Origin of the sequence: Aequoribacter fuscus (assembly GCF_009910365.1) — a bacterium.
GTDB classification, from domain to species: Bacteria; Pseudomonadota; Gammaproteobacteria; order Pseudomonadales; family Halieaceae; genus Aequoribacter; species Aequoribacter fuscus.
Genome location: NZ_CP036423.1, coordinates 572392 through 1495137 on the forward strand (window position 1 = coordinate 572392; position 922746 = coordinate 1495137).

801 protein-coding genes, 16 tRNA genes, 3 rRNA genes, 2 other RNA genes and 4 pseudogenes (2 of these 826 cut by a window edge) are annotated in these 922746 nt (G+C 51.5%); 512 read left to right on the plus strand and 314 right to left on the minus strand.

The window, feature by feature from the left end:
- The 9 genes in view from EYZ66_RS02620 to EYZ66_RS02660 are tightly spaced (at most 53 nt apart) and all read right to left on the minus strand, a layout consistent with a single transcriptional unit that may run on beyond the window.
- Positions 1-1273 carry the 5' portion of a 2-hydroxymuconic semialdehyde dehydrogenase gene (locus EYZ66_RS02620; RefSeq protein WP_009575208.1) on the minus strand. The gene continues 188 nt to the left of window position 1, outside the view, so the window shows 1273 of its 1461 coding nt (coding positions 1-1273); the start codon lies at positions 1271-1273; its stop codon lies off the left edge, out of view.
- Between the two features lie 12 nt (positions 1274-1285).
- Positions 1286-2203, minus strand: coding sequence for a catechol 2,3-dioxygenase (locus tag EYZ66_RS02625; RefSeq protein WP_009575209.1), 918 nt, complete (start codon positions 2201-2203; stop codon positions 1286-1288).
- 27 nt (positions 2204-2230) lie between these two features.
- The gene (locus EYZ66_RS02630; RefSeq protein WP_009575210.1) at positions 2231-2515 is read right to left on the minus strand and encodes a 2Fe-2S iron-sulfur cluster-binding protein; all 285 of its coding nucleotides are present in this window, start codon (positions 2513-2515) and stop codon (positions 2231-2233) included.
- 3 nt (positions 2516-2518) lie between these two features.
- A complete protein-coding gene (locus tag EYZ66_RS02635; RefSeq protein ID WP_009575211.1) occupies positions 2519-3580 on the minus strand; it encodes an NADH:ubiquinone reductase (Na(+)-transporting) subunit F in 1062 nt (353 codons plus the stop codon).
- Between the two features lie 9 nt (positions 3581-3589).
- Positions 3590-3952: a phenol hydroxylase subunit P4 gene (locus EYZ66_RS02640; protein ID WP_009575212.1), complete on the minus strand. Its 363-nt coding sequence runs from the start codon at positions 3950-3952 to the stop codon at positions 3590-3592.
- A 53-nt stretch (positions 3953-4005) separates the two neighbouring features.
- The gene (locus EYZ66_RS02645; protein ID WP_009575213.1) at positions 4006-5511 is read right to left on the minus strand and encodes an aromatic/alkene/methane monooxygenase hydroxylase/oxygenase subunit alpha; all 1506 of its coding nucleotides are present in this window, start codon (positions 5509-5511) and stop codon (positions 4006-4008) included.
- Positions 5512-5526: 15 nt separating this feature from the next.
- Positions 5527-5796: an MmoB/DmpM family protein gene (locus EYZ66_RS02650; protein WP_009575214.1), complete on the minus strand. Its 270-nt coding sequence runs from the start codon at positions 5794-5796 to the stop codon at positions 5527-5529.
- 14 nt (positions 5797-5810) lie between these two features.
- Positions 5811-6800 carry an aromatic/alkene monooxygenase hydroxylase subunit beta gene (locus EYZ66_RS02655; protein WP_009575215.1) on the minus strand — a complete coding sequence of 330 codons (990 nt, stop codon included), beginning with the start codon at positions 6798-6800 and terminating at the stop codon, positions 5811-5813.
- 31 nt (positions 6801-6831) lie between these two features.
- The gene (locus EYZ66_RS02660; protein WP_083814347.1) at positions 6832-7146 is read right to left on the minus strand and encodes a phenol hydroxylase subunit; all 315 of its coding nucleotides are present in this window, start codon (positions 7144-7146) and stop codon (positions 6832-6834) included.
- A 617-nt stretch (positions 7147-7763) separates the two neighbouring features.
- Between EYZ66_RS02660 and EYZ66_RS02665 the strand changes: the two genes are divergently transcribed.
- The 11 genes from EYZ66_RS02665 to EYZ66_RS02715 all read left to right on the plus strand — a co-directional run bounded on the left by EYZ66_RS02665 (position 7764) and on the right by EYZ66_RS02715 (position 21941).
- Positions 7764-8807: a WD40/YVTN/BNR-like repeat-containing protein gene (locus tag EYZ66_RS02665; protein WP_050793385.1), complete on the plus strand. Its 1044-nt coding sequence runs from the start codon at positions 7764-7766 to the stop codon at positions 8805-8807.
- A 2-nt stretch (positions 8808-8809) separates the two neighbouring features.
- The gene (locus EYZ66_RS02670) at positions 8810-11179 is read left to right on the plus strand and encodes an efflux RND transporter permease subunit (protein ID WP_009575219.1); all 2370 of its coding nucleotides are present in this window, start codon (positions 8810-8812) and stop codon (positions 11177-11179) included.
- An 81-nt stretch (positions 11180-11260) separates the two neighbouring features.
- The gene (locus EYZ66_RS02675; protein ID WP_009575220.1) at positions 11261-13312 is read left to right on the plus strand and encodes a DUF1302 family protein; all 2052 of its coding nucleotides are present in this window, start codon (positions 11261-11263) and stop codon (positions 13310-13312) included.
- A gap of 61 nt (positions 13313-13373) precedes the next feature.
- Entirely contained in the window at positions 13374-14684 is a 1311-nt protein-coding gene (locus EYZ66_RS02680) for a DUF1329 domain-containing protein (RefSeq protein ID WP_009575221.1), read from the plus strand.
- Positions 14685-14738: 54 nt separating this feature from the next.
- Complete coding sequence (locus EYZ66_RS02685; protein WP_009575222.1) at positions 14739-16196, plus strand: 2-hydroxymuconic semialdehyde dehydrogenase; 1458 nt, start codon at positions 14739-14741, stop codon at positions 16194-16196.
- Positions 16197-16238: 42 nt separating this feature from the next.
- Positions 16239-17144: an acetaldehyde dehydrogenase (acetylating) gene (locus EYZ66_RS02690; protein WP_009575223.1), complete on the plus strand. Its 906-nt coding sequence runs from the start codon at positions 16239-16241 to the stop codon at positions 17142-17144.
- Positions 17144-18187: a 4-hydroxy-2-oxovalerate aldolase gene (gene dmpG, locus EYZ66_RS02695; protein WP_009575224.1), complete on the plus strand. Its 1044-nt coding sequence runs from the start codon at positions 17144-17146 to the stop codon at positions 18185-18187. The genes EYZ66_RS02690 and dmpG overlap by 1 nt, the downstream gene beginning before the upstream one ends.
- 5 nt (positions 18188-18192) lie before the next feature.
- A complete protein-coding gene (locus tag EYZ66_RS02700; protein ID WP_009575225.1) occupies positions 18193-18945 on the plus strand; it encodes an SDR family NAD(P)-dependent oxidoreductase in 753 nt (250 codons plus the stop codon).
- Positions 18946-18953: 8 nt separating this feature from the next.
- Positions 18954-19373: a tautomerase family protein gene (locus EYZ66_RS02705; protein WP_009575226.1), complete on the plus strand. Its 420-nt coding sequence runs from the start codon at positions 18954-18956 to the stop codon at positions 19371-19373.
- A 35-nt stretch (positions 19374-19408) separates the two neighbouring features.
- A complete protein-coding gene (locus EYZ66_RS02710) occupies positions 19409-21148 on the plus strand; it encodes a sigma-54-dependent Fis family transcriptional regulator (RefSeq protein WP_009575227.1) in 1740 nt (579 codons plus the stop codon).
- A gap of 181 nt (positions 21149-21329) precedes the next feature.
- Positions 21330-21941 (plus strand): glutathione S-transferase family protein, encoded by a 612-nt coding sequence (locus EYZ66_RS02715; protein ID WP_083814425.1) that lies wholly within the window; start codon positions 21330-21332, stop codon positions 21939-21941.
- 107 nt (positions 21942-22048) lie between these two features.
- Here EYZ66_RS02715 and EYZ66_RS02720 read toward each other — a convergent pair whose 3' ends face one another.
- The 11 genes from EYZ66_RS02720 to nrdR form a co-directional block, all read right to left on the minus strand.
- Positions 22049-22882 (minus strand): alpha/beta fold hydrolase, encoded by an 834-nt coding sequence (locus EYZ66_RS02720; protein ID WP_009577250.1) that lies wholly within the window; start codon positions 22880-22882, stop codon positions 22049-22051.
- A 281-nt stretch (positions 22883-23163) separates the two neighbouring features.
- A complete protein-coding gene (locus tag EYZ66_RS02725) occupies positions 23164-25044 on the minus strand; it encodes a DUF3604 domain-containing protein (protein WP_050793486.1) in 1881 nt (626 codons plus the stop codon).
- An 18-nt stretch (positions 25045-25062) separates the two neighbouring features.
- The gene (locus EYZ66_RS02730) at positions 25063-26079 is read right to left on the minus strand and encodes a glutathione S-transferase N-terminal domain-containing protein (protein ID WP_009577248.1); all 1017 of its coding nucleotides are present in this window, start codon (positions 26077-26079) and stop codon (positions 25063-25065) included.
- 56 nt (positions 26080-26135) lie between these two features.
- Positions 26136-27041: an NAD-dependent epimerase/dehydratase family protein gene (locus EYZ66_RS02735; RefSeq protein ID WP_009577247.1), complete on the minus strand. Its 906-nt coding sequence runs from the start codon at positions 27039-27041 to the stop codon at positions 26136-26138.
- Positions 27042-27161: 120 nt separating this feature from the next.
- Positions 27162-28079 carry a thiamine-phosphate kinase gene (gene thiL / locus EYZ66_RS02740; protein WP_160195586.1) on the minus strand — a complete coding sequence of 306 codons (918 nt, stop codon included), beginning with the start codon at positions 28077-28079 and terminating at the stop codon, positions 27162-27164.
- 63 nt (positions 28080-28142) lie between these two features.
- Positions 28143-28586 (minus strand): transcription antitermination factor NusB, encoded by a 444-nt coding sequence (gene nusB, locus EYZ66_RS02745; protein ID WP_009577186.1) that lies wholly within the window; start codon positions 28584-28586, stop codon positions 28143-28145.
- The gene (gene ribH, locus EYZ66_RS02750) at positions 28587-29057 is read right to left on the minus strand and encodes a 6,7-dimethyl-8-ribityllumazine synthase (RefSeq protein ID WP_009577187.1); all 471 of its coding nucleotides are present in this window, start codon (positions 29055-29057) and stop codon (positions 28587-28589) included.
- A 1-nt stretch (position 29058) separates the two neighbouring features.
- Positions 29059-30189 (minus strand): 3,4-dihydroxy-2-butanone-4-phosphate synthase, encoded by a 1131-nt coding sequence (ribB, locus tag EYZ66_RS02755; RefSeq protein WP_009577188.1) that lies wholly within the window; start codon positions 30187-30189, stop codon positions 29059-29061.
- Between the two features lie 23 nt (positions 30190-30212).
- Complete coding sequence (locus EYZ66_RS02760; protein WP_009577189.1) at positions 30213-30869, minus strand: riboflavin synthase; 657 nt, start codon at positions 30867-30869, stop codon at positions 30213-30215.
- A 16-nt stretch (positions 30870-30885) separates the two neighbouring features.
- Positions 30886-31998, minus strand: coding sequence for a bifunctional diaminohydroxyphosphoribosylaminopyrimidine deaminase/5-amino-6-(5-phosphoribosylamino)uracil reductase RibD (gene ribD, locus EYZ66_RS02765; protein ID WP_040817901.1), 1113 nt, complete (start codon positions 31996-31998; stop codon positions 30886-30888).
- A gap of 2 nt (positions 31999-32000) precedes the next feature.
- Positions 32001-32465 (minus strand): transcriptional regulator NrdR, encoded by a 465-nt coding sequence (gene nrdR / locus EYZ66_RS02770; protein ID WP_009577191.1) that lies wholly within the window; start codon positions 32463-32465, stop codon positions 32001-32003.
- A 215-nt stretch (positions 32466-32680) separates the two neighbouring features.
- Between nrdR and EYZ66_RS02775 the strand changes: the two genes are divergently transcribed.
- Entirely contained in the window at positions 32681-33145 is a 465-nt protein-coding gene (locus tag EYZ66_RS02775; protein ID WP_009577192.1) for an REP-associated tyrosine transposase, read from the plus strand.
- Here EYZ66_RS02775 and EYZ66_RS02780 read toward each other — a convergent pair.
- The gene (locus tag EYZ66_RS02780) at positions 33142-34491 is read right to left on the minus strand and encodes a flavin-containing monooxygenase (RefSeq protein ID WP_009577193.1); all 1350 of its coding nucleotides are present in this window, start codon (positions 34489-34491) and stop codon (positions 33142-33144) included. The genes EYZ66_RS02775 and EYZ66_RS02780 overlap by 4 nt on opposite strands.
- Before the next feature lie 246 nt (positions 34492-34737).
- Between EYZ66_RS02780 and EYZ66_RS02785 the strand changes: the two genes are divergently transcribed.
- The 15 genes from EYZ66_RS02785 to EYZ66_RS02855 all read left to right on the plus strand — a co-directional run bounded on the left by EYZ66_RS02785 (position 34738) and on the right by EYZ66_RS02855 (position 49401).
- The gene (locus EYZ66_RS02785; protein WP_009577194.1) at positions 34738-36045 is read left to right on the plus strand and encodes a VWA domain-containing protein; all 1308 of its coding nucleotides are present in this window, start codon (positions 34738-34740) and stop codon (positions 36043-36045) included.
- A gap of 141 nt (positions 36046-36186) precedes the next feature.
- Positions 36187-36477: a DUF1244 domain-containing protein gene (locus EYZ66_RS02790; RefSeq protein WP_009574609.1), complete on the plus strand. Its 291-nt coding sequence runs from the start codon at positions 36187-36189 to the stop codon at positions 36475-36477.
- 41 nt (positions 36478-36518) lie between these two features.
- Entirely contained in the window at positions 36519-37685 is a 1167-nt protein-coding gene (locus tag EYZ66_RS02795; RefSeq protein ID WP_009574610.1) for an isovaleryl-CoA dehydrogenase, read from the plus strand.
- A gap of 14 nt (positions 37686-37699) precedes the next feature.
- Positions 37700-38191: a PaaI family thioesterase gene (locus EYZ66_RS02800; protein WP_050793353.1), complete on the plus strand. Its 492-nt coding sequence runs from the start codon at positions 37700-37702 to the stop codon at positions 38189-38191.
- Positions 38181-38627, plus strand: coding sequence for a PaaI family thioesterase (locus EYZ66_RS02805; protein ID WP_009574612.1), 447 nt, complete (start codon positions 38181-38183; stop codon positions 38625-38627). Before EYZ66_RS02800 ends, EYZ66_RS02805 begins: the two co-directional genes overlap by 11 nt.
- A gap of 232 nt (positions 38628-38859) precedes the next feature.
- Positions 38860-40044, plus strand: coding sequence for an acyl-CoA dehydrogenase family protein (locus EYZ66_RS02810; RefSeq protein ID WP_009574614.1), 1185 nt, complete (start codon positions 38860-38862; stop codon positions 40042-40044).
- A 9-nt stretch (positions 40045-40053) separates the two neighbouring features.
- Positions 40054-41163 (plus strand): acyl-CoA dehydrogenase family protein, encoded by a 1110-nt coding sequence (locus tag EYZ66_RS02815; RefSeq protein WP_009574615.1) that lies wholly within the window; start codon positions 40054-40056, stop codon positions 41161-41163.
- Between the two features lies 1 nt (position 41164).
- Entirely contained in the window at positions 41165-42886 is a 1722-nt protein-coding gene (locus EYZ66_RS02820) for a class I adenylate-forming enzyme family protein (protein ID WP_009574616.1), read from the plus strand.
- 16 nt (positions 42887-42902) lie between these two features.
- Complete coding sequence (locus EYZ66_RS02825; RefSeq protein WP_009574617.1) at positions 42903-44150, plus strand: acyl-CoA dehydrogenase family protein; 1248 nt, start codon at positions 42903-42905, stop codon at positions 44148-44150.
- A 58-nt stretch (positions 44151-44208) separates the two neighbouring features.
- The gene (locus EYZ66_RS02830) at positions 44209-44673 is read left to right on the plus strand and encodes a MaoC family dehydratase (protein ID WP_009574618.1); all 465 of its coding nucleotides are present in this window, start codon (positions 44209-44211) and stop codon (positions 44671-44673) included.
- Positions 44674-44702: 29 nt separating this feature from the next.
- Complete coding sequence (locus EYZ66_RS02835) at positions 44703-45623, plus strand: SDR family NAD(P)-dependent oxidoreductase (RefSeq protein WP_009574619.1); 921 nt, start codon at positions 44703-44705, stop codon at positions 45621-45623.
- Positions 45624-45627: 4 nt separating this feature from the next.
- A complete protein-coding gene (locus tag EYZ66_RS02840) occupies positions 45628-46809 on the plus strand; it encodes an acetyl-CoA C-acyltransferase (protein ID WP_009574620.1) in 1182 nt (393 codons plus the stop codon).
- Between the two features lie 17 nt (positions 46810-46826).
- Positions 46827-47810, plus strand: coding sequence for an NADPH:quinone oxidoreductase family protein (locus tag EYZ66_RS02845; RefSeq protein WP_009574621.1), 984 nt, complete (start codon positions 46827-46829; stop codon positions 47808-47810).
- 2 nt (positions 47811-47812) lie between these two features.
- Positions 47813-48976 carry an iron-containing alcohol dehydrogenase gene (locus EYZ66_RS02850; protein WP_009574622.1) on the plus strand — a complete coding sequence of 388 codons (1164 nt, stop codon included), beginning with the start codon at positions 47813-47815 and terminating at the stop codon, positions 48974-48976.
- Complete coding sequence (locus EYZ66_RS02855) at positions 48973-49401, plus strand: acyl-CoA thioesterase (protein ID WP_009574623.1); 429 nt, start codon at positions 48973-48975, stop codon at positions 49399-49401. The genes EYZ66_RS02850 and EYZ66_RS02855 overlap by 4 nt, the downstream gene beginning before the upstream one ends.
- Positions 49402-49448: 47 nt before the next feature.
- Here the strand turns inward: EYZ66_RS02855 and EYZ66_RS02860 are convergent, their stop codons facing one another.
- Together EYZ66_RS02860 and EYZ66_RS02865 are read right to left on the minus strand one after the other, a co-directional pair.
- A complete protein-coding gene (locus tag EYZ66_RS02860) occupies positions 49449-50642 on the minus strand; it encodes an MFS transporter (protein WP_009574624.1) in 1194 nt (397 codons plus the stop codon).
- A 17-nt stretch (positions 50643-50659) separates the two neighbouring features.
- The gene (locus EYZ66_RS02865) at positions 50660-51454 is read right to left on the minus strand and encodes an SDR family NAD(P)-dependent oxidoreductase (RefSeq protein WP_009574625.1); all 795 of its coding nucleotides are present in this window, start codon (positions 51452-51454) and stop codon (positions 50660-50662) included.
- A gap of 200 nt (positions 51455-51654) precedes the next feature.
- Here EYZ66_RS02865 and carA point away from each other — a divergent pair, with 200 nt between their 5' ends.
- From carA to greA, 3 genes are read left to right on the plus strand one after another with little or no spacing between them, the layout of a single operon-like run.
- Complete coding sequence (gene carA / locus EYZ66_RS02870) at positions 51655-52788, plus strand: glutamine-hydrolyzing carbamoyl-phosphate synthase small subunit (protein ID WP_009574626.1); 1134 nt, start codon at positions 51655-51657, stop codon at positions 52786-52788.
- 6 nt (positions 52789-52794) lie between these two features.
- Positions 52795-56016 carry a carbamoyl-phosphate synthase large subunit gene (carB, locus tag EYZ66_RS02875; protein WP_009574627.1) on the plus strand — a complete coding sequence of 1074 codons (3222 nt, stop codon included), beginning with the start codon at positions 52795-52797 and terminating at the stop codon, positions 56014-56016.
- The gene (gene greA, locus EYZ66_RS02880) at positions 56013-56492 is read left to right on the plus strand and encodes a transcription elongation factor GreA (protein ID WP_009574628.1); all 480 of its coding nucleotides are present in this window, start codon (positions 56013-56015) and stop codon (positions 56490-56492) included. The genes carB and greA overlap by 4 nt, the downstream gene beginning before the upstream one ends.
- Positions 56493-56507: 15 nt before the next feature.
- On the opposite strand, the gene yhbY is transcribed toward greA, so the two are convergent.
- The gene (gene yhbY, locus EYZ66_RS02885) at positions 56508-56816 is read right to left on the minus strand and encodes a ribosome assembly RNA-binding protein YhbY (protein WP_009574629.1); all 309 of its coding nucleotides are present in this window, start codon (positions 56814-56816) and stop codon (positions 56508-56510) included.
- 74 nt (positions 56817-56890) lie between these two features.
- Between yhbY and rlmE the strand changes: the two genes are divergently transcribed.
- From rlmE to EYZ66_RS02920, 7 genes are all read left to right on the plus strand, one after another.
- Positions 56891-57517, plus strand: a complete 627-nt coding sequence (gene rlmE, locus EYZ66_RS02890) for a 23S rRNA (uridine(2552)-2'-O)-methyltransferase RlmE (protein WP_009574630.1) — start codon at positions 56891-56893, stop codon at positions 57515-57517.
- 264 nt (positions 57518-57781) lie between these two features.
- Positions 57782-59656: an ATP-dependent zinc metalloprotease FtsH gene (gene ftsH / locus EYZ66_RS02895; RefSeq protein WP_050793355.1), complete on the plus strand. Its 1875-nt coding sequence runs from the start codon at positions 57782-57784 to the stop codon at positions 59654-59656.
- A 5-nt stretch (positions 59657-59661) separates the two neighbouring features.
- Entirely contained in the window at positions 59662-60522 is an 861-nt protein-coding gene (gene folP, locus EYZ66_RS02900; RefSeq protein ID WP_009574632.1) for a dihydropteroate synthase, read from the plus strand.
- Positions 60519-61868 carry a phosphoglucosamine mutase gene (glmM, locus tag EYZ66_RS02905; RefSeq protein WP_009574633.1) on the plus strand — a complete coding sequence of 450 codons (1350 nt, stop codon included), beginning with the start codon at positions 60519-60521 and terminating at the stop codon, positions 61866-61868. The genes folP and glmM overlap by 4 nt, the downstream gene beginning before the upstream one ends.
- 54 nt (positions 61869-61922) lie before the next feature.
- The gene (gene tpiA / locus EYZ66_RS02910; RefSeq protein WP_009574634.1) at positions 61923-62666 is read left to right on the plus strand and encodes a triose-phosphate isomerase; all 744 of its coding nucleotides are present in this window, start codon (positions 61923-61925) and stop codon (positions 62664-62666) included.
- A gap of 10 nt (positions 62667-62676) precedes the next feature.
- On the plus strand, positions 62677-63051 hold the full coding sequence (gene secG / locus EYZ66_RS02915; protein WP_009574635.1) for a preprotein translocase subunit SecG: 375 nt from the start codon (positions 62677-62679) through the stop codon (positions 63049-63051).
- 11 nt (positions 63052-63062) lie between these two features.
- Positions 63063-63148 (plus strand) — tRNA-Leu (locus EYZ66_RS02920).
- Positions 63149-63486: 338 nt separating this feature from the next.
- Here EYZ66_RS02920 and EYZ66_RS02925 read toward each other — a convergent pair.
- Entirely contained in the window at positions 63487-65622 is a 2136-nt protein-coding gene (locus EYZ66_RS02925) for a glycoside hydrolase family 3 protein (RefSeq protein ID WP_009575969.1), read from the minus strand.
- Between the two features lie 268 nt (positions 65623-65890).
- Here EYZ66_RS02925 and EYZ66_RS02930 point away from each other — a divergent pair, with 268 nt between their 5' ends.
- The 3 genes from EYZ66_RS02930 to EYZ66_RS02940 all read left to right on the plus strand — a co-directional run bounded on the left by EYZ66_RS02930 (position 65891) and on the right by EYZ66_RS02940 (position 68544).
- Positions 65891-66301: a nuclear transport factor 2 family protein gene (locus EYZ66_RS02930; protein WP_009575968.1), complete on the plus strand. Its 411-nt coding sequence runs from the start codon at positions 65891-65893 to the stop codon at positions 66299-66301.
- A gap of 33 nt (positions 66302-66334) precedes the next feature.
- Entirely contained in the window at positions 66335-67159 is an 825-nt protein-coding gene (locus tag EYZ66_RS02935) for an SDR family NAD(P)-dependent oxidoreductase (protein ID WP_009575967.1), read from the plus strand.
- A 215-nt stretch (positions 67160-67374) separates the two neighbouring features.
- A complete protein-coding gene (locus EYZ66_RS02940; protein ID WP_009575966.1) occupies positions 67375-68544 on the plus strand; it encodes a serine hydrolase domain-containing protein in 1170 nt (389 codons plus the stop codon).
- A gap of 6 nt (positions 68545-68550) precedes the next feature.
- Here the strand turns inward: EYZ66_RS02940 and EYZ66_RS02945 are convergent, their stop codons facing one another.
- From EYZ66_RS02945 to EYZ66_RS02955, 3 genes are all read right to left on the minus strand, one after another.
- The gene (locus tag EYZ66_RS02945; protein ID WP_009575965.1) at positions 68551-69051 is read right to left on the minus strand and encodes a DUF411 domain-containing protein; all 501 of its coding nucleotides are present in this window, start codon (positions 69049-69051) and stop codon (positions 68551-68553) included.
- 115 nt (positions 69052-69166) lie between these two features.
- Positions 69167-71563 carry a TonB-dependent receptor gene (locus tag EYZ66_RS02950; protein WP_009575964.1) on the minus strand — a complete coding sequence of 799 codons (2397 nt, stop codon included), beginning with the start codon at positions 71561-71563 and terminating at the stop codon, positions 69167-69169.
- Positions 71564-71769: 206 nt separating this feature from the next.
- Positions 71770-74052, minus strand: coding sequence for an NADP-dependent malic enzyme (locus EYZ66_RS02955; protein WP_009575963.1), 2283 nt, complete (start codon positions 74050-74052; stop codon positions 71770-71772).
- Positions 74053-74331: 279 nt separating this feature from the next.
- On the opposite strand from EYZ66_RS02955, the gene EYZ66_RS02960 reads away from it, so the two are divergent.
- The 10 genes from EYZ66_RS02960 to pnp all read left to right on the plus strand — a co-directional run bounded on the left by EYZ66_RS02960 (position 74332) and on the right by pnp (position 85529).
- Positions 74332-74958, plus strand: coding sequence for a LysE family translocator (locus EYZ66_RS02960; RefSeq protein WP_009575962.1), 627 nt, complete (start codon positions 74332-74334; stop codon positions 74956-74958).
- A complete protein-coding gene (locus tag EYZ66_RS02965) occupies positions 74951-76123 on the plus strand; it encodes a class I SAM-dependent RNA methyltransferase (protein ID WP_009575960.1) in 1173 nt (390 codons plus the stop codon). The genes EYZ66_RS02960 and EYZ66_RS02965 overlap by 8 nt, the downstream gene beginning before the upstream one ends.
- Positions 76124-76283: 160 nt before the next feature.
- Positions 76284-76360: transfer RNA gene (locus EYZ66_RS02970), tRNA-Met, on the plus strand.
- 451 nt (positions 76361-76811) lie between these two features.
- The gene (gene rimP / locus EYZ66_RS02975) at positions 76812-77267 is read left to right on the plus strand and encodes a ribosome maturation factor RimP (RefSeq protein WP_040816827.1); all 456 of its coding nucleotides are present in this window, start codon (positions 76812-76814) and stop codon (positions 77265-77267) included.
- A 24-nt stretch (positions 77268-77291) separates the two neighbouring features.
- On the plus strand, positions 77292-78782 hold the full coding sequence (gene nusA / locus EYZ66_RS02980; protein ID WP_009576206.1) for a transcription termination factor NusA: 1491 nt from the start codon (positions 77292-77294) through the stop codon (positions 78780-78782).
- A gap of 50 nt (positions 78783-78832) precedes the next feature.
- Positions 78833-81541, plus strand: coding sequence for a translation initiation factor IF-2 (infB, locus tag EYZ66_RS02985; protein ID WP_009576205.1), 2709 nt, complete (start codon positions 78833-78835; stop codon positions 81539-81541).
- Between the two features lie 9 nt (positions 81542-81550).
- Positions 81551-81949 (plus strand): 30S ribosome-binding factor RbfA, encoded by a 399-nt coding sequence (gene rbfA / locus EYZ66_RS02990; RefSeq protein ID WP_009576204.1) that lies wholly within the window; start codon positions 81551-81553, stop codon positions 81947-81949.
- Between the two features lie 3 nt (positions 81950-81952).
- Positions 81953-82870, plus strand: coding sequence for a tRNA pseudouridine(55) synthase TruB (gene truB, locus EYZ66_RS02995; RefSeq protein WP_160195587.1), 918 nt, complete (start codon positions 81953-81955; stop codon positions 82868-82870).
- An 88-nt stretch (positions 82871-82958) separates the two neighbouring features.
- Entirely contained in the window at positions 82959-83228 is a 270-nt protein-coding gene (rpsO, locus tag EYZ66_RS03000) for a 30S ribosomal protein S15 (protein ID WP_009576201.1), read from the plus strand.
- Between the two features lie 60 nt (positions 83229-83288).
- Positions 83289-85529, plus strand: coding sequence for a polyribonucleotide nucleotidyltransferase (gene pnp, locus EYZ66_RS03005; protein WP_160195588.1), 2241 nt, complete (start codon positions 83289-83291; stop codon positions 85527-85529).
- Positions 85530-85581: 52 nt separating this feature from the next.
- Here pnp and acs read toward each other — a convergent pair whose 3' ends face one another.
- The 11 genes from acs to dksA all read right to left on the minus strand — a co-directional run bounded on the left by acs (position 85582) and on the right by dksA (position 98142).
- Entirely contained in the window at positions 85582-87516 is a 1935-nt protein-coding gene (gene acs / locus EYZ66_RS03010) for an acetate--CoA ligase (RefSeq protein WP_009576199.1), read from the minus strand.
- A 102-nt stretch (positions 87517-87618) separates the two neighbouring features.
- Positions 87619-88473 carry a pantoate--beta-alanine ligase gene (panC, locus tag EYZ66_RS03015; RefSeq protein WP_009576198.1) on the minus strand — a complete coding sequence of 285 codons (855 nt, stop codon included), beginning with the start codon at positions 88471-88473 and terminating at the stop codon, positions 87619-87621.
- A 127-nt stretch (positions 88474-88600) separates the two neighbouring features.
- Positions 88601-89392 carry a 3-methyl-2-oxobutanoate hydroxymethyltransferase gene (gene panB, locus EYZ66_RS03020; protein ID WP_009576197.1) on the minus strand — a complete coding sequence of 264 codons (792 nt, stop codon included), beginning with the start codon at positions 89390-89392 and terminating at the stop codon, positions 88601-88603.
- Positions 89393-89397: 5 nt separating this feature from the next.
- Entirely contained in the window at positions 89398-90072 is a 675-nt protein-coding gene (locus tag EYZ66_RS03025; RefSeq protein ID WP_009576196.1) for a deoxynucleoside kinase, read from the minus strand.
- Positions 90069-90593, minus strand: coding sequence for a 2-amino-4-hydroxy-6-hydroxymethyldihydropteridine diphosphokinase (folK, locus tag EYZ66_RS03030; RefSeq protein ID WP_009576195.1), 525 nt, complete (start codon positions 90591-90593; stop codon positions 90069-90071). The genes EYZ66_RS03025 and folK overlap by 4 nt, the downstream gene beginning before the upstream one ends.
- The gene (gene pcnB, locus EYZ66_RS03035; RefSeq protein WP_009576194.1) at positions 90590-91864 is read right to left on the minus strand and encodes a polynucleotide adenylyltransferase PcnB; all 1275 of its coding nucleotides are present in this window, start codon (positions 91862-91864) and stop codon (positions 90590-90592) included. The genes folK and pcnB overlap by 4 nt, the downstream gene beginning before the upstream one ends.
- A 312-nt stretch (positions 91865-92176) precedes the next feature.
- The gene (locus EYZ66_RS03040; RefSeq protein WP_009576193.1) at positions 92177-93610 is read right to left on the minus strand and encodes a sigma-54-dependent transcriptional regulator; all 1434 of its coding nucleotides are present in this window, start codon (positions 93608-93610) and stop codon (positions 92177-92179) included.
- Positions 93611-93666: 56 nt separating this feature from the next.
- Positions 93667-96627 (minus strand): ATP-binding protein, encoded by a 2961-nt coding sequence (locus EYZ66_RS03045; RefSeq protein WP_009576192.1) that lies wholly within the window; start codon positions 96625-96627, stop codon positions 93667-93669.
- Complete coding sequence (locus EYZ66_RS03050) at positions 96617-96793, minus strand: hypothetical protein (protein ID WP_009576191.1); 177 nt, start codon at positions 96791-96793, stop codon at positions 96617-96619. Before EYZ66_RS03050 ends, EYZ66_RS03045 begins: the two co-directional genes overlap by 11 nt.
- 41 nt (positions 96794-96834) lie before the next feature.
- Positions 96835-97704 (minus strand): tRNA glutamyl-Q(34) synthetase GluQRS, encoded by an 870-nt coding sequence (gluQRS, locus tag EYZ66_RS03055; protein WP_009576190.1) that lies wholly within the window; start codon positions 97702-97704, stop codon positions 96835-96837.
- A 6-nt stretch (positions 97705-97710) separates the two neighbouring features.
- Positions 97711-98142, minus strand: a complete 432-nt coding sequence (gene dksA / locus EYZ66_RS03060; protein WP_009576189.1) for an RNA polymerase-binding protein DksA — start codon at positions 98140-98142, stop codon at positions 97711-97713.
- A gap of 101 nt (positions 98143-98243) precedes the next feature.
- Here dksA and EYZ66_RS03065 point away from each other — a divergent pair, with 101 nt between their 5' ends.
- A complete protein-coding gene (locus tag EYZ66_RS03065; RefSeq protein ID WP_009576188.1) occupies positions 98244-99032 on the plus strand; it encodes a M15 family metallopeptidase in 789 nt (262 codons plus the stop codon).
- A gap of 2 nt (positions 99033-99034) precedes the next feature.
- On the opposite strand, the gene ppa is transcribed toward EYZ66_RS03065, so the two are convergent.
- Together ppa and EYZ66_RS03075 are read right to left on the minus strand one after the other, a co-directional pair.
- Positions 99035-99574, minus strand: a complete 540-nt coding sequence (gene ppa, locus EYZ66_RS03070; protein ID WP_009576187.1) for an inorganic diphosphatase — start codon at positions 99572-99574, stop codon at positions 99035-99037.
- 87 nt (positions 99575-99661) lie between these two features.
- Positions 99662-100924, minus strand: a complete 1263-nt coding sequence (locus EYZ66_RS03075; protein WP_009576186.1) for a 6-phosphofructokinase — start codon at positions 100922-100924, stop codon at positions 99662-99664.
- A 149-nt stretch (positions 100925-101073) separates the two neighbouring features.
- Between EYZ66_RS03075 and mpl the strand changes: the two genes are divergently transcribed.
- Genes mpl through EYZ66_RS03095 form a run of 4 tightly spaced genes read left to right on the plus strand, consistent with a single transcriptional unit; the run spans position 101074 to position 105958 of the window.
- The gene (gene mpl, locus EYZ66_RS03080; protein WP_009576185.1) at positions 101074-102432 is read left to right on the plus strand and encodes a UDP-N-acetylmuramate:L-alanyl-gamma-D-glutamyl-meso-diaminopimelate ligase; all 1359 of its coding nucleotides are present in this window, start codon (positions 101074-101076) and stop codon (positions 102430-102432) included.
- Positions 102425-105106: an efflux RND transporter permease subunit gene (locus EYZ66_RS03085; protein ID WP_009576184.1), complete on the plus strand. Its 2682-nt coding sequence runs from the start codon at positions 102425-102427 to the stop codon at positions 105104-105106. The genes mpl and EYZ66_RS03085 overlap by 8 nt, the downstream gene beginning before the upstream one ends.
- Positions 105093-105356: a hypothetical protein gene (locus EYZ66_RS03090; RefSeq protein ID WP_040816824.1), complete on the plus strand. Its 264-nt coding sequence runs from the start codon at positions 105093-105095 to the stop codon at positions 105354-105356. Before EYZ66_RS03085 ends, EYZ66_RS03090 begins: the two co-directional genes overlap by 14 nt.
- 2 nt (positions 105357-105358) lie before the next feature.
- The gene (locus tag EYZ66_RS03095) at positions 105359-105958 is read left to right on the plus strand and encodes an LON peptidase substrate-binding domain-containing protein (RefSeq protein WP_009576182.1); all 600 of its coding nucleotides are present in this window, start codon (positions 105359-105361) and stop codon (positions 105956-105958) included.
- A 3-nt stretch (positions 105959-105961) separates the two neighbouring features.
- Here EYZ66_RS03095 and rnt read toward each other — a convergent pair whose 3' ends face one another.
- Together rnt and pyrC are read right to left on the minus strand one after the other, a co-directional pair.
- Positions 105962-106597 (minus strand): ribonuclease T, encoded by a 636-nt coding sequence (rnt, locus tag EYZ66_RS03100; protein WP_009576181.1) that lies wholly within the window; start codon positions 106595-106597, stop codon positions 105962-105964.
- The gene (pyrC, locus tag EYZ66_RS03105) at positions 106594-107637 is read right to left on the minus strand and encodes a dihydroorotase (RefSeq protein WP_009576180.1); all 1044 of its coding nucleotides are present in this window, start codon (positions 107635-107637) and stop codon (positions 106594-106596) included. The genes rnt and pyrC overlap by 4 nt, the downstream gene beginning before the upstream one ends.
- Positions 107638-107763: 126 nt before the next feature.
- Here pyrC and EYZ66_RS03110 point away from each other — a divergent pair, with 126 nt between their 5' ends.
- On the plus strand, positions 107764-108984 hold the full coding sequence (locus EYZ66_RS03110; protein ID WP_009576179.1) for an argininosuccinate synthase: 1221 nt from the start codon (positions 107764-107766) through the stop codon (positions 108982-108984).
- Positions 108985-109089: 105 nt separating this feature from the next.
- Entirely contained in the window at positions 109090-111015 is a 1926-nt protein-coding gene (locus EYZ66_RS03115) for a DUF3604 domain-containing protein (protein WP_009576178.1), read from the plus strand.
- A gap of 43 nt (positions 111016-111058) precedes the next feature.
- On the opposite strand, the gene panD is transcribed toward EYZ66_RS03115, so the two are convergent.
- Positions 111059-111433, minus strand: a complete 375-nt coding sequence (gene panD / locus EYZ66_RS03120; RefSeq protein WP_009576177.1) for an aspartate 1-decarboxylase — start codon at positions 111431-111433, stop codon at positions 111059-111061.
- Between the two features lie 155 nt (positions 111434-111588).
- Positions 111589-112365: an SDR family NAD(P)-dependent oxidoreductase gene (locus EYZ66_RS03125; protein ID WP_009576176.1), complete on the minus strand. Its 777-nt coding sequence runs from the start codon at positions 112363-112365 to the stop codon at positions 111589-111591.
- A gap of 126 nt (positions 112366-112491) precedes the next feature.
- On the opposite strand from EYZ66_RS03125, the gene EYZ66_RS03130 reads away from it, so the two are divergent.
- The 7 genes from EYZ66_RS03130 to EYZ66_RS03160 all read left to right on the plus strand — a co-directional run bounded on the left by EYZ66_RS03130 (position 112492) and on the right by EYZ66_RS03160 (position 122196).
- A complete protein-coding gene (locus tag EYZ66_RS03130; RefSeq protein WP_160195589.1) occupies positions 112492-113805 on the plus strand; it encodes a PQQ-dependent sugar dehydrogenase in 1314 nt (437 codons plus the stop codon).
- 143 nt (positions 113806-113948) lie between these two features.
- Entirely contained in the window at positions 113949-114131 is a 183-nt protein-coding gene (locus tag EYZ66_RS03135) for a CPXCG motif-containing cysteine-rich protein (protein WP_040818070.1), read from the plus strand.
- A 297-nt stretch (positions 114132-114428) separates the two neighbouring features.
- Complete coding sequence (locus EYZ66_RS03140; protein ID WP_009577329.1) at positions 114429-115667, plus strand: DEAD/DEAH box helicase; 1239 nt, start codon at positions 114429-114431, stop codon at positions 115665-115667.
- Positions 115668-115814: 147 nt separating this feature from the next.
- Positions 115815-119255, plus strand: a complete 3441-nt coding sequence (locus EYZ66_RS03145; protein WP_160195590.1) for an indolepyruvate ferredoxin oxidoreductase family protein — start codon at positions 115815-115817, stop codon at positions 119253-119255.
- 58 nt (positions 119256-119313) lie between these two features.
- Positions 119314-120507 (plus strand): mandelate racemase/muconate lactonizing enzyme family protein, encoded by a 1194-nt coding sequence (locus EYZ66_RS03150; RefSeq protein WP_009576992.1) that lies wholly within the window; start codon positions 119314-119316, stop codon positions 120505-120507.
- An 81-nt stretch (positions 120508-120588) separates the two neighbouring features.
- Entirely contained in the window at positions 120589-120864 is a 276-nt protein-coding gene (locus EYZ66_RS03155; protein ID WP_009576991.1) for a hypothetical protein, read from the plus strand.
- Between the two features lie 222 nt (positions 120865-121086).
- The gene (locus tag EYZ66_RS03160) at positions 121087-122196 is read left to right on the plus strand and encodes an enolase C-terminal domain-like protein (RefSeq protein WP_160195591.1); all 1110 of its coding nucleotides are present in this window, start codon (positions 121087-121089) and stop codon (positions 122194-122196) included.
- Positions 122197-122641: 445 nt separating this feature from the next.
- Here the strand turns inward: EYZ66_RS03160 and EYZ66_RS03165 are convergent, their stop codons facing one another.
- Entirely contained in the window at positions 122642-123634 is a 993-nt protein-coding gene (locus EYZ66_RS03165; protein ID WP_009577422.1) for a serine/threonine protein kinase, read from the minus strand.
- A 348-nt stretch (positions 123635-123982) separates the two neighbouring features.
- Here EYZ66_RS03165 and EYZ66_RS03170 point away from each other — a divergent pair, with 348 nt between their 5' ends.
- The 3 genes and pseudogenes from EYZ66_RS03170 to EYZ66_RS03180 form a co-directional block, all read left to right on the plus strand.
- Positions 123983-125422, plus strand: a complete 1440-nt coding sequence (locus EYZ66_RS03170) for a site-specific integrase (protein WP_009577179.1) — start codon at positions 123983-123985, stop codon at positions 125420-125422.
- Between the two features lie 195 nt (positions 125423-125617).
- The gene (locus EYZ66_RS03175) at positions 125618-128734 is read left to right on the plus strand and encodes a hypothetical protein (protein ID WP_009577180.1); all 3117 of its coding nucleotides are present in this window, start codon (positions 125618-125620) and stop codon (positions 128732-128734) included.
- Between the two features lie 66 nt (positions 128735-128800).
- Positions 128801-128923 (plus strand): annotated as a pseudogene (locus EYZ66_RS03180) (helix-turn-helix domain-containing protein); the annotation flags it as partial.
- A 50-nt stretch (positions 128924-128973) separates the two neighbouring features.
- Here the strand turns inward: EYZ66_RS03180 and EYZ66_RS03185 are convergent.
- From EYZ66_RS03185 to EYZ66_RS03200, 4 genes and pseudogenes are all read right to left on the minus strand, one after another.
- A pseudogene (locus EYZ66_RS03185) lies at positions 128974-129287 on the minus strand (IS66 family transposase); the annotation flags it as partial.
- A 52-nt stretch (positions 129288-129339) separates the two neighbouring features.
- Positions 129340-130089, minus strand: a complete 750-nt coding sequence (locus tag EYZ66_RS03190) for a hypothetical protein (protein ID WP_009577182.1) — start codon at positions 130087-130089, stop codon at positions 129340-129342.
- Positions 130090-130771: 682 nt separating this feature from the next.
- Positions 130772-131338 carry a hypothetical protein gene (locus tag EYZ66_RS03195; protein ID WP_009577081.1) on the minus strand — a complete coding sequence of 189 codons (567 nt, stop codon included), beginning with the start codon at positions 131336-131338 and terminating at the stop codon, positions 130772-130774.
- 18 nt (positions 131339-131356) lie between these two features.
- Positions 131357-133627, minus strand: a complete 2271-nt coding sequence (locus EYZ66_RS03200; protein ID WP_009577082.1) for a S8 family serine peptidase — start codon at positions 133625-133627, stop codon at positions 131357-131359.
- Between the two features lie 557 nt (positions 133628-134184).
- Here EYZ66_RS03200 and EYZ66_RS03205 point away from each other — a divergent pair.
- The gene (locus EYZ66_RS03205) at positions 134185-134691 is read left to right on the plus strand and encodes a hypothetical protein (protein ID WP_009577083.1); all 507 of its coding nucleotides are present in this window, start codon (positions 134185-134187) and stop codon (positions 134689-134691) included.
- Positions 134692-134911: 220 nt separating this feature from the next.
- Here the strand turns inward: EYZ66_RS03205 and EYZ66_RS03210 are convergent.
- A tRNA-Leu gene (locus tag EYZ66_RS03210) sits at positions 134912-134998 on the minus strand.
- A gap of 151 nt (positions 134999-135149) precedes the next feature.
- On the opposite strand from EYZ66_RS03210, the gene EYZ66_RS03215 reads away from it, so the two are divergent.
- The 3 genes from EYZ66_RS03215 to rlmB all read left to right on the plus strand — a co-directional run bounded on the left by EYZ66_RS03215 (position 135150) and on the right by rlmB (position 139502).
- Complete coding sequence (locus tag EYZ66_RS03215; protein ID WP_139042649.1) at positions 135150-136112, plus strand: zinc metalloprotease; 963 nt, start codon at positions 135150-135152, stop codon at positions 136110-136112.
- A gap of 139 nt (positions 136113-136251) precedes the next feature.
- Complete coding sequence (gene rnr, locus EYZ66_RS03220) at positions 136252-138735, plus strand: ribonuclease R (protein WP_009577255.1); 2484 nt, start codon at positions 136252-136254, stop codon at positions 138733-138735.
- Positions 138732-139502 carry a 23S rRNA (guanosine(2251)-2'-O)-methyltransferase RlmB gene (gene rlmB / locus EYZ66_RS03225; protein ID WP_160195592.1) on the plus strand — a complete coding sequence of 257 codons (771 nt, stop codon included), beginning with the start codon at positions 138732-138734 and terminating at the stop codon, positions 139500-139502. Before rnr ends, rlmB begins: the two co-directional genes overlap by 4 nt.
- On the opposite strand, the gene EYZ66_RS03230 is transcribed toward rlmB, so the two are convergent.
- From EYZ66_RS03230 to EYZ66_RS03260, 7 genes are all read right to left on the minus strand, one after another.
- Entirely contained in the window at positions 139499-139792 is a 294-nt protein-coding gene (locus EYZ66_RS03230) for a copper resistance protein B (protein WP_083814436.1), read from the minus strand. The two genes, rlmB and EYZ66_RS03230, sit on opposite strands and share 4 nt — an antisense overlap.
- Positions 139793-140191: 399 nt before the next feature.
- Complete coding sequence (tnpC, locus tag EYZ66_RS03235; protein ID WP_160195550.1) at positions 140192-141766, minus strand: IS66 family transposase; 1575 nt, start codon at positions 141764-141766, stop codon at positions 140192-140194.
- Between the two features lie 89 nt (positions 141767-141855).
- Entirely contained in the window at positions 141856-142191 is a 336-nt protein-coding gene (gene tnpB, locus EYZ66_RS03240; protein ID WP_009576859.1) for an IS66 family insertion sequence element accessory protein TnpB, read from the minus strand.
- Positions 142188-142568 carry a transposase gene (locus EYZ66_RS03245; protein ID WP_160195549.1) on the minus strand — a complete coding sequence of 127 codons (381 nt, stop codon included), beginning with the start codon at positions 142566-142568 and terminating at the stop codon, positions 142188-142190. Before EYZ66_RS03245 ends, tnpB (EYZ66_RS03240) begins: the two co-directional genes overlap by 4 nt.
- A gap of 181 nt (positions 142569-142749) precedes the next feature.
- Complete coding sequence (locus EYZ66_RS03250; RefSeq protein WP_040817443.1) at positions 142750-143100, minus strand: hypothetical protein; 351 nt, start codon at positions 143098-143100, stop codon at positions 142750-142752.
- Positions 143101-143106: 6 nt separating this feature from the next.
- Entirely contained in the window at positions 143107-143940 is an 834-nt protein-coding gene (locus tag EYZ66_RS03255; protein WP_158027017.1) for a GNAT family N-acetyltransferase, read from the minus strand.
- A 17-nt stretch (positions 143941-143957) separates the two neighbouring features.
- Positions 143958-145142, minus strand: a complete 1185-nt coding sequence (locus EYZ66_RS03260; RefSeq protein WP_009576905.1) for an acetyltransferase domain-containing protein — start codon at positions 145140-145142, stop codon at positions 143958-143960.
- A 290-nt stretch (positions 145143-145432) separates the two neighbouring features.
- Here EYZ66_RS03260 and EYZ66_RS03265 point away from each other — a divergent pair, with 290 nt between their 5' ends.
- From EYZ66_RS03265 to EYZ66_RS03295, 7 genes are all read left to right on the plus strand, one after another.
- Positions 145433-145798 carry a copper resistance CopC family protein gene (locus EYZ66_RS03265; RefSeq protein ID WP_040817437.1) on the plus strand — a complete coding sequence of 122 codons (366 nt, stop codon included), beginning with the start codon at positions 145433-145435 and terminating at the stop codon, positions 145796-145798.
- Positions 145799-145812: 14 nt separating this feature from the next.
- Positions 145813-146661 carry a CopD family protein gene (locus EYZ66_RS03270; RefSeq protein WP_009576904.1) on the plus strand — a complete coding sequence of 283 codons (849 nt, stop codon included), beginning with the start codon at positions 145813-145815 and terminating at the stop codon, positions 146659-146661.
- A 19-nt stretch (positions 146662-146680) separates the two neighbouring features.
- Positions 146681-147064 carry a hypothetical protein gene (locus EYZ66_RS03275; RefSeq protein WP_009576903.1) on the plus strand — a complete coding sequence of 128 codons (384 nt, stop codon included), beginning with the start codon at positions 146681-146683 and terminating at the stop codon, positions 147062-147064.
- Between the two features lie 89 nt (positions 147065-147153).
- Positions 147154-147765, plus strand: coding sequence for a HupE/UreJ family protein (locus EYZ66_RS03280; protein ID WP_235714746.1), 612 nt, complete (start codon positions 147154-147156; stop codon positions 147763-147765).
- Positions 147766-147788: 23 nt separating this feature from the next.
- Positions 147789-148355: a hypothetical protein gene (locus tag EYZ66_RS03285; RefSeq protein WP_009576901.1), complete on the plus strand. Its 567-nt coding sequence runs from the start codon at positions 147789-147791 to the stop codon at positions 148353-148355.
- A gap of 14 nt (positions 148356-148369) precedes the next feature.
- Positions 148370-149104, plus strand: coding sequence for a DUF4198 domain-containing protein (locus EYZ66_RS03290; protein ID WP_009576900.1), 735 nt, complete (start codon positions 148370-148372; stop codon positions 149102-149104).
- A 20-nt stretch (positions 149105-149124) separates the two neighbouring features.
- On the plus strand, positions 149125-150612 hold the full coding sequence (locus EYZ66_RS03295) for an aldehyde dehydrogenase family protein (protein WP_009576899.1): 1488 nt from the start codon (positions 149125-149127) through the stop codon (positions 150610-150612).
- An 11-nt stretch (positions 150613-150623) separates the two neighbouring features.
- Here EYZ66_RS03295 and EYZ66_RS03300 read toward each other — a convergent pair whose 3' ends face one another.
- The 9 genes from EYZ66_RS03300 to EYZ66_RS03340 are packed head-to-tail and all read right to left on the minus strand — an operon-like array spanning position 150624 to position 160495.
- Positions 150624-151757, minus strand: coding sequence for an NAD(P)/FAD-dependent oxidoreductase (locus EYZ66_RS03300; RefSeq protein WP_009576898.1), 1134 nt, complete (start codon positions 151755-151757; stop codon positions 150624-150626).
- Positions 151750-153135 carry an FAD/NAD(P)-dependent oxidoreductase gene (locus tag EYZ66_RS03305; RefSeq protein ID WP_009576897.1) on the minus strand — a complete coding sequence of 462 codons (1386 nt, stop codon included), beginning with the start codon at positions 153133-153135 and terminating at the stop codon, positions 151750-151752. Before EYZ66_RS03305 ends, EYZ66_RS03300 begins: the two co-directional genes overlap by 8 nt.
- Positions 153120-153425, minus strand: coding sequence for a 2Fe-2S iron-sulfur cluster-binding protein (locus tag EYZ66_RS14390; protein WP_040817433.1), 306 nt, complete (start codon positions 153423-153425; stop codon positions 153120-153122). Before EYZ66_RS14390 ends, EYZ66_RS03305 begins: the two co-directional genes overlap by 16 nt.
- Before the next feature lies 1 nt (position 153426).
- The gene (locus tag EYZ66_RS03315) at positions 153427-155214 is read right to left on the minus strand and encodes an ABC transporter ATP-binding protein (RefSeq protein WP_009576896.1); all 1788 of its coding nucleotides are present in this window, start codon (positions 155212-155214) and stop codon (positions 153427-153429) included.
- A gap of 4 nt (positions 155215-155218) precedes the next feature.
- Positions 155219-156022 (minus strand): ABC transporter permease, encoded by an 804-nt coding sequence (locus EYZ66_RS03320; protein ID WP_009576895.1) that lies wholly within the window; start codon positions 156020-156022, stop codon positions 155219-155221.
- A gap of 11 nt (positions 156023-156033) precedes the next feature.
- Positions 156034-156978: an ABC transporter permease gene (locus tag EYZ66_RS03325; protein WP_009576894.1), complete on the minus strand. Its 945-nt coding sequence runs from the start codon at positions 156976-156978 to the stop codon at positions 156034-156036.
- The gene (locus tag EYZ66_RS03330; RefSeq protein WP_009576893.1) at positions 156975-158546 is read right to left on the minus strand and encodes an ABC transporter substrate-binding protein; all 1572 of its coding nucleotides are present in this window, start codon (positions 158544-158546) and stop codon (positions 156975-156977) included. The genes EYZ66_RS03325 and EYZ66_RS03330 overlap by 4 nt, the downstream gene beginning before the upstream one ends.
- A gap of 2 nt (positions 158547-158548) precedes the next feature.
- Entirely contained in the window at positions 158549-159823 is a 1275-nt protein-coding gene (locus tag EYZ66_RS03335; protein ID WP_009576892.1) for an NAD(P)/FAD-dependent oxidoreductase, read from the minus strand.
- Positions 159824-159826: 3 nt separating this feature from the next.
- Positions 159827-160495, minus strand: coding sequence for a haloacid dehalogenase type II (locus EYZ66_RS03340; protein WP_009576891.1), 669 nt, complete (start codon positions 160493-160495; stop codon positions 159827-159829).
- Between the two features lie 389 nt (positions 160496-160884).
- On the opposite strand from EYZ66_RS03340, the gene EYZ66_RS03345 reads away from it, so the two are divergent.
- The 7 genes and pseudogenes from EYZ66_RS03345 to EYZ66_RS14270 form a co-directional block, all read left to right on the plus strand.
- On the plus strand, positions 160885-162267 hold the full coding sequence (locus tag EYZ66_RS03345) for an aminotransferase class III-fold pyridoxal phosphate-dependent enzyme (RefSeq protein ID WP_009576890.1): 1383 nt from the start codon (positions 160885-160887) through the stop codon (positions 162265-162267).
- A gap of 2 nt (positions 162268-162269) precedes the next feature.
- Entirely contained in the window at positions 162270-163373 is a 1104-nt protein-coding gene (locus EYZ66_RS03350) for a tartrate dehydrogenase (protein ID WP_009576889.1), read from the plus strand.
- Between the two features lie 20 nt (positions 163374-163393).
- Positions 163394-164884, plus strand: a complete 1491-nt coding sequence (locus EYZ66_RS03355) for an NAD-dependent succinate-semialdehyde dehydrogenase (RefSeq protein WP_009576888.1) — start codon at positions 163394-163396, stop codon at positions 164882-164884.
- A gap of 20 nt (positions 164885-164904) precedes the next feature.
- Positions 164905-165858 carry a M14 family metallopeptidase gene (locus EYZ66_RS03360; protein WP_009576887.1) on the plus strand — a complete coding sequence of 318 codons (954 nt, stop codon included), beginning with the start codon at positions 164905-164907 and terminating at the stop codon, positions 165856-165858.
- A 342-nt stretch (positions 165859-166200) separates the two neighbouring features.
- On the plus strand, positions 166201-168324 hold the full coding sequence (locus tag EYZ66_RS03365; RefSeq protein WP_009576884.1) for a TonB-dependent siderophore receptor: 2124 nt from the start codon (positions 166201-166203) through the stop codon (positions 168322-168324).
- 204 nt (positions 168325-168528) lie between these two features.
- Positions 168529-169020: an Lrp/AsnC family transcriptional regulator gene (locus EYZ66_RS03370; RefSeq protein ID WP_009576883.1), complete on the plus strand. Its 492-nt coding sequence runs from the start codon at positions 168529-168531 to the stop codon at positions 169018-169020.
- A 76-nt stretch (positions 169021-169096) separates the two neighbouring features.
- Positions 169097-169186 (plus strand): annotated as a pseudogene (locus tag EYZ66_RS14270) (23S rRNA (guanosine(2251)-2'-O)-methyltransferase RlmB); the annotation flags it as partial.
- Here EYZ66_RS14270 and EYZ66_RS03380 read toward each other — a convergent pair.
- From EYZ66_RS03380 to EYZ66_RS03390, 3 genes are read right to left on the minus strand one after another with little or no spacing between them, the layout of a single operon-like run.
- On the minus strand, positions 169183-172284 hold the full coding sequence (locus tag EYZ66_RS03380) for an efflux RND transporter permease subunit (protein ID WP_009576720.1): 3102 nt from the start codon (positions 172282-172284) through the stop codon (positions 169183-169185). The pseudogene EYZ66_RS14270 and the gene EYZ66_RS03380 sit on opposite strands and share 4 nt — an antisense overlap.
- On the minus strand, positions 172277-173815 hold the full coding sequence (locus tag EYZ66_RS03385; protein WP_009576721.1) for a copper-binding protein: 1539 nt from the start codon (positions 173813-173815) through the stop codon (positions 172277-172279). Before EYZ66_RS03385 ends, EYZ66_RS03380 begins: the two co-directional genes overlap by 8 nt.
- Positions 173805-175124, minus strand: coding sequence for a TolC family protein (locus EYZ66_RS03390; protein WP_009576722.1), 1320 nt, complete (start codon positions 175122-175124; stop codon positions 173805-173807). The genes EYZ66_RS03385 and EYZ66_RS03390 overlap by 11 nt, the downstream gene beginning before the upstream one ends.
- Before the next feature lie 146 nt (positions 175125-175270).
- On the opposite strand from EYZ66_RS03390, the gene EYZ66_RS14340 reads away from it, so the two are divergent.
- The 11 genes from EYZ66_RS14340 to EYZ66_RS03440 all read left to right on the plus strand — a co-directional run bounded on the left by EYZ66_RS14340 (position 175271) and on the right by EYZ66_RS03440 (position 186388).
- Entirely contained in the window at positions 175271-175393 is a 123-nt protein-coding gene (locus tag EYZ66_RS14340; RefSeq protein WP_009576723.1) for a hypothetical protein, read from the plus strand.
- Positions 175394-175799: 406 nt separating this feature from the next.
- Positions 175800-177101 (plus strand): MFS transporter, encoded by a 1302-nt coding sequence (locus EYZ66_RS03395; protein ID WP_160195593.1) that lies wholly within the window; start codon positions 175800-175802, stop codon positions 177099-177101.
- Between the two features lie 156 nt (positions 177102-177257).
- Positions 177258-177701, plus strand: coding sequence for a 30S ribosomal protein S6 (gene rpsF / locus EYZ66_RS03400; RefSeq protein WP_009576604.1), 444 nt, complete (start codon positions 177258-177260; stop codon positions 177699-177701).
- A 16-nt stretch (positions 177702-177717) separates the two neighbouring features.
- The gene (gene rpsR / locus EYZ66_RS03405; RefSeq protein WP_009576605.1) at positions 177718-177945 is read left to right on the plus strand and encodes a 30S ribosomal protein S18; all 228 of its coding nucleotides are present in this window, start codon (positions 177718-177720) and stop codon (positions 177943-177945) included.
- A 32-nt stretch (positions 177946-177977) separates the two neighbouring features.
- Positions 177978-178880 carry a hypothetical protein gene (locus EYZ66_RS03410; protein WP_009576606.1) on the plus strand — a complete coding sequence of 301 codons (903 nt, stop codon included), beginning with the start codon at positions 177978-177980 and terminating at the stop codon, positions 178878-178880.
- 31 nt (positions 178881-178911) lie between these two features.
- Entirely contained in the window at positions 178912-179361 is a 450-nt protein-coding gene (gene rplI, locus EYZ66_RS03415; protein ID WP_009576607.1) for a 50S ribosomal protein L9, read from the plus strand.
- Between the two features lie 260 nt (positions 179362-179621).
- Complete coding sequence (gene dnaB, locus EYZ66_RS03420) at positions 179622-181046, plus strand: replicative DNA helicase (RefSeq protein WP_009576608.1); 1425 nt, start codon at positions 179622-179624, stop codon at positions 181044-181046.
- 142 nt (positions 181047-181188) lie between these two features.
- A complete protein-coding gene (locus EYZ66_RS03425; protein ID WP_050793448.1) occupies positions 181189-183330 on the plus strand; it encodes a PQQ-dependent dehydrogenase, methanol/ethanol family in 2142 nt (713 codons plus the stop codon).
- Positions 183331-183485: 155 nt separating this feature from the next.
- Positions 183486-183908, plus strand: coding sequence for a hypothetical protein (locus tag EYZ66_RS03430; RefSeq protein ID WP_040817108.1), 423 nt, complete (start codon positions 183486-183488; stop codon positions 183906-183908).
- Between the two features lie 42 nt (positions 183909-183950).
- Positions 183951-185633, plus strand: coding sequence for a sulfatase (locus EYZ66_RS03435; RefSeq protein WP_009576612.1), 1683 nt, complete (start codon positions 183951-183953; stop codon positions 185631-185633).
- Positions 185634-185662: 29 nt separating this feature from the next.
- On the plus strand, positions 185663-186388 hold the full coding sequence (locus tag EYZ66_RS03440) for an SDR family NAD(P)-dependent oxidoreductase (protein ID WP_009576613.1): 726 nt from the start codon (positions 185663-185665) through the stop codon (positions 186386-186388).
- A 69-nt stretch (positions 186389-186457) separates the two neighbouring features.
- On the opposite strand, the gene EYZ66_RS03445 is transcribed toward EYZ66_RS03440, so the two are convergent.
- Positions 186458-187525, minus strand: coding sequence for an MBL fold metallo-hydrolase (locus EYZ66_RS03445; RefSeq protein WP_160195594.1), 1068 nt, complete (start codon positions 187523-187525; stop codon positions 186458-186460).
- Between the two features lie 138 nt (positions 187526-187663).
- Here EYZ66_RS03445 and EYZ66_RS03450 point away from each other — a divergent pair, with 138 nt between their 5' ends.
- Both EYZ66_RS03450 and EYZ66_RS03455 read left to right on the plus strand, forming a co-directional pair.
- Entirely contained in the window at positions 187664-188407 is a 744-nt protein-coding gene (locus EYZ66_RS03450; protein ID WP_009577127.1) for a sulfite exporter TauE/SafE family protein, read from the plus strand.
- 33 nt (positions 188408-188440) lie between these two features.
- A complete protein-coding gene (locus EYZ66_RS03455) occupies positions 188441-189028 on the plus strand; it encodes a TetR/AcrR family transcriptional regulator (protein WP_009577126.1) in 588 nt (195 codons plus the stop codon).
- On the opposite strand, the gene EYZ66_RS03460 is transcribed toward EYZ66_RS03455, so the two are convergent.
- The 3 genes from EYZ66_RS03460 to EYZ66_RS03470 form a co-directional block, all read right to left on the minus strand.
- On the minus strand, positions 189025-190374 hold the full coding sequence (locus EYZ66_RS03460) for a DsbA family protein (RefSeq protein WP_040817793.1): 1350 nt from the start codon (positions 190372-190374) through the stop codon (positions 189025-189027). The two genes, EYZ66_RS03455 and EYZ66_RS03460, sit on opposite strands and share 4 nt — an antisense overlap.
- Positions 190375-190454: 80 nt before the next feature.
- Positions 190455-191117, minus strand: coding sequence for a replication protein P (locus EYZ66_RS03465; protein WP_160195595.1), 663 nt, complete (start codon positions 191115-191117; stop codon positions 190455-190457).
- Between the two features lie 10 nt (positions 191118-191127).
- On the minus strand, positions 191128-192210 hold the full coding sequence (locus EYZ66_RS03470; RefSeq protein WP_040817790.1) for a DnaT-like ssDNA-binding domain-containing protein: 1083 nt from the start codon (positions 192208-192210) through the stop codon (positions 191128-191130).
- A 53-nt stretch (positions 192211-192263) separates the two neighbouring features.
- Between EYZ66_RS03470 and radA the strand changes: the two genes are divergently transcribed.
- Positions 192264-193643, plus strand: a complete 1380-nt coding sequence (gene radA, locus EYZ66_RS03475) for a DNA repair protein RadA (RefSeq protein WP_009577118.1) — start codon at positions 192264-192266, stop codon at positions 193641-193643.
- A gap of 5 nt (positions 193644-193648) precedes the next feature.
- Here the strand turns inward: radA and EYZ66_RS03480 are convergent, their stop codons facing one another.
- Positions 193649-194299 carry a TetR/AcrR family transcriptional regulator gene (locus EYZ66_RS03480; protein WP_009577116.1) on the minus strand — a complete coding sequence of 217 codons (651 nt, stop codon included), beginning with the start codon at positions 194297-194299 and terminating at the stop codon, positions 193649-193651.
- Between the two features lie 115 nt (positions 194300-194414).
- Positions 194415-195023: a hypothetical protein gene (locus EYZ66_RS03485; RefSeq protein WP_009577114.1), complete on the minus strand. Its 609-nt coding sequence runs from the start codon at positions 195021-195023 to the stop codon at positions 194415-194417.
- A gap of 181 nt (positions 195024-195204) precedes the next feature.
- Between EYZ66_RS03485 and EYZ66_RS03490 the strand changes: the two genes are divergently transcribed.
- Complete coding sequence (locus EYZ66_RS03490; RefSeq protein ID WP_009577113.1) at positions 195205-196383, plus strand: efflux RND transporter periplasmic adaptor subunit; 1179 nt, start codon at positions 195205-195207, stop codon at positions 196381-196383.
- Position 196384: 1 nt separating this feature from the next.
- The gene (locus tag EYZ66_RS03495) at positions 196385-199486 is read left to right on the plus strand and encodes an efflux RND transporter permease subunit (protein ID WP_009577112.1); all 3102 of its coding nucleotides are present in this window, start codon (positions 196385-196387) and stop codon (positions 199484-199486) included.
- A gap of 50 nt (positions 199487-199536) precedes the next feature.
- Here EYZ66_RS03495 and EYZ66_RS03500 read toward each other — a convergent pair whose 3' ends face one another.
- Together EYZ66_RS03500 and hslO are read right to left on the minus strand one after the other, a co-directional pair.
- Positions 199537-201096 (minus strand): phosphoenolpyruvate carboxykinase, encoded by a 1560-nt coding sequence (locus EYZ66_RS03500; protein ID WP_009577111.1) that lies wholly within the window; start codon positions 201094-201096, stop codon positions 199537-199539.
- 325 nt (positions 201097-201421) lie between these two features.
- Positions 201422-202300 carry an Hsp33 family molecular chaperone HslO gene (hslO, locus tag EYZ66_RS03505; RefSeq protein ID WP_009576587.1) on the minus strand — a complete coding sequence of 293 codons (879 nt, stop codon included), beginning with the start codon at positions 202298-202300 and terminating at the stop codon, positions 201422-201424.
- Between the two features lie 125 nt (positions 202301-202425).
- Between hslO and EYZ66_RS03510 the strand changes: the two genes are divergently transcribed.
- Positions 202426-203304: a DMT family transporter gene (locus EYZ66_RS03510; protein ID WP_040817071.1), complete on the plus strand. Its 879-nt coding sequence runs from the start codon at positions 202426-202428 to the stop codon at positions 203302-203304.
- 3 nt (positions 203305-203307) lie between these two features.
- Entirely contained in the window at positions 203308-203583 is a 276-nt protein-coding gene (locus tag EYZ66_RS03515; protein ID WP_009576585.1) for a polyhydroxyalkanoic acid system family protein, read from the plus strand.
- 45 nt (positions 203584-203628) lie between these two features.
- On the opposite strand, the gene EYZ66_RS03520 is transcribed toward EYZ66_RS03515, so the two are convergent.
- Positions 203629-204699 carry a patatin-like phospholipase family protein gene (locus tag EYZ66_RS03520; protein WP_009576584.1) on the minus strand — a complete coding sequence of 357 codons (1071 nt, stop codon included), beginning with the start codon at positions 204697-204699 and terminating at the stop codon, positions 203629-203631.
- Between the two features lie 100 nt (positions 204700-204799).
- Between EYZ66_RS03520 and EYZ66_RS03525 the strand changes: the two genes are divergently transcribed.
- Positions 204800-205678 (plus strand): ZIP family metal transporter, encoded by an 879-nt coding sequence (locus EYZ66_RS03525; RefSeq protein WP_009576583.1) that lies wholly within the window; start codon positions 204800-204802, stop codon positions 205676-205678.
- On the opposite strand, the gene hemH is transcribed toward EYZ66_RS03525, so the two are convergent.
- Positions 205679-206764 (minus strand): ferrochelatase, encoded by a 1086-nt coding sequence (hemH, locus tag EYZ66_RS03530; RefSeq protein ID WP_009576582.1) that lies wholly within the window; start codon positions 206762-206764, stop codon positions 205679-205681.
- A gap of 210 nt (positions 206765-206974) precedes the next feature.
- Here hemH and EYZ66_RS03535 point away from each other — a divergent pair, with 210 nt between their 5' ends.
- From EYZ66_RS03535 to EYZ66_RS03560, 6 genes are all read left to right on the plus strand, one after another.
- Positions 206975-207301 carry a UrcA family protein gene (locus EYZ66_RS03535; protein WP_009576580.1) on the plus strand — a complete coding sequence of 109 codons (327 nt, stop codon included), beginning with the start codon at positions 206975-206977 and terminating at the stop codon, positions 207299-207301.
- Between the two features lie 197 nt (positions 207302-207498).
- Positions 207499-208671 (plus strand): acyl-CoA dehydrogenase family protein, encoded by a 1173-nt coding sequence (locus EYZ66_RS03540; protein WP_009576579.1) that lies wholly within the window; start codon positions 207499-207501, stop codon positions 208669-208671.
- A 10-nt stretch (positions 208672-208681) separates the two neighbouring features.
- Positions 208682-209881, plus strand: a complete 1200-nt coding sequence (locus tag EYZ66_RS03545) for an acyl-CoA dehydrogenase family protein (RefSeq protein WP_160195596.1) — start codon at positions 208682-208684, stop codon at positions 209879-209881.
- A gap of 10 nt (positions 209882-209891) precedes the next feature.
- The gene (locus EYZ66_RS03550) at positions 209892-211010 is read left to right on the plus strand and encodes an acyl-CoA dehydrogenase family protein (RefSeq protein ID WP_160195597.1); all 1119 of its coding nucleotides are present in this window, start codon (positions 209892-209894) and stop codon (positions 211008-211010) included.
- Between the two features lie 35 nt (positions 211011-211045).
- Positions 211046-212440 (plus strand): ABC1 kinase family protein, encoded by a 1395-nt coding sequence (locus EYZ66_RS03555; protein WP_009576576.1) that lies wholly within the window; start codon positions 211046-211048, stop codon positions 212438-212440.
- Positions 212430-213758, plus strand: a complete 1329-nt coding sequence (locus EYZ66_RS03560; RefSeq protein ID WP_009576575.1) for an ABC1 kinase family protein — start codon at positions 212430-212432, stop codon at positions 213756-213758. Before EYZ66_RS03555 ends, EYZ66_RS03560 begins: the two co-directional genes overlap by 11 nt.
- Here the strand turns inward: EYZ66_RS03560 and EYZ66_RS03565 are convergent.
- Positions 213755-215290 carry a cryptochrome/photolyase family protein gene (locus tag EYZ66_RS03565; RefSeq protein WP_009576574.1) on the minus strand — a complete coding sequence of 512 codons (1536 nt, stop codon included), beginning with the start codon at positions 215288-215290 and terminating at the stop codon, positions 213755-213757. The two genes, EYZ66_RS03560 and EYZ66_RS03565, sit on opposite strands and share 4 nt — an antisense overlap.
- 137 nt (positions 215291-215427) lie before the next feature.
- On the opposite strand from EYZ66_RS03565, the gene EYZ66_RS03570 reads away from it, so the two are divergent.
- The 4 genes from EYZ66_RS03570 (at position 215428) to EYZ66_RS03585 (ending at position 221153) form a co-directional block, all read left to right on the plus strand.
- Entirely contained in the window at positions 215428-215910 is a 483-nt protein-coding gene (locus EYZ66_RS03570) for a MarR family winged helix-turn-helix transcriptional regulator (protein WP_009576573.1), read from the plus strand.
- Positions 215911-215933: 23 nt separating this feature from the next.
- A complete protein-coding gene (locus EYZ66_RS03575) occupies positions 215934-217922 on the plus strand; it encodes a BCCT family transporter (protein ID WP_009576572.1) in 1989 nt (662 codons plus the stop codon).
- Positions 217923-217989: 67 nt separating this feature from the next.
- Complete coding sequence (galE, locus tag EYZ66_RS03580; RefSeq protein ID WP_009576571.1) at positions 217990-219018, plus strand: UDP-glucose 4-epimerase GalE; 1029 nt, start codon at positions 217990-217992, stop codon at positions 219016-219018.
- A gap of 104 nt (positions 219019-219122) precedes the next feature.
- Positions 219123-221153: a M3 family metallopeptidase gene (locus tag EYZ66_RS03585; RefSeq protein WP_009576570.1), complete on the plus strand. Its 2031-nt coding sequence runs from the start codon at positions 219123-219125 to the stop codon at positions 221151-221153.
- A gap of 43 nt (positions 221154-221196) precedes the next feature.
- On the opposite strand, the gene EYZ66_RS03590 is transcribed toward EYZ66_RS03585, so the two are convergent.
- Positions 221197-222255, minus strand: a complete 1059-nt coding sequence (locus tag EYZ66_RS03590; RefSeq protein WP_083814405.1) for an AraC family transcriptional regulator — start codon at positions 222253-222255, stop codon at positions 221197-221199.
- A 102-nt stretch (positions 222256-222357) separates the two neighbouring features.
- On the opposite strand from EYZ66_RS03590, the gene EYZ66_RS03595 reads away from it, so the two are divergent.
- The 3 genes from EYZ66_RS03595 (at position 222358) to EYZ66_RS03605 (ending at position 228543) form a co-directional block, all read left to right on the plus strand.
- Positions 222358-224856, plus strand: a complete 2499-nt coding sequence (locus EYZ66_RS03595; protein ID WP_160195598.1) for a TonB-dependent receptor — start codon at positions 222358-222360, stop codon at positions 224854-224856.
- A gap of 62 nt (positions 224857-224918) precedes the next feature.
- Complete coding sequence (locus EYZ66_RS03600) at positions 224919-226373, plus strand: coniferyl aldehyde dehydrogenase (RefSeq protein WP_160195599.1); 1455 nt, start codon at positions 224919-224921, stop codon at positions 226371-226373.
- 52 nt (positions 226374-226425) lie between these two features.
- Positions 226426-228543 carry a PQQ-dependent dehydrogenase, methanol/ethanol family gene (locus EYZ66_RS03605; RefSeq protein ID WP_160195600.1) on the plus strand — a complete coding sequence of 706 codons (2118 nt, stop codon included), beginning with the start codon at positions 226426-226428 and terminating at the stop codon, positions 228541-228543.
- 7 nt (positions 228544-228550) lie between these two features.
- On the opposite strand, the gene EYZ66_RS14345 is transcribed toward EYZ66_RS03605, so the two are convergent.
- Positions 228551-228712 carry a DUF2256 domain-containing protein gene (locus tag EYZ66_RS14345; RefSeq protein WP_083814321.1) on the minus strand — a complete coding sequence of 54 codons (162 nt, stop codon included), beginning with the start codon at positions 228710-228712 and terminating at the stop codon, positions 228551-228553.
- A gap of 1 nt (position 228713) precedes the next feature.
- Positions 228714-230009, minus strand: a complete 1296-nt coding sequence (locus EYZ66_RS03615; RefSeq protein ID WP_009574684.1) for a DASH family cryptochrome — start codon at positions 230007-230009, stop codon at positions 228714-228716.
- Positions 230010-230193: 184 nt separating this feature from the next.
- Between EYZ66_RS03615 and EYZ66_RS03620 the strand changes: the two genes are divergently transcribed.
- Both EYZ66_RS03620 and phrB read left to right on the plus strand, forming a co-directional pair.
- A complete protein-coding gene (locus EYZ66_RS03620) occupies positions 230194-231303 on the plus strand; it encodes an NADH:flavin oxidoreductase (RefSeq protein ID WP_009574685.1) in 1110 nt (369 codons plus the stop codon).
- A gap of 21 nt (positions 231304-231324) precedes the next feature.
- Positions 231325-232728 carry a deoxyribodipyrimidine photo-lyase gene (gene phrB, locus EYZ66_RS03625; RefSeq protein ID WP_009574686.1) on the plus strand — a complete coding sequence of 468 codons (1404 nt, stop codon included), beginning with the start codon at positions 231325-231327 and terminating at the stop codon, positions 232726-232728.
- 62 nt (positions 232729-232790) lie between these two features.
- On the opposite strand, the gene EYZ66_RS03630 is transcribed toward phrB, so the two are convergent.
- The 3 genes from EYZ66_RS03630 to EYZ66_RS03640 all read right to left on the minus strand — a co-directional run bounded on the left by EYZ66_RS03630 (position 232791) and on the right by EYZ66_RS03640 (position 235243).
- Positions 232791-233387: a DUF3501 family protein gene (locus tag EYZ66_RS03630; RefSeq protein WP_009574687.1), complete on the minus strand. Its 597-nt coding sequence runs from the start codon at positions 233385-233387 to the stop codon at positions 232791-232793.
- A gap of 15 nt (positions 233388-233402) precedes the next feature.
- Positions 233403-234725 carry a heterodisulfide reductase-related iron-sulfur binding cluster gene (locus EYZ66_RS03635; protein ID WP_009574688.1) on the minus strand — a complete coding sequence of 441 codons (1323 nt, stop codon included), beginning with the start codon at positions 234723-234725 and terminating at the stop codon, positions 233403-233405.
- Between the two features lie 98 nt (positions 234726-234823).
- Positions 234824-235243 carry a rubrerythrin family protein gene (locus EYZ66_RS03640; RefSeq protein ID WP_009574689.1) on the minus strand — a complete coding sequence of 140 codons (420 nt, stop codon included), beginning with the start codon at positions 235241-235243 and terminating at the stop codon, positions 234824-234826.
- 139 nt (positions 235244-235382) lie between these two features.
- On the opposite strand from EYZ66_RS03640, the gene EYZ66_RS03645 reads away from it, so the two are divergent.
- Together EYZ66_RS03645 and EYZ66_RS03650 are read left to right on the plus strand one after the other, a co-directional pair.
- Positions 235383-236279: a hydrogen peroxide-inducible genes activator gene (locus tag EYZ66_RS03645; RefSeq protein ID WP_009574690.1), complete on the plus strand. Its 897-nt coding sequence runs from the start codon at positions 235383-235385 to the stop codon at positions 236277-236279.
- 189 nt (positions 236280-236468) lie between these two features.
- Positions 236469-238784, plus strand: a complete 2316-nt coding sequence (locus EYZ66_RS03650) for a Tex family protein (protein ID WP_009574691.1) — start codon at positions 236469-236471, stop codon at positions 238782-238784.
- 68 nt (positions 238785-238852) lie between these two features.
- Here the strand turns inward: EYZ66_RS03650 and EYZ66_RS03655 are convergent, their stop codons facing one another.
- A complete protein-coding gene (locus EYZ66_RS03655; protein WP_040815943.1) occupies positions 238853-239962 on the minus strand; it encodes an AI-2E family transporter in 1110 nt (369 codons plus the stop codon).
- Positions 239963-240086: 124 nt separating this feature from the next.
- On the opposite strand from EYZ66_RS03655, the gene EYZ66_RS03660 reads away from it, so the two are divergent.
- Both EYZ66_RS03660 and EYZ66_RS03665 read left to right on the plus strand, forming a co-directional pair.
- Positions 240087-240560 carry a YeeE/YedE family protein gene (locus EYZ66_RS03660; RefSeq protein ID WP_009574693.1) on the plus strand — a complete coding sequence of 158 codons (474 nt, stop codon included), beginning with the start codon at positions 240087-240089 and terminating at the stop codon, positions 240558-240560.
- Positions 240557-240970 (plus strand): DUF6691 family protein, encoded by a 414-nt coding sequence (locus EYZ66_RS03665; protein WP_009574694.1) that lies wholly within the window; start codon positions 240557-240559, stop codon positions 240968-240970. The genes EYZ66_RS03660 and EYZ66_RS03665 overlap by 4 nt, the downstream gene beginning before the upstream one ends.
- A 96-nt stretch (positions 240971-241066) precedes the next feature.
- Here EYZ66_RS03665 and EYZ66_RS03670 read toward each other — a convergent pair whose 3' ends face one another.
- Both EYZ66_RS03670 and ald read right to left on the minus strand, forming a co-directional pair.
- Positions 241067-243217, minus strand: coding sequence for a M3 family metallopeptidase (locus EYZ66_RS03670; protein ID WP_009574695.1), 2151 nt, complete (start codon positions 243215-243217; stop codon positions 241067-241069).
- A 253-nt stretch (positions 243218-243470) separates the two neighbouring features.
- Positions 243471-244604: an alanine dehydrogenase gene (gene ald / locus EYZ66_RS03675; protein WP_009574696.1), complete on the minus strand. Its 1134-nt coding sequence runs from the start codon at positions 244602-244604 to the stop codon at positions 243471-243473.
- Positions 244605-244753: 149 nt separating this feature from the next.
- On the opposite strand from ald, the gene EYZ66_RS03680 reads away from it, so the two are divergent.
- Positions 244754-245230 (plus strand): Lrp/AsnC ligand binding domain-containing protein, encoded by a 477-nt coding sequence (locus EYZ66_RS03680; protein WP_009574697.1) that lies wholly within the window; start codon positions 244754-244756, stop codon positions 245228-245230.
- 52 nt (positions 245231-245282) lie between these two features.
- On the opposite strand, the gene EYZ66_RS03685 is transcribed toward EYZ66_RS03680, so the two are convergent.
- Positions 245283-247316 carry an NADPH-dependent 2,4-dienoyl-CoA reductase gene (locus tag EYZ66_RS03685; protein ID WP_009574698.1) on the minus strand — a complete coding sequence of 678 codons (2034 nt, stop codon included), beginning with the start codon at positions 247314-247316 and terminating at the stop codon, positions 245283-245285.
- A 229-nt stretch (positions 247317-247545) separates the two neighbouring features.
- Here EYZ66_RS03685 and EYZ66_RS03690 point away from each other — a divergent pair, with 229 nt between their 5' ends.
- Entirely contained in the window at positions 247546-249000 is a 1455-nt protein-coding gene (locus tag EYZ66_RS03690) for a PAS domain-containing protein (RefSeq protein ID WP_139042523.1), read from the plus strand.
- 1 nt (position 249001) lies between these two features.
- On the opposite strand, the gene EYZ66_RS03695 is transcribed toward EYZ66_RS03690, so the two are convergent.
- Together EYZ66_RS03695 and EYZ66_RS03700 are read right to left on the minus strand one after the other, a co-directional pair.
- Entirely contained in the window at positions 249002-249508 is a 507-nt protein-coding gene (locus tag EYZ66_RS03695) for a cytochrome b/b6 domain-containing protein (protein ID WP_009574700.1), read from the minus strand.
- Between the two features lie 10 nt (positions 249509-249518).
- Positions 249519-249800, minus strand: a complete 282-nt coding sequence (locus tag EYZ66_RS03700) for a PepSY domain-containing protein (protein ID WP_009574701.1) — start codon at positions 249798-249800, stop codon at positions 249519-249521.
- Positions 249801-250030: 230 nt separating this feature from the next.
- Here EYZ66_RS03700 and EYZ66_RS03705 point away from each other — a divergent pair, with 230 nt between their 5' ends.
- On the plus strand, positions 250031-251185 hold the full coding sequence (locus EYZ66_RS03705) for an acyl-CoA dehydrogenase family protein (protein ID WP_009574702.1): 1155 nt from the start codon (positions 250031-250033) through the stop codon (positions 251183-251185).
- Between the two features lie 77 nt (positions 251186-251262).
- Here the strand turns inward: EYZ66_RS03705 and EYZ66_RS03710 are convergent, their stop codons facing one another.
- Positions 251263-252081, minus strand: a complete 819-nt coding sequence (locus EYZ66_RS03710) for a mechanosensitive ion channel family protein (protein ID WP_040815948.1) — start codon at positions 252079-252081, stop codon at positions 251263-251265.
- Between the two features lie 155 nt (positions 252082-252236).
- Here EYZ66_RS03710 and EYZ66_RS03715 point away from each other — a divergent pair, with 155 nt between their 5' ends.
- The 10 genes from EYZ66_RS03715 (at position 252237) to EYZ66_RS03760 (ending at position 263091) form a co-directional block, all read left to right on the plus strand.
- Complete coding sequence (locus tag EYZ66_RS03715) at positions 252237-252689, plus strand: acyl-CoA thioesterase (RefSeq protein ID WP_009574705.1); 453 nt, start codon at positions 252237-252239, stop codon at positions 252687-252689.
- Between the two features lie 101 nt (positions 252690-252790).
- Positions 252791-253834 (plus strand): agmatine deiminase family protein, encoded by a 1044-nt coding sequence (locus EYZ66_RS03720; RefSeq protein WP_009574706.1) that lies wholly within the window; start codon positions 252791-252793, stop codon positions 253832-253834.
- Entirely contained in the window at positions 253824-254711 is an 888-nt protein-coding gene (locus EYZ66_RS03725) for a carbon-nitrogen hydrolase (RefSeq protein WP_009574707.1), read from the plus strand. Before EYZ66_RS03720 ends, EYZ66_RS03725 begins: the two co-directional genes overlap by 11 nt.
- Positions 254711-255154: a phenylalanine-4-hydroxylase - Long gene (locus EYZ66_RS03730; RefSeq protein WP_009574708.1), complete on the plus strand. Its 444-nt coding sequence runs from the start codon at positions 254711-254713 to the stop codon at positions 255152-255154. The genes EYZ66_RS03725 and EYZ66_RS03730 overlap by 1 nt, the downstream gene beginning before the upstream one ends.
- A gap of 25 nt (positions 255155-255179) precedes the next feature.
- Entirely contained in the window at positions 255180-257126 is a 1947-nt protein-coding gene (locus tag EYZ66_RS03735; protein WP_040815951.1) for an acetoacetate--CoA ligase, read from the plus strand.
- A 184-nt stretch (positions 257127-257310) separates the two neighbouring features.
- Positions 257311-258525 (plus strand): NupC/NupG family nucleoside CNT transporter, encoded by a 1215-nt coding sequence (locus EYZ66_RS03740; protein ID WP_009574711.1) that lies wholly within the window; start codon positions 257311-257313, stop codon positions 258523-258525.
- An 8-nt stretch (positions 258526-258533) separates the two neighbouring features.
- Positions 258534-259391, plus strand: coding sequence for a 2OG-Fe(II) oxygenase family protein (locus EYZ66_RS03745; RefSeq protein WP_050793356.1), 858 nt, complete (start codon positions 258534-258536; stop codon positions 259389-259391).
- A gap of 17 nt (positions 259392-259408) precedes the next feature.
- Positions 259409-260137 (plus strand): uracil-DNA glycosylase family protein, encoded by a 729-nt coding sequence (locus tag EYZ66_RS03750; protein ID WP_009574714.1) that lies wholly within the window; start codon positions 259409-259411, stop codon positions 260135-260137.
- A 179-nt stretch (positions 260138-260316) separates the two neighbouring features.
- Complete coding sequence (locus tag EYZ66_RS03755) at positions 260317-261561, plus strand: GGDEF domain-containing protein (protein WP_009574718.1); 1245 nt, start codon at positions 260317-260319, stop codon at positions 261559-261561.
- Between the two features lie 21 nt (positions 261562-261582).
- On the plus strand, positions 261583-263091 hold the full coding sequence (locus EYZ66_RS03760) for an AMP-binding protein (protein ID WP_009574720.1): 1509 nt from the start codon (positions 261583-261585) through the stop codon (positions 263089-263091).
- Here the strand turns inward: EYZ66_RS03760 and EYZ66_RS03765 are convergent.
- The gene (locus EYZ66_RS03765; RefSeq protein WP_009574721.1) at positions 263088-263834 is read right to left on the minus strand and encodes a creatininase family protein; all 747 of its coding nucleotides are present in this window, start codon (positions 263832-263834) and stop codon (positions 263088-263090) included. The genes EYZ66_RS03760 and EYZ66_RS03765 overlap by 4 nt on opposite strands.
- 246 nt (positions 263835-264080) lie before the next feature.
- Between EYZ66_RS03765 and EYZ66_RS03770 the strand changes: the two genes are divergently transcribed.
- From EYZ66_RS03770 to EYZ66_RS03830, 13 genes are all read left to right on the plus strand, one after another.
- Complete coding sequence (locus EYZ66_RS03770) at positions 264081-264416, plus strand: hypothetical protein (protein WP_009574722.1); 336 nt, start codon at positions 264081-264083, stop codon at positions 264414-264416.
- A 379-nt stretch (positions 264417-264795) separates the two neighbouring features.
- Positions 264796-265746, plus strand: a complete 951-nt coding sequence (locus EYZ66_RS03775; protein ID WP_040815979.1) for a TRAP transporter substrate-binding protein — start codon at positions 264796-264798, stop codon at positions 265744-265746.
- Positions 265746-266243 carry a TRAP transporter small permease gene (locus tag EYZ66_RS03780; RefSeq protein ID WP_009574724.1) on the plus strand — a complete coding sequence of 166 codons (498 nt, stop codon included), beginning with the start codon at positions 265746-265748 and terminating at the stop codon, positions 266241-266243. The genes EYZ66_RS03775 and EYZ66_RS03780 overlap by 1 nt, the downstream gene beginning before the upstream one ends.
- On the plus strand, positions 266236-267534 hold the full coding sequence (locus EYZ66_RS03785; RefSeq protein ID WP_009574725.1) for a TRAP transporter large permease: 1299 nt from the start codon (positions 266236-266238) through the stop codon (positions 267532-267534). The genes EYZ66_RS03780 and EYZ66_RS03785 overlap by 8 nt, the downstream gene beginning before the upstream one ends.
- A gap of 9 nt (positions 267535-267543) precedes the next feature.
- Positions 267544-268497 carry a sugar kinase gene (locus EYZ66_RS03790; protein ID WP_009574726.1) on the plus strand — a complete coding sequence of 318 codons (954 nt, stop codon included), beginning with the start codon at positions 267544-267546 and terminating at the stop codon, positions 268495-268497.
- Positions 268487-269950, plus strand: a complete 1464-nt coding sequence (locus EYZ66_RS03795; RefSeq protein ID WP_009574727.1) for a glycoside hydrolase family 28 protein — start codon at positions 268487-268489, stop codon at positions 269948-269950. The genes EYZ66_RS03790 and EYZ66_RS03795 overlap by 11 nt, the downstream gene beginning before the upstream one ends.
- Positions 269943-270974: a LacI family DNA-binding transcriptional regulator gene (locus tag EYZ66_RS03800; RefSeq protein ID WP_009574728.1), complete on the plus strand. Its 1032-nt coding sequence runs from the start codon at positions 269943-269945 to the stop codon at positions 270972-270974. Before EYZ66_RS03795 ends, EYZ66_RS03800 begins: the two co-directional genes overlap by 8 nt.
- A 23-nt stretch (positions 270975-270997) precedes the next feature.
- On the plus strand, positions 270998-272506 hold the full coding sequence (locus EYZ66_RS03805) for a UxaA family hydrolase (RefSeq protein ID WP_160195601.1): 1509 nt from the start codon (positions 270998-271000) through the stop codon (positions 272504-272506).
- Positions 272507-272675: 169 nt separating this feature from the next.
- Positions 272676-275459 (plus strand): TonB-dependent receptor, encoded by a 2784-nt coding sequence (locus EYZ66_RS03810; RefSeq protein WP_009574730.1) that lies wholly within the window; start codon positions 272676-272678, stop codon positions 275457-275459.
- A 180-nt stretch (positions 275460-275639) separates the two neighbouring features.
- Positions 275640-278051, plus strand: a complete 2412-nt coding sequence (locus EYZ66_RS03815) for a DUF4861 family protein (protein WP_009574731.1) — start codon at positions 275640-275642, stop codon at positions 278049-278051.
- 28 nt (positions 278052-278079) lie between these two features.
- Entirely contained in the window at positions 278080-278919 is an 840-nt protein-coding gene (gene kduI, locus EYZ66_RS03820; protein ID WP_009574732.1) for a 5-dehydro-4-deoxy-D-glucuronate isomerase, read from the plus strand.
- Complete coding sequence (locus EYZ66_RS03825; protein ID WP_009574733.1) at positions 278919-279707, plus strand: gluconate 5-dehydrogenase; 789 nt, start codon at positions 278919-278921, stop codon at positions 279705-279707. Before kduI ends, EYZ66_RS03825 begins: the two co-directional genes overlap by 1 nt.
- On the plus strand, positions 279704-281191 hold the full coding sequence (locus EYZ66_RS03830) for a tagaturonate reductase (RefSeq protein WP_009574734.1): 1488 nt from the start codon (positions 279704-279706) through the stop codon (positions 281189-281191). The genes EYZ66_RS03825 and EYZ66_RS03830 overlap by 4 nt, the downstream gene beginning before the upstream one ends.
- A gap of 59 nt (positions 281192-281250) precedes the next feature.
- Here EYZ66_RS03830 and EYZ66_RS03835 read toward each other — a convergent pair whose 3' ends face one another.
- The 6 genes from EYZ66_RS03835 to EYZ66_RS03860 form a co-directional block, all read right to left on the minus strand.
- On the minus strand, positions 281251-281973 hold the full coding sequence (locus EYZ66_RS03835) for a rhamnogalacturonan acetylesterase (RefSeq protein WP_009574735.1): 723 nt from the start codon (positions 281971-281973) through the stop codon (positions 281251-281253).
- Positions 281970-282713 carry a rhamnogalacturonan acetylesterase gene (locus tag EYZ66_RS03840; RefSeq protein WP_009574736.1) on the minus strand — a complete coding sequence of 248 codons (744 nt, stop codon included), beginning with the start codon at positions 282711-282713 and terminating at the stop codon, positions 281970-281972. The genes EYZ66_RS03835 and EYZ66_RS03840 overlap by 4 nt, the downstream gene beginning before the upstream one ends.
- Entirely contained in the window at positions 282695-284797 is a 2103-nt protein-coding gene (gene pelA / locus EYZ66_RS03845; RefSeq protein WP_009574737.1) for a pectate lyase, read from the minus strand. Before pelA ends, EYZ66_RS03840 begins: the two co-directional genes overlap by 19 nt.
- The gene (locus EYZ66_RS03850) at positions 284760-285797 is read right to left on the minus strand and encodes a pectinesterase family protein (protein ID WP_158026993.1); all 1038 of its coding nucleotides are present in this window, start codon (positions 285795-285797) and stop codon (positions 284760-284762) included. Before EYZ66_RS03850 ends, pelA begins: the two co-directional genes overlap by 38 nt.
- 71 nt (positions 285798-285868) lie before the next feature.
- A complete protein-coding gene (gene uxaC, locus EYZ66_RS03855) occupies positions 285869-287284 on the minus strand; it encodes a glucuronate isomerase (protein ID WP_009574739.1) in 1416 nt (471 codons plus the stop codon).
- Between the two features lie 185 nt (positions 287285-287469).
- Entirely contained in the window at positions 287470-287994 is a 525-nt protein-coding gene (locus EYZ66_RS03860; protein ID WP_009574740.1) for a hypothetical protein, read from the minus strand.
- A 205-nt stretch (positions 287995-288199) separates the two neighbouring features.
- On the opposite strand from EYZ66_RS03860, the gene EYZ66_RS03865 reads away from it, so the two are divergent.
- Positions 288200-290071 carry an N-acyl-D-amino-acid deacylase family protein gene (locus tag EYZ66_RS03865; RefSeq protein WP_009574741.1) on the plus strand — a complete coding sequence of 624 codons (1872 nt, stop codon included), beginning with the start codon at positions 288200-288202 and terminating at the stop codon, positions 290069-290071.
- Positions 290072-290126: 55 nt separating this feature from the next.
- Here EYZ66_RS03865 and EYZ66_RS03870 read toward each other — a convergent pair whose 3' ends face one another.
- On the minus strand, positions 290127-290813 hold the full coding sequence (locus EYZ66_RS03870) for a peptidylprolyl isomerase (protein WP_009574742.1): 687 nt from the start codon (positions 290811-290813) through the stop codon (positions 290127-290129).
- 101 nt (positions 290814-290914) lie between these two features.
- Here EYZ66_RS03870 and EYZ66_RS03875 point away from each other — a divergent pair, with 101 nt between their 5' ends.
- The 4 genes from EYZ66_RS03875 to EYZ66_RS03890 all read left to right on the plus strand — a co-directional run bounded on the left by EYZ66_RS03875 (position 290915) and on the right by EYZ66_RS03890 (position 297410).
- The gene (locus EYZ66_RS03875; protein ID WP_009574743.1) at positions 290915-291967 is read left to right on the plus strand and encodes an AraC family transcriptional regulator; all 1053 of its coding nucleotides are present in this window, start codon (positions 290915-290917) and stop codon (positions 291965-291967) included.
- Positions 291968-292242: 275 nt separating this feature from the next.
- Positions 292243-294441 (plus strand): TonB-dependent receptor, encoded by a 2199-nt coding sequence (locus EYZ66_RS03880; RefSeq protein WP_009574744.1) that lies wholly within the window; start codon positions 292243-292245, stop codon positions 294439-294441.
- A gap of 18 nt (positions 294442-294459) precedes the next feature.
- A complete protein-coding gene (locus EYZ66_RS03885; protein ID WP_009574745.1) occupies positions 294460-296097 on the plus strand; it encodes an amidohydrolase family protein in 1638 nt (545 codons plus the stop codon).
- A 53-nt stretch (positions 296098-296150) separates the two neighbouring features.
- Positions 296151-297410 (plus strand): DUF885 domain-containing protein, encoded by a 1260-nt coding sequence (locus EYZ66_RS03890; protein WP_009574746.1) that lies wholly within the window; start codon positions 296151-296153, stop codon positions 297408-297410.
- Positions 297411-297428: 18 nt separating this feature from the next.
- Here EYZ66_RS03890 and purT read toward each other — a convergent pair whose 3' ends face one another.
- A complete protein-coding gene (gene purT, locus EYZ66_RS03895) occupies positions 297429-298610 on the minus strand; it encodes a formate-dependent phosphoribosylglycinamide formyltransferase (protein WP_009574747.1) in 1182 nt (393 codons plus the stop codon).
- 220 nt (positions 298611-298830) lie between these two features.
- On the opposite strand from purT, the gene EYZ66_RS03900 reads away from it, so the two are divergent.
- Complete coding sequence (locus tag EYZ66_RS03900; protein ID WP_009574748.1) at positions 298831-300039, plus strand: MFS transporter; 1209 nt, start codon at positions 298831-298833, stop codon at positions 300037-300039.
- Between the two features lie 118 nt (positions 300040-300157).
- Here EYZ66_RS03900 and sat read toward each other — a convergent pair whose 3' ends face one another.
- Positions 300158-301354, minus strand: coding sequence for a sulfate adenylyltransferase (sat, locus tag EYZ66_RS03905; RefSeq protein WP_009574749.1), 1197 nt, complete (start codon positions 301352-301354; stop codon positions 300158-300160).
- A gap of 12 nt (positions 301355-301366) precedes the next feature.
- Positions 301367-301984, minus strand: a complete 618-nt coding sequence (cysC, locus tag EYZ66_RS03910; RefSeq protein WP_009574750.1) for an adenylyl-sulfate kinase — start codon at positions 301982-301984, stop codon at positions 301367-301369.
- A gap of 132 nt (positions 301985-302116) precedes the next feature.
- On the opposite strand from cysC, the gene EYZ66_RS03915 reads away from it, so the two are divergent.
- On the plus strand, positions 302117-302998 hold the full coding sequence (locus tag EYZ66_RS03915) for a LysR substrate-binding domain-containing protein (protein WP_009574751.1): 882 nt from the start codon (positions 302117-302119) through the stop codon (positions 302996-302998).
- Between the two features lies 1 nt (position 302999).
- Here EYZ66_RS03915 and EYZ66_RS03920 read toward each other — a convergent pair whose 3' ends face one another.
- Genes EYZ66_RS03920 through EYZ66_RS03940 form a run of 5 tightly spaced genes read right to left on the minus strand, consistent with a single transcriptional unit; the run spans position 303000 to position 307900 of the window.
- Positions 303000-304058, minus strand: coding sequence for a hypothetical protein (locus EYZ66_RS03920; protein ID WP_009574752.1), 1059 nt, complete (start codon positions 304056-304058; stop codon positions 303000-303002).
- Positions 304027-304725: an ABC transporter ATP-binding protein gene (locus EYZ66_RS03925; protein ID WP_040815955.1), complete on the minus strand. Its 699-nt coding sequence runs from the start codon at positions 304723-304725 to the stop codon at positions 304027-304029. Before EYZ66_RS03925 ends, EYZ66_RS03920 begins: the two co-directional genes overlap by 32 nt.
- A complete protein-coding gene (locus EYZ66_RS03930; protein WP_009574754.1) occupies positions 304722-305933 on the minus strand; it encodes an ABC transporter permease in 1212 nt (403 codons plus the stop codon). The genes EYZ66_RS03925 and EYZ66_RS03930 overlap by 4 nt, the downstream gene beginning before the upstream one ends.
- Positions 305930-307150 (minus strand): ABC transporter permease, encoded by a 1221-nt coding sequence (locus tag EYZ66_RS03935; RefSeq protein WP_009574755.1) that lies wholly within the window; start codon positions 307148-307150, stop codon positions 305930-305932. Before EYZ66_RS03935 ends, EYZ66_RS03930 begins: the two co-directional genes overlap by 4 nt.
- Before the next feature lie 3 nt (positions 307151-307153).
- Positions 307154-307900, minus strand: a complete 747-nt coding sequence (locus EYZ66_RS03940) for an outer membrane lipoprotein-sorting protein (protein ID WP_009574756.1) — start codon at positions 307898-307900, stop codon at positions 307154-307156.
- A gap of 228 nt (positions 307901-308128) precedes the next feature.
- Here EYZ66_RS03940 and EYZ66_RS03945 point away from each other — a divergent pair, with 228 nt between their 5' ends.
- Positions 308129-308653 (plus strand): TlpA family protein disulfide reductase, encoded by a 525-nt coding sequence (locus tag EYZ66_RS03945; RefSeq protein WP_050793359.1) that lies wholly within the window; start codon positions 308129-308131, stop codon positions 308651-308653.
- Here EYZ66_RS03945 and EYZ66_RS03950 read toward each other — a convergent pair.
- The 5 genes from EYZ66_RS03950 to EYZ66_RS03970 all read right to left on the minus strand — a co-directional run bounded on the left by EYZ66_RS03950 (position 308650) and on the right by EYZ66_RS03970 (position 315063).
- Positions 308650-310665 (minus strand): DUF3604 domain-containing protein, encoded by a 2016-nt coding sequence (locus tag EYZ66_RS03950; RefSeq protein WP_160195602.1) that lies wholly within the window; start codon positions 310663-310665, stop codon positions 308650-308652. The two genes, EYZ66_RS03945 and EYZ66_RS03950, sit on opposite strands and share 4 nt — an antisense overlap.
- A gap of 92 nt (positions 310666-310757) precedes the next feature.
- On the minus strand, positions 310758-311576 hold the full coding sequence (locus tag EYZ66_RS03955) for an SDR family NAD(P)-dependent oxidoreductase (RefSeq protein ID WP_040815996.1): 819 nt from the start codon (positions 311574-311576) through the stop codon (positions 310758-310760).
- Between the two features lie 114 nt (positions 311577-311690).
- Positions 311691-312896, minus strand: coding sequence for an acetyl-CoA C-acyltransferase (locus tag EYZ66_RS03960; protein WP_009574760.1), 1206 nt, complete (start codon positions 312894-312896; stop codon positions 311691-311693).
- Positions 312893-314131, minus strand: a complete 1239-nt coding sequence (locus EYZ66_RS03965; protein WP_009574761.1) for an acetyl-CoA acetyltransferase — start codon at positions 314129-314131, stop codon at positions 312893-312895. Before EYZ66_RS03965 ends, EYZ66_RS03960 begins: the two co-directional genes overlap by 4 nt.
- Positions 314131-315063 carry an NAD(P)H-dependent flavin oxidoreductase gene (locus EYZ66_RS03970; protein ID WP_009574762.1) on the minus strand — a complete coding sequence of 311 codons (933 nt, stop codon included), beginning with the start codon at positions 315061-315063 and terminating at the stop codon, positions 314131-314133. Before EYZ66_RS03970 ends, EYZ66_RS03965 begins: the two co-directional genes overlap by 1 nt.
- A 55-nt stretch (positions 315064-315118) precedes the next feature.
- On the opposite strand from EYZ66_RS03970, the gene EYZ66_RS03975 reads away from it, so the two are divergent.
- The 3 genes from EYZ66_RS03975 to EYZ66_RS03985 all read left to right on the plus strand — a co-directional run bounded on the left by EYZ66_RS03975 (position 315119) and on the right by EYZ66_RS03985 (position 318390).
- Positions 315119-316069, plus strand: coding sequence for a winged helix-turn-helix transcriptional regulator (locus tag EYZ66_RS03975; RefSeq protein WP_009574763.1), 951 nt, complete (start codon positions 315119-315121; stop codon positions 316067-316069).
- A 121-nt stretch (positions 316070-316190) separates the two neighbouring features.
- On the plus strand, positions 316191-317636 hold the full coding sequence (locus EYZ66_RS03980; protein ID WP_009574764.1) for a carotenoid oxygenase family protein: 1446 nt from the start codon (positions 316191-316193) through the stop codon (positions 317634-317636).
- A gap of 88 nt (positions 317637-317724) precedes the next feature.
- Positions 317725-318390, plus strand: coding sequence for a class I SAM-dependent methyltransferase (locus EYZ66_RS03985; RefSeq protein ID WP_040815958.1), 666 nt, complete (start codon positions 317725-317727; stop codon positions 318388-318390).
- A 2-nt stretch (positions 318391-318392) separates the two neighbouring features.
- Here the strand turns inward: EYZ66_RS03985 and EYZ66_RS03990 are convergent, their stop codons facing one another.
- A complete protein-coding gene (locus tag EYZ66_RS03990) occupies positions 318393-318818 on the minus strand; it encodes a secondary thiamine-phosphate synthase enzyme YjbQ (protein ID WP_040815960.1) in 426 nt (141 codons plus the stop codon).
- A gap of 268 nt (positions 318819-319086) precedes the next feature.
- Between EYZ66_RS03990 and EYZ66_RS03995 the strand changes: the two genes are divergently transcribed.
- On the plus strand, positions 319087-319860 hold the full coding sequence (locus EYZ66_RS03995) for a ferredoxin--NADP reductase (RefSeq protein ID WP_009574767.1): 774 nt from the start codon (positions 319087-319089) through the stop codon (positions 319858-319860).
- Between the two features lie 61 nt (positions 319861-319921).
- On the opposite strand, the gene EYZ66_RS04000 is transcribed toward EYZ66_RS03995, so the two are convergent.
- Positions 319922-321154, minus strand: coding sequence for a DUF1214 domain-containing protein (locus tag EYZ66_RS04000; protein ID WP_009574768.1), 1233 nt, complete (start codon positions 321152-321154; stop codon positions 319922-319924).
- 62 nt (positions 321155-321216) lie between these two features.
- Positions 321217-321882: a TetR/AcrR family transcriptional regulator gene (locus EYZ66_RS04005; protein ID WP_009574769.1), complete on the minus strand. Its 666-nt coding sequence runs from the start codon at positions 321880-321882 to the stop codon at positions 321217-321219.
- Between the two features lie 217 nt (positions 321883-322099).
- Between EYZ66_RS04005 and EYZ66_RS04010 the strand changes: the two genes are divergently transcribed.
- Together EYZ66_RS04010 and EYZ66_RS04015 are read left to right on the plus strand one after the other, a co-directional pair.
- The gene (locus EYZ66_RS04010; protein WP_009574770.1) at positions 322100-323818 is read left to right on the plus strand and encodes an N-acyl-D-amino-acid deacylase family protein; all 1719 of its coding nucleotides are present in this window, start codon (positions 322100-322102) and stop codon (positions 323816-323818) included.
- 13 nt (positions 323819-323831) lie between these two features.
- Positions 323832-324719 (plus strand): Coq4 family protein, encoded by an 888-nt coding sequence (locus EYZ66_RS04015; RefSeq protein ID WP_009574771.1) that lies wholly within the window; start codon positions 323832-323834, stop codon positions 324717-324719.
- Between the two features lie 35 nt (positions 324720-324754).
- Here EYZ66_RS04015 and EYZ66_RS04020 read toward each other — a convergent pair whose 3' ends face one another.
- Entirely contained in the window at positions 324755-326278 is a 1524-nt protein-coding gene (locus tag EYZ66_RS04020; protein WP_009574772.1) for an AbgT family transporter, read from the minus strand.
- A 177-nt stretch (positions 326279-326455) separates the two neighbouring features.
- Here EYZ66_RS04020 and EYZ66_RS04025 point away from each other — a divergent pair, with 177 nt between their 5' ends.
- Positions 326456-327028, plus strand: a complete 573-nt coding sequence (locus EYZ66_RS04025) for an NUDIX hydrolase (RefSeq protein ID WP_009574773.1) — start codon at positions 326456-326458, stop codon at positions 327026-327028.
- Here EYZ66_RS04025 and pdsS read toward each other — a convergent pair.
- Positions 327021-329180 (minus strand): proteobacterial dedicated sortase system histidine kinase, encoded by a 2160-nt coding sequence (gene pdsS / locus EYZ66_RS04030; protein WP_009574774.1) that lies wholly within the window; start codon positions 329178-329180, stop codon positions 327021-327023. The genes EYZ66_RS04025 and pdsS overlap by 8 nt on opposite strands.
- A 5-nt stretch (positions 329181-329185) precedes the next feature.
- Positions 329186-329884, minus strand: coding sequence for a proteobacterial dedicated sortase system response regulator (pdsR, locus tag EYZ66_RS04035; RefSeq protein ID WP_009574775.1), 699 nt, complete (start codon positions 329882-329884; stop codon positions 329186-329188).
- A 194-nt stretch (positions 329885-330078) separates the two neighbouring features.
- Between pdsR and pdsO the strand changes: the two genes are divergently transcribed.
- Genes pdsO through EYZ66_RS04050 form a run of 3 tightly spaced genes read left to right on the plus strand, consistent with a single transcriptional unit; the run spans position 330079 to position 333400 of the window.
- Positions 330079-330765 carry a sortase-associated OmpA-like protein PdsO gene (gene pdsO, locus EYZ66_RS04040; RefSeq protein WP_009574777.1) on the plus strand — a complete coding sequence of 229 codons (687 nt, stop codon included), beginning with the start codon at positions 330079-330081 and terminating at the stop codon, positions 330763-330765.
- Positions 330766-330789: 24 nt separating this feature from the next.
- Complete coding sequence (locus EYZ66_RS04045; protein ID WP_160195603.1) at positions 330790-332817, plus strand: marine proteobacterial sortase target protein; 2028 nt, start codon at positions 330790-330792, stop codon at positions 332815-332817.
- Positions 332804-333400, plus strand: a complete 597-nt coding sequence (locus EYZ66_RS04050) for a class GN sortase (RefSeq protein ID WP_050793361.1) — start codon at positions 332804-332806, stop codon at positions 333398-333400. Before EYZ66_RS04045 ends, EYZ66_RS04050 begins: the two co-directional genes overlap by 14 nt.
- An 87-nt stretch (positions 333401-333487) precedes the next feature.
- On the opposite strand, the gene EYZ66_RS04055 is transcribed toward EYZ66_RS04050, so the two are convergent.
- Entirely contained in the window at positions 333488-334429 is a 942-nt protein-coding gene (locus EYZ66_RS04055) for an SPFH domain-containing protein (protein WP_009574781.1), read from the minus strand.
- Between the two features lies 1 nt (position 334430).
- Complete coding sequence (locus tag EYZ66_RS04060) at positions 334431-334880, minus strand: NfeD family protein (RefSeq protein ID WP_040815964.1); 450 nt, start codon at positions 334878-334880, stop codon at positions 334431-334433.
- Positions 334881-334957: 77 nt separating this feature from the next.
- Between EYZ66_RS04060 and EYZ66_RS14190 the strand changes: the two genes are divergently transcribed.
- The 5 genes from EYZ66_RS14190 (at position 334958) to EYZ66_RS04085 (ending at position 339418) form a co-directional block, all read left to right on the plus strand.
- Positions 334958-336064 (plus strand): hotdog family protein, encoded by a 1107-nt coding sequence (locus EYZ66_RS14190; RefSeq protein WP_009574783.1) that lies wholly within the window; start codon positions 334958-334960, stop codon positions 336062-336064.
- A gap of 22 nt (positions 336065-336086) precedes the next feature.
- Entirely contained in the window at positions 336087-336902 is an 816-nt protein-coding gene (locus EYZ66_RS04070; protein WP_009574784.1) for an SDR family NAD(P)-dependent oxidoreductase, read from the plus strand.
- Positions 336903-337020: 118 nt separating this feature from the next.
- Positions 337021-337959, plus strand: coding sequence for a D-hexose-6-phosphate mutarotase (locus EYZ66_RS04075; protein WP_009574785.1), 939 nt, complete (start codon positions 337021-337023; stop codon positions 337957-337959).
- Between the two features lie 33 nt (positions 337960-337992).
- Positions 337993-338736 (plus strand): SDR family NAD(P)-dependent oxidoreductase, encoded by a 744-nt coding sequence (locus tag EYZ66_RS04080; RefSeq protein WP_009574786.1) that lies wholly within the window; start codon positions 337993-337995, stop codon positions 338734-338736.
- A gap of 85 nt (positions 338737-338821) precedes the next feature.
- Entirely contained in the window at positions 338822-339418 is a 597-nt protein-coding gene (locus EYZ66_RS04085) for a 2-hydroxychromene-2-carboxylate isomerase (protein WP_009574787.1), read from the plus strand.
- Positions 339419-339475: 57 nt separating this feature from the next.
- Here EYZ66_RS04085 and EYZ66_RS04090 read toward each other — a convergent pair whose 3' ends face one another.
- Both EYZ66_RS04090 and EYZ66_RS04095 read right to left on the minus strand, forming a co-directional pair.
- Positions 339476-339763: a DUF1330 domain-containing protein gene (locus tag EYZ66_RS04090; protein ID WP_009574788.1), complete on the minus strand. Its 288-nt coding sequence runs from the start codon at positions 339761-339763 to the stop codon at positions 339476-339478.
- 196 nt (positions 339764-339959) lie between these two features.
- Complete coding sequence (locus tag EYZ66_RS04095; RefSeq protein WP_083814325.1) at positions 339960-342464, minus strand: sulfotransferase family protein; 2505 nt, start codon at positions 342462-342464, stop codon at positions 339960-339962.
- 195 nt (positions 342465-342659) lie between these two features.
- Here EYZ66_RS04095 and EYZ66_RS04100 point away from each other — a divergent pair, with 195 nt between their 5' ends.
- Positions 342660-343316 (plus strand): TetR/AcrR family transcriptional regulator, encoded by a 657-nt coding sequence (locus EYZ66_RS04100; protein ID WP_009574791.1) that lies wholly within the window; start codon positions 342660-342662, stop codon positions 343314-343316.
- On the opposite strand, the gene arsB is transcribed toward EYZ66_RS04100, so the two are convergent.
- Positions 343309-344343, minus strand: a complete 1035-nt coding sequence (gene arsB / locus EYZ66_RS04105) for an ACR3 family arsenite efflux transporter (protein ID WP_009574792.1) — start codon at positions 344341-344343, stop codon at positions 343309-343311. The two genes, EYZ66_RS04100 and arsB, sit on opposite strands and share 8 nt — an antisense overlap.
- On the minus strand, positions 344343-344822 hold the full coding sequence (locus tag EYZ66_RS04110) for an arsenate reductase ArsC (RefSeq protein ID WP_009574793.1): 480 nt from the start codon (positions 344820-344822) through the stop codon (positions 344343-344345). Before EYZ66_RS04110 ends, arsB begins: the two co-directional genes overlap by 1 nt.
- Before the next feature lie 143 nt (positions 344823-344965).
- Between EYZ66_RS04110 and EYZ66_RS04115 the strand changes: the two genes are divergently transcribed.
- Both EYZ66_RS04115 and glpK read left to right on the plus strand, forming a co-directional pair.
- Positions 344966-345571: a hypothetical protein gene (locus EYZ66_RS04115; protein ID WP_009574794.1), complete on the plus strand. Its 606-nt coding sequence runs from the start codon at positions 344966-344968 to the stop codon at positions 345569-345571.
- A gap of 97 nt (positions 345572-345668) precedes the next feature.
- Entirely contained in the window at positions 345669-347147 is a 1479-nt protein-coding gene (glpK, locus tag EYZ66_RS04120; RefSeq protein WP_160195604.1) for a glycerol kinase GlpK, read from the plus strand.
- Between the two features lie 49 nt (positions 347148-347196).
- Here glpK and EYZ66_RS04125 read toward each other — a convergent pair whose 3' ends face one another.
- Positions 347197-348411 (minus strand): saccharopine dehydrogenase family protein, encoded by a 1215-nt coding sequence (locus tag EYZ66_RS04125; protein ID WP_009574796.1) that lies wholly within the window; start codon positions 348409-348411, stop codon positions 347197-347199.
- Positions 348412-348562: 151 nt separating this feature from the next.
- Here EYZ66_RS04125 and EYZ66_RS04130 point away from each other — a divergent pair, with 151 nt between their 5' ends.
- Positions 348563-348868 carry a hypothetical protein gene (locus tag EYZ66_RS04130; protein ID WP_040815967.1) on the plus strand — a complete coding sequence of 102 codons (306 nt, stop codon included), beginning with the start codon at positions 348563-348565 and terminating at the stop codon, positions 348866-348868.
- Positions 348869-348879: 11 nt separating this feature from the next.
- Positions 348880-349503: a LysE family translocator gene (locus EYZ66_RS04135; RefSeq protein WP_009574799.1), complete on the plus strand. Its 624-nt coding sequence runs from the start codon at positions 348880-348882 to the stop codon at positions 349501-349503.
- A 116-nt stretch (positions 349504-349619) separates the two neighbouring features.
- Here the strand turns inward: EYZ66_RS04135 and EYZ66_RS04140 are convergent, their stop codons facing one another.
- Genes EYZ66_RS04140 through EYZ66_RS04155 form a run of 4 tightly spaced genes read right to left on the minus strand, consistent with a single transcriptional unit; the run spans position 349620 to position 355467 of the window.
- The gene (locus EYZ66_RS04140; protein WP_009574800.1) at positions 349620-351110 is read right to left on the minus strand and encodes a carotenoid oxygenase family protein; all 1491 of its coding nucleotides are present in this window, start codon (positions 351108-351110) and stop codon (positions 349620-349622) included.
- Positions 351094-352452 (minus strand): spinster family MFS transporter, encoded by a 1359-nt coding sequence (locus EYZ66_RS04145; RefSeq protein WP_160195605.1) that lies wholly within the window; start codon positions 352450-352452, stop codon positions 351094-351096. The genes EYZ66_RS04140 and EYZ66_RS04145 overlap by 17 nt, the downstream gene beginning before the upstream one ends.
- The gene (locus tag EYZ66_RS04150) at positions 352445-353251 is read right to left on the minus strand and encodes an alpha/beta fold hydrolase (RefSeq protein WP_009577230.1); all 807 of its coding nucleotides are present in this window, start codon (positions 353249-353251) and stop codon (positions 352445-352447) included. The genes EYZ66_RS04145 and EYZ66_RS04150 overlap by 8 nt, the downstream gene beginning before the upstream one ends.
- Positions 353251-355467 (minus strand): TonB-dependent receptor, encoded by a 2217-nt coding sequence (locus EYZ66_RS04155; protein WP_009577231.1) that lies wholly within the window; start codon positions 355465-355467, stop codon positions 353251-353253. The genes EYZ66_RS04150 and EYZ66_RS04155 overlap by 1 nt, the downstream gene beginning before the upstream one ends.
- A 182-nt stretch (positions 355468-355649) precedes the next feature.
- On the opposite strand from EYZ66_RS04155, the gene EYZ66_RS04160 reads away from it, so the two are divergent.
- The 8 genes from EYZ66_RS04160 to EYZ66_RS04195 all read left to right on the plus strand — a co-directional run bounded on the left by EYZ66_RS04160 (position 355650) and on the right by EYZ66_RS04195 (position 363874).
- Positions 355650-356597, plus strand: coding sequence for a winged helix-turn-helix transcriptional regulator (locus EYZ66_RS04160; RefSeq protein WP_009577232.1), 948 nt, complete (start codon positions 355650-355652; stop codon positions 356595-356597).
- 562 nt (positions 356598-357159) lie between these two features.
- On the plus strand, positions 357160-358392 hold the full coding sequence (locus tag EYZ66_RS04165) for a tyrosine-type recombinase/integrase (protein ID WP_009576113.1): 1233 nt from the start codon (positions 357160-357162) through the stop codon (positions 358390-358392).
- Entirely contained in the window at positions 358389-358937 is a 549-nt protein-coding gene (locus EYZ66_RS04170; RefSeq protein ID WP_040816786.1) for a hypothetical protein, read from the plus strand. Before EYZ66_RS04165 ends, EYZ66_RS04170 begins: the two co-directional genes overlap by 4 nt.
- 86 nt (positions 358938-359023) lie before the next feature.
- Positions 359024-359203, plus strand: a complete 180-nt coding sequence (locus EYZ66_RS04175; protein WP_009576111.1) for a helix-turn-helix transcriptional regulator — start codon at positions 359024-359026, stop codon at positions 359201-359203.
- A gap of 278 nt (positions 359204-359481) precedes the next feature.
- The gene (locus tag EYZ66_RS04180; protein ID WP_009576109.1) at positions 359482-360297 is read left to right on the plus strand and encodes a primase/helicase family protein; all 816 of its coding nucleotides are present in this window, start codon (positions 359482-359484) and stop codon (positions 360295-360297) included.
- Positions 360294-361652 (plus strand): AAA family ATPase, encoded by a 1359-nt coding sequence (locus tag EYZ66_RS04185; RefSeq protein WP_009576108.1) that lies wholly within the window; start codon positions 360294-360296, stop codon positions 361650-361652. The genes EYZ66_RS04180 and EYZ66_RS04185 overlap by 4 nt, the downstream gene beginning before the upstream one ends.
- An 873-nt stretch (positions 361653-362525) precedes the next feature.
- Positions 362526-363035, plus strand: a complete 510-nt coding sequence (locus EYZ66_RS04190) for a hypothetical protein (protein WP_040816785.1) — start codon at positions 362526-362528, stop codon at positions 363033-363035.
- Complete coding sequence (locus EYZ66_RS04195; protein ID WP_009576106.1) at positions 363032-363874, plus strand: metallophosphoesterase; 843 nt, start codon at positions 363032-363034, stop codon at positions 363872-363874. Before EYZ66_RS04190 ends, EYZ66_RS04195 begins: the two co-directional genes overlap by 4 nt.
- A gap of 365 nt (positions 363875-364239) precedes the next feature.
- On the opposite strand, the gene EYZ66_RS04200 is transcribed toward EYZ66_RS04195, so the two are convergent.
- From EYZ66_RS04200 to EYZ66_RS04220, 5 genes are all read right to left on the minus strand, one after another.
- Positions 364240-364515, minus strand: a complete 276-nt coding sequence (locus tag EYZ66_RS04200; RefSeq protein ID WP_235714735.1) for a hypothetical protein — start codon at positions 364513-364515, stop codon at positions 364240-364242.
- A 62-nt stretch (positions 364516-364577) separates the two neighbouring features.
- Positions 364578-365285 (minus strand): hypothetical protein, encoded by a 708-nt coding sequence (locus tag EYZ66_RS04205; protein ID WP_040816784.1) that lies wholly within the window; start codon positions 365283-365285, stop codon positions 364578-364580.
- Positions 365286-365298: 13 nt separating this feature from the next.
- The gene (locus tag EYZ66_RS04210) at positions 365299-366150 is read right to left on the minus strand and encodes a hypothetical protein (RefSeq protein ID WP_009576103.1); all 852 of its coding nucleotides are present in this window, start codon (positions 366148-366150) and stop codon (positions 365299-365301) included.
- A gap of 223 nt (positions 366151-366373) precedes the next feature.
- Positions 366374-366784, minus strand: coding sequence for an HD domain-containing protein (locus tag EYZ66_RS04215; protein WP_139042583.1), 411 nt, complete (start codon positions 366782-366784; stop codon positions 366374-366376).
- 58 nt (positions 366785-366842) lie between these two features.
- Positions 366843-368015, minus strand: a complete 1173-nt coding sequence (locus EYZ66_RS04220; protein ID WP_009576100.1) for a hypothetical protein — start codon at positions 368013-368015, stop codon at positions 366843-366845.
- Positions 368016-368237: 222 nt separating this feature from the next.
- On the opposite strand from EYZ66_RS04220, the gene EYZ66_RS04225 reads away from it, so the two are divergent.
- The 10 genes from EYZ66_RS04225 (at position 368238) to EYZ66_RS04270 (ending at position 385007) form a co-directional block, all read left to right on the plus strand.
- On the plus strand, positions 368238-368558 hold the full coding sequence (locus EYZ66_RS04225) for an HNH endonuclease (protein WP_050793415.1): 321 nt from the start codon (positions 368238-368240) through the stop codon (positions 368556-368558).
- Positions 368559-368662: 104 nt separating this feature from the next.
- Complete coding sequence (locus EYZ66_RS04230) at positions 368663-369244, plus strand: DUF1819 family protein (RefSeq protein ID WP_040816782.1); 582 nt, start codon at positions 368663-368665, stop codon at positions 369242-369244.
- A complete protein-coding gene (locus EYZ66_RS04235; RefSeq protein WP_009576097.1) occupies positions 369241-369879 on the plus strand; it encodes a DUF1788 domain-containing protein in 639 nt (212 codons plus the stop codon). Before EYZ66_RS04230 ends, EYZ66_RS04235 begins: the two co-directional genes overlap by 4 nt.
- A gap of 14 nt (positions 369880-369893) precedes the next feature.
- Complete coding sequence (gene brxC / locus EYZ66_RS04240; protein WP_009576096.1) at positions 369894-373430, plus strand: BREX system P-loop protein BrxC; 3537 nt, start codon at positions 369894-369896, stop codon at positions 373428-373430.
- Positions 373430-376909 carry a BREX-1 system adenine-specific DNA-methyltransferase PglX gene (gene pglX / locus EYZ66_RS04245; RefSeq protein ID WP_009576095.1) on the plus strand — a complete coding sequence of 1160 codons (3480 nt, stop codon included), beginning with the start codon at positions 373430-373432 and terminating at the stop codon, positions 376907-376909. The genes brxC and pglX overlap by 1 nt, the downstream gene beginning before the upstream one ends.
- A gap of 10 nt (positions 376910-376919) precedes the next feature.
- Positions 376920-379469 (plus strand): BREX-1 system phosphatase PglZ type A, encoded by a 2550-nt coding sequence (gene pglZ, locus EYZ66_RS04250; RefSeq protein ID WP_009576094.1) that lies wholly within the window; start codon positions 376920-376922, stop codon positions 379467-379469.
- 33 nt (positions 379470-379502) lie between these two features.
- Positions 379503-381566 carry a BREX system Lon protease-like protein BrxL gene (gene brxL, locus EYZ66_RS04255; protein ID WP_009576093.1) on the plus strand — a complete coding sequence of 688 codons (2064 nt, stop codon included), beginning with the start codon at positions 379503-379505 and terminating at the stop codon, positions 381564-381566.
- A 3-nt stretch (positions 381567-381569) separates the two neighbouring features.
- Entirely contained in the window at positions 381570-382427 is an 858-nt protein-coding gene (locus EYZ66_RS04260; protein ID WP_009576092.1) for a GIY-YIG nuclease family protein, read from the plus strand.
- Positions 382428-382469: 42 nt separating this feature from the next.
- Positions 382470-384623 (plus strand): tetratricopeptide repeat protein, encoded by a 2154-nt coding sequence (locus EYZ66_RS04265; protein ID WP_009576091.1) that lies wholly within the window; start codon positions 382470-382472, stop codon positions 384621-384623.
- Between the two features lie 90 nt (positions 384624-384713).
- Positions 384714-385007, plus strand: a complete 294-nt coding sequence (locus EYZ66_RS04270) for a hypothetical protein (RefSeq protein ID WP_009576090.1) — start codon at positions 384714-384716, stop codon at positions 385005-385007.
- A gap of 57 nt (positions 385008-385064) precedes the next feature.
- Here EYZ66_RS04270 and EYZ66_RS04275 read toward each other — a convergent pair whose 3' ends face one another.
- Genes EYZ66_RS04275 through EYZ66_RS04295 form a run of 5 tightly spaced genes read right to left on the minus strand, consistent with a single transcriptional unit; the run spans position 385065 to position 388834 of the window.
- Positions 385065-385397 (minus strand): hypothetical protein, encoded by a 333-nt coding sequence (locus EYZ66_RS04275; protein ID WP_009576089.1) that lies wholly within the window; start codon positions 385395-385397, stop codon positions 385065-385067.
- An 8-nt stretch (positions 385398-385405) separates the two neighbouring features.
- Complete coding sequence (locus EYZ66_RS04280) at positions 385406-385774, minus strand: hypothetical protein (protein ID WP_009576088.1); 369 nt, start codon at positions 385772-385774, stop codon at positions 385406-385408.
- Complete coding sequence (locus EYZ66_RS04285; protein WP_009576087.1) at positions 385771-386535, minus strand: radical SAM protein; 765 nt, start codon at positions 386533-386535, stop codon at positions 385771-385773. Before EYZ66_RS04285 ends, EYZ66_RS04280 begins: the two co-directional genes overlap by 4 nt.
- On the minus strand, positions 386532-387767 hold the full coding sequence (locus tag EYZ66_RS04290) for a DUF763 domain-containing protein (RefSeq protein ID WP_009576086.1): 1236 nt from the start codon (positions 387765-387767) through the stop codon (positions 386532-386534). The genes EYZ66_RS04285 and EYZ66_RS04290 overlap by 4 nt, the downstream gene beginning before the upstream one ends.
- Positions 387764-388834 carry a hypothetical protein gene (locus EYZ66_RS04295; RefSeq protein WP_009576085.1) on the minus strand — a complete coding sequence of 357 codons (1071 nt, stop codon included), beginning with the start codon at positions 388832-388834 and terminating at the stop codon, positions 387764-387766. Before EYZ66_RS04295 ends, EYZ66_RS04290 begins: the two co-directional genes overlap by 4 nt.
- A 350-nt stretch (positions 388835-389184) precedes the next feature.
- Between EYZ66_RS04295 and EYZ66_RS04300 the strand changes: the two genes are divergently transcribed.
- From EYZ66_RS04300 to EYZ66_RS04310, 3 genes are read left to right on the plus strand one after another with little or no spacing between them, the layout of a single operon-like run.
- Positions 389185-389970, plus strand: coding sequence for a hypothetical protein (locus tag EYZ66_RS04300; RefSeq protein WP_009576084.1), 786 nt, complete (start codon positions 389185-389187; stop codon positions 389968-389970).
- The gene (locus EYZ66_RS04305) at positions 389967-390368 is read left to right on the plus strand and encodes a hypothetical protein (protein ID WP_040816780.1); all 402 of its coding nucleotides are present in this window, start codon (positions 389967-389969) and stop codon (positions 390366-390368) included. Before EYZ66_RS04300 ends, EYZ66_RS04305 begins: the two co-directional genes overlap by 4 nt.
- Positions 390365-390805, plus strand: coding sequence for a hypothetical protein (locus EYZ66_RS04310; RefSeq protein WP_040816779.1), 441 nt, complete (start codon positions 390365-390367; stop codon positions 390803-390805). The genes EYZ66_RS04305 and EYZ66_RS04310 overlap by 4 nt, the downstream gene beginning before the upstream one ends.
- Before the next feature lie 77 nt (positions 390806-390882).
- Here EYZ66_RS04310 and EYZ66_RS04315 read toward each other — a convergent pair whose 3' ends face one another.
- The 3 genes from EYZ66_RS04315 to ssrA form a co-directional block, all read right to left on the minus strand.
- A complete protein-coding gene (locus tag EYZ66_RS04315) occupies positions 390883-391509 on the minus strand; it encodes an ImmA/IrrE family metallo-endopeptidase (RefSeq protein ID WP_009576083.1) in 627 nt (208 codons plus the stop codon).
- Complete coding sequence (locus tag EYZ66_RS04320; RefSeq protein ID WP_009576082.1) at positions 391502-391849, minus strand: helix-turn-helix domain-containing protein; 348 nt, start codon at positions 391847-391849, stop codon at positions 391502-391504. Before EYZ66_RS04320 ends, EYZ66_RS04315 begins: the two co-directional genes overlap by 8 nt.
- A 350-nt stretch (positions 391850-392199) precedes the next feature.
- Positions 392200-392556: a transfer-messenger RNA gene (gene ssrA, locus EYZ66_RS04325) on the minus strand.
- 211 nt (positions 392557-392767) lie between these two features.
- On the opposite strand from ssrA, the gene EYZ66_RS04330 reads away from it, so the two are divergent.
- Positions 392768-394375: a class I adenylate-forming enzyme family protein gene (locus tag EYZ66_RS04330; protein WP_009576081.1), complete on the plus strand. Its 1608-nt coding sequence runs from the start codon at positions 392768-392770 to the stop codon at positions 394373-394375.
- On the opposite strand, the gene EYZ66_RS04335 is transcribed toward EYZ66_RS04330, so the two are convergent.
- Entirely contained in the window at positions 394376-395212 is an 837-nt protein-coding gene (locus EYZ66_RS04335) for an SDR family NAD(P)-dependent oxidoreductase (protein WP_009576080.1), read from the minus strand.
- Positions 395213-395277: 65 nt separating this feature from the next.
- Between EYZ66_RS04335 and EYZ66_RS04340 the strand changes: the two genes are divergently transcribed.
- Positions 395278-396060 carry a DUF1295 domain-containing protein gene (locus EYZ66_RS04340; protein WP_009576079.1) on the plus strand — a complete coding sequence of 261 codons (783 nt, stop codon included), beginning with the start codon at positions 395278-395280 and terminating at the stop codon, positions 396058-396060.
- Here EYZ66_RS04340 and EYZ66_RS04345 read toward each other — a convergent pair.
- Both EYZ66_RS04345 and EYZ66_RS04350 read right to left on the minus strand, forming a co-directional pair.
- On the minus strand, positions 396057-398300 hold the full coding sequence (locus EYZ66_RS04345) for a xanthine dehydrogenase family protein molybdopterin-binding subunit (RefSeq protein ID WP_009576078.1): 2244 nt from the start codon (positions 398298-398300) through the stop codon (positions 396057-396059). The two genes, EYZ66_RS04340 and EYZ66_RS04345, sit on opposite strands and share 4 nt — an antisense overlap.
- Position 398301: 1 nt before the next feature.
- Entirely contained in the window at positions 398302-398778 is a 477-nt protein-coding gene (locus EYZ66_RS04350; protein ID WP_040816778.1) for a (2Fe-2S)-binding protein, read from the minus strand.
- A gap of 135 nt (positions 398779-398913) precedes the next feature.
- Here EYZ66_RS04350 and EYZ66_RS04355 point away from each other — a divergent pair, with 135 nt between their 5' ends.
- Positions 398914-399888, plus strand: a complete 975-nt coding sequence (locus tag EYZ66_RS04355; RefSeq protein ID WP_009576076.1) for a glutathione S-transferase family protein — start codon at positions 398914-398916, stop codon at positions 399886-399888.
- A complete protein-coding gene (locus EYZ66_RS04360) occupies positions 399888-400718 on the plus strand; it encodes a pirin family protein (RefSeq protein ID WP_009576075.1) in 831 nt (276 codons plus the stop codon). The genes EYZ66_RS04355 and EYZ66_RS04360 overlap by 1 nt, the downstream gene beginning before the upstream one ends.
- A 25-nt stretch (positions 400719-400743) precedes the next feature.
- Here the strand turns inward: EYZ66_RS04360 and EYZ66_RS04365 are convergent, their stop codons facing one another.
- On the minus strand, positions 400744-401163 hold the full coding sequence (locus EYZ66_RS04365; RefSeq protein WP_009576074.1) for a VOC family protein: 420 nt from the start codon (positions 401161-401163) through the stop codon (positions 400744-400746).
- Positions 401164-401416: 253 nt separating this feature from the next.
- Between EYZ66_RS04365 and EYZ66_RS04370 the strand changes: the two genes are divergently transcribed.
- Both EYZ66_RS04370 and EYZ66_RS04375 read left to right on the plus strand, forming a co-directional pair.
- Positions 401417-403666 carry a TonB-dependent receptor gene (locus EYZ66_RS04370; protein ID WP_009576072.1) on the plus strand — a complete coding sequence of 750 codons (2250 nt, stop codon included), beginning with the start codon at positions 401417-401419 and terminating at the stop codon, positions 403664-403666.
- Positions 403667-403784: 118 nt separating this feature from the next.
- Positions 403785-405548: an N-acyl-D-amino-acid deacylase family protein gene (locus tag EYZ66_RS04375; RefSeq protein WP_009576071.1), complete on the plus strand. Its 1764-nt coding sequence runs from the start codon at positions 403785-403787 to the stop codon at positions 405546-405548.
- A 2-nt stretch (positions 405549-405550) separates the two neighbouring features.
- On the opposite strand, the gene smpB is transcribed toward EYZ66_RS04375, so the two are convergent.
- Complete coding sequence (gene smpB / locus EYZ66_RS04380) at positions 405551-406033, minus strand: SsrA-binding protein SmpB (RefSeq protein WP_009576070.1); 483 nt, start codon at positions 406031-406033, stop codon at positions 405551-405553.
- 99 nt (positions 406034-406132) lie between these two features.
- On the opposite strand from smpB, the gene EYZ66_RS04385 reads away from it, so the two are divergent.
- The 3 genes from EYZ66_RS04385 to EYZ66_RS04395 are packed head-to-tail and all read left to right on the plus strand — an operon-like array spanning position 406133 to position 408270.
- Entirely contained in the window at positions 406133-407488 is a 1356-nt protein-coding gene (locus EYZ66_RS04385) for a sodium-dependent transporter (RefSeq protein WP_009576069.1), read from the plus strand.
- A 36-nt stretch (positions 407489-407524) separates the two neighbouring features.
- Entirely contained in the window at positions 407525-407965 is a 441-nt protein-coding gene (locus EYZ66_RS04390; protein WP_009576068.1) for a type II toxin-antitoxin system RatA family toxin, read from the plus strand.
- Positions 407962-408270 (plus strand): RnfH family protein, encoded by a 309-nt coding sequence (locus tag EYZ66_RS04395; protein WP_009576067.1) that lies wholly within the window; start codon positions 407962-407964, stop codon positions 408268-408270. Before EYZ66_RS04390 ends, EYZ66_RS04395 begins: the two co-directional genes overlap by 4 nt.
- On the opposite strand, the gene EYZ66_RS04400 is transcribed toward EYZ66_RS04395, so the two are convergent.
- Positions 408267-408629 (minus strand): outer membrane protein assembly factor BamE, encoded by a 363-nt coding sequence (locus tag EYZ66_RS04400; RefSeq protein ID WP_040816777.1) that lies wholly within the window; start codon positions 408627-408629, stop codon positions 408267-408269. The genes EYZ66_RS04395 and EYZ66_RS04400 overlap by 4 nt on opposite strands.
- Before the next feature lie 72 nt (positions 408630-408701).
- Here EYZ66_RS04400 and fur point away from each other — a divergent pair, with 72 nt between their 5' ends.
- On the plus strand, positions 408702-409118 hold the full coding sequence (gene fur, locus EYZ66_RS04405) for a ferric iron uptake transcriptional regulator (protein ID WP_009576065.1): 417 nt from the start codon (positions 408702-408704) through the stop codon (positions 409116-409118).
- On the opposite strand, the gene recN is transcribed toward fur, so the two are convergent.
- Positions 409115-410767 carry a DNA repair protein RecN gene (recN, locus tag EYZ66_RS04410; RefSeq protein WP_009576064.1) on the minus strand — a complete coding sequence of 551 codons (1653 nt, stop codon included), beginning with the start codon at positions 410765-410767 and terminating at the stop codon, positions 409115-409117. The two genes, fur and recN, sit on opposite strands and share 4 nt — an antisense overlap.
- Positions 410768-410933: 166 nt before the next feature.
- Here recN and hrcA point away from each other — a divergent pair, with 166 nt between their 5' ends.
- From hrcA to EYZ66_RS04475, 13 genes are all read left to right on the plus strand, one after another.
- On the plus strand, positions 410934-411971 hold the full coding sequence (hrcA, locus tag EYZ66_RS04415; protein ID WP_009576063.1) for a heat-inducible transcriptional repressor HrcA: 1038 nt from the start codon (positions 410934-410936) through the stop codon (positions 411969-411971).
- A gap of 80 nt (positions 411972-412051) precedes the next feature.
- Positions 412052-412624 (plus strand): nucleotide exchange factor GrpE, encoded by a 573-nt coding sequence (grpE, locus tag EYZ66_RS04420; RefSeq protein ID WP_009576062.1) that lies wholly within the window; start codon positions 412052-412054, stop codon positions 412622-412624.
- Positions 412625-412724: 100 nt separating this feature from the next.
- Positions 412725-414641: a molecular chaperone DnaK gene (dnaK, locus tag EYZ66_RS04425; RefSeq protein WP_009576061.1), complete on the plus strand. Its 1917-nt coding sequence runs from the start codon at positions 412725-412727 to the stop codon at positions 414639-414641.
- 136 nt (positions 414642-414777) lie between these two features.
- Positions 414778-415908, plus strand: a complete 1131-nt coding sequence (gene dnaJ, locus EYZ66_RS04430) for a molecular chaperone DnaJ (RefSeq protein WP_009576060.1) — start codon at positions 414778-414780, stop codon at positions 415906-415908.
- Positions 415905-416711 (plus strand): 4-hydroxy-tetrahydrodipicolinate reductase, encoded by an 807-nt coding sequence (gene dapB / locus EYZ66_RS04435; RefSeq protein ID WP_009576059.1) that lies wholly within the window; start codon positions 415905-415907, stop codon positions 416709-416711. Before dnaJ ends, dapB begins: the two co-directional genes overlap by 4 nt.
- 10 nt (positions 416712-416721) lie before the next feature.
- Positions 416722-417576 (plus strand): thioredoxin, encoded by an 855-nt coding sequence (gene trxA / locus EYZ66_RS04440; RefSeq protein ID WP_009576058.1) that lies wholly within the window; start codon positions 416722-416724, stop codon positions 417574-417576.
- A gap of 196 nt (positions 417577-417772) precedes the next feature.
- Positions 417773-419509 carry an alkyl sulfatase dimerization domain-containing protein gene (locus tag EYZ66_RS04445; RefSeq protein WP_009576057.1) on the plus strand — a complete coding sequence of 579 codons (1737 nt, stop codon included), beginning with the start codon at positions 417773-417775 and terminating at the stop codon, positions 419507-419509.
- 20 nt (positions 419510-419529) lie between these two features.
- On the plus strand, positions 419530-420708 hold the full coding sequence (locus EYZ66_RS04450) for an acyl-CoA dehydrogenase family protein (RefSeq protein ID WP_009576056.1): 1179 nt from the start codon (positions 419530-419532) through the stop codon (positions 420706-420708).
- 15 nt (positions 420709-420723) lie between these two features.
- Positions 420724-421863 (plus strand): acyl-CoA dehydrogenase family protein, encoded by a 1140-nt coding sequence (locus tag EYZ66_RS04455; RefSeq protein ID WP_009576055.1) that lies wholly within the window; start codon positions 420724-420726, stop codon positions 421861-421863.
- A gap of 11 nt (positions 421864-421874) precedes the next feature.
- Positions 421875-422666 carry an SDR family oxidoreductase gene (locus EYZ66_RS04460; protein WP_009576054.1) on the plus strand — a complete coding sequence of 264 codons (792 nt, stop codon included), beginning with the start codon at positions 421875-421877 and terminating at the stop codon, positions 422664-422666.
- A complete protein-coding gene (gene aceK, locus EYZ66_RS04465) occupies positions 422666-424420 on the plus strand; it encodes a bifunctional isocitrate dehydrogenase kinase/phosphatase (protein ID WP_009576053.1) in 1755 nt (584 codons plus the stop codon). Before EYZ66_RS04460 ends, aceK begins: the two co-directional genes overlap by 1 nt.
- Positions 424421-424424: 4 nt before the next feature.
- A complete protein-coding gene (locus EYZ66_RS04470; RefSeq protein WP_040816776.1) occupies positions 424425-425132 on the plus strand; it encodes a histidine phosphatase family protein in 708 nt (235 codons plus the stop codon).
- Complete coding sequence (locus EYZ66_RS04475; RefSeq protein ID WP_009576051.1) at positions 425129-425683, plus strand: histidine phosphatase family protein; 555 nt, start codon at positions 425129-425131, stop codon at positions 425681-425683. The genes EYZ66_RS04470 and EYZ66_RS04475 overlap by 4 nt, the downstream gene beginning before the upstream one ends.
- On the opposite strand, the gene EYZ66_RS04480 is transcribed toward EYZ66_RS04475, so the two are convergent.
- Positions 425680-426534, minus strand: a complete 855-nt coding sequence (locus EYZ66_RS04480; RefSeq protein ID WP_009576050.1) for an acyl-CoA thioesterase — start codon at positions 426532-426534, stop codon at positions 425680-425682. The two genes, EYZ66_RS04475 and EYZ66_RS04480, sit on opposite strands and share 4 nt — an antisense overlap.
- Positions 426534-427739, minus strand: coding sequence for a TetR/AcrR family transcriptional regulator (locus EYZ66_RS04485; RefSeq protein WP_009576049.1), 1206 nt, complete (start codon positions 427737-427739; stop codon positions 426534-426536). The genes EYZ66_RS04480 and EYZ66_RS04485 overlap by 1 nt, the downstream gene beginning before the upstream one ends.
- Positions 427740-427956: 217 nt before the next feature.
- Here EYZ66_RS04485 and EYZ66_RS04490 point away from each other — a divergent pair, with 217 nt between their 5' ends.
- The gene (locus EYZ66_RS04490) at positions 427957-428715 is read left to right on the plus strand and encodes an enoyl-CoA hydratase-related protein (RefSeq protein WP_009576047.1); all 759 of its coding nucleotides are present in this window, start codon (positions 427957-427959) and stop codon (positions 428713-428715) included.
- Here the strand turns inward: EYZ66_RS04490 and EYZ66_RS04495 are convergent.
- The 5 genes from EYZ66_RS04495 to EYZ66_RS04515 all read right to left on the minus strand — a co-directional run bounded on the left by EYZ66_RS04495 (position 428712) and on the right by EYZ66_RS04515 (position 440290).
- Complete coding sequence (locus tag EYZ66_RS04495; RefSeq protein WP_009576046.1) at positions 428712-431648, minus strand: triple tyrosine motif-containing protein; 2937 nt, start codon at positions 431646-431648, stop codon at positions 428712-428714. The genes EYZ66_RS04490 and EYZ66_RS04495 overlap by 4 nt on opposite strands.
- A complete protein-coding gene (locus EYZ66_RS04500; protein ID WP_158027006.1) occupies positions 431617-435789 on the minus strand; it encodes a hybrid sensor histidine kinase/response regulator in 4173 nt (1390 codons plus the stop codon). The genes EYZ66_RS04495 and EYZ66_RS04500 overlap by 32 nt, the downstream gene beginning before the upstream one ends.
- A gap of 268 nt (positions 435790-436057) precedes the next feature.
- Positions 436058-436438, minus strand: a complete 381-nt coding sequence (locus tag EYZ66_RS04505; RefSeq protein WP_040816775.1) for a hypothetical protein — start codon at positions 436436-436438, stop codon at positions 436058-436060.
- A 130-nt stretch (positions 436439-436568) separates the two neighbouring features.
- Positions 436569-438509 carry a S8 family peptidase gene (locus tag EYZ66_RS04510; RefSeq protein WP_009576044.1) on the minus strand — a complete coding sequence of 647 codons (1941 nt, stop codon included), beginning with the start codon at positions 438507-438509 and terminating at the stop codon, positions 436569-436571.
- The gene (locus EYZ66_RS04515; RefSeq protein ID WP_009576043.1) at positions 438506-440290 is read right to left on the minus strand and encodes a putative bifunctional diguanylate cyclase/phosphodiesterase; all 1785 of its coding nucleotides are present in this window, start codon (positions 440288-440290) and stop codon (positions 438506-438508) included. The genes EYZ66_RS04510 and EYZ66_RS04515 overlap by 4 nt, the downstream gene beginning before the upstream one ends.
- Before the next feature lie 164 nt (positions 440291-440454).
- Between EYZ66_RS04515 and nadA the strand changes: the two genes are divergently transcribed.
- Complete coding sequence (gene nadA / locus EYZ66_RS04520) at positions 440455-441504, plus strand: quinolinate synthase NadA (protein WP_040816790.1); 1050 nt, start codon at positions 440455-440457, stop codon at positions 441502-441504.
- Here the strand turns inward: nadA and EYZ66_RS04525 are convergent, their stop codons facing one another.
- A complete protein-coding gene (locus tag EYZ66_RS04525) occupies positions 441505-442980 on the minus strand; it encodes a M48 family metalloprotease (RefSeq protein ID WP_009576041.1) in 1476 nt (491 codons plus the stop codon).
- A gap of 161 nt (positions 442981-443141) precedes the next feature.
- On the opposite strand from EYZ66_RS04525, the gene EYZ66_RS04530 reads away from it, so the two are divergent.
- From EYZ66_RS04530 to EYZ66_RS04570, 9 genes are all read left to right on the plus strand, one after another.
- Complete coding sequence (locus EYZ66_RS04530; protein ID WP_040816774.1) at positions 443142-443375, plus strand: sulfurtransferase TusA family protein; 234 nt, start codon at positions 443142-443144, stop codon at positions 443373-443375.
- Positions 443376-443383: 8 nt separating this feature from the next.
- Positions 443384-444475 (plus strand): AI-2E family transporter, encoded by a 1092-nt coding sequence (locus EYZ66_RS04535; RefSeq protein ID WP_009576039.1) that lies wholly within the window; start codon positions 443384-443386, stop codon positions 444473-444475.
- Positions 444472-447339 (plus strand): insulinase family protein, encoded by a 2868-nt coding sequence (locus EYZ66_RS04540; RefSeq protein ID WP_009576038.1) that lies wholly within the window; start codon positions 444472-444474, stop codon positions 447337-447339. The genes EYZ66_RS04535 and EYZ66_RS04540 overlap by 4 nt, the downstream gene beginning before the upstream one ends.
- A gap of 148 nt (positions 447340-447487) precedes the next feature.
- Positions 447488-450139: a pyruvate dehydrogenase (acetyl-transferring), homodimeric type gene (aceE, locus tag EYZ66_RS04545; protein ID WP_009576037.1), complete on the plus strand. Its 2652-nt coding sequence runs from the start codon at positions 447488-447490 to the stop codon at positions 450137-450139.
- Between the two features lie 20 nt (positions 450140-450159).
- Positions 450160-451791: a dihydrolipoyllysine-residue acetyltransferase gene (gene aceF / locus EYZ66_RS04550; protein ID WP_009576036.1), complete on the plus strand. Its 1632-nt coding sequence runs from the start codon at positions 450160-450162 to the stop codon at positions 451789-451791.
- A gap of 72 nt (positions 451792-451863) precedes the next feature.
- The gene (locus EYZ66_RS04555; RefSeq protein ID WP_009576035.1) at positions 451864-452778 is read left to right on the plus strand and encodes a D-glycerate 3-kinase, plant type; all 915 of its coding nucleotides are present in this window, start codon (positions 451864-451866) and stop codon (positions 452776-452778) included.
- A complete protein-coding gene (locus tag EYZ66_RS04560; protein WP_009576034.1) occupies positions 452768-453622 on the plus strand; it encodes an HAD-IIB family hydrolase in 855 nt (284 codons plus the stop codon). The genes EYZ66_RS04555 and EYZ66_RS04560 overlap by 11 nt, the downstream gene beginning before the upstream one ends.
- Complete coding sequence (locus EYZ66_RS04565) at positions 453615-454841, plus strand: glycosyltransferase family protein (RefSeq protein ID WP_009576033.1); 1227 nt, start codon at positions 453615-453617, stop codon at positions 454839-454841. Before EYZ66_RS04560 ends, EYZ66_RS04565 begins: the two co-directional genes overlap by 8 nt.
- Positions 454842-454845: 4 nt before the next feature.
- On the plus strand, positions 454846-456606 hold the full coding sequence (locus EYZ66_RS04570) for a sugar phosphorylase (RefSeq protein ID WP_009576032.1): 1761 nt from the start codon (positions 454846-454848) through the stop codon (positions 456604-456606).
- Here EYZ66_RS04570 and EYZ66_RS04575 read toward each other — a convergent pair.
- Positions 456593-457855: a glycosyltransferase family 2 protein gene (locus EYZ66_RS04575; RefSeq protein WP_009576031.1), complete on the minus strand. Its 1263-nt coding sequence runs from the start codon at positions 457853-457855 to the stop codon at positions 456593-456595. The two genes, EYZ66_RS04570 and EYZ66_RS04575, sit on opposite strands and share 14 nt — an antisense overlap.
- A 9-nt stretch (positions 457856-457864) precedes the next feature.
- Positions 457865-458440 carry a tRNA-(ms[2]io[6]A)-hydroxylase gene (locus EYZ66_RS04580; protein WP_009576030.1) on the minus strand — a complete coding sequence of 192 codons (576 nt, stop codon included), beginning with the start codon at positions 458438-458440 and terminating at the stop codon, positions 457865-457867.
- Between the two features lie 132 nt (positions 458441-458572).
- On the opposite strand from EYZ66_RS04580, the gene fabV reads away from it, so the two are divergent.
- The 3 genes from fabV to EYZ66_RS04595 all read left to right on the plus strand — a co-directional run bounded on the left by fabV (position 458573) and on the right by EYZ66_RS04595 (position 462259).
- A complete protein-coding gene (fabV, locus tag EYZ66_RS04585; protein ID WP_160195606.1) occupies positions 458573-459775 on the plus strand; it encodes an enoyl-ACP reductase FabV in 1203 nt (400 codons plus the stop codon).
- A gap of 64 nt (positions 459776-459839) precedes the next feature.
- Positions 459840-460598, plus strand: a complete 759-nt coding sequence (locus EYZ66_RS04590; RefSeq protein ID WP_009575586.1) for an MBL fold metallo-hydrolase — start codon at positions 459840-459842, stop codon at positions 460596-460598.
- Positions 460599-460630: 32 nt separating this feature from the next.
- A complete protein-coding gene (locus tag EYZ66_RS04595) occupies positions 460631-462259 on the plus strand; it encodes a long-chain-fatty-acid--CoA ligase (RefSeq protein WP_009575587.1) in 1629 nt (542 codons plus the stop codon).
- A 68-nt stretch (positions 462260-462327) separates the two neighbouring features.
- Here the strand turns inward: EYZ66_RS04595 and EYZ66_RS04600 are convergent, their stop codons facing one another.
- The 4 genes from EYZ66_RS04600 to EYZ66_RS04615 all read right to left on the minus strand — a co-directional run bounded on the left by EYZ66_RS04600 (position 462328) and on the right by EYZ66_RS04615 (position 465357).
- On the minus strand, positions 462328-462699 hold the full coding sequence (locus EYZ66_RS04600) for an iron chaperone (protein ID WP_139042562.1): 372 nt from the start codon (positions 462697-462699) through the stop codon (positions 462328-462330).
- A gap of 98 nt (positions 462700-462797) precedes the next feature.
- Entirely contained in the window at positions 462798-464438 is a 1641-nt protein-coding gene (gene groL, locus EYZ66_RS04605; RefSeq protein ID WP_040816520.1) for a chaperonin GroEL, read from the minus strand.
- Between the two features lie 37 nt (positions 464439-464475).
- Positions 464476-464766 (minus strand): co-chaperone GroES, encoded by a 291-nt coding sequence (locus tag EYZ66_RS04610; protein WP_009575594.1) that lies wholly within the window; start codon positions 464764-464766, stop codon positions 464476-464478.
- Between the two features lie 165 nt (positions 464767-464931).
- Entirely contained in the window at positions 464932-465357 is a 426-nt protein-coding gene (locus tag EYZ66_RS04615; protein ID WP_009575596.1) for an FxsA family protein, read from the minus strand.
- 72 nt (positions 465358-465429) lie between these two features.
- Here EYZ66_RS04615 and EYZ66_RS04620 point away from each other — a divergent pair, with 72 nt between their 5' ends.
- Entirely contained in the window at positions 465430-466230 is an 801-nt protein-coding gene (locus tag EYZ66_RS04620; RefSeq protein ID WP_268869520.1) for an SDR family oxidoreductase, read from the plus strand.
- A gap of 80 nt (positions 466231-466310) precedes the next feature.
- Here the strand turns inward: EYZ66_RS04620 and ppnP are convergent, their stop codons facing one another.
- Positions 466311-466592 carry a pyrimidine/purine nucleoside phosphorylase gene (ppnP, locus tag EYZ66_RS04625; RefSeq protein WP_009575600.1) on the minus strand — a complete coding sequence of 94 codons (282 nt, stop codon included), beginning with the start codon at positions 466590-466592 and terminating at the stop codon, positions 466311-466313.
- Between the two features lie 242 nt (positions 466593-466834).
- On the opposite strand from ppnP, the gene EYZ66_RS04630 reads away from it, so the two are divergent.
- On the plus strand, positions 466835-468154 hold the full coding sequence (locus EYZ66_RS04630) for an AmpG family muropeptide MFS transporter (protein WP_009575603.1): 1320 nt from the start codon (positions 466835-466837) through the stop codon (positions 468152-468154).
- A gap of 31 nt (positions 468155-468185) precedes the next feature.
- On the opposite strand, the gene sodB is transcribed toward EYZ66_RS04630, so the two are convergent.
- Complete coding sequence (gene sodB, locus EYZ66_RS04635; RefSeq protein ID WP_009575606.1) at positions 468186-468767, minus strand: superoxide dismutase [Fe]; 582 nt, start codon at positions 468765-468767, stop codon at positions 468186-468188.
- Between the two features lie 137 nt (positions 468768-468904).
- On the opposite strand from sodB, the gene EYZ66_RS04640 reads away from it, so the two are divergent.
- The 20 genes from EYZ66_RS04640 (at position 468905) to EYZ66_RS04735 (ending at position 491385) form a co-directional block, all read left to right on the plus strand.
- Entirely contained in the window at positions 468905-469528 is a 624-nt protein-coding gene (locus EYZ66_RS04640; protein WP_009575608.1) for a urate hydroxylase PuuD, read from the plus strand.
- 57 nt (positions 469529-469585) lie between these two features.
- Entirely contained in the window at positions 469586-470344 is a 759-nt protein-coding gene (locus tag EYZ66_RS04645; RefSeq protein ID WP_009575610.1) for a hypothetical protein, read from the plus strand.
- 12 nt (positions 470345-470356) lie between these two features.
- The gene (locus tag EYZ66_RS04650) at positions 470357-471880 is read left to right on the plus strand and encodes a fumarate hydratase (RefSeq protein ID WP_009575612.1); all 1524 of its coding nucleotides are present in this window, start codon (positions 470357-470359) and stop codon (positions 471878-471880) included.
- Complete coding sequence (sbcB, locus tag EYZ66_RS04655; protein ID WP_009575613.1) at positions 471873-473315, plus strand: exodeoxyribonuclease I; 1443 nt, start codon at positions 471873-471875, stop codon at positions 473313-473315. The genes EYZ66_RS04650 and sbcB overlap by 8 nt, the downstream gene beginning before the upstream one ends.
- Positions 473316-473333: 18 nt before the next feature.
- Positions 473334-474350 (plus strand): aspartate carbamoyltransferase, encoded by a 1017-nt coding sequence (locus EYZ66_RS04660; protein ID WP_009575615.1) that lies wholly within the window; start codon positions 473334-473336, stop codon positions 474348-474350.
- Positions 474347-474964 carry an NUDIX domain-containing protein gene (locus tag EYZ66_RS04665; protein ID WP_009575617.1) on the plus strand — a complete coding sequence of 206 codons (618 nt, stop codon included), beginning with the start codon at positions 474347-474349 and terminating at the stop codon, positions 474962-474964. The genes EYZ66_RS04660 and EYZ66_RS04665 overlap by 4 nt, the downstream gene beginning before the upstream one ends.
- Before the next feature lie 2 nt (positions 474965-474966).
- Complete coding sequence (gene murJ, locus EYZ66_RS04670; RefSeq protein WP_009575619.1) at positions 474967-476562, plus strand: murein biosynthesis integral membrane protein MurJ; 1596 nt, start codon at positions 474967-474969, stop codon at positions 476560-476562.
- Between the two features lie 76 nt (positions 476563-476638).
- Positions 476639-477577, plus strand: coding sequence for a bifunctional riboflavin kinase/FAD synthetase (ribF, locus tag EYZ66_RS04675; RefSeq protein WP_040816523.1), 939 nt, complete (start codon positions 476639-476641; stop codon positions 477575-477577).
- A 9-nt stretch (positions 477578-477586) separates the two neighbouring features.
- Entirely contained in the window at positions 477587-480391 is a 2805-nt protein-coding gene (gene ileS, locus EYZ66_RS04680) for an isoleucine--tRNA ligase (protein ID WP_009575623.1), read from the plus strand.
- Between the two features lies 1 nt (position 480392).
- Positions 480393-480866 carry a signal peptidase II gene (lspA, locus tag EYZ66_RS04685; protein ID WP_009575625.1) on the plus strand — a complete coding sequence of 158 codons (474 nt, stop codon included), beginning with the start codon at positions 480393-480395 and terminating at the stop codon, positions 480864-480866.
- Between the two features lie 19 nt (positions 480867-480885).
- A complete protein-coding gene (locus EYZ66_RS04690; RefSeq protein WP_009575629.1) occupies positions 480886-481332 on the plus strand; it encodes an FKBP-type peptidyl-prolyl cis-trans isomerase in 447 nt (148 codons plus the stop codon).
- Positions 481332-482285, plus strand: coding sequence for a 4-hydroxy-3-methylbut-2-enyl diphosphate reductase (ispH, locus tag EYZ66_RS04695; RefSeq protein ID WP_009575630.1), 954 nt, complete (start codon positions 481332-481334; stop codon positions 482283-482285). The genes EYZ66_RS04690 and ispH overlap by 1 nt, the downstream gene beginning before the upstream one ends.
- A 92-nt stretch (positions 482286-482377) precedes the next feature.
- Entirely contained in the window at positions 482378-482926 is a 549-nt protein-coding gene (locus tag EYZ66_RS04700; RefSeq protein ID WP_050793402.1) for a GspH/FimT family pseudopilin, read from the plus strand.
- Between the two features lie 23 nt (positions 482927-482949).
- Positions 482950-483507, plus strand: a complete 558-nt coding sequence (locus EYZ66_RS04705; protein ID WP_158027002.1) for a GspH/FimT family pseudopilin — start codon at positions 482950-482952, stop codon at positions 483505-483507.
- A gap of 4 nt (positions 483508-483511) precedes the next feature.
- Complete coding sequence (pilV, locus tag EYZ66_RS04710; RefSeq protein WP_040816525.1) at positions 483512-484081, plus strand: type IV pilus modification protein PilV; 570 nt, start codon at positions 483512-483514, stop codon at positions 484079-484081.
- Positions 484081-485154: a PilW family protein gene (locus EYZ66_RS04715; protein ID WP_009575639.1), complete on the plus strand. Its 1074-nt coding sequence runs from the start codon at positions 484081-484083 to the stop codon at positions 485152-485154. Before pilV ends, EYZ66_RS04715 begins: the two co-directional genes overlap by 1 nt.
- A complete protein-coding gene (locus EYZ66_RS04720) occupies positions 485151-485729 on the plus strand; it encodes a PilX N-terminal domain-containing pilus assembly protein (protein ID WP_040816527.1) in 579 nt (192 codons plus the stop codon). The genes EYZ66_RS04715 and EYZ66_RS04720 overlap by 4 nt, the downstream gene beginning before the upstream one ends.
- The gene (locus EYZ66_RS04725) at positions 485722-489222 is read left to right on the plus strand and encodes a pilus assembly protein (RefSeq protein ID WP_040816529.1); all 3501 of its coding nucleotides are present in this window, start codon (positions 485722-485724) and stop codon (positions 489220-489222) included. Before EYZ66_RS04720 ends, EYZ66_RS04725 begins: the two co-directional genes overlap by 8 nt.
- Positions 489212-489679, plus strand: coding sequence for a type IV pilin protein (locus tag EYZ66_RS14350; protein WP_050793403.1), 468 nt, complete (start codon positions 489212-489214; stop codon positions 489677-489679). The genes EYZ66_RS04725 and EYZ66_RS14350 overlap by 11 nt, the downstream gene beginning before the upstream one ends.
- Before the next feature lie 77 nt (positions 489680-489756).
- Positions 489757-491385, plus strand: coding sequence for an NAD+ synthase (locus tag EYZ66_RS04735; protein WP_040816539.1), 1629 nt, complete (start codon positions 489757-489759; stop codon positions 491383-491385).
- A 15-nt stretch (positions 491386-491400) separates the two neighbouring features.
- Here the strand turns inward: EYZ66_RS04735 and EYZ66_RS04740 are convergent, their stop codons facing one another.
- Complete coding sequence (locus EYZ66_RS04740) at positions 491401-492243, minus strand: outer membrane protein assembly factor BamD (RefSeq protein WP_235714724.1); 843 nt, start codon at positions 492241-492243, stop codon at positions 491401-491403.
- 106 nt (positions 492244-492349) lie between these two features.
- Between EYZ66_RS04740 and rluD the strand changes: the two genes are divergently transcribed.
- The 3 genes from rluD to clpB all read left to right on the plus strand — a co-directional run bounded on the left by rluD (position 492350) and on the right by clpB (position 496672).
- The gene (gene rluD / locus EYZ66_RS04745) at positions 492350-493303 is read left to right on the plus strand and encodes a 23S rRNA pseudouridine(1911/1915/1917) synthase RluD (protein ID WP_009575648.1); all 954 of its coding nucleotides are present in this window, start codon (positions 492350-492352) and stop codon (positions 493301-493303) included.
- Positions 493293-494030: a peptidoglycan editing factor PgeF gene (gene pgeF / locus EYZ66_RS04750; protein WP_009575649.1), complete on the plus strand. Its 738-nt coding sequence runs from the start codon at positions 493293-493295 to the stop codon at positions 494028-494030. The genes rluD and pgeF overlap by 11 nt, the downstream gene beginning before the upstream one ends.
- A 71-nt stretch (positions 494031-494101) precedes the next feature.
- A complete protein-coding gene (gene clpB, locus EYZ66_RS04755) occupies positions 494102-496672 on the plus strand; it encodes an ATP-dependent chaperone ClpB (protein WP_009575650.1) in 2571 nt (856 codons plus the stop codon).
- Between the two features lie 8 nt (positions 496673-496680).
- Here the strand turns inward: clpB and EYZ66_RS04760 are convergent, their stop codons facing one another.
- Positions 496681-497100, minus strand: a complete 420-nt coding sequence (locus EYZ66_RS04760; RefSeq protein WP_139042565.1) for a hypothetical protein — start codon at positions 497098-497100, stop codon at positions 496681-496683.
- 401 nt (positions 497101-497501) lie between these two features.
- Between EYZ66_RS04760 and EYZ66_RS04765 the strand changes: the two genes are divergently transcribed.
- Entirely contained in the window at positions 497502-499253 is a 1752-nt protein-coding gene (locus EYZ66_RS04765; protein ID WP_009575652.1) for an acetolactate synthase 3 large subunit, read from the plus strand.
- Positions 499253-499744, plus strand: coding sequence for an acetolactate synthase small subunit (ilvN, locus tag EYZ66_RS04770; RefSeq protein ID WP_009575653.1), 492 nt, complete (start codon positions 499253-499255; stop codon positions 499742-499744). The genes EYZ66_RS04765 and ilvN overlap by 1 nt, the downstream gene beginning before the upstream one ends.
- 70 nt (positions 499745-499814) lie before the next feature.
- Here the strand turns inward: ilvN and EYZ66_RS04775 are convergent, their stop codons facing one another.
- From EYZ66_RS04775 to ilvC, 4 genes are all read right to left on the minus strand, one after another.
- Positions 499815-500657 carry an IS3 family transposase gene (locus EYZ66_RS04775; RefSeq protein ID WP_009577128.1) on the minus strand — a complete coding sequence of 281 codons (843 nt, stop codon included), beginning with the start codon at positions 500655-500657 and terminating at the stop codon, positions 499815-499817.
- A complete protein-coding gene (locus EYZ66_RS04780) occupies positions 500657-501157 on the minus strand; it encodes a transposase (RefSeq protein WP_040817814.1) in 501 nt (166 codons plus the stop codon). Before EYZ66_RS04780 ends, EYZ66_RS04775 begins: the two co-directional genes overlap by 1 nt.
- A 78-nt stretch (positions 501158-501235) precedes the next feature.
- On the minus strand, positions 501236-503680 hold the full coding sequence (locus tag EYZ66_RS04785; RefSeq protein WP_235714616.1) for a beta-glucosidase family protein: 2445 nt from the start codon (positions 503678-503680) through the stop codon (positions 501236-501238).
- Between the two features lie 217 nt (positions 503681-503897).
- Positions 503898-505370, minus strand: a complete 1473-nt coding sequence (ilvC, locus tag EYZ66_RS04790) for a ketol-acid reductoisomerase (RefSeq protein ID WP_040815765.1) — start codon at positions 505368-505370, stop codon at positions 503898-503900.
- A gap of 104 nt (positions 505371-505474) precedes the next feature.
- Between ilvC and ilvY the strand changes: the two genes are divergently transcribed.
- The 9 genes from ilvY (at position 505475) to rrf (ending at position 514600) form a co-directional block, all read left to right on the plus strand.
- Positions 505475-506365 carry an HTH-type transcriptional activator IlvY gene (ilvY, locus tag EYZ66_RS04795; protein ID WP_009574474.1) on the plus strand — a complete coding sequence of 297 codons (891 nt, stop codon included), beginning with the start codon at positions 505475-505477 and terminating at the stop codon, positions 506363-506365.
- 37 nt (positions 506366-506402) lie between these two features.
- Entirely contained in the window at positions 506403-507275 is an 873-nt protein-coding gene (pssA, locus tag EYZ66_RS04800) for a CDP-diacylglycerol--serine O-phosphatidyltransferase (protein WP_009574475.1), read from the plus strand.
- Between the two features lie 21 nt (positions 507276-507296).
- Complete coding sequence (gene msrP / locus EYZ66_RS04805; RefSeq protein ID WP_050793343.1) at positions 507297-508277, plus strand: protein-methionine-sulfoxide reductase catalytic subunit MsrP; 981 nt, start codon at positions 507297-507299, stop codon at positions 508275-508277.
- A gap of 97 nt (positions 508278-508374) precedes the next feature.
- Positions 508375-508890, plus strand: a complete 516-nt coding sequence (locus EYZ66_RS04810; RefSeq protein WP_158026990.1) for a protein-methionine-sulfoxide reductase heme-binding subunit MsrQ — start codon at positions 508375-508377, stop codon at positions 508888-508890.
- A 369-nt stretch (positions 508891-509259) separates the two neighbouring features.
- Positions 509260-510793 (plus strand): 16S ribosomal RNA (locus tag EYZ66_RS04815).
- Positions 510794-510865: 72 nt separating this feature from the next.
- Positions 510866-510942, plus strand: a tRNA-Ile gene (locus tag EYZ66_RS04820).
- A gap of 114 nt (positions 510943-511056) precedes the next feature.
- A tRNA-Ala gene (locus EYZ66_RS04825) sits at positions 511057-511132 on the plus strand.
- 339 nt (positions 511133-511471) lie between these two features.
- Positions 511472-514370, plus strand: a 23S ribosomal RNA gene (locus EYZ66_RS04830).
- 114 nt (positions 514371-514484) lie between these two features.
- A 5S ribosomal RNA gene (gene rrf, locus EYZ66_RS04835) occupies positions 514485-514600 on the plus strand.
- The 16S, 23S and 5S rRNA genes sit together here with 2 tRNA genes alongside, the layout of an rRNA operon.
- A gap of 139 nt (positions 514601-514739) precedes the next feature.
- On the opposite strand, the gene tnpC (EYZ66_RS04840) is transcribed toward rrf, so the two are convergent.
- The 4 genes and pseudogenes from tnpC (EYZ66_RS04840) to EYZ66_RS04855 form a co-directional block, all read right to left on the minus strand.
- Positions 514740-516314: an IS66 family transposase gene (gene tnpC, locus EYZ66_RS04840; RefSeq protein ID WP_160195607.1), complete on the minus strand. Its 1575-nt coding sequence runs from the start codon at positions 516312-516314 to the stop codon at positions 514740-514742.
- An 89-nt stretch (positions 516315-516403) separates the two neighbouring features.
- A complete protein-coding gene (gene tnpB, locus EYZ66_RS04845) occupies positions 516404-516739 on the minus strand; it encodes an IS66 family insertion sequence element accessory protein TnpB (protein WP_009576859.1) in 336 nt (111 codons plus the stop codon).
- Positions 516736-517116: a transposase gene (locus EYZ66_RS04850; protein WP_160195549.1), complete on the minus strand. Its 381-nt coding sequence runs from the start codon at positions 517114-517116 to the stop codon at positions 516736-516738. The genes tnpB (EYZ66_RS04845) and EYZ66_RS04850 overlap by 4 nt, the downstream gene beginning before the upstream one ends.
- Before the next feature lie 368 nt (positions 517117-517484).
- A pseudogene (locus EYZ66_RS04855) lies at positions 517485-517640 on the minus strand (transposase domain-containing protein); the annotation flags it as partial.
- Positions 517641-517782: 142 nt separating this feature from the next.
- Here EYZ66_RS04855 and EYZ66_RS04860 point away from each other — a divergent pair.
- Both EYZ66_RS04860 and EYZ66_RS04865 read left to right on the plus strand, forming a co-directional pair.
- Positions 517783-518481, plus strand: coding sequence for a thioredoxin domain-containing protein (locus EYZ66_RS04860; RefSeq protein ID WP_158027024.1), 699 nt, complete (start codon positions 517783-517785; stop codon positions 518479-518481).
- Positions 518474-520591, plus strand: a complete 2118-nt coding sequence (locus EYZ66_RS04865; protein ID WP_009577203.1) for a diguanylate cyclase — start codon at positions 518474-518476, stop codon at positions 520589-520591. Before EYZ66_RS04860 ends, EYZ66_RS04865 begins: the two co-directional genes overlap by 8 nt.
- Positions 520592-520626: 35 nt before the next feature.
- Here EYZ66_RS04865 and EYZ66_RS04870 read toward each other — a convergent pair whose 3' ends face one another.
- Positions 520627-521397: an SDR family NAD(P)-dependent oxidoreductase gene (locus EYZ66_RS04870; RefSeq protein WP_009577204.1), complete on the minus strand. Its 771-nt coding sequence runs from the start codon at positions 521395-521397 to the stop codon at positions 520627-520629.
- Between the two features lie 152 nt (positions 521398-521549).
- Between EYZ66_RS04870 and EYZ66_RS04875 the strand changes: the two genes are divergently transcribed.
- Positions 521550-522320, plus strand: a complete 771-nt coding sequence (locus EYZ66_RS04875) for a glucose 1-dehydrogenase (RefSeq protein ID WP_009577205.1) — start codon at positions 521550-521552, stop codon at positions 522318-522320.
- Positions 522321-522366: 46 nt separating this feature from the next.
- On the opposite strand, the gene EYZ66_RS04880 is transcribed toward EYZ66_RS04875, so the two are convergent.
- From EYZ66_RS04880 to EYZ66_RS04890, 3 genes are read right to left on the minus strand one after another with little or no spacing between them, the layout of a single operon-like run.
- Complete coding sequence (locus tag EYZ66_RS04880) at positions 522367-523293, minus strand: 2-hydroxyacid dehydrogenase (protein WP_009577206.1); 927 nt, start codon at positions 523291-523293, stop codon at positions 522367-522369.
- 2 nt (positions 523294-523295) lie between these two features.
- A complete protein-coding gene (locus EYZ66_RS04885) occupies positions 523296-524459 on the minus strand; it encodes an L-lactate dehydrogenase (RefSeq protein ID WP_009577207.1) in 1164 nt (387 codons plus the stop codon).
- 8 nt (positions 524460-524467) lie between these two features.
- Positions 524468-526012, minus strand: a complete 1545-nt coding sequence (locus EYZ66_RS04890; RefSeq protein ID WP_009577208.1) for an acetolactate synthase large subunit — start codon at positions 526010-526012, stop codon at positions 524468-524470.
- 135 nt (positions 526013-526147) lie between these two features.
- Between EYZ66_RS04890 and ilvD the strand changes: the two genes are divergently transcribed.
- Both ilvD and EYZ66_RS04900 read left to right on the plus strand, forming a co-directional pair.
- The gene (ilvD, locus tag EYZ66_RS04895) at positions 526148-527992 is read left to right on the plus strand and encodes a dihydroxy-acid dehydratase (protein WP_009577209.1); all 1845 of its coding nucleotides are present in this window, start codon (positions 526148-526150) and stop codon (positions 527990-527992) included.
- Between the two features lie 9 nt (positions 527993-528001).
- The gene (locus tag EYZ66_RS04900) at positions 528002-529594 is read left to right on the plus strand and encodes an alkaline phosphatase D family protein (protein ID WP_040817907.1); all 1593 of its coding nucleotides are present in this window, start codon (positions 528002-528004) and stop codon (positions 529592-529594) included.
- A 5-nt stretch (positions 529595-529599) separates the two neighbouring features.
- Here EYZ66_RS04900 and mnmH read toward each other — a convergent pair whose 3' ends face one another.
- Together mnmH and selD are read right to left on the minus strand one after the other, a co-directional pair.
- The gene (mnmH, locus tag EYZ66_RS04905; protein WP_009577211.1) at positions 529600-530703 is read right to left on the minus strand and encodes a tRNA 2-selenouridine(34) synthase MnmH; all 1104 of its coding nucleotides are present in this window, start codon (positions 530701-530703) and stop codon (positions 529600-529602) included.
- Positions 530703-531755: a selenide, water dikinase SelD gene (selD, locus tag EYZ66_RS04910; RefSeq protein ID WP_009577212.1), complete on the minus strand. Its 1053-nt coding sequence runs from the start codon at positions 531753-531755 to the stop codon at positions 530703-530705. Before selD ends, mnmH begins: the two co-directional genes overlap by 1 nt.
- 189 nt (positions 531756-531944) lie before the next feature.
- Between selD and EYZ66_RS04915 the strand changes: the two genes are divergently transcribed.
- From EYZ66_RS04915 to EYZ66_RS04930, 4 genes are all read left to right on the plus strand, one after another.
- Complete coding sequence (locus tag EYZ66_RS04915) at positions 531945-535778, plus strand: beta strand repeat-containing protein (RefSeq protein ID WP_009577213.1); 3834 nt, start codon at positions 531945-531947, stop codon at positions 535776-535778.
- Between the two features lie 86 nt (positions 535779-535864).
- Positions 535865-536758, plus strand: a complete 894-nt coding sequence (locus EYZ66_RS04920; protein ID WP_160195609.1) for a hypothetical protein — start codon at positions 535865-535867, stop codon at positions 536756-536758.
- Positions 536755-537216: a ribosomal protein S18-alanine N-acetyltransferase gene (rimI, locus tag EYZ66_RS04925; RefSeq protein ID WP_050793481.1), complete on the plus strand. Its 462-nt coding sequence runs from the start codon at positions 536755-536757 to the stop codon at positions 537214-537216. The genes EYZ66_RS04920 and rimI overlap by 4 nt, the downstream gene beginning before the upstream one ends.
- Positions 537213-537623 (plus strand): hypothetical protein, encoded by a 411-nt coding sequence (locus EYZ66_RS04930; protein ID WP_009577145.1) that lies wholly within the window; start codon positions 537213-537215, stop codon positions 537621-537623. Before rimI ends, EYZ66_RS04930 begins: the two co-directional genes overlap by 4 nt.
- Here the strand turns inward: EYZ66_RS04930 and EYZ66_RS04935 are convergent.
- The 7 genes from EYZ66_RS04935 to metG form a co-directional block, all read right to left on the minus strand.
- Positions 537613-538320, minus strand: a complete 708-nt coding sequence (locus EYZ66_RS04935) for an electron transport complex subunit E (protein WP_009577146.1) — start codon at positions 538318-538320, stop codon at positions 537613-537615. The genes EYZ66_RS04930 and EYZ66_RS04935 overlap by 11 nt on opposite strands.
- Positions 538310-539041, minus strand: coding sequence for an electron transport complex subunit RsxG (rsxG, locus tag EYZ66_RS04940; RefSeq protein ID WP_009577147.1), 732 nt, complete (start codon positions 539039-539041; stop codon positions 538310-538312). Before rsxG ends, EYZ66_RS04935 begins: the two co-directional genes overlap by 11 nt.
- Complete coding sequence (gene rsxD / locus EYZ66_RS04945; RefSeq protein WP_009577148.1) at positions 539038-540066, minus strand: electron transport complex subunit RsxD; 1029 nt, start codon at positions 540064-540066, stop codon at positions 539038-539040. Before rsxD ends, rsxG begins: the two co-directional genes overlap by 4 nt.
- The gene (gene rsxC, locus EYZ66_RS04950; protein ID WP_009577149.1) at positions 540063-541787 is read right to left on the minus strand and encodes an electron transport complex subunit RsxC; all 1725 of its coding nucleotides are present in this window, start codon (positions 541785-541787) and stop codon (positions 540063-540065) included. The genes rsxD and rsxC overlap by 4 nt, the downstream gene beginning before the upstream one ends.
- Positions 541784-542380, minus strand: a complete 597-nt coding sequence (rsxB, locus tag EYZ66_RS04955) for an electron transport complex subunit RsxB (protein ID WP_009577150.1) — start codon at positions 542378-542380, stop codon at positions 541784-541786. Before rsxB ends, rsxC begins: the two co-directional genes overlap by 4 nt.
- A 3-nt stretch (positions 542381-542383) precedes the next feature.
- The gene (gene rsxA, locus EYZ66_RS04960) at positions 542384-542962 is read right to left on the minus strand and encodes an electron transport complex subunit RsxA (RefSeq protein ID WP_160195610.1); all 579 of its coding nucleotides are present in this window, start codon (positions 542960-542962) and stop codon (positions 542384-542386) included.
- Positions 542963-543028: 66 nt separating this feature from the next.
- Positions 543029-545080 carry a methionine--tRNA ligase gene (gene metG, locus EYZ66_RS04965; protein WP_009577152.1) on the minus strand — a complete coding sequence of 684 codons (2052 nt, stop codon included), beginning with the start codon at positions 545078-545080 and terminating at the stop codon, positions 543029-543031.
- A gap of 124 nt (positions 545081-545204) precedes the next feature.
- Between metG and apbC the strand changes: the two genes are divergently transcribed.
- On the plus strand, positions 545205-546011 hold the full coding sequence (gene apbC, locus EYZ66_RS04970; protein ID WP_009577154.1) for an iron-sulfur cluster carrier protein ApbC: 807 nt from the start codon (positions 545205-545207) through the stop codon (positions 546009-546011).
- Between the two features lie 15 nt (positions 546012-546026).
- Positions 546027-546596 (plus strand): dCTP deaminase, encoded by a 570-nt coding sequence (gene dcd, locus EYZ66_RS04975; protein ID WP_160195611.1) that lies wholly within the window; start codon positions 546027-546029, stop codon positions 546594-546596.
- Here dcd and EYZ66_RS04980 read toward each other — a convergent pair.
- From EYZ66_RS04980 to purM, 3 genes are all read right to left on the minus strand, one after another.
- Positions 546577-547182 (minus strand): DUF3108 domain-containing protein, encoded by a 606-nt coding sequence (locus EYZ66_RS04980; RefSeq protein WP_009574483.1) that lies wholly within the window; start codon positions 547180-547182, stop codon positions 546577-546579. The two genes, dcd and EYZ66_RS04980, sit on opposite strands and share 20 nt — an antisense overlap.
- A 109-nt stretch (positions 547183-547291) precedes the next feature.
- Complete coding sequence (gene purN / locus EYZ66_RS04985; RefSeq protein ID WP_040815772.1) at positions 547292-547930, minus strand: phosphoribosylglycinamide formyltransferase; 639 nt, start codon at positions 547928-547930, stop codon at positions 547292-547294.
- The gene (purM, locus tag EYZ66_RS04990; RefSeq protein WP_009574485.1) at positions 547927-548961 is read right to left on the minus strand and encodes a phosphoribosylformylglycinamidine cyclo-ligase; all 1035 of its coding nucleotides are present in this window, start codon (positions 548959-548961) and stop codon (positions 547927-547929) included. Before purM ends, purN begins: the two co-directional genes overlap by 4 nt.
- A 132-nt stretch (positions 548962-549093) precedes the next feature.
- Here purM and EYZ66_RS04995 point away from each other — a divergent pair, with 132 nt between their 5' ends.
- Together EYZ66_RS04995 and hda are read left to right on the plus strand one after the other, a co-directional pair.
- Positions 549094-550125, plus strand: coding sequence for a DUF2066 domain-containing protein (locus EYZ66_RS04995; RefSeq protein ID WP_009574486.1), 1032 nt, complete (start codon positions 549094-549096; stop codon positions 550123-550125).
- Positions 550122-550835 carry a DnaA regulatory inactivator Hda gene (gene hda / locus EYZ66_RS05000; protein WP_009574487.1) on the plus strand — a complete coding sequence of 238 codons (714 nt, stop codon included), beginning with the start codon at positions 550122-550124 and terminating at the stop codon, positions 550833-550835. The genes EYZ66_RS04995 and hda overlap by 4 nt, the downstream gene beginning before the upstream one ends.
- Here the strand turns inward: hda and EYZ66_RS05005 are convergent.
- A complete protein-coding gene (locus EYZ66_RS05005; RefSeq protein ID WP_009574488.1) occupies positions 550832-551635 on the minus strand; it encodes a queuosine precursor transporter in 804 nt (267 codons plus the stop codon). The genes hda and EYZ66_RS05005 overlap by 4 nt on opposite strands.
- 4 nt (positions 551636-551639) lie before the next feature.
- The gene (locus EYZ66_RS05010) at positions 551640-552356 is read right to left on the minus strand and encodes an SDR family NAD(P)-dependent oxidoreductase (RefSeq protein WP_009574489.1); all 717 of its coding nucleotides are present in this window, start codon (positions 552354-552356) and stop codon (positions 551640-551642) included.
- 112 nt (positions 552357-552468) lie between these two features.
- Here EYZ66_RS05010 and EYZ66_RS05015 point away from each other — a divergent pair, with 112 nt between their 5' ends.
- Positions 552469-552957 carry a 6-pyruvoyl trahydropterin synthase family protein gene (locus EYZ66_RS05015; RefSeq protein WP_009574490.1) on the plus strand — a complete coding sequence of 163 codons (489 nt, stop codon included), beginning with the start codon at positions 552469-552471 and terminating at the stop codon, positions 552955-552957.
- Positions 552958-553168: 211 nt separating this feature from the next.
- On the opposite strand, the gene EYZ66_RS05020 is transcribed toward EYZ66_RS05015, so the two are convergent.
- Positions 553169-553588, minus strand: a complete 420-nt coding sequence (locus EYZ66_RS05020) for a TlpA family protein disulfide reductase (protein ID WP_009574491.1) — start codon at positions 553586-553588, stop codon at positions 553169-553171.
- Between the two features lie 59 nt (positions 553589-553647).
- Between EYZ66_RS05020 and arsC the strand changes: the two genes are divergently transcribed.
- From arsC to EYZ66_RS05035, 3 genes are read left to right on the plus strand one after another with little or no spacing between them, the layout of a single operon-like run.
- Entirely contained in the window at positions 553648-553986 is a 339-nt protein-coding gene (gene arsC / locus EYZ66_RS05025) for an arsenate reductase (glutaredoxin) (protein ID WP_009574492.1), read from the plus strand.
- A 1-nt stretch (position 553987) separates the two neighbouring features.
- A complete protein-coding gene (wrbA, locus tag EYZ66_RS05030) occupies positions 553988-554590 on the plus strand; it encodes an NAD(P)H:quinone oxidoreductase (protein WP_009574493.1) in 603 nt (200 codons plus the stop codon).
- Positions 554587-554952, plus strand: coding sequence for a DUF2069 domain-containing protein (locus EYZ66_RS05035; RefSeq protein WP_009574494.1), 366 nt, complete (start codon positions 554587-554589; stop codon positions 554950-554952). Before wrbA ends, EYZ66_RS05035 begins: the two co-directional genes overlap by 4 nt.
- Positions 554953-554954: 2 nt before the next feature.
- On the opposite strand, the gene EYZ66_RS05040 is transcribed toward EYZ66_RS05035, so the two are convergent.
- On the minus strand, positions 554955-555485 hold the full coding sequence (locus EYZ66_RS05040; RefSeq protein WP_083814309.1) for a DUF3806 domain-containing protein: 531 nt from the start codon (positions 555483-555485) through the stop codon (positions 554955-554957).
- 126 nt (positions 555486-555611) lie between these two features.
- Between EYZ66_RS05040 and dapA the strand changes: the two genes are divergently transcribed.
- From dapA to EYZ66_RS05055, 3 genes are read left to right on the plus strand one after another with little or no spacing between them, the layout of a single operon-like run.
- Entirely contained in the window at positions 555612-556523 is a 912-nt protein-coding gene (dapA, locus tag EYZ66_RS05045; protein WP_009574496.1) for a 4-hydroxy-tetrahydrodipicolinate synthase, read from the plus strand.
- On the plus strand, positions 556520-557560 hold the full coding sequence (gene bamC, locus EYZ66_RS05050; protein WP_009574497.1) for an outer membrane protein assembly factor BamC: 1041 nt from the start codon (positions 556520-556522) through the stop codon (positions 557558-557560). The genes dapA and bamC overlap by 4 nt, the downstream gene beginning before the upstream one ends.
- 16 nt (positions 557561-557576) lie before the next feature.
- Positions 557577-558380: an MBL fold metallo-hydrolase gene (locus tag EYZ66_RS05055; protein ID WP_009574498.1), complete on the plus strand. Its 804-nt coding sequence runs from the start codon at positions 557577-557579 to the stop codon at positions 558378-558380.
- Here EYZ66_RS05055 and EYZ66_RS05060 read toward each other — a convergent pair.
- The gene (locus EYZ66_RS05060; protein WP_009574499.1) at positions 558340-559254 is read right to left on the minus strand and encodes a lysophospholipid acyltransferase family protein; all 915 of its coding nucleotides are present in this window, start codon (positions 559252-559254) and stop codon (positions 558340-558342) included. The two genes, EYZ66_RS05055 and EYZ66_RS05060, sit on opposite strands and share 41 nt — an antisense overlap.
- Before the next feature lie 125 nt (positions 559255-559379).
- Here EYZ66_RS05060 and EYZ66_RS05065 point away from each other — a divergent pair, with 125 nt between their 5' ends.
- The 3 genes from EYZ66_RS05065 to EYZ66_RS05075 are packed head-to-tail and all read left to right on the plus strand — an operon-like array spanning position 559380 to position 561798.
- The gene (locus tag EYZ66_RS05065; protein ID WP_009574500.1) at positions 559380-560498 is read left to right on the plus strand and encodes a hypothetical protein; all 1119 of its coding nucleotides are present in this window, start codon (positions 559380-559382) and stop codon (positions 560496-560498) included.
- Positions 560495-561286, plus strand: a complete 792-nt coding sequence (locus tag EYZ66_RS05070) for a class I SAM-dependent methyltransferase (protein WP_009574501.1) — start codon at positions 560495-560497, stop codon at positions 561284-561286. The genes EYZ66_RS05065 and EYZ66_RS05070 overlap by 4 nt, the downstream gene beginning before the upstream one ends.
- Positions 561283-561798 carry a hypothetical protein gene (locus EYZ66_RS05075; protein WP_009574502.1) on the plus strand — a complete coding sequence of 172 codons (516 nt, stop codon included), beginning with the start codon at positions 561283-561285 and terminating at the stop codon, positions 561796-561798. The genes EYZ66_RS05070 and EYZ66_RS05075 overlap by 4 nt, the downstream gene beginning before the upstream one ends.
- Before the next feature lie 7 nt (positions 561799-561805).
- Here EYZ66_RS05075 and dapE read toward each other — a convergent pair whose 3' ends face one another.
- From dapE to map, 7 genes are read right to left on the minus strand one after another with little or no spacing between them, the layout of a single operon-like run.
- Entirely contained in the window at positions 561806-562933 is a 1128-nt protein-coding gene (gene dapE / locus EYZ66_RS05080; RefSeq protein ID WP_009574503.1) for a succinyl-diaminopimelate desuccinylase, read from the minus strand.
- An 11-nt stretch (positions 562934-562944) separates the two neighbouring features.
- Complete coding sequence (dapD, locus tag EYZ66_RS05085) at positions 562945-563964, minus strand: 2,3,4,5-tetrahydropyridine-2,6-dicarboxylate N-succinyltransferase (RefSeq protein WP_009574504.1); 1020 nt, start codon at positions 563962-563964, stop codon at positions 562945-562947.
- 19 nt (positions 563965-563983) lie between these two features.
- A complete protein-coding gene (locus EYZ66_RS05090) occupies positions 563984-564331 on the minus strand; it encodes a Spx/MgsR family RNA polymerase-binding regulatory protein (protein ID WP_009574505.1) in 348 nt (115 codons plus the stop codon).
- Positions 564332-564390: 59 nt separating this feature from the next.
- Positions 564391-565053: an endonuclease III gene (gene nth, locus EYZ66_RS05095; RefSeq protein WP_009574506.1), complete on the minus strand. Its 663-nt coding sequence runs from the start codon at positions 565051-565053 to the stop codon at positions 564391-564393.
- Positions 565046-566251, minus strand: a complete 1206-nt coding sequence (gene dapC / locus EYZ66_RS05100; RefSeq protein WP_009574507.1) for a succinyldiaminopimelate transaminase — start codon at positions 566249-566251, stop codon at positions 565046-565048. Before dapC ends, nth begins: the two co-directional genes overlap by 8 nt.
- Positions 566248-568923 carry a [protein-PII] uridylyltransferase gene (glnD, locus tag EYZ66_RS05105; RefSeq protein WP_009574508.1) on the minus strand — a complete coding sequence of 892 codons (2676 nt, stop codon included), beginning with the start codon at positions 568921-568923 and terminating at the stop codon, positions 566248-566250. Before glnD ends, dapC begins: the two co-directional genes overlap by 4 nt.
- Before the next feature lie 4 nt (positions 568924-568927).
- Positions 568928-569707 (minus strand): type I methionyl aminopeptidase, encoded by a 780-nt coding sequence (gene map / locus EYZ66_RS05110; RefSeq protein ID WP_040815778.1) that lies wholly within the window; start codon positions 569705-569707, stop codon positions 568928-568930.
- Positions 569708-569963: 256 nt separating this feature from the next.
- Between map and rpsB the strand changes: the two genes are divergently transcribed.
- The 16 genes from rpsB to dnaE all read left to right on the plus strand — a co-directional run bounded on the left by rpsB (position 569964) and on the right by dnaE (position 587933).
- Entirely contained in the window at positions 569964-570713 is a 750-nt protein-coding gene (gene rpsB / locus EYZ66_RS05115; protein ID WP_009574510.1) for a 30S ribosomal protein S2, read from the plus strand.
- 70 nt (positions 570714-570783) lie between these two features.
- Positions 570784-571641, plus strand: coding sequence for a translation elongation factor Ts (tsf, locus tag EYZ66_RS05120; RefSeq protein ID WP_009574511.1), 858 nt, complete (start codon positions 570784-570786; stop codon positions 571639-571641).
- Between the two features lie 151 nt (positions 571642-571792).
- A complete protein-coding gene (gene pyrH, locus EYZ66_RS05125) occupies positions 571793-572530 on the plus strand; it encodes a UMP kinase (RefSeq protein WP_009574512.1) in 738 nt (245 codons plus the stop codon).
- An 18-nt stretch (positions 572531-572548) separates the two neighbouring features.
- Complete coding sequence (gene frr, locus EYZ66_RS05130) at positions 572549-573106, plus strand: ribosome recycling factor (protein ID WP_009574513.1); 558 nt, start codon at positions 572549-572551, stop codon at positions 573104-573106.
- Positions 573107-573118: 12 nt separating this feature from the next.
- Positions 573119-573889 (plus strand): polyprenyl diphosphate synthase, encoded by a 771-nt coding sequence (gene uppS, locus EYZ66_RS05135; RefSeq protein WP_083814310.1) that lies wholly within the window; start codon positions 573119-573121, stop codon positions 573887-573889.
- A complete protein-coding gene (locus EYZ66_RS05140; RefSeq protein ID WP_009574515.1) occupies positions 573876-574712 on the plus strand; it encodes a phosphatidate cytidylyltransferase in 837 nt (278 codons plus the stop codon). The genes uppS and EYZ66_RS05140 overlap by 14 nt, the downstream gene beginning before the upstream one ends.
- Entirely contained in the window at positions 574712-575908 is a 1197-nt protein-coding gene (ispC, locus tag EYZ66_RS05145; protein ID WP_040815780.1) for a 1-deoxy-D-xylulose-5-phosphate reductoisomerase, read from the plus strand. Before EYZ66_RS05140 ends, ispC begins: the two co-directional genes overlap by 1 nt.
- A 2-nt stretch (positions 575909-575910) precedes the next feature.
- Positions 575911-577269, plus strand: coding sequence for an RIP metalloprotease RseP (rseP, locus tag EYZ66_RS05150; RefSeq protein WP_160195612.1), 1359 nt, complete (start codon positions 575911-575913; stop codon positions 577267-577269).
- A 59-nt stretch (positions 577270-577328) separates the two neighbouring features.
- Positions 577329-579926 (plus strand): outer membrane protein assembly factor BamA, encoded by a 2598-nt coding sequence (bamA, locus tag EYZ66_RS05155; RefSeq protein WP_009574518.1) that lies wholly within the window; start codon positions 577329-577331, stop codon positions 579924-579926.
- 22 nt (positions 579927-579948) lie between these two features.
- A complete protein-coding gene (locus EYZ66_RS05160) occupies positions 579949-580479 on the plus strand; it encodes an OmpH/Skp family outer membrane protein (RefSeq protein WP_009574519.1) in 531 nt (176 codons plus the stop codon).
- 15 nt (positions 580480-580494) lie between these two features.
- Positions 580495-581523, plus strand: coding sequence for a UDP-3-O-(3-hydroxymyristoyl)glucosamine N-acyltransferase (gene lpxD, locus EYZ66_RS05165; protein WP_009574520.1), 1029 nt, complete (start codon positions 580495-580497; stop codon positions 581521-581523).
- A 2-nt stretch (positions 581524-581525) separates the two neighbouring features.
- Positions 581526-581957, plus strand: a complete 432-nt coding sequence (gene fabZ, locus EYZ66_RS05170) for a 3-hydroxyacyl-ACP dehydratase FabZ (protein ID WP_009574521.1) — start codon at positions 581526-581528, stop codon at positions 581955-581957.
- A complete protein-coding gene (lpxA, locus tag EYZ66_RS05175; protein ID WP_009574522.1) occupies positions 581958-582731 on the plus strand; it encodes an acyl-ACP--UDP-N-acetylglucosamine O-acyltransferase in 774 nt (257 codons plus the stop codon). It abuts the gene before it with no gap.
- A gap of 2 nt (positions 582732-582733) precedes the next feature.
- Positions 582734-583852, plus strand: coding sequence for a lipid-A-disaccharide synthase (lpxB, locus tag EYZ66_RS05180; protein WP_009574523.1), 1119 nt, complete (start codon positions 582734-582736; stop codon positions 583850-583852).
- Position 583853: 1 nt separating this feature from the next.
- On the plus strand, positions 583854-584435 hold the full coding sequence (gene rnhB, locus EYZ66_RS05185; protein WP_009574524.1) for a ribonuclease HII: 582 nt from the start codon (positions 583854-583856) through the stop codon (positions 584433-584435).
- Between the two features lie 15 nt (positions 584436-584450).
- Complete coding sequence (gene dnaE / locus EYZ66_RS05190; protein WP_009574525.1) at positions 584451-587933, plus strand: DNA polymerase III subunit alpha; 3483 nt, start codon at positions 584451-584453, stop codon at positions 587931-587933.
- A gap of 42 nt (positions 587934-587975) precedes the next feature.
- Here the strand turns inward: dnaE and EYZ66_RS05195 are convergent, their stop codons facing one another.
- Positions 587976-590855 carry an EAL domain-containing protein gene (locus tag EYZ66_RS05195; protein ID WP_050793345.1) on the minus strand — a complete coding sequence of 960 codons (2880 nt, stop codon included), beginning with the start codon at positions 590853-590855 and terminating at the stop codon, positions 587976-587978.
- A 154-nt stretch (positions 590856-591009) separates the two neighbouring features.
- Between EYZ66_RS05195 and EYZ66_RS05200 the strand changes: the two genes are divergently transcribed.
- A complete protein-coding gene (locus tag EYZ66_RS05200) occupies positions 591010-591672 on the plus strand; it encodes a nitroreductase (RefSeq protein ID WP_009574527.1) in 663 nt (220 codons plus the stop codon).
- 4 nt (positions 591673-591676) lie between these two features.
- Here the strand turns inward: EYZ66_RS05200 and EYZ66_RS05205 are convergent, their stop codons facing one another.
- The 4 genes from EYZ66_RS05205 to EYZ66_RS05220 form a co-directional block, all read right to left on the minus strand.
- Positions 591677-592606, minus strand: coding sequence for a PAS domain-containing protein (locus EYZ66_RS05205; protein ID WP_009574528.1), 930 nt, complete (start codon positions 592604-592606; stop codon positions 591677-591679).
- A 2-nt stretch (positions 592607-592608) separates the two neighbouring features.
- Positions 592609-593724 carry a 3,4-dihydroxy-2-butanone-4-phosphate synthase gene (gene ribB / locus EYZ66_RS05210; protein ID WP_009574529.1) on the minus strand — a complete coding sequence of 372 codons (1116 nt, stop codon included), beginning with the start codon at positions 593722-593724 and terminating at the stop codon, positions 592609-592611.
- A 12-nt stretch (positions 593725-593736) separates the two neighbouring features.
- Complete coding sequence (locus EYZ66_RS05215) at positions 593737-594921, minus strand: acetyl-CoA C-acyltransferase (RefSeq protein ID WP_009574530.1); 1185 nt, start codon at positions 594919-594921, stop codon at positions 593737-593739.
- An 82-nt stretch (positions 594922-595003) separates the two neighbouring features.
- Complete coding sequence (locus EYZ66_RS05220; protein ID WP_040815823.1) at positions 595004-595996, minus strand: GlxA family transcriptional regulator; 993 nt, start codon at positions 595994-595996, stop codon at positions 595004-595006.
- A gap of 94 nt (positions 595997-596090) precedes the next feature.
- On the opposite strand from EYZ66_RS05220, the gene EYZ66_RS05225 reads away from it, so the two are divergent.
- The 3 genes from EYZ66_RS05225 to EYZ66_RS05235 all read left to right on the plus strand — a co-directional run bounded on the left by EYZ66_RS05225 (position 596091) and on the right by EYZ66_RS05235 (position 599921).
- Positions 596091-597938: a beta-ketoacyl synthase gene (locus EYZ66_RS05225; protein WP_009574532.1), complete on the plus strand. Its 1848-nt coding sequence runs from the start codon at positions 596091-596093 to the stop codon at positions 597936-597938.
- 67 nt (positions 597939-598005) lie between these two features.
- Positions 598006-598935: a peptidyl-prolyl cis-trans isomerase gene (locus tag EYZ66_RS05230; protein ID WP_009574533.1), complete on the plus strand. Its 930-nt coding sequence runs from the start codon at positions 598006-598008 to the stop codon at positions 598933-598935.
- Positions 598932-599921, plus strand: coding sequence for a HupE/UreJ family protein (locus EYZ66_RS05235; protein ID WP_040815785.1), 990 nt, complete (start codon positions 598932-598934; stop codon positions 599919-599921). The genes EYZ66_RS05230 and EYZ66_RS05235 overlap by 4 nt, the downstream gene beginning before the upstream one ends.
- On the opposite strand, the gene EYZ66_RS05240 is transcribed toward EYZ66_RS05235, so the two are convergent.
- Positions 599918-600712, minus strand: a complete 795-nt coding sequence (locus EYZ66_RS05240) for a hypothetical protein (RefSeq protein ID WP_009574535.1) — start codon at positions 600710-600712, stop codon at positions 599918-599920. The two genes, EYZ66_RS05235 and EYZ66_RS05240, sit on opposite strands and share 4 nt — an antisense overlap.
- Before the next feature lie 47 nt (positions 600713-600759).
- On the opposite strand from EYZ66_RS05240, the gene EYZ66_RS05245 reads away from it, so the two are divergent.
- Positions 600760-601560 carry an alpha/beta fold hydrolase gene (locus EYZ66_RS05245; RefSeq protein WP_009574536.1) on the plus strand — a complete coding sequence of 267 codons (801 nt, stop codon included), beginning with the start codon at positions 600760-600762 and terminating at the stop codon, positions 601558-601560.
- A gap of 468 nt (positions 601561-602028) precedes the next feature.
- On the opposite strand, the gene queD is transcribed toward EYZ66_RS05245, so the two are convergent.
- Entirely contained in the window at positions 602029-602397 is a 369-nt protein-coding gene (gene queD, locus EYZ66_RS05250) for a 6-carboxytetrahydropterin synthase QueD (protein WP_009574537.1), read from the minus strand.
- Positions 602398-602616: 219 nt separating this feature from the next.
- On the opposite strand from queD, the gene EYZ66_RS05255 reads away from it, so the two are divergent.
- The 3 genes from EYZ66_RS05255 (at position 602617) to EYZ66_RS05265 (ending at position 603225) form a co-directional block, all read left to right on the plus strand.
- Positions 602617-602692 (plus strand) — tRNA-Val (locus tag EYZ66_RS05255).
- 57 nt (positions 602693-602749) lie between these two features.
- Positions 602750-602826 (plus strand) — tRNA-Asp (locus EYZ66_RS05260).
- Positions 602827-602988: 162 nt separating this feature from the next.
- Positions 602989-603225, plus strand: a complete 237-nt coding sequence (locus tag EYZ66_RS05265; protein ID WP_009574538.1) for a type II toxin -antitoxin system TacA 1-like antitoxin — start codon at positions 602989-602991, stop codon at positions 603223-603225.
- A 236-nt stretch (positions 603226-603461) separates the two neighbouring features.
- On the opposite strand, the gene EYZ66_RS05270 is transcribed toward EYZ66_RS05265, so the two are convergent.
- Positions 603462-604268 carry a helix-turn-helix transcriptional regulator gene (locus tag EYZ66_RS05270; protein WP_139042516.1) on the minus strand — a complete coding sequence of 269 codons (807 nt, stop codon included), beginning with the start codon at positions 604266-604268 and terminating at the stop codon, positions 603462-603464.
- Positions 604269-604629: 361 nt separating this feature from the next.
- On the opposite strand from EYZ66_RS05270, the gene EYZ66_RS05275 reads away from it, so the two are divergent.
- The 4 genes from EYZ66_RS05275 to EYZ66_RS05290 all read left to right on the plus strand — a co-directional run bounded on the left by EYZ66_RS05275 (position 604630) and on the right by EYZ66_RS05290 (position 610721).
- Positions 604630-606783, plus strand: a complete 2154-nt coding sequence (locus EYZ66_RS05275) for a TonB-dependent receptor (protein WP_009574540.1) — start codon at positions 604630-604632, stop codon at positions 606781-606783.
- Between the two features lie 265 nt (positions 606784-607048).
- Positions 607049-608368: a spinster family MFS transporter gene (locus tag EYZ66_RS05280; protein WP_009574541.1), complete on the plus strand. Its 1320-nt coding sequence runs from the start codon at positions 607049-607051 to the stop codon at positions 608366-608368.
- A gap of 30 nt (positions 608369-608398) precedes the next feature.
- Positions 608399-608827, plus strand: coding sequence for a hypothetical protein (locus EYZ66_RS05285; RefSeq protein WP_040815789.1), 429 nt, complete (start codon positions 608399-608401; stop codon positions 608825-608827).
- Positions 608828-609074: 247 nt separating this feature from the next.
- Positions 609075-610721: an amidohydrolase family protein gene (locus EYZ66_RS05290; RefSeq protein ID WP_009574543.1), complete on the plus strand. Its 1647-nt coding sequence runs from the start codon at positions 609075-609077 to the stop codon at positions 610719-610721.
- 97 nt (positions 610722-610818) lie between these two features.
- Here the strand turns inward: EYZ66_RS05290 and EYZ66_RS05295 are convergent, their stop codons facing one another.
- The 7 genes from EYZ66_RS05295 to EYZ66_RS05325 all read right to left on the minus strand — a co-directional run bounded on the left by EYZ66_RS05295 (position 610819) and on the right by EYZ66_RS05325 (position 617810).
- Complete coding sequence (locus EYZ66_RS05295) at positions 610819-611436, minus strand: peptidylprolyl isomerase (RefSeq protein WP_040815791.1); 618 nt, start codon at positions 611434-611436, stop codon at positions 610819-610821.
- A 92-nt stretch (positions 611437-611528) separates the two neighbouring features.
- Positions 611529-612614 (minus strand): M14 family metallopeptidase, encoded by a 1086-nt coding sequence (locus EYZ66_RS05300; protein WP_009574545.1) that lies wholly within the window; start codon positions 612612-612614, stop codon positions 611529-611531.
- Between the two features lie 121 nt (positions 612615-612735).
- Positions 612736-613986 (minus strand): NAD(P)/FAD-dependent oxidoreductase, encoded by a 1251-nt coding sequence (locus tag EYZ66_RS05305; protein WP_009574546.1) that lies wholly within the window; start codon positions 613984-613986, stop codon positions 612736-612738.
- Between the two features lie 30 nt (positions 613987-614016).
- Positions 614017-614979: an ornithine cyclodeaminase family protein gene (locus tag EYZ66_RS05310; RefSeq protein WP_009574547.1), complete on the minus strand. Its 963-nt coding sequence runs from the start codon at positions 614977-614979 to the stop codon at positions 614017-614019.
- Between the two features lie 55 nt (positions 614980-615034).
- The gene (locus EYZ66_RS05315; protein WP_040815794.1) at positions 615035-616051 is read right to left on the minus strand and encodes a membrane dipeptidase; all 1017 of its coding nucleotides are present in this window, start codon (positions 616049-616051) and stop codon (positions 615035-615037) included.
- A 159-nt stretch (positions 616052-616210) separates the two neighbouring features.
- Positions 616211-617320 (minus strand): enolase C-terminal domain-like protein, encoded by a 1110-nt coding sequence (locus tag EYZ66_RS05320; RefSeq protein ID WP_160195613.1) that lies wholly within the window; start codon positions 617318-617320, stop codon positions 616211-616213.
- Positions 617321-617348: 28 nt separating this feature from the next.
- Positions 617349-617810 (minus strand): CoA transferase, encoded by a 462-nt coding sequence (locus EYZ66_RS05325; RefSeq protein WP_083814320.1) that lies wholly within the window; start codon positions 617808-617810, stop codon positions 617349-617351.
- A 398-nt stretch (positions 617811-618208) separates the two neighbouring features.
- On the opposite strand from EYZ66_RS05325, the gene EYZ66_RS05330 reads away from it, so the two are divergent.
- Positions 618209-619861, plus strand: a complete 1653-nt coding sequence (locus EYZ66_RS05330; RefSeq protein WP_009574662.1) for an AMP-binding protein — start codon at positions 618209-618211, stop codon at positions 619859-619861.
- Between the two features lie 45 nt (positions 619862-619906).
- On the opposite strand, the gene EYZ66_RS05335 is transcribed toward EYZ66_RS05330, so the two are convergent.
- The gene (locus EYZ66_RS05335) at positions 619907-621046 is read right to left on the minus strand and encodes an HDOD domain-containing protein (protein ID WP_009574661.1); all 1140 of its coding nucleotides are present in this window, start codon (positions 621044-621046) and stop codon (positions 619907-619909) included.
- 209 nt (positions 621047-621255) lie between these two features.
- On the opposite strand from EYZ66_RS05335, the gene EYZ66_RS05340 reads away from it, so the two are divergent.
- Positions 621256-621651, plus strand: coding sequence for an MAPEG family protein (locus EYZ66_RS05340; RefSeq protein WP_009574660.1), 396 nt, complete (start codon positions 621256-621258; stop codon positions 621649-621651).
- Positions 621652-621724: 73 nt separating this feature from the next.
- Here the strand turns inward: EYZ66_RS05340 and EYZ66_RS05345 are convergent, their stop codons facing one another.
- Positions 621725-622210 carry an FKBP-type peptidyl-prolyl cis-trans isomerase gene (locus EYZ66_RS05345; RefSeq protein WP_009574659.1) on the minus strand — a complete coding sequence of 162 codons (486 nt, stop codon included), beginning with the start codon at positions 622208-622210 and terminating at the stop codon, positions 621725-621727.
- 212 nt (positions 622211-622422) lie between these two features.
- Between EYZ66_RS05345 and EYZ66_RS05350 the strand changes: the two genes are divergently transcribed.
- On the plus strand, positions 622423-623724 hold the full coding sequence (locus EYZ66_RS05350) for an ammonium transporter (RefSeq protein WP_009574658.1): 1302 nt from the start codon (positions 622423-622425) through the stop codon (positions 623722-623724).
- On the opposite strand, the gene EYZ66_RS05355 is transcribed toward EYZ66_RS05350, so the two are convergent.
- Positions 623712-625490 (minus strand): putative bifunctional diguanylate cyclase/phosphodiesterase, encoded by a 1779-nt coding sequence (locus tag EYZ66_RS05355; RefSeq protein WP_009574657.1) that lies wholly within the window; start codon positions 625488-625490, stop codon positions 623712-623714. The genes EYZ66_RS05350 and EYZ66_RS05355 overlap by 13 nt on opposite strands.
- Position 625491: 1 nt before the next feature.
- Positions 625492-626625, minus strand: a complete 1134-nt coding sequence (locus EYZ66_RS05360) for an FIST signal transduction protein (RefSeq protein ID WP_009574656.1) — start codon at positions 626623-626625, stop codon at positions 625492-625494.
- Positions 626626-626855: 230 nt separating this feature from the next.
- Between EYZ66_RS05360 and lipA the strand changes: the two genes are divergently transcribed.
- From lipA to pepN, 6 genes are read left to right on the plus strand one after another with little or no spacing between them, the layout of a single operon-like run.
- Positions 626856-627857 (plus strand): lipoyl synthase, encoded by a 1002-nt coding sequence (gene lipA, locus EYZ66_RS05365; RefSeq protein ID WP_040815923.1) that lies wholly within the window; start codon positions 626856-626858, stop codon positions 627855-627857.
- 31 nt (positions 627858-627888) lie between these two features.
- Entirely contained in the window at positions 627889-628776 is an 888-nt protein-coding gene (locus EYZ66_RS05370) for an NAD(+) kinase (protein WP_009574653.1), read from the plus strand.
- Between the two features lie 9 nt (positions 628777-628785).
- Complete coding sequence (locus EYZ66_RS05375) at positions 628786-629640, plus strand: rhomboid family intramembrane serine protease (protein ID WP_009574652.1); 855 nt, start codon at positions 628786-628788, stop codon at positions 629638-629640.
- A gap of 8 nt (positions 629641-629648) precedes the next feature.
- Positions 629649-629918 carry a DUF1315 family protein gene (locus EYZ66_RS05380; protein ID WP_009574651.1) on the plus strand — a complete coding sequence of 90 codons (270 nt, stop codon included), beginning with the start codon at positions 629649-629651 and terminating at the stop codon, positions 629916-629918.
- Positions 629905-630729 carry a DUF2797 domain-containing protein gene (locus EYZ66_RS05385; protein WP_009574682.1) on the plus strand — a complete coding sequence of 275 codons (825 nt, stop codon included), beginning with the start codon at positions 629905-629907 and terminating at the stop codon, positions 630727-630729. Before EYZ66_RS05380 ends, EYZ66_RS05385 begins: the two co-directional genes overlap by 14 nt.
- Before the next feature lie 9 nt (positions 630730-630738).
- Positions 630739-633369 (plus strand): aminopeptidase N, encoded by a 2631-nt coding sequence (gene pepN / locus EYZ66_RS05390; RefSeq protein WP_009574681.1) that lies wholly within the window; start codon positions 630739-630741, stop codon positions 633367-633369.
- Between the two features lie 44 nt (positions 633370-633413).
- Here pepN and EYZ66_RS05395 read toward each other — a convergent pair whose 3' ends face one another.
- From EYZ66_RS05395 to EYZ66_RS05420, 6 genes are read right to left on the minus strand one after another with little or no spacing between them, the layout of a single operon-like run.
- Positions 633414-635135 (minus strand): BatD family protein, encoded by a 1722-nt coding sequence (locus tag EYZ66_RS05395; protein ID WP_009574680.1) that lies wholly within the window; start codon positions 635133-635135, stop codon positions 633414-633416.
- Positions 635116-636981 carry a vWA domain-containing protein gene (locus EYZ66_RS05400; protein WP_009574679.1) on the minus strand — a complete coding sequence of 622 codons (1866 nt, stop codon included), beginning with the start codon at positions 636979-636981 and terminating at the stop codon, positions 635116-635118. The genes EYZ66_RS05395 and EYZ66_RS05400 overlap by 20 nt, the downstream gene beginning before the upstream one ends.
- Positions 636968-637987 (minus strand): vWA domain-containing protein, encoded by a 1020-nt coding sequence (locus tag EYZ66_RS05405; protein ID WP_009574678.1) that lies wholly within the window; start codon positions 637985-637987, stop codon positions 636968-636970. Before EYZ66_RS05405 ends, EYZ66_RS05400 begins: the two co-directional genes overlap by 14 nt.
- Positions 637980-638474 (minus strand): DUF4381 domain-containing protein, encoded by a 495-nt coding sequence (locus EYZ66_RS05410; protein WP_009574677.1) that lies wholly within the window; start codon positions 638472-638474, stop codon positions 637980-637982. The genes EYZ66_RS05405 and EYZ66_RS05410 overlap by 8 nt, the downstream gene beginning before the upstream one ends.
- On the minus strand, positions 638471-639418 hold the full coding sequence (locus EYZ66_RS05415; protein WP_009574676.1) for a DUF58 domain-containing protein: 948 nt from the start codon (positions 639416-639418) through the stop codon (positions 638471-638473). The genes EYZ66_RS05410 and EYZ66_RS05415 overlap by 4 nt, the downstream gene beginning before the upstream one ends.
- A complete protein-coding gene (locus EYZ66_RS05420) occupies positions 639415-640371 on the minus strand; it encodes an AAA family ATPase (RefSeq protein WP_009574675.1) in 957 nt (318 codons plus the stop codon). The genes EYZ66_RS05415 and EYZ66_RS05420 overlap by 4 nt, the downstream gene beginning before the upstream one ends.
- A 189-nt stretch (positions 640372-640560) precedes the next feature.
- Here EYZ66_RS05420 and EYZ66_RS05425 point away from each other — a divergent pair, with 189 nt between their 5' ends.
- Together EYZ66_RS05425 and EYZ66_RS05430 are read left to right on the plus strand one after the other, a co-directional pair.
- A complete protein-coding gene (locus tag EYZ66_RS05425) occupies positions 640561-645351 on the plus strand; it encodes an NAD-glutamate dehydrogenase (protein WP_009574674.1) in 4791 nt (1596 codons plus the stop codon).
- A 33-nt stretch (positions 645352-645384) separates the two neighbouring features.
- Positions 645385-646410: a quinone-dependent dihydroorotate dehydrogenase gene (locus tag EYZ66_RS05430; RefSeq protein ID WP_009574673.1), complete on the plus strand. Its 1026-nt coding sequence runs from the start codon at positions 645385-645387 to the stop codon at positions 646408-646410.
- Here the strand turns inward: EYZ66_RS05430 and rmf are convergent, their stop codons facing one another.
- The gene (gene rmf, locus EYZ66_RS05435) at positions 646411-646614 is read right to left on the minus strand and encodes a ribosome modulation factor (RefSeq protein ID WP_009574672.1); all 204 of its coding nucleotides are present in this window, start codon (positions 646612-646614) and stop codon (positions 646411-646413) included.
- Positions 646615-647124: 510 nt separating this feature from the next.
- Between rmf and EYZ66_RS05440 the strand changes: the two genes are divergently transcribed.
- From EYZ66_RS05440 to EYZ66_RS05480, 9 genes are all read left to right on the plus strand, one after another.
- Complete coding sequence (locus EYZ66_RS05440) at positions 647125-649806, plus strand: TonB-dependent receptor (protein ID WP_009574671.1); 2682 nt, start codon at positions 647125-647127, stop codon at positions 649804-649806.
- Positions 649807-649904: 98 nt separating this feature from the next.
- The gene (locus tag EYZ66_RS05445; protein WP_009574670.1) at positions 649905-651911 is read left to right on the plus strand and encodes a tetratricopeptide repeat-containing sulfotransferase family protein; all 2007 of its coding nucleotides are present in this window, start codon (positions 649905-649907) and stop codon (positions 651909-651911) included.
- A 16-nt stretch (positions 651912-651927) separates the two neighbouring features.
- Entirely contained in the window at positions 651928-653451 is a 1524-nt protein-coding gene (locus tag EYZ66_RS05450; protein WP_009574669.1) for a BCCT family transporter, read from the plus strand.
- Positions 653452-653465: 14 nt separating this feature from the next.
- Positions 653466-653921, plus strand: coding sequence for a YaiI/YqxD family protein (locus EYZ66_RS05455; protein ID WP_009574668.1), 456 nt, complete (start codon positions 653466-653468; stop codon positions 653919-653921).
- A gap of 93 nt (positions 653922-654014) precedes the next feature.
- Complete coding sequence (locus EYZ66_RS05460; protein WP_009574667.1) at positions 654015-654212, plus strand: hypothetical protein; 198 nt, start codon at positions 654015-654017, stop codon at positions 654210-654212.
- Positions 654213-654215: 3 nt separating this feature from the next.
- Positions 654216-655943 carry a bifunctional ornithine lipid synthase OlsF gene (olsF, locus tag EYZ66_RS05465; RefSeq protein ID WP_009574666.1) on the plus strand — a complete coding sequence of 576 codons (1728 nt, stop codon included), beginning with the start codon at positions 654216-654218 and terminating at the stop codon, positions 655941-655943.
- Positions 655933-656742, plus strand: coding sequence for a UDP-2,3-diacylglucosamine diphosphatase (locus EYZ66_RS05470; protein ID WP_009574665.1), 810 nt, complete (start codon positions 655933-655935; stop codon positions 656740-656742). Before olsF ends, EYZ66_RS05470 begins: the two co-directional genes overlap by 11 nt.
- 237 nt (positions 656743-656979) lie before the next feature.
- Positions 656980-660147: a TonB-dependent receptor domain-containing protein gene (locus EYZ66_RS05475; protein WP_009574664.1), complete on the plus strand. Its 3168-nt coding sequence runs from the start codon at positions 656980-656982 to the stop codon at positions 660145-660147.
- Between the two features lie 41 nt (positions 660148-660188).
- A complete protein-coding gene (locus tag EYZ66_RS05480) occupies positions 660189-662999 on the plus strand; it encodes a hypothetical protein (RefSeq protein WP_244948417.1) in 2811 nt (936 codons plus the stop codon).
- 111 nt (positions 663000-663110) lie between these two features.
- Here EYZ66_RS05480 and EYZ66_RS05485 read toward each other — a convergent pair whose 3' ends face one another.
- Positions 663111-664001, minus strand: a complete 891-nt coding sequence (locus tag EYZ66_RS05485; RefSeq protein WP_009576589.1) for a TIGR01777 family oxidoreductase — start codon at positions 663999-664001, stop codon at positions 663111-663113.
- Between the two features lie 83 nt (positions 664002-664084).
- On the opposite strand from EYZ66_RS05485, the gene EYZ66_RS05490 reads away from it, so the two are divergent.
- From EYZ66_RS05490 to EYZ66_RS05530, 9 genes are all read left to right on the plus strand, one after another.
- Positions 664085-664903 (plus strand): Sir2 family NAD-dependent protein deacetylase, encoded by an 819-nt coding sequence (locus tag EYZ66_RS05490; RefSeq protein WP_009576590.1) that lies wholly within the window; start codon positions 664085-664087, stop codon positions 664901-664903.
- Positions 664904-664977: 74 nt separating this feature from the next.
- The gene (locus EYZ66_RS05495; protein ID WP_009576591.1) at positions 664978-665925 is read left to right on the plus strand and encodes an SDR family NAD(P)-dependent oxidoreductase; all 948 of its coding nucleotides are present in this window, start codon (positions 664978-664980) and stop codon (positions 665923-665925) included.
- Between the two features lie 223 nt (positions 665926-666148).
- Complete coding sequence (locus EYZ66_RS05500) at positions 666149-667342, plus strand: CaiB/BaiF CoA transferase family protein (protein WP_009576592.1); 1194 nt, start codon at positions 666149-666151, stop codon at positions 667340-667342.
- Entirely contained in the window at positions 667339-668256 is a 918-nt protein-coding gene (locus EYZ66_RS05505; protein ID WP_009576593.1) for a hydroxymethylglutaryl-CoA lyase, read from the plus strand. The genes EYZ66_RS05500 and EYZ66_RS05505 overlap by 4 nt, the downstream gene beginning before the upstream one ends.
- 12 nt (positions 668257-668268) lie before the next feature.
- The gene (locus EYZ66_RS05510) at positions 668269-670332 is read left to right on the plus strand and encodes a hydantoinase/oxoprolinase family protein (RefSeq protein ID WP_009576594.1); all 2064 of its coding nucleotides are present in this window, start codon (positions 668269-668271) and stop codon (positions 670330-670332) included.
- A gap of 14 nt (positions 670333-670346) precedes the next feature.
- Complete coding sequence (locus EYZ66_RS05515; protein ID WP_009576595.1) at positions 670347-672227, plus strand: hydantoinase B/oxoprolinase family protein; 1881 nt, start codon at positions 670347-670349, stop codon at positions 672225-672227.
- Between the two features lie 8 nt (positions 672228-672235).
- Entirely contained in the window at positions 672236-672841 is a 606-nt protein-coding gene (locus tag EYZ66_RS05520) for an isochorismatase family protein (protein ID WP_009576596.1), read from the plus strand.
- Positions 672838-674709 (plus strand): sigma 54-interacting transcriptional regulator, encoded by a 1872-nt coding sequence (locus EYZ66_RS05525; protein ID WP_050793446.1) that lies wholly within the window; start codon positions 672838-672840, stop codon positions 674707-674709. Before EYZ66_RS05520 ends, EYZ66_RS05525 begins: the two co-directional genes overlap by 4 nt.
- 47 nt (positions 674710-674756) lie before the next feature.
- Positions 674757-677327 carry a TonB-dependent receptor gene (locus EYZ66_RS05530; protein WP_009576598.1) on the plus strand — a complete coding sequence of 857 codons (2571 nt, stop codon included), beginning with the start codon at positions 674757-674759 and terminating at the stop codon, positions 677325-677327.
- Between the two features lie 247 nt (positions 677328-677574).
- Here the strand turns inward: EYZ66_RS05530 and EYZ66_RS05535 are convergent, their stop codons facing one another.
- Positions 677575-678843 (minus strand): cytochrome P450, encoded by a 1269-nt coding sequence (locus EYZ66_RS05535; protein ID WP_160195614.1) that lies wholly within the window; start codon positions 678841-678843, stop codon positions 677575-677577.
- A 127-nt stretch (positions 678844-678970) separates the two neighbouring features.
- On the opposite strand from EYZ66_RS05535, the gene EYZ66_RS05540 reads away from it, so the two are divergent.
- The 5 genes from EYZ66_RS05540 to EYZ66_RS05560 all read left to right on the plus strand — a co-directional run bounded on the left by EYZ66_RS05540 (position 678971) and on the right by EYZ66_RS05560 (position 681753).
- Positions 678971-679327, plus strand: coding sequence for a thiol-disulfide oxidoreductase DCC family protein (locus EYZ66_RS05540; protein ID WP_009576519.1), 357 nt, complete (start codon positions 678971-678973; stop codon positions 679325-679327).
- A gap of 1 nt (position 679328) precedes the next feature.
- Positions 679329-680039: an SDR family oxidoreductase gene (locus tag EYZ66_RS05545; RefSeq protein ID WP_009576518.1), complete on the plus strand. Its 711-nt coding sequence runs from the start codon at positions 679329-679331 to the stop codon at positions 680037-680039.
- Complete coding sequence (locus EYZ66_RS05550; protein WP_244948418.1) at positions 680033-680653, plus strand: flavin reductase family protein; 621 nt, start codon at positions 680033-680035, stop codon at positions 680651-680653. The genes EYZ66_RS05545 and EYZ66_RS05550 overlap by 7 nt, the downstream gene beginning before the upstream one ends.
- 144 nt (positions 680654-680797) lie before the next feature.
- Entirely contained in the window at positions 680798-681325 is a 528-nt protein-coding gene (locus EYZ66_RS05555; protein WP_009576516.1) for a DUF3833 domain-containing protein, read from the plus strand.
- Positions 681325-681753, plus strand: a complete 429-nt coding sequence (locus EYZ66_RS05560; protein WP_009576515.1) for a DUF3429 domain-containing protein — start codon at positions 681325-681327, stop codon at positions 681751-681753. The genes EYZ66_RS05555 and EYZ66_RS05560 overlap by 1 nt, the downstream gene beginning before the upstream one ends.
- On the opposite strand, the gene EYZ66_RS05565 is transcribed toward EYZ66_RS05560, so the two are convergent.
- Positions 681750-683189 carry a protein adenylyltransferase SelO gene (locus tag EYZ66_RS05565; RefSeq protein WP_009576514.1) on the minus strand — a complete coding sequence of 480 codons (1440 nt, stop codon included), beginning with the start codon at positions 683187-683189 and terminating at the stop codon, positions 681750-681752. The two genes, EYZ66_RS05560 and EYZ66_RS05565, sit on opposite strands and share 4 nt — an antisense overlap.
- Positions 683190-683444: 255 nt before the next feature.
- Between EYZ66_RS05565 and EYZ66_RS05570 the strand changes: the two genes are divergently transcribed.
- The 5 genes from EYZ66_RS05570 (at position 683445) to EYZ66_RS05590 (ending at position 689129) form a co-directional block, all read left to right on the plus strand.
- Positions 683445-685226: an FAD-dependent oxidoreductase gene (locus tag EYZ66_RS05570; RefSeq protein ID WP_040816989.1), complete on the plus strand. Its 1782-nt coding sequence runs from the start codon at positions 683445-683447 to the stop codon at positions 685224-685226.
- Positions 685223-687094 carry a 2-oxoacid:acceptor oxidoreductase subunit alpha gene (locus EYZ66_RS05575; protein WP_009576512.1) on the plus strand — a complete coding sequence of 624 codons (1872 nt, stop codon included), beginning with the start codon at positions 685223-685225 and terminating at the stop codon, positions 687092-687094. The genes EYZ66_RS05570 and EYZ66_RS05575 overlap by 4 nt, the downstream gene beginning before the upstream one ends.
- Positions 687091-688143: a 2-oxoacid:ferredoxin oxidoreductase subunit beta gene (locus EYZ66_RS05580; protein ID WP_009576511.1), complete on the plus strand. Its 1053-nt coding sequence runs from the start codon at positions 687091-687093 to the stop codon at positions 688141-688143. The genes EYZ66_RS05575 and EYZ66_RS05580 overlap by 4 nt, the downstream gene beginning before the upstream one ends.
- Positions 688144-688153: 10 nt before the next feature.
- Positions 688154-688999, plus strand: coding sequence for a sulfurtransferase (locus EYZ66_RS05585; protein ID WP_216088983.1), 846 nt, complete (start codon positions 688154-688156; stop codon positions 688997-688999).
- 53 nt (positions 689000-689052) lie between these two features.
- Positions 689053-689129 (plus strand) — tRNA-Arg (locus EYZ66_RS05590).
- Positions 689130-689470: 341 nt separating this feature from the next.
- On the opposite strand, the gene EYZ66_RS05595 is transcribed toward EYZ66_RS05590, so the two are convergent.
- Positions 689471-689821 (minus strand): translation initiation factor Sui1, encoded by a 351-nt coding sequence (locus EYZ66_RS05595; RefSeq protein ID WP_040816436.1) that lies wholly within the window; start codon positions 689819-689821, stop codon positions 689471-689473.
- Between the two features lie 121 nt (positions 689822-689942).
- On the opposite strand from EYZ66_RS05595, the gene EYZ66_RS05600 reads away from it, so the two are divergent.
- The 4 genes from EYZ66_RS05600 to EYZ66_RS05615 are packed head-to-tail and all read left to right on the plus strand — an operon-like array spanning position 689943 to position 694304.
- A complete protein-coding gene (locus EYZ66_RS05600; RefSeq protein WP_009575503.1) occupies positions 689943-690179 on the plus strand; it encodes a SlyX family protein in 237 nt (78 codons plus the stop codon).
- A 27-nt stretch (positions 690180-690206) separates the two neighbouring features.
- The gene (locus EYZ66_RS05605; protein WP_009575502.1) at positions 690207-691445 is read left to right on the plus strand and encodes an acyl-CoA dehydrogenase family protein; all 1239 of its coding nucleotides are present in this window, start codon (positions 690207-690209) and stop codon (positions 691443-691445) included.
- A 12-nt stretch (positions 691446-691457) separates the two neighbouring features.
- Positions 691458-692585 carry an acyl-CoA dehydrogenase family protein gene (locus tag EYZ66_RS05610; protein WP_009575501.1) on the plus strand — a complete coding sequence of 376 codons (1128 nt, stop codon included), beginning with the start codon at positions 691458-691460 and terminating at the stop codon, positions 692583-692585.
- A gap of 15 nt (positions 692586-692600) precedes the next feature.
- Entirely contained in the window at positions 692601-694304 is a 1704-nt protein-coding gene (locus EYZ66_RS05615; protein WP_009575500.1) for an amidohydrolase, read from the plus strand.
- On the opposite strand, the gene EYZ66_RS05620 is transcribed toward EYZ66_RS05615, so the two are convergent.
- Both EYZ66_RS05620 and EYZ66_RS05625 read right to left on the minus strand, forming a co-directional pair.
- A complete protein-coding gene (locus EYZ66_RS05620; RefSeq protein ID WP_009575499.1) occupies positions 694301-695443 on the minus strand; it encodes an epoxide hydrolase family protein in 1143 nt (380 codons plus the stop codon). The genes EYZ66_RS05615 and EYZ66_RS05620 overlap by 4 nt on opposite strands.
- Positions 695444-695453: 10 nt before the next feature.
- Positions 695454-695777, minus strand: coding sequence for a hypothetical protein (locus EYZ66_RS05625; protein ID WP_009575498.1), 324 nt, complete (start codon positions 695775-695777; stop codon positions 695454-695456).
- 146 nt (positions 695778-695923) lie between these two features.
- Between EYZ66_RS05625 and EYZ66_RS05630 the strand changes: the two genes are divergently transcribed.
- Complete coding sequence (locus EYZ66_RS05630; RefSeq protein ID WP_009575497.1) at positions 695924-696679, plus strand: lysophospholipid acyltransferase family protein; 756 nt, start codon at positions 695924-695926, stop codon at positions 696677-696679.
- Between the two features lie 4 nt (positions 696680-696683).
- Here the strand turns inward: EYZ66_RS05630 and EYZ66_RS05635 are convergent, their stop codons facing one another.
- Positions 696684-697172: an asparaginase domain-containing protein gene (locus EYZ66_RS05635; protein WP_009575496.1), complete on the minus strand. Its 489-nt coding sequence runs from the start codon at positions 697170-697172 to the stop codon at positions 696684-696686.
- Between the two features lie 44 nt (positions 697173-697216).
- On the opposite strand from EYZ66_RS05635, the gene EYZ66_RS05640 reads away from it, so the two are divergent.
- Positions 697217-697834, plus strand: coding sequence for a class I SAM-dependent methyltransferase (locus tag EYZ66_RS05640; protein WP_160195615.1), 618 nt, complete (start codon positions 697217-697219; stop codon positions 697832-697834).
- A 1-nt stretch (position 697835) separates the two neighbouring features.
- On the plus strand, positions 697836-698846 hold the full coding sequence (locus tag EYZ66_RS05645) for a metal-dependent hydrolase (RefSeq protein ID WP_009575494.1): 1011 nt from the start codon (positions 697836-697838) through the stop codon (positions 698844-698846).
- Here the strand turns inward: EYZ66_RS05645 and EYZ66_RS05650 are convergent.
- Positions 698843-700021, minus strand: a complete 1179-nt coding sequence (locus tag EYZ66_RS05650; RefSeq protein ID WP_009575493.1) for a pyridoxal-phosphate-dependent aminotransferase family protein — start codon at positions 700019-700021, stop codon at positions 698843-698845. The two genes, EYZ66_RS05645 and EYZ66_RS05650, sit on opposite strands and share 4 nt — an antisense overlap.
- 174 nt (positions 700022-700195) lie before the next feature.
- Between EYZ66_RS05650 and rlmKL the strand changes: the two genes are divergently transcribed.
- From rlmKL to EYZ66_RS05750, 20 genes are all read left to right on the plus strand, one after another.
- Entirely contained in the window at positions 700196-702427 is a 2232-nt protein-coding gene (gene rlmKL, locus EYZ66_RS05655; RefSeq protein WP_009575492.1) for a bifunctional 23S rRNA (guanine(2069)-N(7))-methyltransferase RlmK/23S rRNA (guanine(2445)-N(2))-methyltransferase RlmL, read from the plus strand.
- On the plus strand, positions 702424-702867 hold the full coding sequence (locus EYZ66_RS05660) for a flavodoxin family protein (protein ID WP_040816432.1): 444 nt from the start codon (positions 702424-702426) through the stop codon (positions 702865-702867). Before rlmKL ends, EYZ66_RS05660 begins: the two co-directional genes overlap by 4 nt.
- An 87-nt stretch (positions 702868-702954) precedes the next feature.
- Positions 702955-704385, plus strand: a complete 1431-nt coding sequence (gene leuC, locus EYZ66_RS05665; RefSeq protein WP_009575490.1) for a 3-isopropylmalate dehydratase large subunit — start codon at positions 702955-702957, stop codon at positions 704383-704385.
- Positions 704382-705029: a 3-isopropylmalate dehydratase small subunit gene (gene leuD, locus EYZ66_RS05670; protein ID WP_009575489.1), complete on the plus strand. Its 648-nt coding sequence runs from the start codon at positions 704382-704384 to the stop codon at positions 705027-705029. Before leuC ends, leuD begins: the two co-directional genes overlap by 4 nt.
- A gap of 10 nt (positions 705030-705039) precedes the next feature.
- Positions 705040-706125, plus strand: a complete 1086-nt coding sequence (gene leuB, locus EYZ66_RS05675; protein ID WP_009575488.1) for a 3-isopropylmalate dehydrogenase — start codon at positions 705040-705042, stop codon at positions 706123-706125.
- A gap of 12 nt (positions 706126-706137) precedes the next feature.
- Positions 706138-707160, plus strand: a complete 1023-nt coding sequence (locus tag EYZ66_RS05680; protein ID WP_009575487.1) for an aspartate-semialdehyde dehydrogenase — start codon at positions 706138-706140, stop codon at positions 707158-707160.
- A 116-nt stretch (positions 707161-707276) separates the two neighbouring features.
- The gene (locus tag EYZ66_RS05685) at positions 707277-710051 is read left to right on the plus strand and encodes a FimV/HubP family polar landmark protein (protein WP_009575486.1); all 2775 of its coding nucleotides are present in this window, start codon (positions 707277-707279) and stop codon (positions 710049-710051) included.
- On the plus strand, positions 710048-710872 hold the full coding sequence (gene truA / locus EYZ66_RS05690; protein ID WP_009575485.1) for a tRNA pseudouridine(38-40) synthase TruA: 825 nt from the start codon (positions 710048-710050) through the stop codon (positions 710870-710872). Before EYZ66_RS05685 ends, truA begins: the two co-directional genes overlap by 4 nt.
- A gap of 72 nt (positions 710873-710944) precedes the next feature.
- The gene (locus EYZ66_RS05695; RefSeq protein WP_268869518.1) at positions 710945-711565 is read left to right on the plus strand and encodes a phosphoribosylanthranilate isomerase; all 621 of its coding nucleotides are present in this window, start codon (positions 710945-710947) and stop codon (positions 711563-711565) included.
- Complete coding sequence (trpB, locus tag EYZ66_RS05700) at positions 711558-712790, plus strand: tryptophan synthase subunit beta (RefSeq protein ID WP_009575483.1); 1233 nt, start codon at positions 711558-711560, stop codon at positions 712788-712790. The genes EYZ66_RS05695 and trpB overlap by 8 nt, the downstream gene beginning before the upstream one ends.
- Position 712791: 1 nt before the next feature.
- Positions 712792-713589 (plus strand): tryptophan synthase subunit alpha, encoded by a 798-nt coding sequence (gene trpA / locus EYZ66_RS05705; RefSeq protein ID WP_040816444.1) that lies wholly within the window; start codon positions 712792-712794, stop codon positions 713587-713589.
- A gap of 54 nt (positions 713590-713643) precedes the next feature.
- Entirely contained in the window at positions 713644-714561 is a 918-nt protein-coding gene (gene accD, locus EYZ66_RS05710) for an acetyl-CoA carboxylase, carboxyltransferase subunit beta (protein WP_009575481.1), read from the plus strand.
- Entirely contained in the window at positions 714542-715807 is a 1266-nt protein-coding gene (locus EYZ66_RS05715) for a bifunctional folylpolyglutamate synthase/dihydrofolate synthase (RefSeq protein WP_009575480.1), read from the plus strand. The genes accD and EYZ66_RS05715 overlap by 20 nt, the downstream gene beginning before the upstream one ends.
- A 7-nt stretch (positions 715808-715814) precedes the next feature.
- Positions 715815-716408: an SPOR domain-containing protein gene (locus tag EYZ66_RS05720; RefSeq protein ID WP_009575479.1), complete on the plus strand. Its 594-nt coding sequence runs from the start codon at positions 715815-715817 to the stop codon at positions 716406-716408.
- Between the two features lie 8 nt (positions 716409-716416).
- Positions 716417-716917: a CvpA family protein gene (locus tag EYZ66_RS05725; RefSeq protein WP_009575478.1), complete on the plus strand. Its 501-nt coding sequence runs from the start codon at positions 716417-716419 to the stop codon at positions 716915-716917.
- A gap of 28 nt (positions 716918-716945) precedes the next feature.
- Positions 716946-718472, plus strand: coding sequence for an amidophosphoribosyltransferase (purF, locus tag EYZ66_RS05730; protein WP_009575477.1), 1527 nt, complete (start codon positions 716946-716948; stop codon positions 718470-718472).
- Positions 718473-718483: 11 nt separating this feature from the next.
- Positions 718484-719683 (plus strand): O-succinylhomoserine sulfhydrylase, encoded by a 1200-nt coding sequence (locus EYZ66_RS05735; RefSeq protein ID WP_009575476.1) that lies wholly within the window; start codon positions 718484-718486, stop codon positions 719681-719683.
- A gap of 18 nt (positions 719684-719701) precedes the next feature.
- Positions 719702-720637: an AAA family ATPase gene (locus EYZ66_RS05740; protein WP_009575475.1), complete on the plus strand. Its 936-nt coding sequence runs from the start codon at positions 719702-719704 to the stop codon at positions 720635-720637.
- 7 nt (positions 720638-720644) lie between these two features.
- Positions 720645-721613: a DUF58 domain-containing protein gene (locus EYZ66_RS05745; RefSeq protein WP_009575474.1), complete on the plus strand. Its 969-nt coding sequence runs from the start codon at positions 720645-720647 to the stop codon at positions 721611-721613.
- Positions 721613-723571 (plus strand): transglutaminase TgpA family protein, encoded by a 1959-nt coding sequence (locus EYZ66_RS05750; RefSeq protein ID WP_009575473.1) that lies wholly within the window; start codon positions 721613-721615, stop codon positions 723569-723571. The genes EYZ66_RS05745 and EYZ66_RS05750 overlap by 1 nt, the downstream gene beginning before the upstream one ends.
- A gap of 41 nt (positions 723572-723612) precedes the next feature.
- On the opposite strand, the gene acnB is transcribed toward EYZ66_RS05750, so the two are convergent.
- Positions 723613-726225 (minus strand): bifunctional aconitate hydratase 2/2-methylisocitrate dehydratase, encoded by a 2613-nt coding sequence (gene acnB / locus EYZ66_RS05755; protein WP_009575472.1) that lies wholly within the window; start codon positions 726223-726225, stop codon positions 723613-723615.
- 203 nt (positions 726226-726428) lie between these two features.
- Between acnB and EYZ66_RS05760 the strand changes: the two genes are divergently transcribed.
- The gene (locus EYZ66_RS05760) at positions 726429-726887 is read left to right on the plus strand and encodes a DUF1289 domain-containing protein (protein WP_009575471.1); all 459 of its coding nucleotides are present in this window, start codon (positions 726429-726431) and stop codon (positions 726885-726887) included.
- Positions 726880-727506, plus strand: a complete 627-nt coding sequence (locus EYZ66_RS05765; RefSeq protein ID WP_009575470.1) for a MiaE family protein — start codon at positions 726880-726882, stop codon at positions 727504-727506. Before EYZ66_RS05760 ends, EYZ66_RS05765 begins: the two co-directional genes overlap by 8 nt.
- Before the next feature lie 23 nt (positions 727507-727529).
- On the opposite strand, the gene EYZ66_RS05770 is transcribed toward EYZ66_RS05765, so the two are convergent.
- The gene (locus tag EYZ66_RS05770; protein ID WP_009575469.1) at positions 727530-728258 is read right to left on the minus strand and encodes a UDP-2,3-diacylglucosamine diphosphatase; all 729 of its coding nucleotides are present in this window, start codon (positions 728256-728258) and stop codon (positions 727530-727532) included.
- A gap of 4 nt (positions 728259-728262) precedes the next feature.
- On the minus strand, positions 728263-728757 hold the full coding sequence (locus EYZ66_RS05775) for a peptidylprolyl isomerase (protein ID WP_009575468.1): 495 nt from the start codon (positions 728755-728757) through the stop codon (positions 728263-728265).
- A 128-nt stretch (positions 728758-728885) separates the two neighbouring features.
- Here EYZ66_RS05775 and EYZ66_RS05780 point away from each other — a divergent pair, with 128 nt between their 5' ends.
- Together EYZ66_RS05780 and cysS are read left to right on the plus strand one after the other, a co-directional pair.
- Positions 728886-730583: a glutamine--tRNA ligase/YqeY domain fusion protein gene (locus EYZ66_RS05780; RefSeq protein WP_160195616.1), complete on the plus strand. Its 1698-nt coding sequence runs from the start codon at positions 728886-728888 to the stop codon at positions 730581-730583.
- A 5-nt stretch (positions 730584-730588) separates the two neighbouring features.
- Positions 730589-731962 (plus strand): cysteine--tRNA ligase, encoded by a 1374-nt coding sequence (cysS, locus tag EYZ66_RS05785; RefSeq protein WP_009577006.1) that lies wholly within the window; start codon positions 730589-730591, stop codon positions 731960-731962.
- A gap of 72 nt (positions 731963-732034) precedes the next feature.
- Here cysS and folD read toward each other — a convergent pair whose 3' ends face one another.
- Positions 732035-732877, minus strand: a complete 843-nt coding sequence (gene folD, locus EYZ66_RS05790) for a bifunctional methylenetetrahydrofolate dehydrogenase/methenyltetrahydrofolate cyclohydrolase FolD (RefSeq protein WP_009577005.1) — start codon at positions 732875-732877, stop codon at positions 732035-732037.
- 141 nt (positions 732878-733018) lie between these two features.
- On the opposite strand from folD, the gene EYZ66_RS05795 reads away from it, so the two are divergent.
- Together EYZ66_RS05795 and EYZ66_RS05800 are read left to right on the plus strand one after the other, a co-directional pair.
- Positions 733019-733095, plus strand: a tRNA-Pro gene (locus tag EYZ66_RS05795).
- 40 nt (positions 733096-733135) lie between these two features.
- Positions 733136-733211: transfer RNA gene (locus EYZ66_RS05800), tRNA-His, on the plus strand.
- Positions 733212-733226: 15 nt separating this feature from the next.
- Here the strand turns inward: EYZ66_RS05800 and EYZ66_RS05805 are convergent.
- Positions 733227-733925 (minus strand): TSUP family transporter, encoded by a 699-nt coding sequence (locus EYZ66_RS05805; protein ID WP_160195617.1) that lies wholly within the window; start codon positions 733923-733925, stop codon positions 733227-733229.
- A 115-nt stretch (positions 733926-734040) separates the two neighbouring features.
- Here EYZ66_RS05805 and EYZ66_RS05810 point away from each other — a divergent pair.
- Positions 734041-734117: transfer RNA gene (locus EYZ66_RS05810), tRNA-Arg, on the plus strand.
- A 3-nt stretch (positions 734118-734120) separates the two neighbouring features.
- Here the strand turns inward: EYZ66_RS05810 and EYZ66_RS05815 are convergent.
- On the minus strand, positions 734121-734624 hold the full coding sequence (locus EYZ66_RS05815; RefSeq protein ID WP_160195618.1) for a hypothetical protein: 504 nt from the start codon (positions 734622-734624) through the stop codon (positions 734121-734123).
- A gap of 249 nt (positions 734625-734873) precedes the next feature.
- Here EYZ66_RS05815 and EYZ66_RS05820 point away from each other — a divergent pair.
- The 17 genes from EYZ66_RS05820 (at position 734874) to EYZ66_RS05900 (ending at position 749356) form a co-directional block, all read left to right on the plus strand.
- Positions 734874-734949 (plus strand) — tRNA-Thr (locus EYZ66_RS05820).
- Between the two features lie 206 nt (positions 734950-735155).
- Positions 735156-736418, plus strand: a complete 1263-nt coding sequence (locus EYZ66_RS05825; RefSeq protein WP_009576115.1) for an acetyl-CoA hydrolase/transferase family protein — start codon at positions 735156-735158, stop codon at positions 736416-736418.
- 45 nt (positions 736419-736463) lie between these two features.
- Positions 736464-736949: a hypothetical protein gene (locus EYZ66_RS05830; protein ID WP_009576116.1), complete on the plus strand. Its 486-nt coding sequence runs from the start codon at positions 736464-736466 to the stop codon at positions 736947-736949.
- Between the two features lie 22 nt (positions 736950-736971).
- Complete coding sequence (locus EYZ66_RS05835; protein WP_009576117.1) at positions 736972-737526, plus strand: VOC family protein; 555 nt, start codon at positions 736972-736974, stop codon at positions 737524-737526.
- Positions 737527-737717: 191 nt separating this feature from the next.
- A complete protein-coding gene (locus EYZ66_RS05840; protein ID WP_009576119.1) occupies positions 737718-738887 on the plus strand; it encodes an alpha/beta hydrolase family protein in 1170 nt (389 codons plus the stop codon).
- A gap of 108 nt (positions 738888-738995) precedes the next feature.
- Positions 738996-739787, plus strand: coding sequence for an SDR family NAD(P)-dependent oxidoreductase (locus EYZ66_RS05845; protein ID WP_009576120.1), 792 nt, complete (start codon positions 738996-738998; stop codon positions 739785-739787).
- 35 nt (positions 739788-739822) lie between these two features.
- Positions 739823-740455 (plus strand): glutathione S-transferase family protein, encoded by a 633-nt coding sequence (locus EYZ66_RS05850; protein ID WP_009576121.1) that lies wholly within the window; start codon positions 739823-739825, stop codon positions 740453-740455.
- A gap of 39 nt (positions 740456-740494) precedes the next feature.
- Complete coding sequence (locus EYZ66_RS05855; protein WP_009576122.1) at positions 740495-741814, plus strand: phospholipase C/P1 nuclease family protein; 1320 nt, start codon at positions 740495-740497, stop codon at positions 741812-741814.
- 71 nt (positions 741815-741885) lie between these two features.
- Positions 741886-742581 carry a thermostable hemolysin gene (locus tag EYZ66_RS05860; protein ID WP_009576123.1) on the plus strand — a complete coding sequence of 232 codons (696 nt, stop codon included), beginning with the start codon at positions 741886-741888 and terminating at the stop codon, positions 742579-742581.
- Positions 742566-744059: an AMP-binding protein gene (locus EYZ66_RS05865; RefSeq protein ID WP_083814381.1), complete on the plus strand. Its 1494-nt coding sequence runs from the start codon at positions 742566-742568 to the stop codon at positions 744057-744059. The genes EYZ66_RS05860 and EYZ66_RS05865 overlap by 16 nt, the downstream gene beginning before the upstream one ends.
- On the plus strand, positions 744056-744730 hold the full coding sequence (locus EYZ66_RS05870; RefSeq protein ID WP_009576125.1) for an iron-containing redox enzyme family protein: 675 nt from the start codon (positions 744056-744058) through the stop codon (positions 744728-744730). Before EYZ66_RS05865 ends, EYZ66_RS05870 begins: the two co-directional genes overlap by 4 nt.
- A 12-nt stretch (positions 744731-744742) precedes the next feature.
- The gene (locus EYZ66_RS05875; protein WP_009576126.1) at positions 744743-745510 is read left to right on the plus strand and encodes an SDR family oxidoreductase; all 768 of its coding nucleotides are present in this window, start codon (positions 744743-744745) and stop codon (positions 745508-745510) included.
- 20 nt (positions 745511-745530) lie between these two features.
- Positions 745531-746190, plus strand: coding sequence for a response regulator (locus EYZ66_RS05880; RefSeq protein ID WP_040816800.1), 660 nt, complete (start codon positions 745531-745533; stop codon positions 746188-746190).
- On the plus strand, positions 746187-747530 hold the full coding sequence (locus EYZ66_RS05885; RefSeq protein WP_009576128.1) for a sensor histidine kinase: 1344 nt from the start codon (positions 746187-746189) through the stop codon (positions 747528-747530). Before EYZ66_RS05880 ends, EYZ66_RS05885 begins: the two co-directional genes overlap by 4 nt.
- The gene (locus EYZ66_RS05890; protein ID WP_009576129.1) at positions 747527-747865 is read left to right on the plus strand and encodes a cupredoxin domain-containing protein; all 339 of its coding nucleotides are present in this window, start codon (positions 747527-747529) and stop codon (positions 747863-747865) included. The genes EYZ66_RS05885 and EYZ66_RS05890 overlap by 4 nt, the downstream gene beginning before the upstream one ends.
- Entirely contained in the window at positions 747862-748635 is a 774-nt protein-coding gene (locus EYZ66_RS05895; RefSeq protein WP_009576130.1) for an FTR1 family protein, read from the plus strand. Before EYZ66_RS05890 ends, EYZ66_RS05895 begins: the two co-directional genes overlap by 4 nt.
- Positions 748628-749356 (plus strand): hypothetical protein, encoded by a 729-nt coding sequence (locus EYZ66_RS05900; RefSeq protein ID WP_139042587.1) that lies wholly within the window; start codon positions 748628-748630, stop codon positions 749354-749356. Before EYZ66_RS05895 ends, EYZ66_RS05900 begins: the two co-directional genes overlap by 8 nt.
- A 4-nt stretch (positions 749357-749360) precedes the next feature.
- Here EYZ66_RS05900 and EYZ66_RS05905 read toward each other — a convergent pair whose 3' ends face one another.
- The 4 genes from EYZ66_RS05905 to EYZ66_RS05920 all read right to left on the minus strand — a co-directional run bounded on the left by EYZ66_RS05905 (position 749361) and on the right by EYZ66_RS05920 (position 753824).
- Complete coding sequence (locus EYZ66_RS05905) at positions 749361-749585, minus strand: DUF1653 domain-containing protein (RefSeq protein WP_009576132.1); 225 nt, start codon at positions 749583-749585, stop codon at positions 749361-749363.
- Positions 749586-750758 carry a saccharopine dehydrogenase family protein gene (locus EYZ66_RS05910; RefSeq protein ID WP_009576133.1) on the minus strand — a complete coding sequence of 391 codons (1173 nt, stop codon included), beginning with the start codon at positions 750756-750758 and terminating at the stop codon, positions 749586-749588.
- A 12-nt stretch (positions 750759-750770) separates the two neighbouring features.
- The gene (locus EYZ66_RS05915; RefSeq protein WP_009576134.1) at positions 750771-751652 is read right to left on the minus strand and encodes an SDR family oxidoreductase; all 882 of its coding nucleotides are present in this window, start codon (positions 751650-751652) and stop codon (positions 750771-750773) included.
- Between the two features lie 432 nt (positions 751653-752084).
- On the minus strand, positions 752085-753824 hold the full coding sequence (locus EYZ66_RS05920) for a tetratricopeptide repeat-containing diguanylate cyclase (RefSeq protein ID WP_009576136.1): 1740 nt from the start codon (positions 753822-753824) through the stop codon (positions 752085-752087).
- Between the two features lie 200 nt (positions 753825-754024).
- Here EYZ66_RS05920 and EYZ66_RS05925 point away from each other — a divergent pair, with 200 nt between their 5' ends.
- Both EYZ66_RS05925 and EYZ66_RS05930 read left to right on the plus strand, forming a co-directional pair.
- Complete coding sequence (locus tag EYZ66_RS05925) at positions 754025-755209, plus strand: hydroxymethylglutaryl-CoA reductase (protein ID WP_009576138.1); 1185 nt, start codon at positions 754025-754027, stop codon at positions 755207-755209.
- Positions 755206-755613: a rhodanese-like domain-containing protein gene (locus EYZ66_RS05930; RefSeq protein ID WP_009576139.1), complete on the plus strand. Its 408-nt coding sequence runs from the start codon at positions 755206-755208 to the stop codon at positions 755611-755613. The genes EYZ66_RS05925 and EYZ66_RS05930 overlap by 4 nt, the downstream gene beginning before the upstream one ends.
- On the opposite strand, the gene EYZ66_RS05935 is transcribed toward EYZ66_RS05930, so the two are convergent.
- On the minus strand, positions 755591-756661 hold the full coding sequence (locus tag EYZ66_RS05935) for an AraC family transcriptional regulator (protein ID WP_009576140.1): 1071 nt from the start codon (positions 756659-756661) through the stop codon (positions 755591-755593). The two genes, EYZ66_RS05930 and EYZ66_RS05935, sit on opposite strands and share 23 nt — an antisense overlap.
- Positions 756662-756779: 118 nt before the next feature.
- On the opposite strand from EYZ66_RS05935, the gene EYZ66_RS05940 reads away from it, so the two are divergent.
- Complete coding sequence (locus tag EYZ66_RS05940) at positions 756780-757100, plus strand: 2Fe-2S iron-sulfur cluster-binding protein (RefSeq protein WP_009576141.1); 321 nt, start codon at positions 756780-756782, stop codon at positions 757098-757100.
- A 13-nt stretch (positions 757101-757113) separates the two neighbouring features.
- Here EYZ66_RS05940 and EYZ66_RS05945 read toward each other — a convergent pair whose 3' ends face one another.
- From EYZ66_RS05945 to EYZ66_RS05955, 3 genes are read right to left on the minus strand one after another with little or no spacing between them, the layout of a single operon-like run.
- Positions 757114-757749 (minus strand): TetR/AcrR family transcriptional regulator, encoded by a 636-nt coding sequence (locus tag EYZ66_RS05945; RefSeq protein ID WP_009576142.1) that lies wholly within the window; start codon positions 757747-757749, stop codon positions 757114-757116.
- Positions 757746-760847 carry an efflux RND transporter permease subunit gene (locus tag EYZ66_RS05950; RefSeq protein ID WP_009576143.1) on the minus strand — a complete coding sequence of 1034 codons (3102 nt, stop codon included), beginning with the start codon at positions 760845-760847 and terminating at the stop codon, positions 757746-757748. Before EYZ66_RS05950 ends, EYZ66_RS05945 begins: the two co-directional genes overlap by 4 nt.
- Positions 760844-761962 carry an efflux RND transporter periplasmic adaptor subunit gene (locus EYZ66_RS05955; RefSeq protein ID WP_009576144.1) on the minus strand — a complete coding sequence of 373 codons (1119 nt, stop codon included), beginning with the start codon at positions 761960-761962 and terminating at the stop codon, positions 760844-760846. The genes EYZ66_RS05950 and EYZ66_RS05955 overlap by 4 nt, the downstream gene beginning before the upstream one ends.
- A gap of 139 nt (positions 761963-762101) precedes the next feature.
- Here EYZ66_RS05955 and ffs point away from each other — a divergent pair.
- The 11 genes from ffs (at position 762102) to EYZ66_RS06010 (ending at position 770827) form a co-directional block, all read left to right on the plus strand.
- Positions 762102-762198, plus strand: an RNA gene (gene ffs, locus EYZ66_RS05960) — signal recognition particle sRNA small type.
- A 71-nt stretch (positions 762199-762269) separates the two neighbouring features.
- Complete coding sequence (gene dnaX / locus EYZ66_RS05965) at positions 762270-764129, plus strand: DNA polymerase III subunit gamma/tau (protein ID WP_009576146.1); 1860 nt, start codon at positions 762270-762272, stop codon at positions 764127-764129.
- Entirely contained in the window at positions 764129-764458 is a 330-nt protein-coding gene (locus EYZ66_RS05970) for a YbaB/EbfC family nucleoid-associated protein (protein ID WP_009576148.1), read from the plus strand. Before dnaX ends, EYZ66_RS05970 begins: the two co-directional genes overlap by 1 nt.
- A gap of 6 nt (positions 764459-764464) precedes the next feature.
- A complete protein-coding gene (gene recR / locus EYZ66_RS05975) occupies positions 764465-765061 on the plus strand; it encodes a recombination mediator RecR (protein ID WP_160195619.1) in 597 nt (198 codons plus the stop codon).
- Positions 765054-766175, plus strand: a complete 1122-nt coding sequence (gene rnd / locus EYZ66_RS05980; RefSeq protein WP_009577141.1) for a ribonuclease D — start codon at positions 765054-765056, stop codon at positions 766173-766175. The genes recR and rnd overlap by 8 nt, the downstream gene beginning before the upstream one ends.
- Positions 766172-766435 (plus strand): YcgL domain-containing protein, encoded by a 264-nt coding sequence (locus tag EYZ66_RS05985; protein ID WP_040817825.1) that lies wholly within the window; start codon positions 766172-766174, stop codon positions 766433-766435. Before rnd ends, EYZ66_RS05985 begins: the two co-directional genes overlap by 4 nt.
- A complete protein-coding gene (locus EYZ66_RS05990; protein WP_009577139.1) occupies positions 766432-766866 on the plus strand; it encodes a YcgN family cysteine cluster protein in 435 nt (144 codons plus the stop codon). The genes EYZ66_RS05985 and EYZ66_RS05990 overlap by 4 nt, the downstream gene beginning before the upstream one ends.
- Positions 766838-767233 (plus strand): hypothetical protein, encoded by a 396-nt coding sequence (locus EYZ66_RS05995; RefSeq protein ID WP_139042642.1) that lies wholly within the window; start codon positions 766838-766840, stop codon positions 767231-767233. Before EYZ66_RS05990 ends, EYZ66_RS05995 begins: the two co-directional genes overlap by 29 nt.
- Positions 767233-768705, plus strand: a complete 1473-nt coding sequence (locus EYZ66_RS06000; protein ID WP_009577137.1) for a VWA domain-containing protein — start codon at positions 767233-767235, stop codon at positions 768703-768705. The genes EYZ66_RS05995 and EYZ66_RS06000 overlap by 1 nt, the downstream gene beginning before the upstream one ends.
- 139 nt (positions 768706-768844) lie before the next feature.
- Positions 768845-769642, plus strand: coding sequence for an AAA family ATPase (locus EYZ66_RS06005; RefSeq protein ID WP_050793480.1), 798 nt, complete (start codon positions 768845-768847; stop codon positions 769640-769642).
- Between the two features lie 9 nt (positions 769643-769651).
- Positions 769652-770827, plus strand: a complete 1176-nt coding sequence (locus EYZ66_RS06010; RefSeq protein ID WP_040817822.1) for a vWA domain-containing protein — start codon at positions 769652-769654, stop codon at positions 770825-770827.
- Here the strand turns inward: EYZ66_RS06010 and EYZ66_RS06015 are convergent.
- Positions 770812-771582, minus strand: a complete 771-nt coding sequence (locus EYZ66_RS06015) for a TrmH family RNA methyltransferase (protein ID WP_009577134.1) — start codon at positions 771580-771582, stop codon at positions 770812-770814. The genes EYZ66_RS06010 and EYZ66_RS06015 overlap by 16 nt on opposite strands.
- A 67-nt stretch (positions 771583-771649) precedes the next feature.
- On the opposite strand from EYZ66_RS06015, the gene EYZ66_RS06020 reads away from it, so the two are divergent.
- A complete protein-coding gene (locus EYZ66_RS06020) occupies positions 771650-771889 on the plus strand; it encodes a glutaredoxin family protein (RefSeq protein WP_009577133.1) in 240 nt (79 codons plus the stop codon).
- 3 nt (positions 771890-771892) lie between these two features.
- Here EYZ66_RS06020 and EYZ66_RS06025 read toward each other — a convergent pair whose 3' ends face one another.
- Positions 771893-772327: a universal stress protein gene (locus tag EYZ66_RS06025; RefSeq protein WP_009577132.1), complete on the minus strand. Its 435-nt coding sequence runs from the start codon at positions 772325-772327 to the stop codon at positions 771893-771895.
- A gap of 100 nt (positions 772328-772427) precedes the next feature.
- Here EYZ66_RS06025 and EYZ66_RS06030 point away from each other — a divergent pair, with 100 nt between their 5' ends.
- From EYZ66_RS06030 to EYZ66_RS06045, 4 genes are all read left to right on the plus strand, one after another.
- A complete protein-coding gene (locus tag EYZ66_RS06030; RefSeq protein ID WP_009577131.1) occupies positions 772428-772916 on the plus strand; it encodes a hypothetical protein in 489 nt (162 codons plus the stop codon).
- 102 nt (positions 772917-773018) lie between these two features.
- Positions 773019-775658: a type I DNA topoisomerase gene (topA, locus tag EYZ66_RS06035; RefSeq protein ID WP_160195620.1), complete on the plus strand. Its 2640-nt coding sequence runs from the start codon at positions 773019-773021 to the stop codon at positions 775656-775658.
- Between the two features lie 4 nt (positions 775659-775662).
- Complete coding sequence (locus EYZ66_RS06040) at positions 775663-776127, plus strand: DUF6586 family protein (protein ID WP_139042628.1); 465 nt, start codon at positions 775663-775665, stop codon at positions 776125-776127.
- 70 nt (positions 776128-776197) lie between these two features.
- Positions 776198-776449: a hypothetical protein gene (locus tag EYZ66_RS06045; protein WP_009576940.1), complete on the plus strand. Its 252-nt coding sequence runs from the start codon at positions 776198-776200 to the stop codon at positions 776447-776449.
- On the opposite strand, the gene lexA is transcribed toward EYZ66_RS06045, so the two are convergent.
- Complete coding sequence (gene lexA / locus EYZ66_RS06050; protein WP_009576941.1) at positions 776446-777045, minus strand: transcriptional repressor LexA; 600 nt, start codon at positions 777043-777045, stop codon at positions 776446-776448. The genes EYZ66_RS06045 and lexA overlap by 4 nt on opposite strands.
- Positions 777046-777146: 101 nt before the next feature.
- On the opposite strand from lexA, the gene EYZ66_RS06055 reads away from it, so the two are divergent.
- Positions 777147-778256 (plus strand): mechanosensitive ion channel family protein, encoded by a 1110-nt coding sequence (locus EYZ66_RS06055; protein WP_009576942.1) that lies wholly within the window; start codon positions 777147-777149, stop codon positions 778254-778256.
- Here EYZ66_RS06055 and EYZ66_RS06060 read toward each other — a convergent pair.
- Together EYZ66_RS06060 and mfd are read right to left on the minus strand one after the other, a co-directional pair.
- Entirely contained in the window at positions 778210-779457 is a 1248-nt protein-coding gene (locus tag EYZ66_RS06060; protein ID WP_040817506.1) for a CsiV family protein, read from the minus strand. The genes EYZ66_RS06055 and EYZ66_RS06060 overlap by 47 nt on opposite strands.
- 2 nt (positions 779458-779459) lie before the next feature.
- Positions 779460-782912: a transcription-repair coupling factor gene (gene mfd, locus EYZ66_RS06065; protein ID WP_009576944.1), complete on the minus strand. Its 3453-nt coding sequence runs from the start codon at positions 782910-782912 to the stop codon at positions 779460-779462.
- A gap of 195 nt (positions 782913-783107) precedes the next feature.
- On the opposite strand from mfd, the gene EYZ66_RS06070 reads away from it, so the two are divergent.
- From EYZ66_RS06070 to EYZ66_RS06125, 12 genes are all read left to right on the plus strand, one after another.
- A complete protein-coding gene (locus EYZ66_RS06070) occupies positions 783108-784580 on the plus strand; it encodes a glyceraldehyde-3-phosphate dehydrogenase (RefSeq protein WP_009576946.1) in 1473 nt (490 codons plus the stop codon).
- A 164-nt stretch (positions 784581-784744) separates the two neighbouring features.
- Positions 784745-786088, plus strand: a complete 1344-nt coding sequence (locus EYZ66_RS06075) for a Na(+)-translocating NADH-quinone reductase subunit A (protein WP_009576950.1) — start codon at positions 784745-784747, stop codon at positions 786086-786088.
- Positions 786089-786091: 3 nt separating this feature from the next.
- Positions 786092-787291, plus strand: coding sequence for an NADH:ubiquinone reductase (Na(+)-transporting) subunit B (locus EYZ66_RS06080; protein WP_160195621.1), 1200 nt, complete (start codon positions 786092-786094; stop codon positions 787289-787291).
- Complete coding sequence (locus EYZ66_RS06085; RefSeq protein ID WP_009576953.1) at positions 787284-788054, plus strand: Na(+)-translocating NADH-quinone reductase subunit C; 771 nt, start codon at positions 787284-787286, stop codon at positions 788052-788054. Before EYZ66_RS06080 ends, EYZ66_RS06085 begins: the two co-directional genes overlap by 8 nt.
- A 1-nt stretch (position 788055) precedes the next feature.
- The gene (locus EYZ66_RS06090; RefSeq protein WP_009576955.1) at positions 788056-788718 is read left to right on the plus strand and encodes an NADH:ubiquinone reductase (Na(+)-transporting) subunit D; all 663 of its coding nucleotides are present in this window, start codon (positions 788056-788058) and stop codon (positions 788716-788718) included.
- A complete protein-coding gene (gene nqrE, locus EYZ66_RS06095; RefSeq protein ID WP_009576957.1) occupies positions 788718-789326 on the plus strand; it encodes an NADH:ubiquinone reductase (Na(+)-transporting) subunit E in 609 nt (202 codons plus the stop codon). The genes EYZ66_RS06090 and nqrE overlap by 1 nt, the downstream gene beginning before the upstream one ends.
- A 14-nt stretch (positions 789327-789340) precedes the next feature.
- A complete protein-coding gene (gene nqrF, locus EYZ66_RS06100; protein WP_009576959.1) occupies positions 789341-790561 on the plus strand; it encodes an NADH:ubiquinone reductase (Na(+)-transporting) subunit F in 1221 nt (406 codons plus the stop codon).
- Positions 790554-791582 (plus strand): FAD:protein FMN transferase, encoded by a 1029-nt coding sequence (locus EYZ66_RS06105; protein ID WP_160195622.1) that lies wholly within the window; start codon positions 790554-790556, stop codon positions 791580-791582. The genes nqrF and EYZ66_RS06105 overlap by 8 nt, the downstream gene beginning before the upstream one ends.
- A 12-nt stretch (positions 791583-791594) precedes the next feature.
- Positions 791595-791831 carry a (Na+)-NQR maturation NqrM gene (gene nqrM / locus EYZ66_RS06110; protein WP_009576962.1) on the plus strand — a complete coding sequence of 79 codons (237 nt, stop codon included), beginning with the start codon at positions 791595-791597 and terminating at the stop codon, positions 791829-791831.
- Between the two features lie 10 nt (positions 791832-791841).
- A complete protein-coding gene (locus EYZ66_RS06115) occupies positions 791842-793065 on the plus strand; it encodes a lipoprotein-releasing ABC transporter permease subunit (RefSeq protein WP_160195623.1) in 1224 nt (407 codons plus the stop codon).
- On the plus strand, positions 793058-793738 hold the full coding sequence (locus EYZ66_RS06120) for an ABC transporter ATP-binding protein (RefSeq protein WP_009575532.1): 681 nt from the start codon (positions 793058-793060) through the stop codon (positions 793736-793738). The genes EYZ66_RS06115 and EYZ66_RS06120 overlap by 8 nt, the downstream gene beginning before the upstream one ends.
- Positions 793735-794937: an FtsX-like permease family protein gene (locus EYZ66_RS06125; RefSeq protein ID WP_009575534.1), complete on the plus strand. Its 1203-nt coding sequence runs from the start codon at positions 793735-793737 to the stop codon at positions 794935-794937. Before EYZ66_RS06120 ends, EYZ66_RS06125 begins: the two co-directional genes overlap by 4 nt.
- A 4-nt stretch (positions 794938-794941) precedes the next feature.
- Here the strand turns inward: EYZ66_RS06125 and EYZ66_RS06130 are convergent, their stop codons facing one another.
- Positions 794942-795466 (minus strand): DUF2062 domain-containing protein, encoded by a 525-nt coding sequence (locus tag EYZ66_RS06130; protein WP_009575536.1) that lies wholly within the window; start codon positions 795464-795466, stop codon positions 794942-794944.
- A 78-nt stretch (positions 795467-795544) separates the two neighbouring features.
- Between EYZ66_RS06130 and EYZ66_RS06135 the strand changes: the two genes are divergently transcribed.
- The 15 genes from EYZ66_RS06135 (at position 795545) to EYZ66_RS06205 (ending at position 809861) form a co-directional block, all read left to right on the plus strand.
- Positions 795545-797860, plus strand: coding sequence for a DNA internalization-related competence protein ComEC/Rec2 (locus EYZ66_RS06135; RefSeq protein ID WP_158027000.1), 2316 nt, complete (start codon positions 795545-795547; stop codon positions 797858-797860).
- Positions 797861-797917: 57 nt separating this feature from the next.
- The gene (locus EYZ66_RS06140; protein WP_040816482.1) at positions 797918-798553 is read left to right on the plus strand and encodes a MotA/TolQ/ExbB proton channel family protein; all 636 of its coding nucleotides are present in this window, start codon (positions 797918-797920) and stop codon (positions 798551-798553) included.
- A complete protein-coding gene (locus EYZ66_RS06145) occupies positions 798550-798975 on the plus strand; it encodes an ExbD/TolR family protein (protein ID WP_009575541.1) in 426 nt (141 codons plus the stop codon). The genes EYZ66_RS06140 and EYZ66_RS06145 overlap by 4 nt, the downstream gene beginning before the upstream one ends.
- 1 nt (position 798976) lies before the next feature.
- Entirely contained in the window at positions 798977-799945 is a 969-nt protein-coding gene (lpxK, locus tag EYZ66_RS06150; protein WP_009575542.1) for a tetraacyldisaccharide 4'-kinase, read from the plus strand.
- A complete protein-coding gene (gene kdsB, locus EYZ66_RS06155; RefSeq protein ID WP_009575543.1) occupies positions 799942-800694 on the plus strand; it encodes a 3-deoxy-manno-octulosonate cytidylyltransferase in 753 nt (250 codons plus the stop codon). The genes lpxK and kdsB overlap by 4 nt, the downstream gene beginning before the upstream one ends.
- Positions 800695-800699: 5 nt before the next feature.
- Positions 800700-801722, plus strand: coding sequence for a UDP-N-acetylmuramate dehydrogenase (murB, locus tag EYZ66_RS06160; protein WP_009575544.1), 1023 nt, complete (start codon positions 800700-800702; stop codon positions 801720-801722).
- Between the two features lie 3 nt (positions 801723-801725).
- The gene (uvrC, locus tag EYZ66_RS06165; RefSeq protein WP_009575545.1) at positions 801726-803546 is read left to right on the plus strand and encodes an excinuclease ABC subunit UvrC; all 1821 of its coding nucleotides are present in this window, start codon (positions 801726-801728) and stop codon (positions 803544-803546) included.
- A gap of 7 nt (positions 803547-803553) precedes the next feature.
- On the plus strand, positions 803554-804123 hold the full coding sequence (gene pgsA / locus EYZ66_RS06170) for a CDP-diacylglycerol--glycerol-3-phosphate 3-phosphatidyltransferase (protein ID WP_009575546.1): 570 nt from the start codon (positions 803554-803556) through the stop codon (positions 804121-804123).
- Between the two features lie 129 nt (positions 804124-804252).
- Positions 804253-804328 (plus strand) — tRNA-Gly (locus EYZ66_RS06175).
- A 4-nt stretch (positions 804329-804332) separates the two neighbouring features.
- A tRNA-Cys gene (locus EYZ66_RS06180) sits at positions 804333-804406 on the plus strand.
- Between the two features lie 200 nt (positions 804407-804606).
- Positions 804607-805473: a BrxR family helix-turn-helix transcriptional regulator gene (locus EYZ66_RS06185; protein WP_009576415.1), complete on the plus strand. Its 867-nt coding sequence runs from the start codon at positions 804607-804609 to the stop codon at positions 805471-805473.
- Between the two features lie 155 nt (positions 805474-805628).
- Positions 805629-806993, plus strand: a complete 1365-nt coding sequence (locus EYZ66_RS06190) for a ribonuclease J (protein ID WP_009576414.1) — start codon at positions 805629-805631, stop codon at positions 806991-806993.
- Positions 806994-807204: 211 nt separating this feature from the next.
- Positions 807205-808596, plus strand: coding sequence for a DUF2130 domain-containing protein (locus tag EYZ66_RS06195; protein ID WP_009576413.1), 1392 nt, complete (start codon positions 807205-807207; stop codon positions 808594-808596).
- A 307-nt stretch (positions 808597-808903) separates the two neighbouring features.
- Positions 808904-809257, plus strand: a complete 354-nt coding sequence (locus EYZ66_RS06200; protein ID WP_040816885.1) for a hypothetical protein — start codon at positions 808904-808906, stop codon at positions 809255-809257.
- A 121-nt stretch (positions 809258-809378) separates the two neighbouring features.
- Positions 809379-809861, plus strand: coding sequence for a hypothetical protein (locus EYZ66_RS06205; RefSeq protein WP_009576411.1), 483 nt, complete (start codon positions 809379-809381; stop codon positions 809859-809861).
- 188 nt (positions 809862-810049) lie between these two features.
- Here the strand turns inward: EYZ66_RS06205 and EYZ66_RS06210 are convergent, their stop codons facing one another.
- The 3 genes from EYZ66_RS06210 to EYZ66_RS06220 form a co-directional block, all read right to left on the minus strand.
- Entirely contained in the window at positions 810050-810256 is a 207-nt protein-coding gene (locus EYZ66_RS06210; RefSeq protein WP_009576410.1) for a helix-turn-helix transcriptional regulator, read from the minus strand.
- Positions 810256-810714: a hypothetical protein gene (locus tag EYZ66_RS06215; RefSeq protein ID WP_009576409.1), complete on the minus strand. Its 459-nt coding sequence runs from the start codon at positions 810712-810714 to the stop codon at positions 810256-810258. Before EYZ66_RS06215 ends, EYZ66_RS06210 begins: the two co-directional genes overlap by 1 nt.
- 156 nt (positions 810715-810870) lie before the next feature.
- The gene (locus EYZ66_RS06220) at positions 810871-811167 is read right to left on the minus strand and encodes a DUF2970 domain-containing protein (RefSeq protein ID WP_009576408.1); all 297 of its coding nucleotides are present in this window, start codon (positions 811165-811167) and stop codon (positions 810871-810873) included.
- Positions 811168-811325: 158 nt separating this feature from the next.
- Here EYZ66_RS06220 and truD point away from each other — a divergent pair, with 158 nt between their 5' ends.
- Positions 811326-812318, plus strand: a complete 993-nt coding sequence (gene truD, locus EYZ66_RS06225; protein ID WP_009576407.1) for a tRNA pseudouridine(13) synthase TruD — start codon at positions 811326-811328, stop codon at positions 812316-812318.
- Here the strand turns inward: truD and EYZ66_RS06230 are convergent.
- On the minus strand, positions 812315-813106 hold the full coding sequence (locus EYZ66_RS06230; RefSeq protein ID WP_009576406.1) for an enoyl-CoA hydratase/isomerase family protein: 792 nt from the start codon (positions 813104-813106) through the stop codon (positions 812315-812317). The two genes, truD and EYZ66_RS06230, sit on opposite strands and share 4 nt — an antisense overlap.
- Positions 813107-813325: 219 nt before the next feature.
- On the opposite strand from EYZ66_RS06230, the gene EYZ66_RS06235 reads away from it, so the two are divergent.
- The 6 genes from EYZ66_RS06235 (at position 813326) to EYZ66_RS06255 (ending at position 818146) form a co-directional block, all read left to right on the plus strand.
- Positions 813326-815179, plus strand: coding sequence for a DUF3604 domain-containing protein (locus EYZ66_RS06235; RefSeq protein WP_009576405.1), 1854 nt, complete (start codon positions 813326-813328; stop codon positions 815177-815179).
- A gap of 74 nt (positions 815180-815253) precedes the next feature.
- Positions 815254-816579, plus strand: coding sequence for an MFS transporter (locus tag EYZ66_RS06240; protein ID WP_009576404.1), 1326 nt, complete (start codon positions 815254-815256; stop codon positions 816577-816579).
- Positions 816580-816725: 146 nt separating this feature from the next.
- Positions 816726-816851, plus strand: coding sequence for a hypothetical protein (locus EYZ66_RS14355; protein WP_009576403.1), 126 nt, complete (start codon positions 816726-816728; stop codon positions 816849-816851).
- Positions 816852-816881: 30 nt separating this feature from the next.
- Positions 816882-817253 carry a DUF6249 domain-containing protein gene (locus tag EYZ66_RS06245; RefSeq protein ID WP_009576402.1) on the plus strand — a complete coding sequence of 124 codons (372 nt, stop codon included), beginning with the start codon at positions 816882-816884 and terminating at the stop codon, positions 817251-817253.
- Between the two features lie 20 nt (positions 817254-817273).
- Entirely contained in the window at positions 817274-817777 is a 504-nt protein-coding gene (locus EYZ66_RS06250; RefSeq protein ID WP_160195624.1) for an RNA polymerase sigma factor, read from the plus strand.
- A gap of 42 nt (positions 817778-817819) precedes the next feature.
- Complete coding sequence (locus tag EYZ66_RS06255) at positions 817820-818146, plus strand: hypothetical protein (protein ID WP_009576400.1); 327 nt, start codon at positions 817820-817822, stop codon at positions 818144-818146.
- Positions 818147-818161: 15 nt separating this feature from the next.
- On the opposite strand, the gene EYZ66_RS06260 is transcribed toward EYZ66_RS06255, so the two are convergent.
- Genes EYZ66_RS06260 through EYZ66_RS06275 form a run of 4 tightly spaced genes read right to left on the minus strand, consistent with a single transcriptional unit; the run spans position 818162 to position 823089 of the window.
- Positions 818162-819688 (minus strand): BCCT family transporter, encoded by a 1527-nt coding sequence (locus tag EYZ66_RS06260; protein WP_009576399.1) that lies wholly within the window; start codon positions 819686-819688, stop codon positions 818162-818164.
- A 12-nt stretch (positions 819689-819700) separates the two neighbouring features.
- The gene (locus EYZ66_RS06265; protein WP_050793434.1) at positions 819701-821275 is read right to left on the minus strand and encodes a carboxylesterase/lipase family protein; all 1575 of its coding nucleotides are present in this window, start codon (positions 821273-821275) and stop codon (positions 819701-819703) included.
- Positions 821262-822266, minus strand: coding sequence for an NADPH:quinone reductase (locus EYZ66_RS06270; protein WP_009576397.1), 1005 nt, complete (start codon positions 822264-822266; stop codon positions 821262-821264). Before EYZ66_RS06270 ends, EYZ66_RS06265 begins: the two co-directional genes overlap by 14 nt.
- Before the next feature lie 43 nt (positions 822267-822309).
- Positions 822310-823089, minus strand: a complete 780-nt coding sequence (locus EYZ66_RS06275; RefSeq protein WP_139042597.1) for an SDR family oxidoreductase — start codon at positions 823087-823089, stop codon at positions 822310-822312.
- A 134-nt stretch (positions 823090-823223) separates the two neighbouring features.
- On the opposite strand from EYZ66_RS06275, the gene gcvA reads away from it, so the two are divergent.
- Positions 823224-824162, plus strand: a complete 939-nt coding sequence (gene gcvA, locus EYZ66_RS06280; RefSeq protein ID WP_009576395.1) for a transcriptional regulator GcvA — start codon at positions 823224-823226, stop codon at positions 824160-824162.
- Here gcvA and EYZ66_RS06285 read toward each other — a convergent pair.
- Together EYZ66_RS06285 and EYZ66_RS06290 are read right to left on the minus strand one after the other, a co-directional pair.
- The gene (locus tag EYZ66_RS06285) at positions 824159-825724 is read right to left on the minus strand and encodes a tetratricopeptide repeat-containing sulfotransferase family protein (RefSeq protein ID WP_009576394.1); all 1566 of its coding nucleotides are present in this window, start codon (positions 825722-825724) and stop codon (positions 824159-824161) included. The genes gcvA and EYZ66_RS06285 overlap by 4 nt on opposite strands.
- Before the next feature lie 82 nt (positions 825725-825806).
- Positions 825807-828122: a TonB-dependent receptor gene (locus EYZ66_RS06290; protein ID WP_216088981.1), complete on the minus strand. Its 2316-nt coding sequence runs from the start codon at positions 828120-828122 to the stop codon at positions 825807-825809.
- A gap of 309 nt (positions 828123-828431) precedes the next feature.
- On the opposite strand from EYZ66_RS06290, the gene EYZ66_RS06295 reads away from it, so the two are divergent.
- The gene (locus EYZ66_RS06295) at positions 828432-828821 is read left to right on the plus strand and encodes a GFA family protein (protein WP_160195625.1); all 390 of its coding nucleotides are present in this window, start codon (positions 828432-828434) and stop codon (positions 828819-828821) included.
- A 24-nt stretch (positions 828822-828845) separates the two neighbouring features.
- Here EYZ66_RS06295 and EYZ66_RS06300 read toward each other — a convergent pair whose 3' ends face one another.
- Positions 828846-829811 carry an MBL fold metallo-hydrolase gene (locus tag EYZ66_RS06300; RefSeq protein WP_160195626.1) on the minus strand — a complete coding sequence of 322 codons (966 nt, stop codon included), beginning with the start codon at positions 829809-829811 and terminating at the stop codon, positions 828846-828848.
- Between the two features lie 198 nt (positions 829812-830009).
- On the opposite strand from EYZ66_RS06300, the gene EYZ66_RS06305 reads away from it, so the two are divergent.
- Together EYZ66_RS06305 and EYZ66_RS06310 are read left to right on the plus strand one after the other, a co-directional pair.
- A complete protein-coding gene (locus EYZ66_RS06305) occupies positions 830010-831239 on the plus strand; it encodes a methionine aminotransferase (protein ID WP_235714744.1) in 1230 nt (409 codons plus the stop codon).
- The gene (locus EYZ66_RS06310) at positions 831227-832000 is read left to right on the plus strand and encodes an amidohydrolase (RefSeq protein ID WP_009576715.1); all 774 of its coding nucleotides are present in this window, start codon (positions 831227-831229) and stop codon (positions 831998-832000) included. Before EYZ66_RS06305 ends, EYZ66_RS06310 begins: the two co-directional genes overlap by 13 nt.
- Before the next feature lie 42 nt (positions 832001-832042).
- Here EYZ66_RS06310 and EYZ66_RS06315 read toward each other — a convergent pair whose 3' ends face one another.
- The 6 genes from EYZ66_RS06315 to EYZ66_RS06340 all read right to left on the minus strand — a co-directional run bounded on the left by EYZ66_RS06315 (position 832043) and on the right by EYZ66_RS06340 (position 837696).
- Positions 832043-833317, minus strand: coding sequence for an alanine racemase (locus EYZ66_RS06315; RefSeq protein WP_160195627.1), 1275 nt, complete (start codon positions 833315-833317; stop codon positions 832043-832045).
- Positions 833318-833319: 2 nt separating this feature from the next.
- Positions 833320-834729 (minus strand): D-arabinono-1,4-lactone oxidase, encoded by a 1410-nt coding sequence (locus EYZ66_RS06320; protein ID WP_009576713.1) that lies wholly within the window; start codon positions 834727-834729, stop codon positions 833320-833322.
- A complete protein-coding gene (locus tag EYZ66_RS06325) occupies positions 834726-835043 on the minus strand; it encodes a c-type cytochrome (RefSeq protein WP_050793458.1) in 318 nt (105 codons plus the stop codon). Before EYZ66_RS06325 ends, EYZ66_RS06320 begins: the two co-directional genes overlap by 4 nt.
- Before the next feature lie 79 nt (positions 835044-835122).
- On the minus strand, positions 835123-835563 hold the full coding sequence (locus EYZ66_RS06330) for a group III truncated hemoglobin (RefSeq protein ID WP_139042618.1): 441 nt from the start codon (positions 835561-835563) through the stop codon (positions 835123-835125).
- On the minus strand, positions 835553-836323 hold the full coding sequence (locus tag EYZ66_RS06335) for an SDR family NAD(P)-dependent oxidoreductase (protein WP_009576710.1): 771 nt from the start codon (positions 836321-836323) through the stop codon (positions 835553-835555). Before EYZ66_RS06335 ends, EYZ66_RS06330 begins: the two co-directional genes overlap by 11 nt.
- A 98-nt stretch (positions 836324-836421) precedes the next feature.
- Positions 836422-837696, minus strand: coding sequence for a cytochrome P450 (locus tag EYZ66_RS06340; RefSeq protein ID WP_009576709.1), 1275 nt, complete (start codon positions 837694-837696; stop codon positions 836422-836424).
- A gap of 199 nt (positions 837697-837895) precedes the next feature.
- Between EYZ66_RS06340 and EYZ66_RS06345 the strand changes: the two genes are divergently transcribed.
- The gene (locus EYZ66_RS06345; protein WP_009576708.1) at positions 837896-840055 is read left to right on the plus strand and encodes a PQQ-dependent dehydrogenase, methanol/ethanol family; all 2160 of its coding nucleotides are present in this window, start codon (positions 837896-837898) and stop codon (positions 840053-840055) included.
- Positions 840056-840135: 80 nt separating this feature from the next.
- On the opposite strand, the gene EYZ66_RS06350 is transcribed toward EYZ66_RS06345, so the two are convergent.
- Positions 840136-840969: a 23S rRNA (adenine(2030)-N(6))-methyltransferase RlmJ gene (locus EYZ66_RS06350; protein WP_009576706.1), complete on the minus strand. Its 834-nt coding sequence runs from the start codon at positions 840967-840969 to the stop codon at positions 840136-840138.
- Positions 840970-841045: 76 nt separating this feature from the next.
- Complete coding sequence (locus EYZ66_RS06355) at positions 841046-841765, minus strand: pseudouridine synthase (protein ID WP_009576705.1); 720 nt, start codon at positions 841763-841765, stop codon at positions 841046-841048.
- A gap of 346 nt (positions 841766-842111) precedes the next feature.
- Between EYZ66_RS06355 and EYZ66_RS06360 the strand changes: the two genes are divergently transcribed.
- Positions 842112-843278 (plus strand): MFS transporter, encoded by a 1167-nt coding sequence (locus EYZ66_RS06360; RefSeq protein ID WP_268869524.1) that lies wholly within the window; start codon positions 842112-842114, stop codon positions 843276-843278.
- A gap of 13 nt (positions 843279-843291) precedes the next feature.
- Positions 843292-844065 (plus strand): SDR family NAD(P)-dependent oxidoreductase, encoded by a 774-nt coding sequence (locus EYZ66_RS06365; RefSeq protein WP_139042617.1) that lies wholly within the window; start codon positions 843292-843294, stop codon positions 844063-844065.
- Between the two features lie 63 nt (positions 844066-844128).
- Here the strand turns inward: EYZ66_RS06365 and EYZ66_RS06370 are convergent, their stop codons facing one another.
- From EYZ66_RS06370 to EYZ66_RS06380, 3 genes are all read right to left on the minus strand, one after another.
- Positions 844129-844971 (minus strand): IS3 family transposase, encoded by an 843-nt coding sequence (locus EYZ66_RS06370; protein ID WP_009577128.1) that lies wholly within the window; start codon positions 844969-844971, stop codon positions 844129-844131.
- Positions 844971-845471: a transposase gene (locus tag EYZ66_RS06375; protein ID WP_040817814.1), complete on the minus strand. Its 501-nt coding sequence runs from the start codon at positions 845469-845471 to the stop codon at positions 844971-844973. Before EYZ66_RS06375 ends, EYZ66_RS06370 begins: the two co-directional genes overlap by 1 nt.
- Positions 845472-845544: 73 nt before the next feature.
- Positions 845545-846720 carry an acyl-CoA dehydrogenase family protein gene (locus EYZ66_RS06380; protein WP_009575747.1) on the minus strand — a complete coding sequence of 392 codons (1176 nt, stop codon included), beginning with the start codon at positions 846718-846720 and terminating at the stop codon, positions 845545-845547.
- Positions 846721-846810: 90 nt separating this feature from the next.
- On the opposite strand from EYZ66_RS06380, the gene EYZ66_RS06385 reads away from it, so the two are divergent.
- The 8 genes from EYZ66_RS06385 to EYZ66_RS06420 are packed head-to-tail and all read left to right on the plus strand — an operon-like array spanning position 846811 to position 857468.
- A complete protein-coding gene (locus EYZ66_RS06385; RefSeq protein ID WP_009575748.1) occupies positions 846811-847509 on the plus strand; it encodes a TetR/AcrR family transcriptional regulator in 699 nt (232 codons plus the stop codon).
- Positions 847506-848462, plus strand: coding sequence for a bifunctional MaoC family dehydratase N-terminal/OB-fold nucleic acid binding domain-containing protein (locus EYZ66_RS06390; protein WP_009575749.1), 957 nt, complete (start codon positions 847506-847508; stop codon positions 848460-848462). Before EYZ66_RS06385 ends, EYZ66_RS06390 begins: the two co-directional genes overlap by 4 nt.
- A 3-nt stretch (positions 848463-848465) precedes the next feature.
- Entirely contained in the window at positions 848466-849509 is a 1044-nt protein-coding gene (locus EYZ66_RS06395; RefSeq protein WP_009575750.1) for an acyl-CoA dehydrogenase family protein, read from the plus strand.
- A complete protein-coding gene (locus EYZ66_RS06400) occupies positions 849503-849901 on the plus strand; it encodes a MaoC family dehydratase (RefSeq protein ID WP_009575751.1) in 399 nt (132 codons plus the stop codon). The genes EYZ66_RS06395 and EYZ66_RS06400 overlap by 7 nt, the downstream gene beginning before the upstream one ends.
- A gap of 3 nt (positions 849902-849904) precedes the next feature.
- The gene (locus EYZ66_RS06405) at positions 849905-851083 is read left to right on the plus strand and encodes a lipid-transfer protein (protein WP_009575752.1); all 1179 of its coding nucleotides are present in this window, start codon (positions 849905-849907) and stop codon (positions 851081-851083) included.
- Positions 851084-851111: 28 nt separating this feature from the next.
- Positions 851112-853238 (plus strand): oxidoreductase, encoded by a 2127-nt coding sequence (locus EYZ66_RS06410; RefSeq protein ID WP_009575753.1) that lies wholly within the window; start codon positions 851112-851114, stop codon positions 853236-853238.
- Positions 853239-853261: 23 nt separating this feature from the next.
- Entirely contained in the window at positions 853262-854869 is a 1608-nt protein-coding gene (locus EYZ66_RS06415; RefSeq protein ID WP_009575754.1) for an AMP-binding protein, read from the plus strand.
- Between the two features lie 43 nt (positions 854870-854912).
- On the plus strand, positions 854913-857468 hold the full coding sequence (locus EYZ66_RS06420) for a TonB-dependent receptor (protein ID WP_009575755.1): 2556 nt from the start codon (positions 854913-854915) through the stop codon (positions 857466-857468).
- 76 nt (positions 857469-857544) lie between these two features.
- Here EYZ66_RS06420 and EYZ66_RS06425 read toward each other — a convergent pair whose 3' ends face one another.
- Entirely contained in the window at positions 857545-858420 is an 876-nt protein-coding gene (locus tag EYZ66_RS06425; RefSeq protein ID WP_009575756.1) for a universal stress protein, read from the minus strand.
- A gap of 2 nt (positions 858421-858422) precedes the next feature.
- Entirely contained in the window at positions 858423-859895 is a 1473-nt protein-coding gene (locus EYZ66_RS06430) for a SulP family inorganic anion transporter (RefSeq protein WP_009575757.1), read from the minus strand.
- Between the two features lie 180 nt (positions 859896-860075).
- Between EYZ66_RS06430 and EYZ66_RS14195 the strand changes: the two genes are divergently transcribed.
- The gene (locus EYZ66_RS14195) at positions 860076-860252 is read left to right on the plus strand and encodes a hypothetical protein (protein ID WP_009575758.1); all 177 of its coding nucleotides are present in this window, start codon (positions 860076-860078) and stop codon (positions 860250-860252) included.
- Positions 860253-860284: 32 nt separating this feature from the next.
- Here EYZ66_RS14195 and EYZ66_RS06435 read toward each other — a convergent pair whose 3' ends face one another.
- Positions 860285-861631, minus strand: a complete 1347-nt coding sequence (locus tag EYZ66_RS06435) for a sodium-dependent transporter (RefSeq protein ID WP_009575759.1) — start codon at positions 861629-861631, stop codon at positions 860285-860287.
- A 119-nt stretch (positions 861632-861750) separates the two neighbouring features.
- Here EYZ66_RS06435 and EYZ66_RS06440 point away from each other — a divergent pair.
- Positions 861751-861837: transfer RNA gene (locus EYZ66_RS06440), tRNA-Leu, on the plus strand.
- Between the two features lie 281 nt (positions 861838-862118).
- On the opposite strand, the gene fbp is transcribed toward EYZ66_RS06440, so the two are convergent.
- The gene (gene fbp / locus EYZ66_RS06445) at positions 862119-863123 is read right to left on the minus strand and encodes a class 1 fructose-bisphosphatase (protein WP_009575760.1); all 1005 of its coding nucleotides are present in this window, start codon (positions 863121-863123) and stop codon (positions 862119-862121) included.
- A gap of 179 nt (positions 863124-863302) precedes the next feature.
- The gene (locus tag EYZ66_RS06450) at positions 863303-864073 is read right to left on the minus strand and encodes an exodeoxyribonuclease III (protein WP_009575761.1); all 771 of its coding nucleotides are present in this window, start codon (positions 864071-864073) and stop codon (positions 863303-863305) included.
- Positions 864074-864249: 176 nt separating this feature from the next.
- On the opposite strand from EYZ66_RS06450, the gene EYZ66_RS06455 reads away from it, so the two are divergent.
- On the plus strand, positions 864250-865962 hold the full coding sequence (locus EYZ66_RS06455) for an amidohydrolase (protein WP_009575762.1): 1713 nt from the start codon (positions 864250-864252) through the stop codon (positions 865960-865962).
- A gap of 78 nt (positions 865963-866040) precedes the next feature.
- On the opposite strand, the gene EYZ66_RS06460 is transcribed toward EYZ66_RS06455, so the two are convergent.
- The 3 genes from EYZ66_RS06460 to EYZ66_RS06470 all read right to left on the minus strand — a co-directional run bounded on the left by EYZ66_RS06460 (position 866041) and on the right by EYZ66_RS06470 (position 869645).
- Positions 866041-867102 (minus strand): glycerophosphodiester phosphodiesterase family protein, encoded by a 1062-nt coding sequence (locus EYZ66_RS06460; protein ID WP_158027003.1) that lies wholly within the window; start codon positions 867100-867102, stop codon positions 866041-866043.
- Between the two features lie 270 nt (positions 867103-867372).
- Positions 867373-868560, minus strand: a complete 1188-nt coding sequence (locus EYZ66_RS06465) for a sulfotransferase family protein (protein WP_009575764.1) — start codon at positions 868558-868560, stop codon at positions 867373-867375.
- Between the two features lie 11 nt (positions 868561-868571).
- A complete protein-coding gene (locus EYZ66_RS06470; RefSeq protein WP_009575765.1) occupies positions 868572-869645 on the minus strand; it encodes a DUF1214 domain-containing protein in 1074 nt (357 codons plus the stop codon).
- 115 nt (positions 869646-869760) lie between these two features.
- Between EYZ66_RS06470 and EYZ66_RS06475 the strand changes: the two genes are divergently transcribed.
- A complete protein-coding gene (locus tag EYZ66_RS06475; protein WP_009575766.1) occupies positions 869761-870201 on the plus strand; it encodes a nuclear transport factor 2 family protein in 441 nt (146 codons plus the stop codon).
- Between the two features lie 86 nt (positions 870202-870287).
- Positions 870288-871490: an acetyl-CoA C-acyltransferase gene (locus EYZ66_RS06480; protein ID WP_009575767.1), complete on the plus strand. Its 1203-nt coding sequence runs from the start codon at positions 870288-870290 to the stop codon at positions 871488-871490.
- Positions 871491-871594: 104 nt separating this feature from the next.
- On the opposite strand, the gene EYZ66_RS06485 is transcribed toward EYZ66_RS06480, so the two are convergent.
- The 6 genes from EYZ66_RS06485 to EYZ66_RS06510 form a co-directional block, all read right to left on the minus strand.
- Complete coding sequence (locus EYZ66_RS06485; RefSeq protein ID WP_009575768.1) at positions 871595-872365, minus strand: SDR family oxidoreductase; 771 nt, start codon at positions 872363-872365, stop codon at positions 871595-871597.
- A 23-nt stretch (positions 872366-872388) separates the two neighbouring features.
- The gene (gene kynU, locus EYZ66_RS06490) at positions 872389-873624 is read right to left on the minus strand and encodes a kynureninase (protein ID WP_009575769.1); all 1236 of its coding nucleotides are present in this window, start codon (positions 873622-873624) and stop codon (positions 872389-872391) included.
- Positions 873625-873761: 137 nt separating this feature from the next.
- Entirely contained in the window at positions 873762-874607 is an 846-nt protein-coding gene (locus tag EYZ66_RS06495) for an alpha/beta hydrolase (RefSeq protein WP_009575770.1), read from the minus strand.
- Positions 874594-875586, minus strand: coding sequence for an isoaspartyl peptidase/L-asparaginase family protein (locus tag EYZ66_RS06500; RefSeq protein WP_009575771.1), 993 nt, complete (start codon positions 875584-875586; stop codon positions 874594-874596). Before EYZ66_RS06500 ends, EYZ66_RS06495 begins: the two co-directional genes overlap by 14 nt.
- A 4-nt stretch (positions 875587-875590) precedes the next feature.
- Positions 875591-876418 (minus strand): DMT family transporter, encoded by an 828-nt coding sequence (locus EYZ66_RS06505; protein ID WP_040816626.1) that lies wholly within the window; start codon positions 876416-876418, stop codon positions 875591-875593.
- Between the two features lie 44 nt (positions 876419-876462).
- Positions 876463-877773: a serine hydrolase domain-containing protein gene (locus EYZ66_RS06510; RefSeq protein ID WP_050793409.1), complete on the minus strand. Its 1311-nt coding sequence runs from the start codon at positions 877771-877773 to the stop codon at positions 876463-876465.
- 133 nt (positions 877774-877906) lie between these two features.
- Between EYZ66_RS06510 and EYZ66_RS06515 the strand changes: the two genes are divergently transcribed.
- The 3 genes from EYZ66_RS06515 (at position 877907) to EYZ66_RS06525 (ending at position 880436) form a co-directional block, all read left to right on the plus strand.
- The gene (locus EYZ66_RS06515) at positions 877907-878875 is read left to right on the plus strand and encodes a phosphotriesterase family protein (protein WP_009575774.1); all 969 of its coding nucleotides are present in this window, start codon (positions 877907-877909) and stop codon (positions 878873-878875) included.
- Positions 878876-878936: 61 nt separating this feature from the next.
- Positions 878937-879560 (plus strand): dUTP diphosphatase, encoded by a 624-nt coding sequence (locus EYZ66_RS06520; protein ID WP_009575775.1) that lies wholly within the window; start codon positions 878937-878939, stop codon positions 879558-879560.
- 3 nt (positions 879561-879563) lie between these two features.
- A complete protein-coding gene (locus tag EYZ66_RS06525; protein WP_009575776.1) occupies positions 879564-880436 on the plus strand; it encodes a hypothetical protein in 873 nt (290 codons plus the stop codon).
- Here the strand turns inward: EYZ66_RS06525 and trmA are convergent.
- The 5 genes from trmA to EYZ66_RS06550 all read right to left on the minus strand — a co-directional run bounded on the left by trmA (position 880419) and on the right by EYZ66_RS06550 (position 883525).
- Entirely contained in the window at positions 880419-881516 is a 1098-nt protein-coding gene (gene trmA, locus EYZ66_RS06530; RefSeq protein WP_009575777.1) for a tRNA (uridine(54)-C5)-methyltransferase TrmA, read from the minus strand. The two genes, EYZ66_RS06525 and trmA, sit on opposite strands and share 18 nt — an antisense overlap.
- Before the next feature lie 277 nt (positions 881517-881793).
- A complete protein-coding gene (locus EYZ66_RS06535) occupies positions 881794-882024 on the minus strand; it encodes a hypothetical protein (RefSeq protein ID WP_040816615.1) in 231 nt (76 codons plus the stop codon).
- Complete coding sequence (locus EYZ66_RS06540) at positions 882021-882350, minus strand: DsrE family protein (RefSeq protein WP_040816617.1); 330 nt, start codon at positions 882348-882350, stop codon at positions 882021-882023. The genes EYZ66_RS06535 and EYZ66_RS06540 overlap by 4 nt, the downstream gene beginning before the upstream one ends.
- Positions 882351-882376: 26 nt before the next feature.
- Positions 882377-883054 (minus strand): Bax inhibitor-1/YccA family protein, encoded by a 678-nt coding sequence (locus EYZ66_RS06545; protein ID WP_009575779.1) that lies wholly within the window; start codon positions 883052-883054, stop codon positions 882377-882379.
- 132 nt (positions 883055-883186) lie between these two features.
- Positions 883187-883525 carry a hypothetical protein gene (locus EYZ66_RS06550; RefSeq protein WP_009575780.1) on the minus strand — a complete coding sequence of 113 codons (339 nt, stop codon included), beginning with the start codon at positions 883523-883525 and terminating at the stop codon, positions 883187-883189.
- 246 nt (positions 883526-883771) lie between these two features.
- Between EYZ66_RS06550 and EYZ66_RS06555 the strand changes: the two genes are divergently transcribed.
- Complete coding sequence (locus EYZ66_RS06555; RefSeq protein WP_009575781.1) at positions 883772-885664, plus strand: propionyl-CoA synthetase; 1893 nt, start codon at positions 883772-883774, stop codon at positions 885662-885664.
- Positions 885665-885679: 15 nt separating this feature from the next.
- On the opposite strand, the gene EYZ66_RS06560 is transcribed toward EYZ66_RS06555, so the two are convergent.
- Together EYZ66_RS06560 and EYZ66_RS06565 are read right to left on the minus strand one after the other, a co-directional pair.
- On the minus strand, positions 885680-886645 hold the full coding sequence (locus EYZ66_RS06560; RefSeq protein WP_009575782.1) for a sulfite exporter TauE/SafE family protein: 966 nt from the start codon (positions 886643-886645) through the stop codon (positions 885680-885682).
- Positions 886642-887199, minus strand: coding sequence for a winged helix-turn-helix transcriptional regulator (locus tag EYZ66_RS06565; RefSeq protein WP_009575783.1), 558 nt, complete (start codon positions 887197-887199; stop codon positions 886642-886644). Before EYZ66_RS06565 ends, EYZ66_RS06560 begins: the two co-directional genes overlap by 4 nt.
- A 26-nt stretch (positions 887200-887225) precedes the next feature.
- On the opposite strand from EYZ66_RS06565, the gene putA reads away from it, so the two are divergent.
- Entirely contained in the window at positions 887226-890369 is a 3144-nt protein-coding gene (gene putA / locus EYZ66_RS06570; RefSeq protein ID WP_009575784.1) for a bifunctional proline dehydrogenase/L-glutamate gamma-semialdehyde dehydrogenase PutA, read from the plus strand.
- Here the strand turns inward: putA and EYZ66_RS06575 are convergent.
- From EYZ66_RS06575 to EYZ66_RS06585, 3 genes are read right to left on the minus strand one after another with little or no spacing between them, the layout of a single operon-like run.
- Positions 890366-891907, minus strand: coding sequence for an FGGY-family carbohydrate kinase (locus tag EYZ66_RS06575; RefSeq protein ID WP_009575785.1), 1542 nt, complete (start codon positions 891905-891907; stop codon positions 890366-890368). The two genes, putA and EYZ66_RS06575, sit on opposite strands and share 4 nt — an antisense overlap.
- Before the next feature lie 15 nt (positions 891908-891922).
- The gene (locus EYZ66_RS06580) at positions 891923-893329 is read right to left on the minus strand and encodes an FAD-binding oxidoreductase (protein ID WP_009575786.1); all 1407 of its coding nucleotides are present in this window, start codon (positions 893327-893329) and stop codon (positions 891923-891925) included.
- A 10-nt stretch (positions 893330-893339) separates the two neighbouring features.
- A complete protein-coding gene (locus tag EYZ66_RS06585; protein ID WP_009575787.1) occupies positions 893340-894911 on the minus strand; it encodes a glycerol-3-phosphate dehydrogenase/oxidase in 1572 nt (523 codons plus the stop codon).
- A gap of 144 nt (positions 894912-895055) precedes the next feature.
- Between EYZ66_RS06585 and EYZ66_RS06590 the strand changes: the two genes are divergently transcribed.
- Entirely contained in the window at positions 895056-896336 is a 1281-nt protein-coding gene (locus EYZ66_RS06590; RefSeq protein ID WP_009575788.1) for a hypothetical protein, read from the plus strand.
- A gap of 9 nt (positions 896337-896345) precedes the next feature.
- Positions 896346-897059 carry a Crp/Fnr family transcriptional regulator gene (locus EYZ66_RS06595; RefSeq protein WP_009575789.1) on the plus strand — a complete coding sequence of 238 codons (714 nt, stop codon included), beginning with the start codon at positions 896346-896348 and terminating at the stop codon, positions 897057-897059.
- Here the strand turns inward: EYZ66_RS06595 and arfB are convergent.
- Entirely contained in the window at positions 897043-897465 is a 423-nt protein-coding gene (gene arfB / locus EYZ66_RS06600) for an alternative ribosome rescue aminoacyl-tRNA hydrolase ArfB (protein ID WP_009575790.1), read from the minus strand. The genes EYZ66_RS06595 and arfB overlap by 17 nt on opposite strands.
- A 173-nt stretch (positions 897466-897638) precedes the next feature.
- Between arfB and EYZ66_RS06605 the strand changes: the two genes are divergently transcribed.
- Together EYZ66_RS06605 and EYZ66_RS06610 are read left to right on the plus strand one after the other, a co-directional pair.
- Entirely contained in the window at positions 897639-898826 is a 1188-nt protein-coding gene (locus EYZ66_RS06605) for a DUF1214 domain-containing protein (protein WP_009575791.1), read from the plus strand.
- Positions 898823-900073, plus strand: a complete 1251-nt coding sequence (locus EYZ66_RS06610) for a sulfotransferase family protein (RefSeq protein ID WP_009575792.1) — start codon at positions 898823-898825, stop codon at positions 900071-900073. Before EYZ66_RS06605 ends, EYZ66_RS06610 begins: the two co-directional genes overlap by 4 nt.
- Positions 900074-900091: 18 nt before the next feature.
- On the opposite strand, the gene EYZ66_RS06615 is transcribed toward EYZ66_RS06610, so the two are convergent.
- Together EYZ66_RS06615 and EYZ66_RS06620 are read right to left on the minus strand one after the other, a co-directional pair.
- Positions 900092-901162, minus strand: coding sequence for a phosphotransferase (locus tag EYZ66_RS06615; RefSeq protein WP_009575793.1), 1071 nt, complete (start codon positions 901160-901162; stop codon positions 900092-900094).
- 34 nt (positions 901163-901196) lie between these two features.
- A complete protein-coding gene (locus EYZ66_RS06620) occupies positions 901197-902360 on the minus strand; it encodes an Rv3169 family protein (RefSeq protein ID WP_009575794.1) in 1164 nt (387 codons plus the stop codon).
- 320 nt (positions 902361-902680) lie between these two features.
- Here EYZ66_RS06620 and EYZ66_RS06625 point away from each other — a divergent pair, with 320 nt between their 5' ends.
- The 3 genes from EYZ66_RS06625 to EYZ66_RS06635 all read left to right on the plus strand — a co-directional run bounded on the left by EYZ66_RS06625 (position 902681) and on the right by EYZ66_RS06635 (position 904580).
- Complete coding sequence (locus EYZ66_RS06625; RefSeq protein ID WP_009576520.1) at positions 902681-902950, plus strand: type II toxin-antitoxin system Phd/YefM family antitoxin; 270 nt, start codon at positions 902681-902683, stop codon at positions 902948-902950.
- Positions 902951-903250 carry a type II toxin-antitoxin system RelE/ParE family toxin gene (locus EYZ66_RS06630; protein WP_040817008.1) on the plus strand — a complete coding sequence of 100 codons (300 nt, stop codon included), beginning with the start codon at positions 902951-902953 and terminating at the stop codon, positions 903248-903250.
- Positions 903251-903464: 214 nt separating this feature from the next.
- Positions 903465-904580, plus strand: a complete 1116-nt coding sequence (locus tag EYZ66_RS06635; RefSeq protein ID WP_009576522.1) for a hypothetical protein — start codon at positions 903465-903467, stop codon at positions 904578-904580.
- A gap of 197 nt (positions 904581-904777) precedes the next feature.
- On the opposite strand, the gene EYZ66_RS06640 is transcribed toward EYZ66_RS06635, so the two are convergent.
- The 4 genes from EYZ66_RS06640 to rne all read right to left on the minus strand — a co-directional run bounded on the left by EYZ66_RS06640 (position 904778) and on the right by rne (position 911745).
- Positions 904778-907495 carry an outer membrane protein OmpA gene (locus tag EYZ66_RS06640; RefSeq protein WP_009576523.1) on the minus strand — a complete coding sequence of 906 codons (2718 nt, stop codon included), beginning with the start codon at positions 907493-907495 and terminating at the stop codon, positions 904778-904780.
- A 2-nt stretch (positions 907496-907497) separates the two neighbouring features.
- On the minus strand, positions 907498-908280 hold the full coding sequence (locus EYZ66_RS06645; protein WP_009576524.1) for a hypothetical protein: 783 nt from the start codon (positions 908278-908280) through the stop codon (positions 907498-907500).
- Between the two features lie 644 nt (positions 908281-908924).
- A tRNA-Ser gene (locus EYZ66_RS06650) sits at positions 908925-909012 on the minus strand.
- An 81-nt stretch (positions 909013-909093) separates the two neighbouring features.
- A complete protein-coding gene (rne, locus tag EYZ66_RS06655) occupies positions 909094-911745 on the minus strand; it encodes a ribonuclease E (RefSeq protein ID WP_009575466.1) in 2652 nt (883 codons plus the stop codon).
- Positions 911746-912192: 447 nt separating this feature from the next.
- Here rne and EYZ66_RS06660 point away from each other — a divergent pair, with 447 nt between their 5' ends.
- Both EYZ66_RS06660 and EYZ66_RS06665 read left to right on the plus strand, forming a co-directional pair.
- Positions 912193-913158: an RluA family pseudouridine synthase gene (locus EYZ66_RS06660; RefSeq protein ID WP_009575465.1), complete on the plus strand. Its 966-nt coding sequence runs from the start codon at positions 912193-912195 to the stop codon at positions 913156-913158.
- Complete coding sequence (locus EYZ66_RS06665) at positions 913142-913795, plus strand: HAD family hydrolase (RefSeq protein WP_009575464.1); 654 nt, start codon at positions 913142-913144, stop codon at positions 913793-913795. The genes EYZ66_RS06660 and EYZ66_RS06665 overlap by 17 nt, the downstream gene beginning before the upstream one ends.
- Before the next feature lie 10 nt (positions 913796-913805).
- On the opposite strand, the gene EYZ66_RS06670 is transcribed toward EYZ66_RS06665, so the two are convergent.
- A complete protein-coding gene (locus EYZ66_RS06670; protein ID WP_050793396.1) occupies positions 913806-914414 on the minus strand; it encodes a Maf family protein in 609 nt (202 codons plus the stop codon).
- A 31-nt stretch (positions 914415-914445) separates the two neighbouring features.
- Here EYZ66_RS06670 and EYZ66_RS06675 point away from each other — a divergent pair, with 31 nt between their 5' ends.
- The 12 genes from EYZ66_RS06675 to EYZ66_RS06730 form a co-directional block, all read left to right on the plus strand.
- Entirely contained in the window at positions 914446-914970 is a 525-nt protein-coding gene (locus tag EYZ66_RS06675) for a YceD family protein (protein WP_009575462.1), read from the plus strand.
- A 19-nt stretch (positions 914971-914989) separates the two neighbouring features.
- On the plus strand, positions 914990-915169 hold the full coding sequence (gene rpmF, locus EYZ66_RS06680) for a 50S ribosomal protein L32 (RefSeq protein ID WP_009575461.1): 180 nt from the start codon (positions 914990-914992) through the stop codon (positions 915167-915169).
- A 59-nt stretch (positions 915170-915228) separates the two neighbouring features.
- Entirely contained in the window at positions 915229-916176 is a 948-nt protein-coding gene (gene fabD / locus EYZ66_RS06685) for an ACP S-malonyltransferase (protein WP_009575460.1), read from the plus strand.
- Positions 916173-916907: a 3-oxoacyl-ACP reductase FabG gene (gene fabG / locus EYZ66_RS06690; RefSeq protein ID WP_009575459.1), complete on the plus strand. Its 735-nt coding sequence runs from the start codon at positions 916173-916175 to the stop codon at positions 916905-916907. Before fabD ends, fabG begins: the two co-directional genes overlap by 4 nt.
- A 104-nt stretch (positions 916908-917011) precedes the next feature.
- The gene (gene acpP, locus EYZ66_RS06695; protein ID WP_009575457.1) at positions 917012-917248 is read left to right on the plus strand and encodes an acyl carrier protein; all 237 of its coding nucleotides are present in this window, start codon (positions 917012-917014) and stop codon (positions 917246-917248) included.
- Positions 917249-917348: 100 nt separating this feature from the next.
- Positions 917349-918590 carry a beta-ketoacyl-ACP synthase II gene (gene fabF, locus EYZ66_RS06700; RefSeq protein ID WP_009575456.1) on the plus strand — a complete coding sequence of 414 codons (1242 nt, stop codon included), beginning with the start codon at positions 917349-917351 and terminating at the stop codon, positions 918588-918590.
- A gap of 6 nt (positions 918591-918596) precedes the next feature.
- A complete protein-coding gene (locus EYZ66_RS06705; protein WP_040816391.1) occupies positions 918597-919430 on the plus strand; it encodes an aminotransferase class IV in 834 nt (277 codons plus the stop codon).
- Complete coding sequence (gene mltG / locus EYZ66_RS06710) at positions 919430-920419, plus strand: endolytic transglycosylase MltG (protein WP_009575453.1); 990 nt, start codon at positions 919430-919432, stop codon at positions 920417-920419. Before EYZ66_RS06705 ends, mltG begins: the two co-directional genes overlap by 1 nt.
- Before the next feature lie 9 nt (positions 920420-920428).
- The gene (gene tmk / locus EYZ66_RS06715; RefSeq protein WP_009575451.1) at positions 920429-921067 is read left to right on the plus strand and encodes a dTMP kinase; all 639 of its coding nucleotides are present in this window, start codon (positions 920429-920431) and stop codon (positions 921065-921067) included.
- Entirely contained in the window at positions 921067-921972 is a 906-nt protein-coding gene (locus tag EYZ66_RS06720; RefSeq protein ID WP_009575449.1) for a DNA polymerase III delta prime subunit, read from the plus strand. Before tmk ends, EYZ66_RS06720 begins: the two co-directional genes overlap by 1 nt.
- Before the next feature lie 27 nt (positions 921973-921999).
- Entirely contained in the window at positions 922000-922356 is a 357-nt protein-coding gene (locus EYZ66_RS06725; protein WP_009575447.1) for a PilZ domain-containing protein, read from the plus strand.
- Positions 922356-922746 carry the 5' end (the start) of a beta-N-acetylglucosaminidase domain-containing protein gene (locus EYZ66_RS06730; protein ID WP_009575444.1) on the plus strand. The gene runs 668 nt beyond the window's last position, so the window shows 391 of its 1059 coding nt (coding positions 1-391); its start codon is at positions 922356-922358; the stop codon falls past the right edge of the window. Before EYZ66_RS06725 ends, EYZ66_RS06730 begins: the two co-directional genes overlap by 1 nt.

The window sequence follows — 922746 nt, forward strand, 5'->3', positions numbered from 1 at the left end:
CAGTCCAGATAGCGGTGGCCAAGCCGTACGGATTGTCGTTTGCTAGCGCAATGACTTCGTCTTCGGTGTCAAATGGGCGAAGATGACAGCAAGGGCCGAAAATCTCCTCCCGAACCACGCGTGCGTCGTCGCTCAGACCTTCCCAAATGGTAGGTTCAACCCAGCAGCCGTTTGCCATATCGGCTGACATGACCGGCGATCCACCGCCCAAAAGCACAGTAGCGCCCTCGTCTTTGGCAATTTGATAGTACGACAGTACTTTCTGTTGGTGCTCTTTGCTGATCAAAGGTCCCATCGTGCTGGAAGCGTCGTCCGGTGGTCCTATCTTCAGACCTTTGGCCGCTTCAACAAAGCGCGCTTTGAAGTCCTCGTAGATGCCACGCTGAACGTAGACACGCTCTGTACCCAGGCAGACCTGGCCACAATTTACAAACGCGGAGCGCATAGTGCCCTCTACTGCTTTGTCAATATCACAGTCATCGAAAATCAACGCTGCATTCTTGCCGCCACATTCCAATGAAATGTCGCGTAGTCCAACCGAGGCCGCTCGAGCGATAATCTCACCCGTCCGCGTTTCACCCGTGAAGGTAATGGCGTCGACATCGGGGTGCTCGGTTAAAAAGGCACCCGCTGAGTCCGGTCCAAAGCCATGCACAACGTTATATACGCCGGGCGGTACGCCACATTCGTTCATTACCTCACCCAGAAGGGTTGTGGTTAGGGGCGTTTCTTCTGAGGGCTTTACCACCACCGTGTTACCGCAAGCCAGAGCGGGGCCCACTTTCCAAGTCATTAACAGTAGCGGAAGATTCCACGGGCTAATAACCGCGATCACACCTTTCGGTGTGCGATGCCCTACGTTCATTGCGCCCGCGCCATCAGGTGTATCCAAACGGAAGCCTTCAGTCGGCACGTTTTTGATCATGTCGGCGAAGACTTTAAAGTTCGCTGCACCGCGCGGAATATCGATGTGCGAGGCCAAAGATTTTGGCTTTCCGGTATCGAGGCATTCTGCTTCAAGGAACTCATCGAAGCGTTCATTGATGCGATCTGCGACGCGATGCAAGATCTCGGTACGCTGAGCGAGCGTCAACTTGCCCCAAGGCCCTGTGAGAGCGCGTTTAGCTGCGGCGACGGCCGCATCAATCTCAGCTTTTTTACCTTCATGCACTAACCCAATCACCTGGTTGTTGATTGGGTTCCGGTTTTCAAAGGTTAAGCCCGACGTGCCCGCGGTAAACGAGCCGTCGATAAAGTGCTTACATTCTTTCATGGTGCCTCGATATCAGGTCGTTACCGTAAGGAATCGCTCGTTCAGTTCACGCGCGTGGTAGAACACGGCTTTGCCGAGTTTCTCTGCATCCCAAGTAGTGGTCGGCATGCCCGGAATATACCAGTCGCCGCCGGCGAAAGTTTCGTTGCGGTTGCCTGATGGGTCAAAGAAGTAGATAGTTTGCCCGTGAGTTAGGCCGTGGCGTGTTGGGCCGATATCAATCGAGATATCCCACATCGATATCATGTCGGCGGCTTTACCTACGTCTTCCCATGACTCAAGTAAGAACGAGGCATGGTGGAACTGACCTTTCCCCTCTGAGCGGATGAAGGCAATCTCGTGTTCTTTCATTGAGGTAGTCAAAAATTGAGCAATACGGACGTCACCATCCATGGCTTGTTCTGTGAGCCAGAAACCCAATACATCTCGGAACAGTTCGAGCGAACCATCGAGGTCGTCGCCATAGAGTAGGCAGTGGTCTAGGCGGGTGACCTTCATGCCTTTTAAATCCATAGGCCAGGCTTCCGGGTTGTGATGCCCTGTGGCACGTCCGACGACTTCTTTTTCGGCGAACAATTCGAACATGTGACCTGTGGGTGAATCGAAGCGAACGCGGGCGCCGCAGCCATTGAGTTCGCCTGCAGGAATATCTTTCACATTACACCCAAAATCAATCAGATCTTGTCTAAGGCTTGCGAGAACCTCATTGTTCAGCACTTTAAAGCCCATGAAGTCCATGCCGGCTTCGTCGGCTTCGCGCAGCACGACTGAAAATTTGTCGGCTTCGGTCCAGCCTTTAAGATACACACGACCCTGCGCGTCGCGGTCTGTCTCAAGTAATCCCAAGCGATCGCGGTAGTGTGTCACCGCTTCATCCATATCCAACACACGAATTTGCACGTGTGCGGTTCCAATAACGCCTTTTTGCATAGTAAAACCCCTTTTTTAGAGTGTGTTTTAGTTGTTCCCTACAGCCATTACACGCATGTCACTGCGTGGAAATACTCGACAAGACAGGGCAAAGCCCTCGGCTTGTTCTTCCTTCGTGACGAACTTAATACTCATTTTCTTGGTTTCAAACTCGCCTTCTAGAATCCGTATTTTGCAAAAACCGCAGCCGCCACCCCGGCATCCCACGTTGATTGCCTTTACACTTTGAGATTCCATTCCGTGAAGTAGCGACTTCTCGGGTGGGCACTCAAAGCTTTTATCTTCAGAGCTGATAACGTCAATATGAAACATCGCTTATATTCGCTTAAACAGCGCACTCCGCGTGATTTCAGACGACCCGTCAGCCGCGGTTAAAAATTTCTCCATGTGGATATCATCTTCAAATAAACGGCCTCGCATGAGCGCGGTGATGGCCGCATCGATCATCAGTGGTGGGCCACACAGATAGGCTTTGTGTCCGGCAAATTTACCTTCAAAATGCGACTCTGCCGCTTCATGCACGAACCCTGTAAACCCCTGCCAATTGTCGTCGGCTGCAGGCTCATTAAGCGCGGGTACGTAATGGAAATTGTCGTGTTCTTTCTCTAGGGCCTCAAATTTTTCTCGGTGGTAAAGCTCTGCTACATTGCGTGCACCCTGAAACAGATAAATCTGCTTCGTGCTGCCATGCTCGAGCATATCCAGAATCATCGATTCCGGGCTAGAGAGGCCAGATCCGCCCGCGATAAAGAGGGTGTCTTTGTCGTCTGATGTGCGCACGAAAAATTGACCGTAGGGACCTGATAGATCGACTGAGTCGCCTACTTTCAGCTCGTTGTGTATATAGCTTGTGGCCGCACCGCCCGGTACCAAACGCACGTGCAAGGTCACTTCATCGTCAACGCTCGGTGGGTTCGCAATCGAGAAGGCACGGCTGCCATCGACCTTGGGTAGGGCGATGTTCACATACTGACCAGCCTGGAACTGCATGCTGCGATCCAGCTTGAGTCGAACTTCAACGATGGTGGGCGATAGCGGCTCAATTGCGGCGACTTCGGCTTGATAGTCTTCAACTAAGTATCCCGCGAAATCGGGATCAACATCGATATCCGCTTCGATCACTAAGTCGCTCTCAGGCGTGGCGCAACAGGCCAACAACTTGCCTTCTTCGCGCTCCATGTCCATTAATGCAAATGGCGACGCGTCACCGTGTTCGACGTAGCCATCGAGTAGGGTGCATTTACAGGTGGCACAGGTGCCATGTCCGCATGCAAAGGGCAACCAAACCCCTTGGCGCAACGCTGCGGCGAGGATGGTTTGACCTTCCTCGACTTCGATGACTTCACCGGTGGGTTCGATAGTAACTTGGTACGACATCGGAATTCCTTAAATACCCGCTGCTTCGAAGCTTGAAGTTTCGGCAGTTTTAAAGCGCAGCAGACACTTATGATCAAATCCGTTTTCGGCCAAGCTTTTTTCCATGACCGGCGTGAAGGGTTCGTTATTGAGCGTCCATTCCACGGAATCCCAGTTAATATTCTTGTACTCAGGGTGCTGGCAAAAGTGCGTGCCAATCACGTGCTCGAGCACCGCCGCGAAGGGCATGTTTGGGTCGAGCGGGAAGGCCTTAGCTGAGTAGAAAAATAAATGTTTGTCCCAGTTTATGTATACTAAGATGGCGCCGTGGAATTTGTCCTCGGTGTCTTTTCTGTCGCCGTGGTAGTCGGCGCGAAGAGCTTGAGTAGCCATAGTAACCTCTGTTTATTGTTAGTGGGGCAGAGCAGGCTCTGCCCCGGGTTTAATTAAGCAACGCCTTTCCAGTTCTTCCAGCGTTCTTCGTCGGGCGAACCGACGTAATCCATGTTGGCGTTGCCGACATCCAGCTTGTAGTAGTCCATGACTTTCTCGAGACCACCTGGGCCACCGCAGTTGCCCTGGAAAATCTGGTGTACGGGCAGCCAGGCGTGTACGTACTTTTCAGGCTCATTCTCAAAGATGTGCTGGCACTGATCCGAACAGAAATGGAAGCGTTCGCCTTGATATTTAGTTGAGCGGTACACAATGTCACGTGGGTCGTTTTGCACATCAGTGTAGATCATGGGGATCTGACAGGTCTGGCACAGCTGGGGTAAGCCCTCGTTGTAGTAACGCTCGCCTTTGTCAGCCATTTCTTTCGCCATTTCCCAACGTGGGCGATAGTACTTATCGAAGGTTTCGGGGTACTTGGCGCTCAACCAGTCGAGCTCTTCGTCGCTTGGAATCCAAGTGTGGAACGCGGTTGCCTGACTGTTGGTGTAGAAGGTCCACCAAGCCTGATGGCTCAGGTGCTCTTTCTCGGCTTTGATCAGGTCGGTGTAGTCGGGCATCTTGATGCCGTAACGCTCGAGATCCTTAAACAGAGCGCCACCCGCCTGTTCAAAGTAGAGCTCCCACGCTTCTTTCCATGACATGACTTTCTGCGGCAGCATATAGTCCATCATCATGGCGACCACGGTCAGGATACGGTAGCCGCGCCACAACCACTTGTCGATCCATTTTTGAACGATCGGCACGTTGTCTTCATGTTGCTCGAGTAAGAACTTGATGATTTCTAAGCCAAGCGTCATGTGACGCGCTTCGTCTGACTGCGCAGAGAAGCCGAAGGTTACCGTTGCCATATCGCCGTTGTAGGCCGCGCCGGACATGAAGGGCACGAAGAGTAGGTTGGTCAACACGTACTCAAATGAGAAGCCAACAGCGACCATGAATTCGAAGGGGCCAGCAGAGCGCGCATCGTCAAAGAAGGATTTCACAACCGAGATGTACCAAACGCGATCGTGCATGTGCGAGAACTCATCAAATCCGTCAAAGAATTTGTTGTAGTGGCTCATCGCGTGGATCTGGGTTTGGATGTGACGTAGTTCATCAATCGATTGCATCTGTGCTGCAATTCGCGCGCCGATGCCGCCCATCTGACGACCGGTGAATGCAAAACCGCTGTGCGCTGCGAGCTCGCCGGGGCTTACCGCGGTCAAGAAGATCTTGATGGCGTTTACATAGCGAGCGTCAGATACGTTGAGGTGACCATTGTTTTGCGCGAAAGCATCGTAAATAGCGTAGAGCTTTTTCTCTTTCTCGGCCTGGTATTTCCAGTAGGCGTCCATCGTCAGGCGGAAGGGGTCTTCCCACTTATCCCAATCGGTGATTTTGATGCCTTCAAATTCTTCAAAGGGAAAAGCGTCTTTACGATCTTCGTAAGAGAAATCCCAATCCAAATCGCGTGTTAATAAGCGATATTTGTCTTTCAGATTCAGTTTCTTAGCTGACATAGTCTTATCCTTCTCTTAGTTATTCCAGTGAACCGTGAAGTAGTCGTCATCTTCGTCGATGTGACCGGTCAGAGTGAGCAGATTGACGTGGATGGATTGAACCTCCCAGTCGCAGCCCATCATCTCTTCAACGGTGGCTTTATTGATGGTTAAGGACCCTTCATTTTCGATGCGAATCATGGCCGGTTCAAAGTAAACCGTCGCATCGGGGTTATCTTGCTCAATCGCCTGAACGATATAGCGAGATTCGTCGTTTTCTTGGAATGCTATTAATACCTTTGACATGGCGTACTCTCCTGTTAATCCGCGAGGCCAATCTTCTTGAGGCGACCGGCTAGGGCCGCATAAGCTTCAGCGAGCGCATCTTCAGAAAGCAGGTCTGTAGCCAAAGGCTCGAGCGCCTGTTGCGCGCGGATGCGCCAGGTGCTGATCCAAGACTTGATTTGATCTGCATTTTGTTCGTTCTCGTTGACAACGGTTTTAATGAGAGAGTCAGACCAGCGCTGCGACTCTTTCGATCGTTCCCGCATAAATTCGGTCAGCATCAGAATGTCGCCGGCATCGTGCTCTGTAAGCCAGGCGTCGTACTGCTCGAAGTAGAGATTGTCGAGCAGGGTATCCAGAACGATATTTTGAGCGATAAAGGTTTCAAACCAGTCATCAATCGTCAGCGTGCGCTCACAGTAAGCTCGCAAACCCTGCCAAATTGGATTGTTCATCCACTCAGCTTTGGCTTCGACCAAAGAGTCCCCTGTGTTGCCATCCAATGACAGCCCAATACGCGAGTAGTACTGCGCGTTGCCAAAGCGATCCATCGCCTCAAATAGCGTGGCCTGTGCGACCGCTGTGCAGTAGTTGGCGTAGGCGGTGCAGTACATGTTATTTAGATTCGCTGTGTGTTCGGCGTGCCGCAGCGGGATTAAATACTTGATCAGATTTTCTTTAATGCCTTCTGGAAGCTTGGTCGCGAGATTACGCTTGTCAAAAAAGTTGAAGTTGCTTTCTGCATTTTCTTGCATGCGCGCGCGGTTCTGCACGTAGGTGCCGTAATAGAACTGTCTAGGGTCCTTCAACGCGTACCAGTCTTCCATGGTAATCGCCGTTCTTTTTGGATCATTCAGTTCACGCTCTTGATCCCACAGTGGTTTATAGTGGAAGTTGGTTTGAGCTGCGATGTCGTAGGTCGCTTCTTGGTAACGTGTAGCCGGTTTGTCGCCGAAACGGCGTGCAATATGCCCGAAGGTATTGCGTACCGTATCCATCTTTGCTGTTTTAATTTCGATAGTCATTGGGCTATCCCTCGTCTCTTTATAAGTAGATTTATGATTCGGTTTGATTGCGTTTGGCAAAGGCCTCTTCACCAATGCGCCACTTTTCCATCTCTTGATCGACCATTCGGCATTGCTCTTCGGTCATCATCTGTACGTTTTGTTTGATGCAAAATTCGTCGAAAGCGGCTTTAGGCAACACCAGTTCAACGAACAGGTCGGGTTCACCGATCGCGAAATCGAACTCGACTAGGTTGTTCTCTGTGATTTCTCGCACACGAACAAAACGCGGCAAGGTATCTGCGACGCTACGGCCGTCTGCGGCCTTGGCTCCCTGGATAACTTCGAATCCTTTACTCGTGCTCATAAGTTCGTGCTCTTTGCTTTTCACTTTTATGCTCCGCTTGGCTTGTTGAGCGTTTGGCGGCGGTTGCTTGAAAGGTTTGCAAGCGCTGTGCCAAAACCATTCGTCTTGATCGATTTTAAGAGAAGTATTGTAAAATCAATTACTTATTATTTTTTGTTATTGTCTCCGGGTGGCGTGTTGCTCAATTTTAGATTTAATCATTTGGTAAAAAAAATCAGCTCTTTCCTCGCGGAAGGCGCCGTTTTGAGCATTTACTTAATTGTTTAGTTCGTTCCCGCGGTCTCATCTTTGTGCCCTGTATCCCCATATTTAAAGGCTTGTGGATTATTTGATGCGGCCTGATTGAATAGTCTTACGTTAGTTTGTTGATTCGGTGAGTGCGCTAGGAGTGCCGTTGGAATAGTAGTGGCAGAAAGTTCACCATTTGGTGAAAAAAGCAAGGCATGTGAGTCGCGGTAGGATTCAATCTAAATCTAGAAAAATTAATTTTTTCAATAAAAACAGTGGTTTAAAAAAATAAACCACATGGTGGCACTATTATTGCTTTGTACCTGCTCAAAGCAGACAGTACAAAAACATAACCAGTACTAACAAAAATAACCCAGAGGGGGGGAATTGTGGTTAGATACCTTGAGCGCTCTACAGTCGAGAGCCAGCGTCGCCGTGCGCCTGCTGCGGCCTTCAAACACATTCTGTCGATTGGGGTTGTCGCTTCGATCCTTGCAGGGTGCGAAGCGAACTTAAATATGACGGGGATTGATGCCACGCTTGAGCAGCCAATTCGACGAACAGATCAGTTCTTAGCGCTTGAGAGAACCCCCGGCGGAGGTGTCCTTGCTTTTGCCGATGATGGCGTTGTCGTTCAAGGTCAACTATCGCCGGAAGGTATCACATGGACTCGAACAACGCTCGACGCTGAGCGTGCTCCTACATTTACCGATAGCGCTGCCTGTGCCGATGGTTCAGTCGTTGGTTTGAGTTTTTACAACGAGGTCTGGTGGTTCGCGGATAACGAGTGGCGAGTAACACCTATCGACACCTTTGAGCAGCTTGAGTCGGTTGATTGTCGAGCAGACAACGAAGTTTGGGCTGCGGGTTCTTTTTCAAGTTTTTACCGAACTCAAGATCAGGGGGAAACCTGGGAAGACTTGAGTATTGGTGAAGATGCAACGATTACCAATCTTCAGTTTGTTGACGATGAATTTGGTTACGCCGTAGGCGAGTTTGGGATGGTGTTTCAAACAGCCGATGGCGGTGAGCAGTGGTCTGTAATCGAGCCCGTTGCGGATGAGTTTTACCCTTTGTCTTTACATTTTTCAGATCGTGAACGCGGCTGGGTTGGCGGTGTTCTCGGAATCATCTTTGCTACCGAAGACGGTGGCGCGACTTGGGTACAGCAAGAGTCCGAGGGACACGCCGCAGTGTACGGCTTTATTGATAGCGAGCAGGGTCTCTTTGCCTTTGGTGATCAAGGTAGCCTGCTCAAGCTTGAGGGTCAAACTTGGCGGTCTCAGGCAGCGCCCCCGATTCCTATTCACTACAAGGCCGGTCTGGCTCTCGAGTCGGGTGAGGCGCTTCTAGTGGGCGGTTGGGGTTTAACCATGACCCTGCCGCTGGCCTCGTCAGAAGATAAAAATCCAATCGCCGAGGGGGGTGAGTAAGCATGTCCAAAGTAACGCATTTTTTCCACTCCATCGAGCTGGCGGTCTTTCGTCATCCGCGCACGCTTTTATCAGCGGTGCTGGTGGCGACTTTGTTTTTTGCGGCACAAATCCCTGCCCTCAAAATGTATTCCGATTTCGCTGATCTGTTGCCGCAATCGCACCCCTATATTCAGCTCCACAACGAAATCAAGGACAGCTTTGGTGGTGCCAACGTTATTGTGGTCGGTATCGAAGCCGAAGAGGGCACGGTATTCAGTAATGAAGCCCTGAAGTTAATCCATGAGCTTACACTGGCGGTTGACTCCCTGCCTGGAGTGAACCACGACCTTGTGAGCAGTTTGACTCATCGGACGGTGCGTAAAGTGTGGCTCACAGAAATGGGTAACATTGTCTCTGAGCCCTATTACGAGCCGCTCGACCCTTTACTGTCCGACGAGCAGCTAGCGAGTTTGAAGAAAGAGGTGGTCGCAAACCCTCAGGTTTATGGTCCGCTCGTATCGCCCGATATGAAAATGGCGCTAATCAAAGCCCAGCTGAACGAAGGTCAGCTTGACTACGAAGATACCTTTAATCAGTTGCAAGAACTGCGCGCCAGTTACGAAGGGCAGGGCTTTCAAATTTATGCGACTGGGCAGCCGGTTTTGGTTGGCTGGGCCTATCACTACAAAGATCAGATTTATCAAATTTTGGCCTTTACGGCACTGATCATGGTGTCTTTACTGGTGTGGCATTTTCGCTCGGCTTATGGGGTGCTTGTACCCTTAGCTGGCGTGCTTGTCTCGACCATTTGGGGCTTAGGTATTATCTCTCTGTTCGGGTATAACCTAGATCCCTTGGGTTTGGTGATTCCCTTCTTGATATCGGCTCGAGCCATGTCGCACGGGATTCAAATCGTCGAGCGATATTACGCCGAACTGAGTGAGCGCGATGTGGCCTCAGAGGCCGCACGAGCTACCTTTGAAAGCTTATTCCGCCCGGGCACCTTGGGGGTGGTTTCGGATGCGATCGGTCTTCTGCTTATTGCCGTTGGCTCGATTCCGCTCAACACCAAGCTCGCGCACTACGCCTCGTTGTGGGCGATGTGCATCATTATCACGGTTCTTATCAGCGTGCCGCTCTTGCTTTCGATTCTGCCGAAGCCCAAGCGAACCCAGTTGCATCAGAGTGCTCTGCGTGCCGTGGGAGGTGCGTCTGCATCGATCGTGAGCAGTTCACCCAAAGCGGTTATCGTGGCGCTTGCAATCGCCCTGTGCGTCGGCGGTGTCTTTTCGTCGCACGTGATGATCGGAGAGTCAGAGCCTGGTTCGCCTATTTTGTATCGCGATCACGATTACAACGTGTCGTCTAAGAAGGTGAATGACACCTTCCCGGGATCGGAAGAACTCTACATTGTGGCAGAGACTGTCGACAAAGAGGGTATGAAGCGCCCCGAGGTGCTGGCAGCGCTGGCAGACCTTGAAAAGCACATGTTGCTCGATCCTGAAGTGGGCGGTGCAAAGGGCTTGCCTGACCTCGTTAAGATGGTGAATCGCCTGCTGCACAACAATGATCCCAAGTGGCAGCAGATCCCCAAAGACAATCTGTATGTCGGTGGCTTGCTGTTCGCGTATATGGCCTCGAGCCCCATCCCCGGTGCGACTTTAGAGTTTGTCGATTCCGAGGAGCGCGTGGCGAACTTGGTGTTCTACTATAAAGACCACCAGGGCGAAACCATTCGTCGTGCGATTCATACCGCTAAGCAGTGGATTGCCGAGAACGAGGGCAAAGTTGAAGGGCTGAGTATTCGGCTAGCGGGCGGCACCATTGGTGTGACTGCGGCGATGAACGAAGCCGCTTTCGAAACCAACAAAACAGTCCTGCCGCTGGTGTTCTTGTTCATCTTCTTGTCGGTCATGGTCTTCTACGGATCGCTTCATGCGGGTCTTCTGATGTTCTTGGCCATGTTGTTTGCGACCACGCTGACCTACGCCTACATGGGGATCACCGAGGTGGGTATCAACATCAACACCGTGCCGATTATCGCCGTGGGGGTTGGAGTCGGGATCGATTACTCGATCTATATGATGGACCGCATAAGAGAGCAGCGGCTGAAGATGGGGTCTCTGACGGAGGCTGTTCGCAGCGCTTTGTCGACCACGGGTCTCGCCATCACCTTTACCGCGATGACGCTCATTGCGGGGATTGTCATGTGGATTTTCATGTCGGATTTACGTTTCCAGGCGGACGCAGCCTTGCTGCTGTCGGTCATGGTTATTTTGAACGCCATTGCAGCTTTGCTGCTGATACCTGCCTGGGTGTTGGTGTTCAAACCCAAGTTTGTTGACCAAGTCGAAGTAGACGAGGACGGCATTATTCACCAGAGGGGGTGAAGTTGAAATTCCGGCCAATGTGGCGCGTTCACAGCGGCCGGGTAAATAAGCAATAAAAACCAGGGAAAGAGGAGCAAATATATGCGCTCAAAATCTAAATTCCTCGCGCTTGCCGCTACGGTCGTAGCGACGAGTTTCGGGGCTAACTCCTTGCCGACGATCGCCGATGATACCGAATGGGCGGGTTTTGTTGAGCAGGTGACGCATACGCGTAAAGATATCGGGTTGACCAAGTTTCGAACGGGTGCTCAGCTTGAAGGGCTCAAGTTTGTTGGCGATGTGGGCCCATTCTCTAATGTCAGCGTGGGCGGCACGGTTCGTGTAACCTACGACGGCGTCTACAAGCTAAACGAAGACACCTATGGTGACAAAGCGGGCGGCAAAGCCTTTGTTAACTCACTCGGTCTTGCCAATTTAGGTGCACCGACAACCATCGAGGCAAACAGCCCCGGAATTGGACCTGCAGGCGGTCTTGCGGTGGGTAATTTTGCGGTAATCAACATTTTGGGACCTCGTGTTGAGGAAATCGTGGGCGCGCCTGCCGGTGCCGTTTCCGGTTTGCTTTTGAACAACACCTTTGTTGATAGCTACCCGAACAATCCCAACGAAGGCATGATCACATTGGGTGAGCATCTGCATCCGCATGGTGCCGGCGTCGCTTTTGGCGTACCTGTGAGACCCTGTGATACCGATAGCCGTGGTTGTTTGAACGATTACCTCGATTTCGACGGTAATGAGCTGGCTATGCCAGAGCTTTACAGCGATCGTGCTGATTGGCTGCGCGAGCTTTATGTAGACGCCACGTTGCTGCTAGAGGGCGACGATGAAATTAACTTCCGTCTCGGGCGTCAGCAGGTGATTTGGGGTCGAACCGACCTGTTCCGCGTGCTCGACATCATCAACCCGGTCGATTTCTCGCGACACAATATCTACGACGAGCTCGAAGACATTCGTATTCCCATGTGGATGCTGAAAACGGATTTCCGTTTTGGCCCAACGGGTGCGTTTGATGACCTCAACGCGCAGATTGTGTGGAACTTCGATGAGTTTCGCCCTAATAACCTTGGCCAGTGTGGCTCACCCTACGTGATTTTGGATGCCGGCTGTTTCCTTCGCGGCATGAAAAATCTGTGGGATAACGGCGGAACCGTTGCCAACTTTGCGCCATTTGATCCAGCGGATCCCTCCTTAGGTTTGTTGGCGACGAACTTTGGCCCAGAGGCCATTGGTATTCGCAAAATCCATATGCCTGAGTGGAGTCTGGATAACACACAGCTAGGCCTGAAAGTCGAGGGTGTATACGGAGATTTGGGCTGGTCGGTTAATGCCATGACTTACCGTTCGCAGCTTCCCTCATTGCGAGCGGGTGGTGTTCCGGTCGTTAATGCGTTTACCGGTGGCCCCGCGCAAACTTGGGATCATCTGATTGCGTTCGATGTTTATTTCCCACGCGTCAACATGGTCGGTGGTTCACTTGACTATTACTCACAAGAACTTGACACGGTAATTCGTGTCGAGGCGGCGTACTCGCAGGGTGAGGAGTTCGCTAATACGCTTGAGCCAGAGCTTTACTCAGAAAATGATGTGTTCCGCTTTGTTGTAGGTTTGGATAAGAACGTCTTTATCCGATCGATCAACCCAACGCGAGCCTTCTTGCTGTCGGCTCAGCTATTTGGTCAGCAGATTCAGGATCACGTAACTCAAAAAGCGACGCTGGGCACTGTTGGTATGCCTGATTGGGAGCAGAACTTCATTGCGACATTCCTGATTAAAGGCTGGTGGTTGAGCGACCGTTTGAGTCCAGAGCTCATCATGGCGCACGACTTCAAAGCCGGCGCGACGGTATTTGCTCCGAAAATTGACTGGTTGATCAACGACAACTGGCAATTGATTTTTGGTGCGAACATCAAAACCGGTGGTGGCGACGAGAAGTTCGATGATTGTCGTCTGTGTAACCCATGGGGACCCTTCACTACGTCTATTCCAGGTCTGCCAGAGCACGGCGCCGATGGCCTGATTTCAGGTTCAGCCGGTTTGACTGGGTTTGAGCCTCTGGGTCGTTTCCGTTCAGGCCCCCTCGGCATGGCTGAGAAAGAAGACGAAGTTCAGTTGACTATTCGTTACCGCTTCTAAACAAACGACGCGCAAACGGCTGGGTACAGCGTTTGCGCTACATAAAAATGAGGAATTTATTATGAAATTGACAACGATTCTATCGAGCGCCATCGCCGCAATGGTAGCCGGTTCAGCATTAGCTGCACCGACTCAAGAAGATGTTCAGCGTTCGTTCTATCCATACAAAAATGGCGTACCGAGCTTTAATGGTTTGTCGGAAGGTATGGTCATTAACCAAGGCAACGTAGCGCAGTTCGAAAGCATTCTTGACCCCGTGATGTTTGATCACATCAGCAAGGGATGGACTGAGATGCCCGTTACAGCGACGACCTCGTTTGATTTGCATCCCAACTACGTCAAGGCGACTGCAGATGGTCTGGGTAAAGTCAGCTTGGGCGAGGAAGTAGGGCAAATCAGTGGTTGGGTCGCAGGTCGCCCATTCGTAGAGGAACCGAGCAAAGACGATCCTCGCGCGGGGGAAAAACTCGCCTGGAACTACAAGTACGGCTATAACTGGGGAGACAACGCCGCGATTTACCCTTTCTACTGGAAGTACCGAGACATGGATTCGGGCAATATTGAGCGCACACTCAAGTTCAACTTCCACTTCTTGAACTTTAAAGGTCGTGTCAATCAGGATCCAAAACCCGAATTGATTCCGGGCGATGATAAATATCGTGCTATCTACGTGCAGGTGCTTGAGCCGTTTGATGTTAAAAACACGCAGCTTTTGATCCAGCGCTCGATCGATGATCGCAAAGCGGATAACAGCTACCTGTACCTAGGCTTCCAACGTCGTGTTCGTCGTCTAGCAACAGAACAGGTTACCGACGCCTTCCTTGGCTCGCAGCTCATGATCGAAGACTTTGAAGGCTACAACGGCCGTGTTTCAGACATGAACTGGACTTACTTGGGAACCCAAGATGTTATGTTGCCCTTCTTCAATCACGATGAAGTGGAGCTTGATCCCGAGACGCACCAAGACGATGAAGGTTATCAAGTCGTGGCCATGGGTGACAAAGGTGGATGCTACCCACAGGTGAATTGGCAGCTGCGCAAGGCCTATGTACTTGAGTCTTCTCCCGTAATGGAAGGGCACCCTGTGAGCAAACGCGTTCACTATATCGATGCTCAGACTTTCACGATTCCGCGCACCAATATTTACGATGCCGCAGGTAAGTTGTGGAAGACCTTCATCATCGGTCAGGCGAACCCCGAGCGTCACTTACCTGTGAACAAGGGTTCAGGTGTTTCGATCGACGATGGTGTGACCATGATCAACGTACAGCAAATGAAGTGCACCACGGCTCAGTTTAAAGGGCAGGTGGATAAAGAACTCAATCCTGAGTCGCTCTTCACTGTGCAGAACATGCGTGTGAAAGGCCGCTAGGTCTTCTCTGGGTGCCGAGGCTGGCTCGGCACCCGTCTTTTTATTGGAGTTGTTATGACTGGCCTATATCGCCACTTTATTAACGGGGAATTTGTTGAAAGCGAGGAGCGTTTTCCAAAATACAGTCCCCTGAACAATGCTCATATCGCCGACATATGCGAAGCATCCAAAGCGGATGTCGATGCCGCCGTTAAGGCAGCGAAAGCCGCTATGAAGGGCCCTTGGGGGCGAATGACCGTAGAGCAGCGCGTTGCTAAGCTGTATGCCGTTGCTGATGAAATTACGCGCCGTTTCGATGAGTTTGTGGCCGCTGAGATGCAAGATACTGGGCAGACTAAACACGTAATGGAGCACGTATTCATTCCTAGAGGTGCAGCTAACTTTAAGATTTTTGCGGACGTCATAAAAAACGTGCCGACAGAAACCTTTGAGATGGCGACACCCGATGGACGCGGCGCCATTAACAGCGCAATTCGAATTCCCAAGGGGGTAATTGCTGTAGTTTGCCCCTGGAATGCGCCATTTTTATTAATGACCTGGAAGGTTGGGCCAGCGTTGGCTTGCGGTAACGCAGTGGTTGTAAAGCCCTCTGAGGAAACCCCCGCAACGGCGACGCTGTTGGCTGAGGTGATGCGAGACGTCGGTATTCCCGATGGCGTGTACAACGTAGTACACGGGTTGGGGCCAAACTCGACCGGTGAGTTTTTGACATCACATAAAGACGTGGACGCGATTACTTTTACCGGCGAAACCCAAACCGGTGCCGCGATTATGGCCGCAGCTGCGAAGGGTATTCGCGATGTGTCGTTCGAACTGGGCGGAAAAAATGCCGGCATCGTATTTGCGGATTGTGACTTTGACAAAGCGATCGAAGGCATCACCCGCAGCGCGTTCTTGAACACGGGGCAAGTGTGTTTGGGCACGGAACGAGTCTATGTGGAGCGCCCCATTTTTGATCGTTTTGTGGCTGCGCTTAAAGACAAAGCAGAGGCCTTTGTGCCCGGCAATCCGGCTCTCGATAGTACGACGTATGGCCCACTGATCAGCAAAGAGCATCAGTCGAAGGTGCTGTCTTACTATCAAAAAGCGGCCGATGAGGGCGCCACGATCGTGACCGGTGGTGGCGTACCTGATATGCCAGCAGAGCTTGCAAGCGGTGCGTGGGTTCAACCGACTATCTGGACTGATCTGCCTGAGACCGCATCGGTGGTGCAAGATGAGATCTTTGGGCCCTGCTGTCACATACGCCCCTTCGATACCGAAGAAGAGGTGATCGAACTGGCTAACGCAACCGACTACGGCCTTTCAACCACGATCTGGACTAATGACATCGGGCGAGCACATCGCGTCGCCGGCTCGGTTGAAGTGGGTATTACCTGGGTAAATTCGTGGTTTTTACGAGATTTGCGAACGCCCTTTGGAGGCTCGAAGCGATCCGGTATCGGGCGCGAAGGTGGTGTTCATTCTTTGGAGTTCTACACCGAGCTCCGCAATGTATGTATCAAACTGTAACGTCGGCTAGTCAGCCGAATACGAAGTAAGAGGAGCCTTTTTGTGGCAAATAAAGTGAAATGTGCCCTGATTGGATCGGGGAATATTGGTACCGATTTGATCTACAAGATTCAGCGTAGTGAGTTCTTGGAGCCCGTTTGGATGGTGGGTATTGATCCAGAATCTGAGGGGCTTGCCCGAGCGCGAGATATGGGTCTGAAGACCACGGCGGAAGGTGTTGACGGCCTGCTGCCCCACGTTAAAGCAGATGGAATTCAGATCGCTTTTGACGCAACTTCGGCTTACGTGCACGCCGAAAATTCGCGCAAGTTGAACGAGCTAGGCGTATTCATGGTTGACCTGACACCGGCTGCAATTGGGCCTTTGTGCGTACCTCCGGTGAATTTGAACGAGCTCGAAAACACCATGAACGTGAATATGATTTCGTGTGCGGGCCAGGCGACGATCCCGATCGTGCACGGTGTTAGCCGTGTTCAATCTGTTGAATACGCCGAGATCATTGCCAGTCTCGCTTCGAAGTCGATCGGCCCCGGTACTCGAGCGAATTTGGATGAATTCACTTACACGACTTCAAACGCGGTTTGCAAAGTGGGTGGGGCGCGCAGAGGTAAAGCGCTTTGCATCATCAATCCGGCGGATCCTCCGATGATTATGCGCAATACCATCTACTGTTTAACCGATGATGAGCCAGATCAAGAAGCGATCACGAAGTCCTTGATGGACATGATCGAGCAAGTACAGCGCTATGTGCCTGGGTACAAGCTGGTGAACGGCCCCGTTTTCGAAGGCAATAAAGTGGGTGTGTTTATGGAGGTCGCTGGCCTCGGTGATTATTTACCAACTTATGCCGGTAACTTAGACATCATGACGGCGGCAGCCTGCCGAACGGCAGAAATGTACGCAGAGAAAATTTTGAAAGGTGAGTTTGTGTTAGAGGGGGCCGCCTAATGAGTAATGAAGTAGTGCGTGACGTTATTGTCCACGACATGTGCTTACGCGATGGTATGCACGCTAAGAAAGAACAGATTTCCACCGAGCAAATGCGTACGGTTGCCGCTGCGCTTGATAAGGCGGGTGTGCCAATTATTCAGGTATCGCATGGCGCGGGTTTAGGGGGTAATTCACTGCAGCATGGCTTTGCACCGCACGCGAACGAAGAGTACTGGGATGCTGTGGCGCCCGTGTTGACGCGCGCGAAAATGTCAGTCTTGTTGATACCCGGTTTGGGCACCATGAACGAACTTCGCTCCGCATATGAGCACGGTGTGCGGGCGGTACATGTCGCTACCCATTGCACAGAAGCCGATACTTCGCCACAGCACATCGCCTGTGCTCGAGAGTTGGGTATGGATACAGCGGGCTTTTTGATGATGGCCCACTTGAACACCACCGCGGGCTTGGTCGAAGAAGCCAAAAAGATGGAGTCTTACGGTGCTCAGACCGTTTATGTGACGGATTCCGCCGGTTATATGATTCCTGAAAACGTGGTTGAGATTGTGACCGCGCTTCGCAATGAATTAAAACCAGAAACCGAAATTGGCTTCCACGGCCACAATAACCTAGGTATGGGGACAGTGAACTCAATCGAGGCGGTTCGGGCTGGTGCTACGCGCATTGACGCATCCGTTGCCGGCTTGGGTGCGGGCGCGGGTAACACCCCTCTCGAGGGCTTTGTTGCAGTATGTGAGCGGGTTGGCATCAAGACGGGCTGTGATCTTTTTGCCTTGATGGATATGGCCGAAGACATCATCTTCCCGATGATGGACCACATCGTACGTGTCGATCGATCGTCACTCACGCTGGGTTTTGCGGGCGTCTACTCTACCTTCTTACTTCACGCGAATCGCTTGGGCGAGAAATATGGTATTCCGCCGCGCGACATTCTGATGGAGCTAGGCCGTAAGAAGATGATCGGTGGTCAAGAGGACATGATTGAAGATACTGCTTTAACCATGCTGAAGGAACGCCAAGCGATTCAGGCTGGAGCTTAAGGGCTATGGCGTCTATTGAAACTATAGTGATCGTAGGCGCCAGTGGCGAAATGGGGCGAGCTTTTTGCAGCGATTTGCTGGCTCGCGGGTACCGCATTGTGGCGGTCGCGCGCAGCCTTGCAAATCTTGAGGTTATGGCATCCAGCACGAGCCGATTGGTTTTGTGCGCAGCCGATATCAGCCAAGACTCCGCTGCCGATTCGATACGGGGGTGTCTAGACGGCCCTGTTCGAGCGGTGATCCACGCGCCAGGTGTACCGCCAGCGGGTGGTATTGTTGATGCGCCTACCGATGCCTTGAATATGGCATTCAATATCAAGGTGGGTGGATTTATTCGCTTGGTACGGGCCGTGGATAGGCATCTCACCGAAAACGCGCGGTTGATTGCGATTGGAGGTCATTATGGTTTTGAACCCACCGCTTACGCTGCGGGTCCCGGTGTTGCGAATGCAGCGCTGGTGAATTTGGTTCGCCAATATTCCTGGCTGTACGGCGAGCGCGGCGTCACCGCGCATATGCTGGCGCCGGGGCCGGCTGATACTCCGAGATTGCGCGCTGTGGCTCAAACTCGGGCGGATCGGGATGGCCTAGCCATAGGCGAGGTGCTTGAGCAAATGGCCTCGGAGTCAACACTCAAAGAACTCACCTCAGTCGAGAGTATCGTCTGGGGTATTTCGGTACTGCTCGACCCGAATGCCAGAGCGATGGCGGGAAGTACCTTATTTATGGATTCAGGTAGACGTCACGGTCTGCCATAGGAGAACACATGCCTATCATGCAGGTGCATTTGCAGACGAGCGCCTATTCGCAAGAACAAGTTCATCATTTTTTAGAGCGAGCCAGCCAAGTCTACGCTGAGGTCCTCGAGAGTCCGATTGAGCGAGTAAGAATCTTTATTCACGACTATCCCGCGGAATTTATCGCGGTGGGTGGAAAAGTGACCTCTGACTCGGGGGTTCTGGCGCCATTTTTCGAGGCCTTTTTAATGGAAGGGCGTCCACTCTCTCAGCAGCACGCTGTATTGGAGCGAATCACCGATGTATTAGTTGAGTGTTTCGAGGCCGATCGATCTCTGATTCGCGGGGTTTGCAATATGGTGTCACCCGAGCGGTGGGGTATCGCGGGGAAACCAGCAGCGGCAGCTCGAGCAGCCGAACTGGCAGCGCGAGAAAACCTCAATAGATAACTTTGTAAGCCTGTTATAGAATCCGGAGAGGACGCGTGAATACAGCAGTCCACAACGACAATAAAAAAATAGGTTATGCGATGTCGACGGGTTCTACAGAGTTAAATGTAGATGAGGTAATCCCCCACATCACCTTCTCGGGGGCTGAGGGAAAAGTTTGGTTAAACGAGCAGCGCGTCATGCTCTTCTCTCAAACGGCTTTGGGTAAATTTCGAAGAGAAGTGCTCGAAACCCTGGGGCGTGAGCGCACCAAAGCGTTTTTTCTTCGTCTTGGTTACCAGCTTGGCATGCTTGACGGTGAACTGGCGCGAACCTCGAAACCCAATTCTACCTTGCTCGAACGTTTTATGATTGGGCCAGAGCTGCATGCGCTACGCGGTATGGTTCTGCCCGAGGTTTGTAAGCTTGAGCTTGGTGAAGACGGTGAACCATTCTACTGCGAGGTGTGCTGGAATCATTCTTATGAGGTCGAAATCAGCCAGGTAGAACTCGGAATCTTAGACGAACCCGGCTGCTGGAATTTGGCGGGCTATGCCAGTGGGTATACATCGACGCTTCTGCAGAAAGAAATCATATTTCAAGAGGTTGCCTGCCGCGCCTGTGCTCACGACCACTGCATTGGCGTGGGAATGGAGGCAAGAGAATGGGACAACTACGAGGAAATTAAGTCCTATTACGAGAAAGACCCGGTTTTAGACGAACTCCTTGAGCTGCAGACACACGTTAACGCCCTCAAGGATTCCTTGATGGAGCGCGATACCCTTGCCGGTGTCGTTGGAGAGTCAAAGCCGTTTAAAAATGCCCTCAAGATGGTGACTCGTGCGTCCGACAGTAAAGTCTCTGTTTTACTGCTCGGTGAGACGGGGGTAGGTAAAGAAGTCATGGCGCGCGCATTGCATCGTTCTTCAGATCGCGCCGACAAGCCCTTTATTGCCGTGAACTGTGCTGCGATTCCGCCGGATCTGATCGAGGCTGAGTTGTTCGGCGTGGTTAAAGGGGCGTTTACCGGAGCAAATGCCTCTCGCCCAGGGCGATTTGAACGCGCTGATACGGGTACTTTGTTCTTAGACGAGGTGGTTGAACTGACACCTCGAGCGCAGGCGAGTCTGTTGCGCGTGCTGCAAGAGCAAGAGTTTGAGCGGGTAGGTGACAATACCGTTCGTAAGATTGATATTCGCCTGGTTGCGGCAACGAACGAAGATCTGAGTGATGCGGTGGCCGCAGGGCGCTTTCGTTCGGACCTGTATTACCGTCTGAGTGCTTTTCCGGTTCGCATTCCTTCTCTGCGCGAGCGTAAAGAGGATATCCCGTTATTCGTTGATTTCTTTCTAAACAAGTATCAGGTGCTTTACGGTAAAAAGGTACGCGGTGTATCGGACAAAGGGCTCGAAATGCTCAAGGCCTACCACTGGCCCGGCAATATCAGAGAGCTCGAGAATGTTATGGAGCGCGCTTTAATTTTGGCCGAGTCTGGTGGCTACATCAGCATGGATCTGATTTTGGGTCCTTCCATTGGTTCGGTGGTCGAGACCAGCCATACAGTGGATGACGATGGCTCCCTCACCAGTAATGATCAGAAAACATTTGTGAATGGCACGAAAGATATTGCCGGCTACATGCTCGATAATCAGCTAGGACTAGAAGATCTTGAAAAGACGCTGTTGTTAAAAGCCTTAGAGCGAGGTGGCGGTAAAGTCTCGAAAGCGGCGCGACTGGCCGGTATGACGCGGCCGGCTTTCGCTTATCGTCTGAAGAAAAACGGGATTGAGGTGTAGTATATTTGAGTGCGTTGGTGCGTTGGTGCGTTGGTGCGTTGGTGCGTTGGTGCGTTGGTGCGTTGGTGCGTGGGTGCGTTGGTGCGTGGGTGCGTTGGTGCGTTGGCAGTGAGTTTCGCGCCGGCCTTGCCATCCGCTCGAGAGCGCGCGCCCTCTTGCTCTCGGTTGCTAAGGATCGTGCGTGAGCCTCAAACTGTATAATAAGCCGGAGTGCCCGTTTTGTTGGAAGGTGCGCTTGGTGGCGGCTTTCAAAGGCTTGGCTCTCGAACTTCAAGATATCGACACGCAACATAAGCCTGATTGCTTTCTTGCCCTGAATCCGGCGGGCACTGTTCCCGTCCTAGACGACTCAGGTGAGATTGTCTGTGGTTCAGAAGAGATTGTTCGTCATTTATCTGCTGTCGCTCCAATTGATCGCAATCTCGATCTAGAGTCAAATGCCGCTTGGGAGTGGCATGACTATGCTAATAGTGTTCTCGGCGACGGGACCAAACAGTGGGTGTTTCAACATCGCGATGGTTCTCCCGACGATTTGGATGAGGCTCTGATGGCGCGCTGTGAATCCAATTGGTTGGCGTCCCTAGCGTTTGTTGAATCGAAAATTGACGAGGGGGGGTGGTTAGCCGGGCCTCAACCCTCACTTGCTGATTGTGCTGTATTTCCCCGATTAGCCCTCGGATTGCGTTACGGATTGCCCCGCTTGGATACATACCCTAGTCTGCGGGCGTGGTACGAATCTTTGGCGCGCTCAAAGGTTGGGTTGCGGGCGTCTGCTTGGGTTACACCTAAATAAAAATTCCGCTCAAGGCGGCGGGAAGTTGGGAAGCCAAGCGAGCTATCAGGAAAGAACTGGGTTGCTCTTTTGTGAGGGCGGTTCTTTCCTAGGATTTTGCTTGAAGGTCAGCTCAGGTTGTCTTTGAAAAAGTCTTCAAGTAAACGCGAAAAGGCATCCTTGTGCTCAATTTGGGTCCAGTGTCCACAGCAGCCAAAGATATGCAGCTGACTCTTTTCGATGAGCTTGTTCAGAGTGAGTGAAGTTTCAAGTGGAATGACTTTGTCGTCTCGGCCATGAATCAAAAGAACTTCATGCCGAATCCCCTTAATTTCGGCATAAGAGTGGGACATTGCATCTACCCATCGTTGCCGAGGCGCAGGAAACATGCTCTCGTAAGCGTTACGTGTACTCTCGCGTAGGCTGGCCTCATATCGGCTTCGTACAATCGAATCGGCCACCAGCGAATTGTCGTAGGCGAAGATGTTCATTATCGACTTCATCCCATCGAGCGACGGCGTATAGCCCCAGACCGCATCTAACCCCCGGGTAATCTTGAATGGCACGCCCACAGAGCCCATTAATATGACTCGTTTCACTCTATCAGGATGATGAATAGCCAGCGCCAAGGCCATTGATCCACCAAATGAATTGCCCACGAGATTTACTTTTTCGATATTCAGCTGGTCGAGCAGGGCCACGATTTGATCCAACCAGGTTTGTCGATTGAAGACTTGGTCAGTGGGGAATTCGGTAAAACCGAATCCCACCAAATCTGGGGCGATCAAACGAAATGATCCTTTAAGTGCTTCAAACGTCAAGCGCCAGTTTGCCCACGCACTCACGCCCGGGCCAGACCCATGCAAAAGTAAGACAGGCTCGCCCTGACCGATGTCATGGTAGTTAGTGCGTATTTCTCCGGTGAGGCATTGTTGGCCTATCTCGGGATTGCTGGAATTCATAGGGTCTTGCTCCGGATTAAACTTTACTGAGGTGAAATATCATACCAGAGTAGGCCCCTCGTATGGCTTTATAAGCGTTTTGTTACAGCCTTAAGTGAGGCTCGCTCGTGAATTTAGCGTTGAGACGCCATGTCGTCTGAGCCACCAAAACGCCTCCACTTTGATGCAGAGTCCTCCTGTGATTGCTGCGCAACTCCCAAGTTTGACTAACTTCGCAGATGGACTCTGCTTGACGCAACCCACTTGTACGCTCACTGTACAGCACGCCTTGGCAGGTTGATTTAAGGTTTGATCCAAATCGCTGAGGTCACAGCTCGTTCTTGAATGCTGGTAGGTTGAGGCGCCTCAATACCCAAAGTTTTAGCGTCGTAAGTCGACCATCTCGGTGTGGGTATCTCGAGCACGCGGGCATAGTAAAACGCGTGTTGTTCCGGATTGTATTCGGGGTCTTGCCACGTGCCACTTAACTGCGGGCTACCGATGGTGTTAGTGTAAGTCGCTGAAGTGACGTCCACCGTGTTTCCAACACTGTTAGGTTGCGCGGTATCAAATTTGGCTTCGCGATTAGGAGAGAGCGCCACATCAAAAATCTTCTCGTGTGACTTACCTTTATTGTCCACCCAGCCTTTAATGATTTGGATACGGTCCAAGTTGGCGGCTAAAGCGTCCTTACTGGCGTGCACGATGAAAGTGGGGCTTCGGTCGTCTCTGGCAGTAAGCTTGCCACCCATCGGGACGCCTTTAGCGTATGCACTTTTGATCCAATTGGGATCGGACAATAAGTCATCGTCTAGATTAAATCCCGCAAAAAAGCGTACCTGAATCCGCGTGCCCGATGTCGCATAGGTTTCTTTTGCGCGCATGGCATCAAATAACTCGTCGCGCGTATTCTCGCGGGCCCATATCGCCGCTAGACCTGCCGCTCCCCAGCGCTCAGCGCGCTGTGCCTCTTCGGGTAACAGGTACATTTGTTTTAAGCGAATGGTCGCGCTGCCATCCAGTAAGGGCAGTTTGCCGTGGTAGTTGTCTTCTTCGATTGGTGAGCTGGCATTATGTCCATCACTGGAGCCAATCACACCAAAGCGATAGGGGTTGTAGTTACGTTCGTGAGCAAATTCGATGCCGGTGCGAAGAGCGTCGCGCATGTAGCTGCCCCTGGGCTTAGAGTTTTGTGTTTCACGCCCCAACATCTGGTTGACGATTTCAAAATCAGCGAAGGGGTCATTGGGTGAGAGTGTAGGGTGAGTTTCGGAGCTCCCCTTTACCTGAAAGATTTCGCTGAGGGGCTCGTTGGCGATTCGGCGCTCGGCATACTCTGGCGTTATTGGCTCGCCTAGGTAAGTCGTGGTTTCGTACATGCGGCCATTACTCACGTTGCCATTGTGTGGGATGGCGATATTATCAAGGCCTTGCGTTCTCTGAGCCTCAAGCGCACTCCAAAGGTCTTCGGGATTCTCTGAATCGAGCGAGCTAAATGGCACCCTTGGGCCTCTGTTGCCGCGGTAAATCACATTGCGATGAAGGTTCTCGGCATTGGGCATAGAGCTCCACTCGTACCCGATGAAGGCGGTAAAGCGCCCGGGGTCATTATGCCTTTCGGCGGCTTCGATGGTGTTTTGCCAAGTGGTCTGCACGATTTCGTCGACGTTGTCTATTTGCAGATCTTTCAGACTAAAACCCGGCGCGATTCTCAGAAATAACCAGGTATTCAGCAAGCGCCCGTCCTCAAGCAACCTCTCGCGAATCGAACGCTTGGCAAGGATGGTGTCGGGTACCGCCTCGCGCACCACACCCAAAAACTCGGAGTGATCGGTAACCGCCGCAAAGTCCAGGGGTTGTTTTAAGCGTATCGCTGTACCCAGGGGGTGCTTGATCGTCCCGCCTTTGGCAAAAGTATAGGCGTCATCGGGCAGACCGCGAACTCCCATGGTGTAGGCATCAGTAGAGTAAGAAGTGTGAATGTGCAGATCGCCAAAGAATACATTTTTGGTGGGTGACGCAGGCGTGGCGGGTTTTGCGGGCGTCGCCATCGTTGAAGATTCGTCGTATTCGGGATGTAAACTTGGATCTTCTACAGGGCTGCACGCACTAATGAGTAACAGACTCAACAGCGCGCATACCGGTCTAGACAAAGAAAAGCTACTGTATCGTGGCGTCAGCATGATGTTGCCTTTGTTCAATTAGCCCGTGACCAATGGTTCACATCCGGTTCCGTTCAGGCAGTCGAGTACCTGCCGCTGGTGAATCTCTGGTAAGGCGACAAACTGATTACGCAGTGTTTTGATGCATTTAGCTTGATAGGGAAAGGGTTTCTGAACCCATTCTTCACCATCGACTCTGCATACGACTTGCTCGTGACCTTCGATGAGCGCTTTCGCATTTGCCAGCATGACCGGGACATACACGCGTCCAATCTCACTCAAGAGTGGCCGGAGTCGATCTTGCGCATCAGCAAGGGCCAAGAAGCCATCGTCGGCAACAGTAATACCCGATAAATCGTCGATCCACTGAGTCCACGCGACAATCCGTGGAGCATTATGCATAGTCAGTTTTTGGGGGGTTGGATCAAACAGCGCTAACTGTGTGAGTTGTCCGAACAGCGCGAAATCGCCAGCGCCAGGTCTGCTACCCAGCAGAAACCGTTGTCCAGTGAGCGTCTTATCGAGTATGTCCAGCAAACGGTGATAGCTATCTTCAATCAATGGGCCGGTGGTTTGGTTTGACCCCACGACCCAAAGCCGATCAATTTGCCGTTGAGCAAACAGTTCGCCTCGGGCTTGTAGTTCCGTTTCAGAGAGTGTGGTGTTGCTCCAACGCGGCAATACCGCAGCGGCTTGCTCGGCGTCAGCCTGATACGCCCAACGGTAGTGGAACATGGGCTTGGTCAGCCACTCGTCGGCGTAGTCTTCAATGAGTGCGTCGATAAATGCTAGCGCTGGATCATTAGGGCGTACCTTTCGTTCGGTGTGGCGCGCATCAAGCTCGCTGATTAGGGGGGTGCTGTCAAATCGAGCGTGATCCTCGCCCGGAAACACCAAATAGGGGATAACAGGTACCTTAGGTCTAGGGAGTGCTTCATCTTCTGCGGTGTATTGCGTAACGGTTCTATGCGGAATGCGGCGATACCTAAGTACCGCCAACATTTTACGGGTATAGGGTGACCCAGGCATGCCGGCAATGGTAAGCGTTTGGTTCATGCGTTTACTCCACTAGTGGGCTTGTTCGCTTACCTTACCATGCCAAACTAAAAGTGCTACGGGGTCAGGTCGACGATTTCTTTGACTAGGTCGGCAATTTGATTGCGCGGGTAATCAAGAACCGCCATGTCTTCGTCGCTCATGTCAAAGCTAACGGTTGCACCAGGGCCAGCGAACAGAATGATGTTCGGGAAGAAGGGGTGTTCTTCGTCACGAACTTCGAGCTCTACGGGGTTACCGGCGGCAGCAAACCAAAGTTCTAGGTATTCCTTCCAGCTGAGGTTTTCGTCGCCTATCAGATAACCTTTGCCGTTCTCGCCGTTTTCTAGCGCATTGCAGGTAGCGATGGCCAGCGAGTGAGTGCTGATGTGGTTGGTGCCACCTTTGGGTGCAAACACCGGGATGTCGGGGATATGACCACGTGAATAGTGCACCAATGCATCCAAATGCGGTGCGGAAACGCTTTCTAAATGACCTAGCACGAAGGGCGGGTTTAAGGCGCAAACGCTGAAGTTCTCGTCGGCTAGGGCTAGTGCACCTTGGGCAGCGTTGTGGCGTGAAGTGACGTAAGCGTCGACGCCAATCTGCTGTGGCGCGACCTGGGGGTAAAAGGTGCCAATCAATACCGATTTTTTGATACCCGCATCTTTTGCGGCTTGGAAAAAGCGTGGCACCGCAATATCGTTGGCCTGGGTGTAAAACGCCTCGGGTGTGATGGAGCCGTCTTGTGGGATGTTTCTGACATCCGCCGCTGCAGAGAACACCAGTGCATCGAAGCCTTGCAGGCGACCATCATCAATATTGTCGTAGATATAGTTTCCCTCTAGGTGTTTAAAACCAGCGAGTGGGCCAGATTCGGCTGCTTTGCGCGACATAATGGTGACATCGTGTCCGCGCTTTTGCAGTTCTAAAGCGATAGTGCCGCCAATAAGGCCAGAGCCGCCAACAACCAATACCTTCATCGTGATTCCCTTTTCATGATTTGTGTCGTGTGTTGATGAAAGCGAATTTTCCTCGAGTTTACATCGTCTGTTTGGGTGCCAGAAATCTAGCCACTAGAGAACCAACGATTAGAAACACCCCTAAAAGTGCGAGAACCCTTTGGCGTCAACCGGTTTGCCATCTACAGTAAGTGTCCGTTCCGTGACGACTAAACCAATGACCCTGCAGGTGTCTGGCGGAGTGATGCTTGCCGGTAGGGTAAAACAAAGCTGGTAGTCCTCGCCTGCGTGCAGGGCGAGCTCTAACGCGCGCTGATGACCCATGCTATCAAGTAAGGCTTGCGACAAGGGTATTTGACTCGACAAAAGCTCGGCGCCAATACCGCTGGCTGTTAGGGTGTGATTCAAGTCTGCCAGTAAGCCATCGCTAATATCGATACAGCTGGTGGCGATGCCTGCCAGTTCTTGTCCCAATGCCAATTGCGGTTGGGGATAGCACCAAGCATCATGCAGAGCTTGATAGTGGTCGTCGTTGTCGATATCGAGTTCGCCAAGTTCTAGCGCTAGGCCCGCGCCTGCGTCTCCTAGTGTGTTCGATACGCAGATGACATCCCCGAGTTTGGCACCAGAGCGTTTAAGCACGTTTTGTGGTGCCACTGACCCGTGCACCGTAACGCTAATGCACAAAGGACCTTTGGTGGTATCGCCGCCCACTAAGGGGCAGTCGAAGATGTAAACGGCTTTGGTCACTCCTTCACTGAAGCTGCGCAGCCACCATTCGTCTTGCTCTGGTAGGGTAAGCGCTAGCGTAATGCCTAAGGGTTTGGCGCCCATGGCGGCCAGATCGCTGACCGCGCTGGCAATGCTGCGATAGGCGATGACTTCGGGTAGTGTGTGATCGCTAAAATGCACGCCAGCTACCGCTGTATCGACAGACACCACCAGGTGTTCACCCTCGGGGACACGCAGTAGTGCCGCATCGTCCCCCACGCCGAGTTCGACATTGCTGCCAAAGTCGAGACCGGTAAAGTAGGTTTTTATGAGGTCGAATTCGCCCATGGCGCTATCGTTAAGTAGTGACGTGGTTTTTGAACATGGGTTTAGGCATTTGCCTCAGCCCATCTACAAGCCAAGCTCGACGGTGCGCAGACCGCGGGCGGCTTTGTCTAGGACACCATTGATGTATTTATGACCGTCGGTCGCGCCGAATTTGCGGGTCAAAGATACCGCTTCGTTGATCACCACTTTAAACGGCACGTCCAAGCGTTCTTTCAGCTCGAACAAGCCCATTCTTAGAATGGCCAGTTCGACAGCATCCAAATCATCCAACTTACGGTCGAGTAGCGGCTCTAAATAGGCGTCGATTGAGGCATGGGTTTTAACCACGCCGTGCAGCAAAGCCTGAAAATATTCGAGGTCAACGTGCGAAAAATCGTAGTCGATACGAAATTCTGCTTCGATATCGGTCGACGATTGCTCGTTCATATGCCAGCGATACAAGGCTTGCACTGTGTAGTGGCGCGCCTTGTGTCGCTCGGCCGAGATGGTATTAATGGTTTTGGTCACTTAGCCTACCTGCGCCAAGAGATCGACCATTTCGATCGCAGAGGTTGCGGCTTCGGCGCCTTTGTTACCTGCTTTGGTGCCAGAGCGTTCAACGGCTTGCTCGATGGAATCAACGGTAAGGACGCCAAACGCAATGGGCAAACCATATTCTAGACTGACTTGAGCAATGCCTTTAGTACACTCACCGGCAACGTGTTCAAAGTGAGGTGTGCCGCCACGAATCACGGCGCCAAGTGCGATGATGGCGTCGGTGCCGCCGGCCTTAGCGATTTTTTGGCACACTAAAGGAATTTCGAAAGCACCTGGTGCGCGCACGATTTTCATTTGCTCATCGCTTACACCGTGACGACGCAAGCTGTCGATCGCGCCTTCTAGCAAGTGCTCTACGACAAAACTATTCCAGCGACCCACCACTAAGGTGTAATGACCCTTGCCTGAGGCCAAATTGCCTTCTACGGTTTGGATTGCCATGTTAAGACTCCTCTACTCGAGTGATTGTGCCACTCGGATCAATAAAACTGTTCACTTCTAAATCAAAGCCCGAGAGCGCATTGTACTTCATTGGCGCACCCAACAGCGAGATTTTACGCACACCTAAGTCCTTTAGGATTTGCGACCCTGTGCCGATGCGGCTGTAAATAGGCGTCCGCTTGGGTTGTACAGCATCAGGTGTGCCCAGCGCCATGTCGACACTGTGTAGCAGAGTGTCGCTGCTTTCGTCGTTGGCTAGTATGACTGCAACACCATGCGTTTGTTGCGCCAGGTAGGCAATGGCGCTGCTGGCGTCCCATGAATTCACGTCGGCGACTTGCGTGCCGATAATATCTCGCAGTATCGACTGTACGTGCATGCGCACAGGGACTGTTGTGTCCGCTGTTATTGCCCCTTTGGTCAGTGCAATGTGCATTAAGTTATTGGCACGGTCTCGGTAGGCGACCAGATTAAACTCGCCGTGCTTAGTGTGAATCGTCCCTTCGCGCTCGCGTTCAATGGTGCGCTCGTTACTCAGTCTAAAGTGAATCAGATCGGCGATGGAGCCGATCTTTAAATCCCACTGTTTGGCAAACTCTCGCAACGCTTCGCCGTCGGCTAAGTATCCTTCCGACGCTAAGATATCGGCAATGACGGCACTGGGAGAGCAGCCCGCTAAGCGCGCGTAGTCAGCGGCTGCCTCGGTGTGGCCGGCTCGGTTTAGAACGCCACCGTCCTCCGCGGTCAGCGGGAAAATGTGTCCCGGCTGAACAATATCTTCAGGTTTCGCGTTGGGTGCCACCGCGACTTGAACGGTCAAAGCGCGGTCGGCCGCAGAAATACCGGTATCGATACCGTGTCGCGCTTCGATTGATAGCGTAAAGTTGGTTTTCTCGGCGCTGGTGTTTTCGGCCATCAAGGGTAAGTTTAGCTGGCGGCAGCGTTCTTTCGTCAACGCAAGGCACACCAAGCCCTTGGCTCTGCGCGCCATAAAGTTCACATGGTTCGCGGTGATATGGTCAGCGGCGACCATCACGACCCCTTCAGAACTGCTGTCTTTGTCATCGTCGACCAATACAACCATGTGGCCGCGACGCAAATCGGCAATCAGTTCGTCTACTGTGTTTAACATGCTTTGAAATTCCTAAATTTTGCTTAGCGGTTTAAAAAACCGTTTTCGGCCAGAGTCTCTAAACTCAGGCCCTGAGGTTTGGCGGCCTCACTCCCCATAAGAAGTCGCTCGAGGTAGCGCGCGATTACGTCCACTTCTAAATTGATGGAGGTGCCAACGTGGTAGCCACCGATAACGGTTTCAGCCATGGTTTGCGGAATGATGTTTAAGTCAAAGCGGCTGCCATTGACGGAGTTCACGGTCAGGCTGGTGCCGTCTATGCATATGGAGCCTTTGTGAGCGATGTATTTCGCGAGTTCGGCCGGGGCCTCAATTAAAAAGCGCCATGAGCGGCCCTCTTCATAGCGCTCGACAACTGTACCGATACCGTCGACGTGGCCGCTGACAATATGGCCGCCCAGACGAGATTCGGGCGTTAGGGCCCGCTCTAAGTTGACTTTGGTGCCGTTGCTCCAGGTGCCGACTGTGGTTAAGCTCAGTGTTTCGTTAGACACATCAGCCCAGTAGCCATCTCCGGGCAGGTCGACCACGGTCAAACAGACACCACTGGTGCAAATACTGTCTCCTAGCTGAACCCCGTGCAGTGGGAGCTTGCCAGATTTAACGCGAATACGAACATCGCCGCCGCGGGGCTCTATCGCAGCAATTTCGCCTACAGCTTCAATGATGCCGGTAAACATAGTGTTCCTATCTGCCTTAATGTGTGGGCTTGAACGTTAATTTTAAGTCGGGCCCGATTCGACGGGTGTCGATTAAACCGAAGTTTAGGCGCTGTGTCATGGTCGCTATGTCCATATGAACTAGACTTTGCGCATTATGACCAAGAATAACAGGCGCTTGATAAAGAATAAGTTCATCGATAAGGCCAGCGTTTAACCAGCTACCGGCGAGCCTTGGACCACATTCTAGTAGAATTTCGTTGGCCGGGGCGATCGCCATTAGCTGTAACAAAGCGTTTTTTAACCCAGCTGGCGTTTTGAGCGCAGCTACCTCGACGATATTTTCAGGGTTTATGTGGTCGGGCCGAGTAGTTTTGGGCTCTGCGCAAAATAGGGTTCGAGCGCCGCTCAATACCTTTGCGCCATTCGTGGTTCTGAGTGTCGAGTCAAAGACGGCACGCAGCGGTTGATGAGCGGTTGCCTCGCGTGCGAGATTGGGGTCGAGCGGAAGGTCGCCTTCTCGCACGTTAAGCTGGCAGTCATCTTCCAGCACTGTGCCCACACCCGTAATAACAAGTCCTGCTTCTGCGCGCAGTCGCTGTACATCGCGTCGCGCGCTGGGGCCAGTAATCCATTGGCTTTCGCCGTTTGCCAGGGCAATTTTGCCGTCTAGTGAGCAGGCAAGTTTGAGGCGCACTCGGCCGTAGCCGCGTTCGAGTCGAAGTAAAAACCCCTGCAACTGCTGTTTTACGGTATCGGCCAAGAGTCCGACTCGAACCTCAATGCCGGCGTGTTTAAGTGCTTCGAATCCGCTGCCCGCAACTTCGGGGTAGGGGTCTTCGATGGCGGCAACGACTTTGCTAATGCCCGCCTGAATGAGTGCCTGACTGCAAGGGCCGGTTCTACCCTGGTGATTGCAGGGTTCTAGAGTGACGTAAGCGGTTGCTCCACGCGCTTGCTCGCCGGCTTGCGCAAGCGCCATGACTTCAGCATGACCTTGGCCTGGGGGCTGGGTGTAGCCCTCGCCGACAATCTGCCCGTCTTTGACGATGACGCAGCCCACATGGGGGTTGGGTTTGGCGCTGTACTTGCCGTGCTCGGCCAGATTGATGGCCCGTTGCATGAGTTCTGTGTCGGAAAGATTGGTCACGTCTAGTCGCTGTCGGTTGAGTGTCGCAGAGTGTCAATGGCGTCTTTAAATTCCGAGATGTCTTGGAAGCTGCGGTAGACCGAGGCAAAACGCACGTAGGCGACCTCGTCTAAGGTGCGCAGTTCGCTCATGACCAGCTCGCCCAATACGCGTGAGCCAACTTCCCGCTCGCCGGTGGCGCGCAGCGCATGCTTAATACGCTGGATTACGGCTTCAACGGCCTCTACTGCTACCGGGCGTTTTTCAAGGGCGCGCTGAAATCCTGCGCGCAGTTTTTCTTCGTCGAAGGGTTCGCGCACGCCATTTTGTTTGACGATCCGCGGCATGACGAGCTCGGCGATTTCGTAGGTGGTAAAGCGTTCTTTACAGTCAAAGCACTCGCGGCGACGGCGCACTTGGTCACCCTCGGCCACTAAGCGGGAGTCGATCACTTTGGTATCGATAGCAGAGCAAAATGGGCAGTGCATGCGTAATCCTTGCAAATTTTGCGCGAATATTACCATGTTTCCGCAGCGTTGTTCTTGCGGTTGTTTGAGTGGACGTGCTTGTGTCGATTCAGTGCGCCTTGCGAGAGTGCAGCACTCAAATCTTTTTGGAGCAAAGGAGATCGATGGCGACCAAAATCTTGGGATTGGCGGGGTAAGTGGTTAGTTTGGTAATTTGTCTCACACAGGATCCTGCAATGCCACCAAAAACTCAGGCCATCGCTAGCACCTACTATGTCACCCTGCGTTTGCGCCACAATCACAGGCGCTATCTAACCGATCACCCCGATATTTGGTTTGCCGCTTTGGCTAAAGTCCAAAAAGAGCTTCCCACTCGGGTGCATGCCTTTGTATTGTTGCCCGATCATGCACACTTAATATGGACGCTTCCGAAAAAGGGCGGGCATATTGATCGTTGTCGGCGGCTTTGCGAGGAGTTTAGCGAGGAACTCGCGAACAGCACTGGTGCCAGCCGCCGCTTACACAAGGCGAATTTTAGATTGTTTAAAAGTTATTACCCCAGTACTCCAATTCATACGGTGTCGCAATTACGGCGGCTGCGCGACCATGTACATCAAGACCCTGTGCGTCATGGTTTGGTGAAGGCACCGAGTGAATGGCGCCATTCCAGCGGGTCTAAGTTTAATCCCTTGCTCGATTAAGCCGCTTTTGGGTTTTGCTTACGCGCCCTGATTCTGCCCGCTGCTATTTCTTTGTCTAAGCGCTTGGCGTAGTGGTCAAAATGCAGCTGTATGGTGTGCCTGGGGCTTTCGTAATAGTGTCCTGTATAGAACTTTTCGTCGTCGACGATGGCTTGGCGCATCGCCTGTGCGCTTGGGAGCGCGTATTCGCCCAAGAGATAGGGCGCCACAAGTTTAGACTGCTGCTCCGCGAAATTAACCAAAGTGGGCAAGGACTGAGCTAAGCCCATGTAAATTAAATTGGGCACCTCGGGTATAAACAAGCGCTTGAACAGTTTGGGTGGGTTGTTCTTCTCGTCGGCCTTAAATTGCGATTGGTCAAAGAACGGGAAGTCGATTTTGTAACCCGTGCACCAAATGATCACATCAAAGTCTGATTGCGTGCCGTCGGTAAAGTGAACGGTATCGCCTTCAAAGCGATCGATTCCTGTGCGGCCTTTAATGTCGCCAGAGCCCGCCCGCTGCAGAAACTCGCCTGATATCGTGCCGTGCGCCTGCCACACTTTGTAAGTAGGTTCGGGCAGACCGTAATCTTTTGGGTTGCCAATCACTTTTTTTGCCGTGACTTCCATCAGCCAGTTTTGAATGCTTTTGGGTACCCAGCCGGGCAACATGACTTTGTCGGCAGGTTTGCCGTTGATGTATTTTGGGAATACCCACACGCCGCGCCGCATCGAAATATGCAGCTCTTTGGTCAAAAAGCGCATCGACAGCTCAGACGCGATATCCATGGCTGAATTGCCAGAACCTACCACCAACACCCGTTTGTCGCGCATATCAATCGGGTCAAAGGGCGTGTTGTAGCTGTGCGCGTGAATTTGCTCCCCTGCAAATTCGCCAGAGTAGGCGGGCTCGGGCCAGCGCGGACTCCAGTGGTGGCCATTCGCAACGATCATGAAGTCGTAAGAGCGAGTGTGTCCGTCGGACGTGCGTACGGTCCATTGGCCGTCGTCCTCGCGATGTGCATTTTCCACTTTGGTGTTGAAGGTAATAGTCTCGCGCAGGCCAAAGTGGTCGGTGTAGTCGTTTAGGTAACCGAAGATATCACTGTGATGGGGGAAGTCTGGCCAGTCTTTGGGTACCGGGAACTCTTCAAAGCCCATACGGAATTTCGAGGTGTCAATATGCAGGCTTTGGTAGCAGGCCGACATGCCGTTGGGGTTTTTGTAATACCAGTTGCCGCCTACGTTGTCGGAGGCTTCAAAGCAGTCATACGTAATGTTGAATTCTTTGAGCCGTTTGATGGTGCTAATGCCGCTGGGGCCCGCGCCAATGACACAGCATTTTGGGGTGGTGTTCGCCGACATATTAGTAGCCTTGTATACAGATTATTGTTGGCTAAGCGTAAGTAGATTCTCAGGGTGTTGCAAGTTTGAGCACGAGCAACTGAGCGACGTTTGTGTGACCTGCATCACTCCTTGGTGGCGATCGTAATAAATCCTTACAAATCCTTACAGTTTTAACATAAACCATTTTGAATTAGGAAAAGTGATAAATTGATATTATTCAACGTTATATAACTTGCAAAAAATTGTTTGCCCTTTGAAGCCCCTGTGAGAATTCGAGTCTCAACCCTAAATCCCAAAGCTAAAAAAAGTGTTTTTGGCGGTGTTGGTCGCAAACTGGGTTTGGCGCTGTATTTGGTTTCTGTGTTAGCGGCGCAAAGTGCTAATGCGGTTGATGGGCAGTGCGCTAGCCGAGCCGATTTGTGGTTTGCAAATGATGAGTCAGGCAGTGTTGATGCGACAGAATTTGAGGGTGCGCTAAATTTCATTTATCAGGTGGCAGACTCTTTTGAGTATGACGCATCAACTGGGGCACAGGCAGGTATTATTGGGTGGGCAGATGAGCTTCAGCCTACTGATGTTATTGTTCCGATTACCGAGGATTTCAGGGATGTTGATGATGTAGGTCTTGTCGGGTCATTAACAACCGATGGTGATGGTAAAGGGGTTCGAGAGCTCTATACGGCCAGAGTTTCGGGTAGCAATGGCACACGCCTAGATTTGGCAACGCAGCGGTTGGCTTATTTGATTAACGCGGGCAATGGTGCTCGTGCAGGCGTGCCAAGCGTTGCGGTTATCTTAACTGATGCAAATCAGGGGCAGTTGGAGCAGGCGTTGAGAGGTGGTGGTGGCGCATGGATTAAGGCTGCTGAAAATTTGCGTGCAGCCGGTCCAGATGGCACTGAAGTTAGCGATTTGTCGGACGACGACTCAAACTTAGAAGATAGCCCGACGCTGTTCAAGTTCGAAACGTCTCCTGACATTCGAATCACAATTTCGGCCAGCGCGCCCGTGAAAGTTACCGGTGCGCAAGCGGTGGATCTGAGCCGCGTGGCTGAGGCGGCGCGTTTTGGTGAATTTGATTTGGGCTTTGCTTATCGCCCAGTTGAGACAAATCGCTTTAATGCCTTGGCGATGGTCTCTTACATTTATGACTTAGATCCGATTAACCAGAACGGTGGGATGTACGCTGATGAAAAAGGCGTGGTCTACTCGTTTGAAGGCTTATATGCCTTGACGGATAGCTTGAAAGTGGGTGGTAAAATAGCCCACAAACGCAGCTCGATTCGCGTAGATCGTGACAGCGGTGCCTTTATCGATGCCACGACCGATTTGCGTATCTTGCGAGAGCGCTATCACTTGGTCTGGAAGCTGGATGCCTTGGCCGAATATCGCTGGCTTGAGGTCGACGAGATTGGCGACGAGAAGCAAGGTGGTTTGCTAGGCCTCGAAGTACAGCTTAGCCCTAACTTCTCGATTGGTGGCGGTTACAACTTTACCGAGTTTAACGATCGCTTAACGGCGTTAGATTACGACGCCAAAGGTTGGTTTATTAATATCTCCGGACATTTCTAAACCTTCGATCTAGGTACATGCTCAAACCCCAGCGGCGCAAGCCTCTGGGGTTTTTTATTGCCCCAAGATGGCGATATGCGACTGGGCGCTAGGTCTATATATAAGCTATCCTAAGAGATTATTTGGTATCGGAGTATCAACATGGAAAAAACGACAGAAATCGAAGCCGCCGTATTTCGCCGTCTCTTGAAACATTTAGACGATAATAAAGATGTGCAAAACATCGACCTCATGATACTGGCGAATTTTTGCCGCAATTGTTTGGCTAAGTGGTATGTCAGTGCGGCAGAGGAGCGGGGTGAGAGTATCGATTACGAAGCGGCACGTGAGCGAGTGTACGGTATGCCTTACAGCCAGTGGAAGGCGAATCATCAAGCCGAGGCGACACCCGAGCAGTTGGCGGCCTTTGAAGCCCGCAGCAAAAAAGCCTAAGTTTTAACCCCGCACTGACGGATTACAATAAGGAATTCGATATGTCTCATTACCCGACGCTGAATTTTGGTTTGAGCGAAGAGCTAAACGCCCTGCGCGACATGGTGGCGCAATTTGCCGCAAATGAAATTGCACCACGTGCGGCCGAGATCGACTCGACCAATCAGTTCCCTATGGACTTGTGGCGCAAGTTCGGTGACCTAGGCTTGCTCGGCATTACCGTTGAAGAGCAGTACGGTGGCTCAGGTATGGGCTATTTGGCACACTGCATTGCGATGGAGGAAATCTCGCGGGCTTCTGCCTCAGTGGGTCTTTCGTATGGGGCGCACTCGAACCTGTGCGTCAATCAAATTCGTAAAAATGGCACCGAAGAGCAAAAGCAGACGTACTTACCCAAGCTGTGCAGCGGTGAACACATCGGCGCCTTAGCGATGTCTGAGCCTGGGGCGGGTTCAGACGTTGTTAGTATGACCTTGCGGGCCGATGATGCGGGGGACCACTACGTATTGAATGGCAATAAAATGTGGATTACCAACGGGCCTGACGCCAACGTGTATGTGATCTATGCCAAAACCGACCCTGAGGCCGGCTCTAGGGGCATCACGGCGTTTATTGTCGAGCGCGATTCCCCCGGATTTAGTCGCGCTCAAAAGCTCGACAAGTTGGGGATGCGCGGTTCCAATACTTGCGAGCTGGTCTTCGAAGACTGCAAAGTGCCAAAGAGCCATGTGCTGGGTCAGGTCGGGCGAGGTGTGCAGGTGTTGATGTCGGGTTTAGACTACGAGCGCGCGGTGCTCTCGGGCGGTCCTGTGGGTATCATGCAGGCTTGCCTGGACGTGGTTGTACCCTACATTCACGAGCGCAAGCAGTTTGGTCAAGCCATTGGCGAATTCCAGCTCATTCAGGGCAAAATTGCCGATATGTATGTGGCATTAAGTACGTCTCGCGCCTACTTGTATACGGTGGCCAATTCACTAGATCGCGGAGAAGAGTCACGTAAAGACGCGGCGGGTGTGATCCTCTATACAGCCGAAAAGGCAACGCAAATGGCTTTAGATGCGATCCAGCTGTTGGGCGGTAATGGCTATATTAATGACTACGCAACCGGGCGTTTGTTACGCGACGCCAAGCTATACGAGATTGGGGCGGGTACCAGCGAAATTCGCCGCATGCTGATTGGTCGTGAGCTCTTCAAAGAGTCCGCCTAGGTGGTGATTTCGATATGAGCGCGGCAGCAAACTCCCATAAGAAATTAATGACTGGCCGTAAAAAACAGGGGCATTTCAGTGCGCTGAACATTACTCTGGTGGATTGTGGCGATGATTGGGCGGAAATGTCGTTAACGCCAACAGCGGCGTTGATTGGCGACCCCAGTACGGGCGCCTTACACAGTGGGCCTATTACGACCCTGCTCGATTCTGCGCTGGGCATTGCTGCCAGCGTGGCGTTGCCTCGGCTGGGGTTTGCGCCCACAATCGATTTGCGGGTCGATCACTTGCGAATGGCGAACGTCAACGAGCCTCTGATTGCACGAGGTGAGGTGATCCGGATAACCCGAAATGTGCTCTTCGCGAAGGGTTCAGTGCGCCAAGGCGATGTGGAAATTGCCCACGCGGTAGGTAATTTTGTGCGCTTAAGTGATGATGTGCTAGCGATGGCTGAAGCGCACATCAAACAGCAGCTCGACACTATGGAGAACAGCGATGAGTCTTGATCATGTTCTCGATCGCCCTGTGAGTCAGCGCGCCGCGCACGCGATTTTGGATGAAATTCCCTACGCCGTCATGATGGGCGTTTTGGCTGAGGAGAACCCTGGGACCCATGAGCCACTGCGTTTCGTGATGCACGCTTCAGAGCTGCACATGGGAAATCCAACGTTGCCGGCGATGCATGGTGGCGCCTTAAGTGGTTTTATGGAGCTTGCCAGTGCGGTGCATCTACTGAGCTTTATGGAGACCGCCAAGTATCCGAAGTTGATCGATTTTTCGATTGATTACTTGCGTGCGGCGCGACTTCAAACGGTTTATGCCGTCTGCGAACTTATGCGTGAAGGCCGCAACCTAACCGCGGTTCAAGTAAAAGCTTGGCAAGAGGATCCCGCTAGGCCTGTCGCCATTGGGCGAGCGCAATTTTTGTGCTCTGATCGATAGTAACCCCGACAGCACAACTCAGTTGACGGCGCCTTCGGGCGCCGTTTTTGCTTGTGTCGCATCGTGGTACAAAGTCACAGAAGAAGCGTTTTCGTGAACTTGGAACAGCAAGCGATTCACTCAAGTGAATCACGCACAAAAATACTTGAGAGTCTTTAGAACATACTGTATGTTCAAATCTGTTTTGACATGATTCATCTACTATAAATCTAAGGTTCTTACGGAGGTTATTGTGTCCGACCTGAACACCTTTCGCACCGAGGCTCGTGCATGGCTAGAGGCAAACTGCCCTGAGTCGATGCGGGTGCCTATTCGCAGTTTTGAAGATATTTATAACGGGGGGCGCAACCCTGAAATGTCACATCCTGACCAAAAGGTTTGGTGTGACCGCATGGCCGAACGTGGCTGGACGGTACCTGAGTGGCCAAAAGCCTATGGCGGTGGTGGCTTAAATAAAGAGGAAGCCAAAGTGCTCCGAGAAGAGATGGCGCGTATCGGTGCCCGTCCAGCTCTGGATAGTTTTGGTATTTCGATGTTAGGTCCCGCCTTGCTTAAATTCGGTAATGAAGAGCAAAAGCTCGAGCATTTACCGCCGATTGTGCGCGGTGAAATTCGCTGGTGCCAAGGGTATTCGGAGCCCAATGCTGGGTCCGACTTGGCGTCGTTGGCGACGCGGGCGGAAGACAAAGGGGACCATTACATTGTAAACGGCCAAAAAATCTGGACGTCGTATGCGAACAAAGCGGATTGGATCTTCTGTTTAGTACGAACCGATAACACGGGCTCTAAGCACGAAGGCATTAGTTTTGTGCTGTTCGACATGGCGACCCCAGGTGTGACCACTCGCCCCATTAAGCTGATTAGCGGTTCATCGCCGTTTTGTGAGACGTTCTTTGACGACGTGCCGGTTCTTAAAAAGAACTTGGTGGGTGAAGAAGGTAAAGGCTGGACCATTGCTAAGTACCTACTTACCCATGAGCGCGAAATGATCTCAAGTTTTGGTGCTGCTGGCGGGAAGAAGACGCTGGGTCAGCGTGCGGCAGAAAATATGGGTACAGACGCCTCTGGCCGTTTGCGAGCTGGCACCTTGCGTTCTGTAATCGCCCAGTATCAGTTAGATACCTTGGCTTTTGCCGCAACGATGGAAAAGGTCACGGCCGAAGCAAAAGCCGGTCAAGGTTTAGGGCCCGCGTCGTCTATTTTTAAATACTACGGCACTGAGTTAAATAAGCGCCGTAACGAATTGTTGCTGTCGGTTGAGGGTGAGTCTGCCTTGGGCTGGAGCGGCGAAGAATACAACGAGGGCGAAATAGCCCGAGCTTGGCTGCGTTCTAAAGGGAACTCGATCGAAGGTGGCACCTCGGAAGTTCAATTAAACATTGTCGCCAAGCGCGTGCTTGGTCTGCCAGACGCATAAGGAGGCAATATGACATTAGTACTTAACGAAGAAGAGATCATGTTGCGTGATTCGGCCGCCGGCTTTTTGACCGAGACCGCGAATGTTGAGGCTTTTCGTAAGCACCGCGACAACCCTCCGACTGCCGGGTTTGATAAAGCGCTTTGGGGGTCAATTGCTGAAATGGGCTGGTGCGGTATCGCCATTGATGAAGCACACGGTGGTCTAGGTTACGGTTTTACTGGATTGGGTCTAATTATCGAGCAAATGGGTAAAAATTTAACGGTCTCGCCCTTCAATAGCACGGTTTTAATGGCGTCTACAGCGATTGCTCAGTTTGGGACCGAAGCGCAAAAGCAAGAATGGCTCCCAAAAATTGCCGCGGGTGACGTTGTCATGTCTTTGGCGATTCAAGAAGGCAGTCACTTTGATCTCGATAGTCTGTCCACCTCGGTTTCGATGCAGGGCGATGGCTTTGCGCTTAAGGTCGAAAAGCGTCAAGTGTTAGACGCCATAAGTGCCGATGCCTTCGTTGTTGTGGCCAAAGACGCCTCTGGATATCAAGCCTTTATCGTGACCGCTGACCAGGTGTCGGTGCGGAATCAGTCGATGGTCGACGCTCTTTCCAGTGGTACGGTGGTGATCGATACGCGCCTAACGGCCGAAGCGCAAATGGATGCTGACAGCCTGAATAATGGTGGTTTAGAGCGTGCACTCGATATGATGAATATTGGCCTGGCGGCCGAGTTGTTAGGCGTGTCGACAGAGGCTTTTGAGCTTACGGTTGGGTATCTTCGTGAGCGCAAGCAGTTCGGGAAAGTCATTGGTAGCTTTCAGGGGCTGCAGCATCGCGCAGCAGATCTGTTTGCTGAGCTCGAGCTTTGTAAGGCGATTGTTTTAAAGGGTTTGCGTGCTGTCGACGCCGGTGAAGACCTGAGCGGCTTGGCCAGCGCGGTCAAAGCCAAGCTTGCGCAAATTTCGCAGCGAGCCACTAACGAAGGCATCCAGATGCACGGCGGTATTGGTATGACCGACGAGTACAATATCGGTTTCTTTATCAAGCGAGCTCGTGTACTTGAGCATACGTTGGGTGATTTTCATTACCACCTAGATCGCTATGCAGTGCAGGGCGGTTTCTAGAATGGCAGTAACAGATGTTACGGAAATTATCCGTCCACTGGATGAGGCTGTCGCCACATTGACCCAGCCGGGCGCCCCTTTTGAAGTCACGCGGGCTGTGTTGAGGGGCTATGAATATCCCGTCTATGCTGCTATTCCCAATAATTTGGGTGAATACTTTGAGTTTATGCGCAAGCATGGGGACGCCGAATTTTTGGTCTACTTAGATCAGCGCATTGGGTACACCGAGGCTCTAGAGCTGGCTCTGGGTTTTGCTGCCAAGTTAAACGAGCAGGGTGTGCAAAAGGGCGATCGCATTGCGATTGTGTCGCGCAACAATCCAGAGTGGATTATTGCCTTTATTGCGGCTGTGGCTATGGGTGCAGTGGCGGTCCCGATGAATGGTTGGTGGACGACCGATGAGTTGGATTACGCCATCGATGATTCGGGCGCCAAGTGGGTGGTAGCTGACGCGGAACGGATCGAGCGCTTAAAACCCTTGATTGATAAGTATGACCTAAATATTGTTGCCACAGACTCAGGCGCTGCAGCTTTAATTGATGCGCCTACCGTGCAAGATTGGGGGCGTGAAGGCCAGTCCTTAGTCTGGCAAAGACCCGACGTAGACGTCGATGACAATGCAACTATATTGTATACCTCGGGCTCAACAGGGCATCCAAAAGGGGTGTTATCCACCCACCGCGGGGTGTTATCGGCCCTGTACAGTTGGCTATTGATGGGCGTTGCGTCAAAGCAAGTCGAGGCCTTGGCGCCGGCAGAGCCGCAGGGCAAGGTTCAGCCCGTGGGCCTGCTGACAGTCCCGTTGTTTCACTGCACTGCCAGTCACTCTGCTTTCATGCTGTCAATTTTGCCGGGACGCAAATTGATCATCATGTACAAGTGGGATGTCGAAGAGGCCATGCGCCTGATCGAGCTGGAGAAAGTCAGCTGGATGACGGGTGTACCCACCATGTCTGCGGAGCTTCAGCGCGCGGCTCAAGCGACAACGCGAGATCTGTCCACGCTGGCAGAGGTATTTGCTGGGGGCGCTGCGCGCCCCGCCGATCAGGTCGAAAAAATTGCGGGTACCTTTAAGAAGACAGCGCCAGGTTTGGGTTACGGTCTTACTGAAACCAACGCTCTTGGAGCCTTTAATAGCGGTGTGTTGTATTTGGCTAATCCAAGCAGTACGGGTCGCGCGGTACCTGCTGTTACTGAGTTTAAAATTATCGACTCTACAGGAAACCACCTAGGACCAGATGAGATCGGTGAGGTCTGCATGAAATCACCGGCTAACGCCGTCGGCTATTGGAACAAGCCCGAGGCGACGGCGGTAGCCTTCGTTGATGGCTGGTTCCACACCGGTGACCTGGGTAAGCTGGACGAAAATGGCTTTTTAAGCATCGTGGATCGTATTAAGGACATCATCATCCGCGGAGGTGAGAATATTAGCTGCATTGAAGTAGAAGCAGGTATTTGTTCGCATCCCCAGGTGTTAGAGGCAGCCGTTTTTGGCGTCCCTGATGAGCGGTTAGGTGAAGCAGTGGGCGCGGTGGTGGTCGTGTCCGGCGAACTTAAAGAGCCCCTGCAGTCCTTACAGGCTTATTTGAAAGATCACCTTGCCGCTTTCAAGATTCCAGCCTATGTTTGGGTGCATGAGGGAAGTCTGCCTCGAACTGCGACCGGCAAAATTTTTAAACGAGAATTAAAACAGCACTACAACGCCACGTTGTCCGCTGCATAACACAAGAGGGAAAACCATGGACTTAGGAATAAGCGAAAGACTTGAACCGCTATTGCACAGCGTAAAAACCTTTATTGCTGAAGAAATCGAGCCAATGGAGGATGAATACTGGAAGGAAGTTGATACTGGCAGTCGCTGGGAGTTTACTGAGCGCCAGACTGAAATTTTAGAGACCCTGAAAGCCAAAGCGCGTGAGCAGGGCTTGTGGAATTTCTTTTTAACTGGCGAACACGGTTATGGGTTAACCACGGTTGAATATGCCTATTTAGCTGAAGAGATGGGCAAAACTCCGCTGGGTGCCGAGGTATTTAACTGCGCCGCGCCTGACACGGGCAACATGGAAGTGCTGCACAAATACGGCAGCGAAGCGCAGAAAGCACAGTGGTTAGAGCCCTTGTTAAACGGGGAGATCCGCTCTGCTTACGCGATGACCGAGCCTGGCGTTGCTTCGTCAGATGCAACGAATATCTCGACCAACGCAGTCTTGGACGGTGACGAATGGGTAATCAACGGCGAGAAACACTGGATTTCGGGTGCGGGTGATCCACGCTGCAAAATTATGATTGTAATGGTCAAGACGAGTCCTGACGCTCCGACCCACAAACAGCAGTCGCAAATTTTGGTGCCAAAAGATACCCCGGGGTTAGAAATTTTGCGCCCTATGACCGTTTTTGGGGAAGACGATGCGCCGCACGGTCACATGCACTTGCGTTTTAATAACGTACGTGTACCCAAAGACAATATCATCCTAGGTGAAGGTCGAGGATTCGAGATCTCGCAAGGTCGTCTTGGTCCGGGTCGAATTCACCACTGTATGCGCGCATTAGGTGCGGCTGAGAAAGCACTGAAATTATTGTGTGAGCGCGCGACGACTCGCACCGCCTTTGGTAAGCCTTTGGCCAAACTGGGTGGTAACGTCGATATCATTGCCAATGCTCGAATGAACATTGAAATGAATCGCTTGCTGACCCTCAAGACGGCGTGGTTAATGGATAACATCGACGCGAAAGAAGCGCGTGTTTGGATTTCGATGATCAAAACGACTGTTCCCAACGCGGTGCTTCAGATTGTTGACGACGCCATTCAAATGTACGGCGGGTTGGGTGTGTCGCAAGATACGCCATTGGCTGGCATGTACAAAGGTTTGCGTACTCTGCGCTTGGCCGATGGTCCAGATGCCGTTCACCGTATGGTGGTGGGCCGTCATGAGCTGCGAAAGTATGCGGCGCAAGATTCGGTGAGCGCCACGTTCCGTGACGGTTGATCGATAATAGCTACCACATCAATCAATGCGCCAAATTGGCGTAAAGAGGAGAATGACAATGCCAATAATTGTTGTACCAAAGGAAGAATTGCCGAATTACGTCGGCCATAAATTTGAGCCAGGTCAGTGGGTCGAAGTAAGACAGGAGCGAATAAATCACTTCGCTGACTGTACGGAAGATTTTCAGTACATCCACATTGACGAAGAGCGTGCCGCGCAGACGCCGTTTGGTGGCACCATTGCGCATGGTTTCTTGACGCTATCGCTGTTGGTCAAAATGTGTGAAGAAAATGCGATCGCTCCGGAAGGCGTGGTCATGGGCATTAACTACGGTTTTGACAAGATACGCTTCTTGGCGCCGGTGCGTGCAGGCAAGCGTGTGCGCGCTCATAGCCAAATTGTTAGTATCGATGCCAAAGATGGTGGCCGTTTCTTAACGAAGCAAGCCGTAAGTGTTGAGATCGAAGGTGAGGAAACCCCCGCTTTAATCGCAGAATGGTTGGGTATGGTGGTGACCGCGTAAGCGGCCCTGGTACCCCTTAAGGAGGAAATATGACAATTCGTTATGACGGCCAAGTGGCTATTGTGACAGGTGCCGGCGGCGGTTTAGGCCGTTCGCACGCGATTGCCTTGGCGGCTCGTGGCGCCAAAGTAGTAGTAAACGATCTAGGTGGTTCGGTTGATGGCAGCGGTGGTTCAAGCGACGCGGCAAAAGCAGTCGTTGCGGAAATCGAAGCCGCTGGCGGTGAAGCGATGGCCAACGGCGCTAACGTGGCCGACTACGCTCAAGTCGAAAAAATGGTTGCTGAAACCATGGAGCGTTGGGGTCGCATCGATATTCTAGTAAACAACGCAGGTATTTTGCGCGACAAAAGCTTTGTGAAGGGCTCCCTAGACGACTTTAAACTGGTGGTTGATGTGCACTTGATGGGCAGTGTCAACTGCACCAAAGCGGTGTGGGATATTATGCGCGAGCAGGCTTATGGCCGCATCCTTGTCACCACCAGCTCCAGCGGGTTGTATGGTAACTTTGGACAGGCCAACTACGGATCAGCCAAAATGGGTGTCATCGGTATGATGAACACTCTGGTGCTAGAAGGCGCGAAATACAATATTCATGTGAATGCGCTTGCCCCTACTGCGGGGACGCGTATGACGGAAGGCCTGATTCAAGAGGACGCCTTCAAACTATTGACTCCAGAAACGGTAACGCCAGCTGTGCTTTACATGGTCTCTGAAGGTGGTCCAAACCGCACAATCTTATCGGCGGGTGCCGGGGGTTATGCAGTGGCTAAAATTGTGGAAACCGAAGGTATGTGGTTGCCACCCGAAGAGCAAACGCCCGAGGGAATTGCGGCACATTGGGATCAAATTAACGACTTTAATACTGTTCGCGAATTGAAGGCGGGCGGTGAACAAACCATTAAATTTGTGATGGCGGCGGCTGCAGGCCACGGCATCTCAGCGGAGTAGAATCATGGCTAAAGAAGCAGTAATTGTAAGTACAGCACGTACCCCGATCGCTAAAGCGTATCGTGGTGGTTATAACAACTTGGGTGGTGCAAGTTTAGGTGCGGCCTCGGTGGCTGAAGCAGTGCGCCGCGCCGGTATTGATCCAGCCGAAGTTGACGATGTGATCATGGGCTCTGCCCTGCAGCAGGGTGCAACCGGCACTAACGTCGCTCGTCAAATCGCCTTGCGCGCTGGGTTGCCTGTCACCGTCAGCGGCATGACGCTTGATCGTCAGTGCTCTTCGGGTCTTATGGCGGTAGCGACCGGCGCTAAGCAAATTATTGATGACGGTATGTCGGTGGTTGTAGGCGGTGGTTTAGAATCGATTTCGTTGGTGCAAAACGAGCATATGAACCTTCATCGCATGGTTGACGATGAGTTAATGAAAATGGCTCCAAATATCCATATGCCCATGCTGCAAACTGCTGAAGTGGTAGCAAAGCGCTACGGCATTTCGCGCGATGCGATGGACGAGTACGGTTTTCAGTCGCAGCAGCGCACAGCCCAAGCTTACGCAGAAGGTCGTTATGACGCTGAATTAGTGCCTGTTACCTGCGAGCGTATCGTGTGGAACAAAGAAACGGGTGAGCAATCCACTGCGGTAGGTACTGTAACAGCAGACGAAGGTGTACGTGCTACCACATTAGACGGCCTTTCTAATCTTCGCACCGTGATTGAAGGCGGCACTATCACCGCAGGTAATGCGTCGCAGTTGTCGGATGGTTCCTCAGCACAAGTGATCATGGATTCCAAATTGGCCGAGCAGCGTGGTCTAGAGCCTTTGGGTGCCTACCGAGGCATAGCGGTTGCTGGCTGTGAGCCAGACGAAATGGGTATTGGCCCTATTTTTGCGATTCCCAAATTGTTAAAAGCGCATGGTTTGACCATGGACGATATCGGTTTATGGGAACTGAACGAAGCGTTCGCTGTGCAGGTTCTGTACTGCCGCGATAAGCTCGGTATCGACAACGATAAACTCAACGTCAGCGGTGGCGCGATCTCGATTGGCCATCCCTATGGCATGAGCGGTTCGCGTATGATCGGTCACGCGTTAATCGAAGGTAAGCGGCGCGGCGTTAAGTACGTTGTCATTACCATGTGTGTCGGCGGCGGTATGGGCGCTGCTGGTCTGTTCGAAGTTTATTAATCGCAAAGGGGAAATTCATGAAAGCGGTTGTCTGTAAAGAGTTAGGTACTGCAGAAAAATTGGTGTATGAAGAAAACTGGCCCGATCCCGAGTGCGGGCCTGGTCTGGTACTCGTCGACATCAAAGCTGCGGGCTTGAACTTCCCCGATGTCTTGATTATTCAAGGTAAGTACCAGTTTCAACCCGAAATGCCGTTTATTCCCGGTGGTGAGTGCGCAGGTGTCGTTGCGGCGGTGGGCGAGGGCGTAACTCACGTTAAGCCGGGTGATTCGGTGATCGGCATGATTCAAACCGGTGGTTTTGCAACGCGTGTGGCAGCACCAGCACACTCGGTTTTCCCGATGCCTCCGGGCCTAAGCTACGAGCAGGCTGCAGGTGTGAGTATGACTTACTTTACCTCGCATCACGCGCTAAAGCAGCGTGCTAATCTTCAGCCCGGAGAAACCTTGTTGGTTATGGGTGCAGCAGGTGGCGTGGGTTCGACCGCGATCGAGTTAGGCAAGTGGATGGGTGCTAAAGTGATTGCTGCGGCAAGCTCTGACGAAAAGTTGGAATTTTGCAAGCAGCTAGGTGCCGACGAAGTCATTAACTACAGTAAAGAAGACCTGAAGACCGTGCTAAAAGAAATGACCGGTGGCAAAGGTGTTGACGTGGTATATGACCCAGTGGGCGGCGATTACGCCGAGCCTGCGCTCCGTAATATGGCTTGGAATGGTCGTTACTTGGTCATTGGCTTCGCCAGTGGTCCAATCCCTAAAATCCCATTGAACTTGGCTCTGTTAAAAGGTTGTTCGATCATGGGTGTATTCTGGGGTCGTTTTGTGGGTGAGGAACCTAAAGTACATCTCGAGAACGTTGCTGAGTTGTGGAACTTGTTCGAGAACAAAGTGCTCAACCCGCAGGTCACCGAAAGTTTTGCCTTAAGCGACTATCAGGCGGCTTACGACTGCATGACAGAGCGTCGAGCCCGAGGTAAGGTCATCCTTCGCACGGAGGACTAATCGTGACCACTAACTTCCAATTTCGAACTGCGCCTCGCATCATCTGCGAGGCGGGTTCGGCTTCTGCCTTAGCCCAATATTTGCAAGACTTGGGTATTTCTAAGCCATTGTTCGTCACCGACCCAGGGTTGATGCAAATTGGTTTGGCGCCACCTCTAATCGAGGCGGTGCGCACAAGCGGCATGGATGTAGTGGTATTTGACCAGGTCCGAGAAGATCCGCCTGAGTCCGTGGTGCAGGAAGCCGTCATGCTAGGTAGTGGCTGCGATGGTGTCGTAGGCTTAGGCGGTGGCAGCTCGATGGACGTCGCCAAAGTCGTTGCGGCGTTGATGGGAAGCACCCAGCCCCTTCAAGAAATGTACGGTGTAGAGCAGGTGACTGGAGCTCGCCTGCCTCTAGTCTTAGTGCCCACCACCGCCGGTACGGGGTCGGAAGTTACGCCGGTGGCTATTCTGACCACAGGTGAAACCACTAAAGCCGGCATTTCCTCGGGCGTATTATTGCCTGATATTGCTCTACTCGACGTTGACCTGACTTTGGGTTTGCCGCCAAAAATTACGGCAATGACCGGCATTGATGCTATGGTTCATGCCATTGAGGCCTACACTTCCAAGCATAAGAAAAACCCCATGTGCGACATGCTGGCACGCGAATCCTTGCGTATGATGGCGGTGGCGCTGCCTAAGGTGCTTGCCAATGGGCAGGACAAAGAGGCGCGGCAAGCGATGTTGTTAGGGGCGCATCTAGCGGGTCAAGCTTTTGCCAACTCGCCAGTGGCTGCGGTACATGCTCTAGCGTATCCAGTGGGTGGCCATTTTCATATTCCGCACGGTTTAAGTAACTCGCTAGTGTTGCCTGCAGTGTTGCGATTTAACCGCCCAATGGCCGAGGCTCTTTACGCTGAATTAGCCGAGTGCTTCATTCCTGGCGTACAGGGTGACCAAGCGTCTCGTTGCGATCAGTTTATCGCTGTGCTCGAGCAGCTGATTGCGGACTCTGGTTTGCCTGCAACGCTGGCGGACGCAAATATTCCAGAAGACTTTTTGCCCACCTTAGCCAAAGACGCCATGCTGCAGCAGAGGTTGTTGATTAATAATCCTCGCGACGTGGATTATGACGATGCCCTGGCCATTTACCAAGAAGCCTACTCTGGAGTGACTCGATGAGACCTTCACGAGAGGACTTTGCGGTCTTTTACCCCATAACCACCCGCTGGTCAGATAACGATATTTACGGCCACGTAAATAACGTTGTGTACTACAGCTATTTTGATACGGTGGCCAATCAGTATTTAATTGCTGAGGGTGGTCTGGATATTGACCAGGGTGAAACGATTGCCTTTGTTGTATCCTCCGGCTGCGATTACTTTGAACCCGTCGCTTATCCGCAGTCGTTAGAGGGTGGCATTGCGGTCGAGCACCTCGGTAATTCTTCGGTTCGTTATCGCATCGGGATCTTCGAGCAGGGCGCGAGCCAGGCTTCTGCCTGCGGATTTTTTACCCATGTGTTTGTGACTCGTGCAGACCAAAAGTCATGTCCCATTCCAACCGATATTCGCGCGGCTTTAAGTAGAATTCACATCGTTTTATAGCGCAGTGCGTGAGCGCTTGCTCACGCGATACCTTCGTTTGGCAGGGCTTAAACCCGTTTTGAATAGATAACGCCGGCGAGCAAGATCGCAATAAAAATTGCAGCGGCGATGTGGGGGTAGTGCGGGTTAAATTGGTATAGGTAGCCAGCACCAACCGGCCCGATGCCAAAACCAATAGCGGGGCAGCCCGAAATCATGCCTGCAGCGGCGCCCTGTTCATGTGGCTCTACGGCTAGCGAGGTTGCAGAGATAATCGATGGCATGGTGCACCCAACCCCTATTCCCATAACACCCATGCCCGCGGCAATCAGCACAAATTCGCTTGATGAGGCGATGACTAAAGCACCTATACTAATAAAGCTGAGCCCAACTTTAATAAATCGTCCGGGCGGCCAGTTGACCCACTGCATCACGGTGGTTTGCACCAAGAAGGTAAAGCTCGCCGAGGTCAGCATCGTAATGCCGGTCAATTGAGCGGTTCGAACGCCGGTCAAGTTAAGCTGATCCTGCAAGAAAAAGCCCATCGTCTGCTGAACAGCTGCAAAGCCCATGAATGTGCCAATGGCAATGGCAATAAAGGGCCAGATGCGGGTATCGGTAAACTTGAGTTTTACCGAATGTTTGCGAGGGATTCGATCTGCGACCGGCGTGACGGGAATCATTTTCCAGACCATTACCGCCATAATTAAGGTCAAGAACGCGGCGGCATAAAGTGGTGCGAGTAGCCCAAATGCTGCGGTGGCACCCGCGAACGCAGGACCCAGTATCATGCCCATGCTGGAGGCGGTGCCGAGTTTCGCCATGGCTTTGGTGCGCTTGTCGGGCGTGGTGTGGTCTGCGGCATACGCGGTAGTGCTAGGACCTGTGGCTGACATAATGCCGGCGTGTAAGCATCGGGTGATTAGCAGTGCGGTAAACAAAGATGCGCCCGTCAGTATGCCGTTTAAACCCAGCACGAACGATGTGGCAAACGCGCTGGTGCCGAAAACAAAGCCGACTAGGCCAATCATGATGACCGGCTTGCGGCCTATACGGTCGCTTAAACGCCCCCAATAGGGTGAGGCAAATCCAAACGTTAAGGAGGAGCACGCGATCAAAATAGTAATCGAGAACTCTGTCATATTCACTTCGCGCCCGAGCGGCGCAAGAATCGCGAAGGTCATGGATTGGCCCATGCCAATCGCCATTAAGCTCGCAATTAACAGTGCAAGATGGCGAGTGGGGAGGGTCAATGTCGACATAATTTACGGTTACCTAGTTACTCGGGCCTTTTGGGTAGCCAGCGTGGATAGCTCTCTGGGAATAAACGTGTGAGTAAACTCATCCATTTTGCGTCGCGACCAATCAAACAACGGTTTTGACGGCGGTCAATAGCTCTAAAAATGGTTTCTGCCGCTTGTGCTGGCGTGGTGGGCGCCATGGTATCAAAATCTGCTATTGCCTGCTCGCGGTTTCTGTCGGTATTTAAGATAGTTGCAGACTGCACGATGTTGGTTTTAATGCCGCCCGGGTGCACGCAGCATACGTGGATGCCGTCTTCTTCAACTTCTTGACGCAGGGCTTCGGTATAGCCTCGGACGGCAAATTTAGAGGCGTTATAGGCGGACTGCGAGGGCACTGCCATGATGCCAAAAATTGATGACACATTGACCAAGTGTGGGTCTTTTGATTGACGCAAGAGTGGCAAGAACGCTTTGCTCCCGTAAACGACCCCCCAAAAATTAACATCCATAATACGCTCGATATCTGCATTAGATTGCACTTCGGCGTTGGCAATCAGGGCGATGCCAGCATTGTTGATGACGATATCAACTCCGCCGAAGACACTCAGAATCTGATCGCGCCAGGCATTGACTGCCTCGAAGTCGCTGACATCGAGTTCGTTTGTTAAGCAGTGTGTTGCATCCAGCCCGAGCTCTAAACGCAGTGCCTCTATCGCCGCTAGGTTGATGTCGGCAAGGGCGAGCCGATAGCCACGGCGATTGGCAAGCTGCGCCAACGCGCGACCAATACCGCTTCCCGCGCCGGTAATGGCAATAATTGGGTTTGACACGATGTTCTCCTTGTTATTTTTGACCTGCTACTCTATCATGCGCGCTTAAATGTACGAGCTAAAAATTATTCAATTAGAACATCTTGAGGCCTCTTCCGGTCCCTTGTTCAATTGTCGTTAAAAGCGAGGTCCGGTTTTACCGATCTCGCTTTTTTTGAGCCTGCATAACCGAGTTTTTGCGTTTAAATCAGGAGGTGTCTTTGTTCACGCCAGCCATACTCGCCCTTGAAAATGGTCGTGTGTTTCGAGGAGAAGCGATTGGAGCAACAGGTTCAGTCGTAGGGGAAGTGGTTTTTAATACCGCGATGACAGGATACCAAGAGATCCTTACCGACCCGTCTTACGCCAAACAGATTGTCACTTTAACTTACCCTCACATCGGCAACACCGGTTGTAACAGCGAGGATGAAGAAGCAAGTGCGGTGTGGGCGCAGGGCCTGGTCATTCGCGATTTACCCCTACTTGCCAGTAACTACCGTTCTGAAGAAGATTTGGCGTCGTATTTAAAGCGACACAATATTCTGGGTATCGCTGAAATCGACACCCGTGCGCTGACGCAAGTGCTGCGCGAACAGGGCGCGTTAGCGGGCTGTATCATGACGGGTGAAAACATCGATGAAGAAGCCGCATTGGCTCAGGCTAAAGCCTTTGCGGGCTTGAAAGGCATGGATCTGGCGCAAGAAGTGACCACGCAAGAAACCTTTGCTTGGACACACGGCAGCTGGGTGTGGAACCAAGGCTTTAGTGAACTGCAAGATGAACGCTTTCACGTGGTAGCCTACGACTTCGGTGCCAAGCGCAATATTTTACGCATGTTGGTCGACAGAGGCTGTCGTTTGACGGTGGTGCCGGCGAAAACGCCTGCTGCTGAGGTGTTGACGATGAACCCCGACGGTGTGTTTTTATCCAATGGCCCCGGTGACCCAGAGCCATGCACTTATGCCATCGAAGCCATTCAGCAGATACTAAAAACCGATATCCCCGTTTTTGGTATTTGCTTGGGCCACCAATTGCTCGGTCTTGCCAGCGGTGCTAAGACCTTAAAAATGAAATTCGGCCACCATGGTGCCAATCACCCCGTCCAGGATTTACGTGATAAGACGGTAATGATTACCAGTCAGAACCACGGTTTTGCGATTGACGAAAACAACATGCCCGAGTGCCTCGAGGTGACCCACGTATCTTTGTTTGACGGCTCAGTCCAAGGCATCCATCGCAAAGATAAAGCGGCGTTCAGTTTTCAGGGTCACCCAGAGGCAAGCCCTGGCCCTCATGATGCCGCCCCATTATTTGACCATTTTATTGAGCTGATGACAGCGCGACAGGAAGGCTAAGCTGACATGCCAAAACGTACCGACATAAGCAGTATCTTGATTTTGGGTGCCGGTCCGATTGTTATCGGTCAGGCTTGCGAATTTGACTACTCGGGTGCTCAGGCGTGTAAAGCGCTGCGCGAAGAGGGTTACCGCGTCATTTTGGTGAACTCCAATCCCGCAACCATTATGACCGATCCGTCGATGGCTGATGCCACCTACATCGAGCCAATCGAGTGGGAAACGGTGTCCAAAATCATCGAAGCAGAACGTCCTGATGCCTTGCTACCCACGATGGGTGGCCAAACCGCATTGAACTGTGCCTTGGATTTGGATAAGCACGGTGTATTGAAAAAGTTCGGCGTTGAAATGATCGGTGCTACTAAAGAGGCCATCGATAAAGCAGAAGACCGGCAGTTGTTTGACGACGCCATGAAGCGTATCGGTCTGGAAACGCCTCGCGCAGCAACAGCGCGCTCGATGGAGCACGCTTTCGCCATACTCGAAGATATTGGTCTACCCTGCATTATTCGCCCTTCGTTTACGATGGGCGGATCGGGTGGCGGGATTGCTTATAACCGTGAAGAATTCGAGGAAATTTGTATTCGCGGATTCGATCTGTCGCCGACACACGAGCTTCTGATCGACGAAAGCCTGATTGGCTGGAAAGAGTACGAAATGGAAGTGGTTCGTGACAAAAACGACAACTGCATTATCGTGTGTTCGATCGAGAATTTCGACGCCATGGGTGTGCACACAGGCGACAGTATTACTGTAGCTCCGGCGCAAACCTTGACCGATAAAGAAATGCAAATCATGCGTGATGCTTCTTTGGCAGTGTTGCGTGAAATTGGTGTCGAAACCGGCGGCTCCAATGTGCAGTTTGGTCAAGATCCAAAAACGGGTCGGTTCGTCATTATCGAAATGAACCCCCGAGTATCAAGGTCTTCTGCCCTAGCATCAAAAGCGACGGGCTTCCCAATTGCGAAAGTCGCCGCGAAGCTTGCCATAGGCTACACCTTAGACGAGCTGCAAAATGACATCACCGGCGGCGCAACACCCGCGTCGTTCGAGCCTGCGATTGACTATGTTGTCACCAAAATTCCGCGTTTTGCCTTCGAGAAATTTGATACCGCGAACTCGCGCCTGACTACGCAGATGAAATCGGTGGGCGAGGTGATGGCGATTGGCCGTACCTTCCAAGAATCGATGCAAAAAGCAATGCGTGGCTTAGAGGTCGGATCTGCAGGATTTGAGCATAAAATGGATGTTTCAAATCCGGATACGCGCGATGAGCTGATTAATGAATTGACTAACCCTGGACCTGATCGTTTGTGGTATATCGGTGACGCTTTCCGCGCCGAAATGAGCGTTGAGGAAGTCTACAAACTGAGCGGTGTGGATCCTTGGTTTTTGGTGCAAATTGAAGACATCATCAAAACCGAGAATGCGCTAAAGTCAGTGTCATTGAGCGACATCGACCACAAACAAATGTGGCGTTTAAAGCGTAAGGGTTTTGCTGACAAGCGTTTGTCGGTTTTGCTGAATAAAACAGAAGCTGAGGTCCGCGATTACCGTCAATCCTTAGATATTCGACCCGTGTACAAGCGGGTGGATACCTGTGCCGCCGAATTTGCATCAGCGACTGCTTACTTATATTCGACCTACGAAGAAGAGTGTGAGGCTCGCCCAACCAATCGCAGGAAGATTGTGGTGTTAGGTGGTGGCCCCAACCGCATTGGTCAGGGTATTGAGTTCGATTACTGCTGTGTACACGCGGCACTGGCCATGCGTGAAGATGGCTACGAGACCATTATGGTCAACTGCAACCCTGAGACGGTTTCTACCGATTACGATACCTCTGATCGTTTGTTCTTCGAGCCGGTGACGATTGAGGACGTAATAGAGATTATCGACCTTGAGAAGCCTGAGGGCGTTATCGTGCAGTTTGGTGGTCAAACTCCGCTTAAATTGGCGCGCGCACTGGAGGCTAAAGGTGTTCCTATTATTGGCACCACACCCGATGCGATTGACCGCGCTGAAGACCGCGAGCGCTTCCAACACATGATTCAGAAGCTGGGTCTGAAACAGCCGGCCAATACAACGGTGCGTTCGGTGGATGAGGCGCTTGAAGCTGCGGCGAGTATTGGTTATCCGTTGGTGGTGCGCCCTTCTTATGTGCTGGGTGGTCGCGCTATGGAGATTGTTTTCCGCGAAGAAGATCTACTGCGATACATGAAGAATGCTGTGTTGGTTTCAGATGATTCGCCCGTATTGCTGGATAGTTTTTTAAGTGCGGCTATCGAGGTGGACATCGATGCGGTTAGCGACGGTAAAACCGTGGTTATTGGCGCAATCATGCAACACATCGAGCAAGCGGGTGTGCACTCTGGCGACTCGGCGTGCGCGTTGCCACCCTATAATTTGCCAATGGACGTGCAAGACGAGATGCGCGAGCAGGTGAAGCAAATGGCCCTAGAGTTGGGTGTTTGTGGTCTCATGAATGTGCAGCTTGCATGGCAAGATAACGAGATTTATGTCATTGAAGTCAACCCTCGCGCGTCTCGGACGGTACCGTTTGTATCGAAGTGTATTGGCGAGTCGTTGGCAAAAGTAGCGGCGCGCTGCATGGCGGGTCAGAGTCTAGAGTCACAGGGCTTCACTAAAGAAATTATTCCAAACTACTTCTCGGTGAAAGAGGCCGTATTACCCTTTAATAAATTCCCCGGTGTTGACCCCATCCTCGGCCCCGAAATGAAGTCAACCGGAGAGGTAATGGGCACTGGCGCCACGTTCCCGGATGCTTTTGCGAAAGCGCAGCTGGCGTCGGGCGGGAATGCGCCTCGTGAAGGTACCGTATTAATCAGTGTGCGTGACGTCGATAAACCCGGTGCCGTGAAAGTCGCACAAAACCTCGCTAGTATTGGGTACAAGATTGCCGCCACGGGCGGCACGGCCGATGCACTAGAGGCAGCAGGTCTCAGCGTCGAGCGAGTCAACAAGGTGAGCGAAGGCCGCCCGCACATTGTGGATTTTGTGAAGAATGATCAAGCTTCTTTGATTATTAATACCACAGAAGGCCGACGTGCTATTTTAGATTCTGCTCCTATTCGGGCGAGCGCCGAGGCGCATAGGGTGTTCTACACGACGACTCTGGCGGGTGCGGAAGCGGTATGTATGACCCTGATGCAAGAAGATGATAAACAAGTGCGGCGTCTGCAAGATCTGCACGGAGGTTTGCGATCATGAATAAAGTGCCTATGACAAAGGCGGGTGAGATGGCCTTGCGCGCAGAGCTCGAGCGTTTGCGTAAAGTCGAGCGCCCGCGCATTATTGCTGCGATTGCTGAAGCTCGCGAGCACGGCGACTTGAAAGAAAACGCCGAATATCATGCAGCACGCGAGCAACAAAGCTTTGCCGAAGGCCGTATCATGGAAATCGAGGGCAAGTTGTCGTATGCGCAAGTTATTGATATTACAGCCATTCCTCACACAGGTAAGGTGATCTTTGGTACTACGATTGATCTGATTAATTTGGCCAATGATCAAGAAGTCACCTACCGTATTGTGGGCGATGACGAAGCGGACGTTAAGCGCAACCTGATTTCAGTGAGTTCACCGATCGCACGCGCGTTGATTGGTAAAGAAGAAGGCGACGTGGTGGTGGTAAAGGCGCCAAGCGGCGATATTGAATACGAAATTGATCAGGTTAGGCACGAAGCCTAACCAAAATCGAGAGCACTAGGCCAAAGCGGCGCGGATCAAGTTTGACAGTTTTGGATTCGGCTTTTTGCTGCGGCGCAGTAGTAAGGCAGTGTTACCGATGACTTGCACCGCTTCAGCGTTAAGCTCTCCGCACAAGTCGCTGATGATTTCCGCCTTGCTATCACGATCCATGCCGGCACATTTGATTTTGATGAGTTCGTGATCGTTTAAAGCGCGATCGACCTCAGCAATGACGGTTTCGCTTAAGCCAGAGCCGCCGACCGTCACGATGGGCTTTAATTTGTGGCCAATGGCGCGATATTGGCGTTTTTCAATATTTTTCATGGTGATTCGTTTGTCATTCAGGGCGGCGGATGATACACAGGTCTGAGCTCGAATAATACGGTTTACACAGTACTATGGCAAAAAAGAAATCCTCCAGTAAGGCATGGCTCAAAGAGCACCGCGATGACGTCTATGTGCAGCGAGCGCAAAAAGAGGGTTATCGCTCGCGAGCCTGCTACAAATTGATCGAGTTAAACGAAAAGGATCGCCTGCTGAGGCCCGGTATGACGGTGGTTGATTTGGGCTCGGCGCCCGGTGGTTGGTCGCAAGTGGCGGCTGGAATTGTCGGTGTCAAAGGCCGCGTTATTGCAACCGATATATTGCCTATGGACACGCTTGAAGACGTCGATTTTATTCAAGGCGATTTCACCGAAGAAGCAGTCTTCGACGCTCTCCTAGAGGCTATCGGCGACGAGCCAGTCGATTTGGTCATGTCTGACATGGCGCCCAATATGAGTGGCATGACCGCGGTGGATCAGCCGCGAGCGATGTACTTAGTCGAGCTGGCCGTTGACATGGCTTCTCGAGTACTGGCACCAAAAGGTGCCTTTGTTGCCAAGGTGTTTCAGGGCGAGGGCTTTGATGAATTATTCAGGAGTTTGCGCGAGCAATATCAAACGGTTCTGACTCGCAAGCCAGACGCGTCGCGTCCGCGTTCAAGAGAAGTCTACATCGTTGCAAAAGGCTTCAAAGGCGCTTGAATTGTTGCGTCCCCGTCCCCATGTCTAGTAAATGAACGTATAAAACGATGCGTTTCTACGTTGCTGTATGCTTTTGACCTTGGTAAAACTTGGCGCCGATCGCCCTGCCAATTCGTTGCGAAGGCGTTATACTGAGGGTCATTCATGAGTGCGCGATTGCCGCTCGACTAGGAAAGCCGTGTTACTGAAGGCGGCAAGTGAGGAAGTGCTTTGAACAATGTAACCAGAAATTTGTTGTTGTGGTTGGTTATTGCCGCTGTGTTGATGTCGGTCTTCAATAACTTTAATCCTCAGCAGTCCAGTGAGCGACTTGGCTATTCTGAATTTATTAACGAAATCCAGAACGATCGAGTGCGCCAAGTGCTTATTGATGGGCTAACTATTAATGCTGAGCGTTACGACGGTTCACGCTTTGAAACGATTCGCCCAATGGTCGAAGACCCCAAATTGATGGACGATTTGCTGCAACACAAAGTCATTGTTGAGGGCAAAGAACCAGAGCAGCAAAGCATTTGGATGCAGCTCCTGGTAGCCAGCTTCCCGATCTTAATTATTATTGCAGTGTTTATGTTTTTCATGCGCCAAATGCAGGGTGGTGGCGGTGGTCGTGGCGGCCCAATGAGCTTTGGTAAAAGTAAGGCCCGCATGTTGGGTGAAGATCAAATTTCTACGACCTTCGCGGACGTCGCTGGCGTCGATGAAGCCAAAGAAGACGTCCAAGAGTTGGTGGAGTTCTTGCGCGACCCGTCTCGCTTTCAGAAGTTGGGCGGGCGCATCCCGCGCGGTGTTTTGATGTCGGGTCAGCCCGGTACTGGTAAGACGCTGCTTGCGAAAGCGATTGCCGGTGAGGCAAAAGTGCCCTTCTTTTCAATTTCGGGTTCTGACTTCGTTGAAATGTTTGTGGGTGTCGGCGCGTCGCGTGTACGAGACATGTTTGATCAGGCCAAAAAGCAGTCACCCTGTATTATTTTCATCGATGAGATCGACGCTGTGGGTCGCCATCGTGGCGCTGGATTAGGGGGGGGCAATGACGAGCGGGAACAAACCCTCAACCAGCTGCTGGTAGAAATGGATGGATTCGAAGGTCACGAAGGTGTGATTGTGATCGCGGCTACCAACCGCCCCGACGTATTAGACCCAGCACTCTTGCGCCCTGGACGCTTTGATCGCCAAGTCGTCGTGGGGTTGCCCGACATTCGCGGGCGAGAACAAATTCTTAAGGTTCACATGCGCAAAGTGCCCTTGGGTGAGGATGTCGAGCCCTCAAAAATTGCGCGCGGTACGCCGGGTTTCTCGGGCGCTGATCTGGCCAACTTGGTGAACGAAGCGGCTCTCTTTGCCGCTCGTGGCAACGCACGGAAAGTGGGCATGCAGCAGTTTGAATTGGCCAAAGACAAGATCATGATGGGCGCCGAGCGCAAATCAATGGTGATGTCAGAGGCCGAGAAGCGCAATACTGCTTACCATGAGGCTGGCCACGCGATTGTCGGTCGCTTGATGCCTGAGCACGATCCTGTGTACAAGGTTTCGATTATTCCGCGCGGCCGGGCACTTGGCGTGACCATGTTTCTGCCAGAGGAAGACCGCTATAGCCACAGCCGCAGATATATTATTAGCTCCATTTGCAGCTTATTTGGCGGGCGAATCGCTGAAGAGATTACCTTGGGTAAAGATGGTGTGACGACAGGTGCGTCGAACGATATCCAGCGTGCGACCAAAATGGCAAGAAGTATGGTGACGCAGTGGGGACTGTCAGAACGTTTGGGTCCTCTCATGTATGATGAGGCGCAAGAAGAGGTGTTCCTAGGCCGATCTGCTGGGCAGAATCACTCAAGTGTTTCTGGTGAAACCGCCAAAGCTATCGACGAAGAGGTGCGCTCGATTATCGATGAGTGTTATGCGACGGCGAAACGTATTTTGGAAGAAAATATCGATAAACTGCATACGATGGCAGATGCGCTGATGCACTACGAGACGATCGATTCGGGGCAAATCGACGATATCATGGCTGGTCGTGAGCCTCGTGAGCCTTCGGATTGGAACGGTTCTAGCGGCGGCGATACCACCACGAAAGCGGAACAAGACGTCAAGGGTGGTGACAATGTCACGCCAATCGGTGGTCCCGCCAGCGAACACTAGAGCCAATGATGAGTGAGATAAGCCTCGACCGGTGTTACGTTGCTGGTCGAGAGCTGCAATTCCCTGCGGTGATGGGCGTGGTGAATACCACGCCCGATTCATTTTCTGATGGTGGCACACTTTACCAATCCACACGCTTGGACCTAGACAAAGCCTTCGATCGCTGTGCCAAAATGGTCCAAGAGGGTGCGACCATTTTGGATATTGGTGGCGAAAGTACTCGACCAGGATCCGACCCCGTTAGTGTCGAACAAGAGTTGGAACGCGTTATACCTCTAGTGGAGCGTTTGGCTCGATCGTTCGATGTGGCGCTGTCACTTGATACTTCGACGCCTCAAGTTATGCTTGAAGGAGCGCTGGCGGGTGCTCACATTATTAACGACGTCAGAGCCTTGCAGCGCGAGGGTGCGCTTGAGGCCGCGTGCAGCACTGACTTAGCGGTATGCCTGATGCACATGCAGGGTGAACCTAAAACCATGCAAGCACAGCCAGCCTATGATGACGTTGTGCAAGACGTCAGCGGTTTTTTGAACCAGCGAATCGAAGATTGCCTAACCGCAGGCATCGATAAAAAGCGCCTGTGGATTGATCCAGGGTTTGGTTTTGGTAAGACTCTGGCGCATAATATCGAATTAATGCAAAACATTTCTTACTTTTGTAATGGTGGCTATCCCGTGCTAGTGGGTGTCTCCAGAAAATCGATGATTGGCGCTATTACAGGTAAAGATGTGAACAAACGCTTAGCCGGAGGGCTGGCACTGGCAACCTATGCACTGATGCAAGGTGCCCACATCATTCGTACGCACGATGTCGATGCGACTATGGATGTTGTAAACGTGGTCAGGGTGCTTAAGGGGGAACAATGAGCAAACGCTATTTTGGAACGGATGGAATTCGCGGTGAAGTAGGTGTAGCACCGATTACCCCTGATTTTATGCTTAAGCTCGGTTGGGCTGCGGGCAAAGTCTTTGCGGCGAAAGCGGGCAAACAGCGGCCTCTCGTGGTGATTGGCAAAGACACAAGAGTGTCTGGCTATATGTTCGAATCGGCTTTAGAGGCGGGTTTGGTGGCAGCGGGCGTCGATGTTCGTTTGCTTGGCCCAATGCCAACCCCGGCGGTTTCAGTAATGACCCAAACACTGAATGCGACAGCTGGCATCGTGATTAGCGCATCGCACAATCCCTTTCAGGACAACGGCATCAAATTCTTTGGCCATGACGGGGGGAAGTTGGGTGATGAGCTCGAGTTTGAAATCGAGGCCATGATCGATCGTCCGCTAGAGACTTCGGGTTCGAGTGCCTTGGGCAAAGTTGTGCGCATTAACGATGCTGGCGGCCGTTACATTGAATATTGCAAATCGACCGTGCCCAGAGGTTTTAGCCTAGCGGGTTTAAATCTGGTGGTGGATTGCGCAAACGGTGCGACTTATCACGTAGCGCCAGCGGTTTTTCAAGAACTGGGCGCCAACGTGACAAAAATTGGTACCGAGCCCAATGGCTTTAACATTAATGCCGGTGTTGGCTCGACCGATATGAGTGCTTTGGCTGCGCAGGTTCGACAAACCCAAGCGGATTTGGGTATCGCTTTCGATGGCGACGGTGACCGAGTGCTCTTTGTTGACCATCAGGGCGCAGAAATTGAGGGTGACCAGTTGCTGTACGTTATGGCGAAATCACGTCAGCAGCGTGGCTGTAACGATCAAGGCGTCGTGGGTACATTGATGTCGAATCTTGGGTTGGAAGTCGGCCTTAAAGCCCTTGGCCTCGGATTTTTCCGGGCAAAAGTCGGTGATCGCTACGTGAAAGAGGCTATGTTAGCACGTGGCTGGGTGCTGGGCGGCGAATCGTCAGGGCATTTAATCTGCACCGATGTGTCGAATACAGGGGACGGTATTGTTTCTGCTTTGCAGGTTTTGCGCGCAGTGGTCGAGAGCGGTGACAGTCTTGGTGCGTTGTGCTCTGAAATGGATATGATGCCGCAAACGATGATTAACGTGCGTATGTCAGAGCGCGTTGATATTACTGCTAATCCGCAAGTGCAGGCTGCGGTTGCCGAAGTGGAGTCGGCGTTAGGCGACTCGGGTAGGGTATTACTGCGGCTGTCGGGCACCGAGCCGTTAGTGCGTGTCATGGTCGAGGGCAGCAATGCCAGCACCGTAAACGAGTTATGTGCGAGTTTAGCGACAAAAGTTGAGCAGGCGCTCGCAGATTGACTTGTAACGAATCCATGCTTTCGATAGACTTGCGCGCGCTTTAGAGGTGATGCTATGCCAAACGCCTTAGTCGTCGGCAATTGGAAAATGTGGGGATCACGAGAGCAGGCCAAGACGCTTGCATCGAGTGTTGCTGGATCCAGCCAATCCGGCGTAGATTGGGGCGTTTGTCCACCGTTTCCCTACCTGCAGGTTGCTATTGATCAACTCGGTTGCGATCGGGTCGGTGCGCAAACGGTCAGTGCCGATCAGTCCGTGCCGCATACTGGCGATGTCAGCGCTGAAATGTTGGCTGACCTTGGCGTGCGATGGGTGATTGTTGGTCACTCCGAGCGGCGGGCAGAGCGGCACGAAACAAACGAGCTTGTGCGAGCGCAGGTTGAACGAGCCCTGAGTCAAGGCTTAGTGCCGATTGTGTGCGTGGGAGAAACCCTAGAGCAACGCAATGCCGGGCAGGCCGAGTCGGTTGTCGTAGAGCAACTTGATGCGGCTTTGCAGGGCTTGGTGCCTACGACTGACTTAGTCGTAGCCTACGAGCCGGTTTGGGCGATTGGAACGGGCGTTGTGGCAACACCTGAGCAGGCACAGGCGATGCATGCCGTTGTGCGGCAGCGAGTAAAAGATTTGGGTTTGAGCGACCGAACGCCTTTACTGTATGGGGGCAGCGTCAAACCGGATAACGCCGAAGGCTTGTTTGCCTTGGCAGATGTCGATGGCGCCCTAGTGGGTGGAGCATCGTTAGACGCGCAAGCGTTTTTAGCAATTATTGATGCCGCGGCGGCGGCAAAGGCCGAATAGGCAAGAGAATATGGAACAGATTATTTTAGTAGTGCATTTGTTGGTGGCCTTGGCGATCATTGGTTTAATTATGATCCAGCAGGGTAAAGGCGCCGACATGGGTGCGTCGTTTGGTGCAGGTGCGTCGCAAACCTTGTTGGGTAGCGCTGGTAGCGGAAATGCCTTAACTAAGGCGACTTCTTGGTTGGTGGCGGCGTTTTTCGCAACCAGCTTTGCCCTAGCGGTTGTAGCTAACGAGAAGACAGCACCGGTAGAAGATTTGGGTATTGAAATTCCAGTAGAGGTTGAGGCGCCAGCGAGTGACTTGCCCGTTGTGGATGACGAGCCCGAGGCAATGAGCCCAACGAGCGACTTGCCTATAGTTCCTGATTCAGGGGACAATTAAAGAGCAACAAAGCCGAAGTGGTGGAATTGGTAGACACGCCATCTTGAGGGGGTGGTGAGCATAGCTCGTGCGGGTTCAAGTCCCGCCTTCGGCACCAACCATTTGACAGCCGTGACCTTAGGGTTGCGGCTTTTGTTTTTCAGTAGCGCTGTTCTAGACGCGGGACTACCCCGGCCTTCGCTGGTTCCTCGCGCGCGGTATCGCGCTCGGGCTCAGGCGTGATTCGCTGAGCGAATCACCCCGCAATCGGCACCAACCATTCGACTAAAGTGATTTAGTCATCGCAAGTAGCTATTTAGTATCTTCGTTTTAGATGCGGGACTACCCCGGCCTTCGCTGTTTCCTCGCGCGCGGTATCGCGCTCGGGCTTAGGCGTGATTCGCAAAATTAAAACCAAGTTCGGTTTCAATACATCTCTGCGGCGAGGCCAAACGCTTAGTAGCTTAAACCATGCCCAAAACCATACAGCGTATCTTCTGGTGCATAACCCGGTGCGTCGGGCGCTTGGTGCAAAATGGCCTCGGCGCTGTTGGCCAATGCAAAAGGCAGTCTCCCGCTGGGGTTAAAGCGGCCTGTAACCACATCGAGCAGTGCGTTGTCGTCCGAACCAAACAAGGCGATGTGTGCACCTACCTTGGCGAAGCCGCTGGCGTCATCCATGACGTAGGGTTGGCGGAAATACACTGCGAGTATGGTCTTGTCAGCACCAACACTCGCAATGGTGTTGTTAATTTGCTCCAAGCTAGGGGTTACCACCCATGATTTGGTGTTCGCCATTTGGCTAAAGGCCAAAAAGTCGAGCTCGTCTGGCGCCGCACCACCGAAAATAGTTGCTGGTTCAAGGCCTGGTACCGGTAGCGGCTCCATGGGCATGTGGCTCAGGTCTGTTACGGGGTTAGTGACTGTCACTCGGATTAGAGCATAGTCGGCATTAGCGATAGCTTCGGGATTGGTTTCACCGCTCTCAATCACGACACCCTCTCTTGACTCTATGCGCGTATCGACACCAAGGGTGAACAGACGCACTGGCTTGCCTGTTACTTTGATGGGCAAGAGGTCATTTTCATTCTTCAACAGCACGATCGCCTTGCGTTGGGCAAGATCCGCTTTGGCTTGGAATTCTGGATTGCCCACTAGCTCGGTCGCAGCGTAGGGATCGACATAGGGGTTTTCGAATAATCCCAATTCAAACTGCTCCTTGAGCAAGCGCGCGACAGACAGATCAAGTCGCTCTTCGCTGATTAACCCGCTCTCGACCAAAGACAGTATTTGACTGTGGTCATCAAAGCCCGACAGTACGTCGGTGCCAGAGTGGATTGCGAGGCTCAGTAACTCTTCGATCGATTTGTCCTCAAGTCCCCAGGCTCGGTTTGCGCTGACGGGGCCAATAATACCGGTGTCCGAATTCACGTAGCCTTTGAACCCGAGTTTTTCTCTTAACAACCCGGTTACGATACCTTTTGAGAACGCCATGCCAACGTCATTGGGTTGATAATCTTGTCCCACGGGTATGCCGTAGTAGGCCATAATTGATGAGGTTCCCGCGTCGATAGCGGCAACGAAGGGCTTGAGATGTGCATCAAATTGACCGGCCGGGTAGCTTTGATTGCGACCAAAATGATAATGGGGGTCTCCGCCTCCAGCTTGCGGACCACCGCCCGGGAAATGTTTGATGGTAAGTGCCACGCTTTCCTTGCTGAGTTGTTCGCCCTGAAGCGTCGTGACCAAGGTGGTGATAATGTCGGCGGCAAGATCAGCATCCTCAGTAAAGGTTTCGTGTACTCGATACCATCGGGGTTCGGTCGATAAGTCCGCCATATAACCGTACATGCCGCGTAAGCCGATCGCGATCCATTCCTGGCGCATAATATCAGCGAATTCCCGTATCAAGTCTTGGTCGCGTGTAGCCGCCAAGCCGGCTTCTTTAGGCCAGGTCGAGAACGAACCCGCCGATAAGTTAATGCCAGGTCGTGAATCTTGTTCATAATGATTGCGTGCGTTGGACTTGAACAAGGCAGGAATACCCAGGCGGGTGGATTCGGCCAAGGCTTGAATAGCATTGGTGTAATTCGCTGCTTCGAATGGCGTGATTTGGGCGCCACTTCGGCCTGAGGGTGCGGAGCGGTCTGGGTTGGGCACGACGGGATTGCGAAAGATAAAACGTGTCATATACTCCTGCTTGACAAATTTTTCGGCCTTGTCGGGCAGCAAGCCTTCCGATTCTGCGTTTAGCGTTTGAATCAACATCATGCCCGCTTTCTCATTGATCGTCATGCGAGCTACTAGATCGCTCACGCGCTCGCTGGTTGGCAGGCGCCAGTCTTCGTAGGGGTCTAGGCTTGAGTTATCGTTCAGGTCTTTGAAGGTATAGCCGTCGATTTCTAGGTATTGCTTGGCCACTTTGACGAGCTGGGGTTGAGTATCGGCGGCCGGTTCGCTGGATGCAGATTGGTCTGCTACGTCAGCGCATCCCGTGAGTAACAAAGCCATTGCGCATACTAAGAGGCGACTCGCTCCCGCTTTACCACTTTGGTTGTCATCTCGAATCGGTTTGTTTGTTACCCTGTTCATGCCTTTGCTCCCGCCGAAAGTTTAATGCCTGCCAATTTGGTCAGGCCACTTGGCCAAAATAGAGCTTTTTGGTGTAAAAAGCAAGTTTAGTCGCCTATCAGCAGACTAAACTCGGCCTTTTGACCGCGAATGCAAGTCTATGTTCAGCCGATTAGCTGCAGCGCCTGAGTATCCTAATCTGATCCATATGGGTTATTCCGTACGCTGCTATGTCAGTTAAGCTTGGTGTTTGAGGTGACGATAAAATCACACAATAACGAGACAAAATATGAGTACGAGACGAATTGAAGAACTTTTGGCCCTACGCTACGCCAGTATCTGCGATAAGAGAAACTTTTCAGATGTTAAAGACATCGTCACCGAGGACTTTAAGCAAACCGGTCCCGAATGGCATTGCGACGGCGCAGCCGCTTTTGAAGCGCAATTGGGTTACTTAAAAGACAACTTCTCGGCAACCATGCACATGGTGGGTAACCAGTTGGGCGAGTGGCAGGGCGAGGTTTACCGGGGTGAGACCTACAGCATTGCGAACCACTTGTACGAAAAAGATGGCGTTGCGCGCAAGTTGGATATGGCCATTCGATATGATGAGGAGATTTGCCAAGAGAATGGGGTGTACAAGTATGCTCGTCGGGATGTCCACGTGATTTGGGTATCTGACACTGCCTTGTACTCGTGAGGGGAATTGTCCCCGGCTTAAGGGGAATTTTGTATGAGTAGAAAAGTGGCGTTCATCACAGGTGCAAGCCGTGGCATTGGAGCAGAAACGGCCGTTCAATTAGCGAAGGCTGGCTATGATATCGCTATTACTGCACGCACGCTGAAAGAAGGTAGTGAGCAAACCTACGGCGCGGTTACCACGTCGCTGTCGGGCAGTTTAGAAGTGACAGCCGCGCGTGTCGAGGAGGCGGGTGGCAGGGCCTTGTGCTTAACCTCCGATATTCTTAAGCCCCGGACTGTTTTGGCCGCCATTGATGAAGCGGTTGCAACCTTAGGTCCTATTGATTTGTTGTTTAACAATGCGTGTTACCAGGGGCCTGGCAACCTCTCGCGTTTTTTAGAGGTCGAAGTCGAGCAGGTGGAGGCAATTTTTACCGGTAACGTCACGACGCCGACCATGGCGGTTCAAAAAGTGTTACCGAGTATGATTGAGCGCGGTAGCGGCGTGATTATTAACATGGTGTCTGGCTCGGCAGTAAATAATCCACCTGTCCCCGTCGATCAGGGAGGGTGGAGCTTTGCCTATCCAGCTTCGAAGGCGGCATTAATTCGCATGGTGCCCGCGTTACGCATAGAGCATACAGAGCCAGGTCTGCGTTTTTTTAACGTGGAGCCAGGGTTTGTCTACACCCAAGTCATGAAGGCCAATCACTTTGGCGAAGAGGCTGCGGCTCGATTCGGACCTACCGATCCCGCCGATGTGGCAGAGGTGATTCGCTGGCTGGCAACGACTGAAGAGGCAATGGCTTATCATGATAAGACCATTATCTTTGCCCCGCAGCTGTCTAAAACAGTGAGTGAATCGCCTCATGGTTAGGCGCTTTGGGTATCCAATTGACCGCCCTGCGGTAGGAACTTTGTCATCTATGATTATTAAACGGCCTCATACTTAAATAGAATAAATACGAGGTTTAAGCACTATTTGATGTAGGAACCAATATATGCCCTGTCATTCGCGATAAAAATCGCTTTGCTTGTCTTATTGTCTAGCATTAAAGTGCTGTATTCATCGGTGATAATAAGGAAAAAGTTATGCGTATTTCTGACCGTCTTGTACCCTCCGCGTTTGCGATTTTGGCGACGGTTAATCTGGCATTCGCTTCATCATTTGGTGCTGCTCAAGCTCCAGAAGCCGATACCACCAACGTACTATTTTTACCGCAGGACGTTCGAGAAAAAGTGTTCGGTAATATTCGAGGTGCTTTTCCAAATCGTACGGTATCGACCGGTAACTCCGTAAAAGTCCTTAACAAGGCTTATCAAGATTTTGCTGAATTACGCTATGAGGTGGACGGCAAACAATATTCGTTACAAGATTTTTACGCGCGCACGGCGACCCGCGGAATTATTGTGGTGCAAGGCGATGACATTAAGTTAGAGCACTATTCACCCGGCCATACCGAAGAAACCCGCTGGGTCTCGTTTTCGGTGACTAAGTCCCTGACCTCTATGCTGATTGGCGCAGCGGTCAAAGACGGTTATATCGAAAGTGTTGATGAAAAAGTTGCCGACTACTTGCCGCGCCTGAAAGGCACATCTTATGAGGATGTTCGCATTAAGGATGTACTGCACATGGCCTCAGGTGTTGCTTGGAATGAAGATTATGCGGACCCCAAGTCAGACGTGGCCTTGGCCGGTGCACTGAATGGCATCGATCTGGTGCAGTACCTAGCTAACTTGCCTAAAGTCGCCGAGCCCGGCACAACCTTTAATTACAATACGGGCGAGACAAATCTCGCGGGCGAATTGCTAAGATCGGCCATCGGCAACAATGCTTCTGAGTATTTAGAGCATAAAATCTGGAAGCCTTACGGTATGGAGCATGACGCCTACTGGCTGTTGTCCAGCGAGGGCGGTGTTGAAACAGGGGGCTGCTGCTTGAATGCAACCCTTCGAGACTATGCCCGCATAGGTATGTTCGCTAAAGACCAGGGTGTTTTGCCCGATGGTACTGGTGTACTGCCCGAGGGCTGGATGAAAGAGTCGACGAGTCCTTCCGAAGGCTTTGATGGTTACGGCTACCTGTGGTGGTTGTTCGACGATGGCTCGTATTCAGCGCGCGGTATTTTTCAGCAGTGGATTTATATCGACCCCAAGCGTGATCTCGTCATTGCTACGCACACTAATGCGGCGCAAGCGGTAGAGGACGAAGACCACAAGCACGTGGCGGCGGTCATTCAGGCCTTGCGCCATGCGCTTTAAAAGCCGCTAGTACTGCTCGCTCGGAGAATTGATGGTGGCGTAAATTTTCGCGCTGCCATCTTCCATCAATAACATGACCTGGTAGGGGTCAAACCGGTCACCCACTTCCATGCCTGGGCTGCCGACGGGCATCCTTGGAACACTAAGTCCGATGCTACCCGCCGGAGGACTGTCCATAAATTGCTTAATCAACTTGGCTGGAACGTGTCCTTCGAAAACGTAGCGATCGTCAATGACGCCCGTATGGCAGGATTGCATTTGCGGCTGTATACCCATGGCGCCCTTAAATCCACTGAGATCTGAGGGGTGCTGCGCTGTGCTGCTAATACCATTGTTTGCTAGGTGATCCATCCAATGAAGACAGCAGCCGCAAGTCTCGCTTTTGAAGACGGTCATATCGAGCGATGTGTCGGCACGAGCAGACAGAGTGGCAACACAAAATAGGCTGAGAATGAGATTCCGTATCAAGTGCGCATAGAACGGAGGGGTGTTAAGTAAATTCCACATGGGTAAGCTCCTAAAATATTAGAGAAAGTATAGCAAGCTAATCGGGCTATCGCAGGGATGCATCAAAGGCACAAAAAAGGCGGGCTAAGCCCGCCTTTTATTGATGTTTTAGCGCCTAGTTGTTGCGCCAGAATACGGTCAGGCCCACCATACGAGGAGGTGCGGGGGTCGCATTACCTACGCCACCCGTGGGGTAGTTGTGCAGATAGTAATCCTCATCGGTAAAGTTGGTTACCCACGCGCTAACCTGCGTGTTACCCGATGGCGTGGTGTAGATTAAACGGAAGTCACCCGCGTCGTACTCGGGCACTGCCGCAAACGCGAGGTTATCTGGATCCTGCCATACGAGGTCTTTATGACGCCAGTCCACCTGAGCCGCCAGCGTTGCACCAGACGCGAGCGGCCAATCATAGCGCACCAACAAGTTATAGGCGAAATCGGGAGCATTACGCAGTTCGTTGCCGGAACGATCTGGCGTGGTGTTGTTAGCGGGTGCCGAGTAGCCTGCCGGGATACTGAAGTTATCGAACGCCGTATCCAGCCAGGTCGCGCTACCTTGAATCGTCAGGTTTTCCATTGGGAAGGCTGTAAACTCGAGCTCGAGGCCCTCTACGGTAGCATCTGCGGCGTTTTGCGTTATCAATACCCCGGTATTTACACCTGCGGCTGCCAATGAATCAGGCAGAAGTAGCTGCAAAATTTGTAGGTCCTCGTAGTCGGTCGAGAATGCTGATGCATTTAGACGGACCTTGTTGTCCATCCATTCCGTTTTTACACCCACTTCGTATAGCGTCGCGAACTCTGGATCAAACGGAGTTGCCGCAGCAATTTCCGTTGCGGCCAAACCTTGATAACCGCCGGACTTAAAGCCCTCAGAGTAGGTAGCGTACCAAAAGACATCTTCGGTCTGTTGGTATTCCAACGAGACCTTTTTAGTCAGCTCGCTCCAATCCTCGCTGGTTTCAAAATCGAAGTTGCCCACAATTGCAGCACCCAACAGCGCCAGGCCGTCGGCCGTGCCTTTGCGGTCCATTTCTTTTTCTTCTGAGGTGTAGCGAGCTCCAGCAGTCACACTTAATTTATCAGTGATGTCGTAGGTGAACTGTCCGAAAATTGCCATGGATGTTGTTTTGTTGAGCTGGTCATCTGATCCAGGAATATAAGGGAGTAGGGTAAAGGGGGTGCCCGGAACGACTTGATTGGGCTGGCCCGTTGCCAGATTGAGATCTATACCCTGAAGCGCAATACCCACACCGATACTTTCAATACGGTGTGTTTCCTCTTCCATGTAATATAGGCCGCCCACCCACTGTAGCGGGCCATCGCTGGTTGACGTAAATCTTAGTTCTTGCGTAATCGTGTCGGACTCGTCGGTGTAGAAGTTGGCGCCAAAGAGCATTTGAGAGCCTAGTGGTGCTACCGAGGCGTAAAGGTTCATTAGCGGGCTTGCGCCTGATGCGCCGCCTGGGCCCAGCTCGTCTGAGTTTTCGGCATCGACATTACGAAATGAACTAATAGAGGTCAGCATGATGTCATCGTTAATATTCCAATCAACTCGGGCCATGACGCTTTTTGCTGTACTTTCAAAGTACCCTGCCGTATCGAACAACCCTGTATGGATCTTTTTGTCGTAATTGGGGATCAATGCGGCACTTACCGTATAGCTTAGCCCCGGTGCACTGGGTGGCTCGATAAAGTGGTCTGGTTGGCCCAGCTTATCGATGGTGGAATATGCGGCCGATAAATTGATTTCGAGATCTTCAGAGGGCGTCAAGCGCAGACCAAAGCGCGCACTGTCAGAATTGATGTCGTGAGTGTCAGAAACCTTCCCGCCCGTATATTCAGGGATACTATTTAGTGCAGACTCAAAATAGCCATCACGACGACGCGTCGAAAAAGAAGCCTTACCGTAAACGCCCTCCGATAACTCACCGCTCAGTAAACCGCGCAGCGTTCTTGCGTTGTAGTCACCCAAGGTCGCTTCCACTTGCATGACGGTTTCTTCAGTAGGTTTGCGCGTGATCATGTTGACCGCACCACCCACAACGTTTTTGCCAAAAAGCGTGCCCTGTGGGCCGCGTAAGACCTCGATACGCTCTAGATCGAACAGATCGATGTCCATGCCTGCAGAGCGGCCGATGTAAACTTCGTCGATGAATACGATCACCGACTGGTCACCACCGGCGCCGTCTTCGTTAGAGCCGATACCGCGGATATAGAGCTGTGGTTGACCTGGGTTAAAGGTACCCATGGTGAAGCCGGGTGTGCGCTCGGTAATACCTTTAAGATCGACGATGCCCTGATCGCGCATCATGTCTTCGCTAAAGGCCGATACTGCCATAGCGACGCTTTGCAATGACTCTTCGCGGCGGTTAGCCGTTACGATCACTTCTTCTAGGGCACTTGCTTGCGAAAATGCCAATGGTGCTTGAAAACTTAAACCTGCTGCGACTGCCCCAACAGCCAGTGCCAAAGGCTTTAACCCGCAGGCTTTGGTCGAGTTGTTACTCATGTGCTTCCCCTCATTCGTAGTTGAATAGTAATCGTTATTATTTAAGGTACTTGCGTATGCTTGGTTCTACCGATTTCATGGGGAAAGCGATAGATCCAGTTCAGGCTGCCTGATAAGACCACTTTAAGACAGCCTTAATGAAATGGCTGAGGAGAGGGGCCACTGGCGCTGCATTGATGCGCAGCGCCAGCGTTGAAAAGTGCGAGTTAGTCGTTAAGTTTACGCAAATGAATATCAGCAACAGCAAGTGCAGTCATATTCAAGATACCGCGCCCGGATACCGAGGGGATTAAAATGTGAACGGGTTTTTCTAAGCCGCATAAAAAGGGGCCTACCAAGCGGGCTTCGGTCAGTGATCGAATCAAGCCTAATGCAATACTGGCGGTATCCATGTTTGGCATGATGAGGACGTTTGCTTTACCTTCGATTTGGTTGTCTTCAAAAATTGTGGCCCGCATTTCGGGGTTTAGGGCTGAAAGCGAATGCATTTCGCCGTCGATTTGCACATCGGGGCGCAAATCGCGAAGGCGCGCCGCGGCATTCTTCATTTTTAATGCGGAGGCATCTTCGTAGGTACCGAAGTTCGAGTGCGATAACAGCGCGACGCGTGGCTCGATATCAAAGCGTTTGGCGTATTCGATGGCGTCTTGCGCAATGGTGACGATCTCGTCTTCACTTGGATCTACGTTGACGAAAGGGTCCGCGATAATGAGCGGGCCATCTTCAAGTAGCAGGGCGCATACCGAGGACACGACGCCAGAGTCGCGACTGCTATTGATGAAGCTGGACAGGTGTTTCAGGTGGCGATCAAAGCGACCCACTTTGCCGCAAATCATACCATCGGCTTCACCCATATCCACGAGCAAGCCCGCCATAACAGTGGCATTAGTGTGCGCCACAGTTTTTGCGGCTTCTACTGACATACCTGAACGTCCAACTTTCCGGTGGTAGTGACGCCAGTACTTGTCTTCCAAGTCGCCAGCTTCAATATTCATGATTTCGATGTCGTTCTCGATATCAATTCGCAGGCCCAATTTGGTTATTTTTGACTCGATGACCGAGGGGCGACCCAACAAAATAGGCTTGGCAACTTTCTCGTCGATTACGCCCTGCATGGCCAGCAGTACATCGTCGTTTTCGCCTTCGGCATACGCAATGCGCGCAGGGTTTTTGCGAGCGATATCGATGGTGGGCTGCATGAATAAGCGGCTACCGCTGACGTAAGAATGCAGTTTGTTGCGATAGGCTTCCATATCTTCGATGGGGCGCGTGGCGACACCACTTTCCATGGCTGCTTTCACCACGGCTAGGGGGACGTCTTCAATCAAACGAGCATCAAATGGCTTGGGGATTAGATAGTCTGGTCCGAACTTAAGTTCTTCACCGGCGTAAGCTTCAACAACTGCTTCTGTTACTTCTCGGTGCACCAAGTCAGCAATGGCTTTTACGGCCGCTTTTTTCATCTCTTCGTTAATGGTGGTAGCGCCACAATCTAACGCGCCGCGGAACATAAATGGAAAGCACAGAACATTGTTTACCTGGTTAGGGTAATCTGATCGGCCTGTCGCTAAAATTGCGTCAGGGCGCGCGGCTTTGGCCTCCTCGGGCATAATTTCGGGTGTGGGGTTGGACATCGCTAAAATAAGAGGGTCGCGCGCCATTTTTTTGACGAGATCGCCGTTCAAAACGCCAGGGCCCGATAAGCCCATGAATAGGTCTGCGTCGGTAATGGCGTCTTCAATGGTCCGATCGGTAGTTGCGACCGCGTAGGCCTCTTTGTACTTGTTCATACCTTCGGTTCGACCGGCGTAAATAACGCCCGTTCGGTCTAGCATTCGGACATTGGCTTTTTGTAGACCCATGCTTACCAATAAGTCGACGCAAGCGATACTGGCTGCACCTGCGCCAGACACCACAAGTTTTATGTCTTCGATGTTCTTGTTCACCAAGCGCAAGCCATTGTAAATAGCAGCTGCAGCTACAATCGCCGTGCCGTGCTGATCGTCGTGGAATACCGGGATGTTCATACGATCGCGGAGTTTGCGCTCGATCTCAAAGCATTCAGGCGCTTTAATATCTTCTAAGTTGATGCCGCCAAAGGTGGGTTCTAAAGATGCGACGATGTCGACGAACTTATCGACGTCGGTTTCATCGACTTCGATATCAAAAACATCAATGTGCGCGAATTTTTTAAAAAGTACTGCTTTGCCTTCCATTACGGGTTTAGACGCCAGTGGTCCAATGTTGCCAAGACCCAATACGGCGGTGCCATTGGTGACCACGGCAACCAAATTGCCTCGAGCCGTCATTTCCGCCACGCGCTCGGGATGCTCAGCGATGATTTCGCAGGGATAGGCGACTCCAGGGCTATAGGCACGCGATAAATCACGTTTGTTCGCTAAGGGCTTGGTCGGGCGAATCGCGAGTTTCCCGGGGGTTGGGTCGGTGTGGTAGCGAATGGCGCTGTCTCGAAAATCGCGATCTGGCATAGGTGTCCTCGGTCGAGCCTGTCTCGGCTCGTGCTGGCTTGCGGTAATAAAAAGTGCATGTAGCTTAAAGCATCGCTCTGGTTTATGTAATGTATTGATCAGGCAAATCCATTAATTCTTTGTCGTGTTAAAGTTCACAGTAGATCTTTGTTTGCCGTGTTTCGCCCGCTCGGTGCTCACTGTGCTACGGGTATCTATTGGGTGAAAAATTCTTGGCGGGAAGCGAATGCACGTAAGACGCCATAACACGTTATACTGCGCGTTTTTAAGAGTTGGTACATGGCGCTCGATACCCTAAGCCTATTTGCAGTAACGATATTTGCGATATCGATGACGCCAGGATTGTGCATGACCCTAGCGTTTACTCTGGGTATGTCGTGTGGTTACCGCCGCACTTTGTGGATGATGGCAGGTGAGCTGGCCGGTGTAGCAACCGTCGCAGTCAGTGTGGCGGTGGGCGTTGCGCAGGTCGTGCGATGGAGGCCCGAGGCTCTGACCTGGCTGACTATGCTGGGTGCGTTGTACCTTGTATACGTCGGCGTTGGGATGTGGCGAAGCGCATCAGGTGCCCTAGAGGCTCAATCAGGTAGGGCCTCGTTGAGTCAGGTTCAGTTAGTTGTGCTGGGTTACAATACCGCTGTGCTTAACCCTAAGGGATGGGCGTTTTTAATTGCTATTCTGCCGGGCTTCATTAATGAGCAGCAAAGCTTGTCGTATCAACTCGGGCTGCTAGTGCCCATTTTTTTAATTTCAGAGTTTATTGCGATGAGCATTTACGCCCTGGGTGGCAGGCAGCTCGCGCGTTGGTTCTCGAAGCCCGAGCACAGTGTTTGGTTAAATCGTGTGGCCGCGACTCTAGTGTTATTCATCGCCATTCTTTTTGGTTTGGAGAGCGTCAATGCTTAAGTGGCAACCCGCAAGAACAAAAAGTGCAAAGCGAGCGAACAAGCAGCTGCAGCTCGGCGATGAATTAGATCTCGAGATCACCGATCTGAACAGTAAAGGTGAGGGGGTCGGAAGGCACAAGCGCCAGGTCCTTTTCGTGCCAGGCACATGGTTGGGTGAGCACGTGCGAGTTCGCATTGTCGAGCCCAAAAAGTCCTATGTTCAAGCCGAGCTCGTCAGTATTTTGCAGGCCAGCGACTCCCGTCGCGATGCGCTATGCCCGTACCATGGTGTCAATGAAAAGACTTGCGGTGGGTGCCCTTGGATGTTCATCGACTATGCTGCTCAGGTATATGCCAAGCAGCGGCGTGTCGAAGAGATGTGCTCACGCTTGGGGTTGGATTGTCCAGGTACGATACAGGCGTCGCCCCAGGAGCTGGCCTATCGAAACCGAGCGCAATTAAAGGCGTCCGCTGATGCCCTAGGTTTTGTGGCGGCTCGTAGTGATCAGATCGTGGATGTCGAGCAATGTGTCGTGTTATCGGATCACAACAATGCCTTGTTGGCTCGAATTCGAGAGCAAGATTTAGGTATCGGCCGTCGTCGCAAAACGTGGGTGACCATCGATATTGCCGACGAGGTGGATTTCGAGCACATCTCATTTAATCAGCGATTGCCGTTTCGGCAGGGCAATACGGCACAAAACCAGGAGATGTTAGGCTGGCTAACAAAGGTCTTACACGGCCTCAACTGCAAGCGAGCCCTAGAGTTGTTTGCAGGATCAGGTAATTTAACTCAAGCACTTGTTGCGTCAGGTGTTGATGACATCACCGTGGTAGAGGTTGTACCAGAGGCTTTGGACACTTTGCGGCAATCGTTGCCAAGTACTAAAGCTTTTGCACTGGATTTGTTCGATAAAACAAAACTGTCCGAATTGGTGAGCTTGAGCGCAGATGCAGAGTTATTATTATTAGATCCTCCCCGCGACGGATTTGCTTTGTTGGGTCAGTTGGTGAGCCAGTTGCCCAGCCTGAAAAGTATTATTTACATCTCTTGCGATCTGGCAAGCTTCGAGCGCGACGTTGCTTTACTGTGCGATGAGTTTTCATTGCTCGAATTACAACCTCTGGACATGTATCCACAAACGCCGCATGTCGAGTTAATGAGTGTTTGGAGCAGGAAGTAGCAAGGGGGGGCTGCTCCGGGCCGAGATTCTTATTTCTTTTTATCAGGGCTTGAGAAAAAAACCAAAAGATTGGGCTTTTTGTGTTGACCAGAGGTGGGGGCGTATCTATAATCTCGCCCCTCGGTTGAGCGCTGTACATCGCGCCAGCCTACCAGATAGTTGCGGGGTGGAGCAGCCTGGTAGCTCGTCGGGCTCATAACCCGAAGGTCGTCGGTTCAAATCCGGCCCCCGCTACCAAATAGAAATGCCGGTACTTTGGAAGTGCCGGTTTTTTTATGCCTAAAGATTATGTGATTTATGGGTAGTTCAGAGGGTGTTGGACGTCCAACCGTCGGGCTCAACTCTTTATCCGGCGCAGCCGCTGAAGGTCGTAGGTATTAATCCGGCCCCCGCTACCAAATAGAAATGCCGGTACTTTGGAAGTGCCGGTTTTTTTTTACAAAACGTGATTATCTACTACCAGCTTCGTTGAAGGCATCGCCTTTTGTGCGTATACTTGCGCGCAGTTGTGTGGCCTCTCTTATTTTGGGTGAAGCGCAAAGCGTGTGCGAACCGTAGGTAAGAAGGAGTGTGCAGCGTTTGGCATTCAGTGCGAATGCAGACATAGTTTGCGCGCCCTTAGGGAGTGCAAGTTTTAAGAGGCCCCTGTTTGGGGTTTTTTTGTATCTAGCGATTGATGGGTGGTCGAGTGACCAAAAAAGAAGCGGAATTAGCTGATTTGCTGCGAGCAACGGTAGAGGCCATGGGGTTTGCGCTCTGGGGTCTAGAGTTTCGTGCGCAAGGAAAAAACAGTTTGCTGAGGGTTTACATCGATCGGGAAGCAGGTGTGCAGGTCGATGACTGCGCCCAGGTTAGTCGCCAGATTAGCGGTATTTTGGACGTTGAAGACCCCATAGCGGGTGAATACAACCTAGAGGTGTCATCGCCAGGTATTGACCGTTTGCTGTTCTCTTTAGAGCAATGTCAGCAATACGTGGGCGAGTGGTTGGAAGTGAAATTACGCGTGCCCTTCGAAGGTCGTAAGAACTTTAACGGCACCTTAGTAGGAATTGAAGATCAAGACGTCGTGGTCCGTATAGACGACGATGAATATGTGTTGCCTTTCGACAGTATCGATAAGGCGAAGGTAAAACCCCGACTTTAGGGGCGAGTAAAAACGAGGCTCTCAATGACAAAAGAAATCTTGCTGGTAGCAGAAGCGGTATCGAACGAGAAGGGTGTATCTGAAGATATTATTTTCGAGGCAATCGAATTGGCCTTGGCCACCGCAACGAAAAAGCGCTACGACGAGGATTCTGATATTCACGTCACCATCAATCGTAAAACGGGCGACTACGTCACTGTTCGCCGCTGGTTGGTTGTGCCAGATGACGAGCTGGCCTTGTTAGGCACGCAGTTGACCACCGAGGAAGCGATTGAAAAAGACCCGTCTTTGGTCCCCGGAGATGTGTTTGAAGAAACCGTCGAGAACGTCGGTTTCGGCCGTATTGCAGCGCAAACTGCCAAGCAGGTGATTGTGCAGCGCGTGCGTGAAGCAGAGCGCGCGCAGATCGTTGATCAGTATCGCGGCCGTGTTGGCGAATTGGTGGCTGGCAGCGTCAAGAAAGTGACCCGAGACAACATTATTGTCGATCTGGGTAACAATGCTGAAGGCCTGTTGCCGCGTGGCAACTTGGTGGGTCGAGAGACTTTCCGAGTGAACGATCGCTTGCGCGCCATTCTGACTGAAATTAGTACTGAGATCCGCGGCCCTCAGCTCATCTTGAGCCGTTCCTGCTCTGAGATGCTGATCGAGTTGTTCCGGATTGAAGTGCCAGAAATCGCCGAAGGCGTCATCCAAATTCGTGCGGCGGCGCGAGATCCTGGTTCGCGGGCGAAAATTGCGGTTAAGACCAACGATCAGCGCATCGACCCAGTCGGTGCCTGTGTTGGTATGCGAGGCTCCCGTGTACAAGCCGTATCTAATGAGCTTGATAACGAGCGTGTAGACATCATTTTATGGGACGACAACCCAGCTCAGTTAGTGATTAATGCGATGTCGCCAGCGGAAGTCGAATCGATTGTTGTTGATGAAGACACGCATACGATGGATGTTGCGGTCTCGGAAGATAATCTAGCGCAAGCTATTGGTCGTAGCGGCCAGAATGTGCGTTTGGCATCTGAATTGACGGGCTGGATGATTAACGTCATGAGCACCGAAGAAGCGCAAGAAAAACAGGAAGCAGAGGTTGGGCAAGTACTGCAGTTATTCGTTGAGCGGTTGGATGTTGACGAAGACGTGGCTGAGGTACTGGTCGAAGAGGGTTTTACCACGCTAGAAGAAGTCGCTTACGTGCCGCTTGAAGAAATGATGGCCATTGAAGGTTTTGATGAAGAAATTTCAGAAGAGCTTCGCGCGCGTGCAAAAGATGCTCTCCTGACGATGGCAATTGCTTCGGAGGAGCAGCTAGGCGCCAATGAGCCTGCTGATGATCTGCTAAACATGGAAGGCATGGATCGTCATTTGGCCTTTATCTTGGCAAGTCGAGGCATTGTGACGATGGAAGATCTAGCCGAGCAAGGCGTTGATGATCTGATGGAAATTCCAGAGATGGATGAAGAGCGAGCCGGGTCGTTGATTATGACCGCTCGTGCTCCTTGGTTCGCGGAGGAAGCCTAAGTTTTAAAACAGGCAACCCACCACGAATTAAGAGAGAAGGAGAGTAAAGAATGGCACAAGTCACTGTAGAGCAATTAGCGAAAGTCGTCGGAGCATCTGCTGAGCGATTGCTGGGGCAAATGAAAGAGGCAGGATTGCCTCATACCAAAGCCTCACAGGAAGTTTCCGACGAAGACAAGCAAACGTTGCTTCAGTTTTTGAAGCGCAGTCACGGTGAGCCTGATGCGGCGCCGCGTAAAATCACGCTAAAGCGTAAGACCTTAAGCACTCTGAAGACCAGCGGTTCAGGCGGCCGTAAAACCGTGAACGTAGAGGTGCGTAAGAAGCGAACCTACGTAAAGCGTGAAGAGCTCGAGCCCGAGGTTGAAGCGAAAGTGACTGCGCCAGAGCTTATTGAAGAACCGGTTGTAGAAGCGGTTGAACAAGAGGTGGTCGAGCCTGTGGTAGAGGTGGTCGCCGAAGAGGTGGTGCCTGAGCCTGAAGTCGTTGAAGAGTCGGTTGTACAGGACATTGCAACAGAGCTCGAGCCCGAGGTAGTTACCGAGCCCGCCGTCGAACTGGCGCCAGAGCCAGAAGTCGAGGACTTTGACCCTGAAGTGCTGCGCCAGCGAGCCGCATTGCGTCGTAAGCAAGAAGAAGAGGCCCGCGAAAACGCCATCCGCGAGAAAAAAGCAGCGGAAGAGGCATCGCGAAAAGAGAAAGAAGCAAAAGCGAAAACGGCGGCAGAGGCCGAGAAGCAAGCAGCTGCGAAAAAAGAGAGCGATAAAGCGCGTCCAAAGCGTTTGCATGAGGCCGCGGCGCCCGTCGAGAAAGACGATTCACCGCGCAAAAAAGGTACTCGGCTTAACAAAGATTCGATCGGTGGGCGTGGTAAGAAACGTCATATGTCGTTGTCGGATATCGATGCGGCGGAAGACGGGTTTATGCGACGCCGTGGCGGTCGCAAAAAGTCACGCTCAAGTGGCGACAATCAGCATGGTTTCGAGTTGCCCACCGAGAAAATCATTTACGATGTCGAACTTAGTGATCTGATTTCTGTAGGCGCCTTGGCCAGTCAAATGTCTGTCAAAGCAGGCGTCGTGATTAAAGAGTTAATGAAGCTCGGCGTTATGGCAACGATCAACCAGATGATCGATCAGGATACGGCGACCCTCGTTGTGGAAGAGCTGGGTCACCGGGTGAAATTTGTAAGTGCCGACGCTCTGGAAGAAAAACTGGAAGAGACCTTATCTCAGCACGAGGGAACGCCAGAGCCGCGTGCACCCGTCGTGACCGTTATGGGTCACGTAGACCATGGTAAGACCTCGTTGCTGGACTATATTCGTAAGTCTGGTGTGGCGGCAGGTGAGGCCGGGGGTATTACTCAGCACATCGGTGCCTATCACGTAGAAACTGGCCACGGTATGATCAGCTTCTTGGATACTCCCGGACACGCGGCCTTTACAGCCATGCGTGCTCGCGGCGCGAAAAGTACCGATATCGTTATTCTCGTGGTTGCAGCCGATGACGGTGTCATGCCACAAACGGAAGAGGCGGTAGCTCACGCGCGGGCGGCAAATGTACCGTTGATTGTTGCAGTCAACAAAATTGATAAAGAAGGCGCTGACCCTGACCGCGTAAAAAATGAGCTGTCAGCGAAGGACGTTATTCCGGAAGAATGGGGTGGCGACACCCAGTTCATCAACGTGTCTGCGCACACTGGCGAAGGTATCGAGGATCTATTAGACGCAGTTCTGCTGCAGGCTGAGTTACTTGAACTCCAAGCCCCCAGAAATGTTCCTGCACAGGGTATCGTAATTGAGTCGCGTCTGGATCGCGGCCGTGGACCTGTTGCTTCGTTATTGGTGCAAAGCGGTACCTTGCGTCGCGGCGACATCATTTTGGCGGGGCTCCAGTACGGTCGTGTTCGCGCTATGTTGGATGAAAACGGCGCACCAATTGAAGAGGCCGGCCCGAGTATACCGGTCGAGATTCTGGGTTTGGACGGAACGCCTGATGCGGGTGATCAGTTTGCTGTTGTGGAGAACGAAAAACGCGCGCGTGAATTGGCTGACTTCCGTCAAGACAAGAATCGTGAAACGCGATTACAGCGTCAGCAGGCAGCGAAACTAGACAACATGTTCGAGAGCATGACCGCGGGCGAGAAGAAAATTCTTAACGTTATTGTTAAAGCCGACGTGCGTGGCTCGCTCGAAGCTATTCAGTCGTCGTTACTGGATCTTGGTAACTCTGAAGTCCAGGTAAATATTGTGTCGGGTGGGGTCGGTGGTATCACCGAGACGGATGTCACCTTGGCCATGACCAGTGATGCGGTAATGTTTGGCTTTAACGTCCGTGCCGATAATGCGGCTAAACGTCTGGTCGAGGCGGAAGGTGTGGATCTGCGTTACTACAACGTCATTTACGATTTGTTAGACGACGTCAAACAAGCGTTGACCGGTATGTTAGCGCCAGAGCTGCGTGAAGAAATTGTGGGCATCGCTGAAGTGCGCGATGTGTTCAAGTCGCCCAAGTTTGGTCTGATTGCGGGTTGTGTGGTCACCGACGGTACGGTCTATCGTTCCAAGCCTATTCGTGTATTGCGCGACAACGTTGTAATTTACGAAGGCGAGCTCGAGTCACTGCGTCGCTTTAAAGACGATGCGAGTGAGGTTAAGAGCGGCACGGAGTGTGGTATCGGCGTTAAGAACTACACCGACGTTCGTGTTGGCGACTTGATCGAAGTCTTCGACGTGAAAGAAGTGGCTCGGTCTTTGTAATATCGACTTATGGCAAAAGAGTACAGTCGAACAGAACGGGTTGGCGATATGCTCCAGCGAGAGCTCGCCAGCCTAATTCAAACCGAGATGCGTGATCCGCGTGTGGCAATGGTGAATATCACGGGCGCTCAGGTGAGCCGTGACCTGAGTCATGCGCGCGTGTTTTTTACAGTGCTCGATGCCGATACTGCCGAGAGCGCAAAACCAACCACCGAGGTGTTGAACAAAGCGTCAGGCTTTTTGCGTGCGCAAATAGCAAAAGACTCTACTATGCGTACTGTGCCCAGTTTGCGCTTCGTCTTTGACGAAAGTGTTGGTCGTGGTCGCCACCTAGAAGGCTTAATTCGCCGCGCTAAAGAGGCGGATCAAGCTATGTTGGGTGCTAATAGCGAGCCTGGCGAGGAGTAAGGCTTGGCCCGTCGTAAACGTGGGCGTCGCATAGACGGCATTCTCATTCTAGATAAACCTCAAGGATACAGCTCTAACGGCGCTCTGCAGCAGTGCCGTCGAGCGCTTGATGCCCAAAAAGCCGGTCATACAGGTGCGTTAGACCCGCTCGCGACGGGTGTCTTACCTGTTTGTTTCGGTGAGGCTACCAAGTTCAGTCAGTATTTACTGGACGCAGAAAAGGCCTATCTTGCGACGATCTGCTTTGGCGAGACCCGTACCACCGGTGATGCCGAGGGTGAGGTGGTTGAAACCTCCAGTGCGTCTCATTTAACGGCAGAATCGGTAGAACAGGCAATGCAGGGTTTTAAGGGTGCTATTAAGCAAGTGCCACCAATGTACTCTGCGCTGAAAAAAGACGGTCAGCCTTTATACAAATTAGCACGTCAAGGTATTGAGATAGAGCGCGAAGCTCGCGATGTGGTAATCGAAGCCTTTGATATGCTCGATTTTATACCCGGCGAACGAGCGTTCTGTCAGGTGTTTGTGCGCTGCAGTAAGGGGACCTATATTCGGTCATTGGCAGAAGATTTAGGCGCCTCGCTTGGTGTGGGCGGACATTTGACCGCATTGCGTCGAACCGAGGCTGGTCCCTTTGACTTGAGCGATGCTATGACGCTAGAGCAGGTGCAATCCGCTGGGCAAGACTTGGTCACAAGGCTTTTACCCATAGATGCGGGATTGCAGTATTTGACGCGCCTGACTTTGGGAGAGCAAGAAATCGAAAAACTCCTGCAAGGACAGCGAGTATGCGTGCTAAATGACGCAAATTCTGGTATTGTGCGCGTCGCACGTGCGTCCGGCGAATTTGTCGGGCTCGCAAAGGCGTCAGAGGACGGCGAGATCGCGCCTCTGAGAATGATCGCTACCCACGAGGGCTAGCGGGAACCTATCTGTAAATCTGCGCGGGTAGGCTCTTTTTTAAATGGCGGGCATTCCGCTTGGGCAGATTGTAAAAAGGAAGATGAAAATGGCATTAAGTGCAGAACAAAAAGCAGCGATTGTTAAAGATTATCAAACAAGCGAAGGTGACACCGGTTCTCCTGAAGTACAAGTGGCCTTGTTAACTGCAAATATCCAGCAGTTACAATCACACTTCAAAGAGCACAATCACGACCACCATTCGCGTCGCGGTTTGATTCGTATGGTGAATCAGCGCCGTAATTTGTTGGACTACTTAAAGCGTAAAGATACGACGCGCTATAGCACATTGATTAAGCGACTCGGGCTGCGTCGTTAAACCGAGTAAGTTACCGGGGCATAAGGCCCCGGTTTCTTTTAGAAAGATTGGAGAAATTGAGTGAATCCTATTGTAAAAACCTTCCAGTATGGCGGCCAAACGGTCACCCTGGAAACTGGCCGAATTGCCCGCCAGGCAACCGGCGCAGTACTCGTTACTGTTGAAAACACGACTGTTCTTGTCACTGTCGTAGCGGCAAAAAGTCAAAAACCTGGCCAAGATTTTTTCCCTTTGTCTGTCCACTACCAAGAAAAATCCTACGCAGTTGGCAAAATTCCAGGCGGTTTCTTCAAGCGTGAAGGCCGTCCAAGTGAAAAAGAAACCCTTACCTCGCGTTTGATCGATCGTCCTATCCGACCGCTGTTCGCAGATGGTTTCATGAACGAAGTCCAAGTGATGTGTACTGTCATGGCGGCGGATGATCATATTGACCCTGATATTCCTGCGATGATTGGTACTTCGGCAGCGCTAGCGATTTCAGGTGTGCCTTTTAATGGTCCTATCGGTGCGGCTCGAGTTGGTTTCAACGCCCAAGAAGGCTACTTACTAAACCCAGATTACAACGCACTTAAAGGCAGTGACCTGGACATGGTAGTTGCTGGTACCAAAGACGCGGTGTTGATGGTTGAGTCGGAAGCGAAAGAGTTAACCGAAGACCAAATGTTGGGTGCGGTATTGTTCGCCCACCAAGAAATGCAAACCGTTATTGCTGCCATTAACGAATTGGTGGCCGAAGCTGGCAAGCCTAAGTGGGACTGGCAGGCTCCTGCCGTTAATGAGGCGTTGCTTGAAGCAGTTCGTGCGCAAGCTGGTGCAGATTTGGGTGCGGCCTACCGCATCACCGAAAAAGCTGAGCGTTATGCTCGCGTTGACGAAATTCGTACAGCCTGTGTTGAAGCGCTAGCTGTCGAAGACGGTCCAAGTGCAGACGACGTTAAGGATGTGTTCAAAAGCGTCGAGAAAGCTTTGGTACGCCAGCGCATCTTGGCGGGCGAGCCGCGCATTGATGGCCGTGACGGTAAGACGGTTCGTCAAATTGCCTGTTCAGTCGATTTGTTACCCCGTGTACATGGCTCGGCTCTGTTCACTCGTGGCGAAACGCAAGCCATTGGTGCGGTGACGTTAGGCTCTACCCGCGATGCGCAAATTATCGACGCATTAGAGGGCGAGCGTAAAGATGCGTTTATGCTGCACTACAACTTCCCTCCTTACTCGGTGGGTGAAGCAGGTCGTGTTGGCGCAACGGGTCGTCGTGAAATTGGCCACGGTCGTTTGGCTCGTCGCGGCTTAGCTGCTGTGTTGCCAAACCAAGACGAATTTCCATATACCATTCGTGTCGTCTCCGAAATTACCGAATCGAACGGTTCGTCTTCGATGGCATCGGTATGCGTTGGTTCGCTTGCGATGATGGCCGCTGGCGTACCTCTGAAGGCACCTGTTGCTGGTATTGCCATGGGTCTGGTGAAAGAAGGTAATCAGTTTGCCGTGTTGACCGATATCTTGGGTGACGAAGACCACTTGGGTGACATGGACTTTAAGGTCGCTGGTACTGCTGCGGGTGTCACTGCACTGCAAATGGACATCAAGATCGAAGGCATTAACGAGCAGATTATGGAAATCGCGCTCGAGCAAGCCTTGCATGCACGTTTGCACATCTTAGGTCAGATGAACTCTGTGATCAGCACTGCTCGCGAAGTGACTTCTGCTGATGCGCCAAGCATGGTCACTTTGAAAGTCGATTCCGATAAAATCCGTGACATCATTGGTAAAGGTGGTGTAACCATCCGCGCTATTACCGAAGAATCGGGTGCAACGGTTGATATCGATGACGACGGTACCGTTAAGATTTTTGGTCAGAACCAAGCCGCTCGCGATCGCGCGGTTGAAATGGTGATGGAAATCACGGCGGAAGCCGAGGTTGGCCAGGTGTACGAAGGTACGGTTGCACGCATCGTTGATTTCGGTGCTTTTGTCACCATCCTGCCGGGTAAAGATGGTTTGGTCCACATTTCGCAAATCGCGAATCAGCGCGTTGAAAAGGTCACCGACTTCTTGGAAGAGGGTCAGACTGTACGTGTGAAAGTGCTGGATGTTGATCAACGAGGCCGCATCAAGCTGTCGATCAAAGAGTTGCTAGAAGACGAAGCGGAAACCGCGGAAGAAGAAGCAAGCGAAGCGTCCGCTGAGGTTGTTGAAGCAAGCACTGCAGAAGAGACTGTTGCAGCGGACTCGACTGAGGAATCACCTGCAGAGGTTGACGAAACGCCTGCGACTGACGAATCAGAAGAGCCCAAAGCCTAAAAAAATACCGACCCTAGGGTCGGTATTCAATAACTCCAAAACGCCCGCGAGCTTAGGTTTGCGGGCGTTCTTGTATCAGGTTCTCGACCACACTAGGGTCTGCTAATGTGCTGGTGTCACCCAGAGAGTCGAGCTCGTTCTCGGCAATCTTGCGTAAAATACGGCGCATAATTTTGCCTGAGCGTGTTTTGGGTAGTGCTGGCGCCCACTGAATGATATCGGGCTTAGCAATCGGACCAATTTCGGCGACACACAGATCAATAAGCTCTTTAAAGAGCGCATCGCTTTTTTCTACACCCGCCATTGGTGTGACATAGGCATAGATACCCTGGCCTTTAATATCGTGCGGGAAGCCGACGACAGCGGCCTCGGCAATGCCTTCATGCAGCACTAGTGCGCTTTCGACTTCGGCAGTACCCATGCGATGCCCCGAAACATTCAGTACATCGTCAACGCGGCCGGTGATCCAATAGTAGCCATCGGCATCGCGCATTGCGCCGTCACCGGTAAAGTAATAACCCTTATAGGTGCTAAAGTAGGTGTCGATAAGACGCTGATGGTCACCATAAACACTGCGAATTTGGCTCGGCCAAGAGCGCTTAACTACGAGGTAGCCGGCGCCTTCGCCTTCGATTTCAGAGCCGTCTTCATTCAGCAGCGCTAGCTCCACGCCAAAAAACGGGAATGACGCGGAGCCCGGCTTTAAGGCATGTGCGCCAGGGAGCGGCGTAATCATATGTGCCCCAGTTTCCGTCTGCCACCAGGTATCAACAATCGGGCAGCGACTGTCCCCAACGACTTTGTAATACCATTCCCAAGCCTCGGGATTGATGGGTTCACCTACGGTGCCTAGCAAACGTAGGCTGGCACGAGAGGTGCGCTTAACCGGTTCATCGCCTTGCACGTGGAGGGCGCGAATTGCAGTCGGTGCGGTGTAGAAAATAGAGACCTTGTGCTTGTCAATGACCTCCCAGCAACGGCTGGCATCGGGGTAGGTCGGAACACCCTCGAACATTAGCGAGGTGGCGCCGTTCGCTAAAGGACCATACACAATATAACTGTGACCAGTGACCCAGCCGACATCGGCGGTGCACCAGAATACTTCGCCGTCGCGATAGTCAAACACGTATTTAAAGGTTGCGGCCGCTTGCAGTAAATAGCCGGCACTGGTGTGCAACACGCCTTTGGGTTTGCCGGTAGAACCTGAGGTATACAAAATAAACAAAGGGTCTTCCGCTGCGACACTGACGGGGGCGCAATCAATGGATTGGCTCGCTACGAACTCCTCGTACCATACGTCGCGGCCCTCACTCCAATCAACGTCACTGCCGGTGCGTTTTACGACCAGACAAGTGTGAACGTTGGGGCAGGCTGCTAGTGCCTTGTCGACGTTGGCTTTTAGCGGGACACGTTTTCCGCCGCGCAATCCCTCGTCCGCGGTAATAACGGTTTGGCAATCTGAGTCGAGAATGCGGTCTTTCAGGGCTTCGGGCGAAAAGCCGCCAAAGACCACGGAGTGCACTGCGCCAATACGAGCGCAAGCAAGCATGGCGTAAGCGGCTTGAGGGATCATAGGCATATAAATACACACTCGATCGCCTTTGGTGACCCCCCGAGCGATCAACGCATTTGCGAGTTGCGATACTTCGTCTTTAAGTTCGGCGTAGGTGATGTGCTGACTTTCGCTAGGATCGTCGCCTTCCCACAAAAGCGCAGTCTGGTTAGCGCGCTCGGGAAGATGACGGTCGATGCAGTTAACGCTGATATTTAATGAGGCACCACTAAACCACTCGGCTTCGCCTTTCGGGAAATCATAGCGACACACAGTGTTCCATGAGGTATCCCAGCTCAGAAATTCCTGTGCCAAATTGCCGAAGAAGATCTCTGGTTCGTCGATTGACTGGCGGTACATTTGCTCGTAGCGCTCGGGAGTAATATGAGCGTCTTTGAATGACTCGGGAACGGGGTAGACATGATGTTCAGACATACTGCGATCTCGTCGTTTTAATTAGAGACCTCAGATAATACCGAGTGTGACGCGCGGCGCAAGCAGACTAAGGTCGAATGTCTGTGTTTGATGTGCGAGGTCTTATTTTGGCGGAGCGAGACGCGTGTTGTCGATTAATCGGGTAGCCCCTAACCGTGCGGCTGCCAGAATCGCGATCTCTTTCGTCTGCTCGGTCACTTCGGCCAGTGTGCTTGAGTCTCGAATGGCGAAGTAGTCAGGTTTAAATCCTGCGGCTTCTAGGCGTTTGTTGGCGCTCGCTTCAAGATCCGCAAAGTCAGTGCTGCCAGATAGAATGGCCTCTTTGCAGGCTTGTATGGTCTTGTTCAGTTCAGGCGCTATCGGGCGCTCTTCGGCAGTCAGGTAGCCATTGCGCGAGCTTAAAGCTAGACCATCGGCGGCTCGGCCCGTCGGGACGCCGATAATGTCTATTGGCATGCACAGATCATCCACCATTTTGCGGATGATCGATAGCTGCTGAAAATCTTTTTCGCCGAATACCGCAATGTCGGGCTGCACCATGTTAAAGAGTTTGGTAACGACCGTAGTGACGCCATCAAAGTGCCCGGGCCTGCTGGCGCCACACAGAGTTTCGGATAGCTGTGGCACGCTAACCTGTGTCTGGGTCGTCATGCCTCTTGGATACATCTCGGCGACACTGGGCACAAAAACAATATCGTTACCTTGAGCCTCGAGCTGCTTTGAGTCTGCATAGAGTGTTCTCGGATAGTTGTCCAGATCTTCGCCAGCGCCAAATTGAAGAGGATTCACAAAGATACTGGTCACAACAAAATCACTGAGCTCTTTTGCCTTAGCCACCAAACTCAAGTGACCCTGGTGCAAATTACCCATCGTTGGTACAAAGCCTATTTTTCGCCCAGCCAAGCGTTGCTGTTTGATGGTGTTTTGCAGTGCTTTGATTGAGGTCAGTGTTTGCATTATCGACACCTTGAGATGCTTTGCGGGGCATTTTGAGGACGCAGAGTATGCCGCAGCCTAAGGCATGAAACAATGGATTGAGACAAGAAAATGACGCGAGGCAGTGTGTGACTGCCTCGCCTATTAGCTAGTGGTAACAGTGCTCTTCACGGGGGAAATCACCGCTTTTAACAGCATCGACGAAGGCTTTGAGCGCACCTTGTACTGTGCTTTGCCCTTCCATGAAGTTGGCCACAAATTTGGCAGGGCGCGGATTCAGACCCAGTAAGTCGTGCATGACTAAGACTTGCGCGTCGGTGCCCGGACCTGCCCCAATACCTATAACAGGAATATCCAACTTATTGGTAATATCGGTGGCTAGTTCTTCGGGCACGCACTCCAGTACCAGTAAGCCCGCGCCCGCATCTTGAATTTCAACCGCGTCGGCCAAAATAGATTTGGCTTCTTTGGGCGTGCGCCCTTGTACGCGGTACCCGCCAAAGGCGTTAACGTACTGTGGCGTCAAACCAAGGTGGGCGCATACCGGAATACCCCGCTCAACCAGCTGGCTGATGCTATCACTTAGCCAGGTTCCCCCCTCGAGCTTCACCATTTGTGCCCCCGCTTGCATCAGCTTGGCGGCGTTTTTTAAAGTATCTTTTGGGGTGGCATAAGACATGAAAGGCATGTCTGCAATGATGAGTGAGTTGGGCTCTCCTCGCGCTACGCACTCGGTGTGGTAAGCCATGGCCTCGATGGTAACGGGTACGGTACTGTCGTGGCCTTGTAATACATTACCCAAAGAGTCACCGACCAGTATGCTCTCGGCACCGGCTTCGCTGACTAGGCGAGCAAAAGTTGCATCGTAGGCGGTGATGCAGACAAATTTATCGCCGTCCGTCTTCATCTGGTCCAATTTGCTGATGGTAAATTTAGCCATATGCTCTACCCAAAAAATGTTGGATTAAAGTAATGCCGCCCGCTGCGGATATCAAGGAAGTAGTTTACCAAATTGTGGTAGTCCGCGTCGGACGAAGCCAAGTCGATATCACTCGCATTAACGATTAGCAAGGGAGAGTCATCGTAGTATAAGAAAAACTCGCTGTAGGCTTGGTTTAGTTTGTTCAGATAGTCGGCGCTGATGCGTCGTTCAGAACTAATACCGCGACGCTCGATACGGCTCAATAGCACATCTGTCGGTGCTTGCAGATAGATCACGAGATCGGGTCGCGGGACATCTACCGTCATTTGTTGGTAGACCTTGTCGTACAGCTCGTACTCTTCGCTGTTTAGGGTCAGCCGGGCAAAGAGTGGATCTTTTTGTAACATGAAGTCCGCAACGTGCAGCGGCGCAAAAATATCGCTTTGACGCAGAGCTTGAATGGCCTGTGTTCGCTGAAATAAAAAGGATAACTGCGTCGCCAGAGCATGTTGGCGCATATCTTCGTAAAACTTTGTTAAAAAAGGGTTCGCAGTGGGGTCTTCAAGGATTGTTTGATACTGGAAGGTCTGTGCTAACCGCCGTGCTAGCGTGGTTTTACCCACTCCAATAACACCTTCAATGGCAATAAAAGGCGGCAGTGATCGGCCTCGCAACAGAGAAGATAATTCGTCTGTCATATCTTATTTGACTCCACGATGTCTGCGCCGTTCCATTGATGGTGGGTTAATTGAATGTGCTGCGTGTGTTGCAAGGCAGCCCACTCGTACAGCGTCTTATCATTAATGCTGATCGTATCTGCTTCGGGTAACTCTAACAATGGTGCAAGAACAAATAAACGCTCGGTCAGACGGGGATGGGGTACCTGTAGACTCTTGGTATCACTGGCTTCATGGGGTGAATACAGCAGGTCAATATCCAGTGTTCGAGGCCCCCAGCGTTCGTTGCGAACCCGCTGGTTGCTGTGCTCTATCGCTTGGCAGTCATTCAGGAGTTGTTCTAGTGTCCCCGAATAACTCACCAGTGCGGCCTGGTTGAAATAATCGTCCTGGTCTGGTCCGCCTACAGGTTTAGTTCGATAGATGCTAGAGACCGCGATGAGCGATGCATTGCTCAGATTTTGCAGCGCTTGGAGGCCTGCTTCTAAATATTGTACCGGCCGGCCTAGATTGCTGCCCAAGCCTAAATAGACCAAGATCATGGATTTGGACGACGCCTTGGTCTTGGACGGCGGCGCTTTCTTGGCTCATCTTGATGCTGTTGTTGCCGATGCGACTCGAGTTCTGGGTGCTCAACTTGAAACTGTGTCCACCAGTCAACAACGGCCCCCACATCTTGGCCAGCTTGCGCTCTCAGACTCAGAAAATCGTAGGCTGCCCGGAAACGTTTTTGTTGCGCGAACTCTAGGGGCTTGCGGTGTCTACGCCGGTCCATACGCATCTGTAAGTCCCAAATTTCCCGCATCATCGTCGTAAATCGTTTGGGTATGGCGATACGTTCGATGGCACGTAAAATAACGTCTTGTCCCACGCTTTGCATCGCTGGAATCGGGGCTTCACCGCGTGCGAGAGCTAGGTCGAGCCCTTGTTCTACTGCCGGCCATAAAATAGCCGCTAATAAAAAGGCGGGTGTTACCGGTTGGCCTGCATTGATGCGTTGATCGGTATTGCCCATGGCGGCAAAAAGCATTGGGCGGTAGCAGACCTTTGCATCGATGTATTGTGCGGAGTCGGGAAACAGCTCTTGCCACACCGGAGTCTGCAGCAGAATCTCGCTAAACGGTTTGGCGTGCCCTGCCATGAAACCTTTTAAAAATTCGTCGAACAGACGTGCTGCGGGTATCTGCGCCAATAAAGGTGCGCAGTCATTCAGTGCCTGGTTGGTAGCAGAGTCAATGTCGAACCCCAATTTTGCCTGAAAACGCAGGACTCGCAGCATGCGAACTGGATCTTCTCGGTAGCGTGTTTCAGGATCGCCAATAATCTTTAAGCGTCGTGCAGCGATGTCCCGAAGGCCTTCGGTATAGTCAATGACTGTGTCTTCTACTGGGTCGTAATACAAGGCATTAACGGTCAGGTCTCGGCGGATCGCATCTTGCTCTAGGGTGCCAAATACATTGTCTCGCAGAAGCACGCCGCTACGACCTTGCTTCGCTGTATTTTTGTTATCAGACTCGCTGTGGTGCCCGCGAAACGTTGTGACTTCGATGATGTCCCGCCCCATGCGAACGTGCACAATTTGAAAACGGCGTCCAACGATTCTCGATCCGCGGAACAGCGCGTGAACCTGCTCGGGGGTTGCGTTAGTGGCTACGTCGAAGTCTTTGGGGGTTTTGCCCAGCAACATGTCGCGAATGGCGCCGCCTACGACATAGGCCTCATAGCCCTTGTCGTTCAGGCGCAGGGCAACGCTGACCGCAGAATGGTGGAGCTTGTTGATATCGAAATTACGATCAATGATGGTCGGCATCATGAGGGCACGACACTAAACGTATTGAGGTTACAGTTGGGGAATAAAAAAATACGCGGGGAAGCAAGCTTCCCCATCCAGGTCCACAGTGTCGCTATTATTATTATTGAGGCTTTATTTATTGTTCTTTTTAAGCCACTTGTAGAGTTGCACCAGTTGTGCCAAACTTCTAAAAAACGATTTATATCAATCACTTAGTAAATTTCCTTTGGTTTGGCAAGGCGGTCGATTCCGAAAGTTGTTACCTTATGTGTCGTTTTTATTGCAGGCGTGGTGTCGATGGGTAACGTTTCCTTAAGGTGGGTGTAATTTACCCTAGTCCTTTTGCGAACTAACACGCTTATCACTACTCGCTTTTGCTCGAGGTATACCAAAACGCTGACGACGTTCCCATAAGCATTTACGGCTTACACCGAGTTTTTGCGCGAGCTCGGTCTCGCTCATCGTGTCTTGGTGCTCAAGTACAAAGCGCTGAAAGTAATCCTCAAGTGATAAGTCTTCCGGTGGATCTTGTGCGATAGCTCGTATCGACGTTTTGTTACTCGACCCAGAGGATGTTGAACTGCTGCGCAAGCGGCTGACATTGACAAGCTCTAAGTCAATGCCTAGCAAATCGTTGTCGATTTCTTCACCCTCTGCCAGCACGACGGAGCGCTCGATAGCATGTTCTAGCTCGCGCACGTTACCGGGCCACTGATAGGTCGTGATGGCCTGAATGGCTTTAGGTGATAATGATTTTATGGGTTTGCCCAGCTTTTCACAGTAGTGCTGCAGCATATGTTCGGCCAAATGCAGAATATCTTTGCCACGATCACGCAAGGGCGGCAGCATGACACGCAAGACGTTAATACGGTAGAACAAATCCTGGCGGAACTTGCCCTCGCGGGATAGGCGCTCTAGGTTTCGGTGAGTCGCACAGATGAGGCGTACATCAACTTTGCGTGACTGAACAGCGCCAATCCGTCGGATTTCGCCTTCTTGAATAAAACGTAATAGGCGCGCTTGTGCTTCCATGGGGAGCTCGCCAATCTCGTCCAGAAATAGTGTTCCGCCATCGGCGGCTTCGATGAGTCCAACGCGATTTGCATTTGCGCCCGTGAAAGCGCCCTTGTCATAGCCGAAAAGTTCGGATTCGATCAGGGTCTCGGGAATCGCTGCGCAGTTAACAGAAATCATGGGTTGGGCGGCACGATGGCTTTGTTCGTGTATGCTGCGGGCCACCATTTCCTTGCCGGTACCGGTTTCCCCCAGAATGAGCACGGTTGAGGTGGTCGGAGCCATCTTAGCGATATCGTCGCACAAATTTTGCATCGCTTCGCAATCGCCAATAAAGCCGTCCATACGCGTCGTCGTCTGCCCCAACTGTTGAGGGCTTTTTTTGTGCTTGGTGTTTGCCTCAGCATTGTCTTTTAGGATGCGTTCAACCGCGTTGATCATATCGCCGTGGTCAAAGGGCTTGGCGATATAGTCAACCGCGCCCATGCGCATTGAATCCACTGCGGATTTCAGGCTGGCGTAACTGGTCATGATAAGCACAGGTACAGCGCCGGCTTTTTTGATCAGCGTTGTGCCTGCCGCGCCCGGTAGGCGTAGATCGCTAATGATAAGGTCAAAGCTTTGCAGGTCGAAGCTGGTTTCGGCCTCTTGCACCGAGCCTGCTTCACTGACGTCGTAATCGTTGCGCTCTAACAATCGCTTAAGCGCTGAACGGATAACTGATTCATCTTCGACGATCAGTAATTTAGTCATAAACCTGCCTCAGTAAATGCGTTGAATCCTTGATTGTAATACCGCTGACGAATACCTCAAGCGTCATTATAACGCCCTTCGTTCAAAGTAAGTAAAAAACGTGTGCCAGAGGACTCTTCAGGAGAGCATGTTGAGCGGACATCAACTTCTCCCTCCATTTCTTCCATCATGGTGAACACCAGTGCCAAACCAAGCCCGGTACCTGCACCGGGGTCTTTGGTTGTAAAGAAGGGTTCGAAAATTCGCTCTATCTCATGCTCGGGAATGCCCACGCCGTCATCCTCGACCATAATTTCTACGCGGCCATTCTTTTTGATTCGAGCGCTTGTGGTAATTTTGCCATCGATGTCGCAGGCGTCACGCGCGTTGGAATATAAATTAATAAAAATTTGTAACAGTTTTTGCGGATCCGCAATGACCAAGATCTCGCGATCACATTCGTTAATAAACGATACGTGCTTCGTACCGGGGTCAAGTAGGAGCAGATTGGCGGCTTCGTCAGCACAATCTGCGACATTACAAGGTGCCAAACGGTTGTCACTGCTCACATCACCTGCGTGCGAGAAGCGCACAAGTGATTCGACAATTCGACTGATTCGCTGAGTTTGTTTCAAGATATCGCTGGCCGTCTCGTCAATTTCGGCTTTCGATTCAGCATACGCCAAGTTTTGGGCTAAGCAGGCGATACCTGTTACTGGGTTGCCTACTTCGTGTGCGACCCCAGCGGCTAAGCGCCCGATCGAGGCGAGACGTTCGTTGTGCATGAGTTCGTGTTCTAGTTGCACGTACTCGGTAATGTCCTCTACTACTATTACGCGGTCGCGAGCGGTCAGGGCGTTATCCAATATCGGTGATTTGTGTAAACTTACCCAGCGCGATTGCTTGTTGGGCATTTGCACTTTTTGGCGCACGACCTGGTCGGTGTCCTGGGCACTGAACTGGGTCAGAATTCGTCCCCATGGCTCACTCACTTCGGTGATTAAAGAGCCTAATACATCGTCTGCTGGGATGCGGGTGATAAACTCCATGCTCTCGTTCCACATGAGTATCTCGCCGTCGCTGCCTAAGGAGCACACCCCAATTGGCAGGGTGTTCAGTGTTTCTCGGTAGTGGTGTCTCAGGTTGTTAAGATCAGCGGCCAGACCAGTAAATTGAAGCTGAGCGCGATCTAACTGTAACTCGATCAGGTTGATGTCTTCGCTACCATCATCAGCGGCGGCGGAGTAGGGCAAGTAGCGGCTGACCATAGAGTGGGCCACCGAGGGGCCAAGTAAGCCTGATAGATTAGCTTCAAGGCGGGCACGCAATCGCCGCAGCGCATACGGTCGCGACTCGTCTTGTTCGAGTTGCAGCTCTCGCATAGCGCGATTAACTTCTGCTCGGGCCGTGTCTTCCCCCAACCCTGCGGCTAGGTTCACGATAAATTCTTGGGCGCTTCGTAAATTTAAAGACTGCCTGGCGGGACGGTTTAGGTCGTCCATCGAGCAAATTTCGGCTGCGATTTTCTCTTCGCGGGTGGTGGGCAAAATCATGGATAATGACAGAAAAATCAAAATATTCACCGCCAAGGACACGGTGGTAGTGATAGTTGTATCTAAGCCTGTTGATTCAAACCAATCGGGATCGACAACGGACTGTCCTAAAATCAGAGGCGCAAGCAGTAGTAAGCCCCAGATAAATAATCCGGCGCTTAATCCACCAAGCAAGCCAATCCGATTGGCGCTAGGCCAGTAGAGAGAGGCGATTACGCCCGGTAAAAATTGTGCGGTACCCACAAAAGCGATGAGCCCCAGCTGCGCGAGGGTCTCACGGTGGGAAATCACTAAAAATGAGGCAAAGCCTGCGAGTATCAGCAGGGCGATTAAAAGGCGTCGAATCCAGATCAACTGCCGGTAAATGCCATGTTCGGTGTCCATGGGGATAATACTTAAAGGCAGCACAAGGTGCTTGAGACACATATTTGACAGGGCCAAGGTCGACACAATTAAGGTGGCGCTGGCAGCGGACAAGGTTGCAACAAAAGACAGCATAAGAATCGCGGGAGATTGCGATTGAATGCCTATTCCCAGCGCGGCGTACTCGGGTGCCAAAGGCTGATTTGTTGCCAAGCTAGCCCAGGCAATCGGTAGCACCGGAAGGCTTAGCGCCAACAAAAACAGAGGCAAGGCCCACGATGCAGTGCGCAATTCCTCTACCTTTGGATTTTCCGCAAAGATCATATGAAAAATATGTGGCATGCACACGGTGCTCGCGAAGAACAGCATCAGCGCGGTGCGGGTAGAGGCATCGGTATCTGCTCGAATGGAGGGTATCAATATTTCTCGGTTGGCCGCGAACCAAGCGTCAAAAGCGCCAAAGTCGCCAAAAACTTGCCAAACGATAAGAACGCCGGCGAGCGAGAAGGCCAGCAACTTCATAATGGATTCGAAGGCTATCGCTGTCACTAAGCCTGTGTTTCTGACTTTTGATAGGGGATTACGAGTGCCAAATAGAATGGCGAAAATAATGACGATCAAGCAGAACAAAAAAGCCAATCCGTCGTGTCGCTCGGACTCGAGGGTAACGTCGGGGGCGCCCGAGGCAATAATATGAATACTGTCGGCGACGGCTTGAATTTGAAGCGCGAAAAAAGGCAGTAAGGCCAAACACATGGCGATGGTAATGCCGGCACCGACAAACTCGCTTCGGAATCGAAAGGTGAGTAAATCCGCGAGTGAACTCAGCTGATAAATACGGCACAAGCGCAGAACCGGAAATAAAATTAAGGCGCTTGCCATAAAGGCGAGGGTCGCGCCCAAAAAATACGTGAGAGCACCATAGCCCTCCCAGTGCGCTAGCTCTACCGCGCCATTGGTCGCCATAGCCCCAGCAAATACCCCCAGCGACAAGATATAGACAGCGGGGTGTTCGGTGATACGTTTTGAAATCCAACCTTTTTCGGCAGCATGAGCGACCCCAAACAACAAGGTCAAATAGCCAATAATTGCGACCAGCGCCTGGCCCAAACTAAAGCTCATCAGAAGACCTTTCAAGTTGCAGCAGATAACTCACAATGACGAGTGCCGCCGCAAATACGTGAGGGCGATACCAAGCTGCATCGGCTTCGAATAGCCAGTTCGATAGCGATGGGAAAAATAGAAACAGCAGGCCAAAAATTAAGAAAAGGCCCCGGGTACCTTGCATGCATTAAGTCCGCAAAAGTTTAAGTTTATGACACTTTGGCCCTATTGTAACCGAGGCGGCGGAAGGTGCCAGTTTTGCAGGGCGCATTCAAGTAGCGCTGCAGGACAACTTGGCGTCTTACACGAGCTTGTATCCAATCTCAGGTGCTCCATTGCTCGCTGCAAATTCGAGAGTGCTAGGGTGTTATCGAGACCCTCAGCGCCAGTTTGCTTGCTGAGTTTCTTGCCCTCATTGGTTAGGACAACAGGGATATGCGCATAGCTTGGCACCGTTTGATCCAGCAGGTGGTATAGCGCGACTTGTCGATGCGTTTCGTGCAGCAGGTCGTCGCCTCGAACTATATCTGTGATATTGGCGTGGATGTCATCGACCACTACCGCGAGCAGGTACGCCGGCAAATCGTCGCGACGCCAGATAATGGCATTGTCAAAGGTGCGTTTGGGTGCAGTGATTGCGCCGTTAATTCGATCGACAAAATCTAAATTGGTCGTCGGGAGCGTCACGCGCAGATTATTCCCTTGTGCTGCGAGGTCGCGCCGTTTGCAGTCACTGATGCAGCGGCCTAATGAGTCTTGTTGGCGTCGGGGGCATTGACAATAAAAAGCGTGGCCGGTGTTCAGTAGCTCGCGACAGACGGCGCGGTATCGATCCCAGTTGTTGTGTTGCCAGACCGTGGTGTGGCTACTTTCCAAGCCGTGCGCTGCAAGGCAGTCCAGTATGCCCAGGGCCGCACCCTCGACTTCTCTGGGTGGGTCGATATCTTCCAGACGTAAAAGCCAGTCACCTTGGTGGTGCAAGGCATCCAAATAACTCGCTAGCGCAGTAGTCAGCGACCCCAGATGAAGTGGGCCTGTGGGTGAGGGCGCAAACCGACCCCGGTAGCGAGCTACAGGTGGGGTCGTTTTCGTCACGGGCGTTTAGCCTCGCTCTTGCTTCTCTTTGATTTCGGCCAGCGTTTTGCAGTCAATGCACAACTCTGCCGTGGGTCGGGCTTCGAGACGCTTAATACCGATCTCAACGCCACAGGCATCGCAAAAACCGTAATCGTCCTGCTCGATTCGCTCAATGGTCTGATCGATCTTGCGAATCAATTTGCGCTCGCGGTCCCGAGTCCGCAGTTCCAGGCTGAATTCCTCTTCTTGCGTTGCACGATCCGCGGGATCGGGGAAATTGGCCGCTTCATCTTTCATGTGTGATACCGTGCGGTCGACTTCCTGCATCAATTCAGAACGCCAGTTCTGCAGCATCGCCTTGAAGTGGGCGCGTTGCTCGTCACTCATGTACTCTTCGCCTTTTTTGGGCACGTACGGAGTGAAGTTTTTAAAGTTTGTGTCGTTACTTGGAGCCATGTTCAGAGTCCACATAGTTCAATTAAAAACTGTCGTTTCGCCAGGACTGGGACCGGTACCACGAAGCCCCCGTCTGAGCGGGCGCTGAAACTACCAGATAAATGCCAAATGAGCTAGTATTTGATGAGGTTTTTGCGGCGAATAGGCCAGAATTTGTGAAAAACAGTGGGTTAAATTCGTTTTCCGCCGAGACGGCTCTGATTTTTGGCCTGTCGCAAGAGCATATGATTGCGCGCAACGGGGTGCAACTTCAGCTCGACGCTCTAAATGCGCTCGACGGTTTAATTGCTGACGCCGCTCAATCAGGATTGGATTTGGCTGTGGCCAGCAGCTATCGCTCGTTCGAGCGACAAGCCCTTATTTTTAACGGTAAGCTTCGCGGTGAGCGCGCTGTATTGGACGATAACGATTGCGTATTAGATCGTGACCAATACAGCGACGCTGAATGGCTCCAAGCCATCTTACGTTTTTCGGCACTACCCGGCACTTCACGGCATCACTGGGGTACCGATCTCGATGTGTTTGATCGCTCGTCTTTACGTGGCGATTTGCAGCTTACCGTTAGCGAGTCGCAGACTCTTTTTGCTGATCTGCACGTTTGGCTGGATGAGCGTATGGCAAAAGATAAAAGCTGCGGTTTTTTCAGACCATATGGCGTCGACCGAGGAGGCGTTTCCCCCGAACCTTGGCACTTAAGTTATGCGCCTTTAGCTACCGTATATGAAAACGCGCTGGTGCCAAATTTGTGGCGCGATGTGTTAGCTGAGTTGGGCGATGTGCTTGATGAGCTCAATGTAATTGATCGTCATCTTGAAAAGATCTTTGAGCGGTTTGTGGCAGTGCCGAAGGGGTGGTGCCCCGACCATTATCGATCGGGGCTGACAAGCTAGGCCTAGTGACGTTCTTCTTCGTCGAACTTTGCAACTGCTTTGAGAATGGCATCGCGAGCGTCTTGCGCTGTACCCCAGCCATCAACTTTTACCCACTTACCCGATTCTAAATCTTTGTAGTGCTCAAAAAAGTGTTTGATCTGGTTGATCAAAAGCGGCGGTAAATCGGTCACTTCTTTGACATCTTTGTAGACGGGTGTGAGCTTGTCTACTGGGACAGCGATCAGTTTCGCGTCGTGGCCGGCTTCGTCGCTCATTTGCAGAATGCCCACGGGGCGACAGCGAATGACGCTACCTGGTACAACGGCATGAGGGGTCTGTACCAATACGTCTAGTGGGTCACCGTCATCCGCTAGCGTGTTGGGGATGTAGCCATAATTGCAAGGGTAGAACATGGCGGCTGACATAAAGCGATCAACCATGATTGCACCGCTGTCATGATCGACTTCGTATTTTACTGGGTCGCTGTGCGCGGGAATTTCGATGATAACGTTGACATCATCAGGGATATTTTTTCCTGGTGGGATTAGACTTAAGCTCATCTCTTGGGTCCTTGTTGAATCACGGGCTAGTTTTCGCGCGCGAAGTGTAGCAAAAAGACCGTGTTTTAGCACGGCCCGTATCTGTGGTTAATTCACATCAAAGCTGCGTTGGGTCTTGGGCGCGACGAGCTGCCCTACGATGCGTGTATAACTGGGTAAGCCATTTCGATACGGCGGATAACTCTCGCCTGCGATTAGAGGCTCTAGATAGTCGCGCGCGGCTTGAGTAATACCAAAGCCATCGTCCGAAATAAATTCTCGAGGCATGAATTTTTCGACATTGGCGACTTGGTTTAGCGGCGCTTCCGTAATGTGCCATGCATACTCGGGGCCAGGTAGGCGTGTAATCGCGGGCATGACCGAATTTTTGCCGGCTAAGGCAAATTCTACCGCGGCTTTACCCACGGCATACGCTTGCTCGACATCAACAGCCGATGCGATGTGGCGTGCCGAACGCTGCAGGTAATCCGCCACCGCCCAATGATGTTTATAGCCAAGTTTTGATTTAATGAGCTCGGCAAGTGTTGGGGCTAAGCCACCTAGCTGCTTGTGGCCAAAAACGTCGGTGGCACCCGAATCCGCCAGAAAGTCACCGTTGGCGTAACGCGCGCCTTCGGAAGCGACAATCACGCAGTAGCCGCACTGCTTTACGCTGGTGTCCACTTTGTCTAAAAATGCCTCTTCGTTGAAGGCCACCTCAGGGAACAAAATAATGTGCGGTGGTTCCTCGCTTGTCTTGCCGGCTAAGCCTCCGGCTGCGGCAATCCAGCCCGCGTGTCGCCCCATGGTCTCCAGAATAAAAATTTTGGTCGACGAAGCGCACATCGAGACGATATCCAGCGAGGCTTCCATGGTTGCAATGGCTATGTATTTGGCGACCGAACCAAATCCAGGGCAGTTGTCGGTGATAGGTAGATCGTTATCGACAGTTTTGGGGATGTGCACGGCGTGAATCGGGTAGCCCATGCTTTGACTCAATTCCGATACTTTTAAGCAGGTATCGGCTGAGTCGCCGCCGCCGTTGTAAAAAAAGTAGCCGATGTTGTGAGCTTTAAAGACCTCGATTAAGCGTTCGTATTCGGCACGATTGTCTTGCAGGCTCTTGAGTTTATAGCGACATGAGCCGAAGGCACCGCCTGGAGTGTGCTTAAGCGCTGCAATGGTCTCGGAGGACTCGAGCGAGGTGTCGATAAGCTCTTCTTTTAACGCGCCGATAATGCCGTTTTTGCCCGCGAAGACCGTGCCAATTTTGTCGCTGTGGGCGCGTGCAGTTTCGATGACGCCGCAGGCTGATGCATTGATGACCGCTGTCACGCCGCCAGATTGCGCGTAGAAAGCATTTTTGAGCATTGAGAATCCCCTTGTTTTGATGGCGCGTATGATACCGTGTTTGTCGGTGCGATGAACCGCACAATTGGGCGGAGTCGACTTTTTTACAATGTCTCTGCGGCGAGTCTTGTTACCGTGATAAACTGCCGTCCTTCAAGCGGGAGTTAGGCGTGAGCAAACACATCCACATTTTGGGTATCTGCGGGACTTTTATGGGCGGTCTGGCGCTTATCGCGCGCCAAATGGGCTATCGGGTGTCGGGCAGCGACGCCAACGTTTATCCCCCCATGAGTACTCAACTCGAGGCTTCAGGGATAGAACTTCACGAGGGGTATGACGAAACCATTCTCGATCTTAAGCCCGACCTGGTGATTGTCGGTAACGCCATGAGTCGCGGCGTCCCCGTTGTTGAAGCTTTGTTAAACAGCAATATTCCCTACACGTCGGGGCCGCAGTGGTTGGGCGAAAATTTGCTTAGAGATCGCTGGGTTTTGGCGGTTTCGGGCACACACGGTAAAACTACCACCTCGAGCCTGTTGGCCTGGATGCTTGAAGAGGCCGGTTTGCAGCCCGGTTTTTTAATCGGCGGAGTAACCGCTAATTTCGGCGTCTCGGCGCGCCTTGGGCAAGACCCGTTCTTTGTCATTGAGGCCGATGAGTACGATACGGCATTCTTTGATAAGCGCTCGAAGTTTTTACACTACCACCCGCGCACCTTGATTTTGAACAACCTTGAATTTGACCACGCTGATATCTTTGATTCGCTTGAAGATATTCAACGACAGTTTCATCATTTACTCAGGGTGGTGCCCAGCTTAGGTCAGGTGATCTACCCAGTCGGCGTGGCGGCGATTGATGACGTGCTCGCGCGCGGCCTTTGGGCGCAATCAGAAACTTTTGGCGCAGACGCTTCGGCGCAGTGGCAGTATCAGTGGCGTAATCAGGGTCGCGGCGACTTCAGGATCACGCAGGGTAATAACGAGTGGGAAGGCAGTACACCACTCAGTGGCGATTACAACCTCAGTAACGCGCTAGCTGCTATTATTGCCGCTCGTCATGTTGGAGTGAGTCCCGAGCATTCCATTGCCGCCTTAGCCACTTTTAAAAACACCAAACGGCGGCAGGAGCTCATTGCTGAGGTGGGTGGTATTCAAGTGATCGATGATTTTGCGCACCACCCGACGGCCATTCGGTTGACCTTGGAAGGTTTAAAAGCTTCGCATCACAATTCGCGACTGGTGTTAATTATTGAACCTAGATCCAACACCATGCGTATGGGTGTGCACGCAAATGCACTGGCCGATGCCACCCGGCCGGCCGACCAATGCTACTGGTTGCGCGCTAAAAATATGGGGTTTGATTTAACCAGCGATTTGGTCGGCGGACAGGTCTTTGACGATGTCGACCAACTGGTGGCCAAACTGGTACCCGAACTTGCGCCCACTGACGTGGTCGTATGTATGAGCAATGGCGATTTTCAGGGTTTTAAAGACAAGCTAGTACAAGCGCTAAAGGATACCTATGAGTGAAGGTGTAAATACCAAAAAGAGAACAGCTTATCGGCGCTGGGTGATCGACAAGCCTTGGATGGTGTTGGCCGTAATTGCAGTACTTACGGCTTGGGCGATTTCTGTCATACCCAAAACCACCTTGGATGCTTCCGCCGATTCTTTGCTGCTGCAGGGGGACCCTTCGTTGGCAGACTTTAGGGACGTCTCGGAGCGTTACGGTGCGGCCGAATTTTTGCTGTTGACCTGGCAGCCCGAGGGCGAGCTGCTGAGCGATGAGAGTCTTGTGCCATTGGCTGCGATGGCGGACGAGCTGCGGGCCCTACCCGGTGTTTTATCGGTAGTGACGGCTCTTGATGTCCCCTTGGTCGAAAGCCCCAGAAAGAGCCTGAGTGATGTGCTGGGTGACGACCCATTGCCCACGCTTTCTGACCCCTCCACTGATCGGGCTTTGGCGATTGAAGAGCTGAAAAATAGCGTGATCTATTCCGAGCTGTTAGCCAGTAAAGATGGCACCTTAAGCGCGGTACAAGTCAATTTAGAGCCTTTTACTGCCTACGATCAAGCTCTGAAAATTCGCGAAGATTTGCGTGCTGTGCAAGTCGAGCGAAGCTTAAGCGAAGTCGAGCTGGCGCAACTCAAAGAAGCGGAATTAGCGGTGAAGGCAGCTTCGGCACAAGCGATGGCGCAACGCAGCGAACTGGTTGCATCGGTTCGCTTGATTGCGGATCGTTATCGCCAGCATGCGAATATTTTTGTGGGTGGTGTGCCCATGATCGCCTCGGATATGGTGGCCTTCGTACGCAGCGATTTGGTCGTATTCGGTGCCGCTATTGTCGGCGTCATGATGTTGGTGCTGGCCATCGTGTTCCAACGTGCGCGCTGGGTTGCGATACCGGTCGTGACCTGTATCGTTACCGTGGCGGTAGTTCTGGGGATTTTGGCGGCTATAGACTGGCGCATGACGGTGATATCTTCTAACTTCGTCGCCGTGTTGCTGATTATTTCATTGTCGATCGCCATTCATTTGGTGGTGCGCTATCGCGAAATGCATCAGCACAACCCGAACATGCTAGATGCTGATCGCATTGAAGCAGCTATGGCGGCCATGGCCGTACCTTGTGTCTACACTGGTCTTACGACGATTGTCGCGTTCTTGTCGTTGCTGGTATCGCGCATTCAGCCGGTGATCGATTTTGGCTCAATGATGTCTTTGGGTATCGTGTTAGCTTTGATCTTTGCGTTCACTATTGTTCCCGCCATGATGCGAGTGTGGCCTTCGGGAAAACCCTTGGTCCATCATGCGGATGAGCAACCTTTTACTCGGCACTTCGCTCGCTGGGTGGACGAACGCGGTGGCACTATACTTACTGTCACAGCTGTTCTAGTGATGGCCGTTGCCCTTGGTGTTAGTCAGCTTAAGGTGGAAAACCGCTTTATTGATTACTTTAAACAGTCGACCGAAATTTACCAGGGTATGGAGCTGTTGGATGCCGAGCTTGGTGGCACCATCGGTTTGGATATCACCATCGCTGCTCCAGAGGAAGTCGATTTGTTCGGTGAGTTGGGCCTTGATGGTGATACAGAAACGGAAGTAAGCGATTTTGCTGCAGATGATCCGTTTTTGGAGGACGACCCCTTTGCTGAGTCGGCACAGGATGATCCCTTTGCTGCTGACGAAGATCTGTTCGCCTCGCAAGATGACGTGTTTGCCGATGATGATCCTTTTGCTGAAGACGATATATTTGGTGACTCATCCGAGACTACTCGAGCCCAAGAGCCTGGGTTTACCCCCAGTTATTGGTTTAGCTTGCAAGGCCGACAAGAAATTGCTGCGGTGCAAGATTATTTGCAGAACCGCACCGAAGTCGGCAAGGTTATGTCGTTGGATACCTTGTTCAGTACAGTTGAAGTATTACTGAACGGTCCTTTGGGGAGTGTTGAATTAGCCCTGGTTCAGCGCAGTATGCCGGCCGATATCGCTGATTTGCTGCAAACGCCTTACTTCGATGCCGAGCGCAATGAGGCTCGGGTAAGTTTGCGCGTTAAAGAAACGAGCAAAACCCTTCGTCGCGACGCTTTTTTAAAGCAAGTTAAGCACGATTTGGTCACTGAACTGGGTATTGAGGAAGAGCGCATTACCATGTCTGGCATGTTGGTGCTGTACAACAACGTGCTGCAAAGTCTTTTTGCGTCCCAGATTATGACCTTAGGCGCTGTTTTCGGCGTAATTCTAGTGATGTTTTATCTGTTGTTCCGCTCATTAAGTTTAGCTTTGCTAGCTCTGGCCCCTAACGTGTTGGCGGCGGGTTTGGTATTGGGTGTTATGGGCCTGGCTGGTATTCCTCTAGATATTATGACGATCACCATTGCGGCAATTGTGGTGGGGATTGGTGTGGACGACTGCATACACTATGTACATCGCTTTATGCATGAATTTGAAGTGGATGGCGACTACACTGCGGCCATGCATCGTTGTCATTTGAGCATTGGGCGAGCCATGTATTACACGACCCTGACGGTTGTGATTGGGTTCTCGATGTTGGTGTTGTCCAATTTTAAACCCAGCATTTATTTTGGTGCTTTAACTGTAGCTGCCATGGTCGCGGCGGTATTGGGCGCGTTATTGCTGTTACCGCGACTGATTGTATTGCTTAAGCCCCTGGGCCCTGAAAACAACCATGCAGTGTCGTGAACGTTGTGCCGCCTGCTGTTGGGTGCCACATATTCAGCAACCCTATTATGGTATGCCCAATGGCAAAGCAGCGGGCGAGCGCTGCGTGCATTTAATGAATGACGACCGTTGTGCTTTGTTCGGTGATCCAAGGCGGCCCAAATGGTGTAATGATTTTAAAGCCGAGCCCGAGTTTTGTGGTTCGAGTAAAGAAGAAGCCATGCACATTTTAACTTGGCTTAACGAAGAGTCTGATCCAACAAAGGTGTAAGCATGCAGTCTGACTACCCCCTCTTCCCTTTGCCTACAACCTTGCTCCCTTATGGCAAGATGCCCTTGCAGATCTTCGAGCAGCGGTATCTAAAACTGGTTAAGCAATGCATGCGCGAAGGGTCGACCTTTGGTGTGATTCAGTTAGTGAAGGGCAGCGAGGTCATGAAAGATGGCAGGCGTGTTCCACCCATCGTTGCAGAGCGCGGCACGGTAGCGCAAATTGTGGACTGGGATCAGTTACCGAATGGTTTACTGGGCATTACTTTGCAGGGTCAGAATACCTTTACCGCCTCGAACCTGCGTGTCGCAGAAGATGGCTTGGTATTGTGTGATGCAGAGTTTGAGTCGGAGCTTACGCCTTCCCCGTTACTTGATACCTGGGAGGGATTAGCCGAAGTTCTAGAATCACTCGAGACACATCCCCACGTAGAGCGTTTGCAGTTGAACGTTGACTATCGCGATGCGTGGCAGGTGGGTTACCACTTGCTGCAGTTGTTACCCCTGGATGAATCTTTAAAGCTGTCGTTACTTGCGCCGGATTCTTTAGAACGTCTGATGACGACCTTAGATCAAGAACTGACGCAATTGTCGGGCGAATAAGCCTTAAAGATTGGCGTCAAAGCCACCGCATTGTCGCCAGATATTCACAATATTGCAAAACAAATGAGCGGTGCGGTCGGCATCGTAGGCCGCTGAGTGCGCCGCTTTGTTATCAAACTCGATGCCCGCTTGTAAACAGGCTTTTGCTAATACGGTTTGTCCGAACGCGAGACCTGCCAAAGTGGCGGTGTCAAAGTACGAGAATGGGTGAAAGGGGTTGCGTTTTAAACCCGTGCGCTCAACGGCGGCGTTAATAAACCCTGCGTCGAAATGAGCGTTGTGCCCCACCAAGACGGCGCGCGTGCAGTTAGTGCTTTTGATTTCTTTGCGGATGGCTTTAAAAATGCTTTCTAGAGCATCGGCTTCTGATAGCGCCTCGCGAAAGGGGTGGTATGGGTCAATCCCCGTAAATTCAAGAGCGGAGGCTTCGAGGTTGGCGCCCTCAAAGGGCACGACATTGTGGTGCACTGTCTCGTGAACATAGAGTTCGCCGTCAGGCTCCATACGCACGATGGTGGCGGCAACTTCCAACAATGCATCGGTTTGGGCGTTAAAGCCTCCGGTTTCGACATCAATGATTACTGGCAAGAAGCCCCGAAAGCGCTGCTTGATTTCGCAAAGCTCTTCGTCGGCGCTCACTGGGGATCCTTAAGTACGCTCCAAGCAATTTCGCCACCGGCGCGCATGGGTATTAGTTGACTGTCGGCCATAGCAAGGCTCGCGGGTACGCTTTGAGGTTGTTTAATCAGCGTGATTGTATCGCTATTAGCTTCAAGGCCATAAAACCTTGGGCCGAATACAGAAGCGAAGTTCTCGAGTTTATCCAACGCGCCAGCTTGTTCGAAGGCTTCAGCGTAAAGTTCGATCGAGGCGTGTGCCGTGTATACCCCGGCGCAACCGCAGGCGGCCTCTTTGGCCCCCTGTAAGTGAGGTGCTGAGTCTGTGCCCAAAAAGAAACTGGGATCGCCGGAAGTTGCGGCGTTGATGAGCGCTTCTTGGTGCGTCCGCCGTTTAAGTATGGGCAGGCAGTAGTGGTGTGGGCGAACACCTCCTACCAGTAAATCGTTGCGGTTAAGCAGTAAATGGTGTGCGGTAATCGTAGCGCCGACATGAGCGGGAGACTCAGCTACAAACTGCGCAGCTTGAGCCGTGGTGATGTGCTCGAACACGATTCTCAAAGTCGGGAAACGTTCAGTGATGGGCACCATGTGTTGTTCGATGAAAACCGCTTCGCGATCGAAGATGTCGACCTCAGATTCGGTAACTTCACCATGGACGAGCAGAGGTAAGCCAACTTCTTCCATAACCGCCAGAACAGGATAAAGGCCGCTCAAATCGCCGACGCCGGCGTCTGAATTGGTGGTGGCTCCGGCGGGATATAGCTTAGCACCATAAACAAAGGGTGATGCTTTAGCCTCATGAATATCTTCGGGGCGTGTTTGATCGGTTAAATACAACACCATTAACGGGTCAAATTGTCGGGCGCTGGGCATGGCGGCAAGAATGCGCTCGCGGTAGGCCTCTGCGGCACCTACGGTAGTAATGGGTGGTGTCAGGTTCGGCATGACGATAGCACGGCCCATGACTTGTGCCATGTCTCCAACGGTACGGGGAAGTGACGATCCATCGCGCAGGTGCACGTGCCAATCGTCGGGTCGAATAAGCGTTAAGGATTGCACAGGTAGACTCCTTGATCTAAGTCGTGATGCTACCTGAAATAGGCGCTTTTCGAAACCAAGACTGGGAATTGATTTGCGGCAAGAGTAAACTACGCACCCTTAAATTCTAGGTTTACGGAAATTGTCATGAGCGACATTAACAAAGTGGTATTGGCCTACTCGGGTGGCTTGGATACGTCGGTGATTGTGCGGTGGTTGCAAGACACTTATAACTGCGAGGTGGTCACATTTACTGCCGATATCGGCCAGGGTGAAGAAGTGGAGCCCGCGCGCGCCAAAGCAGAAGCCTTGGGTGTGAAAGAAATCTACATCGAAGACCTGCGCGAAGAATTCGTGCGCGACTTTGTATTCCCCATGTTTCGCGCTAACACCGTGTACGAAGGCGAGTACTTGTTGGGTACCTCTATCGCTCGCCCTCTAATTGCTAAGCGTTTGGTCGAAATTGCGAACGAGACCAATGCCGATGCGATTTCTCATGGCGCTACCGGTAAAGGTAATGATCAAGTCCGTTTTGAACTAGGTGCTTATGCACTAAAGCCCGGCATACAAGTGATTGCACCCTGGCGTGAGTGGGACTTGAACTCGCGTGAGGCTTTAATGGCCTATTGCGAAGAACGTAATATTCCAGTCGACTTTTCGAATAAAAAGAAGAAGTCACCCTACTCAATGGACGCTAACCTGCTGCACATTTCGTATGAGGGCGGCCAGTTGGAAGACCCTTGGGTCGAGGCAGAGGAAGATATGTGGCGCTGGTCGGTTAGCCCCGAGGCGGCACCCGATGAGCCTACTTACATCGAGTTGACTTATCGCAAGGGTGATATTGTCGCCATTGATGGCGTAGAAATGAGCCCAGCTACCGTATTAGAAACCCTGAACAAACTGGGTGGTGCCAACGGAATTGGCCGCGCGGATTTGGTCGAAAACCGCTACGTGGGTATGAAGTCACGTGGTTGTTACGAGACTCCGGGGGGCACAATTATGTTGAAAGCCCACCGCGCTATCGAGTCACTGACGCTTGACCGTGAGGCAGCGCACTTGAAAGACGAGTTAATGCCGCGCTATGCCAAGTTAGTTTATAACGGCTACTGGTGGTCGCCCGAGCGCATTATGCTGCAAAAGGCTATCGACGAATCACAGACCTTCGTAAACGGTAAAGTGCGCGTCAAACTCTACAAGGGTAACGCTATTGTGGCGGGCCGTCAGTCTGATGACAGCCTGTTCGATGCGCATATCGCGACCTTTGAAGACGATGCGGGCGCCTATAACCAGAAAGACGCAGAGGGCTTTATTAAGCTGAATGCGCTGCGTATGCGTATTGGGGCTAACCGAGGGCGCAAGTACGATTAGCTCAAGTTGAATGTCTGATAGGGGCGCCAAATTAGGCGCCCTTTTTCGTTGTGGCGAGCTGTTTTTGTCGCTATTCTGAGGCGCTAAAAAATAAAAGGATAAATCATGAGTAAGCGCAGTTTTCTAACTTGGTCCGTTTTTGCAGCGACACTAACCCTAGCGGGATGTCAAAACTCTGATCCTCAAGGTGCGACTGAATCGGTATCAGCAAGCAATACATCTCAAGACTCAGGTTCGGAAGTACAAGTAACCCCCACCAAAACAGCTTTGTTCGGTGATTTACACGTACACACCTCGCAGTCATTTGATGCCTTTGTGTTTGGTGTGCGCCGTACACCCGAAGACGCCTACCGCTACGCTCAAGGCGAGGCTATCCCGCAAGATGCTGGCGGGATGATTCAACTTGCTGGTCCGCCCTTAGATTTTTATGCGGTTACTGACCACGGAGAATACTTGGGTGTGGTGCCAGCTATGGCTGACCCCAATAGCCCAATATCAAAGACCGCAACGGCTCAAGCTGCTTTCGGCGAAAATGCCACCGAATCGGATGCTACTTTCTCGAAAATCGGTTTGTCGTTTGTGACGCAATCTCCACTTGAGGATATTTACGACCGCAGCTTTATTGCGGGTAACTGGCGCAAAACCGCTGATATAGCAGACCAATATTATCGACCGGGCGAGTTCACCACTTTTGCAGCTTATGAATTCACGGCCATGCGAGTGGTGGATGTTGCGCAAACGGGTGCGGCCAATTTGCACCGTAATGTGATCTTCGAGAATACATCCCCCGACGATATTTTTACGACTCTAATGTCGGGAGACCCCGCCGAGCTTTGGGATTGGATGGAGCAACAGCGTGCTGTAGGGAATGACTCGTTAGCCATTCCTCATAATTCGAATGCCTCGAATGGTTTAATGTTTTCGGCCACCGATGAAAATGGCGAGCCTCTATCTAAAGAGCTGATGGAACAGCGCGTTCGCAACGAACCCATTATGGAAATTACTCAAATTAAGGGCACCTCGGATACGCGTCCCGCATTTTCGCCTAACGACGAATGGGCGGAATTCGAGCATTACCCCTATTTGATTGGCTCGAATATGCTAAATAAAGACGCCGAAGGCAGTTACGCGCGGCCTTCGCTCAGCAAAGGTATTCAGCTGCAGCAAGAGCAGGGCGCTAATCCCTTCGAATTTGGTTTTATTGGCGCCAGCGACACGCACTTAGCGGCGGGAACCTACGTCGAATCCACCTACTGGGGTAAGTTTCCATCTGAAGGGCGCGACCCCAAGTTACGCAATTCGGTTCCCAATGGTCCAGAGGGGACGGAATGGGAAGACGCCGATACATCGGGCGATGAAGGTCTATTAATCGGTCGGTCGGCTGCCTCGTATTCTGCCAGTGGGCTGGCTGGTGTTTGGGCTGAATCGAACACGCGTGAGGCGATCTTTGCAGCTATGAAGCGTCGCGAGACCTTTGGGACTTCTGGTCCCAGGATGCAAGTACGTTTCTTCGCGGGTGACTATCAGGACGATCTGCTAACGAGCGTTGATTCGCTTGAGACCGCTTACGCAGAAGGTGTACCCATGGGGGGGCGTTTGAGCGAGCAATCACAAGCGCCATCGATGATGGTGTGGGCAGTACAGGATCCCTTATCGGCGCCTTTACAGCGCGCACAGGTGATCAAAGTGTGGCGCGATGCTCAGGGCGAACACCAAGAGCGCGTCTTCGATGTGGCCTGTTCTGGCGATGCTCAGCCTGATGCGAATTATCGCTGCCCCTATAACGGTGCAAGCGTCGATTTACGTTCTTGCGATGTTCAGGCCGGCACTGGGCAGGCAGAGTTAAAGGCGCTGTGGCAAGACCCTGAATTCAATGCTTCACAATCTTCAGCATATTTTGTTCGCGTGCTTGAGAACCCAACCTGCCGATGGAGCTCGTGGGATGCTGCAAGAGCGGGTATTAAGCCCAATCCGGAGCTGCCCGCGATATTGCAGGAGCGCGCCTGGTCGTCGCCGATTTGGGTGAACTAGAGCGGGAAGTAGGTGGGGCCGGGAAAGTAGTCGACCCCAAGGTTTAAAAGGTCTCAGCGACCGTTTTTGGCTCTTCAACAATGTAGCGGAATTCGCGGTTATCGGGTGAGGGCAAAATGACTTTGGGGTGCACTCTCTCGGCGCTCAACTCAAAGCCAATAATAATGATGTCCTCGCCTGGACCGATCAGATGTGCGGCGGCGCCATTGACACAGATATCGCCCTTACCACGCTCGCCTTCAATCGTGTAGGTTTCTAAACGCGCACCCGATGTATTGCTGACCACCAGCACTTTCTCGCCTGGCCACAGACCTACGGCATCTAACAGGTTTGCATCAATCGTGATACTGCCCACGTAATCCAAGTCGGCTTGGGTGACCGTTGCCTTGTGAATTTTCGAGCGCATTTGCCAACGCATGAGTACTAACCTACCGAGTCCAAATGAGGGGCGTATCATTCCGCATTACAAAAATTTGTCAACCATGGCGAGCGCTCTAACCTCAAGATTTCATGAAAAAATAGGTGTCAGAACGACTAATTGTTGGATTGCTCACGGCTTTTAGAGGCAAAGCGCTAGGCGTTGCGTATGGTCAGCCCACCATCGACCGCGAGTGCCACACCGGTCATGTAGCTCGACGCGGGTAGCGTAAGGTTCACGATGGCGTGTGCAATTTCCTCAGGTTGAGCGTAGCGTTTAAGCGCGGTTCGGCGTTTGGCAAACACAACTTTGTCGGTATCTGGAATGGCTTGGGTCATGCCCGTTAGGGTAGGGCCCGGACACACGCAATTGACGGTAATGCCCTCGGGCCCAAGCTCTACTGCGAGTGCCCGAGTTAAGCCGATCACGCCGTGCTTGGCACTGGTGTAAGTGCTGCCATAGGGCGTAGCGCCAAGCCCCTCGGTAGAGGCTAGGTTTACAATGCGGGGGTGTTTAGATTGTCGCAACGCCGGCAAGGCCGCGCGAACTAGGCGCACCTGGCCTTTCAGCATGACATCGAGCGAGCGGTCCCACAGGTCCTCGTAGTCGTCGCTGTCGATTTTGGTAAACAGCGAAATACCCGCATTGTTGATTAGGATATCTATGCCGCCATAGTGAGCGATTACCTCCTTGGTGACATTGATAATTTGGGCCGCATTCGCAATATCCAGAACCCAACCCTTAGCCTTACCGCCGGCATCGGTGATTTCTTGAACGACTCGATCAACGCCTTCTTGTGTGATGTCGGTCACGGCCACTTGGGCGCCTTCATCAGCTAGCAAGTGCGAGGTTGCACGTCCGATGCCGCTAGCGGCACCAGTGACTAAAGCGACCTGATTGCGAATGGATCGGCTGAGTTTTGAAAGCGGCATAAGCATTCCTTATTTCGTAGGTACCACTGGATTTTGTCTTAGCATGCTCTACTGAATTGTGAGACTTGAGTAGACCAGGCGCTGTCTTGTCACGTACCAAGGGTACACACAGAACAGGATACCTGCATGCGCTTTTATTTGGCTGTTGCACTGGTTTGTCTCGGCGCTTGCGCTCAGACGCCCAATCATGCGCTTATCTATTCAAAAGAGTTCGGGAAAAGCCCCGATTTAGCTGAGCCTGAACCATCCGTGTTGCCGACGGCGCGAATTGCTCGAGCAATAGGTTTTAAAGCGGGCGAGGCACCCACGCCGGCAGCGGGCTGGACAGTAAATCGCTTTGCCGAGGGTCTGACGCATCCGCGCTGGTTGCTCGAACTTCCCAATGGTGATTTGCTGGTCGCGGAAACCGATACGCCGCGGGACAGCGGTGGCTTCTCGGGACTTAAAGGCTTGGCTGCCAAATTAATGATGCGCTACGGTGGATCAAACAGAGGCAGCGCGGATCGAATCCGACTGTTAAGAGACACCGATCACGATGGTGTCGCAGACCTGAATGTTCATTTAGTGGAGAATCTGCACTCGCCTTTTGGTATGGCGTATCGCGACGGCTATCTGTACGTGGCCAATACCGATGCTTTGCTTCGATTTAAGTATCCGTTGGGTGAGGACAGCATCGCCGGTCCTGCCGAGCATTTAACCGATCTACCGGCTCTTCCGTACAATCATCACTGGACTAAATCGCTGCTGTTTGACTCGACAGGGCGTCGACTTTGGATTGGTGTGGGCAGCAACAGCAATATCGCTGAGAATGGCATGGAACACGAGGAAATGCGAGCCGCCATTCTGCAATACGATGTTGAAAGCGGCGAGCTGAGTGTCTACGCCAGTGGATTGCGCAACCCAGTGGGTATGGCATTGCACCCTGAAACAGGCGGGTTATGGACTGTGGTTAATGAGCGCGATGAGCTTGGCGACCAGCTGGTACCCGATTATCTGACAGAAGTCATCGAGGACGAATTTTATGGCTGGCCTGTGTGGTACATGGGCGGGAACAAAGATGAGCGAGTTCTGGCACAGGGAATCGATAATAATACAAGACCAAGAGACCCTGATTACGCGCTTGGGGCACATACTGCGTCGCTGGGCTTAGACTTTTACGACTATCCGCACCCAAGCCTACGGCACGCGGCGATCATTGGGCAGAGAGGATCTTGGAATCGCAGTCAGTTTGTGGGCTACAAAGTCATCGCCGTTCAATTTGATACCGGTCGGCCAAAGGATGCTCTGCCAGTCACCTTGCTCGATGGCTTCTTAAATGAAAAAGGCCAAGCAAGGGGTCGCCCGGTGGGGGTTCAGGCGCTGGGCGATGGTGCGATTGTGGTGGCGGACGATGTGGCTGGGATTGTTTGGCGCTTGGCTCCTGCCGTATCTGCAAAGTAATTGCATTTTTCCTGAGATCATTTTGCGTCGGATGTACTAGCTCTTAGCGCATAACGCTTTGTTCATTCGACCAGTCACTTCGCTCGTGATCCAAGTTAGCCATTGTGCGTATTTTGTACTCACGTTGTTGAAAGAGCATGACCATGCTGGATACTCAGAACATACAGTGCCCCTATTGCTGGGAGACGATTGAGCTCGTGATTGATCACAGCGTCGCAGAGCAAGACTATATTGAAGATTGCGAAGTTTGTTGCCGACCGATTCGTTTGATGGTCGCTGTTGAGGATGGCGAGAGCTACGTGACCGCATTGCACGAGGATGAGTAGTCGCCAATTACCGATGCCCGCGCATTTTTGCGCCTTATTGCTCGCCACCAAGCGAAGTCAGTTATTGGCGCAAGTGGTTGCTTTTCAGGGATGATCCGCCTAGACTCCGCGCACCCGGAGCTGCTCCGAGGCTCTGCTTAAAGCAGAGATTGTTTGGTCTTTCCTTTCTCCCAAGTTGATCCTTCTGTGTCTCTCACACTTAATATGTCACGACGGTCCTACTGCAAAGATCAGTTGAATAATTGACCTGCTGACGACAGCCGGTCGTATGCGCTCATCTTAGTGCAAGGATATCTTATGAATTTTTCGGATTTAGGCTTGTCGCCTAAGTTACTACAAGCGATTTCAGACACTGGTTATACAACGCCCACTGCAATTCAATCCGCGGCTATTGGGCCGGTTTTGCAAGGCAAAGATCTAATGGCCTCTGCCCAAACTGGTACTGGGAAAACGGCGGCCTTTACGTTGCCGCTGTTGGAGACCTTGTTGCGCAAACCAAACAGCTCCAAATCCCCAAAGTTCCTGATCATTACGCCCACTCGAGAGCTCGCTGCCCAAATCGAGGCATCCGCCCAAACCTACAGTAAATACATCTCCTGTCGGACGTTGGCGGTGTTTGGCGGCGTTAAAATAGGCCCCCAGATTCGCCAGTTAAAGCAGGGTGTAGACGTGCTCATCGCCACACCTGGCCGCTTGCTTGATCTGAGTGAGCAGGGCGAAGTGGATTTGAAAATGATTGACGTGCTGGTGCTCGATGAAGCCGACCGAATGCTGGACATGGGATTCATTCCCGCCATCAGGCGTATTCAAAAGCTACTGCCCGCAACAAAGCAAACGCTGATGTTTTCAGCGACCTATTCGGATGAGATTCGAACGCTGGCGCAGACGTATTTGCGACGACCTGTAGAAGTGAGTGTTACGCCTAAAAATGCAGCGGCGCACACCGTAGATCAGTTGATTTATCCCGTCGATAAGAAACAAAAATCGGCTGTGCTCCAATATTTGCTAAACAACTACGGTTGGGTGCAAGTCTTGGTGTTCTCCAGAACCAAACACGGTGCCAACAAACTCGTAAGAGAGTTGGATAAGGCAAATATCAGAGCGGCTGCGATTCATGGCAATCGTAGCCAGTCGCAGCGCACAAAAGCCTTGGCGGATTTCAAAAGCGGTAAAATAGCGGTACTGGTCGCAACCGATATTGCGTCGCGAGGCATCGACATTGCCCAGTTGCCGGTAGTCATCAATTTTGATTTACCGAATGTACCAGAGGACTACGTACATCGCATTGGTCGCACCGGTCGCGCGGGCTCTAACGGGCGGGCGATATCGTTGGTATGCGCCGATGAAGTAAAGCAACTCAGAGACATAGAGCGGGTGATTAGTCGTCAGTTGCCACGAGAGTTTATTGATGGATTTGCCCCTCAGGAGCCCCTGCCCGAGAGCCCAAGCAAACCCAAACGTCCAAGTTCTAAACCCAAGTCTGCGCCGGGACGCTCTCGGCGTTCGGGTCAGCGACGCTCTGATACAGCGCGCTGAACAAAAACAGCAAAAAGCAGGCTTCAATGAGGAAAGTATTCATAAAACTTATTGATGTGAAGAATAAATAGAATTGGACTGAATTATACGATTTGTCTACTTTATCCTTAGTGCAGGGCCTTTCCCTCTGAACAAGGATATTAATCGATGGCAAATTATTCCCGCAAACAACGTCTAGAGATGACCCTCGATGACCGTCTCCAGCAGCAAGAAGGCTGGGTTTACATGACGGGTATGCAGGCCTTGGTTCGCCTGCCGATCCAACAGCGTATGCGCGATGAGGCGGCGGGGTTAAATACGGGTGGATACATTTCTGGTTATCGCGGCTCGCCCGTGGGCGCCTACGATATGTCGTTGCAGCAGGCGGAAAAAGAATTAAAAGCCCACAATATCCATTTTCAACCGGGTGTGAACGAGGATCTAGCGGCGACTGCGACGTGGGGCGCCCAGATGGTAGGCTTGTTCCCGGGCGCAAAAGTCGATGGCGTTTTCTCGATCTGGTACGGCAAAGCGCCAGGCTTAGACCGGTCTATGGATGCAATTCGCCATGCCAATTTAGCGGGCACCAACACCGCCGGTGGCACTCTGCTACTCGTGGGTGATGATCATGGCGCCAAGTCCTCGACAGTGGCATGTTATTCGGATTTGAACTTTGCATCGCTCGGACTGCCTTTTTTAGCTCCTGCCAATGTGCAAGATGTTTTTGATTACGGCCTTCATGGCATAGCAATGAGTCGCTACGCCTCGACGCTTGTGGGCATGAAACTTGTGACTGATGTGGTGGAGGGTGGCGGTTCAGTATATGTCTCGCCGGATAACCCGAAGATAACTACGCCAGACGACACGGGTCCAGATACATCGATCAAAACATTTACGCCTTTTTTAGAGCAAGAGCGACTGTTATGGGACGTAAAGTTAAAAAAAGTAATGACCTATGCGCGCGCCAACGAGATAAACCGTATTGAAGAGGCACCGGAGGCCCGGATTGGCATTATGGCCGCCGGCAAAGCTTGGCAAGATACGAGCCAGGCTCTGTCGGGATTGGGCTATATTGATGGGAAATTGGGGAATACTTCCATAAGCCTGCTAAAAATTGGCATGGTTTGGCCATTGGATGACGCCATTGTTCGCGAATTCTGCAAGGACCTTCACACCCTGCTGATCGTAGAGGAAAAACGTCCTCTACTTGAAGATCAAGTTCGCGCCATACTCTACGATTCTGACATTCGCCCCAACATCGTGGGCAAGCACTTCAAATCTAGTGGCGACTCAGCCGCTGACTGTGCATTTCCGACTTACGGTGAAATCGACCCAAACCTGGTGTCTCAAGTTCTGCTGCGAGTGCTAAACGATGTTGAGCCTGATGGCGGTTTTTCGCTTCCCGACTGTTTGATGAGCCAGCCTGTCCTACCAGGCGGAGTTGAGCGCCCACCCTCATTTTGCGCAGGCTGCCCTCACGGTCGTTCGACACAATTGCCAGAGGGCAGTCGTGCTCTGGGTGGTATAGGTTGCCATTCCCTGACGATTTTGCGTGATCCAGAAAAAACCAATTCGATGAGCCATATGGGGGCCGAAGGTATGATGTGGCCCGGGCAATTTCCCTTCACTGAAGAGAAGCATGTTTTTACCAATATGGGGGATGGTACGTATTTTCATTCGGGCCACCTTGCCATTCGAGCTGCTGTGGCATCACAGGTCAATATTACCTACAAGATTTTGCACAACGGCTTTGTCTCTATGACTGGGGGGCAGCAACACGATGGCGATAATTCTCCGGAGAAGATGGTCGCGCAACTTAAAGCTGAGGGTGTTAGGCGCATCGCATTGGTGTCAGATGAACCTGAGAAATTTGATGCTCATGCACTTGGCGTTCAGGTGTATCACCGTACGGCAATGGATGCGGTGCAGGCGGAGTTTCGCGAGTTAAGCGGGGTAACGGTTATTATTTACGATCAACCCTGTGCTACAGAACGCCGCCGCCTGCGTAAGCGCGGTAAGTGGCAAGACCCCGATAAGCGCGTGTTTATTAATCCGGAAGTGTGCGAAGGGTGCGGTGATTGCTCTACGGTTTCGGGTTGCATGGCGATTGAGCCTTTGGAGACCGAGTTTGGCCGTAAACGAAAGATTAACCAGTCGTCGTGTAATAAAGATTTTTCGTGTCTTGAAGGATTTTGCCCCTCTCTTGTCAGTGTCTCGGGAGCACAGCCGAAGAAAGCGCAGGCAACCGACGTATCGATCGATGTTAGCCATCTGCCTGTCCCCGAGACTGCTATTCACGGTGCCTGGTCCGTACTCGTTTCAGGTATTGGTGGTGCCGGCGTGGTGACCATAGGCCAAACATTAGCGGTTGCGGCTCACGCCGATGGTTATTTTTCAACAAGTCTTGATATTACCGGTTTGGCTCAGAAGTACGGTGCCGTTCATTCCCACGTCAAAATAGCGGAAAGTCCAGAGCAAATGAGGGCAACTCGTATTGCTGCAGGGGAAGCGAACGCGATAATAGGCAGTGACCTCGTTGTTACTGCGGGTGACGAAGCACTTTCAAAAATGGCTAGCAGTAAGTCACTTGCCGTTGTTGATACAACGGTGGTCCCGACAGCTGCATTTTCGATGAACCCAGACTGGACACTCGATAGTGCAGCGCAGGTCGGACGTTTAAGTCAGGTATTAGGAGAGCACCTCCACACGTTGGATGCGCAAACATTGGCAGATCGAGTCATGGGAGATCGCGTTTTCGCTAATATGCTGCTCATGGGTGCTTCTTGGCAGCAGGGTGGAATTCCCTTGTCTTTGGAGGCAATTCATCGGGCTATAGAACTGAATGGGGTAGCGGTAGCTAAAAACAAGCAGGCGTTTGATCTTGGACGATTGGCTTATGCTGATGCGCCTGCTGCTCGCCGCCTGGCGGGTGACGAAGTGGCGGTCGTGGTCAAGTTTCACAGTGAGCCGTCGGTGGATGATATTGTTGCACATCGGGAGAAAGAGCTGATTGACTACCAGGATGTGAGTTTGGCAAAACGCTACTCCGATATGGTACAGCGGGTCCGGAACGCTGGGCTTAATGAGGCGTCAGTAAAGGCAGTTGCACGGGGTTATTACAAACTACTGGCAGTCAAAGATGAATGGGAAGTAGCTCGGCTTTATACCAAGCCATCTTTTCGCAAAGCCCTGGCCGATACGTTCGATGGCGACATGAAGCTAACCTTTCACTTTGGTGCCTGGCCCTATGGTGGGTTTAATAAAGAGACCGGCAAGTTCACCAAGGGCGAAATATCGAGCAGCAGAGCAATGCTTTTCTTCAAGATGATGAACCGATTTCGGTTCCTGCGTGGCACCATCCTTGACCCATTTCGCTATTCTGAGGAGCGTAGGCTGGGCGTCAAACTGCTTGCAGATTATGAGGCGGATATTGAAATTGCCTTGTCGAGTAACTCGGCTGAATTGGCTGGGGAAATCGCTGAACTATTAGATTTGCCTGAGCAAATTCGAGGTTATGGCCATGTACGTGAGCGTCATGCTCAGGCCGTAAATAAACGCCGTGACGAACTTCGCGCTGCAATCTTAACGCGCGAGGTAAAAGCCGCATGATAGTGAATATTGGATTTGCCTAAAAACGTGACGAACACTAGGGCTCACGGAGTGCAATATGAAAATAACAGATGTTAAAACATGGGCCGTAGCGACTCCGCCGCCTCATAAAGGCGGCGCCTACTGGATATTCGTAAAGTTGACCACGAATAATGGAATATCGGGTTATGGTGAAGTCTACGGAGTGCCATTCGGCCCCGATGTTGTCTGCAAGATGATAGAGAACGTATTCGAGCGACATGTGGTAGGAGAAAGTCCGTTTAATATCGAAAAAATGTGGCGTATTATTTACTCGGCCGGATTCGTGCAGCGGCCCGATGTCAGCACTAGCGGAGTACTTTCAGGTATTGAAATGGCTTGTTGGGATATAGTCGGCAAGGCTTTAAACCAACCAGTTTACAATCTGATGGGAGGGATGGTGCACAAGAGGCTCAGGTCCTACACCTATCTCTATCCCGACGTTGCCGAGCTGACCGCGGAAAATTTTCATGGTGATACGGACCAAGCGCCCAAACGATTGCAGCATTACATGGACATGGGGTTTACCGCTGTCGGTTTTGATCCGGTTATGCCGATGGGGTCTTTCGACCCTCGACAACTTTCCCTCGAGGCGTTGGACGGTGCAGAGAAACTCATGGAAAGCTTGCGCGAGGTGGCGGGAAGTAAGTGTGATTTGATGATCAAGACACATGGGCAACTCACCACATCCAGTGCAATTCGGCTCGCCCGTCGCTTAGAGCGATTCGATCCACTTTGGTTCGAGGAACCCGTTCCCCCATGCAATCCAAAAGAAATGGCGCGTGTGGCCAGTTCCACCACCATTCCAATCTCGGGTGGCGAACGACTGGTGAGCCGTTTCGAAATTTCAAAGGTGTTGGAGGCACAGGCGATCCAAATCTTGCAGCCTGCTCTGGGTCGTGTAGGCGGCATTTTAGAGGGTAAGAAGATTGCTGCAATGGCTGAGGCTCACTATGCGCAGTTTGCACCACATTTGTATGCCGGTCCTATGGAGGCTGCAGCGAATATTCAACTATCAGCTACGTTACCGAACTTTCTTATCCTGGAAAGCATCGACAACTTTGACGGTTTCTTTAACGACTTGCTCACCGTACCCATTCAGTGGGAAGACGGTTACGTCATAGTCCCCAATCGCCCTGGTCTTGGCTTCGAACTAAATGAAGCGCTGGCTGATGCGAATCCTTTCACGGGTGAAGATCCCTTTCCTCCGATGGCTGAATCGCCCATTTACTAATTAAAAGGGCTAACAGCGTTTTGTTGGGTAGAACAGAAAGGCATAGTGTTGTGATCAATCTGAATGGATAGAAGAGGAAAAATGAACCACAAACTCGCACGCTTAATTTCACTGCTTGCCTTCTTGGTGACCACTTCTGTTGTAATTGCAGCAGAAAGCGAATCGCCAAGGCAGGTGCTTTTCAAGAACGTCAACATCTTCAATGGCACCGAGAATAAGATCTATGAGAACCACCAGGTGTTGGTGGAAGGGAACCTGATCAAGGAAATCTCGTCTGGCGAAATTGAACCAAACACTGGGGCAACAGTTGTCGACGGTGGCGGTGCTCACGGTGGTGCATCCTTCGGATTGACTTGATTTCGCAGCATTGACGCAGCCACAGATGAAGGAAATACATGCGCTGACCGAGGTTGCCATTAAAGTCCAGAAGGACATGCGGGATGTCAATAGCCCATTGGCTCTTTCCGGTACACCATAACGGCCACTTAGCTCGGTGCCTTTGCTTGGTGAGCACGCAGCAGCCGTGTTAGCTCGCCTGGGTTTGGATGTTTAATATCGAAATAATTCTGGATAATTGATATGAAGATTACCGATGTAACAGTAACGCTATTCAAATGGGAGAATATCCCGCTTAAAAGCTATGACCATGAAGTTAAAATGGTAGCAAACAACAGCGATCTAGGCCTGGTTCGGATCACAACAGATGAAGGCATAGAAGGCCATGCACTGTTAGGTTTGTGTGTGCACCCTGCGAGCTTGGAAGCACCCTATATCACACGTTTCCTAAAACCTATACTTCTGGGCCAGAACCCACTGGATCGCGAGCGTCTGTTTCAGAGCATGTCTCGCATGCGGGCTCAAGTCAGCACACTGGCGGTCTGCGCTGTCGACGTTGCCTTGTGGGACCTCGCCGGAAAAATCAGCGGGTTGCCTGTACATGCCATGATCGGCACATTCCGCCACAAGATCCCGGTCTATGCGAGTTCAGAGCAGCACGATTCTGTTGACGGATATGTCGAACAAGCTCTTGCAGTAAAGGACGCTGGTTTGCACGGCTATAAACTGCACCCCAAACAACACTGGCGCGAGGATATTGCCGCCTGCCAGGCTGTCCGTAAAGCAGTGGGCGACAACTTTAACCTGATGCTGGATTCTCGTTCTGCTTACGACCTCGGCGAGGCGGTCAAGGTAGGTCGTGCGATAGAAGAACTGGGGTTCCTGTGGTACGAGGATCCTTTACCCATCACGGATATCTACAACTATGCGAAGCTCAGGGAAAGTATGGACATACCGGTGATGGCCACCGAGTTCCCGGCCGGGTGGCTAGATGATTATGCGCCCTGGATTATGAATAAAGCGACCGACATGTTGCGTGGCGACGTCATGATCAAAGGCGGCATCACCTCGATGCTAAAAATTGCGCATCTCGCCGAAGCGTTCGCCATGAAGCTTGAAATCCACCACGGTGGAAATTCACTGAATGATGTAGCCAATCTCCACATCCAGATGGCGATTCCAAACACCAGCTTTATGGAAATATTATTACCCCAAGAAGCCTGGTGGCATGGGCTCGTAGAAGAGATACAAATTGATTCGGATGGCTTTGCTCACGCTCCGACGAAACCGGGGCTTGGTTACGAAGTCGATCTTGAACTCGTAGAGCGTCAAAAAATTGCGGTGTTGAGTTAAGCGTAGCAGTTTAGAACAGCTCAGCGAATAGCTAACACTATCCGTACCAAGTTGGACGGCAAAGAGGTCATCAACAGAGACACCACTTTGGCTCCGATTCGGAAATTGGAGGAGACACCTATATGACGTACTTCAAAAATCTTCATCACTTCGTTCATTTGTTGCCGTGTGTTTGGCCTCGACAGCTTCGAATAACGTAACAGGAGCCATTATTGCTGTTGACGGAGGATATGTTACTACTCGTTGATCGTCTATGGGCTTTTCATCACAAACGTTGTCGAGTCCAGTATTTTATTTTGCTCTCTCCGGTCCTATTAGCGCTACTGAAGCAGGAATCGAACCGCGTAAACGCTTGGCGCTTGCCCGCTGGCAGTGCAGGATATCACTGGTGTCAGTTGCGGATTGGATGTCCGTGCGCTGGAAACTGATTCATGCAGTCTCTCAGTCAGATATTACCGCCCATGCGCTCGAGCGGTGGCTCCTGCAGGGCACTCAACTGCTCACGCAGTTCAAGAATATGCTCACCCCAGTACCGCTCGGTATTAAACCAAGGGAATGCTCTTGGAAACGCTGGGTCACTCCACCTGCGTGCAAGCCAAGCAGCGTGGTGCATCATGCGCAGTGTTCGAAGACTCTCGATGAGTTCGAGTTCGCGGTCATCGAAGTCATAAAACATTTCATAGCCCTCGAGCAAAGCTTCAAGTTGTTGCGTTTGCTCTAGGCGATCTCCACTCAGCAGCATCCACAGATCTTGCACCGCAGGCCCCATGCGGCAGTCATCAAAATCAACGAACACGGCTCGATCGTCACGCCACAAAATGTTGCCTAAATGGCAATCGGCATGAAGACGAAGGGCCTCGTGAGGGGTGCTTTCAAAAATGGAGTCGACGCGTTCGAGTATGTCGCGAGTCAGGGTGGCGTAAGAGTCGACTAAACTGCTTGGTATACACTGGTTGTTGAGTAAAAATTCACGACTTCCCCTTCCGTAAGATTCGACGGTGATTGCTGGGCGGTACTTAAAGTCGCGTTGTGCCCCGATTGCATGAAGTCTGCCAAGAGAGCGCCCCAGAAGCTCGATTGTGTCTAGGTTGCTGGGTTCGGGAGCATGGCCGCCAAAACGGGTAAACAGTGAAAATATAAAGCCATTGTCTTCATGGGCGGTTAGGCCATTCGGTCCGATCAGTGGTGCTACGACCGGCCATTCTGCCGCTGTTAATTCGGCGCAGAAGAGATGCTCCTCTTCAATTTGAGCGAGTGACCAGCGCTCCGGGCGATAGAACTTAGCAATGAGCGGCGGTTCGTCTTCAATCCCCACTTGAAAAACGCGGTTCTCATAAGAATTTAGCGCGTTAATTCGTCCATCGCAGCGATAACCTTGTGCTTCAATCGCGTCGAGGACCCGCTCAGGGCTTAAAGTACTGTACGGATGTGTTGCCATGAGTCGAGGTGTCCGGAGGGTGTGGTGGGATTATACGCGGATTTAATCAGGTATTTTCAGGTTGTTTGACAGGAACGAGAGCTGGGTAAGGAAATTGAAAAGAAATCGTGCCTAGAAGAGGGTGAGCTGGCGAACGCCGCGCAGCTATGCTGAGTGGCCGGGTGAGTCCTCTCGACAATGCAAAGCATTGTCGTACCCACCGAGCCTAATCAGCGTAATTTTCACAAACAACTAGAAAAGAAATGGTGCCCAGGAGAGGACTTGAACCTCCACGCTAAGCTGCTGATTAGTAATTGAATTGTGTTCTATTGACGCTGTATATTTACAGAATATCTTACAGGAATACGCATGAAACTCCCCAGATACGTCAGAACCATAGGCAACAGTGACAGGCTTCACTACCAGCGTGACTACCCCACTAAGCTTCGTCTCTACTTTCCAAAGAAGACCTTTTCATATCCATTAGACCTGAAGGTGAGTGAGGCTACAGAATCTAAACTGGCCAAAGCGATAGCCAGAGCTTCCGAAGCTTACGAGCTGCAGATCAAGATGATTGAGAACAGTGATCCTGATGCCTTTGGTGCGTCAGAGTTGGACATGGCCGTCACTGAGTTTCTACGCAAACGTCAGTTGTCACGCGGACAACACCTGAAGGTTGCCAAAGATCTTGACGTTTCAGCTGAAGAAGAACGCCTCAAGCAACAGCTGCAAGCCCATGAAGAAGACTACAGCGATATGGTCATACCTGAATTTGATGATGTCGTAGATAAATACAATCGTGGCGAGAAGCTGACCTTTGAAGACCGTGTGACAGCAGAAGCATGGACCAGTCTTCACAACCGCGCGAAAGCAAAGCCTAAGACGCTATCGTCTCTGTGGAGTGATTACGCTGCAAGCAAAGGCATTGACACCTCATCCAGAGAAGGTAAGCGAATAACCAATCGTTGGAAGCGTTGGTTAGCAATGGCAGGTAACGTAGCCATAAGTAATGCCACTCTGGATCATATCCATGACGGTCTGGATGCTTATGTGGCCAACAGAGTGGCTGAGGGTGTCTCTGGTGCATCCATCAGGCGTGAGTTGAATGACATTGTTGCTTGCTTACGATATGCATCAAAGCGTTACAGGTTTTCATGGGTTATTGAACGACCTGATGTACCTAAATCTAAACCCAAACAGCGTGTTGTGATTAAGCGCAGTGAGCAACTGCAGTTGGTTGACTATTGCGTATCTACAAGTGGCTCAGAAGCGTCTGTAGCGGCTTGTGTGCTGCTTATGCTGCAAGGTGCAATGATGCCTTCAGAAATAAAGAGGCTCACACCAGAGCGGCTCAGGCTGTCTGGAGAGCTGCCGTTGTTATTGGTTGACGGGGAGACTAAGACCAACGCTCGTAAGCGTGTAGTGCCTATCGTATTAGGTGTTGAATTTATCGCTGAGCATCTACCAAAGGCGCTTGAGTGGCTGAATAGTACAACTGAGTCCAACCACAGCCACAAGATCAAGAAGCTGCTTTATGTTGCCACAGGCAACGACAGACTCACTGGTCACTGCTGTAGGCACACTTTCAAAGCCAACTGTGACAGTAACGGCGTTAGTCCTACTGCTGCAGCTACAATAGCTGGATGGTCAGGCAGAGAGGTAGGTTTTAGCGAAAATATGCTCAACTACGGTACGGACAGCCTCGCTCAGACTGAGGTGGTTGCTAACTTATTCAAGGAGTCTCAGAAGATTCACCAGCACCTTCTGAAACCAATTGCAGCCAACGTAGTAGATATTAAACGCGCGTGAGTGAGAGGCTGTGTAGCTACCTATGCAGCCCATTTAATTGATCAATTTTTAACCAATTAATCATGATTAACCTCAAGCATCTCCAGAGGTTAGGCGGCACTAACACGACCTTTTATAAGCACTAGTTTCCAATCTTCCATGTTGCTTCTGTGGGGTGTATGGTTGAAGTTGGTTGTCTGAATTACGGTTGTATTGATGGCTGAAATTACTGTCTTAAAGTCTCTCGGCATCCCTCTGTGCAAACGTTTTGAGGGCAACGATAAGCATCAGTATCCTACAACCGTAAAGAGATTCTGGGCGCAAATAGAACACGTCAGTAACATACACGATCTGTCTAAACTGCTGACACGTCTTGAACAGGATGAGCCTAACGCTTGCGTAATCAGAGGCAGCCTCATTGACGGAGTGGATCTGAACAGACCCATATTAAGGCGCTTGAGACGCAAAGAAGATGAAGACCTGAACAGCTCACCCATTGTTGATGCGGCACAGCCTTGGATTATGGTGGATGTAGATAAGCTATCGCTTCCAGATGGCATGGATCTAATTGCCAACACAGAGCAAGCCATCGCTTTTGCCATCGCACAGCTCCCTGCAGAGTTGCACAAATGCTCGTGCCACTGGCAGCTTTCTAATTCGGCTGGTACGGCTGACACCAATAGCATTTCAATTCACCTTTATTACTGGCTCAGTCAGCCTGTCGCTAACGACATTCTTAAGAGCAGATGGGCGATACCGCACAACAGCGTCTTTGGAGCGAAGCTGATTGATCCCGCCCTGTTTAGCGCTGCTCAAATTCATTACGTAGCTAAACCAGTATTCGAAGGCAGAGAAGATCCATTTGCTAATGGACGCAGTGGCTTCATTCAAGGTGAAGTGGACTCTGCCACTTTGCTACTGCACGATCCCATTCAACATCCTTCCGCTAACGTTGAACTTTACACCTCCAGTTCAGGTATCCTTCCAGTCGGCTATGAAGCAAAGCTACAACTGCTGGGCGACGGAGAGGGGTGTTCAGGGTTTAACGACATCTTAATCCGTGCCACCGCAGCTTACGCATACGCTCATGGGGCTAAACGCACTCTTGCCAGTAAAGAAGCGCTAAAGGCTGACCTGAGACACCGCATACGCGAGGCCGATCAGAGCAATCACAGTTTAGACAGAATAAAACGCTACTTATCTGATTCATATCTGGATTACTGCATTGACTCCGCTATTGAGAAGTTCGGCGGCAACGACAGAAATATTCCACCTCACTGGGACAAACCACTGTTGACTCTTGAACAGGGTCAAGACGCACTCAACAAAGCGGTGGCTGAGTTTGGAGAAGCCGCCAAAGCTTACCTTGAAAATGAGTTTATGAATGAGCGGCCAGTGCACGTGATAAAGGCAACGGCTGGTTTAGGCAAGACACGCGCGGTTATCAAAGATCTGCTCAACTACAACCTGTTGGAAAAAGGCGATGTTCACTATTTCGTGCCGAATCACAAGCTATCGCAGGAGCTACTAGCCGATCTGAATAAAACCTTATCGCTCGATATTAAGGATACGGACGGAACAGACGCTGTATTTGAGAGAGCCAGAATCATATATGGCCGCAGTGGTATACCAAATAGCGGTGAAGACTATTGCAAGAAGAATGAGTTAGCCAAGACAGTATCTGAACTGGGTCTTAACGTAATGAGCACGTTATGTAAAAGCGGTAGCGCAAAGTGTGAGTTTTACGATGACTGTCCTTACATTGCGCAGTTCGATGATCCCCCAGAAATACCGCATGAGATGATACCAGTTCTTTCAGAGGTCAAGGTGCTGACGCATGACCACCTGTTTTTGAGAGCCAAAGACCGATTTATGAAGCCATCGCTGACGGTGATTGATGAATCATTCGTGAAGTCGGCATCAACAAAACAATCACTCAACATTACTGAGCTGACTCGGCTGAACAAACAGTACAAGATTGCGCGGATGGTTGGAGAGTTTGCCTCAGAAGACAAACCGCATCTGCTATATCACCTGCGTTCTAGCTACTCTGCTGATGAGGTGATGGATGAAGCAATCGCGATAGAAGCGGAGTACGACAATGTCATCTCATCGCTGAAGCCAAACTTGCCGCAAGCTCAACAAGACAAGGCATTGAAGGGTGCTAAGCCGAAGACATTCATCCCCACACTGCTGAACACATTAGCTGAAGAACTTAGGCTAACCAGCCGCACTGAATCCAATGCCATCACGTGGGATGAGAGTCAGGTTTATATACTCAAGCGCAAAGACATATTCACTGACATTCTTTCGCCCATATTAATCATTGACGCTGATGCGGACGAACTGATCCTCAAGAAGTTTCTACCAGACATCAAAGTCACCAGTATTGATGTTGAGCGTCAGGCAGAGGTGTTTCAATTCTACGATCGCGCCTTCAGTAAGGCTGCTTTGACGGATCAACACAGCGAACCAAAGGTGGAGGACATAAAAGACTTCATCTCTAAAATAGCATCCACTGACACACCAACGCTCGTTGTGTGCTCTCGTGAAATACGAATGCTAATCACAGGTGAGAAAGTAACAACTGGCCATGGCGAATACGCTGGTGCAACCGTAGTTCACTTCAACAGCATCAGAGGGCTGAATACGTTTAGCGACTATGAAAATGTGATAATCATTGGTCGTGAGCAACCATCCTCAACAGGTGCAGAAGCAAGTGCGAGAGGCATCTTCTGGGATGACGAAGAGCCAATCCAAAGACTTGGTAATAAATCTGGCAGCAGACCGTTTAGCAATGACACAAGAAGAGGCTACCGACTCGCGAGTGGTGACTATGACAGTACGACTGTTCAACTGCATCCAGATCATCGCGTTCAGGCTATGGTGGAGCAGATCAGAGAGAGTGAATCAACACAGGCGATAGATCGCTTGAGACTGCTGCGGCCTCACCCAGAAGGCAAGCAACGCAGAGTGTTCATTCTCTCATCAGTGCCTCTGGACATAACTGTTGACCACTTACTGTCATGGGATGCGCTTCAGCGCTCACTGGCCTTAATAAGAGAAGCTGATGGGTTCTTGCCGTTGAATAAGACACATCTAGCTGAACGTTGTCCTTCAGTGGGGTCTCAGAGGACTGCTGCGAGTCGCATAGCAGATTTAAAAAGTGCAAGGGTTCTAATAGAGTATCTTATTAGGGATGCTGCACTTTATTCCGTCAAATATAAGGCTAGTGGCAGTAATGCTAAGAAACCGAGTGAGGCGTGGGTGTTTGATGAGAGTTATTTAGAGATAGAGGAAGTTGTTAACGCCGATGTAAAACTGACCCACTAACGCCGACATAAAATTGACCCACCTGAGGCAAACTATCCGCTCGTAGCACGGAGAAAGCGGCGGATTATGATCAATCAGGAGCAGTTAGTGGACATACACGTTTTACATGAACAAGGAATGAGCATACGTCGCATTGCCAAGCAATTGGGCTTATCTCGGAACACCGTCAGAACTTATCTAAGAGACCGCGCTAAGTTGCCGACTTATGCAGAGCGAGTGTAAGCGTCCGGTAAACCCACCTAGACTTGGCTGCTCCAGTTGTGCGGTAGCAACCCATCCAGATCTGAGTGCCTCGCGGTAGGTAGACGGCCTAGTACCGCTTTCAGATAGCGGTGCGGATCCAGACCATTCATCTTCGCCGATTGAATCAACGTCATGACATTAGCGGCACGTTGCCCACTGCGCAGCGAGCCAGCAAATAACCAGTTCTTACGACCCAATGCCCATGGCCTGATTTGATTCTCTACCCAGTTGTTATCGATGGGGATTGAACCGTCATCAAGATAACGTTTGAGGGCAAGCCAACGCTTCAAGTGTAGTCTATGGCTCTGGCACTCCGACCGCTGTCGGGCAAACCGTCGCGCTCACCTCGGCATCAATCTTGGCTAGCCAAGGTCCGATATCGCGAGGACAAGAATAAGTATCGATAGACCAAAGAACGCCAATCTGGATGGAGCCCAGTCAATCGCGGGGCTACTCCCATCTAACTGCTCCGCGTAGCGAGGAGTCAGTAATAACCATAGTATTTTAATCAGGCTGGTATACATAATCCCCCCCACAGAGATTGCCAAAGCAGGGCCCACTGATTTGGGATCACTGATATTTATCAACGCCAAGATTAAACCTATGCCTCCAGTGAGCAATCCAATCGAGGGAAGTAACGAAAATACCTGAGACGGATCATTTCGTCCGCTAAAGCGTTGTGCACCTAGACATGTTGCAAACAACACAGCTACCACCAAAGCTGCTTCTGGAATCAACATTGCCGCAGCGTGCTCGTAAAAAATAGCCGAGATAGTCGCAAGAAAAACAGCCACCCCTGCAAAGGGACGCCATGAGGCTTCTGGAGCCTCAGATTGATCGCTGGAGCTCGACATTGAAACAACCACAAAACCAATAATTGATGCATACAGAATGGGCATAAAGGCAACCGCTATCGCTGGCGGAAGATTTGCTGGATCGTACATATTGGACATCATGATGACTAACCCAGCATACATTCCAAATATCCCAATTTCTGGCAGAGCCGCTAACAAACCGACTTTAGAATTACCACCGGAGCCGCATGCCAACACAACGGCAATTGATGAGAACAAGACAAACAGCAAGGATGTGAGATCGATTAAGGCGAACATATGTATGTTCCTTTTGTGATGGTCTTTATGCTTGTTGCTTTTATCGAGACTCAATTGCCGTCATCGATTTCTGACTACTTCCGACAATAATGGATGATAAATGGTTAAATTACAAAATTGCATGGGCCAGCTAGCAAACATGACATTATTATTATCGCAACAGTCTTCACTTAAATCTCCGGACCTCACATGAGGCTAGAACGACCCAATTAAACAACAAGTTTATTAATACTCAATTTTAAATCGAGAGCAAAACCCCCTCTAATGTATCTGCCATGCAACTACAGATACGAAAGATCTTTGTCTCCCTCCCCCGTACCCTAAAGAGACCCCACCCCTAACCACGGTTGTCACAAAAGTTGTCACATTTGCTTTATTGTGGAAATATATGAGTTGTAACTAACTGTGATAGCTATGTTTTTTCTGAGGCTGACTCAGGTTCGAATCCTGAAGGGCGGGCCAAATAATTTGTATATGTCGTTGTGGAGTTCGGGGATTGAGGTAATAGCCCTTCCATCTCTATCGGCTTCAGGAGAGGCTTAACAACATCTTCGAGAATAGCAAAGACTATTGTGGTGCAAGACAAACTAAAAATAAGTGCGGGGGTCTGGTAGTTACCGTTTAGTCACGGATAAAATAAAGCTCTACAATTGCAGAGCTTCATTATTTCGCTGATTAAGGCTTACTGGTTAGTGTATTTTCTCTCCATAATATCCAATCTGGCTGTGCTGATTAAGCCTGAAGCTTCAATTTGCTGCAGTAATGATACTAGCTCAACATCATCCTTCGGCTGCACAACATATACGCCAGCACTGCTGGCCGAATGAACAACTCTCAGGTTGAACTGCCTTAACAAGCTATTGATACCAGTATCTGGTTTCGCCAGCACACTGATATTACCAGTTACTACGCCCATCTCACCTGTGATCCTGCTGCGCACTACAGAGTTGCGACGAAACTCCAGCATTTGGTCAACATCGGTATCGGCAGTACGGGCGACCAGCGTCATATTACCAATACCCTTATGGCTATTATTACGATTAGCTAAAGCCTGCGGTACTGCAATCAGATCTGGTTGCAGTTGATACACACCATATTTACCGGGCTGATTAGCGTTAACTGTCATACTGGGCTTTTCCACAGTACGCGTGTTGTCATCTTGCAGCAGTTCGTTTTTCAAGTCCTGCGCATAGGCAGTATTCATTAACAGGCAAAGAGTTGTTGCTAAAATAGATATTTTGTACTTCATAAATAATTTCCTTGTCTATTAATGACCAAATACCCGGACCGCGACGCCTTCCAGCACTGAGTTCTGCGCGTTATTAGTGTATCCATTCGGCCAAAATGAGTACGGTGCGGGGTAGTCTGAGCCATTAGTGTCGACAACACGAACATTCCAGGTACCCTGCGCATTTTCACCATAAAACGTGTTTGACAAAAATACCGAATTTTTCAGGATATAACCTTGATTGTATCCGGTAGAAAAATCAAACGATGGTTCAGCAATGGCTTGTTTTGACGACAATAACACGCTGGTAGTACCACTTGGTGATGTTACTTCAATCGCCAAGTCAATACCCGCTGTGGTCTGACTTGGGAATGAGTTTGTGAGTAGCTCAGGGTTAGCTATGTCAAAGGCAAACTGCACACCTTCAACCGTTATCTCTTCGATAACTTCCAGCGTGTAGCTTACGCCTGCTGCTGAGTTATCCGGCACGGATAACGCCAGTGAATCTTCACCAGCCTGACTACCTGCGGCCACCCAGTCAGTGAACCTTTGTTCTGGCAGTGGGTTGGTATAAGTTATCCCCATTGCAACAGCAGCACTGGCATCAACACGACCAAAGCCATATAGGTTGTTGTGAGCATAGCCAGCAGCGTTTTCTACCCAACCAGGATGTGCAACAAATTCGCCATCGCCAACCCGTATTACGACTTCTGTGTTTTGTGGGTCAACTTTAGTGCTGGTTTTTACCAGAATATCGCGGATCTCGCGATAAGACAGGTCAGGGTTAGCACTGTGGATTAACGCTATAACACCAGCCGCGTTTGGTGCCGCTGATGAAGTGCCGTTAAAGGTGCTGGTATAATTACAGCTTGGGTTTTCCGGGTGCCCTGGAGAGTCAAATGGCGTAAAAGCTGCGGTAAACTCTGGCCAGCCACCGGCGTCAACGCTTGGGAAACCACTGTAACCACGTAAACAGGTCATCTGGTCCGTGGTAACCATAGCGGGCGCTAAGTCACCGTATTCACCGGCAGGTGCAGAAACCAACACGTTAGCACCCGCGGTAGAGTAGCTGGTGTGCTTTCCATTTGAATTAACTGCAGCTACAGAGAAGTAAAAGGGCGTATTTTGTGAAGGCTCAAAGTTACCGTTTAAACAGGTAAGACCTAACGCTCTAGCTGGATCACAAATACCATCTGCCCAGGTAACGCCGGGACTGCGGAAAGTGTTACCACTGGATTTAACGTTAACGGCCCCTAAACCCGAGCGCAATTCCATGGCTGAGTAGCTTTGTACTGCTTCTTCGAATAAGTCGTAAGAAATGACCGCCGGGTAGCTAAAGCCATAGCTACGGTTAAATACGGTTAACGGCTCAGACACAGTGATACCGCTACCGGGTATACCGTGACTTAAGAGGTTATTTAAATCAGATTGCGCTTCCAGGTAGTTCATACCGATCAGCTTGGCGTGTGGAGCAACACCCCGGCCACCCATACCATTCCAACCTTCAGCAGCTATCAAACCGGCTACGCTAGTTCCGTGATCACCAAAGGCATCAGTTGAAGTAGGGTCAGTGACATTCAATGCACCCGGAATCATGTTTAGAGAACGGTTTGGCAGAATGTTGCCAGCTAAGTCTTCGTGTGCTAGCTCCAGACCAGTATCAACTATAACCGCAATACTGCCGCTGCCGGTAATACCTTGCCCGAATGCAGCAACAACATTCATATCCTCCCCTGGCACCAACATACTTGGGTCGATACGGGCGGCAATCCAGATATCAGCCTCTTCTTCAGAGTAGCCCAAATCACTAATTAAAAATGCCTTTATGGCGTCAGAATCCATCGAGTAGGCTTTTTGGCCGGTATTTCTCAGGTGCCATTGCTGATATCCCAGTGGGTCCGATGCCGGTGCCGCAATCGTCAGTGAAGCGCTGGCAGTTGCACTGCCATCGCTGACGGTGTAACTGATAGTGCTGACGCCATCTTTCAGAGGCTGGAAGCTAAAACCGGTACCCTGGATGCTCAACAGACCATTTTGCAGAGTGTAAACGCCCTCGCTCGGCTGAACTGCCACACCATTTTCTGCAATAGCGGTGATAGACAGCGTATCGTTATCCCTGTCAGAGACCAGAAAGTTACCCTGTGTACTCTGCCACATATATGTTGTTTCCAAGGCTACATTTTGTGCGACCGGGGCTATGTTTTGCGGGACCGGGACTGTATTGCCACCACCGCCACCACCGCAAGCGGTGACAGATAATACTGCGGCGATCGCAACGCCGATTGGTCTGTATTTATTGCTGTTCAACATGTTCGCCTCATGACCGGACTGGAATTTATGTCTGAACATAACAAATGCATGCAAGAAACAAAAGTTTTTTGCAATTTAGAACCAATGGTTTGCTGAAGAGCATTTTGAAGCGCAGTCATTATCGTCTAAAAGTAGCGAAGACAGCTGGATAGCCAAGACGATGCGTGTCATTGAAAAAATTAGACTGCAGTAAATAAACTAAGTTATTTTAAACAAAGTTTTGTTCTTGGGCTGCGCCTGCGAAGAACTTTTTACTGTAGACTTTGTTTGTTGCGATAGTCTTCACTCCCCGACAGGGTGATCTACCGCGATTGAGTGAAAGAAGTCCCATCTAATAAATGAGCGCCATTGAGGTTGCGATATGCCAAATAACATTCTAAAAGCAACTCTCCTGATTGCCTTAATCTTTACTCTTCAAGCTTGCGGAGGTGGCGGTGGAGGGTCCGCGGGTTCGCCACCAAGCCCAACATCCAATAACCCTCCGCCAGCGACCCAAAACAACGCTCCTGTAGCAGTGATCAGCCCAGCAACTGCAGAGTTCATATCAGGTTCTGTGGTTGAATTTAGTGCTGATCAAAGCCTCGATAGCGATGGCGATGAGCAAGGTTTACGAGGATTACATCAGTTTACTCGAGACCGCCAATAGCGACGTTCTAGCCGATATTGACCTAGAACGTAAGGCGCAAGCACTTCTTAGAGCGAGGGGTTGGAATGAAGGCGTTATGAGCATTGACGACCCATACTTAAACAGCAATGCAATCGAGTACTTTCTGGACAGCGGTGAATTCGACGATTTCTTCGAGTACACCAAACACCCAGAACTGCAAGAAAAGTCACCAAAAGTAAGGGTGCATGAACGAGCGTGGAAAAAGCTGAAGGAACCACCGAATAAAAGAGGGCAAAACGCAAAGCTCTTCAGCGAAATCTTTGAAGACTATTGGTCCAAGAACAAAATGACAGAGCAGAATCAGACACATCGCCGAAATCGAGAAACTTGGAAGAAGTTCTTAAGCTGCAACGCTGGCGATACATTGGCAACTGAACTAGTGGCGATTCAGAGATAGCATATCCAAAGCCCTTTCTCATGTATCTGCCATGCAACTACAGATACAAAAGATCTTTGTCCCCCTCCCCCGCCCCGTAAAGAGACCCCACCCCTGCTAAAACTTTACAGAAATTCTTACAGGAGTTGCATGATTCTTACAGAGATCGCTACAGAAATTGACTTTACAGGGATTTAAACTGCTGATAAAACAGAAGCTTAGAAAGTGTCTAAGAATACTATGGTGCCCAGGAGAGGACTTGAACCTCCACGCCCTTGCGAGCACCAGCACCTGAAGCTGGCGTGTCTACCAATTTCACCACCTGGGCAGGGGATGAAGCGTCTAACTGACGGGACGCGAAATATACTTCCGAGTCTGACGCTTGTCAAAGACAATAATAATCAAGGCAGCAATTTGGCATTGATAATTAATCCGTAACGGATCTATAGTTAACAAAAAGTTAACAAATGGTGGTCGAGATGCTTAAAAAAATAACAACTGCGGTGGCTTTGGTATCACTAGGGGCGATGGGTACGGCGAGTGCAGCACCCAATGAAAAAGCCTTTGAGAACGCAAACCCCAATGCGGCATTCTTACGCTGTGGCACCAAACATCCGAGCCCGGAAGAGGCCGAGCGCCTCGAAAAACGCTTCCAGCTCGATAAGCTTTCGAAGGCCGCTAAAAAACCTTCGGGCACACCTGGCGGTGGCGGTAACTCTGGAGGCGGTGGTGGCGGTGGAGGTACTGATCCAGGTCCAAGCTTACCTGCAGATGGCAGCATTTTAGTTGATACCTATGTTCACATCATTTGCAGTGATTCCGGCGTGTGCGCCGCTAATGCGAATCAAGTAAACGATCAGATGAATGTGCTGGTAGCCGCCTTCGCTAATACGCCTTATGCGTTCCAATTGGCAGGTATTACGTACACGAACAATTCCTCGTGGCTGGCTGCCGGGCCGGATACTACAGCTGAAATGGCGATGAAAAGCGCCTTGCGTCAGGGTGACAAAGGCGATTTAAATTTGTACATCAGTAATCCAGGTGGAGGCTTACTGGGTTGGGCAACTTTCCCCTCTTGGGTTGATAATTTAGCAGACGATGGCGTGGTATTGCTGGGGGCGTCATTACCCGGTGGAAGTGCATCACCTTACAACTTGGGTGACACCGCAACGCACGAGGTCGGTCATTGGTTGGGCTTGTATCATACCTTCCAGGGAGGTTGCCGCGGTGCCGGAGATTATGTGAGTGATACTCCTGCAGTGCGCACAGCTAATTACGGCTGCCCTGTAGGAAATGATAGCTGCCGTAAGGATCCTGGTGATGACGATGTCTTCAACTTCATGGATTACACTGACGATTCTTGTATGTATCGTTTTACTGACGGCCAAATCATCCGAGCGTTTGAGCAATCAGGCGCCTTCCGTGATTTGACGGGTTTATAGCGGTTAGACCTAACATAGTGCAGTTTCGAAAGGACCCGCTCGGGTCCTTTTTTCTGTAGTTGAGCGCCGCATTGCGCTAATGCTGGGTTTATCGGCTAGGTGGGCGTATCATGAGGTCTCTTAAAACAACCGAGCACCTATGGCTAAAACACCAGGTAAACAAGACACCACGTCCGGTCCAGAACAATCAAGCGCGCGCAAGCCCTACAAGCGTAAGGCTAAGTCTTCTGATAAGGCGACCGCCCAAGCGTATGATGCCGTGGAAGTTGGCGTTGACCCCAACGCGGCGCGTGAAGCACAAAAATACGACAATCCCATTCACTCTCGCGAAGCATTGATTGCTTTGCTCACCGATATGGCAGAGCCTTTGAACGCGAATCAAATTGCGCGTTTAATTGATATTGATTCGCACGAGCAAATGGATGCTTTGCATCGTCGCCTGCGAGCGATGGAGCGCGATGGCCAGTTGATGGTGAACCGCAAGGGTGCCTACGGTATCGTCGAGCGGATGCATTTGCTGAAATGCCGCGTGATTGGTCATCGCGACGGTTACGGTTTTGCGAAGCCCTTAGATGATCCAGATCATGACGATTTATTTTTGTCAGCCCGGCAAATGGATAAAGTCTTTGACGGCGACGAAGTGTTGGCCATGATTACCGGGGTTGATCGTCGCGGTCGGGCCGAGGGTAAGATTGTCGAGATTCTAGAGCGTAAACGCCAGCGCATTGTGGGGCGCTACGAATCTGACGCCGGCTTTGGTTTGGTTGTCCCTGAACACGCACGTATTACGCACCAAATTATCATTCCTGCAGGCTGTCAGGGCAATGCCAAGCATGGACAGGTGGTGACGGCAGAAATTACCGACTTCCCTGAGCGCGGCAAGCCCACCAAGGGCCGTATCGTTGAGGTCTTAGGAGATCATTTAGATCCGGGGCTTGAGATTGAAGTCGCGATACGGTCGCATGATATCCCACACGAATGGCCTGAAGAGGTTATTAACGAAGCGGGCCATTTGGAGTTTGAGCCGCTGGATGACGACAAGTTGCACCGTGTCGATTTGCGCGCGCTGCCCTTTGTCACCATTGATGGTGAGGACGCCCGCGATTTTGATGATGCCGTGTATTGTATGTCGCGCCCTGGTGGTGGATTCACCCTGTGGGTGGCCATTGCCGATGTGTCGCACTACGTAAAACCGGGGTCGCCATTGGATGGCGAAGCGGTGGTTCGGGGTAACTCGGTGTACTTTCCGGAGCGGGTGGTGCCTATGCTACCCGAGGCCTTGTCGAATGGCTTGTGCTCGTTAAAACCGCATGTCGATCGCTTGGCCATGGTGTGTGAAATGGCGATTACACGCTCGGGCAACATTAAGTCTTATGAGTTTTATGAGGCGGTTATTCACTCGCATGCGCGCTTAACCTACACCGCGGTGGGCGAAGTTTTAGAGAACGGCGAGTCAGAGAATGTTCCCAAAGAGCGCTATCAAGATATCGCGCGTTTGCATCGTTTGTACAAAGTATTGCGCGCAGCGCGAGAAGCACGTAAAGCCATCGACTTTGAGACGATAGAAACCCGTATCTTATTTGATGAGCAGCGCAAAATCGCAGCAATTGTGCCGGTGTTTCGCAACGATGCTCACAAGATTATTGAAGAGTGCATGCTGGCGGCCAACGTGGCTACGGCCAACTTATTCGAGGCCCACAAACTGCCCATTTTGTTCCGAGTGCACGAGGGTCCAAGTGGCGAGCGCTTAGCCAATTTGCGACAGTTTTTGGACGAAATGTTCTTGCAGCTAGGCGGTGGCGAAAAGCCCACGCCCGAACACTATCACGACCTGCTCGAACGCGTTAAAGACCGCGACGATGCGAGTGTGATACAAACCATGATGCTACGTTCGTTGAGCCAGGCGGTGTACAAACCTGATAATAACGGCCATTTTGGTTTGAATTACCCGGCCTATTTGCATTTTACATCGCCGATTCGACGCTATCCCGACTTGTTGGTCCATCGTGGCATTCGGCACTTGTTGCGCAATGGCCATAGCGCTCAGCATTTACGCCGCGTTGATCAGGCGCCGCCGCTACCTAAGGAGCACATTTTTCCCTACGACTTAAAAGCCATGCTGGGCTTGGGTGAACATTGTTCCATGACGGAGCGACGCGCCGATGACGCGACTCGCGACGTCCAGTTGTGGTTGAAGTGCGAGTACCTGCGCGAACGAGTTGGGGATGTGTACAGCGGTGTGATTGCCTCGGTCACGGGCTTTGGGTTGTTTGTCGAATTGCGCGATCTTTATATTGAGGGTCTGGTACACATTAGCTCGCTACCGGGTGATTACTATCGTTATGAGGCGGCACATCAGCAGCTGGTCGGTGAACGTAGCGGTAAAACTTTCCGCTTGGGTGGCAAGGTAACAGTGCAAATTGCGCGCGTTGATCTTGATGATAAACGCATCGATCTTGAATTGCTAAAAGCCAATATGCCCGACGCGCCCTTGGGCGCCCGGCGAGCCCTGAAAAAGGCCTCAAAGTTTGACGCGCCTGCCAAGCGAAAAGCGCGCGGTAGCAAAGGTCCAAAACGTGCGGGTGGTAGCAAGGTGGCAAAAGGACGACGCAGCAAAAAATGAACCGTAAACAGACAGTAATTTTTGGTATTCATGCGGTTGAAAGTGCCTTAAAGCAGCGTCCACGTGATATTCGTGTGTTGCAATTGGTCGAGGGCCGTGACGATCGCCGTTTGAATGCGTTGGCCGGCTTGGCACGCAATCAAGGTGTATCTATCGAGCGCGTCAGTAAAGATACTTTAAAAGAAATGTCGTTGGGCCGGCATCAGGGTGCGGTCGCTGTTATGGCGGGCGCGTCGGTCGGTGGGGCAAAAAAAGAGCTATTAGAAGCGGATTTGCCCGAGCTTATCGCACAACAAGACGGACCGGGCTTGTGGTTAGTGTTGGATGGCGTGACCGATCCACACAATCTTGGGGCGTGTTTGCGCAGCGCCGATGCGGCTGGTGTTACAGCCGTATTGATTCCGAAAGACAAATCAGCCGATATTACGCCGGTCGTTAGCAAAGTGGCCTGCGGGGCGGCAGAGACCGTCACACTGGTGAAAGTCACAAACTTAGCCCGCGCGTTAGAGACCTTAAAGCAGGCCGGTGTCTGGGTTTACGGTATGGCAGGCGAAGCTGAGCAGACGCTGTATGATGTCGATTTAAGGGGTTCGGTGGCCATTGTAATGGGTGCTGAGGGTGATGGTCTTCGTCGCCTCACGCGCGAGACCTGCGATGGTTTGGTCAAGCTACCCATGCTGGGTAGCGTAACCAGTTTGAATGTGTCGGTGGCGACCGGTATTTCATTGTATGAGGTGGTGCGTCAGCGCTCACTAGTGGCGAACTAAAAGCTCGCTGTTACACCGATTATCCAAGACGAGTCGTGTGTTACGTCGCCTTGTCGTCGAAGTTCCTTAGCTTCGTTGGCATAAACACGACTCCATACAAAACCGAGGTATGGTTTGACGATGGTATTCGTGTGGTAGATGAGTCGAAGACTTATTTCGCTCTCTTGAATACCATCGGGGGAGTCGGAATTAGAATCGTTGAGTACCAAGGCAGTTTCCCATTCGGCACTGAGCGTTAGGTTTTCTGCCACGAGTGTTTCTCGTTCGAGAACGATTTCTCCTCGTTGAATCTCGTTATCCTAAAAGTAAGTCTGCTCTAGCTCGAGGTTATAGGGTAACTCTGCGGAATGAACAACAAGGTAGTCGGTCTGTTGCAAAGACCTCTCCCCTGTTGAGGAAATCCCTATACTCAGAGCACCAAACCTACTGTCATAAACTTGACCTAAGACTCTAAGTTCTTGGTCTATGGTCTGTCCCGCTAAGTAGCTACCCTCATAACTCATGTTAAGAGGAAGTTTGTCAGAATTATTATCGTAGCTAATGCTCCAATCAATACTTTGGGTGCCCTTGTCCGGAGAGCGCTCAAATTCCTCGATATTAATTCCTAAAGGTTCCGCAAGAATTTTGGTGGCAAAACAAATTGTAAAGACTACTATGGCTGAGACTTTGTAAGCGTCCGGTAAACCCACCTAGACGCGTGATCTCCAGTTGTGAGGCAACAAGCCCTCAAGATCCGATTGCTTAGCTGTCGGTAAACGCTCCAGCACCTCTTTCAAATACCGCTGCGGATCAAGCCCGTTGATCTTCGCTGATTGAATCAAAGTCATGATGTTGGCCGCCCGCTGACCACTGCGTAAGGATCCTGCGAACAACCAGTTCTTGCGCCCAAGTGCCCACGGCCTGATTTGGTTCTCAATCCAATTGTTGTCAATCGGGATTGCACCATCATCCAAGTAACGTTTTAGCGCAAGCCAACGCTTGAGAGTGTAATCAATGGCTCTGGCGCTTCGACCACTGTCGGGCAGACCTTCGCGTTCACGGATTAACCAATCATGCAGCCGTTCCAGAATAGGTTTCGCCTGTGTTTGTCTCAATGCGTAGCGTTCATCAGGGCTTAAGTCAGCCGCTTCACGCTCAATGGTGTACAGGGAGCCGATAAGCCCCATCGCCTTGTCCGCAATGGGACTGGCATGATTCACCTGCAGCTCATGGAACTTACGCCTTGCGTGTGCCCAACATGCGACCTCGGTCATACCCAGACCAAAGCCCGCTTTATAGCCGGTATAGTCATCACACACCAAGTAACCCTGCCATCCCTCTAAGAACAAGCGAGAGGATTCTCCCGCCCGACTGGGCTGGAAGTCGTACACAACAGCTTGGGTTGAACACCAACTTGGCGTGGCATAGGCCCACACATACGCCTTTTTGGCTTTTTTGCTACCAGGCTCTAGCATATTCACCGGTGTTTCATCGGCATGCAGGATAGGTTGCGCTAACAGTGAGGCGCGCAGCGCCTCAACTAACGGGGCAATCTCATAACCACAGCGGCCGACCCATTCCGACAGCGTTGTGCGCGGTAAGTCCACACCGGCACGTTGGTATATCTGCTGTTGTCGATACAAGGGTTGATGATCGGCGTACTTCGAGACTAATACGTGTGCGAGTAAATTGGTGGTTGGAATTCCTTTATCAATCACATGCGCATCAACAGGCTTTTGCACTACTGTTTCGCACTGACGGCACGCCCACTTGCTGCGCACATGCTGCTCTACCGAGAACTGCCCTGGCTCGTAGTCTAGCTTCTCGCTGATATCGTCGCCCATGTGAACCATTTGGCACCCGCAGCGGCATTCGGTCGACTCAGGATCGTGTCGCACGATCTTGCGAGGTAAGTGCGCAGGTAATGCTTGGCGTTTGGCGACTTGCTTTGTTCTGGGCTGCTGACCAAGATCGCGGGTGTTTTGCTCAAGCTCGAGCTCGATGGTACAGACGTCTTCGTTGACAGCTTCATCGAGTAAACGTAACTGTGTGCTACCGGTTTGCTCGCTACTGCGGTCGAACTTGTGGCGTTTAAGAATGGCGAGTTCGTGCGTGAGCTGTTCATTGCGCAAACTCAAATGGGCAATCGTATTGTCGCGCTTAACAATCTCGTTTTGGTATCGCTCCTCATCGTTTTGCTTACGGTTGAGCTCATCAAGCAATCGCGACGAGAGGTCGCGTAGCTGCGATTCGTTTAAGCTCTTGAGGTCAATATCCATACTCATAAGGATACTGTGCCAGCTTACGGATCGGTGTTCTATCGAGAATACGGCGACTTAGTTCTCTGGTAATTCAGCCGATAATTTGCTCTGATTCACACCCGATCAAAGGCGTGTATTTTACTGGCGTATTGCCAGGGTAATCCCACCATTAAAGACGCCAGCTGCTCTTGATCAAGCGCTATCGCAGCACCTTCGCGTAAGCGAGACCAGACGAATTTGCCTTGGTGCAACCGACGGGCCGCCAGCCAAACGCCGAAGGCGTCAATGATGAGTACCTTGACACGATTACCTCGTTTGTTGGCGAATACATAAGCGGTGTGCGGCGTTGCTTTACCGAACTGCTTAATGACGCGAGCGAGTGCCGTATCGGGTCCTGCTCTCATGTCCATGGGTTCGCGTGACAGCCAAACCTCGTTGACCTCGATCATGACAGGAGTTGCCGGATCCAGACCACTGAGCTTTGAATCTCCTCCAGCGGCCAGTCTATGTTTAGGCAATGCTCCTTAATTTGCAGGTTCAATCGCACGGTACGTTTAGATGACGCAGCTTGCGTGGAAACTGTTGTGTCCATTGATGCTGGCACAGAAGTCACAGGTGGCGGCAGACGTACAAATTCTGAGGGCTTGTTCTGTCGCGCTAGGTGGCGCCATTTATGCACTAGGTTGTGATTTAGCCCGTACTTCATGGCGACCGCTGCGACAGACTGATCGCCCGCTTCGCACTCACGTAAGACCTTCTGCTTAAACTCTGGCGCGTAGCGCCGGCGTTCCTTAGCACGCTTAGCGCGTATGACTTTGTATTCCATAATAGGTGCCCACTTAATAATAGGTGGGCACCTACGTTACCTTAATTCGAACCTATGGCTAGGTGGGTTGGCCGGACGCTTACGAGACTTTCCCTGATCGGCTAACAAGAACAGGTCGATTTTGAATACTCATATTTCTTCCTTAAAAACATGCTAAAAAAATGGCGCGTATTAGGTGTTTTTAATAAGAAATAGGGGGCCTTAATTGAGTAACCTGTACGATGCTGTGCTTTAAATCCGCCAGCAATGAGCGCGAAAATTGTTTTATTGGCGGGTTTGCTATAAGTCTAGAATTGAGCAGAACAGGAACGTCCAAACACTTGAAGTGGTGATGATGTTTGTCTTTATCTAATGGGTCAGTTTGAAGGTCATGTGACTGAAATTCTTTGATCGGTGCCTCGTGATCTGATTCACAATGGATGTTGATGTCTGTTTCTAATTGATGCTCCAAGGACAGCGAATGCGGTGTGCCTATTGAACTGAGCAGCAAAAGTGCAATTAGTACGCGCGTGATTAATTTATAATGACGCATGAGTAACTATCCAAGAGCCTGCGAGATAGCCGCATACGTTGTTAATTCAGTGTTTTTGTTGCGCTCAATTGGTGGGTACTTACCTTTGTGCATGAGCACGCCTTGGTACACTTCTCGTAGACCGCTATTATCGAGTGCGTGAGCAGCTTCTTTGGTTAAATTACTACAATACAAATCGGATCGGATAAAACCATTTGCGAAGTGAGGCAACTGTTGCCACCATTCAATAAGTGCTTTATCAGATGCACTGATCAGGGGCCCGACGACAAGGTTGATGCCGGTTTTTCTTACCATGCCGGCCGCTATCGGTTTATTATTTTTGTGTAGTACAAGAATTTTTGATGTGTCCGCGAAAGACTCCAAAATTTTTGCACGTGGTATTCCTGTTGCTCGCAGATCGAATTCACAAAAATCTTCTAAAGACATTTCTTGTAGCGTTGATACGCCACTTTGCGGATCCTGGGCATTTAGATTGCCCTGATATTGTGAAATATAGCCGACTGTATTAAATCCTAGACGTTGATACAATTCTAGACCCGCAGGTGTTGCGATTAAGCTGAAGGCTTTTGCGGTGCTCTCATTCATCAGCTTAGAAAGCATCCGTTTTGCTATGCCCTGTCGCCTAAAATCACGGGCGACAATGACCATCCCTATGGTCGCCAAACTGTTGTCGTCGCAATGCCAAATTAGCGCTGTGCCGATAAGTTCATGATTGTAAAAAGCGCCAATCGAAATCGATTGTGTCAGTTGTAACTCCCAATCACCGAGAGTATGCGGCCAACCCTCTTGCTGGCTAAGAACTTGGCAACGGCTCGAATCTTGATGACTGAGTGCTGCCAAGTCTATACCTGAACGAATCAAAGATAGCGCCACAAAGGGTTCAAGCTGGTGTGTTTGAACTTGGCGAATCGTTTTGTGGGGAAATACAGCACAATTGCGAGCGTTACTGTCCCTATCCAAACCCAATAGAAATCATCTACGCCATACAGGGAGCCTTGGTTTGCACCGAAGATCGCTATCAAGATCTGATAGATAACGAGTAGTGCATACAAATGTAAGATGTAAAAAAACATTGGCGCTGATCCGTAGACCTCTAGGGCATCTAACAGTTTGTTTTTACGAGGCTCGAGCCATACAAGCAGTAAAAAGGCAATTCCGAGTGTAAGTAAAAGGAAGTCCAACGATGGTGGGTATTTAGTGTAATTTAAAAATGACATAACGCTCATAATCGTGCTGTCATACATCTGCCATGGGAGTGTCTCACCGTAAATGTTAAAGCCGCGAATCACTAAAAGCAGTGTAAGACATGCAAGCGCGAGCTGAATGAGTTGTGATTTTCGACGTTCGCCACTGTAACTACTTGCATATATTGGTCCAGCAAAATAGCCCAAGGCGATAACGCCAATCCAGGGTAAGACAGGGTAAGAAATTTTTACTTTGATAGGGCCTTCTGCGACCAAGAAGTTTCGATCGTGCAGGATTGTCCAAAGGGAATATCCAAATTCGTTCGGAGCAAATGTAATTGGCGTTAGTAAATTATGTCCAAAGACGATAATAAACCCAATTGCTCCGATAACGCGGAAAGGCAGTTTAACCATAAAAGCTAGCGTAATCATGCTTAGTCCGATAGCCCACATTACTTGAAGCCATAAAGTATGGTATTCGCCCATCCAGGCAAAATTAATGACGGCGACCTCAATGAAGACTAAAAAAAGCCCGCGTTTGAGCAAGAAGTCCGTTGCTGATCTAGTTTTTCCGTTTGCAGGGTGAGAATATAACCATGCTGACAGGCCAGTTAAGAACACGAATACAGGCGCGCATAGATGAGCCGCAAGTCGGGTGAAAAATAGTTCAGGCGACGTTGTGCTAACGTCCATGGGGTCACTGACTTGCATATGGAGATATATGCGTTCTCTGACATGGTCCATTAGCATAATGACCATGACGATTCCCCGCAAAACATCGATCGAGGCTATGCGTTTCTTGATTTCCGTTTGTTGGGCAAGCGTTGTCGACCCGTCGATACTAGCTGATGTACCCATATATTCTCCTCGCTACTGTGTATTAGCTTTTCTTTTTCAATAAGCTTACCTACGGAACTGCAAATATTCTGCCGTTTTGATAGTACTTGATGAGTAGTTCTTGCCGAGTTGAGCGCTGATAGAAGCAAAACCGAGTAGTGTGTGAAAAACATAGTGTCAGTGGACTGGTGGTTTATGCTGTCATTCAGTTCAAATTCAGCACTTGTCAGTGCTTAGAATCTTGCATAAGGCAGATCATGCGCGATCTGCACGAGTAAACTGAACTGAGTCGAAAATTTTGGGGGGTTTTCATGAAAAAAATCGTGCTAGCAATGCTGTTGGCTGTTTACACTGCCTCATCTTTAGCCCACGTAAAGCTGACATCTTCTGCACCGGAGAAAAATTCGGTGGTGGTGAACTCAGTCAGCACTATTCATTTGGAATTTTCTGGCGATGTAAGGTTGGCCCGCCTACAAATTCTTGATACGCAAGGTGGGGCCACAGAGGTATCTTTTGAAAAAGATACTCAGGAAAGGTCTACGTTTGATATCGAGCTTAAATCGCCTTTGGCTACAAACGGGCGGTATTTGCTTAAATGGAGTAGTTTGGGTGGTGACGGGCATGTGATGGTAGGTACCGTTCCTTTCGAATTAAATATCTCTGATCAGAATCACTAGGGCCGGTTGGTCTGATGCCTTGGCTTCTTACCACCCTGTTTAAGCTCCTCGGCTACATTGGTCTTGTTGGGCTCGTTGGTATTTTTTCTCGATCCTTTGTCAGTCTCGCCCCGTTGCGGTTGGCGCGAAGAAGCTCTTTGGATATGGGATCTTTGCCTTATGTTGTCGTTATTGTCCTGAGCGCTCTTGGGTACTTATGGATGAAGGTTAGCGAAATAACTGGACAGCTTCTGCCCAGCTCAGAAAGTACTGAGTACACTCAACTGGTTCTGAATAGCGCCGTTGGAGATAGTCTAAAACTAAAAATTTTAGGGTGCGTATTTGTCCTTAGTGTGAGTACCGCCATATTTGTCACGAGGCGGCAAGTTTGGCTGCCCGTTTTAGTAGTCGGGGTAATGATAATTACGTCGTCATTTGCTTTGTCAGGCCACACAATGACTTGGGGAAGATCGTATCAGGCTGCTTTAACTTTGCATCTTGTTGCTGTGGCGTTATGGTCTGCGACCTTAATCTTCGTTCTTTTGCCCCAATGGCTATACCGCGACGAGAGGTTATTGGTGGTTAGGAATTATTCGTCCGTTGCGCGCTGGCTCGTGTTGGCAATTGTAGTTTCGGGGGGGTATTTGGTGGTGGGCGCTTATCTGGATCCCAATCACGACTTGCCAGCCTATTGGTTTACCCTTGGCTTAAAGATCTCAGTATTAGTCGTCATATTTGGTTTGATTTTTTCGCACCATAAATGGTTGGCACGTTCGCAGAATACTGCCGATTATAAAATTAAAATAACGAATTCAATGAGGGTGGAGATAGCGTTGCTACTCTGTATTTTGTTCATCTCAGCTAATTTATCTGAATTAGGTTAATGAATTGTTAGGAGGAATTATGGCTGTAGTTAACAGAGCGTTGTTGGTCATTGTGTTGTCGATTTGCGCAATCAAAGCGAGTGCTCATGGTAGCGATATGCCGTTGCACGGAGGTATTGTCAAAATAGTGGGTGAGATGTCATTTGAACTGGTGGCACTAGATTCGGGTACCGAAGTTTATCTTATTGATGATGGAGATCCCGTTGATTCCTCCAGCGTTAGTGTCTCCATTAAATACGGCAAGGGCGATGGAAAAACTGTAATCGATCTTGAACCGGCTGGGCCTAACAAATTTGTTGCTAGCGAAGTACTCCCGGGCAATAACATGATATTGGTGGTGGTAACGCTTCCAGATGGTGTGTCGCGTATTGGGGCAAAGTTTTCTCCATTAAGCGATAGCTAGACGTGAAAAACCTATACTTGCCAGCGCGTTACTTTAGTGTGTTCGTAGTTGCAATCATGCTTTTCAGTGGTAACGCATGGTCTCACGGAGTGGCTGATACTGATCGAGAATTCATTATGTCGATCAGCGGCTCGCAGTTTATCCCATATGTCTATTTGGGCGCTAAGCACATGTTTACGGGCTATGATCACTTGTTATTCATTTTTGGCGTCATTTTTTTACTTCGCCATTATCGTGATGTGGCCGTACTCGTAAGTTTGTTCGCCCTGGGGCACAGCATTACCTTGCTTGCAGGGGTTCTATTTAGTATTCCAGCAAATGCTTATTTGGTCGATGCAATCATTGGCTTTTCAGTGGTTTACAAAGGTTTTGATAACATTCAGGGTTTTGATCAACTTTTCGGAGCTTCTCCCAACCCTAAATTTATGGTGTTGGGTTTTGGCTTGATTCATGGGTTTGGCTTATCCACCAAATTGCAAGATTTTGAACTTCCCGCGCAAGGGCTGTTGGGGAATCTGATCGCTTTTAACGTGGGTGTTGAAATCGGCCAGTTTCTCGCATTGATCTGCATGTTGATTGTTATGGCCTATTGGCGAGCTCAGCCCAATCACCTTAAACAAGCATATTCTGTCAATGTGGTTTTGATGACACTGGGTTTCATGCTCACATTTTTTCAACTAGCGGGTTTCATCTTGTTGTGAGTAACAAAGTAAAGGGAAACAACATGGGTTCGAAAGATAAAACAGGTGACGGTAAGCCAGCGTTTAAGGGTGTTTTAGTAGCGTTTTTAGGCGCAGCGTTGATAACGGTTACCACCGTATTACCCGTGGAATATGGCATTGATATAACCGGCTTCGGAAAGTTATCGGGCTTGTTGCGGAATAAAAAAACTCCAACTCTAGAGCTAAACGACTTCGTTGCCCCAGTAAAGAACGCAATTTTAATTCAAGACACACCATTGCAGATACTCAACCGAACGATAGTGTTAGAAGAGTATGAAGGCATTGAATTTAAGTTAGACCTAGCGGAGCAACAAGCAATTAACTTTCACTGGCATTCCTCGGGACCTATTTTTTCAGATATGCATGCTGAACCCTATGATGCTGCGCCCAACGAATTTGTAACGTATTGGAAAGAAAAGGAGCAGTCAGGGGGGCAAGGTACTCTGATTACTTCATTTGCAGGGCATCATGGCTGGTACTGGCAGAATATGGGTGAAGACACCATAACCATTGATATTGTTATCACAGGTTTTTTTGACGAAAAATTAATAGACGTAACAACAAAGTAACTAGGAGTTTACTCATGTACACAAAAGCTATAAAAGTTATTTTATTACTTACCTTAACAGCGGCGACTCAAGTTCAAGCCCACGGTATTTGGTTTGCGCAGCGAGCGACACAAACGGGGCTAATTTATGGCGTTGGAGCCGATGATTTAGACATGGTAAAACGGTTGCCTTTGATAACTGATTTTGCTGCTTATGATGAAAACTTAACGGAAGTTGAAGCAGAATTAGCGGTTGCTGGTCCTGTAGTATTGGTCGTCAGTGATTGGCAACCCACTGTGATGACGGCAGAACTCAATAACGGCATTTGGAGCAAAACAGCCGACGGGCGTTGGCACAAAAAAGGTTTAGACGAAGTGCCTGATGCGGTCATCGCAGAGCGAACGATGAAATACGCTGTGCACGTTAAAAGTAAGCTGAACAAGCCCTTGGGCAACTTACCTGGACAAAAAGCACAAATTATCCCAGTGGGTGGTTTCTTACCTGAAATGAAGGGCGATATATTACAAGTACAGGTTCTATTAAATGGAAATCCAGTCACAGGCGCTGCCATCAAAGAAGACTTTGTTAATGATCCAGATCAAACACCTATACTCACTGATAAAAACGGCATGGCGACCATTGGTATTCGCAATCAGGGGCTTAACGTTGTCGCTGCTATTATTGACGGACCATCAGATGATCCAGCTAAGGTGAGAAAAGTTGAGTACTTGGCGACTTTGTCATTTGTGTTAGAGCACCTTCCTGAGTAGTTGTAACGAGATTGCAGTATATGTCTTTTGAACATGTAAGTTTTTCACCCGATGACGTCAAGTTCCCCGAGCACCATTTTGTGGGCGGGGAATGGCTTGTCGGCCAGAATAAAATCCCAGTATTTCGGCCATCCGACGGCTATCTTTATGCTCAATGTGATGACGCGTCAGATGACCTAGTGCATGAGGTTGTACTTAACGCTAAAGAGGGATTGGCTACTTCAGGTTGGGCCAACTGGGCACCGCGAGACAGGGCAAAGGTCATGCGTGTGTGGGCTGACTTGGTTGAACGTGAATCCGTTGCATTAGCCAGAATCGAAGCACTGGGTTCGACACGGCCGATCAAAGATGCTGTCGCGTGGGATGTGCCGTACACCGCTGAAACCATTAGGTTCTATGCGGAATTAGCGGATAAGCACGGGGGTAAAGTCGCCGCGACATCATCAAGTCTCTTGGGTTTAGTTATTGCTGAACCTATTGGCATTGTTGCGGCGATCGCTCCGTGGAATTTTCCGCTTGTAATGGCAACCTGGAAGGTCGCCCCCGCGCTTGCTGCAGGAAATGCCGTGGTGTTAAAGCCATCAGAGTTGACACCTTTTTCAGTGCTACGACTGGCTGAGCTTGCGCATCAAGCAGGTATTCCTGAGGGTGTTTTCAATGTGGTAACAGGGCGAGGTCATACAACGGGTAAAGCGCTGGTTAAGCACCCTCTGATCGGGAAAGTGACGTTCACCGGGTCTACTGCAACAGGGCAATTGATCATGGAAGAATGTGCGAAATTTGGCCCTAAACCAGTCACATTAGAACTAGGCGGGAAAAGCCCTCAAATTGTTTTTGCTGATGTGAAAGATCTGGATAGTGTTGCAGCTACGGTTTCACGAGCTATCTTGAACAATGCCGGGCAGGTCTGTAACGCAGGTTCAAGGCTGCTTATAGAAAGGTCAATTGCGACCGACTTTATCCGTAAGCTAAAGCGTATGGCGAGCGATTGGGTTGTAGGCCCAACCTGGGATTCCTCGACAAGCTTTTCACCCATCGTCAATAAGCGCCAACTAGATGGTATTCATTCCGCTGTTTGTGATGCTATTGCTAAAGATGCTGAGTGCGTATTTGGCGGTAAGGTCATGGACGAAGGCAGCGGTGGTGCTTTTTACGAACCTACTTTATTAAGCACCTCAGATAATACGCTCGCGGCAGTGCAACATGAATTGTTTGGTCCTGTTATGACCGTGCAGGTATTCGATTCTGAGCAAGAAGCTGTTGCTTTAGCCAATAGCTCAAATTACGGGCTCGCAGCCGGCGTGTTTTCAGACGACGTGCACAGAGTGTTGAGGTTAGTGAAACAAATCGAGGCAGGAAACATTTGGGTGAATCGTTATGGGCGCAGTAACGATTTTATTTTGCCAACCGGGGGGTTTAAGTCTTCGGGAATTGGAAAAGATTTGGGTGTCGAAGCCTTTGAAGCGAATCTTCGCCATAAAGCGGTGTTGATGGGAATTCAAAGCTAAACAGAAAGGGCTTAATTCGTGGTGAAACGGCCGATTGAAAATGGGGCCAAATCAATCGTCGTTTTACCTTCTGTAATCAACTCGGCTAAAGTCTCGCCTACACCAGGCCCTATTTGAAATCCAGCACCAGAAAAACCAAATCCATAAAAAAGGTTTGGAGTTGTTTTGCTTGGACCAATGATAGGTTGCCCATCGGGTGTGTACCCTTCAGTGCCTGTCCAAGTTCTAATAACATTTAATTTGGCAATTTCAGGCGCTAGGCGATGTATTTGTTGCCATTGGCTTAGCACGTTTTCTGGTCGCACTTTTGTGTGCCCCGTACTCGGCTGGCCTATTGATCGATAGCTACCGCCAATGATGATGTTGCCTCGTTCAATTTGCCGAAAGTATATGGATTCGTATTCGTTTGAGGTATATACGCCCACAGACGGAGCGATAGCGTAAGTACATGGCTCAGTCACGGACATTGTTGGACCAAAGCTGGTTAAAGAAACAGACTCTCCAAATTCGCTAGTTAGACCACTACTCCATACGCCGCTCGCTATCACTAACTTTTCAGCGCGGATGGCTATGGAGTTTGAGCAGTGCACAATAAAACCGCTTCCATACGTTTCGATTTTATGTACCGCAGTATCTTCTATTATTTCCGCTCCGTGAAATTGAGCCGCTCGTCCGAAGGCGGGAGAAACAAGTCGAGGATTGGCATGTCCGTCTGCAGGAGATAATGATCCGACTTCGACTTCGTCTGAAAAAAATGGGTATCGCTTTTTGAGATCGGCTTTGCTTAATATTTCCAGATCGAGATCATATTCTTTCGCTTGCTCGGCATAATTTACAAAAGCCGCTTCGGCACCTTTATTGTTTTTATACGCTATGCGTATATGTCCAACAGGTCTAAACTCTAAATCTACCCCGACCACTTCCTTAGCGGATCGCCAAAAATTGTTGGCACGAGCAGCCATAGCCAACTGTGTCATTGGCCGGCCTTGCCGTCTGATGTTGCCAAAATTTGTGCCGCTGGCATGTTGGCCCAATCGGTTTTTTTCGAGAAGGATGACGTTTATTCCGGCCTTCGCCAAAAAATAGGTACATGAGGTTCCCACTATCCCTCCGCCTATTACCAATACGTCCGCATGTTTATTCATCAACCGAGTCTCCCGCTAAGCGCATCGATGTCGGTTTAATGGGAGCTTGTGCTCTTAAGCGACCAATATCGGTTAGTGGTTTATTTGCTATCTGCGCTAGTGTGGTGGCTTGTGCGTCGGCGCAATACCGACCCTGGCAGCGTCCCATTCCTACCCGAGACATAGCTTTTACTCGATTAATTTCGGGGTGGCCGCTTAAGGTGACCCCCGACTTCACCTCATGCTTTGTAATGCATTCACAGCGGCAAAGAATTGTTGAATCACTCATCTGTTCGACAAAATGCTTTGGCCAAGGAAATGCAGTTTGTATTCCGCTGGCAAAAATTTCCCATTTTTGTAACTTTTGTATGAGCTTCGATACTGTTTTAGCCGACACACTTATGCCGGCGTTTCTGAGTACAGTGTGACCTACCAGCTTTCCTTTTATCTCCGCCGCATCGGCCCCCAAAATCTTTGCCCCGTCACCAGCGACATATACATTGGGCACTGACGTCAGTCCTTCTCTGGTCTGTTTTACCAGCCATTGTTGACTGGTGGTATCGAAGGTAAATTCGCAGCCTGCTAAATCTGCCAGTTGTGTCTCTGGGCGTAAGTGATAACCAAGTGCAATTGCATCGGTTTTAACGGTAATTGTTTTGTCATCGACTTCATAGGTAAACCCAGTTACACCGTCGGTGTTGTTTTCAATTTTAATCGGCTTAATGCCAGCTCGAATTTTTATCCCTCGCATCAGTAGGTCTACGGTAAGCTTTACACCGTTTATAAGCACTCTAGGTTGTGCGAGTAGCTTGGGTAATGCTAGGAGCCTTAGATACCAGGCAGATGTATCAAAAACGCCAGCAACTTTGATGCCTGCTTTGGCATATTGAGCAGCAACTAAATAGAGCAAAGGGCCCGATCCCACAAACGCTACTTCGCGGCCTATACTGCACGCTTGTGCTTTTAACGCGATTTGTGCCGCACCTAAAGTGTAGGTGCCTGCGTGTTCCCAGCCTTCGATTGGGAGAATGCGGTCGGTTGCGCCGGTACAGATAATGAGTTGCTTAAATTCTATAAGTTGTAGCTTCCCTGCATAATTAGCGAATAAAGTATTTTCCTCTATCGCCCATATTTGACAGCCTAAAAATAGAGTGCATTTTGCTTGTAACTGAACGAATCGATCGTGCAATGCTTTGGCTTTGCTGTGCTCGGTGCCATACAGTTGCTGATATGACCTTTTGAAATTTTCAGGTTGTTGGCGATATATCTGACCGCCAGATCGAAGCGATTCGTCTATCAGGCAGACGTCTAAACCACCATCGGTTACTACCTGTGCCGCATTTACTCCGGCAGGGCCCGCGCCTATGACGACGACGTCAAATTTCAACGTGTCGGCCATGTGATACCTTTAGGTGGAGAATAATAAACCTGTTTGTTTTCGGCAAAAGTTGAGCAGGCTCTGATAGTTTGGCCCGTAGCGTCGATTAGAATGCAATCTTGGCATGCCGCCATCAAGCAAAATCCAGCTCGCCTCTCATCACCGAATTCTGAGTCTCGAATTTTATCCTGATGGCATAGAATAGCGGTGATCAGTAAGTCGCCGTCGTAAGCAGGTATTTCAGTTCCGTTTAAAGTGAATGAAATTTTGTCTCTATGCCGCTCGTCGACACGTACAAATCGAGGTTTCATTTTAATGCTTCCTAACGCTGTGAAGCTCTGCCGCTGAAAAATGGCAGCGGATGTATTGCTCTGAACCGATTTGATTTAGTCTGGGAGCGCTCGTGGTGCATTTTGGCGTCTCCTTAAACGCGCAACGATTCGCAAAAACACAGGCGTTGGGGGAATAACAATCATCGGTAGGGATGGTTAAGCTTTCGATAGATTGTGCTCGATTGTTTAGCCATTGTGTATCGAGCTGGGGTACGCTCTGTGCGAGAAGTTGAGAGTATGGATGTGCTGCACCTGATCTAAACGTTTCGTTACTTGCAAGTTCCATCAGGCGACCTTGGTATAGCACCAATATGTCGTCGCAGAGGGCTTCGACCACGGATAGATCATGGCTAATAAAAATAAAAGACAATTGTAATTCTTGTTTAAGTTCTTTCAGTAGTTCGACTATGGCCTCGGCAACAACGGTATCCAGCGCCGATGTAATTTCGTCGCACAAGAGAATTTTTGGGTCAGCTGCTAGTGCGCGCGCTAAGTTCAGACGTTGCTTTTGTCCACCTGATAAATGTCCGGTGTTGTTTGCGAGAATGGCTTTTGGAATCTGAACTTGATCTAACAAAGATAACACTCGAGCTTTGGTTGATTCTTTGGATAGCGTCGGATTAAAAAATTTGATGGGCCTGGATAGTGTTTCTTCAACCGTATGTCTGGGGTTTAGGGCGTTGTCGGCGCTCTGAAATACGAGCTGAATTTTTTGCAATTGTGATTTTGATCGAGAGGATAGCGAATTACTTAACGTGGCCCCGTCGAAAGACAAATGTCCAGAAGTTTCTGGATTTAAACCCGCTATGGCCTTCGCTAGTGTGGATTTTCCAGAGCCTGACTCACCAACAATTCCTAGATTAGCACCTTGACGCAAATTGAATGAGACATCGTGTACTACGGGTTGTTTGCGGTAAGACACATTAAGCTCGTGTACTTTGAGTATATCCTGTGTTTCTTGCAGGGGTATATTTTGTTTTGGTTTGGCTTTTGCTGCCTCTATCAAGCTTTTGGTGTAGGCAGTATCTGCATTGTTGAGAATATGTTCGGTAGAGTTTATTTCTTGTACTTGCCCATTTTGTAGCACGAGTATTTGGTCCGCCATTTGAGCAACAACGGCAAGATCATGGGAGACATAAATAGCCGATAAGTTTTTTTCTATTAGGACTCGCTTAAAGGCGTTTAACACTTCGATTTGTGTGGTCACATCAAGTGCTGTGGTTGGCTCATCAAAAATAACAAGTTCTGGTTCATTCAATAAAGCCATCGCCGCCATGACACGTTGTAATTGCCCACCTGAAAGCTCGTGTGGATAGCGATCCCCAATTGACTCTGGGTTCGGCAGAGAAAGTTCTCGGAATAACTCTATGGCTTTTTTTGTGGCGGCTTCGGCCGGCAACATGGCGTGGAGTAACGATGGTTCAATGACTTGTGTCATTAATTTTTGCGATGGATTAAATGCTGCCGCAGCACTTTGGGCAACATAAGAGATTCTTTTACCTCGAACTTGTCTAAGGCTAGACGGGCTCAAGGATAAAATCTCTGTATCGCCCAACCAGACTTGACCACTGTCAATTTGACAGCCTGCTCGAGCGTACCCCATTAAGGCCAGAGCGGTACTGGTTTTCCCTGACCCAGATTCACCTATCAAAGCTAAAACCTGGCCTGGTTCTAGTTCGAAATTAATGGAATCTACTATGCGTGTCGCTTCCCCTTGACGAGACGTGGTCGACATACAAAGGTTGGTTACTCTTAGCGCCGCTTTCATCTTGTTAGCCCTTAACGTTTTCAGCGCGCAAAATGTCAATTAACAAATTGACGGCGATAGTCATTGTCGCGATGGAGACAGCTGGCGCGATAATCGCGGGAGCTGCCTCAGCTAAGCCAGACATGTTCTCCCTGACTAATGAACCTAAATCCGCGTCGGGTGGCTGTACACCTAAGCCGAGAAAACTCAAGCTACTTAGCAGAAGAACAACAAAAACAAAACGCAATCCCAGATCAGCCAAGATGGGGTAAACAATATTGGGTAGCACTTCTCTGGTCGCGAGGTACCAGAGATTTTCGCCTCTAGCTTTGGCAATCGTTACAAACTCTAGTTTGGAAACATTGCCAGCGAGCGATCGCACGATGCGATAACAACCAGGGGTGTAGCTGATGCCAATGATGATAATTAAGGCCGGCATGCTCGAGCCAAAAGCAGCGATTGTTACCAAAGCAAAAATTTTGCTTGGGATGGAAATTAGGGCGTCCATTATCCTGCTGATTAGCTCGTCCTGAAAGGTCGGGCTTAATGAGGCTAGAACGCCCAAGCTAGTACCCATTAAACCGGCAAAGAGGGTTGCGAACAGAGCCAGCCAAATAGTCAAACGTGAAGCATGAAGCACACGACTCAAGACGTCTCTACCCAGGTAATCTGTTCCGAGAATGTGGGTGGTTCCGATTCCTTCGAATACCTCATAGGACACGATTTCCCCCACTGAAAAAGGAGCAAGGGTTGGTCCCAGTACACTCATTGCCAGCCAAAAGGCGATCACGGTGTACACTAAGATTTTTGAAATCGAATAGTTGTTCATGTTCTCGAGGGTTACCGTTTTGGGTTGAAAATAATGGACAGCCAATCGGCGATTAATACCAGCAACATATAACCGCAGCAAAATAGCATCGCGCAGGCCTGCAAGAGAGCCATATCACGATTGCTCACGGCATCCACCATAAGGCTGGCGACGCCCGGATAATTGAAAACAACTTCGACAACGATCACCCCGCCCAGCAGGTAAGAAAGGCCGAGTGCAATAGCATTAGCAATAGGAGAGATCGCGTTAGGTAGAGCATGCTTCAACGCAATCCGCGTTAAACTAGCCCCTTTAAGCAAGGCCATTTCCGCGTAAGGTTTATCAAGTTCCTCAATAACCGCTGCTCTTGTCATCCTAGCCATTTGAGCGATGAGTACGCAGAGTAAAGTACCCACAGGTAACGCAAAATTGTAGAGATAGTCTCCAAAGTCAGGGTTTTTAGGTAAATACGACAATGATGAGAACCATCTGAGCTCTACTGCGAAGACTAGAACACCAATAGTCGCTAATAAAAATTCTGGTACGGCTACTAGAGAAAGCGTGATTATATTAAGTGCACGATCTAATGGTGAATTTCGTTTCATCGCAGACAAAACGCCGATGGTCAGGGCTAAGGGTACCGCAATGGCTGCTGTAATTCCTGCTAACGTCATTGATCTTGGAAGTCGATCACTGATTAGGTCTGAAACGGGCATTTGATTGGCAAGGGAAATACCAGGGTCACCAGATAATATACCGGTTAGCCACAGCAGGTAGCGTTCAAAAGGTGGGCGGTCGAGTCCGTAGGCTTCACGTAAAGCGCTGATTGCTTCGGGAGTAGCACTTTGCCCAAGAATCGCTTGAACCGCATCACCGGGAAGAAGATTTGATATAAAAAAAACAATGCCAGACACGATGAGCAAAATAAACGCCGCAACGACGAGGCGTTTACCTAGTAAATAAAAAGTAAACGTCATGCCTCGGAATCCCACCAAACATGCTCGGCAAACTGATAGCCCATAAGTCCACCAACTGGGATCGACTTTAGACCTTTCACCCGAGTGTCTAAGCCATCAATCATATTGATGAACACGGGAATTCCAATGCCACATTCTTCGTGTATTAATGTTTGCATGTCTGTATACATTTGCTTACGTACATGCTCATTTACCTCGTATCGAGCTGCCTGTAATAACTGGTCAAACTTAGGGCTGTTCCAGCCTGATTCATTCCAAGGCGCATCGGACTTAAAGAAAATACTGAACAAGAGGTCTATGCTCGGCCTTGGATTGATATTGCCGAAACCAAGAGGGTGCTTCATCCAGTGATTTGACCAGTAGCCATCAGAAGGTACCCTGTTGACTGCTAGATTAAGACCAATTTCCGATGCTCGCAGTTGTAATAGCGATGCCATATCCACTGAACCCTCCGCAGCAGGGCTACAAAAAATAGGGAATCTGCCCCCGAGGGCGCCCGATTTTTTAAAATGGAATTTTGCTTTGTCGAGATCAAACTCCCGGATTGGCAAATCATTTGCGTAGTATTTGTGAAACGGAGGAACAGGGTGATCATTGGCGATTGTTGCATGTCCTCTAAACAACGCTCTTTGTATCAAAGTTCTGTCTGTCAGATATTTCATACCCAAGATAAAGTCGGGGTTTTGGGTCGGATAAAGGTCTTTTCTCATAATTAAGTTACTGTAGAGCCCAGACTGTGTTTCGTGTATCCGGTGCCGTCCTTCTGCTGTTACACGGCTAATTGATCTGGGGTTCACGGCCAGCATCATATGGATGTCGCCCGATAGTAGCGCATTGACTCGCGCTGATTCATCGCTGATGCCAATAAGTTCAATAGAGTCTAAATAAGGCGCATTGGGCTTCCAGTAATTTTTGTTTTTCTTAACCACCGTTCTAATGCCAGGGGCAAATTCTTCGAGTACAAAAGGCCCCGTTCCGACCCCATTTTTTGCATCGCCAGGATTGGTCGTGACAATACAAAAATGGCTGGTGGCCAGCATAATTGGCAAATCTGGGTTCGCTTCACGAAGAGTGACGGAAACGGTGTGTTGATCGACTTTACGAACTTGCTCGAACTGAGCTGCTACGACTGCGACTTTGGATCCATAACTACTGTCTTTATGGCGTAACAGAGAATAAACGACATCGTCGGCAGTCAATGGTTTTCCGTTGTGGAATTGGATTCCGCGACGCAATGAAATAGTCCAGTTTTGGTTGTCGTTTGTTTCATAATTTTGGGCAAGCTCTGGAAGCGCTTCAAGCGTTTCTGAGAATCGAAACAAGCCGTTGTACAGCATGTGATGTCGCATGTAATCGGTGGACAAAGAGCCCTTTCCTGGGTCTAAAGTGTCGGCCGTCGAGCTCGATATACTAGCAACTTTAAGGTGCCCCCCGAATTTTGGTTGTTCATTAGCTCCCCCGGCATAAGTGCTGAGTACAGGTGTTGCGGCTGCGAGTAAACCACTTCCAGTGACTTTGACGAAGTCCCTGCGATTTAATCTAAGGTTCCACCTTGATTGCTCGCTCATTGTTAGTCTACTTTATCCATAAATTGGTAGTACCAACCCACAAAAGGTAAAAACCAAGGTTTTCCTGTATAGGCGGGAATGGCTTTCCAAGGCGCATTTAGCCATGGACTGCTTGTTTGCTCCCCAAGCATATGTTTAGCAATTTCCTGGCCGCTTTGTACAGCCATCTGTACCCCGTGACCGCTGTATCCCATCGCGTAATAAATGCCGTTACACTGCCCCAGTTTTGGCATGCGATCTGCACTCATGTCGACGGAACCACCCCAACAATAATCAACTCCAACGCCCTTCAGTTGCGGGAAGGTTGTGGTCATGGTTTTTGTTAAAATAGTCGCGCTTTGGTGATCAGACTTTGGGTTGGATACCGCAAATTTTGCGCGGCCTCCGAACAACAAACGATGGTCACTTGTTAGTCTAAAGTAGTTGCCAATGTTTAATGTATTAACATAAGAGCGCGCTTCGGGTAGCAATGCGCTGGCGGTCGATTCAGCTAGCGGCTCAGTAACGATTACGAAACTACCAACAGGAATGACACGCCGCTTAAACCAATGGGCGGGGGTGTTTCCACTGCCTCCGGTAGCCATTAAAATCGATTTGGTCCGTATCATTCCCCGATTAGTGTTAACCAGCCAGCCGTTTTCAACTTTCACAATTTTTTGTGCTTGCGTGAATTCGCATATCGAAGCACCTTTTTGCTCGGCAACGTTTGCCAAGCCTTTGCAAAATTTTCCTACATGGAGGGTAGCGCTCAACGGCTGTAGTAAGCCCGCAAAGTAAACATCAGATTGTATCTCTTGCTCTAGGTCTGACTTGCTCAAAAGTTTGGTATCTGGATCTACCCCTGACGTTTGGAGCACATCGCGGGTTCTTTTAAGCCGTTCAACATGCCCAGGCTTGGATGCGAGCTTCAGTTTCCCATTCCTCCTGAAGTCGCACTCAATTTCGAGCTCTCTGACCAGTTGCTCTATATTATCGACGGCGGAGTTGTAGGCGAGATAAAATTCCCTAGCTTTAGATTCACCGTAAAGCTTCACTAACGAGCCATAGTCTTGCAACGTTCCATTATTGCACTGCCCGCCATTTCGACCAGATGCCTCGCCCGCTATCTCTCCCGATTCAATCAACGTCACATTTGTACCTTTGCTCGCTAATGTGAGCGAGGCGGACAAGCCTGTCAGGCCGCCGCCGATAACGAGAACATCTGTTGAATCAGTTATTGCGTTAGTGAATCGTTGCTCACTGACGCCAATGTCTAACCAATAGGGGCTTAGTTTCATAGATTACATGCCAACAATTGCTGGTAGGCCAGAGATGTCACTAATCACGTGATAATCGTAGTAGCTAGATGAAGGCCCGTGCCCGCGGTCTACGAATACTGTGTTTTTGATGCCGATATCATGAGCTGACATCAGGTCATAACGCAGACTGGATGAAACATGTAGAACATCTTCTGGATTACATCCTAGTTGATCAAACATGTACTCAAATGCTTGCAGTCTTGGCTTGTAGGCTTGTGCTTGTTGAGCGGTATATACATGCTCAAAAGGTGCAATTAATTTGTCGACGTTGGATTGAATTTGATCATCAGATGCGTTTGATAGAATCACAAGTGGGATTTCTTTGGCGATTTTTGTGAGCGGTTCGGGAACGTCAGCGTGAGGCCCCCAGGTCGGAACCGCTTCGTAAATACTCAGTGCTTCGCTTTCTCGAAATTCAATATTCCATTTTTTACAAGTGCGCTCTACGGCATTGTGAATAACTTCTTTGTAGGGCTTCCATGCGCCCAAAACCTCATCTAATCGATAGGCAGCGAAATCCGCTACGAGCTGAGGCATATCTTCTTGGCTAACTCGGTCAGGGAAATATTCTCGGGCCATGTCAGCCATGCGGAATCGTATCAAGGTGCCGTAGCAGTCGAAAGTAATATATTTAGGTTTAAAAATACTCACGTGGATCTCCCAATGATTTTGAATAGTGTGTACCTCATCGACACCAATTAGAACATTGAAGGAAAAAAAATAAAGCCAATGTCGCGCAGCGGCATGGCGCAATATTCTGTTTTTGATTCAGAATCGGCAGACTTTGCCGCGCTAAAAATTTGAGAAACATAAGCTCTTTATTTGCCGGTTAAGGTGGTGGGCGCAGTCGGCATAAAATGCTGTTGTTACCAGTAAAACAAAATTTCAGAGGCGTGCTTTCAGCTACATACAGAAGCACACACTTTTCGCGTCTTATATTATGAATGCATAACTTGGGGTGAGCTTTATTGTTCGCCGCTCGACATTTAATCAAGGTCCAAGCTGTTTGGTAGGGCTACTATAAGGATAAAGGCGCACTGATGTTTGAAGATAGTTTGCAAGAGCTCGATCGTCGTCACTTGATACACCCCGTATCAAACTTTAGAGAACACCAGAAAAAAGGCGTCACGGTGTTAAAGTCAGCTGATGGCGTGTGGTTAACCGACATAAAAGGCAACCGATTGCTTGATGCTTTTGCGGGCTTGTGGTGTGTAAATGTCGGTTACGGTCAACAATCGATTGTTGACGTAGCGGCAAAACAAATGTCCGAGCTGCCGTACGCAACGGGTTACTTTGGGTTTGGATCGGTGCCTGCAATTGAATTGGCTGCCAAGCTTGTGGAGCTAACCCCGAGCTCCCTAGAACACGTGTATTTCACGTTGGGTGGGTCAGATGCGGTCGAGTCCGCGATAAGGTATATCACTTATTACCACGAGGCGACGGGGCAACATCAGAAGAAGCACTACATTGCTTTGGATCGTGGCTACCATGGATCGCTTACTACCGGAGCTGGATTGACAGCCTTGCGTGTTTTTCATGAAAATTTCCGAGTGCCGTTGCCAACCCAGCACCATATATCGTGTCCTTATTTGTATCGCAGTCCGTTCCAGAATGATCCGGACGGATTAATTGCCGCTTCCGTGAAGGAATTAACTGACAAGGTTGAGTCTTTAGGCGCAGAAAATGTGGCGGCATTCTTTTGCGAGCCGGTGGTGGGTTCGGGGGGGGTGATAGTTCCACCTAAAGGATGGCTCAAAGCAATGGAAAACACATGTCGATCTCTGGGCATTTTATTCGTTGTCGATGAAGTGATTACGGGGTTAGGAAGGACTGGGCCGTTGTTTGCGTGTGAATCGGAAGATGTAAAGCCTGACTTGTTAACAATGGCAAAAGGGTTGACTTCAGGTTATGTGCCTATGGGGGCAGTAATGATGTCCGACCGTATTTATAGTGGCATAGCCGATGGACCACGGGTCTCATCAATCGTTGGGCACGGGCAAACATATTCAGCACATCCCGTGAGCGCAGCCGTTGGTTTGGAAGTTATACGGCTCTATACCGAAGGTGGCATTTTGGCCAATGCTCAATCCGTAGCGCCCTATTTTGAAGCAGGTTTGACGGCATTAAAAGATCACCCGTTGGTTGGTGATACTCGACAAAAAGGTCTGTTGGGTGCAGTTGAATTAGTGGCTGATAAAGAGACTAAGCGACCTTTCGATCCAGCTTTAAAATTGTCAGAGCGAATAGGGAGCATCGGGTATGAAAATGGTCTCGTATTCAGGGCCTTTAGCGATAATATTCTAGGCTTTGCCCCCGCGTTAACATATACCGCTCGAAATTTTGAAGAGCTTTTCCAGCGCTTGCAAAAAACTTTGGATCATGTTCATGACTTGGCGGCTGTTCGGATGGCCATGGGGGGGTGAATATGAGCGATCTTTCGTCTTTCAAAATTGCCGTAATTCCCGGTGATGGTATTGGCCAAGAAGTGATGCCTGAAGGGCTCAAAATCATTGAGCTTGCTGCCAATAGTGTTGGGATAACACTTGAGTTGATGCAGTTAGATTGGGCGTGTGCCGACTATTATCTGGCTCATGGAGTGATGTTGCCGGAAGATTGGAAAAAACAACTCGATGGTGTTGATGCCATATATTTTGGTGCCGTAGGTTGGCCGGAGGTGGTTCCGGATCACATTTCCCTATGGGATTCGTTGCTGCAATTTCGCAGAGAGTTTGATCAATACATTAATCTACGCCCTGTCAGAACATTTGCCGGCGTGCCTTTTCCTTTGGCTGGAAAAGCCCCCGGAGATATTCAGTACTCAATTGTTAGGGAAAATACGGAGGGCGAATACTCTTCTGTAGGCGGGGTGATGTTTGCTAATACTGATCGAGAGGTTGTGGTGCAACAGTCTGTTTTTACGCGGCACGGAGCAGATCGTGTTCTCAAATATGCGTACGAGTTGGCCGCTAGCTCTGCACCAGATAGCCGTCGTCTGACCGTCGCTACCAAAAGTAACGGTATGGCCATCAGTATGCCTTGGTGGGATGAGCGCGCCAAAGCGATGTCGAACAATTATCCCGATGTGGTTTGGGATAAGCAGCATATTGATATCTTGTGTGCCAGATTGGTATTGCAGCCTGAACGGTTCGACGTGATTGTGGCCACTAATTTATTTGGCGACATTTTATCTGATCTCGGTCCCGCTACCACCGGAACTATTGGGATTGCACCTTCAGCAAACCTCAACCCCGAGCGCGTGTTTCCCTCTTTGTTTGAGCCGGTACATGGGTCGGCACCCGACATTGCCGGTAAAGGCATTGCTAATCCTGTGGGGATGATTTGGTCTGGCGCTATGATGCTGGACTTTTTGACTCAAGGCGATAGTAGGGGTCGACAGGCGCATGATGTTATTTTGAAAGCAATCGAAATGGTGTTAGCCAATGGGCCCAGAACACCTGATTTGGGTGGTGATGCTTCGACGAAAGAGATGGGTGATGCGATCGCTGCGCTCGTTAGCGCTTCCTTTTAAAGTTTGTTTGTGAGGTGTTTATGTCCAGTTCGATTGAGCTGTGTGTAAGTCAAAGCTCGTGGTTGTCTCCTCTCAATTACATTGATGGCAATTGGCTGCCCGCAGCCTCAGCTGACTATATAGAGGTGTTTAATCCGGCGACGGGTGCCGTTGTTGCGGTGGTGCCTGACAGCTCGGATGACGATTCGTTGTTAGCCCTTGATGCGGCCTATGCTGCATTTCAGGATTGGCGAAAAACCGATGTGCGTACACGTTCGAATTTGCTTCGTGAATGGCATCGACTGATCGTTGAAAATACAGAAGACTTGGCAATGCTCATGTCCTTAGAGCAAGGAAAACCCTTAGCGGAAGCTAGAGGTGAGGTGGCTTATGGAGCCTCTTACGTACTTTGGTACGCAGAAGAAGCGCTTCGTCTGAATGGTACCATTCTTCCTAACTTGCTCGGTGACCGCCAGCAACAAGTTAGGATAGAGCCCGTTGGTGTCGTGGCATGTATTACCCCATGGAATTTTCCCCTTGCTATTATCGCTCGAAAGATTGCGCCAGCTTTAGCCGCTGGATGCACCGTGGTAGCCAAGCCTTCTGAGGAAACACCATTAACTGCTTTAGCGCTTGCTGATTTGGCTCATCGGGCGGGAATCCCCAAAGGGGTACTAAACATGGTAGTGGCCTCACGTGAGAATACTCCGGTGTTGGTAAAGGCCTGGTTAGACGATCCGAGAGTTCGTAAAATTTCTTTTACTGGCTCTACCGCCGTAGGGAAATACTTGGCCAAGGAGTCTGCACAAACTTTGAAACGTCTGTCCTTGGAGCTCGGTGGCAACGCACCATTTATTGTGTTTGATTCGGCCCAAATTGATGTGGCCGTATCTGCATTGTTGCAAGGCAAATTTAGAAATGGTGGGCAAACTTGCATTTGCCCAAACAGGGTATTCGTGCAAGAAAGTGTTTATGAAGCGTTTTGCTCTGCACTGGTTGCTAAGGTTGAATCGCTTAAATGCGGTCCTGCGACTCAGCTCGATGCTGAGATCGGTCCTATGATTAACGCTAAAGCAATACAGAAAATTGACAGCCATATCGACAGTGCAAAAACGGGTGGTGCGAGAGTTTTGTGCGGTGGATTCCCTTTAAGTGGCGCAGACTTTGAGAGTGGCCATTTTTATTGTCCTACGGTGCTCGTGGATGTGCCGAAAGGAACGTTATTTTGTCACGAAGAAACGTTTGGGCCTGTTGTGCCGGTGTTTAAATTCAAGCATGAAGAAGATGTGGTTGCTGAAGCCAATTCGACACCCTACGGTTTGGCGGCGTATTTTTGCAGTGAAGATTATCGTCAGATTGAGCGTGTTGCTGCCAGCCTTGATGTTGGAGTGGTGGGTATTAACACTGGTATCGTGGCGAGTGAGGCTGCGCCTTTTGGTGGAGTTAAAGAATCTGGTTATGGTCGTGAAGGAAGTAAACAGGGTTTACTTGACTATTGCGATACAAAATATCTTTGTCAGAGTATGACTTGATCGAGTATTCAGGGGTTTAAATGGATAATTATCCCATTGAAATTGGCGTCCCAAATATCACAGAGTTTGAACTAGGTAATACAGGTGTTCCCTATGTGTGGCGGTGGGATTCCTGCTCGCCCGGCCCAGTGGTTATGATCAGCGCATTGACGCACGGTAACGAAATTTGTGGCGCTCAAGTAATAATGGAGCTGCTAAAGGCGGAATTACGTCCAACAAGAGGTAGTTTGGTTTTGGCTTTCTCGAATGTGCATGCTTTTAACACTTTTGAGATGAAAAACCCTGACAAGTCACGATTTGTTGATGAAGATTTTAATAGAGTTTGGTCTTCTGAACGACTCGAATCATCAGAGGGTAAGGTATCTTTAGAGTTGATGCGTGCTCGAGAGATGCGGAACCTTATTGACCAGGTTGATTTTTTATTGGACATCCACTCTATGCATGAAAAATGTGCCCCTCTGTTATTGTCGGGGCCAACAGATAAAGGATTAAAGTTCGCACAATCTATGGGTTGGCCCAGAGATATCATTGTTGATCAAGGGCACAAAGAAGGACGCCGCTTGAGAGATTATGGCGATTTCAATAATGAAGATAGCGACAAAAACGCCCTGTTGATCGAATGCGGTCAGCATTGGGAAAAGGGTGTTATCGAAGCGGCGCGCTCAATTACCGGCCGATTTTTACTGCAGCTTGGGATTGTTGACGAGAGTGCATTACCAATGGAATGGTCTGCGCCGACTCTTGTAGAGCAGCGAGCGATCGTAGTTACCGAGGCTGTGGTAGCCAATTCATATGAATTTGTATTCGTAGACGAATATTTTGGATTAGAGACCATTCCCCACAAAGGTACAGTGATTGCGTATGATGATGGAGAAGCGGTTATCACTCCCTACGATGAATGTATATTGGTCATGCCATCGTTGAGACAGTTACGCCCTGGGGTCACAGTCGTGCGCTTTGGTTACATTGCGTAATTAGATTTGCACGATGTTGGTGCGGCTCCAGACGAGCGCGGTAACGGATATTGCCTTTTCACCGATTCATCTTTTGATAGCGCTTGAGTTCGTCTGTTTTCTAAAATTCTTTAAAAAAGCCAATTCAGCATTTTCTGCTATTTAGGCAGTTTCAAAAAGGCTTTTTGCTGAACGGGTTTAGTGATTTAACTCATTATGACTTACGCACAGAGCTAGACTGAATCGCATGTGTGCGGCTTGAGAGTTAGTGCAGGTCAACATAGGGGTGTTTGGGTTTTAGATATGCGGCCTTTTGGTGCGCATCACTAAACCGAAAAGTAAAAATCATTGGGGAGAAACTAAATGAAAAATCCACAGGGATCCAGAATCGCTACGATTACTGGTGCAATTATCAGCTTGGGCCTTTCTTCCGTTACTTTGGCGGATAGTCAGACTGAGCTAGAAGAAGTTTTAGTATTGTCCAAGAAACAACCTTATCGAGGTGATACACCTATTCAGGATCTGCCTCAACAAGTACAAGTGATTGACGGTGATTTAATTGCGAGTGTCGGTGCTGAAACTTTGCAAGGGGCCCTCGATTTTGCCGGTGGCTTGGCACGTCAAAATAGCTTTGGTGGCCTATGGGATAGTTTTGCTATTCGTGGTTTTGCCGGTGACGAGAATTTGCCTTCTGGTTATCTAATAAATGGCTTTTCGGGTGGACGTGGATTCAGTGGTAATCGAGATTCAGCTAATATTGATAGCATTGAAATTCTAAAAGGCCCTGGGTCAGCCCTTTATGGTCGCGGAGAACCTGGTGGTGTCGTCAACATCATTACCAAGAAGCCGCAATTTGAATCAGAGGGTTATGTTCGGGCATCAATCGGCCGATACAATAATTACCGTACTGAGGTAGATTACACCTCGGGCTTGAGCGAGTCTGTAGCTTTCCGTATTAACGGAGCCTATGAAGATAAGGATAGCTTTAGAGATACGGTAACCTCGAAAAAACTTTCTTTAACGCCATCGGTGACGTTTGTAGTCAGTGATAGCACCAGCATTACTTATGAGCTTGAATACTTAGATCAAGAAACGCCCTTTGATCGTGGTATCGTATCAATCGACGGCAACCCCAAGGTATTGCCCGTTGAAACCTTTTTGGGTGAACCTGGAGATGGCCCAATTCAAATCGACGCGGTCGGGCACCAGTTAACGTTCCAACACAGCTTGAATGATAGTTGGGATGTACTGGGCGGCATTGGTGTAAGAAGCTCATCGTTTGAGGGTGCTTCATCTGAGCCAGAATTATCAGGTGGCCGCCAGTTACTTGACGACGATGGTGAAACCTTGGTTCGTCAAGTACGTGTTCGTGACTACGATGCAGATGACACTTCGGCTCGTATTGAATTCACCGGTAAAATCGAATCGGGTGCCTTGGTTCACCACATGTTAATCGGTGCGGACACGTATCAATATGAGCTAGACTCTAAGCAAGACCGATGGCGCGTGGCCTGGGGTGCTGGGGACACGACCTATGCTATTAATGTGTTCGACGTGGTTTATGGTCAAGTAGCGCCAGGCGCATTTTCTATTACTAATACACTCGAAGAGCAATCGGCGTGGGGGATGTACATCCAAGATCAGATTGACTTATCAGAGCAGTGGCGAATGGTTTTGGGGCTTCGATACGATGACTTCACCCAAGATATCACCAACCGAAACGCGGGCACAAAAAGTTCACAAGATCAGACACAGACAAGTCCACGATTTGGTTTGGTTTATGAACCCAATGCTAATTTGAGTTTTTACCTGAGTTATGCAAATGGTTTTAGACCTAATAGCGGCGCGGATTTCTCTGGATCTGCTTTCGAGCCGGAAGAAAGTAAGTCGTACGAAATTGGTGTGAAATACGTTTCGGATAGCGGCGACCTGGCCACTACTGTTGCCCTGTTCTCGATGGAAAAATCAAATATCTTGAGTGCCGATCCAGTCAACGGAGGTTTTTCTGCCGCATTGGGTGAAGCTGAATCAGAAGGTCTAGAGTTAGATGTTACCGGTAGGCTTAGCGACAGCGTCCGCATGTTGTTAACCTATGCTTATGTCGACGCGCAGACGTCAAATGATGTCACCAATTTTGATTGGGGCGTGGCCGTGCCCGCGGGTAGCCCTTTGATTAATATTCCAAAGCACAGCGCAAATTTGCTGATTGCCAAAGAATTTAATGTTAATGGTGCAGATTCTGAAGTCGGTTTTACCATCAATTACGTTGATGATCGATTAGGCGAAACTATTGATCCTACCTATCGCTTGCCCGAGTATACTTTGTTTAATCTATTTGGCAGCTATACTGTGAGTGATCGCTTTAAGGTCAGCGTTAATTTAGACAACATCACCGACGAAAAATACTATGTGAGTTCGTATCATAAATGGTGGACAACACCTGGTGCTCCCATGACGTATTCAGTGGGTGTCGAATATAAGTTCTAGTTGTTAGATAGACCCATATGGCTCGCCGAGATTGAAAAGATTCAGTCTCGGTGAGTCATTTTTTATTAATAAATTGACGGTGCTGACTCGCTGGGCTAAATTTTTTGCTCAGGTGCGAGAGGCTTTGAAGGTTTAGACATAGAGGCGTGCTCGCATTGAGCTGCAGGTTTATTTATATCACGCAGGTAATGGAATCTCATCTGTATGTCTGGTCAGAAACTCGATCGAATCGACATTAACATCTTGGCAGAACTACAACGCAACGGGCGTATTACTAATACCGACCTCGCAGATGCCGTAGCCTTATCTCCAAGCCCCTGTCTCGCTCGCGTGAAGCGACTAGAGAAAAATGGTTACATCGTGAGCTATAACGCGACCGTAGCACTAGAAAAGCTGGGTGAGACCTCTACGGTTTTTACAGAGGTAACTCTTGAAGATCACCACATGGAAGACTTTGCTCGATTCGAGAGGCGTATTCAAACGATTGATGAAGTGATTGAATGCCACTTAATTAGTGGAGGTTATGACTATCTTCTTAAATTCACGACACGCGGTATAGTGCATTATCAGCAGCTGATGGAAGACATCTTGGTAAAAGATTTTGGTATTGCGAAGTATTTTAGCTACGTGGTTTTGAAATCTCCTGTGGTGAAACTCCATTATCCGCTCTCTACTTTATTCAAAGACAAGATCTGATTTTACCTTCCGTATCTGATACGTGGGAGGTGCTCTTCTTTGCTAGAGGGTCTTGTATGAGTTTTCGTATTGAACGCTACCCATGCTGGGTAGCGTAACCAGTTTGAATGTGTCGGTGGCGACTGGTGTCTCGTTGTACGAGGTGGTGCGCCAGCGCCAGCGTTAGCGCTGGGCTGGGACAGCCAGTAAGTAACGATACAAGACTGGCAGCACAATCAGCGTTAACACTAAAGTACTGACTACGCCGCCCACCATGGGTGCGGCAATGCGACTCATGACTTCCACTCCTGTACCCTCGCCCAAGAGTATCGGTAGCATGCCGATAAACACACTGCTTGCGGTCATCAAGATGGGGCGTACTCGGCGACTCGCGCCTTCGATAATGGCGTCGTTCAAAGCCTTAGTGTCTGACTCCGAGTTCGACGCGCTGACAGACTGCTGCAGATACACCAGCATCAGTATGCCAATTTCGATCGAAAGACCTGCCAAAGCGATAAAGCCCACGCCAACCGCAACCGATAGATTAAACCCCAGCCCGTACAGTAACCAGGCACTGCCGACCAGCGATAGTGGCAGAGTAAGCAGTAGTAGCAGTACTTCACGCATGGATTTAAATTGCATTAGCAATAGCGCTACGATAATCGCAAGGGTGATGGGCACAATAATTTTGAGTCGCTCGAGCGCACGCTGCATGTACTGATATTGCCCGGCCCAACTAAGCGTGTAGCCAGGGGGCAGGTTTAGCTCTTGATCCAATAGCGCTTGGGCTTGGGTCACATAAGATCCTAAGTCGGTGTCTTTAACATCGATGTAGACCCATGCGTTAAGACGTGCGTTCTCGCTTTTCAGCATCGCCGCACCTCGCTCATGCATTACCTCAGCGACATCTTGTAGTTCGATCATGCCTTGGTTCGGCGTGGCAATTAACAGGGTTTTAAGATCGGCAAGGCTGTCTCTGTCACCTTGCGGGTAACGGGCGTTTACCGGATAGCGCTCGCGTCCTTCTAGACTGTACGCAATGGTTTTACCGCCGACTGCAACACTGATTTGCTGTTGTACATCGGCCGTGCTTAAACCGTACTGCCCGGCTTTGATCGCATCGACCCGAATATTCAAATAGCGTCCAGTGCCTGGACGCTCGGCGTAGACCGATTCGCTGTGTTCCAAGGTATTCAAAAGACCTTCCACATCCGCAGCAACCGCTTGTAGTTGTTCTAAATCCGGCCCCGCAATTTTGACGCCCACGGGAGTTTTTATGCCCGTCGCCAGCATATCGATACGCGTTTTAATGGGCATGACAAAAGCGTTGCTAAACCCGGGCAAATTTACTGCGGCTCGCAACTCTTGAATAATGTCATCTTTACTGATGCCATCGCGCCACTGCGATTTGGGTTTTAGTCGAATTACGCTTTCGATCATGCTCAAAGGGGCAGGATCGGTGGCTGTTTCGGCGCGGCCGGCTTTGCCAAACACGCTCTCAACTTCGGGTACGGTTTTGATCAAACGATGCGCTTGTTGCAGGCGTAGGCGTGCTTCGCCGATCGAAATACCCGGGTCAAACGTGGGCATATACATGATGTCGCCTTCGTCTAGATCCGGCATAAATTCACTGCCCAGTTGTGACAAAGGCCACAGCGCGCTTAGCAGTATCAGCGCGGCAGAGGCGAGGGTGGTTTTCGGGTGCTGTAAGGCCGCGGTTAACATCGGTCGATATGCTCGCTGCAGCCAGCTATTGACTGGGTTCTGTGCTTCGCTGGGGATTTTGCCAACCATCAAGTAGCCAATCAGAACCGGAACCAGTGTAATCGCCAAGAAGGCAGAAGCAGCCATAGCGTAGCTTTTAGTAAAAGCCAAGGGGCCGAAAAGGCGGCCTTCTTGTGCCTGTAGGGCAAACACTGGAAAGAAACTGACGGTAATGATGGCCAAGCCGAAGAATATCGCAGGTGCAACTTCGCTGACCGCGGCGTAGACATGTTGCCATCGGGTCTCGCGTTCTAGGCGCTGACCGGCTAGGTGTTTGTGTAGATTCTCGACCATGACGATGCTGGCATCTACCATGGCGCCAATCGCAATGGCGATACCCCCCAAAGACATAATGTTGGCGCTAATGCCTTGGGCGTACATCAACATAAAAGCCAGTAGCAGTGCGACGGGTAGGCTGATGATGGCGACCAAGGACGACCGCAGATGAAACAAAAATACGGCGCACACCAGGGCAATGACGATAAACTCTTGCAGCAGTTTTGTGGATAAATCAGTCACTGCGCGCTCTATGAGCTGAGACCGGTCGTAGACGCTTGTTATCGTGACGCCGGGGGGTAAGCTGGATTCAATGGTGGCGAGTTTGGCTTTAACCGCATCGATTGTTCGTTGCGCGTCCCCACCAGAGCGCATAACGATAATGCCACCCACGACATCGCCTTGGCCGTTAAAGTCTGCAACCCCCCGTCGCGATAGCGGGCCGAGTGTGACTGATGCGATGTCTTTAACCAGCACGGGCAAACCGTTTGCACTTAAGCCCAGGGGCGTGTTTTTGATATCGTCGATACTATCGATGTAACCCAACACTTGAACCATGTGCTCGGCACCGGCTTGCTCGATGACCGAGGCGCCGCTGGATTGGTTGTTGCGCTGAACGGCCGTTACAATGTGGGTAATAGGAATTTGCAAGCGCCGCAGTGCCTCTGGATCAACGACAATTTGGTATTGCTTGACCATGCCGCCCACTTTGGCGACTTCAGCAACGCCCTCGACCGACTGCAGTTCTTGCTTAATAAACCAATCTTGCAGTCGCGTGAGATCAGCCAAGTCGTGTTGGTTTGAACTATCGGTAATCGCGTACTGGTAGATCCAGCCAACACCAGTGGCGTCGGGGCCAATTTGGGGTTGCACGCCGGCTGGCAGAATAGTCGATGCCTGGGATAGGTATTCGCTGATACGGCTGCGCGCCCAGTACACATCGGTGCTGTCATCGAAAATAACGTAGACATACGAGTCACCCATAAACGAATAAGCTCGTACGGTTTTTGCCCCGGGAATGCCCAGCAGCAAGTTACTTAAAGGGTAAGTGACCTGGTCTTCCACCACCTGTGGTGCCTGTCCGGGAAAGGGTGTTTTTACGATCACCTGCACATCAGACAAGTCTGGTATGGCATCTACCGGGGTTCGCTGCAACGCGACCAATCCACCAAGTACCACAACAACGGTGGCTAAGAGTACGAGTACACGTTGTTGAATTGACCACGCAATAATTTTGTTAATCATGGTGGTCTCCATGCTGGTCGGTAGAGGTGTTGTGTTTGCTGTGATCCTGGCGCGTCGATGTTGGTGTTACTTCCGTTGAATTTTTGGGTATCGAGTGGCCTTGCTCGTCTGCCCCAGAATTTTCGTGGATCATAACCTCGGCAATGCCGTAACCAAACTCTGTGGCAGTGATGCGCATATGTACCGAGGCTCCCTGCTTCAACTGTGGCCATAGGGTCGGGTCCAGAACCTCAAATGACATTGTCATGTCGGGCCACGACCATTCTGGTATCGGCTCATGATGTACCTCAACTAGCCCAAAATCGGGCGTGGCACTGATAATTCTGGCCATCACCCAGACGCTAGCGGATTGAGCATCAAGCTGGCTACGTTCAACTTCGGCGGCAATCAAGGACTCCGAATCCAGTAAAAACTGTCCGTTGGTGATTACGCTGTCGCCTAATCTGAGCCCCGAGCGCACCTCAACTTGATCTTGGTAGGTAGCACCGAGCTCGACGTTAGCAAAGGTGTAGGCGCCGTCTCCTAGCCACTTTGCGATTCGAGCAGTGCGTCCATCCGATACAACGGAAGAAGTGGGGACGGTCAAAACATCGCGAGTGTGCGTTGATCGAATTTCTAACTCGACAAACTCGCCTACCTGCATTTGCGCATTATCGATGGCAAGGCGAACAACCGGTTTACGACTGCGAGCATCTAGAGTTGGAAGGGCGTTGAGTAATTCGGCTGCGATTTTTTCAGTCTTACCGTGTTTGGTGAGCACGAAGGCCTGGTAGTGTGACAGCGGCGTTGGTGTTTCGTCAGCGTAAAGTTCCGCGGTAATCCAGCGCTTTGAGGGGTGCTGCACACCCAAGAGCGTTTGGCCCGATTTAACAAATTGCCCGGACGATACCGATAGCGCAGCAGCAATACCCCCGCGTTTCGCTAAGATGGGGACCTCTGTCAGCACCTGCTTGCGTTGCTCTATTTGTACAATCGTGCTTTCGGCCACATCAAACTGCAGCAAACGTTGTTTGGCAGCATCGTAAAGCGCTTTGTTGTTCTGATTTAGCGCCAGTATCAGATTTTCTTGGGCAGTGATCAATTCGTGCGAATACAGCGTGTAAAGTACATCCCCCTCCTGAACGTATTGGCCAATGTCGGTGACGTTAACGTTCTCAACCCATGCGTCTAAATGAACGGTCTCGTTCCAATAGGCGCTCTGATCAAATTCCACTACGCCCAGCGCTTTCACTGTCTCTTGAATCGAGGTTTGCTTTGCCTTGGCAATTCTGACGCCCAGACTTTGTTGTATCGATGCGGTGATGCTCGGTAACCCAGAGTTGGAATCGGCTTCTTCGTAAACCGGGATTAGATCCATCCCCATAGGTGATTTACCTGGTGCATCACGGCGGTAGCTGGGATCCATGGGGGCAACCCAGTACAAAGGTTGTAGCTCGGCTGAGTTGCCCGTTTCAGACTGCTGCATGACCAAGTAGGTTGCAATAACGGCGGTCGCGGTGATTACGCCCGCTGTCAGTAAATTAATTTTCATGGTGAGTCTCCGGTGAATCAAGGGCCTCGGTCTGCAGATAAAATTGCAGGTCGGTCGTGGTTTTCCAAAACGCTATTTCAGCGTCGTTGAGTTTTAGTTGGTATTCATTGCGGCGCACTTGCGCATCCAATAGCTCCGTGAGGGCGCTGGCATTTTGCATGCTCTCGATCTCTAGGCTGGCAATTTGCGTTGCGCTCAAGGGTAATAAGTCATCTCGCAAGAGAGCGGTACGTTGTTGAAGCTCTTTGAGTTTCGCCTGAAGCGCCAAGGCGTCACTTTTCAGTTTGCGGACGAGATAGCTGCGCTCAAAACTGGCGGCCTGATGCGACGATTCGGCGCTTCGTAGAGCATAGTCTTGCCGCTTTGACTGGCGAATCGGTACATCAAAACTCAATGCAATCGAGGCAAAGTCACTTCGGCTAGTGCCGAGCGGAGAGTCGTCGCGATAGCCATAACTTGCCTCCAGAGAAAATTGCGGCTTGTAGGCATCTTTCGCGAGTCTGGTGTTAAGGTCGGCTACGCTCAATTTTTCGTCACTCATACGAAGGCGTGGATGCTGTAATAAAGCTGCCTCTATTTCTGGCGAGTCGGTTTTTATGAGGGTACTCGCAAGGGTCGTCAGATGTGTTAGGCCCGTTGCGGGTAGTTGTTTGAATTGCTCTTCTTCGGAGCTTGGGCTCCAATATCGCAGTTTTTGAACCGTGGCTTGCTGCTCACCGAGTGCCATTAGTAATTGCTCATCGAGCATTAAAAGTTCAGTTTGCAGGCGCAGCAACGTGGATTGTCGAGCAGCAGCCGAGTGCTCGTAGGTGTTGATCTTGCTAGCATATAGCGTGTTCAAGATGGTTTTTTGCTCGTTGAGCAAGGCAATTTTGCGCTGTAACCCGAACATCGACAGCCAGTCCAGTCTGCTTAGGCGCAGTACTTCGGCACGTCGTAGCTGCGTCTTTTGCCCTTGCTCTGCTGCCATCTGCTTACCCTGCTGATTTTTTAACTGTCGTGTCGCGAGCCGAGGTAGTGCTTGTTTGAGACCGACCGTGATTTGCGTCATGGGCTCTTGGTCAAATTCAAAACTGTCCACAGGCAGGTTGGCAATACCAATGCGAAGGCTTGGGTCAGGAAGAGCGAGGGGGTAGCTAGCCTGCTCAGTTTGGGCGCGCTCCTGGTGCGCACTTGCTTGCATCAAAAGGTCATTTCGCACTGCGTTTAGCGCGAAGCCGTCTAACGAAACCGATGGTTCGCTCCAAGCGAAAGATGCGCTAACCAGAGCGCCAAAAAACGCGCTCATGCGGATGAAGTGAAAAATCATGGATTGCTCCAATTGTTAAGTGACCAACAGGGCAACTTACCGAATGATTGGATTCGGTAAATTGCAGGCGTAGTTATCCTGTCTAACTTACAATTGGCGGTCTAAATAAGGTCGAACTTGGGTGGTGAGGCGCACCGGCGCGAAGAGTGCGAAAATACGTTTTGGGGCGTAGCGCCGCGTTGCTGGAGGATGCTGAAGTGCTTGCGTATGTGGCCCCCGAGCATTGCGCCATTGAGCACTGGCTCATGTCGCCCTCGCAGCAATCGTGACTCTCGGGTTGGTGCATGTGTGGCTCGTGCACTGTTGGTTCAGCGTAGACGCTTAGCAGGGGTGCATGGTTGGCCCCGATGGGCGTTACGATTCTCTGATCAGCGCTTACTGTCGCCTGTGGTGCACGTGTTTCTTGGTCGTGACAATTTGCAGACACACCTTCGCTGAACGGCAAGCCAAAGCAAAGCAGCAGGGCGTAAAGGGCTAATGTATTGATGCGCAATTTGATCATGCATCCATCATAATCCCAGTGCAGAACATTGCCAACACGCAGTGGTTTGCTAATCGTCTGTTTTTCTGTAAAAAAGTGGCATTATTACCCGCAACAGAAGTCGATTGCGGCGTTTTTTGAGTGTATCTTGCCGCGCTCGTGCAATACCCCAACCTCGATCCGAGAGGTGAATTATGAAGACCGTCGTTACACTCAGCTCACTCTTATTAGCAACCGCCTTGCTGCTCACCGGTCACGGCGTTCAAATTACGCTTTTACCGCTAAAAGGCGCGGGTCTGGGCTTGTCTGACACTGTTATTGGCTTAACCGGTTCGGCGTATTTCGCTGGGTTTGTGTTGGGCTGTTTTGTTGTGCCGCAAATGATCGGACGTGTTGGTCACATTAGAGGCTTTGCGGTGTTAACTGCGGTGATAGTCACGGCGTTGTTAAGTATGGAGTTATCGGGCTGGTGGCCTCTGTGGGCTTTGGCGCGGGGTGCTATCGGTTTTATGATGTGCGGCCTGTACACGGTCATCGAAAGTTGGTTGAACGACCAGGCGACGGATACCACTCGCGGTCGAGTGCTTGCCGCGTACACCTTTGTAGTGCTCATGGCCATGGCCTTGGGGCAGTTTCTGCTGTCCTGGATGCCGATCAGTACTGCGACGCCCATTATTGCGGCGGCAATGTTAATCGCTATGGCTATTGTTCCTGTAGGTCTAACACGGCAATTGGCGCCTGCGCCGATGGCAACGACTCGTGTGAGTTTTGGTTTGTTGTATCGTCGGTCTAAAGTAGCTTTTGCGGGTGCGCTCATGTCCGGCTTGGTAACAGGGAGTTTCTGGACCTTGGGAGCCGTGTTCGCCAAGCGCTCGATGCCGGAAATTAGCGACGTCTCGCTGTTCATTGCCGCAGCGATTATTGGTGGGGCGGTTGCGCAGTATCCAGTGGGTTTGTTGTCGGATCGATTTGGGCGTCCGCGTATTTTGGTAGCCTTAAGTAGCTTGAGTGTTGCCGTTTGCGCATTGCTGGCCTTAGCAACTGAGAGAGTTGTGTTGTTGGGTTTGGTGACAGTGTTCGGCGCCGTGGCGATGCCTATGTATGCTCTAGCGTTAGCTACGGTAATCGACAAAGCGAGAAGCGGCGAGTTTGTATTAGTCGGAACGTCGGTGCTGCTACTGAACGCGACAGGTGCTGCTCTGGCACCTCTATTTATCGGCCCCCTAATGGACGCAGCCTCAGTGAGTATGCTGTGGTGGAGCCTGGCGTTAACCAGCGGCTTGATTGGATTTTATATCTTCGTACACCGCAGCGACCGTGAAAACGTTGCCCCAGAGGAGCAAACCCCATTTAATATGGCAGCTCCAGAAATTGCGCCCACCGCCTTCGAGCTTGATCCTCGAGGACCGGATTCTATGGAAGAGGTCATTGAGCCCGCGGTAGAGCGACCCGCTTTCGACGACTCGCATGCTGGTGCACAAGCCGACAAAGCCTAGATTTACGCGGTGGAGAACTCTCGCACGAACACTTCTTGCTATTACCCTAAATAGCCTGTAAGCTTCGCGCTCGAAAATTTGCCCGGTCTATCCGTAGGCCGATCTCCTTGTCACACCGCAGAGAGTGGGTGGCATTAACCCGTAAGGAGCTTATCTATGCGACATTACGAAATCGTATTTATGGTGCACCCTGATCAGTCTGAGCAAGTCCCAGGCATGATAGAGCGCTATACTCAAATCATTGAAAAAGACGGCGGTAAAGTCCACCGTTTGGAAGACTGGGGTCGTCGCCAGTTAGCCTACACCATCAACAAAGTGCACAAAGCGCATTATGTTTTGATGAATGTTGAAGCCTCACTTGAAGCAATGGACGAGTTAACCACTATCTTCCGTTACAACGATGCCGTAATCCGTAACCTTGTGATCAAAATGGATGAAGCTGACACTTCAGAGTCTTTGATTATGAAGGCGGAAAAAGAAAGCCGTGAGCGCAAGAATCGTTACGAAGAGCGTCGTGCTGCTGAAGCCGAAGCAGAGAGTAATGATGACGAAGATCAAGACGACAGCGACGAAGACGCTGACGACAAAGACGCTGAATAAGCGGTAGGAGAAGACCATGTCACGATTTTTTAGACGACGTAAGTTTTGCCGCTTCACCGCGGAAGGTGTAAAACAAATCGATTATAAAGATTTGGAAACCCTGAAAGCGTACATCACCGAAACCGGTAAGATCGTACCTAGCCGTATTACGGGCACAAAAGCAAAGTATCAGCGTCAGTTGGCAACGGCTGTTAAACGCGCACGTTACTTGGCTTTGTTGCCTTACACTGACTCTCACGAGTAAGTGATTGGCCCTTAAGTGGGCGGAGGGATGACGTGAAAGCGCTAGCCCAATTTGCAATGCGGGGCCAATGGCAGGCGATGTTTTTAACCATCGCAGGCGCGGGTAGTGCTCTGTTTTGTTGGGTAAGCGCCGCGATTATCGCTTTAGTGAGTTTGCAACAGGGCCCCAAATGGGGTGGTTATCTGTTGTTTTGGGCTTTGTTGCCCTCGGGTCTGTTAGTTTATGTTTATGGCGATGCAGGCCCATTGATGTTGTTAGTCAGTGCTTGGCTTATGGCCAGTGTTTTGCGCCTGAGTGGTAGTCTGAGCACGGCATTGCTTAGCGCGGTGCCAATAGGTTTAGCCAGCGGTGGTGTTGTGGTTCTGTTTGGGCAGGGCTATTTAGAGCAGCTGGTGGCCTTATTCGATTCGTTCATCGCAAGCGTTGAACAATCGATGCAAGGCGGTGCGGAGATCGCGTTTGATCGACCCACTCCACTGCAAATTGCCGGCATATTGGCACTGTCGAATGCCTTTGCGGCATCAGCGTCGGTGTTGCTTGGCGCCTACTGGCAGTCGTCTTTGTATCGCCCAGGTTTGTTTGGGCGTGAGTACATAAGAGCGGTAGTGCCGGCGACAACAGCGATCGTGTTGGTGGTATTTGCTGTCGCGATGGTCGTTGCGGATATGGCAAATGGTAGTTGGGCCGCGATATTTTGCGTGCCTTTGGTGTTTACTGGTTTGGGCTACGTGCATGCGCGTGGACGAGCAAAACACAAAGGCAAGGGCTACTTTACAGGCTTTTATGTGCTTTGGGTGGTCTTTGATTTTATTAAGTTGGCGGTGGTAGGAATTGCCCTGCTGGATAGTGTTATGGGGTTGCGGAAACAGTTCTTACCCAGTGATTCACAGGGTGAGCTCGATAAGACGCCAACCGACCACGACAAAGATTTATAAACGAGGGCAAGCCCTCAAAAAGAGGTGAGTTATGGACGTTATTTTACTTGAAACAGTGGGTAACTTGGGTGGCCTGGGCGATCAAGTATCGGTAAAAGCCGGGTTTGGACGCAACTACTTGTTGCCTCAGGGCAAGGCAGTTCCAGCGACAGCTGAGAATGTCGCCGAATTCGAGGCCCGCCGCGCCGAGCTTGAAGCCGCTGCTGCTGCTGCATTGACTGCTGCTGAGAAACGCGCTGACGCGATCAATGGTATGGGCACCGTGACCATTACCATGAAAGCGGGCGACGAAGGCAAGTTGTTCGGTTCTGTAGGTACTCGTGATATCGCCGAAGCAGCCACTGCCGCTGGTACTGCGATTGATAAATCAGAAGTTAAGTTGCCAGAAGGCGCATTGCGTGAGATCGGCGAATACGAAATCGCTATTCAGGTACACGCCAATGTTATGGCAACACTGACTTTGGCGGTTGTTGCCGAGTAATGCTTCTTCGGGCGTCGTTGTGGCGCCCGCTAAAGTCAGGTCGCGCCTGCCGGGCAACGGCAGGCACGTTTTGCTGCCCCTGTTGCCTTCCCCTCATGTTTACACTCGCTCTTCACTGCTTGGTGAGCTAATTGCCACCTTGGCAAGACGGCCGAAAGCCCATTCTGTATCCGCAGTCTGTTGCGAGATGAGTCGATGTAGTGGTTTTTTTAGACTGAGAACTCAGGTAGGCTATCGTCTTTTGCTGATCCGCATCCAATATGTCTGAACCCGATTACGATGACTTTCCACCACCCGAGGATTACGCACCGGGTGGAAGTTATGCTCCCGATCGTGAGTTGTCGCGCATCAAAATGGCGCCGCACTCGATTGAAGCAGAGCGATCCGTACTGGGTGGCTTGTTAATTGCGAATGATGCGTGGGACAGCGTCGCTGAGGCGGTGACAGCCGCAGATTTTTACCGGCATGATCACCGTTTGATTTTTCGGCAGATTGCAAAGCTAGCGAATGAAAGTGATCCCATCGACGTCATCACCCTGTCAGATCGACTGGCAGCAGCGGGCGAGCTCGATTCAGTGGGCGGACTTGCCTATATTACGGAATTGGCGGCCGATACACCCAGTGCCTCTAATATTCGAGCGTACGCTAAGGTTGTCCGCGAGCGCTCGCTTCTTCGTCGACTGATTGAAACAGCACAAGATATTGCTGAAGCGGGGTTTAATCCCGAGGGTCGATCTAGTGAAGAGCTGATCGACGAAGCTGAACATAAAATCATGCAGATCTCTGAAGACGGCATGAAAAGCGGTGGCCCTCAAGAGGTGAACCCGCTGCTGTCTAAGGCTTTAGAGCGCATCGAAGAACTATTCCATTCCGGTGGCGACATCACGGGCTTGTCTACGGGCTTTAAAGACCTCGATAAGATGACCAGCGGCATGCAGCCGTCTGATCTCGTGATTGTGGCCGGGCGACCTTCGATGGGTAAAACCTCGTTTGCAATGAACTTAGTTGAACATGCGGTTCTCAATCAGAAAAAGCCCATTTTGGTTTTTTCAATGGAGATGCCCGCGGATCAATTGATCATTCGTATGCTGTCGTCGGTCGGACGCATTGACCAAACGCGCATTCGTAACGGGAAACTGGAGCAAGAGGATTGGCCCAAGCTGTCTGCAGCGGTGACCAAAATGAAGGACGTGCCTCTCTTTATAGACGACACGCCGGCCTTAACGCCAACCGAGCTGCGCGCTCGAGCTCGACGCTTGTCCCGCGAACATGGTCAGATCGGGATGATCATGATTGACTATTTGCAGTTGATGCAAGTGGCCGGTAAAAGCGAGGGGCGTACCGCCGAGATTTCCGAAATCTCTCGTAACTTGAAGGCTATCGCGAAAGAATTTAACTGCCCAGTGGTGGCTTTGTCTCAGCTTAACCGCTCGCTCGAGCAGCGTCCTAATAAGCGCCCGGTCAACTCGGATCTTCGCGAAAGTGGCGCGATCGAACAAGATGCAGACGTCATCATGTTTATTTATCGTGACGAAGTTTACAACGAAGACTCGCCCGACAAAGGTATTGCCGAGGTGATTATCGGCAAGCAGCGTAACGGTCCCATCGGTACCTGCCGCCTAACCTTCCAAGGTCAGTACACACGCTTTGATAACCTAGCGTTCGACAGCTATACCTACGACTAGGTCGGTTGTTGACAGCGGGGGGTCAATTTTCGCCGCATCCAATTAGGGTTTGGCTCGGCCTCGAATTTATGCCCATAATAGAGGCGTAGTTCGTGGACGCTCATACAACAATAAATCGCTCTCGAAGCGGGGAGACTATCGTTTGAATACACATCGTTTATCACCGTCTATTACCCGAGCCTTTGCGATAGGCTTGACGTCTTTTTTGGTCGCTTGCTCATCCAGCAAGCCGCCAGTCGCGGAAGTCCCTGCCGTACCGGCAAATGTTACTAAAGCGCGCGTCATTGCCGCAGACCAGGAGCCTGGTAACTGGATGGCGCACGGCCGCACTTACTCTGAGCAGCGTTACAGCCCCTTGAGCAAAATAAACGCTGAAAACGTGAAAAACCTGGGTATGGCCTGGCACTACGATTTGGGTGATACGCGGGGTATCGAAGCAACGCCTATTGTGGTGGATGGTGTGATGTACGTCACGGGTGGCTGGAGCAAAGTGTTTGCACTGGATGCTAAGACGGGCGAAGAAATTTGGACCTACGATCCAAAGATGGATAAAGCCTGGTTCGTCAATATGTGTTGCGATGCGGTCAACCGTGGCGCTACTGCGTGGGAAGGTAAAATTTATTCGGGTGTGGGAGATGGCCGTCTGATCGCTATTGACGCGGCGACGGGTGAATTGGTTTGGGAGGTGCAAACTACACCAAAAGATCGCCCATACTCTATCACAGGCGCACCTCGCGTGGTCGATGGCAAAGTGATCATCGGTAATGGTGGTTCGGAACTCGGCGTCCGAGGCTTTGTGACGGCTTACGATGCCAATACAGGTGAGCAGGTGTGGCGCTTTTATACGGTGCCGGGCAACCCCAACGAGCCCTTCGAGAATGCCATTCACGAACAAACGGTCAAAACTTGGAGTGGCGAGTGGTGGACCGTCGGTGGTGGCGGTACTGCTTGGGATTCGATTGCTCACGACCCTGAGCTCAACCTAGTCTACATCGGTGTGGGAAATGGTGCGCCCTGGAACCGCATGTATCGCAGTAATGGTACGGGCGACAACCTGTTCTTATCATCGATTGTTGCGCTCAACGCAGAGACTGGCGAATACGTGTGGCACTATCAAACAACGCCGGGTGAGAGCTGGGACTATACTGCAACGCAGCACATGATCTTAGCCGATATGGAGTTCGATGGACGGATGCGTAAAGTCATCATGCAGGCGCCCAAAAACGGCTTTTTCTATGTGATTGATCGCGAAACCGGTGAATTTATCTCTGCCGAGAAGTACACCATGGCGACCTGGGCGACGCACGTAGATCCCGAGTCTGGGCGCCCCGTAGAGGCACCAGAAGCGCGTTATGAAGAAACCGGCGTGCCGAACTTTCAGTTCCCTCACCCCTTGGGTGGTCACAATTGGCACCCCATGTCGTATAGCCCCGATACAGGCTTGGTGTACATCCCCGCGCAGGAAATCCCCATTGTGTATGGGCACGACAGTGATTACGAGTACAACTCGAAAGGCTGGAACGTAGGTGTTCGTTTTGAGTTAGCGGCATCGCCCGATGACCCGGCTGTGCGTGCACAGTTGGGTGCGATGGTTAAGGGATATATCACCGCTTGGGATCCCGTAACGCAAACGGAAAAATGGCGCGTGCAGCATCCAAATATGTGGAACGGTGGTTTGTTGAGCACCGCGGGTAATCTTGTATTCCAAGGTAATGCTGAGGGCGAGTTTGTCGCCTATACGGCTGACAGCGGTGAACGCTTGTGGTCAAGCTACGCCCAAACCGGTGTGGTGGCGGGTCCTGTGACCTACACCGTAGATGGCGAGCAGTACGTCGCTGTTGCTGCTGGTTGGGGTGGGTCGTTCGCGATGGTCGGCGGTGAACTCGCGAAACGCAGCAAAGGTTCCACGGCTCGTCCTCGCGTACTGGTCTACAAGTTGGGTGGCACGCATGAACTCCCCCCTGAGCCCACACCCGAGCAAATGGCTGTGGTGACGCCAATCGAGCAAATTGGTGACGAAGCTATGATCACCGAAGGCTTGAAGCAGTACATGGCAAACTGCCATATGTGTCACGGCGACAGAGCGGTTTCGGGTAGCTCGGTACCCGATTTGCGTATGATGTCGGAAGCGAGCTGGGAGCTGTTTTACCCCATCGTTCAAGGCGGGCTGAGGCATCAGCAGGGTATGGTCGGGTTTGGTGATCGTCTGAACAAAGACCAAATTGACTCGATATACGCCTATCTTGTAAAACGCCGTAACGACCTTGCGGCGGGTATTGACTAGCACTTGTAAAGTAGAGTTCAACACAAGCCCCTGATACGAATGTGTCAGGGGCTTTTTTGTATCGACTTGCCAAGTCACAGATTGATTCCGAGGCTCGCATTGGGTTATTGTCAGTGACTCTAATAATGACATAATAAGTGACACAAGGTGCTTCCATGAACGTTGAAAATGATGTGTATCCCCATCGTCCAGGAAGCATCAAGATGCTTCAAGAGCCTGGGCCCGACGGACCAATTTACATGGTTAACTTGCTGAAATTCCGAGCGCAGGCTGATTATAAAGATGGCCGAGAAAGCGCACTCACGGGAAGAGAAGCCTATAACTTGTATGCCACCGAGGTGACGCGGGTTATTCAACAGCACGCCGGTAAGATTTTATTTTCGGCAGACGTATCGGGCCTACTGCTTGGTCATGTCGATGAGCTTTGGGATGCCGTGGCAATAGCGCAGTATCCGAATCGTGCCGCATTAATTGCGATGTCGATGTCTGAGGCATTATCCGAGCCCAGTAAACACCGTGAGGCCGGTCTGCAGGGTCAGCTTAATATCGAGACAGTGGGAACTGGCTTGTTTGACTGAACGCTGTGTTGCCATTGAGAAATGGGTGGGGGAGCAGGTCTAATGAACGTAAAACGTATTGGGCTTTTGGTGGGATGCATTGCATTCGTGTTGTTCGGACTTTGGTATTTCCGGCTTCCGCTGTTGCTGCAGCTGGTGACCTTGCAATCGGCTCGAGAGTATCGTGACTTGCCAGCGGCGCCAGAGTTGGCTTGGCAGCAAGGTCCTGCAGAAGCAAACGAGCGGGCCTCCGAAACGAGACCTAACATTGTTTTGATTGTTGCTGACGATTTAGGATTTAACGATATTTCGACGTTTGGTGGCGGTATCGCGAATGGCGCCGTGCCCACGCCAAATATTGATCGTTTAGCAGCGGAAGGTGCCATTTTTGAGCAGTCGTACTCCGGTGCAAGCACGTGTGCACCGTCGCGCGCAATGATGATGACCGGGCGTTATCCCACTCGTACAGGCTACGAGTTTACCCCTACCCCTCCTGGCATGGCCTCTATTGTGAGCCGCTTGTACAACCAGATCGATCCTTTTCCAGAGGCTTATTATTCTCAAGATCTTGAAGATCAACAGCCGGATTTTCACTCAAAAGGGTTGCCCACGGAAGAAGTGACCGTGGCGGAGGTGTTGAAGCAGCAGGGTTATTACACCGCTCACATTGGTAAATGGCATTTGGGTCGAACCAATGGCATGGACCCGAATTCTCAGGGTTTTGATGATAGCTTGTTGATGCAAAGCTTTCTGTTCTTGCCGCAGGATGACCCCCGCGTGGTGAATGCCAAGCTGGACTTTGATCCCATCGACCGATTTTTGTGGGCTAAGTCGGGCTTTTCCGGATCATTCAATACCGTTAACGAACAACGTTTTAAACCCAAGGGTTACTTAACCGATTACTGGACCGACGAGGCGATCCGAGTCATTGAAGCGAATCGGAGCCGACCGTTTTTCTTGTATTTAGCTCATTGGGGGGTACACACACCCTTACAAGCAACCAAAGAAGACTATGAGGCCGTGGGCGATTTACAGCCGCATCGACTTCGGGTCTATGCAGCGATGATACGTGCTTTAGATCGATCGGTTGGACGCGTGCTGGATGCACTAGACCAGAGAGGACTGTCCGAAAATACTCTAGTGATATTTACCAGTGATAATGGCGGTCCAGGCTACATCGGTCTGAGCGACATCAATAAGCCCTTTCGGGGTTGGAAAATTACTCAGTTCGAGGGTGGTATCCGCGTGCCCTTATTCTTGCGTTGGCCTCGGGTTATTGAGTCGGGTGTGAGGATCAATACGCCTGTCGCTCACATCGATATGATGCCGACGATCAGTGCTGCGGCACAGGCATCGCTGCCTAGTGATCGTGTGGTGGACGGTATGAGTGTCTTGCCACTGTTGACTCAGACGGGGCGAGAGAACTGGTCGCGCGACACCTTGTTTTGGCAAAACGGGCAGTATCAAGTGGTGCGCCATGGCGATTGGAAACTGCAGGTAAATTCGCCCAAGCTGACCGAGCCTAAGCAGTGGTTGTATCACTTGGCCGAGGACCCTTACGAGATTAACAATCTCGCAACCCGTTATCCGGACAAAGTCCGTGAGTTATCGAAATTACTGTTAGAGCACAATCAAGATCGCGTACCGCCGCTGTATCCGGCGACCACGGAATTGCCGGTCCTGATTGATAAAACGCTTGCGGAGACCTATGAAGAAGGTGACGAGTATGTTTACACGCCAAATTAACGACGATCGCGAAAGCAATTGAGGTGAGAGTGGATTTTAACAAGGCATTAAATTTTGAAGGGAAGCAGGTTTTGGTGTGTGGTGGTTCCGATGGCATTGGCTATGGCGTTGCCTGCGCCTTTCACCAATTGGGTGCGTCGGTATCGATTACTGGTACCAAAGAGCGCGGTGATTACGACAAAAATTTTTACGACTGGGGGTACTACCCGCTCGATTTAGCCAGCGCTGAATCGGTCGCGGCGTTAAGCGAGAAGATCACCGCGTTGGATACCTTGGTCAATTGTGTGGGTACCGTACTTTGGAAACAAGGCGAGTTTGACCGCGCAGGATTCGAATGGGTGATGGCCGTTAACGTGAATGGCGCCATGGATTTGTACACGCGCTTATTGCCTTTATTGCAGCGCAGTAGCGGCTCGATCATTAGCTTGGATTCGGTGGCATCAATACGCCCCGCGTGGCAAAACCCTGCGTATTCGGCCAGTAAAGCAGCTCTGGTACAGCTGACTAAAAGCCTGGCGAAAAAATGGGGCAAGAAAGGTGTGCGCGTGAACACGGTCGCCCCCGGCTTGGTGCCGACGAAATTAACTCAGAACCAGGTGGGTGAGGCACAGGAGGACGAGTTTGCCAAGGTCTGTCCGGTTGGGCGCTTTGGTACCCCTGAGGACATCGCAGGCGCGGTCGTCTTCCTGGCATCGCCACTGGCGGCGTATGTGACAGGTGAGCAAATTGTTGTGGATGGCGGCTCTAGCTTGTAACTGCTCGTTTTAGCGGTGCACGAACCCCGTACGCGCGCTCGTTTGGGGATTCGTGCTTGCGAGTCCAGTTTACAGTCCGGTTTGCACTAAATTCACATCGCTGCTTCCGGCAGGTAAGGAGAATAGAACGCCGTCTTGACCTATGGTGTAGTTTTCAAATACGTCTTGGGCGCCGTTTAAAAACAGCTGTTTTTGCCCGGGCGCAACCAAAGGTGGCACAATGTGGTAGTAAAGCAGATGTTTTACGCCTGCTTCTTTCGCTGTTTCAGCCGCATCCATTGGGCTGGCATGATAATCCAATATATCGCTGGTGACCTTTGCCAGTACCGTCATGTCTTTCTTAATGGCGGTCTTATGCATAAGGCCAACAAGGTTCGGCGCCAATGCCTCATGGACCAGCAGGTCAATGCCTTTAGAGTGCTGAATGATGGTATCGGATTTGACGGTATCGCCGGTGATTAATGTTGTGCGACCTTTGTAGGTAAATTTATAGCCAACGGCCGGGTCTACTGGCGAATGATCGACCGCAAATGTCTCGATTTTAAGGTCGGGGGTTTCGATTAACACCAGGGATGCCCCCTCTCTCGGCTTGTCGAAGCTATTGGCTTGCATCCCCGCGCCGCTTAAGGGCGCTACGCTGTCGCCGTGGTGTGCGTTGCGATAGACGCTGTCGAGCTGATAGGCCGTGTTAAAGCCGTTAACGATATTATCGAGGCCCGTGGCGCCGTAGACAGGTAGCGGGGTTGTATTGGCATCATTCACCCAACGCAGTGTAGCCAATTCACCTAGGCCGTCGATGTGATCGGAGTGGAAATGCGTGAGGAAGACGGCGTCTATGCTGCCAGGCTGCATGCCCATGCGAATCAGGTTGCGTATGCCATCGGTGCCAGCGTCCACCATAAACAGCTGGCTGCCCGCTGCGACCACCACACAGGGTCCTGACGCTTTTGGAGCCGGTAGGGGACCTCCGGCGCCGCACAGGCCGACCTGAAGGCCATCGGGTAGCTCATCGAGTACGTTTCGACCCATTTGCTTGTTCATCCCAGCTTCGAGAATGCGCTGCGCGATCGTTTCTTTTTGCAGCGCTGCGATAAAGCCGGTGACGACTAAGAGGGCAAAAATAATGCCTTTTTTCATTTTCAGTTCCTTTTGACCCACGGGCACTAAGATGTTGGCCAATGTTATGCCATAAACAGGCCTGAGCCACAAGCAAGTGCTGGTCGCTGCTTTTACCTAAAAGCATGCTAAAGTGTCGAACCACGGTTAGGGCCCAGTATGAACTTATCTCTCGATCTAATGTTGACCATTTGGGCGGGTGTCGCCGTAGCCTCTGTCCTGCGCGCATTTACTGGGTTTGGTTTCGCTCTGGCTGCCGTTCCTATTTTTATCTGGGTGCTGCCGCCCTCGCTGGCGGTGGTCCTAAGTGCGTCTCTGGTATTTGCGACTAGCTCCCTGCGTTTTGGTGCGTTTAAAAAAGCGTTACCCAAGCGCAAGATCACCGGATTACTCGTGACTTTAATCGTCTTCTCGAGCGTCGGTGTCGTATTTTTATCGTCACTGGAGCGCTCGAAGTTTCAGCTGCTGGCGGGGGTGATTTTGCTGATTGCTTGCCTTTTGCTGGTTTTTAGCAGGCGGTTTTCATTTTCGGGAAGCACTTTTAAAGACCTGTTGACTGGCTCCGCAGCGGGATTACTCAATGGTCTGCTGTCGATGCCTGGGCCGCCTTTGATTGTGTATGTGCTGGCTACTGAAAAAGATCCCGCCCAAAGTCGCGCTCTACTAATGACCCTGCTCTTGGTTTCGGCGGCACTGGCGCTCGTCAATTTTACATGGATGGGTTTTGTCACTATTGATAGCCTTTGGCTGTTTTTGCTGGCTTGGCCCGTGATGTTGCTGGGCGACCGCTTGGGTAACCACTGGTTTGCCAGCTATGGGTCTCAGCAATACCGTCGCGTTGCCATCGGGCTGCTGGTACTGATCGCGTTATCTTCTGTTGCATCTGGCATAGGGCAACTGTAAATTGGCGGCTCACATGCAACTTATGACAGTTCAATGACAAAACCTGCAAAGCTCTTGGAAATTGACGGTCGTCGTCAGCGCAGCGAGCGCAGTAAGCAAGCCATCATTGATGCAATGGCTGCTATGATAGAGGAAGGGAACCTAATCCCTACTGCGCAACAAGCATCCGATCGCGCGGGTGTGGGGATTCGGACTGTCTTTCGTCATTTTTCGGATATGGAAAATTTGTTTTCGATTGCTGATACTCAGCGTCGCGCGCATATCGAAGGGCTGTTTGCCGGAGGCGATCGTCATGGTTCTGTCAGTGAGCGCATTCAAAAATTGGTTGATTATCGCGGCCAACAGTATGAATTAGTCGCTAATATTGCTCGGTCATCGTTGGCACAGCGCTGGCGTTATAAAGCCTTGCACGAGAATTACGCTAGATATCAGCGGGCTTTGCGCAATGACAATTTTGACTGGTTGCCCGAACTAAGGTCTTTGCCAAAAGCGTTACAAGATTCGATTGAAGCGCAGCTGTCGTTTGAACACTGGGATCGTCTACGTGATCACCAGAACCTAAGTGCCGACGAGGCCAAAGCTGCTATCGCAGAGACGCTGGCGCGCCTTCTAGGGGCTTAGGTGTTTTCTATTTGGTCAATAATTTGAGCAAAGCGCCACAGCCGATCTTGTCCCCACGCCTGAGCGATTACCTGGCCCTCGGGTGAAATGAGTCGGAAGCTGGGCACACCCCAACTGCCCCAGGAATACATGTCTTGTCGGTTTTGCTCTAGCGCGTCGCCCCAACCCGGTTTGTCTAGATAGGTTCTTGCCTCTTTCCACTGCAAACCGGCACGCTCGCATATCTTTTTCAAGCCGCGATTTGAGAGCGAGTTGATGCCCTCACAGAAAGCGCCATCCATAAAGCTTTTTAAGTATTCGCGCTGCAAGCCTTGCTGTATCGCCAGCGGATAGATTGAGAAACCGCGAATGACCCCTTCGCCGATGGGGTCGTAAAAATTGCCAAAGCCCACTTTAGATAGCGTTTTCGCCTCACGCGCGCAATCGCTCATGATGTAGGCCCCTTTAGTGCGAGTAAGCGTCACGCCTCGCATGACCATGGGCAAGACGGGTTTTAACACTAATTCGACACCTGCTCGATCTGCAAGTGCGCAGACGGCGTCAAAGCATATGGCTGAATAGGGTGATCGCAGGCTCGGGTAGCATTCTAGTCGATAGCCATGACTTAATGTTTGCTCGGGCAGCGTGCTCGCTCTTGGAAATAGAATGTCTCCGTAGACGCCAAGCGCCTGCAGGCGCTGCTCGAGGTGATACAAGCGGTCAACACCCCAATACCACTCGCCCTCGTAGTGCAACATTGCGCCGGCGTAGTGGCCAAGTTCTTGCTGGTATTTCGAACCTTCGTTAATGGCTGCCTCTGCCGCAGATAAGGCATCTGCTTTGTAATCGGCAGTTTCGAGGGCGCCAGACCACAGTGCATTACCTAAGTCGATAAGCTCGTCAATGGGGAGTGCGCCATCTTTCACGAGAGCGCTGGCTCTAACACTCGCGGCTTTAATGGCAGTATCACTGGGCACATAATCGCCAGCCTCAAACTGTAATCGGTAACCTGGCGCTATAAAAGCCGCATCGGTTCGTGATAGCGCGATTAACAATTCAGGCTCTGGATTGTTATTGCCGGATACCCCCCGAGTTAAGTGTGCAGTAAATCTTGCTGATGTGTTGGCTTGAACGAGCTTAAGTGCCTGCAGTAGTAAATGTGAATAGGGGTCATCCACTTGGTAGAACACCTGAACATGGTGATCACGTCTCTCGTGCCGTCGAAGCTGTTCGGCGCGTTCGCGTTTTTTGGTAAGTTGCTTATCGCTGAGGCGGCTTTTAAGAACCTGTCTCTGCAAAAAGCGAAACAGGCGCGATTGCGTGCTGGAAGACGCGCCGCTTTGGCGAGTTATGTTAGGTTCTGACATGGCGCATGGTGCCCCTTGATTTCGTTATGGCCAAGAGTGTGCCACAGGTGCCCAATCCAACATAGAGCAAAGACTGGAGTTTACAGCTGGGTCTTTGCCTTGAGTTTGGCTAAAAGCGCTAGCTGAGCTTCTTTGCCCAAAGGTTCTAGTACATGAGGTTCAGGTGCGGGTAAGGCAGGAACTTCGAACGATTCCCCCTGAAGTACACGTTCTAGGTATTTTTGATAGTGCTGCTCAAAGGCCTTGAACGCTTTGGCCTCGGGCTCGTTCGCTAGTATGAACCATCCGGCATCGCGTCCTGCTAGGTACACGATTGGGTGGCTCCAGCTCTGGCTCGCCTTGGGTGAAGGCGCTTGGCAGGCCTGAAGATAGGCGCTGTGTGCATCGGGTAAGCCCGACTCACCAAGTTGAGCGACACACTGGTCATGCATGCGGCTGAGGGTTGGTAGGTACTCACTTTTCTCGATGGCGCTTTTTGCAGCGTGTAACAATATCCTGACGGGATACTTGTTGAGTGACTCAAACCACAACTTTTTGACTTGTTTGACTTGCTCGGCGTCGGGGTAAGCTGAGTAGTACTGATTGTGGTAGTTGAGCCGAAAGAGAGCAAAAATTTGATTGATGGCTTCGACATATTCTTCGCGCGGAGGCTGTGAACTGCGCGATGCATGGGTGGGCTCTGGAAGGCTTTTACCCAGCGATTCAATCTGGTCGGCGATGTCGCTTATCGATTTTTTGCTCATTGTTTCGTCTCTATTGCGCCCAAGAGGTATCGCTAAGATCCTCGCTCAGGCTACGACCTCGAGTGCTGCTTGCTGCCTCGTTAGCCAATTGGTGCTGTTTGGCCCAGTGATATTTTACGTGCTGCAAGAACTTACTGTTCCATGAGGTTTGAAGCTGGTTTGAGTCTCGCCAAAAAACAATAAATTCGGGCAGTAAGTCGTTGGCAAAGTGAGCATCAATATGCGATAGCTTTAAAATATCATAAACATCGCTACTGGGGGTCCAATCGGCAGGTATGCGCGTTGGTTCGGTGCTGTGCTTGATCGCAGAGGTGTAGCGAGCCCATTGCAAGCGGATGTGCTGAATAAATCGCGAATTCAATTCTTTAGGGTGACTTCCGCGTTCTTTCCAGTACAGAACAAACTCAGGGATGGCCTCGTTGACGAACTCTGGGTCGACTCCGTTACGATTTAGAATTTCTAAGGCGTCGGCATTAGGGCGCCAGTTATTGTCCAATTGCGCGGGCTGATTTACCTCGAAGTTCGCGCTGTTTTTGGGTGCTTGCTGACGTCGCCATTGGCCTATGACATGCGTCCTGAATTTGTTTTCCCAAGCGTGTGATGGCTCATCGCGCTCACGCCAGTACAAAATAAAGTCTTCCAGTTGATCCAGCGCAAATTGGCGCGGGATGGCGTGGTTTAATTGCAGTAACTGCAAAATGTCCTCGCTAGGGGACCAATTATTTCTGAGCGTTTGCGCTCGTCTTGGCGGTTGAGTCGGTTGTGCCTGTTCGCTCTTTTCTGCGGGTTGGTTAAAGGCGAAAACCAGTTGATCGCTACTGTGTAGTGGGGGTGAGTCGATTAAAATGACGGCTTTTTCAACCAAATTACGACTTATTCGGTGCAAATCGCCTGAGGTCCAAAATCCACAATGGTTTAGCAGCTGCTGGCGTGGTAGCGTGAACCACTCAAAGCCGCGTTGGGTATTGCCGTCCAGGTGTTGCGTGAGTGCGTCAAGCTGTTGCAGTAGAATGGCTTCTTCCAGACCAATGGTTGCCGCGAGCGCGGGCGAAAACACCATGGACGTTTCAGGAAGTAAAGACGATCGGGGCATACTGGGTCGCTTGGTCAGTTAAGTTTATAAACCTTGGTAGCTAAGGGTACCTCATGGCGAAAGCAAAAACAGCGTTTGTCTGCAACGAATGTGGATCGGATTACGCAAAATGGCAGGGACAATGCAGTGACTGCGGAACATGGAACACCCTCGTCGAGTTTAAGCTGGGCCCGGCGAGTGGCGCAAAACGCAGTAAAACCCAAACAGCGAATGCCAGTTACGCTGGTGTTCGAAGCGAAGCCAAGCGACTGAGTGAAATCGATCTGGAAAAAACGCCGCGTTTTACTTCGGGTACCAGCGAATTTGATCGTGTTCTAGGGGGTGGTTTAGTCCCTGGATCGGCAATTTTGGTGGGTGGACATCCCGGAGCAGGCAAAAGTACTTTGCTGCTGCAAACGATGTGTCATCTGGCGAAAGACCGCGAGGTCCTATACGTAACCGGTGAGGAGTCCCCGCAACAGATCGCAATGCGGGCGCATCGCCTTGAGTTACCGGTTGACCGCCTGCGATTAATGGCCGAGACCAATATTGATGCGCTGTTGGCCACGGCAGAGGAAATCAAACCTGCGGTGATGGTGGTAGATTCAATACAGGTTATGCATGCCGATGATATCACCTCGGCTCCCGGCAGTGTGTCGCAGGTGCGCGAGTGTGCAGCGCGCTTGACTCGCTATGCGAAGTTGTCGAATACCGTACTTTTTTTGGTGGGTCACGTGACAAAAGACGGTTCGCTTGCCGGACCTAAAGTGCTTGAACACATGATCGATTGCTCGATCTTACTAGAAGGCGACGCCGACAAGCGCTTCAGAACCTTACGCGGTCAGAAAAACCGTTTTGGCGCTGTCAATGAGTTGGGTGTGTTTGCCATGACGGATAAGGGTTTGCGTGAGGTGAAAAACCCCTCGGCAATATTCTTGGATCGAGGGCATGAGGCCGCACCTGGCAGCATTGTCATGGCGGTTTGGGAGGGGACGCGTCCTTTATTGGTTGAGATACAAGCGCTGGTCGATGACTCGTCATTGTCCAATCCCAGGCGTGTGGCTGTGGGCCTTGAGCAAAACCGTTTGGCCATGCTGTTGGCGGTCCTGCATCGACACGCGGGACTGCAGCTGGGCGATCAAGACGTATTTGCTAACGTGGTGGGCGGGGTTAAAGTGTTGGAAACAAGCGCCGACCTATCGTTGTTAGCGGCGATCGTATCGAGTTTTAAAGATCGTATTTTGCCGCGCGATTGGGTCGTATTTGGCGAAGTCGGCTTAGCGGGGGAGATTCGCCCAGTACCCAGTGGGCAAGAACGCTTAGCCGAAGCTGCCAAGCATGGTTTTAAACATGCGATTGTGCCCAAAGGCAACATGCCTAAACAGCCAATTAACGGTCTGAAGGTCGTGGGGGTGTCCAAACTGTCCGAGGCGATGGACGCACTGCAGATATAATCATCCTACTGGTGGACGGTTTGCAGAGTCTCAAAAATGGTTTCGCAGTCTCGGTAAAATTGCTGTTGGGCGTCGCCTAAATAAGGCGCAATCATCGTCAGAAGCTGCAGAACACCTCGGTGCATCGTAATTTCTGGATCGCGTCGCCCGTGGAGTAAATGATCGAACGAGAACCAGAAGGTGGCCGTTTGCGATAGGTTGTCGGCAATGGCGTTCAATTGCTGTTCTCTGGTGTCGCCGCCTTGGGCGATAAGTTCATCACATAGGGCATAGAACGCGGCGCGTTTTAGCGCCAATATCCGTTTGAAACCGCGTTCGATTTTCGGGTAGCGGTTGATCAAGTCCGTTAAGTTATCGTATATGAACCGATAGTCGTGCATATCCTCAAATAAGACGAATAAATAGTACCAGTTGTTCTCGACAGACTCTTGGTTGGCCAACGGGGCGGCAATAGGTGCGGCTAAGGTCTCGCTGATGCGTTGTTCAAATTGATCGAAGAGTGCCGCAATGATGGGATCCTTGCCTTTGAAGTGGTAGTACAAGTTGCCTGGGCTCATATCGAGTTCGTCGGCAATTTCTAGGGCCGTCGTGTGTACCTCGCCCTGCTCGTTAAACAGGGTTAAGGCTGTGTGTAAAATACGATCACGAGTTTTCACAGGCCGACACTCTGACTAGGTGGGGGCATTGTGGCACATTTTTGGAGAATAAAAAAAAGGGCCGCATAAGCGACCCATAAACATAAGGGATTCGTGGAATTCCTGGATGTATTCTTTAGGCGACCTTGTTCAGGCCAGCCGCTTTGCGCAAACGCTCGAAACGACCTTTGGCTTTCTCGATGCGCGCTTCAATGGCCTCACGATCAGCGAGTTTGGCGATGGCAAATTTGCTGGTATCGATGTCCGCCAACTTTTCTTTGGCTTCTGTTTCTACTTTCTCGCCGCGTGCTACCAGCTCTTTATACAGTTCGCTGGCTTTGCCACGCTGAGCTTCTAACTCTTCGTTTAACGATTTCAGGCGAGTTTGCACTTCGTCGAAAGCTTTGCCATAAACGCCTAAGCCGGCGAGGACTGCTTTGCGCGGCAATTCAAAAGCTGATTCTTTGGCCGTTTCCGGCTTAGCTTTGGCGCGTGTTTTGGCCGCTGCTGGCTTTGCTTTGGCCGCTGTACGACGAGTTTTGGTCGCCGTCGTCTTGGTGGCTTCTGCTTTGTCAGTTGCTGATTTGCGAGTGGTCGCTTTGGCGGCGACTTTTTTCACAGGTGCTTTTTTAGCGGCTGTGGTGCGACGCGCACGCTTTGGTTTCGCCTCTGCTTCAATTGCAGCTGCTGCAGTTTCTACAGGCGCTTCTACTGCGCTTACTTCGGTTTTGATATCGTCAGCCATGATGTTCTCCTGAGCTTTGCTTGAACTTGGGACGCATAGTAGTGAGCAAAATTAGAAAACACATACTAAAAATAAAAAAAGTGTTCATTGTGGGTTTTTTTACCTTAGTTTGGATCCACAGCGGCTGTATTTTCGTAAACACTGGTGCACAATTTCGCCTTCAAAAATCAGGACAAGATCGGTGCCAAATTTACGTTTCAAAAGTTTTTTTCAAGCCCTTGCGGTGGTTGTTATCGGCGTCTTCATCGCCTTTAAAATTTTAACCGGTAAGCCGAAACCCGACCCCAAGCCCATTGTCGCACCGGCACCCATCGAGGTCAGTGTTATTCAAGCTGAGCCGACGGCCCAGAGTCTGATGGTCACCACTCAAGGAACGGCGGAGCCCGCGGTTGCAACGCGATTAAGCTCGGAGGTGATGGGGCAAGTTCTGTCGATATCCGAGCATTACCGCCCCGGCGGCTTTTTCAAGCAAGGGGATGTACTGCTGAGCGTCGATGATACGCAGTATCGTTTAGCCTTGGCGCGAGCCGAATCTCAGCTTGCCGCAGCGCGGCAGCGCTTGGCTGAAGAACGTGGCCGAGCACTGCAAGCCCAACGCGAATGGCGGGATTTGGGGAGTGAATCCGCGAATGCGCTATTTTTAAGGCAGCCGCAAATCGAGGCGTCGCAGGCGGCGGTCCAAGCGGCCGAGATGGAAGTTGCGAAAGCCCAACGCGATTTGGGAAAGACCAAAATCAAAGCGCCTTTTGACGGGCGGGTTAGGCAAAAGCTGGTGGATTTGGGCCAATACATTGGTGTCGGTATGCCGGTCGCTGAAGTCTATTCAACCGACGAAGTTCGTATCCAGCTGCCTCTAACCGACAAGCAGCTGGCAATGCTAGATCTTCGTTTGTTGGAATCTGCTAATCCGGAAGTGGATCAAGTCACGATCAGCGCAAAGGTCGCGGGACAAACGTGGACCTGGAATGGTCGCTTGATCGGCACCGGTGCCGATGTGGATATTCAATCTCGCGTTCATTTTGTCATGGTCGCCGTTGATGATCCTTTTGGTTTTAACGACGATGTTAACGACCCACCTTTGACGCCGGGGTTATTCGTTTCAGCAACCTTGCGCGGTAAACCGATAGAAGGTGTGACGCAATTGCCACGTAGCGCGATACATACGGACGGTACCATTCGATGGGTGGACGATCAGGATATTTTGCGTGAGCACGGTGTCGATTTATTGCAGTCAGACGGGCAACAGGCATGGGTTCTGGGGTTAGATAGAGCGATGAGCGTGGTAACACAATTGCCAGCAGGCGTTCTTGCTGGAACGCGCGTGCGAACAGCTGACGCACTCATAGGGGCGGTGAACTGATATGAACGGACCAATTCGCTGGTTTATCGATAATCCAATCGCAGCAAACTTGCTGATGATTCTGTTGGTGCTTGGCGGGTTATTGGCGATTCCGGCATTGAATAAGCAGTTTTTCCCAGAAATCGAAATTAACTCGGTATCCGTTTCGATGGTGTATCCGGGCGCTAGCCCGCGCGAAGTCGAAGAGCAAATATGCGCGCGCATTGAAGAAGCCGTGCACGATTTGCGCGGTGTAAAAGAAATACGTTCCGTAGCTCAGCAGGGCGTCGGCACAGTGTTGATCGAAGCTGAGCAAGGCTACGATACCTCGAAATTGACGGCCGACGTCAAGACCAGGGTTGATGCAATCAATACCTTTCCTGGTGATGCCGAACGGCCGATCGTTGTCGAGAACGCGTATCGTCACCTCATGGCGGTAGTGAACATTGCGGGTGATTTGAGCGAGCGAGAACTCAAAGTGCTGGGCGAGCGTTTACGCGATGACCTTTCTGCAGAGCCTTATGTATCGGTTGTGGAGTTGCGAGACCCCCGCCCTTACGAGGTGTCGGTCGAAGTTGCCGAGGCTAACTTGCGGCGCTACGGCCTGACGTTTGACGGTGTGGTGGCGGCCATTCGGGGGGCATCGCTCAATTTGCCAGCAGGTGCCATTAAAGCTGAATCAGGCGATATTCGTTTGCAGACTCGGGGTCAAGCGTATGGACGCACTGATTTCGAAGCCATTCCTTTGATCACGCGGTCTGATGGGGTAACCGTTACCCTCGGGGATGTCGCTTCGGTTCGAGATGGTTTTGCCGATATCGATATCGAGACCCGTTTCAATGGTAAGCGTAGTCACGCTTTAGATGTTTACGTGACGAGCGATCCGCAGACCCTTCGTACCAGCGAGGTCGTGCACCAATGGATCGAAAAAACCCAGCCGACCATGCCGGAGGGTGTAACGCTAACTATGTGGCGCGATTCCTCGGTTCCCTTTGTCGAGCGTGTAGACACCTTGCTTAAGAACGGCGTAGGTGGCTTGGGCTTGGTGTTCTTGGTCTTGCTACTTTTCTTGCGACCGAAACTCGCGATGTGGGTCTGTGTCGGCATCGGCGTGGCGTTTATGGGCGCGTTTTTCCTGTTGCAGTATACGAACACAAGCTTGAACATGATTTCACTGTTCGCCTTCCTGCTGATTTTGGGGATTGTGGTGGACGACGCCATTATTGTGGGCGAATCCATTCATACCTATCAAACCAATGGCCACCCTGGATCAGACGGAGCCTTTATTGGTGCTAAAGCGGTGTTAAAACCCGTGATGTATGCGGTGATAAGCACCATGATTTTCTTTGTGCCTATGTTGTTTATGCCCGGTGATATGGCGTCGGCGGCAACGGCCATACCTGTGGTGGTGATTTTGGCTTTGGCGTTTTCCTTGATCGAGAGCTTATGGATCTTGCCGCCGCATTTGGCGTACATGAAGCCTGCAGCACCACCGCGGTCGGCGATTCTAAAAACATTAGAGACAGTGCGATTGAAGTTTGCAGATGGTTTGGTACGTATCGCTGACGATTACTATCAACCGATGTTAAAGGGCGCTCTCAAACACAATGTATTAGTGCTGGGATTCTTTTTGGTTGCTCTGCTGATGACTCTGGCTATCTACGCGGGCGGCTGGTTGCGATCGGGCTTTTTCCCTCAGGTCAACTCTGATTACGTGCAGGTTCAAATTGCTCTACCCGATGGCGGCCCTTTCCGCCGCAGTCTTGAAGTCATGGATCAGGTCGAGCAAGCGGCGATTGCCATGAAAAGTGACTATAACCAGCGGCCTGAGTTCGCAGATGAGCTGGCCATTGGGAATATCTCGGCGTCGGCCCGCGAAAACCAGGTGCGGGTGATTGTCGAGACGCTGTCTGACAAGGTCGATACCAAAGCGCTCTCCACTGAGCTAGAAAGCTCCTGGGGGGATTTGGGCTTGGTCGAGTCGCTACAAGTGGATTACACCATTAACCATCTAGGTAAACCCATCACTTTGGTGTTGACCTCAACGTCAGTGAGCGACTTACAAAGCGTGGCGGCGGATTTGCGCGCTATTCTGGAGACCTACGAGGGTGTTTACAACATCACCGATTCGCTCGAAGCGCCGCGCGACGAGATCGTGTTGGACTTAAAACCGCAGGCTGAAAATCTGTCAGTGACTTTGTTCGATTTAGCTAGGCAGGTCCGCGAAGCCTTTTACGGAGCAGAGGCACAGCGCATCCCTAGGGTAAAGGAAGACGTCAAAGTGATGGTACGTTACCCCGAGAACGAACGGTTGTCGGTCGATGATCTGGACGAGTTGCGCATTCGCTTACCGAATGGCTCACAAGTGCCGTTTGATACCGTCGCTGACGTTGCGATTGAACCGGGCTACCAGAAAATCGAGCGCCTGGACCGCGAGCGCACATTGGTGGTGTCTGCCGATGTCGTGACCGGTGCGTCGAGCCCCAGAGCCGTCGTCGACACCATCATCAATGACTATCTGCCCGTTTGGCAGCAGAGCTATCCCAGCGTCGGGTTGGCTTTGGATGGAGAGTTAGAGGAGGAAGGCGAATTCTTGCGTGCAATGTTAACCTACATGGGTCTAGCCTTGCTGATCATTTACGGCTTGATGGCAATTCCATTCCGCTCTTACTGGCAACCCTTCCTGATTCTTACGGCCGTACCTTTTGGTGTCATGGGCGCCATTTTGGGTCACCTGATTTTGGATTGGCAAGTGAGCATGTTTTCAATTTTGGGCGTTATTGCCTGTGCAGGTGTGGTGGTGAATGACAATTTAGTGCTCATCGATCGCGTGAATAACTTGCGCGACGAGGGTGGCATGAATCTGTATGACGCTCTGGTAAACGGATCTCGCGACCGATTCAGACCGATTATTCTGACCTCGCTCACTACGTTTATTGGCTTATTGCCAATTATGTCTGAGACAAGCGTGCAGGCCCAATTCCTGATCCCTATGGTGACCTCATTGGCCTTTGGAGTGCTGTTTGCCACAGGTGTGACTCTTGTATTGGTCCCCTGCCTTTACCTCTTTGGCGAGCAGGTGGGCAGCTTGTTGCGGCCGCGCTCGGCGGTCGCCTCCGCCTGATAGAAAAAAGCCCGCGAGAGCGGGCTTTTTGATTCAACGCGCAGAGTTGCTTAGCTGGCCTTGGGACCTGCCGCAACAATCGCTTCTGATACGTCAAACTTAGTAATGTTGTTCTGGAACAAATTAGCCAGAGCTTGCGCTTGTTTGTCATAGGCAGCGTCGTCACCCCAGCTCGCGCGAGGGTCGACGTACTTGGCATCAACACCCGGGATTTCGGTAGGGAAGTCTAGGTTCAGAATGTCCAGGTGTTTGGTTGGTGCTGAGGCAAGCGCTCCGCTTTGTGCTGCAGCCACAACCGCCCGAGTCACAGGGATTGGGAAGCGCGCACCCGTTCCACCAGGAGCACCTGAGCCGCCAGTCCAGCCTGTGTTGATTAGGTAAACTTGGCTGCCAAAGTCTTCGATACGACGCATTAAAAGATCAGCGTAGTCACCGGCAGGGCGAGGCATAAACGGTGCACCGAAACAGGTTGAGAACGTGGGGTGAACACCCGCCTCTGCACCCACTTCAGTCGAGCCCACACGCGCGGTATAGCCACTTAAAAAGTGGAACGCGGCAGCTTCTTTGCTGAGGATTGAGATTGGAGGTAACACGCCAGATACGTCACAGGTCAAGAAAATAACGCAGCGGGGCTCGCCCGCCGCATTTTCAATAACGCGTTTCTCGACGTGCTCTAATGGGTAGCAGCAACGACCGTTCTCGGTCAGGCTGGTGTCGCAGTAATCCGCGTGGCGGTGATCATCGAGCACTACGTTTTCGATGATCGAACCAAAGCGAATCGCATCCCAAATGACCGGTTCGTTCTTTTGGCTCAAATCGATGGTTTTAGCGTAGCAGCCGCCTTCTAAGTTAAAGACCGAACCTTTGGCCCAGCCATGCTCGTCATCACCGATCAAGTAACGCTCGGGATCGGCGCTTAATGTTGTCTTGCCTGTGCCTGACAATCCGAAGAATAGAGTAGTCTGGCCATCTTCACCAACGTTTGCAGAGCAGTGCATCGACATGACGTCTTTTTCGGGTAGCAGGAAGTTCTGAACAGAGAACATAGCCTTTTTCATCTCGCCCGCGTAGCGCATGCCCGCAAGCAGCACTTTGCGGCGACCGAAGTTGATGATGACCGTGCCATCAGAGTTTGTGCCATCGCGCTCTGGGTCGCATTCAAACGACGCAACGTTTAAGATCTGCCATTCTTCCTTGTTCCCGCTGTTGTAAGACTCGGGACGAATGAACATGTTGCGGCCAAACAGCGATTGCCACGCTGTTTCGGTTGTCACGCACACAGGGATGTAATGCTCTTTGTGCTCGCCCACGTGCAGATGCTGAATAAAACGATCACCCTCCGCCAAGTGTGCTTTGACGCGGTCCCACAGAGCCTCGAACTTATCTGCGTCAAACGGACGGTTAACACTGCCCCAGTCGATGGCGTCCTCGCTGCTGGGCTCGCGAACGATGAAGCGGTCCGCCGGTGAACGCCCAGTACGCTTGCCTGTTGTTACAAGCAATGCGCCTGTGTCAGAAAGAATGCCTTCGCCACGTTTGAGAGATTCCTCAATCAATTGCGCGGGCGTTAAGTCAGTGTACTTAGTCACCGTCGTGCTCTGTTCGGTCATGTTGTGTCCTGTCTGTGTCTGTCGAAAAGGGTTATGGCGCTCTTGTGGCACCTATATCAGTTTTTCGGTTCGAGTATTATGTCAGATCGGTGGGTGCTTTTGTTAAAAAAGTAAGTAAACGGTGCGTGCATTTATATTAAATTTTCACTAGGTTTCAGTTAATGCGAGATCAATTGCGCGGTTTCTGAGTTTTTGAATCTTGGAATGGCGCTAGCGCGCAGACTCGTGATTTGTTTTGCGAACACTCAGTGCGCTGCTTTGACCGAGCGCGTGAGTAAAATAAATGACGAGGTGGGCGCGGATTATTACCTTAACCATTCAAACACTAGTGCTGAATAGGCGTGTCAGGTTGGAGTTCAAGCTCAGAAAAATCGCTGTGATCGAAGCGGTACTGCATGTTGCAAAACTCGCAGTCGACGGTGATCTCTCCCATCTCTTGCAGCAGCGATTGAATATCGTCGCGCGCTAAAGACGCAATGGCACCGAAGCTTCGCTCGCGCGAGCACGAGCAGGAAAACTCAGCGGGTTCGGGGTCAAATAGCCGGACTTCGTCTTCGTGAAATAGACGATAAAGCAGAGTGTCTGAATCAAGCTGCAAGAGTTCGTCGTCTTTCAAGGTGTCAGCAAGTGTTGTGACGTGCTCCCACTGCTGAGCCCGAAGGGCAGGATCTTTGGTGACTTCGGGAGGGAGTTGTTGCAACAGCAGGCCAGCGGCACGCTCGCCATCGCAGGCAAGCCACAGACGGGTGCCTAACTGCTCGGATTGCTCAAAGTAAGCATCTAAGGACTTTGCAAGCGAGTCGGCCTCAAGTGTTACGATGCCTTGATAGCGATTGCCGCCGATGGGATCGATCGTGATCGCTAATTGGCCTTCGCTCATGAGTTCAGTAAATGTCTGGCTTGTGGCGTGTTCGGCACCTCTTGCGATACCTCTTAGCTTTCTGTCGTGCGTGCTTTCGGCCATGATCAGAGGGATTTGGCCGTCACCGCGAGCTTGAAGAATGAGTTTACCCTCGAACTTGAGAGTGGCGGTCAAGAGTGCTGCGGCGCTTAACATTTCGCCGAGCAAGATTTTCACGCCCGGCGCGTAAGCGTGAAGCTTGAACAATTCTGTGAGGCTGTGATCTAGCCTGACGTATTCGCCGCGGATGTCTGCATCGTCAAAAATAAACCGTTGGGTTAAATCCATGTGTTCAAAAGACATTGTGTGTTCCATGTTGGGTTTATCCAGGCGCTGCTGGTCGACACTAAGAAAAGAAATAAATAGTTCAGGTGCTGATACACGCGTGCATTATACTACGCGCCCTTCGTTTATGCGCGATCACTTTTATGACGGCGACAGGTAAGTGGTTTATTTATGTGGTAACGGTGTTGATCTGGGGATCGACTTGGTATGCCATTGAGTTGCAGTTGGGTGTTGTGCACCCTGTGGTTTCCATTGCTCACCGGTTCGCTGTTGCTGGCGTGGTGGTTTTAGTCGGACTCTCGATTAGCGGACGCTTGGTGCGAATTCGGTGGCGCGACCAACGATTTTTGATGCTGCAGGGGCTTTTACTCTTCAGCGGGAATTACATTTTTATTTACACGGGAACCCAAACGCTGCCGTCGGGTTTGGTGTCATTGGTATTCTCGATGATGGTGATTACTAACATGGTGGCGGGTCGAATTTTTATGAATTTGCCGCTCAGTTGGTACGTGGGTGTCAGCGGCCTCGTGGGCATGGCCGGCATTGCGTTAATATTCACCCCCGAAGTGGCCAGCTTCTCGTTGGCGGATGAGTCGTTAAATGCCATGTTTTTGTGCTTTATCGGCACCTGCTTGGCCTCATTGGGCAATATCGTTGCGGCCCGTAATATGCGCGAACGATTACCACCCCTCCAGTGCAACATGATGGGAATGCTGTATGGGTCTGGTAGTTTGTATCTTTTGAGCTTGGTTATGGGCTTGCCGATTACTATCGAGTGGAGTTCTCAGTATCTTGGGTCACTGTTTTATCTAAGTCTGATCGGTTCGGTCGCTGCATTTTGGTTTTACGTCACCTTAATTGGCGAGGTAGGGCCGTCGCGCGCTGGGTATATCGCCCTGTTAACCCCCCTGGTGGCGCTGGTAATTTCGGCGGTTTTCGAGGATTATCAGTGGACTTGGTATGCCACTGCTGGGCTTGTCTTAGTTTTGGGTGGTAATTTCATTGCAATGCGGCGCGATTAAGCTATGGCCAAAATTAAAATTACGCATAAACACACGCGATCCGATGATGAAGTCGTCGAGGCAGCTAAGGGCTTAGCTGAGCGTCTGGAAAAAGAGCACGGGCTGATTTGTGAGTGGTCTGATCACAGCGCGACTATGAAGGGCAAGGGCGTATCGGGACGTTTGCTTATCGCACCGGGTCGAATCGATATTGAGGTGACATTGGGGCTGGCAATGTCTTTGTTTAAAGGTCTCGTCGAGAAAGAAATGCGTGACTATCTGGTCCGTCATTTAAGCTAGCGCCAAGGCCGCTTGATGCATTTCTGGCACTAGGCCTCTCAGGTCTTACAGGCTTCGCTCGACGAACCGAACGGGGTTGGCGTCGTTTATCACCCTTAACCAGGCCTCTGCGAGCATCTCTCCGCGCTCGACCACCGTTTGCCAATAGCGTTGCCGCATGCCCTGATCAAACCGTCTGAAGTCGCTGCGATCTGGAATTTTTGCATGGGGCAGTTTGCTGATGTAACGCTGACTGGGGGCGATTAAGACGAGCTTGTCGACAGAGCGCGGGTCGAGTTTGCGGGCCCTGCGCATTTTATCGAACCACCCAGGTGTTATTTGATTGGTGAAATGTGGGTATAGCACTAAGCCGTCGCCATGATAATCACGCAAGTCAAAATGATAATCGATAATGCCGCCATCCCAATAATGACCTTGAGGGGCGCCGTGGATATTCGATTCGCCCACCAAAACTGCGGGTATGGAGCTGCTGGCGTGGATGGCGGGCGCGATCGCGTCGTCGATTAAGGGCACCCAATGGGTATCAAACCCGGTGAGGGGCAAAGCCTCTTGCGGAGTGGGTCCTGAATGAAACACCACGCGTTGAAAGTGTTTTTGCAAGCGCGCTCGAGCTAGGGTATTGCCGATTGCAGCGCCCAGCATGTGACGGCCCACTCGCACTGGGTTGTTGGGGTTGACGGCCGAGGGTGCCCGAGCTGTAACGATGCGGGTTCTGAGTTTATGCTCGTCTAAAATGGCTCGTTTGCCTTGCTTGCCCAGCAGATCAGACAGCATGTCTCGGGTGACTTGACTGATTTCGGCGGTCGTTGGTTTGCGGTCGTACGTTTGATGAATGTATGGGTCCAGAAACGCTTGCATCGCAGCCGCACTATCGGCTTGTGCTAGGTAGGCGTGACGCCAACACCCAATCGAAGAGCCCAGAGCAGTAAGGGGGGTTGAGCGTTTTTCAAGCAGGGTTTCGTTGAGTGCCATATCCAGTTGGCATAAGACCAACCATTTTGGCCCTCCCGACGCGCCCACAAGTAAATCGAACAAATCACTGTTCCAACCTTGCTCTTGCAGGCGCTTGAATGCAGTAGGGCCGGCGTAGATATCGAGTGGGAAGGGCTGAGTCATGACTATCGCTTAGTAAAACATGAATGGACGAGCTTACAGCGCGTTGTGGTTATGGGATAATAACGCGTTAACGCCAGCGCGTCATTGCTTGGAGGCATGCTTGATCACGGCTTGGAATACACTGTTGTTTTACTGCGGGGCTATCGCGATTGGCTCCTACGCCGGCGGTATGTTGCCGCGCCTGATCACCATGACACATACTCGAACGCAGCTGGCAATGAGCGCGGTATCAGGCTTGATGCTAGGCGTAGCCTTTTATCATTTGTTGCCTCACGCGTTGGCCGAATTTGGTGAGGGCTATGGTATTGACGACGTGGTCTGGTGGCTCATGATTGGTTTAGTCAGTATGTTGCTGTTGCTGCGGTTGTTTCACTTCCACCAGCACGATTTTACGCCTGCGGCTGACCACAGCCATTGCGATCATGATCATCATTCGCATCACCACGATCACGATGTGACGACGCCAGCAGCGGTAAAAGTGCACCCAATGAGTTGGCTCAGTATTGCCTTTGGTTTGAGCGTGCATACCATCATTGATGGGGTGGCGCTGGGCGCTGTTGTTTTGGCTGAGGGCGCAAGCTCGACCCATGTCGCGTGGGTGGGTCTGGGCGTGTTTGTGGCCATTTTATTGCACAAGCCCTTAGATGCCGTCTCCATTGCAACGCTTGCCCGAGCCGCGGGCCTAAGTATGAATGGCCAGCGTACCGTGAATCTGATTTTTGCCTTGATGTGTCCTTTAGGTGCCTTACTGTTTTACTTTGGATTTCAATCGTTGGATGGGATGGCGCCAGGTCTGTTGGGCGCAACTCTGGCCTTCGCTGCTGGCGCCTTTGTCTGTATCGCGTTGAGCGATTTAATTCCCGAGGTTCACTTTCACAGTCACGACCGTCTGAAGCTGAGCTTTACGTTCTTGCTCGGTATCGCAGTCGCTTACGCTATCGCCTTTATCGAGCCCGCCAGTTTACACGCAATGCACTAGCTATTGTTTGGCGCCCAGGGCTATTGCCAGGTCCTGCGTTTGCTGGGCGTCTTGCGTTTGAGCAGTCAACCAATCTTTGGCTTGTTCTTCGATTAAGGTTCGCATGAGTTCTATATGATCGGGCTCGGCATTTAAACACGGAATATATTCATAGCGTTCGCCGCCCGCTTCTAGGAAATACTCGCAGTTCTCACCGCCAATTTCTTCGATCGTTTCTAGACAGTCACTGGAAAACCCCGGGCAAATAATCTGTACGCTTTTAACGCCCTGCTGTGGCAAGGCTTTCAATGTTTCGTCGGTGTATGGCTGCAACCAAGGGTCGCGACCAAAGCGACTTTGAAATGTGGTCAGATATTCGTTCGGTGCGAGCCCAAGCTGCTCTGCAATGAGACGCGTGGTTTTGTGGCATTCGCAGTGGTACGGATCGCCGTTCTCCAAATATTTTTGCGGCATGCCGTGATACGAAAATAGCAATTTATCGGTTCGTCCGTGCTCTGCCCAATGTGCTTTGATTCTGTTGGTGATCGCATGAATGAAACCGCTGTGGTCGTGATAGTGACTGATAAACCGAAAATCTGGTAGCCAGCGTCGCTGTTTAAACTCATCGGCGATAGCATCGAAGGTCGATCCCGTGGTGGCTGCACTGTATTGCGGATACAAGGGTAGAACGATGAGTTTGCGCACGCCTGCTGAGAGCATCTTATCGATTACCGATCCAATGGAGGGTTGCCCGTAGCGCATAGCGACATCCACTATGACCTGATCACCATAGGGTTCTGCCAGAGCGCACTGAAGTGCTTTCGCTTGGTTTAGGCTGTGAGTCAGCAAAGGCGAGCCTTCGTCGGTCCACACCTCGGCGTAGGCAGCCGCAGAACGCTTTGGTCGAACGCGCAAGATAATGCCGTTTAGGATCAGCCACCACAGAGGTCGAGGTACTTCCACCACTCGCGGGTCCCACAAAAATTGCTTTAGATAAGGACGTAAAGCTTTCGCCGTAGGTGCTTCGGGTGTGCCCAAGTTGGTCAAGAGAACACCCACACGGCCATGCTGATTGTGTTTAAAGTCGGGGTAGCCGTGATATTTCATAGGGGTTTCCTGTTGTCATTGTCTTCGTCAAGCTTACATACGGCTGCAAGTGCTCTTAGGTTCAAAACACTTTGGCGCGCAGAGCACTGGCTTCATCGTGCCAGGGCTGTTGTTGATCGTTTGGCGTATTCGATAAAGCACTGTTCGCGCTTATTGTAACTCCCGTGGTCGCCAATAACACAGTGCGACGAAAATTGAAGGAGTGTAATTATGAAGAGTTTTATTCGATATACCGTAATGGCTTTTGCCTCAGTCTCCATTGTGGCAGGTGCAGTACAGGCAACGGCTGATGAGGCCCCAGTGCAGCTGCAAGCGGTAAACGCCATCAGTGTGTCCTATGCGGACCTGAATCTCGATTCAGTCGCTGGTCGAGATACCTTGCAAAAGCGTATTGATCGGGCCGCCGAGAAGGTGTGTGGGCCTCAGTCAACACGCCTGGCGGGTAGCTTATCGCGCGCAGTGAAAGCCCAAGAATGCTACGAGCAAGCGCGCTCAGATGCGATGACTGCGGTCGAGCGAGGTGTTCAGTCTTTGTAGTTGTTATCTAACCAGTACTCCCCGGTATTGGTGTCTCCATTGGCCGCTATATGCGGCCTTTTTTTTGAGTTAAGGCTCAGTTTTTAGACGGTTTTAGACCTAGCAAAATGACTTCGGGGTGTTACAGTAAGACGCTGATTTGAATTTAACGAATAATAATTCTCTATCCAGTTTGTTTTTGTGAGGTAACCGAAACAATGTCTCTCGATTTTGATAGCGCTCGAATGTACAACCCTAACATCACTGAGTCGCATATTGCCTGGCGGGATCAGTTGCGCCGTTTTATGGATACCGAAGTTATTCCCTTCGTGGAAGAGTGGGAAGAGGCCTGCGAACTGCCCCTGTCATTATGGCCCAAGGCTGCTGAAATCGGGCTGCTAGGCATGGGCTACCCCGAAGAGTTCGGTGGTATTCAAGAGGGTATTGACGTTTGGCATTCGTGGATTGTTAACGAAGAGCTGGCGCGAGTCGGAGCCGGCGGTGTTGGCGCGAGTTTAATGGTGCACGGCATCGGCTTGCCGCCCGTGATTAATTTTGCTCGACCTGAAGTCAAAGCGGCAGTAGCACCGAAAGTCCTGGCTGGCGAGGCGTGGATTTCGCTGGGTATTACAGAGCCCGGTGGCGGTTCTGACGTGGCAAGTTTACAGACGACAGCTCGACGCGACGGTGATGAGTACGTGGTCTCGGGGTCTAAAACGTTTATTACGGGCGGGATGCGCGCCAATTGGGTCAGCACGGCGGTACGAACCGGTGGTCCTGGCCCTGGTGGAGTGTCGATGTTATTGATCCCCACTGATGCAGCGGGATTTTCTCGAACGCCGTTGAATAAAAAACAGGGCTGGTGGGCGTCAGATACTGCGACCTTGTATTTTGATGAGGTTCGGGTGCCCGTGACCAACTTAATTGGCGAAGAGAACCAGGGCTTCAAGGTCATCATGCACAATTTTAATTCAGAGCGCATGGGAATGGCGGCGCAAATGGAAGCTGCCGCGCGGGTCTGCTTGGAAGACGCGGTTAACTGGGCGCGGGAGCGCAAAACCTTCGGTAAGCGTTTGGCAGATCACCAGGTCATTCGCCATAAGATCTCGGCCATGAAGCAAAAGCTGAACGCGACGCAAGCCTACATTCGTGCCTGTTACGAGCAAATTGAGATAGGGCAACCCAATGCGGCAGACATTGCGCTGTTAAAAGTGCAAGCGAGCGAAGTCATGGAGTTTTGTGCTCGCGAGGCCATGCAAATTTTGGGGGGTGCCGGCTATTTACGTGGCAACCGCGTAGAGCGTATCTATCGCGAAGTCAGAGTTAACGCAATCGGCGGGGGGTCAGAAGAAATTATGCGTGATCTCGCAGCCAGACAATATCAGTTGTAAGGGGACATTTATGGCGACAGAACAACAACTAGAAAATTTTCGACAGGAGGTCGCGGCGTGGATGAAGGCCAACAAGCCCGCTGACCCCGGGTTTTTGCTACCGCAAAGCTTTATGGAAGTGGGCAGCGAGCAACAACTCGATTTTTTACGCGAGTGGCAATACAAGCTCTGGTCTGCCGGCTATTTGGGCATGGCGTGGCCGAGTGAGTACGGAGGACAAGGTGCTGAGCCGGTCTTTCAAAGTATTGCCGACAAAGAAATGTCCAGAGCGTCGGTACCCATTGCCTTTAACGTAATTGGCTTAGGTTGGGCCGGCCCTCTAATTAACGACGTAGGCACTGAAGAAGAAAAACGAAAGTACCTCAAAGGTATTTTGACTGGTGAAGATATTTGGTGCCAAGGTTTTTCAGAGCCCGATCATGGCTCAGACCTAGGTTCTGCGCAGTGTCGCGCTGTGCGCGACGGCGATGAATATGTCATCAATGGCAGCAAGATTTGGACCACCATGGGCAACTACGCCAAATATATGATCTTGCTAGCGCGCACTAACCCGAATGCCGAGCGTAAGTATGACGGCCTATCTTTCTTCTTATCACCGATGAAAGTACCCGGTGTCGACCCAAAGCCTATTCGCAAATTAACAGGCGAGTATGGATTTACTCAGACCTACTTTAACGATGCTCGTATACCAGCGTCTTGTCTGATGGGTGAAGAGGGTAAAGGCTGGCAACTTGCGATGCAGACGCTGCAGTACGAGCGCGGCGCGGAAGCCGGTGCAGCTGGCGGCTTATCGATGGTGCGCATTGCTTTCGAAGACATGATCGAGATGTTACAGGGTAAGCAGCGGGATGGTGTAGAGGTACTAGATGATCCGGTTGTGCGCGACGAGCTTATGCAGTTACTGATCGAGGATAAGGCCATCAGTATTGGTGAAAAGCGTGCTCATATCGGGGCACTGAATAATGATTTCAGAATGTCGCTCCCGCTCTCAACGAAACTACGCTGGACCGAACACGCTCGCCGTATGCGCCAGGCAGCCGTTCGCCTTCAAGGCGCTGGTGGTTCGCTCTATGTGCAGGATTCTCAGGCCATTCAGGGAGGGTTTTGGCAGCGAGCTTACATGCAGAGTTTCTCTGCTACGATTGGCGGCGGAACGTCGCAAGTCCAAGCCAATATCGTTGCCGAGCATGTGCTTGGTTTGCCGAAATAGGGGAAGCGTAATGGATTTTGGTAAAACACAAATAAGCTTTAGTGAAGAGCAAGCGATGTTGTTGGATGCCGCGCAAGGTCTGTGTGCGGATTTGTCGCCCATTGATAAGGTGCGTTCCCTACTGGAAGACGACACAGGCTATGACGAGGCTGCTTGGCAGCAAATGGTGGAGATGGGCTGGACTGGGCTTGCCCTGCCTGAATCGGTCGGCGGCTCAGATTTTGGCCTCGGCGCATTGGTACCATTGTTTGAATGTATGGGCAAAAGGTTACTGACAACGCCATTGATGAGCACCGTGCTGGCTGCTGAATGTTTACGTCGGACAGGTGACCCAGCGGCGCATACATCGCTAGAACAGATCGCCGCTGGAGCAAAAGCGACGGTGGCTTTCGTAGAAGCTGACGACTGGGGTTCACAGGGTGTCACGACACGTATTGAAGATGGTAAATTGCAGGGCTCGAAACGTCATGTGGCCGATGCTGCCGATGCTGCCATTTTGGTCATTCCAGCCATGCGCGAAGGCGTCAAAGTTCTCGCTATTGTTCGTGGTGACCAGATCGATGCCGCGTGCCGCACCAAACACGATGTCTTGGACGCCACCCGCCGTGCGCAATCCATTACTTTGGATATAGCAGAAGCCGACATTACGGTGATTGCGAGTAATGTCGATAGAGCGCTTGAAGAGACGCAGCTCATTGGTGCCTTGTTGGTAGCTGCTGAGTCAACCGGTGCTGCGGTGTCATGCTTAAATGTGACGGTCGATTACCTAAAAACGCGCAAGCAGTTTGGTAAGTTGATTGGTTCGTATCAAGCGCTAAAACACCCTAGTGTCGATATCTTGTGCGCCATCGAATCAAGCAAATCTTTGATTTATCAAGCGGCAACCGAGCTTCATGCGGGTGCGCTGAGTCGCGATGCGAGAATTGCGTGCCACATGGCCAAGTCAAAAGCGTCTGAAACCCTAGTGTTTGCTGGTGACCGAGCAGTGCAATTTCATGGTGGCATGGGCTTTACCTACGAATGCGATGCACAATTGTATTTGCGCCGAGGTCTGTGGGCTCAGCAAGCGTTCGGTGACCCAATGCATCATCGCAAGCGCCTCGCGCAATTGATTCTTGATGACGAGTAAGTCCGAAATAGGCCCTTACTCGTAAGTAAGGGCCTATGACGAAAAAATCTTCTAAATCTCTACTTGCTGGCTTCGGGCGCGGTCTGGGCGTGGGTCTAGCTGGTCTGCGCGCCGGCGGTGCGCTGGCCGCCGATTCCCTAATTAATCGCGCCATGGGTAAAGACCCAGGCCAGTCAGATTTTGCGGTGAACGAGGCTCGCCGGTTTGTGTCCGAACTCGGTAAAATGAAAGGCAGCTACGTCAAAATAGGGCAGATGATGGCGCTACTTGGCGAGCATTTTTTGCCGTCTTCTTTGATAGTGGCTTTGCGAGACTTGCACGATGCGACCGAGCCTCTGCCGTATGTAAAGCTGTTGCCTCAGCTGCAGTTGATCCCTGGTTTTGATGAGCTAGACATCGATCCGAACCCATTAGCGGCTGCGTCTTTGTCACAAGTTCATCGCGCAAAGATACAAGATACCGGGGAAGAGTTGGTGCTGAAAATTCAGTATCCGGGACTGGCCGATACCATTGATACTGACTTTGATGCCGTGGTGAAAATGCTGACGGTGGCGCGTTGGTTGCGCTCGGGCCGTGAGCTGGATGCCTGGATACAGACGCTGCGCGAACAACTTCAATTAGAAGTGGACTATCAACGTGAGGCAATCGCCACGATGACCATGCGTGAGCAGCTAGAGGCCGATTCATCGCATTCGTATTGTGCCGTTGCGGCCCCCAAAGTCTACTCGCAATACAGTACGGCGCAGGTGCTTGCCTTATCTTACGAGCCCGGTGTCAGCGTTGATAGCCCGGCTTTGTCTACATGGTCTTTGTCTAGGCGCAATGCGCTAGCTCAAGCGATGCTGGACCTGTTCTTCAAAGAACTGTACGCCTGGGGTGTGCTGCAGACTGACCCGAATTTAGGCAATTACTTAATCCGCCCCAAAGCACGCGGTGACCGTCAATCGCTTGATACGCTTGTGCTGTTGGATTTTGGCTCCACGATCGCGTTTGAAGAAGACTTTTTGGATGCTTTAGGCAGAACGATTGCTGCGGGCCAGGCTCAGGACCGATCGACGCTCATAAACGCTTTGATTGACTTAGGCTGTTTGAGCGCATCGAGTCATCCCGAGGCACGCGAGAGCTTTGCGGATTTTTGTTTACAATTGCTCGAGCCCTTGCGCCCCCCAGAAGAGCTGCCGTCGGAGTATCTTGACGACCAAGGACGCTATTGTTGGGCAGAGTCGAACCTGATGCGACGCGTGGCACGCATGGCGGCACAGTCGGTGAAACACAAACATTTCGCGACACCGACACGGCAGTTCGCTGTGATTGCTCGAAAACTGACAGGCGTATTTACCTTCATTTGCATGTTAAACCCTAGATTTAACGGGCATGCGATTGCACAAAGCCACATCCATGGCTGGTTGGAGAGCAAACATGGCAAGTGATCATAAACCGCCCAAGCAAAAAGCCTTGCCCGCCAGCCGGTTTGCGCGTCTTGGCCGCATGGCGCGCCTCGCCAGCGGCGTAGCCGGTGGCATGGTTGCCGAGGGGGTGAAACAGTGGTCAAAGGGGCAGCGACCCTCGATGCGAGATTTACTGTTGACCCCCAACAATGCTGAGCGCGTAGCGGAGCGCTTAAGTGAAATGCGCGGCGCGGCGATGAAGCTGGGTCAAATGCTGTCGATGGACACCGGTGATTTTTTACCCAAGCCTTTGGCCGATGCGCTCAGTCAACTGCGCGCTGAGGCACACACCCTGCCACAAAAGCAAACGCGCGCGACGTTGAAGTCAATTTACGGTCTCGATTGGCCCGAGTTGTTTGCCCGATTTGACATCGAGCCCTTTGCTGCGGCATCCATAGGTCAGGTGCATAAAGCTCAGCTGCACGATGGTCGTGACATTGTGGTTAAGCTGCAATATCCCGGGGTATTAGCCAGTATCGATGCCGATGTCGACAACATGGCGACCTTGTTGCGATGGTCTGGCTTGGTACCTGAGCAGGTCGACGTTGCACCGTTATTAGAGTCGGTGAAGAAGCAGCTCAAAGACGAAGCCGACTATGAGCTCGAGGCGAACCATTTGCGAAGCTTTGGTCAGGCGTTAAAAGAGGACGCGCGCTTCTGGGTGCCCGACACGGTTGCTGAACTCTCGAATAAGCAGGCTTTGGCCATGAGCTTTGTCCCTGGCGAACCGATAGAGTCGCTAGAGCATGCCGAGCAAGGCACGCGTGACAGGGTCATGACGGCCTTGATTGAGCTACTGCTGATCGAGCTGTTTGAATTGCGTCTGGTGCAAACCGACCCCAACTTTGCCAATTACCGCTACGACTACCCATCGGGCCGAATTGTCCTGTTGGATTTTGGTGCAACTCGTGCGTTCAAGGCAAAATTTGTGAATGATTATCGCAGCTTAGCCAAGGCCGCGGTGGCTGGGAATACGGCTCGAATGTTGGCAGCGGCTGATCGTTTGGGGTATGCCATTGGGGATACCGAGGGCCCTTACCGCGACTTAATTCTGGATGTATTTAATATTGCATTGGAACCTTTGAGCACACCTGGCGTTTATGATTTTGGCCAGTCGGATATGCCACAGCGAATGATGGCTTTGTCGAATAAGATTACTGAGCACAAAGATTTTTGGCAGGCGCCGCCCGCCGAGGCTATTTACTTCCATCGTAAAATCGGTGGCATGTTTATGTTAGCCCATCGTCTACAGGCTCGCGTGCCTGTTTACGATCTGTTTCAGGCGGCGATAAAGTCCTAGAGCGATTCCATGCGATCGAGTAATTGATCGGCCCACTGAACGATGCTTTCGCGTTCGTCTGCTGCGCGTTTGCGCCATTGACCAGTGATCAAGCCCATTCTGGGGTTTTTGCTCAAGCTGTCCAGATGACGATCAATGAAGCGCCAGTACAAGCTGTTATAGGGGCAAGCTTTAGGTCCGGTTGTGAGTTTGGGGTCGTAAGGGCACTGCTGACAATGATTGCCTTGCTTAGCAATGTACTTGCCTGAGGCCGCATAAGGCTTGCTAGCCATAATGCCGTCATCCGCGTTTAACGCCATGCCTAACGTGTTGGGCAGCTCCACCCACTCGTAGGCGTCTACGTACATGGCCAGATACCAATCGCAGACTTCAGAGACTGACAAACCTGCGAGTAAACTGAAATTACCGATGACCATGAGTCGCTGAATATGATGGGCATAACCCGTAGCCAAGCTTTGCTGAATACTTTTATGTAGGCAGCGCATCTGAGTGTTGCCGCTCCAAAACCAAGATGGGACTGGCCTAGCGGCGTTCCACGTGTTCAGTGTGGCGTAGCGTGGCATGTGGTACCAATAAATCCCGCGCACATACTCTCGCCACCCAATGATCTGGCGGATAAAGCCTTCAGTCGCCGCCAGGGGGGCACTGCCCGCTCGGTAGGCGGCTTCGGCTTGATGGCAAACGTCGGCAGGCTCTAATAAGCCCGCATTTAAATACAGGCCGATCAAGCCGTGGAACAGCGTGGTCGACTCTTCAGCAAGCGCATCTTGGTACTGTCCAAACCGCGGTAAGAAGTTTTGTATGAATTGCGCTAGATGCGCCTGTGCTTGGGTTGCATCGGTCGCGTACGAGAATTGTGTTAGATCACCGGGATGATCGCTAAAGCATTGTTCGACGGTGTTGATCACGGTTTGGGTGGTTGCGTCGATGGGAAATTCTATGCGTTTGGGGATGACATCTTTGTTGCGCCAGCCCGACCGGTTATCTGCATCGTAATTCCATTGCCCGCCAACGGGTTGATCGTCGTCCATGAGGACGTTAAGACGCTTGCGCATACCGCGATAGAAATACTCCATACGAAACGTTTTCTGACGGTCAGCCCAGGCTTTAAATTCGGTGTGTGAACACAAAAATCGGCGATCTTCATGCACAACACAGGGCACGCCCAGTTGGTCGGCCCATGTCTCTATTTCGCGCTTGAGTCGATATTCTCCTGGCTCGCATAGATGGACAGCGTCAAAGATTGGTTGCGAGACCAAAGTAGTTTGTACGGCTTCGAGTAGCGTTTTAACTTGCTGATCAATCGTAAAATAGCGCACTGAATAGCCTTTACTACGAGCTTGGTCAGCGAATTTGCGCATGGCGGCAAATAGGAAGGCAATCTTATGCTTGTTGTGGCGAACGTAGGTCGCTTCCTGTGCAACTTCAGCAAATACCAGTGTATCGGTATCGGGCGATGAGTCTGACAACGCAGGCTGTTGCCATGAGAGCTGATCGGCGAGTATAAGTATTAGGCGTTTTGTTTTAGTCATGGTGGTTGTACGCGAGCTTTGAAAGATCGGTCTATCTTGAGGTTTAAATTTTGCGTAAAGCGCTTTTTAGGTCGAAATTTCTTGTCTCGCGTGGTACAACTTAAGTAGTTTTACATCAAAGTATTTATGGGTGGATTATGTCAGTTGAGCAAGAGCTGCTGATTGCGTTACGTCGAATTATTCGTGCTATTGATTTGCACTCAAAAAAGTTGAATCGAGAGGCCGGTTTGACAGGTCCGCAATTGGTGATTTTGCAAACGATTGACCGACTTCCTGAGGTGACGCCGAAGCGTGTTGCCGCCGAAGTCAACCTAAGCCAAGGCACCGTTACAGTCATTCTTGATCGTTTGGAGGCGCGGGGTTTGATTCAGCGTATTCGCTCCGAACGAGACCGTCGCAGTTATCAGCTGACATTATCCGAACAGGGTCGGCAGCTCTTAAGTAAAGCGCCTGCGCCTTTGCAAGATAATTTTATCGCGCGGTTTAGTCAATTAGAGCAGTGGGAGCAGAACCAGATTCTCTCCTCGGTACAGCGGCTAGCGGTGATGATGAATGCGGTCGATATTGACGCAGCCCCAATGCTTGAGATTGGAACACTACAGGCCACCCCAAGCGACTAAAATAACAACCCAAAAGGTTATTCATGCAAGAGCAAGCGCACAGCCAGCTGAACAGCGGCGGTTTTATTATTGATAAGCCCGTCTTTTTTTCGTCCCTTTTAATTGTACTTGCACTCGTGTTAGCGGCGACTTTAATGCCAGAGGCCACCGGTGCGGTCTTTGGTCAAATTCAAGCTGCGATTACGCAGTACGCAAGTTGGTATTATGTGCTGGTCGTCGCCATCATTTTGGTAGCGGTCCTGTTTTTCGGGTTTTCACGTCTGGGCGATATCAAGTTAGGTCCGGATCATTCCGTGCCCGATTACTCTCGATCGTCCTGGTTTGCGATGCTGTTTTCAGCCGGTATGGGCATTGGGCTTATGTTCTTCGGCGTGGCCGAACCGGTAATGCATTTCTTAGCGCCTCCTACGGGCGATGCGGGAACGGTTGCGGCGGCAAAAGAGGCGATCCGGCTCACGTTCTTCCATTGGGGGCTGCACGGCTGGGCGATCTACGCCATTGTCGCTTTAGTGCTGGCGTATTTCGCCTTTCGGCACAACCTGCCATTGACCTTGCGCTCGGCTCTGTACCCTTTGATCGGTGACAAGATCTATGGCCCTATCGGCTCGATAGTGGACACCTTTGCGATTGTTGCAACCATTTGTGGTGTGGCCACTAGCCTGGGTTTCGGTGCTCTGCAGATCAACAGTGGTATCAACTATCTAACGGGCCTGCCCATCAGTACCACGGCGCAGATTATTATTGTGGTTGTCACCATGATTCTAGCGACCTTATCTTTGGTTATGGGGCTTGATGCAGGTATAAAACGCCTGTCAGAGTTGAACATGGGTTTGGCGGTGATTTTGTTAGTGGGGGTCGTATTGGCTGGCCCCACGGTCATGTTGTTGCAGATGTTTATGCAAAACATTGGCGGCTACTTGTCGGATTTAGTGACGAAAACGTTTAATTTGTATGCCTATAACCCAACCGATTGGTTGGGCGGCTGGACGATCTTCTACTGGGGGTGGTGGTTAAGTTGGTCACCCTTTGTTGGTTTGTTTATCGCCAGAATTTCGCGTGGCCGTACCATTCGCGAATTTGTTATTGGCGCGATGTTCATTCCCTGTGGTTTTACCTTGTTGTGGATGGCAATGTTCGGCAATAGCGGAATTGAGTTGCTTTTGCACCAAGGGCAAGTGGCCTTTGGCGAGGCGGTGCAAGAGAATCAGGCCGTCGCGCTGTTTAAGTTTCTTGAGTACCTACCCGGCTCGTCTATTATTTCGGGTTTGGCAATCGTTATGGTAGTCGTGTTTTTTGTGACGTCGGCAGACAGCGGTGCCATGGTGCTTAACATGCTGTCTGCGCATGGCCGAGACGATACGCCGCGACTGCAGCGTACGGTTTGGACCGGGATAATTACTCTAGTGACTATTGCGCTGCTCTTGTCGGGTGGACTGGGTGCTCTTCAAACTGCGGCGATTGCCAGCGCCTTGCCGTTTTCGGTGGCTTTAATGGCGGCAATTTTTGGTTTTGCAAAGGCGCTACATATCGATAAGGCTAAACGCGACATGGCTCTACTGGATGTCACTATGCCTTCTATTAGCGATAAGGGAGAATGGAAGAAGCGTCTTCAGCTATTAATGCACTACCCGAGTGAGAATAGTATCCAGCGGTTTCAGCGAGATTCTGTCTATCCGGCCCTGGAGGACTTTGGGCGAGAAATCGAACGCTACGGAGTGCGTTATACCTTGACTGACTTGATTGATGAGGAGGGCCGAGCGGCGATTACGGTAGATCACGGCGGTGAAATGAACTTTGTTTACGAGGTGCACTGCAGCGCTCATCAAGTGCCTATTGATGAATCGGGTGAGGTCGCGACCGGAAATTCCGACAAGATTTACTATCGAGCAGAGGTGCATCTGTCGGAAGGTGGGCAGGATTACGATGTGATGGGTTGGTCCAAGGATCAAGTGATTACCGATATTGTGAACCAATACGAGCATCACATGCACTTTTTGCAGTCTTTGCGCTAGTGGCATAAAGCCCAGTTTTGTATCATAAGCAATCCATAGGATTTGTGGTAACTGAGACAGGTGATGTGTGGCTGACGCGAAAACGATTTTGATTACGGGTGGCGCGGGCTACATTGGTTCGCACACCGTGTTGTGTTGCCTGCAGGCCGGTTATGATGTGGTGGTTATTGACAACCTTAGTAACGGTCATCGAGGAGCGATCGAACGAGTCGAAGAGCTCACAAACAGCACGGTGACCTTCGTTCACGGGGATGTGCAGGACGAGGGTATTCTCGATCGCATATTTTCAAGTCATGTCATAGATTCGGTCATTCACTTTGCGGGTCTCAAGGCCGTGGGCGAAAGCGTACAAAAGCCGACCGAGTATTACACGGTGAATGTCGGTGGCACCTTGACCTTACTTGCTGCGATGGAGCGCGCCGAGGTTCGTAACATCGTGTTTAGCTCATCGGCTACGGTGTATGGCATAGAAGCGCCGACACCCTATCGGGAGTCCTTACCGCGCGGGACAACCTCAAACCCTTATGGTGCCAGCAAGGCCATGATCGAACGCATTTTGGAAGATTTGTGCGTTTCGAACCCTGAGTGGTCGGCGGTTAATTTGCGTTATTTTAACCCCATCGGTGCGCACGAGTCCGGTCGTCTTGGCGAAGATCCACAGGGTATTCCTAACAATTTGATGCCATTCATTGCGCAAGTCGCCGTGGGTCGCCGACCGAAGCTGTCGATTTTTGGTGGTGATTACCCAACAGCGGATGGCACCTGTCGGCGTGATTATTTGCATGTCATGGATTTGGCCGAAGGTCACGTTCAGGCTCTTGGCTATCTGAACAAAAAGGGCTGTCATGCCTTTAATTTGGGCACTGGCACGCCGATTTCAGTGCTGGAGATGGTGCGGGCTTTTGAGCGCGTGACAGGTGTTGCTATACCCTACCAAATTGTCGATCGAAGAGCGGGTGATTTGCCCGAGTTCTGGGCCGATGCCGAGCTTGCCGGAAGGGTTCTGGGATGGAGCGCGAAACGCGATCTAGACGCCATGATGGCAGATACATGGCGCTGGCAATCGGCTAACCCAGAGGGTTTTGTGGGCCAGTAGATTAACCGCTAAACGACAGATTCTCTCACTTGGTCGCTGCAGGCTTTACCGGCCTTTCCAGACTGGGCATAGTGGTGGTGTTGATAACATTGGAGGAAGTCTACGTGTCGGTAAAATCCACCTTACATTTTTCGGTACTGACTGCCGTGCTCGCACTCGGTGCGTGCGGCGACGCTAAAACACCCGAAGTGCCTGCGGCCATCGAGCCAGAACCAACAGTTTCTTTGGCTAAAGATGGTTGGGATTACGCGATGCCAGCCGAAGACCTGCGCGCATTGTGCGAGCAAACGGTCGCGACGGCAAAAGAGCAATTTGCGGCGATTGAAGCGGACATCTCGCCAGCAACGCTGGAGTCAGTGTACGGTGCTTACGAAGCCATGGGCACCAACCTTGAGCAGATTCAACACGCATGGTACATGAAGTCAGTACATCCTGATGAGTCGGTCCGGGACGCGGCTACTGAATGCACTCAGCTTTATTCGGATTTTGCCTCGGGTATCGGCCTGTCGCGCGCTTTTTATGACCGTGTGGCGGCGATCGATACTGTGGGTTTAACCGATTCAGAGCGGCTAATGGTTCACAATCAGCTGCGTGATTTTCGCCAAGCCGGCGTCGACAAAGATGAAGCTACACGCGACAAAGTGCGGGCTCTGCGCAAGGAAATTACAGAAATTGGTAACCAGTTTGACAAAACCATTCGCGATGACACCCGCTATGTCGAGACGACCGTCGAGGCTTTAGACGGTCTGCCGCAAGATTATCTTGATACGCACCAGCCCGACGAGAATGGTGTGGTGAAAATCAGTACAGATTACCCTGACTATTTCCCCGTTATGCGCTACGGCCACAACGATGCCTTGCGCAAAGCTTTATCGACAGCAAGGTTGAGTATTGGCTCTCCGACTAATGAAGCAAACCTTCAGCGTTTAATTGAAAAACGTCACGAGTTGGCCAACTTATTGGGTTACGACAGCTATGCGGCCTATGCGATGGACGGCATGATGATCGCAACGCCTGAGAACGCGAAATCGTTTTTAGACGAAGTCGGTGTGGCCTTGAAAAAAGCTGCTGAAAAAGACTTGGCGATATTGAAAGCGCGCAATCAAAAAATTGATCCTCAAGCCGGTGATGTTCAAGTGTGGCAAAGTAGCTATTTGTCGAACTTGGTTCAGGAAGAAGAGTACGCCTTGGATTCCAAAGAAGTCCGCGAATATTTCCGCTTCGACAAAGTACAGCAGGGTATTTTCGATCTAACGGAGAGCTTGTTCGGGGTGGATATTGTGCCCTGGAAAACGCAAACCTGGCACGACGACGTTACCGCGTGGGAAGTCCGTGAGAACGGAGAGGCGATTGGTCGTTTCTATCTGGACATGCACCCGCGCGACAACAAGTACAAGCATGCCGCGCATTGGACTCTGCGCTCGGGTGTCAAAGGCAAAACCATACCGCTGTCAGGGCTTGCCACCAACTTCCCCAAAGGTTTGATGGAGCACAACCAAGTCGAGACTTACCTGCACGAGTTTGGTCACTTGTTGCATAACATGTTCTCGGGTACCCAAGAGTGGTCTAGCATTACCGGTATGTCGATGGAGCGTGATTTTGTCGAAGCGCCTTCGCAGATGCTAGAAGAGTGGATTTGGGATCTAGAGACCCTACAGAGTTTTGCGACCAACGACGCGGGCGAACCGATTCCCGCCGAACTGGTCGAAAAAATGAATCGAGCCCGTTATTTTGCGACGGCGATGAACACGGCACAGCAAATCTTCTATGCGAACCTGTCATTAGATTTGTACTCGCAAGACCCTGAGTCATTGAATTTGCTCGAGTCCCTGAAAAGTCTGCAGGCGAAATATTCACCGTATCCCTATTTAGAGGGAACGTACTTTTATAATAACTTTGGTCACCTGAACGGTTATTCTTCTAATTACTATATCTATCAGTGGTCACTGGCTATTGCGACGGATCTGTTCAGTCGTTTCGAAGAAGAGGGTATGCGCAATACGGATGTCGCCAAGCAGTACCGTGATGTTGTACTGGGCTCTGCAGGCAGTAAGCCTGCTGCAGAGTTTGTTGAAGAGTTCTTGGGGCGCCCCTTCTCAACGCAGGCGTATATTGATTTATTGAGTAACTTGTAGCCTCTGTCAGCACCCCCTCGTTTGCTTGGGGGTGCAATAGAACCTATACCTCGTAACTCGGCCTCAGGGCGCTTGTTTTCTCTTTTAAGATCTTATCCTTGTGCTGTCGCCGAAATTCGCGCGGCGATAGCCCAGTCCATTTTTTGAACTGCCGAGAAAAAATTGCGACCTCGGCATAGCCCAAGTTAAGCGCCAGTTCGGTGATTGGCATGCTTGAGTCGCTCAGGTGTTGTTTGGCTATCGAGCAACGCACAGCAGTGACTGTCTGGTCGAAACGTGTGCCCATAGCGTTCAATTTGTACTGCAGATTGCGCTTGCTCATGCCAAGCGCCATGGCTACTTTTTCTAAAGTGCAATCTCCGAATGGTAGTAAGCCCCCGATGACCGTGATCGTTTGCTGATAAACATCGTCAGCGGTAATGTTCTTAGATTTCTGTAATAGCTCTTCGAGATGAATTCTCAGCGCTCTGTCGTTGCGAATAGGAACACGAGATAGCCACGCTCTCGGCAAGTCGATGCCGTCAAATTCGGCGTTAAAGCGCAGACGAGAGAGCTTTACTCCATCGATGCTAATTTGACTTGGTTTCGGTTGCCGCAAACATATTGGAAATGAGGCGTTCTCCAGGCCAAGTAACTCTTCTACAAGTGTCGCTAATTGTTGAACGCTTAGTTGAATCTTCTGCAAATATCCGAATCGTTGACATGTCTCACTGTGGAAACTGAGGTAAACGCGCTCGTCCACCATTGTCATGCGCACAGAGATACCGCCAGCCTGCACGCCTAAAAATTGATCGGCGGTTTGCATGGCTTCGGCAAAAGTTGGTTGTTGCGCGATGGTAAGCGTTAAGTCGCCAAAAATTTTAGAGGTTTGTGAAAGCGCTAATTTAAGGCCGAATAAGGGTTCCTTGCAGGTGTTGGCGCCAATTTCAAGGGCATCGGCCAGAGCCGTGTAGGCACAGTAAGAGTTGGGAGAGTGAAGTTGACGCAGTGATAGTCCCGCCTGAGCGAGCAATGAGGAAGGGTCTGCACCTTGCGCTCGCACAAATTCATCGAAGCGGCTTATTGAGCTTACTCGAGCGAGATGCATATTCTTCCCTGTCATGTTTGCGCTATTTGTCAATTGTATTGCGTGATAAGTCAAAATAAAAGCCTAGGGCTTGATTATAGTAAGGGCCCTAAAAATTCTAATAGTGAGAGTCATCTTATGCGCAGTATCAAAAAGTTAGCTTTTAAGTCGTCGGTTTTGGCCGCAGCAATTGCTGGAATCAGTCAGGTTCAGGCACAGAAACTCGAAGAAGTTGTGGTTACTGCTCAAGTTCGTGCCGAGAGTCTTCAAGACGTTTCAATCTCAATGATTGCGATGGGTGGCGATACGATCAAAGATTTTGGTATTGCGCGAGCTGAGGAGTTTGCGGCGAATATGCCCGCCGTTCAGATCTCACAGAACCCCATTGGAAACTTCGTCTTTATCCGCGGTATTGGCACACCGGGTGCGAACCAGGGTATTGAACAATCAGTTTCTATTTTCCATGACGGCGTGTACATGGGGCGCCACCAACTATCGCGTTCGCCTTACATGGATCTAGAGCGAGTTGAGGTTCTGCGTGGACCGCAATCTATTCTGTTTGGAAAGAACACCATCGGTGGCGCGATAAGCGTCATTACAGCAAAGCCAACGGACGAGTTTGAAGGTTTAGTCGGTGCGCTGTACGGCTCTTATGGCGAACAAGAAGTCACCGCTGTTGTATCAGGGCCGATTACTGATACGCTCCGAGGTCGCTTGTCTTACCGCGGTTATGAAATGGATGGCTACATAAAAAATGTCATGACCAACCAAGACGGGCCAATGCGCGACGACGAAACTCTCCGGGCGCAGTTATCTTGGGACGCCTCAGACACTATTTCGGTTACGGCTAAATGGGAGCAAAGTGACTTCCAGCAGGGCCAGCAAGCCACACAGCTCGCGGTATCTAACCCCTTTAACGCTGGCGCCGCGGGTACAGCGGGTTTAAACGCGGCTCTGGTTGGCATCGCTACCGGCGGTTCTGGAGCAGAGCGCTGGGACGATAAGCGGGCGGTGGTTAACGATGGCGGTGTGCTTCTAGGACAAGCAGTTCCTGTACTCGCGGGATTACCAGGCTTCCCTGATCTGCCTGAGTTGAGCGACAACAGCCTAGAAATTGGTCAAGTCACCGTTGATTGGCAAGTGGGAGAACATACCGTGACCTCGATCTCGGCCTACGCGGCCTACGATTATCGCGATATTTGTGATTGCGATTTTGCGGCGATTCCTTTGATTCAGGTTGATGCGACCGAGGACTATTCTCAGATCAGCCAAGAGTTCCGCTTGACGTCGCCAGTCGGTGATAAGTTCGATTACATTGTTGGCCTGTATTACCAAGAAACCGATTTAACTTATCGATCGGGTGAGTCATTTGGGTCGGCGATGGCGTTTCAGCAAGTCGGTGTTCCGACGCCCTTGCTGGTACCTAACCTGACGCGTGACTATGGTCTAGACCAAGACCAAGACATGCTAGCGATCTTCGGTTCTGGTACTTATAGTCTTACCGATGTGACCAGAGTTACGGTGGGCTTGCGTTGGTTTGAAGAAAATAAAACGGCCAGCCACTTTTTGAACAAACGGTTCACCGGTGGGTGGGACTATAGCGCTCTGCTTGGTGCGCCGGCTGGCACGGTAGCCTTTGGGGATACAGCGGCTGACTACGACGCGTTCTTGGCAGGTTTTGGCCAAGTTGATTTGGGCGGCGTTACTGCTGGATTTTTAACTGAAGCGGTTTATGCTGGTTTGTTGGGCACGTTTGAGCACGATATCGTCAATCGTAATCGAACCGAGCGCGACTGGAACTACCAGCTAACGCTTGAGCACGACTTAAACGATGAAACCATGCTGTTTGCGACTGTCTCTAACGGGACCAAAGGCGGCGGGTTTGATGGACGTTTCTTGCGCACTAACGACAACCCATTCTTTGAATACGAGGAAGAAAGCGCGCAAAACTTTGAACTCGGGGTGAAAACTACCTTGCTCGATGGTGGAATGACTCTGAACGCCACGGCATTCTTGACGACGGTAGAAGACTATCAAGTGAGTATCTTTGATGGCGCCACGGCATTCTTCGTTCAAAACGCGGCAGAAATCGAATCGAAAGGCCTTGAAGTCGATATGCGCTGGGCAGCGACAGAGCAACTCACAGTTAATATTGCGGGCACTTGGTTAGATAATGAGTATTCAGAATTCCCCAACGCGCCTTGTTGGGCGACGCCGGCAGATCCTGTCAGGGGTGGCTGCCAGCTCACCGGTACTCCCGATGCTTACCGAAATGCCTCCGGTAGTGTGAATGTCTTTTCTCCTGAGCGGGCGTTTAACCTAAATCTGGAGTACGTGCAGCCATGGGGCAACGACCTTGAGTCTCGTGTTATGTTCAATATGAATTACTCAGACGAATACTTTACGGCCGCTGACTTGGATCCTATTTATGGATTCCAGGATGCCTACACGAAGTACGATCTTCGCGTCTCGCTAGGGCATGCAGACGGCACATGGGAGGTGGCGCTGATTGGCAAAAACCTGACCGATGAATACACCAGCGCAAATAATAATGACCAACCTCTGGTCGCCGGTAACGGGTTTGCGATGACGGATCGCCTGCGTTCCTACATGGTACAAGGTACCTTACGGTTCTAAGTGGTCTTGCTTTCCCCAAGGCGATTTGCCTTGGGGTCTTTTTATATTGATAGGGCGAATGTATGAATAGTTCTGTAAACCCTGCTATCGAAGCTAATTCGCGTTCAGAAACCGCCGAGGCGTTGGCGCAGACGCTACGCAAGCAAAGACAGGCTTTTTTGGCGGAGCCACAGCCAACTTTCGCGAGTCGCAAAGCCGATTTATTGCAGTTAAAGCGCTTAGTCGCAGAAAATTCAGATGCAATTATTGCCGCGATTTCAAAAGATTATGGCAACCGTTCTAGCTTTGAGTCTAAGTTTGCCGAGATTGTTACCGGTTTAGACACGATCAATCATACGATCAAGCATTTAAAACGATGGATGAAGCCTCAGAAGCGGTCCATAGATTGGACCATGTACTTCGGTGCCAAGAATCGTTTGATACCTCAGCCCCTCGGCGTCGTTGGCTTGATTATTCCATGGAATTTTCCGATCAACCTGACCTTCTCACAGCTTACCGCTGTGTTCGCGGCTGGTAATCGAGCCATGGTTAAAATGTCGGAAAATTCCATTCATTTGACCCGTTTGTTACAACAACTCGCGCCGAACTATTTTGCTGATGACAAGCTGACCTTCTTTGAAGAGACCGGTTCGGTTGGTGTTGAATTCTCGAAACAGCCATTTGACCTGATGATATTTACCGGCTCTGGTCAGACTGGTCGGAAGGTGATGGCCGCAGCGGCTGAAAATTTAACCCCTGTTATTTTGGAGCTGGGTGGTAAAGCCCCCGCAATCATCGACCCCGCCTACTCAATGCAGAAGGCTGTGGACCGAATTTTATTCGTGAAACAGTTTAATGCCGGCCAAATTTGTACCAACGTAGATTATGTCTTTGTGCACAAGTCGCAAATCGATGATTTTGTTGCCAAAGCTGATGCGTATGCGCGGGCACATTGCCCAGATATTCTGTCGGATGACTATACTTCGATAATCGATGATAGAGCGTACCAGCGGTTGGTTCATACGCTTGATGACGCGCGCGAGAAAGGTGCTCGCGTCGTACCGCTGAGTGACCAAACGCCCGATCCGACCTCACGGAAAATACCTCTACATTTGGTCTTGGATACAACGTCGGACATGCTCATTCGCCAGCGTGAAACCTTTGGGCCGCTGTTGATGGTCTTAAGCTACGAAACGTCGGATGATGTGATTACTTACGTTAATGCACATGATAGGCCGCTGGCGCTTTACCCATTTACCGATAATAAAGCGCTGTGTGATCGGTACATTAGCAATATCATGTCTGGTGGCGTTACTGTGAACGACGCCTTGTTCCATGTTGCGCAGCACGATTTGCCCTTTGGTGGTGTTGGCCCATCGGGAATGGGGCATTATCATGGATACGAGGGCTTTGTTGCGTGCTCGAAAATGCGGCCGGTATTTTATCAGGCATCGACAACCATGATGAAAAAGTTGGCACCACCCTATGGGGATTTCGCCAACAAGACCATGAACCTATTGATAAAAATGAAGCGCTAACGAGCGGCTCTGACAAACAAGGTGACGTGAAATGATCAACCTGGTTCGAAGTATGCGACAAAATGTATCGGTGTTGGCTCTCGCCACTCTGGTATTGATGGTGGGTTGTAATGACAGCGGCAATCCACAGGTAACGTCTAACGACGCAAGCGCCCCGCAAGAGCTTGATGTGGCGTGGGCCTCTCATGGCAATGATTGGGGAGAGCAACGCTACTCGAACTTGACGCAAATCAACACGGATAATGTCTCTGAGCTTGGTCTTGCTTGGTACTTTGATATGTTCACCGATCGCGGGGTAGAAGCGACGCCGCTAATGGTGGACGGTGTGTTATATGTCACCAGCGCTTGGTCAATTGTGTACGCTTTAGACGCCAGAAGCGGCGAGTTACTGTGGTTCCACGATCCCAAAGTGCCTCGATCGTTTCTCGCCAAAGGCTGCTGCGATGCCGTGAACCGAGGTGCCGCTTATGCTCAAGGGCGAATTATTGCGAGTACTTACGACGGTCGTTTGATTTCTTTAGACGCCAAAACTGGCGAGCTGCAATGGGACGTTCAGACAACCGACCGAGAACAGTCCTACACCATTTCAGGTGCGCCACGTATTGCCAACGACAAGGTCATTATTGGTAACGGCGGCGCTGAATTGGGCGTTCGCGGGTATGTAACAGCTTACGATATTGCCACCGGCGAGCAACAGTGGCGTTTCTACACGGTGCCAGGAAACCCCGCCGATGGGTTTGAGAACGACACCATGGAAATGGCTGCTCAAACGTGGAATGGCGAATGGTGGAAATGGGGTGGCGGTGGCACCGCATGGGATTCTTTCGTATTTGATCCCAATCTTAACTTAGTCTACTTGGGTGTGGGTAATGGTTCTCCATGGAACCAAAAATTGCGCAGTCCCGGGGGTGGCGACAACTTATTTCTCGCATCGATTGTCGCAGTAGACGCTGATACCGGCGAGTATGTTTGGCATTATCAAACGGCGCCTGGCGATACCTGGGATTACACTGCAACACAGCACATGATCCTGGCGGATCTAGAGTGGCAAGGTGAAACGCGAAAAGTCATCATGCAGGCGCCTAAAAATGGCTTTTTCTATGTGCTCGACCGTGCGACAGGCGAGCTTTTGTCGGCCGAACCTTACACCGCAATGACCTGGGCCACGCATGTTGATATGGCGACGGGTAAGCCCGTGGAAACCGAAACGGCCAGAGTGTTTGATGGGGAAAACGTAACGTTACCGAGCAATGCTGGTGGTCATAATTGGCCGCCCATGTCGTACAACCCAGATACGGGCCTCGTGTACATTCCGACACTGCAAGTAGGCATTCAGTTCAAAGAACCGACGCATGAGCGCGATACAAAGCCCGCACAGGGGTACTGGAATCAGGGTTTTGACCGCACCAATTACGTGCTGCCTCAACTGCCGAATATCGACGAAATTGTCGATAGTGGAGTAAGCGGACAGTTACTGGCGTGGGACCCCGTCGCGGGAGAGGCGCGGTGGAAAGGCAACTTGGGACGCGTGAGCGGTGGCGGTGTGCTCAGCACGGCTGGCAATTTGGTGTTTCAGGGGCATCACGATCAATTCAGGGCATTGAATGCTACCAATGGTGATTTGCTTTGGTCTGACGAGGTTCATACCGTGGCAATGGCGCCTCCCATTACATACAGCTTGGATGGACAGCAGTATGTGGCGATTGCCGTGGGCTTTGGTGGTGGCTTAGCGGCTGAGGCGGGCGCGGTATCGCACGGCTGGGATACCGACGCCAATATGTCACGAGTACTGGTTTATAAATTGGGTGGCACAGCAGAAGCGCCGGCTAACGAGGTTGTTCGTCAGCCGCTGCCGGAACCACCGCCTGTAACAGGAACCCAGGAGCAAATAGCACTGGGCCAGCAGATATTCCAGCGTCATTGCTCGGTCTGTCACGGCGATGGATTGCGTACAGGAGGTTTGACTCCGGATTTAAAGCGTACTTCAGCTGGAACCCACGAGGTTTGGCAGAAAATTGTTCGGGAAGGGCTGCTTCAATATGGTGGGATGCCAGGGTTTGGCCAGTTTGTTACCGAGCAAGAGGCCGAGGCCGTGCGCCAATACGTTCTGGACGTTGCGAATACCGCCTATCAGCTGCAGGAATCGGCTAAGTTAGAAACAACGCAATAAATCAAACTCAGGGGTTGCTGACTCTCTTCTGTCGGCGCCCCTCAGCGCTACACCGTTTGGAACAGTAAATCACTGACTCCCAGTCGCGCTTCCATTTCGCGCGCCACGCAAACGGGCGCTCGCAGACGGGACAAATTTTAGTTGGAAGGTTTAGCTTTTTGTGCGCCATGTTAGCTTATCGGCCAATCGGCGGCGTCGGTGACAAACTCGGGCTGAGGGGTACGATAGCCATCCCACTGCGTAATAAAAAGCCCCTTGGGGTCGTATTGCTCGGTTTGTTTGTCGATATTGAAGTGCCGGCCCCCGCGCGGGTCACTACCTACCCCTGCTATATACTGCCAATTGCCGTAGTTACTGGCCACATCGAAGTCGATGAGATACTTTTCGAAAAACGCCGCTCCGTAGCGCCAGTCAACACCTAGGTCGTGGATCAAACTGCTGGCTGCAATTTGACGGCCTCGGTTACTCATAAAACCTGAGCGTACGAGTTGGTGCATTAAGGCGTTGACCAAAGGGTAATTGGTTTCACCACGACACCAGCGCGTGAACTGGCGTGGATCGAAGGTGCGCAACTGTTTTTTGCGAGCTACGCCATAGGGCAAGAACAGATGTACGCCATCGATTTGCGCGCGCCAATAGAAGAACTCGCGCCACAGCAGCTCGAAAAAGACCCAGTAGGTCGATTCGTTGGCCGTAACTTCGTTCTCGAAGCGCTGGACGTGGTGCAGGATGGTTCGGGGCGAGACAGCGCCGGTCGCAAGCCAAGGTGAAAGTGCGGAGTAGTTGTCTAGGCCGTCAAGAGCATTCCGCGTTTGCTTGTAGGTAGCAATCGCCTGTCGGTCAAAAACCCAGTGTTTGATTCTTCGCAGGGCTTCTTGTTCGCCACCGCGATACGGAAACGTGGGGTGAGGGCGAGTGTTATTGGATGGAGTAGGCCCGTATCGCACTTCGGTTATTTTCGGTGGCAGTTGCTTAGGCGTCGCAAGTGGCTCTGCAATGGGTTGGGCTTCCATTTTTTTGCGGAATGGCGTGAAGTGTTTGGGTAGATCGGCCAGATCAAAAGTGAGATCGTCCTCGTCGAACAGGGTGTTGCCCCGCGTTACGCTAACGTTACAGTCTAAGGCGTCTTGCAGTGCTTTGAGCGAGTTGCTTTCGTTGTAGGCCTGCGGACGCGAGGTGATGAGGTGTTCAATGCCAAGCTCCTCTATCATGAGGGGCAGCACTTGTTCAGGATGTTGTACGCTGACAAATACGTCTTGTCCAAGTTCGCTAAGCTGGTGCCTGAGGTGCTCGAGCGTTTCGCTCAAAAATCGCGTGCGTTGCGCGCCCAGTCCCGTGAGGTTGCACCATGGTCTGGGCTTTGGCCAGCAGTAGACAATCAGTAATTCGCTTGCCTGACTGGCCAGCTGAAAGCCTGCATTGTCAGCTAGGCGGAGATCATTTTGTAACCAAAGTAGGGTGCGCATAAAAGCCTCTGAGTTGAGACGTAGATACGCTTTAACGCAGGGCTCGGATTCTTATTGTAGGTGGACTGCTCACGCGTTGATCGTCACAAATCGTGACTGTCGTAAGCTGACCGCGCTAAGCGCTTGGCCTTAACATCGAGAGCCCGTATGCTAATTGCTTTAATGATAATGACTAGGAGTCACTGTGACTGACATAAGCTGTCTGTTTGAGCCCGTAACTTTGGGCAATTTAACCTTGCCCAATCGTATTGCCATGGCGCCCATGACGCGCAATTCATCGCCCGATAACATCCCGACGGATGCAAACGTTGAGTACTACCGCAAACGTGCCGCGGCGGGTGTGGGTTTGATCATCAGCGAGGGTACTTGCGTCAACCACCCGGGCGCCAGTGGTTACCCGGGTGTTCCTTATTTTTACGGTGAAGAACGTTTAGCAGGATGGAAGCGAGTGGTCGAGGCCGTGCACGCTGAGGGCGGGAAATTTGCGCCACAGCTTTGGCATGTCGGTGCCGTGCGTAAAGCGGGGACACCCCCCGAGGGCGATGTCCCCGGGTACGGTCCGTCCGGTATGAATGTGCCCGGCAAGGTCAATCGTCATGTCATGACTCAGCAGGACATTGACGACGTGATCAAGGCCTTTGCCGATGCGACGCGCGATGCTAAGGCGATTGGTTGTGATGCGGTAGAGCTGCACTGTGCACACGGTTACTTACCCGATCAATTCCTGTGGGAAGGTACTAATCAACGCACTGATGAATACGGTGGCTCAATGGCAAATCGTTCCCGATTTGTGGTCGAGCTTATCAAAGCCTGTCGCGCGGCGGTGGGCCCCGACTTCCCCATTATCATGCGCTGGTCGCAGTGGAAACAACAAGATTACACGGTGAAGTTGGTCGACACCCCAGAGCAGCTTGACGAATTTTTAAGGCCTTTCGTGGACGCTGGGGTCGACATCTTCCATTGCTCGACGCGCCGTTTCTGGGAGCCCGAGTTTGAAGGCAGTGATCTGAATTTGGCAGGCTGGACGAAGAAACTGACGGGTAAACCCACGATCAGTGTGGGTAGTGTGGGCCTGAACGCAGACTTTTTGCCACAAGCAGGAGAAACCGCTTTCCGTGCCGCCGAACCAGCAAGTCTAGATGAGCTAATCACGCGTATTAGCAATGACGAATTCGATTTGGTTGCGGTGGGGCGGGCATTAATTGCCAATCCGGAGTGGCCAGCTATGGTGAAAGCCGGTCGTTTTGATGAGCTCGAGTCTTACGATTCTAAGATGCTAATGACGCTTAAATAAACGGCCTATAGGGGTGCCGTTTTGACAAGACATTTGGTTTGGTTCCGACAAGATTTACGCGTTTACGACAACACGGCTCTCTGGCATGCCTGCCTCGATCCCGAGGCAGACGTGATTGCCCTTTTTTGTGCGACGCCACAGCAGTGGCGCTTGCACGATATGGCCCCAGTGCGCGAGCGGTTTTTATGGCGCAACCTAACCGCATTGAAGGAGAGGTTAGGCGAGCTCAATATTCCCCTGGTGGTCAAACATTGTCAGACCTTTGAGGACTGCGTGCAGGATGTGCCAACACTGTGCGAGGCGTTAGGGGTCACAAATCTTTACGCTAATTGCGAATACCCTGTCAATGAGCAAAAGCGTGACAGAGCTATACGAGAGGCATTAGCGGACAAAGTCAGTTGCCACTGGCATCACGACTTTGGCATCAAACCCCTAGGCCTTCTGACGAAGACGGGTAACCCCTATACGGTCTTTAGCCCCTTTAAACGCGCTTGGATAGAGCGCTGGCGAGCTGACCCGGCACCAATTTATCCTGCCCCTGAGCCTCGCCGCTGTTCTGCAGCGGTGCCAGGTAGCGAGTTGCTCGCTTCAGATAAACAGGCAATGGACCAGTTTTGGCCAGCGGGGGAAGACGCCGCCATGAATCGTTTAGCGCATTTTTGTGAGGATCGTATCGACCACTACAAGGCCAAACGCGATCTACCCGCAGAGCCCGGTACCTCGGAACTGAGTCCTTATTTAGCTGCCGGCGTCATTTCGCCGAGAGTGTGTTTAGACGCCGCCATACGAGCCAATCGCGGTGACATCCACGAGGGTAGGCAAGGCCCTGATACCTGGATCAGCGAGCTGATTTGGCGGGATTTTTACATTCACATCCTAGATACCTACCCCCGTGTATCGATGAACCGCTGCTTTAGAGTCGAAGGCGAGAAGATTCCTTGGCGCAATGCTCCTGAGGACTTTGCTGCGTGGTGTGAGGGGCGCACGGGTTACCCTATCGTCGATGCCGCTATGCGGCAGTTGGTCCAAACCGGATGGATGCACAATCGCCTGCGCATGTTAGTCGCGATGTTTCTCACGAAACAGTTACTCATAGACTGGCGTGAGGGAGAACGTTTTTTTATGCAGCATTTAATCGACGGTGATTTGGGAGCGAATAATGGGGGTTGGCAGTGGGCAGCCTCGACAGGCACTGACGCGGCACCGTATTTTCGAATTTTTAATCCGATCACTCAAAGCCAAAAATTCGATGCTAGCGGTGCGTTTATTCGTCGCTTTGTACCTGAATTAAGAGAGTTGTCCGATAAAGATATTCACATGCCCGCGCCATTGATGCGACAAAGCTTGGCGAGTGCTTATCCTGAACCAGTCGTTGAATTGAAGTTTGCCCGTGAGCGAGCGCTTGCGGCGTTTAAATCGGTTTAGTAGAGAGAAAAAAGGCGTGCAGCAAAGCGAGGGGGGATATGGCGCTGCACGCCCAGGAGTGACTAGTTAATTGCGGCTTCGTTTAAGTCAGCCACCAGCGAGTTGCGAATATTGTCAGCGACTTCAAACGCGTCGATGCGGTAATTGTCGTGGTCAATACCAGCGAATATTTTCGCGCCTTTCTTCGCGGCGGTAATCATCGCGGGTGTAAGCTCGTAACGCATGAAGTGTACGCTTGAGGTCTTGTCAGCGGTTTCGCGTTCTAAATCCTCATCGGCGATCGCAAAGATCTTGTCAAAGCCCTCGACCTGCAGCCAGGTTACGTCTTCGATACCAATGAGCTCGCCTAGACGCACAGCACGCTCGGCTGGGTCGGTGTACTCGATCATAAACGTCGCCTTCCAGTTGTGTCCGTCTGGGATGAGTGGATTGTAGGCGTCGAGTTCCTCATGAATACCTTCAGCCTCGAATACGCGCTCGATGCGCAGCATTTCTTGGATTTGGTACTTGATCGTCAGCGTATCTTCAAAGTACAGACGCGCGTGCGCACCCAACGCTAGCTGACGCGATTTCTTGTGCGCTAGCACCTTTTCCCGAAAGCCCGCACGTTCTTGTGCGTACTCTTCAAGTGACCAGAGATCGGCTCTGGATAAAGTCATAGTATCCTCCTAAGTTTAAAGGCCGTAAGCCATGCACAGTAGGGTCATGGGGTGTTTGGGTTTGTCCACTTTGCTGGACAGTTTGGCAATGTGAGTTGCGGCCATGGGGCAATCGCTCGAGAAGTAATCTGGCTCTTGCTCGTCGACCTTGCGAACCACTGGGCGCGCAATCTTGACGGCTTTTTGATAGGTTTCTTCCTTCACCGCGTAGGTGCCGTCATGCCCGGAGCATCGCTCTTGAGCCGTGACGGTGGTTTCGGGTACCAAATTCAGCACGTCGCGTGTTTTCATGCCGATATTTTGTACGCGTAAATGGCAGGCGACTTGATAGGCAATATCACCCAGCGCATTCGGGAATTCAGTGTTCAATTCGCCCCCTTTATGGCGTAACCACAAGTACTCGAAGGGGTCAAAGAAGGCCTTTTGTACTTTCAGGACATCGGGGTCGTTGGGAAACAGCAATGGCAATTCTTGCTTGTACATCAGTACACACGAAGGAATGGGCGCAATGAGGTCATAGCCCTCATCGACCAGTTTGGCCAATACGGGGATATTGGCGTCTTTTAATTTTTCAACGGTGTCTAGGTCACCCAGCTCAAGCTTTGGCATGCCGCAGCATTTTTCCTTGGGGACGATATCAATGTGAATTCCGTTATGCTGAAAAACTTTTACAAAGTCTTCACCTAGGGTTGGACTGTTGTAGTTGCCATAACAGGTCGCGTAAAGGGCTACTTTGCCCGTGGTGTTACCCACTTCTTTAGGCTCTAGACTCTTGATCATCGGTTTGACGCGCTTGCGCAAGGTCTTGCTGTGAAACTCAGGCACAGGTGCCTCTCTGTGCACACCAAAGCCTTTTTCGAATACGTTGCGGAAGGTGTCGTTCTTGTTTAAGGCGTTGACCGTTACGTCGACCAGAGGGATGGACGTCATGCCAAACACTGTATCCGTACTCGTCAGCACCTTGTCACGAAGTCGAGCGCCTTCGTTCTTAAACTTCTGCGCTTTGGCGCGAAGCATTAAGTGAGGGAAGTCGATATTCCATTCGTGTGGCGGCACGTAAGGGCACTTAGTCATGTAGCAGAGATCGCACATGTAGCACTGGTCGACAACTTTAATGTAGTCTTCCTTGGCGACGCCGTCGACTTCCATGGTTTCCGATTCGTCGACTAAGTCAAATAGCGTGGGAAACGAATCGCACAAGCTTACGCAGCGGCGGCAGCCGTGACAGATGTCGTAGACGCGCTCTAATTCATCATTCAGTGCGTCTTTGTCCCAAAATTCTTCCGATTTCCATTCAATCGGATGGCGTGTAGGTGCCTCTAAGCTGCCTTCTCTCACGATGCTTCCCCTCAAGATTCGGTATTGATGTAGCGAAAAAGGGGCCCAAGCGCTTGGGCCCCCTGACACGCACCCGGATCAGGCGCGTGACTTTAGAATTAACCGTCGAGTTGATCCAAAGCTTTTTGGAAACGATTAGCGTGGCTGCGCTCAGCTTTCGCCAAAGTTTCCATCCAGTCAGCGATTTCGTCGAAACCTTCGTCGCGCGCGTCTTTCGCCATGCCTGGGTACATATCGGTGTACTCGTGAGTTTCACCTGCAATAGCTGCTTTCAGGTTGTTCTCAGTGCTACCGATGGGTAGACCCGTTGCTGGATCGCCTACAGCCTCTAAGTACTCTAAGTGACCGTGAGCGTGGCCTGTTTCGCCTTCTGCAGTTGAACGGAATACTGCTGCAACATCGTTGTAACCTTCAACGTCCGCTTTGGCGGCGAAGTATAGGTAACGACGGTTTGCTTGTGATTCACCTGCGAATGCATCTTTCAGGTTTTGTTCGGTTTTTGAACCTTTTAGTGACATTGTCTTTACTCCTTGTTTACCACTAGTGATGGTCGTGCACGACCGGAATAAGCCCTACACTATGCAGGGATACGTAGTGTAAAGCCGAACGGATGATCTGTATAATGAAAAAAATCAGACTTACCTTTCGGAAAAATCGATGAGTAGACAGCCCACCCTCAAACAACTGCGCTACCTCCTAGCGGTAGCGGACGCTGGACATTTCGGACAAGCCGCTAAAGCCTGCTTTGTGTCGCAATCCACCCTGAGTGCCGGCGTCTCTGAACTCGAAGATCTATTAGGCGTGGTTTTATTAGAAAGAACAAGCCGAACTGTCCTATTAACTGATATCGGTCAAGAAGTGGTACGACGCGCTCGCGCTACCTTGCTGGATATCGAGGATATGATCGCCGTTTGTGACGCCTCGCAAAAGCCTTTTACGGGCCGCTTGCGCATGGGCGTGATACCCACTATCGCGCCATTTGTTCTGCCGTCTTTAATGAAACGACTGCGTGAAGAACATCCAGACTTTAAACTGTTGGTGAAAGAGGATTTAAGTGGGCACTTGGTCGAGGCGTTGAATAAGGGCGATCTCGATGTACTGCTGCTGGCGTTGCCGTTTGATTCGGAAAACGTCGACACAGAAGTCTTGTATGAGGACAAGTTTTGGTTCGCCTGTGCCCATAGCCACTCATTACATCAACGCGACAGCATGCTGCCCGACGATCTGCGAGGCCAAGATCTGTTGTTGCTTGAGGACGGTCACTGCTTGCGAGATCATGTGTTGGAGGCCTGTAACCTTGAACTGAAAGACGTATCATTGCCGTTTCAAGCCACCAGTTTAAATACCATTGTGCAAATGGTGGCGAGCGGGATAGGCGTTACCTTACTCCCAGATATGGCGGTTCATGGCTCTTTGCTGGCGGGGGTTGATATCAGTCTCAAACCGTTTGCCGCTGAGGCGATTTCTCGGAATATTGGTTTAATGTGGCGTAAGAAAAGCCCGCGAGCATTGGATTACCGGGCTTTGGGGGAGATTGTGGCGGCCACTCGTTAAACGTTTATCAGTGAAATAATTTTGATCCGCGCTCGATCAAAGCACGCGCTGAGCGTTCGCACTACAAATCACGCGTCTGTGCGCTGGCTAATCGACAAGATTCAAGGCTTGGATACTTTCGAACTAGATGCCACTTGATTGTTGCTGTGAGATACTAGACGACTTTACGCGGTACTAGGAAAATCCCCAATGATCTCACTGTCTCGGCGCATTGCTGACGAACTCGGCGTAGCCGAAAAACAAGTAACAGCCACCATTGAACTACTGGATGAAGGCGCCACGGTTCCCTTTATTGCCCGTTATCGAAAGGAGGTGACGGGTTCTTTAGATGACACACAGTTGCGTCAGTTGAGCGAGCGCCTGGTGTATTTACGCGAGCTTGAAGATCGACGCGATACGATCCTAAAAAGTATCGAAGAGCAGGGAAAGCTGACTGAAACCCTAAAAAAAGAGATCTTAGATGCCGAGACCAAAACGCGTCTCGAAGATTTGTATTTGCCCTACAAGCCCAAGCGACGCACGAAAGGCCAGATCGCCATTGAGGCGGGCATTGAGCCCTTGGCGGATGCCTTACTTGGAAATCGTCACTTGGATCCAGCAGCAGAAGCTGAAGCTTACTTAAATGCTGAGGCAGGCATTGCCGACGCCAAGGCAGTGCTGGATGGCGCTAAATACATTCTGATGGAGCGTTTCGCGCAGGAAGCCGATTTGCTTGCCAAGCTGCGGAGTTATCTGGCCGATAACGGCACCTTGCTCGCAACCGTGATGGCAGGTAAAGAGTCGGAGGGTGAGAAGTTTCGAGATTATTTCGAGCACAAAGAGCCGTGGTCAAAAGTGCCGTCGCATCGTGCCTTGGCGATGTTTCGAGGTCGCCGCGAAGGAATTCTTAGCGTCAAGGTCGACGTCGAAGTGCCAGACGGGGAGAGACACCCGTGCGAATCCATGATAGCCCAATTCTTTGACCTACGTGACGAAGGTCAGCCAGCGGATGCGTGGTTGCAGGAAACCGTGCGCTGGACCTGGCGTATTAAGCTGCAGTTCCACCTAGAAACCGAGTTGTTGGCTGATTTACGCGAGCGCGCTGAAGCCGCTGCGATTGAAGTATTCGCAGCGAACCTGCAGGATTTGTTGTTAGCCGCGCCTGCCGGTCAGCGGGCCACCATAGCCCTCGATCCTGGTTTGCGCACGGGGGTCAAAGTCGCTGTGATCGATAGTACAGGTAAGGTTGTTGATCACGGCGCAATTTATCCGCATGCCCCCAAAAATCAGTGGGACGCGTCTATCGCGCAGTTAGCCAAGTTGGCTAAGCAGTATTCGGCTGAGCTTATTGCCATTGGCAATGGTACGGCATCGAGAGAAACCGATAAGCTAGCCGCTGATGTTATTAAGCTGCACCCAGAATTGGGTTTGCAGAAGGTCATGGTAAACGAAGCGGGTGCCTCGGTGTATTCAGCTTCGGCCGAAGCGGCAGCGGAAATGCCCGATCTGGACGTCACGATACGAGGCGCGGTGTCGATTGGGCGGCGCTTGCAAGATCCCTTGGCCGAGCTTGTGAAAATTGACCCCAAATCGATTGGTGTAGGTCAGTATCAGCATGATGTGAGTCAGATTCAATTGGCGAAAAGTTTGGATGTCGTTATCGAAGACTGTGTAAACAGTGTAGGCGTTGAGCTCAACACGGCCTCGGCTCCCTTGTTGAAACGCGTGTCGGGTTTAAACCAAACCATCGCCGATAACATCGTCGCATTCAGAGATCAACACGGTGCCTTTAAAGATCGTGCGAGCTTAAAGTCGGTACCGCGTTTGGGCGAGAAAACCTTCGAGCAAGCCGCGGGTTTTTTGCGCGTTCACGGCGGGGCCTATCCTCTAGACAGCTCTGCAGTGCACCCCGAGGCCTACAGTATCGTCGAGGCCATGGCTGCTGACCTTAAGTTGAGTGTTGCAGATTTGGTTGGGAATAAATCTGCGATTTCTAAAATCGATTTAGAGCGCTATGTCAGCGAGCAATTTGGATTGCCGACGTTGCAAGATATTGTGCGCGAACTGGAAAAACCAGGCCGTGATCCACGTCCAGAATTTGCCACCGCAAGCTTTAAAGAGGGTGTTGAAAAAATCAGTGACCTTGAATCGGGTATGGTGTTGGAGGGCACAGTGACCAATGTGACCAATTTTGGCGCGTTTGTCGATGTTGGGGTGCATCAAGACGGCCTCGTCCATATCTCGGCTTTGGCGGACAAGTTCGTTAAAGACCCTCGCGACGTGGTCAAGGCGGGTCAAGTCGTCAAAGTCAAAGTGATGGAGGTCGACGAGGGACGTAAGCGTATTGGCTTAAGTATGCGAATGTCAGATGAGCCTGGTAGTTCAGACCGGGGAGCGCCGAGATCTGCGCGGCCCGAGCGTCGGGAGAGCGGCAGGCCTAAATCGTCATCCGGTCAATCCTCTGCGCAACCCGCGGCACAAGGCACGATGGGAGCTTTGCTGCAAGCCGCAATAAATAAAAAATAGGGCATAACGCTCTTCAATTGCCGCCACAGTGCCGCCTATCACTCGGTGTACTGTGGCGTGGTCGAAGCCTAAAGTGGCGGTGAACTGACATCTCGGTCGTCAGCGCTTTTATCGTCGTGCATTGCATCGCCGTCGAGTATAACGTTGAACTCGCGACTAAAAATTTCCCAAAAGGTGATGAACAGCACGGCAATTAACGGACCAAGCACGAAGCCTGTCATGCCGAACATTGTGAATCCGCCCAAAGTGGATAATAAGACTAAATAATCCGGTAATTTGGTATCTCGGCCTACCAAGATTGGGCGCAAAATATTATCGACTAAGCCAATCACAATGGCGCCAAAGGCGATCAAGATAATGCCGTCAGAGGTGTTACCGGTTGCTAACAAATACAGGCCAACAGGGAGCCAAATCAGGCTTGCGCCAACCACCGGAATTAGCGACAGCACCGTCATTACAACGCCCCACAATACGGGGCCCGGTAGGTCGAGCAGCCAAAATATGAGGCCTCCTAGTGAGCCTTGCGCCATTGCTACAACTAAACTGCCTTTGATAGTCGCTCGGGTGACTTCCGCGAACTTTTGCATGAGCAGGCGCTCACGCTCATCGCCCAGTGGCAGTGCGCGGATCAAAATGGGAATGAGTCTAGCGCCATCGCGTAGCATAAAAAACGTGAGATACAGCATCAACCCCAAGCTAACCAGCCATCCCAAGGTGTTTTGCCCGATTAGCAAGGCATTGCTCGCCATGACTTTGCCGGCTTCGACCGACAGTGAGCCAAGTTGCTGCTTAACTTCTGCGACATCGAAACCTAAGGTTCGTAAAAGTTCATCAATAACCGGGAAAGCTTGGCGTATTTGGTCAATCCAAAGTGCTGGCTTAAGTTGTCCAGACTCCAGTTGTTGATAGATCGCGGTGCCTTGCTTAATAAACGAAGACGCTAAAAATAAGGCGGGTGTTACAGCAATGAGCACGCATGCCAATAACGTCACGAGGGCGGCGATGTTTTCATGGCGCGGGTATCGGTCTAGTAATTTTGCGTGCAGGGGGTGAAATAAAAGCGCGATAATACAGGCCCATAGGATCACGCTAAAAAAAGGCAGCATCAGGTAGGTAAAAGCGATACTCACGGCAATGAGCGCTGCGATGAACGATCGTATCTCGATAACTTTTTGCATGTCTGGCTCGCGATTTGGCTTTGGCACTCAAGTGTAGCCCGAGTGCGTAATAAGACACAAAGTCAATAATCTGCTAAGCGTTTAAGTTTTGTGTACACTTGCGTTCTTTTTTGAGGAGGACCTTATGAATTGGGCAGAACTATTCCCGATGGGCATGGCGCACTATGCTATCGGCGGTTTACTTATCGGTGCCGGTGTCAGCTGGCTGTTTGTCAGCACGGGTTTAATGGGAGGCGCCAGTTCGTTCTTGACGACGGTCTGGACTTATCTGACTAACGACAAACGCTTTGCTACGGACAGTAACGTATCATCGCGCACATGGCGCAACGTCTATTCTTTGGGCTTAATAGCGGGCGCGTTTATTGGCGTTCAGCTGTTCGGTTTGCCCATGAACGTTACCGAAGTCGCGCCTTGGCAGCTGGCGATTGGTGGATTGATCACTGGTTTTGGGGTGCGCTTAAGCAGCGGTTGTACCTCGGGCCACGGTATTTGCGGTATGGCTTTGCTCGATCTTGACTCGATCTTGGCTGTGCTCGTCTTTTTGTCCACAGCGATTGTGGTCGCGCATCTTGTCACGATGTTTGGAGGTGTAGCATGAGACCAATAGCTTTACTTCAAGTCTTTATTGCGGGCGGTTTGTTCGGTTTGGGCTTGACCTACGCCACGATGGTTCAGCCAGAAGTTGTACTGAGCTTTTTAAACTTTAACGACTTTGGTTTGCTGTTGGTGCTCGGCTGCGCCACGGGTCTAACCTTTGTGGTCTACCAGTTGATCCCTAAAATTCGCAAAGCACCGCTGTTCGCGGCGAAGTTTAGTTCGCGTCCCGCAAATGCACGCTCGCGCACACTCTTGGGTGCTTTGGTGTTTGGCATTGGCTGGGGCTTGTCAGGTGTTTGCCCAGGGCCAGCCATCGCGAGCGTTGGTGCTGGTAACTGGCCGGTCTTGTATGCATTGGGCGGTATGTTTGTCGGTGCTTATTTACAGGGCAGATTTTTCTCGGCCAAATAAGTTCTGGTAAACCCCGTTGCGGGCTATCTAGGCAGGCGATAAAAAGGGGGCTAAGTCATACTTAGCCCCCTTCAAACTCCAACCTTCAGACTTCGGTTATTTCTCTTCGACCATCAAACCGCGTCGTTTCAGCAGCGGTGTGATGTCTGGTGTGCGCCCCCGGAAGTTTTGAAATAGGGACATTGCTTCAGCCGATCCGCCGCGAGATAACAGCGTGTCGCGGAAGTGGTCGCCATTTTCGCGCAGCATACCGCCGTTTTCTTTAAACCACTCGACCGTATCGGCATCTAACACTTCGCTCCAGATGTAAGAATAATAGCCGGCCGAGTAGCCGCCCATGATGTGTGAGAAGTAAGCCGTACGATAACGAGGCGGAACGGGCGCGAAGTCGACGCCAGCATCTGCCAACGCGTTTGCTTCAAAGGCCATAACGTCTGAGGCCGCTGGTACCTCTTCGGGGGTCAGCTGGTGCCAGGCCTGATCAAGTAACGATGCCGCAAGATACTCAGTGGTCGCAAAGCCTTGATTGAATTGCCCGGTGCTCAGCAACTTATCAAGTAAAGCCGGATCCATACGCTCGCCGGTCTCATAATGCACCGCGTAGTTCTTCAGGACCTCGGGCCAAACGGCCCACATTTCGTTGACCATGGAGGGGTATTCTACGAAGTCACGCGGCACAGATGTGCCTGAAAGCGAGCGATACTGGACGTTGGAAAACATGCCGTGCAACGCGTGGCCGAATTCGTGGAACATGGTGGTCACTTCATCCCAGGTTAGCAGCGTCGGTTCGCCGTCTGCAGGTTTGGAAATGTTGAGGTGATTGGCCACTACGGGTTGAGTGCCATCGTGATGCGACTGTGACACATAGGCATTCATCCAGGCACCTCCGCGTTTTGATTCTCGTGCGTAAAAGTCTTGAATAAACAGAGCAAGCGTTGAACCATCGGCATTAAATACTTCCCAAACACGCACATCCTCTTGGTAGACCGGTAGGTCAGTGCGCTCTTTAAAGGTGATGCCAAATACTTGCTCAGCGGCATAGAAGACGCCTTTGGTCAGAACATTGTTCATTTCAAAGTAGGGCTTGAGCTGTGACTCATCAAAGCTATATTTGGCGGCGCGGACTTTCTCGGTGTAGTAATCCCAGTCCCACGATGCGACTTCAAAATTGCCGCCTTCCGCGTCGATCATGGCTTGAATATCAGCCGCCTCACGCTTGGCGTTGGCAACGGCCGGTGGGGCCAAACTTGCCAAGCGTTCGTTAACGGCTTCGACCGAGCCCGCCGTTTGGGTTTGTAGACGATAGTCTGCATGGTTTTCAAAACCCAACAGCTGGGCTGCCTCTGCACGTAACTTCATGACTTCTGCAATGATGGCGGTGTTATCAAATTCCCCGCCGTCAGAACCGCGACCCAGTGATGTTTGATGGATGCGCTGGCGCAACTCGCGATTCGTCAGGCTCGAAAGGGCAGGCTGACCGCTGGTGTTCAGTAAAGGAAGTACCCATTTTTCAGGCATGTCACGCGCTTCGGCTGCTTTCTTGGCTGCTGCTATTTGGTTGGCGCTTAGGCCATCCAGTTCTTCTGCAGAGTCCACGACAATGGCCTTGGCGTTGACTTCATTGCGAACATTTTGACTAAAATCGGTGCCAAGCTTGGCAAGACGCGCATTAATGGCCTTGAGTTTTTCTTTTGCCTCATCATCAAGTGTCGCGCCTGAAAGCACGAAGTCTTTGTAGTTTTCCTCGATCAAGCGCACAGCCTCGGACTCAAGACCCAGGTCATTACGCTGTTCGTATACGGTTTTGATTCGCGCGAACAAATCGCCATTCAATAAAATAGCATCGCTGTGCGCAGACATCACCGGCGCCATTTCGGCGCGAATTGCTTCGATGTCATCGTTTGTGTGCGCCGAGGCTAAGGAGTAAAACACTCGAGAGACTCTAGCCAAGGTGTCGCCCGCGTCTTCCAGCGCCAAGATGGTGTTCTCGAAGGTGGGGGCCTCTGGATTTGAGGCAATGGCTTCGATTTCGGCGATATGTTCCTTCATGCCGATTTCCATGGCGGGTTTGTAGTGCTCGTTCTCGATTCTATCGAAGGGTGGATACTGCATGTAGAGCGTACTAGGCGTTAAAAACGGGTTGTCTGATGCCATAGCGGGTGCCTGTGCCTCGTTGTTCGTGTCGGTATTGCAGCCGGCTAATAGTGCTGCGCTGAGCACGGAGACGGCCAAAATAGAAGTTTTCATGTGTAAGTCCTTGCAGATTTTGCGATCCTGAAGAATACGCCGCAAAGCCCATCTGCGCAAAGCCAGAAATTGGGAATATGACAAAGCGCCCGCTAGGGGAATGGTTAACGAATTAGGCAGCGGGTGTTATCGATCGAGTGTCATGAAACTTCAAAAGCATTGTCCAACCTAGAGCTCAGCTTCATAGGGCTAAAAAATATTCGAGACTGTTTTTTTGGTGTTGTCCGGCTGCGAGCGCAGCCGGATTTTGTTGCTAGGCGGCTACCGATCCAGTAGTGAAGCTCTCCTGCCATGGGGTGTATGATTTACCTAGCGCCTGAGCAACACTGACGTGAGTGATAAGTCCGGCGTTGACGTTCAAACCATTGGCCAAATGTGGGTTCTGATTTAAGGCGTCGTAGGCGCCTTGGTTGGCGAGCGCTACTGCGAACGGTAGCGTAGCATTGGTCAGCGCGACTGTTGAAGTTCGGGCCACCGCGCCCGGCATGTTTGCAACGCAGTAGTGGATCACGCCGTCTATGACATAGGTTGGTTCTTGGTGCGTGGTCGCTCGGCTGGTTTCAAAGCAGCCACCTTGATCAATGGCGACGTCAACCATCACTGTGCCAGGATTTAGTCGACCGACTAATTCTCGGCTGATCAGTTTCGGCGCTGAGGCGCCGGGAATTAACACCGCGCCGATAATGAGTTGGCTTTCTAGGGCTTCGCGTTCAATCGTGTCGGCAGTGGAAAATAGCGTGCGCACGCGGCCATTAAAAATATCGTCGAGTTGGCGTAAGCGGTCAATAGAGCGGTCTACCAGGGTGACTTGTGCGCCTAAGCCCAGCGCCATTTTGGCTGCATTAATACCCACTACGCCGCCGCCAATAATGAGTACCTTGGCTGGCTCAACGCCAGGTACACCGCCCAATAACATACCCGAGCCGCCGTATAACATCTGCATGTGGTGGGCACCTGCAGTAATGGACAAGCGGCCAGCAACTTCGCTCATGGGGGCCAATAAGGGTAGGCCACCGGACGCTTGGGTCACGGTTTCGTAGGCAATACAGGTTGCCCCTGAGGCGATTAAGGCGTCTGCTTGCGCAGGATCTGGGGCTAGGTGTAGATAGGTAAACAGAATTTGGTTTGGGCGCAATAGCTTGCATTCGGGCAATTGAGGTTCTTTTACTTTGATCACCATATCTGCCGTGGCAAAGATTTCTTCGGGTGTGTCAACGATCCGAGCACCCGCACTCGAGTAATCGGCATCAAAGAAACCGATTGAGGCACCGCCATCTTTTTGTACGAGTACTTCATGGCCGTTCAAAATCAACTCTTTGACGCCCGCGGGTGTCATGCCAATTCGGTGTTCGTTGGTTTTGATTTCTTTGGGTATACCGATAATCATGTTGTGTCCTCCTGAGAAGATCCATATTCTAGAGACTCTGTTTTATTTTTTTGATTTATTTCAGTGGTCAAAATAGTCGATTCGGCTTTTTCTAAGACAGTAAAAAGATGAATAATGCTATTTTTTGGTGATTTTTAGGGGGTGACTTTATGCGTCGATTGCACGAAATTAATAAGATTGACCGCAATATCCTGCGAGTCCTGCAGCGCGATGCACGCATGACATTCGCAGAGCTCGCGAGGCGGGTTGGTTTATCAACCACGCCATGCAAGCAAAGGGTTAAAAAACTCGAGCGCGATGGCGTTATTCGTGGGTATCAGGCCATACTGAATCCTGATTCACTGGGCGCAGGTTTGGTCGTGTTCGTGCAAATTCGCTTGAATCGAACGGCTCAAGATGTCTTTGAGGATTTTAAGAGGGCAGCTTTGGAGTTGCCCGAGGTCCAAGAATGTTATTTGGTCTCTGGCAATTTTGACTATTTGATCAAAGCGCGTGTCGCAGATATGGCGGCGTATCGCGCCTTGCTGGGTGACACCTTGCTCGCATTGCCGGGCGTGCAAGAGTCCACCAGCTATGTGGTCATGGAACAGGTCAAAGAGTCCTTGGCCCTAGTGGTGCCGTATTGATAACGCTGCTTGCGGCTTGACAAGCAGCGTCATTCTTTTGTGTTATGAGGGCTTAAATCGCCAGGGCCTCCTCAGTGGCTTGCTTGATCGCACGTTTGGCATCAATTTCCATTGCTTCAAACGCACCGCCTATCAGGCTGATCGATAGGCCGCTATCTTTGAGCTCGTCGTAAAGGCTGCGTTCAGATTCTTGACCGGCGCAAATAATCACCGTATCGGCGGGGAAGCACATCGGCTGCCCGTCGCGCAAAATGTGGACGCCTTCATCGTCGATGCGTTGGTAATCGACCCCATTAATCATTTTAACTCCACGCCGATCCAGTGCTATACGGTGCGTCCAGCCGGTGGTTTTACCCAAGCCTTTGCCAATTGCGCTGGTCTTGCGTTGCAGTAGAGTGACATCGCGACCTGACGTATGAACCTCTGGCTCGACGCCAGTCACACCGCCGCGGGGGTGGTTCTCGAAATCAACCCCCCATTCTTTAGCAAAGACGTTCACATCAAGTGCAGCGGATACGCCGGCATGGGTGATCAGCTCTGCGGTGTCAAAGCCAATGCCGCCTGCCCCGATGATCACGACTCTGTTGCCAATGGGTCTGTTGCCGAGTATCGCATCCATGTAGCCCACGACTTTTGCGTGATCGATACCTTCAATCCCGGGGGTGCGGGGCTTAATGCCCGCAGCAATCACCACGTGGTCTGCATTAAGAGCACGAATACCTGGGGCGTCTAAATAGGTGTTTAGGTGCAGTTCAACGCCTAGCTTGTCCATCATCACGCTGTAATAGCGCAGCGTTTCTTCAAATTCCTCTTTGCCCGGTATACGTTTGGCTAAGTTAAATTGACCGCCAATCTCAGCTCGCGCTTCGTATACGCTGACTTTGTGACCGCGTTCAGCGGCCGTAATTGCGTAGGATAAGCCCGCGGGGCCTGCACCAATAATCGCAATGGATTTTGGTTTGGTTACTGGCTGTGAGGTAAGAAGGGTTTCGTGACACGCCCGTGGGTTGACTAAACAGCTTACCTCTTGACCGGTGAACGTGTGGTCTAGGCAGGCTTGATTGCACGCAATGCAGGTATTGATTTCGTTGGCTTTTCCCTCTCGAGCTTTTGCAATGAAGTTGGCGTCGGCTAACATGGGGCGAGCCATCGAAACGATATCGGCATCGCCTCGGACGAGAACCTCTTCTGCAACTTCCGGAGTGTTTATGCGGTTCGAGGTAATCATCGGGACCGACAGTTCTTTTTTCAGGCGTCCTGTAACCTGAGTAAATGCCGCTCTCGGTACGCGAGTTGAAATGGTCGGCACCTGGGCTTCGTGCCAGGTGAAGTGGGTTGAGATAATTGTTGCTCCCGCGGCCTCAATCGCTTTGCCGAGTATCACGACTTCCTCTCGCGACATTCCACCTTGCAACATATCCATCGCTGCAATTCTGAAAATGACAATAAATTCTTCACCAACAGCCGCACGAATCCGTCTGACGACCTCGACGGGAAAGCGCATGCGGTTTTCGAAAGAGCCGCCCCACTCGTCGGTTCTGCGATTGGTTCGCTCCACCAGGAAAGTGCTGAGCAGATACCCGGCGGAGCCAATAATCTCAACGCCATCGTAACCAGCAAGTTGCGCGTGTTTAGCGCAGTTGGCAAAGTCGTTTAGTTGTTTTTCAATGCCTTGCGCATCGGGTTCTTTGGGCGTGATGGGCGATATTCGAGAGCGCACCGCCGAGGCTGCCACAGCATCAGTCGTCGGTGCCAAAGGGCCGGCATGCAGGATTTGCATGCAAATTTTTACGTCAGGGTTAGCCGCGTGCACGGCATCGGTGATTAACCGATGTTGGTTGGCCTCCTGCTCGTTTGATAACTTAGCGCCATGGCCGCCCTCTTCGTTGGGGGATATGCCTCCCGTGATGATCATGCCGACGCCGGCAGCGGCCCGTTCGGCGAAATAGGCCGCCATGCGCGGGAAGCCATCGGCGGCTTCTTCCAATCCGGTATGCATCGAACCCATGACGGCCCGATTTTTGAGTTTTGTGAAACCTAACTCCAGCTCTGAAAACAGGTGGGGATAGAGAGGGTGCGCAGCCATTGTTATCTCTTTTGTTCGATGTAATAAGTCAAAACATTAACATCCCTTAACGGGTAAACGCAGTATTTTTTATGCTACCGTGGCGATTGTTAATTTCACTATGCAGGGTTGAATTAGCATCACGGTTGCCATAAGGGGCATGACTGTGTTGGTGTGACAGGAGGCGTCCTTGGTCGGTCGTATCGTAAACTACACATTACAGGTTCGATTTCGGACGAGTTTAGGCAGGGTGCTCAAGTACCTTGTGCCGGTGTTTGTTGTTTTTTTGCTGGTCTCTCATTATCTTGTCTTTCATATTGCTGAGCTGGAGGTGGCGGCAAATTACGAGGCAAAAATTCTCGTTGGAACGCGTTCGTCGGAACAAGTCGTTCGCGAGAAATTCCAAATTACGCGCGACGAACTCCTGTTTTTCAGCCGATTGTCGGCCACGCACGGTATGGCTCGTGCACTCGCTGGCGGCGGTGTCGATCAATCGACGGGCGTGGTGATGGAAGATTGGATACGCAATTTCAATGACGTGGCTTTCCAGTACGCCAACGCCAAAGAACGCATCCTGCAAATCCGAATTATCTTAGCCAATGAGTCGGCTGATGAGTTTATAAAACTCAAGCGGCCGCCCCGAGGTGTTTTGAAGCGTATCCCCGAAGACGAGCTTCAATCCAAAGCCGGATACCCCTACATGGCATCGGTCAGAAATCTCCCTTTGAACGAGGTGTATTGGTCCTTGATTGAATTGAATCTTGAGCACGGTCAAGTCGAGATGCCGCCGCAACCCACGATCCGAGGTGCTACGCCCATTGCTGACGACGATGGAGACATTTGGGCGTATCTGGTGATCAATTACGATGCGGCTATAATCCTGAAAGATCTAACCGATACATTTAGCGACGCGCCACAGTTTGATATTTATAGTTTCAATCCCGACGGTCACTACATCGTGCACCCGGAGCCGGGTAAAGTGTTTCTGGATCAGTTGCGGCCCGATCAGGCCATGACCTACGACCAAGAGTTCGTGTTAAGTAACCCAGGGTGGCGCTCTGCACCGCAACTGTTACTCGCAACCAGTCGGGTTGACGGAAGCCAAGATATCGTATTGTTAAGCAACCCTGAGGCCTATGAAACTTACACCAACAACGAGCGAGGCAAGTTCGCTATTCATTTGTCACTGATGCGTTTTCAAGAAATCGTGAGCGAAAACAGTTGGTATGTGCTTGTTCGAGTTTGGGCTGGCGCACTCCTGTTTTTTGCATTTTTGGGTTTGATTATGACGCGAATTGTGCGGCAGCGTGACCTTGCTGAGGCCCTAGGTTTGCAGGGTGAGTGGGGGCGTGCTGAGTCAGATGCTTTGATATCCTTAATGCTTCAAAAGCTGCCCGTCGCCATGGCGATGTTCGATGCTAACATGCATTACTTGGCGGTCAGCGAGCGTTGGTGTCAAGAATATGGTGTGCAGGCAAAAGATTTGATTGGTAAGGACCATAAGGCGCTGTTCCCTCATACGCGCAATGCGGTGCGAACCCTATATCAGCAGGCCTTAGAGGGTAAGTCAGCAGACGTTACTCAGCGGCTCATCGATGAGGCCGGTGACGACGTTAGCGTACGCTGGAGAATCGAGCCATGGCACGCTGTGGATGGCTCGGTAGCAGGTATTGTGGTGCTCTCGTATCGTGTAGAAGACTATTAGATTAGCGCTTACCTGTGATCATGGTTTTGATCAGCGGTGTGCCTGTGAGCTTTTGCATCACCAGCACCCCAGTGATGTGAATGCCCGCGCCTATCATTAAAACGTCCGAGACCCATCGGTGCGTATTTTGCAGAAAATCATTGCCAAACAGGGCATCCACTTCCTCATGTAACCAGCCTGTGATGCTCAAGTAAGCAATGGACAAAAAAACAAAATAAATGAACAGGGCGCCCAGCGGGTTGTGCCCCGCAGGGTGCTCTATTACACCTGAGCGCAGGTCGTTAAAGTGCTCGCGAATTGCTGCAGGCGTAGGGATAAAATTCACAAGCAGAGCGTGGGGGTTTCGACCCCAAATACCCCAGCTCAAGCGCAGGGCCATTAATGCAAAGAGGGCATACCCCGCGTAGTTGTGGAGGTCATCGCCGCCTTCTAGGAACCAGTAGTTAGCGACCACTACCGCGACTAAATACCAGTGCCAACTTCGGACGAGTCGATCCCAAATGACCATGTGCTATCGCTTACTCTTCTTCGCGTTTAACAATACTGCCATCGGTTGGGTTGAAGTAGATTTCGACTTTGGTGCCATCAGCTTCAAAACCGTAGATCTCGTAGCAGTTGCCGCCAGTTACTTTAAACTCGTTAATCTTGTAGCCGCCGTTCAGCAGTTGGGCCTGAAAATCGTTGGCATTGAGCCATTCCGATTGTGGTGCTTGCGTGCACTGCGTGGAGCCGTGTTCCTCGCTGCAACCCGCCAAAATGGCAAGACTAGTGACAGCGGCGAATAAAGTAAGCTTCTTCATGGTGTCTACCTCTTAATGTCGGAAAGTGGTCACTAACGTAAGCGACAGGCGTACCTCTATCCAGCGCTGTTGCTGTTGACTAGTGGCCAGAGTATAGCACTACCCTTAAGCATTTATTAATGCCTGTTCCGCTGCGCGGTCGAGTATGCGTTCAGCCTCGTGGCGAGAGAGGTGATTTTCTGATCGGCTTTGACTATCCTTCTTGCTTTGAGTCAACCAAGGAAAGCTTTATGAACGCAGCGACGCCGTTAGATGCCACTGAGATTGTTCTCGTGAAGGATATGTTGGCTAAGTTCCTCGCCACCGAGGTGGCTCCGTTTTACGATCAGTGGGAAAAAGACGAGAAAGTACCTCGTGAACTCTGGCGAAAGTTGGGGCAAGCGGGTTTGCTGGCGGTGGATATTCCCGAAGAATACGGCGGTGCGGGTGGTTCCTTTGATATGTCGATGGCTATTGTGTACGACGTTTCGCAGGCCGGGTATGCCGCGCTCAGCTCCAACATGACGGTGCACTCGGATATCGTTGCGCACTACATTTTGAATATGGGTACCGAAGCGCAAAAGCGGCGCTATTTGCCCGATTTTGTGAGCGGCGAATGTGTGGGTGCCGTCGCAATGACTGAGCCCGGCGCGGGCAGTGACTTGCAGGGCATAAGAACAACAGCGAAGAAGGATGGCGATCACTGGGTGATCAATGGTTCTAAGACGTTTATCACCAATGGACAGCACTGCGACGTGGTGGTTACCGCTGTGAGAACCGATCCCGACGCGCCCGGGTCTCGTGGCTTGTCGCTCTTTCTCGTGGACACCAATCTCCCCGGATTCAGCCGTGGTCGCAACCTTGAAAAAATGGGTCAACATGCGGCGGATACGTCAGAACTCTTTTTTGAAGATGTTCGGGTTCACGAAAGCGCGATCCTTGGCGAGCTAAACAAAGGGTTCATTGGGTTGATGAAAGAGTTACCGCGCGAGCGACTCGCCTTGGGCGTGGGTGCGGTGGGTGCGACCGAGGGCGTGCTCGATATGACGCGCACCTATGTCAATGAGCGCAAGGCCTTTGGTGCACCGCTGTCAAAGCTGCAAAACACGCGATTCGAAATCGCGAAAATGTACAGCGAATTCCGACTCAACCGTGCGTTGATGAACGAGTGTATCGATTTATTCAATCGCGGTGAGCTCGATGCCGCGACCGCGTCGATGATCAAATACACCACTACAGAAGCACAGTGCAGTATCGTCGATGGTTGCCTGCAGTTTTTTGGCGGTTATGGCTACATGAAAGAGTATCCCATTTCACGTGCTTATGTGGATGCCCGCATTCAGCGTATTTACGGTGGCACCTCGGAAATCATGCGCGAGCTGGTGGCGCGCGCAGTGCTCGATTAAGGCAGTTAAGCCTGCAGATTAAGCTCTGGCGGCAAGGCTCCCAGGGCTTTTTTTGTAACTCGTGTGTTAGGTAATCTCTATTGGATGACACGGACGTCGCGCTGAGGGAAGGGGATGGTCAGGCCGGCAGCTTCGATGTCTTCCTTGATACGTTTATTGAGGTCCCATTTTGTCGCGCCAAAGTCTTCGACGTTAGTCCACGCCCGGAGCTGCAGGTCCACCGAGCTCTCGCCCAGCGAGAACACAATCGCTTGCGCCTCGGGTTCAGCCAAAATTCTGGGTTCGGTTTTGATGATGTTGTGCAGTACCTCGAGCCCTGTATTGATATTGTCCGAGTAGGCGATGCTCGCCGTGATGTCGATTCTGCGCTTACCGTTACGGGTAAAGTTGGTAATGTCGTTGCCCCAGATTGATGAGTTGGGGCAGCTCAAATACAGGCCGTCAAAGCTGCGTAACACCGTGGTGAACAGATTAATTTCTTCCACAGTCCCAACGGTTGAGCCGAACGAGATGTAGTCGCCATTTTTAAACGGGCGCAAGAACAGCAACATAATACCCGCGGCAATGTTGCTTAGGGTGTCTTTTAGAGCAAATCCTATCGCGAGTCCCGCCGCCCCAATGAGCGCAATGATGCTGGCGGTGTTAACGCCAAAGAGATCGAGAATGACAACGACGGCAACGGTGTAGACTAGATAACCTAGCGTCGTGTTCAAGATTGGCATTAGCATGGGGTCGAGCTTGCCCAGTCGATTGTGGGTTTGCTGCAGTGCTTGCCGCAGTGCACTGCCAATGACTTTGGCAATCACTAAAACGCCGACGGCCAGCCCAATTTGGTAAGCGATATGCAATACGGTTGCTTGATGTTCGTTCCAGAGTTGGAGTAATGAATCTTGCACGCGTTCCTCCATGGTGTGCGCAAAGCTGAATGCTAGCGCCGGCACTGGAACTACACAAGCAGTTTTAAGTTCAGCACAGGAAGCAAAACAAGCGGGTTGGCATTGGCTAAACCGGCTTTTGATGGTTATGATTCGTGCCTAAAAAAGGAGTCAGTATGGCAATTGATGCGATTGAATCGGGGTCGTTCCCCTTTAGCGAAACAATGAAGGTCAGATTTCGAGACACCGATTCACAGGGCCATTTGTACTTTGCGAATTATTTGGTATTTGCGGATGAAATCACTGGTTTTTACATGGACGAACTCGGTTTTCGTGCGACTCAGCCGAGCAAGGCGCCGAGCTTTATTTTCACGGTGAATATTCAGTGCGACTACATTGATGAAATTACGGCCAACGGCACTGTGCGCGGCTCGGTCGGATATCGCCGTTTGGGCCGTTCTAGTGCAGACGTGGCCTTTTTGCTGCAAAATCATGAAACCGACGCAGTTCTGGCGCGCGGGACAATTACCCAGGTGTTTGTGGATCCTGACACTCGAAAATCGATCGCGATACCTGAGCCGTTTCGGTCAAATATCCTCGAACGTCAAGGCAACTGGGTGGTTGAGTAAGATTCATCGCAACCTCGGCGTTCATTCAACTCTAGAAGGACGCTAAAACATCGACCATACCTCGCTGTTCTTATAGAATGGTGCCTTTTACAGGGGGTGTCATGACACGCCGATTGTGGCCCGAATGGCAAGAACAGTGGGGCGTGTTGCTAGCATGGCCGCATGCCGAGACCGACTGGGTTAGCAACCTAGACGCCGCTAGGTTGTGCTATCGAGATATCATTGTTGCCATCACGCGGTATGAACGCGTTCTGTTGTTGTGCCGAGATGAATCAACTCAGATCGAGGCGCAAGCCATCTTAAGCCGATCAGGTGTTGACTCGGATCTCGTCATCTTTTTGGTTGTGCCTTACGACGATACTTGGGCCCGAGATTTTGGTTTTATCTCGACTTCTTCCGAGACGGGGCCCGTGCTGCTGGACTTTCAGTTCGATGCATGGGGCGGGAAGTTTACTGCCTCGGCGGACAACGACATTAATCAGCAGCTCTTTCGCCAACCTCTGCTGAATCACAATCAAACCGAAACGCAAGCTTGGGTGTTGGAAGGTGGAAGTATTGAAACCGACGGTCTAGGAACCTTGCTGACCACCCGTAAGTGTCTGCTGAACCCTAATCGCAACCCAGATTTCGATGAGGCGGAAATCGAGCGGCGTTTACAGTCGTCTTTGGGCGTAGACAGGGTGCTGTGGTTGGATCACGGTGAGCTAGAAGGTGACGATACCGATGCCCACATCGATACCTTGGCCCGTTTTGTGGACGAGCAAACTATTGTGCACATGGCCTGTAGCAACCCCGAAGATGCGCATTACCGCGAGTTGCAGGCAATGGCACTGGAGTTGCAGGCGTTACGCCAGCTTAATGGTGCGCCTTATAACCTCGTGCCGATCGAGCTGCCCGAAGTCTTCGACAGTGAGGAGCGGCGTTTGGGTGGGAGTTACGTCAATTTTTTATTGGTGAATGGCGCATTGATTGCGCCGACTTATGGCGACGATGCGGCAGATAGCGCGGCTTTGGCTCAGCTTGCTAAGGCTTGCCCGAATCGAGACATTGTCCCCGTGAATTGCCGAGCATTGATCGAGCAAAATGGCAGTTTACACTGTGTCACTATGCAAATACCCAAAAAGGTGGTGAATTGTGAGTCGTGAAATAACCGTTGGCGTCGTTCAACACGCAAATACCGGCGACTACGCCGGGGATGTCGCTACCAGTGTGCAAGGTATCAGGCGAGCTGTAGCTCAGGGAGCAAATTTGATTTTGCTGCAAGAGCTGCATGCGGGTTTGTACTTTTGTCAGGTCGAAGACACAAACAATTTTGATCTAGCAGAAACAATTCCGGGTCCAAGCACCGATACCTTTGGTGCTTTGGCGGCCGAGCTGAACGTCGTGATTGTTTGCTCGTTGTTTGAGAAAAGAGCCACGGGGCTCTATCACAATACCGCGGTAGTGCTAGAGACTGACGGATCTGTCGCAGGCTGCTATCGCAAAATGCACATTCCTGACGACCCAGGCTACTACGAAAAGTTTTACTTCACGCCGGGTGACTTGGGGTTTACCCCTATTCAGACCTCGGTGGGTAAACTGGGCGTGCTTGTGTGCTGGGATCAGTGGTATCCCGAGGCCGCCCGACTTATGGCCCTGGCCGGAGCGGAAATGTTGCTGTACCCAACCGCGATTGGCTGGAATCCAGACGACCCCACCGACGAGCAAGCGCGTCAGCGTGAGGCCTGGATTGCTGTGCAGCGCGGGCATGCGGTTGCGAACAATCTGCCGGTGTTAAGTGCTAACCGCATAGGATTCGAGGGTGACCCCAGTGGACAAACGGCCGGCTCGCAATTCTGGGGCTCGAGTATGGTTGTCGGTTGGCAAGGCGAGTTGCTTGCTCAGGCTGATACCGAGAGCGCTACGGAGTTAGTGGTGACCTTGGATTTAGATCGTACTGAGCAGGTACGACGCTGGTGGCCCTACTTGCGCGATCGCCGCATTGACGCTTACGGCGATATCACTAAGAGGTATCGAGACTAATGCAGCATCAATTGAGCTCGGGTCTTACGATAGAGTCGGAGGCCATTGCCTTCTCGAGAGACGCCGATGGTCGAGCCTACTACGTGCGAGCCGAGGGCCCGACACGTTTGCTTTGGCGAGGCGATGTTATCAAGGGCCATGATCAAAGCCGCCACCCGCAGGGTTTTAGTGCGCCAATTGGCGTGCCGGACAGCTTATCTGCTGCGGGGACATGGCATGCGGTCACCGACCAAATGTTAATTGATAGTGGGTTAGTGGCAGGAAATACTGTGCAATGGCGTTACCCGTCGGGTGTAGTTTTTCAGGCTAGATATCTGGATTCCACACGTTTAGACGGTGTGCTGGTGTTAATGACCTTCGAGGAGTGCTCTATCACTGCACCAAGTGGTGACGTGCTGTACGACCCCAGCTGGGGCCAGTTTGATTTAGCGATTGCAGAGTAAAACAATAAAATACTAGGAGTATTTGGTGACAACACCGTTGTGGGTTCCCTCGAAAGAATGGGTACAGAAAACACACATGGCCTCGTTTATGCATGCTGCAGGTCAGAAATGCGGCACAGAATTCAGTCATTATGGCGATTTACATGCTTGGTCTATCAGCGCCAAAGGCGATTTTTGGCAGGCGATTTGGGATTACTGCGGTGTTGTATCGAAATCTCAGTCTGATCAACCCTTGCGGCATGAAGATCAATTCCCAGGCGCTGTTTGGTTTGAGGGCGCGCGCTTAAATTTTGCTGAGAACTGCTTGCAAGGCGATGACGAGGCCTTGGCGATTATCGAGCGCTTGGAGTCTGGGCGGCGTCAAACGCTAACCTACAGTCAGTTGCGCCAGCGAGTGGCGGCGGTGCGGGCGTTCTTAAAAGAGCAGGGCGTTGGCGTGGGTGATCGCGTGGCGGGTATGGTACCCAACACGGCGGATACCGTCGTAGCGATGTTGGCAACCGCCAGTCTAGGGGCAGTGTGGTCAAGCTGTTCACCCGATTTTGGTACCAACGGCGCTTTAGATCGGTTTGGGCAGATAGAACCTAAGGTGCTGTTTACGTGTGATGGTTATCATTACAGCGGTAAGACCTTTAACATCTGCGAACGCGTCTCAACTATTTTGGCAAGCCTACCTTCTGTTAAAGCCTGTGTTGTCAGTCGACTACTTAACGACGGTCAGGTCGAGGGTAGCACGGTTTTAGACTTTGAGGATTTGGTATCAGAGCGCGTCGGCGCGTCGCTCGAATTTACGCAGCTGCCGTTTAATCACCCTTTGTACATTCTTTATTCTTCGGGTACGACGGGTAAGCCCAAGTGTATCGTGCACAGCGTCGGCGGTACGTTGCTGCAGCATTTAAAAGAGCATCAATTGCACGCCGATATTCACGAAGGTGACCGCTTATTTTTTTATACCACCTGTGGTTGGATGATGTGGAATTGGCTGGTGAGTGGTTTAGCCAGTAAAGCCACCATTATTTTGTATGATGGCGCGCCAGTTTATCCCTCGGCGTCAGCGCTTTTCGAACTGATTAATCAAGAGCAGGTGACGGCCTTTGGCGCAAGTGCTCGTTATGTCGCGGCACTTCAACAAGAGGGGTATGTTGCCGCTCCCCATACCTTGGCGCATTTAAGAGTCATGCTTTCGACCGGTTCGCCTTTAGCCCACGAGAGCTTTGAATACGTTTATCGCGACATCAAACAAGATATTTGTTTGGCCTCTATCTCGGGCGGTACCGACATCGTCAGTAGCTTTGTTTTGGGTAACCCCTTGCTGCCAGTCTACGCAGGGCAGATTCAGTGCGCGGGTCTGGGTATGGATGTTCAAGTTTGGAACGACGCCGGGGTGCGTGTGTATCAAGACAAGGGGGAGCTCGTGTGTGCCAGCCCCTTCCCGAGTGCACCGATCAGTTTTTGGGGCGATGCTGATGGCAGCAAGTATCACGATGCTTATTTTGCGCAGTTCGCCAACGTGTGGGCGCATGGCGATTTTGCCGAACAGACGGCAGAGGGTGGCTTCGTTATTTATGGCCGCTCAGATGCGGTGTTGAATCCGGGCGGGGTCAGAATCGGCACCGCTGAAATCTATCGCCAGGTTGAGCAGATTCCAGAAGTGCTCGAAAGCGTGTGCGTCGGACAACGTGTAGGCGACGACGTTCGCGTGGTCTTGTTTGTCGTGATGCAAGCAGGCCAGGCCTTGACCGATGAAGTGATCGCCAACATCAAACGCAGTATCCGGACGGGTGCATCCCCTCGGCATGTGCCTGCGGTAATTAAAGCCGTGGCTGATATTCCGAAAACGCGCAGCGGTAAGATCTCTGAAATTCCAGTTCGCAAAGCCATACACGGCGAAATGGTGAACAATACCGAAGGCTTGTCAAACCCTGAATCGCTGGCCTTGTACTTCGGCATCTTAGACGGTGAGTTAGCCTGACATGCCGTTAAGGTCGCTGTTGAATTTGGTTCGAGTGATGTTGAATGCCCCTCATGCGCTTGTCTGGCTGCCGCGTGATGGTGGGTCTATCGCTACCCTTGCAGGTGAGAATGCTTTATCCTCTCGCTCAACCCAAGTGCGGGTGCCGTTTCATGATTAAAAATACTATCGTCGGAATTTACCTATGACCAGCCTCCTTGGGATCTTGCTTCTACCATTGCTCGCTTATGCGTTGTCTACCCAGCGTTCAGCGATCCGCTGGCAAACGGTTGCGGTAGCCTTTGCGCTGCAGGCGGGCATCGGTGGTTTTGTGTTATTTGTCCCTTGGGGTAAGCAGCTGCTGTCATCATTAGCGGGCGGTGTCGGTGAACTGCTGGGCTATTCTCGAGTGGGCATCGAATTTTTATTTGGATCCTTGGTCAGTAGCGACTCGATTGGTTTTGTGTTCGCTTTGAGCGTGTTGCCTGTTGTCGTATTTTTCTCCTCATTGATCGCCGTTCTGTACCACATTGGTGTAATGCAGTGGGTGGTGAAGTTTATTGGTGGCGGTTTGCAAAAAGCGTTGGGCACCAGTCATTCCGAGTCATTGTCAGCGGCGGCTAATGTGTTTGTTGGCCAAGCCGAAGCACCTCTGGTGGCTAAGCCCTACCTGCCGGGTATGACGCAGTCTGAATTGTTTGCGGTTATGGTCGGTGGATTGGCGTCGATCGCAGGATCTGTCATGGCCGGCTACGTGGCTTTGGGTATTCCATTAGAGTACTTGCTCGCAGCCAGTTTCATGGCGGCACCGGGTGCGCTGATGATGGCAAAGCTCGTTGTGCCCGAAACGGGTAAGCCCGTGCAGCCCGGAAGTGACGATGACACGACCGAAGAGCGGTACGTGAACGTGTTCGATGCGGCCGCGTCAGGTGCCATGTCGGGCATGCAAATGGTTTTGGCGATCGGTGCCATGCTATTGGCTTTTATTGCGTTAATCGCACTCGCTAACGGTATTCTCGGTTGGGTTGGCGGTCTGTTTAATTATCCGGACCTTACCATTCAAGCGATTTTGGGCTACCTGTTTCAACCCATCGCATTTGCCTTGGGCATTGGCTGGGACGAAGCACAACTCGCCGGTAGTTTAATTGGCCAGAAGCTCGTACTGAATGAATTCGTAGCTTATGTCGCGTTTGTCGATGTCGCGGATCAAATGTCTGATCTATCGCAAGCGATCGTTATTTTTGCCCTCTGTGGGTTTGCAAACTTCTCATCGATCGCTATCTTGCTGGGCGGTATCGGGTCGGTCGCGCCTAATCGTCGTGACGATATCTCGCGCTTAGGGTTTAGAGCTTTGTTAACAGCTACTCTAGCGAATTTAATGAGCGCCGCTTTGGCGGGCTTTTTCTTGTCGTTATCCTAGGGGGGGAGATGTCAGATAACAGCGAAAACAGGTCTTTACCTGTCATTGAATATGGCTCTCCCGGTTGTGACGAGGCCTTTGTTGCATCATTAAGAACTTTCGGCTTTGCCGCATTCTCGAATCATCCCTTGGATATTGGGCTGATTCAAAAGATCTATCGAGATTGGCGAGCGTTTTTTGCAACGCAGAATAAATTTGCTTATGCCATGGATCGTGAAAAGCAAGATGGTTACTTTTCGCTCGAGCAAGCAGAACACGCCAAGGGCTTCGCGCTAAGAGATTTCAAGGAGTACTACCACTACTACCCCTGGGGACGGTGCCCCGAGTCATTAAAAGCGGACTTAGAGTGCTATTATGATCAAGCGGTGGAGTTTGCCAAAACACTACTGATCTGGGTTGAACAGTATTCTCCGCTTGATGTTTCGCAGTGCTTTAGCGAGTCCTTAAGTGCCATGATTGAAGCCAGTCAGCAATCCTTGCTGCGAGTGTTGCACTATCCACCGATGACAGCGGGGCAGCAGCAGTTACCGCGCGCGGCCCCACACGAAGATATTAATTTTTTAACAATATTGCCGGCAGCCGACGGTCCAGGGCTGAAAATCCTGTCGCAAGAAGGCGACTGGATTGACGTGCCCAACCGGCCCGATCAGGTGTTAATTAATATCGGCGATATGCTGCAAGAAGTCTCAGCTGGATACTTTCCATCAACGACACATCAAGTGGCCACGCCCTCAGGAGAAGAGTTATCGCAGGGCCGAATGTCCTTGCCTTTGTTTTTGCACCCGCGGCCAGAGGTCGTGCTGTCGCCCAGACACACAGCGGAAAGCTATTTGCACGAGCGTTTGCTCGAGCTTGGTGTTGCATAAGCGTCTTAGCCAGTTGAATGCAGAACTTAGCGCAGAACATAGAGCAATGTGAGAAGCTGGCCAATACGGCGCTAGCCAAACTCGACTTTGCAGAGCCCGTAACGCACATATATAACCCCTTGGTATATGCGGCCAGGCCGCATAAAGTTTACTTAGAGCGTTTTGTATCGCACCGCCCGAAAGCCTTGCTTTTAGGTATGAATCCGGGCCCCTACGGTATGGTTCAAACGGGTGTGCCCTTTGGGGAAGTCGCGATGGTGCGCGATTGGTTGGGTATTAATGAGCCCGTTGATCAGCCTGAAATCGAACACCCAAAGCGCCCGGTATTGGGTTTTGAATGTACACGCAGCGAAGTATCCGGTCGGCGTCTTTGGGGCTGGGCACAAGAGCGCTGGGGTTCTCCAGACGCTTTTTTTAACGACTGTTTCGTGCATAATTTTTGCCCATTGGTTTTTATGGCGGAAACGGGTCGCAACATCACTCCGGATAAACTCAAAAAAGATGAGCGAGAGGCACTGTATAGCATCTGCGATGACTTGCTGCGTCAAGTCGTCGAATTGATTGCGCCCAGCGCCATTGTTGGCGTGGGGGTGTTTGCCGAAGAGCGCGCCCTTAAGCTCGCGTTAGATGTGCCGGTTTATCGTATTCCTCACCCAAGCCCCGCAAGTCCTGCCGCGAATCGCGGTTGGTCGGCCATGGCGAATGCGGCCTTTAATGATTTCGGCTTTGCAGTGCCGAAGGGTTGATTGCGTGCCACGCCCGTTACCGTCTATCAGCAGTCTCTGGTAGTGGAAGGACACGTTTTTTCTCGCACCGACCTCTTAAAAAGCCTTGGCGGCGCTGCCTTTTTTAAGCATTTTCAAATAGAAAAAAAATAATTTAATTTGTTATGCTAGACTCGAAGAAAATAATGCGCGGCAATTAAATGATAGTAACAGCTTTAGACGAGGCGATGTTAAGCGAGCAGACCACCCTGCTAATGGCTGGCATTATGTGCTTGGTTTTGCCACTGGTCATGACTTTTTACCGACAACACCGCGAGACGTACCCTGGATTTGGCATTTGGGTGGGGGCATTTCTTTGTGCGGGTATTGGATGCTTGCTCGTTGGCCTAGAGGATTTAGTGCCAGTCTGGGTCAGCGTTTGGTTGGGGAATGTTTTCATTCTGGCTTTCCCCGCGTTATTGGCGCTTGGCCTGAACGTTTTTTTAAACCGACCACCTCTTTTTGCTGCATATTCGGCAAGTATTGCAATCTACGCCGCCCTGCAAGGATGGTCACTTGTTACTGGGCTCAGTGCGGGTTTCAGGAGCGCACTGTTCACCGTTTTTGTGTTTTTCTACGTAGTGCGTTTAGGTTTCAATATTTATCGATACACGCCGCATGTTTTGGGGCGTCACGACAAGCTGACACTCACAGTGATTGCTTTCGGCGTCGTAATCGTAATACTACGTTTCGTTAATCTCTTGTTTGAATCAGTGTACGAGAATTCGTTTGTTTTTGATGACGTTGATACCATTTTCATTATTCTTCTGGTCCTCGCGTCGGTTGCTATGGTTATCGCGACTATTTCGCTTAATCAGCTGAGATTGGAATTTAATTTGCGGACGACGTCTCAAGAGCTGCAGGAGCAAACGATCGCTCTGGAAAAATCCAATGATAAGCTAGCGCAATTGGCCCTAACCGATTTTTTGACCGGCCTCAAGAACGTCAGATTTTTCGATTCGGAATACAAAAAGCTTTGGGAAAATTCGACCACTTCGGGCACGCCTCTGTCGATTATTTTGCTAGATGTTGATTGTTTCAAGCTTTATAACGATTCGTTGGGGCATTTGGCTGGCGATGAATGTCTTAAGCGCATTGGCGAGGTTCTGCTGACTCACCCTGGGTTCCACAGGGGATTGGTGGCGCGAATTGGTGGCGAGGAGTTCGCTATTGTTATGGAAAACAACGCAGAGCAGGCGCTTGAAGAAGCTGAACGAATAGTTGCAATTGTTGAGCATCTATCTATTCCACACCCCAGTTCTTTGGTCGGGGCCTCGGTTACCGTGACTGCTGGTGTTGCTACCCGATCATCTTTGGATTCAAGTCGGGAAAAATTATTATCTCGAGCTGACTATGCCTTGTATCACGCTAAGTCGCTAGGTCGCAACCGCGCCATGGCGGCATAAAGACCAGAGTTTATCGTTGCTGTGTTGCGCCCTAACGTTTTGCATGATCTTCCGCGTGTCCGCGCAGAGTGCGCGCCCGACTCTTGGGCTCTGTTGGGCGATACGCGATTAAGCTACGCCGATTTGGCGGCGCAGGTTGAGGCGCTTGCACATTACCTTGCTGGGCAGTATGCCCCGGGTTCGCGCGTCGGTGTTCTGGCGTGGAACAGTAATGAATACCTGATTTTAATCTATGCCTGCTCGGCGGCAGGTTTGGTGCTGGTACCCTTAAATACCCGCTTGGCAATGGCAGAGTGGCAGTATCAGTTGCGGTCAACGCGCCCAGGTTTGCTGGTCTATGGGGCAGAGTTTAAAGCGCAAAGTGTAGAGTTGGCGGCCGAGCTTGAGTTTGAGTGCGCGCAGATTGACTCGCTGGTGCTGCTCGGAGCCAGAGGCTCTGGTAGTCCCTTGCCTTTGGTAACGCCGGACAGCCCCGTCTGGGTTTTACACACCTCTGGATCTACCGGTAAACCCAAGGGCGCGATGTTAACCCATCGATCGTTTTTAGCGGGTTTGGAATCTGCCGCACAGGGCCGCCCAGTCTTAGAGACCGATGTGTACTTATACCCGTTTCCTTTGTTTCACGTGTCGGCGCACAACGTCTTTTTGCAGCACCGACACGGTGCCGCAGTTTGGCTGCTGCCCGGGTTTGACGCCGATCGAGTATTGAGTCTGTGTGAGCAAGGGCAGGTATCTACCTTGAGCCTTGCGCCGACTATGCTTGCTATGCTGCTCGATCACCCGAGATACTCGCCTGAGAAATTAAAAGGTGTTCGAGCGATTGGTTATGGGGCATCAGCCATGCCGCTACCCCTCATGCAAACGCTGTTGAGTACTCTGGATATCGAGCTGTCGCAAAGCTATGGTATGACAGAGCTATCGGGCAGCATCTCGTTTTTGATGCCTGACGATCATCGCGAGGGACTCACGGATGCAAGCATTATGCGTTCGGTCGGGCGCCCCGTGAAAGGTGTTGAGGTCACTGTCCGGAATGATCAGGGCGATGTGTTGCCCACAGGTTCCATCGGTGAGGTATGCGTTGCAGCGGATCAATGTATGACAGGCTATTGGGAGCGGCCGCACGAGACAGAGAGTGCGATTGGTGCAGGGTTTTTGCGAACCGGGGATTTGGGCGTCTTCGATGACCGAGGGTATTTAACCTTGGCGGACCGCAAGAAAGATATGATTATAAGCGGCGGCGAAAATGTGGCCTCCCGCGAGGTGGAGGATATTCTTGCAGCACATGAGGCGGTTAAACAGGTAGCCGTGGTTGGATTGCCCCATGAACGCTGGGGTGAGATCGTCTGCGCCTGTTTGGTGTTGCGTCGGGCTGTTGAGGCTGGGGAGCTGGATGATTTCTGCCGGACGCAGTTGGCTGCATTTAAATGCCCAAAACGTTACGTCACGCTGGAATTGTTGCCCTTAAATGCCTCTGGCAAAATCGATAAGCCTGCCCTAAGGCAGGCCCTGCTGGATCAGTCGCTCAGCTAAGATTGAGCGAATTTTTGAAAGTCTGCCCACAAGGCTTGAGCCGTCACATCGATTATCGTGTTACCCGCTTCAATCGTTGCCTGAGTCGGGTCTGAACCGATGCGGCCATCTGGGAAGTTAGCTCGGTAATGCTCAGCATCCGTGAAGGAGCCGATCGGAGCAATTTTTGGTTCTAGCGTTTGGTTCCTGACTTGATCAGGGTAAGCGGCATAGGTTACCGCGACTTCGGAGGCCGTCGCGTGCATGCCATCCCCTGACGGATGCAGTTCTTTGCATTTCGCCATCACCGAGGGTAATTCCCACCAGTTTTTCGAGGTCATGCGCAGGGCGGGCTGGCGAGCAGGAGAGGGCTCGAAACTGCGTTGTGCATATACCTCGGCGAATGCCGCTTGAATCGTTGCGGTGTTGCCCCCGTGGCCATTAAACCAATACAGTTTTTTAAAGCCGTGTTTCGCCAATGACAGGCTCCAGTCTGCGATAGCCGCAATCATGGTTGAGGGGCGAAGCGTCATGGTTCCCGGAAAGCCCAAGTGATGTTGCGCACAACCCACATTAAAGGTTGGACCTATGAGTACACCGTGTTCATCACCAACCCGCTTTGCGATCACTTCGGGGCAGATCGCATCGGTTCCAATCAGGCCTGTTGGACCATGCTGTTCCATCGAGCCGATAGGGATAATAATAGCGTCCGACGTTTTCAGATACTGCTCGATATCGGTCCAAGTACTCAATGAAAGTTGCATGCTTAGCGCCTCATGTTGGGGTCTTAAGTATACGAATTGGGATGGGTGATTGTCATCAGGGTCAAGGAGATTACCCCAGCCCTTCTGTCGCTTAATGGCGGGATACTATCAGTCGCCAGTCACGCAAGTGCCGCGTCGATGTGACGTAAAAGCAAGAAGGTTTATGCGCCACTCTCGATCATTGAAAAAGTCAGGCTCTGTGCTAATCTGATTCGATCTTTGCCTAGAATAAGAGAGCACGAAACTATGACAATATTTCGAACGTGGCTGGTATTTATGTTGATAGCCATCAGCGCGTATACCGCGGTAACTGTGCAGCAATACGGATGGAATTTGTTCACCCCATTTTTCTCAGAGATGCTCACGTATTCTTGGTTTGGGCAGTTCAACTTAGATTTTATGTTTATGCTAAGTTTGTCGGCATTGTGGGTGTCATGGCGACACCGCTTCTCGCCAGCAGGTTTTGCCTTGGGCGTCCTGGCCTTTTTGGGCGGTATCTTATTCTTAACCGTATACTTACTGATTCAGGCTCGATATTACGATTCAGTCGATTCTTTGTTATTAACTCGCGTTGATGGGTGAGTTATCGCAGAGGCTGTCACAACCCCATTTTTTGGTGGGGCTCATCGAGTATTGCTATCCGATGTGTCTCAAAGACGTTGGAATCTTGTGTTAACGAGCGGGTGCGTCGGCACTGCAATTGCGGCGCGAGTGGCGCTGTGGCGCGGGGTGGGTACCGTGTTTCAAGTTTCCTCAGTTTAAAACCGAAGATTGCAATATTGTGGTAAAAGCGCAATCGCGTTGCCTGTCGTTTTTTTAGGGGGCAAACTTCAATTGGTCAGGCCAATTTTTCATTGACCTGTCTTTGTCGGTAGTCTAACATGCCACCGGTGGCAGAAAAATAATCAGGAGATCTCCATTGTTCGTATTTGCCCTTGTTCGTGAGGCTCGGCGCCTTGCAATGGCGTTAATGACGCTGCTACTCGTGTCTTGTGGCGCACAGCAAGATGTCATGGTGTTGCGAGTGGGGCACAGCCTAGATCCCTCGCATACTGTGCACAAAGCCATGCTGAAGATGGGAGAACGCTTACAGCAATTGTCGGGCGGAACGATGGCGATCGAGCTCTATCCGAGTGGTCAGCTTGGATCTGAGCGTGAATTGATCGAGCTTCTGCAGATTGGCAGTTTGGCCATGACGAAAGTGTCGGCGAGTCCGCTTGAAGGTTTCGTGCCAACGATGAAACTCTTCAATATCCCTTATTTGTTCCGCGATCAGGAACACTTTTTTAAGGTGCTCGATTCTGATATCGGGCGTGACATTCTGGCGTCGTTAAAGCCAGCGCAATTGCTGGGTTTGGGCTATTACGATGCGGGCAGTCGCAGTTTCTATACCACCAAAAAGCCCGTGGTGACGCCTGCCGATCTGGCAAGTGTAAAAATACGTGTGCAAGAAAGTCAGGCAGCGATGGCTATGATTCGCGCGCTTGGCGGCAACCCCACGCCGATTTCCTGGGGGGAGTTATATACCGCTTTACAGCAGGGTGTGGTCGACGGCGCTGAAAACAACCCACCCAGTTTTTATTTGTCGCGTCACTACGAAGTTGCGCCTTACTACATTTTGGATGAGCACACCTCGGTACCTGATGTCATTTTGATTAGTCGTTACGTGTGGGAGCGTTTATCTGAGCAGCAGCAGGCTTGGTTGCAACAGGCGGTGGATGAATCTGTGGATTTTCAGAGAGCGCAATGGCAGTTGGATACCGAGGCCGCCCTAGCAGCGGTGCAAGAAGCTGGCGTTCAGGTCATTAGTGCCGACAAGTCACAGTTTCAACAGCAGGTGTCGGGGCTGATTAATGAGCTCAAAGCGGGCGAATTGGGGCCGATGATTCAACGCATTGAGGAGGTGCAGTGATGCAAGCGTTAACACAATGGTTGGATCGCGGTTTTCGCGTGCTCCTAGTGGGTTTAATGGCCAGTATGGTCGCGGCGGTTTGTTGGCAGGTGATTTCCCGTTACGCCTTGAATGATCCCGCCGCTTGGACTGAAGAAATGGCTCGGTTCTTGTTGATGTGGATCGGATTGTTGGGCGCTTGCTATGCCTATCGTGAAGGGCAGCATCTTGGCGTTGATTTGTTTCCAAAGAGTCTAAGCCCCGCGCGATATCGAGTATGGGCGTTGTGCGCACACTCTTTAGTGATTCTATTTTCTGTCATGGTCCTGTTAATTGGGGGTGGCCGTTTAGTCTATTTGACGGCCTCGCTAAACCAAACATCGGCGGCCTTGGGTGTACCGATGTCGTGGATCTATATGAGTCTGCCTCTGTGCGGTGTGATGATGATTGTGTACGCACTCGATGCCATGTTGCATCCGGAGCAACCCAGTACAGAAGGAGTGATGATCGATGGCTGAGTTAGTATTGGGTTTAATTTTTGTTGTGCTGCTGTGCGTCGGCGTGCCCGTTGCTTTTTGTATTGGTTTGGCCACGATGGCGGCACTGCTGATCAGTATCGACACTTTGCCCGCACTCACAACGATGGCGCAGCGTATGGCGGGGGGCTTGAACAGCTTTTCGCTTCTGGCCGTGCCCTTATTCATTTTGAGCGGGGTTATCATGGGGCAGGGTGGAATAGCTCGACGCCTCATCGCGTTTGCCAAGTGTTTGGTCGGTATGGTTCCCGGTGGCTTGGCCTTGGTCAATGTGGTCTCGTGTACCTTGTTTGGGTCGATATCGGGTTCCGCTGTTGCGGCAAGCTCTGCGGTAGGTGGCTTTATGCTACCTGAAATGGAAAAAGACGGCTTCGATAAAAACTTCGGTGCGGCAGTGACTGCCACCGCTGCAACAACGGGTTTACTCATTCCGCCCAGCAATATTTTGATTGTTTATGCCATCGCTAGTGGTGGTGTTTCGATTGCCGCCTTGTTCTTGGCGGGCTATTTGCCGGGTTTGTTGCTTGCGAGTGCACTGATGCTGGTTGCCTACATTCACGCCAAGCGTCATAACCTGCCATCGGCCGGCACGGTCTCGTTAGGTTATACGCTCAGAGCCGCCTTGGACGCGGCGCCCAGCCTGTTCCTGGTTGTGATTGTGATTGGCGGAATAATTGGCGGCGTATTCACTGCCACCGAAGCGGGGGCCATTGCTGTGGTGTATTCCCTTGTCCTCGCTGGACCTATTTACAAGGAAATTACTCGGACACAGTGGTTCGCGGTGTTTTTAAAAGCGACTGAAACCACCGCAATTGTGATGTTTTTGGTGGCCAGTTCTGTCGCGATGTCGTGGTTGCTGGCGTTTAACAATATTCCGACCCAGGTCGCCGAGGCTTTGCTCGCGGTCAGTGATAACCCGCTTATTATTCTGCTAATTATTAACCTAGTGTTGTTACTTGTTGGTTCATTTATGGATATGACACCGGCGGTACTGATTTTTACACCCATTTTTCTGCCAGCGGCGGTGGAGATGGGCATTACGCCGCTGCACTTTGGCATCATTATGGTATTGAACTTATCCATTGGGCTGTGTACCCCACCGGTGGGCTCGGTGTTGTTCGTCAGTTGCGCGGTCGCTAAAACCAGCATTCACAATATTATTCGGCCGCTCTTGCCGATGTATGCGGCAATGTTGGTCGTGCTGTTGCTGGTTACCTATATTCCCGGGATCAGTGAGGCTTTGCCCAAAGCCTTGGGTTTAATGGCTAAGTAGGGCAGAGATATGTTTGATTTTGCACAATTAGGGTCTTCTAAAGTGCTTGCCATTGGCGAATGCATGATTGAGCTGGCCTTCCCTGAGGGCTTGGTCGGCAGTACCCCGAATTCGCGAATCGCCATGGGGGGCGATACGCTCAACACCAGCATTTATATGGCGCGTTTAGGTGTGTCAGTCTCGTTTTTGACGGGTTTAGGCTCTGACCCTTACAGTGAGTGGCTGCAGCAGCAATGGCGTGAAGAAGGTGTGGGTCTAGAGCAAGTTCACGTGCTTGAGCATGCCCTACCGGGGTTGTACGCCATTCAAACCGATGAGCATGGCGAAAGGTCGTTTCACTATTGGCGCGCGCAGTCTGCTGCTAAACAGTGGTTTACTCAAGCTGACTCTGTGCCCGAGTGGTCTCAAATATTTGCTGGCTACAGTGTGATCTATGTGTCGGGCATTACGCTTTCTTTAATGTCAGAGCCTGCGCGTCAGGCCTTTTACGAAGCAATAAAGCAGTGGAAGCGTCCAGATCGCACTTTGGTGTTTGATATCAACTACCGTGCTCGGGGTTGGGCGTCAGTATCGGAAGCGGCCACAAGCCTTAACGCGATGATTGGGTTGACCGATGTGGCTCTGCCGACATTAGAAGACGAAATTGCCTTGTTCGGTGGTAGTGAGCAGACGGTGATAGAACGTTACCGCGATGCGGGTGTTCAAGAGCTGCTGATCAAGCGAGGTCCTGAAGGTGTTCTATTGGTAGACGTTAACACCCAAGAGTTGGTGCCAGCGTTGCTGGTGGATAATGTGATTGATACCACCGGTGCGGGTGATTCCTACAATGGCGCTTACTTGAGTGCTCGTATCAAAGGTATGAACCCGGTGGACGCTGCAAAGGCCGCGCATGGATTGGCCGCCAAGGTGATTGGTTGTCGAGGTGCGATTTTGCCGAAGGAGTTTATGCCTAGTGTCATTTGATCTTGAGAGCGGCAGTCTATTTACTCGTCGCCAAGTAAATGTTGGGCTCGCGAGTGCTTTAGCTGTGCTTGGCGCGTCGGGTTGTTCGAGCCTGACGCCGACTCATTCTTGGTTAAGTGCTGACGATATTGTCGCGCGAACTCAGGCGCCAAGTATCCCCTCCGATCGGTTTGTAGTGGAAAATTTTGGTGCGGTCTCCGATGGTGTTTTCGACTGCTCTGATGCGATTCAAAAAGCTATTGAGCACGCGGAAAGTCAAGGTGGCGGTACTGTCGTATTTACCCAGGGTGTGTATTTAACCGGGCCAATCCATCTGCGTTCAAAAATAGCACTGCATTTAGAAAAAGACGCCACTCTGAAATTTGTTACCGATCCTAACCGCTATCTGCCCGCTGTGTTCACGCGTTGGGAAGGTATGGAATTAATGGGTTTCTCGCCCTTAATTTACGCCTATGGTTTAAATGACGTCGCGATTACGGGGCAGGGTACTTTAGATGGTGGTGCCAATGATCAGACATGGTGGCCCTGGAAGGGGCCCCACAAAGAGGCGCATTGGGACTTGATTGAGGGGCAGGATCAAAAGCCTGCGCGTGATTACTTGTTTGCTATGGCCGAGCGAGGTGTGCCACCGCGAGAGCGAGTGTTTGCTGATGGTGGTTTTTTGCGGCCGCCCTTCCTGCAGTTCTATGACTGTCAGCGTATCTTGGTCGAGGGCATTAAAATTACCAATGCACCGTTTTGGTTAATTCACCCTGTGCTGTCGCGTGATGTGACGATTCGTGGTGTTCACTGCCAGAGCTACGGCCCGAACAGTGACGGCTGTGACCCGGAATCTTGCGAACGAGTGGTGATAGAAGATTGTGTGTTTGATACGGGTGATGATTGTATCGCTCTTAAGAGTGGCCGTAATGCCGACGGGCGCCGTATCGGCGTGCCGTGTAAAGATGTGGTGGTTCAGAACTGCCACATGAAAGAGGGGCATGGCGGCGTTGTTATTGGTAGTGAAATATCGGGCGGTGTAGCAAACGTGCATGTGCGGCATTGCACTATGGATAGCCCGCATTTAGAGCGCGCTATTCGCATTAAAACCAATGCGCAACGTGGCGGTTTGATCGAGCATTTGCGCTACTCCAAAATTACGATCGGGTCGGTAAAAGATGTCTTCGTTATTAACTTTTATTACGAAGAAGGTGATCGCGGGAAATGGATGCCTTTGGTTAGAGATATTGAAATTACCGACTTGACCGTTGCCAAGGCCCAGCGAGTGTTCAATTTGCGTGGTTTTCCTCAGAGCCCGATTACAGACGTATCACTGCGGAATTGGAATGTGGTGGAGTACGATGATTTTGGCGTGATCGATGATGCAAAACTATTTTCTGCGCAGCAGGTTGTGCTAGCGGGAAAATCCATTAATAGTGGCAAAGCTTTGTTGAGTAAGGATGTGCATGAATAACGACGTAAAATCGGTTGCTACTATTAATGATGTCGCTCGCTTAGCGGGGGTATCAAAGCGTACCGTCTCGAGGGTTTTGAATAACTCAACAAAAGTGAATGAGGCGACACGTCAGCGCATTCTTGCGGTAATAGAGAGCTTAGATTATGCACCTAGCACGCAGGCGCGAGGCTTGGCCTCGAGTCGCTCTTACTTATTGGGCTTATTATTTGATGATCCGAATGCCGTGGTGATTCACTCTGTGCAAAAGGGCGCATTGAAGGCCTGTGCAAAATACGGCTATGAAATGGTCGTAAAACCCATCGATTTTCGTGCCGAAACGCTTATTGATGAGGTTCTTAAGTTTGTTCGCCGGTCCAAACTTGATGGCGTGATCATGTTGCCACCAATTTCGAATAACGATGCGTTAGCACAGGCCTTACGAGACAAGGATATTTCTTACGTTCGGGTGGGTGCTAAAGCTGTCGATGAACCTGCACGAATGGTGGTGTCGCAAGACCGAATTGCGATGCGTCAAGTTGCTGCGGCTTTTGTGGAAGCTGGTCGTAAAGAAGTGGCTATCGTCGTGGGGCCTCGCGATCGAGGGGCGTCTATCGAGCGTCTTGAAGGCTTGCAAACGGCCCTCGAGGATTTGGGTTCGCCCTTGCAGGAACATTACATCGTGCAGGGTGACTTTACCTACGAAAGTGGCTTGCAATGTGCGGATGAGCTCTTGGATTTGAAAAATCCACCGAATGCGGTGTTTGCCAGTAATGACCAAATGGCTATTGGTATTATTCATCGCGCTCAGGATCGCGGTGTGCGAATTCCCGAAGACTTGATGGTTATTGGCTATGACGATGACCCTATGTCGGCGCGTTTACGCCCGTCTTTGTCGACGCTTTCGCGACCGAATGAGGCGATGGCAGAAGCTGCCGCAATGCGCCTAATGAAAGACGTGGGTGACGCAGAGGTTCAGGCATCTTCAGAGCCCCTGGTCTTTGTTCCACAGCTGATTCAGCGAGATTCTACTCGCACCCATTAAAACGATTGTTCGTAGGCAAAATTATGCTCACGCTGACCTTAAGTAACGAAGACAATGTTGCCGTTGCCCGGACCGCTCTGGCCAAAGATGTGTTGTTGCCTGAGCATCGCGGGTTGGCGTGTCGTTCGGACGTGCCCCAATTCCACAAAGTCGCGATCAAGTCGATCGCGAAGGGACAACCCGTGATTAAGTATCGTCAAGTAATAGGTGTTGCCCTGACGGACATTGCTGCGGGCGAGCATGTGCATGACCACAACTGTGGCATGACCGATGAAAGAATAGCTCCCGCGACTAAAGCAAAGACGGCAGAGTTGCCCCCTGATATAGAAACCAGCTTTGAGGGTTATTTACGCGCAGACGGTGAAGTGGGAACCCGAAACTACGTAGGTATCATCACCACCGTGAACTGCTCAGCATCGGTGGCCAAAGCTATAGAACAGTACTATTCGCAAGCAGAGGTGGCCGGTCGTTATCCCAACGTTGATGGCGTTATTGCTATTACCCACGGTTCAGGTTGCGGTATGAATAAAGGCGAAGGGTATGAGCTTCTTATGCGTGTTTGCGCTGGAATGTCGCAGCACCCGAACTTCGGTGGGGTAATGCTTATTGGCTTGGGGTGCGAGGTGCTGCAGTTGAGTGCTTTGTTGGACGCGCTTCCCGACGATGTACGAAAACGGTCGAACACACTTGTGATTCAAGAGCAGGGCGGGACTCGGGCGACCATTGAGGCGGGTATCGAAAAAATGGCTGTGCTTTGCGAGGTATCTAATACCTTGAGTCGAACGCCTCAGCCGGTGAGTAAGTTGCGAGTAGGCTTGCAGTGTGGCGGGTCTGATGCGCTGAGTGGTATCACCGCCAATCCTGCACTGGGGCGCGCGATGGATATTCTGACGTCCTTGGGTGGCACCGCGATCTTGTCGGAAACCCCAGAACTATACGGTGCTGAGCAAATGCTACTGGCGCGCGCCGCGTCTGACGAAGTAGCTGATAAATTAAACGACCGCTTAGCTTGGTGGCGAGAGTACGCCGGCAAGAATGGCGCGCAGTTAGACAACAACCCCAGTCCGGGGAACAAAGCGGGCGGTTTGACCACAATCTTGGAAAAGTCGCTGGGGGCCCAAGCTAAAGGTGGTACTAGCACGATGACCGACGTCGTCGCGTATGCGCAACTTATTCGCAAGTCAGGTCTTGTGATTATGGATAGCCCTGGATATGACCCTGTGAGTGTGACCGGCCAAATGGCGTCAGGTGCCAACCTGATATGTTTTACCACCGGCAGAGGCTCGGTTTACGGCTCTAGACCTGCCCCCAGTATTAAGTTGGCAACGAATACACCTATGTACGAGAAAATGACATTGGATATGGATTACAACTGCGGTGAGATTTTTGACGGCGAGATTAGCCTAGAAGACGCGGCCGTTGAGATTTACCGGACTATCGTCCGTGTTGCGTCGGGTGAAAAAACTAAGAGTGAACTGCACGGGATAGGCGCGCTCGAATTCTTGCCCTGGCCGGTCGGCGCGGTTTTGTAAATTTTTTTGTCACACGGTTGCCACCGGTAGCATTTTTGGGTTAGCATTTGTGCTACCGGTAGCATTTTGCGTGAGCATCCGTTTTTCTGCCGGACAAGATGCTCGTGGTACGCATATAACTTTAAATAGCGACACCTGAAGGTGACCCGCAAAACAAGAGGGATGTTCAATGCGAACTCAGTTAAAAAAGAAGCAGTTAATTAAGCAGATTGCCTTAGCTAATATGCTTGTCGCCGGCGCAATGGCTGGTCAAGTAATGGCGCAAGAAGGCGAGGACGCGCAATTAGAAGAAGTTGTTGTCACGGGATTCCGTGGTTCACTTCAAGAAGCCTTGTCGACCAAGCGTGACGAGACAGGTGTGGTTGATGCCATCATGGCGGAAGATATCGCCGATTTCCCAGATATGAACCTAGCGGAATCGATTCAGCGTATTCCGGGTGTGTCAATTAACCGTGTTAACGGCGAAGGTAAGCAGGTAACGGTTCGTGGTTTGCGTGGTGACTTTAACCGCATTCGCATTAACGGTATGGAAGCGATGAACACGACGGGTTCAAGCGATTCCTCTGGTGGTGCTAACCGTGGTCGTGGTTTCGACTTTAATACTTTTGCCTCCGAGCTATTTAATTCAATCGTTGTGCGTAAAACTGCTTCTGCTTCAGTAGAAGAGGGTTCTTTGGGTGCTACTATCGATTTGCGTACCGCACGCCCCTTCGACTATGACGAAGGCACTACAGTGGCGTTGTCCGTACAAGGTATGTCAAACGATTTGAGCAGTGGTACCGATCCTCGTTTCGCTGGTTTAGCCTCGTATGCAAACGACGATAAAACTTTTGGTGCTTTAGTCTCGGTCGCTTACTCGGATCGCGAAATTATCGAAGAAGGCTTTTCGACGGTCCGTTGGCAGGACGGTACATTCCGTTCGGTAGAGGGTGTTAACTGCTCGGCAAACCCCGCTGATCCGGGCTGTGTGGCCACAGATACCAGTTCATTGAATTATCACCCACGCATTCCTCGCTACGGCCGTTTAAGCCATAACCAAGAGCGCTTGGGTATTACGGGTTCGTTACAGTTTGCGCCCAGTGAACAAACCACCATCTCGTTGGATGGTATGTATTCAACCTTTGAGGCGACCCGTGACGAAGAATACTTAGAAATCTTCTTCCGTAGCCAAGAAAAGAATATCGACGTTATTGACTACACGATTAACTCTGCAAACAACACGATGGCTTCGGGAACGTTTGACATCAGCCCTGTCGGCAATGGCACGCATCCGATTCGAAGCGAGCACCGCTTTGATGAGTTGAACACCGATTTTACTCAGTTGACCCTGACTATCGAGCACGATTTTAATGATCGTATGCGCGGTACTTTGTTTGCAGGTAATTCCAAGTCAGAGTTTGATAACCCACGACAGACTACTATTTTGGCCGATGCTATGGGCGATATTACCGGCGTCACCTATGATTTCAGCAAAAATGGTAAGGCGCCATCAATGACCTTTGGTTCTTTGGATGTTACTGATCCGTCGCAGTTTGCATTTACCGAATTCCGTGACCGTCCTCAAAATGTTGATAACTCATTCAGCACGGTACAGGCTGATGTGGAGTACGACTTGAGTGAAACGATGACTTTGTCAGCTGGTGTAAGCTGGAAGGAGTTTGAGTACAACCTGCGCGAGAATCGTCGTGAAGGTACCTTTGGTTCTTTGGTTTGTGCGAATAATCTCGCTGAATGTGACCTGGATGGTGATGGAACCGATGATATTGTTGGTTTGCCTTTAACAGGTGCTTTGGTTGGTCAGCTCACTGGTTTTGGTGATGGTTTGCCCGGTTATGTGCCAAGCACTTGGGTATCACCTAATGTTAATGCCGCGGTTGCCTTGATCGATGGCTACAACATTCCAGCGGCATTCCGTGCCTATCAGGATGTCGTAGAAGAAGATACGGGTGCATGGGCGCAGTTGAGCTTCATGAGCGAATTGGGCTCAATCCCCGTGCGTGGTGATATCGGTTTCCGCTACGTTGAAACTGAAACAACCTCTACCGGGGTTGTGAGCGGCGTTAACGTAACAGTCGTAAGACAGTACGAAGACTTCTTGCCTTCATTGAACTTAGCGTTTGATGTGTCGGAAGATGTGATTGTGCGCTTTGCTGCGGCTGAAGTAATGACGCGCCCAGGGCTTAGCAGTCTGACTCCTGGAGGTAGCCTTGACAGCTACTCGGGTGAGCCATGGACTTACAAGCGTGGTAACCCAGGTTTAGACCCTTATCGTGCGACAAGCTACGACGTCGGTGTTGAATACTACTTTGCCGATGAAGCGTTGGTCTCGTTCTCTTATTTCTTAAAAGACGTGAGCTCATTCTTCAACTCAAGCGGCTCGATCTTTGTACCTTTCAGCCAGTCTGAGTTGCCCTTGAGCGCGGCTGTGCCTTCGAGTCCTTTGCGTGTAGCGTTGGATGCTGGCGAAGATCCTCAGGTGGAGATTTCGCAGACCTTGAACGGTGGTGACGCAGAGCTTGATGGCTTTGAAGTGATTTACCAGCAGCCTTTCAGCTTCTTGCCTGGCAAGTTGGCTAACCTAGGCTTCACGGGTAACTACACCAAAGTAGACTCTGATGAGATCATCGGCTTCTCGCCCGACTCGTACAACGCGACACTGTACTACGAGGACGATAAGTGGAGCGCGCGTGTATCGGTTGCTTATCGCGATGCGTACGTAACACGTTCGGCTAATTCGGCTGGTCGCGATGAGCGCGGCGTTGCTGAAACTACCAACGTTGATTTCTCTGCGTCATACCAGTTGAACGATGAAACGACATTGACCTTTGAAGCCCTAAACCTGACAGACGAGTTTGAATACCAGGTATTCGATGCGGCGGATCTGGTGAACGTTTATCATCACACTGGCACCACTTACATGCTTGGCTTCCGCTGGAACCCAGAGACTCTGTAAGCACCCCGGTTCGTTTGGAAGTCTGTCTGAATGAACGTTCTATGCCGCCAAGTTTTTGGCGGCTTTTTTTTGAGTCCTATCTCTGCAGGTAGGGGTGATATTGAATAAGTTTCTAGACCCGTCAACAGATGGATCGTATAGATAGTTGAATTGGTTGGTTATCGCTAGATGGAGAATATCGTGAAAATTAAAGCCTGCTTATTTGGAGTTTGCGTTGCATTATTGGTCGGATGTCAATCCGACCAAGCGACGCACCTTGGGACATTGCCGCTGGCCACGTTGACCGTAGTAAATCCTTCGGCGTTTGATCGATCCGACGAAGCCATTGTCATAAATGGGGCCCAGCTAGGGTTAGAAGATGGTCAAGCCATTACAGTCAAAGATCAAGATAAGGTACTAGAGTCGCAATGGATTGATCGTGATAGTAACGGTAGTCTGGAGAGTCTTATCGTTCTTGCTCAATTAAAAGCTGGTGCTGAACACAGCCTGCAAGTTTTCGGTGCTGCGCCGACTGCAACACCAGCGCGAGTGAGCGCTGAAGTCTCTGTCAAAGAAGGCGGCCAGTGGCAGGGGCAAAAATACGTTGGCGGAGAGTTCAAACCCGTCGAGGCGCTTGTAACACCTCCTCAATACACGGATCACTCAGAATATATCCGCTATGAAGGTCCCGGCATTGAATCTGAGTTAGTCGGCTACCGTCTGTATTTGGATTGGCGAAACGGCCTTGATGTTTTTGGCAAAACGCAACCTAAGTTGGTGCTAGACCAAGTCGGACTGGATGGTTACCAGAGTTATCACGAACCCGCCGATTGGGGTATGGATGTTCTTAAGGTTGGTCAATCTGCAGGGTTAGGTGGCTTTGGCGCTTGGCAGAACAACGAGGTGGAGCGGCTTTCTAAGGTCTCTTCACGTGGTGTTAAGGTAAATGCGGGTGGCCCGGTTTATGCTCAGCTTGATCTTCAGTACGAGCAGTGGGATACGGGTACTTCCGTCACCGATTTAGAGGCACAGCTCTCTATGATCGCAGGCTCTCGCTGGGTTGAAGCTCGTGTGAAATCAGATCCTCATTTACGCGAACTGGCTGTGACTATTCCGAAGCATCCCAACGGTAAGGTTTTTTTTGGTAACACCGATATTACTGGGCATGCGTGGTCCTATTTGGCAACGTTTGGACCTCAAGCAGTGAGCGGTGAGCCATTAGGCCATGCGGTTTTTTTCAAGCGCCGCCAGTTTCGCGAATTCTCTGAAGATGAGCACAACAATGTGGTCGTCATGAAGAGCAATGCGGGCGATTTTCGTTATTTTTTCGGGGCGACATGGGGCGGGGAGTCGCAAAGCAACTGGACGGAGCAAAGTTTTTTAGAGGCTATTGAGCGGCAGGTAAAGCGTTTGACCATGCTGCCAAGAGTTGAAATTGATTCCGCATACAGTCAGCAGCAGAAAAAGGCCCTTGGTCAATCGTCTGTGGCGTTTTCGACCCAAGCAGCTGAATCTGAGATTAGGCGTCATGATCAAGAGTTAGCGTTTGGTGCTTACGATTCTATGCGTTTGCGGGAAGCTAATTGGGAATACACGATGGGTTTGTTGACCCAAGCTATTTACGAGCACGGCGCGCATATCTCAGATCCTGAATTGCAACAATGGGCTCAAGGTATTGTCGATAGCTACATCACCGAAGAAGGCGACATACGAACGTATCGCCTAGAAGAGTTCAATATTGATCGCATTAACTCGGGCAAGATATTGCTACGCCTGTACGAGGATACTGGTGAGGAAAAGTATTGGATTGCTGCTGGGCATCTGCGCGAGCAGTTACGTCAGCATCCTAAGCTAGAGGCCGGACCTTACTGGCACAAAAAACGCTATCCCTTCCAGCTTTGGCTGGATGGTGTTTACATGGCGATGCCTTTTTTGGCTGAGTATGCGCTTATGACTCAAGATGATGCTGCGATTGAGCAGGTCATTCATGAATTTGAAGTCGCGCGACAATTCATGCGAGATGCGGAGTCTGGCCTGTACTATCACGCCTGGGATGAGGCAAGAGAGCAAGGCTGGGCCGATCCAGTTACTGGCTTATCGTCCTATTTTTGGGGGCGCGGCATGGGCTGGTACGCGATGGCACTTGCCGATACATTGGCTATCTTGCAAGGCGAGCCTGAAGAGCGTCTTGAGCCACTAAAAGCCATGGCAGTCGAGTTTGCGACAGATATCCTCAAGTACCGCAGTGCACGTGGGCTTTGGTTTCAAATATTGGATCGCGGCGAGCAAATCGGTAATTATGAGGAATCCAGTGTCACAGCGATGTTCACTTACTTTTTGGCAAAAGGTGCCAACATCGGTGTGCTATCAGATACTTTTGGTGATGCCGCTCTCGCAAGTTACGCTGCGATGCTCGAGCACTTCGTGCTGGTTGATAAGCACGAGCAGCATCATTTCACTCAGGTTTGTCATGTGGGCGGTTTGGGTTATGGGCGTGATGGTTCTTACGCTTATTACATGAGTGAGCCGATTATGGACAATGACCCGAAAGGCTTGGGTCCCTATATCATGTTAGGACAGCAAATTGAGTCGCTACGAGCGTCTTTACATTAAGTGTTACAGAATTGAAGGGAGATAAAATATGACCACATATGATGTGCGTTATGCGATACATGAAGATCATTATAAAACGCTCGATACCGAGGGCTTGCGCAAGCATTTTTTGGTCGAAACAGTCTTTGTCAAAGATGAGGTGTGTCTAACCTATACCCACTACGAACGCATGATCGTCGGTGGCATTTGGCCGGTGAGTAAACCTGTTCGTCTGGAGACGATTGATTCGTTAAAGTCGGCGCACTTTCTGGATCGGCGCGAGTTGGGTGCGATGAATATTGGCGGTCCCGCTCGTATTACAGTAGACGGGGAGATTTTTGAGTTGGCGCACAAAGAGGCCATATACATTGGCGCCGGCAACAAAGAGGTGGTTTTCGAGAGCCTGGACGCAGCAAACCCAGCCAAACTTTATGTGAACTCGGCCCCCGCACACACAAGCTATCCAACGAAAAAAGTCGGGCAAGAGGACGCTGATGTGCTTGCCTTGGGTTCAACCGAAACGAGTAACAAGCGCGTTATTCGCAAGCTTTTAGTGAACTCAGTTGTGCAAACCTGCCAGCTCCAAATGGGCATGACTGAACTTTTGGATGGTAGTGTTTGGAATACCATGCCGGCGCATATTCATGATCGGCGGATGGAGGCTTATTTTTACTTTAAGGTTCCCGAAGATCAGGCCGTATGTCATTTTATGGGTAGCGAAAAAGAAACCCGTCATCTGTGGGTGAAAAATGAGCAGGCGGTTGTTTCTCCCCCGTGGTCAATGCACTGTGGTGCGGGTACGGCCAGCTATATCTTCATCTGGGGGATGGCCGGCGAGAACCTAGACTACGACGATATGGATAAATTTAACGCGAGTGACATCTTATAATGAGCTTGTTTGATTTAAGCGGTAAAGTCGCACTGGTCACGGGTGCGACTCATGGCTTGGGCTTGGCCATGGCCGAGGGTCTGGCCGCTGCTGGCGCAACTATTGTGATCAATGGCCGCAGTTCTCAAGACAAACTCGATAATGCTGTCGCGAATTTGCGTAGTCTAGGCTATAACGCGTCGGGCTATTTATTCGATGTGACTGACGAAGCGGAGGTTGATAAAGCGGTTAACACTATTGAGTCCGAAGTCGGCCCCATCGATATTCTAGTGAACAATGCAGGTCTCATTAAGCGCATTCCAATGCTCGAAATGAGCTTGACTGACTGGAATGAAGTCATTTCGACGGACCTCACCGGTGTTTTTGTCATGACGAAGCCTGTTGTTCGCAGAATGATTGATCGTGGGCATGGAAAAGTCATTAACATTTGTTCGATGATGAGTGAACTAGGCCGCTCGACGGTAGGTGCCTACGCTGCTGCTAAAGGCGGTTTGAAGATGCTCACGCGCAACATGGCTACAGAGTGGGCTAAGCACAACATTCAAGTGAATGGTATTGGACCGGGTTATTTTGCGACCGAGCAAACAGCGCCTATTCGAGTCGATGGCCACCCCTTTAACAACTTTATTATCGAGCGAACGCCTGCGGGGAGATGGGGCGACCCAGAAGATTTACAGGGTGCTGCGGTTTTTTTAAGTGCATCGGCAAGTGATTTTGTGAACGGACAGATCCTGTATGTCGATGGTGGGTTGCTTGCCACGATTGGGCGGCCGAGTAACGAAGTATGAGCGGAGCCAGCGCTGAGTCAATCGACCGTTTAAAATCATTGAACCGATCCATCCACAATAAACCGAGAAGACCCATTAAAGTTGTGCAATTTGGCACTGGTGCTTTTTTGCATGGATTCGTCGATTGGATCGTCAACCGTGTTAATCAATGTGGTGAGTGGAATGCCGGGGTCGCCTCGGTGAAATTACGCGCCGGAAAATCGCAAAGCTTAGATGCCTTGATGCGGCAAGACGGGCTATACCACGTGAACTGCCGCGGTATCAATGAACGCAATGAAGCTGTGGACGCGATAGAGCTCATTGACACCGTCCAGTCTGTTGTGAAGCCGCACGAAAACTTCATCGATTTTCTAAGATTGGCGCAAGAGCCTGAGCTAGAGTGGATAGTTTCTAATTCCACCGAGGCTGGCTTAGTCTTCATCCCTGAACCCTTTTCTATGCGGACCTCGGCGCAAACCTTTCCCGGACAGCTGACTCAATTTCTATATCAACGCTATCGAGTACTAGGCGACACAGCGAGCGACTTGGTGATTTTGCCCTGTGAATTGCTCGACAATAATGCCCAGGTGCTAAAGGATTGCATCCATAACTATATCGATTGTTGGGGGTTGGAATCAGCTTTTAGCCATTGGTTGAAAGCCACATGCGAGTTTTGTTCGACCATTGTCGATCGTATTGTGACGGGAAACCCCGCCAATGCTCGCACCGAGGCTCTGAGCAACGAGATTGGTACAATAGACGATTTTATAATCGAGGCCGAGTATTATCACCTTTGGGGTATTCAGGCTTCAGGTGATTTGGCGGCAACGTTGTCGAGTCGTTTCGCTGAAGCGAAAGGGCTTAACGTGCACGTAGTGGATGATCTCGATTTATTGCGGAAGCAAAAAGTTCGAGTCTTAAATGGCGTTCATACCGCAACAGTCTTGCTGGCCTGTTATCTCAAGGTGCGAACGGTTAGCGAAGCCATGCAGCACCCCTTGCTGCGTGCTTACATGGGTAAGTATTGGTCTGAAGTCGTGCTACCTTCAATGCCGAGCTTTTCCGATGTTGCTTATATTAGCAGTATTGCCAAACGCTTTGAAAACCCTTTCCTTGAGCATGAGTGGCAAAGTATTGTCCTTAACTCTTTTAGTAAATGGCGCGTTCGTCTGCTTCCAGTCCTTATCGATTTGTTGGAGCAAAAAGAGGGCCGCCCAGAGATATTGCTGTTCTCGCTGGCTTTATTGCTTGAGATGTACATATCGGCAACATGGCGTAACCCGTTAGGCTTGACTGACAACGAAGCAACTCTCTCTGCACTCGCCATCCATGAGTTGACTTGGGATGGGTCTCAACGAGCGTGGCAAGATGTCCTGTCAGATACTGCGTTGTGGGGACAAACCGTGGATTTACCGCTACGTTGGATTGCGCTCTTGTCTGATTTTAGCGCCAAGATCCAGCGGCAAGAGATCAACGACACGCTGACTTTCCTGGCAAGCGATTAATCAGTATTGGTTCTAACTGGGGGGAGGCGCTGCCCTCCCTTATTTGTTTTTTCAAAAACCTAGAAATCAGAATAGGGCGCGCGTAGCCTTTTGAGCTCTTCTGCGACAAAGTCAGCAATGACTTGTGCACCTTTTTCATTCAGGTGAGTATCATCGGCGATGCCATCTGGATAGTTGGGGTTTAGGTCCGGTGGAAGATGTAAAAAATAGTTCTTCGAGGCTTGCTCTCCTATGCTCAAAAGCCAATTACGACTAAAAGCATTGGTGTCGATGAGCGGTACATCTAGCGCGCGTGCTAAGTCGCGCATGACTTGGGCGTAGGGTCGATGAGTTTGGATAACATGGCCATCGGCATCAAATTTTCGGCGAGCAATGGGGGTTAGTAGCACTGGATAAGCCCCCTTCTCGCGTGCGTCGTCGATAAATAAGCGAAGGTATAAGGGGTAATCACGCCAGGGGTCTACAAAACGTTTGTAGTCGTAAAGCTTCTGGTCGTTGTGCCCAAACTGGATGAGCACTATATCGCCTTCATTCAGTTGATCTGCGACGGCTTGCCAGCGGCCTTCAGCGACGAATGAGCGGGTGCTACGGCCATTCCGTGCGACATTTTTAAGTATTGTCGCGTCGGATAATGCGTTACCAAAGGCCTCCCCCCAGCCTGTTTCTGGGCGATCCTCTGATGCCTTAATAGAAGCCGTAGAGTCGCCGACAATGTAAATAGTCCGTGCGCTAACATCAGTGGCGAGTACAGCTGAAAACAGTAGGACGATAAGACTCTTCATAGAAAACAATCCTTCAGTGGCAGCGACGTCGTTTTTAGTTCGCTAATAACCCATTGCGCAACGTGTTCGGCACCGTCTTCGGTAAAGTGGGTATTGTCCATGCGACCTTCAGGGCAGCAAGGATGAACGCCCGGGCCTATATGAACAAACCAGTCGATGGTTTTTAGTACACCAGCGTTCACAAGCTCGTGACTGCTACGCTCAAACAGGTCTATGACGGGAGTGCGCGTCTCATTAGCGACGCGATGTACAAGGCTAGGGTAAATACCATGCATGTCTCTCAGCTTACCCTCGTCATCGAAGTAGCGGCGCACGACAGGGGTAATTAACACGGGGTTGCCAGATTTTGCCCTGACATCGGATACCATGTTTTGCAGATTCGCCTCATAGTCCACTGGAGCTGTGTAGCGCTCTGGATGTTTGTACGATGCGTCGTTGTGACCAAACTGTATTAAAACCCATGAGCCGGCGCGGACTTGTTCGACCAATTCACTCCAGCGATTTTCTGCAATGAAAGATTTGGTGGATCGTCCGCCCTTTGCTAGATTGATGATTTCGGTTGAGTATTCAGCAAAACGAGGAAGCACCTGCCCCCATCCGAACTCGGGGTTTTTGGCGGGATCAACGTTTTGCATCGTTGAGTCGCCGGCCATCAGAATATGGCATTGCTCTTCATCCGCTTGGGACTTCGCAGCGAGGGGCAGCAAAACTAAAGAAAGAATTAAAAGTTTTCTAACCATTGTTGATACTCTATTAGCGCACGCGCGGGAAAGGTTTGATACCAGCCGTAGTGACGTTGACGCTCTGTCGAAATTTGGCTTACCTGTGAGTAACGTCGGCCGTTGCGATCTCCAAATATTGCCTCGCCAGACACGGGGTCAATAAAGCGTGGCCACAGGTCCGGTGCCTCACGGTCCGTGATGAGCTGACTCTGACCCTCAGAATTTCTTTGCCAGCGCTTGCCTGTTAATTTGGTTTTTTCAAGCCACTTTGCTGCGGCATTAATTGCATTTTGTAAGGTGAGCGAGGGATTAGGAACTCGCATCAATACGACAATGAGATCTGCCGTTTCTGTGGTTGCGAGTGCCGCGGGTTCAAATGAGCGTGCACTAACTAACTCATGGGTGATAGGGTCGTGTTGCTGCCCCCAAGCAGCCAGGTCGTCGTTAATCCAATACTGCTCGCTGACAATGTGCTCGATAGCTCGATCAATGCTGATGCGGACACTGTTTAATAAGTTATCTTGAATTTGGTAGTTTTCTGGCCGCTCGCTGACGTCAATTAATAACTCTAAAATATTTGCTGTGACATTGTCGTTATGTGTACACAAGTCGTGATAACCACCGCGAAGAGGAAAGCTTTGAGGCCAGCCACCGTTGGGCATTTGGGCGCTGAGGATAAGTTTGAGCCCCTTTTCGATGGCTTGCCTTACCTCTTCATTTGAGCGCGGGTTACCCAATCGTGCTAACAAACGAAGTTCGGACGTGGTTGCGCCATTATCAAACGTGGGTACGTAGCTGGGTTCTCGCCCGTAGTGTTGGGTTTCGAGTTTCGCTTGATTAATAAAGTCAGTGTTCTTAGACCAGCCACCGCTGGGTGTTTGGAAAGATAGTAAATTCTGAACTTCTTTGTCTGAAAGTAGCTTTATGGATTGGTAACGATTGACTCGGGCTCGCCGCAAAGACGAGATGTCCGCATTGCGTTGTAGGGACTTGTTGTCTCGATCCAACAGCCTAGAACTCTGAAGCTTATAGTGTGTCCAAGCATCACTAGAGTCCATGGGGAGTCTGTCATCCGCGAGATAGTCCGTATTTGATAGAGGTTTTTTCTCGTCGGTACGCAGGGTATTCAAGAAGGCAATCGTGGTATCCATGGCCTCGCTTAGCCATGGCTCGAACAGCCAGAAAGTATGTGGCGTATCCGGGATTTCGTGTACGAGACTAGGTGTGCCGAATGATTTTAGTTTGTCTACCAACTCATTTCGCCCGGCGTGAAAACGCGGGTGTGAACTGTTAATAAAAGCAAATGGCGGTGTGTTAGCGGAAACATGGGCTAGGGGGGAAACCTCTCGCCACAACACAGGCGCTTGTTCGGTTCGCCCGCCTAACCACAAACTTAAGTATGAGAGTTTGCCCGGTCGATCTTCGTGGTAACGCACCTGCTTGGATTGCGTTTCGACAATGCCATCAAAGTTAACAACGACGTCGATGATACCAGGCTCTACTTCGTTCAGGCGAACGCCAAGCAGGCTTGCCATGTGGGCACCAGACGAGCCGCCAATTAAGCCTATGAAGCTGGGGTCTAGATTGTATTGACTCGCGTGTGTCTTAAGAAATGACAGCGCTTGCTCTAGGTCCCTCATGCCCGCAGGGTACAGGGCTTCACGAGAGGTTCGGTACGAGACTGTCGCGGCTGCATATCCGTGCTCTGCTAGGCTCTTCGCAATGGCCAGAAAGTGATCTCGGTGTCCGCTTCGCCAAGCACCGCCGTGTATCAACAGCATCATCGGAGTGGGAGCGGTTGATTCGGGTAATACCAGGTCAAGAGTCTGTGTTTTACTGACATTACCGTAAGTGATGTTTGAGATTACCGTTGCGCTGGTTTGGCGTCGAGGATTCGCGAGTTTAATGTAGGGGTATTGCTCGTGGTGTTTCGTCCACTCGCGCTCCATGCTGTAGTCGGGCATTTCACCCTCAACAGAGGTTCGCACACTGCCCTCGGCTGCGGCATAGTCTAACCATAACTTATCTTCCGCTTGGCTCAGTCCCGTTGCGGTGACAGCAAGGCTAACGAGGACAGTTGAGAGTAACTTCAAGGTCGACATCAGGATGCCAATCTCCTAGTACCGCCATGGGTTCAAAGGTTGTCATTTGTTGATATTCAAGTTGGCGTCTGCTCGTGCTGTGACTCCCGCCAGGTCCGCAAGAGGCATATTCGAAGAATCTAGCATCTTCTGGCTGGAAATACGTTTTGCCTCCCTCTTTGGCTGTGCCACCCATCGGATGCCAAGGATGTGTTTGAATATGTTCGCCCATCCAATTCGCAATAAAAATGCTTTGGCCGATTGCATTTGGGTCGGCATACCGTCCATCTGGGAAGGTGGTGGTAGGGTGCCAGGGCCGACCTAAACCCATGGTATTGGGCGCTACGCCTGAGTTGGCGGTTAATTTGTTATTCCAGAAGACCAAACCGTAATTTGTGCCGATATCCGTGCTAGGCGCAGTCAAATAACCGATGGTCTGCATGGGTTTAGCACGAGGCTCGGTGACAATGGTATTGCCAACAAACAGAGCAGTACCAGCTCCGAAAATAAAATCGACATGGCCACTGATTGTGCTATTTATAAACAACGAGCGTCCGGCTAGGGTAAACAAGGTGTCTTGGTAGCCTTTAATTTCACCCAACTGGAACAGGAATCGGTCGCTGCCTTTGTCCAGCATCAAAGCGACCGCTTGCGAGCCGCGTTGTTTGGCTGGGTCGTTCTTGTCTAGCGCATCATTGCTCGGATAATCGTAAGTATTGAAGATATTAATGTGTTTGAAAGACACATCTTGGCTGCGAATGGTTACCGTGGCGGAGCGCCATGTTCCGTAAGTTTCATCCGAGCCGGGCATTGGTTGCCCGGCAAACGTGCCGTGATAGATTGTTGACGGGCTATTGGCGTCGCCGATGAAATGTATATTGGGTTGTGTGACGACGAGCTTTTCGTAGTAGCACCCGGACGCAATATGAATTTCTACGCGACGTTCAACGTTGGAGAGCGAGTCCACTGCGGCTTGTATTGTGGGGAAGCAATCGCCCCCATCACCAACGCATAAACTCACTGCTCCGCCGTGCGGCGGGTTGGTTGAGCAACCACTAATCAGCACTGCAAGTAGGGTTGCCCAAATACGCATTAGTCGAGCTTATAAGCGCGTTTAACCAGACCGTAAGTCAGCTCGTGTGCCAACTCATGGGCTTCATCCATTGTGATGCGGTGGTCGGCGACCCACTCGGCGAGCGATACACAGTCCATTCTGCGGGCGACGTCGTGACGTGCCGGAATGGATAAGAAGGCCCGAGTATCGTCGTTAAAACCAACGGTGTTATACAGGCCCGCGGTTTCTGTGGCTTGTTGACGGAAACGACGCATACCCTCTGGGCTATCGTGGAACCACCAAGGTGGCCCCAGGCGCAAGCAGGGGTAGTGACCTGCCAGCGGGGCAAGTTCACGGCTGTATACGGTTTCATCCAGTGTGAATAAAATTAGCGTGAAGTTTGGGTTGTTACCGTATTTATCCAGCAGGGGCTTGAGCGCCCGCACATATTCGGTTTGTTCCGGGATATCAGCGCCTTTGTCGCGACCAAAGGTGTCGAACACGACCTGGTTATGATTGCGGTAGCTGCCCGGGTGTAACTGCATCACCAAGCCATCTTCGACGCTCATGCCCGCCATTTCGGTTAACACTTGGCCGCGGAAAGTGTCGGCTTGTTCTGCTGTTGCTTTGCCACTGAGTACGACTTGGTAAAGAGCCTGTGCGTCTTCCAAGCTCAGGTTCGCGGTCGTAGCTTTGGCGTGACCGTGATCGGTCGAGGTGGCGCCCATCGATTTGAAGAAGGCGCGACGATTTCTATGCGCGTTCAGATAACCTTCCCAGGTGCTGATATCGCAACCGCTGAGTTCGCCAAAGACCTTAAGGTTATCTAGGAATCCTTCAAACTCAGGATCCACGACGTTGTCAGGACGGTAGGCTGTGACTACGCGGTGTCCCCATCCGTCAGCCCGAATTTTGGCATGATGCTCAAGGGTATCTAGTGCGCCTTCTGTGGTTGCAATCAATTCGATGTTAAAACGATCCAGTAGAGCGCGCGGTCGAAATTCATCAGTCGCGAGTTGGCGGTTAATTTCGTCGTAGAATTTATCGGCAGACGCTTCGGTAAACCGCTCGCTAAAACCAAACACTTGATACAGCACGTGGTCTATCCACATGCGTGAGGGTGTTGCCGCAAACAGATGGTAGTTTTTTGCGAACAAGCGCCATATCGCACGGTTGTCGGTGCTGGTCGGCGAGCCATCTGCCGTTGGTACCCCCAAATCTTGCAGAGCGATACCTTGGCTATACAGCATACGAAAGACGTAATGATCGGGCTTGATCAACAGGTCGGCCGCGTTGTCGAAGCATTGGTTATTGGCGAACCATGATGGATCTGTGTGTCCGTGCGGACTGACGATGGGCAAATCTTTGATGCTTTGATAGAGCTCGCGCGCGACGGTTCGCAATTCAGGGTTTGCTGGGAAGAGTCGGTCGGGATGAAGAAGTGAACTGGACACTAGAGTTGGCCTTTTTATGACAAATAATCGTTAGTGTATGCAATCCTGCCACCGGTGGCAAGAGAAGGGCAAAATCGAATGCCTGAGACTTTCAACTGATTGACCCTGCCCAGAAGGTTGATTGTGGTTGCTTTGTGAGATGTGCGCCTGACGTATGGCGAGGCGTCACCAATCGCTTGGCCTTGTTACGACTTCACCGCTTCTTTGACCGATGCTTTGTGCGCCATCATCGTATTGCCAATGGCGGCGAGCAGGCCAAAATAAAGCGCGCTCAAGGCGACCGCTTTAGCAATGTTGAGAATATCGAGCTCGGCAAGTTGCGGTATGGTGCCAACGGTTAAAAACAGCATCGCAGCGAGGTTGATGACTAAGGGGAATTTGCCCAGTATTTGAAGATACACCACCGTGCAAATTACGCTCAAAAATAGCGGCAGGCTTAAATCAGGAAGACCCAGAATCGTTCCCACGTTGTGTGCGAGATAAATCAAAAGCAGGCCAAATAACGAACCAGTAGTGGCTGCAGGGTATTCCTTGAGCGCCAAATGGTGGATACCACCCCAATACAGCAGAAACAAAAAGCCAGCCCATACCTCGGTAATATTGAGCAAGACCACCAGCGCTAAAAAGCCGAGTATGACGGCGATAACGCCAAGCAACACGCCAAATGCGGCGATAGGCGAGAGTGTTGGACTTTCTTGGTTCTGGCTCATATTGGCTCCTTTTTCTTTGGAGTATAGACGTCTCAGAAGTTCTTGGGGATGGCTAACGAAAAATCCTCCTAAGCCAATTGGTCTAGAGTCGCTGTTCCTGTACTTGAGCTCTGACGATTCTGATAATCAAAGTCCCCTTTGAGGCGTTGCGGGATTCGAGTTCTTGCACTAGAGTTGCAGGGATTATAAGAAACAGGTGGTAACGATGTCTGACAGACTTGATGCGGATATTCTGATTACAGGAGCGAAAATTTTTAATAACGGTGATGACGCCGTTATTGAAGATTTGGCGATTGGCAATGGCGTCATTCTTGCCCGAGGAAATCTGGCCGGTAAGGTGGATGCTACAACGGTCATCGACGGTTCGGGTTCCTGGTTGATGCCGGGCCTCTTCGATATTCACACGCATTATGATCTAGAGCTCGAGGTGGCCCCCGATCTGCCGGAGTCTACGCGTCACGGTACGACGACGGTAGTTATTGCCAACTGCAGCTTAGGGTTAGCTTTTGGAAACCAGCGCGATGGCGAGAACGACCCTATCGTGAGTTGTTACGCGCGTGTTGAGAATATTCCAAAACACGTACTGAGCAGTTGTGCCGATAAGGTGAATTGGAGCACGCCAAAAGAGTACCTCGACCATTTAGAGAGCTTAGATTTAGGACCCAATGTCGTACCTTTACTGCCGCACTCGATGCTCCGTATTGATGCAATGGGGTTTAAAGAGAGTATCTCGCGTGACCCAACGCAGGCCGAACTGAGGTCCATGCAAGAAACCCTGGCACAGGCTATCGACGATGGCTACGCTGGATTTTCAACCGATGCATTGCCGTTTCATTATTTGGCGGAACAGCCACACGTCGAAAAAACCATTCCGACTCAATTCGCAAAGTATTCAGAGTTAAAAGCCTTAACAAAGGTACTGCGCGAGAAAGATGCCTTGTGGCAGGCAACGCCGCCCAAAGACAGTATTCTGGGCACCTTGAAAACCTTTCTACTGACCAGTGGTCGTCTGCACGGTAAGGCCCTCAAAACCACCGTTGTGGCAGCCATGGATTTCGCTCACAACAAGCGTTTATCTAAGAGCGCCGTGACCTTGGCTAAGTTAATGAACTCGTCTGTGGTGAAAGGCAAGTTTTATATGCAGGCCTTAGGCGCTCCATTCAAGGTATGGTCGGATGGCGCGATTACGCCTTTGGCTGAGGAAATTCCGGAGTTGCGTCTGCTGAACGAAACGGATTTGGAAGATCGTGAGGCGCGTCTGAGAATCTTGAATAGCCCCGACTTTGCCGACGCGTTCAGGAAAATGTGGATGACCGGGAAAACCGGTTTTAATTTGGCTCGGTTACGTCGAATATTGAAGGCGGAAGATTTTGCCTTGGATCGCGATTTGCGCAGTATGTTTATCGAACGTTGCCCCGTTAAGTCTTGGGAGGGCTTGAGCTTTCAGGTCGTACTCGACAAATTACTCGCCTATCGAACTGGCGATCAAAGCAACCTAAGTGGCGACGAACTAGCTGCCTTCCACGGCGATTTTGCTTGGGTGCAAGATGAAGCTGACTTGGTTCTGCAAATGCTACGCTCATTTGATACCGATCTGACTTGGAACACGACGACGGCGAATCGAGACCCGAAGCGGGTGCGTGAGCTTATTATGGATCCGATTTTGCTGCCGGGTTTTAATGACAGCGGGGCACATTTAACCAATATGGCGTTTTACGACGTGAACTTGCGCAGTTTGAAACTGGCCGCGCAGGGTGGTGAGGCTGACGTCAGCTACATGGTGAAACGATTGACCAAAGACCCGGCGGACATCTTTGGCGTGAAAGCGGGTACGATTTACGTCGGTGACGCCGCCGATTTGATCTTAATTGATCCGGACAAACTCATGGCTCATGACGGTGAAGCTTGCGTGCAGCGACGCTATCGCGAGGAGTTCAATCACGAGCAGTTAGTGAACCGTCCTGACGGGGTTGTGACCACAGTCGTGATTGGCGGTAAGCTGGCGTGGCAGAATGATCAGCCGACCGAAGCCTTGGGTAAAGAAGCCTTCGGCCGTTTACTGAAGCGTGCTAGTTGATTAAATTTTGCCTTGATCAGCCTGCTTTGCGTTGTGCTGCTATGAAATTGCGCCCTCAGTTGGGCGCGCGATAAGCCTTGCGAATAACGACTGGGGTGCTGTGTATTTGCCCCTGCAAAAATTTAATGGAGGTTTCTCCATTCGTTTTTTGGTTGGCGATTGCTTGCACCGTATCCATGCCCTTTAAGACCGATCCAAAAGCCGGAAATCCATGTGTGTCGGGTACAGAACGCGCCCCTTCATCGGCCCAGCTGCAAGCCCGTAAGCAAATGAATATTTCTGGAATCACAACGCCAGTGTCCAATAAATCGCGCGCGAAACTGACGGTTCCGGTTTGATGAGTCAAGCCGGTAAGAGAAGTGCGCTCGACGTCGGGTAGTGTGGGAATCTGAAAGTTGGTCGCTGAAATGGGCCCCGTTTGAGTCAGGGCTCCTTGTAAAATCCCACCCTGAATAAGTTGAGGTCCAGCTTCGCCATCCAAAGATGCAGATCGGTAGAATGTTGCACCATTGTACAAGCCGTTATCGATAATTCTGAGAAAATAAGCGGATGTGATGGGTGCTTTGTCTGTATCAACACGTAGGATCATGTCGCCCAAGTCTGTTTCTAAAATGACATTGACAGCTTCGGAAGTCTGAGGTTTTGCTATGGATGCACTACTCTCAGTCGGGTTGATGCCCGTATCAGATATACATCCGGCCAAAGTCAGGGTCGCTAAGAGTGATGCAATAAGTGCTTTCATCGTTGGTCTCGCTATTTCTTGGTGTTGGCTTTAACTATAACCCTCGATAGCAAAACTAAGATACCATAACACGACGCACTTCATATCATTAGGTGACAATAGTGGACGTAAACTTAACACACTATGACAAAAATAAACCTTTGCTGATGTCGTCAGAAATTCTGTTAGGAAGTCTAGAAGTCGCAGAAGAGTTGGGTTTGTCTGTAGAACCCTCGTTGGTCCTGGCACAGATTGATGCCAAGCAACTGAAAGATCCGGATCAATTTTTACCACTGCATTGTGTCGTGAATTTTTTAAATGATATGGCGCAGCGATCGAACTGCGAACACTTCGGATTCCTGGTTGGGTTAAAACAACCTCCAACGCGGTTTGCTCGCATTGGGCAGTTAGTGAAGTTCGCGGCAACTTTACGAGAGGCTATCGACGATGCACTCAGATTTTCGTTGTTAAACAGTCAGTTCAGTCGGTGGGAGTTGGAGAGTGATGAGATCTATGCGACCTTAATCCGGCGGACTCGGGTCGCTTACGATGAACCCATGATTCAGTTGCAGACCTTAGCGCTTACTGTCGTCTACAAAGCCATGACGGGTTTGGTCGGGGGGCGGGATATTGGCTTGCAGCAGGTGAGTTTTTCGTACGCGCCTCACGCTCACAAGCAGCGAATGGAGGCATTCTTCGGCTGCCCAGTCCATTTTAACCAACCATTCAATGCCTTGATATTTACCTGCAAAGCCCTCGAGCTGCCGATACCGACCTCGGATCCAAAGGTGTATCACTTAATTAAAGCGCAGCTCGAGAACTTATCAAAAGGTCTGACTCACCAGGATGATTTAATCACTCGGGTTATACATCACATTCAGCAGGCAATGGGTTCGCGCTATTGCTCGCTTGAATTCATTAGTCAAACTATGGGCGCACACCCACGCGCTTTGCAGCGGCAACTAGCCGAAGAAGGAGTGACTTTTAAACAGTTACTCAATCGCGTTCGGCAGGGTTTGGCCGAAGAGTATTTGATTAATTCGTCGATCTCCGTCGCGGAACTGTCGAGCTTTTTAGGTTACCGCAACCCCAGCGCTTTTTCCCGAGCGTTTAAACGTGAGTCGGGCTTGTCTCCCGACCATTGGAAAGCGTCCAAATTAGCCGCCGTGAGTTAAATTTGCGTGCGTTTTGTGTTTGCCATTGATCACGTTTCAACTATTTGGGCTCATGCCCCACGCTTGAAATTAGCCAGACAAACTCGGGTCTTGTCGCGTTATGGTATATAGCGTGTCGTATAATGGTATGAGGTCTGTCGCGTAATGATATTCTAACTCCTCTTTTTCCTCGTATAGTTTTTATGTCAATCAGGCTCAACTCACGCGCTTGGTCCACTTGAGTTGTTAAATCTAACGACCAAACACTATGACGATAACAATCCGGAGTTATTAGAATGCACGCACAAAAGCGTTTACAAAAAACCGCGATCGCCGCAGCACTGTTAGCCATTGCCTTTGAAGCCCCAGCGCAGACCCTAGAAGAAGTTGTGGTTACCGCGCAGCACCGCGAAGAAAATTTGCAGGATGTTCCGATCGCGATTACCGCAATAAGCTCAGAAGAAATCCGTACCGCAGACATTAGCGACCTCAATAGTATCTCTGTACGTACGCCTGGTTTTAGCATGGGTACCTTTACGCCAGCTCAGCCGCAGTTATTTATTCGTGGTGTGGGTTCAAATGCTGATGGTGCTGCAGAAGACCAGTCGGTCGTGGTGTTTTTAGACGGTGTTTACGTAGGTCGTACCGCAGGTCAGGCTTTTGATCTGTTCGACCTCGAGCGAATCGAAATACTTCGAGGGCCTCAGGGTACCTTGTACGGCAAAAACGCAGCGGGTGGTGCGATCAACTTGGTGAGTCAAAAGCCCAGCGAAACATTCAGCGGCGCCGTGGAACTGTCAGCTGGTGATCTAGGGTATTTCTCGACTCGTGGCAAAGTATCGGGTCCTTTGTCTGACACACTGTTCGGTAAAGTGTCTTTCACCTACAAAGAGCGAGACGGTTACGTTGACTCACTCGTCGCTAATTTAGATGATTTTAATGCTTATGAAAGCCAAGGCATTCGTGCGCAGTTGTTGGGTCGCCCATCGGATACGATGGAATGGTTGCTCACCGTTGATGCGTCCGATGATTCTCGCACCGGTCCCGGTCGAAGCGTGGGTGATCAGTTTTTGCAGGCAACCATCGCGGGTTTGGGGGGCTTCGCGCCCGGCTTCTATCAGAACATGCTGACTCAAGAACCTAGCTCTGATGTCGACAGTCAGGGCGTCTCTTTGCAGATGGACTGGGACGTCGGTAATGGCACGCTGACCTCGATTACTGCCTATCGCGAAGCGAATGCAAAAGTCACCGACATCGCCTTTGGTGTGGCTTTTCAATACTTAGGCCTTGGCAGCCTTGATAACTCAGTCGATGAAAGTAGCTCACAGTTCAGTCAAGAAATTCGCTACGCAACAGATCTAAGCGACACAGTGTTTTTACAAACCGGCGTGTACTACTTGAACGAAGATGTAGATCGCTTAGAGAGCTTGGATATCGTATGCGGTAACTTGTGCGCTGGTTTTAGCAACAACTTCTACAATGCAAGCAACCCTTTACCTTTGTATGGCAGTGCTGATCAAACCAATGAAACGAACAGTTACGGTGTGTTTGCTCAGGCTCAGTGGTCAGTGAACGATCGAGCCGATGTCACCCTAGGTGCCCGATACACTCGTGAAACCAAAGACGCGACGAACGTCGGCACACCTGATGGTGCCTTTGCTATCTTGGCGCCTTACGATGTCAAAATGGACGAGAGTTGGAGTGCATTTACGCCGAAAGCGGCCATTAATTATCAGCTCAGTGAAGATGTCATGGCTTATGCCTCGGTATCGACGGGTTTCAAGAGTGGCGGCTTTCAAGGGTTGGCGCCAACCGGCATTGCGGCCTCTACTCCCTTTGATGAGGAAAACGTCACGACTTACGAATTGGGTTTAAAAGGTACCTTGCTTGACGGAGCTATGCGCTTTAACGGTGCGATATTCACCTCAGACTACGAAGACCTTCAAGTATTAGTGTTGACTGTGCAGCCCGATGGCTTACCAGGGCCTCAGTTGACCGCCAATGCCGGTGAAGCCGAAATTACAGGTATTGAGCTAGAAGCCCAATGGCAGGTGACTGACATGCTGCAACTGGCAGCAACCTATGCAAATTTGGATACCGAGTACACTCAGCTCGATAATGATTTGGCGGTTAATGAGGGGAACTTGCTGCGTAATGCGCCTGAAAATGCGTACTCGATAAGCGCCATTTTCGATATGCCACTCGCCTCGGGTGCCAGCCTGAATGCTCGGGTCGACTTCAGCCATAAAGACGATGCCTACCAGGATATTCCCAATCAAGAGGCCGCAAAAATGATTGAGTATGACGTGGTGAATCTGCGCGCTGCTTATGTTGCGGAAGGCGCACAGTGGGAGGTCGCAGCTTGGGTGAAAAATGCGACCGATGAGGAGTATTTGCTGCACAACTCAGTGCTAAACCCAGGGCTAGCACAGTTGCCTCTACCCGCGGCACCGCGTACTGTAGGTGTTACTGCTACCTGGAATTTCGGTGAGTAGCACTGAAGGAGAATAACAATGAAGTTAGGTAAACAGCTACTGATTTCGCTTGTTGCCGCCAGCTCTATGCTGGCGCACTTGTCTTATGCTGCCGGAGCAGCACAAGAGGGCGAAGAAATCATTTCAAGCATCTTGGCGATGGGTGTACCTGCGCCAACCATTGCTCCACCCAGTGGTGAAGAAAAGCTTGGCAAATTCGAGCATTTGGTCATCGCGAATGCCATGGTCATTGATGGTACGGGCGCGCCGCCGCAAGGGCCTTTGTCGATTCACATCGAGGGTGATCGCATTGTCAATATTACGGGGGTGGGCGTCAGCTCGATGCATCTCGACGGCGACCAGTATGGGCCTGACGTCAAAGTGATCGACGCTACTGGTAAATATGTGTTGCCCGGTTTTATCGACTCTCATGTTCATTACGGCACACCCAGTCACATCTTTGGTGGCGCGCTTACTGACTCTGAATATGTGGGCAAACTTATGCTTGCTCATGGTATTACGACTTTACGCGACGCCGGCGGATTGATGGGTCTGGGTTGGACTTTAGAGCACAAGCGTCTAGCGGAAGAGGGTGTCATTTCTTCGCCGGACATCGAGTCTTATGTGGTGTTCCCAGAAACACTAAACGACCCTGACAAGGCGCGTGATTGGGTTCGTGCTGTAAAAAAACGTGGTGCCGACGGGATCAAGTTTTTAGGGGCCGCACCGCAAGCTTTAGAAGCCGCTATTACAGAGGCCAAAAAGCTGGGTATTGGCGCAATGTTTCACCATTCGCAAATCGCAGTAACGCGCTGGACAGTGCTGGATAGTGCCAAAGCGGGACTCGATTCGATGGAGCATTGGTACAGTTTGCCCGAAGTCATGTTTGAAGAGCAAACCGTCCAGCATTACCCCTTGGATTATAACTACAACAACGAGCAGCATCGCTTTGTCGAAGCCGGAAAACTTTGGCGTCAATCGGCGAAGCGCGGCTCGGACAAATGGTTGGAAACCATTGATCAGTTGATGGCCTATGATCTGACTTTGGTTCCGACCTTCAGTATTTACGAAGCCAACCGAGATTTCAGCCGCGCGCGAACGCTCGAATGGCACGATGAGTACACCATGCCCTACATGATGCGAGCGTTTGACCCCAATCCCAAAGCACATGGCTCGTATCATTTTGACTGGACCACGCAAAACGAAGTCGATTGGCAGGAAAACTTCCGCTATTGGATGAGTTTTGTTAATGACTACAAAAATGCAGGCGGTCGAGTCGCAGCAGGTTCTGATAATGGCTTTATCTATGGCACTTATGGCTTTGGTTACATTCGTGAACTGGAAATGTTGCAAGAAGCTGGCTTTCACCCTCTTGAGGTCGTTAAGGCGGCTACGAGTGTTGGTGCCCAACTGCTGGGTTTGAATGACACGGGCACGATCGAAAAGGGCAAAAAGGCTGATTTGGTGATTGTGTCGGAGAACCCACTGCGCAACTTTAAGGTTCTGTACGGGACGGGCCATTATCGATACAACAAAGCTTTGGGGCGGACCGAACGCGTGCAAGCAATCGATTACACCATCAAAGATGGAATTGTGTTCGATGCTAAGATACTACTGACACAAGTACGAGACTTGGTGCAAGCACGCAAAGATCTCGAGGCGAAGGCGGCCAAATGATATTGAGTCAACTTTTTAAACGATGCAGGTCTGTTGGCCTGGTAGCGGGCCTTGTGTCCGCTTTTTTTTGCGCTCAATTGAGTGCTGATACTATTGATGATTTTGCTGACCGATTTATTGATTTGGGGTTGCGATTTCAAAATTACGATTCCTCGGCCTATTTGTTCTTGGGTGATAAAGCTTTGGTCACGGAGGCAAAAGCCGATGACGTGAGTTTGCCGGACTTGTTAGTGAGTTTAGAACGCTTGCACGAGGAGATGAACGTTTATCAAACCGACGATGCCGTTCTGAGCAAACGCTTTAAAGACCTACGCGGTCGCGTCCTCGCCATGCAAGTTCGCGGGAAAATCCTGTCAGGCGAGATACCCCGCGATTTTGAAACCGAGGCCAAGCTAACCTTTGATGTAACCGTTCCCCACTACAGCGAAGAACATTTTGTCGAGCTCGCTCAACGGCTGGACGCTTTAATTCCGGGCGATGATCCACTGCCGCAACGCGTTGAACGTTTCCGAGATGAATTTGTTATTCCCCCCAGTAAACTCAAGGACGTCTTGAGTGTGGCGATCGAGGAGTGTCGGCGCCGCACCAAGTCTTATCTGAACCTGCCTCAGGATGAACATGCGGAACTGGTGCTCGTGACCGGCATGCATTGGGTCGGATTTACGGTGTATGAAGGCAACAGCTTCAGTAAGATTTTGCTCAATCAAGAGGTGCCAGTTCATATCGAGCGGGCGCTTGAACTGGGCTGCCACGAGGGTTACCCCGGCCACCACGCGCATGCCTCGATGTTACAGGAAGAGGTGATTAATAAGCGCGGCTGGAAAGAATACGAGCTTATTCAGTTAATTGGTCCCATGGCTGTAATGAACGAGGGTGCGGCGAGTTACGCGGTTGACCTGGCGTTTACACGAAGCGAGCGCTTGGCCTTCGAGCGCCAGTATTTGCTCCCACTCGCGGGGTTAGAGAAGACAGACTTGGAACGCTACTACCACTACATCGATATTATTGACGAGTTAAACTACGCCCGAACCGAGGTTGCTCGGAAGTACTTGTATGGCGGGATGTCGTTTGATGATGCAGTGCAATGGCTTATCGACTTTGGCTTAGAAACACGCGGGACAGCAACACAAAGAATGCGGTTTATAGACGCCCAGCGTGCGTATGTTGTGACGTATAACTACGGTAAAACCTTGGTTAAACGCTACGTTGAGCAAGAAGCTGGAGAGGACTTAGACGCTCGGTGGGAGGTGTTTGAAAGGGTGATTTTAACGCCGATGTCTCCCTCTGAACTCGAAAGCGCACTGGGAATTTGACCCCAGCGCGCGCTATTTTTACAGTTCGACGCTGACGGCACTGGCCGCTGTCAGGGCCTTGTTTTTGGCTTGCTCGATTGAGTCGCCGCGTGCGAGTGCTACCCCCATGCGGCGTTTGCCGGACACCTCGGGCTTGCCGAACAAGCGCAGGTCGGTATCGGGCTCTGTGAGGGCTTGGGCCAAATTGCCGAACGCCGTTTTATTGGATTCGCCCTCGACCAAGATTACGGCTGACGCCGATGGGCCCCGTTGACGAATGATCGGAATGGGTAGTCCCAGCAGGGCGCGGGCGTGTAAGTCAAACTCCGATAAGTCTTGAGAGATCAGCGTAACCATGCCGGTATCGTGCGGACGGGGTGATACTTCGCTAAACCAAACGTCGTCACCCTTGATAAATAATTCCACACCGAACAGCCCCCGGCCGCCTAAGGCATCGGTGATTGTTTTTGCTATGTGTTCGGATTTTTCTCGCGCGACAACCGACATGGCTTGAGGTTGCCAAGATTCCTGGTAGTCACCGTCCTCCTGACGGTGCCCAATTGGCTGGCAGAAGCTGGTACCGTCGATGTGTCGCACTGTGAGGAGCGTGATCTCGTAATCAAAGTCGATAAAACCCTCGACAATGACACGGCCCGCTCCAGCGCGGCCTCCTTCTTGGGCGTATTGCCAGGCACGTTCAATGTCCTGCTCGCACTTGACCATGCTTTGGCCTTTACCTGACGAGCTCATGATCGGTTTAACAATGCAGGGAAATCCTATGGCAGCCACCGCTGCCTGAAAATCGTCGTAATTGTCTGCAAAACGATAGGCTGATGTCGGTAAATTTAAGGTTTCTGCTGCGAGAGTGCGAATGCCCTCGCGATTCATGGTGAGCTGTGCCGCTTTGGCGGTGGGGATCACGTTGAATCCCTCAGATTCAAGTGTTACGAGGGTGTCTGTCGCAATCGCCTCAATTTCAGGGACAATGTAATCGGGTTGTTCTTGTTCGATAACGGCTCGCAACGCATCACCGTCAAGCATCGAGAGCACGTGACTGCGGTCAGCAACCTGCATGGCAGGTGCATTAGGGTAGCGGTCGCAGGCTATGACTTCTACGCCGAGGCGCTGTAAAGCAATAACCACTTCTTTGCCGAGTTCACCTGAACCGCAAAGCAGAACCTTGGTGGCTGTGGATGAAAATGGGGTTCCGATGGTTGGCATAAGGATCCTTGATCTTTGTGTCATAGCGGTCATCTTAATGGGAAAACGAGGGATTCAGCAATGACGGCACTTGTTTATCTTTTATGTCTCGATTGCCAAAACCCACGTTCTCTCGAAAGGGCTATTGCACTGACATAACTTGCCCGCCTGGCAAAGCTGGCGTAGTGTAGCGGCCCAGTTTCGTATGGAGATGGTCTGCCCTAAGAAGTAGACCCACAGTATGTCGTCGTCACATTTGTTCAAGAATCGCTCTTTTGTTTTGTACCTGTTACTGCGGGTATTTTTGAGTCTAGCTGTCACTGGTTTGGCCGTCTCTGTGGGTTGGCACATCTACGAGGCTACCGGCAACCCGATGGATTTGGCCTTCATTGGATTGACTCAAATCGTACCCATTTGGGCTTTGTTTTTGGTGTCTGGTTGGATCGTTGACAACGTGCCCAGGCGACGCGTACTGCAAATCACGATCGCCATTCAGATGCTGACTTACGCTACATTAGCGTGGCTGTTGCGCGACGGGGTGCAGGACGTGGGGTGGATTTATATTCTGCTTCTGATTAATTCCTGTGCGCGCGCGTTCGTTGGGCCATCGATTCAATCGATTTTGCCAGGATTGGTCAGTAAGGCTGAACTTTCGCAGGCAGTCTCAGTAGCCAGTACGGTGTGGACAACCGCGACAACTGTAGGACCTTTCGTTGCCGGTTATTTGTTGCTTTGGTTTGATGTAAAAGTGTACTGGATAATTGTTGCGTTGATGCTGGTTGCTTTCATCGCCGTGAGCTTACTTGAGGAGCCAGCAATGATTAAAAAGGCGCAACGAGAATGGCGTGACGTGGTTCAAGGCATCATTTTTGTTTGGGGTAATCCACTGGTGTTTCCTTCTATGGCGGTTGATTTATTTGCCATCATGATGGGAAGCGTTGTGGTACTTTTGCCCATTTACGCCATGGATATTTTGCAGGTGGGCCCTGAAGGCTTGGGGTATATGCGAGCCATGCCTGCTTTGGGCTCTGTGGTTGCTGGATTGGTGATTTCAAGGTTTGGACACGGTTCACATTCTGGTCGGGCTTTGTTCTTGGCCCTCGCGGTATTTACGATCTCGATTGTGATTTTTGGTTTATCCGAGTTGTATTGGTTGAGCTTGCTCGCCTTATTCATTTATGGCGCATCCGATATGGTCAGTGTGATATTGCGAACGAGCATTGTGCATTTAGCTACCCCAGATGAGTTGCGCGGTCGCGTGAATGCAGTGAACTCACTGTTCATTGCGTCATCAAATGAGCTGGGCGATTTGCGCGGTGGCGCCGCCGCGGCTTGGATGGGCGCAGTGCCTGCTGTGCTTGTGGGTGCTGCGTGTACCGGAGGCGTCGGTCTTATCGCCTGGTGGCGATCAAAAGATCTCAGACAGCTTAAATCTGCCGCGGAAATTTAGTCGCACGCACTGGGTGTTATCAAGGTCGGCAGTTGGCAGGCACTTGAACGTAGTATTGCGTCTAACAACCCATGCGGAGGCTGAACTGGCGCTCCGCAAGAGTTGTGTAGGGTCATAGCTAAGCTTGGCTGTCTTCTAACTGATAGTGTTTGATCAGGATTTCAGCTACCTCAGGGCGAGAGAACTCGGGTGGTGGCGCAATGCCATTGCCCAGCATTTCGCGAACCTTAGTGCCCGACAGCAGAATAAAATCTTCTTTTGAGTGATCTTCTGCTTCGTTCATCATGACCACGCGACCCAACTTTGTTGAGTACGCGGTGTGATCAGCTTTGAAGATTTCGATTTCTAAAGCGCCCTGCGGCACCTGCTCGTCAAAAATAGTCTGTGCGTCGAAGGCACCGTAGTAGTCGCCCACGCCGGCATGGTCACGACCGACAATAAGGTGAGTCGCACCCATGTTCTGGCGGAAGACTGCGTGCAGTACTGCTTCACGAGGGCCGGCGTATAGCATATCGAAGCCATAACCTGACACCATCACACTGTTAGCCGGAAAATACACATCGACCATTTTGCGAATACATGCATCGCGCACATCCGCTGGGATATCGCCTGCCTTTAATTTGCCCAGCAGCATGTGAACAACACAGCCATCGGCTTCTAAGCGCTCCATGGCCATGCGGCACAGCTCTTCGTGAGCACGGTGCATGGGGTTACGCGTTTGGAAGGCGACTACGGTTTCCCAGCCACGTTGTTTGATTTCGTCGCGAATTTCGCGTGCTGTTTGGAAGGTCTCCGGGAAGTCGCTTTTGAAATAGCTGTAGCTCAACACTTGGATCGCACCCGATAACAGGGTATTGCCCAAATTCAAGAAGGTGGCCACACCGGGGTGATTGGGATCTAGGGTGCCGAAAATCTGCTGGGCCATTGTCTCTAGCTGCTCGTCCGATACCACCTCGACGGTCTCGACGATCATGGTGGCCATGATCGGGTTGCCCGCGGTGTTTGGATCGCGCAAGGCAATTTCGTCGCCGACTTTGATGTTGCCAGCGTCATTGGTTAGGTTAATCACAGGCACGGGCCAGAACAAACCCGATTTGGTGTGCATGGTTTCGGCAACGCATAGGGCGTCTTCCAAATTCATGTAGCCGGTGAGTGGGTTAAAGTAGCCCGCACCGAGCATGACGGCGTTTGCCGCTGCAGCAGAATTTAGCAACAAAGACGGCAGGGTTTCGGCCCGTTTTAGAGCGTCTTTACGATCTTGTGCGTTGTCGACGTAAAGATTGTTTAATGTGGTTGAGCCATGGGGCTTTATCATGTTCTAGTCCTTTTATTCGCTAATCAGGCCGTGTTGAACTAAGTAGTCGATGATGATCGCGACTTCTTGATCGAGTGGTGTGGTGTCGGTGTGTAGGTGGATTTCTGGCTTCTCGGGTGCTTCATAGGGTGAATCGATACCCGTAAAGTTTTTGATTTCGCCAGCGCGAGCTTTGACATAAAGGCCCTTAGGATCGCGGTTTTCTGCTTCAGATAGAGAGCAATCTACGAAGATTTCTATGAAGGGCATGTTCGACTCTTCGTGCAAGCGGCGCACTTGGTCCCGGTCTTCGCGGAAGGGGCTGATAAAGCTTGAAAGAGTAATAAGACCCGCGTCGACAAACAGCTTAGAGACCTCGCCAATACGGCGGATGTTTTCGGTGCGATCTTCGTCCGAAAAGCCCAAGTTCTTGTTAATACCCATGCGAATGTTGTCGCCATCCAGCCGGTAGCTGAGTTTGCCGCGCTTGAATAACGCCTCTTCGAGAGCAACCGCAATGGTGCTTTTGCCGCTACCTGACAAGCCAGTAAACCACAGTGTTGCACCTTTTTGATTCAGTAAACGGTTACGATCTTCGGTTGTGATTTGGCCATGATGCCAATGCACGTTGGTTGCTTTTTGTTCTGCCATGACGACATCCTTGTGGTTGTGAATGCGAGCATGTTACGCAATGTTAATAACTTAAAAAAACGGTTTTTTTAAATTGATTAACCACTTTTATTGGTAGATAGTGTTGGCCAATGAAAATCCAAAGGTTCAGCGATGAAGCTCACACTTAAGCAACTCCAAGTGTTCTTGGCTGTGGCGCAACACAAAAATACATCGTTAGCTGCTCAGGCTTTGCATTTATCCCAGTCTGCGGTAAGTGCGTCACTCAATACCCTCGAGCAGTATTATCAAGTGCAGCTGTTTGATCGGGTGGGTAAGCGCTTAGAGCTCAACAGTTTGGGCCAGGAAGTGCGAGTTCAAGCCGAGCAGCTATTAGGCCAAGCTCAGGCCTTGGAGTCTGGATTGGCTGGCTATAAGGACTTGGGGCATTTGCGTATTGGAGCGAGCTACACCATCGCTAACCACATGGCGATTAATTACTTTAGTGACTACCTAACCCAATTTCCCGAGGCAAAAATTGATCTGATCTCGGCGAACTCGCCCGATATTGTCACAAAATTACTGAACTACGAGATTGATATTGCAATGATTGAAGTGCGCTCGGCGCATTCAGATCTGCTGTTAGAGCCTTGGGTCGAGGACGAGTTGGTTGTGTTTTGCAGTGCGAATCATCCGTTAGCTCAAACGGGTCGGTTGAGTGAGGCCGACATTCTCAAAGAGCGCTGGATTTTGCGAGAGCCAGACTCAGGCGCGCGTCAATTTTTTAATCGCAGCTTCGCGCATCTTATTAACGAAATGCCGATTTATTTGCAGTTCCGGCACAACGAGCAGATCAAAAAAGCGGTGGAATCAGGACTGGGTATTGGTTGTTTATCAGAAAAGGTGTTGGGGACTAATTTGGAGTCGGGTAATTTGGTGCCCCTTGCATTGCCGGCGGGAATTAATCTGAGGAGACGATTTTATCTGGCAACTTTAAAAGACCGCTATCGCTCGCTCGGTGCTCAATATTGGCTTCGCTTGTGCGCTGCGGCGTAGCTTAAAAGTACCAGGCAAATTGGACTTGTACTTGCAGTTCCATTCTGACTTCATCCAGAAGGCCTGTGTACTCGCGACTGTCTTTGCCTAGAGGCCAAAGCAACGTCATGTTAAGGCGTGTATTTTCGCTGCTATCTAGCGTGTTTTGCCAGTACAGCAAACCGCTGTGGTCGTTCAAGTTTAGGATGTGCGATAGTTGGCTCTGCCACAGGGGATGAGGCATAAAACTCACTCCGATGGCACTGTAGTCACGACCGAGCGTATACAGTTCGCCGTCCTGTATGCGCCGAGTTAATTCAGGATTGTTGATGAAATCGAGCGGTGAGGTCGGTGTTCGTTTAAACCCAAAACCGTTGTGAAAGTATTCAAGCGAGATGCTCGCAGGCGCATCTCGCCAAGTGAACCAATGCTGGAAATTGACCACTACAGACGCTACGTTTCCTTCGCTGCTGGTGTCTTGCGAGAGGATATCGCCACTGAGTAGCGCACCGCCAATGGGGATATTCCAGCCCAGAGCCACTTGGTTTTGATCTTTGTGCCGGGCAAAGGTGGCCGTCCAGTCAAAACGGTCGCCCATGTAAAAATAGCGAAACGCGTCGGAGTTTCCATTGTCGCGATCGACATGTAGCAATTGAATGTCGTTGCCGCTGTCCAAAACATGCTGCCAATACAGCATGTCTATGCCCGGCTTGTACTCCTTATCAATGGCCACAGGACTGAAGGGTGCGAACACATCGGCCGGATTAAAAAACAGCCCGTGCCCCCAACTGATGCTGTCTCGACCCAGAATCACGAGATTTTGCTCGGCACTGTATTTTAGGGCGAGGCGGTCGATATCTTGCCCTCGTGATTGGGCGGCGATATCGAATTCCCACGCGCCTAAAGAGCGTTGCGCATTGACGCGGATATTTTCACCGCCATCAAAGCGCTCGCCCTGATCAGAGAACTGTTGTTGCCCTAAATACTTAACATGGCCACTGATATCCCAGCTCGAAGCCTGAGCGGTACCGCACAGCACTACAACGAGGCTAAGTGCGAGTGTCAGATTTAATACGGCCATCTTGCATGACAATTTGACGATGGGTGAATTGATTCACGCGGGTATCGTGCGTGGCAATAATAAAGGTGGTACCTGATTCTCGATTGAGCGTTTGAAAGAGTTCCATCAGTTGCACCGCTGTTTGACTGTCGAGGTTCGCGGTGGGTTCGTCGGCAAGCACCAAGGTAGGGCTGCTGACAATAGCGCGAGCGACCGCAACACGTTGTTGTTGCCCGCCCGACAATTGGCCGGGTCGGCGATCATAGAGTCCTTCAAGCCCCACTCTATCAAGAATGGCTCGCGCCAAGGTATCAATTTCTTGTTTTGGGCGGCCCTGCATTTCCATAATAAATGCCACATTCTCGAGTGCGCTTAGCACGGGTACTAGGTTATAGGACTGAAATACGAATCCAATGTGATGCAGCCGAAGATGGGCTCTTTCGCTATCACTCATCGACGATAAGGTGTGCTTGCCAATAGTGATGGTGCCGCTATCGGGCGTTGCTAAGCCGCCAATGGCGTTCAACAATGTGGTTTTGCCCGAGCCTGATGGGCCTGACAAGCATATGGAATCTCCCGCTTCGACCACGAGGTCTACGTGGTCGAGTCCCATGACTTGGCTGCTACCTTGCTTGAAGGTCTTACACACGTGTTCGCACACGACAGCCGCGTGATTATTGGTACTCATGTCTTCTGTAAAGCCTCTACCGGGTCGAGTCGAGCTGCACGTCTGGCCGGCCACCAGCTAGTTAGCAGTCCTAAGAGTAATACTAGAAGATTGGTTGTGAGCCAATCCGCTGCATTAACCTGTGCGCTTAAATAGGGACTGGCACCGGCCATCGCAAGACCCTCCGCCACTGAGCTGAGATCAATGCCGTCGCGGAAGCCGAATAAGATACCCTGTGCTAGAACATTGCCGATAACTAGGCCGATGCCAATCATAACCATAGACTCCAATGTTAGCGCGGCGACCACAGATCGGGGTTTTAGACCAAGCGCTAACAGTAAGCCGATTTCGGGCGTACGCTCAAAAATAGCCATGATCAAAGTGTTGACCAACGCAAAGCTCAAAGTCAAAAACACGACCGCTACAATAATGAAAACAAATCCACTCATCGTTTGCATTGAAGCACTGAGGTATTCATCAATTTGATCCCAGCGCAGTACTTCGATTTCGGCACCAAGAGCAGTTTGGAGAGAGTCTTGCAGGCGCTCGAGTTCGCCGATATCGGACGTAAACAGGGCAGTTTCGCTGATTTGATTTGGAACCTCTAGCAAGCTTTGAGCTTGATTGAGTGGCAGGTACACCTCGGCTTCTTCTTTTGCAGCAAAGGTCGTTTGATACACGCCAACAATGCGATACCCTCTTTCTGCTAGGGCACCGTTACCGCTTTGCGTCATTAGCACAATTCGTTTACCCAGTTGGGTCTCGAGTTTTTCTGACAGCTTGGCACCGATTAAAATGCCATTGCTCTGACTTGTTATATCCTCACCCTCAACGACTCTGTAACCCAGCCGTTGGTCTTGTATTTCTCGCTCTGGCTCGATTCCCAAGAGAGTAACACCCTGACTGGCGTATTCACTTTGAACAACTGCTGGTACCTTGATTCGTTGAAACCAGCGCGCCACACTGGGGTCATCGAGCACGCTTTGTGTGGTCTCCGACGGAGTGTTGAAGCGGTGATCGATACTCGGGTCATCCAAATACTGAGCGGCGTGAGCTTGCAGGTGTCCGGGGAGATTATTGATGCCAGAATCCAGAATGCCCTGCATGAACCCTCGTGTCATAGCGACCATAAACAGCATGGCGCAGACCGCAATCGCGACAGCCGATATCATCAAGAGACTGCGTTCTTTGTTGCGCCAGAGGTTGCGCCAAGCTAAGCGCGAAATCATGTGCTACCTCGTCCGGCCAGAAGCGGCAGTGCGCGCGCTTTAAGTACCGGCCAAATGGAGGCGAGAACGGCCCCTACAAAAACCAGGCTTGGCCCCGAGAGTGTGGTAAACCAGGAGATCTCTGGATACATACGTGCGGACATATTGAATTTTGAGGCCATCTCTTCCATACCCTCAAACGCCAAGCCGTAGAGGCTTAAATAATAATTTAACGCTAGGCCTCCGCCCACGCCAATGATTAATCCCAGTAGCCCCAAAAAGACGGTTTCCGTGAACACTAAACGGCCGAGTTGACTCGGCGCAATGCCAAGAGCGAGCAAGGTGCCAAACTCGCGACGCCGCTCGAGTACAGCCATAAGCTGCGTATTTAGAACTGAAAATACGATAACAACGACTAGTACCGCATAGATAAAAAATGCGCTGATGACATCGGACAAAATTGCCTGACGCAGACCGGGGACTAGCTCCTCCCAGTCGCGGACAGCCAGATTTTTAGCATCCAATCCGCGCGATAAGCGCTCTTTAGCGGAGTCAGTTTCTGCGAAGTGAGGCAGAGCTATGGCAATAACGTTCAGTTGGTCGGTGGCGGTAAAGGTAAACTCAAACTCTTCGAGTGGGATTAACGCGAGGCCACGGTTCATATCCGCCATACTTGTTTGGAAAATACCCACAACCGTCAGTACATTTGCTGCAAACGAGCCGTCATAGCCCGAGCCCAACAATGTCAGTTCGTCGCCGACCGAGACCTGAAGATTTTTGGCGAGTGTTTCGCCGATAACAATTTCGGTGCCGGTGTTAAGCCATCGGCCTCGGCTGATCGTGCCCGCGAGTAAGCCGAATTCTGCTTCTAACGTAGGCTCTACACCTAAAATTTGCGCACCGAAACTGCGGCTTTCGCTATTCAGCAGGGCGCCAGCTACCAGGCGGGGTGCGAGTTTGATCTCTGCCCCCAGTATTGATCTGATGTCATTGATCAGGTCTTCGGACTTGCCAATGGATTCACGCAGTTTGGGTGCGTCGAGATAGGCAGGCGTTTGAATCTGAAGGTGACCGATCAGCACGCCCAACGTGTTATCGATTATCATTCGGTAGTTGCCGACTTGCAAGCCGATCAGAAAAATCAGGAGCGTATTGCAAAACACCATGGCGCTGATGGTAAGCCACGAGCGTTTTTTGTGGCGCCACAAGTTGCGCCAGGCGAGTCGTTCTATTTGCATGCGTTAGCGCGCACTGCGAAGTTGGCCAACGGTGAAAATGTTGTCATCAATTTCAACATCAAATTCAATGCTGTTTATGGTCAGCTCGGTCCATTCGTTGGGTTTGTTTTGGTCTTGTACACGCATACGAGTCCCCACCGGACGACCGTTTATGATTTGATGCTCTAAAGTTCGGATGGTTTTGACAAGTTGGTTATCTTGATCCCAAAACTCTTGCTCTAACATCAAAAAGTCGTCGCGAATGCGATAAATTTCTTGCCCCCAAACGACAGGCGCATCCTCGTGGGGGATAGAGCGAATTTGATAGATGGTGTGGCCGTTTTCCTCGCGGGTGCCCATCAACGTATGGTCATACTCGTCTATGACGTCGGTATCTTTCGTGATGTCCCTATTTGATAAGTCGCTGCCCATCCAGCTTTGCGCCATCATCGATGAGGGTATTTTGATGACACGTTTAATGCGCGGTGAGTAAGACCACATGTCGTCATCCAACAAAAGCGTCGCGTTGCCCGCATCTTTCTTGGGTGCTTTTACAATCAAGAATGATTTGTCTAAGCCCTTGGTGCGGCTATGAATAGTCATGCTGCGCTCCCAGTCTGGGCGGTGAATGGTCATGGTCATCTCACCGTCAGATGACTCGCCGCGCCAGACGTCCATTGCCGACTTGATAATATCAGTGGCGCTGGGTGAGTCACCCGCGAAAGACTGAGATGCAAGGGTAAGCAAAAGTAGGACCGGCGCTATTCGCATGATTTTATCCTGCAAAACAAACCTCAGGGTGCCATGTTCGTGTTGTGTCTGCAATGCTCGTTTAGTGTTGGCATTTTTAAACTGATCAAAAACCTTATATTCGCCGCATTGTATTCAGTAGTGCACGCGTAGCGACGCTAATGTGCATTGAGATCATCTGCGGTCTCACATACCCTAGCGCAGAGGTCGGGCGCCGCCCAGACCCTTGTCGTTCTGAAAAGAGGCGCTATGAGTTCACATCAATCGGAAGTTTTAACACCTAGGCCATGGCCCGCATGGGCGAAATGGATCAGGGATGTGCTGTTTATCCTATTCGCGTTTTGGGCAATCGATGCCTGGCACACACGCAATATGCTCGATGGTGATGCCGGTCCTATCGCAGAGCTCACTCTGGTGAGCCTAGAAGGGGAGGTTCAGCGCTTGTCCGGCGATCCTGAGCGCCCGACACTACTTTACTTTTTTGCGCCTTGGTGCAGTGTGTGCCGGTTAAGCATGGGTAACTTAGAGACCCTTGATGACACTAAGGTGCGCGTGGTGGCCATTGCGCTGGACTACGCTAATCAGACCGAGGTCGAACAATTTTTACAAGATATTGATGTACAGGTGCCAACGTATTTGGGCACGAATGAGCTCAAAGAGCTTTTTGTCATAAAGGCCTATCCCAGCTATTACGTGTTGGACGAGCACTTTGAGATACAAGGTCGCACCGTCGGTTACAGCACGACCTTGGGTCTGTGGCTCAGGACGCTCTAACTTTCTTTGCCTCGATACCAAATAGGAGAGGACCAGGCGCGCTCTTGGATGGTTTTAGCCAGATCCGAGCGCGGCTCGACCCCGGCTCTCAGTGCGTCCCATGTCGACCAGCGGCAGGTAGGGTTTTCGAGCACTCGCACATAGTAAAAGGCTTCTTGCGTGGGGTCGAAGTCGGGGTCGGTCCATACATTTTTCAATTCAGCTGCACCAACGTCGCCACTGATCGAGCAGTCACTTAAATTGACCGAGGCGCCATTGTCGGGGCATCGGTTGGTGGCAGGGTCTACACTTAAACCATCACTGCAGGCAGCGTCGTAGACCATCTCGTGATGTTCGCCATTTTTAACGTAGCCCTTGATGATTTGAATGCGTTGCAGCGGTGCTGCGAGTGGATCACGCACGGCCCATACTAGGAACTTAGGTGCTTGATTCTCGCGCGGGCTCAGATCTGATCCCATAGCGACGCTTGAATCGTAGGCTTTTCGGGCCATATCGGTCTGATCTAACCAGTCGCTCTGAATGTCGTAGCCCGCGAAGAAACGGACCTTAATACGAGGACCTGTCGTAGCGAAGGTCTCTTTGCGGCGGAAAGCGTCGTAAATGGCCTCGCGGGTATTTTCTTCCGCCCATACGCCGGCAAGGCCCGAGGCACTCCAGGTCTCGAACGACGAGCTTGCTATGTAATCATGACCATCGACTTCGGTCATTTGGTTTGGGTCTAACCATTTCAAAACGGTACCGGTCATGAACGATGCTGGGATGGAACCACGGCGTTCGGCAGTACCATCAAGTAAGCCCGCCTTTGAGAAGAAGGTCTCTTCACGGTCGGAGCTAGCCGCTACGTGGGTGTCACTGGCGCCAACTAAGCCGAACTTGTAGGGGTTGAGTCCCGATTGTTCTTGTAGCGCTAAGCCACGCAAGTAGGCGTCACGCACGTAACTGCCAGGAGGCGCGCTGGGTAAGGTTGTCGCGACTCTGAAGGGCATGATCTCAAAGTCAGCCCACTCGTCGTTTTTGGACAGGGCGGGATGGGTATCGGAGGTACCTTTGACTTGGGTGATTTCCACGATCGGCTCATTGCGCATACGTTGCGTGACGTAGTCCTCACCCATGGGGTTGCCTGCCCAATCCGTTAGAGTAAACATTTGGCCATTTGAGCCATTGGAGTTGTGCGGGATCGCGAGACTCTCGATACCTTGCTCGCGTAAACCGTCCATCCAGTCCCACAAACCTTCAGGGTTTTGCGAGTGGAAGCGCGAGAAAGGAACCGCCGGCAGTCTGTCAGTTCCCCTAAATACGACGTTGCGATGCAGGTTGCCGCGATCGTCGGTGGATGAGGTATATTCATACGCAGCGAAAGTTGTGAATCGGCCAGGAATATAATGTTGATCCGCGGCTTCGATACTGTCTCGCCAGGCAGATTTAGTAACGGCCTCGGCGATTTTAGGGTCAACTTCACCTGCCATAATCCCCGTTAATAGCGATGGCAAGAAGGTCGCGAAGGCTTTGGATCGTTGCGGAATTGACCCTTCGTCGTAGTTATCTGATGCATTGATGTTGTGCAGTGGTTTGGCGACTGCGTAACGCGAAAAGTCGGTACTGGTATCGGCACTTGCCTGCACAACACCCATGAACATGCCGTGATCGGTTACGGCATAAAAGTCCAGGGGTTGCTGCATTTGTATTTCGTAGCCGGCTGGATGCAGCAAAGCCTCGCCCTTTGCGTACCGATAGGCGTCGTACGGTGTCGCAATGGTGCCGAACGCGTAGGCATCAAAGCTGTAGCCGGTGTGCACGTGCAAATCGCCGAAGTAGGCATTGCGATCGGGGTTGGCCGCAGGCCGTAAGTCTAGAATTTCGTGGTTGGTTTCTAGAATCGAATTGCGAGGTGTTCCATTAGCCGTAGTTAGCGGGCTTTCCAGATTTAGATCGGGGATAGCAGATTCACCGCAGCCTGTCATTGCCAAGATACAGGACGCAAGAAGGGTGATTCGAGTTCTGGCTATGCGCATGTTAAGTCCTTTTGTCATTTATTATGTCACTTAATCGCGTAACTGTAATTCAGACCGACGTAGGTGTATAGGTCCGTATACGCCGACCTCGCCTAGGGTATCGGTATTCCTAATGATTCAAGTAAAGGAATACTTCGCGCATTCAGTCCTGAGCATAAAGTCGGTGGTTTACTGCAAAGCTGGAGCGCGGCCTCCGCCATGGTAGCAACTGACTCAACATGATCGTCATCGCTGTAATTATTCAAGGCCATTGCGCCCTCACTTAACACCACACCAACGGGAGCAAGCGAGTTGATCGCGATATTGTCAGGCGAGAGTTCTACGGCCCAACCTGCGCTTAGACGTTCAAGTGCCGCTTTGGTCGTGCCGTACAGAGTTGGGTGACCGTCGCGGTTAAATTGTACGGCTCTGGAGTCGCTGTCGTAAGGCGCTGATGGCGGCATATCAGATGTTGCGCTAGAAATGTTCAAGATCCAGCCAGCACCCTGCGTCTTCATGTGTTCAACCGCTTGTTGCGACAAGGTTTGAGGTGCGATGACGTTCATCTCGAAAGCCAAGTGCCAGTGTTTTGGTGTGACTTGCCAGATAGGAATGAATCGGCACCAGGCCGCGTTGTTCACTAAGATATCGAGCCTGCCAAAATGATCGATGACTGCTGGAATAATTCGAGCTCGATCGGTTGGATCGGCAAGATTTGCCCGAATGCAAAGACAGTCACCGCCACTTTCTCTGATCGTTTCAGCGGTTTCTTGTAAGGATCCGCTCATACCCGGTTGTGGTTCTAGCGTGCGTGCTACCAGAGCAATTTTAGCTCCACGTGTGGCAAAGTAGGCAGCAATGCCAGCGCCTATGCCGCGACTTGCACCGGTGATGAGAGCTACTTTGCCTTCGAGTAATTTAGAGTCGTCCATTTTATGCCCCACTTGCTGATTTAACTCAGCATAGTAAATCATCGGCATATGAGGCGGCAGTGGAGAACGCGATTTAGAAGTGGCTGAGCATGACTTAACTGTGCTCAAGCTCCGCTAGACGCAGCGCTCGATTAGCATTGCCGTACCCGTTCCTGCCGCACCGCTGGTGGCGACAATGCCCAAAGTTTGATTCCGTAAGGTTAGCTCGTCGAGCAACGTTCCTAGTAACATAGCGCCCGTGGCGCCCATGGGGTGGCCCAGGGCGATGCAGCCGCCGTTTACGTTGAATTTGTCGTCATCAATTTGCAGTTGCTGCTGCGCACGTAAACTCGTGGCGGCGAAGGCTTCATGGATCTCGAATAGATCGATGTCGTCGGTGCTCAGGCCATGTTTATGTATGAGCTTCGCGACGGCATTGACGCATCCGCTTACCACCTCTAGAGGCTCGTCGCAGACGCTTAAGGTGTCTAGGATGCGTGCTTTAGGGCTGTGTCCGAGACTTTCTGCCAGTTCCTCAGTGCCCAGCAGTACGAGCGCTGCTCCGTCGCACATAGCGGGTGAATTGCCGGCGGTATGGCCGTGCATGATGGTCTGGAATTGTGGGTAAGCCCGACTCTGAATGGCATCCGCGCCGGCTTGACCAAGCGCTTCAAAAGCGGGTGGCATCGCGGCTAAGGATTCGTGTGTTGTGTTGGCACGAATACATTCGTCCTGATCAACGCAGCGGCTGTTGACGGAGTCAAAGATGGGGACAATCGAGGTAAAGCGTCCTTGTGCCTGTGCTGCCGCGGCATTCTGTTGGCTTTTGAACGCGACTTCATCCAACGCCTCGCGGCTAAAACCGTACCGAGTGGCGATAAAATCAGCACCTGAACCCATCAGTAAAAAATGATGTTTAGCTGCGAACTCGGGGTCGGTAAAAGCGGTGGCTTTATCGGACAACATGGGCACTCGCGACATCATCTCGATGCCACCACCGAGTGTCACCTTAGCTTGATTCGCCCAGATCTTCATTGCCGCAATATTGACGGCGTCCAAACCCGATGAGCAAAACCGATGCACGGTGATGCCCGGAATGAACTGAGGCCAGCCAGCGGCCATTAAACTTGTTTTGGCAATATTCGCCGCTTGCTCGCCAGCTTGCGTGACGCACCCCAGGGCGACTTCTTCGACAAGCTGTGGGTCTAGGGTATTTCGGGTTTTGATGTGTTCGTATAGGCCCGCCATTAACTGTACCGGTGTTAAACTGGCGAGGCCGCCGTCGGGCTTCGCGCGTGTTCGAGCAGAGCGTATGGCGTCGTAAATATAAACCTGACTCACGAATCACGGCCCACGATAAACGAGGCACACGTTGTGGTGCTACCTCCAAGATTTAATGTGATCATGTTGCGTGCATTAGCAATTTGGTTGCATGTGGCGCGACCGCTGACCTGATTGGCGCAGTCTAGAACCATGCGTATGCCGGTGGCGCCGACCGGGTGCCCCAAACCAATGAGACCGCCACTGGGATTAATTGGGAAGTCGCCATCCATTGTGATGCGGCCTTCTCGAATAGCGCGATAACTCTTTCCCGGGGGCGTTAATCCGATATGGTCTATCGCCATGTATTCGGTCACGGTAAAACAGTCGTGTGTCTCTAAGCCGTCCAGATCATCAATTTGAGTAAACCCACCGCGCTTCAAGGTATCGTTTATCAAGGCCGCTACATGCGGAAAAATGTAGTCTTGGTTGCGGCTTATTGCCAATTTTGATGCCAAGCTAATCGGCGCGGAGCGGTGACCCCAGCCCTTAATTCTGGGTATGTCTTGTAAATTGAGTCCCAATCGCTCGGCGTATGCTTGTGCGGCTTTTTTGCTGGCCAAAACAACGCAGGCCGCACCATCGGTAATTTGACCGCAATCTAATTTGCGTACGTAACCCTCGATCACCGGGTTTAAGGCATCGTCGTCACAAAAGGCTTCATCTGGCAGAGCCCAAGAGCGAGTTTGCGCGTTGGGGTTCTTGCGCGCATTGGTGAAGTTGGTTTTGCCGATGATCTTAAGATCATCGGTGTTGATGCCGTAGCGTTTTTGGTACTCTTTCGTCAGCAGGTCGAACTGATGTGGCCACGGGAAATCGCAGTTCATCGCTTCTTGACCTTTCCAGGTAGCCGCGCCCAAATATTCGGCACCGGTTTTGCCATTGACGTTACGCATTTGTTCAATACCCAAAGCGACGGCGACATCGTAGTGCCCGGCTTCGATATCACGCATGGCGGCCAAAATTGCCATAGAACCGGAAGCGCAAGCGGCCTCATGACGGCTGGTAGGTATGCCTGCTAATTCAGGGTAAACCTCGGCAAAAAATCCGCCGAGCAACCCTTGGCCGTTAAACAGATCGCCGACAAAGTTGCCGACATGCGCGACGTCGATTTGGTCAGGGCTTATCTTGGCTTTGGTGAGCGCATTGGTGAAGACTTCTTTAAACACGTCGAAGACCTCTTGGTCTTCTCGCGCCCAGTTTCTGGCGAAGTCGGTTTGATCTCCGCCCAGTATGTATATTTCAGATGCGCTCATTATTGTTCTCCTTGTTGGCCCTGCACGGACGCACGGTATTCACGTTCTAATTGATCGACTATGGTGGCAATAGTTTCTACTCGAGTCGAGGCTCCAACGCCTTGTCCTGCGGCCCAAATATCCTTCCAACGTTTTGAATCGATCCCCGCCTCGGCAAAGTTAACGTTTGCCGCGCTTGGCATATTAGTGGGATCGTAGCCCGCGGCGATCAGACTGTCTTTTAGCCAGTTCGCTTTGACTCCGGTAATTGCATCGGAGGTCACGATATCGCCTATGTTAGATTCAGTCACCATCGATTTATAAGCGTCAACCGCCATACTCTCTTCAGACGCTATGAAGCGTGTGCCCATATAGACATAGTCAGCGCCTAGGATTTTGGCTGCATGAATAGCTTTGCCGCTGCCGATGGCGCCCGACAAGATGATGTCGCCATCAAAAAACCGACGTACTTCCTCAAGAAACGCAAAAGGTGATAAAAACCCTGTGTGACCGCCAGCACCCGCACAAACCAGCGCCAAGCCATCGGCGCCCGCGGCGGCCGCTTTTTTGGCGAAGTCCAGGTTAATGACATCGGCATACACCTTTCCACCGTAAGTGTGCACGGCATCTAGTGCGCCTTTTGGACTGCCTAGTGCGGTAATCACTACGGGTGCCTTGTACTTGACGGCCAAGGCTAGGTCGATTTCACGCCTCGGGTAGGTCGGGTGCATAATCAGGTTGATCGCCCAATTATGCTCAAAAGGTGTATCGGCCAACGCCTCGGTAACCTGAATTAACCATTGCTCTAGCTGCTCGGGGGTGCGAGTATTTGGCGTCGGGAATGAGCCCATGATGCCAGCTTTGGCGCTTGCGATGACCATTTCAGGCCCCGATTGCAAGAACATGGGTGCTTGGATGATGGGTAGGCGCAGCTTAGGAGACTGATTGGACATGGTAAACCCTGCTTGTTTAATTGCATAATAAGACTGAATGGGAAGTTATTCAATAGTGGCAGTAAAACCTACAGTAGCGGATTCCAGCGAATCGCGACGCAGTATCCAAACGAGAGCGAGCTCTATTAACCGCGCGCTCGATGAAGTCGGCGACATGTGGACCCTGTTAATACTTCAAGAGGTGTTCTGGGGTATTAACACTTTCGGTGAGATGCTAGCGGCCACCGGTGCATCTCGAGGCATCTTGTCTAACCGTCTTGCCTGGTTGCAAGACATTGGATGCATAAAAAAGAGTATTGATGGCGACGCGCGTAAACCTGTTTATCGATTGACCAAAAAGTCCATTGCCTTGTACAACAATGCGCTGATGGCAATTGTGTGGGAGCGTCGGTATTACAGTAACCCTGAATTAGATGCCATCGATCTTCATCATCAGCCGTGTGGACACTCGTTCTGGCCTGAATTTGTCTGTAAACAGTGTGCTCAAGAAGTTAGGTGGCAAGATATTGAATACCATGAGGGCCCTGGCGCAGGCCTTGATGTTCGCGAAATCAAAACTCGTCGTCGGGCCACTAAGACCATTGTCGATGAAGGGCAGGGGACTTCGCTGTACCGTAACCTTACCGAGTTACTGGGCGATCGTTGGACCTCTAATATTATCGCCTTAGCCTACCATGGTTTCGTGAGGTTCGAAGAGTTCCACAAAGAACTACCCGTGGCGACGAATATTTTGTCGGATAGGCTAAAACTGCTGGTAGACAATGGGATCCTCTATAAAAAACCGTATCGCCCGTCGGTACTGCGCTATGAATACCACTTAACCGCTAAGGGTGCCGATTTGCTGCCATACTTTATTACCCTGCTTCAGTGGGGCGACAACTGGTGCAGTCACGGTAACGGTCCGCCGATGCAATTGACCCACCGAATTTGTGGGGCGCCTTTACAGGGTGTTGTTCGGTGTGACCAATGTCATCACGAGATTGTTGCGAGCGAGGTCTCGTTTTAGCGGCCCCTGTTTTGTTACCTGAGCTCCAAAAGGCTTGATCTGTGCCAAATTTGATAGCTTGTATAATTGAACTGTTTTGCGTTAAGGTTGCTGTTCGAACTTAGAGTATGTGAGGTTTACTATGGGTAAGCGTTTTGATGAGGCGCCCTTCGGGATTGATCATGGACCCTATTTGACGGGGGCATACGCTCCGGTTTTTGATGAAAAAGTCCTTGAAAATCTTGAGGTTGAAGGTGAGATCCCTGCCGATTTGAACGGCGTCTACCTGCGTAATGGACCCGATCAGCGCTTTGAGCCAAAAGCCATGCATCATCCTTTTGATGGCGATGGCATGTTATTTAACGCCCATTTTGATAATGGCAAAGTTACTATCCGCAACAAGTGGGTTCGTACTGAGGGCTGGCAAAAGGAAGATCAATCTGGGGGCTCTGAGTACTGGGGTATAATGTCGTCGCTGAAAGAATCACAAACTCAGCCGATGAAAGATACCGCTAACACCGATGTCATCGGTCATGCAGGCGTAGCGGTTGCCACTTGGTACTTGGCCGGCGAACCCTATTTGGTTGACCCCATTACCCTAGAGACTTTGGGCCCTGCGCCTTACACGGCGGCACCGGGTTATGGCTTTTCAGCGCACCCTAAAGTCGATGAGGTCAGCGAAGAATTGCTCTACTTCGATTATTTTCATGAGGCGCCTCACATGGCCTATGGCGTGGTAGGCCCAGACAAGCAGTTAAAGCACCACGTTGAAATTCCCCTGCCAGGCAATCGTTTACCGCACGACATGGCGATAACTGAACATTACTCTATCTTGCATGATTTACCGGTTTGGCATTGCGAAGAAGCTTACGCAGCCGGTCGCCACAAAATACTTTTCAATGCCGACACTCCGGCTCGTTTTGGCGTGATCCCGCGTTACGGTAAAACTGAAGAGCTTAAGTGGTTTGAGTTTTCACCGTGCTTTTTGTATCACGTAGTGAACTCGTGGGAAGAAGGCGATGAGATTGTGATGGTGGCCTGTCGGTTCATGCCCGTCATCAACGAGGACGGCGCCATTGACGAAGCGCGCACGGCAAAAAATATTGCCGAGTTACGTATGGATGCGCGCCTGTGGGAATACCGTATGAATTTGGCAACGGGTGAGGGTAAAGAAAAATGTTTAAACCCTGACCTCAACGTCGAGTTTCCATCCTTCGACAGCAGTCGTACCGGGCGTTTTACCCAGTGGGGCTATTTGGTTGACCACGATCCCGACACGCTGCATTGGACCGGTATCCGCAAGTTCAATACGACGACTGGGGAATGCGTGGGTTCTTGGACAGATGACCCCATTCACGCCTGGTATAATGAGCCTTGGTTTGCGCCTGCCGACAACCCCGAGAGCGAGGATCATGGTTATGTCGTCACTTTCGTCTGGAATGATCTCACCAAAGAGCAGCAACTGCAGATATTCGACGCGCGCGATATCAGCAAAGGTCCCATTGCTCGGGTCAAAATGCCCATCCGCGTGCCACAAGGGTTTCACGCCTGTTGGATGGCAGCCAATCGCATAGGCAACGCGGCCTAGGTGATTGGGTCAGCAGGGAACGCTGTTTTAACTTGGCTCGGTAAGCGGTTTAGTTTAGCGTAGCGGCTTTTCCTAAGCTGCTTAACCTATGCTCGATTTGCTTAGCCAACATCTACAATCTCGAATTCCTGGGGCGATCCTGAGCTGGCAATGTCCACCTCAAACGCCCGACTTACCCCTTTTGTTAATCAGCGAGGATTACCCCCGCGAAGGGCTGCCTTATGAGGTAGCGCAGGCGCTAATGGATAATCCGCCCTACTGGTGCTTTTGCTGGGCCAGCGGGCAGGTGTTAGCCCGGTATGTGTTGGAACATCCTGAAATCGTAAAGGATCAAACGGTCATCGATTTTGGTGCCGGTTGCGGCATTGTGGCTATTGCTGCAGCGCTAGCCGGTGCTCGGCGGGTTGTCGCTTGCGACCTAGATCCTAATGCGCTTGCCGCGTGCGAAGTAAATGCTGAACGCAATGGGGTGAATCTAGAGTACAGCGGCGATGTGTCTGATTTGCTTGTTGATGCCAGCATGACCTCGGCAATTATTACGGTAGCCGATGTCTTTTACGACCGCAATAATTTGCCCTTGCTCGACAAATTTAACGCTTTTTTTAAACAGGTTTTAGTCGCCGACTCGCGTCTAAAGGGTATGCCTTTGCCGGGCTTGCGGGTCTTGGGTGTTGAAGCCAGTCATACGGTGCCTGATTTGGACGAGTCAATTGAATTTAACCGCGTGACTTTGTATCGAACGGTAGAGCCTTGATGTTACAGGGTCTGACCCTGAAGCGTCAGTACCAATGTTCGACTACCGCCCTGGTCGCGGTGTTCGCACAAATAAATACCCTGCCATGTGCCCAAAGTTAATTGCCCGTTGCGGATGGGGATGGTGAGTTCTGGTCCTAATAAACTCGACTTGATGTGAGCCGGTAAGTCATCGCTGCCCTCGAGCGTATGTTCGTAGTAGGGGGCGTTCTCAGGCACTAGCCGGTCAAATACCTGCTCGAAATCACTTCGTACTGTAGGGTCGGCGTTCTCGTTAATGGTGAGTGACGCTGATGTGTGCTTGATGAAGACGTGCAGTAGACCCATATGCATCTGCCGCAGTGGTTCAAGTGCCTGTTCTATATCTCGAGTGATCAGGTGGAACCCGCGGATTCGAGGTCGTAATCTAAGTTCTGTTTGATACCACATTGGCAGACCTTTTCTAGTATGGGATGGTGCTTATCGCCTTGAAATAGTAACTCCTGCTGCGCGCTTATCAACCATTGCAGAGCTTTCGCGTGATTTCACAATTGAGGCCTGGTTTGCATTATCGTCTGCTCGCGTGGGGTTATCTCACTGATATGACTCAAAAAGTATAAGGTTAGCACCACTAATTCTTAGTCACGGGTGGTCAATTGTTGATCACTTAGCTATAGTGCGCGCGCACGAACAATACACCGACTGATAGGGCAGACAAATGGCCGCAACCTCACCCGTAACCGTCACTGAAGTTACCCATTGGAACGATAAGTTATTTAGCTTTAAAACCGAACGCGCACGCGAGTTTCGGTTTGAAACGGGCCAATTCGTTATGATCGGTCTTGAGATTAACGGTAAACCCATACTCCGTGCTTATTCGATTGCCAGTGCGAGTTACGATGATCACCTCGAGTTTTTAAGCATCAAAGTGCCCGACGGCCCATTAACGTCTCATTTGTGCAATATCAAAGCTGGCGATCAAATCTTGCTCGGTAAAAAACCAGTCGGCTCGCTGTTGCTGGCGGACTTAAACCCTGGGCGAAATCTATTTCTGTTCTCGACCGGCACGGGTTTGGCGCCATTTATGTCAATTATTCGAGATCCTGCCGCCTACGAACGCTACGAGCACGTGGTTGTGCTGCACGGAGTGCGTCGTGTGTCAGATTTGGCCTACAGAGAATACATTACCAAGGACCTAATGGAGCACGAGTTTCTGGGTGAATACACCAGCAAACAGCTTCTGTATTACCCCGTTGTCTCGCGTGAACCTTTCGAGCGCGGTGGGCGTATCACCGACCTAACCCGTTCAGGCACAATGTGCGAGGAATTGGGGCTGCCTCCCATTGACCCGGCACACGATCGCGCCATGATTTGTGGCAGTATGGAAATGTTGAAAGATACGTCGGCTATGCTTGATGAGATGGGACTACAGATTTCGCCCAACCAAGGTACGATTGGCGATTACGTGATCGAGCGCGCTTTTGTCGGCTAATCTTTACTTCGCTGGCAGACAATTTCCAAAGAGCCCCGAGGGGCTCTTTTGCGTTTAGCCCCTACGGCGCCCAGCGGCGCTGGATATGTTGACGCCTTTTTGTGCGCGCTTGCTCTCTATCCTGTGCTGTTGCTAATGCTGTGTCCTCGGGCAGCAATGCTGTCAGCTCGTTTAGCTTGACCAAGGTCGCCGTGGGCGTAGGTGATGAAGTGGTGTTCTGAAAACGATACATTACCGACCCCTCATTATGACCACCGGTATCCAGCCAATTCAGAATACCGGGGTCTTGCTTGGCAATCACCAAACGAATGATGCCATCGCTGTCAGTATGAGCCTGAAAGCTGTTGATACTGCCAAACCCAGTAATGTATTCGATCGACTCCCACCAATAGTTTCCTAATTGAAAGCTCCACATTTGGGCTTTAGGCGGCTCTAACTCAATGAGCAAGGCTTCGTCATCGGCAATATCAAACCACCCATCCCCGTAAGCGTTATTGCTCAAGCCTTGTTGGTTACCGACTAACAAGCGCAACTGATTCTTGAGTTGACTGCGGCTATTTTGAACCCAGCCATTCCAGAATGGCGCGCGACGCTCAAAGCGTTTGGCAATGGCCTGCATTAATTCTGCGGACTTCTCCATCGTCATGGGTGGGGGTGGGTGTGCAGTATCTAGGCGTTCAAGTAAGAAGGTAGACGGAGCCTCGTTGGGCCAATCACCGAAATATTCGCGAATCAGTAGCCGATTGCTGGTGGGTTGTAATTGCAAGAATGGACCTTGCCACTCTTCTGGTTTGGATAAGCCGATCACGAGCTCGAATTCACCGCTTGCGTTGGTTTGCAGTTGGGTTTGGTCAATAGAGGCATAAGATTTAAAGGTATCGGCAGACATGACCGACTGAATGCTTGTGATTTGTGCAGAGCCTAGCGTACCGCTCAAGCGATACAGGCCCGAGCTTTCGATAGCCGCGCCTTGATATTTCGCTTCAGAGGAGTCCAAACCCCATTTGTGGATGGTCGTTGCACCAACACGCAAGAGCGGTGTGTCGATTCGATACTCATCAAACTCTTGTGCGATAGCGGCACTGAGTTGTTGAACCAAATATAGGTTGGCTTCTGCCGCGTCGATATCGTCGCGCGTCGAGCTTTGCTCTAAGATTTGAGTACCTGCTTGCTGCAAAGCACTGGTGAATGCGGTCCATTCCTCAATGATCAGTGACGTACTCGAGTCGGGTGATTGCGCTCCTGTGCTATTGGCAACCGTCAACGCTAAGACCAGCAAGGCGATTCTACGCATATCGTTATCCTTATTCTGAGTTCTGATGTGGTGCAGAGCTGCATATGTGAGTGTGCCGTCGCTTACCTCCTGAGTTGAAACTCAATGCCGTTAAGCAACAAATTTAGGCTTTGTTCAAAGAGTTGATCAATGTCGCTAGATCCAATTTTCTCGACGAAATCCATTGATGTTATTGGGTGCGACCGTTTTTCATCTGCCGCTTCGCGCATGGAATCAATAGGTGGTTTGGTGTTGATTGAATCGTCATGCTCTATCTCGATCAGCACCAGTCCAGCGACACCCCGAATGTAGCTTTGCGCCAAGTTGATTTTTACCGGTTCATCAATGCCCAATTTCTCGAACACGGTCCAGACTGGCTCGATGACTCTAAACCAAGCAGTGGGGATATGCTGGCTCATTTTCAGCATCATGGTCGCATGTGGAAAGGTTCGATGATTGGCTCTAACAACAAAAGCCCAGGCTTTTAATGTGTCCCGCCATGAGGCATCACTGGGTATTTTGTCGAGCTCAACGCGCGAAGCCACCTCCTCTGCGGCATATCGCAGTAGATCGTCTTGGCCGGAAAAGTACACGTAAATGGCAGCGGGAGTCACGCCAAGTTCTTGCGCGAGTTTTCGGACGCTGAAGTTCTCGGGGTTTGAAGAATTTAATAGGCTAAGTGTTTTCTCGATAATTTTTTCCCGAGAAAGATTTGGCCTGCGCCCCCGTTTTGATTGTTGTGCCTGCATACTTCGCGATCTTTGTTTGTCTAGGCGCAGTTTACAGCGTCGGCGGCTCTAGGCAAATTGTGTCGAATACGAGACGCACTTTTGATGTCCAAATGACCTATAAAATTTTGCCGCTCAGGCTTGACCGAATTGTCCCTCCAGTTATAACTTAACGGTGTTAACTAAATAACAAAACGCTCAAATTATCACAATAAAGCGCATACAAGAGGGAAGATCTATGTCCAGTACGTTCATACAGGGTGGCACCGTCGTCGATGGCACCGGCGCACCGGCCTATACCGCTAATGTCCGAATTGAAGATGGTGTTATCGCTGCAATCGGTGTCGACGTCTCGGCGCAAGCTGGTGATGAGGTGATCGACGCCGCCGGCTGTTACGTGGCACCTGGGTTCATTGAAACGCACACGCACTTTGACGCGAACATGTGGTGGCAACCTGATCTGGATCCATTGCCCGGTTATGGTGTCACCACGACGATATTGGGTAATTGTGGATTCACCGCTGCGCCCGTTTCAGACGATGAGGCAGTTCGCCTTGAAATGGTCAATATTTTCTCGTTCTTTGAAGATATTCCGGTGGCGCCATTCCTAGATCACCTGCCTTGGGATTGGCGCACCTGGCCCGAATACAAAGAGTCGATGACCTCCAAAGTGAAAGTTCCTGCAAACTACGCGGCGTTCGTTGGACACCTTGCTATTCGTCTCGTTGTGATGGGGCTGGAGGCCTGGGAGCGGGCCGCAACACCGGAAGAAATTCAAAAAATGTGCGCGATGCTCGATGAAGCGTTGGCAGCTGGCGCTTTGGGTATGTCGTCCAATTTATTGGATCATGACGGCCAAGACAGGCCGGTGCCCACCATGCTGGCAACCGATGAAGAGTGGGAGGCCTTGTTTGATGTATTAGCCAAATACCCTGGTGCGACGCTGCAGGTGATCGTCGACACCTTTATGCGTAAAACAGCGGCAGAATCGGTCGAGCGTATTGACCGCTTAATCGGCGACAGGCGGATCCGTGCGCAAGTCGCAGGCATGGCCCCGACTCTGACGTTCCAGAAAGATATCGAAGAGAAGGTAGGGCCATTGCGTCGTCGTCTGGCCGCTGAAAAGCGTGATATTCGCGCGGGTTTTGCTCACGTGCCGCCCACCAGTGTCATTAGCATCAAAAAATCGCTGATCTTTGCGCAGTCTAATGATTATGTCTGGCATGAGGTGGTATTGGCCGAAACCGAAGAGGAAAAGTTGCGCATTCTTCAAGATGAAGATTGGCGTGCTCGCGCTCGTGTTTCTTGGGATGAAAAGGTTTGGAGGCACTCGCCATTTGCTAACCCGCAGAGCTTGCTGTTAATTAACTCTGAAAATGGCGTGGGTCCGGTCGACATTTCATTAGAGCAGTACGCCAATGATCGCGGTTTACATCCGTCTGATGCGATGGCTGATTGGCTCATATTGAATTCGGTGCACTCAACCGTCCACATGGCGCCATTCCCTCAAGACGAGGAGATGGTGGTGGAACTGATTAAAGACCCTTGGTCGGTTCCCAACATTAGCGATGCCGGTGCCCATGGGCAAATGCTGTGTGGTGGCGGCGAGAATATTCGGTTGCTGACGTACTACTGCCGCGAGAAAGGCTGGATTACCGTCGAGGAAGCCGTTCATGCACAAACGGGTAAGTTAGCGGACTTCTTCGGCTTACACGATCTGGGTAAGCTTCAGGTCGGCAAGCGTGCCGACATTACGGTGTTTAACATGGATGAAATCGAGCGTCGGCCCATGAAAAAGGCCTTTGATGTACCCGACGAAAACGGCGGTACAACGTGGCGTTTTACGCGCGATCCTGCGCCCGTGCGTGTGACTATGGTTAACGGTGAGGTGACCTTTGCCGGCGGTGTGGCAACAGGGGCCGCGCCGGGGCAAATGTTGGCACCCTCTGCCGCGTAACAGGAGAGCAACAATGACCAATAAAGAAACGCCTTATTTGATGAAGGGCGCCAAACCGCCGACATCCAACAGCTCAATATTGTTGAGTTCCTCGCGCTACATGAATGACCCACGATTGCGGGAGGCCATCGCGCTCAGGATGCTGGGTAAAAACGGGCGCGATTTGCCCTCGACCTATACCTTGCCGGCTCTGTTCCAAGCCCTGTCTGAAAACGAGGATTACGAAGAGCTTTTCACCCTATTTGCACAGGAACGTGCGCAGAATAAAGCCTTTGATGCGTGGATGTCAGAAGGCTTTTTATCCACCATGTCGCGAGATGATTTTCGAGACTTTGCACCGGGTACGGTAGGGCGAATTTATTATGAGTATCTACACGACCGTGATTTTGAGCCCAATATTGTTGCTTTCAAACAACCCGAAAATGAGATGGAGTATTGGGTAATTCGCGCCTCTCAGGTCCACGATGTGTTTGAGCATATCCTAGCCGGCGCGCCTTTTGATGTCATAAACGAGATGGTGCCGACCTCAATGAAATTGACCAACGCCCACAAGCATTTAAGCTCGGGGTTGGCGGGCAAGCTCACCATAATCAACTCAATTTTGACCACCGGCCAAATTAACCGCGCCACCTTGCATTATCCCGCGTGCGTACCGGCTTTGCTGGAGCGTCTTGAGCGCGGGCTGATGATAGGTCGCTCTTCTGACGCCTACTTCATGATGAAGTACGAGGATATCCTGCACTTAAGTGTTGACGAGGCCCGAAAAGTGATTGGCATGAACAATACGCTGGAAGTCGATTACGGCGAATTATCCGATATCCTCACCGAAGGAGCGTATGGTGACGATATCGCGGCAATGGAAAAGCGCAGAGCCGAGCGCTTAGCGGCTGAGGCGGCTTAGTAACATGGCCCCGCCGCAAACGGGGCCAGTCAGCATTAGTACTCGTAGCTCGCCTGCAAACCGAGCGGAACTTCAAGCCCCCACATCAATAACAAGAAGGCTGTCCATGCCACAAGGAAGGCCAAGGTGTAGGGCAGCATCATCGCAACCAAGGTGCCTATTCCTGTCGATTTAACGTACTTCTGACAGTAAACAACGACGAGAGGGAAGTAGGGCATCAGTGGGGTAATGATGTTGGAGGTCGAGTCACCGACTCGGTAGGCGGCCTGAGTCAGGTCTGGTGAAATGCCCAACTGCATTAGCATGGGTACAAAGATGGGGGCTAATAGTGCCCACTTCGCCGACGCTGATCCCACAAATAAGTTAAGAAGCGCAGTCAACAAGACAATGCCAATGACCGTGACCGATCCGGGTAGTCCCGATGCTTTGAGTAATTCCGCACCCTCTAGCGCTAACAAGATCCCCAAGTTAGACGCCGAAAAGCTATAAATGAATTGGGCGATAAAGAACATGATGACTAGGTAGTAGCCCATATCTTGCATCGACTTTGTCATGCCTTCGATGACATCTTTCGAGCTTTTGACGGTGCCGGCTACTACGCCGTAAACCACAGCGGGCAGTAAGAACAGGACAAAGATGAGTGGAACAATGGAGCCCATCAATGGCGCACCAAATTCCGTTAGCGTACCGCCTGCTCCTCGCCAAGCGGATGTCTCGGGAATCGCGCTGGCAGCCAACGCCGCCGCAGCTCCCCCCATGCTGAGTAGCGCGTAACGCAGTGCTTTTTGCTCTTGCGCATTCAAGTTCTCGCTGACATCTGATGTCGTCGGGTTCGCGTCCAGAGCGGTGCCCTGCAGTCGGGGTTCTACAATCCGATCGGTAATAAACCAACCTAGCAGGATAATGAGGATCGAAGAGAGCGAGGTGAAGTAGTAGTTGTTGAGAGGATTGAGCACGATGTCTGGATTGAGAATTTGCGCGCCTGTTTGGGTAATGCCCTGCAGCATGGGGTCAATGGCAGAGGGGATAAAGTTAGCAGAAAAGCCACCCGATACACCGGCAAAAGCCGCGGCAATACCCGCCAATGGGTGACGACCTGCGGCATAAAAAATGACGCCACCCAAGGGAATAACGAGTACATACCCTGCATCGGCTGCGGTATGGCTGACAATCCCTACCAGAATAATCATGGGTGTTAACAGCCAGCGCGCGGTAACACTAAGCAACGCTTTTAAACCCGTATTGATAAAGCCAGTATGTTCAGCAACGCCAATTCCAAGCATAGCAACCAGTACCACGCCGATGGGGTGAAAGTGCGCAAAATTTTTGACCAGCTGCGTCATGAAGGTGGCAAGTGCATCCGCTGATAATTGGTTGTGGACGACGACCGAGGTGCCCGTTCGCGGATCGATCAAATCGTAGTCGAACAAAGAGAAGATGGCTGACAAAGCCCATACCACGAAGAGTAAACCGACAAATAACATGGCTGGGTCGGGTAGCGCGTTGCCCCAGCGCTCGATGGTGGACAAGGCGCGTTGTCCCAACGTTTTTTGCGTCATAGCCGTTTCCTTAACGTTTTAATGTTGAAATTGGACGTTATCTAGGCACTAAGGTCAAGGTGAAAAGACACCAGTGCAAGTGCTACTGTGTGCGTGGCTTCGGCATAGTCCATCCAAATCTTGCGGCTCGGTCGCGTATCCGTTGAAATGGGGTTAACAGATAAGAGAAGACCGCATATGTCCGACCGCCCTTTTTGCCGACGCTGTGGAACCCTGCTCACTGAGCGCGTGCCTGCGGGGGATCACAAGCCCCGTTGGTGCTGTGACGCCTGTAGCTTCATTGATTACGACAACCCAAAGATTATCGTAGCCTGCATTGCAACAGTGGGTGATCGAGTCTTGTGGATTAAGCGGGGAACCCCACCCAAGCAGGGTTGTTGGGCGCAACCCTCGGGTTTTATGGAAAATGGAGAAACCCCCGAGCAGGCCGCCGCCCGTGAGCTATTTGAAGAGACGGGCGCGGTGATCGACCCAGCCAAGCTAAACTTATTTCTGGTGGGTTCTTTACCGGCCATCAGCGAAGTGTATCTCGTGTATTACGGTGAGCTCGACGATTTTCAGGTCGCGACGACGGATGAGGCGCTGGAGATTCGTTTGTGTGATGAATCCGAGGCACCATGGGATCAATACGCCTATCCCGAGGTCATAGAAGCGACACGTCAGTTTTATCGCGATCATGCTAAGCGCTCATACGGCGTCTACCGCGGACGTTATGTGGATGGTGTGAATACCATCGAGCGGGTTAACTGAGCGGGATTAGGACGCGCACGACAACCCCTTTGGTGTCGTCTCTGTTGGCAATTTCAATGCGCCCCTTGTGGAACTCGGCGATCAAGCGAGCGATGTAGAGTCCCAGTCCAAGGTGAGGCTGCTGATTAGCCCCCGGATTTGTGCGCACCGAAACCATGGAATCGAAGAGCCGGCCTTGCATGTTGTCTGGGAGCTCGGGTCCCTGATTTTTTACCTCAATATGAGCGGTTTGATTGCGGACTTCGAGGGTCACGCTTATGGGCGTTCCTTCTGGCGCAAATTCCATGGCGTTGTTAATCAGTTTGTCCAAGAGTTGGGCGAGGAGGTCTGGGGCACCATGCAGTTGGACTTTGGCTTGAGCGCAGACTAGATGGATCTCTCGCCCGGGGTAGGCTAAGCGGTACCCTTGTATACAACCCTCGAGTAGCGCTACAAGGTTAAAATCTTGGTTCTCGGTTTGCTGTAAGCTTTCCTCTAACCGTGACGCCTCACTCATGTTGGTGAGTATGGACGACAAGCGGTCCAGACCTTCACGCGCCCGCTGTAAATAAACGGAATCCCCAATGCCCTCTTGCTCCATATCGAGGGTTTCGAGTGATGATTTTACGACGGCCACAGGCGTTCTCAGCTCATGCGACAGGCGCGACGACATGTTCTCCAAGTAGTGGTGGTATTGGGTCAGGCGATGAAGCATGCCGGCGTAGCTTCTGGATAAATCGCCAATTTCGTCATGAGCGGTCGAGGCCTCGATTGGTGCCTGAATTCTACCTCGCGTATCGATGGCCAGCTCTGCCTGATCGCGCAGTGTTCGAATTCGGGCTGAAATGCGTGACGCGAACAAGAAAATGCCAACGGTACTAATCAGCATTACCCCAAGCATCATGGTAAAAAGCTTTTCTAGGGCGCGGTTGCGCAAGGTACGAATACCGTTCGTGGTTTCTTCGGCGATTACGGCCCCCATAACCTGTTGGTTAATGTAAATAGGGTAGGCCGCTGCCAGAATTACGGCCTTATTATCAGCCGTCAGACGCCAGCTAGAACCTGCTCGTCCGGCTAGCGCTTCTTCGATATGCAATCCTTCTAGATTACCGGCGTCATAGAGCTCATCGATAAAATCTTTTGGTGGTTTGGTTAAAAATTGGTAGTACAAGGGATGCAGAAATGTCTGCTCGAAGCGTCGCCATGCACTGTCCTCAGTGACGTCGTCATTCCCTGTGTTCCAGGCCCCATCGGTTGTTTTAATGTCGCCAGCTTTTGCGAGCACCCGCTGATGTTGGTCGACCACCCAAATTCTTGAGGCACTGTGTCCTAGACCTTTAATAATCTGTTCAATTTCAGGTGAGGGCACGAGCACGGTGCCGAGCTTATCCTCGTTCCAGATATCCGATGTGCTAATGGTAACCGCTGGCTCTTTCCTTTGCCGGTCAAAATCGGTAATCGCAAAACTGAGTTTGCTGCTGAGCATCTTCAAAGGAATACGAAGCTCGACGTTGTAGCCTTGCGGAGTTTCGGCCAGCGCGCCTTGAATTCGAGGTTCCGGTTTTAACGGCGTGGTGCTGGAGTTGTCATCTGTTGCGATTTCGTAGGGCGTAAGCCAGCCTGCCTGGTAGGGGCTGATGAGGTAGCGCCTGAAATCGCCCGCTGGCGTCGTGAAAGCAATTTGAAGGTGGTCGTTGCGATCCACCTTCAAGCTATTCTGCGGTCGGTAGGTGATAGATTCATCGCTCACCTCAAAATAGGCGTAAAGATGCTCCCTGTATTTGCCCACCATGTGCCTGAAGGTGAGCGTGCCGGGGTGGTAGGTATCGCTTTGCAGCAAAATGTTATTGGCACCATAATCCAACGCGTGCTGTTTCAACCGCCAGTCGCGCAAATCGCCATCCAAGCGAATGGGGTCGACAATGGGGTAGGCATACAGATCTCGACCTCGCTCGAGACTACGGTAACTCGCCTGCAAGTCGAACAGCTTTGGTCGTTCGTGCAGCGCTGTGGCCACCGCTCTTACGGTGCCTTGCAGTGTTTTTTCTTGCCCGGCGCGCAGGTATTTTTCCATCTCCCAAATGTACTCGTAACCGATCCACGGAATGGTAAATAAGAACCCAGAGATCAACAGCAGCTTAGTGCGTAGGCCCGGTCGAAATAAACGATTCACTGGCTTTACACCTGATCCTGCGTCCAGCGATAGCCCATGCCATAGACGGTATCGATAGCGTCGAAGGTTGAATCAAGTTGCTGAAACTTTTTGCGGATACGCTTAATGTGCGAGGTGATGGTGCTGTCATCGACCACGACTTGGGCATCGCGCATGAGCTGCTGGCGATTTTTTACGTGGCCTGCATGGCGCGCTAAGGCGTAAACCATCCAGAGTTCAGTTACGGTAAGGTCTACCGTTTGATCTTTCCAGCGTACCTGCATGCGCGCCATATCAAGCTCCAGACTGCCACAAACATGTTTTTGACTAGCGTCTGAGGGTTGCTTAATGGCCTCTAGACGGCGGAACAGCGCCGCAATACGCGCGGTCATGTGGGGAATGCTAATGTCTTTTGTCAGGTAGTCATCCGCGCCCATCCGCAACCCTGACACTGTGTCTAAGTCAGAGTCTCGTGCGGTTAAAAAGATTATGGGTAAAGTCGACGATAGGCGTCTCAGACTTTGGCAGAGCGCGAAACCACCATCGATTTCATCTTCTAAGCCAATATCGATGATAGCGAGGTCAGGTAGGGCTCGCTCAAAACCCAGCATAGCGTCAGGTCGATTTTTGTAGGTCGCTACTTGGTACCCTTGGCGGCGTAACACCGCAGCGTAATTCTCGCGGATCGCTGGTTCATCTTCGACGATGGCGATAGAGCGGCTCATGAAAACTTCCTATGCAACATGTGTTGTGTCACGGCGACTATACAACATCCAAAGCAGGTTTCGGCCCTGGATCAGTAAAAGCCATAATTTCGCCACAATTGATCGTCAGATTGCCTTTTTTGATGCCAAATTTTGCCGCTTTAGTGCGCTTTACTGTGCACATCTGAAAGTAAAACGCCACTGGGAGGCACACAATGAAAAAGCAAATAGTCATGGGTTTAATCGTAGCATCAATGGCATCTGCGGGAGCGGATGCTGCAGAGAAGAAACTGAATTCACCAGAGAATATCGGTTTTGGTAGCGGTTTGGTGGCGGGCGCAGCGATAGGCGGCCCGGTTGGCGGCATGATTGGTGCCTTGGGCGGTATTTTATTGGGTAACTCCATCACCACGGAAAAAACGATTGCTGAATTGCAGGCTTCGTTGGCTGATAACGAGAGCGCTTTAGCGGCCGAGCGAGCTTCCCGAATTGCGCTGGAGAAACGAAATGCTCAATTGGCCGCCAGCATGGAAAGAAGCCGCCTAGAGCTTGCCATGAATGTGCAGTTTCGCACTGGATCTAGCGAGCTGGAACCCCTGTATCAGCAGTCGCTCGAGAACATGGTCGAGCTGTTGAAAAAGGACTCCAGTTTGCAAGTGACATTATCGGGCTACGCCGATCGTCGCGGTGATGAAGCCTTCAACGAGCAGCTATCAGCTCAGCGAGTCGCAGCAGTGCAGCAGGTCTTCCGCAACGGCGGTATTCATTTAAATCGAATCAAGACCCGGGAGTTCGGAGAGCGGAGCCCGGTTGATCCAACGGTATCGATGGATGGTCACGCCTTTGATCGACGCGTGGCGATTGAGGTGAGCGGGTCAACCAGCATGATTGTACACCGTTAATCGAAACGATAGGGGGAGATCATCATGTCAAAGTCTCAAACACCAGGCGCCAGTTGGCGCCTTTTTTTGTTTACTGTCGTCCTTTGTTTGACTGGTGTGAGTGCAGCCCTAGCGAGTAATGAAGTCACACGAGGTACTTTACGACTGGCCGGAGAGCAAGCAGGTGTAGACGTCACGCTAGTCAGCTCAGATGTCAATATTACGGTATCGGGGCCAGTGGCACGCACGGTTCTGACGCAGCATTTCCGTAACCCAAGCTCGCAGTGGTCTGAGGGCGTTTATGTGTTTCCTCTGCCACCCGATGCTGCGGTTGATCGCTTGGTGATGAATGTCGGTGAGCGCGTGATCGAGGGAGAAATACAAGAGAAGCAGGAAGCAAAAGCGACGTATCAAGCCGCTCGAGCCGCGGGCAGGCGTGCCACACTTGTGGAACAGGACCGCCCCAATCTATTCACCACGTCGGTCGCTAACATTCCCCCGCATGGCGACATCACGGTGACCATTGAGTATCAGCAAAAGGTAAATTGGCGAGACGGTAAATTTGGGCTGCATTTTCCGATGGCCATCACGCCACGCTATTCACCGTTTCAGATTCCAATCGATGAAGTTTTTAAGGTCGATGAGCTGGTCGATGGTTGGCTTATTTTGCCCGGCGAGCGCCCGCATCAATTGAACTTAGCAGCCCAAGACCATCCCACGCAGACCGCAAACATTACGGTCGTTCTAAATCCTGGTTTTGAACTTGCCCAAGTGAGCAGTCGATCGCATGCGATCGTTCAGTCAGAGCTTGAACCAGGGCGCACCGAAATTCGTTTGGCAGATGCGGAAGTGCCGGCGGACAGAGATTTTCTATTATCGTGGCGACCGGCTGAAGGTCGTCTGCCGCAGGCCAGTTTCTTCAGTGAATCATCAGAACTCGGCGGTTTTGGTTTGCTGTCGGTCTTGCCTCCGTCACAACAGGATTGGGCGGCGCCACCGCGCGAGGTGGTTTTTGTGATCGATACCTCGGGCTCAATGGCCGGGCAATCCATTGTCGCTGCCCGTCGCGCACTGGTCGAGAGCTTGAAGTCCTTACGCCCAGAGGATGCGTTCAATATTGTCGAATTCAACCATGAGGCCTCAGCGTTGTTTGCACAACCGTATCCTGCAGAAAATTACGCCTTAGCCCACGCTATTCGCTTTATTCGAAGCTTAGAGGCAGACGGTGGAACCGAGATCGAAGCCGCTTTTGATTTGACGCTGGCGCTGCCCACCGATGCTCAAAAGCTACGTCAGATTATCTTCATCACAGACGGGAGCGTATCGAATGAGAGCGAGTTACTAGCCAAAATTAACCGCGAGCTTGAAGATAGGCGCTTGTTCACGGTTGGTATAGGGTCCTCGCCTAACCGATATTTTATGGAGGAGGCCGCACGAGCTGGCCGTGGCACGTTCTCTTATATTGCGAATGTCAGCGATGTCGAAGACGAGATAGGTCGCTTGTTGGGTAAACTCTCTAGGCCGGCGTTAACTGATATTACTATCGAAGGCGAGGGGTTTACTGATTTAACGCCAAGTCGAATACCAGATTTATACTTTGGTGAGCCTCTCTCTGTTGCTCTACGCTTGCTTCAAAATGATAGCGAGGTTCGCATCAGCGGCAGGCTGGTTGATACGGCTTGGTCACAAAACCTGGCGATTAAAGCCGTCGGGGCAAGCTCGGGTATTCGTATTAATTGGGCTCGAGAGATGATCGCACAATGGAACAGGGCGGGTATTCGAGGTGTCCCCAAAGAGCAAGTCAGAGAAGCTGTGCTGGATTTGGCCTTGAACCACCATTTGGTCAGTGATTTCACCAGTTTGGTGGCAGTGGACAAAACGCCTGTGCGCTCTGTAACCATACCGCTGAGGCGTGATGATATTGCTCCGCCGATGCCATATGGTTTGAAGGTGTCGATGCCACAAACTGCGCTGGGTTACGAAAGAAACGTCATGTACGCATTGATGTTGTTGCTGGTGGGCTGTTGTTTTCTTTGGGCTGCGAGACGGGATGTAGCCTATGCAAAAGTTTAAGTTACGCTCGAGTAGTCGGCGACTCGGGTTGGCTATTATTGTGACGGGATTTGCTCTTTTACTGCACTCTTTATGGCTACCCGCGAAGGCAGAGCTTGCTCAATTCTTGTTATCGCGTGCTTGGACTAAAACCCTCGAGACTCAGCAATACACGCCGCCGTGGCCATGGGCCGATCACTACCCGGTGGCACGACTGATCGCGCCATCGCAGCAAATTGAGCAGATCGTGTTGGCTGGTGATTCGGGCTCGGTGTTGGCCTTTGCACCGGGACTCAACATGGCAGCTGATTCGTCGGTGACCGGAGCGAAGATCATCTCGGCTCATCGAGATACGCACTTTCGATTTTTGAAGGCTGTGAATGTCGATGACGCCCTGGTGTTGCGAACAGTCAACGAGCTATTGGCGTACCGAGTGACGGAAATTAACGTAATGAACGAGACTGAGTTTTTGTACCCTGAAATGAATCCGGGCGGATTGTATCTCGTAACATGCTATCCCTTCGATGCGATGGGTTCTGCGAGCAATCAGCGTTTGGTGGTGTCAGCGGTGCCAGAGCCTGTGCGTAAAGTCTATAACCTGTAATGCGGAGCGAGCGACCTTAGCTCAGTGCGGACTATCGCGCTCGGGTGACACGTAAGGCCCCGCACGAGGCCTTACACTGGGTGGTGATTAGTTTTCTGTTGTCACCCTCGATTCCCGAGCGGCTTCCATCGATTTCATCACCGTTGCTACCATGCCGCCCACATCACCTAAGTTAGAGGGAATGATGAGGGTATTGTTCGTCTTAGCGAGTTGCCCAAATTCTTTAACGTATTGCTCGGCAACGCGCAGGTTAACCGCGTCCAGTCCACCTTCTTCGTTAATGGCAGCGGCGATCGTTCTCAGGCCATGGGCGGTTGCCTCAGCGATAAGACGAATCTCGCTGGCTTTCCCCTCTGCTTCATTGATTTGCTTGAGCTTTTGACCCTCTGATAAGTTGATCATCTCTTGCTTGGCGCCCTCAGAGACGTTGATTTGCGCTTGGCGTTCGCCCTCAGATTTGGCGACGACGGCGCGGCGCTCACGTTCGGCGCGCATCTGTTTTTCCAGGGCATCTGTGACCGACGCGGGCGGCATGATGTCTTTGACTTCGTAGCGCAGTACTTTAATGCCCCAAGGTTCAGCGGCCTTGTCAACCGTTTCGACCACACGGGCGTTGATGACATCACGCTCTTCAAAGGTTTTGTCTAACTCGATTTTACCAATTTCGGATCGAAGCGTAGTCTGAGCCAATTGTGTGGTAGCGAAGTAGTAATCGGTAATGCCGTAGCTGGCGGCCCGAGCGTCGACGACCTGCAGATAAATGATGCCATCGATGTCGACCTGGATATTGTCTCGCGTAATGCAAGTTTGCTGAGAGACATCTACGGCGATTTCTTTCATGGAGTGCTTGTAAGCAACTTTATCCAAAAACGGAATCAAAATATGGAAACCAGCGTCAAGAGTGCGTGAGTACTTGCCCAAGCGTTCTATGACGAATTGCTCGCGCTGTGGCACGATGCGGGCCGTTTTCGCGACGGTAACGATGACAAAAATAGAAAAGCCAATGGCTAAAATTAGAGAAATATCCATGCTATGCCTCCTTCTGGATAATAAGAGTTGAACCCTGACGTCCTGTAATAAGTACACGTTCACCCGCATTCACGGTTTCGCCGTTTGCCGATTTGGCGCTCCAATGCGCGTCGCGATAGGTGACTTTGCCAAAGGCACTGTCATTGTCGAAACCGTTAAGCACCGTCGCGTAGTGTCCGATGTAGTCGTCGTCGGGGGTGTCGGTGTCGGCCACTAAGCTCCCACCTTGGAACCAAGCTTTGAAACGATTGCGCAGCGTCAACAATAATCCGCCGGATAAAATTCCAAACAGCCACAGTTGATATGTGGTGTCGGTTAGCACGCCCCACCAGGCAAGTAAGCCAACGACTAAGGCACTGATACCAAAGAAAATGACAATAAGTCCGGGTACGATGAATTCGGCTAAGATCATGCCGATACCCAGTACGATCCAAATAAGTTCCACTGACATGTTCGCTCCTTACGGTTTCACTAGCGACGCATCTAGTGTGCGTTTGTTTACGTTTAAAAGCGAGAATTTTGCGTTGAATGGTTGCTGAGAGCGATAAGTTGCAGGGCATAGTCACGATGGATGTCGCCAAAAGTTGTGCTGGTATTCAATCGAATCTACAATTGAATCTGAATTCAATTTCAGGTTTTGGTTGGGATATGACAGAAAAAGAACAGCTCTCGGCACTCACCGGTATCCGACGCGGGCCCTATATTGCGTTTAACCCAGTCAGTGCTGTGCAAATTTGGCAATGGTGTTCGGTCATGGGTGAACAGCAGGCGCGCTATCAGACAGGCTCTGATCAGCTCGCGCCCTTGGCTATGATGCAAATGTGGACCATGCGTGACTATTATGACCGCTATGCGCCGGGTTCAACGAGCGACCGCCCTTACCAAGTGTTTGATGACATGAGTGCCATGGGTTACGACTCGAATGTTGCCGTCAGCTATGACATCGAGTTTTTGCGACATTTACGGGTGGGCGAGTGGCCTAGACACTACACCACCGTTGTTAATATAAGCGACAAAAAGACCACATCGCTCGGTGTAGGCTATTTTGTGACGGAGCGGGTTGAATACACGACCGATGCTTCTGACGTATTTGCCTACGCCAATATCACGTATTTTCAGTATCAGGCAGTCGCGGTAGAGACGGCGTCTTCGGCGTCCGGTCCAAGCACCGACATCTCGGTGGATATCAGCACTCCGACCATGCTGGATTCAAGCGGTTTGGCCTTGGATTGGCGTAACGCTAAGCCCAGTCAGGCCTTGGCTGAGTGGCACCTTCCTATTACACATCGTTTAATCGTTGGTGGAGCGCTGGCGACCCAAGACTTCATCCCAGTGCACCACAACGCGCTGGCGGCCCGCGCCGCAGGTATGCCCGATATTTTTATGAACATACTGACAACGAGCGGGCTGGTGTGCACCTATTTGAATGCTTGCGCAGGTGAGGGCAGCTTTATCAGAAGCCTTAAGTTCAGTTTGATGGCGCCGAACGTGCCGGGCGACGTGATGACGCTTCAGGGGCAGATCCAAGAATTAACGAAGGTAGACGGCGTGACTGAGGCCAGCATTGTGTTTGTGGGCAAAAACGGCTTGGGTGTGCATACCCAAGGCAGTGCGTTGATTGAGATATCGAACTGAACTACAGTTAAAGGACACGTTAATGACAGCAAAACGATTCGAAGGCAAAGTCGCCATTGTAACTGGCGGTAGTATGGGTATCGGTCGCAGTACAGTGCTGCAATTAGCGGCAGAGGGCGCGCACGTCGTCAGCTGTGCGCGGCGCAAACCCAAGCTCGACGAGCTGGAGGAAAAAGTTAAGGCTTTGGGTGGCAGCTTCACGGGTTATGGTTTAGATGTGGGCGATACGGATGCGTTTGCGGCCATGATTAAAGAAACCGCTGAGCGCCATGGTCGCCTCGATTTGTTGGTCAACAACGCGCCCTCGGTGATTGGTGGCATGGTTGTAGATCAGACACTGGAGGCTTGGAAATCGAACTTTGGTATTGGTGTGCACAGTGTCTTCATCGGTGTCCAAGCCGCGTTGCGCATCATGCAGCCGCAGGGCAGTGGGTCGATCGTTAATGTGTCATCGGTAAGCAGTTTGCGCGCGGGCTTAGCTTCGGGCGCCTATGGCGCGGCAAAAGCGGCGTTGAATCAGTTTAGTCAATGCGCGGCAATGGAAGCCGCACCTTACAACGTGCGTGTGAACGTCGTCGCTCCGGGTGCTGTGGATACCCCAGGGCTTAATGCATCGGTGCGTAAGAACGAAGCGGTCAAAAAAATTATGACCGACTCGATCCCTATGCGACGAGCGGCAACCCCAGAGGAAGTGGCTAAAGCAATATGTTTTTTGGGGTCGGACGATTCCTCGTTCATCACGGGTGTCATTTTACCGGTCGATGGTGGCAAAACGCCTCAGCTGTATGTGCCTGCTTTTGATATTACGAACCTAGATAATCAAGCAGAAGATCGTTAAGCCATCGCTTGGTCGTTTTTTTAACCTCGAGTGGCTGCGGGGGCTTGAGCATTTTGCTGCGCTGTGGTTTTGTGTCCAGTTTATGGGTTGTGGCGTGACACAGGCACGGAATAAGATTATGAGCACAGCGCAAGTTCTAAGTGAATTGCAAACTCAATACGCCTCGTTTCCTGAGGTGCGTTTTTTTGAGGGTAAGGGGGGGTTACCCTTTGTTCGGGTGAGTAACCGTTTCTGCGATGCCGAGATCTCATTGCTCGGTGGCCAAATACTATCGTTCAGCCCTAAAGACCAGGCGCAGCCCGTGTTGTTTTGCTCGGACGCTGCGTATTTCGAGCTTGGCAAAGGTATCAAGGGTGGGGCACCCGTGTGCTGGCCGTGGTTTGGCGATCATCCCGACGGCTTGGGCGCTCACGGTTTTGCGCGGAGCAACCTCTGGAGGGTAGACAGTATTGAGCGTGATGACTGCGAGGTCATCGAGCTTGTGCTGAGTCTTCCCGCAGAAGTATGTGCGCAGACTCCCGAGTGGCAAGGTGTCCGACTCAGCACCAAGATTCGTGTGGGTAAATGGCTAACGATTGCGTTGATCACTGAGAATGGCTCGGATAAGGCCGTGTCGTTAAGCCAAGCCCTGCATACCTACTTCCAAGTCTCAGATTGCCGCACGATCCATATTGAAGGCCTAGAAAATAATACCTACCTTGACAAGCCCAGCAATTTCCAACGCCAAGCAGCGGCTGGCAAGGCGATTACGGTTAACGCCGAAGTGGACCGTGTTTACGAGAATGTTCATTCGCCTATCACACTACTGGACCCCAATTGGAATCGCAGTATCACGCTAACCAGTGAAGGCAGTGCAAGTGCTGTGGTGTGGAACCCTTGGGTCGAAAAATCAAAAGCCATGAATGACTTTGGTGATAATGAGTATACTCAAATGGTCTGTATAGAAACGACTAACGCGGCATCCGATGCGCGGGTGATTGACTCAGGGCAAACGCACACCATGCAGGTCAAAATTCACCCGAAGGCTGTCGATTCGCGATCTGTAGTTATAACCTAGGCCAGCGTTGGGAAACGACCATGAGGGTTTTTAATGGAAAGTACATCGGATAATCAAGGCAAGGTCGTATTAGTCATTGGGGCGGGGGACGCGATCGGCAGCGCGATTGCGACGCGCTTTGCGCAAGAGGGGTATACCGTTTGCATGGCACGCAGAAACGGTGATCGTCTGGCACCGCTCGTCGACGAGCTGAACCAGCAAGGTCTTACCGCCTACGCTTTCACTTGCGATGCGCGTAAAGAAGACGAGTTGATTGGATTATTTGAACAGGTCGAATCGAGCATCGGCGCCCTGGAGGTAGTTGTGTTCAATATTGGCGCCAACGTGCCGATGAAGATCGTAGATACCGACAGCCGCAAGTTTTTCAAAATTTGGGAAATGGCGTGTTTCAGTGGGTTTTTAACGGGCCGAGAAGCCGCTAAGCGCATGCTGACGCGCGGTCAGGGCACGATCATATTTACCGGCGCGACTGCCAGCCTGCGCGGTGCCGCGGGCTTTGGCGCGTTCGCCAGTGCCAAAGCGGGTTTGCGCGCTATGGCGCAAAGCTTGGCAAAAGAGATGGGACCTAAAAATATTCACGTCGCGCATGTTGTTATTGATGCCCCCGTAGATACTGCCTGGATTATGGAAAATGTGCGTGAAGCCTCTGAGTTAAAAGCTAATGATGGACTCGTGGTGCCCGCGCACTTAGCCGAAAATTACCTGATGCTGCATAATCAGCCCCGCGATGCTTGGACTTTTGAGTTGGATATTCGACCTTGGTCAGAATCCTGGTAGCGCATAATCAGCAAGGTCTATCAGGGGCTAACTAGGGGCAAAGCCTCCGGTTATGACGGCAAGACTCAAATATTAAGGATTAACCATGGAACTGGATTTTTACTTTGATTTTGGCAGCCCTGCCTCGTATTTAGCCTACAAGCGTTTGAGACAGCTGGAATCGAAATACGATTTAACTGTGCATTGGCTGCCTATGTTGTTGGGTGGAGTTTTTAAAGCCACAGGTAACGTGTCGCCCGTCACCGTTGCCGCAAAGGGCAACTACATGGTGAATCAAGATTTTCCGCGCTTTGCCAAACGCTACAGCGTGCCCATGCAGTTTAATCCTTATTTCCCGATTAATACCTTGAATCTAATGCGCGGGGCGGTAGCGGCGCAAGATGAGGGCGTGTTTGATCGTTACGCGGATGCTGTGTTTGACGCCATGTGGCAAGAGCAGTTAGACCTTGGGCAGGTTGATGTCGTGGTAAAAACTCTGCAAAACGCGGGTTTGGACGCTATGGCACTGTTGGAATTAACCCAAAGTGATGCGATCAAACAAACCTTGATTGCTAACACCAACCAGGCTATTGATCGGGGTGTGTTTGGAGCGCCCACAATGTTTGTGGGCGACGAGATGTATTTTGGCCAGGACCGCTTGGACTTTATTGAGGCGGATTTAAAGGCAGATCGAGGGTCTTAATTGAAAATGCGGGGCTGTTTGTAGGAATAGCCCTGTGGCGCTGCCTTACTGTGTTTGCTACATTCCCTCAACCAAGATGATTCTTGCGGTGCTTGATTTCATGCGAATCTCTTTGGTGCGCTGATACGGCTCGCAGTCATAGAAAGACAATGCAGCGTCCATCGATGGGAATTCAAGCAGTACCATGCGGTTCGGCTCCCAATCGCCTTCGATGACTTTGTGGTCACCACCACGCGCCAGGTAGCGTCCACCGATGGCCTCGATGGCGGGTTTTACTTCGGCCATATACTCTTGGTATAGCGCTAAATCGTGGATATCCACGTCGTACACAACGTAAGCAGTCACAGTATGCTCCCTGAGTTTTCTTGATTTGTGCGCTCAGTATGACCGTGCTCAGTCATGCAGACTGTCGTTTATGCGACAGTTTATTGGGCGGACATCGGGGCTGGGGGACTTTACGTGTTAATCTTGATTGTTGGGTGGCCTCTGTCGCAAAAAAGCCCCAGATAGGGGCTCTTGGGTGCGCTGTATCTCGCGTTGGCTAGAAGTTTCGAAACCGTTTTTGAACGGCTCGCTGTCTTGCCATAACTTCATGTAAACGCTCTTCTGGTGTAACTCTGACAGTGTCTTCGGGCAGGTGGCTGGCGACTTCACTAAACGCTACTCTGGTGGCGCTAATGGTGGGCCAAACCTCTTGATCGGGTGTTTCGCTATAAGCCCAACGTGGCGCCATAAAACCCTCTTTGTGGCCCGTGGTGTCGAGCCAATTCGCAACACCAGGATCGGTGTGGGCAACAACTAAACGATACTTTCCATCGCTGCTTTGCGTCATTTGGTGTCGATTCAGGCTACCAGTTCTGCAGCCATATTCCAGCGACTCTCCCCACAAATTCGCCAGCTGAAAGCCCATATATTGGGGTTGTGTGGGTACTGTCATCTCGACAATCAGAGCTTCATCGGGCTCAAGTTCAAATACTCCGCCGGCATATAAATTGGTGCTCATGCCGCCGCCTGTGGCACCTGATGCTGCGTTAATGGTGTTAAACGCGTTACGCGGGAACGCCACTCCGGGAATAGAGCCTTGTCGTTCACCATAAGTCCCCATGGGGATCGTCCAAAACGCATTCCAGAACAGCATTTGGTTGCGTGCTATTTCGCCGCAGCGTTGCAGTTCAGCAACGGCTCGATCAACCGTGTAATCAGGGCGGTTGCTCCATGTTTGTTCTTGGGGTTCCAGAGTAAAGTGAATGGCTTCTTCCATGTCCCAGTCGTTGAAGAGCTGACGGCCAGTCAGGTAAGTGGCATAGCGCTCGGGCGCAACACTTGAATCTTCGGGATGGGGGTGCTTGACCACTTTCAGAGTCGAGATAAAGTTGCCCTCAAAACCCGCTGGACGCTCGGGTGCCAATAGAATCTCGAAGCTGCCATTGTCATCGACTGCAATGCTGGATGAATCCAAACGGCCGGTTTGAATGCGCATGCCCGGGCGAAGTTCTGTGAGCTTACCGGAATCACCTGATAAGTCGCGCCAGCTGGCCTCAAAAATCAGGTAGTGCGGCGCTTTGGGTTGGTCATCGTTAACCGCTTCCCCGCGCCAATGGGCGGTCTGATGCGTTTTGCCCCGAAGCCAGTAGGCTTTCGAACCGTCGATGGGCGCGTAGAAGTAAATGGCATCGGCATTATCGATTGTGGCTCGTGTGATGGGGCTTAGCATGTTTCTGAATTCAGGTGCCTCGCGGTTTTCATGAAATGCGCGTTCGATTGCGGAGTGCGCAAAGCCCATTAAGTAGCGGTAGCCCTCGGCGAGAATCCGGTCATTCTCGGGTGGCGGCATAAGTTTGGGGTCGTCGATGGCATTGCGCGCCATCTGTAGGGCACTCATCATATCGTCCCAAGCTCGGCGTAAGTTGGCTCGACTCGACAGCGACCAGTCGTATTCGTCAAACCATTCGGCCAGTTCGTCTTCTATGCGTTCTGCTGTGATGGCGTAGTCTGCCAATTTATATTTGAAGGTCGATGTGTGTTGTGTTTCGCGTTGCTCTTGTTGATTTAAGTAGTTTTGATAGTCCGCAGTGATGGGTAAATCTAGGGCCTCGTAAACCTTAGCTATGGTTGCACCGGGCGCGGTGGTGAGCTCTCGATAGTCCACAAACAACTGTGGTGTTTGGGGGCGTTTAGCCAGGGCCTGCTTCGGAATTTTAAAGGATTCCAGCGAAATTTCGGCCATGTGCTGAAGCGATACTTGGTAGTCCTCTTTCTTCCAGCCTTTTGCTTTCCAGCTGCCCTCCATCAGCTTAAGCGCGCTGGGGATACACTCCATAGGATTGCGAACGGAGACCACGATTTTAGCATCGGGAAAAGTCTCTAAGATGGCGTTGACCCAGCCTGACATCAGCGGGTTTTTGCTGAGGTGCGTGTGTTGCCCGCCGTTTAGCAAGAGCTGGCGCTTTACGCATTCTTTATAGTGATGCATCCAGCGCTGGCGTTTGCGCTCGGGTAAATCATCGACGTGAAAAATATCGATGTGTTCGAATAAAGGCATCTCAAGCGACCACTCTTGGGTGACGAACGCGCCTCGCATGACAAACTGGTCTTCTTCAGAGTTCCATAAACTCATGTTATGAATGTGACGAAACTGCCCGAACTTTTTCTCATCCCAAGCCTTTAACCGCCGTTCGAAAAAGCCACCGAGATGGTCTTTATCGAATCCCCCAAACCATCGGATAAGGTGCTTTTGTAACAGCGATGGAAACAGAGTTTCCCAGTACAAGAAATAGCTAAAACGCTGAGTATCACCCGACATAAGCCGATGTAGCAGCGTCGTGCCGCTGCGCGCATGTCCCACAATAAACACGGGCTGTTTGACTTCTTGGCGCCACAAGCCTGGAAAAAATACGTAGTCCAAAACGAAGCATAAGGTGTTGAATACCATGGTAAGAGGAACCCACAGTAACAATTTAATCATCATTCGAGAGCGTCCCGGCCAGGACTTAAATGACCAAACGCTTTGTACGACGCGAAAGTAGTAATCCCAGTCAAAGTACATAATTGCTTTCCTTATTTTTAACCACGCTAGCCTAGTCGTGATTGCTGGATCTTATCAACTCGCATAAGTTTGAGCTCTAAGATCGTTTAAATAATTGATCTTTATCGGTTTTTTAATGTTTTGTGAGGGAGCTTACGTTTTGGTGGAAATTGCTCTAGGCTTAACTGATCAAACAGTCACACGAAAAGATAGTGCATGGCCACCGATTTAGACAAGCCCATTCCGCTACCGAGAAAGTTACCGAAACAAGGTCGGTCTAAAGTGCTGGTGGACGCTCTTGTCGAGGCCTGCGAGGCCATCCTTGCAAGGGGCGACACCGAGCAGCTGACCACGAACTACATTGCTGAAGTCGCGGGTGTGAATATCGGATCTTTGTATCAGTACTTCCCCAATAAAGAAGCGATTCTAGCAACCGTGTTCACTCGCAAAATGGCGTTAGAACGCGCCGCGTTTGCGGACCAGTCAAAACAACGCATTTTGGCGCAATCGGCGCTGTCACTCAGTGCCGCGTTGGCCGAGGTGATTCGTGTTAAGGCAGAACTGCATCAGCGTTTTCTGGCTTTGCATGGCGATTTTTACAGCGACTACTACGACTTCTTCGATTTTGAAGAGACTGTGAACGAGTATGTATCGACGGACCTGCAGCAACCTACTTGGTCAGTGTGGGTGAGGTCATTGTTGAAGCATTATCAGATCGAGCTGCGCTTCGATGATCTCGACCGCGCGGCTTTTTTGGTCGCGAATATTATCGATGGTTTGCTGAGCGCAGCCGTTCGCAGCCAACCTCACTGCTTGAGCGACGACGCCTTTTTACACCAGGTTCACGTCGCGGCTTTGAATGCGATTAGTTGACGGCCTCGTCGTTGTCGAACCAGTGTTTCGTCTTGTTTGCAAAAGCCACTAGGCTAAGCATAACCGGTACCTCAACAAGTACGCCGACTACCGTGGCCAGCGCGGCGCCCGACTGCAGGCCGAACAACGAAATGGCCACCGCAACCGCCAGTTCAAAAAAATTAGAGGTGCCAATCATGCACGCGGGTGCGGCGATATTGTGAGGTAGCTGAATGGCCTTGGCCGCAGCGTAAGCAATAGCAAATATGCCATACGTTTGAATCAGTAGGGGTATGGCGATAAGTACTATGGCTACTGGCTTCGCAATAATGGTCTCGGCTTGAAACCCAAACAAAAGCACCACGGTTGCTAGCAATCCGGTAATGGATATCGGCTTGAGTGTGCTGAGGAAATTGTTCAAACGCGAGTGGTCGCTGCCGGAATCCAGCAGGCGGCGGGTTACGGCACCTGCCACTAAGGGGATGACGACATAAAGAAGCACGGAAAGCAGTAATGTATTCCAGGGCACTGTGACATCGGTAACGCCCAGCAAGAAAGCCGCTATTGGCGCAAAGGCAAAAATCATAATCAGATCATTGACCGAGACTTGAACTAGGGTGTAGTTCGCATCACCTTTTGTGAGGTTGCTCCAAACAAACACCATGGCTGTGCAAGGGGCAACACCCAGCAAGATCATGCCTGCGATATATTCTGTCGCGGTCTGCGGATCGACGAAATCGACAAACAGCACTTTAAAGAACAACCAGCCTAAGAAGGCCATGGTAAAGGGCTTGACCAGCCAGTTAATTACCAGAGTTAGCGCAAGGCCCTTGGGTTTTTTACCGACATCTTTAATGGAAGAGAAATCTACCTGCACCATCATGGGATAAATCATAATCCAGATGAAGATTGCCACGGGGATATTCACGTGGGCGACCTCAAGTGCGGCAAACCACTGGAATAATGCTGGGGTAAGATTCCCTGCAACTAGCCCCACTAGAATGCACAGGCTGACCCAAACACTCAGATAGCGTTCAAAAATACCCATTAGTTTGTCCTTTCGATAAGTTTGGAAAGTAATGTTTTTTGTTGATCGAGAGTTTTGGACATCAGGTCTAATTGCAACAGCTCATTGACTCGCGATGTGATGGTTGCGATGCATGCTTCAAAGGCGGCTTTTACTTCGGATTCGCTGCCTACAACTTTGGAAGGGTCTTTTAAACCCCAGTGCAGTGTGATTGTCTTGCCAAACCATACCGGGCATTGCTCAGCAGCAGCGCTGTCGCACACCGTGATGACGATATCGGGCTGTATCGACTCAAATTCGTCCCACGATTGGCTTCGCAATCCCTGGGTCGATACGCCGTGCTCCGCGAGGTACTTAAGCGAGAGCGGGTGAACCTCGCCTTCGGGTTGGCTGCCGGCGCTGAATGCTTGAATGCGTCCATCCGATAAGTGATTGGTGATCGCCTCGCTCAGTATGCTACGGCAGCGATTGTGAGTGCAGATATAAAGTATCTTAGTCATGGGTTTTCGCCTTGGGAGAGAATCGAATAATACCAAAATTTAAGGGTTATTGCGGTCGGAAAGTCTGTAGTCTATGGTGGAGGCCATCTCGTACAAAACCTGATGTCAGCAGTATTTGGTTCGCTATAGAATAGGGCAGCAACATGGCAAAAGAATTTCGTTTTGAAGAATTGATCAAGCGATTGCAAGCCGCCGAACGCGAGCTCGAGGCTGAGTTGCAGGCGTACTTAGCGGAGCAACGCGAGAAATTCCATTACACCTTAGAAAACGGTCGTGTGAAGTTTGAGAGCGAATTCAAGGCTTTTCAACAACGCTATCGTGTGGGTGCTTGGCGTTACCTAAAAGAGGCAAAGCTCAGCTATGTGCTGACCGCACCCATCATCTATGGCATGGTGATACCGCTAGCCTTGTTGGACTTAACCCTTACTCTGTATCAACACCTCTGTTTTAGGGTGTACCGTATACCCTTGGTGAAACGCGCCGACTACTTCGTGATAGACCGCCATCTTCTGAGCTACCTGAACGCGATCGAGAAGTTGAATTGTGTCTATTGCGGCTATGGCAATGGTGTAATTGCCTACGGCCGAGAGATTACCGCGCGAACCGAGCAATTTTGGTGCCCCATAAAGCACGCCCGTAAAGCCGCTGGCACGCATGATCGAGCCGACAAATTTTTGGAATACGGCGATGCCAATGCCTGGCGCGAGCGTATTGAGGACGTACGCACAGATTGGGGTGATTCTAACTGAAGACCTGGGATTCTAGTGTTTGTGTGCGTCAATAAGGTTTGGGCTGTAAATTTTGTTTATGATACAAAAAAGCGAAACAACGACAGGATAGACGATAGTGGCTGATTACATTTTGGCAATTGACCAAGGCACCTCAAGTTCAAGAGCGATTCTGTTTAATCGTGAAGGCGAGTTGGTGCACGTCGCTCAAGAAGAATTTCCGCAGTATTTTCCTAATGATGGTTGGGTCGAGCACGAGCCAGAAGAAATCTGGCACAGCGTAAAACATACGATTGAAGAAGTACTCGCTAAATTGCAGCCGGGCGATACCGTTGCCGGTATAGGCATAACCAATCAGCGAGAAACCACAGTGGTTTGGGATCGAGAGACAGGAAAGCCCATTCATCGTGCGATTGTATGGCAAGATCGGAGAACCGCTGAATTCTGCCTGCAGCTAAAAGACCAAGGCTTGCAAGATCAAGTTCAAGCCAAGACAGGCTTGCTGATCGACCCCTACTTTTCTGCAACCAAAGTACGCTGGTTGCTCGATAATGTGACCGGCGCGCGCGATGCGGCACAGCAGGGGCATCTGGCATTTGGCACCATCGATACCTACATTCTCTGGAAGCTGACAGAAGGTCGGGCGCATCGCACCGATGCCACCAATGCCTCGCGGACGATGATGTTCAATATTCACGATCAGGTTTGGGATGGCGATCTTTTGGCGATGTTTGATGTGCCTGCGTCGATATTGCCAGAGGTTTGCGATAGCGCCGCGGACTTTGGCGTTTGTAATGCGTCAATGTTTGGCATTGAATTGCCTATTTTGTCGATGATTGGCGATCAACAGGCGGCTTTGGTGGGTCAAACTTGCTTTGAGCAAGGCATGGCGAAAAGCACCTATGGCACAGGTTGCTTCATGATCGTTAATACGGGTGATCATGCGCTGAAGTCAGAGAATCGACTACTGACCACGATAGCGTATCGTCTCAATGGCAAAACCACCTACGCCTTAGAAGGCAGTATTTTTGTTGCGGGAGCCGCGGTGCAATGGTTGCGTGATGGTCTAAAGCTATTGGAGAACGCTGCTGAAAGTCAGGCCTTAGCAGAATCGACGCCCTTAAATCATGGCGTGTATTTGGTGCCAGCCTTCACAGGCTTAGGCGCACCTTATTGGGACCCCGATGCGCGCGGCGGTTTGTTGGGTTTAACTCGCGATACGGGCATCAAGGAGCTCGTGTCGGCGGCGTTGCAGTCGGTGTGTTATCAAACCAAAGATCTATTGTGTGCCATGGAAGCCGACGGTCAAGAGCTTAAAAGTTTGCGGGTTGATGGCGGCATGGTGGCTAACGATTGGGTTATGCAGTTTTTAGCCGACATTTTAGATACCACTGTCGAGCGCCCTCAAATAATCGAGACGACTGCGCTGGGAGCGGCTTACTTGGCTGGGTTACAAGCAGGCGTTTACGTGTCATTAGCCGAACTGGGCCAATCTTGGAGTTGCGAGCGTAGATTCAGCGCCTCTCTCGACGATACCGACCGGCAGGCGCTTTATGCCGGTTGGTTAGAGGCTGTTAAGCGAGTAATGACAAATTAATCGCAAAGCCTATAAGCCCAGCCACCATGACTGGGCGTCGGGAGCTCGCTTACAGCGTTTCGAAGGTAATGCCGGCGTTGGCCTGCAGCCTGTCCACCAATGCCTGCCCCATAGCACTCGCAGGCGTCCAGATGCCGCCGCCGCAGCTCAAATCATCGCGCGCTAGACAGACCGCAGCCTCGCCCAACATGCGCGAGGTGCCACCGTAACCTGGATCTCGATCGCCCGAGACGCGCGTTTTCACGCTCTGGTTTCCGTCTTCCGATTGCGCGTGGAAAAACATTTCAAAATGGCCGTTTAACTGCTCTTCAGGTGTTGGGCCTTCGCCGGGTTTTGGCAGGAATCGTCCCGCCAGTTTTCTGACCCAACCTAAGCCCATAATCGACGGAGTAAGCTTGCTGCCTAACGCGATATTTTTAGCTTTGCGTTGCGCCTTTTTGTCAGCACCTGTTAACTGGCGTTCGTCATAGCGAAAGGTTTTACCGTAGGGATAGTTTGCCAGCGCGTTACTTCTGCGTACGACACGTGCATTCACTGCGGCCATGAAAAATGGACCTGTCCATTGTTGGAAGTGTTCATCGAAGATCGCTTCGTTAACATCTAAACCGTCCGGACCGCTTTGTTCACCCTGCGGATTGAGAGAGTAGGGGTTTTCTAGTTCTTCTTGGATGGATTTGTCTTTGCTCATTTGCTCCATCATTACCATCATGCTGGCAATTGTTCCGCCGCTGGCACCGCCACTGAATCGGCCTACGCGCGCATTCACCTCTTGCGCGTAACTTCCAAAGCGCTCGTGCATCACGCTCTGGGCATAAAATACGCCCAAATCGCTTGGAATCGAGTCAAAACCGCAGGTGTGAACGATACGTGCGCCGCTCGCTTCCGCTGTCGATTGAAAGTGTTTGATTGTATGTCCCATCCACTGGACTTCGCCGGTTAAATCGCAGTAATGGGTGCCTTGCTTAGCGCAAGCTTCAAGTAAGGGCGTGCCATATAGCGCGTAAGGTCCCACTGTGGTGCACACGACTTTTGTTCGTGCGGCCAGTGTTTCCATGGCTGCTTGGTCGTGGCTGTCGGCTTGGAGTAGCGGGATATTAGGATTACCCAGCTCCGCGCGGACGGCTTCAAGTTTTTGTAAGTTTCGCCCCGCCATGGCCCAGTTCAGAGAGTACCCATAGGTGGACTGCAAGTGTTTAGCGACTAACGAGCCCGTAAAGCCGGTGGCACCCCAAAGTATGATTTCGAATTCTCTTGATGCGGACATTGTTATTCTCGGTGGTAGGTTTGAGTGTTAGTTTACGCGCTTTGATTGGGTTTGGCTCATCCTTATTCCCCTATAGCAGCGCATCCTCTTTCAGAATGGTCACTGTGTGTGTTACAAGGTATGGTGTTTTTATGGGTCGAGGCGTGCGGTGATGATGATTGGAGCTTTCATACTGGCAGTGTGGGCATTTTTGGCTCTGCGCTCGGTGAGGGCGGATTACCGCTACTACAAAGCGGTTCAGACCTTAGAGCCCGCGATTTGGGCGCAGTTAGGGTCGCCGAAGTTTTTGCGGATTCCTATGGCGTTTGTGTCGAGTAAGGGAGTGATATTGCTCAAGTCGATCACCAATGAGCATATCCTAGCGCTTGCCAGAAAACACCGGCAGGCTGGCATCCAGTTTATTGCCTACCTCGTGATAGTTCTTGTCGGCGCCACCGCATATTTTACACTCGCTTAACGAGTGCGCACGTGTTGCCTCTTGATACCCTCCTCATTTTTTTTGGTGCGTCACTCAGCCTAGCGCTGAGCCCAGGGCCCGATAATCTATTTGTCTTAACTCAATCGGTGGCGAGTGGACGCCGTGCAGGGTTGATCGTGACGCTAGGTCTTTGCACTGGCTTGGTGTGTCACACGGTCGCAGTGGCATTTGGTGCGGCAGCGATGCTTGAGCGCTCCGCCTATGGGCTCATGGTATTGCAGTGGTTGGGTGCACTATATCTTGTCTATCTCGCTTGGCGTTTTTTCACAGCTGCGCCTGTCAGTGTGAGTGTTGCCGCAACTCAAATACGCCTTGATTTGCTTTACCGTCGCGGATTTCTGATGAATGTGACGAATCCCAAGGTTCTCATTTTTTTTCTGGCCTTTTTGCCTCAGTTTACAGATCCCAGAGAAGGAGGCGTGGCTTTTCAAATTGTGATTCTGGGTGGCGTCTTTGCGCTCGCTACGGTTTTGGTTTTCGGCGCAATCGCTTGGTTCGCGAGCGCATTGCGCTCTGGATTACTGTGTTCAGATGCGGTACAAACAATGCTTAATCGAATAGCGGCGCTTGTCTTTATGGTCTTAGCAATGCGTCTGATGTTGGTTGAGTTGTAAGGGCTAGCTGTTAGCCCGTGGCAGCTTGGCTACTAGCGGGACGCTTAAAGTGAGCATCCGGCAAGGCTGTGCAGGGCTCGAGCCCACCTAAGTGGGCTACACCGTCTTTCTGCCACTCAGATAGGGTAGGTTCTCTTGAGTCGCTCACCTTCTACCCAGCAGGCATGTGTTCCTGATTGAATGCGTTCGGGTAGTATGATTTGGCAAAGGGGTCCATTAGCGAGAGCCTGAGCGTCAAATATAGCGGCCTCAGAACGATCGAGCACTAGATCTTGAATGAAGACGATCAGGTATCCGTCATCTTCAAATTGACTATTAATGCGAGGAGCAAAGTGCACCTCGCCACCGTACCGCCCTTCACCGTATTCATATCGCGTATGCACGCCTGTTTGAAGATCAAATTTTTTGATGCCATTCATATTCCATGTTCCCGCTTCGAACAGGCTGGCGTATATATAGCGGTAAGGGTAGCCCTTGCAATCGTTGCGACAGACCGGAAACTCGCAAATTTCCTGGTCAATAAATCCCTCAATTGTCGTGCCGTTTTTTAGGTTGAAACGCCATCGGTACAAACGAGTTTTAGTCCGGTGTTTATCCAAGTGAGCCATGATGCGCTCGTAGGGATTTTCGCTGTGCTCTCCGACCCCGGGGCCCTGAGGTTCAAACGACACACAACCGTCCATTATGATTTCGTCTCCCTCCTCGTAATAATTGGCTGTGTGCAAAATAAAACACGATTTCGCCTCAAACCATTGGATATCGCTTCTTTGATCGGAACGAGAAAAGACACCAAAACGGGAAGGCTTATCTGGATAAAACTGCAGTTTGCGCTGTCCCTGTTTTCGTAAATCTGGATCGAAATAGAGCGGCAAATCGTGAACGATCAGATAGTTTTCCGTCATTCCCAGATCGTGTGGCCAGCGAGGAAAATCAAACTTAATGGATCGGTACGATGCTAAGTTACCGTTTGAGTCGACCGTCCCAACGTTGATAGACGGTGGTTCCTCAGGGTAATTCTGGAAGACCATTTCGTTGGTACGGTAATCAACCTTGAACTCACCTGCTATGCCCGCGTAGCCCACAGCTTTTGCTAAAACTGGGTCTGGTCCCAAGTTTTCAAGTGTAACCGGATCCATGCGCCAAGGCTCGCTGCCCTGACTCATGGTGACCAGTAAACTGCCATTATGGTAAATGACATCGGTGCCCGCGTTGTCCTTCATTGCCCCCATGGCCCCCCAGCCTCTGTACGAGAAGCGTTCGGGTTCTAAAACCCCGGGCCATAGAGCCCTCCCCGCAGCTTTTTCAGCTAGAAACCCCGTGGTGTGAACAAAGCGATTCCGGTACTGCATTTTACCGTCGCAGAAATAGGCACTGTGTATCATGCCATCGCCATCGAATGGATGGTAAATACCGATAGGTTCGTGGACCTGATTGTGGGTGTTGCGGGCATAGACTCCCCACAAATCGTTAGGAATTGTTCCTATAACTTCTAGGGTGTCCGTGTCAGCGTCGTATTCCCGAGCATTCGGCTTGAACAAGCCTTGTAAGAAAGGATTGTCATTATCGGGGCTGATGGTGATTTTCTCTTCGTTAATGATTTTCAACATGGTACGCCGGTACTCCGTCTCGAATCCGCTGTGAATACACGGATGAAAGTTTGGTTAGAATGATGATGGACATGGGTACTGCGATACCGCCCAGTATCATTAGTGAGCTTCCGACCTGTGCATCATTTTGAAAAATATTGTCTGTGATAAGGGCGACGAGCAGTGGCCCGAGCCCAAGCCCGATTAAGTTGATGACGAACAGGTAGTAAGCTGTAGCTTGCGCCCTAATTTCGATGGGGGTGCCGGTGTGAAGAGCGGCGATGGCCATACCGCCATGGAAGCTCGCAAAAAAATGCAAGAAGCATAGGGCGACCAAGGAAAATATGGGGCTTGGGGACATGGGAGAGGTTGCAAGCACTGCTGGAACGAACAGACAATATGAGCCAACGATAGCCGAGCGCACGAAGGCATCACTTACCTGCCGCTTGGCAAAAAAATCGCCTAAGAAACCGCCTGTAAGCACACCTGCGGGTGCTGCCAAGATGTTTATGAGTCCGTAAGTAACACCGATGTCGGCGACTTCCCAATTCCAAAACCTAATAAAATAGGCTGGAACCCAGGAGTGATAGGCGTAGCCCACCATCGTTAGCATCGACATTCCGATAAAATGTGCAAGATAAAACGACTTATGCTGCCTAAAGTAAGATAGAGCTCCCGCGATTGATGTGTCGTTAGCCGCTGTTGAATTTTCAGGTTGACCGCTAAACCGACCTCGTTTTGGTTCGCGCACGGTAAGCAGTAACAGGAACATCGGTATGCCTGCGAGCCCTAATACAATAAACGTGAGCTGCCATGACTTAAGCTCACCGAGCAACGGCAGTTGGACCATGTCTGGCATGGCAGCAATAAGGCCCCCACCAATTAAAAAGGCCAGTCCACTGCCTAGATACACACCCACGGTGTAGGTGCTCATGGCTCGCCCGAGCGATTCTTTCGGGAAGTAGTCCCCAATCATGGAATAAGCGCTCGGAGAGAGGGCTGCTTCGCCGACGCCGACACCAACTCGGGCGGCGAAGAGTCCAAAAAAACCTTTTGCGAGCCCACAGCATGCGGTCATGAAGCTCCATGCGGCTAAACCGGCCATGATGATTTTTTTGCGATTTTTGGTATCGGCTAGCCGACCCATGAATAAGCCTACGAACGTATAGAATAATGCAAAGGCGATGCCTTGGAGTAAGCTGAATTGGGTGTCAGTCAGGACTAAGTCGCGTTTTATTGGCTCAACCATCAGACTAAGAACCTGCCGATCAATAAATGACAGCGCGTAGCACAGCATGAGCACGCCCACGACATACCAGCTATAGGCTTTTTCAGCCGACGTTTGCCTTGGGTGACTAGACATCTTGGTACACTCTATTTAAAAAATTAAATACTGCGTTGTTAAATGCCGCTGTCTGCTCTGCCCACGCATAATGACCGGCATCGGTGATGCATACGTACTCAGCATTAGGAATGTTTTCTGCCATCGTTTCCATGATGCTCGGTTGACCCACGGGATCATATTCTCCTGCGATACACAGAGTGGGCACGGCAAGGTCTCTTAAGACGGCCCTGCCATCAAACTGAGTAATTGCTGTAATCGCGGCCTTGAATGTGTCATCGGGTGTCTCGCAGGTAACACGTTTTACCTTGTCTATCGCTGGTCCACTTGAATTGGGTGACAGCATCGATTGAATAACCCTCGCCGCGGCTTCGCTGAGTGTAACCCCATTGTTTAGGGGTTCTAATCGTTCCCGTAGGAAAGACTCTTGAAACTCCTTACTGGTGTGGCCTAGAGACTCGACAGTTGCCGATATTATCAGGGCTTGAACCCGCTCGGGCACTAATGTTGTTGCCAACGGTGCTATTAACCCACCCATACTGTGACCCAGAATGACGTTGTGTGAGTCTGCTGCACTGGTTGCTCGCACCAAGTCTGCTACTCGTTGTGCGAGGTACTCAATGGAATAGCCCGCTGTAGGTAGCGGGCTAATACCATAGCCTGGGGCGTCCCAGGCTATTACTCGATATCCTGCATTCGCGAGGACTTCAGCTTCCACGGTCCAGTAGTCGCTGCAGCCATAAGCACCATGCAGAAGATACACCGTATGGTTACCCGATCCGAATACTCGATAATCGGGTACGTTATGCACTTCGGTCATTAGTTTTCTCCGAAGTTATAGCGGAACGATAGCCCCCAAGTTTTGGGCGCGCCCACCCGAGAGAAGCCAGAATCGGCAACAGAAATGCTTGACGATCGATATAACTCATCGGTCAGATTTTTGCCCCATAAAGTGACACTCCATGCGTCGTCAGCCGAGGTGTAGCGCACGCTCGCGTTGAGTAAGTCATAGCTTGGCTCAAACGACACTGCGCGATTATCGTTCTCAAAAAACTGGTCCCCTTTACTGAGATACTCGATACGAGCCAAAGTTTCACCGGAGCCCAATTGGAGCGTTTGCTCGAGATAAATTGACGACGAATCTTCCGGCGTTCGGCGAAGTTTAAAGCCCGAGAGGTCAGCACCTGTATTGGTCGTATAGTCTGTGAATTCAGCATCTAAATTAGAATACGAGGCGCCTACGGTTAGCGAGTCGCTCACAGCCGCCGTGAGTTCAAGCTCCAGACCCGTGATTTCGGCAGTAGCGGCATTGTCGGTCACCAACACTAGGGTGGCCACGTTGCCGGGAACCGCCTCAACGAGCTGCAATACTTGAAGATCTTCGTAGTCGTTTTGGAACGCGGCTAAGTTAAGGCGCAATCGATTGTCCAACCACTCTGATTTCAAACCAATCTCGTAGGTCATGGCAAACTCAGGTTCGTAGCTCACTGAGGCTGAGGTTGCCGAAGCCGGCGCTGTTTGGAATCCTCCCGATTTATAGCCCTCTGCCGCACGGAAGTACACTAGCGCATCCTCGTTCAGCCGATAGTTGATCGATAGTGAACTGGTAATCTCGTCCCAGGTTTCGCTATTTCGAATATCGTAAAGTTCCGTAGCTGGTGCTAGCGACGGGAGTGCGCCGTTTGATAGATCTTCGACCGCTAAATCTATCGTTTTGTCGTCTTCAGTCCAGCGTGTGCCAAGGGTCACGCCCAGTTTGTCCGTAAACTGGTAATTGAACTGAGCGAATAGGGCTTTGCTTTCAGTCGAGTTGTCTTGATTGAATACGGGGTTTGATCGTGCGGGCGTTTGACCCGGCGGATTACCCGGGATTGCGAAGAACGCGCGTCGAAACTCCTCTTCTCTGTCGGTATCCTCTTTCAGGTAGAAAAATCCGACCATACCGTTGAGTTTGTCATTGTTGGCGGTGAATTCGTAGCGAAACTCTTGCGAAAACTGATCGGTTTTCTCTCGCCAAATATTTTGCGTTTGCAGCCTCGCAGGAGGCACGGGTAAGCCAGAAAGATCTTGGAACCAGTCGATATCAACCGTTCTTTGCGCAGTGATTGAGGTCAGTGTTCCCATTCCTAGAGACCAATCAAGCTTTAAATCGACACCTGTGATGTCGCGCTTCAAGTAACCGTCGTCGGCTGGTTGTCGGACACGCGGATTAGGATGAATGTCAACAGCACCAGCATTTTTTGCAAAAGATCCATCGGGAATGGGCTTGCGAGTGTTGCCGTAAACATCGTCTTTTGCTGTGTTAATGGTGAGTCTGGCGCTGAAGCTATCACTGGGCTGGTAAAGTAATTTGACTCGAGCGCTGGTGTTGTCCTCGCCATCTACGTCGCGACCGGTCGTCAGACTGTAATTATACCCGTCACTTTGTTTGGTGGAGAAAGCAACGCGGGCAGCGAGTTTGTCAGTTAAGGGCAGATTGACAGCGCCCTCAGATTCGAATCGACCGTGATCGCCGAAAGCGGTCACGCCGACATATCCACCAAATTCACTGCCGGGGTCGCGCGTAATCATGTGTAAGGCGCCGCCCACAGCATTTTTGCCATAGAGCGTGCCTTGGGGGCCACGTAATACCTCAATTCGCTCAAGGTCGAACATGGCTACGGCAGCGCCCGACGCTCGTGCGAAAACGACGTCATCTTGAAAAACAACAACCGAAGGGTCGCCGCCGGCGCCATCATCGGATGAGCCGATCCCGCGAATAAAAAGCTGCGGGTCGACTTGTGAAAACGGTGTGAATGAGACACTTGGTGTTGTGGCAACGATATCGCTAATGTCCACAAGACGTGCCTTCTCGATAAACTCCGCGCTGTATGCGCTGACGGCGACAGGGACATCTTGCATCGCTTCAGCACGACGCTGAGCTGTGACAACCACTTCTTCGAGTTGCGCTCCGATAGCGTTGTTGGAAAAGCTAGCCCCCGTGCTAAGTACGGCGCTAATAGCCAAAGCTAAAGAGCGATGATTACAGTTTTTCATTGTTTTCTCCCATTATTTTTATCGATTTTTCTAGTTCATTAATCATTGTTAATTCGATTACTAGAGCTAGTTCATTAAGTAGAGCAGTAGTTTTTGTGATTGTCAAACGCTGATTGGATCCGCTTTAAAATTTCATAAACGACTGGTTGTCGGGCATAATGATGCGAATAGGGGACCGTTAAATGAAAGTTGCTGAGAGAAAAATAAGAAATAGCTCGACCTTCAGAGCGGCGAGTGTCATTGGTGATTATTGGTCCACAAGAATTGTCCGAGAAGCCTTACTTGGGGCCGATGCTTACTCAGAGTTTGCAAAAAGAATAGACATTACGAATCAGACTTTGAGCGCGCGTCTTCGCTCTTTGGTGCAGTGCGGGTGTCTCGAGAAGTTCTCTCCCGATAGCCAAAAGTTTGGTACGCAAAGGTACCGACTGACACCAATGGGTAAAGATTTGTATGCGGTTTTATTTGCGATAAAGCGGTGGCAGGTAGTGAGCGGTTCGGCTGAGACTTTTGCGAGTCTGCCGGAGGACTTGGTTCATAAAAAATGTTGTTCGAACGACAATGTCGTTGTGGCCTGTTCGTGTTGTGGTGAAGAAATTCATCATATCGACATTCTCTCAGAGCAGGGACCTGGCGCGGGATACGAATTACCGCTCGGCGGAGCTCCCCAGCGGCAAGCGCTCATTCGAAGTCCACTCAAAGGCGATTCCTCGTTGGTGCCCGTTGGTATTGAGGGCGATAGGTGGGCGATTTTGATTATGGCCTGCGTCTTTTGGGGTGACTCCAAATTTGAAGAGTTTCAAGAGGATTTATTAATCCCCAGACATACCCTGACGACCCGGTTACGACGCCTGGTGGAGGAAGGTTTGCTCGCGCGCGTCCGATATCAAGCGGCACCCGTACGCTATGCCTATCAAGTCACAGCGAAAGGTGTGCTGTTTTATCCTGTGATATTGGCGCTTGCAGCCTACGGTGATAAGTGGCTCGATGTGGGGCGAGGAAAACCGGTCTATTTAAAGCACCAGCCTTGTGGCAATGTAACCGACCCTCAATTGCGATGTAAAAAATGCAATGCTGTGGTTGAGCCGGACGATATTACGTCTGCTTTGCATTGCCAAAAGAGCGCTTGAGTAGCTTGGTTTGTTTTTTGCCGAGATTTTTGGCGTTGTCGGTTAAATTGTTTACTGCTTGTTGATGTTGATCGAAAGGTTTCTCCTTCGAGCGCGGGTTCAGCCGTCACAGCCGCTGAAAACAAAAAAAGGGCCACCTAACAGAAGATCGATAAGGGAGTTGCGTCGCTCTCGGCCATCCGTGGCCTTCGCGACACACCAACATCGTGTTGGCGACGCCGCGTCCTGCGTCCGCGGGAGTTGAACCCAGCGCCGCTGAAAACAAAAAAAGGGCCACCTAAAGGTGGCCCTTTTTTTGTTTTTGGTGGAGGCGGCGTCCCCATTCGAGGTGTTTCATATCGTTGCAGTAAAGCTCTTTAATTGGTATGTAAATCAATGATTTATAGTTATTTTGGGCGAATTTTTGTCTTAATTTGTAGCAATGAATCGCACCCAATGTTACTTTTTTATGTGGGAGTTAATGTGGGAGCCGAAAAGATTCAGTCTAACATGGAAGTTTAACCCAAGATTTTTGTTTTAGGTTTACTCCGGTTTTAGTTCGATTGAAGGATGGGGAGTCGAATTGCCAAAAAAAGCAAAAGAAATGAGCGCCGTCGAGGTGCGCCGATTAACCGGCCAAGGCCGCCATCCAGTAGGAGGTGTCGCTGGGCTTCATTTATTGGTTTCTCCAAGTGGCGCGCGCTCTTGGGTTTTGCGGACTAAGGTAGGGGATAAGCGCCGCGATATCGGTTTAGGCGGGTTCCCTGATGTTACGTTGTCGGATGCGCGCGCTAAGGCACGCGAACTGCGCGAACGGATATTAGGCGGTATCGATCCCATAGCTGAGCGAAAATCGGCGCGTGACGCGATACGTGCAAGTCAAGCTAAAGCATTGACCTTTAAAGAGGCGGCGTACCGCTGCCATGCTGCACGCCAAGATGAGTTCAGCAATCCCAAGCATCGGCGCGACTGGATCAATTCATTAGAGCGCCACGCCTTTGCTCACATCGGCCACCTTCCTGTTGATGCTATCGAACTGCCCCATATTCTCAAGGTGTTGGAGCCGATATGGAAAATCAAAACCGAAACGGCGACTAGGGTGCGGCAGCGCCTTGAATCGGTGTTGAGCTGGGCGACTGTATCTAAGTATCGTGCTGGAGATAACCCGGCGCGCTGGTCAGATAATTTGAGCGAGCTATTGCCGACGCCTAGCAAGATAAAAAAGATCAGACATCACAGAGCGCTCCCCTGGAAAATAGTGCCTGAGTTTATGAGTGATTTGCGCTGCCGGGATGGACTGGCCGCGCGCGCATTGGAATTCATCATTCTAACCGCTGCACGATCTGGCGAGGTGCGCTTTGCCACCTGGGGTGAGATTGACGAAAGCGCCCGAATTTGGCACGTACCAGCCGAACGGATGAAGTCACGCAAGAATCACAAGGTGCCGCTATCGGATACCGCGCTGGAATTACTCTCGCGTGTTCCACGTATGGAAGGAAGCAATTTCATATTCACCGGAGCGAGGGGGGGCGTTTTATCGGATGTGAGCGTATTAGCTGTATGCAGACGAATGGGGGTTGATGCTACCCCGCACGGTTTCCGATCATGTTTTAAAGACTGGGCAAGATCATCAACGAGCTATGCCGATGAAGTGTCAGAACTGGCGCTTGCTCACGTTAACAATGACGCCACTAGGGCGGCGTATGCGCGCGATGAACTGATTTCACAGCGAACAAAATTGATGACAGACTGGGCAAAATTCATAGACAACCCAGCGAAGCGCACTGCAGTGACGCCAACACGAGGCCAAGCATGAATCGCTCTTCTATGTATGTAGATCCCGCCACTGGCAATGTTCGGTTGGTGTCAGCCCAGGAATATGACGCTGTTGCGGCGGAAATGTGGAATAAATATATGGTCGAGGCCGAAAAAGCGCTGGCTGACCCGCACGGCGATCTAACAGACCCTAGATATATTGAGCGTCTGATCATTAAGGCGCTGAGGTTATATGGTCGATTGAAGATTGCCGATGCGCTAGCACGGAAAGGCGGTAGGCTACCCAAGGGGGCTATAAGCAGGGCTGAGGCGATCGATAGTTTGTCTGGCGATGAAGATCCTGTGTTGCGTCATGCAGTCACCTTGCTTCCAAAGCAGAGGAAAGAGCGAAACCCCAAGGTTAGAGTAAAATCCGCCCGCATGCCCGGGTGGGAAATAGCTAGGCTTGTGAGAGCCCAGCTATCTGTCGATCCTGTGAAAAATCGAGCTTTCAGAGCCGTCGCAGAGGCACTGGGGCCCGACTATTCGCTGGAATACGTCAAGAACACTTGGTACAAATTGGGCGTAAGCACAAAAAATAAATAAAAGCGTTCCCGTTTGCTGACTACGACAAACGCCTAATTACGGCGAATCTAGCCCCGTTGATATTCAAAGCACAACGGAGGCACGACATGCAACAAATCACATATCTCACTGACCGCCAAATTGCTGAGCGATATGGCGTCTCTCGATGTACCCCTTGGCGTTGGGCCAAAGCAGGCGACTTCCCAAAACCCGTCCACTTATCCGCCGGCTGTACACGCTGGCGTGCTGATGATATCCGCTTATGGGAAGAAAAAACTCGCGAATAAAAAGCGGTCCTATCAGAGTCGTATAAGTCGAAAAAGTTAAACCAAAAATGGATTGAAGAAATGATTATCTCAGATTCTCGAATACTAAATTTTGTTAAGCACACTGGCGCACACTGTGTTGAGGTGCTAGACGACGGTACAGGATATTTGCTTTGGCTGTGTGACCGAGTTTGGGTTTTACATAATCATCCAGAGCTATCGGAGTCTCTGTCCCAGAACGATGACCTAATCATATCTAAGGCAATGGCGCTTATTAAGCGGCATGGGGAGCGTGCGGCATGAGTGCTCTTACCGCCCAACAGATAGCCCTCGCTCTTGATGGCAAGAAATGTGGCCAGTCGTGGCATACGTACTGCCCCGTCCATCAAGGGAGTAACCGCAACTTTTACATTACCGAAAAAAACGACAGACTACTCTTTCACTGCTTTGTAGGTTGTTCTCAAGAGTCAGTCATTAATGAATTAAAGGCACTTGGGTTGTGGCCAGTAAGAGACAAAGTAAGCCAGCGCAAGCCGCGAATCGACCTTGCCGCGCGACTAAAAAAGCAAGAGCCTAAACCACACTCTGCCACTTTACCCAAAGCCATCGAGTTTTGGCGCAGAGCAGATAACGATGGGGCGATGGTGGCTGACCACCCTTACGCTAGGAGTAAGCGCATCACTCAAGCCTTTGGTGCAAGGCGTGGCATCGCCGGTGGCTGCGTTCTTGGCTATAAGGCCGACTGCATTGTTGTCCCCAATCGCAACTGGGACGGCGAGTTTATTGGTGTCGAATGTATAAACCATGAGGGCAAGAAACAGACCTTTGGCAATAAGGGTATATTGATACTGGGTAATCCCGAGGATGCACCGTTTATTCATTTATGTGAAGGTTGGGCGACGGCATACGCACTTTCCCAAATGTTTCCCCAGCGATTCGCGACCATTGTCTGCTTTGGTAAGCAGATCGAAAAGGCGGTTCCGGAGGTCAGCAAGAGATACTCAGGCAGACTCGTGATCCATGAAGAGTCACCCAAAAATCGCGATGCATGGGACATATGGCATGCAGGAGATGGCGATACCTATATTAAAAATATACTGGGGGCACTATCATGATCACTCTTGCCCCTATTACTTCCATCGCGAGCGACGATGCTGATGTGAATTCTGTTGAGCTGCGGTCACCAAGCGTAGAGCACCGACTCACGATGTATCGCGAACTACCTGTGCATCCCGAAGCACCAAAAATGATCCTACCTCGGGTTATTCAGTACGGCGCCACCGTCCTTGCGAGCTACCCAGGCACCGGCAAAACCACGGCGGTAACGTCTCTGGCCCTTGTCGTCGCCGGTGCTTACAAGCACGCAAACCTCTCAATAATGCAACCGCGGCACATAGTCTATTTGTCCGAGCATCCAGAACAAGTTGAGCAGATTCTGAGTGCATTGATTGCTGAGGGAGTAGTTGACAACGCAGTTGCTAGAGAGCGATTTCATCTAGTAGATACATGCCGGGTCCAGCCCTTAGATCTACCTCCCATTGCGCGGAGGTGGGCAGATGACTGGACTGAATCTCTGACACGTAATGGCGTTACGGTCGATTGGCCACCGTGGGTAGTTATAGACACCGCCGCAGCGACGCTACACATAGAGAACGAAAACGACAATGCCGAGTGGAGCGCAGCCATAAGCGTATGGAAACAGCAATGCGCCGGCTTGCCTTTGCTGATGGTCGCTCACACGTCAAAAGCCCACAAACACGGTAAAGCCGAGGATATGACCGTACGTGGCGCCTCATCTATTGAAGGTGATGTCACCCAAGTAATCGTGTTGGCAAAAGATGAAACTGGCGACAGGTATCTCGAAATCGCCGGCCCAAAGCATCGCTTTGAAACTGATATCAGCGCCATTCGGCTGGCTAGCTATTTGGCAACCGTTAACACTGTTAATGAGTTCGGCGAGCCGGTTTTGACGCCGACTCGATATGTGGAGCTCGAACCACTGACGCAAGATGACCGGCAGGAACGGAGGAAAGAGCAGCAGGAAGCCGAGGCGATTGCTCGAAAGCTCCAGGTCGCCGAAGAGTTGAGTAAAATAATACCGAGTCTATGGGCATCCAAGCAGCTGCCAATTCAGACCACCCTAATTGATCAATGCAAAAGCGCTCGCCTTAATTTCCGCAAGTCTGATTATGCCACGACCTTCACCGATTTGAGCGATGATACGCTGGTTCATTACGACAAGTACGATCTTGCATTGTTAAAGCCCTACCTAGTGGAACTGGGTTTTAAGTCGCCACCAAAAAACTGTGCTGGCATCTACCTTCTTCGAGATACAAACCCTCTCGCGGAGGCATGGGAGCGGCTACAGAGCGATATCGGAGATGATTTAAACGTTCCCAAAGAGCCGGAACCTTTAGAGCGCCGAGAGGATGAAGTAACCTTATCTGAAGGCCATGAAATTGGTAATTAAAAAGTTAAAAGTTCCCGCCCATAGAAAAATAGCTCAAGGAACTTTTTGGGAGCGGGCTAATGCCCACGCTCCCCAAAAAGTAAAGGTTCCGGGCAAAGCGGGAATCATTCGGAACTTATCGGAGCATTTAGATTTTTTGGAGGATTCACCCATAATCTGTCAGCGCAGACCAGACCTTGATCTGCAAGCACAATCACTCACGTAGTTGATCGATCCGCGACAGGGCCACGATAGCGAAGGGTTCATTAATTAGCGCGTCGGTGGGTGGTCAGCCACGCTGCACAGGATGTGGCGACTTATTCTCCATCGATGTCAATTTCGACCAGCGCCTAAAGGCCGAGCATGGTGTTGATTGTTGTTGTGTATATCCAGTGAGCGTAGGTCTGTTGTTGGGGGGGCGATATGTGGAAAGTACCGCCAAGCAAGCATCAATTCTGGACTAAAGCACAGGCTCAAATTAGCAACGCTAGGCAAAAATCAATGGTAGAGAATAGACTACGATAAATGTGCTTTGACGCGTTCAAATGTGGAAATTGTCTAGCCGAACTGGATCGCCGAAATTCAACCGCTAGGTGCAGCTAGCGCTTTTGCAACACCCTTGCCATATCGAGCCAGAAGGAACCGCCTGCCTCCAGCGGCGCTCAGGCACTCTGGCCTGTCGTCAGTGTGGGTGTCCTCGCAACATAGTCCAAATCTATTGTCAGGCTAGTTGATGTCGTTTCGTTTGTGTATCAACTAGCAGATTTATGGCAAGCTGTGATCGCCGGCAGGTCTGTGTTATTCACAAGGAGATAACTTTGAGCCTAGGAGCCGGCAGACAGGCGCCTCAGAAACACTTTTGGTGGGTTACAACACTCAGAAAGGATCGAGTAAATGCGCCATATAGAAATTACAAAACTACCTCATATTTGGGATCAAGGCGAATACTCGGAGACCGTCAACGAATATTTGAAACGTGCCTATAATCTGGACTCTCCTATGAGTGGCGAATGGGGATATACGACTGAGGATGCTGTCATTTTTGAGCGCCCACCAAGTTCTTTGCCAATTGACTACGTTGCATGGGAATGGATCTTTGTGGAAAAACGTGTCTACAGTGAATGCATAGTCTTTAGACCTCCAAATGATCGATTTTCTGGAATTAAGTGGAAACTGCAGAAACAAAGACTGTTAGATATTGCTAATCGAAAAATTGACGAACTCACGTTTGCAATCCAAATGCTGGCGGATAATGACTTCGAGGAACTAAAGAATGACTGGGAGAAAAATGACTGTTTCTTCGGCGACCCTCGTGGACAAGAAGAACACATTCAACGTAGATCGGATCTTACTTATTGGTACACCTCAGTGTTCTTTTTTGATGTTACACAAGTGATTGCGTGAGTTTTTTGAATTTAAGAAAATTCGGTTTATTTATAGCAATTACCTTTTTGGTAATCGTAGTACATCTTGGGGGCTCGATAACAAAAAGTTTGAAGACCGAAAAAAATGAAGTTTCGTTGAAGATAGAAGACCTTCCGTTTGATAGAAGTTATCAGATTGCGGTGGTTGGCGATTTGCACATTACAGAGGACAACAAGTCTCTTTTGGAACTGAGATATCTAATTCAAACGATCAAAAATTCTGACCCTGACCTTGTCCTTTTCTTAGGCGATTACATTGAAAACCCTCAATTTATAAAAAACCTCATATCTCACCGAAAGAACGTCATAAGTATTCTAAAGTCAACAATACCTTTCCCATCGATATTTGTGATGGGTAATTATGAGAGTTGGTCAGATCCAGCTATATGGCGCAAAGAATTCGCCACCTCTAACCTAGACCTTTTGGAAAACGAAACACGGATCATTGAGACAAAAAAAGGCACTATCTGCATCAGAGGTTTAGGGGATAGTTTCACCGATAGATTTACGTATGTCGATTATCCTGCCGAATGTGGGAGTCTTCCAAAGATAACTATCACTCACGATCCAGAAGGGGCATTTCATCCTAAAATGAGGGGGTTAGTGCTCTCAGGGCATACTCACTGTGGTCAAATTAGTTTGCCGTTAGTTGGTGCGATCTGGGTTCCATCTCAAGCGCCCCGAAACGCAACCTGTGGACTTTATCAGGACGAAAATATAACTCTTTATGTGACATCAGGGGTGGGCACTAGTATTTTGCCTATTCGCTATGGCGCCCAGTCTGAATGGGATATGGTTACGTTAGAAAATTCATATTGATAGCGAATAAGATGAGGGCAAGCATCAAATAACTTAACCCCAAAGATGACGATATACACTCGCCCGACGGATCTTAAGTGTAATAGTCATGACCTAATCTGACAAAACACCCAGAAAAACTGGTAACCGTCAGATCAGGTCTGAACTACTACACTTCATCGACTACTAACAATATCACCCCACAGGTTTAAGGTGACTGCTTGATCTAAATCGACAGATCGATGTGATTAGGGTGGTTAAAAGTGTCGCCGATCGGATTGCACCTCTGTCAATACTGTAGACATTGGTCAAATGTCCACCCCCTGAAAATTGCATTATAGCCACCTGTCGCGAAAGCATGCACGTGTCTTCACTCGATCACCAATTCATCCATTCTTGGGTTTGTCTAAGGAAATGCCCTCGTCGAACTTGCCCTCGTAGGTTGTTCCCTTGAAATACAGTTTGCCGCGCCCGTGATATTGGCCTACCTCAAACTCGCCCTCGTATTCCTCAACCACTTCGCCATGCAGTATATAGATGATGTGCCCGCGTCCGTGGGGAAGGAGATTATGGTAGGCATAACCATAATCGTGTACGTCGGTTCTGTTTAATGATTCTGCAGTAAAGTCCGCAGATAGGACCTCGCCGGTGTAAGTAACCACCACACTTTCAGTATCAAAGAATTCAGTGTTTTGCCTTCTTCGTTTTAAAAATCCAAACATGGTTATTTATCCTCCGTTGGTTTCTGCTCGGGCTGGGCTTGATTCGTCTTTGGTGTTTTGAGTAATTTTTTTGATAAGGTGAATAGGGCTCGGCAATCGTCTGCGTTGTAGGCCAGTAAAGCGATGAAAATTTGCTTTGTGCGCAGTGGCCAGCGCTTAAATCGCGAATGTACAGCTAGGGCTGCATCGGTCCTTCGGCAAGATTCGGCTGCTCCGATTTGTGGGGTTTTAACGGTTTTAGCATTCGGTTTAAGTGTTCTAAGGTACTGATTTAAAACTTTGTCATCTTCTGTATTGAGAGTCATGCGTCGCCGATTAATGTAGCGCTTTGCGGTCGGTAGTAAATTAATCGAGTTTGCTTTAAATCGCTCAAGGTGCTCGGGGCATTGCTCCGCCACGACTGCCCGTTCGTAGTCCGACCAATACACGATTTTTTGGTCATTCTGTTCGGCTTCGTCAAGTAGACCGTTGATAAAGTCGGCGATTGAGGGAGCATATGTACAGGCTCCTCTGACGCGAGTGATACTGCTCCATGACTCTTTGAAGAAGGTGGCCTTGTAATGGGCATTGCCCCACTGAAAAGATTTTGGCCGGTATACGCCCGCTAAGTGAGGCGGTGGGCTGCCTCGGTTTTTAGAGCGGCCTTCTCCTTCAAAGTCCAGGTAGATACAGTGGTCTCGTGCATAGGTTGGCTTTGGTCTTTTTGACATTGTAGCTCCTCGGCTATAGCTGGCTAACTAATGCTATGCGCAATTCAGGGTCTTGGCTTCTTGAAGTCTCTTTTGGAAATGTGCCATCGGCTAGGAGCATTTTTTCCATAATGAAATACGTGGTGACTTTGTGCGAAATCAAGACCTTAAATGTGTGTACAAAGATGTCACCGGCGCTCTCATCGTGCTTCATATACTCGAAAATATATTTTGGGCTGAGATTGTCCCGCAAGCGGTTCGAGGCATTCAGGGTTACGTAAAGCAATCGGCCCGTGAGTTCGAGAATCGCCAGCCATTTTCGTTTCATTTCTATGGCTAAGAAGGTCGCGTTTTGCTTAGTTTTGGGGGACGCATAGCGCGCGAATACCGCGACTTCTTGGTTAATGGCACGTTCAATTTCATGTCGTTGATCGGTTAAAGCCGTAATGTCCTGGCGGACGTTGTCGATGTTGCCGAACTCAGTCGATGTCGCGGATTCGCTGTCCAGTATTATGCGGTCGAACAGGCGCATAGCCGACTCATAGTATCGTACTGGATCCTTATCGCTCATGTGTTGCGCCCTAAACGCGATGCACTCTAGCTCGTTTCGCAATAACTCGTCGGTTGGCAAGTCTGGGTCTTTTATGTTGTCGAGCTGCGCAAGTTCCAGCTCTATTAAGCGTCGTTGGAGTGGGGGAAGCTTCGTGTAGTCATCTCGCACCTTGTCTACTTTGCGCATGCTTTCTAGTAAAGGTTTTGTATGGTCAGCTTCGTCTTCATAGATGTTGAATTTCAGTGCCAAGCTCAGCCAGTAGTGCAAATTAACTTGCGCGTTCATCACTGAATACTCAGGGAAAGTCTCGTTGTACATGTTGCGGTTCCACATCGTTTTTGCTCCACGTTTGTTAGCGCCTTTTTTATCGTTGCGTGATTTTGGGTATAGTTGTCAACAAGAAATTTTGTTTTTCTGTTTCGGATTGGTTTATCGAGGACGCGGAGGCGAAGCCGTTAATGTAAGTGCTTATAGCCCGGGAGATACCAACATTTATTCTGTTTGTTATGCGGGCGGCCCATTGCTTGCCAAGCCGATTTGAATGCAGGTGTGCGAGCTAAATAAGATCGAAAACTCTATTTTTGGCTGCCCGTGTAAAGAGGTAGCGCTCATCGACAATTAACCCGACTCGCCCAATGTCCAAACGGTCGGCATCCCAACACGTTGCAATTGTGTCGTTGAAGCTGGCTCTGCAGCCAGGCAGCGCATGGGTATGGCCAGCGCAGGCTCGTATCAACAAGTAAAATTGATAATCATCTAGCTGAATCAAGTGTCTGTGCTTTTTTGCGTAACTAGCGGCACGGGGGCCGTGCAGTGGGTCTTCATATTCATCATGGCGACAGCAATCATGTAGCAGGGCAAAGTAGGGGATGATATCGACATCAGCGCCAGTTTCTGGAGCCAGACTTAATCCGTTGACCATTACACGAGACCAATGCTTTAAACCATGCCAGGGTGATTGCCACATGTCCGTATCGCGTTTTATTTGTGCTAGGAGTTTCTCATCAAACACCTTTTTTGATCGCCTAGACAATGTTGCTAGAGTGTGGATATAAAAAAACGCTGTCATTCAAATTTAGCATATCCAGTTGCCGTATAAGACGCTGTTGATCTTTGTCATCGTGTTTTTTATGAATGATCACGTAGTTTAAGCCGCCCGTGTTTTTGAGGTAGATCCGGCCCATATTGGGTTTATTCGGATCGCCTGTGTTGATGTGTTGTCGTAGTTCCTTCCAGTTAGAGGTCCCGCGGAGAGTAGTTAACGCGGCGTCGTTATTGTTAATCGTATGTAAGGCGGCGATTAGGCCCTCTACTTTTGGGAATTCTTCAGTTATGAGTCGTACAGAGTCTTTGAACACCGCAATGTTGTCATATTGGGTAAGTACGGTGGTTAGAAGCGTGTCTAGCCTTTGATCTGATCTCGCACGTTCTCTTACTTTGCTCAGAGTTTCATTCAAGTTCTCGTAACGCTCTTGAAGTCGTGATAGCTCATTCTGAATTTCCTCTTTGCCTTGAGACGCCTCGCGCAGTGCACTGATTTCCTCCTCGTAGTCTTCGAACACGGTGTAGAGACCTTCGTTTTCTTTTGTGAGCTCGCGCACTCTATCGATCCAGATTAATACCTCCGATTGATCATGCACTTCTTCATGAAGGTTTAGCTCAGACGCCGGCAGTTGGGGTGTTGCTGAACATGTGAAATATTTGGCCGCTATAGCACGAACTTGATCGGGCTCATGATCACTGCTAACACGGATAAAAAAGTCGTAGTGGATACCGTTATCTGCTGGTCTCGAGCTCTGGTCTACCCTCAGTACAGACAAACCGTTGTCCGCTAGATGTCCAGACAAGTGTTCAGCAAAGCTAAAATCGCCATTGAATACGACATAGTTACCAAAGCGGTTTACCTCTATGTGCCACTTGGTCTCTGAGGGGCAGTAGTCTCTGAAGGATAGAGGCTCATTCGAAGGCCAAAAGATCTTGTGTTCTTTTTTATTGAATTTGTCTCCACCAAGTTTGATGCCGACTTCTTCGGTTGGTGAATCTCCGACCGGAAATAGAGGATACAAATCCCCGCTGTGAACTACGCCGGCATATTTGCTATCTATTCGTCTGACCGGTTTGTCATATGCCCACTTCAAAAACGCGCTTTCTTCTGAAAATACGGCAACTCTCTCTAAGTTTTTAATGGTCCTTGGCATGCGGCGTGCCCCTTCTCGAAAAATGTTCCGATAATACCTTGTTTGAATTTTTTCCTACGTCGCCGGAGAGGTTAACCTACCAGAATCGAAATTACATCAACGTCCAGACGTGCATCTGAAAGGGTAGCCATCTGCTACCTGTATAAACATACATCGCATACAATCACCAAAAAGTGTTTTATAAAGGAAGCATAAAGATCCCAAACACAAAGGTGTACCCCAGTGGTAAATATTCTAGTCAGAGGCCAGTGCTCAGTGACGGGATATGCTGATAAACGCTTTTTGATTGCGTCGCATATCAAGCCCTGGCAAGCGGCAGAAGATGGCGAGCGGCTTAATGATTTTAATGGGTCACCGCTTATTTCAAATTTAGATAAAGCCTTTGATTTGGGCTACATCAGTTTTGCCAGTAGCGGCGAAATTCTAATTTGTAGCGAGTTAGAGCAGCCAGAGAAGTTGGGTGTTAGCGAGAGCTCTAGAATCACAATTCGCGCCCAGCACCAGGGTTTTATGGAGTATCACCGGTCAGAGTGTTTTATTTGATTTGTGCGCTTGTGATTGGTGGTTGGGTCGTTTTTAATTGCGAAGAACAATGAAATAACCTGCTATAAGGCAAGTTATCGTCTTACTAGCGTTTGGAATGACCAGTGACAAAAAATTACAAGATCGGCTTCACCCGTCCAGCTCTGTTAAGAGAAATAGTAATCCTGGCTCAGCTATATACCGATCATCAGGATTGGCAGCGAGTGCGTGAAGAGGTCATCAAAGAAAATTTGTTGCAGACACGCACAGCGCGCTCTTCAGAGGTTCTATATGGCGAGATGCAAAAAAGACTAAGTCTGCTGAATAGCGAGCAAATAGAGCTTATTGCTGATGACTATGAAGGCGACGTCCGGCAGCTGGTCTGGATGTCGATATGCAAACAGTATCCGTTTGTTGGCGATTTCGTGCTCGAAATCGTTGCGCCTGCAATAGCGTCGGGGCGACAGAGCATCGATTACGATGATTATGGGTACTTCTTCAATGCGAAGGCGGAGTGGCACCAAGAATTGGAAAAGGTGTCCGAAAAAACCCGCTCTAACGCGCGGGGCGCCGTTTTTCAGATGATGCGCCAGTGTGGTCTGCTCACTGAATCTAATGATTTGGTTCCTCAGATGATCTCTGCGGCCCTGCAAAACTGCTCATCAGAATCCGATCTAGCCTTAATACCAGGAGCGATTCGTTTATGAATCAGGTGTCCAATTCTCCGACCCGTTTAAATACCGTCTCAGCAAAGAATTTAGCGGATAGCCAGGCACACCTGCTAACTGTGGTCTCTAGTCAACGTTTCTTAAGGAACGAAGGCCTGAATAACGAAGTTCCGTTTCATATTTGCCCGTTTGAGCCTGAAATCAGCGAGGACATGAACCACGCAATCAAACAACTCAGAAATGAGCTCGACGATAAAGGCATCGGTGTTCTTGAGGTCAACCTGTATGATCTTGTGGTTGAAATTCTCAAAGAGGAGGGCGACTGGGAATGGCTGATAGAGAATGAGCTCACGCTATCTAGAGAGGAATTAAAAGAGGAGCTGCAGGGCATTCTGGATACCGAGAACGTGTTGATTCCCGCCATTGTGAAGAAGATGAAGGGTTCCGCTTTCGATGTCATGTTCATTACTGGGGTCGGTGAAGTATTCCCCTATATCCGATCTCACAACATCCTGAACAATTTACAGCGCGTTGCTAAAGAGCAGCCAACACTAATGTTCTTTCCGGGTAAGTATCAACATTCGCTGGCGAGCGGCGCGTCTTTGCGCCTGTTCAATAAGCTACAGGATGATAAATATTATCGTGCGTTCAATATTCTCGATCGAGCGAACTGATTTAAGGAGTTTTTATGCTACTGGAACAGCTATTTAACAAACCCGTTGACCGCGCGATCGAAGGGGTTATCAAGGCCGATGACGATGTTAGCTTGTACGTTGAGCTGGATGAGTACGTCATCACCAATGAAGTATCTAAACGCCTCGATGATTTTTTAGATGCTTACCTGAACTACGCTGGTGCTAACGGTGTTTGGGTCTCAGGGTTCTTCGGTTCTGGTAAATCGCACTTGCTGAAAATGCTGGCGCTTCTGCTCCAGAACAAGCCGATCGAAGACACCTACTATCCGCTCGATCTCTTCCTGCAGAAGCCGCCGTTTAACGAGGGCGGCATGCAAGCTGAGGATCTTAAACGCGCTGTCGCCATTCCTTCTGAGAGCATTCTGTTCAACATCGACCAGAAAGCCGATGTCATATCCAAAGATGAGCTTGATGCGCTGATCGCGGTGTTCGTCAAGGTGTTCGATGAGCACTGTGGTTACTATGGCAAGCATCCCTACATCGCTCAGTTTGAGCGCGAACTGGACGTAGATGGTCAGTTTGATGCATTTAAAACAGCATTTGAAAAACTTGCAGAGCTAGATTGGGAATCAGGTCGACGTCGGGCAAAACGCATGGCGCAACACATTGATACCGCCTACACCGAGGTAACTGGCACATCCGTCGTGGATATTCTGGATAAGTACCGGGATGACTACCGTTTGTCCATCGAGGATTTTGCCGAGCAGGTCAATGCCTATATCGAGTCGAAAGGCGATACCTTCCGTCTGAACTTCTTCGTCGATGAAGTCGGTCAGTACATCGCCGATAACGTGAAGTTGATGACCAACTTGCAGACGGTCGCAGAATCCCTTGCAACAAAATGTAAGGGGCGCTCATGGGTTGTCGTCACCGCGCAGCAGGATATATCATCTGTGTTGGGCGAGGGTGCTCACCAGTCCAACGACTTCACCAAAATTCAGGCACGCTTCAACAATAAGATGCCACTGAATAGCCAAGATGTGGCCGAAGTCATTCAGCGACGTCTACTCGCGAAGAAAGATGAGCATATTAATGCGCTGTCTGATCTCTATCACGCCAATGAAAACAACTTTAAAACGCTGTTTGATTTTGCGGACGGATCGACCACCTACCAGAACTTCAAAGATCGAGAACACTTCATCCAGAGCTACCCCTTCGTTCCGTACCAGTATTTGTTGTTCCAGGCTGCTATCCAAGGGCTGTCTCGCCACAGTGCCTTCCAAGGTAAGCACAGCTCAGTCGGTGAACGCTCGATGCTGGGTGTTTTCCAGCAGGTCGCCATCGGGATCAAAGGCCATACGCTCGGTGATATTGCAACCTTTGATCTTATGTTCGAGGGTATTCGCACCGCGCTGAAAGGTTCGATTCAAACATCCATTCATAGTGCAGAGAAAACACTCACTAATGAATTCGCTCTGCGGGTGCTAAAGGCACTCTTCCTCGTTAAATACGTCAAAGCGTTTAAACCGACCGTGCGCAACATCTGTGTGTTGATGCAAAACAACTTCAACACGTCGATCACTGCACTGAAAGCCGATGTTGAAGAGGCGCTGGCCCTGCTCGAAAACCAGACCCTTATTCAGCGTAATGGTGATCTCTATGAGTTTTTGACGGATGAAGAGCAAGACGTTGAGGCTGAGATCAAGAACACCGAAATTGATACTCAGACCGTGGCGGGCGAACTGGAGAAGCTGATCTTTGATGGCGTCATCAAGAATCGTAAGATCCGTTGGGATGAGAGCGGGCAGGACTATGCGTACACCCGCAAACTGGATGATGTTCAAAGCGGGCGAGAGCATGAGCTGGCGATTAACGTCATCACTTCATTCCATGATTACCGTGATGCGTTCGATAAGCACAAGACTGATACCGTTTATAACGATGAGCTTCGTGTCGTACTGCCTGACAGTGATCGTTTGATTCGCGACCTGATGCTTCTGAAGAAGACTGAGAAGTACATCTCTCACGAGACACGCACCACACAGCAGGATTCAGTTAAACGGATCCTTGCTGAAAAAGCGGCCCAAAACGGCGAACGGGCGACACAGTTAAAAGCCCTGATCTCATCGTTGATGGGTAAAGCGGTCTACTTCGTTGGCGGCAAAGAGATTGAACTGGCCGGTGAAGACGGTCAAACAAAGGTCCAGCGCGCATTTGTCGAGCTGGCAAAGCAGACCTACCCGAACCTCAAAATGCTGCGTGGTAAGCAGTATCAAGAGAGTGAAATCTCCGGCATTTTGACGCAGGGCGAGCAGGGTTTGTTTGGTGATGAAACAAGCCTGCCAGAAGCGCAGCAAGAGATGTTCTCGCATATCCAGAGCAATCACCGTGGCGGTATCCGCACGACCGTTAAACTTCTACTGGAGAAGTTTGAGCGCAAGCCCTATGGATGGTCATACGCAGCGGTGCTTTGCACGCTGGCGCATCTGTGCGCCCGTGGCAAAATCGAAGTACGCGAATCGACCAACCTGCTAGACGACAGTGAACTGGCACGGGCGCTCACCAACACGAATGTGCAGGGTAATCTGATTCTCGACCCACAGATCGAGTTCACGCAGGCACAGATAAAACGCCTCAAGACGTTCTTCAATGATTACTTCGACAAAGTGGCTCACGCAACCGAAGCTAAAGCCTTGGCTAAAGAGACTCAGGACGCTTTTGCTAACCAGAAGACAGAGCTTGAGCGCCTCCACCTTCAGGCCGACCGATACCCGTTCCTTCGCGCGTTAACGGTGGTGATCGACGATCTATCCGAATTGTCGACTAAACCCTATCAGTGGTTCGTGACAGAACTGACTCGAGATGAAGACAAATGGCTAGACGACTACAAAGATGGTCTGGTTGATCCGATCGTCTCGTTCATGAAGGGTTCTAACAAAGCCCAGCTGGATGAAGCCTCCCGGCTTTTAAGCGATCACAAGGCCAATCTCAGCTACGTACAGGCCGATGAGCTTGATGCCATCAAATCTGCCGTGGTTGATCCCAATATTTACAAGGGTAAAGCGATTCAAACGCTGATTAGCAACATACAGTCGCTCAAATCCAAGTTGGATTCTGTGATCGCTGATGAGAAGGCCGCAGCGGATGCCAGAATCGATGCGCTCGAAGCCAAACTCACCCAGTACGACGGCTACCTCTCGCTGAGTGATGAGAACAAAGCGACGGTTCAGGCTCGGATCGATGCAGCAAAACAGGCGATTTCGGAACAAAACCTTATTGCGATGATCCGCGATGCCGTGAATAACTTTGAAAACCATCAGTACAGTGCGTTGCTGCAGCAGATCGAAGACTGGAATACGCCGGTTGTCCCCGAACCGCCAGTCAAGCCGGGCAATGGCGATACGCCTATTGATCCTCCTACACCACCCGTATCACCTGCTCCTAAGGTGGAAATCGTTGGCGCGCGTGATTTGTCGGTGGCTTACGCCAAACCCTTGTTGGAATCCGAGGCGGATATTGATGCCTATCTGGAAAGCTACAAGCAAGCTCTGGTCAACACCGTCAAACAAGGTAAAAAGGTGCGCCTTTAGTGGATACGTCTAAGTTAAAAAAATTCGCACAAGCGGCGCGCCAAGAGTTACTTGAGCAGGTCGGCAGTAAACTCGCGTTTGTCTTAAAGCCCGAAAGTCCCGCTCGCCGTGAATATCCGGCGGTAGTGAATGAGCTCGAAAAGGCGATGTCGGCTCATGGTAAAGCGGCGCTGATCGATCAAGTGGCCTACACCTGGTTCAACCGTTTCTGTGCACTGCGATTCATGGATGTGAACGGTTACAACCGTGTGGGTGTCGTCTCACCGGCTGAGGGACAGGTGCAACCAGAGATCCTCGCTGAAGCTAAATCAGGTGTACTTGATGATGGTCAGATTAACGCTCAGACGATAGAGAAAATCCGCGGCCTGCTGAATGGCTCGATTCCAAGCCCAGATGCACAAAGCGAAGCGTACCGTCTACTCATCGTGGGTTCATGTAATGCGCTGTACGACCGTATGCCTTACCTGTTTGAGCGTATTCAGGACTTCACTGAGCTACTGATGCCCGATGATCTACTTTCGGATAACTCGATTCTGACGAAAATGCGCGAGGTGATGACGCCAGAATCCTGCACGGATGTTGAGATCATTGGTTGGCTGTATCAGTTTTACATTTCCGAAAAGAAAGACGAGGTGTTTGCAGGTCTCAAGAAGAACCAGAAGATTACCGCCGAGAACATTCCGGCGGCCACTCAGCTGTTCACGCCCCACTGGATTGTGCGCTATTTGGTTGAGAACTCTTTGGGCCGCCTCTGGATGCTGAATCGCCCCAATTCCAAGCTCACAGAGCAGATGGAATATTACATAGCACCGGAAGAACCTGAGTCAGATTTCCTAAAGATCGGCAGTCCTGAAGAGATCAAAATCGCCGATCCTGCAGCAGGCTCAGGCCACATGCTTACCTACGCGTTTGATCTGCTGTACGCGATCTACGAAGAGGAAGGCTATGACCCGAATGACATTCCGGGACTGATTCTGAGCAACAACCTGTACGGTATCGAGATTGATGAGCGCGCAGGGGCGTTAGCGTCTTTTGCGCTTGAGATGAAAGCCGCAGCAAAACTCGGTCGTCGGCGTTTCTTCCGTATGGATGCGAAGCCCAATGTTTGTGTGCTTGAAGATTTTACTTTCACAGACTCCGAGATGGATGATGTGATGTCCATCGTGGGTAAAGATCTTTACTCGGCAGACCTGCGCGAGACGCTGACTCAGTTTGAGCAAGCTAAAAACTTCGGCTCTCTCATTGTTCCAAAGCTCAAGGACCCCGCTGAAACACTCCGACTGATCGAGACAAAAGACCTCGCGGGCGATATGTGGTTGACCGAAGTACATGAGCGTTTGGTCAGAGTACTGCGCATGGCTGAGTATCTTTCGCCGAAATACCATGTGGTGGTAGCCAACCCACCATATAAGAAGAAAGGTGACCTTAACGGCCAGCTTCAGTCATTTCTTGTGGAGAAGTTTCCCGATTGTTTTTCGGACCTATATGCGGCATTTATTGACCGCCTGAATAAACTTTGCCGCAGGCATTGTCTCTTCGCAATGATCGCTATGGATAGCTGGTTATTTGGTGATGATTTCACAGAAATGCGCATACGCCTGCTCTCAGGAGCGCCTTTTAAACAGTTAGCGCACCTCGGCCCTCGTGCCTTTGACCAAATCAAAGGTGAGGTTGTACAGGTCGCAAGCTTCGTATCACAAAGGCATGGCGATCCAAGTCAGGTGGCTCAATTCTTCGACTTAACTGACGGCCAGACTTCCGAAGAGAAGGCGTCTATGCTTCGAAAACGGCATGGAAAACATCTGGCTAGAGGGACTGATTTTTCATGTTTGCCTCGAAATGTGGTCGCGTATTTTGTGTCAGATCATACTCGGAATGCTTACGCAAAAGGCACACCCCTAAAGGAGATTGCGGAGGCCTTCACTGGTTTGCAAACCGGTGACAATGATCGCTTTATTCGATGCTGGCCCGAAGTCAACAGTAATTCCATTGCAAACAATAATAGTTACGATGTTATAGGATCCGATGACCATCCTTGGGTCCGGTATATTAAAGGTAGTGATTACCGGAAATGGTACGGAAATGGCTTTCTCGTTCTGAATTGGGCGAGAAATGGACAAGCTGTAATCAACCATCCAAGTGCTCGACCTCAGAATCGAGAACACTACTTCAAGCCCGGATTAGCCTACAACACCATTGCCAAAAAGTTTTCGGCTCGACGTGTTTATGGTGGTGAGGTATTCGATCAAAAGAATTCAATGTTCATAGCGGCAAATGATGTGAGTCTCGATGAGTCTTTGGCACTTTTGCACTCCAATTCAATTGTTCCGTTGCTCCGCGTGGTTGCCGCTAAGGACTTTGGTCCCGGCAGCATGAAGCTTTTGCCAATGCCGTCAGATGGTATTCCATTACCTGCACGTGAAATTACGTTGCAATCTGTGAGACTGGCTCGCGCAGACTGGGACGCCTACGAAACCTCTTGGGATTTCAGCACGCTCCCGCTGATCTCGCACGATCATCGCGGAGAGACGCTTGCGGAGAGATATGCAAGCTTGCGCACCCATTGGCAGTCCATGAAGGACGAAATGCAGCGGCTGGAGGAAGAGAACAACCGCATCTTCATCGAAGTCTATGGCCTCCAAGACGAACTATCGCCCGAAGTCCCAATCGAAGAAATCACCCTCACCTGTAACCCAGCGTACCGTTATGGCATCAAAGGCACTAAAGAAGAACGTGAAACACGCCTGAAAGCGGACACTATGGCAGAGTTCTTGTCATATGCTGTGGGTTGTATGTTCGGGCGCTACTCATTGGATGAGCCGGGTCTGATCCTAGCCAACCAAGGTGAAACCCTCGCCGACTATTTAGCTCGTATACCTGAACCGGCGTTCATGCCGGACGATGATAACGTCATTCCACTGATCGACTTCGAGGGGGACTGGTTTGAGGACGATATCAGCGAGCGCTTTAAGCAGTTCCTACGGGTGACGTTTGGCGATCAGCACTATGCCGAGAACGTAGCCTTTATCGAAGATGCGTTGGGTAAGAGTATCCAAAAATACTTCGTTAAAGACTTTTATAACGACCATGTTCAACGTTACAAGAAGCGCCCAATCTACTGGTTGTTCTCAAGTCCGAAAGGCACGTTCAATGCGCTGATCTACATGCACCGCTACACGTCGTCAACGGCAAGTGTCGTGCTGAACGAGTATCTGCGTGAGTTCCGCACCAAGCTCGAAGCGCGTCGCGATAGCAACGAGCAAATCTCAATTAGCGCCAGCAGTTCTCAGAAAGAGAAGACCGCTGCACTGAAGATGATCGATAAGCTCAACAAAGCGATTGAAGAGGTGAACGACTACGAGCGTGAGGTACTTTATCCGTTGGCAGGTCAGAACATCGCCATCGATCTCGATGATGGTGTGAAACACAACTATCCCTTGTTCGGCAAAGCGCTGAAGAAGATCACAGGCTTGAGCTAAGGCAGGGACGATGACACAAAACCGTATTCAACAAAATCTCGCTCGACTGTTTGAGCGCCAGCGCATTGTCTTCTGGTATGACGACAAGAAAGAGTTTCGCGAGGCGTTTGAAAGTCTTGAGATGGAGGGCGTGGAGAAGGCTGAAATTCAGTCGAATGAATTTACTCTCAAGCATCGTATCTTGCGGGAAGAGCCAAAACAGAACTTCCTGCTGTACTGCGAAGATAAAGAGCCCGAGTATCTCAACAACTGGCTGCTCGACGTTCAGCTGCACAGTGCAGTATTCCGGACTGACCAGTCCGCGATCTGGCTGAGCGAAATGAACCTCCCGCCAGACTTTGCCGATGTCGTTACGGAACATGAAGCCTTTTTTGATGCGGGTCGCGCGCCTAAGCAAGCCGAGACCCGCAAGCAAAAGCTTCTCGATTTACTGCAACCCGACGACCTCAAACAGCATGTGCGGCTCAAGATGCTGGCTGTCTGCGCAGATCTTCATCAGCTGGCCGATGTACGCTTAGATGTCATTTGCGAAAATCTGTTTGATGAGTTGGTTGAGGATACCCAACCACGATTTGCGCTGATCGAACGATGCAATCTGACGGGCGTGCTATGGGAGCAGATCGAGCGTCACTACGGATACGTCTCAGAGACGCCATCGGTCAAAGACTTCTCAATCGAGCTGTTTAAGTCGTGCTACGCACTCTCAATCACCAATCCAAAAGCTAGCGATAAGGCCGCGCTAAATAACGATGCACTCGTACTCTTCAAACGCTGGAAGGACAGTCGCAAGCACGAGGACGTCTTTGAATCCCTCTCAGGCAGCTATGCAGAGCTACTAGACATAGAGAGCGATCTAAACAATCGGGATCTGCGCGATGTCATCGAGATGGATTACTACCGCTTGATTGACCAAAAAATCATCGTAGATCTGGTCAAAGCCGTGAGCCAACGCACGCTGTCGGAAGGCGAGGTCACCAAATACTGCCGTGAGCGTCGTCAAAGTCACTGGTACGGTGCGTTTAAACACCTCTACACTGCGATCGAAGTCGCCAGTCAGTTCCTATCTGCGCTAGATACTGTGCAGCTCAACATGAGTAGCACGTCCGATGCCGTGCATGGCTACGTGCGCCACTGGTACAAGATTGATCAGATGTACCGCAAGTTCATCCACGCCCTGAAATCCTCTGGGCAGATGACCCTGCTGAATAACCTGGTCGATACCGTGGAGAACCTTTATACCAATCGTTTCTTAAGTCCGCTGGCTACTCAATGGCAGGGTCAGGTGGATGCGATGGATAAATGGTCCGTACCGGATGTGATCCCGCAACGCCAGTTCTACAGCAATTGGGTAAAACGCTATTCCAACCGCGGCAGCAAGATCTGCGTCATTATCTCGGATGCGTTTCGCTATGAGGCCGCCGAAGAGATGATCGGCCGCATTAACGGGGAAAAGCGCTATCAGGCCTCACTCAGCCACATGCTGTCGTCCCTGCCAAGCTATACGCAGTTGGGCATGGCGTCGTTGCTCCCATCCAACGGCGGTGAATTCACCATTTCGGATAGCGATGGTTCGGTGTCGATTGGGGGTGTATCGACTCAGGGAACCGCGAATCGAGACAAGCTGATCAAAGCTGCCCTGGGTGATACCGCCTGTGCGCAGCAAGCCAAATCCATCTTGGATATGACGCAAAGCGAGGGGCGTGAGCTCTTTAAAAACCACGATGTCATCTACATCTATCACAACCGCATCGACCATGCTGGCGACAAGATGCAGTCCGAGGGTGAAGCCTTCGATGCTACGGAGCGTACGTTCGACGACTTGATGATCCTGATTAAGAAGCTCGCTGCTTACAACGCATCTAATATCTTGATCACCGCGGATCACGGGTTTATCTATCAGAACAAGCCGCTCGATGAGAGCGATTTCTTGTCTGCCGATGCCAGTGGTGAGGTGCATTACCGCGACCGCCGCTTCCTTCTTGGCAAAGGATTATCCGCCCCGGAATCCATCAAGGTGTTCAGCCCAGAACAACTAGGACTGTCAGGTGATGTGCACGCGGCCATTCCAAAAGGAATCCAGCGCCTTCGCTTGAGTGGCTCGGGCAGTCGCTTTGTTCACGGCGGAGCGACCTTGCAAGAAGTCATTGTTCCCGTCATCTCAGTGAATAAGAGCCGACAGGATGATGTCGCAGTCGTTGAAGTCGATTTGCTTCGCGGTGGTACCAACATCATCTCGGCAGGGCAGCTCTCAGTCACGTTGTATCAGACCGAAGCGGTGACCGATAAGCTCAAACCGCGCCAGCTACGCTGTGGCATTTACACGTCGTCTGGTCAGCTGATCTCTGACGCACACAACGTCACAATGGATCTGACATCGGATAACGCCCGCGAGCGCGAGATGAAGTTGCGTTTCGTTCTGACTCAAGATGCCGACGCTGCGAACAATCAGGAAGTGAGCCTGAAGCTAGAAGAGCAAGTTGCAGGCACAAACCAGTACACCGAATACAAACAGTTGAAATACACCATTCGCCGCTCATTCACGAGCGACTTCGATTTTTAATGAAGGGCGATGAGAAATAAACAGGACAGAACCATGACGGATCTAAACGCAAAAATTAACGACATCTTCCCCGGCCTTGTGGTTCGCAAGGATCTGGTGAAGACCGTAAAAGGGAACGCCATTGTTCCGTCCTACGTCCTTGAGTATCTGCTGGGGCAGTATTGCGCGACAAACGACGAAGATAGCATTCAGAGTGGCATCCAGACGGTTAAAGAGATCCTCGCCAAGCACTACGTTCATCGTAACGAGGCGGGGCTGGTACGGTCCACTATCCGTGAGAAGGGGCGCTACAAGGTCATTGATAAGGTGACTGTGGCACTGAATGATAAAAAGGACTGCTACGAGACCGAGTTTTCTAACCTCGGGATCAAAAAGGTCTTAATTGATTCCGGCACGGTTAAAAAACACCCCAAACTCTTAGTCGGTGGTGTCTGGGTTATTGCGGATATCGAGTACGAGCATACGGAAGACAAGGATGCGGTGCCTTGGATCTTGGGCACTCTAAAACCGATTCAGATGTCGCACTTCGACTACGAAGGCTACCTTGAAGCCCGCAAGCAGTTCACGCTGGATGAGTGGATTGATGTGTTGGTACAGAGTATCGGCTTTAACCCGGAGTACTTCGGTGAGCGCAGTAAACTCACCCAACTGGTGCGACTCATTCCGTTTTGTGAGCGCAACTACAACCTGATTGAACTTGGCCCAAAAGGAACGGGTAAATCTCATATCTATTCTGAGTTCTCACCCCACGGCATTCTGATTTCAGGTGGCGAGGTTACGGTACCCAAGCTGTTCGTAAACAACTCAAGCGGCAAGATCGGCTTGGTCGGCTATTGGGATACCGTCGCATTCGATGAGTTCGCAGGTAAAGAGAAGAAGGTCGACAAAGCGCTGGTCGACATCATGAAGAACTACATGGCGAACAAGTCGTTCTCTCGTGGTGTTGAAACGCTTGGTGCCGATGCGTCGATGGCGTTTGTCGGTAACACTGAACATAGCCTAGCTTACATGCTCAAGCACTCTGACCTATTCGACGCGCTACCCGCAAAATTCTACGACTCCGCGTTCTTAGACCGTCTGCATTTCTATATTCCCGGCTGGGAAGTGGACATCATCCGTGGCGAGATGTTCTCAAGCGGCTACGGCTTTGTTGTTGACTATCTTGCTGAGGTGCTGCGCCACCTCCGCAACCAAGACTACTCAGACCAATACAAAGGGATATTTGAGCTCGACCCCTCTCTCTCGACCCGTGATAGAGACGGTATCAATAAGACTTTCTCAGGCCTGATGAAGATACTCTTCCCGCAGGGCGGGGCTACCCATGAAGAGATAGAGAAGATTCTCAAACTCGCGATGGAAGGCCGCAAACGCGTTAAAGATCAGTTGATGCGCATCGACACTACCTACGCTTCAGTTAAATTCAATTACAGCGATGAGGCAGGTAAGCAGGCTTCGGTTTCTACCTTAGAAGAACTGCAATACCCTAAATACTTCCACCATGAGGTCGAGGTGGATACCGGTGAGTTACCTGAACCAATACCCGCGAATAACGCATCACCGTCAACGCCGAGCGCGCCTGTCGCGCCTCAAAGCGCAAAGCCTGAGTTAAAAGAGCAACACATCGTGGTGATGGAGAATCAGCGCGGCGTCAGTTACGAGCAGCTTTTTGGGCCGTATCTTAAAGGTGCTACCCATATCACCATAACAGATCCATATATTCGATTGTTCTACCAGGCGCGCAATCTGATGGAGCTTTTAGAATCCGTCGTGAAAGCCAAGTCTGAAGAGGATGAAGTGGTAGTAAGCCTGATCACTGTCGAGGACGAGTTCAAAGGCGAACAACAACGTGAATGGTTGAGCCAGATTCAGAGTTCGATGCTCACGGTCGGCATCAAATTCGCCTTCTCATTTGATAACTCAGGGAGGCAACACGCTCGCCATATCGTGACGGATACCGGCTGGAAAATCTCTTTGGACCGCGGACTCGATATCTTCCAACAGTACGATATGAATGATGCCTTCCAGCTGACAAACCGACTGCAATCCCAGCGGCCATGTAAGGCATTTGAAGTGACCTATATTCGAGTGGGAGAGTAAAACATGGCAGGGCGTTACCGCACTATCCAGATATATCTGCCCAATGGGGATCCAACTGGGATCCGCATAGCTGAGCTCACAACTTCTATTATCAGGGTCATCGAAATCCCTAGAAGCCAAATCACTCAATTTCTCAAGAGTGAAGAGGCTAACCAGGTAGGGTTTTACTTTTTGTTCGGTGGAGATAGTAAAGACGAAGTTTATATCGGCCAGTCCGGTAACTTGGGATCGCGTTTGTCACAACACAGCAAGGATGACAAACGAGACTGGGAGCGAGCACTGGCTGTAGTGTCGTTGACCAATAATCTCACGCAAACGCATGTGCTGTATTTGGAGTCGTTGAGCATAGAGCGCGCCAAGGCCTGCGATCGATACAGAGTGATCAACGGAAACGGCGGTCAGCGGCCTCACACACCTATTCCTCTGCGTGACGATTGCGATGAGATCCATGAAATAGCCTCGCTTTTAATGGCTACGCTGGGCTACCCAATTTTTGAGAAACTGGTCGATGAGTCCAACGAAAATGAGCGCGAGATTTTTTACTGTACACGCACAGGCGCCAACGCTCAGGCGGTCTACACAAACGAAGGCCTGGTTGTGCTGAAAGGTTCGACCGGTCTTCTTAATCCCAATGGCAAATCCAGAGCGGATTTGGTAAATGCTAGAGACCGACTGATCGAGAGCGGCGTGCTTGCTGTCGAAGGTGAGTTCACCCGATTTACAAAAGACTGGTTATTTTCGACACCCAGTGGTGCCTCTAACGCTGTCGTCGTCATGCCTTCCAATGGATGGCGTGAATGGAAAACCGCCAGTGGAATTACGCTCGACGAGCTTCACCGCTCTGGACCCGCAAATGAATAGAGCGAGTAATCGATAGCGACCTGTCGAAATCAAGGACTGAGTATGGATACGGCCACCCCCCACGAACATGCATATGACCTCTTATCTGAGGGTAAGTATGACGAGCTAATTACCTTCATCACTCCACATGTCAAAGCAAACGACTCGTGGGCCGAAGCTATGCTGGGACAGTGCTACCGCATGGGTGCGGGCGTTGAGCAAGATCTCGCGGTTGCGAGGCACTACTATGAACTTTCAGCGAACCAAAAAAATCCACAGGGGCAACTACTCTTTGGACACCACTTACTCTTCGAAGGTGATGTTGAGGAAGGCAGGAAACAACTTGAATTAGCATTTGAAGGCGGTATTACCTCGGCAGCAGATTATCTAGCCCAAAGTTTCTTTAATGAGTCGAACGAGCCAGGCACAACCGAGTTTGCTATTGGTCTGATGTGGCTTAGGACATCTGCTGACTCGGGAAACCCGGAGGCCATGCACCAGCTTGGATGGATCATTGGCGAGCGAGGCGATGATGCCAGTCTTGCGGAAGCGCTCGAGTGGGGCGAACGAGCTGCTGAGCAGGGTTATCCAAACAGCGCGCAGAATGCGGCACTCGCCTACGAGAATGGTCGCGGCACAGAAATCAACTATGCAAAAGCTCGGCATTTCTACTCGATTGCCGCCGATGCTGGCTTGACGAACGCACTCCACAACTTGGGTGTTCTGTACTGTGATGGTAAAGGCGGTGATGTAGATAAAGAGGCTGCGTTTAATTGTTTCAATGCAGCGGCCGGACAAGGGAGCTTTTTGTCATCCCAAAGCCTAGCAACGATGTTTGCTGCAGGCGAAATCAGAAACATGCCACCCAACCGACCGATGCAGCTTGCCTGGTTAATGATCGCTGAAGAGCAAGCCAAAGAGCTAGGGCATGTCGAATCGTCAATCATCGACGGCAAGAAACGTCTACTCCTCGAATTATCAGAGGATGACAAGCTCAGCACGATATCGATCCTCGGCGTGATCGGTGAAACCCAACCTAAGTGGGTTGCTTCTATTTTGGCCCAGCAGTACGAGTCAGGTGAAATTATTGATACTGATGCCGAGAAGGCGGCGTTTTGGCGTGAACAAATTGACGACACGTCAGCGGTACCAGAAGGGCACGAAATAGGCTTAACGACTGATGCAGACTTAGCGTCTCTATCGAAAAACACAAAGACGTTCGTTGAGTGGCTCCCGCATCTTGGCCTGAGCGATCAGCAAATCCATGGTTTGTTTGTTTTAGTAGGTCTCTATGATGGTACTCCTCGAGCTCAGCAAGAACTCGAAGCGGTTATAACCCCACTCCAACAAGTACTCCCTTATAATCGCGGCAATATAATTAATCACTTAGTAGACGAATTTTTCGAGGAGTATCAACTCCCGCTCGAAGAGTTCTGTTTGAGAAGTGGGTATGAATTTGAATTCAGACCCATCAAAATCAGAGAGGATATGGAGCCTTTCCATCTTCTCAATCTGCGAGACCACAAGCTCCTTGCTCCTGAGGTCAATGGAGTCAGTAAACTGGCAGATGCCTCCCGGCTATTCCAATCGTTTTTGACAGCGCTGGGCGAATCCACCTTCCGCCAAAACCGCAGTATGAAAGAGGCCTTTTTGGCCGGCGTCTACCAGATGCAGCACATGGGCCAGATTGATCTGTATGTGGTACAGCAATTGAGTCAATTGATCTCAACATCAGTCCCATTGGTTATTGGACACGCGTTCCGAGCAATAACCCATAATACCCTGGAATATTCACTCAGCGGCGAGATTGAACAAGCGCCCCTCCATACATTGATGTCCGGTATGGAGCGAGACTACGCACAGCAATTGTGGGCATTCCAATCTGCTTTGTTCTTCCATGACCAACAGCGAATCAGTGGCGTCGCTGAGTTGGAACCCAAAGACTGGCATCGCTGGGTGACTGATCGGGCGCGGGCGTTTAGTGATGCCTACCCGACACAACTGGTTGGCTTCAGTCAATCCGGTGCGACCCTGGTGGGTGTGCCAGCTTGGGCTGCTGAGGTAAACGACTTCAAGGCCTGCGACGATTTCATCAACGTCGTATGGGGATTTTCAGCGGACACTCTTAAAAATGAGATGGAACTTTTAGAGTACAAAGCACTAATGATCCACACGGTTTACGCATCGCTAGCCATATCCCGCGATACTCTTCAGTAGGACATTCTAGAATGTATACACCCCAGAACCATTGAAATGTAACTACGCCCTAAAATAAAACAGCTCACCGACGCTGGCGTAGCGCCTCAGGTGGCGGAGATACACGCAATCACTGTGGGGCGCGCCATGGGCATGTACGTCGACAATCTCGTAACGCAAGAATATTTGGATGCAACACTAGATGCGCGGTTTGCGCAGCAAGACGCTAAATTCGAGCAACGGTTTAAAGCGCTTGAACGCCGAGTCGATGATCGTGTTGCACCTCTTGAACTAGCGATTCAATCTATTCAGGTCACACAGCGGTTTCAGAGCGGCTTGTTGTTGATTTTAGTGGCGGGTTTGCTGGTGCCGCCCGTGCTTAGTCTTGTATCGAGCCTGAACTAACCCGTCGACTCACGGGCGGTAAGGCAGAAGGGCGGCACGCCAGCCGCCCCCGGTTCGCTACTGAACCATAACGCTAAAACTCAATGCGGCAACACAGTAGGCTGCCAGCCCTCGCAGTATCATCGATACAAAAATCCCCGCGTAGTCTCTGGGTTCTAGGTCAAGTAAATGAGATTCGACTTTACTCATCCAGCCCACATACATACGTTGGCACATAAGCGCATAATACAGCGCAATACCTGCCATATAAGCCAGTTCCGGGTGGTAGTAAATCGCCGCCATTTCCAAAGCGATAAACGCAAATGCGCCAATTAAACACTGTCTTAAATAGCCAGCGGCTTTGCGCGCAATGTGATTATCTATGTTAATTCCTAATAGTTTTTCGATCATGCTGACTCCTAGGCGAGCAGTGCGCCAATAAACCAGATAAGAGCGATAGCCCCGAAAAACACCACGGCAATGGCGATACCGATCATGTCGGTGGGTTCTGGGTAGGGGTAACCGCTTTGTGCTTTGTTTAAAATGAAGCCACGGCCTATTTCGCACATGGCGATCATGAAAGCTAGCCAAGGCAGAACCCACCAGATCTGACTCAGCAGGCAGGCTATCATTAGCAGTGCGCAGTAAACTTCAAGGCGTACGCTAAAACGCATGACGCTCATAAGTTCTTGCCCTTGTTTAGAGTACTCATCAAACAGTCCCGCACCGTCGTGCAGGCGTTTATCCGATATAAAAACGCGATATAGCCAATCCCATAGTTTGCTCATGCTACTCTCCGTGCGGGTTTGTTGGGGTGCAGGCCGTAGCGTGCTAGACGCTTGCGTACCTTTGGGAAGAGCTTGATTCGCTCTAGCTCTAACGATTTGAGTATGCCTGGATGCACAGTAAGCAGGCGCTGTTTTACTCGGTGAATGGCGCTCTCGTCCGAAAACGATACCGACACACAGGCGTTGCAGCTGACTTGTGCGCGTATCAGGTTGTCTAAGGCCTGAAATGGCAGGGCGTAAGCCGCGCGCTGTGCGCCTGTAAGTCTATGAAACTCGTCTTCGTCGCAGCCCTTAATCGATACTCGAACGTGCAGCTGCCGATACTTTGCCAGTTGCAGGGCGAAATCCGGGTCGGCACCCAGTGTCATGCCGTTCGTTTCCAATATGTAAACGAACTCAGACTGCTCCACCAAATCGAGCAGTTCGAGCAGGTGTTGCCTGCCCAGAGTGCCCTCTGACGCCGAGGCCGATATTGTGCTGTGGCCATATTTGCGAGCGTTAGAGGCCAAGCCATCAAACACTTGCTGGGGTGTGTAAAATTGACCGGTTGTGGCCGGTTTCCATACGGGTTTGTCGCTAAAGCAAAATTTGCAGCGTAGGTTGCAGCCGACCTCAGTAGCACTAGTGGTGCCCCCGTAAAAACGAAGGGTTCTGCCCAACTGCACGTATTTGCGCTGGTTGCCCCTAACCACAATGCCCTCCATAGCATGGGTGAGGGCGAGCGGGTCGTAACCCGCATCGCTCGTAATGATATCGCTCATGAGTCCTTTTTCCCGTATAGCAGTGGGTTTTGCGTGTCCATGAGTTTACGGGTCAGACCTTTAACTACGCTGCCCATGAAAGTTTTGCCGCCGTTCGTCTCAGCGTGTTCCCATTCGTGCTCAATCAGTTCGTTGATAAAATCCAAGGGAATGCCTTTGGTTTCGCCAGCCACGGCTGCCTGGTGCAGGCGCTTGATCGCTTTGTTTTTGTCTTTTTCGCCCAGCTTCGAGCGCGCAACACTGTCTTTGAGCATGCTTACCGTTTCGTCCATGGCATCGGTATCGATGGGATGGGGGCGTCCGTCTTTACCGCCCACGGCGAACGCGAAGCGGGCAGGGTCTTCAAAGCGGGTTGCATCGCCGTGCACCAACTCACTGGCCATTGCTAGGGCCTTGAGAGTTCGGGGGCCCACGCCGTGCAGATCTACCAGTTCTTCGAAGGTCTCGATATCACGGTTGTAGGCCAAATCAAGAACCGAGGCGAGGCGTGCGGGATTGATATCCTCTTTGCGGACGTCGTGGCGATTGGGTAGTTCCGAGGCATGTATGGCCTCTACTAAATCTTTCGGGCGTTCTCTCGTGAGCTCAACTATGTGTTGACGCAGCGGTTCTGCACTGGCGTCCACTAGGTTCAGTACCTGCTGCTTTTCCAGACCTGCAATGCCTGTGTGCGGCGCATCGCCGAAGGAACGCACGCTCGGCGAATGCCAGTGATACCGACGGGCACGGCGCGTATCTCTATTCATTCCCTGTGATATGGCGGTCCACTCACCCTGATTCGACAATAAAAAGTACTGTTGATACAGGCCGTAACCATCCTGTATGGCGTTGTTATCGATCCTACTGGTCAGGCGCTGTGACTTAATCAGAGCATTGCCATCAAGGCCGTGTTTGTCTGACACCCGCTCGATTTGCTTGGGGCTATACCAAGCCGCTTTGCCTTTGCCGCCCAGAATGTAGAGACCTAAATCGTGCGCGCGTGGGTTAAGTTTGCGTTTTAGGGAGCCTAAAACCACAGCGGTAACGCCACTCGAGTTCCAGTGCATACCCATTATCGCACCTAGTGCCTGAAACCAGTTAGGGTCAGACATACGGGTCAATACCTCTGAGGGGCCGTAGTTTTCGATAAGGGCTTCAATGATCGCCTCGCCCATGTTGCCCATGCGCTCGGTTAAAAAGCCTGGCACTTTGCCAAAATGTAGGGGCATGCCTACGCTACCTGCTGAAATCATAATGATTCTCCTGTGTGTTTAAGGTGGAGTGCATCGGCACTCAGTTTGATTGATGTGGCCAGTAAGTCGGTTCCTAGGCGTGCTAGGCGGTTAAGAAAGGGTATGCACTGCAGTGCACGTAGTAGTTTGATAATTGCCGTCGCTGGGCGATTGATGCGTTCGAAGGTATCGTGATCTCGCATCGCTGCTGCGGTTTTAAGCGCGAGGCCCGTTGCCGCGACGCCAGTTCCCATGACTATCGGCCCGGAATCAGGAGTCCATTTGCCGTTATACCCGCGGAGGTATTCTCGGAAACCCCATATTCCCAACCTGCGTTGAAACATGTGCTCTTTAAAACACTCCCACTGCGCTTCTGCCTCGCGTGGCGCGAAATGACTCATGTAGTAAATTAGGTAGGCGAGCGAGCACCCTCGCGGCTGGTCTGAATAAGCTTTTACACCCAATGCTTCTGTTTGGAATAGACCTGTTTTAGGCTCGGTTCGATATGTGCGCATATAGCTCAGCCAGGGCTCTATTAGTTTGGTGGCCAAGCTTGTCTTGTTGTTTTGATCAAACAGCCATACTGAGTAGATAATTGCTGCTTGATCGGCTGACCAGCGCATACGTACGTGGGGTAGTAGAGGCGCGTGCAGATTCGACTCGGCGAGCGTGAGTGCGACTAAATGCTCAGTGATGCGTTTGTTCAGTTTGTAAAAGCGGTTGTCTGATAGGGCTTGGTAGCATCCTAAAATAATGTTCAAGTGCTCGAGATAGTATCCATAGCGACCTAAATCCTGTTGTTGGTCTAGCGGTTTGCTGAAAGGTCGAACACGGCTGTGCATGGCACAATCGGCGACGCGTGTGATGTAAATCGCTGCGTCTGTTTGTTCAAGGCAGCCGCATTTACACAGGGTTAGTAGTGCTTCTGCCATATTAGATAGCGCTGCGATATCCTGGCCCCAGGCCTTTGGTACGAACTGCATGATGAATAGATCGTCCTTTGTGAAGCCGTGGAAATCGCGCGTTAGAAAATCTGAGATCAAGCTTAATTCTGTTGGTGTGTTGTTTGATCTTTTTATGGGGTACATAACGCCTCCTGTAAACAAGCTGTTTACGACTGTAAATTAATTGTTGACAAATGTAAACAGTAAATTTACATTATGCGTGCTGGTTCGAAAAACGAAGGAGAACGAAATGGGTGCTTTAGCTTTAGTTATGGGTGTAGTGGCGATGTTTTTAGTAGGATTTTCATTGTATGTAGCAGGCCGCGTATATAGAGAAGCTGGGAGAGCTGCGGTCAGGCCCTTATTCTTGGTGCGACGGCAGCTGATGTGGCGCTTGGCATAAGACACTGCGAGATTGTCTTACAAAAGTAGAGTGGCTGTGTTGAGCATCAGGCCACACGCTAATCAATTGATAGTGGGGGTTTGGGGTAGCCATGGACGAAATTTTTGAAGAGATCGCAAAACTGATACGCCGCGAAGATGAGGGATACCCAGAGTCTCTCGCCGATAATTCAGACCTCGACATCAAAATAACCGTGAAGTCCGGTCAAGTGATTATCCGGCGCGCGGGTCGTGTGAAGATTTTCAAATCAAGCAACAACAAATTCCTTGATGTCCTCCTTTCGTTTTGGCCGCTTTGGACTCCTGCTGATCTATGCTGGCTACTCGAGTTTAAAAAGCTCGATTTAGAAATTGGCTACTCTGATCAATTGAAGGCTCTTCTTGATTCCAATTCGACTGACCTAGACGATCTTGCACTCGCGAGCGAGAGTGAACTCGAATACGGATCTTTTCAAAATATAATCGAAGACTTTTGTCTCAATTCAAGTCAGGTTTATGATCCAAGTGATCCCGCGAGTTATTTCGATGGGCGTGACTGCTGTGATGATGAGGCGGACGATGAATCGAATGAGGAGCTATTTGCCCGACTGGTAGCCGAGTACCCTCCAGAGATTGTAGTTAAGCACTGTTATTACGAGTCTGCCTCAGATGAACATATCGAGCCTCAACGAGTTTTTGACTTTCAACCCCGCGGCTCACTCTCGTACAGGAATGTGTTCTATTCGTCACCCCTCGTGGTTTCAAACTGCGGGCATGAGCCCAATGTTATGGTGACTGTTTCCAAAGCGGATGAGATCCTCTTCTCTATACCTCATGAAGAGTTTAAGTTGAAGTTGGCAGCTGCAGTCAGAAGCTTGCCCGAGGAGTACGACCTATGAGCCTAATACGAGCAATAGTATTGGTATCCCTTCTAAGCGCTAGTGGTAATGCATTAAGTAAATGTTTGATGGTAGGTCAACTCAAGGGCTGGACAGCGAAAGAGAGAGATAGCCATATGTTCGAGGAGGATGGATTTTCCTCAAGCATTTTTTATTTGAACTTTGCTGAGGAAGGCAAAGATAGTTGGATGTCTGATTCCCCCTCAGTGATAAAAATACCATGCGCCAATCTGGGGGTGCTTACCTGCGTTGATCAAAGATATGGAGACACGATTTTGAATTGGGCTATCGACTCTCACGGATCAAAGGTCACGCATACTCGCATCTACGACGGAACGGGGGTCTTTGACGGCGTCTCAGCTATGGTCGGTGAAGTGCTAGGAGAATGTAATTTGTGAAGAGCGTATTGTTTACGTTGTCCCTTGCCGGATGCTGCCTTTTCTCTGATGTGGTCGCCGCAAATTTTCCATGCGACAAGACATTGTACTGTTATGCAGAACAGATCCATTTGGTACAGCCCAATGGTGAAATACTAAACTTCAAACCTGAAAATCTGACGCTCAGAGTCGAAGCAGATAAGTTAAGTATCCCGCCAAGACAGTCAATTCTCGGTGACGGGACTACGCAACTGCAGATTAAGAAAGAATTTTTCAGATGCGGAGGTGGTCAGGCCCCATTCAACAAATACAAACTCGCGGCGGTTAAGGAATTTGGGTTAGGGCCGGAAGCTGTCGTAGAAATTTCTGATGGAAAATTCCGAAGCGTTAATATGCGCCCTTATTTCTACGGGGAAGGGATATTGGTAGTCCACGGAACCTGTGATTATTTTGACTAAATGAGAAATTAATAAAATTTGTAAATAAAATCAGATAGTCGTTCAGTAAGCTAAAGAGAAAGTTACTGCGAGAAGCATCATCGACCTTGGAAATAGTTCTGGATAGTTTTTGCGACTCGCTGAAATGTCGTCAAACGCCTGGGCGAAATGGACAGGTGATCTAGCCGGCTCTCAATAGCGCTAATGGATACTGACTTGAGATCGAGCGCCTTTTGTATGTCTACTGCCAATGCTCGTCTCGATTTGGCGGACGTCGCATAACGCCACTTTGAAGCTTTAGTAGCGGCTCTGACTGGGCCAGGTGGCATTAGCAGAGCCTCTGCGAAACGATCCGCTTGAACTTCCTCTACTGGCCGAGCCTTGCTCCGACACAAAATCCCCAACTCATCTTGGTGCTTGATGTACAGCTCTCGATGAAGGCAATGGTGGCCTATCTCGTGAGCGATCGTGAAGTTATAACGGCCCTCGTGATTCTCAATTCTGGGATTGATCAGAATAACGTTCGCCCGGAAATCAATGCCTCCGATGATGTCTGCTTCTTGATCCGTGAAGTCGAGCTCATAACCCAGATGAAACTCGGCGATTCGTTCTACTGGAACGGGTAGGGTAGACCTATCTATGCCCAGAGCGTCGAGCGCTTCGTTGCGGAATTGTTCCGCTGTCGACTCTATCTGTTCACTGGAGAGGGCAGGCCAGTTAATCATCACCGCGTGTCATTTCTTCGACTTGCGTTTTCAGCAGAGCCCATTGTTCTGGCGTTAGATCTTTAGCCGATCTCAGAAAACTTGGGATAGCCGTGTGCTTGTCTTTGATTAGCTGCGACACCTCTGGATCAATTTGATCAGCCAGGGCCGAGAGCTCATCGATATCTGCTTTCAAAGCAGCTGCGAGTTTCTTGAGCATCTCGCCACTCGGCATTGCCTTCCCTTTTTCCATGTTCGAGATGTGCATCCCAGTGCATTCGCACATGCGGCCCAGTTCACGAACGCCGATGTGTTTATCTTCTCGAAGTGCTTTTAATTTCTGGGCAAAAGGGTTTGGCATGAAGATGTCTTCTGTAAATTTATAGTATTCAATTGTAGGTGGTGATGCGAATTTGATCAATAGAAATGTCCGCTAACTCCCTCATAGCTAGATGCTTGCTTAGCAATTTAATGCTATATCAGTCGTTGTCCGTTAGATTCCATCGTTACAACGCGAATAGCTCGATCATTTAGCCAAATCAACTTATCAGGTTAGTATCTGATATTGTTATTCGCGTGACTCGCATGCTACCCGATTCCTGGCGTGAATCACTAAGTTTTGAAGCTCGAGTTAACCGTTTATCTTATTGTGGTAGTAAATGTGGTAAAAATAAAAAAGCACCCCGTAAGGTGCTGTTTTATATAGGTATTTGGTGGAGGCGGCGGGAGTTGAACCCGCGTCCGCCAGCACTCTGCCATCGGCTCTACATGCTTAGATTCCGTCTACTGATTTAGTGCGGCACAGCCCGACGGGCAGGACGTGCAACACGAGCCTTGTAAAAGTTTAACAGCGCCGCCCAAGGCATACTTTGCTGCGATCCTGTTCTATATGACAGTCACACGCGCGGTACAGGCACCTTGCGATAGACCGTTAGCGGGGTTTAAGCCGCTAAAGCGTAGTTGTCGTCGTTGGCAACTATTAAGTTACAGCTTTGGATTAACGTGATTGGCTGTCATCACGGCATGCACCTCAGGTTTTGTCACCGTCGTCGAATCCATAACGCCCCCAAGTACGTGGTAAGTATACGCCATAAAAAGAAGTGGAGCATCAACTCAATTGATGGGTTGGTTGTGAGGTTGTTTTTCTGGCCTCTTCCCGCTGTTTCACAGTGTTTGGTGTATAAAGCGACAGGGATAAGCTTGGGTGTTCGATAAAGGTGGTAATTCGATCGCACTTTGGTAAATTAGAACTACTTATGAAAGTAATAGGCGCGGAATAATGAATAAAGCACAGCGTTATCGAGATGCGGGTCACTGGCCTGATCAAACACTGCATTTTTGGTTGGACGAGAACGCTTCACGTTGTCCTGATCGGGTGGCGGTGAAAGATGCGCCTAATCGAGAGGCAATTACCGGTGAGGCTCCTATCGCATTAACGTGGTCGCAGCTGAAAAAAGCCAGTCTCGCATTTGCCGCCTACATGAAAAGCCGAGGCGTTCAAGCGGGTGATCGCGTGTTGATTCAAATGCCCAACGTCGTGGACTTGGTGGTGGTGTACTACGCGCTGTCGCGGTTAGGGGCGATTATTTCGCCCATCCCAGTCCAATACGGACATCATGAAGTTGACTGGGTGCACTCAGAGTTGAAGAACGTCCACGTGATTGTGGTGGGTAGTATGGCCGGAAAGCCCTTAGCGGCGACCTCTTTATCAGACCGTTGCGCAGTGACCGTCATGGGTAAAGACTGGGTGATTGACCCTAATGTAGAGACTGACGCGACTGTCGACGATTCGTCTGTAACCGCATCAAATATCCTAACAATCTGTTGGACGTCGGGAACGACCGGCACACCTAAGGGCGTACCGCGCGACCACAACATGTGGATGGCGATTGGCGTAAGTAACGTTAAGGTATGCGATTACCGCGACGGTGATATCCTGCTCAACCCATTTCCTTTGGTGAACATGGCAGCGGTAGGGGGCTTTTTGTTCCCCGCCGTGGTATGTGGGGCTACCTTAGTGCTACATCACCCCATTGATGTGCCAGTGTATTTGCAGCAGTTGCAGCAAGAGCGCTGTACGTTCACCATCGCGCCTCCGGCTTTGCTGAATCAACTCGCGGCGAAACCTGACATGTGGAATGCATTTGATTTTTCGGCGCTTCGTAATATTGGGTCGGGTGCCGCGCCGTTATCGCCTTGGATGATTGATGTTTTCGAGAATCAGTTCGGTAAGCCGATTTTGAACTTCTACGGCTCGAACGAGGGGATCTCGCTGTACTCAATTCCCTCGACAACGCCTGACACCGAAATGCGAGCGAGTTGTTTTTATCGCCCCGCCGCCGACTCTTGCATTGTGGCGGAGGTCGCGGATCCAGAATCCGGTGAACTGCTGACCGAGGTTGGCGCCGTTGGCGAATTGTTAATGGGCGGCCCCACGGTATTCAACGGATATTACAATCACGATAACCAGGGTGTATTCAGCAAAGAGGGCTTGTTCCGCACCGGCGATTTAGTCGAGATTACGGGTGACGACGGGCGCTATTTAAAGATCGTGGGTCGCTGTAAAGAAATGATTAATCGCGGTGGCTTTAAATTATCGCCCGTTGAGTTGGATTTATTGCTAGAAAAAATCGATGGCGTTAAAGAGGCCGCGGCGTTTTCTATTCCCGACGATACGTTGGGGGAGCGCGTGGGTGCGGCGATTGTGCTGGAAGATCCCGCCAAGCCTATTGATTTAGAGGCTATAAGCGCTTACTTCGAATCGCAAGGCGTGGCCAAGTTCAAAACGCCTGAAGGCGTCATGATCATTGAGGCACTGCCGCGCAACCCGGTGGGCAAAGTACAGCGCTTCATGTTGAACGAGATCTATCAGGCTCAAAACGCTTAGTTACAACAAAAAGCGCTCGAATTCTTGCGAGGCTGATTCGGGCGTCTCTAGCGCGCTTAAATTTGCTAGATCATCAACTGCGTTGTCAGTGAGATCTAGGGCCTGTGTTTCTTGCATGCGCGCCTCGCGCAACTTGCCCGCGCCGGTGATGATTATCTTCCCCGATATGTGGCTATCGGATGACACTAATAAAGACAAGCTCTCGGCGACGTGTTCGGCAGAGAACAAGGCCGCCCAGTTTTCTGGGAACCACTGTGCAGTCAATGGGGTAAGCGCGTAGGGTGCAATGGCGTTGATACAAATATCATGCCCCTTGGCTTCGTGATGTAAGCTGCGCATTAAGCCGATTAAAGCTGCTTTTGAGGCGGCGTAGGCGCTTTGCCCGTGATTGCCGTACAGGCCCGCCGTCGAGCTTGAGACAACAACGCGGCCATACCCAGCTGAACGCAAATGCGGCCAAACAGCATGTAGTAATCGGGCAGTGCCGTAGAAGTTGGTTTCCATAATCGCTTCAAAATCGGCGAAGCTCTGTTTGTGAAAGCTTTGCGGATGGTCAAACCCTGCGTTGGCGACCACAATGTCGAGTCGGCCCCAGGTATCAAGCGCTTTGTTCAGGAGGTTGATGCCAGACTCTGGATCTTGTGCCGAAGAATACTCAGCGACCGCGCTAGCGCCCAAGGCCCTAATTTCAGCGACGACAGCATCGGCTGAGTTGGGTTGGTCGGGGTGGCTCCGATTATTGACAACCACGCGAATGCCTAAGCTCGCTAATTTATGAGCGTAGGCGCGCCCTAAGCCTTTTCCGGCACCGGTGACAATCGCAACAGGTTGGCTCATAGAAGCGCTCGTATTTGTCTAATAATGCAAGTATCCTAAACCCAAACAATAATTAGGAGAAGCGCATGTTGGAATTATTACTCGCGACGGCAGGGTTGGTGTTAAGCGTGGTGATAGTCTTGTGGGGAGTAAGCATTGCGATTCGCGACGTGAGTATTATCGATATGGCGTTCTCGAGCATAATTGCCGGCGTGATCGTGTTTGTTTACTGGTACTCGAATGCGTCTGGGCAGGCTGCGAATGTAACACTTGGCTTGGTCATTATTTGGGCATTGCGCATGACCGTATACTTAGTCAATCGGAATTGGGGTCACGGCGAAGACGTGCGTTACACCAAGTTGCGGTCGTGGGTGCCGGAGGGGTGGCCTTTTTATTGGTTCAGCTTGCGCCAAGTCTTTCTTTTGCAGGGCGCGGTGATTTGGGTGTTAACGCTGCCGCAGCAAATTGCGTTTGTTTCCGCGCCTGAAACCGCTATGACCATTCTAGGTTGGATTGGCGTAGCCCTGTGGGGTATTGGATTCTTTTTTGAAACCCTGGGCGATTGGCAGCTGTCACGTTTTCGGGCAGACTCGAGCAAAAACGGCACTGTGTTAAATACAGGCCTTTGGCGCTATACACGCCACCCAAATTATTTTGGGGAATTGGCTCAGTGGTGGGGTTTGCTGCTCATTGTCGCGCACGTGCCTTGGGCTTTGGTGGGCGCCGTTGGGGTGGCTATTTATTCGTGGTTGGTGGTGCGCGTTACCGGTAAAGCCACACTCGAGAAAAAAATGAGCAGAGAAAAGCCCGAATACGCGGAGTATGTCCGCCGTACCTCGGGCTTGATTCCCTGGTTTCCCAAAGCCTAGGCTTGCTCGTCAAGTGCCTTGTTAAAGGGCTGATCATAGAGGCGTTTGCCGGTGGCCTGGTAAATGGCGTTCGCGAGCGCCGCGGGGGTCGGCGGCATCGGCGGTTCGCCCAAGCCTGTCGGGTCGACATCGCTTTTAACGAAGTGTACGTCGATTTCCGCTGGGGCTTCGTTAATGCGAAGCATGCGATAATTGGTGAAATTGTTTTTAGAGGGCGTACCTTCTTCAAAGGTCATTTCGCCGTACATCGAGTGACACAAACCATTAATGATGCCGCCTTGCGTCATGTTCGCAGCGGCATCGGGGTTGATCACAATGCCACAATCCAACGCAGAGGTTACCTTGTTGACGAGGGGTTTACCCTGGCTCATTTCCACTTCAATGACGTTCGCGCAGTATGAGCTGTGGCAAAAATAAGCGGCTACACCTAGGTTGCGCCCATCTTTGTTGTCCCAATCCGACTTCTCTCGAACCAGTTTTAAAACGCCCGCATAGCGCTCGGCATCGTAGTCGTTATTGTCGCCCACGGGGTTGGATTTTGCGCGTTCCAGGAGCTCCAAACGGAAATCTATGGGGTCTTTGCCTGCGGCTTCTGCGAGCTCATCCAGAAATGACTGTTCTGCCACCGCCATGAAGTTGGATTCGGGTGCTCGATAGGCCCCTACTGTGATATTGGACGGTATTACCGTATCTTCCGCGAGGTAGTTATCGACCGCACCTGCGGGGAAGCGATTGGGAAATAGAGGAGATTCCGGAATACCCGTGGCACGAATATGGTAGGCCGTAAGCTCGCCTTGCTCGTTGAGCGCCGCGCGCATAGTTGCTTGATAGGCAGGGCGATAAACCCCCACCGTCATGTCGTCTTCACGGGTGTAGGTCAGTAGCACGGGTTGTTTGACGTGCTGCGAAATTAGAGCGGCTTCCACTGCGAAGTGTAAATATAAGCGACGGCCAAAACCGCCGCCCATGCGCGTCATTTGCATCTCGACTTTATCTTTGGGCAGACCCAAGTGCCTAGAGACGCTATCGTGAATGAGTATCGATCCTTGGTGAGGCCCAACTAATTTAGCCGAATCGGATTTAACGTCAGCAAAAAAGTTCATGGGTTCCATGGTGTTATGGGCCAAGAATGGTGCGCTGTAGGTTTGCTCGATCACCTTGTGTGCGTCTTTAAAAGCCTGCTCGGGGTTGCCGTCGCGGCGCTTTTCGGTCAATGCGTGTTGCAAAGTGCTGCGCATACGGCTCGTATGTTCCGAGCTGGATTCAAGCCCGCCAGGGACGGTAACCGTGCTTTTGTTGCCACTGAATCCAACCAAAGGATACTGATACTCTGGCATTTCTTTCCAAGTCGCTTGAACCACTTGCTTTGCTTTTTTAACGCGCCAAGTTGAGTCGCCGACAATGGCAATAATTTCTGGAAAAGCACAGACGTCACTGAAACCACGCACGAAGTCCTCGGGGTACATCGAAATCGAAAATGCATCTACGATGCCAGGCATGGCTTTGATTGCTTCGACGTTAAAGCTTTCGAGCGTTAAACCAAATGCGGGTGGGTGTACGATGCCCGCGTGCAGCATGCCGTCAACACGCCGGTCGATTCCAAATAGCGGTTTCCCGGTAACAATATCCTCGGCTACGACGCTTTTCTTGGATTGGCCAATGAGCGAGAAATCGTTCTTATCTTTTAAAGCGACTTGCTCGGGGATGGCTATTTCAGATGCCGCTGCCGCCATGTCGCCGTACGATGCCGATCGTCCCGAGGCGTGGCTCAGCACTGAATTTTCGGTTTGAATGTCATCAACCGGTACGCCCCATTGTTTGGCCGCGGCTAACTTTAAAAGTTGCTTGGCTGTAGCACCTGCCATGCGTAAGCCGGCCCAGTTAGACCGAACCGACCAGCTGCCCCCTGTGATTTGCATAGGGTATTTGGCGGGGTCGTTGGGCGCTTGCACAGACACGATGTCGGCCCAGTTGGCGTCGAGTTCCTCCGCTACAATCATCGGGAATGAGGTCATCGTACCTTGACCAAAGTCTGGATTTTGAACTTTGATTTCTATGGTGCCATCGGGAGCGATAGACAACACCGCATTAAACTCAAACCAGTCTGCCGGCGCGGGTGCGCCGTTGGCTAGTGCGAGTGGCGCAGTTTTTAGGTTAAAGCCTAATGCCAAGGTGCCGCTGGTCACGGCGAGGTTTTTAATGAAGCTGCGGCGATTCATGCCCGTTTTGATCGTGCTCATCTTACGCCTCCGTTTTCATCTGGGTTGCGGCCAGTTTTACCGCCTCACGAATTCTGACGTAGGTGCCACAGCGGCACAAATTGCCCTGCATGGCATTGTCGATATCTTGGTCGGTGGGGTTGGGATTGTTGGCCAGCAGGGACGAAGCGTTCATAATTTGCCCTGCTTGGCAGTAACCACACTGGGCCACGTCTAGGTCTAACCACGCTTGCTGCACGGGGTGCTTAGTGCCTACGTCGGTTGTGAGCCCTTCGATTGTCGTGATAGACATATCCCCCACGGCGCTTACAGGGATCTGGCATGATCGTACTGCTGAGCCATTTAGATGGATGGTGCAAGCGCCACAGGCTCCTGCGCCACAGCCGAACTTGGTGCCTAGTAAATTTAAACTGTCACGCAATACCCACAGTATTGGGGTATCTGCGTCAACGTCGACAGTAATCTGGTTGCTGTTTACAGTCAGAGTGTAGTTCGGCATGTCCTGTCCCTTGAAAACTTTGTTATTGCCACAACTAATCTTATAGCAGAGTGCAGACGATAAAACAGTGACAATAACGGTTTGTTATGAGAAATCCCGCAATAATGAGGGTTTCAACCTACAGGAATTTTGGATATGGGCTTACTACAGCAGGGTCGTTGGGTTGACCATTGGTACGACACAAGCGCTACGGGTGGCGCATTTAAACGCCAAGATAGTGCGTTTCGTGGGCATGTGGTAGCGCGCGAACATTATCAAGCCGCAGATACTAACTCTTACCCAGCGGAATCTGGACGTTATCATTTGTACGTCTCGTTGGCTTGTCCATGGGCCCACAGGACGCTTGTATTTCGTGTGTTAAAGGAACTTGAGTCGCATATCGATATCACGGTCGTCGAGCCGATTATGCTCGAGAATGGGTGGGAGTTTGGTGTGCCTCTTGATGACATGCAGTTTTTATACGAGCTGTATTTACGGGCTGATCCAACGTATGAAGGCCGAGTAACGGTGCCGGTGTTATGGGATAAGCAAACTCAAACCATCGTCAGTAATGAATCAGCCGATATTATCCGTATGCTCAACAAGGCTTTTGACGAGCTTACCGGTAATACACAGGACTTTTATCCGGAAGATTTACGGACTGAAATTGATGAAGTTAACGAGCGGATTTACAACACTGTAAACAATGGTGTGTACAAGGCGGGGTTCGCCACCACACAAGAAGCCTATGAGGCAGCGGTTTACCCTTTGTTTGACACCTTGGATTGGCTGGAAGAGCGACTCAGTCAACAGGCATTTCTTGTTGGCGACTATTTAACCGAGGCCGATTGGCGACTGTTTACCACGCTTGTTCGTTTTGATGCTGTTTACTTCGGCCACTTCAAAACGAACATTCGCCGTATTCAAGATTACACCAATATCAGTGCCTATCTGCGCCAGCTTTATCAGGTGCCGGGCATTGCGGATACAGTGAACTTTGATCATATCAAGCAGCATTATTACGCCAGTCATACCATGATCAACCCCACGCAAGTAGTGCCTGTCGGCCCGGCTCTCGACTTGTTCGCGCCACACGGCCGCGGCAAACTGTTGGTAAGAGGTGCTAAATAATGCGAAGTTTGGTTCAAGTAATCCGAGCGCAACCCACGCAAGATGGCGCGGGTGTTAAAATACATCGAGTTGCCGGACAAGCGCTTAATGCCATATTAGACCCTTTTTTGATGATCGACGAGATCAACTCAGACAACGCGGATGACTACATCGCCGGTTTTCCAGAGCATCCTCACCGCGGTTTTGAGACGATCACGTACATGAAAGCGGGTAAAATGCGACACCGAGATCACATGGGTAACGAGGGTGTTATCGAGTCGGGCGGGGTGCAGTGGATGACCGCGGGGCGGGGCGTATTGCATTCGGAGATTCCAGAGCAAGAATCGGGATTGTTGCATGGCTTTCAGATTTGGTTGAATTTACCCAGTAACCAAAAAATGATTGATCCCGACTATAAAGACATTCGCGCTGATGTGATGGGGCGAGTTGTATCTGACGGGGTAGCTGACCTACGCGTCGTCGCAGGCCAACTTGGCGTTTTTGGTGAAGTGTTAGACGGTCCAATGAGAGGACGCATGACGCAACCTTTAATTGCAGATCTGGAGATTGCGTCTGATCAGTCCGTAAGTTTGAGTACTGATTTATACGACAGTGTCTTGGTGCTTGTTTATCGTGGACAGACATCAGAGCTATCGACTAAGACCCTTGGTGTTTATGGTCCGGGCTCAGAGCTTTGCTTGCGCTCGGGCGAGGAAGGCGCCTCTGCCCTGATCTTGGCGGGAAAGTCCTTAAAAGAGCCCATCGTCCAGTATGGACCTTTTGTCATGAATACCGAGCAGCAAATTCGCGATGCGATTATGGATTACCGAGCCGGCAGACTCGCGGGCTAGGGTGCGCCTCAACAAAGATTGCGCTCTAATCCACAAAAGGTTCAAAGATAAAGCGATCATCTTCAAACGCCTTAAACTCAAGTGCGTAACCGTTATTGTCGTGAAAGAACATCGTATCTTGCTCGCCGGGCGTTCCTTTGAAACGTCGGCAGGGCTCGATCACAAAATTTACGTTACCCCGAAGCCGCGCCGCCAGCTCGTCGAACTGTTGGGGTTTTAAAATGACACCGAAATGCGGCATGGGTACCTGGTGTTTGTCGACGGGGTTGAAGTACTGCTCGAGCACCGCGCCGCCACAATAATGAAATACCAGCTGATGCCCAAATAAATCTAAGTCTACCCAGGTCTCGTCTTCTCGGCCTACCTTGCATCCTAATACATTGGTGTAAAACGCACGCGTTTCTTGCAGGTTGGCGCAGGGAAGTGCTAGGTGGAAAGGGCGCATACAGTATTCCTTGAGAACGTGATTTGATGATAAACCCAAAGTGCGACTATCTAAAACAGTGTTCACGGACGGCGTTTATTATCTGCGTCAGATCTAATCCCCGTGCACTACAACTTCATCTTTATTAGTACTTGACTTTTGATATTCTTCTTAGGTAAGGTGGCCTGACCACTTTACCAGTGGCGGGGTGACGCTGTATCAATGCCCAAACCGCAGGATAAAAATACTATAAATCATTGATCGGGAGTGAGCGATGAAAGCAATTCAAAAACGTCTAGTAGGTGCGACAGCTTTAGCGGTAATGACCCTAAGTGGTGCTGCTGTAGCGCAAATGCAACTTGAAGAAGTCGTAGTTACGGCGCAAAAACGCGCTGAAAGCGCGCAGGATGTGCCCGTAGCTCTTACCGCAATTAGCGGCGATGCGATTGAAAATATGGGCATCGGCAACATGGGGGATCTAACTCAAATGTCGAGTTCGTTGACGGTGCAAGAATCAGGTAACCGTAACGAAAGCCCCGTATCGATTCGCGGTATTGGTACTTTTTCGTATGCCATTGGTGTTGAGCCATCGGTATCGGTCATTATCGATGAGGTTCCTGTTGCAACGACGGGTCAGGCCTTCGCCAACTTGGCGGATGTCGAGCGCGTTGAAGTCCTACGTGGCCCCCAAAGCACCTTGTTTGGTAAAAATGCCTCGGCTGGTGTGATCAATATCGTCACCAAGAACCCCTCCGAAGAGTTTGAAGGGTCAGTAGAAATTACCGGTGCAGACGACGATTACTATCGTTTTGCGGGTTCAGTTTCGGGTCCCATTAGCGACTCAGTAGGTTTCCGCTTGAACGCGTACTACGATGACTTTGGTGGGAACATCGAAAATGCTCTGGGCGGCGATGATTTACAAGCGACGGAATCGCAAGGCGTTCGTGCCAAGGTACGTTTTGATGCCTCGCAAGATCTGACTGTGACTGTAACAGCTGATTACAATGAGCTTGATCAAACTTTCTCGGCTAGCACTTTCCGTGAAGTATCGCCCGATGCGCAATGGTTGAAAAACTTTGGTCTGGGTGTTTCGCAGGACGTTTGGTTTTCGGGCATTGGTTTAAAAGCGGGTGAAGATAACTTTAAAGGTGCTGCGACCACAATTCCTCGTTCTTCATCAGAAGATTACTCGGTGGCTGTTAAGGTCGAGTATCAAATGGGTGAGCACTCGGTTACGTCGATCACCGGTTGGAGAAACTGGGAGTACACCAACGTCACTGATCTTGACGGCGCCGCCGACTTGTTTGGTAGTTCTTGGGATATGTCCTCACTGTATGAAATTGATCAAATTACACAAGAAATTCGCATTGCCTCTCCAGCTTCAGATACTTTTGAGTATGTGGCCGGTCTTTGGTATTCGCAGTCTGACTACGATCGTGGCTTTGTCCGTAAACCACTCATCCCCGGCACGACCGTTGCGAAGTCAGATTGGTTAGCCTATGCGGGTAACGAGGCACTGTCTGTGTTTGGCCAAGGTACTTGGAAGCTTTCCGAACAATTGAATGTTATCGCCGGTCTTCGCTATCAAACGGAAGACGTTGAGGTCCAGTTTGATAACGCGGTAAATGGCGGTTCATTTGCGGGCTCGGATGACGATTCTGTGATGGTAGGCCGAGCAGCCGTGCAGTATTTTGTAAATGACGACGTCATGCTATACGCAAGCTACGCTCGTGGCTACAAAGGACAGGCCTACAATACCACCAGTTCATTTAATCAGTTCCAAGCAGACAACCCAGTAGACACTGAAGACTCAGATGCTTACGAAGTGGGCATTAAAGGCGACTTCATGGACGGTCGTTTGCGTGTTAACGCTAACTACTTCTTGGTTAACTACACTGGATTCCAGGCACAAAGCGGCGTCATCAATCCTGATACCGGCGCCATTGAGATTTCGTTGGATAACGTGGGTGAGTTAGAGACTTCTGGTGTTGAACTTGATGTGACAGCCTTGCTAAGCGATAACTTGTTGTTAAATGTTGGCGCATCTTGGACGGACGCAACGATTGAAGAGTTCGGTACGGCCGAGTGTTACACCGGGCAAACGGAGGCGCAGGGATGTATTACCGATCCAGTCCTAGGCAGAATTCAGGATCTAGCTGGCAAGCCTTTAAATAACTCTCCTGATCTGAAAGTCGTAGTTGGATTGGATTACGGTTTCAACGTCGATGAAAAGTTTGATGGCTTCATGCGCGCACATTACCAATGGCAGGACGAAGTGAACTTCTCACTGACACAAGACCCACTTACGGTCCTGGGCTCCTACGGCATCCTCAACCTGAGTGCAGGTGTAGAGTCTGCCGATGGGCGTTATACCGTGACCGCGTTTGTGAACAACGCTCTCGATGAGTTCTATGTAACTGCCTTACCTAACTTGTCTTCACTGTACGGTGCGACAGCACTTAGCCAAATCGTACCCCGCAACGCCGAACGCATTATGGGCGTTCGCTTGAAATACAACTTCTAAGGTCTGTTGACCCCCTTTCAAGGCCGCCCAGAGCGGCCTTTTTTTCGCCTGCAAATTGTGCCGAACGGCACTTTGTTTTAGTGTGTATTCTACGACGAAGGTTAAGGCAAGGTGGGGCATGGAATTTGATCTTATTATCAAAAACGGCACGGTGATCGACGGTACGGGTGCCGCGGCGTTTAAAGCTGATGTTGCAGTGCGTGATGGACTCATCGCCGCAGTAGGCCACGACCTCGGCGCAGCCAAAAAAGAGATCGATGCACAGGGCTGTATCGTGACTCCAGGCTTTATTGATATTCACACTCATTACGATGGTCAAGTGACGTGGGACAAAGATATGCGCCCAAGTGTCAATCACGGTGTGAGTACCGTCGTTATGGGCAGCTGTGGCGTAGGCTTCGCGCCGGTTCGACCAAGCGATCATGAGAAGCTGATTCGTTTGATGGAAGGCGTGGAGGATATCCCGGGATCGGCTCTTGCCGAGGGCCTAACATGGGACTGGGAAACACTGCCCGAGTACATGGATTCGATTGCCGCAAAGCCCCACACCATTGACGTTGCAGTTCAGGTAACACACGACCCTCTGCGCGTTTATGTTATGGGTGACCGTGCGGTATCGGATCAAGACGCTACGCAAGAGGATATAGCCGAAATGCAGCGCCTTACCCGAGAGGCGTTGCAAGCCGGAGCGATAGGGTTCTCGACTGGGCGATCGGATGTGCACCGCAGCGCGGATGGCGATTGGACGCCCTCGTCAGAGGCCAGCGCTGCAGAGCTAGAAGGCATAGCGCAGGCGTTTCAAGGCCTCAGTCATGGTGTGTTGCAGGCGGTGAACGATTTTAACCTTGAGCGCGAGGGTGACGCTTTTGACGCCGAATTTGATCTGATCGAGGGGTTTGCAAAAGCGGCAGGCGGGCGTCCGTTCTCGCTGAGTTTAATGCAGCGCGATTTTGCCCCTGATCAGTGGCATCGAATTATTGATCGAACAGAGCGTGCGGTCGAGCAGGGCCTTAACATGCATTTGCAGACCGCACCTCGCGGCATTGGCGTGATTACCGGGTTGCAGTGTACCTTTCACCCTTTTATTGGGTTTCCAAGCTACAAAGCGATTTCCCAGAAGCCCTTGGCAGAGCGGGTGGCGATTATGTCTGACCCCGCGTTTAAGGAGCGCTTGTTGCAAGAAAAGTCTGAAAAAGTAGCGGGTGATGGGACCTCGGTGCCACCCATCACGGACTTGCTGTTGGCCGCGATAGATTATGTAGCGGGTAAAACCTTTCTGCTAGACGATAACCCGAATTACGAGCAAAGCGCTGAGACGTCGGTGTACGCCATGGCGCAAGCGCAGGGGCAGTCGTCTTTGGGCATGCTCTACGACTTGATGTTACAAGATGGCGGTGAGCAGTTGCTGTACTTCCCAATTTACAACTACACGGACATGACCTTCGATGCCGTGCACACAATGATGACGCACCCCCGAGCGATTATGGGTTTGTCGGACGGTGGTGCTCACGTCGGCACTATTTGTGACTCGAGCTTTTCGACGTATTTACTCACCTACTGGGCCAGAGACCGCCAAAGCGGGCCGAAGCTCGCGGTTGAAGAGGCTATTCGAAAACTCACATCAGAACCTGCCGATTACTTGGGTATGTCTGACCGCGGTCGTTTGAGTGTGGGTTTGAAAGCGAATATTAATGTGATCGAGTTTGATCGTTTGCGCTTGTTTGCGCCACAAATGGTCAAAGATCTGCCCGCAGGTGGCCAGCGCCTATTGCAGGATGCCGCGGGCTATCGGTCGATGTTGGTGGCAGGGCGAGAAGTACTCGCGAACGATGTGCTAACGGGTGCTTACCCTGGATCTTTGTATCGAGCAGGGCAGGCGTAACATTACTGTTTGACGTTCTCGCGAACAATGCGCTGTTTTTGTCGGTTCCAGTCGCGCTCTTTGGTTGCATCGCGTTTGTCGTGTGCTTGCTTACCCTGTGCGAGTGCGATTTTTGCCTTGACCAAGTGGCCTTTCCAGTAAAGGCCGGTGCAGACACAAGTTTGGCCTTTTTGCTGAATGGCGGCCAGTATGCGCGCGAGCTCTTTTTTGTGCAGCAATAATTTGCGCGTGCGTGTTGGGTCAGTGACAAAGTGAGTCGATGCCGTGGCGAGTGGCGTGATTTGAGAACCGAGCAAATAGGCTTCGCCATTTTTCATAATGACATAAGAGTCGGTAAGCTGAACCTTGCCCGCGCGCAGACTCTTAACCTCCCAGCCAGTCAATGAGATGCCCGCCTCAAAGTCGTCCAGCAGCTTAAAATCGAAGCTGGCTCGTTTGTTCGAAGCGATTTGGTTACTGCTTTGCTTGGGTTTCTTTTTGCTCATCGGCGCATTATACGTGAACCGCTGGCGCCGCACAGTAATTCTTCTCTTTTCAAAGTGCTTATCCTAGGCCATCCTTAACCGATGGATAGGAGACCCTGATTGTTTTTTATTTCCTCAACACATGATGTCTGGCAATCGAGAACCACGTTCTTTTTTGGCTTGATCGCAGCAACTCTGGGGCTAGGCAATGTCTGGCGCACTGCGGGTTTGGCGGCCGAACACGGAGGCGGCGTGTTTTGGATTGTATATACGCTCTTGATGGTTCTGATCGCTGTGCCTATCGTGTTGTCAGAAGCAGTCGTTGGGCGAGCCGCTAGTGGTGGTGTTGCAAACGCTGTTGAGGTATTTGCACAGCGCTCTGGAACGCCTCGCCGCTGGGGTGGCTTGGGTTTGTTTGCCGCTGCTTCTGCGCTTCTCGCCGCGGTTTCTCTATTGCTGACCTCTGGTTGGGTGATTGCGGTCGGTTTCGATCTGGCTAAAGGTGAGTTTGCCGCGGTCAGCTTGTTGCAGGTCGGAAATTACTTTCAGGCGCTGGATGCCAATCATGACCGTACTCTCGGTCTGAGTTTAAGCGTATTGGCCGGTCTCATTGCGGTATTGATGGTTGGCGTAAAACGCGGCTTGGGCGTCTTTGTATGGCTGGTCAGCTTATTGGTTTTCGCCTTGGTATTTGTGTTGGTCTATCACAGTTTATTGGCAGGCGATGTGGCGGCCGCGGGTACTTATCTGTTCAAGACGGACGCCAACGCAGTAACCTGGAAAACGTTTTTATACGCCCTCATGCAGGCCATGACGACTTTGTGCCTCGGGCTTGGCGTAGTCAGCACTTACGCGACCTATGCGTCCAAAGAAGTCCCTTTAGGCCGCGTGATGCTTGCGATTTGTGTGTTTGATGTCGGTTTTGGGGTGCTGGCTGGCGTGATCGCCTATCCTCTGATTTTTGCTCAAGATATTACTCCCACGGGCGGTTTAAGCCTGCTATTCATTGCGCTCCCGAAGGCTTACGGCAACATTGTTCAAGGTGATTTGATGGGCGGCCTCTACTACCTTATGACGCTGCTTGTCATATCTGGCACTGTCATTGCGCTGCTGCAGGTCGTGGTGACACTTATCATGCAACGGACCCGATTATCACGTTTTGTTGCGGCGCCTTTGGTCGGTCTGTGCGTCGCCGGCTTGCTGTGGGCGATCTATGAGTGGATAGAGTCCCAGACGGGTTACAGCGCGTGGTTAGCTGTGGCCCTGAGTGATCGTTTGCTCAGTACCATACTCCTTCCTTTGGTGGCGCTTGGCTTTGCCTTGTTGGTCGGCTGGCAGGCTAATACGGTGGGTTTGGTGCGAGCCTTGGACCGAGAGAGCCACACATTTATCCGTTTGTGGATGGGTTTGCTGAAATACTTAGTCCCCCTAGCCAGCCTGATTCTGCTGAGCTTGGGGTGGCTGGCGTATTTTTAGCGTGCCGGGGTCCTTGGGAATCGGGTAAAATACGGCATGATAGAAATTAATCGCAGTGCATTGTTGCCATATTCCGCGCGCCAGTTATTTGATTTGGTGTCTGAAATCTCCGCCTATCCTGACTACATTCCTGGCTGTACAGGAGCCAAACTATTAGGTCAGTGGGAGCGCGGTGTAGAGGCAGAGCTGACGGTCTCCGCATTGGGGGTTAAACAGTCGTTCGCAACCCGTAATACGGTGATTGATGGGCAAGAAATCCGCATGGAGTTGTTAAATGGTCCACTGCAACACCTTGTCGGGCGGTGGCTATTTAAACCGCTGTCTGACTCTGCCTGCAAGATCGAACTCAATTTGATATTCGAAACGACAGGTTCCTTAAAAAAAATTGCGGCAAAACAACTGGTTGAACGTACTAGCACCACCGTGGTCGATGCTTTGATTCAACAAGCGCATAAGTTGTTCGGGAGAGCGTCTTGAGCGCGCAAATTACCGTAGAGGTTGCGTATGCCTTGCCAAATAAGCAGCTCATCAAAACCCTTGATGTTCCCGTTGGTACCACAGCTCATCAAGCCGTCAAGCTTTCGGCGATTGCCGAAGCCTTTGATGCGGAGATACCCGAAGATGGCCCTTTGGGTATATTTGGAAAAGCGGTTGCGAATGAGCATGTGTTGCGAGAAGGCGATCGGGTCGAAATATATCGCCCGCTAATTGCTGACCCTAAAGAAGTCCGTAAAGAGCGCGCGGCGAAGGCGCGCATTGCTCGAGCGAAGAATAAACGTTAGTTCGATTCCGTTTCCACGTCTTCGCTGATTTCGCTGCTGGGCGGGATCTTGCTGTCAAAATGGCTTAATACGTCGCCATCGAAGTAAACCGTCAGGCGGTTATCAAGTATCTGTACGTCGCCGCGAGAAAAAACGTAGCGGTAATCCCAACGGTCCTCGTTAAAGGAGTCTTCGACTAGAGGGGTCCCCAGTACAAAGCGCACTTGTCGTCGTGTCATGCCTGGCTTTAGTTGATCAACCATTTCTTGTGTCACAACATTGCCTTGTTCTATGCCGATTCGGTATACGCCCGGGAACCCAACGAAACCACAGCCAGATAGGACAATTGTGGTTATAATGGCGATGAGAATGAGACGCATTGTGAGAAACCTTTAACTATAGTCAGTGCAGTGGCATCATACTGGCCTTAAGCGATAGAGAGAACCCCTAATATGTCTTTTGAAAACCAAGAATTGAAAAAAGCGGGGCTTAAGGTCACATTACCGCGCCTTAAAATCATGCAAATTCTTGAGGCGAGCTCCGAGCAGGGGCAGCACATGAGCGCTGAAGACGTCTACAAGGCCCTCCTTGAAGCTCAAGAAGAAGTGGGGTTGGCAACTGTATACCGGGTTCTCACTCAGTTTGAATCCGCGGGCTTGGTGTCACGCCATAACTTCGAGACGGGCCATTCGGTCTATGAAATTGCGAAAGGCGAGCACCATGACCATATGGTCTGTGTGGATACGGGTGAGGTTATCGAATTCACCGATCCCGTGATTGAAGAGCGCCAGCATCAAATCGCGAAAGAGCACGGGTTTGACTTGGAAGATCATTCCTTAGTGCTCTACGTTCGTAAAAAAAGCCGCTAAGAATATTGCCTCAGTAGCTGCGCTGCGTGCGCCTTGGTCTGATCGGTAATGTTCACTCCGCCGACCATACGGGCTATTTCCTCAACTCGCTGCTCGTTCGAGAGCCGTTCAATGACTGTTCGAACACCGGAATCGTCGTTGTGTTTTGCTATGAGCAGGTGATGGTCGCCTTGGCCTGCCACTTGAGCTAGGTGCGTCACGCACAAAACCTGCGAGTGAGAGGTGAGGCCGTGAAGTCGCTGGCCGACAATGTCCGCCGTCGCGCCGCCAATACCGACATCGACTTCATCAAAAATTAGGGTCGGCGTTACAGCCTGCTGTGCTGTCACGACTTGTATAGCTAGGCTGATGCGAGAGAGTTCACCACCTGACGCAATCTTCGCCAGAGCTTTTAGCTCTCCTTCTCGTTGAGTGGCTATTTTGAATTCGATTTCTTCCGCACCGTAGGGCGATGGGATCTCACTGATATGTGGCGTCAGTGCAATGCCAAAGCGGCACTGGCCCATGGCCAGAGACTGTAACTGATCGTGTACCTCAGATTGCAAATGTTCGGCGGCAGCCTTGCGCTGCCCCGAGAGGGCCTCAGCCGCCCCGCCATAAGCGGCTTGGATGTGTGTTAACTGCCGCTTGAGTTCGGTAATGCGTTCATCTGCACCCAACAGAGCTTCGAGCTCCAGTTCGTAGGTCTGTAATTTTTGGGCAAGCTGGTCAGGCTGGGTACGGTGTTTGCGCGCTAGCTCATAGACCTTATCTAGGCGCTCGGTAATCTCAACCAAGCGCTCGGGGTTTAGTTCTAATTTGTCGGAGCGGCGCTCGATGTCACGACGTGCTTCGTCGACTTGGATGAGAGCAGAGTTCAGGAGTTCATAGGCTTCGCTGGTGAGCCCCGATTTTAGTCCCGATTCGAGTAAGCGTATGGTTTGGCGTAAGCCATCTGATTGTTGCTCACAATGATATGCTGCTTCCGATAACTGCTTGATCAGTGTTTCGCCCTGGCTGAGCAGGTCTTGCTCTTGCTCTAGGCTTTCGAGTTCGTCTGCGCTGAGTATGACGCTTTGCAGTTCCTCCACTTGGTATTCTAAAAAGGCTTTCGCTTCTTGATTGTCAGAGTTGCCTTGGGTAAGTGCATCCAGCTCTTTCTTGACCTCACGGAATTCGTGGGCTAACTCGCGGACTCTGTGCAGGTAAGAGGTGTCGGCAATCAGTGCGTCAAGAATATGTCGGTGTGTCTTTTTATTCATCAGCGATTGGTGTGCGTGCTGACCGTGGATGTCGACCAAAAACTCACCCAGTTCATTGCATTGTTGAGCGGTGCAGGGAACACCATTGATGTACGCTTTGCTTCTACCCTCGCTGGTGACGATACGGCGCAAAACCAAATCGTCATCGCTGTCGAGATGATGCTTTGCCAGCCACGCTTGCGCTTGCGCTAGGCCGTGCAAATCAAAGCTTGCACTGATCTCTGCTTTATCTGCGCCATAACGAACGCTACTAGAGTCGGCTCGGTCGCCCAAGCACAATCCCAGAGCGTCAATTAATATGGATTTGCCCGCGCCCGTTTCGCCCGTAATAACGGTCATGCCGGCGTCGAAATCGATAGCAATATCCTCGACGACAGCAAAATTCTTGATATGAATGTGGGTGAGCATGCGCGGTGTCCTTATAATGCGCTAAGTGGCTACTAAGTCATAGAATACTCACTTAGTATGTCATGAGAAACGGCTGGTGCAAATTGATTCAAAATGGCTGCAATAGACTAGCCTGAATGTGCTGAGTAGGGTATACCTAAGAGTGTTTTAAGAGTAATTAAACGGCATGAAACAAAAAGACGTATCCGAGCGTTCACAACTGGTTTTGCAGGCCTTGGTGAAACGTTATATCCAAGAGGGTGCGCCTGTGGGTTCGAGCACCGTGCGCCAGGAAGCTGGATTGCCTGTTAGTGCGGCAACGGTTCGCAATATCATGTCGGACCTCGAACATAGAGGCTATTTGCACGCTCCGCACACTTCGGCTGGCAGAGTGCCGACGGCTGCGGGCTATCGCTTATACATTGACTCATTGCTGCAGGTGGACATGCCCGATGCGGCAACCTTCCAAGCTCTGCAAAATGAATTGAGTCCCGATCGCAGCTCCCGTGACCTAGTGCAAGTCACCTCCAATCTGCTGGCCGATATCACGGCTCAAGCCGGGCTAGTGACCGTGCCCCGGCCTGACTCAGCACAGTTTCGGCAAGTCGAGTTTTTGCCGCTGTCGGGCAATCGTGTCCTGGTGATTTTGGTCCTGAATCAGCACGAAGTGCAGAATAAAATTATCCACACACATCAAGAGTTTGACGCTGACCAACTGCGCAGTGCTGCGGCGATGATCAACGAGCGTTTCTCGGGACGGAGCTTTCAAGACATTGAGGGCATCATTGCTCAAGAGTTGCGAGAAGCAAAGTCTCGTATCGATCGCTACATGGAAGAAACCCTAGCCTTCGCAAATAAGGCGCTGCACGTAGGTCAATCGAGTACAGAAGATTATCTCATGGCCGGTGAATCTAGGTTGCTAGAGTCCGCTTCGCCCGAGGAGCTCGAGCATCTAAAAAGTTTGTTCCAAGCTCTTGAGAGCAAAAAAGATGTGCTGCATTTGCTAGAGCGTTCCTCGGCTGCAGAGGGCGTTAAGATTTTTATCGGTGAAGAGGCGGGTTTCAACGCTTTGGGTAATTTCTCGTTGGTGACTGCACCCTACGGCGATGGCAAAAAGACGCTGGGTGTTTTGGGCGTCATTGGTCCGAAACGTATGGAGTACAGCCGCGTGATTCCCATTGTTGATCTTACTGCCCGAATGCTCAGCCAGGCTTTGTCGAATTAAAGCCTTGAAAAAACTCAGTTCGTCCCCAAATCACAGGCAGTGTTTTGTTTTTAATTTGATGTGATGAATAGGGGAAAGCCGTGAGTGACCAAAAAGACCACGAACAACCTGAAGTAAACTTAGAAAACGTGCAGGTAGAAGCCGTTGAAACCGCTGATACCGAGCAGCCTGCAGCGGCCGAGCAAATCAGTCCAGAACAGCAAATCGAGGCGTTAGAGCAAGCGCTAGGCGAAGCCAAAGAGGCGGTTTTGCGTGCTCAGGCGGACGCGATTAACGCTCAGCGCCGCGCTGAAAAAGAGATTGAAAAGGCGCGTAAATTTGCGCTTGAGGGGTTCTCGCGCGAAGTCCTCGTCGTCGCTGATAATCTTGAGCGTGCCCTCAGCGTGGTAAATCCCGAAGATGAGTCGGTCAAGCCGATCGTCGAAGGCATTGAGCTCACATTGAAGAGCTTTTCTGACGTGCTCGCCAAATTCAACGTGGAAGCGGTAGATCCCCACGGCGAGCCTTTTGATCCTCAAGTACACCAAGCGATGAGTATGGTGCCCAATCCAGAGGTTGAGCCCAACACTGTGATTGCTGTTATGCAAAAGGGTTACACCTTGAATGGGCGCCTCATTCGCCCCGCTATGGTTATGGTCAGCAAAGCAGATTAAGCCTTTTTTCTCAGGGCCCCTTGAAATAAACGAGCGTGGGCCCATATAGATACCAACGAAATGTAAAGTGCTTTACGAGAGCACGAGTAGGAGAAATATTATGGGTAAAATTATTGGAATCGACTTAGGCACGACGAACTCATGTGTCGCAGTTATGGATGGCGATAAGCCTCGCGTTATCGAGAATTCAGAGGGTGATCGCACCACGCCATCAATCATTGGTTATACCGAAGACGGTGAAATTCTGGTCGGGCAGAGCGCAAAACGTCAGGCCGTTACCAACCCCAAGAACACATTGTTTGCGGTCAAGCGCTTAATCGGTCGCAAGTTCAGTGACGATGTCGTTCAAAAAGATATCAAGATGGTGCCTTATTCGATCGTGGGTGCAGATAACGGCGATGCTTGGGTTGAAGTCAAAGGCAAGAAAATGGCGCCTCCGCAAGTGTCTGCACAAGTTCTGATGAAAATGAAGAAAACCGCGGAGGAGTATTTGGGTGAACCTGTTACCGAGGCGGTCATCACCGTGCCCGCTTACTTCAACGATTCGCAGCGTCAGGCGACCAAAGACGCCGGTAAAATTGCTGGTCTAGAAGTCAAGCGTATTATCAACGAGCCAACTGCTGCCGCTCTTGCCTATGGCATGGATAAAGTCAGTGGAGACAACGTTGTTGCGGTTTATGACTTGGGTGGCGGCACCTTCGACATCTCTATCATTGAGATTGCTGAAGTCGACGGTGAGCACCAGTTTGAAGTGCTGGCGACAAATGGTGATACTTTCTTGGGTGGTGAAGATTTCGACCTTCGCTTGATTGAATACTTGGCGGCTGAGTTCAAGAAAGAGAACGGCATTGACTTGCACAACGATCCGCTAGCCCTGCAGCGCCTTAAAGAAGCCGCTGAGAAGGCGAAGATCGAGCTGTCTAGCTCACAACAGACTGAAGTTAACTTGCCTTACATCACGGCAGATGCGACAGGTCCCAAGCACTTGGTCGTGAAGCTGTCACGCAGCAAGCTAGAGTCATTGGTTGAAGATCTTGTTAAGCGTTCTTTGGAGCCCGTAAAGGTTGCATTGAAGGATGCGGGTCTTAGCCCAAGCGAAATCAACGACGTGATCTTGGTAGGTGGTCAAACCCGCATGCCTTTGGTCCAAAAAGCGGTCACTGATTTCTTCGGTAAAGAGCCCCGCCGCGACGTTAACCCTGACGAGGCGGTCGCGGTAGGTGCATCAATCCAGGGTGCGGTACTGTCGGGTGATGTGAAAGACGTACTGCTACTAGACGTGACGCCTTTGACTTTGGGTATCGAAACGATGGGTGGTGTGGCTACACCGCTGATCGAGAAGAATACGACTATTCCAACGAAAAAGTCGCAGGTTTTCTCGACAGCGGATGACAACCAAACCGCAGTTACCATTCACGTGGTGCAGGGCGAACGTAAGCAAGCGGCGCAAAATAAATCTTTGGGGCGCTTTGACTTGGCGGATATCCCGCCCGCACCTCGCGGCATGCCACAGATCGAAGTGACTTTCGATTTGGATGCCAATGGTATTTTGAATGTGTCGGCGAAAGATAAGGCGACGGGCAAAGAGCAATCAATCCGTATTACTGCGTCTAGCGGCTTGTCGGATGACGAAATCGAAGCCATGGTGCGCGATGCCGAGGCGAATGCCGAAGCCGATGCAAAATTCGAAGCCCTGATTGCAGCGCGCAACAGTTGTGAAGGTATGGTGCACGCCGCGAAAAACACCTTGAAAGAAGCTGCAGAGCACGCGACAGATGAAGAGAAATCGGCGATTGAAGCGGCTATTGCAGAAGCAGAAGAGGCGTTGAAAGGCGACGATAAGGATGCTATCGAAGCCGCCGCGGCTAAAGTGACTGAGGCAACGAGCCCTGTCGCTCAGAAGATGTATCAAGCGCAAGCCGCCGCCGGCGAGCAAGCGCAAGGTGCTGATGCGCAAGATACCGCCGACGATGCCGTAGACGCTGAGTTCGAAGAAGTGAAAGACGACAAGAAGTAATCTTCTGTCGAAACGGACTCGACACCCAGTGTCGGTGTACAATGAACCATCAGCGCGGGTCTTAGTGCCCGCGTTGTTGTAATTGGATTATTAAAGACAGCGTGTGCTGTTGCTAACTAAATGCGATTGAGTTGTCATGTCAAAACGCGATTATTATGAAGTGCTAGGGGTTGCTCAAAACGCCGACGAGAAGGACATTAAAAAGGCCTATCGTCGTATAGCGATGAAATTCCACCCCGATCGAAACTCGGACGACCCCAAAGCCGATGAAAAATTTAAAGAAGCAACTGAGGCCTACGAAGTTTTAACGGACAAAGAAAAGCGGTCTGCTTATGACCGTTTTGGTCACGCGGCGGTCGATGGTTCAGCAGGCGGTGGCGGTGGTGGTTTCAGTGACGGTGGCTTTGGGGATATTTTCGGAGATGTCTTTGGCGATATTTTCGGTGGTGGTCGCGGTCGCTCATCGGGCCCGCAGCGCGGTTCGGACTTGCGTTACACGCTAGACATTTCGCTTGAAGATGCCGTTAACGGTAAAACCGTTGAAATCAAGGTGCCGACACTGGATTCGTGTGACACTTGCGATGGGTCAGGCGCTAAGCCAGGCTCTAGCCCCAAAACTTGCGATACGTGTGGCGGTGTGGGGCAGGTTCGTATGCAGCAGGGCTTTTTCCAAGTTCAGCAGACCTGCCCGAGCTGTCGCGGGCGCGGTAAGACGATCAGCGATCCTTGTGGAAGTTGCCGGGGTCAAGGGCGAGTGGAGCGCACTAAAACCTTATCGGTTAAAGTCCCACCGGGCGTCGATACCGGCGATCGTATACGCTTGTCTGGCGAGGGCGAGGCTGGACCTAACGGCGGTCCAAAAGGCGATCTGTTTGTCGAGATGTCGGTGCGACAGCACCCTATCTTTGAGCGTGATGGCAAGCACTTGTATTGTGATGTGCCGATTACTTTTGCCGACGCGGCCTTGGGTGGCGAGCTTGAGGTGCCGACGCTTGAAGGGCGCGTTAAGTTGAAGATTCCAGAGGGGACTCAAACGGGTAAACTGTTCCGCCTGCGCGGGAAGGGTGTAAAACCTGTTCGCGGCGGTGCGGTGGGTGATTTATTATGCCGTGTCACGGTAGAAACCCCGGTAGAACTAAGCAAGCATCAAAAAGAGCTACTGCAGGCGTTTCAAGCGAGCTTAACCGAGGGTGGTAAAAAACAGTCGCCCAAGCAAACAAGTTGGTTTGAAGGCGTCAAAAACTTTTTTGACGATATGAAATTATGAGTATTCGAGTAGGTGTTATCGGCGCGGCAGGCCGAATGGGACGGACGCTGATTGAGGCCCTTGCTCAGCACGAGGGTTTAACCTTGGCGGGTGCAACCGAACGACCAGAGAGTTCTTTAATTGGCGCAGACGCTGGCGAACTCGCGGGTCTCGGCAAGCTGGGTGTCGCTATCGCCGGGTCGGTACAAGATATCGTGGCTGATATTGATGTCTTGATCGACTTTTCATCGCCGTCAGCAACACTGGACCATTTAAAAGCCTGTAAATCCAGCGGCACCGCAATTGTGATCGGAACAACGGGCTTTACCGTGGAGCAAGAATCTCAGATTACGGCTGCCGCACAGCACATTCCAGTGTGCAAAGCCTCTAACTTCAGCACCGGTGTCAATTTGTGCTTTAAGTTGCTCGATATGGCAGCGCGCGTATTGGGCGATGATGTTGATATTGAAGTCATCGAGGCGCATCACCGGCACAAAGTGGATGCACCCTCCGGCACGGCTTTGAGCATGGGCGGTGTGGTCGCCAATGCCTTAGGGCGTGATTTGGCTGAGGTGGCCGTTTATGGTCGTGAGGGGCAAACCGGTGCGCGCGACCGAGATACCATTGGGTTTGCAACTGTCCGCGCAGGCGATATCGTTGGTGATCACACCGTGCTGTTCGCCGCAGAGGGTGAACGGGTAGAGATCACGCATAAAGCATCAAGCCGAATGTCGTTTGCGCGAGGTGCGTTACGAGCGGCTCAATGGGTCGTATCAAAACCTGCCTCGCTGTACGACATGCAAGACGTTCTCAATTTGAAGTAAGGACTGCCATATGACCGACTACATAGTGAATATCGACGAAAGCAACGCGATGCGTATGCTTATTGAAGAATCTAATGTTCGCCCTGTAGTGGTCGACTTTTGGGCTGATTGGTGCGGACCATGTAAGACCTTGATGCCCATTCTTGAGAAACTGGCGCACGAGTACGCAGGTGCGTTTTTACTGGCGAAGGTCAATGCGGACGAGCAGCAAAATATTGCGGGCCAGTTTGGTGTGCGCAGTCTGCCCACAGTAATGGTTATTCAAAATGGCCAGCCTGTTGACGGTTTTGCCGGGGCGCAACCTGAGGCCCAAGTGCGTGAGTTGCTTCAAAAATACTTGCCCAGCCCCTGGGCTGCCGCTCTAGAGGAAGCTGCGCGATTGATGCAGGCAGGAGATCAGCAGGCCGCTTTAACCCTGCTTCGCAAGGCGTACGATGACTCAAATCAAGATTTGGATATAGCGCTGAACTTGGCGCATGTGTTGATCCAGTGTAATCGGTTTGCCGAGGCAGAAACGGTACTGGAGAACATCCGGTTTGTGGATCGTGATGCTCGTTACGAGCAGTTAATGGCTGAGTTGGCCCTGAAGCAAGAGGCTTCGAAGTCGCCCGAAACAGCGGCTTTGGAGGCTGAGCTGGCGTCCGACGCGGACAACTTGGATTTAAGGGTGGATTTGGCCGTTCAATATTCCGTCGACGGGCATCATGCTGATGCACTGGAGCAGCTGATGCTCGTATTAAAAGTCAATCGTGATCACAACAATGGCGGTACTAAGAAGCGCATGCTCGATATTATTGCAAGTCTTGGTAAGGGCGACCCAATCGCCGTAGATTATCAGCGCAAGCTCTTCGGTTTGCTCTACTAGACCATCGGTTATGGCCCGATTGTGCCGGGCGCGTAAGCGAACTTCCCTGAGTTTTATCAGACTTTGACATCGGCCTCTGCCTTCGAATACAGAGGCCCCCGCATTCTGAGCGTTTTGGTGTTGTCAGTGTCAACTCCCTGTGATACTTTGCTGTTTTTCCAAAAATCATACTCTAAGTTCAAATTGGTAAAGCTAGATGAAGCTGAGACTCAGTGCACTTTACGTTGCTATAGCGCTCGCAGGTTGCGGTGAGCGGCCAGAGTCTATTGAGCCTACAGCCACATCCGGTAGCGATGCTCTGGTTGCGCATAGCCAGGTCTTTGAACAACGTATTGAAAATCCAGCGCCCGGTGTTTACGTCGCTATCGGTTATGCGCTGGCGAATAGCATTTGGATTGATGGTGAGGATGGCGCTATAGTCGTTGACACCACCGAGTCCCGTGGTGCAGCAGAAGCGGTTCTGCAGGAGTTCAGGCGTTATTCCGATAAGCCCGTCAAGGCGATTATATACACTCATAACCATGCTGATCACATTATGGGTGCCTCGGTGTTTGCCGAGGGAGATGATGTCCAGATACTGTCTCATGAGACACTGCCCAAGCACGTGGCTCGCGTCACCAACGTCTTATTGCCCACGATAGAAACCAACGCCATGCGGATGTTTGGTGAACGGCTCGCTGAAGGTGGTGAAGCAATCATCAACGACGGTATTGGCCCGGAACTGAAGCAGATTGGCGCCAAGGATGGACTTGGGGCACGGGGTTATTTGCCACCAAATCGGACCTTTAATGATCGCCTCGATTTGGACATCGAGGGGGTTAAGTTAAGTTTGATTCATGCCCCAGGCGAGACTGATGACCAAATTGTAGTGTGGCTCCCAGACCTGAGGGTGCTTCTGCCTGGTGATAATGTGTATAAAGCCTTTCCCAATCTCTACACCATTCGAGGAACCCCGTATCGCGATGTGCGCAAGTGGTCTGAGAGTGTTAGGGCGATGGCCAAGCTTAACCCTCAAGTGATGGTGCCAAGCCATACGGAACCGGTTGTCGGTGAGGCAACTATTGACGCGTTGCTTACGGATTACGCGGATGCCATTCAGTTTGTGCACGATCAGACTATTCGTTTGATCAACGAGGGTTTGCGCCCCGATGAAATTGTTCAGCGAATTCAGCTGCCACAAAACCTTGCCAAACATCCTTGGTTACAGCCGTTTTATGGCACAGTAGAGTGGGCCGCGCGCTCGGTCTATTCGGGGTACCTAGGTTGGTTTGATGGAGACAGCGTAGATTTGTTCCCGACACCCAAGCGGACAAAAGCGGCCCGTCTGATAGCCTTGATGGGTGGTGTCGACGCGGTGTTAAGCGAGGCCAGTCGGCATGTGAAGCAAGACCCACAGTGGGCTGCGGAGTTAGCCGATTACGTGAGCGCAGCGGATTCCAGTAACACTCAAGCTCGGGTGCTGAAGGCGTCTGCTTTGCGGGCTATGGCTGGAGTAGAAGTCAACCCAAATGCCAGAAACTGGTACCTATCCGAAGCTTTAGAGCTGGAGGGTAAGGTCGTATTTGAGCCAAGGCCGACAGACGCTGAGCGTTTGGCTTACGCGCAAACCTTCCCGATCGAAAATGTCTTAGAGCTTATGACCGTGTCATTGAACCCCACCAAAAGTGCGGGGGTTAGCGCGAGTGTCGAATTTGTTTTTCCCGATCAAAGTAAACGGTTCTTACTCACCGTGCGTAACCAGATACTACTGATCGATCGTTTGAATGAACCTGCAGCAGACGCGGTCCGAGTAACCGTAAAGGCCAGTGACTGGGTAGCTCTGGTGACTCAAAACGATTCTTTACCCGAGGCTTTGGCCAGCGGACGGGTAGCCACAGATGGTGTCAGCGATCTGCCGGCTTTACTGAAGTTCTTAGCAATGTTTACCGATTAACAAAGAAGAGGTGATTTAACGTGGATACACGATTTTCAGATGAAGACCTCGCCTTCAGAGATGAAGTGCGTGCATTTTTCAAGAATGAATACACTCAGGAACTGCAGGATCGAATGAAGGATAAAGCGACCTTCAAGGCGGCGGTGATTGAATGGCAGAAAAAGCTCCACGCTAAAGGTTGGATTGCTCCCGGTTGGCCTGTTCAATATGGCGGTACCGGCTGGACCCCAACCCAGAAGTACATTTATGACTCGGAGCGCGCCTCGGCAGGTGTTCGCGACAACGTCCCCTTTGGATTAACCATGGTGGGTCCCGTGATCTACAACTTTGGTACCGAAGAGCAAAAAGCACAATTCTTGCCTCGAATCTTAGCCAGTGATGACTGGTGGTGTCAGGGTTACTCTGAGCCAGGATCAGGCTCAGATTTGGCGTCCTTAAAGACCAAAGCAGAGCGCGATGGCGACGACTACATCGTTAATGGCGCAAAAATTTGGACCACCTATGCGCAGTACGCCGATTGGATTTTCTGTTTGGTGCGCACCAGCAATGAGGGCAAGAAACAAGAGGGTATCAGCTTCCTGCTGATCGATATGAAAACCCCCGGAATCAAAGTGAACCCTATTGTTTCTATCGATAACCACCACAGCTTAAACGAGGTCGAATTCAACAACGTTCGTGTTCCTGTAGCGAATCGTATCGGCGAAGAGAACCGCGGTTGGCACATTGCGAAATCCTTGCTTGAGCACGAACGTACCGGTATTGCCGGCGTGGCCGACTGTAAGCGCGCTGTGACTGAAATTAAACGACTCGCGTCCGTCGAAGTGAACGGTGGTAAGGCTTTGATCGAAAATCCCAACTTTCAAAGTCGTTTGGCCGATATCGATATTGAATTAATGGCGTTGGAGTACACGGAATTGCGTGTGCTGGCCAGCCTTTCGAGCGGGGGTGCACCTGGCCCTGAGTCATCAATGTTAAAAATCAAAGGCACCGAGATGCAGCAGGCAACTCAAACTTTAATGATGGATTTGGCCGCTTATTATCAGGGCGTATTGCCAACAGATCTTAGCCCCGAAGTGCTCGGACATTCCTTTGGTTCGCAAGCTCGTCAGTCGTTTATGTACGGCCGTGCCTCCACCATTTATGGTGGTTCGAACGAAGTACAGAAAAACATCATCGCGAAAGCCGTGCTTGGCTTGTAAAGAAGGAGTAAACCCATGAATTTTGATTTTAGTGAAGAGCAAAGCATGCTGCGCGACAGCGTAGCAAAGTACGTGCAAGATGATTACGACTGGGAGACTCGCAAAGCGATTGCGGCGAGCGATGGCGGTATGAGCCCAAACAACTGGCAAACGTTTGCTGAGTTGGGCTGGTTATCGGTGCCTTTTGAAGAACAGTATGGCGGTTTTGGCGGTGGTCCCGTTGATGTCATGGTCATGATGGAAGAGTTTGGTAAAGGCCTCGTGTTAGAGCCTTACTTGGCGACTGTTGTGCTGTTTGGTGGTTTACTGCAAAAGGGCTCTAATGACGCTTTGAAAGAAGCCTTAATCCCGAGCATTATTGATGGTTCTTGCTTAGGTGCGTTCGCGTACCTGGAGCGTCAAAGCCGTCACGAGATGAGCGATGTTCTGACGACAGTGGCCGCGGATGGTGATGATCGCATTATCAACGGCGAGAAGGTGGTGGTATTCAACGCAACCAATGCCGGTCAATTTATCGTTTCCGCGCGCGCGAGCGGTAATCAGTCGGACAAAGACGGTTTGTCCTTATTCGTAGTACCTGCTGATGCCGAGGGTCTTGAGTTGGTCCCGTATCGCTTAATGGATGGTCAGGTGGTTGCCAATGTTCGCTTCAATAATGTGCGTGTGCCCGCAAGCAATGCCGTTTGTGCCGAAGGCGAGGCTTGGGATCTCATTAACGACGTAACGCAAGACGCGATCTTAGCGGTTAGCGCTGAGGCCTTAGGCATTATGGGGCAGTTGAACTCGAAAACGGTTGAATACACCAAAACTCGTGAACAGTTTGGTGTGAAAATTTCGATTTTCCAGGCGCTGCAGCACCGCATGGTCGAGACCTTTATGGCTTACGAGCAAACCAAATCTCTGCTCTACCGTGCTGTCTGCGATTTTGAGGCGGATAAGCCCGAGAAACGAGAGTCGTTATTGGCCCTAAAAATCATGATCGACAAAGCGGGTAAGCTGATTTATAGCGAAGCGATACAGATGCACGGTGGTATGGGCATCACTGATGAGCTCGATATTGGTCACTACGCCAAGCGTTTAATGATGATTGGAACGGCGTTTGGCGATGCGATGCATCACTTGACTGAGTTCACTGAAGTTCGTTACGCGAGCTAGGAGATCGGCACATGGATATTAAAGGCAGCGTCGTTGTTGTAACGGGTGGTGGTAGTGGTATCGGTAAAGCTCTGTGCGAGCGTTTTCACGCAGAGGGAGCTGAAGCCATCGTTGTGGCAGATTTGAATCGAGAGGCAGCACAGTCTGTTGCGGATTCGCTGTCTGGCGTCGCCTTTGGTGTTGATGTGCGAGATGAGTCCCAAATTGCGAAGATGGTTGAGGATGTCATCGAGCAATTTGGGCGCATTGACTTATTTTGCTCTAACGCGGGCATTATCGCAGGTGATGGCCCGCAGTGGTGGGCTACATCGGCGCCTAATAGTGTTTGGCAGGCGATGTGGGACATTCATGTGATGTCCCATGTCTATGCTGCCCGCGCCTGTTTGCCCAGCATGATAGAGCGTGGCCAAGGCTACTTTTTAAACACTGCCTCTGCCGCGGGGCTGTTGAGCCAGATTGGTGATGCCGCCTATTCAACCACAAAGCATGCAGCGGTTGGATTTGCCGAATCGTTGGCTATTACGCACGGTGACGACGGCATTAAAGTCAGCGTTTTGTGCCCTCAAGCCGTTGATACCCCTATGATTCAAAGTGTCGAGGCGGGTGGTGTGGCCGGTGTTGATGGTGTTGCAACGCCCCAACACGTCGCCGATTGCGTTGTGGCTGGCATAAAAGAGGAGAGATTCTTGATTCTGCCTCACCCACAAGTGGACCAATATCGCGGTGCTAAAACGGCAAACTATGACAGGTGGATAGGAGGTATGCGAAAATTACGGCGAGCTTACCCTAAACCCGAGTTGTAATGCAGACCACTATCACGCCGGATACCGAAGTCCAAGAACGATTTGCCCGAGCCATTTTTAATGGTTTCGAGGCCTATTTCGCTGAATTTCAAAACATTACCTTAGCCGCTCGCTCTCGGTTTGAACGAGCGGATTGGTTGGGTATGCACAAAGCCTCGACCGAGCGCATTGATCTCTACAAGAAAAAAGTGGGTGAGGTCATTCGCTACGTCGATGTGATCGCAGGTACCAATAAAAATGAGTACCCTTTTTGGCGCGCTGTTAAGCAATATTATTCAGGCTTAATCGAAGGGCACAGCAACTTCGAAATTGCAGAGACCTTCTTCAATTCGGTCTATTGTTCGGTATTTGAGCATCGTCTGATCAAAGACGATCATGCCTTTGTGTTTTCTACGCAAGGTGATATGCCAAAGTCCGATATGACCCGGGTTTATCGATCATACGCATGGCAAGACGATCCGTCGGTAACGTTTCGTGCTTTGCTGAAAGACTATGAGTTTGCGATCCCCTACGAAGATTTAGAGCGTGATCTAGATTCGATCAGCCAATTGCTGAGCTCTTTTCTGGCGCCAAAGTTCACCTTGCTGCCAGGCCAAACCGAAGTGCAAGTGCTAGAGCATCACTTTTTTAGAAATAAATGCGCGTATATCGTTGGGCGCATCGTGACGGGCGATGACAGTATGCCCTTTGTCATTCCGCTGTTGCACTCTGAAAAACACCAAATTTACGTCGACACCGTATTGTTTGGCTCGGATCGAGTGAGTGTGATTTTTAGTTTCACCCGCTCGTACTTCATGGTGGACGCCAGCGTGCCGTCTAAGTATGTGCGCTTTTTACAGCACCTAATGCCGGCTAAGCCTATTTCTGAAATATACAGCGCCATGGGCTACAACAAACACGGTAAAACGTACTATTACCGATGTGCAACGCGGCACATGCAGACGACCAATGATAAGTTCATCATCGCGCCAGGGATCAAAGGCATGGTGATGAGTGTGTTTACCTTGCCGTCCTACGATTTCGTATTCAAGATTATTAAAGACCGTTTCACCCCGCCCAAAGAGATGACGCGAGAGCAGGTAAAGGCCAAGTATCGCTTCGTAAAACGAGCCGATCGCGCAGGCCGCATGGCGGATACGCAAGAATTTAACCAGTTGGTGTTAGACCGTAGCCGCTTCTCGGATGAGTTGATGGAGGAGTTGTACGAGGTCGCCCCCTCGATTATTCATGAAAAGGGTTCGGCGCTGATCATTGACCACGTCTACGTCGAGCGCCGTATGACGCCGTTGAACCTGTATTTGCAAAACGCAACGGACGAACAAGTCTATGACGTGATGGATGAATACGGTAACGCCATCAAACAGCTAGCGGCGGCCAATATATTCCCGGGTGACATGCTGTTGAAAAACTTTGGGGTCACTCGCCACGGTCGTGTTGTGTTTTACGATTATGACGAAATTGTCCCTTTGGTCGAATGTAACTTTCGCAAGATTCCGGCGCCGCGCACTGAAGCGGAAGAAATGGCCAGTAAACCGTGGTACACGGTTGGTCCCAACGATATTTTTCCGGAAGAGTTCAGGTTATTTTTCTCGGGCAATCAGCGCGCGCGTAAAGTTTTTGATCAAATGCATAGTGACTTGTACGAAGCAAAATTCTGGCAAAATCTGCAAGATAAAATTAATTCCGGATACGTCGAAGATTTTTTCCCGTATCGACGTAAATACCGTTTCAATCCATTGAAGAAAACAGGGTAAAACTATGGCCACTATTATGATGATTCGCCACGGCCAGGCGTCGTTTGGTACAGACAATTATGATCAGCTCTCGACGCTCGGGCAGCGCCAAGCTGATTTGATGGGCGAGTATTTTCGCGAGACGGGTGTTGTGTTTGACGCGGCCTATTCGGGCCAGCTGTCGCGGCAGCGTGAAACTTGCCAGCGCGTGTTGGCCAGCCAGCCCAATGCTGTTCAGCATCACATTGATCCTCGTTTCGATGAGGTTCGGAATGATGAGCAAGTCGAGATTTTATTTCCCGTCTTGGCAGAATCGGAACCGCGCCTAAATAAGTTAATGGAAAGCGCGATGCAGGACTCCAAGCACTATCAAAAAATTATCGAAGCGGTGTTTACGAACTGGGTTACACGTGAAGAGCCCTATCCTGGCATACAGAGCTGGCATGAGTATTCAGAAGGCGTTATGTCGGGTTTATACGAGGTGATGCGCAACGAAGGCTCGGGTAAGACGGTGGGTATTTTTACCTCTGGCGGTACCATAGCGACTGCTACTGCACTCGTATTGGGTGTGGGTGCCGATTTGGTGTATCGTTTTTATGAACCTGTGATTAATTGCTCGATTACTCAGTTCTTTTATTCGGGCGATAAAATCTCGTTAAGCCACTTTAATGACCATTCCGTTTTGCACAAGCTCAGTGCCAACTTGGGCGAACGGTTGGTGACTTATCGATGATCGAACTTGCCTTTGTTCGACACGGCGAAGCAGCGCATAGCTGGGGGGAGCATACCGATCCCGGTCTAAGCGAGTTGGGCAAACAACAAGCGGAACATGCAGCTTATACTCTCACAGGGATAGCACCCAGTGAGCTTGTGCTTATATCGAGCCCCAAGCTTCGAGCGCAGGAAACGGCAGCCCCCTTAGCCGATTTGCGCAGCGCACCTGTAATGATCGATGCCAACTTTCAGGAGGTTCCTAGCGTTACCGATTTAGCTAATCGACAAGAATGGTTAAAGAGTTTAATGCGAAGTCGCTGGAGCGAAGTTAAAGAGCCCGTCGTTAACACCTGGCGCGATAACATTATCGAGGGAGTTCATCGTTTGGGCCATCATTCGGTGATCTTTACTCACTTCATGGTACTGAACGTCATTATCGGCCATGTACGTCAAGACGATCGGGTGCTGCAATTTTGGCCGGATAACGCCTCTATAACACGTTGTCGGCTAAATAACGGAACACTGGAATTGGTGGAGTTGGGTGCCGAGCTCGACACCCAGGTGAACTAAGCTTTCTTAGGGCGCACACGGGCTAGACTTTCTTGCACCGAAGAGGCGATTAAGACGCCATCTCTATTGTAGAAGCTGCCCCGACTGAACCCTCTATTCCCAAAAGCGCTAGGGCTGTCCTGATCCGCCAGTACAAAGTCATCTACTCTAAACGGGCGATGGAACCAAAGACCATGGTCTAAGCTAGCTGCTTGTACATCATCCTGCGCCGGTGATACAGGATGCGGATACATGGCGGTACCTAACAATCCGTAATCAGAGATGTACGCCAGCAGTACCTGGTGTAAACGATGGTCATCAGGTAATTCTTTTTGTACTCGAAACCAAAACTGTTGATGGGGATCCATCGGCTGAGGGTTCAGGTAGTCGCGTCGATGAACGTTGCGCCGCTCTACTGGGAAGTGGTTTGGTGGACGTAAAACGTTTGACAGACGTTCAGCGTGTTTCTCCCAATATTCCTCGTCCGTTTCTACTGTCTCGGGCTCTGGCGCTGGCGGCATTGGCATTTGGTGTTCAAAGCCTTCTTCCATTTTATGAAATGACGCCGACATGTTAAAAATAGGAATGCCGTCTTGCTTGGCAATAATTCGTCGGGTGGTGAAACTGCCGCCATCTCGAATCGGATCAACCTCAAACAATATTTGTTTGTTGGGATTGCCCGGACGCAAAAAATACGCGTGCAAGGAGTGTGCTGGGCGGTCTTCGTCGACGGTGCGTCCGGCCGCGTTTAGGCACTGAGCCAGCACTTGGCCACCAAAGATACGAGAGGGTTTGGCAGGGCTTTGCCCAACAAATACATATTTGTCTATCTGCTCTACGTTCAGATAATCAATAAGTTTATCGATGTCCATTAATTTTCCTGGGGGTTTAACAAACCATTGATTAAAGTGTCGAAGTACTCAATGGCAGTGTCGTGAATGTTGTCGATTGGGCGCCATGCTCTTAATTCCATTGCAGCGTTAAGCGCTCCGGTGATTAAGTTCTCGGCGACCAGAGTATTAATAGGGCGTATCGTGCGATCTTCGATACCTTGCTCCAAAAAATGGCGCATCATGCGGTTGGTATTATTTGTTCTTCTTAGAATAGGCTTGCGGTGCTCTTCTGCCAGCGCGGTAATCGTGTTGTAGCGTACAAGTGGACCGGCCTCAGAGAGCTGTAGACCAAACAATTGATGGCAGGTGCTGACGACCTTGTTTAAACCCTGATCATCACGTTCGACGATGGGGGCATACGCAGCTTCGATTTGATCTAACGAGTAGTCATAGCAGCGATACAGTAATTCATCTTTTGAGTTGATGTGGTAGTAAAACGCACCTTTAGATACATTTAAAAACTCAGCGATCTCATCAAGTGAGGTACCGCTAAATCCTTTACGGTTGAAGAACCGCGTACCCGCTTTAAAGAAAGCTTCTTGCTTTAAGCGGTTTTGAGCATCTCGGTCAAAACCTGGTTGAACCGGAGGCGACTGCAGTTTTTGTTCCGGCATTTGTTCGTAAGTGTAGGGGGCAGCGGCTACGCCTGACAAAATGATCGATGCTGCTGCCTCAGCTAAGGCTGGAATCTCATCGTTGGGGACGGGCTCGAGCCAATAAAAACTCCAATCGAGTGCGCCAATCAAGGCTCTAGTCGAAGTGGTCGTCCGAACCTGTCTGAACTCGCCAGCATCGATGCCTTGCTGAATAAACGCCCTGAGTTTTTTGAACATGGCAATATAGCCGGCCTCTATTTCCGTTCTTCGCTTCTCTTTTAAACTGGCGATTTCTAGCAAGGCAGCTACGTGATGTCCGCGGCCCTCTTTAGCCAAGCGAATTGCATCGAAATGGGCGTTGATGTATGCACGGATACGGTCGCTGGCGCTGCTTTGAGTTTGTTCTATTTCAGATAAGGTGTTCAGCACACCCTCGAGCGTGGCCTTATAACACTGATAGATCAGATCTTCTTTGGTTTTTACGTAGTAGTAAAGACTGGTCTTTGTTAAGCCCAGAGTCGCGGCCACATCAGCTAACGTGGTGGCACGGGCGCCTTTTGAGTTGAATAGCTTTGCGGCTTCGGACAAGATGGCCGCTCTTTTGGCCGCGTGTTGGGCTGTTTTGTCAAACGGCGAGCCCTGGCTTAGAGCTGCAGATTTAACAATTGAATTCTTGGGCAAGGTCAGTCTCGATTACTTAGGGTTCAGCATACTGAACTTTAGGTATTTTTTTTGTCGCTGTCTAGGGTAAGCTTTAGTACAAATTAGTGAATTGCTCCATATTTAGTATTTTTAAGGATCATTTATGACCGACACCATTCAATTTAATGTTCGAGGCAGCGTTGCGGAAATTACGCTAAATAATCCTGCAAAACACAACAGTCTCGGCAAGACAGAGCTCGATGCTCTTGCAATCTGTCTTAAGGCGGTAGCAAACGACGCTGGGTTCAGAGTGCTGGTGATCAAGGGCGCTGGAGACAAGACCTTTTGCGGCGGCGCCTCTTTAGTAGATTTGCGCAGCGGAGCGATTACCGGTGACGATTTTCAGGCGGTTACAGATCTTATTTCCTCTTTAAAGATTCCAACCGTAGCGGCACTCAATGGCAGTGTATTCGGTGGAGGGGCAGAACTCGCCTTGAGCTGCGATTTTAGAATCGGTTGTGCGGGTATGATTTTGCGCGTGCCACCGGCGACGATGGGGTTGTGCTACCCGATTTCAGGAATTTGTACCTTCGTACGCAAATTAGGACCGACCTTGAGTAAGCGTTTGCTGCTGGCTGCCGAGAAGTTGGAAGATGGTGAGTTGTTATCGCTTGGCTTTTTAGACCACTTGGTTTTACCCGCCGAGTTCGAGCTTACGGTGGACCGCTATGCCGATCAGTTGGCCGCGAATGCACCCTTGTCGGTGCAGGGCATGAAGCAAATCGTCGATCAAATCATGAACGGCGAGCTAGATCATAAGTGGGCGCAGGCAATCGCTGATCAATGCTGGAACTCGGCGGATCTGCAAGAAGGCCTGGCCGCTCAAAAAGACAAGCGTACGCCGGTGTTTAACGGCGCTTAACTACTTTTCGGCCAGACGAGTGCGAGCTGATTGGGATTGTTGTCTTCCGTCTCAACCGAAAATTCGCCCAGAGCAAAAAGCGGTCGTAGCAAAGGGTCAGTGAACAGCGCTGATGGAGTATCTAGCGCGTGACCCAAAGCAATGACGAGCCCGGACTTATTGTCGGCTTGGTTGAAAGTCTTGATATTTACCGCGGTGCTTATGACTTGTTGTGTAAGATAGTTGTCGGGCAGCCATTCGAGAATTCCCACCAGCACCGCGTACAGTTGGACCGAGGCGTGTACGTCAAGGGCGGTGTTATCGAGGTCGACCAGGGGAATATATTTGGGCTGATGTGCCGGTTTGGTCTCGTGGTACTGTTCGAAGGCCAGGTGAACTAACTCTGAGACGTAGTAGCTGGCGTCGGCACGCTGCGAGATTAAGCGCTCATGCAAATAGCTTGTGCACTTTATCAGGTGCTCCGCCGCGAAGTTGGGCTCGCCGGCTTGCTCTGACTCATTTGACAGCGTACTGATCTCGGCGAGCACTGACTGGAAGAGGTCGTCTCGACTGCTGAGTAGTTGTTTAAATCGCTCGATGCGATGATAGAGCGTTTCAGTATTGCCTTCGGTGGCCTCAACCATTTCTCTGGATAAGGCGACGGCTTTTATTTGCAGTTGGACAGTGTCGTAATAACGTTTAAAGAGCCACAGCGCCACTATGGCAAAACTCGCATACAAGGTATACGCCCACCAGGTCGCCCAAGGTGCTGCTTTGACAATGATATCGATACTGATGCCTTCGTTGTTCCAGACGCCATCTGCGTTGGCTCCAATCACTTTTAGCGTGTAGTCGCCGGGCGACAAATTGGTATACGTCGCAGAAGGGGTGTGTCCGCCGTCAATCCAGTCATCGTCTAGGCCCTCTAGTTTGTATTTGTAAAGGCTTCGACTCGGGTTTATGTAATCCATTACCGCAAATTCAGCTGAAAAATGGTAAGCGTTGTGCGGCAAGGTAATATCTTGTATTTGATGAAGAGGTGCCGCGATTTTCATTTGCTCGCCTTTTACCGCGAATGAGGTGAAGTTTAGCTTTGGGGGTGGAGTTGGTGTGGGGCGGGGCAGTGGGAGTATGAGAGCTCCTTCCGTTGTTCCAAGCACTAAGTGTTGATCGTCGAACTTAGTAACTGCACCAAAATTAAAATTGAAATACCCGCCAGATGGGGAAGTTAATCTTTTCTTTGTTACATTGCTCGTTTCTAGGTCAATAATTGAAACGCCATTCTCCTGTGCTATTAACAGTGTTTCATCAATCAATATTGCAGAGTAGCCAATTGCGTCGAGCTGGAATCGTGCCTTTTCTATGATTTGTGATGTACTTTCTTCATATATATAAGTTATCGCATAGTTGCTTAGGGTTGTAGCTATTATGGTTTCATGGTCTTCGGATAATGTAAGAAATTGGAATTTCTCGTTGGTAAATGAGGGAGGAACCGCAGTCAGCTTTTTACCATTTGGTAAAGCAAGTGAGTTAATTTTGAAGTCTTTGATGAAGAGAACTAGTTGACCGGATAGCCCAATGGGGCTCCATGCTGGCGCTGAGTCCGTAACGTCGAAAAATGAATTGTCGCTCTCATCAATGTTAACAAGCGTCAATCCTCGAGTCATCGACGATACTGCATATGTCTCAGAGCTTATGCGAGAGAAACCAGTTAACTTAGTTGGCCATGAAATATTGCGTACCACCGCATCGCCCAAGTTGTTAATCCTTCTAGTGATTGTTTGACCACGGGTTCCGATGATTAAAAAATCATCTAGTTTGTATATATTCATTAATCTTGTTTCTGGAATGTCTTCAACTTTAGAAGCAGGGCAATGAATTGATGTTCCATCTCTTTCTGCGACCGCTAAACCAGCATAGGTTGCAAGGATGAGGCGATTGTGAGATGCGAAGACTCCGCCGACATCATTTGATGCTAGTCCGCACGATTCTGAATCAACAACACTTATTTCGTCTTTCTTCAAAAAGGAGACACCGGAGTATGTGCCTAGCCAGAAGATCCGGTTAGATTGCCTTAGAATAGAGGTCACAAAATTAGACTTAATTCTACTGTTGGATTCATTTTTTACCGTTACGTTGCCGGAGTCTTGATCTATGAGCAACAGTCCGCGATGAGATCCGAGGATTATTGTGCTATCTGACAGGCCAATACTCGTAATTTCTGTTTCTAAAGGTAACTGGTGAGAAATCTTCGTGTTGCCATTGATCTCCAAGATAACGTTATTCAAGGAGTCGACTCTTAACAGCTTTATTTCTTTGCCGCTTTTCGATAGGTGAAAGTGATTTTTTTTATCGGCTTGTGTCGTATAAAAATGTAAATCTGGAATGTCTGCTCTCTCGAACGCTAACTTAATCAGCTCCGCGCACTCGTTGAAGCTGCCCTCGCTACAGGATGAGGTGCTAGAGCGATATAAAGATATCTTGTCGTTCTCATCGGCGTGCGATGTATAGGTATGAACTTCTCCACTTGTTGTTATTGCAAGGAATTGCGTTTCGCTAAAAACTAGTACACCGCTTACGGGCGCATAGTTTCTCGTTTCAATATGCACGAATTTGTTTAGATCTCTGTCTAAAAACCAAAAGCCGTCATCATCGGTTGCGGCGATCAAAAATTGGTCAAGTTCAAACAAGTGGTAGACCTCAGATAAGTCATAGCTATTTGTCTTACCATTTTCTGTTTGTCGAGGTTGGTAGGGCTCGTATCTATGGATTTTGTTAGTAGTGCTTATCCACGCTGCTCCCGTGCTGTCAAGAAATACTGTTTGTATAGCTCCGTTGAGATCATTGAGGTGATTACTTGGGGAGAAAACTGACACCAACCCGTTGGCGGCGATATTCGTGGAAAAAATAAGCGTCAAAAAGCTAGCGAGGATTAAAAAACTTTTCTTTAGCATACTGCATCACGGCCGATTTGAATTCGTAAAACTCATTTTCTATTAAATCTTTCAACTCGCTGTGGTCTTTGGTTGCATTACCCATTTCAATGTCTTTCCCGATACGGGCTAGCTTCAGAGATCCAATATTCAAAGATGCCGACTTAATAGCATGTCCTAAAGCTACGAGACTATCTGAGGTCTCATCTATAGGGTTCTCCATCAGAGTCGTCTTCTCAAAAATAGTCTTTTTGTAACTGTCTAGTAAAACATCAAGGTTTGAAGGATTATCTTTAAATATAGATAAAATCTGATCAATAACGGCTTCATCAACTGTTCCCTCGGTGTCTGTTGCCTCAAGCTGTGGTGGAAGTTGTAGATCATTTTTGCCTGAGATTTCTTCGATTAGCAGACTTATCTTCTCATGAGTGAAGGGCTTTTCTATTACTAGATTCATTCCAGAATTAATGCAGGCTTCCTGCTCTTCTCCGGTGGTGCCTGCTGTTACTGCGATAATGAATGGCTCAGTATTGATAGTCGCAGAATATTCCCTGATTCTGCGGGTCGCCTCAAGCCCATCCATTCGAGGCATTTGGCAATCCATGAATATTAAGTTGTGCGAAGTCCTTTTATATTTTTCGATCGCCTCTATCCCATCGGAAGCTAAATCACATTCAATACCAAAATATCTTAATGTCTCGGACATGATTTTTCTGTTTATTTCAATATCGTCTACCACAAGAACTTTTAGGCTGCTTTTGCGCGCTTTAGTCTCCATTAGCCTGTCATCTTCTTGATCTTCCGATGTCGATAAAGAGCCAAATGATTTTATTAACAGCTCAGATGTGGTTGGAAAAGGTAATGAATCATGAGTATTAGGAATATTTTTATAACTCCACAGAATTGTGTTGCTGTTGTCTATCGATGAAAGCTCAATGGTCTGGATGTCATCTAGGAAGGGAATAGGCGCCACGTTAGCATGCTTTCTGTAGACTCGATCCAGCTGCTGTGAGAAATAATGAGCCTCTCGTTTACCTAAATTTCCGCGTACTTCAGGGGGGGTAACTACCCTTTTAAGTTCATTCTGCTCTGCAACTGAGACAGGAATAAGCAAAGTCACTTTTGTTCCCCAGCCTTTTTTCGATTGAATCTTTAATTCGCCGCCGAGAAGAGCGCTAAACTTTTGCACTATCGACAAACCTAGACCTGTCCCTGCGAAATTTTTTGAGAAGCTTTGTGTTGACGCTTGGCTGAATGCTTGGCTGAGTGTCGCGATTTCGTTCTTGTTTACTCCTACTCCGGTATCAGTCACGGAGATCATAAGCAAGCCCATTGATTTGTTATGCTCAGCGCTAGTAAGCTTCAGGCTTACGTGGACTTGTCCCTTTTGGGTGAACTTGATGGAATTACTCACTAAATTTGCGATCATTTGTCTGATTTTTTGTTGATCGCTGATTACCTCTCTATCTGATTCTAATGTCCAATCCGCAGTTAGGTCGTTGCCATTCTGGGCTGAAAACCCGTGATACAAGAAGATCGTCTCTTCCACGAGATCAACACAATTAAAGCTTTCTAGGTTTACATCCATTCTACCGGCCTCTAACTTCGAAAAGTCGAGGATGTCGGTCAAAGTCAAGAGTAAGCGTTGGCCTGAATATCCTATTGAATCAACGTAGTTTCGTTGTTCACTTGAAAGATTGGTTTTCTCAAGAAGCTCCTTAATCCCGAGTATTCCATGCAACGGCGTGCGGATTTCATGCGAAATCGTCGAAATAAATTGAGTTTTAGCTTGATTTGCTTTTTCTGCGACTGCAGTGGCCTCGGCGAGTTCTTTTGTTCTTTTTTCTACCTCGCATTCAAGAAGTTCTTGTTGTTGCTGAGCTAGTAGCCATTTTCTTTGACTTAAGTATCTAAAATAAAGGCTGATACCGATGATAAACACCGCATAAAAGACGTAGGCAGTCCTCGTCAGATATATTGGGGGATTAACTGTAACATTGGCTGTTATCGTATTGGATCGCCATTCACCATAAGAATTGGTAGATTGTACTTCAATTGTGTGACGCCCCGGCGTGAGAGCTGGGAGATTAAGTGAGGAAACTCCCGGTAGCTCAAACCAGCGCTCTGATAATGAGGAAATCCGGTATCGATAATTGATATTTGATGGGTTAAGAAAATCTAAAGACGAGAACTCGAGAGATAAATCCTCATATTGGTTTGGTAATGTTAGAGTAATCTGAGAGCTTTCTTTGTTGCTTGGAAAAATTTTGCGTCCGCCCGTCAAAATTCTAGTAAAGACTAAATTTGGACGAAAATTACCTTCAAAATTAGCACTAGGGTTTATTATGTTGAACCCTTTGTTTCCGCCGAATATTAGCGACCCGTCTCGAGTTTTTGAGAAAGCGGCATGATTGAACTCAGAATCTTGCAGCCCGTGGAGCGGTAAGAAGTTATATATCCTCAAAGATTCGGTATCTAACTTGGATATACCCTTGTTGTGCGAGAACCAGATGTTGTTTTCTTCGTCACTACCAATTGCATATATATCATGGCTTCGAAAGTGCAATGTGTCAGAGAAGTTGATTACTGAGGGCTCGGGAGACGTAATTGATTCAGCGTCAATTTTTGAAAGAGCGCCACTTTGAGTGCCGATCCATAGGTCGTTATTAGCCGAGAGATATAGATACCAAGGCATGTTTGAGAGCAGGTTGTTCGGCTGTCCTACGTCATTCCCGATGCTCGTCAGTCGCCGCTTTTCTATCTCATACCTAAAGAGGCCGCGATCTGATCCGATCCATAGATTCCCATGTTGGTCATGTTCCAGAGAGATTGAGAAAGACAATTTTGATGATGCGATTTGATCAGTAAGAGAAATATTTTCGAGATAAGTGCCGTCGTCGGAGACTGTGAAGATTCCGTCTCCCCAAGTAGAGATATAAATTCTGTCGTTAATATTTTTGATGTCGGTTATACCAAGATTTTCAACATTTGTTGCTGGCTCAGCTTTTGTAAACTGGAATATGTCTCCACTCTGTTTAGATACTTTGTACAGTCCATTGGAAAGTGTGCCTATCCAAAAATGTGTGGATGTCTCTTCGAAACACATTACTGCGCTATTTGATAGTTCGGTCGCATCTAGTCCAGACCAGGACACGTTGCGCAACAAGTTGTCTGTCAGTGAGTAAGAGAATACGCCACGAGAAGTACCGACCAGAACGGTTTCTTTTTCTGTTGCTAACAACGAATTTACCTGCCTGGATTCCAGAGCAGTATTAGGTCCTATAAGTTCGAAGAGTGTTTTTGTGCCTTCAGCGACACCGTTAAAAGTCCCTATCCATATTAGGCCCGATCGGTCCTCAGTGATGTCCAAAATCTGGCTGTCAGGTATCGAGCTGTTGAACGAATCGAATGTATCTATTAAATCTAGGTTTTCATTCAATAAAATTAAACCAGGGCGCGTGCCCAGCATGAATTTTCGTTTCGATTTAGAATAGTGAATTGAAAAAGTTTCTTCTCTTGTGATGCGTTTTTGTATATTGGCAGTGTACTCCGTATCTCCGTCGATCTCCTTCAAGTCGAGTGTAAATGTTCCCAAATTATCCGTGCCGATGATTAAAGTATCGTCACTGTTGACCAGGATATCATGGACGCGAAAGTTGGTGACTAGTGCATCGTTTTCATCAAAAATGCGGACTGGTCGCATTTCGGATGGCGAGGATAGCGACGCTATCATTAGTGGGTTTCTGCCGTCAGCACCAAGCAGCATTTTGTGGTCTTGGTATACGCGGAATATTCTTATCGTTGAGTCACCGGGTTTGCCAAAGGAAAGAATTTCTCCTGAATTTTGATCGTAAAGTGAAAATAAGTTTGACGCTGAGGGGCCGTGCCCCAGCCATAGTCGACCTATCGGATCTACGGTCATGCCGTATATGAAGTTAGGTCCCTTCACCCCCAAGGGTCGGTCAAAACCATCGATTTCCTTTACGAAGCGATTTAGTCCGCCGCCTGCGGTGGCAACCCAGATAGTATCGTATTCATCTTGAACAATATTTGTAACAGCTTGATGGGATAGGGAGTTTTTGTTACTGGTGGAGGGTCTGTACTGAGTCACAGATACGCCATCATAGCGGTTTAAACCCTCTTGGGTAAGGAGCCAGATCATACCCTCTTTATCCTGAAAGATCTGGCGAACGGATGATTGAGTTAACTGGTTTGAGGCTGGTGAAACTTGGAAGCTGTATTGCTCAGATTGGACCCCGATTGACAGCACGAGAGCACAGGCCAAAAAGGCGTTTGTAACTGTCTTAGTAAGAAAGCGTGTTTGCAGGTTTCGCATCAATAAAGATATATTGTTAACTTGTCTGCGAGCTTACCTTATTTCGATGGGAAGGGTGAAACTAATGTAGCGCCGAAGCGCTACTGGTTAAAGGCTAACGAATCCCCCATCGAAAGCCTTGGGTCTCGTGATGGCTGCGAATTCCCCACCGAAAACCTTGGGTGTCGTGGTGGGTGCGAATCCCCCATCGAAAGCCGTTTGTTTCATAGTTATTCGTTGATGGTTGCATCGAGTTCGCTAGCGCGACTTTATCGTGTTCGGTTGAATTAATTGGTAGGGCACTGCTACTTGTGCCGAGTCGGCGCTGTGATTTTGTCTCACCCCATTTGAAGCCTTCATGCTTCTTGGCTGCTACTCTTTGAATGCTTGACACTTTAACCTGTACGGCTGATCCATCCGTTACATCACCCGCAACACTAAAACCAGAAACCGCTGTCATAACCACTGCTACCGCTGCTGTCGCTAATTTTTTCATTCTCTAAGCCCTCTCGTCTTTTCGACGTTGTTTTAAGATCTGGACTCAGATTATCTCAGCGAGAAAATCGTTGAAGAGATGCAAATACCCCTACTGGGTTAGCATGCTGAATTTTTTAAGGCTTTATGTGTTAACGGGCGTTCTGATGGGACTTCAGTCTTGTTAATTCGGACAAGTAACGTTCTATCCAGATAGTTTGGATATCACTGGGCTCATCTATTTCTTGCTTGCTCAGGCGCTCTACATGGGCCTTTACCCCCCAGGCAACCCCTTGACTGGGCGCATCTTGGGCTGGGTCATCTCCTAGCATGTCACGCAAGTTTTCTGGGATGACTGGGCGACTTTGGTCATCAAGCTCAACCGGTCCAGTAAAAAAAATCTCACCCTTTATTTCCAGGGCGAGCTGATCTTGGCCATTGTCACACTCGTTGTCGCCAACTGTGAGCGCGCTACTAATATTGATTAAGCCCGAACCCTGTTTTAGAGGTGAGTACGCAAGCTTACCATCTGGCAAAATGGCGGGGTGTGCGGAGCTCATCAAACGACATTTGACTTGATCAGGTGTTAGCTCAGGCTCTAACTGCAATAGGAGCGCGATCGCGCCCGATACAACCGCAGCTGCCTGAGACGTGCCCGTCATAGCAATGCGATCACGGCTTTTCATGAAATCGGGGTGATCTTGAGTCAGAGTAGATCCCGGGCGCGTAAGTCCCTCGATATGGCCGCCTGGCGCCACGACGTCGGGTTTGACGTGACCCAATGGCGACGGGCCTTGCGAGGAGAACAGGGGGACAAAATCATCGCTTGGATCCGTGGGCGTCCAACTGTCGGTCACGGCGCCGACACTGATGATGTAAGGGATATTTGCAGGTGCACCAACGCTCATGGGATCGGGGCCTGAATTGCCCACGGAAGCCACGGCCACAACGCCCTGTTGCCAAAGTCTGATAATGCCCTGGTTGACGGGGTCCAGCCAATACGGCCATCGGGGCCGTGATGCGAAGGATAAATTCAGTATGCGAATATTTAATCGTTCGCGATTGTCCGCGACCCATTGCAGTGCTCGCAAGAGGTGTAAAAGCCTTGCCTGCCCGTTGATGTCAAATGCCTTTATCGGGATGAGATAAGCGTCGGGGGCCACTCCTTGGTAGACTTCAGGTCTGTCGGGTCCAGCAGTTGCCGAGTTAATGGCAATGCTTGCCATGTGAGTGCCATGGCCGCTGTCATCGAGCAAGTGATCGACTTCAGTCGCAATTGTTGCGTCATAACGAGCCAAAACTCGCTGTTCGCCCTTGCTATTGAGTTGGAGGCTAGGGTGGTTCCAAAGTCCTGAATCTAGAATCGCGATCGAGACACCCTCGCCCAAGACGCCAAGCTGATGCAGGTCGCTGGCGCCGATCAAGCCATTAAAATGCGTGTCATCGTTGGTGATCTCGTAGGCCTTTGCCAGCGTCGTCGAGCAGTTGTTGTCGAATTCTAGGGTAGCCTGAACTTCACTTTGGTGAGGAAGTGAGTAAGAAAACTGCAAGTCTAGTTGATGCTCGGACTTTATCAGCTCACGCGATATGCTCAACTGCGCACTGACGTGCGTGCCGTCTGAGGTGGGCGAAATGCTTGGTAGCGGTTTTCCGTCCAGGAAAATCTCTAGTTCGGAGCCCCAGTGAGCAGGCCACTTTAAAGTTAACTCTTCGAGTGTAGCGCTAGCTCCACCTGTTTTCAGAATAGGCCATGTAAGGCGTGAGTCCTGAATAGACGTGAATATTGAGCCAACGTAGGAACATGTATGACTTGGATCTGTATCATCATCGGATGAATCGAGAGTATCTATGTGGTCGACTATGCGGGCTACTCTTGGATCCTGCTCTAACGCTTGGCGCTGATTGATGGTTAAGGTCGTGGCGATCGCGTTTATGAGCGAGAATTCTTCTCGTATCGATACGCCCTGAGACTGCAACGTTTCTTGCAGAGCTTTGTAATCAAAGCCTTGAACCAAATAAATGGATTCACTTAGCGCTGGGTTTGCGATAGCCCAGCTCGCAAATGCTGTGGTTAGGAAGCGCGGTGCTTTCAAATTTCGAAAGGTTTCGTTAACAAGCCAATGATACTTTTGGCAGGCACCGGTCTGGAGAGATAAAATCCCTGCAGGGTATCGCAGCCACTTGCCACCAAATAGTCCATTTGTTCCTTGGTTTCTACGCCTTCCGCAACTAGCCCCAAGTGTAGAGCTTTGGCTAGAGAGGTGATGGCGTCGACGATGGCATTGCCATTCTCGGTACCGATTCCCATCACAAAGCTACGGTCGATCTTTAGCACATTAATCGGAAATTGCCGCAAGTAGCTCAAAGAGGAATATCCGGTACCAAAATCGTCGACCGCAAGCGTGACACCTAGGTCACAGAGCTCTGATAGCTTCTTAATGTTCGCCTGAGCGTCTGTCATGATGGCGCTCTCGGTTAACTCGAGTTGTACTCGATGTTTGTTAAAGTCGACTTCATCGAAGAGGTCAGTCACGTGGCTCGCCAGATCGTCATGATTAAATTCAAGAGCCGAGATATTGATACTGATCTTAAAGTCAGCAAACCCTGCTTGTTCCCAGATTTTGCAGTCTTTGATGGCTTCTTTCATTACCCACGCGGTGAGATCAATGATCTGTCCCGTTTGCTCGGCGACAGGGATAAACTCGCCGGGCGAGATCATGCCACGCTCGGGATGGTTCCATCGGACCAAGGCCTCTAATCCAGCTAGGGCGCCATCGGATGAATTCACCAAGGGTTGATAGTGTAACTCTAGTTGGTTTTCAACTAAGGCCTCGCGGAGTTCTTCTTCCATTTTCAATAGCTCTACTGCTGAGCTATTCATATCGTCCTTGTAAAAGCGATAGCAGCTTCGCCCCATCGATTTGGCCGCATACATGGCGGTATCAGCGTTACGTACCAAGGTGTCTGGATCGGTACCATCTTTGGGGAACAAGGCGATACCGATACTGGGTGTTACGACCGGGTTGTGCGATTGCAGTTCAACAGGTTGAGATAAGCTGTGTAGTATGCGTTTTGCGATATCGGTGACTTTTTCGTCGTCTTCGACGTTTGGAATGACAACCGTGAACTCGTCGCCGCCCAATCGCGCGATAATAATGCTTTCTTCTGTACCAAGGTATTGATAGTCGCCGACATCACTCAAGATATTAATGTCACCATAGTCGCTTAATTGGTCGGTTAAGCGCTTGGCAATTTCAACCAGCAATCGATCCCCGCGGGCATGGCCAATAGAGTCATTGATACGCTTGAAATGGTCCAAATCAATGAACATTACGGCGACATGCGCATCTTTATTGTGGTGTGTGAGGACCAGTCGGTCGAGCTCTTCGGTGAAACTGCGGCGATTAGGCAGCGATGTTAACGGGTCATAATAAGCGAGATAGCGAAGGCGGTCCTCTTGACGCTTAAGCGCTTGCACATGCTGGGATGAACGAAGCATGAACTTAACGTCCCGTCCCAGCAATGACCAATTCACCGGTTTGGTTTTGTATTGCGTAGCGCCCGCTCTAAATCCGCGATCGATGCTTTCCTCATCGTCAGCGCCCGTGACAAGCAAGATGGGTACATCCCGACCCTGCGGCATACGCCGAATACGCTCACAGACTTCTAGGCCCGACATGCCGGGCATTTGAACGTCCATGAAAACCAAGTCGGGTGATTCACGGACGAACAGATCGATGGCGGCGGGTCCGTTTTCGGCTTCCAGCACAATCATGCCTTCGGCTTCAAGACACTGTCTTGTCAGCATTCGGGTCATAGCATCATCGTCGGTGACGAGGATGGTCGGATTTTCACGGCTGTCTGTTTCGGACATTGCTGTACGCCACTTTCATTACATTTAAGTAAGGTTATCATTTACCGTGAACCAAACCTAGTAGCTGTTAACGTAGCGTGCAACTTGGTGTGAGGAAGTGGCAGTAATCTTTCTGTCAAGATGTGGTAACATTCGCGCCCATTGAGTGACTGGTGGTGGTAATTATGAGCTTAGCCTCTGACAACTTAGAGCGAATTCGTCAGCAAGTTTCGGATCATCTGGACAAAGCCGAGCAGGTTCAGCGCAGTGAGCAGCAGACGCAAGCGCTGATGGATTCGATTGCGAAAAAGCTCAAGCAAGAAGATGCCGTGCTTGTCGCTCACTACTACACGGCACCAGAGGTTCAAGCTCTGGCCGAGCAGACAGGAGGCTTTGTTTCTGATTCGCTGGAGATGGCGCGTTTTGGTCGCGATCACCCCGCAAAAACATTAATCGTAGCTGGCGTTAAGTTCATGGGAGAGACGGCAAAGATTTTAACGCCCAACAAGCGCGTCCTAATGCCTACGCTTGAAGCCACTTGTTCGCTGGACATAGGCTGCCCGATCGATCAATTTGATGCCTTTTGCAACGAGCATCCAGACCGTACAGTGGTGGTCTACGCTAACACCTCCGCGGCGGTGAAGGCCCGAGCGGATTGGGTGGTTACCTCGAGCATTGCTCTGCAGGTTGCGGAACACCTGAACCAACAAGGTGAAAAAATCCTGTGGGCGCCCGATCGTCATTTGGGTGCCTATGTCAAAAAAGCCAGTGGCGCGGACATTATTGCGTGGGATGGTGCATGCATTGTTCACGAAGAATTCAAGGCTCGCGGTATTCTTGATTTGAAAAGAGCCCATCCTGATGCCGAAGTCCTTGCGCATCCAGAATCACCCGATTCGGTCCTCGAAATTGCTGATCAAATAGGATCGACGACGCAAATCATCCAAGCCGCTGTGAGTTCCAAAGCCTCTAAATTTATTGTAGCTACAGACCAAGGCATTTTTTATAAGCTGCAACAAGCTGCGCCCGACAAGATTTTCATGATTGCGCCCACAGCAGGTAATGGTGCGACTTGTCGCAGCTGTGCAAACTGCCCCTGGATGGCGATGAATGAGCTGGAAGCCTTAGATCGGGTGTTTGAGGTGGGTGGTAACGAGATTTTCGTCGAGCCTGCTTTGGCTGAGCGCGCAATGCTGCCACTAGAGCGGATGCTAAGTTTTAAAGCAACGCTCTAGTTACAGTTCTTCAAGTCTATCCCGAAACGCGTAGACGGCTTTCAATCGCTCTTCTATTTTTGAGGATTCGACGAAGTCGTTACGCGCCAACTGCAGGGCGTAGCGGAATTGTTTTTCAGATTCATCGGCAATGCCATGGAGTAAAAAATACTCGCCCCGCGCTTGATGCAGTCCTTGAATGTTGCCCGATAAACCCTGGATTTCAGCGAGCCAGTACCACAGTAGGGGATCGTTTTTGACGTCGCGCGCGAGAGGTTCAAGTACGGCCTCTGCGATATGCGCTTGTTGATTGGTCATTAGTGCGCGAGCGTATGCCAGTGTGAGCGCTTTGTTACCCGGATTAAGTTTGGTTGCCTTTTCCAAAGTGCCCAACACCCAGCTGGTGTCGCGTTGGTTTACCGCAATATCCACTAGGCTCATTAAGTAGGTCTGAGAGGAGGGGCGGTTCTGAAGCAGTGACTCCATAATCGTTCGCGCTTCGTCAAAGCGGCCGGCGGCGCTTAACGCCAACGCTAATCCATACTCGTGCGCTTCCGGAAAAATCTGCTCGCTGGGTTCTTGCGATTTAAATTGCGCCACGGCCGTCTCGGGCGACTCGGCAAGATCAACCTGAACCTTCGCTTTCATTAAATGAAAATCTAGGCTCGGTTTGCTTTGTCGTGGGGGATATTGCAGCAAACGATTTTTGGTGTCTGAGATACGTGATTCTGAGAGAGGGTGGGTGCGTAAGAATTCTGGTATGCGATTACTGCTAGCATAGCGAGCGGCGCGCAACATTTGCTCGAACATGGCTGGAGTGGCCGCGGGATTGCGACCTGACAGCGCTAGGGTTTGCATGCCGATGCGGTCAGCTTCTTGCTCGTTACCTCGGCTGTAGCGCAGCGCGGCATCTTGAGTTGCCGCTTGTGTGGCAGTAAGAGCGGCGAGTCCCATATCCGAGCCCGTAGTGGCAATTAGCACGAGACCTGCGAGCAAACCTGCCAATGCCAGCGGTTGCTGTGTTTTGGCAAACTCGACTCTGCGCGAGAAGTGTCGTTGACTTAAATGCGCAATTTCGTGCGCTATGACGGACGCAAATTGGTCCTCTGTTTGGGCAAACTGAAATAAGCCCGTATGTATTCCGATGACGCCGCCGGGCACAGCGAAGGCATTCATCGTTGGGTTGTTGACAATAACCACCTCAATCCGCCGGTCTTGCAGCTCGCTGAATTCAACGAGCTCATAGACTAGGTTCTCGACATAGCGCTGCATGATGGGGTCTTCGTAGACGTTGACCTGGCTGCGAAACATCTTTAGCCATGTCCGACCGAGCTGATGCTCGTACTCAGCAGAGAATACAGTGCCGGCGCTGGATCCTAAGTCTGGAATTTTGAGCTCGCTATTGCCAGCAGCACTGATCGCCACGGCAAAACTGAGCGCAACAGTCAAAAATCCTTTGTGGATTAGGTGCTTTGCGGTGGCCAATCTGATGGTCAAAGACTTACCTCGGTGTCTGGATTCTTGCTACAAGTATAGCAACTTGCGGTTGGTGTACTGTTGATTGAGACCAAGCGAGTGTCACAAAAGTTCACCTGATATTCAAACTAACGCGTACATTGTATACTTTGCGGTGAAATGTGGGCATTCAAGAGCGAGCTATGTCAGAAAGCGTAATCGATGCTAGAGGCATGCGATGCCCGATGCCTTTGCTCATGGCGAAGCGCGCCTTAATGGCCGCTCAGGCAGGGGAGCGCGTGCGAGTATTTGCATCAGACCCCGGTTCTTGGCGAGATTTTCATGCCTACGCGAAATTAGCGGAAGAGCAATTAACGGCAGAGCAATTAGGCGAGCAAGAGTTCGTGTATGAGTTCACCAAACAACATTCCTTGTAGGGCCCTGTATGCTGACGATTTTTAGAAAATGGTACGATCGGTACCTGTTTGAGGAAGAATCAGTATTGTTGCTGGTTTTGATCAGCGTGACCCTGTTTTTGATGATGGTGTTGGGTGCCGTAATGGCTCCCATTGTTGCCGCGCTGATCTTAGCTTACTTGGTGCAGGGTGTGTCTACACGTATGCAAAGTGTAGGTTTGCCGAAGTGGATGGGTTTTATCGCGGCCTACGGGCTATTTTTGGCGGTGTTCTTTGGGTCGATTTTGGGATTGTTTCCCCTAGTGTGGCGTCAGCTCGCTACCCTAGCGTCTGAGTTTCCGCGAATGGTTAAGGAAGTCCAAGCGGCTTTGAGTGTGTTGCCTGACAGGTACCCCCAGTTCATTTCAGAACAACAAATTGTCGATTTAATAGCCTCAGTTCAACGTGAACTAGCGCCTGCGGGCCAAAAGCTGTTGGAGTTGTCGTTAAACTCAATTCCCGGCCTATTTGGCGTCATGATTTACCTCATCCTTATTCCGCTGTTGGTTTTTTTCTTCTTGAAAGATAAGGATGTGATCACGGGCTGGCTGTCTGGCCAGTTGCCCAAAGAGCGTCCGTTACTGCGCCGAATTTGGGCTGAGATGGATCTGCAGATTGCCAATTACGCGAGGGGCAAGGCTATCGAAGTTCTAATCGTGGGCTCGGTCAGCTACATTGCGTTCTTAACACTGGGTTTAAATTATGCCGCACTGCTCGGTTTGCTGGTTGGGTTATCGGTTATTATTCCTTATGTTGGAGCAACCCTTGTGACCATCCCAGTGGTGCTGGTTGCGTTCTTCCAGTGGGGTATTGGCAATGAGTTTTATACTGTGCTTGCAGTCTATTTGGTCATCCAAATCCTCGACGGCAATGTGCTTGTCCCCTTGCTTTTTTCAGAAGCGGTTAACTTGCACCCCGTCGCAATCATTCTGGCTGTGTTATTTTTTGGCGGCGTCTGGGGCTTGTGGGGTGCGTTTTTTGCCATACCATTGGCTACCCTAATCAAAGCCATTATGAACGCATGGCCTGTTCCTGAAGCTTACGAATCCATCACCTCAGACTCAACAGGAGACACACTATGAGGCTTACAAATACCCTGTGGTCCTTTGGGCTGGTCGTTGCCCTAGGCGTAGCTCTTGGTTGCCAGCCTGAGGGCGCTCAGCAAGAGGTCGTAGCGCAAGCACCGAGTCAGCCAGTGGTCAGTCCGATCGACGATCGGCAATACCGTGCGCTCGAGTTAGATAATGGCTTGCAAGTATTGTTGGTGTCAGATGCCAAAACTCAAAAGGCTGCAGCGGCGTTAGATGTGTATGTTGGTAGCGGTGACAACCCCAAAGGTCGGGGCGGCTTGGCACACTTTTTAGAGCACATGCTGTTCTTGGGGACAGAGAAATATCCAGATCCCGCGGAGTACGAGCAGTACATCACCGAGCATGGTGGTAACCGTAATGCATACACGTCGTTTGACCATACTAACTATTTTTTCGATGTGAATGCCGAGCATTTCACCGAAGCTTTAGATCGTTTCGCCCAGTTCTTTGTGTCGCCCAAAATGGACGCCGAGTATGTCGATCGCGAGATGAACGCGGTTCAGGCTGAGTATCAGATGGGCTTGAAGTCGGACGGTCGACGTGGACTAGACGTGTTACAAGCGTTGATGCACCCAGAGCATCCCTACAGTCAGTTCTCTGTCGGTTCTTTAGAGTCGTTAGCGGATCGCCCTGATCAACCGATTCGCGCGGATCTATTAGCGTTTTATGAACGCTACTATGTGGCGGGTAATATGCGCTTGGTCGTACTTGGAGCAGAGTCATTAGACGCTCTCGAAGCCATGGTAAAGGCGTCGTTTTCAGAAGTGCCAGCAGGGGATGTGGTTCACGATCCAGTTAACGTATCCATATTCCCCGAGACTTTACTCCCATCCCTTGTAAGCATTGAGCCTACAGCGGCGAATCGAAGCCTCGAAATTATTTTCCCCATTGGTGACTACACTGAGCAGTACCTCAGTGATCCGGCTCGCTACCTTGGCCACCTGTTGGGGCATGAGGGGCCGACCAGCCTGCTTGCGCAACTCAAACGCGAAGGTTTGGCGGAGTCTTTGTCGGCGGGTGCTAGTTTTAGGTGGAGAGGGGGAGCTCTTTTCTACATCGATATTAAACTGACTGAGGCGGGTATCGAGCAGAGCAATCGCATCGTTCAAATGACCCACTCGGCGCTGGCTCATCTGCGTCAAGAAGGCGCGAAGTCTTGGGTGTTTGATGAGCTGAAGCAGCTGTCGGATTTGAACTTTCGTTTTCAAGAAAAAGGTGAACCGATTCGCTATGTCAGTCGCTTGGCAAGTTCGATGCATGACTTCCCCGTACGCGATTGGCTGCGTGGCGGAACCTACCTCGAGCAATTTGATGCCGAATTGACGCAAGGTCTTCTCGATTCTATGTCTCCCGAGAAAGCCTTGGTGACCTTATCGTACCCTGGTATCAAGACCGATACACTTTCACCCAACTATCAAACGCCTTACGCATTGGTGTCCGCTGATGATATTGCCAAGCCCTTGCCGGAAGACGATGCCGCTCTGGCGAATATTGACTTGCCCGCGCCCAATGCTTTTATTGCCAAGAATGTTGATGTCGTGTCTCTCGATGAGACGCCTGCAAAGCTCCCTGTGATGAGCATCGATCAAGGTGTTGCCGTTTGGTTTCAGCATGATGATGAGTTCGAGGTTCCAAAAGGTGCTCTGAATGTGAATTTCCGCTCTGCCTTGGTGGGACAGTCGGTGGAGGTTGATATGGCTTTGGAGCTTTATACTGCTCTGGTAAGCGATCAGGCGAATGATTTTGCGTATGCCGCCCAAATTGCAGGGCTGCAGAGCTCGGTTTACCGCCACTCTCGAGGCATTAGCATGCGAGTCAACGGTTACAATGACAAGCAGGTTGCGTTGCTTCAGCGACTACTCGCGGTCATGCAGGCGATGGAGTTTAGTGAAGAGCGATTTAACAATCTTCGGGCCGAGCGTGTTCGTCAGATTGAGAATAAATCGGCACAGCGACCCGCGAGCCAAATTATGGGCGCGCTGCGAGAAGCCTTGAATCATTCTTCTTGGAGTGACGATCAACAGCTTGCCGCCTTACAGAATTTAACGCTTGGCGGTGTTAAGAGCCAAGCAGCTGCCTTTTGGGACTCTGTGAATGTCGAGGTTCTTCTCTACGGCAACTACGTCGATGAGGATGTTGTCGCCGTGCGTTCAGCTCTAGGTTCCTTAGTCCGCGAGGGTTCGGTTGATTTGCCAGCTCTCGGGGTGACCAATCTTGATCAGGACCAGCGTCAACAGTTAACGCAAGAGTTAGAGCACGACGACGCGGTTGTCAGTTGGTACATTCAAGGTAGCGATCGCTCGGTTCAGCAACAGGCCTTATATGCCTTGACCGGGCAGGCGCTTAAATCTGGATTTTTCCAGCAGCTGCGAACTGAGCAGCAGCTTGGATACATCGCTAGCGCTTTCTCTTGGCCTCAGAGCCGTGTGCCGGGTTTGGTCATGATTATTCAATCGCCCAGTCATTCAAGCTTAGATGTCCGAGACGCAATCGCAACGTTCTTGCAGGCGGTGCCGAGCGATATCGATGAAGCCGCGTTTAATCGTCATCGTCAGGCCTTGGTGGCCGAGATTAACGAGCCGTTTAAAAACTTGTGGGAGCGCGCAGAGTTCCTGTGGCAATCCCTGGGCGAAGGAGATCACACTTTTAGCTCGAAACAGGATTTAGCGGACGCGGTGTCAAAGATCTCTTACTCTGATTGGCTGGCGTTCTTCAAAACACAGGTTTTGGAAACGCACAGATCGTTGTTGGTCGTTGCGCCGGGTAAGTTTGATAAGCGGCCGGCCGAGCCAATCGAGCACAAGCAGCCAGCCGAGGCGAAATTAGCCAATAAGCGCTTTGCTATTGAACTTTGAGTTTGAAAATTTACTACGTCGAATGGGTCATAAATTACACGCTGACGTCTAAGTTTGACCCATTTTTATTGAGCTTTTGCGTGGTTTTGTAATATTATTACATTTTGCCGCGATCCTGCGGCGATCCTCAGTTCGGAGACGATTAGGCATGATGCATGATGTAGACCCCCAGGAAACACGCGAATGGATTGAGGCCCTCGATGCCGTAGTTCGAGCTTCGAGCCCCGAGCGTGCTGGGTTTTTGTTACGTGAGTTGGCAAAGCATGCAACGCAAGAGCGCTTGCCTCTGCCGCCCGCAATTACTACACCTTTCCGCAATACCATCCCCGTGTCTGAAGAGAAGGTCATGCCCGGTGATTTGTTTATGGAACGCCGTATTCGCTCACTGACTCGCTGGAATGCGCTGGCAATGGTGATGCGAGCGAACGACAATGACGAGGGTTTGGGTGGTCATATTTCGAGTTTCAGTTCTAGTGCGACTCTTTACGATGTGGGCTTTAACTATTTTTTCCGGGGTAACGAGAATGGTCAGCTGGGAGACCTGGTGTTCTTCCAAGGCCACAGTGCTCCGGGCGTGTATGCCCGCTCGTATCTTGAAGGCCGCTTGAGCGAAGAGCAGCTAGATAACTTCCGCCGCGAAGTCGACGGTAATGGCTTATCGTCTTACCCGCATCCTTGGCTGATGCCCGATTACTGGCAGTTTCCTACCGTTTCGATGGGGCTTGGGCCGATTCAGGCGATTTACCAAGCGCACGTCATGAAATACCAACAGAAGCGCGGCTTAGTGGATCACGGCGATCGCAACGTCTGGTGTTTTATGGGTGATGGTGAGTGTGATGAGCCCGAATCTTTGGGTGCCATCTCACTGGCGGGTCGCGAGGGACTGGGCAACCTGACGTTTGTAATCAACTGTAACTTGCAGCGCCTAGACGGACCTGTGCGTGGTAACGGCAAAATTATCCAAGAGCTTGAGGGTGTTTTCCGTGGTGCAGGTTGGGACGTCATCAAGGTTGTTTGGGGGCGTCGCTGGGATCCTTTGCTCGAAAAAGATGAAACCGGGTTGTTACAAAAGCGCATGGATGAGGTTTGCGACGGCGAGTTGCAAAACTATAAATACAACGGCGGCGCTTACACTCGAGAACATTTTTTCGGCAAGTATCCGGAACTTTTAGAACTGGTTTCCGATCTGTCAGATGAAGACATCATGTATCTTAATCGTGGTGGGCACGATCCTTACAAAATTTACGCTGCCTATGCACAGGCTGTGTCTCAGCGCGAACGTCCGACAGTGATTCTAGCCATGACCGTCAAGGGTTATGGCACGGGGGAGGCGGGCGAAGCAAATAACGAGACCCACTCCCTGAAAAAACTGGATATGGATAGTCTTCGCGCGTTCCGCGACCGCTTTGGTATCCCCATCAGCGATGAAGAGCTGCAGCACGTCCCCTATTATCGCCCGTCGCCGGATAGCCCTGAAATTCGCTATATGATGCAGCGTCGCCAAGAGCTGCAGGGCGTTATGCCAAGTCGACACAGCGAGGTTGAGCGTTTACAGATCCCTGCGATTGAGGCCTTCAGCTCGCAGCTGGCCAGTAGTGGCAAGCGCGAGGTTTCTACAACGATGGCCTTCGTACGAATTCTGTCGACCCTGGTAAAAGATAAGCAAATGGGTGAACGCGTTGTGCCCATTGTACCTGATGAGGCGCGGACCTTCGGAATGGAAGGTATGTTCCGTCAGTTGGGTATCTACTCTTCGGTAGGGCAGCGCTACACGCCGCATGATGCGGGTCAGATCATGTTCTATAAAGAAGATGAGCGCGGCCAGATCCTGGAAGAAGGTATTAACGAAGCGGGTGCGATGAGTGCGTGGTTGGCAGCGGCAACGTCCTTTTCGACGAGTCGCTTGACGATGGTGCCCTTTTATATTTTCTACTCCATGTTCGGATTCCAGCGTATTGGTGATTTGGCTTGGGCTGCTGGCGATAGCCAGGCGCGTGGCTTCCTGATTGGTGCAACCGCGGGACGGACTACACTGAACGGTGAAGGTTTGCAGCACCAAGATGGTCACAGTCATTTAATGGCCTCTACCATCCCAAACTGCGTGAGTTACGACCCGACGTATGCCTATGAGCTTGCGGTAATTATTCAAGACGGTCTGCGTCGAATGTACGAAGCTGGGGAGAACTGCTTCTACTACATTACGACAATGAACGAGAACTACCATCAGCCCGAAATGCCCAAAGGGGTGGAAGAGGGCATTTTAAAAGGTATGTACCCTCGCGCTGTCTCGAAAAAGCGGGGTAAAAAGCGCGTGCAGCTGATGGGCGCAGGTACCATTTTGCGTGAGGTGGAAGCTGCCGCTGAAATACTGGAACAAGAATACGGGGTGGCGGCCGACGTGTGGAGCGTCACCAGTGTGAACGAATTGGCTCGCGAGGGTCGTGCTATTGAGCGCAGTAATCGATTAAATCCGACGGGTGAGAAAAAAACCCCGTATGTGACTGAGTGTTTGTCGCAGCGTTCAGGTCCTTGCGTAATAGCGACCGACTACATACGTGCGTATTCAGAGCAGTTGCGAGCTTTTGTACCCGAGCGTTTCGTGGTGCTGGGAACGGATGGCTATGGACGTAGCGATACTCGATCGAAATTAAGAGATTTTTTCGAGGTGAGTCGCGAATGGATCGTTCTCGCGGCGCTCAGCGCGCTGGTCGACGAAGGCGTGCTCGATGCCAAGGTTGTTGTAGAAGCCATGCCAAAGCTGGGTATTTCTGCAGCCAAGCTTGACCCCATGACGGTGTAACGAGGTTAGGACAGAGTACTATGGCAAAACAACAGGTAATAGTGCCCGACATTGGCGCGGATGCAGCTGAAGTTATCGAGTGGATGGTCCAGGTCGGAGATGAAATCGCTGTCGACGACAGCTTGCTCGTATTAGAGTCTGATAAGGCTTCAATGGAAGTACCATCGACTCTGGCAGGAACGGTAGTCGAACTTTTGGTGAACATCGGCGATTCCCTAAGTGAGGGTGCAGCGATCGTTTTGGTCGAGACGGCCGATGCTGCAGAGCCCGCGCAGGTCGCGGAAGAGCCGGCTGAAACCAATAAAACTGAAGCTGCCGTTCAGCCTGAGGTACAAGAGGCTTTGGTTGAGGCGCCCAACAATCAGCCGGTAAGTGCCGGGAAGCACTCAGTGCTCGTGCCTGATATTGGTACAGATGATGCAGTAGAGGTTATTGAACTGTCTGTCTCGGTCGGGGATGAGGTCGAGGAAGGCGACACCCTTCTGGTTCTGGAGTCAGATAAAGCGTCGATGGAAATTCCCGCGGATGCATCAGGCAGAGTGTTGGAAATTGCTGTGGCGGTGGGTGCTTCATTGAAGCAGGGTGATCTCATCGGTGTGTTGGAGGTTGCGGGCCGTGTAGACGCACCACCAGCGCGTGCTCAAGAACCAAAGCAAGAAGCCGCGCCGGCTGCACCGGCAGCGCCCAAAGCCGTGCCTGAGCAGCCTAAAACAGCGCCTGTAGCGAAAGCGACTGCATCAAGCTCTGAAGTGGTTTACGCAGGACCCGCGGTACGTAAGCTCGCGCGGGAGTTTTCGATCCCACTAGAACAAGTCAGTGGTTCGGGTCCTCGCGGGCGTATCCTGAAAGAAGACTTGCACACTTTCGTTCAGCAACGCCTGTCGAAGCCTGAAGCGGCGACTGTGAGCGTTGGCGCGGGTATACCTGCTGTTCCAGCGGTGGACTTTTCGCAATTTGGGCCTGTCCGTGAAGAAGCGCTCAGCAAAATTGGCAAAGTCACAGCGGCAAATATGCAGCGTAGTTGGCTCAATGTGCCGCATGTTACTCAATACGATGATGCCGATGTCACTGACTTGGAAGCGTTCCGGGCCAGCCTAAAAGACGAAGCGGCGCGCAAGGGTACCAAGCTCACGCCCCTTCCTTTCTTGTTAAAAGCCTGTGCCGTCGCTTTGAAGGACAATCCTAAGTTCAACGCGTCATTGTCAGCGGACGGTGAGTCGATCATCTACAAAGAATACGTGCACATTGGCTTTGCAGTCGATACCCCTGCGGGACTACTGGTGCCTGTCATTCGCGACGTTGACAAGAAAGGGCTTTGGGAGCTGGCCGAGGAAGTCCTGGAACTAGCCGCCCTAGCGCGTGATAAGAAACTTAAGCCAGCACAGATGCAAGGTGCCTGTTTTACGATTTCTAGTTTAGGCGCTTTAGGTGGTAAGGGCTTTACGCCTATCGTCAACGCTCCCGAAGTTGGCATTTTAGGTGTGTCTAAATCGTCCGTACAACCCGTGTGGGACGGTTCTAGTTTTGTGCCTAGGACCATGCTGCCACTGTCGGTATCCTACGATCATCGCGTGATTAATGGGGCAGACGGTGGTCGCTTTATGAACCAGGTCGTCGCTTTGTTATCGGATATCCGTCGACTGACTTTGTAAATTCATTAGCCATTCTGGCACGAATTCTGCAAGCTTGACATCAAGCGTGTAGGAAACAAGCGAGAATGGTTGATGGCACAAGGCCCCTTACAAGGCATATTACCGTGGCAAGCAGACTTTATAGCCACCCACAGACTGCCGCCTGAGTACGTTGTTCAGATCGAGACGGTTTTTTCAGACCGGGTGGCCCAAGATGCGCTGCACCGAATTGGTGCAGATGGGCCCAACTTGTTGGGCATCTATGGTGCCCAAGGTTCGGGTAAAAGTACCTTAGCCGCCTATCTCGCCAAGCGCCACGAGTCTGTCAGCTTTGGGTGCTGTGCTGTACTATCCATCGACGATTTTTATTTAACGAAAGCACAGCGTCAGCAACTGGCACTCGAGGTTCACCCTCTGCTACGAACCCGCGGTGTTCCGGGGACGCATGACACAGCCTTACTCAAGTCCACGCTCGATCGTTTAGCTCATTTCACAGGGCCCGTATCCATTCCAAGGTTTGACAAACTGGCCGATGATCGTGTGCCCGAAACTCAGTTCGATACAGTTACCTCAGCGCCCTCTCTGGTTATTCTTGAGGGTTGGTGTGTGGGCATACCACCTCAAGATAGCGCAGATTTAACTGAGCCCTGCAATAATCTTGAGCGAATCGACGATTCCGCGGGTGATTGGCGCCAGTTCGTCAACACCAGCCTAGAGCGCGATTATTTACCGATATGGGGCCAACTTGACGAGTTGTGGGCCCTGTTGGCACCCGGATTTGAAGTGGTAAACGACTGGCGCTTAGAGCAAGAAGTTCGACTTGGTGCCCAGAGGGCTCAAGCGATTATGACGCCCGAAGAAGTTGCACGCTTTGTACAGCATTACGAACGTTTGACGCGTTCGTCACTGAATTCCATGCCAAACCTGGCAGATCTGTGCCTGTGGCTAGATCCTCAACGAGCAATTACTGAAGTCACAGAAGGAAAACGGCGGTTTTATGAGTGTTAATTTGATGGTGGTTACCGATCTCGACGGCACTTTGTTAGATCACTATTCCTACGATTTTAAGCCCGCTATGTCGGTCGTTTCTTCGCTAAAACGCTCGGGTATCCCGCTTGTATTCAACAGTTCTAAGACGCATGCAGAGATGCGTTATCTGCAGGATCAGATGGGCCTGCTTGACCCCATGATCTGTGAAAATGGCTCGGCGATTTATCTGCCAAAAGATCGTTTTCGGACCGCCCAATCCGCGTGGGAGGATCACGGCGATTTTTGGCGAATCTCGCTAGCCAAACCCCGCGAACACTGGCTACGCATATTGGCGGAATACCCCGACCAAGGGTCGATCTTGAGTTTTTCAACTATGGGTATTCAAGGCGTGATGAACACCACAGGGCTCGACTGGGCTGGGTCAGAGCGCGCCTCGCAGCGGGAATATACCGAGCCTTTGATGCCTCCTGCTAACAATGAAATCAAACAGGATCTTATTACCTATCTGAACGGGAAAGGTGCTTTGGTGCAGCAGGGTGGGCGTTTTATAACGGTCGGTGATTCCGTTGATAAGGGCCGAGCTATGGAAACCTTGGCGTGTTTTTGGCGCCAAGAGTACGGTTTGCCCGTGCGGACACTGGCATTGGGTGATGGCTTAAACGACGTGGCCATGCTCGAAAAGGCAAACCGGTCCGTGTGGATACGGTCTCCAGTGAACCCAATCCCCGATCTCGTCAAGCAAAAAGACTGGCACATAACGCAAGAATGCGGTCCTAAGGCTTGGGCTGCTGCCACGCAGATGTGGCTGGAACAGCACAGTCACCTGGTAAACTCAAATAAAGTTAAGGAACACTATGGCTGATTTTTATCAAAATGGTATTGTCACGACCTTGCATAATTTACGCGCAAGACCAGTCGATGCCCTCGAACAAGAATTAGAGCATTTTGCCAGGAAACGGCCTTTGGGTTTGATTTTGCCATCGCTGTATTCGGAACTTGAGGCGCCGGCCTTGGGAAACATCGTTAAAGAGCTCCAAAAAGTATCGTATCTAAATCAGATTGTGGTGGGGCTTGATCGAGCCAGTCCGGCCGAGTACCAGCATGCATTGCGGTTCTTTGAACGATTGCCTCAGCATCATCGTATTTTGTGGAATGATGGTCCCCGGTTAAAGGCGCTTGACGCTGAGCTAGAGGCCTTGGATCTTGCTCCCAAGGAATTGGGCAAAGGGCGCAATGTTTGGTATTGCATGGGTTATGTGTTGGCCTCCAATCGCGCCGAGGCGGTGGCCTTACACGACTGTGATATCGTGACCTACGAGCGCGATTTGCTCGCAAAATTGATCTACCCCGTAGCTCATCCCATGTTTAACTATGAGTTTTGTAAGGGCTTTTACGCTCGAGTCGCAGACGGCAAAATTAATGGTCGCGTGAGTCGGCTCTTGGTCACCCCCTTACTCCGCGCAGCTCAAAAAGTGTTGGGTAACATTGAGTATTTGACCTTTATGGACAGCTTTCGCTACCCCTTGGCAGGCGAATTTTCTTTCCGTCGAGATGTGTTGACGGATCTACGAATTCCCAGCGATTGGGGCCTAGAGATCGGAGTGCTATCTGAGATGTACCGCAACTATGCTAACAATCGTTTGTGTCAGGCAGAGATCGCTGACCACTACGACCACAAGCATCAAGACTTGTCCGAGAATGACTCGCAGGCCGGTTTGTCTCGTATGTCGATCGATATCTCTAAGGCCTTGTTCCGTAAGCTGGCGACCCAGGGCGTTACCTTAAGTCCTGAGATTTTTCGTGCCATTAAAGCGAGCTATTACCGCATTGCACTGGATTTTGTCGAGAGCTATCGCAACGACGCCATCATGAATGGCTTAACGGTCGATATTCATGCCGAGGAGCGTGCGGTCGAGTTGTTTGCAGATAACATCATTCAAGCGGGCGAAGTATTTCTGGCGCGACCCAAAGAGCGGCCGTTTATTCCCTCGTGGAACCGTGTGATCAGCGCTGTCCCTGATGTGCTTGAGCGCTTGTATGAAGCTGTCGAGCTAGATTACTTGGATAATCGCGGAGGTTAACCCTATGGCTTTGATATCGCCCTTTGAGCATCTAACAGAGCGCGTTAAGCACTTGCTGCATCAAATTTATGGGGATGTTTCGGGTGATTTTGATATTGAAGGGCTCGTGGAGAGTCTCCTGGCAGAAATGCGTCTTAGTGAAGAGTCTACCCAACCCCTGGCGCATAAAAATGTTTGGAGCCAACACGATGCGTGGGTCATTACTTATGGGGATACGATCGTTTCTGAGGACGAAAAACCCCTCATGACGCTGGGGCGATTTCTGGATCGGAATTTGTCAGGGGCCATTAACGGTGTGCATGTGTTACCGTTTTATCCGTACAGCTCTGATGATGGTTTTGCCGTACTCGATTACTCGAGTGTGAATGAAACCCTCGGGTCGTGGGACGATATTCAAGCCCTAGCGTCGCGCTACTCGTTGATGGCTGATTTGGTCATTAATCACTGTTCGAGTCGTTCGCTGTGGTTTCAGAATTTTCTGAAGGGGGTGCACCCCGGCGCTGATTATTTTTACACCGCCAGTCCAGATGACGATCTGAGTGCCGTGGTTCGCCCGAGAACCTCACCCCTGTTGCAAGAGGTTGAGACCGCATTAGGTACGCGGCATGTGTGGTGCACCTTTAGTCACGATCAGGTCGATTTGGATTTTCGTAATCCCGAAGTACTGCGGCAATTCGTATCCATTATTCGGTTCTATTTGGATATGGGAGTACGAATTTTTCGCTTAGATGCGGTGGCATTTTTATGGAAGCAGGCCGGTACGCCCAGCATCAACTTGCCGCAGACTCATGCTGTCGTGCGGCTGCTGCGTGAACTCATGGAGCATGCCGTCTCCGAGTCAGTGATCATTACCGAAACCAACATTCCCAACATCGAGAACTTGAGCTACTTCGGTAATGGTAACGAAGCGCATGGGGTATATAACTTTAGCTTGCCGCCTCTGCTGTTACACGCCTTGGTCGGGGGTGATTGCACGCATTTGAATCAATGGATGATGGGTATGCCGCCCGCTAAAACCGGGACAACTTACTTTAACTTCATTGCATCGCACGATGGCATTGGTTTGCGTCCCGCAGAGGGTTTGTTGGATGATGACGAGCTCCAAAGCCTCATAACCGCGATGGAGGAGAGAGGCGGGCGTTTATCGAGGCGCAGCACGGCGGACGGAGACTCGCGTGTTTACGAAATCAATATTTCATTGTTTGACGCCTTGTGTGATCCGGTCGATGAATCCATCGACACCGGCATAGAGCGAATGGTCTGTGCTCATGCACTGATGTTCGCGTTGGCGGGTATCCCCGGCATTTATATTCACAGCTTGCTCGGTACTCGCAATGACTACGAGCGATTGGAGCATTTAGGCTATAACCGTGCCATCAATCGGCGGCAATGGTCTGAGTCGGATTTATTGGCGCAGTTAGGTGATGAGTCCTCAAGTCATGCGCGAGTTTTAACAGACCTCAAGAATTTGTTGAGCATAAGGCAGCGACAATCGGCGTTTCATCCCAACGCAGCGCAGTTTTTGTTGCATCTTCATAAAGAGGTGTTCGGGTTTTGGCGAGAGAGTCTTGATGGCCGTCAACGCATTTTTTGCTTGTTTAATTTGGCAGGAACCACCCAAGAAGTGCATATGGCTGATTTGAATTTGGTGGAGCCTTATTGGGTGGATCTGATATCGGGGCAAGACCATGTGGATCGTAACCAGCGAGTATTGTTGAGGCCCTATCAAAGCTTGTGGTTAACAAATTTACCTAATCATCAGTAAGAGTTTGGTAGCAGAGCGCGCGCAGGTTTTGGCTTGCTTCTGAGGGATTGAGAGCCGCGTTTCCTGATTGCACCGACCACTCATCAAAACTTAATAAGCCCGTCTTTGGCGGTGCTAGTTGATGGATAAATTTAAGCGTTCTGAACCCGTCAAACCACAGGTGCAACTGTCGCTGAAATTGCTCGGGGGTTGGGCCGTGCCTTTGGCAATGCGCCAAAGCTGATTCGACCCCCAGTGTTTTGAGTGCCGTTATAGCCTCTTCTGGCAAGGCGGCTGTCAATGCGTCGAACGTCTGGGCGCCCGAGGCGATGTTCGCTAAAAAGCCTTTTAGACTCTCAAAAACCCTCGGAGGATAAAATATCTGAGTGTTCAGGGGAGTCGCCTCATCGCTCAAGGTGTTTACACCTTGCCCCGTGCCGAATGGCGTTCGGTCTGAGCGCCTGGGTGACAACATAACGGTCGACGTTAAGCCGAGTGTTCGGATTTTGCCTAACTTATTGGTCTTGTTTAACAGATAAAAATCTTCACCCGCAGCTCGTTTGGGTATGCCGCGAACCTGCGCGTAGGCTTTAGCGCGTATCGCCATGCAGCTACCAATAGAGTGATGCGCGTAAGGTGATTTTGCGTATAGGAGTCCGGCCACATAATGATGCAACTTAACTTCATACAAAGCCAATGCCAGTTGCTCTTCTGGCAATTCGGCCTGGCTATGACTAAATGGGTAGACAACCGCGGGTGTATCGATTTTGGGTTCGGGCAAGGCCTCAAAGTAGGTTTCGGGTAGACGGGCGTCGGCATCGGTCATGGCAATCCAGTCGCTTTGGATGAGTCCATGGACATGCCATTTTAAAGCAACATCTGCGGCGAGTTTGCGTGCAAGACCGACACCCTGTTTGGGGTTAAAGCCCGGTTGATTGGTGCTACGGTCAACCAGCAGGATATGACGGTTGTCGCCATCGAGTGTGATGAGTCGATCATGAGGGCCCAGCTCGAGGCTCGGATGTTCGCAAGGCAGCGATTCAACCAAGCTGATATTAAGACCACTGTCACGTCCCCGTGGGTGATTTACGACCAGTATGATCAGTACATTCGCAGTTTTGGGTAGCGCCTCAATAAACGCGGACGATTCATTGAAGCAGGGGATGCACACTACCCATTGCCACTGATACGTGCGCTGGCCTTGTTCAGGCGGGGCTGGAAGATTCGGTTCCGCGTAGCGGCTGAGGTACTGCTGGATGCTTTTGTGCACCACTGAGACCTAGTGTAAGGCTGCGCGCAGGGGTATTGACCTGACAATATCCGCCTCGATATCGAGCAGCTCCTGCCAGCGCTCATCGACCTCGACTTGAGGTAAATACAAATAGGCTAGATTTAGGAACGTCTCGTAATGGCGTTCTTCTGAACGAGCGATCGCGGTATAAAACTGCTTGATTCCCGGTTCTTCTAATGCCTCAGCCACAAGGCCAAAGCGCTCGGCGCCTCGAGCCTCTATGATGCTGGCGGTAAGAAGCCGGTCCATCAAGTAAATGTCCTGACCCTGGCGGATACTTTTTCGAAACTCAATCACGTAGGGGTCCTTTGTGTCCGCCGCCGTAATAAGACCTCGGGCGTGGATCCACTTAACCACCTCCCGATAATGGCTCAGTTCTTCAACAGCTAGGTCGGCCATGGTGCTGACCAGTTCGACTTTGTCGGGGTAGTGGCTCAGCATAGAAATAGCCATGCCCGATGCCTTTTTTTCTGCGGCGGCATGATCCAGCAAAAACTCGTCAAAGTCGGCCAATACAGTTTTAACCCACTCGGGCGAGGTGGCGTAGCGCAGAGGTGAAGTCATCGGTGATCCTTGTGTTGGTCAGCGCGTATTGAACGAAAAATAAGCGCCAAACTCAAGGAGTGCGCCTGTTTTGGTAGGCTGTGTTAGACTTGCGCCAGAATTACAGTTTGCCCGATTTACAAGGAATACAGCATGGTTATTAAACCTAAGGTTCGCGGATTTTTATGCACCACGACACATCCGGAGGGATGCGCCGAAAACGTCCGTCGACAAATTCGATATACTCAATCACAAGGCGCTATTGAAAATGGCCCGCAGCGCGTTTTAGTGATTGGTGCGTCCACTGGCTATGGCCTTGCCTCGCGCATTACAGCGGCCTTTGGTTGTGGCGCGAGTACCTTAGGTATTTTCTTCGAGAAACCCGGGACCGAGAAAAAGCCAGGCACTGCGGGTTGGTATAACTCAGCCGCGTTCCATGACTGTGCTCAAGAAGAAGGGCTGTACGCTAAAAGTATCAACGGTGATGCCTTCTCAAACGAGCTAAAACAGCAAACTATTGATGTTATCCGAAAAGATCTGGGTCAAGTTGACTTAGTGGTGTATTCGCTCGCGGCACCTCGCCGAACTCATCCTGATACGGGCGTTGTGTACTCTTCGACTCTAAAGCCCATTGGCGCGGCTTGTACTCAAAAGGGTGTGAATACCGACAAAGAGAGCATTCAAGACTTCCACTTAGAGCCCGCAAATGAGGAAGAAATTGCGAACACAGTGGCGGTTATGGGTGGCGAAGATTGGCAGATGTGGATTGATGCTTTAGACGCCGCTGGCGTTCTAGCTGATGGTGCCAAGACGACTGCATATACCTACATTGGCGAAAAGTTAACTTGGGATATTTACTGGCATGGCACCATTGGTGCGGCCAAAAAAGATTTGGACAAGCGCGTTGTGGATATTCGCGCCAAATTGGCGGCGAAAGACGGCGATGCTCGAGTGTCTGTGCTAAAAGCCGTAGTGACTCAGGCCAGTGCTGCAATTCCCGCTATGCCCATTTACTTGGCCATTCTATTCAAAGTGATGAAGGCGAAAGGCGTACACGAGGGTTGTATCGAACAAATCCAATATTTGTTCCGTCACGGTTTGTACTCTGCAGCGCCCGATATGGACGATGAGGGGCGGTTACGTGCCGACGCTAAGGAGCTCGCTGACGATGTTCAAGCGGCTGTCGCCGAGGCGTGGGAGCAAATTGATACCGATAACTTGAATACGCTGTCTGACTTTGCGGGTTACAAGCGTGAGTTTTTGCAGTTGTTCGGTTTTGAAGTTGAGGGTGTCGATTATGACGCCGACGTTGACCCTGTGGTTGATATTGATGGACTGATTGAACCCAATGTTTGAGCCCGGCATAGCGCTTCAGCTGTCGCCCCTTGTTCGGCGGATAACAGCACCTAACGCAGGCCCGATGACAGGGCCTGGCACCAATACCTATCTTTTAGGCACCGACCAGATTGCGGTCATTGACCCGGGCCCCGCAATCGATAGTCATATTGATGCGATTATGGCGGCAAGCGCTGGGAAGATCGGACAAATTTTTTGCACGCATACGCACAGTGATCATTCGCCTGCCGCTGCAAAGCTAGCCGAACTCACAGGGGCTGAGCTTATTGGAGCACCGCCACCTAACGATCCCTACAACGATCAGACATTTAATCCTGCGGTGAGTGTGTTTGACGGCCAACGCTTCGAGGGTCCTGACTTCACTGTGTTGGCTGTGCATACCCCCGGTCATGTCGGTAACCATTATTGTTTTTTGCTGGAAGAAGAGGGCATGGTCTTCGCTGGAGATCATGTGATGAACGGTTCAACGGTGGTGATTATTCCCCCCAGCGGCGACATGAAACATTACATCGAGTCCCTGCAAAAACTGGCGCAACTACCTTTGCAGGTGATCGCGCCCGCGCACGGTGATTTGATTGGCGCGCCCCTAGATGAGATTAATGGCCTGATCGCGCACCGACTCAAGCGCGAGGCTAAGGTGGTTGAGACCCTGGAGCGAATCGGTGCCAAGACGATCGCCGAGATGGTTTCAGCCGTATATGATGATGTACGTCCCGATTTGCATACCTGGGCCAAGTTGTCACTGGAAGCACATTTATTAAAATTAGAGGTCGAAATGCGAGTCAGTCGCTCTTCCGATGAGCGTTGGGCACTGATAAAGTAACCGCTGTAAACATTTAACAATAAGGAGTAGCGATGAATGGTTTAATGATGAGTGTTTCACTCAATCTGAGGTCGATTATTGAACACGGTACGCGAGTCAACGGTGACGGTGAAATTGTATCGGTGACTCGAGACAATCCTCGCCATCGTTACACCTATAAAGACGCGTTCACACGGGCGAACCAACTTGCTTCGGCGATGTCTTCCTGGGGCTTAGAGCCCGGTGATCGCGTCGCAACGCTCGCCTGGAACGACTACCGACACTTCGAAACCTACTACGCAGTAGGGTGCTCTGGTTACGTGACTCATACCATCAACCCACGTTTATTCCCCGAGCAGTTGGTGTTTATCATCAATCATGCTGATGATCAGTACGTATTCCTGGATGCCGACTTTGTGCCTTTGGTGGAAAAAATCGCCGACCAATGCCCAGGCGTAAAAGGCTACGTAGTGATGATTAGTGAAGATCAAATGCCAGAGACCACGCTTCCCAATGCAATGTGCTACGAGACCTTGGTGGCATCTGCCGCCGCCGATTACGAGTGGCCCGATGTCGACGAAAACGCTGCCTGCGCCTTGTGCTATACCTCGGGCACAACGGGTAATCCCAAAGGTGTTTTGTACTCACACCGTTCGACCATTCTGCACGCGTATGCCGGCTTAATGCCGGATGCGATGGGTCTGGGGCAAGCCGATGTCATTTTACCGATCGTACCGATGTTCCATGTGAATGCGTGGGGCTTGCCTTACGCTTGTCCGATGATTGGCGCCAAAATGGTGATGCCAGGCAACAAAATGGGTGATGGTGAAACACTCGCTGCATTAATTAACGAAGAAAACGTGACTTTCTCTGCAGGCGTTCCCACCGTCTGGCTCAGTCTAATTAACTATCTGAAGCAGTCCGGCATGCGCGTAGAATCGTTACGTCGCGTTATCGTGGGCGGCTCGGCGTGTCCCTTATCGATTATGGAAGATTTTGATACCTATGGCGTGGAGACCCGCGTCGGTTGGGGTATGACTGAAATGAGCCCCTTGGGTACGACTAACCCCAGTATGGACATTCGCGACGAAATTCCAGCGGATGAATTCGCTAAATTGCGCTTGAAAGCTGGACGTCCAATTTACGGCTGCGAAGTCAAAATTACGGATGACGATAACAACGAATTGCCATGGGATGGCGTAGCTTTTGGCTCGCTCAAAGTGCGTGGCCCTTGGATTTGCAGTGCGTACTACAAATTGGACGGTAGCTCAGCGCACGGTGAGGACGGATGGTTTGAAACGGGTGATGTAGCGACGATTGATCCCCGTGGTTATATCGCCATCACTGATCGAACCAAAGACGTGATCAAGTCGGGCGGTGAATGGATTTCATCGATCGACGTCGAAAACGTGGCGACGGATCACCCGAAGGTGGCAGAGGCGGCAGTGATCGGTCGTATTCACGACAAGTGGGGCGAGCGGCCTTTATTGATCGTGGTACGAAATGCGCAAGGCGCTGATTTGACCGCTGAGGAGATTACCGCGTGGTTCGATGGTAAGATCGCGAAGTGGTGGACGCCGGATGCGGTTGAGTTCATCGATGAGATGCCACACACTGCAACCGGTAAAATCCAGAAGACGACGTTGCGCGATATGTTTGCTGACTTTACGTTCTCACGTTGAGTCAGCATGTTGGCTCAGAAGCCCGCTCTTTGCAGCGGGCTTTTTTGTATCAGCCTAAAGCGCCAGCCCTAGCGCCATTTAATGCCTAACGAGTTTTTCTCAAACACTCGCAACTCGGCGATTGTTGTCACTAATGTGCTAGGGATGGGTTCGTTGATGGGGAACTTGATGGTGTTTTCCGAGTATTCGTGTGAACCGAGTTGGTTTTGCAGTTGCGCCACAACCGAGGGGGTGGGGTGCAAACTAATGTGGTTTTTTGCTGCCGCATAGACAAACAAGATGCCGTCATCCACTAAGGCGGGTTTACCCCATTTCAGCAGGTCCTGAGCCTCTGCTACCGTCGCTCTGAGATAGCTCTGGAGTTCTCGCAATCGTTGCTGTGCGTTAGGTGGTTTTGACGCGATATAGTCTTCGACGGATGCAGGCTTCAATGTTCTCACGCTTGGCTTGTTCGGATCGCTTCAGTCTAACGTGTTTTGCTCAATAAAAAAGCCCAGTAGCCTAAGCTACTGGGCTCTCCGTTAAGCCTAAGGCGTGCTTACATCATGCCGCCCATACCACCCATGCCGCCCATGTCAGGCATTGCAGGGCCAGCGTTCTCTTCCACAATGTCAGCAATCATGACTTCGGTGGTAATCATCAAGCCAGCAACTGACCCCGCGGCTTGAAGCGCTGTACGAGTTACTTTAGCTGGGTCAAGGATGCCCATTTCAATCATGTCGCCATAGACACCTGTGGCCGCGTTGTAGCCAAAGTTGCCTTCGCCAGACTTCACTTTGTCAAGGACTACAGAGGCTTCGTCGCCAGCGTTTGCAACGATTTGACGCAGTGGGCCTTCCATTGCACGAAGTGCAGCGTTGATGCCGTGGGTTTGATCTTCATTGTCACCAGTCAGGCCTTGAATTTCCATCAAAGCGCGAACCAATGCGACACCACCACCAGCTACCACGCCTTCCTCAACCGCAGCTCGAGTTGCATGCAGCGCATCTTCAACGCGTGCTTTCTTCTCTTTCATTTCGATTTCGGTAGCCGCGCCCACTTTAATGACAGCAACACCACCTGCTAATTTCGCAACGCGCTCTTGCAGTTTTTCGCGATCGTAGTCAGATGAGGTGTTCTCGATCTGGACACGGATTTCTTTAACGCGAGCTTGAATGGCTTCGGCATCACCTGCGCCATCAATGATGGTGGTGTTGTCTTTGTCCATGGTGACGCGCTTAGCAGTACCTAGGTGCTCTAAAGTCGCTGACTCGAGGTCTAGGCCCACTTCTTCAGAAATCACAACACCACCGGTCAGGGTCGCGATGTCTTGCAACATAGCTTTACGGCGATCGCCGAAGCCAGGTGCTTTACAGGCCGCAACTTTCACGATGCCACGCATGTTGTTCACAACCAAAGTGGCCAACGCTTCGCCTTCTACGTCTTCAGCGATAATAACCAAAGGCTTAGACGCTTTTGCTACTTGCTCAAGCAAAGGCAGCAATTCGCGGATGTTTGAGATTTTCTTGTCAACCAACAAAATGAAGGGTGAATCGACCTCGGCGCTCATGTTGTCTTGGTTGTTGATGAAGTAAGGCGATAGGTAACCGCGGTCGAACTGCATACCTTCTACGACGTCGAGTTCGTTCTGAAGACCAGAACCTTCTTCAACCGTGATAACGCCTTCTTTACCGACTTTTTCCATTGCGTCGGCAATGATGTCACCGACTTGGCTGTCGCTGTTTGCTGAGATAGTACCCACCTGAGCGATCGCTTTTTTGTCTTCACATGGAATCGCCGCGGCTGATACTTTCTCAACGGCTGCAGCAATCGCTTTGTCGATGCCGCGCTTCAGATCCATTGGGTTCATGCCGGCAGCTACGGCTTTCAGACCTTCGTTAACAATTGACTGCGCCAAAACGGTTGCAGTGGTTGTGCCGTCGCCTGCGACATCAGACGCTTGAGAGGCGACTTCTTTAACCATCTGCGCGCCCATGTTCTCGAGCTTGTCTTTCAGCTCGATTTCTTTCGCGACCGAAACACCGTCTTTAGTCACGGTAGGAGCACCGAACGACTTGTCTAGCACAACGTTACGACCTTTGGGGCCCAAAGTTGCTTTAACGGCGTCAGCAAGAGTGTTAACGCCTTTCAACATGCGCTGACGCGCCTTATCACCAAATACTACTTCTTTTGCCATGATTAAATTCCTTGACTGTTAATGTGAAACACAAGCGTTATTACTCTACGACTGCGTAGATTTCGCTTTCGCTCATAATGATTAATTCTTCACCGTCGACTTCGATAGTGTTGCTGCCAGCGTACTGACCAAACACAACTTTATCGCCGACTTTAACTGCCATGGCGCGAGTTTCGCCGTTATCCAGCGCTTTGCCTGTACCGACAGCTACCACTTCACCTTGGTTTGGTTTTTCTTTCGCAGAGCCGGGCAACAAAATGCCACCAGCTGTGGTTTGCTCTTCTTCCTTGCGACGAACGACCACACGGTCGTACAACGGACGAATATTCATTGATGTCAATCTCCACTAATCAGATGTTATAGACACCCCTTAATCAGGGCTGCTCTTTATATGGGGGTGCGGATGCCGATTTCAAGGGCTACTTAGCAGTCTTTTATGTAGAGTGCTAAAAATTTTTTATTCAGGAGTATTTTTATTATTATCAATAAGTTATGTCTACCCTCGATCCTTTTCTTCGTATTCGCCTTCGATTACTGTGAAATTTTTGTCGGCCTTTTTATCGTAAAATGTGGTTGGTTCGGGGGCTTTTTGCCCGAGCATCGAAGCAAGCTTTCGGCGTAAGGGCGCGATCAGAATAAATAAAGCGCTGATGTCAGACAGCAGGCCTGGAATCATCAACAGTATTGCCGCGAAGCCAATTGCCATGTCGTCGAGCAAGAGACGACTGCTGATCCAAGGCTGACCCGTTTGCGCCGCCTGCGCTTGCTTGAGCATGCTGAGTCCCTGCTGCTTCAGTAGTGTTAAACCACCGAAGAAGGTTGCAAGCACATAGAACAGCGTATTTAGGCTCCCGATGTGGTCACCCAACTCTATAAGCGTAAAGAGCTCAAAAAATGGGAATAATAAAATGAACAGTTGCATGGGCACCTCCGTGGTCACATCCACTGTAACATTGGGTGCTAAACCGACACTACAGTCTTCTTACTGTTGTTAATCGGGTACAATCATCGTTTTTTCAAGAGGTGTATGAAAATGGATCTAACCAATAAAGTGATCGCGATTACCGGCGGCGCCCAAGGTTTAGGCTTTAGTATGGCCGAGGGTTTAGCGAAGAAGGGCGCTCAGTTTGCCCTGATTGACGTAAACGCTGAGCGTTTGGAAGAGGCAGTCAACAAGCTTGCCGATATGGGAGCGACGGCACGTGCTTACGTGACCAACGTGGCTGACGAGCAAAGTGTTATTAATACCTTTGACGCTATTGTTCGAGATTTTGGCGCATTAAATGGGCTCGTCAACAATGCCGGTATTTTGCGCGATGGTATGTTGCTGAAAGTCAAAGATGGCGAAATCGTCAAGAAAATGTCCTTGGCTGAGTGGCAAGCGGTGATTGATGTAAACTTAACAGGCGTGTTTTTGTGTGGCCGAGAAGCTGCCGAGCGCATGGTTTCGCTAGGTACCAAGGGCGTCATCATTAATATCTCGTCGGTGTCACGCGCGGGAAATATTGGCCAAACCAATTACTCGGCTGCTAAAGCAGGCGTTGCGGCAATGGCAGTGACTTGGGCAAAAGAGCTGGCTCGGTTTGGTATTCGCGCCATGGCGATAGCGCCTGGATTTATCGGTACAGAAATGATTGCTTCCATGAAGCCTGAAGCTTTAGCGAAAATGTCTGCGCAAATACCGCTGGGTCGCGTAGGTGAGCCCTCAGAAATTGCATCGACTGTCGCCTTTATTCTTGAGAATGACTACCTGACGGGTCGTGTCATTGAAACGGACGGTGGCATACGAATCTAGGCGACAGGTTCCTCACAAGGCCTCTGATAAGATCGCTGCAGCCCCTGAAGCGCTGCAGCGATTGTTTTACTGTTTGACGTTTAGCTGTAAAAACACAAGTACGCGGTCGCTATCGCCGCTCTTACATCAAACGATTGGTTGGCTTCTATCTCAAACTGGCTGCCCGCTGAGTAGGATTGCCAATCGTCAGATCCCGGCAAACGGACGGCGAGCTCGCCGTAAACTACCTGCATAAGCTCATGCTGGCTTGTACCAAACGTATATTCGCCCGGGGCCATAACCCCAGATGTTACGCCGCCCTCTGCGCCCGCAAAGGCAATCGACTTTACCTTGCCATCAAAATATTCGTTTACGCTTAGCATAGTAGTGCTCCAATATTTGAGGCGCGAAACATACACCTTCAGCTCGAGACTGTCATTCGAAAAGTCTCGGCGTCTTTTAGAATTTGATAAACAAGTCATCGTTGTCGATTTCTTTATGAGATCCGCTCGCATAATTTTGTCAGCGTGAGTCAGGCGTGACACAATCACCGCGTCGTGGCATGCGGCGTGACCAAAGAAGTCAGTACACCTTTACGCGAACGGTTCCGACGGACTCAGTGATTATGAATTGGCAAGCAACCCTACAAACTTACAGAGATATCCGGCTACTGTGGATTTTTCTGATGGGGTGTTCTTCTGGCTTCCCCTTCGTCTTGATTGGCTCGAACTTTAGCGGGTGGCTGACTGATGCCGGTATCTCGCGAGCGCAAGTAGGCCTGATGGGCTCTGTTGCGACCGTGTATGCAGTGAACTTTATGTGGGCGCCATTGATTGATCGTGTGCGTATTCCGGTACTGGGCTCAAGGTTGGGCCAGCGGCGCAGCTGGATCTTGAGCATGCAGTTGCTGATGTTGTTGTTGGTGTTGGCGATTACTCAGGTCGATCTCTCATTGGGGTTGTGGTTGCCCGGTGTCATAGCATTGGGTATTGCCGTCTGCAGTGCAACGCAAGACATCGCCGTCGACGCTTATCGTATTGATCAATTTGCCCCTCAAGAGCAGAAATTTTTGCCTCCGGCTGCGGCGCTTGCCATTATTGGTTGGTGGACAGGGTATTCTTTGCCGGGTTACCTGGCGTTTAGCAATGCGGATGGTTTGGGCTGGAATCAGGTCTATGTATTAATGGCCGCCGTTCTCGTGGTCTTAATCTGTGCCACTTTGATGGTCGGTGAACCTAAGTCAGATCGCGATGCGCTGCAGCAACAGGCGGCTGTTCGCTACTCGCGGACGACAGGCGTGCGCGCCTGGCTGCTGGTGACCTTTATTGAGCCTTTTGCTGACTTCTTCAGGAAGAATGGTGTACGTGTTGCCCTGACGCTCATGTTGTTCATATTCTTGTTTAAAATTGGTGAGGCTTTTTTGGGCCGAATGTCGATTGTGTTCTACAAAGAGGTTGGGTTCAGTAATCAGCAGATCGCCGAGTACACTAAGCTGTTTGGCTGGATGATTACGATCGCGTTTACGATACTGGGAAGTCTGTTTAATACCCGTTTTGGTGTCGTGAAGGGTTTGTTGATTGGCGGTGTCGCCATGGCGGCAAGCAACCTAATGTTCGCGATTATTGCCGTCTCAGGTCCACTGGAATGGCTACTCCTGCTGACGCTCATTGTTGATAATTTCACAACGGCATTCTCTACGGTCGCTTTTGTATCGTTTTTGACCGCTCTTACCGGTAGGGCATTCAGCGCGACGCAATATGCCTTATTGGCATCATTGGGGAATTTGAGTCGAACAACCTTGGCCGGATTTAGTGGCTTTACGGTTGATTGGCTGGGTTCGTGGGAGCGTTTCTTCGTAGTGACCGCACTGATGGTGTTGCCATCGTTACTCATGCTTTTTATGGTGCGCGATCGATTTGAACGGTTAGCACAAGAAGGTAGCTGATTGGCGCCACGGTGGTGGCGCCAGGGTCTTGTTAAGCGAAGTTCGCGTTCACAAAGTCCCAGTTAACCAGAGCCCAGAACGCTTCCATGTATTTGGGGCGTGCGTTGCGATAGTCAACGTAGTAGGCATGCTCCCAAACGTCAACGGTCAACAAGGGCGTTACGGATGAATCCGTTAGGGGCGTAGCTGCATTGCTGGTGTTCACGATCGCAACACTGCCATCTGCATTTTTAACGAGCCATGTCCAGCCCGAGCCAAAATTGTTGAGGGCGGCATTGGTAAATTGCTCTTTGAAGGCGTCAAACGAGCCGAAGGCTGCTGTGATGGCGTCCGCAATCGCGCCGGTCGCTTGACCGCCACCATTGGGTGACAGACAGTTCCAATAAAATGTGTGGTTCCAAACTTGAGCTGCGTTGTTGAAGACGCCGCCTTCAGAGGTTTTGACGATATCTTCCAGGCTCTTCGAAGCCATATCGGTGCCGTCAACTAAGCCGTTTAATTTATCGACATAGGTTTGATGATGTTTGCCGTAATGGAATTCGAGTGTTTCGGCTGAGATATGTGGCTCAAGTGCATCTTTGGCATAAGGCAGTGAAGGGAGTTCAAAAGACATAGTCAGTCTCCTAAAAGGTGGTTAGAATGGATCCACCGACGCCTAGGTGTCATGGTGTCGGTAACGCGTAGAGGGCGGTTATGACGACCGCGGCGCGAATTATAACGTAAAAGGCTAGGTCATAGGAGACAAGAACAATGGTCGAATTAAACTTTTTGGCGCGATGGTTCCACGTATTATTTGGGGTGGTGTGGATTGGAATGTTGTACTACTTCAACTTCGTGCAGATGGCATATTTTGCAGAAGCTGAGCCCAGCGCCAAATCGGATGCGATGAAAAAATTAGCGCCGCGTGCGCTGTGGTGGTTCCGATGGGGTGCTGCGGCAACCTTTGTGACCGGGTTAGCACTTCTTCATCTGGGTGGTTACTCGTTCACGTCGATGGCAGACCGACCACTGATTTGGCTTGGTATGCTTATGGGCACTTTGATGTTCTTGAATGTGTGGCTGATCATCTGGCCTAACCAGCAAATCGTATTGGGGATGAAAGAAGGCGACGGTGCCGCCGCTGGCGCAAAAGCGACCCTGGCGTCACGCACAAATACCTTGTTTTCTGGCCCGATGTTATTTGGTATGTTGGCGGCTTCACACTACGCAGTCGGAGCATCGCCACAAGCGTTTTATGTAGGCGCCGGTGTAGTACTGTTGCTCGAGATCAATGCGATTTTTGGTAAGCTGGGCGTTCTTAAGTCAACGGTGGGCGTCATTCATTCTAGTTTGGCTCTTACCCTTATTTTATGGGGCCTTGTTAGCTACCTCTAGAGGGTTTCTGCGCAGTCCTGCGCAGGGTATAATCGGGTTTTTGATTGGAATAGCCGCATGGCCGACGATTTTGAACCCCTAACCTCGATAGTTGCTGAGGTCGACGAAGATCGTCGACCTCAGCAACGTCCTCGGCGCCCGGCAGCCTCAGGTCTTGGTGCCCGAATCTTCACCGCCACGTTTGTTTTCGTTGCACTTGCCGTCGCCGTGGCAAGCGTTATCTGGTCATGGCAACTTCAGCAGCAGCTAGTGGAAGCTAGCCACATTATGGAGCGTCATAACGAACGGATTATGGAGCTCGAGGCAGCGCTTGCCGATACCGATGAAGGGTTGAGTCAGAACGCTGCGCAAATGGCGGTTCGTATCAAAGAGCTTTACTCCGAAGTCGATAAACTCTGGGCCAGCGCGTGGCGACGTAATAAGGCTGATATCGAAGCTTTACAAAAAGCGTCTACGAATCAAGATAAAGCCCTTAAGGCTTTAGTGACAGCGGATAAAACCGCGATCGACGAGCGAGCTCAAACCACAGCCATGCTGGATTTGCTGCGTAAAGATATGGCGGCATTAAAGTCGGTTGCCTCGGATTTGGAGCGGCTGACCGCGAATGCTTCAAGCAACCAGACCGCGCTTGAGCGCACCGCAGACAAAGTGAATAAGTTGACCCTGCAATTCGCTGCGCTATCTAAGCGGGTCGAGGGTAATGAAGAGTGGATTGGCTCGATTAACGCCTTCCGCCGTCAAGTAAATACAACACTCAGCGACCTACAGCGCGCGGTGCGTGAGTTGGAAGCACCAGCGACACCCTCTAGCCCCTAAATCGGAGACCCCATGACCGTTATTCGCCAAGACGACTTTATCGATAGCGTTGCCGACGCTCTTCAGTTTATTTCGTACTATCACCCCAAGGATTTTGTACAGGCCTTACATCAAGCTTACGAGCACGAATTAAACCCGGCTGCGAAAGATGCCATGGCGCAGATCTTGATTAACTCAAGATTGTGCGCGCAGGGTAAGCGACCAATCTGCCAGGATACCGGTATCGTTACCGTCTTTTTAAAAATTGGTATGAATGTGGTTTGGGATGCGACCATGTCGGTTGCTGATATGGTCAACGAGGGCGTGCGTCGCGCCTACACCCACCCCGACAACGTGTTGCGTGCCTCGATTCTCGAGGATCCAGCGGGTGCGCGCCGCAATACCAAAGACAACACGCCTGCCGTTATTCACATGGAGGTTGTGGCCGGCGATACCGTCGATGTTCAGGTGGCGGCAAAAGGTGGTGGCTCTGAAAACAAATCTAAGTTGGCGATGTTGAATCCGTCTGACAGTATCGTGGACTGGGTGGTAAAAACTGTACCGACCATGGGTGCAGGCTGGTGCCCACCGGGCATGTTGGGGATAGGTATTGGTGGCACTGCAGAGAAGGCCGCCGTCATGGCGAAAGAATCTCTGATGGACCCTATCGATATCCACGAATTGCGCAAACGAGGTCCATCGAATCGCGTCGAAGAACTGCGTTTGGAAATTATGGATGCGGTAAACCGTTTGGGTATCGGTGCCCAAGGTTTGGGCGGATTAACGACCGTGCTAGACGTTAAAATCAAAGACTACCCCACGCATGCTGCGTCTTTGCCTGTCGCCATGATTCCGAACTGCGCAGCGACTCGCCACGCACACTTTGTGCTAGACGGCTCGGGTCCTGCGCTGCAGACGCCCCCCGATCTGAATGATTGGCCTGATATTACTTGGGAAGTCGGTGATTCAGTTCGCCGCGTGAATCTGGATACGGTAACGCAAGAAGAGGCTGCTTCTTGGAAGCCCGGTGATACCCTTTTGCTGTCAGGCAAAATGTTGACCGGTCGTGATGCGGCGCACAAGAAAATGAAAGAATTAATTGAAAGCGGTGAAGGGTTACCCGACGGTGTGGACTTGAAAGGACGCTTTATCTATTACGTGGGTCCTGTTGACCCTGTGCGTGACGAAATTGTCGGTCCTGCGGGTCCAACGACGTCTACTCGCATGGATAAGTTTACCGACTTTATTCTCGAGGAGACTGGCTTGTTGGGCATGATCGGTAAAGCTGAGCGGGGCCCCGCCGGAATCGAAGCTATCAAGAAGCACAAGGCGGTTTATTTAATGGCGGTAGGTGGCGCGGCTTACCTGGTGTCTAAAGCGATCACCTCGTCACGTGTTGTCGCTTTTGAAGAGTTGGGCATGGAAGCTATTTACGAGTTTGAAGTCAAGGACATGCCCGTGAGCGTCGCGGTCGACGTAAATGGTGTATCGGTGCATCAAACTGGACCGCAGGAATGGCGAGCCAAAATCGAAGAGCAGGCACTCGAGCTTGTCTGATACCTTTTACTGGCACGATTACGAAACCTTCGGGGCGAGTCCTGCCAAGGACCGCCCTTGCCAGTTTGCCGGATTACGAACCGACGCGAATTTGAATGTTATAGGCGATCCACTTGTCGTTTATTCGCGTCCGACGCCCGACTACTTGCCCAACCCGATGGCGGTACTGGTCACCGGTATAACACCACAAGAAGCGCTGCAGAAAGGGCTGTCTGAGCGAGAGTTTATCACGCGAATTCATGCCGAATTAAGTCAGCCTTTGACTTGCGGGGTAGGTTACAACTCACTGCGTTTTGATGACGAAGTCACGCGTTACACCCTGTACCGAAATTTTTTTGATCCCTATGGCCGCGAGTATCAAGACGGCAATTCTCGTTGGGATTTGATTGATCTTGTGCGGGCGAGCTATGCGCTAAGACCTGAAGGGATCGAGTGGCCGATGTCTGACGACGGGTTTATGTCGGCAAAACTTGAGCGTTTAACAGCCGCAAATGGTATTGAGCATGCGGGTGCGCACGATGCCTTGGTAGACGTTAAAGCCACCATTGAATTGGCAAAGCTGATCAAAACCAAGCAGCCTAAACTGTTCGAGTATTACTTAGGTCTGCGTTTCAAACGCGCTGCCCAAGACCAGTTGGCGCTAGGTCAGTGGCGTCCAATATTGCACGTCTCTGGCATGTTCGGCGCGCGCCATGCCAACATCGGCTTGGTGGTGCCAGCCATTCAGCACCCGACCAATAAAAACGAGATTATTACCATCGACCTGAGTCAGTCGCCCGAGAAACTCTTGGATTATTCGGCGGATGAATTGCGTCAGCGCCTGTACACGCCGGCAGATCAACTCGACGGCGAGCGCCCTGCCTTAAAGTCGATTCACATCAATCGCGCGCCTTTTGTGGCACCGGCAAAAATGATGACCGATGAAGTGGCGGCCAGAGCGAATTTGGATTTGGTCGCCTTGCGCGAGAACATGAAAGCTCTGCAGGCGTTGATGAAAGAGCGGGGCAATGAATTGCTAGCGCTATTGCGCGATGTGTACGCTCACAAGCGTGTCGCGGAGCCGACTGACCCCGAGTGGGACTTGTATGGCGGGTTTCTGTCTGATGGTGATAGACGCTTGTGCGACCAAATTAAAAGCGCCTCCCCACAGATACTAGCTCGAAGCAGCTTCCCTTTTGAGGATCGTCGTTTGGGTGAATTGTTGTTTCGATATCGCGCGCGTAACTTTCCTGACACCCTATCCCTTGATGAAAAAATGCAGTGGCAAGAATATTGTTTTGAGCGTATAACGCGCGAAGATCAGGGCTTGATGCACATGGAGCGTTTGTTCGAGGAAATCGCTGTAATACGACAAGTTTCAGACGATGATCCACGAGCTATGCAGTTGATGGATGCATTAGAATCTTATTCGGACACATTGTTGGCGCTGGAATAGCGCTTTAAAGGAGTTTGTGTGAAGTTCGCCGGCAGTCATATTTTATCGGTGTCACAGTTTGAGCGCGCAGATGTAGAACACGTATTCACGGTGGCTGATCGTATGCGCCCATTCGCAGAGCGTGAACTCATGACCAAGGCCTTGGACGGCGCGATTCTGGGGGCGATGTTTTTTGAGCCATCGACCCGAACGCGAGTGAGCTTTGGTAGTGCCTTCAACTTGCTAGGTGGCGAAGTGCGTGAGACTACTGGGTTTGAGCACAGTGCCATTGCTAAAGGCGAATCGCTTTACGACACTGCTCGTGTGATCAGTGGCTACAGCGATGTCATTGCGATGCGTCACCCTGAATCGGGCTCGGTCAGTGAGTTTGCTGCGGCGAGTCGTGTGCCCGTCATAAATGGCGGGGACGGCAGTAACGAACATCCAAGCCAGGCCTTGCTGGATTTATACACCATTCGTAAAGAGCGCCAGGACCAAGGTGGTGGGGTCGATGGATTGCGAATAGCGCTGGTCGGCGATTTAAAATACGGGCGCACCGTACACTCGCTTTGTCAGTTGCTTTCGGTATTTAAAAACTTGCACATCGTCTTAGTGTCGCCCAAAGAATTGTGCATGCCCGAGACCATAATCGAGCACTTGCGTCAGGCAGGCCATACGGTAATCGAGTCGGATCAACTGGAAGCGTCGATTAGCCAGGTTGATATTGTGTATTCAACCAGATTGCAGGAAGAGCGTTTTAGTTCGACACAAGAGGCTGACCTGTACCGCGGGCGTTTCCGCTTGAATCAGGCGATTTACACCCAGAATTGTCAACCGAATACGGTGATTATGCACCCTCTACCACGCGACAGTCGTGCCAATGCTCGTGAGCTGGATGTGGATCTTAACGACAACCCGAATTTGGCGATCTTTCGCCAGACCGACAATGGTGTTCTGGTGCGCATGGCGTTATTTGCGCTGATTTTAGATGTTGTCGCTCTGGTGGAAAAAGAGGCGCGCCCCGTTCGATGGTTTACGGCAAGACGGTTTAAATGACTGATTTGCCCCAATACACCCGAGCGGATGTTGAGATACTAGAACAGGATTGGGTTTTTCGGGGTTATTTTGGCGTTCGTAGAGTCACGCTCCGGCATCGCAAGTTTGACGGGAGTTGGAGCGACGCTATTACCCGCGAACTATTTGAGCGCGGTGATGCCGTAGCGGTGTTGCCCTACGATGTGGTGCGGGACGAGCTCATTTTGATTGAGCAGTTTCGTCCGGGCGCTTTAGGTGACGGCCGCAGTCCATGGATGTTGGAACTCGTCGCGGGTGTGGTCGAGCCCGACGAGTCCGACAGCGAGGTGGCGCATCGAGAAGCTTTAGAAGAAGCGGGTTGCACTCTGGACAAAATCGAGCTGATAGCCACGTTTTACCCCAGTGCTGGTGCGTGCACGGAGCAAATTCGGTGTTTCGTGGGGCGGGTAGACAGTGCTCCTGAGAGGGGGGTCTTTGGTTTGGATGAAGAACATGAGGACATCAAGGTCCATCGAGTTTCTTGTGAGCAGGCCTTTGCCATGCTCCGCGACAATAAAGTGAATAACGGGCATACCTTAATTGCACTGCAGTGGTTGGCCCTGAATCATCAAGCCCTGCGTGAACGGTGGCTGTGAGTATGGATGACTCTCGCTCTGTTGTATCGAGCAGACCCTCAAAAGGCGGTTTGCTAGGTTCCAGCGCGATCGTTGCCAGCATGACCTTTTTGTCGCGCATTCTGGGACTTATTCGAGATGTAGTACTCGCTGGCTTTATCGGTGCCACGGCCAACGCCGATGCGTTTTTTGTGGCGTTCAAAATTCCCAATTTTTTGCGTCGTCTATTCGCTGAGGGTGCCTTTGCGCAGGCCTTCATTCCAGTGCTTGCTGATTATCGAGCCTCCGGTGACGAGCAGGCCATACAGCAATTTATCAATAAAGTCACCGGCATGCTCGGCGGCGTGCTAATTGCCGTTACTGCCTTCATGATGGTGGCTGCCCCGGTTGTCACTGCCATTTTTGCGCCTGGATTTGTGGGCGATAGCGCTAAGTTTACGCTGACCGCTGAGATGCTGCGCATTACCTTTCCCTATTTGTTGTTTATCTCCTTGACAGGCGTTGCAGGCGCGATTCTTAACTCTTACGGTTATTTTGCGGTGCCCGCCGTGACACCTGTGTTATTAAATATTTGCTTGATTGGAGCAGCCTTGGTTGCAGCCCCCTGGTTCGAGCCACCCATTATGGCTTTGGCCTGGGGGGTGTTTGCAGCGGGTGCTTGTCAGTTAACGTTGCAGCTGCCATTTTTAAGTCGAATTCAACGCTTGCCCAAACCGGTTTGGGATCGCAAAGATGAGGGCGTCCGCCGAGTACTGTGGCTGATGGTGCCCGCGCTATTTGGCGTTTCGGTCAGTCAAATTAATTTACTGCTTGATACGGTATTGGCGTCGCTGTTACCCAGTGGGTCGGTATCTTGGTTGTATTACTCCGACCGCCTGACTGAGCTGCCCCTGGGTGTTTTTGGTATCGCGATTGCCACGGTGATTTTGCCAAACCTCTCCGACTTGAAAGCCCAACAAAATAGCGAGCAGGCAAAGCGAGTGCTCGACTGGGCTGTACGTATGGTGGTACTCATCGCCTTACCTGCGACGGTGGCTTTGTGGATTTTGAGTGAGCCCATATTGATTACGTTGTTTCAGTATGGCGCTATGCAAGAGCATGACATCGCAATGGCTACCCTGAGTATGCGAGCCTATGCTCTGGGGTTATTGGCCTTTATGCTGATTAAAGTCTTGGCTCCTGGTTTCTATGCCCAAAAAGATACGAAAACGCCGGTTAAAATTGGTGTCATCGCCATGGTCAGTAACATGGTGCTGAATGTCGCGTTTGTGTTCCCTTTGATGCATTGGTATGACGTGGGCCATGTGGGGTTGGCTTTGGCTACATCCTGCTCCGCCTTTATCAATGCGGGTCTATTGATGCGTGGCCTGCGAGCGCGAGATTTACTGACTTGGCAAGCAGGTTGGGTTAAGTTTTTGGTGACTCTGATCTTAGCTTTGGTCCTCATGAGCGCCGTTTTACTGCTGATACCACCACTGATGCAAGATTTTGCGGGGTTGCCGTGGTGGCGTCGATCTGTTCAGCTTGCAGGGCTTGTTGTCGCAGGCGCTTTGTCTTTTGGGATTGTGGCGTATTTTGGCGGTATTCGCCTGGCTCAATTACGGTCGCCGAGCTTATAAAAAGGCATCATCGGGTTAGGCTGATTAGCGCTAATTGGTTATACTGTGGCGCTTTCTGGTAGGCAAAAGTCAACACATGGAGCTAATCCGCGGATTACACAACTTACGCGCTAGGCATCGGGGCTGCGTAGCCACCGTGGGTGCGTTTGATGGTGTGCATCGCGGACACCAGTGGGTGTTGAAACATCTGGTCGAACGCGCGCAAGAGCGCGATCTTCCAACCACCGTGGTTTTGTTTGAACCCTTGCCGAAAGAGTATATTCGACCACTGGAAGCGCCCGCGCGAATCATGAATTTTAGAGAGAAAACCGAAGCGCTGGCCGAATGTGGTATTGATCGTGTGCTGCGGATTCACTTTAACGCCACGGTTCAGCAAATGACAGCTGAGAGCTTCATTCACGATGTGTTTTATGAAGGTATTGGCGCGAAATACGTTGTACTGGGCGATGATTTTAGATTCGGTAATGACCGTCAAGGGGATGCCGAACTGATGACACGCCGAGGTCAGCGCTATGGGTTTGATTGCGCTGCGACCCCGACATTTGAATTCGAGGGAGACCGTATCAGTAGCACTCGAATCCGCGAAGTTCTGGCGGAAGGCGCTTTTGATGAAGCGGAACGACTTTTGGGTCGGCGCTTTGCGATGTCGGGACGAGTGGTTTACGGAAAGCAATTGGGTCGGCAGCTAGGGTTTCCCACGGCAAACATACGCTTACACCGGTTGCGAGCACCGGTTAACGGTGTGTTTTCTGTACACGTAGATGGTCCTGGTTTTACGGGTGCTCCCGCTATTGCAAATGTCGGTACTCGACCGACCATTGACGATTCGATAGAAGCAAATTTAGAAGTCCATCTTATCGACAGAAATATCGATCTTTATGGCAAGCAAATACGGGTGACGTTTCAGCATAAAGTCCGAGACGAAATGAAGTTTGACGGTATCCACCAATTAAAAGAACGGGTCCTTGCGGATATCGCCGATACGCGCCGCTGGTTCCAAGAGCAAGAGCAGTAAGAGATTATTATGACCGACTATAAAGCTAGCCTTAACCTGCCACATACTGACTTTCCGATGAAAGCGGGTTTAGCTCAGCGTGAGCCTGAACGTCTAAAAGCATGGCAACAGCAAGGCTTATACCAAAAAATCCGTGAGCACTCGGCAGGGCGCCCCAAATTTATTTTGCACGACGGCCCTCCTTACGCCAACGGCGAGTTACACCTCGGGCATTCGGTCAACAAAATCTTGAAAGACATGATTGTTAAGTCTCGACAGTTGGCTGGTTTTGATGCCCCTTATGTGCCCGGCTGGGATTGTCACGGACTCCCCATCGAGCTAAATGTCGAGAAGAAGGTGGGCAAGCCTGGTCAAAAGATTAGCGCCTCAGAGTTTCGGCAAAAATGCCGCGATTACGCTAAGGGGCAGATCGATGGACAGCGAGAAGACTTTAAACGCTTGGGTGTTGTGGGCGACTGGGATAACCCCTATCTCACCATGAACCCCAAGTTCGAAGCGAACATCATTCGCACCTTGGCTAAATTGATCGATCGGGGACATCTCCTCAAAGGCTATAAGCCGGTACATTGGTGTTTGGATTGTGCATCTGCGCTAGCCGAAGCCGAGGTTGAGTACGCTGACAAAGAATCGCCAGCCATTGACGTCGCATTTGCAGCGGTTGCGGCAACAGAGGTGGCCGCGGCTTTTGGTGTTAGCGAGCTCGACAGTGTTGCCTTGGTCATTTGGACAACTACGCCTTGGACTCTACCAGCGAACCAGGCGGTCTGCTTGAACGGTGATTTAGACTATAACTTGGTGCAAACCCAGCGTGGTGCCTTTGTGTTGGCTGAGGCTCTGGTCGAGAGCTGCATGAAACGCTTTGGTATTGAGGAATACACTATTGCCGGCACGGTTAAGGGAGCACGGTTAGAGAATATAGTACTGGCACATCCTTTTGCTGCTCGCAATGTCCCTGTGATTTTGGGTGACCATGTGACAACCGAAGCCGGTACGGGATGTGTGCATACTGCTCCCGCTCACGGTCAAGACGACTATCAGGTCGGCTTGAAGTACGAGTTGCCGACGGAAAATCCAGTAATGAGTAACGGTGTATTTACGCCTGAAACCCCGCTAGTCGGTGGTATGTACGTGACCAAGGCGAACGGAGTTATTATCGAGGCGTTGCAAGCTTCGGGTACTTTAATGGCCCATAAAGCGTTCATGCATTCCTATCCGCATTGTTGGCGTCACAAGACCCCCATTATCTTCCGAGCGACGCCTCAATGGTTTGTCAGTATGAGCCAGCAAGGCTTATTGACCGATGCTAAAGCGGCGGCTGATGGTGTGAGTTGGGTGCCAGATTGGGGTAAAGCGCGTATTGATGCGATGTTGGCGGACCGTCCGGATTGGTGTATTTCACGCCAAAGGACTTGGGGTGCGCCTATCGCCTTGTTTGTTCACAAAGAGACAGGAGAGCTGCATCCGAACACTCAAGATCTGATGGAAACTGTGGCTCTCGCGGTGGAAGAGGGCGGTATTGATGCGTGGTTTGATATGGCGCCAGAAGCACTTTTGGGTGCAGATGCAGAATTTTATGACAAGGTGACCGATACGCTCGATGTTTGGTTTGATTCAGGGGTCACTCACGCGTGCGTACTGCGCGAACGAGAGGAATTACAAGCCCCTGCTGATTTATACTTAGAAGGATCCGATCAGCATCGTGGCTGGTTCCAATCCAGTTTGCTGACGGGCGTTGGCGCCTATGGTATGGCGCCCTACAAAGCTGTTCTGACTCATGGGTTTACGGTAGATGACCAGGGGCGCAAGATGTCCAAATCCTTGGGAAATATCCTATCGATCAAAGAGGCCAGTAATAAATGGGGCGCAGATATCTTGCGCTTGTGGGTGGCAGCCACTGATTATCGTGGCGAGGTGGCCTTTGGTGATGAGATCTTCAATCGCACGTCGGATGCTTATCGCCGTATTCGTAACACGGCACGATTCTTATTGGCTAACTTAGTTGGATTCGAGCCTGATCAAGATCAGTTGCCGCAGAGCGACATGCTGCCTTTGGATCGATGGATGGTTTATCGAGCCGCGCAATTACAAGGTGAAATCGCAGCGGCATTCGATACTTATCAGTTCCACTTGGTCTATCAGAAAGTACACCACTTTTGCTCGGTAGAGTTGGGTGGTTTTTACTTGGATATCATCAAAGATCGCCAGTACACCACCCAAAGTGATAGCCAGGCAAGACGATCTGCGCAAACGGCTTTGTATCACATTATTCACGCGTTGGTCCGTTGGATTGCCCCTATCTTGAGCTTCACGGCCGACGAGATATGGGAGCATATTCCCGGTGAAAAGTCTGAATCGGTGTTCTGTGAGCTGTGGTATGACGCGCTTGCGACCGTGCAGCCCGATGACCAGTTAAATGACGCCTACTGGCAGCAGCTTGTAGAAGTGAGGCGGGCTGTCAATGGTGCACTCGAAGCAGCGCGTTCTGATGGCTTAATCAAAGGTGGTTTGGACGCAGAGGTTTTTCTGTACGCAAATGAGCAGCTGGCCCCAGCATTGAATGCGTTAAAAGATGAGTTACGTTTTGTGCTCATAACTTCAGGTGCACGGGTACACGCTCTAGCACAAGCGCCAGATGCCGCGAGAGAAACCGATCTTGAGGGTTTGAAGGTTGAGGTGCTGCGCTCTGACAGCGAGAAATGTGAGCGGTGTTGGCATCGCCGTGAAGACGTGGGGCAGCACGAACATCACCCTACGCTATGCGGTCGATGTGTTGAAAATATCGATGGTTCTGGTGAAGTACGTCATTATGCCTAGGATGAACCGCCTAGCCCTGTGGTTCGCCGTTGCGCTAGCGTTAGTCGTTGTCGATCAGGCCACTAAAGCCTGGGCCTCCGCTGCATTGGTTTACGCCGAGCCGAATGAAGTATTTTCGTGGCTAAATATTACGCTGCACCATAATGAAGGTGCAGCGTTCTCGTTCTTAAGTGATGCTGGCGGGTGGCAGCGATACTTTTTTACCGGCATTGCGGTGGGTGTTAGCATTATTATCACGGTCTGGATGACACGCCTGAAACCCGAAGAATACTTTTTGGGATGGGCTCTAGCATTGGTTTTAAGTGGGGCAGTAGGTAATGTCATCGACCGCATTTTGTTGGGATACGTCGTCGATTTTATCTCGGTTCATTGGCAGCATTGGTATTTTCCCACCTTTAACATTGCTGATAGTTGTATCACTCTAGGCGCCATTGGCCTATTGGTGGATGGTTTCAAAAGCCCCTCCAAATCTTAACAGGGAGTTATAAGATCACATGGATGAACTCAGCATTGGTCCCGGTACTCGCGTCAGCCTAAATTTTGCGTTAACGCTTGAAGACGGCAGCGAAATCGACAATAACTTCGGGTCTGACCCCGTGTCGTTTGTATTTGGTGATGGCAATGTGCTCGCGGGCTTTGAGCAGAAGCTCGTCGGTTTGGTAGCTGGCGATACCAAAGAAATAGCCGTTAACCCGGAAGACGGCTTTGGCCAGCCTAATCCGAATAATATACAAGAAGTGAAGCGCTCATCGTTTGGTCCTGAGGAGTTGAGTTTGGGGTTGGTGTGTAGCTTTGCAGATGCCGAGGGTGGAGAATTGCCCGGTGTCATTGTTGGCCTGGACGAGCAAACCGTTACGGTCGATTTTAATCACCCTCTGGCGGGACGAACGGTGATCTTTAAAGTCGCAATTCATTCGGTGGCAGTCGAAGAGGTGCACTAATGAAAGTAGTACTTGCCAATCCCAGAGGGTTTTGCGCGGGTGTAGATCGCGCTATCGATATCGTCAACCGAGCTCTGGATTTACTGGGGGCACCCATTTTTGTGCGTCATGAGGTGGTTCATAACAAAGTTGTCGTGGATGATTTGCGCAGTAAAGGTGCGGTGTTTGTTGAAGAGCTAGATGAAGTGCCGGAGGGCGCCACCGTGATTTTCTCGGCGCACGGCGTATCGCAGGCGGTCAGGTCTGAAGCTGAGCGCAGAGGACTAAAAGTGTTTGACGCGACCTGCCCTTTGGTGACCAAAGTGCATATGGAAGTTACCCTGCATAGCCGCGACGGGGATGAATGCATCTTGATCGGTCACAAGGGGCATCCCGAGGTGGATGGGACGATGGGGCAGTACGATGCCTCAAATGGCGGCGCCATGTATTTGGTCGAGGACGAGGATGACGTTGCGAAATTGCAGGTAAAAAACGCCGAGCGTTTGTCCTACGTCACACAAACCACCTTGTCTGTTGACGATACTGCGCGCGTCATCGATGCGTTACGAGCTCGATTCCCAAGCATTAAGGGCCCGCGAAAAGACGACATTTGTTACGCGACACAAAACCGACAGGATGCCGTCAAGGCCTTAGCCGAGCAAGCTGATTGTATTTTAGTGGTCGGATCGCCGAACAGTTCTAATTCTAATCGTTTACGTGAACTCGCTGTTCGAATGGGAACGCCAGCCTATTTGATTGATGGGCCAGAGGATCTTCAGCGCGATTGGTTTGAAACCTGCCAAACGGTTGGTATTACCGCAGGGGCTTCTGCACCCGAACATTTGGTTCAGGCCGTGGCAGCTGCTATGCAAGAATGGGGCGGTGAGCGGGCAGTGGAATTAGATGGGCGTAGAGAAACCATCACCTTCAGTTTGCCTAAAGAGCTTCGGATTCCAGTAACAAACTTGATTTAGGCATCTTTTGGTCGCGTTTTAGGCGATAGGCGTGCAAAAAGTTTCCAGCACAAATCAGTGACTGCATGCTCCGAGTTTTACTCGGAGCTCTTATGCGACAAACCGGCTTAACGTTGATCGAAATCCTAATTACCTTGGCAATTTTGTCGCTCTTGTTAGGAATTATGCCCCCTTTAATGTCGGATTGGGTCGCTAAAATTCAGACGCATGCGACAGTCCGTTCTTTTTCCCACCATTTACATTGGGCCCGAGTCGAAGCTGTTGCTCGTTATGCCGTTGTTGGAATTTGCCCACTTGATCCAGCCAATCTCTCGCACTGTGGTGACTCTTATTCACAGGGATGGCTAATTTTTCACGATGCAAACCATAACCGTCGGTATGGAAAGGGCGACGTTGTGCTTAAGGTGAAGCGGCTGAACAATTCGAGTGTAGAGTTCAAAAATCGGACGGGGTCTCACTTGGTGAATCGCACAATATGGTTTAGGGGCAACGGTATTTCTGGTTCGGCAATGACCTTGGTGGCTTGTAAGAATGAGTTGCCCAAGCGGGCAGCAGGGCTCGTACTGAACAATATTGGGCGTATCAGTGTTCGCGGTCATTTTAGCGCTTGCGGTAATCATGGGCGGTATGGTGCTAAATGAACGGTCGGCGTAAACTGTCCAACATGATTAATAAATTTTCATATTTCGGACTTAGAGCGGGATCGTCAGGGCTCACCGTGATTGAGCTTATGATCACCTTAGCGGTCTTTGCGATTATGGCGTCCCTGGCGGCACCACCGATGCAAAACTTGATCACTAACTATCGCGAACGCACTGCGATCAATCAGCTGACGGGTTATATGCGCTTAGCGCGCTCAGAGGCTATTACGCGCTCAGCTTACGTGAGCCTGTGTGGGTCGAGTGATGGTAAACGCTGTGATGGCGATTTGAAAGAAGGTTGGCTGGTGTTTCAAGATGCTAATGGCGACGGTTTGTATCAAAGCGCCAGTGATACTCTGATTCGAAGTGGTAGCCTCGGCATGGGGGAGCGATACTTCACTGACGCTAATGGCACCGCGACGGCAAGCCCATTAATTTATAGTCGCGATGGGTCAAGGCGGGGTGGCGAAATCCAGTGGTTATTTTGCTTCTCTGCCGATGCCAAGCATCAGCGGCAACTCTCTGTGAATGCCGCTGGCTACTTAAAAGTTGAGAAAGTCGCGGTGCTGGGGTGTAACTAGGCTTATGAACACCGTGCGCACTCACAGAATAACGGGCGTGGCCTTGATCGAAATTTTAATTTCGCTGTTGATTTTGTCTGTGGGCGTCATCGGATTATCTAATGTGCAGATCAATGCCAAACGCGTCGCTCAAGAAGCGTTGCAGCGCACTAAGGCGGCATCGCTTGCGTCTGACATGCTGGAGCGAATTCGCGCTAATCCTAAGGGGTTTGCGAACTATAATGGAGCTGAGGTTGGGCGCTCGAGTGCTGCCACTGAACCCGCCGACTGTCGTTTAGTCGCATGTGCTCCAGAGGATGTTGCTACACGAGATTTGTGGGAATGGGAGCAGGCACTAGACGGCGCTGATGAAACCCGTATGGCCGATGACCAGACGCGTCAGGTCGGTGGCTTATATCTTCCTTATGGTTGCGTGGTTACCGATTTTGGTGGGCAAGCAGGTCGAGTTCAGGTCACCATTGCTTGGGAAGGTTTTCGAGATTTGGGATACACCGGCGCAAATACCTGTGGTGCAATCTTGGGGTTAAAGCGCCAGTTATTGTCATTTGAGAGTTTCGTGGCAGGTACGCGGTAATGACGCATAAGATGGGCAGTAACCATGGTTTAACGCTGGTCGAGCTGATGGTATCGCTCGCTATTGGGGCGGCCCTAATGCTGGCCGGAGCCACCTTATTTTTGAATTCGCGACAATCTTACGTGCAAGATGAGCAAGCTGCATACGTTCAAGAGGTGGGGCGCTACAGTTTGCGTTTTTTAAGTCGAGAGCTTGGACTGGCTGGATTTGTCGGCGGCGTGCAGCAACCCGAACTCATCGAAGTCGAGCAAACCCTATTAAATGGTGCTGAACTGACCCCAAGTAGCAATTGTTATCACTTTTTACTGAATGTCGCAGAGGGCTTATCGCACTTTAACAATGTGACGGAACAAGGGTTAGAGACTGAGGGTAACGGTTCTGTTACTGGACGGTCATTGCCCACCGATTGCTTCTCGGACAGCGAGACCCTCATGCGAGATAGTGATGTGATTGTCGTCCGGCGGGTCAAAGACAGTCCGACAGTGATTCAGGGCGCGGAACAAGCATCTGTGAATGCGACAGCGACGTATTTATCGGTTGTTCGGTACAACGAAATGTTCGCCTTGAATACTGGCACCGCCTCAAATTTGGCCAATGATGAAGCGAGTGCCGACATCTGGGCCGAGACTGACCTATGGGAATACATGCCTCAGTTGCTTTATGTGAGAGTTCGGAATTCTGAGCGGTGCGCCAACGACACTTTCGAAACGGTCGAGTTGTGTCGACTTCGTCTCAATCAATCGGGTTCAGGTTTGGCGCCAACCCAATGTTTGGTGGAAGGTGTGGAACGCATGAATTTGGTGTATGGCTTAGACACCGATGATGATCTGGTTGTCGATACGTTTACAGAACAACCCACGCCCGCGCAGTTAAAAAATGCCATTAGTACGCGTCTAACGGTGCTAGCAAGGTCAGATCAGACGGATTCCCGCTATATTGACGATAAAAGTTATGAGCTGGGGAGCGTGACCTTCACGCCATCTGCGGATGATAATTCGTGTAACGACCGAATCCGGCGCTCGATGTTCGGATCGACCGTGTTGCTTCGGAACATGGATGCGGTGGGATTATGAACAAAAACAAGCCTAACCATAATATTAGACGTGGCCCAGAAAAACCGAGGTCTCAGCGAGGTGCGGTGCTAATCGTCTCGATGATTTTATTGCTTCTATTGGGATTGTTAGCAACGACGGTGTCAGAGAATAGCTTGTTGCAGGTCCAAATGTCAGGCAACGATGAAGCGAAACTTGCGTCGACCCATGAAGCGTTGGCGATTGTTGAAGCGATTGTCGAGAACTCCGGTTCAGCGCCCGTGTTGGGAGATATAGGATATACCGTTTGTCCTGTCTCTGACGCGCTAAGCCCTGCGAATATTGCCTGCAACGAAAGCACCATCGATTTGAGCGATTTGGGCGTTGTGCCTGACGACGCCAGCGTGAGCTACTACGTCCGCCGCGTAGGCCCAGAAGAGGTGCCCTTGCCGTTTGTGGATGCGACACGCGCAGGCAGCGCCGCTCGGTTTAAGCTGGCCAGACACGAAATTGTTGTCGATATCGACCGCACGGCCACTAACCGTGGACGCACACAGTTAGTGCAAGGTTTGATACGAGTCCTTCCCGAAGCTGGCGAGGTCATAATTGATGAATAGATTACACTGGTTCATGCGCCAGCTTTGCGCTTTTGTCGGTTTGGGGCTTGCGGTTAACGTATCGGCCGACGATGTCGAGATCTACTACTCCGCGTTCGGTGGCTCTGCCAAGCCCATGGTGATGCTAACCCTGGATCTTCGTTCTAACTTAGGCTCTACCGAGTGCTCATCTGCAGCCAGCGCCAGCTGTGCTGGAAATCTGGGTGATGAGCTGTATCAGCAGTTAGATTTAATGACGCGAAATTCCGATGGCTCGTTTACAGAGGGCGGCGACGGTATCGTCGATTTGACGCATTTTGCGATGTTGCCTGACTTGACCAGTCAATGGTTGTCTATGGGATTGCGCGTGAGTCTTTTTGATGTCTTACGTGCAGCTATTCGCGTTGTTCTGACTAGCGATGTCGTAACAGACAGCGGTATTCGAATTGGTTTAATGGTTTCACATGACGATACCTGTACCGGCAACGGTGCCTCGGGTCCCGACGAAATCCCCGCGGGCACGGGGCCCGGTTGCAGTAATGGCGCCTATGTATTAAAGGGCTTCTTCGATGTGACCGACACAACCGAGCGCGATGATTTCTTCGCACGATTGGGTCGCATTCCACAACCCAGTTCGAGTTTCGGAAGCAAGGGGACTTGGTCTGGTCATCCCTATCAGCTTAAAGAAATTTACTTCGAGTTTTATCGCTACATCACGGGTCAAAGCGTGTACAACGGCTACCTGAGTTACGATGATTTTAACAGTGGTGATGCTCGCAGTCCCATGGGCGCGGCGAGCAATGACATAGCAGAGCCTTGGAATACTCTCTTGGCGCCAGATACCGGTGCTTGGTCTGCTGTCGGTGGTGCTTCGACGCTGGATTACCAGTCCCCTTTCGAGCAGGGTAGTTCGGATGATTGGGCATGCTCGAGAGTGTTCATGGTCAATACCTTATTTGGGACAACGACGGCAGGCGATGATTCTGACGATGCCATCACAGCTTTGCGACCCTTGGGGCTTGGATTATCCGATGCTCGGGACGAAACTGACATCATTGCGGCTCTCAAGGCTATTGATGTTGCTCCCAATGCCGGTGAAGACTACTCGGGTACACTGCCTGTGGTGGAGGGTGATCAGTCGGTTACCTCATATTTTATCTCGGATACTACCAATCGGACGCAGGATGAGTGGGCTCGCGCTGGGGGTACTGACAACGCGCTGTCACTAGGATCTGGCGCCGATATTACTGCCGCTTTTGCCGCGATTTTTAATTCTATTATCACTGAAAGCTCGACATTGGTCGCCGCCTCGGTTCCCGTGAACGTGTTCAATCGCGCAGAAACTTACGACAATGTATTTTTGGCGCTGTTTCAGGTCGAGGAAGGCGCGCGTTGGCCGGGGAACATCAAGAAATTGAAAATTGGACGTCGGAGCACGACCAATGCCAATGGTGACGCTGTTCTTGTGCCCGAAATTCAAGATGTGAACAGTCAGCGAGCCTTTGATGCCACTGACGGGCGTATTGTGAATTCGGCCCTCACTTACTGGACCGACGCTAGCTTGGCTGATGTCGTCACCGCTGATCCAGACTTGGATGAAATATCTGGCCGCGATGGTCACTCGGTAAAGCGAGGTGGCGCCGGGCAGCAGTTGCCTGGGACTTCGTTTAACGAGTGCACCCCTGCACCGACGAATAGTTTAGGCGCAGAATGCACGCGAAATTTGTACGTTCAGAACCCCTCCGATACGTCTGAATTGGTCGACCTGGATACCAGTCTCGCGAGTGGTTTGGCCTCGGCACTGTTAACGCATAGCTCTGGTCAATTTGCCGGTTCTGAAACTCAAGTGGCAATGGATATGATCGCTTGGATGCGAGGGTTGACGGATCTCGATGCTCAGTTGTCAGACACGGAAGAACCCAGAGAGTGGTTGATGGGTGACGTATTGCACTCTAAGCCCTTACCTATGAATTACGGTGATTCTGACGGAGCGGGTGGTGGTTATAGTTTGGCAAATCCAAATATCAGACTGTTCTTTGGTAGTAACGACGGGTGGTTGCGTCAGGTGAAAAACACTGAGGCTAACGGTACCCAATCGGGTCATGAAGTTTGGGCCTTTATGCCACAAGAGGTATTGGCAGCGCAGTATTACTTGGCCAGCAATACGCAGCCCGCACCGGGTTATCACCCCTACGGAGTAGATGCGGAAGTCAGCTCATTGTTAATTGATCGCAATCGTGATGGCAGTATTCAAGGGGGCATCAACGATGGTAATTTAGCGGGGGAGGGTGACAAGGCCATTATCTTTTTTGGTTTGCGACGAGGCGGTAAGGCGGTCTACGCCTTGGATGTTAGCGACCCCGACGCAGCTCCTCACCTTATGTGGTCGATAACCCCTGACACTGCCGGCTTTGAACGCATGGGTCTGACGTTTTCAAAACCCCTTGTGACCCAAGTGCGCATGGCGGGTCGCTTGCGCCCAGTGCTTATTTTTGGCGCTGGCTATCATGGCGGGTGGTCAGCTGATTATCAGTCTCGTATTGGTAAAGACGTTCGAAATAGTAGGACCACCGATGACATCGGCAACGATGTTTACGTGGTCGATGCTCAGACCGGCGCTCTGCTTTGGTCTGCTAGCCGTTCGGTCAGTATTGAGCACAGTGTTGCCTCGAATGTCACCGTTGCCGACGTCGATCTAAACGGCGTGACGGACATTGCCTACGTTGGCGATACAGGCGGTAACGTATGGCGCTTGGATTTCCCTGAGGACGGCACCGCGTGGAGTGCAAGTTTGTTGGCGGAGCTTGGTGGTGCCGGCGCGTCGGATCGACGTTTCTTTCACGCGCCAGACGTCGTTTTCGCCAAAGAAGATATCACTGGAGTGGATGCCGAGGGGGCGACAGTCGAAAGCAGTCGTTCCTATATTGGCGTGGTGATCAGTAGCGGAGATCGAGCCAATCCCAGAGGTGCAGCGGTAAATGATTTTGTCTACATGATTAAAGATACGCTCGTAAGCTCGGGCGACGGCGATTCGCGAAGCGATAGTGTCACTCATGAGGATTTGCTGGATATCACGGCAATTTGCGGCGCTCTGGAAGATGCCGATTGTGAGCCGGGTGATTTACCTTATGGGTGGAAGCTGTCTTTAGGCCAGTTGGGTGAAAAAGGCTTGGCGAGCCCTATAACAGCAGAGGGCGTCAGTTTTTTTACGACGTATCTTCCCGAGGGCGAGTCAGTTGAGGGACAGTGTGCTCCCGGGGTCGGCAGTGGGCGTTTGTACGCGGTTGCGTTCGCCAATGGGTCACCGGTGCTAAATCTGCAGGGTGATTCTGAAACGATTACTCTGAATGATCGTTACACGATACTCGATTCACCAGGTATACCCGCGGGTATTACCCCCATCGCCGTTGAGGGTCGCTACGGTATTTTGGTGCCTGGTGGGGATATCAGAGACTTAGAGGGCCGTTTTTTATGGCGAGCTTACTTCCGGGAGCTAGGATTAGATGATTTGTAATCAAGGCTTTAGAGCGCGTACAGCGCGGTCATCGCAAATTTCTGGATTTTCGTTGATTGAACTAATGATGGTTATTGTGATCGTTGGGATCTTGGCGACCATTGCCGTGCCGAGTTATCAAAGCTCTGTACTTCGAAGTCATCGTCTGATTGCTCAGGGGATTTTGACCGACACAGCGGCGCGTCAAGCCCAATATTTCGTTAACAATAAAGCGTACGCGATGACTCTAGAGGAGCTTGGACTGCCAGATCCCTTTTATGTGAATGCTAACGCTGATACGAGTGCTGAAGCCGATGCCATTTACCAGATCGTTTTGGTGGCTGACAGCGCTCAATGGGATGGTTTTGAGGCGAAGCCACTAAATTCGCAGGTTAACGACACCTCATGTGCGACCTTGAGTTTAAGTCGAACCGGTGCGAAGATCGCAAGCGGAACGGATCCTTCCCGATGCTGGTAGAGATGGGTGCACTCTCTGGCTGAATTGCCTATACTCGCGTTCTTTTAGCGGCGAGGCGTTTAGCGGTGACAGAAGCGATGCAATTGGTGTTGGCTCAGTGCAATACCCATGTGGGCGATTTTGAAGGTAATCTCGCGCTGTGCAAAAGCATCGTAGAGCGCGCGCAGAGCGAGTTTTCTCGCCCCGTTATTGTTTTTCCAGAGCTCACGCTGACGGGATACCCACCTGAAGACTTGTTGTTGCGCCCAAGTATTGAGCCGCGTGTTCAGGTCGCGCTCAGCCAGCTGTGCGACGTGGTGACGACAGCCTATGTTATCGTTGGTTATCCGCGTCGTATTGACGGTGTGTTATACAACGCCGCTGGCGTAATTCACCAGGGAGCCTTAATTGGCGAGTATCACAAATGGTGCTTGCCAAACTATCAAGTATTTGATGAGAAGCGGTATTTTGAGCCTGGCACAGAGCCCTGTGTGGTAGCGATTCACGGGGTGCAGGTGGGTCTGAGTATTTGCGAGGATATCTGGGCACCAGAGCCAGCCTTAGCGGCTAAGACTGCCGGCGCAGAACTCATCCTTAATTTGAATGCGTCCCCCTTCCATCGCTGCAAGCAGAACGAACGTTTGAGTATTGTCGCTGAACGCGTGGCCGAAACGGGTATTCCTGTTGTGTATGTCAACCAAGTGGGAGGACAAGACGAGCTCGTTTTTGACGGCGGCTCTTTTGTGATGAATTCGCAAGGTCAGGTGATTAAGCAGCTACCTAGGTTTGATGATGCCTGTGAGATGGTGACATACCCTTTTGGGCCTGCAGACGTCTCAGAGCAAGCGGTGACGGATCAACTGGCGGGTTTTGCGCTCACCGACTTGCAAGAAGTCTGGCAAGCACTGGTTGTGGGCGTTCGCGACTACGTCAACAAAAATGGATTTCCCGGCGTGGTGCTGGGTTTGTCTGGCGGTGTCGATTCAGCGTTGACGCTCGCGGTTGCTGAAGCTGCGTTGGGCGCGGATCGCGTACAGGCCGTAATGATGCCGTTTAAGTATACGTCTCAGATGAGTTTAGAGGATGCAGCTGAGCAGGCCAATCGTATGGGGGTGAACTACTCGGTCATCCCCATCGAGCCAATCTATAATGCCTTTATGAGCGCCCTAGAAGAAGAATTCGAGGGTCGAAAGCCTGATACGACGGAAGAAAACCTGCAGGCTCGCGCACGCGGCGTGGTCTTAATGTCTATTTCGAACAAGACCGGCAAACTGGTGCTTACCACGGGCAACAAAAGCGAAATAGCAGTAGGTTATTCGACTTTGTACGGTGATATGGCGGGTGGCTTTGATGTGCTAAAAGATGTGCCCAAAACCTTGGTGTTTGCCTTGTGTTGGTATCGAAACAGCTTGGGTCCCTGCATTCCCGAGCGAGTCATAACGAGACCACCCTCTGCGGAATTGGCGCCTGACCAGAAAGATGAAGATTCCCTGCCACCCTATGAGGTACTCGATCAGATTATCGATTTGTATGTAGAGCAAGATTGCAGCGCGCAAAATATCATCGATAAAGGTTTTGCCGAGGCCGATGTGCATCGGGCCGTACGGTTAATCGATTTGAACGAGTACAAGCGACGGCAGGCGCCGATTGGCGTGCGTTTAACTCGGCGGGGTTTTGGACGCGACCGACGTTACCCGATCACGTCTAAATGGAAGCCAGGCGTATAACCTCGCTATCGATCCTCAGGGTTCGTAGTTGAACTGAGGCGGTTGTGGCGGATCGAATAAGCCTAGGCTAACTTTATTAATCCACGATTGGTCAGCCTCATCGACCTGAGCGACGTCGAACTCACCGCTGTCCGATAGGCTGGGGTGGTCAGGGTAATTGACCTTTAGGGTATCAATTGACGTTTGCGCTAACTCAGGCATATCTAGCAGTAAGTAACCATGTGCCATAACGGCGAGCGCATCAGCCATTGCTGTGCTGCCTTGGTAATTTTCAATCACATAGCGCCCACGGTTTACCGCGGCTAAATAGGCACCGCGGCGGAAGTAGTAGTTGGCCACATCAATTTCATGACGCGCTAACAAATTTCTTAGATGCACCATGCGGGCACGCGCGTCTGCGCCATATTCAGATTCAGGGAATCGAGCAAGTAATTGTGCGAACTCTGTGAACGCTTCTTCGATATGTTTGGTGTCGCGAGATGATTCTGATGTGGGAAGAAATCGCGAAAAGATATTGGAGTTGCCCGAGTATGCGGCCAAGCCCTTCATGTAGAAGGCGTAATCAATACTTGGATGCTGTGGGTGCAGTCGGATAAAACGATTTGCGGCTTCAATCGCGGCCTCTGGCTCATAGGCGCCATAGTGAGCATAAATGATCTCAAGTTGCGCTTGCTCTGCATATTTCCCGAAAGGGTAGCGAGACTCGAGTTGTTGCAACGCTTTGATGGCCATGTCGTAGTTTTTTGAGCGGAGATACTTTTGCGCTTCCGAGTATATCTGCTGCTCTGCAGCGTTGGCTTGGCTGTCGAGTTCGTCGTTACTCGCACAAGCACCCAACAAAAGTATGCAGGATGCCAAAAAGATCCTTAGGCGTGAGTTTTTAAGCGTCATCAAAGTGGTAAACTCTCGGTTTTGGTAAAGCGGCATTTAACCACATGCCGGCCACTACATAAACAGGTACCGCATGAAAGAAGTTATACAGCGAAGCGGAATAGTCCCAATCGAGTTACATCGCAAGCGTCTCGATCAAGTGGCCGCGGCCTTATGGCCCGAGTTTTCGCGTGGCAAGCTGCAAGAATGGATCAAATCTGGCGCCCTGTTGGTAGATGGCAACACGGCGAAGCCGAAACAGAGTGTCGACGTCGACTCTGTGCTGACCTTAAGCGCGGATCTAGAACCCGCGGTGCACTGGCAGCCGCAAGCGATTCCTATGGACATTGTCTACGAGGATGAAGATGTGATTGTGGTGAACAAACCCGTGGGTTTGGTAGTGCATCCTGCCGCAGGCAATTGGGACGGCACTCTCGTAAACGCCTTGTTGGCACACGATGCCAGCTTAGAGCAAGTCCCTCGCGCTGGTGTAGTGCATCGCTTAGATAAAGATACGTCGGGATTGATGGTGGTTGCTAAGACGCTGCAGTCACACACAGCTTTGGTCGAGGCGCTTCAGCAACGTGAGGTTTCTCGGCAGTACATCGCAATCGCCCATGGCTCTATGACTGGAGGGGGTGTTGTGGATGCGCCCATTGGCCGACATCCCACCATGCGGCAAAAAATGGCGGTGGTCGCAAGCGGGAAACCCGCACGGACACATTACAGTCTTGGGCAGCGCTTTAAGCATTTCACAGAGCTGCATTTAAAGCTGGAAACAGGCAGAACGCATCAGATTCGCGTCCACATGGCACACAAAAAACATCCATTGGTAGGCGACAGCGTGTACGGGGGGCGTGCACGTGTGCCGGGTAACAGTGCGCCCGAATTGGTCAATGCCATTCGCGAATTTCCTCGGCAGGCTTTGCATGCTAAAGCATTGGCGTTCTTTCATCCCATATCGGATGAGTGGATGAGCTTTGACGCGCCGATACCGGACGATATGCAACAGTTATTGGAAACACTTGAGCAATACGATGTCTCTTAGCTCCCTTGAGACACAGTTTCCACTGGCCGAGAATTTACCTGAGGGCGTGCAATTCTGGTGGGCTGGGGGCTGTGTTGGTGCTGAGCTCAGGTCATTTGATTGGAGCGATGCAGGGCAAAAGGGTGTCGCTGAGTTAGCGGCTGAATTGCGGGTTGAGACCATAACTCGCATGCGACAAGTGCACGGTAATCATTGCACTCAAGTCCACAGGCTAGGCACCGAACTCGCCGATACCGACGCCTGCATCAGCGCCCTTTCTGGCGCGTTTGGTGTCATGACAGCCGATTGCTTGCCCGTCGTCGCCTGTGCCTCTGACGGCACTGAGGTGGGGGTCGCTCACGCGGGTTGGCGTGGGCTTGCGGGTGGTGTTCTCACAAACTGGGTAAACGGCTTTTCCTGTGAGGCACAAGCGTTGATCGTTTGGATCGGCCCTGCGATCTGTTATTCGTGTTTTCAGGTGGGGCATGATGTCGTGCGAGCCTTTGAACACGCTCCAATGTTTGAGAACATCGATATTCGCCCCCACATTAAGGCCGATTCGAGTGAGATGGGTAAATATCGACTTGACCTTAAGCAGTTGGCGGTCACTCAGCTGCGTCATTTGGGTGTTGAGCAGCTGGTTGTCAGTGAGCTCTGCACGATGTGCGAACCTAACTTACATTCTTATCGCCGCGACGCGAGTCCCCATCGAATACTGTGCGGCGTTGCAAAAAAAGACCTTACTTGAAATAGGGTTATTTCGTCCCCATATCTATACCAACAGTGATTGACGCCGAGCGTCGTCAAAAGGAGATAGTTATGAGAATGGATAAACTTACAAATCAGCTGCAAGGAGCAATCGCGGATGCGCAGTCTTTAGCGGTAGGCAAAGACCACAGCGTGATCGAACCCGTGCATCTTATCAAGGCACTCGTTGACCAGAGAGGTGGTTCAACTCGGCCTCTGTTGCAGAAAGCGGGCGCCAACCTCGCGTCCTTGACTAGCGAGCTAACAAAGCAATTCGAGCAACTGCCGACGGTTGCGAATGCCACTGGCGATGTGCATATGTCGAATGAATTGGCACGGTTGCTCAACACCAGCGATAAGTTGGCGCAAAAACGCAACGATGCTTACATTTCTAGCGAGATGGTGCTGCTAGCAGCATTGGAAGTACAAACGGCGGTCAAAAAAGTATTCGAAGCGGCGGGGCTAACCAAAGCGGCCTTGGAGTCTGCGATCAACGAAGTCAGGGGAGGCGAGAACGTCAATCAGCCCGAAGCGGAAGAATCTCGCCAAGCATTAGAAAAATATACGATCGATCTCACCGAGCGCGCGGAAGCTGGCAAGTTAGATCCCGTCATTGGACGTGATGATGAAATTCGCCGAACCATTCAAGTGCTGCAGCGTCGCACTAAAAATAACCCGGTATTGATCGGGGAGCCTGGCGTGGGTAAAACCGCCATCGTCGAGGGTCTAGCGCAGCGTATTGTTAATGGCGAAGTGCCTGAGGGGCTCAAAGACAAGCGCCTATTATCTTTAGATTTGGGTGCCTTGTTGGCGGGCGCTAAGTTCCGCGGAGATTTCGAAGAACGTTTGAAATCGGTTCTCAATGAATTATCTAAGGAAGAAGGGCGGGTCATTTTATTTGTTGACGAGCTGCACACGATGGTTGGTGCGGGCAAAGCCGAGGGCTCAATGGATGCTGGAAACATGTTAAAGCCAGCCTTGGCTCGCGGCGAATTACACTGTGTTGGTGCAACCACGCTCGACGAGTATCGGCAGTACATCGAAAAAGACGCCGCTTTGGAACGTCGGTTTCAGAAAGTACTTGTCAATGAGCCCTCCGAGCAAGATACGATTGCTATTCTTCGAGGTCTTAAAGAGCGCTACGAGGTGCATCACAGCGTTCAAATTACCGATAGTGCAATCATAGCGGCGGCTAAGCTTTCGCAGCGTTATATCACTGACCGACAGCTGCCCGACAAAGCCATCGATTTAATTGACGAGGCCGCCAGTCGTATTCGTATGGAAATCGACTCTAAACCGGAGTCGATGGATAAACTTGAACGGCGATTGATTCAATTAAAAATTGAGCGAGAGGCGGTGAAGCGTGACACCGATGCAGGTGCCAAGAAACAACTCGAACAATTGAATAAAGATATTGATCAAGTAGGGCGTGAGTACTCTGATCTAGAAGAAATTTGGAAGGCAGAGAAAGCAGCATTGCAGGGTGCTGCCCAGATCAAGAGTGATATAGAGCAGGCTAAACTCGAGTTGGAGAGTGCTCGCCGCGCTGGGGATTTGAGCCGAATGTCCGAGTTGCAGTACGGCAAACTCCCTGAGCTTGAAAAGCTGTTAACACAAGCAGAGCAGAGCGAGCAAACTGAGCGGCAGCTGTTGCGCAATAATGTTACCGATGAGGAAGTTGCGGAGGTAGTCTCGCGTTGGACCGGTATTCCTGTGGCCAAAATGCTAGAGGGCGATCGAGATAAGTTACTGAGAATGGAAGATGCCCTGCACGATCGCGTGGTAGGGCAAGATGAAGCTGTTCGCGCTGTGTCGGATGCGGTGCGGCGAGCTCGAGCCGGTTTGTCGGATCCGAATCGACCCAATGGCTCATTCTTATTTTTAGGTCCCACCGGTGTGGGTAAAACTGAGCTCTGCAAATCTCTCGCTAATTTCTTGTTTGATAGTGAGCAGGCGATGGTGCGAATCGATATGTCTGAATTTATGGAGAAGCATTCGGTTGCCCGCCTTATCGGGGCACCTCCTGGTTATGTGGGATACGAACAAGGGGGTTATTTGACCGAAGCCGTTCGTCGCCGACCATACTCGCTCTTGCTGCTTGATGAAGTCGAGAAAGCGCATCCCGATGTCTTCAACATTTTGTTACAGGTTCTCGAGGATGGTCGCTTAACCGACGGTCAAGGTCGGACCGTGGATTTTCGTAATACCGTGGTCGTAATGACCTCTAATTTAGGTTCAGATGTCATTCAAGAAATGGCGGGTGAGGAAAATTACGCTGCGATGAAACAAGCGGTAATGGCCATCGTGGGCAATCATTTTCGTCCCGAGTTTATCAACCGAGTGGATGAATCCGTGGTTTTCCATCCTTTGGCGCAAGCGCAAATTCGCGGGATTGCCGAAATCCAGTTGAGTGGGCTTCGTGCACGCTTACAAGCTCAGGATATTCAGTTAGAGGTATCTGTCGCGTTGCTGGATCATCTGGCTACAGCGGGTTTCGATCCGGTTTACGGGGCTAGGCCGTTGAAGCGAGCTATTCAGCAACAGCTGGAGAACCCGCTAGCTCACGCTCTGCTGGCGGGGCAGTTCGGCGCGGGAGATACTATTTCCGCCGACTTTGCAGACGACCAGGTGAGCTTTAGTTAATCAACGACTCACTCGCAATATTGGTCGATTAAGAGCATCGCCTGTTGTCGTTGCTCTTCTTTTTCTTCTACGGTTAGGTAGCGATAATTGCCGTCATCGTCTCGCGTTCGAATTTGATTAAAGCTGTCTAAGGTCTTTAGATTGGACTGCGCTCGCTGGCAGTATGAGGCGTCTAGGTCAACGCCCTGCATGTTTTTGTTGGGCGTGGCCACTGCAGTAGTTTCTATATCAGCTTCAAAACGAGAGCGTTGCTCTGTACCTGTTTCAGCATTTTGGATTTTAAAGCTAATGCCCGCAGCCGGCGGACGATCGCTATGAACGAAACTACCGTCATCGGCTTTCCACACGTAAACAGGTGTACTCCACGCCCACTGTGTGGCGGAAAGAAGAAGTAAACCTAGCACGTTGAGTGATCTTGTCTTAAGCATTTTATTCGGCTCTGTTCGTTACATGCATAACACTACTGCAACTGTCGGATGCGCGCAATTGTTAAAACTTGATCCATAGCGGTTGACTTTGGAGGCATCTAGGCTAACAATTGCGCCGCTGATGAAAAGGCGCTGTACGTACCGTGCATCGTCCTTGTTGCTGTAAGGAATAATCTCAGCACAGCATCAGTAGCCCCGTACAGACAGCGAAAGCTGTGGCTTGAACTGCGTTACTCCGCAGGCGAACTAAACGGGTTCACTCCATTACAGGAGTGGCATCGCCAAGGAAATGCATCTCGTCTTCGTGTGGGCGCACAGGATGGGGTGTGGACCAGTCTCTCATACTCCATTGTTTTTAAAGATGTGTCGGTTATGTCCGACGCAAAACGAGGAGTTGCGCAGTGGAAATGCTGTCAGGTGGCGAGATGATCGCCCGAGCCCTTGAGCTCGAAAATGTCGAATATATTTTTGGCTACCCCGGTGGAGCCGTACTCCACATCTACGATGCCTTGTACAAAGACTGTAAAGTCCCGCACGTGTTGGTTCGTCACGAACAGGCAGCCACTCACGCAGCCGACGCCTATGCGCGTGCCACCGGAAAGCCTGGTGTTGTATTGGTGACCTCAGGACCTGGCGCGACTAATGCGGTAACTGGAATTGCTACCGCGTACATGGACTCGATCCCCATGGTGGTATTCTCGGGTCAGGTAATGAGCCACTTGATCGGTGAAGATGCTTTCCAAGAAACAGATATGCTGGGTATTTCGCGCCCGATCGTAAAGCACAGCTTTCAAGTGCGACATGCCGAAGAGTTGCCGCTGATCATCAAAAAGGCATTTCACATTGCGACCAGTGGTCGCCCTGGCCCCGTCGTCATTGATATTCCCAAGGATATGACCAAGCCTGACGAGAAGTTCCCGTTTAAATATCCGGACAGCGTTGATATGCGCTCGTATTCGCCGATTCAGCGTGGGCATGCAGGACAAATTAAAAAAGCGGCTAAGTTATTGCTTAGTGCCAAGCGGCCCGTCATTTACTCGGGTGGTGGCGTCATCTTGGGGGGTGCGAGCGAGCTTCTGACTGAGCTTGCGCGAGAACTTAACTTCCCCGTCACGAATACGTTGATGGGCCTTGGCGCCTACCCCGGTAGCGATCGTCAATTTTTGGGTATGCTCGGTATGCATGGCTTCTACGAAGCCAACATGGCAATGCATCACTCCGACGTTATTTTGGCCGTGGGCGCGCGCTTTGACGATCGCGTAACCAATACGGTGAGTAAGTTTTGTCCCGGGGCGAAGATCATCCATATTGATATCGATCCCACGTCAATTTCTAAGACCGTGAATGCAGATGTGCCCATCGTGGGGCCGGTACAGACCGTGCTCGCAGACATGCTGACGCAGGTGAAAAGCTTGCGCAAAAAAGACAAGAGTCTGCCCGATGCTCAGGCTTTAGGGCGCTGGTGGAGTCAAATTGACGAGTGGCGTGCTAAACACGGTCTGTGGACAGGGGACCGTTTCGCCACGGGTGGCGAGCACATTATGCCGCAGCAGGTTATTCAGAGCTTGTATCGCGTGACCAAGGGCGATGCTTACATCACCAGTGACGTGGGGCAACACCAAATGTTCGCCGCGCAGTACTATAAATTCGACAAGCCGCACCGCTGGATTAACTCTGGCGGTTTGGGAACCATGGGCTTTGGTTTGCCTGCGGCCATGGGGGTTAAGCTGGCGCACCCTGATGCCGATGTCGCTTGTGTTACTGGTGAAGGCTCGATTCAGATGAATATTCAAGAGCTGTCAACCTGTACGCAATATAACACGCCCATTAAGATTGTTAATTTGCGTAACAACTATCTGGGCATGGTAAAGCAATGGCAAGACATGCAGTATGAGGGCCGGCATGCCATGAGCACCTACGAAGATTCACTCCCAGACTTCGTGAAGTTGGTCGAGGCCTACGGCCATGTTGGAATGCAAGTGACCAAACTCGAGGACTTGGATGCGGCGATGGAGAAGGCTTTTGCCATGAAAGACAAGCTCGTATTCTTGGATATTTTTATTGATCCAACCGAGCACGTATATCCGATGCACATTGCACCCAACGGCGCCATGAAGGATATGTGGATCAACAAACACGAGAGGACTTCGTAATGCGTCGTATCATTTCAATTCTGATGGAAAACGAACCCGGTGCTTTATCTCGTGTTGTCGGATTGTTCTCACAGCGGGGTTACAACATTGACACCTTGAATGTGGCCGCTACTGAGGACCCCACGCTCTCGCGTCTGACGGTTACTACGATAGGCGACGACCGCGTGATTGAACAAATCACCAAACAATTGAATAAGCTGGTGGATGTGGTGAAACTCGTTGACCTAAGCGAGGGCACCCACGTCGAGCGAGATCTTATGCTGGTCAAAGTACGAGCAGAGGGTGTTGTCCGAGATGAAATTCGCCGCATTACTGAGATCTTCAGAGGGCAGATTGTGGATGTGGGTCCACAGGTCTTCACCATTCAGTTGACGGGTGCCGCAGAGAAGTTAGATGCGTTTTTGGCGGCGCTCGAAGATGGCTCGATCCTCGAGGTGGTGCGCTCTGGGGTCGTTGGTATTTCGCGCGGTGAGAAAGTTCTGCGTCTATAACCATAACCCCTAAATTCACGGGTACAAAAAAGCCAGCGTATGAAGTGACCCCATAAAGTTGGACTCATTTCTAAGCGGCGACCAAGGCCTGATTTCGATATTGTATCGGACTCAGGCCTTTTAGTTTCAGCTTAATGCGTTCGTTGTTGTAATAGTCGATGTATTCCTTAATGCTTTCAATCAGTTCGTCTGCGCTGTTGAAGACCTCACCGTGATACATTTCGCTTTTTAATATGCCGAAGAAGTTCTCTGCAACGGCATTGTCTAAACAATTGCCTTTTCTCGACATGCTCTGTTTTAAGCCGTTCTCGTCAAGGTGACGCTTATACAGCCTATTTTGGTACTGCCACCCTTGGTCAGAATGAACAATTGGTTTTTCATGTGCCTCCAGCTTGCGTGTTGCACGTCTCAGCATATCGGTTACCAAGGGTAATGCGAGAGACTTACGCACCTCGTAGCTCACTACCTCCTGGTTGAACAAGTCAATCACCGGCGATAAATAAACCTTCTGGTTATTCACTTTGAATTCCGTCACATCAGTAACCCATTTTTGGTTGGGTCTTTGTGCGGTAAAATCACGATTAAGTACGTTCTCTGCGATGCTTCCTACATCGCCCCTGTAAGACCTGTAACGTTTCGGCCTTACCTTCGACTTGAGACCTAAGACCGCCATCAGGCGCTGCACGCGTTTATGGTTGATGACCAGCCCCATCGCCCTCAGTGCGCAGGTTATCCTTCGATAGCCATACCGCCCTTTGTGCTTATGGTAGATGCTAGTTATTTGTGATTTTAATTCACTGTCGCTACACGGCTTTTTTAGTGCATTACGATGATAGTAATACACGCTTTTAGCTAACCGCGTCGCCTTCAGCAAATTCTGTAAGCCATATTGCGCCTTGAGCTCATCGACCACTAGGGTCTTTTCTTTGCTTTTTTCTTTCTGGCCTGAGCCAAGGCTTCTAACTTTTTTAAGACTGCATTCTCCGCCCGCAAATAATCCAATTCCTCTCTGAGTTCTTTTTCAGTCATTTCTGCTGAGGGTTTAAGCGTTGTAGAGTGCTCAGTCATGTTAGGCCTGCTATTTTTCCGGGGAGTGAGGCGAGATAGTCCTTCCTGAGCATAAAGCTTGTGCCATTGAAATAATATGCCCTGACTCGACAAATCAAAGTGGGCACTGGTATAGCTTAGAGACCAGCCATTCACCGTCATCGTTGTCAGTACGTGGGCTTTAAATTTAAGTGAATACGGTTGATGTGGGTGCTTAAAACTATCAGCACCATTTATGCTGTATACCTGCGACCAGTATCGAACGAGGCTGGATGCTACCCCATAGCGCTTGCCCACCTCCCTGGAAGGGATAGATTGAGCAAGTTTGGCGAGCTTTAACTTAAAAGCTCTATTGTGTTTGGACATAAAAAGACCCCCAGTAATTGGAATGTCCAACTATTGGGGGTCACTTCAGTAAGCTGGCTTTTTTGTGGTTGGTTGGTCTTAGTGGTTAAAGCTAAGACTTTGCAAGTCGGCGGGGCTTGATGAGGTGCCGACGTATACCAGGTGCTCACCTTTAGGCATAACCCATTGGTTGGAAGCTACATCAAACGTTGAAAATGGATGGCTGCTTGCATCGAATTTAATCGAGATTTCTACATTGCGGCTTTCGCCCGCTTCTAAAGACACTTTATCAAACGCAACCAAGCGCTTGGGTGGTTGTTCTTCAGAGGGAATACCTGCGTAAACCTGAACAACTTGAGCACCAGCGCGCGCGCCAATATTTTTGACATTAACGCGAACCACAATACCTGTGTCAGTGACAGAGAGCTCGGGCTCGGACATCTCAAACTCGGTGTATGACAAACCGTGACCGAAAGGGAATGCGACGCAAGAGTTTGTGCCGTGTGGCGTCACATCACACTGCCCGCTAATATTCGCGTCATACCAGCGATAACCAATGTTAAGACCCTCTAAATACTCTACGGCCCCTTTACCGCTAACTTCGATACCAGGGAAATATCGAGCGTCCCCTTTAATTGCATCAAGGAAGCCCATGCCGGAGTAAGGGTAGGTGACGGGGCTTTTCGCGGACGGATTGACTTTGCCCCACAAGACGTCGGCGACAATGTGTCCATCCTCTTGCCCAGGGAACCAAGCCTCCACGATGGCGGGTCCTGCTGCGCCGATAATATCGCCAGCTTTAGGCAGGCTGATGCCAGCGTTGTTTTTCATGACTAAAGCGGTCTTAGTTGCAACATCATCGGATATGCCTAGTATCTTAGAGATCATTTCGATGGTGTTGCTGTTGCGTTCTGGATTAAGTGGTTTATCGTCGGTGCGAGCTACGGTGGTAATTTGATTTGGATGATCCGTGTACCAGTCAAGGGTATCGCCCATTGACACTACCGTACCCACACCCGTTTGATCGCTGAGCGTTGCGCGATCAGCGCCTTCCTCAGAAATCGAGCCAACCATAATGACAATCGCGTCTGCACCGCGAATAGCTTGGGCATACTGGGCCAGGTTACTGTTGTCGTCTTCGATCAGGGCCAGTTCGACTTGGGCCGAGGGGTTGCCCAGTTCTTTGAGTACATTTTTGATGCCATCCACGGGCGCAATCGTATAGTGCGGTACGACATCTGAGCTGCCACCACCGGCGCCCATCGGTTTTCCGACCATCACGCCGCCGGCGACTGCTTGCTGAGCGTAGACTTGTGACGCTTTGCCGATCACCAATACGCGCTGAGTTGACGTTGAGAACGGCAGAGTGCTGTTATTTTGCAGCAGTACCACAGAATTTTGGCCAATGATCCTAGCTTTCTCGCCGCCACCGGCAATATCCATGGGCGTTTGGACAATAGGGCGCTCGAAGATGCCCATTTTGAACATTTGTGTGTAGCGTCGCTTCAGAGCAAGGTCGATGTCGCTGATGTCCAGCTCCCCGCTGGATAACGCTGCATTGAGTTTTTCGGGAGACCAAAACAGAGGTTGTGGCATCAGATGATCAAGCCCAGCCTTCATCGATTTAGCCGTGCTTTTTACGGCAAAAAAGTCCGATTGAACATAGCCTTCAAAACCCCACATATCGCGCAGGACGCCGGTCAATAAGACTTCGTTTTCACACATTTGATGTCCGTTGACATCATTATAAGAGCACATCAACGAAGCGACTTTACCGTCTTTGACCGCCATTTCAAAAGGCAGGAGGTACAGTTCGTGCAACACTTGTGGCGCGACTGTTTGTGAGATGTTCATTCGGTTGGTTTCTTGCTCGTTGGCAGCGTAGTGCTTAGCCATGGCAATAACACCTTCTGATTGGATCTTTTTGATTTGCGCGGTGGCGATTTTACCGGCTAGATAGGGATCTTCTCCGTTGTATTCAAAATTACGGCCTAGCACCGGGTTTCTTGCGAGGTTAACGCCGGGTGCTTCGAAGACTTGCAAAGCGAGCGCTTTTGCCTCGTCGGCAATCACTTGTCCGAAGAGTGCAGCCATATTTGTGTCAAACGATGCGGCGACTGCCATTGCCGAGGGTAAGGCGGTCGCTTTGGCTGAGGACGGGTCTGTATAAGCCGCCCAAAACGGACTGTTTTCGGTGATGATATTCGCGTCGACGCAGTCATTTTGACCAATACCCACAGGGCCGTTGGTAATTCGCAGGGTGGGTATACCCAGTTCGGCGATACCGCGAACATGACGAGCCCCATAGCAGTGGGGAAGTTCTGGAACGATTTCGGGTACATTACCCACCAGCTGCTGCTGTTTTTGTTCTAGGGTCATTGCCTCGAGCAACAAGTTTGCACGCTCGGAGGGCGCTAGCGTGGTGTCACGCCAAGTTGGTTTCGGGTCTTGGCTTGCAGAGTTACAGGCCATTAACGTGGCGCTTAAGCCGATGGCTCCGACTATTTGGGCAAGGTTTTTCATGGTGAGTTTACTCTTAGTCACGATGGTTATGCTCTTTGGCGTTGAGTCGGCATGGTAGCGTAAAAAACTTAATTTGGTAAGACCACTTGACCGGTTTCGCGTTTGTTTGTTGTTTTCACGCCTCATCACTTTGTACGGGCGCGCCGGTAATCTTTAGCGCAGGCGCTGTTTTTTGCGGCGAATCAGAAAAAAACCCGGCACAGGCCGGGTTTCGTCAAGTGACTGCTGAGTTTTCAGCTTATGCTAGAGATTTCATGGCAGTCATGTAGCCGCGTAGTTTCTTACCTACTACCTCTACTGGGTGATTGCGGATGGCTTCGTTTGCAGCAATGAGTTCACGGTTATCAACCGTATTGTCGCTGCCGATACCTTGTCCAATCACATCGATAGTGATTTTGCTCATGAAGTCAGCCAATAGCGGACGGCAGGCGTGGTCGAACAAGTAGCAGCCGTATTCTGCCGTATCCGAAATCACAACATTCATCTCGTAGAGCTTGCGGCGAGCAATGGTGTTTGCAATGAGTGGTGTTTCGTGAAGTGACTCATAGTACGCTGATTCGGCGATAATGCCGGCAGCCACCATGGTTTCAAATGCCAATTCAACACCGGCTTTTACCATCGCTACCATCAAGATGCCCTTGTCATAAAACTCTTGCTCAGAAATTTCTTGAGTCGTGTTTTCGGCTTTTTCAAAGGCGGTTTCAGCGGTTGCTGCGCGCCATTTTAGTAGGTTGGCGTCATCGTTGTCCCAATCAGCCATCATGGTAGACGAGAACTCGCCAGTAATAATGTCGTCTTGGTGTTTTTCGTAAAGTGGACGCATGATCTCTTTTAGCTCTTCAGCTAGATAGAAAGCGCGCAATTTTGCGGGGTTCGACAGGCGATCCATCATGTTGGTGATGCCGCCTTGCTTCAAACCTTCGGTGACAGTCTCCCAGCCGTATTGAATGAGTTTAGAGGCGTAGCCTGAGTCGATGCCTGATTCTACCATTTTGTCAAAGCACAAAATTGAACCGGTTTGGAGCATGCCGCACAAGATAGTTTGCTCACCCATTAAGTCTGACTTGACCTCGGCGATAAACGAGCTCTGCAGTACACCTGCTCGATGGCCGCCGGTACCTACGGCGTAGGCTTTTGCAAGTTCTAAGCCCTCGCCATTAGGGTCGTTTTCGGTGTGGACTGCGATGAGTGTGGGTACGCCGAATCCCCGCTTGTACTCTTCGCGGACCTCGGTGCCCGGACACTTTGGTGCAACCATGATTACCGTGATGTCTTCGCGAATCTGCATGCCTTCTTCAACGATGTTGAAACCGTGCGAGTAAGATAAGCAGGCACCATGTTTCATTAAAGGCATCACTTGCGATACAACAGCAGAGTGCTGCTTGTCGGGCGTGAGGTTAAGCACCATGTCAGCGGTTGGGATAAGCTCTTCATAGGTGCCGACAGTGAAGCCATTATCGGTGGCATTTTTCCAAGATTGACGCTTTTCTGCGATCGCTTCAGCGCGCAATGTGTATGAGACGTCCAAGCCGCTGTCGCGCAGGTTTAAGCCTTGGTTTAGGCCCTGTGCGCCGCAGCCGACGATCACCAGCTTTTTGCCTTTGAGCTTTTCAACGCCATCGCTGAATTCGCTCGAATCCATAAAGCGGCACTTGCCCAGCTGGGCGAGTTGTAGGCGGAGGGGAAGGGTATTGAAGTAATTGTTGCGCACGCTGGGTCCTCTTTCATGATAAAAATTTGGGAGATGTAAGATAAAGTATTTATTTAATTGCGTAAAACGCTAAAATACCAATACAGTTTTGCGGATTTCGCAATATGGATCGAAAGTCACTTTCAGTGTTTATCAATGTAGCGACTACCTTAAATTTTTCTCGGGTAGCCGAGTTAAATCATATGAGCGTGTCTGCTGTTAGCCGCACTATTGCCCGCTTAGAAGAAGAAGTTGGTACCGCGCTATTGCAAAGAGATCGACGCTCGATGCATTTGACGCCAGCAGGTAGAGAGTTCGAACAGTTCGCTAAAGAATCAGTGGTACGTTGGGATGAGATGCGCAGGCTGCTAAGTTCGCCCGATTATTTGCGCGGAGAGCTCAGTTTGTTCTGCTCGGTTACGGCCTCATTAAATGTTATGGGACCCGTTATTGAGGTCTTTCAGTCGCGCTACGAACACGTGGATCTAATGTTGCATACTGGTGATCAGGCGGACGGTATTGCTCGTGTGCTCAATCGTTCTGACGACTTGGCTGTCAGCGGGTATCCGGAGCGCATGCCGCAATCGTTAGCGTTTATCGAACTCATGGCGTCACCGTTGGTTCTCTGCATTCCAGTCCGAGACTGCGGCGTTAGGCAGCTGGTGCTCCAGCCAGAGGTTGATTGGTCCAAGGTGCCCTTTATCCTACCCGAGCGAGGTGTGTCGAGAGAGCTCTTGGATCTTTGGTTTGCCAGTTTGGGGGTGCAGCCCGACGTTTACGCTCAAGTGGCTGGCCATGAAGCCATAGTGGCTATGGTGAGTCTAGGTTTGGGTGTTGGCGTGGTACCAAAACTGGTGCATGACGGCGCCGGTATGAGCGACCGCGTGGAGCTTATCGCCGGGCCGGCAGATTTGCCTGTGCTGCCGGTTGGGCTGTGTGCTCTGAAGCAGCGTCTAAAAGACCCGCTGTTGGCAACTTTTTGGCAAGTCGCTGCGCAGACCTACAACGTTGCGTGATAGCATAGGCTAAGTTGACCAGGAAACGTATTACATCATGACAGACAAACACATGCCCGAGGCGGAGAAAGCCCAAATTCCAGGCTTGGATGCTGATGATCTGGCCGCTCTAGAGCAGTTGGTCGAGGATCATGAGGAGGAAGTGCTTGAGGGTGGTAAAACGGTCCGTAGACGTGGGGTGTATTTGTTGCCCAATTTATTCACCACGGGTGCTTTGTTTGCGGGTTTCTATGCTGTCGTAGCGGCACTGAAGGGCGATTTCGAGGCCGCACCCATCGCGATTTTTTTCGCTATGGTATTTGATGGCCTCGATGGCAGAGTTGCACGTCTAACGAATACGAGCAGTAAATTCGGCGCCGAATACGACAGCCTATCCGATATGGTGTCTTTTGGTGTTGCTCCTGCATTGGTCATGTTTAGTTTTGCGCTGCAGGATTTGGGTAAATTTGGTTGGAGTGCTGCTTTTGTTTACGTGGCCTGCGCCGCACTGCGACTGGCTCGATTCAATACCAGGATTGACTCTGATGATGGCAACTTTTTCACCGGGCTAGCGAGCCCCGCGGCGGCGGCGGTAGTAGCCAGTGCTGTTTGGTTGGCGCACGATTTGGGCTATGTGGCTGCGGGAGATGTGCCTAAAGAGCTGGGCGTTGTGCTGGCTGTTATGACGGCGCTAATGGGATCGGCGATGGTGGCTAACTTCAAGTATCCTTCCTTTAAGGGCTTGGATTTCAGGGGGCGAGTGCCATTTGTCGTTATTTTTATCATCGTTATTGTCTTTAGTTTGGTGACGCTTCATCCGCCCGCCGTGTTCTTGGCAACGTTTTTGGTCTATGCGCTGTCCTCGCCCGTATTAACCTTGGTGAATCGCCTTCGTCCCGTAAAGCCTGCTGATGAAGGAGAGCAAAAGTAGATTTCAGCTAGGGTGCGCTATATGGCTAAACAGTTTACTGATCCCACACTTCGGTCATCCGATATTACGCCAGAGTCCAGCTATCTCAACCGTAGGCAGTTTATGAAGGGTGCTGTGGTTGGCTCTGCGGCCTTGCTGGCAGCGCAAACGTCAGCGGCCGACACTTCGAAACTTGTGAGTTTCCCATCTTACACGTCAGCCGAAAACTCGGGATGGCCATTACAAGTACCCGATGTTTTGACGCCTTTTGACGATGTCACTAACTACAACAATTTTTATGAGTTTGGGATGGATAAATCCGATCCTGCTCGATACGCCTCGGCCATGACCCTCGACCCCTGGTCGATCAGAGTCAGCAGTGACAGTGGAAAAACGTCCGATGTGCAATTCGAAGACCTCTTGCGCGCTATGGACATCGAAGAGCGCATTTACCGCCTGCGTTGTGTGGAGGCGTGGTCCATGGTGATCCCTTGGTTGGGATTTCCCTTGGCGGAGTTAATCCGATGGCTCAGTCCGGAAGGCAGTTTCCAGTTTGTTCAATTTCAGACACGCTATGTTCGCGCAGAGATGCGTGGAACACGCTCGTTTAGTAGTGTGATCGATTGGCCCTACCAAGAGGCACTGCGGATGGATGAGGCGATGAACCCCTTATCATTTATTGCGGTGGGTTTATACGGTAAATCGTTGCTTGCACAAAACGGCGCGCCGCTTCGTCTGGTTGTGCCGTGGAAGTATGGCTTTAAAAGCATCAAATCAATCGCGAGCATTCATTTTACCAACCGGTTGCCTGAGACTAGCTGGCAATCGATCGCGCCGCACGAGTACGGGTTTTATGCTAACGTCAATCCCGAGGTTGACCATCCTAGGTGGTCGCAGAGATTTGAACGGAGATTGCCATCGTCTTTATTCAGTCCAAACCGAATACCTACGCAAATGTTTAATGGGTATGGTGAATATGTCGCTGACCTCTACAAGAACTTGGACCTGAGGCGCTACTATTAATTCTGTGTTAGTTCTGCGGCTCAAGAGGGGGCTTGGATCCGGTCGTTGGTTAGTGCACTTTTTGGGGTTGCTGAGCTCTATCTGGCTGGTCCTGAATGTGCTGCAAAACCAGTTGGGCCCCGACCCTGTAAAACAGCTCGTGCTGCTAACCGGAGAGCGCGGATTTCAGTTTTTATTGTTTTCTTTGGCCATCTCCCCGCTGGCCCGTTTATTGACTGCACCTTTGCTTATACAATGGCGTCGTCCGGCCGGCCTTTGGGCGTTCTACTTTTTGTCTTTACACTTGCTGGTCTTTTTTCAAGGCTATATCGGGTGGTCTTGGACAATTCTTATTGAAGAGCTCAAGGAGCGCCCCTACATTTCTGTCGGTGCTTTAGCTTGGCTTCTCTTGGTTCCATTAGCGTTAACGTCCACACGGCGTGCGCGGCTAAAATTAGGTCGGCGTTGGCGCTTGTTGCACCGCTTAGTGTTCATCGTTGCAGCATTGGCTTGTCTGCATATAATATGGCAGGTTCGATCTGATTGGATTAATGCTGGTGTATACACCCTGACTTGTGTTCTAATTGTGGGTTCCCGCTACAGAAACCTGCGGTGCTTTTCTAAAGCAATTTAAGGTTGACATAAGGGCTCCAGTCGGCGTCGGTTTGCCTGTTTGGAGTGCGGCTTTCAAGCCCAGAAAAAAAGTTTGAAAAAAGTAAAAAAAGCGCTTGCGTGGTTTTGGATGTTACGTATAATGCGCGTCCTCAGTAAGGGAACTGCCTTACTGAAAAGCTGAAGCCCTGGCGGTTTTAGGTTATTTAACAGACAGATGAAGACAGAAATGTGGGCACTTGTTGAGGTGTATGGCTAACATATATCAGATACAAGTGAACCATTAATTCATAGTAATTTTTGATTTCGAATTGTATCTGAGCCGAGATTTGTACGTTAGCGCTGGTTAAAGCGAAAACGTGCCCTCTTGCTAACGCAGAGGATAAAGATTGAACTGAAGAGTTTGATCATGGCTCAGATTGAACGCTGGCGGCAGGCCTAACACATGCAAGTCGAGCGAGAAAGGTTTTCGGACTGAGTACAGCGGCGGACGGGTGAGTAACGCGTAGGAATCTACCCAGTAGTGGGGGACAACTTAGGGAAACTTAAGCTAATACCGCATACGCCCTGAGGGGGAAAGCGGGGGATCTTCGGACCTCGCGCTATTGGAAGAGCCTGCGTTAGATTAGCTAGTTGGTGGGGTAAAGGCTCACCAAGGCGACGATCTATAGCTGGTCTGAGAGGATGATCAGCCACACTGGGACTGAGACACGGCCCAGACTCCTACGGGAGGCAGCAGTGGGGAATATTGCGCAATGGGCGAAAGCCTGACGCAGCCATGCCGCGTGTGTGAAGAAGGCCTTAGGGTTGTAAAGCACTTTCAATTGGGAGGAAGGGGTTGTCGTTAATATCGGCAACTTTTGACGTTACCTTTAGAAGAAGCACCGGCTAACTCCGTGCCAGCAGCCGCGGTAATACGGAGGGTGCGAGCGTTAATCGGAATTACTGGGCGTAAAGCGCGCGTAGGCGGTTTGTTAAGTCGGATGTGAAAGCCCCGGGCTCAACCTGGGAACTGCACCCGATACTGGCCGACTTGAGTGCGAGAGAGGGAGGTAGAATTCCATGTGTAGCGGTGAAATGCGTAGATATATGGAGGAATACCGGTGGCGAAGGCGGCCTCCTGGCTCGACACTGACGCTGAGGTGCGAAAGCGTGGGTAGCAAACAGGATTAGATACCCTGGTAGTCCACGCCGTAAACGATGTCTACTAGCCGTTGGGGAACTTGATTCTTTAGTGGCGCAGCTAACGCAATAAGTAGACCGCCTGGGGAGTACGGCCGCAAGGTTAAAACTCAAATGAATTGACGGGGGCCCGCACAAGCGGTGGAGCATGTGGTTTAATTCGATGCAACGCGAAGAACCTTACCAGGTCTTGACATCCTGAGAACTTAGCAGAGATGCTTTGGTGCCTTCGGGAACTCAGAGACAGGTGCTGCATGGCTGTCGTCAGCTCGTGTTGTGAAATGTTGGGTTAAGTCCCGTAACGAGCGCAACCCCTGTCCTTAGTTGCCAGCACGTAATGGTGGGAACTCTAAGGAGACTGCCGGTGACAAACCGGAGGAAGGTGGGGACGACGTCAAGTCATCATGGCCCTTACGACCTGGGCTACACACGTGCTACAATGGGAAGTACAAAGGGTTGCGAAGCGGCGACGTGGAGCCAATCCCATAAAACTTTTCGTAGTCCGGATTGAAGTCTGCAACTCGACTTCATGAAGTCGGAATCGCTAGTAATCGCGAATCAGAATGTCGCGGTGAATACGTTCCCGGGCCTTGTACACACCGCCCGTCACACCATGGGAGTGGGTTGCTCCAGAAGTGGTTAGTCTAACCTTCGGGGGGACGATCACCACGGAGTGATTCATGACTGGGGTGAAGTCGTAACAAGGTAGCCCTAGGGGAACCTGGGGCTGGATCACCTCCTTAAACGAAAGCTATTACTCAATGAGTGTTCACATTTTTGTCTTCATCACACGATGACACAACAGCTTTGGCTGCAGGCCTGTAGCTCAGTTGGTTAGAGCGCACCCCTGATAAGGGTGAGGTCGGCAGTTCAAATCTGCCCAGGCCTACCAATCCTTTGCTATACGTCGTTGTCAGGCTCCTCGCATAGCAGGCTATGCGTCGTCGGCTGACGCCTCGTCTATCAAACGATTGGTGTATATGGCAGGGCATGGCTGCAAGAATACGGGGCTATAGCTCAGCTGGGAGAGCGCTTGATTTGCATTCAAGAGGTCCGCGGTTCGATCCCGCGTAGCTCCACCACGATGTGTCATTGTTCACGGTATGAAGTTAGAAACGAGCACATAGATTGTGTGTTGGTTTCTGGTTTTTACAACCGGAATGTTCTTTAACAAGATAGAAAGCTGAGTCTAGAACTGATGTGTATGACCTTAGGGTTGTATTGCACGGTTCGAGATTAAAAAGTTCAGAATACGCTTAATCAATTCGGCGTATTCGAAACGAGTTGTACAAATTACTGTGACTCAAGCGTCACAGACATCCGGCGAATACACAGTTAATCTTGCTGTGTATTTGTATTAAGTACCTAACTTTGCTAAGGGGGTTAGGGAAAAGTCTTTTGATTGATAATTTAGGTTATATGGTCAAGCGACTAAGCGCATACGGTGGATGCCTTGGCAGTCAGAGGCGATGAAGGACGTTGTAGCCTGCGTAAAGCTTCGGGGAGTCGGCAAACAGACTTTGATCCGGAGGTGTCCGAATGGGAAAACCCACCCAGTGTAAGCTGGGTATCCCACACTGAATACATAGGTGTGAGGAGGCGAACCTGGGGAACTGAAACATCTAAGTACCCAGAGGAAAAGAAATCAATTGAGATTCCCCTAGTAGCGGCGAGCGAACGGGGATCAGCCTGCAAGTGATATTATTTGTGTTAGCGGAACGGTCTGGAAAGTCCGGCGATAGAGGGTGATAGCCCCGTACGCGAAAACACGAGTGTGGTACTAAGCTTGCGACAAGTAGGTCGGGACACGTGTTATCTTGACTGAAGATGGGGGGACCATCCTCCAAGGCTAAATACTCCTGACTGACCGATAGTGAACCAGTACCGTGAGGGAAAGGCGAAAAGAACCCCGGAGAGGGGAGTGAAATAGAACCTGAAACCGTATGCGTACAAGCAGTGGGAGCACCTTCGTGGTGTGACTGCGTACCTTTTGTATAATGGGTCAGCGACTTACTGTCAGTAGCGAGCTTAACCGAATAGGGGAGGCGTAGGGAAACCGAGTCTTAATAGGGCGTATAGTTTCTGGCAGTAGACCCGAAACCGGGCGATCTATCCATGGCCAGGTTGAAGGTGCCGTAACAGGCACTGGAGGACCGAACCCACGTATGTTGAAAAATGCGGGGATGAGCTGTGGATCGGAGTGAAAGGCTAATCAAGCCCGGAGATAGCTGGTTCTCCTCGAAAACTATTTAGGTAGTGCGTCGTGTCTTACCCTGGGGGGTAGAGCACTGTTTGGGCTAGGGGGTCATCCCGACTTACCAACCCCATGCAAACTCCGAATACCCAGGAGTACAATCACGGCAGACAGACGGCGGGTGCTAACGTCCGTCGTCGAGAGGGAAACAACCCAGACCGCCAGCTAAGGTCCCTAATACCAGTTAAGTGGGAAACGATGTGGGAAGGCTTAGACAGCTAGGAGGTTGGCTTAGAAGCAGCCATCCTTTAAAGAAAGCGTAATAGCTCACTAGTCGAGTCGGCCTGCGCGGAAGATGTAACGGGGCTAAATTGGTAACCGAAGCTGCGGATGCGTGCTTGCACGCATGGTAGAGGAGCGTTCTGTAAGCCGTTGAAGGTGGATTGAGAAGTCTGCTGGAGGTATCAGAAGTGCGAATGCTGACATGAGTAACGACAAGGAGGGTGAAAAACCCTCCCGCCGGAAGATCAAGGTTTCCTACGCAACGCTAATCGGCGTAGGGTGAGTCGGCCCCTAAGGCGAGGGCGAAAGCCGTAGTCGATGGGAAACGGGTTAATATTCCCGTACTTCTTGCTATTGCGATGGAGGGACGGAGAAGGCTAGGTCATCAGGGCGTTGGTTGTCCCTGTTTAAGGTGGTAGGCTGAGATCTTAGGTAAATCCGGGATCTTAAGGCCGAGAGCTGATGACGAGGCTCAATATGAGCTGAAGTGATTGATGCCATGCTTCCAAGAAAATCTTCTAAGCTTCAGATAGTAAGGAACCGTACTGTAAACCGACACAGGTGATCAGGTTGAGAATACCAAGGCGCTTGAGAGAACTCGGGTGAAGGAACTAGGCAAAATGGTACCGTAACTTCGGGAGAAGGTACGCCGGTTCGGGTGATGAGACTTGCTCTCTGAGCCTGGGCTGGCCGAAGTGACCAGGTGGCTGCGACTGTTTATTAAAAACATAGCACTCTGCAAACACGAAAGTGGACGTATAGGGTGTGACGCCTGCCCGGTGCCGGAAGGTTAATTGATGGGGTTATCTTCGGAGAAGCTCTTGATCGAAGCCCCGGTAAACGGCGGCCGTAACTATAACGGTCCTAAGGTAGCGAAATTCCTTGTCGGGTAAGTTCCGACCTGCACGAATGGCGTAACGATGGCCACACTGTCTCCACCCGAGACTCAGTGAAATTGAAATCGCTGTTAAGATGCAGTGTACCCGCGGCTAGACGGAAAGACCCCGTGAACCTTTACTATAGCTTCACACTGGACTTTGACCTTACTTGTGTAGGATAGCTGGGAGGCTTTGAAGCGCAGACGCCAGTTTGCGTGGAGCCGACCTTGAAATACCAGCCTGGTAATGTTGAGGTTCTAACTTAGGTCCCTTATCGGGATTGAGGACAGTGTGTGGTGGGTAGTTTGACTGGGGCGGTCTCCTCCCAAAGAGTAACGGAGGAGCACGAAGGTGCGCTAATCATGGTCGGAAATCATGAGGTTAGTGTAAAGGCACAAGCGCGCTTGACTGCGAGTCTGACAAGACGAGCAGGTACGAAAGTAGGTCTTAGTGATCCGGTGGTTCTGAATGGAAGGGCCATCGCTCAACGGATAAAAGGTACTCCGGGGATAACAGGCTGATACCGCCCAAGAGTTCACATCGACGGCGGTGTTTGGCACCTCGATGTCGGCTCATCACATCCTGGGGCTGAAGCCGGTCCCAAGGGTATGGCTGTTCGCCATTTAAAGTGGTACGCGAGCTGGGTTTAGAACGTCGTGAGACAGTTCGGTCCCTATCTGCCGTGGGCGTTGGAGAATTGAGGGAAGCTGCTCCTAGTACGAGAGGACCGGAGTGGACGAACCTCTGGTGTTCGGGTTGTCACGCCAGTGGCATTGCCCGGTAGCTATGTTCGGACAGGATAACCGCTGAAAGCATCTAAGCGGGAAGCCCCTCCCAAGATAAGTTCTCCCTGACCCCTTGAGGGTCCTAAAGGGCCGTAGAAGACTACTACGTTGATAGGCTGGGTGTGGAAGCGTTGTAAAGCGTTGAGCTAACCAGTACTAATTGCCCGTGAGGCTTGACCATATAATCTAAGTTATTAAAAAGACTGTGGATGTTTGTGGCGAGTCACAGAAATAAACGATTTAATCAGACTCAGTTGACTATCGAATTCGGTGTCGCAAGACACCAACCAGTTTGCCTGGCGACCATAGAGCATTGGTACCACCTGACCCCATTCCGAACTCAGTAGTGAAACGATGCATCGCCGATGGTAGTGTGGGGTTTCCCCATGTGAGAGTAGGTCATCGCCAGGCTTCTAAATAAAAACCCTCAGTCGTAAGACTGGGGGTTTTTTACGTTAGGGACCAAGGAAATTACAGCACACGGGACTCACCATGAGAGAGTTGGGTGAGCACCGATTGCCGCAGGCAAGTAAGCGTCCGGTAAACCCACCTAGACGCGCGACCTCCAGTTGTGGGGCAACAACCCCTCAAGATCCGATTGCTTAGCGGTCGGTAAACGCTCCAACACCTCTTTCAAATACCGCTGCGGATCAAGCCCGTTGATCTTCGCTGATTGAATCAAGGTCATGACGTTGGCCGCCCGCTGACCACTGCGCAAGGAACCTGCGAACAGCCAGTTCTTGCGCCCAAGTGCCCACGGTCTGATTTGATTTTCAATCCAATTGTTGTCAATCGGGATTGCACCGTCATCCAAGTAACGTTTTAGCGCAAGCCAACGCTTCAGTGTGTAATCAATGGCTCTGGCGCTTCGACCACTGTCGGGCAGATCTTCGCGTTCACGGATTAACCAATCATGCAGCCGTTCCAGAACAGGTTTTGCCTGTGTTTGTCTTAAAGCGTAGCGTTCATCGGGGCTTAAGTCAGCCGCTTCACGCTCAATGGCGTATAGGGTGCCGATCAGCCCCATCGCCTTGTCCGCAATAGGACTGGCATGGTTCACCTGCAGCTCATGGAACTTACGCCTTGCGTGTGCCCAACATGCGACCTCGCTCATACCCAGACCAAAGCCTGCTTTATAGCCGGTATAGTCATCACACACCAAGTGACCTTGCCATCCCTCTAAGAACAACCGAGAGGATTCTCCAGCACGGCTGGGCTGGAAGTCGTACACAACGGCCTGCGTTGCGCACCAACTTGGCGTCGCATAAGCCCACACATACGCCTTTTTGGCTTTTTTGCTGCCTGGCTCTAGCATGTTCACGGGTGTTTCATCGGCGTGCAGGATAGGTTGCGCTAACAGTGAGGCGCGCAGCGCCTCAACTAATGGGGTAATCTCATAACCACAGCGACCAACCCACTCCGACAGCGTTGTGCGCGGTAAGTCCACACCGGCACGTTGGTATATCTGCTGTTGTCGATATAAGGGTTGATGATCGGCGTACTTCGAGACTAATACTTGCGCGAGTAAATTGGTGGTTGGAATTCCTTTATCAATCACATGCGCATCAACAGGCTTTTGCACAACCGTTTCACATCGACGGCACGCCCACTTGCTTCGCACATGCTGCTCTACCGAGAACTGCCCTGGCTCGTAGTCTAGCTTCTCGCTGATATCGTCGCCTATATGAACCATTTGGCACCCACAGCGGCATTCGGTCGATTCAGGGTCGTGTCGAACGATCTTGCGAGGCAAGTGCGTTGGCAATGCTTGGCGTTTGGCGACTTGCTTTGTTCTGGGCTGCTGACCAAGATCGCGGGTGTTTTGCTCAAGCTCGAGCTCGATGGCGCTGACGTCTTCGTTAACAGCCTCATCGAGTAAACGTAACTGTGTGCTACCGGTTTGCTCGCTACTGCGGTCGAACTTGTGGCGTTTAAGAATGGCGAGTTCGTGCGTGAGCTGTTCATTGCGCAAACTCAAATGGGCAATCGTATTGTCGCGCTTAACAATCTCGTTTTGGTATCGCTCCTCATCGTTTTGCTTACGGTTGAGCTCATCAAGCAATCGCGACGAGAGGTCGCGTAGCTGCGATTCGTTTAAGCTCTTGAGGTCAATATCCATACTCATAAGGATACTGTGCCAGCTTACGGATCGGTGTTCTATCGAGAATACGGCGACTTAGTTCTCTGGTAATTCAGCCGATAATTTGCTCTGATTCACACCCGATCAAAGGCGTGTATTTTACTGGCGTATTGCCAGGGTAATCCCACCATTAAAGACGCCAGCTGCTCTTGATCAAGCGCTATCGCAGCACCTTCGCGTAAGCGAGACCAGACGAATTTGCCTTGGTGCAACCGACGGGCCGCCAGCCAAACGCCGAAGGCGTCAATGATGAGTACCTTGACACGATTACCTCGTTTGTTGGCGAATACATAAGCGGTGTGCGGCGTTGCTTTACCGAACTGCTTAATGACGCGAGCGAGTGCCGTATCGGGTCCTGCTCTCATGTCCATGGGTTCGCGTGACAGCCAAACCTCGTTGACCTCGATCATGACAGGAGTTGCCGGATCCAGACCACTGAGCTTTGAATCTCCTCCAGCGGCCAGTCTATGTTTAGGCAATGCTCCTTAATTTGCAGGTTCAATCGCACGGTACGTTTAGATGACGCAGCTTGCGTGGAAACTGTTGTGTCCATTGATGCTGGCACAGAAGTCACAGGTGGCGGCAGACGTACAAATTCTGAGGGCTTGTTCTGTCGCGCTAGGTGGCGCCATTTATGCACTAGGTTGTGATTTAGCCCGTACTTCATGGCGACCGCTGCGACAGACTGATCGCCCGCTTCGCACTCACGTAAGACCTTCTGCTTAAACTCTGGCGCGTAGCGCCGGCGTTCCTTAGCACGCTTAGCGCGTATGACTTTGTATTCCATAATAGGTGCCCACTTAATAATAGGTGGGCACCTACGTTACCTTAATTCGAACCTATGGCTAGGTGGGTTGGCCGGACGCTTACGCAGGTAAACCAAAGCATCGCTTTGGTAGGGGCGAACGACCGCACATGGATGTGCGGGCTGGGGCTTATCAAGAATTGTGGTGCTTGGCCATGGATGGCAGCGCTGAATCATCTTAGTGGCATTGAAAAGCGCGTGCGGCGAGCCTGCGAACGCCCGAGCGATACCACGCGAGCGGCCGGGCAAGCGAAGCTTGGCGCCAGGCTTCTAAATAAGAAAGGGTCACCCGTTGGGTGGCCCTTTTTTAGTTTGAGCTTCGAGTCAGTGTAAGCGTCCGGCCAACCCACCTAGACGCGTGATTTCCAGTTATGAGGCAACAAGCCCCCAAGATCCGATTGCTTAGCTGTCGGTAAACGCTCCGTCACGTCTTTCAAGTACCGATGCGGATCAAGCCCGTTGATCTTCGCTGATTGAACCAAGGTCATGATGTTGGCCGGACGCTTACACTCAGTCCTTTCCCCGATTACTTGAATTTCAAAGACGGTTAGACCGTTAGATTACGCCAATACGTCGACTTGCATGAGGTAGTGGTATTTGACATGATGGCAGGTGTGATGATTGGTTGTTGTAAGATGCATGTTTGAAATGAGCCTCGGCGACTCGTTACCTAACGTAACGCTAAGCTATAAGCACAAAGAAATTAGACTCCACGATGTCATTACGGGGCATTGGAGTCTTGTGATGTACGTCGAAGGGGCTTGCCTAACGGTCTCCCTGCAGGGCTTGAGAAACCAACTACGAGACGACCCCAGTTTTCTGCCGCCCTATGCGCGCATATTGGGGTTGTGTGAGACACCCTTCAGCGAGCTTGGCGCGAAAGAGCGAGCGTTGGTTCGCGAGCTACAGGACATAGGTCCGTTTTCGTTCTTCGCTGATCAGCGCATGCGCTCTGTGTTCGGCTTTGGAATGCATCAGGGTATTCGAAATACGTCTGCAAGTGGTGATTGTGCAGCGAACACGCAAAACCGAGTGTTTTGGGTGGTGACGCCAGATAGGCGAATTCAGGCGGTTTGGAATTTTCCGTTAATCATAGATGCTAACTTTGTCGAGTTTGGTCGTGTTATCCGTGCGCTCAAAACGACGTACGGGCTGCCGCTTGCTACGCCCGCCAATTGGACTGACGGTGCAGACCTTTTAATCCTGCCGAGTTTGTCCGACACAGAGGCGCAACAACGGTATGGGCGCTTTAAAAAAGTCTTGAGTTATTTCCGTCAAGTGCCTGTCGATCAAGTTCTTAAAGCACGAACACCAAAGAACGACGCTCAGAATTCGGTCGATGAATAAATTACGTGCTCAGCTCCAAATCGTCGGTTTTTGTCTTTTGTTGGGTTTAGCGCTTGGACACGGAACCTTTGTGTATGATTTTTTTCAGCGTACAGCAGAGGTCGAGCAAGATGCAGCACAACGTGTACAAAACGAGTTAGAGGATGGCGCTGAGGGCTATCGGCGCTTTGTTTACGACGCGTCTCGCCACGGCCATCTGATTGCGGAAATGCCAATGGTTAAGCGCTTATTAGTGCCCAATGGCGGTTCGACTGCCGACGATGTGGCTTTGGCATTGGATCGATTCGCCGATATCTATGGTCGCTATCTACAGGTGCGTGTATTGGACTCAGAGGGTGTAGAGATAATCCGATTTGACCGGCCCGACAAAAGTAAACCTGCATTTCGGAGTTATGACTTGCAAGACAAATCAAGTCGCCCCTACGTTGTTGCAGCGCAGAGCTTGCCCCGTTTTCACAGCTATGTATCTGAAATCTCGGCCAATATGGAGCGTGGTCAGATCGTTGTGCCACACGTGCCGACTTTCCGGTCCGTCGTGCCGGTGGATGACGGTGAAAAGACGGTGGGCTTTGTCGTTCTGAATGCCCGAGTCGGTGACATTTTGGCGTCGGTAGCGGCCGAGTTATTGCCGTTTCTCAGTAATTATGAGGTGATTTTTTACGTAGGTGAAAAGCAGTTTTGGCAGCTTAAAAATGGACAGTGGAATTGGGACACCTCCACGAGTGTTCAGTCCTGGGTAAATCAGCAAAATGCACAACTGTTTAGTGCGGAGGTTGCCATGCGGAACCAAGCGCCGATTACCGATCAGATAGTAAAAGGGGCCCAGAGCCCGTTTCAGATTTATGACTTTGATCAGAGGCGGCAACTGCACACCAATTTTGTTGATAAAATGTACGTGAAGCTGAGTGTTCCACACGCTGAATGGGAAAGCCACGTCGCCCGTGAACTAGAGAAAGAAAATGTAGGGGCTTACCTAACAATTATTGCATTCAGTTCCCTAGTTAGCTTGTTAGTGTCGGGACTTGTGCTGGTTTATGTGAATCAACAAAAAGCAAGAAATCAACGCTTAGCAGAAGCTAAACGTTTGGCGCAAACTGATCACTTAACCGGTGTGTGGTCTAGGGCTGGGTTTGAAGAAGGTCTTGAAGCTTTGAGGGCTCGGCTTGGAAGTGACGTCCGGCATTTGGGGATTTGTTTGCTCGACGTGGATCATTTCAAACATATCAATGATACCTGGGGTCATGCAACAGGCGATACTGTCCTTCGAGAGTTGGCCAAAGTTGTGAAGCGCGAGTTGCGAGATTATGATTTGTTGGCTCGCTGGGGCGGAGAAGAATTCGTCATCATGCTGGAAGGGGTTTCATCGCAGGTAGCCAAAAACGTTGCCGAACGAATACGGCAAGCGGTAGCCAGCCATGTATTCTCAACTGAGTTGGGTCAATCGGTAGATGTCACGATATCGATGGGTGTGACCTTAATGTCAAAAGGATCGTTAGACCAAGCACTTGAAAGAGCCGATAACGCGATGTACCTCGCGAAAACGGAAGGGCGAAATCAAGTGCGTTTGACGCTGTCCCAAGATTCGTCAAAAGAGGTTTTAAATATCGGCGATACCGTTCCCGATTACTTGCTGAAGACCGATGAAGGCGAGTTCTTGTTGTCGGATTATATGGGCGGTCGTTGGCTTATTTTATTCAGCCATCCGAAAGACTACACCCCAGTGTGTACCTCAGAGTTAGCCAAGATCGCTCAGATGAGCGATGTGTGGGATTCTTTGAATACCAAGCCCATCGCCTTGTCGCTCGATAGCATTGAGCAGCACGTGGGTTGGAAGCAGGATATTGCGAAAGTGGCTGGATGCGCGGTGAAGTTCCCACTGATTGCAGATACAGACTTGGATTTAGCGAAAGCCTTTAACATGATCCCGGCTCACGCTGTACTCGCAAACAATTGGACCGCCGACGATGTACAAACTGTGAGGGGTGTGTTTATTTTATCGCCCGATAAACGTTTGCGTTTATCCCTGCTGTATCCCATGTCAATCGGGCGAGACTTTAATGAAATTGTGCGTTTATTAAAGGCCTTGCAGTCACAAGACGCTGCACAGTAGAAAGGTTGCTTAGGCGCTTTGCGTGAACATGACTGCTAGATTCGAGCCGGTATTTTAAAGAATCGTCGCGTCCAGACCGACTGCAAAATAGGGTCTATCCAACGATATAGACGGCCGGAGACATACACTGATTTTCCTCTTTCTAGCGCTCGTATTCCCTCGCTCACGACCGTCGAAGCGTCATACCACAGCCACTTGGGCATTTTCTCTTTCATTTCAGACAGTCCAGCTGTTTCATGGAAGTCGGTGTGTGTATAGCCTGGGCACAGGGCCGAAACCTTCACACCATGAGGTGCTAGAGTCAATGCTAAGTCCTCGCTGAGTGCCACAATGTAAGCTTTTGAGGGGCCATAATTGCAGCCGCCTGAGCGAGGTATACGACCAGCGACGGAGGCGATATTAAGTATGTGCCCGTCTTTGTTCGCGATCATAGCCGGTGCGAATAAGTGGCAGAGATGCGCTACGGAGGTCATCATCAGCTGGTAAAAGCTTGCATGCTTATTCCAATCTCGTTCGGTAATCAGATCTTCGCCAGCCACCCCAGCATTGTTAACGAGCCAGCTTACGGTGATGTTTTCTGATTCGCAAAATTGATGGATTAGTGATGGAGCGTCTGGCTGTGTAAGGTCTGCCGCCATGACTTTTACATCGATACCATAGGTGCTACTTAACTCGTCGGCAATCTGCTTCAGTTTTTCACGCCGCCTTGCGATGAGTACGAGGTTCAACCCCTTAGCTGCCAGCTGTTTTGAGAATTCTGCACCTAAACCGGCGGATGCGCCGGTGATAACAGCGTAGTTGCTCATGATATGTCCTTCTACGTTGGGTTTATTGTAGTTTCCCTGCAAAGCGGACTGCAGGCAAGAGGGTTCTTGGTCTTTAAACCGACCACTTTAGACCTTTGGTTTGGAGTACTACGAGGATACACTCTGGTGATTAATAATAAAGGAGCGTTGCAATGCGTTTAGAAGGAAAAGTGGCTTTGGTGACGGGTGGTGGCAGTGGTTTAGGCCGAGCGATGTGCTTGCGCTTTGCCCAAGAGGGAGCATTTGTGCTTGTCACGGATATTAACGCTGAGGCAGCGCAAGAGACAGTCGATCAGGGGGCGGGGCTGCCTGGAAAGTTGATTGCTAAGTATCAAGATGTGTGCGATGAGTCGGCATGGGCGGAAACGGTCGCGTTTGCCGAGGCGGAATTAGGGCCCCTCGATATATTAGTGAATAATGCGGGTATCGCGGTAACAGCCTCGGTAGAGCACGAAACCCTAGAGGGTTGGCGTAAAACACAAGCGGTTAATCTGGATGCCGTATTCATGGGCACCCAAGCCGGAATTTTGGCGATGAAAGGCCGCGGTGGATCTATTATTAATTTGTCCTCGATTGAGGGGATAATCGGTGATCCTCTGACCTGTGCTTACAATGCAAGTAAGGGTGGCGTTCGTATCTTCACCAAATCAGCAGCATTGTGGTGCTGCCGCGAAAACTATGGTGTTCGCGTCAACTCCATTCACCCAGGGTTTATAGAAACGCCGATGGTCATTAACGCGATTGCAGCGATGTCAGAAGAGGATCGACAAAGTGTTGAAGCGCAGCTGCAGATGGCGATTCCCATGGGTGAAATGGGGCGGCCTGAGGACATTGCTAACGCTGCGTTGTTTTTAGCGAGCGATGAGTCGCGTTATATGACCGGTTCAGAGCTCGTTGTGGATGGTGGTTATACCGCCCGTTAGCCTATTGTTATGTGTTTTCGTTGTGAGCCCATGGGGCTCACGTTCACTAAATAACTCGATTATTCAATGCACCCGTCGCCAAGTACTGTGCAGCGTTATCGATGGCTTGTTTAACAATAGCCGCGCGACACTCCGGCGTGGCGCCACCTATGTGAGCCGTTAGCGTGACATGCGGGTTGCTTAATAGCTCGGGGTGTACTTGCGGTTCATTCTCGAATACATCTAATCCGGCACCGCCTAGGTGACCGCTGTTTAAGGCATCGACCAAATCTTGTTCGTTTGTGAGCGGGCCCCGTCCTGTATTAATGATGAAAGCGCCTTGCTTCATCAAGGCCAAGCTGTCGGCATTAATGCAATGCCGAGTGGCATCTGTTAAGGGACAGTGCAAGGAGATTACATCGGACTTTGCGAGTAGCCCTTCGAGGGTCGGCTCGAACTGAATGTCGAGCTCTTGCTCAAGCGCAGGCTTTTGGTTTGGTCCGTGGTAACAAAGTTTCAGTCCGAAAGCTTGAGCGCGTCTCGCCATAGCCGAGCCAATGGCGCCCGCGCCGATAATCCCAAGTGTTTTTCCTCGCGGAGTTACGCCCATGATACTGCCCGCTGTAGCCCAGTCGTTTTGGCGCAGAAAGTATTCGCTATAGCTTGCTTTACGCATGGTGGCCAACAGCAAACCAAATGCTAGATCTGCAGTATCGTCAGCTACAATCGGGGTGTTGGTAACGGCAATGCCTCGTTGTTTGGCAGCTTCAAGATCAATTTTATCGACCCCAGCACCGATGTTCGAGATTAGTCGAATAGAATCCGGAAGACCGGCAATAGCTTTAGCACCTAAGTCATCGAAGGCCGTAGAGATTACGACAGTCGCCTCAGTCGTATTGCTAGACTCAGCGATGGGTACACAGGTTCCTAGCTGCTCGAATGGGGCTAGCATGTGACCCTGAATAATATCGCTGACAAGAATAGTTGGTTTCATGATTAAGCCCTAGCTTTGAGCACGCGGTGGTCTATGTCTTGGCTCTGAGTGATGCCCGTAAGCGCCATGGATATTTCAATTTCAGCCTTAAATGTGGCTAAAAGATCTGTAATGGCGCGCTGACCTCCCGCCGCTAGGGCGTACACCCAAGAGCGACCAATGAGGGTAAAGTCTGCACCTAAAGCATAAGCTTTAAAGATGTCTTGTCCACTGCGGATGCCGCCGTCCAAAATGACAGTTGTCGCGTCACCGACCGCGGATTTGATGTCTGAAACTACGTTTATTGTGGCATCCACGCAATCCAGTTGTCGGCCACCATGGTTTGATACAACGATTCCATCAGCGCCCACTTGGACCGCCTGTTTGGCGTCTTCTTCGGTCAAAATTCCCTTAATGATGAGCTTACCTGGCCAAATACTGCGCAACCATTCGATATCTTTCCAGGTGACAGTTGAATCGACTTGCTGAGTGATCCAGGCTTGAAAATCGTCTGGGCGACTGGCGTTGGGAACGTATTCCTCTAGATTACCAAAGGTGTGGGGTTTACCCCCTAGGCCTACCGATTTTATCCAGCTAGGTTTACTGGCAAGATTCAGAGCGGTGCGTAGGCGTCCTCCGAGTGAGGTCCCACCACTTAAACCATTACGTTTATCGCGATAACGAGCGCCCAAGACCGCAAGGTCTACCGTAAATACGAGTGTATCGACGCCGACATTTTGGGCGCGCTGCAGCATTTGCTGTACGGCCCCGCGGTCCCTCAGCATATACAGCTGAAACCAGAAGGATTTATCAGAGACCTGGGCCACTTCCTCCAAGGAACAGATCGCTACCGTCGATAAAACAAACGGGATGTTAAGAGCATCGGACGCTGCCTTGGCTTGAAGCTCACCGCGCGCGCCGAACATACCGCCCATACCAATGGGGGCCAAGCCAGCAGGCATGGAATAGGTAGTCCCGAAGAGTTCGACGCTCGTATCGACCGAAGATACATCCTTTAAAACGGTTTGTTTCAAGGTGATGTCTTGATAGGCCGAGACGTTAGCTCGCAATGTGGTTTCGGAGTAGGAGCCTCCGTCGAGATAATCGAATAGAAAGCGTGGCACCTTTCGCTCAGCAATGCGGCGATAGTCCTCGGTCGAGGCGGGTACTAGGTTTAACGAACTCATAGATCCTCCTACAGGATGATTTCGATTAAGCGTGGGCCACGCTCAGCCATTGCCGCGGCAAATGCATCGTCTAGCTCTTGCACTTGGGTCACTTTTTGAGCCTTTATGCCCATGCCTGTAGCGATCTCGGTCCATTGAATGGTTGGGTTGCTTAAATCCAACAGCGATAGTGCAGTTGGGCCGGGATTGTCTATGCCTACGCGTTGTAGCTCGATATTAAGAATTGCGTATGAACTGTTGTTCAGAAGCAGTACGGTGATATCGAGATTTTCACGTGCCATGGTCCACAAAGCTTGTACGGTATACATCGCCGAGCCATCGGCCTGCAGGGCAATCACCTTGCGGTCAGGGCAAGCAAGCGCTGCGCCAATCGATAGAGGGAGACCCTGACCGATAGAGCCGCCGGTCAAGGTCAGCCAATCGTGTTTGGCCGCACCTGGCGTCATGGCGTAAACAAATAAACCGTTGGTCGCTCCTTCATCGGAGACAATCGTGCCCTCGGGCATTCGGTTGGCCATAATTTTGCCAAGCTCCAGTGCATTCGCCGGACCCTGTTCAAGTTCGAAGGTGTTGCGCTCCTGAAATAGAGTCGGTTCTGCAGGGCAGCCGAGTTCATCCGCAAGTCGAGTGAGTGCATCGAGGGCGTCGGTATTGACGTCTGCCAGCTGCACTAGATTTGCGCCCTCGGGCGATAACCAGCTGGGCTTTTCGGGATAGGCAAAAAAGGACACAGGCGGTTTGGTGCCAATAAAGACAATATTCTCTAACTCTTTGAGGAAATCCTGAGCCTGCTCCCCGAAGTAGGGTAAGCGCTCGACGGCGACGCGGCCCTCGCCACGTTCATGGCGAGCGTAGAAAGTTTCGGTAATGATTCTTGCGCCCGTCGCTTCCGCAATGCGACCCGCTTGAACGAGTGCGTCCTCTCTTAATGCTCGGCCACCTAGCATAATGGCTTTACCGCCCGCATTTGAGAGTGCCTCAGTCGCTTGTGTAATCAGCTCATCGCTGGCTTTTGGCGATTCAGCGAGCGTTGGGATGCTTGGTGTCGCCTGACTTTCTTCCCATGCATGGTTGGCGGGCGCAATAAATGAGCAGACTTTGCCCGGGTATTCTTGTGATCTAGCCCACCCCTCTAGGCCAGTGGCAGCCAAATCATCCGCTGATGATGAAACGCCAATCCATGCTGAGACAGGGCTTGCAAAACCTTGGATATCGGCCGTGAGTGGCGCGTCGTACTGCAAATGGTAGGTGGCGTGATCGCCTATCATGTTTAGGATTGGCGAATGCGCGCGGCGAGCGTTGTGCAAGTTTGAGCTCGCATTGGCAAAGCCTGGGCCCAAATGGAGCAGAGTCAGCGCAGGTTTGCCGGCCATACGGCCGTAGCCATCGGCTGCGCCAGAGACAACCCCCTCGTACAAGCACAGTACAGCACGCATGCGAGGCTGTTGATCAATGGCGGCAACGAGTTGCATTTCTGAGGTGCCAGGATTGGCGAAACACAGCTCCACACCAGCGTCTGCCAACGAGTTGATTAACGATTCTGCGCCATTCATGGCTCTGTCCTTATGTAGTTATGAAACTTGAACTCTACTCTATTGCAAAGTCAATTGCACAAACTGTCGGATACGCGACAGTTGCGCCAGATTTTGTTGCTTAACATCGATACAAACGATAACGGGAACACAGCTATGACTCTGCGATCATCAAAAATCATTAACGGCCCTCTCGGTGCGGGCGTTCGCGCTTTGTATCGAGCCAGTGGTGTGAAAGGCTCAGATTTCGGTAAGCCTATTATTGCGGTAGCCAACAGTTTTACCGAGTTTGTACCGGGTCATGTGCACCTGAATGGCGTTGGACGAATCGTGTGTGATGCCATATGGGAAGCGGGGGGTATACCCCGGGAATTTAATACGATCGCGATCGATGACGGGATCGCGATGGGACACGATGGGATGCTGTATTCGTTGCCTTCCCGCGACATGATTGCCGACAGTATTGAGTACATGGTTAACGCACATTGTGCTGATGCGCTGATTTGCATTTCGAATTGCGACAAAATTACTCCGGGAATGTTAATGGCGGGATTGCGATTGAATATCCCTGTGATTTTTGTCTCGGGTGGACCTATGGAAGCTGGGCGCATTCAGGTCAAGGGTAAAACGCGCCGTATGGACGCGACTGATACGGTCATCGCTGCGCTTGACGTCACTCATTTAGATGGGCAAGTGCAAGCGGTTGAAGAAAACGCATGCCCTACTTGTGGTTCTTGTTCGGGCATGTTTACAGCGAATTCAATGAACTGTCTGGCTGAGGCTTTGGGACTTGCCCTGCCGGGCAATGGTTCAATGTTGGCGACTCACGAAGACCGTAAACGTTTGTTTATCGATGCTGGCCATCGAGTTGTCGAGTTGGCAAAACGTTATTACGAGCAAGAGGACGCTTCTGTTCTACCTCGTGCCATTGCCACCCGAGAAGCCTTCATAAACGCAATGGCCATGGATATTGCGATGGGTGGATCAACGAACACTATTTTGCATTTACTGGCGATTGCCCATGAGGCTGAAGTTGATTTCACCATGGATGATATCGATGCGCTGTCTCGAAAAACACCGTTTCTGTGTAAGGTGGCTCCAGCGACATCCGATTATTTTATGGAAGATGTTCATAAAGCAGGCGGTGTGATGGGTATTTTGGGCGAGCTGGATCGAGCCGGATTGTTGGACACCTCGGTGCGTCACATCGTGAATGTGGATGTGACGTTAAAAGAAGTCTTGGCGCACTGGGATGTGCTGCAGACCTCAGATCAAAGTGTTTGGGATTGGTATCGCGCCGATGCCTCGGGAGTTACGGGAACACAAGCGTATTCTCACGCGACGCGGTCTCAGCTTGATCTTGATCGGGTTTCTGGATGTCTGCGCAACATAGAGCATGCGCATAGTACTGAAGGTGGCTTGGCGGTGTTAAAAGGCAATATCGCGGCGGATGGGTGTATCGTGAAAACGGGCTCAGTACCCGAGCATATGTTAGTGTTTGAAGGGCGCGCTCGAGTCTTTGACGATCAAGACCTGGCCATTCAGGCGATCATGAATGATGAAATCGTGGCCGGTGATTGTGTAGTGATTCGCTATGAGGGACCGAAAGGCGGGCCCGGAATGCAGGAAATGCTGATGCCAACCACCATCTTGAAAGGTAAAGGGCTCGCGAGTTCTTGTGCGTTGATAACCGACGGCCGTTTTTCGGGTGCAACCTCAGGTTTGTCGATAGGGCATATCTCGCCGGAGGCGGCTGCGGGCGGGGACTTGGCGCTCGTTCGCGAAGGGGATACGATCCGAATTGACATTCCTAATCGCAGCATCGCCGCAATGGTAGATAGTACTACACTTGACGCCCGCCGCGCTGAAGAGCAAGCTCGCGTGCGTCCATTCTCGCCCGTTGATGCAAGAGCCAGACGGGTAAGCAAGGCCTTGCGAGCCTATGCAATGTTTGCCGCATCGGCTGATTTGGGCGGGGTCAAAGTCGTACCAGAGCAATAAGGAGCTGCCGTGATTAAACGTCGTTCGTTACTCAAACGGTTGGGACTCGCAGCAGTCCTCAACCCCTTGATGAAGGTTGCAAGGTCGAGAGCAGAAAGCGAGCCGTTTAATCATATCTTGTGTACCTGCAGTGACTCACAAATAGCGGTGACCCTATCGACTCATGCGGTAATGGAAAGTCCCCGATTGCATTGCGGAGGGGAGCAGGCCGCGGGTCACCGGGTCGATTCCCAGGGCAAGCACTGGCGTTTTCTGGTGAGTGATTTGCAAGCGGCCACAGAATATTCTTTGCAGGTTTACGATGGTGCTAATGAGATTGGCGAAGCGTGGCCATTGCAGACATTTCCCGCGCCCGATGCGCTACCCGACCAATTTAAATTGTTAAGTTACACCTGTGCGGGTGGCGGTGATGGCTTCGGTTTTATGGGGCGTCAGTATTTTAAGCCGCTCGAGTTTAAGCGACGCTTATTGGCTTCAGCGCTAGCGGAAGAACCAGACGCAGCTCTGGCGATTGGGGATCATATTTATTGGGATTTGCGAGGCCAAGGTATCCCCCAGATTGGCCGTAAAAAACCCCTGTTGAAATGGGGCTTAGGGCATTATCTCAGGTGGAAATTTGGCGAGTTTGATCGATCAGCCGAAATGATAGGCACCGACAATGAAGTTGTCCTGAAGGCCATCGGGCAAGAGCAAATTGCGTCGCTGTATGGAACGGATTTTAAGTCGGTGCCACTGTTCTTCATAGGCGATGATCACGATTATTTTGAGAACGATGACGCCGAGAGAGATTTGGTAACCTTCCCTGCTGATGCCTTCTCTAAGCTTGCAGCCAAAGCGATGGCTGATTTGTATTATCCGGCCTTGTTGGACGGTCCTGCGGAAGGAGGCGGTCGTCTCGCCGGCAGGTTGCGCTACGGTCGACTTTTCGACGGGATACTCTTGGATTGTGCCGGTGGTCTGACGCTCGGTGGGGAAGCACGGTTGGTACCTGCTGCCATTGAGGAATGGGCGATCGAAACGTGCGGAGAATCTTCGGCGTCGCATTTTGCATTTATCCCGTCGCATCCATTGGGTTATACCGCAGGTAAGTGGCGTGAGTGGTATCCCGATGTGGTTGCAGAGGAAGGTGACCAGACGGTTTCTAACGAGCTGCTTGGCGAAACCAAGGGCTCTTTGGGGTTAAACGCAGATAAATACCTGTGGCAGAGTGGCTGGTGGGCTCAACATCAACGCCTGCTGGCCGCGCTGGCCGCAAGAGGAGGGTCTCGGTTTATGGTGTCAGGCGATATTCACGCGTTGGCAGCGGAGCGCATTACTCAAAGCGGCGATCTTGATCTTTCTGATCGTCCCGTGACGTCGCTTTTGTCGGGGCCTGTGAGCAGTTCGGATGGAACTTGGCCATCCGCGGCTCGGGGCGTACAAGCTGCAGTTCCCGCCTGGCTTAAGGCAGAGACGCTAGTGCCTGTCACAGAGGTGAATAGTTACACCATCATCGAGATAACAAAGGACTCGGTGAGTATGCATTTGCGAGATTGCGGTGGATACGATCGCAGCTTAAATGAGACTGGTGAAGTCTTACGCAGTACGACCATTAATGCCTAGGGTGCTCAGTGCATACCTAAGTGCTGAGCCAGCGTGTTTCGGTCACCAGAGAGCGCAACACGATTCTCACGTTTGCTAAGCTGATAGTCGTACATGGGGTCATAGTAGTCGGTCAGCAAAAAGCGTATCCATTGTTTGTGTGCTTCTGGGTTGCCTTGTCGATGCTGGTCTAATGCCCTGGCCATGAGCCTGGTAAGTTCTGCGTAACGCACTCCGCCTAGGCGTTTGCGGATGGAATAAGCTGAGCGCTCCAGTGATTCCGCGAAGGCCGTAAAGGCCAATTCATGTTCCTGGAGTTGGACTTCCCATTCTTCTAGATTGCTCAGGATATAAGCGTGGTAAGAATGATCAACTCGCTCGTCTAGTGGGGCTTCTAAGACCCACAGCGGGGCTTGTTGCATCTGTTTCAACAAAGGTGCAGGGATGGCGCAGCGGCCAATCAGCTGGCTTTCGTCTTCTAAAACTAAGGTTTTTCGATTGCTTGCCTCGTGTTTTAGTAAAGCAATAGCTAATGCGCTCTCAAAGCTAATTTGAGTCGGTTGCGGACTGGGGCGGCGTCCGAAGGCACTGCCTCGATGGTGGGCTAAACCCTCCAAATCGATCGAGCCTAAAGGCGAGTGGTTTGGCATTTGGTTTAGCAATACGGTTTTAGCAACGCCCGTTCGCCCCGCAATAACGACAATGTTTTGATGCTCTGAGATCCTAACAAGCTCGTTGATCAACCAGGTTCGCATTGCCTTGTAACCACCCACTACCAAGGGGTAATCAATGCCGCTTTCGTACAACCACTGCTGGGTAATGTGCGAGCGCATGCCGCCCCGAAAGCAAAACAAGGCGCCGTCTGGATTTGCATGCGCAAAGTCCCCCCAAGCGGTAATGCGTTCATCTTTGACAGACCCGCTCACTAACTTGTGCCCCAGGGCGACGGCCGATTCTTGGCCCTTTTGCTTATATTCTGTGCCAACGGCGGCGCGTTCATCGTCTGTCATTAGGGGTAAATTGACCGCCGAGGGAAATGAACCCCTGTTGAATTCAATCGGAGCACGTGTGTCAATTAAAGGCGTATCATTTAAAAATAGGTCCCTAAAGTTGGTGATTTTGGCGGGCATTAGCGCACCAAAATCCGCGGTGTATCGCCTGTTGAGGCCATCATTTTGCCAAAGTGTTTGTGGGGCAAGCCGTGTTGCTGCAATAAATCTTCAAGCTCAGCGCTATATTGGGGGGCTACGCTAATTAAAATGCCGCCGCTGGTTTGGGGGTCAAACACAATGGCATCCTGCTCAGGTGCTGATGTGATTATCTGCTCGCCGCAGGCTTGCCGGTTTCTGTGCGTGCCGCCCGGTAGGCAGTTTTCTTGGATGTAATGACGAACGTTGGGAAGCAGAGGAAGACTGTTGTAGTCTACCTCGGCGCGAAGGCCAGCTGCCTGGCAAAGCTCCAATAGGTGGCCGCCTAAGCCGAAACCCGTGACGTCTGTCATTGCGTGAATGTAGGCAAGTTTAGATAGGTGCGCGCCAATGCGATTGAGCTGGCACATGGTTTCGGTCGCGCGGTGGGTATCTTCGGCAAGCAGGGCCCCCTTTTTTTCTGCTGTGGTCAGTAAGCCAATACCTAGGGGTTTGGTAAGATAAAGTAGGTCTCCGGCTTGGGCTTGTGCATTTGTTTTTAAATCTGCTATTGGCACGATGCCAGTGACCGCCAGTCCAAAAATGGGTTCGGGAGCGTCGATACTGTGGCCGCCGGCAAGCGGTATGCCAGCGTCACTACACACTTTGCGGCCACCTGCGATCACATCAGCGGCGAGTTCGGGCGGGAGCTTGTCCAGCGGCCACCCTAAAATTGCAATGGCCATTAGCGGCGTACCGCCCATCGCGTAGATGTCGCTCATTGCGTTGGTTGCTGCTATGCGACCGAAATCGAAGGCGTCGTCGACAATTGGCATAAAAAAATCTGTGGTGCTGAGAATGGCTTGACCATTGCCAATGTCCATGGCGGCGGCATCGTCTTTGTGATCATTGCCTACCAATAGATTTGGGTGACTAATTCCAGCCCCGCGTTGCGCGCTCGCTTTTAAGATTTTATCGAGTACGTCTGGAGCAATTTTGCAGCCGCATCCTGCCCCGTGGCTGTACTGCGTGAGTCTGACTTTTTCTTTATCCACCTTGCGTTCCTTGCGGCAATTCACCTCATCATACCGCGATCTTGATATCGGTAAAGGGTTTAAAGATTTGTGACCGTTTTGTATGGAATGTGCGGTACGCATTTAGACTAAAACCGTGATAGTCTATGTTAACTTGACAGTAAGACTATGCGGCGAAGCACCGCATTTGGCGTGATAAGGGATCCCAACATGACGAGCACCCAAACGAAACTGACTTTTGCTAAGCGTATTTTAGGCACATTAACCACTCTGGTTCTTGTTGCCTGCGGTGGCGGAGGTGGCGGTGCTGGCTCAGGTGGCGGCTTTTTGCCCGATAACAATGGAACGCCCACGCCGTCTTACACGCTGACGGTATCAGGTAAGAATGCTGGCGGTACCACAACTAACGAGTTCTCGGCCTCCAGTCCCCTGACAATTGAGGTCCTGGTAGAAGACACGTCAACCAATACCGCGTCGGTTGTGTCTGGGGCCGTGGTTGAGTTGCAATCCACTGTTGGAACAATTACCCCTGCGAACGCCTCGGCGTTGACTAATGCTGCTGGTATTGCCGAATTTACCTTGGGGTTTAATCAAGAAGAGGGCGCGGGAACAGTCACCGCCAGCTATGTAGTAGATGGAACAACCTACAGCGGCACGTTTAATGTTCAGTCAATCATCGAGCCCTCGAATGAGCCCGTCATCACACTGAGCCTTGCGGCCACGAACAGCACTGGCGATACGGTAACAACCCTGTCACAACGCTCTCCAGCAACGTTGACGGCATCTTTCTTATCTACCCTCGACGGTGTGGCGACACCCATCAGCGGCGAGCTAGTAACGATTAATACAAATGTAGGTGATGTTAGCCCTAGTAACAATACGGCGCTGACCGATGCCAATGGCGATGCGGTTTTCACCGTCTCTTTTAATGGCACTGAAGGTGCTGGCTCGGTCGGTGTTACTGCGTCCTTGGACGGCGTGGCGTACACGGATACGTTAAATTTACAAGCGGCAGCAACAAATATGAACTACCAGTTGGCGCTATATCAATCGGATGGTGTGACCCCGTTGAATGGCGCCAGCTTTACGGCAGACAGCCCACTGAGTTTTGTTGCTACATTGGAGGATGTTAGCACGGGAGTTGCGGTGCCGGTCAAAAGCGAATTGGTGCTTGCGAACGCTACTATTGGTAATTTGAGCCAGGCGAGTGCTCTAACCGATTTAGCGGGAGAGGCGAGATTTACGCTAAATGCAGGGGGCGTTATCGGTGCGGGCGTTGTCTCGGCCAGCTTTGAGACCCCCCTTGGTGCAGTAACGACCCAGGCTAACGTGGCGGTTACGTCAAACGCGGCTGTAAGTTATACCATCAATATTACCAATGGGAGTAACGGTTGGGTATTCAGTGATGCGAATCCTCTGACTTTGGACGTAACGGTGTCGGCTACGGATGCATCTGATTTGTCGGGTTTGCTTGTTACACTTACTACTGATCTTGGCCTTGTGGTAGGGAATGGTAGTGCGATTCTTCAGGAAGTTTCTGGCGTGTATACAGCTCGTTTCACCGTGAATTATGCCAATGTGGTGGGTGCAGGTACATTGACGGCCTCTTTTAGTAGCGCCCAGGAAACCTACATAGATACTCAGTCCGTTGAGACCATTGCTGCAGAAGCCTATAGATTGACTATTATCCAAGACGTTACGATAGTGACCCCGGGAAGTCCCATGACATTAATCGTACGGTTGGATGACGCAGATGGAGCCTCAAAATCAAATCAAACGGTTAGCCTGAATAGCACAATTGGTGCGTTGTCCCGAAGTACTGGCGTGACGGACTCAGCGGGTGAGACTGAGTTTTTGTTGAGCTATGATGGTGCTTCTGGTGATGGTCTAGTCACTGCGACTTACACTGAGAACGGCAATACCTATACCCAGAGCTTACGTGTTGTGATAGCCGGTGCTCCTTACAAACTCTCTGACGTCACATTCTCAGATTTCAACACCAACCCGATTGCTGATGCAATTATTTCATCAACTGATCCATATCGCAAAATTACAGCGAGAGTTACTTTGACTGATTTAGGCGGAAATGCACTGGCAAATCGCTTGATTCAGTTTGTGAGTGCAAAAGGCCAACTTAGCCCGACCGATGGCTACGTATTGACTGATGCAACAGGCGTTGCAGAGATAACCATAGCCTACACCGATGACATAATCTCAGGCATTGGCGAGCTGAGTGCAAGTTATGTTTCGGCTCTGGGTGCCGTATCGGTAGTGGCTGATGTACAAGCGGTTGCACCTAATTTGTTGATAGGAACGATTGATGGCATCAACTTTACTGAGGCGGATCTTGCATCAACCCCAGCTTCGGGTAGTTTGGTGAACCAGGGTTCCGCGGTGTTGCAATTGGATATCGTAAATTCGGATTTGGATATTACCAATGCGAGTGATGCGGATCGGATCAAGTCAGCCCAGGTTGTGGCCTTCAGTTCGTACTGCTTGGATAACGGTTTAGCGACGCTATCCCCTGCGAGTCCGATCACGACCAGCTCAGGTCAGTTAAGCGCGACCTACACGGCAGGTGCTGGTTGTACTGGTGATGACGAGGTGCTTGCTACGCTGCAGTTTGGTGGCAGCGCGACTGCTCAGACTGCATCGCAAGTACTGACCATTGCCGCGGCCGTCGAAGCTGTGTCGATTGAGGCCGTCGATGTGACTCCCACAACGCTGGCCATCGCTGGTACGGGCGCCTTGAGTAACGTGTCTGAAACGGCGGTGGCGCAATTCCGTGTGGTGGATGGCAACGGCGCACCGGTACAGGGTGAGACGGTCAACTTCTCTTTGTCGTCTACTGTAGGTGGACTGGCGTTGAACGCAGCATCTGCTGTCAGTGGCGCCGATGGTTTACTGAGTGTCACATTGAATTCAGGCAATGTACCTACAAGTACGGTGATTACGGCTGAGCTCGATTCGACCGCCCAGCTCGCTTCTTCCGCCGTTGTGACGGTATCGACTGCAATTCCTGATCAAAATTCATTTACGATTTTTTCAGATAACTTGTCGGTGTCACAGGCATACCCCGCAGTGAACCAAACATCGAATATCTCGGTCCGTTTGGCTGATCGTTACAATAATGTGGTGCCCGATGGTTCGGTTGTATACTTTACGACGGAATACGGCGCCATCGACGCAAGCTGCTCTATCGTAGCGGGTGAGTGCTCGGTGGTGTGGCGTTCACAAGCACCCAAACCCATCGGTAGCAACTTATCAACAGTGGACTGTCCCGATTACGATAACGATGGGGATGGAGTCGCCAACAACGATGATGTTGGTACCTTCGATCCTTGTCCCACCTCGAGTCTAACAGGTATAGAACAGGGCTCTCGAACCACAATACTAGCGACAACCACAGGTGAAGAAAGCTTTTTGGATGTGGATGGCGATGGTTTGATGAGTGATTTCCTGAATGAATTCATCGATGCTCAGCATGATCTTGGCGAGCCTTATTTGGACGCGAACGAGGATGGTGCTTACCAGATCAATGAATTCTTCGTGGATGACGATAGCTCCGGTTCTCGTGAAGACGGAGACAATCTCTACACCGGTATCGGCTGTACCGCGGCGACCTTGAACAGTGGCGAGTGCACCGGAACGACCTTGTCTGTGTTTGATAATATCGCGCTGGTGCTATCACCTTCGGACAATCTTTATATTGCATTAGTTGACATAGGTGCGACACCTGACTCGTCGGTATTGGTTGAACCCGGAGTCGACACTGTAGCGGCAGGTAGTTATGTAGCGTACTTCTCTGATCAATATAACAACCAGCCGGCGAATGGTGCGACCATCACGGTAAGCGCAACGGGAGATTGCTCGATCGTATCACCGACGACATTCACCGTGCCAAACAATAACGCTGCAAACGCCTACCGAATCGGTATCGAGATTGCGTCAGTGGCGGCAACGGCGGGTGCTGATACTGTGAGTGTCTCGATTGCTAACCCCGGTGCGGCGGCGGTGACCCAGACCTTCACTTGTATCCCCTAGGTATTGATAGATTTACTGTAAGCCGAGCTTAGTGCTCGGCTTTTTTATAGGGCGAAAGTTTCTGGATCTGTGGTAGCATCTGCGGCATGACGACACTGCACCCACAACAAGAATTTCAAAAGCTTGCCTATCTTGAGGCGCTGGGTATTCAGCCGTTGGTCTTGGTGCGCCAGCCCGCATGCGGTGCGATACTGCCCAGAGCTGTGCCCCTGGCTAGCAAATCTGGGTCAGCGACCACTATCGCTTCTGCGGCGTCACCGGAGGCTAAGAAGTCGCACGAAGGGGAGAGGTCTGTTGAGGTTGGCAACCCTACTGCCAGCTTAGCAGCCGTGCGGGAGTCGCTGATGGGGACCCAAAATCAATTTGAGTCTCGACCTTCACCGAAGCCTGAGTTGGCAGCCCAGCGGCCACGAGCAGAAACGACGTCCTCGATGGTGGTGCCACAGACAAGCGACCAAGTTGTCGAGGCAGAGGACTCGTCGTTCAGTGAAAATCCCAGTGCCAGTGCCAGTGCCAGTGCCAGTGCCAGTGCTGAAGAAACCGTTTTGCCCTCTAAATTCACGGCGCTCGTTTATGCGCATGCAGACGTTACCTTAGTGGCGGTGGGCGCACAATTGCAGGCTCAACACTGGGCACTGTCAAAGAATATCAGTTTAGCTTGCCATGCCGCGAATTCGGTTCAGTCGGATACGTCAGCCTTACCCAGCGTACTGGAATTTCATTGGCCGATGCCGGGCGTATCCGCCAACGAATCTAATGCGGCTAAATCCGCTTTTGCTGGCTTTTTAAGCAAGCATACGGCTCAGAGTGATACCCGAGTCTTGTTGCTTGGTGATTTAAGCCAACAACTTGCCCAAGTGTTTGTTCAGCATGCCGCAGATAAGCAGATCTTGATAGGCCCTAGTCTAGACGCCATGATGACGGATCAGTCCCTTAAGCGTTCGTTGTGGCAAGACTTGATCGCTAACGGATTTGCGTGAGCGTGATTTTGGTTCAAGCGGGTCTGTCGGATCTAGAGGCTCTGGCAAATCTTGCGAGAGAGTGTGGCGAGTCGCGCTGGACCGAGGAAACGTTTTACCCCGGTTGCAGAGGTGACGAAAACGAAATTGTGCTGGTGCTGAAAGAAGCCTCGGAGATTATCGCCTACGCCGTCATGGCCAAAGAGTACGATAGCTGTGCGCTCTATAACATTGGCGTCAGCCCCCTGAAACGCAGGCAGGGCCTCGCGGCGCGTCTGCTGTTAGAAGGACTGGCTTGGGGGCAAAATCAAGACTGCGATCGCTGTTTGCTGGAAGTGCGAGCGTCCAACGCAGGTGCCATACGTCTTTACGAAGGGCTAGGCTTTGTTCACGATGGCCTGCGAAAGCGCTATTATCCCAACCCCGACGGTAGCCGCGAAGATGCGGTGCTCATGTCAAAGCATTTGGAGACACAATGAGAGTACTTGAAACGCAGTGGTGGCGTCTTGGCTTGCCCGATGAATGGAATGCCGAACAAGACGACGAAAGTATTCTGATTACCGACCGAGATGAGGTGGGTACCATCGAGATTAGTCACTTAATAGCTGAGCCGGGCGAAGCGCAACTGAGTATTGAAGAGCTGGCTAAGTTGAACGCCGAGCATGATAACTTAGAGTGGAGTAGCTGTTGTTGCGGCGATTTTGATGGGGTGGAAACTGTGTACCTGGAGGATGGCGCTGCGATTCGCGAGTGGTGGTTGCGTGCTCAAAGTTTAACTTTGTTTGTGACCTACGTCTGCGATGAAGAGAACCGAGGTCTTGATGACGCCATAGTCGACGAGATCTTAGACGGTCTAGAGCTGGTTGTTGAGTCGCTTAACGAATAACGCCGGTCACGCGAGCGCGTTTGCTACCTGCTTCGATCGCGCCTTGTTTGGTTTGTTTATCGGCAAAATGCTGGTCTAGCCTATTTTTGAGGGCGATAAGTAAGCCCGTAAAAATAAACGCGCCCGGTGGTAATACTGCTAACAAAAAGGGCTCGTAGTCTTCAAAAACGACCCAACGCCAAGTTGCCGCTTGGGGTCCGAACAACAATTGCATATCTGCGAAGAGGATACCTGTGCCTAACAGCTCTCGAATCGCGCCCAACACAACTAATACCAGGGCAAAACCGAATCCCATCATCAAGCCATCGTAGGCTGCAGGTAATAAGGCATTTTTACTGGCAAATGCCTCGGCTCGTCCGAGAATAGCGCAGTTCGTCGTAATCAGTGGTAAAAAGATGCCCAGAACCTCATAAAGTTCGAAGCTGTACGCTTGCATCAATAACTCAGTGCAAGTAACAGCCGAGGCGATAATGAGCACGAAGACCGGCAGTCGAATGGCATTACTGACGATGTTACGAACCAGTGATACCGATAGGTTGGAGACGACTAACACGAATAACGTCGCCAGACCTAGGCCAAGTGCATTTGCGATAGTGGTGCTGACCGCCAGCAGAGGACATAAACCCAGCAGTTGAACGAGCGCGGGATTGTTGCTCCACAGGCCCTTAAGTGTAAGGTCTTTAAGGTCACTCCGCATAGGTGGCTCCTTTGATCGGGTTTGTTGGAGCGCCCAGTTGGCTTATGAGTTTTTCCCTTATCGAATCTTCAGTCAGTGTGATATCGCTCAGGACGTCAGGTAAGGGCGACCCGAACAAAATCTGATAGTTATCCTGGGCGTAGATCAATGTACTGTACACCCCGCGGATCACGGCACGAGGTGTGATGGTGGCTCCGGTAAATTGATCGAAAGAGCCGCCGTCTTTTTTTACGGTCCAAGCGTTTACCTGCGTGTTCGACAGCGATTTGCCCAAAAAGCCGTCAATCCAGGGTGATTTGTTGCGTTGTATTTTATCGCCAAGCCCGGGCGTTTCTTTATGGGCCAGGACTCTTACGCCGGTAATGGCCAGTGTGTTATCGACACCGACCAGTAACTCGATGTCGCCGCTGTATCCCTCGGGTGTTCGGATTGGAATGATGACCCCTACCACCATTCCATTGCTGAGGGCGCGCAGGATTTTTGTTCCCGGAGCAATGAACCGAGTGCCAGTGGCGCTAGAGACCTCGAAGCTCTCATCGAGAATGGGGTCGAGGTAATAGTCGGGAGGCATAACTTCAGCCAGTGCTTGCGCTCTGGCTTTGGCTTTGGCTTGAGCGATGGGTTCCGCGGTTTTCGCTTGAGTGAAGGCTAGAACGAACGCACAAATAGCCGCGAAGACCGCCAAGGCCACACCATGCTGAATAACCGACCGAGCCATCATTTTTCACTGTCCCGCGCTTGTTGCCCGTAGGGCTTAGGTTGAGTGTAGTAGTCGATGAAGGGCGCTGCAAAATTCATCAGTAATACCGCAAACGCTACTGCATCAGGGTAAGAACCCCAGACACGAATGCAGTAAACGAGCAGCCCCACCAGTGCGCCAAAAATTAAGCGACCTAAATTAGATGTCGCGCCAGAAACCGGGTCCGTGATGATAAAAAACGCGCCCAACATGGTGGCACCGCTTAACCAGTGGAATAATGGCGAGCCACCGCTCGCGGAAGACCCTCCGTCGTAGAATAAGGCGCTCATCAATCCAAGGGTAGAGAGCATTCCCACCGGCGCATGCCAGTTAAAGATTTTTTGCTGCAAAAGCCACAAACCGCCGGCGAGAAACGCCAAGTTAATCCACTCCCACCCGACGCCCGAGAAACGACCAAATTGTGGATATTGTTGCCAAAGCGCGCTCACCATAAGACCGTCATTTTGTCTCATGAGGTCCAAAGGTGTCGCCATGGTGACAGCGTCGTAGGTCTCTGAACCCATGGCGGCTAGAACACTATCCCAAATCCCTGGGGTGGTAGCCAGTGAGCTCGGCGCGGTCCACTGTGTCATATGGACAGGAAACGAAATAAGCAGCACGACGTAACCGACCATAGCGGGATTGAACGGGTTATGTCCTAGACCGCCAAACACATGTTTGGCCAGACCAATGGCTGCTATCGTACCAATCGCGATTAACCACCAGGGTGAGTAGGGCGGTAGGGCAAGTGCCAGTAATACAGCGGTTACCGCTGCGCTGTAGTCTCTGAGAGACCGTATGACTGGGCGATCGCGCATGCTCAGACATAACGACTCGCATACGACGGCACTCACGCAGGCGATGAGAATATTGGTGAATACACCGGGCCCAAAAAAATGCGCCATGGCGATAATGCCCGGCACCAAGGCCAGCAACACTCGGAGCATGATTTCTTCGGTGGATCGAGCAGTACGTAGGTGCGGTGACGACACTTGCTGCAGCATCATTCTGGGCGCTCCTGTGTCTGTTCTTGCTTAGCCTTCTCGCTTGCCAAGAGGCGCTCCAGGCGTTGAACACTAGCGGAAAGAGCGGTGAGTACTTTTTCCTCTTTCCCACTGACGTGCGCCTGCTCTAAACCAAATTTTGCGCGTTCGAGCTTAGCTGTGAGTTCTTCAATTTTACTGTGCAGTGAATTGGGTTCGCCGTTTTGCTGCAGTCGAGTTTTTTTGGCTTTCGCTCTCTCTATTGCAGCCTGAACCGGGTCTGCCTCGCCAGCAAAGCGAGAGTCTTGCTCTGCCTTGGCTTTCGCCTCGGCTTTACGCGCAGCACGCGTTGCTTCACGCTCCGCAGCGTCTCTCTCTAAACGCGCCAGACGCGCTTCAAAGCGAGTTTTGGCGATGTCCGCTTGACGCTGTTCGATCGACTTTTCTTTGATCTCGGCTTTCGCGGCTCGGTAAAATTGGACCAAAGGTAAAGCACTTGGGCAGACGTACGCGCACGCGCCGCACTCGATACAGTCAGCTAAATTATGGGCGTCTAGTTGCTCATGGTTTTGGCTTTTAGCATACCAATAGAGCTGTTGTGGCAGCAGCGACGCGGGGCAGACGTCGGCGCAGTGCCCGCATCGAATACAGGGTTGGCTCTGAGTGTCGCTTGCGAGCTCAGTTTTGCTGGGTGCTAAAATGCAGTTTGTTGTTTTGACAATGGGCACCCTCAGATCGGGTAAAGTAAAGCCCATGAGAGGCCCACCCATAATGACTTTTTGGCTTTGTTCTCGGGTGTAGCCCCCGTGCTGCAAAAGGTGTTCGACGGGTGTTCCAAGTCGCACCTCGTAGTTGCCTTTGCCGGTAATACATTCACCCGTGAGTGTCGTGATGCGTGATATTAGGGGTTGCCCATGCAAGACCGCTTGCGCAATCGCTGTGGCGGTTGCGACATTCTGGCACACGATGCCAAGGTCAGCTGGAATACCGTCTCGGGGCACTTGCTTGCCCGTCAGTAGCTCTATGAGTTGTTTTTCACCGCCCGATGGATACATGGTAGGAACGCTTATCACCCTCCAGTCTCGATGTTCGCAGGCAGAGCGAACGGCCTCGGTAGCCTCAGGTTTATTGTCTTCTATGCCGATGAGCACTCTCTGCGCGCCAGTGATGTGCTGCAAGATGTTAATGCCTTGCTCTAACAAATCACTTCGCTCGCGCATCAGTCGATCGTCAGCCGTGATATACGGTTCGCATTCCACACCGTTAATGATGAGCGTATCTATGTGGTCACTATTTAGCTTGTAAGCGCTAGGGAAGCCCGCTCCGCCAAGGCCGGCAATACCATGGTCGCGTATGAGTCCCAGTAGTTTAGTCCTCTCGTAGGTCTGCCAGTTCGGGTGAGGTGTGATCGCTACTGCCTCGTCGTGCCCGTCTGTCTCAATGACGATACAGGTATCACTCAGGCCCGATGGGTGAGCCACTATCCGCGGTTCAATGGCGACAACATAGCCCGAACTCGAAGCGTGGACGGCGGCGCTCAATGGGCCGTCGGCGTGGGCAATAAGTTCACCTTTCCGCACTCGTTGGCCAACATTAACCGCCGGTTTAGCGGGTGCGCCGATGTGCTGTGAGACGGGTAGAATCAAATAGGATGGCAGAGGTGCCGCTTGAATCGCGGAAGTATTCGATTCGCTTTTGCGTTCTTCAGGGTGTATGCCGCCGTGAAAACTGTAGATTGCGTTCATACAGCATTACCATGGAGTTTATCTGTGGCGATTATTGATGTCTGCTGTGGCAATGGCCATGACCAGTTTTGCAGTGTTGTGGGTAGTTCGATCATGTCGATGCAATCCACAGGGCAGGGTTCGACGCAAAGGTCACACCCAGTACATTCGCTGGCAATGACCGTGTGCATAAGCTTTGCGGCGCCGAGAATAGCATCGACGGGACAAGCCTGAATACACTTGGTGCAGCCGATGCACTCGTCTTCGTGAATGTAGGCCACAGTTTTTGGTTTTTCAACGCCGTGTTCGGCATCGAGTGGCAGCGCTTCAAGATTCAGCAAATCAGCCAGTTGATGGATCGTGGCTTCACCACCTGGCGGACATTTGTTGATCGCCTCACCGGCTACAATGGCCTCCGCGTAAGGGCGGCAACCGGGGTAGCTGCATTGCCCACATTGAGTTTGAGGCAGCAATGCATTGACCTGATCGACCACGGGGTTACCTTCGGTCTTGAACTTGATTGCAGCAAATCCCAGTAACGCTCCGAAACCTCCGCCTAGGGCTAACAGCGCCGCGATGGCCCACCATACGTTGTTGAGTGACGCGCTGTCCATAGACTATACCAATCCCGCAAATCCCATGAACGCAAGTGACATCAGTCCAGCGGCAATCATGCCAATAGCCGGGCCCTCGAAAGCGGCGGGCACATCGGCCGCGGCCAAGCGCTCGCGCATGGCTGAAAACAGGATCAGCACCAGCGCAAACCCGAGTGCCGCACCAAAGCCATACCAGAGCGACTCTACAAACGTATGCGCTTTGTTGATATTTAGCAACGCCACGCCAAGCACCGCACAGTTGGTGGTAATGAGTGGTAAAAACACTCCCAGAACTCGATGGAGCAAGGGGCTGGTTTTACGGATGAGCAGTTCGGTAAATTGAACAACAGCTGCGATAACCAAAATAAAAGAGATGGTTCGCAAGTACTCTAGATTGAGTGGAGTAAGAATAAGATGATAAGTCAGATAGCTACAGCCCGATGCAAGCGTCAGCACAAACGCAGTCGCCATGGACATACCCATTGCCGTTTCGATTTTGTTTGACACGCCCATGAAAGGGCAAAGGCCCAAAAATTGCACCAAAACGAAGTTGTTAACTAAAACAGTGGCCAGTAGTAGTGCAGCAAATTCAGCAATCATTCGGTCGGTACTCTTGATGCCCGCTGGGTCAGGGTATGGTCGGTTCCCATACCCCATTTTAGTCCTTTATTTTACTTGCATCCCCGCCGTTGCACCTGAGTCTGGTGCCAGCAGAAATATGTCTGAGCCACCCGGACCTGCGGCCAGAGCCATGCCTTCTGAGGTACCAAAGCGCATTTTTCGAGGCGCTAGGTTTGCCACGACTACGATTTGACGACCGACGAGTTGAGCTGCACTGTAGGCGCTTTTGATGCCCGCTATGATTGTGCGTTCACTGTCCCCTAATGACACAGTCAGTCGCAGTAGCTTATCGGCACCCTCGACTTCCTCGGCAGCGATAATATCTGCCACGCGTAAGTCAACTTTAGCAAAGGTGTCAAAGTCAATTTGTTCCCCAATGGGAGGATGATCAGAGGCCGAAAGTCCCGCTTTTGGCGTGTCCTTAATAGGTGCTTGCGTGGCCGCAGCTGCTTTCTCGGCTTCGATCATGGCCTCTACCGCGCTCATTTCGATGCGTTGCATTAAGGGCGAGAAGGGCTCGAGTTGGTGTCCTGCAGGTAATAAACCAGACTCTAGATTTGAAAACGTCAATTGGGTGTTTAAGAAGTTTTCCGATTTGGTGGCCATTTCTGGGAGGACTGGTGCCAGATACGAAACTAGGATTCGGAAGGCCTGCACGCCATCTGAGCAGACGCGATGCACTTGGGCGTTATTGGCTTCGTCTTTAGCCAGTACCCAGGGTTGTTTCTCGTCGATGAACTGATTGACCTTATCGGCGAGCGCAATCACTTCTCGGATAGCTCGGTTGTAATCGCGGCCCTCAAAATGAGCGGCGATAGATCGGCGCGCATCCAGTAAATCTGACAAGAGCTCGGGCGCTTCTTGCTCTGCCGCTAGGGTATTGTCGAAACGTTTCTTCAAAAAGCCCGCGCAACGTGAGGCGATGTTCACGATTTTGCCGACAACATCGGAATTGACTCGCTGCACAAAGTCTTCCAGATTCAGATCGATATCATCTACCGATGGGCCAAGTTTCGCGGCGAAATAATAGCGTAAATACTCGGGAGCCAGATGAGATAAATAATTGCTCGCATTGATGAAAGTGCCTCGGCTTTTAGACATTTTGGTGCCGTTTACCGTCAGAAATCCGTGGGCATAAATCGCTGATGGCGCTCGCAAACCGGCCGCGTTTAACATGGCGGGCCAGAATAGTCCGTGAAAGTTAATAATGTCTTTGCCGATAAAGTGGTAGAGCTCGGTCGCCTTGCCATCAAACCAAAATGATTCGAAATCTAGGTTGTTTTGCTTGCTGAAATTGTCGAAGCTGGCGATATAACCAATCGGTGCATCCAGCCAGACATAAAAGTATTTGCCGGGAGCGTCCGGTATCTCGAAGCCGAAGTAGGGTGCGTCGCGGCTGATGTCCCAACCCTGCAGGCCCGCATCGAGCCACTCGCGTAATTTGTTCGCGACCTGGGACTGCAGGCGACCGCTGTTGATCCAATCTGTGAGCAACTCGCTAGATTGGGCCAAATCCAAAAAGTAGTGCTCTGACTCTTTTTGCACGGGCTTAGCACCGGACAGCGCAGAGACGGGATCTATGAGATCATTGGGGGTATAGGTGGCGCCGCAGCTTTCACAATTATCACCATATTGGTCGCTGGTCTTGCATTTTGGGCAGGTGCCTTTAATAAATCGATCTGCCAAGAACAGACCCTTCTCGGGGTCGAAGGCTTGCACAATGTTGCGCTTCACAATCTGGCCCGAATCCCGTAAGGCCCCATAGATCCGCTCGCTCCAGTAGCGATTTTCGTCGCTGTGAGTGCTATAAAAATGATCAAAATTGACGAGGAATCCTCGTGAGTCACGCTCGTGCTGTTCACGCACTTGTTCGATAAGCTGCTCGGGTGTAATACCCAAGGCTTGGGCTTTTAGCATAATGGCGGTACCGTGGGCGTCGTCGGCACAAATGTAATAACACTCGTTCCCCTGTGATTGCTGGAACCTTACCCAGATGTCGGTCTGGATTTGTTCGAGCATGTGGCCGAGATGGAGCGGCCCATTAGCGTAGGGTAGAGCGCTCGTGACGAGAATGCGGCGCGGTTGTTGGTAGGACATAATGCAAGCCTTTAAACACGGGGCGCGTATGATACCGCTTGCTGGGCATTTTTTCCAAAACCTAACGTTGTTGCAGGCGGGTTAGCTCCTTATACTAGGCCCTTTTTATGCTTTGGAGCCGCAGATGAATCAAATTGGCGCAATCATCGCCGTAGCGTCTGGCAAAGGCGGTGTGGGCAAATCTACTACCGCAGTAAACCTTGCTTTGGCCTTGCAAGCTATGGGAAAGCGGGTTGGCTTGCTAGACGCCGACATCTACGGTCCCAGTCAAGCGATGATGCTCGGTGTTGCCGAGGGCACCAAACCCGAAACTCAAGGACGACAGTTCTTGTATCCAGTGGAGGCCTATGGTCTGAAGACCATGTCGATGGGGTATTTAGTGACCGAGAAAACCCCAATGGTATGGCGGGGACCCATGGCGGGCGGTGCGCTCACTCAAATGCTCGATCAAACGTTGTGGGGAGATTTGGATATTTTGATCGTCGATATGCCCCCAGGCACGGGTGATATCCAGTTGACCTTATCGCAAAAAGCCGCCTTGGCGGGGGCTGTGATTGTCACGACGCCCCAGGATATCGCTTTACTGGATGCGAAAAAAGGCATCGAAATGTTTGGTAAAGTCCATGTGCCCATATTGGGTTTGATCGAAAATATGGCAATTCATGTGTGCAGTCACTGCGGTCATCAAGAGGCCATTTTTGGTGCCGATGGCGCAGCTCAGGTTGCCGAAGATTATGGGGTAGAGGTACTCGGTAGTTTACCCTTGGCGCTTTCTATTCGTGAATCTAGCGACGCAGGCAAGCCTATCGTCGTTGCTGCTCCCGACTCTGCTGAGGGCGAACTGTACAAAAACTGCGCCAAAAACTTGCTGACGGCACTCCAGGCTCAAGTAAAACCCGCTGCCCCAAACGTACAATTCAGTGACGAATAATTTAAGGATATCGATATGAGCATTAAATCTGACCGCTGGATTAAAGAAATGGCGACTCAGCACGGCATGATTGAACCCTTCGAGCCGGGCCAGGTGCGCCAAGATGCGGCAGGCGATAAAATCGTGTCTTACGGCACCTCAAGCTATGGCTACGATGTGCGTTGTTCACGTGAATTCAAAGTGTTTACCAATATTCACTCAGCGACTGTTGACCCGAAAGCCTTTGATGAAAGCTCATTTGTGGATGTTGAATCAGATGTCTGTATCATCCCGCCCAATTCGTTCGCTTTGGCGCGCACCGTTGAGTATTTTCGGATCCCACGCAATGTGCTCACGGTATGTCTCGGGAAATCGACCTACGCGCGCTGCGGTATTATTGTGAACGTAACGCCTTTAGAGCCTGAATGGGAGGGGCACGTTACCCTCGAATTCTCGAATACCACCACTTTGCCGGCCAAGATCTACGCAAACGAGGGCGTGGCTCAAATGTTGTTTTTTGAGTCCGATGAGGTGTGCGAAGTAAGCTACAAAGACCGCGGCGGCAAGTACCAAGGGCAGCGTGGGGTTACTCTTCCTCGGGCGTGATCGATAACGCTTGGCCATCGAGATACGCTTTGCTAACGGTGGCCGCAATCAGTGTGCCGTCTTCAACGTGGGTCGTTTTTACCATTAAAAAATCCCAGGCAGGGGCGAGCCAGATGTTTGACTCTCGCTCATCGTCCTCGGCTCCTCGCTGAAATCGAATTGTAGGGATCGGACCCAGATCAGTTTCAATGATCTCCTCGCCCACGAAGTCTAGCTTGTAGTGTTTGATTTTTTTACGATCCGCTATTTCCACGGCAAACCCCATTTTGGGATCGGCTCCCTGGATGAGGGATAACCGCAGCTGTTCCAGTTGACTGACGCGGTCGTAGGTCATCGGCGTAAGGTCCAGATCATGCCATGCCCCCTTATCGTAACTTTTGATACTGTTCAGTTCAGGGTCAAATAGGAGCTCACGCTTTTGGCTTATCAAGCCGGTTCCCTGGTATACATAACGCTTTGCTTGAATCGTGCCGTCGTGCTGCTCGAAGACGCTGGTTTCGATAAAACCCGCCAGTAAAATCTTGGCTTGATTAGTCAGCAGGTAATCGCCTTTTTCGGTTAGCTTCAGCGAGCGCTCAAGGTCCATGGACAGGCCTTTTGCGGTCGTTTTATAACTTAGGTGGTAAGGTTTTAATGCGTCGGCATTTGCGGAAAGCGCAATCAGGCTTAGCGTCAGAATGAGAGCTCTGTGCCAATTACATTGAAAACTGTACGCCGTGCTCAGGAATAGGTTCGTGATCAAGGTAAGCTGCTCCGCCCTGCCAATGAATGCGCCCCTCTGCTAACCATTTGACGGCCAGCGGGTAAATAATGTGCTCCATCTGTAAAACGCGCTCGCTGAGTCTCGCTGCATCGTCGCTTTCCTTTATTGGGACCCTTGCTTGTAAGACCGCAGCACCTGCATCAAGTTCCTCAATCACAAAGTGAACGGTGGCTCCGGCCTCAGTGTCGCCTGCGTCCAGAGCTCTTTGATGCGTGTGCAGTCCGGGGTATTTGGGCAATAGCGATGGATGAATGTTGAGCATTTTCCCTTCAAATTCTCGGATTAGAACCGGGGATAGAATGCGCATAAAACCAGCGAGAATCACGGCGTCGATCTGATGGTCCTGCAGGTGGCGGACCAGAACATGATCGTACGCTTCGCGAGACTCATAATCGCGGTGGTCGCAAAAAATGCTTGGGATACCGCGCTCGCGTGCTGTAGCAAGTCCAAGAGCGTCGGCTTTGTTCGAGATGACCAAGTGTGCAGTGGCCGGAATATGTCCCTGGTCGATGGCATCCAGGATGACTTCCATATTGCTGCCACGACCTGATATGAAAAATGCGAGCCTCACGAGATATACGTTACCGCCGCGCTACCGCGTTTCACAATAGTTCCGATGTGCCAAGCCGTCTCACCCTGTGCTGTCAACGTAGCCAAGGTAGTGTCCAGAGCATCCGCTGCCACGCAGACAATCATGCCAACGCCGCAATTAAAGGTGCGAAGCATTTCTTTCTCAGCGACTTGTCCGTGTTGGGCAAGGTAGTCGAATACAGCGGGTCGATTCCAGCTGCCTAGGTTGATTTCGGCTCCGCAGTCTGCGGGCAGCACACGGGGTAGGTTTTCGGTGATACCGCCGCCTGTGATGTGCGACAAGGCTTTGATGTTAGTTGTCTCCATCAACGCGAGCACAGACTTTACGTAAATGCGCGTGGGTGCCATCAGTTTTTGTGCAACGGTGCTCCCGTCTAAGTCTGCGCTGACGTCTAAACCTTTTTGGTCGATGATGTGTCGAATCAGTGAATAGCCGTTGGAGTGCGGGCCTGAACTGGCCATCGCAACGAGCACATCGCCCTCGGCAACGGTGTCGCCTGTAATGACCTTGGACTTTTCCACGACGCCGACGCAAAAACCCGCTAAGTCGTAGTCATTACCCTCGTACATTCCCGGCATTTCGGCTGTTTCACCGCCGACGAGTGAACATCCGGCTTGTAAGCAACCTTCGCCAATACCGTGTACCACTTGCGCCGCAATATCGACATCCAATGCGCCGGTGGCGTAATAATCCAAGAAGAACAGAGGCTCAGCACCCGCGACCACGAGATCATTAACGCACATCGCGACCAAATCGATACCAATCGTGTCGTGCTGTTGGAGTTGCATAGCTAGCTTCAATTTTGTGCCCACGCCGTCTGTGCCGCTGACTAACACGGGCTCTTTGTAGCCTGCAGGTATCGCACACATCGCGCCGAAGCCACCCAATCCGCTCAAAACTTCTGGGCGTCGTGTTCTAACGGCGACGTCTTTGATGCGGTCAACAAGGGCTTCGCCGGCATCGATGTCAACACCGGCGTCTTTGTAGGTAAAACCTGTAGCTTCAGTCATGGTGAGTAGGGCTCGATCTGCAAAATGCGCATTCTACGTTTTTTCGCCATGAAATGCATGAACTAACATCGGTACAGTTACACAAGAGGCGCGTCTTGATACACTTGGATTTTCATTATTTCGGGATTCGCTGTGCGAATATCATTAGTCGTATTGATGACCATCGCTCTGCTGTTCAGTGTGATAGCGCGCTCTCAAGAAAACGGTGTATTCAGAGCGACAGCAGAAATCGAGAGTCAATCTGCCAGTGAGTTAGATGCAGGTGCTAATCTGGCGCTTTTGTCACTACTCAAATCTATGACTCTTGAAACTGAGCAAACGAAACTCACCCCAATTTTGAGTCAAGGGAAGTCCCTGCTAAAGCAGGCAATTTTTTTGGGGGTGCGCGACGCGTCATCCGGGAGCAGACAAGTCGTTTCTTACGAGTTTGATGCTCAAGCGCTCACTCAGGCCATTTTTGCAGAGGGCCTAGGATTGGTTCCAGCCGATCGGCCCAAACCTCTTTTGTGGTGGGTCGTGAGTGACCTCAATGGCGATGTCAGATACCTCGATGCCCGCCGCGATTTCGCGCTTGTTGAAGGCGTGAAGACTCTCCTAGATGAGTATCGTTTGGATTTTGATTTACCGTTATACGACTTAACCGATACTGTGACGGTGTCCCCTGATGCGCTATGGCAAAGCCAGAGGGTACCCTTAGCGAGGGCGATGCAGCGCTATCAACCCCAAGTGCAAAGGGTGATTAAATGGGCTGAGCTCACCGATAACCGGATTCTGCTGAGCGTTCTATCTGTAGAGGAAGGTCGCTTAAACACGCAACTGGAGGCGTTATACGCCGATAAAACAAAGGCGGTATCAGCCTTGGTTGAACTGCTTGTGCGTCGCGCTCGCAGTGAGTTGGCCGTCAGGGCGGATGAAGCTGATTTGCCCAACATCGTGATTGATGGGTTGACCAATTTCCAAGATTATCGTCGGATTATGCGTGCGCTCGAGGCTAACGTGTTTGTCGAGTCAGTTCGTGTTATCCGTCTGGATGGTCAAAGTTTAACGTTGGGCGTCGAGTCGCCTGTTTCTAGGGAACAATTCAAGCAAATCGTGCGGGACGCTTTGGGTCTTGACTTTATCGAGGTTAATGAACTCGGTATGCGCTTTGGGCTCGGTCGATGAGCTTTTTAACGCGACAACTCACGCTGAATGTGCAGTTGCCTGATGGATTCACGTTTGACAATTTTGTTTTCAATGAAAACCGGTTGTTGGTGCGAGAGCAGTTAGAAGGTGCCGATTCTATTTGGCTAACCGGTGCTTACTCTACCGGTAAAACACACCTTCTAAGCGCACTGGTCTGCGCAAATGACCAAACAGCGTTGTATTTGCCCGCGGATGAACTGATCGCATCGTGTGATCCGACCATGCTGGATGGGCTTGAGGCAACCGATTGCCTGGTCTTCGACGACATTGATAAATTGGCTCACACTCCGGCCTGGTCGGAGGCACTCTTTCATTTATTCAATCGGCATCACGCCCAAGGAGGGCGCTGGGTGTGTTCGTCGCAGGTCGCCCCTCGATATGTCGACACGCCGCTGGCCGATCTTCGGTCGCGCTTCACCTTGTTTCCAGCCTTTGAGCTCGCTAATTACAACGATCAGGAGCGAGTGAAAATATTCAGTGAACGCGCGCGATTTAGAGGCATAAAAGTGAATGAGGATGTTTATCCTTACATAACGAATCATCTACCGCGCGATCTCAAGTACTGGTTACAACTGCTGGACCAGCTAGATCAAGCGAGTTTGGCCGAGCAGCGTAAAGTGACGATACCGCTGGTGAAATCGGTGTTGCAGCAGAACGAGTCATTGAATAAGCAACTGTCACTGCCCTAGTTGCGTGTTCTGCTCGCCTCAATCTCCTGTCCGAGAGGTATTGCCAATTCCAACGGTGCCAAGTGGAGATAACGTCGCAAATAATGCACCAGTAAATACAAGGGTGCGGTGTCCAGCAGTGCGACGACCGCTTTGAACGCGTAGTTACTTAAAATTAATACCAGCATCGTTTGGAAGGTGAGTTCATCTCGCAGGAAGGCTGCGCCGAAGGTAACCGTCACTACCATGGTGGCGTCGACCCACTGGCTCACTAGCGTACTTAAGTTGTTTCTTAGCCAGAGGTGGCGTCCCTTGGTGAGCCGCTTCCAAAAGTGAAACAGCTGCACGTCACAATACTGCGCTGCAATGTAGGCGAGCATAGAGGCAAAGACGGCGCCTGACGTGGTCGCATAAATCAAGCTGTACAGTTCGATCGATCCTGAGACGATTTGTCCATTGGGGAGGGCTACGGGTTCGCTGAGTTGCAACACTTGCCAGGGAGGAAGTGTGTCGGCGGGCACCGAGGGTACGATATTACCGAGTGTTAGAACCAACAAGATTAGTATGTTGATACCCAAACCGACACTCACCAAAAAGTTGGCACGGCTACGCCCATAGAGCTCACAAATCAAATCCGTGCACAGAAAGGTGAGTGGGTAGGGGAGTACGCCGACAGCTAAGGCTAGTGGTCCTAGCTGCACGAAACGCGTAATGCCAATAACATTCAGTAAGGTCATAGCCGACAGAAATACGCCAGCAAGCACCAAAAATACGCGTTCGCGTCGTTCAAAAATGATGGCTGTGCTTGGCCCCTCTGACATGATCCTAGCTCTCTTTCTGTCCAAGATTTAAATGAAATACACTGCCGTTGATTGCCGGGTTGTCGTGGCAAAATACAACGCCACTGGCGATTTCATTGGGCTGAACCAGCCGAGAAAAGCTGTTCAAGGCCCCGATGGCGTTAATGACTTCGGTGTTGTCGCCCAAGTGGGTTCTTAGCATTTCGGTGTCGGTAAAGCCTGGGCAAACCATGGCTGTGTGAATGCCTGAGCCCATTAAGTCCTGGCAGGTGGCGCGCATCATACCCAGTTGAGCGTGCTTTGAAATGACATAGCTGAAAGATCCGGGCACGGCTTTTTCAGCCAATGTTGATCCGACGTAGACGATGCTAGAGCCCTCTCTCATGTAAGGCAGCAGAGCCTGGTTTAAGCGGTTGATTCCAACAATATTGGCTTCTAGTACGGCTCGCAAATCGTCATCAGCGCAGGCATCTACACGATCTTTGTTCATTCGTGCCGCGTTGTGTACCAAACAGATCTTAGCTTCAGGATCGAGACTTAATTTTATCTGTTGTGCTAGGGCGTCAATTGATTCGGCTGATGTGAGGTCAGTGGGTATCGATATCGCTTCTGTATGCGGGCATGGACGCCGCGCAACAGCAATGACGGTGTCGCCGCGGTCTAAAAATGCTTTCGCTGTTGCCGCGCCAATACCGGCGCTTGCTCCGGTGATAATTGCGACGGTTGGCCTTGCGTCTGACATAGGGTTATCCTTTGTTGTAGGTAGCTCAATAGTTGGTATCCCGAAGCATTAATGAACCAATCGGACTTAGGGCTCGTAAACTTGCTCACAGACATTTATGCCAAGGATCCACATGTCACGACTGATCACCTTACGCATCGGTAAGCAAAGCCACAAGTTTTCGGCAGCGCACTTTACCATTTTTTCGGCGACCGATCGCGAACGATTACACGGGCACAACTACTCTGTGTGTTTACGCATCGTCGCTGCAATAGGACCAGAAGGCTTCTCTGCAGATTACAATGTTTATAAAAAACGTCTGCAAGACCTCTGTGACGCTTATGACGAATACATGTTGCTTGCGGGCGATTCGCCGCATTTAAATATCGACTCGCAAGGCGATCAGCTCAGAGTGATTTTTAACGGGCAAACGATGTATTTTCGAGCAGACGAGACACTTGTGCTGCCCATGGTCAACATAACGGTTGAAGAGCTTTCTTATTTTTTGCTTCAGCGTTTGCTTGACGATTTCGACGATCCTTTAGTCCAAGAGTTGGAGTTAGGCGTCGCGTCGGGCCCCGGGCAAGAGGCGAGTTCACGCTGGATTCGTGAAGCCAATTAAAAAAATTGTGTTTGATTGGTAATTTTTTACAAAAAAATGCGACTTTATGGGAACTAAGCGTAAAAGCCTTGGTCTGAGTAAGTGCCAAGGTTGTGAATACTGCGTTGGCGTGTTGCTCCTTCAGGCTCGATTGGGTTCGAGCCGCACATCCCCCGGAGGAAAGAATCCTCCATTGCCGGCGACCTTATAACCGCCGGCTTTTTTTTGCCTGTTAATTTGTTTGCGCGAGCAGAGATAGCTCAGTTTGCGGGCCGATTAATACGTCGATAACCTCGCCAGCGGGATTGATGATGACGGTAGTGGGTAGTGCTTTTGGGCGCTCGATACCAAGCTCAGCACTGGGGTCGTAGGGCAAGGTGGGAAATTCGACGCCTAACGTTTGCTCTTGTTCCCTAAGCGCCTCACCGATTTCACCATCAAAATTAACCCCTAATACAGTGACATTATCATGCGCGGCGTGAAGTTGGTTCAGTTCGGGTATTTCCTTGATGCAGGGTTTACACCATTCGGCCCAGTAGTTTACGAAGACCCATTGCCCTTTGTATTGTGCGATTGAAACTTGATCTTCGCCGCCGCAGGCGCTTAACAGGCACAGCGCCAGTGCGCTAACAAATATTCTAAGCTGGGTCATTTTTGTATCCTTGATTGGGCTATAATCGTTACATACGTTTTAAACAAGGAATTGGATACATGATCTTGCTGCACAATCCCCGCTGCTCTAAATCACGCCAAGCGCTGGCCATTTTAGAAGAGCGCGGTTGCGATTTCCAAACGCGTTTGTATCTGGAAGAGCCTTTGTCCAAATCAGAGTTGCAAGAAATTTTGGGTTTTTTGAGTATGGAGCCGTCCGAGTTGGTGCGAAAAGGCGAGCAGGCCTACAAAGACGGAAATTTGAAATCGTCCACTGAGGAAGAAATCTTAGACGCCATGTTGATCGAGCCAAAGCTGATAGAGCGTCCGATTTTAGTGGTGAGTGGGAAAGCGGTCGTGGGACGTCCCCCTGAAAACGTACTGGAGTTAATCTCCTAGCATGGCGGCGAACCCCTATATTTTAGTTTTGTATTATTCGCGGACAGGTCATACGGCCAAATTAGCCGACTGCGTCGCACGAGGTGTTGAACAAGTTGCGGGTATGGAAGCGAGGATTCGCATTGTGCCGCCCGTTGCCCCGACGACCGATGAAGTGCAAGACCCCGTGCCGTCCGACGGGCCAATCTACTGTGAGCTCGATGATTTAGAGGAATGCTCAGGATTAATTCTGGGTTCGCCTACTCGCTTTGGAAACATGGCGGCGCCGCTCAAGTTTTTTTTGGAGCAAACCAGTTCCCTTTGGTTATCGGGTGTATTAGTCGATAAGCCCTGTGCAGTATTTACCTCCAGCGGAAGTCTGCATGGAGGCCAAGAATCGACCCTGTTATCTATGCTCATTCCCTTGCTGCATCATGGGATGTTACCCGTGGGTTTGCCCTACACTCAGGCGCGCCTTATGACGACAACAACTGGCGGGACACCTTATGGGGCGAGCCATGTTTCTGGGCACGCGGGTGGAAGTGAACTTAGCGACGATGAGGGTGCTCTGGCGATTGCGCTGGGCAAACGCGTCGCATCATTAGCGCAGAGGTTGCACGCATGAAGCCTTGGAGTGAACTGAGCAAGCGAGCCCAAGTCGCTTATGTGTTTCTGGTTGTGGCTTGGTCAGTATTATTGCTCTACCAGATCGGCATCATAGCCGTTTACGGAGAGCCTTGGATTGTCTGGGTGGGCCGTCTGGGGCCATTGTTACTGTTTGCCTTTGGTTTGTTTGAGCGCCGTCCACGCAGCATCATTTGGCTGTGCTTTGTGAGTCTGATGTATTTTATCGCGGGGGTGGAGCGCTTGTTTGCGACGCCGTCGGACTGGCTAGCTTGGTTAGCGATGGACGCTATCGTGTCAATATTCGTTGCTGGAATGTTGTACGTGCGCTGGCAGTCTCGTGACCAACGCACCGAGGGTTGACCTTACTCGAAGGGTTTTGGCGGTATCAGCGGTTCTATCGTTGTGACTGCTTTGTCGTAGATCGCTTGCACTGGGGTCGTGTTGCCCGCCTCGACGCGTCGTGAAATCATGGTTACTGGAAACAAAAAGTTGTCGGTTCCGTTTAACTGTAAGGCACGCGAACGCCCCAGGTCGTCTTCATAAATAACCCATTCCATGCCCAGTTTTTCGGCGAGTAGATCCCCCAAAATAATCCCCATAGCTTGCAATTCTTGGCGCTGGTGGGGCAATACTTTGCCCTCGCTGAGCAATCGCTGTAGCACTGGCACGTCAAAGCTCGGATCGCCTGTGAAGCTGCTGCCTAGGCTGCGACGGACGATATCTTCGATTAAATTACGTTGAGAGCGCATGTACTGGTTGTCTAGGTAGGACAATTCATTGACGGTGAACTTCGGTTTATCCATCAAGCCATAAACTTCGGGCTGCGCAAAACCCGGTGCCACGTACACAACGCTTGAAAGCACGATGGCGAGTAATGTTCTGATAAAGGACATAATCACTCTCTATTTGTTGAGAAATCGATACAACATTTCTGGTAAACTCCGAGTTTAGCACGAGCGGTTTGCCAGCGCTTGAACAGAGTGCATAATGGCGACGCCAATTATAACGGGAAATAAGTTTTGACAGATACCTCATCACTCACTAAAACATTTGATGTTAAAGGTAGTATCGTTGCCTTAGTGACGCCCATGATGTCGGGTGGGCAGATCGACTGGGAAGCTCTTGAAGCCTTGCTGGAGTGGCATTTGGCCTCGGGCACAGCTGCGATAGGCGCAGTGGGTACGACTGGTGAAAGCGCGACCTTAACGGTTCCCGAACACTGCGAAGTCATTGGGTTCTGCGCACGTTGGTCCAAGGGGCGTATCCCCATCCTTGCTGGCACTGGGGCGAACTCGACTCGAGAAGCGATCGAACTCTCTCTTGCCGCGGTAGACGCGGGGGCTGATGCGTGTTTGTCCGTAACGCCGTATTACAATAAGCCCACGCAGGCTGGCATGATTGCGCATTTCAAGGCAATTGCCGACGCGGTATCCATACCCCAAGTCTTGTATAACGTGCCGGGTCGCACCAGCGTAGACCTCAACAATGAGTCGGCACTGGCCTTGTTTGAGCACCCAAGGATTGTTGCTATTAAAGATGCTACGGGCGACCTGGCTCGCGGTGCTGATCTTATCGCTCGCGCACCAGAGCATATCCATGTTTACTCAGGTGATGACGGCACTGCGGCTCGACTAATCATGAGCGGTGGGGCTGGAAATATTTCTGTGACGGCTAACGTTATCCCCAAGACGATGGCGCAATTGTGCCAGGCCGCGCTCGAGGGTAATGCCGCTGAAGTTGAGGCGATCAGTGAGCGCATTCGCAAGCTGAACCAAGCCTTGTTTTTAGAGTCCAATCCAATACCCGTAAAATGGGCCTTGGCACACACGGGGCGTATTGGCGATGGTATTCGCTTGCCACTCACGCCTCTAAGTGAACAATACCATGCCGAATTAGCGGCAGCGCTGGATGCGTGTAAGGAGAATTCGTGAACAACCCTATTATTAAGTCCGTTGCAGTAGGATTCTTGGTCGTTAACGTATCAGCGTGCGGATATTTATTCGGTGAGCAGGGTCTGTTTCCGAGCAAAGCGGACGACTACAAAAAATCCAAGGAAGAGCCTCTGCTCACGTTGCCGGAGGGGGTGCAGTCTAGTCATATCGAGGAAGTCTATTCGATACCCCCGGTCGAGAACGCTTATGTATCCCCCGTTGAATTTGAAGCACCGCGCCCCCAACCCCTGGTGGCTGCGACCGCGGCTGATACTGTGCGCATCCAAAAGTTGGGTGAGGAAAGTTGGGCGTTGGTCAACGTCGCGCCGGGACAGCTTTGGCCCCAAGTGCGCAGTTTTCTAGCCAGCGTTAACTGGCCTGTTGCTGCTGTTGATCCGCAGGCAGGTATTATCGACACCCAGTATTTACCGTTGAAAGATGATGAGCGTGAGGCCCGATTCCGATTGCGTGTCGAGCGAGGCGTTCAGCGTGGAACCAGCGAATTACATGTCGTACACATGTACCGCGCGGTTGACGACGCTTGGCCCGACAGGTCAGATGATTTTAAGATTGAGTCCGATGTGCTCCAAAGTATTGCGCAATACATTGCAAATAGCACCGAAGAGGCGTCAGTTTCCATGATCGCAGATCGTTCGATCAGTGCAGAAGGTAAAATGCGCAGTGTCGATGTCTCGGCTAACGAGGCATATCTCGAGCTCGAACTCCCGTTTGATCGCGCTTGGGCTTCTTTGCAGATAGCGCTTGAAAACTCGGGTTTTGGCGTTGATGACCTCAACCGTAGCGAAGGCACCTACTACGTCACCTACAAAGGTGATAATGCGGACGAAGATGAGGGTTGGTTTGGCTGGTTGTTCAGCGATGATGAAAACCCGCTTATCGGGCAAGGGTTTACGGTAACCCTTAAGACGCTCCAAAACGACGTGCAAGAAATACGTCTAAACCCGGTAACACCCGCGGAAATTCCTGAGCGCGGTCAACCGATGTTGATTTCGGTCATCAAAGGCAATATCAATTAAGTAGGCGCTGCGCGGTATGCAGCTGGCTTCAATTGGCAGTGGGAGCAAGGGTAACGGTACCTTGCTTCGCACTCGCTCAGCATGCGTCCTTATCGACTGCGGCTTCTCGCTAAAAGAGACTGAGCGTCGGTTGGCAACGCGTGGCCTGTCGGGAAAGGATCTCACGGCGATATTGGTGACGCACGAGCACGGCGATCATATTGGCGGCGTTGGTGTGTTGTCGAGACGCTTTAAACTCCCCGTTTATATGAGTCACGGGACGCATCTGTCGGGACGCTGCGAGGATGTGTATCAGCGAGTCTGCTTTGATGCAGGGGATGCGTTTCGAATTAACGACCTGAATATTCAATCTGTCTTAGTGCCTCACGATGCTCGTCAACCATGCCAATACGTTGTCGAGCATCAGGGGTTAAAGGTCGGCATCCTGACCGACCTCGGTAGTGTTACGCCACATGTTGTTGAATGCTATGGCGGTTGTGATCATCTGCTGCTGGAATTTAATCATGATCTTGAGTTGTTGCGTGTTGGTCCCTACCCGCCCGCTTTAAAGCGCAGGGTAGGGGGTGCTTTGGGGCATCTCAACAACCAACAGGCGGCGGATCTGCTGAAGCAAGTAGATCATGAGGGGCTTAGATCCGTGTTGATAGCGCACATTAGTGAGCAAAATAATACCCGAGAACATATCGAAGCAGCTCTGCTCACCCATTTGGGCGAAGCGTTTAGCAAACATCGCTATATGTCACAATCTGACGGATATCAGTGGGTTCAGCTTGAGCCGGCTACTGGTTTGCCACAGCATCAGAGGGCGGCTGGCGCTTAAAGCGACGGTTGCTCCAGAGCCAATCCTCTGGCTGTGCTCTAACGGCGTCTTCGACAAGGTCGCGGTAGAGCTCCGTAATGGGGTTTCCGTCAGCTTTGCGTTCGATAGGTTGTGGCGCCAACTCCTTGAAAGTCACCTCGTAATAGCCACGCTTTACTCGTCTGCAAGAGGCGAAAACAAGCGGTATGTTGGTGGCTCTGGCGAGTGTTTCGGCGCCCGTATAAAAGCCAGTCACTTGGCCAAACAATGGGATCCAGTGCGCTCGCTCGGCACCGCTGGGTGCTTGATCCGCCACCATTGATACGAGTCTAAACCGTTTGCGATGGCGCATAACATTGCGAGCCGTATCCGCCATTTTGAGAGACTTCCCGCCAAATCGATCTCGAAGTGCCTGAATAAATCGTTCACTTTTTTCACTGTGTAACGGCTTATAGACGGGATCGATTATCGTATTGAAGTGCAGCGCCACGGCATGCAGCATCCACTCCCAATTGCCCATGTGCAGTGTTGTTACGATCACAGGCTGGGTCCGATTTTGCATTGCTTCAGTCAGGATGTGATCATTAATCATCTTAACGCGCCGAGTGAATTCTGCCGCGGGCATATCAAGTGCTTTTATGGTTTCGAACGCAGTGTCTACAAACCCTCGATAGAACCGGCGCGCAAGTTGGCGACGTTGTTTGCCGGTCATGTCAGGGAAGGCAATTTTTAAATTTTGATCGACCACCTTGCGACGATATCGAATCAGGTAAAAAAGAAGGGGCCAGACCAGATCAGCGCATCGATGAAGGACCCAAAGCGGGAGTTTTGAACCGAGTTTGTAGCCCAGTGGTACAAGCGTGAGATCTGTCTGGTCCAGAGGTTCGGCTGACATGAAATGACCCTTTTAGCGTTGCGCGCATTGTAGACGCTTAGCGATACCTTGCCAACGCTCCCCCAGCATTGAGCCTGAAATCAAAAACCGCTACTCTTGTGCTCCTATTACGAAAGAGAGTATTCGTGAGCGAATCGTTGCCAGAAAGCCTAAGTTTGGCGGGCCGCCAAAATTTGAAAGTCATCGAGGAAACGCTGCGCAAGCAGTGGCGTCTTGGGCAGAATATTGCGCTTTGCTGGAGCTTTAACCGCAGGGGTATTCTAGTACTTTTTGTGCCGCATTATTTCTTAGGAAACTATTGTGCTCTGGATGGGTCGACAGGCCATGACAAACTTTCCGATAACGAAATTTTCATTCGTCAGTTGATTAGTGGTACTCGTGAGTATTCACGTGAGGAATTTTTCGCTGTCGCAGATCGGTTGGGGGTGGCCCCTACATTTATTCGGCCTGACAACGCTATTCAAGATGAACCTGCCTTTCATGTCGCGCTTGATCACTTAGTGCAGCGCTACGGTTTAAGTTTTGTTGGGCGGCGCGCGGTCTTGCTGTTTGATATTGCTGGCTTTTCGCTATACACGCCGTTCGAGCAGGCCAGCCAGCTCAATTCACTCAGTTATTCTATGAACTCAGCTTACAATAAGCTGCAATCGGTGGGTATCGATGTGCCGTTTCGTCGCACAACAACCGGTGATGGGTACTATGTTTGGCACAAGGATCAATCAGAGCAGGCGAGTCGCGACTTACTGTACTTTTTGTTGTTAATTGTTGCCGATAACGCCGCTGCACGAGCGGCCGCTCAGGGTAATACCGTTCCCCGTATCCGTGCGGCTTACCACATTGGAGCGCACTACGAGCTTTACCAAGCAGAGGGTGTTAACCCCACAGTCTTCAGTTACATTGTGGGCGATGCCACCATCGAGTTAGCGCGCATGCTTGATCGAGCAAAACCTGAGCAAATTTTGATCGGTGAGTTTCCCGCGAGTGACCAGGGGGGCGCTCTGGGCACGCAGGCCTTTATCACCGAATCATTGAACGGCTGCCATAATTTATTGGGCATAAAACTGGCTGGGCAGGAGATTCAGCATCTGAATTTTGCTCTGTCTAGGGATGCTCAAGGGCATGCGCAGCGCCTTACCATCCAAGATAAGCATGGCTTGCAGCATTACGCCTACAACCTGGAATGCTCTCTAGCGACCACAGTCCACAATCAGCTTCTGGGTTTGCCCATGACTACCAATTCATGAGCTGCACTACACCTTGCCGTATAGGCGTTCTTGCTGAAGACAGCCGCTACGCTGAGGTCGCCGATGAGCTCGCTCGTCACATTGGCGTGGTGGCGGTTCGAGCTGAAGACGAGCGATTGGTGCACGAGGTCAGTCTTCGGGTTGTCGTCGGACCAGAAATCTGTGTCTATTCTGGGCACGGTCGAAATGAGCGTCGAATAGCCGTTGATTTTTCTGCGCCAGCTCTTCAGCAGAGAGTACAAACTGGGAGTAAAGATTTACTGATTCGCGCGTGCGGCCTTCACAAAGAGAACCATCGGGTCCGACGAGTTATGGACGCTACTGCTGGATTTGGCAACGATGCTTGGGTGCTTGCGGCAGCGGGTGTCGAGGTTATCGCGGCAGAGCAAGACCCCTTAGTCGGCGCTTTGTTACGAAGTGCTTTAAACCGTGCCCGCTCTCAAGGTTTAGCGGCTTCGGAGAGACTTACCTTATATGTGGGCGATGCCAAAGAGCTGAATGCTCCAGAGCCAATTGATGTCGTTTATCTTGATCCGATGTTTTCTGCAGGTCGCAGAAAAGCCGCGAGTTCCAAATCGATGTCTTTTTTGCAAGACTGGCTGCACGATAAGTATTCTGAGCAAGATCAACAGGCTCTGTTTGAGCGAGCTTGTGATGTTGCATTGGCACGAGTTGTTGTAAAAAGAAGCGCAAAGGCTGAGCCATTGTCATCGTATCCGCCAACGTTTCAGATAAAAGGAAAAACGCATCGGTTTGATGTGTATCAGCTAGGGAACGGGTCAGCATGAGCACGATATTCTTAGTCGGCGCCGATTCTCATTTGGGGCGAGAGGTTCGTCACTTGCTTCCCCAGGGGCCAGAACTGATTACCGATAGCTCTGCTTTCGGTTTGTCGGATGCTCTGCAACGAGGGTATTTACTGGATCAAATGCGCCGCTTTGGGCCTTTTGACATCGTCCTATTTTGTTTGGATGTCAACGCACAGCGCGAGGTGAATTACGCTGTTGATATTATCCCCGACGTGCTCTCTAAACCCTGGCTGGTATTGTCCGTGCTACAGGAGTTGTACCCTCAGGCCAGGGGGGCTGATTGGGTCGTTGCAACCGCGACCTGGCAATCAGATTCTTGGTCGAGTTTGGTCGAACATGGGCATGAACAGGACTCAGTGGTGGCGATTCTCGACACGGCAGTCAGACGATTCAGAACCGCGACAAATGCCAACGCGAGTTCGCGTTTACACGAGTCTGAGGGGCTCGACGCGACGTTAAAATTGATACGCACACTTGTGCGTCAACCTTAGAGGAATTCTAGGCGAGTAGCTCGACTAGCACCTGCTCATAGATCAGCGACAAGCGCTCGACGTCTTCCACGGCGACACACTCATTGATTTGATGAATCGTGGCATTGACGGGTCCGAGTTCGATCACGTCGATGTCGTAAGGCGCGATGAACCGCCCATCAGATGTGCCACCACTGGTACTGAGTTCTGGCTGGATACCACACACTTTCTGTACGGCATTGCTAACCGCATGGGTCAGTTGACCTGGACGGGTCAAGAAAGGCTTCCCGGAACGAACCCAATCAATGTGGTACTTAATAGCGAATTTGTCCAATAGCGCCGTGATTTTTTGTTCCAACTCTTGTGCAGTGGTCTCGCTCGAGTAGCGCAAGTTGAAATCGACGACGACTTCGCCCGGAATCACGTTTGTGGCGCCAGTGCCACCGTGGATATTTGAAATCTGTAGCTGGGTGGCGGGGAAAAACTCGTTGCCCTCATCCCAATGTTGCTCGATGAGGCTACTCAACGCAGCCAGCGCTTTGTGTATTGGGTTGTCTGCTAAATGGGGATACGCAATGTGTCCCTGTTTGCCGAAAATGGTCAAGCGAGCGCCCTGTGAGCCTCGGCGGCCATTTTTGATGACGTCACCCAGTTGCGCGGTGCTAGAGGGCTCGCCAATAACGCACCAGTCGATTGCTTCGCCCTCACTGGCTAGCTGCTCAATGACTTTTACGGTTCCGTCGTGCGCGGGGCCTTCTTCGTCTGACGTGATCAAGAAAGCAATACGTCCCCTGTGGTTTGGGTGCGCTGCGACAAAACGCTCGCATGCGGTAATCATCGCCGCCAAGCTCGCTTTCATATCGGCGGCGCCGCGTCCGAATAAATGGCCGTCGCGTATCGTGGGTGTAAACGGTGGCGATTGCCACTGTTCGAGAGGCCCCGTCGGGACGACATCCGTGTGTCCAGCAAACACAAGCGTGGGGCCACCGGATCCCCTGCTAGCCCAGAGATTGCTTACCTCGCCAAACGGCATTGGGCGGCTTTTGAAGCCGATGGCTTCGAGCCGCGTGGCCATAAGAGTTTGACAGGCACCGTCTTCTGGGGTGATCGATTGACGCTCTATCAACTCACAGCACAAAGCGAGGGTAGGATTCATAACGCTAGCTCTTAGTTGTTGGCGTGCAGTTCTTCATTTAACGCAATGGCCGATTTGTTGGTCAGACACTCAATCGCGCCAGTCTGCGAATTACGGCGGAACAGTAAATCGGATTTGCCGGCAAGTTCCCGTGCTTTGACAATTTCTACCGCATTGCCATGATTGTCCAACACTTGAACACGACTGCCTGCTGTGACAAATAAGCCTGCCTCGATGGTGCAGCGGTCTCCAAGAGGAATTCCTGTGCCCGCATTAGCGCCCAGTAAACACTCCTTGCCAACGCTAATCACGACATTGTTACCGCCGGACAGGGTGCCCAAAGTCGACGCGCTGCCACCTAAATCTGAGCCGCTGCCGACGACAACGCCGGCAGAGATTCTGCCTTCGATCATACCGGGACCATCGGTGCCGGCGTTAAAATTGATAAAGCCCTCGTGCATGACGGTCGTGCCCTCGCCAAGATACGCACCGAGGCGGACTCGCGCAGTGTGAGCAATACGCACGCCAGCCGGTACCACATAATTGGTCATTTTTGGAAATTTATCGACGCAGCTGACCTCTAGTATCCGGCCTTCCAAGCGGGCTTTTAGCTGTCGATTGGCCAGGTCCGTCAAATCGATAGCGCCTTCGTTTGTCCAGGCGACGTTCGGTAAAATACCAAACAGCCCCGTCAGGTTGGTTCCATGCGGTTTGACTAATCGGTGCGACAGCAAGTGCAACTTTAGATAGCCCTCTGGTACGCTCTGTGGACCCTCATCCTCGGTCAGAATTGTTAATACACAGGGTTGGTCGGATAGTGCAAATTGCTCGGCAACATCGGCCAGCTCGCCTTGTTCGTTGGCATCAAGCCGATTCGCTATCTCGTTCAAATCAGCCGCAGATAAAGCGTTATCTGAGGCGAATTCTTGCAGTGCATCAACCAGTGCTTGATCTGGTGCAAGCAGTGGGCGGGGATAATACACTTCTAGCCATGCACCATTGCTGTTTTGTGTGCCAATACCTAGGCCAAGTGCGAAAGGCGAGTTTTGCATGTGTCTTCCTTGTATCTGATTATGTGCGGGTAAAGATTTCGGCGAACTGAGCGTCTGAAAAGCCCACCGACACCCTGTTGTTGTGCTCGATAACGGGGCGCTTGATCAGTGTGGGATGCTCGAGTAAGACCGCAACTGGGTCAGTGTCGAGCAGCTTTCTGGTTGCTTCGTCAAGCTGGCGAAAGGTCGTAGATCGTTTGTTGATGAGTTTGTCGGGTCCTTCAGCTTTTAGCCAACTTCCGACTTGCTGTGCGTTCACGCCATCAACACGGAAGTCATGAAATACATAGGTCTCGTTGTGTTCATCCAGCCAGCGACAAGCTTTTTTTACCGTGTCGCATTGTTTGATGCCAAAAACTGTTGTCATAGGATTTCCTCAAAGCGGTTGCATGATACCAAACTCAGCGGGGCCGTCACACCTGAGGTTTACGCTTTGTTCAGTCGTTTTGGATGTTTGCGATCGGGGTAGCATGCTCGGCAGAGTGGGCAAACGCGCCCGTCACAACCTCGAGCAGTGCAGTATTCTCTGCCGTAAAAAATGATTTGAAGGTGCAGCTTGTTCCAATAATCTCGCGGGAATAAACGTTTTAAGTCTCGCTCAGTTTCCGTGACATTACGTCCTCTAGATAAGCCCCAGCGCTGCGCTAGGCGGTGGATATGGGTGTCGACTGGAAAAGCTGGCACACCAAACGCCTGTGCCATAACAACACCCGCCGTCTTATGACCTACCCCCGGTAATTCCTCAAGTGCATCAAAACTTTGAGGCACCTGACCGCCGTGCTGCTCGAGTAGGAGCTCGCTTAATCGATGAATTGCCTTGGATTTTTGCGGTGACAGTCCACAAGGTCGAATGATCTCTCGGATTTCTTCAACACTCAGGGTCACCATCTGCTCGGGGGTGTCGGCTTTGGCAAACAAAGACGGTGTGACAGTGTTCACACGTTCATCGGTACATTGCGCGGACAATAACACTGCAATCAGCAGTGTGTATGGGTCTTTGTGATCTAACGGTACTGGCGGTTCTGGGTAAAGCCTCTGTAGCGTTTCAAAGATCAATTTCACCCGTGCGGGTTTGCCCAAATTAGCCATGCTTTGCCCGTAGCTGACGCGTCAATGTAACGATGCGCGCAGCGGCCTCGACACAGTCCTCGACAGAGGCGACGAGAGCGAGGCGTAAATAGCCTTTCCCGGGGTTGCGTCCATCGACGCTACGTCCTAGATAGGTTCCGGGTAAGGCGGTTATGGAAAATTCTTGATACAGCTGCCGGGCGAATATTTCGTCGTCGATAGGCGTGGGTAGCCAAATGTAAAAGCCGCCCTCTGGATAGCTGAGGTCGTAGAGGTCTTTGAGACTGTCCAGCACCAGCTCAAATTTTGTGCGATACAGCGAGCGGTTGGTCACGACGTGCTGCTCGTCTTGCCACGCTGCAATGCTGGCATATTGGTGATAAATCGGCATGGTGCAGCCGTGATAGGTGCGGTACTGCAGATAGGAGCTTAGGATAGTAGCATCGCCCGCCACGAAGCCAGAGCGCATACCCGGCAGGTTCGAACGTTTTGATAGGCTATGGAACACCAAGCAGTTGTGGTAGTCCTCGTTGCCAATTTGGGCGCATACCTCAAGCAATCCAGCAGGAGGCGTGTTTTCCGCAGGGTAGATTTCGCTATAACACTCATCCGAGACGATAACAAAATCGTGTTGCAGGGCTTTTTCGATTAAAAAACTCAGCGTGCCGCGATCAATGAGTCCGCCCGCGGGATTTCCAGGGTTGCAGATATAAAGCAAGTCGCAGCTTGCCCAATCCTCATCTGAGAGTGCTTTGTAATCAGGCTGATGATTGCAGTCCGCTTCGCAAGGTAGCAGTCTTAAAGCTGCACCTGCCATCAGAGCCGCGCCCTCATAGATTTGATAGAAAGGGTTGGGTGCAAATACGGTGCTTGGGCGCGTCGGAGAGCAAATGACTTGGGCGATAGAGAAGAGCGCCTCTCGAGTACCATTGACAGGTAATATTTGGGTTTTGGGGTCAAGTGTTGTCAAGTGGAAACGAGTGCGCGCCCAGCGACTGATGGCGTCACGGAGCTCCGGTAGTCCTAGAACGGTTGGATAATTAGAAATCGTCTCGATATGTTGGTTTAGAGCCTTGAGGACGTGCTCGGGCGCTCGGTGCTGCGGCTCGCCAATACCCAGATTAATAGGTCGTAGAGTAGGGTTTGGTTCTAGGCCCTCAAACAAGTTGCGAAGACGCGCAAACGGATAGGGCTGCAGGGCATTTAGATAATCATTCATGCGGAGGCATTTACCTGGGAGTCAAGGGTGTCGCGTATGGCGGCTTCAATCTGTTGACAAAGATCTGGGTCGGTAATGGGATTCTGCTGTGCGTCGGTAATAAAAAACAAATCCTCCACGCGCTCGCCCAAAGTCTGAATTTTAGCGGTTTGAATTTCAATGCCAAATTCGACAAAGACTCTTCCAAGGCGAGCCAGCAGACCTGGGCGATCGGGAGAGATTACTTCAAGTATTGATAGCCCTTTGTCGTGGTCTTGCGTTATTTGGGCACGGGTTGGAATCGAGAACGACTTGAACTGACGCGGCGTCCTACGAGTCGCAATGCCATTGGTTTTGGCGCTCTCGGTCAGGGCCGTCGTTAACTCTGAGATGACGTGTCGCGTGCGCTGAGCGTCGTGTTCAATGGTTTCTCCCGAGGAGTCGAGCACGAAAAAAGTATCCAGTGTCATGCCACCCGAGGCTCCGTAAATGCGGGCATCGTGAATGCTTAAATCTAATTGTTCTAGTGTGGCGCAAATCAGTGAGAATAGATGCGGGCGACTGCGAGCGTGAATAAACATCTGCGTCGCATTAGCGACGCTGGAGTCGTTAGTGTGCTTGGCCAACACGAGCGGTGTGCGTTGGTCATGGTGACTTGCTATGGCTTCGGTGTGCCAGGCGATATCCTCAGCGCGTTCTCGCAAGAAATAATCATCTCCGCGCTGGAGCCACAAATCTTCTAACTCCTCGGGTGTGAAGCCGCGGTATTCCAGCAATTTAATCGCGGATTCTCGGGTTTCTTTAATCCATTCATTCTTATCAACGGGATTTTCCAGTCCGCGTCGCAGGGCGCGTTTTGCTTCTGTATGAAGCTGGCGTAACAGGCTTGAACGCCATGCATTCCAAAGTGTCGGGTTGGTGGCGTTGATGTCGGCGACCGTCAGGGTAAATAAATAATCTAAGCGCTGTTGGTCGCCCACATGTTTCGCGAACTGCTGTATCACGTCTGGGTCAGAGATGTCTTTGCGCTGGCTAACCGCAGACATTAATAAGTGGTTTTTCACCAGCCACGTCACCAGTGAGGTATCCCGCTCGGACAATCCGTGATTGCGACAAAAGAGCTCCGCGTCGATGGCTCCCAGTTCTGAGTGATCACCGCCACGACCTTTACCGATATCGTGGTATAGACCTGCGATATAAATAAGCTCTTTTTTCGGGAGACGGCGTGCAACTCTGGATGAGACCGGAAACTTCTCTTCATAGTTGCCCGTCATGAAACGGCGAATGTTCTGTATTAGCTCAAGGGTATGGGCGTCGACTGTGTACGCATGAAACAAGTCGTGTTGCATCTGGCCGATAATTTTTCCGAACTCGGGTAGGTAATTTCCCAAAAAGCCGTAGCGAGTCATTCGTCGCAACATGCGTGTAATCTGGTAAGGGGAGCGCAGGAATTCGATGAACATTGCTTTATGCGTTGGATCATCCCGAAAGCCCTGGTCAACAAGGTCGCGATTGTCCGAGATTGCACGCAGCGTTCGTGCTCCAATGTCGACGATATCCCCATGCTGGGCGCAAATCAGAAACGCTTCGAGTATCGCGGTCGGTTGCGATCTGAATATATCAAGGTCCACCGCATTGAGATAACCTTGCTGTTTGTAAAATCGCTCGTTTACCGCCTCGATGGTGCTGTTATCGGCATCCACTAAATGCTGTTCGAAATACTGAATAAGCACATCGTTAATTTGCCCGATTGTTAACGCCCAGCGATAGTAGACTTGCATGAATTGCTCGACCGCTAGGCGTTCACCGTCATCGGTTAAGCCCCACAGTTCTGCGATCTGCCTTTGATAGTCAAACAGCAGGCGATCCTCAGGTCGTCTACTCAGCATATGTAGAGCGTATCGAACGCGCCACATAAAGTTGCGGCCTTCTTCTAACAGTACTTGTTCGTCGGATGTCAGTAGGGTGTCAACACCAAAGGCAGCACTTGCTGACACGCTGAAGTGGCGCTCGATAATCCAGCAGATAATTTGCAAATCGCGCAATCCGCCGGGCGAGCTTTTGACGTTTGGTTCCAGGTTGTACTCGGTATCCGCAAATTTATCATGGCGCTCGTTTTGCTCTTGCAATTTAGCATGGAAAAATTCGTTGCTAGTCCACATATTCGCGGTACTGATTCCGTTCGTCACGGCAGACATTAAGTTTGACTGACCTGCAAGTACTCTGGCTTCCATGAGATTCGTCAGAACGGTGATGTCGTTGCTGGCCTCTTCTAAACAAGCGGCAACGGTACGCACGCTGTGACCTAATTGTAGGCCGGAATCCCAAACGCTCGTGACGAAGCGCTCGATTGCGTCTCGATATTGCTCTGGGTCATGTTGGCACAAGATCATTAAGTCGATGTCTGAGTAGGGGTGTAATTCCCCACGCCCGTAGCCGCCAAGTGCGATCATGCAAACGCCGTCAGCGGACCCCGCGCAGCTTTCCCAGAGGGCAACTAAAATGCGATCAACAGCGCGTGTTCTGGCACGAAGTAAGGCCTCGATGTTTGCGCCAGCGATGAACGCCGCGTCAAGTGCCTGGCTGACTCGCTTCAGGGAAGTCTTTGCTGTCGCGCCGGCGTTCGATGCATCAAAGCCCGGGAGGTTTCCCGAATGAATTTCGTCAAGTACGGCAATAGCGTTAGATGACATACATTTATAGGCTTATGGTGTCGTCGCTACGAAGGGTAAAAATTTCGACGCCTGTGTCAGTTACGCCTAGGGTGTGCTCCCATTGTGCGCTGAGACGTCCATCTTTTGTCGTTACCGTCCAGCCATCTTTGGTGTTTAGCTTGGTATGGCGTTTGCCGGCGTTGATCATGGGCTCAATGGTAAAGGTCATACCGGGCTTTAATGCCATGCCTTCTCCTTTGCGACCGTAGTGCAGCACTTGCGGGTCTTCATGGAAAACCGCGCCGATTCCGTGTCCGCAATATTCTCTGACCACAGAGTAATAGTGTTTTTCTGCATGCTCTTGGATGATGGCTCCGATATCGCCCAATGTTGTCCCGGGCTTAACGATGGCAATGGCTTTGTACAAGCACTCTTGCGTCACTTTAATTAAGCGCTCAGCGTGAGGGGCGATGTCACCGACACCCACCATAATACTGGTATCTCCATGGTAGCCATCTTTGATGACGGTCACGTCAATATTAACGATATCGCCATTCTTCAATTTTTTCGTATCCGAGGGGATACCGTGGCACACAACGTCGTTGATTGAGGTGCAAATCGAGCGTGGGAAGCCATGGTAATTCAGGGGCGCTGGAATTGCTTTCTGCTCTTCCACAATGAATTGGTGGCAGATGTTGTCGAGCTCGCCCGTGGTTACCCCCGGTTGTACGTAGGGCTTGATCATTTCTAGAACGTCAGCAGCGAGCTTTCCCGCTACGCGCATTTTCTGGAACTCTTCGGGTGATTTAATGGTAACGCTCATGCTGAAGATCTGGGCTCTTGTCGACACGAAAGCTCGCTAGTGTACCGTAGGAGGCCAGATTCGCGCCACTGAAATTGGTCCCCAACACGGAAGGTAGACTTCTCTTTTAGGGCGAACCGTGGTATAAAGCGCACCGCTATTTAAGAGAGTAGCGATTAACTTAACGACGCACACATTCCGATAGCGTTATCAGGGTGCCGCGAGAGTGGTTTGGTAGCGAGGTTTGTGGAGGCTTAACCCGATACAGGAAGATATTATGACGCAAGTAACGATGCGAGAGTTACTGCAGGCTGGTGCACACTTTGGCCACCAGACCCGCTACTGGAACCCCAAAATGGGCCGCTACATTTTCGGCGCCCGCAACAAGATCCATATCATCAACCTCGAGCACACTGTGCCTGCATTGAATGATGCATTGGCGATGGTTGAGCGATTGGCCTCAAACAAAAACAAAGTCCTTTTTGTCGGTACCAAGCGTGCTGCAGGTAAAGTGATTAAAGAGCAGGCTGAACGCGCGGGTATGCCGTGCGTAAGCCATCGTTGGTTGGGTGGTATGCTGACCAACTATAAAACGATACGCGCATCGATTAAGCGTTTGCGGGACCTAGAAGCCCAGCAAGCCGATGGTACGTTCGCCAAGTTGACGAAGAAAGAAGCGTTGATGCGTACTCGTCAGATGGAAAAGCTTGAGCGCTCTATCGGTGGTATTAAAGACATGGGTGGCCTACCTGACGCGTTATTCGTGATCGACGTAGATCACGAGCGCATCGCGATCACTGAAGCGAACAAGCTTGGGATTCCTGTCATTGGCATCGTGGATACCAACAGTGATCCAGATGGTGTTGATTATGTTATTCCGGGTAATGATGACGCGATCCGCGCCGTCAAGCTCTATGCTCAAGCCATTGCGGATGCTTGTATTGCGGGAAAAACAGGCGATACCGCAGCGATCAAAAATGAATTCGTAGAAGTCGAAGCCGAAGCTGAAGAAGCAGCGGCTGAATAAAACACTGCCGAGTCTCCGCGGGCGCTGAGCGCCCGCGTCGATAGATTTTTAGACCAACTAGGAGAGAATTATGTCAGCAGCACTTGTGAAAGAGTTGCGTGAGCGTACCGGTTTGGGTTTGCTCGAGTGTAAAAGAGCGCTAGCCGAGGCGGATGGCGATATCGAAAAAGCGATTGAAGAACTGCGAAAGTCTTCGGGCATGAAGGCTGCGAAAAAAGCCGGTCGAACGGCGGCAGATGGTGTGGTTTTGGCGCGCGTCAGCGAAGACGGCAGCTACGGTCAGTTGGTCGAGGTTAATAGCGAAACAGACTTTGTCGCGCGCGATGATAACTTTTTGGGCTTTGCTAACAGCGTCGCTGACGCGGCTTTGTCAGCACGCACGACTGATGTTGCGAGCGTAATGGCTGGCGACTTAGAAGCAGCCCGTGAAGGTTTGGTTCAAAAGATCGGCGAAAACATCGGTGTTCGTCGTATCGATGCCGTCGACGCTGGCGACGGCGTTGTGGGCGCTTACGTGCACGGCAACAACCGTATCGCTGTGCTGGTGGCCCTGCAAGGCGGCGATCAAGATTTAGCGCGTGATGTTGCGATGCATGTCGCCGCAGTGAACCCGCAGGTTGTATCCCCTGACGATATGCCACAGGAATTGATCGAGAAAGAGAAAGAGATCTACACCGCTCAAGCTCTTGAGTCGGGGAAGCCGGCAGAAATCGTCGAAAAAATGATCGGCGGTCGTATCAAGAAGTTCTTAGCTGAAAACAGCTTGGTAGAACAAGCCTTTGTTAAAGACCCCGAAACGACAGTCGGCAAACTGGTAAGTTCTGCTGGCGCATCTGTTTTGGCTTTCGTCCGTTTTGAAGTGGGCGAGGGTATCGAGGTGCAGAAAGTCGACTTTGCTGATGAAGTGGCGGCACAGCTGAAAGGCTAAGCGCTTCGTTGAATCTGAGGTTGCAGAAAACCCCGTTTTTACGGGGTTTTTTGTAGGTAGAAAATTTTTGATCCAGTCTTGCGTTTATTTCAAGCAGGGCTAGGGTCAGGACACGTTGTGCGTTAACATAGCCATCACTTAGGAGGGGCTCATGGGTCAAAATTCTGCAGAAAAGAAATATAAACGCATACTCTTAAAATTAAGTGGCGAGGCGCTAACAGGGGAAGAAGCGTTTGGTATCGACCCCAAGATTTTAGATCGAATGGCGCTTGAGATCGGGCAATTGGTAGGTATTGGCGTTCAGGTGGGTTTGGTTGTCGGCGGCGGCAACTTGTTCCGTGGAGCAGCCCTGCAGAGAGCCGGACTAGATCGTGTAACCGGCGATCACATGGGAATGCTGGCTACGGTGATGAACGCGCTCGCGTTGCGTGATGCGCTGGAGCGTTCTAATATTGCAACGCAGGTCTTATCGTCGATTCCTATGAGTGGTGTCGTCGACCATTACGATCGACGAAAAGCCATACGAGCCCTGTCTAATGGCGATGTGGTTATTTTTGCCGCCGGCACCGGTAATCCTTTCTTTACCACCGACTCATCCGCGTGCCTGCGTGGTATCGAGGTTGAGGCCGAGTTGGTCTTGAAAGCAACGAAGGTGGATGGTGTGTATTCAGCCGATCCCTTCAAAGACCCTGATGCCGTAAAATACGACCGCCTAACTTACGATGAGGTGCTCGACAAGAAGCTGGAAGTTATGGATTTGACTGCCATATGTTTGTGCAGAGATCACAACATGCCAGTGCGCGTGTTTGAAATGGAAAAGCAAGGCGCGTTACTGAACATTGTGCGTGGTGGCACTGACGGCACACTTATCGAAGCAGCTAGCGAATAGAAACAACGGAGTTACCAAGTGATTAACGATATTAGAGAAGAAGCCCAAGCGCGAATGCAAAAAAGTATCGAAGCTCTGGGCCATAACTTCAATAAAATTAGAACCGGCCGCGCCCACCCAAGCCTGCTCGACGGAATCAAAGTCGAGTATTACGGGTCGGATACCCCGCTCAATCAAGTAGCCAATATCAATATCGAAGATGCGCGGACGCTTTCTCTTCAAGTGTGGGATCGCACGATGATTTCAGCCGTCGAAAAAGCGATTATGAAGTCAGATTTGGGGTTGAATCCGTCCAGCGCTGGCGAGGTCATTCGCATTCCCATGCCAATGTTGACCGAGGAAACACGCAAGGGCTACATCAAGCAAGCTCGTGCGGAGGCCGAGGCGGCACGAGTATCGCTTCGAAACGCCCGTCGCGATGCGATGAGTATGCTAAAGGACCTGGTGAAAGAGAAAGAAATCAGCGAAGACGATGAGCGTCGCGGTCAAGATGAAGTGCAGAAGTTAACCGACAAGATGGTAAAAAAGGTTGATGAGCTCTTGGCGGCGAAAGAAGCCGACCTGATGGAAATCTAGATACACATCTGCATGGTTGCTGCCAATAACAACGCGGTGCTTAGAAACGCCGCCTTAGCCCCGAAACCTAAACACGTTGCTATCATCATGGATGGGAACAATCGTTGGGCAAAACGTCGAAACTTATCGAGCTCGGCCGGTCATAAAGCTGGCGTTGAGGCAGTGAGAGGTGTACTCGACTCCTGCAAGCTGCACCAAATAGACGTGCTTACTTTGTTTGCTTTTAGTAGCGAGAACTGGCGACGACCGCGGCCCGAGGTGCGAGCCCTGATGGCGTTGTTTATGCGCTATTTGCGCAATGAGGTGCAGGAATTGCACGAAGACGGCGTGCAAATAAAATTCATTGGTCGCCGTGATCGATTAAGCGCGCGGGTCGTGCAATTGATGGAGCGAAGCGAAGCCTTGACGGCTGACAACCACCGATCGACGCTGGTGATTGCGGTGGATTACGGTGGTCGTTGGGATATCGCGCAAGCGAGTTTGCGCCTCGCGGCTGACATTCAGGCCGGGCGCGTTGATGCAAACAGTGTCAACGAGACGATGATGTCTGAGTATCTGGTAACTGGGCATCTGCCCGAGCCAGATTTGTGCATTAGAACCGGCGGTGACGCCAGAGTCAGCAATTTTATGCTGTGGCAATTTGCGTACACCGAGTTTTATTTTACCGACACATTGTGGCCTGATTTTGACAGAACAGCCTTTGAGCACGCTTTGATAGATTTTGGTAGCAGAGATCGACGGTTCGGTGGTCGGAACGAGGAGGTTGCCCATGTTAATGGCTAGAATTGCCACGGCAGTGCCTCTAGCACTCATGTTCATCGGCCTGGTTTTGTTCGCATCGCCTTCTTTGCTTGCTGCTGTCTTTGGCTTGTTTGTACTCATGGGTGCGTGGGAGTGGACGCGGCTATCAGGACTTGCCTCATTCGTTTTGCGCAGTCTATTTTTAGTGTTGATTGTGGCAGGGTTGATCGCAGGCAGTGTGCAATTGCAATTGTTGGCGCAGGTTCAGCGCTTAAATGTGCAGTCAGTGATGGGCGTTGCATGTCTGGCTTGGGCAGTGGCGATGCTCTGGATTAAAGGCTATCCGAGTAGCGCGATTTTATGGCGCAGCCGAGTCATGCGCTTAATCATGGGTTACCTGATGCTCGTGCCTGCCTGGATTGCTGTTATGTTCTTGCTGAGCGTCCCCTTGGGGCGAGTGGTTTTGATTTGTATGGTCGCAACAGTTGTTGTGGCAGATGTCGGTGCCTATTTTTCAGGCCGACTCCTAGGGCGTCACAAACTCGCGCCAAACGTGAGTCCGGGCAAGACATGGGAGGGCTTTTGGGGCGGTTTTCTGGCCTGTGCTGGCTTTGGCGTTTTGCTTTGGTGGTTGCGTCCGGTTGAAGTTTCGCATTTAAATTTGGCTGCAATTTTGGCCATAACGCTGGCAACGGCTCTCGCCTCAGTTGTTGGCGATCTGATGGTCAGCATGGTAAAGCGCGAAAGCGGGCATAAAGACAGTGGTAACTTGTTGCCCGGGCATGGTGGTGTCTTGGATCGCCTCGATAGTATCTGCGGCGCGGCACCGATTTTTGCTTTGGGTTACATGCTGGCGAATTGGTGATGGAGTCCCCAACTCAGCAGTCCGTTGCGGTATTGGGTGCGACCGGATCGATTGGTGCCAGTACCTTAGATGTGTTGGCGCGTCATCCTCGTCGATTTAAAGTGACTGTGCTGGCGGCGAATACCTCGGTTGATCAGATGATTGGATTGTGTCAGTTGCACAATCCACGCTATGCCCACATGGCCGACAGTGACAGTGCTGAGCGCTTGGCTGAGGCTCTGGCTCACACTGACACTCAGGTTATGACGGGTAGCGATGAGCTTTGCTCATTGGTCCAGAGTGCCGAGGTCGACGTGGTGATGGCTGCGATCGTCGGCGCTGCCGGATTGCTTTCGACTCTGGCTGCGGCAAATGCGGGTAAAAAACTGTTACTTGCGAATAAAGAATCGCTGGTGATGGCGGGCGCTTTGTTGATGGATGCTGCAGAAAGGTCAGGTGCTGCGATTTTACCCATCGACTCTGAGCACAATGCCATATTCCAGTGTCTTGCGAGTGATGATCGCGCCGTGCCGAATCTAGAGGGTGTTCGTTCGATTATTTTGACGGCGTCGGGTGGGCCATTTCGCCTATGGGAGGCGGATGCAATTCAGCGCGCGACACCGGCTCAGGCGATAGCTCATCCGAATTGGAGTATGGGCGCAAAAATATCAGTGGATTCGGCCAGCTTGATGAATAAAGGTCTTGAGCTGATAGAGGCTAGCTGGCTGTTTCGTATGCCTGCTTCTCAGATAGAGGTTGTGGTGCACCCACAAAGTATCGTTCACTCGATGGTGCGATACGATGATGGCAGCGTGCTCGCACAGCTGGGCAATCCGGATATGAGAACGCCAATCGCTTACGGTTTGGCTTGGCCTGAACGCATTGATGCGGGCGTTAAGCCGCTCGATTTTTTAAGTATGGGTACCTTGGAGTTCGAATCCGCCGATACCACTCGTTTTCCGTGTTTGCGATTGGCGAGAGAAGCTGCGGCGGCAGGCGGCACGGCGAGCGCGATCATCAATGCGGCAAACGAGGTGGCGGTGGAGGCTTTTCTAGCCCAGCGAATTGAATTCGGTAATATTCCCAAAATCGTCGAAAATACTCTCGCGAGTGTCGTCAATCGGGAACCGGAGTCGATTGACGTGGTCTTAGAACAGGACCGTTTGGCGAGACAGTTTGCCTCGGTTGACGTTGAGCGCATGCGAAAAGGACTTTGATCGTGTTCGATATTATTCAAACAGTTTTCATGCTTGCCGTTACGCTCGGTATTGTTGTGACAGTACACGAGTTTGGTCATTTTTGGGTGGCTAGACGCTGCGGCGTGAAAGTATTGAAGTTCTCCGTTGGGTTCGGTCGCTCGGTGTGGTCCCGGCAGGCACAAGATGGCGTTGAATATGCTATCGGCGTATTGCCCCTCGGTGGCTACGTCAAAATGCTAGACGAGCGCGAGGCGCCCGTCGATGCAGACCTGAAAGCCCAGGCTTTTAATAACAAGTCGCCTGCTCAGCGTATTGCAATTGCTGCAGCGGGACCGATGTTCAATTTTATACTGGCCATCATCGTCTACTTCGTGCTTTTTCTCGCTGGAGAACGCGGCCTCGCGCCAGTAATCGGAAGCGTCGAGCCGGGCAGTATTGCCGAAATGGCCGGCTTGGAGTCCGATCAAGAAATCGTTGCGATCGACGGACAAAAGACACTGACTTGGCAGGCGGTGAATTTCGCTCTGCTGGAACGGCTCGGCGACTCTGGGACAATAGAATTTTCAGTGATTTATCCGCCCAGCCAGCAGGTTTACAGCTCACAGGCGAATTTGGATCGATGGTTAGCCGGAGCGGAAGACGTCGATCTCATTCGGGAGTTGGGTATCGAGCCTTACCGCCCTGTCATTCCGGCAATAATCGGAGGCTTGGCCGATGATGGAGCTGCAATGAAAGCGGGTCTGCAGGTTGGTGATGAGTTTGTGTCAATTGATGGCAGCACGATCTCAGATTGGATGGCGCTTGTCGAAGAGGTTAAACGCTCCGCTGGGCAAGAGCGTTGGTTGGGAATACTGCGTGACGGGCTGCCTTTAACGGTCGCGGTGCAAATTGAGGCTGCCGTGGTAGACGGAGACACAATAGGGCGCCTAGGGGTGTATCCGGCGGCTGTCGAGTTCCCTGTGGATATGGTCCGCTACTTAGAGCGAGGTCCGATTGAGTCTTTGGCGGCAGCCCTAGAGCGCACCGGAGCGCTGGTGGTGTTTACGCTGGACTCGATGAAGAAGATGGTGGAGGGCTTGATATCCCCAAAAAACTTGAGCGGTCCGATTACGATTGCTAAAGTGGCCACCGCGACGGCCGAGCGCGGCTGGGCGAGTTATTTTGAGTTTATAGCCTTGCTGAGTGTCAGTCTGGGCGTCTTAAATTTATTGCCCATTCCAGTGCTTGATGGTGGTCACATATTGTACTATGCAATAGAGTGGATAGCGGGGCGGCCAGTACCTGAGCGTGTTCAAATTATGGGCTACCAAATTGGCTTATTTTTGGTTACCTGTTTAATGGTATTTGCGTTGTATAATGATGTGGCTCGATTGGGCTGAGGGAAAATCAATAATCTCGAAGCGTCTAACGTTAACGAGTGACATAAATAAGGGTTACCTTGAAATTTTTATCTAGATTACTTGCTGTTGTGGGCATCACTCTGTTGGCTCATCACGCCAGCGCAGAGCCGTTTCAAGTAAGTGATATACGTGTAGAAGGTTTACAGCGTATATCGGCGGGCAGTGTGTTTGCGGCACTTCCGCTGGCAGTGGGTGACACCGCGACGCCGGCGTCATTGCGGCAAGCGAGCCGCAACTTGTTCAATACCGGCAACTTCGATGACATTCAGATCGGTCGAGACGGGTCAGTGCTCGTGATCATCGTCGCTGAGCGCCCCAGCATTAGTGAGATTAACATAGATGGCAATAAAGCCATTGAGACCGAGGCATTGCTTGATGGCTTGCGGGGCGCGGGCTTGGCCGTTGGGCAGGTGTTTCAGCGCTCCACTCTGGAAGGCATGCAGTTGGAACTTCAAAGGCAGTATGTGCAACAAGGGCGTTATGATGCTGCGATCGAAACCGATGTCATTCCAGAACCGCGCAACCGCGTTTCTGTCAATATAACAATTGACGAGGGAACGCCGGCGCGCATTAAGCACATAAATATCGTGGGTAATACCCTGTTTGATGAAGACGAATTAACCAAAGAGTTTGAGCTGAAAACGGGCGGTTGGCTGTCATTCTTCACGAGTGATGATAAGTACTCGAAGGAGAAGCTCACGGGTGATCTTGAAAAGTTAACCTCTTACTATCAGGACCGCGGCTACTTACAGTTTGCGATTGATTCCACTCAGGTAGCAGTGTCTCCCGATAAGAGTGCGGTGTACATCACCGCTAACATCACAGAGGGCGATAAGTTTACCGTGGCGTCGGTTGATCTATCCGGGGATTTAGTCGTCGACAAGCCCCTGCTCATGCCCTTTGTTTTGATCAAAGAAGAGCAAACTTACAATCAGGCTGCGGTCACGGCGACGGAAGAGTACCTCACGCAGCGCTTAGGTAATGAGGGCTATAATTTTGCCAAGGTCACGGGCATTCCCGACATCAACGAAGAAGACAACACCGTTGATATGAAATTCTTTATCGACCCAGGTAAACGCACCTATGTGCGACGTATTACGTTTGCGGGTAACGAGCTCACCTCAGATGAGGTGTTGCGCCGAGAGATGCGGCAAATGGAGAGCGCGCCAGCGTCTCAAGCTATGATTGATCAGTCTCGCGTGCGCCTAGAGCGACTGGGATATTTCAGTAAAGCGGAAGTCGAAACGCTGCCCGTGCCCGGCACGGACGACCTGATCGACGTCGCCTTCACCGTAGAAGAGCAGTCGTCTGGCTCTATTTCAGGTAGCGTAGGTTATGCACAAGATGCGGGTTTGATTCTGGGTTTGAACCTAGAACAGGCCAACTTTTTGGGTAGCGGCAAGAGCATTGGCTTGGGCATTAACAGCTCGCAGTACCAAGACCTTTACAATATTTCTTACACCAACCCTTACTTCACGGAAGACGGTGTGAGTCGTGGCTTTAGCATATTTTACCGAGCGACAGATTTGTCTGAAATTAACGTCGCGAGTTACACCACCGATACCGTTGGTGGGGCGATTTCGTTCGGTTACCCGATTAAAGAAACACAACGCATAGGTCTGAACTTCGGGGTCAACTCGACGACGATTACGGCGGGCCGTTATGCTGTGCAAGAAATCAAAGCAAGTCCGCGTCTTGAGACGGGTATTGAGGGCTGGTATGAGCAAGCGGTGCGAGATGACACTGGGGCATACACCTCAGTAGAGGTGTTCAACCCGATTGATACGCTTCCATTCTCTGCGCTAACAAACGCGGACGTTACCGGTTTCTTGGATGAGAATGGCGATGATTTCTTTAACTACACGATTACGGCCTCGTGGTTGCAGTCGACCTTAAACCGGGGTCGATTGGCTACGCGTGGTGCTTCACAGTCGGTGTCTTTGGAACTGTCTCTGCCGGGCTCAGATCTTGAATTTTACAAACTCAATTACCGCGGCGAATTGTTCCTGCCACTGTCAGAATTATTCACTTTGCGATTCAGAACCGAGCTCGGCTACGGCGATGGATTTGGCAGTACGACGGAATTGCCCTTCTTTGAACATTTCTACGCGGGCGGCTTTGGTTCGGTACGCGGCTTTGAGAACAATACTCTCGGCCCCAGGAGTACGCCTCCAGCGACTTATACCATCTCGCGGCCAGTGACTGGTATTGATGCCGATGGTATTCCCACCGAAGTTGGTGGGCCCGACGGCACTCAATTTGGGTATGTTTTGGACCCATCTACCGGGAAACTTGCCTACACGGCGATTCAAGATAATGACCCCGATCCGTTTGGTGGTAACGTTTTGATCGAAGGTAGCATTGAGCTGTTGTTCCCGATGCCCTTCATTGAAGACCGCAGCAAGTTGCGTTCCGCCTTCTTCATTGACGCGGGCAACGTATTTAACACCAACTGCTCGGCGATTCAGTTGAATTGCTTTGATATTGATGCCGGCGAGCTCCGCTATTCGGTGGGTGTAGGGGTGAGTTGGATTACCGGATTTGGACCGATGACGTTTAGCTTGGCGAAGCCTATGAACGCGGGTCCAGACGATCGCGAAGAAGCCTTCCAGTTTACTTTGGGTCGTGGATTTTAATTTTAATTGTTAGGAGAAAACTGTGTTAAAAATAACGAAAGGGTTGGTGTTTGTTGCGGCTTTGTTAGCGTCGTTTCAGGTTGCTGCGCAAGGGCGTATTGCTGTAGTCAATATCGAGACGGCAATTCTGAGCACAGACTCTGCGCAAGCTTCATTGAAAGCGCTGGCTGATAAGCCTGACTTCAAAGAGCGCAAAGAGAAATTTGAAGATCTCTTGAAAAAGTATGAAGAGGACGCGGCGGCGTTTCAAAAAGATTCAGCGGTGCTGACTGACGAGCAAAAAGCGAACAAGATTAAATCCTTGAAAGATCAGGAAGACGAGATCAAGTTGCATCAGACGAAGCTGCAAGAAGCTCAGCAAATGGAAGCGCAAATGATTTTGCGCAACATGAGTCAGGCCACTCAAGAAGTACTGCGTGATTTGATTACGACAGAGAGCATTGGTTTATTATTGCCGGCAAATGCGGTGATGCATGCAGACAACAGCTACAACATCACGGCAAAACTGACGGACAAGCTAAATCAGAAGCTAGCAGAAGCGTCGGCTAAGTAAGGACACCATGTTCTTGTGTTAGCGAGTATTCTAGCTGAGCATTTACAGCTCGAATTGGTCGGCAATGACCGTGATATCTCGGCCATCGCCCCAATTCATACAGCGAGCTCAACGGAGCTCGCTTTCGTTTCGCAAGCACGATTTTTGAGCCAACTGGCCTTAACAAGGGCCGGTGTGGTCATTATAAAGCCAGCGTGGTCTGATCGCGTCCCTGAGGGTTGTGCCGCGATATTGGCATCCGATCCTTATTTGGCTTTCGCGCGAGCGACCCATTATTTCGCAGCAGCTAAAGAGCTTGCGACGGGCATTCATCCGAGTGCGCAAGTGCATCCCGAGGCAACAGTCGATGCTACTGCGGCTGTTGGCGCTCATGTATCAGTCGGGCGAGGCACCGAAATTGGTCCGTGTGTGACCATAGGCGCAAATGTGAGTATCGCTGATCATTGCAAGATAGGCGCTGGTAGCCGTCTTGAAGCCGGCGTAGTGGTATACTCGGACGTGCATATTGGCCAACGCTGTCGTATCCACAGCAATGCTGTCATTGGCAGCGACGGGTTCGGTTTTGCACCGAGTCCAGAGGGCTGGGTAAAGATCGAACAGCTAGGAGGCGTACGTATTGGTGACGACTGTGATATCGGTGCCAATACAGTGATTGACCGAGGCGCGTTACAGCATACTGTGTTGGGCAACAACGTGATAATCGATAATCTCGTCCAAGTTGCCCACAATTGTATTATTGGCGATCAGACCGCGATCGCAGCCTGTGTGGGACTGGCGGGAAGCACGCGAATCGGTAGGCGTTGCACTCTCGCGGGCGGTGTTGGGGTGGTAGGTCATCTGGATATCTGTGACGATGTTCATGTGACGGCGATGAGTATGGTGACTAAGTCGATTATTGAGCCCGGATCTTATTCGTCTGGTACCACGATGATGCCATCGGTCGAATGGCGAAAAAGTGCGGTTAGAATGGGACAGTTGGAAAACTTGAACAAGCGAGTTCAGCAACTGGAAAAATTATTGAGCAAGGAAACTCGAGATCAATAGCAATGTTGGATATTCATGAAGTCCGAAAATATTTACCTCATCGGTACCCTTTTTTGCTGGTTGACCGAGTCGTTGACTTAGTGCCGGGCGAATCAATTACTGCCTACAAGAATCTGACGATCAATGAAGAGTTTTTTCAAGGCCATTTTCCTCAGGAGCCCGTTTTTCCGGGCGTGCTATTAGTTGAGGCCATGGCGCAGGCGGCGGGCATACTTGGGTTTGTGACGATGAACAAAACGCCAGAGGACGGCTCGATTTATTATTTTGTCGGCGCCGACAATTTGCGCTTTAAACGCCCCTGTGTGCCTGGCGATCGAGTGATGTTGCATGCCAGAATTGTTTCAGAGAAGCGAGGCATCTGGAAGTTCGAAGTGTCGGCTGATGTCGAAGGCCAGAAAGCTGCTTCTGCCACGATTCTATGCGCAGATCGATAAATGAATATTCATCCAACCGCCATTATAGACCCCAAAGCGCAGCTCGCTGAAGGCGTTGAGATAGGCCCATGGACTTACATCGGGCCCGATGTGGTGATCGGAAAAGATACAATTATTGAACCGCATGTGATCATTCGCGGCCCCACGGTTATAGGCGAACGAAATCACATCTATCAGTTCTCTAGCATTGGCGAGCGTACCCCGGATCTAAAATATAAAGACGAGCCTACGCGGCTACTCATTGGCGATGATAATGTCATTCGCGAAAACGTGACGATTCACCGCGGTACCGTGCAAGACCGCGGCGAGACTGTCATTGGGAATAACAACCTGCTAATGGCCTACGTTCATATCGGGCACGATAGTGTGATTAAAAACCACACGATTTTGGTGAACAATACGGCTCTTGCCGGCCACGTCCACGTGGGCGATTGGGCTATTCTCAGTGGCTACACGCTGGTGCACCAGTTTTGCAAAATAGGATCGCATGCGTTCAGCGGTATGGGCACTGCAATAGGAAAAGATGTTCCTGCTTATGTCACTGTCAGTGGCGCGCCCGCTGAGGCTAAAACGATCAATACTGAGGGTTTACGCCGCCGTGGGTTTAGTGTTGAAGCGATTAGCCAACTGCGACGCGCGTTTAAAATCGTGTATCGGCAGGGGTTAACCCTAGATATCGCATTGCAGCGTCTAAGCGGTATGATTATCGAAACGCCTGAGGTGGCCTTGTTGATTGAGAGCATAGAAGCCTCCGAACGAGGCATCGTTCGCTGATTATGTCAGCTCTTCGTATCGCAATAGTTGCGGGCGAAACCTCTGGCGACATCCTTGGTGCCCAGGTCATCGAAGCCCTAAAGAAACGGATCCCGAATATCGAGTTTGAGGGTATTGGGGGGCCTCGCATGACTCAGGCTGGCTTGTCGTCTTGGTTTGATATGGAACGATTAGCAGTGATGGGTTTGGTCGAACCTCTAAAACGCTTGCCAGAGTTACTCAGTATGCGAAAGCAGCTCAAACAACACTGGCTCAAACACCCTCCGAACCTGTTTCTAGGCATTGACGCCCCGGATTTTAACTTGAATATCGAGATTGCACTCAAAGCGCAGGGGATACCAACAGCGCATCTGGTGTGTCCAACTGTGTGGGCTTGGCGAGAGGGGAGAGTTAAGACGATTGCCAAAGCGTGCGATGATCTACTGTGTTTGTTCCCTTTTGAACCGAGATCCTTTGAGGGAACCAAGGTTCGTGCACACTTTGTTGGGCATCCAATGGTTGAGGCTCTGGAAGAGTTACCCTCCGATGTCGATATTCGGGCGGCCCTTCATGTTGGCGATGAGCGCGTACTGGCCTTGTTGCCAGGCTCTCGCCGAAGTGAAATCGAATCGCTGTTACCCATCTATTTGGAAGCCCTCGAGCTGTGTGATTTTCCACACGACATTGTGATTCCTGCCAGCAACAGCGCTAATTTCGACCTCATACAATCAATAGTGGCGACGTTTTCGATTAAACCTCGGGTCGTCATCGGCGGATCGAGAGAACTGTTAAAAATTGCAGAACTCGCCACTGTGACATCAGGAACCGCGACACTCGAAGCCGCTTTGCTAGATTGCCCAATGGTCATCGCCTATCGAATGTCATCTGTCAGTTGGTTTTTTATAAAGCGCCTTCTCAAGACGGAGTTTGCTGGCTTGCCCAATATCATGTTGGGCAGAGCAGTGGTTCCCGAGCTCATTCAAGAAGAGTTAACGCCGCGCGCTTTAGCCGATGAACTTCAGGCTCTGATGGCGACTGGCGCTCTCGCACAAAAGGCTGCGTTTAAAGAGATATTGAGCGCACTCGATACGCGGTTTGGCGACCAATGTGCCAGTGTTCTTGTGAATACCTTGGGGCGTTGATATGTTGCTAGCGTACGAGATCGGCTTAGTGGCGGGTGTTGACGAAGTAGGTCGTGGTCCATTGGTCGGTAATGTGGTGACTGCAGCTGTGATTCTGGACGTCAACAACCCCGTAGAGGGGTTGAAAGACTCAAAAAAATGCACCGAAAAACAACTGCATGCTTTAAACGAAGACATTCAAGCCAAGGCTTTATGTTTCGCGTTTGGGCAGGCCACTCCTGCTGAGATCGATGAATTGAATATTCTGCATGCGACTATGCTGGCCATGACTCGTGCAGTTAATGGCTTGTCCATTACCCCGGAGCATGTTCTCGTTGATGGCAACAGAGTGCCGCGCCAGCTGGGGGTACCTGCTACGCCCTGTATCAAGGGTGATGGGACTTATGCGTGCATTGCCGCGGCGAGTATCTTGGCTAAAGTCGCTCGAGATGCTCAAATGGTAGACCTTGATCGTCGCCATCCTGAGTATGGATTCGCGCGTCACAAAGGCTACCCTACACTCGAACACCGGCAGGCGCTGATTGATCATGGGGTGCTGATCGAACACCGTAAAAGTTTTGGCCCCGTACAGCGCTGCTTATAGGAAAAAGAGAATTCGATGACTGATTTTGTTCATTTACGTTTGCACACTGAGTACTCCCTGATTGATGGGATTGTGCGAATCAAGCCTCTGATGAGCAAGGTCGCTGAGCTGGGGATGCCGGCCGTCGCCGTGACGGATTTTTGCAATTTTTTTGGTCTGGTCAAGGCGTACAAAGCGGCTCTGGGTGCCGGAGTTAAGCCAATTTTTGGTGCAGACTTTTTGATATCGGGTTTAGCTGAAACTGACCGTGCCCTGCCGTTAACCCTGTTGGTGACGAGCCTAGAAGGCTACGCTAATTTGACGCGGTTAATTTCTAAAGCGTACCAAGAAGGTCAGCGGTTGGGCGTGCCCTATATAGAATACGAGTGGCTGACCGAATTCCAAGGAGGGTTAATTGCACTGTCGGGTGGTCGAGAGGGCCAGCTGGGCCAGCTACTGTTGGCGAACAAACAAGATCTTGCATTAGAGCACGCGTCTCAATGGATGGCTTTATTCCCCGGACGGTTCTACATCGAAATACAGCGCACCGGACGAGATAATGAAGAGCCCTACATTCATGAAGCCGTGAAGTTGGCGTCGGCTCTTCAGTGTCCAATTGTTGCGACGAACGACGTTCGGTTTTTACAGGCTGATGAGTTCGAGGCCCACGAGGCGCGCGTCTGTATTGGTGAAGGGCGAACGCTCGACGATCCTCGGCGGCCACGCAATTATACCGATCAGCAATATCTTCGAAGCCCACAAGAAATGGCCGAGCTGTTTCAAGACTTGCCTGAGGCTCTCGCAAATACAGTAGAGATTGCTAAACGCTGCAACCTGATTCTGAATCTGGGTACGCCCTATTTGCCCGAATACCCTGTGCCCGAGGGTATGACCATGGATCAGTATTTTCGGCAGCTATCGCACGAGGGCTTGGCTCAGCGTATTGGTGGTCAAGGCGAGCGCATACCGGATCCGCGTTTTAGCCATCAAGACTACATCGATCGCCTCAATATCGAGTTAGACATCATTATTCAAATGGGCTTTCCGGGCTACTTTTTGATTGTGATGGATTTTATTCGGTGGGCTAAAGAGCATGATATACCCGTTGGGCCGGGCCGCGGTTCTGGTGCAGGCTCGCTGGTCGCCTATGTGCTTCTGATTACTGATCTTGATCCTTTGCAGTACGATTTGCTGTTCGAGCGGTTTTTGAACCCTGAGCGGGTATCCATGCCTGACTTTGATGTCGACTTTTGTATGGATCGTCGTGACGAGGTTATCGACTATGTAGCGACTCATTATGGCCGCGATGCGGTGTCGCAGATTATTACCTTTGGTACGATGGCAGCAAAGGCGGTGGTCAGAGATGTCGCTCGAGTCCAGGGCAAGTCTTATGGTTTAGCCGACAAGCTATCAAAGTTGATCCCTTTTGAAGTGGGTATGACGCTTGCTAAGGCGGTAGAGCAAGAAGAAGCTCTGCGCGATTTTTTAAGAGATGACTCGCAGGCACAAGAAATTTGGGATATGGCCTGTCAGCTTGAGGGTATTACTCGTAACGTTGGCAAACATGCGGGTGGTGTCGTCATTGCGCCGTCAAAATTAGTCGATTTCTCGCCTTTGTATTGCGATGAGACTGGCGGTGGCTTGGTTACGCAGTACGATAAAAACGATGTCGAAGATGCAGGACTGGTTAAGTTCGACTTCTTGGGCTTGCGAACGCTTACGATCATTGCGTGGGCAATTAAAATGATCAACCCTCGGCGTGTCGCTCATGGTGAGCAAGCGCTCGATATCAATCAGATACCCTTGGACGACAACGCGGTATTCCAGTTGTTGCAACAGGCCGACACAACGGCAGTGTTTCAGCTGGAATCTCGAGGTATGAAGGACCTGATCAAGCGTCTGAGACCCGATAATTTCGAGGACATTATCGCATTAGTGGCGTTGTTTCGACCGGGTCCACTGCAGTCGGGCATGGTGGATAACTTTATTAACCGCAAACACGGCCGCGAGGCCATTGCCTACCCCGATGCACATTACCAACATGAGTCGCTGAAGCCAATTTTGGATCCTACGTATGGCATTATCCTGTATCAGGAACAGGTCATGCAGATTGCCCAGGTGCTGGCGGGTTACACACTGGGTGGAGCCGATATGTTGCGTCGCGCCATGGGGAAAAAGAAGCCCGAAGAAATGGCCAAACAGCGCGAAGTGTTTCAGTCGGGAGCCGCTGAGCGCGGCATAGACCCAGAACTTGCCATCCGAATTTTTGATTTGGTAGAAAAGTTTGCGGGCTATGGCTTCAACAAATCGCACTCTGCGGCCTACGCTTTGGTGTCGTATCAAACCGCATGGCTAAAAGTGCATTACCCGGCCGAGTTCATGGCGGCCGTTATGAGCTCGGAACTTCAAAATACCGATAAGATCGTTATTTTTATTGAAGAATGTCGCGCCATGGGCTTGCCCTTGAAATTACCCGATGTCAATGAAGGTCGCTACGCATTTACCGTGAATGATCTCGGTGAAATTGTTTACGGTTTGGGTGCGATAAAAGGCTTGGGTGAGGGCCCCGTAGAGGCGATTTTGCGCGAGCGAGATGCGAATGGTCCCTTCAGGGATTTATTCGATTTCTGTGCGCGTACTGATCGCCGTCTTTTGAACAAACGTGCCATTGAAGCTTTGGTGCGAGCTGGCGCCTTTGACTCACTGTCAGAACCTCGTTGGGTGCTCATGGCTGCCGTTGACGATGCGGTCAAAGCGGCGGAACAAAAAGCGAGTAATACAGCGTCAGGTATCGATGATTTATTTGGCGAGGTCATGCCCTCAGCACCCAGTGCGGATGGCAACGTCTATGCAGCTTTCAGATCGGCGCGTCCTTGGAGCGGGCGTGAGCGTCTTAGCGGCGAAAAAGATACGCTGGGTTTGTATGTCACGGGTCACCCTATTGACGACTATGAACGCGAGATCCGCCAATTTGTGCCAACTAAAATCGCTGATCTGCGTGCTGACGGAAAAAGTAGTCAGCGCATCGTAGGTCTGATAGTGGCGGTTAGGACAATGAAAACGAAGCGTGGCGATACCATGGCGATTGTGACCTTAGATGATCGCTCGGCGCGTATTGAGGCGACAGTTTATGCCGAGGCCTTTCAGGCCTCTCGAGAAGCACTGACCAAAGATACTTTGATTGTGATGGAAGGTGGTGTAGCACATGATGACTACTCTGGTGGTCTGTCTATGCGCGCCAACCGAATTTTGTCGCTGGATGAAGCTAGGGGTGCCTATGCGAGCGAGTTGCGGATAACCTTGAACGGCAAATCAGACTTGGTGTTAGTTGCGCAACTGGCGCAGGTACTCAACCCGTCGGTTGGGGGGGCATGTCCTGTTGTTATAGATTACCAGCGTCACGATGCGTCAAGCGTGATTGTCCTCGGAGAGGCTTACCGGATACATCCGAGTGATGAACTGTTGGCCGCTCTGGGTCAACTACCAGGGACTGTATCGGTAAAACTGCTGTACCAGTAGGTTGAAAAAGGAGGCCTTGTTACTTGCGCTTAAGCGGGACCCTCAGTTCGCCTGCTCGGATAGTAACTTGGGCTCGGGTACGATGCTTTGCCACGGATGATTTGGCGTTGATGCAAACGCAATAAAATCGCTGTCGCTTAAGGGTTTAGAGAAATAGTAACCTTGAACGCGCTCACAACCCATCTCTGCAAGTTGCTCGAGCTCCGCGAGATTTTCTACCCCCTCAGCCACTAATCCCATATTCAAAGCTTGTCCCATTTGTACAATGGCGTTCACGATTTGGTAGTTCGGGTTGGATTCATTGATGTTGGTAATGAACGATTGGTCGACCTTAATCCAATCGACCGTCAATTTTTGTAGGTAGGCCAGACTGGAATACCCCGTGCCGAAGTCGTCAATTGCAACGCGAACGCCGTGTTGTGATAGCTCCCGAATGGTTTTTTGAGTTTTTTCAATATTATCTAAGAAAATCGATTCCGTAATTTCGATGATTAAGCGGTGGGTATCCGCCCCGTGTGCTCTGGCGTAGTTGGTCAGGATCGCAGCGATATCCTGATAGCGGAACTGTACGCCCGATAGATTTACAGCAACGGTTTGTTTGAGCCCAAGGTCTTGTAGACGCGCCAGGAGTGAAAAAGCCTGATCAAAAATAATTTCGCTGAGTTTCAGGATCAAACCTGAATCTTCCGCGACGCTGATGATGTCGGGAATAGCGACACCCGGGCCGGACGGCCAGCGAAGCAGAGCTTCGGCGCTGACAACGTCGCCTGACCCCAAAGCAACGATGGGTTGGTACATGAGCCGAAACTCGTCATTCTCCAGCGCTTGAGCGACCAGGTCCCTGAGTTGAGCTCGCTGAATTCGGATCTCGTCCATACCCGCATGAAATAATTGGTAGCGGCTACCTGTAATTTTGTCGCGCTTAGCGCGGTACATTGCGGTGTCCGCGGCGCGAAGTAAATCCTCCATCGAAATACCATGCTCAGGATATCTCGCCATACCGAGGCTGAATTGAACGCCGCGATCGCCACTGTCTGTGTAAACGATTTGTCTCGCATCATTGATCAGTTTGTCGGAGAGTATTTGGAAGTCCTCATCGGAAAGCGCTGGGCTTACTAACATGGCAAATTCATCGCCACCTAATCGAGCGACTAGGCTGTCGTCTCCGGTTATATGTGCCTGCAGTAACTCGGCAAATTCGGTCAATAAGCGATCACCTGCGACATGCCCGCGTGCATCATTGATCTGTTTAAAATCATTGATATCAAGAATCGCCACCGAGAATGGCTCAGGGCGTTTATTTTTACCATTGAGTTTTTCTTCAAATCGTTGATTAAACAAAGAGCGGTTGGGCAGCTGGGTGAGCGCATCGAGGTGTGCCATGCGCCAGATTTGGTGTTCCTGCTCGATGCGATCATTCATGTCTAGCAGGGAACCCACAATATGCTGATTGCCAGATTGGCCGCTCGTTAGGAGCTGGCCATTCAACAAAAACCAACGATACCCTCCATCCTTTTGTCGCAATCGACAGTGCATTTCAAGCGGCTTGTCTTTGCTGATGTGTCGCGCGATAGCGCGTTCAAATGCATCGAGTTCCTCGGCGTGTATCAGACTTTTTAAGTCCGCAAGTGTCGACATCGGCTGGTTAGCAAAATCGAGTGCCAAGGTGTCTCGGCTTTGACCAATAAACTCTAGGTCCTGCGAACTTAGATTCCAATCCCACACGATCGCGTTGGCCGAGTGTAAGACGACGTCTAGTCGATCCAGTGAGAGTTGCAGCTGAGTCGCCGACGCAGAAATTTCGGTGTTGGCTTGTTTTAGAGCGGTGATGTCCTGCCCAAAGAAAATCACCCCTCGTTGGGTCGGTGATGTTCCCGCCATTGGTGCGACGCTGAAAATGGTCGCTAGAGGTACAGAGCGTCGTTGCGCAATGTTGAGCTCTATGCCCCGCGATTTTCGCCCGGACTGAGCTGCCTCAAAAGCGTATCGGATCTGCTGAGTGTCTGAAACCTGTCCTAGGACATCCAGAAAATTCTGGCCAAAGACTGTATCGGCCCCGAGTCCCGTTGCGGCTTCAATCGTTTTATTCCAGAGCGTAATGCTGCCCTCTCTGGACACTGCAAAAATCGGCGCATTCAATGTGTCAATTAATCTGATGGCTTCGTCAATACTCGTCTCAAGGGACGAACGAGTCGCCAACTCTTGGGCTCTGGCGTTGTCGAACTGTTGGTGCAGAGCGTGATTTTCTTGTAGGAGTACATTGCTGACAAGATTAAGTGTTTCCTCGAACTCAAAGGCTAGCGGTGATGCTGACTTTGTCGTCGGCCTCTGTGTGCTACTGAGCGTCTGGATTTGATGGTTTAGTCGATTGCGATTGGTTAATAACAAGCGCCGTATCCACCACCACGCGACTAAAACTGAAATCACAGTAACCGTGGCAGCGAGAATAAGGCCTTGTTGAACTCTGAGGTCTTTGCGTTGCAGTTGCTGGTCAATGGCCGCTTTTTTAATTACCACACTCTGGATCAAGGCGTCGGCATCACGACTGACTTCGTCAACGAGCGATGTGAGTTGATTGCTCTGCACTACATCGCTCACCTGGACAGGTATTAGACGACTGAGAGAATCTTGAACTTGCACAGCTTCGGGGATACAGCAGAAATCTGCCGTATTGACCAGAAGCTGAATTTTAGTTTGTAGCGCGTTGATATGGTCTTGATAGGCGTCTGGTGAACGTGGTATCGCCGCCAGCATTGCCTCAGATTTAATGCTCTGAAGAATTAATTCTTGATATCTGAGCTCGTTACTTGTTGAAGAAATTAACGTGCGGTCGAAATACAGTTTGAAGAGCGTGGCGGCGCTGATTGCTACGCCGATACAAGCAAGCAGGATGGGTCTTATAATAGCGCGGCTTAAATTCATTAGAAGGGTGAGTCGAAGACCAATCGTTAATTAGCAAAGTGTAAAGCGATTGTCGCCAGAAAGCTAATTTCCGCTACCTTCAAGACATAAAACACGGGTGACAAGTTCGTAATAAGCGGGCAGACTGTCCGTCAAAAATGAGCAAGGATTTACCATGGAATTCACCGATGTAGTTGCCAATCGCCGATCGACACGTGCCTTCGAGACTCAGCCGGTCGCCGCAGAGATTATCGAGCGTGTCTTCAGTTTAGGCCTAAAAGCACCCAGTAACTGCAACACGCAACCCTGGTATGTGCATATTGCCTCGGGCGCGAAGATTGAGTTGTTGCGAAGTATGCTTCCTGAAAAGTTCATGGCCGGGCAGCTGCATCTGGATTATCCCTACGATGGCGTTTATGAGGGCGAGTTTAAGGTGCGGCAATACGCTGCTGCTCAAGCGCTTTATGATTCGTTGAATATTGCCCGAGAAGATAAGGTAAAACGGCATGAAGCCTTCATGCGTAACTTCACATTTTTTGATGCACCGCACGTTGCTTTTTTTTACTTGCCTGCAGAATTTGGGCTGCGCGAGGCCTGTGATTTGGGTATGTTTGCCCAGACCGTCATGTTGGGGTTGGTCAACGAGGGTTTAGGGAGCTGTCCGCAAACGGCTCTGGGTTTTCACGCGGGTACGATAAAAGAGACGCTTGGTATACCAGACGACCGCAAGCTGATGTTTGGCCTGTCGTTTGGTTATCCTAAGCAAGAGGAGCCCGTTAACCAATGCGTCACCGATCGAGCGCTATTCAGCGATCTTGTCACCCTACACGATCGCTAGGCGATTACGAGATCACCAAGAGGTACGCTGTGCTTTGGGTCGATTGCAGCGTGCTGAGATTCACGGCACAGTGAACGTGTAAAGCTCCCCCGTTTGCGGTTAACAGTCTCGTTTGGCAGCTGGTGCGGCCGGTGCGTTGCAAAGTCTCTGCGCATGTGCTTTCGCGCACTTGATCTTGGGCGGCAAACAGCTGGCTGAGCTTTTTTTGAAGCAGATCTTCCAGCACGTATCCAGTGGCACGTAAAAACGAATCGCTGGCAACGACTATGTTCTTGTCTTGATCGCACATCACGGTCATAGATGGCATTTTTCTGAATAATTCGTAGTGATCTTTTTCGAGCGTACTTAAGCGGGTTTGTCGCGTTTCCGCGCTCTTCGACAGCGCACGTATTTGCCGAATGAAATGCTCGCGGATAACTGATTCGTGCGCGACCGCAATTACCGCAACATAAACAAACGCACATACTGAGCTGATCCATTGGTTGGTCATCGAGAAATGTGACGTATCGACTATCGCTAGGGTATCTAAATTCGGCGCTAACCCCATCCAATGCAAACCATAGACTGACGCGATCGACAGCAGTGCGCTAACAGGTAACAATGGCAGGCCCTGCTTGGGGCCCAACAAGCTGAGTACTTGGGTGAGTATAATCAGCACTAGAATACTGAGCACCACGGCGTTCAATTGGCAGATTAGAGCCACGCCCAAGGTGTGAGCGAAGAGTACGCTCATCAGACTTACGCGTATTTTTGCTGAGACCTTAAGGAGTCCTATCAGGACAAAACCAAAACCCAAAGCGAGGAGGGTGTAGCTAAACCAATGCTGGGGGGAGTAAAAAATCTCTATGCCGCCCAAGACCGAGACAAATGCGGCGTTGAGCGGCCTATACTTCTCGCTGAGTTGCTCGAGTAAATCATGCTCGAACGCAGCCATACTTATTGATTGGCCTCGACGAATTCCACCACCTCAAGGTTGAATCCTGACAGCGCGTTGTAGTGAACCGGGGCGGACATCGCGCGCATTCGGGTCACCCCCAAGTGCTTCAAGATCTGCCCACCCGTACCAATTAGACGATAGTTTTGGCGTCCGCTCTCGTCGTAGGATGCCGCTGGTCGGGCGTCTGGGTACAAAATGATGTCTTCAATGACGCGCTCCGGAGAAGCCTGTTCGTCCAGTAACACCAAAACGCCTGAGCCTTCATCGGCAATTCTCTGCAAACACTTGCGATAGGACCAGCCTTTGGCATGATCGGGTAATTGTGTGCCGATGAGGTCGCGCAAGGTGTTAATGGCTTGAACACGCACCAGCGTTGGTTCCTGGGTGATAGATCCCTTACGCAAAGCGTAGTGCAGCACGTTATCAATGGTGTCTCTAAACACAAAGAGCGTAAAGGCGCCAAATTCAGTTTCGATGTCACGCTGAGCTGACAACTCTATCGAGTGTTCGTGCAGGGCGCGGTACTCTATTAAATCGGCGATGGTGCCCATCTTTAGGCCCCATTTCTCTGCGTATTCCTCGAGTTGAGGACGTCGTGCCATGGTGCCGTCCTCGTTCATAATTTCAACGATAACTGCCGCGGGTTCAAAGCCGGCCATTCTTGCTAGATCGACTCCAGCCTCGGTATGTCCGGCGCGTCGTAAAACACCGCCTGGTTTGGCAATGAGCGGAAAGATGTGTCCGGGTTGCACCAAGTCAGATGCCTTGACATCGCTTGAGCTTGCGACCTTGATCGTATGAGCTCGCTGTACAGCAGAGATTCCGGGGCCAAGTCTCTCCGCGGCATCAATTGAAACCGTGAAATTCGTTTCGTGCTGTGAACGATTGTTTTTCACCATCAGGGGAATGTTCAAGCGCGCGGCACGCTCGGCTGTCATGGGCATACAAATCAACCCACAGGCCTCAGACGCGAAAAAATTGATAATTTCGGGCGTCACCGCTTCCGCGGCGATGATTAAATCACCCTCATTCTCGCGATCTTCATCATCCATTAGGATGACCATCTTACCTTGGCGGATATCTTCGATGATTTCCGGTATGCTGCTTGTGGGCACGTCAGTCTCCGATTACGCAATCATTTCGATTGCAAATGCTGTTGCTTCACCACCACCAATACACAGTGCTGCGACTCCGCGTTGCTTGCCTTGATTTTTCAGTGCGTGCATGAGAGTCACGATAATGCGTGATCCGGTAGAGCCGATGGGGTGTCCTTGTGCGCATGCACCGCCATAGACGTTCACTTTGTCGTGGGGTAGTTCCATTTCACGCATCGCAAGCATAGTGACCATGGCGAAAGCCTCATTGATTTCAAACAAATCGACATCCTCTGGACGCCAATTGATCTTGGTAAACAATTTGCTGAGAGCGCCTATCGGCGCGAGGGTAAATTCCGATGGGTGTTGCGAGTGACGAGCGTGTCCAACGACTCGCGCCAATGGCTTCAAGCCAAGTTCTTGCGCCTTTGATTCGGTCATCAGCAGTAAGGCGGATGCGCCATCTGAAATCGAACTCGAGTTGGCGGCCGTGATTGTGCCATCTTTCGCAAACGCTGGGCGCAGGCTTGGAATTTTATCGACTTTGGCTTTGTGGGGCTGTTCGTCATCGCTGACAAGCACATCGCCTGCGCGACTGGATACGGTGACAGGCGCCATTTCGTCAACCAGTGAACCGTTGTCAATTGCGTTTTTTGCGCGCGTTAGTGACTCGATTGCGAAGGCATCCATTTCTTCTCGGGTGATGCCGTAGGCATCGGCCGTGGCTTGGGCAAAGGTCCCCATGGCTCGGCCTTCGTAGGCGTCTTCCAGGCCATCGAGGAACATGTGATCAAAAATTTGTTTGTGGCCCATGCGCAGGCCAGAGCGAGCGCCCGGCATGACATAGGGCGCGTTTGTCATGCTTTCCATGCCACCGGCCATGGCAATCGAATTAGTGCCGGAGGCGATAGAATCAACCGCAAAAATTGTCGCTTGCATGCCAGAGCCGCACAGTTTGTTCAAAGTCACGGCACCCGCTGAGTCGGGGATACCGGCACCACGTGCGGCTTGCCGAGCGGGACCTTGCTTTAGCCCCGCAGGTAAAACGCAGCCCATGAAAACTTCTTCAATAAGACTCGGGTCAATACCGCTGCGGTCTAATACTTTGCGTATCGCAGTGCTTGCAAGTTCTGGGGCTGTAACAGCCGATAAGGCGCCGCTCAAGCCGCCCATAGGCGTGCGTGCGCCGTCAACGATGACAATAGTTTCTCGAGTCATAATAGATGCCTGTCTAGATGTAATCACAAGAGCCCGCCATTTAGCCACAGACCGGCAAGTGACTCAATGTTATCACTGAATTTTACAGCGTATGCGTGAACAGCTTTCCTCGCGATGCCTGACGGTAGCGAGAGGGCGTAAGATGACACATGCCTTTAAACCAGCGGCTGAATTGAGCGGGGTCACTGAACCCCAAGCGCCAGGATAAATCACCGAGCGGGGCATTGGAATTTTTCAGCAAACTTTTCGCTTCTTCCAAGCGCCGCCGTTTGTGATATCCCGCTGGGGTTGTTCCGGTCGCGAGTTTAAATCGACGGTTTAAATTGCGAACGCTAATCCGCAGGTCGGCGGCCAGCTGGTTTACCGTGATATCTTGGTGTGATCGCGCATCGAGCCAGATTTGGGCTTCTAAAATTAATTCGTCGTGATGTGCTGTTCCGCTTTGATCTTGATACGCCGCAGCTTCGAATTTACGTCGAATTTCGGGGGAAAACTGTTGTTCCACCGCCTGAGCAACTCGAATGCCCAATTTTTGCTCTATGAGGTGCACCATAAGGTCGGCGATTGAGTTGACGCTGCCGACGCAGAACAAATTTTGGCTTTGAGTAATTAGGTGGCCGCGTTTTAGATGGACTTTGGGGTAGTTTGCTTGGAATAAATCTAAGTATGCCCAATGGGTTGTTGCCGGTCGCGCATTCAATAAACCCATATCAGCGAGCAAGAAACTGGCCGTGCCAACACTGCAAACTACGGACTGGTCGGTTAGGGCTCGCCGTATTAGCGGAGCAAGTCGCTGACTGTACTGTTTAAGCTTCAGAGGGTTGCGCCACTGGGCGGGTAGGATCCAAATGTCGGATTTCGGTGCTGTCTCGAGGCAGTAATCGGGGGTGATGGTGATGCCACCACTGAGGGTGATGGGTTGTATATCAAAGCCCACGGTGCAGGTTCGGACCTGCAGTTCTGATGATCGAGTCAAGCCCTGTTGTACTTGTCCTGCCGCCATCCATATTTCGAGCGGTAGTGTGAAACTTGACGCGAGGCTTTGCGGCGTGAGCAGGGCTGACACGGTTATCATGGCATTTTTTGATAAAATTTTGGCTAACTTCGCATAAATCATGACGATGAACAAGCCTTAGAATGCGCTATCTTTTGCGTTAAGGTGTTATTCCATGGCGAGACGAGCGCTACCCGTGATTGTGGGTTTTGGTGGTATTAGTGCGGCTGGGCGAAGCTCGGGCTTTCAATCTTATATGAGTATGGTTCGCTCTGAACTTAGCGCCGCCGATCGTGACAAAAACCTTCAAGCGATGGCGACTTTAATGGGGATGAGTACACCCGACGAAGGTGCCATTGACGCAGGTACGATGATACGCGGTATTACTCGAGAGTATTTTGACCCTGCCTCGGTATCATGGAATGCGCCGGTTCGCATTGATGCTCAAGCGGGTGCGTCGAGCTTCTGGATCCACGCAAAACGGCTGCCCAACCCTCTTCCCGCTCAGTGGCAGGTGGTGGCAGAAGTCGACGATAAAGTTCAAATAGCGCTGGTCGGGGAGCAAAGCTTGCTGGTACCAGCGACACGGGAATTCCCAGTCAAGACCGCTGGTATGTTGCCCGACGGTTTCGATCCATCAAGTTTGTACGCATCGAGAAGTCATCCCAAGGGCTTACAAATGTCACTCTTCGCTGCCTCCGATGCGCTGGCTTACTCGGGTTTAGATTGGCCTACTTTGCAGCGTTTAGTTGGAGCTGACCAAGTCAGTGTGTATGTCGGTAGCGCCATGGGTCAGCTTGACTATGATGGCGGTGGTGGCTTGTTGTCCGCCCGCGCGCGCGGTGCTCGTGTGACGTCAAAACATTGCCCCTTGTCATTGGCTGAGATGCCCGCTGACTTTATTAACGCGTATGTGCTGGGACATATGGGGCGGACAGGTGCAACCCTCGGCGCTTGTGCCTCATTTTTGTACAATTTGCGCACGGGTATCGAGGATATCCAGTCGGGGCGTGCTCAGATTGCTTTCGTCGGTGGTGCCGATGCACCGGTTGTTCCCGAAGTCATGGATGGTTACGCCGCGATGGGGGCCCTTGCGACCGCAGACGCTATGGCCGCAATCGATGGCATTGCTGTCGATCAGCTAGACTTGCGCTCCATCTGCCGGCCCTTTGGCGACAATTGTGGTTTTACTATCGGCGAATCAGCACAAGTCATTATGTTGATGTCGGACGAACTGGCCTTGCGTTCCGGTGCGCAAATTTTTGGCGCTGCGCCCTTAGTCGAGGTGTGTGCCGATGGATTCAAAAAGAGTATCTCGGGTCCGGGGGCGGGTAACTATCTGACTGTTGCAAAGATGTTGGCCAGTGCCAAAGGTTTGCTGGGAGACGAATCCGTGCGGTACCGCGGCCTGGTGCAAGCCCATGGCACGAGTACACCGCAGAATCGTGTTACTGAGGGGATGATACTGAGTCGCGTGGCCAAGGCTTTTGGTGTCCAGAGATGGCCCGTGGCAGCCATCAAAACCTACCTAGGACACTCTTTGGGCGCGGCATCGGCTGATCAGTTGGTGGCGACCCTGGGCGTTTGGCAACACGGTGTCATTCCGGGTATTAAACACACAAAAACGGTCGCAGATGACGTGGAAACCGCAGGCCTCGAGTTTGTGTTAAAACACAAATCCATCGACTCAAGTGCACTGGACTTTGCGGTGCTAAACTCAAAAGGGTTCGGCGGCAATAACGCTTCAGCCTTAGTGCTTAGCCCCGAGTACGCCAATAAGTTCATGCGTGCTCAGGTCACAAAAGACGCCTGGCTCGATTACCAAGCTCGTCGCGAGCAGGTGCAGGCGAAGGCACAGGCATACGATGACGCCATGTCTCAAGTCCTGCAGCCGACACGGTATTTGTTCGATAACGATGTGGTCGGCGACGCTCGAGTGCATGTGTCAGACAGCGCTGTCGCAATCGATGGTTTTGGCACCTTCCCGTTAACCCCGAGTCTGAACGACTACATCTGCGAGTAAGAGTTGCGCTGGTGTAAGTGAACTCGTAAGCTTCCCAGTCGAATAAATCGGGTGGGGAATCGTACGCGTGATACAAAAATTATTGCAGTCCAGGGCGTTAGGGTTTTTGGTCCTAGGGGCGATTTTTTATGCGGCAAGCCAAGTCGTGTTTCCCGAACCAAAACCCACCATCGGACCTTTAGCTGAGACTCGTGTTCAAGCGTTAGTCGATGAGTGGCAGGCCTTGATGGGGCGGAAAATGACTGACTCTGAGCTCAGAGGCTTGCTGGTGGCTGAGCTTGATCGGGACATACTGTTTGCGAAGGCGCTCGAGCTGGAATTACACGTGATCGACCCTGTGATAGCGCAGCGCCTATTGCGGAACGTCGAGTTTTTGGGGCTGTATGCGGAACAGAGTGACGCCGAAAAGATTCAGTCCGCCCTCGCCATGCGCATGCACTTAGGCGACGAGGTGGTCAAGCGCAGATTGATTCAGCTGGCAGAGGAATGGTTGCTTTTGCACAGTCCGCCAAAAAGCCTGAGTGACCAGGATATTCGCGATTATTACAGCAACAATCAGGCGCAATTTTGGGCGCCGGAACGCTATACATTTAGCCACGTCTTTTTTCCGCGCGAACGTGAAGCTGACATGCGTCAGCTCGCAGCGAAGTTGGGTACGGAAATCCAGGATTTTGATCAGGCCTTGAACTACGGCGCACCGTTTTTGCCAGGTTATCATTTTACCCGCCAAACCGCTGAGCAGTTGGCGCGTCAGTTTGGCGCAGGATTCGTCAGTAATTTTCTTGCGTTGCCCCCTCGGGTTGGTGAATGGCAATCGCCAATCGCATCAACCTTTGGTTGGCATTTGGTTTGGTTGCAAGAAGTAGAGACAGGGAGGACCTTGTCGTTAGACGAGGCGCAGAAAGATATCGTGGCAACGCTTCAGCGTGAACGTCGTGACATGGCACTCAGCGACGCCAAAGCTGTGTTGCGACAAGATTATGAGATCATACTATGAGAATGCTATTGGCAATTTTCGCTCTGGTTCTGGTGCCAAATGTGGCGCATGCGCATCGTTTCGCCCCCTCATCTTTGCAGATTTACGAGGGCGAAAGCGCACAATATGAAGTCTTGTGGAAGACCCCACTCCAAACGACGTCGAATATCCCTTTAAGACCTGCGTTGCCCGAAGGATGCGATATTAAGCAGGAAAGCGAGCCGCAAATAGAAGGCACCGGTGTGGTGAAACGTTGGTCGCTGGATTGTTCCTCGCTAGATCAAGGGCTTATCGGTGCATTCGTCGGTGTGGATGGTCTGGCGCAAAATCAGGCAAGTGCGATCTTGATTTACTCCTATCTAGACGGCAGAAGCTGGCAACAGGTGCTGAACACCGAGGTTGACACTGTCACTGTTCCATCAGCGCCCACAGCGGGTGGTGTGTTCGGTAGCTACACCGTTATGGGTGCGGAGCACATCTGGGCGGGACCTGACCACTTGCTTTTTGTGCTCGGCCTAGTGCTGCTTGTTGTTGGGTTTCGATCTTTGCTGGTCACCGTAACGTCCTTTACCGTAGGGCACAGCGTCACCTTGGCGATGGTGACGCTAGGTGTATTCGATTACCCCGTTGCCTTGGTCGAGTTTTTGATCGCGCTCAGTATATTTGTACTGGCGCTCGAGGTTAATGCAGCCAAGGCTGGTTGGTTCGCTCGTTTTCCTTGGGCTGTTGCGCTGGGTTTTGGTTTGCTACACGGCATGGGATTTGCCGGCGCGCTGGGTGAAGTCGGCCTGCCCCAAGGACAAGTCCCTGTGGCCTTGCTGTCCTTCAACATCGGAATCGAGCTTGGCCAAATTGCGTTTATTCTGCTTGTGCTGGCAACAGGCTTTTTGGTGCGCCGATACTTGACGGCATGGCGGACTCGCTTGGAGCCCATCGCGATATACACGATGGGAGGTGTTGCTGCGATGTGGTGCTACGAACGCGGCTTTTCGGTTCTGGGGTTTTAAGGCTGCGAGCCAGGCCAGTTTTGCATTGGCACCCAAGGATGTAGGGCAAGGTCTATGCCTTCGGTAATGTACTTATCGCTCTCCAAGAGATTGCGACGACGCTCAAAGCGCGTTCCTGAGCGAGCATCGATAGCATCAATTGCGTCGATGCCACCTCTGCCTAAGAAAATGCGTTCTAGGTTGCGATCGAACATTACGATTTGCAAACTGACAACCGACGCGAGTTGGTTCCAATCAAAGCCGGCGGGAATACTGGTGCCCGGTCCTTGCAAACTCGGCTTACGGCTCACGCCATCCCAGCGCGCCTCATGGTTCATACCGTTGTTGAACGCTGTTTGATGCTCGATTAAATCAGTGAATATAAAGGCATCCACGCTGGATTTGCTTACGAGCTGATCCTTGATCGAGTTCATAATCAGAACAAAGGTCTTCATATTGACCCGTCCGGTGGTTGGGTCAAACGGGTCGCCGAACGCCCGAATCGCGGTATTCCATTCTTGGGTGAACAAACGTTGCGGAAGGACTTTATACCCGGCTTCTTTTAAACGCTGTGAGAGTTTAGCGTCGATGCGGGCTTCGTGCCGCTCCAGGTAGGAGCGTGATGGGCCACTAATATTAACGTGCGTGATAATCACGTTCCTAACCTCGGCGGCATCTACGACGGCTTTATCATACTGGGCGTTGAAGGTGGTAGGGTTGTAGCTGGGCCCTGAGCTACAGGCGATAAGCCAGATCGTGAACACCCCTAGTGTAAGCGTTTTGAGGCAGCGTAACGTTGTCGTCAAATTCATAGTAGACTTCTTGGTTTGTAAAAACTGAGACTTTAGCAAAAAAAACTATGGCTGTTGAATCTTCTTCCCAAAATTGTCTGTCAGCTGATGTTCGTGGTTCGGGACCGCCTTTAGTCATACTGCACGGATTGTTCGCCAGCGGGTCAAATATGCGGGCAGTGGCAAAGGATCTGGCGCAATCGTACACCGTTTACAGCGTTGACCTGCCGTTGCACGGGAAGTCCAAGGGGGTCAATGCAGATTCTGTTGAAGCCATGGCCCGGTCTGTGAAGGCTTTTCTGCACGATCATTTAATTTCTGAGCCTGTCATCATCGGGCATTCCCTGGGCGGGAAGGTGGCTATGAGCGCCGTTTTATCGGGATTGCGAAGTAGGGCATTGGTCGTGCTAGATATTGCCCCGGTGGCTTATGCTCCCTCACATCAAGCCGTGTTTGGCGCTATAGAACAGGTAGCCGAGTCGGCATTACTGTCACGACAGGCGGTGCGTGATTGCATGGCCAAAGTACTGACGGACAAGATGACCATCGATTTTTTAACGACTCAGCTGCACAAGGGCGTCGATGGTCGCTTTGGGTGGAAGTTCGATTGGCAAGCCTTACGAAACAAGTACGGTGAATTATTGGCAGCGCCCGCAGCCGGCGACGTCAGCGAAACACCCAGTCTGTTTATCGCTGGAGAGCTCTCCAACTACATTGATAGAGAGGGACGAGCCGCAATTAAATCGCTATTCTCAAACAGTCGTGTTGTGACCTTGAAGGGAACCGGGCATTGGCCTCATGCCCAGAAGTTTGAAGAACTGATGGGAGTGCTACATTATTTTTTAAGACCTTTCGGGTTCGACCGCTAGGGGCTTAATGTGAATTGCAGCGTTAGCCGTAGACGAAAACGTAGGATGCAAAAGGATTAATTTTTCGCCCTGTGTCAAGGCTGTTCTGCGTTTAATTCCCATCTTTTTTTTCCACAGAATCTGTGGATAAGTTGGTGGGTAATTTGTTTAATCGGGCCTCCAGCTCAGTAATCTTAAGATCCTACTTAAATTGCTTATTTTTTAATCAATACCTAAAATTACATTAAAAACAATAACTTATATAAATTACCTAGAGTGTTTGGTTGGGTTTGTTCGCTAACATGACGTTTTTGTGACCCCGTCGAGAAATTGTGTATAAAAAACTTGACTTGCTACTTTTGGTAACCCTCGGTAACGCTAGGAAATCCTAGCGCGACGCGATCAGTGGGATTGCATAAAAGAGACGGTTACACGGTGGCAGCACGCAGTTTGCGCGAAGCTGACAGGTTAAACCACGCGGTTAAGCCGCTAGTCGGCTGCGTTCGGGCCCGTGTAAAGGCAGCCGGATGTACATGTCTCTTTAAGCTCGATTGAATACAGTTGAGGCAAGCTCGGAGAGAGTTTTTCCCACAGCCATTCACAGAGCCGCTCGCTGGTGGGGTTTTCTAACCCGGGAATGTCGTTTAGGTAGTAGTGGTCAAGTTGGTCAATGATGGGGTTTACAACTTTTTTGAGATCGCCAAAGTCCATGATCCAATTCATCGGGGGTGGGGCGTCTCCCGCTACCGTGATTCTCAGCTGAAAGGAATGACCATGCAGACGCGCGCACTTGTGACCTTTTGGCACGTTTGGAAGCCGGTGCGCTGCTTCAAAGTGGAAGTCTTTATAGATTTGCATAGGGTTTGATCTCGACTCGATTATCATTCGCTAAGTGTACCCATTAGCGATCGGAGATACGATATACACCAGACGGAAACTTGGATTCAGTCGTCGCGATACAGTGAAGTCGCCAGGGGATTTTTGGGCTGTTTGAGTCGGGTGTAAAAAACTTAAAAAAAACTGAGATTGTGCGTTGACACTAAAATGTAACTCTCTATAATGCGCCTTCTCGGCTAGGGGTGGTTAGCTCAGCTGGGAGAGCATCTGCCTTACAAGCAGAGGGTCGGCGGTTCGATCCCGTCACCACCCACCAATTTCCTTCGGAAATTGGATCCGAAGAGACAACCGTTGCGTCAAGCAGCGTCTACCTGGAGCGGTAGTTCAGTTGGTTAGAATACCGGCCTGTCACGCCGGGGGTCGCGGGTTCGAGTCCCGTCCGCTCCGCCATTTAAATCAATAAGTTACGTTAACTCTGGGCCATCTTTGGGCCATTTCCGGTTAATTTTGTTATTTACTCAGGGGTGTTCACCAACAAAACATCTGTAGTAAATTGACAAAATGTTGTTAATTTTCTATCGGGAATGAAATTTGTAGCGCCCAAGGTGAGCCATGCGTTTATCGATAGAAATCTCTCCAGAACAGCATCAGCGATTAAAGGCTTCTGCAGCATTGAGTGGGCAGTCGATTAAAGACTATGTGTTGTCCAAAACGCTACCTGACTCAGATGAGCAGGCGGCACTTGCGGAACTGGAGGGCTTCCTGAAACCCCGGTTGGTAGCGGCAAAACAGGGTGATTTTTCAGAGAAGCCTGTTGACGATATTTTTGATGAGGCTAAACCGAAATAACCGCCCCATCAATGAAAAATTATCGGCTCACCAAGGATGCGGAGAAAGACCTGAGAGAAGTAGCGCGCTATACCCTCAACGAGTGGGGGCCTGCAATGCTAGAAACTTATCGTGGTTGACTTAAGAAGACTTTCAAGGCGATTGGTAACTGGGCACATTAAAATCAGTACCTTGCTTGGGTTTTAATTTGTTTTCACAGGGCTGCTGATGCAGGTTATCGGTACGAATAATTCTAATTAGTCTGTTGAATGCCTATCTTGGTTAGGCGTGCAATTGTAGTACTGACGGTAGGCCCGGCCAAAACTGGACTGATTGTTGTAGCCCACCTCTAGCGCGACTTCGAGAACAGACAGTTTGCGTTCCCTCAACAGCTTCCTCGCTAGCTCCATTCTACGTTGCAAAAAATACTCTGATAGTTTCAACCCGTAACTTTCTTTAAAGATACCGGATAAAGTGCTCTGACATAGGCCAAGCTCTTCGGCTATTTCACCCAGAGAAAGTGATAGAAAATGGCTTTGCTCCAAGGCTTCCATGAGTCTTTTTAAGGTCCTGGACTTGTGCCTGGGTAGTGCTATATCCCCAGCAGTTTTAGTCGCAGAGGTGGAAGCTAATTCTGCGATGAGGCAGAGTAATTCGGTAAACTTCGCCTTCAAGTATTGCTCAGCACGGATACCCTCGTAGGGCATTTTGAAGATATCGTCCGCTGTTTGCTTAATGGTGGCTGTGAGGGGCAGTGTAAGAACGCCACTATCCGGGTTAATCAATACTGACCGGATATCTTCGGGTAAATTATCGACATCGACACCAAAAGTTTCCAGAAAAAAGCGTGGCGACAACCAAATTCCTATGCTTCGGTACTTGTCGCCCACTCTGTGAACGCGTTTTTTAATGCTGGAAGGGCCGTGGCTGGTCAGGTAAATTCGAGGCATGCCATCGTTGTGCAGGCAGTGATTCCCCAGGTGCACTTCGCTATTTCCCTGAAGAATAATTTCGATACTAAAGATGTTTTTCACGGCCATACAAGCTGAAAAGTCTTCCAGCACTTCGATATCCCGAAGCGCTACAGGACAGTCCGGAGCTAGAGACCATATCTGAGTCCTGCCCCTGAAGTAGTTGAGATATTCGCCGCTTGAGGCAGCTCCTGCATCTATTAGCCCTGTGTTCCCTGCACAGTTGGCCGAATATACCTGGAGAATTTCTCTGGCTGTTGCCGAAATTTCATGCACTGTGTCTATCTCAGAATTACGTATTTGTTGTCAGGCAAACAGTCGCATTACTAGCAGGCTCGCTCGCTAAATCTTTGATTTTTTGCACAAAAAAATCAATTTTTCGCACAGGATACTCGCTCTAAGAGTACTACAGTATACATGTTCTTTTTCAAAAGAAAATGGGGGGAATAAAGCTATGCGAAAAACATATTTGGCAGCACACATCACCGCACTGATTGCCGTGTCCTCAGGACTTTCGGTCAATACGCTCGGTAACGAGCTAGTGCTGGAAGAAGTGATCGTGACCGCGCAAAAACGTGACCAAAGCTCACAAGATGTGCCTATCGCTATTACAGCGGTTAGTGCAGACGATATGGAAAGAATTGGCGCTACTGAAATAAAAGATATCCAGTTTTCAACACCGAGCTTGTCCGTTGTTGGTGGTAACCCGGTTCTGCAATCCTATGGTATCCGTGGTGTCGCCGATCGAGGCCGTAATCCAGGTTATGATCAGCGTGTGGGTGTTTACGTCGACGGTGTGTGGGTAGGTAAAAGTGCGGCGTCTAATCAGTCGGCACTTGATGTGGCCTCAATCGAAGTTCTTAATGGTCCTCAGGGCACGCTGTTTGGCAAAAACACAGTGGCGGGAGCAATCAATATTAACACTAAGAGACCTGGTGACCAGTTTGCGGCCTCAGTATCGGTTGATGTCGGTAACTATGATTTCACGCATTTCAAGGCCTCAGTTAACGTTCCATTTTCTGACACCGTAACAGGCAAAGTATCGGTCAGTAAGCTCGATCGCGATGGCTATATTGACAACATCAACCCTACTGCATCAGTAGACGAGTACAGCGATAGAGACGAGGTAGCGGTTCGGGCACAATTGTTATGGAATCTTGGTGATTCCACCGAAGTGTATTTCACAGCAGATCACTTTGAATCTGAATTTAATGATAATGGTTACGAGCTTGGATCTGCAGTTGATGCATTCACTCCAGATGCTTACGAAGTGAACCTCGATGCCCCTAGTGCATTCAATGTTGATGGTGTTGGTGGTCTAAGTGTAGGGGTTACTCACATGTTTGATAATGGTTTTGAGTTAACCTCCATTACTGCAAAACGCTATGAAAAGTGGAGTTACGAGCAAAACGATGCAGATCTTTTACCGTTTGACATAGCTCAATCGGATACATCGGCAGATGGTGACCACTTCACTCAGGAAATTCGTTTGGCGTCGCCAGAAGATGAGAACTTTAACTACGTGGTAGGTCTTTACTACCTCAATCAAGATATTGACGGTGATGGCAGCGCATACATTAACGTCGGGCCTTTTCATTTAACCGCAGGCAATACAGCTAAAGTGGAAAACCAATCTTGGGCGGCCTTTGTTCACTCTAACTATCAATTGACTGAGGCCCTTCAGTTGACAGCAGGTGTTCGCTATACCGAAGAAACAAAAGACATCGATTACATGATGGAGGATAGCTCGGGTCAATTTATTGCACCTGCGCCGGGTGTATACACCCGGGAAACATTTTCAGGTGACAGAGAAGCCAGTGACTGGTCTCCTAAAGTCAGTTTGAACTGGTTTGTAAACGACGACATCATGGTTTACGGTAGTTACGCTAAGGCGTTTAAGAGCGGCGGCTACAATGCTGACTTTGTTGGAGATTTAAGAGGGTTAGAATTCGACGATGAAGAAGTAGATGCTTACGAGCTAGGCATTAAGACGACCTTGTTGGAGGGCCGTTTGCGTATGAACGCGGCGGTTTTTCATAGCGAACACACTGATTACCAGGTTTCTGCTCAACTAGCGGTTGCTCCCGGCAGATCGATTATCACCGTTACCAATGCGGGTGCATTAACCAGTGAAGGTTTTGAAGTGGATGTTGAGTTCCTGGCTACGGATTGGCTGCGCATCTGGGGCAGTTACGGTTATGCCGATGCCACATTCGATGAATACGATAATTGTAATTCATCTGGTCTAGATTGTGGTGGAAATCAAGCGCCTGATGCTCCAAAAGTCAATTTCAACTTTGGTGCTGAAGTAACCACGCCAATGAGCGACGGTGAAATATTCGCTAACGCTCAGTATTTCTATCGTGATGAAATGTACTCAAATCCTGCGAACACTGACGTATCGTTAGGCGAGGATTATAATGAACTCAGTGGACGCATTGGTTGGCGTTCGAATTCGGGTGAGTGGACGGTTTATGCCTGGGGTAAAAACCTGACACGCGAAGAAGCAGAGATTTACAATGTACTGTCGTTTCTTCAGAGTCCTGCTTCACAATACAATGTGCCGCGCACCTATGGCGTATCTGTTAAATGGAACTATGGTAATTAATAACCCGGTCTGCCACCTACAGGCAGTGTCATAGTTGCCTGAGGGAAGACTTTTATTAGCCCTTTATTGAGAAGCAAAGGGCTATTTTTTTAACCACTTTTTAACGCAGCCTAACTAGACGCATGCCGCCTATCAAGATGGCGATTATCAATTTGCTTGCTGTCTCGTTACAACCAAATTTTGGTTACTGCTTATTTGAAATCTTGGGATTTTATGCGCTGATCGTGGTAACAAGGATTAGGTACCAGCATGACCAGGGAAGTAAATGAATAAACTGTCAGCCTTCGATGATAAAGCACTCGCCTATCGCTACTGGGCGCTTGCACTGCTGACGGCGGTGTATGCCCTGAACGTTCTTGATAGGTATCTTCTCGGTATCGTATTGCCTCAAATTAAGGCGGAGATGGCACTTTCAGATACCTCTCTGGGCTTACTCAGCGGTACAGCATTTGCGATTTTTTACGCTACATTGGGGCTGCCTATAGCGCGTTTGGCAGATCGATTCAGTCGAAAAAAAATTATTGCCTATTCAGTGCTCACTTTTAGTGTAATGACTGCACTTTGCGGTACTACAAAGAATTTTTTTACCTTATTTATTGCCCGAATGGGAGTGGGCGTTGGTGAGGCCGGTACCAGCCCGTCATCCTATTCGGTGATTTCTGACCTTTTTGAAAAAGACCAGCGCTCAACTGCGATGACCATTCTCTTTATTGGTGGCAACATGGGAATACTGGCTGGCTTTATTGCTGGAGGCTATGTCGCGGCACATTATGGCTGGAGAGAAGCCTTTTTAGTGGCCGGTGTCCCGGGGCTCATACTGACGCCACTGCTGTTAATGACATTGCGTGAGCCTAGGCGAGGGCTTGCCGATAAATTGACACATTCCTCCGAGGCGACAAGATCATCACTGACGGAAACCATCCGGTTCGTCTTGAGCCAAGCTTCCTACAGGCACCTTATTATGGGGCAGGGACTTCTACTGGTGGTTATGAACGGCGTAGTCGGTTGGTTGCCTTCATTTCTTGAGCGTACTCACGGTATGGCCGCGGATTCTGTTGGTCTCCAAATGGGACTTGCTATGGGTCTGGCTGGTCCCATCGGGATGTTGGTTGTGGCTCGCCTGGCTGACCGGTATACCCGTCGTGATTTACGCTGGGGTAGCTGGGTCGTTGCGATTGCTGCTCTGGTTTTATTTCCTGGCTATATACTGGTGCTCGTAGCTCCGACGGGAAGCTTGGCGATTGCGGCCTTTTTTATTCCTGCGCTGATGGGGGGGTTTTTTGCGGGTCCTACTGCAGCATTGAGTCAGGGCCTCACGCCCCCACATATGCGCACCACATCCGGTGCTATTTTTTTAATGATCACGAATCTTATCGGTCTTGGCCTAGGACCTTTGGCTTTTGGTTTTTTGAGCGACGCTTTATTCGAAGCGTTTGGTAGTGAAAGTTTGCGTTACGCATTGGGATTGGCGCCACTGTTGGCGCTTTGGGCTGCTTATCATTATTTTTGTGGGGGACGCACGCTGGAATCAGGTGTGCAGCGGGCCGAAGGGTACCTGGGTAATGAGTCGCAACAAAACTCATGAATATTTCATTGCGTAAATGGGGTGTTGAGAGTGAACCAGTTTAAATTGGTAATAAAATTGCAGTTGCTGTGGTTAGTTGTGGCTATTCTTTTTCATGTAGTGAGTTTGATTAGAGTTTCGATGGGTATGACATCATTGTCTTCTAGTCCGCCAATGGTGAGCATCGTTCAGTTACCTATTATTGTTTTACCCATTCTGTATCTTGGTTGGAAATCATACTTAGTGAGCTACGCTTTCATTAATGGTTTAGTGTTTGGCCTATTGTTCTATATGGGCCATATCCCAAGAATAATGATGTATTTTTCTCCAGAGGGAATATCGGCTTATCCGTCAGCTATTGGTTTCTATGGCGGTATGTTGATTAACACCTTTGGTATTCCAGTGGCTTTCTATGGGAGTTACTTGGCGCTGAGATTGGCATGGAAGCGAAAATATAATCATCCAGTTGATTGGAAATAGATAAAGACGCCAGTAAATAACCTGATCGGGTATTGAATATATGATAAAGCTCTCAACACTTCTATTTTTACAATTATCTTATGCCCTAATCGCAGTGGGCTATTTATTACTCAGCGCCTATCGATTGCAAGTCACTGGTCAAGCACGGCCTAAATTTTTGGTGCTTATAGGCAGTTTTACAAATTGGCAAATCAGCAGTGGCTAGTGCCCAATTTCCGCTTTACTAAGTCCCTTGGAGATAATTAACATGACAATGATATTTAAAGCATTCGCGGTCGCGATGTTTTTGTTACTAGGTTTGCCGGCTCAAGCCTCGGTCGACCAAGCCGAGCCTGGCGAAGAAATGATTACCAAGGTGTACAGCTTAGGTGTTGCGGCTGCAAAAGTGGCCCCCCTTAGTGGTGATGAGGCGGCCGGCCCCTATAAGCGTTTAATCATTAAAAATGTCAATATTATCGACGGCACTGGTGCGCCCGCTCAGGGTCCTATAACGATTGTGATAGAAGATGACAGGATTGTGCGTTTAGATGGTTACGGCGCTGGCTCTTTCCATCGCATCGAAGAAAAGCAGGATGAAAACACCCGCATTATTGACGCTGCTGGCCAGTATGTGTTGCCGGGCTTTATTGATTCCCATGCGCATTTGGGGACGCCGACTCATGCATTTGTTGAGTCCGGTATGTACACTGACCCTGAGTATGTCAATAAATTGTGGCTGGCACATGGTATCACCACGGTTCGAGAAGCCGGTTCTGGGGGGGGGCTCGGTTGGACGCTGAAACACAAACAGTTGAGTGATGAAGGCAAGATTACTGCTCCGCGAATGAAAGTGCACGTCTTCTTTCCAGATACCATGAACTCAGCTACAGAGGCGATAAAGTGGGTTACGGCAGTGCACAAAAGAGGCGCAGATGGCATCAAATTTACAGGCGCTTCCCCTGAGGCTATCGAAGCAGCGATAACTCAAGCGCGCAAGTTAAACATGAAAACCATGTATCACCACGCCCAAATTTCAGTGGCGCAGATAAACGCACTCGATTCTGCCCGCATGGGATTGGATAGCATGGAGCATTGGTACGGTTTGCCAGAGGCGATGTTTACAGACAGGCTAGTGCAATATTACCCCGGTGACTACAACTACAATGACGAACAGGATCGCTTTGCTCACGCGGGGCGACTTTGGGCTCAAGCGGCCAAGCCAGGCTCTGAGGTTTGGCAGGCAACGATTAGCGAATTAATAAAACTGGACTTTACCATTGACCCGACGTTCGGTATTTACGAATCCAACCGCGACCTCATGCGGGGTAGGAACGTTGAATGGTTTGATGATTACGGGATGCCTTATGTCATGCGTTCCTTTGAGCCTGATCCAAAAGTGCATGGGGCTTATCATTTTGATTGGACAACGGCTGATGAAATTGCCTGGAAAGAAAATTATCAGCTGTGGATGAAGTTCATCAATGATTATAAGAACGCTGGTGGACGTGTCACAGTCGGTTCCGATTCTGGTTTCATCTATGGCTTGTATGGTTTTGGCTACGTCCGTGAACTTGAACTGTTACAAGAGGCGGGCTTTCATCCACTGGAGGTTCTGCAAGCAGCAACACTCAACGGAGCGAAATTACTTGGCATTGACAATGAGACGGGATCGATCCAGGTCGGCAAAAAGGCCGACCTGGTTATCGTCAATGAAAATCCTTTAGCCAACTTTAAGGTGCTATACGGCACGGGTCACCAGAAGCTGAACCGCGAAACCGGTATGATGGAAAGAACCAAGGGGATAATCTACACCATCAGGGATGGCATTGTATTTGATGCCAAAGCCATGCTTGAGGATGTAAAAACGATGGTCGCTAATCAAAAAGCATTTGAAGCAAAAAAGATATCTGAGTGAAGAGATAATATCCTAATCCGAGGTGCCCGCGAGGGCGGCAAACTGGACTAAAAGACGATTCTTCTTATGCTTCAGTGGCCTATGTATTGGCAAAAAGTTAGTTTTTACGTTGTACTGATTCAATCATAATAGGGTTACTTAACATTTGACCTTTCATATAAGAGTCTTCATAGGATAAAGTATCCCTTATTTTCTGAATGGCACGTACAACCTCCATACCTTTAACCACCCGTCCAAAAGCCGCAAACCCCTGCTTATCAGCGTTACGGCTACCACCAAAATCCATACTGGGCTGATCGCCAATGGTGATAAAAAAGGCAGCCGCGGTGGCAGTACCAACATCACGTCTGGCTAGGGAGATTGTTCCATCGAGGTGTTTAATGCCTGTTTGTTGTGTGGATTCATGGGTAACGGGTTCTGTGGGTGGTGTCTCTGTTAGTAACCCCCCTTGTATGACTTCAATCACTGGCAAACCATTATCATTGTCGGGGCGAACGACTCGATAAAATGCTGCTCCTTGGTATAAACCGCGATCCACGTAGTTCAAAAAATCCCCGGCAGATAAGGGGGCTTTTTGAGGATAAACCATCAGTTCAATATCCCCCAGGGAAGTGCTCAGAATAACGGTAACTGACTGTTCTTCTGCTATGGATAGAGCTGGTTTGGAAATTCCCAGAAGTGCTAGAAAAATTATTTGTAGAGTTACAAACCTCATGATTACCTCAATTTTTTAGGCTGCCGTCTAAAGATTGCGGCCGCTAATATCATTTAAGGACGTTTCTTGGCCTTTCTATCACGCTGCTTTTACTAACTTGTCAGCCCGACAAGCGCCTGCCGAACAGCTAAGAGGGATTGCCCTGTAACCATTCCCTTCCAGTCGTCAGTATCGCCATAAAAGCAGCGGCGGATTTCGGCTTTGATGGGCGCGGCCTCGGCGCTTTGAGGATCTCCGTGCGCATGAAGCCAGCAATCGGCCTGCATCGCGAACAGCACTTCAAGCGGAGACACGGTTCCGACTTCAAACGCCATACAAGTCACCTCGGCATTGGGGAGCAGGTCAGGCGCTGCGGCTACCCCTGAACCTCCAATTTCTGACGCCGACGAAGCGCCGTCGCAAACCGAAGTCACTGCTGAGCCGTACCATTTTGCAGCACGTTTAAACTGCTTGCTCGATCTTGGCACGACCATTATCTGCTCCGCAAAGCCCCAAGGGCCGAGAGCCGAGTGATAATCGATCACTGCAACTCGCGATGCCTGTGCAAGATAGTTTGAGAAGATGCGTTCTTGAGTGAGTCGTGACCAGCTGGGAGCTGTGCCGCCGAAGAAAAGCCCATCAGGATGGTCATATTGACCACCGCTAATCGCCTGCTGAAGTGCGGCAAAACCATGCTTTTCGGTGTAGCTTTTTATAGCTTGCCCTGAGGCGTTCTGCGTCTCGCTATTCCATTTTGGAGGGCAAATCGACGCATGCAACTCAGCATAGTTAGGATTTTGAGGTCGTGGTTGATTGAAATCGATCCAGTTTCGGTTCAGGTCAATGTTTTCATTCGTCACGCGTCGAAGCCATGCGAAACCGTACGGATTGATCCCGTGAATCATCAGAATTCCGACATCCTTTGGCAAGCGGGCAATCTCGCCTCGCCGTAAGAGGTCGATCTGAGCGCCAGATCCGCAGAAACCCTCGGCTCCGTGGGTTCCTGATATAAGGACAAGGACCTTGTCGGCCTGATCCAGTCCGAACGCCGCGACGTCCGTGAAAAGGGGGCGCCCATCAGGACCCCGCTCTGGATGCGACATGGAGTCAACAACTCCGCCTGCAGCGGTCGCTTCGTGGAGAAATTTTGATCGTGCTTCCTGATAGTCGCTACTGAAGCTGGCAGATGTGTCGATCATTGTGCGGCCCTTTGAGTTTTGAAGTGCAATCTAGACTGGCCCCGAGAGCCATAAGCGGTGTTGGTCCGCGCTAACAATACACTTACAAGGTTTGAATTCTATGTCCACCAAACCGTAGACCCTATTTAAACCGATTCACTGAGAATGCATCAACCGCAACGTGAGGATCGCATTCGGCGATCAGTTCAGCGATCAAGCGGCCTGTTACAGGAGCCAGCGTCACGCCAAGCATGCCGTGACCGGTGGCGAGCAAGGCGTTATGAAACTTGGGTACTCGCCCTATGATAGGCAGGCTGTCCCACGTCATGGGACGCCAGCCATACCACTGCTCTTCAATCGGTTCGGCTGTTGATTCAACCAGGTAATCGCGAGTGGATTCGCGCAGTTGACGAATGCGGTTAGCGGGTAGTGAGGTGTCAAAACCGCTGAACTCCATGATTGACCCGATCCGGTAGCCAGAGTCGAAGGGTGTAACAACAGTGTGCGCTTCACCAAGGGCTATTGGTATCCGTGGGCAATGCTGAGGCTTTTTCATCGTTACCGAATAGCCTTTGCCCGTTTCCATGGGAATGTCGCACTCAAGCTCAGACGAGAGCTTTGGCGACCAGGCGCCAGTGGCAAATACATAGTGATCACTGGTTAACTTGTCTTTAGAGGTAATCAAACCTGTAATGGATGAGGCGTCTTTTTCAATGCTGTCGACACGGCACTCTTCGATAAATTCAACACCTTTGTCGGTCAGCATTTGTGCCCAAGCTTTGACCAAGCGGTCTGGCCGTACTCGGCCTTCTTCCTCGAAGTAGAAAGCACCAGCGAGATCACTCTTGATGGCGGAGTCGAACTGCGGGAGCTCGTTTCCGTCTATGCGACGAGAATTAAGCTCAAACTCCTTAGCCATGAGTTCCGCCGTTGCGCCGAAATTAGAAAAGCCTCTCTCTGACTTGTAGAGGTAGAGGAGTCCGGTTTCTTTCCATTCGGCCTCTAGGGACGGGTTGCTGGCAAACAAATGTCGGTATTCCTGTAGCGAAGACTCAAGTATGGGCTGGAGTTTTCTGCCGCCATTGATCAAATGCTTTTGCGAGCACAAACGGGTAAACCGCCAGAGCCAGCGGTAAAGCTCCAGTCGCCATTGAAGTTTCAATCGAAAGGCTGCGTTGGCGTTAAAAAAGGATTTAACCCCGTCCATCAGTGCACTGGGTTGCGCCAGTGGAAGGATGTGGCTAGGTGTAATCATACCGCAGTTGCCATGGGAGCTGCCATTGCCGATGCGCCCCTGATCAATCACGGTGACGTGGTAGCCTGCCTCTGATAAATAGTGAGCACACGCAATACCAATAATCCCTGATCCCACCACCAGTATTTTATCGCTCATACGTCAGGCATCCTTAGAAAAAGCATAACGTTATTGCGTGTTCACGCTTAAAAAGCGGCGATAAATAGACACCGCAGAGAATAGATCCTGAGCTGTTATCCCTAAGGATTTGTACAAAGTAATTTGCTTGTCGTTTAAGCGACCGGCGAGATCACCAATAGCGACCTGGCCAATCTCGCCAATAATGTGACCCATGTCGATAGCGCCTTCCTGCACGGGAGTCATGATGTCGCCCGCTTCTGCGGCAGTAGAAGCCAGCGAGTCAACATAGAGCCTGGCATTAACAATCAAGTCAGTGTCAGCTTCTCTAGCTGATAGACTGTGGGAGCCCACAAGGTTAACGTGCGTCCCAGGCTTTACCCATACACCCTTTAAAACCGGCTCGGACGCTGCAGTGACAGTACAGATAATGTCGGTATCGGCGGCTTTCGCAGGATCAGAGACGGCGCTGACAGACAAGCCGGTGCGTTTTGACTGCTGATCAGCGAAAGCCACTGCAGCATCATGGTTGCGAGCCCAAACTAAGACGCTCTCGATCGGACGTACCGCGGCAATAGAATCAATATGGGTTGCGGCCTGTAATCCGGCACCAAAGATTCCCAAGGTCTTTGCCTCTGGTCGAGCCAGTAATTGGGTGGCGAGCGCAGACGCAGCAGCGGTACGAAGGCCGGTAACGGAGGAGCCCTCGATCATGGCCTTGGGTTCGCCCGTCTCATATTCAAACAAAATGATAGCGCCCTGAATAGTGGGTAGTCCTTTCTGGGCATTGTCAGCGTGTAAGCTGATCAACTTGACGCCATAGAAGCCCAGTTCTTTGCTGGCACCAGGCATAATCAGCAGAGACTTACCATACTCAAGGGGGATAGAGCTACGCAAGGGAACTTGAACATTATCCTGTGAGAAGGCAATCATTGCTTCTCGGACTGCCTGGATGCAGTCTTTGGCGGGCAATAGTTCCTGGACTTGTGCGGCATCTATCTGTAGTAGAGACATTTTTTGACCTTTTGCTTAATAGCAAAATCTGGTGGAAATAATTTCTTCAGGCGGCTTATTGTCCCCAAACCTCTTTATAGACTCGGATCAGATTTAACCCCAAGATTTTTTGGGTGTCATCTTCGCTATAGCCGCGGCCAAGCAGAGCTTCGGTTAACCGTGGCATGGTTTTTGGTGTTTCAATACCTTCCGGGTAGATGTGCGGAGGTCTTGGATAATCCGTTCCTTTCCATAGGCCTGCGGCCACTGTCTCTTCGAAAATCTTAATAGCCTCTTCTTCGTCTGCGACAGGGTGTTGACCTGGGTAATAATCAAGTCCCAGTGAAATGTGATCGATACCGCCGATATTGACAATATGATCGACGTGTTGAAGAAACTGATCCATAGACGGGCGGCTTGAAGAGGATACAAGTCCTGGGAAACCTACTACACCAACAACACCGCCTGACTTGGCGATGGCCTTGATTTGATCGTCATTGATGTTTCTAGCTGTTTCGGTTTTATGGACTTGCTTGCAATTAGAGTGTGAGCAGATCACCGGTTGCTTTGAAGCCTCAATGGCTTCAAGGGTTGTTCTTACGCTGGTATGTGAGCAGTCGACAATAACCCCCACATCGTTGCAGCGTTCGATAAACTGTCTGCCGAAATCAGTCAGTCCTTTGTCTTCATCCACTTGCGCACCGGAGCCAACCAAATTGTCGACATTATAGGTGAGCTGCATAATGCCAACGCCTAGTTTGTGGAATAGATTGACATTATTCAGATTATCGCCAATGGGATCAGTGCCCTGAAAGTGGAAGACTATGCCTGTTTTACCATGAGATTTCGCATCATAGACATCCTGTGCGCTCTGAATCAGCATGAGGTCATCGCGAGAGCGAATCAATTCCAGGACATATCCAATATAATCATAAGTCATCTGCGTCGGGGCAGGTCCTCCAACGGTGGGAGTGATAATAGTAACGCCTCCCTCGATGTACCATTCAAAGCAATCGGGATCGCGCGCAAGAGGGCAAGTCCCATCTATAACAATGGAGCGGTCATGAAGTTGCTTGGCGTCTGGGTTATACATGGAGTGGACCTTTCCGCGAATTTTTCAGGTCCACGTTTTTAATCCAAAAACGAGCCTCGTAATGTGCATATTCCAATTGTTTCTCTACATATGCGTCATTTTTGCAAGACTTTGGATGCTGTGTGCGAGTGTATTGTATTAAATAGAATGGATCTGCGCTTAACTCAACACTGCAATTTTCTGGCGCTCTACAAGCTCCAGATCCACTTCATATCCGAGCCCCGGTTTGCCTGGGGCGTGGGCGAAGCCATCCGAATCAATTTGTATCTCTTCTACGAGCCCATGCCACCAGGCTTCTTGGGGTAATAATATTTTCATAAAGCTGGTGTTTGGAATCGCCATCTGGATGTGGAGATAGGCTACATCATTCAGTGAATTTCCACCGTGGTGGATTTCAAGCTTCATGGCGAACGCTTCGGCGAGATGCGCAATTTTTAGCATCGAGGTGATGCCGCCTTTGATCATTACGTCGCCACGCAATATATCGGTAGCTTTGTTCATGATCCAGGGCGCATAGTCATCCAGCCACCCAGCCGGAAACTCGGTGGCCATCACCGGTATGTCCATACTTTCCCTGAGCTTCGCATAGTTGTAGATATCCGTGACGGGTAAAGGATCCTCGTACCACAGGAACCCCAGTTCTTCTATCGCACGACCTACCTTGACCGCCTCGCCGAGGTCGTAAGCAGAACGAGAATCCAGCATCAGGTTAAAGTTGTCGCCCACTGCTTTACGGACAGCCTGGCAGGCGGCAATATCCTCGCGCCAGTGTTGTTTGGGGTGCAGTTTATAGCCGTGCAAACCAGCGTCCTTTACTGCAAGAGCTTGTTCGACATATCCGTCAACAGAATCGTGCTGCTCTGAACTCGCATAGACCGGGGTCTTGTGGCGGAATGTGCCGATCATGGCATGTACAGGCAACCCGCTGATTTTTCCGGCGAGGTCCCACAAGGCAACGTCGACAGCGCAGACCGCCAGTGTGCTGACTTGAGCGCGCATGCGAGACATGCTCTGAAAGAGACGCTCGCGATCCAGCGGGTTCTGGCCCATAAGGATAGGTTTCAGGAAACGTATGATATACGGTGCTTCGAGGCTGGCAGGATGAACACACAAACCCAGTAATGCATGGCCTTCGGTTCCTTCATCCGTTTTTATCTTAACCAGTCCCAGATCGGTACTGTTTGTGACCATCTTAACTTCATGGTCATAGCTTTTAACCGGGATATTCTCCCATTTGAACAGCGTTACCGTGACATCCGTAATCTTCAAATCAATTCTCCAGCGATGTTTTTGGATATTATGAATCCAAACCCAGGCGAGCTAACACTTCCTCAGTGTGCTCGCCAAGCAAAGGCACCGGACTATGTTCTCGTCTTGGTGTTCGGGAAAAAGCCAATGGGCTGTCGACCACCCGCAGGCTCTTTTGCCCGTTAACGGGAACGTCAGTCAGAGCATTTATCTCCTTCTTTTGTGGTTGCGACATGGCATCAGCGATGCTCATGATGGGTGCGCACAACGGGTCCTTGGCTTGCAAACGGGACAACAGTTCATCAGTGCTGAGGTTTTTACATGCCGCTGCCAATATCGGTTCCACTGTGCTCTTGTGTTTGGCGAGTTCAAGCACTGAAGCGGTTTCAATACCCAGTTTTTTACTCATATCCTCGACGCCCAGCGCCTCACACATCAGACCCAATGGATTTTCTTTGAAAAAGCCCAGGGCAAGCACCCAGCCGTCGGTTGTTGGAAAGATAAAGTTCAGGCCTGTCTCGAGCTAGTTAATCGATCTGCCGGTATTCAATACGGAGGCAACTTCAATCCCCTGTATGGCAGCCGCCTGCAATGGTTGGGCCATTTCTTTGGACCACTCTGGCGATTCGCTATGTTTCGAGGTGCGCTAAAGTATTGATTTATATACACCTATAATCACTGCAAAACACCGATGGAAGAGTTCGAGTCCCGTCCGCTCCGCCATTTTATTAAGCATATTTTCTAGATATTCGGCAAGCGCGGTTGTGCGCGTTGCATGCCACGTCATACCGTCCTCACGAACAACATTGAAATTGCCTCTCAAGCTGTCTAGTCTTGACCTACTCATCGACCGTTGCTTTGGTACTCTATAAAGCGGTCGTAAGCGGTAAACAACAATAAGAGGTCACAATGAATTCAGGAAGCGTTTGGAACTTAGCCAATGTCTGGGAAGTCGTAGCCGACACTATTCCAACTGAACCCGCCATTATTAGCGATACGCTCAATTTGAGCTGGCAAGAATACGATCAAGCCTCCGCGCGCATGGCGCAAACGTTTGTCGATGCCGGCTTACAGCCTGGCTCGAAAGTTGCTATTTACTCGTACAACCGAGCCGAGTATCTGATTGCCCAGTTCGGTGCCTTGAAGGCGCGTTTGTGTCCCGTTAATGTGAATTACCGCTATCTGGAGACAGAACTTGCCTACATTATTGACAACAGCGATGCCGAGGCAGTGGTCTATGAGTCTGCCTTTGCCGCGCGACTCGAAGCGATTTTAAACGACATCCCCGCGGTTAAAGTGTTTGTTGAGATTGATCCTCCAGGCACGCCAGTGCTGCCTAGCGCGATAAGCTTTGAGCAGGCTACGTCGGGTTCTGCAATGCCACGCATTGCACGTGACGCCAGCGATATTTACATGCTTTACACGGGTGGTACAACGGGTAATCCGAAGGGTGTTATGTACGAGCAGGGCGGCTTTGCCAAGGTGCTCGCGACTATGGCCTGCGCCTTCAGAGCGTTGCCTCCGCCCGAGACGCCCGCCGATTTGGCCGTCAGTATCGAGGCGTTTGCTGAGCAGGGGGCGCTATCGAGAAGCTTACCTGCTTGCCCCTTAATGCATGGTACCGGGATGTGGATTGGTGTGTTTATTCCGCACTCATTGGGTGCGGCAGCGGTGCTGTACTACAACCAGACATTTGATGCGACAGATCTCATGCGTTTAGTGGAGCGCGAGCGTGTCCAGGAATTGGTCATTGTTGGTGATGCCTTCGCCAAGCCAATCGTTGACGCTCTGGATAAGGCCGATGCGGAAGGCTCGCCCATGGAACTGAGTTCGGTTCGTTTGATTGGCTCGTCTGGCGTGATGTTTTCGGCTGCAGTAAAACAGGGCTTGTTGCGCCATATGGATGCCAACATCGTCGATAGCATGGGCGCTAGCGAGGGTAGCTTTGCCACGAGTATTACGAACCGTGAAAACGTGAACGATTACAAAACGGCTAAGTTCGAACTGTCGCCTTTTGCCAAGGTCATTAAAGAAGATGGTACTCCGGTAACTCCGGGTTCCGGCGAGATGGGGTTGGTTTGCAGTGCCGCGCTGGTGCCGGTCGGCTATTACAAAGACCCTGTTAAGAGTGCGGCGACCTTCAAAGAGTTTGATGGCGTGCGTTACTCGGTACCGGGTGACTACGCGACGGTCGAAGCTGACGGAACAATTACGCTGATTGGTCGCGGTTCCATTTGTATCAACAGTGGCGGCGAGAAGATTTATCCCGAAGAGGTCGAAGAGGCTATGAAAGCCCACGCTGCCATCTATGACTGCCTTGTTGTGGGAGTCCCAGATGACAAGTTCGGGCAAGCTGTTACCGCGGTCTACTCAGTACCAGCAGGTGTTCAAGATGCGGCTGACCTTAAAGCTCACGTACGAGGTCTCATTGCCGATTATAAAGCGCCCAGGCATTACGTGTGGGTGGAGACCGTCCCCCGAGCTGTGAACGGTAAAGCCGATTATAAGACGGCGAAAAAGTTTGCTCTGCAGGCCTTAGGGATCGAAGAGGCGACAGCTTAAGTTGGTGACTTGGTCTGCCGCAAAAGCGGTAGGCCCAGTTTCTTGCTAACCCAGGGTGTTGATCAGACGATTTGCTTTACGCTTAAACCCTGCGTCCTTAAATAACTCCCTCAGACGCGACAGATTTCCAGCATCTAAGTATTGACGCCACCAAAAGAGGTCGCAGTTGTTGCTGTCGTCTATCCCAGAATCTTCAATATCATCAATTTTACGGTACGCGATGGCATCGCCAATGCGGCACGCGATGTAGATAATCAGTTTTTGTTGCAAAGTTTCTGTGGGCAGAGGGTAGTCTTGCGGAGCGGTGGTCAGTAACAAACCTGATGACGCAATTGAGTGCGCAAGCTCGGGTGGCAAGCCCCAGTGCTTGGCAAGTGCGCCACCGACGATAAAACTGTTGAAACCATATTTTTCTTGCTGCTGTTTGGCTCGGTTTAGTAGTGTGCCGTTGTCGTCGAAATCCTCCAGAGAAGCTTTGGTCACAGTCGCTAGCGCCACGTCGCCTAAATTAGCGAGCAGCGCGCTCGTAGCAACCACGGATAATCGTGGTAGTGCAAATTCTTGCCCTATCATTTGCGCAAAGGCGCCGGAATAGCGAGCTGCCTTCCAAATCCTGTCCAGGCTTGCCTGTTGTTGCGGGGTCCCAGTTGGCGAGCGCTCAGAGAAGGCCGCTTGCGTGACCAGTCCTTTTACCGCTGTCACACCGAGATACGTAATCGCGTGCTGCACGCTGGTGATGGGCGAGGACAGGCCAAACGCAGCTGAGTTGACGGTTCTAAGTACGGCCGCTGTGAGCCCTGCGTCAACCACAACGGTTTCTTTTAGCTCTTCCGGTGTATCTAAACCGCCGACCAGCTGTGTCTGAATGGGGTGAGGGGGCGGCATGGATTCATAGATCGCTTGTATGGCTTGGCGTTCTGTCAGCTCGATGTTATCGATCGTAAACAGCGTAAAGTCTTGCAGCTGCGGGGGGACTTGCGGTGCTGGCTTGGGGGTGATTGGGGTCTCACGACCGCCGACCTCGAAGACACCGCTGGCGACTCGACTCGAGGCAATAGGTCGTGCTTGCTTTCGTTTAGCATTTGCTTTTGCGCGTGCTGCTGACTCTCGTGAAGTTCGCGACACGATGAGATAGATTAACAGGGCGATTAAAATAAGAACCAGTGCCAATGCGCCGACTAACATGAACCTGGATCCCCCGAGCATAAGCGAGCATAGATGAATGGATAGGCATACTTTTAAACGTGATTCAATAAATGCCTAGGCGTACATGTAGTCTAACAGAAAGCTTGATGAGTTGAATGATGGTGTGTGATCGGTTTGCCCGACGCTTGCTTTTTCAGCAGTTATAGTTGCACTCTATACAATCTAACGAAAATAACAGGGCTAAAACTATGTTCATGTATCCGTTAAGTGGTCTGGTGACCTTATTGTGCTTGTTCGTGTTGTTCTGGGTGACTGCGATGGTAGGTGTTGCCCGTGGGAAGCACGGCGTAAAAGTCCCTGAAATGACGGGCCCTGAGCCCTTCGTGTGGGCCGTGCGAGTGCACCTAAATACGATTGAAGGATTGATTTTATTCTTGCCCGCGCTGTGGCTGTTTGCCTTGACCGTCTCTGATCTGGCAGCTGCCAGTGTGGGTGTGTTTTACCCCATAGGTCGAGTGCTATACGCTTTGGGATACTACAAAGAGCCGAGTAAACGCGAACTCGGGTTCAGTATCGGTCTGTTAGCGACCGTGATTTGTCTGCTGGGTAGTGTCTACGGGCTGTTCTTGAGCCTGACGGCTTAGATAGAATCTCAGAAAAATTTACTCACCATCGTGGCCATTTGGCTGGCCCCGATGGTGCTAGGCTAAGCCGGCTTTAGTGGTGGTGACCGCCCGGACCATGTGCGTGGCCATGAGCAATTTCGTCGTCGGTTGCTTCACGCACGTCCACGACTTGCAGCGCAAAGCTCAGGCTCATGCCGGCGAGAGGGTGGTTGCTGTCAACGTCAACGTTAAATTTACCCACTTTGAGTACGGTAGCAGCCTGTGGCCCTGACTGGGTGTTCACTTGCACAGCCATGCCTGGTCGAATACGCTTTGGTGCATTCACAAGGTGCTTGATCGGTACTCGTTGAATGCTATCGGGGCGCCGTTCGCCGTAAGCGTCTTTTGCTTCGAGGGTGACGGAAAGTTCGTCACCCGCCTGCTTGCCTTCAAGTGCGCTTTCTAGCGCGGGCATAATGTTATTGTGACCGTGTAAATATAAGGCCGGTTGGTTTTGGTCGCTCGATTCCAGTTCTTCACCCCCAACGTTGGATAAGGTGTAGTGAAACGTTACGACCGAATTTTTAGCAATCTGCATGATTTTGACCCTGCGTAAAACGCGAAGTATAGCATTGAAGTGTTGAATTTCGATGCACCAAAATCCGACAAAAAGAGTGTCAATATGGTGCAAACTGCTCTAAACGTGCGATGTTTTGGTGCGTTTCGCATTCATTGGCATCGAAACTGGATTTTCGCGCAGTTGTTCGTAAACTTCAGGGCAAAATAAAGATCTCCGCAAGAGGAATGTCTATGTTCAAGTCAGCTTACGCTGCCATGTCGGCGCTATGTTTGTTATTTGTGGTTCCCTCGGCCAGTGCCGAAGTCTCGTCCGGTGATACTGCCTGGATTTTAAGCTCTAGCGCCTTGGTTCTATTTATGACCATACCGGGCTTGTCACTCTTTTACGCCGGTCTTGTGCGCTCTAAAAACGTGTTGTCTGTATTGATGCAATGTTTTGCTCTTACCGGTTTGATGTCACTACTGTGGTTTGGTTTGGGTTACACCTTGGCTTTTGGTAGCACCGATGAGCAGGGCCCCTGGGTGGGCGATTTAGGCAATGTGTTCTTAGCGGCAATGTCGGGAGACTCGGTGTCCGGTTCTATACCTTCCATGGCCTTTGCGATGTTCCAAATGACCTTCGCGGTCATCACACCTGCGTTAATCGTGGGCGGGTTTGCCGAGCGTATGCGTTTTTCTGCCATGTTGCTGTTTAGCTCGCTCTGGTTAATATTGGTTTACGCACCCGTTTGCCACTGGGTGTGGGGTGGTGGCTGGTTGCAAGTCATGGGTCTGCAAGATTTTGCTGGTGGTACGGTCGTACACATCACTGCTGGCGTCGCGGCAATTGTCGCGGCGATCGTGATGGGTCCCAGAAAAGGTTACGGAAATCAGCCGCTTCCTCCGCACAACTTAACTATGACGGTCACAGGTGCGGGAATGTTGTGGGTGGGCTGGTTTGGTTTCAATGGCGGATCGGCATTAGCAGCAGATGGTAGCGCGGCTCAAGCCATTTTGGTGACTCATTTATCTGCATCTGCCGGGGCTCTCGCGTGGATGGCGATGGAATGGATTAAACACGGTAAACCCTCTGTATTGGGCATTGTGACTGGCATGGTCGCGGGGCTTGGAAGCATCACCCCTGCATCGGGATCGGTGGGTCCTGCGGCGGGTGTATTAATTGGCTTGACGGGTGGTGTGGTCTGTTATTACGCCACTCTGTTTATTAAGTTGCGTTTGAAAATCGATGATAGTTTGGATGTGTTCCCTGTTCACGGTGTTGGCGGTATTTTGGGGACGCTCTTGGCGGGGGTATTCTGTGCGCCCGGTATTGGAATTCTGTCGGGTAACGGCTTTTCCGAGGGTATCAACTCCGTGGGTGGGCAGGTGACGGTGCAAGCTATCGGCGTTGTTAGCACCTTGGTGTTTACCGCGGTGGCCTCTTACGTGCTGCTGAAGGTAGTAGATGCGCTGTTGGGCTTACGTGTGGATGTCGATGACGAAACGCAGGGTTTGGACCTAGTTTTGCATGACGAGCGCGGCTACGACTTGTAACGAGCGATCAGTGCTTCGAGGGGTTCTGGTCTAGAATAGAGGAACCCCTGCAGGCGCTGATATCCCTGGGCGATCAAAGCGTCAGCTTCTGCTTGGGTCTCAATGCCTTCTGCCACGGCTTTCATGTTAAGCGCGTGGCACAAGAGCAATATCGATTTCGAGAGATTTGCCGCTCTGGCATCGTTATCTACGCCGCGTATGAAAGCCTTATCGATTTTTACGATGTCAATGGGCAATTCTTGCAGATAGCGCAGGCTCGAGTAGCCTTTGCCGAAGTCATCGATAGCGACGTGGACCCCCAATTCTGTGAGGCGTCTTATTTTTTGAATGATGGGCTCTACATTGCCCACAAAGCCGTTCTCTGTGAGTTCCAAGCACACGCGTTCGGCGGGGACGTCGAACCGCTGTAGCGTGTCTGTGAGCCATTCAACAAAATTACGTTGTTCAAGTTGATTGGGCGATATGTTGATGCTGATCCGCTCGAACGACGGCGGAAGACCGCAGTTCATTGCGACTTTAAAGTCGGCGAGTACCTGTTTGACAATCCACGCACCTAGCTCCCGCATAATGCCGATGTCTTCCGCTAAGCTGATAAAACGATCAGGTAATAACTGCCCCTCAGCGGGATGATCCCAGCGAATTAGAGCTTCCGCGCCGCTGATGTTTCCTTGCTCATTAACCTGAGCCTGGTACATCATTTTAAAGCCTCGGCCCTGCAAGATTGCGCTGCGTAACTCGCGTTCTTTATCCAATTTTTGATCCAAGGCCTCGGACATTTCTGGACGGTATAGCACGGTCCTGTTGTTGCGGTGCGCCTTGGACTGATACATCGCGATATCAGCATCTCGCAAGATCAGGGCGTAGTCAGTTTCTTGTGCGTTGAACACTCTTACGCCGATACTGGCCGATATTTGAAACTGATGACGGCCTGCTTTCATGGGCGAGATTAAACGTTCGTTAATCCGATGCCCGAGCTCTAGCGCGATGGACTCCGCCTCTTTTCGGTCGGTGTGGGTGCTATTTAGGAGGATAACAAATTCATCACCCGACAGACGCGCAATAAGCCCCTTATCACCGGTCAGTAGCTGCAGGAGTTGAGTGATACTGCAAAGTAAGTCATCGCCGACGTGGTGCCCAAAGCTATCGTTGACCCACTTAAAACGGTCCAGGTCGAGGAAGAGCAGGGCCCCAAAGCTCGCTGTTTGCCTCTGTGTACATTGATCGAGTTGTGCCATTAATCCGTGTCGATTCAGCGTTCCGGTTAAATCATCGTGCTGTAGCTGATGGTTAAGACGCTGGCGAGCTTCGGTTAATAAGCGATTTGATCTTAGAAGAGCCTCATGCTCGACGCACCCTACGATACTTTGCGCCAATTTTTCAGCAATAGGGAGCAAAGCGGCGATGACTGCATCGCTGATGGGTTTGCTCTTCCGGACTAGCAGTAAGTATCCGGCTTTGGGTAACTTGAGTTGATAGATCCAAAAGCCACCTTGTTGCCATGTCTTGCTGGGCTCGTCGGATGGGTTTGCTGCGACCGGGTTGGCGACATGTGGGAGGCTAAAAAAGTGGCTAAGGTTATTATCGTCGACGTCCTCTTCGCCATCATTGGCCAGTAAAGTGTCATACAGGTACCAGCTTACGCCCGCTAATCCGAGTCTCCGAGTCGCGGTCTTACTGAATTGACCCAAAAGTTCTTCAAGCTTGCGGTCTTGGCCAATAGCCATGGCAAGCTCGTGCTGAATCGAGATCAGCTGGAATGGTTGCATGCTACAGAACGCCAACTACGGTTGTTTTGTTTAACCACTCGATTGGGCCCGAGTCGACATTACCGATTTCGCCAAGACTCAAAATGCCAATATGTTTGACTTGCTCAGGTAACACACTATTGATGCTGCTGAGCTCTTGCGTGAAGTCAGCATCCATGAACAATACGCGGGAAATGCAGTCCACGGTAAAACAGGTCGACAGCGCTGTATCGTAGTGTCTTTTGTGTGCTTCAACCGCATTACTCGCCGCGAGTTTTGCCGCCTCTGTCAGTTTCTGTGTATGGCCTTGCAGCAAGTAGATCATGGCATTTTGCGGTACTTCGCCAACGCAGATCAGCGTATTACCATCGGCTTGGATCGGGTCTCTAACCAAAGGCTCGGCATCGAGTTTTTCAATGCCTAAAGGGAACTGTTTAGCGACATCAAAAAAGTCATGTTCGGTGAGGTTGATGCCGCTATGCGCCAGAATTTCATCCCGATAGATCTCTAAGGCATCGGTAAAATTGAGTTGGTTTACCGCAACTCCACAGGCCTCGGTCACTAAGTGTGGTCCTGCGCAGATCTCCCAACCATGCTGAATGCCGACACTGAGTGGTGAGGGTAACTCGATAATCAACGCCGCATCTTCCGCTATGCCGTTTTCGGTGAATAGACAGGGTTTTTGGATAAAGTCGAGAGATCCGGCGCCGCCGCCGATGGTTGCCGTACTTTCACCCATGGTGCGATAAAATACGTCGGTGAAACGCTCGATATTTTGGCTCAGACCATCAATGAGTACGAGGTAGGGTTTGCCTTCTTCCTTAGCACCAATGTATTGCGACAGCTGCGCGTAGATAAAGTTCTCGCCCTTGCTGAGGCCATTTACCAGGCATTTGCGCAGTGGTCTCATGCTACAGAGAGCGACAATGGTGTTGTGTTGGTATTTTTCTTGGGCCGCAATCACGCCCGGAAAGAAGCCACCAGCGATAGGCATTTTGCTTTGACGTAACCAGTCGCTCACTTCATTCATGTTCCAGGTGTTATCCGATGTGGCGAGCAAGATAATGGACTCTGTTTCCGACGGCAGGAAAGCCTCGATCTGTGCAATGCAATCGCTGAATTTATCGCCTTGAGTGACCGTGTAGTGAAAGTGCATAGGGTTCTCGCTTCGTCTTATAGGCACAATATTACTGTAGAGGGTTACGAATGCCTATTACTAGTGAATTAGGTTTTGTTCTGGCGCAAAATTTGGTGCCTCACCCTGGCTCGGTGATCGTTTTGTATACGCGGTACCCGCATTGGAAACTTCGATTACCGATCACCGGCAAAAGTCAGTACAATAGAGACTGTCCAAACGCTGAGCTCAGCCAGCAGCAGAGGTAAAATTTGACCGATCAGAATCACATTCCAGTGGTGCAAATTCACAGCGGTGAAAAATATACGACGCCCCAGGGTTTTAAGGCGATTAAAGATGGCATCAAGAAAACCCAGGTGGAATACACGCCGCTGAAAAAGCCCTCGTGGCTGCGAGTTAAAGCACAGGGTGGGCCTAGATACGAAGCCGTTAAACGTATTGTGCACGAGCATCGGCTAGCGACGGTTTGCGAGGAGGCGAAATGCCCGAACATGAGCGAGTGCTGGAGTCGGGGAACAGCCACCATCATGTTGATGGGTGAGGTATGTACCAGAGCCTGCCGTTTTTGTTCAGTCAACACCGGCAACCCAAAGGGTTGGTTGGACTCAGAAGAGCCTGAAAATACCGCGAAATCGGTTGAGTTAATGGGCCTCAAGTATGTGGTGTTGACATCGGTAAATCGTGACGATCTACCCGATGGTGGTGCGGCACACTACGCGGCGTGCGTGCAAGCCGTGCGGGAACGCAACCCGGATACGGCAGTGGAGGCTCTGACACCGGATTTCCTAGGGGATCTCAAAGCAGTAGAAGTGGTTGTGGATTCGGGCTTACAGGTATTCGCTCAGAATGTGGAAACGGTTAAACGCTTGACGCACCCGGTGCGCGATCCGCGTGCGGGTTATGAACAGACGCTCGAGGTATTGGCGCATGCGAAGCGGCATCGTCCAGACGTCTTAACGAAGACCAGTCTGATGTTGGGCTTGGGCGAGACGCGCCAAGAGGTCCAAGAGTGCTTGCAGGATCTTAGAGCCGCCAACGTCGATATCGTCACCTTTGGTCAATACTTGCAGCCGACGCGTAATCACTACCCCATTGATCGTTATCTGACCCCGGAAGAGTTTGAGGCTTATCGTGAGCTGGGGTTGTCGATGGGCTTTTTAGAAGTGGTCTCTGGCGTTATGGTGAGATCCAGTTATCGCGCTGAACAGGTGCTTGAGGGCAACAACGTTGGCCTGAGCTCACACAAAGGCTAAACTGCGGCTTTATCGCGGAATACTAAAACTCATGCCATCACCATTTAAGACAATCGGGGTACTGGGGCGTAGCCATGACGCAGATTTTGCATCTGCTCTTGCGGCCATGCTCGAGATGTTGGACGCGCGCGGCCACCAGGTGATTGTGGAAGATCGTTTGCGATCAGGATTGCCTGACGACGTCAGCTATAGTTTCGCCGAGCGGTCAGAGATTGGCGGCAAAGCCGATCTGGCGATTGTGATCGGTGGTGACGGTTCTTTGCTGAGTGCGGCCAGGACGCTTGCGCGGCATGAGGTCCCCGTGCTTGGGGTCAACCGGGGTCGATTAGGATTTTTAACGGATATCAACCCTGATCAGCTGCTTCACGCGATCCCGCTTATTCTGGACGGACAGTATGAGTCGGAATCACGGTTTTTATTAGATGCCTGTGTTATCCGGAATCATGAGGTTGTTGCTAAGGCCGACGCCTTGAACGATGTGGTGGTCAATTCGGGCACGTCCGCGCAAATGATCGAGTACGAGCTCTACATCAATGATTTGTTTGTCTATCGCCAGCGCGCCGACGGCTTGATTGTATCGACGCCTACTGGCTCGACAGCGTACTCCTTGAGTGGTGGTGGCCCGATTATGCACCCGTCCTTAGACGCGGTAGTTTTGGTGCCCATGTTTCCTCACGCGCTAAGTTCTAGACCGATTGTGGTAGACGGTAATTCCGATATCAGGATTGATATTCTGCCGCGTAATCGTATTCATCCGCCGGTCACTTGCGATGGTCAGACCAATATCACAGCGCGCCCGGGTGATTCGGTGTTAATCAAGAAAAAGCCGCATCGACTCACCCTTTTGCATCCTGTGGGTCACAGTTTTTATGCCAGCTGCAGAGACAAACTGCGCTGGAGTGCGGCTCTGGTCGATTAGGGCGGTGAGTTGAATTCGGGTTTTGAAGTGTTGTCTCTGTACTCAGAGGCCGAAGTAAAGGCACTGAGCAAGCTTTTATGGGGATGCAAGATTGGACATCACTGGGTGCATCAAGCCGACCACATCACCTTATACGTGTTGCAGCCCATGCACGTTGATTTGGCGCGACGTTTACATGCGGACATGAGCGCGGGTATTCTCACCGCGCCTCAGAGGCAACCGAGTAGTGCGACTACACTAGTGACGGCCTTTCTTAACGCACCGGTGACACTCGGCACTATTCTTGTCAGTTTCGTCGTATTTTTGGCGATTCATGTGTTTGAACAATGGTCTTGGCTCAGTGCTTTGACCTATTACCCACTTATGGTGACCGATCAAGGCTGGGCGTTGAGCGGCGAGCCGCCCCAGTGGTATCGATTGATGACCCCCGCCATATTGCACTTTGGATGGATGCACGTGGTGTTTAATTCGCTATGGGTTTGGGAGTTTGGGCGGCGTGTGGAGCATGCCATCGGCGCGGCCTGGACGCTTGCCGCATACATTGCCATTGCGATAGTGGCTAATGTGGCTCAGGCAGAACTGTCCGAGCCCTCAATATTTGGCGGTCTATCGGGTGTTGTGTACGGCCTGCTGGCCATGGTTTGGCTGGGGGGTAAGTTGTCACCTCGATGGTGTGTTCCGCCCTCTAATACGCTACTTTACTTCATGCTGGGCTGGCTGGTACTTGGTTTAACAGGCTTTATTGATGTGCTAGGGTTTGGCAGCATTGCCAACCACGCGCATGTCGGTGGTTTGTTGGCTGGCGTAATGATCGCCTTAGCAGTTCGCACCGTACTCTCTATGCAGCAAAACAATCGTAATTAGGGAACTTTATGCCTGATTCTTACCAGGATGCCGTCGCGCGGCTAAGTCCAGATGTTTACCGTCGTTTCGTCACGGCACTTGAAATAGGTCGTTGGCCTGACGGCAGTGTGCTTGAGCCTCATCAACGCGAGCACGTAATGCAGGCTGTTATTGCCTATGGCGAGCTGAATTTGCCGCCCGAAGAGCGCATTGGCTACATCGATAAAGGCCATAAAGCGGGTGAGGAATGCGATGATGAGGTCGCCTTGGTGTGGAGTCTTAACAATGACCCAAAGTGAGGGCTATGTCGCCAAAATGCGCGCTGGATTAGGCGATGTGGTGCAATACCATCTTCCTCTGGGGGAGAAAACGGTCGCGTTAAACCCGCTCATCGGGCAGACAGTGAGGCTTGAGTTTACGGGCGCCATTCAGTGTGTTGCTTGCTCACGGCTGACTAAGAAAAGCTTTAATCAGGGCTATTGTTACCCCTGTTTCAAAAAATTGGCGCAATGCGACACGTGTATCATGAGCCCCGAGCGATGTCACTTCGTGGCGGGAACCTGTCGCGAACCCGAATGGGGTGAAGCGAATTGCAATATTGACCACTTTGTCTACTTAGCCAATACCTCGGGTTTGAAAGTAGGGATAACGCGACACAGCCAGATACCAACCCGCTGGATTGATCAGGGTGCGTCGCAAGCGTTGCCGATTGCGCGCGTGAGTAGCCGCCACTTGTCTGGTCTATTGGAGGTGCAGATTGCTCAATCGGTCGCCGACAAAACCGCATGGCAAGCCATGTTAAAAGGGGTTGCCGAGCCCATGGATTTGGTGGCAAAGCGCGAAGAGATCAAAACGCTTTACGCGTCTGAATTGGCGCAATTGCAGCACACGCATGGCATCCAGTCGATTCAGTGGTTAGAGAATCAAACCCCGGTAGATATTGCATTCCCCGTGACAGCGTATCCTACCAAAGTCAAAGCCCTTAACTTCGACAAGCAGGCCATTGTTGAAGGATGTCTTATGGGCATTAAAGGGCAGTATTTAATATTCGATACGGGCGTTCTAAATATTCGTAAATTTGGCGGCTATGAGCTGCGCCTAAGTTACTAGGAGTACACCATGCGTGACGCACAACCACAAGCCATTCGTTTGGCCGATTACCAGCCCTCGGCGTTTTCTATTTCGAGCGTGACGCTTGACTTTGATTTGTACGATGACCGCACCTTTGTTAAATCGACACTCAACCTTACTCGAGAAGGGGTTAAGGACGTGCCTCTGGTGCTTGACGGACAGGAGCTGAAACTACTGTCGGTCTCTGTTGACGGGCGAGAGCTCAATAGCGATGAGTATTTGCTCGATACTGATTCTTTAACCATTGGCAGTGTACCCGACCACTTTGAGCTACAAATACTCACCGAGATACATCCCGAAACGAATACATCGCTCGAAGGGTTATATCGCTCGCGGACGATGTTTTGCACACAATGTGAGGCAGAAGGGTTTAGGAAGATTACCTATTATCTTGACCGGCCAGACGTGATGTCAGTATTCACGGTAAGCATTACTGCCGACAGTGAGCGTTACCCCGTGTTACTGAGCAATGGTAATCGGATTGAGGCTGCGCCACTCGACAACGGTCGCCATCGCGTCGTCTGGCATGATCCTCACAAGAAGCCCGCTTATTTGTTCGCGTTGGTCGCTGGCGATTTAGCGCATATTGAGGATAGGTTCACGACCGCCTCGGGCGATGCGGTGACCTTGCGTATTTTTGTTGAGCCCAAAGATCTCAATAAGTGTGATTTTGCAATGGACGCGCTTAAACGTTCGATGCGTTGGGATGAAGAAGTCTATGGGCGTGAATACGATCTCGAGCTCTTTAATATCGTCGCGGTGGATGATTTTAATATGGGGGCCATGGAGAACAAGAGCCTAAATATTTTTAACACGTCGGCGGTATTAGCGAGTCCGGATGTCACAACCGATCAAGGCTACCAGCGGGTCGAGGCTATTGTGGCACACGAGTATTTTCACAATTGGTCGGGTAACCGAGTCACCTGCCGAGATTGGTTTCAGCTGAGTCTAAAAGAAGGCTTTACAGTATTCAGAGATAGCCAGTTTTCCTCAGATATGGGGTCTGCCGCGGTTAAGCGAATCGAAGACGTGACCTTGCTCAGAACCGCGCAATTTGCGGAAGACGCGGGTCCGATGTCGCACCCTGTTCGGCCTGATTCCTACATAGAAATATCGAACTTTTACACGCTAACGGTGTACGAAAAAGGGGCCGAAGTTGTGCGCATGCTGCACACCTTGTTGGGGCCTGAATTATTTCGTAAAGGCTCCGATTTGTACTTTGATCGGCACGACGGACAGGCGGTTACGTGCGATGACTTCGTGGCTGCCATGGAAGCTGTTAGCGGGATTGATTTGACGCAGTTTAAGCGCTGGTATTCGCAATCGGGTACGCCCGTAGTGAGAGCGACGGGTTCTTATGATGCTGAGAAAAAACGCTATTCGCTCACACTCTCACAAAGCTGTCCTCCTACACCGGGTCAGAGCGTCAAACAGCCGTTCGATATTCCGGTGTTGATGGGCTTGGTGGGAAGCCGAGGGAATTTAAGCTTCGCTCTCGTGGATACTGCCTCGGAGCAGCGCAGTGATACCGAAGCCCTGTTGCGGCTTACCCAGGCTGAGCAGACCTTTGAGTTCGACGACGTCGAAGAGCAGCCGGTGCCCGCTTTATTTCGAGGCTTTTCAGCCCCGGTACGAATTCAAGCGGACTGGTCCATTGACGATTTACAGCGCTTAATTACCTGCGAAGAAGACGGCTTTTTGCGCTGGGATGCGCTGCAAACATTGGCCTTGCTTGCCGTAGATGAGGCGATCTCGGGTCGAGAGGAGGCTGCCTTGTCGGCCCTCATCGCCAGTATTCAGGCCATGCTAGAACAGGATGGTGACCGAGCGGTACTCGCCATGAGCTTGATCTTGCCAAGCGAGAATTATATCGCCGAGGTCCATAGTCAGTCGCACGGTGCAGATCCCATCGCTATTCACACGGCACGAGAGTCCGTTAAAGCCAGCCTAGCGACAGCCCTTATTGATCGCTTCGAGGTGCTCGCAAATAGTGCTATTGAAGGGGCTTACGCGCCCGAGGGTGCCGCCATTGCCGAGCGCGCCTTGCGTCTGACGGCTCTGGACTACCTGCGGCTTGTGCAGCCCGAAAAAGCCGCCGATATTGCGGTAAGTCTACTAGAAAAATCCGATAACTTAACGGATCGGCTAGGTGCCTTACGCACCTTAGGCGCGGTGGGGGGCAAGCGTGCTGAGGTGGCTTTTGATGCGTTTTATCGGCGTTTTGCCGATGAACCCCTGGTGGTTAACCAATGGTTCCAAATACAAGCGATGAACCCCTATGGTGACGCGTTGGCCCGCGTCACACGTTTGCTCGCTCACCCAGCGTACGATAACTTGAACCCGAATAAGATCCGCTCGGTAGTGGGGGCTTTTTGTTCAGCCAACCCCGTTCAGTTTCATGCGGCGTCGGGGCAGGGCTATGCGCTCTTGGCCGATGTGGTAATCGATTTAAACAAGAAGAACCCGCAAATTGCGGCGCGTTTGCTGGCGCCGTTGACGAAGTGGCGCAATTACCCCAAGTACGCCCAGCGCATGAAAGTAGAGCTAGAGCGCATTGCCGCACAAGAGAATTTGTCGAAAGATGTCTTTGAGGTCGTGTCTAAGTCACTGGCCTCATAAAGCGGGTGCATCGCAGCGCAAGGGTATGCGCTGCGATGCGAGTATTAACTGGGGTACAAAGCCAGGGGATCAGTGCTTTGCCCTGACTGCTGCAACTGTTGCAGGGCCTGCCGCTGCTCTCTGAGGCGTTGAGCGAGCTCCGAGCCTTTCCAAACTTGGGGGTTCGCACTGTACTGTGTTTCTAATAGTCCCTGTATCGCGTGCTCGAGCTCGCTTGAGTTGACGGATTTCCCCAGACCTTCGAGCGTGAGGCCCGGCTGGGTCTGGCTCAATGTGGTCGCTAAGTAGTGTAGGTGCTGTATACAGCTGCCTGCGTCATTGTTTCGCGCGGCGTTGATCGCATTTTGCAAGGGGCTATCGGTAACAGAGATCTTGGGTTGACTGGGCGTGTTGCTCGAGTGTCTTCGACGCGCGAGCGCCCAGGCAAGGGTGGTCAGCCATAAGCAGGCCAGAGCGGCACTGACCCACTGCCATACCTCGGTATTGTTGGGCGCAAGGGTCGGTGGTTCTTCTGAGCCTACGGTGTCACTCAGCGCTTGATCTCGCGTTGGAGGTGGCGCCATGATGAAGGCATCTCGGGGCCGTTCACCCGCGGGCTCTTGATCGGCCCTGGGCAGAACTTGCAGTGTCCGCGACGGTAAGACTGCCGCATCCAGTGTGTTGGTTTTACTGTTCCAGAAAGCAACACGGATCTCTGGCAGAGTAATAGGCCCAGGTGTTGATGCAATAATAGCGGTGCTTTCTATGCGCTCACCCTGAAGATTGTCGCGACTTTCTTGATCGCGAATAACGGGTTGGTCGGGGTAGGTCTTCAGTTGAGCGGGCAGGCTTTGTGGCACGGGAGGCAGCTGGACGCCTTGTACGCCTTGACCTGACAACGTGATCGTCCGCGTCAGCGCTTGGCCGGCGGTAATGTCTGTGACAGCGTCGAGGCTATCGGTAAGCGTAACTTGCTCAGCGACGAGCCAGGGTGCATCGCTGGGGTAGTTGTAGGGTATGGGCTTGACCTCGATCGTAAGAGGCTCGGTATTCCGTGTTAACAAACGTCCCGAACGAGAACGCGAAAATAGGCCGCCACCGCCCACAATTTCGCGGCCACTCAGACGTAAACTTGGAATAATCAGTGTCCCGGAACGCTCTGGGAAGATAGCGTAACGCAGCTCGTGAATAATCCATGGCTTACCGGCAATAGTGCGTTGGAAGGTTTGCTGCTCGAGCGTATGAACATACGCGTTTTCGATGTTGAGCTCCGAAACATTCAGATCATCGAGGTTGATCGCACGTTCAATCGTTACCGTCAAGTGCAACTGACCCTGCACGTAGACCGCTCGTTGGTCGACTTCGGCGCGAAAGTTAAGGGTCGAGTCGCCGCTTGTCGCCACCACGGGTGGTCCGACTTCGACACGAATTGCTTGAGTGCGATCAGCGCCCGCTTGAAGTGGTGGAATTTGTAAGTTGCCCTGGCGCTTCGGGGTGATATCTAAGCGCAGCGTGACTGAGCGAGACATTGCTCCGTTAATAATCTGCATGTTACTCGAACTCGACTGGCCTAATACCTCGAAGTTCTGCTCTAGAGGCGTCAGGTCGATTTGCTTCAGATCGTTAGAACCGTCGGAGCTGATCGTGAGCGCCACGATGTCTCCCAAGGCGAGCTGGGCGCGATCTAGGCGTGCCTCGACCGCTGCCTGGGTTAACGCGCTGAGCAGCAACAAACAGAGGCTGGTGACCCACAGAAGGGGTGTGTCGTTACCAAATCTTTTTGTCATTTCTTGGCCTGTCTTGAGTTTGACGTCGTTCACTTTCGTAGCGGAATTTTTCACGCAGCAAGCCTGAAGGGTCATCTTCGATGCGTCGTATCCATTGCTCCATCGCCTGCTGCTGCTCCTGGTTCTCGCGCGCTTCTTGAATGGCTTGTTGGGCCATGGCCTGCTGCTGTTCATCGATCGATTCTTGACCGGCTGCGGCTTGCTGGTCAGCCTGTTCCTGACTGTCTTGTGCTTCGCCGTGTTGTTGCTGATTTTGTGCCTGAGCCTCTTCTTGCTGTTTGTCTTGCTCAGGGTTTGAGGCTTGCTCAGAGGCGTCACTGGCGCCGGATTCGCTCTCGGAGTTTTGTTCTTGGTTTTGTTCTTGCCCACCCGAATTTGCTTCAGTTTCTGAGTTGTTTTGATCTTGCTGTGACTGTGATCCGTCGCCTTGCTGATCCATGTCTTGGCTCTGTTGTTGCTGCTCTTGATCAAGTAGCTGTTGGATAAGATCTCGGTTGAACACAGCGTCTTCGGTTTCTTGCAATGCGATTGATTGGTTGTAAGCCTCTAAGGCGGCCTCCAGCTCGCCTGCCCTCGCTCGTGCGTTACCGAGGTTGTACCAATCGGTGGCTGAGTTCGCCTCAAGTGCTTCAAATCGAGCTTTGGCTTGATCATGATCCTCGGCTTGGTACGCGGCAATGGCTGCCCATCTTGGGTCTTCAAAGAGCTCAGCTGCGGCCGCTGGGTCCTTGGGCAGAAGCTCTGCCGCGCGTTGGTTGGGTGTCTTCCACAACGATTGCCAATCTTGCGCTTGCACCTGTGAGGGGTGTGACAGAGTCGCGCACGAGGCGATGAGTACGAGACCAGCAAGGCGGCCGCTGGGGTTGCGCAGAAACTGAATTAACATAACCAAGAGCCAAGGAATAACCAGCCAAAAGCCCGCGTCAGCCCAAGTGTCGGCTTGTCGTTCGATCTCGGTTCGATTCAGGTCTTCGACCGACCCCATAAAATCTACCGCCGCTTGGACGTCGGCATCATCTAAGGTCAGATGAGTAAACAATCCACCCTGGCGTGTGGTGAAATCTCGTAGTCGCGTTATGGGCACGGACGGGACCACGATCTCCGAATTCTGGTCCCGCAAAAAACCGCCGTTGCCTAGAGGAATAGGTGCGCCGGCCTGTGTGCCGATTGCCATTGTGGCCAAGCGAATCCCTGCAGTTTCTAGCCAATCGGAAAGCTCGCTCACCTGATGGGTTTCGATGTCATCGGTCAGCCAAAGAATGCTCCCACCCGGTACGCCAGAGGAGCTCAGTAAGGCTTTGGCGCGCACAAAAGCGTCGATAGGGTCACTCCCTGGAACCGGCATCATGCCTGGATTAAGCGCCGGAATTAGATTTTCGATGGTTCCCAAATCGTCGGTGAGAGGGGTGACAACATGAGCCTCGCCTGCGTAGGCAACCAAAGCGACCTGCGTGTCCTGAGGTAAGCTCAAAAGATCTCGAATTTTTTGTTTGGCTTTGACGATCCGGGAGGGCTGTGTGTCCTCGGCGTACATGGAGTAGCTCAGATCCAACACAACAACGTAAGCCGCTTTTTGCTGTGATACCGGTACTGGGGTTTGTTCCCAAGAGGGGCCTGCCGCACCAACGATGGCAATGAGCCAAGCTAGCCCCAACAATTTAGCGGTGTGCTGAGTTTTTTGTTGATGCGCGCCAGAGTGTAAGTGCACCAGCAAATGCGGAGCGATAATGTTAGACCAGGCACTGCGCTGGCTCCTTTGTCGCCACAACAGGGCCACAAAAAACGCGGTGGGTAGCAGTAACCACAGCCACTCGGGCCGCAAAAAATGCACCTCAGGCAGGTTCATTGGCATCTCCTTTGAGAGCGGCCTGCAAATTGCTTTGGCGTAGTAGCCAGATTACGCTGAATAGCCAAGCGACGCCGAGTGGCCAGTGCAGCATAGACTGCTGAGGGCGATAGGTCGCTCCGTCGGTTTGGGTGGGCTCAAGTAAATCCAGCAAGTCGTAAATTTTAGCTAGCTCGTCCGGTGACCGTGCGCGAAAATAGCGCCCACCGGTAGATTCGGCCATGGCCGACAGGGTTTCTTCATCAAGCTCAGCTGATGGGTTAACCCGACGGTTGCCAAATAAACTCGGGACGAGCATTTCGTCGGCACCAATACCAATGGTGTAGACCTTCACGCCGTAATTGGCGGCTAGCGCCGTGGCATCTAATGGGTCGACGCTGGAGGCGGTGTCTTGGCCATCGGTCAGCAAGATGACCACTCGATCGCCGTCTTCTTTATCGCGAAGGCGTTTTACCGCAAGGCCCAAGGCATCGCCGATGGCGGTTTCACTGCCGGCAAAGCCGATTTGAGCCTCCGATAGAAATTGCTTCACGGTGTCGCGATCAAAGCTCAAGGGCGACTGCATGTAGGCTCTGCTGCCAAATAAAATTAAGCCGACTCGATCGCCCTCTCGACGCTCGATAAACTCGGCTCCGATATCGCGCACTGCATCAATACGACGCACCGCCTGATTGGCGATAACCATGTCTTCGACGCGCATGCTGCCCGAAATGTCCACCGCTAAGAGGAGGTCTCGTCCGCTTTGTGGTAGTAAGATAGGTTCGCCTATCCAGTGGGGGCGTGCCAGTGCAAGCACCAGAGCGCTCCAAATGAGAAACTGCAGCCAAAAATTGCCTCGTTGAAACAAAGAGCGGGGTCCGCGAGACGCGTTACCGAGCGACTGCCAGAGTCGAAATTGTGGTACCCAAAGGGCCGTCTCTTGCGAGGTTTCACGCGATCGCAGAAAAACCAGCAAAACCGGTAGAGGAAGTAGTGCCAATGCCCATGGCCAAGTCCACTCAAGCATAATGTCGCCCCTTATGCCCCGCTAACCAGCGCTCGCAGTCTGTGAGTGTCGCTTCTCGGTTCGCCCACAGTAGATCCTGGTTTCCCGAGTAGACCTGCCACGTAAAGTCGAACTGGCAGGCGTTTTGATCTCGTTTCCGAGTGGTGTTTTGCAGCCAGGCTTGCCAACGTTTGCCCGTCAGAGAGGCAATGGTCGTATCCTGTTGGTAGTGCAGAGCGACGGCTTTTAACAGAGCGTTTATCGCAACTACCGCGTCTTGACTGCTCTCGCGGTCGCCCCAGCGGTTGGTAATCTTGCGCAGCTCCGCTCGTGCTTGCCGCAACACCGCGCGGCGTTGGTGGTAGCGGTACAAAGCCATGAGCACTAGGATCAATACGATAACGATGAGGCTTGCCAATATCCACCAGCCCGGCGCCAGCGGCCAGCTGAAGTCTGCTGCCGGTAGGTGTAGTGGGCGCAGCTGTGCTAGGGGATCCTGCGGATTCATCGACGTGCTCCAAACAAGGGCTGTAGCACCGCCATCACGGCGTCGGTAGTTTTCGCTTCGATGAGCGGAATGGCCGTTTTCAAACAATCGGTGCGCAGGGTGTCGAGCCGGTTTTGAAAAGCTTGCACATAGGCTTCTCGCACTGGCGCGGAGCCCGTGTCGAGCCCCGCTATTGTGTCGCCATCGGTGAATTGGTAGTAGCCCGGAGGCGGTGCCACAGCCTCCATTGGATCGCTAATCATACAGAGGGTCAGGCGGTTGTGGCGGGCCAAATAACTCAGATGAGGCAGGTGTTGCTGGCTCGCGTAATCGGCGAAATCGCTGATAATAAAAATATGGGTTCCGGGCCGACTGATGCGTCGCAACGCCAGTAGCTGCTCGGTAAAATCCAACCCCGTCGATTTCTTGGACTGGTCAGGCAGGGCTTGATTGAGCGCCAGTAAGCTTTGAAGAAAGTGCAAAACACTGCTGCGTGACGCTTTGGGGCGGAGTTCGCAGTGTTCGGCTTGTCCCGCGATTAAGCCGCCTATGCGATCACCGTTTTCGAGTGCGGCCCAGGCAATCGTGGCAGAAAATTCGGCGGCCCATACGGACTTCATGCAGGTTTGTGACCCGAAGAATAAGCTATTTCGTTGATCTACGGCGATAAGCACTGGGCGTTCGCGTTCTTCTTTAAACAATTTGGTGTGAGCGTCGCCAGTCCGTGCCGTCACTCTCCAATCAATAGAACGCACGTCGTCGCCGGGGTAGTACTTGCGGACCTCATCAAAATCTAAGCCGCGGCCACGACGTGAGCTACTCTGCTGGCCTGCCAGCAGGGCCAGTGCGGGGCTGCGCGCGTGCAAATTAAGGTTGCGCGCGAGGTATCGAGTTGCGAGCAAAGCATCTAAGTGGCAGTGCGCGCCTTGGGGTGCTCTGCTCGATATTGCTTGAGTTCGCATCATCCAATAGGTACTAAGCGCAGGAGTTGCTCAATAATCTTGTCGGTGCCTATGCCATTGGCTTCGGCTTCAAAGCTTTGCAGTATACGATGTCTCAGCACGTCCGGCGCAATGGCAAGCACGTCTTCAGGGGTAACAAAGTCACGACCCGCTAACCATGCGTGTACTCGTGAACAACGGTCCAAGGCAATCGTAGCGCGCGGGCTGGCACCAAATTCGATCCACGTTGCAAGCTCTGGCGAGTAAGCACTGGGCTGGCGAGTCGCCATAATCAGTTGGACGATATAGTTCTCGACTGCCTCGCTCATGTGCAGTCCAAGTGCTGCATGTCGTGCTTTGAAAATGCTGGCTTGGCTTAACTCAGGCTGCGTTGTGGCAGGGACTCCACTGGCTTCTTGTCTTGATATCGCCAAGATCTGTCGCTCGGCCTCGGCGTTAGGATAGTCGACTTTAACGTGCATGAGAAAACGGTCGAGCTGCGCCTCTGGGAGTGGGTAAGTGCCTTCTTGCTCGATTGGGTTTTGTGTTGCCATTACCAAGAACAATTGAGGTAGTGCGTAGGTTTGGCTGCCCACTGAGATCTGGCGTTCGGCCATGGCCTCTAGGAGCGCCGACTGCACTTTGGCCGGTGCCCGGTTGATTTCGTCAGCTAGCACAAGGTTGTGGAAAATTGGACCTTGTTGGAACTCGAAGGTGCCGTCTTGTGGACGATAAATCTCGGTGCCCGTCACGTCGCCGGGTAACAGGTCGGGGGTAAACTGAATCCGATGAAAGTTACCTTCGATACCGTCCGCAAGGGATTTGATCGCGCGGGTTTTTGCGAGTCCGGGTGCACCCTCTACCAGTAAGTGACCGTCAGCAAGCAGGGCAATGACGAGGCGGTTAACCAAGTGTGCTTGGCCGACAATTTGCTGTGATAACCAGGTTTCGAGTGCGCGGATTTCCGACTGTGCCACAGTATCTCCTATTTCATGCCTGTGATTTCGGGCGTATTATTTCGAAAAGCCCAACCCTGTGCTCGGTTCGTAATGAGCAGGTGTTTGCTATGACTCGTATGTGCCCAGAAAGTTCTTGGTACTATGAGGGCTTAGGGCCAAAAATCAAGCGCTATCGAGCGAATTGTCGACTAAGGGTAAGGAATTTTTATGACGCCGCTGCTGACGAAAGAACAAAGGCTTGATGAATTAACGGACTACTTGCAACAAAAAGGCAAAGACAAGCCCAGGCAGGGCTCGTTAGAGCAACTCGCGCGCGCCTTTTACGAAAGTTTGGGTATGGAAGATTTTGGTCGCCAGTCTGTTGAGGATTTGGCGGCAAGGGTCGAGTGGTTGCAGAGCTATCTGGACACCTGGGTCAATGGTTCGATCGATATTCAGGCATTGACGCCCGATCGTGATCATTTTGGGTGGGACAGCGACAATAGCGTCATTGTGGTCGTGTGCCCTCAAATGCCTTTTTGTACGGCGTCGATCCGTGGTGCACTGCACCGGCTCAACATCAGTATTGATTGGCTGACTTCCTGCAACGTCAGGGTGTCTGAGCCGAATGAGGCCAGCGTGGGCGCCCGACATGTTGGTCACAGTGCTGGGACACCCATCAGCATTTTATATTTTGAGGTGGAGGAGCAGGAGCCAGCTGATTTGGACGCTATTGTATTACCCGAGCTGTCGGATGTGATGGCTCAGGTCGATGCGGTTGTGTCAAACTTTACATCAATTCAAGCGCGGCTCGCTTCGGCGCAACAACAACTGTTGACTGAGCCCAGTCCTCAGTTCGAAATCGCCGAATTGCTGGCTTGGTTTGCCGCGGGTAAAGCGACCTTACTTGGGTACCAATATTTTGAAATGTCGGAGGCGGGACAAACAGCGGTTTGTGACGTACTGGGTTTGTTGCAATACCCAGCGCACAGTACTGTTGGTTATGATTCTGTGCCAAAGTATCTGGGCCGCTCCTTGCAAGGTGGAGCGATACGGTTCGGGAAATTATCGGTTCGCAGTCGGGTGCATCGGTGGGCCTATCCCGATACGGTTGATGTAGCCTTAGTCGATGCGAACGGCATTTGCTGTGGCGTTCATCGCTTTTTGATCTTACTCACCTTTGCTGCTTACAACCAGGATCCGCGCGAGATACCGTGGCTGCGTGGACGTATTGACGACTTATTAGAGCGGGCAGGGTTTGATGAGCAAGAGCATGAGGGGCGTGAGTTGCTGCGCGTCATCGAATTGTACCCCCGCGATGAATTGTTTCAGTCCGATCTCGAAACACTTTTGGAAAATGTCACCGCAATCAACCGTATTCAAGAACGCAGGCAGACTCGCTTGTTTATTCGTCGCGATGTGCAGACGGGGTTCGCAAATTGTTTGGTATACGTCCCTCGTGAGCTATACAACACGCAATTACGTGAGCGCATCCAATCCAGCTTAATGTCGGCACTCGGCGCTGTCGAAGCTGAGTTTTCGACTCAGTTCTCTGAATCGGTATTGGTCCGCGTGCACTTTGTTTTTCTTTGCGATCCTTTGCAGCTAGAGCGATATTCCGAATCAGAATTGGAATCTGAAGTGCAAGATATCACGCAGGGGTGGATGGAGCGTTTGCAGGCTCGATTGCGCGATCTGCGCGGGAAGCGGCAGGCTCAGACGTTAGTGGGAAAGTATGGTCAGTACTTTAGTTTGGGGTATCAAAGCGATTTTGCAGCCGATATTGCGGCCGATGACGTGCTGGTTCTCGATCGCTTGACTGAGGCTGAACCCCTGAGGCCTGTTTTGCATTCCTCCACTGCACACGATGGCGATTTCAATTTAAGGTTGTACCATCGCGGTGCGTCACTGCCGCTTTCCGATGTGTTACCCGTGCTTGAGTCAATGGGGCTGCGAGTCTTGTCGGAGCGTCCTTACAAAATTCTGACCGAGGTTGCAGGTCACTTTTGGATTCAAGATTTTACGCTGCAGTATAAATTTACCAGCCAGCTGACTATTGATGACGTTAAAACGAATGTCGAAGCCGCCTTCTTGGCGATTTGGCGGGGTGTTGCAGAAGTTGATGCATTTAATCAATTGCTGCTTGGTGCGGGTTTGTCGTGGCGCGATGTTGCGGTTTTGCGCGCGTACGCACGCTACTCAAAACAAATTCTGTTTTCGTATAACCCAGATTTCATGGCCGCGACGCTAAGTCAGCACATGGGTTTGGCATCGCTCCTGATCAAAGCGTTTTACGCGAAATTCGACCCTGATCAATGGGTCGAGTGGGGCGACGCTGCTGAGCGCCTCGCCGTTTCATTCGAGCAGGGTCTCGAGCACGTCGAGAACCTGGGTGAGGACCGCGTGATGCGGCATTACTGGAGCCTGCTTGAGGCCACGGTGCGAACCAATTTCTTTTTGCAGGAGGGCTCTGCAACTCGCTCCCATTTTGCGTTCAAATTTAAGCCTGCTGTCATCGCCGATATGGTGCGACCGATACCTTACCGCGAAATCTACATTTACTCTCCTCGTGTTGAAGGTGTGCATTTGCGCGGGGGGCCAGTAGCTCGCGGCGGTTTGCGTTGGTCTGATCGGTCTGAAGATTTTCGAACGGAGGTGCTGGGTCTGGTCAAAGCTCAGCAGGTCAAAAATGCGGTTATCGTGCCGGTGGGCGCGAAAGGCGGTTTCGTCGCCCGGCAAGTGCATCCGGGGATGAGCCGTGAGCAGCGCAACGAGGAGGGTGTTGCCTGTTATCAGCTATTTATTCGGGCTTTATTGGAGTTAACTGATAACCAAATTGCGGGTGCCATTGTTCGAAACCCAATGTTGGTGGTGCACGATGGTGATGATCCGTATTTGGTGGTGGCTGCCGACAAGGGCACGGCTACCTTCTCAGATATTGCCAATCAAATCGCCGCTGACTTTAACTTCTGGTTGGGTGACGCATTTGCGTCAGGTGGCAGCGTTGGTTACGACCACAAAAAAATGGGTATCACGGCTCGGGGCGCGTGGGTGTCGGTGCAGCGGCATTTTCATGAGTTGGGTGTGGATGTACAGCGCGACCCCGTGGTGACAATCGGCATTGGCGATATGTCAGGCGATGTGTTTGGCAATGGTATGTTGCTGTCGAAGTCGTTGCTGTTGGTGGCGGCCTTTAACCACAAACATATTTTCATAGACCCCAGTCCAGATGCTGTTGCGAGCTTCGCTGAGCGTCAGCGCTTATTCAAAGAGTCGACGAATGGCTGGGCGGATTATGATGAGAGTTTGATTTCTGATGGAGGTGGCGTATTCGACCGCAGTGCTAAGCGCATTGTGTTATCTGAACCTATGCAAGCACTGTTGCAAACTGATGCAAAGACCTTGACGCCAACCGAGCTGATCCACTTGTTGTTAAAATCCAAGGTAGACCTGCTGTGGAACGGTGGGATTGGCACGTACGTGAAATCATCCACCGAAAGTCATCTCGAGGTCGGCGACAAGGCGGGAGACGCGCTGCGCGTGAATGGTGCAGAGCTTGGCGCCAAAGTCGTTGGTGAAGGTGGTAACCTCGGCATGACGCAACGAGGACGGATTGAATACTGTTTGGCAGGAGGGCGCTGCAACACTGACTTTATCGACAATGCAGGTGGCGTAGATTGCTCGGACCATGAAGTCAATATCAAGATCTTCCTCAACACTTTGATGGAGCAAGATTTGTTAGACTCTGCCACACGGGTGGCTCGGCTTGAATCGTATACCGAATCGGTAACGCGCCATGTGTTGCACAACAATCGTTCGCAAACCTTGGCCTTAAGTTTGCTCGCGAAAGATTCCCACGAACGGGTACTGGAGTATCAGCAGCTTATTGAAGAGCTTGATGCGATCGATGTTCTGGATCGAGAGTTGGAGTTTTTGCCAAGCAATGACGCAATCGCCGAGCGGCGGGCTCAGGGCCAAGGGCTGACTCGACCAGAGCTTGCCGTTTTGTTGTCTGCCAGCAAGTCACATCTCAAACGTTTGCTGCACAGTGATATATTGGTTCAGGACGATGCCTTTTTGACGTGGGTGGAACGTTCATTTCCCAGCGCGCTCATCGGCGAATTTGGCCCTCTTTTAAGGCAGCACAGCCTGTATCCTGCGATTTTAGCAACTCAGCTCGCCAACGATATGGTGAATCGCCTGGGCCCCAATGTGTATTTTCGACAGCTGCGCGCCACCGGTGCTTCACCTGAGGCGTTTGCTCGATCCTATGTGATGGCTTTGAATGTCTTCGATTTGGAGCACGTTTGGTCGATTTTGGTCAAAAAAGGGCAGTCAGCCTCGCCAGAGCACATGTATCGAGGCTTGACGCAGCTGAGTCAGCTTTTGAAGCGAACGCTCCGCTGGTTTCTCCGAAATCCATCAGACCTCAGTAGTTTATCGGAGTCAGGTGCTACGTTTAGATCTGGTATCACGTCGTTGTTGACTGGGGACTTCCTGAAAGCCGTCGAGGCCGATGGCGCCCAGTGGCGTCATCGGCAGTTAGAATGGCAAAGTCTGTTTGATGATCCGCAATTGTGTAATCTGCTTAGTCTGAGTGATTATGCCCACATATTTCCTGGCATAGTTCAGAATGCCGCGGCTTTGCAATGCAGTCTTGAGGACTTGGCTCAATTGTTTTTCGATGTAGAGCGGCTTCTGGAGCTTGATGTGTTGACTCGAGCGCTGTTAAGCACCCGGGTCGATAGCGAGTGGCGGGTGTTGGCGAGAGACGCCTATCTCGAGCAGATTGTTGATATCCAGTTGTCTTTGTGTCGAGCGATGATCTTGCCCACAACGCGGGCGCAAGCGACGATGGACGAGGTGTTAAGCCAATGGAGTGAAGAGCAGCGGCCCGCGCTCAGACGGTGGGCGGATGTCGTGGCGCAACTCAAAGCAGTGCAGGGCGCTGACTTCGCGGTTTACGCAGTGGTGCTGCGAGAGCTATCTGAGCTTGCCCGCGCAGCTCAAGCACAGTAGCATGCGCGCCTTGTTTGGTTATTCGGTGCAACTATGTCTTTAGCGGCCAAATTTACCCACTTGCTTCCACCTGAAGCTGCCCACGCAGCAGCCATGCTAGGCTTAGATGCATATCATGCGCTGCGCATGAGCTGGATGATTGCGTCTGACTTAAAACCTAATCCGCAACAGGTAATGGGTTTGACCTTTGATAACCCCATCGGTTTGGCCGCTGGCCTCGATAAAAATGGCGATCACATTGATGCCCTTGGCGCTTTGGGGTTCGGTTTTATTGAGGTGGGGACGGTAACGCCAAAACCCCAAGACGGTAACCCGAAGCCGCGCCTGTTTCGATTGCCCGAACACCAAGCAATTATCAACCGCATGGGTTTCAATAATAAGGGTTTGGAGCACATGGTCGGTCGCATAAAGCGCCGCAAATATTCAGGTGTTTTGGGGGTCAATATCGGCAAAAATGCGACGACTCCATTAGAGAATGCCTTGGACGATTATCGGCAGTGTCTCGACGCGGTCCACGGCTATGCTGATTACATCGTGGTGAACTTAAGCTCACCTAATACGCCTAACTTGCGGCAGCTCCAGTTCGGCGAACCTTTGAAACATCTGGTGTCGAGTTTGCGAGAGCAGTGTTATCGGCTTGACGCCGTTAACGAGAAGCGGGTGCCTTTAGTTGTGAAAATTGCACCCGACATGAGTCATGATGATCTGCTGTCAGTCGCCGATACGTTAATGGAGGCATCGGTTGACGGGATTATTGCTACCAATACCACGATAGAGCGCGACGCTGTGCTAGGACACCCCTATGCACAGGAAGCTGGCGGCCTCAGTGGCGTGCCCGTGAGAAGTCGATCTACGGAAGTCGTGACGGCCCTGTACCAGCATTTAAAGGGTGAATTACCCATTATTGGTGTAGGCGGTATCTTTGATGAGCGCTCTGCGGCCGAGAAACGAGAAGCGGGCGCCTCATTGCTGCAGCTGTATACCGGCTTTATCTATCGCGGATCGGATGCAATAAGCGCAGCCGCCCGCGGTTTCAAACAGGCAAACCTAAGCCGTTGATTATATCGAGTGCATTCTGGGCAGCGTGGCTGACCCGGTAACGCCATCCCAATAGTCAGAGCGCCCATCGCGCCAGCCTGCTAGCCATTGTTCTCGGTGGTTTTGTTGCGAGTGGGGACAGTCGTCCCTGCTTTTTCCCTGATTTCCTGCCATGTAGCCACGGTCAAAGTGGCGATTAGACACATCACGCTTGTGTTTTTTCATACACGCTCCTTGTCGGCTGAGCCGAGGTTTGTGGTTAGGGATTCAGCTTGCGCTGATCACAAAGCGAAGTTCAGGAAATCATAGTATGGGCGCCTGAGTCGAACATTTTTTTGATCTAAAAAAATGCCCTTTAGAACAGAGGGCTATTAAGCGACAACGGTTCTTGTATCACTCGTTTTTAAGGGTGTGATCAATCTAACGCGACCGCTCCTCGATGCCCCGCTATCATATTGATCTCAAATTAGTTGCCTTCGAGTCTTTGTCGGATATTTTTCCATTCATAGCGATAAGTTGCTGTTTAAGATCGATTTAATAGGGCGGGCTGTTTGTGTTTTGTATCGTTTCGGGGGCTTCTTAAATCAAAACTACTTTGACCTTAAAGTAAAATTTCAGTAGGGTATAGCACGCTGGTCGACGACTATCCGTCGATCGGGCTAGGTCTTGGCCACTACGATCGCAAAGAATTTAAGCGTCAAGACGACACAAACAGAAATGCTAAGGGAGCAATCTATGTTTCAAAAGAAAATCATCAACCGAGCGGTTGTCTCTGTTGTTGCGGCCAGTGCCTTGAGTGCACACTCGGCGCTGACGCAGGCGCAAATGCTTGAGGAAGTGATTGTCACTGCGACCAAAAAGTCCGAAAGCATGCAGGACGTCGCAATTGCTGTGCAAGCGATGTCTGGCCAGGCGCTTCGCGAGCAAAACGTAACCAACTTTGAAGACTACGTCGCACAATTACCCAGCGTTAATATGGGTGGACGTGGCCCTGGACAGAACGAAGTCTATATTCGCGGTGCCGCGGTCGATGCGATTAATATTACTGTGGCCGAGTCTCAGGGCTCAGCGCCTAACGTGGCGATGTACCTCGATGAACAGCCCATTACGGCTGGTGGCCGTAACCTCGATGTATACATCTCTGACATGGAGCGCATCGAGGTTTTGCCCGGGCCACAAGGTACTCTGTATGGTGCTAGCTCACAGGCCGGCACCGTTCGCTTGATCACCAACAAGCCCAATGTTGCCGAATTTGAGGGCAACGTGTCGGCGGAGTATTCGCAGACGGCCAAGGGCGAGGACAGCAGCAAAGTCGAAGCGATGATCAATATTCCCTTGATCGACAATAAGCTCGCTATTCGCGGTGCGTTTTACTCTGATAACCGCGGCGGTTATATCGATAATGTCGCGGGGACGTTTCAAGCCAACGAGAACGTAAACATTGCGTTTCCAGGTAGCAGCGTGTTCTACCCAGAAGGTACTGTGTTCGCTAACGGTACAACTGTGGGAGCCGGTGGTGTAACGATTCCTGTCATAAAGGAAGTCGCGAGCAACAGCGCACTCGTTGAAGATGACTTTAACGACGTGTCTTATGCTGGGGCTCGATTAGGTGTGAAGTATTACATCAACGATGACTGGTCGGCATTGGCACAATTCACGACACAAACGTTAAAGACGGATGGCGTGTTTGATTACGACCCAGAGAAGGGTGACTTAAATGTCAGTCGCTTCAGCGAGGACTCGCTAGAAGATACGTTTGATCAAGCGGCTTGGACGCTCGAGGGTCGCCTGGGCGACCTGGATGTTATTTATACGGGTGCTTACCTAGAGCGTGAGGTACATGCCAAGATTGACTACACCGGTTACACTAACATCGGTAAATTTATTGCAGGCTACCAGTGCGAATATCTTGTGGGTTCGTACTACCACGGTTTAAGTAACGGCTACACCACTGCGTACACGTGGGATCCGACTATTCGCGGAAACACAGGTGTTATCGAGTGCAGCACCCCCGTTAATAGTGCCAAGATTGACAATGAGCAGACACGGTTTACGAGCGAACTACGAGTGAGTGGTGATATCAACGACCGGACTACGTTCTTGGCGGGCGTTTACTATGAAGACTCAGAAATCCTGCACATCGGGAATTTCAACTACGGTGCACCGATCGCAAATGGTTGGGCGCCCATTGATATTAACTCCTCGTCTACCTTTGACAACTCGGAAGCGAATGCGCGAGGTCTTGTTACGGACGCGACGCAATTTCGAAACGACAATACCCGCACGGAAGAACAGATTGCGTTTTTCGGTGAGATCGCTTTCGACATAACCGAGCAATTGAGCCTAGCCGTATCGGCGCGATATTACGATTTAGAGTATGGTTTTACCGGTTATGGCGCTTGGCGCTATGGCAACCAGCCCCTGTTTATAGATGATGCCGATCCCACCAATGATATTCGTCCAGCTCTGACTGGCGGTCGCGAGTATGAAGTTAACTTCGCTGAGCTCCAGCCGCTAAAGACTGACGACACCATTACCAAGGTGACGTTGAGCTACGAGGCAACGCCGGACATTTTGCTGTATGCGACCATGTCTGAGGGCTATCGTCCGGGTGGTTTTAACCGCGCGGCCGCACAGAAGGGCGGGCAGTACAGCGCCTCCGCGAATAATCTGACGGATACGGGCTTGCAGTGTGGTACCGATGTGGCGATTAACTCAAATGCTGCTACTGGATTTCCGGGCTATTGTCTGCCCTACGTGTTTGAATCGGACACGGTAGAAAATCTCGAGTTTGGCTGGAAAGCAACCTTGCAAGATGGTCTGCTTCGAATTAACGGCACGGTCTATTGGATTGATTGGAAAGACATTCAAGTGAGCCAATTTGACTCGCAGAATATCTCAGTCTTGACGGTTGTCGACAACGGTGGTGACGCCGAGATTCAAGGGATGGAAGTTGATTTCGCGTGGGCTCTTACTGAAAACCTGACGATCTACGGCGCCGCCTCTTATAACGACACAGAGCTTACCTCTGTTGACCCGGGGTTTGCGATCGTGGTTCAAGACGAAGGGAATCCTCTGCCTCTCACACCTGAGTTCCAGGGTAATTTACGTGCCAGATACACTTGGACAATGGCGGCGGGTATGGATGCTTATTGGCAGCTGAGCGGTAAGTATGCTGACGAAGCCTTGAACTCGATCGTCGATACACCGGAGGAGCCCAATACCTACCAAGACTCTTATGCCATTTTTAACGGTTCAGTCGGGTTGAATAGCCCAGACGGCTGGGGCGCTGAGCTCTATGTTCGCAACCTAAGCGATGAGCGCGCGGAACTGCATATCAACCGTCAGGACTTCATCGAGCGAACAACGACAAACCGTCCAAGAACGATTGGTTTACGCATTAAGTATGAGTTTTAGTGCGTAAGGCGTGACTGATACAGGCGGGCTTGGCCCGCCTTTTTTCGTCAGGCCATAGCGATGTGGCCTGACAAAAAAATAGAGGTAACGGAGTTTTAATGGCTGACAATAAAGCCACACAAGAACATATTGATGCCGCGATGGAGCAAGCCAAAGAGGCCATGAAGGCGAACAACTTCACTGTGGCGATCGAGCTCCTACAAGAGTTGGTAGCCGAAGCACCTGCAGAGCACGAAGCTTGGTACTTTTTAGCCGTATGCCAACGCTATACTCAGCAAGCTGAGGCGGCGTCGCGCTCGTTGCAGCAGTGTCTTGACATAGACCCAAGCTTTGGAAGAGCGTATCAGGAGTATGGACACCTGCACCTAGCCCAAGGTCGCGTTCAAGAGGCGATTGGCTCTTATCTTGATGCGGTTCGGCGCAATGATTCTCTTGTTTCGGCATGGCGCCAGCTTATTGATTTGGCGACGAAGATTGGTGACCTGAATTTACGCAAAGATGCCGAAGAGCAGTATCGACGCCTCAGCGCCTTACCCGGTGCTTTGCTGGGGGTTCGAAATTTTCTCGCTGAAGGGAAGTTGCTTAAAGCGGAAAGCTTGTGCCGCACGTTTCTGAAGCAAAACCCAAAGCACGTCGAGGGCATGCGGTTGTTGGCCGACATCGGGGTGAAATTAAGCATTCTGGACGATGCTGAATTTTTATTGGAAAGCGCGCTGGTATTCGAACCCGAGAATCCCTTTGCGCGCTTTGATTACATTAACGTCTTACACCAGCGACAAAAATACGCGCAGTCGTTGGAGCAAGCCCAAACGCTTTTGGCTCAAGAGCCTAGCAATGATCGTTATCGCACGTCGGTTGCTAATCAATTAGTGGCAGTCGGGCGCTTCGAAGAGGCGCTGGATGTGTATGATGATATTGCGATGCGAGTTCCTAACAGCGCTCCACTGCAGCTATTACGCGGACACGCGCTCAAAACGATTGGGCGAATAGACGAGGCAATTGAGGCCTATCGGAAGGCCTATAAAGCGAGTCCAGAGTTTGGTGATGCTTACTGGAGTTTGGCGAATTTAAAAACTTATCGCTTTAGCGATGCAGAGTTACAGCAAATGCTGACCGAGGAGGGTGCGTCAACGATCAATACGGATGATCGTATTCATTTGTGCTTCGCTTTGGGTAAGGCGTGTGAAGACTCTGAGCGTTTCGAAGAAGCCGCTTACTGGTATCAACGAGGTAATGAGTTGAAGCGTGTGGATGCGGCCTATGACGCCGATCGTATGACACAACAATTGAAGTTACAGCAAGTGCATTGTGATGCCGAGTACTTCCGCAAAATAGTGGGTTCAGGGTGTGGCGATCCTGCCCCGATATTCATTGTGGGCTTGCCTCGCGCAGGTTCGACCTTGCTCGAGCAAATTTTGGCGTCTCACTCACAGGTCGACGGGACCTTGGAATTACAGAATATTCCTGCCATTGCGCATAAGCTTGATGGTCGACGTATGGTCTATGACGAGCCTCAGTATCCGAGAGTGTTGCGCGACTTAGAACCTGATCAGGCGCGCCTGTTGGGTGAGCAGTATATTGCCGAGACCCAAATTCACCGGGCCGGGGCACCGTATTTTATTGATAAAATGCCCAATAACTTTCGCCATATTGGTTTAATTAAAACGATACTGCCCAATGCTAAGGTGATTGACGCTAGACGACATCCAATGGCCTGCTGTTTTAGTGGTTATAAGCAATTGTTCGCCGAAGGGCAGGAGTTTACCTACGGCTTGACCGAAATTGGTCAGTACTATCGCGATTACGTGGAGTTGATGGATCATTGGGATCAGGCGATCCCCGGGTTTGTTTTGCGCGTTCAGTACGAGGATGTGGTCGACGATCTCGAGTCACAGGTGCGGCGAATCTTAGATTTTTGTGGCTTGGAATTTGAGCCAGCCTGTGTCGAGTTTTACAAGACGAAACGTTCCGTGCGAACCCCAAGCTCCGAGCAAGTGCGGCAGCCCATTTACCGCGCTGGCGTGGATCAATGGCGCCATTTCGAGCCTTATTTGGAGCCTTTAAAGACGGCGCTGGGCCCAGTATTGCAGCGCTATCCAATTTAACGACAAAGAGGTCGCAATGAAGAATCTTAGTGCGCGTGATACTGGTTTGTTGAATAGCGTGGATCGACCGGTGTTTTTTATCAGCGCGGGCTTTTTATTGTTCTTCGTTGTTATTGCGCTGATTGATATTGATACCCTGGCTCTTTGGGTGCGAGGCGGTGCACATTGGTCTTCTTTAATGTTTGGTGCGTTTTGGCAGCTGCTTATGCTGGCGACTTTCCTTGTTGCCATGCTATTGGCCATGGGGCGCGCAGGGCCCTTGCGTCTGGGCGGTAAAGTGCCAGAACTGAGCAACTTCAAGTGGGTGGCCATCATCATGTGCACCCTATTGGCTGGTGGCGGCGTGTTTTGGGCGGCTGCCGAGCCTGTCGCGCACTTTCTGAACAGTCCGCCGTATTTCGATGTGGAAGCGGGGTCTTCTCAGGCAGCCTCAGCGGCGCTTGCGCAAAGCTTTATGCACTGGGGGTTTTTGGCTTGGACCATACTGGGTAGCCTATCAACCATTACTTTGATGCACCTGCATTATCACAAAGGATTACCCCTAAAGCCGCGAACCCTGCTGTACCCCGTCTTGGGCGACAGGGTGTTAAACGGCTGGCTGGGCGGTGCGGTTGATGCATTTGCAGTGATCGCAGTCATTGCCGGTACGGTCGGGCCCATCGGGTTTTTGGGTTTGCAAATGAGCTACAGCCTAGCGGCCTTATTTGGGTTTGAGGATACCGTTGTGACCCAAATTTTGATTGTTTTGGCCTTGATGGGGTTGTATACGATATCAGCCATTTCTGGCTTGACCCGAGGAATTCAAATACTCAGTAGCATTAACGTGGTGCTTGGGGTGTGTTTAATGGCTTACGTGTTGCTGCTTGGCCCCACGACCTTTATTAGCGACCAATACGTGCAAAGTTTGGGTGTTTATGTCAGTGACTTTGTCGGCATGGCGACCTATCGTTCAGATGAGGTTTGGCTCGAGGGCTGGACGGTGTTTTTCTGGGGTTGGTTCATTGGTTACGGCCCCATGATGGCTATTTTTATGGCGCGCATCTCGAAGGGCCGCACGATTCGCGAGCTGGTCCTAGTATTGAGCGTTTTAGCCCCCTTAGTGACAACTGTGTGGTTCACCATTATTGGCGGCGCCGGTATTGGCTACGAAATTACGAATCCAGGCTCCGTGAGCGAGGCCTTCGAGGGTTTTAATTTACCGGCCGCTTTATTGGCAATCACACAGCAGCTACCCAATGGATTTGTCGTCTCGCTGTTGTTTTTGGTGCTGACGACAATTTTCGTCGCGACGACGGGTGACTCTATGACCTATGCGGTGTCTATGGCCATGACTGGACACGAACACCCAAGTACCGCTTTGCGCGTATTTTGGGGCGTACTGATGGGTTTGGTGGCCATGGTTTTAGTGGTGATTGGTGCAGGAGGGGTGTCGGCACTGCAGTCATTTATTGTGATCACCGCGGTGCCCGTGTCGTTAATTTTGTTGACCTCGCTCTGGGTCGCGCCCAGAATGACCCGCGAGTTACTAGCAGAGCGCTAAGTGTAATAGAGTCTATGGGTCAATCGGCGAGGATATGGGTAGATGCTGATGCATGCCCAAAAGCATTGCGTGAAATAATTTTGAAGGCCGCGAAACGCGTCGCCGTCAAAGCCATCTTTGTCGCCAATCATAATTTGGGTATACCCATTACCAGCTATTCATCGTTTGTTCAGGTCAGCAGCGGTTTTGATGTGGCCGACGACTACATTGCCGAGCAAATCTCCGCCGGCGAATTGCTGATCAGTAACGACATCCCTCTGGCTGATCAAGCCATTACCGCTGGCGCTTTGGTGATTAACATGCGCGGCGAAGAGCTGACTAAAGCCAATATTAAAAGCCGCCTGAATCTCCGAGATTTTATGGATACGATGCGCAGTTCAGGTGTTCAAACCGGCGGGCCTCCGCCCCTGTCACAGCGTGATCGCGCTAACTTCGCTAATGCGTTGGACCGTTTTTTAGCGAGACTTTGACGAATCGTTTGTCACTAAATTTTCATTGCTGTGTCGCGGAATTGACATACGATCAAAAGACACTGTTCCCATCCAATCTCTGAGGGTGGGTCGATGGAACTGCAGCAAAAAGACAAAAGACACGAAAAGCAACGGTTACGGGATCAATTAAATCAGGAGGTTCAGCGCTTTCTTGCCACAGGGGGTAAGATCAAAACGTTAGAGTCTCAGTACCGCCCAAGCCAAATTAAGACCGCGCATCAATCATTGTGGCAACGCATTGAATTGGGTTTAGATTCGCAGGGTATCTAGACGATGTTGAATGTTAGGTCGGCGTTAGAGGCCCGTTTTCCTGAGTTTTTCGAGCGTCACACGCGAATCGGGCCGGTTCTGTTAAGGTTTTTGGGTTTTTTATTTCACGAGTCCCGATTGCAGCATTTTGAGCAAGAGCATCCGCATTCTCGGGGCTTGGACTTTGTCGAGTCGGTGTTGCGATTTTTCGATTTCTCGTTGAGGACTCGGGATGACGAGCGTGACCGAATTCCCAGTGAGGGGCGAGTTGTCGTTGTTGCTAATCATCCCATTGGATCGCTCGATGGCTTGGCGCTGCTGAAACTGATTGCCGATGTTCGCCCAGACGTTAAGGTGGTGGCAAACGATTTACTCTTGGCGATAGAGCCTCTGCAGCCACTGCTGTTGCCGGTGAATAATATGGACGGCAATACGCCAAAAGCGAATTTAAAGAATATCAAGGCGCACTTAGAGACCGACGGAGCGGTCATTATTTTTCCCGCGGGTGAAGTGTCCCGTTTCAGTCCGCAAGGTGTTCGTGACGGCGAGTGGCAGAGTGGCTTTCTGAAAATCGCTCGTTCAACGAAATCGCCAATTTTGCCGATTTTTGTCGCGGGCCGAAATTCGGTGTTTTTTTACAGCCTCTCGTTTTTGGCTAAACCTCTGGCAACGCTGTGGTTGGTGCGCGAAATGTTTAAGCAGTGCCACAGAACCGTGGATGCTCGGGTGGGTCAGTTGATCCCTGTGGAGCACTACAATCGAACCGAGCCTAAAAAGGTGACTGCGCAGCGGTTTAAACGCCATGTGTATCGTCTGGCAAAGGGCAAAAAACCCTTGTTTCAAGGCGAACAAACTATCGGGGCAGCAGAGAATCGTGTGCTGCTGGCTCGCGAAATAGCGAGCTGTGAGCTTATTGGCACAACGCCCAGAGGTCGTGAAATCCGTTTGTATCGGGCTACCCCGGGTGATTGTTTGATCCGAGAGCTGGGACGTCTTAGAGAATTGAGTTTCAGAGCCTTAGGTGAGGGGACTGGGTTGCCGCGTGATATCGATGCTTACGATTACCACTACGAGCACTTGCTATTGTGGGACCCGCTCGAGCGCCAGGTCGCTGGCGGGTATCGGGTGGCAGATCTATCTAAGGTCCTGCCTACACAGGGTCTGCAGGGCTTGTACGCCAATAACTTATTCAATCTGAGTGGCGTTCGACACAGAGAGCTTAAGCGAAGCCTAGAGTTGGGTCGCAGTTTTATTCAGTATGCCTACCGCGATCGCTATTCACTTGATGAGCTTTGGAGCGGTATCGGTGCATTGTTGATCCAAAGGCCTCACATCAAGCTGCTTTATGGTCCTGTGTCCGTCAGCAAAGACTTGGGGTGCGACTGTTTACAGGCTTTGGTGTTGTTCTATAGCCACTATTTTCCACCGCTGTGGCCAAATGCTACGCCAGTTAACCCGTATTATGGCCACTTGGCTTCGGGATCTTCGAGTCACCCTGTGCTCGAAAACGGGGACTACAAAAAAGACTTCAAGGTACTAAAACGGTTTTTGAAAGACCGCAGTTGTGCCTTACCACCTTTGTATAAGTATTACACCGAGGTAGCCGAAGTCGGAGGTGTGGGTTTTAGTGGCTTTAATGTAGACCCCAAATTCAAAGACTGTATTGATGGTCTGGTCGTGGTCGATTTAACTTACTTGAAGGATAGTCGACGCAAGCGCTACATGAAAAAGGACACTTCACGTGAGTCCTAAATATGACTATCACTACAAAACGGTGTTTATTTCAGATGTTCACTTGGGCAGCCGTCACTGCAAGGCCGAGCAACTGCTCGCGTTTTTAAAGCGACTGCGATGTGAACAGTTGTTTTTGGTTGGTGATATCGTCGACGTTTGGGCCATGCACAAACGGGTGCACTGGCCGCAAAGCCACAACAATGTGTTGCGTAAAATTTTGTCGATGGCCAAGAAGGGCGTCAAAGTCACCTATATACCGGGTAACCACGACGCGAATTTTCGCGAGTTTTGCGGTGCGGAGTTTGGCTTGATTCATATAGCCCGCGAAGTCCGATTTGAGACAGAGGCAGGCAAAACACTCTTGATTATGCATGGTGATGAGTTGGATTTTGCGGTTCGGTACTCACGAATGAATCGTTGGGTAGGCGACATTGCCTACGATGGATTAATGGCTGTTAACCGCTGGGTCAACCTTATAAGAGGCCGTTTAGGATTGTCTTACTGGTCATTGGCAAAGTGGGTCAAGACAAATGTGGCGCAGGCGGACGCCGCTATTAAGGCCTACCAGCATGCGGGCTTTGAACATGCTAAGCGGCAAGGCGTGGATGGCTTGATTTGCGGTCATCTTCACTACCCGTCGATGCTACATCAGGACGACGTAACCTACTATAACGATGGCGATTGGGTAGAGAACTGCACTGCCTTAGTGCAGGATTTTGATGGTGAATTTCATCTGCTTCATCTCGCGTTTGCCGCTGAGTTACACGGGGGCGATGTTGAACGCCGCACTCAATCTGCGGTGACTGTCGGGTCATAGGTCGGACTGTCACCTTGTCATCTTTTTTCGTGACTTGTCACCGTATTGTCACAATTCGAGCAGCATTCAAGTCGACAAATTGTTTAAAAACAGGATGTTACACAATGTCTGTGCGATTGTTTGTAAGGTGAAAAAAAGCAGTTCACGTCACAGTATTGTCGCAATTCCCCACTACGATGGGCGCATGACTGGGAGCCTGTCTGCGCTTCCCTCACACAGTAAATGGATGGGGTGAAAATGAATAATTTGTCTGCGTTTCGTCGATCGGCTTTGTCGCTTGCTCTAGCGGCACTCGCGACGTCGGCTGTGGCGGATAATGAGCTTGTCGTTCAAGCCTACGATGAAGATGGTGCGTTAGCCGGTGTCGAAATCGTACTCAATGGCGACACGGTAGGCAGCACCAAATCCGATGGCAGTTTAGTGGCTGATTTAGACGCCGGTGGTCACGTTCTGGTGATTCGTGTTGATGGCAAGGAAAAAGTGGTTCGGTTTCCCTCCGGTGCAGGGCAGCTGGCCGATTTAGTGGTCACCTTGAACGGCGACGAGTTAACTCACTTCTTAGACGTGTTTTCAGCCGTTGAAAGTGCGGCTGAAAAGCGCGATGTCGCCAAAGGTAAGCTCCAGATTCGGGTTCGCAAGGGCGTTAAGCCTGCTGCCAATCAGATTGTGATGGTGTCGGGCGTTGGCGCGGTATCGACCAATATGCAGGGGCGTGCCGAGGTCGACGTTCCTCGGGGCCCCGTAACGGTCAAATACGGTGATGATAAGCGAGAGTTGCGCGTGCTAGGCGGTGTGACGCGTGCCGTAAATTTTGATTTGCCCGGTGAAGAAGGCGGGTTCGAAATTGCGATGCCCTCCATCGAAGAGGTCGTGGTGTTGGGTACATTCAACCCGGCCGGTATGGAAGTCTCCGAGCGCGACACGGCCAGCATTGTTGACACGATGGATAACGAGTTATTGGTTCGTTTTTCGGATGCAGATGTCGCGGCAGCAGTGGTTCGCGTGCCCGGTATTTCGGTTCAAGACGACAAATTTATTTTCATTCGTGGCTTAGGCGGTCGCTACATTACGTCGACCTTAAATGGATCGACGCTTCCCAGTACCGACCCATCTAAGCGAACTGTCCCGCTCGACTTGTTTCCCAGCAGTTTTGTCAATCAGCTCGATATCAAGAAGACCTTCTTAGGTTTTATGCCCGGTGAATCGACCGGCGGTAATCTGGTCATTAATACCAAGACCTTCCCTGATGAACCGGGTGGAAGCGTGTCGTTTGGAACGGGCGGCGTCTTTGGTTTGATGGGCAGTGATGTGGCCCATGACCCAGTTGATAACTCTTTTGACTTTATCGGCTGGGATCCTACCGAGCGTCCTGAGTCAGCCACACTAAAAGCCATTACTCAGATTCTAAATTTGGGTGTTGTCGAAGATACGAAAAACGGTACGACCTTCGAGATTAACGAGTCTATCGAAGGCGAGTTGCGCCGCTTGGGAGCAACGATATTAAAAGACAACTTTGACCTAGAAATGGCCACAGCTCAGCCTGATGTCGATGTGGGTGCCGACTATGGTGATATCTTCTATCTAGGCGATCACGAGCTCGGTTACTTCGCAGCAGCCAATTTCTCGAACAGCTGGACTCAGCGCGACAACGGTATTCGCAATAGCTATACCCCCACGGGCGAAATTCTCGACAATTTTAAATACCAAAGTATCAAGAACGAAATTGAGTTCAGCGGTTTGCTTGCCGTGGGCTGGAACTTTGGCGACAACACCATCGAGAGTAACACCCTAATTTCTCGAGTCACAGAAAGCGCTGTCGAGCGTTCGGTCGGGGAAGAAGGTGACGAGCGCCAGGCAGTGTACAAGCAAACGATCGAGTGGGTTGAGCGTCAGTTCATCTCGCAACAGTTTTTGGGAACTCACACTTTGAACGAGGGCGGGTCCTTGTTTTTGGACTGGCAGTTCACCGCCAGCCAAGCGCGTCGAGATGCTCCCGAGCGCCGTGAGTCAGAGTTTAGAGCGTCACAGTCACAAACAAATGCCGCCGAGCTCAAGGCGGGATTTGCGTTTGACCGACTCAACGATCAGCAGGCGGTCGCTCTTACCGGCTTCTTCGTCGAGCCCGGAACGACCTTCAAGCGCTACGATGAGCTCACCGATGCGAACTTCGACGGTACTCTGGATTTTACCTGGGATATTTTTGATGACGGTGAAGCGTTCTCCTCGCTGCAATTCGGTGCACAAAGCATCTATCGCGAGCGTGATTCAGAGTCGAAAACCTACGGCTTTAATATCAACCAAGCTCGTGACGATCTGCTCAATACCGACAATATTCTTGTGTCTGAGGTTTTGGTCGCAGGCGTTTCTCCCGAGCTAGATACCATCGCCGACAACCCGAATGATGGGTTCGTCTTTGTCGATAAGACGCTTGCCAGTGACAGCTATGATGCGGAACTGGATTACAACAGCGTTTACTTCTCGTATGACCACACCTTTAACACCTCGTGGCAGGTGCTCGTAGGTGCGCGTTACGAGACTTATAAGCAAACCACCAAGACCTTCTCGCTGCAAGGTACTCAGGCTCCGGTGGAGTCCTTAATCGACGAGTCCTCGGTGCTACCCGGCTTTGGCCTTAACTGGTTTATCAACGATTCGCACCAGTTGCGCTTTGCTGTATCGGAGACCGTGGCTCGACCAGACTTCAAAGAAGCGGCGAACGCAACATTCTACGACACCGAATTTAACTTCCGTGTGCGCGGTAACCCCTTCCTGCAAATCTCGACCATTATGAATGCTGACTTGCGCTGGGAATGGTACTTCGATGAGCAAGACAGTTTATCGGTTGCCTTGTTTTACAAAGATTTCGATAAGCCCATCGAGCGCGTAGTGCAGCCTGCATCAGGTACGGCTGGCAACTCACGAACGTTTACTAACTCAGACAGTGCCGAGCTCTACGGTATCGAGATCGAAGGTCGTAAAGAGTTTATGTTAGGCGATGACTACGACGACTCGATCTTCATCTCGTTTAACACTGCCTTGATTGAGTCAGAAGTCACCTTCGGTAGCGGTGCTACGGGTCGCGCATTGCAAGGGCAGCCCGAATATACCGCGAACTTAGTGATTGGCTACGACGACTTCGCCAGTGGGCAGCAGGTGACCTTGCTGTTAAACCAAAGCGGCGAGTCCATTGCCGACGTCGGTGTATCAGGCGCGCCGGATGTGATCTATGAGCCCCGTTTGGACTTGAATCTTGTTTATCGCTGGGAGTTTGCCGAGCAAGGCACCTTGAAAGCAAAACTCAGCAATATCCTGAACAGTGAATACGAATATACGCAGGGTGGGCAAACCTTCCAAGCGTACGAGAAAGGTATGTCTTTATCGGTCGGTATCGACTGGAAATTTTAAATGCACGCAGTGCGAAAGGGTGAAAACCAATGAGGAGTGTAATGATGAGAAAGCAACTTGCCGCGGCGTTAATCACGCTAGGCGCTCTAGGTGGGCTACAAGGCTGCTCGGAGGGGGATAGCGCGACTATTAACATCGATGCGCCGACTTCAAGCAACGATGTGGTCAACAGCAACAACACGACAACCACGAATACGAATACCGACACGGGTACCGATACTGGCGGTACGACTGACCCTGTTGTTGAGTGTCCTGCGTTCACAACCGAGGCCGCCAACGGTCAATGTGTGCTTCCAAGCTCGATCAGTGCTGACGCTACTTTGGTCGCTGGTGTTGATTACTTGATGACGGGCCGCGTGACGGTCGGTAACGGTAACGGTGAGCTTTCTGACAGCACTACGTTGGCTGATGGCTCCTCGCTTCAGAATGTGACGCTGACGATTGAGCCCGGTGTCAACATCTACGGTGAGGCGGGCACCTTTGCGAATTTAGTGATTACTCGTGGCTCGAAAATTATGGCAGCGGGTACTGCCGATAAGCCCATCGTATTTAGCTCCGACGATGCTGGAATGACGGGTGCTGGCGAGTGGGGCGGTCTAATCATTCATGGTTTTGGTCCTCACAACGAATGTGCCGATGGTGGAACGGTCTGTAACATTGACTCCGAGGGTGAATCGGGTTTCGCAGGCGGCTATAACGCCAATGACAACAGTGGTGTCCTTAAGTACGTTGTCGTTGCCGAAGGTGGTTACGAGTTCGCACCCGGTAACGAAATCAACGGTATCTCGTTGGTCGGTGTGGGAGCCGGCACCACCATGGAGTATATCCAGGTCGAAGGCAACTCAGATGACGGTATCGAGTTTTACGGCGGTACCGTTAACTTGAAGTACGGCGTGTTTACCAACAACTTAGACGATTCGGTTGACTGGGACGAAGGCTATCAGGGCAACTTGCAGTACATCATCGTTAAACAGTCACCCAATGGGTCGGGTGAAGCGTTCGAGATGGATACGCAAGGCACGAATCTATTCTTGTCAAAGCCTACTTTATCGAACGTGACGATCATCGCCGATAAAAAAGCCGCTGACGACGAGTACATCTTGAACTTCAAAGCGGGTTCAGGCGGCTTTTTCCACAACACTGTTGTGACTGTTGCAGCTGACAATGCCACGCCTTTAACGCGCTGTGTGAACGTGAGCGGTGCAGATGCCGAAGCACTGGTCGGCAGCGCGCTCGTGCTGAACAACTGGATCCAAGACTGTGCAGCAGGCTTGGGTGACCGAGGTACCTTGGCGAACGTGAACGGTTTGGATAACGGTACCATTAACGCGGTATTCGCCGATCTCGATGCGAACTTAGCGTCTCAGGCACCAGAGGCTGTGATTACCGCGACTGACTGGAATGCAATAAATGCTGCATTGCCTGAGTCAACCGCGAATCCGGACTTCTTGGATTCCGTTCCCTTCATCGGCGCGGTTAGCCCAAGTGGCACTAACGTTTGGTGGGCGGGTTGGACTGTCGAAGGCACCTTGGGTGTTCCTGAAATTGCCGAGCCGACATGTCCTGCGGGTACCACTGAAGTCAGCACTGGCGTATGTCAGTTGCCAGCCAACATTGGTTCGGATTTGACCTTAAATGCTGGTGTTGAATACTTGATGGTTGGCCGCGTCACTGTGGGTAACGGTAATGAAGAAATTCAAGCAGACGGCGCTTTAGCCGGCGGCACACCCGTGGCCAACGTCACTTTGACGATCGAGCCAGGTGTAGAGATCAAAGGCAAGACCGGCACGTTCGCTAACTTAGTCGTGACTCGCGGCAGCAAAATCGAAGCGCTGGGTACTAAATCTGCGCCGATTATCTTCAGCTCTGACGATGAAGGCTACGATGGCGCTGGTGAGTGGGGTGGCTTAATCCTTCACGGGTATGCACCGCACAATGAGTGTGCTGAAGGTGGCGCGGTGTGTAACATCGACTCTGAGGGTGAGTCAGGCTTTGCGGGTGGCTACGATCCAGCCGATGACAGCGGCACTTTGCGCTACGTTATTGTCGCTGAGGGTGGCTATGAGTTTGCGCCGGGCAATGAAATTAACGGTATCTCTTTAGTGGGTGTGGGTAACGGTACTGAAATCGATTACATCCAAGTTCAGGGTAACTCTGACGACGGCATCGAGTTCTACGGCGGTACGGTCAACGTGAAGCACGGTGTGTTTACTAACAACCTGGATGATAGCGTTGATTGGGACGAAGGCTACCAAGGTAACCTCCAGTACATCATCGTGAAACAGTCGCCTAACGGCTCGGGTGAAGCGTTCGAGATGGATACGCAAGGTACTAACTTGTTCTTGTCCAAGCCTACGTTAGCGAACGTTACCATCGTTGCCGACAAAAAAGCTGCAGATGACAACTATATCCTAAACTTCAAGGCGGGTTCTGGTGGTTTCTTCCATAACACGGTAGTGACGGTGGCTGCTACGAATGAAACTCCGCTGACGACTTGTATCAACGTGGGTGGTGCAGACTCAGAGGCGCTTGTTGGTACGGCACTGGTGATTAACAACTGGATCCAAGACTGTGGTGTCGGTGAGGGCGATCAAGGCACGTTGTCGAGCGCCAACGTCAACTTCGATACAACGTCTGTGAAGGTTGTACCGGCTGCTCTTGGGTCGCTCTACGAGTCCCTTGCGCCTGAAGCACTTTTAGCGGCTCCACTTGATTGGACTGCGATTAACGGTGCTTTCGCAGAATCAGTAGCGGATCCAGACTATCTTGATGCAACTGATTATATCGGTGCTGTTGATCCTGACGGTTCAGATCCATGGTGGGCTGGCTGGGTTCTTCCGGGCACTTTGTAAGTCGCACGCTGAATTAAAAACCCCGAGCTTGCTCGGGGTTTTTTTTTGCCTTTTGCTCCGTCATGCCGTTTTAAATTTTCACGATCGCATGAGGTTAGCCTCAGACTAAGATTATTGGGTCAGTATGGCCTGCAAGGTTTTATCGATTGTTGGGTAATGAAACGCAAAGCCATTTGCCGCGAGCTTGGTCGGCAGCACACGTTGTCCGTTGAGGAGCAGTTCATCGGCCATTTCGCCTAGCGCTAACCGCATCGCAAACGCCGGAGCTGGCATTGTTACCCAGGTTTTTCGGAGTTTTGATATTTCTTGTGCCAACATTTTGTAGGTTGTAGGCTCGGGCGCAGTGAGGTTCACGGCACCTTCCAGCGGATGTTTAAGTAGAAAAGCAATCGCCGCAACCAGATCTGAGCGGTGTATCCAGCTGAGGTACTGGTCACCGGATCCTGGCCAATTCGCAAGGCCAAAACGGAACGGCGTAAATAGTTGCGGGAAGGCACCGCCGTTTTTGTCCAGCACAACGCCGATACGCAGGACGGTTACAGTCGAGCCCAGTGCGTCCTGCGCGGCAAGTGCTGCCGTCTCCCAGTCTTTACATAACTCAGCCCCAAAACCGGACCCCGCTGGGTGGCTTTCATCGACTTTTTGCTCGCCACAATCACCGTACCAGCCGATAGCGCTACCGCTGATAAAGTGCTTCGGTCGGTGGTCCGATCGCTGCAAGGTGTGAACGAGGTTTTGGGTTAGATCAATGCGGCTGGCCCTCAATTTTTGCTTGTAGCGTTTTGTCCAGCGTGCACCCGCGAGCGATTCTCCGGCGAGATTAATCACCGTGTCGATGGGTTCCGCCTGGGTCAGGTCATCGAGGTGTTGAATGAACTTTACCGCGGAAGACTCTGAATGGCGTTGCCGACTGAAGATCGTCAGCGTGTGCCCCATGGCTTGTAGGTGGGGTACTAATGCTTGCCCGATAAAGCCAGTACCGCCAGTAAGTAGAATGTGCATGTGTTTTCCTCCCGCGGTTGTTACGTCAGCCAGTGTTGCTTGGACTTATCATCGGGTTTTACCTTTCACTCGTATAAGCGATCATGACTCTCATTGAAATTGCTGAACATATGCGCCAAAGGCGGGCTCTGTTTTTGACGGGTGCCGGCATTAGTGTCGGCGCAGGCATACCCACATACCGTACTCAGGACGGTGAGTGGGCCCGTAGCACGCCGATTACGGATACACAGTTCCGGCAATCTTCAAGTATGCGGCAACGATACTGGGCTCGCTCATTTGTCGGTTGGCCGCTCACCTCGCGCGCGCAGCCCACCCAAACGCACAGGCGCTTAGCCCTTTGGCATCAGCACGAATTCTTGCCTGAGCTCATCACCCAAAACGTCGATCGATTGCATCAAAAAGCCGGGTTTGACCGCGCTATTGATATTCATGGCCGCCTCGATCGAGTGCTCTGTTTGCAGTGTTCGGCGCCTATGCATCGAGACCACTGGCAGCTTGAGCTAGCGCGAGCCAATCCACAGCTCAAAAATTTACGGGCCGACCAATTACCCGATGGTGACGCCGACTTGCCCGATGAAATCATCCATACAGTCACCGTACCCGCGTGCCCGTATTGTGGCGGGGTTATGATGCCCGATGTGGTGTTTTTCGGTGGCAATATCCCGAAACTGATTTCTGAGCGCACTCAAGCACTGGCCCGGGAAGCGGGTGTTTTGGTTGTGTTGGGAAGCTCGCTCAAGGTTTATTCGGGGTATCGTTTGTGTCGACTTACGGTCGAATACGGGGGTGCTTTAGCGATTGTAAATCCCGGACCAACGCGTGCCGACAGTATTGCCACGGTCCGCTTCAACCAAACCGCCGAGGAATTTACTGAGTATTTGGATGCGCTTTTGACAAGTTAGTGGCCTGAACGGCTCCTGATAGCGTAGTTATTAAATAGGTACGCTAAATACGTCTTTCGGGGAAGCAAACAGACATGAGTAATTTTACTAAGCCATTTCGACAATCTCTGATCGGTGAAATTTGGGACTTTACAGGTCCTGGGTACAGAAAAGCGAAAAAGCGATTCACTCGGCAGTCATGGTCTACCGATAAACACATTGTACTCACGGGTGCGACGTCGGGGCTTGGTTTGTCGACCGCAAAAAGTCTCGCGGTCGCTGGTGCCAACTTGACATTGGTGGTCCGCGATCCGGCAAGAGGGCAGGCGCTTCAGCAAGAATGCGAGAGTCTAGGGGCCAGCAGTTGTCAGGTGCTTATCGCTGATTTGGCGTTGCTTGCCGATACTCGACGTGTCATTGATGCACTTGTCGCACAAAACAGGCCTGTTGACGTGTTGATTAACAATGCAGGTGCACTGTTTAACGCTCGCGCCGAAACTGCAGAGGGTATCGAGCAGAGCACATCCTTGTTGCTATTGAGTCCAGTGATATTGATGCAGGGCCTCAAACCGCTACTGCAAGCAGCTGGGTCAGCTCGGGTTGTGAATGTTGTATCGGGTGGTATGTATACCCAACGATTATCGATGTCATGGCTGCGATCGGGATTTGCGCATCGCTACGATGGCCCCGCTGTTTACGCGCAGGCAAAGCGGGCGCTGTCGATTGTGACACAAGAGTGGCATGAGGAGTGGGCCAAGCACGGGGTGTTTATCAATACCATGCACCCCGGCTGGGCGGATACACCAGGAGTGCAGTCGGCCTTACCCACCTTTCGGCGCATCACGCAATGGATTTTGCGATCGCCAGAAGAGGGGGCAGACACCATTGTTTGGATGGCGGCAGATGATGATCTTGAAGGTGTGAGCGGGTGTTTGTTTCTCGACCGTCAGGCGCGGCGATATTACTTGAATAAGAAGTCTCAAGAGCGACCGACCGATCGTCGTGCATTACTTTCATTTGTTAGTGAATTTGTTTCAAGTTGAAATTTATGCGTGTAAAATTTCAACTTGAAACAAAAAGGCTCGGTCGGTCACTGTCCGTTTTTAGCCGGGCGCTTCGCAGCAGATGTGAGACCGTCGGCAACAGCATGATTTTGAATGACTTTTTATTATTTTGCCTACCTTCGCAAAGATTGGCACAGAAACTGCCAACAAAACGAATAGCGAGCGCTGTGCGCGTTCAAAATTTGTTAATGACGAGGAAGTTATGGCGACCGCTTTAGAAGGCGTAACAATTATCGATTTGACCCACATGTTATCGGGCCCGTACGCGGGTATGATTTTGGCCGACCTGGGCGCCGAGACGATCAAAGTGGAGCCTCTAGCCGGCGAGGGGACTCGCAAGTTGCTGCAGTCAGATCCAGACTATTCGCTCGGCGATCAAGGTGCGTACTTCATTACGTTAAATCGAAACAAAAAGAGTGTGGCTATCGATTTAAAATCCAGCCAAGGCCTCGAAGTCTTTTACGATATGGTTCGTGAGGCCGACGTTGTTCTGGACAATTTTGCCGCGGATGTCACCACAAAACTGAAGATCGATTACGCGCATTTATCCCAGGTCAATCCCAACATTATTACCTGTTCGATCTCTGGGTTTGGCAGCGATGGGCCGCAGTATCGCCGCACGGCCTTTGATCAGGTTGTGCAGGCGCTCGGCGGCGGAATGTCTATTACGGGCTTGGATAAAGACACGCCGATGCGCGCAGGGATCCCGATCGGCGACTTGGGCGGTGGAATGTTCGCTGTCATGGGTGTGCTGGCCGCACTGCGTGAGCGCGATCAAAAAGGCGTGGGGCAGCACGTCGATATTTCGATGTTAGACGCCCAAATCTCGCTGTTGAACTACATGGCAACGATGTACTTCATGTCCGGTAAGAATCCCGAGCCTATCGGTAACAGTCATTTTGTGCATGTTCCATACAACAGTTTCAAGACAGCGAATGGACACATCATTATCGCGGTCATTTTCGATAAGTTTTGGGAGGCATTAGTTGAGGTTCTGGATGTGCCCGAGTTTCGCAACGAAAAATACCAAGGCCAACCGGGGCGTCTAGAAGACAAGCAGTTTATCGAGGCGCGCTTGAATGAAATTCTAGTCAAGCACCCTACCGAGCACTGGCTCAAGTTGTTCGAAGCGCAGCGCATCCCCTGTGCGAGGGTCAACAATTTTGAGCAAGCACTTAGCGACGAGCAGGTACTGCATCGCAATATGGTGGTGGATCTCTACAACGATCAGGGACAATCGGTGAAAGGACCGGGTAACCCCATCAAGCTATCTCGGCACAAGGACGCTTACGCGCCGGCTCCTGCCTTGGGTGCCGATACGGATGCCGTGCTTCAGAAGATCGGATACGACGAAGAACGTATACAGACCTTAAGGGTCGCGGGAGCCATTCGATGATCCCGCAAGTCCACATTAATGAGGTCGGGCTGCGAGATGGCCTTCAGGCGCAGTCGAAGCACCTGAGCGTTGACGAGCGCTGCCGTTTGTTTGATCAACTTGCAACGACCGGTGTTTCCAGTGTTGAGATTGGAAGTTTTGTCTCGCCCAAGGCGGTACCGCAGATGGCCGGAACCGATCAGGTTTTGCGCCACGCGTTGGCAAATAACACAGGGGTTGCGTTAAATGCCTTGGTGCCAAACCGAAAGGGCTACGAGCTCGCGCTCGCGTCGGGGTGCAAAGAAGTCAACGTGGTGGTCTCGTCTACTGACACGATGAATCGTAAAAATATCAATATGAGCACCGCAGAGATTATGGCGGCATCGCAGGGCATTATTGAATCGGCGGTGGCTGACGGCGTTAAAGTCAACGCGTATGTGGCAGTGGCCTTCGAGTGTCCATTTGAGGGTGTGGTCGATCCAGAGCAGGTCATTAGCCTATCAAAACGTCTCGCAGATTGGGGTGCTCAACGCATTGTGATTGCCGATACGATTGGGGCAGCAAACCCGTTCGCAGTAGAAGCATTACTTCGCGATTTGTTGCTGGGTATCAGCGCCGATCGCGTCGCCTGCCACTTTCACGATACGCGTGCCATGGGGCTCGCCAACACCTATGCGGCCCTACAGTCTGGCGTGCGACATTTTGATACATCCATCGGCGGGTTAGGGGGGTGTCCCTTTGCACCCGGAGCTTCAGGCAACGTTGCAACAGAAGATGTGGCTTTGTTATGCCAGCAGGCGGGTTTTAGCACGGGTATCGATTTTTCCGCGTTGATGGCGGCAGTCGATTTGGTCAAAGAGTTAACGGGCACGGCCAAAGGCGGACGTGCGCATTATTGGTTGAGTAATCATTTAGACAAAGTAGTCGGACAATAAAGGAGACTAGGCATGACCTATCGCTTAGGTGTAGACGTCGGGGGCACATTTACCGATTTTCTGCTCATGAATGAGGAGACAGGGCAAACGTTCACCGCAAAGGTGCCTTCGACCCCCGAGGACTCCTCGATTGGGGTGTTAAATGGCGTCGCAAAAATTTGTGACGAATCTGGCATTAACCCTGCGGACATTAAGTTCGTCATGCATGGCACGACGGTGGCGACCAATGCGGTATTAACCGGTAAAGGTGCGAAGGTAGGTCTGATTACCACTTCTGGTTATGAGCATACCTTGCAGGTTGCTCGCAGCTTCTGCCCGGGCGGCTTAGGCGGCTGGGTAAGCTTCGTTAAAAAGCCCTTGCTTGCGCCGCTAGAGCTAACGATTGGTGCAGTTGAGCGCATCGACGCTGATGGCTCGGTATCAACACCACTTGATGAAGATGCTTTGCGCACTCAGCTGTCGGCTTTGGCTGCCAAGAATCAAGTCGAAGCACTGACGATTTGTTTTATCAATGCTTACGTTAACAGTGAACACGAGCGCCGCGCTGCTGAAATCGCGGCTGAGTTTTTCACTGATATTCCCATTTCGATTTCATCGGATGTGGTGCCCGAAATGCAGGAGTACGAGCGCACTGAAACCACCGTGGTGAACTCTTATGTACGCCCCGAAGTGTCGCGCTACTTGAATAACCTGCAAACGTCCCTAGAAGAGCGTTTGGGCGGTGACACACAGTTATCGATCTTGCGCTCTGACGGCGGTTTGGCGTCTTCACGAGCGACTGCCGATTCACCGGTAAATATATTGATGTCAGGTCCTGCGGGTGGTGTGGCGGGCGCCTTGTTCTTCTGCGAACAGGCTGGCTACAAGAACCTACTGACCTTTGATATGGGGGGGACATCTACCGACGTCGCCCTGATTCAAGATGCGAAAACTAATATTCGACGCGAGACCATTGTTGGTGACGTGCGCGTACGTGCGCCCTCGGTCGACGTGAGAACAATCGGGGCAGGCGGTGGCTCAATCGCCTTTGTTGCCGAGTTAACCAAAGCGCTGCGTGTGGGCCCTGAGTCGGCGGGCGCGGTCCCTGGGCCCGCGGCGTACATGAAAGGCGGAGAGTTGCCAACAGTATGTGACGCCAACGTGGTGTTAGGTTATTTGCCCAGTGACGCGCAACTCGGTGGCGCCATGGCGATTAACCGAGATGCAGCCATTGCGGCGGTGCAAAAAGTAGCGGATGCCCTGGGTATTGATGTCATGGAGGCTGCCGAAGGTATTATCCGTATCGCCAACGAGGCGATGTTTGGCGCATTGCGCTTGGTCTCTGTGGAACAAGGCTATGATCCGCGAGACTTTAGCCTGGTCGGTTTTGGTGGTGCCGGTCCACTGCACGCCAACGCGCTGGGACGTTTGGTTAACTCGTTCCCTGTCATTGTACCGCCCGGCCCCGGTGTTCTATGCGCTTACGGAGATGCGACCACTCAGCTGCAAGACGAAGCGGCAAGAAGTTATGGTGCATTGGCCAGCGAGATTTCTAAAGACCAACTCGCATCTGATTTGGCCGCATTAAAAGATCGCGCAGCGCAAGCGTTATTGGCTGACGGTATAGCGGAAGATCAGTTGGTTGTTACCTACCAAGCAGATGTGCGCTATGTCGGTCAAGCGTTCCAAATTAGCGTTGATTTTGACAACGATAGTTTGGTTGAGAAAGGCTTGAGCGTTATCACCGACGTGTTCGATGACGAGCACGAGAAGTTGTTCACCTTTAAGTTGGGCGATGGCCACGAGATTGTCATGATTCGCGCGGTCGTTGCGTCGCAGGCACAGAACCTTGAAATCAAACGGCAAGAAGATACTTCGGCCACGCTGCAAGACTGTGCGATTCACGAAACGCGCATCTACTTCGAAGGTAATTGGTACGACGCAACCATTTACGAACGTTATAAGTTGCACTCTGGCCTGACTGTTTCTGGTCCTGCCATTGTTACTGAAATGGACTCTACAACGCTGATTTTGCCGGGTTTCCAAGCCCGCACAGACCTTGTAGGTAATTTACTGATTGAACCCATTCAAGCGTAAAGGGGAGTGTGATTATGCCAGCTAGAATTATTGAAACAAATAACACACCACTCGCCACCGTCGACGTGGAAAGTGTAACGGTAGACATCATTGAAAACGGCTTGAAGAACGCGCGTGAAGAAATGGATGCTGTGCTGTTCCGCACGGCGATGTCGCCGGGTATTCGAGAGCAGGGCGATTGCTTCCCGATGATTGCCAACAAAGACGGAAAAATGGTGGTGGGTCAGTTCGGCTCGTTTATCGCGCCTTTCTTGTCTGTTTATGATGCCGATATTGAAGAAGGCGACATCATTCTGACCAATGACCCATACTTGTGTAACGCGGCAGTATCGCATTTGCCCGATTGGTTGGTTTTGGTGCCTGTGTTTAAAGACGGCCGTCATATTGCTTGGTCTGCGATGTTTGGTCACATGTCTGACAACGGGGGCATGGTGCCTGGTTCGATGCCTATTAACGCTACGAATATCTATCAGGAGGGTATTCGTATCCCACCGGTGAAGCTCTACAAGAAAGGTGTGTTACAAGAGGACCTGCTCGAATTGGTGCTTCATAACGTCCGGACCTCTCAGTGGAACCGGTTTGACTTAAACGCACTGGTCGCCGCGTGTAACACCGCCTCAAAACGTTGCGTTGAATTGGCGGAGCGCTTTGGTGACGATGTTTTTCACTCGACCATGGGGGTGATGCTGCAGCGCAACTACGATGCTATGAAAGCCGTTATCGGCATGGTTGTACCGGAAGAGAAGCGCGAGTTTACCGACTATTTGTGCGATGACGGTATGGGCCTAGGCCCTTACAAAATTCATTGCACTATGTGGCGTGAGGGAGACAAGGCGATTTTTGATTTTGAGGGCACGTCGCCGCAAGCGCAAAGTTCAGTGAACTTTTTTCTGAATGAGGATATGTTCAAGATGTTCTTTGGTTCGTTTACCATCAACATCGTCGATCCTCAAATTGCGTTTAACGATGGCTTTTACGATTTGGTGGACGTGCGTATTCCTGAAGGTACCCTGCTCAAGCCTAAATACCCGGCAGCCTTGTCAGGCCGCACTCACGCGCTCGGTCGTATCTTCGATATCTTGGGTGCGCTTTTGGGTATGGGAGCTCCCAACGAACTGCTCAATGCGGCAGGTTTCTCGGATTCGCCCCATTTGTTTTACTCGGGTTACGACACGCGTCCTGGCAAAAATGGTGAATGGTTCCAGCTCTTTCAAATCGGTTTTGGTGGTGTTCCAGGCCGTCCGGTTGGCGATGGTCCCGATGGTCACAGCCTCTGGCCAGGCTTTACCAACGTACCCAACGAGTTTATCGAAAGCTACTTCCCGTTGCGTATAGAGCGCTACGAGGTCATTCCTGACTCGGGTGGCGCAGGCTTACATCGCGGGGGTAATGGCTTGTCGGTTGCATACCGATTTTTGGTTGACGGCGAGATCGGTATCCATGATGAGCGCTGGCTAACTTACCCATGGGGTGTTAACGGCGGTAATCCCGGTATGCGTTCTACTAAGCGTATTGTGCGTGCCGACGGCTCCGAAGAGTGGCTTCCCTCTAAATGCGAAGGTATCAAAGTCAAAGCTGGTGATTTGCTGTACTACAACACCTGGGGCGGCGGTGGCTGGGGTGATCCTCTCGCGCGAGACGCCGCCTTGGTTGCGCAAGATGTGGCGAGGGGCTTAGTTACCGAAGCTGGTGCCAAGGCTTACGGCGTGGTGGTCGTAAATGGTGTTTTGGACACGGCCGCAACCGAAGCCCTTCGTGCAGAGATGGCAGCGCAGCGCGGTCCGATCACCGAGATCTTTAACTTTGGTGGCAGCATCGAAGAGATCAAAGCACGCTGCGTGCAAGAAACGCACCTAGAACCCCCGGTTGAGCCGGTGTTTCAGCGACGCGCCTAGGAGCTAACGTGGCCGATCTCTCGCGCAGAAACATTGGCTTAGGCAGTAAACCCGGGCTGATTGTCGTAGACATGAGTCTCGGGTTTACACAACCTGAATCGCCTTTGGGCGGGCATTTCGATTCGGTGGTGGCGGCGACCGCTACGCTCATTGAGGCCTGCCGTGCGCGAGATTTGCCTATTGTTTACACCACCGTTGTGTATGATCGAGACGAGGACGCCTCGGTATTTCGTGCGCGGTTACCAAGCTTGAATATCCTCAAGCGTGGCAGTGCATGGGTAGCTATTGACCCTAGGCTTGTACCGTCAGAGTCTGATTTTTTGGCGGAAAAGCACTTTCCCAGCGCTTTTGTGGGTACCAATGTGGATGCGTATTTACGCTCGCAAAGCGCGGATTCAGTCATTGTGGTCGGCTTGACCACCAGTGGTTGTGTGCGGGCAACGGCAGTTGATGCGCTGTCTCACAACTATCCCACGGTGGTCGTAAGGGATGCTGTGGGTGACCGAAATCCGGATGCCCACGAAGCGAACCTCCACGACCTGCACGCAAAGTATGTGGATGTATTGTCGCTCGAACAGACCCTACAGCTGTTGCCCAAGAGGTCAAAATCATGACCCGCGGTTTGAGCACGACGAAACCTAGAATGTTAATTCTGGGCTTTCGGCGTTTCAGTGAACTGGTGTACTCGGTTGTTGGTAAATACACTCAACAGATTGATTTATCGTTCCACGATTTGGGCGCATCGAGTAAGACCGATTTTGATGCCTTGATCGATCGTTATCATCCAGACGTCATTATGAGCGCGGGTGCAAATGCGGCCTATCTTGCGGATACCTTGGCTGTGCCTGTGGTGAGCCAACCGGTACGAGATGCCGATGTTATCGAAGCCTGTCTTAAAGCCAAGCAAGTAAGCTCTAAGGTGCACTTATTCACCTATGCAGAGCCCACCGGGGTTCAGGCGCGGTTGATCGCCCAGTTGGGTGACTTGTTAGGCATTACGGTGATCCATAAGTTTTACCGTACCTCGGATGAGGCCTCCGAGGTGTTTTATTTGTCGTTGGCGGAAAAGCCCGAGGTCGTGGTGGGTCCGAGTTACACCTGCCACATGGCGGAAAAAGAGGGTATTCCATCAATCTTGCTTTACAGTCGAGAATCCGCCGAGGACATGATTGAAAACGCGATGGCGGTTGCCCAGCGTTCCCTTCTACAGGCACGCCACTCGTATTTGCGCGATCACCTGTTCGAGCAAACTGAAGATTTGCTGTTTTTGCTTGATCCTGAAAGAAACATCTTGGAGCTCAACCCGAAAGCACAGCAAGCGTTAGGCGACGCTAGGCGTCTCAACAGCCGCCTGCGTCAATCCTGGCATTTGAACGATATCCAGAATGTTCATACTGAACGCTGGGTGGCACTTGCGAATGAACGCTACCTTCAGATCGTGGATGTACTTGAACATAACGACCATCTTCTGGGTTATTTGGTCCGCTACCGCCCGGTTCAGGCCATAGCTGCGGTAAAGGCGCCATCGATTAAAGCGGCGAATTTTGTAGTGAGTTCGCCGCGCATGAGCAAGGTGGCGTCTCTAGCAAAAACCTATGCTGTGGCGCACGGTGCGGTTTTAATTGTCGGAGAGTCGGGCACGGGTAAAGAGCATATCGCTCGCGAGATTCATCGTCATAGCCGCCATGCGAATGGTCCGCTGGTTGCGGTGAACTGCGGTAGCTTGCCCTCTGAATTGTTCGAGAGTGAAATGTTTGGCTACGAAGAGGGCGCTTTTACAAACTCTCGTCGGGGCGGTCATCGCGGTTTGCTAGAGCAGGCCAACAAGGGCGTCCTCTTTTTGGATGAAGTGGCGGAGATGCCGCTGGCGCAGCAATCGAAACTGTTGCGTATTTTGCAGGACAAAGTGCTCCGTCCGGTGGGTAGTGAGCGCAGCATTCAATTGGATTTGAAAGTTGTCGCAGCAACCAATCGTCCATTGTTTCAGGACGTTGAAGAAGGGCGATTCCGCGAGGATTTGTACTACCGCTTGAATACCTTTGCCCTGGAAATCCCCCCGCTTCGAGAGCGAAAAGAAGACATATCAGCGATCGCTGCGTATTACCTAGAGGTATTCGCGCAGCAGTACGGTTTAAGTGTCTCGCCGGACGAGATTTATGTAGACCTTAGTGCTCATTTTGAACGTTATCGCTGGCCAGGGAACGTTCGCGAGCTTGAAAGTTTTTGCGAGCGTGTTGTCGTGGCGCTCATGGTTGAGCCATCGGGTAATGTCACCGAAGCCTTGCTTCGAGCAAGTTTGCCCGAGCTGTTTAGAGAGGGCGCAGGGTTCACAGCGCCCGGTGCGCTTAAGCAGAATGAGCTGCAGGCCATAGAGTCTGCCATGCAGATGTATGACGGTGATCGACAAGCGGTTGCCGAGCATTTAGGAATAAGCACCACCACCTTGTGGCGGCGCTTGAAGACCTTAGAGCAAGGTCGCTAAGAAGAAAGAAGGTTAGCAGCAATACCCAAAATAGGCAGGAGGATGCCATGAACTTTAGAAAAAAAGTACTAGCGGGGATGTCTTTGTCGTTATTGGCCACCGGATACAGCGGTGTTTCAGTGGCGCAAGCATCTGGATTTACCTTGGAAGAGGTTGTTGTTACGGCTCGGAAACGCGCTGAGAACCTGCAAGAAGTGCCGATCGCAGTCACTGCTTTGGGCGAAGATACCATCGAAAGAGCGGGTATCGAGCGTGCAGATGATTACATTAGCTTGATTCCCAACGTGACGCTGGTTGATACCGCGAACATTGGTGATACGCAGGTCAGCATTCGCGGCATCGTGTCGACGCGCGACGCAGAATCCACTTTCGCCTATGTTGTCGATGGCGTGTTAAGCACAAACCCTAATAGCTTTAACGAAGAACTATTCGACGTTCAGCAAATTGAAGTGTTGAAAGGTCCTCAGGGCGCGTTATACGGCCGTAATGCCGTTGCCGGTGCCATTTTGGTGACTACCAAAAAGCCTTCAAACGAATTTGAAGCTAAGCTCACCGGTGGTGTGGCAAACAACAATGCCACGAAAGTGAGTGGCACGGTCAGTGGTCCCATCGTTGAAGACTCTGTCTATGGTCGTTTTTCGTTCAGTAACCGAGAAACCGATGGTTTCTACAAGAACACCTTTACGGGGCAGGACGACGCAGTAGATTTTCTTAAAGATCAAAGCTACCGCGGTCGCGTGATTTGGGATATCAGCGACACGACCAGCCTCGATATCCGAGCTGGATTTAGCAAAGCGGAAGGTGGCGCGATTAACTTTAACGCGGCTTTTGCCATTCCCCAGTTTGTGGCTGTGTTTGGTAGCCCGACCTTTGCGGTTGACGTAAACGATCAGCCGTTTAACTTCGTGTTTAACGTGCCGGGTGAAAACGAACAAGAAACCATGGATCTCGCAATCAAGCTGGATATGGACGCTGGCTTTGCCGATATGACAGCTAGCTTTTCGTACAATGACCTCGAGGAATACTTGTTGTCCGATGGTACGGCGGCGACGTTCTATGGGTACGAAGTAACACCTGCTTGCTTGGCAGATCGTGCATCATTGAATAGTTTTACGAGCGATTTCTTTGGTCCAGCTTTCCAGCCTTTCGGTGTTCTGCCACCTTCCGGTAGTGGGGCTGGTTACGATCCCTTTGCTGATGGCGCGAACTTTGCCGGTGTATACGGTCCTTATACGCCGTTGAGCTGCGATGGATATCAGTATCAAGAGCGCAATCAGACGGATATGTCGATAGACGTGCGGTTTACCAGTAAAGAAGATTCAGATGTACGTTGGATTGCCGGTTTTTACGTGGCAGAAATTGAGCGTGAAGTCGTGGTGGCCTACGGTGCCGACACTGGCGCGGGTTTCTTGCGTCAGCCTTACGTGCCCGCTAATGGCCCGAACCCAACCGATTTGCTGTTTTGGGATGACTTTGACACGTCCGTGGCGTCGGTCTACGGTCAGGTAGAATTCGACATTAATGACACTATGGAATTGGCCTTTGCCTTACGTTACGACTACGAGTCACGCGACGTCAATAACAAGGTGCCCAACGTGGCAGGGTCGGGTTTAAACGTGAACTTGCTGGATGGTAATTTCCAAGCCCTGCCGATTAATGCGGCTTTGGTGTCTAACCCTAATGGCATCCCTAGCCGTAGCGAGTCATTCTCGCAGTTACAGCCCAAGGTCACTTGGAGCTGGCAGGCGAGCGATGAAATCAACGTATACGCCAGCTATGGTGTGGGCTTCCGAAGCGGTGGCTTTAACTCGGTAGGAACCGAAGATACCTTAAACTTCTGGTTTAACGCAGGCTACGGCGGCCCGGGTGAGGCCGTTGGTGCGGGTATTTCAGTGCCCGACGCCTACGATAAAGAGGTCTCTACCAACATCGAATTGGGTGCGAAGGGCGAGTTCATGGATCGTCGCTTGCGCGTTAATGCGGCCTTGTTCCGCACCAACGTCGATGACAACCAGTTCTTCGAGTTTTTCGCTGGCCCCTTCGGTTTGCTGCGTAGCGTGACCACGATTGATGAGCTGTACATCGAAGGTTTTGAAGCTGACGTGAACTTTGTGTTGAACGAGGAGATTAGCCTGTTCGGCGGAATTGGTCTGATGAGCTCTGAAATTGAAGCAAATCGCCATCGCCCTCTGAGTGTGGGTAACGATGTGCCTCAGGCGCCGGAAAAAACAGCAACTCTGGGTGCCCAGTACGTCAAGCAGTTGGGTGAGGGTCTGGAGTTGAGCGTTCGTACCGATTGGCAGTATACCGGCGCTATGTGGTTCCATACGCTGCAAGGTGAAGAATCGCCCACCATCTGGAATGCATTCTTCGGGCCTGGCTTCAACTCGGACTTCCTAGATCCAGCGACGGGTTCAAACGCTCAGCGCGACGCCTACGATACGCTCAACTTGCGCATCAGCTTGTCGGGTGAGCAGTGGTCCGTAACCGCGTGGGGCAAGAACATCACCGATGAACTCTACTTGCAAGAAGTAATTCCTGCGCCTGAGTTTGGTGGTACATTTAACCACCCATCAGCGCAAGCTGCTTACGGTGTGGACTTTAGCTACCGCTTCTAAGCAAGACAGCGAATATCAGCCCGCCTCGGCGGGCTTTTTTTTTGCCCGCCAGATTTTGGTGTTCGAGACCTTACAAGAACACGTGTTGTGGGGCTATAAGTTAACCCAGGTCCCTTGGTGTGAATCATGTGCTTGCCTGAACACGAGCTGTGCACCTGCTCTCAACAGTGCTTACTAGGCGTTAGAGTGTTTGGCGATGAAGAGGGGAGAAGGGACAGGCCACCGCAGTGCGATGGCCTAAAAGCGCCTAGGCTTTTTTGTGCAGTACGACGGGTAGTTCGGTAATACCTCGGACGAACACGCTAAGCCCTCGTTTTGCTTCACCGACGACTTCGACGCGGTCAAAGCGAGCGAGGATTTCTTCCCACAGGATTTTAAGCTGCATCTCCGCCAGACGGTTGCCCATACAGCGGTGAATACCAAACCCGAATGCTAGGTGGCGCCGCAGATTGTCTCGGTTCAGATTAAACTGGTCGGCGTTGGGGAACACGCTTTCATCGCGATTACCCGAGATGTACCACATAACGACTTTGTCGCCAGCTTTGATGGTTTTGCCGGCAAGTACGGTGTCCATTTTGGCTTTGCGGCGCATATGTGCCAGCGGTGTTTGCCAGCGAATGGTCTCACTGACCATGCTTTCGATGAAACCTTGATCGGCTTTAACCTGTGCAAATTGCTCAGGGTTTTCGTGCATGGCGAGCACGCTCGATGACATGGTATTACGGGTGGTGTCGTTGCCGCCCACAATCAGAAGAATCAGGTTGCCCAGATATTCCATCATATCCATGTTTTTGGTGCTTTCACCGTGCGCAAGCATCGAGACAAAGTCAAACTTCGGGGGTTGGTTCACACGCTCGTTCCAAAGTTCAATAAATCGCGTGGCGCATTCTAATAGCTCGGCTTTGCGATGCTCTTCCGTTTCTACGATTCCGGTGCCAGGCGTTGCCGTTGCCACATCTGACCATCGTTTTAAGCGGGCCCGTTCCTCGTAAGGAAAATCGAACAAAGTTGCCAGCATGCGGGTTGTGAGTTCAACCGATACTTTTTCTACCCAGTCGAATTCTTCGCCGACGGGCAGCTCGTCCAGTACGGATTGAGTGCGCTCACGAATGAGCTTCTCGAAGTTGGGCAAGTTGGCTGGTCCGACAACAGGTGCGACCTCACGACGTTGCTGGTCGTGTTTGGGACGATCCATAGCGATAAACATGGGTAAATCGAAATCTTCCAGAGGTTCGCCGATGGTGATTATGGGCTCTGAGGAGAACACATCGTGCGCTAAGTCGACGGCCATAATATCTTCATAGCGCGTCACTGACCAATAGGGACCAAAATTGGAGTCTTCGGTGTAGTGCACGGGGTCGTCGGCTCGGAGTCTCGCAAACCAAGGTAATTCTTTGCCTGCCTCGAACAGGAAGGGGTTGGCCGGGTCCACCTCGTCGATAGGGAGTGTGAACGGGTCAACTGCGACCGCGTCACGCGGGAAATTATTAATATCTTCGAATTTTCTTTCAGCCATTGTTACCTCCATGAGTAGGCAATGATCTTTACTGTTAGTGGTGCTTACTTGAGTCTAAACCCAGTCATCGGCCATTTATAGGTCTGTTTGCGCCAATCGTGCGTATAGCCTTGCAAATGGAGGAACTATGTCAGCGGTGCTTTATTACGACGGTTTGTGCCCTTTGTGTGCGAAAGAGATGCGCATACTGCGGCGCTTGAAGACAGAATCATTGCAGCTTGTCGATATCCACGCAGCAAATTTGAGCGAAGATGAGAAGGCAAAGCGGTTACAGGTTTTACACTTGGAAATAGCCCCCGGAGACTACCTGCTTGGTGTAGAGGCGTCGGTGGCGGCGTGGTCATATACTTCTGTTGGTTGGGTCCTTCGTCCTTTACAGTGGCGCGTTTTTGCGCCGCTGGTGAAAGCCATTTACGCGCGTTGGGCTAAGCGGCGTTACGAAAAATTGTACGGCTGTTCTGCCGACTTAGGTTGCGAGAGATAATATGGATGCGCGTGACTACGTGATAGTCGGTTACGGCGGTATTGGCTCGGGTGTACTAGAGCAAATCTTGCAGTGTGCCGAGGTTGAAAAAGTTGTTGTCTTGTCTCGGTCAGCGCATCGTCATGCGGATGCGCGTGTGCAGTTCCGGCAAGGGGATGTGAGTTGTGCTGAGAGCCTCGCTCACGTATTTGCTGAGGTGTCGAGTCCTTGCTGTGTGATCAATACGATCGGGCTTTTGCACGGGGATAACATCTTGCCAGAGAAGCGTTTGGCAGATGTGCGCAAAGAGGCATTGCTGCGCTCGATAGAGGTCAATACTTATTCAACCATTGCGCTTGCGCAGGCGATTGAGCAGAACTTTTCGCGCAAACAGGCTGTCAGTCTAGTGGCACTCTCTGCGCGGGTGGGGTCGATCGGTGATAATAGATTGGGCGGGTGGCTAAGTTACCGAGTCTCGAAGGCAGCATTGAATATGGCGATTCGCACGGTCAGCGTGGAATGGCGGCGAACGCGTCCTCTTAACGTGGTAGTTGCGTATCATCCAGGGACGGTCGATACCGGTTTGTCACAGCCATTTCAGGGGTCGGTACCCGAGGGGAAACTGTTCAGTCGCGAGCAGGCCGGCAACTATTTGCTGGATGTGATTAACCAATTAGAGGCCGATGACAGCGGCTCATTTAAGGCTTGGGATGGGAGTGATATAGCGTGGTAGGGCAATGGTACGACAGTGAAGCAATTGCAAGTTGGGAGCAACGGTTCAGGGCCTCATTGATCAATAGTATAAGTGGCTACAAGCCCGCAAATTTGATTGGTACGGATGACGCGACGTCGGGTGAGAACTTGGCGATTATGAGCTCGGTGGTACACTTAGGTGCTGCACCGCCCTTGCTAGGACTCGTCATACGCCCTGATAGCGTTGACCGTCATACACTACGCAACATTCGCAGTAGTGGCTGTTATACGATTAATCACGTTGCCAGCGATTATTTCAAAGCGGCACATCAGACGGCCGCGCGCTACCCCGATGAAGTCTCAGAGTTTGATGCCGTCGGGCTAACACCGCAACGCCTTTCCGATTTTGCGGCCCCGTTTGTCGCAGAGGCTCCGATCAAAATCGGACTCGAACTGCGGCAAGAAATACCCATTGAGCTTAATGGCACGCACTTTATCATCGGCGAAGTGGTTCATTTGTTTGTTGGCGATTCCTTGGTCAGTGACCAAGGCGATCTCGATTTGGAAAAGGCGGGCGTGGTGGCATTGTCTGGATTAGACCGGTATTACCGTACCGAATTCATCGACAAATTACCTTACGCGAAACCGACGTAAAAAAATTGATGGTGCAGTGATCCGCCCACAGACTCGCGGCGTAACTACACCAAGTTCCCTACAGCCATCTCATCCACCCCCCCCTTTTTTGAGAGATGGCTTTGTACCCCGGCGATGCCGGGGTTTTTTTGTCAGGAGTTCAGTATGAAAACCCTGCTTGTTGTGTTAGCCATGTTGTTGTCAGCGTGTAGCAGCGTTGGCGTCGATCACTATGCCAACAATCAACCCGTGTTTATCGCCACTGAATTTTTCAACGGGCGCTTGGTGGCGCACGGTATGCTTAAAGACTTTAAGGGCCAAGTAACACGTCGATTTGTTGCCGATATTGATGCTTATTGGAATGACGAAGGGGTGGGTACCCTAGACGAACATTTTACGTTTGATGACGGTGAAAAACAGCGTCGAGTCTGGACTTTAACGCCCGACGGATCGGGGTCATACATTGGGACTGCGGGCGATGTGGTTGGACCGGCGCAGTTGAAGTTTGCCGGCAACAGCCTCTTTTTGGAGTATGTTTTGCGCATACCCTATGGAGACGGCACCCTGGATTTGACTGTTGATGACCGAATGTACCTCATTGACGAGGCGACTCTGCTGAACGAGTCGGCGTTACGTAAATTTGGTATTAAGGTGGGTGAGCTTACCCTCGTTATTCGGAAGGACCCTCGGTAATGCCGCGAGCGAGTTGGCTGCTGGGGTTAGCAGGGCTTATACCTTTCGTTGCGGGACTGTTGGCATTTATCTATCTAGAAGATTACCCAAAAACGCTTGGGCAACACACGTTTTTGCTGTACTCGCTTGCGATTATCTCGTTTTTGGCGGGCACTACCTGGGGGTGGGCGCAAGCCGCGCGTCCCCGTGATGGGGGTATTCAACTCTTGGTGAGCAATGGCATCGTGATTTTTGCGGTTCTCGCCATGTTAACGGCTAATCCGTTTTGGGCTCTAATTTTGCTTGCCGCAGCGTATTTAGTATTTTTGGGCTACGAGCGCCGAGTGCTTGAGCAAACAAACGATTATCGCCGCATGCGAGCCACACTGACCCTGTTGGTGGTAGCGCTGCATGGCGTCATGGTTACGGCACTTTCCTTAGACGCCTAAGTGCCGCAAAAGGTTCTGCCAAGCCATTCGCCCGGTTCTGGGCCACGAAGATCCTCGACACTGAGATCTTGCAGTGAAGGTCTTGAGGTGTAAAGCCTAAATAGTCTCGAGGTTTCTGTGTTGCTACCAAGCTCGGCGCTTTCAATGGCCGCTTCAATTTGGTGGTTTCTGGGTATGATGAGCGGGTTGCTTGCGTCACCCTGCCACTGGCCCTGCTCGAACGCGGACTCGTTCCAGTAGCGCTCAAGGCTTGCGTGCTGCGGTAACGCGCTCCGAACCAAATGTATACGGTCACGGTCGTCTTTTGATAGCGCCTCAATCAGTGCAAAGCTCAGAGTAAAGTCTAGCGATTGCTCCTCTAGAAAGTTAAGGAAGGGCTCGATAGTGCTCTGATACACGCTGTGGTCTTCACGTAGCCCGAGTTTGGCGGCAAAGAGTGAATTTCGATGCGTCTCAAAAGTCGGCTCAAAGGTACGTAAAATGGCTTCGGCCTCGGCGACTTTGTGGTCATCGGTGCCGGGCCAAATGGGTAGCAAAGCTTCTGCTAAGCGCGCTAGGTTCCACAAGGCGATATTCGGTTGCTGCGCGTAGCGGTACCGCCCACCGGTATCAATTGAAGAGAATACCTGCTGCCACGCAAACGCATCCTGGAATGCACAGGGCCCGTAATCGAGTGTCAATCCGCCAATTGACATGTTGTCGGTATTCATGACGCCATGAACAAATCCAATCGACATCCATTTAGCGACTAATTGAGCGGTGCGTTCCGTGACCAGTTTCAGTAAGTGTTGCGGTGTTTGGAGCTCTGCGGCTACCTGCGGATAATGTCGTGCAAAGGCCAAGGCCGTCAGTGCGTTCAATGCCTCTTCATCTTGTCGCGCCGCGGCGAATTGGAATGATCCAAAACGGAGATGACTGGGCGCGACCCTCACGAGAATGCCTCCGGGTTGTAAGCGGTCTCGGATAACAGTGTCGCCTGTTCGCAAAGCCATTAAGGCGCGCGTCGTGGGTACGCCTAGCGCATGCATTGCTTCACTGACTAAATACTCTCGAATCACGGGCCCGAGTGCCGAGCGGCCATCACCTCCACGTGAATAGGGCGTGGGCCCAGCACCTTTTAGCTGGATTTCCTGTACTTGGCCATTATGGTTTATGGTCTCACCGAGCAGGAGTGCGCGCCCATCGCCGAGTTGAGGGTTGTATTGACCAAATTGGAATCCGGCATACACGGTGGCTACCGACGTGTAGTCAGTAGATTTGGCGTTGCCAGAAAAAAAGTCGAGGCCTTCATTTGACAACATCCATTCATGGTTTAGGCCAAGCTGCTCCCCAAGAAACTCGTTAACCGCCAAGAAGTGGGGTGCCGAAACTGGCGATGGGGCGCATCGATGGTACAGCTGTTCGGGTAATCGCTGGTAAGACTGCTTCAGTTTCATGGAGGCGTTTCCATCGTTGTGGCTCAAGATTGGAAATAGTAAGGACAAAGCGTGTCTGTATAAAGACTGTTTTACTATTTCTGAACACGCTCTTCATACATTGTGTGGGTCAATGTTGCACAAAAAGCGATCATAAGGGGTGTAAAACAGATATGTGAATATGTCACAATGCTGGGCTAAAAATAAGGCGGCAACGACGGCGATGCGTCCCCCAACAATTAGAGTAAATATCGCCCCCAACCGACAGGTAGCGACGTGAATCCTACAGATGTAAGCAACCCCGAATATTTCCACAAAGTTGTGGATTGCCAATACGCGTGCCCAGCGCATACTCCTGTGCCCGAGTACATCCGTTTAATTGCCCAACAGCGCTACACTGACGCTTATATGATTAACTGGGAATCTAACGTATTTCCCGGTGTGTTGGGGCGTACCTGTGACCGTCCGTGCGAGCCGGCGTGTCGACGTGGGCGTATCGACGAAGAGCCCGTTGCCATTTGCCGTTTAAAACGTGTGGCGGCCGATAACAAGGACTCCATCGCCGATCGACTGCCACAGATACCCGAGCAAAAAAATGGTAAGCGGATCGCTTGTGTTGGCGGAGGCCCAGCATCGTTGACCGTGGCTCGCGACTTAATGCCCTTGGGTTATAGCATCGATATCTACGACAATCAGCGAGCCGCTGGCGGTATGATGCGCAGCCAAATCCCGTCGTTCCGATTACCTGAAACGGTTTTGAACGAAGAGGTAAATTTTATTTTAGACATGGGCGTCACCACGTTCTTAGAAACAGAGGTTACCAGCATGGCCTCAATTCTAGAGAAGAACTACGACGCTGTCTTTGTAGGCACCGGAGCCCCAAAAGGTAAGTTGCTGAATTTGCCCGGCTTAGACGAAGCGGGTAGTGCGGTTTATATCGGTATTCAGTGGTTAGCCAATGTCGCGTTTGGCCACACCGAGCATGTTGGCAAGAAAGTGATTGTCTTGGGTGGTGGTAACACCGCCATGGATTGTTGCCGAACAGCCAAACGCTTGGGCGGTGAAGATGTTCGCGTGGTGGTTCGCAGCCCATACGCTGACATGAAGGCCTCGCCATGGGAGAAAGAGGATGCTCAGCACGAGGGTATCCCGATTTTTGATAACCACACTCCGAAAGAGTTCGTGGTTGAGGACGGCAAGCTTAAAGGGATGCTGTTCGAAAAAGTGGAGGCCGTTTATGACGAGAACGGTAAACGCAGTTTGGTGCCAACCGGCGAAGACTGGGTGTTTATGGAAGCCGATGTTGTACTCATGGCGATTGGTCAAGAAAATGCCTTCCCATGGGTAGAGCGAGACTTGGGGATCGACTTTGATCAATGGGATATGCCAAAGCTCGATAAGGTGAGTTTTCAATCGACTCGTCCGAATGTGTTCTTTGGTGGCGACGCCGCATTTGGTCCCGAGAACGTTATTACAGCGGTAGCACAAGGCCATCAGGCCGCGGTCAGCATTGATCTGTTCTGTCAGGGTAAAGATTTGCATGTGCGACCGGACCCTCACACCAATTTAGTCAGCACGAAAATGGGTGTACATGAATGGAATTACGACAACGCGGTTGAGATTGACGACCGTTACGTTGTGCCACTCGTGGACCTCGACAAGGCGCTCAGTGACCGCAAAGTGGAAGTGGAATTAGGGTTTGATCGAGAAACCGGTTTTAAAGAAGCCGAGCGCTGCCTGAACTGTGACGTGCAGACCGTCTTCGATGAAACACGCTGCATCGAATGTGATGCCTGTGTCGACATCTGTCCCACAGATTGCATTACCTTCACAGCCAATGAAGACGACGAGTCGGTACTTCGCTCGAAGCTAACCGGTCCTTCGCACAATTTGGCGACGGACTTGTACGTATCGGCGGAATTGCCAACGGCGCGGGTCATGGTTAAAGACGAAAATATTTGCTTGCATTGTGGGCTGTGTGCCGAGCGCTGCCCAACCACTGCATGGGATATGCAAAAGTACTTTTACTCGGTTTCCAAAGCAGGGCAAGCAGCATGAATGCGTCAGTAGCACCGATCAAAGCGGTCAATGACTTTGTCATTAAATTCGCCAACGTTAACGGCACGGGTTCGGCCAGTGCCAATAACCTGTTCGCCAAAGCCTTGTTTCGCATGGGTTTGCCGGTCAGTCCTAAGAATATTTTTCCCTCCAATATTCAAGGTTTGCCTACGTGGTATGAGGTACGGGTCTCTGAAAAGGGCTATCTTGGTCGTAGAGGCGGCGTGGATATCATGTTGTCGGTTAACCCCCAGAGTATGGCAGCCGATATTCAAGAAGTAGAGCCGGGCGGTTATTTTATCTATGACAACACAAAAGCCCTGGACCTTCGATTGCACCGTGCGGATATTACTTTTATCGGTATTCCACTGACGGCAATTTGTAACGAACAGTACAAAGATCCTCGTCAGCGTCAGTTGTTTAAAAACGTGATCTATGTGGGCGCGTTAGCGGCCCTGCTGGATATGGACTTCAAGGTACTCAGTGCCTTGGTGAGTGATCAGTTTAAAGGCAAAGAAAAGTTGGTATTGCCCAATATCGCTGCGCTGGAATTGGGGCATCAGTACGCCAAAGAGCATTTTGAATGTCCAATCAGCATTCGTGTTGAAACACGCGATGCCGTGGGCGACAGTATTTTACTTGACGGCAACACTGCCTTGGGTTTGGGGGCTGTTTATGGTGGTGCGACGGTCGCTGCCTGGTACCCGATTACACCTTCGACCTCGGTCGTTGATGCCTTTGATAAGTATGCCAAGCGTATGCGTATCAATGCGGGCACAGGCGAACACAACTACGCCATCATTCAGGCTGAAGACGAATTGGCCGCGATTGGCATGGTGATTGGCGCAAGCTGGAACGGCGCGCGCGCATTCACGGCGACCAGTGGACCAGGCTTGTCGTTGATGAGCGAATTTTTGGGGCTTGCGTACTTTGCGGAAATCCCCACGGTATTAATCGATGTTCAGCGTGCTGGTCCTTCCACGGGCATGCCGACCCGAACGCAGCAATCGGACGTGCTGTCGGCCGCTTATGCGAGTCACGGTGATACCAAGCAAGTGCTCCTGTTCCCATCATCACCCGCGGAATGTTTCGAGTTTGGCGCGCAGAGTTTCGATTTGGCTGAACGTCTACAAACGCCCATCATTTTAATGACAGACCTCGACTTGGGTATGAACGACAATATGTCGCCGCCTTTGCGCTGGGATGACGAGCGCACTTATGACCGCGGTAAGGTCTTAACGGCAGAGCAGCTCGATAGCATGGAAAAATTCGGTCGTTACCTCGATGTCGACGGCGACGCCATTTGTTATCGCACTTATCCCGGTACGCACCCCAGCAAAGGGACCTTCTTTACTCGCGGGACTTCGCGCGATGAATTTGCGATTTACACCGAGAAGGGTGAAGAGTACGAGAAGAACATGCTGCGTTTGATGCGCAAGTGGGAGACGATTAAAGATTACGTTCCCGCGCCCGAATTCAAGCCGGCTGCGCAGAAGACCGACTTAGGGGTTATCTATTACGGTACCAGCGAAGCATCAACCGTCGAGGCACTGGATTACCTGGCCGACGAGGGCGTTTACGTTGATGCGATGCGCGTTCGTTCCTTTCCTTTTAACGACGATGTCGAGGCCTTCATAGAGCAACACGATCGCGTATTCGTGGTAGAACAAAACCGTGATGCACAGTTGCGCACCTTGCTAATGGCCGAATTCGAATTTGGCCCAGACAAGCTGAAGTCAGTCTTGTGTTTTGACGGCACACCGATTAGTGCTAGAAATATTAAAAAGCAAATTAAGCAACAACTACCCGGTTCGAATGTGACGCCATTTCAACGTCGATTCCGTCGTGCACAAGGGGGTGCAGCATGAGTTATCAGATTCCTAAGTTTCGTCATCCTGAGCTACCCAAAAATGAATTGGGCTACACCAAAGCGGATTACGAAGGGTCGATCTCTACCTTGTGTGCTGGCTGTGGTCACGACTCCATTAGCGGCGCGATTATCAAAGCGGTGCATGAGTTAAGCATTGAGCCCCATAAAATTGCCAAGCTCTCGGGTATTGGCTGTTCGTCTAAGTCACCGACCTACTTTTTAGGTAAGTCGCACGGGTTTAACAGTGTTCATGGCCGCATGCCTTCTGTTGTAACAGGAGCTGCGATGGCTAATCGAGATTTGCTGTACTTGGGCGTCTCGGGCGATGGCGACACCGCATCGATTGGTCTGGGTCAATACGGCCACGTGGCGCGCCGTAACCTCAATATGGTCTACATCGTCATGAATAACGGTTGTTATGGTCTGACCAAAGGTCAAGATTCAGCGACCGCTGACGAGGGTTCTATCAGCAAAAAGGGTGAGCCTAATCCTTTCGGTTCGATAGATTTGCCTGCCGTTGCTCTACAGCTTGGAGCAACCTTTGTCGCGCGCAGTTTTTCGGGTGACAAGGAACAGTTGGTGCCGCTGATTAAGGCTGCAATGTCGCATCGCGGCTTTGCCTTGATTGATGTGGTGTCGCCTTGCGTAACCTTTAACAATACGCCCGGATCGACCAAAAGCTACGAATACACTCGAGAACACATGGAAGCCACAGGCACTGTCGATTTTGTGCCCATGCACGAAGAAATTACGACTAAGTACGATCCAGGCAAAACGCGCGATGTTACGATGCACGACGGTGCGGTCATTCGCTTAAAGAAAGTCGACGACAGTTTTGATCCATTTGACCGGATGTCGGCCATGGTGGCGCTGGAAAGCAGCCGTCAGTCGGGGCAGATATTGACGGGTCTGCTTTACATGGACAAACAGTCGCGCGATTTGCATGAAGCCTTGGCCACCTCTAAGCGCCCTCTGAATCAGCTCACCGAAACTGAGCTGTGCCCAGGGAGCAAGGTGCTGGAGCAGATCAACCAGAGCCTACGTTAGGATGGCGACATTGGAATCGGCATTAATTTCTCCTAAGGCGCTCTTCGAGCGCCTTTCTTTTGGCCAGGTGTGCGTGATTGACGCCAGCTGGTATCTGCCAGCGATGGGGCGTGATCCGGTCGCCGAATACCGTGAACAACATATTCCTGGTGCCGCGTACTATGATTTAGATTATTGGAGTGCACCTGACAGCGATTTGCCCCACACCTTGCCCTCCGCAGATTGGTTTACCCAAGGCATGCAGGCGTGTGGTTTACATAGCGGGATGACGGCTGTGGTGTATGACGGCGCTGGTGTTTTTTCAGCCCCGCGTCTGTGGTGGCTGCTGAAAAGTTTTGGGTACGACGACGTCAAGGTGTTGAACGGCGGTTTGCCAGCATGGCTGCGCGAGGGCTTGCCTGTGGAGTCTGGTACTTCGAAGCCGGTAACTGGCAATTATCAGGCTGGCGCACTGGCTTCGGGTTTTGTCGATGCCGATTATGTGCTGAAGGTTGCGCAAGGCGAAGGTGCCGGGCAAATAGCCGATGCTCGCTCTGAGGGGCGTTTTAGTGGTATCGAGCCAGAGCCCCGAGCCGGTTTGCGCAGCGGACATATCCCCACCTCATGCAACGTGCCTTATGCGTCTTTGCTTGATGATGCTGGGCAGTTGCTTCCTGTCGAGACTTTACGGCAGATCTGGCAGTCCAAAGGCATCGACCAAGAGTCGGCGGTGATTACCAGTTGCGGCAGCGGAATCAGCGCTTGTGTGCTGGCGCTGTCATTGTACGAGTGTGGTCTAAGGGACGTGTCGGTGTATGATGGGTCTTGGTCGGAGTGGGGTGCTCGACTCGATTTACCAGTGATTCAGGGCTCTTAAATGCAAGGTATAGAGGTGAGTCGATCAGGGGTCTATGGTAGGCTTTGCACCAGCCGCCCTTAGCTCAGCTGGATAGAGCGTCCCCCTCCTAAGGGGAAGGCCTCAGGTTCGAATCCTGAAGGGCGGGCCAAACTTAGTGGGTGCATACTGGGTGTCAGCACGTATTTTTCCGGGGATCAACCCAATGCTCGCTACGCTTTTCTTCGTAAATAAATAGTGTCGCACGTAGGGCACTGATACTTTGCATCGTACCTCCATTTCTCCAGCCACGTTCTATGCCGCCGCTGTAATGCCACTTTGAGTGCGCCGCAAGCTCTACAATCGCCTAGCGAAAAGCACGTAACCTTTTGACTTTTATGGGTTAAATTCGGGGGGGGGGGGGGGGTACCGTTCACCTATTCAACACCTTTGCCGTTAAGGTTTAAATATAAAACAAAACTTTTGTTCTGGCGAGCTTTGGTGACGGTATTTTTATCCCCCCGCTAACTTGACCTTGTACCCCTTAGATTCCAGATAGGCTTTTATCTTCTCGCGCTGGTCGCCTTGAATCTCGATATCAAAGTCTTTGACGGCGCCACCGACACCACATTGCTGTTTTAGCTGTTTGGCTAAGGTTTTTAACTCAGAACCGGCCAAACCCAGCCCGCTCACGATCGATACCGTTTTTCCGCCGCGTCCCTTGTTGCTGCGCATGATTCGGACCCAACCGTCGCCCTCAGGTGGGGCAGTGGGGCCACACTGGCAGCGAGTTTCGGGTTGGCCGCAGCCGGGACAGAGTCTGCCGTGCTCGGTTGAATAGACAAGGCCTGATTTCTTCCCCATGGTGTTTTCCTAATGTCACTCGCAGCTAAATGATCGAAGGTAAAAGTTTAACGCATTGGTGGTTACGCTGGCGAATCATCGTTATGATTGGGGATTACCTTCGGCACACAGTTGGCGCGAAATGACCGAGACAAAGACAAGCCTTGATCTCTACTCTTTGGAAGCACAAATTGTGGATCTACAGACACGTTTGGTATTCGCTGAAGAAGCGCACGCAGAGCTCGACGATATTGTTGCGCGGCAAGACGTGATGATCCATGAACTAAAACGCCAACTCGATGAGTTACGCGGCGAGCTGGAATCAGCAAGCGCGCAGTGGGGCGACACAAACGTCGTAGAGCGCCCCCCACATTATTGACCCTGACCAACAATAAAGGAGAATAACATGAGCGACGGAGCTAGAGTCGACACCCCTGAACAGGCGGCCTTTAGAGAGCACTGCCGATCGTGGCTGGCAGCAAATCACCCAGGCGAACCGCCAGTTCGGTTGCCGCAAAGCGCCATCGAGATCATGAATAGCGATCAAATGGATTTTTTGCAGGCGTGGCAGAAGTCGGCCTACGACGCTGGCTTGGTAGGTTGTGATTACCCTGAGTTTTGCGGTGGCGGTGGCCACACGAATTTTCAGCGTATTGCGAACGACGAGATGGTGCGCGCTAAAACGCCCATCTTGCCCAACGTGATTGGTCTGGGTATGGCAGCACCGACGATTCTGAATCACGCTAGTGATGAGCTAAAAGCCGAGTTACTGCCGCGCTTGCTATCAGGTGAAGATATTTGGTGTCAGGGATTCAGTGAGCCGGGCGCTGGCTCGGATTTGGCGAGCGTGCAAACCTTTGCCGAGCCCACAGATGATGGTAAGTGGGTGATCAATGGTCATAAAGTGTGGACGAGCTTGGCGCACTTTGCGAGCTGGATGATTATTTTGGTGCGCACGGATAAGTCGCACAAATACGACGGGCTTAGCTATTTTGTGGTGCCCATTAAATCTGCCTTGGGCAAAGGCGTTACTGTTCGCCCTTTGATTAAAATGACAGGTGAGCTGGGCTTCAACGAGGTTTTGTTCGAAAACCTTGTGGTGGACGATCGCATGCGCTTAGACGAGCTCGGTAAGGGCTGGCAGGTGGCCATGACCACGCTGCTATTCGAGCGCGGTGCGGGTAACCTGGATACACCGCGAGCCGGGGGCATGACATCCAAAGCTTCGTTTACAACCTCCGTAAGCGCGGTTGTGAAACTTGCGAAAGAGACAATGCGTGGTGGCAAGCCCGTGTCGGACGATCCCGTCATGCGTGACAAGATCATGCAAGAGTTGGTCCGCGAAGAAGGCTTTATTCAGACCTCGCGGCGTGGACGGGTGCCCGAATTAACGGACCATCCCATGCGTATACCTCTGCAAGGTAAGGTGCAGGTAAGCGAATTGCATCAGCGCACGGCGAACTTAGCGATGGAAGTCGGAGGTGCTAAAGGCTCCTTATACCTCGGCGACGACGCTGCGCTGGAAGGCGGGCAGTGGACATTGGGTTACATGAACTCCTTTGGTTTCACGATTGCTGCCGGCACCAGCGAAGTACAACGTAATATTTTGGGCGAGCGTGTGCTCGGCCTGCCGAAGTCTAAATAGGAGGGTTTGACCATGGCACAACCAAAGAATTTTGGCTACGACGCGGATGCCGCAGCCCTCAAAGCGCAAGCAGAAAAGTTTTTTAATGACCGTTTGCCGGTGGATCAACTGCATGCCCTAGTGGCGCACGATTCGACCCCTGAGCGCGATCCCGTGGTGGATTGGAAGCCCGAAATCTGGGCCGAAATGGTGGAGCTCGGCTGGTCCATTCTAACCGTACCTGAAGAAAAAGGCGGTCTAGGTTTGCCGCTGGTAGCTGTCGCGGGTTTAATTGAGGCACAAGGTAAAGCCGCGTGCCCGAGCCCTCTGCTTGAAACACTGAATGCAGGTTTGGTGCTATCGCACTGTGATCAAGCCGACGCTGGGTTTGAGGCGATCTTAGACGGTAAATCGGTAGCGCTGGCCTTTGCCGATCAGCACGGTAGCTATGAGCCAAGCACAACCCAGGTGCAGGCTAGCGGTGGGGTACTCAGCGGTTCGGCGTATTTTGTGCAAGAAGCCGGTAAAGTTGATGCTCTGCTGGTTGCTGCGCAATCTGACAGCGGTATTGCTTGGTACTGGGTCGATAAGAGTGCGGCAGGTGTGAGTGTCAAACAAGACGCGATTATCGATTTAACGCGTGATCAAGCGACGGTTACCTTTGATGGGGTGTCTGCCGTTAAATTGGGTTCGGACGCGTGTGCCGCCTTTGCGGCCGCACACCCGGCAATTTCTGCGCTCTTGGCTGCTGATGTCGTCGGCGCAGGCGAATGGTTATTGCAAACTACGGTTGAGTATGTGAGTGTGCGCAAGCAGTTTGATCGTCCGCTGGGATTTTTCCAGGGGGTTAAGCACCCATTAGTCAACGTGATGATGGCGATTGATGAAACCAAATCACTGGCTTACAACGCCGCTTGTGCTTATGACTGCGACGAGCCCAACACACAGAAAGCCGGCCATTTAGCTAAAGCCTCAGCGGCTGATACAGCTGATTTTTCAGCGAGCCGAGCGGTGCAAATGCACGGTGGTATAGGCTTCACCTGGGAGTGCTACGTGCACTTGTATTTTAAACGTCAGATGCACAGCAAAGCCTTGTACGGCGATGCGGTTTGGCATCGCGCCAAGCTGGCTGACATTGTGTTTGGTCCTGTAGCGGCGTAACGAGAAAGGTAAGGTATGAGCAAGTCAACTTGGGCCTTGGTGGCCCTAGCGTTTTTCGGTGGTCTGTATGTGTTGTTTCAAATGGCAACTCGTACGCCGGAGCCGCCCGCACATCAGGTGTTTATTGATGGCACGGTTCTAACGATGAATGCAGAAGCGCCCATTGCCCAGGCGATCTCGGTACGTGGTGACAGGATTGAGGCGGTGGGCACCACCGAGGATATTATGGCGCTCGTCACCGACGAAACTGAGGTCCACGACTTGCTCGGCCGAACCTTGTTACCCGGATTTATCGATGCGCATGGTCATTTTCCGGGTTCGGGAATGTATTCTCTAGTCGCCAATCTCAGCAGCCCGCCGGTGGGTGACGTTATAGACATGGCGATGCTGATTGAACGCTTGCGTGCGCAAGCCCAGTCGAAAGCGCCGGGTGAATGGGTCATAGGGCTAAGCTATGACGACACAGCGATTGCCGAGCAGCGTCATCCGACTCGCTTAGATTTGGATAAGGTTTCGACCGAGCAACCGGTTGTGGCACTGCACAGCTCGTTACACTTTGCGACCGTCAATACCAAAGCACTAGAGCTACTGGGCATTGATTCGACAACACCCGATCCAGAGGGTGGTGTGATTGTCCGCGACGAGCAAGGGCGGGCCACCGGTGTTCTTGAAGAAAACGCGATGATGAGCCTGATGCAAGAGGTCCTGGGTTTTGGTGCGTTTGAAGGTTTTTTAATGACGAAAGCCGCTGTTAAGGACTATGCGCAGCATGGCGTCACAACGGCAAATATGGGAGCCGCGTCTCAAGAGCAGATGAAAGGCATGCGCATGATGTCAAATTGGGGCGTCATACCGCAGCGGCTCACCGTCATGCCGTTGCAAACGGAAAACGACGAAGCCATCACGCAAGGTACCTTTGATGAAAGGGAGTGGGACACTGACCGGTTTGACGTTGTCGGCTTTAAAATTGTGGCCGACGGCAGCATTCAGGGTTACACCGGCTATTTGAGCCATCCTTACCATGTGCCCTATAAAGGGGATGCGGATTATCGCGGCTATGCGCGTGTGTCGCGAGAAGAGTTGTTTAGGCAAGTGCGTGAAATTTTCAAGCACGGCTATAAAGTCGCCATCCATACCAATGGTGACGCCTCCATCAATGATGCTTTAGATGCCATCGAAGCGGCCCTTCGAGAGTTCCCTGCTAACGACCATAGAACTATTTTGATTCATTCCCAGATGTCGCGGCTAGACCAAGTTGAGCGGATGGCCCGTTTGGGTGTGACGCCATCATTCTTCACAGCGCATGTGTATTTTTGGGGTGATCGACATCGTGATATCTTCATGGGGCCAGAGCGCGCTGAAAACATCAGTCCATCGCAGTGGGCGATTCAGAATGGTGTTCGCTTTACCACGCATTTAGATACGCCTGTGGTCCCAATGCGCCCACTTCGTGCGGTGTCGGCGATGGTGAACCGTTTAACCAGTTCTGGCGCGGTGCTCGGTGCCGACCAGCGCACTGACGTTATGACGGCCTTGAGAGCAACAACTATCGATGCGGCCTGGCAGGTGGGGCAAGAGGATAGACTGGGTTCGATTGAACCGGGTAAGCTTGCTGACTTGGTGGTGTTATCAGGGAACCCGCTGGAAAATACCGACCGTGTGCACGAGCTTAAAGTCGAGCGCACGGTCATTGGCGGCGTAACGATTTATCGTCGTTAGGTAAAGCTCGCGATACAGGCTCTAATTTCCTGCGCTAGCGTATCTGGCTGTTCCAGTGCAGCGAAATGACCGCCTGCATCCAACCTGTTCCAGTACGTCACGTTAGGAAAGCGCTGTTCTACCCAGCGGCGCGAGGCTTTAAAGATTTCTTTTGGGAATATGCTCACGCCCGTTGGCGCATTGACGATGGGCAACTCTTCGGTGGGGTGAAAGCTCTCCCAGTATAAGCGCGCCGAACTTGCGGCAGTGGCGGTAAACCAATAGAGCGATACGGTGTCTAGTATCGTTGTTCGATCAACCGCATGTTCTGGCAGGCTAACGCCATCGCGTTCACAATCAGTCCAAGACCAGAATTTTTCCACAATCCATGCCAGCTGCCCAACAGGTGAGTCGGTTAAGGCGTAGCCGATGGTTTGTGGGCGGGATGCTTGTTGAGTCGAATAACCACTGTCCCAGCGTACGTAGTGTGCGCCGGCAGCCAAGGCGTCGTTTTCCTCGTCTGTCAGTTCGCTCATGGTGGCAGGGTCCGGTTGCACAACGGGCATGGTGATGTGAATACCTTGAACGCCGGAGTCGGGTAGTAAAGGTAAGGTCTGGGTAATGATACTGCCCCAGTCGCCACCGTGGGCAAAATACTCTGCATAGCCCACAGCCTTCATGAGTTGATCAAATAAGTAGGCGATGGTGGCAACACCGGTGCCTGTTTGCTGAGGTTTCCCTGAAAAGCCGAAACCAGGCAGACAGGGAATGACTAGGTGGAATGTTTGCTCGCCATCAGTGCCCTGTGATAGCCGCGGTATCAATGCTTTGAATTCAAGAATCGATCCGGGCCATCCATGGCTGAGTAATAGAGGTTTGGCGTTGGGCTTGTCGGAGCGTATGTGTAAAAAGGCGATATCTTGATGACCGATTCGCACTGTCTGTAAACCTTGGTTGTTAATCCAATGCTCGCACGCACGCCAGTCGTAGCTTGAGCCCCATTCACTGGCCAAATCCTGCAGATAGGACAACGGAACCCCTTGGCTCCAGTCGTCAACGAGCTCCGCTTCAGGCCAGCGGGTCTGACTCAAGCGCTGCTTAAGGTCCTTGATGTCGGTCTCGGGGATACTGATGTGTAAAGGTTTCGGTGCAGTTGTCATTTTGATCTCCTTATTCTTCTACCCAAACGGTTCTGAGAGGTTCGCCAAAGTCGTCGTAAATCACCTTTTTCTTGGGGCGTTTTTTAACCTTGGGTTTTGCGGAACTCACACTTTGGCGACGCGATTGCAGCTCGGCTACGACATGATCGAGTGGGGTGCGCTCTTGCTTGGGGCCGGTAAATATCTCTCGCAGGGTGCGGTGTTCGGGTTGGGTGGCATCTTTTCCACTCTGGCCTGCTGGTACCTGCTTTACGCTGCCGCCAGAGGCAATGTAAGCCTGCACCTCCGCCTGAAGGGCTTTGCGAACGTCAGCTTTGGTCGGAATCTTTTTCATACACTGGGTTAAACACCACTATGAGTAAAATTTGATACAACCACACAGTGTGTCCCTCACACGGCGCTTTGTAAATAGTAAAACGTACTGTTTAAGTGGTTCAGCTTTTGGTTTAATGAGCGCCTAAATTTCGGGGGATTTTTATTTTGCTTAAGTTTATTCGCTCGACGCTGGTGTTCGCCTACCTGGTGATCACACTGATACCAGCGGCCAGCCTCTTATTGTTGGTATCGATCATTCATCGCGGTGACTTTATTTATTGGCGGGTTGGGGTTCCCTACTTAAACGGCGTCATTCAAGCGGCGCGTATTATCGGGGGTGTAAACTATCGCGTTGAGGGTCAAGAAATCCTCGACGCGCTCGCTCTGAGTAAGCAGCGCGTGATACTTTGCCCGAAGCACCAGTCCACGTGGGAGACCTTCTTTCTGCCCACGATTAGTCCCAATCCCTTGTCTTACGTCTTTAAGAAAGAGCTATTGTGGATTCCGTTATTCGGCTGGGCGCTGTACCGCTTGGATATGATTTATATCGATCGCTCAAAACGTAAAGAGGCTTGGAACAAGGTCGCAGAGCAAGGCCGTATTCTCATGGATCAGGGTAACTGGGTGATTATGTTCCCTGAAGGGACGCGAACTGTGCCCGGGGTAGATCCAGCCTACAAAACGGGTGCCAGCCGTTTGGGTGTGGCGACCGATGCGGTGTTAGTACCTATTGCTATCACCTCCGGCCGTTGCTGGCGCAGAGCTTCGTTTGCTTTGACCCCAGGCACTATTGATGTTGCAATCGGCGAGCCAATTTCCTGCCAAGGTCGAACCGCTGAAGACCTCATGCACGAAGTAAAAGAGTGGGTCGAAGCAAAAATGCGTGAACTCGATCCTGAGCCCTATAGGGTCAATGCCTAAGCCTTTAGATAATGGCCTCGAAGCGATTGGCGTCCCGATTTTTGACGACCTGTTCGGGTTTGAAGATCTGCCCATTCATCGCGATGTAAGCGCCAGGTGCTGCCGATTGTGCGGCACCTAAGGCACAGCCAATGTTAAAGATAGCGTCGGAGTCGCGAAAGGCCGCGGGTTGCAAGGCGCCGGTGAAGACGACCGTTTTGTCCATAAGGTGACCAAGATAGCGGGCAGAGTCGGTCATGGTATCGGTCCCATGAGTGACGATGACGCGGGCGCCAGGCGGCAGCTCTGCGATACAATCAGCGAGCGTCTGGCGGTGTTCATCGCTCATATCCAAGCTATCAATCCGCATCAGAGGGATAAGCGTATGGGAAAAGGCAACGTTCATTTCGTCAAGTAAGCGTTCAATGACCGGCTGGCCAATTTGATACGTGCTTTTCGCGTCAAAATAAACCTTGTCGATTGTACCGCCGGTCGTGATTATGTGAATATGCATGCGCTTGCCAACAATAGTGAATTAGGGCCCGAGGGATAATTGTCATGAGCTTTTACGAAGACCGGATTTTACCACACATGATTAACTGCGCTTGCGGCTCTGGTACTTTTCACAAACAGCGCGATAAGGTCGTTCCCCGAGCTCTGGGCAAGGTGGTAGAAATTGGTATTGGTACGGGGCTCAACCTCACACATTATGATCCAGCCAAAGTTGAATGTGTCATCGGGATTGATCCAAGTGCCAAGTCCTGGGAGCTGGCTCAGGAGCGCGTCAAGGCAGTGCCTTTTCATGTCGAGTATCGCGGCTTGTCGGGCGACCAAATCCCACTTGAAGATAACTCGATGGATTCTGCTGTCGTGACCTATAGCTTGTGCACCATTCCCGACCCCGTAGCGGCGTTGCTCGAGCTGAAAAGAGTGGTCAAGTCAGGGGGCTCTATACACTTCTCTGAGCATGGGTTGGCGCCTGAGGACGGGGTCATGAAGTGGCAGAACCGCATCAACCCGATTTGGAAGCGTATTGCGGGTGGTTGCCATATTAATCGTGATATCGCGGGCCTATTTGCCACGGCCGGTATTGCTCTACCCGAGCTTGAAACGATGTACCTTCCTAAAACCCCGAAAATCGCGGGGTTTAATGTGTGGGGGCGGGCCGAGGTTTAGTATGGATCCTGTCACACAAGGCGCTTTGGGGGCGGCAGTTGCGCTTACGAAAGCGCGCCCAGAACAGCTTGCTGGCGCGGCTGTGCTGGGTGCCTTAGGCGGCATGGCGCCGGATTTGGACGTATTGATTCGATCGAGCGCCGATCCCTTACTGTTCTTAGAGTACCATCGGCAGTTTACCCACTCGCTGTTGTTTATTCCCTTGGGGGCACTATTGTGCACTTTGGTCTTGCACGGTCTCATCGGCAAGCGTTTTGGGTTCCGCTTTTCACTGTCTTATGTGTTTTGTTTTTTGGGTTACGCAACGCACGGTCTACTTGATGCCTGCACAACATATGGCACCTTGCTTTTTTGGCCGCTCAGTTACGAACGCGTGGCATGGAATATACTGTCGATTATTGACCCTTTAGTGACCTTGCCTTTGCTCGCGGCAATTGTTTGGACGGTTCGGACTAGATCCTCGGCAGCGGTATTGTTGGCCGTGGCATGGTTTGGAACGTATGTGACGTTCGGAATGGTGCAGCGAGACCGAGCTGAAGAGGTTGCGTGGCGTTTGGCGGAGAGTCGAGGTCACACGCCGCATAGATTAGAGGCGAAGCCGAGCTTCGCCAATCTGTTGGTGTTTAAAACGGTATATGAGGCCGATGAGGTCTTCTTCGTTGATGCGGTGCATGTGGGGTGGAAGTCAAAAGTGTATGTCGGAGAATCTGTGGCTAAGTTGAATGTGAGCAGGGATCTTCCTTGGTTGGAATCAAACAGTCAGCAGGCACATGATGTCGAACGTTTTCGATGGTTCAGTAACGACTATCTGGCTCTAGATCAGAGCGATCCTAATCGCGTAATCGATATGCGCTATTCGTTGTTACCCAACGATATTAACGCGTTATGGAGTATACAGTTGGAGCCACCAGCGTCTGCAGAGAGGCATGTGATGTATCAAATGCACCGAGGCGATTCGAGAGCCGCATTGCCCACTCTGTGGGCAATGATGACCGGCGCGGATATCGATTAAGCCTGATAAACGGCTTCTGCAGCGGCCAGCGCTTGGCCCGCTGCGATGTTGGCACCTTGTGCACTGAGCACGGTTTCGAGTGCCAACAAACATTTGCGCACGTTGACGGCTTTAGCGCTAAAGCCCATAAGGCCGATACGCCACGTTTTGCCTGCAAGCGCGCCAAGTCCCGCTCCGATTTCTAGATCAAATTGCTCTAGCAGCGCTGCTCGCACACCACCGTCATCGACGCCCTCGGGTATGTTGACCGCATTGAGCTGGGGCAGGCGAACGTCGGCTGCAACGGCCATGCTAAGCCCCATGGCTTCTAATCCTGCCACAAGGGCTTTGTGGTGCAGTGCATGACGCGCATGCGCCGCAGCAAGACCTTCGGCCTCGACTAGGCGTAGTGACTCGTGTAACGCATACATGGCATTCACTGGCGCGGTGTGGTGATAGGCACGCTTTGTGTTCGCACCCCAGTAGCCCATGATGAGCTGCATGTCTAAAAACCAGCTTTGTACCTTGGTGCTGCGGTTGGCAATGACGTCTTGTGCTCGTTGACTGAAGGTGATGGGTGCAATGCCTGGCGTGCAAGACAGACACTTCTGCGTGCCCGAATAGGCGCAGTCAATGCCCCAGGTGTCTACCTCTACGGGGATTCCAGCGAGCCCCGTGACCGTATCCATGATGACTAAGGCGTCGTGCTTGTGAGCGATTGCCGCTAGCGCCTTGGCATCACTGCGAACCCCTGTAGAGGTCTCTGCATGCACAAAAGCCAGTGCCTTGATGTTGTTGTTTTCAAAGAACGCTTGTTCCACCTTATCCAAGGAGACCTCGGTGCCCCAGGTATCTTCTACCATGATTGCGCTAGCACCACAGCGCTCGACGTTCTCTTTCATGCGCCCGCCAAATACACCGTTCTGACACACAATGACTTTGTCGCCCGGCTCAATTAAGTTGACAAAGGCCGCTTCCATGCCCGCCGAGCCCGGCGCTGAGATGGGTAATGTCAGTGCGTTGTCCGTTTGAAAAACGTACTGCAATAAACGTTTTATGTCGTCCATTAAGGTGACGAATTGGGGATCTAGGTGGCCAATCGTCGGACGCCCCAAAGCCTCAAGGACCTGTGGTGGCACGTCGGAAGGGCCTGGGCCCATTAAAGTGCGTAAAGGGGGGTGGAAAGCGCCAGTCATAGTCATCTCCTATTCAAAACACCAAGGCTACCAGTTTTTGCGTTAAAACATCAGCATTGGCGCGGCGGCAATAGCCGGTATTTATTGTGTAAATAATGAGTTATGTCGGATGCGTGTGCGCGCGCTACTGGGCATTCGCTGTTACAATGGCGTCTTGATTCGCCGAGATTACCCATGTATACCCCCGAAAAATCTGCAAATACGCCACTCGAATGGTTTGTGAGTTGTGCCAAAGGGCTTGAGCCCGTATTGGCCGCTGAGATTCAAAGCTTGGGGGGCGAGAATACACGTGAAGTTGTCGCAGGAGTTTATGCCGAGGCGCCTCAGGTGTTTGGTTTGCGCATGGTGCTTTGGAGCCGTGTTGCGAATCGAGTGATACGCTTGTTGGGTGAGTTTCCCGTCAAAACAGCAGATGAGCTGTACGAGCAGTTAGTGCAACAAGACTGGCAGGCCTGGATTCGCCCGAATCAAAGCATGTCGGTTGATTTTCACGGCACCAACGACTTTTTACGCAACACTCAATTCAGCGCCCAAAAGGTTAAAGATGCCATTGTGGACCGCTTGTCCACGACCTTGGGGGCGAGGCCTAATGTCGATCGTAAGTCGCCTGATATTCGTTTTAACTGTCACCTAAAGCCTCAGGGACTAAGTATTGGCATTGATTACGGTGACGGGAGCTTACATTGGCGAGGATATCGGACACGAAGTGGGGCTGCGCCTTTGAAGGAAACGCTGGCGGCCGCTATTTTGATGCGAGCGGGGTGGCCTAAGCTCGTTGAGGAACAAGGGGCCTTGGTTGACCCCATGTGCGGCACCGGTACCTTATTGATCGAAGGCGCAATGATGGCAGCTGATATAGCGCCCGGGTTGCGCCGCAAGCGCTGCGGTTTTGAGCGGCTTCCAGATTTCATACCAGAGCAGTGGCGCATTCTAAAATCAGAGGCTGAAAAGCGAGCCGCTGCGGGCAAACAGCGTCTGCAGGATATCGAAATTCGAGGGTACGATGCCGACGCTCGTGCCGTTCGCGCTGCTGAGGAAAATATCGAGGCCTTGGGGCTTTCGGATTACGTGCGAGTGTCCGTAAAGCCCTTAGCAAAGTTGGCTAAGCCTACGCATCGGCCCTTAAACAAAGGCCTAGTTGTCTGCAACCCGCCTTACGGTGAACGTCTGGGTGAGGCGGCCGCCTTGCGCTATTTGTACAATCAGCTCGGTGAGCGTGCCAGCCGAGAATTTGCGGGCTGGGAGCTGGCGGTCTTAGCGGGCGAGGTTGCGCAATCGAAAGCGGTAGGGCTTCGCAGTCACAAACAATACGTGCTTTATAACGGCGCGCTGCCTGTGCATCTGGCTTTGTTCTCATTAACTGACGACAACCGCTGGAAGGATCTAGGCGCAGCCCAGCAAAATAGCCATCAGACCGAGGAAAATGTCGCCTCGGGTATTGAGGTGTCCGAGGGTACGCTGACCGCGGGCGGGCAGATGTTTTTGAATCGTATTCGCAAGAATAGAAAGCGATTGAAAGGGTGGTTAAAGCAGACACAAACACAATGCTATCGACTGTATGATGCTGATATGCCGGAGTACTCGGTGGCCGTTGATGTGTATGATGGGAAGCTGCATCTGGCTGAGTATCAAGCGCCTAAACACGTTGACGAGGACGCGGCCATAGCGCGCCTTGAGGACGCCATTCATGCCTTGTGTGTCGAATTTAACGTCGCACCGTCGCAGATTTCGGTGAAACAGCGGCGACGCCAACGCGGCCAATCACAATACGAGAAGCACAGCAGCCAAGGGCAAAAGCACGTTGTGCGAGAAGGAAAAGCCAAGCTGTTGGTGAATTTGCAGGATTATCTCGATACCGGCTTATTCTTGGATCATCGTCCCATGCGTACGCGCATTGCGGCCGAGGCCAAAGGTAAGCGATTTTTGAATTTGTTCTGTTATACCGGTACGGCGAGTATTCACGCGGCTTTAGGGGGCGCGAAACGCACGGTGAGTGTCGATTTGTCGAATACCTATACGGCTTGGTATCGCGAAAATTTGGCTCTTAATGGACTGGCAGAAGCAACGAATGCGATAGTGCGTTCCGATGTGTCCGCTTGGCTGGGAACGACGAAAGAGCGTTTTGATTTAATCTTGTTGGATCCGCCGTCGTTCTCGAACTCTAAAAAAACCGACCAAAGCTTTGATGTTCAGCGCGATCAGGTCAGTTTAGTACAGGCGGCCATGGCCGTGCTTGAACCTTCGGGCGTGTTGTACTTTTCGAACAATCGTCGGGGGTTTAAGTTAGACGACACGCTGGCAGAGGCTTATGAGGTTCGCGACATCAGTGCGCAGACCTTGGATCCAGACTTCGAACGCAATCCGAAAATTCACCAGGCGTGGATGCTGCGCCATCGCGGTTCATGATCAGTGTCGTGTACCACTCGCAGTCGGGGCGTAGCGCTCTTATTGCACAGCAGGTAGCACGGGGAGTGCAAACCGTAGCCCAGTGCGCTGTGTTTCGCGCGCTTGATGCCGGGGTAGACGTCTGGCTTGAGTCCGATGCTGTGTTACTGGTAGGCGCAGAAAATTCGGCAAGTCTTGCTGGGGAGTTCAAGGCGTTTTTGGATCGAACGCTCTACCCGTTTTACGAGCAAGAACGAGTGGCTTTGGCCGCGATGTTAATTTGCGCTGGCAATGATGGGCGCGGCGCCCTTGCTCAGTTCGAGCGAGTGGCCAAAGGATTTCCTCTAAAGTTAATGGCTCCGACGGAAATTTTACTGGGTGAGCCTAGCGAGACTAGCTTGGCCTACGCTCACGATTGGGGACAGGCCTTGAGTGAGGGCGTAAAAATGGGAATCTTTTGAAGAAATGCGGTCAAAAAAGCCCATCAGAATTGAGAAAATAAGCGCTTCGGCATAGACTTGCGCGCTGGTTTGAAATAGGGGAAAGGTATGGCAGGCAAGACCTTATACGACAAGTTGTGGGAGAGCCACCTCGTCGAGCTGCGCGATGACGGCACCGCGCTGATTTATATCGATCGTCATCTCATTCATGAGGTGACCTCACCGCAAGCTTTCGAAGGTTTGCGTATTGCTGGGCGCAAACCTTGGCGTCGAGATGCCAACCTCGCTGTACCTGATCACAACGTGCCGACGGATGCCAAAGAGCGTGCGGGCGGTGTGGCAGGTATTGTTGACCCAGTGTCGCGCTTGCAGGTTCAAACGCTAGATGATAACTGCATAGCCTTCGATATTGTCGAAATACCGATTAACGACGTGCGCCAGGGCATTGTGCACGTGGTGGGGCCCGAGACCGGCGCGACCTTGCCGGGTATGACCGTGGTTTGCGGTGACTCCCATACGTCAACACACGGTGCGTTGGGCGCGCTTGCCCATGGTATTGGTACCTCAGAAGTCGAACACGTGTTGGCCACACAGTGTTTGATCCAACGTAAAATGAAGAACTTGCGTGTCCGAGTCGAAGGGCATCTCGCTGCGGGTGTGACTGCCAAGGATATGGCCTTGGCGATTATTGGTACGATTGGCACTGCAGGTGGGACGGGTTACGCCATCGAATTCGCCGGTAGTGCGGTGCAGGCGTTAAGCATGGAAGGGCGCATGACTCTGTGCAATATGTCGATTGAGGCGGGCGCTCGAATGGGCATGGTAGGGGTTGACCAAGTGACCTTAGATTATGTGAAAGGCCGCCCCTACGCGCCAAGCGGTGCACTGTGGGATCAGGCTGAAGCCTACTGGCGCACGCTGCACTCTGATGCCGATGCGGTATTTGATCGAGAAGTCGTGCTGCAGGCTGAGGATATCAAGCCGCAAGTGACCTGGGGTACCTCTCCAGAAATGGTCTTGCCTGTTGATGCCTCTGTGCCGACCGTCGAAGCCCAAGCCGACGATGTGAGTAAAAGCAGCGTCAAGCGAGCCCTTGAGTACATGGGGCTGCAAGGTGGACAGGCAATCACCGATATCAAACTGGATCGCGTGTTCATTGGTTCGTGCACCAATTCACGTATCGAGGACATCCGCGAAGCCGCGGCAATAGCGAAGGGTCGAAAAGTTGCGGCAAACGTCAAACAAGCCATGGTTGTTCCGGGCAGCGGTGAGGTTAAGGCGCAAGCTGAAAAAGAAGGTCTACATACCATTTTGATCGAGGCTGGATTTGAATGGCGCGAACCCGGTTGCTCAATGTGTTTGGCGATGAACGCCGATAAATTGGGTTCTGGCGAACATTGCGCGAGCACCTCGAATCGCAATTTTGAAGGGCGGCAGGGTATCGGCGGGCGCACGCACCTTGTGAGCCCGGGTATGGCAGCAGCGGCTGCGATTGCCGGGCATTTTGTTGATGTGCGAGAGTTTGGAGGTCGAGCATGAAACCGTTCGGAGCGTTAAATGGCCTGGCGGCCCCAATGGATCGAGCCAATGTCGATACCGATGTGATTATCCCGAAACAATTTCTGAAATCGATCAAGCGCTCGGGCTTTGGCCCCAATTTGTTCGACGAGTTGCGTTATTTGGATGAAGGTCAGCCTGACTCGGACAACAGTCAGCGACCGCTAAATCCTGATTTTCCGCTGAATTTTGCGCGCTACCGGGGTGCCGAGATCTTGCTGACTCGGGCGAATTTTGGATGTGGTTCGTCACGTGAGCACGCGCCCTGGGCACTCGCTGACTACGGTTTTCGAGCCATTATTGCGCCCAGTTTTGCGGACATTTTTCACAGCAACTGTTTTAAAAACGGCTTGTTACCTGTCGTTTTAGACGCGGATATCGTGTCGACATTATTTGACGAGATGTACGCGAGCGAAGGTTATCGCTTAGCGATTGATTTGCAGGCTCAAACCGTCACTACGCCCAGTGGCAACGTGTATGGGTTCGAAGTCGATGCGTTTCGCAAAGACTGCTTGCTTAAGGGCTTAGATGATATTGGTTTGACGCTCGAGCAGGCGCCTGCGATTCGTACATTTGAAGAGAAATGGCGGGCCCAATCGCCGTGGTTGTTCGACGTAATAAAGTAGAGGAAACACTGTGACACATCGAGTACTTGTTTTACCAGGTGATGGTATTGGCCCAGAGGTTATGGCGGAAACCGTCGCTGTGATTGAACTGGTAAATCAAAAACTGGGTATCGAGATGAGCCTCGAACATGCGCTTCTGGGTGGCGCCGCTATCGATGCCGAGGGCGTGCCTTATCCGGAATCGACCGCGCAAAAAGCGCATCAAGCAGACGCGATTATTTTGGGCGCTGTCGGTGGTCCAAAATGGGATGGTTTGGATCGCGCTATTCGCCCCGAGAAAGGCTTGTTGGGTATCCGTTCGGACCTGCAGTTATTCGGTAATCTTCGTCCCGCAATCTTGTATCCGCAACTCGCGGGCGCTTCAAGCTTAAAGCCTGATCTGGTCGCTGGTTTGGATCTGCTGATTGTGAGAGAGCTCACCGGTGGTATTTACTTCGGACAGCCACGTGGTTTTGATACCACCGACGATGGTCAGCGTCGGGGTTACAATACCTATGTCTATACCGAGAGCGAAATACGCCGAGTTACGGTGCTGGCATTTGACTTGGCTCGTAAACGTGGCAGCCGCGTGTGCTCAGTCGACAAGGCGAACGTGTTAGAAGCCACCATGCTGTGGCGCGAAGTCGTGAACGAGGTGGCAAAAGATTACCCCGATGTCGAGCTCAGCCACATGTATGTCGATAACGCGGCGATGCAGCTTATCCGTGCGCCAAAGCAGTTTGATGTCATGGTTACCGGCAACATGTTTGGCGATATTTTATCCGACGCGGCAGCAATGCTCACAGGCTCCATCGGTATGTTGCCATCGGCATCTCTGGATCAGGCAGGGCGCGGCATGTATGAACCTTGTCACGGCTCGGCCCCCGATATCGCAGGGCAGGGCATTGCAAATCCGCTGGCGACGATTTTGTCGGCGGCGATGATGTATCGTTACAGTTTGAATGAACCGCAAGCGGCCGACGCCATCGAACGCGCTGTCGGTGTGGTTTTGGATCAGGGCTACCGCACCGGTGATATTGCCGCAGCGGGAGAGGCATCAGTTTCAACATCAACTATGGGTGCGGCGGTTCGCGCGGCACTTGAAAACGTTCTGTAAGGTAGGATGAACATGAGTCAAGGAGTTAATGTCGCGGTTGTCGGTGCTACAGGTGCTGTAGGGGAAGCCATGATCGAGATACTCGAGCAACGCAATTTTCCGGTGAACAACCTGTACGCACTGGCGAGCGCCCGCTCGGCTGGTAAGACCATTCGTTTCAAGGGCCGCAGCATTACGGTGACCGATTTGGCTGAATTTGATTTCAGTCAGGCGCAAATTGGCTTGTTCTCTGCCGGTGGCAGCATCTCTGAAGAATATGCCCCGAAGGCGGCAGCGGCAGGCTGTGTGGTTATCGATAACACTTCACACTTTCGCCGCGACGAAGATATCCCACTGGTTGTGCCTGAAGTGAATCCGCACGCGATTGCCGGCTATACCAATCGCGGCATTATTGCGAACCCCAATTGCTCGACGATTCAAATGTTGGTGGCCTTAAAGCCCATTTATGACAAGGTCGGTATTGAGCGTATTAATGTATGCACCTACCAGGCTGTGTCAGGTACGGGTAAAGAAGCCATTGAGGAGCTGGCGACGCAAACCGCTAAGCTATTGAACGGACAAGCCGCGGACGCTGAGGTGTACCCTAAGCAAATCGCGTTTAACGCCTTGCCGCACATCGATACTTTCCAAGACAATGGCTACACTCGTGAAGAAATGAAAATGGTCTGGGAGACCCAGAAAATCTTTGAAGACGACGCGATTGTGGTGAATCCTACTTGTGTTCGTATTCCTGTATTTTTCGGTCACTCAGAGGCGGTTCACATCGAAACTCGTGACAAGCTGACGCTTGAAGATGCTCGAGCATTGCTGGAAAACGCGCCCGGTGTTGTCGTTCTCGATGAACGCGAGGCAGGGGGTTACCCGACAGCCGTCACTGAGGCGGCTGGGCAGGATCCAGTTTACGTCGGCCGTATGCGTGAGGATATTTCACATCCGCGTGGTTTCAATTTGTGGATTGTGGCCGACAATGTACGAAAAGGCGCCGCATTGAATAGTGTGCAAATTGCCGAGCTCTTGATCAAAGAGCATTTATAAATGATACTTTGGTGACGTGCTAAGTTGTTGTTAAGTAAAACGAGCACGTCCAAGAAGTTAAAAAACATACCCAGGCCACTGACACAGCTAGACTGGCGGTAAAAAAGGCATTCATTATGAAGCGAAAATTGCTCGCTATTGCGCTTGCGGCGACTGCATTCAAGACTCAATTTGCTTCGGCACTAGGACTCGGTGACATTGAGCTCGAGTCCTACCTAAATGAACCTCTCAACGCCCGAATTGAAATTCTAAACACTGAAGGTCTGTTGCCGACACAAATTTTGGTTAAGCTTGCATCAGATAAAGACTTTGAGCGCGTTGGCATTGAACGCAATTTTTTCTTAACGGGCATTAATTTTCAGGTTGTGGTGGACACCGGCGGTGAGAGTTATGTCGCGGTGACGACACGCGAGCCCGTCAGAGAACCCTATCTCGATTTCGTATTAGAAACGAAATGGCCCAGTGGTCGTTTGCTGCGCGAGTACACACTGTTGTTAGACCCTCCAGTGTTTGACGACGGCATTGTTATCTCGGCCACCGATGTAGTGAATGGCAGTGATCGTTCGCAAGATCAAGGTGCGGCGCCGTCACGCCAGTCAGCAACCACCTCGAGATCCACAGGCGAAGAAAGCATTACTGATCGACCGCAGGCCGGCCAGAACTACCGAGTCAAGCCCAATGAAACGCTCTGGGAAATCGCTCTGGAGGCGAAACTGCCCGGCTCGTCGGTGCAAGCGACAATGCTTGAAATTCAGCGTCAGAACCCGGACGCGTTCATCAACAACAACATCAATTTACTGAAAGCCGGGCGTGTGGTCTATCTACCGACCGAGCTTGATGCAAGTTTGAGCGATAGTGAAGTGGTGTTGGCGAATATTCGGCGTCAGAACCAAGATTGGCGAGCAGGACGTGTATCGCAACCCGCAGCAAAACTGCGTATTGCGGCCGATAGCGTCGATACCGATTCTGCGTCGGCTGGCACTGCTGCGACAAAGGATCGCGCGGCGAGTGAAACGAGTGGATCTGGGTTTGCCGTCAACGATGAGCGTCTAGCCCAGCTGCAAAAACAATTAGCCAGTATCGAAGATCAGCTGGCGGTCATGCAGGCGATTATCGAAACCAAAGATGAGCAGATCGCGCTTTTGCGTGATGCGCTTGCGAGCAAGGACCCGGCACCTGTGGCAGAGCAACAGGCGACAGTGAAGCCACCCCAAGAAGCGACGGCTCAAGCAGCTCAGGCTGAGGTGAAAGCGACGGAGACACTGAGTAAAGCACCAGCGACCGTGGTCGATTTGAATGCGCCAGCCGTCAAAGCGGTACCAGAGGTCAGCACAGAGGCTCCGACAAAGTCCGAGGGACTGTCTATTTCTATGATCGCCGGCGGGGTGGGTCTTGCCGCCTTGTTAGCTGCTTTGGGTTTATATTGGCAGCGCCGTCGTAGCTCCTCGTTAAATGAAGAGAACGATCTGGAAGACCTCTCAGATAATTTAGACGATGATGTTTTCGCTGGCGTAAGCCTCAGCGACTCTGGTTTGGAAATTGATCACGATTCCAACGACGACGATCTGCCGTCTCACGTTGCAGATTCGTTCAAAGGTTCAACAGCGGCGACCAATGAATACGCATCGGACATGGACATCGAAGATGCCTTGGCCGAGGCTGATATTTATATCGCTTACGGCCGCATCAACCAAGCAATTGACTTACTGCAGGGGTCGCTCGAAAAGAATCCGAGTGCCGATGAGTGCCGATTGAAACTGGTGGAGGTGTTGGTAGACGCGGGCCGGGAAGACGACGCTCGTAAGGCCTACCAAGGCGTGTTGGACAACTGCTCACGTGACATTGTGGTTCGAGCTGACGAGCTGATGATGCGCGGTGGCTTCATTGAGCAAGAGCAGTCCTCGAACAACGATGAGGTCTTTGATCTCGGTGCCGATTCCTCAATGTTTGGCCCCTTTGGCGACGCCCTTGACAGTCTGTTGGATGAAAAGCCCACTGCACGTGCCGCTAGCGCAGTTGCAGCGACAGATGATGCGGCGGATGACCCGGCAGTAGAACATGAACAAGAACACGCAGCTGATGCGAGCGCTGCTGCCGAAGAGGTAGAGGTGGGCTCGGACGAGGTCAGTGAGTTTGATTTGTCGGAGTTTGAGGAGGATGTTGCTAACGTTCTTGCAGACGTTCCTGCCGACGCCGCGTTTGACCTCAACACCGATGCCGAAGAAGAAGCCCAGAGTGATGGTCCTGATGAGGTAGATGCCTTTTTCGACCAACTGCAAACCCAGCAGCAAGCGCGTTTGCGGGAAGAGCGCGAGGCCGAAATGCGAGCTCGCGAGAGAGAGCTAGCAGCACAACAAGCTGCGCAAAAGGGTGATGCTCTGGATGACATCACGCTTGACCACGATGAGCAAGCCGCTGTTGCTGAGGCGAGCGATGAATTGTTAGACGAATTCGATCTGTCGCATCTCTTGGATGACGCCGAGACCGAGGCTCCGATCCAGTCAGATGCGTCTGCCGATCTAAGTGAAGACGCAGAGGACGACTCCGATTCGTTGGATTTCTCTGATATGGATCTTAAAAGTGGTCCAGCGGATATGACCGATGAGATCGATTTGTCGGATTTTGCGCTGGCCGAGGATGAATCCGATGACGATGCTGACCTAAGCGATTTGTTCGAACTTGAATCAGCCCCGAGTGCGAGCGACGCTGAACACGATGAGATATTTGTGGCAGAGGGTGAAGACGCCCCCGCTGCGAAACTTGATCTAGCGCGAGCCTACATCGATATGGAAGACTTTGACTCGGCGCGCAGCATTCTCGAAGATGTGGTCGAAACAGGCAATGATGCGCAGCGACGTGAAGCTGATGCCTTACTCACAACCCTGCTGTGAGTTTTAGCGATACCCCTCTCGCAGCAGAGCAAACCCTTGCATTAGCTGTGGAGTACAACGGCAGCTTGTTTCATGGGTGGCAGCGTCAAGGTGGCACTGATCAGACAGTCCAAGCAACTCTGGAAGCTGCCTTGAGCCAAATTGCTAATCACGATGTTCGTGTGGCTTGTGCGGGGCGGACCGATTCCGGTGTGCACGCGACGTCTCAAGTTGTTTCGTTTAAAGCGCCGGTCTCTAGAAGCCTAAAAGCCTGGGTGGTTGGTTCCAATGCAGTGTTGCCCCCTACGGTCCGAGTTCATTGGGCATGTGCAGTTCCTGATGAGTTTCATGCTCGATTTTCAGCGATACAAAGAACCTATCGCTACGTGTGGTGTGTTCAAGAAGTGCGGCCTACCTCACTGTTGAAGCAGGTGACTTGGTCGCGCAACGCACTGTGTTCCCAGACGATGAATGAAGCGGCTCAAAGTTTACTCGGTGAGCAAGACTTTTCGGCGTTTCGCGCCGCCAGCTGCCAGTCGAATACGCCTTTTCGCGAAGTACAGGCGGTCAGTGTTGTTGGTCGAGGCCCATTTGTTGTTATGGAAATTCGAGCTAATGCGTTTTTGCACCATATGGTGCGTAATATCGCTGGTTCATTAAGCTTGGTAGGTCGTGGGTTAAAGCCAGTGGATTGGATTGCTCAACTTTTGCAGGGCAAAGACCGAACTGTCGCAGCCGATACGGCATCGCCTGATGGTTTGTATTTGACCTCAGTCGCTTACCCTCGTAAGTACGAGCTTCCTGATGCGGTGGATGGCCCTATATTCTTGCCTCAGGGCTAGCGACTCAACTCCCTAAATCTGTTATCATGCGCGCCAATTTTTGGAGCGAAAAACCTGGCTACTCGAATCAAAATCTGCGGAATTACCTCGGTACAGGATGCCTTAATGGTGGCCTCTGAGGGCGTTGATGCCATCGGTTTGGTATTTTATGAGCCAAGTCCCAGAGCGGTCTCTATTGCAACGGCCAAGCAGATACGCGAGGCGATATCGCCGATGGTGACATTGGTCGCGTTGGTGGTGGATGCCTCGGCTGAGGTTGTGAGGCAAATCATTGCCGAGGTGCAACCCGATATCATTCAGTACCACGGGAATGAAACCGCAGAGTTTTGTTGTGCGATTGGACACCCCTACTGGAAGGCGGTTCGGGTTCGAAACGCACAAGATGTGATCACTGCCACCAATGAGTTTCAGGCCGCAAGATCTTTATTGTTAGATGCTTGGGTCGAGGGCGTCCCGGGTGGCACAGGGCACCAAATCGACCCGTCTGCCATGCCGCAGGCATTGCATCGCCCCTGGATCTTGGCGGGCGGTCTCAAGCCTGAGAATGTGACCGAGGCGTTGTCGCACTATCGTCCAAGTGCTGTTGATGTCAGCAGTGGCGTTGAGTCCAACTCAGGTGTAAAAGACCCACTGAGAGTTCGCGCATTCGTTAATGCGGTAAAGTCATTTGATAAGGTAAAACCCCATGAATAAACCCATCGATCCAAGCGTATATGCGCAAGTGCCCGATGCCAACGGTCGTTTTGGCCCCTATGGCGGAAAATTTGTGTCAGAGACTTTGATGTCGGCGCTGGCAGACCTGGAGCGTGTCTACACTCAATTGAAAGACGATCCAGATTTTCAGAAAGAATTTGATGCCTACTTGGCACATTTTGTTGGGCGCCCCTCGCCTTTGTACGAGGCCGAGCGCTGGTCTGATGAGATCGGTGGAGCGCGTATTTACTTTAAGCGTGAAGACTTGAATCACACCGGTGCGCACAAAGTCAACAACACGGTGGGTCAGGCTCTGCTTGCGAAATTCATGGGTAAAAAGCGCGTTATTGCAGAGACCGGCGCGGGTCAACACGGCGTTGCAAGCGCGACAATTGCCGCCCGTTTAGGTATGGAGTGCCATGTGTTCATGGGCGAGGAAGACGTCCGGCGCCAAGCACTCAACGTGTATCGAATGCGTCTACTGGGTGCCAATGTCGTGTCGGTCACTTCAGGGTCAAGAACCCTCAAAGATGCGATGAACGAAGCGATGCGCGATTGGGTCACCAACGTTGATGACACCTTTTATATTATTGGCACCGTGGCTGGGCCGCATCCTTACCCCATGCTGGTGCGTGATTTCCAAAGTGTTATTGGTCGCGAAGCAAGAGCGCAAAGTTTGAGTCAGATCGGACGTCTGCCCGATGCGTTGGTGGCTTGCGTTGGCGGCGGCAGTAACGCGATTGGGTTATTTCACCCCTTCCTCGAAGACGAGGGCGTCGCTATTTACGGTGTAGAAGCGGGTGGTCACGGTATTGAGACCAATGAGCATGCGGCGCCTTTGACGGCGGGGACGCCGGGTGTTCTGCACGGTAATCGTACTTACCTGATGCAAGACGAGGACGGCCAAATTATGCACACGCACTCGGTGTCTGCTGGGTTGGACTACCCGGGTGTTGGGCCTGAACACTCGTGGCTCAAGGACATCGGACGGGTTAATTACGTGGTCGCAAACGACGACGAGGCGCTCGCAGCGTTTCACAAAGTGACTCGCACAGAGGGGATCATGCCCGCATTGGAAACCTCACATGCACTGGCATACGCCGCAAAGTTGGCGGCGACTATGACACCCGACCAAAGCATTATCGTGAATTTGTCAGGTCGCGGCGATAAGGATATTTTTACGGTCGCCGAAGTGGATGGCGCGGACATTTTTGGAGAAAAATAAATTGAGTCGAATTCAAGCAAAGTGGCAGTCGCTGCTTGCCGAAAGTAAAAAAGCGGTGATTCCCTACGTTGTGGGGGGCGATCCAGAACCCGCTGTTACCGTCAGTTTAATGCATGATCTCGTGGCGGCTGGTGCCGATATGTTAGAGCTCGGCGTGCCGTTTTCGGATCCTATGGCCGAGGGGCCTGCAATTCAAAAAGGGCACGAACGCGCCTTGGCGCACTCTGTCAGTCTGCGTAAATGCTTAGCCATGGCCGCTGAATTTCGGGCACAAGACGCCCAGACGCCGATTATACTCATGGGTTACGCTAATCCGATTGAGCATATGGGGTATTCGGCCTTTGCTGATGCTGCCGCAGAGGCTGGTGTAGACGGTGTTATCACAGTCGATTTGCCACCCGAGGAAGTCGCGGCTATGAACCTCGAGTTGAAGCGCGTCGGTATTGATAATATTTTCTTGATCGCGCCAACCACGCCAGACGAGCGCATTCCACTGATTATTCAGCAGGCCAGCGGATTTATTTATTACGTCTCTCTGAAAGGTGTGACTGGCGCTGGGCATTTAAATACTGACGAGGTGGCTGCAAAGGTAAAGCAGATTAAGGCCGGTACCGAATTACCTGTGGTAGTCGGCTTTGGTATCAAAGACGCGGAATCGGCAGCACGTGTGGGTGCTGAAGCCGATGGCGTGGTTGTAGGCAGCGCCTTGGTGAATCTTCTGGGTGACGAGTCGCGGTCGATAGAAGCTCGAGTTAAAGCGGCCGTGTCGCTGTTACGCGACATCCGCAGTGGCGTATAGCGAGGCTTTAATGCATTACCGGACCGGCGTATACTTGCCGCTTACGGAGGGACTATGAGCTGGCTAGATAAAATTTTGCCCACGGGGGTTCGCAAAGATACCTCGGAAAAACGAGCCAATGTGCCGGAAGGCCTATGGAAAAAGTGCGTTAAATGCGAGGCGGTGCTGTATCGACCAGAGCTTGAGCGCAACGCGGATGTCTGTCCTAAATGCGATCACCACATGCGTATTGGCGCGCGACGTCGTTTGGCATTGTTTCTGGACGAGGGCAGTGGCCGAGAGATCTTAGCGGATATCGAGCCCATTGATCGCTTAAAGTTTAAAGACAAAAAGCGCTACAAAGATCGCCTCAGTGCAGCACAGAAATCGACTGGTGAACGCGATGCTCTGATTGCAATGCAGGGTACAGTTTTGTCGTTACCCGTGGTTGCAGTCGCCTTCGAGTTTAATTTCCACGGTGGTTCGATGGGCTATGTGGTGGGCGAAAAGTTCACTCGTGCAGCGACCATCGCCATCAAGCAAAAGCAGCCTTTGGTATGCTTTTCGGCCTCGGGCGGTGCGCGCATGCAAGAGGCGCTTATTTCTTTAATGCAGATGGCCAAAACATCGGCTGTTATCGAGCGTATGAAGCAAGAGGGTATTCCCTACATTTCGGTGATGACAGATCCTATTTATGGTGGGGTGTCGGCGTCGTTAGCGTTACTGGGCGATATTAACGTTGCTGAGCCTGATGCGCGTGCAGGTTTTGCTGGCCCCAACATTATTGAGCAGACCATACGTCAGAAATTGCCACCTGGTTTTCAGCGGAGTGAATTTTTGTTGGAACATGGTGCCATCGACATGATCGTGCATCGCAATGATATGCGCGAAACGCTCGGCGGCTTGTTGCAAAAACTGACGCATTCGGCCTCCACGCGGGGCAGCGCAACTGCGGATGAGCTAGTTGACTCTGATGCCAGCGAAAACGCTTGAGGCGTGGCTCGGACATTTAGAGCACGCCCATTCGAAACCCATTGATTTAAGTCTTGAACGCGCTGCCGAAGTGGCGGCGCGTCTGGGCTTGTGCCCTGCGGGTAAAATTTTGACGGTTGCCGGCACTAACGGTAAGGGTTCGACGGTGGCGACCGTTAACGCCTTGTTGCGTGCTCAGGGGGTCGCGGTTGGCGTATTTACCTCGCCCCACATCGTGTCGTTTAACGAGCGGATCGTGATTAACGATAAGCTGGCTAGCGATGCAGCTATCGTCGACGCTTTTGAGGCGATTGAGCAGGCGCGCGGTGACATCTCGCTAACCTATTACGAATTCTCTGCACTGGCGGCCGCGTTTATTTTTCAGCGAGCTCAGGTCGATGTTTGGATACTTGAAGTGGGGCTTGGTGGACGTTTAGATGCGGTGAATATTTTTGACGCCGACGTCGCAGTCGTGACGAGTATCGATCTTGATCATCAAGAGTATTTAGGCGACACCAGAGAGCTTATTGCGATCGAGAAGGCTGGCGTCGCCCGTGCTGGAGCACCCTGTGTGGTCGCTGAATCGAATTTGCCGCGAACCCTGTTGCCTGAGTTAAACCGCATAGGCGCAGTGACTGTGTGCGTCAATACAGATTATGAGCTGCGGTTTGATGCCCTTCACTGGTCTGGTGCATGGCAATCGAGTGAAGGACACATCAGCCTGACCAACTTGCCTCGAAGCGCCTTATTACCCTCGAATTTAGCAGCAGGCGTGCAGGCTGTGCTCTGCTTGGGGTATGGCCTTCCTGGCAATGCATCTGCTGTGTTAACCAGCCTGCAGGTCCCCGGTCGTCGCGAGATTCGTGATGTCCAAAATCGAACTGTGCTGGTTGATGTGGCTCATAATCCTGCGGCAATCAAAGCCTTGGCTGAATTTGTCGAAGCGCGGTTCGCCCCTAAGACCTGTCGCGCTGTATTTTCTGCCATGATCGACAAAGACACTGGTACAATGTTCGCGTTAGCGGCCGATACCGTTAGCCACTGGTATTTGCCCAATCAGTCGCACAATCCCAGAGTCGCTAAGGCGCTCGAATTAAAAGCGATCTTGCAGAACGCGACGGGTCATGGAGCTAAGTGCTACGACACTGTTGCGCACGCGTGTGAGGCAATGTGGCAAGAGTCAGAACAAGATGACTTATTATTGATAATCGGGTCGTTTACGACCGTAGCGGCGTTTGAGGTTTGGGCGCGTCAAACGGAGAATTAAGACCAAGATGTTGCGACAACGACTAGTAGGGGCTTTAGTCTTAACCGCCTTAGGCGTGGTTTTCTGGCCCATTATTTTTGTGGACCAATCGCTGCAAACGCCCGCTGAGCGTCTTCAGGTGCCGAGCGTCGAGACCTACGAACCGCTTACCCCCGTTGATGAAAGCGAGTTTCAGTGGCCGGACATTGAGGTTGATGCAAGTCGTAATCCCCAGGCAGATTCCGACGAGCCCGATGTTGCCGAAGATGCCGCCAGAACGGCTGAGCTGTTATCGGGTGATACGGCTTTACCGGCTGCAGCCATCACCAACAAAGATTTGACGGAGCCTCCCGAGGACATTGAACTCGATGACAAGGGGCGCCCAATTGCTTACACACTGCAGGTCGTTAGCATGGCGCGCAAAACCGATGCTCGTTCGGTGTCCCTAAAATTACAAGAACTTGGGTACAAGGCGTATGTCGTAGAGGTCGACCGTCCCGAGGGAATCCGATACCGAGTGTATGTGGGACCGAAGTATCAAAAACGGGACTTGGCACCCGTGAAGGCGGCGGTGGATGAGGCACTGTCGGTCAAATCCTTGATTGTGCGCTATTGGCCCTAGGAGAACGCATGCTCGATACAACAACATTTAATTGGGTCGATTGGGGCATTGTCTGTGTCTTAGGTTTGTCGATTTTTTTGAGTTTGTGGCGAGGGTTTGTTCGTGAGGCCCTGTCGCTGCTTGGGTGGGTCGCTGGCTTTATTCTGGCCAGTCGTTATTCGCCTTGGCTGGCGAGTTACCTCAGTGACCTGATCAGCGGCGATGTGGTTCGCCAAGTTGTTGCGTTCTTGGGTGTCATGGTGGCGACTTTAATTGCGACATCTTTGGTGAGTCGACTGCTCCAATCGGTTATCCAAGCGGTGGGACTCTCGTTTTTTGATCGAATCTTGGGCTCAGCTTTTGGGCTGGTCCGCGGCGTTGTTGTTTTGCTTATCATGGCTTACGCGCTAAAATTGCTCGCGCCGCAAACGCAGGATGCGATGGATCAGTCTGTGCTTATGCCGCACATCGATACGATGTTGAATTGGAGCCAGGCGCAACTGCAAGATGCTCGCGTGCCGACCATCTGAACCTTAAAAATATTATTGGGAAACAACTATGTGTGGATTAGCGGGTATTGTTGGCAAACGTGATGTCGCGCCTGATATCTATGATGCATTAACCGTGCTTCAGCACCGAGGCCAAGATGCCGCGGGTATCATGACTTCCTACCAAGGCCGTTTTACCCAGCGCAAATCGGAAGGTTTGGTTCGTGATGTATTTCGTCAGCATCATATGCAGCGTTTGCGCGGTGCTGTGGGTATAGGCCACGTACGTTACCCAACAGCCGGGAGCAGTGGTCCGGCCTTAGCCCAACCATTTTATGTGAATTCGCCCTACGGTATCGCCTTGGCACACAATGGCAACTTAACAAATTCAGCTAAGCTCACCCACGAGATGTTTCAGAGCGATTTGCGTCATTTGAACACCGACAGTGATTCCGAGGTGTTGTTGAATGTTTTCGCGCATGAGCTTCAGGTTCAGCGACAATTATTTCCAAGTGCAGAGGATATTTTTGCCGCGGTGGCGGGTGTTCACCGACGCTGTGTAGGGGGTTATGCCGCCATCGCGTTAATCGTCAATTACGGTATTGTGGGCTTTAGAGACCCATGGGGTATTCGTCCCTTGGTGTTGGGTCAGCGCGAGACCTCCGAAGGCACGGAGTACATGCTGGCCTCGGAGAGTGTGGCCTTGGATGTGCTGGGTTTTGAACTGATAGATGACGTAGCGCCAGGCGAGGCCGTCTACATATCCGAAAAAGGCGAGCTCTTCCGTCGGCAGTGTGCGGCTAAACCTAAACTGTTGCCTTGTATTTTTGAGCACGTGTACTTCGCTCGTCCAGATTCCATGATGGACGGCATTTCGGTATACAAAACTCGGATGCGTCAGGGTGAGGCTCTAGCAAAAAAAGTCATGGCTTTGCGCCCTGATCATGAGATTGATGTGGTGATTCCCATACCGGACACTAGCCGTATTGCCGCCCAAGCGATGGCCCATGAATTGGGTATTAAGTTCCGCGAAGGCTTCATGAAGAATCGCTACATCGGCCGAACGTTCATTATGCCAGGCCAAAACGAGCGCAAAAAATCGGTGCGACAAAAGTTAAACCCAGTACCTCTGGAGTTTGAAGGCAAGACCGTCATGTTGGTCGATGACTCGATTGTTCGTGGTACCACGTGCCGCCAAATTATTCAGATGGCGCGTGATGCGGGTGCTAAGAAAGTTTACTTTGCCAGTGCGTGCCCTCCGGTACGTTACCCAAATGTTTACGGTATCGATATGCCCTCGGCGGAGGAGTTGATCGCTAACAACCGCACCGAGGAGGAAGTATGCGAGGCTATTGGGGCGGATTGGTTGGTCTTTCAGAACCTCGACGATTTGGTCAAATGTTCGATGGAAGGTAACCCCCAAGTCGACGGCTTTGACTGCTCGGTATTTAACAAGGACTACGTCACGGGCGATGTTGATGACGCCTACTTGCTATCCGTGCACAATGCCCGCAATGATGCCGCCCAGGAAGAACGCCGTGCAGCGGAGGCGGCGGGCCGGTCGGTGATTGGTATTCATAACGATGATCAATCCTAGGAGCCCAACCCGTGTCCTTTGAATTTGACCCATCGCAATTCGATGCCGAGACCTTAGCGATTCGTGCTGGTTTCGAACGCAGTCAAAATGGCGAGCATAGCGAGCCTATGTACCTGACCTCGAGCTACATTTTTGATAGCGCTGAAGATGCTGCCTCACGCTTTCGGGGTGAGGCCGAGGGCCCCGTTTACGCGCGCTATACCAACCCTACGGTGAATTTGTTTGAGTCGCGTTTGGCGGCCTTGGAGGGAGGCGAGGAGGCGGTAGCGACTTCGTCCGGTATGGCGGCGATATTGTCGACCTGTATGGCGTTCTTATCAGCCGGTGATGAAGTGCTGTGTTCAGCCGATGTGTTTGGGTCTACGACGGGCTTGTTTTCTAAGTACATGGCCAAGTTCGGTGTTAAAACCCATTACCTACCTCTTGGGGATATGGGCGCTTGGGAAGCAGCTGCCAACGAAAAAACCAAATTACTCTTTTTGGAAACACCCTCGAACCCTCTGTGTCGCATCGCCGACATTCGTGCCTTTGCCAATTTGGCCAAGGGGGTGGGTGCGCGTTTGGCGGTGGACAACTGTTTTTGTACGCCAGCTCTGCAGCAGCCATTGCTGCACGGCGCGGATTTGGTGATTCACTCGGCCACCAAATACCTTGACGGACAGGGCCGTACGCTCGGTGGGGCAGTGGTGGGTACGCATGCGGACATGGCCGAAGTTCGGGCCTTTTTGCGTACCTGCGGACCGACGATGAGCCCTTTTAACGCCTGGGTCTTTCTGAAAGGATTAGAGACTCTCAGTCTGCGCATGGAACGCCATTGTGCCAATGCTCAGGGCCTGGCTGAATGGCTATCACAACAGGACGAGGTGACATCGGTTAACTACGCCGGTTTAGCAGATCATCCAGGACACGCTTTGGCCGCAGCTCAGCAAAGCGGGTTTGGCGGGGTGTTAAGCTTTACCGTAAAAGGTGGGCGTGAGTCGGCCTGGGCCTGCATAAACGGGGTGCGTTGGCTGAGCTTAACGGCAAACCTCGGCGATGCGAAAACGACGATCGTGCATCCAGCGACGACGACCCATGGTCGTCTGAGCGATCAAGAGCGGGACGCGGCCGGTATTACTGAGAATTTAATTCGCATCTCTGTGGGCTTAGAGTCGCTAAAAGACATTCAGGATGATCTGAGGCGCGGTTTATCGTGTATATTGGCAGGGTAGTGTGATGAGAGAGGTAACATGCTTAATCCTATCCTCGCCGGGGTGCACGATGCCATCGCGCAGCGTCTACTCGGTAAGTCAGAGGCCATAAAGCTCGCTCTGTGTGCCATTTTGGCCCGTGGGCATATCCTGATTGAAGATCTACCCGGTATGGGTAAAACCACTTTAGCCCACAGCTTGGCACAATCACTGGGTTTGCAATACGCTCGAGTACAATTCACGAGCGACTTGTTACCTGCGGATATTCTGGGCCTGTCGGTCTTTGACGCGCGGGAAAACCGGTTTGAGTTTCATCAAGGCCCCGTATTTTCTCAGGTGCTGTTGGCTGATGAGATCAACCGCGCTACGCCTCGTACACAAAGTGCCTTGCTAGAGGCGATGGCTGAAGGGCAGGTGTCGATCGATGGTGAAACCCGTGCTCTGCCCGAGCCGTTTATTGTCATAGCCACACAAAACCCCAGTGAGCAAATGGGGACGTATCCTTTGCCTGAATCGCAGCTGGATCGTTTTTTAATTCGAATGACCTTGGGCTACCCTGACAAGGACTCAGAACTCGCTTTGTTTCAGCGTGTCGTCGGGCGCGACCGACAACAATTGCCCAAGACGATGACCGCTTTGACCGATAACGAGGGCTTGCGAGCACTCCAAGTTGAGGTAGACCAGGTTAGCGCGACCGATGACGTGCTGCATTACGTCAGTCGTCTGGTGCAAGCCACTCGTAGCCACTCCGCCTGTGCTCTGGGTTTATCTCCACGGGGTGCGTTGGCACTACTTGAAGCGTCAAAAGCCTGGGCCTACCTGGAAGGCCGCCGTTACATTCTTCCCGATGACATTCAGGCTGTTTTTCCTGCGGTAGCGGCACACCGCTTGGTGCCTGCGGCGGGATCAAACAGCGACAGTGGGCAACTCGTCCGCGACCTCCTAGCCACTGTGAACGTGTTAAGGCAGGCATAGCGCTAACATGTTCAAGTCGTGGCGGACTCGATGGCAGGCGCGCTGGCGACGATTTTTTGCCAGTCGCAGCCCTCGGCAAGTGCAGGTGACTCTGACTCAAAAACGTATCTATATACTGCCCACGCGTGGGGGATTTACCTTTTTACTGTTGTTATTAGTACTTCTGGTTGCAGGGATCAATTATCAGAACAACCTGATCTACGGCTTAACCTTTTGGCTGGCGACCGTATTTTTGTTGGCTACTTGGCATACCTATCAGAACATGGCGGGGCTTACGCTTTCAGCACGTGCCACTGGGCCTGTGTTTGCGGGGAGCGCGGCCCAGTTTGAACTCGCTCTGCAGGCCGGAGTAAACAAGCATTGCGCGCAACTGACCGTTCTCACTGCCCATGGCGATAGTCAAAGTCTTGCGTTCGTGGGCGAGACCTTGGTGCGCTTACTTTGGTCGGGGCCTACGACACGTCGAGGCTGGTATAAGCCCGAGAGGCTGACCTTATCGTCGAGTGCCCCTTTTGGTTTGTTCCGGTGTTGGGCGTATGCTTGGCTCGATGCGCGTGCTTTGGTCTATCCACGGCCGATTGATGCAATGATCATGAGTGACGGCGCGGGTCAAGGTGATACGCGTCCGCTGGGTAATACCGTCACGCAAGAGCTCGATGGGTTTCGACCTTACCGAGTAGGGGACCATCGTAAGCATATTCACTGGGCCACACTTGCCAAAGGGCAGCCTTTACAAACCCGAGAACAGGCCTTGCAACAAGAGAATGAATCCTGGGTGCTGTGGGACCATTACGGCGGGACCATCGAGCAGCGTTTAAGTGCCATGTGTCAGCGTGTGCTAACCCTGTCTGAGCAGGATAAGTTGTTTGGTTTGGGACTGCCCAATCAACAAATCGCGCCGAGCCGCGGCTATGAACACCGCGCACAATCGTTACAGGCGTTGGCTCTGTACCGCTTGACCGAGGCGTCATCCTGATGTTGATTCCTCGCGTGGTGTTGTTAATGGTCTTTGGGCTCATGCCCGTGCTATTGGTTCCTTTGTTAGAGGTTGTGCCCAATTGGCTCATTGGCGTTTATGTGCTTGCGGGCGCCTGGCGCTATGGTGCGTACTTGGGTACAGCGAATTATCCAAAAGCTTGGATCAAAGTGCTATTGGTGGTTGCCTCCGTTGGCGCCTTGGGTTGGGATATGGGTTCGTGGAAAGGTCTCGAGCCTATGGTGGCACTACTGCTATTAGCGTTTGCCCTGAAAGTCACCGAGCTCGTTACGGTGCGCGATATGTTGATCTTGATTTTAGTCGCGTATTTTATCGTTGCCGCGCAATTCTTGTTCAGCCAAAGTTTGTTTGCCACTTTCTTGGGAATAGCCGAAATCTGGTGGATTACAGCGGTCTTGATCGCAGTCAATTACGGGACACAAGCTCGGTTATTGCAGCGTGCCTTGAGTTTGTCCGGCACCGTATTGGCGCAAGCGATTCCACTGATGCTGGTGTTGTTTTTTATCTTTCCGCGCTTGGAGCCGTTTTGGGCCGTACCGCTTCAGTCCTCTGGTGGTGTCACGGGCGTGAGTGACCGCATGAACCCTGGTGACATCGCGAACTTAAGCCGATCGGCTGCACTGGCTTTTCGCGCCGAATTCGCGGGCCCAGTGCCACCGAATCGAGAGCTTTATTGGCGCGCGTTAGTATTAGACCGGCAGGTGGGCGAGACATGGCGAGCCTCGATGCCTCAGCCTCGGCGCGCCTTGCCCGGTCTCAGCCCGGAAATCGATGTCAGTATAACCTTGGAGCCCACTGGGCAGCGTTGGTTGCCTGTGCTTGAAACACCAGCAACGCTATCGGTGCAGGCTTTGATCGCAACATCGAACACCGCTTTTGCGAGTACCGACGTTAAATCAGACACGCGGTATCGCCTGCTGGCCACCAAAGACAATACTTTCGATATCCTTCGTCCCCTTGAGCGCACGCGATTGCTACAACTCAGTGCCGGACGCAATCCACAGAGTCGTGCCCTAGCTGAGCGATGGCGTGCAGAGCTAGAGAGCGATCGGGACTACGTGGATGCTGTATTGGCGTATTTTAGGACGCAGCCGTTTTACTACACTTTGAATCCGCCCACGTTGGGGCCAAATGGGGTCGATGAGTTTTTGTTTTCGACACAGCGGGGCTTCTGTGAGCATTATGCGGGCGCGTTTACCGAGCTTATGCGCGCAGCGGGGATTCCTGCACGGGTAGTGACTGGTTATCAGGGCGGCGAGTTAAACCCAGTTTCAGGGGCGGTTGTTGTCCGCCAGTACGACGCCCACGCTTGGTCTGAGGTTTGGCTTGAAGAGCAAGGCTGGGTGCGTGTCGATCCCACCGCAGCGGTTGCGCCTGATCGTATCGAATATGGGCTCGAACAGGCGCTCGCGGAGGAGGGTAGCTTTCTCGAGAATACGCCACTATCGGCATTACATTTTAAAAATATTGCTTTGATTAACGCCGTGCGTTTGCGGCTAGACGCCTTGAGTTATGAATGGCAAAGTTGGGTCTTAGGTTTTGATCGCAGTACTCAATCGACCTTGCTGACCAGGTTGTTTCAAGGCAACGAAACGTGGAAGTACGCGGTGGCTCTCGCGGCTGCTTGGGTGTTGCTCATGCTGCCTTTCGCGTTGCGCTTGTGGTTGTCGGAGCGACCGCACCTTGCCCCCCATGAGCGTGTGCTCGGTGATTTTCTTAGATTGATGAGACAGCATGGATTCGCGCGTGCGCCCGGCGAGTCCCTTGCGCACTTGCAAGGCCGCATCTCAGCCGCAAATTCGAACAAAGCGAATGCGGCAAATGCCTTCTTAAACACCTATAGCGCTTATCAATATCAGCCGAATAAAGCCCAATACATTAGTGTTGGGGAGTTAAAGCGTTTGCTGCGCGAGTGTAAGCGCAGCTTTAAGGCATAAAAAAACCGCCTCGAGAGGCGGTTTGTTCAGCTGCATTTGTCTTAAGCGACCTGATCGATCTGGACCGCACCGATGCGCTTACCGTCTTCTGCGCTTTTCAGGAACGACGCCATTTGATCAAAGTTCATGTAGCGATAAATCTCTGAAGACATCGAATCTAACTTGTCTGCGTATTCCAGATACTCCGCAGGTGTGGGTAAGCGACCTAGAATCGCACCAATGGCCGCCAACTCGGCAGAGGTCAGGTACACATTGGCACCATCACCTAAACGGTTAGGGAAGTTACGGGTCGAGGTCGACAATACGGTCGAATTTGGCGCTACGCGTGCCTGGTTACCCATACACAGCGAGCAGCCAGGCATTTCCATGCGTGCCCCAGCGCGGCCGAAGATGTTGTAATAACCTTCTTCCATCAGCTGGTGCTCGTCCATTTTGGTCGGTGGTGCCAGCCACAAGCGAGTTGCCATCGCTCCTTTATGCGCATCGAGTAACTTACCAGCAGCGCGGAAGTGGCCGATGTTAGTCATACAGCTGCCAATGAAGACTTCGTTAACCGAATCGCCCGCTACCTCAGACAACAAACGTGCATCGTCTGGGTCATTAGGCGCACAAACGATGGGTTCTTTGACTTCGTTAAGGTCGATTTCGATGACTGCAGCGTATTCCGCATCCGCATCAGCCCGCATTAACGATGGGTTCGCCAGCCACTCTTCCATCGCGCGTGCACGACGCTCAAGCGTTCGCGGGTCGCCATAACCGTCGGCGATCATCGAGCGCAACAAGACAATGTTAGAGCGCAGGTATTCGGCTACCGACTCCTCCGACAGATCAATCGTACATCCGCCCGCCGAGCGCTCAGCGGAGGCATCGGACAATTCAAACGCTTGCTCTACGGTTAAGTGGCGTAGACCTTCAATTTCGAGGATGCGGCCGGAGAAGATGTTCTTCTTGCCCTTTTTCTCGACGGTGAGCAAACCTTGTTGAATCGCGTAGTAGGGAATGGCGTGTACCAAATCACGTAGGGTGATACCCGGTTGCATTTCACCTTTAAAGCGAACTAAGACGGACTCGGGCATATCTAGCGGCATAACGCCAGTCGCGGCCGCGAAGGCAACCAAGCCAGAACCCGCTGGGAATGATACGCCCATGGGGAAACGAGTGTGCGAGTCGCCGCCGGTGCCCACGGTGTCGGGCAACAACATACGGTTTAACCACGAATGGATAATACCGTCGCCCGGGCGCAACGATACGCCACCTCGGGTCATAATAAAATCAGGCAGCGTGTGTTGAGTTTCAATATCGACGGGTTTCGGATAGGCAGCCGTATGACAGAACGACTGCATGGTCAAATCCGCAGAGAAACCCAGACAAGCCAAGTCTTTGAGCTCGTCGCGAGTCATAGGGCCAGTCGTATCCTGAGAGCCCACTGTCGTCATACGGGGTTCGCAATACGTGCCGGGGCGAATACCATCGGTACCGCAGGCTTTGCCCACCATTTTCTGAGCCAAGGTGTAACCTTTGCCGGTATCTTCGGGTTGATCAGGCGTACGGAACAAGTCAGTACGAGGCAGACCTAGAGACTCACGTGCTTTGGTGGTCAAGCCGCGGCCAATGATTAGGTTGATACGTCCGCCAGCGCGCACCTCGTCGAGCAGTACTTGGGACTTAAGTTCGAACTCGCTCAAGACGCGGCCGTCCTCGCTTAAGATTTTGCCTTCGTATGGGCGGATTTCGATCACATCGCCCATATTTAACTCGTCAACAGGGGCTTCGAATACTAACGCACCAGCATCTTCCATGGTGTTGTAGAAAATGGGAGCCACTTTGCCACCGATACAGATACCACCGGCGCGCTTGTTGGGTACGCCGTCGATATCGTCACCGAAGAACCAAAGCACACTGTTCGTCGCGGATTTGCGCGATGAGCCCGTGCCCACGACATCGCCCACAAACGCAACGGGAAGACCTTTGGCTTTGATCTCGTCAATTTGGCTCATCGGGCCAACGACACCGTGCTCTTCGGGGCTTAAACCGTCGCGGGTCATTTTGTACATGGCGCGCGCGTGCAATGGAATGTCAGGACGCGACCAGGCATCGGGCGCTGGTGAGAGATCGTCGGTGTTTGTCTCGCCAGTGACTTTGAACACGGCAACTTTAATGGATTCGGGAACATCCGTGCGAGAAGTGAACCACTCGCCGTCAGCCCAGGATTGCATCACCGCTTGCGCGTGGCTGTTGCCACCTTTGGCCAGCTCTTCTACGTCGTGAAATGCGTCGAACATGAGTAAGGTGTGCTTTAACTGCTCTGCTGCGAGCTCTGCTAGGTCTGCATCGTTGAGTAAGTTAACCAAGGTTTCGATGTTGTAACCGCCATGCATGTTGCCCAACAGTTTTACCGCGTCAGCCTTGCTGATGAGCGGAGAGGCTGCCTCATCCTTCACGATTGCGCTTAAGAAGGCCGCTTTTACGTAAGCCGCTTCGTCTACACCCGGTGGTACTCGTGTGCTAATTAACTCAACCAAAAAGTCTTCTTCGCCGGCTGGTGGTGCTTTGAGTAATTCAATTAAACCCGCAACCTGCTCTGCGTTCAGGGGTTTTGGGGGGATGTTTTCTGCTGCACGTTCAGCAACGTGGGCGCGATAGGCTTCTAACACGTATGACTCCTTGGTGGTGGTCCATAAAGGGTTTGATATTTTCGCGCTGTAGTATAGCGCAAGCGGCTACGAGGGGGAATTCGCTGCCTGCTATAGCATGTATTCATTTGAGCAATATTGAGGTCAAATTTATGCGCAATGCGTTTGGCAAATGGTTTGTGATTCCCTAGTATTGCGCCTTTACCTTCGGAACAGACTTACCCATGTTAGATCGCCCCGTCAAAACTCCCTGCATTGGTGTTTGCTCGACCGGTATCGGTGATCTTGTGTGTCGCGGGTGTAAACGATTCGTGCACGAGGTGGTAGATTGGAACGGGTACTCATTGCAACAAAAGCGTATCGTCGATAGTCGTCTTGCACAGTTTTTGGCTCAGTGCATGGCAAACCGCTTTGAGGTGGTCAACGAACCGGTGCTCAAAGCCCAGTTAGAATTACAACTGATTCGCTACGATCAGTCGCACGCGCCGCTGTGCTGGGTTTTTGCGATCTTGAAAGCCGGCGCGAATCAAATCACAGACCCTTCGCTGTTCGGATTTGCCGTGTTGCCATGGTGTCAGAATAAAAGTTTGAAGCAGTTGCGCGATGAAGTCGATGAAGAGTATTTTCAGTTATCTCAGGCGCACTACGAACGGTATTTTTTGCAAGGGGTAGCCAGTGAGTAAAGGTCAGGTCGTCGATGTGCAGCCCATTATTGATTTTTTGGGCAGCAAAACACCCCAAGCGTGGATCGACTGTGCCTTGGAAAACCAAGAGACTCTGCTGGTCGATCACGCGAACTGTGAGAAAAAAGCCGCCTCAACGGCCTTGAATTTGATGTATCGCTATGTTGAATTCCCGCAGCTCTTGCAAAAGTTGTCGCGATTAGCGCGCGAAGAGCTCAGACATTTTGAGCAAGTACACGCGATTATGCGCAAGCGTAATATCGACTACCCGCAGTTGAACGCGTCACGCTACGCAGGCGGTTTGCGCGACCAGGTGAGCAAGCAAGAACCCATGCGTCTGGTGGATACCTTAATCGTGGGTGCGATTATCGAAGCTCGCAGTTGTGAACGTTTCGCCGCTTTAGCACCGCACCTAGATGATGAGTTGAAGGATTTTTACAGTTCGTTACTCAAATCGGAATCGCGTCATTTTATGGATTACTTGGCGCTCGCTAAGCAGGTGGCCGATGAGGCCGTAGTCGCTCGTCGAACGGACGAATTGTTGCGTATCGAGAATGCGCTGATCGCCGATCCAGATCCTGAGTTTCGGTTTCACTCGGGCGTGCCTATTGCGGCATAGCGTCGATTTTTTTGACCCATCTTCTATGCCGTTCGAAGCGGCAGGTGTAAAAACTCGATGGTGGCGTCGTTTGCTCGGCAGACCCACACCGGACGATCGCTATGCCAATCTCCCAGTACGATGCGTTCTTTGAGGTCGGGCAGGGGGTGTCTAGCCGGGCGGTGCGTATGCCCGTGGATCAAGACGGTGACATCATAACCTGTCATGACTCGATCGACCTCAGCATCATTCACATCCATGATGTCATCGGCCTTGACCTGATTGGCTGCTTGACTCATATCTCGGAGCTGGCGAGCCAGCGCCCGGCGTTGGTCTAAAGGCTGTTCTAATAAATTTTTCTGCCAAGCCTCGGAGCGGACTTGTGCTCTAAATTCCTGATATTCGCTGTCGTCAGTGCACAGTGAGTCGCCGTGCATCAGCAGAGCCCGCTCGCCTGCAAGTTGCAGCACGTGCGCGTCAGGGAGCAGGGTCGCGCCAACAGCTTGAGCAAAATTTCTACCGAGCAAGAAGTCGCGATTGCCTTGCATCAGGAAGAGTTCGCATCCGCTGTCAACAATGCTTTTCAGCGTCGCGCACATTTGCTGCGCGAACAGCGAGTCATCGTCATCGCCAATCCAAGCGTCGACTAAATCGCCGAGAATGTATAGCTCATCGATATCGCTGCAGTGGTCAGCAATAAAGTGCTCGAACGCAAGGCAAAGATCAGGAGCGGAATCGCTCAGATGAAGGTCTGAGATGAATAGCCGCTCCACAGGCTTAGGCGATTTCTACGATCGACTCGATAATGACAGCGTCAACTGGGACGTCCTGGTGACCATTGCGAGACGCCGTCGCTACTGCGCGGATTTTATCGAGAACTTCAGAGCCTTCAGTAACTTTACCGAATACCGCGTAGCCCCAGCCTTGCATATTTTTACCGCTGTGGTTAAGGAATTCGTTGTTGCTGACGTTGATGAAAAACTGAGCGGTTGCTGAGTGCGGATCCATGGTGCGAGCCATGGCGATGGTGCCAAATTCGTTTTTCAGGCCATTGTCCGCTTCGTTTTCAACCGGCGCTTTGGTGGCTTTTTGCTGCATGTTGATGTCGAAGCCACCGCCTTGAACCATAAAATTATCGATTACACGATGGAAAATCGTACCGTCGTAAAAGCCTTCGCGAACGTACTCGAGAAAGTTGGCGACGGTTTTGGGCGCCTTTTCCGCATCAAGTTCAAGGGTCATGTCGCCGAAGGTGGTGGAAATTTTAATCATAAAAAACTCAGTTTCTGTTACATCGTTGGGGGCGCAATGATACTGATTTTCGGGGGCGGGGGCAAAAAAACCGCCTGTGTAGCTTTACCGAAAGTAATGCCTACCGATTCCAGCGCTTGGACGCTATAATGCGCGGCTTCATAAACCGTCGGGAATCACCTGTGTCTGAGCCATCTAGACCCATGCACTTTTTAGAAACTTTGGTTGCCAAAGATCTCGAAGAAGGCAAAATCAAAAAGGTCGTAACGCGTTTTCCACCCGAGCCGAATGGCTATTTGCACGTCGGTCACGCCAAGTCCATCTGCTTAAATTTTGGTTTGGCGCAGCGTTTTGGTGGCGATTGTCATCTGCGTTTTGACGATACCAACCCCGAAAAAGAAAGCGATGAATTCATTCAGGCGATCCAAGCGGACATTCGCTGGCTGGGGTTTGATTGGGCGGGTGATGTTCGCTATGCCTCAAGTTACTTTCACCAGCTTTACGATTGGGCTTGCGACTTGATTGACCAAGGCTTGGCGTATGTGTGTGATTTGAGTGCAGACGAGGCTCGCCTTTATCGCGGGACCCTGACCGAACCAGGCCGCAACAGTCCCTATCGCGAGCGCAGTGTTGAAGAGAACCGAACGCTCTTTGCTGCTATGCGCGCGGGTGAATTCGATGACGGCGCCAAAGTGTTGCGCGCCAAGATCGACATGGCCAGCCCCAACATGAATTTGCGCGACCCGATCTTGTACCGCATCCGACGAGTTGTGCACCATCAGACTGGCAGCGAGTGGGTGATTTACCCAACCTACGATTTTGCGCATGGGCAGGGCGATGCCATCGAGGGTATTACGCATTCGATCTGTTCTTTAGAGTTTGAAGATCATCGTCCTTTGTACGATTGGTTCATTAAAAACCTCCCGGTCCCAAGCGAGCCGCATCAGTATGAGTTTGGGCGTTTGAACCTGAACTATACGGTGACGAGTAAGCGCAAGCTTAAGCAATTGGTTGACGATGCAGTGGTCGCTGGCTGGGATGATCCGAGAATGCCCACCATTGCGGGAATGCGTCGACGTGGCTACTCACCAGCGGCGATTCGCACCTTCTGTGACATGATTGGCGTGACGCGCAGTGACGGAACCGTAGACGTTGCGATGTTGGAACATGCAGTGCGGGATGACCTGAACAACAACGCTCCGCGCGCGATGGCGGTCTTAAACCCGCTGACCGTGACACTCACGAATCTCAGTGAAGATCATCGCGAAATTGTTATTTCGCCCAATCATCCTCAGAATGAGGCACTGGGTGAGCGCGAATTGGCGTTTACGCGGCAAGTGGTGATCGATGCGGATGACTTCCGCGAGGAAGCGAACAAAAAATTTAAGCGCTTGGTATTGGGCAAGCGCGTGCGCTTGCGTAACGCCTATGTCATCGAGGCGTATGATGTGGTGAAAGACGCACAGGGTCAGATTGTCGAAGTGCTGGCTAAGGTCATCGAGAACACGGTAGGTAATGATCCTGAAGACGGCATTAAGCCAAAAGGCGTTATCCAGTGGGTATCGAAAAGCGAAGGTGGTCGTGCCACGATTCGCTTGTATGATCGTTTATTTACGCAAGCTGAACCCGAAGCGGGAGGCGATTTTATGGCGGTCGTAAACCCCAACTCGCTGGTTGTTATCGAGAATGCCTATGTCGAGCCGAGTTTGCTAGCCGCCACACCTGAGCAGGCTTTCCAGTTTGAACGCGAAGGTTACTTTGTAGCCGATCGTTTTGATCACAGTGCAGAAGCGCCCGTTTTTAACCGTACTATCGGTTTGCGTGACACCTGGCAAGAGGGCGCCTGATTCACATGGATATCACTCTGTACAACACTCTGGCTCGTAAAAAAGAGCGCTTTGAACCCCGCGTTCCCGGCGAGGTCACAATGTACGTTTGTGGCCCTACCGTGTACAACCTAGCGCACATCGGTAACGCCCGTCCGGTGGTTGTATTTGATGTCCTGTTTCGCTTGCTTCAGACGCAGTATCAGACAGTCCGGTACGCGCGTAACATCACCGATATTGACGATAAGATTATTACGGCGGCGCGCGAGCGGGCCGAGCCCATCGACGCGGTCACATCTGAGTTTACGCAAAAGTTTCGTGAGGATGTCGCTGCACTGGGAACATTGCCGCCAACCTTGGAGCCACACGCAACGCATAATTTGGGACCAATGATCGCAATGGTTGAGGCCTTGTTGGCCAAAAATCATGCCTATGAAGCCGATGGCCACGTGCTGTTTTCGGTGACCAGTATGCCCAACTATGGGGAGCTGTCAGGTCGTAATTTAGATGATATGCTCGCTGGTGCGCGAGTTGAAGTCGCTGATTATAAGCGGCACCCCGGTGATTTCGTGCTGTGGAAGCCCGCAGCGGATGACGAGCCCGGCTGGGAGAGTCCTTGGGGAAGGGGGCGCCCGGGTTGGCACCTCGAGTGTTCAGCCATGATTCACGAGCACTTAGGTTTAGAAATCGATATCCATGGTGGTGGTCGCGACTTAATCTTCCCACACCATGAAAATGAGATTGCGCAAAGTTGTTGCGCTTATGGCGGTTCTTACGTTCGCTATTGGATGCACAACGCCTACATCGATATTGATGGCGAAAAGATGTCTAAGTCTTTGGGTAACTTCAAGACAATACGTGAACTGCTGGGCTTGTATCGCGGCGAAGTCTTGCGCTTTGCCTTGTTAAGTGCGCATTATCGTTCGAGCCTGAACTTCTCGAAAGAGCTGTTAGACCAATCAGAAAATGCCTTAAATGGTTTGTACAACGCGCTTCGTAAGGTCGAGTCTGTCGACGCTGTAGGCCCCGAATCGGTCGAGCAAGAAAGCTGGTACGCCGCGCTATGCGATGACGTGAATACGCCTTTGGCAATAAGCGAGCTACACCAGCTGATTTCTGAACTCAACAAGGCGGATGATTCGGACAAGGCGTCTATCAAGGGGCGTATCCTAGCCTGTGCGAGTTTGTTAGGGATACTGCAAAGCGCTCCGTCCGATTGGCTTCGCGGTGATGACAGCGAGGGTTTAAGTGCTGAAGCAATCGACGCGCTGGTCGCCGAACGAGTGGAAGCTAAAGCGGCTAAAAACTACGCTCGCGCCGATGAAATTCGCACCGTACTTACCGAGGCTGGTGTTGTTCTAGAAGATTCGCCCAGCGGCACGACTTGGCGTCGGGCATAGAGCATCGACCCAAACCAAATAAAAAAGGCCACTGATGATGAAGTGACCTTTTTCTTGTTTGGCGTTGAGCGACTAACCCAAGCTTTTCTCGCCGGACATAACGCTTTGTTGAATGAGGGTGTTAATCGTCATAGGGCCGACACCTCCAGGCACAGGTGTATAGGCCGCCACACGATCAACCAAGGGTGCTAGCTCGATGTCGCCGATGCCACCGGGGTGATAGCCTGCATCCACCACCACTGCGCCGTCTTTAATCCACTCGGCTTTAATGAACTCGGGTCTGCCCACGGCACCGACTAGGATATCGGCTTGCGCCACTAACGCTGGCAAATCCTGCGTACGCGAGTGGCAAATTGTTACTGTGGCGTCCTTGCCCAAGAGCATCATCGCCATCGGTTTGCCCAGAATAGGAGAGCGACCCACGACGACTGCATGTTTGCCCGAAATCGGGATCTCGTAGGCGTCTAACAAACGCATAATGCCCTGGGGAGTGGCGCAACCATAAGCAGGTTCGCCCATCGCCATGCGACCAAAGCCTAGACAAGTCACGCCGTCTACATCCTTTTCTAAGGCAATCGCGTCGAAGCAGGCCCGCTCATCAATCTGCGAGGGTACAGGATGCTGCAACAGAATGCCGTGGACATCGGGGTTGGCGTTTAAGTCTGCGATGGTAGTCAGCAACTCCTCGGTTGTGGTGCTCGAGGGTAGTTCAACCGCTAATGACTCCATGCCGACACGGCGGCAGGCATTGCCTTTCATTTTAACGTAGGTTGCAGAAGCAGGGTCATCACCCACCAAAATAGTCGCAAGAATGGGCGTTTGTCCGCTTCGGGCTTTAATTTTGCTGACGCGTTCAGATAACTCGGCTTCGGTACGCGCCGCAACCGCCTTGCCGTCAAGAAGAATGGCTGTCATTTTTGGTCTCCGTAAAAGCGGGTATTGTCGCACGGCTGAAAAGGAAGGTAAAAGTGTAATGAAAGCGTTGACGAGACATCGGTGGATGCGTATTATTCGCGACCTGAAACGCAGTGGCGCTGGTCACCGCGAATCACATGTCGGGGTATAGCGCAGTCTGGTAGCGCGCCTGCTTTGGGAGCAGGATGTCGGGAGTTCGAATCTCTCTACCCCGACCACTTTTTCCACAAAAAGTGCGTGATGCTTTCGTGTTCGATGGTGACCGTAGCTCATCGGGTAGAGCACCGGATTGTGGCTCCGGAGGTGGTGGGTTCGAGACCCATCGGTCACCCCATTCCTTTAGATCCCACTACAATACGACCGACGCGATCAGCCGAAGGGCCAGCAAGGTCAAGATCCCTTTGAGAATTTTTAGCGCATGATCTTGGCGGATGTAGGGCCGTATCTTGGTGCCAAACCAGGAGCCCAAAATCGCACCAGAGCACAAAATTCCAAGCTCTAACCACCAATCAATAAAACTAAATCCAAGTAGCGTAAACGCCGCCACCCGACAGGTGTGACTTAGAGTCATGTACAAAGCCGTGTTAATGACCAAATACTCTCGGTCCTTGGAGTGGCGCATGAGCAATGCGGTCCCCAAGGGCCCCGTGGCACCTAAAGCCATACTGATGGCGCTTTGATAAAAGCCCAAGAAAACAAAGGTAAATTTTTGCGGTATGGGTAACCGAGGTTGTGGTATCCAGGTTAGCCATAGCACCCATAGCCCTAAAATCAAAGGTAAGTAGTCAGTGGGCAATTTGCTGTATAGCGCAGCCCCCAGAAGGGCTCCGGCTATGGCGCCAATGGCCAACGGCCGAATTAAGGTTTTATCCAGGTACCTTAGACCCATCGACAAGCGCGAGGCGTTGCTAACCCACTGCGTGACCGCGTGCACAGGAATGATGGCCGTAGCGGGTAAAAAGTTAGGTAGCACCGATAAAAGCATGAGTCCACCACCCAAACCGGTTGCCCCAGCGAAAGTGGAAGTAAAGACGACCGCTAGGGTCATTAATAACAGTGTGTCGGTACTGATAGAACCTCCTGAAGAGGTTTTTTATGTGCTGGAAACCGAGTATACTGCGCGCCCTGTCTTACTGGCCATAACTCAATTTGGTCACCTCAATGCGCCCATAGCTCAGCTGGATAGAGCAACGGCCTTCTAAGCCGTGGGTCCCAGGTTCGAATCCTGGTGGGCGCGCCATTCTTAGCGGCTTCCCCCGTACCACTGACTGTGGAACTGGTCGACGTCGTTCAGTTCTTCAACGATGCTTAAGCCACCGTGGTTAGCACCCCTAAAAACGGGATCGCCCTCAAGATTTAGCACTCGAGGCGGCATCGTGCTCATGATGCTCAAAAGACTTTGGGGGCTATCCGCAAGATCACGTACATAGCGCCCATCGAGCATGAACTTAGAATCGCCATCGTAGGCAAGTATCAAGTGAGAAAACGATTTATTACGGAGCTGTTTTGAAACATCGACTAGCAGGCGAGTCATTCTCGCCGCCTTGATTTCCGGCGATACTCTGCGTAGGTCGAGCACGATGTTGTTCACGTTGAACAGCCATTGGTAGTGCACTCGAATTTCGATCTGCTTGGCAGTTTCAGGGTCGATTAACACCTCAGTAATGGGGCGGTGCAGAGTGAAATAGTTCCAAAAGCCCCCCAAAATGAGTGCGACGATGGTTAGGTTAAATAGTTTCGTTTTCACTTAAGTCAGCTCAACTGCCCGTTGTCATCGAAATAATACCCGAGTATTAATCATTCGAACATTATCGTCGAGTGCATGCATCGTTAGATGCCTGTCGTTGTGAGTTGCTCTTACTCAATGTTATGCGCTCATTCTTAAGCTAGGCTTAATCTTTTGCTGAACCGGCAAAGCTTGCATTCTGGAGAGCAACGGCTAAAATGCGCGCCTCGGCGTTTGGACTATCCAAGGCCACGTCATCCAGTCTTTCAAGCCGGAATAGCTCAGTCGGTAGAGCAGCTCATTCGTAATGAGAAGGTCGTAGGTTCGATTCCTATTTCCGGCACCAGTTTTCAAAGGGTATCTGCCAACTCTATTGGGCTATTGATCTCCCGCCCACTGATACATGGGAAGCTTGCGATCGTGGAGCGGCGAGCGTAATGATTTTTCGCGAGCTTCGCATTCCGCCACTGACAATTCGTGCTGGCGCTTGTATTATTTTCGGCCTATCCCGCGGCCTAAGGCGGCGCTCGGCACCGAATAAAGAGAGCAACTATGAAGCTAGCCTCGTCATCACAAGAAGCCATGCAGTTGGTTCAGTCTGGCGACCGTATTTGGTGCCATTCGATGGCCGCGACTCCTGTGCCTTTGCTCGAAGCCTTGGCGCATCGAGCGCTCGAACTGCAGGATCTTACGGTGATGCAATTGCATCTAGAGCACGCAGAGTCCATTTGCACGCCCGAACTACAGGGGCATTTGCGCAACCGCTGTTTTTTTGCGGGCGAATCGACTCGCGCGTTGATAAACACTGGTCAGGCAGACTACGTGCCTCTGTTTCTGTCGGAACTACCGAAACGCTTGCGCTCCGACGAAGAGCGTGTCGATATTGCGATGATTCAGGTCTCTCCGCCTGATTCGCATGGCAATTGCTCTTTGGGCATATCAGTAGAGGCGAGTGCAGCAGCCGTGCAATCTGCTTCTAAAGTGATTGCTATGATCAACCCTCAAATGCCACGCACTCATGGAGACAGTTTCGTCAATATTCGTCAGATCCATTGTGCGATCGAGTGCGATTACCCATTGATCGAACATCCTTACCAAGAGCCCACAGAGATCCAACAAGCCATAGGCCGCAATATTGCTGACCTTATTGACGACGGTGACTGCCTGCAAATGGGGATAGGAGGTGTTCCTGATGCAGTGTTGGAGCAACTCGCAGACCGTAAAGATTTGGGTGTCCATACTGAAATGTTTTCCAATGCCTTGCCTCGACTGATAGAACTCGGGGTAGTCACCAACAGTCGCAAAAAGAAGCAGCGCGGTAAATCAGTGACGGGGTTTGTCATGGGCAGTAGAGCGCTTTACGATTTTGTGGACGACAACCCCAGTGTCGCTTTTTTGGATATTGAATACGTGAATGACCCAACCATCATTGCGCGCAATGACCAGGTTGTGTCCATTAACAGTGCCTTACAAGTCGATTTGAGTGGTCAGGTCTGTGCCGATTCATTGGGTACGCAAATTTATTCGGGTGTTGGCGGGCAGGTCGACTTTGTGACCGGTGCGGCTTTTTCGAGGGGTGGTAAATCCATTATTGCGCTCCCGAGCACCGCTAAGGGGGGTGCGATGTCGCGGATCGTGCCCACGCTGGCCGCCGGGTCCGGCGTCGTTACCACTCGAGCTCAGGTCGATTTCGTGGTGACTGAGTACGGCGTAGCCAAATTGAAAGGTTTATCTTTACGAGAGAGGGCTAGGGCGCTAATTGATATTGCGCATCCGAGTTTTCGCGCTGATTTGGCTGCTGCGCGCTGGTTCTAGCGATATTTTCAATTCGTGGTACTCTGAGCAAAAAGGAACTTGCCTATGTTACCTCCAATGACCCTGTTGGGTTGGATTCACACAGTGCTCGGAGTGGTTGCAATCGCCAGCGCCGTGATTTGCTTATACCGATACCACTTTTTATCGGTTAGCACCCGGTCGGGAAAGATTTATTTAATCGTCACAGTATTGGTCGCCGGCTCAGCTTTAGCGATTTACAACCAAGGCGGCTTTAACATTGCGCATATGCTGGCAATTTTGACGCTTGCTGCAGCTGGTTTTGGCTATGTTATGGAGCGCTGGAAACCTCTGGGTGGTTTATCCGTTTATGCTCAAGCACTGGGTTATAGTTCGACACTGCTGTTCCACATGATCCCCGCGATAACCGATTTCTTGCGGCGTTTGCCCGTGGGCGACCCCTTTGTCGATTCGTTTACTCATCCTTTGTTGCAGGGCTTTCATCTCGCGTTTTTGGTGTTGTTCTTGGTGGGTTACGGGTGGCAGTGTGTGCGACTTCGCGGTCAGCAATAACAGAACTGTTGGAGGTTGTTAGATGATCGAACCCCGAGTCATTTCACGTATTCATCATGCGGCATATCGGTGTCGTGATGCCGAGCAAACTCGTTGGTTTTATGAGGATGTATTGGGCTTGAGACTTAGAGCGGCATTAGCATTTGATCACCTGCCGGGTAGTGAAGAATCCCGTCGTTACATGCATCTGTTTTTTGAGTTGGGTAACGGTGGGTTCATAGCGTTTTTTGATTCTCCTGAAGATGCAACGCCCGCTCATTTTGAACGCAAAGATTCGTTTGATGTGCACGTCGCACTCGAGGTGGACGGTGAAGAGGCATTACTCGCGATGCAAAAGCGAATTCAGTCCTACGGAAAAAGTTGTTTGGGTCCAGTCGATCATGGCTTCGTTCAGTCATGCTATATGTATGACCCCAACGGTCTGCAGGTCGAAATTACCACGATGACGTCAAATCATGACGAGGTGATGGCGCATGAGCAAACTGTCTCGCGATCGTCAATCGCCAATTGGAGCAAAGAGACACGTGCTCATAAACTCGCTTTGTTTGGCACCGATGCCCTTGATAAACGCGCGTAAACAGGTGTAACTCAGGTTCTCGTTTACTCGCGCTTACTGCGAGATAGGTCATGTTTGAGCTCTGGGGCAGCAGTCTGTCGGGTTTCTGCGTTTTGTCGCAGTAGGGGAGCAGAGGGTTCAGACGCTAAACCTAGGTGAGTCGACAATGGAACACCCGCGACATGTCTTGGGTGTTGGTTGAGGATAGACATATGAAGACGCTCCAGTACAAATACGATCGCATCCCGTATCTGATTATTTTTACAGACCCCACGCCTTTTAAAGACACCTACGCCGGGGAAATGGGTAAGACCGTTCTAAAATCTCACTTAATGAAGCCGCAGGGTGCAGAGTCGGATACGGTCATTCTGTTTATGCACCCCATTGGTGGGGGCGAGTATTTGCCCATGCCCACGGCCTTGGTGAAGGCAGGGCACCACGTGATTTATTGTCAAAGCCGCTATCCCAACAACGACACCGCATTAATTATGGAAAAAGTGGTGGTCGACATGGGTGCCTGTATCCGGGATGCGAAAGAGCGGTTGGGTTACAAAAAAGTGGTATTGGCGGGTTGGAGTGGTGGCGGCTCTTTATCGGCGATGTATCAATCGCAGGCCGAAAATCCGACTATCACAGAAACACCCGCTGGAGAGCCACCGAGCCTTATCGAGGCAAATTTACTACCCGCCGATGGCATTATGTTTGTGACCGGCCACCGAGGACGAGCGCATACCTTGACGGAGTGGTTAGATGCGTCGATTTTGGATGAACAAGACCCGAGCCAAAAAGACCCAGAGCTGGATATTTACAACCCCGAGAACCCCAACCAGCCCCCGTACTCAGTAGAGTTCGTTGCCCGTTACCGCGCTGCGCAAGAGGCTCGTAATCGCCGAATTACCGCTTGGGTTAAAGACAAGTTGGCAGAACTTCGTGCCGCGGGCAGACCTTACGATGAATTCGGTTTTGTGGTGCATGGCACGATGGCGGATCCCAAGTGGTTAGATCCGGCTATTGATCCCAATGACCGCAAGCCAAAGTGGTGCTTTTTGGGTGACCCGCAGGTTGTGAATAACAGTGCGGTGGGTATTGCGCGCTTTTGCACATTGCGTTCGTGGTTGTCGCAGTGGAGCATTGATAACACCAATGCCGATGGCTTTGCCTGCGCTGCAAAAATCACCAAACCCACCTTAGTGGTGAATAATACGGGCGATGATGCGGTGCCCCCGAGCCATGCGCAGGGTTATTATGATGCGATCCCACACGACAACAAACGCATAGTCCATATTCAAGGCGCCAATCATTACTACTTTGGCCAGCCAGAATTATTGGCGGAGTCGGCGGCTGTCTGTAGCGCCTGGTTGCACGAGCAAGGCCTCGCTTAGCGTCGTCATCTAAAGCTTCGCTGGGGCTTTTTTTATGCCCAGAGCTTGCGCTTATTCTTATACCTGTGTTCAATCAATCTCTTCGATTATTAGACAGAGGTAATGTCAATGCGCAAATTCCAGCAGGCGTTTTTAGGGTTTCTCGTCAGTCTTCTATTCGCGGCAGGTGTGGTTGCCAATGACACGCCCGTCGCCGTTATTACGGGTAGCTCTTATGGTTTAGGCGCAGAGCTAGTTGAGCGCGCGGTGGCCCGCGGTTGGCGTATAGCAATGGTTGACTATCGCCCTGGCCCCTCAGCCACCAAAGCACAAGAGATCAAAGAACAAGGGGGGCAGGCATCGGTGTTTGTCGCCGATTTGTCAAAGCCAGAAGATCGAAAAGACTTAATCAAAAACGTATTAAAAACCTACGGTCGGGTAGATTACCTGTTTAATAATGCGGGTTATGCCTATTTAGCGACCGTAGAGCAGATGAAACTTCAGTCCGCGCATCGCTTGTTTGAAGTCAATTACTGGGCTTACGCTGATTTGGCCAAGCAGGTCATTGAACCTATGCGGAAACAGGGAGGTGGCACTATCGTCAACGTTTCATCAATCTTAGGAACGGTAGCTGCTCCCGCGGGTTATGGCCACTATAGTGCCAGCAAGCATGCCCTGCACGGTCTGTTTCAAACAATGATGAAAGAGGTGGCACCCGATAACATTAAGGTATTTTTGGCGGCCCCCGGTGGCATGAAAACTCAAATCGGCGCCCATTCGGTGGGGCCTCTAGCCAACCCAGAAGCTCCGGTACCTGCGAATTGGGAAGATCCAAGCATCGTTGCCGATGATATTTTCGAGGCTATCAAGGGCGAGTCAGGCGTATTTATGCCCGGCTATGTGGGCCGGCAAGGTCGCTAATGTGTGCAAACAATAATTGATAAAGAGAGGCCAGTATGATCAAAGTTCACCACCTAAATAATAGCCGCTCACAGCGTATTTTGTGGCTCCTTGAAGAACTAGAGTTAGATTATGAGATCGTATTTTACCAGCGCGATGCGGTGACGAATTTGGCTCCACCGGAGCTAGAAGCGATACATCCTTTGGGTAAATCACCTATGATCAGCGATGGCGATCAGGTGGTGATTGAGTCGGGCGCCATTATCGATTACTTGATCCGCAAGCACGGCCAAGGACGTCTGGCACCAGCCGTGGGCACGCCCGCACATGAAGAGTACCTGCAGTGGCTGCATTATGGTGAGGGCAGTGCCATGCTGCCATTAATGCTGCGGATGTACACCAATCGTTTGCCCGATGGGGGTGCCGCGCTGACAGACAGAATACACAGTGAGCTTGATCGCCATTTGGGCTACATCAATCAAGCCTTAGAGGGCAACGACTGGCTCGTCGGCAACCAACTATCAGGTGCTGATATTCAATTGTCATTTGTGGCGGAAATCGCGCCTTTATTGTATCCGCAGGGGCAATTCCCTTGGCTTGATCAATTCCGGGTTCGTCTGCAGGCTTTAGATACCTACAAACGTGCTCTAGAGCGGGGCGGTCGCTACGACTTCGGCCCGAGCCAATAATATCCCTACTAGAGCCAAGATCGAAACTAGGAGTTCTCGATGTCAACATTACGCCGCCTTGTAGGTTTGATCACCACGCTACACATGCTTCAATCCACGGTCGTGCACGCCTGGTCTGACCATGCCTCATTGGCTTGGCCCTTATTGCGCGTTATGCCGGAGGTCCAGAATGCCGAGCCTTTGCGGGTAGAAACCCTAAACGAGTTCGTAGTGGCCGAACGCACTGCGATCGCAGAGCTCCTAGCGCAACATGAAGACTGGGCGCTGCAGAATCTCGAACATTACGCGGCACTACCCACGGAACTGGTGTTTGATGCCGCAACAGCCGACGCCGACCTTGAGATCGCCTTTTTGAATGCGATTCGCATAAACCCAACGCGTTCGTATCAACCCTATCGCCAGTTGATGAGCTTTGAGCCCAAAACGGCGCAAGAGACATTAATTGCGGTGTCAGAATTAACTTTTTTGCAAGGCACGATTGCAAGTAATGATTCGCGCTACGTCAGTCTGGCCAGCGGCGATTTCGTCAGTGCAGCGGCGGTTGTTTCTACAGCGTCTGATGAACCTGATTTTGGGCTCGATATTGGGTTGTATGCCGATAACGGCACCGAGCACGGCAAACGCTACGGGTTTGGCAACCAGCCTTTTGGTAACCCCAATTTGGAATACGGTTCGCAAGCGCCGTTTCACATGGGCTTTTATCATTTGGATTGGTTGACGTCGCTAGCGCAGCCGGGGTTGTTGCAAACCTATCCTCTGTATCGCACTGAGCTGTACCGCAAACTTGCCGTTCTCGCGTTCAGCACAGGACATGATTACTGGGGCTGGCGTTTTATGGGCTGGGGCTTGCACTACGTCGGAGATTTAGCTCAGCCCTATCATGCGGTACCTTTACCCGACACTGGTATCCTTGAAAGTTTGTGGATCGTAGCCACAGGAAAGACGGGTGAGGCCCTGCAGCTGGTTTCGAACCGCCATGGTGTGATTGAAGCGTTTCAAAAGGCCATTGTTGCTCAGGCGTTGGTTCGCCAAGATTGGACGCAGTCTACGCTGCAGGAAGTCGCCCGGCTAAGTCCGAGTGCTGCATGGGCGCAAAACACCTTGATTGATGAGCTCACGCAAGATTCCGCAGCAGGTGCCGCAGGTCTAGACCGAGCATTGGTTAAGTACGCGCCACCGAAGCTGGTGTCGGACCCCGTATTCGAGTTCTCTCAGTCGCCCGAAGAGGCCGCCATTTTGGCGGCAATTGCTGTGCAGGGCGAAGACGCCGAGGCGGGGTTAACTGCGAGCTTGAATCAGCAAATGCAACGTTTTAGCTTCTTTGCTCAGGCGTGGATTCGTGGAATCTTAAACTCTTAATAAAAGATTTAAGAATTAGATAAGAAATAGGTCATACATTACGCTCATCCAGTCCAACAAGTGGTGAGTGTATGACCAATGTAGAATCCTCGAGCGTCTTAACTGTTGCTAATGCGTCCGTTCAAGCGTCAAGCGCGATGTTGCAACACTTACCGGCGTTGGCTTTGGTTTCTGAATTTACGCCGGCTCGTGAACGAGTCGAACGCTTTATTTCCCAGGTTTTTCAAGCCAGCTTTAATGCCAAAATTATGACCTATGCGCCTGATTTGCTCTATCTAGAGCATGACTTACGGATTCAGGCCGCTTTGGGCTTGCGCTGGGCAGATACGCATCCCTTGTTTTGCGAGAAGTATTTGGAAGGCAGCGTCCTTGACGCCATTGGTGATCCACTGCTTGAGCGGGGTGAGGTTGTTGAACTGAGTAATTTAGCCAGTATGACACCGGGGGCGGGTGCTCAATTATACGTATTGGCCGCTGTCGCACTCGATTTGGCGGGGTGTAAGCAGCTGGTATTCACTGCCAACGAGACAGTCCGTCGCTCCATTTCGCGCGGCGGTTTCAGCGCCCGTTTCTTAGCAGATGCCAACGTTGAGAAGATCACAGGCGCTGATCAATGGGGAAGTTACTATCAAGGTCGTCCGCAAGTCATGGTTGCAGACATTCCCGCCAGTGCTCAAATTATTCGGTCTAATCCGCTGGTCACACCCTTGTTAAACGTTGCTATGCCGGCGATGAAGCAGTTTGCTCTTGCTTGGAACCAAGCTTAACCGTGGGGCGGATACTCGACATTCTCAGCGCGCGCGATCCGGATGAGACACTGATTTATACGTCACAAAGCGAAGTGTCGTGTGTTCGATTCATCGAAGCCGTAACAGCGGCTAAGCAATGGCTGAAGACCCATCGAGTGCGCCAATTGGGATTGCTGTTAGATAACGAACCCGCTTGGCTTGTCTGGGATTTGGCCGCGCAAGAATTAGATCTTTGCTTGGTGCCGCTGCCGACATTTTTTAGCAAGGCCCAGATTTCATATATTGTCGCCACGGCGGGTTTAACCCACGTTGTGTTTAGCGATGCCTTTGCCGAATCGTTGGCGAATTGTGAACAAAACGACGTGCATGTCTTGACCGGCGACTTAGTGGCGCATTGCCGAGTGCGACGCTATGAGCCTACCAAGGTGCCCCTACTACCGGATCTCACCCATAAAATCACCTTTACATCGGGTTCTACCGGAACGCCCAAGGGTGTGTGTTTGTCCAGCGAGCATTGTTTATTGGTGGCTCAGGCAATTGCCGATAGAGTGCAACAAGATCAGCCTAAACATTTGTGTACCTTGCCCTTATCGACTTTACTCGAGAACCTGGCAGGTGTGTATCAGACCTGGATGCGAGAGGGCACCGTGGTGTTGTTGCCTCTGGCTGAGCTGGGTTTTGATGGCGGTCGTTTGACCAGTTTTGCAACGTTTATTGAGACAATTAACACAACGCAACCCAACTCAATGATAACGGTGCCAGCGCTTTTGATGGCCTTGGTTCAGGCCGGACGAGCAGGCATGCCCTTGCCGAACAGCTTCACGTTTGTCGCAGTTGGCGGTGCGCGGGTGGCACCCAGTTTGGTTGAGCAAGCTGCAGCTCTTGGCTTGCCCGTGTATGAGGGGTATGGCTTATCCGAGGCCGCGTCTGTCGTTAGCATTAACACGCCAAGTCAAAATCGAGCAGGCACCAGCGGCTGTGTGCTGGATCACCTGAAAGTCAGAGCGGAAAAAGGCGAACTGGTCATCGAAGGCCCGCTGTTCTTGGGGTATATGAATCAACCCGACAGTTGGGGTAAGACGCGCTATGCGACCGGGGATTTGGGTGATGTCTCCGCAGACGGTTTCGTGCAAGTGTCTGGCCGTAAAAGCAACTTACTGATTACTACCTTGGGGCGCAACATTGCTCCTGAATGGCTCGAGGGCGAATTGTTTGCTTCGGGCTTATTCGTGCAGTGCGTCATTCTGGGCAACGATCTGCCTTACTGTGCGGCGTTATTGTTCGCGCCAAACACAATAAGTGATGCGCAGATAACATCCTGTATACAAACCCTCAACGCTCGCATACCAGAGTATGCGCGCGTGCAGCGTTGGTTGCGGCTAGATCGTCCTTTGACGGTTGAACAGGGATTTTGGACGGAAAACGGACGCCCGAAACGTCTAGCGATTGCTAACGCTTTTACACAACAGTTAACTCCCAATGAGGATTCTCAATGAGCTTTTATGAAGAATTAGTAGCCCAAACTCAAGTTGAACGACAGGCGCTTTTATCTGCCGACTTAGTCAAGGTAGCATTGTCGGGGGAAATGACGATCGACCTTTACGTTGCGTTTTTAACGCAGGCTTATCATCACGTAAAGCACACGGTACCTTTGTTAATGCGATCGGGGTCAGCGGTACCGGGGCGCTACGAATTTTATCGCAATGCGATGGCGGAGTACGTCGACGAGGAGCTTGGGCATCAAGAGTGGGTCTTAAACGACATAGCAACCTGCGGCTTTGATAAAGAGTGTGTCCGTCATGGCCGCCCCACGTTAGCAACGGAGGCGATGGTGGCCTATGCTTACTACACTATTGATCATGTAAATCCTCTGGCTTTCTTGGGTATGGTACATGTGTTGGAGGGTACCAGCGTCACTGTGGCTGATGAGGCTGCTCAAAAAATACGCGACGTCACAGGGTTGCCGCGCAAGGCATTTACCTATTTAACCTCTCACGGTGCTTTGGATATCGAGCATGTTAAGTTTTTTGAAGATCTGGTCAATCAGGTAACGGATGAGAAAGATCAGGCGGATATTGTTCATGCCGCTAAGCAGTTCTATGCGCTTTACAAAGGCGTGTACGATAGTGTGCTGAATTCCTCGGCATTAAGTTTGGCCGCAGCGTAAGGGGATAAGTGCATGCAGCGCGTAGTGATCACGGGTGCAACGGGTGGTTTGGGAATGGCTTTGGCGAGTCTTCTCGATTCGCAGAATAGCGAACTGGTGTTGGTTGGTCGGGATGAAGTTGCGTTAAGGGCTCTGAATGAATCCTTGGGTTCTAAGCATCAAATACGGGTAGCCGATTTGGCCTCCGCTGACGCGATAGATAGTCTGGCTGAGCAACTCTCACAACAAAGAGTCGATGTATTGATTAATAATGCGGGGCTGAACGAATTTGGTGAATTTACGGACGTGCCCCCGGCGACAATTGAGCAAATGTTTCAGGTCAACGTCATAGCTCCAATGAAGCTGACACAAGCGATGTTGCCCGCTTTGGTGCGCGACAAGGCCACAGTTCTGAATATCGGATCGGTCTTTGGCTATATTGGCTTTCCTTTTTATGCCACATACAGCGCGACTAAATTTGCCCTACGCGGATTTAGCGAGGCTTTGTATCGAGAGTACAAGGATCAGGGGCTTAAGGTTCTGTTCGTCGCGCCTCGAGCGATCGCGACGAACATGAACGATGCACGAACAGAAGCAATGAATAAAGCGTTAGGTAATACGACAGACACACCAGAGGCCGTGGCCTTACAGATTGTGCGGGCCCTGCGTGAAGGTCAAATTCGAACGGTCATCGGGTTCCCAGAAAAGCTGTTTGCGCGAATCAATGGCGTATTGCCTAACATTGTGGACAAGGCCTTGTTCAAGCAGGTTGCAGCGATGCGAAAATTTGCCAGAAAATAGAAAAATATAAGGGGATTACAATGAGAGTGTTGCTAGTGGAGGACGAGCATTCACTTGCTCAAGGCGTTGTTTCTGGGTTGGAACGCGAGGGCTTTGTCGTGGACTGGGTAGATTCTGGACGTTTAGCGGAAACCGCTGTTAAAGCAGACCCTCCGGATATCATGGTTCTAGATTTAGGTCTAGGGGATATGGATGGCTTGGATCTGCTCGCGTCGATTCGGCAAAAAAAGCATCGGTTTCCCATTTTAATTTTGACAGCGCGCGGCGAAGTGGACGACAAGGTAAAAGGTTTAGATGCTGGCGCTGACGACTACATGGCTAAACCGTTTGATTTTTTAGAATTGTGCGCGCGCCTCCGCGTGCTAGAGCGCCGTCTGGGTACGGCCTCTACTAGCACCATCAGTATCAGCAATGTCGTTTTACACATAAACACTCACCAAGTTGAGGTGGGGGGCAAGGACTTAGATTTGCCGCGGCGCGAGTACATGTTGCTAAAGTGCTTGATGGAGAATCAGGGGCGTGTTGTTACCCGTGACCAGCTGGAGTCGAGGCTATATCATTGGGGTGACGAAATTTCGAGCAATGCCCTGGAGGTCCATGTGCATCACTTGCGTAAAAAACTGCCCGACGCGTTTATCAAGACGATTCGCGGGCTAGGGTACACGGTTCCAAATCAGTGAGATCGATTCGTCGTACGCTGATTTTAACGCTGTTATCGGCGTTTACTCTGGTGATGTTCGTTGCATCCTTAAATGGTTATTTGTCCAGCATGAATAAAGCCGAGGGGTTGCTGGATGACCATTTAAAGCAGCTCGCCGTGGCGCTTGCCCAATCACACAGTGTGTCGTCAGAGATGTTTGAAGACTACGTCCTTGAGTTCGAGGATCTGCAAGGTCCTTCTATGATTGCTTACCAGGTTATCGAGTCGGGTAGGGTCACTAGGCGCACATCTAATGCCCCTACCGAGAGCTGGGCCGAGATTGTGTCTGGGTTTAGCTACCGCAATTTTGGTGACTTTCGTTGGCGAGTCTATGCCTTGGAGGTATCCGAGGCCAAGCGGGTGGTTGTCGCAGAGCGCGCAGACCTTCGCTTTGTCGTTGCTGAAACCGTGGTCTTGCAATCGATCTATCCTTTGTTGGTGTGGTTGCCGATATTGGCTCTGCTGACTTGGTTTATTGTGACTTGGGGCTTGCGTCCTTTGGCACACTTAAGTTTGTGGATTGGTTTAAAGAAAGAGAACGACTTTACGCCCATTGCATTCGAGCAAACGCCCAAAGAGCTCAAGCAGATTGTCCAATCGCTGAATGGTCTGTTAGGCCGTTTGGGCAGCGCTTTTCAACGAGAAAAGCAGTTTGGCGCAGTTGCTGCCCACGAACTAAGGACCCCGATAAGTGTTGCCAAAGTGCACATACATAATCTTAGGTTAAGCTTGAAAGAGGAAGCTGAGCTTAAGGCACTCGATTACGTGGATGAAAGTGTCGGTCGCTTGCAGCGGGTCGTTCAGCAAATGCTGGATTTAAGCCGAACACAACCTGAGGTAATTCAGACACGTTTTGATCCCGTCGATTTAAATGCCGTGGTGCAGCAGGTGTGTGTTGATTTGTGGGGTAAGTTTGACCAAAAGTCGCAGACCATAGAGTTCCACGATGCAGCAACGTTACCGAAAATTACAGGGGATGGGGCTTTGCTCAGCCTTTTATTTGAAAACTTATTGCAGAACGCGAACCGTTATACGCCTCAGGGGGGGCAAATTTGCGTCGAGACTCAGTGCTTACCCTCAGGCAAGATCGCAGTCACTGTGAATGATTCGGGTCCCGGTATCGCAGAAGACCAGCGCGATATGGTGTTTAACAGATTCTATCGTGTACACCATGATAATCAGCCGGAAGGCGTTGGTTTGGGCTTGGCGATTGTCGGACAAATTGCGCGCCTCCATCACGCCCACGTAGATATTTCCAGCAATCGGCTAGGTGGCGCAAAGTTTACGGTGACCTTTCCCGCACCAGAGCGCAAGCAATGAGCATCTTCCCAGTGTTTCGTTTATCGGTTGTGCTGGTTTTGGGGTTTGTCCTAAGTGCCAGGGTTATGGCAGCACCTGAGTATCGAATCGAAATTAAGAACCATTTGTTCATACCCAGTGTTTTAGAAATTCCGGCCAACACGAAAGTAAAACTCAAGATTGTGAACCACGATAGCACCCCTGAAGAATTCGAGAGCTACGAACTCAACCGAGAAAAAATCGTTGTTGGAGGCGGCAAAATAACCATCTTCATAGGACCGCTGGAACCGGGAGAGTATCCCTTTTTTGGGGAGTTTAATCCCAGAACCGCTCAGGGCGTGGTAATCGTAAAATGAGCATGCTGTTAAACGCTTTACTGTTGGTGCTGCGCGAGGTATTGGAAGCGGCGGTACTTTTGAGTCTGCTGTGGAACTTCTCTAAGCTGACGCGTCAGTCTGTCCGTTGGATGATACCTGCTGCAGTGACCGGACTTGCTATAGCCGTGTGCTATGCCGTTGCGATCGAAACGGTGACGGATTGGTGGGACGGTAGTGGGCAAGAGTGTATTAGTGCAGGTTTACATTTAGCGGTGTATTTACCCATGCTTATCTTGGTGTGGGCGCTGTATCGCCCGCTCCCAGAAAAATACACAATGGTAGCAATGTCGCTGGTCTTCGTTGCCGCATCGATTCGCGAGGGCAGTGAAATTGTCATTTATGTCGGTGCCTTCATGGACGCGCCAAGCGTCAAAGGTGCGGTATTCTCCGGTGCGGTTATTGGCGCGGGCATCGCCGTTAGTTGCGGTGTTTTGGTATCGGCTCTGATGGGCACTTTGGCCAGTTATCAGGCGCGCTTTTGGGTCGCTATTTGCTTAATCTTTGTCGCGTCCGGCATGATGTTACAAGCCGTCTCGTTGCTGGATCAAGCGGGATTGCTCGAGCACAGCGACAGAGCATTTGATCTCGAGACGTGGGTGTCTGAGCAATCTGTGTTGGGCCAATTGTTGTATGCCGTCTTTGGCTACGATTCGCAGCCATCTTGGGTTCAGCTTGGTGTCTACGCAGCCAGTTTGACCTTGGCGCTCAGTTTGATGTACTCGGCTCGCAGGTTGGCCGTTCGTGTCTAGGTTTATCGGGTTTGTGTCGTTAATGCTCGCGGGATGGGTGCTTGTGGCGCAAGCCCATGCCGATGGTGCGGTGGTGAGCAAGATCTATCATCCCTACGTCAATCCTCTTGAGTGGGAGCTCGAGAGCCAGACCTTTGCGCGCGAGCGTGATGTCCTGACAGGTGAGACTGACGACGTGCTGCAGAAAGTGGGTTTAGCGTACTCAGCCTTTGAGGCGGTTAAGACCGAAGTGTACCTCATCGCCTCCGACGATCCTGTATCTGACGACTTAGATTGGATTGGGTTCGAATTTGAGGCCTTAGTGCAGCTGACCGAGCAGGGCGAATATAGCTTTGATTATGGCGTGTTACTAGAGCTCGAGCGAGACTGGCAAGCCAACAACAACGAAGTCAGCATCAAGGCCTTAATTGAGAGAGAATTCGGTAAGATGAGCTTAACGCTGAATCCCGGTGTGGTTTACGAGTGGGGTGACACTCGTCAGAATGAGTTTGAAACACGTTTGAATGGCTTACTTCGGTATCGCTTTCACCGCCATCTTGAGCCTGGTGTGGAAGTTCACTTAGGGCAAAATGCCAAGATGATTGGCCCGTCCATGGGAGGGCAGTTTCGCTTGTCCGGTGACCGGGCGCGTGCTGTGAGCTATAACTTTGGGGCTTTTTTTCCTTTGGATGAAGACTCTGCAGAACATACCTTTCGTTTGCAGGTGGAATACGAATTCTAGCGCTTTAAGATGCGTCCTGTGTGTCCAGGAAGCGAAAGCGGGGTATTTTGCCTTCAGGCGTCTCGACAAGCTCACTGAACATTGATAGCGGTCTCACCCACAGTGATTCATCACCGTAGCAGGTGCGGTAAACCACGAATTCTTCTTCTGTTTCGGAGTGCCTCGCTACCCCAATAACATGGTAGCGAGGCCCTTTGTAGTGTTCGTAGTAGCCTAGCGGGATGCTCATTCAAGCCTCGATCGTAAATGTCAGACCGGCATTTTTTTGCAGGCGTTCGATCAGGGCATCGGCCATGATCGCCGCTGGGGTGAAAACTCCGCCGTTGCCCAGATCTGGATTATGCAGCAGGCACATCGCAGATTCCGCTAGCATTTTAGAGGTCGAACCGTAGCCAGGGTCTTTGTCGCCTTTTACGCTGGTAAGCAGTAAGTTACCGTCTTTCGTGGTGGCGGCGAATAAAACGTCGTAGGAGCCGGCTTCTCGTTCCTCTTTGGTGGGGCCTTCGCCAGGCTGCAGCGTATTTTCGGCGAAGGAATTATCGTTTGCGACAAATTCAGCCGCAGCCTTACCTTGATCGCCATCGCCGGTGAGTAGCATCTCGTCGTAGGCAAAATCCTCACCATAGGCGTGCCCTAATAGGGCGTTGGACCGATGTACGTTTTTGGTGTTGATGGTCGCCATAATGAAAGGCGCTGACCAGCTTTTCAGCTCTTCATCGTACTGTGGCTTGTCGCCTCGAGGCTGGTCTGGTCCTTGAAACCCACCGGAGAGCGAAAAGGGGTTGGTGAGTACGCTGACTAAGCTTGGGTCTTTGGCGACCGATGCCATTGTGGCTCGCAATGAGGCGACCGTGCCACCCGAGAAGGACCCGTTCATGGCGCGCACCCGACCTTTGATGGTTGCAATAGGCGACCCCGTGACGGCCTTAGCGTGCTGTTGCATGTGGTACACCCCTAAGTCAAAGGGAATAGAGTCGAAGCCACAGGAGAAGACAATGCGGGCGCCGCTGGCTTTGGCTGCGTCAGTGTGCTCGTTAATTTTTTGATACATCCAGCTTGGCTCACCACATAAATCGACGTAGTCGGTCCCGTTCAGAGCACACTGATTGACTAATTCGTTACCGTAGAGCTGATAGGGTCCAACGGTCGTGATAACGACCGAGGTGGAGGCTACCATCGCTGCGACAGATTCGCTCGAGTCGGCGTCAACCGCGACAAGTTCTACTGTTGGGCTAATGCCCATTTCATCGCGCACAGCGGCAAGCTTTTCCAGCGAGCGGCCCGCCATGGCCCAGCGCAAAGGGCTGGTGCCGTAGCGTTGCTCAATATACTCGGCGACCAGCCGCCCGGTGTAGCCAGAGGCGCCAAATACAATTACGTCAAATCGTCTGTCTTGTTTCATGAATGTCTCCGGTTACTGAGGAACGAAAGCGTCTAAAGGCTCGCTAGAGAGGTGGCCCACAATGGGGCTGGATTCGGCACGTGCGAAGGCCGCGTCTATTGCAGCGAAACGTTGCTGGACGACGGCTCGATAGTTGGGGTGCGTAAAAATATAATGCTCTTTGGCATTGAGTGCTTCAACAACACGTTGGCCAACTAAGTCTGGGTCTATGCCATTGGTAACGACTTGAGACATAACGCTGTCAGGATCGGGAAGTTCGATCTCTTCGGCTTTGGTTGTTTGACCGTGCGTGAGTGCCCGATTGCGCTCCGATAAATGGATTTTTGTGCTGACGAAGGCGGGGCATAGTGCTGCGACGTGAATGTCAAAAGGCGCAAGCTCTACCGCCCAGGCTTCGCTTAAACCCGCCACGGCGAGTTTGGTGGCTGTGTACTCACCGCCGTAAGGTACTCCCATCATGCCGGCCATCGAGGCGACATTCACAACAAAGCCGCCACCGGCTCGCTTTATGTGCGGCACAGCTGCTTGCATACCTTGTACCACACCGAGCAAATTTACGTCGATACACCACTGCCAGTCAGCGAGTGTGTTGTTCTCGATAGGGCCAGGTTTGCCGCCGACGCCCGCGTTGTTTATTAAGGCATGAAGGGCGCCGTATTGATCGGTAGCGAGCGCAACTGCACGCTGCCAATCCTCGGGCTTGACCACATCCATCACGAGGCCTTTACAGTTTATACCAAGCCCGCTAAGTTTCGTCAGGGCATTCTGTAATGCTTGCTCATTGATGTCACCGAGCACCACGTTCATTCCGCTTGATCCGAGCGCCTTGGCAATGGCAAAACCGATGCCCTCCGCGCCACCACTGACCAAAACTGTACGATTGGTGAATTCCATAGTGTGATCTCCCTAAAAGCCACAACATACACTAAGCGGTGTTGTCCTTGTACCCCTTGGAGGAGAAAAAAACTCAAAGTTCAAAAAACGACTTCCCTTGGGAGTCTGGTGTGCGTTTTTGCAAGAAGGCCTGAATGGCTTCTTCACTGTCGGCGGTCCGCGATAACAGGGTTTTATGTCGGTCTTCAAAGGCCATCGCGGCCTCGAGCTAGCTCGCATTGATTGACTCGTTCAGCGTTTCCTTCGTTAGTCTAAGCCCCATCGGGGTGTTGCTTAACCTGTCATCTGGAAAAGCACAGTTAGCTACCTCGAGTTGATCGTGGCTCACGATATCCGAGGCCAGAGCGGATTAATTTGCGTTAGACGATTTAAGATATCTGTTTAGGCCCATCGGCTGAAAGCGCCAGGGTATCGCTCGGGCTTTGAATGGATCTACTGCTTCTCGGTGGGAGCGTCTTCGAGTCTGCACACATTGCCGCCCATGTGTTTGCCGTCGTAAAGGGCCTTGTCGGCGCGACGAATGGCATCTTGCACGTCATCGTCTACCTGAGCCAGCCCAAAGGTAATGGAGACATTGAATTCGCCAAAGGCTGTCGAAACGGGGTAAGCGTTGACTGCCAGTCTTAGTTTTTCGGCCAGTGCCATCGCCGCTTTGATGTCGGTGGTTGGGAAAAAGCACAAAAATTCTTCACCACCCCAGCGAACCACGACGTCGGTGCCTCGCAGTGAGTTAGTCAGTCGTGAGGCGATTTCAGTCAGCACCTCGTCACCGACTGCATGGCCGTAGCTGTCGTTGATTTGTTTGAATTTATCGACATCCCCTAAGGCTAAAGAGATTGGGGTATCAGTGCGGCGTTTGTGTTCTAGAGCTTGGCGCGCGATGTCGTGAAACGCTCGACGATTTAGCAGGCCTGTTAAGCTGTCGACCGAGGCTAATTTTTGGATAGTGTTCAACGCGTCTTCAAGTTTCGAATTACGCGACAGCAATTCCGCTTCCAATTTACGCTTGTCGGTGTAGCCGCGCCAAAGTGCAGCCATCAGCAATACGCTGGCGATGAGGAGCCCGCCGGCAAAGAATAATTGGCGGTCACGATTTTTAAGCTCGGCTTCGCGCAGCTGTGCGTTAAGCTGCAACAGCTCGATGTCTCGATCCCGCCGCTCCACTTCGTAGCGAACTTCCAACTCCTCGGTCAGTGCAGCTCGCTCACGTTGCTCGAGTGAACGCTGGAGTTCGATCGCTTGTTTCCAATACGTTGCCGCTTGTTTTGATTTGTCGAGGTTGGAATATACGCTCGCTAAGGTTTCGATCAGGGGTAGCGAGATGGTTGGGGTCGATGTGCCAACAAGCGATAGTGCTCGCTCGAGTAGGGGCATGGCTTGCGCTTCTTGGCCCTGCTGAAACTTTATTTTTCCCAGCGTCATTAATATGCCGGATAAAATTCGCACGTGCCCCATGGCTTCGGCTGGCTCAAGGGCTTGATTACACTCGAGTTCGGCTTGATCTAGTCGGTTTAGATCAAAGAGCCGAGAGCAAATATTGGCCAGTTGATAGACGCTTTGTGGGTTGAGATCTTGCTCGGTCGCCAACGCTTGCGTCAGAGCGTAAGCTTGGCGGTGGGCCTTCAGGCTGGCTTCGGTTTCGTTCATGTCAGCGAGCGCTGTTCCAATATTGCCAAGGGCTACCAGCTCTCGTTCTTTATTGCCAAGCTGTTGCGCTAGACTCTGGGTTTGCTTCAAATACTCGATTGCGCGCTCTGGATTGCGCGCATAGAGATAAGCGACGCCAAGCGCGTTAAGAATATTGAGCTCTAAATCTTTGTTGTCTTCGGCGTTCGCTAACTTGCGAGCGGCGTGGAAATCATCGATGGCATCCGGAACTTGGCCCATTTCTCCTTTAACGGTGCCTCGGGTCAGGATGATTTTAGCCTGCAGGTCCGAGCGCAGTGCCTTTTTTGCAACGATATCGGCCGCCGTGAGCTCAGCAAGTGCTTGTTCATACGCTGCGCTATCTCTGAGTATCTTGGCTTTTCGAAGCCGGATTTCAATTTGAGCTTCTAGGTCGTCCAGGTAATCTTGTTGCCGCAGCGTCTCGTCTAAAAAGTGCAGCAACGACTCGGGTGAACGGTCGGCGATGGCGTTGAAGTCCTGCTGCCAATTGCTTGAGGCCGTCATGCTGGCCGCAAAGCATGCAAGAAAAGCAATAACCCTTAAGTGTTTACTTGGATTGCAAATAAAAAGCGCCATGGTGTTTCGCATTTAGACGAGGTCTTAGATGGTATACAAGCAGGGTGATGCTTGCAAATCGAATAATTTTGAACTTTGAGTATTTTCTGCTACCTTAAGTTCTCAAACACGATATGCAAGGACTTCACATGGCTGGTAAAATCCCACGTTCCAACGACAACGATTACAGCAGCGACATTATCAAACAGCGCCAAGATTTCATCGAGCAAGAAACTGGCGCTAAACTCCACCACACCAAGCAGTTCTCGTTTAATCCAGAGAACATGTCCGGCAACATCGAGAATATTTTTGGTGTCGCTCAGGTGCCGGTTGGCATTGCCGGTCCCTTGTTAGTCAATGGTGAATACGCTCAGGGTGAATATTTTGTGCCCATGGCAACGGTAGAGGGCACTATGCTCGCCAGCTACAACCGCGGCATGAAAGTCATTCGCGAGAGTGGTGGCGTTCTGACTACGGTAACCGATGTGGTGATGCAGCGTGCCCCCTGTTTCGTGTTTAAAGACGCACGTCAAGCACGCGATTTCACGCTGTGGCTGGACCAAAACTTCTTGGAGATTAAGGCCCGTGCGGAAACGACGACATCGGTAGGAAAACTCAACGAAATCGAGCGTTACCACGTTCACAACATGGTTTACACCCGCTTTGACTACTCAACCGGAGATGCCGCAGGGCAGAACATGACGAGTCGAGCAACGTTTGTGGCGTGCGAATGGATTCGCGAGCAAAATCCTCATATGTCACACTATTTGTTATCGGGATCATTTGACACCGAGAAGCGAACCTCTAGCGTTAACTTGTTGAAGGGACGGGGGCGTCGCGTCACTGCGGAAATCACGATCCCTAGAGAAGTTATGAAACAACACCTAAAGGTGACGCCCGAAGCAATGCATTATGGGCAGGGCATCAGCACCCTGGCCGCTTTATTAACCAATTCCTCTAATAACGCAGCTCACCCTGCGAATGGGTTGGCTGCACTTTACCTCGCGACTGGGCAAGATATCGCCAACATCGGTGAGTCAAACCAGTGCACCACCTACAACAAGGTGACTCGTAACGGGGATTATTACTACTCGATCACCTTGCCATCGCTGATTGTGGCGACCTATGGGGGTGGTACTAGCCTTGCGACTCAGCGTGAGTGTTTGGAAATTATGGATTGCTACGGTGCTGATAAGGCGATGAAGTTCGCCGAGATTGCCGCCGGTTTAGTTGTTGCTGGTGAGTTGTCGCTAGCGGCCGCAACCCGCACCGACAAAGAGACGCGCACCAACGACTGGGTCGACGCGCATGAGCGTCTCGGGCGCAACAGATGATGCGCCAGCAGTTTTTCACGCTAGCGCTGGGCCTCGCTCTGGCGCTATCATTGGCGCTTTTGAGCGGATGTGAGAAGGATACGATGATGACTCCAGAACAGGCTTGGGCAGCGATTGAGCAGCCCTCATTGGTGATTGATGTTCGGACCGACGAAGAGGTGGCTGCGGGCACCATACAAGGGTCCTTGCACATTCCCTACGAGATTATAGTGGCGCGCGCGAATGAGCTTGGCTTGGCCAAAGAAACACCCATTGTCGTGTATTGTCGCAGCGGTAATCGCTCGGGTATCGCGCAGTCGATGTTGCAAGCCGACGGTTTCACTGCTGTTGTGAATGGTGGTGCCTACGCTGACTTAGACGCTTTTAATCCCGGCGCTAACGTCAATGCTCACTGGACGCCCTAAGACGCAAATCTGATGTTACGAGTGGGTCAGACGGTAGAGCTCTGACCTCACTTGGCGGCATTCCAAACCAACGACGGCAAGCTCGTCTAAAATTTGCGACGTCGTTGTAGCCTAAGATGGCTGCAATGGCCTCAGTCGATAGCGTCGTCTCTTGCAAGTGTCTTGCGGCGAGTTCCGCAAGGGTACTGTCACGCACCTGTCGGTAGCTAGTGCCCTCGGCAGCGAGCCTCCGGGCGATGGTGCGCTTGGAGGTGAACATCGCTCGAGCAAGCATATCTTCGCTGACCGTCGCCGCGGGCTGTGACAGCATTAATTGCCGCAGCCGATCGGCCAACGTCAGATGCTTTCTGGGGGCTGACTGCAATATCTCTTCGCACAAATCTCGGGCGCGCTGATAAGACTGTGTGTCGCTCGAGACATTGGCGTATTGCGCGAACTGTGAGGGAATCCAAAAAGCATCTGTCTCTGCGTCGAAACTGACCTCCGCTCTCAGTGCCTCGTGGTACTTCTCGGCGTAGCTCGGTGCTGGGTAAGAAAACGTGAATTTTAAATCGGGCAGAGCTTCGCCTGTCACAGCGTCGGCCACCGCTTTGACCACAAGCGCAAAGCATTCAGTTAAGTGAATTCTATTTTCTTCACTGACTGGCACTGTAATTTTCAGGCGACAGCATAAATAGTTTTCGACGTCTGCGATTTCTAAATGAGTAAACGATATTCGCAAAGGTAAGAAGTCGCGCAGGGCCATCATGGCACGCATCAGGGTGGGGCTGCTAAGCGCCAGATATCCGATAGGGCCGAAGGTGTTGGGTGTGAGTTGGCTACCTGCGACCAAGCCAAATCCTGGCTTGCCGTACAAGGCGCGTGCGTTATCGATAATGACCATTTGCGATTGCGCGCTGATCAATGTGTTGTCACCTGGCATCAGTATGGCCGGATCTAAGCCAGAGCCGGCCAGTAAGCGCGGTAAGTCGCGCTCTTGTAAATTTAGAACACGCGCCGTAATTCGCGTGTAGAGCGAGGGTATGAAATCTTCCCGTCGTTGACTCATGTTGACACCGATTACTCGAAAACACAGAGTGTCCTAAAAAATACGCATTGTGTCAAAATAAGACCGCCTTTAAACTCCGCTATTCGTTACAATATCGGAATAACACAAGGAGCATATTATGGTTAGCATTACCTTTATTCAGCACAATGGCGATGAAATGACGATCGACGCGGAAGAGGGTCGTTCATTGATGGAAAATGCTATCGCCAAGGGCGTTGACGGTATCGACGCTGACTGCGGTGGTGGTTGTGCCTGCGGAACGTGCCACGTGTTTATCAGCGAGGCCTACATGGATAAGTTATCTGCTCAAGATGAGCTCGAGGACGCGATGTTAAGCATGCGCCCAGATCGCGAGGCGAATTCCCGCTTGAGTTGTCAGGTGCAAGTGACCGAGGCGCTCGACGGTATGGTCGTCAACGTCCCAGAATATCAAATGTAAGGTCTCGAGCAGGCTAGCCCCGGTGTCTGGCCTGCTCGTCTTTAATGCCTTGCAAAAACGTATAGGCACTGTCCGTCAGACATTGAAAAATACACAAATTTGGCGCTAAACGATTCAAACGTTTGGTCATTTGCAAACTCACTAAACCGTGTCCCATCGCCATAAGCTTCACGGCAAGTTCTCGGGGTTCAGTCGTCAGTTGTTCGGCTTTCACCCAGTCATCGACCAAGTCTACCAGCTCGTTAAAGGCTCCGAGGGTTGTAAGCTCGGCATTCTCTAGCGTATCGACCAGGACTTCGCCCCACATTAGGTCGTAGAATGCCGCTTTTTGCGTGACATAGCGCATGTAGGCGTGACCAGAGCTAATGATGCGGTCGATGCTCCCGCGAGGGTGAGGCTCGATGGCGTGATTTATGGCGGAATGCAGACCGATGAACCCAAGTTCTGCCACCCGCGCGAGCAGGTCCTCTTTGTCTTTGAAGTGTCGGTAGGGTGCGCCCGAGCTAACGCCTGCTCTGCGAGCCGCTTCAGACATAGTAAAGTCAATGCTGCCGCGCTCCTCGATCAGCTCGGCGGCTGCGAGTATCAGAGTATTTTTTAAGTCGCCGTGGTGGTAGGGGTTGCTTGCTGACGCTCTGCTTGAGGTCATGCGTGCACCTCTAACGCTTCGGTGGTTTCGGCGGCGCGCGATGAGCGAGCGACTAACAAAAACGCTGGGGGCACCAGATAAAAACTAATCAGGGTCGACAACAAGACACCACCAGCGATCGCCATGGCAAAGGGAGGCCAAAATTGGCCGCCATCTAAAATGAGCGGCAGAAAGCCTCCGAAGGTGGTAATCGTAGTCGAGACGATATGGCGACTTGAATCCATGACGACATTACGCATACTGAGGACCTCGCCACGCGCAGCGTCAGTATCGAGCTGAAGCGCGGTGATAATGATGATCGCGGCGTTAATAGAGACACCAATCGAGCCAATCACACCAATCAAGGCTTGTAAGCCGAAGGGGTAGCTAAAAATCTCGATGGCCAATAGGCTGAGCGTCATCGAGCACAGGCAAACCAAAAAGCCCACCGCGGTTAAACGCCAGGAGTTGAAGGTCAGTAGCATCGTCGCGAGTAACGAGGCCATGATTAACCCGAGCGGTGCCATGATATAACCGACGACCTCGGCGCGCTCGTTGGCATCACCACCAAATTTGATGCTGTAGCCGGGAGGGAGCTCGATGGGGTCACTTTCTAAATCGGCTTGCAGCTCTTTAAGGGCCTCCTCCGGTAATATCCCGCGTACCAAATAGCCTTGGACGGTGTTCAGACGCTCGCCGTCTTGTCTGGTAATTGGGCTGTAGCTGGGCACCAGTTTGAAGTCACTGACGGCACTTAAGGGAATATAGTTACTCTCAGTGTTAAAGCCTGCGGGTGCTTGCAAGTGCGTTAGGGCGTTGGTGCCGGTCCAGTTGTCCGACGCTAGGCGCACCCGGATGGGAAGTCGCTGCGTACCCTCCAAGATCTCGCCGCTGGTCGTACCTGACAAAGCGGCTCCGACATTAGCCGCGAGGCTCGCTACATCGAACCCGGTGTACTTAAGCGCTTCCTCTTTTACCTGCAATTCCACTTTGGGTGGAGCCCCCAAAATTGAGGCATTGGTGTGCGTTACGGCGGGAATACGTGCCATTCTTTCTCTGAAAAGATTGCCGTATTCACGCAAGGTGGTCAGATCGGGGCCATAGATCTCGACCTCCAATGGCGCAGAAACGGGCGGACCTTGATCGATGCCTCGTACCACCGATCGCGCATTGGGAAATGCGTGGTCCAGTTGACCTTGCAGCTCGCGAATGGCCGCATTGGTTTTTTTGGGATCACGAGTCAGTACCAAGGCTTCCGCCCAAGTCGAGACACCGTCCATTTTGCGATACATGTTGTAGTAGAAAGGCGGTGCGCTCTCGCCCACCGTCCAGTCGATGCGTCGTACCTGAGGATGCTGACGAACAAAGGCATCCATCGCCTTGGCTGTCGCGAGGGTTTCATCGATCGAGCGTCCGTTGGGGAGTTTGACTTGGATGTAAATTTGGTCGCGGTCAGTCCCAGGAAAAAATTGCGACGTCAGCGTTGGAAAGGCCAATATCCCGACGACCGGCAGTACCAGGGCGCACGTAATCGCCGTCTTTGGAAAGGCCAGCGCAGCATCTAATGAACTTGCCAGCTTGTCACTCAGCCACTTCATGGTGACGCCCTGTTGCATAAAGCCCGTGCTGTCGCCATCGGGGAGTAGCCTCGCCGCGAGGACCGGTGTAATCGCGAGTGCCAACACCAACGACGTGACCAGCATTATGATGACCGAGGTTGCAATGGAACCCATGAATGAGCCGGCGGGGCCAGGTAGTAAGGCGAGCGGCAAAAACGTTAAGACGGTGGTTACTGTAGAGCTCAATAGGGGAATAAACATACGGTTGACGCTTAGCTCGATGGCATGGCGACGGGATGCCCCTTCCTGTAGGCGCTTACGCACGTCGTCCGTCATAACAATCGAACCATCCACCAAAAGTCCTAGAGCCACTATGAGCCCGGTTATCGACATTTGGTGCAATGACATACCAATTAATTGCATGATGGTTAAGGCGGTAAACGCACACAAGGGTAAAATGATCGATACCACGATCGCCGCGCGCCAACCTAAAGTGAGGAGCAATACGCCTATGACAATGGCGACCCCCATCACTAAGTTACCGAAAACACTCGCAAGACGCTCTTCGCTGTATTTGCCCTGATCGTAAGAGATTTCGAACTTCAGCTCTGGCGCCAAGGTTCGCTGATACTCCCAAATCGCTTGCTCAAATTTCTTGGTCCACTGATCGACTTGCAGACCCGACTTCATGGCGATGCCGACCAAAATACCGCGTCGCCCATCGGTCAGGACATAGCCTGAAGCAGGCGTTCGCTCGATCTTTTGAATGGTCGCTACATCGCTCAGGCGAGTAACACCGCCAGAGGCGTTCGTTTGCAGCACAATTTGCCCGAGTTCTGCGGCGCTATCAAACTGTCCCTGGAGCTCTACCAGGAGATTATTATTTGCGCCTTGAGTTAAGCCAGCTGGGCGTTTGGAGTCCGCTCTGTTGACCGCGTCTATCACTTGACCTAAGGTCAGGCCGCGCACGATCAATTGTGTTTGATCGACAGCAACAAGCACCTCCTCGTTGGCTTCTCCGTATATGTCTACCAGACTGGTGCCGCTGTAGTTACGGGCAAAATCAGCGAAGTTCTCGGCTGCGCGGCTAAGGACACCCATCGGGATGGTTTCGCCGTCCTTAGCACTCATAGCGACAATCGTAGTGTAGGCAATTAAGCGGTCATCATCGAAGATGGGGTTGCCAGCACCCTCAGGGAATCGCAAGCTCGCATCGCCTAAGGCATCGCGAATCTCGCCCCAGGTCACTTCCATCTCTTCATTGGTCAAAAAATCGGATAAGCGAATATTGATCGACGAGATATTGGCATTACTGATGGACGCAATCTCGTTGATCTGCGGTATTTTTTTAAGCTCTTCCTCAATTGGACGAGTGACCAGAGCCTCGACGCGGTCTGGCGTGGCGCCCGGGAACACGGTCGTCACTGTCGCCACAAAATTCATCATGGTTGGATCTTCTTGGCGACCGAGTTGTTGGAAGGCGTTTACACTAACTGCCACGATAACAACGATAATCAGCGTCAGATAACGAGATTTGTCGTAGAGTTTTTGCGCAATCATTGGGCGGCCTCTACTGGGTTGATCGCCATGCCAGGAACCAAGCGGTGGGTGCCGCTGGCGATGACCTTGTCGCCGTTCTTCAATGAGCCTCGGACGTACACGCGGTCATCGGCAAAGTCGATGATCTCGAGAATGGCCCGCTCCGTCACGATGCTACCCTCTTGGTTGGCGCGCGCTACAAGTGCGGTCCACAGCCCGCGTCCACCTTCCGTCAAGGCGGTCATGGGTAACCATCCGCCGGCAGTTTCGATCGTGATTGCGTGGTGCAAGACGGCAACTTGCCCGGGGGTCGCCTCGCTGTTATCGGGCAATGCAATTCGGATCGTTTGTGTTCGTGTCCGCAGGTCTAATTTACTGCTGATGCCGAGAATACGCCCGACAATCGCGTCGCCATCGATGTAGACCGTGACGACCTCGTCGACTGCGAGTCGAGTCGCAACCTGCGCCGGTATCCCGATAATAGCTTCGCGACCTTCTGTGCTGGTGATGTCATAAATAGGCGAGCCTGAGGCGACGACGGCACCGATGCTTGCATGCCGAGCGTTGACGGTCGCGTTGAAGGGCAATCTTAATTCGCTCTTAGTCAGTGCAACGTTGATCGCTGAAAGTTCTGCTTGCAGCGCAGTCTCGGTAGCCTTGGCACTGTCCAAACCCAAACGCGCCTCGTCGAACTGTCCTTGCGAGACAGCACCTTGAGCGAACAAATCGCGAATTCGGTCAAATTGCAGCCTAGCGAGCTCTCCCTGCGCTTTTGCTTGCGCAAGCCGCCCAGCGGTCGCGCTTTGGTTAGCGACTAGGGACCGCGTATCGAGCCGCGCTACGATTTGCCCAGCTTTGGCCGTGTCGCCCACCCTAAGGCCTAGCGAAATCAGAGTGCCGGGGATTTCAAAGGCAAGACGAGTATCTTCTTTGGCGGTAACGATACCAGCAAAGGTCACCGTCTTCTTGTAGCTGTCTTGCTCAACGAAGCGTGTTATCTCTGCATCGAGTGCTCGATCTGCATCGACTGCAACTGTCGCAGGGGCTTTAGTGTACAGCGCACCGGTCAGTAAGGTTGCGGCACCGCCGGCAATGCAAAGCGCTAAGATGCTAACGAGAGGACGGGGAAGGGGCATGAGCTTGGACTCGAAGTAAGAAGTTCTTACATAATGTAAGAGGTTCTTACACACATGTCAATTCTCAGGCTCGGCTTGCATGCAATAGAGAATTCTGAGAGTATTGCGCGCCCTAGAGATAGGCTCGCTATGGTCGCCCAGGCGGTCCCCTCGCAACGAGAGTTGGTAAACCCCGCCAGGCCCGGAAGGGAGCAACGGTAGTCAATGCATCGTGTGCCGGGGTGTGGCTGTTTGGGCGGCCTCCAATTTCGCCTTTATGCCTTGTTAGTGTATGCTTAGCCGCTGATATTGTTGCAGGTTTAAATCCATGGCGTACACGGTTCTGGCGCGCAAGTATCGCCCGCAGATCTTTCGAGAAATGGTCGGGCAAGAGCACGTTTTAAAAGCGCTTATTAATGCCCTAGACCACGACAGGTTGCACCACGCCTATTTGTTTACTGGTACGCGAGGTGTGGGTAAAACCACCGTTGCCCGCGTGCTGGCAAAGTGCTTTAACTGTGATCAGGGTGTGAGCTCTGAACCCTGCGGTGTGTGCAGCGCCTGCCAAGAAATCGCAGAGGGGCGCAGCGTCGACCTTATCGAGGTAGATGCGGCGTCTCGAACCAAGGTCGAAGATACCCGTGAGCTGTTAGAGAACGTGCAGTATGCACCCTCACGTTCGCGCTACAAAATCTACTTGATCGACGAAGTTCACATGCTGTCGTCACACAGTTTTAACGCTCTGTTAAAAACCTTGGAAGAACCTCCAGAGCACGCCAAGTTTTTGCTGGCGACCACCGATCCGCAAAAGCTTCCGGCCACAATTCTGTCACGCTGTTTACAGTTTCATCTTAAAAATTTAAGTCCTGATCGGATCAGTGATTATCTCGCTCACGTATTAGAACGCGAAATGATTCAGGCGGATCCTGCCGCATTGGCCGAACTCGGGCGCGCTGCTGAGGGCAGTATGCGCGACGCGCTCAGTTTGACCGATCAAGCCATCGCCTTTGGTGGGGGGCAAGTCAGAGCAGCGGATGTCAGTTCCATGCTAGGTAGTATTGGCAGCGGTAAGGTATTGCCTTTGTTACAGGCGCTGCAAGCAGGGCAGGCTAAAGACATGTTAGATGCCGTGAGTCTGCTCGCGGAGCACGGTGCAGATTTCGGTAAAGTCGTTGATATGTTGCAGCAATGGTTGCATCAGATTGCTCTGGCTCAATGGGTGCCAGGTAGCGTGCGGCATGCCGCAATGGACACCGAAGCAATACAAGCACTGGCGCACGTGATGGCGCCAGAAGATGTGCAGCTGTTTTACCAGATGCTGGCTGCGGGGCGTATGGACGTGGTCAGCAGTAGCGATCCTAAGGCGGCATTCGAGATGTTGCTGCTACGCCTAATGGCTTTTCGACCCGCCATTGCGTTCAGTGATGAATCCATGAGCTTCGAGATGACCGCTGCGCAGACTGTCGCTTCGAGTGTCGTGTCGGTTGCGCACGACATCTCAGAGCAGGCGTCCACGGCTCAAACTCAATCGGCAGATAACCATGAGGGCTCTGACACGAACTTAGTGTCTGACTCGACTTCAGCGCCTGCACCTTGGGATGATCAGCCCGTGGCGCACCAACAAGATTCGCCACCATCCTGGGGCGAAGCGACTGCGCCTGATCAGGGTGACGCGCTTGCGAGCGCGGCTGTTGAGCCGAACGCTAACAGGGTGCCTTCAGTCGAACCGGCTATTTCGGAGGACCCGAGCCCAAAAAAGTCTGAAGCCGAAGCGCCCCTCGAATCGGTCGAGGTGCCTTTCCAGTTGGCGGTAGACACGTGGCCATCCGAATTTACGCGTTTGGGTTTGAGCGGGATCTTGTACAATGTGGTGTCGCACTGTGAGTGCCTGAGCGTGACGGCTGACGCGGTCGAGTTTCGTTTGGACGAGAATAATGCCTCGTTATTTAATGACACGCATGTGGCTAAATTCGAGGCGGCTCTGAACCAGGCGGAGGGTGGTACTCGTAAGGTTGTTGTGAACATAGGTGCGGTGAAGCGAACACCCGCTCAGTGGCTTCAAGCGCGTGACGAAGAACGTTTGCGCGTTGCGACAGAGGCCATCTACAACGATCCGGTGGTACAAGCTTTGTGTCAAACATTTGATGCACAGGTCATTCCAGACTCTATTAAGGCGAGGTTGAATTAATGTTTAAAGGTGGCGGCTTGGGCGATTTGATGAAACAAGCTCAAGAAATGCAGGCGAAAATGCAGAGTGTGCAAGCCGAGATTGAGGCCCTTAAAGTGGTGGGCGAATCGGGTGCGGGATTAGTGAAAGTGACGATGAACGGTCGGCATGACGTGACCGCTGTGGACATTGACCCGATGGTCATGACCGAAGAAAAAGCCATTTTGGAAGACCTGTTGGCCGCTGCGGTGAACGATGCCGTACGCCGTGTTGAAACCCAAAATCGAGAAAAAATGGCAGAAGTCACCGCGGGAATGAATCTTCCTGCGGGCATGAAAATGCCGTTTTAATACACCATGAAACTCACCGCAATCGAGACATTAAATCAGGCGCTTCGCTGCTTGCCCGGTGTGGGCAATAAAAGTGCGAGCCGTATGACCCTGCATTTGTTGCAGCATAATCGTGGTGGTGCTTTGGCGTTAGCACAGGCACTGACAGATGCTGTCGAACGGGTTCAGTATTGCGACAGCTGTCGCAACTTTAGTGAAGAACCTGTGTGCCAGATCTGCCAGGACTCGCGCCGCGATGCCAGCGTGATCTGTGTCGTTGAAACGCCCTCTGACGTGACTGCCATTGAATCGACCTCAACGTTCAAGGGGCGTTATCACGTGCTGATGGGTCATTTGTCACCTCTAGACGGCGTTGGGCCCAACGACATTGGTCTTGATGTTTTGGAGGCTCGGGTTGCTGCAGGTGGTATCACCGAAGTGATTCTCGCCACCTCTTCGACTGTCGAAGGTGAGGCGACCGCACACTACATCGCCAGTATGATGCGCTCTAAGGGCGTGTCTGCGAGTCGTTTGGCGCGGGGTGTGCCGATGGGCGGCGAACTGGATTACGTCGATAGTTCAACCCTAGCACAAGCCTTATCTGGAAGGCGTCCTCTTGATTGATTCAGACAGTATGTGGGTTGCCAACAGCGATGACCTAGAACGCACGGTGGCGAGCTACCAGTCCAACCAGGCGGTTGTCTTGGATACGGAGTTTGTCCGTGAGCGAACCTATTACCCCAAGCCCGCTTTGGTGCAGTTGGCGGGCGCCGGACACATCAGTTTAGTCGACCCTGTTGCCGTCACCGATGCCTCAGCCTTGTCGAGCTTGCTTGAGTCAGAGCGCACGCTCAAGGTGGTGCATTCTGGGAGCGAAGATTTAGAGGTGTTTCAGGCATGGTTGGGTTGTCCGATCAAAGGCTGGTTTGATACGCAAGTTGCTGCAGCTCTGCTGGGCTATGGCTATGCGATAGGGTATCGCAACATTGTCGAGACCTTTTTGGGTGAAGAGCTCGATAAAGGTGAAACCCGGTCGGACTGGTTGCAGCGTCCACTCAGTGACAGTCAGCTGCAGTATGCGATCGCGGATGTTTTGTATCTTGAACCGGTGTTTGAGCGCTTGTATCAAGAGGCCGAAGCACTGGGGCGTGTAGAGTGGGTGTTAGAGGAGGGTGCGCGTGCGGTTATGGGCTCGCAGAACGCCTCTTATGACTGTCGCGTTAAAATAGGCAGCGCGTGGAAGCTTCCAGCTCGAGGCCTTTTAGCTCTGATGGAATTGTGCGGTGCGCGCGAGCAATTGGCTGTCAGTCACAACAAACCGCGAGGATGGATACTCGATGATCAATCGATGATGCAAATCGCTACAGCATTACCCTCGTCTAAGACGCAATTGCGCCCTTTGCTTTCAGATAAAAGCCGAGGCGCTATTCGCCACGTCGATCGTTGGTTGCTGGCTGTGTCTAAGGCCGTTGACGCACCTGTAGACCAATTGCCTGAGCCGGTGGCGCCGCCGATGAGTGCCGGTCAACGACAGAGGATGAAACTCATTAAACAGCGCGTTGTGGGCTGGGCCGCAGACTTAAACATTGCCCCCGAAATTATTTTCAACAAAAGTGACTACGCCATGTGGGTCCAGTGGCTGGAGGGTGGCACAATATCCATACCTGATCATTGGACGGGGTGGCGGCGTGTGCTGTTTACCGAACGTTTAATGCATGAATTTTCTAGAGGTGAATGAGCGTGCTGACGCAAATCTATGCCAGTGACCGCAAGCCCGGGTATTATTTGTATGTCCCCAAAGACGCGAATTTACAGGACTTGCCTGAAGCTTTGATTAAACCCTTGGGGGCGCTGCGTAAGTCCCTGCTTTTGATGATCACCCCAGCACAAAAGTTGGCTAACGCCGATCCTGTCAAAGTGCTCGAATCCCTGACGGAGCGAGGTTTCTATTTACAGCTCCCACCCAAAGATGACCCCTTAGAGGCGCTTTATTCGTGAGCTGGTGGAACGAGCAGCCACTCGAGGCACTCACGGTTGACCAGTGGGAGGCACTCTGCGACGGGTGTGCCAAATGCTGTCTGCACAAGCTTGAGGATGCCGGTACCGGTAAGGTTTACTACACCAAAATTCGATGCCAATTTATGAATGCAGATTCCTGCCAATGCGAGTGTTATGACCAGCGCAGCGAACGGGTACCCGAGTGCATTGATCTGAAAAAACATGAAGTCTCGAGTTTGCATTGGTTACCCAGTACCTGCGCCTATCGACTGCGTTCAGAGGGCAAGCCCTTACCCGAGTGGCACTACCTCGTAAGTGGTGACAGAAATAGCGTGCACAGGGCTGGTGTTTCGATTCGTGGTCGCGCAATTTCAGATGAATTTGTTCATCCAGACGGGTACGATGAGCACATCATTAAATGGGTTGAATAGGTCGGTGCTAGAGACGGGTTCGTACATTACTGCTTTGCTGAGCTACAGTTTGGCCGCTGTTATCGCGCTATTGGTCATGGTGTGGTGGTTGGTTAAGCTCGGTTGGGGGCGGTTTTGGATTGCCTTACTCTTTTGGTTAGGCGCCGCCCTTTTGTTAACGCCTGCCTATGCTAACATGCAGGCGGACACCTTTGCCCCCGCGGTGTTGGTGGCGGTTTTTCAGACGGCCTTTTTTGGCGTTGATACGGCTATTCATGCAATTCGTCCACTCGGGGTTGCTATGGGGATAGCCACCTTAGTGGGTGGTACACACGGCCTGATTTGGGTTTGGTTGGGCCGGCGACAAGTCAACATGGAGCAGCCTTGATGCGTACAGTGTGTCAGATCCTATTAGCCTGTTTGCTGGTTGGTTTTGCGCAAGCTCAAGAACCCATCCGGGGGTACCCTGATGTGCGCCTGTTGATCGATGTCTCGGGCAGCATGAAGCAATCTGATCCCAACAACCTGCGCGCGCCGGCGCTTGAACTCATTGTGCGTTTGTTGCCACCCGGGTCGAAAGCAGGGGTGTGGTTATTTGGCGACGGGGTGCGCACTTTGCTTCCTCACGTTGTGATTGATGAGGCTTGGCGAGATAAAGCGGTAGAGAGCGTCCGTGTCATTGACAATTCGGGTCAGCGGACGAATATCCCTGCAGCCCTGGACGCCGCATTATATGATCTTAACCGTCTGGACCCCGATTACCGAACCAGTGTGGTTTTACTCACGGACGGTAAAGTCGATGTGTCCAGCTCGGCGGTAGCGAACGCGAATGCCGCTCGGATGCTGCTTGAGGAACAAGCGCCAATATTGGGTCAGACTGGCGTACCAGTGCACACGATTGCCTTATCGAATGAGGCCGATTGGGCTTTTTTGCGCAAACTTGCAGAATCAACTCAAGGGCTTGCAGAAAAAGCTGAGTCGGCAGATTCATTGACTCGCGTGTTTTTGCAGGCCCTGGAAATGGTCGCTCCGACGGCGCGCGTGCCGATCGAGGGCGGAGAGTTTCAAATTGATGAAGGCGTCTCGCAGTTAACCGCTCTGATTTTTTCAGGTGCTGATGAGCGCGCCAAGGTGGAGTTAATTGATCCTGCTAACCAAGCCTTGGCGCCTGATTCCAATCGCGAAGGGGTACGATGGTTTAACAACGAAAAATTCTCGTTAGTGACGGTCGATTCGCCCCAACCGGGCCGCTGGCGCTTAGTTGCCCCAAGCAGTGAGGAGAATCGAATTACGGTGATTTCTGATTTGTCGATCGACGTCGATCCGCTGCCGAATTCACTACCCCTAGATCAGCCCACGGAACTTGGATTGCGCCTGGTAGACCGCGAGGGCGTGATTACCTCCGCCGAGTTGCTTAGCGTATTTGACATCAAAGTGACGATTCAAGACCCAGCGAGTGCAACGGAGGTGATTGATGTTGCGCGTTTGTATCAGATCCCGAGCAGTGGTGAGTATCGTGTCGCCATGCCCGCGTTCTCGCTGCCCGGCTTGCACAAAATTACGGTTCGAGTAGAGGCCGACACGCTGGTGCGAGAATTGCCCATGTATGTCGATGTTCAAGTGCCGACCGAGGCCCCTAAGGTCATTACCAAAGCGGTAGAGTCTCAACCAGCAGCGGGTCTGCCCGCATGGTTACTGCCAGGCGTGGCAGGTTTGGTGGGGCTCAGTTTGCTCATCTGGGCTCTGCGCTCGTGGCGTGAAGCCGCCAGAAAACGCCGTATCGCCGCCGCAAGAAAGGCGCAGGAAGCGCGTGATGCACCATTGATGGAAATGCGGGTCGACACCGACAGCTCAGATTAGTTTTTAGCGTTTTATCGTGCTTGCATGCCACGCAGACACGCGGTAGCCTCTTGACCCTTCGAATAAACAGATAAACAAGGAATGCTAGGTGAAACAATTCCAAGGTACAGAACGATACGTCGCGACTGATGATTTGAGAATGGCGGTCAATGCCGCCGTAGCGTTACAGCGCCCTTTGTTAATCAAAGGTGAGCCTGGCACGGGCAAAACCATGCTGGCTGAAGAGGTAGCCGAAGGCTTGGGTATGCGTTTGATTCAATGGCACATCAAATCAACCACCAAAGCGCAACAGGGCTTGTATGAGTACGACGCGGTGTCACGCTTGCGTGACTCGCAGCTCGGTGATGATCGCGTTCACGATATTGCCAACTACATCAAGAGAGGTAAGTTGTGGGAAGCGTTTGCCTCTGATGAGCAAGTCGTCTTGTTGATTGACGAGATTGACAAAGCCGATATTGAATTTCCCAACGACTTGTTGGTGGAACTCGACCGTATGGAGTTTTTCGTCTACGAAACCGGTGAAGTGATCAAAGCTAAACATCGCCCAATCATAATTATTACCAGTAATAACGAGAAAGAACTGCCCGATGCGTTTTTGCGTCGCTGCTTCTTCCACTTTATCAACTTCCCCAATCGCGACACCATGCGCGAAATTGTGGATGTGCACTACCCGGATATCAAACAAACGCTGGTTAACGAGGCGCTCGAGGTTTTCTTCGATGTGCGCGACATCCCCGGGCTCAAGAAGAAGCCTTCAACCTCGGAGTTAATTGATTGGCTGAAATTACTCATGGCCGACGATATTCCTGACGAAATTTTGAAAGATCGCGATCACACCAAAGCAATTCCACCATTGTACGGCGCCTTGCTTAAAAATGAGCAAGATGTGCATTTACTCGAGCGCTTAGCGTTCATGCATCGGCGCGAAACTCGCTAGTAGCACTTTATGTTAATTAACTTTTTTCAAGGCTTACGTGACGCAGGGGTTCCCGTGACAACGCGGGAGCTTCTTGACCTGTTAGAGGGCATGAGACGCCATCTGGTGTTCGCTGATATGGATGCCTTTTACTTTTTCAGCCGCACGTGTTTGGTCAAGGACGAGAAATACTTTGACCGTTTTGATCGAGCATTCAGTGCCCACTTTAAAGAGCTCGAAAGTCTCGATGGCATTATCGAGGCCATGATCCCAGACGATTGGCTGCGCAATGAGTTCATGAAGAACCTGACTGAGGAAGAAAAGGCTAAGATTGAGTCTTTGGGCGGTTTGGAGAAACTGATTGAAGAGTTTAAAAAACGCCTAGAAGAGCAGAAAGAGCGTCATGAGGGCGGCAACAAGTGGATTGGGACCGGCGGGACTTCGCCTTTTGGTCAGCAAGGCTACAACCCCGAGGGCATGCGTGTAGGCCCGAACGGCGGTCAGAAAAAAGCCTTAAAAGTTTGGGATCGACGTGATTTCAAAAATCTAGACGACAGCGTTGAGCTTGGTACTCGCAACATAAAAATGGCCCTGCGTCGCCTGCGCAAGTTTGCGCGTCACGGCGCGGCCGAAGAGCTTGATCTGGACGATACCATTCGATCAACGGCTCGAAACGCAGGCTTGCTGGACATTAAATTGGTGCCCGAGCGTCACAATGCGGTCAAAGTTCTTATATTCTTTGACGTGGGTGGGTCAATGGATCCACACGTGCGGGTGTGCGAAGAGTTGTTCTCTGCGGCTCGAACCGAGTTCAAGCATCTAGAATTTTTTTACTTTCACAACTTTATCTACGAAAGTGTCTGGAAGAACAATATTCGGCGCCACAATGAGCGTACGGCACTATTAGATGTCATGCATAAATACAGTCATGACTACAAAGTGATTTTTGTGGGGGATGCCGCGATGTCTCCCTATGAAATCGTGTCCCCGGGCGGTTCGGTAGAGCACTGGAACGAGGAGTCTGGCGAAGTTTGGATGCGTCGTCTGCGTGACACTTATGAGAAAGTGATTTGGATTAATCCGACACCTCAGGCGGAATGGGAATATACGCAATCAACGGCGATTACTCATAAGTTACTCGAGGGCCATATGTATCCTCTTACGCTAAAAGGCTTGGAAGAGGGTATGTCTTACCTGTCCAAATAATAGGCAATTAGCGCGGCGGTAATGGCCACGTTTAACGATTCCACGCCGTTATGCATGGGAATTCGGACTTTGGCCTGACATCGCGATGCAATGTCGGGCGCTACACCCTCACTCTCGTTGCCTAAGACAAACACCGCTTTTGCAGGTATGTGTTCTTCAAAAAAATTAGATTCTGTGTGACTGCTGAGCGTGTAGCAGGTAAACCCTAATCCCAGTAATGCATCGAGTGCTTCGCTACTGGAGGTGCACCGCAGGACGGGGGCGTGGAATAATGTGCCTGCGCTGGCTTTTGCTACCAGCGGACCTAGTGGCGCACAGCCACGCTCGGGTACGATCACCCCAGTAATGCCGGCAGCCGTAGTTGAGCGCAGGATCATTCCCAAGTTTTGGGGATTCGTCACTCGGTCCAAAAGAATAAGTCTGCAGGTCTCTTCACTGGTCGACTGCAAAAATACCGAGAGATCGTTGAAGGCTTGGCACTCGACGTCTAATGCGACACCTTGGTCTTGCTTTTTATTTTTTGAAATTCGCGCCAGCGCGTCCCTGTCGTGAAACCTTACATCGCAGCCTCTTTTTTCCGCTAACGCGATCAATCGGTCGAGTTTGTCTGATTTTTGGTTAGAGTCCGCAAGATGCAGCACTTTAGGCCGCAGTTGAGCATCCTGTAAGCAAGCCTCTACCGGGTTGCGCCCATACACGGTAAGCCAACGCCTCAAAGCCTGTTTTTTTGTTTGGTAATCGGTAGAATCTCGCATCAGCTATCTCTCTATACGCGGAGCGATGCTACCTTATAATACGATTGCAATCGAGTCAGGAGGGGAAGTGGAACTCATTTTGTATCACACCAGTGGGTGCCACTTGTGCGAACTGGCAGAAGACGTGGTCGCCAAGACCGTCTCTGCAGGCGCTGATATTCAGCTGACATTGGTTGATATCGCTATCTCCGATGATTTGATGGGGCGATATGGTTGGACGATACCTGTTCTAGCCAAGGGTGCGTCGGAGCTTAACTGGCCTTTCGATGTCGCTAAACTCCAGGCGTGGCTGGCGAATCTGCCTTAGCGCTCAAGTACCCACACGGACCGCTAACACGTCGCAGCTGGCGCCATGTAGAACACCGTTCGCAGTGGATCCCATCAGCAGGGCAAGGCCGTAGCGTCCGTGCGAACCCACGACGATTAAATCGGAACCCAGTTCTTCTGCCATCTGGTGGATTTCAACTTCCGGTCGCCCAAAGACCGTGTGTTGGTTGGCGCCGTCGACGCTATAATCCGTCCCTACTTTGGCTAATTGAGCCCGAGCTTGATCGCTAATCTCCTCTTGGATGCCCGAAAAATCCATGGGGATGTCACCGCCGTAGGCAAAACTCAGCGGCTCGATGACATGAATTAGGTGAACTTCTGCAGCTTTTTCTGCAGCCATGGCGCAACCGCGATTCACGACTTGAAGGGATTCTTCGCTGAGGTCGATCGCGATAAGGATTTTTGTGTAATTAGACATAGTCTTTCTCAAATGGCAGGTGTATTAAAACTATCGCACTTCGCGTGTTTGGAATCAATTACTGATATCATCGCTCGATGATTCAGATCAAGGACTTGGTATGGCGTTTTGGATAATTGTCGGCGTGGTGTTAGTGGCCTTGGCGCCACTTTCTCACTTCTGGCCCAGTAAGCAGCAGCGTAGGCTGGCGCATATCCGCGAACAGGCTGCCCTGCTGGGTTTATACGTCGAGCTGCGAAAACTGCCCGTGCACCGAAAGATCGATAGTTACATTCCTGCTGACGATCGCCGTTATTGGGTTTACTACGGGTTACGCTGTTCGCAAAAAGTGAAACTCCCAGTTGGATCGTGGTTGCGTACCCCGGATGGGTGGTTCGCCCTGACGGGCGACAGCGACTTGCCAGATGCCCTGGTCGCGTTACCGGAGGGGCTCGACGTCGTCTCTAGCACACCAGGTAGCGTGGGTTTTTTCTGGCAAGAACGCGGCGGTGACGAAGTGCTAAAGCACGCCGCGCAGTGCTTGAAACAGGCGGTAGCGAGTGCCTCAACGTTGTTAGATGAGTCCGAACAAGCTTCGACAAAATTGTAACTAAATCAGTTTTTTGCTTGACCGCGGGCTTTTGCATCACTATATATGGCCACCCTTAGGCGTGTGAAACGCAAGCAATCAAGCGATCCTTGAAGGAGAACTATGGGTAAGGCACTGGTCATTGTCGAGTCGCCAGCAAAAGCCAAGACGATTAACAAGTATTTGGGCAATGATTTTATTGTTAAATCCAGTGTTGGCCATATTCGTGATCTGCCGACCTCTGGCAGCGCTGCGTCATCTACCAATCCAAAAGAGCGAGCGGCTCAGGCGGCTAAGACTCGCAAGATGTCAGCCGAAAAAAAAGCTCAGTACCAAAAAAAGAAAGCGCATGACCAGCTCATCAGACGAATGGGTGTCAATCCTGACAAAGATTGGGAGGCGCATTACGAAATTTTGCCGGGTAAGGAGAAAGTGGTTAACGAGCTCAAACAGCTCGCAGCAAAAGCTGACACCATTTATTTGGCGACGGACTTGGACCGTGAGGGGGAGGCCATCGCTTGGCACTTGCAAGAGGCCATTGGTGGGGATCCTGAGCGTTACCGCCGCGTGGTATTTAACGAGATCACCAAATCGGCCATTCAAGAAGCGTTTGAACACCCGGGATCCTTAGATATTGCTCGCGTGAACGCTCAGCAAGCTCGCCGATTTTTAGACCGGGTTGTGGGTTACATGGTCTCGCCGCTGCTATGGGCCAAAATAGCGCGTGGCTTGTCGGCAGGTCGAGTGCAGTCTGTGGCGGTGCGGTTGATTGTTGAGCGCGAGCGCGAAATCAGAGCGTTTGTGCCGGAAGAATTTTGGGAGATTCACGCCGATTTGTTGTCATCAGCCGAAGAGCAGACGCGCTTTGAGGTTCGCAAATATCAAGGCGAGGGCTTCCGACCGCGCTCTGAATCAGAGGCGATGGCTGCTGTTGCGACGCTGCAAACAGCTCGTTATGCAGTTAAAGCGCGCGAGAGCAAGCCGACTCGCTCCAAAGCGCCGGCCCCTTTCATCACGTCGACATTGCAGCAAGCGGCGAGTACGCGTTTGGGGTTTTCTGTGAAGAAGACAATGACCTTGGCGCAGCGGTTATACGAAGCCGGGCACATTACCTACATGCGAACCGATTCGACCAACCTCAGCGCAGAGGCGGTCAATGCCTGTAGACGTTATATTGAAACGAATTTTGACGCACCTTATCTGCCCGCAAAGCCTAAAAGTTACAGCGCACGCGAGGATGCTCAAGAAGCGCACGAAGCTATCCGACCCTCGGATGTCTTTGTCCAGCAGACACAGCTCAGTGCAATGGAGCGCGATGCACAGCGACTCTACGATTTGATCTGGCGCCAATTTGTGGCTTGCCAGATGCCGGCGGCGGAATATCTCTCGACAACCTTGACGGTCGAAGCCGCGGGCTTTGAATTGAACGCAAAAGGGCGTGTGGTGGTTTTTGATGGTTACACCAAGGTGCTGCCGCCGGCTGCCAAGAAAGGTCAAGAAGATGTCGTGTTACCCGATTTAAAAGTCAACGATTCGCTCAGTCTGGCCAAGCTGGATCCTTCGCAGCATTTCACCAAACCAACGCCGCGTTACGGCGAGGCCAGTTTAGTGCGAGAACTGGAAAAACGCGGCATAGGTCGCCCCTCGACCTATGCCTCTATTATCTCGACGATTCAGGATCGAGGGTACGTTAAGCTCGAGAACAAGCGGTTCTACGCAGAAAAGATGGGCGATATTGTCACACAACGTCTGCAAAGCAGCTTTGACGATTTGCTGGACTACGGGTTCACCGCGGCAATGGAAGAGCGTTTGGATGACGTGGCCAAAGGCGAGTTAGATTGGCGGGCATTGTTAGACCAGTTTTACGCGGACTTTAGCGATCGTTTGGAACAAGCCGGCGCGCCTGACCCCGACGGCATGCAGGCGAATGCGCCCACCATGACTGACATTCCCTGTGAGCAATGCGGCCGGCCTATGCAAATTCGCACGGCGGCTACCGGTGTGTTCCTGGGGTGCTCGGGGTATGCTCTGCCGCCCAAAGAGCGGTGTAAGCAGACCATTAATTTGGTGCCAGGCGACGAGGCCATCAGTGCCGATGCCGACGATGAAGCAGAGTCTCGCTTACTGATCAGCAAGCGGCGGTGCCAGTTGTGCAATGCCGCAATGGACAGCTACTTGATCGATGAAAAACGGAAACTCCACGTTTGCGGTAACAACCCTGATTGCTCGGGCTTCGAGGTAGAGCAGGGTCAGTTTAAGATCAAAGGTTACGACGGTCCGGTAATCGAATGCGATAAATGTGGCGCCGATATGCAGCTCAAAACAGGGCGTTTTGGTAAATATTTTGGCTGCAGCAGTGACAGCTGCAAGAACACGCGCAAGCTACTGCGCAGTGGCGAAGTGGCGCCGCCTAAGATTGATCCGGTGCCAATGCCCGAGCTCCAATGTGCCAAAGTAGACGATCACTACGTGCTTCGGGACGGCGCTGCCGGCCTGTTCTTAGCCGCTTCTCAGTTCCCTAAAAACCGCGAGACGCGGGCGCCACTCGTGAGTGAGCTAAAGCCCCATCGCGAAGAAATAGCCGCTAAATATCATTATTTGCTGGACGGGCCGGAGCATGACGATGAGGGCAACCAAGCGCAAATACGGTATAGCCGAAAAACCAAAGAGCAGTACTTGATGACCGAAGTCAATGGTAAGGCGACGGGTTGGCGTGCCCATTTCGAAGGGGGCCGCTGGGTCGAGAGTTTGGGTAAAAAATAAACGCATGAGTAGCTGTAGAGGCTTAGTAAACCACAGTCTGTATTGCGCGAGGGTGCTGTTGGAGGCGTGGCAGCGCGATCGCGAGGCTCAGCATTTGGGTGCAAGCGTCTTGCAGGATGCGTATCAGCCCGCGCTTAAATACCATCTTGGTCGCGCATACGGTTATCTCCTGCTTGAAGGTGCGGGTCATGCCGATGCGCCGAAAGACGCGCCCGTTTCGATCGCTGAGCTTCCAGAGCCCGCGAAAGGCAAGGTGCTACCTCAGACCGTCCAGGCGATGGCGCGCGAAGAATCGGGTATTTTGCAGCCCCTGTATGCGAATTTAGGAGCTCAAAACTTGGGCGGTGTGCGCAGCAGCTTGAACTTGGCCGCTCAGTCTCAGGGCCCTGATCATCGTGATTGGCATGGCGTGTATACTTTTTTGCAAAGCTCTGCCAGTGCCATTCGTGATGTCCTCGATGAATGCTAGCTGGGTTTGAGTTTGGCGCCCGGGGCTCCCCCCTGTTACACTAGGCGCGCAACTAAATCGAGGATCTGTTTTGCCATCGTCTTTTCTGGAAATTGCTGAACTTGCCAACGGCGACATCGTATTACAACGTGCCGATGAATCGGGTAAGTCAGAGCCCCTTGTTACGATTACCTTTTCCGACGAGAGCGCGGCCTACATGAATGACCAAACGCTTGAAGTCGCCAAGGTGATGATCCAAGCAGGTATTCAAGCTGTCGCAGCCATATCGGAACAAGTCGAGGCGGAAGAGGCTGCAGCCTCTGCCCCCCGAGTTATTCATTAGCGTCGAAGTACCCCAACACTCAAGCCTTCGATCGCAAAGGCTTGATCGCGCAGGTCAACAACAATGGGCTCGTAGGCTGGGTTTTCGGCGATGAGCCTCACGGTGTGTCCGCCCGCGGGTTTATCTAGGCGTTTTACTGTTACTTCGTCTTCAATACGGGCAACAACAATTTGCCCGTTGCGCACATCGCTGGTGCGTTTGACCGCCAAAAAATCACCGTCAAGAATGCCTACGTTGATCATAGAATCGCCGCGAACTTTCAAGAAATAGTCTGCGGGCGGATAGAAAAAATCGGGTGGAATGCTGATGTGCTCCTCGATATGTTCTTCGGCCAGAATCGGGCTGCCTGCGGCAACGCGCCCAATGACCGGTAGCCCAAAGGTCGCCTCTGGAAGCTTAATGCCGCGCGATGCGCCTGGGATCATCTCGATGGCGCCTTTACGCGCCAGGGCCTTCAGGTGATCTTCAGCGGCGTTGGCTGATTTAAAGCCCAAGGAGCGCGCAATGTCGGCTCGCGTAGGAGGCATGCCAGTGCTTTGCATGTGGCCTTTAATAAAATCGAGGACTTGCTGCTGGCGCTGGGTGAGCTTGATCATAACGACCCCTGTGTATTTTTCCAGTAACTGGTATTATATACAGCTGTGGGCGTGACGCAACTCATTGTATACACTAGGCGTTGAATCAGGGTGAGGATCAGATGTTGAGTTATCTAGAAACATTGCAGTCATGGACCGCGCAGCACGCATGGGCAGAGGCGGCGCTGTTCGCAATATTGGCCTTGTTGGGGTATCTGATTCTGAGCGTGGTCCTGGGGCGACTCGCTGCTACTTCGCAGGCGACCCGCCTGGGGTGGGATGACGTTATCGTCAATGCGATCAGTCCACCGGTGCGTGTTGCCTACCTTGGGCTCGTGGTGTTTTTTGCGTGGCAATGGGTGCCCAAACAGTGGTTGCCTTTTGCGCAAGAGTGGCTTGCCTGGTCGCCGCAATTGGCCTTGATTTTGATTATTGCGTGGGCTTTGCACCGCTTGATTGTGGGTGTAGAGGCAGAATATGTCCGGGTAAAAGCAGAGGCTTTGGATTCAACCTCGGTGGCAACCATTCATGCGATTGCCAAGCTGACGCGTGTGACTCTGTGGATTTTAGTCGCGTTGACCGCACTGCAAGCGCTTGGCGTTAGTGTATCTGGTTTACTGGCGTTTGGTGGTATTGGCGGTATCGCCGTCGGTTTTGCCGCAAAAGATCTGCTGGCGAACTTCTTTGGGGGTATGAGTATTTACCTTGATCGGCCGTTCGCGCCGGGTGATTGGATTCGCTCTCCAGATCGCGAGATTGAGGGTACGGTAGAGGATATTGGTTGGCGTCTAACGCGCATTCGGACCTTTGATCAACGACCTTTGTACATTCCCAACTCGGTTTTCAGTCAAATAGCGGTTGAAAACCCATCGAGGATGTTTAATCGCCGCATTTACGAGACGATCGGTGTTCGTTACCAAGATTCCAGCGTGGTGCGTGATATTGTGAATCAGGTGCGTACGATGTTGCAAAATCATCCCGATATCGATACCAACAAGACCCTGATTGTAAATTTCAACCACTTTGGTGCATCGTCCTTGGATTTCTTCATCTACACGTTCACGAAAACCGTGAATTGGGTCGAATACCACGGTGTCAAAGAAGATGTGTTGTTAAAAGTGTTGGATATTGTTCACGCGGCAGGCGCCGATGTGGCCTTCCCCACACAAACCCTACACGTCGACTCTATCGCTGGTCTTGAGCCACTTGTTCGGCCAGAACCCAGCGCTTGAAATCTACGAGGTTCTCGTCCTCGATCCGAGTGATGCTGATAATCAAAGCCATTGCCGGGTGGTCAATGTAGTGGATTTCCCCGCTTCGCATGCGTCGAGTTTGCTGTAAAGCAATCGCGTGGCGAAACGGGTAGGGGGTTTCGTCGTCGGCGAGGCTATTGGGTAAGTTGGAATCCGGACGGTTGCGCTCTACGTAGCGGAATTTCTGGCCTATGCCCGCTTCTAGCAGCCAGTCAGGCCTGCCCATTGGGGTAATTTCTTGTAGCTCGCTGTCCGTGGTTGCGATTCGTTGGCCGCCGACCGGTAAGCCGCGATGTTGAATGGGATTGGCCGGTTGAGGGGGGGCGGGCATCTGCCATTCGGGTAAGTAGTGTCCGTCCGTGTTCAGCCACAGATTGGTTTTGATATGCAGGTAGCGCGACACATAGACGGTGATATCGCCCTGTAGTTCGGGCCAAGCTTGACCTTGCGAGGCGGAGTCTATGCGAACGGGTAGTGTTTTGGTCTCATCTTGCAGTTGTTCGGCCCAGCGTAAATAGTGACGAACCTCATAGTCGTCGCTGTTTTCCAATTGTTGCTTAGCGCGCGCCAATTCTGGGGTGAGCGTTCGAGTATCCTGGCCTAGCCAGACATGTGTAACCGCCAGGGGTGTCGTTGCATCGACCGGCGCTTCGCTACTGATCATAGCGTCAAGGCGATTTGGGTTGTCTCTGGGTATAACGAACATGCGCTCACTGGAAAACGAGCTGTACCCCAAGCGGTAATCTAAGCGATTGGTTTCACTCTGCAGTGCTGGGTCGTATAAATCGCTTGGGCGGTACTGAAACAGTGATTCATCTATCCCAGGCCACGGCGAATTGGTGGGCGATGACCAGTCGATTTCAAAGGTCCCTGCTGGTGTCTGTGTCGTTTCGACTTGGTAAACGGTCTGCAGTTCTTTGCTGACGTCTTCTGAGGGTTGAAGGCGCCAGCGCTCGGCGGCCACCAAGTTGGGTTTGAGCGGCCATGCTTCGCCGCTCAAGGCGTTGGGGTTGTTCGAGGTCAGAACCAGAATCTCAATTTGGAACCAGGTTTTTTCGGGCTCGGCATCGTCTTGTGCGGTGACCCCGGAGGCGCTGATGGCAAAGCCCAACGCGGCCCAGACGGGCAGCAAGGCGCGTAAAATCGTAGCCCTTTTACAGGGCCGGTGAGGTAGCATCATGCCTAGGCTGCGGCTCGCGTTTGGGTCAGCTGTTTGCATAGCGTAATAATAAAGTCTGCGCGGTCTCTTGGCGATGTTAATTCGCACTGGAACTTCAATTTATTGGCGCCCGCGAGCTGATAGCGTTTAGGGTCTTTTTGCACCATCGTCACAAGATTGAGTGGGTCCACTTTGGTGTTGTCCATAAACTGCAAACTGCCGCTGGTTTCCCCAACGTCAACGCTGCTAATACCCGCTTGCTCGGCTTCGATCCGAACCTCGGCACTGATGAAGAGTGTTTTGACCGGTTCGGGCAGTAATCCAAAGCGGTCGATCATTTCAACTTGCAAATCACGCAATTGTTGCTGTGTTTGAGCAGCACCTACACGTCGATAGAGAACAAGGCGTGTATTGATATCGGGCAGATAGTCTTCGGGTATGAGCGCCGAGCTGTGGAGATTGACCTCGGACCCTTGTTCAAGCGGGGTGTCGACGTTCGGGAGTTCGCCGCGTTTGAGTGCAGCGACGGCGCGCTCTAGCATTTTTAGATACAGAGAGAAGCCCACACTGTGTATTTGTCCGGACTGATCGTCGCCCAATAATTCGCCGGCGCCACGGATTTCAAGATCTTGCGTTGCCAGTAAATAGCCTGCGCCCAAGTCGCCAGCAGCCTCGATGGCTTCAAGACGTTTTTCGGCGTCTTTGGTCAACCCTGAGCGAGGCGGGCACAATAGGTAAGCATAGGCTTGGTGATGCGATCGTCCGACGCGGCCACGCAGCTGGTGTAACTGCGCCAAGCCCAATCGATCCGCGCGATCCATAATAATCGTGTTGGCGTTGGGGACGTCGATGCCAGTCTCGATAATGGTCGTGCACACCAGAATGTGAAAACGCTGGTGATAAAAGTCCGACATGATGCGCTCAAGTTCCGTCTCGTGCTGCTGGCCATGTGCGACAGCAACCTTCAGGTCGGGTACCATGGCTTGCAGTTTGCGGGCCGTCTCTTCGATCGTTTTGACCTCGTTATGCAGGTAATACACCTGGCCGCCACGCAAGGTTTCACGCAGGATGGCCTCTTTGATCATGCTGGTGTTGTGCTCGCGCACGAAGGTTTTAATCGACAAGCGCTTGGCGGGGGGCGTGGCAATGACCGATAAGTCGCGCATGCCACCTAGAGCCATGTTTAGCGTTCTTGGGATAGGAGTGGCCGTCAGAGTCAGAATGTCGACCTCTGTTCGAAGTGCTTTTAATGTCTCTTTTTGCTTCACGCCGAATCGGTGCTCTTCGTCAATAATCAGAAGACCGAGGTCTGCGAACTTCACGTCGGGCGACAGTAATTTATGCGTGCCTACCAAAATGTCGATTTTGCCGGACGCGAGGTCCGCCATGATGGCTTTGTTTTGACTGGCGCTATTGAAGCGTGAGACCACCGCGACTTTGACATCCCAACCGGCAAAACGGTCGCAAAACGAATGGTAGTGCTGCTGTGCAAGCAAGGTCGTCGGCACAAGCACAGCAACTTGCTTGCTGTTGTGGCTCGCGATAAACGCCGCTCGCATTGCCACCTCGGTTTTGCCGAAGCCCACGTCGCCGCAGACCAGTCGGTCCATGACTTTTTGTGCGCACATGTCGTTTCGAACCGCCTCAATAGCCAGCGCTTGGTCTGGTGTTTCTTCAAAGGGGAAGCCAGAGCAGAAGCGTTCGTAGTCTAGGGGGTCAAGCTCATGCGCGAACCCCTTGCGGGCCTCGCGTCTTGCGTAGACTTCAAGCAATTGAGCTGCGACGTCAGAGGCGCGCTCACTGGCTTTTTTACGGGCTTTTTCCCATTGATCGGAACCCAGCCTGTGAAGGGGTGCTGAGTCACCGTCGGCACCTGCGTAGCGTGAGATTAGGTGGAGCGAGGCAACCGGAACATAGAGTTTTGCGCCCTCGGCGTAAATTAAGGTAATGAATTCGTTGGTCTCGCCGGCTACTGATAGCGTTTGCAGGCCTTCGTAGCGCCCGACGCCATGTTCCAAGTGTACTACGGGTGTACCTTCATGGAGCTCGTTAATATGACGAAAGGCCTCGTCGGTGCTGTGTTGCGTATCGCTGCGACGTCGGCGTTGCGCCACCTTTTGCCCATACAGCTGGGCTTCAGCGACTAAACAGGGCGCATCGGGGCCAAAATACATGCCGCGATCGATTGGGGCCGTGGCAATACCCAGTGTGACCGGGTTTGCCTCAAAACTCTGCCAGTCTTCAAAGTACTCTGCTTGGAGTCCAATTCGCTGCAGTGCATCGATGAGCGCTTCTCGTCTGCCTGCCGTTTCTGCCACCAGTAAGGTGCCGGCGCAATGTGTCTCAATCCAGCGCTTTAACGGTTCGACGGGTGAGGTGCTGGCCTCGGAGATGAAGCTGGGCAAAGGTTTTGAGTCGGTGTTGAAGTGCACCGGTGCGTCGGGGTTGCGTCTGAGTTCGAGGGTCGCAAAGCGCTTAATCTGACCATAGAATTCATCCACCGGTAGAATAATCCTTTGCGGCGGCAGTAAGGGTCGACGCGGATCGATGCCGTATTCTTCGTGGCGCTCCACAACATCTTGCCAGAATCGTTGACTCGATTGGTGGTGGTCCCCGACGGTCACCAATGCTGTGCCCTCGGGCAAGAAGTCAAATAAGCTGGCAGTTTGTTTGAAAAACAGTGGTAAAAAATACTCGGTGCCACCCGGTACTCGCCCGGCGAGTACCTCTCGATAAATAGGACACGCGTCGTGGTCGACGTCGAAGGCCTCGTACCAGTTCATCATAAACTGGTTTAGCGCGCCTTTGGTCAGAGGGAACTCGCGCGCGGGCAATAAGTCGATGCGTTCGATGGCTTCGATGGTGCGCTGTGTTTCTGGGTCAAAGGTTCGGATGGTGTCGACGTCGGCGTCAAAGGTGTCGATGCGATAAGGCACGGAACTGCCCATTGGAAATACGTCTAAAATGGAACCGCGCAGGGCGAACTCACCGTGTTCGTAGACCGTGTCGACGGCTACGTAGCCCGCGTTGAGCAGCTGTTGCCTGAAGGCAACAGCATCAAACTCATCACCAATGCCGAGCTGCAACGCATTGCTGGCGATGTAGTCGATGGGCGGGAGCCGGTGCATCGCAGTGGAGACCGGTACGATCAAAATACCGCGCGCCATTTTGGGTAGGCGATACAGCGTGCGCAGGCGCTCCGATACGATATCTTGGTGCGGTGAGAAGTGGTCGTAGGGCAGTATTTCCCAGTCAGGAAAACTCAGCAACTCGGTTTCCTGGGTTAAAAAGAAGGGGAGTTCGCGTTCCAGTGCAATCGCATTACTGGTGTCGGACACAAACACCACAATGCGTTCATGGTGGGAGGCAAGCTCTGCCACGCAACGCGCTTCGGCGCTACCATAAAATGGCCCAACAGCCGTGCGGGTACTGGCTTTGTCGGGCCAGGGCGAAGACGAAATTAAGTGTTTAAACATAGCGTGCCGAGTGTTGTAAGCGGTTTATCTGGGGCTCAGATTCGAGGTGGGTAGTGTAACGATCAATTGGTCTAATGCCCAGTGTTGGGTCTCAGCCCTTGCGCCTTTGCGGCGCTTACGCGGATAATACACAAATAACAAAACAATATTGAACATCTTATCCAAGACAGACTGACAGCTAATACAGGACCACACATGGCAGAGAGTAGAAAACGCAAACGCCCCGACGATTACTTTGGTGATTGGAAACAGCGCGAGGCGCTGGCCGAGGGTATGATTCCACTCGTTGGCGCATTGGCGCGCGAGAAAAATGTAAAGACTTATGTGTACGGTAAGTCGCTCGTGAATCAATCGGTGTTAGACATTATGCGCACCCATCGTTACGTGCGTCAGGTCGAAGAAAACGAGCTATCTGAGTTTGAAACGTATCCCGTCATCAAAGAATTGGCTGGGCTGAATCTGGGTCCGGCGCACATCGATGTGGGCCGCATTGCGGTGAATTATTTTGACCGTGGTCAGGGGCAGGGTTTGTCCGTTGAGGAGTATGTACAGCAAACTGTGCAGGATTTGGTTGGTGCAACCGACAAGCCTGTGGATCAACCCGTGGATGTAGTGCTGTATGGCTTCGGCCGCATCGGTCGTCTGGTTGCTCGAATTTTGATCGACAAAACCGATGGTGGTGCGGGATTGCGTCTCCGTGCGATCGTAACGCGCAAGGGTAAAGCCCCCAATGACCTCGAAAAGCGCGCGAGTCTATTGCGTCGCGACTCGGTACACGGCGCGTTTAACGGCACCATTCGCGTGGATGAGGAGCGTCAGAGCTTTGTGGCAAATGGCAACGAGGTGCGCGTGATCTACGCCGATGACCCCAGTACCATCGACTACACCGCCTACGGGATCAATAACGCGATCGTGGTGGATAATACCGGTGTTTGGAGAGATGAGGCCGGCTTGTCGCAACACCTGCGGAGTAAAGGTGTGGCTAAGGTCATTTTGACCGCACCGGGTAAGGGTTCGTTGAAAAACATCGTTGCGGGTATCAACAACGATATCATTGAAGATTCCGACACCATTATTTCTGCGGCGTCTTGCACCACGAATGCGATTGCGCCGCCGCTGAAGTGTATTGACGACCAGTTTGGCATCAAAGCTGGCCACGTCGAAACCGTGCATGCGTATACCAACGATCAGAACCTGATCGACAACTACCACAAAGCAGAGCGTCGCGGTCGCAGCGCGCCCCTGAACATGGTAATCACGGAGACGGGTGCCGCAAAAGCTGTGGGCAAAGTATTGCCGCAACTGGATGGTTTGCTGACCGGTAATGCGATTCGAGTGCCGACGCCCAATGTGTCGATGGCCATTCTGAACTTGACGTTAACGCAAGAGACGACCAAAGAAGAGCTCAATGAGTTTATGCGCAACATGGCGCTGCACAGCCCGTTGCGTAAGCAAATTGACTACTCCAACTCGACCGAAGTGGTATCGTCCGATTTTGTAGGTTCACGCCACGCCTGTATTTACGATGCCCAAGCTACCATTGTGAATGGCAATCAAGCGGTGCTGTATTTGTGGTATGACAATGAGTTTGGCTACAGCTGTCAGGTGCACCGTATTTTGGAGCAGATGGCAGGAATTAAGTACAAAACCTACCCCAAGGAAAATTGATCGGATAAATTGTCCGCATTAAGGATGTGGCGCTGGCGAAACCGATGCTACATCCGCTATAATGCGCCGCGACATTTATTGGTTGTTCGCGGCGCTTTTGGTTTTAAACCGCCTAAGTCTCGTGGGCACGACAATGATTAGTAAAACTCCCACGGAACTCTACGATGATTAAAATCAAACGGGGTCTGAACATCCCGATCCAGGGTACACCTTCTAGCACCATCGATGCCTTCGTGACTCCGCGAAATATAGGCGTGGTTGGACATGACTATCACGGCATGAAGCCGACCATGGAAGTGCGCGAAGGCGATACAGTCCAAAAAGGACAGGTGTTGTTCAGCGACAAGAAGACGCCAGGTGTGCATTACACTGCTCCTACTTCGGGCACAATCAGCGCGATTAACCGCGGTGCAAAGCGTGTGCTTCAGTCGGTAGTGATCGAAGTGTCCGATGCGCCTGGAATCGACTTTGGCGCTGTCACGGCGGATCAGGCGCGTGCTATGGGTCGTCAAGAGGTCGTCGATAAGCTCGTCGCTTCGGGTTTGTGGACTGCGTTGCGAACGCGTCCATTCAGTAAAGTCCCTGCCATTGATGCCGAGCCGGTTGCTCTGTTTGTCACGGCCATGGATACTCAGCCTTTGGCGGCTGATCCTACTATTGCGATCGCTGAGCAAGCCGAAGCTTTTGCGTTGGGCGTCGATGTGTTGGCCAAACTGACCAGCGGTAAGACGTATGTGTGTGCAGCTGCTGGCGCTAATATCCCGGCTGCCACCGCATCGAATGCGGAGCTGGCCACTTTTTCGGGTCCTCATCCTGCAGGATTGGTGGGAACCCATATCCACTTCTTGACGGGTGCGAGTGCCTCGCGTCAGGTGTGGCACATAGGCTACCAAGACGTTATAGCTGTTGGTCGCCTGTTCTTGGATGGGCAGCTTTACAGTGAGCGCGTTATCGCACTGTCAGGCCCAGCCGCCAGTAATCCACGGTTGGTGCGTACTCTTTTGGGCGCTGATCTTACAGCGCTGTGTGCGGGCGAGCAAAGTGCCGAGGAGTCGCGCTTGGTGTCTGGATCGGTATTAGGTGGTCGTAGCGTCAGTGGTGCGACGAGCTATTTAGGGCGTTACCACAATCAGGTGACCTTAATCGCAGAGGGTCGTGACCGAGCCTTTATGGGCTGGTTGTCGCCGGGTGCGAAGCGTCACTCCAATATGGGTATCTATATCACCAGTTTTTTTGGGACGAAGCCCTTGGCTATGACGACAAACACCAACGGTTCAGAGCGTGCAATGGTGCCAGTAGGTAGCTATGAACGCATCATGCCGCTGGATATTTTGCCAACCCAGCTGTTGCGCTCGTTGTTGGTGGGTGATACCGAAACGGCTCAGCAACTCGGTTGCCTAGAGCTGGACGAAGAAGATTTGGCGCTGTGTACCTACGTGTGCCCAGGTAAATACGAGTACGGTCCGGTGTTGCGGGACAACCTAACGCGTATAGAGCAGGAGGGTTAATCGGTGAGTTTGCGTTCGTTTTTAGATTCCATAGAGCCTAATTTCAAAGAGGGCGGTAAGTATCAAAATTGGTACGCGCTGTATGAAGCGGTAGACACGATTTTTTACTCGCCTAACCACGTAACTAAGTCGACCGCGCACGTTCGCGATGGTGTTGACTTGAAGCGCATCATGATCACCGTATGGTTCGCGGTGTTCCCCGCCATGTTTTACGGTATGTACAACTTGGGTTTCAATGCGAACGAAGTCATCGCAGCGGGTCAAGGTGCAGCCCTTGACGGATGGCGTGGCGCGATCCTATACGCCGTTGCTGGCAGTGACCCGAGCAGTATTTGGGATTGTTTTGTTTACGGTGCTCTGCACTTCTTGCCCATTTATTTCGTGACCTTTGCGGTTGGCGGTTTTTGGGAAGTGTTGTTTGCGATGAAGCGCGGCCACGAAGTCAACGAAGGGTTCTTCGTGACCTCCATTCTATTCGCATTGATTTGCCCGCCTGATCTGCCTTTGTGGCAAGCGGCCTTGGGTATTAGTTTTGGCGTTGTCATTGGTAAAGAAGTCTTTGGCGGCACGGGCAAAAACTTTTTGAACCCAGCGCTCACAGGCCGTGCGTTCTTGTACTTTGCCTATCCCGCACAGCTTTCTGGAGATGCTGTCTGGGTCGCTGTTGATGGGTACACGAGCGCGACACCACTGGCTTTAAATGCTATGGGAGGCGTTGACGCCATCACCCAACAGTGGACTTGGATGGATGCCTTCATGGGCGCTATTCCCGGCTCGATTGGCGAAACCTCTACTCTGATGGTGTTGATCGGCGGTGCAGTGCTGTTGATCACCCGAATCGCGGCATGGCGAGTTGTGGCCGGCGTGTTCTTAGGCATGTTTTTACTGAGCGGCCTGTTCAATATGATCGGCTCTGATACCAATCCGGCCTTCGCGACTCCTTGGTACTGGCATCTGGTGATGGGTGGTTTTGCCTTTGGCATGATGTTTATGGCCACTGACCCTGTATCGTCTGCGATGACGAACGGTGGAAAGTGGGCCTTTGGTATCTTGGTGGGTGTCATGACGGTATTGATTCGCGTGGTCAACCCGGCGTTCCCAGAGGGCATCATGTTGGCGATTCTGTTCGCTAACCTGTTCGCTCCTTTAATGGATCATTTTGTGGTGCAAGCGAATATCAAACGGAGGTTAGCGCGTGTCTAGTAAAGATGGCATCGGAAAAGTCATAGGCGTCGCGCTGGCGCTGTGCGTCGTGTGCTCGGTGGTAGTTTCTACCGCGGCGGTGCAGCTTAAGCCCGCGCAAGAGATCAACAAAACTCGCGACTTAAAGCGCAATATCTTACAGGCAGCAGGTTTGTACGATGCGTCACAATCGGTAGAAAGCCAGTTTGAAAGTATTTCGACACGCGTTGTTGACTTGCGCACGGGCCGGTTTACTGACGAGGTTGATCCCGCGAGTTTCGATCAGCGTTCGGCGTCGAAAGATCCAAGCAATTCAGCGGAATTAGACGATGAGCAAGATGTCGCGAAGATTTCTCGGCGTGAGCACTACTCACTAGTGTACCTAGTAGAAAATAGCGGTGCGATCGAGAAGATCATTCTGCCTGTACGTGGTTATGGCTTGTGGTCAACGCTGTACGGTTTTGTGGCGCTCGAATCCGATGCGAACACGGTCGTCGGTTTGGGGTTTTATGAACACGGTGAGACCCCCGGCTTGGGCGGCGAGGTCGACAACCCTCGCTGGAAAGCGTTCTGGCCCGGCAAACAAGTGTATCGTGATGGCGAAGTCGAGATTGCGCTTGCAAAAGGCGCGGTAGATCCTGCGAGCACAGATGCGCCATGGCGTGTTGACGGGCTATCAGGCGCGACCTTGACATCGCGTGGCGTAACAAATTTGGTTCAGTTTTGGTTAGGCGAGGATGGATTTCAGCCATTCTTGGCGAATTTGAAGGCGGGGGAGGCCTGATATGAGTAAGTTTAAGGAAACGGTGATCAGCCCCATTTTTGATAACAACCCGATCGCGCTTCAAATTTTGGGCATTTGCTCAGCATTAGCGGTGACCAGCTCACTACAGGTCACGGTGGTCATGTGTATTGCATTGACCCTAGTGACGGCATTTTCTAACTTCTTTATCTCGTTAATTCGAAACGCAATCCCCTCGAGCATCCGTATCATCGTCCAGATGATCATTATCGCTTCTTTGGTCATTGTGGTTGATCAGATCTTAAAAGCGGTAGCTTACGACATCAGTAAACAGCTATCGGTGTTTGTAGGTCTGATCATCACCAACTGTATTGTTATGGGGCGCGCAGAAGCTTACGCCATGAAGAATCCGCCCATCCCGAGCTTCTTCGACGGTATCGGCAACGGCTTGGGCTACAGCGTGGTACTTTTGGCCGTCGGTTTTGTCCGCGAACTTTTCGGGGCAGGCAAATTGTTCGGCATCGAAATTTTACCGCTCGTCACGGAGGGTGGATGGTACAACCCCAACGGTTTATTACTGTTGCCACCGAGTGCATTCTTTTTGATCGGTATTTTCATTTGGGTTTTACGCAGCGTCAAACCCGCTCAAGTGGAAGAGCCTGAGTACTCTATTGCCAAGCACACGGTCGCTAAGGAGGGCGTGTAATGGAATATTATTTGAGCCTGTTTATTCGCTCGATCTTTATCGACAACATGGCGCTGGCCTTCTTTTTGGGCATGTGTACCTTTTTGGCGATCTCGAAAAAAATTCAAGCGGCCCTGGGTTTGGGCATCGCGGTGATTGTGGTTCTCACCATTACCGTGCCCGTGAACAACTTAATTTACAACTATTTGCTGGCCGATGGTGCCCTCGCGTGGGCGGGCTACCCCGATATCGATTTAAGTTTCTTGGGCTTGTTGAGCTACATCGGTGTCATCGCAGCGATTGTCCAAATCATGGAAATGTTTTTGGACAAGTTTGTTCCAGCTTTGTACAACGCTTTGGGTGTGTTCTTGCCGCTGATCACGGTGAATTGCGCTATCCTTGGAGCAAGCTTGTTCATGGTGGAACGCGACTATGGCTTCGCCGAATCCGTGGTATTTGGCGCTGGCTCTGGTGTGGGTTGGGCCCTAGCGATTGTTGCTTTGGCCGGTATACGCGAGAAGCTCAAGTACAGTGACGTGCCTGAAGGTTTGCGTGGCCTTGGCATTACGTTCATCACCGTTGGACTCATGTCGTTGGGCTTCATGTCTTTCGGCGGAATCGACTTGTAAGGGGTTAGCAATCGATGGATACCATTTTATTCGGCGTAGGAATGTTCACGGCAATCGTGCTTGCCCTCGTGTTGATCATTCTGTTTGCGCGCAGCCGCATGGTGAATAGCGGTGCAGTTAATATTGTAGTCAACGGCGAGAAGACCATTTCTGTACCTGCCGGCGGCAAGCTACTCCAAACCCTGGCTGACTCGAACTTGTTTTTGGCATCGGCCTGTGGCGGTGGCGGTACTTGCGCCCAGTGTAAGTGCATTGTTAAGTCCGGCGGTGGCGCTATGTTGCCAACCGAAGAGGGCCACTTTAATCGTCGTGAGGCAGCCGAGGGCTGGCGCTTGAGCTGCCAGACTGCCGTCAAGCAGGACATGGAAATTGAAGTGCCGGAGGAAGTGTTCGGGGTGAAACAGTGGGAGACCACCGTAGAATCGAACGACAACGTTGCGACCTTTATCAAAGAGCTCATACTCACGTTGCCCGAGGGCGAAAACGTGGACTTCCGTGCAGGGGGTTACGTTCAGCTAGAGCGACCTGCAGGTCATGTACAATATTCTGACTTTGATATCGGCGAAGAGTATCGCGGTGACTGGGAGCGCTTTGGCTTCTTCAATCTCGACTCGAAAACGGACGAACCCATTATTCGCGCTTACTCGATGGCCAACTATCCGGAAGAGAAGGGTGTGGTTAAGTTCAATATTCGTATCGCGACGCCACCGCCCGGCAGTCAAGGCATACCTGCTGGCGAAATGTCATCGTGGGTCTTCAACCTTAAGCCGGGCGATAAAGTTAAAGTCTCTGGGCCTTTTGGCGAGTTTTTTGCCAAAGATACGGATGCGGAGATGGTCTTCATCGGTGGCGGTGCCGGTATGGCGCCGATGCGCTCTCACATCTTCGATCAGCTGAAGCGTTTGGGTTCGAAGCGCAAAATTTCATTCTGGTATGGCGCGCGTTCGCTTCGCGAAATGTTCTATGTCGAAGATTACGACACGCTGGCGGCTGAGAACGAGAATTTTGACTGGCACGTCGCACTGTCTGATCCGCAGCCCGAAGATAACTGGACGGGCTTAACCGGATTTATTCACAACGTGCTGTACGAGCAGTACCTGAAAGATCACCCAGCGCCAGAGGATTGCGAGTACTACATGTGCGGGCCACCAATGATGAATGCGGCGGTCATCAAAATGTTGACGGATCTCGGTGTGGAACCTGAGAACATTATGCTCGATGATTTCGGTGGCTAATATTCAGCGATTTACCCTAGCGCTCAGCCTGTTGGTCTGGGCGCTTTTTCTTTCAGGCTGTGACCCTAAGCCTGCGTTCGAGAAGATGGGCGGACGTACGATGGGCACCAGCTGGTCTTTGACTTATCTCCCACCCAATAGCGATCACAACGCGTCGGCGCTGCGTGCTGCGCTAGAAGCCGAATTGCTCGATATCAATCAATCGATGTCGACGTATATCGCAGATTCTGAGATTAATCTTGTCTCCAGTGCACCGGCAAATGAGCCGATCAAAGTATCGAGCGGCTTCGCCTATGTGCTTGATCAGGCTTTGACTTTGTCGCGCTTGTCAGGCGGCGCGTATGACGTGACGGTCGAGCCTCTGATTTTGCTGTGGGGATTCGGGCCCGAGTTTAAAAAAGACGACCTCCCAAGTGAGGCTGAGGTAGAGGCCGCTCGAGCTCAGGTAGGCTACGAAGCCCTAGAATTTGATTTGGCCAGCCGCACGCTGGTGAAGACGAGCCCCCGTGCGCTCGATTTTTCCAGTATTGCTAAAGGATTCGGCGTGGACCGCCTTGCGAACTTGCTGCGAAGTCGTGGGATCGACAATTTTATGGTCGAAATTGGCGGCGAACTCAAAGTTCAAGGCCTCAATCCGCAGGGGCAACCGTGGCGCATTGCTGTGCGTTCACCCCAATCGGACGCCCCCGAGGTTGCAACCACCATTGCTCTGACAGATATGGGTGTGGCAACGTCAGGAGATTACTTCAATTTCTTCAGGGTAGGGGGGCAGAACTACTCGCATCTGATCGATCCAACAACCGGGTGGCCCATACGGCATGAGGTGGTATCGGTTACGGTAGTCGATCCAAGTGTCACACGCGCAGATGGCTTGGCAACGAGCCTGTTGGTATTGGGCAAAGATGAGGCTTTAGCGCTTGCTGAGGAAAATCAGTGGGCCGTGTTACTATTGGCGAGGACCGAGGCTGGGATAGAATCTTTTCCTAGCTCTGCGTTTGCTCGTATGTACCAATCACAGTAAAAAGGAGACACCATGGAAACCTTCGTTTTAGCGTTCATTCTAATGGGTGTTGTTGTTGCCATTATGGCCGTTGGTGTTATGTTTGGGCGCCAGCCCATTAAAGGTAGCTGTGGTGGCATGGGCGCAGTCGGGATAGACGCTGCCTGTGAACTCTGTGGTGGTGACCCCAACAAATGCGAGACTGAATCGGAAAAAACCGCCAACTCTGCTCGCCCTGGCTTGTTTTACTCCGCAGATAAAAATTCATAGTTCGTTTCCGATGGCCCTGCTTTGGCACTTGGCGCTGCGTTACTCTTTTGGGGTGCGCCGGCAGGGTTTTGCGCGTTTGGTGTCTGTTATTTCCGTTGCAGGCATGACTCTGGGTGTTATTGCGCTTATTGTGGTCATGTCTGTTATGAATGGTTTTTCACGCGAAATTACCGAGCGCATCTTATCGGTCGTACCGCACCTGTTTGTTGAGCAAACCATCGACGACACCTCAGGCACGGAGCAAGCCCTTCGGCAGCAGGAAGGCGTCGTTGCGGTATCGCCTTACCTTCGGACACAAGCCTTGCTGGGTTCGGGTAGTCTAATCAGCGGCGCTCGTATCATGGGTGTTGACACCAGGACTCTGGCAACTGTGTCCCCTTGGCTGGAGACCGTAGCGCGTCAGCTCGAGCAGGCGGCGGATATCCGTTTTGGCCTTGTATTAAGCAGCAGCTTGGCGGCGAGTTTGGGTGTGATGCCGGGCGATGATGTAAAGATGACCTTACCCGATGTGGTGGTTAGCCCGTTTGGTGTGTTCCCGAAAACGAAAACCTTGCGAGTTGTAGGCGTTTTTGACCTCAGTATTAATCAATCGAGCGCCGATGCCTTCATGGATTTAACGACGGCGGAGCGGCTACTGCGACGCGATCGTGACGGTTGGCAAGTACGCGGGCAGGATCTTTGGCAAGCGCCAACGCTTGCGAGTAACATCAACATTGAGCTCAGTCCCCTGGGGCTTCATGCAACGGATTGGACCGAGACGCAGGGCTCGCTGTTTGCCTCTATTAAAATGGAAAAACGTATGGTCGCGGTGTTACTGTTTTTGGTGGTTGTGGTGGCGGCGTTTAATTTAATCGCGACCTTGGCCATGTCGGTGCAGTCCCGCCGCAAAGATATTGCGGTGTTGGGTATGATGGGGCTCTCGCACACCCAATTGTCATTGGTGTTTCTACTTCACGGTTTGCTGATGGCCTGTGTCGCCATTGCGATTGGGACCTTGGTGGGTGTTGTGTTGGCGATGAATCTGCCTGATATTGTGCGCTTGGTTGAACTGGCGTTTGGTTTTAAAGTGTTTGATCCGACGGTGTATTTTATTAGCGATTTGCCTTCGCACTTACTGTGGTCTGATGTTTTTTGGGTAGTGACTATCGCGCTACTGTTAAGCATCTTAGCGTCAATCTATCCCGCTTTGCGAGCAGCGCGAATCTCGCCTGCAGAGGTATTGCGCTATGAATAATCTCGTTTTGGAATGTCTCAGCCTCGCAAAGCAATACGCCGATGGCGCGAACAGCGTTCAGGTATTGAATGATCTGAATTTCGAGCTTAGGGCCGGTGAGCTCGTGGCTATCCTTGGTGTATCAGGCTCGGGTAAGTCTACCTTACTGAACGTGCTCGGTGGCCTCGACGAACCTACCGCTGGAGACGTCCGGGTTAAAGGCGTCTCGTGGTCACGTTTAAGCGCAAGCCAGCGCTGCACGTATCGTAACGAGTCCCTAGGTTTTGTATACCAGTTCCATCATTTGCTCGCGGATTTTAATGCGTGGGAGAACGTGGCTATGCCTCTTCGCATTGCGGGAATGTCGCAGGTCGACGCCAAAAGCCAAGCCCTGCAGTGGTTAGACCGTTTGGGTCTGTCTGCGCGCGCGAGCCATCGTCCTTCGCAGCTATCGGGTGGCGAGCGCCAGCGAGTCGCGATTGCCCGAGCCTTGGTGCGTGAACCCGCTGTTGTGCTGATGGATGAGCCCACCGGCAACCTAGATCAGGGGTCGGCTGAAAGGGTGTTGTCCACGCTCGAGGGGCTCAGAGACTTGAATACGGCTTTTGTTATTGTGACTCACGATGAGTCGGTCGCAGCCAGAGCTGATCGGCGTTTGCGCCTAGAGCAAGGCCAATTAGTGGCGATCCAATGAACCTCAAATTTCGATTAGGGATCGCGCTTCGCTACGTTCTGACACGCGAGCAAGCGCCTCTGTCGCGTTTTTTAAGTTTGCTGTCAGTCACTGGTTTAGTGTTGGCCGTGGCTCTGATGGCGGTCGTTATGTCGGTTATGAATGGCTTTGACCGAGAGATGCGCACCCGCGTGTTGGCCGTTATTCCACACGTATCGGTCATGGGAGCGGGTGGATTGGAACCGAGCGACTTAGCAGAGCAGTTGCTAAGCAACGCCGACGTACAAAGCGTGACACCTTTCGTCGAATTGCAGGGGCTTGTGCAAAACGGCAAACAGGTAGAGGCCTTTGTGGGCGTGGGTGTTTCCGATCCGAGTTCTTGGCTGTTGCCCGGTATGATCTCTAACGACAAGCCCAAGCCCGGCGTATGGGTAGGAGAGCGCTTGGGGCAACGACTCAACGCAAGCGTTGGCGATCGGGTCAGTGTTGTGATACCGGATTCGGGCGACCAAAAGGCCAGGGCGTACACTGTGACGATTGCGGGATGGCTAAGCACCCAAACCGAGGCGGATGACGCCCTGATCTTATTGCCGCTGCAAGACGCCCAACGTTTTGTGGGGTACGACTCAGTTAAGGTCAGTGGTCTAAAAGTACAGCTGCAAGACGTTTTCTTGGCGCCCTGGTTCGCTCAGGGTTTGCAGTATACCTTGGCGCCAACCCAATACGTCCGGCACTGGGGTATGACGCACGGTAATCTGTACGCGGCTATTCAGTTGTCGCGGGACCTAATCGTTATCTTAGTAGCAGCCGTTGTGCTTATCGCCGCGTTCAACGTCGTGTCTTCGTTGGTCTTGTTGGTGACAGACAAGCGCGAGGAGGTAGCGATTTTGTCCACCATGGGCCTTCAACCTCGGGCTATTGCCTCGATTTTTTTATGGTTAGGGACGTTAATTGGCATAGTGGGTAGCGCACTAGGCGTAGCGCTAGGGTATGTTCTTAGCATCAGTATTACCTCGATTGTCGCCCGTATCGAACACGTTTTTGGGGTAAATTTTTTGAATACCGACGTGTATCCAATTGCGTTCTTGCCCACCGATCCTCAGGCGGGAGACTTTGTGTTGGTGGCATTTATTGCGATCGCTGCGTGTGCGTTAGCCGCAGTGTACCCCGCGCGCCGAGCGGCGCAGATTGCCCCTGCCGAGGTCTTGTCAGAAGCCTAGAGTATCAGGCGCGAGTCTGGCGTTTGATTTGGCGCTCGCGCCACTTGCGTCGAATTTGCGCCTTCCACATGATATCGACCACAAAATAACCCAAGGCGCCAAAACCTATGCTAAAAAGGAGGCATCCCAGTAAAAAAGGTTGCCAGATAGCGCCCAGGGTCGCCGAGAGCCAGGCAAAGCTTAACTCGAATTGAATAGCCTGCGTGTCTACGCCTAAGATAAAGGCGCCGAGTTCGTAGGCAAAAAAGAAGATTGCTGGCATGGTCAGCGGGTTGGTAATCCACACCAAAGAGACCGATAAGGGTAAGTTACAGCGCAGCCAAACAGCCAGTGCCGCGGCAACCAGCATTTGCCCCGGTATGGGCATGAAGGCCATGAACAAGCCGACAAAGAACCCCATGGATGCCGAATAGCGATTTAAGTGCCACAAATTGCCTTCGTAGATCCAATCACCAAAGACATGCAAAGCTTTAAGCTCTTTTAATTCCGACGCGCTGGGAATCAGTTTTTTCAGCGTATGCTTGGGCATGATGGTTTATGAACCTTAGTGCTCGTTATTCAGTCGACCCCATGTGCTGCAATGGTGTCTCTGTTTGCGAGCGCTATTATGACCAGATTTGGACCGAAAGACTACGCTCTAATTGCCGCCACGGGCCTTATTTGTGGGGTGCTTTCGGCGCTTTTGTGGCGCGGCTTTAGCGCCTTTTATGGCTCGCTCTGTGTATCGGCAATACTATTTTACTATTTTCGTATTAGGGTGCTGCGAATCCTTATTGTCGGTTGGTGCGTGGGTCAGGCTTGGGTTTGGTTTTATAGCCAGTGGATGGTCGAGCTGAATGTCTCGCCCCAATGCTTAAACACACCGTTGACCGTGCAAGCCAAAGTGCGTGATTTTGTAGACGAGTACCCAGGCTTTAATGAGACGGTCGTGCAGCGGGCTGAGCTTGATATAACCCGTGTGTCGCTGCCGGCTTGTGCTGCGCTAGAGCGCATTAGGGTGTATTACACAGGTCCCAGGACATTGCGTTTGGGCGATCGCATTGACGGTCAAGTGATCTTGAGATCAGAGCGAGGGTTTGCGAACTTTTCCAGTGACAATCGCAAGGCACAGGCTGTTGCCCTGCAGCGACTGGCAGGCGGGCGCTTAGAATTTGTGCACAGTCAACGCAAGGCCTATCGAGGATTCGACCATTGGCGCTATCGTCTATCGCAAACCATTGCCAATCAGGCGGGGCTGAGTGACACCGCAAAAGGCGTTATTGGCGCCCTAGTCGTGGCGGACAAGCGCTCCATTCCGCCTTTGTTTCAGCAGCTTAGCTTGCGCTTAGGTGTTGGCCACCTGTTGGTCATATCGGGTTTACACATTGCGTTGGTGGCAGGCTTTGCAAGTATTGTGGCTCGAGCCTTGCTGCGGCCATTGTGTTGGATTGTTGCATATCGTGTTAGACAATACCTCGGCGATGGCTTGGTGTTTGCGGCGGCACTGGGTTACGCCTTAATGGCGGGTTGGAGTTTACCCACCCAGCGCGCCGTTCTGGCCTTGTGCTTTTGGCTGTTGGCCAAAAATCTGGGGCGCGACGGTCAGCCGTTGCGCTTGTTTTGGTGGGCCCTTACGTTGTGCTTGCTGATAAACCCTCTTACCGGCTTATTACCCGCATTTTGGCTAAGTTTTGGTGCAGTGTTTATGGTGCTCATAAGCTCGGCCATCGTGGGTAGATTCGAGGGGCCTCGGGCTTATGTTTTGACTCATGTAGCGATATGCGTCGCAATGTGGCCTGCCAGTTTGGTGTTTTTTGGTCAGGCTTCCCTTGTATCGATACCCGCCAATATGCTGGCCGTACCCGTGGCCGGCCTATGGCTCGTACCGCTCAGTCTATTGGGGGCGCTGGCTGGCTCATTGGGCGCTATGACTGTGAGCGCTTTGCTGTGGTCGTGGGCGGCGTGGCCGCTGGGTTTAGCGGAAAGCTTGCTAGACTCTGCCTGGCTTGAGATGGGTGTTTGGCAGAGCACATTATCCATTGCTTTTGCACTGCTTTTGAGCGCTTTGTGGTTGCTGCTATTGACACCCTTGCGTCTTGCTTGGCGCTTCATTGTATTGGTTGTGATGGGCTTGATGTTGAGCTACCGACCTATGTCGGATTCGACGGATCGGGCGCGATTTTGGGTGTTTGATGTGGGACAGGGCTCGGCCATGCTGTTGCAGGTAGCAGAGCGGTCGGTGTTGTTTGATCTGGCAGGAGGCTTGCCCGGCAGTGTGTACCATTTTGACTACACCGCCGCGCCCATTTTGCGGGGTTTGGATATTTCCGCGGTGGACACCCTAGTGCTGAGCCATGAAGACTTTGACCATGTGGGTGGATTTTATTCGCCGAACTTTAATTTTGGTTGGCGCCGACTGGTGAGTCCAAGCGGTGAGGGCGAGCGGGCTCAACTGTGTCGACCGGGTCGGGTGGAGCAGTGGGCGCAGGGCGTCAGCTTGCACTGGCTTTCGGGCGGTGCAGACACTTCTTTGAGTAGCGATAACGACACGTCTTGCGTTTTAAAGGTAAACGCTTACGGCTATTCAGTGCTGTTCATGGCGGATGTGGGTAAGGTGAAAGAGCGAGACCTGGTCAGTTATTGGCGTAACGAACTTGAGGCAGACATACTTATCGTGGGGCATCACGGCTCTGATACCTCCAGCTCGGCAACACTACTCAAGTGGGTAAAGCCCCGTTATGCGGTGATATCTGCAGGGTTTAATAATGCCTTTGGCCACCCCAATCCTGCCGTAATGAAACGTCTTGACAGCTCTAGAGCGACCATTTTGAACACGGCTCAGACAGGCGCCTTGCGGTTTGAATGGGGGCGCAACGAGGAGCTACGCTGGCTTGCAACGCGCACCCATTGGGCTCGATTTTGGCAAGATAATTATTCCCCCTAAGCGCGTTGTTCATGTCGCTCGGGTGAGTATAATGAGCCAAACGCAAAGGGGATGGATATGCTAGAAATCGTGACAGCGGGTGGTTGGTTAATGATCCCCATTCTGCTCTCTTCGGTCATTGCTTTGGCAATTTGTATTGAGCGTTTAATCGCTCTAAAACCTTCTAAAGTTGCACCGGCTGGCTTAGTTCAGACACTGTTTCAGCAAATTAAGTCGGGTCAAATGAACGCCGAGAAATTGCGTGCACTTAAGAGCTCGAGTCATTTAGGGCATATTTTGGCGGCAGGCTTAATGAACGCCAAAGCCGGTCGGGATATCATGAAGGAAAGCATTCAAGATGCGGGCTCTCAGGTGGTGCATGAGCTCGAACGTTTCTTGAACACCCTAGGCACTATCGCTGCCATTGCACCGCTGATGGGCCTATTAGGCACAGTCATCGGCATGATTTCGGTATTTACTGAGATCGTGACGCAAGGCACCGGTAATGCCGGTGCCCTCGCGGGTGGTATCTCTCAAGCGCTGATTACGACCGCTGCGGGTCTGACCGTGGCCATCCCAGCATTGGTCATGCACCGGTATTTGCAGGGCCGCGTAGATGCCATTGTGGTGCGCATGGAGCAAGATGCCAACCGTTTAGTTGACGCTTTGCACGGTAATGCCGCCTCACTCTCTGAGGTAGAGGCCAGCAAATGAAATTCGAGCGACGCGCCAAGCCGGCGGTAGAGGTCAATCTCACGCCCTTGATTGACGTGGTGTTTTTGTTATTGATCTTTTTCATGGTGTCGACCTCGTTTACCAAGCAAAGCGAACTTACGCTGGCCTTGCCCACGGCCTCTGGTGAGTCTCGAGAAATTATTCCCGATCTTATTGAATTGGTTGTTACACGTGAAGGTTCCTACCGAGTGAACGGTTTGCCGCTGTCAGGTACTCGGGTTAGCACCATAAAAGACGCCTTGTACCAATTGTCAAAAGGGGACACGACCTTACCTTTGGCGATTGTGGCGGACGCGAATGCGTCACATCAGTCGGTGGTTAGCGCTATGGATGCCGCAGGCCAATTAGGGTTTTCTCGATTAAGCATAGCAACGCTTAACCCTCAGTCTGAGGAAAACTAGCGTGACTTATGGGCGATTGTTGTTCGAGCGCTTCTTTAACTACTTTTGGTACCGCGAAACGCCAGGGTTGCTGTGGCTATTGTGGCCCCTGGAACTTGTCTACACAGCGTTCGTGGCACGTAAACGGCTAGATCCTCGCGTAGAGCCTATGAAACCGCCGTGTGTGGTGGTCGGCAATGTGACGGTGGGTGGTACGGGTAAAACACCGGTGGTGATTGCCTTGGTCAGATATTTGCAGTCCAAAGGCCTGACGGTGGGTGTTATCAGTCGCGGATATGGACGCGCCACTTCAGGTTTGCTAGAGGTTACTCGTTCGAGTTTGGTGAGCGATACAGGCGATGAGCCTATGTTGATTCACAGAAGCTGCAATGTCCCCGTCGTAGTTGCCGAGCAGCGGGCTATGGCCTATGAGTGCTTGCAGGATAGGGTAGATGTTGTGCTGGCTGATGATGGCTTACAGCATACCGGTTTGCGCCGGAGTATTGAAATTGCCGTGGTGGACAAGCAACGCGGCTTTGGTAACGGGCACTGTTTACCCTTGGGGCCTTTGCGCGAGCCGGCGGCGCGTATTCGCACTGTTGACCACATCATATATCGCGGGTCTAAGAGCCAAGGCGGCGCGTATTTAGTGCCTCAGGATTTTTATCAGGATAGTGGCCAGACACTCAGCCTTGAGCACATGCTAGCCAAGCATCCCCTGATAGAGGTTGTGACGGCTATCGGCGCGCCACAGCGATTGCAAGCAGATCTTGAGGCCCTGGGATTTAGCGTTACGCTCAGGGCGTTTCCAGATCATTATCAGTTTAATGACCAAGATTTCGTCAATGCTCGCCATGCGGTGGTAGTGACCGAGAAAGACGCGGTAAAATTGCCGGCGTCGGTGCAAGGCGTTTGGGTGTACCGCACTCAGATGCGCATACCGGAAACGACCCTAACGAATTTTTGGACCCAACTCGAGGCACTCTTGTGAGCTATACCATTGTCATTCCAGCGCGATATGCGTCGACACGTTTACCGGCGAAACCTTTAGCGGATATCGCCGGAAAGCCTATGATTCAACACGTTTGGGAGCGTGCCTGCGAATCGAGCGCTGATCGTGTGATTGTAGCGACCGATCACTTAGACGTGTTTGAAGTTTGCCAGAGCTTTGGTGCTGACGTGTGTATGACCCGAGAAGACCACGAATCGGGTACAGATCGTTTAGCTGAAGTAGTCACTCAGGCGGCTTTGGCTGACGATGCCATTGTGGTCAACGTGCAGGGTGATGAGCCTTTGATCCCGGCGAGCGTGATAGAGCAGGTCGCGCATAACCTAGCCAGTAACCCCGAGGCCGGTATTGCGACTTTGTGTGAGCGGATCGAAGACAACGCGACATTGACCGATTCTAACGCGGTAAAAGTTGTTTTTGATTCAACGGGTTACGCGCTGTACTTCAGCCGATCTCTAATTCCTTTTCCGCGCGATAAAGATGCCGCGACCATCGATCTTGAATCCGATGCGTGGTATCGGCACTTGGGTATTTATGCCTACCGTGCAGGGACGTTAAAAGCGTTTACGCAATGGCCAATGGCCGACCTTGAGCGGCTCGAAAAATTGGAACAATTGCGCGCCTTGTACCAAGGTACTCGTATTCATGTAGAGCCAGCGTGTGCTTCAGTGCCGGGCGGAGTCGATACTCCAGCAGACTTGCAGGCGGTCAATCGCCTGCTCGGTGCTTGAGACCAATGCAATTTGAACGCGATGTCAGTCTAGAGGGTTTGAACACGCTAGGGGTGATGTCTCGTGCCGAGAATTTCTGTCGAGTCGAGTCTGATGCCGACTGGCTTGCGGCGATCGACTATGCCAATTCTCGAGGTCTTGGTATCACCCTGTTAGGCGGGGGCAGTAATGTCGTTTTGGGTGAGCAGCTCCGAGGCTTGGTGGTGCATCCAGTGGGCGATGAGATTGACCTGTTCGAACAGCGGGGTGACGACGTTCTTGTCGATGTGCTTGCCGGTACCGAGTGGGATACGCTGGTACGCATTTGTAATCAACGCGGCTGGTTCGGTCTAGAGAATCTGGTGTCGATACCGGGTAGCTGTGGCGCGGCACCGGTGCAAAATATCGGCGCTTACGGGGTGGAGATTGCCGAGTTTATTGAAAGCGTGCGGGTGTTAGACTTAAGTACGCGTGAATTTTCAGTAATCAAAAGCCAAGACTGCGGGTTTGCCTATCGTTGTTCGTATTTCAAGGGGCCCTGGCGCGCTCGCTACGCCATCGTTGGGATTCGGTTGCGCCTGTCGACGACCCCGGCGGTCAATACAAGCTACGCGGCGCTTGGGCAGGCGCTGGACAATGCCGGATTGTGTGAGCCCACGCCCGAAGATGTGCTGAACACGGTCGCGGCGATTCGTGCTGCCAAATTACCCGATGTGCGACGAGTGCCAAACTCAGGGAGTTTTTTTAAAAATCCCATCGTCAGTGGCGAGCACGCACAACACTTAAAGGCGCAGTACCCCTACCTGCCCGTGTATCCGCTGAGCGATGGAAGAGCTAAGCTAGCCGCGGCCTACCTAATTGAGGCTACGGGGCTTAAAGGCTACCAACACGCTGGTTGTGGCATTAGCGAAGATCACGCTCTGGTGCTGGTTAATCCAGGACAGGCTACAGGCGCGGGGTGCTTGGCGCTTGCCGAGCACGTGATGAGTACTGTGCAGTCCGCGTTTGGCGTGACCCTAGAAATTGAGCCTGTGGTCATGGGTGCATAACTGATGTTTGATTCCGAAGCCTTTCTTAAACAATTGACCCAACGTCCCGGCGTTTATCAAATGCTTGGCAGCGAAGGTGAGATTTTGTATGTAGGCAAGGCCAAGAACCTGAAAGCCCGCGTCAGCAGTTATTTTCGAGCCTCTGGACTCACTACCAAAACTATGGCGCTGGTAGCTAAGATTGTCGATATTCAGGTGACAGTGACCTCTACTGAAGTCGATGCACTGCTGCTTGAGCACAATCTGATAAAAGAACACAAGCCGCCTTATAATATTCTGCTCAAAGACGATAAATCGTATCCCTATATCTTTTTGAGCACGCAGGATACCTTTCCGAGACTGGCGTTTCATCGGGGTTCTAAGCGTAAAAAAGGGCAGTACTTTGGACCTTACCCGAGCTCGGGCGCGGTGCGCGAGTCGCTGCATTTTTTGCAAAAAACGTTTCGTGTACGCCAGTGTGAGGACGCGTATTTTCGCAATCGTTCGAGACCGTGCCTGCAGCATCAAATAGGGCGATGTACTGGTCCGTGTGTACCGGGATTTGTCACCGAGGAGGAGTACGCCGAGCAGGTCGAATCGACGCGTTTGTTTTTGCAGGGCAAGTCGCAAGAGCTCATGGCCAAGCTTGCCGACGACATGGAGGCCTGCGCCGAGCGCTTAGAGTTTGAGAAAGCGGCGGTGTTGCGCGACCAGCTAGGGCATATTCAACAGGTACAGTCCAGTCAAGGCATCGAGGGCGTGCGTGGTGACTTAGATATCATTGCCTGTGCCACTCGCCACGGTAAGGCGTGTGTGCATGTCTTGTTTGTGCGCGAGGGTCGTGTAATTGGCAGTCGCTCGTATTATCCGGCCTTAGCTATTGATGACACCGAGGCCTCGACCTTGTCGGCTTTTGTATTGCAATATTATCTGGCGAACGAGCGCCCCGTGCCTCAAGAAGTGATTGTTTCGCACGAGCTTGATGAGGTGCAGGCATTGAATGAGCTGCTCACTCAACGGGCTAAGGTGAAGGTGTCGGTAAAACATCGCGTTCGCGAGGCCCGCGCGCGCTGGTTGCAGCTGGCCGTGCAAACCGCCGACACCAATCTTATGGCGCACTTAGAGGCCAAAGAGACCACGCGAGCACGTCTTCTCGCTTTACAAAAAGCAGCACAGCTTGGGGCTTTTCCAGAACGTATCGAGTGTTTTGATATCAGTCACAGCAGCGGTGCCCAAACGGTGGCATCGTGTGTGGTGTTTGGTGTGGATGGCGCCAAGAAGTCTGACTATCGCAAATTTAACATCGAGGGCATTACCGGAGGGGATGATTACGCCGCCATGCAGCAGGCGCTGGAACGTCGCTTTAAGCGTCTCAAAAATGGTGAAGGTGTAAAGCCTGATGTGCTGCTAATTGATGGTGGTAAAGGGCAGGTGAGTCAGGCCATGGGTGTGTTAGAGGCTCTGCAAATTGAAGATATCGTCGTCATTGGCGTTGCTAAAGGTACCACCCGTAAGGCGGGATTCGAGACCCTGATTAATGGCGCCACGGGCAAAGAATGGCAGTTGCAGAGCGATGACCCGGCCCTGCATCTTATTCAGTACATCCGCGATGAATCGCACCGCTTTGCGATCACCGGTCACCGCGCTCGCCGAGCCAAGCAACACCAGTCTGCGTTGGAATCGATACCTGGTGTCGGTGCCAAGCGGCGACGCGATTTATTACGCCACTTTGGTAGCGCTCAGGGGGTAAAAGGTGCGAATATTGAGGAACTCATAAAGGTGCCCGGTATCAATCGCGCGCTGGCGGAACAAATCGTCGAGCATCTACAGGCCGGTCGGGAGTAGAAACACAGTGAATTTACCCAACAGTCTCACCTTGCTTCGGGTGCTTATGATCCCCGTGATGGTGCTGATTTTCTTCTCAGACATCTCGGGGCGTTACCTGATCGCCGCGGCAATATTTGGTGCGGCGGCAATCACCGATTGGTTGGATGGTTATCTTGCGAGACGACTTGGGCAGGGTACCTCCTTTGGTGCATTCTTGGACCCAGTTGCCGATAAGCTGATGGTGTCGGTGGCTATTATTATTTTGATTCACGAGTTGCAGTCTGTGCCTTTTACCATTGCAGGATGCGTGATTATTGCTCGCGAGATCGTGGTGTCGGCTTTGCGTGAATGGATGGCCGAAATTGGCGAGCGCACCTCGGTTCGGGTGTCTTGGTTAGGCAAAGTGAAAACCACGGTTCAGATGATCTCAATCACGGTTTTGCTCGCCATAGACCCGATGGCAGGGGGCTCTTGGATGCTGTTAATCCTGCTGGGTTACGCCTTGTTTATGGTGGCCGCAGTACTGACGGTGTGGTCAATGCTGCTGTATTTGCTGGCGGCGCGCAAAGCAGTACAAAATAGCGAATCCGCTTGACACCGAGGCCCAAGGCCCTACAATGCGCACCTCGGATTGAAACTCAATCCTTTTACTGTTTGGACTTGGTCATCACCAACCAAACTCCCAAGCAGTAAAGTGTTTTAAGCGTGCTTAAAACGTCGCGTAGCGGGAATAGCTCAGTTGGTAGAGCGCAACCTTGCCAAGGTTGAGGTCGCCGGTTCGAACCCGGTTTCCCGCTCCAAAATGGCTCGGTGGCAGAGTGGTGATGCAGCGGATTGCAAATCCGTCAACGCCGGTTCGATTCCGACCCGAGCCTCCATTTTCTTTAATAAAGCCTTTCTCAGAGCGATTGAGTTCATTTTATCGGGACTTAGACCGCTCTTTGCGCGGCGGATATGTCGCTTAATAAGACGTGTACGGATATACACTGCAGACATTAAAGGAAATTACTTTTATAAAGTTTGAATTAAGGTAAAGTAATTAAACATTACTCGCACCGCTCGTGGTGAGGACGTGCATATGATTCAAACACAATGGCCGCTGCGCTGGGACTTGTTGTCTCGCTATCGGTTGATCGAGATTATTGCCTATTGGGAAGGGCGCTTAACCACCAAGCATTTGATTGATGCCTTTGGGATAGGCCGCCAGCAGGCCTCGAAAGATATTAACACCTACCTAAAAACCATTGCTCCAGGTAACTTGGTATACGACAAATACATCAAGGGCTATCGACCCAGCCAGGCCTTTATCCCAAAACTGACCAAGGGACAAACCGAAGAGTATCTGCAGTTGGTTGCTGCTAAGCAGTCGCTCAACGATACGTTTACCGATTTACACCTTGGACTGCAGCACGCCGAGGCTTTGCGTGTGCCTCTGCGCAACACGCGCCCAGATATTATCCGCGCCTTGATCACCGCCATGCGCGAGCAGCAGCGTCTGGAAGTCGACTATGTGTCGATTGTGTCACCCAATCGCGATGGTCGAATCATTGTGCCGCACAGTATTGTGAATACGGGGTTACGCTGGCATGTGCGCGCTTGGTGCGAGAAAAACCAAGATTATCGTGATTTTGTGTTGAGCCGATTCCGTGGAGAGGCCAGTTTACTTGGACCGAGCGAACATGGTTTGGACGGTGATTCGGCTTGGAATACCCACATTGAAATACACGTTACGGCTGATCAGCGGTTAAGCCCAGCGCAGCGCGATGTGGTGGTTCGTGACTACGGCATGCTCAATGGGCGCTTAACGGTTCAGTCGCGAGCGGCGCTTGCCTATTACGTGCTTCAGCAATTAAATATCGACCCCAACTCGATTCATGCTAAACCTGAGGCACAGCAAATTGTGGTGCAGAACTTGTCTGAGCTCGAGCCTTATTTGTTCCATTGATCTTTTGAACTTTGGTACTTGGGGCCGCCCTTAGTTGCGAATTAGCGATTCACCAGCGCCAATGTGTGCGCTACCTGTCAATAAGCACTATCATAGCGCCCTCGGCTTGGCTGTCTTTAATCGTCCTCAACTCGTCCCAACAAGGAACCACCCTCGTGTCCGACAATCTCGTATTTTTGCCCCTGGGTGGTACCGGCGAGATTGGCATGAACCTGAACTTATATGGCTACAAGGGGCGCTGGTTGATGGTCGATTGTGGCATTACGTTCGAGCAACAACACAATAGTTTACGGCCATCGATTCAAATGGCTGATCCACAGTTTATCGTCAGCCGCAATCAGCTGTTAGATGGCCTGATCATAACTCACGCGCATGAGGACCACATTGGTGCCGTGCCTTACCTCTGGGCGCAGTTGCGGTGCCCCATTTACACAACGCCCTTTACTGCGACCGTGCTTCGCCGCAAGTTTGCTTCGCTCGACAAACCACTGCCAAACGAGCTAATCGAAGTCCCGCCAGATCATATTGGGCGCATAGGGGAGTTTGATGTGCGGTGGCTGCAGCTGACGCACTCCACGCCAGAAACGTGCGCCTTACATATTCAAGCGGGTAGCTACAGCGTGTTGCATACCGCCGATTGGAAATCGGATGCGCGACCTGTCGTGGGCACCGCATGGGCGCCCAATAGCTGGCAGGCTTTGGCGCGTCAGGCGGTAGACGCGGTCGTGTGTGATTCGACCAACGCGACAAAACCCGGGCGCTCTGCTACTGAAGGTGAGGTTGCCGAGGGTTTATTGCGCGTCATTTCGCCCTTAAACGGTAAGGTCGTTGTGGCCTGCTTTGCCAGCAATATTGCGCGCATGCAGTCGGTGTTGCAGTTAGCTCACGCGACGGGTCGTCGCGTAGGGCTGCTGGGTCGATCACTTGAAAACATGTACCGCAATGCGCTGGCGAACAGTTTGCTGCAGCCCGATTTTCGGCCCATTGACCCGAGGCATTTAGAATATTTACCTGCCCATGAAATTCTGGCCCTAGCGACGGGAAGCCAGGGGGAGGTGGGCGCGGCTTTGCATAAGTTAGGGACTGACATTCATCGACATCTGTCGGTCGGCGAGGGCGATACGGTTGTTTTTAGTGCCAAGACGATACCCGGGAATGAGGAGGCGGTGGCGCGCTCAATCGCCTTATTGCGTGGGCGCGGGGTAACCGTGATACATGCCGATGAAAGCGAACTGCTGCTGCATGCGTCGGGCCACCCGTGTGCTGATGATCTGAGCGATCTGTACCGTGTTCTGCGACCGAAGCTCGCCGTCCCCGTGCATGGAGAACCTGAGCATATGCAGGCCAATGCTCGTATCGCTCGCGCTGCGGGCGTTCAGCAAGCGCTAAAGGGGCAAAACGGCGACTTGTTCTACCTCGCGCCTATCCCTGGGGTGCGCAAACGCTGGGCGCATACGGGGCGTTTAGAATGGTTAGAGCGCGAGGAAAAACTCGTATCTGTTGTTCAGCAACTGGTGTGAATGAGATGGTTATAAAAATCTGACGTCGAAATTGCTGGTCATGCAAATTTCACCTATCTAATTAGTGTCGCGTGGCAGGTAAGTAAGTAGTGGCCGGATTAGATAAAAAGGCCCATGGTGGTCAGGCGCTTTGTTCATCCCGCATAATAACGCAAACACAAGATGCAAGTACTGACTGCTAGAATGATCAAATAAATGATACGAGGTCTTCATGAACGACATTCGCTGCCCCAACTGTGGCACTGCTTTTAAAATTGATGAGACCGGCTATGCCGATATTCTTAAGCAAATCCGTGACCACGAATTCGACGAGCAAATTACCAAACGCCTGGAACTGGCCGAGCGGGAAAAGCGCGACGCCTTAGAGCTTGCGAAAACCCAAGCGCAAAGTCAGCTACAGGCCGCCGCCGCAGAAAAAGACGCGCTTATTCAGGAGCTTAAAGCCCAGGCGCAGGCGGCGGAAGTGGCCAAACAACTGGCGCTAAAAGAGGCGCTAGGCGCTGTCGAGCAGGAACGCGATGCACTGAAGAACCAGTTGGTCAACGCCCAGCGTGACCGCGACGCCGCCGAGAAACTGGCCGAAGTCCAGCGTGCCAAAGAGCTACAAGACGCCAATCGCCAAAAAGAAGAAGAAATTCAGGCTCTAAAAGCCCAGTTACAGGCCAAGCAAGTCGAGCAGCAACTGGCGGTGACGCAGGCTGTTAACCTAATCGAGAAAGAGCGCGACCAGCTCAACAGTCAGCTGTCGCAGGCGCAAATGGAGAAAGAAATTTCGCAAAACGCGCTCAAAGAAAAGTACGAGCAGCAGATTAAAGACCGCGACGACGCTATCGAGCGCCTCAAAGATATGAAAGCCCGGCTAAGCACCAAAATGCTGGGCGAGACTTTAGAGCAACACTGCGAGGTGGCCTTTAACCAGCTGCGCGCTACCGCTTTCCCCAGAGCTTACTTCGAGAAAGACAACGACGCGCGCACCGGCAGCAAAGGCGATTTTATTTTTAAAGACTTTGACGAGCAGGGCACCGAGATTGTGTCGATTATGTTCGAAATGAAAAACGAGGCCGATACGACCGCGACCAAAAAGCGCAATGAAGACTTTTTAAAAGAGCTGGACAAAGACCGTAACGAGAAAGGCTGCGAATACGCGGTGCTGGTCAGCCTGCTAGAGTCTGACAGTGACCTATACAATACCGGCATTGTGGACATGGGCTACCGCTACCCCAAAATGTACGTTGTGCGTCCGCAGTTTTTCATCTCGATGATTACCTTGTTACGAAACGCCGCCACCAATGCGCTAAAGTACAAGCAGGAGCTGGCACTGATTCGCGAACAAAACATCGATATCACCAACTTTGAAAGCGATTTAGAGAAGTTCAAAGACGCGTTTAGCAAAAACTACGAGACCGCCTCGCGCAAATTCCAAACCGCGATTGATGAGATCGATAAGTCCATTAGTCACCTGCAAAAAACCAAGGATGCGCTCATTAGCAGCGATCGTCAGCTACGCCTTGCCAATGACAAGGCACAGGACGTCACCATTAAGAAGCTGACGCGTAATAACGAGACCATGACGCAGAAGTTTAAGGAGTTGGGGGAGGGCTAGCCTTAAGCCTACGGCCAGGTACTACAAGCCCATGCTGTCGGATGTAACTCCTGTCGGAGTGAGGATGGCATTATCGTTCGTTATCACACTCGATCACAGGATTTATCGATAATTGGTAACGCCGCACTTCAAATCGGTGTCTTAGTGTTCAATGTTTTGCAAGGGCTTTATGGTTCTTGCTAAGTAAGCCTAGTGATAGTGGGGCACACAATTGACGCTTGGTGATGATTAATGGTTCTAGATGATGGCCTAATCCTAGACATTGCAAATTAAGCTACCTGTTCACTATGTACACAAGGATCTTGACGTGGCAGCTGTCAACTTTGATACTTTGAAATACGTCCAACAACTCACCGACGCTGGTGTAGCGAGGTCAGTAGCGGAAATCCACGCTATGACGATGGAGCAGGCCATGGGTTTTTACGTTAACAATTTGGTTACCAAAGACTATTTGGATGCGCGTTTTGACGTATCTGACGCAAAGGTTGAAAGGCGTCTGTCAGAACAAGACACGAAATTTGAGAAGCGTTTCGCAGAGCAAGACGCGAAATTCGAACAACGCTTCAATAAAGCCGAGAGCGATATGCGGGTGCTAAAGTGGGGGCAAGCCCTTGTTGTCGCTGCAGTGCTATTGCCTCAACTAGCAAAACTAGTCGTTTAATCTTGCCTTCAGTTCCTAGTGTTGTTTGGGCGTTTATGATTGCCAATGACCGAATCAGATGACCCATATACTACCTTAACGCTCTAAGCTAGTTCCTGTCTTAACCAACAAGGAACTTGACGTGGCAGCACTCAACTTTGATACTCTGGAGTACGTTAAACAGCTTACCGATGCTGGTGTAGAGCGGCAGGTGGCAGAGATACACGCAATTACTATGGGGCGCGCCATGGGCATGTACGTCGATAATTTGGTGACCAAAGGGTACCTCGATGCAACCCTTGATGCGCGCTTTGCGGAGCAAGACCTGAGAATTGAGAAACGGTTTGCAGAGCAGGATGCGAAATTCGAGAAGCGGTTCGCTGAGCAGGACGCGAAATTGGAGAAACGGTTCGCAGAGCAGGATGCAAAATTCGAAAAACGGTTCGCTGAACAAGACGCGAAGTTTGAGAAGCGTTTCAATGCGCTTGAGGATCGCATAGCGCCTCTTGAGTTGGCGATTCAATCTATTCAGGCCACACTGCGGTTCCAAAGCGGTCTTTTGTTGATTCTGGTCGCGGGTTTACTCGTGCCGCCGGTGCTTAATCTCATAAACAGCATAAATTAGCGTAAACGTAGGCGCCTGTGGCGCCCATCCAGAACACTAGCGCGAAACTTGACTTTGCCTGCTGATAAGACGGCTAGACGTTTGCTCAGAGCCGCGATCGCGCTGGCTCCTCATGAATGAGTGTTGTCGCTATCACCTAAAGCTCGGTCGAAGATACAGTAGCCGTTCCAGTGGGAGTCGAGCCTTTCTCACACACCATCTAACTGAAAAACATCCTCAACCTTGACACCAAAGTGCGCAGCCATTTTTAAGGCCACCTCGAGCGACGGTTTGTAGGTGCCTTTTTCGATGGCGATAATGGTCTGGCGCGACACGCCAATGGCCTCGGCTAGGTAGGCCTGAGTGATGTCACCGCACATTACTCGATGCAACTTTACTTTGTTTGTAATCGCCATTAGCTACCCCGAATATAGGCGATGGCTTGAGCACCGTGTTTGATCGCATCAATCAGTAAATAGCCCATGGCGGCTAGAATGGCGATATTGTAGTGTGTTGCCAGTTCGGTAAAGTAAAAGTCTGCGGGTACTCGGTCGTGGCCCAATGCCGCAAGGAATATGATGGCCAGCAAGCCGCCGTGCGCGTAGTTGCTGTTTACGATCGCTTTTTGTTCGATGTCGTGGTCACGCTCATCTTCCCCCGCATTTACTTGCTTCCAAAACGCAATGGCCAAGCTTGCATGAAAAACGATCTCAGCTATTAGGAGTGCAATGGCAGCTTGCCAAAAGAGTGTCTTAAGTGATGCAGCGTTCAGAGCACCGGCGGCGCTAAGCTGTGCCAGATTAATGAGTGTGTAAGCCATAAATGCCAATGAGATAAGTGCTTGCCCCAGTGGGCGAATTTGAAAAAAGTACATTGTCTTCTCCTTACAATATGTAATGCATACTTTACATATTGTAAGGTTTTAGGGCAAGTGGGTTGGCGAGTCTTACAAAACTCTAAGAATTGTATTTTGTGTGATACGTTGTTCTGATGCCTCTGAGTAGAGGCGCTCGAGATTAAATGGTTCAAGCTACGATGTTGCGATCCAGTTCACAAATACCACCAAACCCGCAACGATCACCACAAAGTAAATGAACGCGGCAATGACAATGTGTAAACCATTGGCGCGTCTAAAATCTTCCTCGCGTTGCGCACGGGTGCGCACACCCAAATGGCCCGATAAAATAATGACAAAGACATGCCAAAACCCCAGGGGCTTTTCGTGTGGGGCAGGGCGGCCCAACCAATGCGATTTTTCTGGCTGTGCGGTGTCGGCTTTGGGCTGTTTGCTATTGGCCGATTCATCTTGGACGGGTATCTCTGACAAACGCGTCGCTTCTTAACACTGTATTGGTTGCCAAGCATACCAAACGCTAGGCGCTCAAACCTTAAGAGACTCTCTGGTCACAATAATTGTTCATGGGTGCATGGGCTCTATCTGCTCAACTGAGGTACACTGCGTCTTTCTGTTAGTAGACCTCTGGCATGACACACACTTCCGCAGTCAATGAGTTGCCACACGCGCACGGTGCCCCTTTATTTCACGCGCAAATTAGAACCCAACCCGAAGATTTTCAGGTCACCGAAGCCTTAGGTTGGGAACCCAGCGGCGACGGCGAACACGATTTTTTATGGATCCAAAAGATCGGCGCTAACACCGAGTGGGTAGCGCAGCGCCTGGCTGAGTTCGCCAATGTACCCTTAAGCGATGTGGGTTTCTCGGGTATGAAAGATCGTCACGCGGTTACCCAGCAATGGTTTAGTGTGCCGCGTTGGCACAAGCCCAATTGGGCTGAGTTTGTTGCCGAGGGCGTCCAAGTGCTTCGCGTTGAGCGCCACCTGCGCAAACTACGCCGAGGTGCCCACGACGCCAACCATTTTCGTATTGTGCTGAGGTTTAGCGAGCCAATTGATACCAATGCCGTCACGCAGCGCTTAAACGCCATCGATACGTTAGGCGTGCCCAACTACTACGGCGAGCAGCGCTTTGGCCGCGAGGGCGGTAACTTAGGTCTTGCCGAGGCCTGGGCCAGAGGTAAACGGTTATCACGCAACAAGCGTAGCCTGGCAATATCGAGTATGCGCTCGCATCTGTTTAATCAAGCGCTGGGCGAACGTGTGGAGGCGGGTACTTGGAATCAATTGATCGAAGGTGATAAGGCCAACTTGCAGGGTTCTAAAAGCGTGTTCGAGATCTCAGAAATTGATGCTGAGCTCATTGATCGCTGTGCTCATATGGACATACATCCTGCGTTGCCCCTAGCCGGTGAAGGCTCGGGTATCGAGCCCGCGCATTGGCAAAAAGCGCTCGATAAGGCGCGTGTGGCGCCCGACTCCAGAAGCCTGCGGCTTAAAGTGACCGACCTAGAGTCGAGTTTTGCCGAGGGCACGCTAACACTGAGTTTCAGTTTAGGCACCGGCGCGTTTGCCACCTCGGTCTTGCGCGAACTGTGTGCTTGGTCTCAACCTAGCGTTTAGTTGCCTTTAAATTGCGGTTTGCGCTTGCTCAAAAACGCATCGATGGCCTCGCCAAAATCTTCGCTTTGCGTGGTTAACAGCCACTGGTCTGAGTCCATGTGCATAATGGCATCCCCCAGTGGGTTCGAGTAACGATTAATGCTGCGCTTGATCATTTGCACGGCAACAGGGGGCAGGGCAGCATACTCTTCTGCCCAAGTCTGAGCGGTGCTGTCGAGGTCCTCGGGTGCGCATACCTCATCTAAGAAGCCCCAAGCCAACAGCTGCTCGGCCAAGAACAGGTTGCCTGACATAATCATGCGTTTGGCTCGAGCAGGCCCAATTAATTCAACCGCATACGGAATGGCTTGCCACATGAGGTTCATACCCAACTTGACTTCGCCATAGCCAATGCGGGCGCTGCTGGTAGCAATTCGAAAATCGCAGGCAGCAGCAATACAGGCGCCTCCACCCGTGGCTATCCCTTGGATAGCGCAGATAGTGGGTTGGCGAATGTCGGCGATGGCTTTAATGAGTTCGCCGCCCAATTCCGCGGTCTGACGTTGTTCGAGTAAAGATTGAGGTACATCGCCAACGTTCAGTTGCGATAAGTCAGCACCCACCGAAAAATGGTCACCGCCCCCCTGAATAACAACCGCATAAATCTCAGTATCTCGACTGATTGTGCGCGCCGCGTCGGCAAGGTCGGACATCATGTCTAGGGTTAGGGCATTTCGGGCCTCTGTGCGATCAAGCGTCAGGGTCGCAATACGTTTCTCGACGCCATATCGGATGTTAGCTGCGTTCATTTTTGCCAGACTCGTTGACGATTCAGTGTTACCTCAGTGTACCGTTACCCGCGCCATTTAAGAACCATCTCAAACGTCCAGAGCGGGCAGCTAAGAAGCAATCAAGACAATCCAAGAGACATGTCTTCGTCTAAAAGGCTTATTCGCTTTATGCTCAGTTTATTCATATCCGACATCTGCTAGTTTACGATTACCGCATAATAAGCAAGGAGTCTGGCTATGTTTGGGACGCGTAAGCCCCTAATTCAGAACGCGATATGGGGTATGGGACTCGTTTTGGCGCAGGCCGTCGGTGCGAGCAATGATTATCCAAGCCAAGTCTACTGGGGCGATACCCACTTGCATTCTTCGTTCTCGGCCGATGCCAACATCATCGGCAATACCGATTTGCCGCCGTCAAAAGCGTATGCTTTCGCGAAAGGGCAAGTCGTTGAGGTCAGTCCGGGCGTCAGTGCACAGCTTGACCGTCCGCTCGACTTTTTGGTGGTGTCCGACCACTCCGCGTACTTAGGCGCGCTTAAAGTCAATCGCGAGCGCGATATGATGAAGGTCGTCGGCCAGCTCGCCCAAGATTTTTTTACCGCCATTATGAATATGGCAAATCTAACCGAAGACGCGAAAGACGATACCGCCCTGATTCGGGAGGACACGTGGCAGCAAAGCATTCAAATGGCCGAGCAAGCCAATGCCCCCGGCACGTTCAGCGCCATTGCTGGGTTTGAGTGGACGTCAATGCCCGGTGGCGACAACTTGCACCGCGTCGTGATGTTTCGCGATGGCAAAGCGCGCACAAGCCAAGTTAAGCCCTATTCGATTTTAGAAAGTCACGACCCCCGCGATTTGTGGCAGTACATGGACAGCTACGAACAAACGACGGGCGGCAAAGCTTTGGCCATTCCGCACAACGGCAATGTCAGTAATGGCCGTATGTTTGCGCTAACGCAGTACGATGGCAGCGCCATGACCAAAGATTACGCCAATGCTCGTGCGCGCTGGGAACCGGTTGTGGAAGTAACCCAAATTAAAGGCGACAGCGAGACACATCCGTGGCTGTCACCCGACGACGAGTTCGCCGATTACGGCACCTGGGATAAGGGTAACCTGGGCGGCAACAAGCAAAAAAGCAACAACATGCTGCAATACGAATACGCGCGTTCGGCCTTAAAGCTGGGTTTGCAAATCGACGAACAGGTCGGCGCTAACCCTTATCAGTTCGGCATGATTGGCTCGACCGACGCGCACACGAGTTTGGCAACGGCCGACGACAATAATTTCTGGGGTAAGGCGGCTAATTATCACCCGGGTTCACCCAAGCGCAACGCCGGCCCCTTTATGATTATTCGAGCCCAGGGCTCCATTGCCGATCATCAAGACTGGAACGACCAAACGGTTGGCCCCAACGACTTGGTGATTCAAGCTTGGGAGCAAGTCGCCTCGGGCTACGCGGCTGTGTGGGCTACAGAAAACACCCGCGAGGCTATATTCGATGCTATGCAGCGCAAAGAGGTCTATGCCACCACGGGCCCCAGAATAAGCGTGCGCTTTTTTGGCGGTTGGGACTTAGACTCCGATACAGTGGCTCAAGCAAACGGTATTGCCTATTTGTACGAGCAGGGCGTACCCATGGGCGGCGAGTTACAAGCCAAAGGTGATCAGCGTCCCATGTTTTATGTGGCGGTACAAAAAGACCCCGCAGGCGCCAATCTTGACCGTGTTCAGATCGTTAAAGGCTGGTTAGACGCGAACGGGCAATTGCACGAAAAGGTGTTTGATGTGGTTTGGGGTGGCGATCGACAGATCGTAAACGGTCGTCTGGAGCCTGTGCAAAGCACAGTAAACCTTCAATCCGGTTCGTATGCCAATACGGTGGGTGCTGAGTATTTAAGCACCCTGTGGTCAGATCCTGAGTATCAGGCCAGCGAGCGCGCGTTTTACTACGTGCGGGTCCTCGAGATTCCCACTCCTCGCTGGACGGCTTATGATGAGGCTACGCTGGGTGTTGATCATCCAGTAGAGGCTCAGCGAGTGCATCAAGAGCGTGCGTATACCTCGCCGATTTGGGTGAATCCGTAGGTTTAAAGCAGGCGTTGATCGATCTGAGCCTGGGTACTTGCATACTCACGTATCTGGGATAGTAAACTAGACCTATGTCAAAGCAATCAACCGCAACAGTGTACACAGCAAAGCAAGCCAACATGGCTCTGATTCTGCTGTTACTTGCGTATGTCCTAAGCTTCATCGACCGCAACGTCATGGCGGTGCTGATCGGCCCCATTCGGCAAGATTTCGATATCAGCGACTTTCAGTATAGCTTGCTGCACGGCTTTGCGTTTTCTATGTTTTATATTGCTTTGGGGCTGCCGATCGCACGCTTAGTAGACCGATATCCGAGGCTCAATATCATATCTATCGGCATCGTGGTGTGGTCGGCTATGACGGTTGCCTGTGGCTTAGTCAAAAATTTTGGAACGCTATTTGTAGCGCGCATGGGGGTTGGGGTAGGCGAGGCCGCCTTGTCTCCCGCCGCATTCTCGATCTTCTCAGATGTTTACTCGCCCGAAAAGTTGCCCAAAGCAACCGCAGTCTACAGTCTGGGTATTACGTTGGGAGGCGGTTTAGCCTACATACTCGGTGGTGCAATTTACGAATACTTTGTGGCCTTTGAGCCCATTCAGGCTGGCTTTTTGGGTGAAATCAAGGCGTGGCAGCTCACTTTCATTGCCGTTGGCTTGCCGGGGTTTGTGGTCGCCTTAGCGCTTAAACTATTGCCAGAGCCTCCGCGTCAACAGAGCGAGTTAACGCCTGCGAGTACGGGACTTCCGTTGAGTGAGGTCTGGGCGTTTTTTAAATCTAATGCGCGGCTTTATGTAGGCATTATTGGATCGATGTCGCTGATGTCGGTGGTCGGCTATGGCGTTATGGCCTGGTACCCCGAAATGCTCATACGTATTTACGATGTTGATCGAAGCGTGGCAGGCACCCAGTTTGGAACGGTCTTTATTATTGCGGGAAGTATTGGCACCTTGGCTGGAGGCTGGGTGTGCTCGTGGTTAATGCAACAAGGTGTCATCGACGCGCCGTTACGAATTATCGTGTTCGTCTGCGTCTTGTGGGGTATCCCGGTGGCTTACGGGCCGCTTTCGGGTCATGCGGATATCGCAATCGCGACCTCGTGGGCGATAGTCTTATTTCTGAACGCCTATTTCGGGGTAGGGGTCACTGCAGTAGCACTGGTCACGCCCAATGCTATGCGCGCGCAGGCCTCAGCGGTGCTGCTGTTCTTCACCAATCTGTTTGGCTTGGCCTTTGGTCCCAGTGCGGTCGCTATGCTCACAGATTTCGTGTTTGCCGATGACGCGGCGCTCAATGCATCCTTGGCCTTGTTGCCCGCCTTGGTGTTCCCGCCCGCACTTGCACTGGCACTGCTGGCGCGTAAGCCATACGTGCGCGCTGTGCAGGCTCGGAGCCAATAATTCGTTGGCTAGGGGGCTGAGTCAGCCTCTGTATGCGCACTTAGCTAAATAAAATCCCATTTAATTTACTTTCGTTGCAACGTTTTGCGGTGCACGCAGGTATTAGTTATTGAGTACCACAAAGTCGCGTTGCGACCGAGGCGATTATGCGCTGCAGTATTGATGTATTGGGTCCTATTCTGGCCATTGTATGTGTTGTAGGTGTCCCTATGGCGCTGGTTTGGATGGGCTTGTTGCGGGCGGCACTATTAAGCACGGGTCACACGCTATAAAACCTAAATTTATCCAAGTAAGGACATGTTATGACAAATTTTTTTGAAGGTATTATCCCCATTTTTGCGATCGTTTTCGTGTTTGGCATGCCGGTGATGATTGTTTGGATTGCGCTGAACTTCAGCAATAAAAAGCGTGAGCAGTTTCATCAGTCGCTGCAAAAAGTGATCGATAGTGGGCAAAACCTCACACCTGAGTTATTGCAAAGCATTCCAGGGTATGTCGAAGAGCCTAAGCCCATGAACGATATCAAGATCGGCGCTATATTGACGGGAATCGGCCTTGGTATCGCGTTGATTGGCAAAGTGGGCCTGAATGCAAACGTGGTGATGAGTGCTGGCCTGTTGGTTGCGTTGTTAGGCCTCGCCTTTTTGGCCTACGGCATTTACGATAAAAAGTAAAACAACGACGCAGAGTAAGCATGGACTCGGATATCGACTTGATAAACAAGACCCTAAGCGGTGGTAGTCATCACTATGGGGTCTTGATACAGCGATACGCCGATTATTTGTTTGGCTTGGGTATGCGATTAACCACAGGTAATCGCAGCCTGGCAGAAGATATCTCCCAACAAACGTTCCTAAAGTCTTACACGTATTTAGCGAGTTTCGATACCCGTAAAAGCTATAAGCACTGGTTAACCGGTATTGCAGTCAACTGTTTCAAAGACGCGCTTAAGCAGCAACCGTCACACATTGATATCGATACCGTCAGTGAGCCCTCGCACGAGCCGGAGCTCGGCGAGGACTCTGAGTTTTTCCGGTTAATACGGCCGTTAGAGCCAGAAGATCGTGCGCTGTTCACTTTGCGATACGTGTACGACCATACGGTGGACGAAATAGCGCAGCTCACGAGTTTAAAAGCTGGAACGGTTAAATCTAAACTGAGTCGAGCGATGGAGGTATTGCGACAATGCCATGCGTAAATTTACTCAGCCACGGTGTGGCTGTCAGCGGAGGTGATTACCATGCGATCTATTGAAGACATCATCGCCCAAGAAAAAGACGTGCAGTACCAGCAGCGCAACAAAGAGCTGTTCAGTTACTACACGTTAACGCTTATTGCTCAAGATCAGGCTGCGAAACGACTTCGGCAGCGACTGAAGTGGGCACTTTGGTTTTTGTTGCCCGCACTCGTCGGTTTATTGATGAGTCCCGCTACCGGTTGGATCATGACGTGGGTCGGCACGTTCTCGGGCGTGAACGTGGTGCGGGTGATATTGATGGCCGCGGCGAGTTATACCGTAGCGGGTTTGTGTGTGTTTGGTTTGAAGAGAGCGCGCCTGTTTTCTTAATGTTGAAGATGGTCCTTATTGTAGAGTTGGGTAATCTTCGCGCAACTGCTGCAAAAGAGAACTGGCCATCATGTATCCAACCGCTAAGAGTGGCAGCGATACGATGATCGTAGCCGATAAAATCACCTTCAATGAGCCTTCCACGAACATCAATGAAATTGGAATAATGCCCAAAGCGACGGCCCAGAATACCCGCAAGTAGCGGGCCGGGTGGTGACCCACCGTTAGGTGTTTGGTCGAGACCGAGGCCAAGGTGTACGACGCAGAGTCGTAGGTCGTTGCCAAGAAGATGACTGCAACGATCAAAAAGACACACAGAGCCAGAGTACCCATCGGTAAGGATAAGAATACCTCTGTAATCGCGCGCGCTTCTTGCCCTGCGGCGATCAGTTCTGACAGGGGAACAAGATTTGAAAGCTCTAAGTGCAGTGCATAGTTACCAAAAATAATAAAAAATAACCAAGCACCCAAGCTACCAAAGCATAACATGCCAAATACCACTTGTTTTATGGTTCTGCCGTGGCTGATTCGCGTGACAAAAATGCCGACGAAGGGGCCATAAGCTACCCACCAAGCCCAATAAAAAATGGTCCAGTTCTCGACAAATCCAGTGTTTTCGATCGGGTCTGTCCAAGTTAGCATGTGTAAAAAGTTTTGTAGAACCAAACCAATGCTGTTGGTACCTACTTTTAGAATGAATAAACTCGGACCAACAGCAAGTACAAAAAACAACAGCGTGAATGCCAGCCAGGTATTTAGGTCTGCTAGTCGTTTAAAGCCTTTGTCCAACCCAAGCCACGCGCTGGTGCCGAATATGGCGATACAAAATACCACACAGAATACTTCTAGCCAGAAGGTGTGAGATAGCCCGCTTAGCTCTGCAAAACTCGCTGCCATCATGGGCGTGCTTAAACCTAGAGAAGTGCCAGAGCCACCAATTAAATTAAGCATATACAAAAAATCGATGAATCGGCCGCGCTTACTCTCGACGCCACGAGGTAAGTACTTTAAACACGCGGTGCTTAAGCGCAAATAGGGTACGTTGCGACGATAGTAGGGGTAGGCGATGGCGATGGCAGGTAAGCAATAAAACGCCCAAGCACTAATGCCCCAGTGGAATAGGCCATATGTTGCGGCCCATTCTGTGGCTTCGGTGGAACGCGGTGTCATACCAAAGGGCGGTGCGTCTAAATAGTAACCCCACTCTATGACTGCCCAATACAACATGCCAGCGCCGACACCGCTGCAAAAAATCATGGCCACCCAGCTTAGCGTACCGTATTCGGGGCGGGAGTCGGGCGCACCCAAACGCACCGAACCAAACCTGCCCAAGCCTAGATACAACAGAAAAATAAGGGCTGCAATGCCATACCACAAGTACAGCAGGCCAAGATTCGTGGTCAGGTAATCGTAAATTTGCTCGACAATTCTAGCAGAAGCCTGAGGGGCCAATAATAAAGGTGCTGCAACGCCTAAAATGCACAGAATAGTTGCAGTAAAAGTCCATTTATCAACCGACTGTGGAGGGGTATCTGTGCTCATGGATGTTCCTTATTATTGTTCGCTTAACAGAGCACACAATCTTGCTTCGGGGTGCACACCTGCTCGATAGGGTAGGTTCAGTATTGCCGTGCTATGGTTCATATCAAACGCCGGCCAATCTGGCAGTCCTGGGCTGTTGGGGTTCCCTGTGCGAATAAAATTGGCCCAATAGGACATCATCTGCTCGCTCAGTTCAAGATCTACCTGTGATGTTGGTAGCCACTCGTCATGTGTTCCGAAAACGTAGGGCAGCTCGGCGCCATGGTAGGCGCCCATTTTATTCGCTAATTCGCCGTCGCGAACGCGGGTAAAATAATACATCCAAGCCCTCGCCCCCGTGTGTCTGACATAGCGTGCGATGTTGAACGAGGGGCACACATAGTTGTGTGCGGTAATTAAGCTGTCCAAGGCATCCTGTTCGGTTTTCTTTGCGAGTAGGCTTGCAACCGCATCGCGATTTTGTTTTGGAACCAATTCGGCGATGGTAGCACTTAAGGTCTGGTCGTCAGACAAATACATTAACCACTCATCAGCGTTCGAGCCAATCAGTAAATCGACCTTGTTAAAGGTACCTGCCTCAAAAACGTCAAGCGCCGGCGTTGGCAAACTCGGTGTGCCGGGGATCGGGTCAAAGTAGTGATCTTGGTAAATGGGGGACGCGGCCTGCAATAAATCAGAGACTGGGTGTGCTCGAAGAGACTGCAGATCGTCGGCCCTACCCGTGACAGCTTCGGTCAGTTTGGATGCTAGCGTTTTAGACGCTGCTAGTTCGACTCTGCCATTAATGGCCCAGCCCGCGCTTTGGTGTATCGCCTTGGCAAATAAACCACGTGCCGAAGGTGAAGTAATCAAAAAATTAATGTTATTCGCACCCGCGGATTCGCCCATAATGGTGACATTGTTGGTGTCGGCGCCAATCTGACCGAGGTATTTGTGAACCCACTGTAGCGCCGTAATTTGATCCAGAAGCGCAAAGTTCGGGTCTGGAATGTGTGGATGCGCAAAGAAGCCTAAAACCCCAAGGCGATAGTTGATGCTGACGACAATGATCCCTTTTTTGGCTAAGGTATGCCCTACATAGTTTGGCTCATAAGACCAGCCGCCTTTGTTGCTGCCCCCATGTATGTAGACCACAACTGGGGCTTTGGTTTTCGGGTTCGCTGGGGCCCAAATATTTAAGCTCAGGCAATCTTCTGAAAAAGCAGGGGCAGGGAAGGAATCTGGATTGCCGCCAAAATCGTTGATCACACCACGATACCAATTGATGATGTGTGGAGTTTGACTGCAGGCCGGACCATACTGTGTGGCTGAAGCGCTCTGTTCAGCAACTGATTTTGGGATTAATGACGGCGATTGCCAACGGCCGGCTCGTGCATAGGGTAGGCCTAGAAACGTGGCGATGCCATCGCGCTCAAACCCCTGATAGGTCTTATCTGCGATTAATGTCGTTGCCTGTGCCTGTGCCTGTGCCTGTGCCTGTGTTGCGGCTGCGGTGCTAATGCCGACAATTAAAAGGATGCGGGCGTGTGCCCGCAAAATGGACCACAATCTTCTAGTAAGGTGTTTAAATTGGCTACTGATCGCCATTGCTTTCGTCGATTTTGATAACAACGCAGCCGCCAAAGCCACCTTGTTCGATTAACTCATGGGCGAGCGCTGGCTGGTTCATGGGGACACGGTGTGCTATCCGGTGCCGCATCCAGCCTTTATCTAAGGCATTAAACGTGTCGGCGACCGCCTGAGTTTTTGCAGTCTCGGGCATAGCGTATACGATGACCATACGAACTGTTAAGTCCATGAACATCATGTCTCGGAAGGGCAGCTGAGGAGCCGCAACTTGAGTGGACGAATAAGTGGCAATGGTGCCACCAATGCGTATGCATTTAAGCACTTCCGAGAGGTTGGCGCCAAACTCGACATCCACCACACGGTCGACCTTTTGGCCATAGGTTTGCTCTAGTACTTGGGTGCCCCAGTCTGTATCGCGATGATTCACAACTGCGTCAGCTCCAAGTGTCAGGCACAGGTCTCTGTCGGTGTCATTACTGGCGGTCGCAATTACCTTTGCGCCAGCGTTCTTGGCCCATTGAATAGCGTAGTAGCCCACGCGACCCGCGCCCCCGGTAATCAAAAGGGTGAGATCCTTAACGTCGCCATCAGCAAACACACAGCGATGCGCTGTCATAATCGGGATACCTATGCACGCTCCAATGGCTGGGTCGATGTGATCCGGTAATTTGGGGGCTCGCATAGAGTTTATTGCGATATATTCGGCGGTGGTGCCAAGTTGGCGCCCGTACTGACCTTGGTAGACGAACACCGTTTCACCCACGCGAGATTCCGCGACACCTTCACCCGCGGCAACGATCTTGCCCGCGCCATCGCTATTCGGTATCACCAAACCCGCGTCTAGCAGGTTTGGAAAGGCGCCAGCACGTTTTTTGACGTCCGAGGGGTTTACGCCTGCGTAAGCAAGTTTCACTAAAACCTCACCTGGTGCTGGTGTTGGGGTGGGTTGGTCGCCGTAAATCAGTACATCATTAGCGTTGCCAAATGTTTCAAACCAAACCGCTTTCATACGTTAATGTCCTTTTGTAATCGGTAAGAGAGGATGCGAGTCACTAGGGCTCTAACCAGTTCGATAAACCCTCTGTATGACCATCCACTGCAAGTGCTTGTCCCGAGATGTATCTAGCGCCCTCTGAACACAAAAACAAAACCGTATTGGCAATGTCCTCGGCATCCACGAATATGCGCATTGACGATTGGCGCTGGTAGACTTCGCGGATTGCCTGGGGTGTCATGCCTCGTTCTTGCGCGTCTCGTTCAATAACCCCATCAATTCTGGGTCCGCTAACACTGCCTGGGCAGATTGCATTAACGCGCACTCCCATGGGGCCCATTTCCATCGCCCACGTTTTTGTAAGGCCGATTAACGCCCATTTGGCCGCGGTATAAGCGCTGCGCATAGGAAAGCCAAATAATGCCGCGTTTGAGGCCATGTTTATTATGCAGCCCTTGTTCTGCTGTATTTGTGGGCTGCACAGGCGGGTCATGTAAAAGCAGCTACTCAGGCTGACAGCGATAGTCGTATCCCAGTTATCTGGGTCGGCGTCTTCGACGCGCGCGGTATTGCCGGCTATCCCGACATTATTGACTAATACGTCGATACGGCCGTGTGATGTTATGCAGTCTGTGAAAACGCGCTCCGCATCGCTGGACTTTCCTAGGTCCGCGACGGTGCCCGAAAGCGTTGGGTATTCGGTCTGCAGTTGCGTTAGCGCAGAGACATTGATGTCGGCAACATGCACGCGATAGTTGTTTTCAAGAAGTTTTTCGACAATGGCTTTGCCGATACCCGAAGCACCTGCTGTGACCAAAGCTACGAGAGAGTCACTCAAAGTAGTACCACCGTTATTATAGTTAGTGATTGACGACACAACAAATTTTCTCAATCATAGACAGGCGCTACAAATGATATAAATGTGTAGTTCAATGAAAATAATTCATGTATCTGCTTGTGAGCGAGTAGCCTATGAAATTGCGCCGACAGAAAAGAAAGCTACCCCCATTAAACGCTTTGAGGGCATTCGAAGCGGCCGCTCGCCACGGTAGTTTCAAACTCGCCGCAGAGGAACTGTCGGTGTCGCAATCGGCTATTAGCCATCAAGTACGCTCCTTGGAAGAGTATTTGGGTGTTCATTTATTCGTCAGGCAAATTCGCGCGGTAGAGCTAAATCGCAAGGGCGCCATGTACTATCCCGTACTGCGAGATGCTTTGGATCGTATTTCGGATGCGACTGAACTTGTGGTCTCCGATCGCTTGTCGACAACGCTTACTGTTCAAGTGTATTCGACTTTTACGATACGGTGGTTGCTGCCACGATTAGCAGAATTTCAGCGCGCACATCCGAACCTGCAAGTTCGTTTACATACCTCGCAAGATGATGTGAATTTTGATCAAGACGACATTGATCTCGCCATTATGATCGGGCGCGCCTCGAATAGTCAGCTTCACTACACCCACTTATTCGATAGCGAGCTATTTCCAGTGTGTAGTCCCCAGTATCTTGAACGGCACGGAAGATTTCATGACCCTGCCGAAATTAGGGATCACCCCATCTTGCAAGTTTATCCGTCAGCAGGCGATTGGCACGTGTGGCTAGAGTCGCAGGGCATAGACGCCGACGTTGTGCCAGAGTCTGGATTGCAATTCGAGTCTTACGATGTGGCTCTGTCATCGGCAGCTCAAGGCATGGGCATTGGGATAGGGCAGCAGCCTTACGTGGCTCATGACCTTGCGGTAGGAAGTTTGGTTGAATTGTTCCCAGATAAGCGCGTTAAGAACCCCAACGCATGGTATTTGGTGGGCAGACACGAAAAGGCCGATATGCCAAAGATACAGGCATTTAGAGACTGGCTGTTAGGGGAAGTGGCTAACGACAGCTCGTTAAATGGTTTGGCATCGCGCTAGTTGTAGGGGTAGTGACCAACACTATCACCGAGCTCGGTCATCATGGGTTTTAACCAGGCTTCGTAAGGCTTCCAAGCGCCAATGCCTTTACGGTTGATGGGTTGGCGAACTTGTTCAGAGCTGGCGGTTCGCACGGGGCGCTGTGTTTCATGAAAATTTAAGCACGCCTCTTCAAACTCCAAACCGCAATAGGTCAGTAGGGCCCTAATTTCATGCTCGGGGTTTTCGATCATCGCCTCGTAGTGCACCCGGTAAACAAAACCAGGAAACACCACATCCCAATGGTTCATCAAGCGCTCGTATTGGCGGTAGTAGTGTGCGATGCGTCGCTGGCTGTAGGTAAAGCCCTGACCGCTAGCGAATAATTGTTTGTAGCCGCTAAAGCAGCAGTCCATAGGGTTCCGTCTGGCGTCGATAACTTTTGCGTTAGGAATAATTTGATGTATCAGTCCTATGTGGCTGAAATTGTTCGGCATTTTGTCTATGAAATAGGGCTTTTGGGTCTGACGTTGCAGGCGCGTCTCATCGAGGTAGCGCTTTCCCAGGGCAGCGAGTTGCTGTTCATTGAGCTGCTCTAGTATTTCGGGATACTGAGATTTTGAGGATCTGTTGGTCTTGTTGGCTAAGCTCCGCGCAATGGCAATCATATTAGCCAACTCAGCGGTCCCCTCGACTTGAGAGTGCGAAGATAAAATTTGCTCAATGAGCGTAGAGCCGGCGCGCGGCAAGCCTACGATGAAGATAGGGTCTGGGGCGTGAAGCTCAGAACTCGCAAGAATCTGAAGACGCTCTGCCTGAAAAAAATCGATCAGTGCTTGCGTGTCTTGCTCGAACTGATCTGTGCTCCAGGGCACGGTTTTACTTTTGAGTTTGTTACCCTGCGCGAGCGCTGCCATCGCTTCCTGATACCGTTTTGCGTCTTCGAGTGCTTTCGCAAGAGCGAAGAGTAGGTGGTACGTCTTACGGTAATCGCCGCCGCTGGCTTTGAGCTGCTCCCGCATTGTTTCAAGCGCCGACTCACTAAAGCGATAGGTTTTTAGATTGGCTAAGCTCCAGCAGGCTTCGCCGTACTCGGGGCTAGATTCGGCAACTTTGCGATAAGTGTCTATCGCTGCTGTTTGGTCGCCAACGGCGCGTTGTGCGTGGCCCAGGCTGAGCCGCACGCTGGCATTAGTGGGGTCGTGAGCTAACAGCTCGGAAAAAATATCAATCGCCTGCTGATGCTGTGAGATTTCGGCCAAATTAGCGGCTTTAAGTGCTAAATACGCTGGGTTGTTAGGAGCGATATGCAGCAGTTTGTCGAGCTGCTCGATAGCCTCGGAAAAACGATGCCGTTTGTACAGAACGTTCGCATAGCTGTAGCGGCCCGCTGGGTAATCTGGCGCAAGTTTGACGCACTGAGCCAATAGATTTTCTGCGTCGCGCAGGGCGCCGAGTTCCAGGCCGATTTCACCCAGCATCCGGATGGCGTTCACATCCCCAGGTTGCTCTTTTAGATAGGGCCTGAGAATAGCTTCAGCCGCGCCAAATTCATGTTTTGCGATATGTGCAGCTGCCTCCATAAGGGCAGGAGGCAACTGGTGTCGCGTGATACTCGTAATAGGCCGTCTCCGACAACGTGATTGAATTTATGGTTTAGCGAATTTACTCGAATCGCATACCAAACCGCAGGCCTATGGTCCTAGGACGATTGACTGTCACTAATCGACGGATATCAGCGGTGTTAATATACAGCTCGGCTTCCTCGTTGAAGACATTACTGGCGAAGAGTTCCGCTGTCCAACCATTTTGCTCTAGCCCCAGTGACAGATTGGTCACGGTATACGAATCCATTTCTTCACGATTGCTCAGGAAAATGTCGTTGTACATGCTGTCGGTAAACGTTGTATTCGCCATGGCATAACCATCGCCGCCCATCCAGTCAAAGGTATAACGGGCGGTTAAGGCCCATTTGCTGTCGGGGGTAAAGGGCAGATCCTGACCACTTAGTGCATCGGGGGTACCATCGTTGCGGCTGTCATAGTCTTCGGTGAGCTCGGCCTTGTTATACGCGTACGAGAAATTAAGCTCTAGTCGCTCGGTCGCCAAGAACGTGGTGTCTAGTTCAAAGCCTTGGCTCTCGGCTGTGCCAACGTTGTCTACCAAGCCAAGTAAGGAAATCGCCGGATTGAAGAATCCGAGCTGCATATCATCCCAGTCCATGCTGTAGACAGCGGCATTGAAGCGCATGCGGCCATCCATAAGGGTGCTTTTTAAACCAAGTTCATAGGCTGTAACGAAGTCGGCCTCATAAGTGGCGCCGAGCTGTTGGGTGCGGTTAGCCCCACCTGGACGATAACCCTCGCTAGCGGTTGCGTAGAGTAAGGTGTTGTCATCTACCTTATAGGAGACATTAAATTTGAACGTATTATCGCTGCCCTCGAATTTCGAATTTACGTTGTCGGGTGGACGAGTGTCGCTAAAAGCGTAACAGCAATCCGGCCACCACACGGTGCCGACGAAGCCGCTTAAGGTGGTTTCGCTGTCGAAGTCTCTAAATCCGAAGGTCGCGGTCAGTTGGTCGTTTAAATCGTAGCTGAATTCACCGAATACGGCGGTTTCTGAGTCTTCTCGAACCTGGTCTGTCTCAAAGTACAGGTCGTCGCGTACCGCAGCCCCTGGATTGATGGGCGGAACACTCCACTGAGAGTCATACTTGGTTTCGTTTTTCATGTAAAACGCGCCCAGTATCCAGCGGAAGCGCTGGTCTTGAGCCGAAGTCAAACGTAACTCGTGCGTTTCGAACTTAATGTCGGTTTCGTTGATGAACTGTATGCTTGGGTCAACGCATGGACCAAAGTAAGAGCTATAGCAGGTGTAGTAAGGTTCTACGTAACCACTGATCGAATAGGCAGAGTAATCGCTGTAAACCTCAAAATCACGGTCTAGATACGAGCCTGCGTAGGTTAAATCCGCAAATCCTAAGTCACCCTCGACAACCAATCCCATTTGGGTCCATTCGTCATCTTGGCGGTCATCAAAAAAGCGTGATACCTCAAGCGACCCAAGTGCATCAGGGTCATGGTCCCAGATACCATCGGTTTCGGTTTGTTGATGAATAGCCGATACCGTTGCGGTCCAGCTCTCGTCTAAGTCAACTTTGAGCGCAGCTCGTAATCCTGTTTTAGTTGACGTGTTGAAGTCTTTTTCAACGTACTGCGCGCTACTTTTCGTAATGCCACTAAGCGGGTAGGTAATGGTATCTGCAACTGAGTCAATGTAGCCACCGTCCTCGTCGCGCCAGCCAACGACACGCAAGGCTGCGCTATCACTGAGAGGAATATTGACGAAACCCTCGACCATGTAACCCGTATCACCATCGCTTATCGATTCAGCAGCAACATCAAAGCCCGCTTCGAAGCCGGAAGGGTCAGGTTTCTTGGTTATGATTCGCAAGTTGCCCGCCTGTGAAGCCGCGCCATACAGAGTGCCCTGAGGACCCATTAGCACCTCTATGCGCGCTACATCATAGACGTGCACATCAAGGTTTAGCCCGATTGCCGTGACAGGCTGTTCGTCTAAGTAAATTGCGACCGCTGGGCCTTGTAAAGACTGATTCGAGTTTCCGCCATCCGAGATGCCGCGCATGAATAGTTGAGCTTGGCCGGGGCGTCGTTGAGTAAAAGAGACCGAGGGGATCTGAGCGACATAGTCACCAAAGTTAGTCACATTTAAGGCGTCTAATTGGTCGCTGTTGATGGCGTTCATGCTGATTGGCACGTCTTGCAAGCTTTCACTTCGCTTCTGTGCCGTAACGACCACCTCTTCGAGTTGGAGTTGAGCCAAGGCTGCCGGTGCCGCGAGCATATTAGCACCAAGTGCTCCGATTAAGCTGGCCTGGAAGACTCTCTGGCTTAGGGTGGTTGTCTTAAATTTAGGACTATCTTTTGTGTTGAACAAAGAGGGGGATTCCTTATTCATGCAAGTGCTCCTGCTATTTATGATTATTCGTAGTGTTTAATCTTGATCAGGGGCAGAATAAGCTTTGCGAGAAAAATGCGGCAAACGATGATTTTTTCATGATGATTGAGTTTTTTTCATGCATGAGTGTTGCTTCTGTGGGTGCCCGTTCTAAGAGTTGGGCAAGCCTTGTGCGAAAAGGATAAGATCTGTTGCCAAGTGCCGTTTGTGCGATAAATGAATTTGTCTCATTGCCGTGTCATTGTGCGACGAATTCCAATCCCCGTGTCCTAGTCGACATTAACAGCCTACAGTAAGAGGTGTACAGCGATGAAATTACAGGGCGCTTGCCACTGCGGGGAATGTTCCTGGGTATTGAATGGTGAACCGCAAGCTGCTCTGCGGTGCAACTGCACCGTGTGTCGCCGGTATGGCGCGTTGTGGGTGTACGGGTACGACGAGCAGAATGTTTCAATTCAGGGTGCAACACTGGCTTATCAACCCGCCGATTCGTTGGCGTTCCACGCTTGTTCGAATTGTCGTGGCCTTATGTACTGGCGTGCCTTAGCGCCAAACGACGAGGGGTTTTACCGAGTTGGACTCAACTTACGGATGGCCGACCCAGGTGTCGTCGCTGATCTTCCTTTGGACCAGTTCGACGGCCTCGATACATGGCAGCGAACGGTCTGCCCTGAGTGTGTGGTAGCAGACGTTTTTTAGCCTGTCGAATATCAGGATCGACACCTAAAATGCATGGCGTTCGCCTATCTTCAGTATTAGGGCACTGAGGTTGTTTGTCATGGTTTGTAATGCGGTCTCAAAGCGCGCCAGCGGCTCGTCGAGGGGTTCGTCCGATAAATCAAAGGTTCCGTAGTGAATGGGTAGGACTCGGGTGGCTCTTAGGTCCAACGCTGCCTTGATGGCTTCCTCTGGATTCATGTGGGAACCCTGCATCATGTCGCGAGGCGAATAGGCACCAATGGGCAGAGCAACCAGGTCAAAGGGGCCCAACGCATCTCCAATGAGTTTGTATCCAGAAAAGTAAGCCGAATCGCCGCCGAAGTAAAAGCGTTTATTCGGACTCGTCACCGACCAAGAGGACCAGAGTGCTTGGCGGGTATCGCCAATACCTCGTTTACTCCAATGCTGAGCGGGTAGGCAACTTATGGTGAGGTTACCGATTTGTGTCTGTTCTCCCCAATTAAGCTCTATGGTGTTGTTCACGCCATGTTTGTTTAGCAACGCCGCGTTGTCTTTGGGCACAACAAACGGGGTATCCGGAAATTGTTTGGCCAGTTTTTTCAGCGTTGGAACATCTAGGTGGTCGTAGTGGTTGTGCGACACTAAGATAAAATCAATGTAAGGTAGGTCCTGCAATGCTAAGCCTGGGGGCACAAACCTTGAGGGTCCGAAGGGTGGAGTAGGACTCGGCGTATTGGACCATATGGGGTCGGTTAAAAAATGTAAGCCATGCATCGACACCAGCAGTGTTGAATGACCGACCCATTGCACCGAGTCAGCGGCTTCGATGCTAACTTGTGCTTCTGTGGTGTGCTCGGCGGCGCCTGCGCCTGCGCGAAACGGCGTCAGTATTCTTCGGCCGAAAAACCCCAACCGAGTAGCGATTGACCCATGGCTACCCTCAGGATCTAGATTGAGATAACGTCCGTCGTCATCTTGTTCCGCGGGCGGTATAAGGGCGAGTTTCATTGAGCCCCCTGTCGTTTCATAGTGCTCGTGTGCAGCTAGCTCAGCTTGTGGGTTAGCGCAGGCTACGGCAAGACCACAAAACAGGCCTGCAGCTAAAAGGTTGCGTGGGGTCATGCGATAATAGACTCATATTTCATGGTATAAATACGCAGGTGCCCGTTATCTAGCCCACTGTGGTTTGGGCAGAGTTTGTGCGTTGTGACGGTCTCGTCAGTTGGCCAGACTAAGACCCTGTGTAAAGGCTATCTGGCCTGTGCTAACGTAGCGTTTTGCTTTTGGATTCATGGCGTGCTCAAGACCAAATTACCCAAGGTGGGAACCACCATATTTACGACGATGTCTGCGCTTGCACAGCAAACCGGTGCCTTGAACTTGTCACAGGGGTTCCCTGATTTCGAGGCTCCCCAGGCTTTACGTGAGGCGCTAGGGCGGCATGCTATGGCGGGCAATAATCAATACGCGCCCATGGCGGGCCTGTTGCGCTTACGCGAAGCGGTGGCCTCGAGCGTGTTGTTGCACCGCGGTGTAGCTGTGGACCCTGAAACAGAAATTTCTATTGTGCCGGGTGCGACCGAGGGTATTTTCTGTTGCGTGCAGGCACTGGTTCGCCCTGGCGACGAGGTCATTATGTTCGACCCGGCCTATGACAGCTATGAGCCGGCGGTAGATTTGGCGGGGGGTAGGGCAATTCGCCTGCCTTTGCCTGCGCCCGAGTTTCAGATTGACTGGGACCGTTTCGAGCAAGCCCTATCGAACAAAACGCGTTTAGTGATGATTAATTCACCCCATAACCCGTGTGGCACTAACTTGGAGCCTGAGGCTTTGCAGCGCTTAGCGGAATTTGCTGAACGTTATGATTTTTACGTGTGCAGTGATGAGGTCTATGAGCATTTGGTATTCGATGGCTCTCATCGATCGGTGCTGCAAGTCCCTGGGTTGCGGGAACGCAGTTTTGCCCATTTTTCCTTCGGTAAAACCTTCAGCGTCACCGGCTGGAAAACGGGCTATTGCATTGCCCCTGCGGATCTAACCGCTGAGTTGCGAAAAGTGCATCAGTATGTCGCGTTTGTGGCAGTAACCCCGGTGCAGCACGCCTTGGCGGATTTTATGGAAGCCGAACCGAATTACGCCTTTCAATTAGCAGATGAGTACCGGCATCGCCGCGATGTGTTTTTGAACGCCCTAAAGGGCTCGCGTTTTACGTGGACACCGAGCCAAGGCAGTTTTTTCCAGTTGCTTGATTACTCGGCCATTACCGATGAGCCCGATACCATCCTGTGCCAGCGTTGGACCAAAGAGTACGGAGTGGCATCGATACCCCTAACCCCGTTTTATGAAACGCCACCGAAATCGTCGTATCTACGGTTTTGTTTTGCTAAAACCGACTCGGTGCTTCAGGAGGCCGCAAAACGCTTATGCGCAATTTAGCCGTGACCCTAGTTCAACACGAGCTTAAGTGGGAAGACCCTGCAGAGAATCGTGCGTTTTTTGAGCAAAAAATACGTGAGCAGGCGCCTGCGAGTGACCTAATCGTACTGCCCGAGATGTTCACCACCGGTTTTTCGATGAACGCCTTAGGCAACGCCGAAGAACCCCAAGGCCCAACTCAAGAGTGGATGCAAGATCTGGCTAAACAGTTGGATTGTGCGATCACAGGCAGTATTGCCGTGAAAGAGGGTGAGTTCGTATACAACCGCCTGCTGTTTGTAACCCCCGATAACTGTTGGCATTACGACAAACGCCACCTGTTTCGCATGTTGGGCGAACACAAGCGCTACGCGCCCGGTAGCGACCGAGTGATTGTGAACTGGCGAGATTGGCGCATTAAGCTCGAGGTCTGTTACGACCTGCGCTTTCCCGTGTTTAGCCGTAATAAACAAGATTACGACCTGTTGTTGTATGTTGCTAATTGGCCGAGCGCCAGAGCGCACCATTGGCGTACGTTGTTGCAGGCGCGCGCGATTGAAAATCTGGCTTATGTGGTGGGCGTTAACCGCATCGGTGCCGACGCCAACGGGTTGAACTACTCAGGCGACAGCATGTTAGTGGACCCCCGCGGTCAATTAGTGGTCGACATGCAGAATCGCGCGGGTTGCGAGCAAGGCCTTGCTGATGCCGCTGCTATGCGGGCGTATCACGAACAGTTTCCCGCGTTTATGGATGCCGATGCGTTTGATTTAGACCTATAAGACGTTATCGCCCCGTCAATCGTCAACCACTTTGGTTACGCTTTAAGCATGCCCCGTACCCGATAGCACCGGCCAGCGCGCCTCAATTCTGTTGCCACGCACCGCGAGTAAATCGCCGAACTGCAGCAGAACGGCTTCGCTCTGCTGCGGTCTTAAAAATATAAAGTCATCGACGTCTAGTTCGACCTTGTTAGAGGCTTGGTAGCCTTCTTGATTCGAGCTTTTATAGGCAAAATGCGAGGCAAGGCCTGGCGGTGCCTCTATGTCGGCCATCCAATTGCCGCTGTAGCCAAAGTACATTTGCGCTTGGTTTGGGTCCCAGGCGCGAATGAGCGGTGCCGTCCATTCGAGAGCGGGCAGGCGGCCACCTTGGCCTCGTTTCAGCACGGGCGAGGCGATGTAAGCGGCGGGCTCGAAATCTTCCAGGCTAGCAATGTCGTAGTGCGTAGGCTTCATCAAACAGGTGCCCGCTGACACCTCGGTCAGCAAGGGTTTGTCTTGGTAGTTCCTGAAGGTGGGACTGCCCGCACCGTTAAAGCATAAATCCTGTGTTACCAGGTCTTGGAATTGACTATCGAGTAGATCCAAGGCCGCTTGATAGCGGGCTTTGACTTTGGGTAGTTCACGTTTGGCCAACGCACTGGGTATGCCCATCAAATGCGCGTCGTAGCCCATAAAACCGCTGAAGGTTAGGTGTTGGGGGTTGGCTCTGATGATGCCCAAAGCATCGCTCAGTGCTTCATCGGCAACGAACCCACCGCGATGTAGTCCGACATCAAGTTCTAGGTTTACACGAAGGGTCAGCTGGTTTTCCTGGGCAAAGTCTAAATACTGTTGAAGTCGTGCCGTCGTATCGACCAACCACTGGAGCTGTTTCGCGGGGTCAAAGGCCCCTGTGTGTTTGCGATAAAATTCGTCCACCGCCGCGATGGGGAAGGGTTTGCCGATGAGTATATCCGCATCCGGCGTCACTTGCGTCGTCGCCAGCAAGAAAGGTAAATGAAAAATCATTTGCGCTTGAGTCGAGGCTCGCTCGCTGATGTAGCGCACGAGCTCGGGGCTCGGTACCGACTTGGTCACGACGCGATAACTCAGCCACGGCGCAGTACCTAGGGTTTGAGTGATACGGTCGATATTGCGATCCAGTCGGTCTAAATCAATAATCAAGCTCGGGGTGCCAATCCCTGCAGCTTTAAGCGTTTGGTTAAGCTCGGTGAAGTAGGGCGTATAAACACCGCCTTTATCTTTGGGTTTTAGCCAAGCAGCAAGCCCAGCTGCACCCAAAGCACCAAGAATGACATTGCGTCGAGAGGGCATGCTTACGCTCCAAATAATTCTTTTAGGTGGGCGTTCATTAGGCGTTTGTCTGGGTCTAGGCTCTCTCTGACGGCCAAAAAGTCCCGCCAGTGTTTGGGGTAAAGTTCAGCTAAATCCGAGGACTTTAAGGTATGCAGTTTGCCCCAGTGGGGGCGACCACCGTAGCGCCAGAATATTGGCTCGAGCTCTGCGAAAATTGGGCGGTAATCCAGATCGCCATATTGGTGAATAGAAATGGTAGCGCCGTCTTGCCCTTGGAACATGCTTAGCCAAATATCATCAGCTTTGACGTACCGATATTCAATGGGGAAACTCAGAGGCAGCTGTTTGTTGCGAATAGTGGCCATAATCTCACGAAGGCAGGCAGGGCCTAATTCTGCGGGTACGGTGTATTCCATTTCTCGAAAGCGCACAATCCGCACATGAGGCAGTACCTCGTGCGCTTTGCCGGTGCGAATGGTCTCTGCTTCGTTGCCCATCACGGCGGTCAGCAGCTTGTCGTATAAACGACTGCCCACGCCCGGTATCCACGCGATTGCATTAAATACATCGCGCAGGGTATTGACTGCCTGAGGGTCGTCTTGACCTTGGGCTTTGTCGCCGGGTTGCGCTGGGTTGGTGGACACCGAAATCCCAACTGACGCGTGGGGCAGGGCAAACAACTCAAAATGCCGATTGTTCGCTTTGCGGTTTTCGATGTCGTCAAGCATGTCCTCTAAAGGCTCAATCTTGTTGACTTCTGTTAAGTCAAAATCCGCTTGGTTTTGCAGCGTAAAGTCGGTGACGATTCCCAACGCCCCAGCGGACGTTAGTGCCGCCTTGAAAATATCGGGGTTGCTGCTGGGACTGCATTCGAGTAGCTCTCCGCCTACGGTCGCAAGGCGTAATGAGTTGACGTAGGAGCCCATCGAGCCAAAATTTACCCCCGTAGCGTGCGCGCAGTTGACGATGGCGCCGCCCAAGGCCAGATAGGCCATATCGGGCATATTGGGTAGCGCCTGGCCGATATCGGCAAGCATATAGCCCAAGTCGTGCAGGCGGGTGCCCGACAGCACTTGTGCTGTGTTCGTGACTGGGTCGTGGTCGATGACGCCGCTCAATAAATCGGTAGCGATTAGGGTATCGTCAGTAGGCACGACGGCGCTGAATGAGTGGCCTGCGCCCACGGCGCGCACTGTGCCTTTGGCGTTTTTTAGGACGCTTACTAATTCATCAATGCTGGCAGGTGCCGGTCGATGTTGAGGTTGACAAGATTGATTGCCCGCCCAGTTGATCCAGGGCACAGGTTTGCCGGGTTCGTACGCGATTGGACTCTGGGGTTCCGTTGACGGTTGCTCGCAACCACCCAACAGCGCAAAAGCGCCAGTGGCTCCCAAAGCGCCGGTGCCACGCAAAAACTGTCGGCGTTTCATCGCGGGGTCTCCTGTAAAGCTCCTCCGGCCAATAGTTCGCTTAGGGTAACCAAGTCGTCCTCCGAACAAGCACTGCAATAGCCCAGAGGCGGCATGCCCCTAAGGCCTTCCACTACGTGGGTCATGATTTGCTGTTTGCCCTTGGCAAGAATGGGCTGCCAAGCGTCGGGGTCGCCCATGACCGGTGCGCCGGTGTGAGTATTGGCATGGCATTGCAGGCAGTTCACCGTCAGCAAGGTCAGTTGGCGCTCGGTTGGAGCCGCTTGGCCGTTTGTGCTGAGTGCACTCAGCAAGACAAAAATCAGTAATCGCATATTATTAACTTTGTTCGGGCGATGGTTCGATCATAAGCCATGTTTGTGATCAAAGCGATGTCATTTCGAGCCAGCACAATCAAGTCGCGGGCTGGGCGGCGTGGTGTTCGGCTAACCGCTCTGACATGTTGTGTGCAATGCGCAGCGCAATGCGTTTGGCTTTGTCGGCCACAGGGCCCTGAAACTGAGCGTCCATCGTGGCTATGAAGTAGTGGGTCCAAAGTGCGAAGTGTCGTTTGGTAAAGGGGCGTTTGGCGTCAATCGCGCGATGCTTGTTCATCGTATGGCGCTGATAGCTGGTATCGCCAAACAAAAGCTTTTGCCAGTAGTCGCAAATAATCGGGACGTGTTTGTCGAGGTCGATGGCAGCCACGTCCAGAAACAGTGGCGCCAGTTCTGCGTCAGTCAGTAGGCGTGCGTAAAACGCCTGAACAAACGTCTCTATGTCGGCGCGGTCGCAAATGTCGCGCTTTGCGAGCCCCGACTGCAAAGTCTGCGCTGTGCCTGGGCTAGACGCCATAGCCTCCATCGACAGAGATCATTTGCCCTGTGACATAGCCTGCTTTTTGCGATGCTAGATAGACCACAGCGTGCGCGACTTCCTCGGGTTCGCCCCAGCGTTTCACACACAAGCCCGCCTGCACAGCATCGGCCCAGGCTTGGTCGAAGGTGCCGTCCGCCCACAAGCGTTTGAAAATACCGGCGTTAATGACGCCAATAGCGACTGAGTTTGCTCGGATACCGTGCGCGCCTTCCTCTTTGGCAATGCCCTGAATTAAGGACTCGATGCAAGCTTTTGGGGCGACCGAAAGCACATCACCCGCAGGCCACTTGTGCAAACCGGCCGAGCTAATATGCACGTAAGAGCCACCACCCGCTGCTTTCATGTGTGGTAGTGATGCGTGCACGATGTTAAAGAACCCTGCCACGTCAGCGTCCATCACTTTGCGCCAGTTAGCCGGACTTAAATCGCGAATCAAGGGCTGGTCTATGTCAGAGCCAGCGGCAACGACCACGGTGTGAATTCTTTGCGCCTGCGCGAGTTCATTAATTAGGCCGATCACTCGGTCCTCATCGCCAATACTCAGCTGATGGCAGGTTGCGTTTTTGCCTGCGGCCTTTACGCGCTCGACCGTTTCAAGGGCGCGGGCTTCATTGCCGTTGTAGGTTAGGGCGATATCGGAGCCAGCGTTGGCTAACTCTACGCAAATTTCGGCACCCATGCCGCCGCTGCCGCCGATGACAAGGGCAATACCTTCTGGAAAATCTGGTGTGTTCATAGTCAGTCCTGTTGTTATGTGTGTTTTGATACCAGCAAAAACCGCGCACAGTCGGCGACGAGGGGGTTACACACGGTCAAAGCTCCCTAGACTAAACCTCACTCGCCGCGCTTGGTAAAGGTAATTTGCATCGACCGAATGCCCTGCACAAAGTACGAATGAATGTAAGTAACAGGGCCATTGAATTGCGGGTTGTCCATGCGCTTTAAAATCTCGGCCAGCTGCACCTTCATCTCGAGTTTGGCCAGATGCATGCCCAGACAGTTGTGCTTGCCTATACCAAACGAGCGCACATTGGCTTTAAAGTCGCTCTGGCGTTTGGGGCGGGTCAGGTCAAACTGAGTGGCATCCTCACCAAACAGGCGCGGATCGTTGTTTGATGCGTGGTAAAACATGACCACCTTGTCGCCTTTTTTGATGTCGGCATTGCCAAGCTCTGGCGCGCAAATATCCTGCGTTGCAGTGCGTCGCATGGTAATAAACGAGGTGTTTTTGCGCAGCATTTCCTCAACCGCGTCATCCAAGGCTTCTGGGTGCTCTTGCAGAAAGCGATATTGGTCGGGGTTTTCCATCAGGTTGCGCATGCCGTGGGTGATGGCAGTTCGCGTGCTTTCGTTGCCGGCCGACATCAACATTAGAGCGATCCACGCAAAATCTTCGTCGCTGACCGGCTCGCCGCGAATTTCACCGTTCAATAGCTGAGTGCATAGATTCTTTTCGGGACGACCACGCCATTCGGCGGCGAGTCCCATGAAGGTCATAAACACATTGGCGCTTGCTTCGAGCGCGCGTGATTCGGCGCCCTGACGATCGGCATCAGAGAAGGCCGGGTCGTCCTGAAAGAACATGTCGTTGGTCCAGTCGAAAAACTGTTTGCGCTGGTCTGTGGGGATATTAAAAAATTCTAAGATCGTGATCAGCGGGAGCTCAGCGGCGACGTCCTCGACAAACTCGCATTCGCCCCTATCAATCACGGCGTTGATGACCTCTTTAGCGACACGCTCCGCCTTCTCTTGGTAGGTGGCTACTGTGCCCGGTAAAAAGTTGTCGCGGATGAGTTTGCGATATTCTAAGTTCAGGGGCGGATCCATGTTCAAAAACATTTTACCCATGATGTTATCGACTGTCTCCTGCGGATCCTCCATGGGGGTGGCAGCTCGCAACGCTGACGAAAACAGTTCGTTGTGCATAGACACAAAATCGATGCCTTCTTTTTGTGTCACGGCCCAGTAGGGCACGCCGGTAATGGGGTCATCAATTTTCACGGCAGGGCCAGCTTCGCGCACTTCGGCAAAGATTGCTTCGGGTACGCCATTGGCGATTAACGTGGGGTCGAGTAAGTTGGTGAAAGGGCATTTGGCTGAGTTTGTCATTATGTGTCGTCCGCTAATGGTCCATTGTTTGACGTAAGAGTACTGAAAAACGTGACGTTTGTATCAATGTATTTGGACTATGAATTGGCCCTTAGAAGCGCTTGCGGCCGATTGTGGGTATGGGTATCGTGAATCCCTATAATTTTATCGCGCCGCTCTTGGCGCAGAATAAGCGTTAAGCAAACTAAAAAGAGATCGTATGGGCGACCTAAGAAAGCAAAAAACGCCAGCCTTGGCGCTGATTATTGGGCTTGTGATGGCCTGCGCGTCGTGGGGGCAAACAAGCGACGAAATCGCTCATCCCGACCCCACCGAATGGTTGAGTTACGGTCGCGATTATCAAGAACAGCGCTACAGCCCCCTTGCTCAAATAAAGACCGACAATGTTCGAGATTTGGGTCTGGCTTGGTTCATGGATACCGACTCGAATCGGGGGTTGGAAGCAACACCGCTGGTTGCGAATGGCGTGATGTACGTCAGTGGCAGCTGGAGTGTCGTGTATGCCCTGGACGCAAAAACCGGCGAGCGCCTGTGGAGCTTCGATCCAGAGGTAGACAAAGCCTACGGTAAGCGGGCCTGCTGTGACGTCGTTAATCGCGGTGTTGCTCTGTACGATGATAAGGTGATCTTTGGCACACTTGATGGGCGTTTGATTGCTCTCGATAAAGCAAACGGGGCAATCGTTTGGTCGGTCTCTACGATTGCGGGTGAGCAGGGAAGTTACAGTATTACCGGCGCACCGCGAGCGGCCAATGGCCTTGTCTACATCGGCAACGGCGGAGCGGAATACGGCGTCCGCGGGTTTGTCTCGGCCTATTCGGTCGCGACTGGCGAGCTGGTGTGGCGTTTTTATACCGTGCCCGGAAACCCAGAGTTGGGCTTCGAAAATGACGCCATGAAGGTTGCCGCACAGACGTGGACGGGCGAGTGGTGGTCATTGGGTGGTGGCGGCACAGTGTGGGACTCGATTGTCTACGATCACGAATTCGATCAGGTGTTGATTGGCGTCGGTAACGGCTCGCCTTGGAACCGGCGAGTACGCAGCCCCGAGGGTGGTGATAATCTGTATCTTTCTTCAGTGGTAGCGCTTGATGCTGTCACAGGCGAGTACCGTTGGCACTTTCAAGAAACTCCAGGTGATTCGTGGGATTACACCGCAACACAGCACATTATGTTGGCCGACATGGAAATCGACGGCCTGACCCGCAAGGTCCTGTGGCATGCCCCCAAAAACGGGTTCTTTTTTATTATCGACCGGGCCTCCGGTGAGCTAATTTCTGCCGAGCCCTACGTCAAAGTGACTTGGGCGACGGGCTATGACCCGGTAACGAAACGCCCAATCGAAACCGATAACGCCGACTATTCGCAGGGGCCGCAGTTGCAGTGGCCATCGCCAATGGGCGGTCACAACTGGCAGCCCATGGCGCATCACCCTGATACCGGTTTGGTGTATATCCCTATTCACGAGATGGCGTATCAATACGCCGACGAGCCCGCCTATCGGGTCAATCCTGGTCACTGGAATACGGCTGTTGAGACCGACCAAGGCGGGTTCAATAACGCGCTGCTTATGGAGGCATTGCAGGCGCGAGCCGGGCAAGGATATTTGTTGGCGTGGGATCCAGTGACTCAGTCCGAACGCTGGCGAATTCCGCTGCCGACCATCTGGAATGGTGGCGTGCTAGCCACTGCTGGTGGGTTGGTCATTCAGGGCAACTCGGCCGCTGAACTGGCGATTTACGACGCGGCAAATGGCGCGAAACTGTGGTCGTTCGACACGCAGGAGCGAATTGTCGCGCCGCCTGTCGCCTACAGTATCGACGGAGAGCAATACATTGCCGTTGCCGTGAGCTGGGGCGGAGCGGTGGCGCTTGCCGGGGGTATTCCTCCCGGCCCTAAGCCTGAACGAGCCCGCATAATGGCGTTTAAGCTCGGTGGAGACGTGAGTTTGCCACCCATGCCCGAAGCCCGTCTCCTAACGCGTCCCCCTGAGCCTTGGACGCAAGACGAGCAGGTGCTGGACCGGGGGCGGACTCTGTACATGGATTTTTGTTTGCCCTGTCATGGTAATGGTGTCATTGGTAATGGCAGTGTCCCCGACTTGCGCCACTTACCCAGTGGCTTCTATGAGGCGTGGGATGCGATTGTGTTGGATGGCGCTTTGGTTAAAGCGGGCATGGTTGGGTTTTCGGATGTGCTCAGCCCTGATGATTCGGCGGCGATAAAAGCCTACGTACTGACCCGAGCTCAGCAAGATTGGGAACTGTCTCAGCAAGCCTCTTGGTGGGTCGCTACGAAAAAGTGGTTTTATGACAAGGTTGCGGTCGTCTTGCTGTGGCTTGCGGCGCTAGCGAGCTAATTGCCATTGCCCGCGTAATCGGGCGTTGTGCTTTGCTGGGGCCTGAACACGCCGTTAGCATGGGCTTTGCATCTGCACGCCTAGCGTGCGACCAGGTTGTCGCAGCGGTAGTGAGGCTCGCCATCTAGGCTGTGCTGTGCGGCAAGCTCGGGTAATAGGGTGCTCATGGACTGAGCGAGATCCCACGGGCTGTTAATGACAAGCATGCCCGAACTTGTCATGCCATAGCCCTCGCTGTCTGCACGCTCGCCCAGTTCAAAACAGTCGACTCTTTGACTCAGCCCCGCGGTCAACGCCTTAACCATTGCATCACTGAGGTCTCGATCGACCACGGGGTACCAAATGGCGATGACTGCGTTCTCCATTTTACTCAAGGCTTTGTGAACCGTTTTGGGAATCTCTTGGTAGTCCGTTTTTAACTCGTACGAGGGGTCAATTAATACGAGGGCGCGGCGAGTCGGGGTGGGTAATTGCGATAACAGCCCCGCGAGACCGTCGCTCTGATACAACTTAATGGCGGCCTGAGAACGCAAGTTGTTTGCGAGCAATTTTGCGTCGGTGCTGTGGAGCTCGTAGCAGGCGCCCGAGTCTTGGCGGCGCAGCGCGCTTGCAGCGAGTCTGGGGGAGCCTGGGTACACAACACCCGTGTCGGTGGTTTGCACGGCAGAGAGCAGCTTGTCGAGCAAAGGGTGCTGCGCATTGCTACCTAGATGACGGCCGATACCTCGTTGCCATTCAGCGGTTTTTTCAGAAAACTCACTGCGTAGCGAGTAGGCTCCTGCACCCGAGTGCGTGTCGATGTACTTAAATCCCTTGTCTTTGCTGCGCATGTGATCGAGGAGCGCGAGTAAAACACTGTGTTTTAGTAGATCGGCAATATTGCCAGCGTGGTAGGCGTGTCGGTAGCTAAGCACAAATGGCGTCTCTGGGTTGGGACGCTCAGTATAAACCCAAATAAATCGATCAGTACGCTTAATTTATGCTACGTGCTTACTCGGTGGTTAAGGTGTTGTCCCTAAAAAACTCAAGCGTTTGTTGCAGGTGCGGGTTCGGTGGCGCGGTGATGGTAATTCGTGTGACACCATCATCTAATCGAAGTTGATGAGCGTGCAAGAACAGCCGCGTCTCGCCAAATTGATCTCTGGCCCAACGATTGTAGGTGCCTTTACCGTAGCGTACGTCACCAATAATGGGGTGATTGATGTGCTTAAGGTGTTGTCGTAATTGGTGACGCCTGCCGGTAAGGGGGCTCAATTGGAGCAGCGAGAATCGGCTCATTGGGTAACGATCTATATTGATATTTATCAAGTACTTATCGATTATTTCGAATGTGGTTTCTGCTTCCTTTCTGGGGCTGTCGGGGGCGCTATCGGGGTCGCGTAATGGGTGGTCTATTGTGCCTTTTGAATTGGGCCAGCCTCGCACCAAGGCCAGGTAGTCTTTGTGCACAGCATCGGTATGCCAAGCGTCACTCCAATGGCGTGCGACCTTGGATGATTTTGCAAAGGCTAAAACGCCGGAGGTGGCTTTATCCAGTCGATGCAAAGGGTAGACACGTTGTCCAACATGGTCGCGTACCCACTGCAGAGCAAAGACGGTTTCGTGCGCATCGAGCTTGGTTCGATGCACTAACATGCCGGGTGGTTTGTTAATAGCAACGAGATTGTCATCGCTATAAATCACCTGGGGAATTTCCCATGTTGGATCCATTTGTACGCCTGTGGTGTGTTTTAAAAGCGAATCGAGCCCGTCGATCGCCACTGGGTAGTGACGGATTGTCGCAAATAATGCGCACAGCGGCGACGTGTTTTACCCAGCTGGAACCTGCTTTATGTGTATAACGATGCCAGCGTACTTGAGTGTTCACGCGTTCTGAGCCCATTCAGTGTGTGAGTCGGCAAGGTGTTAACCGAATCCGTGGCAGTAATCTTTACTACACACGGTCTATATACCTTCGGTTGGTTGTGACATAGCCTTACAGATCACAAGCAGAACAATAAGAGAGAGGGGCATGTTTTACGGTTGGATATTAGCGGGTGTTGCTTTTTTACTTCTGATGCTAAGCAACGGCGCAATTATGTACAGTTACAGTGTCGTTGCGGTCCCGATAGGGCTTGAGTTCGAAGCCAGTCGCACCGCGATGATGCTGGGTATCACCGTAATGACCTTGTGCGGTGGTATTGTCTCTCCTTGGTTTGGCAGCCTGGTGGATCGTTGGAGCCTAAAAGGCATGATGTTGCTGGGTGCCTTGGGTATGTCGCTGGGTTATGTGGCTTTATCCTTGACCACTGCGACTTGGCAGGTGCCCTTAGTGTATGGCGCGTTAATGATGTTGGGCACCAACTTGCTGGGACCCCTAACGACCTCGACCTTGCTGGCTCGCTGGTTCACCAAGAAACGCGGTATGGCGCTGGGTATTGCGGCGGTTGGGACCTCCGTGGGCGGTTTTGTCTTCCCGCCTCTTATTCAGGGTTTAATTGATCAGCACGAATGGCGCACAGCCCTGCGCTACTTGGGTGCGGGTTTGTTTCTTGTATCAGTCCCAGCCGTACTCTTGGTGGTTAACTCGCCGCAGTTGCGAGGTTTGCACGCAGACGGTGCGCCTATGGATCCGGATTTTGTGCCGCCCGTCGCCGCGCCAGTCTCTTTTGGTTTGCTGCTAAAAAATCGTAATTTCATTTTAATCGCGATCGTTATGAGCCTCTTATTCGCAACGTACACCGGTGTCATGAGTAATATGGTGCCCTTTGCTATGGGGCGTGGTTTAACGGCGGATGAGGGAGCGTTGTTGATCTCAGCGCTCGCAGTGGCCGGCATTGTGGGTAAGCTCGTGTTCGGAGCCGTTGCCGATAAGATGGACTTGCGCTGGGGTTTGGGTGCTTCCATGGCGCTGGTCATCGCGAGCATGTTAGTTTTTGCCTATTTTCAAGGTCTTACTGCCCTGACAGTAGGAAGCGCGTTAATCGGCTTGGCTGCGGGCGGTATGTTGCCGGTATGGGGTGCTTTGCTCGCTGTGCTATTTGGTGCGGCGAACTACGGCCGCGTGATGGGTATGATGAACCCCCTAATCATGCCTTTGACCCTGGCAGGTGCGCCTTTAGCTGGGTTTATTTTTGATCAGACGGGTGCTTACACCGGCGCGTTTTTAACCTTTGCGGGCGCTTTGTGCTTGGGTATTGCGCTGCTGTTTCTGATAAACATGAGCGATCGCGCCGAAGCCTAATGTTGTGAGGATTATGATGGAGTCTAAAGTTGCTATTATCACCGGGGCAGGCGGTGGAATTGGTGAAGGCCTAGCGCGGGCATTTGCACGTGAAGGCTACACCGTGGTGGTGGCTGAAATTGATGAAACGAGCGGGCAGAGGGTAGCCAACTCTTTGGAATCACTGGGTGGTCAGGGGCTATTTATACCGACCGATATTGCCGATCTGGTGCAGGTAAACGCTATGGTCGACGATACCATCGAGCGCTTTGGTCGGGTCGATGTGCTCGTAAACAATGCGTACCCAACAGGTAAAGGTATGACGTCGGTGGCGGACATCGATAGGCAGCGCATGCGTCACTCCATGTCGGCCGGGTTTGATGCAGTGCATGTTGCGATGCAGGCGGTGTATCCAACCATGCGGGCTCAAGGGTTTGGCCGCATTATCAATATGTGTTCGCTGAACGGTGTGAATGCTCACGCGGGTACGGTCGATTATAACTGCGCGAAGGAGGCTGTTCGCGCCCTAACCCGAACTGCGGCGGTGGAGTGGGGCAAGGACGGTATTACCTGTAATGCGGTATGTCCCGGTGCGATGAGTAAGGCGTTTAAGCAGCGTATGGCGGAAATGCCCGAAGTATTCGAGAGTATCACCAAGATGATTCCGATGGGTTACAGCGGAGATCCTGAGGAGGATATTGCGCCTGTAGTGCTATTTTTGGCGAGTGAGGGGGGGCGCTATGTCACTGGCAATACCATTCACGTCGATGGTGGCGGCCACATCAATGGCGTGCCCTGGAAGCCATAAGTAAAAGGGTTGTCGCTAAAAAAACGCCGCTTTTGAAGTGACCCCATAAAGTTGGACTCATTTCTAAGCGGCGACCAAGGCCTGATTTCGATATTGTATCGGACTCAGGCCTTTTAGTTTCAGCTTAATGCGTTCGTTGTTGTAATAGTCGATGTATTCCTTAATGCTTTCAATCAGTTCGTCTGCGCTGTTGAAGACCTCACCGTGATACATTTCGCTTTTTAATATGCCGAAGAAGTTCTCTGCAACGGCATTGTCTAAACAATTGCCTTTTCTCGACATGCTCTGTTTTAAGCCGTTCTCGTCAAGGTGACGCTTATACAGCCTATTTTGGTACTGCCACCCTTGGTCAGAATGAACAATTGGTTTTTCATGTGCCTCCAGCTTGCGTGTTGCACGTCTCAGCATATCGGTTACCAAGGGTAATGCGAGAGACTTACGCACCTCGTAGCTCACTACCTCCTGGTTGAACAAGTCAATCACCGGCGATAAATAAACCTTCTGGTTATTCACTTTGAATTCCGTCACATCAGTAACCCATTTTTGGTTGGGTCTTTGTGCGGTAAAATCACGATTAAGTACGTTCTCTGCGATGCTTCCTACATCGCCCCTGTAAGACCTGTAACGTTTCGGCCTTACCTTCGACTTGAGACCTAAGACCGCCATCAGGCGCTGCACGCGTTTATGGTTGATGACCAGCCCCATCGCCCTCAGTGCGCAGGTTATCCTTCGATAGCCATACCGCCCTTTGTGCTTATGGTAGATGCTAGTTATTTGTGATTTTAATTCACTGTCGCTACACGGCTTTTTTAGTGCATTACGATGATAGTAATACACGCTTTTAGCTAACCGCGTCGCCTTCAGCAAATTCTGTAAGCCATATTGCGCCTTGAGCTCATCGACCACTAGGGTCTTTTCTTTGCTTTTTTCTTTCTGGCCTGAGCCAAGGCTTCTAACTTTTTTAAGACTGCATTCTCCGCCCGCAAATAATCCAATTCCTCTCTGAGTTCTTTTTCAGTCATTTCTGCTGAGGGTTTAAGCGTTGTAGAGTGCTCAGTCATGTTAGGCCTGCTATTTTTCCGGGGAGTGAGGCGAGATAGTCCTTCCTGAGCATAAAGCTTGTGCCATTGAAATAATATGCCCTGACTCGACAAATCAAAGTGGGCACTGGTATAGCTTAGAGACCAGCCATTCACCGTCATCGTTGTCAGTACGTGGGCTTTAAATTTAAGTGAATACGGTTGATGTGGGTGCTTAAAACTATCAGCACCATTTATGCTGTATACCTGCGACCAGTATCGAACGAGGCTGGATGCTACCCCATAGCGCTTGCCCACCTCCCTGGAAGGGATAGATTGAGCAAGTTTGGCGAGCTTTAACTTAAAAGCTCTATTGTGTTTGGACATAAAAAGACCCCCAGTAATTGGAATGTCCAACTATTGGGGGTCACTTCATTTCGCGGCGTTTTTTGTGATTATCTTAACGAGCGTAGGCCGGCATGCCTAAACCGAAGATGGCTACGAGGTCACGCATAACTTCGACCACGCCGCCGCCAAAGGTATTAATTTGGCATTTGCGGTATTCTTCCTCGAGATCACCCCACAACACGGTGCCCGTGCTGTCGCGTGTGATTACGCTGCTGGCACCAATCACCTGCATTAGCAAACGATACACATCAATCAATACTTCTGTGCCGTAGGTCTTCATGGCGGAGCTTAGGGCGACGTCGGGTTCGCCGCTTTCTAAGGACCACACCATGCGCCAATTCATCAAGTGCATGGCCTCGAGTTTCGCAAAGGCCTCGCCGAGCAATCGACGATTGCCGTTGTCGTCGGCAGGGCGCCTGCCATCAGCCTGTATCTCTTTAGCCCAGTCCAGCACTTGGTAGTACATTTTGTAGCCGTAAACCCCAAGTGCCGCCAAGCCGACGCGCTCGTGATTGAGCTGCGAGGTAATCATCGGCCAACCTTGGTTCACGCCGCCGCAAATCATGTCGTCGGGACAAATTACGTTCTCGTAATACGAGACATTGGTGCGAACGCCGCCAACGGTGTGAATTGGGCTGTAGCTAAAGCCTGGCTGGTCGGTGTCGACCATCATGATCGAAATGCCTTTGTGGGGTCTGCTGGCCTCTGGGTCAGTGCGTGCCGCTAACCAGATGTAATCTGCCGCTTCGGCGCTGGAGGTATAGACTTTGTTGCCGTTAATGACCCAGTCATCGCCTTGCTTTACCGCTGTGGTTTTTAAATTGGCGAGATCAGTCCCAGCTTCGGGTTCTGAGTAGCCGATGCAAAAATGCAGGTCGCCTGCTGCGATTTTGGGCAGAAAGAATTCTTTGTGGGCCTGGGAGCCGTGCGCCATGATAGCCGGCGCCACCGTATTGATTGTCACGAAGGGGATGGGGGCGCGCGCTAGCTGGGCTTCCTCGAAAAAAATCATCTGGTCGATAGGGCCGCGGCCTTGACCGCCATACTCTTTTGGCCAGCCGAGCGCTAACCAGCCATCAGTTCCCATGGTTTTGATGACGTGCTTGTAAGCGTCACCGCCTTCGTTGCCGTGAGTTTCGCGCAATAGCTCGGGCGTCATAAGCTTGGTGAAGTAGTCGCGAAGGGTGCGTCGTAATTCTTGTTGCTCCGGGGTGTGTTCTAAGCGCATTGTCAATTACTCCATCAAAGTTGGAATCATTATTATTGAAATTGAATTCAGATTCAATATACTGTCTTCAATCAGATCGAGTAACACGACATGACGGTTGCAGCGAAAGCAAAAACGAAAACAAAAACGAAGCGCGGCGATTTAGCGCGCGAAAAACTCAAAGCGGCTGCCGTGCGCGTTCTAAATCAGACCGGCTTTCATCAAATGCGCATCAAAGACGTGACCCAAGAGGCAGGCGTGGCCACGGGATTGTTCTATCACTACTTCAAAAACTTAGAGAGCTTAGTTCGTGAAGTAATGAGCGAGCATATCGAGCGCTTTGAGGCTACGGCGGATATCGAACGCGACGTCAGCAAAGGTGCGTGGTTGGAACGTATGCGTTCCCACTATCGCTTAGTGGTCCAGACTTATGCAGAAGAGCCCGGGGTCATGCGCTGTGTGCAGCAGTTCGCCGCCGATGACCCAGCGTTCCGCGAACATTGGCGCTCGTCGTACAACCAACGAATGGAGCAACTGGTGCAGGCTTTCCCTCGGGTGTTTCCCGAGGTAGAGATACCTGCAGACGAAGTTCGTTTGCTGGTGTATGCACTTGGAGGTATCGGGCAAGACTTTTTGCACGAGTATTATGTTGAGCAAAATGCCGATCTCAGATCGAGCGAGTATACCCAAGACCAAATAGCCGATTGGCTGGCAGCACTATTTTACCGAGGTCTGTTTGCCAGCAACCCTGCTCGCGAGTCGCTTTCGCATGCACAAATACTGATGGACATAAAAAGGGGAGGTCTATGAGTTTAGACGCTCAGTTACAAGGGTACTTGAATAAAACAGTGGGGCCATTTAAAGGCTGGGACACTGTGCAACCCGCTTTAATTCGCCATTGGTGCGAAGCTATGGGAGACAACAACCCCGTATATCGGTCGCGAGAGGTAGCGCTCGCGGCGGGATATACTGATGTCATTGCTCCGCCAACCATGTTGCAAGCTTGGGGCATGAAAGGTTACAACGAGCGCTTTCCGGAGGGCTCTGATAACGCAAACCCCTTTGAGGTGCTGGTCTTTTTGGAGTCTCAAGGGTATCCGGCGGTTGTTGCTGTTAACTGTGAGCAGGAGTACGGTGAGCCCCTAGCGATCGGTGATAGCGTGCATTTTTACTCTCGTATCGAGGCGATATCTGAGTTAAAAACGACAGCGCTGGGTGAAGGATACTTCGTGACAGAAGTATCGACCTACAAAAACCAACGCGACGAAGTTGTTGGTGTCATGACCTTTCGGGTCTTCAAGTTCAAAGCGCATGAGTCTCAGCAAGCGCGTGCCAGCGACAGCCCTCAAAAGCCTAAAGCGATAAAACGTATGCGACCCGTGCGCAACTACGATACCGCCTTTTTTTGGGAAGGCGTAGATCAAGGCGAGTTGCGCATACAGAAATGTACAGGTTGCCAGACCCTGAGGCATCCGCCTGCGCCCATGTGTCCTGCCTGCCAAAGCTTAGAGTGGGACTATTGCGTCGCGTCGGGCAAGGGCCACATCTACAGCTACGTCGTGAATCACTACCCCGAGATACCGCCTTTTGATTACCCGAACCCTGTGGTGTTGGTCCAGTTGGATGAGGGCACTCGTTTGGTGAGTAATTTGGTGGGTACCAAAGCGCGGGATATCAAAATCGGTACCCGAGTCAGAGCAGAGTTTGTCGAAGTTGAGCCGGGTTTTACGCTGCATCAATTTCGCATAATGGAACAGGAGTAGGTTATGGACTACAGCATTAATGCTGATCATCAAACCATTGTTGATCTTGCCGAGAAAATATTCTCAGACCACGCCGATGACGCCTACATTACGTCGGGTACACAAGGGGTCGATGCCCAGCTGTGGCAACTTTGTGCTGAAGCTGGTTTTATTGGCTTAGATATGCCCGAAAACGTGGGCGGTTCAGAGCTTGGCTTTTCAGCTTTGTGTCGTGTGTTAAAGGCTCTAGGCGCAATTACCGCGCCGATTCCCTTGTTAAACACCGCGGTGGGTGCCTACGCGCTTGCTCATTCAGGGTTTGCGTCGCAGCTTGAGAGTGTCGCCAATGGGCATGGACACATTGCGATTTCGTTGAACGAGGGCTTGCGCATCGACGGGGATAGAATTGTCGGTAGCGTTAATGCCGTTGCGTACGCAGACTCTGCACGTTTTGTTGTGCTTGCCTGCGCGGGTAAAGTGCTGATCGTCGAGCAAGCGCAATCCGGCGTGACAACTCAAATACAAACGCTATCGAGTGGGCAACCCGCGGCACTGGTGCATATTGACATCGCGCTGGCAGAAGCGGTGCTCGTCGATGCGATGGCTGACTTACAGAGCCGATTACAGACGGCTACCGCGTGGCAGTTGTACGGCGTATTGGAGGAAGCGCTGCGCCGCACAGCGCGCTACACATCAGAGCGTAAGCAATTCGGCAAACCCATTGCGACTTTCCAAGCGGTGGCGCATCGCGCGGCCAACGCTTACATCGATTTAGAGTGTTTAAAAGGCACGGCCGAGCAAGCATCATGGCTCATCGACGAGCAACGCCCAGCCGAACTGGCTGCCGGCATGGCCTACTGGTGGGCTTGCGAGGCAGCGCATCGTGTGGTGCACAGTACCCAGCACTTACACGGCGGCATGGGAGCCGATCTGACGTATCCCATTCATCGCTTTTTTGTGCGGGCTAAAGAGCTCGAGTTTAGTCTGGGCGGAGCCTCAAAGGTCATCGATATCGTCGGGCAACAGCTGGTCGATCAAATGCCAGAAACGCGGAGGCTGGTATGCTAATCCATGTCGGCGACGAACTGCCACAACTGAGCTTAGAGATTACCCCTGGACTGATTGTCGCGGGCGCGATCGCCAGTCGTGATTATCAAAACGTGCACCACGATAAAGACGCGGCACAAGCGCTGGGCTCGCCGGATATTTTTATGAATATCCTCACGACCAACGGTTTAGTCGGCAGATTTGTGACCGATTGGGCTGGCCCATCGGCGCGCTTGAAAAAGGTTTCGATCCGCTTAGGTGTGCCCAATTATCCCGGCGATACGATGGTATTGTCTGGAGATGTGCTTGCCTGGGACCCAACGTCAGGTGAGTGTCAGGTGAGTGTGAAGGGTAAGAATGGCTTGGGTTACCACGTGACGGGTACCGTCGATTTAGCCTTTGCGCAGGAGTAAGACATGGCACGTGATTTTTTAAGGAATAAAGCCGCTATTGTTGGCTTGGGTGCGACCGAGTTCTCTAAAGATTCAGGACGCACCGAGATCCAGCTCGGCGTCGAGGCCATTATGTCTGCGTTAAACGATGCCGGCATTGACCCTGCCGATGTCGACGGTATGGCTACCTACACAATGGACAATAACCCTGAAATTGAGCTGCATCGTCTTATTGGTGGACGCGAACTTAAATTTTTCTCACGCGCACACTATGGCGGCGGTGCGGCGTGCGCGCCGGTCATGCACGCGGCAATGGCGGTGGCAACAGGTGTTGCCGACGTGGTGGTCGTCTATCGGGCGATGAACGAGCGTTCAGGCTTTCGTTTTGGCCAAGGTGGACTGTTAACGGAAGACCCCAACGCCTTCGAAACCGTCGATTTTGGCTGGTATTTCCCGCATGGGTTAATGACGCCGGCGTCTTGGGTAGCGATGTTCGCGCAACGCTATTTGCACGAGACCGAGGCCACTAGCGAAGACTTTGGGCGAATCGCGGTCGGTGCTCGAGACTTCGCCAGTACCAATCCTGCGGCGTGGTTTTATCAAAAGCCGTTAACACTAGAAGAGCACCAAGCGGCCAAATGGGTTGCTGAACCTCTGCGTTTATTCGATTGCTGCCAGGAAAGCGATGGTGCCGTAGCGATGGTGATTGTGTCGGCGGAACGCGCCAAAGATTTACAGCAAACGCCGGTCATGATTCGAGGTGCTGCCCAGGGCGCGAAAGATCAACAGCGTATGATGACGTCGTTTTATCGCGATAGCTTGATGGATTTGCCTGAAATGCAGTGCGTCGCTGACGGCCTGTACTCGATGTCTGGCCTGGGTCCTGACGATATTCAAACCGCAGTTTTGTACGATCACTTTACCCCATTTGTATTACCTCAGCTGGAAGCCTTTGGCTTTGCAGAGCGCGGTAAAGCCTGTAATTTTGTGCGTGAGGGACACCACCTGCGTGGCGGCAAATTGCCGGTGAATACTCACGGTGGACAAATCGGCGAAGCCTATATTCATGGGTTAAACGGGGTCGCTGAGGGTGTGAGACAGGTGCGCGGCAGTTCGGTCAATCAGGTGGCTGGTGTTGAGCACGTGCTGGTGACGGCAGGCACAGGTGTCCCGACAAGCGGCGTAATTTTGGGTACGCCCTAAACGATAAGCAAAGCGCAAGGGAACACTTATGGCACAATCGCACCAACACCTTTTGTCTGAGGGCAATATCGGCTCGATGACCCTAAAAAACCGTATGGTCGTCGCGGCCATGGGGGCTAACTTTGGTGAGCTGGATGGACGCTCGGGCGACCGTGTGCGCGCCTATCACGAAGCGCAAGCAGCGGGCGGTGTGGGACTTGTTATTTCAGGCGCATGTGGTGTTGCCTACCCGGTAGGGTGTGTTCAGCCGAATCAAATAGCAATTTCCGACGATAAATACATTCCTGGTCTTAAAGCGGTCGTTGATGCGGTACATGCCCATGGCAGTAAATTTGCGGTGCAGTTGCATCACGGCGGTCTGGTGGCAGCAGAAGATACCAACAATGGACGTCCGCTTTGGTGTCCGTCAATTCCGGGTCCTATGCAAGGCGACTTCATTGATGGCTTTTTGATGGAAGAGCTCGCGGCCTTTGCGGGTGGCGGTATGCCGACGTTTAGGGTGGTCGACCAGGACGATATCAATTTAATTATTCAGCAATTTGCCGACGGCGCTAAACGGGCAATCGCTGCGGGTTGCGATGCCGTCGAGGTACACGGAGGCCACGGTTATATTTTAAGTTCGTTCCTCTCGCCAAAAACCAATCAACGCACGGATCAGTACGGTGGCAGTGATGAAAATCGCGCACGTTTAATTTGCGAGGTCGTTGCCGCTGTGCGCGAGGCGGTGGGTCCTGACTTTCCCGTCATCGTCAAAATTGATTCGCGCGAGGTGGGCAAAGAGGGCGGAATTACGGTCGAGCACGCCAAAGTCACTGCGCGTTTGATTGAAGCCGCCGGTGCCGATGCCATAACCGTTTCGGCCTACCATGACGGCGGTCAGGGGAAAATGCATTCAGCATCGAACATTCCTCATGAAGAAAACGCGAATGTTGAGGCTGCCAAAGCCATCAAAGCGATCGTGTCCATTCCTGTGATTACCTCCGGTCGGATTGAGCTCGATGTGGGTGATCAAGCGATTGGTCGGGGGGAGTACGATTATTTGATGATGGGTCGTAAGCTCTTGGCCGACCCTGACTTGCCTAAGAAATTGGCCGAGGGTCGACTCCAAGATATTCGCCCCTGCGTCTACTGCTATACCTGCGTCAGCGCAATTTACAAAGTCGAATCGATGCTTTGCGCGGTTAATCCCGAATTGGGCGTTGAGTATCAGCGCCTTGAGTTACAGCCAGCAGGTGACCAAAAGCATGTGGTCATTGTCGGCGGTGGTCCAGGTGGGATGGAGTCGGCTCGGCGTTTGAGTCTGGCTGGGCACCGTGTGACTTTACTGGAAAAAGGTGCGGTGCTTGGCGGAACCCTTAGGTTTGCCGCGTTAGCCTACGAGCCCAACCAACGCTTGCTGCAATGGCTTATTCAAGAGGTGAATCGTTTGCCGATCACTATCAAGCTGAATACCGAAGCGAATAAAGAGACGATTGATGCATTGCAGCCCGACGCGGTCATCAGCGCAGTAGGCGCTCGACGCTTTATGCCGGATCTGCCCGGTAATGACTTTGCGCACGTCTACAGCGGTGAAGACATGCGCCGTTTAATGCTGGGAGACTTTGATGCCTCTGTGACGCGCAAAACCTCAGCCTTTACGCGCTTACTGGTGGTCCTTGGGAACATGACTGGCCTAATTCGCAACTTGGATTTTGTGCGCAAGATCTCACATGCCTGGATGCCACTGGGGAAACGCATTGTGATAATTGGTGGCGATTTGGTCGGTTTGGAATTGGCGGAGTATCTGCATGATCGCGGCCGCGACGTGACCGTGCTACATGAAGAGCCGCGTATGGGTGCAGGCCTAACCTTGGTGCGTCGTTTGCGCTTGTTGGCGGAATTAAAAGAACACGGTGTGACGCTGCATCGCGGGGTGTCCAACGTGGCGATTGATAAGACGCATGTGTCGTTCAACAAAGAAAAGGGTGAGGGCGGAAGCGTCGCGGCAGACACAGTGATTGTGGCGCGCGGTGCCGAAGGTAATCAAAGTATTACCAGCCAGCTCGAAGGTGCCAAATATCCCGTATATGAAATTGGCGACAGCACGGGTGTGACTTACATTGAGGGCGCCATACGCGATGCCATGCATGCCGCCGACAAGATTATGGCGGCCTAAACGAGGCAAATAGAAAGGAACCTATGAATAAACTCGACTTAAGTAATCCCAAGGATCGGACGTTTGCCCGCATACTAGAGCGGCAAGCGGCTGAGGCGGGTTCCACCGTGTTTTTGCGAACCGATGACGTCGCAATTACCTTTGCGGAGGCCGAGTCTATTACCAATCGCTTGGCATCGGGACTATCGGCTCATGGCTTAGTCGCGGGTGATCGGGTTGCTCTGTACATGAGTAATCAGCCTGAGATGGTGTTACTCGCACTCGCGATCAACAAATTGAGTGCGGTATGGGTGCCGATTAATCGTGATTACAAAGGCCTGTGGTTAGAAGATACTGTGGCACGATGTCGTGCAAACATGCTGTTTACCGATTGCGATGGCGTCGCAGAAATCCAAAAATTAAACCTAGATCTCAAGGCGCTAACGTTGGGCGTGGTCGGTCCTGACGCGGAACCGGACACTATCGCGTATCAAGCCTTGCTGGACGCCCCAGAATATTCCGTTGATCATGATTCTCAGTCCTACGGTGACACCTGTGCCATTTTATGGACCTCCGGTACTACGGGGCGCTCGAAAGGTGTTATGCAACCTTACAACGCGTGGGTGCACGCGATTGTGAATGGTGCGAGCAAGCAGTATCAGTCGCGAGACGGTGACATCATTTACAACGTGCTACCTTTGTTCAATGCTGGGGGTTGGATTACCGCTGTCTTAAGAGCGTTGCTTGAAGGTATTACCGTCGTCATCGAACAGCGTTTCTCCGTGACTCAGTTTTGGGATCGCATCGCTCATTTTGGTGCGACTCAGACGTTCGCTTTGGGCGCTATGGGCACGTTTTTACTGAATGAGCCCGAGAAGCCCGACGATGCGGCAACGCCACTGCGCGAAGCTCAAATTGTGCCCTTGGCGCCCGATCTTTGGCCGGTATTCTCAAAGCGGTTTGGGGTTCGGTTAATACGAGGGGGGCTGGGGCAAAGTGAATGCATGCGCGTGCTGAGCCAAGTAGAAAATCGCGATGATGTGCCAGTCTATGCCCTAGGGTTTCCAGATCGTCGTGCACCCGTGACTTTACTGGATGATGACGGCAATGAAGTGCCGGTGGGTGAGGTTGGGGAAATTGCGATCAAGCCTCTAGAACCCTATTTGATTTTTAATGGTTATTTTGATGATCCAGAGGCTACGCAGAACGCCTTCAAAGGCGACTGGTATTGCACCGGGGATGTCGGTCGGCAAGACCCTAAGACAGGTGCGTTCTTCTATGTTGATCGAAAACGCGATGCGGTTCGTTTTGGTGGGCGCAATATCTCTACGCTTGAGGTGGAAAGCGTTGCTCGACGGTTTCGCGGCATTACCGATGTCGCAGCGTATGGCATTTCGCATCCCGATGTGCCTGAAGAGCAAGAATTAGCGTTGGCCATTGTTGTGGCCGCAGGGGAAAGCCTAGATTTCGAGGCGTTGTGCGGGTTCTTGAACCAAAATGCGCCGTATTATTTTGTGCCGAGATACATCCGGATTGTCGCTTCCCTACCGTATACACCCACTAACAAAGTTCAAAAATTTCAGCTGCGAGATGATGGCGTTACCTCAGACACTTGGGATCTGACGGAATCGGGGTATACTGTGAAACGATAGAGCAGGAATCCAGTAATAATAAAAACCACTTGGGAGAGAGCTTATGAAACCTTCAACAACGACATCTAAGTCGCTTATGACCCTTGCCCTGGGCGCCATTGGTGCAACTGCGGGCTGGTCGGGAATGACACACGCCGATAACGTGCTAATGGAAGAGGTGATTGTTACTGCGCAAAAACGCGAAGAGAGCAATCAGAACGTTCCGCTGACGATTACCGCACTGACCGCGGAAGCCATCGAGAAACGCGGTATTCAAAACGCACACGATATCATGCTGCAAACGCCGGGCATGGGTGGGTTTGAATCGCCGGGGTCGAAAGGCACCATTGCGGTATCACTGCGCGGCGTGACGGCGGGACAGCCTGCAAACTTGTCGGTTGACCCAGCGATTGGCATGTACATTGACGGCGTGTTCTTGGGCAAGCAGTTGGCCTCGGCACTAGACTTAGCCGAAGTCGAGCGCATCGAGATCTTAAGGGGCCCTCAGGGGACACTGTACGGCCGTAACGCGATTGGTGGCGCCATTAACTTTATTTCTAAAAAGCCTACCGGCGAGTTTGATATGAAGGTTAAGGCGGGCTTTGGCAACTACGGGTCGCAGCACTACAAGGTTGTCATGAACCTGCCCGCGGTGGGCGAGGTGGGTCAAGGCATTGGCCAGCTGTCGACGAATTTAGTGTATCAAGACCGCCAACGAGATCCCCTTTACGACGATGTTGACCCCAATAAGCCAGGCTACAACGATCAGAATCGCTCAGCATGGCGCTTTGCTGCAAAGTTAGATGTGAGTGAGCGCTTTAGCGCCGAATACACCTACGACCATTCCGAGCTTGATGAACTGAACAATCTCGAGCGTATCGTGGGCTTTAATCCACTCGATCCGTTTGGCAATGTGCCTGTCATTGGTACCTTGAAGGGCGTTTTACAGGGTGCTCAGTTTTGGGCGACCAACCCCGCCGCAGATCCTTTGATCGCATCGCGTTGGATACCGTCTCTACAAGCGACCATTGCGGCCTACGAGCAAGCAGACGCGATAGGTAATGGTCGCGCAAGTAAGGGGGCCTCGGACGTGACACCAGTTACGGTGGCCGAGGGTGATGGTCACGCGCTAACCTTGACCTGGGATTTTGACGATTTCCAAATCAAATCGATTACGGCTCAACGAGAGATCGAGCAGTATGTGGGTGGTGACTTAGAGGATCTTGATAGCCGTCTCGATGCCAACGGTATTGGTGCTTACGGTGATTTGGTGCATCTGACGCTTGCCGATATTTATGGCGGGACTGTCGCCGCAACGGCGGGTTTGTTTGGACCAGGCACTCCGGGCGTCGCGTTTGGATCGGCCTTTAGTCAGGCGGTCTGGGATGGTATCGACGCTTTTGGCGCTAACCAAAGTAAGCAAGACACTTACAGTGAGTACGAGCAGTTTAGCCAAGAATTCCAAATTGTCGGTACGAATGATTTGGTCGACTACGCTGCTGGTATTTACTACTTTGAAGACGAAAGTAACTACACCCGTTATGCGGTGTTTGCGGCACCGTTGGCCGGCAACGGATCTCAGATTTACCGGTTAGAAACTGAGGCCTGGGCGGCTTACGGTCAAATGACCTTCCGTCCCAGCGAGAATAGCCCCTTCGCGGTAACGCTTGGAGTGCGCTACACCGAGGAGGATAAGAGCGTTATGTGGGATTACCCAGCCTACTCAACGCCCTTTGCACCCGTCCCTGGGCGCTTTGCCACCGACTCTGAGAGTTATGATGACATCAGCTATAGCCTTTCGGTGGCGTATCAGCCGTCGGATGATCTCAATCTGTATGGTCGGTACGCGACGGGCTATCGTTCGGGGGGCTTTAACGGTGAAATGTTTGGCTCAAACCCATTCTTCGAAGAAAAGGTCAATTCGTGGGAACTGGGTGTGAAAAGCACCTTGCTTGACGGTCGAGTTCGAGCCAATGCGTCGGTGTACGGCTATGTGTGGGAAGATATTCAAACGGCCAAAATCGAAACTGATAACGGCACGGCAACGTCGGGCTTAGTGAATGCCGGTGAGGCGGATCGTTGGGGTGGAGAACTCGAACTGATGGGTGCGGTCAGTGACAGCATGGTCGTAGGCTTCAACTACAGCTACATTAACGGTGACTTCGAGGAATTTCCGGACTTGTGCGGTGTGGATCCGACAATACCTTGCCTAGATGGGACTGCTAATGCGGTTCGGTCCAACTCGCCGGGTAACCAGTACAGCGCGTTCACTGATATCACCCTAGCGCGCCTTGGCAATGGTGAAATCTCTGCGTTCATCAACGTGGCTTATTCAGAAGCCACTCCCGAGAATGCCTTGTGGTCGAACTTGGTGGCAAACGATGTGTTCCCAAGAGAAAACCCCGCGCAAATTATGGATCAGCGAACTCTGGTTGATGCTCAGATCGCCTGGCGTGATATCGCCATTGGTGACGGTATGCTGACTGTGACCTTGTGGGGTAAAAACTTGCTAGACGATGATTATCCTAATTATTCGATCAACTTTGGAGCGCTAAACTTTATCACTGAGCAGTATGGTGATCCGGCGACGTACGGCGTGGATTTTACTTACGAGTTCTAGTGCACCGAAAGCGACGTGAAAGCCCGGGCATGTCCCGGGCTTTTTTTGCGTGCGTATGAATCTCGATGCGCTGGATTTATCGAAGCAGTAGCGCGGGCACGGTGGCTGAGCGCAACAGGTCAGCCGTTCTACTGCCAAACAAGAGGCTTCGTAAAGGTGAGTGGCTATACGCTCCCATGATCAATAGATCGATCTTGCGCTCAGCGATTTCATTCGCGATGACCGTTTCAGGGTCGCCTTGAATAATCTGTGAAGTCACTGGGTAGCCGCGCTTTTCAAGTTTGTTTTTGGCCCATGTTAGCTGCTCTTGGTTGGCGCGATTGTCTTTACCGGCTATGACAATATGCATGCTTAAGTTCCTCAGCGATGTGTTGTTCGCCAGCCACCGAATACCTTGCTTGCATCGAGAGCTACCATCGAAGGCAAACAGCGCACGCGAGGGCTCGGTATAGATATCGGTCACTGTGAGGATGGGTTGTTGTAGTGCTCGTACGACGCGTTCTAAGTTGCGTCCTAAATCTCGATGAGTCATTTCTGCAGAGCGCCCACGGCGGCCCATGACAAACACGCTTGTGAGGTCTTGCTCTGTTGATAAAGCCTCTTCAAGATCACCTAATCGTTGCTTGATATCGATCGATTGATTGGATGTTCCCGCGAGTGTGCTTTGTAGATTCGCCAGAAATTCGCGTCCCGCTTCACGCTTCTGGCGGGTGCGCTGTTCGTCTTCAAGGCTTAAGTCTGCGAGCAAATGCTCTTGCGCATCGATGCCAATGGCTCCGCTATGGTCATCTGACTTGCTGGCACGTTCTGGGTGTCGATCAACCACGTGCAATAGCTCTAAGGGTAGGGTCAGCTGATTGGCCAGCCATTGTCCGTAGCGGGCCACAGTTTCTGAGAAGTGTGAGCGGTCTACCGCAGCGATGATTTTGCGATTGGCGTTTGTCGGGTTCATAGCTAGTGTCCTACACTCCATTCCACATCGTCTTTGTCGTGTAGCGCGAACTTATCAACGAGTGTGGCGCTGGCCTCGTTAAGCCCTACGACTTCGACGTTAGTACCCTCACGACGGAATTTCATGACCACTTTGTCCAGAGCGCTGATAGCAGTAATGTCCCAAAAATGGGCTTTGCTGACATCGACAACCACGGTGTCGATCACTTCTCTAAAATCGAACTGATCCACAAAACGATCCGCCGAAGCAAAAAACACCTGGCCCGTGATTTGGTAACGTCGGATCCGTCCTTCATTCTCAGCCGCGGATCGTACCAGCAAAATTTGGCCGACTTTCTGAGCGAAGAAAATACCTGAGAGAAGAACGCCGGTAATAACGCCCATGGCAAGATCGTGCGAGCTGACCGTCACGGCAACAGTCGCTAGCATCACGACCGATGAACTTTTTGGATGTACTTTAATATCGCGAAACGATTGCCAGTTCATGGTGCCGATAGAGACCATAATCATGACAGCAACCAGCGCCGCCATTGGGATTTTGGCGACCCAATCACCGGCCAGCACCAGCAGCGTAATAAGAAAAACGCCCGCCGCTAGGGTCGACAAACGACCGCGCCCGCCCGACTTAATGTTGATGATGGATTGCCCAATCATGGCACAACCGGCCATGCCACCGAACAAGCCGGCGACGATATTGGCCGAGCCCTGACCAATACATTCGCGGTTTTTATCGCTGGTGGTATCGGTTAAATCGTCGACGATAGAAGCGGTAAGCAGTGATTCAAGTAAGCCGACCATTGCCATTGTGGCCGATATCGGAAAGATAATACCCAGGGTTTCCCAGGTGAGAGGCATATCTGGCAGCAAGAATAGGGGTAGGCTGTCGGGAAGTTCGCCCAGATCGCCAACGGTTCGAATATCGAGACCCAGTGTCATGGATACAATGGTCAGTGCGACAATAGCAACGAGTGGTGAGGGAACGGCCTTGGTGAGGTAGGGGAACAAGTAAATGATACCGAGTCCCGCTGCGGTCATAGCGTAAACATGCCAGCTTACCCCGGTGAGTTCGGGTAATTGCGCCATAAAAATGAGTATCGCCAGGGCATTCACGAAGCCGGTGATCACCGAACGTGAGACAAACTTCATTAGAGTGCCCAAACGAACCCAGCCAGCGAGAATTTGAAGCACGCCGGTAAGTATTGTTGCGGCTAGCAGGTACTGCAGACCGTGTTCTTTAACGAGGCCTATCATCAGCAGTGCCATTGCCGCGGTGGCCGCGGATATCATGCCGGGCCTGCCGCCCATAAAAGCGGTGACCACAGCGATACAAAACGAGGCGTATAGGCCCACTTTGGGATCAACGCCTGCGATGATGGAGAAAGCGATGGCTTCAGGGATTAAAGCCAAGGCCACAACGAGGCCTGCCAATAAATCGCTGCGAATATTGGCAAACCAATCTTGTTTTAGGGAACTCAATGAAACAACCTTTTGATGTAAGTGCGTGCCGGCTTTCGTTACTCAGAGAGCGGGCATAGAGTGCTAAGGTAATACCTAGCGGGAAGGCGCGCACTCTAACAGCAAGGCTTGGTGGCTTCAAGTTAAGGGGGTATTTTCTGTAAAAGGCGTTACAATATTGCGACAGTAAAGGAGGTCGACATGTCGCCCACAGCAAAAATGATCGGTTTGGTTCTATCCGCGGTTATGTTCGCGTTTTCCGCGTATATGTACACCCAGACAGGCGACTGGGTGAGCGCTGTTTTTGCGTTAGGTTCCGTGGGTTACGGTCTGTTCTTTATTGGCGACACGGTTAACCGATTACGCAAAGGTGACTGATATTGCCACGGCCATGAGAGACAGGCTCGAGCTTACAGGCTTTGGTAAAAGATACCTAAAATGATCAGCGGGCAAACAATTCGAACGTAGTTTGGCCAGATCTTCCAGAACACGCTCGACTCTGCGTTGGGGTCATTCTTCTTAAGCTCTTGCAGCAGTGTATTGCGGTGCCAGAGCCAGCCAGCATAGATGCAGAACATAAAGCCCAATAGAGGTTGGCTGTAGCGGGTGGTGACCGTGATGACCAAGCCAAACAGCCAATCAAAATTCAAAATAATGGTGGTGCTGATGGCGCCGATCACAATGCCGATCACCCAGGTGACTTTAGAGCGCGCTAACTCAGTATTCTCGACCGTGTAGGCGACAGGTACTTCTAACATTGAGATTGATGACGTCAGTGCGGCGATGCTCATCAAAAAGAAGAACGCTAGTGCGACCAGCGTCCCAGTGCTGCCCATGGTGTCGAACAGGGCCGGTAGCACGGTAAAGATTAATGTGTCTTCTGAGAGTAGGGCGCCGTTATCCGTGAAAATAGCGACGCCGTTGTGTTGTGCGACGTACATGGCGGGCAACACTAAAAAACCCGCTAATACCGCGATAGAGACGTCGCTTAGAGTGACCCAACCGCCCAGCGACGGAAGGTGCTCGTCATCGCTGATATAGGACCCGTAGATCAACATGGTACCCACGCCCAAGGAAAGCGAGAAAAACGCCGCCCCCAATGCTTTTATGACCAAATCGGGTGATACCGCTTTAGAGAAGTCGGGCAGCAAGTAAACGCGTAAACCCTCGGTGGCGCCCGGCAATGTCAATACGTAGAGTGTTAGGCCCACGAGTGAGAGCAGAAGCATTGGCATGAGCCGTTCGGACCAGCGTTCGATCCCGCCGTGCACGCCTTGGGTAATGATGCCGATTGTCAGCACCATAAAGACGCTCATCAATCCAATGTTGCGCGCCGTTGAGAAACTCTCTAGCCACAGCGCGGCGTCCCCGAAACCGACCAGTTTTAGAAGCGCAGCGAGCCCAAAGCCGATCATCCATCCAGCGACAATGGCATAGAAACTTAGGATCAGCGAAGCCACAATTAACCCTGCGAGACCTACGCCATGGCCCAACATAGCAGTGGGGCGGTTCGGCGCAATTTGCTCGAGCGCTTTAGAGGCATTGGCGTGAGCGTGGCGGCCGATAATAAGCTCCGCCATCAGGGCGGGATACGCCAGGCAAAAGGCTAATATTAAGTAGACGATTAAAAAGGCCGCGCCCCCGTTACTGGCCGCTTGCGTTGGGAATCCCCAAATATTCCCAAGCCCTACAGCACTGCCTGCCGCCGCCATAATGAAACCGATACGAGAGTTAAATTGTCCGCGCGCTGCAGCCATGGGGTTCTCCTTATTTGATGTGGCGAGTGTACCACGACCCGAACTAAGAAAAAGCCCGATAAAAATGTGATTCGCTTGCCAAAAATCCCCAAGGCTGTGCTATTATGCGCGCCTTCGCTGCCCGGGTGGTGAAATTGGTAGACACAAGGGACTTAAAATCCCTCGCTGGCAACAGCGTGCCGGTTCAAGTCCGGCCCCGGGCACCATCTCCTTTTTAATTTATTGTTTTATGCTTTTGGCTGCGGCAAAGCCTTGCCAAAACCAGCCGGACTAAGCCGGCCGCTCAGCACAGCTGAGCGTCGTTCACAGGCTCGCCGCGTTGCGGCTCGAATTCCCTGTTCACCCAGCCCCGGGCACCATCTTCTGTTTATTTTCTTTAGTAACAGATTTGCCATCGGCATACGCCTCGTCAAATCTGGCCGGACTAAGCCGGCCGCTCAGCGCAGCTGAGCGTCGTTCACAGCCTCGCCGCGTTGCGGCTCGCGAATTACTCGGAAAGAAAGTCCTCGAGCTTGTCCACCATATTGGCCGAGCCCACAAAGAAGGGGACACGCTGATGCAGTTCAGTTGGCCTAATGTCCAAGATGCGCTGACCCGCGCCCGCAATGGCCTTACCACCGGCTTGTTCGGCGAGAAAAGCGATGGGATTGCACTCGTACAGCAAGCGCAGCTTGCCATTGGGGTAACGGCTGGAGCTCGGGTACATATAGATACCGCCGGTGATCAAGTTGCGGTGGAAGTCTGACACCAAAGAGCCGATGTAGCGGGACGTATAAGGGCGGTTAGTTTCTGCGTTTTCTTCCTGGCAGTATTTGATGTACTTTTTGACGCCCTGCGGAAAGCGAACGTAGTTGCCCTCGTTAACAGAGTACGTTTTGCCTGAAGTCGGGGTCGTCATTTTGGGGTGTGATAAATAAAACACACCCAAACTAGGGTCGAAGGTGAATCCGTTCACACCGTTGCCCGTGGAATAGACCATCATGGTCGATGAGCCATAAATAATGTAACCCGCAGCTACTTGGTCTTTACCGGGCTGGCAAAAGTCTTCCAGGGTAACGGGCGAGCCTACGGGTGAAACACGGCGATAGATCGAGAAGATCGTACCGACAGAGACGTTCACATCAATGTTAGATGAGCCGTCCAGAGGGTCCATCAACACCACGTAATCGGCGTCTTTGTTGTGGCCCTCGTCGAAGGTCACGTAGTTGTCTTCTTCTTCGGAGGCTATGCCGCAGGCCACACCGCGTGCTGCGAGTGCGGTTTTGAATTTGTCGTTGGCGAAGACATCCAGTTTTTGCTGCTGTTCGCCTTGCGCGTTTTCGTTGCCTGCCGCGCCAACAATGTCGACTAAGCCCGCCTTGTTAATTTCGCGGTTGACTACTTTGGCGGCCAAGCGAAGCGACGAGAACAAAGAGGTCAAGGCACCGGTCGCCTCTGGATATTCGGCTTGGCTTTCGATGATGAATTCGCCCAGAGTAATCGGTGTTTGCATGTTGTCCTCGCCGTCAGTGAAATCCTGTCTGCCATTGTACCCCTAAAACGCTGCAGAGACTCGCTGTGTGAACAAATCGTAAGCTGGTTATGAGCTAAGGTTTGATTCGAAGCAATATGTCCGGGCTACGCTCACGCCACTTGATCGATAGACGTCGTTGGGTTGCGGTTACAAGACTCTCAGGTCGCGCTAATGTCGATGCCAACCGGGCAATGATCAGATCCATAGACATCGTTGTAGATTTCGGCACCGGTCAAACTCGATGTGAGCTCGGGCGTGACCAGAAAGTAATCAATTCTCCACCCGATATTCTTTTCGCGGGCGCCGGCGCGATAACTCCACCAAGAATATTTAGCCGTATTCGGGTTAAAGTGTCGGTAGGTATCCACAAATCCCAAATCGACCAAACGGTCAAAGCCATCAATCTCTGCCTGCATGTAACCGGCGCTTTTGTTGTAGTTTTGTTTGGGGCGAGCAAGATCGATATCTTGATGAGCAACATTCAGGTCACCACACACAACGACCGGTTTGGTTTGCTCGAGGGTCTTTAAATAGTCTGCGAAGTCTTTATCCCAGCTTTGACGGTAGTCTAGGCGCTTCAATTCGCTACCTGAATTCGGGGTGTAGACGGTGACTAGGTAGAAGGTCTCGAATTCGGCGCACAAAACGCGCCCCTCGGTATCATGCTCGGGCATGCCCATGTCGGCTGTTACGCTAATGGGCTCAACGCGAGTAATAATGGCTGTGCCAGAGTAGCCCTTTTTCTCAGCTGAATTGCTGAACACTTTGTAAGCTGGATCGAGTTCTGTTAGTGCCTCAAGCACCTGGTCATCTTGCGCTTTGGTCTCTTGCAGGCAAAGCACATCGGGTGCCATGCGCTCAAATGACTCGAAAAAATCCTTTTTGGTAACGGCTCGAATACCATTGACGTTCCAAGACACTAATCTCACGTTATTTGCTCCCTTTACTCAGTGCCGGCATTGTACGTGATTCTTCCAGATGTTGAACCGTTGTCGATTGAAGCGTCAGTCAATGTGACGCTGGCACCTCGCTCATAGTACAACTGGACCTAGATGCACTGCGCCCGTGCTGTGTTAGGATCTGATCAAGAAAAAAGGGGAAGATTATGAAATACATGAGTTTGCTCGCCGCGCTTATCCTAACGTTGACGGGCTGCAGTAAAGACGCTATCGAGCCTGCGGTCGTTGCTGATACAGTATTTATGGGTAGCAACATCATTACAATGGATGAGGCGACTGAGGGCGCTGAAGCGGTGGCGGTTAAAGATGGCAAGATTCTCGTGGTTGGATCTCGGCAAGCCGCGACCGCACACATTGGAGAATCAACAGAGGTCATACAGCTTGGCGATAAAGCCTTAGTTCCTGGCTTTATTGACGCACATGGACACTTCAGTTTCGTGGGCGCGATGGCCGATATGGTCAACTTAAACCCGCCCCCTGTAGGTCCAGTGACCGATATTGCCTCGTTACAGCAAGCCATTCGCGATTTCATTGCTGAGCGTGACCTCGAAGAAGACCAGTGGATCTACGGATTCGGTTACGATGATTCCTTGCTAGCAGAAGGTCGGCATCCGACGCGTCATGACTTGGACGAAGTCTCGACGAATATCCCGATCGTGATTACTCACGTATCAGGCCACCTAGCCAGTGCCAACACCAAAGCGCTGGATCGGGCTGGTATTACGGTAGAAACGCAGAATCCCCCAGGCGGTGTCATTCGGCGTGAGGCCGACGGCAAAACGCCCAATGGGGTGCTGGAGGAGTCTGCGACCTACAAAATTCGCTCGAGCTTGGCGAGCATTTCGAGTGATGAGTTAGACGGCTTCAGCGAGTTAGTGGATCGCGCGGTGTACGAGCACGTCAAAAACGGGTTAACCACCGTGCAAGAGGGCGGGGCCAACCCCACGTTGGTTGGCAAGCTGCGCGCCGTTGCTGCTCAGAAACCACTGCCCGTCGATTTGGTTGCGTTCCCAATTGGTAACGGTTTGGAGAGCGAGGCTCTAGAGAACTTTGATTATCAGACCCAATACAAAGATGGTATCCGAGTGGGCGGTGTCAAATTTATGTTGGATGGGTCGCCGCAAGGTCGAACGGCCTATATGCGCGAGCCCTACGACGAGCCGCCAGAAGGTGTGCCGCACCCAAAACACTACGTGGCATACCCGAATATTCCTTTGGAAGCTTACGAGCAGCGTGCTCAGATTCTACTCAAGAATAAAGTGCCTTTTATCACGCACGCCAACGGTGATGCGGCGATTGATATGGTCATTACGGCTCACGACGATGCGGGCATTACGGCAGACGACGATCGTCGTAGTGTGGTCATTCACGCACAGCTCACGCGACCTGACCATTTGGCAGAGTACAAGCGCCTGGGGCTAGTGCCTTCGTACTTTGTGGCGCATACCTTTTTCTGGGGTGACTGGCACCGCATTAGCTTTGGTGACGAGCGTGCCTTGCACATCAGTCCCTTGAAGAGTTCCCAAGATCTCGGGATCCACTACACGGTGCATAACGATTCCCCCGTCGTACCACCCAACATGATGCGTTTGTGGTGGACCGGGGTGGAGCGTCAGACCCGCAGCGGTTTTGTGCTGGGCGCAGATCAGCGAGCATCAGCCAGGGAGGTTTTGTACGCGATGACACAGGGTGGCGCATACCAGTACTTTGAAGAGGATATCAAGGGCTCGTTAACACCGGGTAAGCAAGCTGATATGGTCGTGCTGTCAGAAGACCCCTTGGCCGAAAACGCGACCGCTTTAAAAGATATAGCGGTGCTGCAGACCTGGGCACGGGGTAAAAAGGTCTTTGAGCAGTAAAGCAACTTAGGCAGCGAGGGCGTGCGTTGAGCCCGCCGGATCTTGAAGGCCGATGAATAGCTCATCGGCCTTTTTTACTTAGGGTGAGTCGCTCGATACTAGGTTTGATCGTGCGCGAATACTGAGGTCAGGGTAGTCGGTAAACATACCGTCAACGCCTAGCTCAAATACCATCTGATACCAGTTTATCGCTGCTCGTTCATCAACACCGTTCCAAGCCTCGACCGTTGGATTGGACTGGATAAATGTGGGCAGTAAACTCGGCTCAGCATTAACACCCCAAGGGTGAAGTTTCAGGCCTTCTTGTTTTGCATTCTGTAATAGTGTGCTGGGCGCTATGGTGCCATCAGCTGCCCGGTCGATGAGTAGATCTACCGACGGCCCAATGCCATCGGCAAATTGGCTAAGGGCTTGCAGGCCAGATTGGGACTGTAAGTCTGGCCAATAATCGAGTCCATAACGGGCCATAACTGTCTCGTCAGGCTGCCATCGAGTCGCGAGAAAAATACGTTTTACCGTACTTTTAGTGGCGATTTCCATAAGAGGCTGGGGCCAAAAGCACTGGACATAGACCGGTGCGTCACGGTGATTCCAGCCGGCCTGATCCAGGCTTGTGAGCAGGGTATCGACCATGTCGAACCCCAGCGATTCGTGATAGTGCGGGTGCTTGAGCTCAGGGTAAATCCCAATCGTTCTTCCCATTTTTATGCTTGCTGTTTTCGCAATTGCAATGACTTCGTCAAGGGTGAGAATTGTGTCCTGGTCGTTCATCGCCACATTATCAGGGCGTAATTCAGGTCGGCGCTCTCGGGCTTTCAGGGTCTTGAGTTCTTCGAGCGTAAAATCTTCAGTGAACCAGCCCTCAAACACTTCGTCATCGATGGTTTTGGTGGTTCTTCTGTTCGCAAATTCGGACCGTTCAGCGACATCGGTGGTCGTGCTGATTTCGTTTTCGTGGCGGGCGATTAAAACCCCGTCTTTGGTCATCACTAAATCAGGCTCGATAAAGTCAGCGCCTTGCTCGATTGCAAGCTGATAGCTACTTACAGTATGTTCCGGCCGATACCCACTGGCTCCTCGATGAGCAATGACGATGAGTTGGGCTGGCGCAATGCTTGCTCTTGTGTCAACGGGTTGCATGTCGGCTCTCACGCAAATAGGTGCGGTTAGCATACAGCACGCACAAATGATCCATCGATAAAAATGCATGACAAAACTCCGATCTAAAAGCAAAGACTACTCACTGTTTTTTACAGGGATATGTCATACCCTCAAAATGGGGATTGTAAATTGAACACCCTCTGGATAGGCAGGCTCTTCGGTTTCTGCTTCCGGTGTGGCCCACAGTTGCGATTGCCTCGATCGTTCACTGAGCCTTGCTTCAGAGCGTCTTAATCCGCGTGACTGAGCTTAGCGCTCAAACACCTGAGCGAACTCCTCGCTGTAAAAGGCAAAGATCTCGCGGATGCGATCAAGCGTGATGTCATAGTCTGCAAGATTGTGTTTGTGCGGCGGGCGGTCATCGCGCTTATTGGACGCCATGTGCGCTTTAAACTGCTCGATATCATCGTCTCCAAAGGGCAGCCCCAAGCGCTCAAATACAGACTTACAGGCCTCTAAGGGGCGCGATAGCAAATCTTGGTAGTGAATGTCGATAAAGCGCTCAGGTGCACTGCGACGTGCTGCAATGGTGCTTTTGAGGTTGCGGGCCAAACGATCGTTCCAGTGATGAGCCTGGCGAACAACCACGTCGTCGATATTGCAGTCAGCTTTGGTCAGAGTGCCCACCATGCTGTACCAGCTAGGCATGACCTCGTCGATAGGCCGGTGCGGCATCACGATTAACGCATCGGGGAATAATTTAAGCAGCGTTGCCGTGCAGGTAAGGTGGTGTGGTGATTTTAAAATCCAGCCCTGTTGTCGGCGTTCGGGTGTTTGCCACTGCAAAATTTTGATGTAGTCGATGAGCTCACTCAGGCTATCCGTTTGATCCTTAGAGAGCATCCACTCGTCGTAGGTAGGCACGTACATCGCAGAGGCTGGCACGTTACTGACAAAGCTGTGTTCCAACATCATGACTTCTTCGTCATGCGCTCGAGCGTCCATGGGATGAATAGCTTCAAAATTTTGCATAGCGCCCAGAATCTGCTCCATTAAGGCCTCACCCATAGCGATACGCTCGCTTGGGTCCCCCTCGGGCTCATGGTCTAATGGCATGGGGAACATCGTCTCCCACCAGTAGGTGGCAGTAAAGTTTGAATGCGAGGCCAACAGGCGTTGAAACATGGTGCTACCCGTTCGCGGCAAACCGATAATAATGGCCGAGACTTTGATTTGTTCATCTAAAATTTCTGGATGTTTGGTAAGCAGTGCCTGTTTGCGCAGTCGGTTATTTAGCGAATTCAGCAGTCGCTCGGATTGCATCATCAAGCCTTGTTCGGACAGTTGAGCCTCTTCGCGCATCGAACGCGTCAGTGTCTCTAAGGCTTCCTCGTATTGGTTTGGTCCAAAGTCGGTCAAGCCGGCACGTGCACTGGCAATCGCTTTTAAATTTTCGACAGTGAGTTCGTCAATTTGGGTAATGGCAGACAGTGTCATTGAAAGGCCTCTTAGAGTTCGTTTAGCTTAACGATGCGAGTGGTGGGCAGTGGGTGCTCTGTCGCGCCGACCCAACGTATCAGTGCTGTACCCTCGGGGTGTCCTGAGGTGTCCATCCAATTGGCGACGCCTGCGTTGTCTTTACAGCACACAATTCGCAACATCCCATCTTCATCGAGTTTGGCAGTGTGCTTATTCAGGGTGACTTCTCGGAAACGGTAGTCGAAACTTTCCATCCAAAAATTGTCGATTTGAAAGTTCCAGTAGTCGCACGCGGGCGGCTGTACTTCAATAATCCAAGCTTCATCCTCGGCGATCTTCCAGTAGGCGTGGGCGTAGTAAATATCTGCAGCGCCACCGGCTTTCTGGAACATCGATTGATCAATGTCTGGGAATTGGTTGGGGTACTGTTGAAATAAGCAGGCCCAGTCGAAAAAAGTCTTCGAGACGCCCTGTACAAATTGTCCTGCTCGGGACAATCCTTCGCAGAAGGTCTCGGTCGCGAGTGGCTCTGGACGCTCCGGGCCATTGATGCGCTCAATTTTAAATTCGCCCGGGCGCTCGGTTGAGCGATCCATGTAGCTCTGGCGGATAATGATGACGCTGGCATCGGGCTCTAGGCGAAGCCAGTTCTTCGCGTGCGGCTTGCATGAGGCAATGATCTCGACTTCGCCGTTGGGCCCCCATTCGATCTCGTCCATCATCAGGCTACCAGTTGCATGGGCGCTGCCATCGATGTGGTAACGCATAGCATTAGCGACAATCGAAAAGTAGGGCATAGTGCCCAACTTACCCGTGATGCGGTAGTCGCAGTCGCCTTTAATTGAGGTGTTTAAGTAATGATTGTCGGGGTTGTCTGCACCAATTTTGGCTGTCTCGTGCGAGAGCTGATAAAAGAACGGAAAGTCTGGATCTACCGCCTCGACGTACTGTTCTAGCGCGAGTTTGGTTAAGCGCGACAAATAACGGTAGCCTTCAGTTTGCACTAAGGGGTCTTTCGGGACCTTGTCGTCTAACACCAGCTTTCCTGCCTCTGCCAACTGCTGGCAAAAGGCTTCCCACGCTACCGAAGGATTCGTGCTCATCGCGCCCCCTTAATCCATTTGGTCCATTGTAGTTTCAATCGATTCTAGCCCGAACCCGCCACTGTGAGTGAAAACTCTGCTAGTCTGAATTGATTACTATAATGTGGAGACAAGTATGTCTAACCCTGCTATCGAAATCCCGAATGTTTTGTACCGTTATGGTTTGTGCATTGACGAGGCTAAGTTTGCAGAGGCTGCGGCCATGTTTCGACATGGGCACATTGCTTTGGGTGGCGATGTAAAAATCAGTGATCCTGAAAAGATCGAGGCACTGTGGCGCTCGATGGTGAAAACCTACGACTGTGGTACCTCGCGCACACGACACATTATCACCAATCCAATTATCGAGTTGGCAGACAGTGCACTCTCCGCGGTGGTGCACTCTTGCTGGACGGTGATTCAGCAAACCGCAGACTTCCCTTTACAAGTGGTCGCGTCGGGCCGTTACCGAGATGAGTTTCACGTTATAGATGGTCAGTGGTGGTTCAAAGAAAAGGCTTATTTAGGGATTGATCTCGAAGGCGACATGAGTGCGCATTTACTGGGTTCGGTGTAATTGACGAGTCATTAGTCCTTTTAAGGGTTGAGCTTTCATGACAAAGGCCGCACAGTGCGGCATTGTTTTTTTTAAGGAGTATCACAATGAGAGAAGCAGCAATTGTTTCAACGGCTCGAACAGGTTTAGCCAAATCGTTCCGAGGTGGGTTCAACGACACCGAAGCACCCGCTATGGGCGGGCATGTGGTGCGAGCCGCCGTGGCGCGTGCGGGTATTGACCCAGCGGAAGTCGATGATTGCATTTTTGGCGCGGCTGCGCAGCAGGGCACGCAAAGCTACAATTTGGGGCGTTTGTGCGCATTAGCGGGTGGTTTGCCTGACACCGTGGCCGGTATGTCGATCGAGCGTCAATGTTCGTCTGGCTTGATGTCGATAGCAACCGCCGCTAAAAGTATTATGTGCAACGAGTACGATATCGCGGTTGCTGGTGGGGTAGAGTCAATTTCATTGGTGCAAACGAAACACAAGAATGCCTACCGTGCGGTATCCCAAACTGTGGTCGATATTGATCCAACCGCTTACATGCCAATGTTGGAGACCGCTGAGGTGGTTTCAGCGCGCTACAATATTTCACGCGAATCTCAAGACATCTATTCGCTACAAAGTCAGCAACGCACCGCAGCCGCGCAGCAGGCCGGTTTGTTCGCGGACGAGATTGTGCCTATGGCGACGCGTATGGCCGTATTCAATAAAGAGACTAAAGAAACGACCTATCAAGACGTAGTGGTTGATCGCGACGAATGTAATCGTCCATCGACGACCTTAGAGTCATTGCAATCACTGGAACCCGTTTGGAAAGATGGCAATTGGGTCAAAGAAGGGCGCTTTATTACCGCGGGTAATGCGTCGCAATTGTCAGATGGCGCGTCGGCTTGTGTGGTTATGGACTCGGCCTTAGCAGCCAGCAAAGGTATTGAGCCTTTGGGCTTTTACCGCGGTTTAGCGGTGGCGGGGTGTAAATCCGACGAAATGGGTATTGGCCCTGTATTTGCCATTCCCAAGTTGCTGAAACGTCACGGTTTGTCGGTGAACGATATCGATTTGTGGGAGCTGAACGAGGCGTTTGCCTGCCAGGTGATTTACTGCCGCGATCAGTTGGGTATTGATAACGATCGTTTGAATGTTAACGGCGGTTCAATTTCAATTGGTCATCCATTTGGTATGAGTGGGGCTCGTATGGTGGGTCATGCGTTGTTAGAGGGCAAGCGTCGCGGCTCGCGTTATGTGGTGGTCACCATGTGCATTGGCGGTGGTATGGGTGCCGCAGGGTTGTTTGAAGTCGCCTAGGTCTAGACAGCGCTGACATGAAAAGGTGGCCTTGGCCACCTTTTTTTGCGTCTGGGGTAGGGTGAGCGTTGCGGTTATGGGTTGCCCCCTTGCTTTTGAGCGACCTAGACCGCCACCCAATCGCCACCGTTTACATCTAATGCCGCTCCCGTAATCTCGCTGGCATAGTCGCTCAGCAGAAAGTAGATGGCTTGCGCGCACGCGTGATCGGGCGGAATGTGTCCTACCGGTATTTCACTGGCTCGCTGGGCTCTAAACGCATCGCCACCGTCGGGCTGCGAGCTGAAAAAGTGTTGCAGGGGCACACCGTCCATCCAGCCCATTAGCGCCGTGTTCACTCGAATGCCGGTGCCGCCGAGCTCAACGGCGAGTTGGCGGGTGAGCTGGTTCAGTGCAGATTTACCCATCGCGTAGCCGCCTTCACCTGGCATGGGTTTGCGCGTGGCAAGGGTAGAGATGTTAACGATTGAGCCTTTGCCTTGTTTTTTCATGTGGGGCACGACTTCACGCGCCATACGCAGTGCGCCGACTGCAATAACATCTAAGGCTTGGGTCACTTGCTCGATAGGGTGTGAAATCAGATCGTTCCAATCGGGATGGTAGTAGGCCGAGTTCACCAAACCATCTACCCGGCCATACGTATCAATCGCTGTTTGTACCAGAGCTTTGCATTGTTCATCGCTGGAGACGTCGCAAGGCACCGCTATTGCTTCGCCGCCTTGTGCATTGATGTCCGCAGCAATGGCGTTAATGGCATCGACTGAACGTGCTGATACAACGACCTTTGCCCCTTCCGCAGCTGCACCGCGGCAGGCGGCCTGACCCATGCCTGGGCCCGCTCCAGTGATGATCACGATCTTATCTTTTAATATCATTATTGCTCTCCGATAATTTGCTGTTAGGTGACTGTATTTCGGCGAAGAAAGCGCTCATCGAGATAGGATTTACATCGCACGATCTCGTGTAACTTTAACGCGGCTTCCACAACGTCTGCAAACGATAGGAAGAGAGGAGAGAAGCCAAATCGTAGTACATTTGGAGCACGAAAATCGCCGATTACGCCCTCGGCAATCAGCGCTTGGCATAGTGCGTAAGCATTCTCGTGTTCGAAGCTGAGCTGAGCTCCCCGTTGAGCGTGTTCCCTTGGGGTCACCAAACGGAGTTCCTCATCGAGTCCTAAGTTGCTCAGCGATGTGAGGAATAAGTCACCTAAGGCTAAAGCCTTTTGTTCCAGTTGCGGTAGGGTAAGTTCTTGGAAGTCGGTCAGAGCGCCCAGTAAGGCCGCCATGGACAGCACCGGAGGTGTGCCGACCAAGAAGGATCTCATGTCGCTCGCCTGTGAATAATCGTGATCAAATGCAAAAGGCGCTTGGTGTCCCATCCAGCCTTGTAAAGCACTTCGGCCAATCAAAGCGTCGGGCCTCGCGGCATAAATGAATCCCGGTGCGCCTGGTCCACCGTTTAAATACTTATAGCCGCAACCAACGGCAAAATCGACTTGCCAAGCGTGCAAGTCGATTTTGAGAACTCCAGCACTGTGGGCTAGATCGCAGATGACAATTGCGCCGGCAAGGTGTGCTTGTTCGCAAATCGTTTTAATGTCGTAGCGCTCGCCTGTTTTGTAATTCACGTGGGATAGCACGACGGCTGCAACATCTGAGTCCAAATGCTCAACGATGTCGTTGGTCTGATGGTAACTCAACAAAATATCGCCTCGGGCAAATTCAGCCAAGCCCTGTGCGACGTAATTATCGGTGGGAAAATTGTCGGCTTGGAGCAGAACACGCTTTCGCTCACTGGCGCTCAGGACTCGAGTGAGCAGTTTGAATAGATTGACCGATATGCTGTCACAAACGATCAGCTGATCTTGCGTGGCGCCTAAGAGGGGCGCAAGAGCGGCACCAATCCTCTGGGGCAGGCCAATCCAATCGTGTATGTTCCAGCTTTTGATAAGATCTTTGCCCCATTGATCTCGCGCGCACGTATTCAGCGCCCGAAGCGCAGCAAGGCTGAGAGGGCCCAGCGAATTGCCATCCAAGTAAATGGTCGCCTCTGGAAGCTCAAAACGTGCTTTATACGACTTAAGAGCATCGTGCTCATCCAGTCGCAAGGCTTGTCGTTCAATGTCTATCACTTAAGCTCCTTCATCCTGATGCGCCCCGGGCACTCGTGCTGCGCCATGCTTCGCAACTGAGTTTTCCAGGCGCTACTGTTTGCAATGCCCCAGGGCCTTGAGTCCCAGTCAGCAGGTCTGCTAGCTGACCCGATAATTCATTTTTGTTGATGCTCAAGTGTCGTCAGCGCCGTTTTTAGGACGTCCATGAGCTCGCGATGGGCTGCACTGTCAATCATCAACCAATCAAAATGACCAACACTTGGCAGCAAAAGTGACTTTGCGCCAAGCACATTGGCCTGCTCTTTCGGCACAATAATGTCATCGATGCCTTGCAGAATCCAAACCAAGCGATCTGTATAATCCCAAGCGCTTGGACTCGCTTCACGGTAGGCGTCGGGTTGTTCGTGGGGTGCTGCCCCCATAAAGGGCACGGTACCCTGCTGGCAAGAGTTTTTGCCCATCGCATAGGCGACCATGTCGGTGATCGGTGCGAGTGCGACTGTCGCGACAGGTGTCTGACGATGCCATTCTGATCTGGCTGCCAACAAGGCGAGATGGCCTCCGGCTGAGTGCCCGATTATGATAGTCGGAGTGACTGTATCATCGCCTAGGATGGCTTTTATACCTTGCTGAACATCGAGCAGACTCGTGGGCCACCCGCCCCCAGTTGTGCCAGTGCGGCGGTATTCAAGAGTCCACGCGTCAAACCCACTCTCGCCTAAGTGAGACACGAAGCTGTCGGCGTGAGTGTGATCAAATTCGCTCAGCCAGCAGCCTCCATGCACATAAATGACTCGTGCTTTAGCTGGGGTTTGCTGTGCTGTCCATCGCAGGGCGAAATTGTGTTCACTCGGTCCGTAATCGAGGCGCTGATCGAAAGGCGACAAAGGTTGCGCAACTACTTTGCTCAAAGGTATCGCGCTCTCGGTCGTCATGACGGAAAAGCTCAGCGCAACAATGACAACAATACGAGCGATCAAATGGCTGCTAGGGCTCAGCATAGATCTTCACAAAGCGCTCGCCACGGCTGTTAATGCCGGCGCGATACATACCTGTGGTGTTAAAGCTAATAATGACCTCACCCGTCGGATTGAGGCCGATAATACCTCCGTCTCCGCCCATCGCGACCAGCTTTTCTTGAACTACTTCGTCTGCCGCGGCTTGCAGATTGATATTTTTGTAGGTGCTTCTGGCGCAAATATCGTGCGCGACGGCTGCCCGGATAAAATACTCCCCATGGCCTGTCGCGGAGATGCCGCAGACTGCGTTATCGGCGTAAGTACCAGCGCCAATAATAGGGGCGTCGCCTACTCGACCATAGCGTTTGTTTGTCATGCCGCCGGTAGAGGTTCCCGCTACGATGTTGCCGGCCTTATCGAGCGCGACTGCGCCGACGGTTCCGTACTTCTCGGGTTTTGGAATCAGGGCCAAGGGTTCTCGGGCCTTGGCCTTGCGGACCTGTTCAAGACGCCGAGGCGTGATGAAGTAGTCGTTCTCGACCAGCTCGAGCCCTTGCTCGGACGCGAACAGTTCAGCACCTTGGCCAACAAGCATCACGTGTTTCGATTCTGTCATGACAGCGTAGGCTAACTCGATTGGATTCTTGACCGACGTCACGCTCGCTATCGCACCAGCTGCGAGGTCGGAGCCTCGCATGATGGATGCATCAAGCTCCGCCTTCTCTTGATGCGTCAATACCGCACCGTGACCTGCGTTAAACAGCGGCGAATCTTCCAGCATTTTTATGACGTCGATGACCACAGTTTCGCTTGAGTCACCAGCCACTAAGCGTGCATGGCCATAATCGATCACTTTAGCAAGCGTATCACGATAGTTTTGCTCCAACTCTGGCGTCATCTTGTCGCGAGTGATGGTGCCCGCGCCGCCATGAATGACAATGGCGACGTCGCTCGCACCCAGTGTTGATGGTGCTGTAAAAATCAGGGTTAGACCGACAAATAAGCCTGCAATGATTCTCATGTTTCTACCTTTTTGAGTTGAGCAAAGCGCCAAGAATGATCAGGGCACCGCCTATTGCTGTAGTTATACTCGGAGTCTCGGAAAAAAGCAGCACCCCCAGCAATCCAGCAATAGGAACTTGGATATAGGAAAACGCCACGACCGCTCCCGCATTATGGAGTGCTAAGCCTTTCGTTAACCCCCACTGCCCGAGTTGGGTAAATACGCCAACACCGAGCAAGATAAGCCAATCTATCCCGGCGGGTATCACAAACGTCTCCCATCCTAGGAGTATGGCGGCGGGCAGGCATACGAGAGGAAAGTACAGAATAATCACTGAACTGTCCTCTATCGGTGCGAGTTTTCTAACAATAACGTAGGCCGCTCCTGATCCTGCGGCACCTAATAAACCGAGCGCAGTGTAAGTGGGGTGTAAGGCAGCCTTGCCCCCACCGAAAAATGTGTCGGGCTGGATCACTACCAACAACCCCATCAGACTGAGAGCGATGCATATCAAGGTGTTCCGGCTCACGTTTTCGCCCAGGGCAACTAGCGCAAAAAGAACCGTGAAAATAGGGTGCGTGTATTGTAGTAGGGTGGCCTCTGCAAGCGGCAGATGAATGACCGACGTGTAAACGCACATGAGTGCAAGAAATCCCACGAACCCCCGTGCAAACAACAAGCCGCGATGTGTTCCAAGCAAATCAATGCCTTTCCGGCGTGCGTCCCACGCGCTAATACCGAGTGATATCAGGGCTCGCGCCGCTATGATCTCGAGCACTGGAAAACCCCGGGCGCCGGCTAGTTTTACCAAAGCGCCCATTAACGCGAACCCTAGCGCGCTGAGTACCATATACTGGGCTGCTAGGGTTAATCGATTGTCCGCGGTGGTGGCTGTCAACGCAAGAAGGCTTGGTAGGTAGCCTTCATGAAATCTTGTCCCAGTTGGGTTTTGTGCGGAATACTTTGCGTCATGAAAATGCCAATAAGATCGTTCTCGGGATCAATCCAGAACGTTGTGCCGGCGGCACCGCCCCAGTAATAAGTTCCTACACCCTGGGGTGTTGCTGCTAATCCTTGGTCTTTGATCATACCAAAGCCTAGACCAAATCCTCGGCCCTCGCGAGGCGTACCCCCATTCACATAGGCATTGGCCGCTTGTTCGCCTAAAAAGTCAGTGCGCATCAAACGTACAGTACTTGGGGCCAACAGGCGTACGCCGTCGAGCTCCCCTTCGTTAAGCAGCATGCGAGCAAACTTTAGGTAGTCATCGGTCGTGCTGAGTAGGCCGCCACCGCCTGATTGAAAGATAGCGTCGGGCTGATAGGGATCGTTCAAGGCATCAGGTGCTGGCACCAATCCCTGTCCTTGCATTGCCTTAGCAAAGGCATCGGGGTCGAGTTGTTCCGGTGTCCCCTGGGGTGCATATAAGGTGACTACGCGGTCTTCGCTGCTCTTGGCGATTGTAAAGCGGGTATCGCGCATACCAAGCGGTTGAAAGATTTCGGTCTCTAAGAACTCGGCGAGCGATTGGCCTGATACCACCTCAATGACGCGGCCGAGGACATCGGTGGCGACGCTGTAGTGCCACTTGGTGTCGGGCTGATACTGCAGGGGTACGGTGGCCAAGCGCTGCGTAAAATCCGCTAGGGTTAGCTGCTTATTCATCATCATGCCGGCTTGCAGGTACGCCAAATCAACCGGAGTTTTGCCGAAAATGCCGTAGGTGAATCCGGCCTTGTGGGCCAACAGATCTTCGATGGTGGGTAGGCGCTGCAGCGGTTGCGTGGGCAGTGGCTGGTCCGCGTTAAGCTCTGCTGTCGGATCAAAAGCACGTAAATTCGCAAACTCGGGGAGGTGTAAGGCGAGAGGGTCATTCAAGCGCAGTTCTCCGCGCTCAGCCAGGATCATAATGCCAACGCTAGTGATCGGCTTCGTCATCGAGTAAATGCGATAAATGGCGTCCTTGCCTAACATTTCGGCGTCGCGATGATCGCGTTTACCAAAGGTTTTGTTATAAACGATTTGGTCGCCCTGCCAAATGAGTCCCTGGCCGCCAATCATGAGATTGGTCTCAACGGCCGCTTCCAGCAGTGTGTCAATGCGCTCTAAGCGCACTTGTGACCAATCACTCTTCGGGGAAGATGCTGCCCCCATAAGTAGTAGCGCGACAAAAAGTCCGCTCAGCGTTTTACCCAGTGTTTGCATTGTTGCCTCTTATTAAACATTTACTTGAATGCTGGGCTAGTGTGCCGAAGATGATGCGATTTGCCAATCTTTGAATGTTGACATGCCGACGTTCAGCGGCGATTGTAGAGCTTCAAATAAGGAGAATAACACGATGGCAAAAATTCAATCAGTATTGGGCGGCTTGGACTCGGATAAGTTGGGTAAAACATTGGTTCACGAACACGCTTTAATCGGGTTTCCTGGTTGGTTTTTAGACTCAAGACAGCCAAAGTTCAAACGTGACGAAGCGCTTGTGCGAGTATGTGCCGCTTTCGAGCAGCTCAAAGATTATGGTGTGCAAACGGTTATTGACCCATGCCCGTCGGACATCGGTCGCGACGTGGATTTCTACGCCGAGATTGCAACCCGCACGGGGATTCAATTGATTTGTGCCGCCGGGGTATATTACGAAGCGGCTGGACAACCGTTCACCTTCCGCCTGTTGGAGGAGGAGGCGATTACTGAAATTTTCGTTAAAGAGCTCCAAGATGGCGTGGGCGAAACCGGTATTCGGCCCGGTATTGTTAAAATTGCCAGCGGCGAGCCAACCATGTCTGAGTACGAACGTAAAATTATTCGCGCCGCCAGTAAAGCGGCGGCAATCGCTGGTGTGCCCGTGCTGTCGCACACGGAAAGCTGCCATTGTGGCCATGAGCAAGTGGACTTGGTGACCGGCGCAGGCGTCTGTCCGCATAATTTTGTGGTGGGGCATTCCGATGGTACCGAGGATATCGAGTATCAAAAATCGCTCGCTGACAAAGGCGTTTTTGTTGGTTTCGATCGGTTCGGTTTGGATATCGAGGTGCCTGATGAGATTCGTATTCGCAACTTCAAGGCCTTGGTCGATGCGGGTTATCGGGACTCTCTGCTGATGTCACACGATTATGTTAACTGCTGGCAGGGTGGCCCTCCCGGTATTCCGCCAGGTGTTTCGACGTCGGAAATTTTGCCGCATTGGAATATGACGCACATTTTTGAGCGCATCATTCCGCAGTTAAAGGCGCAGGGCATGACCGACGCCGATTTTGATCAGATTTTGTGTGGTAATACGCAGCGATTTTTAACGGTGGAGCCCAGCTAACTTGCTTTTTAGTCAGGCCTTGCGCATGCTTCGTCGCACGTATTTTCAGGAATAGTAAACTATGACGCCAGCTATTTTGACCATGCTGAGATTGCAGGATCAAATGAATCAGAAAGTCCATCCCGATTGGGTCAGTCAAAATTACGAATGGTACCGGGCGGTTTGGATTGAGTGTGCCGAGTTAATGGATCACGTGGGTTATAAATGGTGGAAACATCAAGAATGCGATATGGACCAAGTCCAACTCGAGGTCATCGATATTTGGCACTTTGGTTTGTCCGCTATGTTCGATACCGCCAAAGACTTTGAAATGATGGCCAGTCAGATCGTCGAGGCAATTTCGACGCATGATCCAGTAGACATGGATATCCGCACTGCGACCGAAAGTTTGGCCCAGCATTGTTTGCAGACGGGCGGCTTTTCAGTCACCTTGTTTTGGAATTTGCTGACCGCGGCAGAATTAGATTTCGATGCGCTTTATCGCTCGTATGTGGGCAAAAATGTCTTGAACTTTTTCCGCCAAGACAATGGGTATAAAGAAGGCACCTACATTAAGCAGTGGGCGGGAAGAGAAGACAATGAACATTTGGTTGAATTAGTCGCTGACTTGGACACTGGCGCAGAGGATTTTGCGGATCGCTTGTACCAAGCTTTAGTGCAACGCTATGCGTCGTGCATTGATTAGTCGATGTCTGAGGCTCCAGATAAGCTGTCGACCAGTGCGCTAGCCCGGCAATTAGACATCCCGATCCAGCAGCTATTCGCGGTCTTGCGCGATTACGAGTGGATCAAGCGTGTTGACGACGAATGGGTCTTAACACCCAAAGGTGAGTTCGAGGGCGGAACCTACCGCAACTCGAAACGCTTTGGGCGCTATATCGTATGGCCACAAAAGGTAGCGACGCATCCTCTATTGGTAGCGATCGAAGCACAGCAAAGACACAGCGCAGCGGAGTGGGCCGAGCGCGAGGGTTTGCCGCATCCGGTCTACATCGAGCGCATGTTGGTCGAGATAGGCTGGCTTAAAGACACACCTCTTGGTACGGTTGTTACGGCCCTCGGTGCGAGCAATGGCGGGGAAGTAGCTGATCTAGGTTGGATGAAGAGCGGGGTGGTTTACTGGCCCAGTGCAGCAGAGCACAACAGTCAGTTGCAGGCGCTAATTCACGCGGTTAAGCGGCCCTTAGAAACAGAACCTCTGCCCAAAAGCGACCTGTTTGAGTTGACTGGGTCTGGCCATTGGACAGCTATTGATGGACGTGAATGCTCAAGTGCCCTGCAAGCAAGGTGTGCTAACTGGTTGTATTTGCGCAGAATTCATTTTGCTATTGCATGCCAGCTGCACGAGGGGGCAGTCGCTGACATTTATTTGCCGGATGAGCGGGCTGTGATCTTATTCCAGCCTCACACTATGGGCTCGACTCAGTGGAAAAGGCTGCTCGATAGCCAATCCGTTTTCGAGCGAAACGGCTATCGCGTGCTACTGTTTACGACAGAGTCCGAGCCGCAAACCGAGTACCGTTTAGATCATTGGCTCCGTGAGCTATGGGCGCTTAGATAGGATAACGCCGCATTCGGTGTGGTGCGTGTAGGGAAACTGATCAAACACCGCCCATGCATCAATGGTGTGTGTTTGGGTGAGCGGTTCAAGGTCACGTGCCAAGGTTTCGGGGTTGCACGAAATGTAGGCGATAGAGTCTATGCTTTGTGCTAAACGCAGCGAGTCCTCGTCCAACCCGGCCCGTGGCGGGTCCACCAGAATAGCCGCGAAATCGTATTCTCCAAGTGCATGGGGCAGCGCTGCTAGTCGCTTGAATGCACGTTCGCCGCGGAGTGCCTGCGCGGTTTCAGCGGCATTCAGGCGCGCTATAGCGATGTTCTCAATGTTATTGAGTGCGATGTTCTCATGTGCGGCGTGTACAGAAGATTTTGCAACTTCAGTGGCCAGTACTCGACGAAATTTTTGGCTTAACGGCACCGTGAAGTTACCCAGTCCGCAATACAGCTCGATGAGGTCGCGTGAAGTATCACCAAAGTGTTGGCTGACCCACTCAATCATTTTGATATTGATGGCCGCATTGGGTTGGGTAAAGCCCTGCTCGTAGTAACGATAGTGGTAGTTCGAATGGTTAATATTGAGAGTCTCGCTAATACTGCTGCCGTTGAGTACCACCTTTTGTTTGCGACTACGGCCGATAATTCGACAGTCCAATGTCTTGGCTAGCGCGCGAGCAGATGCTTCCCAGTCATCTGAGAGGGCTTTGTGGTAAATCAGTGTGACCAGAGCCTCCTTTGTCGTGCTGGTCAAGAACTCGATTTGGAACAAACGCTCGCGCAACACCGGTTTATCGATTATGGCGGTTCTGAGGGCAGGCATAAGCCTTTGGATGGTCGGGCTTCCAAAAGGGTAGCTGTCGATACGCAGGGGCTCTTTGGGGTTGTCTTTATCGAACATGGCGTAGAACAGGTCGTCGCCGTCATGCCAAATGCGAAATTCCGCACGCATTCTGAAGGCATCTTGCGGCGAGTCGTGCACCGAGGGCTGGAGATCTGTGAACGGCGCAAATAGCTCAGTACACCGACGCGTTTTTTCATTGAGAAGGGCTTGATAACGTGCGGGCTGAAAATCGTTTGGGAGCAAGTTATATTCCTAGCTTAGGTAGGCCAAAAGAAACATCGGGTGTATTGTACGCTAAGCTCGGCCCATTTGTCGTAATCTGCATGTTGTCCAAACGGAAGGGCTTGAGTCTGAGGGCACAGCCAATAAGTGTCGCTTGAGTGCTCGGCAAGACTCTTGAGTTGATTAACATCGAGATCATTGGGCGCGAAAAGCAGTAACAGCACGCTCTGGCTGGGCGCTGTACTCGCCAAAAAGGAAGCGAGGGAAGCTTGTTGGATTACGATGAGCTGCTCCAAAGCTACAGCCTCAAGATTTGCGCGCTTGGGTATAGCGCAAGTAGTGAGTTTAGGTCAGTATCGTGAAGTTCTCCCCCAAGTTCGCGGAAAAAGGCGAGGTTCGATGACTGGCTGGCCTCTCGCGGCAAGCCTAGGATATGCGTCGACGTTTGCATCATGGCATAGACTAACCCGAGCTCAAGGGCCAGATCGGCAGAGTTTTCTGTGCACAGAATAATAATGTCTGTAGTCATGCTGGGAAACTGACTATTTTGGCGGCGCTAAGACTGGCTTCTACCCAACTGGCATGCCCAGCGACTTCGATCTCGGGGGGTATATCACAGTTTGGTAGGGCGCTCATGCTACCTGAGCATACCCAAAGCTGGACTTGGTGGTCACGTGCAAGCTTGAGCCAGCGACTAAGAATGTCTGAGTGTTGCGCTTGAGTAACCTCTACAGCGTCGCCGGCAAAGTATATAACACGGATCTCAGCTCTTTGTGCTAGTGCAGCGCAAAAGGCTTCTGCATGCAGGTACGTGGTAGAGCCGGGGGGCGAGGCAACAAGAATAGCGTGGGTCATAAAAAAGCGCCCGAAGGCGCTTGGGTTTAGTCGTCGCTACCGGTCAATGCGGTGAGCAGGTGCAGCATATGAATGAACAAATTGTAGATGTTCAAATACAGCGAAACCGTTGCTCTGATGTAGTTAGTTTCGCCGCCGTTAATGATTCGGCTGGTATCAAACAAGATCATACCTGACATGATCATGATCACCGCCGCTGAAATGGTCAGTGACAGTGCGGGGATGGCGAGGAAGATATTAGCGATCATGGCCACGACGGCGACCAGTAAGCCCACCATCAAGAAACCGCCCATGAACGAGAAGTCCTTGCGTGTGGTCAAGGCATAAGCTGACAGGCCGAAAAAGACCAAGGCGGTACCGCCAAGCGCTTGCATGACTAGGGCAGAGCCATTGGGTAGCGACAGATAGGCTGTCAACATAGGGCCAATGGATGCGCCCATAACGGCAGTGAAAGCAAAGATCGCGACAAGACCTTTGCTGGTATCCGCCATTTTGTTGACCACGAAAAGCAAACCAAATCCTACCAGCATCAGAATCAATGCGGCGCCCTGACCCAAGCCAATCGCCATGGATATGCCCGCGGATACGGCGCTCACAACAAGAGTCATTGCGAGTAATAAATACGTATTGCGAAGCACCTTATGCGTGCTGACCAGCGATTCCACCTGGGCATTTGCGTGAGTGTAAACCGGTTTTCCTTGCATCGTTGTACTCCTAGAAATTCATGAATGCGTGCTTTCTTAGCACATTCTTAATAATAGTGACCCTGCGGGAAATTTCCAGTGTTATCGAACGAAAAAACCGGCCTAAAGCCGGTTTCTCGAAATGATGGTAAGCTACAGGCTAGGCGTTAGTAATTGCCAAGCTGCGGTGTTGTCTGCCATCACGGTATATTGGTACGCAACGCGTGTTCCGTGCGGCAGATCTTGAAGTTTTTCGGCTTGCGCTTCTTTAATCATTAGCGGTTGGCCGCGCGATAGATCGCAGGACGCTTGCCGCGAAGCGGGTTTGGCAGATTTGAAATCGACGTATACGTCTAAGCCGCGTTGTTCTGCCTTGGCTTTGTTGACCACACCTTTCAAGATGCAGCTCTGTTTAGCCTCGTCAGCCATTGAAGGCACCGCAATTAACGCAAGTGCTGAGGTTAAGCCCAATAATGCTACTTTTTTTAACACGTCTAGTACTCCTGTTGAAGTTATCTGTCATCTCGACAGTTTCACAGCTTTGTCACTTAATTTTCATCTAAGTGTCATTAAGCTGTAACAAATCAAAGATACGCCCTTCTGCAGTCGTCGTCAATATCTTGTGGATTATTGATTTCAAACAAGTTCGACAGTCGACTATGGTCGATTGCTGTGGCTCACTGTCAAAAGCTATAGTGAGGGACGACGAACGATTGACGGTAACGATAGAGGGCCTAAATGAGCAGTATCTTCGACGCGGTATACCAAAAGAGTTTAGATGACCCCCACGGGTTTTGGGGTGAGGCAGCGACAGGCATATCATGGTCGCGGAAGCCGACGACGATATTAGATGACAGTCAGGCGCCTGTTTATCGTTGGTTCAGCGATGGTGAGTTAAACACGTGCTTTAACGCGCTCGATCGACATGTGCGCGCCGGTCGGGGAGACGCAACCGCGCTCATTTACGACAGTGCCATGACCGGAAATCAAAGCCGATACTCCTATGCAGAACTTACGGAGCTCACGGCGCGTTGCGCCGGTGCAATTCAAAACCTTGGTGTAACGAAAGGAGACCGAGTTTTAATTTATATGCCTATGATTGCCGAGGCGGTCGTGGCTATGCTGGCTTGCGCAAGGATTGGCGCCGTTCATTCCGTCGTGTTTGGCGGTTTTGCTGCCAATGAGTTGGCCAAGCGCATTGACGACGCCACACCGACGCTGGTGATTGCTGCCTCATGCGGACTAGAGCCAAGTCGGGTCGTACACTATCAGCCACTGCTTGAAGAGGCGCTCGGTCTCAGCGTGCACGAGGTTCCCAAGGTGCTGATGGTGCAGCGCGATGCGTGGCAAGCGCCCATGCGCGAAGGGCGTGATTACGACTGGAGTGTCGAGGTGCCAAAAGCGCCTATGGCTGATTGTGTGAGCGTAGCGGCGACGGACCCGCTCTACATCCTCTATACCAGCGGGACCACAGGACAGCCCAAAGGTGTGGTTCGGGACAACGGTGGGCATGCCGTCGCGTTACACTGGAGCATGCAGCATATTTATGATGTTGGCGAAGGTGAGGTGTTTTGGGCGGCGAGTGACGTAGGTTGGGTCGTCGGGCATTCCTACATCGTTTACGCACCATTGTTGGCGGGTGCGACGACTCTGATGTACGAGGGTAAGCCCGTGGGCACTCCAGATGCGGGCGCGTTCTGGCGTGTGATTGAACAGTATCATGTGAAGGTTTTGTTCACTGCACCCACCGCATTCCGAGCGATAAAAAAAGAGGACCCCAAAGGTGAATTGCTGCTGAATTACGCGACCGATTCGCTAAGTGCCTTATTCTTGGCGGGTGAGAGAACCGATCCAGACACTTTGCACTGGGCGCAGCAGAAATTGGGTGTGCCGGTGGTTGACCATTGGTGGCAGACGGAGACCGGCTGGGCGATTTGTGCCAATTGCTTAGGCATACAAGATCTGCCGGTCAAGGATGGTTCGCCAACGAAACCGACACCCGGCTGGAACTTGTGCGTGCTAGACGAGGCAGGAAACCCTTTGCCACCCGGAGAACTCGGTTCGTTGGCGGTGAAGTTGCCGCTGCCGCCGGGTGCGTTTCCTACCTTGTGGAATGCCCCTGACCGTTTCATCGAGAGCTATTTGGCCGCTTTCCCGGGTTATTACAATACCGGTGATGCGGGCATTATCGACGAAGAGGGCTACGCATTTATTCTGTCTCGCACCGACGACATCATTAATGTCGCGGGACACCGCCTTTCGACTGGCGGAATGGAGGAGGTGCTCGCAGACCACCCCGACGTTGCCGAGTGTGCCGTGTTAGGTATTGCGGATGCGATGAAAGGCGAAGTACCCATGGGGCTGGTTGTGCTGAGCGCAGGCGTAACCCGAGATCACGCCGAGATCGTGAACGAATTGGTGCAGAGTGTTCGTGATCGTATCGGTCCCGTGGCCGCGTTTAAACTCGCAGCTGTGGTCGAGCGATTGCCAAAAACGCGTTCAGGTAAAATTTTGCGCGCTACCATTCGTAAAATGGCAAATGGTGAGAGCGTAACGGTACCTGCGACCATCGATGATCCCGCTATTTTGATAGAAATTCGGCAAGTGCTCGATACCCTGTTAGGGCGATAGTGCGATCGGAGTCAACTAGTTCGAGAGATCTTTTAATTTTATGAGTAAGCCCCAAGTGGTCGCGGCTAACACGATCAGTAGTAGGACACTGAGAGGGCTTAGGTACTGTCGCTCAATCAGTAAAAACCACGCAAACTGGGCTAGGCACAGCACGGATACAATGGCGATATTTGTTCTGGGCGCAAGTCGCGAGACGACGAGTACCCCAAGCGGCGCACCCAATGCTACCACGGGGGCTGCCGTCAGCCACTGCTCGATGACCCCAGGTGACCAAGCGCCGCTCAGCGTTTGTAAGACACTGCCATAAACGGATGCGTACGCCATAATCACAACGGATGTGGGAATGGCGATCGCAATATTCGCTCGATACATCAGTATGAGCGTGCTGTAGACCAACATGTCGATACCAACACCGGTAAACGCGACGGTTGTTAGCCCTCCGATCATTCCTAGCAGAACCCCGACTCGTAAGTCGGTACTTTGGTGATGAGAGATAAATCCCGTTTGTTGCCGCAGCTCGCGGCCATAACGCAGGTGATAGATACCAAAGCTGGCCCAAAGAACGGAGAATAAGGCTTTAACCGCAAACTCCGAGACCCAGGGTGAAATTGCGAATAAGCCGATAGGCAAGCCGAGCGTGACGCCGATAATGCTACCTCTGAGAACTGTGCGTGCTAGCGCTTGTTTGCGACACCATATCAGCAAACTCGCACTGGTCATCCCGATTGATTGAACGGCCAAGCTGAAGTCGCGGCCTACATGCGTAGGATAGTCGAAGCCAAATACCAGAACGGGAAAGCCAACGGTGCCGCCTCCCATAGGGGTTGAGCCGGCAAAATAGCTTCCTAGCGCCATACTGAGGGCGATCGGCCAGTGCTCGCCGAGCAAGTGCCAGGTGTCAGAAGTCAGGAAATACGCCGCCCATGCGCCGTAAAATACCACCAAAAAGCACAACCACGGGCCATACTGTCGAATGTTCACTGGACGTCGGCTCGCACGGGGATTGCGGTTTCGGCTTTGACTTCTTCAATGACCACATACGTGTGAGTCTGACTCACGAGGGGTATTGTCGCGAGCTTTTCACCCAAAAAGCGCTGGTAGTGCTGCATATCCGTGCAGCGTATTTTCAACAGATAATCGAACCCGCCGGCGACCATGTGGCATGACTCGACCTCCGTTATACCCTTCATGAGTTCGTTAAAGGCTTTTAAATTGGCGGTGCTGGTGTTCGTCAGTAAGACTTGTATAAAGGCAAGCGTATTGGCTTTGAGTTTATTACCGTCGGCCAGTGCAACGTAACTCTTGATGTAGCCTTCTCGTTCTAAACGTCGGACGCGCTCTAAACACGGCGTGGGCGACAGAGCAACCCTCTCAGCAAGTTCGACATTCGAGATCCGACCATTTTTTTGGAGGATTTCGAGTAGCTTACGGTCTATTCGGTCCAGCGTTTTCTTTTTGTCGGTCATAGGTGCAGAGTTAAATATCAAAAAGTAGGTCAATAATAGCGAATAACTCTGGCGAAAGCTTGACATCATGCGCGAAAGTTCTTGAGGAGATGAGTATGTCAAATACTGTTCTTGCTGTTGAAGGTGTACCGGGGTACCCGATCGCTCCAGACGAGCATGCGTGTGTCGAGCATTTGCTGCAGATCTCGGCTTTGAACGAAGAGCAACGTCAGGCAATTGTGGAATCGGCGATCGCGATGGTTGAAGCCTGTCGATCGCAAAGTCACAAGGCGGGCACGCTCGATGCTTTTTTGCAGGAGTTTGGTCTATCAAACAAAGAGGGTATTGCACTGATGTGCCTTGCGGAAGCGCTACTGCGCGTGCCTGATGAGCAAACCGCTGATCGTTTGATTGCCGAGAAATTGAGTTCGGGCGATTGGAGTTCACACAAAGGGCGCTCGGAGTCCGCTTTTGTAAATGCTTCAGTGTGGGGCTTGATGTTGACGGGCTCAATCGTATCGCTCGACAAATCAATGACCAAAGATACGGGCGATTGGATGCGACGGCTAGGCGCCCGACTGGGTGAACCTGTGATTCGAGCAGCAGTATTGCAAGCTATGAAGATAATGGGCGGGCAATTTGTTTTGGGCCGGACGATAAAAGAGGCGCTCAGACGTACGCATAAAGCGTTTAGAAATGGCGGGCGATTTTCGTTTGATATGTTGGGTGAAGGCGCGCGGACTGCTGAGGACGCAGAGCGGTATTTTCAATCCTATCGGGACGCGATCGCGGCGATTGTCGAAAAGCGCAGCGGTCTTGGTGCCATCGAGAGTGACAGTATTTCTGTTAAAATTTCAGCCTTGCATCCGCGCTACGAAGAGCGGCAGTCAGCGCGCGTCATGGGCGAGCTCTACCCGAAGCTGTTGTCATTGGCGGAGTTCGCTAAGTCAGGCGGCATAGGCTTGAGTATCGATGCCGAAGAATCGGAGCGGCTGCAGCTGTCGATGCGTTTATTTGCGCGTTTGGCCAACGAGCCAAGTTTGCGTGGGTGGAACGGTCTGGGCTTTGTATTGCAAGCCTACCAAAAGCGCGCCGTAAGCGTGACACACTGGCTAGCCGGGTTGGCGCAACAGACGGGTCGGAGAATTCCCGTACGACTGGTCAAAGGTGCCTACTGGGATCGTGAAATCAAACACTCGCAGGAACTCGGCCTTAGCGATTACCCCGTGTTTACTCGAAAGTGCCATACCGATTTGTCTTATCAGGTGTGTGCTGAGTCTTTGCTGAGTTACCCTGAGCTGTTGTATCCCCAATTCGCAACCCACAATGCGCATACCGTTGCACTTGTACTGGCGTGTGCCAAGCCTGCACAAGCCTTCGAGTTTCAGCGCTTGCACGGCATGGGGCACTTGCTCTACGAGACTCTTGGTGCGCAGCGGCCTGAGGTGCCGGTTCGCGTTTATGCTCCAGTGGGTCAACATCGAGATTTACTCCCATACCTGGTTCGACGATTGCTTGAAAATGGTGCGAACTCATCCTTCGTCAACCGTTTTCTCGACGCTCAGGTTCCGCCCGCAGATTTGGTAGAAGATCCTGTTGCCATCACGCAGATGCAATCTGTTTATCGTCACAAGAAACTGCCGGTACCCAGGGCTTTATACGCGAGTGAAACTTACTGCTGGGTGAATGCTAGTGGTGTTGATCTGCAAGATGCGAGTCACTATCCAGAATTTGAGCAGGCGATCGAGCGAGTAAGAGCACATCCTATCACTGCCATTCCAACCGCTCGGGTGCATGCAGTACACGAAGATATCACCAGTACACCGATAGTGAGCCCCGCAGAGCAAACACTGGAGGTGGGACGCGTTGTTGAGGCAACGATTGACGACGTCGATCTTGCGATCGCCCGCGCGGTGGCCGCGTGGCCAACTTGGATGCAAGTCAGCGTTGACGCAAGGTCGCAAGCGCTCGAAGCGGCTGCCGAGACACTTGAAACGCAGTTATTCGACTGGGCCGCGTTGATCAGTCTGGAGGCGGGCAGAACGCTTGATGATGCGGTCTCTGAGGTTCGTGAAGCCGTTGATTTTTGTCGTTACTATGCGCAGCAGGGCCGGCGCCTATTTGGTCAGCCCCTCGTCTTACCCGGACCCACAGGAGAGACGAATCGCCTGGTTTGGCAGGGCCGCGGGGCTTGGGTGTGTATTAGCCCCTGGAATTTTCCGCTTGCCATTTTTATCGGGCAGGTAGCGGCTGCACTGGTTGCCGGCAATACCGTGGTAGCGAAGCCTGCAGAGCAGACGCCCCTGATCGCTCACAAAGCCGTTACCTTATTACACGAGTGTGGAATTCCCACTGAGGTCCTCCAGTTAGTGCCGGGTAACGGCGCCGTGGTCGGAAAAGCACTGGTGAGGGACTCTAGAATTGCCGGTGTTGCCTTCACCGGTAGCACGGAAACCGCGCAGGGAATTAATCGTGCGCTGGCGGCAAAGAATGGTCCTATTGTGCCGTTTATCGCTGAGACAGGGGGCATCAACTGCATGATTGTCGATGCCACCGCGCTGCCAGAACAAGTCGTCGATGATGTGATGGTATCTGCGTTTCAGAGCGCTGGGCAGCGCTGTTCTGCCTTGCGCGTCCTGTACTTACAAGAGGATGTGGCTGACGGAATCATTACGATGTTGCGGGGCGCGCTCGCCGAGTGGCGGGTGGGTCATCCTTGGCGTCCCGAGTCCGATATGGGCCCGTTGATTGATGAAGAGGCGGCGCGGCAAATACGTCATCACATTGAGCAGCTTTTGCAAACCGAAACATTGCTTGCCAAGTCCCCTGTGACGAACATTCCGCACTCCGGGTACTACATTGAACCCCACGTGTTTGGGATCAGTCGTCTCGATCAGCTTAAACGCGAAGTGTTTGGACCTGTACTGCACGTTATTTCATACAAAGCCTCCGAATTCGAGCAAGTACTGCAAGATATCAATGAATCAGGCTACGGCCTTACCTTAGGCGTGCACAGCCGTATTGACGGCTTTGCGCAACAAGTATTCGCCAAGACACGGGTCGGCAACACTTATGTCAATCGCAACATGGTCGGGGCAGTCGTCGGCGTAAATCCGTTTGGGGGGCAGGGACTTTCAGGAACGGGCCCGAAAGCAGGCGGGCCCAATTATTTGCAGCGCTTTGCCCTTGAACGCACCTACACCGATAACGTCGTGGCGAAGGGCGGTAACACCGACTTATTTACAATGGCTGATGATTAAGCCCTGTTGAAGAGGTCGTACAGGGACTGAAACAAGGGTTTTAGTTGTCGATATTGCTGCAGGTAGACCTGCTGGTATATTCCATCGTACAGCAGAGCGTTGGTTGTATTTGGTTCAAAGCGCTGACCAGTGCCTGTCATCGCTTGGCAAGCAGCTTCCATTGTCGGGTACATTCCCAGGGCTGCAGCACCTAGGATGGCGGCACCTAGGCCGCTGGCTTCGTAGGTCGAGGGTCGTTCGCACGGACAGTTCAGTACATCGGCAAGGATCTGCATGACGCCGTCGCTTTGTGATCCGCCGCCAGCAACGCGGCAGTAGAGCAAGGGTTGTTTGCCACGTTTTTCGAGTAATTCTTTGCCCTCGCGCAGGCCGAAAGCCAGTCCCTCGATCAAGGCGCGGTAAATGTGGGCTTTGGTGTGCGTATCGGTAAAGCCGATGATGCTGCCACGCGCCTCGGGTCCGGGTTCTCCCAAACCCGGATTCCAGTAGGGTTGTAGCACTAAGCCTTCGGCCCCAGCTTTAGTCGAATTCAGGAAGTGTTCTATGGCCGATTCATCGGGCGACGCGGTAGTCGTATTGGCTAAACCGAATACATTCTTTAACCAGTTGACCATCCAGAAGCCGCGAAATATTTGCACTTCAAGGTTGAAGACTCCGGGCATCGCGGCAGGATAGGGCGGAATAAACGGTCTGGGCTCTAGGTACTTGTGATGTGTGACGTTAATGGTTGCCGTGGTGCCACATGAGATGCTGCCGACGCTGGGGTCGACACAGCCACTGCCGAGCACCTCACAAGCTTTGTCGGCGGCGCCAGCGATCACAGGGGTGTTGAGTGGGATGCCTGTTTCCTTGCTGCACTCTTGTGTGATTCGGCCGAGCTCGTCGCCCGTTTGAACCAATCGCGGTAGCTGGTCGCGTCTTACCGGCATGCAGCTCCATTTCCAATCGCTGTCTTTACACCAATCCTGAGCTTTGTAATCGAAGGGGATATAGCCAACTTGGTTCCCAACGCTGTCGGCCAGTTCGCCGGTGAGTTTGAAATTCAAGTAGCCTGACAGCAGCACAAAGTGAGCTGTGTGTTTCCAAACTTCGGGTTCGTTCTGCGCGATCCAATTGATTTCACAGGCTTGCTCTAGAGCATCGATGGTGGGCTTTAGCCCGAGCAGACGGAACAAAATGCGCCACACAAGAGGGCGCCGTGATCTGATTTCCGCTAACCGTTGGTCTGGCCAAATAATCGCTGGCCGCAGTGGCGTTCCGCTTGCATCAAGATTGATGACTGTGGCTCTTTGTGTGGTGGGAACCACCGCTTTTATTTGCTTGGCTTGAACTCGATTCTGACTCCACAGCTGCTGACAGACGCGACACAGAGCCTGATAGAACGCGTCGACGTCATGCTCCATCCAGCCTGGCTGCGGGTGCTGATAATCGTCCAGGGCCACCTGCGCTTTGTCGATTAACTCGCCCTGGCGGTTAAACGCCAAGGCTCGGATGCTTTGCGTGCCATTGTCGATGGCCAGAATCAGATCTTCTGTCATGGTGCTACCTAATTGTTATTCTTCTGGGAGCAAGTTCCCTGGGTTCATAATACCCTTTGGATCAATGGCGTGCTTCACGGTTCTGAGTAATTCAATGCCTTGGTCACCCAAATCGTGATGCAGGTATTGGCGGCGCAAGCGTCCAGATCCATGGTGATGGGCGATACCCCCACCGGCCGCAGCCGTTGCTGTGAGCGCTTTGTCCCACGCCTCAAAGTACAGCGCTTCCATCTCTGCGGCATCGGTTGGCGCACACGCGAAGGTGAAGTAGAGGTTAATACCCGATCGATACACATGCGAGCTGTGGGCTGAAGCGAGCGCAATGCTCGGCACGGTTTGTAAGGCTGCAACGGTATTGTTATACACCGCATCAATTTGCTGCCAAGTGGCCGATACCTCGATCGTATCGGCGATGACGCCCATATTTAGCAGGTCGACCCATTCAGGCACATGATTGCGGTGGTCTAACCAGCCTTTAGTGACCGAACTGTCGGCTTCCACCAGGCCTACCGTATCGGCGATAGCTCGAATGGCCTCGAGTTCCGCTGTGACACGACCGGCGGGACCCTCGTGCACCATGAGCAGTAAGCCCGAATCGTCAGACTCGTAGTTGGGGAACAAACGAGTCACTTCCGAAGCGTCGTACTGACGCATGACGGGTGGTCGCCAATCGGCCTGCACAATCTGTCGCTGCGCTTCAAACCCTTGTGCCATCGAGTGGCAGTAGAACGCGCTGAACTCTCGCGCTTCAGGTTGCCGTCTTAGGGATAGAGTGACCTTGGTGACGACGCCCATGATGCCTTCTGCGCCCATAATTAAGTGGCGCAGATCGGGACCGGCCGCAGCGCGCGGCGCCTTGCCAAGTGTTACGATTTCACCGTTGGGTAGCACCACTTCCATGGCATAAATAATGTCCTCGATGTTGCCATAAGCTGTCGAAAACTGACCCGAGGCGCGGGTTGATACCCAGCCGCCAACGGTCGAAATTGCGACCGACTGAGGCCAATGCCCAATGGTTAGGCCGTGTGCAGCGACGGCTTCTTCGGCTTCTAAACCATTTTTGCCCGCCTCGAAAGTGGCCAGTAGATCGGTCGGGTTAATGTCGCAGACCTGATTCATACGGCTCATATCCAGCAGAATATCGTCACCTTGCGGTTCAATGCCGCCACAGACACCACTGCCCAAGCCGTAGGGGATTACCGCGATAGCATGCTGGTTGGCATAGCGGATCAGCGCCTGCACCTCTGCAGTGGTGGTGGGGCTGACAACGCAGGCCGGTGCGGTCACGGTTTGCCCGCGCCAGTCGCGATAGTGCTTGACGCACCAGCGGTCAAACCGGCGTTGATGCGTGTCTGCCTCGGCTGAGGATACCTTCGAAGCGCCGAGTAGGTCGCTGAGAGCTTGGGTATGAGAAAAAGTCATTGTGGACACCTTAGTGAATGTGTTGTCTTGATGCTTTGTCGATTTCTAAGCAGTGAGTCACCTCGTGTTTGCGTCGATCATCACTCCAGTTAAGCAGCTCAGCCATGACGCGCGAGGCGGGTTCTAGTGAGTCGATGCCTCCGCGGTCGTCAAACCATGCGCGGCTGCTGCGGCGCGCCCAGTAATCTTCGAGTCGAAGAGCTCCTTCGACAAGCACAGCGTAGCGAACCTCGGCTTCAAGGCCCGTCCCCATGGTATAGACTTCATTGATCTCGCTGCCGTACATACGTCGCCAGCGGGTGAGCGTGATCTCATCAAGCTTCGTAAGATCTGCGTAAAGTATCGATTCGCCACCGGGGAGCGGTAGTGTTGCAGTGGTGCAAGGTTTTGCTTCGATGTTTAAGATGTCGATGGCCCGATCAACGATTCGTTCTGCCATGGCTCGGTAGGCCGACAGCTTGCCGCCGGCGATGCTGAGCATGCCCATGGGGCCTTCCCAGACTTCGTCCTTACGGGAGATTTCGTTGGCTTTGCCCTCGGTGCTGCCGACTAAGGGGCGTACTCCTGACCATACCGAGACCACATCTTCTGCGCTAAGATGGGTGTTGGGAAAGTACCGGTTAGTCGTGTTAAAAAGATAGTCGATATCTTTGGCGTAAACGTCGGGCCAGTAATCACTGTCGGGGTAAAACTCATCGGTTGTGCCAAGATAGGTGTAATCGCCTGCGGGCACGGCAAAGATTTTGCGCTTATCTCGTGTCGACATCACCACAGTATTGTTCACTTTTAGTCGATGGGCAGCCACCACCACATGAATTCCGCGGCTTAACGCCAGTCGCGGAGCCTGCGCAGGGTTTTCCAGTTGGCAGAGTTGATCAACCCAAGGCCCTGCGGCGTTGATGACCAATTTGGCTTTGATCGTAGCCTTGGTATCGTCTTCTGGTAGGCGCGACTCAGCGGTAAGTGAAAAATCGCCGTCACGCGATACCTCGGTGACTGCTAGATAATTACCGACCACTGCGCCTTCGGCTTTTGCTGAGCGGATGGTAGCGAGCGTAAGCCGCGCGTCGTCCGTTAAGAATTCTGGGTATACGATGGCGTTATGCGCCCCTTCGGTCGCCAAGCTCGGTTCTTGTGCCTTGAGTTTGGCAACGGACCAAACCTGGTGCTTGTCTTCTTTGCCGACCTTGCCAAGAAATTCGTAGACTTTTAAGGCAATCCGTAAAAACATTGATTCAACGCGCGAGCGCGTGGTCAATATGTACGGTGATTTGGTCGCTAAATGCGGCGCGATAGAATGCAAAATAGCGCGTTCCGACGCGCTCTCTTTAACCACCGGTATGTCGCCTTGAACGAGGTAGCGCAAGCCGCCGTGAATCATTTTGGAGCTTCGACTGCTGGTCCCGCTTGCAAAGTCTTGTGCTTCTAATAGGGCGACTTTCAATCCTCGGAGCGCGGCGTCGCGGGCGATGCCGGCGCCGGTAATGCCTCCACCGATAACCGCTAAGTCGAAGCATGTCGCTTCGAGTGTCTGCTTTAGCTCGGTTCGATCAGCGCAATTTAAAGCTGAGTTTCGTGACATAAGGCTTGCCTGAAGTAATTTTTGTCAGTCTACCATCGATTTTTAAAGTCTATTGTCTAATTTTGTACATTTTAGGCAAGACAAGGGCGGTCAACGGTCGCAAAATAGACACTATGCGATCACAACAACAATAATGAGGTTTCCATGCGCCGACTTCTTCCTATCGCTTTTTTCGGTGTGCTGTTTCTTACGACGTGGCCTGCCGCTGCACAAAGTGAAGCGCTGGATAGCGCTCAACGAGATCCGCTCAGTGACGCTTGGTCAGCACTGATCGTTGCTATGCAGCAAGCTGAGAGCGAAGTGCGTGACTTTGAGTACTTCGATTCTGAGCAGGACCAAGCGCGGGCCTATTTGCTTTTGTCCCGAGCGCTTCTGAAAGGCATCGAGGAGCAGCTACTCAATGACCCGGATTTCCCACTGTTCAGGATCATGGATCCGCGCATGAAGGAGGGTGGCGACAACCCAGACCAGCGGTATTCGTTTGCCGAGATCAAAGGAAATACAGATTATGTGATTCGCGGCGAGCTCGGTTCGGCTGCGCGTCTTGAAGTGCAATTGTACGCTGGTCGGCCGTGGGCAAATGACGGCGAAAGTCTGGATTATCTGGCGTTTGAAGACATCGAGCTTGATCGTGAGGGTCAGTTTGAGATTCGGGTGCTGAAACAATGCGGCCAAGGTCAGATGAACTGTGTAACCAATCCCGAAAATACGACCACGGTCATGGTGCGCCAGATTTATGCAGATTGGAATACGCAGCCTGCAGGCGAGTTGCACATCGACCGAATCGGTTTCGAAGGCAGGCCCAAAGCTGCACCAACGCCTGAGAGTGTTGCTCAGCGCATTGAGGCCATGGCCTATACCATGCACCAGTCCGCCGTGACCTGGCCGCAGATGGTTAAGGAGCGTTACACCGATCGCCGCCCACCCAACGTCGTGAGCCCGTTAATGGATACGTTCAAGTTTGGTGGTGTGCGCGGTCGCTGGATGGCGAGTGGTCATTTTAAGCTACAGCCCGGGCAGGCGCTGGTGATTAAGTCATGGCCTGTAGGTGCCCCTTATCAAGGCATACAGCTCACGGACCTGTGGTTTGCATCACTTGAGTACGCCAATCGCGTCACGAGTCTTACGCAGCGGCAGAGTGTGCTCGCACCCGATGGCGCGATTTATTACGTTATTACGAGCGAGGAAACGGGCTATCCAAACTGGCTTGATACTATGGGTTTAGAGCGGGGTGCGTTCATCATGCGATATGACGGCGTTGGTGGCGCGATTGAGCCTTCGCGATGGCCCAGTGCCCAACTGGTTGATATAGACGATTTAAACGCTGTCATTCCGGGTTTTGAAGATACCAAGCTGACACCAGATGGTAGGGATCAGCAGCGGGCTTTGCGTCGAGCGCATGTTCAACAGCGATTCGGATTTTAAGGTTAGACTATGAATAACCCAGGACTTGCCAAATTTTTGCGCAGTGTTTCGGTTTTTTCAGAGCTTAGTGATGACCGCTGTGACGAGTTAATTTCGTGCAGTTCGGTCGAACGCTTTGATCGACGCACGGTAATACAGCGCAGTGGGGACCCCCATCATCATTTATACATTGTCATGACGGGCCGCTTAGAAATGGTCGCGCATTCGCCTTGGGGAGCCGAAATGACGATTGCCGTGTTCGGGCCTGGCAGCACCAGTAGCTGGGTGGCCTTATTTTTGGATAGCCCAGCTGAACGTACCCTAGTCGCGACCCCCGATACGCGTTTATTGGCGATACCCGCGATACAGTTGCGGGCGTTTCTGGAGCGGCAGCCGGCCCTGTACCCAAAAGTGCTAACGCTGGACGGCAAGCGTTTTCGAGCTCTACTTGATCTTACAGCCTTGGTGCTTAATCCAGTTCGTTCCCAGCGGTTAGCGACCTTGTTGCTTATGATTGCGGATGTCAGTGGCGATACCAGCGCGCAACCCAAAGTGCTGCTGACGCATCATCAGCTGCAACAGCTGGCAAACTGTTCTCGACAAGTGCTGCACCGATGTTTACGAGAGCTGCAACAGGACGGTCTGATCAAACAGGGTTATGGCAGCATCCAAATTCAGGATGTTGCGGCCTTAAGTGCTTATGCAAAGCAAGCCGCGGCGGGTGACGCTAATCGATTATCTTAGAGCGCATGGCTTTTGTGCGCCCATGTAACGTTTTGCTGTCTAGGCGTTTTTTTTGCGAGCTGCGCGTTGGCTTGGTGGCTTTTCTCGGTTTGTCTTGATGGCCCGCTTTAAGTATTAACTGGCGTAAACGAGCTAATGCGTCCTCTTTGTTTTGCTCTTGGGTGCGATGGCGCTGCGCTTTGATCACAACCACCCCATCTTTTGTTATGCGCTGATCTGACAATTTTAGCAAACCTTGCTTGTAGGGCTCGGGCAGGCTCGATTGGTGAATGTCAAAGGTCAGATGAATAGCCGACGAGACCTTGTTGACGTTCTGGCCACCAGCGCCCTGTGCACGGATGGCGTGGTAATCGATTTCGCTCATGGGAATCGCAATACTTTTCGTGATGGTAAGTGTAGCGCTCATGAAGGGTCCTTATCGTGAAGTCGATAGGCTACGGGATGTCGAGTACAAAATCGAGTTGATGACCTAAAAAGATTCATGATGCTGCATCTCTATTCGCCATAAGCCATTTGGCGGATGTGTCCAGTGGAGGTAATGGGTAGGTTTAGACTCAGTCTAATAATAACGGCGGTCCTATGTACGGTGATAACCAGAATGATGAGTTCCTTCGTGCGCAATGGCGTGAGTTTTGCGGTCAGTTAGCCGAGGCGGGCGACTTAGTCTTTCGAGACACGGCACCCAACAACGATATCGATAGAGCCAAGGGATTGCGACTACTCGCCAGAAATATCGCCCTTGGTTTGCAGTTTAAATTGGAAAATAACGACCCGGGCTGTCCCGAGCTGCTGCATTACTTTGATCCTGTCCGCAAGCAAGGAGGCGATAACACCGATGCCCTGTATCGTGGCGCACCGATCAATGGCGAATTTACTTATAAAATTACAGGTTACCGAGGTAGCGCCAAATATTTTGCGGTAACCGTGCTCGAGGACGGCAATACACCGTGGGGTGGTGGGGTGGTTGCGAGTTTAATGGCGGCTGATATAGACGTAGACGAGACCGGTTATTTCGAGATCATATTAAGTCCCCATGCGCACTCGGGGAATTGGATCAAGACAACGCCGGGGTCATGGCGCGTAACGTTTCGCGAGTTTTTTGCCGATTGGGCAAACGAGGCACCGATGGATGCGCGCATCGATATCCTAGATCATGAACCGCAAGACCAGATTCCCAGTCCCGCTTCTGTGGCCGCGGGTTTGATAGATGCCGCGAGGTGGGTTAAAGAGTCGACCGAGTACTGGGCCATGATGATTGCGCATTGGAAGAAGCGCCCACACCAGTTTATGTCGTATCGCCAACTTGAAGATAACGCGATCGACGCCACTCCCGGTGGCGAGCCACTAATCGCCTATTGGCAAGTGGCACAAAACGAAGCGCTGATTGTTAGAGTCAGACCACCCGAAGCCGATTACTGGGCAGTAGAGTTTGGTAATCATTGGTGGGAAACCATGGATTACCGCTATCGTTTGTGCAGCACAAACTGTCACCATGCCGTGCTCGAGGACTCGGGGGAACTTTTACTTGTGATATCACACGACGATCCCGGCGTTCCTAACTGGCTAGATCCCTCGGGTCACGAGGAGGGCTACATTACGGTGCGCTGGATGGGGGCGGCGCATTATCCGCAGCCTGTGTGCGAGAAGGTGGCCCGTAACAATTTAGAGGATCATTTGCCGCAAGGTCACAAGACAATCAGCAGCGAGCAGCGCATCGCGCAGCTGAGAGCGCGTCGCGCGGGTGTATTGAATAGGTTCAAAGTATGAGCACGAATAATCCGCTGTGGCACGCTCCACCGCATCCCCAATGGCTATCACAGGTTAACGACGAGGCTCGCTGCTTCGACTTACAAGCCGTTGTGCCTCTTGACGAAACATCACTGCTGGACCACGCCATAGCCAAAACGGGGCTTTCAGATTTTGGTGAAGACTCTTGGCGCGAGCCCTTTCAGGTGTATCTGAAATCTTTAGAATCTGAGGCACAGTTGACGCTGTTTGGGCGATTAATGGCGCGCAACGACTTGATTTTGTGGTTGTCGACCCGGCTTGAAGTGATGGATTGGCTCAAACGCTATCCCGAAATTGAAGACCAAGAAGTCAAAGCCCCAATGTTCATCGTGGGGCTGCCGCGGTCTGGGACCTCAATATTGTTTGAACTGCTAGCCCAAGATCCAGACGTTGGTGTGCCCTTGATGTGGGAGGCTTTGCAGCCCTGTCCGCCGCCCGAGACAGCGACGTACCGGAACGATTCGCGCATGGAATATGCCGACTCGGTATTCACCCAGTGGAACCGTGTGGCGCCCGAATTTGCCTCGATGCATGAGATGCGTGGCGATATCCCCGCGGAATGCGGGCTGATTATGGCGGGCAGTTTTATCAGCGACCACATCGGTTCGCTACATCAAACGCCTTCCTACGCCATGTGGTGTGCAGATGCTGATTATCTTCCGGCCTATCAATATCATCGTAAAGTGCTGCAAGTGTTGCAGTGGCGTAATCCCAGAGCCCGCTGGCTATTAAAGGCGCCCGAGCATCAAGTGCACTTGGAGGTATTGTTACAGGTTTATCCGGACGCTCGTATCGTGCAGACACACCGAGACCCCATTCAGTGCATGGCATCGACGACGAGTCTTATGGGCACCCTGTATCACATGCGCTCGGATCAGCCCTTTAATGCGGCGATGTTCGAGAACATTTTGATGGGAGAAGCGACAGCGCAACGCCTGGAAAAAGTCATGGATCAGCGCGATTCGGGGCTAGTGCCGCCGGCCAATATTGCCGATTCGCGCTATCAGGATCTAATTGAAGATCCACTCGCGAATATACAGCGCTTGTATCGACACTTTGACTTGGATTTAAGCGATACGGCCAAGACCGCTATGCAAGCTTATTTGGCGGCCAAACCGAAGGGTAAATTTGGTACGCATCGCTATCCGGTGCAGGCGGAGCATCTCAGTGCCAGACCGCTGTTCGAGCGTTATCAGACGCGGTATCAAGTGCCCAACGAGGCCTGAGCGTAGCGCCGCGTGCGGTCAGTCGTGCAGAAACTCGGTCGCGTTTAGATCCAAGCATTGCTGCAAGTGGCGCTTGATCATGGTGCTGAACATCTTGTCTCCGCGTTCGTCTGGCTGCGAAAAACAGGCCCCAAGAATCATGATCATGAGTCCGTGCATACTCTCACGGCGGTACTGTTCCCAGCAGTCTGCAGCGCTGATGTCTAGGCCATTGTGACGTAGCTGTTGGTGGTAGTGGGCGATCAGATCACGTTCCCAACGGCGTCGATCTTCGGTATCGACACTGCCCCCTAAAAAGTAAGCACAGTCTGTTAACGGGCCTGCGACACTGGGAGTTTGCCAGTCAACCGTTACCATTTCGGTTTCGCCAAACAGCATGTTTTCGCAACGAAAATCACAATGAGCGAGAGTGTAGGGTGCCTCACGGCCCGATACGAACTGTGCGTGTCTGGGTACATAGTAATCGCCAAAGGCAATCGCCTCGGCGCTTAGGCCGCTGCCAAAACGCTCTAAAAATTTAGGCCAGTACTCGATCAGAAGCGCCTGGCCGAAGGCTCCGCCGTCATCTCTTGCCGCATGAACCACAAAGTCGGTATTGAGAATGCTATCCGACCCATAGAAACTGGCAGCGAGTTTCGCCGCCTGGTCGAGCGCCATCTCAGCGTGTGGGCGGGATTCGCCAACTAAGTTGGAACCGGCTCGGTAGGAGGAAAGATCTTCCATTAAGAGCAAGAACTGCAACTTATCGTCGCTGACGCCGCTGAAATAGATTTTGGGTAGGCGCATTGGCGTATGCTGGGCAAATCGCTCATAGAAACTCACCTCGGCATAGTAGGCACCTTGTAAACCCGCCATCGCGCGGGTCTGCTCATCACGAGCCGAAAATTTGCCGACTAACGATTTTGGTGCACTATTCGTGTTGCCACTGTAGGTGATATCCAATACGACGTTGCTGCCCAATTTGCCAGTGCCGATGGTTCTATGCGTGACACTGATTACGGTCTCGGAATTTAATAAACCTTGGGCTTGTAATAATTCGGTGAGCCATTCGGGGCTCAGGTCCTCAGCTTGTGTCGGGAAATGTATCATAGCGATTCGTTCTTATTCTGAGCGTCCAAGTATTTCATAGCATGGGTTCGTCGCCGCTTAATCCAAATTCTGGCCAGGCGCCGTGAATGTGGGTTTGGCAATTGCCGTAGCCTATGGCTCCCTGCTCTGGGTCGGTGACTTTGATAATACAGTCTCTAAATTGGCCGTAACGCTTAATCGTGTCAAGGTCTGATGTGTCTGCCACGTAATCACCGTCTAAGTGAAACTCTCCGCGCCAACTGCCATGGTATTTGCCGTCGCCGCCATGGTAGTGCCCAGCCCCTAGGTAAAAACCCAGATCGCCGACCGATTCGAACTCCAGTGTTCGCGTGCAGCCGTCGGCCAGTCCCAATTTAAACGAGCCGCTTTTCAGCCGCTTAGTTGGGGACTCAAAATTCAGAATTGGCTCTAGATGTATAACTTTACTGTCTTGTCCGTTGAGAGTCTCGAAACCACCTTGAATGCGCTCTTGCTTGAAGCCGCCTCCCGCGAACGCTAAGTAGTAGTGATGAAAGGCATAATGGCTACCGTCGGCTCGTGTAAAGACGATTGGGTTCCAGATGGCAAGGACTTGCGGAATTAAGTGGTGGATGTCGGGCTCCAAATCGCTTGCGGGTACACCCACCATCGGTCTAACGCCCCACGAGTGATCGCGAGTGCAAATCCAATCGTTTGAATCGATGACGTGTCGCTCACCGTTAATGCTAAGCCAACCCCTAGCAGTACCTGATTGGTGGTATCGAATTTGATCGGTTGCGCGTCTGAATCCGTGCATGTCGCGGCGGTCTTCCCGATCTTCCACAACACAAGCTGCGACATGCTCGAACACAATATCAAAGGCGATGGGTTGTGCGTCATTGGGCTCTAAAAAAATCCGGATTTTCTTAAGAGGTTCTACAATTTCGTAACCCATCGGGCCGACGTTAATGCTATCTGGGTCGGTGTGCAATGCTCGGCTACCGCGCACGGTCCACTGCGCTTTGCCCTGTGCAATGCCAGCATAGGCGTCTACCACGTTGCGGTTGGTGTATTTTCCGAAGCCAAACGCTATCTGCAGGCTACCGTCTTTGGCGGCCGCCATACCGCAAATTTTTTCTGTCCAAGCTGGGTCACTTTGCCCAACGCTTGCGAAGGTGTCGACGATCTGATGGTTAAAATACTCATCGCTGGGAAGTAGCGGGGCGATTGAACCTGACATTGGCTATCCTTGGGTGTTTTATTTATACCCTGAGATTGCCGCTGAATGGATGCAAATGCATCCGCTATTTGGCTTATGTGCGCCCTAAAACAAAAAAAGCACCCCGAAGGATGCTTTTCTTGTTTGGCGGTGGGCCAGGGATTTAGTTGAGTCAACTACCTTGGTCGTACGGCTTCAGTGCCTGGTATCTGGGTTGATAGGTCAAATTCAATTAAGATCTAGTCACAAGAAGAACTCCGTTTGGTCGGGCGAAACGTCTCTTGACAGCACCTATTAACTGGTGCTATCAATGGTGCCAAGCAGTCGTCTAGGTAATCATTATGCAAGTGAAATTTTCCGAGGATGTCATTCCTCTATCAGATCTGAAAGTTAATCCCGGAAAGGTGGTTAGTCGAGCGCAAGATACGCATCGCCCAATACTGCTCACCAGTCGAGGTCGAGGCATCGCTGTTGTCCAAGGACTTGAGGATTATGAGAGAACTGCCGAGGAACTGCGGTTTGTAAAAGCGGTGGCGCAGGGGCTTTTGGATGTTCGTGAAGGTAACACCGTATCGTTGGAGGATGCCAAAACAACCTTAGGTATCGAGTAAATGGAATTACGCATTGCACTGTCTGCTCTTCAAGACTTACAGACGATTCAGAAGTATTATAGAGAGCAAGGTGTGCCACATATTGGTCATGATTTCATGTCTGCAATCCTGGAACATTGCGAAATTCTCAAAAGTCACCCGGATCTAGGCCGCATTGTTCCTGAATTCAATCAAGATCATATTCGCGAATTGATTCACGCGCCATTCCGGGCTGTTTACCTTAGACAGCCTAACGAGGTTGTACTCATAAGAGTCTGGCGAAGTGAAAGGCAACTTGAACTGCCAGGAAACGAAACATGACGAAGCCATGCACTATATGGGAAAACCCCCGCTTTGCCAGGGCTTTATCATCGATTATAGCCAGCAATATGCCGATTGAGGTTTAGCAGCACTAAAAAGATCGTTATTAGATCACGTCTAATGTTGTACTGCCGGGCAATTGAGAAGTCTCGTCACCAGCCTTAAAAAGGTATATCTTGAAAATCACAGACGCACATCCTCTCTAGGAATCTCAATGGATGATTTTTCCCCAGGTGAAACTGGGACTTGGCCCCTACGTTCTAATTCGAATGCTTTACGCAGGATTAATAGATCTGATGGCAAAGAACACTTTTTTGAGCGCATAATTTCTTTGAAATATATAAGATCGCGTAGACGGGAAGACGCTAGCATCTCAAATCCGAGAGTAGTGGAAATAATCTCTTTTAATCTATATCAGGGTTTTATATGCGAGGTTTACCCAGGTGGTTATATCCCATACAAAACGCCTATCTCTTCAATACTGAGCGCAGAAGACATTCGGAGTGGGTCTTCCATATCCGACATCGAGGATTACCTGCTCCGACGATATTACGAAATTGAGGGGAATACATGGGAAAAGGATGTCGCGCTCAAAAACTATCGATACCAAGAATATATTGATGACAGATCTAGGCAGCTCATTAGGGGGGATGGTTTTAATGACCCCAAATATGATGCTTCAGTTGAACCCACAGACCTCGTCCCACCCGCAGAGATTAATATAATTTATAACCAAAGAGGTTGCCGCGTGTCAGCGCAGATGCTCGTGAAAGACTACAAACAAGACGGCACGCATTTTTACGGCGACGTCAGGGAAACAGGTTTGCGAACATCGATGGCAATGAGTTTGTGGTTTGATAATTTAGAATCGGTAAGCGACGCGCAAGGGAATACGATATCTTGCTTGTTGGAATATCTTAATCAGTATTATGCCAATTCGCCAATCGGGGTCGGCAAGTTTCTCAAAGAAAGTTACCGTAATGTTATTAAGGTTATATTGTTCGTAGGTGTGCGGAAGAGTTTTACTCGCCAAAAAAAGCTAGTTCTGTACAGTTACGTTCAAGATGTTTTCAGGCGGCATCTGGTGATTGACATGCATGATTATTATTTCAGTAAGTATGAGGTTTCTATTCCAAAAAATTTACGTTCTTTCAAAGTGGCGCTAAAGCGAGCATTTGTTGAGGTTGAGGATCAGGCTGCACTGATATCATGTTTGATCGACATAATTAGTGTCCCCCGTAAGCTCGACGATGAAGCTAAACTCACCCACGAGTACTTACGCAAAATAAAAGCGTTACAGGATGCACCTGTTGCTGAGAGTGTTTCGTGACGGCTCAGAGGGTTTGTCCCGGATACAGAGTCGGCGTTCGATTCGAAGTGTGTGAGCGCGTATGGCAATGGGTGAGTGATTTCAAAAAGCTACTAGTCACTGTGTCTGGGATTGCTCGTCCTCAACGCAGATCGTCAAAGATCGCCGGCCCGCTCACGAACGTTCACGTCACGCGCCCCCACGAGTTGATTCGGGTGTTAGGGGCCATCGTAGGTGTCAGGTAAATTGAACACGGTAATGTAATATTTTTTGTGTTCACCTGTTGTCAGTTTAAAAACTATCGTGGTTTCATTGATCAGCACCAATACGTATGGGAGGCTTGGTTCACTCGATAGTAATGTTGGGACCTCAGGTTTTATTAACCGGTGAGTTTCAGTTTGAGCCCCTAAGTCCATGATAGACCAGTTAGCACTGGCGACTTTGAAGGTGTAAGTGCCAGGTGTAAGCTTCATTACCAATTGATAGGTTCCATCATCTAATTCGTCAAATGTGTCACTGACTCCCCAGTCGTTCATGTCCCCGCGAAGCAGCACAGGTTTAACCATCGTTATCGCAGACGTATTGGCTTTCATTGGTGAAGCTAATAGCACTGGTTCTGGCTCAGCTCCGACCGGTATATCGTCGGACTTGTCTGGATCTAGAGGGAACAGATCATCAACATCATTCACGCCATCGGCGTCTGTATCAGCCTCAAGCGGCGACGTACCTAATGTCTCCTCTTGCTCATCCGATAAGCCATCCTCATCTGAGTCGCGTATTCCCCATAGCGAGAGAGGTGCACCAGAAGCTTTGGCATACATAGAGAAATGATCATGATTGAGTGATTCTGTGCCTTCCTGAGGTTTCCAGGTGGGATTGACATCTCCCAGCAGAATCGCAGCAAAGTTCACTTCTGTTTTGTCAGGATAAGTCAATAAGTAAGCTTTTGAAGCGTCAAACACATTGGATTTATCACCGTGTGTTGACCAAAGCGATTGCGCGTCTGCAACTAATTTCCATGACGGCTCTAGCGCATCGCTCAAGCCTACAGCGACTTTAAGAATAGCGAGTGCATCAGCTGAGGTCACACGACCATCTTGGTTCATATCTGCCGAGATAAGCTGGTATGGCGATACAGCCAGAGCCTCGAGCGGCCCATCACCGTCTGGATCTGAGTTAGGGTTTAATCCAACCGCGATTTTCAATGCAGCCAGAGCATCTGCTGAGGTGATGGTGCGGTTAATATCAGCGTCAGTAACAGCTTGTGACGCGGAGAGCTCGTAGTTACCTTCGGGAGTATCTTCAAATCTATACCGTCCTTGAGCGTTTGTTGCTGATTTAACTTCAGCATCAGAGATACGATGTATTTCTGCGGCGTTCATTAAAGAATGTTGAGACCAGTGGTACACGATGCCATTAAGATCATCATACAACGGTTTAAAGTCAGTGGCGTCAAGGGGGTCAGTACCTTTTTCAAGCTCGTAGGCATCGCTGTAGCCATCATTATCATCATCAAGGTCAGTGTTGTTGCCTATGCCGTCATTGTCGGTATCAATACTTTCCGCAGCGTCCAGCGGAAATGCGTCTTCTATGTCATTCACCCCGTCCTGATCATTATCGAACAAAATCTCGGGAGCATCGTTCGCGCCTGTTCCCCAGCACGTAACGCCGGTGCTGGTTAATACACAAGCCATTGTTGTTGTAAGTGCCAGAGTGCCTATGCGAGCGTTTAACAGTGGTGGTGTAAGGATGTCAAAAGAGCTCGAGCCGCCGCAGGCTAAACCATAACCGTATTCGTGTGAGCAGTAATTGTAACTTCCAACTGTGAGATTATTTATATTAGTTTCAGATGTTACATCGTAATAAATATCTTTCCCGATCCCATAGCAAGATGTTGAACCCGTGGAGTCTTCCGAGCAAACGAAATCGTTGGCAGCGTGAACATCGGTATAAGATCCTGACAAGTCACTAGGGATTTGCTCCGAGCCCGTGGATCCAAAGCAAGAAATTCCTCCGCTGTGCAAGACACAACTATGGTCCCATCCAGACACAATTTTTTTTGCTCCCGAGAAGGTTAGTGGATTCATGTAATACTTACCGCCCCAGCAAGTGATGGAGTCATCTTCCAAAAGTGCACAAGAGTATCGGTTAGCGCTGGTTAATTGCTTTACTTTGTCCAGATTTTCTGGGGGAGATGCTTGTCCATACGCATTATCACCCCAGCATGAGACAGTGTCGCTCAGAGTAATACCGCAACCGTGTCGCTCACCTAAAGAAATTTGTTTAAAAGCGGTTGAGGTGGGCGGTTGTATCTGGCCGTATGAATTACTACCCCAGCAACGTGGAATTCTTTCTCCGTCAAGTAGGCAGATGGATGCGCTTTGATTATCGGTGGAGAAAACATACTCGGGGCGCGTGGGGGAGCGACCTAATAGAATTTCATCTGCGTCCGTGATCGCGTCGTTGTCGTCGTCATCGTCTGCTACGTCACCAATCCCGTCATCGTCGTTATCGGAATGTTCTAGTGGATCGATTGGAAATGCGTCTAAATTATCTGCGTAGCCATCTCCATCATCATCTAGGTCAGCGTTGTTACCTGTGCCATCGCCATCGGTGTCGACCGTCTCAGCTGGATCTAACGGGAAGGCGTCTTCACTATCTGCAACACCATCGTTGTCATCATCTGCATCTGCACGCATACCTGAGTCAATACATGCTTGATCACAATTATTGGGCGCACCATCTGCGTCCGTATCAGTTAAATTACCGATGGGCGCATTTGGAAACTGATCTTTGTTATCCGCTATCAAGTCCCCGTCAAGATCACTCGCCCAGACGCTTTCTCCTAATCTGCCTTCTCCCAGAACAAATGCTTCTTGGGCGTTTGCTGAGTATGCATGAAGCAAGCCGACAAAGATGAGAAAGATAGCTCGCATTATTACGGAAGCTGCTGCAGGCGAACGGGATAAGCTGCATTCAGTATTTCAGGGGCTGGCGTATACTCAACCATCAACCAAGCATTCTTTACTTCCGTCTTGGCTTCGCACCCTAGAGACCCAATATAGTAATCGGGGTAACTCCCATAACCGCTTTTTTTTCTGGATTGGGCCAATATTTCTTGTCTTGACCCCGACGTGACGGGAACGTAAAGAATGCCCTCAATCTCATGCAGTATGCTGTTACTAGCAAATGCTTGCCCAGAACAGTCAGACGAATGATAGTACAGATAAGTTGAACCCCACGAGGTCAGTATAATCCGCTGGTCTGCGACTGAATTTACTATCATAGCCGAGATCTCTGATTCTCCAGCCGTAACAATAAATTGGGTTGTGCCTCCGGCAGTTGCGGACACTTTGCTTAACACCACATCATTTGCGTCCATCAATACAATGTCACCTGAAGGGATTTGATTTAGATGTACTTCGCCTAACACTCCGCCTTCAGGATATACCACGACCGTACCTTCACCAGCCAAGACACCAGAGCTACCATCAGCACAGGTTATGACGACAGAGCTTCCATCTTGAGTTACTGAGCAGCCGCCAAAATCTTCAATGGCAACGATTCTGCGATTTAAGTTATCAAAGTTGTTGTTAATGTCGTTAGCGTCAGCAATGTCTCCGTTGGAAAAGCTAACTAGAGGTGGGAGTTCTTGCGCGGATACTGGTGTAGTAAGAAACAGTACGAATACTAGCAACGACGTGTAAGGGTCTAGCCTCATGAGGATAACTCCCTGCTTTGTTTTTCAAAAAATCAAACTATTTTTCCTAATCTTTACGATATCACTTATTTCTCGGATTACAACTTCGGATAATTGAAAATTTGATAAATAAGTCAGCAATAGCGAATGCTACCTGTGACCAATTATTCGATGCATTAGTCTCCTGAGTATATTTGAAGCCTTTATTTCATGGTTGGTTAAAGGTGTGACCTTTGTGGGCGTTTCTGCCAGTGTTCTGTTGAGTCGCGCGATAAGGATCATGGCGTAAGATTCTGTATGCACCGTCTTCCAGAATTTAGCAAACGATAGGTAGGTGGTAGGAGAGGCGTGAAGTGTGGTGGTGGGGCAGTTGCGCGATGTTGGTAGGGGATGTTTTGGCGTACTAACCGATAAAGCTCGGTTAGTACGCCAAAGATGGCGGTGGGCCCGGGATTGATTCGATCCGCGTTGCCTCCGCGGCTCTCACCCTACGGGCGCCGTCGCTTCGCTCCTGCGTCCACATCGCTGACGCGATATGTCGAACCCCTGCGGGGCTGACGTACAGGATGTACTAATGCCGCGGAGCACAGGACGTGCGAGAGCGGCCTCATCTGCCGCCCCAGCCCCAAAACAAAAAAAGCACCCCGAAGGATGCTTTTCTTGTTTGGCGGTGGGCCAGGGATTCGAACCCCGGGAACCTCTCGGTTCAACGGTTTTCAAGACCGCCGCTTTCGACCACTCAGCCAGCCCACCTAAACTGTTTGAGGAGCGTCGCTCCTCGAAAGACCGCGATTATACCGAGATCAGAGTCCGATACAAGACGCAGAATTAAATTTAAGCAGATTCTCTTTCCTCATTGCTTGTTGCTGCGCCGCGTGGGTCGTTTTGCGCTCGCGGTATGTCACGAGGAATATACTGCAATGCAGGTTGCTGCTCGCCAAAGATCTGTAAGTGCGAGGTCTGAATCGCCGGTAACTCTGCTGGTTTGGGCTGTACTCGCGGATCGTTGATGGCGCGACCATCGGCGGTGAGGCCTGTCGGTGCAGGTTGTTCTTCCGCCACTTGCTCGACAACAACAACTGATTCAACAGCGGCGATTTCCTCTGCCACAGCAGACGCCTCTGAGGTGTTGCTGAGATCTGTTGATTCAGCAGCGGCGTCGTCAGTCACACGCGTCTCTGTTTCTTGTTTGACGGTTTCTGCGACTACTGGCTCAGTGGTCGTGTCTTCGTCACGGGCTGTCAGTTGTGCTGTGCTTTCTGAGACGCCAGCGTCCACAGCGTCTCCGGGAGCAGTTTGCGCCTTAGCTGCGACGGTATCAGTGTTGGTTTGCTCTGCACTGGATACGATTTCGGCGGCTTCTTGCGCTTCTGGGTTTACAGGTTTTGGCGCTTCATTGGACGCAACTTCTGTTTGCGCAGCTGCTACAGCCTGCAGAGCTTCGTCTGCGATTTGGTCACGATTTGCGCGTTCACGAGTCGGTGCGCGGCGCTGATTACGAGGTCGACGTTTGGGCTTATCTTCACGCGCTGTCTCGACGATATCGGTGGACACCTCGGTGTTCGTTTGCTGCTCGCTCTCGGTCTGGTTGTTGGCACGTGACTTATTGGGGCGACGACGACGTCGTTTGTTGCCACCCTCGTTGTTCGTGCCGCGCTCGTTATTGCGCTGCTCGTTGCGATTCTCGTTCGGCTTGCGGCGATTTGAGGTCTCTTCGTCGCGCTTGCCTTTTTTCTCAGCAGGTTTGGCTTTCTTTGGTTCACCGAACAGTGCGTGAACAATTTTCTGCCACAAAGACTTGGGCTTTTTATGCTGTTTTTTGCGGTTGTCTCTGCGCGGTTGCTTAGCTTCGAGCTTTTTATCGACCTTGGGCGCAGGAGCGGGCGCCTGAGTTGGCGCAATTGATTTAACCGCTGCTTCAGGTGCTTTAGCCTTGGCGTCTTCGACTTTAAATAGGTCGGTATCTGGAACGGCGACATCGACTTTATAGCTCACTTCGCGCGTGCCACTGACTTCATCGTCTCGCAGTCGCTGTACGTCAAAATGTGGTGTTTCCATATTGGGATTTGGAATCACTAAAACGCGTACGCGGGCGTTTGCTTCAATGGTCGCCAAGGCGATGCGTTTTTCGTTCAGTAGATACGCGGCGACGTCTAGGGGTACATGCGCGCGAACTTCGGCCGTGCGATCTTTAATGGCTTCTTCTTCAAGCAAGCGAAGGATGGATAGCGCCAGCGATTTTGTATCGCGAATGATGCCTTGGCCGGTACAGCGGGGGCAGACAATAGCACTGGTTTCACCCAGCGAGGGACGCAAGCGTTGCCGCGACATTTCCAATAAACCAAAGCGTGAAATTTTACCGACTTGAACGCGCGCTCGATCGATGGCGAGTGCGTCGCGTATGCGGTTTTCCACTAGACGTTGGTTTTTTGAGGCCAGCATGTCAATGAAATCGATAACGACCAAACCACCCATGTCGCGAAGACGCAACTGTCGAGCAATTTCATCGGCCGCCTCTAGATTGGTTTGTAGCGCGGTCTCTTCGATGTCTCCACCGCGAGTCGCTTTGGCCGAGTTAATATCGATCGAGACAAGGGCCTCGGTTGGGTCGATGACAATCGAACCGCCGGAGGGTAGTCGCACTTCTCGTTGGAAGGCGGTTTCGATCTGTGCCTCAATTTGAAAGCGGTTGAACATTGGGATTGGATCTTCATACAGCTTGATTCGATCGCGGTACTGCGGCATGACCAATCCCACGAAGTCGCTCGCTTCGCGGTGTGCCTCGGTTGAGTCGATTAGAACTTGGTCAATGTCGTCGCGCAAATAGTCGCGGACTGCTCGCACGATCACGTTGCTCTCTTGGAACAACAGGGTGGGCGCACGGAATTCATCGGCCGCTTTGGTGATGGCTTCCCACAACTGTACGAGATAGTTCAGATCCCACTGCAACTCTTCTGAGCTGCGGCCAACGCCGGCCGTGCGCACAATAACGCCCATGCCGTCTGGGATGACCAATTCGTTAATGGCGTCACGAAGCTGCGAGCGGTCATCGCCCTCGATGCGACGCGAAATGCCACCGGCTTTGGGGTTGTTGGGCATTAGCACCATGTAGCGACCCGCAAGGCTGATGTAGCTGGTAATGGCCGCGCCTTTATTGCCACGCTCTTCTTTGTCGACTTGAATGATGATTTCGGTGCCTTCTTTCACCAAGTCTTTAATTTTGCTGCTGTCGCCCGCTTTACCTTTTTTGCTGTAGTACTCGGGTGCAATTTCTTTCAGGGGCAGAAAGCCGTGTCGCTCGGCGCCAAAGTCGACAAATGCGGCCTCGAGACTGGGCTCGACGCGGGTAATTTTACCTTTGTAGATGTTGGCTTTTTTCTGGGTTCGGGTGCGATTTTCAATATCGAGATCGTAGAGGCGTTGGCCGTCTACTAGGGCAACGCGCAGCTCTTCGGGCTGAGTTGCGTTGATTAACATTTTTTTCATGGACGTTTTCACTCTAGGTGCGACGTCCGGCGAAGCGCTGCAATTGTCAACAACATCAGAGGGTACACGAGCTTAGTGATCGTGTGTTTGTGCACGTATTTCCGCCGCTTACAGCGGGGGATGGGGCTCTTGTACCCAAGCTGCTCGGTAATGCCGGCAACTCTCTCTCGTATCGTTTAGAGTTTCTAAACGTTCGATCAAACCTGTAATCTTCACCGGCCATTCGCGCGGTTACTGTTTAGCTCGGTCAGGCCCCTTGCCTGGACCGAATTCCGCCGTGTGCGGATTCCTGCGAGGCGGCGGCGCGGTTTTCTGTCTGTATTCATTCGCCTATATGCGCCGCGGCGTTTATACTGCGCTTATTCGCAGTGTGTGATCGCTGAGTCGGGCACTCGCAGTGCGCGAAGACTAACAGGAAACTGCCGATTCATCAATGATTTAATCTCTATGCCTCAAGAAAACAATCAGGCCCCAAAGCTCCACGTTGTCTACCATCAAATCGATGCTGACGAAGCGGGTCAGCGCTTGGACAACTTTTTGCTGCGCTGGTTTGCACAAGTGCCCAAATCGCGCGTTTATAAAGCAATACGGGGCGGGGAAGTGCGCGTCAATAAAGGGCGCGCGAACGCAATGTACAAGCTCTTAGAAGGCGATGACATTCGTATCCCCCCGCTCGGCGAACGCGCCCTTCAAATGGAGGGGGCTTTAGTGGCTAAGCATTGGTTAGATAGCGTAGAGCGTGGGGTGCTGTATGAAGATGCTGACTTCATGATTATAAACAAGCCTTCAGGCCTGGCAGTGCACGGCGGGAGTGGCTTGAAGTACGGTTTGATAGAAGTCCTGCGGCAGTTGCGTCCCGAGGCGCGCCGCTTGGAGTTGGTTCACCGACTCGACCGAGATACGTCGGGATGCATCATGATCGCAAAGAAAAACAGCGCGCTGCGACACTTGCACGCGCTGCTGCGCGATCGTAAATTGACCAAGCGTTATCATGCTTTGGTGTTCGGCAAATGGCCTAGAGCGCAGAGACTGGTGGACGCGCCCTTGAAGAAATTCGCTTTGGCCTCCGGCGAGCGTATCGTGCGGGTGAATGAAGAGGGGCAAAAAGCAAAGACGGAATTTGCAACGCTTAATCGCTATCCTGGTCTGACTTTGGTCGAAGCGAAACCCATTACTGGGCGAACCCATCAAATTCGGGTGCATGCTGCGCACCTCGGTCACTGTTTGTTGGGTGATGATAAATATGCGCACGAGGCAGCTCAGGAGCTTGCAGCAAGCGTCGGATTGAAGCGTCTGTTTTTGCATGCAGCAAGTCTTGAGTTAGTTGCGCCCTCTGGGAAGTCACTTACTGTGAGTGCTCCCTACGATCAGGAATTAAACGAGGTGCTAGAACGCTGTGTTAGTCGTATTTGATTGGGATGGCACCTTGTGTGATTCGGTGCTTCGTATTGTACTGGCAATGCAGGCTGCGGCAGCAGATTGCGCCGTCGAAGTACCCCCAGACAAGGACGTTAGGCATATTATCGGGCTCGGCCTGCCTCAAGCGATGGAGGTTTTATTTCCCGAGGCACCTGACAAGCACCTAGAATTAGCCAAGGCCTATTCTCGACATTTTAGTGAATCACAAGCGCTTCCTGATGTGTCCTTGTTTACCGGTGTTGAGGATGTTTTGGCAGAGCTAAAAGAAGCGGGTGCCACGCTCGCCGTTGCGACCGGCAAGAGCCGTCGGGGCTTGAACCGGGTGTTATCGGAGCTTGGTATGCAGGCCCTGTTCGCGCACACGCGCTGCGCTGACGAAACGCGTTCAAAACCACATCCCTTAATGCTTCAAGAGCTGCTTGATGAGGCTTGGATGACGGTAGAGCAGGCCGTTATGGTGGGTGATTCGATCTATGACTTGGCCATGGCAGAGCAAGCGGGGATGGCCTCGATTGGTGTGACCTATGGCGTTCACACCCGCGAGCAACTGTTGCCACATCAGCCCTTGGCGGTGGTGGACGACGTTGGTGGGCTAAGATCTGCCTTGGAGGTCTGGCGGCGGAGTTTATGAGGCCTTAAGCTCAGTTCATCAAGTTGGCTTCGCGCAACATTGAACAAACACTAATGAGTGGTAGGCCCTCAAGTGCAGTGGGATCGGTTGAGCTCACTTCGGTAAATAAGCTGATACCCAGTCCTTCGACTTTGAATGCGCCTGCGCAATCCAGTGCGGGCTCTGCCGCAACGTAGCTTGCTATCTCCCGATCGCTGAGCTCTCTGAACGTCACCCGCGTGTCCACGGTATGCGAGTAACAGAGACTCAACGTACGGTTCGATAAACATACGGCAGTGTGAAAAGAGACGGTTGATCCAGAGCACGCGCTAAGCTGTTGTATTGCCATATCATGGGTGCCAGGCTTGCCGAGAGTGCGCTCATGGCAAGCGAGCACCTGATCGGAACCGAGTACCCAGGCATCAGCGGGCGCTAAAGGCGTTTGTGCTTTGGCTATTGCCAGTCGCAAAGCGAGCGCTCGCGGGTCTTCGTTTGCGCCTGGTGTCTCATCAACGCCCGGGTCAAGGGTCTCAAAAGTGAGCGATAGTCGGGCTAAAAGTTGGGCTCGATAACGAGATGTTGAGGCCAGCACTAACTTTTTCGCTGTGCCGAGGGTTAGACGTTCGTTTTCCTTTGACAAATCGTAGGTCACTCCCTATCATGCGCGCCCTATGAAACAGGGCCCATTGCCGAAATGCTTTGACGCGCGTAAAGCCTGTGTAAAAGAGCTTGAGCTGAGCGGTGTAGTTAAGGCAAGCGCTTTATCCAGATTAGCGAGCGTTGTGAGCTGCGAAGATACCACGATTAGCGCTTCATTGCGCTTCTTGCGTGACGAACAGCGCAGGTTCGTGGTCAGTGTCGATGTGGCGGGTGATGTTGGCGTGCGGTGTGAACGGTGTTTAGACATCATGCCTTTGGCGGTAGAAGCACACAGTACACTGATGCTGTGCAGCTCTGACGAGCAAGCACAACAATGTCCTAATCAGTACGAGCCTTTGGTGTATACTGGTGACGAATTGGACCTGTATGAAGTTATTGAAGAGGAGTTGTTGCTGGGATTGCCCGTAGCGCCGATGCATGAAGCCATGTGTATCGATGCGTTGCCGGAATTAGAAGCAACACCCATAGTAGAAGATCGGAAGCCAAACCCTTTTGCGGTGTTGGCCAATTTAACAAACGACTCCAACGAGTCGTAAACCACAACAGGGTAGTGTTATGGCAGTTCAAAAAAGTAAAAAGACTCGCTCGCGTCGCGGTATGCGTCGCTCGCATGATGCGCTTTCGGGTCCAACCTTAAGCGTTGACTCGACCACCGGTGAGACGCATCGTCGTCACCACGTTTCTGCTGATGGCTTTTATAAAGGCCGCAAAGTCGTAGAAACCTCAGAAGACTAATTCTGACTGCGGCGCTCAACGCGCCGCAGTCCCCTCGCTAAACCGTTCGGGTTGAATTTATGACCACCTTAACTGCTTTCGTGTTTCCTGGGCAGGGTTCTCAGGCGCCTCAAATGTTGGCAGACTATTATCAGCAGTCTTCTATTTTCAAAGACACCTTCGTGGAAGCCTCTGACGCATTGGGCTTTGACCTCTGGGATCTCATTGCCAGCGGAGATCAAGAAACCCTGAGTTTGACCGCGAACACGCAACCCGTGTTGCTTGCTGCTAGTGTGGCAATTTATCGCGTGTATGAATCGATGTGCGGTGTGAAGCCGGCATTGATGAGCGGACACAGCCTGGGCGAGTTCTCAGCACTTACTGCAGCGGGCAGTATTGCACTGGCAGACGCCGTGCGCCTCGTTCGTCGTCGCGGCGAGTTGATGCAAGCCGCGGTTCCGGCTGGTGTAGGCGCGATGGGCGCGGTGATTGGCCTGGATGATCACGTCATCGTTGAAACCTGTCAGCAGGTAGCGAGTGATACGGGCTTAGTTGTCGAGGCCGTCAACTTCAATGCACCAGGGCAGGTTGTTATTGCCGGACATAAAGAGGGCGTGGCCGCTGCCGAAACGGCGCTGAAAGGTGCCGGTGCTAAGCGCATTATGCCATTGCCGGTGAGTGCCCCGTTCCACACTTCATTGATGGAAGCCGCCGCTCAAGCCTTGGGCGAGTCTTTAGCCGCCATAGAAATACATTCTCCAGCCGTTGGTGTGGTTCACAACGTGAGTGCCGAGACTGAAGACGATCCCGCCGTGATTCGTGAGTTGCTGGTGAAGCAGCTGTACAGCCCCGTGCGCTGGACGCAATGCGTACAGTCGATGGCGACCAAAGGGGTTCAATGCTTGGTTGAATGCGGTCCGGGCAAAGTATTGTCGGGCTTGGGCAAGCGAATCGATAAAAATTTAGCATGCGTCAGCTTGAGCAGTTATGAGGCTCTAGAGACTTACGCGGCAGAGGTACATGCATGAGCGAACAAAAAATTGCATTGGTTACGGGTGCGTCGCGCGGGATTGGCGCGGCTATCGCGGATGCCCTGGTCGCAGCGGGTATGATTGTCGTAGGCACCGCGACCAGTGAGAAAGGCGCGGCGGCCATTGATGATCGCCTAGCGGCTTCAGGCGGTGCGGGGCTGGTGTTAAACGTGACCGACGAAGCGAGCGTCAATGCCTGTTTAGAAGCGATCAAAGCGCGCTTTGGCGTGGCGACGGTGCTGGTGAATAACGCTGGCATTACCGCGGATAACCTGCTGCTGCGCATGAAAGATGACGAGTGGTATAGCGTAGTCGATACCAACTTAAATGCATTGTATCGGGTCTGCAAAGGTGCCGTAAAAGGGATGACTCGTGCTCGCTGGGGGAGAATTATCAATGTCTCTTCGGTGGTGGGTCGTATGGGTAACGCGGGGCAATCCAACTACGCTGCAACTAAGGCTGGGGTAGAGGGTTTTACTCGGGCCTTGGCGCGCGAATTAGGCTCAAGGAATATTACGGTGAACGCAGTCGCTCCTGGGTTTATCGAAACGGACATGACGGATGCTCTGGGCGACGATGCCAAGGGTACGCTGTCAGCACAGATTCCGCTGGGGCGACTCGGTGGAGCAGATGAAGTAGCGGCTTTGGTGGCATTTTTAGCCAGCGATGGCGCTGCCTACATCACAGGGGAAACCATTCAGGTTAATGGTGGAATGTACATGGGTTAATGCTTTTTTTAAAAAAGTGTTACCCAGTCTACAAAAACAAGGTAAAATCGCCACTCGAGCAGTGGTATGGCATCAAAGTCAAAACTCAGGAGTGATTAAAAATCATGAGCAGTATTGAAGAACGCGTAAAAAAAATCGTAGCAGAACAGTTAGGTGTTAAAGAAGACGAGGTTTCTAACGAAGCATCATTCGTGGAAGATCTTGGTGCAGATTCACTCGACACTGTAGAGCTGGTTATGGCGTTGGAAGAGGAATTCGAAACTGAAATCCCTGATGAAGAAGCCGAGAAAATCACGACGGTTCAATTGGCGATTGATTACATCAATACCAACCTAGCTTAGGTTTCAAAAGCCCAAGCAGGAAGCCGCAACTAGAGACTAGTGCGGCTTTTTTTATGGGTGTCAATACGCTTTTGGTGTTCAAAAAACGGCGGAGATAGGCATGAAAGGTAGACGAGTCGTAGTCACGGGTATGGGTATGGTTAGCCCCTTGGGACACAACGTTAAGGATACTTGGAACGCATTGTTAGCGGGCAAAAGTGGTGCTGCACCCATCGAGACTTTTGCGACCGAGGCTTTTTCAACCACATTCAGCGCCAGTGTGCGAGGCTTGGATACAGATCCCTACATTCCAGCCAAAGATGCGCGCAAAATGGACGTGTTTGTCCAGTACGGCATGGTTGCTGGTATTCAGGCCTTTGAGGACAGCGGGCTGGAGATTACCGACGAAAATGCCCCCAGAGTCGGATGTGCTATTGGCTCTGGCATCGGCGGTATTGGAGAGATCGAGAAAAACTCGCTTTTGGTCGCTGAACGCGGGCCCCGTCGCATCAGTCCATTTTTTGTTCCCGGATCCATTATTAACATGATTTCTGGGAACTTATCCGTCAAGTACAACCTGCAAGGGCCGAATATCGCGATCGTAACCGCCTGTACCACGGGTACACACAATATCGGCATAGGCGCGCGCATGATTAGCGCGGGAGATGCTGACGCGATGTTGGTAGGCGGCGCCGAGATGGCGACGACCCCAGTTGGCTTGGGTGGTTTTGCAGCGGCGCGAGCCCTATCGACGAGAAACGATGACCCCTCTGCAGCGTCGCGGCCCTGGGATAAAGACCGTGATGGCTTCGTTCTAGGCGACGGCGCTGGCGTTTTGATGCTGGAAGAGTACGAGCATGCCAAAGCGCGTGGTGCAAAAATTTATGGAGAAGTCGTGGGCTTTGGTATGTCGGGTGATGCCTACCATATGACTCTGCCACCCGAAGATGGCCGCGGCGCCGCGGCGAGTATGCAAAATGCATTGAATGATGCGGGTGTTCCAGCCGATCAAATTGCCTATATCAACGCCCATGGCACGTCGACACCGGCCGGCGATATTGCTGAGACTCAAGCGGTAAAACAGGTGATGGGCTCGCATGCGAGCAAGGTTGCCGTAAGCTCTACCAAATCGATGGTAGGCCATCTGTTGGGTGCCGCGGGTGCGGTTGAGGCTATATTCTCGATCCTGGCCTTGCAAGAACAGGTTGCACCGCCGACGATTAATTTAGACAACCCCAGCGAGGGGTGTGATCTGAACTACGTGCCGCACAGCGCGCAAACATTTGTTGGTCGTTACGCATTGTCCAACTCGTTTGGGTTTGGCGGTACCAACGGAACCTTGGTTTTCGGCAAAGTCGAGTAGCCTCTGGTGAGCTGGGTGCTTGTTCACGGCTCGGATCGTCAAACCCTAGCGCCAAACGACCGGGCGGCGCTTTACGGCGACGCCTTATTTGAAACTCTGCTGTGGTCGCAAACGCATCTCGTCTTGGCGCCTCTGCATTGGCAGCGCTTACTGTCAGGCGCAGCGCGACTTCAAATCACCTTGGACCCCCAAGTGCTGCAGGCGTTTGTTACAGATATTGAAGCAACACTCAAAACCCAGGCGTCAGACAAATTCTGTGCGGTGAGAGTCAGTGTTCATCGCTCGGTCGATGCGCGTGGCTACGCGTTCAGTGATCAGACCACTCCGGAGTTGGTTTGTTTAATTAACACTGCGCCGATGTCCAGTCCTAGGCCTGTTGATCTGGGTGTGAGCCCGATACACTTGGCCCGCCAGCCACTGTTAGCTGGCCTAAAGCATGCTAATCGATTAGAGCAAGTCATGGCTTCGCAGTCCTTAGCGGATCAGGGTTACGAAGACGGCCTGATGTGTCTAGAGACGGGGCCAGTGGTGTGTACGACGCGCGCCAACGTGTATGCCTTGATTGACGATGTTTGGCATACGCCCTTACTTAACGACGCTGGAGTGGCCGGAACCCGAAGAGCTTGGTTCCTGCAAGAGAGTGAGCAGGGATTTTGGCAGACAAAAGAGAGCGAGCTGACGCTGGATCAACTGTATCAAGCCGATGCCGTCATGATATCCAATGCATTGCGGGGTTTTCAGGAGGTTGGGTCGATCGCTGGACGTCCGCTTCGAGCCTCGCCCCAAATAGCACGCGTCAAACAGCGCTATGCTGATGCGCTCGCCCCGGAGGCATGCTGATGCGCAAATTGATCGCGCTCGTGCTCGTCACTGTCGTGACCAGCGTTGTTGTGGGTGCACGATGGTGGTACGGGACGACGACCTGGACCGGGCAGCCACAGGTGTTGGTCGTAGAGCAAGGCGCCAGCATGGGGCAAGTCGCGGACACTTTGGCGCGCCAGGGCATGGTGACAGCACCCGCGCTATTTGCGTTTATCGGACGACTGACGGGTGCTGATCGCGGTATTCGTGCGGGTCACTACCAGATAGAAGAAGCCATGAGCCCACGTGCTCTGATGCGTCTGCTGGTGTCAGGTGAGGCACACAGCTACAAAATCACTCTGGTAGAGGGTAAAACGTTTAAGGAGCTGTTGTTGACTGTTCAAGGCCATCCTCATGTCCGGTCGGAGCTGGATGGGGTCGACGACCCGTGGATTGCCAAAACGTTCGCAGAAGTGAATGGTCCTGAGGGATGGCTGTTTCCGGACACCTATTATTTTTTGGCCAATACGACCGATCAAGCGATCATTATGCGCGCGTATCAAGCGATGCTGAGTACCCTCGATCAGGTCTGGGAGAATCGAGCCGAGAACTTGCCAATATCGACCCCGTATCAGGCGCTTATCTTAGCCTCCATTATCGAAAAAGAGACGAGTCTCGGGTCTGAACGAGCCGATATTGCCGGAGTTTTTATTCGGCGACTGCAAAAAAGCATGCGGCTACAGACCGATCCGACCATTATTTATGGTTTGGGGGAACGGTATCAGGGCGACATCACTCGCGCGCACCTTCGTGACAAAAATAATATTTACAACACCTATCAGCATGGCGGTTTGCCTCCAACGCCTATCGCTTCGCCAGGTCGAGCGTCGCTGGAAGCAGCGGTAAGACCCAAGCAGGGTACTGCGCTATACTTTGTGGCCGACGGCGAGGGCGGCCACGTATTTTCCGATACCTTGGCGGAGCATGAGCGCGCCGTCAGGGCGTATCTGAACAAACAAAAGCAATAAAGGTAGGTCATGCGAAAAGGCTATTTCATCACGTTTGAGGGTGGCGAGGGAACCGGCAAAAGCACTCAGTTAGCGTTAGTCAAAGAGGCGCTAGAGCAAAGAGGTATTAAGGTTTGTGTGACTCGCGAGCCAGGCGGCACTGAATTGGCTGAAGAGATTCGACGCGTGTTGCTGAGCCCCCGCAATGAGACTGTAGATCCGACGACTGAGCTCTTGCTGATGTTTGCGGCCAGGGCTCAGCATTTGGCGCAAGTGATTTTGCCCGCTGTTGATCGGGGTGAGTGGGTCTTGTGTGATCGTTTTACCGATGCCACGTACGCCTATCAGCAGGGTGGGCGGGGTGTAGATGAAGACAAAATTGCGATTTTAGAGCGTTTGGTCCAAATGGGTTTCAACCCTGACCTTACGCTGTTATTTGATGCGCCCATAGAGATCAGCCTGCAGCGTATGCGAGATCGAGGAGCGCTGGATCGTTTTGAGCAAGAGGGCTTGGAGTTTATGAAGCGCGTGCGCTCGACGTATTTAACAAGAGCGAGGGTCGAATCCGAGCGGTTTCGAGTTATTGACGCGACGGCGACTGTCGATGATGTTCGTGCATCGGTGAATTTACATCTCGAACCACTCGTGAACGCCTGGGTGTCAGTTTGATGGCCACTGTTTTAAGCTGGCACAAACCCGTATTGCAGGAGTTGGCTGGTCGGCGCCAGTCAGAGCGACTGCCACATGCAATGCTTCTGACGGTGGGTTCGGATCCCGAAGCCACGGCTCTGGCTGCTGCATTGCCCCACTTTATGTTGTGTGACAATTACAACGCGTGCGGGCTTTGCCGCGCCTGCCGATTGCTGGAGCAGGGCGCTCACAGTGATTATCACCGCTGCCAGCCTGAGGGCTCGTCTAAGGTGATCAAAGTCGATCAAATTAGGACGCTCTTGAGCTTTGGGGCGAAAACGGCAAACTATGGTGCCGGCAAGGTGTTAATTTTGGCTCCAGCCAGTGCGCTGAATCGAAACGCAGCGAATGCGTTGCTGAAATTTTTGGAAGAGCCGCCAGCCAATACCTACCTTTTTTTGATTTCGTCCCGTACCTCACAGTTACCGGCGACTGTCATGAGTCGCTGCCAGAAGCTTACGGTCGCTAGACCCGATCCAACTCAGGCGCTCGAGTTTTTACAAAACCGAGGCTTATCTGACCAACGGGCGCATGCGCTGCTCCGGTTAGCAAGTAACGAACCGCTCTTGGCGATAGAAATCGAAGAGAACGATGCCGCTGACGCCTTGATAGGTGCGGTGAGCGTCGCCGAGAAGGTGTTGGCGGGCGAAGCCACCGCCAGAGAGCTCGGACAAGCCGCTCAGGGTCTCGACGCACATTTGTTGCTTATGGTGTTAATTGTCAATGCGCATCAATTTGCCGTGGCTGCGGCGAGCAAGAATACGCTGAATGCTCGCTTGCTACAGTGGCATAAAGCATTGGTAGAACTGCAAGGCACGTATCACCGATCGCCTAACATCAATATCCCCTTGGCCTTAGAGCAACTTTGTGTAAACATCCGCTGAGTTGAGGTCGAGATGAACGGAAGGCACATGGCAAAAAAGGCGATACCTAGCAGCGGACAAGGTTTGCTGTCGCTGACGATCAAAGAGCAGTCGGTGCTTTACTCTGCGTATATGCCATTTTTGCGCAACGGCGGATTGTTTGTGCCCACCACTAAGAACTACGCCATTGGTGATGAAGTGTTTATGTTGCTGAATCTAATGGATGAACCTGAAAAAATCCCTATCACGGGTCAGGTTGTGTGGATCACACCCAAACAGCCGCAAGGAAACCGCGTCGCGGGTATTGGCGTTCAGTTCAGCGACCAAGACTCTTCGGTCAACGAGAAAATTGAAAAGTATCTGGTTGGCATATTGCGCTCTGACCGTCCCACTCACACCCTGTAATGTCGTCTGCACGGCCCCGATTCGTTGGTGTTATCGAGGGTTTCTACGGTCGCGCTTGGACGCAGAGCCATCGGAATCAAGCGGCGTCTTGGTTTGTTGCGCTGGGATTTAATACCTACATTTACGCTCCGAAGGCACAGACTTATCTTCGGTCTAAGTGGCGACTTCCTTTTCCTGACACAGAGCTAGAGTTGCTTGATGACATGGCGCGAGCCTACAGGGCAGCGGGGCTGAAGTGGGGTGTCGGATTGTCACCCTTAGGGGTAAACCAGGGGTTGAGTCAAGCTGACAAACGGGCCTTGCGCAATAAGCTTCAAGTCATTTCAGATCTCAAGCCCGATATCATTGCCGTGCTGTTTGATGATATGAGTCACAGCACCGTAGACACTG

Excerpts from the sequence above, each read along its gene's own strand:
- EYZ66_RS02625 (WP_009575209.1), bottom strand. The coding sequence starts at position 2,203 with ATGCAAAAAGGCGTTATTGGAACCGCACACGTGCAAATTCGTGTGTTG.
- EYZ66_RS02630 (WP_009575210.1), bottom strand. The coding sequence starts at position 2,515 with ATGTTTCATATTGACGTTATCAGCTCTGAAGATAAAAGCTTTGAGTGC.
- EYZ66_RS02635 (WP_009575211.1), bottom strand. The coding sequence starts at position 3,580 with ATGTCGTACCAAGTTACTATCGAACCCACCGGTGAAGTCATCGAAGTC.
- EYZ66_RS02640 (WP_009575212.1), bottom strand. The coding sequence starts at position 3,952 with ATGGCTACTCAAGCTCTTCGCGCCGACTACCACGGCGACAGAAAAGAC.
- EYZ66_RS02645 (WP_009575213.1), bottom strand. The coding sequence starts at position 5,511 with ATGTCAGCTAAGAAACTGAATCTGAAAGACAAATATCGCTTATTAACA.
- EYZ66_RS02650 (WP_009575214.1), bottom strand. The coding sequence starts at position 5,796 with ATGTCAAAGGTATTAATAGCATTCCAAGAAAACGACGAATCTCGCTAT.
- EYZ66_RS02655 (WP_009575215.1), bottom strand. The coding sequence starts at position 6,800 with ATGACTATCGAAATTAAAACAGCAAAGATGGATACGGTACGCAATACC.
- EYZ66_RS02660 (WP_083814347.1), bottom strand. The coding sequence starts at position 7,146 with ATGAGCACGAGTAAAGGATTCGAAGTTATCCAGGGAGCCAAGGCCGCA.
- EYZ66_RS02670 (WP_009575219.1), top strand. The coding sequence starts at position 8,810 with ATGTCCAAAGTAACGCATTTTTTCCACTCCATCGAGCTGGCGGTCTTT.
- EYZ66_RS02675 (WP_009575220.1), top strand. The coding sequence starts at position 11,261 with ATGCGCTCAAAATCTAAATTCCTCGCGCTTGCCGCTACGGTCGTAGCG.
- EYZ66_RS02680 (WP_009575221.1), top strand. The coding sequence starts at position 13,374 with ATGAAATTGACAACGATTCTATCGAGCGCCATCGCCGCAATGGTAGCC.
- EYZ66_RS02685 (WP_009575222.1), top strand. The coding sequence starts at position 14,739 with ATGACTGGCCTATATCGCCACTTTATTAACGGGGAATTTGTTGAAAGC.
- dmpG (WP_009575224.1), top strand. The coding sequence starts at position 17,144 with ATGAGTAATGAAGTAGTGCGTGACGTTATTGTCCACGACATGTGCTTA.
- EYZ66_RS02700 (WP_009575225.1), top strand. The coding sequence starts at position 18,193 with ATGGCGTCTATTGAAACTATAGTGATCGTAGGCGCCAGTGGCGAAATG.
- EYZ66_RS02705 (WP_009575226.1), top strand. The coding sequence starts at position 18,954 with ATGCCTATCATGCAGGTGCATTTGCAGACGAGCGCCTATTCGCAAGAA.
- EYZ66_RS02720 (WP_009577250.1), bottom strand. The coding sequence starts at position 22,882 with ATGAATTCCAGCAATCCCGAGATAGGCCAACAATGCCTCACCGGAGAA.
- EYZ66_RS02725 (WP_050793486.1), bottom strand. The coding sequence starts at position 25,044 with ATGCTGACGCCACGATACAGTAGCTTTTCTTTGTCTAGACCGGTATGC.
- EYZ66_RS02730 (WP_009577248.1), bottom strand. The coding sequence starts at position 26,079 with ATGAACCAAACGCTTACCATTGCCGGCATGCCTGGGTCACCCTATACC.
- EYZ66_RS02735 (WP_009577247.1), bottom strand. The coding sequence starts at position 27,041 with ATGAAGGTATTGGTTGTTGGCGGCTCTGGCCTTATTGGCGGCACTATC.
- thiL (WP_160195586.1), bottom strand. The coding sequence starts at position 28,079 with ATGGGCGAATTCGACCTCATAAAAACCTACTTTACCGGTCTCGACTTT.
- ribH (WP_009577187.1), bottom strand. The coding sequence starts at position 29,057 with ATGGCAATCCAAACCGTAGAAGGCAATTTGGCCTCAGGCAAGGGTCAT.
- ribB (WP_009577188.1), bottom strand. The coding sequence starts at position 30,189 with ATGTTAAACACAGTAGACGAACTGATTGCCGATTTGCGTCGCGGCCAC.
- EYZ66_RS02760 (WP_009577189.1), bottom strand. The coding sequence starts at position 30,869 with ATGTTTACCGGCATCATTGAAGCTGTAGGCGAAATTGCTGCGATAGAG.
- nrdR (WP_009577191.1), bottom strand. The coding sequence starts at position 32,465 with ATGCACTGCCCATTTTGCTCTGCTATCGATACCAAAGTGATCGACTCC.
- EYZ66_RS02775 (WP_009577192.1), top strand. The coding sequence starts at position 32,681 with ATGCCACCAAAAACTCAGGCCATCGCTAGCACCTACTATGTCACCCTG.
- EYZ66_RS02780 (WP_009577193.1), bottom strand. The coding sequence starts at position 34,491 with ATGTCGGCGAACACCACCCCAAAATGCTGTGTCATTGGCGCGGGCCCC.
- EYZ66_RS02790 (WP_009574609.1), top strand. The coding sequence starts at position 36,187 with ATGGAAAAAACGACAGAAATCGAAGCCGCCGTATTTCGCCGTCTCTTG.
- EYZ66_RS02795 (WP_009574610.1), top strand. The coding sequence starts at position 36,519 with ATGTCTCATTACCCGACGCTGAATTTTGGTTTGAGCGAAGAGCTAAAC.
- EYZ66_RS02800 (WP_050793353.1), top strand. The coding sequence starts at position 37,700 with ATGAGCGCGGCAGCAAACTCCCATAAGAAATTAATGACTGGCCGTAAA.
- EYZ66_RS02805 (WP_009574612.1), top strand. The coding sequence starts at position 38,181 with ATGAGTCTTGATCATGTTCTCGATCGCCCTGTGAGTCAGCGCGCCGCG.
- EYZ66_RS02815 (WP_009574615.1), top strand. The coding sequence starts at position 40,054 with ATGACATTAGTACTTAACGAAGAAGAGATCATGTTGCGTGATTCGGCC.
- EYZ66_RS02820 (WP_009574616.1), top strand. The coding sequence starts at position 41,165 with ATGGCAGTAACAGATGTTACGGAAATTATCCGTCCACTGGATGAGGCT.
- EYZ66_RS02825 (WP_009574617.1), top strand. The coding sequence starts at position 42,903 with ATGGACTTAGGAATAAGCGAAAGACTTGAACCGCTATTGCACAGCGTA.
- EYZ66_RS02830 (WP_009574618.1), top strand. The coding sequence starts at position 44,209 with ATGCCAATAATTGTTGTACCAAAGGAAGAATTGCCGAATTACGTCGGC.
- EYZ66_RS02835 (WP_009574619.1), top strand. The coding sequence starts at position 44,703 with ATGACAATTCGTTATGACGGCCAAGTGGCTATTGTGACAGGTGCCGGC.
- EYZ66_RS02840 (WP_009574620.1), top strand. The coding sequence starts at position 45,628 with ATGGCTAAAGAAGCAGTAATTGTAAGTACAGCACGTACCCCGATCGCT.
- EYZ66_RS02845 (WP_009574621.1), top strand. The coding sequence starts at position 46,827 with ATGAAAGCGGTTGTCTGTAAAGAGTTAGGTACTGCAGAAAAATTGGTG.
- EYZ66_RS02855 (WP_009574623.1), top strand. The coding sequence starts at position 48,973 with ATGAGACCTTCACGAGAGGACTTTGCGGTCTTTTACCCCATAACCACC.
- EYZ66_RS02860 (WP_009574624.1), bottom strand. The coding sequence starts at position 50,642 with ATGTCGACATTGACCCTCCCCACTCGCCATCTTGCACTGTTAATTGCG.
- carB (WP_009574627.1), top strand. The coding sequence starts at position 52,795 with ATGCCAAAACGTACCGACATAAGCAGTATCTTGATTTTGGGTGCCGGT.
- greA (WP_009574628.1), top strand. The coding sequence starts at position 56,013 with ATGAATAAAGTGCCTATGACAAAGGCGGGTGAGATGGCCTTGCGCGCA.
- yhbY (WP_009574629.1), bottom strand. The coding sequence starts at position 56,816 with ATGAAAAATATTGAAAAACGCCAATATCGCGCCATTGGCCACAAATTA.
- rlmE (WP_009574630.1), top strand. The coding sequence starts at position 56,891 with ATGGCAAAAAAGAAATCCTCCAGTAAGGCATGGCTCAAAGAGCACCGC.
- ftsH (WP_050793355.1), top strand. The coding sequence starts at position 57,782 with ATGTCGGTCTTCAATAACTTTAATCCTCAGCAGTCCAGTGAGCGACTT.
- folP (WP_009574632.1), top strand. The coding sequence starts at position 59,662 with ATGATGAGTGAGATAAGCCTCGACCGGTGTTACGTTGCTGGTCGAGAG.
- glmM (WP_009574633.1), top strand. The coding sequence starts at position 60,519 with ATGAGCAAACGCTATTTTGGAACGGATGGAATTCGCGGTGAAGTAGGT.
- tpiA (WP_009574634.1), top strand. The coding sequence starts at position 61,923 with ATGCCAAACGCCTTAGTCGTCGGCAATTGGAAAATGTGGGGATCACGA.
- secG (WP_009574635.1), top strand. The coding sequence starts at position 62,677 with ATGGAACAGATTATTTTAGTAGTGCATTTGTTGGTGGCCTTGGCGATC.
- EYZ66_RS02925 (WP_009575969.1), bottom strand. The coding sequence starts at position 65,622 with ATGAACAGGGTAACAAACAAACCGATTCGAGATGACAACCAAAGTGGT.
- EYZ66_RS02930 (WP_009575968.1), top strand. The coding sequence starts at position 65,891 with ATGAGTACGAGACGAATTGAAGAACTTTTGGCCCTACGCTACGCCAGT.
- EYZ66_RS02935 (WP_009575967.1), top strand. The coding sequence starts at position 66,335 with ATGAGTAGAAAAGTGGCGTTCATCACAGGTGCAAGCCGTGGCATTGGA.
- EYZ66_RS02940 (WP_009575966.1), top strand. The coding sequence starts at position 67,375 with ATGCGTATTTCTGACCGTCTTGTACCCTCCGCGTTTGCGATTTTGGCG.
- EYZ66_RS02945 (WP_009575965.1), bottom strand. The coding sequence starts at position 69,051 with ATGTGGAATTTACTTAACACCCCTCCGTTCTATGCGCACTTGATACGG.
- EYZ66_RS02950 (WP_009575964.1), bottom strand. The coding sequence starts at position 71,563 with ATGAGTAACAACTCGACCAAAGCCTGCGGGTTAAAGCCTTTGGCACTG.
- EYZ66_RS02955 (WP_009575963.1), bottom strand. The coding sequence starts at position 74,052 with ATGCCAGATCGCGATTTTCGAGACAGCGCCATTCGCTACCACACCGAC.
- EYZ66_RS02960 (WP_009575962.1), top strand. The coding sequence starts at position 74,332 with ATGGCGCTCGATACCCTAAGCCTATTTGCAGTAACGATATTTGCGATA.
- EYZ66_RS02965 (WP_009575960.1), top strand. The coding sequence starts at position 74,951 with ATGCTTAAGTGGCAACCCGCAAGAACAAAAAGTGCAAAGCGAGCGAAC.
- nusA (WP_009576206.1), top strand. The coding sequence starts at position 77,292 with ATGACAAAAGAAATCTTGCTGGTAGCAGAAGCGGTATCGAACGAGAAG.
- infB (WP_009576205.1), top strand. The coding sequence starts at position 78,833 with ATGGCACAAGTCACTGTAGAGCAATTAGCGAAAGTCGTCGGAGCATCT.
- rbfA (WP_009576204.1), top strand. The coding sequence starts at position 81,551 with ATGGCAAAAGAGTACAGTCGAACAGAACGGGTTGGCGATATGCTCCAG.
- rpsO (WP_009576201.1), top strand. The coding sequence starts at position 82,959 with ATGGCATTAAGTGCAGAACAAAAAGCAGCGATTGTTAAAGATTATCAA.
- acs (WP_009576199.1), bottom strand. The coding sequence starts at position 87,516 with ATGTCTGAACATCATGTCTACCCCGTTCCCGAGTCATTCAAAGACGCT.
- panC (WP_009576198.1), bottom strand. The coding sequence starts at position 88,473 with ATGCAAACACTGACCTCAATCAAAGCACTGCAAAACACCATCAAACAG.
- panB (WP_009576197.1), bottom strand. The coding sequence starts at position 89,392 with ATGGCTAAATTTACCATCAGCAAATTGGACCAGATGAAGACGGACGGC.
- EYZ66_RS03025 (WP_009576196.1), bottom strand. The coding sequence starts at position 90,072 with ATGACAGACGAATTATCTTCTCTGTTGCGAGGCCGATCACTGCCGCCT.
- folK (WP_009576195.1), bottom strand. The coding sequence starts at position 90,593 with ATGATCTTGGTCTATTTAGGCTTGGGCAGCAATCTAGGCCGGCCGGTA.
- pcnB (WP_009576194.1), bottom strand. The coding sequence starts at position 91,864 with ATGATGCCGACCATCATTGATCGTAATTTCGATATCAACAAGCTCCAC.
- EYZ66_RS03040 (WP_009576193.1), bottom strand. The coding sequence starts at position 93,610 with ATGACTAAATTACTGATCGTCGAAGATGAATCAGTTATCCGTTCAGCG.
- EYZ66_RS03045 (WP_009576192.1), bottom strand. The coding sequence starts at position 96,627 with ATGAGCTTTAGTTTGGGCCAGGCGCTGGTCGCAATTATTGGCTATTTG.
- EYZ66_RS03050 (WP_009576191.1), bottom strand. The coding sequence starts at position 96,793 with ATGCAAGGTACCCGGGGCCTTTTCTTAATTTTTGGCCTGCTGTTTCTA.
- dksA (WP_009576189.1), bottom strand. The coding sequence starts at position 98,142 with ATGGCTCCAAGTAACGACACAAACTTTAAAAACTTCACTCCGTACGTG.
- EYZ66_RS03065 (WP_009576188.1), top strand. The coding sequence starts at position 98,244 with ATGCCAAATGAGCTAGTATTTGATGAGGTTTTTGCGGCGAATAGGCCA.
- ppa (WP_009576187.1), bottom strand. The coding sequence starts at position 99,574 with ATGAGCTTAAGTCTAATCCCACCAGGAAAAAATATCCCTGATGATGTC.
- EYZ66_RS03075 (WP_009576186.1), bottom strand. The coding sequence starts at position 100,924 with ATGCTCAAAAATGCTTTCTACGCGCAATCTGGCGGCGTGACAGCGGTC.
- EYZ66_RS03085 (WP_009576184.1), top strand. The coding sequence starts at position 102,425 with ATGAGTGAAGGTGTAAATACCAAAAAGAGAACAGCTTATCGGCGCTGG.
- EYZ66_RS03090 (WP_040816824.1), top strand. The coding sequence starts at position 105,093 with ATGCAGTGTCGTGAACGTTGTGCCGCCTGCTGTTGGGTGCCACATATT.
- EYZ66_RS03095 (WP_009576182.1), top strand. The coding sequence starts at position 105,359 with ATGCAGTCTGACTACCCCCTCTTCCCTTTGCCTACAACCTTGCTCCCT.
- EYZ66_RS03110 (WP_009576179.1), top strand. The coding sequence starts at position 107,764 with ATGAGCGACATTAACAAAGTGGTATTGGCCTACTCGGGTGGCTTGGAT.
- EYZ66_RS03115 (WP_009576178.1), top strand. The coding sequence starts at position 109,090 with ATGAGTAAGCGCAGTTTTCTAACTTGGTCCGTTTTTGCAGCGACACTA.
- panD (WP_009576177.1), bottom strand. The coding sequence starts at position 111,433 with ATGCGTTGGCAAATGCGCTCGAAAATTCACAAGGCAACGGTCACCCAA.
- EYZ66_RS03125 (WP_009576176.1), bottom strand. The coding sequence starts at position 112,365 with ATGCCGCTTTCAAAACTCAGCCGATCCATTCGCAATCAGGTCGCTTTA.
- EYZ66_RS03130 (WP_160195589.1), top strand. The coding sequence starts at position 112,492 with ATGCGCTTTTATTTGGCTGTTGCACTGGTTTGTCTCGGCGCTTGCGCT.
- EYZ66_RS03135 (WP_040818070.1), top strand. The coding sequence starts at position 113,949 with ATGCTGGATACTCAGAACATACAGTGCCCCTATTGCTGGGAGACGATT.
- EYZ66_RS03140 (WP_009577329.1), top strand. The coding sequence starts at position 114,429 with ATGAATTTTTCGGATTTAGGCTTGTCGCCTAAGTTACTACAAGCGATT.
- EYZ66_RS03145 (WP_160195590.1), top strand. The coding sequence starts at position 115,815 with ATGGCAAATTATTCCCGCAAACAACGTCTAGAGATGACCCTCGATGAC.
- EYZ66_RS03150 (WP_009576992.1), top strand. The coding sequence starts at position 119,314 with ATGAAAATAACAGATGTTAAAACATGGGCCGTAGCGACTCCGCCGCCT.
- EYZ66_RS03155 (WP_009576991.1), top strand. The coding sequence starts at position 120,589 with ATGAACCACAAACTCGCACGCTTAATTTCACTGCTTGCCTTCTTGGTG.
- EYZ66_RS03160 (WP_160195591.1), top strand. The coding sequence starts at position 121,087 with ATGAAGATTACCGATGTAACAGTAACGCTATTCAAATGGGAGAATATC.
- EYZ66_RS03165 (WP_009577422.1), bottom strand. The coding sequence starts at position 123,634 with ATGGCAACACATCCGTACAGTACTTTAAGCCCTGAGCGGGTCCTCGAC.
- EYZ66_RS03170 (WP_009577179.1), top strand. The coding sequence starts at position 123,983 with ATGAAACTCCCCAGATACGTCAGAACCATAGGCAACAGTGACAGGCTT.
- EYZ66_RS03175 (WP_009577180.1), top strand. The coding sequence starts at position 125,618 with ATGGCTGAAATTACTGTCTTAAAGTCTCTCGGCATCCCTCTGTGCAAA.
- EYZ66_RS03190 (WP_009577182.1), bottom strand. The coding sequence starts at position 130,089 with ATGTTCGCCTTAATCGATCTCACATCCTTGCTGTTTGTCTTGTTCTCA.
- EYZ66_RS03195 (WP_009577081.1), bottom strand. The coding sequence starts at position 131,338 with ATGAAGTACAAAATATCTATTTTAGCAACAACTCTTTGCCTGTTAATG.
- EYZ66_RS03200 (WP_009577082.1), bottom strand. The coding sequence starts at position 133,627 with ATGTTGAACAGCAATAAATACAGACCAATCGGCGTTGCGATCGCCGCA.
- EYZ66_RS03215 (WP_139042649.1), top strand. The coding sequence starts at position 135,150 with ATGCTTAAAAAAATAACAACTGCGGTGGCTTTGGTATCACTAGGGGCG.
- rnr (WP_009577255.1), top strand. The coding sequence starts at position 136,252 with ATGGCTAAAACACCAGGTAAACAAGACACCACGTCCGGTCCAGAACAA.
- rlmB (WP_160195592.1), top strand. The coding sequence starts at position 138,732 with ATGAACCGTAAACAGACAGTAATTTTTGGTATTCATGCGGTTGAAAGT.
- tnpC (WP_160195550.1), bottom strand. The coding sequence starts at position 141,766 with ATGAGTATGGATATTGACCTCAAGAGCTTAAACGAATCGCAGCTACGC.
- tnpB (WP_009576859.1), bottom strand. The coding sequence starts at position 142,191 with ATGATCGAGGTCAACGAGGTTTGGCTGTCACGCGAACCCATGGACATG.
- EYZ66_RS03245 (WP_160195549.1), bottom strand. The coding sequence starts at position 142,568 with ATGGAATACAAAGTCATACGCGCTAAGCGTGCTAAGGAACGCCGGCGC.
- EYZ66_RS03250 (WP_040817443.1), bottom strand. The coding sequence starts at position 143,100 with ATGCGTCATTATAAATTAATCACGCGCGTACTAATTGCACTTTTGCTG.
- EYZ66_RS03260 (WP_009576905.1), bottom strand. The coding sequence starts at position 145,142 with ATGGGTACATCAGCTAGTATCGACGGGTCGACAACGCTTGCCCAACAA.
- EYZ66_RS03265 (WP_040817437.1), top strand. The coding sequence starts at position 145,433 with ATGAAAAAAATCGTGCTAGCAATGCTGTTGGCTGTTTACACTGCCTCA.
- EYZ66_RS03270 (WP_009576904.1), top strand. The coding sequence starts at position 145,813 with ATGCCTTGGCTTCTTACCACCCTGTTTAAGCTCCTCGGCTACATTGGT.
- EYZ66_RS03275 (WP_009576903.1), top strand. The coding sequence starts at position 146,681 with ATGGCTGTAGTTAACAGAGCGTTGTTGGTCATTGTGTTGTCGATTTGC.
- EYZ66_RS03285 (WP_009576901.1), top strand. The coding sequence starts at position 147,789 with ATGGGTTCGAAAGATAAAACAGGTGACGGTAAGCCAGCGTTTAAGGGT.
- EYZ66_RS03290 (WP_009576900.1), top strand. The coding sequence starts at position 148,370 with ATGTACACAAAAGCTATAAAAGTTATTTTATTACTTACCTTAACAGCG.
- EYZ66_RS03295 (WP_009576899.1), top strand. The coding sequence starts at position 149,125 with ATGTCTTTTGAACATGTAAGTTTTTCACCCGATGACGTCAAGTTCCCC.
- EYZ66_RS03300 (WP_009576898.1), bottom strand. The coding sequence starts at position 151,757 with ATGAATAAACATGCGGACGTATTGGTAATAGGCGGAGGGATAGTGGGA.
- EYZ66_RS03305 (WP_009576897.1), bottom strand. The coding sequence starts at position 153,135 with ATGGCCGACACGTTGAAATTTGACGTCGTCGTCATAGGCGCGGGCCCT.
- EYZ66_RS14390 (WP_040817433.1), bottom strand. The coding sequence starts at position 153,425 with ATGAAACCTCGATTTGTACGTGTCGACGAGCGGCATAGAGACAAAATT.
- EYZ66_RS03315 (WP_009576896.1), bottom strand. The coding sequence starts at position 155,214 with ATGAAAGCGGCGCTAAGAGTAACCAACCTTTGTATGTCGACCACGTCT.
- EYZ66_RS03320 (WP_009576895.1), bottom strand. The coding sequence starts at position 156,022 with ATGAACAACTATTCGATTTCAAAAATCTTAGTGTACACCGTGATCGCC.
- EYZ66_RS03325 (WP_009576894.1), bottom strand. The coding sequence starts at position 156,978 with ATGACGTTTACTTTTTATTTACTAGGTAAACGCCTCGTCGTTGCGGCG.
- EYZ66_RS03330 (WP_009576893.1), bottom strand. The coding sequence starts at position 158,546 with ATGAGCGAGCAATCAAGGTGGAACCTTAGATTAAATCGCAGGGACTTC.
- EYZ66_RS03335 (WP_009576892.1), bottom strand. The coding sequence starts at position 159,823 with ATGAAACTAAGCCCCTATTGGTTAGACATTGGCGTCAGTGAGCAACGA.
- EYZ66_RS03345 (WP_009576890.1), top strand. The coding sequence starts at position 160,885 with ATGTTTGAAGATAGTTTGCAAGAGCTCGATCGTCGTCACTTGATACAC.
- EYZ66_RS03350 (WP_009576889.1), top strand. The coding sequence starts at position 162,270 with ATGAGCGATCTTTCGTCTTTCAAAATTGCCGTAATTCCCGGTGATGGT.
- EYZ66_RS03355 (WP_009576888.1), top strand. The coding sequence starts at position 163,394 with ATGTCCAGTTCGATTGAGCTGTGTGTAAGTCAAAGCTCGTGGTTGTCT.
- EYZ66_RS03360 (WP_009576887.1), top strand. The coding sequence starts at position 164,905 with ATGGATAATTATCCCATTGAAATTGGCGTCCCAAATATCACAGAGTTT.
- EYZ66_RS03365 (WP_009576884.1), top strand. The coding sequence starts at position 166,201 with ATGAAAAATCCACAGGGATCCAGAATCGCTACGATTACTGGTGCAATT.
- EYZ66_RS03370 (WP_009576883.1), top strand. The coding sequence starts at position 168,529 with ATGTCTGGTCAGAAACTCGATCGAATCGACATTAACATCTTGGCAGAA.
- EYZ66_RS03380 (WP_009576720.1), bottom strand. The coding sequence starts at position 172,284 with ATGATTAACAAAATTATTGCGTGGTCAATTCAACAACGTGTACTCGTA.
- EYZ66_RS03385 (WP_009576721.1), bottom strand. The coding sequence starts at position 173,815 with ATGAAAATTAATTTACTGACAGCGGGCGTAATCACCGCGACCGCCGTT.
- EYZ66_RS03390 (WP_009576722.1), bottom strand. The coding sequence starts at position 175,124 with ATGATTTTTCACTTCATCCGCATGAGCGCGTTTTTTGGCGCTCTGGTT.
- EYZ66_RS03395 (WP_160195593.1), top strand. The coding sequence starts at position 175,800 with ATGAAGACCGTCGTTACACTCAGCTCACTCTTATTAGCAACCGCCTTG.
- rpsF (WP_009576604.1), top strand. The coding sequence starts at position 177,258 with ATGCGACATTACGAAATCGTATTTATGGTGCACCCTGATCAGTCTGAG.
- rpsR (WP_009576605.1), top strand. The coding sequence starts at position 177,718 with ATGTCACGATTTTTTAGACGACGTAAGTTTTGCCGCTTCACCGCGGAA.
- rplI (WP_009576607.1), top strand. The coding sequence starts at position 178,912 with ATGGACGTTATTTTACTTGAAACAGTGGGTAACTTGGGTGGCCTGGGC.
- dnaB (WP_009576608.1), top strand. The coding sequence starts at position 179,622 with ATGTCTGAACCCGATTACGATGACTTTCCACCACCCGAGGATTACGCA.
- EYZ66_RS03430 (WP_040817108.1), top strand. The coding sequence starts at position 183,486 with ATGAACGTTGAAAATGATGTGTATCCCCATCGTCCAGGAAGCATCAAG.
- EYZ66_RS03435 (WP_009576612.1), top strand. The coding sequence starts at position 183,951 with ATGAACGTAAAACGTATTGGGCTTTTGGTGGGATGCATTGCATTCGTG.
- EYZ66_RS03445 (WP_160195594.1), bottom strand. The coding sequence starts at position 187,525 with ATGAAAAAAGGCATTATTTTTGCCCTCTTAGTCGTCACCGGCTTTATC.
- EYZ66_RS03450 (WP_009577127.1), top strand. The coding sequence starts at position 187,664 with ATGAACTTATCTCTCGATCTAATGTTGACCATTTGGGCGGGTGTCGCC.
- EYZ66_RS03455 (WP_009577126.1), top strand. The coding sequence starts at position 188,441 with ATGACAAAACCTGCAAAGCTCTTGGAAATTGACGGTCGTCGTCAGCGC.
- EYZ66_RS03460 (WP_040817793.1), bottom strand. The coding sequence starts at position 190,374 with ATGTCAGAACCTAACATAACTCGCCAAAGCGGCGCGTCTTCCAGCACG.
- EYZ66_RS03465 (WP_160195595.1), bottom strand. The coding sequence starts at position 191,117 with ATGAGCAAAAAATCGATAAGCGACATCGCCGACCAGATTGAATCGCTG.
- EYZ66_RS03470 (WP_040817790.1), bottom strand. The coding sequence starts at position 192,210 with ATGCCCCGATCGTCTTTACTTCCTGAAACGTCCATGGTGTTTTCGCCC.
- radA (WP_009577118.1), top strand. The coding sequence starts at position 192,264 with ATGGCGAAAGCAAAAACAGCGTTTGTCTGCAACGAATGTGGATCGGAT.
- EYZ66_RS03485 (WP_009577114.1), bottom strand. The coding sequence starts at position 195,023 with ATGGCTGACGATATCAAAACCGAAGTAAGCGCAGTAGAAGCGCCTGTA.
- EYZ66_RS03495 (WP_009577112.1), top strand. The coding sequence starts at position 196,385 with ATGAACGGACCAATTCGCTGGTTTATCGATAATCCAATCGCAGCAAAC.
- EYZ66_RS03500 (WP_009577111.1), bottom strand. The coding sequence starts at position 201,096 with ATGACCGAACAGAGCACGACGGTGACTAAGTACACTGACTTAACGCCC.
- hslO (WP_009576587.1), bottom strand. The coding sequence starts at position 202,300 with ATGTCTTTTGAACACATGGATTTAACCCAACGGTTTATTTTTGACGAT.
- EYZ66_RS03510 (WP_040817071.1), top strand. The coding sequence starts at position 202,426 with ATGACGGCGACAGGTAAGTGGTTTATTTATGTGGTAACGGTGTTGATC.
- EYZ66_RS03515 (WP_009576585.1), top strand. The coding sequence starts at position 203,308 with ATGGCCAAAATTAAAATTACGCATAAACACACGCGATCCGATGATGAA.
- EYZ66_RS03520 (WP_009576584.1), bottom strand. The coding sequence starts at position 204,699 with ATGACTCAGCCCTTCCCACTCGATATCTACGCCGGCCCTACTGCATTC.
- hemH (WP_009576582.1), bottom strand. The coding sequence starts at position 206,764 with ATGAAATATCACGGCTACCCCGACTTTAAACACAATCAGCATGGCCGT.
- EYZ66_RS03535 (WP_009576580.1), top strand. The coding sequence starts at position 206,975 with ATGAAGAGTTTTATTCGATATACCGTAATGGCTTTTGCCTCAGTCTCC.
- EYZ66_RS03540 (WP_009576579.1), top strand. The coding sequence starts at position 207,499 with ATGTCTCTCGATTTTGATAGCGCTCGAATGTACAACCCTAACATCACT.
- EYZ66_RS03545 (WP_160195596.1), top strand. The coding sequence starts at position 208,682 with ATGGCGACAGAACAACAACTAGAAAATTTTCGACAGGAGGTCGCGGCG.
- EYZ66_RS03550 (WP_160195597.1), top strand. The coding sequence starts at position 209,892 with ATGGATTTTGGTAAAACACAAATAAGCTTTAGTGAAGAGCAAGCGATG.
- EYZ66_RS03555 (WP_009576576.1), top strand. The coding sequence starts at position 211,046 with ATGACGAAAAAATCTTCTAAATCTCTACTTGCTGGCTTCGGGCGCGGT.
- EYZ66_RS03560 (WP_009576575.1), top strand. The coding sequence starts at position 212,430 with ATGGCAAGTGATCATAAACCGCCCAAGCAAAAAGCCTTGCCCGCCAGC.
- EYZ66_RS03565 (WP_009576574.1), bottom strand. The coding sequence starts at position 215,290 with ATGACTAAAACAAAACGCCTAATACTTATACTCGCCGATCAGCTCTCA.
- EYZ66_RS03570 (WP_009576573.1), top strand. The coding sequence starts at position 215,428 with ATGTCAGTTGAGCAAGAGCTGCTGATTGCGTTACGTCGAATTATTCGT.
- EYZ66_RS03575 (WP_009576572.1), top strand. The coding sequence starts at position 215,934 with ATGCAAGAGCAAGCGCACAGCCAGCTGAACAGCGGCGGTTTTATTATT.
- EYZ66_RS03590 (WP_083814405.1), bottom strand. The coding sequence starts at position 222,255 with ATGACAGGGAAGAATATGCATCTCGCTCGAGTAAGCTCAATAAGCCGC.
- EYZ66_RS03595 (WP_160195598.1), top strand. The coding sequence starts at position 222,358 with ATGCGCAGTATCAAAAAGTTAGCTTTTAAGTCGTCGGTTTTGGCCGCA.
- EYZ66_RS03600 (WP_160195599.1), top strand. The coding sequence starts at position 224,919 with ATGAATAGTTCTGTAAACCCTGCTATCGAAGCTAATTCGCGTTCAGAA.
- EYZ66_RS03605 (WP_160195600.1), top strand. The coding sequence starts at position 226,426 with ATGCGACAAAATGTATCGGTGTTGGCTCTCGCCACTCTGGTATTGATG.
- EYZ66_RS14345 (WP_083814321.1), bottom strand. The coding sequence starts at position 228,712 with ATGGCGCACAAAAAGCTAAACCTTCCAACTAAAATTTGTCCCGTCTGC.
- EYZ66_RS03615 (WP_009574684.1), bottom strand. The coding sequence starts at position 230,009 with ATGCGCACCCTACTTTGGTTACAAAATGATCTCCGCCTAGCTGACAAT.
- EYZ66_RS03630 (WP_009574687.1), bottom strand. The coding sequence starts at position 233,387 with ATGACTTTATCCAGAGCCGATCTCTGGTCACTTGAAGAGTACGCACAA.
- EYZ66_RS03640 (WP_009574689.1), bottom strand. The coding sequence starts at position 235,243 with ATGTCACTAAAAGGTTCAAAAACCGAACAAAACCTGAAAGATGCATTC.
- EYZ66_RS03645 (WP_009574690.1), top strand. The coding sequence starts at position 235,383 with ATGAGTAGACAGCCCACCCTCAAACAACTGCGCTACCTCCTAGCGGTA.
- EYZ66_RS03650 (WP_009574691.1), top strand. The coding sequence starts at position 236,469 with ATGATCTCACTGTCTCGGCGCATTGCTGACGAACTCGGCGTAGCCGAA.
- EYZ66_RS03655 (WP_040815943.1), bottom strand. The coding sequence starts at position 239,962 with ATGCAAAAAGTTATCGAGATACGATCGTTCATCGCAGCGCTCATTGCC.
- EYZ66_RS03660 (WP_009574693.1), top strand. The coding sequence starts at position 240,087 with ATGAATTGGGCAGAACTATTCCCGATGGGCATGGCGCACTATGCTATC.
- EYZ66_RS03665 (WP_009574694.1), top strand. The coding sequence starts at position 240,557 with ATGAGACCAATAGCTTTACTTCAAGTCTTTATTGCGGGCGGTTTGTTC.
- EYZ66_RS03670 (WP_009574695.1), bottom strand. The coding sequence starts at position 243,217 with ATGAAAACTTCTATTTTGGCCGTCTCCGTGCTCAGCGCAGCACTATTA.
- ald (WP_009574696.1), bottom strand. The coding sequence starts at position 244,604 with ATGATTATCGGTATACCCAAAGAAATCAAAACCAACGAACACCGAATT.
- EYZ66_RS03680 (WP_009574697.1), top strand. The coding sequence starts at position 244,754 with ATGCGTCGATTGCACGAAATTAATAAGATTGACCGCAATATCCTGCGA.
- EYZ66_RS03685 (WP_009574698.1), bottom strand. The coding sequence starts at position 247,316 with ATGGCTGCGCACCCTCTCTATCCCCACCTGTTTTCAGAGCTGGAGTTA.
- EYZ66_RS03695 (WP_009574700.1), bottom strand. The coding sequence starts at position 249,508 with ATGGTCATTTGGGATCGACTCGTCCGAAGTTGGCACTGGTATTTAGTC.
- EYZ66_RS03700 (WP_009574701.1), bottom strand. The coding sequence starts at position 249,800 with ATGAAGAAGCTTACTTTATTCGCCGCTGTCACTAGTCTTGCCATTTTG.
- EYZ66_RS03705 (WP_009574702.1), top strand. The coding sequence starts at position 250,031 with ATGAACGCAGCGACGCCGTTAGATGCCACTGAGATTGTTCTCGTGAAG.
- EYZ66_RS03715 (WP_009574705.1), top strand. The coding sequence starts at position 252,237 with ATGGCAATTGATGCGATTGAATCGGGGTCGTTCCCCTTTAGCGAAACA.
- EYZ66_RS03720 (WP_009574706.1), top strand. The coding sequence starts at position 252,791 with ATGACACGCCGATTGTGGCCCGAATGGCAAGAACAGTGGGGCGTGTTG.
- EYZ66_RS03730 (WP_009574708.1), top strand. The coding sequence starts at position 254,711 with ATGCAGCATCAATTGAGCTCGGGTCTTACGATAGAGTCGGAGGCCATT.
- EYZ66_RS03740 (WP_009574711.1), top strand. The coding sequence starts at position 257,311 with ATGACCAGCCTCCTTGGGATCTTGCTTCTACCATTGCTCGCTTATGCG.
- EYZ66_RS03745 (WP_050793356.1), top strand. The coding sequence starts at position 258,534 with ATGTCAGATAACAGCGAAAACAGGTCTTTACCTGTCATTGAATATGGC.
- EYZ66_RS03750 (WP_009574714.1), top strand. The coding sequence starts at position 259,409 with ATGCAGAACTTAGCGCAGAACATAGAGCAATGTGAGAAGCTGGCCAAT.
- EYZ66_RS03755 (WP_009574718.1), top strand. The coding sequence starts at position 260,317 with ATGATAGTAACAGCTTTAGACGAGGCGATGTTAAGCGAGCAGACCACC.
- EYZ66_RS03765 (WP_009574721.1), bottom strand. The coding sequence starts at position 263,834 with ATGCAACTTTCATTGAGTACTTGGACCGATATCGAGCAGTATCTGAAA.
- EYZ66_RS03770 (WP_009574722.1), top strand. The coding sequence starts at position 264,081 with ATGACAATATTTCGAACGTGGCTGGTATTTATGTTGATAGCCATCAGC.
- EYZ66_RS03775 (WP_040815979.1), top strand. The coding sequence starts at position 264,796 with ATGGCGTTAATGACGCTGCTACTCGTGTCTTGTGGCGCACAGCAAGAT.
- EYZ66_RS03780 (WP_009574724.1), top strand. The coding sequence starts at position 265,746 with ATGCAAGCGTTAACACAATGGTTGGATCGCGGTTTTCGCGTGCTCCTA.
- EYZ66_RS03785 (WP_009574725.1), top strand. The coding sequence starts at position 266,236 with ATGGCTGAGTTAGTATTGGGTTTAATTTTTGTTGTGCTGCTGTGCGTC.
- EYZ66_RS03790 (WP_009574726.1), top strand. The coding sequence starts at position 267,544 with ATGTTTGATTTTGCACAATTAGGGTCTTCTAAAGTGCTTGCCATTGGC.
- EYZ66_RS03800 (WP_009574728.1), top strand. The coding sequence starts at position 269,943 with ATGAATAACGACGTAAAATCGGTTGCTACTATTAATGATGTCGCTCGC.
- EYZ66_RS03805 (WP_160195601.1), top strand. The coding sequence starts at position 270,998 with ATGCTCACGCTGACCTTAAGTAACGAAGACAATGTTGCCGTTGCCCGG.
- EYZ66_RS03810 (WP_009574730.1), top strand. The coding sequence starts at position 272,676 with ATGCGAACTCAGTTAAAAAAGAAGCAGTTAATTAAGCAGATTGCCTTA.
- kduI (WP_009574732.1), top strand. The coding sequence starts at position 278,080 with ATGACCACATATGATGTGCGTTATGCGATACATGAAGATCATTATAAA.
- EYZ66_RS03825 (WP_009574733.1), top strand. The coding sequence starts at position 278,919 with ATGAGCTTGTTTGATTTAAGCGGTAAAGTCGCACTGGTCACGGGTGCG.
- EYZ66_RS03830 (WP_009574734.1), top strand. The coding sequence starts at position 279,704 with ATGAGCGGAGCCAGCGCTGAGTCAATCGACCGTTTAAAATCATTGAAC.
- EYZ66_RS03835 (WP_009574735.1), bottom strand. The coding sequence starts at position 281,973 with ATGAAGAGTCTTATCGTCCTACTGTTTTCAGCTGTACTCGCCACTGAT.
- EYZ66_RS03840 (WP_009574736.1), bottom strand. The coding sequence starts at position 282,713 with ATGGTTAGAAAACTTTTAATTCTTTCTTTAGTTTTGCTGCCCCTCGCT.
- pelA (WP_009574737.1), bottom strand. The coding sequence starts at position 284,797 with ATGTCGACCTTGAAGTTACTCTCAACTGTCCTCGTTAGCCTTGCTGTC.
- EYZ66_RS03860 (WP_009574740.1), bottom strand. The coding sequence starts at position 287,994 with ATGAGCCAGAACCAAGAAAGTCCAACACTCTCGCCTATCGCCGCATTT.
- EYZ66_RS03865 (WP_009574741.1), top strand. The coding sequence starts at position 288,200 with ATGTCTGACAGACTTGATGCGGATATTCTGATTACAGGAGCGAAAATT.
- EYZ66_RS03870 (WP_009574742.1), bottom strand. The coding sequence starts at position 290,813 with ATGAAAGCACTTATTGCATCACTCTTAGCGACCCTGACTTTGGCCGGA.
- EYZ66_RS03880 (WP_009574744.1), top strand. The coding sequence starts at position 292,243 with ATGCACGCACAAAAGCGTTTACAAAAAACCGCGATCGCCGCAGCACTG.
- EYZ66_RS03885 (WP_009574745.1), top strand. The coding sequence starts at position 294,460 with ATGAAGTTAGGTAAACAGCTACTGATTTCGCTTGTTGCCGCCAGCTCT.
- purT (WP_009574747.1), bottom strand. The coding sequence starts at position 298,610 with ATGCCAACCATCGGAACCCCATTTTCATCCACAGCCACCAAGGTTCTG.
- EYZ66_RS03900 (WP_009574748.1), top strand. The coding sequence starts at position 298,831 with ATGTCGTCGTCACATTTGTTCAAGAATCGCTCTTTTGTTTTGTACCTG.
- sat (WP_009574749.1), bottom strand. The coding sequence starts at position 301,354 with ATGATAAAGCCCCATGGCTCAACCACATTAAACAATCTTTACGTCGAC.
- cysC (WP_009574750.1), bottom strand. The coding sequence starts at position 301,984 with ATGGCAGAACAAAAAGCAACCAACGTGCATTGGCATCATGGCCAAATC.
- EYZ66_RS03915 (WP_009574751.1), top strand. The coding sequence starts at position 302,117 with ATGAAGCTCACACTTAAGCAACTCCAAGTGTTCTTGGCTGTGGCGCAA.
- EYZ66_RS03920 (WP_009574752.1), bottom strand. The coding sequence starts at position 304,058 with ATGGCCGTATTAAATCTGACACTCGCACTTAGCCTCGTTGTAGTGCTG.
- EYZ66_RS03925 (WP_040815955.1), bottom strand. The coding sequence starts at position 304,725 with ATGAGTACCAATAATCACGCGGCTGTCGTGTGCGAACACGTGTGTAAG.
- EYZ66_RS03930 (WP_009574754.1), bottom strand. The coding sequence starts at position 305,933 with ATGATTTCGCGCTTAGCTTGGCGCAACCTCTGGCGCAACAAAGAACGC.
- EYZ66_RS03935 (WP_009574755.1), bottom strand. The coding sequence starts at position 307,150 with ATGCAAATAGAACGACTCGCCTGGCGCAACTTGTGGCGCCACAAAAAA.
- EYZ66_RS03940 (WP_009574756.1), bottom strand. The coding sequence starts at position 307,900 with ATGCGAATAGCGCCGGTCCTACTTTTGCTTACCCTTGCATCTCAGTCT.
- EYZ66_RS03945 (WP_050793359.1), top strand. The coding sequence starts at position 308,129 with ATGAGTTCACATCAATCGGAAGTTTTAACACCTAGGCCATGGCCCGCA.
- EYZ66_RS03950 (WP_160195602.1), bottom strand. The coding sequence starts at position 310,665 with ATGCGCATAGCCAGAACTCGAATCACCCTTCTTGCGTCCTGTATCTTG.
- EYZ66_RS03955 (WP_040815996.1), bottom strand. The coding sequence starts at position 311,576 with ATGGACGACTCTAAATTACTCGAAGGCAAAGTAGCTCTCATCACCGGT.
- EYZ66_RS03965 (WP_009574761.1), bottom strand. The coding sequence starts at position 314,131 with ATGAGCGCATCTGAAATATACATACTGGGCGGAGATCAAACCGACTTC.
- EYZ66_RS03970 (WP_009574762.1), bottom strand. The coding sequence starts at position 315,063 with ATGTCCAATCAGTCTCCTAAGCTGCGCCTACCCATCATCCAAGCACCC.
- EYZ66_RS03980 (WP_009574764.1), top strand. The coding sequence starts at position 316,191 with ATGGGTAAGCGTTTTGATGAGGCGCCCTTCGGGATTGATCATGGACCC.
- EYZ66_RS03985 (WP_040815958.1), top strand. The coding sequence starts at position 317,725 with ATGCTCGATTTGCTTAGCCAACATCTACAATCTCGAATTCCTGGGGCG.
- EYZ66_RS03990 (WP_040815960.1), bottom strand. The coding sequence starts at position 318,818 with ATGTGGTATCAAACAGAACTTAGATTACGACCTCGAATCCGCGGGTTC.
- EYZ66_RS03995 (WP_009574767.1), top strand. The coding sequence starts at position 319,087 with ATGGCCGCAACCTCACCCGTAACCGTCACTGAAGTTACCCATTGGAAC.
- EYZ66_RS04000 (WP_009574768.1), bottom strand. The coding sequence starts at position 321,154 with ATGCGTAGAATCGCCTTGCTGGTCTTAGCGTTGACGGTTGCCAATAGC.
- EYZ66_RS04005 (WP_009574769.1), bottom strand. The coding sequence starts at position 321,882 with ATGCAGGCACAACAATCAAAACGGGGGCGCAGGCCAAATCTTTCTCGG.
- EYZ66_RS04010 (WP_009574770.1), top strand. The coding sequence starts at position 322,100 with ATGTCCAGTACGTTCATACAGGGTGGCACCGTCGTCGATGGCACCGGC.
- EYZ66_RS04015 (WP_009574771.1), top strand. The coding sequence starts at position 323,832 with ATGACCAATAAAGAAACGCCTTATTTGATGAAGGGCGCCAAACCGCCG.
- EYZ66_RS04020 (WP_009574772.1), bottom strand. The coding sequence starts at position 326,278 with ATGACGCAAAAAACGTTGGGACAACGCGCCTTGTCCACCATCGAGCGC.
- EYZ66_RS04025 (WP_009574773.1), top strand. The coding sequence starts at position 326,456 with ATGTCCGACCGCCCTTTTTGCCGACGCTGTGGAACCCTGCTCACTGAG.
- pdsR (WP_009574775.1), bottom strand. The coding sequence starts at position 329,884 with ATGAGCCGCTCTATCGCCATCGTCGAAGATGAACCAGCGATCCGCGAG.
- pdsO (WP_009574777.1), top strand. The coding sequence starts at position 330,079 with ATGAAAAAGCAAATAGTCATGGGTTTAATCGTAGCATCAATGGCATCT.
- EYZ66_RS04045 (WP_160195603.1), top strand. The coding sequence starts at position 330,790 with ATGTCAAAGTCTCAAACACCAGGCGCCAGTTGGCGCCTTTTTTTGTTT.
- EYZ66_RS04050 (WP_050793361.1), top strand. The coding sequence starts at position 332,804 with ATGCAAAAGTTTAAGTTACGCTCGAGTAGTCGGCGACTCGGGTTGGCT.
- EYZ66_RS04055 (WP_009574781.1), bottom strand. The coding sequence starts at position 334,429 with ATGGATATTTCTCTAATTTTAGCCATTGGCTTTTCTATTTTTGTCATC.
- EYZ66_RS04060 (WP_040815964.1), bottom strand. The coding sequence starts at position 334,880 with ATGTCAGTGGAACTTATTTGGATCGTACTGGGTATCGGCATGATCTTA.
- EYZ66_RS14190 (WP_009574783.1), top strand. The coding sequence starts at position 334,958 with ATGGTTGCTGAGAGCGATAAGTTGCAGGGCATAGTCACGATGGATGTC.
- EYZ66_RS04070 (WP_009574784.1), top strand. The coding sequence starts at position 336,087 with ATGACAGCAAAACGATTCGAAGGCAAAGTCGCCATTGTAACTGGCGGT.
- EYZ66_RS04075 (WP_009574785.1), top strand. The coding sequence starts at position 337,021 with ATGAGCACAGCGCAAGTTCTAAGTGAATTGCAAACTCAATACGCCTCG.
- EYZ66_RS04080 (WP_009574786.1), top strand. The coding sequence starts at position 337,993 with ATGGAAAGTACATCGGATAATCAAGGCAAGGTCGTATTAGTCATTGGG.
- EYZ66_RS04085 (WP_009574787.1), top strand. The coding sequence starts at position 338,822 with ATGGAACTGGATTTTTACTTTGATTTTGGCAGCCCTGCCTCGTATTTA.
- EYZ66_RS04095 (WP_083814325.1), bottom strand. The coding sequence starts at position 342,464 with ATGTACTTTGACTGGGATTACTACTTTCGCGTCGTACAAAGCGTTTGG.
- EYZ66_RS04100 (WP_009574791.1), top strand. The coding sequence starts at position 342,660 with ATGGCCACCGATTTAGACAAGCCCATTCCGCTACCGAGAAAGTTACCG.
- arsB (WP_009574792.1), bottom strand. The coding sequence starts at position 344,343 with ATGGGTATTTTTGAACGCTATCTGAGTGTTTGGGTCAGCCTGTGCATT.
- EYZ66_RS04110 (WP_009574793.1), bottom strand. The coding sequence starts at position 344,822 with ATGACTAAGATACTTTATATCTGCACTCACAATCGCTGCCGTAGCATA.
- EYZ66_RS04115 (WP_009574794.1), top strand. The coding sequence starts at position 344,966 with ATGGCAAAAGAATTTCGTTTTGAAGAATTGATCAAGCGATTGCAAGCC.
- EYZ66_RS04125 (WP_009574796.1), bottom strand. The coding sequence starts at position 348,411 with ATGTCCGCATCAAGAGAATTCGAAATCATACTTTGGGGTGCCACCGGC.
- EYZ66_RS04130 (WP_040815967.1), top strand. The coding sequence starts at position 348,563 with ATGATGATTGGAGCTTTCATACTGGCAGTGTGGGCATTTTTGGCTCTG.
- EYZ66_RS04140 (WP_009574800.1), bottom strand. The coding sequence starts at position 351,110 with ATGTTGAAAATCATTAACGAAGAGAAAATCACCATCAGCCCCGATAAT.
- EYZ66_RS04145 (WP_160195605.1), bottom strand. The coding sequence starts at position 352,452 with ATGTCTAGTCACCCAAGGCAAACGTCGGCTGAAAAAGCCTATAGCTGG.
- EYZ66_RS04150 (WP_009577230.1), bottom strand. The coding sequence starts at position 353,251 with ATGACCGAAGTGCATAACGTACCCGATTATCGAGTATTCGGATCGGGT.
- EYZ66_RS04155 (WP_009577231.1), bottom strand. The coding sequence starts at position 355,467 with ATGAAAAACTGTAATCATCGCTCTTTAGCTTTGGCTATTAGCGCCGTA.
- EYZ66_RS04160 (WP_009577232.1), top strand. The coding sequence starts at position 355,650 with ATGAAAGTTGCTGAGAGAAAAATAAGAAATAGCTCGACCTTCAGAGCG.
- EYZ66_RS04170 (WP_040816786.1), top strand. The coding sequence starts at position 358,389 with ATGAATCGCTCTTCTATGTATGTAGATCCCGCCACTGGCAATGTTCGG.
- EYZ66_RS04175 (WP_009576111.1), top strand. The coding sequence starts at position 359,024 with ATGCAACAAATCACATATCTCACTGACCGCCAAATTGCTGAGCGATAT.
- EYZ66_RS04180 (WP_009576109.1), top strand. The coding sequence starts at position 359,482 with ATGAGTGCTCTTACCGCCCAACAGATAGCCCTCGCTCTTGATGGCAAG.
- EYZ66_RS04185 (WP_009576108.1), top strand. The coding sequence starts at position 360,294 with ATGATCACTCTTGCCCCTATTACTTCCATCGCGAGCGACGATGCTGAT.
- EYZ66_RS04190 (WP_040816785.1), top strand. The coding sequence starts at position 362,526 with ATGCGCCATATAGAAATTACAAAACTACCTCATATTTGGGATCAAGGC.
- EYZ66_RS04205 (WP_040816784.1), bottom strand. The coding sequence starts at position 365,285 with ATGTCAAAAAGACCAAAGCCAACCTATGCACGAGACCACTGTATCTAC.
- EYZ66_RS04210 (WP_009576103.1), bottom strand. The coding sequence starts at position 366,150 with ATGTGGAACCGCAACATGTACAACGAGACTTTCCCTGAGTATTCAGTG.
- EYZ66_RS04215 (WP_139042583.1), bottom strand. The coding sequence starts at position 366,784 with ATGTGGCAATCACCCTGGCATGGTTTAAAGCATTGGTCTCGTGTAATG.
- EYZ66_RS04220 (WP_009576100.1), bottom strand. The coding sequence starts at position 368,015 with ATGCCAAGGACCATTAAAAACTTAGAGAGAGTTGCCGTATTTTCAGAA.
- EYZ66_RS04235 (WP_009576097.1), top strand. The coding sequence starts at position 369,241 with ATGAATCAGGTGTCCAATTCTCCGACCCGTTTAAATACCGTCTCAGCA.
- brxC (WP_009576096.1), top strand. The coding sequence starts at position 369,894 with ATGCTACTGGAACAGCTATTTAACAAACCCGTTGACCGCGCGATCGAA.
- pglZ (WP_009576094.1), top strand. The coding sequence starts at position 376,920 with ATGACACAAAACCGTATTCAACAAAATCTCGCTCGACTGTTTGAGCGC.
- brxL (WP_009576093.1), top strand. The coding sequence starts at position 379,503 with ATGACGGATCTAAACGCAAAAATTAACGACATCTTCCCCGGCCTTGTG.
- EYZ66_RS04260 (WP_009576092.1), top strand. The coding sequence starts at position 381,570 with ATGGCAGGGCGTTACCGCACTATCCAGATATATCTGCCCAATGGGGAT.
- EYZ66_RS04265 (WP_009576091.1), top strand. The coding sequence starts at position 382,470 with ATGGATACGGCCACCCCCCACGAACATGCATATGACCTCTTATCTGAG.
- EYZ66_RS04275 (WP_009576089.1), bottom strand. The coding sequence starts at position 385,397 with ATGATCGAAAAACTATTAGGAATTAACATAGATAATCACATTGCGCGC.
- EYZ66_RS04280 (WP_009576088.1), bottom strand. The coding sequence starts at position 385,774 with ATGAGCAAACTATGGGATTGGCTATATCGCGTTTTTATATCGGATAAA.
- EYZ66_RS04285 (WP_009576087.1), bottom strand. The coding sequence starts at position 386,535 with ATGAGCGATATCATTACGAGCGATGCGGGTTACGACCCGCTCGCCCTC.
- EYZ66_RS04290 (WP_009576086.1), bottom strand. The coding sequence starts at position 387,767 with ATGATTTCAGCAGGTAGCGTAGGCATGCCCCTACATTTTGGCAAAGTG.
- EYZ66_RS04295 (WP_009576085.1), bottom strand. The coding sequence starts at position 388,834 with ATGTACCCCATAAAAAGATCAAACAACACACCAACAGAATTAAGCTTG.
- EYZ66_RS04300 (WP_009576084.1), top strand. The coding sequence starts at position 389,185 with ATGGACGAAATTTTTGAAGAGATCGCAAAACTGATACGCCGCGAAGAT.
- EYZ66_RS04305 (WP_040816780.1), top strand. The coding sequence starts at position 389,967 with ATGAGCCTAATACGAGCAATAGTATTGGTATCCCTTCTAAGCGCTAGT.
- EYZ66_RS04315 (WP_009576083.1), bottom strand. The coding sequence starts at position 391,509 with ATGATTAACTGGCCTGCCCTCTCCAGTGAACAGATAGAGTCGACAGCG.
- EYZ66_RS04320 (WP_009576082.1), bottom strand. The coding sequence starts at position 391,849 with ATGCCAAACCCTTTTGCCCAGAAATTAAAAGCACTTCGAGAAGATAAA.
- EYZ66_RS04330 (WP_009576081.1), top strand. The coding sequence starts at position 392,768 with ATGAATAAAGCACAGCGTTATCGAGATGCGGGTCACTGGCCTGATCAA.
- EYZ66_RS04335 (WP_009576080.1), bottom strand. The coding sequence starts at position 395,212 with ATGAGCCAACCTGTTGCGATTGTCACCGGTGCCGGAAAAGGCTTAGGG.
- EYZ66_RS04340 (WP_009576079.1), top strand. The coding sequence starts at position 395,278 with ATGTTGGAATTATTACTCGCGACGGCAGGGTTGGTGTTAAGCGTGGTG.
- EYZ66_RS04345 (WP_009576078.1), bottom strand. The coding sequence starts at position 398,300 with ATGAGCACGATCAAAACGGGCATGAATCGCCGCAGCTTCATTAAAAAC.
- EYZ66_RS04350 (WP_040816778.1), bottom strand. The coding sequence starts at position 398,778 with ATGCCGAACTACACTCTGACTGTAAACAGCAACCAGATTACTGTCGAC.
- EYZ66_RS04355 (WP_009576076.1), top strand. The coding sequence starts at position 398,914 with ATGGGCTTACTACAGCAGGGTCGTTGGGTTGACCATTGGTACGACACA.
- EYZ66_RS04360 (WP_009576075.1), top strand. The coding sequence starts at position 399,888 with ATGCGAAGTTTGGTTCAAGTAATCCGAGCGCAACCCACGCAAGATGGC.
- EYZ66_RS04365 (WP_009576074.1), bottom strand. The coding sequence starts at position 401,163 with ATGCGCCCTTTCCACCTAGCACTTCCCTGCGCCAACCTGCAAGAAACG.
- EYZ66_RS04370 (WP_009576072.1), top strand. The coding sequence starts at position 401,417 with ATGAAAGCAATTCAAAAACGTCTAGTAGGTGCGACAGCTTTAGCGGTA.
- EYZ66_RS04375 (WP_009576071.1), top strand. The coding sequence starts at position 403,785 with ATGGAATTTGATCTTATTATCAAAAACGGCACGGTGATCGACGGTACG.
- smpB (WP_009576070.1), bottom strand. The coding sequence starts at position 406,033 with ATGAGCAAAAAGAAACCCAAGCAAAGCAGTAACCAAATCGCTTCGAAC.
- EYZ66_RS04390 (WP_009576068.1), top strand. The coding sequence starts at position 407,525 with ATGATAGAAATTAATCGCAGTGCATTGTTGCCATATTCCGCGCGCCAG.
- EYZ66_RS04400 (WP_040816777.1), bottom strand. The coding sequence starts at position 408,629 with ATGCGTCTCATTCTCATCGCCATTATAACCACAATTGTCCTATCTGGC.
- fur (WP_009576065.1), top strand. The coding sequence starts at position 408,702 with ATGTCTTTTGAAAACCAAGAATTGAAAAAAGCGGGGCTTAAGGTCACA.
- recN (WP_009576064.1), bottom strand. The coding sequence starts at position 410,767 with ATGCTCACCCACATTCATATCAAGAATTTTGCTGTCGTCGAGGATATT.
- hrcA (WP_009576063.1), top strand. The coding sequence starts at position 410,934 with ATGAAACAAAAAGACGTATCCGAGCGTTCACAACTGGTTTTGCAGGCC.
- dnaK (WP_009576061.1), top strand. The coding sequence starts at position 412,725 with ATGGGTAAAATTATTGGAATCGACTTAGGCACGACGAACTCATGTGTC.
- dnaJ (WP_009576060.1), top strand. The coding sequence starts at position 414,778 with ATGTCAAAACGCGATTATTATGAAGTGCTAGGGGTTGCTCAAAACGCC.
- dapB (WP_009576059.1), top strand. The coding sequence starts at position 415,905 with ATGAGTATTCGAGTAGGTGTTATCGGCGCGGCAGGCCGAATGGGACGG.
- trxA (WP_009576058.1), top strand. The coding sequence starts at position 416,722 with ATGACCGACTACATAGTGAATATCGACGAAAGCAACGCGATGCGTATG.
- EYZ66_RS04445 (WP_009576057.1), top strand. The coding sequence starts at position 417,773 with ATGAAGCTGAGACTCAGTGCACTTTACGTTGCTATAGCGCTCGCAGGT.
- EYZ66_RS04455 (WP_009576055.1), top strand. The coding sequence starts at position 420,724 with ATGAATTTTGATTTTAGTGAAGAGCAAAGCATGCTGCGCGACAGCGTA.
- EYZ66_RS04460 (WP_009576054.1), top strand. The coding sequence starts at position 421,875 with ATGGATATTAAAGGCAGCGTCGTTGTTGTAACGGGTGGTGGTAGTGGT.
- aceK (WP_009576053.1), top strand. The coding sequence starts at position 422,666 with ATGCAGACCACTATCACGCCGGATACCGAAGTCCAAGAACGATTTGCC.
- EYZ66_RS04470 (WP_040816776.1), top strand. The coding sequence starts at position 424,425 with ATGGCCACTATTATGATGATTCGCCACGGCCAGGCGTCGTTTGGTACA.
- EYZ66_RS04475 (WP_009576051.1), top strand. The coding sequence starts at position 425,129 with ATGATCGAACTTGCCTTTGTTCGACACGGCGAAGCAGCGCATAGCTGG.
- EYZ66_RS04480 (WP_009576050.1), bottom strand. The coding sequence starts at position 426,534 with ATGGACATCGATAAACTTATTGATTATCTGAACGTAGAGCAGATAGAC.
- EYZ66_RS04490 (WP_009576047.1), top strand. The coding sequence starts at position 427,957 with ATGACCGACACCATTCAATTTAATGTTCGAGGCAGCGTTGCGGAAATT.
- EYZ66_RS04495 (WP_009576046.1), bottom strand. The coding sequence starts at position 431,648 with ATGCTAAAGAAAAGTTTTTTAATCCTCGCTAGCTTTTTGACGCTTATT.
- EYZ66_RS04500 (WP_158027006.1), bottom strand. The coding sequence starts at position 435,789 with ATGATCTGGCTCCTTACCCAAGAGGGTTTAAACCGCTATGATGGCGTA.
- EYZ66_RS04505 (WP_040816775.1), bottom strand. The coding sequence starts at position 436,438 with ATGAAAAAATTAGCGACAGCAGCGGTAGCAGTGGTTATGACAGCGGTT.
- EYZ66_RS04515 (WP_009576043.1), bottom strand. The coding sequence starts at position 440,290 with ATGTCCGAAACAGACAGCCGTGAAAATCCGACCATCCTCGTCACCGAC.
- nadA (WP_040816790.1), top strand. The coding sequence starts at position 440,455 with ATGAGCTTAGCCTCTGACAACTTAGAGCGAATTCGTCAGCAAGTTTCG.
- EYZ66_RS04530 (WP_040816774.1), top strand. The coding sequence starts at position 443,142 with ATGTCAGAAAGCGTAATCGATGCTAGAGGCATGCGATGCCCGATGCCT.
- EYZ66_RS04535 (WP_009576039.1), top strand. The coding sequence starts at position 443,384 with ATGCTGACGATTTTTAGAAAATGGTACGATCGGTACCTGTTTGAGGAA.
- EYZ66_RS04540 (WP_009576038.1), top strand. The coding sequence starts at position 444,472 with ATGAGGCTTACAAATACCCTGTGGTCCTTTGGGCTGGTCGTTGCCCTA.
- aceE (WP_009576037.1), top strand. The coding sequence starts at position 447,488 with ATGATGCATGATGTAGACCCCCAGGAAACACGCGAATGGATTGAGGCC.
- aceF (WP_009576036.1), top strand. The coding sequence starts at position 450,160 with ATGGCAAAACAACAGGTAATAGTGCCCGACATTGGCGCGGATGCAGCT.
- EYZ66_RS04555 (WP_009576035.1), top strand. The coding sequence starts at position 451,864 with ATGGCACAAGGCCCCTTACAAGGCATATTACCGTGGCAAGCAGACTTT.
- EYZ66_RS04560 (WP_009576034.1), top strand. The coding sequence starts at position 452,768 with ATGAGTGTTAATTTGATGGTGGTTACCGATCTCGACGGCACTTTGTTA.
- EYZ66_RS04565 (WP_009576033.1), top strand. The coding sequence starts at position 453,615 with ATGGCTGATTTTTATCAAAATGGTATTGTCACGACCTTGCATAATTTA.
- EYZ66_RS04570 (WP_009576032.1), top strand. The coding sequence starts at position 454,846 with ATGGCTTTGATATCGCCCTTTGAGCATCTAACAGAGCGCGTTAAGCAC.
- EYZ66_RS04580 (WP_009576030.1), bottom strand. The coding sequence starts at position 458,440 with ATGACTTCACCTCTGCGCTACGCCACCTCGCCCGAGTGGGTTAAAACT.
- fabV (WP_160195606.1), top strand. The coding sequence starts at position 458,573 with ATGGTTATTAAACCTAAGGTTCGCGGATTTTTATGCACCACGACACAT.
- EYZ66_RS04590 (WP_009575586.1), top strand. The coding sequence starts at position 459,840 with ATGACAGGGCCTGGCACCAATACCTATCTTTTAGGCACCGACCAGATT.
- EYZ66_RS04595 (WP_009575587.1), top strand. The coding sequence starts at position 460,631 with ATGAATGGTTTAATGATGAGTGTTTCACTCAATCTGAGGTCGATTATT.
- EYZ66_RS04610 (WP_009575594.1), bottom strand. The coding sequence starts at position 464,766 with ATGAATATTCGTCCGTTGTACGACCGTGTGGTCGTTCGTCGCAAGGAA.
- EYZ66_RS04615 (WP_009575596.1), bottom strand. The coding sequence starts at position 465,357 with ATGCAACTGTTCATTTTATTATTCCCATTTTTTGAGCTCTTTACGCTT.
- ppnP (WP_009575600.1), bottom strand. The coding sequence starts at position 466,592 with ATGCTAAGCGTAAACGAATATTTTGATGGCAAGGTAAAGTCGATTGCC.
- EYZ66_RS04630 (WP_009575603.1), top strand. The coding sequence starts at position 466,835 with ATGAATTGGCAAGCAACCCTACAAACTTACAGAGATATCCGGCTACTG.
- sodB (WP_009575606.1), bottom strand. The coding sequence starts at position 468,767 with ATGTCTTTTGAACTCCCTTCACTGCCTTATGCCAAAGATGCACTTGAG.
- EYZ66_RS04640 (WP_009575608.1), top strand. The coding sequence starts at position 468,905 with ATGGTCGAATTAAACTTTTTGGCGCGATGGTTCCACGTATTATTTGGG.
- EYZ66_RS04645 (WP_009575610.1), top strand. The coding sequence starts at position 469,586 with ATGGCCGACGATTTTGAACCCCTAACCTCGATAGTTGCTGAGGTCGAC.
- EYZ66_RS04650 (WP_009575612.1), top strand. The coding sequence starts at position 470,357 with ATGACCGTTATTCGCCAAGACGACTTTATCGATAGCGTTGCCGACGCT.
- EYZ66_RS04665 (WP_009575617.1), top strand. The coding sequence starts at position 474,347 with ATGACTGATTTGCCCCAATACACCCGAGCGGATGTTGAGATACTAGAA.
- murJ (WP_009575619.1), top strand. The coding sequence starts at position 474,967 with ATGGATGACTCTCGCTCTGTTGTATCGAGCAGACCCTCAAAAGGCGGT.
- ribF (WP_040816523.1), top strand. The coding sequence starts at position 476,639 with ATGGAGCTAATCCGCGGATTACACAACTTACGCGCTAGGCATCGGGGC.
- ileS (WP_009575623.1), top strand. The coding sequence starts at position 477,587 with ATGACCGACTATAAAGCTAGCCTTAACCTGCCACATACTGACTTTCCG.
- lspA (WP_009575625.1), top strand. The coding sequence starts at position 480,393 with ATGAACCGCCTAGCCCTGTGGTTCGCCGTTGCGCTAGCGTTAGTCGTT.
- EYZ66_RS04690 (WP_009575629.1), top strand. The coding sequence starts at position 480,886 with ATGGATGAACTCAGCATTGGTCCCGGTACTCGCGTCAGCCTAAATTTT.
- ispH (WP_009575630.1), top strand. The coding sequence starts at position 481,332 with ATGAAAGTAGTACTTGCCAATCCCAGAGGGTTTTGCGCGGGTGTAGAT.
- EYZ66_RS04700 (WP_050793402.1), top strand. The coding sequence starts at position 482,378 with ATGCGACAAACCGGCTTAACGTTGATCGAAATCCTAATTACCTTGGCA.
- EYZ66_RS04705 (WP_158027002.1), top strand. The coding sequence starts at position 482,950 with ATGATTAATAAATTTTCATATTTCGGACTTAGAGCGGGATCGTCAGGG.
- pilV (WP_040816525.1), top strand. The coding sequence starts at position 483,512 with ATGAACACCGTGCGCACTCACAGAATAACGGGCGTGGCCTTGATCGAA.
- EYZ66_RS04715 (WP_009575639.1), top strand. The coding sequence starts at position 484,081 with ATGACGCATAAGATGGGCAGTAACCATGGTTTAACGCTGGTCGAGCTG.
- EYZ66_RS04720 (WP_040816527.1), top strand. The coding sequence starts at position 485,151 with ATGAACAAAAACAAGCCTAACCATAATATTAGACGTGGCCCAGAAAAA.
- EYZ66_RS04725 (WP_040816529.1), top strand. The coding sequence starts at position 485,722 with ATGAATAGATTACACTGGTTCATGCGCCAGCTTTGCGCTTTTGTCGGT.
- EYZ66_RS14350 (WP_050793403.1), top strand. The coding sequence starts at position 489,212 with ATGATTTGTAATCAAGGCTTTAGAGCGCGTACAGCGCGGTCATCGCAA.
- EYZ66_RS04735 (WP_040816539.1), top strand. The coding sequence starts at position 489,757 with ATGCAATTGGTGTTGGCTCAGTGCAATACCCATGTGGGCGATTTTGAA.
- rluD (WP_009575648.1), top strand. The coding sequence starts at position 492,350 with ATGAAAGAAGTTATACAGCGAAGCGGAATAGTCCCAATCGAGTTACAT.
- pgeF (WP_009575649.1), top strand. The coding sequence starts at position 493,293 with ATGTCTCTTAGCTCCCTTGAGACACAGTTTCCACTGGCCGAGAATTTA.
- clpB (WP_009575650.1), top strand. The coding sequence starts at position 494,102 with ATGAGAATGGATAAACTTACAAATCAGCTGCAAGGAGCAATCGCGGAT.
- EYZ66_RS04760 (WP_139042565.1), bottom strand. The coding sequence starts at position 497,100 with ATGCTTAAGACAAGATCACTCAACGTGCTAGGTTTACTTCTTCTTTCC.
- ilvN (WP_009575653.1), top strand. The coding sequence starts at position 499,253 with ATGCGTCGTATCATTTCAATTCTGATGGAAAACGAACCCGGTGCTTTA.
- EYZ66_RS04780 (WP_040817814.1), bottom strand. The coding sequence starts at position 501,157 with ATGTCCAAACACAATAGAGCTTTTAAGTTAAAGCTCGCCAAACTTGCT.
- ilvY (WP_009574474.1), top strand. The coding sequence starts at position 505,475 with ATGGATCGAAAGTCACTTTCAGTGTTTATCAATGTAGCGACTACCTTA.
- pssA (WP_009574475.1), top strand. The coding sequence starts at position 506,403 with ATGACAGACAAACACATGCCCGAGGCGGAGAAAGCCCAAATTCCAGGC.
- msrP (WP_050793343.1), top strand. The coding sequence starts at position 507,297 with ATGGCTAAACAGTTTACTGATCCCACACTTCGGTCATCCGATATTACG.
- tnpC (WP_160195607.1), bottom strand. The coding sequence starts at position 516,314 with ATGAGTATGGATATTGACCTCAAGAGCTTAAACGAATCGCAGCTACGC.
- tnpB (WP_009576859.1), bottom strand. The coding sequence starts at position 516,739 with ATGATCGAGGTCAACGAGGTTTGGCTGTCACGCGAACCCATGGACATG.
- EYZ66_RS04850 (WP_160195549.1), bottom strand. The coding sequence starts at position 517,116 with ATGGAATACAAAGTCATACGCGCTAAGCGTGCTAAGGAACGCCGGCGC.
- EYZ66_RS04860 (WP_158027024.1), top strand. The coding sequence starts at position 517,783 with ATGAGCCTCGGCGACTCGTTACCTAACGTAACGCTAAGCTATAAGCAC.
- EYZ66_RS04865 (WP_009577203.1), top strand. The coding sequence starts at position 518,474 with ATGAATAAATTACGTGCTCAGCTCCAAATCGTCGGTTTTTGTCTTTTG.
- EYZ66_RS04870 (WP_009577204.1), bottom strand. The coding sequence starts at position 521,397 with ATGAGCAACTACGCTGTTATCACCGGCGCATCCGCCGGTTTAGGTGCA.
- EYZ66_RS04875 (WP_009577205.1), top strand. The coding sequence starts at position 521,550 with ATGCGTTTAGAAGGAAAAGTGGCTTTGGTGACGGGTGGTGGCAGTGGT.
- EYZ66_RS04880 (WP_009577206.1), bottom strand. The coding sequence starts at position 523,293 with ATGAAACCAACTATTCTTGTCAGCGATATTATTCAGGGTCACATGCTA.
- EYZ66_RS04885 (WP_009577207.1), bottom strand. The coding sequence starts at position 524,459 with ATGAGTTCGTTAAACCTAGTACCCGCCTCGACCGAGGACTATCGCCGC.
- EYZ66_RS04890 (WP_009577208.1), bottom strand. The coding sequence starts at position 526,012 with ATGAATGGCGCAGAATCGTTAATCAACTCGTTGGCAGACGCTGGTGTG.
- ilvD (WP_009577209.1), top strand. The coding sequence starts at position 526,148 with ATGACTCTGCGATCATCAAAAATCATTAACGGCCCTCTCGGTGCGGGC.
- mnmH (WP_009577211.1), bottom strand. The coding sequence starts at position 530,703 with ATGCCCGCCAAAATCACCAACTTTAGGGACCTATTTTTAAATGATACG.
- EYZ66_RS04915 (WP_009577213.1), top strand. The coding sequence starts at position 531,945 with ATGACGAGCACCCAAACGAAACTGACTTTTGCTAAGCGTATTTTAGGC.
- EYZ66_RS04920 (WP_160195609.1), top strand. The coding sequence starts at position 535,865 with ATGACGACACTGCACCCACAACAAGAATTTCAAAAGCTTGCCTATCTT.
- EYZ66_RS04930 (WP_009577145.1), top strand. The coding sequence starts at position 537,213 with ATGAGAGTACTTGAAACGCAGTGGTGGCGTCTTGGCTTGCCCGATGAA.
- EYZ66_RS04935 (WP_009577146.1), bottom strand. The coding sequence starts at position 538,320 with ATGCGGAGTGACCTTAAAGACCTTACACTTAAGGGCCTGTGGAGCAAC.
- rsxG (WP_009577147.1), bottom strand. The coding sequence starts at position 539,041 with ATGATGGCTCGGTCGGTTATTCAGCATGGTGTGGCCTTGGCGGTCTTC.
- rsxD (WP_009577148.1), bottom strand. The coding sequence starts at position 540,066 with ATGATGCTGCAGCAAGTGTCGTCACCGCACCTACGTACTGCTCGATCC.
- rsxC (WP_009577149.1), bottom strand. The coding sequence starts at position 541,787 with ATGAACGCAATCTACAGTTTTCACGGCGGCATACACCCTGAAGAACGC.
- rsxB (WP_009577150.1), bottom strand. The coding sequence starts at position 542,380 with ATGGACAGCGCGTCACTCAACAACGTATGGTGGGCCATCGCGGCGCTG.
- rsxA (WP_160195610.1), bottom strand. The coding sequence starts at position 542,962 with ATGATTGCTGAATTTGCTGCACTACTACTGGCCACTGTTTTAGTTAAC.
- metG (WP_009577152.1), bottom strand. The coding sequence starts at position 545,080 with ATGTCCTACCAACAACCGCGCCGCATTCTCGTCACGAGCGCTCTACCC.
- apbC (WP_009577154.1), top strand. The coding sequence starts at position 545,205 with ATGAATCAAATTGGCGCAATCATCGCCGTAGCGTCTGGCAAAGGCGGT.
- dcd (WP_160195611.1), top strand. The coding sequence starts at position 546,027 with ATGAGCATTAAATCTGACCGCTGGATTAAAGAAATGGCGACTCAGCAC.
- EYZ66_RS04980 (WP_009574483.1), bottom strand. The coding sequence starts at position 547,182 with ATGGACCTTGAGCGCTCGCTGAAGCTAACCGAAAAAGGCGATTACCTG.
- purM (WP_009574485.1), bottom strand. The coding sequence starts at position 548,961 with ATGACTGAAGCTACAGGTTTTACCTACAAAGACGCCGGTGTTGACATC.
- hda (WP_009574487.1), top strand. The coding sequence starts at position 550,122 with ATGAGCTTTTTAACGCGACAACTCACGCTGAATGTGCAGTTGCCTGAT.
- EYZ66_RS05005 (WP_009574488.1), bottom strand. The coding sequence starts at position 551,635 with ATGTCAGAGGGGCCAAGCACAGCCATCATTTTTGAACGACGCGAACGC.
- EYZ66_RS05010 (WP_009574489.1), bottom strand. The coding sequence starts at position 552,356 with ATGTCAGACGCAAGGCCAACCGTCGCAATTATCACCGGAGCAAGCGCC.
- EYZ66_RS05015 (WP_009574490.1), top strand. The coding sequence starts at position 552,469 with ATGTCACGACTGATCACCTTACGCATCGGTAAGCAAAGCCACAAGTTT.
- EYZ66_RS05020 (WP_009574491.1), bottom strand. The coding sequence starts at position 553,588 with ATGACCCAGCTTAGAATATTTGTTAGCGCACTGGCGCTGTGCCTGTTA.
- arsC (WP_009574492.1), top strand. The coding sequence starts at position 553,648 with ATGATCTTGCTGCACAATCCCCGCTGCTCTAAATCACGCCAAGCGCTG.
- wrbA (WP_009574493.1), top strand. The coding sequence starts at position 553,988 with ATGGCGGCGAACCCCTATATTTTAGTTTTGTATTATTCGCGGACAGGT.
- EYZ66_RS05035 (WP_009574494.1), top strand. The coding sequence starts at position 554,587 with ATGAAGCCTTGGAGTGAACTGAGCAAGCGAGCCCAAGTCGCTTATGTG.
- EYZ66_RS05040 (WP_083814309.1), bottom strand. The coding sequence starts at position 555,485 with ATGTCCTTTATCAGAACATTACTCGCCATCGTGCTTTCAAGCGTTGTG.
- EYZ66_RS05055 (WP_009574498.1), top strand. The coding sequence starts at position 557,577 with ATGCAGCTGGCTTCAATTGGCAGTGGGAGCAAGGGTAACGGTACCTTG.
- EYZ66_RS05060 (WP_009574499.1), bottom strand. The coding sequence starts at position 559,254 with ATGTCAGCCGAACCTCTGGACCAGACAGATCTCACGCTTGTACCACTG.
- EYZ66_RS05070 (WP_009574501.1), top strand. The coding sequence starts at position 560,495 with ATGAGCTGCACTACACCTTGCCGTATAGGCGTTCTTGCTGAAGACAGC.
- EYZ66_RS05075 (WP_009574502.1), top strand. The coding sequence starts at position 561,283 with ATGAGCACGATATTCTTAGTCGGCGCCGATTCTCATTTGGGGCGAGAG.
- dapE (WP_009574503.1), bottom strand. The coding sequence starts at position 562,933 with ATGAATCCTACCCTCGCTTTGTGCTGTGAGTTGATAGAGCGTCAATCG.
- dapD (WP_009574504.1), bottom strand. The coding sequence starts at position 563,964 with ATGCAAAACTCGCCTTTCGCACTTGGCCTAGGTATTGGCACACAAAAC.
- EYZ66_RS05090 (WP_009574505.1), bottom strand. The coding sequence starts at position 564,331 with ATGACAACAGTTTTTGGCATCAAACAATGCGACACGGTAAAAAAAGCT.
- nth (WP_009574506.1), bottom strand. The coding sequence starts at position 565,053 with ATGGCTAATTTGGGCAAACCCGCACGGGTGAAATTGATCTTTGAAACG.
- dapC (WP_009574507.1), bottom strand. The coding sequence starts at position 566,251 with ATGAATGATTATCTAAATGCCCTGCAGCCCTATCCGTTTGCGCGTCTT.
- glnD (WP_009574508.1), bottom strand. The coding sequence starts at position 568,923 with ATGTCATCTAACGCTATTGCCGTACTTGACGAAATTCATTCGGGAAAC.
- map (WP_040815778.1), bottom strand. The coding sequence starts at position 569,707 with ATGAGCGTTACCATTAAATCACCCGAAGAGTTCCAGAAAATGCGCGTA.
- rpsB (WP_009574510.1), top strand. The coding sequence starts at position 569,964 with ATGACGCAAGTAACGATGCGAGAGTTACTGCAGGCTGGTGCACACTTT.
- tsf (WP_009574511.1), top strand. The coding sequence starts at position 570,784 with ATGTCAGCAGCACTTGTGAAAGAGTTGCGTGAGCGTACCGGTTTGGGT.
- pyrH (WP_009574512.1), top strand. The coding sequence starts at position 571,793 with ATGGGTCAAAATTCTGCAGAAAAGAAATATAAACGCATACTCTTAAAA.
- uppS (WP_083814310.1), top strand. The coding sequence starts at position 573,119 with ATGGTTGCTGCCAATAACAACGCGGTGCTTAGAAACGCCGCCTTAGCC.
- EYZ66_RS05140 (WP_009574515.1), top strand. The coding sequence starts at position 573,876 with ATGTTAATGGCTAGAATTGCCACGGCAGTGCCTCTAGCACTCATGTTC.
- ispC (WP_040815780.1), top strand. The coding sequence starts at position 574,712 with ATGGAGTCCCCAACTCAGCAGTCCGTTGCGGTATTGGGTGCGACCGGA.
- fabZ (WP_009574521.1), top strand. The coding sequence starts at position 581,526 with ATGTTGGATATTCATGAAGTCCGAAAATATTTACCTCATCGGTACCCT.
- lpxA (WP_009574522.1), top strand. The coding sequence starts at position 581,958 with ATGAATATTCATCCAACCGCCATTATAGACCCCAAAGCGCAGCTCGCT.
- lpxB (WP_009574523.1), top strand. The coding sequence starts at position 582,734 with ATGTCAGCTCTTCGTATCGCAATAGTTGCGGGCGAAACCTCTGGCGAC.
- rnhB (WP_009574524.1), top strand. The coding sequence starts at position 583,854 with ATGTTGCTAGCGTACGAGATCGGCTTAGTGGCGGGTGTTGACGAAGTA.
- dnaE (WP_009574525.1), top strand. The coding sequence starts at position 584,451 with ATGACTGATTTTGTTCATTTACGTTTGCACACTGAGTACTCCCTGATT.
- EYZ66_RS05195 (WP_050793345.1), bottom strand. The coding sequence starts at position 590,855 with ATGAATTTAAGCCGCGCTATTATAAGACCCATCCTGCTTGCTTGTATC.
- EYZ66_RS05200 (WP_009574527.1), top strand. The coding sequence starts at position 591,010 with ATGGAATTCACCGATGTAGTTGCCAATCGCCGATCGACACGTGCCTTC.
- EYZ66_RS05205 (WP_009574528.1), bottom strand. The coding sequence starts at position 592,606 with ATGGCTGCGTTCGAGCATGATTTACTCGAGCAACTCAGCGAGAAGTAT.
- EYZ66_RS05215 (WP_009574530.1), bottom strand. The coding sequence starts at position 594,921 with ATGACTCGAGAAACTATTGTCATCGTTGACGGCGCACGCACGCCTATG.
- EYZ66_RS05220 (WP_040815823.1), bottom strand. The coding sequence starts at position 595,996 with ATGATAACCGTGTCAGCCCTGCTCACGCCGCAAAGCCTCGCGTCAAGT.
- EYZ66_RS05225 (WP_009574532.1), top strand. The coding sequence starts at position 596,091 with ATGGCGAGACGAGCGCTACCCGTGATTGTGGGTTTTGGTGGTATTAGT.
- EYZ66_RS05235 (WP_040815785.1), top strand. The coding sequence starts at position 598,932 with ATGAGAATGCTATTGGCAATTTTCGCTCTGGTTCTGGTGCCAAATGTG.
- EYZ66_RS05240 (WP_009574535.1), bottom strand. The coding sequence starts at position 600,712 with ATGAATTTGACGACAACGTTACGCTGCCTCAAAACGCTTACACTAGGG.
- EYZ66_RS05245 (WP_009574536.1), top strand. The coding sequence starts at position 600,760 with ATGGCTGTTGAATCTTCTTCCCAAAATTGTCTGTCAGCTGATGTTCGT.
- queD (WP_009574537.1), bottom strand. The coding sequence starts at position 602,397 with ATGCAAATCTATAAAGACTTCCACTTTGAAGCAGCGCACCGGCTTCCA.
- EYZ66_RS05265 (WP_009574538.1), top strand. The coding sequence starts at position 602,989 with ATGCGTTTATCGATAGAAATCTCTCCAGAACAGCATCAGCGATTAAAG.
- EYZ66_RS05275 (WP_009574540.1), top strand. The coding sequence starts at position 604,630 with ATGCGAAAAACATATTTGGCAGCACACATCACCGCACTGATTGCCGTG.
- EYZ66_RS05280 (WP_009574541.1), top strand. The coding sequence starts at position 607,049 with ATGAATAAACTGTCAGCCTTCGATGATAAAGCACTCGCCTATCGCTAC.
- EYZ66_RS05290 (WP_009574543.1), top strand. The coding sequence starts at position 609,075 with ATGACAATGATATTTAAAGCATTCGCGGTCGCGATGTTTTTGTTACTA.
- EYZ66_RS05295 (WP_040815791.1), bottom strand. The coding sequence starts at position 611,436 with ATGAGGTTTGTAACTCTACAAATAATTTTTCTAGCACTTCTGGGAATT.
- EYZ66_RS05300 (WP_009574545.1), bottom strand. The coding sequence starts at position 612,614 with ATGATCGACACATCTGCCAGCTTCAGTAGCGACTATCAGGAAGCACGA.
- EYZ66_RS05305 (WP_009574546.1), bottom strand. The coding sequence starts at position 613,986 with ATGAGCGATAAAATACTGGTGGTGGGATCAGGGATTATTGGTATTGCG.
- EYZ66_RS05310 (WP_009574547.1), bottom strand. The coding sequence starts at position 614,979 with ATGTCTCTACTACAGATAGATGCCGCACAAGTCCAGGAACTATTGCCC.
- EYZ66_RS05315 (WP_040815794.1), bottom strand. The coding sequence starts at position 616,051 with ATGTATAACCCAGACGCCAAGCAACTTCATGACCGCTCCATTGTTATA.
- EYZ66_RS05330 (WP_009574662.1), top strand. The coding sequence starts at position 618,209 with ATGAATTCAGGAAGCGTTTGGAACTTAGCCAATGTCTGGGAAGTCGTA.
- EYZ66_RS05335 (WP_009574661.1), bottom strand. The coding sequence starts at position 621,046 with ATGTTAGTCGGCGCATTGGCACTGGTTCTTATTTTAATCGCCCTGTTA.
- EYZ66_RS05340 (WP_009574660.1), top strand. The coding sequence starts at position 621,256 with ATGTTCATGTATCCGTTAAGTGGTCTGGTGACCTTATTGTGCTTGTTC.
- EYZ66_RS05345 (WP_009574659.1), bottom strand. The coding sequence starts at position 622,210 with ATGCAGATTGCTAAAAATTCGGTCGTAACGTTTCACTACACCTTATCC.
- EYZ66_RS05350 (WP_009574658.1), top strand. The coding sequence starts at position 622,423 with ATGTTCAAGTCAGCTTACGCTGCCATGTCGGCGCTATGTTTGTTATTT.
- EYZ66_RS05355 (WP_009574657.1), bottom strand. The coding sequence starts at position 625,490 with ATGCAACCATTCCAGCTGATCTCGATTCAGCACGAGCTTGCCATGGCT.
- EYZ66_RS05360 (WP_009574656.1), bottom strand. The coding sequence starts at position 626,625 with ATGCACTTTCACTACACGGTCACTCAAGGCGATAAATTCAGCGATTGC.
- EYZ66_RS05370 (WP_009574653.1), top strand. The coding sequence starts at position 627,889 with ATGCCATCACCATTTAAGACAATCGGGGTACTGGGGCGTAGCCATGAC.
- EYZ66_RS05380 (WP_009574651.1), top strand. The coding sequence starts at position 629,649 with ATGCCTGATTCTTACCAGGATGCCGTCGCGCGGCTAAGTCCAGATGTT.
- EYZ66_RS05385 (WP_009574682.1), top strand. The coding sequence starts at position 629,905 with ATGACCCAAAGTGAGGGCTATGTCGCCAAAATGCGCGCTGGATTAGGC.
- pepN (WP_009574681.1), top strand. The coding sequence starts at position 630,739 with ATGCGTGACGCACAACCACAAGCCATTCGTTTGGCCGATTACCAGCCC.
- EYZ66_RS05395 (WP_009574680.1), bottom strand. The coding sequence starts at position 635,135 with ATGACAAAAAGATTTGGTAACGACACACCCCTTCTGTGGGTCACCAGC.
- EYZ66_RS05400 (WP_009574679.1), bottom strand. The coding sequence starts at position 636,981 with ATGAACCTGCCTGAGGTGCATTTTTTGCGGCCCGAGTGGCTGTGGTTA.
- EYZ66_RS05405 (WP_009574678.1), bottom strand. The coding sequence starts at position 637,987 with ATGCTTGAGTGGACTTGGCCATGGGCATTGGCACTACTTCCTCTACCG.
- EYZ66_RS05410 (WP_009574677.1), bottom strand. The coding sequence starts at position 638,474 with ATGAATCCGCAGGATCCCCTAGCACAGCTGCGCCCACTACACCTACCG.
- EYZ66_RS05415 (WP_009574676.1), bottom strand. The coding sequence starts at position 639,418 with ATGATGCGAACTCAAGCAATATCGAGCAGAGCACCCCAAGGCGCGCAC.
- EYZ66_RS05425 (WP_009574674.1), top strand. The coding sequence starts at position 640,561 with ATGACGCCGCTGCTGACGAAAGAACAAAGGCTTGATGAATTAACGGAC.
- EYZ66_RS05430 (WP_009574673.1), top strand. The coding sequence starts at position 645,385 with ATGTCTTTAGCGGCCAAATTTACCCACTTGCTTCCACCTGAAGCTGCC.
- rmf (WP_009574672.1), bottom strand. The coding sequence starts at position 646,614 with ATGAAAAAACACAAGCGTGATGTGTCTAATCGCCACTTTGACCGTGGC.
- EYZ66_RS05440 (WP_009574671.1), top strand. The coding sequence starts at position 647,125 with ATGTTTCAAAAGAAAATCATCAACCGAGCGGTTGTCTCTGTTGTTGCG.
- EYZ66_RS05445 (WP_009574670.1), top strand. The coding sequence starts at position 649,905 with ATGGCTGACAATAAAGCCACACAAGAACATATTGATGCCGCGATGGAG.
- EYZ66_RS05450 (WP_009574669.1), top strand. The coding sequence starts at position 651,928 with ATGAAGAATCTTAGTGCGCGTGATACTGGTTTGTTGAATAGCGTGGAT.
- EYZ66_RS05455 (WP_009574668.1), top strand. The coding sequence starts at position 653,466 with ATGGGTCAATCGGCGAGGATATGGGTAGATGCTGATGCATGCCCAAAA.
- EYZ66_RS05460 (WP_009574667.1), top strand. The coding sequence starts at position 654,015 with ATGGAACTGCAGCAAAAAGACAAAAGACACGAAAAGCAACGGTTACGG.
- olsF (WP_009574666.1), top strand. The coding sequence starts at position 654,216 with ATGTTGAATGTTAGGTCGGCGTTAGAGGCCCGTTTTCCTGAGTTTTTC.
- EYZ66_RS05475 (WP_009574664.1), top strand. The coding sequence starts at position 656,980 with ATGAATAATTTGTCTGCGTTTCGTCGATCGGCTTTGTCGCTTGCTCTA.
- EYZ66_RS05480 (WP_244948417.1), top strand. The coding sequence starts at position 660,189 with ATGATGAGAAAGCAACTTGCCGCGGCGTTAATCACGCTAGGCGCTCTA.
- EYZ66_RS05485 (WP_009576589.1), bottom strand. The coding sequence starts at position 664,001 with ATGCACATTCTACTTACTGGCGGTACTGGCTTTATCGGGCAAGCATTA.
- EYZ66_RS05490 (WP_009576590.1), top strand. The coding sequence starts at position 664,085 with ATGACTCTCATTGAAATTGCTGAACATATGCGCCAAAGGCGGGCTCTG.
- EYZ66_RS05495 (WP_009576591.1), top strand. The coding sequence starts at position 664,978 with ATGAGTAATTTTACTAAGCCATTTCGACAATCTCTGATCGGTGAAATT.
- EYZ66_RS05500 (WP_009576592.1), top strand. The coding sequence starts at position 666,149 with ATGGCGACCGCTTTAGAAGGCGTAACAATTATCGATTTGACCCACATG.
- EYZ66_RS05505 (WP_009576593.1), top strand. The coding sequence starts at position 667,339 with ATGATCCCGCAAGTCCACATTAATGAGGTCGGGCTGCGAGATGGCCTT.
- EYZ66_RS05510 (WP_009576594.1), top strand. The coding sequence starts at position 668,269 with ATGACCTATCGCTTAGGTGTAGACGTCGGGGGCACATTTACCGATTTT.
- EYZ66_RS05515 (WP_009576595.1), top strand. The coding sequence starts at position 670,347 with ATGCCAGCTAGAATTATTGAAACAAATAACACACCACTCGCCACCGTC.
- EYZ66_RS05525 (WP_050793446.1), top strand. The coding sequence starts at position 672,838 with ATGACCCGCGGTTTGAGCACGACGAAACCTAGAATGTTAATTCTGGGC.
- EYZ66_RS05530 (WP_009576598.1), top strand. The coding sequence starts at position 674,757 with ATGAACTTTAGAAAAAAAGTACTAGCGGGGATGTCTTTGTCGTTATTG.
- EYZ66_RS05535 (WP_160195614.1), bottom strand. The coding sequence starts at position 678,843 with ATGGCTGAAAGAAAATTCGAAGATATTAATAATTTCCCGCGTGACGCG.
- EYZ66_RS05540 (WP_009576519.1), top strand. The coding sequence starts at position 678,971 with ATGTCAGCGGTGCTTTATTACGACGGTTTGTGCCCTTTGTGTGCGAAA.
- EYZ66_RS05545 (WP_009576518.1), top strand. The coding sequence starts at position 679,329 with ATGGATGCGCGTGACTACGTGATAGTCGGTTACGGCGGTATTGGCTCG.
- EYZ66_RS05555 (WP_009576516.1), top strand. The coding sequence starts at position 680,798 with ATGAAAACCCTGCTTGTTGTGTTAGCCATGTTGTTGTCAGCGTGTAGC.
- EYZ66_RS05560 (WP_009576515.1), top strand. The coding sequence starts at position 681,325 with ATGCCGCGAGCGAGTTGGCTGCTGGGGTTAGCAGGGCTTATACCTTTC.
- EYZ66_RS05565 (WP_009576514.1), bottom strand. The coding sequence starts at position 683,189 with ATGAAACTGAAGCAGTCTTACCAGCGATTACCCGAACAGCTGTACCAT.
- EYZ66_RS05575 (WP_009576512.1), top strand. The coding sequence starts at position 685,223 with ATGAATGCGTCAGTAGCACCGATCAAAGCGGTCAATGACTTTGTCATT.
- EYZ66_RS05580 (WP_009576511.1), top strand. The coding sequence starts at position 687,091 with ATGAGTTATCAGATTCCTAAGTTTCGTCATCCTGAGCTACCCAAAAAT.
- EYZ66_RS05595 (WP_040816436.1), bottom strand. The coding sequence starts at position 689,821 with ATGGGGAAGAAATCAGGCCTTGTCTATTCAACCGAGCACGGCAGACTC.
- EYZ66_RS05600 (WP_009575503.1), top strand. The coding sequence starts at position 689,943 with ATGACCGAGACAAAGACAAGCCTTGATCTCTACTCTTTGGAAGCACAA.
- EYZ66_RS05605 (WP_009575502.1), top strand. The coding sequence starts at position 690,207 with ATGAGCGACGGAGCTAGAGTCGACACCCCTGAACAGGCGGCCTTTAGA.
- EYZ66_RS05610 (WP_009575501.1), top strand. The coding sequence starts at position 691,458 with ATGGCACAACCAAAGAATTTTGGCTACGACGCGGATGCCGCAGCCCTC.
- EYZ66_RS05615 (WP_009575500.1), top strand. The coding sequence starts at position 692,601 with ATGAGCAAGTCAACTTGGGCCTTGGTGGCCCTAGCGTTTTTCGGTGGT.
- EYZ66_RS05620 (WP_009575499.1), bottom strand. The coding sequence starts at position 695,443 with ATGACAACTGCACCGAAACCTTTACACATCAGTATCCCCGAGACCGAC.
- EYZ66_RS05625 (WP_009575498.1), bottom strand. The coding sequence starts at position 695,777 with ATGAAAAAGATTCCGACCAAAGCTGACGTTCGCAAAGCCCTTCAGGCG.
- EYZ66_RS05635 (WP_009575496.1), bottom strand. The coding sequence starts at position 697,172 with ATGCATATTCACATAATCACGACCGGCGGTACAATCGACAAGGTTTAT.
- EYZ66_RS05640 (WP_160195615.1), top strand. The coding sequence starts at position 697,217 with ATGAGCTTTTACGAAGACCGGATTTTACCACACATGATTAACTGCGCT.
- EYZ66_RS05645 (WP_009575494.1), top strand. The coding sequence starts at position 697,836 with ATGGATCCTGTCACACAAGGCGCTTTGGGGGCGGCAGTTGCGCTTACG.
- EYZ66_RS05650 (WP_009575493.1), bottom strand. The coding sequence starts at position 700,021 with ATGACTGGCGCTTTCCACCCCCCTTTACGCACTTTAATGGGCCCAGGC.
- rlmKL (WP_009575492.1), top strand. The coding sequence starts at position 700,196 with ATGTATACCCCCGAAAAATCTGCAAATACGCCACTCGAATGGTTTGTG.
- EYZ66_RS05660 (WP_040816432.1), top strand. The coding sequence starts at position 702,424 with ATGATCAGTGTCGTGTACCACTCGCAGTCGGGGCGTAGCGCTCTTATT.
- leuC (WP_009575490.1), top strand. The coding sequence starts at position 702,955 with ATGGCAGGCAAGACCTTATACGACAAGTTGTGGGAGAGCCACCTCGTC.
- leuD (WP_009575489.1), top strand. The coding sequence starts at position 704,382 with ATGAAACCGTTCGGAGCGTTAAATGGCCTGGCGGCCCCAATGGATCGA.
- EYZ66_RS05680 (WP_009575487.1), top strand. The coding sequence starts at position 706,138 with ATGAGTCAAGGAGTTAATGTCGCGGTTGTCGGTGCTACAGGTGCTGTA.
- EYZ66_RS05685 (WP_009575486.1), top strand. The coding sequence starts at position 707,277 with ATGAAGCGAAAATTGCTCGCTATTGCGCTTGCGGCGACTGCATTCAAG.
- trpB (WP_009575483.1), top strand. The coding sequence starts at position 711,558 with ATGAATAAACCCATCGATCCAAGCGTATATGCGCAAGTGCCCGATGCC.
- accD (WP_009575481.1), top strand. The coding sequence starts at position 713,644 with ATGAGCTGGCTAGATAAAATTTTGCCCACGGGGGTTCGCAAAGATACC.
- EYZ66_RS05715 (WP_009575480.1), top strand. The coding sequence starts at position 714,542 with ATGCCAGCGAAAACGCTTGAGGCGTGGCTCGGACATTTAGAGCACGCC.
- EYZ66_RS05720 (WP_009575479.1), top strand. The coding sequence starts at position 715,815 with ATGTTGCGACAACGACTAGTAGGGGCTTTAGTCTTAACCGCCTTAGGC.
- EYZ66_RS05725 (WP_009575478.1), top strand. The coding sequence starts at position 716,417 with ATGCTCGATACAACAACATTTAATTGGGTCGATTGGGGCATTGTCTGT.
- purF (WP_009575477.1), top strand. The coding sequence starts at position 716,946 with ATGTGTGGATTAGCGGGTATTGTTGGCAAACGTGATGTCGCGCCTGAT.
- EYZ66_RS05740 (WP_009575475.1), top strand. The coding sequence starts at position 719,702 with ATGCTTAATCCTATCCTCGCCGGGGTGCACGATGCCATCGCGCAGCGT.
- EYZ66_RS05745 (WP_009575474.1), top strand. The coding sequence starts at position 720,645 with ATGTTCAAGTCGTGGCGGACTCGATGGCAGGCGCGCTGGCGACGATTT.
- EYZ66_RS05750 (WP_009575473.1), top strand. The coding sequence starts at position 721,613 with ATGTTGATTCCTCGCGTGGTGTTGTTAATGGTCTTTGGGCTCATGCCC.
- EYZ66_RS05760 (WP_009575471.1), top strand. The coding sequence starts at position 726,429 with ATGTTAGATCGCCCCGTCAAAACTCCCTGCATTGGTGTTTGCTCGACC.
- EYZ66_RS05775 (WP_009575468.1), bottom strand. The coding sequence starts at position 728,757 with ATGATTAAAATTTCCACCACCTTCGGCGACATGACCCTTGAACTTGAT.
- EYZ66_RS05780 (WP_160195616.1), top strand. The coding sequence starts at position 728,886 with ATGCGCGGCTTCATAAACCGTCGGGAATCACCTGTGTCTGAGCCATCT.
- cysS (WP_009577006.1), top strand. The coding sequence starts at position 730,589 with ATGGATATCACTCTGTACAACACTCTGGCTCGTAAAAAAGAGCGCTTT.
- folD (WP_009577005.1), bottom strand. The coding sequence starts at position 732,877 with ATGACAGCCATTCTTCTTGACGGCAAGGCGGTTGCGGCGCGTACCGAA.
- EYZ66_RS05805 (WP_160195617.1), bottom strand. The coding sequence starts at position 733,925 with ATGACCCTAGCGGTCGTCTTTACTTCCACTTTCGCTGGGGCAACCGGT.
- EYZ66_RS05825 (WP_009576115.1), top strand. The coding sequence starts at position 735,156 with ATGAAGCTAGCCTCGTCATCACAAGAAGCCATGCAGTTGGTTCAGTCT.
- EYZ66_RS05830 (WP_009576116.1), top strand. The coding sequence starts at position 736,464 with ATGTTACCTCCAATGACCCTGTTGGGTTGGATTCACACAGTGCTCGGA.
- EYZ66_RS05835 (WP_009576117.1), top strand. The coding sequence starts at position 736,972 with ATGATCGAACCCCGAGTCATTTCACGTATTCATCATGCGGCATATCGG.
- EYZ66_RS05840 (WP_009576119.1), top strand. The coding sequence starts at position 737,718 with ATGAAGACGCTCCAGTACAAATACGATCGCATCCCGTATCTGATTATT.
- EYZ66_RS05845 (WP_009576120.1), top strand. The coding sequence starts at position 738,996 with ATGCGCAAATTCCAGCAGGCGTTTTTAGGGTTTCTCGTCAGTCTTCTA.
- EYZ66_RS05850 (WP_009576121.1), top strand. The coding sequence starts at position 739,823 with ATGATCAAAGTTCACCACCTAAATAATAGCCGCTCACAGCGTATTTTG.
- EYZ66_RS05855 (WP_009576122.1), top strand. The coding sequence starts at position 740,495 with ATGTCAACATTACGCCGCCTTGTAGGTTTGATCACCACGCTACACATG.
- EYZ66_RS05860 (WP_009576123.1), top strand. The coding sequence starts at position 741,886 with ATGACCAATGTAGAATCCTCGAGCGTCTTAACTGTTGCTAATGCGTCC.
- EYZ66_RS05870 (WP_009576125.1), top strand. The coding sequence starts at position 744,056 with ATGAGCTTTTATGAAGAATTAGTAGCCCAAACTCAAGTTGAACGACAG.
- EYZ66_RS05875 (WP_009576126.1), top strand. The coding sequence starts at position 744,743 with ATGCAGCGCGTAGTGATCACGGGTGCAACGGGTGGTTTGGGAATGGCT.
- EYZ66_RS05880 (WP_040816800.1), top strand. The coding sequence starts at position 745,531 with ATGAGAGTGTTGCTAGTGGAGGACGAGCATTCACTTGCTCAAGGCGTT.
- EYZ66_RS05890 (WP_009576129.1), top strand. The coding sequence starts at position 747,527 with ATGAGCATCTTCCCAGTGTTTCGTTTATCGGTTGTGCTGGTTTTGGGG.
- EYZ66_RS05895 (WP_009576130.1), top strand. The coding sequence starts at position 747,862 with ATGAGCATGCTGTTAAACGCTTTACTGTTGGTGCTGCGCGAGGTATTG.
- EYZ66_RS05905 (WP_009576132.1), bottom strand. The coding sequence starts at position 749,585 with ATGAGCATCCCGCTAGGCTACTACGAACACTACAAAGGGCCTCGCTAC.
- EYZ66_RS05910 (WP_009576133.1), bottom strand. The coding sequence starts at position 750,758 with ATGAAACAAGACAGACGATTTGACGTAATTGTATTTGGCGCCTCTGGC.
- EYZ66_RS05915 (WP_009576134.1), bottom strand. The coding sequence starts at position 751,652 with ATGGAATTCACCAATCGTACAGTTTTGGTCAGTGGTGGCGCGGAGGGC.
- EYZ66_RS05920 (WP_009576136.1), bottom strand. The coding sequence starts at position 753,824 with ATGACGGCCTCAAGCAATTGGCAGCAGGACTTCAACGCCATCGCCGAC.
- EYZ66_RS05925 (WP_009576138.1), top strand. The coding sequence starts at position 754,025 with ATGGCTGGTAAAATCCCACGTTCCAACGACAACGATTACAGCAGCGAC.
- EYZ66_RS05930 (WP_009576139.1), top strand. The coding sequence starts at position 755,206 with ATGATGCGCCAGCAGTTTTTCACGCTAGCGCTGGGCCTCGCTCTGGCG.
- EYZ66_RS05935 (WP_009576140.1), bottom strand. The coding sequence starts at position 756,661 with ATGAGTCAACGACGGGAAGATTTCATACCCTCGCTCTACACGCGAATT.
- EYZ66_RS05940 (WP_009576141.1), top strand. The coding sequence starts at position 756,780 with ATGGTTAGCATTACCTTTATTCAGCACAATGGCGATGAAATGACGATC.
- EYZ66_RS05945 (WP_009576142.1), bottom strand. The coding sequence starts at position 757,749 with ATGACCTCAAGCAGAGCGTCAGCAAGCAACCCCTACCACCACGGCGAC.
- EYZ66_RS05950 (WP_009576143.1), bottom strand. The coding sequence starts at position 760,847 with ATGATTGCGCAAAAACTCTACGACAAATCTCGTTATCTGACGCTGATT.
- EYZ66_RS05955 (WP_009576144.1), bottom strand. The coding sequence starts at position 761,962 with ATGCCCCTTCCCCGTCCTCTCGTTAGCATCTTAGCGCTTTGCATTGCC.
- dnaX (WP_009576146.1), top strand. The coding sequence starts at position 762,270 with ATGGCGTACACGGTTCTGGCGCGCAAGTATCGCCCGCAGATCTTTCGA.
- EYZ66_RS05970 (WP_009576148.1), top strand. The coding sequence starts at position 764,129 with ATGTTTAAAGGTGGCGGCTTGGGCGATTTGATGAAACAAGCTCAAGAA.
- recR (WP_160195619.1), top strand. The coding sequence starts at position 764,465 with ATGAAACTCACCGCAATCGAGACATTAAATCAGGCGCTTCGCTGCTTG.
- EYZ66_RS05985 (WP_040817825.1), top strand. The coding sequence starts at position 766,172 with ATGAGCGTGCTGACGCAAATCTATGCCAGTGACCGCAAGCCCGGGTAT.
- EYZ66_RS05995 (WP_139042642.1), top strand. The coding sequence starts at position 766,838 with ATGAGCACATCATTAAATGGGTTGAATAGGTCGGTGCTAGAGACGGGT.
- EYZ66_RS06000 (WP_009577137.1), top strand. The coding sequence starts at position 767,233 with ATGCGTACAGTGTGTCAGATCCTATTAGCCTGTTTGCTGGTTGGTTTT.
- EYZ66_RS06005 (WP_050793480.1), top strand. The coding sequence starts at position 768,845 with ATGGCGGTCAATGCCGCCGTAGCGTTACAGCGCCCTTTGTTAATCAAA.
- EYZ66_RS06010 (WP_040817822.1), top strand. The coding sequence starts at position 769,652 with ATGTTAATTAACTTTTTTCAAGGCTTACGTGACGCAGGGGTTCCCGTG.
- EYZ66_RS06015 (WP_009577134.1), bottom strand. The coding sequence starts at position 771,582 with ATGCGAGATTCTACCGATTACCAAACAAAAAAACAGGCTTTGAGGCGT.
- EYZ66_RS06025 (WP_009577132.1), bottom strand. The coding sequence starts at position 772,327 with ATGTCTAATTACACAAAAATCCTTATCGCGATCGACCTCAGCGAAGAA.
- EYZ66_RS06030 (WP_009577131.1), top strand. The coding sequence starts at position 772,428 with ATGGCGTTTTGGATAATTGTCGGCGTGGTGTTAGTGGCCTTGGCGCCA.
- topA (WP_160195620.1), top strand. The coding sequence starts at position 773,019 with ATGGGTAAGGCACTGGTCATTGTCGAGTCGCCAGCAAAAGCCAAGACG.
- EYZ66_RS06040 (WP_139042628.1), top strand. The coding sequence starts at position 775,663 with ATGAGTAGCTGTAGAGGCTTAGTAAACCACAGTCTGTATTGCGCGAGG.
- lexA (WP_009576941.1), bottom strand. The coding sequence starts at position 777,045 with ATGATCAAGCTCACCCAGCGCCAGCAGCAAGTCCTCGATTTTATTAAA.
- EYZ66_RS06055 (WP_009576942.1), top strand. The coding sequence starts at position 777,147 with ATGTTGAGTTATCTAGAAACATTGCAGTCATGGACCGCGCAGCACGCA.
- EYZ66_RS06060 (WP_040817506.1), bottom strand. The coding sequence starts at position 779,457 with ATGATGCTACCTCACCGGCCCTGTAAAAGGGCTACGATTTTACGCGCC.
- mfd (WP_009576944.1), bottom strand. The coding sequence starts at position 782,912 with ATGTTTAAACACTTAATTTCGTCTTCGCCCTGGCCCGACAAAGCCAGT.
- EYZ66_RS06070 (WP_009576946.1), top strand. The coding sequence starts at position 783,108 with ATGGCAGAGAGTAGAAAACGCAAACGCCCCGACGATTACTTTGGTGAT.
- EYZ66_RS06075 (WP_009576950.1), top strand. The coding sequence starts at position 784,745 with ATGATTAAAATCAAACGGGGTCTGAACATCCCGATCCAGGGTACACCT.
- EYZ66_RS06090 (WP_009576955.1), top strand. The coding sequence starts at position 788,056 with ATGAGTAAGTTTAAGGAAACGGTGATCAGCCCCATTTTTGATAACAAC.
- nqrE (WP_009576957.1), top strand. The coding sequence starts at position 788,718 with ATGGAATATTATTTGAGCCTGTTTATTCGCTCGATCTTTATCGACAAC.
- nqrF (WP_009576959.1), top strand. The coding sequence starts at position 789,341 with ATGGATACCATTTTATTCGGCGTAGGAATGTTCACGGCAATCGTGCTT.
- nqrM (WP_009576962.1), top strand. The coding sequence starts at position 791,595 with ATGGAAACCTTCGTTTTAGCGTTCATTCTAATGGGTGTTGTTGTTGCC.
- EYZ66_RS06115 (WP_160195623.1), top strand. The coding sequence starts at position 791,842 with ATGGCCCTGCTTTGGCACTTGGCGCTGCGTTACTCTTTTGGGGTGCGC.
- EYZ66_RS06120 (WP_009575532.1), top strand. The coding sequence starts at position 793,058 with ATGAATAATCTCGTTTTGGAATGTCTCAGCCTCGCAAAGCAATACGCC.
- EYZ66_RS06125 (WP_009575534.1), top strand. The coding sequence starts at position 793,735 with ATGAACCTCAAATTTCGATTAGGGATCGCGCTTCGCTACGTTCTGACA.
- EYZ66_RS06130 (WP_009575536.1), bottom strand. The coding sequence starts at position 795,466 with ATGCCCAAGCATACGCTGAAAAAACTGATTCCCAGCGCGTCGGAATTA.
- EYZ66_RS06135 (WP_158027000.1), top strand. The coding sequence starts at position 795,545 with ATGACCAGATTTGGACCGAAAGACTACGCTCTAATTGCCGCCACGGGC.
- EYZ66_RS06140 (WP_040816482.1), top strand. The coding sequence starts at position 797,918 with ATGCTAGAAATCGTGACAGCGGGTGGTTGGTTAATGATCCCCATTCTG.
- EYZ66_RS06145 (WP_009575541.1), top strand. The coding sequence starts at position 798,550 with ATGAAATTCGAGCGACGCGCCAAGCCGGCGGTAGAGGTCAATCTCACG.
- murB (WP_009575544.1), top strand. The coding sequence starts at position 800,700 with ATGCAATTTGAACGCGATGTCAGTCTAGAGGGTTTGAACACGCTAGGG.
- uvrC (WP_009575545.1), top strand. The coding sequence starts at position 801,726 with ATGTTTGATTCCGAAGCCTTTCTTAAACAATTGACCCAACGTCCCGGC.
- EYZ66_RS06185 (WP_009576415.1), top strand. The coding sequence starts at position 804,607 with ATGATTCAAACACAATGGCCGCTGCGCTGGGACTTGTTGTCTCGCTAT.
- EYZ66_RS06195 (WP_009576413.1), top strand. The coding sequence starts at position 807,205 with ATGAACGACATTCGCTGCCCCAACTGTGGCACTGCTTTTAAAATTGAT.
- EYZ66_RS06210 (WP_009576410.1), bottom strand. The coding sequence starts at position 810,256 with ATGGCGATTACAAACAAAGTAAAGTTGCATCGAGTAATGTGCGGTGAC.
- EYZ66_RS06215 (WP_009576409.1), bottom strand. The coding sequence starts at position 810,714 with ATGTACTTTTTTCAAATTCGCCCACTGGGGCAAGCACTTATCTCATTG.
- truD (WP_009576407.1), top strand. The coding sequence starts at position 811,326 with ATGACACACACTTCCGCAGTCAATGAGTTGCCACACGCGCACGGTGCC.
- EYZ66_RS06230 (WP_009576406.1), bottom strand. The coding sequence starts at position 813,106 with ATGAACGCAGCTAACATCCGATATGGCGTCGAGAAACGTATTGCGACC.
- EYZ66_RS06235 (WP_009576405.1), top strand. The coding sequence starts at position 813,326 with ATGTTTGGGACGCGTAAGCCCCTAATTCAGAACGCGATATGGGGTATG.
- EYZ66_RS06240 (WP_009576404.1), top strand. The coding sequence starts at position 815,254 with ATGTCAAAGCAATCAACCGCAACAGTGTACACAGCAAAGCAAGCCAAC.
- EYZ66_RS14355 (WP_009576403.1), top strand. The coding sequence starts at position 816,726 with ATGCGCTGCAGTATTGATGTATTGGGTCCTATTCTGGCCATTGTATGT.
- EYZ66_RS06245 (WP_009576402.1), top strand. The coding sequence starts at position 816,882 with ATGACAAATTTTTTTGAAGGTATTATCCCCATTTTTGCGATCGTTTTC.
- EYZ66_RS06250 (WP_160195624.1), top strand. The coding sequence starts at position 817,274 with ATGGACTCGGATATCGACTTGATAAACAAGACCCTAAGCGGTGGTAGT.
- EYZ66_RS06255 (WP_009576400.1), top strand. The coding sequence starts at position 817,820 with ATGCGATCTATTGAAGACATCATCGCCCAAGAAAAAGACGTGCAGTAC.
- EYZ66_RS06260 (WP_009576399.1), bottom strand. The coding sequence starts at position 819,688 with ATGAGCACAGATACCCCTCCACAGTCGGTTGATAAATGGACTTTTACT.
- EYZ66_RS06265 (WP_050793434.1), bottom strand. The coding sequence starts at position 821,275 with ATGGCGATCAGTAGCCAATTTAAACACCTTACTAGAAGATTGTGGTCC.
- EYZ66_RS06270 (WP_009576397.1), bottom strand. The coding sequence starts at position 822,266 with ATGAAAGCGGTTTGGTTTGAAACATTTGGCAACGCTAATGATGTACTG.
- gcvA (WP_009576395.1), top strand. The coding sequence starts at position 823,224 with ATGAAATTGCGCCGACAGAAAAGAAAGCTACCCCCATTAAACGCTTTG.
- EYZ66_RS06285 (WP_009576394.1), bottom strand. The coding sequence starts at position 825,724 with ATGGAGGCAGCTGCACATATCGCAAAACATGAATTTGGCGCGGCTGAA.
- EYZ66_RS06290 (WP_216088981.1), bottom strand. The coding sequence starts at position 828,122 with ATGAATAAGGAATCCCCCTCTTTGTTCAACACAAAAGATAGTCCTAAA.
- EYZ66_RS06295 (WP_160195625.1), top strand. The coding sequence starts at position 828,432 with ATGAAATTACAGGGCGCTTGCCACTGCGGGGAATGTTCCTGGGTATTG.
- EYZ66_RS06300 (WP_160195626.1), bottom strand. The coding sequence starts at position 829,811 with ATGAAACTCGCCCTTATACCGCCCGCGGAACAAGATGACGACGGACGT.
- EYZ66_RS06310 (WP_009576715.1), top strand. The coding sequence starts at position 831,227 with ATGCGCAATTTAGCCGTGACCCTAGTTCAACACGAGCTTAAGTGGGAA.
- EYZ66_RS06315 (WP_160195627.1), bottom strand. The coding sequence starts at position 833,317 with ATGCCCTCTCGACGCAATGTCATTCTTGGTGCTTTGGGTGCAGCTGGG.
- EYZ66_RS06320 (WP_009576713.1), bottom strand. The coding sequence starts at position 834,729 with ATGAAACGCCGACAGTTTTTGCGTGGCACCGGCGCTTTGGGAGCCACT.
- EYZ66_RS06325 (WP_050793458.1), bottom strand. The coding sequence starts at position 835,043 with ATGCGATTACTGATTTTTGTCTTGCTGAGTGCACTCAGCACAAACGGC.
- EYZ66_RS06330 (WP_139042618.1), bottom strand. The coding sequence starts at position 835,563 with ATGGCGTCTAGCCCAGGCACAGCGCAGACTTTGCAGTCGGGGCTCGCA.
- EYZ66_RS06335 (WP_009576710.1), bottom strand. The coding sequence starts at position 836,323 with ATGAACACACCAGATTTTCCAGAAGGTATTGCCCTTGTCATCGGCGGC.
- EYZ66_RS06340 (WP_009576709.1), bottom strand. The coding sequence starts at position 837,696 with ATGACAAACTCAGCCAAATGCCCTTTCACCAACTTACTCGACCCCACG.
- EYZ66_RS06345 (WP_009576708.1), top strand. The coding sequence starts at position 837,896 with ATGGGCGACCTAAGAAAGCAAAAAACGCCAGCCTTGGCGCTGATTATT.
- EYZ66_RS06355 (WP_009576705.1), bottom strand. The coding sequence starts at position 841,765 with ATGGATCCAACATGGGAAATTCCCCAGGTGATTTATAGCGATGACAAT.
- EYZ66_RS06360 (WP_268869524.1), top strand. The coding sequence starts at position 842,112 with ATGCTAAGCAACGGCGCAATTATGTACAGTTACAGTGTCGTTGCGGTC.
- EYZ66_RS06365 (WP_139042617.1), top strand. The coding sequence starts at position 843,292 with ATGATGGAGTCTAAAGTTGCTATTATCACCGGGGCAGGCGGTGGAATT.
- EYZ66_RS06375 (WP_040817814.1), bottom strand. The coding sequence starts at position 845,471 with ATGTCCAAACACAATAGAGCTTTTAAGTTAAAGCTCGCCAAACTTGCT.
- EYZ66_RS06380 (WP_009575747.1), bottom strand. The coding sequence starts at position 846,720 with ATGCGCTTAGAACACACCCCGGAGCAACAAGAATTACGACGCACCCTT.
- EYZ66_RS06385 (WP_009575748.1), top strand. The coding sequence starts at position 846,811 with ATGACGGTTGCAGCGAAAGCAAAAACGAAAACAAAAACGAAGCGCGGC.
- EYZ66_RS06390 (WP_009575749.1), top strand. The coding sequence starts at position 847,506 with ATGAGTTTAGACGCTCAGTTACAAGGGTACTTGAATAAAACAGTGGGG.
- EYZ66_RS06395 (WP_009575750.1), top strand. The coding sequence starts at position 848,466 with ATGGACTACAGCATTAATGCTGATCATCAAACCATTGTTGATCTTGCC.
- EYZ66_RS06400 (WP_009575751.1), top strand. The coding sequence starts at position 849,503 with ATGCTAATCCATGTCGGCGACGAACTGCCACAACTGAGCTTAGAGATT.
- EYZ66_RS06405 (WP_009575752.1), top strand. The coding sequence starts at position 849,905 with ATGGCACGTGATTTTTTAAGGAATAAAGCCGCTATTGTTGGCTTGGGT.
- EYZ66_RS06410 (WP_009575753.1), top strand. The coding sequence starts at position 851,112 with ATGGCACAATCGCACCAACACCTTTTGTCTGAGGGCAATATCGGCTCG.
- EYZ66_RS06415 (WP_009575754.1), top strand. The coding sequence starts at position 853,262 with ATGAATAAACTCGACTTAAGTAATCCCAAGGATCGGACGTTTGCCCGC.
- EYZ66_RS06420 (WP_009575755.1), top strand. The coding sequence starts at position 854,913 with ATGAAACCTTCAACAACGACATCTAAGTCGCTTATGACCCTTGCCCTG.
- EYZ66_RS06425 (WP_009575756.1), bottom strand. The coding sequence starts at position 858,420 with ATGAACCCGACAAACGCCAATCGCAAAATCATCGCTGCGGTAGACCGC.
- EYZ66_RS14195 (WP_009575758.1), top strand. The coding sequence starts at position 860,076 with ATGTCGCCCACAGCAAAAATGATCGGTTTGGTTCTATCCGCGGTTATG.
- EYZ66_RS06435 (WP_009575759.1), bottom strand. The coding sequence starts at position 861,631 with ATGGCTGCAGCGCGCGGACAATTTAACTCTCGTATCGGTTTCATTATG.
- fbp (WP_009575760.1), bottom strand. The coding sequence starts at position 863,123 with ATGCAAACACCGATTACTCTGGGCGAATTCATCATCGAAAGCCAAGCC.
- EYZ66_RS06455 (WP_009575762.1), top strand. The coding sequence starts at position 864,250 with ATGAAATACATGAGTTTGCTCGCCGCGCTTATCCTAACGTTGACGGGC.
- EYZ66_RS06460 (WP_158027003.1), bottom strand. The coding sequence starts at position 867,102 with ATGCAACCCGTTGACACAAGAGCAAGCATTGCGCCAGCCCAACTCATC.
- EYZ66_RS06465 (WP_009575764.1), bottom strand. The coding sequence starts at position 868,560 with ATGACACTGTCTGCCATTACCCAAATTGACGAACTCACTGTCGAAAAT.
- EYZ66_RS06470 (WP_009575765.1), bottom strand. The coding sequence starts at position 869,645 with ATGAGCACGAATCCTTCGGTAGCGTGGGAAGCCTTTTGCCAGCAGTTG.
- EYZ66_RS06475 (WP_009575766.1), top strand. The coding sequence starts at position 869,761 with ATGTCTAACCCTGCTATCGAAATCCCGAATGTTTTGTACCGTTATGGT.
- EYZ66_RS06480 (WP_009575767.1), top strand. The coding sequence starts at position 870,288 with ATGAGAGAAGCAGCAATTGTTTCAACGGCTCGAACAGGTTTAGCCAAA.
- EYZ66_RS06485 (WP_009575768.1), bottom strand. The coding sequence starts at position 872,365 with ATGATATTAAAAGATAAGATCGTGATCATCACTGGAGCGGGCCCAGGC.
- EYZ66_RS06495 (WP_009575770.1), bottom strand. The coding sequence starts at position 874,607 with ATGCTGAGCCCTAGCAGCCATTTGATCGCTCGTATTGTTGTCATTGTT.
- EYZ66_RS06500 (WP_009575771.1), bottom strand. The coding sequence starts at position 875,586 with ATGAGAATCATTGCAGGCTTATTTGTCGGTCTAACCCTGATTTTTACA.
- EYZ66_RS06505 (WP_040816626.1), bottom strand. The coding sequence starts at position 876,418 with ATGGTACTCAGCGCGCTAGGGTTCGCGTTAATGGGCGCTTTGGTAAAA.
- EYZ66_RS06510 (WP_050793409.1), bottom strand. The coding sequence starts at position 877,773 with ATGCAAACACTGGGTAAAACGCTGAGCGGACTTTTTGTCGCGCTACTA.
- EYZ66_RS06515 (WP_009575774.1), top strand. The coding sequence starts at position 877,907 with ATGGCAAAAATTCAATCAGTATTGGGCGGCTTGGACTCGGATAAGTTG.
- EYZ66_RS06520 (WP_009575775.1), top strand. The coding sequence starts at position 878,937 with ATGACGCCAGCTATTTTGACCATGCTGAGATTGCAGGATCAAATGAAT.
- EYZ66_RS06525 (WP_009575776.1), top strand. The coding sequence starts at position 879,564 with ATGTCTGAGGCTCCAGATAAGCTGTCGACCAGTGCGCTAGCCCGGCAA.
- EYZ66_RS06535 (WP_040816615.1), bottom strand. The coding sequence starts at position 882,024 with ATGACTACAGACATTATTATTCTGTGCACAGAAAACTCTGCCGATCTG.
- EYZ66_RS06540 (WP_040816617.1), bottom strand. The coding sequence starts at position 882,350 with ATGACCCACGCTATTCTTGTTGCCTCGCCCCCCGGCTCTACCACGTAC.
- EYZ66_RS06545 (WP_009575779.1), bottom strand. The coding sequence starts at position 883,054 with ATGCAAGGAAAACCGGTTTACACTCACGCAAATGCCCAGGTGGAATCG.
- EYZ66_RS06555 (WP_009575781.1), top strand. The coding sequence starts at position 883,772 with ATGAGCAGTATCTTCGACGCGGTATACCAAAAGAGTTTAGATGACCCC.
- EYZ66_RS06565 (WP_009575783.1), bottom strand. The coding sequence starts at position 887,199 with ATGATGTCAAGCTTTCGCCAGAGTTATTCGCTATTATTGACCTACTTT.
- putA (WP_009575784.1), top strand. The coding sequence starts at position 887,226 with ATGTCAAATACTGTTCTTGCTGTTGAAGGTGTACCGGGGTACCCGATC.
- EYZ66_RS06575 (WP_009575785.1), bottom strand. The coding sequence starts at position 891,907 with ATGACAGAAGATCTGATTCTGGCCATCGACAATGGCACGCAAAGCATC.
- EYZ66_RS06580 (WP_009575786.1), bottom strand. The coding sequence starts at position 893,329 with ATGACTTTTTCTCATACCCAAGCTCTCAGCGACCTACTCGGCGCTTCG.
- EYZ66_RS06585 (WP_009575787.1), bottom strand. The coding sequence starts at position 894,911 with ATGTCACGAAACTCAGCTTTAAATTGCGCTGATCGAACCGAGCTAAAG.
- EYZ66_RS06590 (WP_009575788.1), top strand. The coding sequence starts at position 895,056 with ATGCGCCGACTTCTTCCTATCGCTTTTTTCGGTGTGCTGTTTCTTACG.
- EYZ66_RS06595 (WP_009575789.1), top strand. The coding sequence starts at position 896,346 with ATGAATAACCCAGGACTTGCCAAATTTTTGCGCAGTGTTTCGGTTTTT.
- arfB (WP_009575790.1), bottom strand. The coding sequence starts at position 897,465 with ATGAGCGCTACACTTACCATCACGAAAAGTATTGCGATTCCCATGAGC.
- EYZ66_RS06605 (WP_009575791.1), top strand. The coding sequence starts at position 897,639 with ATGTACGGTGATAACCAGAATGATGAGTTCCTTCGTGCGCAATGGCGT.
- EYZ66_RS06610 (WP_009575792.1), top strand. The coding sequence starts at position 898,823 with ATGAGCACGAATAATCCGCTGTGGCACGCTCCACCGCATCCCCAATGG.
- EYZ66_RS06615 (WP_009575793.1), bottom strand. The coding sequence starts at position 901,162 with ATGATACATTTCCCGACACAAGCTGAGGACCTGAGCCCCGAATGGCTC.
- EYZ66_RS06620 (WP_009575794.1), bottom strand. The coding sequence starts at position 902,360 with ATGTCAGGTTCAATCGCCCCGCTACTTCCCAGCGATGAGTATTTTAAC.
- EYZ66_RS06625 (WP_009576520.1), top strand. The coding sequence starts at position 902,681 with ATGCAAGTGAAATTTTCCGAGGATGTCATTCCTCTATCAGATCTGAAA.
- EYZ66_RS06630 (WP_040817008.1), top strand. The coding sequence starts at position 902,951 with ATGGAATTACGCATTGCACTGTCTGCTCTTCAAGACTTACAGACGATT.
- EYZ66_RS06635 (WP_009576522.1), top strand. The coding sequence starts at position 903,465 with ATGGATGATTTTTCCCCAGGTGAAACTGGGACTTGGCCCCTACGTTCT.
- EYZ66_RS06640 (WP_009576523.1), bottom strand. The coding sequence starts at position 907,495 with ATGCGAGCTATCTTTCTCATCTTTGTCGGCTTGCTTCATGCATACTCA.
- EYZ66_RS06645 (WP_009576524.1), bottom strand. The coding sequence starts at position 908,280 with ATGAGGCTAGACCCTTACACGTCGTTGCTAGTATTCGTACTGTTTCTT.
- rne (WP_009575466.1), bottom strand. The coding sequence starts at position 911,745 with ATGAAAAAAATGTTAATCAACGCAACTCAGCCCGAAGAGCTGCGCGTT.
- EYZ66_RS06660 (WP_009575465.1), top strand. The coding sequence starts at position 912,193 with ATGCCTCAAGAAAACAATCAGGCCCCAAAGCTCCACGTTGTCTACCAT.
- EYZ66_RS06675 (WP_009575462.1), top strand. The coding sequence starts at position 914,446 with ATGAAACAGGGCCCATTGCCGAAATGCTTTGACGCGCGTAAAGCCTGT.
- rpmF (WP_009575461.1), top strand. The coding sequence starts at position 914,990 with ATGGCAGTTCAAAAAAGTAAAAAGACTCGCTCGCGTCGCGGTATGCGT.
- fabD (WP_009575460.1), top strand. The coding sequence starts at position 915,229 with ATGACCACCTTAACTGCTTTCGTGTTTCCTGGGCAGGGTTCTCAGGCG.
- fabG (WP_009575459.1), top strand. The coding sequence starts at position 916,173 with ATGAGCGAACAAAAAATTGCATTGGTTACGGGTGCGTCGCGCGGGATT.
- acpP (WP_009575457.1), top strand. The coding sequence starts at position 917,012 with ATGAGCAGTATTGAAGAACGCGTAAAAAAAATCGTAGCAGAACAGTTA.
- fabF (WP_009575456.1), top strand. The coding sequence starts at position 917,349 with ATGAAAGGTAGACGAGTCGTAGTCACGGGTATGGGTATGGTTAGCCCC.
- mltG (WP_009575453.1), top strand. The coding sequence starts at position 919,430 with ATGCGCAAATTGATCGCGCTCGTGCTCGTCACTGTCGTGACCAGCGTT.
- tmk (WP_009575451.1), top strand. The coding sequence starts at position 920,429 with ATGCGAAAAGGCTATTTCATCACGTTTGAGGGTGGCGAGGGAACCGGC.
- EYZ66_RS06720 (WP_009575449.1), top strand. The coding sequence starts at position 921,067 with ATGGCCACTGTTTTAAGCTGGCACAAACCCGTATTGCAGGAGTTGGCT.
- EYZ66_RS06725 (WP_009575447.1), top strand. The coding sequence starts at position 922,000 with ATGGCAAAAAAGGCGATACCTAGCAGCGGACAAGGTTTGCTGTCGCTG.